Here is a 910153-nt window from a genome sequence, read left to right on the forward strand (position 1 = left end):
CTCAGCGGGGAGACAGGTCGCTCGAGTTCGTCCTTCACGAGGCAGCGGCTGACGAGGTGTTCGCCTTCGGCTTGTCGGAGCCGGGCAACGATTCGGTGCTCTTCGACTCGCTCACCTCCGCCGAGCGTCAGGCCGATGGTGGTTACGCCTTCACCGGAACGATGATCTTCACCAGCCTCGCGCCGGTGTGGACGAGGTTGGGCGTTTTCGGAAAGGAAAGTGATGGGTCCGGTCAAGCGCTGGTCCACGGTTTTGTGACCCGTGATTCGGCGGGCATAGACATTCTTGAGGACTGGAATACCTCCGGCATGCGCGCAACCCAATCCCACACGACCAAATTGTCCGGGGTTGTCGTGCCCCCGGACAGAATCTTCCGGAAGTTACCGGTGGGTCCCAGCCAGGACCCCTTGGTCTTTGCAATCTTCGCCGCGTTTGAGACCCTGATCAGCGCTGTGTATGCGGGCATCGGTGACCGGGCATTGGAACTTTCGGTGACGGCCGTTCAGCAGCGCAGACCAGGTATGGACGGCATACCGTTCGTTCATCGGCCGGAGGTCCGTGCAAGAGTTGCTGACGCCGCCATAGCCTGGGAGATGCTCGATGCCCACTTGCGTTCGGTCGCCGTCGACCTCGATGACGATGCCGACCATGGCGGCCAGTGGTTCGCCAAGCTGGTCGCGCTGAAAGTGCACGCCACGCAGTCTGCCCAAGCCCTGGTCGACCACGCGGTGACGCTCTCAGGAGGCCGGGGATACGACCGCGACAGTGAGATCAGCCGCCTCGCACGGGATGTCACGGCGGGGCAGTTCCACCCGTCCAGCATCGACTCCGCGCGTCGTACCGTTGCGAGCGCTTGGCTGGGTGCCGTTTCCGGAATTTCTCCTTGGGGAATCGTCAGGCGGTGCGCTGCACCCGAAGCACCTTCCGGCGCAGCCAGAACCGCCGTTGCCCACCAATGTAGATGCAGCTGCGCTCGAGCTCCCACTTGCCGTACTCGGCGTGTTCGGTCAGGAGTTGGCGGGCCGCGGAGAGCGGGTCGCCAGCATTGACCGTGAGTACGAGGTACTCATATTGGCGGCCGTAGTCCCGTTTACGGGTAACGGTGGGGTTCAGAAATTGTTCGCGCATATCCCTCCAATTTGCTTCACTTTACCGATAACGTCTAGACCATGAGCATCGATCCGCGTGTCGCAATGCAATCGCTGGTTTCCGCCCTTGAAGAGCATCTTGCCGCTGCAGCAGCGCGCAGAGGAGACGATGACCCAGCGGTGGAAGCCGCTTACCTGTCAATAGCGGACTCGTTCGAGGCCTACGAGGAAGCCCTCTACGAGGCCCATGGGGAGGTCACTCCGCTGGTGATTTATGAGGATGACGGCGAGGACGAGGACGACGATGAAGACGTGCCCGGTGACACCCCGTAACTCACGCTGACGCTGATACCTCGTCGAGGACGTCGGAGATCTGGACCGGCAGCGGCGCCATTGAAAGTCCGAGAACCTCTTTGAGCTGGTGACTTGTCCTTGCCCCCAGCACGACGCCCGCAACTGTGGGTCTGTGCAGCAGCCATCTGAGTGCTACTTCGTGCGGTGCAAGTTCGAGTCCGCGTGCGGCCGTACACACTGCTTCCGTGATGCGCGCCGCCCTTCCGGAAAGATATTCCTCAACGTATGGGGCCCAGGTGTCGGAGGCTGCGCGGGAATCGGACGGAAGCTGCGTCCGGTATTTCCCGGTTAGCGCTCCGCGGCCGAGGGGTGCCCAGGCGAACGTTCCGGTACCGAAGGCCGACGACGCCGGCAGCACCTCCGCTTCTACTCTGCGGTTCAACAAAGAGTATTCGGCCTCGTGGACCGCTATCGGGAAACCAGCCGTGGCGCAGATCCTGGCCAGTTCCCAGCCTGCGTGGTTGGCCACGCCGACGTAGCGCGCGCGGCCGGATCGGTAGGCGGCCTCGAGCGCTGAAAGTGTTTCATCCACCGGGGCCTTGGCGCCTGCTGCCGGAGCGAGCCAAAAGTCCACGCTGTCCGTCCCAAGGCGGGAAAGGGATGCGTCGAGCGAATCCAGCAGCCCTTTTCGGGACGCATCCAAACCGCCGTCGGCCCACCGGCGCGGCGTGCCCCCGACAACAGAAAGCACCACCTCCGACCGTGCCACCACATCCCCGAGCAAAGATCCAAGAACGGCTTCAGACTGGCCGTCGGAGTATCGGGCGGCCGTGCTGAGCAATGTTCCGCCGGACTCCAGGAAGACCCTGAGTAGCTCACGGGCAGCTTCCTCATCGACGTCGGACCCCCAGGTCATGGTTCCCAGTCCCAAGGCCGACACCTGTTGGCCGCTGTTGCCCACGTTTCGCCACTCCATGAGCTAAGCCTAATGGCCGAGGGACCCGCGCCGAGCCCCAGCGAGACTCGCGCGGTGTCGGAAACCGGGACCGCGCCGAGGACCGGCGAGGGACTCGCCGGTGTCGGCTTGCGTTCGATTCGGTGACGTAGGGTCTTATCTGTGAATTGGATCGAAGCGGCCGTGCTTGGCCTTGTTCAGGGCCTTACCGAGTTTCTGCCAATCTCATCGAGTGCGCACCTGCGCATTGTTGGGGAGTTGATGCCGGGGGCTGAGGATCCGGGGGCAGCATTTACGGCAATAACCCAGCTGGGTACTGAAACCGCGGTCATCGTGTTCTTCTGGCGGGACATTGTGCGGATCATCCGGGCGTGGTTTGGCTCCCTGACAGGTGCGGTGCCCCGGAATAATCCAGATGTCCGGATGGGCTGGCTCGTGATCATCGGTACCGTGCCCATCGTGGTGCTTGGCCTTCTCTTCCAGGACCAGATCGAGAGCACGTTCCGGAGTATGTGGCTGGTCGCGACCATGCTCGTCGTATTCGGTGTGTTCCTTGCCATAGCGGACACCTACGGACGCCAAAAGCTCACCCTCGACCACCTGACCTACAAGCATGGCATCTTCTATGGGTTTGCCCAGGCACTCGCGCTTATTCCGGGCGTCTCACGCTCCGGCGGAACCATCACGGCCGGCCTGCTCATGGGTTACACCCGCGAAGCCGCCGCCCGATACTCGTTCCTGCTTGCAATTCCTGCTGTCTTTGGCAGCGGTCTGTACCAGCTGTACAAGAGCGCCAGCACTCCGGGACCATACGGGGCAATGGAAACGCTGCTGGCGACGGTCATCGCTTTCGTCGTCGGCTACGTAATCATCGGTTGGTTCCTCAAGTTCGTATCCACGCGCAGCTACGGCATCTTCGTGTGGTACCGCATTGGTCTGGGTCTCGTCCTCTTCCTGCTCCTCGGCTTCAACGTCATCAGCGCCTGAACAGGATCCTCACGGATTCAACCCGGATGGCTCCTTGATGGTCCAGGCGGAGCCTGGCACAACCCGTAAGGTAGAAGCGTGATTTCCTGGACTTCCCGAAATGTTCCGCAGCTCCCCGGCGCCCCTAAGCCTGTCCGACTCTGGGACAGTGCCCAAGAGAAGGAGTTGGAGCTCCCTGCCGCCGCGGAGCAGGGTCTCTACGTCTGTGGGATCACCCCGTACGACGCAACCCATATGGGGCATGCCGCCACATACGTCGCCTTCGACCTGTTGAACAGGCTGTGGCGCGACGCCGGCGCAACCGTCGAGTACGTACAGAACGTGACGGACGTGGATGATCCGCTGCTTGTTCGCGCGAAAGCCACTGGAGTGGACTGGGCTGACCTCGCCCATTCCCAGACGGACCTCTTCCGTACCGACATGGAGGCGCTTAACGTCCTGTCTCCAACCCATTACGTGGGTGCGGTGGAGTCCATTGAATGGATTGTGCCGTTGGTTGAGACGCTCCTTGAGGATGGCATTGCCTACCGGGTGCCAGGAGAGCGCACCGAGCCCGACGGCGACGTGTACTTTTCGGTCGACCGCGCAGTAAGCATCTCCCGCGACTCAGGGCTCAACTGGCGGCCAGGTTTTATCTCTCACCTGACGGGGGACGAGCTGGGGCCGGTGTTCGCTGAGCGAGGAGGCGACCCCGCGAGGCCAGGCAAGCACAATCCACTGGACCCGCTGCTCTGGCGCACAGCCCGCGAGGGCGAACCCAGCTGGGAAGGTGCAAGCCTCGGTGCTGGGCGGCCAGGCTGGCACATCGAGTGTTCGGTCATCGCGCTTCGGTTCCTGAAAACTCCGTTCACGGTTCAGGGCGGGGGATCGGACCTGAAGTTTCCCCACCATGAGATGAGTTCAGGCCACGCCGAGGCTATTTCGGGCCAACCGCTCGCCCACGCTTACGTCCACGCCGGAATGGTTGGCCTCGAGGGCGAAAAAATGAGCAAGTCCAAGGGGAACCTGGTGCTGGTGTCGGCACTGCGGGAAGCTGGAACCGACCCTGCCGCAATCCGGCTGGCCATTCTCGCCAACCACTACCGCTCAGACTGGTCGTGGACTGCTGATTGCCTGCGCGCTGCGGGGACACGCCTGGACGACTGGCGCGGAGCGCTGGCGTCAGCGACCGTGGAGTCGGTGAGCGCGCTGATCGAAAAAATCAGGGATGCGCTCTCCCATGACCTCGATGCACCGGCTGCACTGCGGGCGGTGGATGCCTGGTGCGTGGAATCGGCCCACACCCCAGGGACGGACGACGGCGCGCGGTTGGCTTCGGAGGCACTCGACGCGCTGCTGGGCGTGCGTTTGAAGGATTAGTCCTTGCGGCGCTTTTTGAGATAGCGCTCGAATTCCCGGGCGATGGATTCGCCGCTGGCCTCGGGGAGTTCTGCGGTGTCCTTCGCCTCCTCAAGCTGGCGAACATAGGCGGCTACCTCGGGATCCTCGGTGGACAGTTCATCCACTCCGCGCTCCCACGCCTCGGATTCCTCGGCGAGGGCCTGGGTGTCGAGGCTGACATGCAGCAGTTCCTCCAGCCGGCTGAGCAACGCAAGCTGCGCCTTTGGTGAGGGCGACTGACCTACATAGTGCGGGACGGCGGCCCACATGGACATCGTTGGGATATCCGCCAGCTGGCCGACTTCTGCCAGCACGCCGACAATGCCGATCGGGCCTTCGTAGCTAGATGCTTCAACGTTGAGGGTGGTCCGGACGTCGTCGTCGTCCGAGGAGACTGTAACGGGAATCGGCCGGGTGTGGGGAACGTCGGCCAGCAAGGCTCCCACCAGAACGAGGCAGTCAACCTCCAGCTCCTTCGCCATACCGATCAGCTCTGCGGTGTAGGCGCGCCACTTGTAGGAGGGCTCGACGCCGTGGACCAGGATGATGTCAAGATTGCTTTCGATGACGGAGGCCCGGCTGATCCGCGTGGTGGGCCATTTGATGCGACGATTCCCAGCGCTGTTTCGCTTGATCACAGGGCGGGTGAACTGGAAGTCGTAGAACTCATCAGCATCGATGGTGGAGATCTTCTCAGCTTCCCAGTGCTTACCCAGGAGCTTCAGCGCATCACTAGCGGCCTCGCCGGCGTCATTCCACCCTTCAAAGGCTGCGAGCATGACGGTCACCCTGTGTGCCCCACCGTCGCCACTACTGTCACCGTTATCACTGCTGTCACGGCGACTGGCAAACAGCGAACTCAGGCTCTGTGGCTGGTTGTCATCAAACGTACTCACCGTTTCACCCTAAACCTCTGCTGCCCTCGTGTCAGGCGGGGTCACTACGCTTCGCCGAGAGCGGACCCCTTCGGGCGGGTACGGTCCACGTAGACTTACCCCATGGTCACCCCTCCTGCCTCTACAGCCGTGCCTGCATCCCAAGCCATAGGTGATTCGGAACCGGCCGCCCCCAAGGACAGTCTGCAGGCGGTTCTATGGGACATGGACGGGACGATCGTCGATACTGAGCCTTACTGGATCGCAGCTGAACATGAGCTCGTCAATGCCCACGGCGGTTCCTGGTCCGATGAGCAGGCAACGGCGCTCGTAGGGCAGGCACTTGATTTCTCGGCCAGCGTGTTGCAAACCGCCGGTGTGAACCTCAGCGTCCGTGAAATCATCGATCATCTCATCCAGCAGGTCACCGAACGGGTGCGGGAAGCGGTGCCGTGGCGCCCGGGAGCACGCGAACTGCTCGTTGCCCTCCGTGAACGCGGAATACCCTGCGCCATGGTCACCATGTCCGAACAGCTCCTTGCCCGGGAAGTCGCACGGCAGCTGCCTGAGGGTACTTTTGAACAGCTGGTAACCGGGGAAATGGTCACTAATGGAAAGCCGGATCCGGAGGCTTACCAACTGGCCTTCGACGCCCTGGCCTCGCAGCGGACATTGAGTAAGGACCAGGTTGTGGCCATTGAGGATTCCATCCCGGGTGTCGCTTCGGCGCGGGCAGCTGGAATAGTCACACTTGGTGTTCCCCACTTCATTGAGCTGCCGGCCGATGCCGTGGACCATGAGTGGCCCACCCTGGCCGGACGAACGGTGACCGATCTCGAATCCCTCGTCCAGCCCGCTCAGCACGCCGGCAGCATTTCATGAGCCGCACGGCGCAGCACGGAACCGCACGGTCCGAAGGTATCCCGCTGGGCAGAATCTTCGGCATCCCCCTGGTGTTGGCCTGGTCCTGGTTCATCATTGCTATCTTCGTCGTTGCTGTTTTCGGGCCACAGGTCGCAGATCTTTACCCCAGCATTGGCTTCGGCGCCTACGGCGTTGCTCTCGCCTATGCCGTTCTACTGGCGGCATCTGTGTTGGTGCACGAACTCGCCCATGCCCTGTCCGCGCGGGTCTTCGGTTGGCCCACCACGCGCATAGTGCTCAACCTCTGGGGCGGGCACACCCAGTTCGAGAATTTCGCGGCGAGTCCGGGACGATCGCTGGTCGTGGCGCTGGCAGGTCCCGCAGCCAACTTCGTGCTCGCACTCCTCGGCTGGATCGCGGTCATCGTCTTCGAGCCAACCGGCGTCGCCAACCTCCTTGCAAACATCCTTGTCTGGGCCAACTTCCTCGTCGCTGTTTTCAACGTGCTGCCAGGTCTCCCGCTGGATGGCGGGCGAATCGTTGAATCCGCCGTCTGGCGCGCAACGGGAAGTCAGGAGAAGGGAACCGTCGCTGCCGGGTGGTCCGGCCGGGTTATCGCGGTCGGCCTGATCGTCGTCGTCGTGTTCTTCCCCCTTCTCAATGGCTCGCAACCCAGCGCAACCACGGTGCTCGTCGCCGTCGTCATGGGTGGGTTCCTCTGGTTGGGCGCGAGCTCGGCCATCACCAATGCCCGCATGCGGCTGCGCCTTCCCGAGGTGAGCGCAGGCAGGCTGAAGCAGCCGGCGTTGGGCATGCTTGCCGGCACCCCGGTGCTGCAGGTGCGCCGCGTGCTCGAGGACCGGCCGGGGGTTGCGGTCGTGTTGACGAACGCCGGCGGTATACCCGAAGCGGTGGTGGATACCGGCGCGCTGCTAGCGGTGCCCGACGGGCAGGCGGGAACGACGTCGGCAAACGCCGTCGCTCGGGCGCTCGCTCCCGGTGCCTACGTGCCGGAATTCGCGGAGGGCCAGGAGCTGGTCCAGTATCTCGCCCGCCTGGCCGGCAGCGAATACGCGGTGACGGATCGTCAGGGCAAGGTGACGGGGCTGCTGCAACAGTCCGTAGTCGTCGCAGCGATCACTGGCCGCCAGCAAGCCTGACGACAACGACAACGACTACGACAACGACAACGACAACGACGACGGAATGCCGGCACCGCTGACCGAGGCGGCGTGCCCACTACTCAAAACCGACGCAACACGACAGACAATTTCAAGGCAGATGACTGCCAGATCAGAGCCTGCAGAAGGGTCCCGCATGAACACCAGCAGCCAAGACGACGAGACGCCCCAGCAACCCCATGGCGCCGCTGTCCGGCGCGGGCCACTGCGGCCTGGAGAGCGCGTCCAACTCACTGATGAGAAGGGGCGCATGAACACGATCACCCTGACTCCGGGGGGCGCCTTTCACACACACAAAGGTTTCCTCAGCCACGACCAGTTGATCGGGGTATCTGAAGGCACCATCCTCACCAACACCACGGGAGCCCAGTACCAGGCGCTTCGGCCGTTGCTCTCCGACTTCGTGCTTTCGATGCCGCGCGGCGCCGCGGTTGTATATCCCAAGGACGCGGGCCAGATCGTGACGATGGCCGACATCTATCCTGGTTCGCGGGTGGTGGAGGCAGGCGTGGGTTCCGGCGCGCTGTCGATCTCGCTGCTCAGGGCTGTCGGTGACAACGGCTACCTTCACTCGTTTGAACGGCGGGAGGAATTTGCGGACATCGCCAAGGGCAATGTCGAAACAATTTTCGGCGGACCCCACCCAGCCTGGAAGATCACGCTCGGCGACTTCCAGGAGCAGGTGCTGGAGCAGGAGCAACCCGGCAGCGTGGACCGGGTGGTCCTCGACATGCTTGCTCCGTGGGAGTGCCTGGACGCGGTGGCTACGGTGCTGGCACCTGGAGGTGTCTGGATCAGTTATGTTGCGACGGTGACCCAGCTCTCACGCACGGCTGAAGCGATCCGCGCCGATGGCAGGTTCACTGAACCCGATGCCTGGGAATCGATGGTGAGGGGCTGGCACCTGGAGGGACTGGCAGTGCGTCCGGACCACCGAATGGTCGCGCATACGGGGTTCCTGCTGACGACACGTCGCCTCGCCGACGGCGTCACCGGAATCAGCACAAAACGGCGCCCTTCAAAAACGGGGTTCAGCGAGGAAGATCTGAATGCCTGGACACCTCAGGCCGTCGGTGAACGGGCCGTCTCAGACAAACGCCTTCGCCGGGTGGCGCGGGATGCGAGCTCGACCATTCAGCGCGGGGCACTTCCCGCCGAGGAGGCACAGGCCCGGCGTGCTGCGGAGGAAGCCGGCACCGACGACTGACGTTCGGCGCCGGGCCGAAGGTGACGAAGTTATCACTTTCGCCAAGATCAGTTCTGCACTGCGCTATGGTCGAAGAGCAGGTATCAGGCAACGGTGAAGGTGGCGATGACGTTGGATAGTACCGATAACGGCTCCGGGATACCTCTTGCCTCTGTACCCCAGGGGCAACCCTCGGACGGGCAGCTCGCTGTCACCCAGCGACAAATCAACGTGCTGCGGGACAAGCTCAGGCATATCGACCGCCAGCTTGCAGCGGCCACCTCCAACAACTCAAAGCTAGTCTCTGCCCTGGAAGCTGCCCGCAACGAGATTGTCCGCCTTAAAGCTGCGCTGGAGAAGGAGGGCGCCACGCCGTTCAGCTTCGCCACGGTCATTCAGGTGAACGCCCGTGCAGCAGCCGTCCAGGGCAGCGGAGCCCAGGCAGCGCTGCAGGACAGCGCCGACATCTTTCAATCCGGCAGGAAACTGCGCGTCGCGGTAAGTCCCCTGGTGAACCTGGATCAGCTGATGCCCGGCCAGGAAGTCCTCCTGAACGAATCCTTGACGATCGTCGCGGCGCTGTCCTTCGAGCGAACCGGTGAACTCGTCACCATCAAGGAACTGCTGGGCAAGGACCGGGTCCTGGTCCTTGGCAGAGCGGACGAAGAGCGCGTCGTAAGGTTGAGCGGCCCATTGCAGCGGGAGAAGATCCGGGTGGGCGATGCGCTTTCGGTTGACAACCGCACAGGCTATGCGCTGGAGAAAATCGCGCGCAGCGAGGTCGAGAACCTGGTGCTGGAGGAAGTGCCTGACATTGCTTATGAGGACATCGGCGGTCTTGGGCCCCAGATCGAACAGATCCGCGACGCAGTTGAGCTTCCATTCCTCCACCCTGACCTCTATCGCGAGCATGGGCTGAAGGCCCCCAAGGGGATCCTGTTGTACGGACCGCCGGGCTGCGGAAAGACTCTCATCGCCAAGGCGGTGGCAAATTCCCTGGCGGCCCGTGCCATCGAGCGAACCGGATCCGAGGAAACCCGCAGTTACTTCCTGAACATCAAGGGCCCGGAACTGCTCGACAAATATGTAGGCGAAACTGAGCGGCACATCCGGTTGATCTTTGCGCGCGCCCGCGAGAAAGCATCCGACGGATCGCCCGTCGTCGTCTTCTTTGATGAGATGGATTCGCTGTTCCGCACGCGGGGGACCGGCGTTTCCTCCGACGTCGAAACCACTATCGTGCCGCAGCTGCTCAGTGAAATCGACGGCGTCGAGAAGCTTGAGAACGTGATCGTGATTGGTGCTTCGAACCGTGAAGACATGATAGACCCGGCGATTCTCCGCCCTGGCCGGCTCGATGTGAAGATCAAGATCCACCGGCCGGACGCCGAGGGAGCAGCGGAGATTTTCGCCAAGTACATCACCGGGAACCTGCCCCTGCATGAGGACGACCTGGCCGAACACGCTGGCAGCGCCGCGGCGACCATCCAGGCAATGATCCGGCGGACGGTAGAGAAAATGTATTCCACCGAGAAATCGAATGAATACCTCGAAGTCACCTATGCCAACGGTGATACCGAAATGCTCTATTTCAAGGATTTCAACTCAGGTGCCGTCATCCAGAACGTCGTTGACCGGGCCAAGAAGAATGCCATCAAGGACCTCCTGCTGGACGGGCAGAAGGGCCTGCGCATCGAGCACCTGCTGCAAGCCGTGGTTGATGAGTTCCGCGAGCACGAGGACATGCCAAACACCACCAACCCGGATGATTGGGCCCGCATCTCGGGCAAGAAGGGCGAGCGGATCACCTATATCCGCACGATCGTGCAGGGCAAGGCGGGCCAGGAGCCCGGCAAGAGCATAGAAACCACCGCGAACACGGGCCAGTATCTGTGACCGGAGCTGAGTCAGAGGCCCGCTCTTTGAATGTGTCCGATGTGTCCAATGTTTCCGATGCGCCACTGACTGTGCACCGTGTCATGGGCACCGAAACTGAGTACGGAATTATCGCCCCAGGTCTTAGTGACGCGAACGCCACTGTCCTCTCGACCCAGGTGGTCAACGCCTACGCTGCCACGCTGCGCGAAGGGCTAGGCAACCTCGCGGGTACGCGCTGGGACTACACGGATGAAGCTCCGCTCTCCGATGCAAGGGGGTGGCAACTTGGCCGGAACGCCGCTGATCCAAGCCAGCTCACCGATGAAGCGCCCGTATTGACCGCCGAGCAGATTGCCCTCGTTGACCGCGGCCTGAACGAGCCGTCCGAGGACTCGGCGGTGTTGATGAACCTGGTCCTCGGGAACGGAGCGCGGCTCTACGTGGACCACGCGCACCCCGAATACTCTTCTCCAGAGGTCACCAATCCGCTGGATGCCGTTCGCTGGGACCGTGCCGGCGACGTCGTCGTGCAGCGCGCGATGCAACGAATCGAAGCTACACCGGGGTTCTCGCCGGTGATTCTCTACAAGAACAACACCGACAGCAAGAGTGTTTCCTACGGCTCACACGAGAACTACCTGGTTCCCCGGCACGTGCCGTTCTCGAAGATTGCGGCAGTGCTGCTTCCGTTCTTCGTCTCACGCCAGGTTATCTGTGGTGCCGGAAGGGTCGGAATCGGAGCCCTTAACCAGCAAGAGGGTTTTCAACTCAGCCAGCGTGCGGACTTCTTCGAGAATGAGGTGGGCCTCGAAACAACCGTACGCCGACCAATCATCAACACCCGCGACGAGCCACATGCCGTGGCGGAAAAGTATCGGCGCCTCCACGTCATCATTGGAGACGCGAACCTCAGCGAGGTATCCAACTACCTCAAACTCGGAACCACAGCGCTGGTACTTTCCCTGATCGAACGCGGGGATGCGCCGGTGCCCGAGGTGGCCGAACCGGTCCGGGAATTGCAGGCGATCAGTCACGACCCAACCCTGAGGCATCTCGTCAGGTTGACCGACGGCCGCCAGGTCACAGGAATCGATCTCCAGGAGATCTACCTTGAAGCCGCCAACAAGGCTGCGGCTTCGGTTGGCCAGACCGACCCCCAGACGGCCGATGTTCTCAAGCGGTGGGGCACCCTGCTTGATATTCTCCGGGGTAATCCTATGGATGCTGCGCGGCAGGTCGACTGGATTGCCAAGCTGAAGGTACTCCAGGCATACAGGGACCGTGACGGCCTCGGGTGGAAAGATCCCCGCCTCGCGCTCATCGACCTTCAATATGCCGACCTGCGGCCCGGCAAAGGCGTTTATGACCGGCTGGCGAAGCGCGGCGACATGGAACTTCTCGTGACGGAAGACGACGTCATCAGGGCGGCGGGGGCACCACCCACGGACACCCGGGCGTACTTCCGGGGGAACTGCATAACGCGGTTTCCCCGGGAGGTCGTCGGAGCCAGCTGGGACTCGATCATTTTCGAACTTCCTTCACAACGGAGGCTCCAGCGGATCCAGACGCGCGAGCCGCTCCGCGGCACTGCCGCACTGACCAAGGAGCTGTTCGAAGGTTCGCGGACGGCTGAGGAATTTGTTTCCCGCCTGCAGGGCGGTCCGGAACCCAGCATGGCACCATAGAAGCAGATGAGATAAGGGCGAAGGGAAGGGCACGCATCATGGCAACACAGGATCAGCGAAACACCGGGTCACGCCCGGAGGAGCAGGACGAAGCAGCCCAGGACCCCGTGCCCGCGTCGGGCGCCAGCCAGTCGCAGGACAGCAGCCAGACTGAGGGCGTTGACGATCTCCTGGACGAGATCGACGGCGTGCTTGAGTCGAACGCCGAGGAGTTTGTGCGGGGATTCGTGCAGAAGGGCGGACAGTAGCGCATGCTGCCGGAAGATGCCGCAGCGGCCATCGGCCGGGCGGCCTCCACCTCCTTCTCCGACTATCTAGCCTCCAATAACCCAGCCGCTCTGCCATCCGCGCGCAGTGTCGGCAATGCCGGTGCGGGCAGCGCTGCCCGCACCGACATTGCGCCGCATGCCACAACCATCGTGTCGCTGACCTTCGCCGGTGGAGTGCTGATGGCTGGTGACCGCAGGGCCACCATGGGAAATATCATTGCGAGCCGCCATATCGAGAAGGTGTTTCCCGCCGATATGTTCTCTGTTTTGGGAATCGCAGGGAGCGCCGGTATTGCGCTGGACGTTACCCGGTTGTTCCAGGTTGAGCTCGAGCATTACGAGAAAATCGAAGGCACACGGATGAGCCTTGACGGCAAGGCGAACCGGCTTGCCGCGATGATCCGGGCCAACCTTCCGCTGGCGCTGCAGGGACTGGCAGTGGTCCCCCTTTTTGCAGGCTTCGACACTACGCGACGGACAGGTCGGCTCTTCTCCTACGACGTCACCGGCGGCCGTTACGAAGAGCAGGAACACCATTCGGTCGGATCCGGGTCTGCGTTCGCACGTGGGGCGCTCAAGAAGCTCTGGAAGCCGAACCTCGGCGAGGAATCCGCAGTGAAGGTCGCCGTAGAGGCGCTTTACGACGCAGCCGACGACGATTCAGCAACGGGAGGCCCCGATGTCGTCCGCCAATTGTGGCCGGTTGTCTATACCGTGAACAGTGCAGGCGCCCGGCGGATACCCGAGCGCATTATCGCCGAAGCAGCCCGCGAGATCATTGCTTCTCGCTCAGTATCCGGGCGGGAGGCGTAGCGATGACTCAACAGTTCTACGTTTCCCCTGAGCAGCTGATGAAGGACCGCGCCGACTTCGCGCGCAAGGGCATAGCCCGTGGTCGTTCCGTAGTGGTGCTGAGTTGCCGGGAGGGAATTGCGCTTGTCGCAGAGAACCCTTCGCCGTCTCTCCATAAATTGGGAGAGATCTACGACCGCATTGCGTTCGCCGCCGTCGGAAAGTACAACGAGTTCGAAAGCCTGCGCCAAGCGGGTGTACGTTACGCGGATGTGCGGGGCTACTCCTACGACCGTGAAGACGTAACCGCCAGGGGATTGGCAAGCGTCTACGCCCAAAGCCTGGGCGCCGTGTTCACCGCCGAGAGCAAACCGTTCGAAGTTGAACTGGCTGTAGCGGAGGTGGGTACCACCCCGGCACAGGATCATATCTACCGGCTTACCTTCGACGGTTCGATCGCAGATGAATTGGGTTTCATCGTGATGGGTGGCCAGGCTGAAGCCGTTGTTGAGGCGTTGTCCGGGCGGTGGAGTGCTGACCTGGGGTTCGCCGAGGCGATCGGCGCGGCGGTCGAGTCCCTGCGGTACGACGGCGGAGCTTCCGCCGAGCCGCGGCCACGCCCGGGATCCCAGTCCCTGGAAGTCGCCTTGCTCGACCGGGACCCACTGACCTCCCGCGGTACCGCCCGTGCGTTCCGGCGCGTGCCGGGCCCGGAAGTTGACGCCATACTGGGCGGGGATGCGGCGTCGTAATGGATAGGCGCATCTACGGCATCGAAACGGAGTTCGGCATTGCTTACTCCGGGCCCAATTCCCGTCCGCTCTCACCCGAGGAGGTTGCCCGCTACTTGTTCCGCAAGGTGGTGAGCTGGGGGCGGTCCTCGAACGTTTTCCTGACCAACGGTGCCCGACTGTACCTGGACGTCGGTTCCCACCCGGAGTACGCGACGGCGGAGTGCGACGACGTCGCGCAACTGATCGCGCAGGACCGCGCGGGTGAGCTCATCCTCGAGGATCTCATCGGTGAGGCGCAGCGCAAGCTGAGCCAGGAGGGTTACGACGGGCGCGTCTACCTGTTCAAGAACAACACCGATTCCGCGGGGAATTCGTACGGTTCACACGAGAACTACCTGATTCCACGAAAGCTGGAGTTCACGCGTCTCTCGGACATCCTCATTCCGTTCCTGGTGACCCGGCAGCTGCTCGTAGGGGCAGGCAAAGTTCTGAAGACCCAGTCCGGGTCCATCTATGCGTTCTCCCAGCGCGCCGACCACATCTGGGAGGGGGTCTCATCAGCGACCACGCGTTCCCGCCCGATCATCAACACCAGGGATGAGCCGCACGCGGATGCCGAGTATTACCGGCGTCTCCACGTAATCGCCGGCGATTCCAACATGTCAGAAACAACCACCTTGCTGAAGGTCGCCTCCGTGGACCTGATCCTGCGGATGATCGAAGCCGGTGTGATCATGCGGGATTTCAGGCTTGAAAACCCCATCCGGAGCATTCGCGAGATTTCTCACGACCTAACTGGCCAGCAACCCCTCAAACTGGCGAACGGGCGGCGGGTCTCCGCCCTCGACATTCAGCGGGAGTACCTCGCACGGGCCACTGCATTTGTGCAATCAAACGGAGCCCACACCCCCCACCTCGAGCGGGTCCTTGAACTATGGGAACGCGCGCTCGTGGCGATCGAGACCGGGAACCACTCCCTGATCGAACGGGAAATCGACTGGGCAATCAAGAAGAAGCTCATCGACAGGTACATGGAGAGAAACGGGCTGGACCTCGACGCCGCGAGAATTGCGCAGTTGGACCTCACCTACCATGACATTTCACGGAGCCGCGGATTGTTCTTCATGCTGCAGGCGCGCGGCGAAACCGAACGCGTTGTGGACGACGTCGAAATCAAGGCGTCGATTGACGTTCCTCCTCAAACCACCCGCGCCAAGCTGCGCGGCGAGTTCGTGCGGCGAGCGAAGGAGGCGAACCGTGATTTCACGGTGGACTGGGTACATCTGAAGCTCAATGACCGCGCTCAGCAGACCATCTTGTGCAAGGATCCATTCGCTTCAGAGGACGAGCGCGTTACCGCTCTGCTCGAGCATCTTTAGCGGGCTTTCGAGGGGGAGCACGGGCGGAACAAGGGGAATTCCCAGTAAAACGGGGAGAAACTTTTCGGCCCAACCCGTTAGGGTAGGTAAGTCCGGCGCCGCGAGTGCGGCCGGTCAGGACCGCGAACCCGCGTTCCCCAGTCCACCCGAAAGAAAAACCCGTGCGAAAAGTACTAGCAATTCTGCTGCCCGCCATGCTGTTTCTCACTGCCTGCGGTGGGGCCAGCACACCTGCGGACTTCGAGGATGGCAAGTCAGCGGGAGCGATCGAGTCCCTTGAGTCCGTCGAAGTCACAGACGCAGGACCTGAGACAGCGCCTGAAATTGAGTTTGACAGCCCCCTCGAGATCACCGAGCAGGGTGCCCGTGCCATAGTCGTCGGTGACGGCGACGTCATCGAGGTAGGGCAGAACATCAACGTTCATGTCGTCTCGCTGAACCCTGAAGACGGAACTTCGACACAGGATTCCTACGAGGCCGGATCTCCGCAGGCGTTGCCCGTTGATGACCAGCTTAAAGAAATTTACCCGCCGCTGTATGAGGTGCTTGTAGGGTCAAAGGTAGGCTCGCAGATTGCATTCGCCATCCCCGCCGATCCAGCCCAACCGCAGACCCAGAACACGCTTCTGGTCCTGCAGGTGATCAGTGCGGAGAACCCGCCGAAGAAGCTTTCCTCGGAAGAGGTTGCCGAGCTTGAGGAAGCGGGCCAGCTTCCCACTGTCACGCTGGACGGTGAAGGTGTCCCATCCATCGAATTCCCGGACAACGAGGCGCCCGCTGACCTCGTGGTGAAGGTCATCGAAGAGGGTACCGGCGAGGAAGTGACCGAAGCCGACACCATTGCCGCTAATTACACCGGTTGGAGCTGGCAGGGAGAGCAATTCGATTCGAGCTTTGACCGCGGCGAGCCAACCGAGTTCCCTCTCACTGGAGTGATCCCGGGTTGGACGCAAGGGCTCTCCGGCCTGAAAGTCGGAGCCAAGGTGCTGCTCGTGATCCCATCCGACATGGCCTACGGTGACCAGCCCTCGCAGGGCCAGCCCGCCGGCCCCCTGGCGTTCTACGTCGAAATCGTTGAAAAAGTAGCTGCAGACTAAGGAGAAACATGTCTTTCGGACAGCGTGAATACGACCGCACAAAGCCTGAGGTGGATTTCCCGGGCCAGGAGCGTCCAGAGGATCTGGTCATTAAGGACCTGATCGAGGGGAGCGGCCGGGAGGCGAAAGCGGGGGACACAGTCTCCGCACACTATGTCGGCGTGGCATTCTCAACCGGCGAGGAGTTCGATTCCTCCTGGAACCGCGGAGCACCCCTCGACTTCAAGGTGGGTATCGGCCAGGTTATCCAGGGCTGGGACCAGGGCATCCCGGGCATGAAGGTGGGCGGACGGCGCCGTCTGGAGATTCCGCCGCACCTTGCCTACGGGGACAGCGGTGCGGGGTCGGCTATCGCCCCCGGCGAATCGCTGATTTTCGTGGTGGACCTGATGGGCGTCCGGTAGGGGCTTCCGTACCACTACTGTTCAAGGGCGGGTTACAACACTCCGGTGCTGTGACCCGCCCTTCCCGCGTTCAATACGGTGAGCGGGTATTCTTGCGACCGTGTCAGCCAAAAGAACGGAACGCCTGCTCACCCTGGTGATGCTGCTCCTGTCCCGGACCCAAGGCTGGACGAAGGAGGAGCTTTTCCGCGAAGTGGAGCATTACGCGGAAGCACCGACCACGGCGGCGCGGGAGAAGCTTTTCGACCGTGACAAGGCGGCCCTCCGCGAGCAGGGAATCCCGGTTGAGTCGTTCAGCGAAGACCCACTGTTCGACAACGACAACACCGCCATGCGCTACCGCATCAACGCCCATGACTATCGCCTTCCGGGGATGAGTTTCACCCCGGCGGAATCCGTGGCCCTGAGCCTCGCTGCAGGAATGTGGGAAGAAGCGTCACTCGGCACAGCCGCAGCACGGGCGCTTCGGCGGTTGAGCGGCAGTGGAGTGGGCCAGGAAGATTTACCCAAGCTCTCCATCGAGGCCCGCCTACGCACGAACGAGCCCTTCTGGGAGGAACTGTGGCGGGCTGTCAGCGCACGCAGGACCATTCGATTCGGCTACCGTGCAGCCAACGCCGGGGAAGAGCAGGAGAGAACTGTCCAGCCCTGGGGAATCGGTAGCCGCTTCGGCCACTGGTACCTGGTGGGGTTCGATCTCGATCGAACGGCGGAAAGATGGTTCAGGCTCACCCGGATAAGCACTCCACCCGTCGTCGTCGACGGTGACTATGCCATCCCGGAGGGCTTCTCGATGACCCGGTCGCTGGCATCCCTCGACCCCGGAGTTGCCCTCCAGCGGACAGTTGTGGAAATCCGGCCAGACACCTGCCAGTTGCTGCGAACCAGGCCGGGCGCGGCGGTTGAGCAGGGACACGCTGGGTGGGACAGCATCACCTACAGCTATTCCGACGAAGCCGCGGTCGCCAGCGAAATTGCTTCCCTCGGCCCCAATGCCCGTGTGATTTCTCCCGAGTCCCTGGCCAGCGTCGTCAGGCAGCGCCTCAAGGGCGCTACCGAGGCGTTAAAGCAGGAGAGCGTTTCCGCTGTCTCATTCTCAACCGTAAGACAGACAACGCACCGTGGTCCCAGGCGAACCACTGAAGACCGGTTGCTGCGTTTGCTGGATCTTGTGCCCTATTTCATCAGCAACCCGGGCGTGGATGTCGACACTGCGGCGCGGGAGTTCAAGGTCACCCCAGCTCAACTGATAGACGACGTCGAGCTTTTGTTTGTCAGCGGACCCCGCTTCTACCCGGACGGGCTGATCGACATCCAACTGGACGGTAACCGTATCCAGGTGAGCGATCCCCAGGGACTTGGGGAACCCATCCGGTTCGGGCTTGATGAGGCAAGTGCGCTGCTCGTCGGTCTTCATGCGCTGTCCGATCTTCCGGGCCTCTCGGAAACCTCGGCGGTAGCGTCTGCGTTGTCCAAACTGCGCGAAGCGGCGGGAGAGGTCGCCCAGGTGCACAACAATTTCGCCGCGGTTCTCACCGAACAGGAGGCCGCTCCCATCCTGAGGACAATTCGCGAGGCCATCGAGCGCGAGGTTCAACTGGACCTCAGTTATGTGGTGCATTCCCGCGATGAAGTAACGGATCGGTTCGTGGAGCCAGTGAAGGTGTTTCTGCAGAATGACACCTGGTACCTCGAGGCGTGGTGCCACCGGGCCGGGGGCCGCCGCAATTTCCGCCTGGACCGAATGCGCAGGGTTCTCGTCACTGACCGTCCGCAAACCGGACAGGGCAGCGGGCGCGGAGGGGTGAACGCCTTTTATGAGCCGTCAGAATCGGATCAGGTCGTTGTCGTCATCCTCACTCCGGCCGCGGCCTGGGTTGCTGAGGCTTACTCCGCAGAACGCACTGCCGACCTCGACGACGGACGTCTCGCTGCCGAGATCAGGTTCGGCGATACCGCAGCCCTGCCGGGCATGGTGGCGGCGCTCGGAGGGGATTGTGTCATCCACAGGCCCGAGGACCTGAGGCACCGCGCCATCGACTTCGCCGCGGGCGCACTGGCCAATTATGCGTTGCCGCTGACCTAGACTGGCTCCATGGTCTGGTGGATGTGGATACTCCTGTGGGTGGCCCTGGTCGCGGTGTCATTGCTTCTGCTTGCGTATCTTGGCTGGCGCCTCTTCCGCGGCTTCACTGCCTTACTGGACGAAGCGGGACGCGCCAGTGAAGCGCTGACGCCCCGGTCACAGGACACATCGAGGGCAACCCGGCAGGAGTTTGTACCTGCTGTTTTCAAGACGCCCGCTGATGTAAAAGCAGCAAACGCACTGAGCGCACGGAATCGACGGTGGTCCCGGCTTGAACGTCGGGTACACCGCCGGGCATTACGGGGTCAGCCCCAACTTCTTCGTGATATGCCCCACCTATGACCTAGACTTAAGCCAGACTTATCGAGAGGAAACTCGTCATGCAGATCCAGGGTTGGCACATTCTGATCATCATTGCCATCGCAATTCTCCTGTTTGGTGCCCCCAAACTTCCGGGTCTTGCACGTAGCGTCGGACAGTCGTTGCGAATCTTCAAGTCCGAGGTCCGGCAGATGAAGGAAGAGAACGGACCCAATGAGGCTGACGGCTCCTCTCCTGTCGAAGGGCGAGTGGTCAATGACCGCCCGGACGACATTCACCGCGGGTCCGATACACAGCACGGTTCAACGCGTGCATCGGGGCCTGGTAACACCTCAACACCCTGACCCCACCAGGCATGCCACGAGTCAAAGCGCGCAAGTCCAACCCTGAGGGGCGGATGGCGCTCAAAGAGCACCTGAAGGAAGCCCGTAACCGGCTATTCAAGTCAGCTATTGCTCTGGTTATCGGAACCGTTATTGGATTCTTCATCTATAACCCTGTGCTGGCAGCGATGTCCAAACCGATCCGCGACATCAACACCTTGGACGGGCGTTCTGCTGCCCTGAACTTCGACGGCGTCGGATCGCCATTTGACCTGATGATCCAGATCTCGGTGTTCCTGGGGCTTGTCATTGCCAGCCCTGTCTGGCTCTACCAGTTGTGGGCCTTCATAACGCCTGGGCTCCGCCTAAAGGAACGGCGAATTGCGCTTGCGTTCATAGCGGTTGCCGTGCCGCTCTTCCTCTCCGGCATCGCTCTGGCCTGGTTGATCCTGCCCAGCGCCGTGCGGGTCCTCACGGACTTCACGCCAATCGGCTTCGCCAACTTCATCACCGTGCCGGTGTACATCACCTTCCTCCTCAGGCTCATGCTGGCCTTCGGAATTGCCTTCCTGCTCCCGGTCCTGCTTTTTGGACTCAATATGGTTGGCCTGGTCAAGGGGAAGCAGATCCTCAAGTCGTGGCGAATCACCGTATTCCTGGTGTGTCTCTTCGCGGCGATGGCCGCTCCTGGCGGCGACGCCATGAGCATGTTCTACCTTGCGGTTCCGCTGCTGGTCCTTTTCTTCGTAGCAATTGGGCTCTGTCTGCTGAATGACAAGCGCCGTGAGAAGCGGAACGCTGACCGCGAGGCTGACCTTGAGGCCAACGCAGACAAAGCTTCGAGCCTCGAAGGTATCTAAGCTGCCGGAGGTGCAGTTCGCCGCAGCTTGAAGAGTCTAGGCTGGGATCATGACCTCCCCAGCCGAGCAGTATCAGGCAGCGCGGGCGCGTAACGACTATGCGAAAACCCGGCTCTTTCACTTCGAGCAGACGCTCGGGTTTGAGTTGGACGAATTCCAGACCGAAGCGTGCACGTCACTTGAATCCGGTAAAGGTGTGCTGGTAGCCGCACCGACGGGAGCTGGCAAGACTGTCGTCGGTGAGTTCGCCATCTACATGGCGCTTGAGAATGGTCTGAAAGCCTTCTACACCACGCCGATCAAGGCGCTGTCCAATCAGAAGTACGCGGAACTGGCGGCCCTGCACGGTGCGGATCAGGTCGGGTTGTTGACCGGAGACACCAGTATCAATTCCGAGGCGAACGTCGTCGTCATGACTACGGAAGTCCTCCGGAACATGCTCTACGCAGACTCGGACACCCTCTCCGGTCTTGGATACGTGGTCATGGATGAGGTGCACTATCTAGCCGACAGATTCCGCGGAGCTGTTTGGGAAGAAGTGATTATCCACCTGCCCACCGAGGTGAAGGTCGTCTCGCTCAGCGCCACCGTGTCGAATGCGGAAGAATTCGGCGCCTGGCTGGACACAGTGCGCGGAGACACTGATGTGGTGGTTTCGGAGCACCGGCCCGTCCCGCTCTGGCAGCATGTGATGGTCGGGCAGAGCCTCCTTGACCTCTTTGCGGGCGAGGTAGCCTTCGATGAGGCTGCGTCGGTTGGCAGCACTGGGGCAGAGGAGAAGTTCTCGGTTAATCCCGAACTACTGGACCTTGCAACGACCGAGACCCGAATGAACCAACGCGCACGCTGGGGGGCTGGCGGCAAGCGGGGGAGGGGATCATCCGGACGCCAGCAGTCAACGCAGACCGCGGTCCGGCGGGCAAGCCGCCCCCAGGTCATTGCTGCGCTCGACCGTGACGGATTGCTCCCCGCGATCACCTTTATCTTCTCGCGTAACGGATGCGAAGGCGCAGTTACTCAATGCCTCGATGCCGGGCTCTGGCTGACCACCGAGTACGAGCGTGAAATCATCAGCGGCCGCGTCGAAGGTGCAGCCCAGGACATCCCTGAGGAAGACCTGGAGGTGCTCGGGTTCTGGGCTTGGCGCGAAGGGCTCCTCCGAGGATTCGCAGCCCATCATGCGGGGATGCTGCCAACCTTCAAGGAGGTCGTTGAGAAGCTCTTCGAGGAGGGCCTGGTCAAGGCCGTCTTCGCTACTGAGACCCTCGCCCTTGGAGTGAACATGCCGGCGAGGTCAGTAGTGCTGGAAAAGCTGGACAAGTTCAACGGCGAAGCTCACGTGAACATTACGGCGGGGGAGTACACGCAGCTCACTGGACGGGCGGGACGCCGGGGGATCGATGTGGAGGGCCACGCCGTCGTTCTGTGGCAGCCCGGCACTGATCCAAGCGCCGTCGCGGGTCTGGCATCACGCCGCACTTATCCGCTGAATTCGAGTTTCCGGCCCACGTACAACATGAGCATCAACCTCATCTCCCAGTTTGGACAACACCGCACAAGGGAAATTCTCGAAACTTCCTTCGCCCAGTTCCAGGCAGACCGGTCGGTTGTGGGACTCGCGCGCCAGGTTCGTACGCGCGAGGAGTCCCTCAAAGGCTACGAAGAGTCCATGACCTGCCATCTGGGTGACTTCTCCGAATACTCGGCGATCCGTCGGGAATTGTCCGACCTTGAGGCCGCAGCTTCCAAGCTCGGTGTGAGGAACAAGCGCAGCGCAGCGGCGGCGTCCCTTGAAGCACTCAAGCCGGGAGACATCATTGATGTTCCTTCCGGGAGGATCGCCGGATACGCAGTGGTTCTCTCAGCCGATGCTTCCCATGACCCACGGCCCACAGTCCTCACGCTTGAGAAGCACGTCAGGCGCCTTGGCGTTCAGGATATCGACCAACCGGTCGAGGTGCTTTCGCACGTCCGCATCCCGAAGCAGTTCGATGCCCGCAAGCCGAAAGATCGACGGGACCTCGCATCGTCACTGCGCAACGCGTTGAACGACAAACGTCCACCGTCCCCGAGCCGTCCGCATGACTTTCCAATTATGGGCTCAGCGCGGCAGGAGAAGGCGATCATTGAACTGCGCCGGCGGTTGCGGGCCCATCCCTGCCATGGCTGCAGCGACCGTGAGAACCACGCCCGGTGGGCGGAGCGGTGGTGGAAACTTCGAAGGGAAACCGATCGCCTTGCGCAGCAGATTCAGGGCCGGACCAACACCATAGCGAAAACCTTCGATCGGGTTTCCGAGGTTCTACTCCACTACGGCTACCTTCAGTCTCACGGACCGCGGGGCTTGGAGATCACAAAACCCGGCCAGAAACTGCGGCGGATCTATGGCGAGAAGGACCTCCTTATTGCGCTCTCCCTTGAGCACGGCGCGTGCGGTGATCTGGACGCAGCTGAACTTGCTGCGCTGGCCTCGGTACTCGTTTACCATGCGAAGCGTGAAGAGCGCGGCCTCCGGCCCCGCATGCCCAGCGTGTCCCTGGAAGCATCGGTCGACGTCGTCATCCGCCAGTGGTCCGCCCTCACCGACCTGGAAGAACAACACCGGTTATCCGTCACGAGTGAGCCGGACTTCGGCCTCGTATGGCCGGTGTACAAGTGGGCTCGTGGCCGGGGCCTGCAGAACGCGCTCAATGGCACGGACCTCGCTGCCGGCGACTTCGTGCGTTGGGCGAAACAGATCATCGACCTGATAGACCAGCTTGCCAAGGTCCCGGACCCGGCGCCCGGATTCCGGCGTCTGTGCCTCGACGCAATCGCCCTCATCCGCCGCGGAGTCGTCGCCTATTCCGCGGTGACCGAGTAACTGATTCCCACCGAACGAAAGTATCTTCTCCGTGCCTGTCCCAAACCCCAGACCCGTTCTGTACCGCAATGGATCCGTCTACAGCGCTGCAGACCCCTTCGCGACAGCAATGCTGGTCACCGGGGACACGGTAGCGTGGGTAGGCTCCGAACACGCTGCGGCCTCCCTTGCTGACAGTTCCATGGACGTGGTGGACCTCGAGGGGGCACTAGTGGCGCCCGGGTTCGTCGACTCCCATTTCCACACTACGGAAACCGGGCTCGCCCTCTCGTCCCTCGATCTGACCGGGGTGGACAGCCTTGGCGAGTTGCTCACGTTGGTGGCCAACGCAGCGGCTTCCACCTCGGGCGCTGTACTGGGCACCGGTTGGGACGAGTCCCGGTGGCCGGAGCGCCGTCCGCCCACTGCGGCCGAACTCGATAATGCGTCGGGAGGACGCGACGTCTATCTCGTACGGGCTGATGTCCACTCGGCCGTGGTGTCGGCGCCTTTCGCGGCGCGTTTGTCCCTTCATGAGTTGGATGGCTGGGACAACGGCTTCGTCGTCCGGGAAGCCCATTTCGCTGCCAGGACGTCGGCGCGCTCCCTTAGCGCGGCTGAACGAGGGGAAGTGCAGCGGATCGCGCTCGACCACGCTGCAAGGAACGGCATTGTCGCCGTCGTCGAAATGGCCGCACCGCACATCGCCCCCCGTGAAGATTTGGACATGCTGCTCTCGCTCGGCGGACCGCTGCCCGAGGTCATGGCGTACTGGGGCCAGGCGGCTACGTCCGAGGAGGAGCTGAAGTCCATCCTCCAAAGTTTTGGCGGCTCAATCCTGGGCCTCGGGGGAGACCTCAATGTCGATGGTTCGATCGGATCGCACACCGCGCGTATGCGGGCGCCCTACTCGGACGCGGCAGATACGTGCGGTACTGCGTTCATGAAGCCCGACGACGTCGCCCTGCACCTGGGCGCGGCCACCGCGGCAGGGCAGCAGGCTGGCTTCCATGTAATCGGCGATGAAGGACTTCAAACCGTTATCGCCGGCCTTGAACGTACAGTTTCGATCCATGGCCTCGACAGGGTCCGCGCGGCACGGCACCGGTTGGAGCACGTTGAACTAGCGGACGATGAAGCCATCCGAAGTCTTGCGCACCATGGAGTTATTGTCAGCGCCCAACCGGGCTTCGATGCCCTGTGGGGTTGGCCTGGAGGCCTCTACGAACAGCGGCTGGGACCTGACCGCTTCCAACCGATGAACCGCGTCGGGACGATGCTCGCCCAGGGAGTACCCGTGTGCCTCGGCTCCGATTCACCGGTCACGCAGGTGTCGCCGTGGCAATCGGTCAGGGCCTGCATCATTCACTCCAGCGCTCAGGAGCGAATTTCCGCCCGTGCAGCGTTCATCGCCCACACCAGGGCCGGTTGGCGGGCTGCCGGTGCCGATAACCCGATGCTTGGACAGCTTGTGCCGGGCGCGCCGGCGTCGTATGCGGTGTGGGAAGTGGAGACTTTGATGGTCCAGACGCCAGATAGCAGGGTGCAGTCCTGGAGCACTGATCCCCGCGCTGGTACACCGCTGTTGCCCGCGCTGGACGACGGGCAGCAGCCACGCTGCCTGCAGACAGTCCACCGTGGAACGGAACTGTTCGCGGAGGGCAGTCTTAGCGTCGGTCAACACTGATTCGAACCCGGATATTGCGGGGAAAATAAGTTGGGAAAGGGATTTGCCGTTGACCTGCGAAAACGTGCAAAGATGCAGGTCAGAGGCCTGTTGACACTTCCTCCACAGCCCGTAAGCTGTTAGGTCTACGGGTCGGGATCCATTGCAATGGATAGACCTGACCGAGCCAGCGCACACAGCTAAAGCCAGGGGGGCCATTACGTGAACGTTGTGCTCTTCTGCGTCAATGATGGCTCGGTACTCACAACGGGTAGGTTCGCACGTCAGTAGAAAACAGCGCCGGTCAATAGACCACTGCTGGCCCGAAGGCGTGCGGACCTACCCGAATTTCACCCCGTAGCATTGGTAGCCCACAGCGGGGCACTCGCGTGGCCTGAGCGGGTAGGCAAAGATGGTTCGCCTATACTTGGGAGTCGATCCGGTTCTCAGCAGTTGCGCCCCGACGCGCACTCTCACCCCTTGAAAGGCACTTGAGTGCGCATTCTCACCATCATTCCCACCTTCAACGAGCGTGTCTCGCTCCCGTTGACCCTGAAGCGTTTGCGGGATGCCGTACCGGAGTCAGATGTCCTCGTGGTGGATGACAACAGTCCTGACGGGACGGGCGTGCTCGCCGACGAAATCGCAACGGCTGACTCCGCTGTCCATGTACTTCACCGGAGGGGCAAGGAAGGCCTCGGTGCGGCCTACATCGCCGGGTTCGGCTGGGCACTGGAACGGGACTACGACGTCATCGTGGAGATGGACGCCGACGGATCACACCGGCCGGAGGAACTACCCGGTCTCTTGGGAGCTATTGCAGGCGCTCACCTGGTGATCGGGTCCCGCTGGGTACCTGGAGGGACCGTCGTCAACTGGCCGCTGCACCGCACACTGCTTTCCCGCGGAGGAAGCTTCTACTCGCGCACATTGCTCGGGTTGGGCGTCCGGGACATCACTGCCGGTTACCGTGTCTTTCGCCGCGAAACTCTCCAGAGCATCGATCTCGCCGCGGTGGAGTCAGTGGGGTACGGATTCCAGGTGGATATGACCTTCCGGGTGGCGCAGCAGGGCCTACGCATCGTCGAGGTGCCCATCACGTTCGTGGAGCGCGAGTACGGGGACTCCAAGATGAGCGGAAACATAGTGTTCGAGGCAATCGCCAACGTCACGCGGTGGGGGCTGGCCTCACGCTGGCGCACATTGCTGAACGTTGCCCGGCGATTAACATCCCGCTAGTTTCCCCGGGAGCCTCATAGCCCGCTCACCTGCAACCACATGCAGAACCGCCCGGCACTTCAGTGAAGTGCCGGGCGGTTCTGTTGGTTCTGTGTAGGCGCTAAGCCGAACGGCGCTCTCCGCGGCGTTCCCGCAGGATGTTCAGCCGATCCTCAAGAATTTGCTCGAGCTCCTCCATGGACCTACGCTCGAGCAGCATGTCCCAGTGGGTGCGCACGGGCTTGTCACCGGAGGTGTCCGGCCGCTCTCCGTCGACGAGGAGGGCTTCCTTGCCGGTTTTGGATACCCACAGCGGTGGGATCTCAGCCTCTGCAGCGAAGGTGACGAAGACGCGTTCGCCGTCCTCGCAGCGGTACTCGATACGTTGACGGGGCGCGGGTTCGACACCGGACTCAGTCTCCATGCTCTGTGCGCCAAGACGCATGCCCCGCAAGCTACGGTCGCTCATTATTTCTCCCTCACTACGTTCGGCATCCCGGAATTCCGGACGCCTTTGCTGCACTTGAACAAATGGCACAGCGGTCTGACTTTTCAGTCAGGTTGCAAATGACTCAACGTCAGATGATCGCCTAATGTTCCCGGCGGTGCAGCGATCCGGCAAACACCCAACTATACCCGGTAGGTTTTGAATACTCCCAATCAGCTGATGTGCATGACCGATCTTCGAGTCAGCTCACACGACAACGGCGGTGTCCGTAAGCGAGGACACCGCCGTGCAACGTATCAGGGTTAAACGGGGGAGTGACCCCGGGAGCCCGCGCCCTCGTCGCCGGTTTCCGGCGTGTCAGGGGTAGCATTGCCCAGCACGTTCCCGATGCCCTTCAAAGCTTCACCAACTTCGCTCGGGATGATCCAGAGCTTGTTGGAATTGCCTTCCGCCAGCTTCGGGAGGGTCTGCAGGTACTGGTAGGCCAGCAACTTCTGGGTCGGGTTACCTTTGTGGATCGCGTCGAAGACTTTCTGGATCGCCTGCGACTCACCATCAGCGCGAAGGATTGCTGCTTTCGCGTCACCTTCTGCAGCCAGGATGGCCGCCTGCCTCTGCCCTTCAGCGGTCAGGATCTGGGATTGCTTGGTGCCCTCCGCCGTCAGGATCGCCGCGCGACGATCACGCTCAGCGCGCATCTGCTTCTCCATCGAATCCTGAATGGACAGGGGCGGGTCAATGGCTTTCAGCTCCACCCGCCCAACACGGATACCCCACCGACCGGTGGCTTCGTCAAGCACTCCGCGCAGTTGTCCATTGATCTGGTCCCGCGAGGTCAATGCCTCTTCAAGATTCAACCCGCCGACCACGTTTCGCAGCGTGGTGGTGGTCAGCTGCTCGACTGCCTGGATGTAGTTGGCAATCTCGTAGGTGGCCGCTCGGGGATCCGTGACCTGGAAGTAAACAACGGTGTCGATGGAAACGACAAGGTTGTCTTCGGTAATCACCGGCTGGGGAGGGAATGAGACAACCTGTTCACGTAGGTCGAGGAGGGGCAGCAGCCGGTCGACAAAAGGGATCAGGATTGTCAGCCCGGGTTGTAGGGTCCGCTGGTATTTTCCGAGACGTTCCACCACCCCTGCCCGCGCCTGCGGAATGATTCGCACCGACTTGACCAGTACGATCAACACGAAAATGACCAGAACAATCAGGACAATTGTCAGTCCTATTGCCCCTGCATCTGTAGGCATGGTTCCCCTTTGTTGGTGTGGTTGTGGGTGTTGCAACCGGTCACAGGACCGTCGGCGCGTCGTGGTCGGATTCACGGACTCCAGCGACCACGGCGGTCGCTCCGTCAATCCGGGCAACGGAAACCCGTTCGCCAGCCGGAAGCGAAGAGCCGTCCACGGTCCGGGCGGTCCAGGTGTCGCCACCGATTTTCACTGTGCCGGACAACCCGTTGACGGGTTCGAGTGTGAGGGCCGATTCTCCGACCAAGCGGTCGATATTGCTGCTCCGGTCATGGGGTCCGCGCTGGAGGTGCTTCAGTGCAACTGGCCGGACCAGTAGAACCATCAACAGAGACACGACGCAGAAGATGACCACCTGGATAAAGAATGGTGCACCGGCAAGCGCTGCGATGAGCCCTCCGAGCGCACCAGTTGCCATCATGATGAAGAACAGATCGAGCGTGAGGGTTTCAACTGCCGCGAGCCCGAGGAGCAGGACCAGCCAGAGAATCCAGGTGTTCTGAACCAGCCAATCCAACATGTGCTTCCCCTCGCCTTTGCACCGCAGCGTCGGGAGGTTTCCCAAAGCGGTGCTTCTTCCATCATGCCAAATCGTGAACCAGGAATATAGCGTCCTGGTTGGCGGGCGGCGACCGTTATCAGTTCGACGCCTTGAATACTGCAGCTCTATGAGCTAAGAGGAACAAAAAGTTGCACCGAGAAGGCCGCAGTCACCGTCCGGTTCTGCGGCAGCAACTTTGGGTCTGGGCGGCCGCGATGGTGGCCTGCCGGACCCATGGCGGCAACGTCGGCAATGTCATCCGCTGTAAGGTCCATTCGGAATTCGACTGCGTGAGCCGCGTCAAGGCGGAACCGGTCCCGGAGCCCGGCCTCGACGTCGTCCTGTTTCCCTTCACTCATCCGCAGCAGCGACGCTGCCTCGGCGATCTCCTGGAGGTGGTTCGGCAGGGGAGTGACCACGATCAGGAGCCCCTCCGGTGCCAACACACGGTAGAACTCCGCTGGGTTGCGTGGGGCGAAGACGTTGAGGATGACGTCGACTGTGCGGTCCTGCAGAGGCAGGGGCCGCCAGACGTCCCATACAAGGCAGGATGCATCCGGCAGGAGCCGTGCCGCTTTCTTCAGCGCGTGCTTGGAGATGTCCAGCGCCACTGCCCGCGCCGTGGGAACTGCGCTGACGACTGCCTGAAGGTAGGATCCGGTTCCGGCGCCGGCATCAAGGACGACGGGAAGGTGCACTCGTGCTGCAAGGTGATCTTCCGCCGTCCGGGCGACGAAAGCAGTCAGCGGCTCATAATGCCCACGCGCGAGAAAATCCGCTCTCGCTTTCACCATTTCCGGAGTGTCCGGCGTGAAATTCGTTCCATGGCCGCTCAAAAGGTTGATGTACCCCTGGCGTGCGGCGTCGAAGCGGTGGCCCTCCGCGCAACCCAGCCCGCCGCCGTCGTCGTCCGTTCGCTGGGCCAGCGGCGCCCTGCAGACCGGGCAGGCGAGGACGTTCTGAAGGTGATGGACCACTGAACAATCGTAGGGCTTTGAGTTCCGCGGGACTTGGGAGCTGCGTTGCCCGGGCATAGTCTCTTCAATGTGAAACCAAACACACTGAACTTACTGAAGTCCGTGAGCACACCAACTCTTCATCCGCAGGCAGAGCGCTGCGTCGTCTCCGTTACCCGCCCGGATTTCGACGCAGACTCGTATGTTGGTCAGCTCTGGGAGGTGCCGCTCAATGGCTCTGAATCCCGCCGGCTGACGCGCGGATTCAGGGACACGTCGCCGAAGTTTTCGCCGGACGGATCCATTCTGGCTTTCCTGCGCGCGAGTCAGGGCGGCAAGCCGCAGGTCTTCATCGTCGACAGCCGTGGCGGAGAACCCCGCCAGTTGACGGACCGGTTGCTCGGCGTCTCCGGATTCGAGTGGGCCCCCGATTCCCGGCGCCTGGTTTTCTGCGCCCGCGTGCCCGAAGAAGGCCGCTACGGCACGGTTGATGGGGTGACGGGCGGACAGGAAGACCCTCGCCTCATCACTGAATTCAAGTACCAGATGAACGGGGTCGGGTACTCCAGGGACAAGCGCTCGCATCTTTTCCTGTTGGACGTGCCCGCGCTGGGTGAAGAACCGGCGGTCGAGCCGGTTGGAAGGGCCAAGAAGGCCGTTGGAGATGAAGCACCGTCGCTTTACCAGGAGCCCTTGCAACTAACGCACGACGACGCCGAGCACTCCGCGCCCGCGTTCACCCCGGACGGGTCCAGGGTATTGTTCGTGGCGTCCCTTGAACCGGGGTCAGAGGAGAACCTCCGCTCCGACATCTACTCGATCAAGCTGGACGGCGCCGACCGCGTGCGCCTAACTAATGTTCCAGGCCCCGACGGCGAAATCGCTGGGTGCGGCAGTCCGGCGGTAAGTCCTGACGGGCGCTGGGTCTACTACCTCGGCAGCTCTCTCTCGGCCGATGGCCTGGATTTCGTTGCACGCAACACCGCACTCTATGCAGCGCCGATTGACGATCCAAGCGACGTCAGGATCCTCACCGATCCCGAATCCGTCGACCTGGGTGAAGTGGGGGAGATCGTGACGGTGGACGCCGACAGCGTTCTCGTCTTCGATCGGAGTAGGGGAGCGGGCAGCCTGCTGAAGGTCTCACTCTCCGGGGATGTCAGCACGGTCCTTGGCGGCGAACTCGTTGTTTCAGGAGCGGCGGCCGTTGAGGGCGTCGTCGTCGTCTCCTACAGCGACCCTTCCACCATGGGAGAACTCGGTCGGGTGTCGGGCGGGTCGCTCGAGTCTCTGACGGATTTCTCTGCGAAGCTGCGCACCGAGAGCACGGTGGCACCGCTCCACGAAGAAACCTTCGACGCTCCGGATGGCTATCCCGTTCACGGGTGGGTTCTGGTCCCCGAGGGGGAGGGGCCACACCCGGTCCTGCTGAACATTCATGGCGGCCCATTCGCGCAATATGGCTGGGGTTATTTCGACGAGGCCCAGGTGTACGTCAACGCGGGTTACGCGGTCCTCATGTGCAACCCCCGTGGAGCGGCCGGATACGGCCAGGAACACGGGCGGGTCATCAAAGAGGCCATGGGTACCGTGGATATGCAGGACGTTCTGGCTTTCCTAGATGGTGCCGTGGCTAAGTACGGCGAGCTCGACGGCGGCAACCTGGGTGTCATGGGAGGCTCATACGGCGGCTACCTGACCGCTTGGCTCGTTGCACACGACCACCGGTTCAAAGGCGCCATCGTCGAGCGCGGCTTCCTGGATCCGGAGTCATTCATTGGATCCTCCGACATCGGGTGGTTCTTCTCGGAAGCCTATACAGGCTCCGACTGTGAGAAGGTCAGCGCGCAGAGCCCCTACGCGCAGGTTGCGAAGGTCCGCACGCCGACCTTCGTGATCCATTCGGAGGAAGATCTGCGGTGCCCGCTGGAGCAGGCGCAGCGCTATTACACAGCGCTTAAGCGCAACGGCGTTGAGACCGAGATGCTGATTTTCCCGGGGGAGACCCACGAGCTTTCGCGGGCGGGTACGCCTTGGCACCGCAGGCAGCGGTTCGAGCACATTCTGCGCTGGTGGGCCCAAAAGCTCCCCAGTACGAAGAACCAGGCCAGCTAGAACCCGAGCGAGCGCTGGGCCAGCTCAACTCCGGGCTGTGCCCAGCGCCTACTGTATTCAGCGCTGCTCACCAGTGAGCGCGTATTTGCCTGGTCGACGTAAATGACGCCGTTCAGGTGATCGGTCTCGTGCTGGACAATCCTGGCTGACCAGCCGCTGAATTGGCGGGTAACACGCGTTCCCGCGGGCTCAACGTAGTGCAGCTCCACGCTTCGGTGACGCTCCACCACAGCCTGCCAGCCCGCAAAGGAGAGGCATCCCTCGAAGAATTGGACCTTCTCGGTTCCGATCGGCGCGTATTCCGGATTGATCATGGCGAAGTATGGCAGGCCAGCCCGTTCGCGCAGCTCTGCGATGTCTTCAGAAACCGGGATAACGTCTTCGAGCACGGCGATACGAAGGGGGATTCCTAGCTGCGGTGCAGCCAGACCGACTCCGGGTGCATTATGCATGGCCAGACGCATAGCCGCCAGCAGTTGGCCGAGTTCCTCATCATCAAGCTGGCCGTCGAACGGTTCGGCTGGAGTTCGTAGAACCGGATCACCCAGCTGCACAATCTCGGGCTCCTCACGGGCCAGCAAATTCTCTACCAGTGATCGGATTTCATGGCTGCGATGGATTGGCACGTCCCAATGATAGGCGGAGACTGAACCAGCATCCGGAGGGATGTTGTCCCGAGCGGGCGGTACAGTGCCGGGTATGGCAGAAACTGGAACTGATTGGCGGATTATCGACGGCGTGGTAACCGCTTGGTTCGAGGCACCCTCACTGATTGCGGGGGCCGAGTTGGCCGGTCGCATCGTGGCGCTGTCACCTGGAACTGTTGTTGACCTACGTGCGGGCGGCGTGCGCGTGCGCCTCGACTTGGGGTCGGATGCCGAGGCTGTGTCCGCGGCCGCGCGGGATCGCGGGCTAGCTGCGAATCCATCCGCACTGCAGCTGGTAAGCGTCGTGTTTGAATCCGCTGACCCGCTGGCGCTGAGGCAGTTCTGGCAGCCGGTGCTGGGCTATGCGTCCGCTGCGGACGGCGGCCTGGCAGATCCGCTGTTGCGCGACCCTGCATTACGGATAAGGAAGTCCACTGAGCAGCGGCCATTGCGAAATCGAGTTCACCTCGACGTCGTGCGCCCTGCGGTGGTGGCTGAGGAGGTAAGCCCTGGCGCGCCGTCAGGACCGTTCGGCGTTCGTCATAAGGACCCCGACGGCAACGAGGTTGACCTGGTGCCTGGAGCGTTGCTCGGCGAGCGGGCCGGGCTCGCGCAGTGGCAGTCAATTTTCAGCGCGATGGCGTGCTACCGAACCGCCACACCGGAACAGCAGCGTGACCTGGCGGTTGCGGCAGCGGCGCTGGCTGACGGAGCGGGCTTCCCGCTACTGATCGACCTACGCCCAGGGCTTGTGATCCTCGACAGCGGTAAGGATCAAGGGGAGGATAATGCGCATGGCGTCGACTTCCCCGCCCTCGCCGAGAACCTTCACACAGCCGCGCAGGAGCTCGGGGTGGCCGTGGATCAAGGTCTGCCGCGGTTCACTCAGCTCTTTTTGGACGCTGCCGACGTCGTCGCGGTTCGCGCCTTTTGGGCGGCGGCTCTTGGATATACCGACGACACGCGGCCGGGCGTCAGTGATATTTATGATCCGCTGCGGTTAAACCCAGTGGTGGCTTTCCAGGAGCTCGATGCTTCAGATATCGAACGACGACGACAGCGCAACCGTATTCACCTCGAACTCGCTGTGCCGTCAGACATCGTCCAGGAACGATTGGCTGCGGCTCTCGCTGCCGGCGGTCGACTACTCGACGGGTCTGACAACCGCTGGCGGATTGCCGACCCCGAAGGCAACGAACTCGTTATCGTCGGTGAGGCCTGATCGCGTTGAAGCCTGAGCTGATTCCGTGGCATCGATAAAGCGCCGATAATCTACATTATGTCAACTATCAGCCTGCGCGCGCGTGGAGGCTGGCATTTGTCTGTTACAGACGCATTACTCGTTTATGACCGGAACACTACTCGTTTATGCCTGGATCACTACTCGAGTTTCTCGATCTCGATGCCGTCGTTCGGGCAGCGTGTTAAGTTCACGACAGCCCGCGCGTGCGGGGTCAGTCGACCGTGAAACGAGAATCCATCATGCGCATTTCTTCCCTAATGGTGGCGACGGCGCTAGGGCTCGCCGTCGCGCTGATACCAGCCGGCCCGGTATTTGCCGGCCCCGACGAACGGCAGGCAGCCTGTACGACGCTGGGCGGCACGCTCAGCGGTAACGGCTCTAATCAAGTCTGCACGGTCACGACCATCGTCGTGGCTCCTGATGTTCCGTCAGGCACTCCGACGATCTCGTTCAGTGCCGACCGACCCGTAGGCGGTCCTGTCACTGTGGACACATCGCTTCCAGCCCGGCAGCCCAATCCTACGGTGACGACCGAGGAAGGCGATGTCGGCGACGCGACTGTCGTTCGGACCGAGCGCACTGGCATCCCGAATGTGGCCGAGGAGGAGCGCAATGCCGGCGATGCCGTCAGCGAGGACGCTGTTGTTCCTGGCACGCCAACAATTACAACTCGGACAGAAAGCGGCACGCCGACGAGCACGCAGACGCCCACAACCACCAATTGTCGCAGGGTGAACAACGAGCGGGCATCGAGCCGCGTGGAGAAATGTGATACGGCCGTGTTGACCACGACAACGACCCCCACCACGATCGTCACTAAGACGACCACTCCGCGGGAACGGGTAGTCACGACCACTCAGCCGCGGGAGACGCTGATAACAACGACGACGCCGTTCACCGAGGTCTTCACCAGCACGCAACCGCGTGAATTCTGCACCACCACGACGTACCAGACGGTAATCGCCACGATGACGACGCAGCAAACGGAGCGCACAGCGACCACTTCGCAGCCGACAACGCGAACCACGACCACCACGGTCACCACATTCAACTTCCCCCGCGGCACCGACGTACCGACCCCATCCGGCACTCCGGTGGTGTCGACGTCAACAGCGCAAGGGACTCCAGTGGTTACGGAGGAAGTGGTTCCCGGTACGCCCATCGTAAGCACCGGAACCCGGCCCGGCCCGGAGGAATCGGACATTGTGTGCGTCCCGATCGCCCCGGTGATATCGGTCACCGAAGGGGATACGAGGCAGGAGGTTGAAACGGCGACTGTGGCCGCGCAGCCAATTATCGTTGTTACCCGTGAGGACATCGAGCCACTCGTCGTCGAGACCGACGCCCCGGGAGCGCCGATCGTAACGACCGACGTCCGTAGTACTGGGGACACTTGCGTTCGGAACCCTTCGAACGCGGGGCACCGGCGCGACCACTGCTGAGCGTGAGTTCCCAGCCGAATCCCCGACGGCTGCTGTCTTCCACTTGGGAGACCAGCAGCCGCCTGGGGTAGAGAGAACTATCCCCTCAATGCCGGACACGGCGCGGTAATTTCGGATGTGCTCCATTTTGCGCGTAAAGCAGGTTAGGGGTTTCAGCGGTGAGCGCTAACTTACGTTGCTTCTAGGCGGGTCAGACCTGGGAGGTGGGCATGGCCCACATTTCAGTGATGGAGGAGGTCCGGGGATGCCGGGTCGCCCTGAACCTGGTGCTCTCGGCAACGTCTTCTGGCAGCATCGGCGCGGGGATGGCGTCGGAGTAAGCAAGCTCGTCCTTGACGACGGTGTCGTGGTTGTGCGAGCCAGGTTCGCTGCACTGGTGCCCTACTGCTGTGGCTGCTGCGCTCCGGCAATATTCACTAGCCACGCGACACCGAACTTATCGGTGCACATCCCGAAATGGTCGCCCCAGGGCGCCATTTCCAACGGAACGGTCACGGACCCGCCCCCGGACAGACGGTCCCAGTAGCCGCGCAGTTCACTTTCGTCCTCGCCGCTGAGGGAAACCGAGAAAGTGTTGCCGGGCGTGTAATCCATGCTGTTTGGAGTATCAGCGCCCATCAGGACCATTCCGTTGCTGCTGGTGAGCATTCCGTGCATGATCTTGTGCTGTTCGCTCTCATCTTCACTGGCGTGAAGCTCCCCGAACGTGCTGAGCGTCAGGTCTCCCCCGAAGACTGACTGGTAGTAGGTCAAGGCGTCCCGGGCAGTATCGCGGAAACCAAGGTAGGGATTAAGACGGGTGCTCATGGAAATCTCCTCGATCTGTCTAGGGTGTGCGGTGGTCCCGGCCGCTACGCTGTAGCGAACCTTTTGGCGGACCGTTCCTTTGCTTTGACAGCCTCCACTTCACGGTCCTTGGGCGGAGCGTTTGTCACCAGCTGAGCAAGCAACCGCTCGGTGATGGTCCCGATCTCCTGGACAGCCCGGGCGAAAGCCTCCTCATTCACCTTTGAAGGTTTCGTGGTGCCGCTGATTTTGCGGACATACTGTAGCGCAGCCGCGTGCACCTCGCCGCTGGTCGCCTCGGGCTCGAAATTGTGGAGTGTCCTGATATTCCTGCACATGCCCCTAGGCTATGCCCGCACTCCCCTCCAGGGAATGAGTTTGCGGAATGTTTTGGGTACCGAAACGATCCGGGCGAACCAGTAGGCTGGCTTCATGACGAGCGTTACGAGGATTCCTGCTGTATCCGGCAGGCCCAGGTGGGCACTCTGGGTGGCCGCCGACGTCCTTCTCGTTCTCCTCTTCGCGGTGATTGGGAACGCTTCGCATCATGGCACAGTGGCCGCCGTCGGCGTTTTCACGATCGCCGTCCCCTTTCTTACAGCGTATGTTCTCTCATTCACCGCGCTCGCTGCTTGGCGCCAACCAGGTGCATTACTCCGCACGGGTCTGCCCCTCTGGGCTGGAACGGTGGTCGGTGGGCTGCTGATCCGACTGCTTTCAGGCGGCAGTGCCGCCATGGCGTTTCAGGTTGTCGCTGCCCTGACGCTCGCGGTACTGCTTCTCAGCCCCCGCGTCATCGCTTCGCTGGTTCAACTACGTCGTACTCGAAGACCCACCCGCCACTCCCCCAGCCAGAATGCCACCCTCAGTCAAGGAGCAGCCAGATGATTACTGCATTCGTTCTCATCCAGACCGATGCCTCACGGATTCCTGAATCAGCTCAGGAAATCTCGGAAATCGATGGAATCAGTGAGGTTTATTCAGTGACCGGTGAGTGGGATCTCATTGCGATTGCGAGGGTGGACCGTCACGAGGACCTCGCTGACGTCATCGCCGACCGCCTGTCGAAGGTTCAGGGCGTCGAGTCGACCACTACCCAAATCGCTTTCCGCTCCTACTCGAAGCATGATCTGGACGCCGCCTTCTCGCTCGGCTTCGACAGCTAGGTAGGCTGCCCCGGGTGACTAATCCGTTCCTTGCTAGCGGCCGGTGACAGCTACCCACCGTTCCAACGCAGCCTGGGCGGCGCCGGAGTCGATAGCTTCTTCAGCCCTTCGCATCTGTTCCGCGATGCGGCCGACCAGCGGTGCTGAGTAGTCTGCTTCGAGGGCGACCAGACCGGCCGCTGCATTGAGTACTACAGCATCGCGGACGGGGCCGTGCTCTCCGGCCAGCACCCTGCGCACCACCTGCGCGTTATTTTGCGCGTCAGCTCCCTTTAGCGCATTCACGGTGGCAAGGGGAATGCCAAAGTCCGATGGATGAACTTCCTGCTCGCGGATTCCGCCGTCCCGGACTTCCCACACAGTGGACGAGCCGCTCGTTGTCAGCTTGTCGCGTCCGTCGCTTCCCCGGAATACCAGAGCCTGCACGCCGCGGGCAGCGAGTACTCCCGCCATGAGGGGAGCCATCCGGGCATTGGCGCACCCGAGTGCCTGGGCTTCAACGCCCGCGGGATTGCTGAGGGGACCGAGAAAGTTGAAGGCAGTAGGAACACCCAGCTCTCTCCGCGGAACCGCCACATGCCGCATGGAAGGGTGGAAAACCTGCGCGAAGCAGAAGGTGATGTCAGCTTCTTCTGCTGAGCGCACGACGTCGTCAATTGGCAGGTCGAGGCGCACGCCCAAAGCTTCGATGACGTCGGCAGCGCCGGCCGACGACGACGCACTCCGGTTTCCGTGCTTCACCACGCGCGCCCCCGCCCCCACGGCGACAAGAGAGGCCATCGTTGAGATGTTCAGGGTGTCGAGGCCGTCGCCGCCCGTACCGACGATATCCAGGCACCTCCCTGTGACTTCGATTCGGTGCGCACGGCCGAGCATCGCCTCCACCAGGCCCAGCAGTTCTTCGACCGACTCGCCTTTGGCTTGCAGGCCCACCAGGAACCCCGCGACCTGCGCGCTGGTAGCGGCGCCTTCCATAATGGAGTCCATGGCCCAGCGGGTCTGTGACGAAGTGAGATCCTTGCCCGCAATTAGGCTCGAGATCAACCGGGGCCACGTCTCGGATCGCAGCTCTGAGGCGGAAATTGCAGTCACTCCCCTAGGTTATCTACGAATTGTAGAAAGTCATCATGGTGTTACTCCCGCGCCGTTACTGGCAACCGGGCCGGCTTGGCTGCACCACGGGCGCGCCGGAGCCGTTTCGCATTGGTGAAGTGGCCCGCTTTAGAGACATAATGTCAGGGTGACGACAGCGACTCATGCCCCCAACACCACTGCGCATCCAACGTTGAACCGGCCGAACATGGTCTCGGTTGGCACCGTTGTGTGGCTTTCCAGTGAGCTTATGTTTTTTGCCGGTCTTTTTGCCATGTACTTCACTCTCCGCTCCGCGTCGGGTGACCTCTGGGCACTTGAGACCGAGAAGCTCAATGTGCCTTTCGCATTGATCAATACGATCATCCTGGTTTCGAGCTCTTTCACCTGCCAGATGGGCGTTTTCGCCGCTGAACGGCTTCAGCCACGCCGGGTAGGCGGCTTCTTGAACATGCCCAAGTGGGGAATGGTCGAGTGGTACCTCCTGACCTTCGTGATGGGCGCCGTATTCGTCGCCGTCCAGGCTTATGAGTACGCCGAGCTCGTTGCCGAAGGCATTTCGCTCTCCTCCAATGCATACGGGTCCGCGTTCTACATGACTACCGGATTTCACGGATTGCACGTGATCGGCGGTCTCGTCGCGTTCCTCTTCATCATCGGGCGCGCCTACGCCGCCAAGCGGTTTGGTCATTTTGAAGCAACCTCGGCGATCGTGACCTCCTACTACTGGCACTTCGTGGACGTGGTCTGGATCGGCCTGTTCATCATCATCTACTTCTTGAAGTAGATTGCTCTTGAACCCTTTTCTACCCGGGGTAGAATTGGGGTGGCGGTCGCGAATGAAGCTGACCCCAGCGGTGCAACGTACGACTACAGATGTAATACAGAAGGCAGGAAACAGGACGTGAAGGCACTTTCGCAGAGGCGGCGCCACCCCTTCGCAGCAATCGCGCTGCTGCTCTTGGGGCTCTTGTTGACGGGCGGCATTTATGCCATCGCAAGCAACGCGAATGAAGCCAAGGCGCAGACATCCTTCTCCGCCAACGATGTCGAAGAGGGCGAGAAGCTCTTCATCGCAAACTGCGCAACCTGTCACGGCATGGGTGCAGCAGGCACTGAAGACGGTCCTTCACTGGTCGGGGTAGGTGCAGCATCCGTCGATTTCCAGGTGGGAACCGGGCGCATGCCACTCCAGATGCAGGGGCCGCAGGCGCTGCAGAAGCCAGTGCAATTTACCGATGAGCAGATCCAGCAGATGGCAGCGTACGTGGCCTCCCTTGGTGCTGGTCCTGCCATCCCGGGTGAGGAGCTACTGGACACCTCCGGCGAAGGCGTCGATGCCGCAAAGGGTGGCGAGCTGTTCCGTGTCAACTGCGCCATGTGCCATAACGCTGCCGCAGCTGGAGGCGCGCTGACGCGCGGCAAGTTCGCACCCGCTCTCGAGGGAGTTTCCGCGAAGCACGTCTATGAGGCAATGGTCACTGGTCCCCAGAACATGCCTGTATTCAGCGATGCGAACATCACCCCTGAGGACAAACAGGACATCATCGCGTTCCTCAATGTCATCGAAGAACAGGGGTCGCCCGGTGGTGCGGACCTAGGGTCGCTCGGACCTGTTTCGGAAGGTCTGTTCATCTGGGTTGCAGGCCTCGGAGTAATCATTGCCTTTACCGTCTGGTTGACCTCCCGCTCGTCCTGACGGGCAGAAGCTGGTCAAGAAGAACTAAACAACAGGATTGATGAGTGAAGTTTCTAAAGAAGGATGAGAGGGATCATGGCCGACCATAGTCACGGGAGCCTCGAAAACTCGGGTACCGTCGCTAAGCCCGGTCAGGGCGGCTTGCAGAAGTTCCAGGATCCTGGGCTTCCGCCGCACCGGCCGCGCTTGGCTGATGTAGATCCGCGGGCAGAGAAGCGTGCGGAGCGCCAGGTGGGGGCTCTCTTTTTCATCTCCATTCTGGGAACCCTATTGTTCTTCGTGGGCTACTTCGCAGTTCCACTGGATCAAACCATCAGCAACCTCCGTTTGCAGAACCTCCTGCTCGGGCTTGGTACCGCGTTCGCGATGCTCGGAATCGGCGTCGGCATTGTCCACTGGGCAAAGACACTCATGCCAGATCATGAAATCGCCGAGGACCGTCACAACATTCGTCCCGAAGCTGATCGAGCTGATGCTGAGAAGATTGTCGGGGATATTCTCGAAGAATCCGGCATCAAACGGCGTCCACTTATCCGTAACACCCTCCTTGGCGCGGGTGTTCTCGCGATCTTCCCGGCTGTCGCCATTTTCCGTGACCTCGGCCCGCTTCCTGGTGATGTGCTGCGTCAGACGATGTGGGACGACGGCGTGAGGCTCACCCGCGATCCGAGCGGAACGCCTATCAAGGCCTCCGACGTCACCGTAGGTTCGGCGTTCCACGTGATCCCCGAGGGGCTGAACGAAGCCGAGCACAAGCTTGAGGAGAAGGCGAAGGCAGTAGTACTGCTGATGCGTCTGGACCCCGAATCCCTGAACCCCTCCCCCGGGCGCGAGGACTGGGGTTTCGAAGGCATCGTCGCGTATTCGAAGATTTGTACACACGTGGGCTGCCCCGTAGCCCTCTACGAACAGCAGACACACCACCTGCTGTGTCCGTGCCACCAGTCAACCTTCGACCTGACTCAGGAATGCAAGGTTATCTTCGGCCCGGCCGTTCGCCCACTACCCCAGCTTCCTATCTCAGTCGATGAGGAAGGCTACCTGGTAGCGACGAGCGACTTCCAAGAACCCGTAGGACCAAGTTACTGGGAGCGTGGCTGACATGAGCAGCTCGGCAGCAGGGCAGGAGTACCAGCCCAAAACAAGCGTCGGCAGGATCACCAACTTCGTGGACACCCGCGTTGGCGGATCTGCGATTGTCAAGGAATTCGGACGCAAGATTTTCCCCGACCACTGGACTTTCATGTTCGGAGAGGTTGCGCTCTATTCATTCGTAATCCTCCTGCTCTCGGGTACGTTCCTCACATTCTTCTTTGACCCGTCGATGGCAGAGACCCACTACGACGGAAGCTATGTACCGCTTCGCGGCATTGAGATGTCCATGGCGTATGCCTCCTCGCTCGATATCTCGTTCGATATTCGTGGCGGACTGTTCATGCGGCAGGTCCACCACTGGTCCGCGCTCCTGTTCGTAGCAGCGGTTTCAGTGCATATGCTTCGAGTGTTCTTCACAGGAGCCTTCCGCCGCCCGCGCGAGCTGAACTGGGTGATTGGTGGGGTTCTACTCATTCTTGCGATGGCTGCAGGCTTCACCGGATACTCGCTCCCCGATGATCTGCTCTCAGGTAACGGACTGCGAATTATCGATGGCGTCATCAAGTCGATCCCGGTTATTGGCACCTACATCAGCTTCTTCCTCTTCGGCGGGGAGTTCCCCGGAACGGTCATCATTCCGCGCCTGTATGTCCTGCACATACTTCTGATCCCTGCGCTGATCCTGCTTCTGATCGCGATTCACCTCTTCCTCGTCGTCGTGCACAAGCACACGCAGTTCCCCGGCCCAGGCCGCACCAACGAGAACGTGGTGGGTTACCCGGTCGGGCCCGTATATGCAGCGAAAGCCGGCGGATTCTTCTTCATCGTGTTCGGGATCATCGCAGCTATCTCAGCGGCCTTCACCATCAACCCGATCTGGAACTACGGGCCCTATGACCCCTCCCCCGTATCCGCGGGCACGCAGCCTGACTGGTACATCGGCTGGGTTGACGGCGCATTGCGGCTGATGCCGGGTTCGATAGCCGGATTCCCGTTTGAGTGGGAGATCCCCTTCTTCTGGGGCGTCAACACCCTTTCCCTGAATGTGCTGGTACCCGCCCTGGTGCCCGCTGGCATCGTGTTCACGCTTCTGTTTGCGTGGCCCTGGATCGAAGCCTGGGTCACCAAGAACCGTCGTGAGCATCACCTGCTCGACCGTCCGCGGAACGCCCCTACCCGCACCGGTATTGGTGTAGCTGGCGTGGTGTTCTACTGCGTCATGTGGGCAGCAGCGAGCTCCGACCTCATCGCAACCCACTTCATGGTCTCGTTGAATGACGTGACGTATTGGCTTCGGGCGCTCTTCTTCATCGGCCCGGTTCTGGGCTTCGTCGTTGCGCGGCGTATCGCACTCGCGCTTCAGCGCAAGGACCGCGAGATTGTGCTCCATGGTCGTGAGACGGGACGCATTGTCCGGTTGCCCCATGGTGAGTTCATCGAGGTCCACGAACCCGTGGACGAGTACAAGCGCTACAAGCTGACCAGCTTTGACTCGCCTCAGGCTCTTGCTGCTGAAGCGGATGTCAACGGCCACGTCTCGAAAAATGAGAAACGCCGTGCATGGGCGTCGCGGATGTTTTTCGAGGACCGTGTGGCTCCCGTAACCCCGGCGGAGCTGGAAGCGGCTCATTCCCACGGGCACCACGGCGAGATTGCCAGCGAGCACGACAAAGCATCGATCTCAAGCCACTAGCAGAAGCTGCTTCACGTACTAAGGACCGGGTCGCACCGATTGGTGTGGCCCGGTCCTTTGTGCGTGAAGGATCAGGTGTGGCGCTTAGGGCTGTAGGTTCTCGGGGTGCGGACCCCCGGACGTTGTAGCGGCACCCAGAGCTTGTACCTGTCCGCCCGGTAATAGGAGACAGAGTAGTCCACCATGGCTCGCGCAACGTAGGCGTGGCGCTGGATCTTCAGGAGCGGTGCGCCCATCTCGACATTCAGCAGCCGGGCAATGGCCGGAGACGCTGCTGTAGCCTCAATGGTGTCCTCCCCCCACTCCATGACCAGTCCGAACCGCTCACTCAGCACGTTGTACAAAGAGGTGGGTGGCTCGTCGTCAAGAATTCCCGGCACCCTGATTGCAGGAATGAAGTTCTCGTCGACGCTCATGGGTTCGCGGTCCGCTAGGAGCTGCCGCCTGAATCGGATGACCGGCGCACCCTGCTCGATCTGCAGCTCCCGGGCAAGGTGCGGTGTAGCAGGTGTTTGTTCAAAGCTCAGAACGCGGGCATCGGGGACCATGCCCCGCCGGTGCATTTCCTCACTATAGGACGTGAGCTTCACCTGAAGGTCGAGTTTGCTGTGGGCAACGAACGTTCCGAGGCCTACTACCCTTTCGAGGACGCCCTCCGCCACCAAAGCATCAATTGCATGGCGCACAGTCATCCGGGCTACTCCGAAGTGCTCGGTGAGCTTCCGTTCGGAGGGTATGGCTGTACCAGGCTCTGCATGTTCCAGGATGTAGACCCGGAGTAACTCACGCAGTTGTACATGCTTTGCGCCCTTGCCGTCCAACGCCGATTGCAGGCTTTGGAGCTGATCCTTCATGCGCTCTCCCAGCGTCGGCTTGATCAGGGACTTCGTTGCCCACCGGCTCATTCTATTGTGCGCGCGTACGTACCGGAGGAAACCAACAAGGCTCTGCATACAAAAGAGGTTCCGCACTCACCGTGCGGAACCTCTATACGTAGTGCGACGTAGCCTAGTGGGCGTGGTCACCGCGGCTGTACTCGAAGACCCAGCCGACGAGGGCGATCGCAGCAAGGCCCGCTGCAATGTACAGAATCCACCAACCCACAGCCAGTCCGAGGAAACCCCCGGCAGCTGCCAAACCGAGTACCAAAGGCCACCAGCTCCACGGGCTGAAGTGGCCCTGCTCGCCTGATCCCTCATGGATTTCAGCATCGAGCCGGTCCTCCGGGCGGAGCCCAACCCTGCGTCCGGTGAATCCCAGGTAGAAGCCGATCATGCCAGCCAGACCGCCCACCAGGAGGATACCGAGGATGCCTACCCACTCCGACCAGTTGGTCAGGAAGCCGTAGATCAGCGCTACGGGGACGAAGAACGGCACTCCCCAGAAGAACAGACCAGTTTCGACCTTCATGGATCAAGCGTCCTTTCTATCGGCTGCACCGAGGACAGCTCCTGCGGCTGAATCGTTAGGCGTGTGCCATTGTGCCAGCTCAGGATGGTGAAGGTCCAAGGCCGGCCGCTCGGAGCGGATTCGTGGCAGGGAGGTGAAGTTGTGGCGCGGCGGCGGGCAGGAAGTTGCCCACTCAAGGGAAGCGCCGAAGCCCCATGGATCATCAACCTCAACTTTGACCCCATTGCGCCAGGTGACGTACACGTTCCAGAAGAACGGAATCAGGGACGCACCGAGGACGAACGAAGCGATCGTGGAAAACTGGTTCATCGCAGTGAACATGTCTTCTGGCAAGTAGTCAGCGTAGCGGCGGGGCATTCCGATGACGCCAAGCCAGTGCTGAATGAGGAAGGTTCCGTGGAAGCCGATGAACAACATCCAGAAGTGGATCTTGCCCAGGCGCTCATTCAGCATTTTTCCGGTCCATTTGGGCCACCAGAAGTAAAATCCCGCGAACATCGCGAACACAACGGTTCCGAAGACCACATAGTGGAAGTGCGCCACCACGAAATAAGTGTCAGAGACGTGGAAGTCGAGCGGAGGCGAGGCGAGGATGATGCCCGTGAGGCCACCGAAGAGGAACGTCACGAGGAATCCGATGCTCCACAGCATGGGTGTCTCGAACGTGATTGAACCCCGCCACATGGTTCCTATCCAGTTGAAGAACTTCACCCCGGTGGGAACCGCGATGAGCATCGTCATGAAGGCGAAGAACGGCAGCAGTACGGCGCCGGTGACGTACATGTGGTGTGCCCACACGGTCACAGACAGCGCTGCGATGGCGATTGTCGCGTAGACAAGACCCTTGTATCCGAAAATCGGCTTGCGGCTGAAGACTGGGAAGATTTCCGAGACGATGCCAAAGAACGGCAGCGCGATGATGTAGACCTCGGGGTGTCCGAAGAACCAGAAGAGGTGCTGCCATAGAATCGCTCCCCCATTGTCGGGGTCAAATATATGTGCGCCGAATCGACGGTCCGCACCGAGCGCGAAAAGCGCTGCTGCGAGCGGAGGAAACGCCATCAGCACGAGGATTGCTGTCACCAGCGTGTTCCAGGTGAAGATCGGCATGCGCCACATGGTCATTCCGGGTGCACGCATGCAGATGATGGTCGTGATGAAGTTGACGGCGCCCAGAATGGTGCCGAAGCCTGACAACGCCAGACCAAATACCCATAGATCCCCGCCCACGCCCGGCGAGAAGGTGGTGTTCGACAATGGTGCATACGCGAACCACCCGAACGAGGCAGCACCCTGCGGTGTGATGAACCCGGACACGGCAATGGTGCTACCGAAAAGGAAGAACCAGAAAGCCAGTGCGTTCAGACGGGGGAACGCGACGTCTGGAGCGCCAATTTGAAGCGGCATCACAACGTTGGCGAAGCCGGCGAACAGCGGCGTAGCGAACATCAGCAGCATGACCGTGCCGTGCATCGTGAACAGCTGGTTGTACTGCTCCTTGGTTTGCAGGATCTGCATTCCAGGTTCGAACAGTTCAGCCCTGATGACCAGCGCCATGACACCGGCAAGGCAAAAGAAAACGAATGACGAGATCAGGTACATGTACCCGATGGTCTTGTGGTCGGTGGATGTAATCCAACTGACTACGATCCGCCCCTTGGACCGGGGAACAACGCGCGGTGCAACGATGGTGCCCGCTTCCTCTGCGGTGTACTCGTAAGTCGACATCTAACTATTCCGTCCCGATCTGTTCGTCCGTGCTGCCTGGGCTCTCGCCCTCGACTTCCTGCGGGTTGCGGTCGTACTCTTCGCCAAGTTGCCCGTCTTCAAGCGTCTCAAGGTGCGCCTCGTACTCCTCCTCGGAAACGACGGCGACGTTGAAGAGCATCTCGGAGTGGTACTCGCCGCACAATTCAGCGCACTTGCCCTCGAAGACACCTTCGCGGGTAGGGGTAAGGGTGATGTAGTTCTCCCGCTGCGGAATCATGTCGCGCTTCTGCAGGAAGGCGGGGATCCAGAAGGAGTGGAGCACATCGCGGGCATTGAGCCGGAACTCGACTGTTCTGTCCACGGGCAGGTACAGGGTGGGCAACGTTTCGGGAACGCCGGGTTCGCCGTTTAGTTGGGCCTGTACGCCGGAGTCGTACTTGTCTTCAAGCACGTAGTTGAAGTCCCACGACCACTGCTTGCCGCGTACATCAATGATGACGTCAGGGCTTTCCACGCGGGCGTCTATTGCCTGCTGGTCCCGATCGGTGAAGTAGAAGAACACCAGCACCATGAAGAGCGGGATGGTCAGATAGAACACTTCGAGCGGAAGGTTGTAGCTGATCTGGCGTGGGTAACCGGTCTCATTACGACGACGGCGGTATGCCACGATGCACCAGATGATCAGGCCCCACGTAATGACACCTACGATCAGCGCAGCGATCCACGAATTGACCCAAAGGTCAATGATGCGGCCGGTGTGGTTGGTGTTGTCGCGTTCAGCAGGCAACCAACCCTTTTGGACTTCCGATGAACAACCAGACAAAAACAGCGCAGCCACTACTACGAGGCTTGAGACTTTGAGAACTCTTGCGCGTCGGCTGCCGGTTCGGTCCTGCGAACTCACAGACGGCCCTTCCTTTGCTTACGTGCGGTGCCACCCTTGGCGGCAACCTCTCCCGTGCACACCTCAATTACCGATTTGTGAATCGGGAATCTTGGCGCACTTTCAGTTTTACTACTCACTGTAGAGCTTACCCGCAACGGCGGCCATCATGTGACAGCAAAGCCTCCGCCGGTTCCCGTTTCGGGGACCGGCGGAGGCCTTGTTAAGGTGCGTGCTAGTGGAAGGAATCACCACAGGCGCAGGAGCCGCCCGCGTTCGGATTGTCGATGGTGAAACCCTGCTTGGAAATGGTGTCCTCGAAGTCAATCGAAGCGCCAGCAAGGTAAGGAACGCTCATGCGGTCAACGATCACCTCGACGCCGTCAAAGTCCCGAACCGCGTCACCATCAAGGACTCGTTCGTCGAAGTACAGCTGGTAAATCAGACCCGAGCATCCACCGGGCTGCACCGCGACTCGAAGGCGCAGATCGGTCCGGCCCTCCTGTTCCAGCAAGCTGCGGACCTTGCCTGCAGCGACATCGGACAGGGCGACCTCGTGGACCGGCAGTTCGCTTTCGGCAGCCGCTCCGGTGGTCGCTTCACTCGTTGATGTGCTCATATGCGTTCTCCTTAGATCTGTGCCCACGGCTCTGCGGGGCCGTCAAGTTCATCTCCGGCTCCACGGATGGACTGCCGGCACCTTCCGGCGCCGTCCACTTCCATGGTACGTGCATCACTTGTCAGCGCTCACCTCTATAACGACTACGGGCGCGGGATCATTCCTACGGGTAACCGACCCTATCTACGCGAACCACCTTGCGCGAGGGCCAGCCGAACCTACCGGCTGGCAGAGTTGAGGCGGGCGAGAAGCAGCGCCTCCGCCAGGACCGCGCACTTGAATTCCTCAAGGTGGAGCGACTCATTGGCGCTGTGGGCCCGCGAATCGGGATCCTCAACGCCCGTCACCAGAATCTCGGCAGCCGGGTAGACCTCGGTCAGGTCAGCGATGAACGGAATTGACCCACCCATCCCTGTTTCCACCGGTTCCGTTCCCCACGCCTCCCGCAACGCCCACAGCGCGGTTTGGGCCGCAGGGTTTGAGGTATCCGTAGCAAATGGGAGGCCGGATTCGCCAGGGGTAAAGCTCACAGCTGCTCCGAACGGTGCGTTTCCCGCTACGTGCCGCTCCACGGCGGCCATCGCCTCCTGCGGGTCCTGTCCAGGTGCAAGGCGCAGGCTGAACTTCGCCCGTGCGGAGGGCAACAGGGTATTCGAAGACACAGCAACGCTTGGGGCATCGATTCCGATGATCGACAGCGCGGGCTTCGTCCACAGACGCGACGCTATCGACCCGGAGCCTGCAAGCTGCACGCCGTCAAGCACCGACGCATCTGCCCGGTAATCGGCTTCCGGATAGTCGAGGTTGGTGGAGTCCTCGGCGACAAGGCCCTCAATTGCCACGTTGCCGTCGTCGTCGTGCAGTGTCGTAATAAGGCGCGCCAACAAAGTGGGCGCGTCAAGGACCGGACCGCCGAACATCCCTGAATGAACGGCATGCTTCAGGACACGCACCTCGATTGTCCCGTCCACCAGCCCGCGAAGGCTCGTGGTGAGCGCTGGGACACCAACCTTCCAATTGCTGGAATCAGCCACGACGATGACGTCCGCCCGGAGCAAGTCCCGGTACGTCTCGAGGAAGCGGCGGAAGGTGGGCGATCCGGCTTCCTCCTCCCCCTCAATGAAAAGCGTTACTCCGACTCCGAACTCGGCTCCAAGGACTTCCTGCACAGCGCGGAATGCGCCGACGTGAGCCATCACGCCGGCCTTGTCGTCGGCTGCTCCCCGCCCGTACAGCCGTCCCTGGCGTTCCTGCGCTGTGAAAGGCTCGCTCTCCCACAGTTCCCGCTCCCCCGGAGGCTGAACGTCATGGTGCGCATAGAGGAGAATGGTCGGCTTCCCCGGTGCGGCTGGCTGGCGGGCGACGACGGCGGGGCCTCCTGGGGTGCCGTTGTTGTCCACACGAAGGATACGGACGTCTTCGATGCCGAGTGACCGGACGAGAGCAGCGACTGCTTCGGCGCTGCGGTCGAGTTCGGCGGGGTCGAATGCTTCCCAGGCGATGCCCGGGACGGCCACGAGGGACTTTAGCTCGTCAATGGTCTGCGTGAAGGACGCGTCTACGCTGCGCCGCAGGGCGGCAACAGTGGTTTCCGGCAGTGCTTCTGTGGATAGCTGGTTCATAATCCGAGCCTACACAGCACCGGCGCGGGGCTTCCGTGGACAGGTAAACCTGTTGGGGCCAAAACGTCAGTGCGTACTGCCCCCGACAGGTATCCTTGGATGGTGTTTGGACGAAAAAAAGATACCGCCGTTGTCGATTCCCCAGTGCTCCCCGTTGACGAGGCGCGGACAGTCGGCAAGGGCGCTCCCACGCCCAAGCGAAATGCCCAGGTGGCCGCACGCAAGCGGCCCCTCGTACCGAATGACCGCAAGGCAGCCCGCGAGGCAAGCCGGCTCGCGAGGCGCGAAGAGCAACTCAAAATGCGCCGCGCATTGGACACGGGTGAGGAACGCTACCTGCCCCTCCGCGACAAGGGGCCCGCCCGGCGGTTCATCAGGGACTACGTCGACGCCCGCTTGAACGTTGCTGAATTCCTGATGTTTGCGGCGTTGCTTTTCGTGGTCATCAGCTTCATCCCTTTCAGTGCCATACAGGCGTATGTACTGGTGTCCTTCTGGGTGATCCTCGCGGTCGTGGTTATTGACTGCATCATTCTCCGTTCGAAGCTAAGGAAACGCCTGACCGAGAAATTCGAAGGACCCGGCCGCGGGGATCTGTGGTACGCCATCTCCCGGGCCATGCAGATCCGACGGATGCGTTTGCCGAAGCCTCAGGTGAAGCGCGGAGCCTACCCCGCCTGACCGCTTACTCGACGGCAGTAATCACGAACGTCGGAGCAGGTCGCGGTTGATCTTCGCCGCCCAGAACGGCCCCTCGTAAAGGAACGCCGTATACCCCTGCACAAGGGTTGCTCCAGCTTCGAGGCGCTCCGCTACGTCGTCCGCTGTTTCCACTCCCCCGACGGCGATGAGGGTAAGCGATTCCCCGCCCGCCTGTCGCAGGCGCTTCAGCACCTCAAGCGAACGCGCTTTCAGCGGTGCGCCGCTCAGTCCCCCAACACCGCAGGCCATGACTGTTTCGACATCCGTTGCCAGTCCTTCGCGGGTGATCGTTGTGTTGGTCGCGATGATCCCGTCCAGCTTCAGCTCAAGTGCGAGGGCCGCAACCTCATCGATGTCGTCGTCGCTGAGATCCGGGGCAATCTTGACGAGCAGCGGAACGTGGCGACCCGCGCTCCCGTCAGCAGCATTCCGCACGGCAGTGAGGAGGGGTCTGAGCGAACGCACGCTCTGCAGGAGGCGCAGCCCGGGGGTGTTCGGTGAGCTGACGTTCACAACCAGGTAGTCGGCCACGGGAGCCAGCGCGGCGGCTGAAACACGGTAATCGGCGACGGCGTCGCGCAGGTCGATATTTTTGGTCTTACCGATGTTCACGCCGATAATCGGGCGCCTGTCAGGGTAGCGGCGTTCCAGCGTGCGCCGTGCGGCGGCTATGCGCGGCGCCACGGCAGCCGCGCCGTCATTGTTGAAGCCCATTCGGTTGATGACAGCGCGGTCTTCAACCAAGCGGAAGAGGCGGGGCTTGGGGTTGCCTGGCTGGGCCTGGCCGGTGATCGTTCCGATCTCGATGTGCCCGAACCCCAGGTCCGTGAGGGCAGCGATACCGTGGCCCTCCTTGTCGAACCCGGCCGCCAGGCCGAACGGCGACGGGAAGGAAAGCCCAAGCGCCGTCGTCGTAAGCTTCGGTGACGGGCGGGTCAGCCTGCGAAGGCCGGCTCCGGCGGGCGTCCTGCCCACCCAGCGAATGGCGGTGAATCCGATGCGGTGTGCCCGCTCCGCGTCCATGCCGCTGAAGACGAGGCGGAAGAAGGCAGGGTAAATTCGCATGATCCAAAGTTGCCACGCCCCCCGCTCCTTCTCCAACTTGATCCGTGTGAAGTCGATACGCTCGACCCATGGGCATCACTTGGCAACCGGATCACCTGGGTGACGGATTTGCGTTGGCAGAGCTGGACGTCGGGAACGACGACGAGGGTCCCTGCATCGCCACGCTCGTGTCCTATACGAGTGCCCCTCCGCAGTCCCCCACCCCGTTTCGTGACGCCGTCCGTGCCTTCTTCGCAGGGGCAAGGAGACCGGCACCTGTTTCAGGGCAACCCGCGGTGCTCTACGTCCATGGGTGGAGTGACTACTTCTTCCAGCATGAACTCGCCCGGTTCTTCACCGACCGCGGCATCGCTTTCTATGCGCTGGATCTTCGGAAGTACGGACGCAGCCTTCGTGAATGGCAGACGCCCGGCTACGTGTCGGATCTCACCGAATACGATGCCGACATAACGGCAGCGCTCGAAGCGTTGCGCGGGGATCTGGCCTCGAAAACCGGTGAATTACCCGGAAGCATCACCTTGATGGCTCATTCAACCGGTGCCCTTGTGGCGTCGCTGTGGGTCAACCGGTTCCCCGGCGAGGTCGACAGCCTGATCCTGAACAGTCCCTGGCTCGACACTCAGGGCAGCGCCCTGCTGCGGACCACTACGCAGGGGCTGCTTGACCCCATCACGCGGTTCCGCCCCAAAGCGCGTCTGAAACTGCCGGAGTTCGGGTTCTATTGGCGAAGCATCAGCAACCTCGCAGACGGCGAGTGGGACCTGAATGAACTGTGGCGGCCACAATACGGCTTCCCCATCCGCGCGGGATGGTTGACGGCGGTGCTCGCGGGCCACGCCCAGGTTCGGCGCGGCCTGCGGATCGGGGTGCCGGTGCTCGTGCTTGCGTCGGCGCAGTCCACGATCAGCCCGGTGTGGAATGATTCGATGCTCTCAACTGACAGCGTCCTGGACGTGACGGTCATGACCCAACGGGCACTTCAACTGGGTCCGCACGTGACCGTTTGCCGGTTCGACGGCGCCCTCCACGACACGCTGCTTTCCTCGCCTCCGGTCCGGGCCAGGGTCTACGCAGCCCTGGACCAATGGATCGGATGCTACGGGGTTCGGCCTCAGCGCACTTCTGACTGATCGACGGCGCCGCCGTAGCGCCGGTCGCGGGATGCGTACTCCTCGACAGCACGCCATAGGGTGCGCCGGTCCACATCCGGCCACAGGACGTCCATGAACACCATCTCTGCGTAGGCTGCCTGCCACAGCATGAAGTTGGATGTCCGTTGCTCGCCCGAGGTCCGGAGAAACAGGTCGACGTCCGGAAGGTCGGGCTCGTCAAGATACCGCTGAACAGTCTTCTCCGAGACCGAGGACGCCTTCAGCCTGCCTGCGGCCACGTCCTCCGCTATGGCACGCGCAGCATCAGCGATCTCAGCCCGTCCGCCGTAGTTCACGCACATGGTCAACGTGCAGGTTGAGTTGGAGCGGGTGTGTTCCTCGGCAATTTCCAGTTCGGAGATCACCGACCGCCAAAGGCGTGGGCGTCGTCCGGCCCATCGGATGCGCACGCCCCACTGGTTCAGCTGATCCCGCTGACGGCGCAGCACATTGCGGCTGAATCCCATGAGGAATCGTATTTCCTCAGGTGACCGTTTCCAGTTTTCGGTGGAGAATGCGTACACCGAAACATGCTGGACGCCGATGTCGATTGCTCCTGCGATGACATCCAGGAGGGCCGCTTCTCCTGCTCGGTGGCCCTCGGTGCGGGGTAGTCCGCGCTGGTTGGCCCACCTACCGTTGCCGTCCATGACGATCGCCACGTGGGCAGGAACCAACTCCTTGGGCAGCGACGGCGGCCGCTCACCGCTCGGGTGGGGCGGTGGCAACACCGGAAGTTTCTGGGGATGGGTCACACACGCTCCACATGCTTGAAGGACTTCACTACTTTTTCCAGGTGCCACTGTACGTAGGCGGCAACCAGCCCGGCACTTTCCCGTCGGGCGGTATCTTCGGAACCATCAGCCGCCTGCCAATCACCGGACAACAGCGCTCCGAGGAGAGCCATGGCGCCTGGCGATGGCGATGCGGAACCCGGCGGACGGCAGGTGGAACAGACTGCACCGCCCAGTGCTGCCGCGAACGCTGAGTGCGGCCCGGCAGCACCACACCGCGCGCAATCGGTGAAGCTGGGAGCCCATCCGGCCGTGGCGAGGGCTCGCAGGAGGTAGGAATCGAGGATGAGTTCGGCTGGATGAAGCCCGCGGCTAAGCGCTGACAAGGCGCCGATGACCAGCGCGTACTGCGCGCCGGCAGACTCCCCATCCGCGTCAGTGAGCTTTTCTGCCGTTTCAGCAATCGCTGCGGCCGCCGTGTAGCGTGCGTAGTCGGCAGCGATGCCGTGACCATAAGCACCGCGCGTTTGCGCCTGGGTAACGACATCGAGTGTGCGCCCCGACACCAACTGGAGATCGACTGTCATGAATGGTTCAAGCCTGGCGCCGAACTTGCTGCTCGTCCGACGGACTCCTTTGGCGACAGCGCGTACCTGACCGTGCTCGCGGGTGAGCAACACGATGATGCGGTCGGCTTCTCCGAGTTTGTAGGTGCGCAGCACAACACCCTCCGCCCGGTAGGTGCGCGCTGCATATGATCTGGCCACAATCCAGTTTCCCACCAAGCGCCCGGACGCAGGGCACGGCGCGCCTTGCGTCCGGGCAGGACGGCTAGTCCGCGTCCCTGATGGCACGGTTGACGGCGGAGATGACTGCCTTGAGCGATGCCATCGTCGAGTTCGAGTCGATGCCAACACCCCACAGCACGCGCTCCCCAACCGCACATTCCACATAGGCTGCCGCGCGGGCGTTACCGCCCGAGGACAGAGCATGTTCCGTGTAGTCGAGCACGCGAACATCGACGCCATCCTGGCCGAGAATGGCGACAAGTGCGTCGATCGGGCCGTTACCCTGCGCGCTGCGCCGCTGCTGCAATCCGTCAATCAACAGGGTGGCGGTGAGGTTGAACAGTCCGTCCTCGGCCGTGTCGGTGTTGGTGGAAGTCAACGCGTAATGACCCCATGCCGGTGATCCGGCCCGCGCTGGCAGGTACTCGTCCTGGAAGGCGCTCCACAGTTCGGCACCGCTCACCTCACCGCCTACGGTGTCCGTACGCTTCTGGACCACCCCGGAGAACTCGATCTGCGCGCGGCGAGGCAGGTCCAGGCTGTGTTCATGCTTGAGCAGGTAGGCGACGCCGCCCTTGCCCGACTGGGAGTTGACGCGGATCACTGCTTCGTAGGAACGGCCGATGTCCTTCGGATCAATCGGAAGGTAGGGGACCGCCCAGGGAATGTCCTCTACCGTCCGGCCCGCCGCCGCGGCGTCAGCCTCCATCCGCTCGAATCCCTTTTTGATTGCGTCCTGGTGCGACCCGGAGAACGCCGTGAACACCAGGTCGCCACCATAGGGAGAACGCTCGGCAACATTGAGCTGGTTGCAGTACTCTGCGGTCCGGCGGATGTGGTCCATGTCAGAGAAGTCGATCTGCGGGTCGATACCCTGTCCGTAGAGATTCATTCCGAGCGTCACGAGATCCACGTTTCCGGTCCGCTCGCCGTTTCCGAAGAGGCACCCCTCAATGCGGTCGGCGCCTGCCAGGTAACCGAGCTCCGCAGCAGCCACCCCTGTCCCCCGGTCATTGTGCGGGTGCAGGGAGAGAATGATGTTCTCCCGATTGTCCAGGTTGCGGCACATCCACTCGATGGAGTCGGCGTACACGTTCGGAGTCGCCATTTCGACGGTCGCGGGCAGATTCAGGATCATCTGCCGGTCTGCGGATACCTCAAAGACCGTGGCAACCTCGTTGGAGATGCGGGCGGCGAACTCCAGTTCGGTACCTGTGAAGGATTCTGGCGAGTACTCGTAGGTGATCTGTGTGTCACCCATGTTTTCCTCGAACTTGCGGCACAACCGCGCTCCGGTCAACGCAATGTCCACGATGCCGTCCATGTCCTGGTTGAACACGACGCGCCTCTGCAGGACGGAGGTCGAGTTGTACAGGTGAACGATTGCACGGTCCGCACTCTCGAGGGACTCATAGGTGCGCTCGATCAGGTGTTCGCGCGCCTGGGTAAGGACCTGGATGGTGACGTCATCCGGAATCCGGTCGCCCTCAATCAACTGGCGGACGAAGTCAAAGTCAGTCTGCGACGCCGATGGAAATCCGACCTCGATCTCCTTGTAACCCATCTTCACAAGGAGGTCGAACATTTTGTGCTTGCGCTCCGGGCTCATCGGGTCGATCAGCGCTTGATTACCGTCCCGCAGGTCCACGGCGCACCATCGCGGAGCTTTCGTAATGATTTTGTCCGGCCAAGTGCGGTCGGGGAGCTGTACGGTGATCTGATCCTGGAACGGGACGTACTTGTGTACGGGCATTCCAGAGGTTTTCTGTGTATTACGCATGACTGTGTGGGCCTTTCCATTAGAGCTTCTTAAGCACTGGCAACAAGTAATGGTTTGGCCGGCAACACAGACTCCGCGACGGGGGTTCGGCCTGGGACTGATTGGTCAGCTGGATGACTGTAAAAGTCAGCTGACCCAGGAAGTCAGTAGGGCCCCGCCACGGCAGCTAAGAAGGAGCAGCTCTGCGCGCACGCACCAACACTAACACGGCCCTTAGGATGACATTACGCACCAACCAAAGGAGCTTTCATGACCGGACCCGGCATCAACCTTGCCAACGTCGATCCCTCGGTCCGTCCACAGGACGACCTGTTCAGGCACGTCAATGGCGGTTGGCTGAAAGCCACACCGATTCCCGGAGACCGGCCCCGTGAGGGGGCGTTCTCCCAACTGGCAGATGCGGCCGAACTTGCTGTCCGGGTCATTATCGAAGAGGCTGCGGAGCACGGCGACGAGAGCGGCGACCGGTTCAGGATCGGCACCCTGTTCGCCGATTTCATGGACACCGAGCAGCTCAACGAACTTGGTTGCAGTCCATTGCAACCGCTAATGGCCTCGATTGATGCGCTCGCTTCCGTCGAGGAGCTTGTCCGGCTGGACGCCCAACTGACCCAGACAGGAGCAGCCGGTCTTCTCCTGCCGTATGTCAGCAATGATGCCGGAAATCCCGAGCGCTACCTGCTTCACCTGTACCAGTCGGGTCTTGGGTTACCCGACGAGTCCTACTTCAAGGAAGAGAAGTTCGCGCCGTCCCGATCGGAATATGCACTGCTCCTTGGGAGGATGTTTGAGCTCGCAGGCTTCACCGAAGGAGAGGCCGCGGCCGCTGCTGTGTTTGACCTTGAAACGCGCTTGGCGTCCTCCCACATGGATTCTGTAACCTGCCGGAATCCCCAGGCGACCTATAACCTACGCAATGTTGCCGATCTGGTGCGCGACGCTCCCCTGCTCGGCGTCTGGCTTGAAGGGCTGACAGCGGGCAGCGAAATGCCGGAAGAGATCATCATCAACCAGCCGGTGTATTTCGACGGCCTGATGCAGTCGCTGAATGAAACCCCTCTCCAGGTCTGGAAGCATTGGCTTGCCTCCAGGGTGCTGCTGCAGGCCGCGCCGTACCTTAGTGATTCTTTCGTCGACGCGCACTTCGCGTTCTATGGCACGCACCTGAGCGGCACGCCGCAACTGAAGGAGCGCTGGAAGCGTGGGGTTTCGATCGTGGAGGGCGCGCTTGGCGAAGCTGTCGGCAGGGAGTACGTTGCCCGGCACTTTCCCGAGAGCCATAAGGCAATCATGAGGGAACTGGTGGATAACCTCATTGAGGCCTACCACCAGCGAATCAGCTCCCTGGAGTGGATGAGTGAGCAGACCAGGGACCGGGCACTGGCCAAGCTGGCACAGTTCAACACGAAGATCGGCTACCCCGAGAAGTGGGTTGATTATTCGGGTCTCGAGATTGTTCCTGGAGATTTGTATGGAAACGTCCGGCGGTCAACAGCGTTCGAGACAGACCGTCAGCTCGCGAAGTTGGGTGGCCCCATCGACCGCGAAGAGTGGCACCTCACTCCGCAAACGGTCAACGCCTATTACATGCCGACGATGAACGAGATCGTTTTCCCAGCCGCAATTCTGCAGCCTCCCTTCTTTGATGCGGAGGCGGACCCCGCGGCGAACTACGGTGGCATCGGCGCGGTGATAGGTCACGAGATTGGACACGGGTTTGATGACCAGGGATCCCAGTTCGACGGCGCCGGCGCCCTGCACAACTGGTGGACCGCCAAAGACCGGGCGGCATTTGACGCGCTCACAACTCAGTTGGTGGATCAGTACGGGCGTCTTGCCCCGACCGAGGCCCCCGAGCATCCACTCAATGGCAAGCTGACTCTTGGCGAGAACATCGGCGATCTGGGAGGACTTGGAATCAGCCTTGCAGCGTACACCCTCAATCTCGACGGCGGAGATTCGCCGGTGATGGACGGACTGACGGGCACACAGCGTTTCTTCTTCTCCTGGGCGGAGTGCTGGCGACAGAACATCAGGCCTGAGGAGGCAGCCCGGCGTGTCGCCATCGATCCACACTCACCCAACGAATTCCGCTGCAACCAGGTAGTCAGGAACCTCCACGAGTTCCACGAGGCATTCGACGTGAATGAGGACGACGCCCTGTGGTTGGAGCCAGACAGGCGCGTACGCATCTGGTGATTGAACTCTAGGACTGGCAGGTGACCTGAGCCGCTGTCTGACCGCTCAGGTCACCTGCGACACCTTCAGCGTCCAACGAATCGCCTGTAGTGAAATCACTGCCGACAGACAGTTCCAGGCCAATGATGGTTCCGCTGGAAATGATCTGCACCTCAGCCAGGCCGAACAACTCTGCAATAACCGGTGCAATGCCTTCATAACCGGGCCCGACAAACAGCTGCGTTGCAGGCCGCTCTGGGGCGTAGGCTGTGGAGGCCTGCACATAACCTGATTCGAGCAGGATCTCCTGCAGTTCCTCTCCCCTTTCCGCCTCTCCCGAAGCGTTACTCACGGAGATAGGAACGAGTGCCGGATCAAACCCGAGGGCTTCTGCCGGAACTGGTTCTGACGGGGTTGGAACCGCGGACGGAGTTTGGCCCGGATCCGTGCTTTCAGCAGATGCAGACGCTGACGCTGATGGTGCAGCACTAGGCGACGCAGACGGCTGGGAGGCCTTCGTGATGTCCCGGTCCGCGCGCAGGTTCGCGAAGAGTTCGTCGGCGGGGTGCTCATCCAGCACGAGACGGTTGACGTCAGGCTCATACGGGACCACAGGCACGGTCACAAAAGCGACATTTCCCAGGTCCACCTCCTGGAGGCGGCCAGCCAGCTTGAGTAGTTCGGGGACTTGCGCCAACCTGTCATCGACGGTCAGATTCTGCGTGACGGCTTCAGCAATCGAATATAACTTGGGGATGTTACTCAGGGTGCCCTCGTCCTTGACCTTCCTCGCGAGCGAAGCCATGAAGGATTGCTGGGCACGGATTCTGCCTTCGTCGCCGCCACTTCCGAAGGAATGCCGGGTGCGTAGGAACGCCAGTGCCTGCTCGCCCTCAACCTCGCTCGTGCCAGCTTGCAACTTCAGGCCTGAGAACTCGTCATCGACCGGTTGATTCACACAAACCTCGACACCCCCGACGGCTTTCGACAGCTCGGTCACCGCGTCGAAGTCAGCCATCATGAAGTGGTCGATCTGCAGCCCGGTTAATTCATTGATTGCCGCGACGGTGCAACCCGGACCGCCGTTCGCCAAGGATGAATTGAGCTGACCCAGCGCCATAGGTTCGCTCGTGTCTCCCGATTCGGGATCAACGCAGGCGGGCAGCGGGACGAGCAGGTCCCTGGGGAAGCTCACCATGGTCACGTTGCTTCGGTCCGCTGACATGGTCATGAGCATCATCACATCAGCCTGGCCCTCTTCTGTGACTGGTTCCGTGGTTCCGACCTGGCCTGCGCGGGTATCACTTCCGATGATCAGGATCTGGACGGGGTCCCTGCTGAGGTCTACGGGAAGTTGCGCCTCGCCGTCCGTTGAGAGGTTCAACGGTTCGGTGCTGACGTTCGACTGGAGGCGCATCAATGAAATCACGGCGAAAGCAACGCCGCCCACCAGCACGGTGACGAGCGCGATCGCTACGATCCGCAGAACCCCAGAGTTGGAGGCGCGGCCCAGGTGACGCCCTCCGGTGCCCACCCGAATGCCATCGGACGTGCCTGCCGGCTCTTCGCCGGTTTCAGCCATGACACTCGGCCCTTTCGCCAGGGGATGATTGGTGCGCCCGGTGGGGGCATCTAGAAGTAAACGAATAAGCCACGTCGGAAGTGCCCGGGCTAAAAGCCGAGCCGGACCAACTGCTTGGGATCGCGCTGCCAGTCCTTCGCGATTTTTACGTGCAGGTCGAGGTAGACCTTCGTTCCGAGGAGAGCTTCGATGCCTTTTCTCGCTGTCGTGCCCACTTCACGAAGGCGCGCGCCACCTTTCCCGATGATGATCCCCTTCTGAGAGGACCGTTCCACGTAAAGGTTGACCCGTACGTCGAGCAGCGGCTTGCCCTCAGGCCTTCCTTCCCGAGGAACAATCTCCTCCACGACTACAGCGAGGGAATGCGGCAGTTCGTCTCGCACGCCCTCAAGCGCCGCCTCACGCACCAGCTCGGCCACCATCACGGCGACGGGCTCGTCGGTGAGTTCACCATCCGGGTAGAGCGGTGGCGATAACGGCATGTGGGAAGCGAAGACATCCGCTACCGTTTCGACCTGGAAGCCGTCCACTGCTGAAACCGGGACGACGTCCGCCCATCCCTCTTCCCCCAGTACCTCCCGTCCAAGGTCCGCCACAGCCATCAATTGCTTTGCCAGCGCATCGCGAGGCACCAGATCAGCCTTGGTGACCACTGCGATCACGGGTTTGCCTCTAAGCTGGGCAAGCTTGGCTGCGATGAAGCGGTCGCCAGGGCCCACCTGCTCATTGGCAGGCAGGCAAAACCCGATTGCGTCGACTTCTGCAAGCGTGTCCGCCACCAAATCGTTGAGCCGCTGTCCGAGCAACGTCCGCGGCCGGTGCAGTCCAGGGGTGTCGACGAGAATAAGCTGTGCATCATCCCGGTGAACGATCCCCCGGATGGTGTGACGCGTGGTCTGCGGCTTAGCGGAAGTGATTGCTACTTTCTGGCCGACCAGCGCGTTGGTGAGTGTTGATTTGCCCGCATTTGGCCTGCCAACCAGGGATATGAAACCTGCGCGGTAATCCTCGTTGGTCATGCTTTCTCCACCGTTTCCCGTGTTCCGAGGTCAGAGCGGTCCGCGCCCTCACCCCCCGTTTCCGTTTCGAGCTGCCACGCCAGTATGTGAGAGACGCGGTTCCGGCGACCTTCGAGCCTTTCAGCTCGGAGCGCGATCCGCCCCATCTCCACCTGGCTTCCGACGATCGGCACGCGCCCAAGCGTTTTAGCCAGAAGCCCGCCGACGGTATCAACTTCGTCATCCTCAAGATCAATATCGAACAGCTCGCCGAGATCATCGATGCTCATCCGGGCGCTCACCCTGAAATGCCCGTCTGGGAGCTGCTCCATTTCCGGTACCTCGGAGTCGTATTCGTCTACTATTTCTCCGACGATCTCCTCAATGAGGTCCTCTAGAGTCACCAGCCCTGCGGTTCCACCGTATTCGTCAATGACTATGGCAACGTGGGTCGATTCCCTCTGCAGCTCCTGCAGGAAATCGCCAACGGGCTTTGACTCGGGAACATAGCGGACCTCCCGGCACACCCCATCCACCAGGTCCTGGTTGGTATGGCTACCGCCGTTGAGTACCGCGACCACATCCTTGAGGTAGAGAATCCCGTGCACATCATCGGCGCTGTCGCCGATTACGGGTACACGCGAGTAACCCGAACGAAGGAACAGGGACATGGCCTGGCGAAGCGTGGCCCCACTTTCAATTGACACCATGTCGGTACGGGGAACCATGACCGAGCGAACTTTGGTATCACCAAGTTCGAAGACCGAGTGAATCAGCTCAGCTTCGCTGTCCTCGATCATCTCTGCCTCGTTGGCACGGGAAAGGAGTTCCCGGAATTCCTCCTCGGTGAAGAACGCCGCTTCAGCGCGCTGCGCACCCGGCGTCAGGGAACTGCCGATGCCGACCAACCACCGTGGGATCGGGCCGAGTACCGAACGAAGGACCAGCACCAGCCGCGCAGTCAGGGGTACAAGGGCACCTGCGTGCGTGCGGCCCAGCTGACGCGGTGAAACACCGACAAGGACGAAGCCAAGAGCAGCCATGGTGACCGTGGCCAGAAGCCCTGCAACCCAGATGCTGCCCAGAAGGTCGAAGAAGAGCAGCGCGACGGCGACAGCTGCCGCCATCTCAAACCACACGCGCCAGAAACGCAGGGCATGCATGTGTGCCACCGGTGAATCCAGGATGCGGCGGATTGACGGACCTCTGGGCCCTTGGAGATGGGTTTCGGCTTCCTGGCGCGGAAGGTAGCTGAATGCGGCCTCAGCCGCTGTCACGAGCGCCGCAATCGAAACGAAAATGATGGCCATCACGGCCAGGAGAACCACAATCACGATTGATACCAGCTAATCACTGGGTAGTTTCCCGCGGAGCATCCCGGCCGAGAAAATCGGCCAGCAGTTGCCGCTGGAGCTCGAACATCTCCTTCTCCTCCGCGGGTTCCGCGTGGTCGAATCCCAGGAGGTGGAGCATCCCATGGGTGCAAAGGAGAAGCAGCTCCTCAGCCATGGTGTGGCCGGCGTTCACGGCTTGGTTCTGTGCAATTTCCGGGCACAGGACGACGTCGCCAAGCATTCCGGAACTGGTTGGCCGTGCCGCCGTACCGGGCCTGAGCTCGTCCATCGGGAAGGAAAGGACGTCGGTAGGGCCTGGCTCGTCCATCCACTCAATATGAAGCTTTTCCATGGCATCGACATCCACAAGGATGATGGACAGCTCGGATTCCGGGTGAACGAACAGGCTGTCGAGGACATGGCGACCAAGGCGCACCAGTGCCTCGTCGTCGACCTCCACGCCGGATTCGTTGTTCACCTCAATGCTCACGGCGCGGGTTCCTTCCGGCCGGGCGCCGACCGTCGGCTGCGCGCTGGGACTCGTCCCACTTGCTGTAGGCGGTGACGATGTCACCGACCAGCCGGTGACGAACGACGTCGGTCGCGTCGAGGCGGGAAAAGGCGACGTCGTCGACTCCATGCAGTATTTCGCTCACCACGCGCAGCCCGGAGCTGGTTCCGCCCGGCAGATCGACCTGCGTGACGTCCCCGGTAACCACCATTCGCGATCCGAACCCAAGCCGGGTCAGGAACATTTTCATCTGCTCCGGCGTGGTGTTCTGTGCCTCGTCGAGGATGATGAAGGCGTCGTTGAGCGTCCGGCCGCGCATGTACGCCAAAGGTGCAACTTCGATGGTTCCGGCTGCCATCAGGCGAGGAATGGAATCGGGGTCCATCATGTCGTGAAGTGCGTCATAGAGCGGAAGGAGGTAAGGGTCGATTTTGTCGTTCAGCGTTCCGGGAAGGAACCCGAGCCGCTCCCCCGCCTCAACCGCGGGCCGGGTCAGGATGATCCGGTTGACTTCCTTGTGCTGCAGGGCTTGAACCGCTTTGGCCATGGCCAGATAGGTTTTGCCGGTACCGGCGGGGCCGATTCCGAACACGATGGTGTGCGCATCAATCGCGTCGACGTAATCCCTCTGGTTGACCGTCTTTGGCCGGATAGTCCGGCCTCGTGAGGAGAGGATGTTCATCGAGAGCACCTCTGCGGGCTTTGCCTGCTGGGTCTTCAGCATGAACAGCAACTGCTCGAGGACCTGTGGCGTCACTGGTGTGCCGCTGGCGGCAAGGGTCCGCACCTCCGCTATGAGGCGTTCGGTCCGCGCCACATCATTGACCGGTCCGTTTATTGAAAGCTCAGCACCACGCACGTGCAGATTGACTCCCGGGAAAGCACCTTCAATCAGCGCAAGCGCTTCATCATTGGCTCCCAGTGATTGAACCATCTGGTCGGCTGAGTCAAAAACGATGACCCGGCTTTCCAAGCCACTTGTGCCAATACCAATTGCAGAATCGGTCATATCCGCGGCCCGCAGGCCTTCCATCTCTCCTTGAATCGTCCGCGAATCCCGGTTGCTGTACACGTCCGGGCCCCGCGAGTAAAGTCCTTCCTTCTAGCCTACCGCCGGGTGGTCAGGGCGGCGTGCATCGCCGGGATTCGGTAGACCAGATTTTTCGCTGTTCGTCCCCTCCCTGCGCCGGGCTTAATGCACGAGCCTGCCGTGAATGTGACAGGAGGGCAACGGCCAGATATCAATCGCATCTCAGTCAGGCGGCGATCAGGAAATCCATCGGGGCGGGCAGGTTCCCTGTGACAAGCTGGAAAAAGGTCCTGGCCGGACGGTCCAACTCCATGGTTGTACTCCCGCTGAGGACCTGCCACACGTAAAGAAGGCAATACGGCCAGCTGGGAAGGAGGACGCGCGCAGTGGAAATCTCAGCGGATTCATCCCCGGCTCGGCTCAATGCGGGAAAGGCCTGGAAATTTGCCATTCTCCTGGTCGCCGCCCTTTGGCTTCCGGCCTGCACTGCGGGAGCGGATCCCGTGCCGGCCACACAGGCTGCCAGCGGAGCGGAAATGCTCATGGAGCAGACGACGAGCCTTCCGGAAGTCACCCTTCCTGACGCAGACGCATCGGTGGGATCTCCGCTACTTCCGGTGTACTGGCTCGGCGAGAAGGACAATCTGCTCTACCGTGAGTTCCTACCGGGCGAACCTGCCGGGGACCCTGTTGCGGCCGCAATCTGGGCTATGACCAGCGGAGAACCGATCGATGAGGACTACTACAGCCCTTGGCGGACGGCATCAACCGTCAACTCGTCGATCTCACCTGACAACGTCATCACCGTTGATATTGCCTCCGATGCCTTCGGAGATGGAGTCAATGAGGACATCGCCGTCCGGGCAGTCCAGCAACTTGTCTACACCGCTACTGCCGCAGCCGCGAACGCCGGGCTGGTCCTCAGCGGGAGTCCGAGCAGCGTTCGAATCCTCGTAGACGGCAAAGCCGGTTACTCCGCATTCGGCCACATCACACTGGGCTCGGAGTTCAGACGCGACGTTGAGCTCATAGCACCGGTGTGGCTGATTAATCCTCAGGACGGCTCGATACGGACAGACCCTGCGTTGATTGTGCAAGGCAGTTCCACCTTGCCGGGCACGGAGCTTCTCTGGCGTATTCAACCAGTGTTCGACGACGGCGAGCCGGCGGGAGCGGCGCAGACCGGCACCGTCGCGGTGGACGCAGCAACGGGAGCGACCGGCCTCTTCGAGTTCAGCGCGACACTCGAGCCGGGTACCTATCTGGTGGAAGTTCTCGCTCCCCTGGATAGCGCGACCAGCCAGCCTTCTCCCCTCGATGACAAGCTCGTCACCGTGCGCTGAACGGCCGCTGCTACCACCTGTGGGCCAGCAGGTTCAGGACAGCGACGGCAGCGGGGCCGGCGGTAGAGGCCCGCAACACATTGCCGCCGAGGCTCACGGGCACGGCGCCGCTTCCGGCAAACAGGTCCATCTCCTGTGGACTTATGCCACCCTCAGGACCAACGACGACGGCGAGTGGCCCGGTGGTGTGCCCGGCGGTTCGCTCCCAATAATCCGCGAGGGACTCTCCGGCGTCTTCGTGGAGGACGATCGGGCGGTCGACGCCGCCGAGCCAGGTGGCAAGGCCCCGGCTGTCCATGGCTTCCAGGACCTCGGGAATGCGGGTCCGGCGCGACTGCTTGGACGCCGCCTGCACCAGTGACTCCCATTTCTTGCGGCCCTTGACCAGCTTGTCTCCCCGCCAGCGCACGATGCACCGATCCGCCTGCCACGGCAGCACCGCATCCACACCGAGTTCGGTGGCCGCCTCCACCGCCAGTTCCGCGCGGTCACCCTTTGCCAGGGCCTGGACAAGAATGAACGGGCTCGACGGCGGCGGGTCGAAGGAGGCCGAGACAACGGTGAGCACGACCGCGTCGGGCGTCGCAGAAGCGACCTGCCCACTCAACCGGTGCCCGCCGCCGTCGACCACGTCGATCATTTCGCCCACGCGGACCCGCTTCACCGTGGCTGCGTGGTGTGCTTCCCCACCCGCGAGGGTGAAGATTCCCCCGACGACGGCGCCCTGCACCGCCGCTGCCTCCCCCAGGAAGGATTGGTTGGTCATTCCGGCCTGGTCCGCTACAGATTGCCCAGGCGTTCACGCAGCCGCGCGAAGACACCTGACCCGTTGCTCGCGAGCTGGCCTTCAGCGAACTGCTCCCCACGTAGTTCCGCAAGCTGGCGCAGCAGTTCCTCCTGGGCGGAGTCGGTGTTCCGCGGAGTTTCAACACTCAGGTGCACCAGCAGGTCACCGCGGCCGTACCCGCGAAGGTGCGTAACTCCCTGACCCCGCAGGGCAACGATCTCACCGGACTGCGTGCCCGCCTTGACCGTGATCTCCTGATCTCCATCGAAGCTTGCCATGGTCACCGTGGTGCCGAGGGCTGCCGCAGTCATCGGGATGGTCAGCGTAGCGTGCAGGTCATCACCTTCGCGCAGGAAGTTGGCATCGCTGTTCACCCGAATCTCCACGTAAAGGTCACCCTGCGGGCCTCCTGCAGTTCCCGCTTCCCCCTGCCCCGCGAGCTGGATTCTGGTACCGGTTGCGACGCCGGCGGGGACCTTGATAGTCAGCGTGCGGCGGGAGCGGACCCGCCCGTCCCCCATGCATTCGGAGCAAGGGTGCGGAATGACGGTGCCGAACCCCTGGCAGGTTCCGCAGGTGGCGCTGGTCATTACCTGTCCAAGGATGGACCTTACAGCCCTCTGCACCTGACCGGCGCCGCCGCAGATATCACAGGTCTTCGGGGACGTGCCGGGTTGGGTGCAGGTACCGTCACAGGTGGGACAGACGGCGGCTGTGTCGACGTCGATCTTCTTGTTGGTCCCGAAGACAGCGTCCTTGAGATCGATGCGTACGTTGATCAACGCGTCCTGGCCACGCTGGGTGCGCGAAGGAGGCCCGCTTGGCCCGCCTCCGCCGAAGAAGGTCTCGAAGATGTCCTGGAAAGCGAACCCAGGACCTGCGTAGCCGCCTCCGAAACCGTTGTCGGTTCCGTTCTCGTTGCCCGTGGTGTCATAGACGCGGCGTTTCTGCGGGTCCGACAGGACCTCGTACGCGCGGGTCACCAGCTTGAACTCATCTGCGGCATCAGGGCCCGTGTTCACATCGGGATGAAGCTTGCGAGCCAGCTTCCGGTAGGCCTTCTTGATTTCTTCGCCGCTGGCATCGCGGGCGACGCCAAGGACTTCGTAGTGATTACTCACTCCTGCACATCACTTCCTGTAAATTGCACCGCGTGTGCGGCGGTTGTGGTTCTTGGGGCTGTTGGGGTCACGACTCGTCGAGAATGCGGGAAAGATACCTGGCGACCGCTCTCACGGCAGCCATAGTGGTTGGGTAATCCATCCGGGTTGGACCCAGTACGCCCACTTTCGCCAACGAATCGGGTCCGTAACCCGTTGCAATGACGGAGGCTTCCGCGAGGCCGCCGTGCGGATTTTCCCGACCGATGCGCACCGAGACTCCCAGCGGATCCTGCTTCATCTCGGAGAGCAGCCGCAGCATGACTACCTGCTCCTCCAGTGCCTCCAGTACCGGCCCGATAGTGAGCGGGAAATCGAGAGTGGACCGCGCGAGGTTTGCTGTACCTGCGAGGACGATCCTGTCCTCGCGGTTGGAACCGGCAAGCTGCTCCAGGCTCACCGCAAGGGCGCGGGCGACCTCCTGCAATTGAGGGGAGAGCTCTCCCAGACACGCGGCCAAACTTTGGGGTACCGCTGCGAGCCGAACCCCCGATACTTTCTCAAGGAACCGCTGCCTGATGTCCGAGACATTGTCCTCCGTCGCTGTGTTGGGCACGGACACAACACGCTGCTGGACAACACCGTTGGTTGAGATGAGAACCACCAACGCCCGTCCCGGAGCCAGCAGGACAAACTCGATGTGCCGGACCGCTGCCGCGCCGAGGTGGGGGTACTGCACGACTGCCACCTGGTTGGTCAACTGGGCAAGCAGGCGGACCGTGCGGTCCAGGACGTCATCGAGGTCATCAGCGCTTTCCAGGAGGGATTGGATGGCCCGCTTCTCCGCAGAGGAGAGCGGCTTGACCTCCGCTATGCGGTCAACGAAGAGCCGGTAGCCCTTATCTGTTGGAATGCGGCCTGAACTGGTGTGTGGGGCGGTGATGAGACCCTCCTCCTCCAACAACGCCATGTCATTTCGGATGGTCGCTGAAGAAACACCGAGCCTGTGCCGTTCGACCAGTGCCTTGGATCCCACCGGCTCGCGCGAATGAACGTAGTCCTCAACGATTGCCCGCAGGACTTCCAGTCTTCTCGGCTCGCTCATTTTCACCTCCGCTTCGGAATTGCAGCCAACTCTTGAACGAGTTAGCACTCAACACACCCAAGTGCCAAGTCTAATACGCCTGTGCGCATTGTTAGCATTGGTGCCGCCCGCCCGGGGCACGGCCAACAGCGAAAGCGAGCGAGCTCACATGTCCTACCCAGGATGGGGATACGAAGACCTCTCAGCACCCAAGCGCTCGGAACTGCCGAAGGTCGAAGCTCGCCCCGGCGTCGTACTTGAAGACGTCCAGAGCGGTTTTGTTGGCGAGGTCCTCAGCACCGAGAAGTCCGGGGGGCTCCACGTCATGGTGCTCGAGGACAGGCGCGGAAAGCGCCGGACGTTTGCGCTGGGGTTCGGCTTCCATATCGATGGCGGCCCCGTGGAGGTAGTCGCTGCGACAGGTTCCGGCACCTTGGCCCCCACCCGGACAGCCTCCGGGTCCGTCAGGGTGCCCGAGCAGCGCGCACGCATTGCGCGCGCCAGCCGAGTATGGGTGGAAGGACGGCACGACGCTGAACTCGTCGAGAAGGTTTGGGGCGATGACCTGCGGGTCGAAGGAATAGTTGTCGAACCTCTCCACGGGGTGGATGATCTGGCTGGAGCCGTCCGGGCTTTCGGACCAGGAGCCGGCCGCCGCCTCGGGATTCTGGTGGACCACCTGCTTCCGGGTACCAAGGAGGCGCGCATTGCGGCCGAAGCGATGCGCGTTCCAGGTGCCGCAGGGAACGTGTTGATCGTCGGACACCCGTATGTGGACGTGTGGCAGGCGGTCAAACCCCGTGCCCTTGGAATGGGGTCCTGGCCGATCATTCCGCGGAACGAGGACTGGAAAACAGGGATCCTCACCCGCTTGGGTTGGCCTGCCCGGACGCAGGCAGACATCGCGAACGGCTGGAAGCGGATTCTTGCGGGTGTTTCCTCCTATGCGGACCTGGAACCCTCCCTTCTTGGGAGGGTTGAAGAGGTCATTGACTTCCTTACGGTTCCAGGCAGCGACGTCTGACCAGCTCCCGAAAAGTCATTGCACTGCCGCCCTAACAGCGCGGCCCTCAAGTACCCAGTACCCTTAGGAAGTAAGCTCCGCGGCGAATGTCCGCGGGTCATCTTCAAACCCGCGAAGGAAAATTCGTTGTCCAACAACGCAGACCAGCACCGTGATCCCCGGTCACGTCCTGCCCGCCAGGACAGTGCCCCGGCGTTTCAAGGCACCAGTCCGGATGCCCAGCCGCTGAGTCCATCCGAGGACCGCCAGTGGGCCACACTCGCGCACTTTCTCGGCATTCTCGGGTTCATCCCTTCGTTGATCATCTTCCTCATTTATCGCGACCGGGGACCTTTCACGGCGCAGGAATCGAAGGAAGCTTTCAATTTCACGTTCCCCCCAAGCATCCTGGCGGGAATCGCACTACTCCTGTCACTGCTGCCCGGAATTGGCGGCCTGTTCGCGGTAATCAATGCACTGATCTGGGTCACCCTCGCCGCATTCTCTGTAGCGGCAGGTATCCAGGTGAACCGGGGACGGCCGTACCGGTATCCGTTCAACCTGCGGATCTTTCACTAAGATCCCCAGCAATTTTCAGTAAGGTAACCTGCGCGGAGGGCTCAGTCCGGCAGGAGCCGCCGCACCACGGCGTCGGCCAGGAGCCTGCCGCGTTCGTTGAGGCAGACGGATCCCCGGAAGGCCGCGCCAGGGTCAATGAGCTCATCCGCGATCAGTCCAGCTACTGCGAGGCGACCCTCAGGGCGCAAGGCTGTCACCGGAAAGCCCTCCGCCAGTCGAACGCGAAGGAGGACGTCCTCGGTGTAGCGAGCGTCGTCGTCGAGCGTTTCCCTCCCCGCGGCAGGTGAGACGCCCGCGTCGATGCGCTGCGCGTAGGCGGAGGGGTGCTTGACGTTCCACCACCGCACTCCTCCCACGTGGGAATGTGCGCCAGGACCAGCGCCCCACCAGTCATGGCCCTTCCAGTACGCGAGGTTGTGGCGGCACTGATCTGCCAATGTGCGCGCCCAATTGCTGACCTCGTACCAGCCGAGGCCAGCCTGGCGTAGGCGGGAGTCGGCAAGTTCGTATTTGTCCGCGTGGTCGTCCTCGTCGATCACCGGCACCTCGCCCCGGCGTATGCGGGCTGCCAGGCGGGTACCGTCCTCGATGATCAGTGCGTAGGCGGAAATGTGGTCTGGTTCGAGCGCGAGGGCCGCGTCGAGGGACGCGGACCAGTCCTGTAACCGCTCCCCCGGCGTGCCGTAAATGAGGTCGAGGCTGACTTTGAGGCCTGCTTCCCGCGCCCACTGCACGGCCAGTGGAACCCGTTCCGGAGAGTGCGTCCGGTCAAGGACGGACAGGACGTGCGGCACAGCTGACTGCATGCCGAAGGAGACGCGGGTGAACCCCGCCTCAGCCAGAAGGTGCAGGCTGTCTCTGGTGACGGAATCGGGGTTGGCTTCGGTAGTCACTTCCGCGCCCGGTGCCAGCCCCCACAGGTTTGTGGCCGTTGCCAGCACTTTTGCCAGGTCCTCCGCCGGGAGCAGGGTGGGTGTTCCTCCCCCAAAGAACACCGTGCTCAGCGTCCGGTCTTCAACTCCGGACTCGCGCAGTACCGAACCGGCGAACTGCAACTCGCCCAGGACGGTGTCAGCAAAATTGGCCTGGGATGCGCCCCCGCCGAGCTCGGCAGCGGTGTAGGTGTTGAAATCGCAGTAACCGCAACGGACCGCGCAAAACGGGATGTGCACGTAGAGACCGAACTGGCGGTCGGTCGAACCCGCGGCCGCAGAGGCGGGCAATAGTCCGCCGGACGGTGCGGGATCGCCGAGCGGCAACACGCTAGGCAATTCCGCGCCTCCTGATTGGCGCCGTCGTCACTTCTTGGCTTTGTCCTTCGACTCGTCCGAGGAGAGCGCAGCGATGAAGGCTTCCTGTGGCACTTCCACGCGCCCTACCATCTTCATGCGCTTCTTGCCCTCCTTCTGCTTCTCAAGGAGTTTGCGCTTACGGGTGATGTCACCGCCGTAGCACTTGGCGAGGACGTCCTTCCGGATGGCCCTGATACTCTCGCGGGCAATGATCCGTGAGCCGATCGCGGCCTGGATGGGAACTTCGAACTGCTGCCGCGGAATCAACTCGCGCAGCTTCCCGGTCATCATCACGCCATAGGCGTAAGCCTTGTCGCGGTGGGTGATGGCGGAGAATGCGTCCACCTGCTCGCCCTGGAGCATAATGTCGACCTTGACCAGATCTGCGACCTGGTCGCCGTCGGCCTTCCAGTCCAGCGAAGCGTATCCGCGGGTCCTGGACTTGAGCATGTCGAAGAAGTCGAAGACGATCTCGGCCAGCGGAAGCCTGTAACGGATCTCCACCCGGTCCTCCGAGAGGTAGTCCATGCCTCCCATCGCTCCGCGCCGGCTCTGGCACAGCTCCATGATGGTGCCGACAAACTCGTTCGGCGCGAGAATAGTGGCGGCAACCATCGGTTCGCGGACCTCACCGATCTTGCCGATGGGGTACTCGCTTGGGTTGGTGACATGAATGACGTTCTTGTCCTCGAGCGTTACCTGGTACTCGACGTTCGGAGCGGTCGAGATGAGGCTCAGGTTGTACTCCCGTTCAAGGCGCTCGCGCGTGATCTCGAGGTGCAACAGGCCCAGGAAGCCCACCCGGAAGCCGAAGCCCAGCGCCGCTGATGTTTCGGGCTCGTACACCAGGGCGGCGTCGTTGAGCATCAGCTTCTCCAGCGCATCCCTGAGCACCGGGTAGTCTGCGCCCTCCAGCGGGTATAGGCCGGAGAAGACCATCGGCTTTGCATCGGCATAACCCGCCAACGACGCCGTTGCGGGCTTGGCCAGGTTGGTGACGGTGTCGCCGACCTTGGACTGGCGGACGTCCTTGACGCCGGTGATGAGGTAACCGACCTCGCCGACACCCAGGCCCTTGGACGGGGTTGGCTCGGGTGAGCTGACGCCGATTTCAAGCAACTCATGGCTGGCGCGGGTGGACATCATCTGAATACGTTCGCGGGGACTCAGGTGCCCATCGACAACGCGGACATAGGTCACGACCCCGCGATATGTGTCGTAAACGGAATCAAAGATCATTGCCCGCGCCGGTGCGTTCGCGTCTCCTACAGGAGCCGGAAGGTCGCGCACAATTTTGTCCAAAAGTGCTTCCACGCCCGCGCCGGTCTTTCCTGACACGAGCATCACGTCCTCGGGGCTACCGCCGATGAGGTTGGCCAGCTCTGCCGCGTATTTCTCCGGCTGGGCCGCCGGAAGATCAATCTTGTTCAGGACGGGAATGATCGTCAGGTCATTTTCCATGGCGAGGTACAGGTTTGCGAGGGTCTGCGCCTCGATACCCTGCGCCGCATCCACCAGGAGGATTGCACCCTCGCACGCCGCGAGCGACCGCGATACTTCGTAGGTGAAATCCACGTGGCCCGGAGTGTCGATCATGTTCAGGGCGAAGCTGACGCCATCGAGTTCCCAGGGCAGTCTCACCGCCTGCGACTTGATGGTGATTCCGCGCTCACGCTCGATGTCCATCCGGTCCAGGTACTGGGCCTTCATGTCCCGCTGCTCGACGACGCCGGTGAGCTGCAGCATCCGGTCAGCCAGCGTGGACTTACCGTGGTCGATGTGCGCGATGATGCAGAAGTTCCTGATGATCGCTGGGTCCGTGGCAGCGGGCACCGGGGCGGTGCGGGCCATGGGTGACACTGACGTACCTCTTACCTTTAGGGGTCGCTACTGAAAACGAAGAACGTTGCCGCACCACCGGTGTGCTTCGGCACCCTGGCAGGATTGGGTCCTATGCCGGTGCTCCGCAGCGTGGGTGCAGAGTCTATTGTCCCACGGCCGACATGGGTACGCTGTCGACATGGCATCGCCCGTACGCACCTTCGCCCGTCTCGCCGCATTAGCCATCAGGACCTTTAGTAGGCAGGCCGCTAGTAGGCAGACCGCCGGAAGGCCTCCATCTTCCGGGCGCCCACGTTCCGCCAACCGTGACCCCGGGCCGGCCGGTTCTTCGGGCAGTTCAACGCGGCGCAGGATCGGTTACGCCCCAGCGCCCGGTGATACTGCCGACCCAGGCGAAATCATCTGGGCATGGGTTCCCTATGAGGAGGATGCTTCCCAGGGTAAGGACCGGCCGGTGCTGATCATCGGCACCGAAGGGAAGACCCTGCTGGGGCTCATGCTGACTTCCCGGGACCGGAACAATGGGCACAACAACGATTCAGGGTACGTGGACATCGGCTCCGGTGCCTGGGACCGGCAGGGAAGACCGAGTGAAATATTCCTTGAGCGGGTCATCCGGTTGAATCCACGCGAGGTGCGGCGGATCGGGGCGGTTCTCGACCGTCCACGGTTCGACCAGGTGGTCGCTGCATTCCAGGACCGCCCCGGCAGGTAAGGCTGCGACGTCCCCCGCGAACCGCCGTCGCCGGTCTAGCCTGAGAACCCTGCCGGTTTCTGGTAACCTATATAGCTGTGTGTCCGCGCAGGTCGACGGGCACTTCGGCTCGGCCGCCCGGTATCCCCACGCCGCTCAGTCAATGGCCACTCCGAAACCCTCACGACCAGTCCGCAATACAAAGAGAGTCTTATAAGTGGCAAATATCAAGTCCCAGAAAAAGCGCATTCTCACCAACGAGAAGGCTCGCCAACGCAACAACTCGGTCAGGTCCGAGCTGAGGACCGCCATTCGCGCGGTCAACACCGCAGTGGAGTCCACCGACAAGGAAGCCGCTGCAACTGCGCTTGCCTTGGCCAGCCGCAAGCTGGACAAGGCCGTTAGCAAGGGTGTTCTGCATAAGAACAACGCAGCTAACCGCAAGTCAGGTATCGCGAAGCGGGTAAACGCGCTCGGCTAAGAGCCTGAGCGAGTGTTCCTCCGAATGGCCGGCCCCAGGGCTGGCCATTCGGCGTTTAAGGTACCAATTTGGGCTGTTTGAGTGGCTTTTTACGCCCGGTCAGCGGGTGGTTCCTCCCAGGGAAATCGCGGTGACAGCCCGTTCCACCGCATACACAGGGTCCCTCGCTTCGCCCTTGACCTGCGCGTCCGCCTCGGCAAGGACCTGGATGCAGTGGTTAAGCCCCGCGGGCGTCCATCGCTGGGCTTCTCGCCGGGCCTGGTCCACCTGCCAGGGCGCCATGCCGAGTTCCTTTGCGAGCTGCGCCGAACTGCCCCGTACCCCGTACACCTTTGCCACCGCCCGGAGCTTCATTGCAAGAGCCGCCACCAGGGGCACAGGGTCCGCGCCCGTAGAAAGGGCATGGCGAAGCATGGCCAGTGCCTGGCCGCCGCGCCCAGCGAGGGCAGCGTCTGCAACCTTGAATCCGGTAGCTTCCACACGTCCGCCGTAGTACTTTTCGATCACTTCCACCGAGATGACGCCTTCGGTGTCCGCTACCAGTTGATTGCACGCGGCGGCCAGCTCGGACAGGCTTGAACCGACAGCCGCCACGAGTGCCCGCACAGCGTCCGGCTCGGTACGGCGCCGCGCGCCGCGGAACTCTGCGGAAACGAAATCGATCTTGTCGGAGTCCTTCTTGAGTGGCAGGCAATCGACGACGACGGAGTTTCCCGATTTCAGCGCATCGAGTAGCTTCTTCCCGCGCGTACCACCGCCGTGATGCATGACTAGCACCACGTCCGGCGCCGGATCAGCAAGGTAGGCGAGTGCGTCCTGTAGGAAGGCATCGGTCATCTGTGCCAGCCCCGTCGCCTCCACGATCTTTGTCCCGCCGAACAGGGACGGGCTCCCGAGGACAATGAGCGCACCCGCCTCATACTGCGCAGCGTCGAGCCGGAGGACATCCACCTCCGGCTCGCTTTCGCGCATCTTCCGTCGAATCGAATCCAGGCTTCGGGAGGCTAGATAATCCTCCGGTCCGAGCAGCAGAATGACGGGCGCTGGACCGACCTCACGCCAGTTCGAAGCGGCCGTTGCTGCGGGGCTGGGGTTCACGTGGCGCTCCTGGATCGATGTGGGTGCGTGGTCAACTTTGCCATGCCGCCCGGCGCTGTCCAACCTCAACCGAGGGAGCGTACGCGGAGGTCAGGGCCGACGGGTATGAGGACGAAGGAGCCCAGTTGATCCGTGCGTACGGTGTGGGCCCCGACCACTTCCAGTGCTTCGAGGGTATTGGCATGTGGATGGCCGTACTCGTTGCTGCGCCCGGCTGAAATGAGCGCGACCGGAGGAACAAGCGCTTCAATGATTGCACTTCCTCCATTCCGTGCGCCGTGATGGGCAATCTTGAGAACTTCGATGCCGCGTCCGGCAAGCTGCGGGTTTGCAGCCAGCATGCGCGCAGCGGCCTCCTGTTCGATATCGCCAGTGAAAAGCACATCAAGGGGGTCCGCGCCCGTGCGGATAATGGTCACCAGTAGAACAGCTGAGGCGTTGTTTTCGGATGTTGGCACGTCCCCAACACGTGGCCAGAGGGCCGACCAGGAGACACCCCCGTGCTCACCGGCATCCTCAGCCTCGATCGGTTCGGGAACGACCTGCGCAGCGCGCGCAGCTTCTACCAATTCACCAGGCAACTGTGCCTCCGACGTGGAGTACAGCAGACGCAGGACGCTCCTCCCTTCGAAGACGCCGTCAATTCCCCCGAAGTGGTCCGTGTGCAGGTGCGTGATGACGAGAACATCCACCGTCCTCACCCCCAATCGGTCCAGGCAGCGGGCAATCAGTGCAGCATCCGGCCCCGCGTCGAAGACCATGGCACTTGTCCGCCCGGTTCGCACAACAAAGCCGTCACCCTGGCCGACGTCGCACCCCGCAACCGCCCAGTCGGATGGCTTGGGTCCTAGAGCACCGCTCCACGCCCAGATAGCTATGCATCCCAGCGCGCATCCTCCTGCAATCCAGGTCAGCGAACCGTCCAGGGGTGCGGAACGCAAGCCAGCCTTCACAGAGGCTGCAAGGTTCCGTGCCGTGGTCCACAGCTGTGGCCACCAGAAAACAGCGGCCAGCACTGAAAGGCTGAGGAGAGCGGCCAGAATCAAGCCCATTGGGCCTGGCGGCCAGGGAAGGGCAGCGAACGGCGCTGCAGCGAAGAAGTTGGCCACAGCGGCAACTCCTGCCGCACCCCACCCTGCGGCGAAGGCGAGCGGAAGGGCGGCCACCGGCAGCGCAGAAACGAGGACCACGGCGAGCATCCCAGCGATCGTGATGAAGGGCACGAGAGGCGCTGCCAGTATGTTGGCAGGCAGCGAGTAGACCGGCATATCGGGCTGGATCAGAACCAAAACGGGCGCACAGAACAACTGCGCGGCGAGCGGCACTGAAATGAGCTGTGCCAGCCACTCAGGTAGGAAGGTTGCCAGGCGACCGACGAGTATGGGACCAGCAAGCACCAGGCCGGACGTAGCGGTGACCGAGAGGATGAAGGCGTACTCACCGCTGAGCCAGGGGTCTGCCGTCATCAGTGCCGTGATGGACAGAAAGAGCAGGGTGAGCGACAGCCGGCCCCTCCCCGTCAACACTGCGAGCACGCCGATCGACCCCATGACCGCCGCCCGCAGGACGCTCGGTTCAGGGCGAACCAGCACTACGAAGGCGGCAAGCGCTGCAATGCCCGCACAACCCGCTGCCCACCGGGGCAACCGGAACGCCCGGCAGGCCAGGAACACAAACGCGAGCACATAACTGCAGTTCGCACCCGACACGGCCGTCAGGTGGGTGAGCCCAGTTGCCCGCATCTTCTCGACCAACTCTTCGTCCACTGCCGACCGTGCCCCAACCACCATGCCCGCCATGAGCCCGCTATCCGGCGCGCCGTTCGAGGCTGCGAGTGCCAGGAAGTTCCTTCTTACGGCGTCGACCACTGGGCTTGGGCTGTCGTTACCCAACCGCCGTGGATCGGTGGTAGCAATCAGAAGGGCCTTGGAGCGCTGGCCAGGTTCGGTCGCAGTGAGCTTTCCTGCTGTCCGGATGCGTTCTCCAAAGGCCACGTCGCTCCACTCCGATCCTCCGAAGATGGTTACCGGCGTGCGCGCCGTGATCCTTTGCCCCTCATGCGTCAGCTCGAGAAGCTTCGCTTCAACCATGAAACGCGGAGAACCATCGGCCCCTGGAGAGGCCCCTCTCCGTGCCTCCCCTTCCACCCGGAGCACTGCTGTTACCTGACTGCCGGCTTCGACCACCCCCGCAACCGGGGGCGGGAGCTGCTGATCGATTTTGGCTGCGGCTGGAAAGCAGACCATGCCCGCTGCACTCGCGGAGATAAGCACCACGCGCAGGATCACCTGCGGCTTCCTGCACATGTACACGAGGGCCATACTGACCAGCGCGACCAGGCTTAGGCAGATTCCCAGCCCAAGCGCGACCGATACCTCGAGCCTGATGACGACGGCGGCGGTTCCCCACGCTGCGAAGGCCGGCGCCAGAAGTCGCAGATCGCGGGCGGGACTTCGCTGCGTCTCGACGGTTCCGCTGTTCCTTCGCTTGCTTCGCTTGCTTCGCTTGCTTCGCCCCTCATTACTGTGGCGCAGGGACGTGAGCCCGAACGACCGCACGCTTCCGAGTAGCCTTGCAACCGGCGCGATGTCCTGGCGCGCATTTTGGGTGCCGCGTGGCGCGGAATGTGCCGCTGACCGCACAAAGCGTTCATAGCGTGCTCTTCCACCTGACATCAGACGGTCACCAGCGGTAGCAGGGCTTCGAGCATCGCCGGGCCGATCCCCGGGACGGCGTCGAGGTCCTCAGGGCTCGCGAAAGCTCCATGATCGCTCCGCCACTGCACGATCCGCGCAGCCAGTACCGGGCCCACCCTGGGCAACTCCTCCAGCTCAATTGCGGCAGCTGTGTTCACGTTGACCAAACCGGCTCCGGAGGGCGGCGCCGGAACTGACGCAGCGGGAGGCACGGTTCCGCCGGGACCGGCGGCGGGCGGAACCACCTCGCCAACGCGCGGAACCACTATCTGCTGTCCGTCCTGAACCGCTGCCGCGAGGTTCACCGCCGAAAGTTGGGCTTCGGGCAGAGCACCTCCGGCAAGTTCGACCACCTCAAACACCCGTGCACCCGCCTCAGCTTCGATCACGCCGGGGGATGCCACCGCGCCGGCGACATGAACTATCAGCCTGGCTCCGCCCGGAGGATTAGAGCTTTCGGAACTCTGGGTGTCCTTCCCCACGCCGGACGCGGTTTCCTGCGCTTCGGCCTTTGGCGCCTCAGCAGCCGGTTCTGCCGCTGCCTCCGGCCCGCCGCCACCGTCGCCCCGAACATTCCCATCAGCACCGTTTGCCTGCCCGGCCATGTCCGCGCCCGATCCGACGGGAACAACCATCCCGTCACCCCGTTCGACGCCGGCCGCAGCCCAGATCCCGATGACCAGCGCACACCCCGCAACCAGCAACGCTCCACGCCTGGCGGCCACCCACCGCCTTCTCGTACGTAGCGGCGCAGCATCAGCCCCCAACGACGCAGCAGCACCAAACCCCGCGTCATCCAACGCGTCATCAAGGGCGCCAGCATCCTCAGGGTTCCCCTTGTGAAGCCAGCCGAAGGCATCACGATGCTCGGGGGACTCCCCGGTGACAAATTCCCCGGTAGGGTACTCATCCTCGACAAAATGGATAGCAGGACCCGACCCGCCTTCCTCGCTGACCCGGGCGCTGGACTGCACGCCGGTGCTGCCGGTTAGGATCCGGTCCAACCGGTCTACGCTCCGGTTGCGGGAGGCCGTAGCCCAGCGGTGCCTTGCCATGCGTTCAGCGTAGGAGCGCACAGCAGCGCGGCTGGAGCCGGGTAAGGGCTATGTGGATAAGTCGCGCGCATCGGGTCCACTGTGCAGGGGTGGTTACCTAGTGCGGCCACTCCCCGAGCGGGTCGATCAGCGCCACGGCAAGTACTCCGAGCCCGGTGTGGGCGGCGAGCACCGCTGGCATGCGGGTGAGCAACGAGCCCGCGGGGTGACCGATGCGCGCGGCGGCCTCTTCAGCCTGGGCGCGATTGCCGAAATAGTGGAACGCCGCAATGCTGCCAGCCGACCGGTTCCGGAGATTCTCCGCCACCAACTCATCGAGTCTTTGCTTTGCTCGGGTTGCGGTGCGAACCTTCTCAAGCAGCTCGATTGACCCGTCCCTGATGGTCAACAGTGGCTTTACCGCCAGCAGGGACCCGACGATTCCCGCCGCAGGGCTGATCCTCCCTCCCCGACGTAGCTGGTCCAGGCTGGGGACATAGAAAAGCAATGCGGTTCGGCTGCACGCGTCACGCGCCGCCTCAGCGGCTTCCGTTGGGTCAGCCCCGGACCGCACAGCCAGCACGGCAGCAGCCACGCCTGCCCCTTGCGCCATACCCACGGTTCCGCTATCCACCACGTGCACCGGGATCGAAACCGTACGGGCAGCCCAGCGTGCGGCCTCCACGGTCCCCGAGAGCTTCCCCGAAAGGTGGATGGAGATGATCTCCCTGGCGCCCTCCCGCTCGAGGCGTCGGTAGACATTCTGGAACTGCCCGGGTGCGGGACGGGAGGTGCGGACATCCCTGCCTTCAGCCAGGGCGACGGACAGAGGCTCCACGAGGTTGTCGCTTCCCTCGCCGTAGTGCCTCCCTGCGATGATGACCGGCATGGGAACTACCGTCACGCCGACGGCGGGTCCGACGCCCGTGACCCACTCCGTGGGCAGCGCCGCGGCAGAGTCGGTGACGACCGCCGTCGTCGTCAGCGGTGACGCCTCCGGATCCCCTGCACCCTGCAGGGAACCCGGACGGCGTTCAAACCACTTCATCGGTCAGCGACCTTCGCGTCGACAATCAGGCCGGGACGATGTTCACCAGTTTTGGCGCCCGCACAATTACTGTGCGAATTCCGCGTCCAGCAAGGGTGCGCTGTACCTGCTCAGAAGCCAGGGCGAGCTCGCGGAGGCTATCCTCGCTGACATCCGCCGGGACCTCAAGGCGGTCCCGGACCTTCCCCTGGACCTGGACGATTGCCGTCACCGTGTCCTGGACCAGCAGGGACTGATCAACCGCCGGCCATCCGGCTGCAGCAACGGATGCAGGGTGCCCCAGCCGCTCCCACAAATCCTCGGCGGTGTACGGTGCAAACAGGCTCAGGATGATGGCTGTGGCTTCGACGGCCTCGCGAACCGCAGGATCTGCGCCGCCGACGCCGGAATCGATCGCCTTGCGGGTGGCATTGACCAGTTCCATGACCTTGGCCACCACAACATTGAACTTGTTGTTCTCCAACAGTTCGGCGGCGTCAGCTATGGTGCGGTGCGTTACTGAGCGCAGGCCGCGATCCCCAGACCCGAAATCCACTCCCGCTTCCGAGGTGACGTCGGCACCAAGGCGCCAGGCCCTCGCCAGGAACTTCGACGAGCCCGACGGCGACACATCCGCCCAGTCGACGTCGTCCTCCGGGGGCGAAGCGAACACCATGGTCAACCGGATCGCGTCGACGCCGAAGCGGTCGAGTTGCTCGCCCAGATTGACGCCGTTGCCCAGGGACTTGCTCATTGCCTTGCCACCGTTGAGCACCTGCCCCTGGTTCAGCAGCGCCGAAAAGGGCTCCGTGAAGTTCACCAGTCCCAGGTCAAACAGGACCTTGGTGAAGAACCGGCTGTACAGCAGATGAAGAATGGCGTGCTCCACTCCCCCGACATACTGGCCGACCGGCAGCCACTCGTTGACCTTCTCCGGATCGAACGGGGCGTCGGTAAGCTGCGGGCTCACGAAACGCAGGTAGTACCAGGACGAATCCACGAAGGTGTCCATGGTGTCGGTGTCCCGCTTCGCCGGCCCTGCGCAGCCCGGGCACTGGACGTTGACCCAGTCTGCGACCGCAGCCAGTGGCGAGGTTCCCTTGGGCGCAAGGTCCTCTCCGCGGAGGTCCCTCGGCAGCTCAACCGGCAGTTGGTCATCCGGTACCGGCACTTCGCCGCACTCGGGACAGTGGATGATCGGGATCGGCGTGCCCCAGAAACGCTGGCGGGAGAGAAGCCAGTCGCGCAGGCGGTAGTTCACGGTCCGCTCACCCGTACCCTGCGCGCTCACCAGTTCAATGGCCCGCTGGATTGCCTCGCCCTTGGGCAGCCCGTCAAGCTCACCCGAGTTGACGAGGGTCCCTTCGCCGACCGTTGCCTTTCCGGTCGCTGCTGGATCCTCTTCGCCTGTGTCGACGACCATCCGGACAGGCAGGTCGAAAGTGCGCGCGAAATCGAGATCGCGCTGATCGTGGGCAGGGACGGCCATGATTGCCCCGGTGCCGTAGTCAGCAAGTACGTAGTCGGCTGCCCATACGGGAAGCTTCTCCCCGTTGAGTGGGTTCACCGCGTAGCGCCCGGTGAACACGCCGGTCTTCTCCCGCTCGGTTGACTGCCGCTCGATGTCACTGAGGGCGTTCACCTGTTCGCGGTACGCGGCCAGCGCCTCGGCATGGGCAGGCGTGACCAGGTCGAGGGCAAGCTGCGCATCCGCCGCAACAACGAAGAACGTTGCTCCGTGCAGGGTGTCGGGACGGGTGGTGAACACCGTGACGTCCGACGACGGGAGACCCGCCTCCGCTTCGATGGTGAAGGTGACGTGTGCTCCCTCTGAACGTCCGATCCAGTTCCGCTGCATCGCGAGAACCCGCTCAGGCCAGTGCCCGGTGAGGGGCTCCATGTCCTCAAGCAGCCGATCAGCGTACTCCGTGATCCGGAAGTACCACTGGTTCAGGCTCTTCTTGGTCACGGGGCTGCCACAGCGCTCGCAGGCCCCGTTTACCACCTGCTCGTTGGCGAGGACAGTCTGGTCTTTCGGGCACCAGTTGACCGGATGGTCCTTCCGGTAGGCGAGGCCTTTCTCGAAGAACCGCAGGAACAGCCACTGGGTCCAGCGGTAATACTCGGGATCGGAAGTGTGCACGCGGCGTGACCAGTCCGCACTGATGGCATAGCGCTTGAAGGAAGCGGCCTGGGTGTCGATATTCGCGTAGGTCCACTCGCTGGGATGGGCATTGTGCTTGATCGCCGCGTTCTCAGCGGGCAGGCCGAATGAGTCCCACCCGATCGGATGCAGTACGTCGTGGCCCAGCTGGCGCCAGTAGCGGGCAACGACGTCGCCCATCGCGAACGCTTCGGCGTGGCCCATATGGAGGTCACCGGAAGGGTAAGGGAACATGTCCAGCACGTAGCGCCGTTCACGCGTGCCATCGTCAAGCGGCGCAAACGTGTCGAGCTTGTCCCACACGGGCTGCCACTTCGCTTCGATATCCGCGAAACTGTAGGTGCCGGTTGCTGACTCCTCAGCGGTGGGGTTGATGCTCACTGTTCTTCGCCCTGTCTGTTGATCAGTGGTGGTTCCGAGGTGGTTGCTTCAGACGGCTTGCGTGGCGGGCATCCGGGCCCAGACACACAAAAGCCCCTCGATATTTCGAGGGGCAGCCGCGCAGGAAAGCGCGGCTAGGTAAGAAGCAGTTGCGCACTCATGGACCCACAATAGCGCATCCTGGTCCCGACGGGCCTCAGCAGGGGTTACCATAATTCTCATTGAGCGGAATATGTGTTATCCCGCGCAAGATTGCCGAGGCGGAGTGCGCCCGCGGCCGGTCAGCCAGCCACCTATCTCCTGGACATCCCAGACCGTCGCTGGCCCGTCGTCGTTAGGTAGACGAGACCATGACACATACCATCCCCACCCTGGATCCATCGCCCCAGTCGCTTGGCGAGGACGCAATAGCCCTGGTGCGGCGCTGGCTGCACCTCGATGATCCTTCACACGCCCCGGCGGCTGCCCCGACCCGCGGCGGGAAATCAGCCCAGTTGCTGGCGGAGGTGCTGAAGGACCAGGCCGGCCTGGACTTCACCATCGGATTCGTGGACCGGGTGATCCGGCCCGAGGACCCAGCCGTAGCGGCACGCAACCTCGCCCTGCTGGCACGGAAGACGCCGTCGTTCCTCCCGTGGTATATGCGGACGGCCGTGCGCCTCGGCGGCGTCATGGCGCCAAGACTCCCGTGGCTGGTGGTGCCGGTTGCGCAACGTGTGCTGCGCGAAATGGTCGGCCACCTCATCGTCGATGCCCGTCCCGCCCAGCTGGGCAAGGCGATCAAGGCCCTCCGTGGCGAAGGTGTCCGGCTGAATATCAACCTCCTTGGCGAGGCCGTGCTCGGCGACAAGGAAGCTGATGCCCGGCTGGCTGGCACCCGCGAACTGCTGGCGCGCGATGACGTGGATTACGTGTCCATCAAGGTTTCCTCCGTGGTCAGCACCCTGAACCTGTGGGACTTTGACGGGACTGTGGAGCGTGTGGCCGAGCGGCTCCTGCCGCTCCACACGCTCGCGGCCTCCTCGCCCGCACCCAAGTTCATCAACCTGGACATGGAGGAGTACCACGATCTGGACCTCACGGTCGCTGTGTTCAAACGCATCCTCGAGAATCCAGGGTTGCGCGACCTTGAGGCGGGAATTGTTTTGCAGGCCTACCTGCCTGACGCGCTGGGTGCCCTCCAGGACCTGACTGTGTGGGCGCAGCAGCGGCGAGCGTCCGGCGGCTCGGCGATCAAGGTGCGCCTCGTGAAGGGCGCCAACCTCGCCATGGAACTGGTGGACGCGGCGATGCACCACTGGGCGCCTGCCACGCTGCCGAGCAAGCAGGCAAGCGACACTAACTACAAGCGGTGCCTGGACTGGGCGCTCCGTCCGGAGAACGCTGACGCTGTGCGCCTCGGCGTGGCAGGGCACAACCTCTTCGACATCGCCCTGGCCCGCACCCTATCTGTAGCCCGCGGCGTTGAAGACCGTATCGAGTTCGAAATGCTCCTGGGAATGGCCGAGGACCAGGCCGCAGAGGTTCGCAAAGACGTTGGTTCGCTCCTGCTGTACACGCCAGTGGTGAAGCCCCAACAGTTCGACGTCGCCATCAGCTACCTGATCCGGCGGCTCGAGGAGAACGCGAGCCAGGAAAACTTCATGAGCGCGGTCTTCGAGCTCACCAAGAGCGAGCAGCTCTTCGAGCGGGAGAAGAACCGCTTCCTGGCTTCCCTCAACGAGCTCGACGGCGACGTACCCCCGCCCAACCGCAACCAGGCCCCCGACCGCTTCACCGCTTCGGCCCCTGGCCAGTTCCAGAACCAGTCCGATTCCGACCCCTCGCTCCCGACGATCCGCGAGTGGGCCTCCGGCATCCTCGAACGGATCCCCGGGTCCACCCTCGGTGTCTCCCTCGTGGAATCGTCACAGCTGGAAACGAACGACGACGTCGACTCCGCCGTCCGGGCGGCGCGCACCGCGCAGGGTGCCTGGGGGGCGCTCCCAGGCGCCGAACGAGCGAAGGTCCTCCGCAACGCGGCCGCAATGCTTGCCTCGCGCCGCAGCGAACTGGTCGAGGTGTCAGCAAGCGAGACCGGCAAGACCGTTGCAGAGTCCGACCCGGAGATCTCGGAAGCGATCGACTTTGCGAACTACTACGCGCTCCTCGCCGAGGAACTCGACGCGGTGGAAGGTGCGCGGTTCGTCCCGGCACAGCTGACCGTCGCGACTCCACCGTGGAACTTCCCGGTCGCAATCGCGGCTGGCTCCGCACTGGCACCCCTGGCGGCCGGAAGCGCTGTCATCCTCAAACCCGCGCCGCAGGCCAAACGGTGTGCCGCAGTCATGGTCGAAGCCCTGTGGGACGGAGGAGTTCCGCGGGACGTGCTCATGTTCGCGGACGTTGCCGAGGGCCCGGTTGGCCAGCATCTCATCTCACACCCCGACGTCGACCGCGTCATCCTGACCGGCGCCTACGACACAGCCAAGCTCTTCCGGTCCTGGCGCAATGACCTGCCCCTGCTCGCTGAAACCAGCGGGAAGAACGCGCTCATTGTCACACCGAGCTCGGATCTGGACTTTGCTGCCGCCGACGTCGTGAAATCGGCCTTCGGGCATGCCGGGCAGAAGTGTTCAGCGGCTTCACTTGCCATCCTCGTGGGCTCAGCAGCAACCTCCGACCGTTTCCGGAACCAGCTCGTTGACGCCGCCGCATCGCTGAAGGTCGGTTATCCCGAGGGTCCGGAAACCGAAATGGGGCCGATCATCGAGCCCGCAGAGGGCAAGCTGAAGGACGCCCTGACCACACTCGGCGACGGCGAGTCCTGGCTCGTGGAACCGCGCCAGCTCGACGAGACCGGCCGGCTGTGGAGCCCCGGCGTGCGCGCGGGCGTGAAACCGGGCAGCTACTTCCACCTGACCGAGTTCTTCGGTCCGGTTCTTGGAATCATGCACGCTGAAAGTCTGGAACAGGCCATCCAATGGCAGAACGCCAGTGCCTACGGGCTCACCGCTGGCATCCACTCGATGAACCCGGATGAGGTAACCCAGTGGCTGGATACCGTCGAGGCGGGCAACCTGTACGTGAACCGTGGTATCACCGGGGCGATCGTGCGGCGTCAGCCTTTCGGTGGATGGAAGCGCTCGGCGGTTGGACCCGGCGCGAAGGCGGGCGGACCGAACTACCTCGTTCACCTGGGCAGCTGGGAGCGTGACGAGCTGCACCCGGGTAACGTCCACGCGCCGCTGTGCGGGCCAGTCCGGCAGCTTCTGCACGCGGCCGACGTACAGGAAGCAGGGTTCCTGGCGCGTTCTGCCGCGGATGACCAGCGTCATTGGGTGGGGACCTTCGGCGTCCATGCGGATGTTTCTGCCCTTGGTGTGGAGCGTAATGAGTTCCGTTACGTGCCGGGGTCTGTGACGGTCCGCCTGAACGAGGGTGGCGAGTTGAGCGAATTCATCCGGGTGGTGGCCGCCGGGCTTCGTGCCGGGGCCGGCATTGAGGTGTCGACGCCGGAACCGCTGTCGTCGGCGCTCGCGGCAGCACTGTCAGCGAATGGTGTGAAGCACCGGGTGGAGAACGACGGCGAGTGGTTGGCTGCGGCGCCATCGGCTCATCTCGGCAGGGTCCGCCTCATCGGCGGTGGTTACACAGCACTGTGCGAAGCGACCGACGGGAACCCGGACGTCGCCATCTATGCCGGTCCGGTCACGGAAGCGGGCAGGATCGAGCTGCTGCCGTTCCTCCATGAGCAGGCGGTCAGCATTACGGCCCACCGGTTCGGCAACCCGGACAACATCTCCGGAGTTGTCCTCCGCTAACGAAGAGAACTGGACATGCAGAAGGCGGGCGCCAAGAGCGCCCGCCTTCCTTTATGTACTACGGAATTGACTACTACTGAACGTCCTCGTCAACCCAATCGAAGGTCTTGGTGACGGCCTTCTTCCAGTTGCGCAGCTGACGCTCCCGCTCGGCGTCGTCCATTGTCGGCGTCCAGCGCTTGTCCTCGGACCAGTTGGTGGCCAGCTCGTCTGTGTCCTTCCAGAACCCGACGGCGAGGCCGGCTGCGTAGGCCGCTCCGAGGGCAGTTGTCTCGGTCACCTTGGGCCGGATGACAGGGATGCCGAGGATGTCCGACTGGAACTGCATGAGGGCGTCGTTGGCAACCATTCCGCCGTCGACCCTCAAATCTTCCATGTTGACGCCGGAGTCCGCGTTGGCGGCATCGAGCACTTCGCGGGTCTGGAAGGCGGTGGCTTCCAGGGCGGCCCGCGCGATGTGGCCCTTGTTGACGAAGCGGGTCAATCCGACGATGGCACCGCGCGCATCCGATCGCCAGTAGGGCGCAAACAGGCCTGAGAACGCGGGCACGATGTAGACGCCGCCGTTGTCCTCAACCGTTTTGGCAAGCTCCTCGACCTCAGGGGCGCTCTTGATGATGCCCAGGTTGTCGCGCAGCCACTGAACGAGTGAACCGGTGACTGCGATCGAGCCTTCCAGGGCATAGACGGGTTTGGCGTCCCCGAGCTTGTAGCAAACGGTGGTCAGCAGGCCGTTCTTGGAGTGAACGATCTCCTCACCGGTGTTGACGATCATGAAGTTGCCGGTGCCGTAGGTGTTCTTGGCGCCGCCCTTCTCGAACGCTGCCTGGCCGAAGGTGGCAGCCTGCTGGTCCCCGAGGATGCCGGCAACCGGCACTTCACGCAACAACTGGGAGCTGTGCACGGCGCCGTACACCTCGGAAGAGGATTTGATGGCGGGCATCATTGACTCGGGCACCCCGAAGGTTGCAAGAATTGCCGAATCCCAGCTGAGGGTCTCCAGGTCCATGAACAGGGTGCGTGAAGCGTTGGTGACGTCGGTGATGTGAACGCCGCCGTCGGTACCGCCGGTGAGGTTCCAGGTCACCCAGGAATCCGTGTTGCCGAAGAGCAGGTCGCCGGCTTCGGCTTTGGCGCGGGCACCGTCGACGTTGTCGAGGATCCACTTGATCTTGGTTCCCGAGAAGTAGGTGGCGAGCGGCAGGCCCACCTGCTGCTTGAAGCGCTCCACTCCTCCGTCGGCGGCAAGCTCGTCCACGATCGGCTGGGTGCGGGTGTCCTGCCATACGATCGCGTTGTAGACCGGCTGGCCCGTGTTCTTGTCCCAGACCACGGCGGTTTCCCGCTGGTTGGTTATTCCGACGGCGGCGATGTCGTGTCGGGTCAGGTTGGCCTTGGAAAGGGCGTTTCCAATGACTTCGCGCGTGTTGTCCCAGATTTCTGTCGGGTTGTGCTCGACCCAGCCTGCTTTCGGGAAGATCTGCTCATGCTCTTTCTGGCCAGAGGAGACGATGTTTCCCTGGTGGTCGAAGACTATTGCACGGCTGGAGGTGGTGCCCTGGTCAATGGCAATTACGTACTGCGGCATTGCTGCTCCTCGTTGAGTGGGTGTGGCTGAAAGGTGAAGCGGGTATCAGGCTGCGGGGAAAGTGATGAGCATGGCGGCGAGCCCACCAAGCATGCCGCCGAGGATGGGCCCTACCACCGGTACCCAGGCGTAGCTCCAATCACTGCTGCCCTTGCCCTTGATGGGAAGGAGAGCGTGCGCGATGCGTGGGCCCAGATCACGGTTCGGGTTGATGGCATAGCCGGTGGGTCCGCCCAGTGAGGCACCGATACCGACCACGAGCAGGGCGACGGCGAGTGGTCCGATTTCCGTCGGTGTGCCGGCGAAGGAGAGAATGACGAAAACCAGGACAAACGTGCCGATGATCTCGGTGACAAGGTTCCAGGCGCTTGACCGGATTGCGGGACCGGTGGAGAACACCCCAAGCTTGTTGGCTGGATCCGGCTCAGCGTCGAAGTGCTGCTTGTAGGCGAGCCAGCAGGCCACGGCGCCCAGGATGGAGCCGATCATTTGGGCAGCGAAGTAGACGAGCACGTTGAGGAGATTCTTGTCGACCCCCGGTGCAAGCTCCGCGACGTCCCCGTTGACCACTAGGCCCATCGTCACGGCGAAGTTCAGGTGCGCGCCGGAAAGGGCAGCTACATAAACACCGGCGAAGACCGCGAGGCCCCAACCGAAGTTCACCATCAGAAACCCGCCGTTGTTGCCCTTCGTTCCGGCCAGGGCAACGTTGGCAACGACGCCGGTGCCCAACAACAGCAGCATGAACGTGCCGAACATTTCGGCGACGAATACTTCCAGAGACATCTTTGACTCCCTTATCGATTTATCTGTGGGCGTTTAGAGCCCCGGTGCCGTGATGGTCGCGGCACCGCGATACTCCCCCGGCAACTGCTGCCGTTGGTTCCTTTGGCGCTGGTAGAGCGCCCAAGGTGGTTGCACTGTTCATGCAACCAGGCTTTGAATGCTCACGCGGTGCTGTTCCTGCAGCACCGTGTGGGTGTCGGAAACTTCCCGGCGCCGCTCGGAGTCGGTCCACCCTAATAGCGGGGCAAGGGTGTCGGCGAGTTCCTCGATCAGCTCCGCGCTGACCAGGCCGTTGAAGGCGAGGGACGTCCGTCGGATGAGCACATCCAGGATGTGCTCAACCTGTTCGTGCTCGACCATGTATCTGAGCTCGCGGGTGGAAAGTTCCGGGGTTGAGTGAAGCTGCGCATCCTCGCCGCGGGCGATGAACTCGGCGACAGCTGCGGCGCGGGTGCCGTACCTGCCCAGCAGGGTGCTCATCCGCTGGATTGGAACGCCCGCATGGTTGGCCTCAATCCACTGGGCCACGTCGCGCGGCGTGTCCGGGAAGCCTTGGCCCCCTCCGATGGGAAGGGACGAGGTTGACACCGTCCGTTCGCGCTGCAGCGCGGCGAGCACGTCGTTGGCCAGGTGTTCGGACAGTGCGCGGAACGTGGTCCATTTGCCGCCCACCAGGCTGAGGACAGGCACTCCTGCCGTGGAGCTCTTCTCTATGCGGTAGTCCCTGGACACGAACCCGGGCTGAGTGTCATCGTGGCGTGGCAGCGGCCGTACGCCGGAGAAACTGTAGACAATCTGCTCGTGATTCACGGAGATGTCTGGGAAGACGTGCTGGATCAGCTCGAAGAAGTAGTCGATCTCTGCGTCAGTGCACACGGCAGGAGTGTCCATGGTGGTGTCGATGTCAGTGGTTCCCACGAGAATCCGCTGGCCCATCGGATAGATGAGCACGATGCGCCCGTCAGAGTGCTCGAAGAAGATTTCACGCCCGGCGCACGCTGCTAGGAGTTCGGGATGGTCCAGGACGATGTGCGAACCTTTTGTCCCACCCATGAATGTGCTGCGTTCACCGAGGGCGCCATTGGTGCCGTCGACCCACGCTCCCGTGGCATTCACGACGACGTCGGCCTGAACGGTGAATTCGTCACCACTCAGTTCGTCACGCAGGATGACGCCGTCGTCGTCGTACCCCACTGCGCTGACGTAGTTCACTGCGCGGGAGTCCGGGTTGGCGGCCAGTCCGTCGCGAAGCACGTCAAGCGTCAGGCGCTCGGGATTGTGAACCGATGCATCGAAGTACGTTGCTGTGTACTTGACGTCCTGCCGGAGCTTCGGCAGTTGGTTCAACGAGGCCTTCCGACCGACGAACTTGTGGCGGGGCACTGATCCCCCTGCGCGGGAGAAGGCGTCGTACAGCGTAAGCCCGGCTTTGATGAGCACGGCACCGCGCTCGCGGGGCGCTCCGGAGCGGTGGGTGAGGAAACGCAGGGGCGCGCTGAGGATTCCGGAAAAGGTACTGAAGACAGGGATGGTTGTCTGCAAGGGGCGGACGTAGTGCGGCGCAAGTTTCAACAGGGCGTTGCGCTCGATCACGGACTCGCGGACCAGCCGGAACTCGCCGTTTTCCAGGTAGCGGATGCCGCCGTGGATCATGTGCGAGGAGGCTCCGGAAGCGCCCTGGCAGTAGTCGCCGCGTTCGACCAGCGTGACGTCGACACCCTGCAGGGAAAGGTCGCGGAACGTTCCGACGCCGTTGATGCCTCCCCCGATGATGAGCACCGAAGTGCGGGGTGTTTCCTTGAGCTGTCGAACAGCGGGGCGAATGTCGCGCTGCTGGCTTTGCTGACTCACGGGTTGCGGTACTCCTTGGCGTATGGCGGTATTCGTGGTGCTGGCGGAAACATCTTCTAAGACCCTATTCTTCGAAGGGTTGGGAATAATCGTCAATGCCAATGCACAAACGTGCACGTGAACGTTGGGAGAAGCTGTGGTCATGCCCCTGAATAACTCTTTCGAACGCACGGGGCCCAAACCCGCGGAGCCCGCTGCGGCACGCAACCGGGACGCGCTCAGGGCAGCGCAAATGTACTACCTGCAGGATCTGACGATGAACGCCATCGCCCGCGAACTGCGCACCTCCCGGTCCACCGTCTCCCGCCTGCTGTCCATGGCGCGTGAGACCGGACTGGTGCAGATCCAGATCAACAACCCCCTCGACCGGGCGCCCGCGCTGGAACGGGAAATCAGCGATCGCTACGGCGTCGAGGCCCACGTAGTACCGGTTACTGACCTGGTGAGTGACTCCGACGTGCTCGACCGCGTTGCGATCCAGGCCGCCCGAACCATCGGCCCGCTGGTGGACTCCAACGCGATCATCGGCGTCGCCTGGGGTTCCACGATCAGTGCTGTGAGCCATCACCTGACGCGCAAGACAACCCACGACAGCACAATCGTGCAGCTCAACGGCGCCGGAAACACCCAAACCACCGGCATCACCTACGCGAGCGAGATCCTGAGGCGGTTCGGCGCGGCGTACGGAGCGCGGGTTGAACAATTCCCGGTACCGGCGTTCTTCGACCATGCTGAGACGAAGACCGCCATGTGGGCCGAGCGGAGCGTCAAGCGGATCCTGGATCTCCAGCGCCGGATGACCATGGCCATCTTCGGTGTCGGTTCCGTCGGTGCCGGTATTCCCAGCCACGTCTACTCCGGTGGCTACCTCGACGAGGCTGACCTCGAGATTCTTGCCCGAAGCCGGGTTGTCGGGGATGTTGCCACGGTGTTCTTCCGCGGAGACGGCAGCCACAGCGACATTGTCCTCAATGAACGAAGTACCGGCCCCGAACTGCATCTGCTGGCGCAGGTACGCAGGCGCATCTGCGTTGTCTCGGGCGAGAGCAAGATTAACGGGCTGCGCGGCGCTCTCGCAGCGGGTCTGGCCACCGACCTGATTCTCGACGAACGCTCTGCCCGCACACTGGTGCGCGAGAACTGAGAGCTTGCTCGGTAGAGTCGATACATGCATAAACCGGACACTGTGTCCCTGTCCAACGGCGTCCTCATGGACCGGCTGGGCTACGGACTGTACAAGGTGCCAGAGCCAGACGCGCATGGTCTTTGCACCCTCGCGATCGAGGCCGGATACCGACTGCTCGACACCGCCGCGCTGTATGGGAATGAGGAAGGCGTGGGGCGTGCGGTCAACGACGCCGCGAACTCCGGCCAGCTGGACCGCGGCGACATCCTCGTTACCTCGAAGCTCTGGAATGACCGCCACGGGTACGCGAACACGATGGAAGCCTTCGACGAGACCCTGCGCCGCCTGGGCCTTGACTACCTCGACCTTTACCTCATCCACTGGCCATGCCCCGGCACGGACCTCTATGTGGAGTCATGGCGCGCCCTCGAAGAGCTGTACCACAGCGGCCGCGTGCGTGCGATCGGGGTGTCCAACTTCCAGCGCCACCATCTCGAACGGCTCCTCGCCGATGCGGAAGTAATCCCTGCCCTGAACCAGGTGGAGCTTCACCCATTGCTCCAGCAACACAGCCTGCGCGCATTCAACGCTGAGCATGGGATCATCACCCAGGCGTGGAGTCCGCTCGGGCGGGGGAAGGTACTCACCAATCCGACAATCACGCACATCGCCGCCAAGCACCACAGATCCCCGGCGCAGGTCATTCTGAGGTGGCACCTGCAAAGTGGAGTCACCGCGGTAGCCAAAGCAAGCAGCCAGGATCGTATCGAGGAGAACCTCAACATCGGCAATTTCATTCTCGACGACGTCGACCTGCGGGCCATTGCCCAGCTGGACTCCGACACGCGGTTCGGCTCCCACCCGGATCTGGTGAACTGACGTGGTGTCGCTGGTGCGTACAGCGAGCGTGCGAATCCTCCGCTACCGCGGCACCCTCCAGCGGTTCTGGGAGTTTGAAGCCATCGCGCCCAGGGCCGGCTCCCCCACCGTGTTCATGGTGCACGGCTTCCGCGGCGACCACCACGGACTGCTGCGGATCGTGGAAGCACTGCCGGAGTACCGGATCATCACACCGGATCTGCCGGGCTTTGGACAGTCCGAGGCACTTCCCACAACGCACGACGTCGGCACCTACGCAAGCTTTGTCCTCGACAGTGTGCGGGAGCTGGGACTGGGCCCGGAGACGGTTCTGGTAGGACACTCATTCGGTTCGATCATCGCGAGCCGGGCGGCCGCCGATGCTCCGGGTATTTTCAACTCGCTTGTCCTGATCAACCCGATCAGCGCACCCGCCCTCGAAGGAACCAGCAGGCTGGCGACGCGGCTCGCCGAACTCTACTACCGCCTCGGAGCCGCGCTCCCTGAGCCTGCGGGCCGGGCGCTCCTACGCAACCCAGCAATAGTTCGGGCTATGAGCGAGCTCATGGCCAAAACGAAGGACCGTCCCCTTCGCCGCTGGATCCATGGACAGCACGCTGCCTACTTCAGCGACTTCGCATCGCGCGACGTCGTCCTGCAGGCCTTTACCGCCTCGATCAGTGGAACAGTCCGTGACGCCGCGCCGGACCTCTCGCTTCCCGTGCTGCTCATCGCCGCCGAGAAGGACGACCTCGGCTCTGTCGCCACGCAACGCGAGCTGGCTGCACTGATCCCCGGCTCCACCCTGCAGATCATCCCCGATGTGGGCCACCTCATCCACTACGAGACACCCGACACCGCGGCGCGCATGATCGCAGAGTTCATCGAAGAGAAGGCCACACGCACTCGAATGGAACCTGACACACCATGAAAGTCCTCATCGACGCGCGGTTCACCCGGTTGGACCACCACGACGGAATCAGCCGGTACGGCGCAAGCCTCATCGAGGCACTCTCCCGCAAGGCCGACGTCGTCATGCTCATCCACGACCGCCGGCAGCTCGCGCTCCTCCCGGACGTCCCACACGTGCTGATCAACAGCCCGTTGTCCCCCCGCGAGCTCTTTGTGGCCTTTCACATCAACCGCCTGCGGCCCGACGTCGTCTTCTGCCCGATGCAGACCATGGGCTCCTTCGGGCGCCGCTATCCCCTGGTGCTCACGCTCCACGACCTCATCTACTATCAGAACCCCACCCCGCCGGGCTTCCTCCCCCTTCCCGTCCGGGTACTCTGGCGGCTTTACCACCTCGCGTACTGGCCGCAGCGTCTCCTGCTGAACCGTGCCGACGTCGTCGCGACCATCTCCAGCACCACGCGCTCGCTGATGGAGCGGCATAGGCTCACCCGGCGGCCGGTGCGCATCGTCGGCAACGCACCACAGAAGGGCGTTGAGCCGAGGGACACAACGACGACGCCGGAGAAGACCCTGCTCTACATGGGCTCTTTCATGCCCTACAAGAACGTGGAGACCCTCCTTGCCGGCATGGCGGGCCTTTCCGAGTACACGCTGCACCTGCTCAGCCGGATCACAGAGGACCGGCAGCAGGAACTACAGGCACTGGTTCCAACGGGAGCCTCAGTGGTTTTCCATAACGGTGTGAGCGACGAAGAGTACGAAGCCCTCCTCACCAGGGCAACCGCTCTGGTTACGCTCTCCCGCGCGGAAGGCTACGGGCTTCCAGTCATCGAAGCCATGGCACTTGGAACACCGGTCATTGCCGCCGACACCCCCATTTTCCGCGAGGTGGGCGGGACGGCCGCGCTCTACGCGGATCCGGATGAACCCGCCGACTTCACCGCAGCCGTCCAATCCCTTTCCGACGCCGATACCTGGCGGCGAGTCTCCGAGGCCGGGTTGCTCCAGGCCGGCACCTACTCGTGGGACGCATCTGCTGATTCCCTGCTGGAGGCGCTCGAGGAAGCCATGCAGGTTCACTCCGGGTCAGCAGGGAACTAGCCAGCTACAGCTCGTCTGCCGGGTCCACGCGGATGTGGACGGGCTCGGTTGTCCGCCGGGCAGAAAGCGCAACCTTACGCGCCCGCAGCGAAGCAACAACGCCGGCGGCTTCGCGGTACGGGAAGAACACAAGGGTCCGGTGGGACGCTACAGAGGACTGCTGGCCGTCCTGCCCCGCCTGCTCACGGCGGGCACTGAGTTGCACTGCCGTCGGCCCCACGATCCTGCACGACGCCGGCAGGTTGAGCTCCGAAACGAATCCCCCGAGCGCCTCGAAGGAGCCGCTCAGCACCGCGTACCGAAGCGCCGGCGGCAAACCCAACGCAACCCGCCCGGCGAGTTCGCGCGTCGCGGCACCGGCAGGGTCCCAGCGCACCAGGTGACCGGCTGCGGCGTCGTCGTCGGCTGTCACAACGACCGCACCACCCTCCGCGGCGGGACGCGCGAGGGCGGCGGCGTTGAACCACCGCTGCAGCGTCGATTCGAGCGCGCGCAGCGAGGCACGCCCGAGGAGGGCATTGCCATCGAGGAGCACCACAGCGGCATACCCATCGGCGGCCACCGGCTCAGCCCCGGGGGTGGCGACGACCACCCGCGGCGAGGAATCGACGGTGTCAAGCACGTGGTCCCCAGCGGAGGAGACGACGACGGCACCAGGGAAGGCCCGGCCCAACTCCTCGGCCGTTCGTGCAGCGCCGCTGACGGTGGACCGCAGGCGTGCACTGCCGCAGTTGGGGCAGCGCCAGGCGGGGTCCGGCCGTCCACACCAGCGGCAGGCCACCGCGGAACCCCGGCCGGGCTGCGCGAGGGGCCCTGAACAGTGCCGGCAGCGTGCCTGTTCGCGGCAGTCCTCGCACGCGAGAGCTGGCGAAAAGCCGGTCCGGGCAACCTGGATCAGCACGGGGCCGCGCTCCAACCCAGCGCGTGCCGTACGCCACGCGACAGGCGGTATCCGGACCTGCATGGTAAGGGGTTCACGGTCGGTGTGGAAGGTGTCTGCCGAGTGCAGAACCCGCGGCGTGAGCCGGCGCACGGCCGCCCTGTCGGCGTGGATCGATTGAGCCCACCCGCTGTCGACCAGCCGCTGCGCCTCGACGCTTCGCGAGAGTGCGCCGAAGAGGAGCGCGGACTGGGCTTGTTCGCTGCGCAGGAGGAGAACTTCGCGTACGTGGTGGTAGGGCGCCCGCGGTTCTGCGTGGAGGTCGTCGCCGTCGTCCCAGAGGCACACAAGCCCGAGGTTGTGAACAGGCGCGAAGGCCGCCGAGCGCGTCCCCACCGCCACGCGCACCTGTCCGTGCAGGAGCTTCAGGAAGTTGCGGTACCGCGGGGTGGGACCGTCTTCCGCCGTGAGCCGGACGAAGTGGTCCTCGCCGATCCGCTCGCTCAGCGCCGCTTCGACGCGGGCGAGGTCGCGCTGGTCAGGCACGACGACGACGGCGCCCCGCCCCGCCGTCCACACCATTGCCACCGCTTCGGCAAGCTCTGCCGGCCACCCGCCCGGACCGTAACCGCTGACGCTCGTCAGCACGGCACGGGGGTTCTCCCCCGCCGCGAGGTGGGCAAGGAAGGAACCGCCGTTGGAGTACTTCGAGTAGGGACTGTTTTGTTGTGCTTGACCAGTGCGCCCCGCTCCGGCGGGCTGTTCCTCCACGGACACAGGGGCTTGGCCGAACTCCTTCTCGACCCGGGCCAACCGCGGCGGAACCGCGGAGCGCAGTACGTCGCTCACCGAACCTGCGTAACGTGCGGCTACTGCCCGCGCGAGTTGCAGCACCTCCTGCGTGAGCACGGGCTGGCTTGAAACCACCTTCGCGAGGGGCAGCAGTTTCGCTGGGCTGTCCGAGGTGTCCAAGCGCTCGGTGATGAACGCGGCATGCTCACGCCCCGCGAAGCGCACCTTGACGCGGGCACCTGGCTGGGCGGCGTCGTCGTACTCTGCGGGCACCAGGTAGTCGAACGGGCGGTCGAGGTGCGGCAGGGGCGAGTCAATAGTCACCCGCGCGACCGGCAGGTGCGAGGCGACCGGGGATTTGCCCCGTGGCGCGGCAGACGCGGTGAAGCCCTGCAGCAGGGAAGGCTGGACGGCGTCGTCGGAACTCATGACTGGTTGGCCCGTTGACACAAATGCTAGGCGTTGAAGTAGCTCTTGAGCTCGTCCACGCGGTCGGTCAGCTCCCAGTTGAAGCCTTCGTTTTCACGGCCGAAGTGGCCGTGCGCGGCCGTCTTCTGGTAGATGGGGCGGAGGAGGTCAAGGGAGTTGATGATCGCAAGCGGACGGAGGTCGAAGATCTCACGTACTGCTGAACCGATAGCCGAGGGGTCCACCTGTTCCGTGCCGAAGGTCTCGACGTAGATGCCGACCGGCTGCGCCATGCCGATGGCGTAGGCAATCTGAATCTCCGCGCGGCGCGCGAGGCCAGCCGCGACGACGTTTTTTGCGACCCACCGCATGGCGTAGGCAGCGGACCGGTCAACCTTTGACGGGTCCTTGCCGCTGAAAGCGCCGCCGCCGTGGCGGGCCATGCCTCCGTAGGTGTCGACGATGATCTTGCGTCCGGTGAGGCCGGCGTCGCCAACAGGCCCGCCGATGACGAACTCGCCGCCCGGGTTAAGGATGTGCCGGACGTTCGAAGTATCCAGCGGGGAGGTTGCCAGCACGGGGTTGATCACGTGCTCCACGAGGTCGGCACGGAGGTCATCGAGGTTGACTCCCTCGGCGTGCTGGGAGGAAATAACGATGGAATCGACGCTCACCGGTACGTCGCCGTCGTACCCTACGGTTACCTGGGTCTTACCGTCTGGGCGCAGGTAGCTGAGGGTACCGTTCTTGCGCACGTCGGTGAGCTGCTCGGAGAGGCGGTGTGCCAGCCAGATCGGCGTCGGCATCATCACCGGCGTCTCGTCGCTGGCGTAGCCGAACATAATTCCCTGGTCCCCGGCACCCTGGGCGTCCAGCGGGTCTGAGCTGCCCCCCTCGCGGCTCTCCACCGAGTTGAAGACACCTGACGCGATCTCCGGCGACTGCTGGCCGATGGAAACCGATACACCGCACCGTGCGCCGTCGAACCCGTTGGCCGAGGAGTCATAACCGATCCCGAGGATGGTCTCCCGCACGATCTGCGGGATCTCCACGTAAGCCTCGGTAGTGACTTCACCCGCCACGTGGACCAGCCCCGTGGTCACGAGGGTTTCCACAGCCACCCGCGAGCGTGGATCAGCGGCCAGCAAGGCATCGAGGATGCCGTCGCTGATCTGGTCGCAGATCTTGTCCGGATGGCCCTCAGTAACCGACTCGGAGGTGAAGAGGCGCAGCGAATCGGGCGTCGAGGAACTGGGCGTAAGTGGTGAATTCACGTGATCACTCTACTGGGTTGGGTTGGCTTCCTTAGCGACTTGTGTGACTCAGCACTAACGACGACGACGGTGCGCGGCATTGGTGCGCGGGTTTCGCGGACCTAGGCGTCGCGTGTGGAAAGCAGCGAAGCGATCCGCTCGATCACCGCGCTGGCTACCAGTGCTTTGCTCCCGCTGTGTGTCTGCGGTTCGGCGCCGGTTGAGTCGAGAATTGTCACCTCAGTGCGGTCCCGGCCGAAGACAAGCGACTGGCCCACAGTGTTGAGCACCAGCAGGTCGCACCCCTTGCGCTCAAGCTTGCGCAGGCCGTGGGTGAGTGGATCAGCTTCCCCATCCCCGGTTTCCGCGGCGAAGCCGACGATAACGCTCTGCGATCCGGACGCACGGCGTTGTTCGACCGCTTCGCGAAGAATGTCTGAATTGCGCACCAGTGTGATCACTGGATCCTCGCCGTCGTCGCGCTTCTTCACCTTCGTGTCCGAGACTGACGCTGGGCGAAAATCGGCAACTGCGGCTGCCATGATCAGCACGTCCGAGGTAGAGCTTGCCTCAAGCGTCGCCTCGCGTAGCTCTGCGGCGGTTTCAACAACGGTGAAATCCACACCCTGCGGCGGCTCGACGTCCATGTGTGCGGCAATGAACCGGACTTTGGCACCGGCAGCCAACGCTGCGTTGGCGAGGGCGACGCCCTGCTTGCCGGATGAGCGGTTGCCCAGGAACCTCACCGGGTCCAGAGGTTCGCGCGTACCGCCGGCTGTGATGGTGACGGTTCGACCAGTGAGCGCACCCGCGGAGGACTGGACCGATGCGCTGTGTGCGTCCAGCGCCGCCTGGTAAATCTTTTCTGGTTCAGGCAGCCTGCCGGGCCCGGAGTCGGTTCCCGTGAGCCTGCCGATTGCGGGTTCGAGAACGACGACGCCGCGCTCCCGCAGGGTTGCGACGTTCGCCTGGGTTGCCGGGTGCTGCCACATCTCGGTGTGCATGGCCGGGGCAAAGACGATGGGCGCCCGGGTCACGAGGAGGGTGCCGGTCAGTAAGTCCCCCGCTGACCCGGCCGCGGCCCTGGAGAGGAGGTCCGCCGTGGCGGGGGCGACCACCACCAGGTCAGCCTCCTGTCCAAGACGGACGTGACGGACCTGATCAACGCCGTCGAACACACTATTGCTGACCGGGTTACCGGACAGGGCCTCCCAGGTGGCCGTCCCGACGAAGCGCTGCGCCGCTTCGGTAGGAATCACGGTGACCTGATGGCCGGCTTCAGTGAACAAACGAAGGAGGGACGCCACCTTATAGGCAGCGATCCCTCCTCCAACCCCCAGGACGATACGCACGTCGGTTCTACTGGTCTTTCAATTACTCCGCAGGTTCCACCATCGGCGACGAAACGAGCATGCCCTCATTGATCTCGCGAAGGGCGATGGATAGCGGCTTCTCGTTCAGGCGGGTGTCTACAAGCGGGCCCACGTACTCAAAGAGCCCCTCGTGCAGCTGCGAGTAATAGGCATTGATCTGGCGCGCACGCTTGGCTCCGTAAATCACCAGGGCGTACTTCGAATCAGACGCCTCCAGCAGCGAGTCGATCGGCGGATTGATGATGCCTTCGGGCTGAGTTGACACAAATTCTCCAAATAGTCTTGGGCCGGATTACCGTGCACTCAATGCGAGTGCGCAACCAGTCCCATCAATGAAACAAGCTCATCTGCTGCCCGCTCAACGTTGTCGTTAATCACGGTGTGGTCGAATTCCGACTCGGCAGCAAGTTCCAGTTTAGCGGTTTCCAGGCGTTGCTGCTGTTCCTCGGGCGTTTCGGTCCCCCGGCCGATGAGCCGGCGCACCATTTCTTCCCAGGAAGGTGGTGCAAGGAAGATGAAATTTGCCTCCGGCATGCTGACTTTGACCTGTCGTGCGCCCTGTAGGTCAATTTCCAGCAGGACCGATTTACCCTCGGCCATGGCGTTCTGGACAGTACTCCGAAGGGTGCCGTAGCGGTTGCGGCCATGAACCACTGCCCACTCGAGCATCTGGCCGGTTTCGACCAGCTGGTCGAATTCATCCGAGGATACGAAGTGGTAGTGAACGCCCTCCACCTCGCCGGGACGTGGAGCGCGGGTGGTCGCCGACACTGAAAGTTCAACTTCCGGGTAGTTGTCCCGGATGTAAGTGGAAACGGTGCCTTTGCCTACAGCCGTTGGGCCCGCCAGCACGGTCAGCCGCGGCTGATTCACAGGTACTTCCTTCTCTAGTTGCGGTTGCTCGTGCCCTGCTGGTCCAGATGCTCCACGAGCGCACGGCGCTGGTGAATCCCAAGGCCCCTGACCCTCCGGGTCGCAGCAATCCCCACGGCGTCCATAATACCGGCGGCACGCTTCTCACCAACGCCCGGCAATGCTTTGAGCAGGTCCAGCACGCGCAGCCTGCCAACTGCTTCATCAGTGGAGCGCCCGTTGATGACCTCGCCCACAGTGATGTCACCCGACTTGAGTTGGGATTTCAGTTCCGCGCGCACGGCGCGTGCGGCGTTCGCTTTCTCCCGTGCCAGTGTTCGTTCACTGTCGGTGAGGGGCTTCAGGCTCACTCGTGCTCCCTAAGCAGTTGGAACAGTTGGCGAGGCGCCGCCATTCTCGGATCTGTTGTCTGGGCTTCCCATGAACCTATCGGTAGGGATGGCAGAAAATCAATCCGTCGCCGGGGAGCATTGATCACCGGGTGACAACGTGTGCTGAGTAGCTTTGATTGCTGCCACCAGCGCCTCCACCGTTGGACCAGCCCGCAGGATGTCTCTGCTTGAGCTCGCGAGGACCACCCCTGATGCCCCCGCGAAGGTCCGTTCCAGCTCGGCACGGCCAGCTCCCTGCGCCCCGACGCCCGGCGCGAGGATGGGTCCGTTGAGTGAGGCCAGGTCGATGCCCAGCTTCGTGACGGCGTCGCCCGCAGTCGCTCCGATGACGAGGCCCACGGACCCGGGCCCGTCTCCGCGGTTCTCCTGGGCTGCCGCCGCTGCTATCGAGCGGGCCACGGAGGAATCGCCCCCAGCGTGCTGAACCGACGCCCCTTCGGGATTGGAGGTGAGAGCCAGCACAAACACTCCCCGGCCCGAGTCCCGTGCTGCGTCGAGCGCTGGCCGGAGGGACTCGAAGCCCAGGTAGGGACTCAGCGTTACGGCGTCGGCAGCCAGCGCGGACCCGTCGCGGAGCCACGCGTCCGCGTACCCGGCCATGGTGGATCCGATGTCGCCGCGCTTGGCGTCAGCGATGGTCAGCAGCCCGCGGTCGGCGCTTCCTGCGAGAAGTTCCTCCAGGACCGCCAGCCCGCGGGATCCGTGCCGCTCGAAGAGAGCCACCTGGGGCTTGATGATAGACACCCGGCCGGCGGCGGCATCCAGCACGCTCCCGGAGAACCGCCTCAGGCCCTCGGGAGTGTCCTCAAGCCCCCATGACTGCAGCAACGCTGGGTGCGGATCGATTCCGACACAGAGCGTTCCATAGGTGCCGACGGCGGCCGCGAGGCGACTGCCGAACGTTGCCTTGCCCTCAGGCATCTGCGGTTTCCACCTCACCGCGGATTGCGCGGGCGTGATCCTGCAGGCTGGTCACACTCCACTGGTAGGTGCGCAGCGCCTCGATTGCCTGAACCGCAGCGTTGAATTCGGCGACCGTGGTGATACACGGAATGCCGATCGATGTTGCGGCAGCCCGAAGCTCATAACCGTCGCTGCGCGCTTCCCCGCCGGACGGGGTGTTGAAGACCATGTCGATCTGGCCTGCCACGACGAGGTCGGCGATGGTCCCTTCACCGTCCGCGCCGCTGCCTTCAGCGACCTTACGGACTGGCGTTGCCTGAATGCCATTGCGGCGCAGGACGTCCGCGGTTCCACCCGTCGAGATGATCTCGAAGCCCAGGTCGGAGAGCCGCTTGACGCCCATGATGATCGAGCGCTTGTCACGGTTTGCCACAGAGACGAACACCTTACCCTCCGTGGGCAACGCATTGTTCGCGGCGGCCTGGCTCTTCGCGAACGCCGTGTCGAAGTGCTTGTCGATGCCCATCACTTCACCGGTTGATCGCATCTCAGGACCGAGCAGGGAGTCCACCACCTTGCCCTCAGGAGTACGGAAACGGCTGAAGGGGAGCACCGCTTCCTTGACTGAAACGGGGGCGTCCAACGGAAGGGTGGAGCCGTCACCGGTCTCGGGCAGAATCTTGTAGGCGGTGCGCAGTTGGTGGATGGTCACACCGGTACCGATCAAGGCGGCGGCTTTTGCCATCTGCACACCTGTTGCCTTGGAGACAAACGGCACGGTACGCGAAGCCCGCGGATTGGCTTCGAGGACGTACAGCACATCGGAGGCCAGTGCGAACTGGATGTTGATCAGTCCCCGTACGCCGACGCCTTCAGCGATGGCACGCGTCGCGACACGGACCCTCTCCAGGACGTCTGTGCCCAGGGTGATCGGGGGGAGCACGCAGGCCGAGTCACCGGAGTGGATTCCGGCTTCCTCGATGTGCTCCATGATGCCGCCGAGGTACATGTCCTTGCCGTCGAACAATGCGTCCACATCGATTTCGACGGCGTCTTCAAGGAAGCGGTCGATCAGCACGGGATGGTCTGCCGTGATTTCGGTTGCATTCGAGATGTAGCGGGACAGATTGGCTTCGTCGTAGACGATCTCCATGCCGCGTCCGCCAAGCACGTAGGAAGGACGAACCAGGACCGGGTAGCCGATCTCAGTGGCGATTGTGCGGGCGTCCTCGAAGGACACCGCTGTTCCATTCTTGGGTGCAATGAGCCCCGCCTCGTCGAGGACCCGGGCGAACTCGCCCCGGTGCTCGGCGAGGTCGATCGCCTCCGGTGACGTGCCGAGGATCGGAATGCCGGCGTCGGCCAGTTCCTTCGCGAGTTTCAGCGGGGTCTGGCCGCCGAGCTGGACGAACACGCCCATCACGCCGCCGGTCCGTTCCTCCGCGGCGATGACTTCGAGGACGTCCTCAAGCGTGAGCGGTTCGAAGTAGAGCCGTGTGGAGACGTCGTAATCGGTCGAGACAGTCTCCGGGTTGCAGTTCACCATCACGGTCTCGTACCCGGCCTTGCGGAGAGCCATCGTGGCGTGCACGCACGAGTAGTCGAACTCGATACCCTGACCGATCCGGTTCGGCCCCGAGCCGAGAATTATGATGGACGGCTTGGCATGCAGGCCGACCTCATCTTCCTCGTCGTAGGAGGAGTAGTGGTAGGGCGTGTAGGCAGCGAACTCGGCGGCGCAGGTGTCCACGGTCTTGAACACCGGCCGGATGCCGAGGGCGTGGCGGACTCCGCGGACCACCGCTTCGGGCGTGTGCGTCAGCAGCCCGATCTGCTCGTCGGAGAAGCCATGTCGCTTGGCCAACCGGAGCGTCTCAGGCGATATGCCCTTTTTCCTGACCGATTCTGCAACCTCGTTGAGCAGCACCAGTTGGTCCAGGAACCATGGGTCGATTCCCGTCGCTTCATAGAGTTCTTCGATGCTGGCGCCGCCCAGCAGGGCCCGCTGAACCTGCGAGAGGCGTTCCGTCGTCGGGCGCTTTGCAGCTTCGATGAGGGCCGGAACGTCGAAGTCATTGATCGGGTCGAAGGTGAGCTGCGAGCCCTTCTGCTCCAGCGACCGCAGTGCCTTCTGTAGCGCTTCGGTGAAGTTGCGGCCCATGGCCATGGCTTCGCCCACGGACTTCATCGTGGTGGTCAGCGTCGGGTCAGCCGCGGGGAACTTCTCGAAAGCGAACCGCGGCACCTTGACCACCACGTAATCGAGCGTGGGCTCGAAGGACGCCGGTGTCTGCTGGGTGATGTCGTTCGGGATTTCGTCGAGCGTGTAGCCAAGGGACAGCTTGGTGGCGATTTTGGCGATGGCAAAGCCCGTGGCTTTCGAGGCAAGGGCAGAGGATCGCGACACCCGCGGGTTCATCTCAATTACTACGACGCGCCCTGTAGCGGGTTCGACGGCGAACTGGATGTTGCAGCCACCGGTGTCCACGCCGACCTCGCGGATGACCGCGATAGAGATGTCGCGAAGGCGCTGATACTCGCGGTCGGTGAGGGTGAGCGCGGGGGCAACGGTGATCGAATCGCCGGTGTGAACACCGACGGGGTCGAAGTTCTCGATCGAACAGACAACAACCACGTTGTCGTTCTTGTCACGCATCATCTCAAGCTCGTACTCCTTCCAGCCAAGAATGCTCTCCTCGAGGAGCACCTCGCTGGTAGGGCTGTACTGGAGGCCCTGGCCCACGATGCGCCGGAGATCCTCCTCGTTGTAGGCAAGGCCGGAACCCAATCCGCCCATGGTGAAGGATGGGCGCACCACCATCGGGTATCCGAGGTCGACTGCGGCACTCAGTGCGTCGTCAATCGAGTGGATGATGCGGGAGCGGGCAGATTCAGCACCGCAGCGCTCCACCACTCCCTTGAACTTCTCGCGGTCTTCGCCAAGTTCGATCGCCGCAATATTGGCGCCAATCAGCTCGACGCCGTACTTCTCGAGCACGCCGTTCTTGTCGAGGGCGATAGCCGTGTTGAGCGCGGTCTGGCCGCCGAGGGTGGGAAGGATGGCGTCAGGGCGCTCCTTCTCGATGATTTTCTCAACCACCTCAGGCGTGATGGGCTCCACGTAGGTGGCGTCGGCGAATTCCGGATCGGTCATGATGGTGGCCGGGTTGGAATTCACGAGGATGACGCGCAGGCCCTCCTCCTTCAGGACGCGAAGCGCCTGGGTACCGGAGTAGTCAAACTCGGCCGCCTGGCCGATGACGATGGGACCGGAGCCGATGACCAGTACGGATGTGAGATCGGTTCTGCGGGGCATCTAGTTTTCTTCCTGCGCGGGTGTGGGAGCGATGGATACTTCGGACGCGTCGACGTCGGCGGGGTTTGAAGCCTGGGCGGCATCGGCCATGAGGTCGATGAACCGGTCGAAAAGGTAGGCGGAGTCGTGCGGACCGGCCGCGGCCTCGGGATGGTACTGAACGGAGAAGGCCGGCAGGTCAAGGCACGCAAGGCCCTCAACGACGTCGTCGTTCAGGCTCACGTGGCTGACCTCGACCCGGCCGAAGCGCTCCTCGGGTGCCTGCACCGGGCCATCGAGCGGGGCGTCGACGGCGAAGCCGTGGTTCTGGCTCGTGATCTCCACCTTGCCCGTCCGGCGATCCAGGACCGGCTGGTTGATCCCGCGGTGGCCGTAGCGGAGCTTGTACGTGCCGAAGCCAAGGGCGCGGCCGAGGATCTGGTTGCCGAAGCAGATGCCAAAGAACGGAGTGCGGGCATCGAGGACACGGCGCAGCAGCGAAACCTGTGCATCGGCGGTCGACGGGTCACCCGGGCCGTTCGACATGAACACGCCGTCGGCACCCACGGCCACGACGTCGTCGTACGTTGCATTTGCCGGGAGCACCACGGTACGGACACCGCGCTGCGCGAAGTGCTTCGGCGTCATCGCTTTGATGCCGAGGTCAAGGGCGGCCACGGTGAACCGCGGCTCCCCTTCCCACCCATGATCGGCGGGCTCGACGACGTACTGCGAGTCGATGCTCACTTCCTCGGCGAGGCGCGAGCCTTCCATGCCGCGCTGGCCAACGACGTCGGCGAGGAGCTCGGAATCGCTGCGCGTGGCGTCCGGGCCGGAGAAAATACCCGCCTTCATTGCCCCTCGCTCGCGCAGGTGCCTGGTCACCGCCCTGGTGTCGACACCCTGGATCCCCACAACGCCCTGGTCGATGAGCTCGGAGTCAAGGCTCCTCTCGGAGCGCCAGTTGGACGGCCGGCGCGCAGCATCCCGGACGATGTAGCCGGCGACCCAGATGCGGCGGGACTCTGCGTCCTCACGGTTCACTCCGGTGTTGCCGATGTGCGGTGCGGTCTGCACCACGAGCTGCCGGGCGTAGGAGGGGTCGGTGATGGTCTCCTGGTATCCGGTCATTCCTGTTGCGAACACGGCTTCGCCAAGTGCGGTGCCCTGTGCCCCGTAGCTGGTGCCCCGGAACGTGCGTCCGTCTTCCAGGACCAGCACCGCCGCGGTATTGGCTGCCGCGGTTGGCCCTGCGTTGTTTGGTGTTTCGTCCACCTGCGTTGTCACTGTGTTTCCTTGCTCGATGGGTTTGGTGAGGGTTCCGCGGGTTCGATCAGTGCGCTGACCGCTGCCAGGAGCTGCGGCTTGTCCGCCGCGTACCTGGTCCGGAACCCCGTGTCTAAAGTCTCTGTGCCGAGAGTCCAGCTGATGACGATCAGGCCGTCCTTCTCGACGAATTTGCCGGCCATGCCGCGTTCAAGCCGGGCGCTGAGCAGCTGGCTCCGCCCGATGTAGACCTCGCTGTCGCCGCTGCGGTCGAACAGCACGCCGTGCTCATAGACCTCGGCCGTAGCTGCCGCCTTGTTGCCGAGCCCGTGGGCGTTGACTCGGTCAAGCCAGTCGCCGCCCGTGGTGGTGACGACATACTGGCCCTCAGCCGTGTACAGCGGTTCGCCGCGGTCCTCCGGCGCTGCCGGCGGCGCCTCCACATGCTGCTGACGCCGTGTCCGGTTCCGCCAGCCGAGCGCCATCAGGCCTACAAGCACGACGACGGCGAGCAGGGACACGACGACGGCGGTAGTTCCTACATCCACGCTGGGTCCTCTTGCTTCCGGGCTGTATTGAGCCTGCCGTCCAGGACTGTGGGGTGGCCGGCGAAGAAGGTCGCAACGACGGCGCCCGGCAGCTCAAGTCCGGCGAAGGGACTGTTGCGGCCCTTCGTTGCCATCTTATGGGGGTCCACCGTCCAGCGTGCTGCCGGATCAACGAGCGTTACGTTGGCAATTTCGCCGGTGTCGATGGGCCTGCCCTGGCTGGCAACCCGGCCTATCCGCGCTGGGAGGACCGACGTCGCTTCCGCGAATCGTTCCCACCCCATGAGGCCGGTTTCGATCATGGCGTGCTGGACCACCGAAAGCGCAGTTTCAAGCCCGGTCATGCCCATCGCCGCCTGTGCCCACTCGCATTCCTTGTGCTCTGAGGGGTGCGGCGCGTGGTCGGTGCCGATGACGTCGATCGTGCCGTCGGCGAGGGCCTCGCGGAGGGCGGTGACGTCGTCGTCCGTGCGCAGCGGAGGGTTCACCTTGTAGACGGGGTCCCAGGAGCGCACCAGTTCGTCGGTGAGCAGCAGGTGATGCGGGGTGACTTCTGCCGTGACGTCGATTCCGCGCTGTTTCGCCCAGCGGATGATCTCCACCGACCCGGCCGTGGAGACGTGGCAGACGTGCAGGCGGGAGCCAACATGCTGGGCGAGCAGGACATCACGGGCGATGATGCTTTCCTCAGCGACGGCAGGCCACCCGGCGAGGCCGAGAACAGCGGAGACATCACCCTCGTTCATCTGGGCGCCCTCGGTGAGGCGCGGTTCCTGTGCGTGCTGGGCCACAACACCATCAAAGGCCTTCACATACTCCAGTGCACGGCGCATCAGCACCGGGTCGTGGACACAGATTCCGTCATCCGAGAAGACGCGTACCTGCGCCCGCGACTTGGCCATGGCCCCAAGCTCGGCAAGCCGCTCCCCTGCCAGCCCAACGGTCACGGCGCCGACGGGACGGACATCCACCCACCCTGCGCGCCGGCCAAGCGCGTGAACCTGCTCGACCACACCGGCGGTATCGGCCACCGGCATGCTGTTCGCCATGGCGTGGACGGCGGTGTACCCGCCAAGCGCTGCGGCCTGCGTGCCGGTTTCCACTGTCTCGGCATCCTCGCGGCCGGGCTCGCGGAGGTGGGTATGGATGTCGACCATGCCCGGCAGCAGCACCAGGCCGTCGGCGTCGATGACGACGGCGCCTGCCGCGGAGAGGGACCGTCCGCGCTCCGCAATGATCCCGTCAGCAACCAACAGGTCCACGCCCTTCTCCCCGGAAGCGGTGGTTGCGCCTTTGATCAGGTACCGGTCTGTCATGCTCTTGCCTCCTGGGCTGGCTCGGTGTGAAGTTGGGCTGTTTCCGTTGTTTCTGGAGTTTTCCCCGAGTGATCCCCGGAATCATCCCCGGAGAGCAGCAGGTAGAGGGCTGCCATCCGCACCGATACTCCGTTGCGCACCTGCGCGAGCACGGTCGAACGCGGGGAGTCGGCTGCAGCCGAGGAGATTTCCAACCCGCGGTTCATCGGGCCGGGATGGAGGATGATGGTGTCCTTCCCCGCGGCAGATTCAAGTGCGGCAAGCCGTTCGTCGTCGAACCCCCAGGTGCGTGAATACTCCCGCGCGGATGGGAAGAAGGCGGCGTGCATGCGCTCGCCCTGAACACGAAGCATCATGACGGCGTGGGGACTTTCCGCCAGCACCTCATCGAGGTCGTAGCTCACCCGGCACGGCCAGCTATCAACGCCGACAGGGAGCAATGTGGGCGGAGCCACCAGAGTTACCTCGGCTCCGAGCGTGTTGAGCAGCCAGAGGTTGGAGCGGGCGACCCGTGAATGCAGCACATCACCGACGATCGCGATCCTCAGGCCCTGAAGGCTGGTACCGGTGGACGGTGTTCCGGCACGTTGGGCCCAATGGTTGCGCAGGGTGAAAGCATCGAGCAGCGCCTGGGTGGGGTGCTCGTGGGTTCCGTCGCCTGCGTTGATCACTGCGGCGTCGATCCACCCCGAAGCCGCGAGACGCGCGGGTGCGCCGGAGGCCCAGTGCCGAATGACCACCGCGTCTGCACCCATTGCCTCAAGCGTCTGGGCAGTGTCCTTGAGCGACTCACCCTTCGATACTGAGGAGCCTTTTGCGGCAAAGTTGATGACGTCCGCCGAAAGCCTCTTCGCAGCAGCCTCGAAGGAGATCCGGGTTCTGGTTGAGTCCTCGAAGAAGAGGTTGACAACTGTGCGCCCCCGCAGCGCCGGCAATTTCTTGACCTCGCGCTCCCCCACGGCTGCCATTTCTTCGGCGGTGTCGAGGATCCTGATTGCGTCCGGCAGGCTTAGCCCTTCGGTGGAAAGCAGATGTCTCATGCGGGCCCCTCGATCACAACTTCGTCAACGGAATCGACTTCGCTGATGTGCACGCGCACCTTCTCGGCGGAGGAAGTTGGAAGGTTCTTGCCCACGTGGTCCGCCCGGATGGGAAGTTCCCGGTGACCACGGTCAACGAGGACAGCCAGCCGCACGATGCGGGGGCGGCCCAGGTCTACGATGGCGTCCAGCGCGGCGCGGATAGTGCGGCCGGAATAGAGGACGTCGTCAACGAGGACTATAACCTTGCCATCAATGCCCGACGACGGAAGTTTGGTGGGTCCCGGTGGCCGGGTGGGGTGCCGGCGGAGATCGTCGCGGAACATGGTGACGTCGAGGCGCCCAACAATGGCTTCCGGAGAAACACCTGGATCGGTGCGTGCGATTTTCTGGGCGAGCCGCTGGGCCAGGGGAAATCCGCGGCGCGGGATGCCGAGCAGTACCAGATCGGCCGACCCTTTGTTGGCTTCGAGGATTTCGTGTGAAATGCGCGTCAGCGCGCGGTCGATGTCGGCTTCGCCGAGCACCGTACGGGATACAAACCCTGCAGAATCGGGTATAGGCACACTCAAGGAACGCGTCCTCCTTCTCCGCCTCACAGGACGGCCTTTAAAGGGGTTGGCTGCGACCCAAAACTACCACAGCCGCACTTGACGCCTATTCTGTGTTGATGAGTATGAACGCCGGCAACGGCCCGCAACTCCCCACCCGGGTTCCCCCGCCGGCAGTCCTGTGGCAGCAGGTCCGCCATCCCTCGCATGTCCCGGCTGCCCCAGGAAGTTCTCAGGGTTTTCCGGCGATGCCGCAGCACGCGGGGAGGAGGGTCAGGTCCGGCTCGATAGTGAACGGCTTACTCCTCGTGCTGGCCGTGCTCGCGGTCGCGGGCGTGGGTGTTGTGCTCACAATCACGTTGGGGCCAAGCGCCCTGGCCCTCTGCGCGGTGCTCGCCCTCATTCCGCTGGTTATCTGCCTGCTGGGCCTCCGGTGGGTGGACCGCTGGGATCCGGAACCACGGGGTGCCCTCGCCTTCGCGTTCCTCTGGGGCGCCGGCATGTCAGTGGCGGTGACTCTCCTGATTGGCCCGACCGTCGCGACGGTCCTCACCGTGGCTCTCGACGGGGCGTCTCCCGATGTCGTCGGACCGGTCTTCCAGGCCCCGCTCGTCGAGGAACTTGCGAAGGGGCTCGGGGTTCTTCTCCTGGTGTTTTCGCGCCGCAGCCACTTCGACGGCCCGGTGGACGGGATCGTCTACGCCGGCACCATCGGTGCCGGCTTCGCGTTCACGGAGAACATCCTGTACTTCGGAGCTGAGATCGCCGACCCTGCGGGACTCGGCGCGCTGCTGACCGTCTTCGTGATGCGGGGACTGTTCTCGCCTTTTGCGCATGTGATGTTCACGGCGGCACTGGGGTTCGTGATCGGGCTTGCCATCGTCCGCAAAAACAACACTGGCCGGATAATGGCTGCGTTCGTACTGGGCCTGGTCCCCGCGGTCGCAGGCCACATGCTGTGGAACGGAGGATTGGTGCTGCTGTTCACCAACTTCTTCGAGTTCTACTTCCTGGTCCAGCTCCCGCTGTTCGCAGTAGTGCTCGCCGGGGTCCTGGCACTTCGGCGCGCCGAACGCAGGCTCACCTACCAGCGCCTGGCAGATTACGCCGGGGCCGGGTGGCTTACAGAGGAAGAGGTCGGATTGATCGCCTCGCCGAAAGGGCGGAACCAAGCCCTCAGCTGGGCGCACTCCTTCGGGGCGGGAGCCTTGATGAAGCAGTTCATTCGGACGGGGACAAGGCTGGCTTTCATCCGTCAGCGTTCCCTGGCTGGCCATGTGCAGCCCAGGGATATTGACCGGGAGCTTGGCCTACTCAATGAACTGACGGAGACCAGGGGCCTGATGTTCGCGGCCGCAGCGCGCAGGGTGTGAGGCGCATAGCCCTGGCGGCTTCGGGCCGCTGACCACGTGGAGCGCCCCGCTGTGCTCATGCGAGCAGAGTGGGCTTCAGCTGCTGCAGGCGGCCGAGCAGGCCGTTGATGAATGCGGGCGATTCATCCGTCGACAGCATGGTGGCGAGCTGGACTGCCTCGCTGACGGCCACGGAGTCGGGGACGTCGTCGTTGTACAGCAGCTCCCACGCACCGACGCGAAGGATCATCCGGTCCACGGCCGGCATCCGGTCCAGTGTCCAGCCCTGCGAGTAGGTGCTGAGGAATTCGTCGATCTGTTCAACGTGCGCAAGTACACCGTGGATGATGTCCACGGAGTACTCGTTGATGATGGTGTCGGTGTTCTCCCGGCGCGACTGCAGCGCCTCAACCGGCGAAACGAAACGCTGTTCAGCCTCGAAAAGGATGTCCAGCGCCCTGCGCCGTGCCTTGCTTCTGGCGCTCACTCGTTGACGCGTCCCAGGTAATCGCCGGTGCGGGTGTCAACCTTGACCTTGGTTCCGGTTTCGAGGAACAGGGGAACCTGGATCTCGTATCCGGTTTCGACGGTGGCCGGCTTGGTTCCACCGGTGGAGCGGTCACCCTGCAGGCCGCGCTCGGTGTAGGTGATTTCCAGCACTACCGACGGCGGCAATTCCAGGTAGAGCGGCGATCCTTCGTGCATCGCGATTGTCGCCATCTGGCTTTCCAGCATGAAGTTCTCAGCGCTGCCAACGGTGGCAGCCGGAACGGTGATCTGGTCGTAGTCGGTGGTATCCATGAAGATGAAGTCGTCGCCGTCTTTGTACAGGTACTGGTAGTCGCGGCGGTCCACCGTAGCCGTCTCGATTTTGAGGCCGGCGTTGAAGGTCTTGTCGACAACCTTGCCCGAAAGAATGTTGCGGAGCTTGGTGCGAACGAACGCTCCGCCCTTGCCCGGCTTCACGTGCTGGAACTCCAGTACGTTCCAGAGGTTGCCCTCGAGCTTGAGCACGGTGCCGTTCTTGATGTCGTTCGTGGTGGCCACGGATTCTCTTTCGTCGGTTTACAGATGTCGGTGGTGGACATCACTGCGTAATCACCGCAGCGGCCCGCCAAAAGACCAGAGTCCAGTCTACCCTGCCACGTGGGCGCAGGGTCGGGCGCTCGTCAGGAGGCGATCTCCTGGTACGCCGCGAAGAGCAGCGAGGTGTCCGGTACTTCCAGGATGCCGGGCTTCGCGAGCCCATCCAGGACCACGAAGCGCAGGAGGTCCCCCCGGGACTTCTTGTCCCGCCGCATGCCGTCAAGCAGCGCTGCCCACCGGTCCTTCCGGTAGGTTACCGGCAGCCCGAGCGCCTCGAGAATTCCCCGGTGACGATCGGCTGTGGCGTCGTCGAGGCGTCCGACCATCCGGGAAAGCTCGGCGGCGAAGACGAGGCCCACGGACACCGCGGCGCCGTGCCGCCAGGAGTAGCGTTCAGCAAGCTCGATGGCGTGGCCAAGGGTGTGCCCGTAATTCAGGAACTCCCTGTTGCCGGCCTCTTTGAAATCGTCCGAGACAACTGCAGCCTTGACCGCTATTGAGCGCTCGATGAGCTCGCGCACCGTATCGCTGGCAGGGTCCCTCACGGCCTCCGGATTCTCTTCGATCAGATCGAGGATGCGGGGATCGGCGATGAACCCGCATTTGACCACTTCCGCCATGCCGGTGACCAGTTCATTTACGGGAAGCGTTCCGAGCGCGTCGAGGTCCACCAGCACGCCGGCGGGCGGGTGGAAGGCACCCACCAGGTTCTTCCCCTCAGCCGTGTTGATTCCGGTTTTTCCTCCGACGGCGGCGTCAACCATGCCGAGCAGGGTTGTCGGCAGGTGCACAACCTTCACGCCCCGCAGCCAGGTTGCTGCAACGAATCCGGCGACGTCGGTTACAGCCCCGCCACCGACAGCGACGACGGCGTCAGACCGGGTGAAATCATTCTGGCCCAGGACCTGCCAGCAGAAAGCGGCCACCTGAATGTGCTTGCCTTCCTCGGCGTCGGGGATTTCAGCGGTGACGGCGGTGAAGCCGGCATCGGCGAGCTGCTCACGGACGGCGTCCCCCGTGCTGCGCAGCGCACGGGGGTGGATGACGAGGACACGGCGCACCCGTTCCCCGAGCAGCGGAGCCAGGCGGTCCAACAGGCCACGCCCGACGACGACGTCGTAGTTCTCAGACGAGGCGCTCCCCGTAACCCGAATGGCAGTTGGCTCAGCAGTCATGGCCGGATGTCCTTTTCCGTTGGGGAGTCTGTTCGGGCTGGTTCTGCACGCGCATGGCGCAGCTGTTCACTCAGTCGGTCCACGACGTCGTCAATTGTTGAGTTCCTCGTGTCGACCACGAGGTCGGCTATTTCTTCATAGAGCGGCCGGCGCTCCCGCTCGAGCAGGGACCATCTCTCACCGGCATCCCCTGCCAGCAGCGGCCGGCCGGTGTCGCCGGTGAGGCGGGGAAGGACGGTGGCTAGGTCCGCATCGAGCAACGCGACGATGGCCCGTTCCAGCAGGGTCCGTGTCCCCGGATGCAGCACTGCTCCCCCACCGAGCGATACGACGCTTTGAGGACCCGCACTCTGCAGCACTTCAGCCACTGCTTCCGCCTCAAGCTCACGGAACCTCGCTTCCCCCTGCAGGGCGAAGATTTCGGGGATGGCGCCGTGCCGTTCAACGATGAGCTGGTCAGTGTCAATGAACTGCCAACCGTGGCGGGCAGCGATGCGGCGTCCGATGGTGGACTTGCCTGTGGCCATCAGCCCGATCAGCACCAGCGGTTTGTGGGCCGCCGGCAACATCAGTCCGAGACCGAGTTCAGGGAAGCCGGGATGTTCGACAGATAAGACTCCAGGTTGCGCCTGGTTTCCTCCACCGAGTCACCGCCGAATTTCTCGGTGACCGCCTCGGCAAGGACGAGCGCGACCATCGCCTCAGCAACGACGCCGGCCGCCGGGACTGCGCACACGTCAGAACGCTGGTGGTGGGCTTTTGCGACGTCGCCGGTACTGACGTCGATTGTCTGCAGCGCCCTAGGAACGGTGGCGATGGGTTTCATCGCCGCGCGTACGCGGAGGACGTCTCCAATGCTCATGCCACCTTCGATGCCACCGGCCCGGTTGGTGGCGCGGGCAATGCGCCCGGACTCGCCACGGACAATTTCATCGTGGGCAGCGGACCCCCGACGGCGGGCAGTTTCGAAGCCGTCACCCACTTCGACGCCCTTGATCGCCTGAATGCCCATCAGGGCTCCCGCGAGGCGTGCGTCGAGCCGCCGGTCCCAGTGCACGTAGCTTCCGAGGCCGGGCGGCAATCCATAAGCCAGTACCTCGACGACTCCACCGAGGGTCTCGCCCTCTTTGTGTGCGGCGTCCACCTCGGCAACCATTGCGGATGATGTTTCCCGGTCGAAGCACCGGAGCGGATCCTGGTCCAGCGCAAGCAGATCCGAGTGCCGCGGCAACGCTGCACCCTCGGGGACGGCGACCGAAGCCACAGCTACCGTATGGCTGACGAGTTCGATGCCCAGGGCTGCGAGGAACCGCGCGGCCACTGTGCCCAGCGCCACCCGGGCGGCTGTCTCCCGTGCGCTTGCCCGTTCGAGCACGGGCCTCGCCTCATCGAAACCGTACTTCTGCATGCCGGTGAAGTCCGCGTGCCCGGGCCGGGGCCGGGTCAACGGTGCATTGCGTGCGGATTCCTTCAGGACGTCTTCGTCGACTGGATCTGCCGCCATGACCTGTTCCCACTTGGGCCACTCGGTATTGCCGACCTCGATCGCGACCGGACCACCCTGCGTAAGCCCGTGGCGCACACCGCCGATGATCCGGACCTGATCCTGTTCGAACTTCATCCGTGCCCCGCGCCCATAGCCGAGGCGACGGCGAGCCAGGGCTTCCTGGATCGCAACGCTATCGACCTCGACGCCGGCAGGCATACCTTCGATTATTCCGACCAGAGCAGGGCCATGGGATTCTCCGGCCGTCAACCAACGCAACATAACTCCATCCTGCCACGGGCGACCGGGGGGCTTAGCGCCGGGGAGCCCCCACAGCGTCACACATCACATTTATGACAGCGGGTTCGTCCCGGAACCCGTCACCGACAAACAGCTTCACCTGCTCAACGGCCTGGTAAAGCAGCATCTCCAAACCGGGGACAATGACACCTCCACGTTCGGACCACGCACGGGCGAGTTCGCTTGGCCACGGATCGTAGGCGACGTCCAGCAGCACCGCCCGGCTATTGCCCTCCCCGACCGCGCCGGGCTTAGCCGTGTCCGCCAGCGATTGTGCAAGCTCATCTGCACCGTGTGGAGGGAGGGTCGAAATCACGAGGGCGGATTCCAGGCAGTATCTGGCAGCTTCTCCAAACCCCGCCAGAATCACTTCAATGCCGAGCTGGTCGCCGAGGGCAACCAGGGGCTCGGCCCTGGACGAAGAGCGTACACACACCCGTACTGTCCTGGCGCCGAGTCGGGAAAGCGCTGCTACCGCGGCAGAGGCTGTGCCGCCGCCGCCGAGTATCACGGCCTGGTCAGGGGGCCGGGTGCCAGCATGCCGCACGGCATTGGCGATCCCGGCCACGTCGGTGTTGTAGCCGACGAGCCGACGGTACTCCCCCAAACCTCGGGGAACCACGGTATTCACCACACCGAGCGCGCTGACATCGGGGCCCAGCTCATCAAGGAACGGCAGCGTCGCCGCCTTGTGCGGCATGGTGACAGACAAGCCACGCCACGCGCTGTCCGCCCTGAGGTCGGCGATGAGACCTTGCAGTTCCCCCGGAGGTGTATCAATCGCTGTGTAGCTGCAGTCGAATCCGAGAAGTCCGTAGGCTGCGGAGTGCAGCCTGGGCGACTTTGAATGAGCGATAGGGTGCCCGGTTACACCGGCCCGGAACCGGACCGGCTGAACCGCGGGCAACACCTATTCGCACCTTCCAGGGTTGGCATCGCACCAGGCGAAGTATTCGTCAACGTAACCCGCGTGTTCAGCGAGCGTCTCGGAAAACTTGGTCTCGCCAGAGTCGAGATTCACCGTCACCCAGTAGAAGAACGGAACATCCTCTGGATTCACTGCAGCCGCAATGGCCTCGTCCCCCGGCGAACCGATCGGTCCCACCGGGAGCCCCGGGATCGCGTACGTGTTGTATGGATTGGATTCGTCAGCTTTTTCCGCGTCCGTGAGGTCATAGCTCTTACGCCCGAGTCCGTAGGTCACCGTCGCATCCGACTGGATGAGCCCGTTGGTCTCCGTGTTGTCGGGACCAAGCCGGTTCATGATGGCGCCGGCAACAGCTCCGTAGTCTGCCTGCCCGGCCTCAGCCTGGACAATGCTTGCGACCGTGAGGATCCGGTACTGCTCCGCCGCATCGGTAACGCCCGCTTCTTCCAGAGCCGCAAAGGTGTTTCCGACCATTTCCTGAACGACGTCAGCGGCTGTGACGTCAAGACCGAACCGGTACTCTCCCGGATGGAGGTAACCCTCGAGGCTGGGAGCCTGGTCCGGGATTCCGAACTGTGTAGGGTCTGCGGCCAGGGCCTCAAATTCTTCGCGCGGGATGCCTGTGGACTCCGCGAGGATGTCGAAGACTTCGGTTTGCCTGAGGCCTTGTTGAATGGGGACGTAGTGTACGCCTGCGTCTTCGGCGAGCAGCGCCTCCGCTGCCTGTTCCGCGCTCATCTGGTACTTCAGCTCGTAGTCACCGGGTTGGATTATGCGGCCGTCCGAAACAGAGGCGAGAGCGTTCACGAACTCACTGGCGTCCGCCACGATGTCCTGCTGCTCAAGGGCATTGCCCACAACAAGTTGGGCTGCGCCCTCCTCCACGGTAAATGTGACCGATCCATTACCCGGGCCAGCGTAATCCGTAACCTCCCCCACCCCAATGAGGTCCCGCAGGAACATGGCGACTGCAAAAACAACGCCGATGAAACCGAGGACGACGACGAGCATCACTATGGTGCGTCGGCGCCTGCGACGCTGGCGGGATTTTGATGGCCGCCGGGTGCGGCGGGAGGGCAGGTCTGCCTCGAAGAACTGCTCTACCGGTTCAGGATGGGTTGAGTAGTGATCATCGAGGTAATCATCGGGATGTTGGTCGGCGCCGGAGTCGGCTGCCGGGAAAGGAGGACGTCGGTGGCTCACTGCTCCTCTTCCCTCCCACTGTTGGATTGCGTAATGTCTGACTCCTCGGATGAGGCCGACGGTGCGCCTTTTGGACGCTTCCGCCGAGGTTGAACGACCGGCTCCCCCACATCCCGCTCAAGGTTTCGTTGCATGTCGATGGCGTGCTGAAGTATCTCTACGGCTGCCACCTGATCTACAACCTTACGATGATCGCGGCTGTTCAAGCCAGCCTGACGCAGCGACCGGTGTGCAGAAACAGTGGACAGGCGCTCATCGACGAGCCTTACGGTCGCCTCCAGTCCCGCTGAATCGAGCGCCTCGACCAGAGATGAAGCGTACTCGCGGGCCATCACCGTGGACGCCGAATCGGTGCCGCGCAGGTTGCGGGGCAACCCCACAAAGACCTCGACGGCGTCGAGTTCCCCGACAATTTTGGCCAACAGGAAAAGGTCACGTTTCTTTTTCCTGTCGCGGCTGAGGGTTTGCACCGGGGTGGCAACCAGGCCATCGCGGTCGCTGGCCGCGACACCCACCCGGACCATGCCAACGTCAACGCCGAGTTTCACGCCCCGGGGGTAGCCATGCGCTGTCACTGCGTCGCCAACACCAGTGCTAACGGGAAACCACGGCCGTACGGATTGCCTGGAGGGCAGCTGGCACCATGGAGGGATCCGATCCGCCGCCCTGCGCCATATCGTCCTTCCCGCCGCCGCCACCGCCGAGCACACCGGCAGCAGTACGTACCAGGGCGCCGGCTTTCACTCCGGCACTGCGGGCCTCCTCGTTGGTGACCACCAGAACGACCGGGCGTTCCTTGCTCACCCCGGCCACAGCAATAACCGCTGCGTCGGAGCCAAGGCGCCCGCGCAGGTCAAGGGCCAACGCCCGGAGGTCGTCAGCGCTGCTGATCACTCCGGCGTCGTGCCCGATGAGCCGTACGCCGCCCAGGTCTTCCGCGGTGTCGGTCAGGGACGCTGCGGCAGAGGAGAGCTGTTCCTTGCGGAGCCGTTCCAATTCCTTCTCGGCAGTTTTCAGGCGGTTGAGGGTGGCGCTGAGCCGTTCAGGCAATTGCGGTGACGGTACCTTCAGCATTTCGGACAGTTCGCTGACCAGTGCGCGCTCAGCGGCGCCGTGTCGGAATGCATCCATTCCGACCAGCGCCTCGACCCGCCGGTTGCCTGAACCCACCGACTGCTCACCGAGCAGTGTCAGGGTGCCGATTAGGGACGTCGAGTCAACGTGCGTTCCGCCGCACAATTCCCGGGACCAGGGTCCGTCAATCTCAACCACGCGAACGGTGTCGCCGTAGGCTTCGCCGAAGAGTGCAGTTGCGCCCAGCGTTTTGGCATCGTCAAGCGCCATGATCTTTGTATCGACGGGGTGGTTCCCGCGGATCGCCAGGTTGGATACTTCCTCAATCTCAGTACGGGCGCCCGGGCTAATTCCCTCTCCCCAGGCGAAGTCGAAGCGCAGGTAGCCGGCCTTGTTGAAGGAGCCCCGCTGCAGCGCTTCAGGGCCGAGGACCTGGTGCAGTGCCGCATGAACGATGTGCGTGCCGGAGTGTGCTTGCTCGCCCGCATGGCGGCGCTGACGGTCTACAGCCGCGGTGACGACGGCGTCGCGCGTGATCTCGCCTTCCCGCACCACGGCGCGGTGCACGCTGAGGCCCTTGACCGGACGCTGGACATCGGTCACTTCGACAACAAATCCGTTGCCCGTGATGCGCCCGGTATCCGCCGCCTGTCCGCCCGCTTCGGCGTAGAACGGCGTCTGGTTCAGAATCAGTTCGATCTCATCGCCGGCCCGCGCCACAGGTACGGATACGCCGCCGATGACGATTCCACGGACAACCGCTTCGCTGGTCAACTCGTCATAACCGGTGAAGAGTGTGTCCCCACTGGCCAGCAAATCGTTGAAGACCGACATGTCAGCGTGGCCGGCCTTCTTGCCCCTCGCGTCGGCCTGCGCGCGCCGGCGCTGCTCGAGCATGAGGGAGCGGAACCCCTCAGCATCCACCTGGACGCCGGCTTCCTCAGCCATCTCCAGCGTCAGGTCGATTGGGAAGCCATAGGTGTCGTGCAGGCTGAATGCTTCCTCACCCGTCAGGGCACGGCCCACACTCTTCGATTCCTTCACAGCTTCCTCAAGGCGGGCCGTGCCTGACGCTATGGTGCGCAGGAAGGCTTTTTCCTCGGCGTAGGCGATCCGGCTGATGCGCTCGAAGTCCTGCTCGACCTCCGGGTACACACCCTTCATCGCGTCACGGGAGACGGGCAGCAGATCGGGGAGGCACGCTTTCTCGACACCGAGGAGGCGCATGGCGCGCACAGCCCGGCGGATCAGGCGGCGCAGCACATAACCCCTGCCCTCGTTGGAGGGGCTCACGCCGTCGGTAATCAGCATGAGCGCGGAACGGATGTGGTCGGCAACCACACGCATCCGTACGTCGTCCTGGTGGTGGGGATCGTCGTCGGACTCTGCACTGGTGTACTCGCGGCCGGAGAGTTCGGACGCCTTGTCGAGGACCGGCCGGACCTGGTCGGTCTCATACATGTTCTCCACGCCCTGAAGGATCATCGCAAGGCGCTCAAGTCCGAGCCCGGTGTCGATGTTCTTCTTCGGCAGCTCACCGGCGATGTCGAAGTCGTCCTTGCTGCGTACGGCTGAGAGTTGGTACTGCATGAAGACAAGGTTCCAGATCTCTATGTAGCGGTCCTCATCGGCCTCAGGCCCGCCGTCCTTGCCATACTCGGCGCCGCGGTCATAGAAGATCTCGGAGCAAGGTCCGCCGGGACCGGGCTGGCCCGTGTTCCAGTAGTTGTCCTTCTTACCCATTTTCTGGATGCGCCCAGCGGGGAACCCCACTTCGTCGCGCCAGATGGCAAGGGCTTCCTCGTCCTCCTCATACACCGTGACCCACAACCGGTCAGCTGGCAGGCCGAACCCGCCGTCGTCCACGCTTGCGGTCATCAGTTCCCAGGCCATGCGGATGGCATTCTGCTTGAAGTAGTCACCGAAGGAGAAGTTTCCGCACATCTGGAAGAACGTGCCATGGCGGGCCGTCTTACCGACCTCCTCGATGTCCGCGGTGCGGATGCACTTCTGGATGCTCGTCGCCCGGTCGAATGGAGGAACTTCGCGCGCAGTCAGGTAGGGAATGAACGGCACCATTCCCGCCACGGTGAACAGCAGCGAGGGGTCGCTCGACACGAGTGAGGCCGACGGAACCCGGGTGTGGCCCTGGCCCTCGAAGTAGTCGAGCCAGCGGCGGGCAATCTCTTGGGACAGCATGTGAATCCTTTTGGTTTGCGGGGGAACGGTGCGCTGCGGTTCTGGAGAACGGGTGCCGAAGCAGGTACGGAGCCGTGGCTGGAGTAGCGCTGAAGCGCTCAGACTCGCGCGTCGGTCTCGGTGTCGGCGTCGATGCCGAGCGCCGTGCGCAGATCGGTTTCGCGCTCCTGCATGCCCTGGCGCAGCGCATCAGCGAAGTCCGACACGCTGTCAGCCAACTGCGCCACCGTGCGGTTCAGGCCCTCCGGGCCGACCGCAGACTTCATGGCGGAAACTTTCCGCACGGCCACCACGCCGATGGCCACTCCGGCGGTGAGCCAGAAAACTCGTCTGATCATTTAGGAGATCCTCATTCTGTCTAGGCGAATCGGTTGCGGCAGTCAGCGACTACGACGGCGCGGCGACGGCTTCCGCCTGGACGCCAATGCTGCACGCACACCGTAGGAGAAGGCGGCGACCTTGATGATCGGCGATCCGACGGTTGCAGCGACGAGCGAAGAGAGCGCAGAAATATTTGCTGACGCGTCGGAGACGTGGGAGGTGATGCCGTCGACGTTCTTCAACTGCTGATGGGTTGTCGTGACGGTGCTCGTCACCTCGTCGATCAGCGGAGTGGTCCCGTCGCTGACCGTACGGATCGCCTGGCGGAGCTCATCAAAAACTTTGCCGAGCTTCCACACAGGAACGGCAAGCAGAGCCACGAGGACCGCAAAAACCCCGGCAGCGATCAGCCCGGCGATATCTCCACCTGACATGTTTGAACAACTCCTTAAGCACTCGGCCTCGGCGGACTGATACCCGCAATTCCCTATGTACCTTACCTACTGAAGAGCCCGCGGCGTGCGCCGCGGGCTCTTCAGTACTGATATTCAGTTTGCGTGCAAAGACCGCACGGAATGCTGCTGCCTAGCGAGCGTAGTATTCCACCACGAGCTGCTCTTCGCAGGTCACAGGGACCTCGGAGCGCTTGGGGCGGCGAACCAGCCGGGCCTGCAGCTTCTCAAGCTGTACGTCAAGGTAGGCAGGCACTGCGGGAAGCACGTCGCGGTGCGCGCCGGCTGCAGCAACCTGCAGCGGAACCATGGTCTCGCTGCGGGTGTGGACGTGGATCAGCTGTCCCTCTTTGACGCGGAAGGATGGGCGGTCCACGCGTGCGCCGTCAACCATAATGTGGCGGTGGACCACGAGCTGGCGTGCCTGGGCGCTGGTGCGGGCGAAACCTGCACGCAGAACCAGGGCGTCAAGACGCATTTCGAGCAGTTCGATCAGGTTTTCACCGGTCAGGCCAGCGGTGCGGCGGGCCTCTTCGAAGACGCGGGCCATCTGCGCTTCGCGGATGCCGTACTGGGCGCGCAGACGCTGCTTTTCACGCAGGCGTACCGCGTAGTCGCTGTCCTGCTTGCGGCGGGAGCGGCCGTGCTGACCCGGCGCGTACGGGCGACGCTCCAGGTACTTCTCGGCCTTAGGGGTCAAAGCAATGCCGAGGGCGCGCGAGATGCGCACCTTACGGCGGGCACGTGTGTTGTTAGCCACGTTCACCTTTCAATGTTTCTGCGGCAAAGCAGTCTGCTGCGGTTCTCGCCTCAGCAGGACGCTTTCTTGTGTGGCTGGCCTCCACGTTCGGAGAGCCGGAAGGGGCCGCATTTTCCGGTGCTACAGTCCGCGGGCCTCGCCAAGGTGCAGTGATCCGCACATGGGTGAGCCGCGACTTGCCAGTCAACCGTCAATACTAACAGCAGTCAGCGCCTGCGAATAATGGCGCGGAGCTTCTCCAAGCGGGCGGATACAGCCCGCTCGGCTCCGCGGTCAGTGGGCTCGTAGTAGTCCTTACCGACGAGGTCATCCGGCGCATACTGCTGGGCGGCGATGCCGTGGGCCTCGTCGTGGGAGTAGATGTACCCCTTCCCGTGCCCCAACTGGCGTGCGCCCGGGTAATGCGCGTCGCGGAGGTGAGCCGGGATTCCCTGGCCCTTGCCCGCCCGGACGTCTGCAATGGCCTGGTTGATTCCGTTGTAGGCGGCGTTCGACTTTGGCGCGGTAGCTATGTGCACAACCGCCTCGGCGAGAATGATCCGCCCTTCGGGCATCCCCACAAGTTGAACAGCCTGGGCAGCGGCAACAGCGGTCTGGAGCGCCGTGGGGTCGGCCATCCCCACATCTTCTGCGGCCGAGATCATCAGCCTGCGCGCAACGAACCGCGGGTCCTCCCCCGACTCAAGCATCCGCGCAAGATAGTGGAGCGCTGCGTCGACGTCGGAACCCCGCAGCGATTTGATGAACGCGCTGGCAACGTCGTAGTGCTGATCCCCCGCGCGGTCATACCTCAGCGCGGCAACATCCACCGCCTTCTCCGCGTGAGCCAGGGTAACCCGTACCGGCTCGTTCGAAGGTTCGGAATCAGCGCTGCCATCCGACGGCGTTGAAAGGTCCGACGCCGTTGGCTCCCCGGACTGCGCGACGGCGGCAGCAGCTTCCAGTGCCGTAAGTCCCCGGCGCGCGTCTCCGGCGGCCAGGCGCACCAGGTGGGTGAGGGCGTCGTCGTCGAGCGCTATCTGATCGGCAAGGCCACGGGGGTCCGTCGCTGCGCGGCGTAAAAGCGCCGCAATGTCCTCCTCGTCCAAAGGCCTCAGCGTCTGCAGAAGGGAGCGGGAAAGCAGGGGGGAGACCACCGAGAAGGAGGGGTTTTCGGTGGTAGCGGCGATGAGGACCACCCACCCGTTCTCCACGCCGGGCAGCAGTGCGTCCTGCTGCGCCTTATTGAAACGGTGAATCTCATCGAGGAAGAGGACAGTGGTGATGCGGTGGAGGTCCCGGGATGACAGTGCCTCATCCATCACGCGCCGGACGTCCTTAACACCTGCCGTTATGGCGGACAGTTCCACGAACTTTCGCCCGGGGCCCCGCGCAATGACATGCGCCAGGGTGGTCTTTCCGGTACCCGGTGGACCCCAGAGAATCACCGAGGTGGGTGCTCCAACACGGGCGGCGGGTTCGCCTCCCGCGAGCATCCGCAGCGGTGAACCTGGTCCGAGCAGATGCTGCTGACCGACAACCTCGTCAACGCTCCGCGGCCGCATCCTGACCGCCAGGGGGCTCCTCGGCCTGTTCCAGGTGCCAGCTGAGCCGGAGGGCTGATGGTCATCCTGTTCGTTGGGATCCAGGCTGAATAGGTCATTCACAGTGCCAAGGCTACTGTGAATGACCGACACCGACCGCCCCACGGACAAGGACGCACAATGCCGGACAGCCGCCAGGTGCTGGTGCCCCCCGAACGCCTTCAGGGATGGGTCGAGCGCTTCGGCCAACGGAACGGGAGCGTCACAGCGGAGCAGCGGGGCGCCGTCGTCGTTCTCCAGGCCGTGAACGGGTGCACAGCGGAATTGACGCCGGCGCTTACCGGCACCGGCGGCACGGCTGCGAACGCCAACAGCGTTTCCCTGACCGTCCAGGACGCGGTGGACGCGCTGCTCCTCTCCACCGAACCGCCGGTCACCGTGGGCCTGTTGCTCATTCGCCGCGGTGGGTATGCCGCAGGGGTCTCCCGTGGTGGGGTCCTGCTCGCTTCGAAGACAGGCACCAAATACGTGCAGTCACGCACTGCCGCCGGTGGTTGGTCCCAGCAGCGGTTCGCCCGTCGCCGCGCAAACCAGGCTGACGGCCTGGTGGAAACGGCAGCAGAGCGCGCCGGGGCCATATTCGGGGACCACCGGTTGGACTGCTTACAAACCGGTGGCGACAGCCAGCTCATCTCTGCCTGCCTCAGCCACACCAGGCTTGCACACTACGCGCGGCTGCCGCTGCTACCCGTGCTGACTGTCCCTGATCCGCGCCTGGACATCCTGCGGAAAGCTGCCCTCGATGCGGTTGCCGTGCGCGTATCGATCACCGGAATACCCGACAACTGACTTCAGGTGCCGCGTTGCTGCATTGCTGACCGCGGTTTCTCGTGCACTACGGATTGTGCGCTGGTCAGGACGCCGCTTTGCGCAGTGCTGCGATCGCTGCTTCCGGACTGGACGTGCCGTAGACCGATGAGCCCGCAACGAACACTGTCGCTCCAGCTTCTGCAGCCCGCAGGATGGTTTCCTCTGTTATCCCGCCGTCCACCTGCACGGTCACGGGGAGGTCAGCGCCTCGGATTGCTTCGGCCGCCCGCCGGATCTTGGGCAGCGTGATGTCGAGGAAGGACTGGCCGCCGAAGCCCGGTTCCACCGTCATGATCAGGAGCATGTCCAGCTCGCTGAGCATGTCGAGATAGGGTTCGACGGCGGTGCCCGGGCGGAGCGCCATGCCCGCCTTGGAACCTGCGGAACGGAGCTCGCGGGCGAGACGGACAGGAGCGCGAGCTGCCTCCGCATGGAACGTCACCGAAGCGGCACCGGTTTCGGCGTACGCGGGCGCCCACCTGTCGGCGTCGTCGATCATCAGGTGGATATCCAGTGGGATGGGGCTGACTGCCTGGATACGCTTCACCACAGGCAGCCCGAGGGTCAGGTTGGGTACAAAGTTGTTGTCCATCACGTCCACATGGACGGCGTCTGCAGTGGCAATCCGCTTCAGTTCGGACTCCAGGTTGACGAAGTCGGCCGAAAGGATGCTCGGGTGGATACAGCAGGAGGCCATGGGAACCTTTCGGGATTCAGGAGCGCTTGATGAGGGCCAGGAACATGGCGTCTGTGCCGTGGACGTGCGGCCACAACTGAGCCGTTGATTCGTGTCCCGCATTCAGCGTATCCACGAGGCTGACGCTGTCGAGTGCAGCACCCGCGTCAAGGAGAGTGAAGCCCTCTCGGCCGCGAAGGCAGTCCTGCACGACCGCGCTGGTCTCGGCCGGATGAGGCGAACAGGTGACGTATGCCACCACGCCGCCCGGGCGGACTGTGTCGAGCGCTTCGCGCAGCAGCTCCCTCTGCAGCGGACCAAGCTCCACCAGGTCAGCGGGAGTGCGGCGCCAGCGCGCTTCGGGCCTTCGGCGGAGAGCACCCAGGCCAGTGCACGGCGCGTCGACGAGGACGCGGTCAAAACCATCCGGATGGTCCGAGCCAACGTCCCGGCCGTCTCCGACGCGGACGCTCCAGACGCTCTTCGGCACGGCACCCAGCGCCTGGCGCACCAGGGCGGCTCGGTGTTCGGAGGGTTCGTTGGCCACGAGTGTGTGTCCACGCTGCGCGGCAATGGCACCGAGGAGGGCTGACTTACCGCCCGGACCGGCGCACATGTCCAGCCAAGTTTCTTTACCTTCGGCTTCCTTTGCCAGGTTCACGGCCGCCAGCGCCCGTGCAACGAGTTGCGAGCCGGCATCCTGGACCCGGACGGTGCCTTCCCGCACACTTTTCAGGCGTCCCACATCCCCCGCGGCGAACAGCGCCGAATCCCCCACCACTTCACCGCTCCGGGCGCCTGCCTCACGGGCTTCTTCGAGCGATCCGATACCAGGAAGGGCCACCAGGTTCACCACCGGCGCCGCGTTGTCGGCCCTCAGAAGCTCGTCGATCTCCACTACGTCGCGTCCGTGTGCGACCAGGCTTTGACGCAGCGCGCGGACGATCCACTCGGGGTGGCTGTGCCGGAGGGAACTCAGCCGCACCGGATCCTCAATGCCCTGGGTGAGCTCATTGAGCCACTCCTCGAGCGAGCGGCGCGAAACCTTCCGCAGCACCGCGTTGATCAGGGACGAAGGGCCAGCTCCGATGACAGCGCGTGCGAGGCCCACAGTCTGGTCCAGCGCGGCGTGCGCGGGCACCCGCATGGCCATGAGTTGGTGCGTGCCGATACGGAGTGCATCGAGAATGGCCGGATCCAACTGATCAAGCGGACGGTCAACGCAAGAAGCAAGGATTGCATCGTAGGTGCCCTGCCCACGAAGGGCACCGTAGGCCAGCTCGGTGGCGAATCCGGCGTCCTGTCTGCCGAGCCGGTGCTTACGGATGCTGGTTGGAAGGACGAGGTTCGCGTAGGCGTCGTCCGAAGCGACCGCGCGCAGCACCTCAAAGGCAACCAGCCGCGCAGGGTCCGCGCGGCGGGTGCGCTCCGAGGGTGCCGCCGTCGAAAAGCTTCGGGCGCCTGACCGGTTCCGCTCCCGCCCGCGTTCGTTCCTCCGGCTTGAGTCGCCGGAGCGCTGTTCAGGTGTCATTCGAACCTCAGATCATTGGGGCGTGCGCCGCGGTACCACTGCGCAGCTGGAAGTGGCGTTCGTCCGGACGGCTGCAGCGTGCCCAGCTCCACGGCATGGGATCCGGTGCCGACGAGGACCGTGCCGTCCGCCTCGGCTATGGCCCCGGGCTCCAGGTCAACGACGGCGGTGCGCAGCTTGACCGGCCCGACCTTGCAGCGCTGGCCGTTCAGGGTGGTCCATGCGCCGGGCTCAGGTGTAACACCGCTGATTCGCCGTTTGATCGCCAGCGCGGGCTCGTTCCAGCGCACGCGTCCGTCTGCTCCGGTCAGTTTGGGGGCGAACGAGGGCTCGCCCTGCTGTGGAACCGCCTGCGCGCGGCCTTGCCCGATTGCGGAGAGGGTCTGTGCAAATAGGATTGCTCCGCTGATCGAAAGCCGGTCCAGCAGGGCGCCGCTTGTGTCATCCGGAAGAACTGCTTCAGTCAGTGTGCCGAACACCGGGCCGGTGTCGAGCCCCTCCTCGAGGAGGAACGTTGAGGCCCCGGTGACATCATCCCCGTTGATCAATGCATGCTGCACAGGTGCTGCACCGCGCCAGGCTGGTAGGAGGGAGAAGTGCAGGTTAATCCATCCATGCGCAGGGATGTCCAGCGCTGCCGGTGGAACGATGCCGCCATAGGCAACGATGGCTGCGGCGTCCGGTTTGAGCTCGGCGATGCGCTCGATCACACCGGAATTGATCCGGTTCGCTTTGATGGTTTCGATTCCCGCATCAGCTGCTGCAGCGGCAACCGGGCTTGGAGTGATAACCCTTTTGCGCCCGATGGGTGCGTCCTCCCTGGTCAGGACGGCAACAATCTCGTGGCCGGTCCGCTGAAGTTCAGCCAGGGAAGGAAGCGCCACAGAAGGCGTTCCCGCGAATAACAGCCTCACTCCGCACCGCGCCTTGCGGCCACGCGGGGCCGGGCGTCCGGCTGAGAGACGGCGACAGGTGGCGTTGCCGAGCCGAAGGCAGACCCAACCGCCGAGGCACGTTCCTTCGCCGTGCTGGACGCCACGGAGTTGTAACTGGTGTGCCGAAGCGACTGCATGGCTTTCCGGCGGTCTTCGCCCTGAAGCCGGTCAATGTACAGCCGCCCGTCGAGGTGGTCGGTCTCGTGCTGGAAGCAGCGTGCAAGCATGCCCGTGGCGCTAATTTCCAGTGGCGCTCCAGATGTATCAAAACCACGCAGCAGTACCTCGTTGGTCCTTGCAAGGTCGAAGCCGAGACCGGGAACGGAGAGGCAACCCTCCAGTTCACCGGATTGAACCGAATCACCCAGTACCAGTTCCGGATTGATGACGTGCCCTTCCTCGCCGTCGACGGCGTAGGTGAAGACCCGCAATGAAACGCCCACCTGCGGGCCGGCGAGGCCAGCACCGCGAACGCTGTGCATGGTTTCCATCATGTTGTTCACCAGCCTGGCAAGCTCAGGGCTGAATTCCGCGACCTCGACGGCAGGCGTGCGCAGCACCGGATCGCCGATCAACCTGATACTCATAACCGCCATACGGAAGTGCGTCCTTCGATTTTGTGATGATAAGCGTCAGCTCTGCAGATATATTTGCCGCTGAAGCAGGTCAATTCTATGTGTTGTGGCCGTTTATCACGCGCTCCGGGGTTCAGCGGCGGCCGGAGGGGGCACTGCGAGTAACGCGCTGCCGGCAACGGCGGCTTCGGCATTGGCTTCCCACGCGCGCCGCAACGCGCAGAATTTGAACCAGTGCTGCTTGAGGACCTCCGGGTTCGCCCGCAGCGCGCGTACTTCGGTCTGGCCGACCGCTACCCCTAGCAGCACTGGGTCGGCTCCATATTTCCAGGGTTCCCAGGTTCCGGCCACGGGGTCAACCAACGATTCCTGGGCTTTCATCCCTGCTACGAGCTGCATCACGACCTTCTCATCCAAGGGCTTGACCATCCCGTCGCGATCAGTAGCCCGGGTTTTGAAGTCAATGATGCACAACCGCCCCCCGATGGTTGCAACCAGATCCAGTGTTCCGGCGTAACCGAGTTCAGCGTTCCAGACCGTAATTTCCGGCGCAATGGGCTTGACAGCGTACAGCGTCCACCATTCGTCGAACCGGGCAGCGAATTCCTCTTCGCCGTTCTGAATAAGGTCCTGGCGCGCGCGCTCCACGGCATGATCCCGGCCGAGATCCCGCAACGCTATTTGCTCGCAGTAGTAGTGAACCCGGGAACCGCGAAAAGCAGCCGCATTCCTGTAACGCTCCGCTGCCTTTGAAGCGTCCTGAATAACGGCCCGCATTTCGTTGGCATTGCCCAGGGAGGCGGGAAGCCTGGGATCCTGCGCCAGCGCGCTTGCCGCCATATAGCCAAACCAACCGTCCAGTGAAGAATTCGATGCCTGGGAGATGACGGTGGTTATTGACGGCACAGTGGGCGGCTCGGACGTCGATCGGGAATACATCCGCCCGCGATCAGTGGCGTGTGCAAGGAGCGGCTCGGTCATGATTCCAGTGTGTCATCCGTTACCGACACTTCGGGAACTACGCTGTAGGGCGCAGACCGGCCTGTAACACCGCCTTATACAGCCAGTTCCAGCAATTTCACGGAGCCACACTGGGCGAATCCGAATTGGACGAACGCATGTTCCTCGGATATTGTTCTTACTCGTTGGAAAGACGCCGGGGACGGGCAAATCGTTTCTTAGATTCGCTGCTCAAAACCGGAATTCTTTCGTGCGGACGTAGCTCAGCTGGCTAGAGCACCACCTTGCCAAGGTGGATGTCGCGGGTTCGAATCCCGTCGTCCGCTCGCAAGTCACTGTATTCGCCGGCTCCGGTTGGCGATCCTGCTCAGGTGGGTCACGGTGGGGTGGCCGAGAGGCGAGGCAGCGGCCTGCAAAGCCGTATACGCGGGTTCGAATCCCGTCCCCACCTCCATACGGGTGATTTGCAAGCCACGGGCGATTGGCGCAGCGGTAGCGCGCTTCCCTGACACGGAAGAGGTCACTGGTTCGATCCCAGTATCGCCCACGCAAGGCGCCTCCTTGGGAGGCGCCTTTTCGCGGACGTAGCTCAGCTGGCTAGAGCACCACCTTGCCAAGGTGGATGTCGCGGGTTCGAATCCCGTCGTCCGCTCCAAAAAAATCGCCTTGAGCAGACAGGCAGAGTCATCTCCAGGGGTGCACCGCAGGCGGAAGAGTCCTAGTGCAGAACTTTCAGCCCCACAACGCACGCCACAATTCCCAGCACCAGAAGCACCTTCGCCAAAGAGGCTGTCTCGCCGTCGAATATCATGGCGTAAGTGACAGTAAGCGCCGCGCCGATGCCCACCCACACTGCGTAGGACGTGCCTGTGGGCAGCGTACGCATGGCCCAGGCCAACCCGATCATGCTGAGTACTAGCCCAACCCCGAAGAACACGGAGGGCCACAACCTGGTGAGTCCCTCCGATTTGCCCAGTGCGGTTGCCCACACAGCCTCCAGAACCCCTGAAATAACGAGGATGACCCACGCCATGATCTGCTCCTGAGCGCCGTCTTTTCGCTGGCCGGGTACGGCGCACCTCGTCCGGGTGCTTTGTAGCTCAATCAGGCTGTCACACCAGGGCTGCCGAGGCAATACGGCGGCCGCCCCGCAAAGACAGCGCCCACCGGAAAAACCTGCACGCCGCCTCACGCTGAGGGCGAAACCGCAGACCCTTGGCCGCGGCACACCTGCTCTTTATGATGGTCAGCGGAGGGAACAAGAGGTTCCCGGTGAAGAAGGGAGGTGTCTGTGTCTGTTTTTGACGGGCTCAAAGGCAAGGCCGGAGAGTTGAAGGACAAGGCAGCCGGACTGGTGGGCGAGAACTCCGGGAAAATCAAGGAGGGCATCGAGAACGCTGGAAACTTCGTTGACAGCAAGACCGGTGGCAAGTACTCCGACAAGATCGACTCGGTTCAGTCCAAGGCCTCCTCGATGGTCGACAATGTCGACGGCAAGGATGGCACCCAGCCTGCTGATCCGCCGAACGTTCCGGCCTGATCACCTTTAGCACGACAAAGAAGCGCCGACCCTGCTGCGAGGCAGTGTCGGCGCTTTCGTCTTGCTGGGCCTCATATGAACCGGTTCCCGGCAATCCCTGCTTCAGGCTGCAGGCTCCTCCGCCTGCCGCGCGAGCGCAGTCAGCCGCGACACAGCGCGATAGTACTTCTTCATGTAGCCGCCCTCCATCATTTCCGCGGTGAACAGCTCGCTCAGCGGCCTGCCGCTGGCAAGGATGGGTACGTCTTTGTCGTACAACCGGTCCGCCAGCACAACAAAGCGCAAGGCGACTGCCTGCTCGCTGATGGTTTCGACGTTGTGCCAGGCGACGGCGTCGATTCCGTCTATCAGCTGGCGGTAGCGGCTGGGGTGGACGCCGGCCAGATGCCTGACGAGGTCGCCAAAATTGTCCTCCGCAACGGTTGTTCCGTCTGGTAGCGACCGCACCCGACGACGGACCTGTTGTTCAGAAAGCGGTGCGGGCGCTTCTGGCAGGCCCCGGTGCCGGTAGTCCTCACCATCGATCCGGACGACATCGAACTGGTCTGCGAGTACCTGGATCTCACGTTGGAAGTCGACGGCGGCGAATCTTCCATCTCCGAGGGATCCAGGCAGCGTGTTCGAAGTGGCCGCAAGCTTCACGCCGGCGTCGGCCAGTTCCCGCATGAGCCTCGACATCAGGACGGTGTCGCCGGGATCATCGAGTTCAAACTCGTCGATGCACACGAGCTGGTAACCGCTCAGCGCGTCAACCGTCTTCCGGAAGGACAGCGCACCGACAAGGTTGGTGTACTCGACGAAGGTCCCGAAGGCTTTCCTGCCCGAGGTGGCATGCCATAGCGATGCCAGGAGGTGGGTTTTACCCACACCGAATCCGCCGTCGAGGTAGATCCCCGCACGGCTCTCCTCCCGTTTCGATCCAAAAAGCTTTCTTAGTCCACTGGGTTTGGGAGCGTTCACCGTCGAAGCGAAGTGACGCAACGCCTTTACGGCGGCCGTCTGGGAAGGTTGCTGCGGGTCCGGGCGGTAGGACTCGAACGAAACATCGCCGAACCGCTCCGAAGGGTAGAAACCATCGAGCAGCCCGTCCACGGAGACCTTCGGTGTGCGTTGGGTCAGATGTTCGATGGTTGCCACAGGCGGAGCGTCTTTCGTCGGTAAGTCTTGAGGCGGCTGATTGGACCGCGCTAGGCAACAATACGTCAGCGCAGCGGAACGCGATCGATGCAGGCATCGGTGCCCTCCCATACGGTGAAGGTCAATAAGGCGCCCGATGACCCAGGCGGAAGCAATCAACCCGGCTCGTGGTTAGGCTAGAGAAGAATCAGTGATCGATACAGGAAGGCCATTTACGGATGAGCGTCGCAACAGACACCAACGAAAAGTTCGCCGAGTACGCCCACCCCGAGCGCCTCGTCTCCACCGAGTGGTTGGCCAATAATCTCGGTTCTGACGGCCTTGTGGTTGTCGAGTCGGATGAAGATGTACTGCTCTACGAGACCGGCCACATTGAGGGTGCCGTGAAGATCGACTGGCACACTGACCTCAATGACGAGGTTGCCCGTGACTACGTCGACGGTGCCGGATTTGCACGCCTGATGTCAGCCAAGGGCATTTCGCGGGACTCCACCGTGGTTATCTATGGCGACAAGTCCAACTGGTGGGCCGCCTACGCACTCTGGGTGTTCACACTGTTTGGTCACGAGGATGTCCGTCTCCTCGACGGCGGCAGGGACAAGTGGATCGCCGAGGGCCGCGCGCTCACAACGGACGTGCCTGGGCCGGAAGCAACCGACTACCCCGCTGTTGAGCGCAATGATGCGCCCATCCGCGCCTACCTTAGTGATGTCCTGGACCACTTTGGCAATCCCCTGATCGACGTTCGTTCAATTGATGAGTACACGGGCGCCCGCACGCACATGCCGGCTTACCCCGAGGAAGGCGCGCTGCGTGGCGGGCATATTCCATCGGCTGCTTCCGTTCCGTGGGCGCGCGCGGCGGCAGAAGACGGGACGTTCCGCAACCGCGGAGAGCTGGAGGCGATCTACCTCGGCGAAGCCGGTCTGAAGGAGGGCGACGACGTCGTTGCCTACTGCCGCATCGGTGAGCGTTCCAGCCACACCTGGTTCGTCCTCACGCACCTGCTCGGCTTCGAAAAGGTCCGCAACTATGACGGCTCCTGGACGGAGTGGGGCAACGCAGTCCGTGTACCGATCGTCAAGGGTGAAGAGCGCGGCGTCGCGCCTGCCCGCGCGTAGCAATAGACTAGGTGCCCCGGGCAGGAAAGCTGCCTGGGGCAGATTGAGGACCGCAGTGGAAACAACGGCACTACCCCAACAGCTCGCAGAGATCATCGATGACTTCCAGGCGCTTTCCGAGCCGGACCGGCTTCAGCTGCTGCTCGAGTTCTCCCGCGGCCTGCCCGCGCTGCCAGAGCATCTGCAGGACCATCCAGAACTGCTGGAACAGGTAGTGGAGTGCCAAAGTCCCTTGTTTCTGACGGTCGAAATGCAGGACAACACGGAACGGACCGTATCGCTCTACTTCTCCGCTCCCCCTGAGGCGCCCACTACCCGTGGGTTCGCCGGCATCCTTCAGGAAGGCCTCGACGGATTACCGGCAGCCACGATCCTCTCGGTGCCCGACGACGTCCCGGAGCTCCTTGGTCTTACCCGCGCCATCACTCCGCTTCGGCTGCGGGGAATGACGGCCATGCTCGGCCGCATCAAGCGCAAGCTCAGGGAATCAGGAGCGGTTTAGCCGGTTCCCGGGAGCCGCGCGGCTGAAAACGTTCTCGCCCAACCAACGGGTGGCGACACCGTGCCAGCGGTCCGGGTCCGCGTTCCACTCCTTGGTGTGCCGGGCCCGGTGGAACCGCTCAAAGGTCACGAACGCGGGATTCCGCTCGGCCAATTCCGCTGAGGGGCCAACCGGAACAAATTCGTCGTCCTCGCTGTGCAGGATCAACGTGGGAATGGTCAGCTGGTCCGCCCTCGTCACCCAATCCATGCTCTTCAGGTCCACTGGTGTGGCGAGCCCGGTTACCGCTTTGCCGATCCGGTTCGAGATGAGCCATTGACCGAGCCTACCGGCCGGCGCGGGGATGCGGTTCACCTCTGCCTGGTGGGTCAGCACATTCATCCAGTCAATGACCGGACCGTCCAGGACCAAGGCCCGGACGCGGGTCCGGTACCTGGACACGTCTGCAACCTGAAGGCAAATGGCTCCGCCCATGGACCAGCCGAAGAGAACAACGTCCTCAGCGCCGTGGCCGAAGGCGTATTCCATCGCGGACTCCACGTCCTGCCACTCAGTCATTCCCAGGCCGTACCGCCCGTCGGGAGCGTATGGCGCTTCGCCGTCATTCCGGTAGGAAACAAGCAGACTGGTCATCCCAAGCTCACGCGCGGTCTGCACCGCCCGCAGTCCCTCGGAGCGCTGCACTCCCCTGCCATGCACCATGATCGCCCATGTCCTGGCCGGCGATTCGGCGCGGATAAGCCAGGCCGGAGCGAGCCCGCCGGAAACAGGTACCGCTATCCGCTCGTTCGCGTAGCCCAGGTCCGATGGTTCCGAGTAGACAGATCCGCTCCACCACCCGCGGGTGGCCGACCGGAGGTCACCTGAATAGACTTCTTCGACGTCGCGCTGGACCGTGCCTTCCCTTGGCACGTAGGAGCGGATGACGCCAATCCGCGCGTGCCCGCCACCGCCGTCGAAATAGAGGCTGTACGTGCCTTCGACGGTGGTGTCTTCGTTCGCGGGGAGAATTACCTGCAAGCCATCGGTTGATTGAACGACGGCGAGTATTTCCAGCTTCTCATCCCGCTTGCCGGGAGTGACGACTTCCTTGGCGAAGTGCGCCGCGAGTGCGGAGGTGGCGCCAGCGATGATGGACGTGGCTGCGGCGCCCGCTCCCAATCCCAAGGCCGCCCATCGCAGCCACGGGTATTTGCCTTCAGTGACTGGGGCTGTGCTGACTGGCATATGCCTATTGTGACTGACTCCGCCGCCTCGCGGCGAACGCTCGCAGGCGGCGGAGTGTCGGTGGGAAACCCCTACGCGGTCCCGGCACAGCTTATGAAGGGCGGGTCCTCCGCACTAGTCTTACTGCATGGCTGAGACAATCGTGGTTCTTGCAGAAGTCCCCCTGACGGACGCCGACGTTCGCAATTTGCGCAGGCTCGCAGGGGAAGAAGCGGTTGGCTATTTTGTTGTTCTCCCGGAGGACCGGCACAAAAACCTGCTGGGAGAGTTTCTCAACCACTTGAGCCTGCTCGAGTTCGCAGACGCCTTTCGGGATCTCTCGTCCGGTCAGCCTTCCCCTGAAGATGCGCGGTTATCGGCCCATCGTGCGCTTGAGCAATCCCTTGCCGCCCTGGCTGCCGTCGGCCTTCCTGCGGATGGGAAAGTTGCGGCAGGCAACCCGATCGAGGCAATGGTTGGCGCCGTAGCCACCCATGACGCGCAACAGGCGGTTGTCTTCACCCGACCGCATGCGGTCGCCGACACCTTTCACACAGACTGGGCGAACCAGGCTCAGGACAAACTCGGCATCCCGGTGCTGCACCTATACGCCGGCTCGGGATTTATCGGCGACTCATGAGCGTTGAACCAATCATGAGCACAACAGAACCCCAAGGCAGCAACCAGTCGGCCCCCGTTGAGAAGACCGATGAGCAGTGGAGGAGCGAGCTGACCCCTGAGGAGTACAAGGTGCTCAGGCAGGCCGGCACCGAACGGGCTTTCACCGGTGAATACACCGACACCCATACCAAGGGGGTGTATCAGTGCCGTGCCTGCGGACACGAGTTGTTTACCAGCAACGAGAAGTTTGACTCCCATTGCGGCTGGCCATCGTTTTGGGCTCCGCTCGCTGAGGAGAGGGTGCGTTATATCCATGACCGGTCCCTCGGTATGGCAAGAGTCGAAGTGCGCTGCGCACGGTGCGACTCCCATCTGGGCCATGTCTTTGAAGGTGAGGGCTACGGAAATCCCACCGACCAGCGGTTCTGCATCAACTCAATTTCCATGCGCCTCGTCCCGGCCAGTTAGCAGCTTAAGCGGAGCTACGGGGAGCCTGGATGGGAGAGCTTGCGAGCGACAGACTATCTTATGGTTAGTCTGATTTGACATAAGTAATGCTGTCCTATTGCTACGCTCGGGGTAGTTTTTCACCCCCACCGCAAGGAGAGTCATGACTCAAGCCGTCGAGTCCCCCGTCCAGGAATCCCGAACAGCGGAACCCGAGCTGCATCCTGCCTGGCTGGACCTCAAAGCAGCTGCCTCCGCCCTCCGGTCGCTGCAGGCAAAGGATGGATCCGTGCCGGAGCCTGCGGATTGCATGGCGGCGACGGAGCTCGTGGACACCATCGTCCACTGCGTCCAAAAGCTGGCGCCCCTGTTTCCACACGATTCGGCCTACCTCGAAGCACTGCGCACCGATCTGCTGCGCTGGAAAGATTCCGGGCTCGGAGTTCCTGACTTCCTTGACTCCCTGGTGAAGTTTCAGCCGCAGGTGAACCGTGTTGACGGCCGCCAGCATCTGGTGCTCTTTCCGATGTACACCCAGAACGGCAGCTCGAGCCGTCTGGTCGAAGCAGTCCTCATCGAGGTTGTTTGGCCGGAATTCATCGCTGAGCTCGAGGCTGGGGAGTACTCGAACAAGCTCTTCGTTCCGATCCGATTCCTCGACTTCACCTCCGGGTACGACACGAATTCCGCCGTGCTCTTTCCAGAAACGGTCGCTGTCCGCGAAACCCCGCAATTCACCTGGGGCGCCATCTTCGCCGACCGGGAAGCGGCCCGTTTCCGTCGCGTAGTCACTGCAGCGGCTGATATCACCCGCCTGGACCTGCCCGAAGAGGCCCGCCTGCTCCTGACGGATCAGCAACTGGCCGAAGAGACATTCGTGATGTGGGATCTCATCCACGACCGCACCCACATGCGGGGGGACCTCCCCTTCGATCCCTTCATGATCAAGCAGCGCATGCCCTATTTCCTGTATTCGCTGGAAGAGCTGCGGTGCGACCTCACGGCGTTCCGCGAGTCCGTGCGCATAGCGGCCGACGACGACGCCTCCGACGAGGCACGCCGCCACGCCCGGCTGGTGCAGTACGCGGTGATCTTCGACCGCATCTTCCGCTTCTCCATCACGGGCAGCCGTGTTCGCAACTACGACGGCCTGGGGGGTCAGCTGCTCTTCGCATGGCTCCATCAAAACCACGTCCTGCACTGGACGGACACCACCCTCTCGATCGACTGGGACGAGGTTCCCGCCGTCGTCATCGCCCTCGGTGAGAAGATCCAGCAACTGTACTGGCGCTCCATCGACCGGCCGAAGATGGCCCACTGGCTTGCCGCTTATGATCTGGTCTCAGAGACGGTGACCCCCCACCCCGCCTCTGTCTGGGCGAAGGGACCCGATGCCCTCCCATTGGACGGCCCTCCACGCGGCCTGACAGACGCCGTCCTCGACGACGAGTTCCCGCTGTCCATGTTCTTCGAAGCGCTGGACAGGAAGATGAAGGAAGTCGTCGAATCCACAGCCGGCATCACCGGCCGCAGCTCATGACCGGTTCCGCACCGGACCTCGAAGGGCTCACCGTCGTCGTTGCAGGCGCGAGCAGCGCAGCGGGCGTAGCTGTTAGCGAGGCCATGACGACGGCGGGTGCCCGCGTCGTTGCGGTCGGCTCGCATGCCGGAAGGCTCGATTCTTCGCTCGGGCACCTCGGCGTCGAACTGCGGACGTGCGACCTGACGGACTTCGATGCAGTGTCCGGACTCGCCGTGTCGCTCCGTGAGGACGGCATCCGGGTTGATGGACTGTTCCACCTCGTGGGCGGCTGGCGGGGTGGATCGGGGATCGCTGACCAGAGCGAGGAGGATTATGAGTTTCTTCACCGGGCCGTCCTGACCACGTTGCGCAATACAACGCGTGCCTTCATCGGTGACCTGGAGGCTTCCCCGCGGGGACGGCTTGCCATCGTGTCCGCGACTGCCGTGGACTCACCGATTGCGGGGAGTGCCTCCTATGCTGCGGTGAAATCCTCCGCGGAAACCTGGGTCCGGGCCGTAGCCCAGCAATTCGCTGGGCAACAGGAGGGCTCGCAGGAGCGTGCCGCAGCAACTGTCGTCGTCGTCAAGGCGCTGCTGGATGAGGAAATGCAGGCAGCTCGTCCCGACCGCAAATTCCCCGGTTACACCCACGTACGCGACCTCGCGGCGGCCCTGGCTGCTCTTTTTGATGAGGAAGCCGCGGTCATCAACGGTCAGCGAATAAGCCTGGCCCACTGAGCCTTACCGTTAGGGCAGCGCTCCACAACCCGTTGCCACCCACTGATACGAGATACTGGAAAAGTGACTGACACCCTCTCTGCCGCCGCCCGCCTGCATGACCCCAACGTGCGGGGTTTCGCGTCCGATAACTACTCCGGCGTTCATCCGGAAGTCCTCGCAGCGCTGGCCGCCGCCAACGACGGACACCAGGTGGCCTACGGCGAGGATGCCTACACCGCCCGCCTGCAGGAACTCATGCGGGAGCACTTCGGGGAGGGCACCGTTGCCTACCCGGTGTTCAATGGCACCGGCGCCAACGTCCTCAGCCTCCAGGCGCTCCTGCCGCGCTGGGGCGCAGTAATCTGCGCGAAGACCGCTCATATCAATGTGGATGAGAACGGCGCCCCGGAGAGGGTGGGCGGCATCAAGCTGTTGGCAGTACCCACTCCTGACGGCAAACTCACGCCGGAGCTGATTGACCTTGAGGCATGGGGATGGGGTGATGAACACCGTGCGCAGCCCCTCGCGGTATCGATCACTCAAACCACGGAGCTGGGCACCCTCTACACCCCGGAAGAGATCAGGGCGATCGCGGACCACGTGCATGCCCGCGGAATGCACCTCCACATGGACGGCGCGCGGATCGCCAACGCCGCTGCCGCACTTTCACTGCCCTTACGTGAGTTCACCCGCGACGCCGGTGTGGACATCCTGTCCTTCGGAGGTACGAAAAACGGCCTGATGTTCGGGGAATGCGTGGTTGTGCTGAATCCTGGGGCAGCGCCGGGGCTCGAATACCTCCGCAAGATGAACATGCAGCTGGCCTCGAAAATGCGCTTCGTGTCCGCCCAGTTGGTCGCGCTCCTCGAAAGCGGATTGTGGCTGCGCTCAGCATCGCACGCCAACGAAATGGCCGCACGGCTCACCGCTGCGGTCTCGGACATCGCAGGCGTCACGCTGACGCAACCGACCACGGCCAATGCCGTCTTCGCCATCCTCCCGCCCGGCTCCGCGGACCGCATCCGGGAACAGTTCCGCTTCTACGACTGGGACCAGTCGACCGGAGAAGTGCGCTGGATGTGCTCTTTCGACACAACACCGGAGGACGTCGACGCCTTCGCCGCGGCCATCCGACGGGAACTTGCGTGACATGGAATCAGACAACCTATTTTCGAAGGGTTGATCGCTGAGTCACCCGGCGCCCGGACTGTCGTCCGGCGTGGCACTCCCCACTCTGAAGCCATGGGGTTTAGCCTTCGAGGGTGAGCGCTATCGGAGACCTTTCCCAGGTACCCCCGGAATTCCTGGATGCCCTGGCAGGCCTGCGGCGTGCGAAGTGCCGTAATGAGCTTCGTCTCGATGAGATTCCGGCACCGTCCCGCCTGGCCCCCTACGCCGTCGCGCTCGGCGCTGAGGTGCTGCAGGATGCCCGCCCCGGCCCGCTCCCCGTTCACGGGCCAGCCCGCGCTGCGCTGCAGCAGGAAGACGGTGAAGAGCTGGCCACGGGTCGGTTCATCCTCCTCTATGATCCGGACGGTTCTGAGGTATGGGATGGAACGTTCCGGATCGTCACCTATATCCGCGCCCAGCTGGAACCGGACATGGGCAACGATTCCCTGCTCGGTTCGGTAGCGTGGACCTGGCTTGTGGAAGCACTTCAAACGCACGACGCCGGCTACCGGTCGGCCGGTGGCACGGCAACACGGATCCTGTCGGAGAGTTTTGGATCGCTGGCTGACCGCGTTGACACAATCGACATTGAATTGCGCGCCTCCTGGACGCCTGATTCCGACAGCGTGCAGAATCACCTGGAGGCCTGGGCGGACATGGTGTGCACATTCGCCGGCCTGCCACCACTTCCGGAAGGTGTCGCAGCCCTCCCCAACCGCCGTCGTAATTGAAGCTTTTTCCCTGCATTGCAACCAGCGGTTGCGTGCCGCACCGATGATCGCAGTCCGCCGCTCCCACCCGGATAGACTGGTTTCATCATGACCCAGCAGCAATCCGAGCCTGACACTGAGGCCCTCAGCGAGAGCGCAGCCCCTGCTGGTTCGCAGACTCCCCTCCCACTACTTGACGAACCGCGCGACGGCGTTCCTTACGTCATCGACACACCAGCCGGACTGGCGCGCGCAGCGAAGGCGCTGGAAGCGGGTTCCGGCCCTGCAGCGGTGGATGCAGAGAGGGCCTCGGGGTTCCGCTACGGTCAGCGCGCGTTCCTGGTCCAGATCAGGCGCGAGGGCTCAGGAACCTGGCTGATTGATCCTGAACCGTTTGAGGATCTGACCATCATTAACGAGGCACTGCAGGGAGTCGAGTGGATCCTGCACGCAGCGTCCCAGGACCTGCCGTGCCTCTCGGCCCTGGGGATGTGGCCAGACCGGTTATTCGACACGGAGCTGGCGGCCCGCCTGGCCGGACTCCCCCGCGTAGGCCTCGCCGCGGTGATCGAGAGCCTGCTCGGCTTCACCCTCGCGAAGGAACACTCTGCGGCGGACTGGTCCCAGCGGCCCCTTCCGGAACCGTGGCTGAGGTATGCGGCGCTCGACGTCGAGGTCCTCACGGAGTTGCGTGGCCGCCTCATCGAACTGCTGGAAGAAAGCGGCAAGCTTGCCTTCGCCGAGGAGGAGTTCGAGCACATACTGGGTACTCCGCTTTCCGCGCCGAAAACCGACCCCTGGCGGCGCACGTCCGGCGTTCACCAGATCCGCGACCGGCGCCAGCTGGCAGCCGTCCGGGAACTCTGGACTGAACGGGAAGCCCTTGCCGAAAAACGGGATGTAGCCCCGGGAAGGCTCATTCCGGACGGCGCGATTGTGGCGGCAGCCCGTGCCATGCCCCAGACGGTCCCCCAGCTGCTCGGGGTGAATGGGTTCCATGGCCGGGCGGCGCAGCGCGAAGCGCCCCGCTGGCTGCGCTGCATCGCTTCGGCCCGAACCTCCCGGGACCTTCCCGAACTCCAGCTTCCGACCAATGCCCCGCCTCCCCCGCGGGTATGGCAGGAGAAGGATCCCGCGGCCGCGGCGCGTCTCCAGACGGCAAAGCCGCGTGTGTTGGCCGTCGCTGAGCGTTTGAACATACCCATCGAGAATGTGCTGACCCCCGATTACCTCCGCCGGCTCGCCTGGCGCCCGCCCACAGTTGTGGATCTTGAGTCGGTCTCTTCAGCGTTGGCGGGCCTCGGCGCCCGTCAATGGCAGATAGACCAGGTGGCGGCCGTCATCACCGTTGCCTTCCTGGATCCGGACCCGCTTCAGCCCAAACGGTCCAAGCAGCCCAGCGAGGCCTGACTCCGACAAGAGCAGACTGTTGCAGGAGAATGTTACTCGTGAGTAACATAGGGCGAGATCCATCAACTCAATGAGGAGCGGTTGTGCCCACAGTAACCAGGACCACGCGGCGGCAAGTCAGGGATGTCGTGTTCGTGGACGGCGTCAGGACGCCCTTTGGCAAAGCCGGCGAGAAAGGAATTCACGCTGGCACCCGGGCCGATGACCTCGTGGTCAAATGCATCCGCGAGCTGCTCCGGCGCAATCCAACGCTTCCGCCCGGGCGCATTGACGACGTCGCAATCGCAGCGACCACCCAGACCGGAGACCAGGGCCTGACCATCGGTCGGACCGCCGCCCTTCTGGCAGGATTACCGCGCTCGGTGCCCGGTTTCGCGATCGACCGTATGTGCGCTGGGGCCATGACGGCCGTCACCACTACCGCCTCCGGAATCGCTTTCGGTGCTTACGACGTCGTCATCGCCGGCGGCGTCGAGCATATGGGAAACCATCCGATGGGCGCGGGCGCGGACCCGAACCCTCGGTTCATGGCCGAGAAGATCGTGGATCCTGCCGCGCTCAACATGGGGAACACCGCAGAGAATCTCCACGACCGCTTCCCCGCAATCACGAGGGACCGCACCGACTCCTACGCTGCCGCGAGCCAGGCCAAACTGGCCACCGCATACGCCAACAACCAGATCCAGGCGGATCTCGTTCCGGTCGCTGGCAGGAAGCCGGGCGCTGGTTGGACACTGCACACTGCTGATGAGCCTCCGCGTCCAGGCACCACGGTTGAGGATTTGGCCACGCTCCGCACCCCATTCAGGGCGCACGGACGGGTCACCGCAGGCAACGCGGCAGGGCTCAATGACGGCGCGACAGCCGCGCTGCTGGCATCCAGCGAGGCTGCGGCCGAACTGGGGCTGCCGGTAAAGATGCGCCTGGTCGCTTACGCTTTCGCCGGCGTCGAACCCGAGGTGATGGGGATCGGCCCCGTCCCGGCTACCGAAAAAGCACTGCGGCAAGCCGGACTCAGCATCGAGGACATCGGATTGTTCGAGATCAACGAGGCCTTTGCGGTCCAGGTTCTCTCGTTCCTCGACCATTTTGGAATTGCCGACGACGATCCCCGGGTCAACCGTTTCGGCGGCGCGATCGCCGTTGGGCATCCGCTGGCCTCATCGGGCGTGCGCCTCATGGCACAACTGGCCCGTCAGTTCGAAGAAGACCACACTGTCCGCTACGGAATCACAACCATGTGCGTGGGCCTCGGCATGGGCGGAACCGTCATCTGGGAAAATCCCCACCACGCGGACTATTTGGGCACCACCTCGGAGGATGCAGCATGAGTTTTGAACGCTTTGAACCCCTGGCCGCACTGGTACCGGAGGAGGTCGTCACCCACTCGCTCGTGCAGGATCTCGCGCTCCCAGGAGATGCGGGAATCCTCGCGCTCATCACTCTGGACAACGGACTGGACCACAACCGGCCCACCACCCTGGGACCACGCACGCTGATCGAGTTCGGGCAGACGCTGGAGGCTCTCCAGAAACGTGCACGCAGCGGCGAGATCAACGCCGTCGCGCTCACCGGCAAACCGTATTTTCTCGCCGCGGGTGCTGACCTCTCGACGGTGAAGTCCCTCAAGGCAGCAGAGCATGGCCGCCTGATGGCTGAACTAGGGCACGCCGCCTACGGCTTGCTGGATGACCTGGGCGTTCCCACCTTCGCCTTCATCAATGGCGTTGCCCTCGGCGGCGGGCTTGAGATCGCCCTCGCAGCGAACTACCGGACGGTTTCCACGGGAGCCAATGGCATCGGCCTGCCCGAGGCGTTCATCGGGCTCGTTCCAGGCTGGGGAGGCGTCTACCGGCTCCCCCGGCTGATCGGGCCAAAGGCCGCGCTCCAGGTGATGATAGAGAATCCCCTGAATAACAACCGGACCCTGGACGGGCGTAAAGCGCATACCTTAGGGATAGCCGATGCGTTGTTCGAACCGGCGGATTTCCTTGAGGAATCAATCCGGTGGGCAGCAGCAGTGCTCACCGACCCCTCGGCCGTGCGGGAGCGGCGTACGGCGCTATCCACGTACGACGACGGCGAGTGGGGGGCCGCGGCCAGCCAGGCGCGCGCTTTTGTGGAAGCCAAGACCGCCAACGCAGCGCCCGCGCCAGGGATGGTTCTCGACCTTTTCGAGGCTGGGCTGCACCGTTCCCAGGAGGAGTCCGCTGAAGCCGAATGCACGGCGCTGACAGAATTGATGCAGTCAGCGCAGTTCCATGCCACGGTGTATGCGTTCCTCGATCTCGTGCAGAAACGCGCAAAGCGTCCCGCAGGAGCCCCGGACCGCAAGCTGGCGCGGCCGGTGACCAAGGTGGGCGTGGTCGGCGCCGGGCTCATGGCGAGCCAGCTTGCACTGCTTTTCGCCCGTCAACTCGGCATACCGGTGGTACTGACGGACATTGACCAGGCCCGCGTCGACAAAGGTGTGCAGTGGGTTCATTCGGAGGTTGCGAAGCTTCAGGAGAAGAAGCGCCTTTCCGCAGACAAAGCGAACCGGATTAATGAGCTCGTTTCCGGGTCGGTGTCCAAAGCGGCGTTCGCCGACGCCGACTTCGTTATCGAGGCCGTCTTTGAGGAGCTCGAAGTCAAGCGCGCGGTCTTCGCCGAACTGGAAGGCATCGTTTCGGCCGAATGCATCCTCGCTACGAACACCTCTTCGCTCTCGGTGGCCGCCATGGCAGAGCACCTGCAGAACCCTGAACGCGTGGTGGGGTTCCACTTCTTCAACCCGGTAGCCGCCATGCCGCTCCTGGAGATCGTGAAGGCCCCGAAGACCGACGACGCCGTCCTTGCCACGGCATTCGCCGTAGCGAAGGAGCTCAGGAAGACCGCAGTCCTGGTGAAGGACGCTCCCGCGTTTGTGGTCAACCGGATTCTAGGCAGGATGTTCGGCGAGATCACTGCGGTCTTCGACGAGGGCACCGATGCCGCTACCGCTGACGGCGCACTCAGGCCCCTGGGGCTGCCGATGACCCCCTTCAAGCTGCTGGCGCTTGTCGGACTCCCCGTTGGCCAGCATGTCCAGGAATCGCTGCACCAGGCGTTCGGCGACCAATTCTACGTCTCACAGAACCAGCAGCGCCTCATCGATGCCGGCGTCAAAGGCCTTTGGCGAACCACCGACGCGGGCGACGAAGTCCCGGAGGCCACCCTGCGGCTCATGGAGTTCGGAACGGAACCGTCGAGTAGCGACGAAGTTTTGCGACGGGCCCAGGATGCGCTGGCGGACGAAATCGGCCGGCTCCTCGCGGAAGAGGTTGTCGCGGCACCGGAAGATGTTGACCTGTGCATGATTCTGGGTGCCGGCTGGCCAATGCACCTCGGGGGTATCACCCCCTACCTGGACCGCGTGGGCGCCTCGGAGCGGATGAACGGCCGCATGTTCCACTGAGCGCGGCCGTTCATCCGCGCGATGAGCGGGCGAGGAAATTACTTGGCGGCCGCAGGGAAAATCCTGTCGAGTTCCTCAAGGTCTGCTTCGCTGGGCTTCCAGGCCGCGGCTTCAGCATTCTGCTTGACCTGCTCGGGCTTGGTGGCCCCCGCAATAACGCTGGACACGGTGGGCCGGCTTGCCAGCCAGGAAAACGCGACCTGCAGTTCGGTGAGGGAACGCGCCCGCGCGTAGGCGCTGAAGTCCGCTAATTGATCCCAGTCTGCCGTGTCCAGCAGGTTGGTGCGGGAGTGGGTGAGGCGGCTTCCCGCCGGAGCCTGACCAGCTCCGTACTTCCCGGTCAGGAGCCCATTGGCCAAGGGAAAATAGGGCAGCAGCCCAAGGCCGTACGCTTCCGCGGCCGGTATGACTTCACGCTCGACGCTGCGCTCTAGCAGATTGTAATGATTCTGCGCGGAGATGAAACGGTTACGCCCCAGCTGCTGGGCCACGTACTCAGCCTCGGCCACCTGCCAGCCAGCGAAATTCGAGTGACCGATGTAGCGGACCTTGCCGCTCCGCACCAATTGGTCGAGAGCCGAGAGAGTCTCGTCTATTGGAGTGGCAGCGTCTGGTGCGTGGTACTGGTAGAGGTCTATCCATTCGGTGTCCAGGCGCCTGAGCGAAGCTTCAACGGCCTTGACGATGTACCGCCGGGAGCCTCTCGCTCCCCAGTCCGGCCCGTTGGCACCCTTGAGGTCAAGCCCGAACTTGGTCGCAACGATAGCGTCCTCGCGTTTGCGGCCTAGGGCTTTTCCAAGCAACTCTTCGCTCACACCGGGAGTTTTGCCGTAGGAATCCGCAACATCGAACAACGTGATTCCCGCTTCCAGCGCGGCGCCGATGACGGCGTTCGCTCCACGTTGGGTTTCTGATGGCGTTCCCGGCCGGCCCAGGTTGTTACACCCGAGACCGACCACCGAAACACTGAGTCCTGACGTGCCGAGCCTGCGATATTCAGTCATGCACCAACGTTACCAAGGGCAACAAGACGACGCCGGGCGATCAGCCACGACCCACCCAGGATCAGCTGAACCAGATACTGATTTCCTTCTCCGCGGATTCCGCCGAATCCGAACCGTGCACGAGGTTCTGCTGAACCTTCTGGCCCCAGTCGCGACCGAAGTCGCCGCGGATGGTGCCGGGTGCCGCCGTCGTCGGTTCTGTGGCTCCTGCGAGGGAACGGAACCCTTCAATGACGCGCTCGCCCTCGAACACAGCGGCAACAATGGGTCCGCTCAGCATGAATTCGACCAACGGCTCATAGAAGGGCTTGCCCACGTGCTCGGCATAGTGGGCTTCAAGCTTTTCGCGGGTGGCCGATACTAACGCCAAGTCGACCAGGCGGTAACCCTTGGCCTCCACGCGGGAGAGGATGGTTCCGCTCAATCCCCGCTCGACGCCGTCGGGCTTGACCAATACCAGGGTGCGCTCGGCACTCATAGGACTTCCTTTGCTGTTGCCATTCCGACCGGCTCACCCGGTCTTTTCCATCACTGACTCTACTAAAGGCTGGGCCATCTTCAGCGTGCAGGCTCAGGTCCTTCGCCCTGAACCTGCTCCGGATGAGCCAGTTCCCACTCCTTCTGCACCCGGTCCCGTTCAGCGTTCTCGCGGTCCAGCCGGCCTCCGGTGCGGATTGCATAAAGCCAGGTCAGGGCAAAGAGAAGGCCGACGACAAACATCATCGGCTCCACGATGCCCGTCAACACGATCACTCCCTGCAATCCCCAGCCAAGAGGGATGCCGTAGGGCTTGGTCAGGAGGGCGCAGGAAAAAATCAGCACGGTGCTCAAGCCAAGGCCCACCCCGAGCACGACGCCGACCGGGATGGTGTCACCACGCAGCCCAAAAACAACGAGGGTGGCGAAGAGCACCACGAAGGCCTCAAGCAAAAGAACGGTGGATGCGAACATCACCCTGATGGAGCGGCGCTTCTTCGGCATCCCCGGACGCCATTCCCGCTGCGCTTTGGTCTGACGAGCCATTGCCCCTCCTACCTGCCGAGCAAGGCGCGTGCCTCGCCCACCACGGTGATGGACCCGGTGATCAGAATCCCGCCCGCAAGATCGCCGTCTTCCTCAGCCTTCATGACTGCCCACTCGATGGCCTCATCCAGGCGATCGGCGAGGTGAATCCGTTCATCGGCGAACCCTGCCGCCAGTGCTTCCTTACGAAGCTCGGACGGCGGTATTGCCCGAGGTGAAGTGGACTGCGTCAGGCAGACGTCCTGCAGGATGCCGCCAAGTTCTTCGTGCAGTTCACTGAGAATGGCGCCTGCGTCCTTGTCCTTGAGGACCCCGATCACCAGCACGAGCCGGCTGAACTCGAACGCCTCTGAAATCGCCTTCGCGGAGGCTTTTGCACCTGCCGCATTGTGTGCAGCGTCGACGAGGATGCTGGGCGCGGTCCTCACCAGTTCCAGCCGCCCAGGGGACGTGACTGTTTCCAGGCCAGCGCGGACGACGTCGGCATCCAGTTCCTTGCTGCCTCCCCCCAGGAATGCCTCCACTGCCGCGATTGCTGTCGCCGCGTTCTGGGCCTGGTGCTCACCGTGCAGGGGCAGCAGCAGTTCCTCATAGCGCCCGGCGATGCCCGCTATTGTGACCAGCTGCCCTCCGACGGCGATCCTGCGCTGTTCGACGTCGAACTCGACGCCCTGGAAACGGAACTCCACTGCCGCTTCCCGCGCCCGGTCAAGCAGCACCTGGGCTGCCTCCTGAGGTTGCGCGGCACTGACCAGGAACCCGCCCGGCTTGATGATGCCAGCCTTCTCAAGCGCGATCTCCCCTGGTGTGTCGCCCAGCAGCTCGGTGTGGTCGAGGGAAATCGGGGTGACAACCGAGACCACGCCGTCGCCGACGTTGGTTGCGTCCGTGATCCCTCCGAGCCCAACCTCGATGACGGCAACGTCAACGGGCTCGTCCGCAAAGACGGCGAACGCGAGGACCGTCACACACTCGAAGTACGTCAGGCGCGGCTCACCGGCAGCATCCAGTTCGGAATCGACGATGTCCAGGTACGGCCGGATCTCGTCCCAAATCCGGACGAATGTCTCATCCGCCACCGGCTCACCATCGATACTGATGCGCTCGGTCACGCGGCTCAGGTGCGGGCTGGTGTAGCGACCCGTGCGCAGGTCGTGTGCCCTGAGAATTGCCTCGATCATTCTGGCGGTGGAGGTTTTGCCGTTCGTCCCTGTGATGTGAATGATCGGGAAGGCCTTGTTCGGCTCGCCCAGTATCTCCATGACCCTGAACAGCGGCGCCATCCGCGGCTCCATCTTGTTCTCCGGCGCACGGCTCAGCAGCTCAGCGTAGACGCTCTCGACAGAGAACTGGTCGATCTCCTGGCCAGGCCCAGGTTCGTTGAACGCATCACTCATGCCCGTGCCACCTCCACAAAAGCTCCCTCGGCCGCGTCCGTATTACTTTCCACAAGCTCCAGCTCCTCTGAAAGGGTCTCCTCGCAAACCAGCTCACGATGCGTCTGCAAAGCTGACAAGGTTTCGGCATTCGCCTTCACCGTGGTCACCACCCGGTCACTGATGTGGAAGTCCGCATCCCTTCGTGCCTGCTGGATTGACCGGATCATGTCGCGCGCGATTCCCTCTGCAGCCAGTTCCTCAGTCACCTCGGTGTTCAGCACCAGGAAACCACCGCCCGGCAGGACCGTGACAGCGGAGGCCGAACCGGCGTCGTCGTTCTTCACGACTGTCTCGAGCGTGTATTCACTGGGTTCCAGCGCCAGGCCACCCGCGGTGACCGTGCCGGCGTCGTCTACGGACCAGTCCCCCGACTTCGCTGCCTTGATCGCGGCCTGCACGTTCTTCCCGAGCCTGGGTCCGGCAGCACGGGCATTGACCACGAGCTTTTGCGTGATGCCGAATTCTTCCGGCGACGCATCGGCCGAATCGATCAGGCGAACCGACTTGATGTTGAGCTCCTCGGCGACAATCGCGCCGTAGTTGCCTTCGAGTTCGCTTGCCTTCGGCGCCACGACCGTGAGTTCCGCCAACGGCAGGCGGACCCGCAGGTTAGCTGCCTTCCGAAGGCTCGAACCGGTGGAACAGATCTGCCGGGTCCGGTCCATGCGCTCGACGAGTTCCGGGGCAGCCGAGAACGACGACGCCGCCGCCCAGTCGGTCAGGTGCACGGAGCGCCCGCCCGTGAGGCCGCGCCAGATCTCCTCGGTCACCAGCGGAAGCAGGGGGGCCGCTACACGGCACACCGCTTCGAGGCAGGTGTAGAGCACGTCGAAGGCATCAGTGTCTTCGTCGAAGAACCGCTGCCTTCCCCGGCGCACGTACCAGTTGGTCAGGGTGTCGAGGTACCGGCGGAGGGATTCGCAGGCGTCGCTGATGTTGAACGCATCCAGTGAGGCCGTCATGTCCTCCACCAGGTTGCCGGTGTAGGCGAGGATGTAGCGGTCGAGCGGTTCGGCCAGTGAGCCGGCTGCGTCCGCTGTGACCGTCTTTGCCTCGTACCCGGCACCGCCCGCGGCAGCGTTGGTGTACAGGCGGAAGAAATGCCACACGTTCCACAGCGGGAGGATTACTTGGCGCACTCCGTCGCGGATACCCTGCTCGGTGACCACCAGGTTGCCGCCGCGCAGGATGGGCGAAGCCATCAGGAACCACCGCATCGCGTCAGACCCGTCGCGGTCCAGCACCTCGGAAACATCCGGGTAGTTTTGGAGGCTCTTCGACATCTTCTGCCCGTCCGAGCCCAGCACGATTCCGTGACTGATGACGTTCTTGAACGTAGGCCGGTCGAAAAGCGCCGTGGCCAGGATGTGCAGCGTGTAGAACCAGCCGCGCGTCTGTCCGATGTACTCGACGATGAAGTCTGCCGGGTTATGGGACTCGAACCAATCCTGGTTCTGCATCGGGTAGTGAACCTGCGCGTAGGGCATGGAACCTGAGTCGAACCAGACGTCGAGTACGTCCGCTACCCGGCGCATGGTGGACTGGCCTTCCCCGGGCGGGCGCGGGTCGTCTGGGTTGGGGCGCGTCAGCTCGTCGATGAATGGACGGTGGAGGTCCACGTCGCCATCGTTGTTGCGCGGCAGCCGCCCGAAATCCGCTTCAATCTCCGCGAGCGATCCGTATACGTCCGTGCGCGGGTAGGTTGGATCGTCAGAGACCCAGACCGGGATGGGGCTACCCCAGTAGCGGTTGCGGCTGATGGACCAGTCGCGGGCGTTCTCCAGCCATTTGCCGAACTGCCCGTCCTTGACGTTGTCCGGGATCCAGTTGATCTGCTGGTTGAGTTCGACCATGCGGTCCTTGATCTTGGTGACCTCCACGAACCACGAGGACACCGCACGGTAGATCAGCGGATTACGGCAACGCCAGCAGTGCGGGTAACTGTGGACATAGCTCGCCTGGCGGACCAGCCGGCCGGCGTCCTTCAGGACACGGGTGATCCCCTTGTTCGCCTCGAACACCTGCTGCCCCACGATGTCCGCGAGCGGCGCGCTTCCGTTGACAGGCTCGCCGAAGAGCGGAAGGAAACGTGCGCCCTCATCCACCGAAAGGATGACCTGGATGCCAGCCTCCTCGCAGATTCTCTGGTCCTCTTCACCGTAGGCAGGTGACTGGTGGACAATTCCGGTGCCATCCGTCGTGGTGACGTAATCGGCAACGAGCACAGTGAAGGCATTGCTATAGCCCCCGCGCTCGGGATCCGTGAAGTAATCCCACAGTGGCTCGTATTTGAGCCCACCGAGCTCGTTTCCCCGGTGCGTGCCGACGACGGCGGCGCGGGCCTCTTCGGCGGACGCATAGCCGAGCTCCTTGGCGTAGCCGCCGAGCAGTTCCTCTGCGATGAGGAAGCGGCGTCCGTGCATGGCGCTGTCCGCTGCGGCGGGAACCACCGCGTAGTGGATGTCGGGTCCGACGGCGAGGGCTGCGTTGGTGGGCAGCGTCCACGGCGTGGTGGTCCAGGCCAGTGCCTCAACTCCAGCGAGATCCTGAGATACTGCGCTTCCGCCTGCGAGCAGGGGAAAAGTCACGGTCACTGTCTGGTCCTGGCGATCCTGATAGACGTCATCATCCATGCGCAGTTCGTGGTTGGAAAGCGGCGTCTCATCCTTCCAGCAGTACGGCAGGACGCGGTAACCGTTGTAGGTCAGGCCCTTCTGATGGAGGGTCTTGAACGCCCAGAGCACAGACTCCATGTAATCCACATTGAGTGTCTTGTAGTCGTTCTCGAAGTCAACCCACCGGGCCTGGCGGGTGACGTAGTCCTGCCACTCCCCCGCATACTTCATGACCGAGGCACGGCAGGCGTCGTTGAACTTGTCGATGCCCATTGCTTCGATCTGCTTTTTGTCGCTCATGCCGAGCTGCTTCATTGCCTCGAGTTCGGCAGGAAGTCCGTGGGTGTCCCACCCGAAGCGGCGCTCGACCCGGCGCCCGCGCTGGGACTGGTAGCGTCCCACCAGGTCTTTGGCGTAACCGGTAAGCAGGTGGCCGTAGTGCGGGAGTCCATTGGCGAAGGGCGGGCCGTCGTAGAACACGAACTCGTTGGAGCCGTCCTGGCCACCAGGCAGGTCAGAGCTGCGCTGGTCAATGGACGCCTGGAAAGTGCCATCCTCTTCCCAGTACTTGAGCACGCGCTCTTCGAGCACGGGGAACCGGGGGGAAGCGGAGCCCGATACGGCGGTATCTGCTGCGCTGGCCTTGGGGTAGATCTGCGACATGTTTTGGTCCTGAAGCTGGCGGTGGTTCGGCGGCAAGGGTGGATCCGGTTACTGCAAGGACGGATCCCCCTGAGCCAAAAGCCCAGGATGAAACCCGCGGTACCACCTCGCTTGCCCAAACCTCCCACTGTGGGATGCCTGAAGCCACTTCATAACTGCTGTGACGGGCTTACCCGTCCGGGTCTACTGACACACTGCCGCACGGGCAGGTGGGTTCTTCCGGAAGCTCACCGGTGATGGCCGGGTCAAAGCTGCTGCACTGATTCTAACGGCCGAAGGTTCATTCAGCTAACACGTCAGCTCCGGCGGATCACCTTGTGTGCGGCTGCCTGGGCAACCGGACGGACCACGATCTCATCCAGATTCACGTGGTGCGGCAACGAGACGGCGTAGGCGACCACGTCAGCGACGTCGTCCGCAGTGAGAGGTTTCTCGACGCCCGCGTAGACCTTCTCCGCAGCAGATTTGTCTCCCAGCCTGTTGAGGGCGAACTCCTCGGTGTGGACCAGACCGGGCAATACCTCCACCACACGGACGTTGTGTTCCACCTCTTCGAGCCGGAGCGCCCTGGTCATAGCACGCTGGGCGGCCTTCGCGGCGTTGTAACCGGCACCGCCCTCGTAGGAAGCGAGTGCCGCCGTCGAGGTGAGGTTGAGGACCGTTCCTTCCCCGTGACCGCGCAGCATCGGCAGGAATGCTCGGACCAGCTTCATGGTGCCAAGCACGTTGGCCTCGTACATCCACACCCAGTCCTCCGTTTTGGCCTCGGCAACCCATTCCGTACCCCGGGCTCCACCGGCGATGTTGATGAGTGTGTCGATCCCTCCAGCGGCGGCGACCTCGTCGACAAGCCGCGCGACGCCGTCGTCGTCGGTGATGTCGAGCGGGAACGGTACGGCACCTGTGTCCTCGGCCAGCCGCTCAAGGCGCTCAGCGCGGCGGGCCACAGCCCAGACCTTCCAGCCGTCCGCGGTCAACCGGTGGACCGTTGCTTCGCCGATTCCCGTGCTCGCGCCGGTCACAACCGCTGCCTTGCCCTGTGAAGAAGTCATGCCTTCAACGTAACCCAAACCCGGTGTCATCGGCGTGCGGCACCAGCGTGAAACAATTGAGCCATGGCACAAATCAACGAGGGTACAGACACGCCCACACCCGCCCCCATCAACGTTCCCGAGAAGCCCGCCCTTGAAGGGCTGGAAGCCAAGCTGAACCAGCGTTGGCGCGAAGAGGGAACGTACACCTTCAACCGTGAGACGTCCCGCGAGGACGTCTATTCGATCGACACCCCGCCTCCAACGGCGTCCGGTTCTCTCCACGTTGGGCACGTGTTCTCCTACACCCAGACCGACGTGATGGCGCGCTACCAGCGCATGAACGGCAAGAACGTCTTCTACCCAATGGGTTGGGATGACAACGGATTACCCACAGAGCGCCGTGTCCAGAACTATTACGGCGTACGCTGCGACCCGACCATGGCCTACGACGCCGGCTACCGCCCTCCTGCCGAGCCCGCAAAGAACCAGCGCGACTTCGACGTCGTCTCGCGGCGGAACTTCATCGAACTGTGCGAAGAACTTGCAGTCGAGGACGAGTTGGTTTTCGAGAACCTCTTCCTCTCACTCGGGCTCTCCGTGGACTGGAACCTGACTTACCGGACCATCGACTCGAACTCACGGGCCGTCTCACAGCGGGCATTCCTCGCAAATCTGAAGCAGTCCGATGCGTACCTTGCAGAAGCACCCACCCTGTGGGATGTCACCTTCCGAACCGCTGTTGCGCAGGCGGAACTCGAGGACCGCGAAGTCCCCGGCGCGTACTACCGGTATCCGTTCGAGGCTGCCGACGGCACCGCCATCCACATCGAAACCACCCGTCCCGAATTGCTCGCAGCGTGTGTGGCCCTCGTAGCGCACCCGGACGACGAGCGCTTCCAGCCCTTCTTCGGCCAGAAGGTCACCTCACCGCTGTTCGGCGTCGAGGTGGAAGTGAAGGCACACCCGCTCGCCAAGCCCGACAAGGGCGCAGGCATTGCCATGGTCTGCACCTTCGGCGACCTCACCGACGTCACGTGGTGGCGGGAACTGGAGCTTCCCACGCGCGCAATCGTGGGACGCGACGGACGCATCCTCGCCGACACCCCGGAGTGGATTACGACGGCGGCCGGCCGCGAGAATTACGCGCGCATCGCGGGCAAGACCGTCTTTTCGGCGAAGGAAGCCGTTGCGGAAATGCTCGTTGAAGCCAACCTCCTCGACGGTGAGCCGAAGAAGATCACCCATGCAGTGAACTTCTTCGAGAAGGGTGACAAACCGCTCGAGGTGGTAACCAGCCGCCAATGGTACATCCGCAACGGCGGACGTGACTCCGACCGACGTGAGCAACTGATTGCGCGTGGCAGGGAGATCGACTTTCACCCGTCGTTCATGCGCAGCCGCTTCGAGAACTGGATCGAAGGCCTCAACGGTGACTGGCTGATCTCGCGCCAGCGCTTCTTTGGCGTACCGTTCCCCGTCTGGTACTCACTGGATGACGCCGGCACACCGGACTATGACAATCCCGTTCTCCCAACGGATGACATGCTGCCGGTTGACCCTGCAGCGGAGCCGGCTCCAGGGTACAGCGAATCGCAGCGCAACCAGCCAGGCGGGTTCATGGGGGACCCCGATGTCCTGGATACCTGGGCAACTTCCTCGCTCACGCCGCAGATCATCGGTGGATGGTCCCGTGATGAAGACCTGTTTTCGAAGGTGTACCCGTTCGACCTCCGCCCGCAGGGTCACGACATCATCCGGACGTGGATGTTCTCCTCCGTAGTGCGCGCGGATTCGCTGCTGGACTCGGCTCCCTGGAAGCACGCGGCCATTTCCGGTTGGATCCTTGACCCTGACCGCAAGAAGATGTCCAAATCGAAGGGCAACGTTGTTGTGCCGACGGACGCGCTGGAGCAGTTCGGTTCCGACGCCGTCCGGTATTGGGCAGCGTCCGCAAAGCTCGGCGCGGACACGGCTTATGAGATCGCCCAGATGAAGATCGGCCGGCGCCTAGCCATCAAGCTGCTAAACGCATCGAAGTTCGTGCTGAACCTCGGAGCGACAGAGGCGGACATCGTTACTGCGGACGCGTCCGTGCTGACCAACCCGCTGGACCGTTCCCTGTTGGCATCGATGGATGCGGTGGTCGAGCAGGCAACATCCGCGTTCAGCAAGTACGACTACGCGCGGGCACTTCAGCTCACCGAATCGTTCTTCTGGTCCTTCACCGACGACTACGTCGAACTTGTCAAGGACCGCGCGTACGGCAGCGTCGGTGAGGTTGAGAAAGCCTCGGTTCTCGCGGCACTTGCAACCACGCTGGACGCACTGCTCCGCCTGTTTGCCCCGGTCCTTCCGTTCGCCACCGAAGAAGTATGGGGCTGGTGGCGGAGCGGTTCCGTGCACAAGGCGGCGTGGCCTGCGGCCGGCAGCCTGACTGCATCGGCGCTGGATGCGGATACCGGCATGTTGCAGACGGTCGGATCAGCCCTCAGCGGACTGCGCAAGGCCAAGTCGGAAGCGAAGGTCAAGCAGCGCACCGAGGTGCTGAGCGCCGTCATCGGCGGTTCCTCCGACCAGGTGAAGCGGCTCGACGCCGCACGTTCAGACCTGTGCGCGGCGGGGAACGTGACATCGCTCGAATTGCGTGTGGATGACGGGGAACTTACTGTCAGCGCAGTGGTGCTGGCCTCCCCCGAGGAATCCGCCAGCGGGCAGTAGCAGACGGCGTTCACCGAAGCTGTCGACCTCTTGGGGACCAGTGATGAAGGGCCTTCCAACCCGGTTGGAAGGCCCTTCATCACGCCGGGGACAATCAGCTTCAGTCGAAAGATGGACTCTCTGTCCGGGAGCGCTTGAGCTCGAAGAATTCGGGGAAATCGGCAAGCATGAGGGCGCCGTCAAAGATGCGCCCGGCTTCCTCCCCACGGGGAATACGTGTCAGGACCGGGCCGAAAAACGCGGTTCCGTTGAACGCAACCACTGGTGTTCCGACGTCGTCCCCCACCTTGTCGATGCCTTCCTGATGAGAGGCGCGCAGGGCGTCGTCGTACTCGTCGCTGGTCGCGTAATCCGCAAGCGTCACGGGTAGTCCCACCTCAACCAGTGACTCCCGGATGATGGCCGGGTAGTCCTTGTTGCCGTCGTGGTGAATGCGGGTTCCCATGGCGTCGTAGAGCTTCTTGATCTGCTCTTTGCCGTGGAGCGCCGAGGCGGCAATAATCACGCGTACCGGAGCCCAGGCCTGCAACATGGTCTCCTTGTACTCCTCCGGAAGGTCGCGACCCTCGTTGAGGACGGAGAGGCTCATGACGTGCCAGTTGACCGAAACATTGCGCACCTGTTCCACTTCCCCCATCCAGCGGGAGGTTATCCACGCGAACGGGCACACAGGATCGAACCAGAAATCAGCAGTTTGGTCAGTCTCGACGGCAACGGTCATTGAAGGGCTCCTTCTTCACGGATGTGCGCGCGGCCTTTTGGCCGTTGGCTATCCCAACCGATTGCAGGGTCCCGGTATTCCGACCCGCGCTTACGCTGACTTGTTGCGACGCTTTGCGACAACGTCGTGGGAGATGAGCGTGGGTTCAGCCGTCTTGTCGACAACGCCGGGAGTGATGACGACTGTTGCGACATCCTCGCGGCTGGGGAGATCGAACATGACTGGCAGGAGGACTTCCTCCATGATGGCGCGCAACCCACGCGCACCGGTTCCACGCTCAAGTGCCTGGTCGGCGATGGCCTCGAGTGCCTGCAGCTCAAACGTAAGCTCCACGCCGTCGAGGGCAAACATCTTCTGGTACTGCTTGATCAGCGCGTTCTTGGGCTCAGTGAGGATCTGCATGAGCGCCGGCTGGTCCAGGTGGGTAACAGTGGTGATCACCGGCAGACGACCGATGAATTCTGGAATCAGGCCGAACTTCAGCAGGTCCTCCGGCATGACGTCCCCGTAGCTCACCTCTTCATTTTTGAGGGAGCTCAAGGGTGCCCCGAATCCGATGCCCTTGCGGCCTGCCCTGGATCCGATGATCTCCTCGAGCCCGGCGAAAGCTCCGGCAACAATGAAGAGGACGTTCGTCGTGTCGATCTGGATGAATTCCTGGTGCGGATGTTTCCGGCCACCCTGCGGTGGAACGGAGGCTACCGTGCCTTCCAGGATCTTCAGGAGCGCCTGCTGCACGCCCTCGCCGGATACGTCACGCGTGATTGAGGGGTTCTCGCTCTTCCGCGAGATCTTGTCGATCTCGTCGATGTAAATGATCCCCTGCTCTGCCTTCTTGACGTCATAGTCTGCGGCCTGGATGAGCTTGAGGAGGATGTTTTCGACGTCCTCACCGACGTAACCTGCTTCGGTCAGGGCAGTTGCGTCCGCTACAGCGAACGGAACATTGAGCCGACGGGCCAGGGTCTGCGCGAGGTAGGTCTTGCCGCAACCAGTCGGGCCGATCAGCAGGATGTTTGACTTCGCGATTTCGACGTCCTCCGCGGGGGAAGCGTCAGCGAGGTTGGCGGATGCGCGGGGAGTGTGCCCGGACTGGATCCGCTTGTAGTGGTTGTAGACGGCTACGGCCAGCGATCGCTTCGCAGGCTCCTGCCCAATGACGTATTCCTGCAAGAAGTCGAAAATCTCGCGGGGCTTAGGGAGTTCAAAGGTTCCGAGCTCGGCAACCTCCGACAGCTCTTCCTCGATGATCTCGTTGCAGAGTTCGATGCATTCGTCGCAAATATAGACGCCCGGCCCAGCTATGAGCTTCCTGACCTGCTTCTGGCTTTTGCCACAGAAAGAGCACTTGAGTAGATCCGTGCTCTCACCAATGCGAGCCATGTGTCAGTCCCCTAACGTGGTACTAAGTGTTCCGCCGACGTCTACGGCCGCTGCAAACAGCTGCGGTGATGGGGCGGTTTCCATGCGTCGGCTAGCTTCCACTCTAGGCCACTTGATGCTCCGAATCAGCAACCGCGGCACCCGTGGTGCCAGTCTTTTGACTCAGGACCACGGGTGCCGCAGCGCCGCGTTACGGTTTGTTGATCTTTGGTGGCGTGATCTTCCGCGAGGTAAGCACCTCATCGACAAGCCCGTACGCCTTGGCGTCGGCTGCAGTGAGGATCTTGTCGCGTTCGATGTCTGCGTTCACCTGTTCGGATGACTTCCCGCTGTGCAACGCGAGGGTGTCCTCGAGCCAGGTCCGCATGCGCATGACTTCGTTGGCCTGGATCTCCAGGTCCGACGCCTGGCCACCCTGGCCACCACCCAGTGCAGGCTGGTGAATAAGAACACGAGCATTAGGGAGCGCCAACCGCTTGCCCGGGGCGCCCGCTGCGAGGAGGACCGCAGCTGCGCTTGCGGCCTGGCCCAGGCATACCGTCTGGATCTCCGGGCGGATGAACTGCATGGTGTCGTAGATAGCAGTCATAGCGGTGAAGGATCCACCGGGTGAATTGATGTACAGGGTGATGTCGCGTTCTGGATCCGTGGATTCCAGAACCAGTAGCTGCGCCATAACATCATCAGCGGAAGCGTCATCTACCTGCACGCCGAGGAAGATGATGCGGTCCTCAAACAGCTTGGTGTAGGGATCCTGGCGCTTGAACCCGTAAGGCGTGCGCTCTTCGAATTGGGGAAGTACGTAACGGCTGGTGGGGAGCTGTCCCGCGCTGCCGCCTGCTTCTGTGTGGAAACTGTGGTTCATGGTTTCTCCTGTCAGGTTCTAAGGTGGTGCGCGTCAGTCGCGGCTGGTTCCGCCGCCGCCGGAGACCGAGCCGGCGTGCGCGGAGATGTGGTCGAAGAATCCGTACTCCAGCGCTTCCTGAGCGGTGAACCACTTGTCCCGGTCGTTGTCCTTCAAGATTGTCTCCACGCTCTGCCCGGTCTGCTCAGCGGTCAATTCAGCCATAACCTTCTTCATATGCAGAATGAGTTCGGCCTGGATGCGGATATCGGAAGCAGTGCCGCCGATTCCACCCGAGGGCTGGTGCATGAGGATACGCGCATGCGGAGTTGCGTACCGCTTGCCCTTTGTTCCGGAGGACAGCAGGAACTGGCCCATGGACGCGGCAAGCCCGGTTGCAACGGTTACGACATCGTTGGGGATGAACTGCATGGTGTCGTAGATCGCCATGCCTGCGGTGACGGAACCGCCGGGAGAGTTGATGTACAGGAAGATGTCCTTTTCGGAATCCTCTGCCGACAGCAGGAGCAGTTGGGAACATATTGCGTTCGCGTTTTCATCACGCACTTCTGACCCGAGCCAGATGATGCGCTCCTTCAGAAGCCGGTTGTAGATGTAGTCATCACGGCCGGCGGGATCAACGGTCGCCATGGTCGGTGTGGTTGGTTCGGTTGCCATTGCTGATTGACCTCTCACTCAGGTTTGTCTCTCACTGGACACTAACCTGTTTGGTCTCCGGATTGCTCCCGCTCCGAGAACTGTTCGCTGACGGCGCACCAGCGCAAAGGACCCTCTGCGGCCGGGTAAACCCGGGTGCTTCACCGCCCGCGCCGCTGGGCCAATCCGCTGCGTCGAACGAGTGGGTTAAACAGCAGCGCCGCCAGCTTGATCGCTGGCGGCGCTGCAGATAGTTCAGTGCGTGTTGGTCAGTCGCTGAGGACTAGGACTTCGCTTCGTCAGGGGCTTCAACCGGTGCTTCTGCAGTTTCTTCCGCTGGAACATCGGTGGCTGCATCTTCCGAAGCGGCCTCGTCAGCTTCACCTGCAGGGCGGACGAAGTCGGTCAGGTCAACAGTGTCACCGTTGCTGTCGGTCACCACGGCAAGCTCGAGCACCTTTGCCAGGGCCTTACGACGGCGTACCTCGCCAACGATCATCGGCACCTGCCCGCTCTGGTCAAGCATCTGGGCGAACTGGTTGGGATCCATTCCGTACTGGCTTGCGGAGCTGACGATGTAGTCAATCAACTCGTTCTGGCTGACACCGATTTCTTCCTTCTCGGCAACCGAGTCGAGGACAATCTCGTTGCGGAAAGCCTGCTCGGTGTTCTTCCGGACTTCTTCGCGGTGCTCATCGGTGTCGTGATCCTCACCGGCGGAGTGGCTGTTCTCCGAGTTGAAGTGCTGCTCAAGCTGCTCTTCAACCACTGAATCCGGAACCGGCACCTCTACCAGCTCCAGCAGCTTCTCAAGAACCTTGTCGCGCGCCTCGACGCCCTGTTCCACCAGCTTGTCATCGGCGGACCGCTTGGCGAGGTCTGCGCGAAGCTCCTCGATGGTGTCAAATTCGCTGGCGAGCTGCGCGAAGTCATCATCCGCAACCGGCAGCTCGCGCTCCTTGACGGCCTTGACAACAACGCTCACCTGGGCAGCCTTGCCGGCGTGCTCTCCACCTGCGAGCTCAGTCTCAAATGTTGCAGACTCATCAGCACTGAGCCCGGTCACAGCTTCGTCCATGCCCTTGAGCATGGTTCCGGAACCGATCTCGTAGGAGATATCAGCAGCAGAGTCGATCTCTTCGTCGTCGATCTTCGCTGTGAGGTCAATGGTGAGGAAGTCGCCGGAGGCCGCGGGACGGTCGACGTCCTTCAAGGTACCGAAGCGTCCACGCAACTCATCGAGGGCCTTCGTCACATCTTCGTCGGATGCCTCAGTGGCTTCGACTGTGACCTCAAGTCCGGAGTAGTCCGGAAGCTCGATCTCAGGGCGGATGTCCAGTTCAACGGTGAAGAGGAGCTGCCCTCCCTGATCTGTTGGATCAGGAACCTCGGTGATTTCGACCTCGGGACGGCTCAGGGGACGAATCTTGGTTTCCTGAACGGCACTTTGGTAAAACCCGTTCAATCCGTCATTGATAGCTGTTTCGATGACGTAGCCGCGACCGACCCGCTGGTCGATGAGCTGGTTGGGAACCTTGCCCTTGCGGAATCCGGGAACCTGCACCTGGGTGGCAATGGTCTTGTAGGCGGCTTCGATGTTCGGCTTCAGTTCCTCGAAAGGAACCTCCACGTTGAGCTTCACTCGCGTGGGAGTGAGGTTTTCGACAGCGCTCTTCACAGCCAAGTACTCCTGAATAAATAGGGATTGGTTCCGTACCGGGTATACAGAGTCGGGGTGACAGGAGTTGAACCTGCGACTTCCTGCTCCCAAAGCAGGCGCTCTACCAAGCTGAGCTACACCCCGTGAGTGCAGAGGCAAGTCTACGAAAGAAAGTGCCTCGTTGCACATTTGGAATTTTACCCGGGCCTATGGTGTAGTTATATGCGTTCCGGCGCGGTGCTGCACCGGCTGTGGGGATGTAGCTTAATGGTAAAGCCTCAGTCTTCCAAACTGATTACGCGGGTTCGATTCCCGTCATCCCCTCCACTGACAATTTCTCCAAACTCCTTGTAGCAGCCTTTTGCCTGGCTTCAGGCAGCCTGACAACCGGGACACCAATACAACTTGCGGGCACCGAGCTCAGTCATCCCGACCTGGGAGCCGCAGATCCTGCATTCGAGGCCAGTCCGCTTATAGACGTAGTGAGCGTCCTCTGAAACCACCAAAGAACTGTCCTGGACCGCCGTCGAGCGGTGCTCGGGGGCAGTCGTAACAATTCTCCCGATTCGCACTCCGTCCCTCATGAGAGTGCGGAGGTCTGACCAGAGCGTGCGTGCCTCGTCGGCCTCAAGGGAAGTACCCGGTTGCCATGGATTGATCCCTGCGCGAAACAGGACCTCGGCCCGATACACATTGCCCACCCCGGCGAGGATGGCCTGATTCATAAGAGAGAGCCCTACCCCGGTGCGGGTTCCCCGCACCCGCCTGACGAATTCCTCACCATCGGTGGCGCCGGTTCCCTCTGCCAGCGGATCAGGGCCGAGCTTGCCCGCAACCGCCGCCTGCTCGGCACGCGTGATGACTTCACAAGCTGTGGGGCCACGGAGGTCCGCCCAGCCGTGCCCGCTCACCATCCGGACGCGGACCGCACCAACGGGTGCTGGCGGCCCGGCGTAAGACGGCCCGGCAGCAGGCGGGCCGTCATCGTGCGTTTCCTCCTCGCCCACCCGGCGCGGGGCACCGATGCTGGAAGCCCCACGGAACGTGCTGTCCCCACCGAAGCTCCACGCCCCATACAGCCCGAGGTGCACCCGAAGCACCAGGTCGTTGTCGAACTCCAGGAAGAGTTGTTTGCCGTGGGCACGCGCTTTGGCGAGGATCGCGCCGTCAATACGCTCTGCTCCCGTCTGGAAGCGGCCCTGCGGACTGGAGACGCCCAGCCGCTCCCCGACGAAAACCGAGGTGAACTGACGGGCCAACCGGTGGATCGAGTGACCTTCAGGCACTACGCGATTACTTCGCCGCTGGCCTCATAGGCGGCAATCTTGCCGATGCGCCGCACGTGGCGCTCCGCGCCGCTGAACGGCTCGGCGAGGAATGCTTCCACTATTTCGGTTGCTTCCTCGAGTGTGTGCTGACGCCCGCCAAGCGCGACGACGTTGGCATCGTTATGCTCACGGGCAAGTTTCGCGGTGGACAGGTTCCAGGCCAGGGCTGCACGCACCCCGAGCACTTTGTTTGCCGCGATCTGCTCGCCGTTACCGGAGCCCCCGAGGACAATACCGAGCGAATCCAGGCCCTTCAGCTGATCTTCCACGACAGCCAGTGCGGCATGAATACAGAACGCCGGGTAGTCATCTTCGGCGTCGTACTCAGTGGGTCCATGGTCAACCAGCTCGTATCCGCGCTCCGTAAGGTGCGCGACGAGGTGGGCACTCAGTTCCATGCCAGCGTGATCGGTTGCGATGTGAACGCGCATAAAGGATGTCCGTTTCGTCAATTGGTGCATTGCCTCGATCAAGGGTACTTCGTGAGGTGGCCCCGTCCGTGGCTCAAATGGTGAAGCTAAGCCGTTCTGCGTAAGGTGGGTCACATCGCGCCACAGCGCGGTACGTCCACTTCCCACTCTCGGAGGCAGCACCTTGCCAGGTATGAACCTGACGCGGGACGAAGCACGCCAGCGCGCGGCCATAGTCAGCGTCCACAGCTACGCAGTCAATCTCGACCTGACCCGTGGCGACTCACTCTTTCGCTCCACAACCGTGGTGTCATTCGATGCTGAGCAGGGAGCGTCGACCTTCATCGACGCTGTCACTGCCAACGTCCACCGCGTCACCCTTAACGGGGTGGACCAGGACGTAAGTACGGTGTCCGACGGAGTACGGATCCGATTGAACAACCTCTCGGCTTCCAATGAACTCGTTGTCGACGCGGACATGATGTACATGAACACGGGAGAGGGCCTGCACCGCTTCGTGGACCCGGTGGACAATGAGGTCTACCTTTACACCCAGTTCGAGGTACCGGATTCCCGCCGTGTCTTCGCGGTCTTCGAGCAGCCCGATCTGAAGGCCACCTTCAAATTCACCGTCACGGCGCCGTCGCACTGGGATGTCATCTCCAACTCCCCTACGCCCGTTTCCGTTGAGGCAGGCTCGGCTGAAGACGGCGGCGCCCGGTCAACGTGGGCGTTCGAACCCACGCCCGTACTGTCTTCGTACGTCACCGCGCTGATAGCCGGCCCCTACCAGTCGGTTCGCAGTGAACTCACCAGCAGCGACGGCCGCACCATCCCGCTCGGCGTGTTTGCCCGCAAGTCCCTCATGCAGTACCTGGACGCGGAAAACGTGTTCGAGCTCACCCGCCAAGGCTTCGAGTTCTTCGAAGAGCAGTTCGGAACGCCGTACCCATTCGAGAAGTACGACCAGCTGTTCGTTCCCGAGTTCAACGCGGGAGCCATGGAAAACGCTGGCGCGGTCACGTTCCTTGAGAGCTACGTTTTCCGCTCGCGGGTCACGGAGGCGACGGTTGAACGCCGCGCGATCACCATCCTCCACGAACTCGCCCACATGTGGTTCGGGGATCTGGTCACCATGCGTTGGTGGAACGACCTGTGGCTCAACGAATCCTTCGCCGAGTTCATGTCCACGCTCGCCTCTGCCGATGCAACCCGCTTCACCCAGTCGTGGACAACGTTCGCCTCCCTTGAGAAGGCCTGGGCGTACCGGCAGGATCAGCTGCCCTCGACGCACCCCATCGTGGCGCCGATCAACGACCTCGAGGACGTCCAGGTCAACTTCGACGGCATCACTTATGCCAAGGGCGCGTCAGTCCTGAAGCAACTGGTGGCGTGGGTGGGACAGGACCACTTCATGCAGGGCGTCCGCGAGTACTTCGCGAAGCACGCCTGGTCCAACACCGAGCTGACTGATCTGTTGACCGAGCTGGAGAAGGCAAGCGGACGCGACCTCAAGGAGTGGTCGGCGCAGTGGCTGGAAACTGCAGGCGTGAACACGCTTCGTCCCGAGATTGAGTATGACGACGACGGCAGTGTCAGGTCCTTCGTCGTCGTGCAGTCCGCGGTCGCCGAGTACCCGACAATCCGCCCTCACCGGCTGGCGATCGGGTTCTACAACCTGACCGACGGCGGGAAACTTGAGCGGGTTCACCGGGCAGAGCTCGATGTTGCCGGGGAACGCACACAGGTAGATGAGCTCGCTGGCAAGCAGCGCCCTGATCTTGTGCTCCTCAACGATGATGATCTCGCTTACGCCAAGATCCGCCTCGACGAGCATTCCCTTCGGACAGCGACACGCCACCTGAAGGATTTCAGCGATTCGCTCCCGCGAACACTGGTTTGGGCCTCGGCCTGGGACGCTGCCCGTGACGGCGAGACGCCTGCACGCAACTACGTTGAGCTGATCCTTCAGAACATCGCGTCGGAGTCGGATTCCTCAGTTGTTCTGGTGCTCCTGCGGCAGTTGGCGAGCACGCTCGCTTTCTACGTCAGCCGGGATGACCAGAATGCGATGGAGATTGCGGCGGCCGACAGCCTGTGGGAATTGGCGCAGGGTGCCGATGCCGGTTCCGATTCACAACTGCAGTTTGTGAAGGCATTTGCAGCGCATGCCCAGACGGACTCACAGCTCGACACTGTCGCGGCCATCCTCGACGGGACCGGTGCACCTGCCGGTCTTACCGTGGACGCCGATCTCCGCTGGGAACTGCTGACCTCCCTCGTTGTCGGGGGCCGCAAAGGCCAATCCGACATCGACAAGGAGCTTGAGCATGATGCCACAGCCACGGGAGCCCTCGCGGCTGCCCAGGCCAAAGCTGCCATCCCGACAGCCGAGGCCAAGGCGGAGGCATGGTCAGCCATCGTCGAAAGTTCGGACATGCCCAATGCAGCGCAGCGTTCTGCCATCGCCGGGTTCACCCGTGTGCATGACACAACGCTGCTCGAGCCTTACGCCGAACGCTACTTTGCATCAGCAGAGAACGTCTGGGCCAGCCGGACCCACGAGATCGCCCAGCAGATCGTCGTCGGCCTCTACCCGAGCCGACTGACGAACCAGGCGACGCTCGACGCTACCGATGCTTTCCTGGACACCCTCGAACCGGGCCTGAGTTCTCTCCGGAGGCTGACCCTCGAGAACAGGGACGGCGTGGCGCGGGCACTGCGGGCGCAGGCAGCCGACAAGTAGCAGCACCCTGGTAAGGACAGCTCCATCACCGGACGCCCAGTGGTTTCCTTTTCATTACAAGGAAACCACTGGGCGTCCGGTGTACTTTTGGCATATGAACCTCTCCGAGCACCATTACCGGGTCCAGATCCACTGGACGGGGAACCTGGGCGAAGGTACGTCGAGCTACCGTTCCTACAGCCGCGACCACGAGGTCTCCAGCGCTGAAGTCCCTACCATCGCAGGCTCCTCGGACCCCACCTTTCATGGCAATCGGGAACGCTGGAACCCGGAACAGCTCCTGCTGGCGGCCCTCTCGCAGTGCCACATGCTCTCCTACCTCCACATGGCGGTGAAGAACGACGTCGTTGTGACAGCCTACGAGGATGCAGCTGAGGGAACCATGCGGCTCAATGCGGATGGAAGCGGCGAATTTGTCAGCGTTACCCTGAAACCCCGCGTAACCATCAGGAGCGCGATGAGCAAGCACACCGCGCAGTCAATCCACCATGATGCTGCGGCCGCCTGCTTTATTGGCCGCTCGGTCAACTTCCCGGTTCTCCACGAGCCCGTGGTCTTGGTGGAAGAGGCGTGAGCCTGGCGCACGCGCCCCGACTGATCGCCGACGCTTTGGATGCTACAAGCGTGCTTCGCTCAGGAGTTTCTGCTCTGTAACGTGAGAAAGCCCCGACCTGCGCTCACGATCAAGGCCCCGTTCGCGCTCGTCCTGGAGCACCGCGCGGATGGTGTCCTCCACCGGCCGCCAGGAAAGACCATTCCGCAGCGCGGCCTCCGCTGACCGTGCGGCGAAGCCGTCGAACCCTTCGGGGAGCCAGTGGGGCAGTGAATCCGGACCCGCCCAGCAGGAAACTCCGCGCTCTGCCAGCCAGTCCGGTTCGACCCAACGCACATCGCCCACAAACCCTGTGACGCCTCCTGTCCTCGTGATGAGGTCCTCGAAGCTGAGGGAAGGCCCTAACGCGTTGAAGGTTCCAGTCACTGAAGCCCCGGCCATCCGCACTATCCATTCCGCCAGGTCACGGACGTCCAGCGTCTGAGTTGCCGCAGACTGGATAGCCGGGGCGAGAACCGTTCCTCCCCTGGCCAGCCGGGCGGGCCAGTATCCATAGCGGTCACTGCCGTCCCCCGGACCGCAGATAAGTCCGGGCCGAACGATCAGGGCACGCTCCCCCAGCGCCGAAACCACCGCCTCCTCGCAGGCGACTTTCGCCTCACCATACTGTTCGCGCGGTGCCGGCGCATCGCCGTCGTACGCTTCAAGCAGGTCCGCCGCCTCATCCTGCCCAGGTATGCCCTGCCCGGCGTAAACCGAGCAGCTTGACACATAGATCCAGCGCTCGGCCTGGGCTCCTAGAGCAGCAACCGCTTCGCGGGCGTGGGTGGGTTCGCTGGTGATGTCCACCACTGCATTCCAAGTGCCGGTAAGCGGCGCGTATGCCCCCCGATCACCCCGGTCCCCCCGCGCAAACGAGCACCCTTCGGGCGGTTCGCCCTGCGTTCCGCGGGCGAGGCACGTGACGTCCCAGCCCGACGACGACGCTGCCGCCGCCACCGCCCGCGAAAGGAAGACTGTGCCACCGAGTACCAGCATGCGCATGCGGCAAGCCTACGACGTGGGATGCAAAGATTTCAGTTAACCTTGACCTGCCCGGAAAGAACCGCGGGTTCCCGATTTGCGCGAGAGCGTTGAGAGCAAGAGGTGTTGGCATGCAGTTCCTCGACCAGCTTGGCTATGGCGGGAACGTGATCGCAGCTGCCCTGATCCTGCTGGCGGCCTTCCTTCTCTGGCTCCTTGTGCGGGCGTTGATCAATCGTTCAGTAATGCGCATCCAGAACGGCTATGAAGTGTTCAAGAAGCCGCATTTCCGTTGGGCACAACCAGTGCTGCGGACATTGGACACCAAACGGCGTATCCAGCGCGCAGAGACCATCGGGGCGCTGCTGCGAAGCGTTGCCGCCGTGACGATCGCCATCATCGCCCTCATGACGGCGATCGACCAGTTGGGCGTGAACATCGCGCCCATCCTTGCCAGCGTCGGGATTGTCGGCATTGCCATCGGCTTTGGCGCGCGGGAGGTCATTCGCGACGCATTCCTTGGATTCTTCATCACGATCGAGGACCAGTACGGGATAGGCGACATCATTGAGGTAGGCGACACCGTGGGCGTCGTTCAGTCTGTCGGGTTGCGCATCACGCGGATGGTCGATGAGAACGGCGCAATCTGGTACGTCCGCAATGGTGACATCATGAAGGTGGGCAACAGGTCGCAGGGCAATTACGTTGCTCCGGTTAACGATGAAGCGAATGAGAAGGCGGCAAAGTCCAATGAGTGACGAAAGCCCTGGAGGCATCCCCATCCCGTCCCGCTTCGGCGAACCGATTGCACAGCTGACTCCGGTGGGACCACGGTTCGACCAGCCTGCCTACACCGATAACTTCTTCGAAGCCGTGGGCGGCCACGAGACCTTCGTTCGCCTGGTCGATGTCTTTTACGACGGAGTGGCTGAAGATGAGCTGCTCCGCCCGATGTACCCGGAAGAGGACCTTGCCCCGGCCAAGGAACGGTTGCTGTTATTTCTCGAACAGTACTGGGGCGGGCCGAAAACCTACGGGGACCAGCGCGGACACCCGCGCCTGCGAATGCGCCATCTGCCGTTTACGGTAACACCCGCCGCCCGCGACCGTTGGCTGGTCCACATGCGCGACGCCGTTGACGCCGTCGGGCTCTCCCCGCTTCACGAGGCGACCCTTTGGGACTACCTTGAGCGCGCTGCACATTCCATGGTGAATTCGGCGTAGCGGACTAGAGAATCGCGGCGCGCCGAACCAGGATGTGACCCACAGCGGTGCTGACACGCGTCCAGCGTCCGTTGGTGAACAAGGGAGCTTGTTCCCCAGGGGTCAGGAAGCCGAGTGCGTAGGCGCCGAATGCCGCGCCTGCCGGCAGTTCGGTGGGTACACCGGCGATCGGGCGCCCCCAGATAGTTCCGCGGGCGCTATTGACGACAATGACGCCGGGGCTGTTCGGCACCTTCTCCGCCACTTCACGAATACCATTCCGGGCGTTGTCGAGGAGGTCGTCGGTCGAAACCGACCCTGCCGCTTCCCAACCTGAACGTGGCGGCAGAACACCGGCCCAGGTTTCGGTCACAGTGGTGGGCGGCACGGAGAGCACGACGTCGTCGCCCTCCATCCGCGCCAGGCGGTCGGCAACTGAGGCAAGGGAGACGGTGGTATCCACCTGCGCCGACGAGGACAGAGGCATGGTGCGCAGGCCCAGCACGGTGGGAGTGGCTTCACCGAGGATGCGGGGGCCAAGGATGCAGACATAGGCAGCCAGCACGTTCCCGGAGGCCTGAAGCCGTACAGCGCCATCCTCTGCCGCGCGTGCGCGCCGCACGAACGTGCGTAGGTCCGAGATGATTTCCGGATCATTGAAGGTCAGCTCTGGGACGGAGGTGGAGAGGCCGGGCATGGTGCAATACTCTCACCGAAGCCCCGCTCGCTCCCATTCGATGCGTCGGCAGCCTCCCGTGGGGACGCACCCGACCTGGCCTGGCACACCTGCGCGGCGCGGCCTCCGGTTGAGGCGGCGCGGACCGCCGTCTATTGTCGGTGGTGGTTCCGCTTCCGACGCGCAATCCCTTTGATAGCCCCGCCGACCGCCGCCTTTTCACACCGCCCGCTAGGAGCCAGCACCCGCGATGTCCGCTCAGCCCACGCAGAACCCTACTGCCGCCCTCATCAGCCTGCTCGACCTCGACCGCGCTGCCGGGGCCCAAACCGACGAGGAAATCTTCGTGGCAACGCCGGTCAAACAACCGGGCAGGAGGGTTTTCGGCGGTCAGGTACTCGCCCAGGCATTGGTCGCCGCCATCCGGACGGTGGAACCGCTCAGGTCCGTGCACTCCATGCACGGCTACTTCCTGAGGGCGGGAGACGCGGAACTGCCCATAACGTTCGGAGTGCAGCGGCTGCGCGATGGCCGGTCGTTCTCAGCCCGTCGCGTACATGCTTACCAGGACGGCGTGCCGATCCTCTCGATGATCGCTTCCTTTCAGCAGCCCGACGACGGCGTGAGCCACCAGGAGCCCATGCCCTCAGGCATTCCAGAGCCGGAATCGTTGCCCTCGACCGCCGACCTGCTTGGCGGCTTTGATCATCCGGTCGCCAAGGCGTGGGCGAACGACCGGCCCTTCGACATCCGCCATATCGACTCCCCGCTGTACATCGCGAATACCGGGGTCAAGGAGCCCGTGAATGCAGTGTGGATGAAGACCTTCGCGCCGATGCCGGCCGATCCCGCTGTCCACCAGGCGGCGCTGGCGTACGCGAGCGACTACACCCTTCTGGAATCGATTCTGAGGCCCCACGGCCTGACCTGGATTTCGCCGGGTATGAGCGTGGCGAGCCTCGATCACGCGATGTGGTGGCACCGACCGGTGCAGGTGGACGAGTGGATGTTGTACGTCCAGCAGTCCCCCAGTGCGTCGGGCGCCCGCGGCCTCGCGACGGGAAAAATTTATAGCCGCGGCGGGGATCTTGTTGCGACCGTCGCCCAGGAAGGCATGGTGCGCATCCCGCGGTAGGCGGCCTGAAGGCACTTTGGGTAACCAGTGCACCCGGCGGCGCCTGGACAAAACAGAAGGAGCGGACGCCGGTGGCGTTCGCTCCTTCTGTTCGCGGTGTCAGTCGCGGGTGAGGCGACGGTGGGTGACCCGGTGGGGCCTGGCGGCGTCGGCGCCCAGCCGCTCAACCTTGTTCTGCTCGTAGGAATCAAAGTTTCCTTCGAACCAGTACCAGTTGTCCGGGTTCTCGTCGGTGCCCTCGTAGGCGAGGATGTGGGTGGCTACCCGGTCAAGGAACCAGCGATCGTGAGATACCACGACGGCGCAGCCCGGGAACTCCAGCAGCGCGTTTTCGAGGCTGGAGAGCGTTTCGACGTCGAGGTCGTTGGTGGGCTCATCGAGGAGCAGGAGGTTTCCGCCCTGCTTCAGTGTCATCGCGAGGTTGAGACGGTTGCGCTCACCACCCGAAAGCACACCGGCCTTCTTCTGCTGGTCCGGGCCCTTGAATCCGAAGGCCGAGACGTACGCCCTGGACGGCATTTCCACCTGGCCAACCTGAATGTAGTCGAGGCCGTCGGAGACAACTTCCCACAGCGACTTGTTCGGGTCGATACCACCACGCGACTGGTCGACGTAGGAGATCTTGACGGATTCACCGATGCGAAGTTCTCCCCCATCGAGGGGTTCCAGACCGACGATCGTCTTGAACAGCGTAGTCTTTCCGACGCCGTTGGGTCCGATGACTCCGACGATCCCGTTCCGGGGAAGGGAGAAGGACAAGCCGTCGATGAGGACTCGATCGTCGTAGCCTTTGCGAAGGCTGTGTGCCTCGATCACCTGGCTGCCGAGCCGCGGACCCGGCGGAATCTGAATCTCTTCGAAGTCCAGCTTCCGGGTGCGCTCAGCTTCAGCTGCCATTTCCTCGTAGCGGTTGAGGCGGGCTTTCGACTTTGTCTGGCGGCCTTTCGCGTTCGAACGGACCCATTCAAGTTCCTCGGTGAGGCGCTTGGACAGCTTTTGGTCCTTCTTGCCCTGCACTTCGAGGCGTGCGCGCTTCTTCTCAAGGTAGGTCGAGTAGTTGCCCTCGTACGGATACAGGTGGCCGCGATCGACTTCAGCGATCCACTGTGCGACGTGATCGAGGAAGTACCTGTCGTGGGTGACAGCGAGGACGGCACCGGGGTAGTTGGAGAGGTGCTGTTCCAACCAGAGCACGCTTTCGGCGTCCAGGTGGTTGGTGGGCTCGTCAAGCAACAGGAGGTCCGGTTTCTGCAGCAGGAGTTTGCAAAGCGCCACGCGACGCCGCTCTCCTCCCGAGAGAACCGTAACGTCGGATTCACCAGGTGGGCACCGCAGCGCGTCCATCGCCTGCTCGACTTGCGAGTCGATGTCCCATGCGTCCGCGGTGTCGATCGCTTCCTGGAGCTTGCCCATCTCGTCAAGGAGCTTGTCATAGTCAGCGTCAGGGTTGGCCATCTCTTCGGAGATCTCGTTGAAGCGTTGAATCTTCGCGTAGATTTCGCCGAGGCCTTCCTGAACGTTGCCCAGGACGGACTTCTCCTCGTTGAGGGGAGGCTCCTGCAGGAGGATCCCCACGGTGTAACCGGGGCTCAGCCGGGCTTCACCATTGGACGGAGTATCCAGCCCGGCCATGATCTTCAGGATGGTGGATTTACCGGCTCCATTCGGCCCGACCACACCGATCTTTGCGCCCGGGTAGAACGACATGCTTACGTCATCGAGGATAACTTTGTCGCCAACAGCTTTCCGGGCTTTGGTCATTGTGTAGATAAATTCCGCCATGCCTCAAGGCTAGTGCGTGGACACCCTCTCCACATATTCGGGCGGTCAACGGCCTCAGGAGACTTCTACCGCTGGTCGCCGATGAAACATCTGCCATCAGCAAGAACTGGTAGATCCGTGACCGTAGCTGCGCCCTCACTCACATGCCCGAAGATACACACGCCGCCCACCTTCACCGCACCGGTCACTGCATCAACCTCGAGCCCGGTGGGTGTTGTGTCTATCGAGACTTCAACGGCATCCGCATCACCTCCGGAACTCACAAACGCCTGGCGTACCTGCTCCTGTCTGGGTTTGGGAGACTCCGCCGCGAGGGCGGCAAGGTTCTGGGACAGGCTCGCAGTGAAGTCCTCGACAGCGTCTGTACCGGGCTCCTCCACGGGAGCATCCGCAGAGGGCGGAGGGCTCGCGCTTTGCTGTGCCTTCACAATCACCGGCGGCTGGGAACCCGCTACCGACACTCCACAGCCGCCGACAAACGCGACGCCAAGAACCGAGACCGCCAGAACCAGGGCGCGCGTGCGCACCGCTCCGGCAGGTGGAGCTCCGGCAACTTTGGCTTTCGCACGCATACCGTCATTCTGGCACGGCTCCCGTCAGAAGGGTGCCGGCACCTTCTTTCCCGCTTTGCCCTGGCTGCCCGCGTTCTCCAGCAGTTTTGTATCAATAGTCGACGCTGTCGACGCTGTCGACGATGCGCCAGAGCCTGGACTGGCACCGTCTGCGTCTGTTTCCCCTGCCTGGAAGCCGTTGTCTCCGATTCCACCCGGCGCCCCATCGCCGTCGTACTCTTCGCCCTCGCCTGCAGGGAAAATCTCACCGGTGGAAAGATCCACGCGTGACGACAGCTCGTCGCTGCGAGGCTGGAAGCCGGCATCCTGCCGGTCAGCACTGGAGCGGCGGAAACTGGCGGTCCCGTAAAAGAGGTCATGGCCGACGGAGTCCGCTTCGATCTCCACTGTGGTACCGCTCTTCCCATCCTCATTGACCCACTGCCGAATCCGGAGTTTGCCGGTGACGATGACGGCGTCCCCCTTCTTGAGGCTGGCCCCCGCGTTAGTGGCGAGCTGACGGAACAGTGTGACAGAGTACCAATTTGTCTCGGAGTCCACCCAGGTGTTGGACTTCTTGTCGTGGTACCTGTGGGTACTGCCCACGCGGAACTTGGTGATCGGCAGGCCGGTGCCGGCAACGATGCAGTTGACGTCGGTGCCGACAAATCCTCGAATGGTCACGTAGTTGTTCACTTTTCTTCCCTTCACAGATTTCTTGGCCAACGCTCCGGCGTTGGCTTCTCCAGTTTCTGCGGGGGCGGGCGGCGTTGGAGCTTGGGGACCCGCTATGTGGGCAACTCCAGTGAAATTTGGCTGGTGTGCAGGAGATGAAGCAAACTGAGAGCCGACGAATCAACTGCAGCCGCTAGACCTGATTCGCCTGCACCCAGCCCCCGTAGCTCAATGGATAGAGCAACGGCCTTCTAATCCGTAGGTTGCGCGTTCGAGTCGCGCCGGGGGCACCGGAAATCCAAAGCCCGACGCATGAGGCTTCGGCAATACTGCCTAGACCCTCCGCCGACGTCCCTCAGCCGAAAGAGACCCTCAGCTGCAGGTGATGCTGCCCGGAGGCGTCCTGGGAGTATTCGGCTTTGCCGGAGATACCGGCCAGTTCTCCCGTCCCTGAACCCGGAATGATGTGACCCGAGCTCGCTGCCGCGTTGCCCTCGGCTATTCCCCAATGTTGGACGATGACGCTTCCGTGCCTGCCTTGGATGGAGCCCGTAAAAACCTCGGAGGCCACGTATCCGGCTCCGTGATCGTTCCCGGCCATGAGTAGCTCCGCCACGGACGTTCCCTCGATCTCGCCGACAAACTCCTTGGCTGCGCTGACACGCGTGAGTTCACCTCGAGCGCCAACGACGGAATACGGCTCCGGCTCCCACCTTGAAATGTCGAATGCACCACTAACGGTCTGTTCCTGCATATCGGTCATTCCTCCAGTATTCCGGATCGGTCATCGTTGGTTTCACAGAGCCTTACCGGCCCATTCCAACGTCGACGGGCTGACCCGCTTTCCTGAACAGGGTCTTCGTGCGGGGGTCCAGCAGGATCAGGTAGGCAGCGAAAGCAACTCCCACCGCGGCTGCGATCTGCCGGGCGGTTTGCAAGCTCAACTCGATGTACGGGAAGATATCCAGCTGGTCGGAGATAGCGTAGATCATGAAGAACGACACGAGGCAGTAGAGGATCTTCACCTGCCAGTCCTCGCGGATGCCCGTGATAGCGAACAAGGGAATTAGCCAGACCACGTACCAGGCCTGAATCATCGGAGCCAGGAGGACGACGGCGGCAAGCGCCAGGGCCAGCCGCCGCACCAGCCGTGCGTGCTCGCCGGTGAGAATAAACCAGGCAACCAGCAGCAGCGAAATCGCCGTTCCGGCCTTGTGGACGACGTTCGCCCAGGCCCAGCCGTCAACACCGAGGGAATCGCCCGTCAGCGCAACCAGCATTCCAAGGAAGCCGACGGGTGCGTACCAGATCCACACGCTGCCCGGCGTACTGAGGGCGCCAATCCACCCGAACCAGAAGCCGTTGAGTGCGCCCAGCAGCCCGAGAAGCCCGAGTGATAGACCCGCGGTGAGTGCCCAGTAGAGGAACTTCCGTGGCCAGCTCGCTCCGCGGCCGGCCCACATCAGGCCAATGAAGGGCAGGAAGATCAGGGTGATCGGCTTGATGCCGATGGAGAGCGTGATGAGGAGGATTCCCAGCAGGTTCCGTCCACGCGCCGACGCGTAGAGCCCTGCAAGGGCGAGACCCACCATCAGGGAATCGTTGTGGATGCTCGCGATGAAGTTCGTCAGGAAAAGCGGGTTGGCGACTGTGAGCCAGAGCGCCCGGTTGGGGTTGATCCCGTGAAGTTCCGCGAGGCGGGGCACGTAGTAGACGCACAGGACGACGCCAATGAGCGCGAGCATGCGGAAGAAAAGGATCGAGAAGTCGGGTTGGCCACCGGTCAACCGGACAACGAACTCCTCAAGCCAGAGGAAGACCGGCCCATACGGCGTAGGGCTCTGCGCCCATAGGTCGTCGGCGCCGATCTGCAGGTAGTTGGAGATCTGTGAATAGCCGTCCTGATAAGGATTCAGGCCGGCAACCATGACCTGTCCCTGCGCAATGTAGGCGAAGACGTCACGGCTGAACAGCGGCAGGGCGAAACACATTGGAGCGGCCCAGGCGATGACCGCCTTCAGCAGGTAAGGGCGGGACTCCGGCCCCCATCCCTGCAACCGTTGGCCGAGCCGGAGCCAGGCGCGAACCAGCAACATTCCCCCGAACGCCAACATGACCACCGAGAGCACGGCGCCTACGGGGTCGAACCGCAACCAGATGACAGGTTCCAGCTGCCTCAATTCCCGCGAGGCCAACGAGAGCCAGCCCACGCCGAATGATCCGACCAGCATCAGCATGGACCCAATGAAGCCCTGCATGATCGCAATGTTCGGCCGACCGACGTGTGGAATGGCCACAGGCGCTGGCGCGGAGGTGGTCATTTACGGCAAATCCGATCGTCGGAATGACACGGGCTGGAAACCCGTTCTGGGTGGTCGCCCTCCGGGACCCTGGAGGGAGCGATGCGCAGAGTAGAACTCGCGGCAATGCACAGGAACCATTGACCGAGCGAGGTCGAATGATTTTACCATTCAGGGGCGCTGCACGCCCCTGACACGACCCTACGGGCGCGGCAAGGCCGAGGGCCTAGACTGGCGACAGATCCTACGAGCGCAGACGGGCGGTTGATGGCATTGGGGCGCCACACGGCGGAGCCAACAGTACATTCCAACGGACGAACCCTCCTCCACGACCTTCCGCTCTGGGGCGCGTTCGTAGCAGCCATTGCGTGCGGAAGCATGGTCTTCTTTGGCATCGACCCCGCGGCGACCTTCATGATCACTGCGGTCCTCGCCATCGTCTTCCTTCTGGTTTGGTGGCTGTCCACGGCGTCAGTTCGAACTCCCGCGCCGTCACACTCGACACCAGCAATTGATTCAGCAGGCGGCGTCGGCCCTGCTAGTGCCCAACCCTTGAGCAACGAGGACAGGATCACCTTTGCGGAGCCTGCCAGCAAGTGGATCGACACCTTCGGTCCGCCCGAGACAGGTCAGTTTCCGGTTCAGCTGTACATCGACGGGGGTTCCACCCAGAACCGAACCGCGGAGGCCGAAGATGCTTCTCTCCCTCCGCAGTGGAGCCACTCACGCGCTTGACCGCAGGTGCACCAGCGGGAGCAGGTACATTTATCGGGTGCCAATTTCAAACGAAAACATTGTGTGGATCGACTGCGAAATGACGGGCCTGGACCCCGTGTCCGATGCGCTGATAGAGGTCGCCGTCATAGTGACTGATTCGGAGCTCAACCCGCTCGGTGATGGCATCGACGTAGTGATCACTCCCCCGCGCGAAGCTTTGGCGGCAATGGGCGACTTCGTGCGCTCCATGCACACCAGGTCCGGTCTCCTCGAGGAACTTCCGCAGGGAACCACCATGGAGGAAGCCCAGAAACAGGTGATGGATTACATCACCGAATGGGTTCCGGAACCCCGCCGGGCCCAGCTCGCTGGCAATTCCGTGGGAACTGACCGGGTTTTCCTTGCGCGTGACATGCCCGCCGTCGTCGAGCACCTGCACTACCGCATCATCGACGTGTCGACCATCAAGGAGCTGGCGCGCCGTTGGTATCCAAGGGCGTACTTCCAATCCCCGGATAAAACCGGAAACCACCGGGCGCTTGGGGACATCCTGGACTCGATCCGCGAGCTGCAGTATTACCGCAGTACGGTATTCGTGCCCAGCCCCGGCCCGGACTCCGAGTCCAGCAAGGCAGCCGCGCAGGAGCTCATGCCCTGAAACACCGGGCGGAACCCGTGTGCCGGGAAGGCCTGAAAATGTGTGTAGAATTGTCTGCGCTGCCTCGTACAGCTCCCCGCGCCACTTCGCCTTAGTGAGGAAGCCGGCGGGCATTGTGGAGGCGCATGGTGGGTATAGCTCAGTTGGCAGAGCGCCTGGTTGTGGTCCAGGAGGTCGCGGGTTCAAGCCCCGTTACTCACCCCGATTGGCCCGGCGGCGTAGGCCGCAGGTCCGGCCGCCCTGAACTTCTCAGGGCGGCCATTCGTTTTTCTTCGCTCTGGGCTGGAAAGCGCGGACGGAGAGCCAGAAGAAGGGAAGTGGGACGGCATGAAACGTACGTTGTTCGAGGAGGACCACGAACTATTCCGCGAAGTGGCGCAAGAGTTCAACGTACGTGAAATCGCCCCCCACTACGCCGGTTGGGACCGTGAGCGCATGATGCCGCGCAGCATGTGGACAGCGGCCGGCGAGCAGGGCCTACTCGGCCTGGCCATTGACGAAGAGTATGGCGGAGCCGGTATGCCCGACTACCGCTTCCGCGCCGTCCTCGACGAGGAGTTCGCCCGTGCCAACCATCTTGGCGCGGCCCTCGCATTCCACCTGCACGACGACATGGTCCTCCCCCACCTCCGGGCTTACGGCTCGGACGAACTCAAGCAGGCATTCCTTCCCGGCATGGTGACCGGCGAGAAAGTCACTGCCGTAGCCTGGACCGAACCGGGAGCTGGCAGCGATTTGCGTGGAATCCGCACCAAAGCCGTCCGCGACGGCGACGACTGGCTCATTTCCGGACAGAAGACTTTCATCGGCAACGGCATAAGCAGCGATGCGTCCCTCGTCCTGGCGCGCACAGACGGTTTGACGGACCGCGGGAAGCGGGACTCCTTCTCACTGTTCATGGTGGAAAAAGGCCCGGGCTACGAGACCGGCAAGCAGATCGACAAAATGGGTCTCAAGGCCTCTGATACGGCGGAGCTGTTCTTCGACAGTGTCCGTGTGCCCGGGCTGAACCTTGTTGGTGAGGCGGGTCAGGGCCTGCGCTACATCACCGAGCAGCTCCCCCAGGGGCGTCTCGCCATAGCCGTGGCGAGTTCTACGGTCGCCCGCTCCATCTATGAAGAGACGGTGCGGTACACGCAGGAGCGCAATGCGTTCGGTGAGCGCGTGATCGATTTCCAGAACACCCGGTTCGAACTGGCCGACATCCTCACCGAGGTGGAGGTCATGGAGACCTACGTTGACCGAGCAATTCTGGCGTTCAACGAAGGCGCGTTGACTGCCGGCGGTGCAGCGCGCGTGAAGCTATGGGCCAGCGAGCGGGTGAAGTCGGTAACCGATCGCTGCCTGCAGCTCCATGGAGGGTACGGGTACATCCTTGAGTATCCCGTCGCGCAGGCGTTCCTCGCTGTGCGCCTGCTTTCCATCTTCGGAGGCACCAGCGAAATCATGCGCGAGACCATAGGCCGCGAAATCGCCGGCTGACGCCGCTGAAGCAAGTACCAGAGCGGAAAGCAAGGAATCAATTGGCTGTTCATCCCATCACCATCGCCGGCGAACCCGTCCTGCACCGCCGGGCGGCCGTCGTCGAACACTTCGACGACGAGCTGCGCGCCCTCATTTCCGACATGTTCGAGACCATGGATGAAGCCAACGGCGTCGGGCTCGCGGCGCCGCAAATAGGCGTGGGTCTCCGCCTCTTCGTGTACGGCATGGTGAACGACGACGATGTCGCCCCACGTGGGGTGCTGGTCAATCCCACGCTTGTCACCTCGAAGGTTTCAGGCGCGGAGCCGGACGAGGAAGAATCCGAAGGTTGCCTGTCCTTCCCAGGCGAGTCATTCCCCCTGAAGCGCGCGGAGTGGGTGAAGGTCAGCGGGTTCGACGGCGACGGCGGCCTCGTCGAGTTCGAAGCGACTGGCTGGTTTGCCCGGTGCATGCAGCACGAGTTCGACCACCTCAATGGCACGCTGTACGTGGATAAACTCAATCCGCGCTTCGCGAGGAAAGCCAAGCGGGCTGCAAAAACGAACGGCTGGGGCCAACCCGGCTTGACCTGGCTACCCGGAGTCGACCCCGACCCCTTTGGTCACTGACCGTCAGGGCGATGGTTCCTGGTGAAGATCCTCCAGGCGGCGGACGGAACGCAAAGGCCCCAACAGCGCCACCATCGGTGCGGCGGTCGCAAGCAGCACGCCCACCACAATGGCACCCGTAATTCCGATCAGTTCAGCAAGCACACCACCAATGATGCTGGCGATTCCCAGCATCCCCCAGCTGACCATGCGGGTTGCTGCACCCAGCCGTCCCATCATCGCCGGCGGACAGACCCGTTGCCGGAAACTGGTCCCCACCACAATATTCAGGGCTACGGAAACTCCCATGATGAACATGCCAATGAGACCTACGATCATTCCGGCGCCCGGGGTCAGAATGAGCAGCGAGGCATAACCCAGCACGCCTGGAACCATCGACCAACGCCATACCGGTCCTGAGCCGAGCTTCTCCGTGAGCCGTTTAGCGCTGAGCCCGCCTACCGCTCCCCCGACCGACGTTGCGGCCATCAGCAGGCCGAGCCAGATTTCGGACTCATTGAGCACGCGAACCACCAGCAGAACCATGAGGGAGGCAACCATGCTTCCGCCCAGGTTCCAGAGCGCGGCATTGAACAGGATGGCCCGCAGGGGTGGGGTGCTGAAGGTGTAGCGCAGGCCATCGAGCATTTCCGCGAAGATCCGGCGCTCAGTGGGCTCTGGCCGGGCTTCTTCCACCCGCAGCGAGGAGATCGCGAACAGCGACGCAAGCGAAGCTGCCACCTGGACGAGGAGCGTGTTGGACGCCCCCAGAATCACCGTAAGCCAGCCGGCGATGCCCCTGCCTGCGGCGTCGGCTGAGGCTCCGGACGCCGTGATGATTCCATTCCCCTCAACGAGTTCGTCGGGTGTTAGCGCCTGCTGCACGAGCGCCTGGTCTGCAAGGCTGAAAAAAACGGAAGAAAGTCCCGCGACGAAAGCAACGACAAACAGTTGGGCCACCGAGAGCACACCGAACCAGTACGCGACCGGAAGCGTTGCCAGCGAGATGATCCGCACGATCAGGGACCACACAATCACTGGCTTTCTTGGCCAGCGGTCCACCCACACACCAATGGGGAGTCCGAGCAGCAACCATGGCAGGAAGGTCATTCCCGCAAGGGCGGCTACGGCAAAATCACTCGCCGCAAGTTCGACAGCCGCAATGATGGGCAGAGCGATCGAGGCAACTGCGGTTCCAAGTACACCGACAGTTGCGGACAGCCACAGGGCGCGGAAGTTTGAGTTGCGACGCACCAGCGATCGGCTGGGTGCAATCGTCTCGGTCATTCCCCTAGCGTAATGGAACGTAATGAGGGAACAGGCCGACTGTGGAAAGACGAAACCAGCCCGGGCCAGCCCCTTGACGAATACCTGTACTCGGGCGAACATTGGCGCCTGTCAGCCGCGATCCGCCGGGTCACTGCCCGGGCCGCCGCCCTCCCCGCGTCTTGAGGGATGGGTTGGCCGATACGCCGGGTTCTGTACTGCCAGACCGTGAGGCCCGGCAGTGGCGGCCATCCATCTACGAACGCCGTTGCCGACGCCCTCCAGCGGCCTACCCGGACACTTGGGCGAGCAGCCCTCATAACGCGTCCTGTCTGGCCTTGCTCCGAGTGGGGTTTACCTAGCCGCTCCGGTCACCCGGAGCGCTGGTGGTCTCTTACACCACCGTTTCACCCTTACCCCAACCAGCTTTCGCTGATGAGGCGGTCTGCTTTCTGTGGCACTGGCCTGCGGGTTACCCCGAGTGGGCGTTACCCACCACCCTGCTCTGCGGAGCCCGGACGTTCCTCGGGAGGAGCAGTTGCTCCCCACGCGGCCGCCTGGCCAACCCATCCGCTCCGATTCTACGCGTCCGAAACCGGCCGGGTACGCCGGTAGAGTTGTCCGGTGCTCATTCTGCTTCCACCCTCAGAAGGTAAGTCACCAGCAGGAAGGGGTCAGCCGCTTCACTTCGAATCGTTGTCCTTTCCGCAGTTGTTGGCTCCACGGCGGAATGTGCTCGAATCGCTTGCCAAAATCAGCGCCAATGTGGATGCGCACGTGCGGCTTGGCGTCGGTGCCTCGCTCGCGGATGAGGTGCGTCGGAACACAGACCTCCTGAACGTTCCCGCCGGACCGGCACATACGGTTTACTCAGGTGTTCTTTACGATGCGCTCGGCTACCGGTCCATGACCAGCACCCAGAAGCGTAAGGCGGACGCCGCCGTCGTCGTTTTCTCGGGGCTTTGGGGCGCAATCAGTTTCGCTGACGCTATACCGGCCTATCGCCTGTCGATGTCGGTCGACCTGCCTGTTGTGGGAAAGCTCAGCGCCTTCTGGCGCATGCACCTCAAACCCATCCTCGACGAACGAGCCGGCGGAGAGCTTGTGGTGGATTGCCGCTCGAGCAGCTACGCGACCGTGTGGGCCGGCCCGGTGGAGCGGACTGTGGCGGTCAACGTGTTCCAGGAACGAAACGGGAAGCGGGCCGTCGTGTCCCACTTCGCCAAGCACACGCGCGGGGAGCTCACAAGACATCTGCTGACGCGCAGGGGTAAACAACCAGACAGTCCGGAGCAGTTACTCAAGGCAGCCTCTGAGCGCTGGCAAGCCGAGCTCACGCCAGCGTCGGGCAGGAAACCCTCCCAACTCAACCTCATTCTTCACAACAGCTGACGGGACGCTCAGCTGGCTACCAGTTCCACCTCAAAGCCCTCGGCGTTTTCCAGGTATGCGGCGTAATGGTCCGGTCCACCCGCGTTGGGATGCCTGTCAGCGAACAGCAATGTCCACCCGTGACTGGCGGCACGCCGGGCCAGAAGGTCGACTTCCTGCTTTGAACCCGCGTTGAAGGCAAGGTGGTTGACGCCCTGGCGACGCCGCTCGTGTGGTTCCGGCAGCACGTCCGGGCCGGCTTCGAGCACCAGGTACGTTCCACTCCCCGCCCAGCTCACGCCGTCGTCCCACGAGTCTTTCTGCACGAAACCAAGGCGCTCCAGGAGCCAACCCATGCTTTTTCGTGCGGACTCAAGGTCGCGCACCCAGATTTCCACGTGATGCAGCGTTCCCGTGGGCTGCGGAAGAACGTCCGGCGCAGGAGCGACGACGGCGGGAGCGTGTGCAGCCCTCCTGGCGGGCTTTTGGGTCCAGTCGGTTCCCGCCATCCCCGCGTCCATCGCCTCGTTGGACAGCCGGTCGGCATCCTTGTTCCGCTCGCGGGGAATCCATTCATACCGAACCCGCCGGGGATCGACGGTGCGCCGGGCGCGGCTGGCCAGGTTCTGCATGTCGGCGTGCTTGATCTTCCAGCGCCCACTCATTTGCTCGACCACGAGTTTGGAGTCCATCTTGACGAGGATGCGGCAGGCAGAATCGATCTGGTCTGCGAGCTCAAGGCCGGCAATCAGGCCGGAATACTCTGCAACGTTGTTGGAGGCTTTGCCCACGTACCCGGCCTTCTCGGCCAGGATCTCCCCGGAGCCAGGATCGCGGACAAGGGCGCCGTAGCCCGCATGCCCGGGGTTGCCCCGCGACCCGCCGTCCGCTTCAACGATCAGCAGGTCCCGGCCTGAATCAGCAGGGCCGGGTGTGGCTTCACTGTTGTCGTCGAACAAAGCGTCGTCGAACAGCGGTGTATCTGCGTCCTGCACGTGGTTCAGTTTCCCCACTCATCCGAGCGAACGAGGATGCAACCCGAATCGGGACAGTGAACGATGTCATCCTCAGCGGCGCGGGCAATGTCAGCGAGGTCGCCCGGACTGAGCTGCATGCCTGAGCCTTCGGAGCGGCCGTGGAACAGCCGTGCGGCTCCGACGCCGCGCTTCGCGAGGGTTTTCTCGTAGATCGCCAGCAAAGGCGCATCGAATGAGGAAGCCAGGTTCTCCCGCGCAGCCTGCACCGTGGAGCGCTCAGCCTCGATGTGGGCAAGCTCTTCATCGCGCTTTCGCTCCAGCTCGGTAAGTTCAGTGCGGATCGAATCGACGCGTGTCCGGGCCTGTCCGTGCGCGGAGCGTGCGCCGTCAACCCGTTCCATGACCTCAAGCTCGATGTCCTCAAGGTCTGACCGGCGTTTGGTCAGGGACGCCACCTCACTCTGCAAAGCCGTGAGGTCCTTCGAAGTTCCGGTCCCGCTGTTCAGTCGCTGTTCGTCCCTTTCAAGACGTACGACGACGGACTGGACGTCGTCCTCGGCCCTTGTCAGTGCGCGCTCGGCGTCGGCGAGCTCAGTAGCCGCTGCAACCACTTCCGAATCCGCGGACGCAACCCGTGCCGCAAATTCGGCCAGCGCAGGATTGGCGCGCGCTGCCGCCGCCTGTCGCTGCAACTGGTTGAGCTTCGAGTCATTCGCCTGCAGGTCCAGAAGCCGCAGTTGCTCCGCCTGGGGTGCTTTAGCCACCGATCGTCCTCACTGTTGCGGTCTTGCGTTCTTCGTCTACCTTATGGCAACGCAGCTTCTCCGCACTCGCGCCCAGGCTCGGCGGACGAATCAATCAGCGCCGGGAGTGAGAACAAAGTCCCATGGGTCTGAATTCACGGTGCTGACCAGCACCTTGACCTCGAATTCCTGGTCCGAGAGCACGTTCGACAGCGCCGCCGCGGCTGGGGTCAACCACAGCCACTCGCTGCCAAAATGGGAGACGTCGATCAGGTACGGCCGCCCGTTCACTGCAGACTCGCGGGCTTCGAGCGCCGGATGGTGGCGCAGGTCGGCGGTGACATAGACGTCAGCCTGACTCCCCCGGACCTTGTCGAAGAGGTTGTCTCCCGCGCCTCCGCACAGTGCGACGCGCCGAACAAGGCCGTGGCGGTCACCCGCCACACGCATCCCGCCCGCCACCGCCGGCAGAATACCGAACACGAGCTCAGCGAAGTCCCCAAGGGTGGTCGCCTCGGGGAGGTCGCCGACCCTCCCGATGCCCTCTTCCGGAAGGCCGTCAGTTGCGGGGTCAAGAGGTTCCACGTTGCGCAGCCCGAAGGCATCGGCAAGGACGTCCGAGACACCTCCGACGGCGCTGTCTCCATTGGTGTGCACGGTTACCAGTGCGCAGCCGGACTCTATAAGCCTGTGGACTGCAGCCCCCTTCGCGTGCGTGGCCGCCACAGAATTAACAGGCTTCAACATCAGCGGGTGATGCGCGATGATGAGGTCTGCCCCAAGCCCGATCGCGTCTTTGATGACGGCGTCCGCAGGGTCAACGGCGAATACTATTGTCCCGACCTCGGCGTCCGGCCTGCCTGCAACCAGGCCGACCGCGTCCCATCCCTCGGCAAGTGACTCCGGCCACAACTCCTCAATAGCCAGAAGGACTTCGCCGACCGTTGGTTTGGGAGCCCGCTGATCAATCCCAGCCTGCTGTTCCTCGTCCGGTTCCATAGCCCTATTTCTATCAGCTTCATCAGTGGGGCGTCGTGAGGGGCCAGCCGCTCTCCGGGAATCATCCACCGCCGTGGTGCATTGTTAACACCATGATGACTTTTGTGCTCGGTGGAGGCTGCTTCTGGTGCCTTGATGCCGTCTACCAACAGACCCGCGGCGTGACCGATGTTGTGTCAGGTTACACTGGCGGCCATCAGGAGGACCCCGACTACGACTCAGTGTGCGCGGGGATCACCGGGCATGCCGAGGTTGTCGCTGTGACCTTCGACGAAACAATCGTCCCGACCGACATCATCCTCGGTATCTTCTTTGCCTCCCACGACCCGACAACGCTGAACCGCCAGGGATACGACGTCGGAACCCAGTACCGCTCCTCGATGTTCTACCAGGACGCTGAGCAGAAGGAGCTGTTCGAGCGCGCCATCGAACGTCATCAGGAACAGTGGGCCAACCCGATTGTCACCGAGGTTGTGCGGCTGCCAAGATTCTACGTTGCTGAGGAGTATCACCAGAATTTCTACGCCAAACACCCCGAGCAGGGCTATTGCCAGGTGATTATCAATCCGAAGCTTGCGAAGGCCCGGAAATATTACGCCGAATGGCTCACGGCATAGCTCTGGCATCACGGCGCTGGCTAGGCTGAAAACAGTCTTGCTCCATTCGTTTCCATACCCTAGACAGGAAAACCATGGCACCGATTTACGACGACGTCACTCAATTGGTCGGCCGCACCCCGTTGGTGCGCCTAAACCGCCTGACCGAAGGACTGGATGCTGAAGTCGCCGTGAAGCTGGAGTTCTACAACCCCGCCAACAGCGTAAAGGACCGTATCGGCGTTGCGATCATCGACGCCGCCGAGCAGGCTGGAGCCTTGAAGCCCGGTGGAACCATCGTGGAAGGCACCTCCGGTAACACTGGTATTGCGCTCGCCATGGTCGGTGCTGCGCGCGGTTACAAGGTGATTCTGACCATGCCGGAGACCATGTCCACAGAGCGCCGGGTCATGCTGCGGGCATATGGCGCGGAGATCGTGCTGACTCCCGGCTCAGAAGGGATGCGGGGTGCTGTGGATCGTGCCAAGGAAATCGTCGCGTCGAACGAGAACGCCATCTGGGCCCAACAATTCGCCAACGAAGCCAATCCTGCCGTGCACCGCGAAACGACCGCTGAGGAGATCTGGAACGATACAGACGGCAAGGTCGACATCTTCGTCGCCGGAGTAGGCACAGGCGGCACCGTCACCGGCGTCGGCCAGGTGCTCAAGGAGCGCAAGCCGGACGTCAAGATCGTTGCAGTTGAACCTGCCGACTCCCCTATCCTCAATGGAGGGGCACCGGGACCGCACAAAATCCAGGGAATAGGCGCCAACTTCGTTCCTGAGATTCTTGATACCACCATCTACGACGAAGTGTTCGACGCGACGGTGGAAGATTCCGTGCGTGTAGCCCGGGCCCTCGGAACACAGGAGGGCATCCTTGGCGGGATCTCCTCCGGAGCAATTGTGTGGGCTGCCCTTGAGCTGGCAAAGCGCCCCGAGAATGCTGGCAAGCTCATCGTCGCCATCGTGTGCGATTTCGGAGAGCGCTACATCTCCACCGTGCTGTTCGACGACATCCGGGGCTAGTCATTCCTTCGACAGAGAGTGGTCTGTGAGCTTCCTAGCGAGACTGCGTGAGGACCTCGAGGCGGCCAGGTCTCACGACCCGGCTGCCCGGGGTGATGTCGAAAACGGCGTCGTCTACTCAGGGCTTCATGCCATCTGGGTTCACCGCCTCACCCACCGAATGTGGAAGGCGCCGGCGTTGCGCTTTCCTGCGAGGGTGCTATCGCAGATGGCGAGATTCCTTACCGGCATAGAGATTCATCCGGCTGCGACAATAGGTCGGCGGTTTTTTATTGACCACGGTATGGGCGTGGTGATCGGCGGAACGGCGGAAATCGGTGACGACGTAATGATGTACCAGGGTGTCACTCTGGGAGGCCGGTCGCTCGAGAAGGTGAAGCGGCATCCCACTATTGGAGATCGCGTCACCATCGGTGCGGGAGCCAAGGTACTCGGCCCCATCACCATCGGTGCAGGCAGCGCCGTCGGTGCCAACGCCGTCGTCGTCAAGGACACTCCCCCGGACTCGATCGTTACAGGAATTCCCGCTACGTTCCGGCACCGCGACTCCGCGAAGGAAACCTTGCCGGCGGTCGACCCAGCGGAGTACATCGACCCGGCGTTATACATCTAGTAAAGACTCATTTAGACGCGAAATGCCCCGGCTGGAATCCAGTCGGGGCATTTCGGTTTTGGTGAATCAGTGGGTGTCTACCGCTTCCACTTCGGCGCGGTCCTCGCCCCACAGGGTGTGGAAGGTACCTTCGGTATCCACCCTGTTGTACGTGTGGGCCCCGAAGAGGTCCCGAAGCCCCTGGGTCAGGGCAGCGGGAAGGCGCTTGCGGCGCAGGGCGTCGTAGTAGGCAAGTGAAGATGAGAACACCGGAACCGGAATCCCGAGCTGCACTGCGGTGGAGACAACCCGACGCCAAGCGGGGACAGCACCGGCGATCGCCTCAGCGAACGCGGGAGCCAGAAGCAGGTTGGCGGGCTGATTGTCAGCCGCGTAGGCCTTCATGATGTCGTCCAGGAGTTCTGCCCGGATGATGCAGCCGGCACGCCACAGCGAAGCGATCTCGTCGAGCTTGAGATCCCAGCCGTACTCCTTGGCTGCGGCAGTGAGCATATCAATGCCCTGCGCGTAGCTGACCAGCTTCGATGCGTACAACGCGAGGCGCACGTCCTCGACGAAGTTCTCGGGCAGGTCCACCGAGGCTTCGTGGCCCTGGAGGATGCCCTGCGCGAGTTCCCGCTGATCCCGCTGTGAGGAAAGACCGCGGGCGAACACTGACTCTGCAATGCCGGAGGTTGGGCTACCAAGTTCAAGGGCCGACACGACGGTCCAGCGCCCGGTTCCCTTCTGGCCCGCGGAATCAACGACGACGTCGACAAACGGCTTACCCGTCCGGGAGTCAGTGTGCGCGAGCACCTCTGCAGTGATCTCGATCAGGAACGAGGACAGGGTTCCTGTGTTCCACTCGGTGAAGATCTGCGCCTGCTCGGCCGGCTCGATTCCTGCTGCGGTCCGGAGGACGTCATAGGCTTCGCCGATGACCTGCATGTCGGCGTATTCGATACCGTTGTGAACCATCTTGACGAAGTGGCCAGCGCCGTCAGTGCCGACCCAGCGGCAGCACGGTTCCCCGTTGTACTTTGCGGAAATCTTCTCCAGCATCGGGCCAAGGGAATCGTAGGATTCACGCGAACCGCCGGGCATGATCGAAGGGCCGAGGAGTGCACCCTCCTCACCGCCTGAAACACCGACACCAACAAAGTGAAGATCTTTCTGAGCCAAAGCGGCTTCGCGGCGGCGGGTGTCCTCATAGTGGGAATTGCCGGCGTCAATCACGATGTCACCTGGCTCGAGGAGCGGTTCGAGCTGCTCAATGACGGAGTCCACCGGGGAACCCGCTTTCACCATGATCAGGACGCGGCGCGGCTTTTCCAGCGAATCCACCAGTTCCTGCAGTGACTCGGTCCGGATGAAGTCGCCTTCGTCACTGTACTTCTCCAGCAATGCGTCAGTCTTTTCCACTGACCGGTTGTGGAGAGCCACTGTGTACCCATTGCGGGCGAGGTTCCTTGCCAGGTTCGCTCCCATAACGGCTAGGCCGGTTACGCCGATTTGTGCACTCATCAGTTCTCCATCTGCAGGTCTGCCCCATGGCACGGGGCTTTGAAATATCCGACGCCCCTGTGCGCCTTGGCAGTTCTACCCTATTACCGGCGTCCGGTATGAAGCCAGACGGGCGCTCTTCGTGACGGCGGCGTGCAAGTGGTACGAAAAAACCCCGTCTTCCCGGCGACCTTCCGGCCGGGCACGACGGGGCTATTCTGGTGGGTCCTACCGGGATCGAACCGATGACATCCACGGTGTAAACGTGGCGCTCTACCAGCTGAGCTAAAGACCCAAAGCGAATCTCAGGAGCAACCTATGCCCCTCATCACGAGGAACGACTCTACCGGAACTCCGCCGCCGAACGCCAATCAGCATGAGTATCAGCGGGGAGCTTCGATCGAGGGAAGCCGGGCTGCGAGATAAGCCAGCGCCTCGGAAACACCAGCTTCCACCTTCAACGTCGCGAACTCATCTCCGCGGGTAGCCCCACGGTTGATGATCACTACGGGCTTTGAGTCCTTCGCAGCGTGCCGGACGAAACGCAGACCGCTCATGACTGTAAGAGAGGATCCCGCAACCAGGAGCGCACCGGCGTCGTCGACCATCGCGTACGCACGCTCCACTCGGTCCTTGGGTACGTTCTCACCGAAGTAAACGAAATCGGGCTTCAGCATTCCGCCGCAGACAGGACAGGGAGCGACCGTGAAATCATCGGTGTCGTCGACGTCGGCATCCGCATCGGGCGCGACATCTCCTGCATCGCCGGTGCGGCCGAGGTAGCCAGGGTTCAGTTCCTCCAGCAGGACGGCGATTTGCTGGCGTGGAAACTGGCTGGAGCAGTCGAGGCAGATGACCCGGTCATAAGTGCCGTGCAGGTCGATAACATTCCTGCTCCCACCGCTGGTATGGAGCCGGTCAACGTTCTGGGTGATGAGACCGGTGAGCAGCCCGCGCTCCTCCATGAGCGCAACGGCCAGGTGCCCCGCGTTTGGATCGGCCCGGCGAAGATGGTGCCAACCGACGTGGTTTCGTGCCCAGTACCGCCGCCGAAGGGCTGTGTCGCCCACGAACTGCTGATAGGTCATCGGGCTCCGGGGCACGGAATCGGGTCCGCGGTAGTCCGGGATGCCGGAATCGGTGCTTAGCCCAGCTCCCGTGAGGACGGCCAGCCGTAAGCCAGCGAGTAGTCTTACGACATCTTCCAGCCTGGCCAGCTCCACTGAACTCAAGGCACCCACCCGCAACTCCTCTCCGTTCCTGAACCCGGTCAGCCCGAACCCAGGAAGGGATGCGGCATGCGGGACGGAGCCGGGACCATTCATCACAGACCGCGAACTCCCGTGAGGGCGCGCAGTGACGCCTGGTAATCGCCGAATGCACGTGCCTGTCCCAGTGGGGCGTCAATACGGGACCGGAGCAGGCCGCCGTCGTCGATAAAGAACGTGGCGCGGCGCGCATACCCCTTCAACTGGTCCAGCACCCCGTAGGACTCCGCTACGGCTCCGTGCGGCCAGAAGTCCGCCAGCAGATCGAATGCGTAGCCCCGATCCTCCGCGTAGGCGCGGAGGGTGTACTTGTGGTCCACGGAGACGCCCAGGACGCGGGCGTCCCGGCTCGCGAATTCCTGTACCTGCGCCTGTAGTTCATCCAGCTCGGAGGTGCACACGCGTGAGAAAGCGAAAGGGTAGAAAACCAGGACCACTGGTGAGCCACGTAGGGAACTCAGGCTGATGGGTTCCCCGTGCTGGTTGGACAGTTCGAACCCGGGCGCTGGTTCGCCAATGATGGGCAGTGGGTCCACCTACTGCTTGCGGCGGCTTACCAGCCGCGTGGCAGCCCAGTCGCGGGAGACTCCCGCCGAGGACGTAGCGTGAAGACCGGCGGTCGGTGCTGCTTCCTCGACCTCCGACGGCGGCACGTAGCCGTCCCTGCCCGACTTCGGGGTGAGGAGCCAGACAACGCCGCCCTCATCGAGGCTCGTCAGGGAATCTACGAGGGCGTCGACAAGGTCACCGTCGTCGCTGCGCCACCACAGCATGACGCCATCGACGACGTCCTGGTCCTCCTCCGTCAGGAGTTCGGACCCTATTGCGTCCTCAAGGTCAGCCCGGAGATCGAAATCAACGTCTTCGTCGTAACCAAGTTCCTGAACAAGGTCGCCGTCCTTGAAACCCAGTTTTTCCGCCACGCTACCCGCGGTGGCGGCTTCGGCCTCACCCAATTTTTTCCTCCCGAAAGACGGTTTAGACGGCAGCGCTTCCTGACTGCCTGACCTACCGTACGTTGTATGCATTACTACCAGCCAACACCCTAAAGCGCTACGCTTCAACCTGCGCTCCGGCCCGGCAGTACGACGACGGCGGCAGATCCGGCTTTGCCGGCCGCTACAGGACGCGCAGGCCGCGAAGTCGGTGTGGTTTGCCGGGACGTAATCTAAGCCGCCCCCCTGCCGTTCAGCTACGCATCGATCACGCCGCGGGGCTAGAGTGTCACAGGAATCCTAAGATCCGCTAACAAGGATCGGATTCAATGAGCTTCGACGAGCAAAGGCCCGAAGCGCGAAGTCGTAAACATCGCAGACATAATCTGCGGATTGGAAGAGGTTTTGGCATGGCTGCTGATCAAGGGATTGTGGGTTCGGGTTCTGTGGATTCGGACCCGGAGGAGACGGCGGAATGGCTCGAGTCGTTTGATCAGCTTGTCGACGTTGGCGGGTCGGAGCGGGCCCGTGAGGTCCTCGGACGCCTGCTCGCCCGTGCCGGGGGTCGCTCGGTCGGTCTGCCGGGTGTAGTCACTACCGACTATGTGAATACGATTCCAGTCGACCAGGAACCTGAGTTCCCCGGAGACGAGGAAATCGAACGCAAGTACCGGGCTTGGATGCGCTGGAACGCTGCCGTCATGGTGCACCGCGCCCAGCGTCCGGAGATCGGCGTCGGCGGTCATATTTCCACCTACGCCGGAGCAGCGACGCTGTACGAAGTCGGATTCAACCACTTCTTCAAGGGCAAGGACCACCCCTCCGGCGGTGACCAGATCTTCTTCCAGGGCCACGCTTCACCTGGGATGTACGCCCGCGCGTATCTTGAGGGCCGCCTGACGGAGGAGGACCTTGACGGGTTCCGGCAGGAAAAGTCCAAGGAAGGGCACGCCCTTTCCTCATACCCGCACCCCCGGTTGATGCCGGAGTTCTGGGAATTCCCCACGGTTTCAATGGGCATCGGTCCCATGAACGCGATCTACCAGGCCCAATCAAACCGGTACCTGCACAACCGCAAGATCAAGGACACCAGCGGCCAGCAGGTGTGGGCGTTCCTCGGAGACGGCGAAATGGACGAGCCTGAATCCCGCGGCCTGCTTCAACTTGCTGCCAACGAGGGACTGGACAACCTCAACTTCGTGATCAACTGCAACCTGCAGCGCCTCGACGGACCGGTGCGCGGCAACGGGAAGATCATGCAGGAGCTTGAAGCATTCTTCCGCGGTGCAGGGTGGAATGTGATCAAGGTCGTCTGGGGCCGCGAGTGGGATGACCTCCTTACCAATGACACCAGCGGTGACCTGGTGAAAATCATGAACGAAACCGCTGACGGTGATTACCAGACCTATAAGGCTGAGTCCGGCGGATTCGTCCGTGACCACTTCTTCGGGAAGACCCCCGCAACCAAGGATCTCGTCGCGGACATGACCGACGCCCAGGTATGGGGGCTCAAGCGTGGCGGACACGATTACCGCAAGGTCTATGCGGCATACAAGGCTGCGACTGAATTCAAGGGCAAGCCCACCGTCATCCTTGCGAAGACAGTCAAGGGCTACGGTCTTGGAGCACACTTCGAGGGCCGCAATGCGACCCACCAGATGAAGAAACTCACGCTGCAGGATCTCAAGGACTTCCGTGACCACCTGCGCATTCCCATCTCGGACGAGCAGATCGAGGGAAACCCCTACAACCCGCCGTACTACCACCCAGGCGCGGACTCCCCCGAAATTCAGTACCTTCACGAACGGCGCAAGGTGCTCGGCGGGTACCTGCCGGAGCGGCGCAGCAAGCACACCGATCTTGCCCTGCCCGGTGACAAGGTCTACGAGGTTGCCAAGCGTGGTTCGGGCAAGCAGCAGGCAGCCACCACCATGGCCTTTGTGCGCCTGCTGAAAGACCTGATGCGCGACAAGGAGTTCGGCCAGCGGATCGTGCCGATCATCCCGGACGAAGCCCGTACATTCGGCATGGACTCGTTCTTTCCCACCGCCAAAATCTACAACCCGAACGGCCAAAACTACCTGTCCGTTGACCGCGATCTGGTCCTTGCCTACAAGGAGTCGATCGAAGGACAAATCCTCCACGCAGGCATCAATGAGGCAGGTTCCGTAGCAGCCTTCACCGCGGCAGGAACGGCATACGCAACACACGGGGAGCCTCTTATCCCCATCTACGTCTTCTACTCAATGTTCGGATTCCAGCGCACCGGCGACTCCTACTGGGCTGCCGGAGACCAAATGACCCGTGGGTTCATCATCGGTGCCACGGCGGGCCGGACCACCCTGACCGGAGAGGGCCTCCAGCACGCAGATGGCCACTCACCGATCCTGGCGTCCACGAACCCCGCGGTCATCACCTACGACCCCGCCTACGGGTACGAGATCGGGCACATCATGCGCGATGGGCTCGAACGGATGTATGGCGAAGGAAATGCGGTTTCGGGCAGTGACCCGAACGTCATGTACTACGTCACGGTCTACAACGAGCCCATCCTTCAGCCGGTTGAGCCGGACGGCCTCGATGTGAATGGCCTCCTGCGCGGGATATACAAGGTCCATGAGGGCCACTCGGCGGAAAATGCACCCAGGTCGCAGATTCTGGCTTCAGGCGTGGCAGTCCCCTGGGCCCGCGAAGCGCAGCGGATCCTCGCCGACGAATGGGGCGTGTCAGCCGACGTATGGTCCGTTACCTCGTGGACGGAACTGCGCCGCGACGCTCTCGCCGCCGAGGAAGAGGCCTTCCTCAACCCCGGCGAAGAGCCCCGGGTTCCGTTCATCACCCAACAGCTCGGCGATGCGCCAGGACCGATCGTCGCAGTGACGGATTATATGAAAGCTGTTCCCGACCAGATCCGCCAGTTCCTCCCGCAGGACTTCGCGACCCTGGGCGCAGACGGCTTCGGCTTCTCCGACACCCGCGCCGCAGCGCGTCGGTACTTCAAGATCGACTCGCACTCCGTCGTCGTGCGCACGCTGCAACTCCTCGCCAAGCGCGGTGAGGTGGACGCAGAAGCGCCACGTCAGGCGATTGAGAAGTACTCGCTGCTGGATGTTAACGCCGGTACCACCGGCAACGCAGGCGGCGACTCCTGACCCACCGAATTGATGCCGGCCCGCCGTTCTGGAGAGTTCCAGCGGCGGGCCGGCTTGTTTCGATGTCCGTCGCTGCAAGCTCCAGGCAGAGGGGACTTTGTAGCCTTCGCACAAATGGAGACCGCGCGCTGGAAACCGTATGCTCAGTCCATGGCATCGTCCTCCGGCCCACGCGGCACATCCCTGCCGGCGCCCGATCCCGCGACATTGGACCGGCTGCGCACCCAGATAGGTGCGCTCTCGACAGCAACACTGAAGCAGCTGGATTCCTCCCTGCCGTGGTACAGGAACCTTCGCGCCGATGAGCGCTCTGCCCTCGGACTGGTGGCCCAGAAAGGGATTGCGTCCTTCGTCAACTGGTACCAGAAGCCGGTCTCACCGGCGTGGGTCCTCAGCGACGTCTTCGGTACCGCCCCGACTGAGCTGACGCGCTCCATTAGCCTGCAGAAGGCCCTGCAACTGATCCGGGTCGTTGTGCAGGTGGTCGAGGACCAAGTGCCAGACCTCGCCGCGGACGCCGATCAGGGGCCGCTTCGCGAAGCTGTACTCAGGTACTCGCGGGAGGTCGCTTTCGCGGCAGCAGACGTATATGCACGAGCCGCAGAGACCCGCGGCTCGTGGGACACCCGGCTTGAAGCTCTGGTGGTTGATGCGATTCTCCGGGGAGAGAGTTCAGACGCGCTGCGCTCAAGGATTGCGGCTGTGGGCTGGAAGTCGCAGGCGCGCATCACTGTAATGGTGGGGAGTTCCCCCGCTGAACCGAACGCCATGTTCCTGAACGAGTTGAGGCGGACCACCGGGCGGCTGGCGGAGGACACCCTGGTGGGTATCCAGGGTGACAGGCTGATCCTGGTATTGGGTGGCGTTCAGGACCGGGACAATTCCTACCGGAAACTGAGCGAACTGTTCGGTCCTGGATCCGTGGTCTATGGACCCGAATCAGCCTCACTTGTTGAGGCGAGTGGTTCAGCCCAGGCGGCGTTCGCGGGCCTGACCGCCGCGCGGGCCTGGCCTTCCGCGCCACGGCCGGTCGCAGCTGACGATCTCTGGCCCGAGCGGGTTATTTCCGGTGACGACACCGCCCGCAAGGCGTTGCTGCGGAACATCTACAGGCCATTGGCAAATGCGCAGAATGGCCTTGAGGAGACCCTGTCCGCGTATTTGTCCCTCGGACATTCCCTCGAAGCCACCTCGCGCGAATTGTTTGTTCACGCCAACACGGTCCGGTACCGGCTGCGGCGCGTATGCGACATCACCGGCTGGGATCCGCTGCTACCCCGGGAAGCCTTCGTTCTGCAGACAGCACTCGTCATCGGGCGCCTCGCTCCGCCCTTGAAGGGGGCACCGGACCGCTCAGGTGGTAGGGCGGACCGGGCGGCGTCGTTGTAGACTTCCTACAAAGTGCCTTCCGGAGCTTCGTGTACCGGGACACCCTTGTTCTTACCTCCTCTTTGGAAAGCTTGATACGTGCTTGCAATTCTCTGCCCGGGACAGGGCTCCCAGACCCCCGGCTTCCTGACCCCTTGGCTCGACCTGCCAGGCGTCCGCGGGCACGTGGCCTCACTGAGTGAAGCCGGAGGGGTTGATCTCCTGGAGCACGGAACGGTTTCGGACGAGGAAACTATTCGCGATACAGCGATCGCCCAGCCGCTCATCGTCGCAGCGGGACTCGTTGCGGCACGCGTTCTACTCGGTGATGCGCAGTTGACTTCCTCCACGGTTGTAGCTGGGCACTCCGTGGGTGAACTGACCGCATCTGCCATCGCCGGTGCCTTGTCGGAGCAGGACGCCGTGGCCCTGGTCCGTACTCGTGCGCGGGCGATGGCCGCAGCAGCGGCAGTTACCCCCACCGGCATGAGCGCGGTTCTGGGAGGAGATCCTGCAGAGGTCACCGCCACCCTTGACCGGCTCGGGTTAACCCCTGCAAACACCAATGGTGGAGGCCAGGTTGTCGCCGCCGGCACCCTGGACCAGCTATCCGCCCTCTCTGCAGAACCGCCGTCCAAGAGCCGGGTCATCCCGTTGAAAGTTGCGGGCGCTTTCCACACCCACCACATGGCTGCGGCGGTGGAAGCCCTTGAAAGCCTGCGTCCGGCGCTCTCACCGGTTGCCCCGCTCGCCACGCTGCTTTCAAACTACGACGGCGAGCCCGTTACCTCAGGTGACACGAACCTCGACAGCCTGATCGCCCAGGTCTCACGCCCAGTCCGCTGGGACCTCTGCATGGCCAGGCTGCAGGCAATGGGCGTCACCGGCGTGCTCGAACTTCCGCCGGCAGGTACGCTGACGGGACTTGCCAAAAGGGGCATGCGCGGGACCGCCAGCCTCGCAGTCAAGAGTCCGGACGATCTCGACGCTGCCCGTGCATTCATCGACGAGCACTCCCGCACCGCTGGCCCCACTGATGCTCCCATCGCAGAAGGAAACGAGTGACTACTCCCACCCTCAAGCAAGCCTCCCTGCGGGAAAATACCCGGATTCACGGACTGGGCATCTTCCGCCCAGACGTCATCGTCACCAATGACGACATCTGCCAGTGGATCGATTCGTCGGATGAGTGGATCCGCCAGCGCACGGGAATCGTCACCCGCCACCGTGCGGACCGCGAGACGTCCGTCATCGACATGGCAGAGGCCGCTTCGCGCGCAGCGCTCGCCGACGCCGGAATCGAGGCGTCACAGTTGGGCGCAGTACTTGTCTCAACTGTCACGCACCCCTACGCCACCCCGTCTGCCGCCGCCCAGCTCGCTGACCGTCTCGGCGCCACCCCGGCTCCGGCTTACGACATCTCCGCCGCCTGCGCCGGCTACTGCTACGGGATTGCCCAGGCTGACGCCTTGGTGCACGCCGGTACGGCCGAGTACGTGCTCGTCGTCGGCGTCGAAAAGCTCTCCGACTTCATTGACAATGCGGAGCGCACCATTTCCTTCCTCCTGGGCGACGGTGCAGGCGCCGTTGTCGTCGGCCCTTCGGACACCCCAGGCATTGGACCCTCCGTCTGGGGCTCGGACGGCAGCAAGCACGAGTCCATCCGGATGACGCACTCGCTGCTCGATGTGCGGGACCTCTCGCTGGCGGCGCTCAACGACGGCGAAGCTGCCTTTACTGGAGCCGCGGAGTCACCTATCTGGCCCACCATGCGCCAGGACGGACCAACCGTCTTCCGGTGGGCGGTGTGGGAAATGGCGAAAGTTGCTCAACAGGCCCTGGACGCGGCTGGCGTCCGTGCTGAAGACCTCGTAGCGTTCCTACCCCATCAGGCGAATATCCGGATTATTGACGAGATGGTCAAGCAGCTTAGCCTGCCCGACCACGTGGCGGTTGCCCGTGACATCGTGGATTCCGGTAACACGTCCGCAGCTTCAATTCCCCTCGCAATGCACCGGCTGCTTTCCGAGAATCCTTCGCTCAGCGGAGGGCTCGCTTTGCAGATTGGTTTTGGTGCTGGCCTGGTATTTGGTGCCCAGGTCATAGTTCTCCCTTAGATTTCCGCTTCAGCCCGCGCGTTTCGTGCGGTCTGATCAAACCGAGCCGGCCACACAGGCTGGAACACAAGAGAAGGAGCCGTCATGGCTAGCAACGAAGAAATCCTCGCTGGATTGGCCGAGATCGTCAATGAAGAGACTGGGCTCGCGCCCGAGTCGGTGGAGATGGACAAGTCCTTCACCGACGATCTCGACATCGACTCAATCTCCATGATGACCATCGTGGTCAACGCTGAGGAAAAGTTCGGCGTGCGCATCCCGGACGAGGAAGTAAAGAACCTCAAGACCGTTGGCGACGCCGTCAACTTCATCGCCAACGCCCAGTCCTGATTAGATGCGGCGGTGGCACACCCATCGCCGCATGCAGGCACTTAGTCCAACCCCGCAACCACGCAGCAGAGAGTGAACCATGACACGCAAAGTAGTCATCACGGGCCTGGGCGCCACGACACCCATCGGCGGTGATGTGCCGACCATGTGGAAGAACGCCCTCAAAGGCGTGTCCGGCGCTCGCACAATCGAGGCAGACTGGGTTGCGGAGTACGAGCTACCTGTCACTTTTGCCGCACAAATTTCCACCCCGGCAAGTGAGGTCCTTACCCGCGTCGAGGCGAAGCGGATGGACCCTTCCACGCAGTTCGCGGTCATAGCATCGCGCGAGGCATGGCGTGACTCCGGTATTGAGGAAGTGGACCATGATCGGCTTGCCGTCGCTTTCGCTACGGGAATAGGTGGCGTCTGGACGCTCCTCGACGCGTGGGACACTCTTCGCGCGAAAGGGCCCCGGAGGGTCTTGCCGATGACAGTGCCAATGCTGATGCCGAACGGCCCGGCTGCGGCCGTCAGTCTCGATCTGGGTGCGCGCGCAGGCGCGCACACACCAGTTTCCGCATGTGCTTCCGGTACCGAAGCCCTTCACCAGGGAGTGGAGCTCATCCGGTCTGGAAAGGCCGACGTCGTCATGTGCGGCGGAGCTGAAGCCGCCATCCACCCGATGCCGATCGCCGCGTTCGCATCGATGCAGGCGCTCTCACGGCGAAATGACGATCCTGAGCACGCTTCGCGGCCTTACGACATCGACCGGGACGGGTTCGTCATGGGCGAAGGTGCGGGCGCGCTCCTTCTGGAAGCGGAAGAGCACGCACTCGCTAGAGGTGCGCGAATCTACGGCGAGTTGGCGGGCACCTCCGTCACAGCCGACGCCTACCACATCACGGCGCCTGACCCTGAGGGGCTGGGAGCGACCCGCGCGCTGAAGGCTGCGTTGTTTGACGCGCGGGTACAAGCCTCTGATGTGGTGCATGCGAATGCACATGCCACATCTACACCTGTTGGTGATAAGCCCGAATATGTCGCGCTCAAGACCGCCCTCGGCAGCCACGTGGATTCTGTGGCAGTGTCCGCGACCAAATCGCAGACGGGCCACCTGCTGGGAGCCTCCGGCGCAGTGGAAGCGGTCATGACAGTACTTGCTGTCTATGAACGTAAAGCACCCCTGACGATCAACCTTGAAAATCAGGATCCAGCCATCCCACTCGATATCGTCACCTCACCCAGGGACCTGCCCACGGGAGACATCGTGGCATTAAGCAATTCGTTCGGGTTCGGCGGGCATAACGCCGTCATCGTGGTGAAGAACGTCTAGCAACGTCCCACGCAGAAGGGCCCAATCCACTTGCTGTGGATTGGGCCCTTCTGCTTAAAGCGCTATGGATAGATCCGCAGGTTACTGGAGTGCCGCCCTAACCGACTTGATGCAGCCAGCGAACCGGTGCTCCCTCGCCTGCGTGCCGGAAAGGCTCGAGTTCCTCGTCCCAGGACTCCCCCAGCGCGAGGGACAGCTCATGGTAGACCGCAGCAGGGTCTCCGGCGCCGGCTTCGTATGCGTACCGAATGCGGTCCTCGGAGATCATCACGTTGCCGTGTACGTCGGTAGTTGCGTGGAAGATGCCCAGTTCGGGAGTATGGGACCATCGACCGCCGTCAACACCGGCGCTTTGCTCTTCGGTGACCTCATAGCGGAGATGCGCCCACCCGCGCAAGGCCGAGGCGAGCTTGGCGCCCGTACCTTGCGGCGCTGCCCAAGAAAGCTCAGCGCGGAACATTCCGGGCGCGGCGGGCTGAGGCGACCACTGCAGGTCGGTCCGCTGATCAATCACGGAACCGATGGCCCACTCGATATGAGGGCACAACGCAGAGGGGGCTGAGTGCACGTAGAGAACACCGCGGGCCATCACAACAGACATTCCATCCTCCATAGCTCTAGGTACGTCTTCCCCAACGACCTCAAGCTCAGGATGGAACAGGTTCTCCGGACCGGCAAAACTACCAACCACGGTACATTGTGCCGTATGATCCGGAATTCCGCCAGTGTAATTCCGATGGAGACGGGCGATCCGGCCGGAGTTGCGCTACCCGCGCGACGCACCTCCACCTTCACGCTCTGGGATGCGCCTGTTGGTAGCTGCGGCGAAGTCTCTCGACCGACACGTGGGTGTAGAGCTGTGTAGTGGCGAGGCTGCGGTGGCCGAGAAGCTCCTGGACCGCCCTCAAGTCCGCACCGCCGTCGAGCAGGTGTGTTGCTGCCGTATGGCGGAGCGCGTGCGGACCGCTCGCGCCGGACCCTTCGATCGTGGCAAGCAGACTCTCGATCACCGAGCGCGCCTGCCGCTGATCAAGTCGGCGCCCGCGCGGGCCGATGAACAGCGCAGGGCCGGAATCGGCACGAACCCACTTCCCACGCCCCCTGGTCAGCCAGTCGTGCACCGCATGGGCTGCCGGAACGCCGTAGGGAACGGTGCGTTCCTTGTTTCCCTTTCCCAGGACCCTCAGGGTGCGTCGATCCGTGTCGAGGTCGTCGATGTCGAGGCCAACGAGTTCCCCTACCCGGATTCCCGACCCGTATAGCAGCTCCAACACCGCGCGCGCCCGCAGGGCCATCGGATCCCCACCTACGGCAATGGACTGCGTTCGCGCGAGTACAGGCGCCAACTGACCCGTGGAAAGCACAGCAGGCAGAGCATTTTGTCGCTTCGGCGCCTTGAGCCGCAACGACGGGTCAGTCTGTATCAAATCCTCGCGAACGGCCCAGGCCAGGAAGGCGCGCACCGTCGAAGCCCGTCTGGCGATAGTTGCCCGTGACAGGGATCCTCGGTCGAGGGAACCCAGCCAGGCTCGAAGACAGCTCAGATCAACCTCGTGAAGGTACAGCCGTCCACTGACTTTCGCGAAGGCAGCAAAATGAGCAAGGTCGCCGCGGTACGCCCGGACGGTATGGGCAGACCGATTCCGTTCCTGCAGGAGGTAGCGGCTGAACCCCTCGATGGCAACAGCTATAAGCGCACTGTCACTGTGACTGTGACCGCGTCCGGCGACCATGAGCTCCTCCCTTCGACGGCGAACCTCGCCTTCAAGGACTGCAATCAACTGTGCGTCACAGGCGTGGCAACCTCAAGGAGGCTCACCGTGCGCTCGCGCTCCCTTACAGAGCCACTACGCTCTGGGACCACTCTCGCCGTCGGCCGATGCGCCTCCGGGCGCCGATGCGACTCGTGTTTCTCTTGCCGTGGCTCCTGTTACTCCTGCTGCGCAGAGGCCCGGGTGCTTACTGCTGCCTCAAGTTCCAGCAGGGCCCGCTTCACGGCAACCCCGGCTGCGTACCCCGTTACCTGACCCTTCGCGCCGACAACCCTATGCCCGGGAATGAGGATCGAGAGCGGGTTGGCGCGCACAGCCGCGCCGATAGCGCGCCCCATGGCCTCATTGCCGAGTGCTGCCGCGATCTCCTTGTAAGTGCGGGTGGAACCGTACGGCACCTTAGCAACCGCAGCCCAGACGCTGCGCTGGAAGTCGGTTCCGGTGACGAGTTCGAAGCACGGAAGCGATGCAACCCGTCCGTTGAAGTAGGCCTTCAACCACTCTGACGTCTGGCGGAAGACTTCTCCGGCGGCCTCCAGGTCGATTTCCCCGTTGTCAGTTCCTTTCGTGGAGGGCTCGGAGTCAACTTGTGCATCACCGTTCAGGCCGAAATCCGCACGCGGGTCATACGGCCTGCCCAAAAGCACCGGCGAAGGCTCCGGAGAGTGGTACTCGTGGTAGATGCCGACGAGTTTTCGCCCACTCGTTACAAGGACAAGGCCTCCAATTGGGCTTTCGACGATGGTGAACATGTACATCTGCTTTCCTCTCTTATCTATCTTGTTGGGTTCTTGGTGTGAGCGTGAGGTTGCGATGGTCAGCGGCCATTTCTACGCCACCCGCCGTCCCCTGAACGTTGCGCCAGTCCGCCCGCCTCCAGGCGGCCCAAACCGGCCAGGATTCCAGGTAGGCTCAGGCCGGCCACCGTCGCCAGCTTGTCTACGGTGGAGGTGGCCCTTACTGGAAGTGCGTCCAGGAGGAGGAGATCCTCTACGCAGAGACCGTCATGAATGGCCGGTTCCCCCTCGTGGTGTTCAGTAGCTGCGATGGTCAGAGGCCCTGCTAGCTCGGCGATCTCAATGGCGTCGGTTACGCAGATGGCGCTACCGTCGCGCAGCAGCCGGTGACAGCCGGCCGAATTCGGCGAGTGGACGGGACCCGGCACGGCTCCCACCGCACGCCCCAGTCCGGCGGCATGATGGGCGGTGCTAAGCGCGCCTGAGCGCCAGCGGGCCTCCACCACGACCGTGACAGTACTGAGGGCAGCGATCAGCCGGTTGCGCTGCAGGAACCTGTATCTGGTGGGTGAGGATCCTGGGGGCACTTCGGAGATGAGGAAGCACCGGCGAGCGACCTCCCGGAGAAGCTCCTCGTTGCCGGCCGGGTAGTAGCGATCAATGCCGCAGGCCATCACCGCAAGCGTGGGCTGTGGGTGATCCTCACGTGCTGCGGTAAGCGCGGACCGGTGAGCCTGGGCATCGATCCCGTAAGCGCCCCCCGAGATGATGGTGTAACCACGAGCCACCAGCCCGCTCGCCAGGTCCCCGGTTACGGCTTCGCCGTAGTTGGTGCTGTCCCTCGAACCAACGAGCGCTATGGTGCGTTGTGAACTGGCGAGGAAGACTTCGCCCTCGCCCCGCACCCAGAGACATATCGGCATTGCCTCCTGAAGGTCGGTGAGTGACTCTGGCCAGCCCTCTGCTTCGGGCGTCAGGATAGTCCCGCCGAACCTGCGGACCGTTTCGAGGTCACGGTGTGGTGCCAGCTCCCTTGCCCGAGAATGCCAACGGGCGACAGATTGAGAGAGCATGTCCGTCCGGACCCGGTGCCCATTTTCCGATAAGAGCTCCAGAAGGCTCCTGAATATCGCAGGACCGCACTGGAGATCTCCTGTTGCGATGCGCAACGCCTGCTCCGGTCCGGCGGCCGCGACGAGTGCCATGCCCACGTTGTCCGAAGAATCGACCAGCCGAGACAGCGCGGCCCTGGCGACCTGTGTATCTGTCCAGTTCACGCCACGGCCTCCTGTGTCCTGAAAAGGATCGCCATGTCGACGTCATCGCGGTCGGGCATATTCTTCCCCGCAAGGTCAGCAATTGACCAGGCGACCCTGAGAACCCTGTCGTAGCCTCGTTTGGTAAGGGTGGCCGTTTCCATCCTCAGATCCAGTGACTCGGTCGCTTTGCGGGAGAGCCGCAACTCGTTGTGGAGGAGGGGTGCAGGAACTTCCGCGTTGGTCTGGATGTCCCAACGGGCCAGCCGTTCCCGCTGCATGGCGCGTGCAACGGTGACCCGCGCCGCGATGGCTGCGCTGGATTCCGTACGCGTGGAGCCTGCGAAGTCCTTCAGGGCCACCCGGTGTACGGCCAGTTGCAGGTCCACCCGGTCAAGTAAAGGGCCGGACATGCGGTCGAAGTACCTGCGGCGCTGTTGAGCGGAACAACTGCAGTCCATGCCCTTCCCGCTTGCCATTCCGCACGGACACGGATTTGCCGCGAGTACGAGTTGGAAGCGGGCAGGGTAGGTGGCGGTTCCAGCAGCGCGATGAAGGACCAGCTCGCCGCTCTCGAGCGGTTCTCTGAGTGCATCGAGGATTCGTCGCTGGTACTCGGGGGCCTCGTCGAGGAATAAGACGCCCCGGTGAGCCCTGGACGCGGCACCGGGTCTAGGGATTCCGCTTCCACCGCCGATGATCGAGGCAGCACTGGCTGTGTGATGTGGACTTTCGAAAGGGGGACGGCGTTTGAGTTTGCGACAGGAAACCGCGCTGCCCAGGGAATGAATCGCCGTGACTTCCATTGCCTGTTCGTCTGTGAGGTCCGGAAGGATGCCTGGTATCCGTTCCGCGAGCATCGTCTTACCCGCGCCCGGCGGTCCGACCATCATGACGTGATGGGCACCGGCGGCAGCCACCTCCACCGCGAAACGTGCTTCCGCCTGCCCGGCAACGTCCGACATATCTTTGGGTACGAGCGTGACATCCCGGGTATCCGCCTGCAAACCCAAAGCGCCATGCCCTGGAACCGGGAGTTCCACCATTGATGCGTCAGCCCCGAAGGCAAGTGCTACTTCAGGCAAGGAATCAAAGCTTCGCACCGACGCCTGCGGCACCAGTGCGGCCTCGGCAGCGTTCTCGCTGGCCACGACAACCTGCACGAAACCGGCTTCGACTGCCGCCATCACCGCCGGGAGCACCCCACGCACCGGCCTGAGCCGGCTGTCAAGGCCGAGTTCAGCGAGAAAGACGGTACTGCCGCAGTCACGGACGTCGCCAGCCGCTGCTAGCGCGGACATGACGATAGCCAGGTCGAAACTGGAACCACGCTTCGGCAACGACGCCGGAATCAGGTTCACCGTAATCTTGCGACGGGTCAGGGGAAGGCCCGCATTCCGCGCTGCGGCCCGGATCCGTTCCTTCGCTTCGGAAAGCGAAGCATCCGGCAGCCCAAGAAGGACGAATGCGGGCAGGGTCTGGCCAATATCTGACTCGACCTCCACGATGTAGCCGTTCATTCCGACCAATGACACCGCGTAGGTGCGCCCCAACGGCATCAGGTCACCGCCCGCAGGTGATCGATGACAGGCGTTGCGACGCCGTCGTCGACTATTGCGATGGCATCGACGCGGAAACCCGCGAACCGCAGATCGTGGGCGCGTGCCCAGCGGGAGGCGAGCAGGTATAGCCGCTCGAGTTTGCCGGGGGTGATGGCTTCGAGCGGGTGGCCGTAGTTCTCCGACGAGCGGGTCTTCACTTCGACCACAACGAGTGTGGCGCCCTCTACCGCAACGAGGTCAATTTCCCCGACCGTACACCGCCAGTTGCGGTCTATGACCCGCAGCCCGGCTTCCTCCAAGTATTGGGCGGCGAGAGCTTCGCCCCGCCTGCCCAGTTCGTCTTTTGTCCTCATGCGAACACCTCCGGTTCCAGCCTGACGGAGGTTGGAACCGGAGGTGCGGGCTCAGACGCTTTATGTGGGTAACTGCAGTGGATCAGGCCGGTTGTGGAGTTGGACTCAGGCGCCGAGGGAGCCGTCTTTGGGAAGCGGAATGTCATCTGTCTTCGCCAGCTCTTCGACGTTCACGTCCTTGAACGTGATGACCCGCACCGTCTTTACGAACCGCGCTGAACGGTAGACGTCCCACACCCAGGCGTCATTCAACGTCAGGTCAAAATAGATCTCACCATCAGCAGAGCGTGCCTGCAGGTCTACGTGATTCGCGAGGTAGAACCGGCGCTCCGTTTCGACCACGTAGTTGAACAGGCTGACCACATCACGGTATTCGCGGTAGAGCTGCAGCTCCATGTCGGTTTCATAGTTCTCGAGATCTTCGGCGCTCATGAACCCATCATCTCCCAATTTCCACGGCCGGAACGCTCATCCGCGCAGCGTTGCCCAGACGCCAGGTACGCCGGTGCTCGGCGCTGGGTCCCAACCCATCAATCGCATCACGGTGACCGGAGGTGGCATAACCCTTGTTTATTTCCCACCCGTAACCGGGGTACTCGAGGGCGAACTCGGTCATCATCCGGTCACGCTCCACTTTTGCGAGCACACTCGCGGCTGCAACGCTCAGGCACTGGAGATCCGCCTTGATCCGGGTGTGGACCGGAGCATCACAGGTGATCTCGTGGGTCTCGACATCGTCGAAAAGGGTGCCCTGCGCTTCCGGGGCAAGCCAGTTGTGGTTTCCATCGAGGATTACGGCATCAGGACGGACCGTCTGGCGTACCTGCGCCCAGGCCCGGTTGCCTGCCGCCCGGAGAGCACCCATCAGGCCGAACTCGTCAATTTCCGCAGCCGTTGCATGGCCCACGCCGTAAGCGAGCGCCCAGCGCTGAATCTTCGGGACCAGCGCTTCCCGGTCGGAGGCGGAGAGCAGTTTGCTGTCCCGCACGCCGCGCAGACCTTTTACAGCGGTGATGTCGACGACCACCAGCCCCACGCTTACGGGCCCGGCAAGTGCGCCGCGGCCTACTTCATCGCACCCGGCCAGGAAACGGTGGCCCTCTGCGAGGAAGGAGCGTTCGTACCGCAGTGTCGGAGCTTTTCCGGTCATGGCCCCGCATCCGAACCGGAGGCCTCGGAGGGGGCTGGAACGCCGTCGAACACCTCGGGATAGTTGCCCAGGAAGCCGAGCCGGTTCAATGGCCAGGCGATGACCGCAGCCTTGCCCTCCACCTCTTCAACGTCGATGAAACCCTCCCCCGGCTTGTCGCGGTTGGCCCGGGAATCGGCGGAGGCATTGCGGTGGTCGCCCATGACCCAGATCTTCCCTTCAGGAACGACGACGTCGAATGGAGTGTCCGAGGGGTTTGCGCCCGGGAAGAGGTAGGGCTCGTCCAAGGCCTCGCCATTGACAGTGATCCGGCCGTCAGCGTCGCAGCAGATGACGCGGTCACCCTCCAGTCCTATGACGCGCTTGACCAGGTGTTGCTGTGATTGGTCGGGCAGTAGACCTATGAAAACCAGCGCGTCCTGGAACCAGTTAGTCGAGGTGGTGCCTGGTGCGGGCTCAGGGAGCCAGCTCTGGGTGTCACGGAAGACGACGACGTCGCCCCGTTCCAGCGCAAAAGGCTCCGGCACGAGCTGGTTGACGAAGATCCTGTCGTCGACCTCCAGTGTGTCCTCCATTGACCCCGAGGGGATGAAGAATGCGCGGAACAGGAATGTTTTGATGAGGAATGACAGCAGCAGGGCCACCGCAACGATGATGAGGATTTCCTTCGCCCAGCTGCCGATGCTCCGGCTCGCCGAGGGAGCAGGCGTTGCCTCGCCGGGTGCATCGAAACGCGGCGTGTCCGCGGGCTCTTCCGCGCCGTCGTTCGGTGTCTCCGGGTAAGTCTTTGCCATGCGTGCGGGTCCTCTACTGTGCGTTCGGGGATGAACCGGACGACGACGGCGCGTCGCCGGGGCGGGGTATTGCTGAGTAACGCTCAAATGGCCAGATTACGCTCAAAGCGCGTCCGATGACCCGATCCTCCGCCACCAGGCCGCCGCCCGGTGCGCCGAGAAGACCGCGTGAGTCGAAGGACTCCGAGCGGTGATCGCCCATAAGCCACAACTTACCCTCAGGGACCACCACCTCGAACCCGACCTCACTCGGAGCGTCTGTAGGGGGAACGTAAGGCTCTTCGATCACGTTCCCGTTGATCGTGACGCGGCCAGCAGGGTTACAGCATGCAACGGTGTCTCCACCGACCCCGAGCACTCGCTTCACGTAAACAGCTTCCGTGTCCCCCAGCCCAAAGAACCGCGCTACATCACCGAGGGCCTGTGGGAATCCACCCTCGCCGAGGGGGCTGAATGATCCCCGACCGTCGAACACTACGACGTCTCCCCGTTCTATGTCACCGAAGGCGTAGTCGGTTCGGGAGACGAGGATTCTGTCGTCAGCCTCGAGGAGCGGCTCCATCGATCCGGAAGGAATGTAGAACACGTCCACCAGTAGAGCGCGGACCGTGATCATTGCTGCCAGCGCAAAAGCAACAGAGTAAAAAACAAAACGCCAGCCCGAACTTCCGGGCCGGCGCTTTGTATGCTGCCTGCGTCCTTTCCGCTGGACGGACGACGAAGGCATGGTGAAGCAGGTGTTCTTGCTGGAACTACTTGGCGGTCTTTGGATCCCGCTTTTCCTTGATCTTCGCAGCCTTGCCGCGGAGATCGCGCATGTAGTACAGCTTGGCGCGGCGGACATCGCCCTTGCTGACGACCTCGATCTTGTCGATCACCGGGGAGTGAACCGGGAAGGTACGCTCAACGCCGACACCGAAGCTGACCTTGCGGACCGTGAAGGTCTCGCGAACGCCGTCGCCCTGACGCCCGACAACGAACCCCTGGAAGACCTGAACACGGGTGTTCTTGCCTTCGATGATGTTGACGTGGACCTTCAGGGTGTCTCCGGCGCGAAAGGCGGGGATGTCGCTGCGCAGCGACGCTGCATCCAGATTGTCGAGAATATGCATGTGATTGCTCCTGGTGAACGCCGCAGGTCATCCACGTTGGTCGCGACGGCAAAGATCTGCCCGGCTGAAAGCCGTTGGCAAACAAATATCGTCGAAGATTTAGTACCGGCGACCGTTAGCGATGCCGGCGTGCCCTTCTGTCGGTAGCGCTCCCCCTGCGGCAGGCGCGCACCCAGTTGGCACGAGTATCAATTATGCCACAGCGCTGCTGCTATGGCTGAACGGCGGATCCGTCGCTGGAACCATCGTCAACGCGACGGACCCAGCCACCGACGATGGCGTATCCGGCCCCCGCGAGCACGGCGAGATCCGCAGCATCCAGTGCCTGGGCAGCAAGCTTCTCGATGAGGTCCGGGCGCCGTCCCGCCGTACGGAGCAGCTGTTCGTCGCGCCGGAACCGTGCGATGCGCGCGTGGTTCCCACCCAGGAGAACCTCTGGAACTTCGAACTCACGCCATGAAGAAGGCTTTGTGTAGACCGGGTATTCCAGGAGCCCGTCCGAGTGCGACTCCTCCACGAGTGACTCTGGGTTGCCGACGACGCCGGGAAGCAGTCGTGCGACCGCCTCCACCATCGCCAGCACCGCGACTTCCCCGCCGTTGAGCACATAGTCACCGAGGCTCACCGACCGCACTTCGAAACCTTCAGCCGCCCAGGCAAGCACCCGCTCGTCGATGCCCTCGTAGCGCCCGCACGCGAACACAAGGTGCTCCTCTGCAGCAAATTCATGAGCCATGGCCTGCGTGAAGACAGCACCCGCCGGTGATGGGACGATCAGTACCGGGCGCGAATCACCGCGCACGCTCTCAAGCGCCTGCGCCCACGGTTCGGGCTTCATCACCATCCCTGCACCACCGCCGTAGGGTGTGTCATCGACGGTCCGGTGGCGATCAGTGGTGAAGCCGCGGAGGTTGTGGACGTTGAGAGCCAGCAAGCCATCCTGCCGCGCCTTGCCGATCAGCGACAGCTCAAGTGCCGCGAGATACTCGGGGAAGATACTGACGACGTCGATGCGCACTAGCGATCATTCCCGTTCTCGCCCGGATCATCAGCGGGGACGTCCTCGCCTTCGGTGTCCCCATCCGCACGGTTGGACCCCGGAAGGTTGAGTTCAAGTAACCCTTCCGGCGGTGTAAGACGGACGAATCCCCCCTCAACGTCGACCTCCGGGACGATTTCCTCGACGAAGGGCACCAGCACCTCTTCACCGTCGGGGCGCTCGATGATCAGGAGGTCCTGGACTTCCAGGGTGCGCAACGCACTCACCCGCCCGACGACAACCTCCCCCACCCGCGCAACAAGCCCCACGAGTTCGTGCTCGTACCAGCCTTCGTCGTCGTCCTCCGTATCGGTGGCGTCGATAAAAAGCTGTGCACCACGCAGCAGCTCCGCTGCGTTGCGGTCGGCTACCTCCTCAAACCCGAGGATCAAAATCTCCTTGTTCCAGCGCGCCCCTGTGATGGTGAGCGGGCCCTTGGACGCCGGCTCAACCCGAAACACTGCGCCGGGTTCGAATCTCTCGTCCGGCACATCGGTGAACAACTGGACGGTCACCTCGCCCCGGATTCCATGGGGCTTACCAATACGCGCGACCTGCAGGTCCATTTACTCTCCAGTCAATTTGGAACGAATCACGAAAAAGTCCGGCCCCAACACGCTGGTGTTGGGGCCGGACTTCGGGTCAAGATGCCGGTTGATACTGCTGATCAGCGACGGCGGTCAGTATCCACAACGTCGACCCGGACCGGCTCACCGTCTGCGAGGGCGGAGATCACGGTGCGGAGCGCTCGGGCGGTACGGCCCTGCCTGCCGATAACACGGCCAAGGTCTTCCTGGTGCACACGAACCTCAAGCGTTTCGCCGCGGCGGTTGGATTTCGCGGATACCCGGACATCATCAGGGCTGTCCACGATTCCTCGAACCAGGTGTTCCAAGGCTTCGGCGAGCAACTTACTCAGCCTCGGTGGCTACGGCTTCAGGCTCTTCGGCCTTCTTGTTCTTGGGCGTGATCGCCTCAGGAACAATGACGGAACCCTTCTCGGGAGCCGTGAAGGTCTCCTTGGGTGCTTTGGTCTTCAAGGTGCCTTCCTGGCCCTCGATGCCCTTGAACTTCTGCCAGTCACCGGTGATCTTGAGGATCGCGGCAACCTGCTCGGAGGGCTGTGCACCGACGCCGAGCCAGTACTGCGCGCGCTCGGACTTGACCTCGATGAACGAGGGCTCCTCGGTGGGGTGGTACTTGCCAATCTCCTCGATGGCTCGTCCGTCGCGCTTGGCGCGGGAGTCCATGACGACAATGCGGTAGTACGGTGCGCGCATCTTGCCGAAGCGCTTCAGGCGAATCTTTACGGCCACTTGTGTGGTCACTCCTTGTTGGTCAAAAGGGCGAACTCCGGTTTCTGCACCCGTGGGGCGGGCCATACTTTTGGGGGTTCTAGAGGACACAATGCGCGCAGAGAGAGGGGCTGCGCAGATTGGGTACAGGTACATTGTGCCAGATGTTCGATGTACCTTGCGACTTCAGCGCGCAACCGCGGTCATTATGCCCACAGGGCTCAGTTCGAAACCACTCGTAACGCGTTCCTCCACGGATCTTCAAACCGAAGTTCAGAACCGGTGTGATGGTGAGTGATGCCCGCTGACGCCAACCTCTCCGCCAACGCGCCGATCGCTTGCGCGCCAGGGACGCGAATCAATACCTCCCCCAAGCCGAGAGTGTCTCGGCGCGGCCCGGCACCCCGGCTGTTCCATACGTTCATGGCCATGTGGTGGTGGTACCCACCCGCCGATACGAAGAGGGCCTGGCCGTGCCACCCGGCGGTCCGCTCAAAACCGAGCACATCGATGTAGAACCGTCCCGCAGTTTCCACGTCCCCTACCTGCAGATGGACGTGCCCGACGTCGGCCGGGGCCTTGCGTTGCCCGTCCACCGACGCTTCAGTGAGGTTCGCGTCGAGATATGGGCGTGGGGGCAGCGGGGCGTTGTCCATCACGATGCTCCGCGTGCCGTTGGAGGTGGTCCAGTTCCAGTCATCGCGGGGTTTGTCGAAATACAACTCGATACCGTTGCCCTCGGGGTCAGCGAAATAGAAGGCTTCACTCACAAGGTGGTCAGCACTTCCGATGTAGCGTCCACGGGCGTCGTGCGCAGCCTGGGCCGCCGTGGCGACAGTCGCCGCAAGGCCTGCCCTGTCGGCGAAGAGGATGGCGGAATGGAAGAGCCCCGCGTCGGTACGTTGCGGCAAGCTGAGGTCGCCAGCAGGAGCGAGGTGGATGAGCGTGGTGCCGGCGCGTCCAAGGTCCACGCCGCCAGCGGACTCGCCCGTCTCGACCAATCCCAGAGCTTTTTGGTAGTACTTGGCCATTTGGCCAAGGTTCCCCACCCTCAGCGAGACCGTCCCCATGTCGGTGTCTGCCGGGAGCAGATCAAGTGCGGTGTTCATAGGTCCTCCAACAGTGCGGCTTTGTCAGACACAACTACTTGAACCTTAAACTTATTCCGCCGCCTCGTCGATAGTTCAGGCAGCGTGGAGTTGCTGCCTCATAACGAAATCGCGGATGAGCTGCGCCCCGCGCGGAGTGTCCTGCGGCCGGTGACCACCCCCTACCACCTCGTGGACCGCGCCGGTTGCTGCGAGATACCCGGCAACCTCCTCGTAGAGGGGTTCCCAACCTCCGGTGAGGACCAGTGTGGGGACCCCAGGGACAATCTGAAGTGGAGCCGTCCACGGTGGCGCCTGCAGCCTCAGGCGCCGTGCGCTGCGCCTGGCCAGTGAGGTATCAAGCGGGCGCGGTTCTGCCGCGAAGACCATGCGCACGAACTCGCGGTTGAATTCTTCATCCGTCAGCTCAGAAGCACGTGCGAAAAGGGGTTCAACCCGGGCGCGGTGCGCGGCGGTTGCGGGTAATGACTCGGTGAGCGACAGGCATGCAGGCTCCGCCAGGATCAGGGAGCGCACCAACTCCGGCCGTTCAACTGCGACCATCATGGCCGACACTGCGCCCTGTGATGCGGCCACGAGATGCCCGCCGCTACCGAGCGCTTCGGTAACGATGCGCTGGTCGGCAGCAAAGTCGGTAGGCAGCGGCGGGTCCACCGGGTCGAACCCATGGCGCCGCACGAAGAGGCAATCAAATCCGAGGGCCATTCCGTGCTGTTCGGGCCAGGCAGCAGCGCCAAAGCTTCCGGCTCCATGCACAAAGACCACACGCTCTTTATTCATGTCACCACCCTAATCAGGGGTACCGACATTTCTCCGGTTCCGATGTCCAGGCGGGCGCGGGGCGCCGCCAGGACCTATTTTCCGAGGAACTTCTCGAAACCCTTGGGTAGGTTCAGCGAAGCCGGGTCGAAATCTGACTGCTGACCGAAAGCGGCCCCGGTGGGCACTGCGGAACGCGCTTCGTTGCGGCGTGCTTCGGCGGCGGCCGCCTCCTGCGCGGCCTTGGCCGGGTTACCCGATCGGGGCTTCTTGGCCTTCGCATTCGACTTGCCCTTCCGTGCTCCGCCGGAAAAGCCGCCGGGCCCAGCTACACCCGGCATACCAGGGATGCCACCGCCTGCGGCCATCTTGCGCATCATCTTCTGCGCCTGGCCGAAGCGCTCAAGCAGGCCGTTGACTTCCGACACGTGCACCCCCGACCCGCGGGCGATACGCGCGCGGCGGGAGCCGTTGATGATCTTCGGAGCAACCCGCTCGTGCGGGGTCATCGAGCGGACGATCGCTTCAACCCGGTCGATCTCCCGCTCGTCGAAGTTCTCCAGTTGCTGGCGCATGTTGGCCGCGCCCGGCATCATCATGAGCATCTTCTTCATGGAGCCCATATTGCGGATCTGCTGCATCTGCGCAAGGAAGTCATCCAGCGTGAAGTCTTCCTGGTCGGCGAATTTCTTCGCCATCCGGGCAGCTTCATCCTTGTCCCATGACTTCTCGGCCTGCTCGATCAGGGTGAGGATGTCACCCATATCGAGGATGCGGGAGGCCATGCGGTCCGGGTGGAAGACCTCGAAGTCGGTCAGCGCTTCGCCGGTGGACGCGAACATCACCGGCTTGCCCGTGATGGAGGCGACGGAAAGCGCTGCGCCGCCGCGGGCATCGCCGTCGAGCTTTGTCAGGACGACACCCGTGAAATTGACGCCCTCGTTGAACGCCTGCGCCGTGTTCACGGCATCCTGGCCAATCATCGCGTCAATGACGAACAGCACTTCGTCCGGGTTGACGGCGTCCCGGATGTCAGCGGCCTGCTGCATAAGCTCCGTATCGATGCCCAGGCGTCCAGCGGTATCGACGATGACGACATCGTGCAGCTTGGTTCGTGCCTCGGCTATACCCTGGCGGGCAACGTCGACGGGATTTCCCGTTGCGGACTCGAACTCCGAACTCACGCCGGGATGAGGTGCGAAGACCGGCACGCCCGCGCGTTGGCCGTTCACCTGCAGCTGCTTGACAGCGTTGGGCCGCTGGAGGTCGCAGGCGACCAGCATGGGACTGTGGCCCTGTCCCTTCAGCCACTTCGCCAATTTGCCCGCAAGGGTCGTCTTGCCCGCACCCTGAAGGCCCGCCAGCATGATCACGGTCGGCGGGTTCTTGGCGAGGCGGATCCGGCGGGTTTCACCGCCCAGAATGCCAACGAGCTCCTCGTTCACAATCTTGACGATCTGCTGGCCCGGGTTGAGCGCCTGCGAAACCTCCAGGCCAAGTGCTCGCTCCTTGACCTGCGCCGTGAAGGCACGCACCACCGGCACGGCGACATCCGCGTCGAGCAGGGCGCGGCGGATCTCGCGGACCGTTGCGTCGATGTCGGCCTCTGACAGCCGGCCCTTCCCTCGAAGGTTCTTGAAGGTCGCTGTCAGCCGGTCTGAGAGTGAATTGAACACGGTGCGTGAACTGCTTTCCTCGGGCTTGGGTGGATTCAACTATCTAGCGTAGCAACTGGCGCGTCCCCTCCCCGATGCGGAAGCAGTTACGAAGCGGTTACCACGCAGTCACCGAGCAGTTACGGAAGACAGCAGCGACAGTCAGTGGCAGGGTGTTAAGCGTGACTACACATGCGATTGACGAACACGCCTCCGGACATCAGTTTCGTGGTCAGGCGATCCGGACGCTTCTCATCCTTGGCGCGTCTGGTGACCTGACGGGCCGTCTGCTTCTCCCCGGGCTGGCCCGACTGGTCCGCCACGGTAAGGCGGAGGGCCTTACGCTGGTGGGCGCCGGTTCCGATGCCTGGACCGCCGAGCAATGGCAGGAGCGCCTATTGACCTCCTTCGCTGATCCGACGGCGACAAAGGCAAACGACGACGGCGGGACCACCGATGCAGCCGCGGGCGCTGCGCTGGACCGCGTTTGCGCATCGAGCACATACCATCAGCTCGATGTCACCGCGGAGGGTGCACTTGCTGAGCTCCTCGGACGCCTCGATGGTCCGGTTGCCGTCTACTTCGCGCTGCCGCCCGCTGTCAGCGAGAGGGCGTGCTCTGTCCTGGAGCCCGGGGATCTTCCCGAAGGCTCACGGCTGGTCATGGAGAAACCCTTTGGCACCGACCGCGAATCCGCGCACCGCCTGAATTCGATACTCGCCGAGCTGGTTCCCGAGGACCACGTCCACCGGGTCGACCACTTCCTCGGCAAGGCCACAGTGCTCAACATCCTCGGGCTGAGGTTCGCCAACCGCTTCCTCGAACCCGTCTGGAACAGCCTCCATATCGAGTCAGTCGATATTGTGTTCGACGAATCGTTGACCCTTGAAAACCGGGCCCGCTATTACGACGGCGCCGGTGCCCTGCGGGACATGATCCAGAGCCACCTTCTCCAGGTGATGGCGCTTCTCGCGATGAATCCTCCGTCCACCCTCCACGAGCGGGATCTGCGCGATCACATCGGGACAGTCCTGCGCGCCGCGAAAGTCGATACCGACTACCGGAAGAGCACCGGCCGGGCCCGATACGCTGCCGGCACGATCGAGGGCCGGGACGTTCCGGATTACGTGGACGAAGCCGGTGTGGATCCGGCCCGCAACACGGAAACCCTCGCTGAGATAGTCGTGTCCATCAACAATGAGCGTTGGGCTGGGGTGCCCTTCCGGCTGCGTTCGGGAAAATCGCTTGGACACAAGCGCAAGGAAGCAGTGATCACCTTCAAGCCCGTCAATCATCTACCCGCAGGCTTCACCGGGGTGGACACTCCAACCCGGCTGAGGATTGGCTTCGGTCCTGACACACTGCAACTGGACGTAGACGTCAACGGTCCGGGCGACGTGTTCTGCCTGGACCGGGCCCACCTGCGCGCCGAGCTCAACGCCTCGGAGCTGCTGCCCTACGGCGAGGTTCTGGACGGCGTCCTGTCCGGGGACCCCACCCTGTCGGTCCGCGGAGACACAGCGGAGGATTGCTGGCGCATTGTCGAACCCGTCCTCGCCGCCTGGAGCTCTGGCGAGGTGCCCATGGATGAATACCCCGCAGGGTCCGACGGCCCAGAGGCGTGGCACGACGCTGAGCAGGCGAGAGGATAGTCCCCAAGCAGGTAAGGCGGGCTGAGCCACGGCTCAACCCGCCTTACCTGCGTAAACGTCTATCTCTGGAGGGAGTGCCTCAGAGGGCAGCGTCCCCGCGTTCGCCGGTCCTGACCCGGACGGCGTCCTCCACCGGAAGCACCCAGACCTTCCCGTCGCCGGCGCGTCCGGTGTTAGCCGTTGATACGAGCACGTCGACGATGTCAGTCACCCAGGCGTCTGCCACCAGCACCTCCACCCTGGCCTTCTGCAGAAGGTCGACGGTGTATTCCGCTCCCCGGTAGACCTCAGTGTGACCGCGCTGCCTGCCATAACCGCTCGCCTGGCTTACGGTGAGGCCCTGCACGCCATAGTTCTCAAGGGCTCCACGGACGTTGTCCAGCTTGTCCGGCCGAACGATTGCTGTAACGAGCTTCATGAGTTCACTTTCTGCTGTGCGGGTGTCTCGATTTCCTCGACGGGGCTCCGGGCGGACTCGTGGAAGGGGTGGAACTGCCCGCCAACGCCCAGGCCGCCGAACTCGTACGCGGTCTCGGAGTGCTCCGACAGGTCGACGCCTGACACCTCGTTGTCGGGGGTGACGCGGAAGCCGATCGTCTTGTGAATCGCCAGGCCGATGATGGCTGTCATGACTGCTGAGAGTGTGATTGCCACGAGGACCGACACCACCTGGGCCACGAGTTGGGCTACACCGCCGCCGTAGAACAGGCCGCCACCTTCTCCGTCCACGGGCATGGCGATAAAGCCGAGGGCCAGGGTTCCGACGACGCCAGCGACGAGGTGCACTGCAACGACGTCGAGGGAGTCATCGAATCCAAGGCGGTACTTCAGGCCGACCGCGAGGGCGCACAGGGCACCGGAGATAAGGCCCAGCGCGACGGCGCCGATGGGGCTGACGCTCGCACATGCGGGCGTGATCGCCACCAGTCCCGCGACGATGCCGGAAGCGCCACCGAGGGAGGTGGGGCGGCCATCGCGGAAGCGTTCGATGACGAGCCAACCGACCATCGCGGCAGCCGGAGCAGCCATTGTGTTGACCCAGATCAAACCGGCTTCCTCAGCCGTGCCTGCTGCGCCACCGTTGAAACCGAACCACCCGAACCAGAGGAGGGCAGCGCCAAGCATGACCAGCGGCACGTTGTGGGGTCGGTGTGCCGGGTCCTTTCCGAAGCCCTGGCGCTTCCCGAGGATGATCGCAAGGACAAGTGCCGCTACACCGGCACTGATGTGCACGACCGTTCCGCCAGCGAAGTCGATCGCTTCACCGACCGCGCTACCGATTGCTCCTTCTTCACTCAGGAGCCCACCGCCCCACACCATGAAGGCGAGTGGGCAGTAAACCGCTGTAACCCAGATCGGGACAAAGAGTGACCAGGCGCCGAACTTGGCGCGGTCAGCGATCGCCCCGCTGATGAGGGCAACAGTGATGATTGCGAAGGTTGCACCGTAACCTGCGCTGATCATGTCTTCGGTTCCAATGAGCCCCTCAAGGCCAAAGGAAGCGAACGGATTTCCGAAGAGCTGGGCGACGCCGTCGCCTCCCGTCATCGAGTAACCCCAAAGCACCCACACGATGCCTACAAGTCCAACCGCGATGAAGCTCATCATCATCATGTTCAGCGCTGCCTTGGCGCGGGTCATACCGCCGTAGAAAAATGCCAGTCCGGGCGTCATGAGCAATACCAGGGCGGCGGAAACCATGACCCAGACGTGACCTGCATTCAGATCCATCTTTACGTCCTCTCGGTGGCGGGCACTTCCCGCTGCCTCAAAGCTTCCCAACGCCGTGTTTCGACACCTTGGGCGTTGTGTTGCGTGGACGTTACAAGTGGAACACCCACGTAAAGAGTGCATGACCGGAGTGTTTCCGGAGTATTTCGGGCGGTCCACAGCCGTCCATTGCGGTCCATCACAGAAAAGCGCCGGCGGAAAGTCCCACCGGCGCTTCTGAAAACCAAAGAGTCCACTCAGTTCAGCAGGGCGTCGACGAACCCTTCGGCGTCGAACGGTGCGAGGTCGTCGGCGCCCTCACCAAGGCCGATGAGTTTCACCGGAACCCCGAGGGTTCGCTGGATAGCGACGACGATGCCACCTTTTGCAGTGCCGTCAAGCTTCGTGAGCACAATGCCGGTGACATTCACCACCTCCGAGAACACCTTCGCCTGGTTCAGCCCGTTCTGGCCGGTGGTCGCGTCGAGCACCAGCAACACCTCATCTACCGTTCCCTGCTTCTCGATGACGCGCTTGACCTTGCCCAGCTCGTCCATCAGCCCAACCTTGTTCTGGAGCCGGCCCGCAGTGTCGATCATGACGACGTCGACCTCGCCTTCGATCCCGGCCTTAACGGCCTCGAACGCAACGGACGCAGGGTCCGCGCCGTCGACGTCGGATTTCACCGTGGGCACGCCCACGCGCTGTCCCCACGTGGCCAGTTGCTCGGCAGCCGCGGCACGAAAGGTATCAGCCGCGCCGAGGAGTACGTCCTTGTCCTCAGCCACCAGCACGCGCGCAAGCTTTCCCACTGTGGTTGTCTTCCCCACGCCGTTGACCCCGACGACCATCACGATCGCTGGGCGGTCCGCATGGCGGTCAGTGGCCAGCGAGCGGTCCATGGTGGGATCGACCAGCTTGACGAGCTCCTCGCGGAGCATTTCCTTCACCTCAGCGGGGCTGCGGCTTCCTGCCACTTTCACGCGCTCCCGGAGGGCATCAACCAACTCCATGGTCGGTTCGGTACCGAGGTCGGCGAGCAGGAGGGTCTCCTCGATCTCATCCCATACGTCCTCATCGATGCGGTCGCGGGACAACAGCGCGAGCAGGCCCTTGCCGAGCGCGTTGTTTGACTTGATCAGCCGGGCGCGGAGGCGGGAGAGCCGTCCCTGCACGGGATCCGGAGTATCCACCGGAACGGTTTCCCGACCCGTCTGCGTTTCCTCCAGGTCACGGAGATCATCCGGCACGACGACGTCGGATGTGTCAGCGCCGGGGCGTTCGAGGGTGTCCGTGCTTGATCCGCCCGAGATAAGACCGCCGTCATCATCGGCGTCCCTGGTGGTGGTGTAGGTGCCCGGCGGGGTCCTGCGCGAGCGTACGAGAAGGGCCGCAAGCGACCCCAGGACGGCTAGAGCAACGACTACATAAAGGATTATGGGGAGGGTCTCGTTCACGTTCCCAAGCTTCTCACACCACTGGTTGGCACCCGGGAAGTGCGTGAAGCTGCAAGAATCGATGATTGTGGTTGCTTTCCGGAACTTTTCACGGCGCGGTGCTGATCCTGCCCAGGTAGAGAGCATGCGCCTGCCTCGCGAAATCAAGGTGCTTATTGCAGCGGCGTTCGTCATCGCTATTGGGTTCGGCCTCGTCGCGCCGGTCCTGCCTCAGTTCGCCGAAAGCTTCGGTGTGGAGGCTACTGCGATAGCGGTCATCGTCAGTGCGTTTGCCTTCACGCGACTGGTGTTCGCACCGGCCGGCGGAAAGCTCGTGGAGCGCCTAGGTGAGAGGCCAGTGTATGTGGCCGGCCTGATCATCGTGGCTCTCTCCACGGCGGCATGCGCGTTCGCCGGCGACTACTGGCAGCTGCTGATCTTCCGCGGGCTCGGGGGCATCGGGTCCACGATGTTCACGATCTCCGCCATGGGCCTCATCATCCGGTTGGCTCCACCCGGGATGCGGGGACGAGTCAGCGGCGCCTACGCATCGGCTTTTCTTCTGGGAAGCATCGGCGGACCGTTCATCGGCGGTCTCCTGGCGCAATTCGGCTTGCGCGTGCCGTTCCTTGTCTACGCCGGCGCCCTGCTCATTGCCGCCGCTGTCGTATTTTTCCAGCTGAAGGACACCTCCCTAGGCAGCAGAGGCAGCCGCGGCAAAGGTACTGCCCAGCCGGTGCTGCCCGTCCGGGAAGCCCTGCAGGACTCCGCTTACCGTGCAGCGCTGGTGTCCGGCTTCGCGAACGGCTGGGCATCGTTCGGCGTCCGCATGGCCCTGGTACCGCTTTTCGCCTCCACCGTGCTGGGCGCGGGTCCCGAAGTAGCAGGAATTTCCCTTGCGTTCTTCGCAGTCGGAACCGCGCTTGCGCTCACCGTCTCCGGGAGGCTCGCAGATTCGCTCGGTCGGAAGCCCCTCGTACTCACCGGCCTAGCCATCAACGGCGTCGCCATGGCCTGCCTCGGCCTGACCGGTGATGTGGTCACGTTCCTTGCGGTATCAGTGGTCGCGGGCATTGGGTCCGGCATCCTCAACCCTGCTCAGCAGGCTGCCGTGGCCGATGTTGTCGGCAATCACAGAAGTGGCGGCAAGGTGCTGGCTGCCTTCCAGATGAGCACCGACGCCGGGACCATCGTCGGTCCGATTCTGGCCGGGTTGCTGGTTGACAGCTTTTCCTACGGTTGGGCGTTCGGCCTGACCGGGGTAACGGCGCTGGCAGCATTCCTCATGTGGCTCGCGGCGAGGGAAACCCTCAGCGGGAAATCTCACCCAGACCAGCCCGAGCCGCCGCAACCGCCACCTGGACCCGATTCTGGAGGCCAAGCTTCTGCATGACGTCGGCGAGGCGTGCCTTGACCGTCGCCTCGCTGACGTTCACGGAGCGGGCAATCTCGGTGTTTGTCCGGCCGTTCGCCAGGGCGCTGACGATCCTCCGATCCCTGACGTTGAGTTGCTGCATACGTTCCTGAAGGCGCACATCGACTATCCGCGCGGGGGTCTCCGCTGGATGCGAGCACATGGTGATGCCCGCGTTCACCAGCCCCCCGCGATGGACAATGCGCAGGGCAGCAGCGATGTCCTCGAGGGCGAGGTTCCGGACAAGGTAGGCGGACGCACCAACCCTGAACGCGGCTTGAATGGAAGCTGCAGGGTCACCGCCCGATTTCTCCGACAGGACAACAACTTTGGGTGGGTCAGCAAGCCGGATAATCGCCGATATCGCCGAACGCACTTCATCCTCTCCGAGTCCGGCATCCAGCAAAACCACGTCCGGCGGCTTCTGCGCGATCAGTTTGAGGGCATCAACGAGCCGGGTGCTGAAACCGTTCAAGTGAACGTAGCCGGATCGCTCAAAGAGTTGAACCAGGGCCAGGCTGGTCAGGTAGTCGGTTCCCAGCATCTGGACGCTTACTGACAGGTTCTGCCTAGGATCGGGCTCCATACTTCCCCCTGAGTTTCTGTTCAGCGAACATCCTGACCCACAGCGCCATTCGGATAACCGTAACCTGATTTGACAGCACGCTTAGTAACAAATTGGTTACTTTCATAGCTTTTTGGCCATGGTGTATAGCCAAACGGATGGGTCTCATGTGATCCGGGGCCGCTGCCGAAAAGCGGGCGGACCTACCTCCGGGCATTTCGGGGGATCACACTTGCATTCGCATGAGGGAGAAAACCATGATTACTCGCAACAGACTGGTGGCCGTCGGATCCACTGCCGCACTCGTCGCAGGCAGCGCATTCTTCAGCGCCGCACCGGCTCAGGCCGACATCGATTCACCTGCCTGCATCTCAGCCCAAGCAGAGTTCCGGGCGGCCCTGCTGGCCATCGGTGTAGATGGCGCACTGACCGTTGAACTGACCGCCGCATTGGATGCCGTACTTGCCGCCCAGGCCCGCCTTGATGCGCTTGTAGACGCAGCGGCCATTGCGGTCATCGACGCACAGGCCGACCTCGACATCCTGTTGGACGTTCTGGCCGACGCCCAACTGGAACTGGATGATCTGCAGGTTGAGCTGGATCTTCTCCTGGATGCGCTCCTGGTGGCTGAAGGTGACGTGCTCGAAGCTGAAGGGCTGCTGGAAGTAGCACTCGGGATTCAGGCCGGACTGATCGCTGATGCGACCACGGCGCGCGATGACGCACTGGATGTTCAGGCCGATGCCGTGCTCGCCCTCGGCATAGCGCAGGGTATTTTCGACGAAGCCTTCGCCGGCGGAGATCTCGGGCTAATCGCAGCCGCACAGTTGGCGCTTGATCTCGCTCAAGAGGATCTTGACGACGCCAATGATGAAGTCCTCCGCTTGGATGCCGCGCTGGATGCGCTGCTCGCCGTCGAGACCGACGCGGTCATCGCTGCCCGTGCTGCCCTCGCCACCGTGGTGGGCCTCGAACTTGTTGCTCAGGGCCTGTTCGACGACCAGCAAGACCTGGTCGATCTAGCTCTTCAGGCAGTCCTTGACGCACAGGCCGACGTTGATCTTGCCGAGCTTGCACTAGACCTCGCTGCGAACCTGGAGGCAATCCTCGAGGCTCAGGCCGACCTAGATCTCGCCCTCGACGTGCTCGCCGGCCTTCGGATCGAAATCGATGACATCGACATTGATGCGGATATTGCACTGCTCAGGGCACTCTTCGCCGCAGCCATTGCGAATTGTGGAGTTGCTGACACGGACATCGACATCGACATCATCGTTGACGTCGACAACAACGTAATCGTCGATGTCGGAGGCGACGGCGACGGCGACGGCGATGGCAACGGCGGCAACGGCGGCGGCGGCGGCGGCGGCGGCAACGGCGGCGGCGATGGTGGCGATGGTGGCGATGGCGGCAACGGCGGCGGAAGCGGCGACGACGACGATGACTACGCCACGCCAGTCGTCAAGGCGCCCGGCGGCTCCGGCTCCGGCTCGGGCTCAACCGGCGGCAGCAACCGCGGCATGAACGTGCAGTCGGCAAGTGCTGACGATCCAGCGAACCTCGGCCTCGGTACTGGCGGACTGGTCCTTGCAGGCCTCGTGCTGACGGCCGGCGCTGTCGGCATCCGCCGGATGCAGAACGCCAGCTAGTCAATAAAAGCCGGGTCACCGGCCTCACAGAAGGTGCCGCACGGCACGCCCCTGTGAGGCCGGTGGTCCGGCGCCTGCGCCAACAACCCCTTGGAAGCGCTCAAGCGCCGCCACACGAGGAACCGGAAGAAGGGTCAGCACATGAGCGCTTCTGTATTGCCCCCTGAACAATCACGCCACGCGGCGCTGTGGGCATCTTTGGCATTGACCGCACTGCTGGCCACTTCCTGCGCCGCCGTACAACAAGATGCAACTGCCGAGGATGCAACCGTCCTGGCTCCGGATGCAGCACCCACAACAGTGACAGCACCGTCCGTTGCGGGGAAGGTGCCGTCCGCCGGCCCAACGACGAGCGCTCCGCCACCACCGGCCGCTTCCTCCAGCCCGACGGCGGTGCCTCCAGCCAGCCCGTCAGGCGACGCTGCCGCCGTCGGGCAGGGCACTGACGCTCCGGCTGTTGCGGAGCCCACCCGATTGACCGTGGCCGCAGCCGGCATCGACATGCCCGTCCTGGCCCTCGCCCCCACGGCAGCGGACCTGGCGAACCAGTCGCTGGTGCCGCCCTTCACCGAGGAGGCCTACTGGATCACGGCCTACGGTAAACCCGGGCTCGGGTCACAGAACACCACCTACATCACCGGGCATAGCTGGCTGGACCGGAACGCACCGTTCAACCGGCTGAGCACTGAGGTGCAGGCCGGCGACGCCATTGTGCTTGGAACCCTGACTGGATCCCTCGACTATGTAGTGGACTCCGTAACCGTGCATGACAAGGACACGCTGAAGAACAGCGACATTTGGGACATAGTCCCCAACCGCCTGGTTCTTATCACTTGTTTCATCGACGATCCGTGGGGAAAGAACGTCGTGATCACGGCGACGCCAGCCTAGGTCAGGCGTCCACCAGCCGCTGGCTGATCACCGTTGATACTCCGTCGCCGCGCATCGTGACGCCATAGAGCGCATCCGCCACTTCCATGGTCCGTTTCTGGTGCGTAATGACGATGAGCTGGCTGGACTCCCTGAGCTCTTCGAAGATGGTGATGAGCCGGCCGAGGTTGGTGTCGTCGAGTGCCGCCTCAACCTCGTCCATGACGTAGAACGGCGACGGCCGGGCCTTGAAGATCGCAACCAGGAGCGCGACGGCGGTGAGTGACCTTTCGCCGCCGGACAAGAGTGAGAGCCGCTTGATCTTCTTGCCTGCCGGCCGGGCTTCCACCTCGATACCGGTGGTGAGCATGTCCTCCGGGTCCGTAAGGACCAACCGTCCTTCGCCCCCGGGGAAGAGCCGGCCGAACACACGCTCGAACTGCGCGGCAGTGTCGCGGTAGGCGGCAGTGAACACCTCCTCCACCCGCGCGTCCACTTCGCGGATGATGTCGAGCAGGTCTTTCCGTGTGGCCTTGAGGTCCTCGAGCTGCGTGCTGAGGAACTGGTGCCTCTCTTCGAGCGCAGCGAATTCCTCGAGCGCGAGCGGATTGACCTTGCCCAGCGCAGAAAGGTCCCGTTCGGCACGCCTTAGCCTTTTTTCCTGCTCTTCGCGCACAAACGGAACGCCCTCGCGGACTGGATTGCCGTCGTCGTCGACGGCGGCACGCAGCTCCGCCCACTTGTCGCTGGAACCGGGCGCGGCCGGTACCGGCTGGGCCGGGCCATACTCGGCGACAAGGTGGTCGGCAGTCAGGCCGAGTTCGTCGATTGAGCGGTTCTCAAGTGTTTCGATCCTCAACCGCTGCTGGGCACGTGCCAGCTCATCCCGGTGTACCGAATCGGTGAGCACGGCCAGCTCAGCCAGCAGCTTCTCATTCTCGGAGCGCACCGCTCCCAGCTCCGCTTCCCAGGCGGACCGGACCTCCTCTGCTGCGTCCCGGCTCTGCGCGGCCCGCTCCACGGCGACGTCCAGGAAACCGAGCACCTGACGCACGGCCTTGGCTACGGCGGCGGCCTTCTCCCCCTGCAACTGGCGGAGCCGCGCCCTTTCCGCGGCCTGTTCCCGGGCCTTCCGCTCGGTTTCGGCGGCGTGTTCGAGTGAGGCGGCGCGGTTCCTAATCGCGTTCAGCTGTTCCTCCGCGCTGCGCAGGGCCAGGCGTGCTTCCATCTCAGCCTGGCGGGCATGCGTTGCTGCAAGGGCGAGCATGTCCCTTCCCTGGGTGTCCGGCTCAGTCTCAGTGGGCGCCTGCTGCGCCTGGGACAATCGCTCGGTCATCTCCTCAAGCCGGTCCTGCTCAGCCGCCAGATTGGCCTCAGCCGCACCAGCGAGGGCGGTCAGCCGCTCGGTCTCACCGGTCGATGCCCGCAGCACGGAACCGAGCTGCCCAAGCTTTTCGGCTACTGCGGCCAGCCGCGCATCGGACTCGTGCAGGCGGTCCAGTGCTGTGTCTGCCCGCTCCTGCGCTTCCGCCCGCCGCGCCGTCGCAGCCGAAATCCCAAAACGCGCGCGCTCGTAGCGTTCCGTCGCGAGACGCAGCGCCGCGGCTGCTTCCTCAACGGCTGCCTGGACCTCTATGGTTCCGGGAGCAGCAGCCGTACCGCCGCGCACGTTTGCCGCCGTGAAGACATCGCCTTCACGCGTTACGGCGGTCAGCTGCGGCTGCTCACTCACCACCGCCACGGCCTCCTGTAGACCGTCGACGACGACGACGCCACGCAGCAGCATTCCGATGGCGCCTTCCAGCCCCCGGCCCGCGGTGACCACCTCCGACGCGACCCGCGCACCTGCCGGCAAGGAAAGCGGCACCCCTTCGTCCTTCGGCCCGGAGGACGCGACGAGCAGATCAACCCTGCCGGCGTCGTTCCTCTCTATAAGCGCCAGGGCGCTGGCTGCCGCCTCAAGGGACTCGACGGCGACACCTTCGGCGACCGCACCCAGCGCAGCTGAGACGGCCCTCTCGTAACCCGCTTCCACGGTGAGCAGCCCGGCGACCGGCCCGAGGACGCCGGCGGCTTTCGCGTCAAGGAGCGCGAGCGACCCGTCCTTGCGTTCGAGGCCGAGCTCCAGCGCCTCGATCCGGGCCTGCAGGGAATCGCGCTCCCGCTCCGAGGTGCGTTCCTCCAGGCTCAACTCCTCCAGCGTCGCCAGGATCGAAGCGAGTTCCGCGTTTGCCTCCTCGTAGTCGGCATCGAGGCCCTCCTCGCCCTCTTCCGCCCCCGCGACCTGAGTTTCGAGGGCGGTGAAATCGGATTGGGCACGCTGGCGCCGCTCGCCCACCCCAATCACGGACGCCCGAAGTCGCCCGAGCTCCGCTTCCGCCGACTCGACCCGGGACCGTGCCGCACCCACCTGCCCGGACAGCTTGGCCAGTCCTTCACGACGATCCGCGGCGGCGCGGAGAAGCGACGCGAGTCGCTTCTCCTCCGCTGCGGCAGCTTCCTCTGCCTCAGCGCGTTGTTCGACTGCGTCCTCCAGGGCGCCTTGACGGTCGGTGATGTGTTCTTCGAGCTCTGCCTGCTCCGCACGCACGACGGCGGCCTGCCGCTCCAGTTCTTCAGGATCGCGCCCGGCGTCGGCCGCTGTATCGACAGAGCCGAGGAGCCGGCGTCGTTCCTCCGCCAGGCTGCCCAGGGAGCGGAAGCGTTCCCTGGTCGAAGAGAGCCCGTACCACGTGTCACGCGCGGCGTTGACCCGCGGAGTTGCCTCGGAAGCGAGCCGCTCAAGCTCCGCCTGCCGCGCGCGGGCAACCTCAAGCTGGGACTCGACTTCGGCGCGTCGCTGCTTCAGCGCAGTTTCGTCGGCTATTTCCTGCTCGAACGAATCAACCAGCGTCACGAGGTCATCGGCGAGCAGCCTTGCCCGCGCGTCCCGGACTTCGAACTGCACCTGCTGGGCGCGGCGCGCAACATCCGCCTGCTTTCCCAACGGAGTCAGCTGGCGGCGGATTTCGCCGGTGAGGTCGGTGAGGCGCGTCAGGTTCGCCTGCATCGCCTCAAGCTTCCGGATCGTTTTCTCCTTGCGGCGGCGGTGCTTCAGGATGCCCGCAGCTTCTTCGATGAAACCGCGGCGGTCTTCAGGTGTTGCGTGCAGCACACGGTCCAGCTGGCCCTGTCCCACGATGACGTGCATCTCCCGGCCAAGGCCGGAGTCCGAGAGCAGCTCCTGGATGTCGAGCAGCCGGCAGTTGGTGCCGTTGATTGCGTACTCCGACCCGCCAGCCCGGAAGAGCGTGCGGGAGATGGTCACTTCGGAATACTCGATCGGCAGTGCGCCGTCCGCATTGTCGATAGTCAGTGAAACCTGTGCCCTGCCCAGCGGCGGCCTGCCGGACGTACCCGCAAAGATGACGTCCTCCATCTTTCCGCCGCGGAGGGTTTTGGCCCCCTGCTCCCCCATTACCCACGCCAGCGCATCGACCACGTTGGACTTCCCGGAGCCGTTGGGCCCAACGACGGCGGTGACCCCTGGCTCAAAGTCGAAAGTTGTGGCAGAGGCGAATGACTTGAAGCCCCTCACGGTCAGACTTTTCAGATGCACGGGCCTCGGTCTTCTCCAGACGGGTATTAAGGGATCCCCGGTGTCCGTTGTCACAAACAGGCGGGACTGTTCACCCCATAATCTACTGCGTTCCGGCGGATTTGGACGGTATTGCGCCCAACGGATGAAAAACCCGGACGTGCCGTAATTCGCTGGAGGAACTAGGCTTTCCTAAGGATCGTTAGTAACCGAAGTATGCTTATCATTTTCTGATTGGCAGTCAACGCCGGTCAAGCGCTATCGGTTCCGGTGCAGCGAACAGCTGCGACGGACAGGACCGCAGATAACAAGGCAGGAAATTTGACCGGTAATTTCGACTTCCGACACCACAACACCGCCCTGCTTGGGGTGGAGAGTGTTGAGGCACCGGTCATTGTCACGTCGCAGGAATTCGATCACCTGCTTGCCCCAGCCCTCAAGCGCCTGCGCCTGTCCAAGGGGCTCCTGCAGCGGGTGGCCGGAATTACCGAGCGCCGCTGGTGGGCTCCCGGCACCGGCTTCGAGGACGGCGCCATCGAGGCGGGCGCAAAGGCCCTTGCTTCGACAGGAATCGAGGCGTCCCAGATCGGCCTGTTGATCAACACCTCCGTATCCAGGACCAACTTGGAGCCGTCCGTCGCCGTAAAGATCCATCACGGGTTGGGGTTGCCCTCCTCTGCGATGAACTTCGACGTGACCAACGCGTGCCTGGGATTCGTCAACGGAATGATGCTCGCCGCCAATATGATCGAGGCCGGCCAGATCCAGTACGCCATGGTGGTCAACGGTGAAGATTCCCAGGCCACTCAGGAAGCAACACTTCGCAGGCTGAACGAACGGGTGGACTCCCGTGAAGGCTTCATGCAGGAATTCGCTACCCTCACCCTGGGCTCAGGTGCCGCGGCGGCGATCGTCGGGCCCGCCGACCTCCATTCCGGCTCCCACCGCATGCTCGGCGGAGTGGCTCGGGCCGGAACCGAGCACCACGAACTTTGCGTTGGCGGCATCGACGGCATGTACACCGATGCCCAGGGCTTGCTGGACGGCGGGCTGAAGCTGGTCTCAGAAGCCTGGGAGGAAGCCCAGCAGGAATGGGACTGGGCCAATATGGACCGTTACATCACCCACCAGGTGAGCACCACGCACACCAAGGCAATCATCGAAGCTGTTCACCTTGACCCGGCGAAGGTTCCCCAGACCTTCCCGAAGTGGGGAAATGTTGGACCGGCGTCGCTTCCCATGACCCTCGCCGCGGAATCCCAGTCACTCAACACCGGTGACCGCGTTCTCTGCATGGGCGTGGGTTCCGGCCTGAACACGGCCATGATGGAGATTGCGTGGTAGAACTTCCCGGCGTCGACCCTTCATGGTCGGCCCACCTTGACGTGCCGTCCACGGCTGGCGTGGACCCGGAGGGTACCGTCAACCGCTGGCACTACCTGGACAACAGTTCCTCGCTGAACGAGCCGCATCGGGGCACCCTGTTGTGCGTACATGGTAATCCCACGTGGTCCTACCTATGGCGCAGCGTGCTCGCTGCGGGTGCACAGCGCGGCTGGCGCGTCATCGCCGTGGACCAACTCGACATGGGCTTCTCTGAACGCACTGGCCTGCCCCGCCGCCTCGCCGATCGCGTGCAGGACCTCGAGGACTTCGCCACCGCGCTGCAGCTGGACGGCCCCGTCGTGACGGTTGGACATGACTGGGGCGGCGTGGTGAGCCTTGGATACGCGAGCCGGAACCGGAAGGATCTCGCCGCCGTCGTACTCACGAATACCGCGATCCACCAGAGCCCCGACGAACCCATCCCAGCTCCGCTGAGGCTGGCGCTCAACAGAGCCATCCATCGTGCCGGGACCTCCGGAACCACAGCGTTCCTCGATACAACGCTGGCCCTGGCCCGCCCACGCCTGCCGCGCGACGTCCGTGCCGCCTACCGCCTGCCGTACCGGAAAGCGAAGCAACGCCAGGGCATTGCGCAGTTCGTCGCGGACATCCCGGTTGACTTAGCCCATCCCAGCCACGCACCACTCACGGGAATCGCAGAGAGTATCCGCACACTCGAGGTTCCCGTCCTTTTGCTCTGGGGTCCGGGCGATCCAATCTTCTCCGATACCTACCTTGAGGACCTGGTCTCCCGACTCCCCCACGCCCACGTCCACCGCTTCGAAGGTGCCAGCCACCTCGTCGCGGAGGACCGGGACATCGCCTCCCCGATCTTCACGTGGTTGAGTGACGAGCTCACCGCCGGAGCCGACGACGGCGGCACGCGTCTTTCCAACGAGTCCTTCACTCCGTTGTGGCAACAGGTCGAAGAAAGCGCCGCCGGACCGGCCGCCAACTCCCTCGCGGTCGCGGACATGGGCCCCACGGGTGCGATCGGGCGCTCCCTGACGTGGAGCGAACTGGACACGCGGATCAACGGGCTCGCCGGAGCGCTTTCGGGTGTTGGGGTCAAGGCGGGGAGCAGGGTCAGTCTGATGGTTCCTCCTGGCGTCGAACTGACCGTCCTCATCTATGCGTGCCTCCGGCTTGGCGCGGTCATCGTCGTGGCGGACGCAGGACTGGGCGCCAAAGGGCTGAGCCTCGCAGTGCGCGGGGCCGTTCCGGAATTCCTGGTCGGGATCGAGCGTGCGCTGGTCGCGGCGCGGGTGTTCCGGTGGCCGGGTACCCGGATCAGCGTGCCGAACCTCTCCGCTGCGAGGGCACGGCTCCTCGGGGTCAGCCACAGTCTTGAAGATCTATCCGGACACGCATCCGTTTCCGGTTTTTCAGGACCTGCCGCGCAGCCGGATGCTGACGCCGCAATTCTCTTCACCTCCGGTTCCACCGGGCCCGCGAAGGGAGTGGTCTACACCCACCGCCAGCTCTCAGCGATGCGGGATACGCTCGCCGCCACGCTTGAGTTGCGTCCGGGAAGTGCGCTGGTCGCAGGCTTCGCACCGTTCGCGTTGCTTGGCCCGGCGCTCGGTGCGTCCTCGGTGACGCCGGATATGGACGTTACCGCTCCCCGCACCCTGACCGCCCGCGCACTGGCGGATGCAGCCGCGGCAATCGGCGCCACCGTGGTCTTTGCTTCACCTGCGGCCCTGCGCAACGTGCTCGCGACAGCCCAGGACCTCCCGGCAGCCGGAGCCGAGGCGCTCAAACGCATCGACGTCCTGCTCTCTGCCGGCGCGCCCGTTCCAGTGTCCCTGCTCGAGGAAATCCAGGAACTTGTCCCCCGGGCGGTCCTGCACACGCCCTACGGCATGACCGAAGCTCTTCCGGTGACTGACATCGACCTTCCTGGAATCCGCGCCGCCCTGTCCCGCCTTGTAGCCGGCTCCGGTAACGGCGTCTGCGTTGGATTGCCGGTTCCCGGAGCGCAGGTGGCCATCGTGCCGCTGGACGCCGAAGGTACAGCTACTGGCGAGCCCACGACGACGGCTGCAGTCACCGGCGAGATCCTCGCCCGCGCGGCGCACGTCAAAGACCGCTACCACCGGCTGTGGGCAACGGAACGTGAAGCTTCGCGTACCCCTGGCTGGCACCGCACCGGCGATGTGGGCCACCTCGACGCCGAGGGCAGGCTTTGGGTCGAAGGCCGGCTGGCGCACATCATCACCGCTCCGGCCGGTGTGGTGACCCCTGTCGGGCCGGAACAGGCTATCGAGCAACTTGATTCGGTCCGAGGCGCGGCCGTGGTGGGTGTCGGTCCGCGGGGCTCCCAGGCCGTTGTCGCCGTCGTCGTTCCGGCTGACGGCGCTCATGCCGCCCTTGCCCCGCCGGAGCTTGCCTCCTCGGTGCGCCGAAGCGCCGAAGCGGCGGGCGTGCGCGTGGATGCGGTCCTGACCTTGGCCGAGTTGCCCACGGACATCCGCCATAACGCGAAAATTGACCGCGTGAGGGTAGGACGCTGGGCCAGCCGGGTACTTGAGGGGCGCCGGAAGAAGCGCGCATGAGAGTCCTCGTGACGGGTGCCAGCGGCATGCTCGGGAATGCAGTCGCAGACCTCCTGGTCCAGCGGGGCAGCTCCGTGCGGACCTTCCAGCGACGTCCCTCCGGCGTGACTGGAGCCGAAGACTCATTAGGCCAGCTAAACGACCCTGAAGCCGCGCGGCGCGCGGTTGATGGCGTGGATGCGGTGATCCATCTGGCTGCGAAAGTTTCCTTCGCTGGTGACAGGGCAGATTTCGAACGCATCAACGTGCAGGGAACCCGGAGCCTGCTTGATGCAGCGCGCGCGGCCGGTGTCGGGCGGTTCGTCAACGTGTCCTCGCCCTCGGTTGCACACGCCGGGCACTCCCTAGTCGGCGCCGGCGCTCAGCCCGCTGACCCCGTCCGCGCGCGTGGTCATTACGCCGTCACCAAGGCCGCGGCGGAACTCCTGGCCCTCGCCCGGAATGATGACGGCGGCATGGCGGTCACCGCCGTGCGCCCGCACATCGTATGGGGCCCGGGTGACACGCAACTGGTCGAACGTGTGCTGACCCGGGCGCGTACCGGACGGCTTCCGTTGCTCGGGGGTGGAACGGCCCTGGTGGACACCACGTACATTGATAACGCTGCAGGTGGCATTGTCGCAGCGCTGGCCGCCATTGACCGGGTGAGGGGCCTTGCCCTGGTTATCACCAACGGTGAGCCGCGGCCGATTGGGGAACTGCTTGCCAGGATCTGCCTGGCCGGTGGGGTTCGGGCGCCACAGTTGTCCGTGCCCGCCTGGCTGGGACGAGCAGCCGGATCCGCTGTGGAGAAAGTGTGGCGCGGGGCTAACGCGGACGGCGAGCCCCCGATGACGCGCTTCCTTGCCGAACAGCTCTCCACCGCACACTGGTTCGACCAGCGGCAGACCCGTGACCTGCTTGGCTGGACGCCGGGAGTGAGCCTCGATGAAGGCTTTGCCCGCCTTGCCGCGCACTACGGCGGGCGGGTCTAGTCGGGATTGCATGCGAAAAGGGAGGACCAGTTTCCCGATCCTCCCTAGCCGCACTCTGATAATTAGACGCGCACGAAGAACGCTCCGGGCAGGTCACTCAGTGGGTGCTGCATGGTGAGGTTTGCACCGTTCATGCCGCTGCTGATGACCATTCCGCCGCCTGCGTAGACACCTACGTGACCACTGGTGATGACCAGGTCGCCTGGAGCAGGTGAACTTACCCGCGTGCCCAGCGAAGCGAACTGCATGGGTCCAAGATCTCCCGTGCCAAGTGCGATCTCGACCAGGCGGGTGCAGTCCTGGATAGCTCCGGCATTCAACTGGGCCTGTGCTGAGGCGAGAACACTTGCACCGGTGGCACTGCCTGCACTGTCAGCAACGGTGATGTTGCTTGAGGCGGTGGTGATTCCCATTGTGCTGGTGTCTGCGGGCGCTGGAGCCGGCGCGGGTGCCGGCACTGGCGCTGCCTGCACCCAGGTGTCCGCTTGAGGAGCGGCAGGAGCTGGTGCCGCTGCTGCGCTGCCGGAGAGGCTGATGACCTGACCGGGGTAGATGACGGAATCCCAGCCAAGGCCGTTGGCTGCGAATAACGCATCAAGGCTGACTCCGTAGTTCGAAGCGATGGCACCGAGGGTGTCACCGGAGCGCACCGTGTGGGTCGGCGCGCTTGCTGCCTGTGCGGCGGCCGGAGCCGGAGCGGCAGGTACTGGAGCTACCGCAGCCTGCACGGACACCTGCGCGGTGGCCTCAGCAGCCTGGAACGAGCCTTCTGAAGCAGTGGTGCCGGCACTTGCCGGCAGGGCTGCTCCGAACATGAGCCCCGACGCTGCCACAACGGCAGCGGCTGGACGGCCGACCGTTCCGGCGTGGGTGCTGACCGCTTTCGAAACGATCTGCATAGTGCTTGGGGAAGTTGCGCGGTGGCGCGCGATATGACGGTTTTTGGACACGGAAAGGGCCTCTCCCAGTGCCTGCGGAGTTAGCTGTCGGATTCGGATGGGAGCCACCCGGACGCGCGGAAAACTTTGCGTCTTTACCCCTAGGGCTTCGGGAATGAAGCCCGCTATCTGGTTCCCCCGCTCCTGTCGGATGTCTAGCGAACGGGCCCCCCGACAGCGACAGGATTAGGCAATCTGCCAGGAGGAAGCCGGGCTTAGGAACCCGGCTTGATATCAACGGTACATTCCATTGGTTGAAATGTCACGTTTTGATCACGAGCACAGCATGCTGTCAATTCGCTGCAAGAAGCCTCGACACAAACTAGATCTTGTACTGATCCGTGGAGTCCTTCGGCTTGTCTTCACTGCCGGAGCGGTGCATGGCTTCCTGCGCCTTCTTCAACGCCTGCTCCGCCTGTGCCTGCACCTCGGGAGCCTTGGCCTTCACAGCCTCGGTGGCGTCAGTCACCGTTTCCTGAACCTTCGGGTTGTTCCACAGATCTTTGGCCTTGACCTTGATCTGCTCGTAACTCGCGCGTCCTGCGCGGGCACCCAGCACGTAGCCTGCAGCCATACCAGCGGCGAAAACCAGCTTGTTCTTCATTGCATTGCTCCTGAGGTCTTGAGGCGTCTTTGAGGACATTCAATCAACGAACCTAGTCAGCTTACTTAGCTTTGTCACGTTTGGCGTGTCACCAGCGGCCGTTCCGGGGCCTAGGTTGGCATTGTGGACAGTAGTAGGACGAGCGGTTCATGAAGAGATCCCGGCGAATCCGGGATTCGAGGCCAGCTTCGGCGCAACGGCGGCATGGAAGGCCCTCCCTTCCGTAGGCGTTGAGCGAGCGTTCGAAGTACCCCGACGCACCGTTGACGTTGACGTACAGGGAGTCGAAACTTGTGCCGCCCGCCTCGAGAGCGCGCTCCATCACTGACCGGCAGGCGCCGATCAGCCGGACGACCTCGGGGCGGCGGATGGTGTCCGTGGCCCGCGCGTAATGAAGCCTGGCCGCCCACAGCGCTTCATCTGCGTAAATGTTGCCTACCCCGGAAACCAGTGTCTGGTCCAGGAGCGCGCGCTTCAAACCTGTCCTGCGCGTCTTCAGTCGTAGGAAGAAACCATCGAACGAGAACGCGGGATCCAGCGGGTCCCTGGCGATATGCGACGCAGCCAGCGGCACGAGCGCCTCGGGGAGCTCTCCCTGCCCGCCGGGCATACCGTCGGCAGTGGTAACCAGGTCCGTAACGAACAACCCGCCAAAAATGCGTTGGTCCACGAACCGAAGCTCCGAGGGAAGGGCGGCGCCCCCGGATACCTGCGAAAGCTGCAGCCGCACCTTGAGGTGCTTCTCATCCGGCTGCGCGGCGTCCTCGACCAGGAGTTGCCCACTCATTCCCAGATGCGCCATCAGGGCGACTCGGGCCCGGCCTGCTCCCCCAGGCTGCGACTCTTCCGGCCCCCAAGAATCCACGCCGGACGACAGCGGGACCTGGCTGGCGTCGTCGTCCTCGCCATCGTCGTAGTCCGAAGGTGCAGCCAAGGGCATCCAGAGGAACTTGCCGCGGCGCACCGCGTCGGTGATTGTCGCCCCCAAAAGGTTCCCGCGGAAGTCCTCCGCGCCAAGGGCGTGGCGACGGATGGAACGCGGGTCTATAACGTCAACCGCTTCGATGGTCCGGCCCCGCACCCAGCGGACGAGGCCGCGCCGTACCACCTCGACTTCGGGAAGCTCAGGCATCGCCGGAACTTCCAGGCGGAACTGACGACGTCAGTGTGGCCGTTGGAGTTAGCACTGCCGACGTCAGGGCTGGGAGCGGGAACCGGCCGGTTCGCCGGATCGAGGCTGAAGGGCGGTTGCTTCCTCAGTTATGCTGAGGAGCTTCCAGGAGGCGGCAGCGGCTTCCTGCTCGGCTTCTTTCTTGGACCGTCCGGCGCCGGACCCGTAGGTTGTGCCCCCGATGACGAGCACAGCCTCAAAGCGTCTGTCGTGATCGGGGCCGAAGCCGGTGACCCTGTAGTCGATAACGCCCATGCGTTCCGCGGCGGCGATCTCCTGGATGTTGGTTTTCCAGTCGGTCCCTGCGCCCAGCGCGGCGGCGTCTTCAAGGACGGGGCCAATGAGCCTCATGACCAGGCATCGCGCCGGTTCCATCCCGTTGCTGAGGTAGGTCGCGCCGATGACAGCTTCCATGGTGTCGGCGAGGATGGAGGACTTATCCCAACCGTTGGTAAGTTTCTCCCCCTGGCCCAAAAGGATGTGCGGCCCCAGCTCGATCCGGCGTGCAACGGCTGCAAGCGCACGGGTGCTGACGACGGCGGAACGACGCTTGGCGAGCTCACCCTCGGACAGGCCGGGGTTGTCGCGGTAGAGGGCATCCGTTACGGACAGGCCGAGCACCGCGTCACCGAGGAACTCGAGGCGCTCATTGGTGGGGATACCGCCCTGCTCGTAGGCATACGAGCGGTGCGTGAGGGCAAGACGAAGCGTCCCGGCATCAATGATGACGCCGAGACGCTTCGAAAGATCTTCTATATTTTCCACGCCAGGCGACGCTTCCGATCAATGCTGCGGGCGCCGGAGAACCGGCACGTGCAGCAATTAGACGTCGGCGACCTTGCGGCCCTTGTACTCAAGGAACAACTCGGTGCCTGCGGAGTCGGTGACAACCTTGGCCTGGTGGGAAAGGCTGTAGGTGACGCGACCGTTCTCCACCGTCTTCACCAGTTTGGGCGCAGTGGCCTTCCACTGGGACCGGCGTGCACGCGTATTCGAGCGGGACATTTTCCGCTTGGGAACAGCCACGGCTAACTCTCTTCTCTCTCGTCAAAATCTGTCTTTGCATCTGGATCAGCCTGTGGGTTGACGGCTGTGCCGGTCAACCCTGCCAAGGCAGCCCAGCGGGGGTCCAGGATTTGGTGCTGGTGGCCCGGATCATCCTCAAGCCGCGCGCCGCACTCGACGCACAGTCCCTGGCAATCCTCCCGGCATACCGGCTGGAACGGCAGTGAAGTAACCACCGCGTCCCGCAACACAGGCTCAAGATCGATTGCATCGTTCTCTACCGTGCGCTGTTCGTCCTGCTCCTCTTCCTCCGTCAACTCTGAGTTGTCGTAGGAAAAGAGTTCCTGCACATCAACGCTGCTCCCGTACTGAATGGGATCCAGGCACCGCCCGCATTCGCCAGTAATCTGGACGTCCGCGGTTCCCGATACCAGGATTCCTTCGTGTACGGCTTCGAACCTCAGGTCCAGCTCCATGGAGGAGCCTTCCTGAACGCCGATGAGCGCCACACCAAAATCCTTCGGTGCGGACACATGTTCTTCGACTGTCCGCATGCTTCCCGGACTGCGTCCGAGGTCTCTGACGTTGAAGACCAGAGGCGAACTGAGATCGCTCTTAATGAGAACTCCTGTAGAACATGTGACCGACGAACTATCTTAGCCCGAAACGAACGCCCTTCCCAAACCGGGCCAGAAGCGCAAGCACTGCCCAGCCGGGATTGCGCACTCCTGACGCGGAATCCACGTACCTGCAACACTATACTGGCTTTTATGACGCAAATAAGGGTTCGGGAAGCAGCGCAGTTCCTCGGGGTCAGCACTGACACCGTTCGGCGCTGGATCGATGACGGCACCCTCACCGCAGCGCAGACCTCCGGAGTTACCGAGCTCGACGGCCTCGAACTGGCTTCCCTGGCCCGCCGGCGTGCCGTCCTCCCACCTGATCCCTCGTCAGCTGCCACCTCCGCCCGGAACCGGTTCGTCGGCCTGGTGACCAACGTAGTAACAGACAAGGTCATGGCACAGGTGGAAATGCAGTGCGGACCGCACCGGGTGGTCTCGCTGATGAGCAGCGAAGCCGTGCGGGAGTTGAAGATTACCCCGGGAAGCGTAGCTGTGGCTGTGGTGAAAGCCACTACGGTCATCGTCGAGACGGCAGACGGTACCGGGGAACCCACCTGATGCGCCGCATTCACAGCGCGGGAGTTACCATCGCCACCTGTGGCTCCCTGCTGTTGAGCAGCACGGGCTGCAGCAGTGAAAGCACGACGGCGGGCGGCCCGGTCACCGTCTTCGCCGCCGCGTCGCTGAAAGCTCCCTTTGAAACCATTGCGGACCAGTTCGAGTCGGAACATCCCGGTGTCAGCGTGCAGTTGAACTTCGCCGGTTCATCCGACCTCGCTACCCAGATAATTTCGGGCGCCCCGGCTGACGTCTTCGCATCAGCGAATCAGGCAACCATGGAAACCGTCGCGTCGGTTGGCGTTCTCGGCAACGCGCCGGTGACGTTTGCCACCAACACCCTGACCATCGCCGTCCCGGCGGGCAACCCCGGCGGCATCACCACCCTGGCTGACCTTGCCGACCCCGCACTGAACGTGGTGCTGTGCGCACCACAGGTTCCCTGCGGAGCCGCTGCCGATGACGTGCAGCGGGCGGCAGGAGTGAGCATCTCACCGGTGAGCGAGGAAGGATCAGTAACGGACGTGCTGGGCAAGGTGTCCTCCGGACAGGCTGACGCCGGGCTGGTGTACGTCACCGATGTAGCCGCATCCGCAGGCACAATCGACGGGATCGTATTCGCTGAAGCAGCCGCTGCAGTCAACGCCTACCCCATAGCCCCAGTCACGGACACAGTCCTGGCCGAAGAGTTCGTCGACCTCGTCACCGGGCCGGACGGCCAGCGGTTACTCGCTGACGCCGGGTTCGGGCCACCGGTCCCATGAGCGGTCATTCCGGTGTTCCCCGCTGGCTACTGGCCGTAGCGGCGGTTGGAGCGCTGTTCGTCCTCCTTCCCCTGCTTGCGATCGTGTTGCGGGTTGACTGGAGCAGGTTCGGTGCGCTGATCGGCTCGGAATCCTCACGGTCGGCGTTGGGACTCAGCCTGCAGACCTCGGCCGCCAGCACACTGTTGTGCATCCTCTTCGGAGTGCCAATGGCATTCGCGCTGGCAAGGACGGCATTCCGCGGTCAACGCGCACTCCGCGCGCTCGTATTGCTGCCGCTCGTCCTGCCACCCGTGGTTGGCGGCATCGCGCTCCTCTATACCTTCGGCAGGCAGGGGCTGCTCGGGGAAACCCTGCACGTTCTCGGTGTGGGTATCGCGTTTTCAACCACCGCCGTCGTGCTTGCGCAGACCTTCGTCGCGTTGCCGTTCCTCGTCCTGAGCCTTGAAGGAGCCCTGCGGACAACCGGTACACGCTACGAAGCCGTCGCCGCGACCCTCGGCGCCCGGCCAACCACCGTGCTTCGGAGGGTGAGCGTGCCGCTCGTTCTTCCCGGTATTGTGTCGGGAGCCGTTCTGTCCTTTGCCCGGGCGCTCGGCGAGTTCGGCGCGACGCTCACCTTCGCGGGAAGCCTCGAGGGCGTGACCCGCACGCTTCCCCTGGAAATTTACCTGCAGCGAGAGACCGACGCCGACGCCGCCGTCGCGCTCTCCCTCGTGCTGGTAGCCGTTGCGGTGATCGTGGTGGGGCTTGCCCACCGAGTGCAGGATGGGCAGAAGACATGACCCTGGAGTGCACGGCACGGGTCCGGTCGCGGAACTTCAGCGTGGGCTACCAGGACGGCGGCGGTGCAGAAGCCGACGGCGGCTTCAGGGTCGCCGCGGGTGAAACGGTTGCGGTGATGGGACCGAACGGAGCGGGCAAATCCACGCTGCTCGCGGTGCTGGCCGGTCTGCTGAAGCCCGACGACGGCGCCATCAAGCTCAGTGGCCGCACCCTGTTCGGTTCCGGGACATGGGTACCACCTCACGCCCGTGGCATCGCCCTGCTCGCACAGGACGCACTCCTTTTCCCTCACCTCTCGGTGCTGGACAACGTAGCCTTCGGGCCCCGCTGCGCGGGCCTGCCGCGAAGCGCCTCGCGTGCTGCGGCGGAGCGCTGGTTGGGCGAGGTCGACGCCCTGGACCTGGCCAAGCGCCGCCCCTCGAGCCTGTCTGGCGGCCAGGCCCAACGCGTTGCCGTTGCGCGTGCGCTGGCAACGGAGCCGGAGCTTCTGCTCCTTGATGAACCCCTCTCAGCACTCGACGTTTCCGTAGCGCCCCTCCTGCGGCGGACGCTGCGCCGCGTGCTCGAGGGACGCAGCGCGGTCATCGTCACACATGACACCGTCGACGCCCTGCTCCTGGCCGATCGAGTGGTGATTGTCGACGGTGGACGGATCGTGGAGGACGGCCCTGCGCGCACGGTTCTGGAAAAGCCCCGCAGCAGTTTTGCGGCAGGCCTGGCCGGGATGAACCTGCTGACCGGGCGAACCGACAATTCAGGGCTGGAGACCGCCGACGGCTACCACGTGAGTGCACTCGCCGACCCGCCCCTGCCTGCAGGCGAGGAAGCAGCGGCCATCTTCAGTCCACGGGCAGTGGCCGTGCACCGGCATGATCCCGAGGGCAGTCCCCGCAACGTCCTGGCCGTCACCATCTCCGACCTGGAGCAGCACGGCGGACGGACGACAGTACGCGCAGGGCACCTCAGTGCAGAAATTACGACGGCGGCTGCCGCGGACCTGGACCTGGTGCCCGGAATGAACGTCTACTTCAGTATCAAATCGACTGAGATTTCGCTTTACCTGCGTTGACTACTGACGGGATCCGGACTGCCGGCCTGAATCCCTTGCGCTGTCCGCTGCCTCCGACAAGAGATCACGATCGTCGAGTTCCTCGTCGAGCTCCTCGTGGCGGACCGCCGTTTCAGGATGCGGCTGGCCTTCTTGGACGTATTCGGCCTCAAGTTGGCGATGAACCTTGCTGTTGAGAACCTCCACCTGACTGTCGTCAAGCTTGTTGAGGTTGTCAGGAAACGGATCCTCTGGAGTGATTCGACTCTTTCCCACTGTCCGCCTCTTCTCACCTTTCCTACCGAAAAATCCGATTGTACGCCGGAGGCGGCGCTATTCAGTCGGTTTTCTCCCTGAGTCTTTTCAGCACTGCCTTGGGCACGAAGGGAGAAATGTTCCCACCGAGCGCCGACACCTCTTTGAGCAGGGTGGAGGAGAGGTGGGAATAGCTCGCTTCAGCCGGTATGAACACCGTTTCGACGCCGGTGAGCTGGCGGTTCATCGCCGCCATAGGCAGCTCGTAGTCGAAGTCCTGGCTGGACCGAAGCCCTTTCACGATGACATTTGCCCCGTGCTCCCTGCAGAACTCCGCAAGGAGCCCGTCGCCCATGGGGATGACCGATACGCCGCGCAGGTAGGTGAGGGTTTCATGCGCGATTTCAAGCCTGTCCTCAAGGGAAAACACATACTTTTTCGTGTAATTGGTCGAAACCGCCACGATCACCTCGTCGAAGAGGCTGGCCGCCCGCGCGATGACCTCCAGATGACCATTGTGGATGGGGTCAAAGGATCCGGGGCAGACGGCACGGCGCATGCTTCGAATCTACCGCTTGTCACGTCCATGAAGTGGACGTGACAAGCGGGTATTCGACAGACTGTTCGACATACTGGAAGGCATGAACGCCACCACCGGACAACTCTCCCCCTGGCAGCGCACCGCGCGCGGCGCGAATCTTCTCTCGCCCAACGGTGAGCTCGGAACCGTCATCTTCGAGGAGATCACCGCGCTGGCCGCCCAGCATGAGGCCATCAACCTCGGGCAGGGTTACCCGGACGAAGACGGGCCAGCGGTACTTCTGGAGCTGGCCCAGGCCAACATCGCAGCAGGCATGAACCAGTACGCGCCCGGACGCGGGCTTCCCGCACTGCGTGTTGCAGTGGCCGCCCACCAGGAACGCTTCTACGGGTTGGCAGTCGACGCCGCCAGCGAAGTTGTGGTGTCAACGGGCGCTACCGAAGGAATCGCGGCGTCGATCCTCGCCTTCGCCGGGCCGGGCGATGAAGTCCTCACCTTCGAACCTTTCTACGATTCCTACGGCGCAATCATCGGTCTGAGCGGCGCTAGGCACACCACGGCTCCCCTGCTTGCCCCGGACTTCCAGCCGGACCTTGACGCCCTTGAGGCAGCGATGTCCGAGCGGACCAAAATCATTGTGGTGAACAACCCGCACAATCCGATGGGTACGGTGTTCACCCGTGAGGTGCTCATGCGCATCATCGAACTTGCGGAACGCTACAACGCCATTATTGTGACCGACGAGGTATATGAGCACCTGACCTTCGGGGCAACACATATACCCGTTGCAACCCTGCCAGGTGGATGGGAGCGCACCATCACCATTTCCTCCGCCGGCAAGACGTTCTCTGTGACGGGCTGGAAAATCGGTTGGCTGACCGGGCCGGCACGGCTGGTCGAATCCGTGCGCAGCGTGAAGTCCTTCCTCAGCTACAGTTCCGGCACGCCGTTTCAACCTGCCGTCGCGGCCGGCCTGGCCCTTGATGATTCCTTCTACCGCGGCATAGCGGACGATCTGCACCACAAACGGGACCTGCTCAACCAGGGCCTGCGAGCCGCCGGCTTTGACGTTTACGAGCCCCAGGGCACCTATTTCACCGTCGTGGACGCAGCCCCGCTCGGTATCACGGACGCGACGGCGTTTGCCCGCCGGCTACCCGAACTGGTGGGAGTAGCCGCCATACCTGTGCCGATGTTCTGCCATGAGGAAGGAGCCCGGCGCACGCGGTCGATGCTGAGGTTCGCGTTCTGCAAGCGCGTCGATGTCCTGACCGAAGCGGTTGCGCGCCTCGCCACCCTTCGCGACCGCCTGTGAGCGTTCCATCGCGGTACCTGCGCGGCGCCGGCCTGCACGCCGAGATCGACCAGGACGCCTTCAACGACGGCGCCTACATCCTCAGCATTGGCGGCGCCCAACAATCCCACGTCGACCTTGCGGATCCGGCCAATGTGTTTTACGAATACCTGCGGAGGATCGCCAACGTCATCGATGTATTCAAACCGGCCAGTGAACCGATCCGCATACTCCACCTCGGCGCGGGCGCGCTGACCCTCGCCCGGTATGTGCAGTCCACCCGCCCGGGTTCTGAACAGGTGGCAGTCGAGCGCGAGCGCGAACTCCTGGCCTTCGTCCTCGAACATCTTCCCTTGCCCCCGGGAACGCGGTGCGAGCTCCTGGTTGAAGATGCCCGCCAGACCCTGGCCTCCTGTGCTCAGGGGAGTTTCGACGTCGTCGTTCTTGACGTCTTCTCGGGAGCCGCCGGCGCAACCGAGCTCGCCACCGGCGAGTTCTACCGGCTGCTCACCGCTGCGGCGGCTCCGGATGGTGTGGTGCTGGTGAACGTCGGAGATGACCCTCCGTTTACCTTCGCCCGTGAGCAGGCGCGGATGTTCCAGGACACAGGGTACGACGTTGGTGCGCTGGGTGAAGCGGGAATGTTCAGTGGGCGGCACGCAGGAAACATTGTCCTGGTCGGGACCACGCGGTGGCCGCCTGGGTGGACGGACGCCTTGCTGGAGGCCGGTCCGCATCCCGCCGCTGTCCTGACCGGAACCGACTACGCCGACTTCGCCCAGGGGCTCCATTAGCCGGCGCCGGGCACCTGTCCACGGCACCCCATTTACGTGCACCGATCATGCGCTATTGAACTACAGATATCCGCCGGATACCGCAGTACCGTTGAAGAACAAGCAGGTTAAAACTTTGAAATACCGTAAAACTGGAGGAATCATGACCACGGAAATCACCGAGGTATCCGACTGCTCGGTTCATAACTGCTCTTTCAACCATGACGGGTGCACCGCCTACGCGATCACAGTCAGTGGCAGCCCGGAACACGCGTCCTGTGCAACCTTCATCGACACCTCCGAGACCGGCGGGCTGCCGGTGGTCCTGGCGCACGTTGGTGCCTGCCAGCGCACCGAGTGTGAACACAACAGTCACATGATGTGCCAGAAGCACGACGTCAAGATCGGCTCCGGATCAGACCTCGCTGACTGCCTCTCCTACCAACCGCGATAGGGCGCATGCCACTGACTCCCCAGTGAAGCGCTACCCCGACGCCGGTGCTGCCGATTCTATTTCGGCGGCACCGGCGTCGCGCTTTCCGGGCGAACAGGCCGGAGGGATGACCTTTAGTGTGAGCGAATGAGAGCACTCTCATGAACGGCTCACCAACGTCTCATAGCGGACTGACTAAATGGGATACCTGCGGCACTGAATCCAACCGCTGCAGGGATAGAGGTTTCACCATGGCCCGCAGCACGCTCCGCGTCATCCTGTACTCGCACGACTCCCAGGGACTCGGCCATGCCCGTCGGAACCTCGCCCTGGCGCACTCGCTGACCAGCGGATTCAGGAAGTCGGGACAGCGCGTCAGCGGCATCCTCGTCACCGGCGTGGCTGCTGCAACCCGCTTCGAGGCGCCCGATGGCTGGGATTGGGTTGTCATTCCCGGCATAGCGAAAGGCCCCGAGGGATACATTCCGCGGAACCTCGCAATGAAGCAGGGGAAGCTCACCCGCCTCCGTTCCTCGCTCATCGAAGCCGTGCTTGACGATTTCCGTCCCCATCTCGTTGTCATCGACCGGCACCCTTTCGGTGTCGACCACGAACTGGCTGCCGGGCTGGAACGCCTGCAGCGGAAGCGCCCACACTGCCAGGTGGTGCTCGGCCTCCGCGAAGTCCTTGATCAGCCAGCGACTGTCCGTCGCGAGTGGGACGCACTGGATCTCGCACAGGTCCGGGCCGCATTCGACGAAGTGTGGGTCTACGGCGATCCAACCGTGCACGATCCCGTCCGTACCGGCGAAGTCCCCCGCGAACTTGCGGGTCTCGTGCGGTACACCGGTTACCTGTCCGCGGGGCGTCCCCTCCGGCGTCGTACGGGTGCCACGTCCGTGCCGTACGTCGTCACCATGGCCGGCGGCGGATCGGATGGACTCGACGTTACCCTCACGGCGGCGCGCGCCGAGGTCCCCGCGGACCACGAGCACCTCATCATCACCGGCCCGCAGATGCCCAAGAACCACCGGGCCCAGGTCGAAGCAACGGCGGCACCCGGCACCCACGTTGTCGGCTCAGTGCGGGACGCGCTCTCGGAAATGCAGTCGGCCGCAGCCATCGTGGCGATGGGCGGGTACAACACCGTCTGCGAGATCATGAGCACGGATACGCCCGCGCTGATCGTTCCACGGGTGCATCCCCGCAGGGAGCAGCTCATCCGGGCACGCGGGTTGGCCCGCAGGCACCTGCTCGACTATTCCCACCCGGACGAATTCACCCCAACCGTACTGACGGAGTGGTTGAGCAACGTTGTCGGCACTAGTGTTCCACGGACCGGGGTGCAACTGGACGGGTTGGCCACTGCACAAAGATTCGCCGCTGACCTGTGCGAGCCGCGGCCAGGCGTTGTTCCTTTGATCGATTGGGACGCCCATGCAGCCGTCTGAACGCGTCGGGTACGTCCTGAAGATCTACCCCCGCTTTTCCGAGACCTTCATCGTCACCGAAATCCTGGCGCGCGAGGCGGCGGGTGAGGAGCTTGAGATCTTCTCACTCCGGCCTCCCATCGACCCGCGATTCCACCCCGAGCTGGCCCGCGTCCAGGCACCCGTCACCTACGTGTCACGTCCGCACAAGCTCTCCGAGGGCTGGCCCATCATCACTGCCGCCCAACAGGTGATCCCCGATTTCGCCCAAAGGTTCGCCGCCCTGCTGCCCGGGTTGTCCGACGCAGAGGGTTCCGAAGTCCATCAGGGCATCGAGCTGGCCACCCGCGTTGTTGAACGCGGCATTACCCACCTGCACGCGCACTTCGGGTCCATTGCTGCGCGTACCGCGAGCATTGCGTCAGCCCTCACCGGTGTCCCGTTCTCTTTCACCGCCCATGCGAAGGACATCTACCATGAGCTCGTCGATGATCAGGCGCTCATCCGGCTCATTGACCAGGCCCAGCACACCATCACCGTCAGCGACTTCAACCTGCGTCACCTGCGCGAGCTGGCTCCGTCGTCGGCCGGCACCATCCACCGCGTGTACAACGGCCTTGAACTCGAACGCTTCCCCTTCGAAGCACCGGCTCCGGTCCACTCCCCTTTCCGGATCGCCGCGGTAGGGCGCCTCGTCGAAAAGAAGGGCTTTCCGCTGCTCATCGAAGCCGTCAAGGTACTCGTGGATGCCGGTCAGCCGGTCGACCTGCGGATCGCCGGCGGCGGCGAACTCGCAGAGGCGCTGCAGCTACAGATTCGGGATCTCGGCGTCGATTCGCAGGTGATGCTGCTCGGCCCCAGGACGCAGAGCGAGGTCATCGACCTGCTGCGTTGGGCGGACGTGTTCGCCGCACCGTGCGTCATTGGAGCCGACGGTAACGCTGACGGACTCCCCACCGTGCTGCTCGAAGCGATGGCCATGGGCGTTCCGTGCATCGGCTCGGACGTCACCGGCATCCCCGAGGTGCTCGCCAGGAACGACGGCGACAGAACCGGCCTGCTGGTCCGCGCGGGCAACCTCGATGACCTGATCCAGGCCCTCCTGGTCGCTTCCTCGCCTGAGTTTAACCGGGTTCGTATGGCAAAATCGGCGCGCTCCCTCATCGAGCGCTACTTTGACTCGTCAATGCAGTCCGGTGAGCTGCGGAGGCTGTGCAGTCTACGAGCCGGCGAGTCAGCAGCCTCCCGCGGGGATAACCCCTCGGGCGTGGCTGACCTGGAAGTAGCTGCGCGATGAAGCGGGTTGCCTATCTCTGCGTAGACCCGGGCGTGCCGGTGTTCGGAAGCAAGGGCGCATCGGTCCACGTTCAGGAAATCGTGAGGGCGTGGCGCGCACGCGGCGCGGAAGTCACCATCTATTGCACCCGTGCCGGCAACGACGTTCCCGCTGATCTCGCGGACGTCCGGGTGGTGACAGCGCGCGTGACCGGCAAGGGTGTCGACCGGGAGCGCTCGCAGGCGGCTGCAGCACACGAGCTCGCGGACCGGATCATCACCGACGGTACCGATGCCGTGTATGAACGGTATTCGCTGTTCAGCGACGGGCTGGCCCGGGCAACCAAGTCCCTCGGAATCCCGGGTTTCCTCGAAGTGAACGCACCGCTGATCGATGAACAGCGCATCCACCGCACCCTGCATGATGAGTCCGCTGCACTGGAGGCGCTGCGGGCACAGGTCGCGGCGGCTGTCCGCACAGTGTGCGTGTCAGACCCAGTGGCCCGCTGGGTGCGCGAGCGCACCGACCCACAGCACCACGAACGAACCACGACGGTAGCCAACGGCGTCAATGTGCACCGGATAACCCCTTCTCCCGAAGCCCCGGGACCACCGGTGGTGGCCTTCGTCGGCACACTCAAACCCTGGCACGGAGTGGAGACCCTTATTCAGGCGCAAGCCGCGGGAACCGGCGAATGGACCCTCCGGGTGGTGGGCGACGGACCGCTTGGCGGGGAACTTCGCGAGCTGGCGGCCAAGGTTGGCGCCGACGTCGAATTCACGGGCGCCGTCGTTCCTGAATCGATTCCTGCAGCGCTCGCCGGATGCGCGCTCGCTGCCGCTCCCTACCCGCGCACGCAGAACGCCGACGACCAGTACTTCTCCCCACTGAAGATCTACGAATACTGCGCGGCAGGACTACCGGTGGTCGCCTCCCGCGTGGGCCAGGTTCCGCTGATAATCGACGACGGCGTCACCGGGCTCCTGGTTGAACCGTCCGACCCCCGCGAACTGGCCGCAGCGATCGACCAGCTCGCAGCCGCTCCGGTCGCCCGCGCCGCGATGTCATCGGCTGCGCGTGCCCTGGCGACAGAGAACCACAGCTGGGAAAGCGTGCTGGAACGCATCACCGAAGGAGTCCCAGTATGAGCCGTACAGGCAAGCCGGCCTCTCCCCTGCGGCGGACGCTTGGGATCATTACCCCGCACCTGGGCGGGCAGAAGCTGCTGATGGCCGGCGGCGTCGTCGTACTTTTGTGTGAGGTCGCGTTCCGCGTGCTGGAGCCGTGGCCGGTGAAGTTCGTCGTCGACGCCGTGACCCGCAGCCTCGGTGCCGATTTCGCCGGTACGGGTCCGGTGGCCACGCCGATGCTGCTCCTCGCCTGCGGTGCGGCGCTCGTGTTCTTCACGGGTGGGCGCGCAGTGTGCAACTTCTTTGCCACGCTGGCATTCGCCCTGGTGGGGTCGCGGGTCGCCACCAAATTGCGCGGCGCGGTCTTCGACCACGTGCAGTCCCTCTCGACGCGTTACCACTCGGCGAGCAGGACCGGTGACACCGTTCAGCGCCTGGTCGGGGATGTGGGCCGGCTGCAGGAGGTTGCGGTAACGGCCGGCATGCCGCTGCTCGCCAACTGCATCACCCTGGTTGCGATGGCCGGCGTCATGTTCTGGCTGGACCCGCTCCTCGCCCTCGTGGTGGTGGCGGCGTGCTCAGGATTCCTCCTGCTCTCACGGGTCAGCACGGGAAAGATCACCGTCGCGGCACGGAAAACCCGCAAAGGTGAAGGCTCGCTGGCCAACACCGCCCAGGAAAGCCTGGGCGCCATCCGCGTTGTGCAGACCTATGGCCTTGAGCGCACCCTAGCCGAACGGTTTGGCAGCAGCAACCAGAAAACCCTGAAGGAGGGCGTGAAGTCCCGGCGGCTCGCGGCCGCGCTGGAGCGCAGGACCGACGTCATTGTCGGCGTCGCTACCGCCGTCGTGCTCGCCGGTGGCGGCTGGCGCGTAGTGCAGGGAGCCATGACGCCAGGTGACCTGGTGCTGTTCCTGATGTACCTCAAGACGGCGATGAAGCCGCTGCGCGACCTCGCGAAATACACCGGGCGCATAGCGCGGGCAACGGCCTCGGGCGAGCGCGTCGCGGAGTTGCTTGAAGAAGAGGTCGACATTGTGGATGCCCCGGACGCCCTGCCGCTCGGCAAGGTCTGGGGTGAACTGGAGTTCCGGAATGTCTCGGCGCGGTATGTGGATGGACCAGCGGTGCTCTCCAGCCTGGATCTGTCCCTCCAGGAGGGGCGAAACACAGCGATCGTTGGACCATCCGGCTCCGGCAAATCGACCCTCGTCTCCCTTCTTGTCCGGATGATGGATCCGGCGGAGGGGTCAGTGCACCTGGACGGGGTGAATGTGAAGGACATTACGCTGGCATCCCTGCGGGCGAATGTCAGCCTCGTGCTGCAGGACGCGGTGCTGTTCACCGGGACCCTTCGCGAAAACATTCGGTTCGGCCGGCTCGATTCGACCGATGAGGAGGTTGAGCGCGCAGCCCGGCTGGCACAGGCCCACGATTTCATCACCGCATCCCCCGACGGGTACGACACCGTGGTCGGTGAACGCGGCGGAACCCTCTCCGGGGGACAACGGCAACGGATTGCCATCGCCCGGGCTCTGCTCCGGAATGCGCCCGTGGTGATTCTTGATGAGGTCACTACGGGACTGGATCACGATGCCCGTACTGAGGTGCTCGAGGCTTTATCCACGCTGACCGCCGGAAAGACCACGGTCACGATCACCCATGAGTCATCCGTAGCGCTGCGCAGTGACCGTATCATCTGGCTGCAGGAGGGTCGGGTTCTGCTTGATGGAGCCCCAACGGACCTCATGCAGTATCCGGTGTTCTCCCGCTGGGTTGAGCAGCAGCGCAACGCACGCGAAGATGACCCAGCCCCCACCGCGCCGCCGCTGCCGGTCGGAGGTCCGCAGTGAGGGCAACTGCCACCACAATGGATCCCGCGTTGCCCGCGCTGGACCTGTTCTTCGACGCCCCGGCACTGAGCACGGTTCTCGGGCGCGAGGTACGCACGAGCCACCTGCGCTGGAAGCGCGGGATCTCCGCTGTGGCCAGATTGCACGACGACGACGGCGTCCGCTGGATCGCCGCGTACGGCCCCGAAGCGTCAGTGAAGTTTGGGAAAACATTCCGGCGGGCTGTCACTCACGATCTGCCGCTCGAGCGGCATGAGGTTGACGGTGCGGTGATCGCTTCAGGGCCTATAGCCCTTGATCCGCGCCTCTACCCGGCGCTGCGTCCCTTCCGCCACCACGGCGACTACTTCGCCACACCCGGGATAGAGGTATTGAAGTACAACCCATTCCGGAGAGTGGTTTTCTCAGCATCTGCCGTTGATGGCGCCACACTTGTGGGCAAGGTCAGGGCCTCAACGGCTTGGACCACTCCAGAGATGCTGGAAGAACTGGCTGCGAAGGGCGTGCCGCTACTTTCCCCGCTTTCGGGTCAATCCCTCCCTCCAGAGTTGCCTTCCAGCCGACATATCGACTACGTGCCCTGGTTTGGCTCCGGCGATCTGAGCGCCGTCCCTCTTCAGGATTCCGGAGCGCCCTCGTACGCAGCTGGCGAGGCGTTGTCACTCCTTCATCGTCAACCACCCGTCCATCAGAGCCACGCCTGGCGCGCACCGGCCGGACGGCTCAAATCCCTGATCCGCGAGAATGCGGCTTTGATCCAGGAGACCACAGCGCGTCTCGAACGTGTCCACACCGCCCTGGAGCCACTGCTGCGACGGCCCGGGCGCGCGGCAATGATCCATGGTGACTTCTCCGCCGATCAGGTCCTGGTGGCCGATGGCGAAGCCGTGGAAGTCAGGCTGATCGATTTCGAACGATGCACTTACGGAGCGGCCGCATCGGACCTGGGAAGTTTCGCCGCCGTCGAGCTTCTTGAGGCCGGTGGAACGGGTGATCGGGATGTGCTTGATCTTCCACGGGTCGCTGCGCTTCTGGACGGCTACAGCTCCGGACCCGGAGCCACAAACGGGTCCGAGGTTCTTGGCTGGACCGTGTTCTTCCTGCTGAACCGCCTGCGGGAGCCGTTCCGTGCCTGCGCGCCGGACTGGCGGCAACAAATGGAGGTCCGCCTGGGGATGATCGAGGCCGTGCTGTGGTGATGCACATCCCCGATCACCTGACCGACCGGGACGGTGCCGTCCTGGAAGTGCTCCGGGCGTGGCCGCGCGGTGGTGGCAGGCTCATCTTCGAAGCGGTGGAACCCGCTAATGCCCGCCGCCGGGCAGGCAGTATCGACGCCGCTGGGGTTGCGCGGATCACGCCGTTCGGTGAGGATCCGGGGCTGACCGGACTCTCCCAAGCCGTTGCCAACGGTGACCTGTTGGTCCACCGGTACAAGCGGCGCGCCGTCGTCCGTTCCGGCGGCCAATATCGGAAGCTCCTTCCGCCGGGCAAATCCGCAGGCGTTCGCGCCTCACATCAGTTCGCAGCGCGCACGCTGCTGCAGGCCGGTTTCATCGCGCCCGACCTCGTCTCAACCGACGCTGCCTCCGTCTCGTTCAGTGCCGTTCCCGGGTTGAGCCTGCACGAGCTGGGTCAGGCCCACGACGCCGGTTCATCCGGCGAGTGGGACAGGGCGTGGCAGCTGTGGTCCCTGCACTGGCCGCTGTTCGCCCGCAACCCGGCAAGTGCGCAGGCAGGCGCAGACTCGGGAGGGCTCATGTGTCAGGGAGCGGCAGAATATTCTGCCGCCGACGAGGGGCGAACCGTCCGTCAGTGGGTCGAACGCACGGCGGAGGCCGATGCGCTCGGCGTATCTCCGGAGCGGTTGAACCGGGCCCTGGATCGCGTGTTGGAAAAGCTGGACGAGGAAACGGGCCACCTGGTGTTGGCCCACCGCGACCTTCACGACAAACAGATGCTCTTCGACCCGTCAGCCGGCTCCGTCGGTGTGATCGACTGCGACACTCTCGCTCTCGCAGAACCCGCCCTGGATCTAGCCAACGTGTTGGTGCACCTCGACTTTCGGGTAGCCCAGGGGGTGCTGTCGGCGGAGCTCGCCTCGTCAGCGAAGCGCTACATCCTCGAGGCAGCGGCTGCCATGAATGTCGAGGCTCGGCGGTTGCAGGCCTACACGGCTGCGACGGCCCTTCGCCTAGCATGCATCTACGCATTCCGCCCTCCGTACCGCACCATGGCTGCCCAATGGTTTGAGGGTTTCGAAGAGATCCTTCACAGCAACTCAGCTGCTGCGCTCACATCTCCATAGCGCCGCGCGATAGGGAGGCCTAGGAAGCAGGCACGACGACGCCGGTCGCCATCGCGGCTGCGGCAGCCTTCGGGCGACCCAGCGCACGGTAGGTCCAACCCGCTTCGCGCCAGGTTCCGGGATCAAGGCAGTTGCGTCCGTCGACGATGGCCGGTCGTGCCACCAAGGCCCTGAGAACCTTCGGGTCAAGCGTCCGGTACTGCTCCCACTCGGTCAGCACCACTACGGCGTCGGCGTTCTGCACAGCCTCCTCTATGGAGGTGGTGTAGGCCAGATCCGGGAAGCGGCGCGAGGCATTCGGAACTGCCTGCGGATCGCTGGCGGTCACGGCTGCTCCCTGAAGTTGAAGTTGCGCAGCGACGCTGAGGGCGGGTGAATCGCGGACGTCGTCGGAGTTTGGCTTGAATGCCAGGCCGAGTACCGCGATGCGCTGCCCGAGCAATGAACCGCCGCACACTTCACGGGTGAGGTCCACCATCCGTGAACGCCTGCGCATATTGATCGAGTCCACTTCCCGGAGGAAGGTCAGGGCCTGATCGGCGCCCAGCTCGCCGGCCCGCGCCATGAACGCCCGGATGTCCTTCGGCAGGCAGCCTCCGCCGAATCCAAGGCCGGCGTTCAGGAATTTCCGGCCGATTCTTTCATCGTGGCCGATGGCATCGGCCAACAGGGACACATCCGCACCGGTAGCTTCGCAGACCTCGGCCATGGCATTGATGAAGGAGATCTTCGTGGCGAGGAATGCGTTCGCTGAGACCTTGACCAGTTCGGCTGTTTCGTAATCCATGATGAGGCGGGGGCGGCCCTCGGCCAGCGCCTGCGCATACACCTCATCGAGGATCACCTGCGCTCCGTTGGCGGGATCGGCGAGGCCGTAAACCAACCGGTCCGGTTCGAGCGTGTCGCTGACTGCGAATCCCTCACGCAGGAACTCCGGGTTCCACACCAGGGAAGCTCCAGGGCACCGCTCACTGATTCGGGCTGACAACTCGCGGGCGGTTCCCACCGGCACAGTCGATTTGCCCACCACGATGTCCTGTGGTCGCAGGTGCGGAATCAGCGCGTCGATGCCCGCGTACACGTGGGAGAGATCCGCACCGTTCTCGGTACGTTTCTGCGGCGTCCCGACGGCGACGAAGTGCACTGCCGCTCCATGGACGTCGGACATGTCCGTGGAAAACCGCAGCCGTCCGGTGGCGAGTGAGTCTGCGAGGAGTTCCGGAAGCCCCGGCTCGAAGAACGGCGCCTCGCCGGCGTTGAGACGGGCGACCTTCGCAGCATCGACGTCTATGCCTACGACGTCGTGCCCGAGCTTCGCCATGCAGGCAGCGTGGACCGCGCCCAGATAGCCGCATCCAATAACTGATAACCGCATGTCGAACCCCTTGCCGCGTCGGTGCATTTGCCGATCGTGTTGTGAACGTCCTGTGGATCCCGTTAAGGAACTTTCCAGAACCAAACGTACGGACGCTGCATGGGGCGCAGATGAACTAGGGATGAGAGTTAGATGAGATGCGGTTGTCGGCTCGGTGTCCAGCGGTGAAATACCCGGTGGGGTGGCTGGGGCTGCTCGCTTAAGCCGGCTCGAGATACCAGAGCCGGGTTTCACCGTACTTTTTCTCGGCGAAGCGGTCCAGGCCAGCGGGCCACACCGGTTCGCCGGAGCGGGAAGAACGCTCCACAACGACGACGGCGCCCGCCGCGAGGAGTGGCACCAGAGTTTTGAGTATGGAGACAAGCGGCCCGTCCTCGAGCGGGTAGGGCGGATCCAGGAAAACCAGGTCCCAGAGCTCCCCCTCGTCGGCGCGGGACAGGTAGGTTTCCACTTTTGCACGGTGAACCCGTACACAGGTCCATCCCAGGATGGCATTGATCGAATCGGCATTCGCTCGGCAGACAGCGGCGGCCCGCTCGGCGGACTCGACCAGATCAACTGTTGCCGCTCCCCTGCTGGCGGCCTCCACGCCGAGGGAACCCGAGCCGGCGTATAGATCGAGGACATGGGCGCCACTGAGGATGTTGTACGCGTCCAGGCGGGAGAATAGCGCTTCCTTCACCCTGTCTGTGGTTGGACGGGTCGATAGTCCCGGAACGCTGGTCAGGGTGGTTCCCCCTGCGGCACCGGCGATGATTCGACTCATGAAGACAAATCCTAGTTCAGGACTGGTCCGGGAGCCTCGGCTGATGGAATCATCCACTCCCGCGCAAACAACCTGCAGTTTCGACTGTCGGCAGCGCTGGACAGCATGCCCGAGTTAGTCGGTCCGGTACCGAATCGTTACCAAGACAATCCCGTCACGCTCGAGAATGCGCTGGCGGGATTGTCTTCGCCATGGTCGAATTGGTCCAGCCGAAAAGCAACCGCCTCAGCGAATGTGCGTCCGGCGCTCGCCGCTCAAGGGGGACTTGGGGGCACTCTCAGGGAAAGAAACACACACACACATGAATACTCGTTCCAGCCTGCTCACCGTAGGTGTATCAGCACTTCTCCTCACAGGCTCCGCTTTCGCTGCCGCCCCCGCCACTGCAGCTCCGAACTCAGCTGAGTGCCTTGCTGCGCAGAGCGCGCTTGGGGTGCAGCTTGGCGCCGCCTCAGTGGACCTCACCATCGCTAACGAGCTGCGTGCCGCAGTCGCGGTAATCGATGTCGTCGGCCCTCAGCTCGGTGCCCTGTGGGCAGCGGCTGAAGCTTCACTTGCGGATGAGGAAGCTGCGATAGCGGCAGCCGAAACTGCAATCAACGAGGCAATCTTCGCCTCCGAAGAGGCTGACAAAGTGCTGCGAGCAGCACAGGATGACCAGGAGGAGGCCCAGGAACTCCTTACTATCGCCGAGACAGCCTTGGCAGCTGACCCGACAAATCCCGACCTGATCGAAGCTGAAGCCACCGCTCAGAGAACTTTCGATGCAGCCGTACTCGCGGTTACTGAAGCCCAGAGGAAGTCCGAGGAAGCCGCCGCTGCAATCGAACCTACTTTCGTGGCAGTAGAGGCTGCTTACGAAGCACTTGAGGCGGCCTCCATCGCCGCCTTCAACACGCCCGAGATCCTTGCCCTCGTAGCTCAGGACGAGGAAGCTCGTGCAGCGATCGACGCTCTGCTTGCAGCCCTCGGCGCCACTGAAGGAACCGACCCTGCGCAGCTCATCGCTCTTGCCGACGCTGCAATCGCAGCCTGCTCCGGCGCGGCTGTGAAGCCCGCTGTTGTTGTAGCAGCCCCTCAGCGTGGCCTGAACGTCCAGACTGCAGCAGTCTCAACTGCCGGAGCAACCGATCCAGCGGGCATCGCCCTCCTCGGGTTTGTGGCTCTCGGTGCAGTAGGAGCGGCAAGCGCCGTCGTCGTACGCCGACGCAGCGCAGCACGCAGCTAATCTGTTCCGTATGACTGATCCACAGCACGACGCCGCCCCCGTCTCCCGGCCACCGCACTTGCGGTGGTGGGGGGCGGGGGCGGCGGTGTTGGCAACGCTCACACTCATTGGCGGGTTGAGCGGCGTGTTTGCTTCCGGTGCAGACCCAGACGCAGAGACTCCTACGGCGTCCGCTTCGGCGACGACGGCGGCCCCGACACCCGCGCCTGCCGCGCCCTCTCCGAGCAGCGAGGGATCCACCGAGGCTGCTCCCGGGGCTGCCGCATCCGCCCCGCAACGGCTGGTGGTCGAATCCGCGGGTCTTGACGTGAAAGTGCTTCCTCTGACGCCGACCGAAGCGGATCAAGCCTCGCGGTCGCTGGTACCACCCTTCACCCCCGACGGCTACTGGCTCACGACTTTCGGCATGCCTGGTTCAGGCTCAACCGACACCACGTACATCACCGGTCACAGCTATGAAGACCGCGAAGCGCCGTTCAACCTGCTCAGCACGAACACAGAGGTGGGAGACGAGGTGGTTGTCCATACCGAGACCGGAGAGCAGCGCTACCTGGTCAGGTCCATCGAGACCCTGGACAAGGACACCCTCAAGGACAGTGACATCTGGGACGTCATACCCAACCGCTTGATCCTGATCAGCTGCTATACCGAAGATCCCTGGGGCAAGAACGTAGTCGTCACGGCCATCCCGAGGCCTTAGGGCGCTAGGCGCTCACGCGCTAGAAGCCGCGCCGGGTTTCGTCAGTGCCTTCGGTCTCGATCTCTTCCTTACGCACTTCCTCGTTCACTGTTTTCTCGTCGGTAACAACTTCCTTGTTCAGCCGGACCCGTTCGATTGGAACAGTTTCCTTCTCAACCACCGGGCGCTCTTCGTGAAGCGTCACTTCATGCTCTTCCTCGCTGATCGCCGGACCGTCATAGGCCTCGCCTCGGTTTGCGTCGGTGATCGGCTCGCGCTCGATACGCACTTCTTCCCGCTGAACTGGGACCGTCTGGGTGACATTCTCGGTCACCACGTACTTGCGCAGGCGCGCACGGCCCGTCTCACGGCTTTCAGTGCCGACATGCAACTGCTCCTCGGACCGCGTCATTGCATTGTCCGTTGTGGGGCCGGACGTGTCGTGGCCAACGGTGCGATCCCCCTTGTCAGCATCATAGGGATCCCCGCCGACGACGACGCCGGCCCGATTGTCTCCCGCACCATCAGACCCGGTGGTGCCGGAGTAAATGCCCTGCTGGCCTGCGTCGTACCCACCCGAATCCGGCCGGGTCAACGAGTAGTGGCGATAAAGGTCTTCTTCCTCCGCTTCGCTCAGGTTCTGGTCCGGATCCACCTTCGGGGCATCCTTCACCTGTTCCTTGGTGCAAGCGACACGGACGTCTTCGCCATCCATATCTGCACCCTGAAGGGGTGCGAAGGATTCCGATGTGCCGAAGAATCCTGTGTGCACGGTGACCCAGCTCGGCTCGCCGGTGTGGTCATCTACGTACACCTGGCCGGCCGATCCGATCTTGTTTCCGTCCTGGTCCACAACGTTTCCGTTGCCGTCGAGGATGCGGTCGATGTGTTCCTGCGTGATCATGGCGTCTCCTTGAGTTATTCATGGAGGACTCCCCCAGGTGTCCCGGTGAGAACAGGTTAGACATACCTCCGGCTCAATTGGAAGCATGCTTACTACTTTTCTTTTTTCGTGCTGTGAACCGGTCGCAGGGTTGCCTTGGGAACTCAGACGGCTAGACTGGCCAAAGGTTCAGAAGTGAGCCGCCCGAGAAACAAACTTAGGGAGTCCTGTTCATGGACAACCATCCGGGCTTGAACTCAAAGCCAAATTCTCAGCAGCTATTCGGCACCACATTCGACCCCTCCTCCTTCTTTGAAGACGAGGAAGGCAGCTTTCCACTCGAACTATCCTCGCTCAGTGAATTTCAACTGCAGGGGCTATCGGACACACTGTTCGGAGACCTGGACTCCACTACGCCGGACCTTCGGTCGATGGAGCGATACGAGGCAGTTTCTGATGAACTGACTGCCCGCCAGTACCACGAAGGCGTCGCTTAGACTCAAGTCCGCGGACGCCAGCAACAAAAGCGCCGCCCCCTCAAGGGCGGCGCTTTTGGTATGACTAGCGATTCAAAACCAGACTGTTAGTTAGTCGTGCTAAGTATTTGGTAAGTACGCTGATTATCTGTATTATCGGAACAGGTTCAGAAGAGAGCCACAGAATTCTCGCTGTGGAGGAATCTCATGGATCACAAGCTTCGGTTACTTATTCGTTTGGACGTGGACGCCGCGTCCGCCGTGATCGCAGTTGCGGGCTGCCTCACTATGGCCAACTACCGCGCGCTGCTGCCAGTACTTCAACGGACGAGGTCGCTGGCCGGGGGCATTGGTGTCGACATAGATTTACGCGGCGCAGCCCACGTTGAACTCCCTGCCCTGGAAGAACTCCGGCACACGATCGCACGCCAATACCAGAAACCCGGCGGCCTGCGCGTCGACGTTCTCTGCCTGGACACCGCAATCTTCTGCCCCAGCCAAATCCAGCGGCCCGCTAATTCCCTGCAGGTTGCCTCGTGAAGCGCTCCCCGCAACTCATCAGATCCGTCCCGAGAAGGAATCCAGTCATGCGAACCGCGGTACGTGATAATTCCCGGCTTAACCGCTTCGAGCTATATGTCGATGGCGAGAACGCCGGCCATCTGCAGTATGAGTCCCGCCAGGGCCAGGTATGGCTCCTCCACACGATCATCGATCAGCGGTTCCGCCGCTCACAGCTAGACACCTACTTTGTGGGCAATGTTCTGGAGAACCTCCATAAGCGCAGGCTCGCTGTGATGCCATTTTGCCCGGTGGTCCGCGGATACATGGTGGGTCACCCACAACTGACCGCCCTGATCCCGACCGCAGAGCGGGCTCGGTTCAGGCTCCTGCCGTTGAAGGTCAAGGGCCGCTCCAAGACGATCTCGCGGGCATCCTGAGATCGCTCAACCGCGTTCCAGGAAAGCTTCCTTCTCTTCGTTGAGGTAGAGGTCCAGGGCTTCCGCGAGTTCGAGGTGTTCGGCAAGGGTCGAGTCGGATTCGACCAGCGCCTGCGCGTCGCCCCGCGCCTTCTCTATCACAGCCGCATGTTGAATGACCTTGAGGAAGCGCAGAGCCGACCGCCCGCCCGACTGGCTGGCACCCAGGATGTCACCCTCACGGCGCAGCTCAAGGTCTTTCTGCGACAGCTCGAACCCATCGGTAGTCGAAGCTACGGCAGCCAACCGCTCCCGGCTTGGATGCTGCGGTTCCAATTGTGTGACGAGCAGACACGTGCCGGGATGGCCCCCGCGGCCAATCCTTCCCCGCAACTGATGCAGCTGGGATATACCAAAGCGGTCGGCGTCCATGATCACCATGAGGGTAGCGTTGGGGACATCCACACCTACTTCAATGACGGTTGTCGAGACCAGCAGGCTCACTGAGTTGTCGTTGAAGCGGATCATGGTTTCGGCTTTGTCACCGGGGTCCATCCGGCCATGGAGCATCGCCCTACTGATGCCATCCAGCGCTGCAACCTCGTCGAGGGATTCGATTAACTCGGTGACGCTGGTCTGCTCCTGCCTGCTCGCTGGCGGACCGTCATAGAGTTCGACGGCGTCCGGACCATCTCCGTCGGACTGCGCACCACCGATTTTGGAACACACCACGTAGACCTGCCGCCCGGAACTGATTTCCTCAAGGGCTTTTGCCCACACCCGGTCAATCCAATGGGGGTTTTCTGAAAGCCCGACGACGTGGGTTGTGATGGGTGCCCTGCCGGCCGGCAGCTCAGTGAGCGTGGAGACGTCAAGGTCCCCGAAGACCGTCATGGCGACCGTGCGCGGAATAGGTGTAGCAGTCATAACGAGTACGTGCGGAGTGGCTGCGGCCTTGGCTCGCAAGGCGTCCCGCTGCTCAACGCCGAAGCGGTGTTGCTCGTCCACCACGATCAGCCCGAGGTCGAAGAAGGTGACGTTTTCAGAGAGCAGGGCGTGCGTCCCAATGACAATCCCGGCGTCCCCGGATGCGGCATCCAGCATCGCGCGGCGGCGCTGTGCCGTCGACATTGACCCGGTGAGCAGCACCACCCGTGTTCCGTCTGCTGCTCCACCCAGCATTCCACCCTCGGCGAGTGGGCCCAGCGTCCGGGTGATCGACTGGTAGTGCTGCGACGCAAGCACTTCGGTTGGCGCGAGAAGCGCGGCCTGCCCACCGGCGTCGATGACCTGCAGCATGGCCCGCAGCGCAACCAAGGTTTTGCCCGAGCCCACCTCCCCCTGCAATAGCCGGTTCATCGGATGTGTGGCCGAAAGGTCTTCCACCAGTTGCTCCCCCACGGCAATCTGCCCGTCCGTGAGGGTGAACGGCAGGGCGGCATCAAACTGTTCCAGCAGCCCGCCCGCTCGCTGGGGACGAGACGTCGCTTCCTCGGCCTGCGTCAGCGCCCGCCGTCGTGCGAGTGCGGTCTGCAGCACCAATGCCTCCTGGTAGCGGAAGCGGTGCTGTGCACGGTAAGCGTCCTCCACCTGGTTTGGCCGGTGAATCATCTCGTACGCCTGGGTGATGTTCATGAATTTGTCCCGGCGCGCGATGTGAGCGGGGATCGGGTCGTTCAATTGGGAGTGGACCAGTTTGTCCAGTAACTCTGCGACATACTCGGCCACGTCTTTGCTCGGTAATTTCTCAGTAGCCGGGTACACCGGCGTGGGCTTGAGCAGCTCAAGCGCCTCCTCACCGGCATCCCCCAGAAGTGAGTAGCGGGGGTTGGTCAGCGTGAGTTTGCCGCGATAGCTGCCCGTTTTTCCGGTGAAAACTGCCCTTGTTCCGGGGGGAAGCTCACGCTCCGCCTTGTACCCATTGAAGAAGGTCAGGTTCATGGTGCCGAGCCTGCCGTCGTCGTCGTCGGTTATGACGACATCCAGCAGCATGCCCTTCCGCGCCCGCATACGGCGGCTGTTCGAAGACTGGACCCGCGCCATTACAGTGACTTCCTCGTCCAGCGGGAGTTCGCTCAACGGGGTGGGCTCACGGTGGTCCAGGTAGGTTCGGGGAAAATGATTGAGCAGCTGGCCGATGGTAAGGATGCCCAGGTTCTGGGCAAGTGCTTTGATCGCGTCTACTGGCAGAAGCTCCTCATGCAACATGGTTGCGAGTTCGGCCGGGCGTCTGTTCTCCATGGTCCTTCCGAATCTTACTCACACGTCGCGATCAAATGGTCGTTGCGAGCTTAGCCCAGCGCGCCGACAATCCCGCTGCAAGCGAGAATCAGCCCTTGCTGGGCCCCCCAAAGTGAGTTTCCGAGCTTGCACCTGAAACACGCTGCACAATCTCGGTGGCGACTGCGCGCAGTTTGACGTTCCGGGTGCTGGAAGCGCGCTGCAGTATCTCAAAGGCATCAGCCTGACTGCAGCGGTTCTGGGCCATGACGATGCCCAGGGCGACGTCGATCTCCGTACGCGATTCCATCGCCCTGCTGCGGTGGTTTACTTCCTCGCTGTAGTGCGCCATGCGCAGCGCGAGCTGCAAACCTTTGGACGCCTGGCGGGCGTACGCCTCCGCGAAGGTTATGTCGTCCTCATTGAAGTTGTCTGTCTGGGCGGAGTACAGGTTCACGGCGGCGTGGGCATCGGGGCCGATGGTGAATGGAGCCGACAATATGGAACGCATACCCTTGCCAGCAACGACTTCGGCGTATTCCGGCCAGCGGCTCTCGGTGCGGAAATCGTGCACCACAACGGTGCGCTGCTGCTTCGCCGCCGTCAGGCATGGGCCTTCCTGGTATTCGTACTGAAGTTCGTCCATAGCCTTGGCGCGTTCGCTGTTGTAGGCGACCGTGGCTGCGCGGCGATGACGAAGCAGCGTGATTCCGCACAGTATTTCCTGACCGGGCTGGCTGACGCTGCGGGCGGAGAGCACGGCGAGTTCATTGAGGAACTCCTGCATATCCGACGTGGCAAGAATGAGATCCTGCAGCTCCGAGATCACTGACTGCTCCTGCTGCCCAGTAGGGGTCTCAGGGGCGTTATCGACCGCAGGGGCCTCAGGTTCGAACGAGACAGATTCGCCCACGGCGTTCCCTTTCAAAGGTTCAAGAATCAAGTATCTTCGCATAGAGTAACTCATTAGCCAGTCTAAGTATCTTCCGCGGTTCAGATGCAGATCTGGGGCGCCCGCTATGGCCCGCCGAAGCGAGGTGTGGCCATGCAGCGGGACTGGGCCGAAACCGCCTAGGCGAGCTCCGGTTTCGGCGCAGGTACGTCCGCTTCCGAGCCAATAACCCGGTCGCGTCCCGCGAGCAACGCGAACACGCACAGCATGACCATCACCGCCGACGTGACCAGCAGCGGCAGGGTCCAGTCGCCGCTTGCGTCCCTCAGCGCACCGAACATAACCGGACCCACCGCGCCAAGTCCGTAACCCACCGACTGCGCCATGCCTGACAACGCTGCCGCCTGCGGGTAGCTGACGGAGCGCAGGCTGAAGAACGAGAGCGCTATGACGATGTGAAAACCGCAGCCCACAGCTCCCACGAACACCCACAGCAGGGAGAGCGCGGGGACGAGCGCCAGGCCCGTGAAAGTGACGAAGGTGAGGACGCTGCTTAACAGGGCGATGCGCCGCTGGTCCTTCCCGCGGTGCAGAATTGCGCCGGCTCCCAAGCTGGCGAACACGCTGACCAGCAGGAACACGGACAGATGCATACCCGCAGTTGTGGCAGGCACCCCACGGCTCTGCTCGATCGTAGGCAGCCAGGCCATGAGTACGTAGAACGCGATGGACTGCAGCCCCATGAAGACGGTTACCTGCCAGCCGAGCGCTGATCGCCACGGAGAGCGGAACGCGGCCCCGGTCCGTTCGACTCCGCTGGATTCGCCCGCCCGGCGCATCAGACGCGGCAGCAGTGCAGCGAGGGCCAGAAGGGCCAGCCCGGCCCAGATCCCGAGCGCCACCCGCCAGCCAGCCGGCGAGCTTTGCGCCACGGGAACGACGACGGCGGCACCCAGCGCCGCGAAGGCCGCCTGGCAACCGGTGTAGGCCCCGGTCACCTGACTCACCCGATCCGGGAAATCTCTCTTGACCAGAGAGGGCACCAGTACGTTCAAGCTGGCAATCGCAACTCCGATGAGTGCCGTGCCTACCCAGATAAGTCCCGGAACAGGAATAGACCGGGAAACAATTCCGAGCGCCAGTAACAGCAGCGAGGCCCACAGCGCCCTGTCCAGTCCGACACGCGCCGCGACGAGAGGGGCCACTGGGGAGAACAGCGCGAAGGCGATGAGCGGCAGACCGGTGAGGAAGCCGGCCGCTGCGCTCGACAGCCCGAGATCGTTGCTGATGTTGTCCAGCACCGGACCCACGCTGACAAACGACACCCGCAAATTCACCGCTATGAGCAGTAAGCCAATCAGAGCCAGGCCCGTTCGCGCGCCGCGCATCGGGGCTTCTGACGATGCACCAGTGTGCTGATGCTCATGCCTGGGATCAACATGGGGCCGGGACATTTTCCTCCAAGGCGGCAGCTGGATTGGGCATCTTCCAGCCTAGCGGCCTGTATGGGCCGCCTGCACACCTGCAAAAACTGAGCAAACCATGCGTTTTTGCTGGCTGATTACTCGAAGAAAGTGCCGGTTGCCGCTTCCATGATTGATCAGGTTCCCAAGTTCCCAAGCAAGGTCATTGTTCAGAAGGAGATTGAGATGCGCTTTACTCGAGCGTTGAGCGGCGCGGCGTGCGCCGCCGTCATCGGTGTGCTCATTGCAGGTCCGGCCAGCCCGGCTGACGCGAACACCGCTAGGGTTGTGAACGTGACAGACCCTGGGCCAGCCGGCAGCTTCGCCTGGGAGGGCTTCAACTGGCAGAAGCGCTTTTGGGGCGGCGCCCCGCAATTCAATAAATTGTACGACCCGGCCAATGTGACAAATCCCAATTCCTCGGGTCACGTCACCTTGAAAATCACAAACCCTTCAGGGAGTGCGCCTATCGGTGCCGAGTTCATGTCAACCCGACGGGGATTCGGCTATGGGACCTACAGCACAACGGTCGAAAAGAATGTGAACCTGTTGCAGAAGGAAGTGGTGTGGGGTTGCCTGTTCACCTACGACCCGGAAGCAACGCCCGGCTATAACGAGATTGACCTGTGCGAGGCCTCCGCCTGGGGTGGAGGGGCCGCCTACGGGGAGTCCTGGCCGGTGAGCCAGGCTCACGGTTATTGGTTCGACAGCACCAAACCGCCAGGGCAGGGCAACAACACCATTGTGTTCGGCGCAACCAACGACGCCATCCTTACCCACCGCATGGTCTGGGAACCTCAAAAGATCACTTTTGAGACATTCGTGGGAACAGGTTTCACTGGAAAGCTGCTGAAACGCACGGTTCTACAAGGCGCAACCGTCCCAGTGCCCGCCCGCGAGGCCGTCCACTTCAACCTATGGGTTACCGGAGGAGGGGGAGGCAATCCCACGAAGATCCGGCCCGAGGCCGTAACGCTCAGGGACTTCTCCTTCACACCCCGGCCAGCTCAAGCTGTCTCACTATCCCCCATCCCGCTGGCGCCCATACCAACCGTCCTGGGTCAGGCGCGCATCGGCAGGATACTCAGTGCGGCAGCGGGCACCTGGAGTGCCGGGACTTCCGTGCGCTACCAGTGGTACCGGGCAGGCGCTGCCATCCCCAAGGCGACTGCCAGAGGGTATAAGGTCACCGCAGCCGATCGCGGTAAGACGCTTACCGTGCGGGTTACCGGCACGAAGACAGGCTTCACCGCCGTCACGCGGACCTCTGTGCCAACACCACGGGTTCGCTGACGCATCACCTCCTTCGCCGGCCGGTCCGGGTACTACGCACGTAGTACCCGGACCGGCCATTTTATGCTGCCCAGGTACTTATGCCAGTAGACAGGTATCGCGCTTTGAAAAATCCGCGGGTAATTGCGGAGTGCCGTTGCGAATAGTCAGGTAGCAATTACCCGTGCGCAATAGTTGAAAACTCAATAATCTCCTTAAAGACCTAAGGAAATTGTTGAGGAGACGGATGACTGCCGAATTAGTGCGCGAGCGGCCTAGAGGCCTGGCGCAGCGCACCACGTATGTGGTGGCGCTAATTCCAGCGCACAATGAGCAAGCGCTGATTGCCCAGTCGGTTCGCGGTCTCCTGAACCAGACCGACCGCCCGGATCACATTATGGTTATTGCCGACAACTGCATCGACAAAACGGTTCAAATTGTCCGCGAAATGAATATCCCCGAAGTTTCAGTTTTCGAGACCAGCGGAAACACAGCAAAAAAGGCCGGGGCACTGAACCAGTGCTTCAAGGAAATCCTCCCGCACCTTAACGACGACGACGCCGTGCTGATACAGGACGCAGACTCGATTCTCGACTCAAAGTTTGTGGCAAGCGCTGACCGCCATATCAGGCGGGACCCAAACCTGGGAGCAGTGGGCGGCACCTTCCGCGCGGTGCCCGCCGAGACCGGGGCTACGCGCGCCGAGCGATTCATCATCCATCTGCAGGACAACGAGTACGCCCGGTATGCCCGTGACGTGCGCCGGCTCAAGGGCAAGTGCCTTGTGGTGACTGGAACCGCGGCCATGTTCAGGGTCAGTACTCTTCACAAGATCTCACGTGCCCGGCTCAATGGTGAGCTACCTGCTGGCGACGGCGCGGGTGGCGTGTACGACACCACGGTTCTCACCGAGGACAACGAGTTGAGCTTTGCTGTCATGACCGTGGGAATGAAGCTGCTGGCGCCGCCGGACTGCCTCCTGATTACCGACGCGATGACTTCCTGGCGTGAGCTTTGGTCGCAGCGGCTCCGATGGAAGCGGGGAGCCATGGAGAACTGTTTCCAGTACGGCTTCACCCGGGTTACGGCTCCCTACTGGGGAAGGCAGCTTCTCAGCTTCGTTGGAATAACTATCACACTCGCCTACCTCGGCTCCCTCGTTTGGAGTTTCCTGGTGATCGGCGGGATCGGTTTTCATCCGTTCTGGCTGGCGGTGACTGGAATTTTCGTTCTCGAGCGCTATATCACCTTGAAAGACAAAAGCCAGCGCTCAAGAATCCTCACCACAACAATGTACGAACTCCCTTATGAAATGTTCCTCCAAGCAGTTCACGCGCGTGCGTACTTCGACGTAATGCGCCGATCAGAAAGAAAATGGTAAATGAATGTATAACAACCCTTCTGCACCGATGTCCGCCGGCGTAGCCTCAGGAGCGCTCGCCTACACAGGAGCTGGAGACTTTTTCTGGGCCGGCCTCGCCGGATTCGCGCTGCTGGCCGCAGGAATGGCCGTCGCCCGTATGGTTCCGCGCTCGGAGGCTACGGCCGATTCCTCTAACTGATCTGGTAGGCACGGAAGGGAGCTCATCGCTTCCTTCCGTGCCTCATTTCTCCCTCAACACACCACGCTTCACAAGGAAACACATGCCGACAGAGGTCCCGCCACCCGTTCTGGACTCGACTGCACTTTGGGTGATGGAAAATGATTTCCACGATGCGGAACCGGTTCGGAATTTTGTACGGGACTTCATCAGCATCTGGGATTATCGCTACACCGGGCTGTTGGATGCCTCAGCAGACCGGAACATTAAGGCGGCACTCGACATCCTGCTCGGCATCAAGGTGTCGTCAGTGATGGTGGGTGCAACCCGGCTCAAGACGGAAGCAGAAGCGATAGAGTCGCGGCTCCGCAACGGGGAAGCGCACATACCCGATACCCTCCTTGTTTCGCTGAGCGAATGCGGTCAGCAGACTGTCCAGGAACTCACCGGAACTTATCTGGCGAAGGAAACCCAATGAGATTCAGGGAACCTTATTCGGACTTCCCGTCTCGGAGCGCAGCAATAAGGTCAGCCTTGCTGCTCACGCCAAGCTTCACGTAGATCTGGTATAGATGGCCTTCCACCGTTCTGACGCTCACATGCATACGCGATGCCATCTCTTTATTACCCATCCCCACCCTCGCAAGCCGCGCAACTTCCTCCTCGCGCGGCGTAAGAAGATTCAGCTGCTTATCAGCGTCGACCTCTTCCGTCTGGTCCGGCGTTGTGACCATCACCCGCCTTACCTGACGTGCCAGCGTTCGGTCTCCTGTCGCCACAGCGATCGCCCGCGCGGCATTCTTGATAGCCGTGGAGAACAAATCGTTATGCATGGAGTCAGCGTCCCTGACCGCCTCCAGTAGCAAATCCGGTTTCTTGTGCAGGATGCCCTCGGCGAAACGCGTGCACATTTCGGCGAACGGACCCTGAATGCGCGTGGCGACAGCCAGCAAAGGCTCAGCCGCCCCATGACCACCGAGCCGGAGGATGGCCGCACGGACGGGCAACTCCAAAGCAAATCTTCCGGCCTCCGATTCCTCCCGTGCAAGCTCCTCCAACCGTGCCACCGCTTCAGAGCCGGACCCGATGACGGCAAGGGTAAGTGCGATGAAATAGCGAAGTGAGTAGAGAGGAATCCCTGTTGGTGTTGCGTCCTGACGATCGTCAAACGGGACCAACAAGGGGCGCATCCTCACGAGGTCGCCTTGAAGTGCGTAACTGTACGCGGCTGCCGCGGAAGCGACGTTCTTGAGCCCCATGCGGTCATAGACCTGTAGCTGAGCCAGTGCGGGAATAAGATACTGCAGTGCTTCGGGCGCCCGGCCCTGTTGCGCAGCATAAATCCCGTCCAGGAGCTCGCCCGCCGTGCCGTCTTCGGTTCCCGACTCAAGGTAGTGGCTGGCCCCGTTCCCGTCTCCAACTAGCTGTCCCGTCAGCTGGAGTATTAGATTGACACGAACGGTGAGGCGGGCCCGTGCGGGTATCGAAAGTCGAACCGAGTGCAGACTTGCCCTGACCTCCTCGACAATTCCGAGTGCCTCCCGCTGCCGGTCGGTGACCGCATGGGCAAGACCAATCAATCCGAGTAGTTGAATCTCAGTTTCCGGCTCGGCCCGTCGTCTGCCGCCTTCAATGGACTCCACCGCTGGCCGTATCGCCTCATAGCGGCCCTCGCTGGCGAGCTGTTCAAGCTGCGCAAGGAGTACCTCGTTATCACCCTGAGGCACGCCGACGGACTCGCCCGGCTGACTGCACTTGGGCCGCTCGAGTCTGACGAGTGAGGCACGTATCAGCTCAATTTGAAGGCCCGCTCCCCCACGCTCTGACGAATCCAGGCAGCCGAGCTCCCCATCGGGGAAGGAGTTGCGGGCAGCTATCCGAGCCTTGTCCAAAACCCTCAGAGCGGAAGCTTCATCTTCTTCCTGCAAATGAGCACGCGCGGTTTCCAGCATCAAAGGAAGATCGGCGCTGTCCTCACCACCGAGGGCAGCGGCAACCCGGAGCGCGGTGTCCGGATCTTCATGGTCATTGGCTAACCTCATTGCCTCGAAACCCTGCTTAGGGGTCAAGGACAGCCCGCATTCGAGGGTCCATTCCGCGAGGCGCACCGGGTGAATGGGAAGATCTTCGCCTGGATGCGCACTTCTCACCGCCTCAAGGTAGTTGATCCGCCGGAACGGGCCCACCCTTTCCCGGACAACCTGGGCAACCAGCCACTCCGTGCGGACCATCTGCTGAGGCCCGGGCAAGAGCTCGATGGCACCTACAGTGTGCAGATGGTCCAGATCCTCGACTGTGCCAAGGGCCATCGCCAGAGCGATGGGCATTTGCCCCGAAAGCGCCAGCATCTCAAGCAGCAGTGTCTGTTGGTCGCTCAGTGGACCAAGCCGCGCGATGGTCGCATCCGCCGTCGATTGCGCGACCTTGATCGGACCACGGCACAGCACCCATGTTTCTCCCTGCAGGACAAGCTTCCCCGAGTGCACAAAGTCGTGCACGAGCAGCTGCATCAGCCGTGCGTTCCCCGCTCCGCAGTCCCACAACGCGTGCGCTGCAGCGCGGGAGATCCGCCCTTGCAGTTCTTGGGAGAGCAGGGCCTTTCCCTCCGCGAGCGACATCCTATTCAGGTCTATCCGAAGCAGCGCACCTTCCAACCAGAGCGTCATCAGACTTGGCGGGCACTGCGCCAGGTCCCTGCACGCGACGAGCAACTTGACTGAACGGTTCAGTGCGAGTTGTGCGAGCACATCGGCCGACTCAACGTCGAGGGCGTCCGCATTCTCGATGAGCATGATGATCTGGTCGGCGCCGGCCTTCGCCTGCAGGTAACCCGTCAAGGCGTTCGTCACGGTCTCGCATCCGTCGTATTCGTTGAGTGCGAGGTCCTTGAGCAGGTAGGCAAGGGCGCTGTACTGCTTTCCCGCAGCCAACGCCGTCCCTCTGACTAGGACAATGTGCGTGCCTTCCCCAACATCGCTCAGTACCTGGTGCAGGAAATTGGATTTACCGACACCGGCTTTGCCTACGACCACAGACCCGAAGAGGTAGGCGGACGTCAGTGATCGGAAAACTTCCGACCGGGCCTGCGCCCTATCGGAAATGGGCGCGGACGAGCTCGCGAGCCAGCTCTGGCCCATGCGCTCACCTCATCCCCAGACAGCGCATTTCCGGCAACATGACGGTTATGAGCGCGTTAAAATAGACGCGGATTTGCGGCCCCAAGCAACCCACGCCTAAACGAGTATACGAAGCGGACGGTATATATACACCACTCCGGAGATTAATTCGAAGGCGACAGGCCGGAGGAGGGCTAAATCGTTCAAATGTCTTCAGTTTGATGCAGCATCTTTTCCACCACAGTCCCCCGGATCTTACGTCCCTGTGTCCTGTACGACGACGGCGCCGGCTCCCGCGAGTTCGGTCACCGAGACGTGGCTTGGCTGACCAGCTTCCTCGATGAGTTTCAGGGCGGATTCAGCTTCGGGGACGTGAACGTGAACGCGCCAGCGGTAGCCTTCCTCAACTTCGGTAACCGCACTCATGATCACTGAGTCTCCTACCTCGTCGAGATGAAGCCGGAGGGTGGCGGCATCGAGCGGGCTGAGGTTGATGGTGCACATCACTTCGACCCCTTCGGCCGGCATACCGTTATGGATGTGCGGTGCCTGAACGTCATAACCGTGCAGGCCGTCGATCAACTCGTCCTGCAGCTCTTCACCGAGGGAGGCGGCCCGGAGCGCGTCCATGATGAGGAGGAAACCCACTCCCCCTGCGTCAACTACCTTGGCTTCCCGCAGCGCACCGAGTTGACTCTCAGTTTGGACAACGGCTTCCAGTGCGGCTTCAACGGCTCCCTGTAGCGTCATGGCAAGGGCGTGGTTGCTGTCATCACCGTTGTGCGCCTGGTCCACCGTGGCGGCTCCAACGGCCGCAGCTTCCAGGACGGACAACATGGTTCCTGGCACGGGGTCGCTGAGGGCAGACCAGCTGCGGATCTGTGCCCGGTTGAGCGCCGCGGCCAGAAGGGGGCCCGACAGGCGGTTGGCTCCATGCATTGGCTCGGAAATTGCTGCCAAGAATACGGCGAAGAGGGTTCCTGAGTTGCCGCGGGCGTCTTCCATGGCGGCTTGCCCTGCCACTTTCAGCAGGTCCCCGAGGTCATGGGTCTCGAGGTCGTGGATGGCGCGTGCCGCTGCACGGACAGTGAGATACAGGTTCGTGCCGGTGTCGCCGTCCGCTACGGGGAAGATGTTGATCGCGTTCAGGCGGTCACTGTGGTTACCGAGGGACTCTTCAGCCTTGCTCAACCATCGCTTCATCGCAGACGCGTTAGCGGTGATTTTAGTCTGCAAAGTGATCCCATCCCACGTTGTCTGGCGACTGCGACCCGATGGTCACTCCATTGGACCCGGCCACTACCGAGCCTACCGCAGCGAACCCGGGAGGGGTCATAACAATAGGGTTAATGGTGGCTACCAACCCGTGATCCTCCCCTCCTCCAAGCACCCACTCGACTGGGTCCACACCGAGCAGGCGGCCCGCGCTGGCGAGTGGTTTCGCCAACCGCCGCAGGGCCGCCGGGTCCAGGCGGATTTCCATTCCGCTGGCCGTGGCAAGGCGGTTGGCATCTTTCACGAGGCCATCAGAAATATCCAGCATTGCCGTCGCGCCGGCCTGGGCAGCCGCCGGTCCCGCAGCCAGCGGAGGCACCGGCCGGCACTGGGAACGGACAAGTTCGAGGTGTTCCGCTTCGAGCGAACCATGCGCATGGGCAGACTCTAAAAGTGCGAGCCCGGCTGCGGCACGCCCCACGGTCCCAGCGAGTACGACGACGTCCCCGTGCTGCGCCCCCGAGCGCAGCACGGGCGCTCGTCCGTCCAGGGAACCGGTGACTGCTGCGGTCACGGAGAGTTGCTGTCCGGCACCCAGGTCACCCCCAATCACCGAGCACCCCGACGCCCCGAGTTCCCTGATGGCAGCGGTGAGGCCGTCAGCGAACTCCTCGACCCACTGCACCTCTGTACTCCCCGGAAGGGTGAGGCTGACCGTAAGGGAGGTTGCCCGCCCACCCATGGCATTGATGTCGCTGAGGTTCTGGGCGGCAGCCTTCCACCCGACGTCGTACCCTGTGGTGCGGTACCCGCTCGGCCACTGCAGCCGGAAATCCATGTCCTGGACCTGGGTGTCAATTGACACCACTACCCTGCCGTCAGGGACCGCAAGCACGGCGGCGTCATCGCCGGGCCCAACGAGGACTCCGGGCCCATGCGGCGCTCCGCCCTGGAGCCGGGGAAGGATGCGTTCGAGCAGTGCGGGCTCGCTCAGTTCAGCGACTGTGAGTGGCATGGTCCAACCGTACTTCGCGGGTACGACGAATCAGGTTCACCTGTGGATATTCGACTCAGTTCAGCAGGGAGAGGTGCAGGTAGAGCACGGCAAACACCGACAGGGTCCAACTGGCAAGGCTTCCCACTAAAAATTCCTCGGCCTTGGACCCCGATCCCTTGTCTTCCGCGATCTCCGGAAACCGGACGATTCCCTTTGCAGCCGCAAGTGCGGCGATGATTGCCGGTGCCCCGCTGAACGCGAGCACGACGATGAGCAGGCGTTCGAGCGGTCCGATGAGCCGCCCACCTTTCAAGGCAGGGCCCGACGACGCCGGCTCCCCCGTCCGGATACTCGCCACCCGGGTGCCACGAATGAACAGCTCCCACCTGTTTCGGCTATGAGCCTGCTCCAGGTCACCCGAAATCGGTGCCTCGCCCATGGCAGCCGCCGCATCAGCCTCCTGGTGTGACCGGCCAAGTGCAGCGAGCGTGATGATGTTCGAACTGCGGGTGAGGAACACCCCGACTGCAACGGCTGCCATCACCGTTGCGAGGGGAATTGCCCGTGCCGCATCAAGCGCAATCAGCGAATAGGCGTCGACGAGGAAGCCTGATGCCGTGGACCCCGTCCGGTCATAGGCAGTAATCCCGACCAAGGTGACGAACAGGACCACCACCGGCCATAGCCGGGGATTCTTGCCCCGCCGGGTAGAACCGGAAGGCCGGGACATCGCCATAATCCAGCCGACAGCGAGCAGCACGCTTCCGGCAACCGCCCACCAGTGCGCTCCGAGGCCGAAGACGGCCAGCAGTGATACCCCGACGAGGACAACCCCGCGCCCTGCCAACGGATGAACGCGCCTGGCACCACCGATCAGGTCACTGAGGCCAATCATGAGGAGGAGGATCGAGCTAACCATTGGCCTGCCCCTTCACCAGTTCATGATGGGCGGCTATGAGGGCCGACCCGCCGGAGCGCCTGAGCCGTTGCGACACTGCTGGCTGCGTGATGTCCTCCAGCCGGGCAAGCTCCGTCTGGTTCCTGCCGAGCAGTGCACCGGCGGTGAGCCGCCTGTCCCGGGGGCTCATGGAGTTGATCTTCTCATCACGCAGCAGCAGATAGGCGTTGACGATGGGCGCGTCCCCTCGGTCTGAAACGAACCACGTTCTCAGGTACGGATCGCTGCGCTGCTCCCTCCGGTGTGACTCCTCGATAGCCGCGCGCGCCCTCCACCAGGCCGAGCCGTCCTGGATAGCCCCATCCGGTCCTTCGTCTATGTCGTCTGTGGAGCCGTGGCCAAGCCCGAACCGGCAGTCGACATCCTCGGGCAGGAGCAGGCGAGCTATGGCCGTGGCCAGCAGCGCGTCGGCGATGGTGGAAAAGGTTGCCTGGAACTCATCCCCTGCAGTCGGCCAGAGCGAGCGGCGAAAACTGTAAGTCTCCTCTGCCACATCGAAGGCCTGCCGGATGGATTGCTGAACCGATTTCCGGTCTGTAGCTTTACGTGAACCCACGATGTCCACGATGAGAGCGATGATTGATGACGCCATTTGATAAGCCTACAGCTTATAGAGGCTCGCATATAAGTGGTACGGATCGTCGGCTGTGTGTCTTGAGGTTCGCAGATGGAGGGTCCGCGCTCAGCCCTGCGCTCCTGCTTCATCCAGATCCGCAGTTTCGACGTATTCTCCCAAGGATCCCTCATCGAGGGCTGCGGCAATTTCGGCGATAGCAGCCTCGTCCTTGAGCACAATCGACTGGCCGTCCGGAGAGGTGCCTACGCCCAGATTCGGCAGGGTGAAGAACCGGACATCGTCGCTGCGGATTCTCGCCAGGCTGATACCGAGTGCGCCGGCGGCGGTGGCATCAAACTCCTCGTCGACCCGCAGATAGGGCGAAATCTCATGCACGACGTTGCTCATCTTCATCGGATTGGTGAGGGTGCTGGTGCTCAGGAATTCAGACATGAGGCCCTTGACGAAGAGTTGCTGGTTGCGTACACGCTGGTAGTCGCCGTCAGCGAAGGCGTAGCGCTCGCGGACAAACTTGAGCGCAGATTCGCCGTCGAGCGTTATGGGTCCCTGTTCGAAAAACTCACCCTCGATGCCTTCCGACTGAAAAGCGATCGGGTTGTCGACGGTCACTCCGCCGAGGGCATCAGTGAGGCCCTTGAAGCCTTCGAAGTCGACGATCATCACGTGGTCGATAGGCGCGTCAAACATTGCCTCAACTGTCTGCACCACCAGTGGCACACCACCGAAGGACACTGCGGCGTTGATCTTGTGCATGCCCTGGCCGGGGATCTCGGTCCAGGTGTCCCGCATGATCGACATGACGTAGATGTTCTGCCGGTCCTTGGGTATGTGCATGAGCATCATGGTGTCGGAGCGTGACCCTTCCGGCGTCTGCGGCAGGTCCGATTGTTCGGCGGCCTCGCTGGCACGTGCGTCGCTTCCCATGAGCAAGATGTTCATGGCACCGTCCGCAGCAGCCGGGCGGGTAGGTCGAGCGGACTCTTCAGGGAACGCAGACTCGATCGTTGTGGTACGGGAGTTGAACGTTGTGGCAAGGCTGAAGATGTAACCGGCAGCGACAAGCGCCCCCACGACGAGCAAGGCCAGAAGCACCAGTAGCGTAGTGCGGACCGGGTGCTTCCTCTTCTTCGGAGCGCGCGGGGCGTCGTCGTCGTAGTAGTTCTGCGTGGTCAATCCACGGCTCCTATCGCAATTGTCAGTAATATGCAATAGTACCGAGCGACGTAGGGAAATAGCTGGATACTGCGGCTTGCCTTAGTAACCATAAGCGAATGGCTTATATAAGTGAACAAATAAGCTAAGAGGTTATACAGGAGTCATTCAGTCCGCAGATCGATGAAGCACGAAGATCCCGCCATAAGCCTGCTGGCCTGCGCGCTCGGCATCGGTTCCTGTGTATTCGTGAATGACCTGTTGAATTCGCTCGTTGAACTCCGACGCTTCCTCGTCAGACAGGTGAAGCATGAACCGCGACAGTCCCCTCAACGCGTTGGGGCCTGCTTCGCGTAGTTCCTCCTGGAACGCCTCGACCGGCGCCAGGGGCCCCTCAGCCCCAGCCTCATCCAACGCCGTGTCGAGCGCCCAGGAGCGGCCCGTCGAGCGGTACGGCTTCTCGAGTGCCCCGCTTTCACCCGTCCTGACCGCGGCAGGTTCCAGAAAACCCGCGGCCAGCAGTTGGCGCACGTGGTAAAGCACCGTGCCGGGATCCTGGTTCAGCCGGTCGGCCAGCTGTTTGTTGGTCAGCTCCTTCAGGCCGCACAAGCGGATGATGCGCAAACGAAGCGGATGCGCGAGCGCCTTTATCTCCCGGGCATCGGCAGCCGGGCGTCCGCCGTCGTCACATGAACTCATACCGCAATTCTATGGTGATCAGAAACTTTATCAATCGCCTTGAACTTTCTCAATCACTGTGTCATGGTTCACACATGAAGAGCGATGCCGCGAAAGTGGACCAGAAGCTGCGCGCGCCGCTCGGCGCCCCTTATTGGAAGCTCTGGGCCGCATCGGGCCTGTCGAACCTGGCGGACGGCGTCTTCAAGATCGCGCTGCCCCTCCTTGCAATCCAGTTCACCCAGTCCCCCACCCTCATTGCCGGGTTGTCCTTCGCGGGAACGCTCCCCTGGCTGCTCTTCGCCCTGACCGCCGGTGCGCTGGCCGACCGGCTGGACCGGCGATGGCTCATGTTGTTCGCAAACATTACGCGCGCAATTATCCCGGCCATGCTGATAGCCGTCATCCTGCTGGACCTTGGCTCCATCTGGGCCCTCTACGTCGTGGCACTCCTCGTGGGTGTTGCCGAAACCCTGTACGACACCTCGGCGCAGTCGATGATGCCGCAGGTGGTGCATCGCGACCAGCTCTCCCGCGCCAACGGCCGGCTCTACGCTGTCGAACTCACCACCAACCAGTTCATCGGGCCGCCGCTTGGAGGATTCCTGGTTGCGGCCGGCGTCGTCGCGGGCTTCGCGGTCCCAGCGGCCCTGTGGTTGGCGGCTGTCGGTGCACTGTTCCTGGTGCGCGGGAGTTTCCGGATTGAACGGGAGCAGAAGACCAGCCTCAGGTACGACATCGCCGAGGGGCTCCGCTTCCTCTGGAACCAGAAGATCCTGCGCACCCTGGCCGTCATGACCGGCACGTTCAACTTCGCTTCCAGTGCGGCGTTCGCTGTCTTCGTGCTCTTTGCCGTGGGGCCGGCGTCGGTCATGAAGCTGACGGAAGTCGGGTTCGGGATCCTCCTGACTGCGTCGGCGGCCGGCGCGTTCCTCGGTTCCTTCATGGCGGAGTGGGCGGAAGCCATGCTCGGGCGGTCCAAGGCGCTGGCGTTGACCATGGTCGGTGGCGCGTTATTTGTCGGAGCTCCCGCGCTGACGGATAACCCGTTCATCCTGGGTGCCGCGTTCTTCGTGGGCGGGATATTGATCGTCCTCTGGAATGTGATCACCGTATCCCTGCGGCAGCGCATCACGCCCAACCGGTTGCTTGGACGGGTGAACAGCGCCTACCGGCTCCTGGCCTGGGGAACCATGCCGCTCGGAGCAGCTGCCGGCGGTTTGTTGGCGCAGTGGTTGGGATTGCAGGCCATGTTCGGCATCATGGGTGTGCTGACGCTCGCGCTGCTCGGGCTCATGCCCATCCTCACCGACAAGGCCATTGATGCAGCCGACGTCGAATCCTGACCTAGGATCACACCCTCATGGGAAGGTCAGGCATGGCAACTGAATCTGACGTCCGCGGCATCTGCCTTGCCCTGCCCGGCGTGACCGAGCGCCAAAGCTGGAGCCAGCCAGCCTGGTTCGCGAAGACGCTGATGGCCAGAATGTGGGAGCCTGCGGTCCTGACCGTAAAAACCATGGAACGGGAAGCACTGGCCGGGACCAGCCCGGAAACCTTCTTCTGGACACCGCATCACGAAAAGTCACCCCAACTGATCCTTGTCCGTCTTGCCCGAGTCGGTGTTGACGAGCTGAGCGAGCTGCTCGAGGAATCATTCCTGCTGGCCGGCGGGCGGCTGCGGCCGGGGGCCTACGACGTCGAATCCTGACGTTAGGCTTGAGGCATGCCTTCGAACCTGCGTACCCTGCTGCGTGCTGCCATCCCGGGCGCCCTGCTGGTTGCGTCGCTGAGCGCCTGCTCCCCCATCGTGAACGTGAATGCGGCACCGGACGCCGTCAATCCCGACTGCGCGGAAGTGATGATCAGACTGCCTGAGACGGTAGCCGAGCACACCCTTCGTGAGACAAACAGCCAGGCGACCGCAGCCTGGGGTGATCCGTCCATGGTGGTGCTGCGTTGTGGAGTTGAACTTCCCGCTCCCACCACGGACCCCTGCGCTTCGGTGAACGACGTCGACTGGGTCATCCGGGAGTCCACCGAGACCGACGTGTGGACCGCCGTCACCTACGGCCGGACCCCCGCGATCGAGGTGCTCTTCGACCCGAACAAGGTCGCGTCAAGCACCGTACTCGTCGATCTCGGTGGGGCAGTTACCCAGATCGAGCAGACAGAAGAATGCCTGAGCCTCGAGGACACAGTCGAGCTGCCCAGCGACAGCTAAGCTGGGCACGATGAAAACCACCGACTCCACTCCTGTTTCAGGCACCCAGTACACGCTCGAGCACGGTCCGTACACGGCGTCCATCGCCAGCGTCGGCGCCTCGGTGCGCTACCTTCGCCATAACAACCGCGACCTGGTTGTTCCCTACGACGCCCACGAGCTTCGACCGTCCTACCGCGGCGCGGTCCTCGTTCCCTGGCCTAACCGGGTGGTTGACGGCAAGTACAGCTTCAGGGGCAAGGACTACCAGTTGGCCCTCACCGAACCCCAGCGCACGCACGCGCTTCACGGCCTGCTCGGTTGGGTGGACTGGTCCCTGGTGGATCAGGACGCCTCTTCGGTGCGGTTGTCCGCCACGATCGTCCCCCAGATGGGCTACCCATTCCGGCTTGAGGTCGAGGTGCTCTACAGCGTCAGCGACACCGGGCTGTCCACCACCATAACCGCCGTCAATCCCGGACCGGAAGCGGCACCGTACGGCGCCTCTGCGCACCCATACCTGGTTGCTGGGGAGGGCCTCGTTGACGACTGGACGCTGCACGTCCCGGCGTCGTCAGTGCTGCTGGTGACCGAAGACAGGCTGATTCCCACGGAACTCACTGATCTGGCGCAGGCACCGGACCTCGACTTCCGTGAGCCCCGCGTCATCGCTGACGCGTTCGCGGACCACGCCTACACCGGCCTTGAGTACGACGACGGCGGCACCGCCACCGTTTCGGTGCTCGCCGCCGACGGGCATGGGGCTGCGATCACCTTCGACGCGACCTGCCCCTGGGTCCAGATCCACACGGCCGACAAACCGAACCCTGCTGTTTCACGCCTGGGTCTCGCTGCTGAACCTATGACCTGCCCGCCGGATGCCTTCAATTCCGGCACGGACCTCCTTGTGTTGGAGCCTGGGGAGACCCATTCGGTCGGCTGGCGGATTCACGCGCTCTAAGCTGGGAACTCTCTGAACTCGCCTATGATCTCGCTATGATGCTGCATCAGGAGGAAGTTGACGGGGTACCTGTGTTCTGGGTTGACGCTTCAGGACCGCTGAATGCCGCTCTGGTGTTCAGGGTGGGCGCACGGGATGAGACCTTCATGACTGCGGGTATCACCCACCTTGCCGAACACCTCATCATGGCCGAAGCGTCCGATGGCCGGGATGCAACCAACGCGTTCGTCGAGCCCACCTGGACCGTGTTCACCACCGAAGGCAGGCCCGAGGCCGTGACCGCATTCCTTGCCGCGGTGTGCGAGTCAATCAGTAATCCGCCAATGCGTCGGCTCCCTGTTGAGAAGAAGGTTATCGAAGCTGAGGGCGGAGCCGTCGTGGACCCCGCCGTCTCCCAGCACCTGCGCCGCCGATTCGGGGTGCGTTCGCTTGGACTGTGCGACGTGGCGCCTCATTCCCTGCACGCCATCGATGAGCCCACTGTGCGTGCGTACCTTGGCGAGTTTTTCACTCGTCAGAACGCCGTCCTCGTCCTGAGCGGCCCTCCGCCAGAGGAGTTGCGCTTGAATTTGCCGGAAGGACGCCGCCGGATTCCCCAGCCGGCGGTCCGCATTCCACTGCCCTATCCCATGTGGTTTGAGCACACCGGCCCGCAGCTGAGCATTTCGCTCGACCTGCCCAGATTGAGCGACGTTGACGTGGAAGCTGCACTCATTCTGGGTGTTCTCCTACGCTCACGGATCATGGATGAATTACGCCATGCCGAGGGCTGGATCTACGAGGTCGGGATTGAGCCTATTCTCGATCTCGACCACCGCGGCGTGTTGTGCTTACTGGCTGACCCGCCTCATCACCACATCGAGGACGCCAGGCTGGGGCTGATACGGATCCTGCGGTCCATGCGCGACGACGGACCTACCGTTGCCGAACTGGCGTCCGCCGTCAAGGACCTGGAGGAGTATCTCGAGGATCCACGCAACGCTGCCGACGAGGCCTTCGGGACCGCACGGAGCTTCCTGCTGGACGAGCCGGTTATCGTTCGATCAGAGAAAATGGACCTCCTGCGCCGGGTAACGCCGCAAACTTGCCAGTACGTTCTGTCCCTCCTTGATGAATCGCTGGTCTTCGGCGTGCCCGTCGGGTTCCAACCCGAGGATCCGGCGCTATGTCCGGAAAGCGCCAGGGACTATCCGTTGATCACCGGCGAGAGCTTCCGGCGCGGTGTGCTAGGTGCGGTTGGCGGTGTCCCCAGAGGTGCGAAGCTGGTGGTTGGCGACGACGGTTTCAGCATGAGCGACGGTGTCTACACCTCCATTCTCTGGAAGGACGTCGTCGCTTTCGAGGAGACCGCAGACGGAGCGATCGCAGTGACCTCTGCGGACGGACTGACCATGGAGATCAGCGCAGCCTGGTTCGCCAAGGGGAAACGGGCAGTCCAGCTCATCCGCGCCAAAGTCCCCGAGAGCGCTCAACTACCCGCCCCTGAAGAACCCGCACATCAGCAATAGCGCGCGGTTGAACTCCGGAGGATGAACTCGGGTCGGAACATGACCGACTGGGGGCCGTCGTCGTCGATAACTCCGCGAATGGCCGCGGCAACAATCGCTTGCTCGTCCCAACCGAAGGTGGTCAGTTCCGGACTCACGAGCGGCGCAAGCTCACTGTCATCGAATCCGAGGATCGACAACTGGCCCGGGATCGAGAGCCCCAGTGAGCGCGCCGCGCTGTAAGCGCCGAACGCAAGGGAATCGCCCAGGCAGAGCAACGCCGTCGGGCGGTCGGCTCGCTTCAGCAGGGAAGCCGCCGCCTCGGAGGAACCGCTGACCGATGACCGCGAGGACTCCACCGCCACCGTCAGCCCCAGCTCGGCCCCGAGCTTTTCCACCAGCAGCTGCGCCGGGCGACCGGGGGTGGAGGGCAACGACGGCGCCAGGAGCCCTATGGATGTGTGGTTCAGTTCCGCGAGGTGCCGCAGGGCAGTCCCGATGCCATAATCATTGTCGAACAGCACGGTCTGGGCAGAGGGCCTGTGCGCCAGTGCATCACCGACGGAGATCAGGCGGATCCGCTCCGGGACATCGGCCCAGTACTCAGCCGATGGGTCCACCGGCAGCACGATGGCGGCATCCAGGCGCCGCGGATCCAGGCTTTCCAGGATTGTCTGCTCGCGTTCGGGCGACGTGTCGACGTCGGCTATCGCAGAGAACATCCCGCGGTCGCGAAGAGCTTCGGACAGCATGACCGCGAGCCCCTGGCGCCACATATCCCCGAGCGACCCGACGATCGCAACGTTTCCGGTCAGTCCCCCCGCAAGCGCGCGGGCGATAGGGTCAGCGGACCAGCCCATTTCCTCAGCGATGGCCCGCACGCGCGCCACCGTCTTCTCAGATCCCCGAAGCCCCCGCAAGGCATAGGAGGTGGCCGCCTTCGACAGTCCCGCAGCCTCGGCGATGTCGCGGAGGGTAGGCCGTTTGGACTCAGTCATCATTGACCACGCATTCAGGAGGGACTAGCGGAGCCCGGTCTTGCGGTCCAGCGCAAGTGCAATCAGCTCGTCAATCAATTCGGTGTACGTCAGCCCGGACTTTGCCCACATCTGCGGGTACATGCTGATCGGCGTGAAGCCGGGCATGGTGTTGATCTCGTTGATGATGAGGTCGCCGGAAGGGGTGTAGAAAAAGTCCACCCTCGACAGTCCCTCCGTACCCAGCGCGTCAAAGGCCTTCGCCGCGAGCTCGCGGACACGGTCCGTGACATCAGGGGGAAGGTCGGCAGGGCAGCTCAACTCGGCGGCGCTGCCATCGACGTATTTCGCCTCGAAGTCATACCACTCGTGATCACCGGGCTGCACGGCGATCTCGCCCGGCAGGCTGGTCCGGGGATCCTCCGTGCCACGGCCTTGAAGTACCGCAACTTCGATCTCACGGCCCACGATGCCCGCTTCGACGATTACTTTGGGATCAAACTCCCGCGCAACCTCCACAGCGGTCTCCAGCTCCGCCGGGGAGATCGCCCGGGAGATACCCATCGAGGAACCCGCACGCGCGGGCTTCACGAAGACAGGGAAACCAAGGAGGGCTGCCCGCGCCAGGCAAGCCGACCGGTCGCGGGTCCACTCACGGTCGGTGAACACTTCGTAGGGACCAACCGACAGGCCAGCGGAGGCGAACACGACCTTCATGTAATGCTTGTCCATGCCGACGGCGGACGCCAGGACTCCCGCGCCAACGTAGCGGACATCGGCCATCTCGAGCATGCCCTGCAGCGTTCCGTCTTCACCGAACGGGCCGTGCAGCAGCGGCATGACCACATCAACCTCACCGAGGCTGCGTGGCATCTGGCCCATGGACGTCGCGACGAGTTCCTGGGCCTCTCCGCCGTCCGACGCCGTGGCGAGCACAACCGACTCGGCCGAGACCGGGACCTCGGGAAGCACCGACGAACGCAGAGACCACTGCGAGGGGTCCGAGGAAACCAACGACCACTGGCCGTTCTTCGCAATACCGACGGGAACGACGTCGTACTTGTCCTGGTCGATCGCATCCAGCACGCCCGCAGCGGTCACGCAGCTCACTGCATGCTCGCTCGACCGCCCTCCGAACAGCACGAGGACACGGGGTTTGGAGGATTCGGAGGGTGAAGTCACAGCTCGCCTTCGGATTTCAGATCGCGGGCCAGCAGGCGCGGGCCGAGGTCATGTACCGACAGGTTTCCCTGCAGCACTGCAACAACACTAGCCGTGATGGGCATGTCGACCCCGAGTTGGCGCGCCAGGTCCAGCACCGCCTGCGCGGACTTGATGCCCTCGGCGGTCTGGTTCATCTTCGCCGTCACTTCTTCGAGCGTCAGGCCCTGGCCCAGCAGCCGCCCGGCTGTGTGGTTCCGGGAAAGTGAGGACGAACAGGTGGCGATGAGGTCTCCCATGCCGGCGAGCCCCGCCATCGTCTCCGCGTCCGCGCCGAGCGCAACGGCCAGCCGGGTTGTTTCGGCGAGGCCGCGCGTGATGACCGAAGCCTTGGTGTTGTCACCCATCTGCTTGCCCTCGCAGATGCCAACAGCCAGGGCGATCACGTTCTTCACGATCCCGCCGATTTCCACGCCCACCACGTCGGTATTTGTATACGGCCGGAAATACGACGCAGTGCACGCCGCCGCAATCCACGTCGCCACCTCGGCGTCGGGGCACGCGACCACTGAAGCCGTAGGCTCCTGCCGCGCAATTTCCATGGCGAGGTTGGGGCCGGAGACGACGGCGATCCGCTCCTGAGGCAACCCAAGCTCAGCGGCAAGCACCTGGCTCATGCGGTCATCGGTGCCCACCTCAAGGCCCTTCATCAGCGACACGACAACGGAGTTCGGCGCGATGAGCGACTTCCATGCGCCGAGCTGTGACCGCAGTGACTGCGCGGGAACGGCGATGACCACCAGCTCAACGCCGTCGAGCACCTCCGCTACGTCGGTGGAAGCGGTGATATTGATGGGCAGCACAGTTTCGGCAAGGTACTGGCTGTTGGTCCTCCGGGTGTTGATTTCCCGGGCGATATCCTCCCGCCGCGCCCACAGACGCACCTGCGTGCCGTGGGGAACGCCGGCATCAGCAAGGACCTTCGCGAACGTGGTCCCCCAACTGCCTGCACCCAGGACGGCGACGACGGCGGGAGGCCGACGGGTCATTTCGCCTCACCTTCGGGCTTCTCGAAATTGCGGCCCGTGCCCTTCTGGTTCTTGGTGCTTGGGTCCCAGCGCTCGTTGGGCGGCGTATCGCCACGAAGCTCCCCCACCAGGTCTGTCAGGGCCGCCATGATGCGTTCGGTGGCAGCTTCCAGAGTGGTGCGGGTGATCGGGCCACCCTGGAAATCCGACAGGTCCACCGGCTTTCCCACCAGTACCCTGTTGGTTTTGCGCGGGAACAGATGCAGCCGCTTGGCGTAGCGCGGGAACACCTCGTGTGCACCCCAGTGGGCGATGGGAACTACGGGAGCGCCCGTTTGCAGTGCCAGCCTCGCCGCGCCAGTGCGTCCTTTCATGGGCCACATGTCTGGATCCCTGGTCAACGTGCCCTCGGGGTAAATGATAATTCCACCGCCACCCTGGATGGCTTCCCTGGCGACCTCGAGCGAGTGGTTGGCTCCCGCCGTCGTGCGCTCCACCGGCACCTGAAGCGTTGCTCTCAGTACGGCACCGAACACTGGCACCTTGAAGAGGGATGCCTTGGCGAGGAAGTGCGGCAGCACCCCGTTGTTGTAGAGAAAATGACCGATGACCACCGGATCGATCTCGGTGACGTGGTTGGGGCAGACAATGAAGCCGGTGTCCCGGGGGAGGTGCTCGGCACCACGCCATTTCTTGGCCATCATGACGTTCATGACAGGCCGGAGGATGGTCGCGAGCACCGCGAATGTGGCGCGGGAGGAGAGAGGTTCGGTCATGCTGGTAGCGTGCCGCGCCTAGCGGACGGTCCCTGTCGATTCGAGGTCGAAGTCCGCGCCGAGGCCCTCGAGCTTGTCCTGGAACCTCTCGTAGCCGCGGTTGATCAGTTCGATGCCGGTCACGCGGGACGTGCCATTGGCGGCCAGCGCTGCAATGAGATGGCTGAAGCCGCCGCGCAGGTCCGGAATGTCGATGTCTGCTCCACGGAGTTGGACCGGGCCGGAGATCACCGCCGAGTGGAGGAAATTTCGCTGGCCGAAACGACACGGGACGCTGCCGAGGCATTCGCGGTGGACCTGGATGTTGGCGCCCATACGAACCAGGGCATCGGTGAAGCCGAACCGGTTTTCATACACTGTCTCGTGGACGATCGAAACGCCTTCGGCCTGTGTGAGGGCAACCACGAGGGGCTGCTGCCAGTCAGTCATGAAGCCGGGGTGCACGTCCGTTTCGAGGACCAGCGGCGAGAGCTTGCCGCCTGGGTGGTAGAAGCGGATGCCGTCGTCGTTTACGTCGAACGCGCCACCGATCTTGCGGTAGGTGTTCAGGAAGGCGGTGAGGTCCAGCTGGCGCGCGCCCTCAACGTAGATGTCGCCCTTGGTGACCAGCGCGGCCGATGCCCACGACGCCGTTTCGTTGCGGTCCGAGATTGCCTTGTGGTTGAACCCGCCGAGTTCCTTGACTCCCTCGATGCGGATGGTACGGTCCGTCTGCACAGTAATGATGGCGCCCATCTTTTGGAGCACCGCGATGAGGTCCATGATTTCGGGCTCGACGGCGGCACCGCTCAGTTCAGTGATGCCTTCGGCACGGGTGGCAGTCAGGAGGACCTGCTCGGTAGCGCCAACACTGGGGTACGGCAGTTCAAGCTTTGCGCCGTGAAGGCCCTTAGGCGCGGAGATCGAGATGCCGCCCGGACGCTTGTCGACGACGGCGCCAAAGTTGCGGAGTACCTGCAGGTGGTAGTCGATCGGGCGGTCGCCGATTTTGCATCCGCCCAGGTCCGGGATGAATGCTTCGCCGATGCTGTGCATCAGGGGTCCGCAGAAAAGAATGGGGATGCGCGAATCGCCGGCGTGGGCGTCGATGTCCTTGGACGCGGCCATCTTGGCGTTGGCGGGATCCATGGTGAGGTCACCCGTTACGGGGTCCTTGGTCACCTCGACGCCGTGAAGCTTCAACAGGCTGGTGACAACGTCCACGTCCTTGATCTCAGGGACGTTCCGCAGTACCGACGGGGCATTTCCCAACAGGGTGGCAACCATGGCTTTCGGCACCAGGTTCTTGGCACCGCGAACGTTTACTTTGCCTGCGAGAGGGACACCACCACGGATTGTCAGAACGCTACCCATGAACACCTATTTCCTTAAACGTGTAAGCCCCCCGGCAGAAAAGACTCCTGCTAAGCATAGGAGCTACTGATACCAGACTGAAATACCAACATGGTCCTGTGGGGCCACAGCTCACCTGGCATGGGAGCCCTTGCGGCTCTCAACGCTGGTGTCAACGGCTGAGCCGCCGGCTAAATTCCAGCGCGCTGAGTGATCCTCATTGCATTTAGACACATGTTGCGTGTGCCTGCTGCCAGGGCGCGCAGTCAGGTCCGTATGGGAAGGGTGGTGGGCTTGTAGCCTGGCCGCCGGGTCTCGTACTCCGTGATGGTCTCTTCGTGGCGCAGGGTCAGCCCGATGTCGTCGAGTCCCTCGAGGAGGCGCCACCGGGTGTAGTCATCGATCTGGAACGGAGCGACGATCGAACCGCAGGTAACGAGCCGGGATTCGAGGTCCACCGTGACAGCGGTTCCCGGATGTGCCTCGATCTCCTTCCAGATCAACTCGATGTCATCCTGGGCAAGCTGCGCGGCAACCAGGCCCTGCTTTCCTGAGTTGCCGCGGAAGATATCCGCGAATCTGGAGGACAAGACCGCCCTGAAGCCGTAGTCCTTCAGTGCCCAGACCGCGTGCTCGCGGGAGGATCCGGTTCCGAAGTCGGGGCCGGCCACCAGTACCGAGCCACGGCTGTACGGCTCCTGGTTGAGGATGAAGTTCTCGTCCTTCCGCCATCCGGCGAAAAGGGCGTCCTCGAAGCCCGTGCGGGTGATCCGCTTCAGGTAGACGGCGGGGATGATCTGGTCGGTGTCCACGTTGCTCTGCCGAAGCGGGACGCCGATTCCTGTGTGGGTGGTGATTTTTTCCATGGTGGGCTCCTGTTCGGGCTATCGGATCAGCAACTAGGCTGCGTGGTTGGCGGCGGCGCCGGAGGCGGACAGCGCGTCGGCCGGCGGGACGGGATCAAGGTCCGACGGCGAGCTGAGGGTGCCGCGAACCGCCGTCGCCGCCGCGACTACGGGAGAGACGAGGTGGGTGCGCCCGCCCTTCCCCTGGCGGCCTTCGAAGTTGCGGTTCGACGTCGAAGCGCACCGCTCCCCCGGCGCCAACTGATCAGGGTTCATTCCAAGGCACATGGAACACCCGGCAAAGCGCCATTCCGCGCCGAAGTCCTTGAATACCTGGTCCAGCCCCTCCGCCTCGGCCTCAAGGCGCACCCGCGCGGATCCGGGCACCACCATCATGCGGATGTTCGGGTCTTTCTGCCGTCCGCGGATAATGTCCGCTGCCAGGCGGAGGTCCTCTACGCGGCTGTTGGTGCAGGAACCCAGAAAGACCGTGTCCACCCGGACGTCCTTCATGGGTGTGCCTGCTTCGAGGTCCATGTATTCAAGCGCCCGCCGGCAGGCTGCCTTCTCGTTCTCGTCGGCGAAGTCATCGGGCGAGGGCACAGCCTGGCTGAGCGAAACACCCTGGCCGGGGTTAGTTCCCCACGTGACGAATGGCTCCAACTCATCGGCATTGAGGAAGACCTCGGCGTCGAACACGGCGTCATCGTCAGTGCGAAGGGTGCGCCAGTTCTCGACGGCGGCATCCCAGTCTGCGCCTTCGGGCGCGTGGGCGCGGCCCTTGAGGAACTCGAACGTGGTTTCGTCGGGAGCGACCATTCCCGCCCGGGCGCCGGCTTCGATGGACATGTTGCAGATGGTCATGCGGGCGTCCATGGACAGCGACCGGATGGCAGAGCCACGGTACTCCAGCACGTAGCCCTGACCACCACCCGTGCCGATCTTGGCGATCACGGCAAGGATGATGTCCTTCGAGGTGACGCCCGGCTTCAGCGTGCCCTCCACGTTGATGGCCATGGTCTTGAATGCGTTGAGCGAGAGCGTCTGGGTGGCCATGACGTGCTCCACCTCGGAGGTGCCGATTCCCATTGCAAGCGCGCCGAAGGCTCCGTGCGTGGACGTATGGGAATCTCCGCAGACCACTGTGAGACCCGGCTGGGTGAGCCCGAGCTGAGGACCGATGATGTGGACGATACCCTGCTGCGCATCGCCCAGGGAGTGCAGCCTGACACCGAATTCCTTGCAGTTGGCGCGCAGCGTCTCGATTTGTGTGCGGCTGGTGAGGTCGGCAATGGGCTTGTCGATGTCGATGGTCGGGGTGTTGTGGTCCTCCGTGGCGATCGTCAGGTCCGGACGGCGGAGCTTTCGCCCGGTCAGGCGCAGCCCTTCGAAAGCCTGCGGTGAGGTGACCTCATGAACGAGGTGAAGGTCGATGTACAGCAGGTCCGGCTGGGCCTGACCTGCCACAACCTCACCTTTGCGCACAATATGCGATTCCCAGACTTTTTCTGCGAGCGTCTTGCCCATGGCCGGTTCCTCCGCGTGCCTTTGAATGATCTTGTCTCAACTAGAACAGGGGCGTTCCCACGTGCGCCACCCTGAACACTTGCGTCTCAGATAATGAGACGGCAATATCAGCTTATGGACAATTCTAGTGGTGTCGGCGTCATTGATAAAGCGGCCCTCGTGTTGGATGCGCTCGAGGCAGGACCAACCAGCCTTGCCCAACTGGTTTCGTCAACCGGGCTAGCGCGCCCCACCGTGCACCGGCTTGCCCTCGCCCTGGTTCATCACCGGCTGGTCAGCCGGGACATGCAGGGCAGGTTCGTGCTCGGGAGCCGGCTGGTTGAGCTCGCATCCGCCGCGGGCGAGGACCGCCTGATCGCAACAGCCGGGCCCGTGCTCCTCCAGTTGCGCGACGCCACGGGTGAAAGCGCCCAGCTTTACCGCCGCCAGGGTGACGCCCGTGTGTGCGTTGCATCCGCTGAACGCCCGATCGGCCTCCGGGACACCATCCCCATCGGCACCCAGCTATCCATGAAGGCCGGTTCCGCCGCGCAGTGCCTGCTGGCGTGGGAGGATCACGACCGTCTCCTCATGGGCCTCCAGAATGCCCGCTTCACCCCCACCGTGCTGGCAGGCGTACGACGGCGGGGCTGGGCCCAGAGCCTCGGCGAACGGGAGGCGGGGGTCGCCTCAGTTTCAGCACCTGTGCGGGGCCCGTCCGGCCGGGTGATCGCGGCCGTCTCAATATCCGGACCCATCGAACGCCTGACCCGGCAGCCCGGCCGCATCCACGCGGAGGTGGTGGTAAATGCGGCCGCGCAACTCACCGGTGCGGTGGGCAAGGCAGCGGAGTAGCTCAGCATCGCAGGACCCTCCGACTCCGGCCTCACATCGCTACAACCCCCGATGAGTGCGCAGATAACACGCTTATGGGCGGCTTTTTTGGCGATTATGTGAGCACTCAACGCGGAGGGGACGGGCTCAGTTAGGCTGGCCCCGTGACCAGATACGCGGTGTTCCTCCGGGGCGTGAATGTGGGTGGAATCTCCATCAAATCGGCGGACCTCCGCCGGACTGTCGAGACTCTGCCGGTAGACGGGGTGGTGACGCTGCTCGCGTCGGGCAACGTGGTGTGCACCTCGGCCCTCGCCCCGTCGGAGCTCAAGGAACTGACCCAGCAGGCGCTGCGGTCCGCGTTTGGATACGAGGCCTGGGTTGTGGTTCTGGAGGCCGAGGCTGTCCAGCGCATTGTGGCCGAATGTCCGTTCCCGGCAGACGACCCGACAACCCACGCGTATATCACGCTCTTCTCCGACCAGGCCGTGCTCAGGGACATGGCGGACTTTGCAGCTTCCGTCGGTGAGGAATTACACCTCATTGGCAGCGTGGCGGCCGCCTGGCAAGCGCCCAGGGGACAAACCCTCGAAAGCCCATTGAACGCCTTCACCAACAAAACCCTGTTCAAGAACGCGACCACAACGCGAAACATCCGCACCCTGCAGAAGGTTCTGGCCGCGCTTGAGCGATAGGCGCCTAACGCCGTCGTCCGGTGCCCTCCGCCGCCGCGGCCACCGCTGCCGCAAATCCGTTGTACCGCTCAACTTCGGCGACGACCGGAGCGACCGCAACGGCGTCGGACGTGTCCCTGATTGAGGCGACCAGGCGTCGTCGTACCTTCTTCCCCCGCCGCCCTGCGCCGAATCGGGCGAAAGCCGCGCACAGCAGCCCGAAAGCGATACCACACCCCACTCCCCCGACCGCCAGCAACGTCGGCACCGGAATTCCCTCAACGCGGGGCGATGGCGGAACAGGCAACTGGAGGAATGCAAGCCCCGCAAGAACACCGAGCCACACCAACCCCGCGATCATCGCAACCAGGAACACCCACTGGAGCACTGCGGCCACGGGCCACCACCAGGCGCGGGATCCGGTGGTGAAATCGGTGGAGGCGACGGCGTCGTCCAGGCTGTCCAGCAGCTCAGGCTCAGAGCTGCGGGCGGCGTCGCGGATGGCTGTATCCCAGGGCTCGACCGCTCCAGCCGAGGCTTCCTCGCCGAAGGTCCGCAGCCCGCGGTCCACGGCAGCCCGTTGGGCCGGGCCCGGCTCCGGAAGCGAGGTCCTGCCCACGAACGCCTGCACATCGCTTCGGGATAAGTTCAATCTCCTCAGCGGATCCGAGCGCAGGCGGCCAAGCCAACGGGTCACGGGCCAACCGGTAGCCGCGTGGGCGTCCCTGCGATAAGAGCGCACGACGGCGTCAATCACCGCGTCAGCCCCGGCCGCCCCCGCGAGGCGGTCGGCCAGGGCGGTGCGGGCACTACTGGACGGAGGTGCGAGCTCCGCGCCGGTGAATCGCTGCAGGGTCCCGACGGCGACATCGACGTCAGCGGAAAGGCGGCCAGAAGCGGCTTCGTTCTTCTGCACGATGCCCCGCATGTCCGTGGCGAGGCCGTCCAGGCCGTCACCGGTCACCGCCGATACCGTGTGGACCGTCACGGAACCCAGGCCCTCGGAAGCCAGGATCTGCTTGAGCGACCCGGTCACCTGGGACAGGTCCTCCGCCGAGAGCCGGTCCGACTGGTTCAACGCGACCAGGGTGACTGCCCCATGCGTTGCCAGCGGGCTCAGAAACTCGTGGTGCAGCGCCGCGTCAGCGTATTTCTGCGGATCGGCGATCCACAAAAGCACATCGACCTGACCCGAGAGCCGTTCGACAATTTCCCGGTGTCCGCGCTCCGTGGAGTCGAAATCGGGTAAATCAAGGAGGATGAGCCCGCCGGACGTACCGCGGCCGTTGCTTCCCGCGTTCGCGGCCCCTGGCAGCAACCGCGCACCCTCGGGCATCACATGCCGGTTTCTGACTTCGAGCCAGTCCAGCAGGTCACTGCTGCCGTCCTCACCCCAGATCACGGCGAGCGGTTCCGCCGTGGTTGGCCGGCGCGCCGCCACCCGTGCCAGATCGGTACCGGTGAGAGCGTTCAACAGTGAGGACTTGCCGCTGCCGGTAGGCCCGAACAGCCCGACGACAGTATGCCCCGATGACAGCGACCTTCGGGTGCTGGCGCGGTCAAGCACCTCATACACCTCGCGCAACTTATCCGTGTCGACGCGTCCTTCGGCAAGCTCGCGGGCGGTGTTGAGCGCTTCCAGCCTTGACTGCAGGCGCGCCTGCCGCTGCGGATCGGAAAGCTTCCCCCGGTGCCTGCTCAACGTGCGTTCTCCTGACTGCCGCCGTCGTGCACGCTGCCAGCGCGGAGATCCTCAGCCACCGAGCGCCGTTCGGCAAGTGCGGCGGCAAGCTCGCGCAGTTCCTCCGTATCCGGTTCACTTTTGAGTACGCGCAATGAATCAGAGAAGCGGAGCTGTTCCTCGGCCATCAGCTCCGCGCAGCGCTCGTGCAGCCGGGTCCGGGCGGTCCGGGTGAGCCTGCGAACGGCGTCCTCCCCGAAAATTGCCTCGAGCAGTTTCTGCCCGACGACGGCGGATCCGCCGGCAATCAGAATCTCGCCACCGGTGAGGCCGGCGGTGGATGCGAACACCACGATCATGAGCGCCACCGCGACACCATTGACTCCGAAGGAGAGCATCCGGGCGGCGAACCGCTTGTTGGCGCCTTCAGACCGGACGAGTTCAAGGAGATCCTTCTGCCAGGCGCGGATCTCGCGTGCGACCTGGTCGCTGAAATCAGGAGACATCAGTCCGGCCCCGTCCTTCAGCAATTCCCTCCCGGCCGGGTCCGCCCGCCACTGACGGCTCGTGGAGTCGGCAGCCTTGGCAGCCTCCTCGACGATGACCGTCTGCAGCCCGCTTTCTATTGCCGTCTCAACAGTCACCGCGCGCGGCGGCTTGCCGGTCAGGTAGCCGCCGATGCGGTCCCGCAGCCTCCCCACCCCTGATTCAAGGCCGCGCATGAACTCACCGGTTCCCACAAAGTCCTGCCAGCGGGCCAGGACCTCACCACGCAGGAGCGTCCCGTCCTTGGTCGATTCGAGCACGGCAACGTGTGCGCCGTCGTAGGCTTCCCTGGCCGCAACGCGCAGTCGGTCGGCAGCCTCCTCCTGTGCTTGCAGGGCGCCCGCTACCCCATCGACACGCCGACCCAGCGCACGTACCGCCCCTTCCAGTGTGCGGCGGGCAATTTCCTTCCGGCCCTCGGCATCTGCTGCGATGGCCTGGAGCCAGCGCCGCAGCGGGTCCACTGCATCGGCCGGGAGCATGCCGAGCGGATCCAACCGCTCCTCCGGGATAACGAAAATGGGTGCGTGGCCCAGGTCTTCCGCAGCGAGCAGGGTATGGAGGTCGGCGCGCACCTCCTCTTCGACCCCGGGCGGGACGCGGTCCAGCACGACGGCGAGCAGGATGTCCCGCTGCGAGGCTTCCCGCAGCAGTTCCCACGGCACGGCGTCCGCGTAACGGTTTGCGGTGGTGACGAACAGCCACAGGTCTGCCGCCGCGAGCAGCTGGGAGGCGAGGCGGCGATTCTCGTCGGCGATCGAATCGATATCGGGCGCATCCAGCAGCGCAAGCCCAAGTGGAATCATCGCGTCGGGCTGCAGCACCAGTTGCGCCGCGCGCCCGGCGTCGTGCTCGGGGCCAACTTGGGAAGCGCTCACCGCGGCGGTATCCGAAGAACCGGCGATGACGGCGCGTTGCCGCGTCAAGGTGGGCAGCACGCGGTCATCAGCGAACCAGTGGCCTTCGGCAGGATGGTGAAGCAGGATCGGCTGGCGGGTGGTGGGGCGGATTGCGCCAGTGCGTGTCACAGGGTGACCGACCAAAGCGTTGACCAGGGTGGATTTACCTGCTCCGGTTGACCCGCCCACTACGGCCAGCAGCGGTGCGTCCAGACTCTTGACCCGCGGGAGGATGTAATCGTCGAGCTGGGCTGCGGCGGCGCCGACTTCGAGCCGCGCCGCTGCGGCTTCGGGGAAGCCCAGGGGGAAGCTCACACGGCGGAGGGTCTCCCGAAGACGCCCGAGCAACGCAGGGAGCCCCTCGGTGTCAGCATCCGGCGGCGAGGCAGTCATGACCCCATCATGCCAGCAACCACTCCCGGAACGTTTAGTCCCAACGGAAGTTCCGAAAGAAGGGCTGGTTAAACACGTTCCGCCCCAACCGCAATGGTTGAGGCGGAACAGTTGTGACCCCAGCGGGATTCGAACCCGCGTTACCGCCGTGAGAGGGCAGCGTACTAGGCCGCTATACGATGGGGCCAGTACTGGATGTTCAACAGTTTCCTGCTAAACGAGCTAGATGATTATTTCACATCTGATGCTGGTCGGCCAAATTGATCCGAGTTCTCCGCCGGAGCGGAAACTACCTGATCTTTCTACCGATTTGCAGCGCTGGGGTACCAGGACTCGAACCTAGAATGTTGGTACCAGAAACCAGTGTGTTGCCAATTACACCATACCCCAAAGGCACTTTTTGGCGGCTTTCCTGTGCTTCGCAGCAGGCTAACCCCGTCCGCGCCGAGATACGACTTTACCGGATCTTCTGCACGAACTGCAAAACGTCGGCGAGACCGGTGATCCGCCGACCGGCGAAGCCCTGGACATCCGTGTGGAAGCCCCGGTCCAGCCACACGCCGACCAGACCTGCCGCATCAGCTCCCTGTGCGTCAATGACCGGATTGTCGCCGACATAGAGCGTGTGTGCCGGGTCGCTGCCGAGTCTGCGGGCACCCTCAAGGTAGATCGCAGGGTCCGGTTTCGCCGCGCCCACCGCGTCGATTCCCACCAGCTCGGCGATCCGCTCCAATCCCGCACGGTCAAGCTTGGCCCGCTGGTAATCGTGAACGTTGTTGCTCACCGCCCCGTAAGGAATCCCTGCCGTGTCGAGCGCATCAAGGAGGGGAACGACGTCGTCGTACGCGTTGAAGTGCAACGGTAGCGTCGCCTCGTACGCACTGTTCCAGCGCACCGCTGACTCCCCCTCCAGCGGTTCCTCCACGAACCTTGCCTGAGCGTGCCTTGCCCGCCGGACCCGCTGTTCAGTGAAACTGAGTTCGCCGGCGAGAAAGCGGTTGTAGTAGCCGTGCGGATCCCGTGTATACAGGCGCTTGTATTCGGTCCACTCGGCCTCACTCAGGTGGGCCAGCGTGTCAGCACCGACGTGATGCAGGGTGCGGCCCATGGCGGACTCCAGGTCGACAAGAGTGTCGTCGATATCGAAGAGCACACCCTCCACCACCTTAGTTCCGCTCTCACTCACCCTTCAGGGCGCCGATCCGCGCGAGTGATGACTGCTTGCCCAGGATGACCATTGACTCAAAGAGGGGCGGCGAGATCTTGCGCCCCGAAACAGCGGTACGGACCGGGCCGAAGGCTACGCGGGGTTTCATTCCAAGCTCTTCGACGAGGGCGCCCCGGAGTGCGGTTTGGATGTTCTCTGCTGTCCAATCCTCCACAGGCTCGAGGGCCGTGGCTGCCGCGTCCAGTACCTCGAAGTAGTTGGCGGGAAGCCCCTTGCGGGCGTCCTCGGCCAGGTCAATCTCGGCGTCAGGCTTGAAGAGGAAGCCGAGCATCTCGGGGGCCTCCCCGAGGAGCGTAATCCTCTCCTGGATCAGGGGAGCAGCTTCCGCAAGGATTTCGAGCTCCCTGGGACCTGGCACCGAGTCGAGCAATCCGGCCGCCTGCAGGTACGGGACGAGCCGGGCACGGAAATCCTCGGGGTCCAGGATGCGGACGTGTGAGCCGTTGATGGCCTCCGCCTTCTTGACGTCGAACCGCGCCGGGTTGGCGAGCACATCACGGATGTCGAACTTCTCGACGAGCTGGTCGACGGTGAAGATGTCCTCATCGGCGCTGAGTGACCAGCCGAGCAGTGAGAGGTAGTTCAGCAGGCCCTCCCGGATAAACCCGCGCTCGCGGTGCAGGAACAGGTTCGATTCAGGATCCCGTTTGGAGAGCTTCTTGTTGCCCTGTCCCATAACGTAGGGCAGGTGGCCGAACAGCGGCATGTATTCGGCGATCCCGACGTCGATCAGTGCCCGGTACAGGGCAACCTGGCGCGGCGTCGAGGAGAGCAGATCCTCACCGCGGAGCACGTGGGTGATCCCCATGAGCGCATCATCGACGGGATTGACCAGCGTATACAGGGGGGCACCGTTCGCCCGGACGACAGCGAAGTCTGGCACGCTCCCGGCAGCGAAGGTGATTTCCCCGCGGACGAGGTCGGTGAAGCTGATGTCTTCATCCGGCATCCGCAGGCGAAGCACGGCCTGGCGACCCTCAGCGGCATAGGAGGACTTCTGCTCATCGGTGAGATTACGGTCGAAATTGTCGTATCCGAGCTTTACATCGCGCCCGGCTGCCTTGTGGCGCTCCTCTACCTCAGCAGGCGTGGAGTAGGACTCGTAGAGGTGGCCGGCGGAAACAAGCCTGGCGATGACATCGCGGTAGATGTCGCCGCGCTGGGACTGACGGTATGGCCCGTGTGGTCCACCGACTTCCACGCCTTCATCCCAATCGATGCCCAGCCATTTCAGCCCGTCGAGCAGTTGCTGATAGCTTTCCTCGCTGTCGCGCGCTGCGTCGGTGTCCTCGATGCGGAATACCATGGTTCCGCCCGTGTGCCGCGCATACGCCCAGTTGAAGAGGGCTGTCCGGATGAGGCCGACATGCGGCACACCCGTGGGCGACGGGCAGAACCGTACCCGCACGGGGGTCTCGGGGGTGACGGTCGGCACTGTTGCCGGGTGATCGGAGGTGGGGAAATCAGCAGTAGTCATGATGGTTCCCAGTCTACTGTCAGGCCCGCGGCGAACCGGCCTCCGCGTAGCTCCTGCTTAGCGGCGGGCCGGGTTGGAGAGCTTGCCGATTCCCTCCACCTCGACCTCGTAACGCTGACCGTCGCTGATGGTTCCGACACCCGCCGGTGTGCCGGTGAGGATGACGTCACCGGGCAGGAGTGTGAATGCCTGCGAGACGTAGGACACCAGTTCCTTGACGCCCCAGATCATCTGGCTGGTGGAACCGTCCTGCCGGAGTTCGCCGTCGAGCCAGCCCCGGACGGCGAGGTCCTCGGTGTCCAGTTCGGTCTCGATCCACGGTCCGATGGGGCAGGAGGTGTCGAAGCCCTTGGCCCGCGCCCACTGGTTGTCGGTCTTCTGCACATCCCGCGCAGTCAGGTCATTGGCGCACGTGTAGCCGAAGACGACGTCGTCGACCCGCTCAAGCGGCACGTCCTTACAGATACGGCCGATGACGACAGCGAGTTCGGACTCGTACGAAATCTCATCGGAAAAGGAGGGCAGGACAATCGGGTCCCCCGGTCCTACCACCGACGTGTTTGGCTTGAGGAACATCAGTGGAGCCGGCGGAACCTCATTGCCCAATTCCTTGGCGTGCTCCGCGTAGTTCCGGCCAATTCCCACGATCTTGCTGCGCGGGATGACGGGCGCTAGCAGGCGAACATCCTCGAGTTTGTGGCGCGTTCCGGTGGGCTGGATCCCGCCATAGAAGGGGTCACCGCTGATGACGGCAACCTCCTCCTCGCCTTCTGGACCCTGGACAACACCGAATGCTGGATCATCATTTACTACAAACCGGGCGATACGCATGTGCCAAGGCTATTACAGACTCCGCTCTCGGTTCCAAATAACGCAGAAGACCGCCCGGGAGCGCCTGGGCACTCACCGGCCGGTCTTCAATTAGAGCGTGTCAGGCCTGGCCCAATTAGTGCGGCCAGTTGTCAATCATGATGCTGTAGGTAAGGTCGCCGCCCTTGGGAGCTTTTGTTGCGGGCAATTTGCCGTCCTTGGCAACGGCAGCTGATCCGCCTCCAACGACGAGCACTGCGGTGAGCAGCAATACTGCGGAAAGTTTTTTCATGGCGTGTTCCCCTTGATCGGAGTGCTTCATATCACACTCGTCGTAAATGTTCCAGTATACGAACGGACAGCCGAAAGCAACAGCCTCGCCGGAACATCTGTCACTTGCCCGCCTTTACGCATAAAATCAGATGGTCAATCAAGAGCGTATGGCGGTCGCTAGCTGGGTCGCTTGGCACTGGACCGGCCGGGCAATCCGGGCACTGCAGACTGTGAGGGAACGCGTGGCAGCAGCAAGGCGGTCAGGCGATTTGGTGATGCATGAACTGCGTGCAAGGGAGGCCTGGAGCCAACGGGATTACGGCGTGGCCCGGGCACTCGCGGCAACCGCAATGGAGCTCGCAGCAGAAGCCGAAGACCACAACGCACTGTGGAACATGACGTTCCTGCAGGCCGAGTGCTACCGGGAGGAAGGCCTCCTTGAGCAGGCGTTGGGCGCCGCCCGCGCGGTCGGCGAATACAGCCTTACACAGGAATCCGGTGCGCTCAAGGCCCGGGTGCAGACGCTGGCCGCTGTGTGCCTTCAGGGGTTGGGCAACCTTGACCAGGCGGTTGAGAATGCACTTGTCGCTGTGGACAGCGCCTCAAAGGTTGAGCGCGCACCAGAACTGCAGATAGACGCCCTGCACGCCCTCATCGCCGCGTTGGCCGAAAGCGACCGCCTGGATGACGCCTGGAGCGCGTGCCTGAACCTTTCGACGCTCCTTACACCGATCATCCACTCCCAAATTGCGGGGAAGGCCTACTGGGTCATCGGCAACGTAGCGTTCATGCGTCACCAGGTCGACGACGGCACGGGCTTCCATCGGTTGGCCGCCAAGCAGCTATCGCCCAACAATGACCTTGAGTTGTGGGCCCACTTCAACCGGGCGTCGGCTGCGCTGCGGCTCACGGCCGGCGTCGTGGACGCTGAAACGCTCGATTGCATCGAACGCGCCGAAGTCGCCAGTTCCATCGTGGGTGGTTCCGAACGCGACGAGTTGCAGCTCTCCCTGACGCGCGCCCACTGGCTCTTGCTGACCGGCCAACTGAACGCCGCCGTCGAACGCTTGCGCCCGATCTGCGCGGAAGGTTCGGTCCTGTCCAAGCAGACCGAGGGCGAAGCGAACCTCCTCCTCGGGCAGGCACTCTCAGCACAAGGGGAGAACCTCGAGGCGCTTGCCCACTTCGAAACCAGCGAGCGATGCTTTGAGGACGCCGGCGCACATGACCGGGCCGCCCATGTACGGGAGATTGTGACTGGGATCAGTCAATAGGCCGGGCGAATCTGCAGATAGAATCTCCGCATAAAAAGATACCGTGGGCAACAGATTCTGTATCTGTTGCCCACGGCCTTAAGTATCGCCGGGAAAATGTCTAATTTTTTAGTCGGGCCAGTTGCCGCTGTACAGCGAGTACGAGCTGTCAGGCCAGTTGCCGCTCTTGGCGGTCAAAGTGCCGTCAGGCCAGTTGCCGCTCTTGGCGGCCTGGGCAGCGGTACCGCCGCCAACCAGAAGCAGTGCGGTCAGCAGCACTGTTGCAGAGACTCTTTTCATTTCGGTTCCTTTGCCTCGTACTCGGACGCAGAAGGTATGAGACGCCTCCAGCGGTAACGACACTTTCAGTATAGGGAGCCGATTCCAATGATTAGGGTGCTTTTGTCCCATCTTTTCCGCAGTTTTCACACCCGTTATGTAATCGCTCACTATTTTCCTCGGGCACCGCGTCCAGCGGGATGATTACTGACAGAATGGGGATTGAACCGCTCCGTCCAAGGTAAGGGCCGTACTTCCATGCTGGAACCTGGTGAACACGTCTACCTTGAACTTCGCGCGCGCGATGCCTGGGCGGCACGTGATTATGAAGCCGCCCGACGCCTCGCCGGCGAGGCGCAACAGGCAGCGCTGGAGAACAAGGATGACAACGCCTGGTGGAACCTCGCGTTCCTGCAGGCGGAATGCTTGAAAAAAGAAGGGCTGTTCGAAGAATCGGAAGTCCACGCCCAGGAGCTTCGGAACCACCCGCTTACCTCGCACCATCCGGAACTTGCCGCGCGCGTCTCGACCTTCCTGGCTGACACCTTGCTCGGCCGCGGGAACCTCGAGGCAGCCGTGGAGGAAGCGCGCCGCGCAGTCGGCGCGGCAGGGCGTGCGGAAGACTCACCGGATCTGAGGATCCGCGCCCAGCACGCCCTTATCGCCGCGCTGGCTGAGAGCGACCAGGTGGAGGGCGCCTGGCAGGAGTGCCTTCACCTCGCCGACCTCATCAGCCCGGACATCAATTCGCAGACTGCGGGCAAGGCGTTCTGGGTCATCGGCAACGTCGCGTATCTCAACCACGACGCCTCGACCGGCACTAGCTACCACCGGCGGGCCGCCGCCAGCCTCTCACCGTCGAACGACCTCGATCTTTGGGCAAAGTTCAACCGTGCGTCAGCGGCTCTGCGACTGGCTGCCGGCGTCGTCGAACCCGAAACACTGGAGTGTATCGAACGGGCCGAGATGGCCGCATCGATCGTCGGCGGGAGTGAACGCGACCAGCTTGAACTATCCCTCACCCGCGCCCACTGGCTGGTCCTCACCGGGCAGTTTGATGCCGCCGTCGAGCGCCTTCGCCCGATCTGCCAAAGCTCTTCGGTCATCGCCAGCCAGACCGCCGCTGAGGCGTACATGCTGCTGGGACAAGCGCTGGCGCGGTCCGGCAATCCGCTCGAAGGCATGTTCCAGCTCGAGAAGAGCCAGGAGTTGTTCCGGCAATCCGGAGCTCCGGACCGTGAAGCACACGCGGGGCAGCTGATCGAGGAACTGCAGCGGTCGAGCGGCCTCTGAGCGTTCTGTAGTTTGGTACAGGGAAACAAGTGACGGCGAGCACGTCAGGGCTTGAGGCGAACGCCAAACCCCCGCGGGCACCGTAAGGAAGGCAGGAAGCCATCGTGGACCTGGACCGCGCCCATGACTGACGAACGGAGCGATCCCCGGCTGTCCAAACTGGTGGACAGCATTGTGCGGCTCTCACGCGGGGACCACAGTAACCGGATGGAACCCTCCCCCGCACGCGACGACGTCGACGCCGTCATCACCGGGGTGAACTTCCTCGCCGACGAGCTTGAGCTGGTGTATCAGCAGTTCGAAGAACGGGTGGAGAACCGCACGAGCATGCTGCACCAGGCTCACCTGGATATGAAGCGCATGGCGATGACAGACTCGCTGACCAACCTTTCCAACCGCCCTGCGCTGCTCGAGAAAATCGAGGAGGCCCTGGCTGCGCACCAGTCCGGTGCCCTTCCACCCGCCCTGCTCCTCCTCGACCTTGACTCGTTCAAGAACGTCAACGACCGCTTCGGTCACGACGCCGGCGACGACGTCCTGCGCGAGGTGGCCCGGCGGCTGATGGAGATAGTGCGCGCCGGTGACACGGTGGCCCGGCTCGGCGGCGATGAGTTCGCCGTCCTGGTGGTCGAGGCCACCTCTGAGACCGCGCTCGGGGTTGCCAACCGGGCGCTCGAAGCCCTCGGGAAGAGCATCGACGTCGAAGAGTTCAGCGTTTATTGCCGCGCGAGCATCGGAGTCCGGGTCGCGACTGCGGATCACACCGCAGGAACCCTGCTCCGTGAGGCCGACACGGCGATGTACACCGCAAAACGCGAGGGACGCAGCACCATCAAGACTTTCGCGCCGCTCATGCAGTACGACAGGCAGCTGCGCAACCTGATGGCGTCCGAGCTGCGCGATGCAATCGGCACCGACCAGATGTGCCTGCACTACCAGCCGGTGGTGAACCTTTTGGATGGGTCCATCAACGGGGTGGAAACCCTGGTGCGGTGGGAACACCCAACCCGTGGCATGATCGCCCCCGATGACTTCATTCCCCTGGCAGAAGAAATCGGTGCGATCTCAGAGCTGGACCGCTGGGTCATGACGACGGCATTCCGGCAGTACGCCCTCTGGCGTACCACCCTGACACTGCCGGAAGGCTTCAGGCTGCGCGTCAACATCTCCGCGATCGAGCTGCGTCAACTCGACATGGCCGATTTCGTGCGCGGCCTCATGAAGCGTCTGGACCTGCCGCCGTCGTCGTTGGTTGTCGAAATCACTGAATCCGCCTTCGTGAGCGGCGGTGAGGTAGAGACCTACTCGCTGTTGAGCCTGAAGCAACTCGGCGTGTGCATCGAAATAGATGATTTTGGCACGGGATATTCCTCCATCAGCTACCTGCGCCGCCTCCCCGTGGACATGGTCAAGGTGGACCGCTCGATCCTCAGCGAGCCCCTCACCGGGGCCCTGCAGACCGATTTCGTTACCGCGGTGTTCCAACTGATCCAGTCGGCTGGTCTGGGCGCGGTATTCGAGGGCATCGAGAACAAGGAGCAGGCAGATTTCCTGCGATCGCTCGGGAATGTCAGCGGGCAAGGGTACTACTTCAGCAAACCATTGGGGGCACCTGATATCACCGGGCTGTTACGCGCGGGAGGCTCCCTTGGCAGCTACCAGCAGTAGCGGGAGCCAGGCATAGCGAAGCCTGAACACAGCGAAGCCTAAGCCACCCCTGATCCGGACGGCTTAGGCTTCGCTGCTACTTGCCGGGAACTAGACGAGCCGGGTCAACCAGCCGTGTGGATCCTCTGCCGCACCGGTCTGGATTCCCAACAGCTGCTCCCGGATGGACATGGTGACCTCGCCTGCGGAGGGCTCGGGTGCACTGATGACGTCCTCGCCGTCCTTCAGCTCGCCGATGGGAGTGATAACCGCGGCCGTACCGCAGGCGAACACCTCGGAGATGTCGCCGCTGCCCACACCGTCGCGCCATTCATCGAGTGTGATGGTGCGCTCCTGGACGTCGAGGCCGCGATCCTTGGCCAGCTGGATGATCGAGGAACGGGTGATGCCCTCCAGAATGGTCCCGCTCAGGGCGGGCGTGACCAGCGAACCGTCCTTGAACACGAAGAAGACGTTCATTCCCCCAAGTTCCTCGACGGCGTTGCCATTGAACTGATCGAGGAAGAGGACCTGCTTGCAGCCGTGTGCTTCGGCCTCCAGCTGTGCCGCAAGGGACGCAGCATAATTGCCGCCGCACTTCGCGGCGCCTGTACCGCCGCGGCCTGCCCGCGCGTAGTTGCGGGAAACCCAGATGGACACGGGCGCCAACTCGCCGCCGAAGTAATTGGCTGCTGGAGAGGCGATCACCCGGTAGGAGACCTCTCGGGCTGGGCGCACGCCGAGGAACGCCTCGGTGGCAATCATGAACGGGCGCAGGTAGAGGCTCTCACCGTCCCGGGTGGGGACCCATTCCTGGTCCGCATGGACCAACTCCCGCAGGGATTCGAGGAAAACTTCCTCGGGGAGCTGGGGAAGCGCCAACCGTGCCGCCGAGCGGTTCAGGCGGGCAGCATTGGCCTCGGGACGGAAGGTCCAGATGGAGCCGTCAGCGTGCCGGTAGGCCTTCATGCCCTCGAAGATTTCCTGGCCGTAGTGCAGCACCGAAGCAGCCGGGTCCATGGCAATGGGGCCATAGGCTTCAAGCCTGGCGTTGCCCCAACCGCCGACGCCAGAGCTGTCCACCGAGTAATCGACCACGACTGTGTGGTCGGTGAAATGGTTTCCGAAACCCGGGTTGGCGAGGATGGTCTCCCGCTCCGCAGCAGATTTAGGGGTGGCAGATGGGTACTTCGCGAATTCCAGCTGCGTAGCTGTCATGGTTCCTCCACGGTTACCTGCCCGGCACCCTCGGTGGACGGGCAGTGACCCCTAAGCGGGCCAGCGCTGATGATTGGATAAAGCTGAACGGGTGCAAACCGGTTAATGGTTCCTAACCAGCTTAGGATACAGCCGCGGCTATCGCATCGCCGATCTGCGCAGTGGTTCGCTGCGTGCCCTGCCTGCTCGCGACGTCGTTCTCCACCGCCTGCTCAATGGTCACCGCCTGGCCGTGGAAGCCAAGGTGGCGCAGAAGGAGGGCGGCGGAAAGGATCGCGGCAGTGGGATCAGCTTTCTGCTGCCCCGCGATGTCCGGAGCGGATCCGTGGACGGGCTCAAACATGGACGGTGAAGTGCGGTCCATGTTGATGTTCCCCGAAGCTGCCAGGCCGATTCCGCCGGTGACGGCCGCTGCCAGGTCCGTGATGATGTCGCCGAAGAGGTTGTCCGTGACAATCACGTCGAAGCGCGCTGGATTCGTCACCAGGAAGATCATCGCCGCGTCAACGTGCAGGTAGTCGTGGGTGACCTCGGGGAACTCTTGAGCGACTGCTTCAACGGTGCGCTTCCACAAGTGGCCTGCGTACACCAGCACGTTGTGTTTGTGCACCAGGGTCAGGTGCTTGCGTGGACGCTCGCTCGCCCTGCGGAACGCATCCCGGACCACGCGCTCCACACCGTGCGCCGTGTTCAGGGAAACCTCGGTGGCGATCTCATGCGGGGTGCCCGTTCGTAGCGACCCGCCGTTGCCTACGTAGGGACCCTCTGTGCCTTCTCGGACCACCACGAAATCGATCTCTCCCGGCTCAGCCAGCGGACTGGCTACCCCCCGGTACAGCCTGGACGGTCTGAGGTTCACGTAGTGGTCCAGGCTGAACCGGAGCTTGAGCAGCATTTCCCGCTCGATGATTCCCGAAGGGATACGGGTGTCACCCGGTGCGGCGCCTACCGCTCCGAAAAGAATGGCGTCGTGGGTGCGCAGTTTATCCAGCGTTTCCGGCGGGAGGGTTTCCCCCGTTGCCAGGTAGTGCTCCGCCCCGAGCTTGTACTCCGTGAGCAGCAGCTCCGTCTCCGTTGACGCCACGGCCTTCCGCAGAACCTTCACCGCTTCGGTAATTACTTCCGGACCGATGCCGTCACCCGGGATGACAGCTACGTTGATGCTCGATGTACTCATGTTCACAGCGTAGGCAACTATCCCGCATGTCGGACAACTGCGTCTCATTTAATGAGACGGACTAGCACCCGTGGGCCGCAGGTCAGAAACCCTGCGTAAAGGCTGCCCGAAGACGAGGTTGATCCTGCACCAAAGCCTGCACTGGCACTCCATAATCAGGAAGGGCGAGCTGCAGTGCCCTGCCAATTCGACACGTCCATCCCCATTTCTGGAGCAAACATGAAGTCCACCCGTAGTCTCCCGGCACAACTGGCGGCGGCCGCCATCATCGTCCTGCTCGCCGTTGGAACGGCGGCACCGGTGCACGCAGCAGATACTGGAAGCATGACACTGGACCCAGGACCCGCGGGCAGCTTCTCGTGGAAGGGCTTCAACTGGCAAAAGCGTTCCTGGACCGGCGGACCCCATTACAATCACTCATTCGACCCCGCCAATGTCACCGATCCGGACGCCAATGGATATGTGGCCCTGACGCTGACCAATCCCACCGGCAGCGCACCCGTTGCGGCCGAGTTCCAGTCCACCCGGCGGGGATTCGGCTACGGAACCTACAGCACCACCGTGGAACGAAATGTGGAGACCCTCCAGAAGGAGGTGGTGTGGGGCTGCTTGTTCACCTATGACCCTGACGCAGCCCCAGGGCACAACGAGATTGACCTGTGCGAGGCATCAGCCTGGGGCGGAGGTGCGGCCTGGGGTGAGTCACGCCCGGTCCGGCAGGGACACGGGTACTGGTTTGACGCCACCAAGCCGGCCGGCGAGGGCAGCCGCACCGTGTTTTTCGACGCAACCAATCACCCCGTCCTGACCCACCGGTTGGTGTGGGAACCGGCCCGCCTGACCTACGAAACGTTCGCAGGCGAGGGCTACGCCGGCCCGCTGGTGAAGCGGACCGTCCTCGAAGGTGCAACCGTTCCGGTACCTGCGCGCGAGGCAGTGCACTTCAACCTGTGGGTCACCGGAGGCGGCGGTGGTTCGCCGAACACCGTCACGCCGGAAAAGGTTGTGGTCCGTGACTTCTCCTTCACGCCATCGACTACGGTGCCGGCGCTCCCACCAATACCCGCCGCCCCCACCCCCACCATTTCGGGGACGGCGAAGGTCGCTCAGCGGCTGACCGCAAACCCAGGGAGCTGGACCACCGGCACCGCTCTGACCTACCAGTGGTTCCGCTCAGGCAGCGCTATTGCCGGTGCTACCTCCCGCACCTACACGGTTGCGAAGGCGGACAGACAGTCAACGCTCACGGTGAAAGTCACCGGAACGAAGAGCGGATACTCCCCGGTCACCCGGACATCGGCCCCCACTCACCGCGTGCGCTGATACGTACGCCTTAAAGCGAACTCCTCCCACGGGGCGATGCCCGGAGCGTGGATCAACCCCTAGGGTTGTAGGCCATGGACATGCATCACCGGCTTGCCTCCTGGCTGCGCGAACGCCAGGGCACCGTCGACGTTTTCGTCGCCGTCTGCGCCTTTTTCGTGCTCGCGTTCGTCTACCTGCTCCTCGGCAGCCCTGCTGAATTCCTGGTGTCCGCTGCCCTGGTGATCCCGCTCGCGTGGCGGCGGAGCCGGACGGTTCCGGCCGCGACGGTGGTCGCCGCGGTTTCGCTGGGCCAACTGGCCATCAACTTTCCGCCCGTCCCTGCCCAGGTCAGCGTGCTGGTGATGGTCTACGCGCTCGCGGCCTACGCGCCCAGGTGGGCCAGCCTCAGCGGGCTTGGCCTGGCGGGATTCGGCATGATCGCCGGCATTGTGCAGTTCGGGTTCAACCAGTACCAGACCGGTTTCGCCGATCTACCGCTCTACGCGCTTTACATGTTCTTCGCCCTTGCCGTGGTGCTCCTGTGCTGGACCTTCGGTGACCTTGCGCGCAACCGCCGGTTGACCATCCGCGCGCTGGAGGACCGGGCATGGCGGTTGGAGGTGGAGCGCCAGCAGGAGCGTGACCTTGCGGCAGCCGATGAACGGAACCATATTGCCCGGGAGATGCACGACATTGTGGCCCACTCCCTATCCGTGATGATCGCCCAGGCAGATGGTGCACGCTATGCCGGCGCCGCTGATCCTGCCGTCGCCACGTCCACGCTGGGAACCATTGCCGAAACCGGCAGGGAATCGCTGCGGGAGATGCGCCGTCTTCTGGGGGTCCTGAGGAACGACGACGACGCCCCCGTCCGCCCGCTGCCATCCCTCGCCGACGTACCCGAGCTCGTCGCGACTGTGCAGCGTGCCGGGCTGGATACCTCGCTGTCCTGGCAGGGCACTCCTCGCCGCAACCTTCCCTCCGGAGCCGAGCTCACCGCCTACCGGGTGGTGCAGGAGTCCCTAACCAACGTCCTCAAGCACGCCGGGCCCAAAGCAACGGCGAGCGCCGCGCTCGCCTGGACTGCGAAGGGCCTTGAGATAACAGTCGACGACGACGGCCGCGGTGCTGGGTCCGACGCCTCCACCGCCGGAGCGGGCCAGGGCATCAAGGGCATGACCGAGCGGGTGAAACTCTACGATGGAGTCCTGGAGGCGGCGCCGCGCAATGGTGGCGGTTTCCGGGTGCACACTGTTATCCCTTACGGGGAAATTGCCTACACGGAGGCCCAATGACCGATCCCACCGCCCGCCCCCCGATCCGAGTGGCTCTGGTCGACGACCAGCAGCTGGTACGGAGCGGCTTTTCGATGCTGATCAACTCCCAGCCGGACCTGGAGGTTGTGGGCCAGGCCGGGAACGGCGCCGAAGCGGTAACGCTGCTGGCCTCCGCACCTGCCGACGTCGTACTCATGGATGTCCGCATGCCTGGAATGGATGGGATCGAGGCGACCCGCCGCATTCTCGAACAGGACAAGGGTGCGGGGCCGAAGATCATTGTGCTGACCACCTTCGACCTGGACGAATACGCACTCGCGGCAATCCAGGCAGGAGCCAGCGGGTTCCTGCTGAAGGACGCGCCGCCCGAGGAACTCCTTGAGGCCATTCGCACGGTGCATCGTGGGGACGCAGTCATTGCGCCATCGACCACGCGGCGGCTACTGGACCACGTGGCTCCCATGCTCCGGCGGCCATCCTCCACGAATGATGCGGCCACCACCGCCGTGGGCACGCTGACCGCCCGGGAGCGCGAGGTGTTCACCCTGATTGCCCAAGGACGTTCGAACACGGAGATTGCCGGCGACCTGTTCCTTTCCGAGGCAACCGTGAAAACCCATGTGGGTCACATCCTTGCCAAGCTGAGTGCCCGGGACCGGGTGCAGGCCGTGGTCATGGCGTATGAGGCGGGTGTCGTCCGGCCGTAAGACCATGGCTCACCCAGGTGAGTCTCAGACCCGCAGCCTCATACCCGCAGCATCGCCGTCTCATCCCGGGGTAGGAGCTGCCCACTGTGGGAACCCTTCCAGCGGGCGATTCGCTTTCCTGGACAACTCCGTAGCGTTGGGGCCATGACATCGCACTCCTCAATGGCCATGGCGCCCTCCCCTGTCTCAATTGCTGCCGTCGCGGCCGACAATCTCAGTAAGTCCTACGGCCGCGGCAACACCACCATCCACGCCCTCCGTGACGTGACCGTCAGCTTCCCGAGCGGCCGGTTCACCGCGATCATGGGCCCTTCCGGTTCCGGCAAATCAACGCTCATGCACTGCCTGGCTGGCCTCGATACAGCTGACTCCGGTCGCATCGCCATTGGCGGCACGGACATTACCGGCCTGACTGACGCCGAACTGACCCGCCTGCGGCGCGACCGCGTGGGCTTCGTCTTCCAGTCCTTCAACCTCATCCCGACCCTGACGGCCGAGCAGAACATCACCCTGCCCGTCGCGCTTGCGGGAGGAACCGTGGACCGCGAGTGGTTGACCCAGATCTGCACCATCCTGGGCCTGACCGACCGCCTGACCCACCGCCCGCACGAGCTTTCCGGTGGGCAACAGCAGCGGGTCGCCGTGGCCAGGGCCCTCCTGACCCGGCCCGACGTCATCTTCGGTGATGAGCCGACAGGCAACCTCGATTCCCGATCCGGCGCCGAGGTGCTCGCCCTGTTGCGGCGCAGCAGCCAGGAAATGGGCCAGAGCATCATCATGGTGACGCACGATCCTGTGGCGGCTTCCTACGCAGACCGCGTCATCCTCATGCAGGACGGCGAGCTCGTAGGCGAGCTTGAACGCAGTGCCCCCGATGCCATCCTCGCCGCCCTCTCACAGCTGGGAGCCTGAGCCGTGTTGACAGTGGCCCTGTCCCAGGTTGCCCGGCACGCACGCCGGTACATCGCCGTCGGGCTCGCCGTTATGCTCGGCGTTGGTTTCCTTGCCGCCACCCTGATGGTCGGCGGCACAACCATCGCTACCCTGCAGAACAGCATCGGCGCCGAGTACGTGAAGGCAGACCTGGTGGTTTCCGATGACAGCGGCGCCCCGCTCCCCGAAGGGACTGCAGGACAGCTGACAAAAGTTGCCGGTGTCGAGGCGGTGCATGCGGATACGCAGGGCTCCTTTGTGCTTGGGACGCCGGACACCACCAATTACGCGTTGATTGCCACGCTTGCACCCGACTCCCTCGAGAGCCTGGTGGTCGAGGTAGGACGGCTCCCTATCGCGGACAGCGAAGTGATCATTGACTCCGCATCTGCGGAGCAACTCGCTGTATCGATCGGCGACACAGTTCAGGGCGCTCCCCTCGCGGCCGGCACTCCTGAGGACAGCATCTCGACAGCTGCGCAGACCCTTACGGTTGTGGGGCTGAGTGAGCCCTCCAGCCACCCGTTCAGCTCGGGGATGATCCAGGTGCACAGCATCCAGTCAGGGGTGTCCACTCTGGCTCCCGAGGCTGCGGCGTCCACGGTCCAACTTCTCCTCGCCGACGGTGCTGACCAGGGCGCCGTCAGGCAGTCAGTGAGCGAAATAGTCTCCAACTCAGGCGTAGCCAGCGTCTCTGTGCTCACTAGCACCGAGCAGACCACCGAGGACGTCGCGGCCTTCTCCGGAGGACAGGATCAGCTGACCATCGTGCTGCTTGCATTCGCCGTGGTCGCCGTCATTGTCACAGCACTGGTAATTGCCAATACCTTCTCGGTCCTGGTGGCGCAGCGCACGCGCGAACTGGCGCTGCTGCGCTGCATCGGCGCCGGGCGCGGGCAGATCCGCCGCTCCGTGCTCCTCGAAGCGGCAGTTGTCGGCACCGTCTCATCCGCCCTCGGAGTACTGCTTGCGGCCGGCGTGATGTGGACCCTCGTGGCCATCGCCCGCACCATCCCGGGCAGCGAATTCGCGACGTTGGCGGTGCCGCCGTCGGCTGTGGTCGCCGGGATGGTCGTGGGCATCCTCATGACCATCGCGGCAGCGCTGGTGCCCGCTCGGGCGGCCACCGCCGTCGCGCCGCTCGCCGCTCTCCGCCCTGCGGACTACGCCGGTGTCGGCACCCGCCGTGGACGGGTGAAGCTCGGTATTGGGATGGCGCTGCTCGTAGGCGGGGGGCTACTCCTCGCCATCGGCGCCGTCAGTGCCAACCTGCTGGTTGCGCTCCCTGGAGGTGCGCTGTCCTTCCTCGGCCTTTTGCTCTGCGCCGGATTGTTCATTCCCGCACTGGTGACAAAGGTGGGCCGGCTGGCAAAACCGCTCGGCGTGCCGGGCGAGCTCGCGGCCGTCAATGCGGTGCGGAATCCCGCCCGTACGACGGCGACGGCCACCGCTTTGATCGTGGGAGTCACCCTCGTGAGCATGATGATGGCCGGCGCCCAGTCCTCCCGGACAGCATTCGAGGACGCGCTGGCGCAGAACTATCCGGTCGACATGGAGGTGCAGCTGGAAGGCGAGAACCCAGCGGGCGCCATGGAGTCCGTACTGGCGCTCGACGGAGTGGAAGCCGTTGTGCAGCCCACCGCCGTCGCCCTTACGGGGGACGAAGCCGGTGCACAGGTGGTCTACACGCTTTCGGATGAGGACGCCGTCACCGTGCTCCGGTCCGGAAACACCTATCCACGCGACGGCGCAGTAGTGATGCCCGATGGAACCGACCTTACCGAGCTGACCGTGAAGGGTACTCTCGCCGAACAGACATTGCCCGTGGTCGTTGCCGAAAGCCGGACCATTGTTCCGCTGATCTCCGGAACAACTGCTGAGAGCCTGGGGATCATGGACTCCCCTGAAGCTATAGGCGGCGTGCTCTGGCTGAAGCTGGATGATTCGCTTGATTCAGGGCAGATCACTGAACTCCGGACAGAAATTGTCGACGCCCTTGGGCTGCCCGAGTACCTCGTCTCGGGCGCCGCGCTGGAGCGAGCGATGTTCAACCAGATCATTGATGTGCTGCTCCTCGTGGTGACTGCACTGCTGGCGGTCGCTGTGTTGATCGCGCTCATCGGCGTCGCAAACACCCTCTCGCTGTCCGTGTTGGAACGTACCCGCGAATCCGCGCTACTGCGTGCGCTCGGACTCACCAAGGGCCAGCTCAGGGGAATGTTGGCCGTTGAAGCGGTGCTCATCGCCGGCGTCGCTGCACTATTCGGTGTGCTGCTCGGCATGCTGTATGGCTGGCTGGGCGCGCAGTCCGCGCTCGGCGTAGTGGCCACGGTCACGCCGTCGTTCCCCTGGCTGCAACTCCTCGGCGTGCTCGTCGTCGCCATCGTGGCGGGTCTGCTCGCCTCGGTGATGCCCGCACGCCGGGCAGCGAAGCTCTCACCTGTCCAGGGATTGGCCGTAGACAGCTGACCTGCAAGGATGGCAACACGCCCCGCGCAGTGTGGGGCGTGTTGCCAAGGAGGATCCGTGTCCGAATCGAGTCGCGAGGGGCAGCAGTGGCTGTTCCGTTACCTGGAGGACCACCTCCTCGGCGCAACCGGAGGGGTGCGGCTCTTCGCAGCGGCCAGCGAGACCTGGGCGGATACCGAACACGGGCGCACCCTGACCAAACTCCGGGACGAGATCGACGGCGAACGCAGTGAACTGCTCCGCTCACTGAAGGCGCAGGGACACCGCCCCAATACGGCGAAAATGGCCTTTGCGCACGTCAGCGCCACCGCTGCGCGGCTCAACCCGCTCAACCTTCGGCGGGCGGCGAAAGGTCCCGGAGCGCAGCTGGAACTCGAGGCCCTGCAGAGTCTGGTGCGCGGCAAGGAAGCGCTGTGGGAAACGCTGCTGGTGCTGGTGGACGCCGGCTGGTCCTTCTCCGGATACAACCGGGAACGCCTCGTCCAGCTGGCCGGGAGAGCCCGGGGTCAGCAGAGCGAGATCGCGACGATCATGACGGCCACCGCGGCTGGCCGCTTTCAGACTCCGCGTTGACTTCGCAGGACACACCCGGAAAATTGCGCTATCAGGGGTGTGTCCTGCTGTCTGTTCTACGCTTCGGCGGGTTCTTCGTACTTGGGGAACACCGGCGTCGGTGCGGGCAGGGCGACTCCCGGCACAATGGGCGAGGCCAGAGCGCTGAACTGGCGCGCGTCGTCGTCGTCCGTTGTTCCCTGGCCCAGGACCGTCAACAGCTTCGCCGCTCCGTCCGGCATCACCGGTTGGACGAGGATCGACACGATGCGCAGGATTTCCAGCGTCACGTAGAGCACGGTGTTCATGCGGTCCAGATCCGTTTTGCGCAGGACCCACGGCTGCTGCTCGGCGAAGTAGGCGTTGGTGTCTCCCAGGACCGTCCAGATCGCCTCGAGTGCGCGGGAGAGTTCCTGGCGCTCGAACGCCGCGCGGCAGGACTCAAGGAGACCGTTGGCCGCCTCCAGGATGCTTAGGTCCGCTTCCGAGAACGACGACGGCGCCGGCACCAGTCCGTCGCAGTTCTTCGCCACCATCGACAGTGACCGCTGAGCCAGGTTACCCAGGTTATTCGCGAGGTCGGAGTTCATGCGGGAGACTATTGCCTCGTGGCTGTAGGAGCCGTCCGCTCCGAAGGGGACCTCGCGGAGCAGGAAGAACCGGATCTGGTCCCGGCCATACTGTTCAATCCAGTCTTTTGGCGCTATGACGTTGCCCAGCGACTTGGACATCTTTACGCCCTTGTTGTGCAGGAAGCCGTGGATCATGATGCGCTTGGGCAGCTCTATCCCGGCTGACATCAGGAACGCCGGCCAGAAGATGGCGTGGAACCGGGAGATGTCCTTGCCAATCACATGGACATCCGCTGGCCAGAACTTCCTGAACTGCTCCGATTCAGTGTCCGGGTAGCCGACGCCGGTCAGGTAGTTGGTCAGCGCGTCCACCCATACGTACATGACGTGCTTCGGGTTGCCCGGGACGGGAACGCCCCAGTCGAAAGTGGTGCGGCTGATCGAGAGGTCGTCGAGACCACGTTTGACGAAGCTGATGACCTCATTGAACCGGGACTGCGGGGCCCCAAACTCGGGCTGCTCGGCGTAGAGGGCCAGCAGCCGGTCCTGGTAGTCGGAAAGCCGGAAGAAGTAGCTTTCCTCCTCCGTCCAGGTGACCTCGGTGTCGGTTTCCTTCGAGTAGCGGATGCCGTCCTCGCGGAGCTCGGTGTCTTCTTCGGTGTAGTACGCCTCGTCACGGACCGAGTACCACCCCGCGTACTTGTCGAGGTAGATGTCGCCGTTGGCTTCCATCCGCTGCCAGATCGCGGAGGCTGCCGCGTAATGGTCCGCGTCGGTGGTGCGGATGAATCGGTCGTAGGAGGTCGCGGCGTCGTCGTTCATGTCCTTGAAAGCCTGCGCGTTGCGCGTCGCGAGATCTCTGACCGGAATTCCTTCACGGTCCGCGGTCTGCTGCATCTTAAGGCCGTGTTCGTCGGTACCGGTCAGGAACATGACGTCGTACCCGTCAAGACGCTTGAAGCGCGCGACAGCGTCAGAGGCAATCGCCTCGTACGCGTGGCCTACGTGGGGAAGGCCGTTCGGGTACGAAATGGACGTAGTGATGTAAAAGGGAGGCTTCTGCGCGGAACTCACCATAGAAAGTTACCCTCTTTCCGAGGGGTTTTCCCTTCGTTACCAGGATCGGGCGTCGAGGACCCCGCCGCCCGTACTTGTCACCGCCCAGGGCATGCTCTATCTCTGCGGGGTGTGAGACGTCTACTTCGGCAGGATCGTGGTTCCCTTGATGGACTCACGTACGAAGCTTCTTGCTGGCAGCTGCTGCGTCAGAATACGTCGAGAACGCTCTTGACTGTCAACGGTGCTCACCCCGTAAGGACTGCGATTGGCCATCTCGACGTGCATCGAGACTCCACCAGCCCGACTGTAATCAACTAGTTCCCATTCTGCATGTATGCGTGCTCCAACCTCGGTTGACTTTCGAGACAAGAGTCAGCGAGACCCGAGTGATGCTCCTTGGGTAGCGATCAACATACGGGGAACGGACTACTCGCGTAGATGAACCACCAACTATCCACACTTAGACGTCGCAGGGCGATCACCTATCGTGCTCTATGTCGAAGTTCAGGGCTCGCAGGTTATCTAATTGAAAGTTAAGCATCGCTGTTTCTTTTCAAATATCTACCGGTCGATCGGCGGGATGCACAATCGAACGCTACGGACTCTTACCATATTCCGTGATTCGAACTTATTGAACCTGTGGGGAGGCACCCAACCACAGGCAAGCAATGAGACACATGCACGACCAAAGCGTGTCTCATCCGCCACCCATCCACCGCGTGTCCAGGCGCTCCCCAGTGGGAACCGTCAGCCATCACGGTAAGAACCCGTCAACCGCGCTCGAAACGCACTGCTTTCATCAGCCCAGGTGGCCCCAGTACGGGGATCTGAGTAGTAGCTTCGGCTACGCAAGTGACGCGATGCCAAAGACAAGTAGTGGCTACTCTTATAAGTCATTCGCGCCCGCTCCTACACTGACGATTGAACTTGAGAAGTAGAAATACGTACTTTCAAGTGTTCCGGATCTCAACAGGTCTCAAACGACAGATTTAATCGAGCGGGTGTAATTATGCGTGTATTAGTGACGGGTGGAGCGGGATTTCTAGGATCTCACCTCTGCGAAACCCTATTAGGCCGCGGTGATTCAGTAGTTTGCGTAGACGACCTGTCCACGGGACGTCTTGATAACATTTCGAGACTCTTTGAAAGCTCCAGTTTTACCTTCGTACAGTCAAACGTCAGTGACGGGCTACGCGTCAGGGGTTCACTCGATGCGGTCGCTCACCTGGCCAGCCCAGCGTCTCCGCCGGACTACCATCGGTTTCCGCTAGAAACACTCGCAGTCGGCAGCAGGGGGACAGAAAATTCCCTAAAACTCGCTGAGATGAAGGAGGCGCGTTTCGTATTAGCCTCCACCAGCGAGGTGTACGGCGACCCGGCCGTCCATCCGCAGAACGAACAATACCGGGGAAATGTCAGTTCGGTTGGTCCCCGAAGCGTCTATGACGAGGCCAAACGCTTCGCCGAAGCCATAACCATGGCCTATGCACGCACAAATTCTGTGAATGTTGGAATCTTAAGGATCTTCAACACTTTCGGTCCCCGAATGCGCGCCGAGGACGGGCGCGTGGTTTCAAGTTTCATTGCGCAGGCGCTGAATGGTGATCCACTGACTATTTACGGCGATGGTCACCAGACAAGGAGCTTCTGCTACGTCGACGACCTCATTCGTGGCATCGTAGCGATGATCGACAGTCCAGAGCGAGGACCGATCAACCTGGGGAATCCAGTGGAGCGAACCGTACGGGAGTTGGCTGATTTGATCCTCCGGATCACCGGGTCGCCCTCGGTCATCGAGTTTCATCAGCTACCGGTAGACGATCCAAGCCGCCGGCAACCCGATATCAGCCTCGCCGAAAATCTACTGGGGTGGCACCCCAGAATTTCGGCTGAAGAAGGGCTGCATCACACCGTAACCTACTTCCGCGCTCACGGCGGTGAAGTAGCTGCAGCTGCAGGGGGTCTTGCCGGCCCTCAATTCGAGGGGAGTACGCCCCTCCGGTCGCAAGAACAAACATCCTATTTGGCCGCCCCGGCATAGACAGAAGCTTCTCAGACCGCGCTTTCAGATCCTTTCCGAAGGCGGCTCGGCCGCAACCAACATCCTCACTATTGGAGGTCATAATGCGTATCACCGTCATTGGCACCGGCTATCTCGGTGCGGTGCATGCAGCTGGCATGGCAGAGTACGGGCACGATGTCTTAGGAATTGACGTCGACGCTGTGAAGGTCGAGCGGCTGGCTCAGGGACACGCACCTTTCTTCGAACCCGGATTTCCGGAACTGCTTCGCGCGAACATCGATGCTGGTCGATTGAGATTCACCACGTCACTGCAGGAGGCGGCGGAGTTCGGCACAGTTCATTTCATCTGTGTGGGAACTCCGCAATCTCCCGGATCAACGGCCGCGGACTTGAAGTACGTCGACGCAGTTATTGAAGGATTAGCTCCTCACCTGCAAAAGCCATGCCTGATCGTGGGTAAATCCACAGTTCCCGTGGGCACGGCAGCCCGGCTCGCCGCTATGGTTGCGTGTCTGGCTCCCGTGGGAAATCAGGCTCAGGTGGCTTGGAATCCGGAGTTTCTGAGGGAGGGTTTCGCGGTAGACGACACACTCCACCCAGATCGGCTGGTGGTGGGGGTCACGTCACCGGAAGCCGATTCGCTCCTTCGGGAGGTGTACGCCAAGGTGCTAGAAGCCGGCACACCCTATATATCCACAGACCTGGCCACGGCAGAACTGGTCAAGGTTTCTGCAAATGCGTTCCTGGCCACCAAAATCTCCTTCATCAACGCGATCTCTGAAGTTTGCGAAGCGGTAGGCGCGGATATCGTTCCGCTGGCCGCCGCTCTCGGCCACGATGCTCGCATCGGCCAAAAATTTCTATGTCCGGGAGTGGGCTTCGGTGGCGGCTGTCTCCCGAAAGACATCCGCGCATTCCTCGCACGGGCGGAGGAACTTGGGATCAGTGAGGCGCTTGAATTTTTGAAGAACGTGGATCAGGTCAACGTCAATCGGCGTCGCAGCGCCGTTACTCTGTCCCGCACCATGCTCGGCGGTTCACTACAGGACAAGAGGATCGCCGTGCTCGGTGCGGCTTTCAAGCCCAACAGCGACGACGTGCGGGACTCGCCCGCATTGAGTGTTGCCAGCGCGCTTCAAAGCCAGGGCGCCCGCGTACGCGTCCATGACCCCGAGGCGATCGAAAATGCTCGCGCCGCCTATCCGTCCCTCGATTACACCACAGAGGTTCAGAAAGCTTTCGAAGGAGCTGAGCTCGCCGTGCACCTCACGGAGTGGCAGGAATACCGGCGACTTGATCCGGTGCACCTTTCGACACTGGTTTCAGTGCCGCGAATCCTCGATGCCCGGAACTGCTTGGACATAGATCACTGGCGCGGTGCCGGTTGGTCCGTGCGGGCCATGGGCCGGCCGACACGATAGATCTAGGGGTAACGGATATGACTACTACGCCAACTGCTCTGGTCACAGGAGGAGCCGGTTTCATCGGCAGCCACTGTTGTCTTGACCTGCTCCTTCACGGTTTCAATGTCGTCGTGGTTGATAACCTCACGAACAGTTGCAGCGCTTCTCTGGACCGTGTCCGCAGTATGGGCGGCGGGAATATGTTTTTCCATGAGTTGGATATTTGTGACACTGCTCGGCTCAGTGAGGTGTTCTCAAAACACCCTATCGACGTGGTCGTCCATTTCGCCGCCCATAAGTCCGTCGGCGATTCAGTTAATCGGCCGCTGGACTATTTCACGAACAATGTCTCCGGGTTACTCAGCCTGTTGCGCGTAATGCATGCCAACGAGGTGAAGCATCTTATCTTCTCCTCGTCATGCAGCATCTATGGGAATACCCGGGACCTCCCCATCACTGAAACCTCCCCCCCCAACCCCACCAATCCGTATGCCCGCAGCAAGTGGATGTGCGAGCAGATACTGGACGATCTCTGCGCCCGGTACCGTGACTGGTCTGTAACGGCGCTACGGTACTTCAACCCGGTCGGTGCTCACCCAACCGGTCAGATAGGCGAACACCCCACCGGCTTCTCAACCAACCTAGTGCCGTTTCTCACACAGCTTGCTGCGGGACGGCATAAGGAACTACGGATTTTCGGGTCGGACTACCCGACGCCGGATGGCACAGCCGTGCGAGACTACGTCCACGTGATGGATGTCGTGGAAGCGCACCGTCTCGCACTGCAGACCGGGGGCGTGCCAGGGTTTCGCCGCTACAACCTTGGCACGGGCGTCGGCACGTCCGTTTTTGAGCTGGTAAACGAATTTGCAACCGTCACTGGCCAAGAAATTCCTTACCGGGTGGTGGGGCGCCGGCCCGGCGACGTAGCGGAACTGGTGGCCTCACCTGCTCTCGCGAACGCTCAGTTGGGCTGGACTGCCCGCCGTCCCCTCTCTCAGGCTTGCCGGGATGCCTGGCACTTCCAGGAGAAGCACCCGTCCGGCTACCGGGCATCGACCCTCTCCCCCCTCACGAGCCAGAAATGAGTGGCCGGCTCGGTTCCAACGCCACAGGGCGCCTCGACAGCAACTTTGCACCGTTGCGGAGCACGATGATCAGTGCGACCCGCGCCGGGCCTATCCTGTCAGGCCGCCGTGCTCCCCGTGGCTCGGTACAACCGGGCACGTTTGTACCCGCGCTTGACACGCGAGACCGCGTCGTCGTCGCTGCCCTCTCCGTCCTATGGTTGGCTGCTTTCGGGTCGTTCTGGGCTTGGTGGCTGCAGCCGGAGCGCAATATGGGCTGGCCTGGGCTGGTGCTGACTTCGGCATTCCTGTTCTATTTCGCCTACCTTCCAAGCTACTTCCTGTTGGTAGCGAACCGGCTGTACAAGGTGAACCCGGCCATTCCGGTTCCGTCGCTGCGAATAGCGTTCGTAGTCACCAAGGCGCCATCCGAGCCATGGTTGACGGCTCAGAAGACGTTGCTTGCCATGCTGGACCAAACGTTCCCGCACGCCTACGATGTCTGGCTATGCGACGAGGACCCGGCATCGGAAGTGGTCCAGTGGTGTAAACGGAACGGCGTCCGCCTTTCCACTCGGCGGGGCGTTGCCGAGTACCACCGGACGGAGTGGCCGCGGCGAACCAAATGCAAGGAAGGTAACCTCGCATACTTCTACGATCATTGGGGCTACGAAAATTATGACGTGGTCGCCCAACTTGATTGTGACCACGTTCCGGAGCCGGGCTACCTGACCGAAATGGTGCGCCCCTTTGCAGACTCCTCAATTGGATACGTCGCCGCGCCCAGCATGAATGACTCGAACGCCGACCTGTCCTGGTCAGCCAGAGGGCGCCTGCACCGGGAGGCTACTTTCCACGGCGCCGTTCAACTCGGACATGGGAAGGGGCTAGCACCATCCTGCATCGGGTCTCATTACGCTGTGCGCACCAAGGCACTTCTGGACATCGGTGGTCTGGGACCTGAACTGGCAGAAGACTTTTCTACCGCTTTCCTGCTCACTTCAGCGGGCTGGAAGTCAGCTTTCGCCATCGAGGCGGAGGCACACGGCGAAGGGCCACTCACATTCGCCGCCATGGCTACCCAGGAGTTCCAATGGTCGCGCAGCCTCATGACGCTGCTTCTCGAAACGGTACCGAAACATCTTCACCGGTTCTCATGGCCCTTGCGATTGCGCTTCCTCTTCGCCCTTTCTTACTATCCATTGCTCACAATCACAACCGCTGTGGGCCTGACGATGTCCGCGGCAGCAGCCGTCGCCGGAACTCCATGGGTCAACGTGAACTACTTCGAGTTCCTAGCCCGTTGGTTCTCGATGAGCGTTTGCACAATTGCCATCACGCTTTTCATCCGCCGCCGCGGGCTACTTCGGCCAAAGGCATCTCCGATCATCAGCTGGGAGAACTGGCTGTACGCGTTCGCCCGCTGGCCCTTTATCGCTTGGGGAGTGCTGGCTGCCCTGGAGAAAAGAATTTGGCCAAGTTCGGTGGAATTTAGGGTCACGCCGAAAATGAGGGGCAAGTTTGAACCTCTCGCAGGACGCATGGTGGCACCATTCTGCATACTCTCCGTATTGATGTCCACAGCGGCGCTTATTGGTGAAGCCACCACCGCACTTTACGGGTACGTCTTTCTGTGTCTGTTCGCAGCTTTCTGCTACGGGGTAGTGAGTCTGATGGTTCCGCAGCTTCACGCGTATGAGAGCGCCAAGGAGGCGGGAGTGGAATGGGGAATTGCTCGGCGGGCCACTGCGAAAGCACCGCTCATCATGGCTGTGCTGACTTGGATTCCGCTGATTGCGGCCATCATCCTCTATCCGCAGTATGTTCAACCCATTCTCGGACCGTAACCACCGGTGATCGTCCCCTCACTCAAACGGAGAGCTGGTTGGCCCCACTACCGGCGCTGGACCAGCAAGAATAGAGATCGCAGAAGGAGAGCAGCGTGAGTGGTTCACCTACAGGACTACCTTTGCAGTTTCACGTGCGTAATTGCGATGCACTGGCCCTGGACTGGAGTGATAGCCCATGATGGTCCCCCGCCATGCCGAGCCTGGCCGCTCGCGCAGGCCAGACGGCCTACGGAACACATTATGGAGGATGTGGGCGCTCACGGCGGGATCCATCGTACTCATCGTGGCCGTAGTTGCGGCAGCCCTCATCGGGACTAGGTTGCAACCTGCAGCGTCACCCGTTGTACCCCTTACAGTGGCGCCCACCGTGGCTCCAATGCCACCGTTACCATCCTCTGCGCAATCCCCCGGCCTACCGCTTATCCGCGGCGCCGACATTTCCTCCTCCCTTCAAGTAGAAGCTGTTGGCGGGACAGTCAGCGTCAACGGAGAAACCGCCCCGATAGAGCAGTTGCTCAGTAGCCAGGGGGCAAACTACGTCCGACTCCGGCTTTGGGTCAATCCTCCAGCCGGCACCAGCGATCTTCCGTCAGCCCTCACACTGGCTCGTCGGGCCCATGCCGCCGGGCTGGACTTGATGCTTGATCTTCATTATTCAGACACATGGGCTGACCCTGGACACCAGCAGACTCCTGAGGCCTGGCGAAACCAAACTTCTACGGATCTACGGCGCACCGTTGAGACCTACACCCGGGATGTGGTGGCCGCTTTCGCGCGACAAGGCACGCCAGTCGGCATCGTGCAGATCGGCAACGAGGTTGCACGTGGGATGCTCTGGCCGGTTGGAAAGATCTACCGAGACGATGGCGAGCATTGGACTGAATTCGCAGAGTTGCTCAAAGCTGGCACCAAGGGAGCCAAGGGTGGAAACCCCGCCGATCCGCCGTTGACTTTGATCCAATTTGACCACGCAGGAGAGACGGAGGAGTCGATGCGCTTCTTTGCCCAACTGCAGAAGTTTGGCGTCGCCTTCGACATGATTGGGCTTAGCTTCTATCCTTTTTGGCACGGCTCGTTCGCTGAGCTGCAGAACACACTGCAGGTCCTCGCGACCCGCTACGACAAAGACATCATCATCGCCGAAACCGGCTATCCCTGGACGCTGTCAAGCGGCAGCGATGTCCCAAGCCGGGTCAACACCGTGCAGGCGCTTCCTGACGGCGCAGCCTATCCGCCGACCCCTCAAGGCCAATCAGAGTTCTTCTCGACCCTCAAACAAATACTGCTGGACGTTCCCGACGGACACGGCCTCGGCTTCTTCGTGTGGGAGCCGGGGTGGCTTCCCGGTGTGGACATCATTGCCGGGGCCGGAAACCCTTACTCCAATCTCACGCTCTTCGATTGGGAAGGCCGAGGTCTTCCAGGTTTAGACGCATTTCACCCCATACTCGTTGAAGGGTCTCCTCCAAGGGCGTTGCCCTTTTAATCCTGGAGGTCAACCTCACGCGCCACAGTGGCGCCGATGGCTTCCTTCAGGTTCTCAAGTACGTCCTGCGGAACAGAACTGTCAACGGTCAGGAGTGAGAGCGCCTGGCCGCCTTCCTTACTCCTTGCAACCTGCATGCCGGCGATGTTGATGCCGCGCTCCCCCAGCACCTGCCCGAGGGTTCCGATGACGCCGGGACGGTCCTGGTAGAGAATCACCAGAAGGTGCTCGCTGATGGGGATTTCGAGGTCGTATCCATTGACACCAACCAGCTTCTGGATCTGCTTCGGTCCGGTGAGCGTGCCGGCCACCGAGATCTGGGATCCGTCCGAGAGTGCGCCCCGGATGGTCAGCACATTCCGGTACTCCTCGGACTGGTCCGTGGTGACCAGCCGTGTGTGAATGCCGCGCTGCTCGGCAAGTACCGGAGCGTTGACGTAAGACACCTGCTCCGAGACGACGTCGGTGAATACACCCTTGAGGGCGGCGAGTTCCAGCGCCTTGACGTCCTGGGACGCGATTTCACCTGCGACCTCGACTTCGATTTGCGTGAGTGAATCGTGGGTCAACGCAGTGAAGATCCGGCCGAGCTTTTCAATCAGCGGAATGCCGGGGCGCACCTCCGGTGCAATGATCCCGCCTGCGACGTTCACGGCGTCGGGCACAAGTTCACCGGCCAGTGCAAGGCGCACCGACTTGGCGACCGAGATGCCCGCCTTTTCCTGCGCTTCCTCGGTGGAGGCCCCAAGGTGCGGTGTCACCACCACGTTGTCGAGCTCGAAGAACGGCAGGTCGGTGCTCGGTTCCTTCACGAACACGTCAACGCCGGCCCCGGCGATCTGCCCTTCCTTCAAAGCGGTGTACAGCGCTTCCTCATCGACGAGGCCACCACGGGCAACGTTGACCACATACGCGCTGTTCTTCATTTTCTGGAAGGCCGCTGTACCGAGCATGCCGACCGTTTCCGGAGTCTTGGGCATGTGGATCGTGATGAAGTCCGAATCCGCGAGGAGTTCGTCAAGGGAAACGAGCTGCACACCGAGCTGAGCTGCCCGAGCCGAGGTGACATAGGGGTCGAAGGCGAGGATTTCGGTGCCGAACCCCTGTAGCCGCTCGGCAACGAGCGCGCCGATCCGCCCAAGGCCGATGATGCCGATCTTCTTCTCGTACAGTTCGATGCCCGCGTACTTAGACCGCTTCCACTCCCCGCCCTTGAGTGCACCGCTGGCCTGCGGAATGTGGCGGGCGAGGCTGAGGATGTGGCCGACCGTGAGTTCGGCTGCGGAGATGATGTTCGACGTCGGTGCGTTCACCACCATCACCCCCGCCTGCGTTGCGGCCTTGATGTCGACGTTGTCCAGCCCGACGCCGGCGCGCGCGATGACCTTCAGGTTCGGCGCCGCTGCAATGGCTTCGGCATCCACCTGAGTTGCGGAGCGCACCAGAATCGCGTCAACTTCAGTGATCGCTTCCAGCAGCTTCGACCGGTCGGAGCCGTCAGTCTGACGGATTTCGAAGTCTGGTCCGAGAGCGTCCACGGTTGCTGGCGAGAGTTCTTCGGCAAGGAGAACTACTGGTCTTTTCACGGGTGATCCTTCGCAGAGCGGTGGGCAGAAATGGGCGTTGGGAGACGGTCAGGACTTTCAGCCAGTCTAATTTGGACGCAGGCAACACTCACTTTGTTACCCGCCGATCGTCACTGGTGAGACGGATCCCACATGGAAACGGCCGGGCGGATGAGCCTCCATCCACCCGGCCGTTCCCATTGGCGTACTAGCGGGCGACCGAACCCTCGGTGTAATCGTCGTTGGTCTTGATCCAGGAGAACAGCTTGCGCAGGTCGCGGCCGGTGGCCTCGATCGGGTGGTCCTCGCCCTGCTTGCGCAGTGCGGCGAACTCCGTTCCGCCAGCATCCTGGTCATCGATGAACCGCTTCGCGAAGGCGCCGTTCTGGATATCCGCGAGGACTGCCTTCATGTTTTCCTTCACGCTCGGGTCAATAACCCGCGGGCCCGATACGTAGTCGCCGTACTCGGCGGTGTCGGAAACACTCCAGCGCTGCTTTGCGATGCCGCCTTCAACCATGAGGTCAACGATGAGCTTGAGCTCGTGCAGCACCTCGAAGTACGCAACCTCGGGCTTGTAGCCTGCCTCGGTGAGCGTTTCGAAGCCATACTGGATCAGCTGGGAAGCTCCGCCGCACAGTACTGCCTGCTCGCCGAAGAGATCGGTTTCGGTTTCCTCGGTGAAGGTGGTCTCGATGACACCAGCACGGGTACCACCGATCGCCTTCGCGTAGGACAGCGCAAGTTCCTTCGCCTTGCCGGACGGGTTCTGCTCGACCGCAATCAGGTCGGGGACCCCACGGCCGGCTTCGAACTCGCGGCGGACAATGTGGCCCGGACCCTTCGGCGCCACGAGGGCGACGTCGACGTCGGCGGGAGGCTGGATGTAGCCGTAGCGGATGTTGAAGCCGTGTCCGAAGAACAGCGCGTCTCCGGCGTTCAGGTTCGGAGCAATATCCTCGGCGTAGACGTGGCGCTGCACCTGGTCCGGGGTGAGAACCATGATGAGGTCGGCTTCGGCAACAGCTTCAGCCACACCAACCACGCGCAGGCCCTCGGCTTCGGCCTTGGCGCGGGACTTGGAGCCCTCCTTAAGGCCAACGCGGACGTCGACGCCGGAGTCACGGAGGCTCAGCGCGTGGGCATGGCCCTGGCTGCCGTACCCGATGACGGCCACGGTGCGGCCCTGGATGATCGAAAGGTCTGCATCGTCGTCGTAGTACAACTCGGTCACTTGTATATCTCCTGTGATGTGTTCTGCTCCGCACTGAAAGGCGAAGCGTTCGGGTACTGGTTTAGGTAGTCGGGTCAGGTCAGGAACGAGTCAGCGCTACGGGCTATGCGCTTCAGCGTCATGCACTTCGAAGCGCTCTGTCACTCATGGACTTCGCGCCACGACTGATCGCGAGCGTTCCCGACTGGACTATTTCGCGGATGCCGAACGGCTCAAGCACTGACAGGAGCGCGGTGAGCTTTTCGGCGGTGCCGGTTGCCTCGATGATCAGCGAGTCGGTGGACACGTCAACCACTGAAGCGCGGAACAAATCTGCAGCCTGGGTTACCTGCAGCCGGGTTGCGGCATCCGCACGCACCTTGACCAGGATGTGGTCACGCTGCACGGAAGATTCAGGAACAAGCTCAACGATCTTGATGACGTTGATGAGCTTGTTCAGCTGTTTGGTGACCTGCTCCAGCAGGTCACCTTCAGCCTCGACGACAACGGTAATCCGGGACATTCCGGAAATTTCCGTTGGGCCGACAGCGAGTGAGTTGATGTTGAAGGCGCGCCTCGCGAACAGGCTTGCCACCCGGGTCAGGACACCCGGTACGTCTTCGACCAGTACGGAAAGGGTATGACGGGCCATGGTTAGTCCTCCTGCTCCCATTCCGGGGTCATGTTGCGGGCAATCTGGATGAGGTCGTTGCTGACCCCGGTCGGAACCATGGGCCAGACCATCGAGTCGCGGCTCACCACGAAATCGACGACGACGGGACGGTCGTTGATCTCGAGGGCCTGCTGGATAGTGGAATCGATATCTTCGTCGCGCTCACAGCGCAGGCCTGCACAACCGTAGGCATCGGCAAGCTTGACGAAGTCCGGAATACGGACGGTGTCGTGTCCCGTATTCAGGTCGGTGTTGGAGTAGCGGCCTTCGTAGAACAGGGTCTGCCACTGTCGCACCATCCCGAGGGACGAGTTATTGATGATGGCCACCTTGATGGGGATCTTGTTGATAACGCAGGTTGCCAGTTCCTGGTTGGTCATCTGGAAGCAGCCGTCGCCGTCAATGGCCCAGACCACGCGGTCCGGGTTCCCGACCTTGGCACCCATGGCCGCCGGCACCGCGTAACCCATGGTGCCGAGGCCGCCTGAATTCAGCCAGGCGTGCGGGCGTTCGTACTTGATGAACTGCGCCGCCCACATCTGGTGCTGGCCAACGCCGGCCGCGTAGACGCCCTCAGGACCGGTCAACTCACCGATGCGCTGGATGACGTTCTGGGGTGCGGACAGGCCATCATCGGGCTGGGTGAAACCGATGGGATAGGTTTCACGCAGGCGGTTCAGGATAGCCCACCAGGCGCTGTAGTCAGGGGTTCCGGCGCTGGCGAACTGCTCCCGAAGGGCAGCGGTGAATTCAGGGATGATCTCCTTCACCGAACCGACAATTGGCACATCCGCGGTGCGGTTCTTCGAAATCTCTGCCGGGTCGATATCAGCGTGGATGACCTTGGCACCCGGTGCAAAACTCGACAGTACCCCGGTCACCCGGTCATCGAACCGCGCGCCGAGGGTGATGAGGAGGTCCGATTGCTGCAGCGCTGTGACAGCCGAAACCGATCCGTGCATGCCCGGCATGCCTACATGCTGCTCGTGGGAATCGGGGAAGACACCGCGTGCCATCAGCGTGGTCACCACGGGTGCGCCCACCAGCTCCGCGAGTTCCAGGAGCTCAGCGGACGCGTGGCCCTTGATGACACCGCCGCCTACGTAGAAGACCGGCCGCTCGGACGCCATGATAAGGCGGGCGGCCTCCCGTACCTGCTTGGAGTGCCCGCGGACGACGGTCCGGTACCCGGGGATGTCGATCTTCGGCGGCCAGGAGAACGTCATATTGCCCTGCTGGGCGTCCTTGGCGATATCCACCAGCACCGGGCCCGGCCGGCCGGTGGAGGCAATGTGGAACGCCTCGGCAAGCACGCGGGGAATGTCCGCAGCCTTCGTCACGAGATAGGAGTGCTTGGTGATCGGCATCGTGATGCCGACGATGTCCGCTTCCTGGAACGCATCGGAACCAATCACGGCACTCGAAACCTGGCCGGTAATGGCGACCATCGGCACCGAGTCCATGTGGGCGTCAGCTATGGCGGTGACGAGGTTGGTGGCGCCGGGACCGGAGGTGGCTATGCAGACACCGGGGCGTCCGGTAACCATCGCGTAGCCCTGTGCGGCATGACCTGCGCCCTGCTCGTGGCGGACCAGGATGTGGCGGAGCTTGGTCGATGCCATGAGGGGGTCATAGGTGGGGAGGATAGCTCCGCCAGGAAGGCCGAAGATGTCGTCGACGCCTAGTTCCTCAAGTGAACGGATAATCGCCTGGGAACCCGTCATGGGTGTGGGCTGCACGGTGCGGTTCGGCCCGAGCACGGGGCTGACATGCCCTGAGGCCGCGTCCTTCCCCGTTGGTTGGGCCGGCGCCGCCGGCGCGGGTTGTTTGGCTGCCATCAGCGCTGGGCTGATGGGCGATCCCTTGGACATCCTTGTACTTCCTTTTGTATCCAACGCGGCCTTGGCGGGCTGCGTAAATGTGCTGCGCTTTTCCATTCGGTGGGAACAAAAAAACCCCTCAGCCTGGTGGGCTCTGCGAGGGGTTTGCGCGTGACGTAGAGAAACCGGTCGGGGCTTTAGGCCACGCGCTTGGTAACTAGGACTACGGATACGAGCTGCATACCTGTAGTTTTCACTCCCCCGCCGAAGGTGTCAACAGCACCTCGCTCCGTCTCACTATGTGGACTGGCCTTCCAGTTAGTGGACACTAACTGGTACGACGACGACGGCGTAATCTGCCGCCGTCGTCGTGCCCTGCACTACCCGCAGTAGGCGCCTTCCGAGGCCGAATGCACCAGCTTGGCGTACTTCGCGAGCACACCTTTGGTGTACCTGGCGGGCAGGGGCTCCCACCCAACCCTGCGTCGGTCCATTTCCTCGGGCTCAACCAGGAGGTCGAAAGTTCTATTCGAAATGTCAGCGCGGATACGGTCGCCATCCTGAACGAACGCGATCGGGCCGCCGTCGACGGCTTCGGGCGCAACGTGCCCGATGCATAGCCCGGTGGTACCGCCCGAGAAACGGCCGTCGGTGAGCAGCAGGACATCTTTGCCAAGACCGGCTCCCTTGATGGCTCCCGTGATGGCGAGCATCTCCCGCATACCCGGTCCGCCCTTGGGGCCTTCATAACGGATGACAACGACGTCGCCTGCCTTGACCTCGCCCGCAGCGAGAGCCTTCAGTGCGCCCTGTTCGCGCTCGAATACGCGCGCTGTTCCCTCGAAGACGTCGGCGTCGAAGCCTGCACTTTTCACGACTGCGCCCTCAGGGGCAAGTGAACCCTTCAGGACCGTGATTCCGCCGGTCTTGTGGATCGGGTTGTCGAGTGCGCGCAGGATCTTTCCGTCAAGGTCCGGTGGGTTGATGGATGCGAGGTTCTCGGCGAGCGTCTTACCGGTCACCGTGAGCACATCACCGTGCAGCAGGCCGGCGTCCAGCAGCGCCCTCATGATGACGGGAACGCCGCCGACCTTGTCGACGTCGGTCATGACGTAGCGGCCAAACGGCTTCAGGTCACCCAGGTGCGGGATGCGGTCACCGATCCGGTTGAAATCATCAAGGGTCAGTTCAACCTCGGCCTCGCGGGCAATGGCCAGCAGATGAAGAACGGCGTTGGTGGAGCCGCCGAACGCCATGGTCACGGCGATGGCGTTCTCGAAAGCCTTCTTGGTCATGATGTCGCGGGCGGTGATACCGAGGCGTAGCAGGTTGACTACGGCCTCGCCGGATTTGCGCGCAAACTCGTCGCGGCGGCGGTCGGCGGAGGGCGGGGCAGCTGAACCGGGGAGGGACATACCCAGTGCTTCACCGATGCAGGCCATGGTGTTGGCGGTGTACATGCCGCCGCACGCCCCCTCGCCGGGGCAGATGGCGCGTTCAATCCGATCGAGGTCCCCACGCGACATATTGCCTGCAGCGCAGGCGCCGACGGCCTCAAAGGCGTCAATCAGGGTGACTTCCTTCTCGGTGCCGTCCTCCAGCTTGACCCAGCCGGGCATGATCGAGCCTGCGTAGAGGAAGACACTGGCGAGGTCCAGCCGGGCGGCGGCCATGAGCATGCCGGGCAGCGATTTGTCGCAACCGGCGAGCAGCACCGATCCGTCGATGCGCTCAGCCTCCATGACCGTTTCCACGGAATCAGCAATGACTTCCCGGGAGACCAGCGAGAAGTGCATTCCCTCGTGGCCCATTGAGATGCCGTCTGACACCGAAATGGTTCCGAACTGCATGGGGAAGCCGCCGCCCGCGTGGACGCCTTCCTTGGCCCCCTGCGCGAGGCGGTTGAGGGACAGGTTGCACGGCGTGATTTCATTCCAGGAGCTCGCGACGCCGACCTGCGGCTTGGAGAAATCATCATCTCCCATGCCGACCGCTCGCAGCATGCCCCTTGCAGGGGCGCGCTCCATGCCGTCGGTTACCGCCCGGCTTCGGGGTTTGATGTCCGGTGTGACTTTGGCTTCGCTTTCCACGCTCATGGGTCAAAGTCTAGGCCTACCCGGCGGCAGCGCTGTGCGTGTGACCGGCCTGTTACTTCGGTGGGGTGGCGCGTTTTCCGGTAGGGTAAGCGGCGCGTTGCAACCAACACTTTCCCTACACAGGCCCTCTCCATGATTCCTCGACAGCCGCACCCCGACGGCGAGACCGAAAGCTCTGTCCTGAAGCGGGCGCTGAGGCGGGTCTTCGACTCGCAGATCCCCAACTACGGGGACTACAACCTCGTTTTCGGTGCCAACGTTCGGCACGAGGTGACGGACGCGGGCGGGCAACGGGTGACGAAGGCCAAGTATTTTGTCATCGGCTACAGATGGCAGCCGTCCGAGCTGATGATCGCTCCAGTGAAAAGCGCTACCCTGACCGGTGGCGGCATTCCGGTCGAAATCAACATCACGAATCTGGTTCACGCAGTTCAGCTTGCGGGCGGCGATTACGAGGTAGGCACCAGCACCGGGAAGACGTTCCGCTTCGGCGTGCAGCCCTGGATGGCGTGCCATCAGTCCGCGGACCTCGTCCTCACGCTGGATCAGGCCGAGGATCACACGGACTTCGAGTTGTTCATGCAAACCTTCGTCAGGCTGGCCGGGCCCTGACGCTAATGGCCCGATGCTGACGGCCGGGCGTATTCGTCAGGCTCTTTAGCCCTGAACCCATGGGCCTGGAACCACCAGGTTCTTTGGTTCGGTTCCGGAAGCGAAGGCGTCGAGCTGCCCGCGGAGCAACCGCACCATGCGCGGCCAGAAGGCGCCGGTATTGCCTCCGTTGTGCGGGGTGATTATGGCGTTGTCAGCAGCCCACAGCGGATGGTCTGCCGGGAGGGGTTCCGGATCAAAGACGTCAACCGCCGCATGGAGCCTCCCGCTGACCACTTCGGCTGTCAAGGCATCGGAGTCGACGACCGCCCCCCGTGCGACGTTGATGACGAGCGCTCCGTCCGGCAGTGCAGCAAGCAACTCCTTGCCCACGAGTCCCCTGGTGGACTCGCTCAGCGGTGTGATGATGATCAGTACTTCGTGGCGGGCTGCCAGTTCAACGAGTTCATCACTGCCGTGCACCGCGCCGCGCCCATCCATTCGTGCGGTGCTTCCCACCCGGGTGAGCTCAACTTCGAAAGCCTCCAGCCGTTTGGCGATTTCTTCGCCGATGCCGCCGACGCCGAGTAGAAGCACCCTGCGGTCGGCCAGGCCTGCGAAACGTCCCGGCTTCCATTCGCCCTTGAGTTGATTCTTCACGGCGACGTCAATCCCCCGCAGTGAGGCAATTGCGAGGCCCACTGCCATCTCGGCTGTCGCCGCCGCGTGCACTCCCGCAGCACTGGCCACTGCCACTCCGTCGCCTGCCATTTCCGGTATGCCTTCATATCCAGTGGTCTGGGTCTGGACAATTTTGAGGTTCGGCGCTGACCGCATTGCCTCCGTGTAATCCTTCGATGACATGTACGGCAGGACTACCGCATCGATCTCGGAGAGTTGCGCCCCTGCGGGACTGCCCTCCAAGTCCCACTGCACCAGGCGGATGCCAGCGGGTGCCGGCTGGAGTGCCTCAAAAAGATCGTTGCCAGGCACCGTCACTGTACGGACCGAAGGAGTAGTCATGGTTTCAGCGTATCGAAGGCACCACTGCGCGCCGTGATTCGTTTCAGTACCTGTGAAGCTTTCAATCGCGGGACGTTCCCAATCCTCTTCCGCTCCCTGCTGGCTCCTGGGAGGTGCGGTGATCCTCACGCTTATCCTCACCGGCTGCCAACCAGGCGGTGAACCGGAGCCCCGCTTCGCTGGCTCCCTGCCGCAGTCGTCGTCGGAATCCCCCTCAGCGGGAGTCGCCACGACACCGGGTGCCTCAGCTGAGCCGACTAACCCACCCACGCCGGCTCCCAGTCCCACGGCACCCCAACTCGCTGCTGCCGGTGAGGAGGCTACAGGCCTTGGGCTTCCCTGGTCCATGGCTGTGCTGCCGGATGGATCCCTGATTGTCACCGAACGCAACACCGCTGAGGTCAAGCGCATTGACGGTGACCAGTCGTCAGTTCTTGGTGTGATCGAGGACGCCAGCGCAGCAAGTGGTGAGGGCGGCCTGCTCGGCGTAGCGATCGGCCCTGACTTCGAAACTGATCCACGCCTGTTTCTCTACTACACCAGTCCGGAGGACAACCGGATCGTGAGCGTGCCGTACACAGACAACGGCCTGGGCCAACCGGAAGAGGTGCTCACCGGAATCCCGAAAGCGAATATCCATAACGGTGGAAGAATCAAATTCGGTCCGGATGGCTATCTCTACGTTGGCACTGGAGACGCTGGCGACGCGCCGAGCGCGCAGGATCCCGCGAGCCTCGGCGGCAAGATCCTTCGTATCACCACCGACGGCAGTCCGGCACCGGGGAATCCGTTCGACTCAACGGTCTATTCAATCGGTCACCGGAATGTGCAGGGGCTCGCCTGGGACTCAGCAGACAGGCTGTGGGCAAGTGAGTTCGGACCAGAGCGCGACGACGAACTGAACCTCGTCACGGCCGGCAGCAACTATGGGTGGCCGGAGGTGACCGGGGCGCCCAATGACGAGCGCTTCATCGACGCGCAGGTCGTGTGGCCTTCAACGGCCAGCTCCTCGCCGAGTGGAATGACCATTGTCGACGACGTCGCGTACATCGGTGGGCTGCGAGGACAGCGCCTCTGGCAGGTGCCGCTGTTTGGCGGCATCGCGGGTGAGCCGGCAAGCTTCTTCGACAGCCAGTTCGGGCGCCTGAGGGACACTACCGTTGGGCCCGACGGCGGTCTGCTTATTGCGACCAACGAGGAGGGCGGGTCCCGGATTGTGCGTGTCGATATGCAGTAGCTCACATCGACCTATTGATTTCGGGAATCCCGATGAGGGCTGGTACAGTTTAGTGCTGTTGCGGAACGCCGGTGAGACCGGAATTCGCAGGCACCTCTAGCTCAATTGGCAGAGCAATTGACTCTTAATCAATGGGTTCCGGGTTCAAGTCCCGGGGGGTGCACACACAAAAAACCGTCCGTTCGAGCAATTGCTCGAACGGACGGTTTTCATTTGACCTGCTCAAAGCCAAGGGCGCATTTCTCCCCGTTTGGCGCCAAGGGCCCAAGGGCGCATTTCTTCCCGTTTGGCGCAATCTACGGCTGGGTGCTTTTGTTGGCAAGGCCTGAGGCCGGTAATTCTGCGGGCGCGGCTGTGCCAACCAGATCGCCTGACCAGCCCCAGCGGGGTGCACCGAGCTCGCGGATGACGGACTGCAGATGGCCACGGAGCTCATCCGATACCAGTTCCCCACCGGTAATGAGCGTCCGTTCGACGTCCTGGGCTTCCTTCAGCACGCGGCTGCCTCCAGGGGTGATCGACACCTTGTGGCTGCGACGGTCAAGATCGCTCCGCACGCGTGAAACATGGCCCCGCACTTCCAGGCGGGAAAGCGTCTTGCCCATTGTCTGCGCCTGGACCCTCACAATCTGCGCGAGGCTGGCCTGCGTCATTGCGCCCTGACTTTCCAGCACACCGAGAGCAATGACACCTGCGTGTGTCACACCGATGTCCACCAGGCGCTCGTTCCAGGCGTGCTCAACCAGCCGCGCGGCCGTCGTCAATAGTCGACCTGTGGGCCATTGCTCGAGATCCGGCATTAGCTAACAACTTCCTTTCGCCCCCCTGCGGCCCTCGCTGGGAACGTGCGAAGACCCTGAACCCATCCCCATATGATAGCTACGGTTCGGCGCATGACCCGCGCCGCGTGCGCCACCAGCGCCCACTGAGACCGAACAGAAAGTTTCGTATGTCCAACCGACTTAACATCGGGGATAGTGCACCCGACTTTACGCTCAATTCCTCTGAAGGAAACACCTTCTCGCTCAGCGACTTCGCGGGCAAGAACGTCGTCGTCTACTTCTACCCAGCTGCCGCAACTCCCGGCTGCACCACCCAGGCCTGCGATTTCCGGGACAACCTGGCCTCAATGGCTTCCGCCGGTTATGAAGTGGTGGGCGTCTCGCCGGATTCCGAGAACAAGCTGCGGTCCTTCACTGAGAAGGAATCATTGACCTTCCCCCTGCTGTCCGACCCGGATCACACCGTTGCCGAAGCGTGGGGCGCGTGGGGAGAGAAGAAGAACTATGGCAAGACGTATGAGGGTCTGATCCGCTCAACCGTGGTCGTGGACGGCGAGGGCAAAGTCAACCTCGCCCAGTACAACGTGAAGGCAACCGGCCACGTGGCGAAGTTACGCCGCGATCTTGGTATCGACTGAAGCTGCGTACAATAGTTGGTGCGTCAGACGGGTTCCGGGGTTTTCTTGACCGGGATTCCGTGAGGCGTGCCTGGCGCGAGTGGCGGAATTGGTAGACGCGCTGGATTTAGGTTCCAGTGTCTTCGGACGTGGGGGTTCGAGTCCCCCCTTGCGCACCAGCACTACAGAGGCCCGCACATAGTGCGGGCCTCTGCGTTTCACAAAACCTTTGTTCAACAAAGCCTTTCTTCTCACGGCGGTTCTATTCCGCTGGAGGTCAGCCGAGAGACAGGTGACGCAGATCACCAGGTGCCGCTTGAACCTCCTATAACCCTGCCAGCCCGCGGAACACGTGCCGCGAACACTGCCCGTAGGTCACCGTTACCAATGTGTGAGGCAACTTTGTCTTTCTCCTACCCATCCACCGTCCGGACTCACGCGAACTAAACGTGAGACGCCAACACGGCGTCGTAACAGGAAGTGACCATCGCGTTTAGCCGTGGGGGTCTGAACCAATGAAGGAGAAATGAAATGGAACTCATCAAGCGCAGGAACCTTTCCGTACTCGGCGTTGCAGCAGTAGCCATGTTCGGCTTGGCAGCATGTGGCGGAGGCAACGAGGCTTCGACCGACACCGCAACCTCCGAGTCGGCCATGACCGAAACAACAGAGGCCGCGGACGAAGCAACGAGCGAAGAAGCTACCGAAGAAGCATCCGACGAAGCCATGGACCCAGCCGCCAACCTGGTTGGCCCCGGCTGTGCAGGCTACGCCGAGCAGGTTCCCGATGGAGACGGTTCAGTAGCCGGTATGGCGGAAGACCCCGTAGCCACCGCGGCTTCGAACAACCCGATCCTCACCCAGCTGACCGCCGCTGTAACCGGCCAGTTGAACCCGGACGTTGACCTGGTCGACACCCTGAACGGTGACGAGTTCACCGTTTTCGCACCAGTCGATGAGGCTTTCGAAGCACTCGATGCAGCGACTGTAGAAGCGCTGAAGACTGACGCCGATCTGCTTAGCGGCATCCTGACCTACCACGTTGTTCCGGGCCAGCTGCTTCCGGACGAGGTTGCGGGCACCCACATGACCGCCAACGGTGCTGAACTCACCGTTGAGGGCGAAGGCGATACGATCACCGTTGGTGAAGATTCTGCAGCAGTCATCTGTGGTGGAGTCCAGACCGCCAACGCAACGGTCTACCTGATCGATGCCATCCTGATGCCCCCGGCCGAGTAATCAGCCCGATCATCAGTTCGATTACTGGGCGGGAGATCGCCCAAGTAAAGACTCCTTGATTCGACTCCTCTAATTGGATCAGGGAAAAAGGCGGGTACCAGCACGAAAGTGCTGGTACCCGCCTTTCCTTTGTCCGCAGGTCGGCAACCAGCGTGCTTCCAGTCTTCTCGCCTACACTGAAAGTTCCGTCACACACCCTGCGCGCCTCTCGCGCGCCCGAGGAGACCATGCCTGCGAGCCCAACGTCCCGCCGTCGTGCGCTGTCTGCGCCGTCGCTGCGGTTGGCTGCAGCCGCCTGCGTACTCGGGCTCACGGCATGCACCTCCGGCACGCCCCTGCCCACCAGTTCGACGACGGCGCCTGCGTCCACTGACGCTCCCACCGCTGCCGGGGACCCGACACAGGGAACCTTCACGTTCGGCACTGCTGCCGACCCGATCGGCCTCGACCCAGCGCTGACCGGCGACACGGAGTCCTTCCGCGTAACCAACCAGATGCTCGAAGGCCTGGTCGGCATTGATCCCCTGACCTCCGAGCCGGCGCCCCTGCTGGCCACCTCCTGGGAAGCGCGGAACGAAGGACGCTCCTACGTCTTCAAACTGCGCGAAGACGTGGTCTTCCATGATGGTGAGCCGTTCAACGCGGAGGCAGTGTGCGCCAACTTCGAGCGCTGGTACACCATGCCGGAACAGATCCGCGGAACAGAATCGGCTACCGCTTTCGAAACGGTGTTCAAGGCGTTCTCGGATCAGCCGGAGAATTCTGTCTATGATTCCTGCCAGCCGCTCGGAGAGCATGAGGTCCTCATCCGGCTCACGGGCCGCCTGACCTCATTCATACCGGCGATGGCCATGCCCTCCTTCGGGATGGCCTCTCCGAAGGCCCTCAATGAACTCGGCGCCAATCAACTCACGGAAGAACGCAGCGGGACGGCCCTGTCCCGGTTTGCGTTGAACCCCGTAGGCACTGGCCCCTTCACTTTCCAGGGCTGGGGCGAGCGGGAAGTAACGCTGACCGCCTTCAAGGAATACTGGGGCAACCCAGGCGAGATCCAGACCGTCACCTTCCGCACCCTCCCGCATTCAGATGCCCGGTTGCGTGCCCTGATCAGGGGTGAGATCGATGGCTACGACCTCGTCACCGTGGACAATGCAGCAGAGCTTGCCAGGGAAGGCCAGCAGATACTGCAGCGTGATCCGTACTCCGTGCTGTACCTCGGCCTCAACCAGGACTTCCCCGGCGTGGACGACATCCTTTTCCGCCAGGCGGTGGCCCACGCCATCGACAAGGAGGCCCTCATCGAAGGCACCTTCCTCGAAGGCACTTCTGCGGCGACGCAGTTCATCCCGGCGAAGCTTGCCATTCCCTCCGAAGATGTGACCGAATACCAGTATGATCCCGAGCTCGCCGCTGAGCTGCTTGAGGAAGCAGGTTACAACGGTCAGCCATTGCCGTTCCATTACCCGCGCAACGTATCCCGCCCGTACCTGCCCTCCCCGGAAAAGGTCTACGCCGAAATCAGCCGGCAGCTCACCGCAGCAGGCTTCAACCTCCAGCCGGTACCCACGCAGTGGTCGGAGGATTATGTGAAGACCGCAACCACTGGGGGCGACCGCGCCTTCCATCTGCTCGGTTGGAGCGGCAGTTACCTGGACCCGGAAACCTTTGTGGGTCCCCTCTTCGGGAGCTACAGTGCGGAGTTCGCCTACCGGGACAACCAATTGGTGAGCAAGATCGCCCGGGCTTCGATCCTGCCGGACAGCGATGAACGGACGCTCGCATACCAGGGCATCAGTGAGAGTATCGCCGACGACATCCCAGCCGTTCCTCTCGCGTTTCCGGTCTCGGCCGCGGTCGTATCGCCCGAGGTCCTCAGCTACCCCGTGAGCCCGGTCATGCATGAAGTGTTCAACAACATCGACCTCGCCGACGTCGAGCTTCCCTCCTCCGGCAGCGAAGGCTGACTGGGACCAGAATCACCCTGCCGCAGCGGCCGGCCAATTTAGGGAACACCTCCCCCAGAGGCTACGCTTCTAGGGCTAGCGCCCTTGCTATTGGAGACTTATCTTGACTGCTGACAGCCAGGCGGGAAAGCCCGCGAACCACACTGACGTCGTTCTGATCGGCGGCGGAATCATGAGCGCCACTCTGGGCTCATTCATCAAGCAATTGCAGCCGGACTGGAGCATCACGCTGTTCGAACGGCTGGACCGGGCGGGCCTGGAGAGCTCCGATCCCTGGAACAACGCCGGCACCGGGCACGCAGCCTTGTGCGAACTCAACTACTCCCCCGCGGGTAAAGACGGTTCGGTGGATCCAGCCAAAGCCATCTCCATCAACGAGCAGTTCCAGGTGTCGCGCCAGTTCTGGGCCCACATGGTGTCCAACGGCCATCTCGGCGACCCCGGCAGCTTCATCAACGCTGTTCCCCACATGAGTTTTGTCTGGGGCGAGGCCAATGTTGAGTACCTTCGGCGGCGCTACGAAGCCCTGCGCACGCAGCCTTTGTTCAAATCGATCGAGTTCTCCTCGGACCACTCGAAGATTGCCGAGTGGACCCCGCTGATCATGAAGGACCGCAACCCGTCCCAGCCGGTGGCGGCGTCGCGGGTTGAAGGAGGCACCGACGTCGACTTCGGCGCCCTGACACGTGGGCTCACGAGTTACCTGGCAGAGAACGACGCCGACCTTCGCTACGGGCACGACGTCACCAACCTCTCAAGGGACTCCCAGAACCGGTGGGACGTCACCGTCCGCAACCGCGCAACCGGTCAGCAGCACACCGTAAACACGCGGTTCATCTTCATTGGTGCGGGAGGCGGCGCCCTGCACCTGCTGCAGAAGAGCGGCATTCCGGAAGGGCGCGGCTTTGCCGGCTTCCCGGTTTCCGGGCAGTTCCTGCGCTGCACCAACCCGGTCACCGTGAACCAGCACAATGCAAAGGTTTACGGCCAGGCCTCAGTCGGCGCGCCTCCGATGTCCGTACCCCACCTCGACACACGCTATGTCAACGGCGAGCGGTCCCTCCTCTTCGGGCCGTATGCCGGGTTCTCCACGAAGTTCCTGAAGCGGGGGTCCCTGCTGGACCTTCCGTCGTCAATCCGGCCATCCAACCTGCTGCCCATGCTGGCAGTCGGGAAGGACAACATCCCGTTGACCAAGTACCTCATCTCCGAGGTGCTGAAGAAGCGCGAGGCGAAGAATGAGTACCTCAACGAGTTCATTCCTTCCGCAGACGGAAACCGCTGGGAACTGATCTCTGCCGGTCAACGTGTTCAGGTCATCAAGAAAGCTCCAGGCAAGGGCGGGGTACTGCAGTTCGGCACCGAGGTCATCACCTCGGCTGACGGCACTGTGGGCGCCCTTCTCGGCGCGTCTCCCGGTGCATCGACAGCAGCGCCGATCATGATCGAGTTGATCCGCCGCTGTTTCCCTGGACAACTCGCCGCCTGGGAACCCAAGCTCAAGGAAATGATCCCCGGCTATGGGACAAAGCTGAACGACAATGATTCGCTCACCGATGACATCCAGTCGATGACGGACCAGGTACTGGGACTCAAGTAACGGCGGACCCATCAGGGGTGGTTGGCCGCAGAAGGTAAAACATGTTCCGTTTGGCGCAGCTGTCCCTCGGCAATCGTGCTCTGATTGCCCTGATCACGGTGTTCGCCGCCGTGTTCGGCGTCATCACCATGGGTTCGCTCAAGCAGGAGCTCATCCCGTCCCTTGAGTTCCCGCAGATCACTGTTGTCTCAGCGCTTCCGGGTGCCAGCCCGGAGTACCTGGACAAGCAGGTCAGCGAGCCTCTCGAGCGGGCGCTGAGCGGTGTGGAAGGCCTCGAATCTTCCTCGGCTACCTCGCGCAACGGCGTGTCGACAATCGGGTTGATGTTCGCGTACGGCACCGATCTTGACCGGGCGCGCGGCCAGGTGGACCGCGCTATTTCCACTGTCCGCTCCGCGCTTCCGGACGAGGTTGAGCCGCAGTCACTCGCCGGAAGCATCAATGACCTGCCGGTGGTCTTCATGGCAGTGTCCTCGGACCAGCCGCTCAGTGGACTTGGCGAGGAACTGCGCAGGCTCACCGTTCCCCGGCTGCAGAAGGTCGAGGGTGTCCGCAGCGCCGAGATCACGGGCGGCGCGCAGCAGCACATCTCGATCCTTCCGCGCGAGGAGGATCTGGCCGCGAACGGCCTCGCCATACCGGACATCGTGGATGCGCTGGAAAACAACGGTGAGCTGTTCCCCATCGGAACGCTGGTAGAGGGCGAGCGTTCCCTTACCGTCCAGGCCGGCAGTCCGGTGAACTCACTTGAGGACATTCAGGCCCTGCCGCTGTCCCCGGCAGATCCGCCCGAGTCCGCAGCCCCTGAAGAACGTGTGAGCGCCGGTGCGCCTATAACTATTGGAGAAGTGGCCGACGTGTCGATCGCCGACGACGACCCCACCTCCCTGACACGGACGAACGGCGCCGAAACGCTGGCGCTCACCGTAACCAAGGTGCCTTCGGCGGACACCGTCACGCTGTCCAATGCTGTGACGGCGCTCATTCCTGAACTTGAACGGGAGTTGGGCGACAGCGCCGAGATCACCGTGATCTTCGACCAGGCACCCTTCATTGAACGTTCCATCTCGGACCTGACGACTGAAGGCTTGCTGGGACTCGGGTTCGCCGTCGTCGTCATCCTGGTGTTCCTTCTCTCAGCGCGTTCCACCCTGGTGACGGCGCTGTCCATCCCTTTGTCGCTCCTGATCACGTTCATCGGGCTCGCGGCAACGGGATACTCGCTGAACATCCTGACGCTTGGTGCACTGACTATCGCGATTGGCCGTGTCGTGGATGATTCGATCGTGGTGATCGAGAACATCAAGCGCCACCTGGGCTACGGCGAGGAGAAACGGGCGGCAATTCTCACCGCCATCCGTGAGGTAGCGGGCGCTATCACCGCTTCCACGCTGACCACCGTTGCCGTCTTTGCACCGATTGCATTCGTGGGTGATCTTGCCGGTGAACTGTTCCGGCCCTTCGCGCTGACGGTGACCATCGCACTGCTGGCCTCCCTGGCCGTGTCCCTGACCATTGTTCCGGTGCTTGCGTACTGGTTCCTCCCCCAGGCTCGCGGGAGGGTTGATGGCAGGGAGCAGCGCCGGCTCGCCGAAGAGAAGGAACAGCGCTCCTGGCTGCAGCGCGGCTACCTTCCCGTCCTGCACGCCACGCAGCGCCATCCGGTATGGACCGTAGTTGCCGGCGTGCTGGTGCTTGCCGGAACGGTCGCAATGGTGCCGTTCATGCAGACCAACCTGCTTGGCAGCACCGGGCAGAACAGCTTCAGCATTACCCAGCGGCAGGAACCGGGATCGAGCCTCGACAACACGGTGGCGGAGGCCGGCCGGGTCGAGGAAGTGCTTGCCGAATTCGAGGAGATCCGTGATGTTCAGGTAACTGTTGGCAATGCGTCGGGTTCCCTGGGAGCACGCTTCTCGGCAGGTGCCTCGACGGCCCAGTTCACTGTCACCACCGAGGAAGACGCGGACCAGGAACAGCTCCAGAACGAGGTGCGGGCAGCACTTGACGAGTTGGAGGGCGCCGGGGATATTGCCCTGGCCAGCCAGCAGGGCGGGTTCGGCACGTCCAACACTGTGGACATCAACATCACGGCTCCGGAGCCTGCCATTCTTGCCGAGGCGAGCGACGCCGTCGTCGCCGCCATGGCCGATGTGCCGGGTGCCCGCGATGTCACCAGCAACCTTGCGGCAGCACAGCCGCAGGTCCAGGTGAGCGTGGACCGGGCCGCTGCCGTTGGGGCCGGGCTGAGCGAGGGCCAGATCGGCGCGCTGCTGGGTGGAAACATCAGCGCGATTCCCGGCGGGACAGTGCGGTTGGAAGCTACCGACTACCCGATCCTGATCGGCGAGGGAACCGAAATCACCAGCCTGGATCAGCTCCGTGAGCTTTCCCTTCCCACCGCGATGGGTCCGGTTCCGCTTTCCGACGTTGCCACCGTTGAGGAAGTGCAGGTTCCACTCACCATCACCAGTTCCAACGGTGAACGCACAGCGCGCGTCTCCATTACGCCGTCGGGAGACAACCTCGGTGCGCTGACCGCCGAGGTGACTGAAAGGCTCGACGGCGTTGCGTTGCCCTCGGGTGCCGGTGCCACCCTGGGCGGGGCGTCGGAGCAGCAGGCAGAGTCCTTCGGCCAGTTGTTCCTGGCGCTGTGGGCCGCGGTGGCGATTGTCTACGTCATCATGGTGGCGACTTTCAAGAGCCTCATCCAGCCCTTGATCCTGCTCGTGTCCGTGCCGTTTGCTGCGACCGGTGCCATCGCACTGCTGGTGGTGACGGGCATTCCGCTCGGCCTGCCGTCGCTGATCGGCATGCTGATGCTGGTGGGGATTGTGGTGACCAATGCCATTGTGCTGATTGACCTGATCAACCAGTACCGGCGTCCGCACGATGGTGGGCCTGGACTAAATGTGGGCGACGCCATCATCCGCGGCGCCCGGCAGCGCCTGCGTCCCATCCTGATGACCGCTCTGGCGACGGTTTTCGCGCTCACTCCCATGGCGCTGGGGCTCACCGGTGAAGGCGGCTTTATCTCCCAGCCGCTCGCCGTCGTCGTCATCGGTGGTCTGGTGTCCTCGACCCTGCTGACGCTGGTGCTGGTTCCGGTGCTGTACCGACTGGTCGAGGGCAGGCGTGAAGCGCGTGCGGCTGCACGGGAGGCGGAGCTGGCGCTGCAATAACAGAGGGACTCAGCTGTGACCTTCGGGGAACAAACCGCCGCAGTCCTTGGTTACGGAGTACAGTAGATGCAAATGCATGTACTTCTAGGGTAGGAGGAATCCCATGCAAATCGGTATCTTCAGCGTTGGTGATGTGACGGTCGACCCCACGACGGGCGTTGCACCAACCGAACACGAGCGCATCAAGGCGATGGTCACCATTGCCAAGCATGCCGAAGACGTGGGTATGGACGTTTTTGCGACCGGCGAGCACCACAACCGGCCGTTCGTTCCAAGCTCACCGACCACCATGCTGGGCTACGTCGCAGCGCAGACCTCGCGCATCATCCTCTCGACCTCCACGACGCTCATCACCACGAATGATCCGGTGAAAATCGCCGAAGACTACGCGATGCTGCAGCACCTTGCCGAAGGCCGGGTTGACCTGATCCTTGGCCGTGGCAACACCGCCCCGGTGTATCCGTGGTTCGGCAAGAACCCACAGGACAGCGTTGACCTCACGATCGAGAACTATCACCTGTTGCGCAGGCTTTGGGACGAGGACGTTGTGACCTGGGAGGGCAAGCACCGCACCCCCCTGAACAACTTCACCTCCACTCCCCGGCCGCTCGACGGCGTTGCCCCCTTCGTGTGGCATGGCTCCATCCGCACGCCCCAGGTTGCAGAGATAGCTGCCTACTACGGCGACGGCTTCTTCGCCAACAACATCTTCTGGCCGAAGGAGCATTACCAGCAACTCATCTCGCTCTACCGCGAGCGCTATGCACACTACGGTCACGGCACCGCAGAGCAGGCGATCGTTGGCCTCGGCGGGCAGTTCTTCATCAGGTCCAAGTCCCAGGATGCGGTGAACGACTTCCGGCCGTACTTCGACAACGCGCCGGTATACGGGCACGGGCCTTCGTTGGAGGACTTCACGTCGCAGACCCCGCTGACCGTCGGGAGCCCTCAGGAACTCATAGAGAAGACCCTCACGTTCAGGGAGTTCTTCGGTGACTACCAGCGGCAACTGTTCCTGGTCGACCACGCAGGGTTGCCGTTGAAGACGGTGCTCGAGCAGCTTGATCTGTTCGGTGCTGAGGTTCTTCCGACGCTGCGCAGGGAGTTCGCTGAGCGGACACCTGCCAACATCCCGGCTCCGCCCACCTTCGAAAACCGGAAAGCAGCAGTGCCCGCCAATGCCTGAACCCGCCGTAGCGCCGCTGCGCCTCACCGCTGACACCTGGGAGTCGCTCTTCCGTGCGCAGGTAGCGGTGATGCGCCGGCTGCGGCGTGATGAGTCATTCCACACCCTGGCGCTTGGCGAGTATGACGTACTGTTCAACCTCAGCCGCTGTCCGTCCGGGTGGACCCGCCTGAACGAGCTGAACAATCACCTCCTGATCAGCCAGCCGAGCCTGAGCCGCATGGTTGAACGGCTTGAGAAGAAGGGGTTGATCCAGCGCAAACCTGCCCCTGAGGATCAGCGGGGTGTGCTCCTCGCCTTGACTGATGAAGGACGACGGCTTCAGCGGGAGATCGGGGCCGCGCATATCCGAAGCATCCACGCGCTGCTTGGGCCGGTCCTCAGTTCGGCGGAAATGGAGCAACTGCTCACGTTGACCGCGAAAGTCCGGCACGGTGTGGAGAACGACGGCGGGTAGGTCCGTCCTCGGCGCCGTCGTCAGGCTCTCGCGTCGTCGTCGTGGCTCCTGCGCGCTGTCGTCGTGGGTCCTGCGCGTCGTCGTCGCCGGTTTTCCGGCCTACGCGGCGGGTGGCGGCTAGGTGAGCTGAACTGCAGCGGCACCGTCGTCGTCGGGCAGTGTATCGGCCACCGCTGTGACGGTGAGCGTGTCGAGCGCCAGGCTGCCACCCACCGTCGAAAGGAATGCGGTGTCTGCGGCATCGCGTCCTGTGGCGATCCGCAGGAGTGACTGTCTGGGAGCAAGGCCAGTCGCGTCGACGACGTGCCAGGCACCTTCCACCCACGCCTCGACCACAGCATGAAAGTCCATCGGCGAAAGCCCCGGTGCATACACGGAGACCAACCTCGCTGGCACGTCTTTTGCCCTGAGCAGCGAGATGACCAGGTGCGCGTAGTCCCGGCAGACGCCCCGGCGGGCAAGGAGAGTGTCAGTGGCGCCGTCGGTGTGTCTGGATGTACCGGAAACGTAGCTGAGGTTCTCGTTGACCCAGGAGCGGACTGCCGCGAGCAACTCGCCTCCCTGCAGGCTTCCGAAGAGGGCGTACGACGACGGCAACAGTTTGTCGGACTCGCAGTAGCGGCTTGGCCGGACGTAGCGGATGAGATCGGCGGCATCGATTTCCGGCGTGATAGCCGAGCCCAGGACTTCCGCGCGGTAGTTCAGTTCAACGTTTGCGGGGTTTGTCAGCGAGAACGAGTGCAGAACACCGCCGTGTGCATCGTGGACTTGCTCTGGGGTGAGCGGTAGGCCGTCAGCGGCGACTTCCAGCACCTCGTCGACCGCTGTGTAGCCGGCATTTCGAGCAACAGCGACAGACACCACAAATGACGTGTTCTCGCGGGTGCGCGCTGTGAGGTGTGCCGAGACTGATCGCTTCATTCCTGGGACTCCCGGGAGGGGTTGGCGAGCGGTGGACTGTGCCGGTCTGAAACACTGGCTCTAACACGGTACGACGAGAAAGGCGCCCGGAGTGAATTCATCAAGCGAGGACAGCTCGGCCGGACGGCGGTTGAACGGCCTCACTGCCGTCATCACCGGGGCAAACAGCGGTTTGGGCCTGCAGACGGCAATCGGGCTGGGGAGGCAGGGTGCCGCGGTGGTGCTGGCGTGCAGGAGTGAGGAGCGGGGTGCAGTTGCCGTGCAACGTGTCCGGGACGCCACAGGAAGCGGCCGGGTGGAACTGCGGCTGCTCGACTTGGCAGACCTGGCTTCGGTGCGCTCATTCGCCAGTGAGTGGTCTGGGCCGCTGGACTTGCTGGTCAACAACGCAGGGGTGATGGCCACCCCCTTGAAGCGCACCGCCGACGGTTTTGAACAGCAGCTTGGCATCAACCACCTCGGGCACTTTGCGCTGACCGGACTCCTGCTGGACGCGCTTCGACTGGCGCCCGAGCCACGGGTAGTGACCGTGTCTTCTCTGGCGCACAAGCGCGGGAAGGTCGACTTCGAAGACCTGAACTCCCATCGGCGGTACCGCGCGTGGAAGGCCTATAACCAGAGCAAGCTCGCCAATCTCCTGTTCGCCATGGAACTCGACCGTCGTGTCCGTCATGCCGGTTGGTCAATGGTGGCAGTAGCTGCGCATCCAGGACTGTCGACGACGAACCTCACCTCGGGAATGCGCGGGGCGGCGGTGCTCGATCTTGCGGGCGGGTTCTTCCGGCTGATGGGGCAGTCCGACGAGGCTGGGGCCCAACCGATACTGCTTGGCGCCACCGGTCTGCAGGTGCATGGAGGCGACTACTACGGTCCGGACGGACCGGGCGAGACGCGAGGGAAACCTGTGCTGGTAGCGCCCGCGCCGTCAGTGCTCGATGAGGAGGTTGCACGGCGCCTGTGGACGGTGAGTGAGGAGCTCACCAATGTTGAGTTTGTTGGGCTCCCTGCGGTGCCTGGGCGTTAGTTGTCACGCCTGCCGTCGTCGTCGTCGCGGACCGTTTCAGCTCGCAACCTGGAGCGACAGGATCATGCGCCTGATAGCGTCGAAATCATCCTGATTGAAACGCTTCTGCGCTGCGGCGATTGTCGGGAAGGATTCCGTGCGGGAAGACGCCTCTGACGGATCAGGAGCGACGAGTTCGATCCGATCGCCGAAGGAGTACAACCCCACATGCTCGGGACCCTGCACGGTATTGGAGAGAACGCACGCTGCACCCTCAGCACCACCCACTATGTCCGTGAGCCCATAAGAGCTGAAGAATCGAAATCCCTGGAGCAGCCGCAGGACAAAGCGTGGTTCGATCGAACCTTCCGCCTCACCAGTCGAAGGAATATCGACGGGTTCACTCGCCAGGACGGTGTACGGGCTCGCTGAATCCTGCTCACACTCCTCCTGGGTTGCACTTATCCGGGTGTGAAGCTCGGCAATGGCTTTGCCGTCGGCGTCCGAAACTTCGAAGTGGAGTCCGCCTTCCTCGAACCCAACACCTGGATCCTCAATCGGCTCGACAGTCCACACTCCAGGCACTTCGAAGCTGATCAGCCGCTGCTCATCGCTGAATACGGTCCATCCGTCTCCGGGCACCGGGCGTTCGGGAAGCATCGGCATGGCAACCGGAGCAGCGCTCGTCGCTGTTGCGGCACTTGACGCGTCAGGTTCTGCCGCGGGCGAGGAGGTACCTGGATCCCGGTCGCCAACTACGAGGTCACTACAACCCGTGACACTTGCCATCAGTGCCACCACCACTGTGCACCCTACGAGGCGGAATCGGTCCACTCGAAACATGATCAGATCCTTTCGTGTTCCCCTCCCCTACTCTATGCAGTGACCTGCAATGTAGTGACTCGAATCACGGAGAAGTGTCTGAAAAGGACTGGCCGCACGGATACGCCGCACAATAGAGCTCATGCTGCGTCTCGTCCCCACCTCCCTCGGACCGATTGCTGTCCGAGTTTTCGGCGGATCGGAAGCCGCCAGTCCACCGTGGATCCTGCTGCACGGCGCGTCCGGTTCCTGGCGTACTTTCAACGAAATGCTCAACGAGCTTGCTTCGCGGACGGACCCGCGTGGCGACATCGTGGTCATTGACCTGCCCGGCTGGGGCGATTCTCCGGGGACTCTTCCCTTCACCATCGAGGAACAGGGCCGCGCCGTCACGGAAGCGCTCGAATATCTGGCCTACCGACGCTGGCGCATCTGCGGCCATTCCATGGGAGGCGTGCTCGCACTCGAAATCGCCAGTGCCGAACCGTTGGCGACGCTCGCCGTCGTCGCGCTCTCTCCCACTGCGCTCTCCGCCGCTGCCGCCCTGAGGAAGCCGCTCCAGCATCCGGCCATGGCGCCGCTGGTGGGAATGCACCTGCTCATGCGGTTCCTTCACACAACGGGTTCAGCGTCTCCGAAGCTCCTCCGTTTCGCGGAACGGACAGGGCTGCTCCGCCTGGCGCTCGCACCGTTCTTCGCGAAACCGGCGAAGCTACGCGGCGACGTGTTCGCTGACCTCGCCCAGGACGTGCGCCCGGCGTCGTTCCTCGCGGCTGCGCAAGCGCTCCTGAAGTACGACGTCGGCAGGTGGCATTCGATCAGTTCCCCCACCTTGCTGGCTCGCGGCGAGAAAGACATCTTCACTCCCGGTCAGGAGCTCGAGGCACTGGCCGGGCTCATCCCGGACGCGAAAACAATCGTCCTCCCCGGAACCGGCCACTTTGCCCATCTGGAGGACGCTCCGACCCTGATAGACATGTTGCGAAGCTCAGAGGCGCCCGAGGCCCTGAACAGCACCGACTGAAGCGATCACCGCACGGGCAGCCAGAGCGATCTCAGCATCTGTGGTCGCGCCTGTCCAGGAAAGCCGCAGCGCCGTCTGAGCGACCTCCGGCTCGAGGCCCAAAGCAAGCAACACCGCAGACGGCTCGCTCGATCCGGCAGCACACGCCGAACCGCTCGACGACACCACTCCGCTGCGCTCCAATTCGAGCAGGATCGCCTCGCCATTGGTTCCTGGAAAACAAAACGAAGCACTATTGGGCAGGCGAAGCTCGCGGTGGCCGGTCAGGATGGCGCCTTCGACCGCACCGAGCACCGTGGAAATCAGGTGTTCCCGCTGGGTGCGGGCCGTTCGGCTGCTCGTCTCCCGTTCCGCCTGGGCGAGCTGGAGCGCGGTGGCGAGAGCAACGGCACCGGCTACATTCTCGGTCCCGGAGCGATTTCCCCGCTCCTGCCCACCACCATGGATTAGCGGCTCAAGCGGAAGCCGCCCCCGCGCGAACAGCACACCGCACCCTTTCGGTGCCCCGATCTTGTGACCCGAAATGCTCATCAGGTCCACCCCAAGCTCTGCAGTGTCCAGTTCCAGCCAGCCGGCTGCCTGCACCGCATCGGTATGGAAGGGAACGCCGGCCCCGCGACAGACCTCCGCCAGTGCTGCGATTGGCTGCACGGTGCCCACTTCATTGTTGGCGTACATGATCGTGCAGAGCGTCGTCTCCGGCGTCAGCGCGGCCCGGAGCGCGTCGGCGTCAACAAGACCCTCACCAGTCACCGGCAGGAGGGTGACACGGAAACCGTGCACACGCTCCAGGTAGTCAAGGCTTTCCAGTACCGCCGGATGCTCTATCGCCGAGGCGACAACGTGCTTTGCCCGCGGTCTCGCCAGCGCAAGGCCCTTGATCGCCAGATTGTCTGCTTCCGTCCCCCCGGAGGTGAAGACAACGTCACCCGGCCTGCAGTTCAACTGGGAGGCCACGAGCCCGCGGGCATAGTCCAGGGCGCGTGCCGCCGACTCCCCCACGCTGTGGTGGCTGGACGGGTTACCAAAGTCGTTCGTCAGGAGCGGCCACATTGCCTCAAGCACTTCGCGCCTTACTGGCGCAGTGGCTGCAGCATCGAGGTAGATCACGGCAAACCGCCGCCCTGATCAATGGTCTCAGCGAACGCGTTCCCGGCCTCGATGCGGATGTCCAGTCCGAGGTCCAACGCGTGCACGCTGTGCGTCAGCGCACCGGAAGAGATGATGTCCACACCCGTGCGTGCAATCGCTCCGATCGTCTCCAGGCGCACGTTGCCGCTCGCTTCGACCAGTGCGCGCCCGGCTACCTGCTGCACTCCTGTCGAGAGCTCCTCAAGGCTGAAATTATCAAGCATGATGGTGTCCACGCCTGCGGCCAGCACTGGTTCTATCTGGTCCAGCCGGTCAACCTCCACCTCGAAGTGCACCGTGTGCGGAAGCCGTGCCCTGGCCGCTGAAAGCGCCTCAGTGAGTCCAATTGTTCCGTCACGGGTAATCACTGCGAGGTGATTGTCCTTGGCCATGACTGCGTCCGAAAGGCTGAACCGGTGATTGAAACCACCACCACACCGCACCGCATACCGCTCCAGAACCCGCAGGCCGGGCGTTGTCTTGCGGGTATCGACCACGCGCCCCCGTGTGCCGGCAACTTCGGCAACGAACTTCCCCGTCAGCGTCGCAATGCCGCTCAATCTTTGCGCAAGGTTCAGTGCCACACGTTCTGCGGTAAGGACAGCGCGGGCCGGCCCTTCGACCGTAGCCAGCACCGCACCGGCGTCGAACGCCTCCGAATCACGAACGGTGAAGTCGACGCTGATCGAGCTGTCGGCCAGCCGCATGGCAGCTTCAATGACCTGCTCCCCGCAGAAGATTCCCTGCTCGCGGGCCACTACCGACGCGCTCGCTCGGGCGTCCGCTGGGATCAGCGCCTGGCTGGTCACATCGCCCCACGGTGCGTCCTCGGCGAGCGCCGCAGCAACGATGCGGTCGACGTCCTGTGCCGACGGCGCGGCCTGCGGAAAACTCACAGCGATCTCCTCGAGATTTGAAGGACGACGACGACATCTACGGCGGGGGCGACGGGTAGGACTGCACGGGCTTCACTCACGCAAGCCTCCTCAGGAAAACGGGCCCTGCGGCGTCGTTCTCCGGCGTTGTAGCGGGGAAATCACTTCGGTAGTGCGCGCCTCGTGATTCCTTACGGAGCGAGGCTGCGTATGTGAGCAGACGGGCGCACAGCAGCAGGTTCGCGGTTTCCCTCGCGGCAACCGATGTACCGTCCGAACGCCACTCGCCCAGTTGCTTGGCTGCAACGCGGAGGCCGGCTTCGTCCCGCAGGATCGAGGCGTGCTCCGATAGAACCCTCTGGACGTCGTCGCGCGATGCAGTCTCACGTCCCTCCGGAAGATCGAGCACACGGGAGTGGAACACGGGCCAACTGGCAACGGAGGCGGTGATCGCGGCGGCCGCACGCGCCCCGAATACCAGGCCCTCCAGCAGCGAGTTCGAAGCAAGCCGGTTTGCCCCGTGCACTCCCGTGCGGGCAACTTCACCGACCGCATAGAGGCCGGGAATGGAGGTGCGGCCCGCGAGGTCCGTCACTACCCCGCCCATCCAGTAGTGTGCTGCGGGAACAACGGGAACCAGCTCGCTCCACCACTGGTAACCCGCGGCCGCGGTTACTGCGGAAAGCGTGGGAAAGCGCCGTGCCAGGAACTCGTGGTCCAACGCGGTGGCATCCAGGTACACGCGCTGTCCGCCCGTTGTGGCGAGATGAAGCGCTATGCTCCGGGACACCACATCCCGCGGGGCCAGCTCTGCATCCTCATGGTAGTCAGCCATGAACCGGTGGCCGGCATCATCGCGCAGCACAGCACCAGCGCCGCGCACCGCCTCCGAAATGAGGGGGTGGCCCTCCGCTTCCAGCGACGTCGGGTGGAACTGGAAGAACTCGAGGTCCGCCACCACCGCGCCTGCCCGCCAGGCTGCCGCAACGCCGTCGCCTGTTGCGACCGGCGGGTTGGTGCTGTGTTCGAAGAGTGCGCCCGCGCCGCCCGTGGCAAGAACCACGGCGTCAGCGGTGATGACCTCTGTGTCACCGTTTTCCAGAACGACGACGGCGCCCGTCACTTTCCCTGCCTTCGTCACCAGGTCGGCGAGGAAAGTGTGTTCACTGATGGTGATGAGTGGATCGGCCTCGACCGCCTCGATGAGAGGATTGGCGATGCCTGCACCGGTTGAATCCCCCCCGATGTGAAGTATGCGGTCAGCCGTGTGGGCAGCTTCCCGTCCGACTGCGAGGTGGCCGTCACCCGTGCGGTCGAAGTAGGTGCCCAGCGAAATGAGCCGTTCGATATGGGCGGCCGAATCGGTGCAGAGCACGCGCACTACTGCTTCGTCGCAGTGGCCCGCACCGGCAGCGAGCGTGTCAGATACATGCAGATCCGTACTGTCCGGGAGCCCGCCACGATGCACGGAGGGAAGAACGGCTGCTATCCCGCCCTGCGCAAACCAGGTATTGCTCTGACGCAATGTTCCTTTGGCGATCAGGGTCACGTGCAGATCGGATTCCGTGGTGGCGGACTGCCGACGCAGTTCCAGGGCGGTATAGAGACCAGCGACTCCGCTGCCAACCACCAGGACGTGCGTCACGGCTTTGCCGCCAGCATCCGCTCGAGCGCGACCCGCGCGTGCGCTGCGACCTCGCCATCAACCTGGATCTGGTTACGGACCTCGCCCTCGACGAGCCCTTCCAGCACCCACGCGAGGTAACCAGGGTGGATGCGGTACATGGTGGAGCATGGGCAGATCACCGGGTCCAGGCAGAAGATAGTGTGCTGCGGGTACTCGGCCGCCAGCCGGTTCACCATGTTGATCTCGGTGCCCACAGCAAATGTGGTTCCCGGAGGGGCAGCGTCGATGGCCTTGCGGATGTAGTCGGTGGATCCGGCTTCGTCTGCCGCGTCCACCACGGACATGGGGCACTCCGGGTGGACGATCACGCGCACTCCGGGGTGTTCAGCCCGCGCCTTCTCGATCTGGTTGACCGTGAAACGCTTGTGGACCGAGCAGAATCCGTGCCAAAGAATCACCTTGGAGTCGAGAAGCTCCTGCTCGGAGCTTCCGCCGAGCACCTTACGGGGATTCCACATCGGCATCTGTTCGAGTGGCACGCCCATTGTCTTCGCGGTATTGCGTCCGAGGTGCTGGTCCGGGAAGAACAGCACACGCTGGCCGCGCTCGAACGCCCACTCAAGAACTGTTGCCGCGTTCGAGGAGGTGCACACGATGCCGCCGTGCCGCCCGCAGAAGGCCTTCAGGGCAGCCGAGGAATTCATGTAGGTGACGGGGATGACCGGCTGGCGGCCGCCGTCGTCGGGCTCTGTTCCGAAGAGCTCCTCAAGCTGTTCCCAGCAGTCCGTCACTGAATCGATGTCTGCCATATCCGCCATCGAGCAGCCGGCTGCCAGGTTCGGGAGAATGACGCTTTGGTCGGGGCGGGAGAGGATGTCCGCGGTTTCGGCCATGAAGTGCACGCCGCAGAAAACGATCGCCTCGGCGTCGGGCCTGGTCAGCGCAGCGTTTGCCAGCTGGAAGGAGTCACCCAGGAAGTCGGCGTGCTTGACTACTTCGTCCCGCTGGTAGAAGTGGCCAAGGATGACCAGCTTGTCCCCCAGAACCTGCTTTGCCGCCACGATTCTGGCATCAAGTTCAATCTCGGTTGCCAGCTGGTATTCCTCGGGTAGCGCACCCTGGCGCGGCGTGGTCGGTGGAGCGATGTCCTGCATCGAGGCGCCGGGCCCGTAGTCAGGCGCAGAAAGGGAGCTTGACGGCTGGTCGAACTCCCAGGGCCCCTTGGCGAGGGCCGGACTGCAGGTGCTCCCCTCGGCCTGCGAGCGCTCGGCATCCTCACGCGTGATCAGTTGGATGGCGGTGTTGATGCTCGTCATGGGACTCTCCGTAACTGATGCTCGGTTGAGCGGGTGGTGGTCAGGTTTGGCGTGTGGGACTGCTGGCTCTCGCCGTAGGTGGGCACGGGCCCTGTGTAGCGGTAGAGGCGTGGAGGGCGGTGCGGTGTGCCCTGCATGTACTCCTCGGTCTCCGATATGTGGGGAATCGACCGCAGCTGGCGCCTGAAATTGGCCGGATCAAGTTGCTTCTCCAGCACAGCTTCGTAGACCTCCCGGACCTGCGACAGGGTGAAGCGTTCGCCCAGGAAGTGGTAGGCAATGGAGCCGTACTCCATCTTGTTGCGCAGGCGCCAGAGTGCGTAGTCCACAATCTCGTTGTGGTCGAAGGCAAGCGCCTCAAGCCGGTCAGCCCGGAACCAGCGCACGTTCTCGGACTCACCTGTCAGCTCGGTCTCGTCAGCCTGGACCAGTGCCCAGTAAACGATCGACACCAGGCGCTGCCCGACAGATCGGTGCAGGCCGCCGAACGCGTACAACTGCTCCAGGTATTTCGGTGCGAGGCCGGTGGTTTCGAGCAGGTTCCGGCTCGCGGCGTCCTGAAGCGATTCGGTGTGCGCAAGCGGGCCGCCGGGCAGCGCCCACTGGCCAAGGTACGGCTGGCGGATCCTGCGCACCAACGGGAGCCAAAGGGTGGGCCTTCCCGAGGTTTCGCTGGGCCGGAGCGCGAAAATCACCGTGGAGATAGCCAACGACGGCGGTTGCTGGCTGCGTTCCGAAACGTTCGCTGAGCCTGTAGTCATGACTACCTCCTTCTCTGATCCCAAGGCTTATGGTCAATATGACTATAAGCCATCCGCGCGGCAAACCCGCCATGCGACCGGAGGGGACTCCGGATGGATCGACCAGGGGGTTAGGACGCTGCCAGTCTGTTGATACTCGCAGCAGTCCCCACCGACCGGCCGCCGAGGACACTAGAGTTCAAGGAGAAGCCCGCACTGGGCTTCGCGGAATACCCGATGACCTCCGGCTGCTGCGCCCGCCAAGGCAATGACCGGAGGGCCAGGAACGCGGAGGACTCACATGGGACGGCACAGCGATCACCTCGTGGAGGGCACGGACCCTCGGCTGAACGTCGCAATCATCGAGCCGGCCAGTGATTCGGCGGTACGCCCCGTACTCCTGCTGCACGGCTTTGCTTCGTCGGCCGCCCTGAACTGGGAAAACGCAGGCTGGGTCCGGGCTTTAACTGAAGCAGGCCGGACAGTGATCACTGTTGACCTGCCTGGACACGGCGCAAGCGCCGCACCCGAAGAGATGGATGCCTATTCCCCCAGCCGCATCCGTGCCGACCTGCTGCAGATCCTGCTGGATGCGCACGTTTCCCCGCTGACGGATGGAAACCTGGCGAGCGGCGTCGACATCATTGGGTACTCGCTCGGTTCGCGGTTGGCCTGGGAATTCGGCGCAACCCAGCCCGAACTGGTTCATCGCATGGTGCTTGGCGGCCCGGGCACCGGGGACCCGCTTGCGGAGTTCGACCTCGCTGCGGCACAGCGTTTCCTCACCGATGGAACACCCATCGAGGACGCCTCCACAGCGGCTTTGCTCACCATGGCACGCCTGATACCCACCAACGACATCTTCGCGTTGCTCACCATGGTTGAGGCGATCAAGCGCGAACCATTTGTCCCCTCTGATGCCGTACCCCGCATGCCGCTCCTACTGGTGGCGGGTGAGTCTGACGAGAGGGCGGGTACTTTGCCCCAACTGGCGGAACTGAGCGGGCACGCCGAGGTTCTCTGGCTGCCCGGGCGCTCCCATACCAACGCCGTCACCTCCCGCACGTTCAAGGAAGCAGCCATCGCGTTTCTCGGCACGTAACAATTACCAAACTTTTCGCAGCGAAGGTAGCGCAGCGGCTTCCGGATGAGGACTACAGGGTTAGAATAATCGAGGTGATCAGCATGCTTATCACTTCTTGTTGCGACACTTCTTCTGACTCGTCTAACTTCCCGGAGGACACACGTGGATGAACTCCTGGCCGAGCGCTACCAGCCGGTTGAGCTAATTGGCACCGGTGGCGCCGCCTCGGTTTTTCGGGCGACCGACCGGAACCTCGGCCGGGACGTAGCCGTCAAGGTGTTCAACCCCACCACTTCGGATGACGACGATTACCGTCGCCAGCACACCGAAACCATGCTGCTCTCCACCCTTAATCACCCGGGCTTGGTAACGTTGCATGACGCCGGCCTCCAGGACGACGGCGACGGTAAGACCACCAGTTTCCTCGTCATGGAACTGGTGGACGGTCTGGACCTGCGCAAACTTCTGAAGTCCGGCCCCCTCTCGTCGGACCAGGTTGCACAGCTTGGTGCTGACCTGGCCGACGCCCTGGCCTACATCCACGCCCAGGGCGTCATCCACAGGGACGTGAAGCCCGCCAACATCCTGATGTATCACTCCGGCGAGCAGGACACCCGTCTTTATCCGAAGCTGACAGACTTCGGCATCGCGCGCATGGTGGAAGCAACCCAGTCCACTGCACTTGGTGCGACCATCGGTACGGCGAACTACCTAAGCCCTGAGCAGGCTGAAGGCTTAAGGGTTGAGCCGAGCACTGACATCTACTCCCTCGGTCTCGTGCTCCTGGAGTGCCTCACCGGGGAAAAGACCTTCCCCGGCCCCATCGTTGAGGCCGCTGTAGCCCGCCTCCTTCGTGACCCGGAAGTTCCCGATTACGTGGGGCCGGAGTGGGTGGACCTGATCAAGCGGATGACAGCACGGGATCCGCTGTTGCGCCCCGATGCCCACGGGGTGGCCGTCGCGCTCAGGGCGCGGGAAACCACCAACGACGACGTCGCAGTCCTGGCTCCGCGGCCAGCGATCTACAGCCGCGAAGGCGAGGCGCCCGACGTCGTCACCGGCGGAATCACCACGGGGAATGTACACATTCCCAAGCCGCCCTCACACGCACCCTCGCTGGGATAACTGCCGGGGCGGGCGCAGGGCGACCATTGCCGCTCAGCGATTAGTCGGCGTCGGGGTCTTCTTCCGGCTCGAAGTTGTTCGGCTCGTCGGTGGACGTCAGCCCAACCCCGTCCTCAGAGTTGGGAATGGTTCCCTCCGGCTCAGTGCTTTCGGAATCTTCACCCTGTGCGTCCTTGTTACCTGGCTCGCTCGTCATGCTGACCTCCTGGGTTAGGTGTAGATCCGTTTTACCGGACCTCTACCCTACTGATCTTATTCCTCTATCCACAGGTGCGGCGTGAAACTATTACTCCACCGGAGCTAGTGTGCTGCGGGTAGATATTTCACGAGGGGGATCATGAAACGGACATTAGGCTCGCTCCTGCTCATCGCAGCGGCACTGGTCGGTTGTGCCTTTCCGGCGGTGGCAGCCACCGCACAGCTGACCGACTCAGTTGTTGTCGAAGACCAGGCGGGTGTGCTGGATCATGGCAAGCTGATTCCGGCTATTGAGGACATTGAGTTCCACAAACCGACCACAGTGGCGATCTACACCCGCCGTGGGTCTGCCTCGGACAATCTCAACGAGGAAGTCCTCCGTTTCGCGCGGATGGAGCATCCGGAATGGCTGAGTCCCGACGGTCAGAAGTGGGCTGATGGCCTGTTTCTTTTCGCCCTTGATACGGATGGGCGGCAGGTGGGCACATATATGGGCGAGGACCGGTTGGTTTCCATCGAGCAGCGGGAGGAGATCCAGGAGGCAACCAAGGAACCCTTCCGCGATGCCCAGTGGACTGACGGAACCATCAAGGGGGTGGAGAAAGCCGCGCAGATCATTCAACGGCCGTTCTACCTCGACCCCAGGGCGCACATCGGCGCGGCCGTTGGAGTCGGCGGGCTCCTTCTCGGTTTTGGAATTCGCGCTCATCTGCGAAGCCAGAACCGGCTCAAAGGACAGCAACTGCGCGAGGCAGGCAATCGCAGCTTCTCCAGCGTGTCCATGGATCTCGATGCAACCGAGCTCAACGCGAGCACAATCCCAGGCACCTCCAAGCACGGGGAGATGGTGCTGGAGAAGTACCGGAACTTCTCAACGGAGTACGCCTCCCTGGCGGAGCTCAACAACGAGGTCAATGCTCTGTCAGTGAAGGATTTCTCCAGTAAGGCGAAGGTCCTCCTTGCCCAGCGGTACGCCGAGGCCGCTGGCAGCCTCGACGCCCTTGACGATGTCATCGCTGACAGTAACGCCCTGCTGAATCTTCACGAAGGTTGGCAGAGATCCTGGGATCGCCAGACAGCTCCACTGCGGGAGGACCTGGAGAATGTGCAAAAGACTCTGCGGACCGGTGAGGGCGCTCAGGCAGCGAGCGCGCAGGCTCTGGACTCCTATCAGGAAGAGACCCGCCGCAACCTCGAGCAATGGGCCAACGGAATGCAGGAACGTACGCTTCTGCCTGACGACGCCCTGGATCTTCTGTTTGCCTCCCGTGAACGTCTCACTGGACTGCTCCAGCAGCATGCTGAAACGGTGATCGGCCTTCACACGAAGAACGAGCGGGAGTCCGCCCTGATGCGCGAGGAGCTTGGGAAGAACGTTCACCGCGGGGGCCATCCTGCCCGGAGCATCCTGGACACGGTCCATGCCCACAGGCCCTTCTACTCGGTAGCGGCTTTCAACGCCGGCGTCACCGCCGGGCAAAGCAGTGTCCAGTCCGCAAGGAGTAGCAGCAGCGGCTCCACCACGGGTTATGGCTCCAGTGGGGGAAGCTTCTCCGGATCAGGCAGCTCGTCGCGATTCTGAAGTTCCGAACGCAAAGTTCTGGGAAGTTCCGAGTGGCTACTTGAGGAATTTCGACGTTCTGCGGTCTGCGAGGGGCTTTCCGCCGGTCTGGCAGGTGGGGCAGTACTGCAGCGCCGAGTCGGCGAAGGAAACCTCCCGAACGGTGTCCCCGCACACTGGGCACGTTTCACCCGCGCGCCCGTGGACCTTCATCTCGCGCCGTTTGGCATCCTTGAGTTCCTTGGCAGGCTTGCCTGCCGCAGCCGCAATCGCGGCGCCCAACACCGAATGCATTGCAACGTAGAGGCGGTCAAGCTCGCCGTCGTCGAGATTGGCGGCCAGTGCGTACGGGGAGAGCTGCGCGGTGTGAAGGATCTCGTCACTGTACGCGTTGCCTATACCGGCCATGAAGGACTGGTCCCTGAGTAGGCCCTTGATCTGGTTGCGGTGCCCATGCACCATGGCCAGGAACTGGGTGGGCTCAACATCGAGTGCCTCCGGCCCCAGCCGATTCAGCCCCGGAACCTCAGTGAGGTCTTCCACCAGGTAGGCAGCAGCGGATTTGCGCGTTCCAGCTTCCGTCAGGTCGAAGCCGTACCCAACCGGTTCGGCGCACCGCAGCCTCAGCGCTATCAGGCCCTTTCCGGGCCGCAGGATGGTATCCGGCACGGCATCGGACCAACGCAGCCAACCTGCACGGGCGAGGTGCAACACAAGATGCACGCCGTCCAGGCTAAGGATCAGGAACTTCCCGCGCCTCTGGACCTCGCTGAACGCCATCCCACCGATTGCAGACGGCGCAACCCGCGCCGTCTTGAGTATGGCGAAGGAACCGAGCTGAAGGTCCCGCACCACTGCCGGCGGGCCGCCATCGGGCAGTAACTTGCTGCCCAGGAACTGAGCGAGCCCTTGAACCTCAGGCATCTCCGGCATGCCACTACGGTAACAGCGAAGGATCGCCGGCAGCAGGAAGTAAGGATGGGCAAGATCAGCCGGCCGACAATTCGCGGGCTGCAGGACGACCGGCCAGCACGCCGAATCCGCTTTGACATGCCCGTCGATTACGGTTGGTACGGTGCGCCACAAGCGTGGTCCGCATACGCAAGCACGGACATCAGGAGGATGCGCATGGCGACCGCTTCGGAGCCATCACGGCGATCCGCAGGCCGCCCGCTGAACCGGGTACTGTCCCAGGAAGCCATAACCCGGGCTGCCCTGAAGCTGATTGAGGGCCGCGGATACGAAGGCCTCACAATGTCCTCGCTGGCCCGCGCCCTGCAGGTGGCGCCGTCGTCGTTGTACAACCATGTCGAGTCCAAGTCGGATGTTCTTATTCTCGTCCAGGATCACCTGATGACCCAGATCGACATTGCGGGGTTCGGCGAGGAACCCTGGGAGGCGGCCGTGCGGCGGTTCGCCTGGTCCTACCGCGAAGTCTTCACGCAGCACACGCCACTCATCCCAATCATTGCCGTCCTACCGGTCAGCGGTGCGCGGCAAACCCTCGCGGTGTACGAGGCGGTGACTGCGGGTTTCCTGGCGGACCGGTGGCCTGAGCCCCTGATCGTTCCGGCCATCGTTGCGCTGGAGTCATTTATTTTCGGGTCATCCTTTGACGCTACCGCTCCAGAGACCATCTTCGAGTCGGGACAACTCGCCGACGACTTCCCGCGCTTCACCGCCGCCGTTGCAGCACAAGACCGGGGAGCGAGCGGCCAGCAGGCGGACGCGGCCTTCGCCCTTGGCCTGGACGCGCTCGTTCTTGGGCTCCAGACGCGCAGGCGGGCGTTCCAGGCCTAGCGTCGCGGGAATCTATAGGCGCGGGAACGAGTCGGCGCGGGAGGAGCCCGCCCACGCGAAAGGCCGGCTCGGGAGGGCTGGGGGGACCCTGGCGAACCGGCCTTTCAAACCGGGCCCGTCGGACCGGCGGCGGACCCCTCGTACAAGGCCCGACTTGATAGAAATTGTACGAAGCTCCCGCCGGATGCCGCCATGGGGAGAACTACCCATCGCGCTATCCATACCGAGATGCGTCGGTTGGGTGGGACAACCGCAGCTGGTTAGTCCTGCTTCTGCATCTCCGACAGGCGGAGCGGAGCGCCGCGGGTCTCCTTCACCATGCTCACACCGATGAAGGAGATCACACAGAGCGCCATGATGTACAGGGCAATCGAGATTGAAGTGCCCGTGCTCCTTAGCAGCGCCTCGGCAATCAGGGCGGCGAAGGCGCCGCCGAGAATCGCGCCGAGGGCGTAGCCGATTCCAATGCCCGAGTACCGAACGTTGGGAGGGAACATTTCCGCATACATCGCGGACATAGGCCCGTAGGAGAGGCCGAGCCCGATAGTCAGGACGAACAGCGCAACTCCGTACGCCAGGACGCTGCGGGTGTCGATCATCAGGAAGAGCGGAATCATCCAGACAAAGATGAGCGCGTAGCCGATCTGGAATGTTCGTACCCGCCCGATCCGGTCAGAGAGAATGCCGCCGTACATGGTGAAGATGAGCCAACCGAAGGACGCCAGCAGCGTTGCGAAGAGTACCGGCTCTGCAGGCATGCCGAGCGTCCTCTGGGCGTAGGCCGAGAAGAACGCAATCAGCAGGTAACCGGCAGCATTGTTGCCGATGAAGATCGCCGCAGTCAGGACGACCTGCTTGGTGTTGTGCTTGAAGAGCTGGGCCAGGGGAACGGATGATTCCTGTTTGCGTTCAGCCATCTCCTTGAAGACCGGGCTTTCGGCGACCGCCTTGCGGATGAAGTAGCCAACCACAATGAGCACTACGGAAATCAGGAACGGAATCCGCCATCCCCATGCGAGGAAGTCCTCTTCCGACATGTTTGAGCGCAGGGAGAACAGCACAAGGGTCGCAAGAATCATTCCCACGGGTACACCGATCTGGGGGTAGGCACCCCAGAATCCGCGTTTGTTGGCCGGCGCGTGCTCGACCGCCATCAGTGCCGCGCCTCCCCACTCACCTCCAGCTGAGAATCCCTGCAGGATGCGCAGGAGCATCAGCAGGATAGGAGCGCCTATGCCAATCTGGGCGTAGGTCGGCAGCAAGCCGATCAACGCCGTTGAAGCGCCCATCATCACCAGCGTGAAGACCAGCATCGCCTTGCGGCCGATGCGGTCGCCAAGGTGACCTGCGACGATGGCACCGAGTGGCCGGAAGAAGAAGCTGATACCGATCGTTGCCCAGGAGACCAATTGCGCCAGCCCTGGACTGTCTTCGTTGAGTGGGGCGAAGTACAGCTGGGCGAAAATTATTCCGGCGGCCTGGGCAAAGATGAAGAAGTCATACCACTCGATGGTTGTACCGACCATCGTGCCTGCTACTACTTTGCGATCCTCCCTCGACATCCGCTGCCGGGGGGTTGCTGTTGAAGACGTCATTGTTACTCCAAGTGGACGGGCTTCAATTACCGACAGAACGTTCGGTAATTGTGGTTCAGATCATACTCCTTCCGTGGACTCGGTGATCAAGCTCCCCGCCCGTCCTTATTCCTGAGCACAACCGCTGACAGAATTCCCAGCACCAACAGCACGACGGCGGCCGCCACGGACACGGAAAACGGATCCGGTCCGGCGCCTTCCGCAAGTGCCCCGGCCACTGACGCACCGAGTGCCGTACCCGCGACAATTCCACTCGCCAGCATGGTCATGACGGTACCGACGAGGTGCTTCGGCGCAACGATTGAACCGATGCTGAAAATGGTCACCATAGTGGGCCCCACCGGGATACCGAGCACGAAGAGCACCACAAGCATCAGTGGAATGTCCTGCGGGAGAAACAGGAGCAGGGCGGCGGCGCTCATCACCGCCGCGGAAATCCCCCATCGCCACGGTTGCCTGAAGCTTTGCGGCCAGTAGGCAACAGACAGGGCGGCCAGCGCAGAACTGATGCCCATCACTGCGTACAGCAGGCCCGCCGAGGTCTCGGCGTCGAATTCCCCTGCGAAAGCGATGAGTGCCGTCTGCGCGGATCCGAAGAACGTACCCATGCTCACCATTCCCAGAACCGGCAGCGCCACCAGAAGTGTGGTTCGTCCCATTCCCGCACGGGAGCGCTTCCCGTGCCCGGCTGATAAGGCAGCACGCGGCCGGCGCCTGAGCGGAATCACCGCCTGCTCGGTGGGGTGGACGGCGAAGGCAGTGACGAAAACGACCGTCAGCAGCGCGGCCAGTGCGAGCGGCAGCCAGGGGGCGATGAGGCTCGCCAGGAGGCCCACCAGCGCGGGGCCCAGGACGAAGGTCAGCTCGTCAGCCGTGCTCTCGTAGGACAACGCGGTGTCGAGGTCCGCCGGACGCTGCTGTTCGGTCAGGACCATCCAACGAACCCGCGCGAGGGGACCGATCTGTGGCGAGGTTGCGCCCATGAGAAAGGCGGCTGCGAGAACGGGAAGTAATTCGTGGCCAGGCCCGGGCGACCCGAACTGGCCGACGAGAATCAGGCCCACTATGGCCAGGGTGTTCAGCGCGGCAGCGACCAGCAGGACCGGCCGCTGGCCCAGTCTGTCTGCGAGGTAGCCCACCAGCGGAGCGCCCAGCGCGGAACCAACGCCGACGGCACCCGCAGCGAACCCTCCTGCAGCGTAGGAACCGCTCACGGCCGTAATCAGGGTGAGCGCACCCACCGTGAGCATTGCCAGGGGAAGCCGCGCGACAAGTCCCAGCGGTAGGAACGTTCTGCCGGCAATCAGCGGGAGCCGGGTGAAGCGGCCTCGTCCCGAATCAGCCAACGGGGCAGGCGATCCTGAGCTGTCAGGAAAGTTTCCGGCTGCGCTGCTGGGACGGTTGGAGGCGGAGAGTGGAGTCATGGTCTTTCCGGTACTTCGAAGTGCGCATCGTCCCTCCTCCCGATGCGCCGAACCCGGTAACACGAACGATTTTACACCCGCTGCAGTTGGTCCTCGAAGTGGAGTGAGGAACCGGACCTGCCCTTCCTGACATGGAGTTGAGCTGGGATGCGCTGCTTGAGTTCGGGCACGTGACTGACCAGGCCCACCACCCGCCCTCCGTCACGGAGGTTTTCCAGCGCATCCATGACCTGTTCCAGGGACTGCTCGTCGAGACTGCCAAATCCCTCATCGACAAAGAGCGTTTCGATGTCCAGTCCCCCGGCTTCCTGCTGCACAACGTCGGCGAGACCCAGTGCCAGGGCAAGCGACGCCATGAACGATTCACCACCGGAAAGCGTGGCAGTGTCGCGACGGGCACCAGTCCAGCTGTCGATGACGTTCAGCCCGAGGCCCGATTTTCTGTTACCCGACTTTGCATCGCTATGGACCAGCGCGTAGCGGCCGTCGGACATGTGCTGCAGCCGCTCTGTAGCGGCCGCTGCCACCTGTTCGAGCCGTGCAGCAAGGACATAGGTGGCGAGGCTCATCTTGTAGAGGTTTTCACCGTTGCCGCGGGCTGTGTCAGCCACCGATTTTGCCAGCTCGTGCGCGCGGCGCAATGGTTGCAGCCGGACAACGAGCTGTCTGGCCCGATCAGTATAGGAGTCCAGCTGGATGACCGACTGCTCAAGCAGGCCAGCCTCCAGAATGGTTTGTTCCAGCTCTCGACCAGCGGCGGTTTCCTGTTCGGAAGCGACCTGGATCTCGGCTTCGGAGGGAACGGGATACCCGGCCTGCGCTCGCTCGGCCGCGGCGACATTGGCGGGGCTCCGCAGCTCCCGTTCGATCCTGTGCGCGGTGTTCTCCGCCTCCCTGATTGCCTGCTCGGCGTCCTCCACGCCTGAATCGGTGAGCAGAGCGGCCCTTACCGCATCCAAGGAGGCGAAGTCACTCCTGCCCAACCTCAGGCCTAGAGCTTCATCCGCGCGGGCGAGGGCTTCCTGGGCTTGGCTATGCCGGGTGAGTGCTGCGTACACACCACCAAGATTTTTCGACAGCCCGGTCAACGCCGCCACCCTTCCGGCCACTGAGTGGTATCCCGAGCGGGCATCTTCCACCCGCACGCCCAACGAAGCGAGCTGTTCCTGGAGTACGCCCAGCAGGGACGACTCCTCGGCCTCAGTTCGCATGAGCCGTTCCTGGGTGGACTCCAGCTCTTCGGATTTAACCCGGAGGCGCTGCACTTGCCCGGTCAGGGTGGGAACCGACGCCGCCATCTCTTCGGCCTCCGACAGGCTGGCGCGAAGACCGCTGAGGAGTTCGCGCTGTTGCTCAGGGTCAGCTTCTCCGCTTCGGGCGCGAAGCCCGGCAACCTCGAGCGCGATGGTCTCGTGAGCGGTGACCGCCTGCTGCAACTGGCGCTCCGCCGCATCCTGGGCGTCGCGGGCACCCTGTTCGTCCTCGCGTGTCACCAACGCGTCGCTCTCAGGATTGGCTGGCTCAGGATGCTCGACGCTGCCACATACCGGGCAAGGGCAACCGTCCTGCAAAGTCGCCGCAAGCTCGGCAGCGGACTGTTCGAGCCTTAGCCGGAGCAATTCCAGCCAGGTTTCCTTCGCAGCAAGGAAGGCTGCATGGTGTTCACGCTGCCGTTCCTCCGCTTCCCTCAAAGTGCTGACGGCGGTTTCCAGCTGCGCAGCCAGCAGGAGGCGGCCGCTGACTTCCGATTCTTCACTCCGGAGTTGAACTGCCCTGGCGGCAGCTGCAACGCCCGCCTCGAGGCGGCCTGTGGATTCAGTGAGCTCCGCGCCGCACCGCTCCCGGGCGAGTACACACCTGCCCGACTCTTCCGTGATTCCGTTCAACCGCTGCCGAACACCGCTGATCCGCAGGGACAACTCAGCCAGCTCCGCTTCGAGCGGCAACGCGGCCTTCGCCTCGGCGAGCCTCTCCTGGATGAGCAGATTGGCGCTGTCGAAGATTGTGAGCTGGGTATTTCCGCTGCCCTGATCCGCAAGCGGCGAAAGGTTCGCCAGCTCCGGAAGCTCAGCCCCAAGGACCCGGTCCCGGTCCAGCGTTTCCACCGCGGTTTCGAGTTCCACCCGCCGCCCGCGTAGTTCAGCCTGCGCCTCGTCTCTCGCCTGCAGCGGAGCCTCAAGAATCTGCGCCCTCCGGTGATACTCCAACCGGGCCTTCACCTGGGCCGCGGCCTTCAGCTCGGTACGGTTTGCTTCGGCTTCTACGAGAAGGCGCTGATACCCAAGCCGGACCTCCCGTTCGGTATGGAGATTCGCTCTGGTCTCCGTGGCCGCTACCCGCAGCACCTTCAGCTCACCTGCGCGGTGGCGGCACTCTTCCAGGGCAGAGGCAAGCTGGTCACGGAGCTCTGCAAGGTTTGATTCGTCAATGTCTTCCTGCGCGCCGTCCGGGTGGTCAGGAATCTTGTGACGTTCGACCTCTTCGACAGCACGAATCAGGAGCGCTTCGAGCTCGGCTTCAGCGTTCTGCCGCCGCGCTGCTGCGGATGCTGCATGCTCGGCAAGAAGCTGCTCAACGGTGGAGAAGCGGTCGGTGGCGAACAATCGCTGCAGGAGTTCCGCACGGGTTGTCGCATCCGATCGCAGAAATGCTGCGAACTCCCCCTGTGGCAGCATCACCACGCGCGTGAATTGCTCCCGGTTCATACCGAGCAGGTTCTGCAGTTCAGCACCGGCCTCGTCATTGCGGGTGGACCGGGTAACCCACTCCCCCTCGACGCGCTCCCGCAGCAGTGTGCGCGCCTTCTCCTCGGTGGTGCCGCTTCCCCGTTTCGATGGCCGGTGCCACGCCGGGTTCCGGGTTACTTCGAAACGCCGTGGTCCGACTGAAAATTCGCAGACAACTTCCGGCGCCAGGGACTCCTGGGCATGGTCACTGCGTAGCCGCTTGGCTGTCTGCCGGTCACCGGGAACCGAGCCGTAGAGCGAATAACACACAGCATCGAGCACGCTCGACTTCCCTGCGCCGGTCGGCCCGTTCAGCAGGAAAAGTCCGTGCTCAGTGAGGGCGTCGAAGTCGACGAATTGCCGATCAGCGAATGGTCCGAATGCCTGGATCTCGAGCCGGTGCAGCCTCATGATCCGCTCTCCCTGGCGCGCATGGAATCCAGGATCTCCGCGAACAACGCCGCTTCCTCCGTATCTGCCTTCCGCCGCCTCACATGCTCGAGGAACCCGCAACAGATTGCGCTGTCATCAGCTGCCTGCGCTATGCGCTGACTGTAGCTTGCTGCGTCTGTACCGGAGCTTGAAACGGGTTCGAATGCCAGCACCAAGGTCCCTGGGAACCGCCCCCGCAGCCGCTCCATTGCCTGCTTGGGGCGTTCTGGGTCGGTCAGGGTGATCTGGCACCAGGCGGTCTCTGCCTCGGTGTGGTCAGGCGAAGAAAGAAGCTCATCAATCGGTCCGCGCAGAACCGCCAATTGCCGCGGGGGTTCCCAGTTGATCTCCCCGATCTCGGTCACGCCATCCTCGGTGATGTCTATGAGCCACGCGCCCTTCGAGTGCCGTGCCTCGGAGAAGGAATATGCAAGAGGTGACCCCGAATACCGGATGCGATCGTGGAGTCGCTGCCTGCCATGCAGGTGTCCGAGCGCAACGTAGTCAAACTCCTCAAACAGGCTCAGGGGCACAACGCCCAGGCCACCCATGCTGAGTTCCCGCTCGCTGTCGGAACTTGCTCCACCGCTGGCGAAGGTGTGGGCCATTACGACGGAGTGTACGGTCCTGGAAGTGCGGCGCCGCTCCAGATCTTTCCGGACCCGGCCAAGCGCGGCGGAGGTCACGGCCGTATGGGTGGCTGTCTCGCTTCCAAGCGGACCGGCAACCATACGGGGTTCGAGATAGGGCAAACCATAAATGACGAGCTCCGTTTTTTCGCCCAGCGGGAAGACCGCGGGACGATCGATGTCCTCCAGACGGGTGCGAAGATGGACCCCACCGCGCTCAATCAGGCGGCCGCCGAACCCCAGCCGCACCGCTGAATCGTGGTTGCCGCTGCTCACCACCACCTGCGCCCCGGCGAGGGTGAGGCGTTCGAGGGCGTCATCGAAGAGCTCCACTACATCGACGGCGGGCAACGCCCGGTCATACACATCGCCGGAAATTAGGACCACGTCGACATTCTTTTCGCGTACAGCTTTTTCCAGCTGGTCCACGAACAACTGCTGCGCTTCAAGCATGCCGACGCCATGGAAAGAGCGACCCAAATGCCAGTCCGACGTGTGCAGTAACCTCATGATTCCAAGCTACCGGCCGCCGCCGACAGTTTAGGTCGGCAACGCCGACGGCCGGTTCCGCCGGTGCCACCCAGCCAGCAAATGCCTACACTGACTCAGTGACATCAGTACCAGACCTTGGCAGCAGAATCTCCGGCGCCCTTCTCGGCGGCGCCCTCAGCGAAGCCGCCGCGGGCTCGGCCGGGCACCACTTCGCCTCGGCGACACAGCTCACCCTCTACACCACCGACGGCATCACGGATGCTCTCGAATGGGCTAATGACGGCGTCGCTGCCGACGAGACCGCCTGTCTCTGGCTGGCCTACCTTCGCTGGCTCGGCACACAGGGCGAAGCAGCGCCGCGGTTCGCTCCGGCTCCTCCCGGGCGGTGGATCGACCGGCAGCCTGTCCTGAAGGACCGCCGCGATCCGGACGCGGCAACCCTCGCATCGCTGCTCACAGGCGAGATGGGTAGCCGCCAGCGGCCACTTTCAACGAATGACGACGGCGCTGGAGCCTTGAAGCGTTCCGCACCTCTCGGGCTGCTCGCGAACGTGCCGGAGGCGATGATCGAAAGGTTGGCCCTCGACGCCGCCGCCATCACTCATGGCAGCCCGGCCGCCCAGCAGCCGGCAGCCGTATTCACCACACTGATCCGGGAGTTGGCGCAGACGGACCAATCTCTCCCGGCCGCCGTGGCCGCCGCCGCAAGCCACGCGGCCAGGCTGGGCGCCGTGGAACTTTCCGCCGCGCTGGCAGCGCTTAGAGAGAGTCCGGCGGTGACGCCTCGAGCCGGGCAAACTGCCGCTGACACGCTGGTTTCGGCGATCAGCCTGGTACTGCGGACAGCCAACGACGACGCCGCAACCCACTTGTGCGCTTTGCTGGCGGAATGCGCCACCGAGGGCCCCGCCCATCGGGTGGGTGCAGCCATCGCAGGGAATATAGTCGGCGCCCTGCACGGAAGTGCCGCGCTCCCTGCGGGCGCCATCGCACAGTTGAAGGGTGCCGACGTCGTTCGCGGGATCGCAGACCGGTTCTCCCGCTCGATGGGCGTCTAGCCAGACCGAAAGCTACTGGCTGTTGGCTGGCCAGCGACCGCCGGTCATTTGCAGGAACTCGGCTTCGGAGAGCACCTCGATGTTCTGCCCCCGATTGTGTAACTCCATGACGCGGCGGGCCTTCCCAGTCACCCGCCCGCTTCGCAGATCTGATGCGACAAACCCGTTTCCAACCACCAAAACGGTGGTTTTTCGGGTCACGGCACTCGCAGGCTGCGCTCCAAGAACGGCGGCTCTCTTCTTCGCCTGCGGACGGGGTATGCCAAGATCGCCAGTGAAAACCACGGTCTGCCCAAACAGCGGGTGCGTCGGGTCGGCTGCCGCATTGGGCGGAGGGTTCTGCCCCTCATCCGGCCAGCCGGCCCAGCCACTTGCCGGCCCCCGCTGCAGCGCTGTGATGGTGGCTTTGGACAGCTCTGAAATGCCGGGTTCGTACGCCTCGAGTCGCGAGAGCTTGAGCCGGTGCCCGGTGACCAGTTCCTCCACTGAATTCGCTTCTGCCCGCTGCGCAATGTCCACCATAATCCCGGCGCATGCGCGTGCATCTTCGACGGCGTCGTGGTGGTTCACCAGCGGCACGCCGGCAGCCTCAGCCACGTAGGGCAGCGAATACGAGACCAGGAAGTAACTGCGCCGGGAGAGGAGGACGGTGCAGGCGTAGTCATACGCTGGCCCTGCGCGGTTTGAAACCTCCAGGGCGGAACGGATGACACCCAGGTCGAAGGCCGCATTGTGAGCGACGAGGATGTCGTCACCGATGAAGGCGCCGATCTCCGGAAAGAGGTCGCCGAACCGGGGGCGGTTCGCCACCATGTCCGGTGTAATCCGGTGGATGGCAACGTTGCGCGAGTCGAAGTGGTCATGTCCCTCCGGGGGACGCATCAGCCAGTTGGCTTCCTCCACAATCCTGCCGTTGCGCACCTTGGTGAGGCCCACCGCGCAGGGAGAACCACGAAATCCATTAGCTGTTTCGAAGTCAATCGCCGTAAACCCAATTCCCACACCAGCCACGGTAGTTGGTGCACACGGCTCCACCCCGGAGGCAGAGCCGTGTGGCCATCAAGTCGTTACGGCACAGCGCGGCGCAGCGTGAGGAAGGATCCACCCGCCAGCACCAGGGTCAGCGCGGCCAGCCAGCCCGCGACATTCAGCTGGGTCTGCGACGCGAAGAACTGGCCAACCTGTGCCCACGCATCCTGGGAGCCAATGACGTACAGAATCCCTACCAACAGGAGCGCCACGCTGATGCCTGCAATCAACAGGCCCGTGGTCAGCCAACGCTTATAAACGGTCGCTGCCCAGAAACCGATGACGAAGAGCACCATCATCGCGGCGAAGTAGAAGGCAATGGGGTGGAACCAGGGGCCTTCCGCCACCCACCCGATAGCGAAGAAGCGGCCGTTCATGCCCCATCCGCCGGTTGCCTGCTCGACCAGCCCGAGCACCCAGTAAAGGACAGAGGTGATGAGCGCGATGATCGAGAAGAGCGCGAAGGTACCTAGGAAAAAGGTCCGGCGGGTGATGCTGAGTCCCTGCGAGAACGGAAACGTGAGGGTGAGCGACTGAATCCCGAGTGCGAAGAAGTACCACATCAACGCCTGGGACCCACCCGAGTATTTCATTTCTCCGGGCGGAATCATCGCCCAGATGATCAGGGTCAGGCCAAACGAGGCGGCCAGGATGATGAGCGGGATGCCGATGAAGATCCACCGGTTGATCAACTGCATGCGCATGACCTTCGTAACGCGGCTCATCGTGCTGCCTCCGTGATATGGCTATCGGCGGCGCCCGCCTGGGCGGGCGAAGTGGACATGGTCTTCCGGACTATCAGTTGCTGCAGGGAGACGGGGGCCAGTTCCAGCCCCAACTCGCCCGCTGCCCGTACTTCCTCCTGGGTCAGCGCTCCGAGGGCCGTGACTGAGGCAAGGGAGGCGAATGTGTCAGTGTGCATCACTTCCCGCGATCCGAGGAAGTTTTTCACCTTTTCCGCAGAGCCGACAACGGTGAACGCAGATCCCCGGATGGCCTCGGCGTCGTCGTCCATGATGATGCGCCCCTGATCGATCAGGATCACGTGCTCAAGGAGATTGGCCACCTCATCGATCAGGTGTGAGGAGAGGACGACCGTCCTGGGATGTTCGGCGTAATCCTCCACCAGCCGGTCATAGAAAAGCTGGCGGGCCACGGCATCCAGTCCGAGGTACGGTTCATCGAAGAACGTAAGCTCCGCGCGGGAAGCAAGGCCAATGATGACTCCCACGGCTGAAAGCTGGCCGCGGGACAGCTTCTTGATATTGCGGCACATGGGCAGTTGAAAGTCTTTTGCCAACCGGTCCGCGAATTCCTGGCTCCAGTTTGAGTAGAACAGCGCGGCCGATTTGAAGGCATGCTGGGCGTTGAAGGAATCCGGGTACTTCTGGGATTCGCGGATGAAGCAGATGCGGTTGAGTACGCGTTCGTTCTCGTAAGGGTCCTCCCCAAAGACACGCACCTCACCCGACGAAGCAAAGCCCTGCGCAGTGAGGATGGACATCAGTGTTGTTTTCCCCGCCCCGTTGCGCCCGAGCAATCCGTAGATGCGGTTCGGCTCCAGCGCGAGCGTGACATCCTGTAGCGCCACGGATTTCCGGTAGGACTTGGTCAGCTGAAGAACGTCGACGACGGCGCCCTGCGTTCGTTCCGCAGTGGACGGGTCCTTGGTTCTTACGGCGTTCATAGCGCTCCCCCTTGTGTTGCGTGCTCGCCCTGCTTGATCATGTCGGCCAGCTCATCCGGCTCGATGCCCAGCTTCCGCGCTTCCCTGGCAAGCGGCTGGACGTACTGTTCGAAAAACTTCTCCCGACGGCGCTGCACCAGCAGCACCCGTGCGCCTGTTGAAACAAACATCCCTATACCCCGTTGCTTGTAGAGGATCCCGTCATCGACCAGGCGGTTGACGCCCTTGGCTGCTGTCGCGGGATTTATCCGGTAGAAAGCTGCAAATTCGTTGGTCGATGGCACCTGCGCTTCTTCCGCGAGTGTGCCGTCGATGATGTCGTTCTCAATGCGTTCAGCGATCTGTTGGAAGATCGGACGCCCTTCATCGATCATCACGATGCGTACGCGCGCCAGTTCGCCGGAATAGCGCCCGGCCACTTAGTTGGTTCGTTACTCATGTAACTAACCATACAACCAGAAGCAGCGGAGTCAAGCAGTAACGGCGTTGGTGGGAGGCTTCGGCTACTCGGCGCCGAGCAACGGCATGGCGGCCTCAGCGCCAGCTACCCTCAAGGACCAGTCAGGCCGCACAAAGTGCTCGCTTTCCAGACGAAGCTGGACTCTACGGGTGACTTCTCCAGGCCGCACCACGCCGTCCGAGACTCCGTTCGGTGCATAGCCGAGGCAGCGCGAAACGCCGAGTGACGCCTCGTTCCACTCCGCTGCCTCCGAAAGGGCCACGTTCGCGGCGAGGTGGTCGAACGCGAACAACAGGACGGCGGCGCGCATCTCCTTACCAAGACCGATCCCCTGCACCGACTGCGTCAACCAGGAGCCGCTATGGATGCTCCTCAGCACAGGGAAGTTCCGGGCCGACACATCCTGCATTCCGACAACCCGGCCCTCGAACACGACCGCGAAGTTGAGCGTCCAAGTGCCGGGACTGACGGCGCACCGCTGGCGCCACTGGTGCTTGACCGTCTCGCGGATCAGTTCGTCGCGAGGCGCTTCCGTCCACGGCACGCTGAAGGGCATCACGGCTGGGTCATGGATTCCAGCGAGCACGGCGTCGACCACTTCGGGAAGCTGTTCGTCGCGTACTGGGGTCAACGTCAACCGCGGCGTGCGAAGCTCCAGGCCGAAGAGCGGCCAGACGTCGAGCAGGTCCGTCATTGCGCCGAGCGCTTGCGGCGCACCTTCCGTACCTTGCTCACCACGAAGAACACCACCAGCAGGAGGACGGCGCCGATGACCAGCTTCTGGAAGATGTCGGCGTACTGCTCCACCAGGTGCCAGTTCTCGCCGAGGAAGTAACCGGCCAGCACGAAGATGGAGTTCCAGATCAGGCTGCCGGCCAGCGTGAGCCCCAGGAATGCCCAGATAGGCATGCGTTCGATTCCGGCCGGGATCGAGACCAGGCTGCGGAAAATGGGGACCATTCGCCCGAAGAAGACCGCTTTGTAACCGTGGCGGTAGAACCAGGCCTCCACACTGTCGACATCCTCAAGGTCCACCAGGGGCACTTTGGATACGAGTCGGCGCATACGGTCGCGGCCCAGCAGCACGCCCAGTAGGTACAGGAGGTACGCGCCTACGACTGACCCCGCCGTGGTCCAGAAGATTGCCTCGGCCAGCGAGAAGTCGCCCCTGCTTGCAGTGAATCCCGCCAGCGGCAGAATAACTTCACTGGGAAGGGGCGGAAAGAGATTCTCCAGCGCAATTGCAAGGCCGGCACCGGGAGCTCCGATAGTCTCCATCATGCTGACGGCCCAGTCAGCAACACCCCCAAGCAGGGAATCGTTGCCGGTCTGGGTGGGCAGCAGGGTACTCAGCTCTCGTGTCATAACCCGGTTAAGTTTGCCCTACTGGACTGCGTGACCCGAAATAGCCCGAAGGCGCGCGCCTGTTCAGCTAGCAGGGCTAAGAACTTCGATCAGCGCTGGCAGCAGATGATCAAAGGCCTTCGCGCGGTGGCTGATGGCGTTCTTCTCATCCGCTGACAGCTCCGCACAGCTGCGGTCCATGCCCTGAGGCTCCAGGATCGGGTCGTAGCCGAATCCCCCGTCGCCGCGGGGAGAAATCAACAGCATGCCTGCCAACTCTCCCCGTGAGACGCTTTCGACGCCGTTCGGCACCGCGAGGGCAGCAGCGCAAACAAACCGGGCACCACGGCGCTCCGCCGGGATGTCCTGCAGCTGGTCGAGCAGCAGTTGCAGGTTGGCGGCGTCGTTTCCGTGACTGCCGGCCCAACGGGCCGAGAAGATCCCCGGGGCGCCGCCCAATACGTCCACGGCCAGCCCTGAATCGTCAGCGACGGCAATCAGGCCCGAAGCCTGCGCTACCGCGCGCGCCTTCAGGAGGGCGTTTTCCTCGAACGTCACCCCGCTCTCGACGACGTCGGGGGCACCTACTGCCGCGGCGTCGACAACCTGGGTGTCGACGTCGAGCCCTGGCACTTTTCCGCGCAGCAGGGCCCGCAACTCGCGAAGCTTTCCTGAATTCCTCGTGGCAAGGACAAGCCTGGCCTCAGGCACGGGCCTCTCCCAGAGTCTCGCGCTGGATCTGGGCGAGCTGGGAGGTACCCAACAGAGCAAGGTCCAGGAGCGCGTCCAGTTCAGCCCGGTCGAAGGGTGCTCCCTCGGCGGTGCCCTGCACCTCAACGAAGCTGCCGCTGCCCGTGACCACCACGTTCATGTCGGTCTCGGCCCGCACGTCTTCGACATACGGAAGATCGAGCATGGGCACGCCGTCGATGATACCGACGCTGACAGCCGCCACGGTGTCGGTCAGCGGCCGGGCAGCGGCGGGAACCAGTCCGTGTTCCTGTGCATAGCGAATTGCCTCGGCTAGCGCTACGTATGCGCCGGTGATGGCTGCGGTGCGGGTTCCGCCGTCGGCCTGCAGCACGTCACAGTCGAGGACGATGGTGTTCTCGCCCAGCGCCCGGGTGTCGATGATGGAGCGCAGGGACCGGCCGATCAGGCGGGAAATCTCATGGGTGCGCCCGCCTATGCGCCCCTTCACGGATTCGCGGTCTGAACGGGTGTTCGTGGCGCGTGGAAGCATGGCGTACTCGGCCGTGACCCATCCTTTCCCCTCTCCCTTGAGCCAGCGCGGTACACCCGCAGTCAGGGAGGCAGTGCAGAGCACCCGGGTGTTTCCGAATTCGATGAGTGCGGAGCCTTCCGCCTGGTTGGACCAGCCGCGGGTGATGCTGATCGGCCGGAGTTGGTCAGGGGTCCGGCCGTCTGCGCGGACGGTGGCGCTGGCGGACTCAGGTGTTGAGGAGGTAGGGGAAGTCATGAACCCAAGTCTGCCAGAGCCAGCTCGTCCGGCAGGTCTGCGGTAGCGCGCCTGCCGAAAGGGCAACCCAAACCCTAGACGCGGTAGGAGACCCCCGCAACGGCGACGGCCACGTCTCCGTCGAAGCTCGAGCGGGCTTCCTCAATCGCTCTCACGGCGTCATTCCACACGGGCAGGTGGGTCAGCAGCAAGCGGCCCGATCCCGCCACGGTGGCCATTTCACCGGCGCGCTTGCCGGTCAGGTGCACGCCGGTGACGGCGTCGTCGCGCCCCTCGTGGAAGGCTGCCTCGCAAAGGAAAAGGTTCGAGCCTTCGGCGGCCTCCACCAGGCCGTCACACGAATCGGTATCTCCGGAATAGGTGAGTACCCGCTTGCCCCCTGGAATTTGCGGATCGTCAACTTCGACACGGAGCGCGTAGGCCTCCTCCACAGGATGCAGCACCGGATACGGGGTGATGGTGAACGGGCCTATGGTGACCGGTTGCCTTGCTGACCAGGAGCGGAAGTCAAAGTCTTCGTGCATTCCCGGATCAGGATCAAGGCCGTATGCCGTGGCTATCCGGTCCGCTGTAGCGGCCGGACCCCACACCGGGATGCGCGGCTGGTTCCAGCCTGCTGGATCCCAGTGGACGGCCACATGCAGGCCGCACAGATCCATGCAGTGATCAGGGTGCAGGTGGCTCAGCAGCACGGCGTCAATATCCCGAAGGTCCATGTACCGCTGCAGCGCACCCAGGGAACCATTGCCGAGGTCCAGCAGGATCCGCCACGTCTTGTCCTCCCCCTCGACCGTCACGAGGTAACAGGAGGCCGGAGAGTGTGGGCCGGGAAAGGATCCGCTGCAGCCGACAATGGTGAGCTTCATCGGCCGGTACGCGTACCGGCGTCGGCCCGGGCCGCGGCGAGCATCTCTGGAGTGATCCTGGCCAGGCTTCCGGTCGGATATTGGGCGGCCACGTGGTCAACATGCTCGACGCTGAGGACCTCGGGGCCCAGGAAGCGGCGGGCGAGCTCCTCAAATCGGGCGGCGTCCCCGGTGGCGATAAAGTGGTGCTCCGGTTTTGCTGATCCGGTGCGAAGCAGGTCGTGGGAGACCAGCGCCCTGTACACATCCTTGGCTGTTTCCTCGGCACTGCTCACCAGGGTCACTGCATCCCCCATGACATAGGAGATGACTCCCGTCAGAAGAGGGTAGTGGGTGCAGCCGAGAACCAGGGTGTCGACGTCGGCCGCCGCCAGGGGCGCAAGGTAGCGCGAAGCGGTCTCCAGCAGTTCCGGGCCGGCCGTCACGCCCGCCTCAACGAACTCCACGAAGGCCGGGCAGGCCACCGAGGAAATCTCCAGGTGCGGCGCGGCCGCAAAAGTGTCATCGTAGGCGCGCGAACCCACGGTAGCGCTGGTCCCGATCACGCCGATCCGCCCGGTCCTGGTGGCAGCCACCGCCCGGCGGACGGCCGGCTGAATCACCTCGATCACCGGAATCCCGTAGCGGGCCGTATAACGCTCGCGGGCATCGCGCAGCACCGCCGCCGACGCCGAATTACACGCGATGACCAGCAGCTTGACCCCGGAATCGACCAGCTCATCCATGACCCCGAGGGCGTGCGCGCGAACCTGCGCGATGGGGAGGGGCCCATACGGTCCATGGGCGGTATCGCCTACGTAAAGCACGGATTCATGCGGCAGTTGGTCCATTACAGCCCGGGCGACGGTCAATCCGCCCACCCCTGAATCGAAAATGCCGATGGGCGCCTCGGTGGATCCGGAGGCGGCATCATCGGCAGTAGAGACGGCAGGAACAGCAGAACTCATGATCTTTTGAGGATAGGGGGCACCGGCCGCTTTAGCTAAGCGGCCTGCCGTGTCCTTGGTCACACCGACCGCGGCGCACCGGTCACGCGACGCCGCCGCTGATCAGTCTTCCCGTCCACCAAGAAGGGCCTGCATGAGCCCCTCCTGAAGCCAGGTAACGAAGTTGTACACCAGCGCCAGGTAGGACTCCAGGTCCTCGGCATCGTCCACGTCTGAGATGTCGTGCAGCCGCGCTGCGTCCTCGTCAGTCCTGATATCCAACCGGTCCGCCAGGACCAGCCGGACATCATTCAGCGCACGCGCAAGCAACTGGGCCTGGTCGGGATTCAGCAGTACCGAGGTGCTCTCAAGCAGGAGCGCCGCTCCGCGCAGAACGCCTACCTTGTCCTCCCGCAGCGAGCGCTCGGTCAGGCGGCGGAACTCCAGCGCCTCGACGTCGTCGTTCTTCACTGCGTCAGGCAGGAGGCGGGCCACAGCGCTGTCCTGCGGCTTCACCGCCTCGGAATCCAGGCCCACCAATGCGGCCAAAGGGTCCTCGTTCTCCCGCGCCTCAGGTTCGAGGAGCTGCACGACGTCGACAAAAAGCCGGCGGAGCAGGCGCAGCTCCCCTGCCTCGAACTCCCCGGAAATGCCGCGCCTGGTCGCCTTGAATGCTTTCGCCACTGCCGCTCCTACGCGTCCGCTGTCTGGAAAGTGGCCCACAACCCGAAGGAATGCATGGCTACGGTGTCCCGTTCAGCCTGCTCCCTCGGCCCCGTGGAGACCACCGATCTGCCCTGCTCGTGAACCTCAAGCATGAGCGTGCGCGCCTTGGCTTCGCTGTAACCGAAGTAGGTCTGGAACACGTAGGTCACGTAGCTCATCAGGTTCACCGGATCATTCCAGACGATCACGACCCACGGCACGTCCAGGCTGGTAGCAAGGTCAACGTCGGTTTCCTCACGCTGGTCGGTTTCGGGAACAACGCCAACACTCATGCTGTCCATTGTAGGTCGGTGCGCCGAAGACGCCCTGCGTCCTCGGTCACTGCCACCGCCGGTAGCACAGCCTGCACAATACTCATGCAAGTGGCCGCGGGGCTAGAGTTTCTTTGTGAGCTCAACAAATGCCTGGCAGCACCCCAATACGGCGCTGTACACCGACCACTACGAGCTGACCATGCTGCAGGCCGCCCTGCACTCCGGTGCAGCGCACCGCCGGTCCGTCTTCGAGGTGTTCACCCGGCGCCTCCCCGAAGGACGCCGCTACGGCATTGTCGCCGGGACGGGCCGGCTGCTGGAAGGACTGCAGAACTTCCGGTTCGAAGACGCACAGCTCCAGGCCCTGGCGGACTCCGCCGTCGTTGACGCGGCGACCCTCGACTGGCTCTCGTCCTTCCGGTTCATGGGCGAGATCTGGGGTTACGCCGAGGGGGAAGCCTTCTTCCCGCACTCCCCCATCCTCATCGTCGAAGGCAGCTTCGCGGAAGCCTGCATCCTCGAAACATATTTGTTGTCGGTCCTCAATCACGACAGCGCCATCGCTTCTGCCGCGTCCCGGATGTCCGGAGCAGCGGCAACCCGTCCCTGCATCGAGATGGGCTCACGCCGTACCCAGGAGGAGTCGGCTGTGGCCTCCGCCCGCGCGGCGATCATCGGGGGGTTCGCCAGTACGTCGAACCTCGAGGCCGGGCGTCGCTACGGAATCCGTACCGTAGGAACTGCAGCCCACTCGTTCACTCTGCTTCACGACTCGGAGGAGGAAGCGTTCGCCGCCCAGGTTGCCGCCCTCGGCAAGGGAACCTCGCTCCTCGTGGACACATACGACGTCGAGCGCGGCGTCCGCAATGCCGTTGCCGCAGGCGGACCGGACCTCGGTGCAGTCCGGCTCGATTCCGGTGACCTGGTGGCACAGGCGCGCTGGGTACGGCAGCTGCTGGATGACCTCGGTAACCATCAGACGCGAATTGTCGTCACCTCGGACCTCGACGAATACGCAATCGGCCTGCTGGCCTCCGCCCCCGTGGATTCCTATGGCGTGGGCACCTCCCTGGTCACGGGATCCGGCGCACCCACCGCCGGGATGGTCTACAAGCTGGTGAGCCGCACCGGCGACGACGGCCAGTTCGTCTCTGTCGCCAAGGCCGCCAAGAACAAGGCGTCCGTCGGTGGCCGGAAATACGCGCTCCGGCGGCTCAATGGCACCGGTACCGCGGTGGCGGAAGTGATCGGCATCGGAAATCCACCGCACGACGACGGCAACGACCGCCCGCTGCTACAGCAGTTCGTGGCAGGCGGCGAAGTACTACCGGGCTGGACCGGGCCCGCCGCCGTCGAGCGCGCAGCTGCTAGGCACCGGCAATCAATGGCTGAGCTGCCAGGTTCGGTCATGCGCCTCCAGCGCGGCGAACCGGCCATCCCTACCGAATACGAGGAGTCCCCATGACACGTGCGCTGATCATCGTCGACGTACAGAATGACTTTTGCGAAGGCGGCTCGCTGGCAGTTGACGGCGGGGCCGAGACCGCGCAGTCGCTCAGCGACCACATCGACGCGCAAGCTGGCCACTATGACTACATCATCGCGACCCAGGACTGGCACATCGACCCCGGACCGCACTTCTCGGATCAGCCCGACTTCGTGGACTCGTGGCCCGTGCACTGCGTCGCAGACCAGCCCGGCTCCCGCTTTCACCCCAACCTCGATACCGAAAGCATTGAGGCGGTTTTCCGGAAGGGCCAGTACGTCGCGGCGTATTCAGGCTTTGAAGGAGTGCTTGCTCCCGAAGACCAAGTGCCTACCGGGGAGCAGAAACTCAGCGCCGCGGCTGCAGAGACAGGGGGAGTGCCCGACGACGCCGTGTCCCTGGATGACTGGCTGCGTGACCGGGACGTGGACGAGGTGGTGGTCGCAGGCCTGGCAACCGACTACTGCGTCCGCGCAACCGCCCTCGACGCGGTAGCGGCCGGTTACGACACCAGCGTGCTGGTGGACTACACCCGCGCCGTACATCCCGATCAAGTCAACAAGGTCTTCGCCGAACTTGAGGAGGCCGGCGTGGAGCTGGTCGACTAGTTCCAGCTGGCCTTCCCTCTTCCACCTGGCGACCCTAGGTGCGACCGATGAACCAGTCCTGAAGCTTCTTCAACCTGCGGTTCAGCTGCTCCTCGTTGGCCTGTGCAACCGCCGGTCCGCCACATGCTTTGCGCAGCTCCGTGTGCACCACCCCATGCGGCATCCCGGAGCGCGCCGACCACGCCGAGACGTTCTTCGCCAGTTGCCCCCGAAGCTCGGTGAGCTGGCGGTGATCCACTACAGGCGGGGCGTCGGGAGCAGCAGGTTGCGCGGCGCTCTGCTGTGCGCCGCCGCGCCGGCGGGACTGCTGTTCCTGTTGACGCTGCCGCAGGATCATACCGACCTGGTCAGCATCCAACAGGCCAGGAATCCCAAGGAAGTCGAGTTCCTCGTCGCTCCCCATTTCACCGCCGGTGCCGAATTCGCCGCCGTCGAATAGCACCCGGTCAAAGGCGGCCTGGGACTCAAGTGCCTCGAACTTTTGCTTGGTCAGCTCATCGCTCGCCTTTTCCTCGCGGTTCGCCGCTTCCATCAGGGCTTCTTCGGGAGCGAACCCATCTTCGTTGTTATCGGGGCGGTCAAGGGCGTGGTCCCGTTCGGCTTCGAGCTGGTTCGCGAGCAACATGAGGTTCGGCACTGAAGGCAGGAAGACGGACGCCGTTTCGCCGCGGCGCCGTGCACGCACGAACCGTCCAACCGCCTGCGCGAAGAACAGCGGCGTAGCAGTGGAGGTGGCGTAGACGCCGACGGCGAGGCGGGGCACGTCCACGCCCTCGGAGACCATGCGGACGGCAACCATCCAGCGGCTCTCCCCCGCCGAGAATTCCTCGATCTTTCCCGAAGCCTTCGAATCGTCCGAAAGAATCACGGTTGGTGATTCGCCTGTGATCTTCTTCAGCTGGCCGGCGTAGGCCCGTGCATCGTCGTGATCTGTTGCGATGACCATGCCGCCTGCATCCGGGACCGAGCGCCGGACCTCCGTAAGACGGCGGTCAGCCGCGGTAAGCACGGCCGGAATCCAGTCCCCTTGCGGATTAAGGGCCGTCCGCCACGCCTGGGCGGTGATGTCCTTCGTGACTGCGGCCTCGCCAAGGGATGCCGCCATCTCCTCACCGGCACTGGTCCGCCACCGCATCTGGCCGGAGTAGGCCATGAAGATCACCGGCCGGACCACGTGGTCGCGCAGCGCCTCGCCGTAGCCGTAGGTGTAGTCGGAACGGGAGCGGCGGATACCGTCGGCGTCTTCCACATACTCCACGAACGGAATCGCGGCGGTGTCGGACCGGAACGGGGTACCGGTCAGTGCAAGACGACGGGTGGCCGGCTCGAACGCTTCACGGATGCCGTCGCCCCAGGAGAGTGCGTCTCCGCCGTGGTGGATCTCATCAAGGATGACCAGTGTCTTGGCGGCTTCCGTCTTGGCCCGGTGCAGCATCGGCTTGCTCGCGACCTGCGCGTAGGTGACGGCAACACCGATGAAGCCCGAGCCGTGGCGCCCATCGGCATTACGGAAGTTGGGATCGATGGACAGCCCCACTCTGGCCGCGGCGTCTGCCCACTGCCTCTTGAGGTGGTCCGTCGGGGCGACGACGACGATCCGGTTTACTATCCGGCGTTCAACGAGTTCGGTGGCGACGCGGAGAGCGAAGGTGGTCTTGCCTGCACCGGGCGTCGCGACGGCAAGGAAGTCCTGGGGCGAGTTCGCAAAGTACTTGGCGAGTGCTTCCTCCTGCCACTGCCTGAGCTTGGGCGCAGTTCCCCATGCGGCCCGCTCGGGGTAGGCAGGCGGCAAGGCCGGCGTCGTGCCGAAAAGTGCATTATTGCTCACTCTGTGGTCGACACCTTTCCTTGTTTTCCCTGTTGGCCGGACTCGCCAGGTTTGCCTGGTTTGGCGGATTCTTCCGATATATCCGGTTTCCCGGTGCCTTCCGGCACTGCGGCTCGATCACCCTGGGCAGCCCTCAACCCGGCCACTATACCCACTACAGCGAACACGCACAGAGCCAGCCAGATTGCAACGAACACACCCACCTGGCCAGGGTTTCCAGGATCCCGCAGCAGGGCGAACAGCCCGCCCGCGCCGGCTGTCCCGACGGCTCCTCCGAGCTGGTCGGAGAGCTGCAGCGCAGCGGAGTTGCGGCCCTGCTCATGGGGCGCCGAAAGTTTCAGCACAAGCACTGAAGTGCTTGAGAGCGTGATTCCCATCGCAAAGCCGGCGGCGCACCAGACGAGCACCAACGCCACGAAGGGCACGCCGCTCGACGCCGTCAGCGCCAAGCCGCCGATCGTCACGGACAACAGTGAGGCACCGATCACCAACAGCCACTGCCTGCGGAAGGTAACCCGCGCCTGGACGAAGGATCCCACGCTCCATCCGACGGCGGCAGCACTCAACGTCAGTCCGGCCGTTGAGGCGTCCAGCCCCCGGACGGAGACCAGCATGAGCGGGATGAACGCCTCGGCGCCGAAGAAGGCAACAGTGAGCAGGCCGCGGGTGGCAATGACGCTCGGGAGGCCCTTCGCCAACCGCAGCGTGCCCTGCGGCAGCAGCCGGGGGAAGGAGACGACGGCGGCCCCGACGCCTGCCAGGCCGACAAGGACATAGAGCCAGGCCGTCAGCGGCTCCGCGAATCCTTCTGTCGCGACGCGTGTCAGCGCGAACTGTGCAGCGAACACGCCCCCTGCGAGAAGCAACCCTGTGAGGGCGTTCTTGCGTACCGCTGCGTCTGGTGCTGATTTCGGTTCCCGGGCTGTCAGTTCCGCAGTTCGCGGCCAGACCAGGAGGAACGCTGCGACCACCACCGGTGCCACACCGAGGAAAACCCAACGCCAGCTGGCCTGTTCAGCGAGCACGCCGGAAACGTAGGGCCCCACAAGTGATGGGATCACCCAGGCCGCGGCGAGCCAGCCGAAGACCACCGGCTGCATTTGCTGTGGGTACGCGCGGGCAATGATGACGTAGACAGCGACGATCATGAACCCGCCGCCTAGGCCCGATACCGCACGCCCCGCCGTCATCAGCCAGAAGGCGCCGGCGCTGCCGGAAACCAGGAGTCCCAGCACCATAAGGCCCATGCCCACGGCCAAGGCGGGACGGGGTCCGCGGCGGTCGCACCAGGAGCCGCCAAGCACGCTCCCGAGCAGCGACGCCGTCAGGTACATCGAGAATGCCAGCCCGTAACTGGACACGCCATCGAGCTCAGCGGCGACCGACGGCATCGCGGTGACAACCGCCATGGCTTCGAAAGCGGCACAGGTGATGATGGCGAGTACGCCAATTGTCAGCGGACGCAACCGGGCAGACATCGCTCCACCGCGCGGCGGAGTGCCTGTTTCTTGCATTGGATCCTCATCAGCCGGGCTCTCGTCCAGCAAAAGACCGGCGGGTTTGACCCGGCAGGCGCTTTGAACCGTGTACTTGTGAATCCCTAGGACTTATCCCCTGGACGCATGGAGTTATAGATCTCCTTGCACTCAGGGCAGACGGGGAACTTTTCAGGATCCCGGCCGGGCGTCCACACCTTCCCGCATAACGCGATCACGGGCTCACCGGAAAGCGCGGACTCCATGATCTTTTCTTTGCGTACGTAATGGGCAAAGCGCTCACGGTCCCCCGGCTCAAGCTCCTCCCGCAGTTCCTCGCGCTCGATCGTTGCGGTCGACGTGCCGGAGTCACCGGGAGAACCTTGTGGGTGACTTTCGAAGGGGTCTGCTGGCGTACTCATGGGTTCCATCCTACCGGCGAACAGGCGCCCAGGCTGGCCGGGGAGGCAGTGGCATACTGACAGGTCACGGCGTCATTTGTTCACGCTCACGGCCTGCAGCAGCTCTGGAGCCCGCTTGTCATACCAGCTTCCGCCGACACGGATTCCACCCACGAGCGCAGCTGTTCCGCACACCACCCCCGCGGCGAGAGTCAGCCATCCGAACAGCGCGTCACCGGTCACCAGGTAAGTGATCGCCAGCGCCAGCTCGGGCACCAGCAGCACGGCAAGCACGAACCAACCCATGAACTGGATGGTCAGCATGGAGAAACCGGTACCGGGTGGGGTCTTGAACGCGCTCTCACCGGGCAGCGGCACGTTGTAGGTGTACCGTGCCGAGACAACACTGGACAGCCCCGTCCCGGTGAAGAGCGCTCCAACACTCAATCCCAGCATCATCGGAAGGTCCGCGAGGGACCCGTTCAACCACAGCGGAACGACGGTGAAGACCAGGACAACGGGCACCGCGAAAACACACAGGGCCAACGCTCGGCCCGCGCGGTCTGCCCTGCCGCTGACGCCCGTGGAGAGATGCGTCCAGAAGGCCGTGTTGTCGTAGGAAATATCGGCCGAAATGGACCAGGCCAGCAGGAACGCAGTGAGGGGACCGAGGTAGTTGAGCAGAGACAGGTCTCCAGACTCCCGGTTGATGAACCACAGGAGTACGGGCAGCAGGGGCACAACGATCACGGAGGCGGCATAACGCGGGTCCCGTATCCAGTAGGTAAGCGCCCGGGCGGCGACGGCGCCGGTGGGCGTGGCTGGGAAACGGTTGAACAGCCCCAGGTTTCCTGCGCCCTTTCGGGTTACCGAATTGAAGGCGGGAGTGACCAGAGCACGGGTAAGGCTTTTCTGCCACAGCCAGGCCAGGAGGGCTATGGTCGCCGCGCCGATAAGGAACCGCATCAGCGCCAGGCCTGCATCTCCCGCTGCGATATCCGCGGGTACCGACCAAAACGCTCCCAAGGGTGTCCAGGCGAGTATGTCGGTCAGCTGGAAGGCGAATCCCGGAGAAGTCTGGAAGCCGGCGGTGACTCCAGCGATGATCGGGCCGAGGAGGATCAGGGGGATGATGGCCACCGTTGAGCTGAGGTCTTTGAACCTCCGCGAGGAAGCGAGCGCTGTGCTCGCCGTCGTAATCAGTCTTGACCCGACCACGCACAGAACCACCGCTCCCACTGCGCACACCGCCGCGGCGAGGGCCGCGAGGGGGAAACGAATCCAGGTAAGGACGAGGGTCAGGGACGCTACGAGGGTCACTATTCCCGGGATGCCGATAATGGCCCCGAGGGTCAACCCCATCAGGAGTTGGCGCATCGGCACCGCGAAAGTAACGAACCGTGCCGGGTCGAGGGTCATGTCGACGCCCGACGCAACCAGAGGGATCACCAGCCACCCGAGCACGGTCACTGAACCGCCGATGACGACGACGGCGCGAATCACTTCGGGGTCTGCCGAACCGAGAAACACCAGGCCAACCACGGCCATCCCGAGCACTCCCAGTCCGTACAGGCCTCCGAGGATGACCCCCACCAGCTGCCACGTACTGCGCCGGAAGGAGTTGCGGAGCAGTGTCAGCTTCAGCCTCAGGAGGTGCGCAACCATGTCAGCCCTTCCGCTGTGTTCCTGCCGCCGACCAGTTCAACGAACCGGTCTTCAAGGCTCGCGCTGCCGCGCACCTCGTCGACAGTTCCTGCAGCGAGGACGGTCCCGGCAGCGATGACGGCAACATGGTCACACATGCGCTGCACCAGGTCCATGACGTGGCTGGACACGATGACGGTTCCGCCCGATTCCACGTAGGTCGACAGGATGTCCCGGATGTTGGCTGCGGACACTGGGTCCACCGACTCAAACGGTTCATCGAGGACCAGCAGGCTTGGAGCATGGACCAGGGCGGACGCGAGCGCGATCTTCTTGGTCATGCCCGCTGAGTAGTCAACCACCAGGGTTCCGGCATCTTTGGTGAGGTCGAGAGCGCGCAGCAGGTCCGTTACCCGGGATGCCACTTCCTCGCGGTCCATCCCCCGCAGCAGGCCGGAGTAGGTAACGAGCTGCTCGCCGGTCAGTCGATCGAACAACCGCACGCCGTCCGGGAGGATGCCCATGAGTTTCTTGGCCTCCAATGGGTTCTGCCAGACGTCTACGCCGTGGACCCAGGCCTGTCCGTAATCCGGCCGAAGAAGCCCGGTAGCCATCGAGAGCGCGGTGGTTTTGCCGGCACCATTCGGCCCCACCAGTCCGTAGAAGGAACCCGCCGGAACGTTCAGGTCGATGCCGTTGACAGCGATCTTCTCGCCGAAACGCTTGGCGAGCCCGCGCAGCGCGAGCGCAGGACGTTCCAAGTGCGGTCGAGGGGCGGACGGATCAGACGGAAGGGGCTCGGCGGTCATGGTTCCCACGCTAGCAATGGCCGCCGGCACGGTTCCTCATCCGAAAGGACTAAAAACTCGAAAAGCTGCCCGCGCGCTCGTACTGGGGTGCCCACGGCAGATCCGCTCCAAGCTCATGCGCTGCCCTTTGCCACCAGTGCGGGTCTCGGAGTGCTGCCCGCGCGATGAGCACGGCGTCAGCCTGCCCTTCACGAATGATGCGGTCGGCGGCTGAAGCGTCGCTGATGAGGCCGACGGCGCCCGTTGGCACTCCCGCTTCGAGTTTGACCTGCTCCGCCAGATGGATCTGGTATCCCGGCTCCACCGGAATCACTGCGTTGGGAACGGCGCCTCCCGATGACACATCCACGAAATCGACGCCCCGTTCGGCAGCCTGCCGGGCAAGCCGGGCTGAGCTGGCGCCGTCAAGGCCGCCTGCAACCCAGTCGGTGGCAGATATCCGCAGCAACAGCGGCATTGAGGCGGGAAGGACTTCCCGGACGGCGTCGACGACGGCGAGGGTGAACCGGAAGCGATTCTCCTCACTGCCTCCCCAGCGGTCCCCGCGCGTGTTCACAAGTGGGCTGAGGAACTGGTGCAGCAGGTAGCCATGCGCGGCGTGAATCTGGACCGTGTCGAATCCGGCGTCGACGGCGCGCACGGCAGAGTTCCGGAAGTCATCGACAACCGAGAGGATGTCCGTCTCGGCCATGGCCCGCGGTGCAGAGTAGCCGTCGAAAGCCTCCGCGGTGGGGCCCATGGTGTCCCAACCGCCGTCGTCAACTGAAACCGAACCCCGCCTGCCACTGAAGGGCCACCACGTTGACGCCTTGCGGCCCGCATGGGCGAGTTGGACGCCGATCACGGCGTTCACCGAGGAATTGGCGTGGACGAAATTGGTGATCCTCCGCCACGCCGCTGTCTGCTCGTCGTTGTACAGGCCGGTATCACGGGGGCTGATCATCCCCTGATGATTGACGGCGGTAGCTTCGGAGATGATGAGCGCGGCACCGCCGGCGGCGAACTGCCCGAGGTGCATCAAGTGCCAGTCATGTGGAACACCGGGCGCGTTCGACGCATCAGCTGAGTACTGACACATCGCGGCAACCCAGCCGCGGTGCGCGAGGTGGAGTCCGCGCAGGGAAATCGGGTCGAAGAGCCCGGAGTCAGGCATTAGAACAGTGCCCTCGCCAGCGCGCCCCGTGCCTTGGTGACGCGTGGGTCGCTGACGCCCACGATGTCGAACAGTTCCAGCAAACGGACCCTGGCAGTCTCACGGTCTTCTCCGCTTGAGCGCGCGATGAAGGCGGTGAGGCGGGCGAGTGCGTCCTCGACATGCCCACCCGAGAGGTCGAGGTCCGCCGCCGCCATTTGTGCTTCCACCGATTCGGGAGCTTCAGCTGCCGCGGTACGCAGTGCTGCTGCGTCAGCGTTCTGAAGCCGCTGCATCAGTTCCACCTGTGCAAGCCCTGCCTTCGCGTCAGCATCGGCAGGCTGCTCGGCGAGCGCCTTGCGGTAGGCCGCAGCGGCAGTTGGATAGTCTCCCGCTTCGATTGCATCGAACGCTTCCTGATGCAGCGGTGGAAGGGGCTCTTCGGCGGGCTCCGCTGGGGCGGGATCGGCGGCGTCGTCGTTCAGTGAACCCGTCACGCCGTTCGCCTCCGCAACCTTCAGCAGCTCGTCGACGTAGGAACGGACCTGCGCCTCGGGTAGTGGGCCCTCGAAGAGCGGCACCGGCTGGCCCTTGATCACCGCAACCACTGTGGGCACGCCCTGCGCCTGGAAAGCCTGTGCGATCCCTGGCTGCGCATCGAAGTCCACCCGCGCAAGCAATATAGAACCAGCCTGCTCAACGGCAATGGTTTCGAGGATCGAGAGCACCTGTGCCGATTGGTCGCTCCAGGACGCTCCGAGTGCAATGATCACCGGCACCTGGGCGGAAAGCTGCACCAACTGTGGGAAGACCTGCTCGGTGACGTCGACAATGTACGGGCTGCCTGCCGGCGCAGGCACCCCGGGCTGACCGTTGCCGGGCTGCCCCGCTCCATCTGCCCCGACGGCGCTTTGGCCTGCTGGTCCTTGCGAATTCGGTGCCTGCGACTGTGCCTGCGCTCGAGCCTTGAGGGCAGAAAGGTCCACTGCTCCGCGCAGGTTCATTGACGACGGCCCGGGGCTGCCGGGAGTGTTCGGAATGCTCATGGTTTCACCTTATTACTACGTCAGCGGGGTTTGACTACTCCGTCAGCGGGTTCAGTCAGAGGCGGAACTTCTACGGCCAGTGAGTGCAAGTCAGCCTCATCGCAGTTCAGCAGAGAGCAATTGTTGGGCGGCCCCGATGACCGAGATTTTCCCGCCGCTTTCGACTGATGGGATGTACATCATGACGGCTTCGCCGTAGCGGACATCGATTCCTTCCTCCGTGGAATCCTCTCCGGTCAGCGTCTCGTAGACAGTTCCTTCGAGTGCAATGGAATCCCCCGGACCTTCCGGCACACTGCTGTAGGTGTGGTTCAGGTAGCCAAAGACCATCGCCCCGCCGTCGTCGGTTGAGATCGCGAGCGTGTTTTCTGGAGCAGCCTCGTGGCTGAAGCTGATCTCAGCGGAATCGTTGTCTGCATCAGCCACTACGTCGGATTGGAAGGACGTAATGGCATCGGCGAAGGAGTTCGGCTCGAACGTTTCCGCGTTGTCCCCTTTAGGATCGGTCAGATAGCTCGCGATGGCCGCCACGGCGTCCTGCGGCGAAGTGGACAGCTCCCCGGCTTCGTCCACGGGAAGCTCGCTCAGACCTTCCGGGCTTCCGGCGGTGGGGAAGGTCGTGCCTGGAAGCATCTGGATTGAGGACGTGAGCTTGTAGTTCGACCTGGCATCCGCCTGCACGAGCACGAGTGCCTGTGGAACCGGGTTGGCTTCCCCCTGCGTCAGCGCGACGACCGTGCGGGGCCATCCGCTTCCGTTTGGCACGAGGCTGGTCAACACCGGTTCGGCGGCAACGGGGGTTAGGGCGGGTATGTCGTCGGCCTGCGACCGGACAGCGTAGTTGGCGCTTCTCAATGATGCCGCCGCGCCCGCAGTCCTGGCCTCAAGCAGAGCGGCGTCGGCCGCGGCATCGGCTTCAGCAACAGTGGTTTGCACTGCGCCAAGGATCCGGTTCAGCTGGCTCTCAAGAACGACCGGGTATTCAGCGGGCTCGCTCTCGGCGGTTTCGCTCTCGGCGGGCTCGGTCGGGGTCTCGCTGGAGGTCGGGGTTTCGCTCGAAGTCGGGGTTTCGCTCGAAGTCGGGGACGGCGCCGGCGTCTGGGTACCGGCGTGGGCACCAACGGCGCCGGAAAGCCCCAGGACGGCGGTCAGCGCCAGGGCCAGCGGTCCGTGGCCGGAGCTGGCAACGAAACTGCTGCGGTTGTCCTGGCGGCGGTTCTGCCTGCGGGCATGGGCGCGTGAACCGACTGCAGCGGGCGGCCGGTTCCCTCCGCGGGGCTTGATGAAAGCCAGCGCCACACCCAGGACAATCAACAGCGCACCCAGCATGATGAGCGGCACAGCCCAGGGCGTTGCCGTGTCATTGGGACTCGTGATGGAAATGGCCGTCGGCGCCGGCTCCTCCCCGTCGGCGGCAATGAGGATGGACCACTCGCCCTCTCCGGGGTCCAGCCAACGATGCGTCAGGGTCCCTTCAGCGGTTTCCTCACTGGTCCAGAGGTCGGCGCCACTGGGGTTGGGCACGCTTTCCTCACCGTCGGTGAACTCCGTCTGAAGCTCGTCCTCCCCCACCCCGGTCACGGCGAGGTGGGCTGCGCTCCCGACCCAGGCGTCGACGTCGTTCGCACGCCCGACGGCGAGCGTGAAGGCTCCCTCGGACTCGACCGTGATGTCGACGTCGTCGCTCCCGGATGGCTTGGCGGCTGCATCGATCACGGTGACGGGGCCGGTCTGGACGTCGGCTGGAACGGAAACTGTTACCGTCTCCGGCGGAGCCCACCAGGTGAGCTGGCCAACGCCGAGCAACACCAGCAGCGCGCCGATCACCGTAACGGGAACAGCAAGTGGAAAGCGCACGCAAGAACCTATCGTTCGATATGGGTAGTACCCGGGTGCCGGGCCTCAATAGCAATCCCATGGTAACGAACATGTCTCAACGGCACCTGGCAGCGCCGTTTCCCCACGGATTCCCTCGGGATCCCCTCAACGACGCGCAAAGTGTCGACCGCACAACAGGTTCAGTAACCTGCCCCGCGCTCCTGTTAGTGTTTCGCTAGTCATTGGCGGTGCCATAACCCACACCCCACGCAAACGAGAGCGGGAACCACGGTGAGTGAACACGAGGACGTGCCGATCGGCGAGCCGTTGCCCCGCCCGGTCTCGTCGGTGAGCGGGACGACGGCCTCATCCACATCGGATGGCTCGACTCCGGGGGCCGAACCCGGGGGGGTGCCTTCTCGGTCCAGCGCACGACGGCGGGGCCTGGGTTTCGCCCTGGCGCGCCTGAGGCGCGTGGTCCCGGTGGCCCAACCCCGGCCGCGGTTTGAATTCCCTCCGGAAAGAACCGACGAAGTCCCGGTGGACGAGTCCGTGCACATCAACGATGATCGGCTGAAGTTCGGCGGCGCCCCACAGCGTTCCATGCGCCAGCACCCCATCCACTTCGGCTTCATGGCCAGCGTGGGTGCCGGCCTGGCGCTGCTGGCGTTCTTCATGATCACCAACGTGGGCCAACTGCTCGTCTGGATCGGGGCCGCCCTCTTCATCGCCCTCGGCCTAGATCCCATCGTGAGGTGGCTCGAAAAGCGGCACGTGCCTCGTCCGGCCGGAATTACCATCGCACTGCTTTTCCTTGTGGGCATCATCGCCGGCTTCTTCGCCACCCTCATTCCCACGATCGTGTCGCAAACCACTCAACTGGTGGAACGTGCTCCGGGTTACGCCCGAGACTTCCTCAACTCGGAGTTCTTCCAGAACGTCGATGAACAATTCCAAGTGCGCGAGCGCGTTACCGAGGAAGTCAATAAGTTCTTTGCCGACTCGGAGGCGGTCGGGGGCATCTTCGGCGGGGTGCTGGGCGTAGGTACCGTAATCATCAACAGCCTGTTCGGCGTACTGATCATCCTGGTCCTCACCCTCTACTTCCTCGCGTCCCTTCCGGGCATGAAGAAGTGGGCCTACCGCCTGGCGCCCCGCTCACGGCGTGCGCGGGTTGAGCGCTTGAGCGAGGAAATCACCCGCAGTGTCGGTAACTACGTGATCGGCCAGGCCTGCGTCGCCCTGCTCAACGCCTTCTTCGCGTTCATCTTCATGACGATCGCCGGAGTTCCGTTCTCCGTGCTGCTGGCGTTCGTGGTGGTGATGCTCGCGTTCATTCCGCTGGTCGGCGCACTCATTGCCGCCGTCGTCGTCAGCCTCGTTGCGCTTACGGCGGGCTGGCAGACGGCCGCACTGTTCGCGGTGCTGTACCTTGCCTACCTGCAGCTCGAGGCGTATTTCATCTCCCCCCGCATCATGCAGAGGGCAGTGGCCGTTCCCGGCGCCATCGCGGTCATCGCGGTCATCGCCGGCGGCAGCCTCCTCGGGGTGCTGGGCGCGCTCATTGCGATCCCCACCGCCGCGGCAGTCATGCTGCTCCTCAAGGAAGTGTTCATCGCACGGCAGGACAGCCAATAGGGCTCCGGCGAAGGCGAGACCACGCGCGGCGGTCACCTTCCCGCGCTTGAAAACCGCGCCCCGCTCCTAGTCCGCGCGGGCTGTGGGTCCATCCCAGACTTCCGGAAGCGACGTTGGCGTACCGAGCACGACGCCGGCAATTTCGTCGAGTGCGCGGCGAACGTATTTCTCTCCCACCCAAAGGTGCTTGGCGCCGTCGATACCGACGACCTTCGCCTGCGGGATCCGCGCGAACCGCTCGGTGGCCTCCACTGGCTGCAGATAGTCGTCGTGTTCGGGCACCAGCACGTGCAGCGGGAGCCCCGCCGCGGCCCAGGACCCAAGGTCGGCGTCATCCGCCCTGTGAAGTGGCGGAGAGAGCAGCACAGCACCTTCGATGAGTTCGGCTACCGGCTCCCGGGCGCCGTACTTCAGGCAGAGCTCCGTTCCGAAGCTCCAACCGACCAGCCAGACGTTGGTGAGGCCCTCGTTGACTACCCATTCCACGGCAGCCTCAAGGTCGTGGCGTTCCAGCCCACCGCCGTCGAACTCTCCCTCGCTGCATCCGCGCGGCGAACAGGTACCGCGGGTGTTGAACCGGAGGACCGCGATGTCAGCCAGGGCAGGGAGGCGGAAGGATGCCTTGCGGTAAACGTGGGAGTCCATGAAGCCACCGGCTGTGGGCAGCGGATGCAGGGTCACCAGTGTGGCCACGGGGGCCCTGCCGTCAGGGGTGGAGAACTCACCGACCAGCGTCTTGCCATCCCGCGTCTTCAGCTCGATGTTGCGCCGGGAAGCTGGCAGGACGGTACCCGCACGGATTTCCGTCGGTTCGGTGGAAGTGGAGAACTGGTACGCGGGGGCTGTGCTTGTCATCCCGGTCAGTCTACCCAAGCGATTCCTTCGGCTAGACGGACCGGCGGGTGCGCCAGCAGGCCACATGCCAGTGACGCCGGTCCGCTAACGCGGTTTCCGCGCCGAAGAGGGAGTCCTCCTGCCACGCGACCAGGTGCGCAACCCCGGGAGGTATGTCGGAGAAGCATCCTGGGCACACGTAGTGCTTTGCTGCGTTCCGTTCAGTGATCCTGCGGACCGACCAGACACCGTCGCGGGCGCTCTCCCGGGTGGGAATGCCTGCCCGGGCACGTTCAAGATCGAGCTCCGGCGCCTCGCCCCACTTCCGGCGGGGCTGTCCCCGCGGTTTGCGCGGCTGGTTGGATCGGGGCATGAACCAAGTCTGCATCGGAATCCGCAGGATCTGTGAACAGGATCCGTAAACTGGGATGCTGAAAGCGGATTACGACGACGTCCCGGTAAAGTGCAATGGGTGCGCCTAGTGATTGCCCGTTGCTCTGTTGATTATGTTGGTCGCCTTCGCGCCCATCTGCCCCTCGCTACCCGGTTGCTGATGGTGAAGGCAGACGGCTCCGTGCTTGTCCACTCCGACGGCGGCTCCTACAAGCCGTTGAACTGGATGAGCCCGCCCGCCTCCCTCAGGATCGTGGATCCGGCGGCTGAGGACGTCGAATTGGGCGTGGTGCAGACCTGGAATGTACAGCATGCCAAGAGCGATGACCGCCTCGTCATCAACATTCATGAGCTGCTGCACGAAACCTCACACGATCTGGGCGTTGACCCTGGATTGGTGAAGGACGGCGTCGAAGCTGATCTGCAGAGACTGCTCGCGGAACAGATCAACCTCGTCGGTGAGGGTTACTCACTGATTCGGCGGGAGTACATGACAGCGATTGGACCCGTGGACATCCTTGCGCGGGACGGCTCGGGGCGCACTGTGGCCATCGAGCTCAAGCGCCGTGGTGACATCGACGGCGTGGAGCAGCTCACACGTTACCTGGAACTCTTGAACCGGGATCCGTTGATGGCACCCGTGAAGGGCATTTATGCAGCACAGCAAATCAAGCCGCAGGCTCGCGTACTTGCCCAGGATCGCGGCATTGACTGCCTCACGCTGGATTATGACGCCATGCGCGGCGTCGATGACGTCGACTCCCGTCTCTTCTGACTGACGCCTGTGCCGCCGGTTGTGACGTCACCGGCTGACTCCCGTGCCAGGTGGTGTATTTGGCGCGGATAGAATCGGAACATGACTGAGAGCACCGGTGTGGAGCAGTACGTTCGGGCACGTCTGGTCATGGATCAGACCATTGTCGACGACGGCGTTCTCGCCTTTGCGCAGGGGTTCATCACCTATGCGGGACCTGCATCCGGCTACACCTCCGGTAGCGCCCGCCAGGTCGAAGGCGTTCCGCCCGAGAGCCTGGTTCTGCCCGGCCTGGTGGATGTGCATTGCCACGGTGCGTTTGGCTCGGATTTCTCCGCCGCAGAACTGGATGACTGCCGAGCGGCCCTTCAGTTCCTGCATGGTCGCGGCACCACCACCCTCCTCGCAAGCACCATGACCGCGCCGTTGGAAGACATTGAGACTGCTTTTGGCCGGCTGGCCACCCTGCAGGACGAAGGCCTCATCGCCGGGATCCACGCCGAGGGTCCGTTCGTTTCCGAGGCCCGCTGCGGTGCGCAGAATCCCGATTACATCATCGACCCCTCCCGCGCCGACGTTGAGCGGCTCATTGCTGCGGCGAAGGGACGCCTGAAGACGATGACCTACGCGCCGGAGCGTCCGGGAGCCGAGCTCCTGGTCGAGATCCTTGTCGAGCACGGAGTCGTTCCGTCCCTCGGACATACGGATGCGGACGCTGACTGTGCTGCCGCTTCCCTGAACTCAGCCGGCAAACTACTGGCAGCCGCCCATAATGATGCCGTAAGCGGACGGCCCACCGTCACCCATCTCTTCAACGGGATGCCGCCCATTCACCACCGCTCCCCCGGCCCCGCGCTGTCCTGCCTGCGCATCGCTGCTGCCGGGGGTGCCGCCGTCGAACTCATCGCCGATAACCACCACCTTGCGCCCCAGACCGTGTACTCGGTGTTCGAACTGGTCGGGGCCGACAACATCTGTCTGGTGACCGACTCCATGGCAGCAACCGGATTGCCTGACGGCAGCTACCAACTGGGGCCATCACCCGTGACTGTGCGGGACGGAGTGGTGACCCTTGACCGCACAGGCGGTCTTGCTGGGGGCACCGCCACACTGCTCGAAATAGTCCAGCGGACTGTTGCCGCAGGCGTGGGCCTCTCCCAGGCGGTGCACTCAGCCACCTCCGTACCGGCGGGCATCCTCGGACTTGGTAACGAGGTGGGCAACCTTCGTTCGGGGCTTCGCGCCGACGTCGTTATCACCGGACCTGATCTTCACTTGCAGTCGGTTCTTCGTCACGGTGAATGGATTGAACCGGTTGCCCTTTAGAGCACCATCTCGTAGGCCAAACATTCGCTTAACAATCCGTTTAATCCGTTGTAAATCCGTTGACCGGTGCATTGCCCTATGTGATGCTTATTGCAGTCTTTGTGTACGTGTTTTTCATGCTCGCAAGACAAGTTGCGAGCGTGGAGCTCATCGATGGACAGGCTTTCCTTGACACGGTGGAATTCCCGCGAAGTAACTCGCGGTCGGCACGGGGTGTGCCGGTCAGGAAATTGTTCCATTATGAGGAGACATATAAATGGCACAGGGAACCGTCAAGTGGTTCAACGCTGAAAAGGGCTTTGGCTTCATCACGCCGGATGACGCTGAGGGCGATGTTTTCGTTCACTACTCAGAGATCCAGACCAACGGATTCCGGACGCTGGATGAGAATCAGCGTGTCCAGTTCGAGATCGGTCAGGGGGCCAAGGGCCCGCAGGCAACTGGCGTAACCGCCGTCTAACTCGTTCAGACACATAGAAATGGCCCCCGCAATTCTGCGAGGGCCATTTCTATCTGGTGCGCCGTTCAGCGCCAGGTACCAATGCCTATGACCGGGCCCGCTTCGAGCCACGATGAAAGTCCGGCATAAACATCGAACTTCATGGCGAGCAACAGCTCCTCCCCCTCGTACGTGAGGGTGACAATGATCGCTCCAGGTTGAATGCGAGCCTTTTCACTTTCAGTGGGCTGTCTCCACCCAACCAGGTCCAGTGAACTACGAAGATACCGGTAGCGCGGAATGGGGCTGAGGGACATTAGCCTCAGCCATTCCAGATGCATGTCTGTATAACGACAAACCCCCATCCGCCATCCCGAAGGTGGAAGGCAGATGGAGGCGTCGAAGGTTCCGAGCGCTCTCCGCAACTGGTAGCGCCGAAGGCAGAATGCACCAATGGCCAGCACGACCAGGGTGAAGAGTGCCGCCAGAATGATGAACGTGATAATGAAGCCGTCCACCAGTCAAACTGCTACTTCGTGTCTGCGGTTACGGAACCGCCAATCCTGGCATTGTCGGCAACGATCACCACACGGTCACTATCAACCGAGAAGAATCCTCCGTCAACTCCCACGGTGACACGCTCTCCTGAGACTGGCTGAATGGCGAGCTCGCCTTCGGCCAGAATTGCCAGGACGGGCGAATGCCCGGGAAGAATCCCGATTTCGCCGTCGGACGTGCGGGCTTTGACCATGGTTGCGGCGCCGGACCACACAAAATGGTCCGCTGCCACGATTTCTACTTCAAGTTCAGCCATGGTGGCTTACTTTCCGCTCTGCTCTTGGATCCGGGCCCAGTTGCGCTCAACATCGTCAAGTCCGCCGATGTTGAAGAAGGCCTGCTCTGCAATGTGGTCGAGGTCGCCATTGCAGATTGCGGTGAATCCTTCGATGGTGTCCTTGATGCTCACGGTCGACCCCTCGACACCGGTGAACTGCTTTGCCGTGTAGGTGTTCTGCGACAGGAACTGCTGGATACGGCGCGCACGGGAAACAACGATCTTGTCTTCTTCTGAAAGTTCGTCGACACCAAGAATTGCAATGATGTCCTGCAGTTCCTTGTTCTTCTGGAGGATCTGCTTGACGCGCACTGCGGTGTTGTAGTGATCCTGACCAATGTACTGGGGATCGAGGATCCTCGAAGTGGAGGTCAGCGGATCGATGGCCGGGTACAGACCACGCGACGCGATTTCCCGCGAGAGCTCTGTGGTTGCATCGAGGTGCGCGAAGGTGGTTGCTGGAGCTGGGTCGGTGTAGTCATCAGCCGGGACGTAGATCGCCTGCATCGAGGTGATCGAGTGGCCCTTGGTCGATGTGATCCGCTCCTGCAGGAGGCCCATCTCATCAGCCAGGTTCGGCTGGTAACCCACTGCCGACGGCATACGGCCGAGCAGGGTGGAAACCTCTGAACCGGCCTGCGTGAAGCGGAAGATATTGTCGATGAACAACAACACGTCCTGCTTCTGCACATCGCGGAAGTACTCAGCCATAGTGAGGGCAGAGAGCGCAACGCGCAGGCGCGTTCCGGGTGGCTCGTCCATCTGGCCGAAGACAAGTGCGGTGTCCTTCAGAACGCCCGCCTCTTCCATTTCGACCCAGAGGTCGTTGCCCTCACGGGTGCGCTCACCGACGCCGGCGAATACCGAAGTACCACCGAAGTTGCGGGCCACTCGAGTGATCATTTCCTGGATCAGGACCGTCTTGCCAACGCCCGCTCCACCGAACAGACCGATCTTTCCACCCTTGATGTAAGGCGTGAGAAGGTCGATGCTCTTGATTCCGGTCTCGAGCATTTCCGTCGAACCCTCAAGGGATGCGAAGGAGGGAGCTTTGCGGTGGATAGGCCACCGCTCGGTGATCTCGAGTGCGGACTCTTCGACGTCGAGGGGCTTGCCCAGCACGTTGAAGATGTGGCCTTTCACACCGTCGCCGACGGGTACCGAGATAGCTTCTCCGGTGTCCTGTACGGTGGTGCCCCGAACGAGGCCGTCAGTGGCCTGGAGGGAGATGGCACGGACGAGATTGTCTCCCAGGTGCTGGGAGGTCTCGAAGGTGATGGTGTGCGTCTGACCATTGAGAGTGATCTCTGTGGTCAGCGCGTTGTAGATGGCGGGAATGGCGTCAGCCGGGAACTCGACGTCGACAACCGGGCCGATGACACGGGCAATGCGGCCGGTCGCTCCGGGGGCAACTGAGTCCGTACTGTGCTCAACAGTCTGGGCAGTCATCTCTCTCACTTCATTCGGTAGATGGCGTGGTGCTTATGTTAGTGCTTGAAACGTGTCCGTACGTATCCGCACGGACAGCGGAGGCCTGTTTGCCTAGGACGCGTTCAGTGCGTCCGCGCCGGCTACAATCTCCGAAAGCTCCTGCGTGATTTCCGCCTGGCGGGCGGTATTGCGAAGGCGCGTGTACTTCTTGATGAGTTCGGTTGCGTTGTCGCCGGCGGATTTCATGGCGCGCTGGCGGGCAGCCAGTTCACTCGCCGCCGCCTGCAACAGAGCCGCGAAGATCCTGGACTCGATGTAGCGAGGAAGCAGCGCGTCAAGTACCCGCTCCGGCTCCGGCTCATACTCGTACAGCGGCAGGAGATCGGAATCCGTTGCCGCTTCCTCTTCAACAACTTCTAGGGGAAGCAAGCGGATAACGGTGGGTTCCTGCGTGACCATCGAACGGAATCGCATGTAGACGACGTGGATTTCGTCGACTCCTCCGTCTTCGTAGTCCGTCCCGAACTGCTCGAGCAGGACACGACCGACTTGCCGGGCTGTCTCAAACTCGGGCGCATCGGTACCGCCGGTCCAAACCTGCTCGTACGGACGGCCGCGGAAGTCGAAGTAGGCCTGTGACTTCCTGCCGACAAGGTAAGTCTTGACTTCCTTGCCTTCGCCACGGAGAAGCTCGATGAGCGACTCAGCCTGCTTGAGAACGGTTGCCGAGTAGGAACCAGCCAATCCGCGGTCCGAAGTCATGATCAGTACCGCAGCGCGGCGGATCTGCTCCGGCTCGGTGGTCAGCGGGTGATCAATCTCAGACTGCGACGCGACAGCAGAAACGGCTCGGGTGATGGCGTTGGCATACGGCAGCGAAGACGATACCCGTGCTCGCGCCTTGCCAATGCGAGAGGTGGCGATCAGTTCCATCGCCTTGAAGATCTTGCGCATCGACGTGGTCGACGTGATCTTCTGGCGGTAGACCCGGATCTGGGCTCCCATGCTTGTCCTTTCCTTCGTAGTCCCTCACGGAACTACGGCTCAGGCGGGGCGCCCGCTTTTCGCGGACGCCCTCACCGTTAGCGCTTCTGCTTGACGATCTTTTCCTGGTCGACAGCGTCCTCTGCAAGCGCGCTGTGCTCTTCGTGCCCTGCTACCAGGCCATCGTGGCCCTGGCCGAAGAAGCCCTGCTTGAAATCGGTGATGCGCGACTTCAGCTCATCAACGGTGGAGTCTTCCAGCTGGTTGGTCTGAGCCAGCGTGGTGAGAACCGAAGACTTGTGACGCAGGTGGTCAAGGAACTGGGTCTCGAACTTATTGATGTCTTCGACCGGAACGTCGTCGAGGTAGCCGTTCGTGCCGGCCCAGATCGAAACAACCTGCTCTTCGATCGGGAACGGCGCGTACTGACCCTGCTTGAGCAGTTCCATCAGGCGCGCACCGCGGGTGAGCTGCTGACGTGACGCAGCGTCGAGGTCAGACGCGAACATCGCGAAGGCCTGCATGTCGCGGTACTGGGCAAGATCCAGCTTCAAGGTGCCGGAAACCTTCTTCATCGACTTGACCTGAGCGGCGCCACCAACGCGGGATACCGAGACACCCACGTCTACGGCAGGGCGCTGGTTGGCGTTGAAGAGGTCTGACTGGAGGAAGATCTGGCCGTCGGTGATGGAGATGACGTTGGTCGGGATGTAGGCCGACACGTCGTTTGCCTTGGTCTCGATGATTGGAAGACCAGTCATCGAACCCGCACCGAGATCGTCAGAGAGCTTGGCACAGCGCTCAAGCAAACGGGAGTGCAAGTAGAAAACGTCGCCTGGGTAGGCTTCGCGTCCTGGCGGGCGGCGCAGCAGAAGCGATACGGCGCGGTATGCCTCGGCCTGCTTTGACAGGTCATCAAAGATGATGAGTACGTGTTTGCCGCCATACATCCAGTGCTGGCCGATGGCCGAACCTGCATAGGGGGCCAGGTACTTGAAGCCGGCCGGATCCGAAGCAGGCGACGCCACAATGGTGGTGTACTCGAGGGCGCCCTTGTCTTCGAGGGTTTGGCGCACGGCCGCGATGGTGGATGCCTTCTGGCCGATGGCAACGTAGACGCAGCGAACCTGCTTCTGGACGTCACCGGACTCCCAGTTGGCCTTCTGGTTGATGATGGTGTCCACAGCGATGGCGGTCTTGCCGGTCTGGCGGTCGCCAATGATCAGCTGGCGCTGGCCTCGGCCGATGGGAATCATTGCGTCGATAGCCTTGAGACCGGTCTGCATTGGCTCGTGGACCGACTTGCGCTGGGTAACACCTGGTGCCTGGGTTTCCAGGGCACGGCGTCCTTCAGCCTTGATCTCCCCGAGGTCGTCGATCGGCTGTCCCAGCGGGTCGACGACGCGGCCCAGGAAAGCATCGCCGACGGGAACGGAGAGGATCTCACCGGTGCGGTGGACTTCCTGTCCTTCTTCGATACCGGTGTAGTCGCCAAGGACAACCACGCCGATTTCACGGGTGTCCAGGTTCTGGGCGAGGCCCAGTGTGCCGTCCTGAAAACGCAGCAGCTCGTTCGCCATGACGGAGGGAAGTCCCTCGACCCTGGCGATGCCGTCGCTTGCGGTCGTTACGCGGCCAACTTCGACCCGCTCCGCGTTTCCGGGTTCGTAGGACGCCGCGAACTCGTTCAACGCAATACGGACGTCTTCGGCGTTGATGGTCAATTCGGCCATCTGCAGTCCCTGCTCTCCTGTGTTGTGATCACCGCTGGTTCGGCGGCGACCGGTGTTGTTTTCGTCTGTATCGAAGCCCGAGCTTTAGCTAGGCCACTAAACCGCCATAGTTCGGCGAAGTTCGGACAACCGGGTGACTGCCGTGGCATCCACCACTTCGTCGCCCACCTTCACGCGGACACCACCCACGAGGGAGGGATCCACTGTGACATTGATCTTTAGATCGCGGCTGTAGAGTGCGTTCAGCCCGGACTGAAGACGTGCGTACTGCTCATCAGACAGCGGACGGGTAACGCTGACGTTTGCAATCCACCGCTCCTGGCGCAGGGCTACAAGCTCCACAAAGCGCTTGATCAAGGCTGACGGACGCAGTCCCCTGGGCGAGAGAACGGCCTGGCGAATCAGTAGACGGGCTTCGTCAGTCGCCCGAGGAACGAGCCTGAGTGCCAGGGCCGACTTTGCGGCTGCATTCGCCTGAGGTTCGGACAAAGCCCGCTGCAGGTCGTGATTCGACTCGACGACGCTGATGAAGGAGAACAAGTCGTTCTCCAGGCCCTCAAGCCCTACAAGTCCCTGCCCTCGGTTTTCGGCAACAGCAACTGCAACAGTTGCGGCGAGTGTCTCCAGGGCATCCCCGAAATCACGCGGCTTGCCCCACCGGCGACCGGCCAGATCCTTGACGATCTCCGCGGCTTCCAGTGAGATGCGCCCGCTGACAAGCTGGTCCACGAGGGCCACCTTGTCTTTGCCGTCGCGGTTGGGGTCAGTCAGCGCGCGGCGGAGCCCGGCGTTGCTATCCAGGGCATCGAGTACCCCGAACAGCTCTTCCGACAGCGTGAGCGACGCTCCGCTGAGCCTCGACTCCAATTCGTGCCGTGCGTCCAGGAGGGACTGGCTTGATACGCCTGCCATTACTTGGATGCACCTGCACTCTGGGTAGCGGACTGCGCTTCCAGGTCAGCGAGGAAGCGATCCACGACGCGAGCCGAGCGAGCATCATCAGCAAGGGACTCACCGACGATACGGCTGGCCAACTCAGTGGCCAGAGTTCCGACCTCAGCGCGAAGCGAAACCACTGCCGCCTGACGTTCGGCGTCGATCTGCGCCTCGGCCTGCGCCGTGACGCGGTTCGCCTCGGCGACCGCTTTTTCCTTGAGCTCTGCCAGGATCTGGGCGCCCTCAGCACGTGCTTCCTCGCGGATGCGGTTACCTTCGGTGCGAGCCTCGATCAACTGCTGCTTGTACTCATCGCGTGCGGCGTTGGCTTCGGCCTGCGCGGCCTCCGCTTTAGCGATGCCACCTTCGATGGCTTCAGTCCGCTCAGCAAACGTCTTCTCAAACGCCGGCATGACGAACTTGATAACGATGTACATGAGTACAGCGAAACCCGCGACTGTCACCAGCAGTTCCCAGAGGTTTGGTGCCAGGGGGCTTTCAGCTGCAATTATGACTGCGTTATCCATGTTTCACCCGTCTTTCTACAACTAGTCCGTTGAGATGATCGAAGCGGAACTACGCGCCGATAACGAAGGCGAAGACCAGGCCGAGGATGGCAAGGGCTTCGGTCAGCGCAAGGCCAAGGAATGCGATTGGCTGCAGAACGCGCTGAGCTTCAGGCTGACGGGCCACACCGTTGATGTACGCGGCGAACACGAGGCCCACACCGATGCCACCGCCGATTGCGGAGAGACCGTATCCAACGAGGTTGAGGCTACCCTGTACTTCCATTGTGTTCCTTTCAAGATGCCGCACCATGCGGCAGGTTGGTTGGGATCATCCCCAGTGGGGAAGTCTCAGTTACTGAATTAGTGGGCGTCCGCGTGAAGCGCGCCCTCGATGTAGATCGCAGCCAACAGGGTGAAAACATACGCCTGTAGGACCATGATCAAAGCTTCGAGCATGTACATTGCGATGGCTCCGCCCAAGACCAGCACACCTGTTCCCTGCAACAGGACATTTCCGGAAAGCACCATGAACTCGATGGCGGTGCCAGCAAGCATGACGATCAGGTGGCCTGCCAGCATGGTGGCAAACAGACGGAGGGAGTGGGTTACCGGGCGAACCAGGAAGTTGGAAATAATTTCGATCGGAACAACCAGGGGCAGGATGTACCAAGGTACACCGGACGGTACGACCGACAGCTTGAAGTATCGGATACCGTGCTTCTTGAGACCAATGGCTATCCACAGGATGTAGAAGATTGCAGCGATTGCGTACGCGCTGCCCGGGTGGGAGAAGGTCGGGATCTGCAGCAGCGGTATTGCGCCGAAGATGTTATTCACCAGGATGAAGAAGAACGCGGTGAACAACCACGGCACGTATTTCAGGTAATCACGGCCACCGATGATGTCTTTGCCAATGGAGTTACGCACAAACCCATAGGCTGACTCGCCGAGGAATTGAAGCTTTCCCGGAACCAACTGTCCGCGGCGCGATGCGACGTAGAAGAAGGCGCCAATGATGATGACGGACAGTATGACCAGCAACATCTGCTTGCCGAATCCCGGCGTGAACCAGACTCCGTAGTCGGAGTTCCAAGGCAGGATGTTCGGCGGGTGCGCCTCATCTATCGTGGGAGCAACAAAGCCCTCTTCAGAAGCTGTTTGAGCGGGGAGCGCAAGCGCGATCAACGCGTTTCCTCTCTGCAGTGTCCATCGTTGGGCATGGTCTGATCGGGCATAGCATTGCTGCTCCGCCAAATGAAGTTATTGGACGTCACTCTGAGTTTCGCCCGGGCCAGGCCGCTCTCCCGGCATTTCGCCGGGGTCAGCTTGGTTGGATCGGGTTAGGTTGTGCTTGTGTGAGAGGTAGAAACCACCCACCGCACCCAAGAGGCCCCCAGCAAGCACGAACCATCGCGTTTCCAGGAGGTTGTCCAGGCCCCAGCCTATCAAACTCCAGACCAAGATCCCGCCAACTATATAGCTGAAGACGGCGATCCCCGCGTTGTAGCCAGCTTCGCCGTAGCGCCCGCGAGAGTCCTCTGTAGCGCGGGGAACGCCTTCACCGGTTTGGGGATTGGGGGTCTCATCCTGCATGGCTTTCCTCCCCGGAGCTAGAGACAGCAGCCTCGTCGTAGAGCTGATGCCTGGCGCGTCCGAAAACAACTACTTCTACGGTCTGCCACAGCACAACCGTGCCGACCGCAGCGCCGAAGAACCAGTGGCGGTCCAACCATTCGGGTACTCCGAGAAGGAAGAGCACAGCAGCAAATCCGACGACCTTGATGGCATAGGTCACAGCGAAGATGCCGAGTGCACCTGAAGGATTATTACGCCCCACGTAGTGACCGATAAGGAGGCTGATGCCAAAGAAGAAGGCGACAAGAGTCCAGCCCAGGAGCGCACTGCCGGCCGCTCCGGCTCCGTTCACAACGAGGGCCACCAGTGCCGCGAGCGCCAGCGCCGCACCCGTAGTAGCCGCACAGCGGACGAGGATCTTCAGCCAGATCGAAGAAGTGGGTTCAGAGGCTCCGTTGACACCGACGTCAGCAGCACCGGCGCGAGGAGCGTCTGGCGATTTCATGCGGATCCATCCGTGAGCAAGTGATTAAAAGCGGCGGAATTGGCCACCCGTCAGTCGACAATTCTACAGCAGATAGAAATCACCTGTTACGTGAAGTGCTCTAGCCACTGGATCGAGTTGGCGAAATGCTAAGAGACAACTGCCTTCGCCCGGCGGCCCAGAATCTGCGGCGAGTAGAGGTATAACACAACAACAGCTGCCGCGAACAGCGAACAGGTGATGGCGAGGGGAGCTGGAGCAGTTGCCAGGATGAACCCTGCAACCCCTACCGAAATCGAGCTGACGGAGACGACCAGCGCGGCCTGGACGTGTGAAAGCCCCACGTCGGTCAGCTGTTGGTAGACATGCTCACGGTGGGACGCGTACCACCGCTGACCGGCCCGGACCCTTCGAAGGAAGGTCACGAAGGTGTCCGCGAGGTAAATCAATACCGGAGCGAGGAGGTACTCGACGTAGACACCTGTAAGGAGGCCGGCAACCGCCATGCTGGCAATGGACGCTCCCAGCAAGTAGCTGCCCACATCACCGAGGAAGACGAACCCCCGGCCCAGGTTCCACGGAAGGAAGCCGGCGAAAGCTGCTGCGACAACCAGGCCGGCCACCGTCAGCCAGAACTGATCCGCCATCACCCCGGCCACCGCGTAGAAGATTCCCACCACCACACCGTGGAACCCCGAGATTCCGTTGATACCGTCCATGAAGTTCGCTGCGTTGACGTAGGCGGCAACCGCGAGCGCACCAACCGGAATCCACCAATAGGACTGGTCAATGGTCCACGCAAGGGCAGCCGTCCCCACCGCCCCGATAGCAAGCTGAATTATTGCTCGCAACTGGATGGAGAGACCACGGTAGTCTTCGATCCACCCCAATACGGCAGCCGAACCGACCATCGCGAGCACAATCAGCACGATCGATCGGTCGACCGGGACGAGTCCGGTGACGATGGAGAGTACCAAGCCGACGACGATCCCCACTCCGACAGTGATACCCACTCCGCGAATGACCACTGTGTTGTGGGACGAGCGCTCATTCGGGATATCAAGCACACCCAGCTTATGGAGCAACGGCTTGAGGGCGAACGGAAGGGACACACTTGCCAGCAAAGCGGCGCCGACCACCAGCCAGAGCAGCATTACGCACCCTCATCTATGGAACGACTGTTCTCCGCTGAGTAGTGTTCAATGCCGCCCTTGACCTTCCAGTCACGGAGGTCAAGCAGCCCCGGATCGAGAGCTGACACCTGAGTGTGCGAAATCTTCGGGTGGAGCGGACGGGTGTCCTCCTCGTCCACACCCACCAGGTCCTCGTGCAGTTTCTCCCCCTTGCGCAGGCCCGTGAAGACGATGCCGATATCCTTCCCGGACATCGCGATCATGCGCTGCGCAACGTCGAGGATTTTCACCGGTTCACCCATGTCAAGGATGAGCACTTCACCGCCGCGTCCAATCGCGCCTGCCTGGATCACCAGTTGGCATGCTTCAGGAATGGTCATGAAGAAGCGCGTGACCTCCGGGTCCGTCACGGTGATGGGTCCACCAACCCGAATCTGCTCCGTGAAAAGCGGCAGCATCGACCCGCGGCTGCCGATGACGTTGCCGAAGCGCACCGAGACGTACTTGCGCCCTTCGGAGCCCGCAGTCCAGGCCGTGAGCTTTTCCGCAACACGCTTCGAGTGGCCAAGAACGCTCGTGGGATTGGCGGCCTTATCGGTCGAGATATTGACGAAGTTGCTGACTCCGGCAGCTTCAGCAGCACGGAGCACGTTAAGCGTGCCAAGGACGTTGGTCTTCCATGCCTCCTCCGGATACTGCTCCAGGAGGGAAACGTGTTTCAGGGCTGCCGCGTGAAATACGACTTCCGGCTTGCGGTCAATAAAGATCGCTTTCAGGTTTTCACCCTCGCGGATGTCAGCGAGAACGGTATCCCGGCCAGTCAACAGGCCCCGGCCCGTCATGGATATCTGCGTAGATTGCAAACCGGTCTCATCCCGGTCGAGCATGATGAGCTCGGATGGGCCATATTCGGCGAGCTGCCGGCACAGCTCGGATCCGATTGATCCTCCAGCACCGGTCACGAGGACCCGCCTACCGGCGATGTAACCGGATACTTCCTCGGCGTGAATGTCCACCGGGCTTCTGCCTATGAGGTCCTCGACAGCTACTTCCCGGAAATTCGTGAATCCGTTGGACCCTCCCCCAGCCAGCATCTCTCGCAACGGAGGCAACACCAGTACGCGCATGTTGAGGCCCGCCACCAGGTCCGAAACCCGCCGGACCTGTGCTGCTTCGACGTTCGCGAACGCGATGATCAGTGCGGAGGCGCGGGTACGGCGTGCAATCTCTGGAAGGTCTTCCAACTTGCCCAGGACAGGAACGGTGGACAGCCGCAGGTGTTTCTTGGCTGGGTCATCGTCAATGAGGCCTACCGGGAAGTAGGGCGACTCGGAATCCTGCATCATGCGCGTTGCGAGCGATTTACCGAGGAACCCGGCACCATAGATCAGCGTGCGCTGGGCGTCGTCCCCCGGCTTGGCCTTGCTCTCCACATACATGCGTTTGAGGTACCGGGTGGATGCCATGAACATGCAGGCGAACGGGAAAGCAATAATTCCGACACTGCGCGGGACTTCAATGAAGGAGAAGAACGCAACACTGACCAGCAGCATGATGACCGAAACTATGACCGTCACGATGACCAGCAACTTCGCCTCATGGAAACTACCGAAGGCATAGCGTCCGCGGTAAAGCGCGAAACTGGTTCCGATGACGAGTTGGGAGATGACCGCCACCGAACAGAGAGCGATGATGCCCGGAAGGTTGACCTGGTTCACCAGGAGTTCCAGTCGCAGGATCAGAGCCAGCAGAATTGCAACTATCCATGCCGCTGAGTCAAAGGCGTACTGCGACCAGAGCCACAGAGCCGGCTTGTCCGTCCGAAAGGCGGAGTTGTTCCGGCTATCCCCCGTGGAGGAGTCCTGATTGTCCGTCTGAGTCATGGTTCCTTTGTGGTGCAGCAGGCACCAGCGTCAGCCGCAGTCAAGCACCAACGCAGAGCCGCTCGGCCGTGTAATAGACTTTCCCTACCCGAGAATACTAGCCCCACCGGTGCACGCCCCCGCGTGCGGGACACGTGCAATTTGCACGGTGGGAGCTGGCCGAAAGGACCGTTTTGCAGGAAACCGTGGCTGTAGCGGCAGTGACCTTTGACAGGCCCGACGACGTACAGACACTCCTGGGAGCCCTTTCGCGGCAGGATCATTCGCCGGTGTCCGTCGCCCTGGTCGATTCGGGAACACAGGACGTCAGCGCCATCGCTGCTATGGCGGATGCACCGGTCAACTACATACGCTCCCAAAGTAACCTCGGAGGGGCGGGGGGGTTTTCCCTAGCTATCCTCTCGGCTATGGCCAGCGGCGCTGACTGGATCTGGATCATGGATGATGATGCCCATCCCGAGGATGCAGCAGTACTCAGCAAACTGCTCGAGGCCGCTCACTCGCGCGGCCTCGACGTCGTATTGCCGATCATCGTGGCGCCCGGGGACCACACGCGGCTCTCGTTCCCCTTCCGCGTCGAGGGGCACACCACCCACGACCGGGCGCGGGTAGAGGAGCTTGGGTTCATCCCCAACGTCGGCCAGTTCTTCAATGGCGCACTGATCCGCGCTGAGGTCTTTTTCCGCGTGGGCCTGCCGGATGTACGCCTGTTCATTCGCGGCGACGAGACAGATTTCATGTTGAGACTGCGCCGGGCAGGCATCCCATTCGGAACGGTCACGACCGTTGCCCTGAGCCACCCTCCCGGCTGGGCGGAAGTGCAGCCGGTACTCGGGGACCGGTTGCACGTGCTGGTCCCCGAAACCGCGTTCAAGAGGTTCTACTACTTCCGTAACCGTGGGCACCTGACGCGCCGGTACGGCCGCGTGCGGTCATTGGTAGCGGACGCCGTGGGTTATCCGGCCTACTATCTTCGAAGGGGCGACGTTCAGGGCCTTGTCTCCTGGGCCCGGACCTATGCTTCGGGTGTGCGTGGACGGAACTTCGGACCGCCCTCGGATTTCGGCTTCTGAGCCTGTGCAGACAATTCCACGGGTGACGGTCGTCGTCACCACATTCAATCGCGCTGACTATCTGCGCCGTTTGCTGGAAAGCCTTGGCAAGCTGGCCCCGGCACCTGCCGCCGTCGTCGTCGTCGATAACGCAAGCACCGATCACACTGCCGACGTACTCGACCAGGCGGCATGCTCGCTCCCCGTGCCTTTGATTGTGCACAGACTCGCGAAGAACGCCGGCGGGTCCGGCGGTTTTTCCGCTGGTGTTGAGCGTGCCCTCACTGCAGGCGCGCAGTGGCTGTGGCTGATGGACGACGACGTCGAAGCCCTGCCGGGCGCTCTCGGCGCCTTCGCGCCGTATACGGAAACGTACCGCTGCCTGCACGGCAGGCGCTGGGACCACACAGGAAAGCCGTTCTTCTGGCAGCACCGATTCAATGCATTCCTTGGACTGCACCTTCCCGTCCGGGGGGATGTCTTCGCCTCGTCAAAGGTTTTCCAGACCAATGTCGGTTGCTTCGAGGGCATGCTGGTGCATGCCGATACGGTGCGGGCCGTTGGTTTACCTGATCCGCGCTTCTTCATCAACGGTGATGATACGACGTACGGCTGGCTCATCTCCCAGCACGAACCGGTCGTCTACATCGACGAGTACGCGCTCCGCAAGGCCCGCCCGCAGAAGCAGGTCGACCTCGGAGTGAGGCACCTGAACGACTCAAGCAACCTCGCGCGCTACTGCGGCATGCGCAACCGTGGCCACCTTGCCCGTTATCTGATGGAGCGCGGCCGGTTCAACCGGATCGGATTTGCCCTGGGCACCGTCCTTGCAGCTGCAAAGGAAGTTTTCCGGCTGGTGGTCGTCGAACGTTCGCTCAGCGGGCTCGGTTCGCTATGGAATGGCTGGCGGGAGTCGCGCAGTATTCTTCGGGACCCGGGCTGGACACCCATGCCAGCCCTGAACGGTGACGGTAGGGACCCTCAGTGACTTGGACAGTGATCGGCGGCAGCGGGTTTGTCGGATCGGCGGTGCTGCAGAGCCTTTCCGAAGCTGGCTTGGCAGGCATTTCGATCAGTGCGCCACGCTTCGAATCGGTCGCGAGCAGTGCCGGTGAACTGGAACGCGAAGCGGACCGTCATGCAGGTGCGGTTGAGGCCCTGGCCGAACAGTTTCGGGGAAGCGCCGTCGTCGTCAACGCCGCGGGCCTCGCGACGCCCGGCAGCGTCGATTCGCCAAACTTGACCGGGGCGAACGCGCTGCTTCCCTTGCTCGTCGCCCGTGCGTGCGCTGCCGCCGGAGTGGAGCGCCTGATCCACCTCAGCAGCGCTGCCGTACAGGGCCAGCGGCCGGTGCTCGACGAAAGCCCGGAGACCGCACCGTTCTCCCCCTATTCCCGCAGCAAGGCGCTCGGCGAACTCGCGCTCCGCTCGCTGGCCGGCAGTGGAGTCGAGATTGTGACGATCCGCGCCGCATCGGTACAGGGACCGGGCAGGCCGACGACGACGGCGCTCGCGCGGCTGGCTGCCTCTCCCCTGGCTTCGGTCGCGGCCCCAGGAACTGCTCCCAGCCCGGTCACTTCCGTTGATTCCCTGGCGTCGCTGGTCCTTGCAGTCGGTGCCCACAACGGGCCCGTTCCAGCAATAGTTCTGCAGCCCTGGGAGCAGATGACGGTCCGCACCGTGCTGGAATCAGCAGGCGGCACTCCCCTGGTGTTGCCTGCTGGCCTGTGTCGGCTCATCCTGAAAACCGGGTACGGCCTGTCCGGGCTGCTGAAGGAACGGCTTCACGGCTCAATCCGACGGGTAGAACTGATGTGGTTCGGGCAGGATCAACTTGCGGGATGGGCAACCGACGCGGGGATCGTCCTGCCAGGGAAGGTCAGTTCGATTCTTGAACAGGCCGGGGCCCAGCGGCGGCGGTAGCAGCATCGGCTTCATCCGGGTCTGCTGCCACGGAGTTCTCTGCGGTTGCTTCCTCGCTTCCGCCGGCTTCGGTTTCCGGTTCCGCAGCAGTCTCCCCAGCCTCGAAGTCGGTCACCGGCGCCGCCGCTTCCTCGGCTGACCCCTCCTCGACCTTCCCTGCCAGCCGGATTTCCGGCACCACTGCGCGCAGCTCTTCGATTGAGATAACGCCGACACGTACCACCACCAGCGTCTCGCCCGTCGCGTCCACAATGGTGGAAGAGCTGCCGTCGGCCAGCCGCGCACCGTCTTCAAGGTAAACCTCAACGGATTCCCCGAGCTGGGTATGAGCCTCAGCGGCTGTGGTTGCCGCCGGTTGGCCGGTCCGATTGGCGGAGGAAACTGCCAGCGGCCCGGTAAGAATCAACAGGTCCAGGGCGAGCCGGTCATCGGGCATGCGCAGGGCCACCGTGCCGTACGTGTCGCCGAGATCCCAGGTGAGTGATGGCTGTGCGTGGCAGATGAGGGTGAGCCCGCCCGGCCAGAACGCTTCAGCGAGCCGGCGCGCCTCGACACTTACATCGGTTGCAAGCCCATCCATTGTCTGTTGGCGCGGGATGAGGACAGGTGGCGGCATGCTGCGACCGCGCCCCTTCGACGCGAGCAGGGTGGCAACAGCCTGAGGCGCGAATGCATCAGCAGCGATCCCGTAAACGGTGTCCGTCGGGATAACTACGCATTGCTTGGCCGCAAGAGCGCTTTGCGCGCGGGCGAGGCCCTCGCTGCGTTCGGTTGGATCGGAACAATCAAATGTTGCACTCACGCGGGATATCCTTTCACTTCAGGCGGGCCATTGGCACATCGACGCACATCAGGCTATCTCCGAACGACACATCAAGCGCGTACAGCGGATGTGGCACGCGCACGTCCGGACAGGTCCAGGTGGATTTCGACGGCGTTCCACACGGCCTCCGATTGCAGAATCCGTTTCAACGATTCGGCCTGCTCTTCCGCATGTTCCATCACGAAGTACCCGCCGGGCTTCAGCAGCCTTGCCCCAGCCTTCGCTGCGGCAAGAGGCAAGCGCAGGCCGTCTGCGCTCCCACCGTAGAGGGCGAGTTCGGGGTCATGCTCGGCAACTTCGGGGTCGCGGGGCACTGCTTCAGTGGGAATGTACGGCGGATTGGAAACGACGACGTCGAAAGTTCCGTCGTGTTCTCCCAGCGCCTCGGCGAAGTCCCCCTGTAGCAACTGCACCCCGAACGGCTTCAGGTTGCGTTCCGCCCAGGCGCACGCAAGATCGCTCAGCTCGACGGCGAACACCGACGCATCCGGCACCTCCTGGGCTACCGACGCAGCAATGGCACCGGAGCCGGTACCGAGGTCGGCGACTTTGGCGCCGTCGGTTGCCCGCGCCGCATCTATGGCGAGCTGGGCGACGATTTCGGTTTCCGGGCGGGGGATGAAGACCCCTGGCCCTACAGCCAATTCGAGGTAGCGAAAGTGCGCGACGCCGGTGATGTGCTGAAGCGGGATACGCTTGGCGCGCTCTTCCACCAGCTCAGCCAGACCAGCCGGCGCGGGTGCACCGGATAGAGCCAGCGCACGAACCCGTCCCGCGGTCTCCCCCAGTAGATGGGCGGCGAGGAGCTCGGCGTCGACCCGCGGACTGGGCACGCCCGCGTCCAGAAGCATTGCAGCGGCATCGCGCAGGGCATCATCCAACGATTGCATCAGTGAGCTAGTCGTCGTCGCCGATTGCTGCCAACCGGGTTTGCTCGTCCAGTTCAATTGCTGACTGAACCACAGGTTCAAGGTCGCCATTCATCACGGCGTCGAGGTTGTAGGCCTTGTACCCGGTGCGGTGGTCGGCGATGCGGTTCTCCGGGAAGTTGTACGTGCGGATCCGCTCGGACCGGTCCATGGTCCGGACCTGTGACTTACGGATGTCGGAGTTCGCTGCGTCGATTTCTTCCTGCTTCGCGGCAAGGATGCGCGAGCGAAGTACGCGCATCGCTGCTTCACGGTTCTGCAGCTGTGACTTCTCGTTCTGCATGGCAACCACGATGCCGGTAGGGAGGTGGGTGATCCGGACCGCGGAGTCTGTGGTGTTGACCGATTGGCCGCCTGGGCCCGAGGACCGGTAGACGTCGATCTTAAGGTCGTTCTGGCTGATCTCGACCTCTTCAGGTTCGTCGACTTCAGGCAGCACCAGCACACCGGCAGCAGAGGTATGGATGCGGCCCTGGGACTCGGTCACAGGGACGCGCTGCACCCGGTGTACGCCGCCCTCGAACTTCAGCCGTGCGTAGACACCCTCGGCGGGATCATTGGATGAGCCCTTGATGGCCATCTGGACGTCCTTGTAGCCGCCCAGATCAGATTCGTTCGCAGAGATGAGTTCGGTTTTCCAGCCACGGTTTTCGGCATACCGCGTGTACATACGGAGCAGGTCACCGGCGAAGAGCGCAGCTTCGTCGCCGCCTTCTCCACCCTTGACCTCGATGATCACGTTGCGGGCGTCATTCGGATCCCGTGGAATGAGCAGCCGGCGCAAGCGCTCCTGGGCTGTATCCAGTTGTTCCTCAAGCTGGGGAACTTCCGCGGCAAACTCGGGATCATCGGCCATCTCCCGTGCAGCCTCTAGGTCGTCTTCGAGTGCCTTCCACCGCGTATGCGCTTCTACGATGCCGCTGAGTTCGGCGTACCGGCGTCCGAGTTTCCTGGCCAGGCCCTGGTCAGCGTGGACGGCTGGGTCGGAGAGCCGCAGCTGGAGTTCGGCATGTTCATCGAGCAGACCGTGTATGGACTCAAACATGGCAGCACTACCTCTTTCGAAGGAATCGAGTCAGCAGAAATAGCTGGGTCTTCCCATATATTTCAGCTATTTCTGCTGACTCGATGGGGTGGGACGGCTTAATGCGGGAAGCCGCCCGGGACATGCCTGCGTGGCATGTTCCGGACGGCTACCTCAGTTAATCGTTGTCGCTCTTGGAACCCAGCGTGGTCTTCTGGACCTGCATCAGGAACTCAACGTTCGACTGCGTCTCCCGGATCTTGTTGGTCAGCAGTTCGAGCGCCTGCTGCTGCTCGAGTCCGGACAGGACGCGGCGGAGCTTCCACATGATCTTGACCTCGTCGGCCGAGAGCAGGTTCTCCTCGCGCCGGGTACCCGACGCGTTGACGTCGACAGCCGGGAAGATGCGCTTGTCCGCGAGGTTGCGGGACAGGCGCAGTTCCATGTTGCCGGTGCCCTTGAACTCCTCGAAGATGACCTCGTCCATTTTGGATCCGGTCTCGACGAGCGCGGTGGCAAGAATGGTCAGCGAGCCGCCATTCTCGATGTTGCGCGCGGCGCCGAAGAAACGCTTGGGCGGGTACAACGCTGCCGAGTCCACGCCACCGGAGAGAATACGTCCGGAGGCAGGAGCAGCCAGGTTGTAGGCACGGCCAAGGCGGGTCATCGAATCAAGGAGAACGACGACGTCCATGCCCATCTCCACGAGGCGCTTGGCGCGCTCGATCGAGAGCTCGGCAACCGTGGTGTGGTCATCGGCGGGACGGTCGAAGGTCGAGGCAATGACCTCGCCCTTCACCGTGCGCTGCATGTCGGTGACTTCCTCGGGACGCTCATCAACCAGCACCATCATGAGGTGAACCTCAGGATTGTTCACGGTTATGGCGTTCGCGATTGCCTGCAGGATGAGGGTCTTGCCGGCCTTCGGCGGCGAAACAATCAGTCCACGCTGGCCCTTGCCGATCGGCGCCACCAGGTCGATGACGCGGGGGCCGATCTTCTTGGGGTCCGTCTCAAGGCGCAGACGCTCGGACGGGTACAGCGGTACAAGCTTCGCGAATTCGACGCGATCCTTGAGTTCCTCAGGGGTCTTGCCGTTGACGGAAGTCATCTGGACAAGCGCGTTGAACTTCTGCCGGGCGTTGTTCTGGTTCTCACCCTCGCGCGGTGCACGGATGGCACCGACGACGGCGTCACCCTTGCGGAGCCCGTACTTCTTGACCTGCGCGAGCGAGACATAGACATCATTAGGCCCGGGAAGGTAACCGGAGGTACGCACGAAGGCGTAGTTTTCCAGCACGTCGAGGATGCCAGCTACCGGCAGCAGCACATCATCCTCGGTTACCTCGACGTCGTCGACCTCGGGATTCTGGCCGCGTCCGCGACGGCGCTCATTGCGGTCACGGAAGCGGTTGTTGCGGTCATCCTCGCGGGTGTTGCGATTGCGACGGTTACGCCCACGCCCATTGCCGTCTTCGCGATCGTTGCGGTTCTCGGACCGGTCATTGCGGTTCTCAACGCGATCATTGCGGTTCTCAGACCGCTCATTGCGATCGTTCCGGTTCTCGCTACGCTCGTTGCGGTTCTCAGACCGGTCGTTGCGATCATTGCGGGTGTCGCTGCGCTCGTTGCGGTTCTCAGACCGGTCGTTACGGTTCTCGCTACGCTCGTTTTCGTCGCGGTTGGTATTGCGGCGTTCGTTGCGGTCGCGGTTGCGCTCCCGGCGGTCATTGCGGCGCTCCTGGCCTTCGCCCTGAGCATCTGCACCCTCCGAGGTATCGCCGCCCTGCGGCGCGGACTCCTCGGTGGTTGATGTGCCGTCATTCTGTGCTTCGGCGTCGGCACGGCGTCCGCCACGATTGTTCCGGCCACGCCGGCCGCGCTCGGGAGCTTCGGTCTCGCCCGCCGTTGTGGATGCGCCGGAATCAGAGGCGGAAGCTTCAGTTCCGCCTGCACCAACCTGACCATCATCGGCCGCTGGCTGCTGCTCAGTCTTGACGACGCCGTCGCTGCCGGCACGCCGGTTGCGATTGCGGGTACGGGAGGGCTTCTCCGCCGGATCCTGCGCCTGCCCTTGATCAGCACCGTTCTGTGAAGGTGCGTCCTCCTGCGCGGGCTTCTGAGCCGCAGCCGCCTTCGGGCGGTCCGCTACGGCTGAACCGCGCTGGTGGTCTGAGATAGCCGTGACGAGATCGCCCTTGCGCATCCGCGATCCCACGGTGATGCCGAGCTGACCGGCAAGCGCCTGCAGCTGGGCGAGCTTCAGTCCGGCAAGACCGGCACTCTTGGAAGCTGTTGCGCCGTTGGTTTCGGCGGCTTGGGTATCCACGCCTGTCGGCAGGTCAGTGGTTTGAGTCACGAAGGATCCTTCCCCTCGTCGGGCGATCCATCTCTGATGTGGATCGCGTTTGGTTTGCCCGCCGCCACGTCTAGATGATGGAGGCTGGGGTCTCGGTATTTGCCGGAGGCTCTCCAGCAAGGCCGAACGTGCTGAACCTCGAAACCTCTTCAGCGGCGCAGCCACGAAGTGACCGGCTGCCGCATCAGTTTCTGGGAGGTACACCTGAGATTGGGCTACTGCTGACAAACAGGCAGTTTCAAGACGGTCACAGAAAATGACGGCCAGATCAACAGAAGCACATCTGAATACAGTTGCCTCATAACGATCAGAGTAGAACCTGATGTGTAAGGACTTACCGTTGGTGCACTTTCACTTTAGCACCTTCTGTGGCCACGTTCAGCCGAAGAACACGCCACTGGACGGCATCGGGAATGGTGCCGTCGGCGGCATTGACTGCAGTGAGGTTGACGGCACCGTCCGCCGCGCCTACATGCCTCTCGATGGCGTCGATCACGGCACCGGCCTGCTCTTCGTCAGCGGCAAGGGTCATGATCGTGGGGCCGGCACCGGAGATGACCGCCGCGTGGCCCTCCGAACGAAGCGCGCGCATCAGGGTGGCACTGTGCATCATGGCCTGTGCCCGGTAGTCCTGGTGCAGGAGGTCGCGGGTCGCGTCCAGCAGAAACCGGGGTTCCGAGGTCAGCGCATGCACCAGGAGCGCGGCGCGTCCGGCGTTCGCCGCCGCACTGCTGTGCGGAACGGACGCAGGCAGCAGTGCACGCGCGGCTTCGGTGGACAGTTCACTCGACGGGATTGCGACGACGGGAACGACGCCGGGGTGAACCACCACTGCTGTGCTCTGGAACGCCCGGCCTGTCTCCCAGGAAACCGCGAGAGAGCCGAGCAGTGCGGGCGCAACGTTGTCGGGGTGGCCCTCCAGCGTGGAGCAAAGCTGGAGAACCCCCTGGCCATCCATCCGCGAGGCTTCCGGAAGCAGGGCGTTCGCGGCCAGCACTGCGGAGACGATGGCCGCAGCGGAGGACCCGAGCCCACGCCCATGCGGAATCACGTTCGACGCCTCGATTTCAAGACCAGGACTTGCGAAGCCTGCACGCTCAAGAGTCCTGATGATGGTTGCGGCGACCAGGTGTTCTTCGTTCCTCGGGAGGGTTGCCTCGCCCTCGCCGGTGACTTTCACCGTCGTCGTGCCTGTCGCGGTTGTGCGCACCCTGATCGAATCGTAGAGCGTAACCGCGAGCCCCAGGCTGTCGAATCCGGGGCCCAGGTTGGCGCTGGTGGCCGGGACCTCGACCGAGACCTCCTGGCCGGGAGCCACCACCTGGGCGATCACTGCGGGAACCCCGTCAAGCATTGGCAGGCTGGCCCGAGTCGGCGTCCGCCAAACCGAGCGCTCCGGCCACGCTGACGACGTCGAACTCCACCTTCGTGGGCTGGACATCGGAGCCGTCGGCTGCTTTGAGCGCCCACTGCGGATCCTTCAACCCGTGGCCGGTAACGGTAATCACGATGGTTTTACCCTCGGGCACCTCCCCTGCCGCGTGCTTCTTCAGCAGGCCCGCCACCCCTGCAGCAGACGCAGGCTCGACAAAAACACCTTCGCGCGAGGAAAGCCAGCGGTGGGCTTCGAGAATCTCCTCATCGGTGACGGCTTCGATGAGCCCGCCGGATTCATCGCGGGCGGTGATTGCCTGCTCCCACGAAGCCGGATTGCCGATGCGGATAGCGGTTGCGATGGTGTCGGGTTCCGTAACCGGGTAACCCTTCACGAGCGGCGAAGCGCCCTCGGCCTGGAAGCCCCACATCACGGGGGTGCGGGTCGAGACTGCGGGAAGCTCGCCAGCGGTGCGTGAGGTATAGGACTGGGAGTACTCCTTGTAGCCCTTCCAGTACGCCGTGATGTTTCCTGCGTTCCCCACGGGCAGGAGATGGTAATCCGGTGCATCGCCGAGAAAATCGACCACCTCGAAGGCGGCTGTCTTCTGCCCTTCGATCCGCGCCGGGTTGACGGAGTTCACCAGGAACACCGGGTATGCCTCAGCGAGCTTGCGCGCAACGTCAAGGCAGTTGTCGAAGTTGCCGTGGACCTGAAGCAGTTCCGCGCCGTGGGCGATCGCCTGGCTGAGCTTGCCCATCGCGATTTTCCCCTCCGGAACGAGCACCGCGCAGGTCAGGCCGGCCTGGGTGGCGTAAGCTGCAGCCGACGCCGAGGTGTTGCCCGTCGACGCACACACTACGGCCTTCGCGCCTGCTTCGACGGCAGCGGTAATGGCCATGGTCATGCCCCGGTCCTTGAACGAGCCGGTCGGGTTCATACCCTCGACCTTCAGGTAGACCTTGCAACCGGTGAGTCCGGAAAGCGCCGGCGCGTGCACCAGCGGGGTGCCGCCCTCGCCCAGCGTAATGACCTTGGTCGATTCGGTTACCGGCAAACGATCAGCGTATTCGCGGATAACACCGCGCCATTGGTGGGCCATTAGACTCCCTCTACTCGGAGGACGGAGGTCACCGCGTTGATGACGTCGAGGTCCTCGATATGTTTGACGGTTGATGCCAGGGCGGACTCAGCAGCCCGGTGGGTGACGATCCGGAGTTCCGCTGTGGCGTCGCTGCCGTCCTTCGCGGGGTGGATGGTTTGCCGCATGGTCTCGATGGATACCCCGTGCTCGGCGAACAGTTGGGCGATCTGTGCCAGGACACCCGGCTGGTCAGCGACGTCCAGGCCGATGTAGTAGCTGGTGGATACGGTGTCGATGCTCAGCGCCGGAACGTGGCCGGTGGTGGTCTCGGTGCGTCCCGGTCCCCCGAGCACCACCCTGCGGGCAGCGCTGACGACGTCGCCGAGTACTGCGGAAGCGGTAGGCGTACCACCGGCGCCCTGGCCGTAGAACATTAGTTCACCGGCGTTCTCAGCCTCGATGAACACTGCGTTGAACGCACCACGCACGGCAGCAAGCGGGTGGTCCCGCGGGAGGAGGGTGGGATGCACGCGGACGCTGACGCCGTCGTCGCCGGCTTCATCCTTCAACAGCTCCGCAATCGCGAGCAGCTTGATAACGTACCCGGCGTCCTTGGCCGAGGCGATGTCCTCGGCGGTTACCGAGGTAATGCCCTGGCAATGCACGTTCTCGAGCGCAAACCGGGTGTGGAAGGACAACGACGCGAGGATTGCGGCTTTCGCAGCGGCGTCATGGCCCTCGATGTCGGCCGTCGGGTCAGCTTCCGCGTAACCAAGGCGTTGCGCGTCGGCGAGCGCGTCTGCGAACTGCGCGCCCGTGCTGTCCATCTGGTCGAGGATGTAGTTGGTGGTGCCGTTGACAATGCCGAGCACCCGGGTGATTCGGTCGCCGGACAGGCTGTCGCGGATCGGCCGGAGGATTGGAATCGCTCCCGCCACCGCGGCTTCGTACGAGAGCTGAACGCGGGCGGCGTCGGCACGCTCATAGAGCGTGGGGCCGTCCTGGGCGAGCAGTGCCTTGTTGCCGCTGACCACCGTGGCTCCATGGTCGATCGCCCGCAGGATCAGTGTCCGGGCCGGCTCGATCCCGCCCATGAGCTCAATGACGATATCCGCGCGCTCGACCAGGGACTCGGCGTCGGTGGTGAACAGCTCACGGGGCAGCTCCGCTTCGCGAGGGGCATCGATTGACCGGACTGCAATGCCGATCAGATCAAGCCGGGCTCCGATTCTCGCTGCGAGGTTGTCGGCGTCCTCCACCAGGATGCGCGCCACCTGGGATCCGACGTTGCCGCAGCCCAGCAGGGCAACCCGCAGCGTCTTGCGCGCAGAGGTACTTGGGACCGTTTCGTCCGGGACTGTCGTCAAATCGATCATGCTCCTGCTTCAAGGGTTGCTCGGTGGGTACCGGTTTCCCGCGGTACATCGCGGGCCAGAAGGTCGTCCTCGGTTTCGCCGCGCACGATGAGCCGGGCGACGCCGTCCTTGACCGCCACGACGGGCGGCCGGGTGAGGTAGTTGTAGTTGCTCGACAGCACCCAGCAATAGGCGCCGGTTCCGGGCACCGCGATCAGGTCGCCGCCCGCAGTGTCAGCGGGCAGGTACACACTGCGCACAACGATGTCTCCGCTTTCACAGTGTTTTCCGACAACGCGGGACAACACCGGTTCCTGGAAGGACGCACGGGAGGCCAGCACAGCGGAGTAGTCGGCGTCATACAGGACGGGCCGCGCGTTGTCGCTCATCCCGCCGTCAACTGAGATGTAGCGCCGGGGGTGCGTGCCGCCGTCGGTATCCACCTGCACGGTCTTGATGGTTCCGGCTGAATAGAGCGTGAAAGTTGTAGGCCCCACGATGGCGCGCCCCGGTTCAATCGAGATGCGCGGCACCCGCAGGCCATGCTGGGCGCACGTGCTGCGGACGACGTCGGCCATGGCCTGCGCGATGTCCGACGGCGGACGCGGCGTGTCAGCTTCGGTGTACGCGATCCCGTAGCCGCCACCGAGATCGAGCTCCTCGAGTTCGACGCCGTGCCGGTCCCGGACGTCGGCCAGGAATTCCAATACTCGGCGCGCAGCGAGCTCGAAGCCTGCCGCCTCGAAGATCTGGGAGCCGATGTGGCTGTGCACACCGAGCAGGCGGATGCACGGGTGGCCGAGCGCTGCGGCCACCGCCTGGGCGGCGGGAGAATCCCGGTCCGACGACGACGGCGCGAGCGAGAGCCCGAACTTCTGGTCCTCATGTGCGGTGGCAATGAACTCGTGGGTGTGGGCGTGCACCCCGGGGGTGAGTCGAAGCATCACATTGGCTGTCGCGCCCCGGCTTTCGGCCAGCGCTCCGACGCGACGGAGTTCATCCAGGCTGTCGACGACGATGCGCCCGACTTCCAGGTCCAGCGCCCGGTTGATCTCGGCGTCGGACTTGTTGTTTCCGTGGAGGGCGAGCTGCCTCCCGTGGAGGCCTGCGCGCATGGCCACGGCAAGTTCACCGCCCGATGCCGTGTCAAGGCGTAGGCCTTCCTCGGAAACCCAGTGCGCTATCTCGCTGCAGAGGAAGGATTTACCTGCGTAGTAGACGTCCACTCCCCCGCACAGATCCTTGAACGCTGCGTTGAACGCCGTCCGGAAACTTCTGGCCCGAGCGCGGAAATCATCTTCGGACACCACGAACAGGGGGGTGCCGAACTGCTTAGCGAGCTCCGCAACAGACAGCCCGGCGATGGTCAGGGCACCCGAAGCGGAGCGCTTGACATCCTGCGCCCAGAGCGCCCTGTCCAGTCGGTTGACGTCAGCGGGAAGCGAAAGCCACTCGGGAGCGAGTGGTGAGGAAGCCGCCACGCTACATCCGCTCCGGGGCCGAGACGCCGAGCAGCGCCAGCCCGTTCGCGAGCACCTGTTGAGTCGCGTTGTTCAGCCACAAGCGCGTTCGGTGGACGTTCTCGACCGGTGCATCGCCTAGCGGGGCAATACGACAGGCGTCATACCAGCGGTGGTAGGTGCCGGCTATCACTTCGATGTGCCGTGCGACGCGGTGTGGCTCCCTGAACGCTGCGGCCTGTGCGACGACACCGGGGAACTGGCCGAGAGAGGCAAGCAACGCCCCCTCTGTGGCATGGGTCAGCGCAGTAGCGTCGAAGGCGCTGGTATCGACTCCAGCAGACTCCGCGTTCCGCTGAACCGCGTGAGTACGGGCATGGGCATACTGCACGTAGAACACAGGGTTCTCGTTGCTGCGTTTGGTCAGCAGATCTAGATCTATGTCGATGTTGGAGTCAGCAGAGAAGCGCGCGAGGGTGTACCGGGCGGCATCCACGCCGACAGCGTCGACAAGGTCCTCCATGGTGACGACGTTTCCCGCCCGCTTGGACATCCGCACGGGTTGTCCGTCCTTCATCAGGTTGACCATCTGCCCGATCAGCACCTCGACGGTGTCCGGGTTGTCTCCCAGTGCGGCAGCAGCTGCCTTAAGCCTCGCCACATATCCGTGGTGGTCCGCACCCAGCATGATGATGTTCAGGTCGAAACCGCGCCTGCGCTTGTTCACGAAGTACCCGATGTCGCCTGCTATGTACGCGGGCTTACCGTCTGACTTGATGACGACGCGGTCCTTGTCGTCCCCAAACTCAGTTGATTTTAGCCACCACGCGCCGTCCTCGAAGAACAAGTTTCCAGAATCCTTGAGCTGCTCAAGGAGCCCGCCAACAAAATTGTCGGCGAACAGTGAGTGCTCGTGGAAGTAGACGTCAAAGTCCACTCCAAAATCATGGAGTGAACGCTTGATATCGCCGAACATGAGATCCACGCCCACGGCACGGAATTGCTCCAGTGCGTCCTCTTCCGGTTGGTCAAGGATGGCTGGCTCAGCGTCCAGGACCCGGTTCTTGATGTCGACAATGTAGTCGCCGCCGTAACCGTCCTCCGGGGCAGGCTCGCCCTTCGCGCTTGCGAGTAGCGACCGGGCGAACCGGTTGATCTGCGCGCCGTGGTCGTTGAAGTAGTACTCGCGGGTCACCTCAGCACCCTGGGACTGGAACATGCGGGCGAGGGCGTCACCGACCGCTGCCCAGCGCGTACCGCCCAGGTGGATAGGCCCTGTGGGGTTCGCAGAAACGAATTCAAGATTGATCTTTGTGCCGCTCAGGGCGTCATTGCTGCCGTAGGCGGACCCTGCCTCGACGATGGTCCGCGCCAGTTCACCGGCAGCTGCGGCATCGAGCCGGATGTTCAGGAAACCGGGACCGGCGATGTCAACGGAGGCAACGCCGTCGAGCTCTTCCAGCCGCCCCTTCAGAAGCTCAGCGAAGGCGCGCGGGTTCATGCCGGCCTTTTTGGACAGCTGAAGGGCGATGTTGGTTGCCCAGTCTCCGTGCTCGCGGCTCTTTGGCCGCTCGACTCGCACTTCCCCGGGCAGTTCCACAGTGATCTCGCCAGCTGCGACGGCGTCTTTCAGGCATGCGGATATAGCGGAGGAGAGTTCTTCGGGAGTCACTGGTCCAGCATAACGGCGCTCCTTCGATCCTTCTGATTGTGTGACGGGTGCAACCGCTTGACTTGTATTCACCGATTAGACCCGTCCAGACACTGTTCTGAACCGAATTGATCGCACTAGCGTTATGTATTTGGTGTACCAGTGTCTTGGCTGCGTACCCAGCGCGAACGCCGAACTTCTTAAGGAGAACCCGTGAGTAATTCCGTGCAGAAGCCATTCCAGCGTTGGGCCATAACCGGACTGGCCGCAGCCTCGCTGCTTGCGGCCGCGGGATGTGCAGCGAACCCACCCGCCCCCGCAGGTGGCGTCGAACCCGGCGGAACCACATCTGAAGCGGCGCCCGAAACAAGCGCTGAATCGAGTGCTCCCGCCGAAAGCCAGGACCCAGCCGAGTCAAGTGCGCCCGCTGAAAGCTCAGGGACCTACGCCGACGGCACCTACTCCGCTACGGGTTCCTACCAGACACCCGGCGGCGAGGAAGAGATCGGCGTCACGGTGACCCTGGAAGGTGACACCGTCACTGACGTGCAGGCTGAGCCGATGCCCAGCAACCCCACCACCGAGCTGTACCAGGGAAAGTTCAGCAGTGGCATCAAGGAGGAGATCGCCGGCACGCCGCTCGATGAGCTCAGCGTCAGCAAGGTCTCCGGCTCCTCCCTAACCAGCGGCGGCTTCGCTGCGGCCATCGACCAGATCAAGAGCGACGCCGCACAGTGACCGGGTCCGCGCTTCAGTGCAGCTACACATTCGAAGCCATCGGTACCCACTGGGCGATCGATACTCCGGGTGAGCTGAGCGCTGAAGCGCGTGCCGCCGTCGTAGGCGTGATCGCGGAGTACGACGCCGTCTACTCCCGTTTCCGTCCTGACTCGCGGATTGCGGTGCTGGGTGGAGGCGGCAGTATCGAACTTCCCTCCCATGGGGCGGCCCTGGGTGAGCTGTACCGCCGGTTGTACCGGTTGACCGGCGGGGCGATGTCTCCGCTGGTGGGTGGGTCGCTTGAGCAGTTGGGATACGACGCCGACTATTCGTTCGTGCCGCGCGGAAGCCCAACGTCGGCGCCGGTGTGGGACGGAAACCTGGAGTGGGACGGTGTGCGGGTCCGTGCGCACACCGACGTCACCCTCGATGTCGGAGCGGCAGGCAAGGGGCAGCTCGTCGACCTCGTCTCAGCGGCATTGACCGACGCCGGCCACCCGGACCACACAGTCGATGCAGGCGGTGACATGCTGCACCGCGGAAGCACTCCCATCCGTGTGGCGCTGGAACATCCCTACACAAAGGATTCGGCCATCGGTGTTGTTCCGCTCGAGAACCGCGCACTGTGTGCGTCCGCGTCCAACCGTCGGCGGTGGGCAAACGGCCTGCACCACGTACTGGATGCAACGACAGGGCAGAGCGTCGATACAGTGGTTGCGACGTGGGTGCTAGCCCAGGACGCGATGCACGCTGATGCCCTGGCCACGGCACTGTTCCTCGCTCCCCCTGATGCGCTCCTACCGGAGTTCGATTTTGAATACGTACTGGTGCTCTCCGACGGACGGGCACAATTCTCATCATCGCTCGCCGGAGCGCTGTTCTAGATGAATGGGTGGGCTGGGCATGCTCGGTAGGTTGGATACGTTCCTTGGTCGAGTCACCATGTACCGGCTGGTCTTCGTGCTGCTGGTGATCCTCGCTGTGTATGCCTTCGCGCTCTCAGCGTTTGGCTTGCTTGCCTTCACTCCCAGTGAACTGGGTGCCACACTCGCCGCGGCGGTGATTGCTTCGTGGGGCGGAACGCGCGTGATGGCGCTACTGTTCCGCACCAGGGCACACACAGAGTCCTCGCTAATCACGGGATTGCTGCTGTTCTTCGTGATGTTCCCGTCGAACACGCCCGCCGGCGTCGGAGGCATAGCTGTGGCCGGTCTGGCCGCAGCCGGCTCCAAGTACCTGGTGGCCGTCCGCGGGCGGCACATCTTCAATCCCGCCGCGTTCGGCGCGGTTGTCGCGACCCTCCTCAGCCTCGGAGCGGCGGCCTGGTGGCCAGCCAATCCGGCAATGCTGCCCCTCGTGCTGGTCTTCACCCTGCTTCTGCTCTACCGCACCCGGAAGCTGCCCATGGGCGCGGTGTTCCTGCTGGTTGCAGCGGGCATCCTGGTGGTCCGCCTCGCCGCCGGGGGCCTTCCACCGGGTGACGCTCTACTGCTCGTCTTCCAGTCCTATCCCCTGCTCTTTCTGCTCGGGTTCATGTTGACCGAGCCGCTAACGCTGCCGCCGAGGCGCTGGCAACAATTCCTGGTTGCAGCTGTCGTGGCTGTGGTCCTCGCTCTACAGATCAGCATTCCGCCGGTTTTCCTCGGCCCGGAATACGCCCTCCTCATCGGCAACGCAGTGGCCTTCACCATGGGACAAAGGCGCCGTATCCGTTTACGTTTCGCGGGGTCGCGTCAGCTGACACCCACCAGCACCGAGGTTCAGTTCACTCCCGAGCGGCCCGTTCACTTCCGCCCGGGGCAATACATGGAGCTGACGCTCCCCCATGCCAGGCCGGACCGGCGCGGCGTCCGCCGCATCTTCAGTATCAGTTCAACGCCCGACGACGGCACGGTGCGGTTTGGCCTGCGGGTCTCCGACCCGCCCAGTTCGTTCAAGTCGGCACTGCTGCAGTTGAAGCCAGGCGCGGCTGTGGATGCCACAACGGTTGCCGGAGACTTTGTACTGCCCAAGAACCCGACGGCCAAGCTGCTGTTCTTCGCCGGTGGCATCGGGGTGACTCCATTCCTGAGCCAGCTTCGTGCCGGTCCCGAGAGTTCCGAGCACGAACGCGATGTAGTGCTCGTCTACGTGGTCAGCCGCGCCGAGGAGCTGGGTTATCTGGAGGAACTATCGGCAACGCGGGTGCTCCTGTTCTGCCCGGGCGAATTAGGTCAGTTGCCTCAGACCTGGACGCACGGCGGGAGCGGGTTCCCCACCGCGGATCAGTTGCGCGAACTGGTGCCTGACCTGGCCGACAGGCTGGCCTATCTGTCAGGCTCCCCATACACCCTGAGCCGGGCAAAACCGGTCATTCATGCGGCCGGCGGGAAGTCAATCAGGACTGACGCGTTCCTCGGATATTGAGCTCTCGGGTGCAGGCCAAGCGGGGTTTCGTGCAGCCAACGCCCACCTGCTAAGCTCAGTGAGTCCCTTTCGGCCACCGGAAAATTCCGGTGGCCGCGCCCTCGTAGCTCAGGGGATAGAGCGTCTGCCTCCGGAGCAGAAGGTCGTAGGTTCGAATCCTATCGAGGGCACCATTTCACTTCAGGACCTCCCGTCCCACCCCCTCTTTTCCACCTCCCGCGATTCGGTGACGCGCGTCACGTCCGCATAGACTGGGCGCACTTGCCGCGCAACGGGGGAGGCTGGGTGCAGGGGCGAAGGCTCTCGGGAATGCGGGTCCAACCGCTGGTCCTGTTCGGTGTGCTCACCGTGCTGCTCGTCCTGGTGGCGGCAGGATTCATAGGCCCACTCAGGGCTCAGTCACCCACGTTCGATGTCCCATCGGGACCAGTTCTGCAAACCGCGGAGCCAACACCCACGGCAACCGATGCCGCCCAGGATGACGAGGATACGCAGCCCGACACCGAGGTGAGCGGCTGGCTGGTCCTGATTTTCGTCACCATCCTGCTCGCCACCGTGTTCTCCTTCGTCCGGTTCCTGCTGTCCTTCGGCCGGAAACGGCGCGCCAACTGGCGGGCCAATCATATTGACAACTACGGCACCGGTGACGGCCGTGCCCCGGACGGGGACGCCGTCGTCGTGCGCTTCAAGACCGCACAGGAGGCACAGTCCGGAGCCGAGTCGTCACGGAATGCCGTGATCGCCTGCTGGCTGGAGCTTGAGAGGGCGACGGCGGAAGCCGGCGCCGCACGTCGCCGGCAGGAGACCACGACCGAGTACACAAAACGCGTACTGGCGACTTTCGAAGCACCGGCGGAAGACGTCGGTTTCCTTCTGAGCCTTTATCAGCGCGCACGGTTCGGCCAGGGAGCTGAGGGTGAAGTCGGCACCGCTGAGCTGCACCGTGCACAGGAAAGCCTCGGGAGGATCGCGACGGCGGTTGCCCCGTCAACGGGACGGGTCAGTCAGCGATGACCGCTGCCCAATGGCGAGCCACGATTCCCCTGATGGCGATTGCAGTGATGTTCGCCCTCCTGCTCTCTCTCGACCCAGGGCACGCGTTTGCCCTCGTGACCGCGGCGTTCGTCGGCGGCCTGGCGAATGGACTGCTGGAGAACCTCGACCCGGACCGCCTGCCCGCCCTCAGCCCGCGGTCACGATCGAGGGGGCTGGCTGACGTCCAGGCTCTTGAGTTCTCGCTGTCCAGCGAAGGCTCGGGCATAGGCGCACGGGCCATCAACGCCCTGGTGGACACAGCGTCCGCCGCAATCGACGGTGGGCACGTCGACCAGTCAACCATCGGCGAGCCGCTCGCTACCCTCCTGGCGGCACGCCGCGGAACAAGACCGGCGGAAGCGGTTGATGCACGCACGTTTGACGCCGCAATGGACCAGCTGGAGAAGATCCTCCGGACTGATCCGCACAATGATGCCGGGCCGCACAACGCCAACCGAACGAAGGAGATTCGATGACGCAGAACCTCACGCCACACGATGCGGCCACACGCTGCAGCGACGTCCTGGGGGAAATCAGCTCAGTGGTCGTCGGCATGGAAACGCCACTGAAGCTTGCCCTGGGTGCTGTGCTGGCTGGCGGACACGTGTTGTTCGAGGATCTGCCGGGGCTCGGCAAGACTCTCGCTGCAAAGACCATGGCGCAGGCACTGGGCCTCGGCTTCCGTCGTCTCCAGTGCACACCGGACCTGCTGCCCTCCGACGTCACTGGGTCCTCGATCTTCGACCCCGCCGCCCGGACCTTCGACTTCGTGCCCGGTCCCGTCTTCACAAACCTCCTTCTCGCCGATGAGATCAACCGCACCTCACCCAAAACGCAGTCAGCGCTGCTCGAAGCGATGGCAGAATCGCAGGTTTCCGTCGAAGGGCGGACTGTAAGCCTTGGCCAGCCCTTCCACGTCTTCGCGACCGCCAATCCGATCGAGTTCGAGGGCACCTATCCGCTGCCCGAAGCGCAGCTTGACCGTTTCCTCATCCGCCTCGCTGTGGGCTATCCGGAAGCAGCAGCCGAACACGACATCATCCGACGGCGCATCGAGCGTGGGCGCGAGGCGGCGCAGGTCAACGCGGTCACAAGCCCCGACGAGTTGCTCGCCATACGTGATGCAACCGGCCGGATCGAAGTTCATCCGGATGTCATCGACTACGCCGTCCGTCTTGCCGCCGCCACCCGATCCCATGAAGCCGTCGACGTCGGAGCCTCGCCGCGCGGGTCCCAGGCGCTGGTCCTGCTCGGACGGTCGCTTGCCCTCATGGACGGAAGGGACTTCGTGCTGCCGGAGGACGTGAAGTCCGCCGCGGTACCTGTGCTTGCCCACAGGCTGACGCTGAGCGCAGGGTCATGGGCCCGAAATATCAAGGCGGAGGACGTCGTGGCGGACGTAGTCAGGCGTGTGGCCACGCCAACCACTGTGTCGTCCCTCGAAACGTAGCCCTGTGAGACGCCAACCAGTGAAACGAGATCCCGAAAAACGGAGATCGCTCGACGCCAAGGGATTCCGGCCCGGCGGCCAATGGACCCTCGCCGGGCTCACCATGCTCGTTGCTGTGGTGGCAGGCCTATTCATGGGACGCCCTGACGTCGTCGTGATCGGCCTGCCGCTCGCTGTGGTGGCGGCCTCGGGCTGGGCTCCATCAACCAAGCGGGAAGGTGGAGACGCCGACGCCGATGTCACCTTCACGGTCCGGGCTTCCGATGAACAAACCAACGACGACGGCCGTCGCCGTTTCCGCGTCGGTTCACATGGCCGCGACGGGATCGCCCTCATCCAACCGGCGGTTCCTGGCAGGGGAACGGCAAGCGCACTGATCGCTGTGGGCGACCGCTGTGCCGTTGCAGTTCCCGTACCGTTGACCGGCCGCGCGCGGGTCCTCACGGTCGGGGCCGGCACGCTCAGCGCAGACGGCATAGCCCGGCAAAACTTTGTCGAACTCGACCCGGCATGGCTGACGGTGCTTCCGCCGGTCAGCCGCACCCTGATTCGCGCTCTCCCGCTACCCCACCAGTTGAGGGGACACACGGGTGAGCACACCTCGCGCCAGACAGGCGACGGCGGCGAGCTGCGGAGCATCGATACCTATCGTCCCGGCGACCAGCTGCGGCGGATCGACTGGCGTGCAACTGCGCGCCAGTCCTCGGCACACGATCAGCTGTTCGTACGCCGGACTTACGCGCACTCCGAGGCCGGGATCCACCTGCTCATCGACACCGCGGTGGATCTCCCGGCATCCGTGCAGGCCTGGTTTCCGGTCCGGGAGGATCCGTTGGGCGCTGTCACCTCGCTCCATCTGTCGCGCGAAGCAGCGACGCTCCTTTCGGCGTCCTACCTGGCGAGCGGGGACCGGGTGGGGCTCAACGACCTTTCCGGGAGGCACCGGCCGCTGCGGGCAGCAGGCGGGCGCCGCCAGCTCGACCTGATCCGTACGCATCTGGCGCTCATGAGTGCCGCACCGCGCCAGGACACCCGGCGGCAACACAGCGGCGCACCGGCAGGATCGCTCGTCTATGTCCTTAGCCCGTTCGTGGACGGTGAACTCGCGCAGATGATGAGGGCGTGGCGTGTTGCCGGCCACGGTGTGGTCGGCGTGGATACCTTCCCCTGGCTGGCCGATGCACAGGGATCACCGGCATCATCCTCGTGCCGGCGTGCGGTACGGCTGACCCTGCTGCAGCGGCGTCAGGTGCTGAACAGCCTGGCCGCGGAGGGACTTCCCGTCTTCGGATATCGCGGGGAACACGCCCAGCCGGCTGCGGATACGCATACCTCGCTCGACACACTGGCGGGTCAGTTGCCGCTCGCTACGGGCCTGTCAGCTCTACGCAGGTCCGCGCAGCGCGGACGTCCCTTCGCACGGACCGCGTTGTGATTCCCCGGTCACGCTCCGCCCGGTCGCGGCGATCCGAGAGCACGGTGCTCCGGGAGCTGGATATCGGGCCAGCTTTCTCCGTCCACTGGCTGCGGGCTGCCGCCTTTGTCCTGGCCGCAGTTCTCGGACTCGCGCTGTGGCAGAACACGGCACTGGTGATTGTGCCCCTTCTGCTGTTTGCGGCCTCTGCCCTTTTCCCTTTTGTCCTGTTGCCCCTGGCTTCGCTCCTGATCCTCCTGGCCAGCTACGCCATGCTGGTGCCCGCTGGGTCCTGGGCAGTCTTCCCCTACGCCGCCGGGTTCCACCTGCTGTTCGTTTTGTTCACCCTGCTACTCGGCGTGCCGCAACGCACCGACGTGAGCACCGCCGTCGTACGTCAGGTCCTGGTACGCGCCGCGCGAATTCAGCTCCTCGTCCAGCCTGCTGCGGCTCTGTCGCTACTTTTGAACGACGCCGGGGACGCGCCCTACCTGGTGGGCATCGCCTGCGTTGCGCTGGGAGTTTGGTCCTTCTGGTTGCTCAGGGCAGGGCGACGGGACTGAGGATCCAACTATGCGCCGAAGCTGACCTTCCCGCCGGAGCCGTTCGCCCATAGGTCGCGCAGCAGCGCGATCTCCGCAAGATGATGGATCATCTCCCGGTTGATGTGCTGCACCAGCGCGGCCATTGGAGCCTCGGCGAAGGAACCTTCCGCCGGACCGACTGGACGCGCCATTTCCTCCGGCGTCAGCGCGGCCACCGCTGAGGACCAGTGCGCGTACATGGAGTCAAGCTGCTCCAGGGCGCGCGCAGCCGATGCCGGATAGTGAAACTCGCGGTAACTGATCGGTTGACCACCAAAATGGGAGGACAGCCGCTCCCCCAGCACTCCCACCAGGATGTGGCCCAGGCGCCAGGCGATTGTGGTTACCGGCGCAGGAACAGGCTCAGGAATCCCAAAGTCGATGGTGAAGTCGCCTCCCCCCATCTGCATCGGCGCCGAGCTGGTTCCGCGCGGGCGGACGCTCCAGCAGCCAGCAACGGGCTCCCAGAAATACTCATCATCGCCCAGCCCTTCGAGGCGCGGCCTGGCCTGTTCTTGCCAGTGCCAATCGAGCTGCTCCACCAGTTCCTTCGAAAGATCCATGGTCATCCTTCCGTTCCGTGCGGTTACCTGGATCCTAGAACGCAATGCGGACAGGTAATGTCCGCATGACTGGATACCGTTGTCCCATGTTGGAAACCTCCGCGCGGTTGCTTCAGTTACTTTCCCTGCTTCAGCTTCGCCGTGAATGGACCGGTTCGGCGCTTGCCGACCGAATGTCCGTGACCGAGCGCACGGTGCGCCGCGACATCGGCAAGCTGCGCACCCTTGGCTATCCAATCCACGCTTCCCCGGGCATCGCAGGCGGTTACCAGTTGGGAGCCGGCGCGCAGCTGCCGCCGCTGCTGCTCGACGACGACGAAGCACTCGCCGTCGCCATCGGCCTCAGTGCCGTTACTGCAAGCCCTGTTTCCGGTTTGGGTGAAGCATCCGTGCGTGCGTTGACCAAGCTCGAACAGGTCCTGCCGGGCAGGCTTCGGCCCAAGTTCGCTGGGTTGAGAACCGCGGTAACCCGGATGGCGGTTGCCACCACTCCGGTCAATCCTGAGATTCTCACGGCGTTCTCCTCGGCGATCACGGAACGCCGCGTCGTCGTCTTCCGCTATGAACGGCACGACGGCGAATCCTCCCGGCGCGTTGTCGAACCGGTTCGCCTCGTTGACACCGGGCGGCGGTGGTACCTCGTGGCCTGGGATGTGGGCCGGGAAGACTGGCGGACTTTCCGGGTTGACCGGTGCCAGAGCGTCCCCTCCCCGCGTGAGCGTTTCGGCCAGCGCCCTCCGCCCGCCAAGGATCTCGCGGCGTACGTGCAGAAATCCATCACGCGTTCGCCCTACCGGCATGACGTCGTGGTCAGGATTCACGCTCCGCTCTCGGAGCTTGGTCCGATGATCCCGCCGAACATCGCGGAACTGGAGGACGACGGCGGGAGCACCATGATGCGGTTCGGTGCGGATTCGCTCGACTGGCCTCTGATGCATGTGGTTGCCCTCGGGTTCGAGTTCCAGATCCTTGAGCCGAACGAACTCCGGGAGCGTGCGCTGGCCGCCGCCGAGCGCCTGGTCCGCGCGGTCAGATGAATGCCTGACCAGGGCACTGCCAGCGTAAACTGGAGATAATCATGTCGCTGACAATCTCCTACCCCGCCCAATTACCGGTCTCCGAACGGCGGGCAGACATCATGGCCGCCATCGCCGCCAATCAGGTCACCATCATCGCCGGCGAGACCGGCTCGGGAAAAACCACCCAGATCCCGAAAATGTGCCTGGAGCTCGGGCTGGCCAAGGCTGGGATGATCGGCCATACACAGCCGCGACGCCTTGCCGCACGCACGGTCGCCGAACGCATCGCCGAGGAACTGGACGTCAAGCTCGGCGAGGAAGTCGGGTATCAGGTGCGTTTCACCGGTGAGGTGAGCCGGAGCACCCGCATTAAGCTCATGACCGACGGCATCCTGCTTGCCGAGATTCAACACGACAAACTCCTGAAGAAGTACAGCACCATCATCATCGACGAGGCACACGAACGCAGCCTCAATATCGACTTCATCCTTGGGTACCTCAAGCGCATCCTGCCCAAGCGCCCCGACCTGAAGCTCATCATCACCTCCGCGACCATCGACCCGCAACGCTTCGCCAACCATTTCGCCGCTGACGAAGCGGTTGCGGCGAAGCAGCCGGCGCCTATCATCGAGGTCTCCGGCCGCACCTACCCGGTCGAAATCCGGTACAGGCCCCTCAGCCAGCCTGCGGGCGAGTCCGATTCCGACGACGAGCTCGAGGAGGACCGCGACCCCCTCGATGCCGTGTGCGACGCCGTCGACGAGCTGGCGATGGAGGCTCCCGGGGATGTCCTGGTGTTCTTCTCCGGCGAGCGCGAGATCCGCGACGCCGCCGACGCACTGCGCGCCCGCATCCAGGTCAACCCGCGCCTGCGGGGAACCACCGTCTTGCCGCTCTTTGCGCGTCTGTCCCTCCAGGAGCAGCATCAGGTCTTCAAGCCGGGCGGGTCGGGACGCCGGATAGTCCTCGCAACGAACGTTGCCGAAACCTCCCTGACTGTCCCCGGTATCAAGTACGTCGTCGACACCGGTACCGCCCGCATCTCGCGATACTCGCACCGAACCAAGGTGCAGAGGTTGCCGATCGAACGTGTGTCGCAGGCCTCCGCCAATCAGCGCTCGGGGCGCTGCGGCCGTGTCTCCGACGGCATCGCCATCCGCCTCTACTCGGAGGAAGACTACGAGGCACGCCGGCCTTTCACCGACCCGGAAATACTCCGGACCAACCTCGCCGCCGTGATTCTTCAGATGACCGCCATGGGTGTCACCCGCGGCCCACGGGATGTCGCTGAGTTCCCGTTCGTCGAGCCGCCGGATTCAAAGGCAATCAACGACGGCGTCACCCTCCTCCGCGAGCTTGGCGCCCTGAACGCCGATGGCGGAATCTCGCCCGTCGGACGCCAGCTCGCCCAGTTGCCGGTGGATCCACGCCTTGGCCGGATGATCGTTGAGGCCGGACGGCGTGGCTGTGCCAAGGAAGTGATGGTCCTGGCCGCGGCGCTGACCATCCAGGACCCACGGGAACGCCCGCAGCCTGACCAGGCGGCGAAACTGCAGAGCGCCACCGAGAAGCACCGCAGGTTCATCGACGAGAACTCTGATTTCACGGGCTACCTGAATCTTTGGCGCTACCTGCAGGAGCAGCAGAAGGAACTCTCCTCGACGCAGTTCCGCAAGCTCTGCCGCAATGAGTTCATCAACTACCTCCGCGTGCGGGAGTGGCAGGACCTCTTTACGCAGCTGCGCCAACTCGCCAAGCCCCTCGGGATCACCCTCCCGCCAGGCTCCGTGGACCCGGTGGGCAACAATGACGCCATCCATATCAGCCTGCTCGCTGGACTCCTCAGCCACATCGGCCTGTACGACCAACGCAAGCGGGAATACGCCGGCGCCCGTGGATCGAGGTTTGCAGTCTTCCCGGGCAGTGCGCTGTTCAAAAAGAGCCCCGATTGGGTCATGGCCGCTGAACTTGTCGAGACGTCGCGGCTTTGGGCCCGCGTGGCCGCGAAGTTCGACCCGCTGTGGGCTGAAGAGGTGGCACCGGACCTGGTGAAGCGAAGCTATAGCGAGCCACACTGGTCCCGCAAAATGGGCTCGGTCATGGCCTACGAGAAGGTGACGCTGTATGGCGTGCCCATCGTGCCTCAGCGGCGCATCAACTACGGGCGGATCGACAGGGAACTGGCGCGTGAGCTGTTCATCCGAAATGCGCTGGTCGAGGGCGACTGGCGTACCCACCACAAATTCTTCCACCGCAACAAAGCCCGGATTGCCGAGATCGAGGAGCTTGAGAACCGGATGCGCCGCCGCGACCTCATGGTCGACGACGAAACGCTGTTCGAGTTCTACGATGCCCGTATCGGCGCGGAGGTGGTGTCCGAAAGGCACTTTGACAAGTGGTGGAAGCAGGCCCGGCAGACCGATCCGGAGCTGCTCGATTTTTCTCCCGACGAGCTCCTCAGCCGGGATGCCGATCTTGATGAGAAAGCGTTCCCGAAGACGTGGCACCAGCAGGGATTCGAACTTCCCCTGAGCTACGAATTCTCCCCCAATGTGCCGGGCGCTTCCGACGGCGTCACTGTGCAGGTTCCGTTGTTGTTCCTCAACCAGCTCGAGGTTGGCCCGTTCCTGTGGCAGATTCCCGGCATCCGGGTGGAACTGGTCACCGCCCTCATCAAGTCCCTTCCAAAGCAGGTCCGCAAGCACTTTATCCCCGCACCCGATGTGGCTCGCACCGCCGTCGAAGCACTGCACGCTGACTTCGACCCGGAACGTGACGAGCTCGAACCCTCGCTTGAACTCGCCCTGCGCAGGCTCAAGGGCCACATCATCCCACCCGGCTCCTGGAACCGGGACTTACTGCCGCCGCATCTGCTCATGACCTTCCAGGTGGTTGACGGCAACGGTCGCATCCTCGACGAAGGCAAGAGCCTCCAGTCATTGCAGGAAGAGCTGGCGCCGCAGACGCGCCGCGCAATTGCCGAGTCGCTTGGTGCGACCCCCGCCACCACCAGGCCACAGGCCCGGCGCAAGGAGCAGACGTCGTCGTCGTCGTTGGGCCTGGAAGCAGGCCCCGGCATCCAGGAGGTCACCGGCGCAACGGAATGGACGTTCGGCGCGATACCCGCCGAGGTCTCCCGGATAGTCGGAGGGCACCGGGTCACCGGCTACCCCGCCCTCGTGGACGAGGGAGGCTCCGCTGCGCTGAAGGTCTTCCCCAATGCCGCAGAACAGGCTTCGGCCATGCGCGGAGGCGTCATCCGGCTGCTTGCCCTGCGCGTTCCGAGCCCCTCGCGCTACGTTTTGGAGCATCTCAGCAACTCGGAGAAACTTACCTTTACCCAGAATCCGCACGGCAGCGTAAGCGCACTGATCGAGGACTGTTCGATAGCCGCGATCGACAAGCTGACACCGGTTACCCTGCCCAGGACACGGGAAGAGTTTGACGCTCTGTTTGAGACAGTCCGTGCGGAGCTCATCGATACGGTGTTCGTCGTGACGGCCACCGTCGAGAAGATCCTTGCCAGTGCTCGCCGCATCGAGAAGCGGCTCAAGGGGTCCACGAGCCTTGCGCTGATCACCGCCCTGAACGACATCAAGAGCCAGCTGGAGAACCTCGTGTATCCCGGTTTTGTTGCCCGCACCGGTTATGCCCAGTTGGCCCACCTCCCCCGCTACCTGGGCGGCATCGAGAAGAGGCTCGAGAAGCTCGACACCACGGTCCAGCGCGACGGCGTGAGCACAGCGATCATCCAGCGGCTCGAGGATGAGTACGACGACGCCGTCGCCTCCGTTGCGCCGCAGGGACGCACGGTGCCGCCCGGCCTGGCATCGGTACGGTGGATGCTCGAGGAGCTACGGATCAGTCTGTTCGCCCAGGAGCTGGGCACCGCATACTCCGTCTCGGAGAAACGGATCCGCGCCGCGCTAGGCGACGCACTCGCGGCGTGAACTCCGGAACTTTCACAGCCGCGGCGGCCCTGGACCGCCGATCCGCGGGTTCGGTGCATCCGCGATCAGTCCGGCACGTACTCCGCGTAGCCCGCCTCCCGCAAGCCTGCCCGCAGACGCTCTGCGTGGGCATCGAGCTTCGAAGGGTCAGCGTTGCGGTCCACGTTGTGTGGATCGAATTCAGCGGCACTGTGCGTGGGCCAGATATGCACGTGCACGTGCGGAATCTCATAGCCCTCGATCAGCATGCCGATTCGTTTCGCCTCGAAGACGGTTTCCTGCACCTTGCCGATCCGCTGCGCTACGCCCATGACCCTCGACAGCAGCCCGGGGTCAACATCGACCCAGTGCGCCACTTCCTCACGCGGCACCACCATGAGGTGCCCGTCCGTGATGGGCTCGATGGTCAGGAACGCCACCACCGCGTCATCTTTCCAGACGAACCGTCCGGGAATTTCACCGTCAATAATCCTGGTGAACAGCGAGCTCACGAGTACTCCTTCAGCAGGCGTTGGTACTGGACACCGGGGACATTGTCCCCGGTGCCCACTCTCTCACAGCAGGTTTGGAGTCAACCTTCGAATGCGCTCAGGGCCCGCTGGCCACCGGGAGGTCAGCCCTCGCCGACCACTGGGACCAGGAGCCCGGATAGAGAGCGGCGGAGAACCCGGCGATGTCGAGCGCGGCGATCTCATGCGCTGCTGTGATCCCGGACCCGCAGTACACCGCAACATCAGCTGTCTCGGTCACACCGAGGGCAGCGAACCTTCGCCTCAGTTCCGCGGATGGGAGGAAAGTCTTCTGTGGGGTGAGGTTGTCCGTTGTGGGGGCGCTCAGCGCCCCTGGGATATGCCCGGCCTTCGGGTCGATCGGTTCAGTGATTCCCAGAAAGCGCTCTGGGGCACGTGCGTCCAGCAGGAGTCCGTGATCGGCAAAGCTCGCTACATCACCCAGATCGAGCACACTCATGCCTCCCGAGCCGAGCGTCACGTCGCCCAGGCAGCGGTGTTCGTCACCGCGCTCGGTCTCAAAGCCTGCAGCATTCCAGGCCGCCAAACCGCCGTCGAGCAGGTGAACCGACGTCATTCCGGCATTGCGCAGCAGCCACCAGAGGCGTGCAGCTGCGAGGTTCCCGTTGTCGTCGTAAACGACCACTTCATCGCCGTCGTTGATTCCCCACTGCCGCGCTGCTTCCTCAAGCGCCGCTGCCTCAGGAAGCGGGTGCCGCCCTTCCTCTGAATTTGGACTGGAACAGAGCTGCGATTCCATGTCTACGTAAACAGCGCCGGGGATATGAGCTGATCGATAATGTTCCTGACCGTGGGGGTCACCCAAGGACCAGCGAACATCCAGCAGGACAGTCTGCCGGCCGGAGGTCATCCGGTCCCGCAGCGCCCGCACGTCCATCAGAGTCTCCATGAAGATCTCCTTAGATATGTGTGACCGGTGACACACCGGTCGGGTGTGAATCAAGTTCACCACAGCGGAACCGGACACTCCAATTGGCAGCGCTGCCACCCTCCTAGGCTCGGCCGTGTAGCCTCGGACGGGCTCACACGGTACAAAGGGGTAATGACAGCTTCCCTCGTGCTCGGTCCCCTGCTCCGGTATGTCGATGAGACTTCGGCGAGCGTCTGGGTGGAAGTGAGCGCCGCCTGCCAGGTTGTGCTCCGCACTGGTAACCGGCAGTGGGAGGCATCGACCTTCGCGGTCCACGGGCACCATTACGCGCTCCTGGAAGCCACCGGCCTGCGCCCCGGTACCACCACCGAATACAGCGTGCATATCAACGAGTCCCGCGTCTGGCCCGAGCCGGACTCCCGCTACCCGGCGTCGACAATCCGTACGCTCAATCCAGAGCGTCCGCTTCGGATGGCCTTTGGCTCCTGCCGCACCAGTGTGCCGCACGACGAGGAAGGCAACGGCCGCCACGGAATCGACTCGATGCGCGCCTACGCCCTCGACCGGGCCGAGGACAACGGCGACACCGCCTGGCCCGACCTGGTGGCCTTCCTCGGCGACCAGGTCTATGCCGATGCGACAAGCGCCCAGATGCAGGACTTCATCCGGGCCCGCCGCAATATCGATGAAGGGCCCGGAGAGGAACTGAAGGACTACGAGGAGTACGCCCACCTCTACAAGCTGGCGTGGTCGGACGACGCCAACCGCTGGCTGCTCTCCACCCTGCCCAGCGCCATGATCTTCGATGACCACGATGTCCGGGACGACTGGAACGCTTCGCTGGCGTGGCGCAAGGAAATGCATGCGACCTCCTGGTGGCACGGACGGATCGTCTCCGGGCTGGCCTCCTACTGGGTCTACCAACACCTTGGTAACCTTTCGCCCGAGGCCCGCGCCCAGGACAGAGTGTGGCAACGCATATGTTCGCACTCCGGACCGGGTGAGCTGGACCTGACGGAGGAGCTCGAGGCGTTTGCCGAGCAGGCTGATGCCCACCCCGACACCTACCGGTGGAGCTATTGCCGGGACATCGGCGACATCCGACTGATCACCGTGGATTCACGCGCCGCACGGGTCCTCGAAACCGGTCAACGATCCCTCCTCGATAAAGCGGAAATGGAATGGCTGGATGAACGCCTGCAGGGCGGTTTCCGGCATTTGATCATCGCCACTTCGCTCCCGTTCCTCCTCCCGCGCGGATTGCATCATATCGAGTCCTGGAATGAAGCTCTGGCTGAGGGCGCCTGGGGCGAGCGTGGAGCTGTCATCGGCGAGCGCATCCGGCGCGCTGTTGACCTGGAGCACTGGGCTGCTTTCCAACGCAGCTTCCGCAAGGTGGCTGACATGGTCACGGAGGTAGCAGACGGAAAACGCGGACCAGCTCCTGAGACGGTGATGTTCCTGTCCGGTGACGTCCACTTCTCCTACGTTGTCGAGGTTGAGCGTCATTCAGGCAGCCGCATTATCCAGGCTGTCTGCTCACCTATCCGCAATCCGCTGCCCCGCATCATGCGGTTTGCCACCGCCATCCTGTCCTATGGTGTGGCCAGTCCGGTGGGTTCCCTCGTCGCGCGGTCGGTCCATGTGCCGAAACCGCCGTTCAGATGGAAGGGAGTGAAGGGACCATGGTTCGACAACAACCTGGCCGGCCTCGAGGACTCCGCGGAAGGCGTAAGGCTTTGGTGGGCAACGGGCCTTGATGACAGGGCAGCGAAGGGCGGATCCCACCTGAAGGAAGTGGCCACTTACACAGTTGGCCCGCGGCCGAGGATTGAGGCGGACTAACCGGGCCAAGCTGGTTTACTGTGCAGTTGGCTCTTCCGGCGGGATGGTCACGCTCTGGCGCGGATCGAGGTGGGTGAACTCGGTTCCATAGTGCCTGCCCAACCTGGAGACATGCCCTTCGACCATCGCAAGCCCGGTCTGGTTCAGAAGGCCGTCGTGGATCTGGTGTGCCCGCGGAGCCCTGACGGAAGTCACGAAATCAATCACCTCGGCCGTCTTGGACCACGGCGCATGAACCGGTACCAACAGTGTGCCCACGTCGACACCGTGCGGGACGATGAACGAGTCTCCCGGGTGATACAGCTCGCCGTTGATGAGGTAGCCAACGTTCTTCACGATCGGCAGGTGGGGGTGGATCAACGCGTGCTGCCCGCCGAAGGTCTGCACGTCGAAGTCAGCGATTGTGTAGCTCTGCTCCGGCTCGACCTCGTGCACCCGGGAGGCTCCGCCGTCGATGTCTGTACCTGAGCTCAGCGCACCCCGCAGAGTGTCCGCGACGCCTGCAAGGGCATACACCAGGAGCTCTCCGTTACTGCGGACCTCTGCCGCGACCCGGTCGACATCGCAGTGGTCCGCATGCTCATGGGTAATGAGGATTGCAGCCGCGCCCTCAACGGCCTCCTCCACCTCCGAAAAGATGCCCGGGTCCACAACGAGCACGGACCCGGCGTGTTCAAGCCGTACACAGGCATGGGTGAACTTTGTCAGCAGCATGCAGCCAGACTATCGCCGTCATGAACGTGCGGGCTGTGCGTTGCGGAGGAAATTGCGTCGCTTGGCAGGTGATCTCCCGGTGCTAACCTTGACGCGGTTGAGTGTGGCGGATATTGAACTAACGGGATAGTAAGGGTGGCCAGCCAGGTATGACATCGGAAGCAGCGCAACCCATCCGCAAGGGTTCAGAGCAGCGCGTCACCAAGCAGCGCCGCGCCGTCAGCGCAGCCCTCGACGAACTGGATGACTTCGTGAGCACGCAGGAGCTGTACCGGAAGCTGCATGAACGCGGCGATTCCGTCTCCCTCGCGACCGCCTACCGCATCCTGCAGTCAATGGCCGACGACGGCCTGGTTGATGTCCTGCGCAATGGCGAGGGCGAAGCCGTCTACCGCCGCTGTGCGGTCGAGCACCACCACCATCACCTGCTGTGCCGTAATTGCGGCCGTGCAGTGGAGATCGAAGCACCTGCTGTTGAGCAGTGGGCAGCCCGCACCGCCCGGGAGCATGGTTACACCGAGGTTGCCCACACGGTGGAAATCTACGGGCTTTGCCCGGAATGCACGGCCAGAAAAGCGGTCGGGTAGCCGGCCACCAGCAGACCATCTACGCGGGCTGCATGAGCCTCCGCGTCGACGGCGACTTCCGTGAGCGCTGCCAGCTGATCCCCCTGCACACCAAGTAGATCAGGAACGAAATGGTGGTCACGTAGGGGCTGATCGGAATACGCCCACCGAGGGCCAACAGAATTCCGCCCACCACGGATACACAGGCGAATATGACGCTGAGCAGCACCACCAGCCGCGGCGACGACGACACCTTGAGCGCTGCGGCGGCAGGCGTGATGAGCAGCGCGAGTACCAGCAGCGCACCCACCACCTGGATCGACAGCGCAACGGCGACGCCCAGCAGGAACATGAACACCAGCGAAAGCCCGCGGACGGGCACCCCGCGCGCCTCAGCAAGCTCAGCGTCAACGCTGGCGAACGTCAGCGGCCGCCAGATTGCCGCCAGTGCAATGATGACGACGACGGCGCCGCCGGCCAGCAGCGTCAGCTGCACTTCATCGACGGACACAATCTGCCCGGTCAGCAGCCCGAACTTGTTGGCCGCCCTGCCTTCATACAGCGCCAGAAAGAGGATGCCGAGGCCCAACCCGAACGGCATGATTACGCCGATGATTGAATTGCGGTCCCGCGCCCTGATTCCCATCAATCCCAACAAAAGCGCTGCGATGACTGATCCGATGAGTGACCCGAACACCACGTTGGCGCCGATCAGCAACGCAAACGCCGCGCCGGCGAAGGAAAGCTCAGCGATCCCATGGACTGCGAAGGCAAGATCCCGCATCATGACAAAGGTGCCGATCAAGCCGCCCAACAGCCCGAGCACTGCCCCCGCCCAGATGGAGTTCTGAACCAGCGGAAGCAGTTCGCCGTAGTTTTCGAAAGAGAACACCGCACCCATGAACTCGTCAAAGGTCACTGGCCTACCTCCACATGGTGATGAGTGGTTGCATCCGGAAGGCCAACCACCACAATCCTGCCGTTGCTGTGAAGCACATCCACCCGGCTGTCATAGAGATCGGAGAGCACTTCACTGGTCATCACCTCTTCGGGAGTACCGACACGGAAGCGCCCGCCCGCGAGGTAGAGCACCCGGTCGACGTAGTCGATGATGGGGTTGATCTCATGGGTGACGAAGACCACCGCAGTGTTCTGTTCGCGGCACTGTGCGTTGATGAGCATGCTCACTGCCTGCTGATGGTGAAGGTCCAGCGACAGCAACGGCTCATCGCAGAGCAGTACCTTGGGGTCGGTGGCCAGCGCCTGGGCGGCACGCAGGCGCTGCTGTTCGCCGCCGGAGAGCCTTCCGACAGGAGCGTCCGCGTACGACGACGCCCCCACCTTCTCAAGGAGGGAGTCCACGGTGCGCCGGTATTCAGAGCCACCGCGCCGGATCCCCCACCGGTGACCATCAATACCGAGCCCGACCAGGTCACGGGCCCTGAGTGGCGTTTCCGGCGCAAAGGACTTCTGCTGTGGGATGTACCCGAACGCCCTGCTACCCCGGTGCAAAGCGTGTCCGTCTATCTCGGCGGTCCCGGAATCAAGCTCCTGAAGGCCCAGCAGGACCTTGAGGAGACTTGTTTTTCCCGAACCGTTGGGGCCCAGGACGGCAAGGAACTCACCTGGCTGGATGTCCAGGTCCAGATCCCGCCAGAGAGTGCGTTGACCGAATGAAAGGGACGCCGACCGAAGCCTCACAATCGGGCGTGCGGCAGCGCCGTCGTCGTCGGCCACCTGGTCTCCTAGCTGCGGGCAATGGTGTGTCTGCACCAATTCTGTCAGGACTTCAGCGCTTCTTCGATGCGGTCCAGGTTTCCGCTCATCCAGGAGAGGAAATCCTCGCCGTCAGGGAGCGTTTCAGTGAAGTTCACCACCGGCACCGAGGCCCCTGCTGCGGCATCGCGCACGGACTGGGTCTGCGGGCCTTCGGTCTGCTCGTTATAGGCAAGTAGCGCAACCGAGCCGCCCTCCACCAGCTTCTGCATTTCATTGAGCGCGGCGACGGGAACGTCAGCGCCTTCCTCAATTGCTTCCGTGTAGTCGGCGGGCGTCACGTTCTCGAGCCCTGCGGATTCCAGCAGGTAGACAGGAACGGGTTCCGTGATCGCTACCGCCTTGCCTTCGGCGATGGTGTGCAGCCCCTCGGCCCGCTCCTGAAGCGCGCTGAGCTCTTCAGTGAATGAGGCTGCGTTGGTCTCGTACGTGGCGGCGTTGTCGGGATCCAGCGCGGACAGCTTCACCTTGATGGTCTCTGCGAGGTCTGCGATGGCGTCCAGCTTGTACCAGACGTGCTCGTTGAAGGATCCGTGGGCGTGCGCGTCCTCGCCGTGCTCACCCTCAGCATGCTCGCCCTCAGCGTGCTCTTCTTCTGTATGCTCGCCCTCAGCGTGCTCTTCCCCAGCATGCTCTTCCTCTGAATCGACGCCGGAGACCTCAACGGCGCTGATGATGTATTCGTGATCCAGGTCCACCTCGTCAGCCAAGCCATGAAGGAACTGGTCATATCCTCCGCCGTTCTCTACCAGCAGGTCCGCCTTGGACACGGCAAGTTTGTCCTGGACCGTCGCTTCGTAGGAGTGAGGGTCCTGGCTGAGGCTGTTGACTATCGCCGTCACTTCCACGTGCTCCCCACCGATCGCTTCCACGATGTTGCCGTAGACGTTGGTGGACGTGACGGCCTGGAGGGTGCCACCGTCGGCCGCAGCGGGATCGGACGTGCTCTGGCCGCAGCCGGCGATCGCCAGGGGAAGTATTGCCGCAGCGGCGAGGGCCGCCGTCGTACGCGCGGAGAAGTGACGCATGATTTCCTTCAATCTGCTCATAGAAGAGGGACGGGGTGCTACAAGCGGTACCAGTCTAAACTAAACGCGAATCATTCGCGTTTCATTTCCCTCCAATCCCCTGAGGCGAACTGAAGCGTCCGCTCCTTGCCCTCCGCCGCACGCAGGGCCCACAGGAGGCGATGCAAGAATGGGGCCATGGTCACGGGACGCAGCGGCGATAGCGGATGAGCCCCGTCACCCTGGCCTTTGTCCTCGCTGCAGCGGTCTATTCGGTCAACGCCCTGTTTGGCACCTCCGTCCGTCTTGGATGGGTGAACTCCTCAGGATTCCGTTGGCTCCATCACGGGCTGTATATCCTCACCGTTGCCCTGACCGTCGCAGCTATCAGCTCCCTCTTCTGGAGCGACTCGACTGCCGGCTGGTACCTGCTCCCCGCCGTCGTACCCCTTGCCGCACTCCCCTACGTTGGTTCCGCGCGCAAACACCCCCGGCGGCACGTGGCGGTCGCGCTCGCTCCCTTGCCGCTCTATATCCTGAGCCTTACCCTCGTGCTCGCCTGAGCGCAGCATCACTTCCTACCGAAGGACAGCAGTGGACTTCCTCGACGTTGTGTTCAACCGCAAGACCACCAATGGGCCGTTCCTCCCGGACCCCGTGAAAGAGGACCACCAGAAGCTGTTGATGCAGGTCGCAGGGGCGGCGCCGTCGCAACTGAACAGCCAACCGTGGCGGTTCGTGGTGATCGAGGAGCGCAGCACCATTGACCAGATTGCACGCATCAGCGGCGAAAGCATGACACAGGTGATGGCGGAAGGCACGTTCTTTGAGCGATACAAGCGCTACTTCCGCTTCAGCGAAGCCGAGATGGATGCGCGTCGGGACGGAATGCTTTTCGACCAGCTACCCGCTATGCTCCGCCCCTTCACGAAGAAGGTCTTCACGCCCTCCGGGCAGACACTGATGAACAAGCTTCGGGTGCCGCATACCCTCGGGGAAGAGAACCGGAAACTGGTTGCCGGTTCTCCCTTGCTCCTTGGAGTGATGCTGGACCGGGCCGAGTACCGGCCCGGGGAACTCTCCGGTTTCTACTCGGTGTTCAGCATGGGCGCTGCCATGGAGAATCTCTGGTTGACGACGGTCGAGCTCGGAATGGGCATCCAGTTTGTCTCATTCCCAATGGAGGTTCCTGCGAACTGGAAGCGCGTGGAACAGCTCCTCGGTGTCCCGGACGAGCTCGAGCTGATGGCCGTCTACCGGCTCGGTTACCTTCCCGAAAAACAGCGCCGACCCGCCATCGACTGGTCGAGCCGCCAGCGCAAGCGCCCCTCGCAGTACGTCTTCCGGAACTCCTGCGACACGCCGCAGGAGGGATGGGACTAGGACGCCCCCGACGACGACGGCGGGCACCCTCCTTGCGCGGAGGGCACCCGCCGTCGTTCGTTTCCGGTTCTAGCGTGAGTTCGGAGTTCCGAGATTCACGCCGAACTGGTGCGACTCGCCCGTGCGGCGCGAGCCCTGGTTCTGCGTCGCGTCACGGATTTCGCCGATCAACTGCTCAATCACGTCCTCCAGGAACAACACGCCGAGTGCAAAACCCTCACGGTTCATCACACGCGCAAGGTGGGAACCGGTGCGCTGCATGATCGCCAGGGCGTCTTCGATCTCATCGTCGACCGTGAGGTTGGCAAGGGTGCGTACCTTGTTCTCCGTGATCGGACGGCTGTAAGCCTCCGCGGGCAGGGACATGACGTCCTTGAGGTGCAGGTACCCGGTGAGGTTGTTCTGCTCGTCCACCAGGACGAATCTCGAGAAACCGGTTCGGCCAACGGCCTTCTCGAACTCCTCCGGCGTTGAACCCGTGCTCAGCGTCACCAGGTTGTCGAGCGGAACCATCACGGTTCCGGCGGTCTGCCCCGAAAATTCCAGGGCTCCACTGATGAGCCCTGAATCGTCGTCCACCAGGCCGTGCCGCGTTGACTCCTGCACAATGGACTGCACTTCCTCGAGGGTGAAGGAGGAGGTGACCTCGTCCTTCGGCTCGATGCGCATGGCGCGCAGAATGTGGTTGGCCATCCAGTTCAGGGATGAGATGACCGGGTGGACAACCCTTGCGATCATCACCAGCGGCGGGGCAAGGACCAGTGCTGCCTTGTCCGCAACCGTCACCGAAATGTTCTTCGGCACCATCTCACCGAAAGTGACATGCAGGAAGGTCACCAACGCCAGCGCAATGGCGAACGCGACGCCATCGGCCAAGCCTTCCGGCAGGCCTGCTGCCTCCAGCGGCACCACCAGCAGGTGGTGGATCGCGGGTTCAGCGACCTGCAGGATGAGCAGGGAGCACACCGTGATGCCGAGTTGCGCACAGGCGAGCATCAGGGACACATGCTCCATGGCCCACAGTGTGGTCCGTGCGCGTTTGGACCCTTCCTCGGCCAGCGGTTCGATCTGGCTTCGGCGGGCGCTCATCACCGCGAACTCCGCGCCAACGAAAAATGCGTTGCCGATCAGGAGGACGATCAGCCAGAGAATTCCCATCCAGTCGCTCATCGGGACGCTCCTTCAGAGGCGGGGGCCACGGTGTCCCGTGCGTCGTTCTCAGGTTCTATGGGGATAAAGCTGATGCGGTCGATCCGCCTGCCATCCATTCGTTCAACCTCGAGGATTCCGCCGGGAACATCCACCCGGTCGCCAACCTCGGCAATGCGCCCAAGTACCGACATGATGAAGCCGCCAACGGTCTCGTACCCTGCCTCGTCGGGGACCACCAGGTTGGGAATCTGCTCGCTCACTTCGTCCGGCCGCATGATTCCTGGGAAGAACCAGTTACCGGCCGCGCTCTGGAGCACACCGGGCTTGAGTTTGTCGTGTTCATCAGCGACCTCCCCCACGATTTCCTCTACGAGGTCCTCCAGGGTGGCGACGCCGGCGGTTCCGCCGTATTCATCGAGTACGACGGCGAGTTGCAGGTTCGCTTCACGGAGCTCGCTGAGGAGTGAGTCCAAATGAACCGTTTCCGGGACGCGCAGGACTTCCGTCATGATCGTTCCGGCCGGCAGTTCTGCGCGCCGCGACCGCGGGACGGCAACCGCCTTTTTGACATGCACCACCCCGCGGATGTCATCCGGTGAATCCCCGATAAGCGGGAAGCGCGAGTATCCGGTCCTTCGGGCAAGTTCGACGACGTCGGCAACCGTCTGATCCGAATCGATGGTTTCCATCCGGATTCGTGGAGTCATCACATCGGCGGCTGTCCGCTCGGAGAAGCTGAAGGTGCGGGCAAGGAAGTTCGCGGTGCCCTGGTCCAGTGTGCCCATGGCAGCCGAGCGACGAACGAGTGAGGACAGTTCGGACGGCGTCCGGGCACCGGAGATCTCTTCCTTCGCCTCAAGCCCGAAGACGTTGAGCACCTTGTTGGAGAAACCATTGAGGACCACGATCGCCGGTTTGAACACTGCAGTGAAGAGCAGTTGCGGCCGTGCGAGCGCCTTGCCGACTTTGAACGGCAGGGCAATGGCCATGTTTTTTGGAACGAGCTCGCCGATCAGCATGGAGAGCAGCGTGGCGAGGGTCATGGCCAGAATCAGGGAAATCGAATCGCGGATACCGTCCGCTAGCCCGGCGGCACCCAAAGGACCTTCCAGGAGCCGGCCAACGGAAGGCTCCATGACGTATCCGGTGAGCAGGGTGGTCAGCGTGATGCCCAGCTGGCAGCTGGAAAGCTGGGTGGAAAGCGACTTCAGGCACCGGAGCAACGGCTCGGCCCTCTTGTCCCCTTCATCGACCGCACGCTGTACGTAGGTCTGGTCCAATGCGACTAAAGAGAATTCAACGGCCACGAAGAACCCTGTACCCAAGATCAGCAGCAAACCTGCGATGAGGTAGATCCACTCCATCAGCGGGTCACCGCCAGGGAATGCCGAGACGAGGGGTCGTCACAGGGCGGGCCGGGTTTCGGAGGCTCCGCAGGTTCAGAGGGTTCCCCGGGTTGAGAAGGCTCCGCCGTCGAGCAGGGAGCCTCCGCGGCGTCCGGCACCTGAGCGTCTGAGGCACCTGAAGCGCCCGTTGCTGCCAGGAGTTGAACCGCAGTGGAGAGAGGATGGGCATGTGTACGGGATTTGCCGGCACTGGATGGTTGCGCTGCACATCGGGCTGATGCTGGCTTACGCTGCGTGCGAACCATGGGCCGGCCCCTAGAAGGACTGTCCATAAGGATCCCAGTTTACAGCAGCGGCCCCCGCCTCGGCACTGCCCGGTTCGCGGGCCGCTGTTCGTGAACCGCTGTTCACCAGCTCTGCGGAAGCGGGCGGCCTTCCTCGTAGCCTGCCGCGGACTGCACTCCAACGATCGCCCTGTCACGGAATTCCGCCAGCGAGCGGGCTCCGGCATAGGTCATCGAACTGCGGACGCCGGCTGTGATCATGTCGAGCAGGTCCTCGACCCCCGGACGGGCCGGGTCCAGATACATGGTCGACGTCGAGATGCCCTCCTCGAACAGTCCCTTGCGGGCGCGCGCGAAGACGTCGTCGCGCTGGGTCCGGTTCTGCACTGCCCGGGCCGAGGCCATCCCGAAGCTCTCCTTGTACTGGCGGCCCGCGCTATCGGTCTGCAGGTCGCCCGGGCTTTCATAGGTTCCGGCGAACCAGGAGCCGATCATCACCTGGCTTGCGCCGGCTGCGAGCGCGAGGGCGACGTCGCGCGGGTAACGGACACCGCCGTCGGCCCATACATGGGCGCCCAACTTGGCTGCAGCCTGCGAGCACTCGTAAACGGCGGAGAACTGGGGGCGGCCCACGGCGGTCATCATGCGCGTAGTGCACATTGCCCCTGGGCCCACGCCGACCTTGATGATGGAGGCACCGGCCTCCACGAGGTCACGGACGCCGTCGGCACTGACAACGTTTCCCGCAACGATCGGCACGTTGGGGTCAAGGGAGGCAACCGCTTTCAGTGCATCGAGCATCTTGCGCTGGTGCCCGTGTGCCGTATCCACCACCAGCACGTCGACGCCGGCATCGAGCAGTTCCGCAGCCTTGGCAACGACGTCGCCGTTGATGCCTACGGCGGCCGCGACCCGGAGCCGGCCGCTGCCATCCACGGCCGGAGAGTAAATGGTGGAGCGCAGCGCCCCCTTGCGGGTAATGACGCCAGCGAGTTCACCCTCTCGTGCGACGACGGCGAGCGAGGCCCCTGCCGCGTCCAGTTCCTCGAACGCCTGCTGCAGCGCAGCATCACGGTCGCCCGAGAACCGGGAAGCATCCAGCGTGAGCGGCCGGGTGCGCATGACGGACTCAAGCGAAGCAAAGCGGTCGACGCCGTCGCAATCCGATGCGTGCACCACACCAATGCAGCGGTTGGCTTCGTCAACCACCATCACTGCGCCGTGTGCGCGCTTGTTCATCAGGTGAAGCGCATCAATGACGGTGTTGCCGGGCTGGAGCTTCAGCGGCGTCTCGAAGACGAGGTCGCGCTGCTTCACCCACTGGGTCACCTCGCTGATGACCTGTGTGGGAATGTCCTGCGGCAGTACGGCCAACCCGCCGCGGCGGGCCACCGTTTCCACCATGCGGCGCCCGGTAACGGCGGTCATGTTGGCTACGACGAGGGGAATGGTGGTTCCGGTTCCGTCATCCGTCGAGAGGTCGACGTCGAACCGGGAAATAACTTCAGACGAGGACGGAACAAGGAATACATCCGAGTAGGTCAGGTCGGTTGTGGGCGTGTTGATGAAACGCACGGCGTGCTCCTGCAGTCGGTTACTGAGCGAGTCTATTCGTAATCGGGCCAGGCACCGGAATCCACGCGATCGCATGACGGAACCGCTGGTCGTGAGCATTGACAGATTGGCTTGTTGACTGGACCTGTCATTAGACTGATGAACAGGTCGACAGAGCCCAAGCGTGCGCCGATTGGACCTCGTGCAGACCGTCTTTGGGCCAAGGGCAACTCATCGGAAGAGGGCGTATAACAAGTGCCAGAACAATCCAACCGTCTACCGGAAGATTTCGGCGGAAATGAATGGCTTGTCGATGAGTTGTATGAGCAGTTCCAGCAGGACAAAAACTCGGTGGACAAGAAGTGGTGGAGTCTGTTCGAGTCCTTCGAAGCCGACAACCAAGGTTCCGAGAACGGGCGCCACGCAGCACCCCGAGGCGCCTCCCGTGCTGATGATCCTAACCCTCCCACCCGCGAAATCCCGGTTGTAAACGCTGAGCAGGACGCCCCGAAAGCTTCCGGGGAATCTCCAGCGGCTACCCAGGAGTCCGGAGTGCCCCCTGTGCCAAAGGAAACTGCTGCGCCAAAGGAAACTGCTGCGCCAAAGGAAACTGCTGCGCCAAAGGAATCCGCGCCTTCGAAGGACACAGCCTCCAAGAACCGCGCGGAGCCGAAGCCCGACAGCTCCAAAGCCAATGCCGAGGCAAAAGCCGAGCCCAAGAGCAAGGCGAAGAACGAGAAAGCCCCTATTCCCGCGCAGCTGCCGAAGTCGGATCTCAACTCCGAGATGGACGAAGATACCGTCAGCATTCTTCGTGGTCCGGCCAAGGCGATCGCCACCAACATGGACGCGAGCCTGACCGTTCCGACGGCCACCAGCGTTCGGACGGTTCCGGCCAAGCTCCTGATCGACAACCGCGTTGTCATCAACAATCACCTTGCGCGCGCTCGCGGCGGGAAGGTCTCCTTCACGCACCTCATCGGGTACGCCATCATCCGCGCGCTCGCTCAGTTCCCGTCCCAGAACGTGTATTACGACGTCGTCGACGGTAAGCCCGCCGCCGTCCAACCCGCGCATGTGAATTTCGGACTGGCAATTGATATGCCCCGACCTGATGGAACGCGCCTGCTTGTGGTTCCGAACATCAAGAAGGCTGAAACCTTCAACTTCTCCGAGTTCTGGCACGCCTACGAAGACCTTGTGAAGCGCGCCCGCGCCGGCAAGCTCGGAGCAGATGACTACGCCGGGACCACAGTTTCCCTGACCAACCCGGGCGGCATCGGCACGGTGCACTCCGTTCCGAGGCTTTCCAAGGGTCAGGCCTGCATCATCGGTGCCGGTGCACTCGAGTACCCCGCCGCCTTCCAGGGCGCAAGCGAGAAGACGCTCGCCCAGCACGCGATCAGCAAGACAATCACGCTCACCTCCACCTATGACCACCGGGTCATCCAGGGTGCGGGCAGCGGTGAATTCCTGCGTATAGTGCATCAGCTTCTGCTCGGGGAGCAGAACTTCTACGACGAAATCTTTGAAGCGCTGCGGATCCCCTACGAGCCGGTCCGGTGGAGCGCTGACATCCAGGTTGATCCGATGGACGAGATCAACAAGGTTGCCCGCATCCAGCAGCTCATCCATGCCTATCGGGTGCGCGGTCACCTGATGGCTGACACCAACCCGCTGGAATACGTGCAGCGCAAGCATGCGGACCTCGACGTACGCACGCACGGACTCACTCTGTGGGACCTTGACCGGGAGTGGCCAACCGGCGGCTTTGGCGGGAAGCCCATGCTGAAGTTCCGCACTATTCTCGGTGTCCTCAGGGACGCTTATTGCCGTACCACGGGCATCGAGTACATGCACATCCAGGACCCTGAGGAACGCCAGTGGTTCCAGGACGAACTGGAACACCCTTACTCGAAACCGAGCCGCGAGGAACAGTTCCGCATTCTGCACAGGCTCAACGCGGCAGAAGCGTTCGAGACGTTCCTGCAGACCAAGTTTGTTGGCCAGAAGCGGTTCTCGCTCGAGGGCGGCGAATCGTTGATTCCGCTGCTGGACGCCATCATCTCCGACGCAGCCGACGACGGCCTCGACGAAGTTGCCATCGGCATGGCCCACCGTGGCCGCCTCAACGTGCTGACAAACATTGCCGGTAAAACCTACGCGCAGGTCTTCCGCGAGTTCGAAGGTACCCAGGACCCCCGCTCGGTGCAGGGCTCGGGCGACGTGAAGTACCACCTCGGCACCGAGGGGACGTACACCTCCGAGAGCGGCAACGAGACCAAGGTCTACCTCGCAGCCAACCCCTCGCACCTTGAAGCCGTGGATTCCGTGCTTGAGGGCATTGTGCGAGCCAAACAGGACCGACTGGACCAGGGCGACACCTTCCCGGTCCTGCCGATCCTCGTCCATGGCGACGCTGCGTTCGCGGGCCAGGGCGTAGTGGCTGAAACGCTGAACCTGTCCCAGCTTCGGGGCTACCGTACGGGCGGCACCATCCACATCATCGTGAACAACCAGGTCGGTTTCACCACCTCCCCCACCGCCTCACGCTCCTCTGTGTACTCCACGGACGTCGCCAAGATGGTACAGGCGCCCATCTTCCATGTGAACGGCGATGACCCTGAGGCCGTCGTCCGGGTTGCGCAGCTGGCTTATCAGTTCCGCCAGCGGTTCAACAAGGACGTCGTCATCGACCTGGTCTGCTACCGCAGGCGCGGGCATAACGAGGGCGATGACCCCTCAATGACCCAGCCCATGATGTACAACCTCATCGAAGCAAAGCGCTCGGTGCGCAAGCTCTACACCGAGGCTTTGATCGGCCGCGGTGACATCAGCCAGGAGGAAGCCGAGCAGGCGCTGCGCGACTACCAGGAGCGCCTGGAACGGGTATTCGCTGAGACCCACGCCGCGCAGACCTCCCCTATCCCGGTGGTCACGAAGGACGCCGCGGCCGTGTCTGACATTGAGCGGCCCATTGCCCAGCGGGCCGACAACTCAGTCGGTGTACCGGCCAGCACGGCCATCACGGCCGAGACCCTTGCGCATATCGGCAAGGCGCACGTGAGCTTCCCCGATGGATTCACCGTTCACCCCAAGCTCAAGGCACTGCTGGAGAAGCGCGAGCAGATGTCCCGCGAGGGCGCCATCGACTGGGGCTTCGGCGAAATTGCCGCATTCGGTTCACTGCTCATGGAGGGCGTTCCCATCCGCCTCGCGGGCCAGGACTCTCGGCGGGGAACTTTCGTGCAGCGCCACGCAGTCTTCCACGACCGCGCTAACGGCAATGAATGGCTCCCGCTGGGCGATCTGACTGAGGGCCAGGCAAAGTTCTGGATCTACGACTCCCTGCTGTCGGAATACGCGGCCCTCGGTTTCGAGTACGGCTACTCGGTGGAGCGGCCCGATGCTCTTGTGCTGTGGGAAGCGCAGTTCGGCGACTTCGTGAACGGCGCCCAGACCATCATCGATGAATTCATCAGCTCAGCGGAACAGAAGTGGGGCCAGCGTTCCTCGCTGGTTCTCATGCTCCCGCACGGCTATGAGGGTCAGGGTCCGGATCACTCCTCCGCCCGCATCGAGCGGTTCCTGCAGATGTGCGCCGAAGACAACATGGTGGTGGCCAACCCCACCACTGCGGCCTCCCATTTCCACCTCCTGCGCCGCCAGGCTTACAGCCGCCCCCGGAAGCCGCTGATCATCTTTACGCCTAAGCAGCTTCTGCGGCTGAAGGCAGCAGCGAGCAGTGTCGAGGACTTCACCCAGGGCAGTTTCGAAGCCGTCATCAACGACAAAGCAAACCTGGACGCCCAGGACGTGACACGCGTGCTGCTGGTGTCCGGCCGGTTGTACCATGACCTTGCGGCTGCACGGCAGAAGGCCAATGACACTTCAACGGCCATCGTGCGGGTTGAGCAGCTGGCGCCACTGCCGGTGGAGGAAATCAAGTCTGTGGTGTCCTCCTACCCCAACGCTGAGGTCATGTGGGCGCAGGATGAGCCCGCCAACCAGGGTCCGTGGCCGTTCATCGGCCTCAACCTGCCGCAGCACCTTGACCGGCCGCTTCAGTTGGCTTCGCGTCCCGCCTCGGCATCCACGGCCACCGGCTCGGCCAAGCATCACGCGGTCGAGCAGGAGATCCTGATCAAGAAGGCATTTGACCGCAAGTAGCCGAGCGTCAGTCCGAACGTAGAATGGGCAGGGTCCGTCGGGCCCTGCCCATCCACGTTCCCGGGCACGCTTGCGAAGCCCGCCGTGGTGCGACACCGATGATGGACCAGCTGAAGTAACCGGAGGAAAATGTGGAACAGCGCAGAATCAGGCTTGCCGCCGTCGGGGATGAACTACTCGCAGGGCTTGGTGATCCCAGGGCTCTCGGTTGGCTCGGGCGGGTGCTTGCACGCACCACACCCGACAACGCCGTCGTCGAAACATTCAGCCTGCCCGCGCCAAACGAGGGCACGGAAGCGCTCTCGGCCCGTTGGCTGGCAGAGGCGGGGAGGCGTTTCGCTGACTCGGCGGAGAACCGGCTCGTCATCGGGCTCTCGGACCGGGATCTCGATTTAGACTTGTCGACCGCTCGAAGCCGCCTTAATCTCGCGAACATCCTGGACGGCGCAGCGCAGATGAGCATCAAAGTGCTCGTGGTTGGTCCCCCTCCTGGGCTTGATGCAGAACGTAACCGGCGGCTTGCCGACCTGTCGGCAGCATTCGCCGACGTCACCACCCGGCGCAAGCACGTCTACGTTGACACCTTCACCCCGCTCCAGGCCCACGAAGGCTGGCGGTCCGACCTCGCTGCCAACGGCGGCGGCCCCGGCCAGGCAGGGTATGGCCTTATCGCGTGGCTGGTACTCCATCGTGGTTGGTACCAGTGGCTGGACATCCCCGCGCCCGCCTGATCCTTATGAATCAGTCGCCCTGAAGCGTTGCGCTCCTGATGAACACGATATATCGTGTTCATCAAGACGCGATATATCGCGATAGTCGGGAAAGGCGCATCATGGATCAGAATCAGTGGCAAATCAGCACTCCACAAACCTTGGAGTTCGACGACATACGATCCATCAAAGCGGGCATCATCGCAGGGCGCGTGGACATCCTCGTGCATGACGAACCCGTCACCAGGGTGGAGGTCTCAGAGGTTGACGGGCGTCCCATCGACGTCACCCTGACCAATGGCGAACTCGAAGTCGTCCATACGAATGGATCATCCCGCGGCTGGCCAGCGTTCTCCGGCCTGGTGATTACAGGGAAAGCTCGGGAGACCGCCGTCATCAGTATTGCTGTGCCGGAAGGCACCGCCGTAGCACTGCGGACCGTCAGCGGGGACGGCCTCGCCTGCGGGACAAGCGACACTTCGCTTGACACCGTATCCGGATCCGTCATGGCGGATGACACGTCCGGAAAGCTGCGGGTCAACACCGTGAGCGGCGAAGCCATCGTCCGGCACCACACCGGTCCGCTCGTCGCCCGGACCGTATCGGGAGAGGTCACCGCTTCGGGCTACTGCGACACCGTGAACACCAACAGCGTCAGCGGCGGAATCTCGCTGGACCTGCTAGGCCAACCGGACGCATTGGAAGCACGGACAGTGTCCGGCAACCTGACCGTCCGACTATCCAGCGAGGTGGGACTCGATGTCACCGCCAGTTCGGTTTCCGGTTCCCTCGTGGTCAACGACCACCGCTTCACGGGCAGGGGGAAGAGCAGGCACGTGGAACCGGGAACCACCGACGCACAACTGACCGTCAGGGCCAGTTCCGTTTCGGGTGACGTCGCGCTCTTCCACCGTCACCCTGAATACTCGCCAGACGGCGAGTCTGCCGTGTCGCGGGACGGTGGGCAGTAGTGCCTGCCGTCTTTGCCCACGGGGCACTGCGGCTCTACCTCCTGGCCCTTCTCGAAGACGGGCCAAAGCACGGTTACGAGATCATGCGCGCCCTGGAAGAACGGTTCGGCGGCACGTACTCGCCGAGCGCCGGAACCATTTATCCCCGACTTTCCAAGCTGGAAGCTGATGGCCTGGTAGCCACGGAAGCCCAAGGGCGCCGGGTGACCTACTCGATCACCGGCTCAGGCGCTGCTGAGCTTGCCGAACGCCGTGGCGACCTCGCTGATATCGAGGAGGACATCTCCGCTTCCGTGCGCAGGCTCGCCGACGGCCTGCGGGAGGAACTCCGGTCCAATATGCGCGGACTCAGGGCGGACCTCGCGGCCTCGGCGGAAGCTGCGAGGAAGTCAGCTACCCGCTCCGCGCCGACCACCAGTAACGCTGACACCCGTCGCGCCTTGAAGGAACTGGAACTCCACGTCAACCGCTTTCGCGATGATGTGCGCGCGGATATTCGACGATTCTCAACGGGAGCCCCCGACGGCACGGCTGACGCGGTCACCGAAACCGTACGGTCAATCCTTCACCAGGCGCAGGCATCCATCGAAGCAGCGCTGAGAAGCGAGCGGTAGCCGGCGCGACCGCCGATTCGATGACCGAGGTCTACAGCGTGTGGTCGAACACAATTTTCCCGAAGACATGTCCGTCGAGCATCTTCTCGAAACCAGACCGTGCGTCTACCAGTGGCAGCACGGAATCGATCACCGGCCGCACCCCTGTTACCGCGAGGAACTGTGCCAACCGCTGAAGCTCATCCCGTGTACCCATGGTTGAGCCAAGAACGCGCAGCTGCAGGAAGAACACGCGGTTCAGGTCCGCTGACGGCGCCGGCCCGCTGGTGGCACCACAGGTTACGACGGCGCCACTCGGCTTGAGCGACTTCAGCGAGTGCGCCCAGGTTGCCTCGCCTACTGAATCGAAGACTGCGTCCACTCGCTCCGGAAGCCGCGCTCCGGCGTCGAAGGCGTCAGCAGCTCCTAGCGCGCGGGCCTGAGCCTGCTTCTCTTCGCTGCGACTCGTGGCCCACACCCGGTACCCTGCAGCGCTCCCGAGCGCAATGAGCGCTGTTGCGACGCCGCCGCCCGCTCCCTGCACAAGGATTGTGGAGCCCGGTGCCGCCGGCGAAGTAGTGAACAGCATGCGGTACGCGGTGAGCCAGGAGGTCGGCAGGCATGCGGCTTCCTGGAATGTCAGCTCGGGCGGTTTGGGCACAAGGTTGCGTTCGGGCACCCACACGTACTCCGCCATGGTTCCGGGGAGCTGCTCGGACAACAGGGACCGGCGTGGGTCGAGTGTCTCGTCCCCCCGCCACTCCGGGGAACTGATGACGCTGTGGACAATGACTTCCGTGCCGTCGTCGTCAACTCCGGAAGCGTCGCAGCCCAGCACCATCGGCAACTTATCCTGCGCGAGGCCTACTCCGCGGAGTGACCAGAGGTCATGGTGGTTCAGCGAAGAGGCGAGTACCCGCACGCGTCGAAACCCCTTCGGGGACTCCGGAATGTCAATCTCCCCTACCCTTAGTCCGTCCAGAGGCGACGAACTTGAGGCGGACTCCACGTAGGCGGCGCGCATAGGTATCCTTCGCTTCTGGGGTACTGCACTTTGCGGGTACTGCAGCGGACCCGTCCATCCTAGGCTTCCGGCGTCGTTTAGGTTGACCCTGTCGCGTATGGGAGACTGGACTGCAGTCCGAACCCTCGAGTTCGAGCAAGCAACATCAAGCCACATCAGTAAGGTAAGGAGGCAGCCATGAGCAAGCGTGCACGCAAGCGCCGTGATCGCAAGCGCGGCGGCGCTAACCACGGGAAGCGCCCCAACACCTGACGTCACGGTCAAAACGAAGAAAACCCCCGTAGCTATGAACTGCTACGGGGTTTTCTGTTTGGCTGGACGTCTCTAGCGGTCGATGGGTTCGACCCGGTGTTCCGCTGTCTTGATCTGGCTGATCTTGCTCAGAATGCTCGCCTTCAGGGTGGCGGGAGCTGCTTCCGTACAGGATCTCTTGACCACGGAGCGGATCAGGCATTCGAGATCGTGCTCCTGGGCGCACTCCGGGCAATCCTCAAGGTGATCCTTGATCTCCACGAGGTCGGCATGGGACAGTGCGCCGTCGAGGTACTCGTACAGCCGTTCAATCCTCGAGTCATCGCAGTTGCCAAGGCTGTGGCAGTCGCTCATTTTCGGTTCTCCTGTGTAGATCCGCCGCCATTGGCGGATACGCGTGTTGCTACCTTCATGCCGCGCTCGTGCGCGTACTCCGAGAGGAGCTCCCGCAGAAGCTTGCGCCCTCGGTGCAACCGGGACATCACCGTGCCGATCGGAGTGTTCATGATTTCTGAGATTTCCTTGTAAGCGAAGCCCTCAACGTCCGAGAAGTACACTGCGAGGCGGAATTCCTCCGGAATGGCCTGCAGGGCCTGCTTCACGTCGGAATCCGGCAGATGGTCGAGAGCTTCGACTTCGGCCGAACGCAGACCGCTCGACGTGTGCTCCGCCGCTTTGGCCAGCTGCCAGTCCTCGATCGTGTCCGAGTGTGACTGCAGTGGCTCCCGCTGCCGCTTCCGGTAGAGGTTGATGTAGGTGTTCGTGAGGATTCGGTAGAGCCACGCTTTAAGGTTGGTTCCCGGCTTGTACTGGTGGAATGCCGAGAACGCCTTCGTGTAGGCCTCCTGCACCAGGTCCTCTGCATCTGCCGGATTACGCGCCATTCGCATGGCAGCCGAGTACAGCTGGTCCACGTACTGCATGGCATCACGTTCGAAGCGGGCGGTGCGCTCTGCTTCGGTCTCTGAGGCGACGTCCAGGTGCTCGTCTTCGGCCGGGTTTGTGCCCGCCGCGGCTGTGGTATTCATCGCAGCAAAGTCTACGCGTCCGCGGCCTGTCCGGCTTCGCTCGGGACGCGCGGGCGCCATAATGTGCAGTTGGGGCACCGCGTTCCTGACTGGTGTAGCTGTAGTCATCTATTCCTCGTATCCATCGCCGTACTCGCCAACGGTCTTCACGACCGATTCCGGCTGTGCCATCACCGTCCATAACGGCCCGCAGAGTGTGGATATTCCGCCTGGGTGTCCGCACGGTTTCATATTCGGGCCCGGACCGGATCGCCTCGATGGCGCAAAAGTGCAAAACTAGACACACCCACCAGCATCTGTAAGTCCTTTACGAAGTTTCCGGTATTCATTCACGTAGATCCGGTGCCTACCGGCGCTGGAACCCAGGAGGCACTGTGACCCTTGTTCGTGTACTAGCCCGCCCATTGCTTGCGAGCAGCTTTGTCCTGACCGGCGTGGATCGCCTCCGTAATGCGGACACCACGGCCACCGCGCTGCGGCCCACCCTTGACCGGATTGCCAAGGTGGTTCCATCGGCAGGCTCCGTCACCGAGGATGAGCGCCGCGTGGCCAAGGTCCTCGGCGCAGCCCATCTGGGGGCGGCCGTCATGCTCGGCATTGGACGCTTCTCCCGGCTGTCCGCCCTGGTACTGGTGGCTACGTCAGCGCTCAACACTGCGGTGGAATTCAACAACGCCGACTCCTCAACGGCGCAGGCCCGCAAGGTCCGGCGGAACCAGCTCGTCAAGAACGTCTCACTCATCGGCGCGGTTCTGCTTGCTGCCGTGGACACCAATGGCCGCCCCGGTTGGGCCTGGCGCGCCGAGCACTTCGCCGAAGATGCACGCCGCAATGCACTGGCCCTCGGACACGACACCCGCAAGAGCGCGCGCTCCCTCGCCCGCGACACGGAGAAGCAGTTGAAGAAGGCGGAAAAGGCAGTACGGAAGACCGCCTCGGACGTAGTGGGCCACTAGCCGGCATGAGTGCACCGTCCGCACCCTCTACAACGCAATTCTGGTCCGCACCGCATCCCGGCGGTCCTGTGGACGCCACCGTTGAGGTGCCGGGCTCGAAGTCGCTGACCAACCGCTACCTCATCCTGGCGGCACTGGCAGACGGCCCGAGCCGGCTCCGAGCGCCCCTGCACAGCCGGGACTCTCTCCTCATGGTGCAGGCGCTGAGCTCCCTCGGCGCAACCATCCAGGAAATCGACGGCGACGGCCCATTTGGCGCCGACCTCCTGGTCACACCTATTCCCGAGGGAGTTGCCGGGGATGCAACAGTGGATTGCGGGCTCGCAGGCACCGTGATGCGCTTTGTGCCCCCGGTAGCGGCGCTGCGCGCAGGGAACACCGCTTTCGACGGAGATGCACATGCGCGCCGCCGCCCCATGGGCGCTGTGATCAGCGCCCTGCGCGGCCTGGGGATGGAAGTGCACGACGACGGCGGCGCAGCGCTCCCCTTTACTGTTGCCGGCACTGGAACGGTACGGGGTGGAAGGCTCGTGATCGACGCAAGTGCTTCCTCACAATTCGTCTCCGCACTCCTCCTGGTCGGCGCCCGCTTCGCTGAGGGCCTGCACCTGGAGCACGTCGGCAAGCCTGTGCCCAGTCTGGACCACATCGCCATGACCATCCGGGTACTGCGTGAAGTCGGCGTCACCGTCGATGACTCTGTTCCAAATCACTGGCGGGTGGAACCCGGAAAGATCAATGCCTTCGACGTCCGCATCGAACCGGACCTTTCAAACGCCGGACCGTTCCTGGCCGCAGCACTTGCAACGGGAGGCACGGTACGCATCCCGCACTGGCCTTCCGGCACCACCCAGGTGGGCGAAAAGTGGCGGACCATCCTGCCCCGGCTCGGCGCCGTCGTCGACCTCACAACAGATTCCACGCTGGTGGTGCGTGGCGGTTCCCGGATCACGGGCGCTGACCTAGCGGACACCAGTGAACTAGCGCCTACCGTCGCTGCCATCTGCGCGCTGGCGCAGACGCCGTCCGTACTCACCGGCATCGCCCACCTTCGCGGACACGAAACAGATCGCCTCGCCGCCCTCGTCACCGAAATCAACCGGTTGGGCGGTGACGCGGAAGAGACCGTGGACGGACTGATCATCCGCCCGGCCGCCCTGCACGGCGGGCCGTTCCACAGCTACGAGGACCACAGGATGGCCACCGCAGGCGCCATCCTGGGCCTCGCTGTTCCCGGCGTCGAGGTGGAGAATATCGCTACGACTTCCAAGACCATGCCACAGTTTCCTGAACTGTGGCAGGCCCTGGTCGACACTGCCTATCAGTCTGGCGAGCAGTGACGCCAGCCGGATCGCGGCGCGGAACTTCGTCGTGGGACGAATCCGATGTCCGCATCAGGCCGAACAAGAAGGGTTCCCGCCCGCGCACGAAGGACCGCCCGGCGCATGATGACGCGGTGACTGGCCGCATCATCACCGTGGACCGCGGCCGGTACACCGCAGTCGTCGCTGAAGATACTGCCCAGGAAAGGGTGGTCATCGCCGCCCGGGCGCGCGAATTGCGCCGCTCCCCCGTTGCCGCCGGCGACCTCGTCGCGCTCGTGGGTGATGTCACCGGCGAGCCCGACACGCTGGCCAGGCTGGTCCGGATCCATGACCGGCATACGCTGCTGCGGCGCAGCGCGGATGACACCGACCCCGTTGAACGTGTGGTCGTGGCGAACGCAGACCAGCTCGTTGTGGTGGTCGCCGCTGCGAACCCCGAGCCGCGCACGGGCTTCATTGATCGCGCCCTGGTGGCAGCGTACGACGCCGGAATCCAGCCGCTGCTATGCGTCACCAAAGCGGACCTCAAGGATCCGGCGGAGCTCCTCGCCAACTACGAACACTTGGATCTTCCGATCATCACCAGTAGAACCACAGCCACCGACGTCGGTGTTCGAACCACCTCGGCCAGCGGAACCTCTGCCTTGCTCGCCCCCGAGGCGATCGAGCGTTTGAAGGGCCTCCTTGATGGCCAGGTCAGCGTGCTGCTCGGCCATTCCGGTGTCGGGAAGTCGACCTTGGTGAATGCACTCACTGGTTCCAACCGCGCAACCGGCGGCGTCAACGCGGTCACCGGGCGGGGACGCCACACGTCGTCGTCGGCCTATGCGCTGAAGGCGGACAACTCCGCTTCGGGAACCTGGATCATCGACACACCCGGCATACGCTCCTTCGGCCTGGCTCACGTGGTCCCGGACCGCATCCTCTCTGCGTTCCCGGACCTGGAACCCGGGACCGCGGACTGCGAGCGGGGATGCCGGCATGATGACACTGCGGTGAATTGCGGACTGGACCCGTGGGTGGCTTCAGGGGATGCAGGAGAGTCTGGTTCTGTTCGGCTGGCCTCATTGCGGCGGCTTCTGGGAGCCGGTTCCGAGCCAATTGCACAATCAAAGGAACTTGGAACCCACTAACCGCGAAGTGCTGTTAGACTGTTTTCAGTTGTTGTGTTGCGCACTAATTTTTAAGCCTTGATTTCTCTCCGGAGTTCGAAAGCTTTCTTGACAGGCGAACGGACACCGCGACAGGAACCCCGAAGTACGGGGGGATCCTCACACTCAAGGAATAACAAAAATGGCAACAGGTACAGTCAAGTGGTTTAACGCTGAAAAGGGCTTTGGATTCATCGCTCCTGACGACGGCGGCGCTGACGTTTTCGCTCACTTCTCCGCGATCAACTCGGGCGGCTTCCGCTCACTCGAGGAGAACCAGAAGGTCAGCTTCGAGACCACCCAGGGCCCTAAGGGTCCCCAGGCTGAGAACATCTCCGTTCTTTAATAGAGTCGTTCTCTAGGGACACCGTTCTCTAAAGCTTAGTTTCACCAGAAGAGCACCGGCCTCACGGCCGGTGCTCTTCTGTCGTTTGACCCCCCGGTCGTTCAACCCTCTGTGGCTTGGTGGTAAATCCCCGCTTCACCCAGTGAGCCAAGGCGCGCGGAGGAACGCCCGAACCTGCGCGTTCCAGGAACACTGACGCGATAGGTTGATGGGTATGAACCTCCAGAGCTACAACGATGACCTGCGCCTCGCCCACGTGATGGCGGACTCCGTGGATGATCAGACCATGTCCCGGTTCAAGGCGCTGGACCTGGCGGTCGAGACCAAACCGGACTTCACTCCTGTGACTGACGCAGACAAATCGGCGGAGGAAGCAATCCGCGGCCAGCTTTCCCGGGCGCGCCCACGTGACGCGGTGCTGGGCGAGGAATTCGGAAGCAGCGGCGCCGGCTCGCGCCGGTGGATTATCGATCCCATCGATGGCACTAAAAACTTTGTTCGAGGCGTTCCGGTGTGGGCTACCCTGATTGCCCTGGTGGATGAGGGCAGGCCAGTCGTCGGGGTAGTCAGCGCGCCGGCATTGGGCAAGCGCTGGTGGGCTGCCACCGGTACCGGCGCCTTCACAGGAAAATCCCTCGCCGCAGCGACGCGGTTGCGGGTATCGAACGTTTCGCGTTTGGCGGATGCATCGCTGTCTTTCTCCAGCCTGTCCGGGTGGAAGGAACGCGGAAACCTGGACGACTTCATGTCACTGTCGGAGTCGGTGTGGCGCACCCGCGCTTACGGCGACTTCTGGTCCTACTGCCTGGTCGCGGAAGGCGCCGTCGACATCGCTTGCGAGCCTGAGCTCAACCTCTACGACATGGCCGCTTTGGTTCCGATTGTTACGGAAGCCGGCGGGCGCTTCACCTCGTTGGAGGGTGCGGACGGACCGTTCGGCGGCAACGCCCTGGCCACCAACGGCACGCTCCATAACGAAGTTCTCAAACGGCTCAACCCGGCGCTGGATGACCTCCTGTGAAGACTGAGCGGGCGACAGGAACCCGTAACAAACAGCATTGAGTCACTGGGCTCCCTTTATGCTGGAGCCATTGGTCACGAGTGCCAGCGCGAAACCCCGGTTCGCTGGCCGGCAACCCTCCTTCTGCGGTGGGGTGCCCCGGGTGACGACCAGGCCGAACCAGAAAGTGGTTCGGCAAGCGCGGAACCTCCTCATGGCAGGTTCCATGAGACCACTGTGGGGTTTTACATCCATGACTAACGCAATACTTGACCTGGCCACCGCTCTTTCTGCCGGTCCGCTGGTTCCGGTCCTCGGCGGGGAACTTCAGGCTCCCTTGATTGACGGCAGCACAGCCCGCTACGTCAACCTCGACTACGCGGCCTCCACTCCCGCCCTGACGCAGGTGAACGACTACGTCCAGAGCGTGCTCCCGTACTATGCGAGTGTTCACCGCGGCGCCGGGTACGCCTCCCAGATTTCGACGTCCCTGTATGAGAACGCCCGGAAGATCGTCCGGGACTTCGTTGGCGGGCGTGATGATGACGCAGTCATCTTCACGCGGAACACCACCGACTCGCTGAATCTGCTGGCGGGTTGCCTTCCAGTGGACGGGGAAGTGCTTTACCTCGACCTGGAACACCACGCCAACCTGCTGCCCTGGCTGCAGCTTCCGCACCGAAGCGTGGTTGCGGCCGACACAGTGGCGCAGACTTTGGATCTCGTGAAGCGGGAGCTGGCCGAAGGGGGAATCAGCCTGCTGGCGATCACGGGTGCCTCGAACGTGACCGGGGAAATACTGCCCATCGCCGCCTTTGCTGAAGCCGCACATGCTCACGGAGCTCGAATCGTGGTCGATGCCGCCCAGCTCGCACCCCACCGCCGCCTCAATATAACCCGGGATGCCATCGACTACGTGGCCTTCTCCGGCCACAAGCTGTACGCCCCTTACGGCTCGGGCGTACTGGTCGGCAGGTCTGACTGGCTCGACGCCGGGGCGCCGCACCTTGCCGGCGGCGGTGCTGTTAAGTCGGTGCGGGTGGACTCCGTTTCCTGGACCACCGGACCGGCCCGCCACGAAGGTGGATCTCCGAATGTGGTAGGCGCCGCTGCACTGGCCAACGCCGCGCAGGTGCTTGCGACACTGGATGAATCCGGGTGGCAGAACCATGAAGCCGAATTGAGGGCGGCCCTCGTCGAGGGGCTCGACGGCTTTGAGGACGTCACAGTGCATCGTATTTTCACCGACAGCGCTGACGCCATCGGCGTCGTGAATTTTTCGGTGAACGGATACGACGCCGGCCTGGTGGCCGCCTATCTCTCGGCTGAACACGGCATCGGGTTGCGCGACGGAAAATTCTGCGCCCATCCACTCCTGAAGCGGCTTGGCCTGCCATCCGGATCGCTCCGCGCAAGCTTCGGCGTCGGATCCCGGCACGACGACGTCGACCGCCTCCTGCATGGGCTGCGGGCGCTGGTGGAGAACGGGCTTGGCGCCGATTACGTAGTGGATGCTGGCCGATGGGTACCCGCGGTAGAGACCCGCAGTTTCCCGGAGTGGGCTCCGCACACGCCCGGCACCGCGGGTGCCGCTCCCTGCACCACAGACTGAAGGTCCGCTCAAGGATGCGGATGGGTGCTTTAATTGTCGGGTTCCCCAACCTGTCCCCCATTCTCAGTCCATGCCAGGAGCAGCACCATGGTAGTTGGAGGCCCGCGCCTCGGTGAGCAGCGCCGTCGTGAGCTTGCGCAGGGTTACCTCCAGGACGGCGAGCGCTATGAGCGTGTGCGGCCGAGCTACCCGGATGCCTGCGTTGACTGGCTGCTACCAGACCCCGCAGAGCACGTCGTGGATGTCGGCGCGGGGACCGGCAAGTTTACTCGTCTGATACTCGAGCGCTGTGCAAAGGTGACTGCGGTCGATCCTTCCGAGGACATGCTCTCCGTACTGTCCTCGCATCTTCCCGATGTGCGGACGGTTGTCGGTACTGCGGAAAGCACCGGCCTGCCAAGCGGGAGCGCTGATGCCCTCACCATTGCGCAGGCATGGCACTGGTGTGATCCTGCGGAAGCTGGCAGGGAGGCTGCCCGGGTGCTCGTACCCGGCGGAGTCCTCGGGTTGGTGTGGAATCAACTTGATGTTTCGGTACCGTGGGTTCACCGGCTCTCACGGATCATGCATGCCGGGGACGTGTTCCGCCCGACGTACCGGCCGCGCCTGGGCATGGTGTTCGCCGAGCCTGTCGGGACCGTTCTTGCCTGGACGCAGAGCCTGTCCGCGGCCGACGTCGTCGAACTTGCCCGTTCGCGCAGTTACTACCAGCGCGCATCGGATCCAACCCGCGCGAAAGTTGAGCACAATCTCTCCTGGTACCTGCACGAGCACCTCGGGCATCCACCCGACGCAACACTGGAACTGCCCTACCTGACCTACTGCTGGCGGGCCGGGCGCCTGGAACGCCCTCACAACACCTGACCCTGATGGACTGCACGCACCGCCGTCGTCGGGGAGTGAATTTCCGCGTTATATTTAGGCATGCCTAAAAATTGGTTTACGGCAACCCTCATAGTGGGTCTTGCTCTCACGGGCTGTGGCGTCGCGCCCGCCGAACGAACGGCCGGCGAGGATCCGCGGCCCGTGGTGTTGACCACTTTCACAGTGCTCGCCGACCTTACGCGGACGGTGGCCGGAGATCATGTCCGCGTTGAGTCCATCACTAAGGTCGGCACCGAGATCCATGGGTATGAGCCCACGCCATCGGACCTCGTCCGCGCCCAGAACGCTGACCTCATCCTCGATAACGGGCTCGGCCTCGAGCGGTGGTTCGAGCGGTTCCTGCTCTCGGTGGATGCACCCCGGAAGGTCCTTTCCGTTGGAGTGGAACCCGTGGACATCAGGTCCGGCAACTACTCCGGGCTCGCCAATCCGCACGCCTGGATGTCCCCGGCCGCCGCACAGGTTTATGTGGACAACATCATTACTGCCCTTTCGGAGCTTGAGCCCGGTCACGCTGCAGAGTTCGCCGCGAATGGTGCTGCCCTCAAGCAGGAGTTGCGCTCACTCCTGAAGGAACTGAAGGCAGCCTTTTCCGACAGGTCTGCCACCCCGGCGCTCGTCACCTGCGAGGGTGCTTTCTCCTACCTCGCACGCGACGCCGGCCTCAAGGAAGCCTTCATCTGGCCAGTGAACTCGGACAATGAGGGCACACCACGCCAGATCAAAGACGTCATCGCCTTCGTCGAGGAACACGAGGTGCCCACGGTGTTCTGCGAGTCGACGGTCAATGCTTCTGCACAGCAGCAGGTCGCGAACGCCACCGGCACCAGGCTTGCCGGCCCGCTGTATGTTGACTCGCTCTCCGAGGCGGACGGGCCTGTGCCCACTTTTGTGGACCTGTTGCGCCATGACATCGACCTGATTATCGAAGGGCTCGCGCCATGAGTACCCCTGTCCCCCGTGACGTTGCCGCCGCTCTCTGCGTGGAGCATCTGAGCGTCCACTACGACGGCGTCATCGCACTGGATTCCGTTCACTTCACCCTTGAGAGGGGCCAGGTCTGCGCGCTCGTCGGCGTCAACGGGTCCGGCAAGTCCACCCTCTTCAAGTCTCTGATGGGCTTGGTCGCCCCGCAGAGCGGCTCGGTGCAGTTGTTCGGACGCTCCCACCGGGCAGCGCGCAAGGAGAAGCTCGTGGCCTACGTGCCGCAGGCTGAGGACGTGGACTGGAACTTCCCGGTGTCTGTGGGCGATGTCGTCCTCATGGGGCGTTATGCGCATATGGGTTCAGCCCGCCGCGCGTCCCGCACCGACCGCACCGCCGTGGACCACGCACTTGGCCGGGTGGGCCTCACAGAACTTCGCGACCGCCAGATCGGCGAACTGTCAGGAGGACAGAAGAAACGTGCATTCGTGGCGCGTGGGATCGCCCAGGACGCACAGCTCCTGCTGCTGGACGAGCCCTTCGCAGGCGTCGATAAGGCAAGTGAAGCCACTCTTGTCGAGCTGCTGCGCGAGCTGAAGGAGGAAGGCCGGACGGTTCTCATCTCAACACATGACCTCGCTGGGATCCCCCAGTTCTGTGACCGTGCCATCCTCCTGCATCACCGCATCCTCGCCGAAGGGATCCCAACTGAGGTGCTCACTCATGAGAATCTGGCGCGCGCTTTCGGCACTGCCGGGCCCGCCGCCGTCGTACCTTCGCCCGGATTGGAAGCCTGATGGACCTGGCGAGCTTCTTCCTCGAACCGTTGCAGTATGGGTTTCTCACCCGGGCGCTCATCGTCACGGTGGCGGCAGCCGTCGTCGCCTCCGTGCTGTCCTGCTGGCTTATCCTCATGGGCTGGTCACTGATGGGTGATGCGGTGTCGCACGCGGTACTTCCGGGTGTGGCACTCGCCTACATTGCCGGCGTTCCGTTTTCCATCGGGGCTTTCGTCTTCGGTGCGGGCGCTGTAGCCCTCATCGGCGTGGTCAAGTCGACCACCAAGCTGAAATCCGACACCGTCATCGGCGTGGTGTTCACTGCCCTTTTCGCTGTTGGACTGGCGATCGTCTCCCGGACTCCCTCGCAGGTGGACCTCATGCACATTCTGTTCGGAAACGTCCTCGGTGTCACCGACGGCGAGCTGTGGCAGGTGGTTGTTCTCGGTGCCCTGACGCTGGCAATTGTCATCTACAAACGCCGGGACCTCACCCTGTTCGCCTTCGACCGGACCCATGCGCATGTCATTGGGCTCAACACGAAGTTCCTGAGCGCGCTGCTCTTGGGACTTTTGGCACTCAGCGTTGTGGTCGGGCTACAAGCGGTCGGTATCATCCTGGTTGTGGCAATGCTCATCACGCCTGGCGCCACCGCCTTCCTGCTCACCCGCAGTTTCGACCACATGCTGGTGGTAGCAGCCACCATCACGGCCGCAGCCTCCGTAGGCGGGATTTACGCCAGCTACTACCTGGACATCTCCACTGGAGCGGCGGTGGTCCTCGCGCAGGCGCTCGTCTTCACCGCGGTCTACCTTGGCGCGCCACGCACAGGCCAGTTCGCCCAGTATGCCCGACGCCGGCGCACAGCCAGCACAGCGAAGCAGGCGTGAGCATGGCCGCCAAAGCCGCAGCACTCGGAACCGATTCAGTGAGCGTCCAGGACTACGTCAAAACCATCTACGCGCTCTCCGAGTGGCACGACGCCCCCGTAACTTCTTCGCGCCTGGCCGCACGGCTGTCCGTCGCGAACTCCTCGGTCTCAGAGATGATCCGCAAACTCTCCGACCTGGGGCTGGTTGACTACGAGCCATACCGCCCGGTGGGACTGACACCCGCTGGTCGGCGCCTCGCCCTTTCGATGGTTCGCAGGCACAGGCTGCTCGAAACCTTCCTGGTCCGGGAACTCGGCTATCTGTGGGACGAGGTCCACGACGAGGCGGAGCTGCTCGAACACACAGTGTCCGACACCTTCATCGACCGGCTGGACGCGAAACTCGGATTTCCTGAGGTGGATCCGCACGGCGATCCGATTCCCACCGCCGCGGGCACCATTACGCTTCCGGATGCACTTCCCCTGGATCGCCTCGACCAAGGCCATGCCGGCCGGGTTGCGCGCATCAGTGACGAGAATCCGAGCCTCCTCCGCTTCCTGGCCGGCGAGCACATTGGCATTGGCTCGCCCGTGACAGTCCTGCAGCGCAAACCGTTCGGCGGGCCTCTCCAGGCGCGGGTGGACATTGGTCACGGCTCGCGTGAAATCGACTTCGGCGACGAGCTCACCGGCGCGATCTGGGTTGAGTCCGTAGGCGAACACCCGGGCTGCAGCCTCACCTCATGACCAACCCTGCATCCTCTTCTGCGACGCCCCTCGGCTGGCAGGTCTGGGCCGCCGTCGCTGTGGGCGCGTTCCTCGGTACGCAGGCCCGCTATCTGCTGGGCCTGGCAGTCCCTGAGGAATCCGGAGCGTTCCCGTGGACGACATTCGCGATCAACATCATCGGAAGCCTGCTCCTCGGGGTACTCACAGGATACGCAGGCGTCCGGGACACGCTGCCGCGTTGGGTGCAGGCGGGTCTCGGCCCGGGCACACTCGGTTCGTTCACCACGTTCTCGGCGGTGACGCTCGTAGGAGTGACGGAGCCTGCACTCATGATTCCCTACCTCGGCCTCTCGCTCCTGGTTGGCCTGGCCATGGCCGCGGCTGGTTTGGCTATCGGCAGGCGGAGCGCCGCATGATCACCGCACTGCTCGTTGGCCTCGGCGGTGTTGCGGGCGCTTTGGCGCGTTTTGCGCTGGACGCGGCCGTTGCAACAGTTGAGGCACGACGACGGCGAGGTGCGTCCGTGCCAGCGACCTCCTTCCCATTCGGAACCATGGTGGTCAACACCGTAGGCTCCCTGATCATCGGGTTCGTCTGGGGATCGCTACAGGAATCCCGCATCGAGGGTGTTTGGTACGCAGTGTGGGCCACAGGTCTCGCGGGCGGCCTGACCACCTTCAGCACGCTCAGTGTCGCTGCGGTCGCGTTATGGCAGGGCAAGCGGCCGGCCGCCGCCGTCGTGCACGTTGGAGGCAACCTGATGCTGGGACTCGCGGCAGCCTGGGTGGGCGTGGCCATGTCAAATCTCCTGTGACGCCCGTTTGCCCTGTGCGTCACTCACTTCCCGCAGGCAAACCGGACATGTCTACACTGGAGCCGACCGGACTGCCTTGGAAAGGCGCTTATATGACAACGCTGGGAATTGAAGAAGAGTACCTTCTGCTCCATCCGGAGACCGGGCTGCCCGTCTTTAACGCCGCGGAGGTGCAGGAAATCCTCGAGGCTGGCGGATCGGTCACACGCGAGGATATCCAACGGGAGTTGCTGAGCTGCCAGATCGAGACAGCAACGCCGGTGTGCGAGACGCTCACCGAAGCCGAGGAGTCACTGCTGAACTTCAGGCGCCAACTGAGCGCGGCGGCACGGAAGTCAGGCGTGCGCGCCAGCGGTTCCGCGACGGCGCCCCGCATCGAAGAAGGCTACCCCCAGCTGACGGACAAGCAGCGTTACCACGAGCTGAAGTCCAGCGCCCGGGGAATCGTGGCGGACCAATTCGTGAACGGACTACACGTTCACGTGGGAATTCCCGATAAGGAGACCGGCGTGCAGGCGCTGAACCGGATCCGGACGTGGCTTCCCATCATTACCGCGCTGAGCAGCAATTCGCCCTTTTGGCTTGATCGCGACAGCGGATTCGCAAGTTGGCGCACGGTCCACTATCGGCGCTGGCCGGTTCAAGGGTGTCCCCCGATCTTCCAGGACGCTGCCGAATATGAGAGGCGGATCCAACGCCTCGTCGACACTGGCGTGATCATCGACCGTGGCGTGCTCACCTGGGTAGCCCGACTGTCCGACCACTACCCCACCCTCGAGGTCCGCACAGCCGACGCGCAGCTCGAGGCACAGGACTCTGTCCTGCTGGCAGGACTCATCAGGGGAATCGTGACCACCGCCGTCAGGGAGGCTCAGGACGGCATGCCCTACCCGGACCCGGACCCCGAATTGCTCGACGCCGCGCAGTGGCAGGCCGCGCGGCGTGGCCTGACCGACGTCGTCGTCAATCCGATCACCGGGAAGCTGGTTCCCGCGAGGGAACAACTGGACCGGCTCTTGGAGCACATCGGCCGCGCCTTGGATGAAACGGGTGACTCCCAGTGGATACAGGCAGGGCTGAGGACGGTATGGGAACGGGGGACGGGCGCCGTCCGCCAGCGAAGGGCGATGGAGCGCAGCGGTGTAGCGGGTCTGATGGACCTTTACACCGAAGCCATGATTGCTGAACGCTAAACGGACTTCTTGCGCGCCTGTTGCTCAGTCGAGCGCGCGTACGCGGACCTCCCACGGCCTCAACTGTGCCGATCCTGAGTCTGAGTAGTTCGCGAGCACCAACTCGCCCCCGCGAAGCGCTTCCGGCAGCTCGAGCAGTTCGCCTGAAACGTTTCCGTACACAAGGATGGAGCGGCCGCTGAACGATCTGGTGAACGCGTAGAGGGTTGGGTGATCCTCCTCCAGCATGGAGAATTCGCCCAGCCGCACCACCTCGTCCTCGTGTCGAAGCTGAATCAGCTCCTGGTAGAAACGGAACACGGAGCGTTCCGTCGCGCGGTCCGCTTCCACGTTGAGCGTCGAGTAGTTGGGATTGACTGGGATCCAGGGTGTACCGGTAGTGAATCCAGCGTGCGGCGTGCCATTCCACTGAACGGGCGTACGTGCGTTATCCCTGCTCATCCTTCGCAGGCCTTTCAGCACCTCCGATGGGTTCTGGGCCAGGGACCCGGTCGCTTCGTAGTAGTGATTGATGGACTCAAGGTCCCGGAAATCGTCGATGGAGGTGAAGGGCGCGTTGGTCATGCCGATCTCCTCACCCTGGTAGATGAAGGGGGTGCCCCTGTGGAGGTGGAGGATGGCCGCCCATAGGGTGGCTGATTCGTAGCGGTAGGCGGTGTCGTCGCCGAACCGCGAGACGAGGCGCGGCTGGTCGTGATTGTTGAGGTAGAGACTGTTCCAGCCGGTTGCCGCCAATCCCTTCTGCCAACGGTTCCACGATGTTTTGAGCTCAAGGAGGTCCAGCTCCCTGTGATCCCATTTGCCCCCGGGGCCGTGGTCCAGGCCGACATGCTCAAACTGGAAAACCATATCCACCTCGCCCCGTGCCGGGTCGGTAAAAAGTTTCGCCTCGTCGATCGTCACGCCGGGCATCTCGCCCACGGTAATGAGCTGGGCGTCACGACCAGCAAAGACTTCCCTGTGCATCTCCTGCAGGTAGTCGTGGACGCGGGGACCCGAGATGAAGCTCGGCGAACCATCGCCCCAGAGCCTCCCTGGGGGCACTGAACCATCGGGCAGGGACGGATCCTTCGAGATGTAGTTGATGACATCCATCCTGAAGCCGTCGACGCCGCGATCCAGCCACCAGGACATCATCTCGTAAACGGCGGTCCGGACGGCAGGATTCTCCCAGTTCAGGTCCGGCTGCTCTGGAGCAAACAGGTGCAGGTAGTATTCCCTGGTTTCTGGATCGAGCGTCCAGCTTGGCCCGCTGAAAGCAGCGCCCCAATTGGTCGGCTCGGCACCCCTCTCCCCCGGACTGAACCCTTCCTTCGGAGGCCGCCACCAGTACCAATCCCGTTTCGAACTATCGACCGAGGAAGCTGATTCAATAAACCAGGGGTGCTCGCTCGAGGTGTGATTCACCACCAAGTCCATGACAAGCTTCATTCCGCGGTCATGGACTGCCGTGAGAAGCTCGTCTAACTGCTCAAGCGTCCCGAAGGTGGCGTCGACATCGCGGTAGTCGCTGATGTCGTAACCGTTGTCGTGCTGCGGCGAGGCGTAGATAGGCGACAGCCAAAGTACATCGACGCCCAGCTCCATCAGATGGTCGAGCTTCCCGATGATCCCGCCGAGGTCACCGACGCCATCACCGTTGGAGTCAGCAAAGCTGCGTGGGTAGATCTGGTAGACGACGGCGCCGGTCCACCATGCCGGTTCCGCCTCGGTGTTCTCGCTCATCGCGGGGTCCTTTCCTCAGCGGCCCTCATTGCGCCTCGTCAGCCCGATAATCAGACAGACCAGCCCAACCGCGAGAGGCAGCAGCGTGTAAAGGGTGTGTGTGCCGCCCAGGTAGCTCATGATGAAAATGTAGATGAAGGTTCCAATGACCAGCAGCAGGCCAAATCGCATCAGCGCCCGGCCCCGATGCGGAGGTGGGAGCGGTGGTAACCACGACGGCCGATCATTCATCCAGCTCACCTGTTAAGCCTACTGGCTTAGGTCCCGCGCCGAGCGGAGCGAGGTGTGGGGGCCGGCAGGCGCTACCGGCTTAGGTCCCGCGCCGCGCGGGTTAACGCAAACACCCCCGGCTACTGCCGGGGGCGTTCGATGTGGAGATGGCGGGAATTGAACCCGCGTCCGATGCAGTTTAGTCAGGGCTTCTCCGGGCGCAGTTTGCGTTGGAGTTTCTCGGCCCCAGCCATCATGCAAACGAGTGGCTGATCCGGGCCCAGTTGCATAAGAGTCCCCTTGGTTCCTGCAACGAGAACCAAGAGCAGTGGCCCTCTAAATGACGCCAGTATCCGGGTCGAGAGCGTACCCGGGCTGACGGACTAGCTCGGCTGCTTAGGCAGCGAGAGCGAAGTCAGTGCGTTTTTGTTCGGCACTTGTTGTTTACAGAGAGCGTTTACGAGATAACCCTGTATCCTCGGCCCGCTTCACCTGTCGCAACTAACATCGTCGAAACCTGTCATCCCCATATGTAGTTGTCAACCAACTGTTTACTACCCGAATTTCTCCGGGACACCTATTCTAACGCAGACTCGCTGCGGATCATTCCTTTGGAGCTGTCCTTGGATCCGCGGTCAGAAACCGATTCCAAAAATGACGATCTGGGATTGCCACAGCGTCAGGACCACGAAGGACACTGTGACGAACGCGAGGCCGAGCGCGGCCAACGCAGTTGTGGCGGCCTGCTTGCGCTGGAAGCTCCACCAGAACACGGCTATGTTCATGAGCACGAGCAGCGGGGATACCCAGACAATGAGCTGCGCGAAGTACACATAAATGAGGAAAAGGAAGGGAATCAGCGCGAGTATTCCAGCTGGGACCATGGCGAACAGCAGCAGGAGATTGATGATCGCCCCTACGGTGACCCACCACGGCCGCTTGGTCTTGAACTCCGATTCCTCGACGTCGTCGTCGGCGGCATCCTGTGCGTCCCAGAAAACGTCGCTCATGCGCCGAGGTTTCTTTCCCGCATGGCGCGCAGTGCCTCGCGGCCGTCCTGCTGTTCGCGGAGGGTCTGCCGTTTGTCATATTCCCGCTTGCCGCGCGCAATGCCTATTTCAACCTTGGCCCGCCCGTTCAGGAAGTACAGCTGCAAAGGCACAATGGTGAATCCGCTTTCACGGATCTTGTGCGAGATTTTGGTGAGCTCCTCACGGTGCAACAGCAGCTTACGACGACGGCGTGCGGCATGGTTTGTCCAGCTGCCTTGCGAATACTCGGGTATGTGAATACCTTCGAGCCACAGTTCGTCGTTGTAAAAGATCGCGAAGCCGTCTACCAGCGACGCCCGCCCGGCGCGAAGGGACTTCACCTCAGTCCCCTGGAGAGAGAGTCCTGCTTCATAGGTGTCCAGCACCTGGTAGTCGTGCCGGGCCTTCCGATTGGTGGCCACTACCTTACGGCCACTTTCCTTGGGCACGGTCAACTCCTTCAGTAACGCCAGCCTGGTGTCCTCTGTGTACGCCTGGCATGAATCTTGGACGTACCCAGTCTACGGCGTCGCGCCTAGAGGATACCCATCGGGTCAACCAGGCTGCCGTTAAGTACCGTCTCGAAGTGCAGGTGGCATCCGGTCGAGTTGCCCGTTGTTCCGGTGTAACCGATGAGTTGGCCTGCACTTACTTTTTGTCCCGGTGCAACGGTGAAATTTGACAGGTGATAGAAGTTCGTCGCCAGCGCGTTCCCGCCGATAACGCCGTGGTTCATCACGATGCGGTTTCCGGCACCAGGCAGGACGTTGGAATCGGCGAACCAGATCTCGCCGGCGGCCGGCGCGTAGAGGGGGGTGCCGCAAGCCACCCCGTAGTCAATGCCGGTGTGGGTGTACCCCCCGGTTCCGTTGAAATCGATGGTGCCGATCGGCGTCGGGCGCCAGCCGAAACCGGAGGTGATGGGACCGTTAACGGGAGCACGCAAACCAAAAGCCGAGGGGCTGGATGCAGGGGGCGCAACTATTACGGGAGCCACCAGCTCGGGAACGACTGGCGGCGGTACTACTACCGGTGCTGGCACTACTACCGGCGCCGGTTTGGGGCGGTTCGCTGCTGCTGCTGCCGCCGCGGCACGCCGGTTGGCCTCCGCAGCTTCCGCCGCCGCGATGCGGTTAGCCTCCGCAGCTGCCGCCGCGATGCGGTTAGCCTCTGCTGCTGCAGCCGCTCGACGCTCGTTCTCGATTCGCGCCCGCTCCTCGGCTTCCGCCTTGAGTCTGGCTTCCTCTCGCTTTCGTGCCTCTTCGATCAATATCCGCTGGCGCTCAGCTATATCGTCCACGACCTGCTGATGGGCCTGCTCGACCTTCGCCAGCTTCGCTTCGATGACGGGCTTTTGCTCCCGTAACTTCTCAGAAAGCTTCGACGTGTCCGAAATCAGCTTGTCTACCTTCGCCTTCTCAGCTGCAGCCTCATCACGCGCGGTCTGTTCAGCAGCGAGCGCTTCGTCGGCTTGCGCCTTGAGGTCCCGGATTTCCTCCTCGACCGCCGTCAACCGCGCCTGCGAGTTCACGTTGGTGGCACTTTGCTGGCTCAGGCGCTCGAGCGCCGCATTCTGGCTGCGAAGCGCCTGGTCAACGAGTTCCATGGAGGCAAAGCCGTCGGAACCTTCGCTGCCGAGCATCAGGGAGAGGCTGGTCGGAACACCGCCGCTCTTGTACGCCTGGGTAGCGATCTGGCCAATCACCTCTTTGGTCTTCACCATCTCAGCTTCGTCCTGCTTGAGCTGCTCTGTGATCTTGTTCTTCGTCTCCTGGGCGAGCTGGACTCTCTGAGCCAGCGCGTTCACTTCAGCGACCGCTGCCTCAACCCGGCCCTCGGCATCAGCAAGGGACTGCTGCGCACCGGGAAGCTGGCCCTGATAGACCTTCAGCTGGGCGATGGTCTCGGAGATGTCAGCGTCGAGATACTCAATGGACTCTTGGACCTCGGTGATTTCCTGCTCAAGGGCGGACTTCTCATTGTCCAGCTCATCGGCAAAGACTGGCCCACTCAAGGTCATGGTGAGGGCGGCTACAGTAGCCAGCGATACTCCCGCCAGCGCCTTGGCGACGCCGGGACGACGAAAAGAAAGGAGGTGTGCGGAGGCAAAGCTCCGCGTGCTTGGGTTTCTCACAGTTCCCACCCTAAACCTTCAAGTAGCGTCTGAGGGTTAATAGCGAGGACACACCCGCGAGCAGAGCTCCAAGCAGGAAGAGCCCGGGTACCACGAGGAACAATTGGTCGGTGGAGATAAAGCCCATTTGTGGGTACTCGCGCGAGAGCCATTCACCGCCGTAACGAAGCACCGCCCACAGCGTCCCGGAGGCGATTGCCGCCCCAAGAATCGCAGCGATGACTCCCTCCAAAACAAAGGGCAGCTGAATGATCGCCTTGCTTGCACCCACAAGCCGCATGATCCCCGTTTCCCTCCGCCTGCTGAAGGCCGAGAGGCGGATTGTGGTGGCGATCAGAAGGATCGCACCGATACTCATGACGATGGCGATGCCCAGGGCAACGAGCGACGCTATGTTGATATAGCCAAAAATCTCTTCAAGGAACTCGCGCTGGTCGCTGACCACATCGACGCCAGGCTGTGAAGAGAAAGCTTCACTGATTACTTCGTACTTCTCCGGGTCCACCAAACCCACCCTGAAGGATTCAGGCAATTGCTCGGCGGTTACTGCATCCACTATCGGCGAGTTCGCCAGCTGTTCCCGGAAGTGAGCCAGCGCCTGGTCCTGCGACTCGTATTCCACGGTTTTGACATAGGCGGCGAGTTCGGGTGAGTTCAGCTTTGTTTCGATTGCCGCACGCTGCTCATCCGTTACTGGCCCGGCTGCGCAACTTTCAGCGGTCGAGTTGTCGACACAAAGGAACACCGCCACCTGCACACGGTCATACCAGAACCCCTTCATCTGGTTGATCTGCAGTTGCAGCAGCCCGGCCGAACCAACAAACGTCAGGGAGATGAAGGTAACCAGGACTACTGAGACGACCATTACGAGGTTACGTCGCATACCTGAGGCGATTTCGCCAAGAACGAATGCGAACCTCATCCGGCAGCCGCCGTCGTCGTTCCGATGTAGATACCCTGGGCGTCGTCACGCACGATCGAACCGTCCCTCAACTCAACGACGCGCTTGCGCATGGTATTGACGATGTCGTCATCGTGGGTCGCCATGACGACGGTAGTTCCGTTCTGGTTAATCCTGTCAAGGATCCTCATGATGCCCATGGAGGTTGTTGGATCGAGGTTACCCGTGGGCTCATCGGCCAGGAGGATGCCCGGCCTGTTGACTATCGCGCGGGCTATGGCCACGCGCTGCTGCTCGCCGCCGGAAAGCTCATGGGGCATGCGGTTGTTCTTGCCTTCGAGACCCACCGTCTTGAGGACTTCGGGAACGGTTTCGCGGATCACGGCACGGCTCTTGCCGATGACCTGCATGGCGAACGCGACGTTGGCGAACACAGATTTGTTCGGCAGCAGACGGAAGTCCTGGAAGACCACCCCGATGCCGCGGCGTAGCTTCGGTACGCGCCAGCTCGGAATATTCGCGACGTTCTGGCCTGCCACGTATACTGCCCCGCGGGTAGCCCGGTCTTCCTTCATCACAAGTCGGATAAACGTGGACTTCCCGGACCCCGAGGCGCCGACCAGGAACACGAACTCGCCGCGGTCAACCTCGAGGCTGACGCCGTCGAGAGCGGGTTTCGATTTTTGATCGTAGATTTTGGTGACGTGCTCGAATCTGATCATGACTTCTCTGCGCCCAGTATCGCTGCCAGTGGACGGGCTCTGGGTGGGGGAAGGGAGCACCGGCTCCTTGACTATAGGCAGCTGCTTCGCGTATTGGCGGTCAACTTACCGGTGTGTCGCGCAAACCTGGCGGGCAAGCGAACGCCCAGGATCAGTTTTCACTGTTGCGGGTGTTGGCCCGCCAGCGGATTCCCGCGTCGATGAAATCGTCTATCTCTCCATCAAAGACTGCAGAGGTGTTGCCGACTTCATGCTCCGTACGCAGATCCTTCACCATCTGGTAAGGGTTGAGCACGTAGGAGCGCATCTGGTCGCCCCAGGAAGCTTTCACATCACCGGCATGGGCCTTCTTCTCGGCGTCTTCCTGCTCTCTCTTGAGCAGCAGGAGCCGCGATTGCAGCACCCGAAGTGCAGCGGCTCGGTTCTGAATCTGTGACTTCTCGTTCTGCATCGATACAACGGTGCCGGTGGGTATGTGAGTCAAGCGGACCGCGGAATCAGTGGTGTTGACCGACTGCCCGCCGGGCCCGGACGACCGGAAGACGTCCACGCGGATCTCGTTGTCAGGAATCTCTATCGAATCTGTCTGTTCGATGAGCGGGATGACTTCGACTGCGGCGAAAGAGGTTTGGCGCCGCCCCTGGTTGTCGAAGGGGCTGATGCGCACCAGGCGGTGGGTGCCGGCCTCAACGGAGAGGGTTCCGAACGCGTAGGGGGCCTTGACCTCGAACGTTGCCGATTTGAGCCCTGCTTCTTCGGCGTAGGAAGTGTCCAGCACCTGGGTGGGATAGCCGCGGCGCTCCGCCCAGCGGAGGTACATACGCAGGAGCATTTCGGCGAAGTCTGCCGCGTCCACTCCCCCGGCCCCGGACCGGATGCTGACCACGGCCTCTCTCTCGTCCCATTCACCGGCAAGCAGGGTAACGACTTCCAGCTCGTCGAGCGCCTTGCCCAGCGACTTGAGTTCCTTCACTGACTCCGTGCGTGAATCTTCGTCGTCTTCGTCGGCAGCAAGTTCCACGAGGACCTCGAGGTCGTCGATGCGGGAGGTAAGGGTCTCCAGCCGCTCAAGGGCTGATTGCCTGTGCGACAGCTGGGAGGTGATTTGCTGCGCTGCCGCGGGGTCATCCCACAGGTTCGGCACGCCAGCCTGCTCACTGAGTTCGGCGATATCCGCCCGTATTCCTTCGACGTCCGATACTGCTTCAATGGACTCATATTTGGCTCGAAGCGCGCGGATCTCTGCGGAAAAATCAATGTCTGCCATGGTTGTTCAAGACTACGTCATGCGTTCTCGCGCGACTTCATCGCCTGAGATCAGCGCGGGCGTCCGCGGCGGCAACGATGGGGATTCCGGCGGGCACCAGAAAGTTCACAATCGGCGGGTGCACGACGGCGGTGAGCACCACCCGCGCAGTGCGCGGCTCAGGCGCGCCGGTTGCAGGGTCGAGGTCCAGCTCGTTGAAACGGGCCTCCGCCCCTGATCGCTCGAGGTACCCGGCGGCAGCGCTTGCGACCGACTGCGAGTCCAGCGCCGGAGCGGGCTCGCCTTCTCCGGAGCCCTCCCCGATCGCGATGCCGGCAACGCCGAACGTATCTGCCGCGGAGAGCGCCGCGCCATCGGCGACAGAGAGCAACTTCTTGTGCTCGATATAGACAGCGGAGACTGCCATGACCACCGCGGCGACGAGCAGTGAGAGAAGCATGTAGCCGATGACCATTATGGTGATCTGGCCAGCTTCGCCGTCGGCACGCTGCAACTGCGTGGCCATTTTCATCCGAAACGTTCCACCAGTTGGGTTGCACTGGAGTCAACCGTGGCTGCGGAGGTATTGAGTCCGGGCATTGACGGAATGAGCGGCAACGGGACCTTCAGCTCCACGGCGACGCTGACACTCGACCCTGGCTCCAGGCAGGTACCCCCGCAGGTGATTTGAACAGTCATGGCGTCCGGTGGGAAGCCGAAGTCGGTAACTGCGAGTAGGGCGGCCTGTTCGGCGCGGGTGTGGGCCTGCTCGGGCGAATCCGAGTCCACGAAGACCTTGGCGGCTTGATCCGCCGCGCCCACCACTGCGAACGCGCCACCCTGCAGCTGACCCACTGTCAGAACCAGGTAGATCACCGGTACCAGCAGGAGGAGACCGAGGAAAGTGAACTCGAGAACTGCGTTGCCGTCGTCGTCGTTCTCCGAAGTTTCCAGGGTGACCCTGTCGAGAAGCCGCGTGAGCAACGCCGGGTGCCCGCTACGAAGGTAACGCTGCATGCCCGGTCACCTCCATTGTTCCTGCAGGGCCAATGAGCCCGATCACCGGCAGCGGGGCCCTCACTGTTACCTGGAGAACCATGACGCCGCCCTGGTTCACTTCTGTGACCGAGACATCCTGGGCGTACTCGCCGCTGATTGCGCCGGAGATCAACATGCTGGTGCGCTCTGCCGCGTCCCCGGGCGTGCGGTCAGCCAGCGTTCCATAGCGTGCCCCCGAGGATGCGGCGTCCACCAGGGTATTGCGCACGTGCAGCACGAGGCTTAGCTGCACGATCGCGATGAAGATGACCGTGAGAAGTCCTCCGACCAGCGCGAAGTCGACGGTCGCGGCCCCGCGATCGCCCTGGAGTGCAGCAACGCTGCCCACCCGGCGGATACGCACGGCCTTTACGGGCTGACGCGATCGATGGCCTCATTGAAGAGGCCCTCAAGCGCTGGCCCTGCGAGCGCGAGCAGAGCGGCAACGAGCACTGCCGACATCAGCGTGATCATCACCCAACCCGGTACGTCGCCGCGTTCGGCATCGTCCTTGGTGTAGGTGTGCCGAGCGCCGATGTGCACGACGGCGGCGATGTAACAAGCGGTGAGGCGGTGACGCATGCTGTATTCCTGCTTTCTTTGGGGGATTTTCCTGGCTAGAGTCCGAGGTCGATCAGGGCGATGCCCGGGTAGACAGCGAATAGGACAGTCAGTGGGAGTACGCCGAACACAACCGGTAACACTATCGAGTTAGTATCTTTCCATGAGAGCCGGAATCTACGCCCGAATCAGCCAAGACGCTGACGGCACCGCCCTGGGAGTTCAGCGCCAGATTGACGACTGCACCAAGGAAGCCACACGTCGCGGTTGGGAAGTCGTTGAGCGCTACGTAGACAATGATGTCTCTGCGACGAGAAGTAAAGCCCGCCCGCAGTACACCCAAATGATCGACGCGGTGACCGCTGGAGTTTTGGAAGCACTCATCGTGTGGGACGTGGACCGGCTCACCCGCACCCCTCGCGAGCTAGAGGACATCATCGACCTAGCCGACCGGTACAAGCTCCAGTTGGCGAACGTCGGCGGCGACATCGACCTTTCAACACCGCAGGGACGAATGACCGCCCGGATCAAGGGCAGCGTGGCCCGACATGAAACCGATCAGCAGTCCCGGCGTCTGAAGCGCAAGTTCGAGGACAAGGCGCTGAAGGGCGAACCCCACGGATTCACGCCGTACGGCTTCCAGCGTGTCCGTGACGACAGCGGGGCAGTCCGAGATACCAAACACGCGGAGCACGCACCCATCGTCGCAGAGGCCGCTCAGCGGTTCCTCGCGGGTGAATCTCTGCGAGGCATCTGCCAGGACTTCAACGCCCGGGGCATCCACGGTCCACGCGCGGCGACGTGGAACAGCACGGTTCTACGTCAGATCCTCCAGCGAGCGACGAACGCCGGTCTGCGCTCTCATCGCGGGGTCGTCGTCGGCCCCGCGAACGTGGAGCCAATCTACGACGAGGACACGCATCACCAGTTGAAGGCGATGTTCGATGATCCGGTGCGGAAAAACAGCTACGTCGGGAACACGCCCGTTCACTTGCTCTCCAGCATCGCGCTCTGTGGGCTGTGCGGGTCCACCATGCGGCGCCTGCGCGGGATCATCCAGCCAAAGACTGGGAAGCAGCAGCCGCCCGCCTATAGCTGCAAGTCTTGTTTCAAGATCCGCAGGAAGCAGTCACTCGTTGATGACGTCGTGGTCGAGCACGTTCTAGCTCGTCTGGAGCAGCCGGACGCGCTGGCGGCTATTGCAGCGGGAGACCCAGGACGGGCGAAAGCAGCGGAGGATCAGGCGCGGGCGCTGGAGGCTCGGCTTGCGACTGCTGCCGATCAGTTCGCAGACGGAATCATCGACGGCACGCAACTGGCCCGGATCAGCGGGAAGCTACGGCCCCAGATCGAGGACGCACGGCGCGTTGTGTCGCAGTCGCTCCCCCACTCCAGCCTCGCCGGGTTGATGGGTCATGGCGCCGCCGAACGTTGGGAGGCCGCACCGATGGAGATCCGGCGCCAAATCGTACAGGCGCTCATGACCGTGACCATTCTCCCGGCCGGCATCGGCAAGGGACGCGACCCCGAACTCATCCGCATCGACTGGAGGACACCATGAGCGACGAGAAGCAGGTCACGGTGGTCTGTGCTGATCCCGGCCATGAAGGCAGGACAGCACGGCTGACAACCTACCGAGGCCTTCCAGGCGATGACGGCGCCATAACCTGGAGCGCACTGAAGAACCGCTCACGCTCGACCGATCCGCGACGGAATCAGGAAAGCGGCCGCAACGATTGGGCGCTATCCGACGAAGCCGCTAGCCAGTCGCAGCACCACTCTCCTGATCTGCCGGAAAGGTACAAACCGACCATCTTCAAGTGCGGTCTGTGCGGCGTCACCTGCACAGCTACAGACGCTGCACGACTCGACGCGGTGCTGACGACGTTCTTTCAACATGGCGTGAAGGAAATACCGTTGACGGCTTTTCGCAGCGCTTATAGTAGGTAACACCTAGAGCAATCTAGCTTTGAGACGGTCCGGCTCCGTACCCGACCACACAGGCCTCGTGACACAGGCACGATTTATCGTGCCTGGAGGCTCAAAGTGTCATCGTCTTGGACCCATGAACGCGCTCGTATCGCGTCCCTCTCCCGCAGTCGTGAACCTAACGATCCCGATCTAGCCGACGCTCGGCAAAAGCTCAAAGCCGCACGCCTCGAAGCCTACGTTCGGAAGAGCCTTGCTGAAGCCCCTTCCCTGACCGACGATCAACGAAACCGGATCGCCGCGCTGCTTCGCACTGGTGGCGATGTGCGATGACTACGACACAAGAAAGCCGCCCTGGACGGGAACCCAAAGCGGCCGTAAATCTTGATACCAACACGAGCGTAGCAGCACACAAGGCCAAGATCAGAGACCTCGCGCGGCAATCCGCTGCGTCGGCCCCTCCGCTCACCGAGAACCAACGGCGTCTGCTCGCCTCTGCGCTGGGCAGTCCGCGTGGCGGTGGTTCGTCGTGAGCATGATCTCGGCTGATGACTGGACGGAATGGGCGCTCTCTGTCCCCATCCCTCGTCAAGCAGCCAACATCGGTAAGAGCAGCACACGCCTCGTACTCATCGCCCTAGCCATGAACGCTGACGCGGAGGGCTATGCCTACCCCTCCGCGCAAACTCTCGCGGACAAGATCGAGGGCATGAGCCGGTGGGATGTTCGGAATGGGCTGGAGGTCCTGGAATCGGCTGGCGTGATCGCTCGCGCGGGGAAGATTGGGCGCGCGGTCCGCTGGCGGCTGAACGTGTCCGATATGGCGGTATATCCCGCCACTTCCAATTCCAACAATGTGGCGGGATATACCGCCTCTCATGTGGCGGGGAATGTGGCGGGGAACCTGGCGGGGAACCTGGCGGTAAATACCGCCACTAACAGAACTGAACTGAACGGAACCCCCTCCCTACCTCCCCAGCCGGATCGAACCGTCAGCCGTTCGACGTCTGCGCGACGGGATGGGGAGGAAGATCTGATCCTTCAAGATCTGGCATCCCGAAACCTTGACGTGGATGAATCGCGCGCCGTGCTGGAGTACGCCCGCAGCGACCCGCAGACGGTCGCACCGCGCAGACGACTCCAGCAACCGGCGTATCTCGCACAGTGCAGGCAGGCCGTCAAAGCTGCTCGTGCCAGGACGTACGACGCCGGGGCGAAGTGCGCGGATCATCCGACGGAGATCGCTGAGAACTGCCGATCCTGCAAAGCGGACGTGAAGTGCGGGCAACGGGATCTCCGGTTCATCGGCAAACACCAGCCTCAGTGCTCGGTCTGTCTCGATCCCCTGGTCAACTACCCGAACGGCGCCACAACCTGTCACGGCCACGCTGAGGCGGTATCGGCATGAGCGAGCAGCCTCTATTCGAGCGCCCAGAACGAGATCCCACAGACCTCGGCCTCATCCCGCCGCAACCCGACCCCGCGCCGCATCACTGCGACAACGGATGGCTAGGCGAGAACCAGGACGGCAACCTCATTCCCTGCCTGCGCTGCAAACCGCATCTGCGTCTCGACCGCGACGGATGGAAAGTCACGAAACCCCTACCCGAGAAGGAGCGCCGATGACCCCGGCCATGAGAACCCCACACTCCCCGAGCGTAATCCGGCTCCCTACCGGAGGCATCGAAAAGAGGTCCACCCGAGGCATCTATGACACGAGGGTAGGACCCAACGCACTGACCCCTCCCAGGGCCGAGGCGTACACCGCCCTCATGCGGGCTGTGGCCTCAACCGCTGAACAGGTGCCGTGCCTGACCAAACCGGATCTCGACTGGCTGTCGGATGACGACGATGACGACGCCAACGCAGCGGCACGAGCTTGCGCGGGTTGCCCTGCCTTCGTTGAGTGCGCTGCCTACGCTCAGGCGCACCGTCAGGACTCCGGCGTGTGGGGCGGTAAGACACTCAGCGAACGACGTCGAAGCCAGCGCCGGAAGGGTGACACACCATGAGTGACGAACACGAGGACAGCGAGCGCGTCGAGCAGGAACCTACGTCGCCGCCATCACCGAGACTCGATCACGCCGAACCGATGCAGGGAGGCGACGGACGAGACGACGAACAACGGACAACGGGCGCTCCGACCGACGAGGCGAAAGACACCGAACGTGCGAGATCCCAGCAGAACCCACAGACGCCTCACCAGCGGGCTAACACCGTCCCAGCCGGTCAATCACCCACGAAACGGAAACGCTCGCGGGAGATGTCAAGACCGCGACGACACCGGATAGACCCTGTCGGGGGTAAGGGAGTCAAGATCCTGGAGACAAACACTGCTCCGGGTCGCGACGGTCCAAAGGAGGCTGGTTGCACAATACGGGGACTCCCTCTCGAATCTGCACCTGAAGGTGACTCCCCGAAGGTTAGCCGGGTCTGCGGATACGAGCTTTGCAGCACCCCCCTGGTGGGGATGGACAGGCGGGCGGTCTATTGCAGCCGACAGCACAAGGAAGCCGCGAAGCAAGCTCGTGACCTCCAGAAGGTCGAGCGCACGCAGCGGTCCGGTGTCTGCTCGGTCTGCGGTGCTCTCGTGCCTGTGGAAGCTCGGCACGGGGCGCTCCCGAAGTACTGCCCACGGCATCACCCGAAGCAACCATGCAGGGGTTGCGGGAAGATCCTGCGCCATTACGCGGTCTCCCAGTTCTGCCGTGGCTGCCAGCCGCTTCCGCAGCTACCCGGACAGGTGTGGACGTGCCTCTGTGATGAGTGCGGCGAGATCTTCGAAGCACCACCCGGAACCCGACTCTGTGACCAACACTCGAACAACTCAAAGGATGAACGATGAACGACTTCCAGCCGACCCGCACCCACTTCGCCACTGCCCGCGACGCCGTGGCACTGGCCCGTCTCATCAACTCCGGTGATGAGGAAGCCGCCACTGAGATGATCGGCGCCCTGATGAAAGATCCCGCGTCGATCCCGCTCGTGCTGTCGAGCCTGTCGTGGATGGTCGGTCAGGCGTTGACGGCGCCGCCGCAGACGCCGCCTGCGATCTTTTTCGAGGCAATCCAAGAGTCGCTTGTGGATAACCACCCTGGAAGCGCTGGGATGGGTTAATCTTGGAGCACCGGATCATCCGGCGCTCCATTCGAGGCCCACGCAGGCCTCCGAGGCTCGCACGCCTCTGGAACCCGCCAGACCACACCCGGTGTTCCAACTGAATAGACCGCGTAGAGCGCGCACCTAACCGCATGGGTGCCCACCGACTCCGCGTCTGTTCCTCATCGCAATTTTCTTCCACAGGCACGCCCATATTCGGCGTTGCCGGAACAGGAACACATCATGAACAGGAAAGAACGCCGTAAGGCACTGATCGCGGAAGCACGCACCATCGGGGAGAAGGCAGAAACCGAGGGGCGGGATCTGACTGACAACGAGATGGTCAGGGTGTCGGCAATCAAGTCCGAAGTGAACACCCTTTCCGCGCAGATCAAGACCGACGACGAGGCGCGTAACGCGCTGAAGATGATCGGCAACGACGACGGCGGGGAGGGTGGCAGCGGTCCCAACACGAAGGCAGTGGCGCCCGGTGGAGGCCCTTCCAGTGCTTCGGCCAAGGCGATCATGGCCGAGGTCCGCGAACGAGCCACAGACGGCAATTTCAAGGCCGTCACCGTGAACGGTGGGAGCGTCACAGTTCCGGTCGGTCAAGGCGTCGGCACGATGGCGCAGTCCAACTACCTCATCAGCCAGTTGGTCCGCATGATCCCTTCGGACGGTGTGGACGGCGATGCCGTTTCCTACCTCCGGCAGGTCGGGCGCACCCTCGCGGCTGCGACGGTGGCTCGTGGCGCGGAGAAGCCGAACTCGTCCCTAGAGTGGGAAGGCGTCAACGACGCCTACGCGACCGTGGCGCACCTTGCCGAGGTCCCGAACCAGTACCTCGAGTCTTTCGCCAAGTTCTCCCAGGTCATCGAGTGGGAAATGCTTTACGGCATGGCGTTGGGCCTGGACGATCTGCTGCTCAACGGTGGCACCGATGAGAACGGCGAGGTCATGGCCGGGATTCTCGGCACCACAGGTGTCAAGAGGACCCCGTTCGCGACGAACAAGCTCCTGACTCTGCGAAGGGCCGTCGGCGCGATCCAGCGCGAAGGCACGCAACCTACGGCGATTGTGCTGCACCCCGACGACTGGGAGGAAATCGAGACGCAGACCATCGTTGACGGTTCCTACCTGCTCGACGGCGTACCAACCAATGCCGGGGAACCACGTCTGTGGAACGTCCCGGTCCAGTTGGCGCCCTCGGTCGGTGTTGGAACGTCCGTTGTCGGCGCGTTCAGCGATCCGAACATCGGTCTGGCGAACCGGGGCGGCATCAAGCTCCAGTGGAACCCGTTCAAGCTCGATCACCTGAACAAGACCGTCCTCCGCGTGGAAGGCCGTTTCGTGCCGGTCATCGCACGGCCGGCATCGTTCGCCGTCGCGAATCTCACGGCAGCTTAAGACCCGGCTCCCGGTCCTGCCGGGAGCCGTGTGTACGGTCAGAACCGTTTGCGGAAACGGTGCGGCGATTCGTTGATGGCGTCGCTTCTCTGACCGGCAGTGATATATGGAAGCCCCGGACGCTATCGTGCCCGGGGCTTCTGTGTACCTCGACACGCACCCGCCACGCGGTAAAGTGCTAGAAGCCTCAGGGATCACTGGGGTGCAGGATTACCTGGGGGTTATGCGTGTCCGTCACAGAATTCGTTGTCACCAGTACGGAAGAACTCGTAGCGGAAGTGCTCCAAGTCGGCCGCGCGACTTCACCCAACAGAGTGCTATGGCATCGGGGCCATAGTCGCGAGACCTATGAACTTGTTCCCAGTCTTTCTCGACAAGTGGGCGATCCAACTGAACTTTTCGCGGCAGAGCGAAAGCTGCTTACGCGTTTCCGACAGCGAAGCCTGCCGTACTGGCCCGCTGGCTATCCGCAGGACGATTGGGAACATTTGTTCGCGATGCAGCATTATGGCATTCCGACGAGGCTCCTGGACTGGTCCGAGAATCTCTTTGTCGCGTTGTACTTTTCCGCGATGACTTCAACAAGCGATTCAGAGGACGGTACAGAAAAAGCAGTGATATGGACGTTGGATCCTGTCGCATGGAACCAGAATTTGAGTCAACTCAAGGACTTCGCTGACGACATCGGGATCCTCAACACCGAGGCTGAGGAGCTCCGCCCGTACGAAGCCGCTCAGCCTGGACTGCCGCGTCGTTATAACGCGCCCGTTGCTATATATGGGACACATAATTCGGCGCGAATTGTCGCGCAACGCGGTACCTTCACAATCGCCGGAAACAGCCTATCTCCGCTCGACTCATTCGCTCCAAATGACGGTACTGAAGTTCTATGGAAATTTGTGCTTGATTATCCGAGAGATCAGATGAGGCGCGATTTAGAAATTCTGGGGTTCGCCGAAAGCATGGTCTTTCCGGATCTCGTCGGACTAAGCAAGGAAATCACAACTTCGGAGGGACTTAAATGAACACTCGGGATAGCCTTGCCAACGAGATACAAAAAGCGCGACGCGACATATCGTCAGACAGCTACCCGATGAGCATCGGAGAGTTGACAAACTTGTATCGAGACGGCGAACTCGTAATCAGGCCAGCTTTCCAACGGCTATTTCGGTGGGGTGCCGAACAAAAATCTAGGCTGATTGAAAGTATCCTTCTCGGGATACCTCTCCCCTCCATCTTCGTGGCGCAAATCGATGACGGCCGCTGGGAGCTCATTGATGGACTCCAGCGAGTATCGACTATCCTCCAACTACAAGGGCTGCTCCCGAAGGAGGAGCACTCTGCCCTGGTCCTGGAGGGCACAAAGTATCTTCCGAATTTAGAAGGTATGACGTGGGACGGTGAAGAGAATAATGCCCTCTCCGATGCCCAGAAACTTGACATCAAGCGTTCAAAACTAGATATCAAAATCATCAAACGTGAATCCCTCGGTGAGACAAAATACGATCTCTTCCAACGGCTGAATAGTTATGGATCACCTCTTACTTCGCAGGAAATGCGCACAGCACTCTTGGTCGGAGTCAATCCGGACTTCGCCCAGTGGCTAGAAGCCTGCGCCCAGAACGCCGATTACCTAAACGCACTGGGACTGCCCGATAAATTGTTGGTGGAAAAGTACGCTGAAGAACTGGTCCTAAGATTTTTCTTCCTTCATGGGAATGAAGACACCACGCAAAATAAGCTTCGGGGGTTCAATCAGCGATTGGACGACTCCGCGATGGGACTGGCAGAGTCGTTCCCCTCCAATAAGGACCATCTCGCCCTTGTCTTCAACGAGACGTTCCGGATCATCTACGACGCGGCAGGTAACAATGCTTTCCGGAAGTTCGATCCAGTTCGGTCGCGATTCTCCGGTGGCTTCCTGAACACCGCTTTTGAGGTAATCGGCATGGGCCTCGGCTACCACGTTGCAAATGGGACCCCGTATAGAAAAGACATCTCGGAAGCTGCTGAAGAACTTTGGGCAAGAGAGGAAATGAACACCCGCTTTGCCACTGGCGTGTCAACCGAGAAGCGCTTGAGCGTCACGCTGCCAATGGGACGCGAGCTTTTGGCTCGCAAGTAACCGCAGCGTAGCCGCTAGATTGTTCGATGACGCGCGGGCATGCTGGCGCTCGGCCCAGAATTGAAGAGATGCCTGATCGATTGTGTTTGGCACCATCATCGCGATCTCCTTGCGCCCGGCCGATTCCATGAGTTCACGCTTTGAAAGATCACGAACATCCTGGGCCTGGGCGCGCAGCACTTCCGCGAGCGGGGTGCCCCTCTCCACTGCAACGCTGATGCCGTCAACGAAGCGGATCAGCGGAGCGAGCTGCGTGCGGTTGGAGAAGTTGTGCAGTGCCTGCATGAATGGTGTTCCCGCACGGGTCTCCGCGAGCACCCGGGAGAACTCCTTCGCCAACTCGCCGTGGCCCGTCCGGCAAATGCGTTCGAGCGCTCCCGTTGCACTCTCGCCCGCGCTCACGGCAAGCGCCATCAGTTCAGCGAGGCTTGGAAACTCGGCCAGGATGCGATTTTCCCGCTTACGGATCTGGGCGCTGAGCAGGTAATCGCGCAGCAGGTACCCGCTTACCGCGGTCCCGAACACAATGAGTACGGCGAGAAGCGGGTTGAAGCTTCCGGACAGGGCGAGCATCACCATGACGGCGGTTGAAGCTGCTAGGCCTGCGCTCGCCCAGATAATCTGCTCTGCACGGAAATCGAGGACCGACTGACTGCGGCCGGCCTGGTCGAGGCGTTTGCTGAGCACTGAAGATGCCGGGCTGAATCGGTTGAGCCAACCGACGGCGTCACGTGCAACAGGACGGACTATCCGTTCCAGTGGGCCGAACGGGGTGACGTTGTGCGCGCTCAGGAGTCTTGAGCTGACGTCCACAGACTTGAGTTGGGGTGCGATTCGCTCAACAAAACGCGTCCTTCGCATGACGGGCAACCGGACGAAAGCGAGCCAGAGCCCGGACCCGAGGCAGGCTCCCACCAAAGTGGCGATCGCAAGGACACCCATCAGCGCAGCACCCGCTCATCTTCGGGAAGTGCTCCGATTCGAAGCATGACCCAATAGCACAGGGCCGAAATCACCAGCCCTGCGCCGAGGACCACCGCGCCGCCGCCCGTGCTGTATGCCTTGACCGCTTCCGGGCGCGTGGACAGAAGCGCGAGCACAACCCAGGGGGCCGCGACAGCCAGGCGTGCTGCGTTGACCGTCCAGGACTGGCGTGCCTCGAGCTCGCTTCGGGTACGCGCGCTGTCGCGGAGGAATTCCGCAAGGGTGCCGAGCAGCCTGCCCAGATCAGTTCCGCCGACCTCCCTTGTCAGGCGAAGTGCTTCGATGATTCTGTCAGCTACCGGGTCAGCCAGACGGTCCTTCAAATTATTGAGTGATTGCTCGAAATGTCCGCCGGCCCTATAGTCACCAGCAAATTCCCTGAAGGCTGGACGAAGCTCCTCGGGACCCTTTGTTCCGAGCTGCATGAGCGCTTCCGGCAGGGACAAACCTGCCCGGATCGCCGAACGGAGGTGATCCACAACGTCTGGCCAAAGCTCCCTGAGGGAGGCTGTTCTCTTGTGTGCGCGCCAGCGGACGATCATGAGCGGCGTTATTCCTCCGAAGACCCCGAAACACACCGCGATCGGCAGAGTACCTGTGAGCACGAGGACAACCAGGAATACGAAGGCGGCGGCCACAATGCTGGCAGCGGCGAGGCCGCCCGAGGAGACCTTCTCGACTCCGGCACGCAGGAGTAGTTCCTCAATTGCCCTGATGCGACGACGGGTGCGGTGTCCAGCGGGCGGCGCGGCCCAGGTTGACCACCAGATGAGGAAGAGACCTGCACCAAGGCTGGCACCCAAAGCCACTGTCATGCCGGACTCAGGAGGTTGGCAACGGTGTACCCGGCGGCTGCGAACTTTTCCTCAGCAGGCATTCCCGACGCAGTGACGCGGAGTTCGCCGTCGTGCCGTTTGAAGACAGTGGAGGTCTCGATGACTCCGTTCTCAACCCGGCATCCGAGAGCCACGATCTCCGTTACGCGCCGTTTCCCGTTGCTATCGCGCTTGCAGTGAACCACAAGGTCTATGCATGAAGCGACCGTTGGTACTACGAAGGCGCTGGAGATGTTCTGCCCAGCCAGCAGTGGCAGTGTGCAGATCTTGGTTACGGCGTCGTGAGCGCTGTTGGCGTGAACGCTGCACATTCCGGGAAGGCCACTGTTTAAGGCGATGAGCATGTCCAGACTTTCGGCCTCGCGAACCTCGCCGACGATGAGGCGGTCGGGGCGCATTCGGAGCGCTTCCTTCACCAGCCGGCGCAGGGGAATTTCGCCGTGTCCTTCAAGATTGGGTTGGCGGCACTGAAGGCCAACCACGTCCCGCAGCGGGAGTTGCAGTTCAAAGATTTCCTCTACGGTGACTACCCGCTCCCTGCTCCCAATGCTCGCTCCCAAGCAATTCAGCAGCGTGGTCTTGCCTGCCTGGGTGGCGCCTGAGACGAGGATATTCAGGCCGCTGACCACTGCCGCGCTCAGGAACCTTGCTGCCTGGGGAGTCAATGACCCTAGCTCCACCAGATGCTCGAGCCGGGTGGCACGGGAGATGAACTTTCGGATATTCACTGCCCAGTGTCGGCGGGTGACATCCGGTATGACTACGTGCAGCCGGGAGCCATCGGGAAGCGAGGCATCGACGAAAGGGGACGACAGGTCAAGCCGGCGCCCTGAGGTCTTCAGCATCTTCTCGACTACATCGCGAACCTGCTGGTCGGTGAGCGTGAGGGAGGTAAGTTCCGATTCACCGGCCCGTGCAACGTAAATTTCTGAAGGAGAGTTGATCCAGATTTCTTCGATGTCCGGATCGTCCAGAAGCGGTTGCAACGCACCGTAGCCTGCGACAGCATCAAAGACGAAGCGGCGGGCTTGCTCGAGCTGACCGAGCGGAGGGAGAGCACCTACGAGAGACCGCTCGTCGTAGTCGTTGACTGCGGCTTCGACGAGACGGCGCACCTCAGCACTCTGCTGGGCCGGGTCTATCCCCCGCCGTCGGATGAGTTCGCGAACCTCATCCTCGACAATGCGCACTGCATCCATAGTTTTCCCCAAGGATTAGGCGCAGGAGTAATCACCGGCGCCCGAGACTGTAAGACTGAAACTGCTATTGGCTGCCTAAATCGTAAGCGAAACCGTGAAGCAGGCAGAAGCCGGACGAAGCACCTGTGGACAACATGACCTCAGATTGTCACTTCTGCCCCTCTGTTCACATCTGTAACACCTAGGTAGCCTAAGAAGACAGACCTCGCTCCACAGCAGGGCTTGCACTGATCTGGAGAATTCGCCGTGACGCCTTCCTTCGCCCCAAACACCACCGTGTTCACCTCACTGACCCTGCTCGCGCTCCTTGCGGGCTCGACGACGGCCGTCGCCACTGAGCCGACGGCACCGTCGACGAGCGCCTCTCCCGCACCCAGCGAACCTGCGCCATCTGCCAGTGCTGAGCCGCTTCCTAGCGACACCGACGCAACCGTGCCCCCGAGCGAGGCACCTGTTCGCACCGCGCCTCCGTTGCAGGATAGCGAGACCTCCATTGATGAAGCGCTCACCCCCCAGGACTACATCAGCGACCCTGCTTTACTCGCGGAGCTGATCGGCAGGAACGGTGCGGAGATGGGTCAGGGACTGGAGCGGTTGAAAGTCACCGGCGATCCTCAAGTCGCGTCGCCGGATGAATTCCTTCAGTCACCTCCTGGAGCGGGAGCAGCGCCCGACGCCGCGCCCCTTGCTGAGGCAGCTCCGGCGGCGACCAACTACTGGAAGCCTTCATCCGGCGTGCTGGGTGTGGATGTCAGTAGCCACCAGGGACAGAACGTGAACTGGAATGGAGCCTGGAACTACGGATCGCGCTTCGCCTACGTCAAAGCCACTGAAGCTCTCTCATACAAGAACCCCTACTTCGGTACGCAATACTCCGGATCCTATAACCAGGGAATGATTCGCGGCGCCTACCACTTCGCCATACCGAGCGTATCCAGCGGAGCAGCCCAGGCCAACTACTTTGTAGCGAACGGTGGAGGTTGGTCAGCAGACGGCAAGACTTTGCCGCCGCTTCTGGACGTCGAGTACAACCCATACCCGGAGCTGGGCAACACGTGTTACAACATGAGCGCCTCGCAAATGGTCAACTGGATGCGTGACTTCTCCAACCGGATGGTGACGCTCACCGGCCGCAAGCCCATGATCTACACGACCACGGACTGGTGGAGCCGCTGCACAGGGAACAGCAGCGCATTCGGCGATCACGCCCTGCACGTCGCTTCCTACAACAACGTAGGGGCAGGGCAACTCCCTTCCAGCTGGAGCTACTACAGCGTCTGGCAATACACCAGTTCCGGACCGGTAATCGGTGACTGGAACCAGTGGAATGGCTCGCTCTCGTCGCTGCAGGCCTTCGCCCGAGGGTCCAACACCGGCTCTGGAGGTGCAATCAATCAGGCCTGGCTGCGTTCGGGTGGGTACAACGGCCCTCTGGGAGCACCGAAATCTTCGGGTGACATCTGCAACCTGCACGGCGGAGGGTGCTACCAATCCTTCACCGGCGGCAACATCTACTGGACGGCGGCTACGGGTGCGCATCCCGTCACCGGCGCCTACTGGAAAGCCTGGGGAGAAGCCGGCTGGCAAATGAAGATCGGCTACCCCACAGCCGGTGTCCGCTGCGGCCTCCACAACGGCGGCTGCTACCAATCCTTCACCGGCGGCAACGTCTACTCCCACCCCTCCGGAGGCACACACGCAGTCACCGGCGCCTACTGGAAAGCCTGGGGAGAAGCTGGCTGGCAAATAGGAACACTAGGTTATCCGAAGAGTCCCGAGCGTTGTGGTTTGCCTGACAACGGCTGCCAACAGGACTTCGTTGGCGGCCAGATCTACTACACGCAGGAATCCGGTAGCAACGCTGTGACCGAGCCTTATCTCGCGTCCTGGCAGCAAGCAGGTTTCCAGGGTGGCGCCTTGGGCTACCCATTGGACCCCGCGGTAGCTTCCCTCGGCTACAAACGTGTCGAATTCCAAGGTGGCTGGCTCGTGTATGCGGCCTCCGGCGTAAAGGTGGAGTACAAGTAGCGACATCCCGGACCAGCGGCACCGACCGTTGCTATCTGATTCGCCTGCCTCCGGACGGGTCAGGAGTTCGACGCTGTAAGCATCCCCCGGCGCCAAGCAATCAGCAGTGCAAGTCCACCAAGGACAGCCACCGCGACACACGTCAGGACGCCCGCAACCAGATCTCTGGGCAGCAGTAACAGCACGAGAACGTAAATGGCCCCCAATGCCAAGCAGACAAGATACCGGCGGACTGGCCAGCCTCCCGGTGCACCTGCCCTGACAATCACCCAGTACACGATTCCAAGAATTGAGAAGGAGCCAGCATTCACTGCGGCCAAAAGAACCAGATTGCCGCCCGACGCCGGTAGAAACGCCAACGCGACACTCACCACGAGAACGACGGGAGTTACGATCGCGAGCACGCTTGTGCGCTTGTCTGAGAACAACAGGGTCGTGGTGTTGAGGTACAGCACGTAACCGAACGCAGCAAGAGGCATGACCTGAGCCACGGGGATGAGGTCAGACCGCCCGTCCGCGAGGACGTGGGTCAGGACGTTGGCCCCCCCTGAAGCGAGGATCACTACACCTAGTGCTGCATAACTGGCTACGGACATGGTCTCGCGTACACGCCGCGGACGCTCTTCACGGGTCGCCGACATGATGCGCGGAACCCAGGCGTTGTTGAGGGCTCCCAGTAACGTGATAGTACCGAGAATGAAGACCTGCACTTTTCCGTAGTCACCCGATTGGACCGTGCCCACGAGGAAAGCGAGCAGGAACACCGCTCCTTGTGTCAGAAGCATCAAGGCACCTGTATGGGGTAACACCGGAAGCCCAATTGCGAAGCCCTCCCGAACGGCGCCCGGCGCGGCACCAGGCAGTGCGGGTGGCGCGGTGCGCAGGGCTACCACCGCAGTCAGGGCCACTGCGATCGTGAACCCCGCGAGATAGACCCACGCCAACGGCTGAAACAGCCAGATCGCGGCGAGGCCGCAGAAATGCGCTCCGACCGACGAACCGATGCTCAGGCAGACAAACGCGACGGGACGCTCCTGCGCGCGCAGGATGGCCTGGGATGCCAACACCGTCGCGAGGATTCCCATCGCAAGAAGAGCACATATGAAAGCTATCGGAACGGGGGCATGACTGATGGTTTGAACAACCCACAGCGCCAACGCCGCCGTCAATCCCAGGCAGATTCCTGCGATGCTCAGAAAACCGCTGATCGACCGAGCGCGGGAAGGACCGTCACCGCCGTCGAACCATGCACGGGTGATCGCAAGCGGCAGTCCGGCAGCAGCAAGAACCACTCCAACCTGCACAACGGAGACTGCCAGGATGAGTTCGCCCCACTGCCGATCGTCGTTCAGCACGCGGATGGCAAATGGTTGGACGAAAACCACCCCCAGCCCTTGAAGCAAAGCTCCGATCAGGTAGAGAGCAGCATTTCGATGATGACCTGCGGCTTCCTGAACCCCGCCCGCTTTACTCACCGCGCAACGCGAGCCATTCCATAACCCTGTCGATCACTCGCTGCTGGTCCGCGTCGCTAAGTTCGGTGGAGCACGGCAACGAGAGTCCCCTGGTGAACAGGTCCTCGCCCACTTGCCCGCCCAGGACGGTTTCGCCGTTGAGGGGCGGCTGCATGTGAAGGGGGCGCCACAGGGGCCGCGATTCGATGTCGACAGCTGTCAGAAAATCCTGCAGTTCATCCCTGACATCGGTTCCAGGGGTCCGTGCGGGCACGAGAATGGAGTACAACCAGTACGTCGACTCCTCACCGGCCAACACCGGCGGGCAGGTGATGGGCGTGCCAGCGAAAGCATCGTTGTACCGTGCTGCTATCAGGCGCTTCTTGGCGACAAACTCGTCCATTCTGCTCAACTGCGCCACGCCAAGGGCAGCGGCGACGTTGGTCAGCCGGTAATTGAAGCCGATTTCATCATGGAGGTACCCGCGTTCAGGAAGACGCGCCTGGGTGGAAAGGTGCTTTGCCCGAGTTGCCAATTCTTCGTTGTCGGTGACGAACATGCCACCGCCACCGGTCGTCATGATCTTGTTCCCATTGAAGGAGAACGCGCCCATCTGCCCCACGGTGCCAACGTGGCGACCCGCGAGCGGCCCCTGAGACCAGGTGGCGCCTAAGGCTTCGGCAGCGTCTTCGATCAGAACAATGCCGAATTCGTCCGCGATGTCGCGTGCCCGCCTAGCGTCTCCGGGTTGACCGAGAATATGGACCAGTTCGATCGCTTTCGGCATCTTGGTCCCGCTGGCGCGGCGCGCCGAAAGTTCGGTCTCCAGCAGGTCGAGATCCATGCACCAGGAGTTCGGTTCGGAGTCAACCAGCAGCAGGTCAGCAAACTGATAGGAGGCCGCGTTCGACGACGCCATGAAGGTGAAGTCCGAAACCACCACCACATCACCCGGGCCTACCCCAGCGAGGCGCATGGCGATGTGAAGGGCTGCTGTTCCCGACGAACAGGCAACCGCGTGCGCCGCCCCCACATAGTCCGCGAACTGTCGCTCAAACTCGGAAACGAAGGCACCTACTGAGGACACGAATCCACTTCGCATCGCCTCGGCGACCAACTCTGCTTCTTTCTCGCCGATGTTCGGCACGGAAAGGGGGACTCGTGTAGACAACTTCGGGCCTTTCAGTTCAGGAAGATCAGCGCGCGTAGCGGGAAGCATCTTTGGCGTTTACGCCGCGAGACTGGATCCATTCGGCACTCTGGCGTAATCCATCCTTCAGATCTACCTGTGGTGCCCATCCCAACTCCGCCAGCGCCTGCGAAGGGTCAGAGAGCAGTCGCATCACTTCGCTTGCCTCCGGACGCACCCGAATCTCCTCCGTAACAATTTCCGCCGTCGAGCCGGTGACTTCGCGGGCGATCTCGACGAGTTCGCCGATGGTCACGTCATAGCCCGTGCCTAACTGAATGACCTGTCCCTCGAGAGGGATATCGGCAGTTGCCGCACGAAGGAACCCGTCCGCCGTATCTGCCACGTAGGTGAAGTCGCGGCGAGGGCTCAAGGACCCAAGGTGGATCTGCTCCGCACCAGCAATCATCTGCTGGAGGATCGTGGGAATCACCGCGCGTGCGGATTGACGTGGCCCGTAGGTGTTGAAGGGGCGAAGCACGACCACGGGCGTTTCGAACGAACTCGCCCACGCCTCACACAACTTGTCAGCCGCAATTTTTGTCGCGCTGTACGGCGACTGTCCCCGCAATTCGTTGTTCACGGTAATGGGAACAGTACTGGGGGTTCCGTACACCTCGCTCGTGGAAGTATTGACGAGGCGAGGCACACCGTGGCGCCGGACCGCTTCCAGCACGTTGAGCGTCCCGGTGATGTTCGTGTCGACATAGGAGCGCGGAGCCTGGTAGGAAAACGGAATCGCGATCAGGGCGGCGAGATGCAGTACGACGTCGGCGCCCTTCACCAGGTCCGAGACGAACTCTGAATCCCTCACGTCCCCCAGGACGAGATCCACCGAGTCCCGCTCCTCCTCGGACAAGTCGTCAAGCCAGCCATATGAACCATTTGAGTTATAGATGCACAGGGCGCGCACGTTCGCCCCAGCCGCGATGAGGCGCTGGGTGACGTGACTGCCAATAAAGCCGTCAGCCCCAGTCACAACCACGGATTTCTGCTTTAGGTTCACGTCGAATTCCTTATCTGGCACGGTCATTGTCCTTTCGCCGTTGCGAGGTCTTTCGGGGTACCGACATCTATCCAGTCTGAGGCCACGGGCCAGGCGGCCACACCCGAAGCATTTTTTATACAGGCATCGATGAGATCCGGCATGGAGAAGGGTTCACCGTACGGCACCATTGCCAGCGCCTCGGGCGATACGGCATAAATTCCAGTACTGATTTCGAATTCCACCGTCGGCTTCTCAACCACTCCAGAAACAGCCCTGTCCTGGGCTATTTCAAGGACGCCAAAGGGAACCTGATGGTTGTACGGGCGGGCAGCGACGGTCAAGGCCGCGCCCTTGTCAGTATGGAACTTCAAGAGTTCCGCGGCGGAATACTGCACCATCAGGTCCGCGTTGGTGACGATCACCGGACTGGAAATATCCGGCACCTCCTCCAGCAGCAGGCTCAGAGCTCCTGCCGTGTTCAGGGGCCGTGCCGGGTCTTCGTGGATGTAGGAGATTTGACACCCGAAGTTCTCACCATCACCGATATGGTCGATGATTTTCTGCGCCAGGTACGCCACGCTGACGTAGATGCGTGTGATTCCGGATTCGACCAAACCAAGAATGACCCACTCAAGGATGGTTCGATCTGCGACGGTCATCAGTGGTTTGGGGGTTTCTTTGGTGAGCGCTCCCAACCTCGTCCCCTTACCGCCCGCCATGATAAGGGCGATGTTGGGAAGTTTGGGTTTCCCAACAATGTCGCTGAGGGTGTGGAGGCCCACCAGCCTGCCGTCGTCGTCCACTACGGGGACTTCGCTGATGCGCAGACTGCGCATCAAATCAATCACAGCGGCCCGGGTGGTTGATGCCTGCACGACCTTTGGTTTGCAGTTCGCAAACTCGACGACCCTGCTCTCGAGTCCGGCGCCAGCCAAGAGAGCGCGCCGCACGTCTCCATCAGTAACAATTCCGAGCAGACGGGAGTCGACGTCGGTGACCAAAGCAACAGACGCAGCACCTTGGTCTATCGCCTGCAAAGCCTCGCGAACAGTAGCCTCGGGTCCAACACAGGCCCCTGCAAGCACTCGATCATGACCCACTGGGAACTCCTTCAAGGGATGCGTCGATGAAACGCTTGGATGGCTGACCAGCTCTCGCCTCGGCGACTACACCTGCAATTTTTTCAGCGGCCAGACCGTCACCGTAAGGGTTTTCCACTCCCCTGGCGAGCTCCCGGAACTCGGGAGAAAGCGCGTGGTGGAGCGATGAAAGCAGGTCCGCAGAATCATCACCGCAATGGAGCACATTCGCTCCGTGTTCGCGCCCTCTCTGCCGTTCACCGACGTCGACTGCTGGAAGACCAAAAGAGGCAGCCTCAATGATCCCACTCGACGAGTTACCAATCATGAGGTCGGCTGTAGCCATGATGCTCGGGTAGATCGCGCCGAGCCCCGGACGAATGACGACATGGGGAAGTTCCCGGCGCTCGAGCTCGTCGAGAGCGGCCACGATCTCTTCCCGTCCGACATCGAATCCGGGGTGGGTCAGTATCAGGGTGCCCGCAACGTCAAGCGCTGCTTCGAAGACTCTTCGTGCCAGCAGGCCCGGTGCTTCGGATCCGCCTGCAGTCACGGGATGGTAGGTGCCGACTATCAATGGCCGGCGCAGGGGCACGCCGAATTCGCTCTCGAAATCTTCACCACTCATCGGCGACGACGATCGGAACCTGTCGAGTCCCGGCGCACCGGTGCGGTGGATTCTCTGCGGGTCCTCACCCAGCTGACGCACGCGCTGATAGGCGCCCTGCGTACTGACGCAATGCTGATCGGCAAGTTTGGTGAGGGCATGGCGCACCCGCTCGTCGAGAGCCCCTTCCGTCACTTCCCCACCGTGCAGGTGGATGAGCGGCACACCCATCAGTACCAGCGGGGGCGCTACGTAGAGCAACTCCCACCGATCGCCGAGTACTACCGCGGCGTCGGGATGCACAGCGTCAAGAACACTCAGGATTGCGAGGGACAGTTGGCTTCCCAGCTGCACCTGCTCCTGGGGTGTGAAACTCCCGGAGTGGAGCCCGAGGTCGTGGTGGACGAAGTGTCCGGGGCGAAGTCCAGCCCCGATAAGGAGCGACTCGCTCACTCCTTTGTCGAACCCGATCGCAGTGGCGACGTGCAGATCTATTTCATGAAGATCTTCCAGTGCGCACAGCACCGGACCGAGCGGAAAGAGATCCGCTCTAGTGCCAACGAAGGCCAATACCTTCATCGGGGATCCCCAACGGAGTCCGGCTCAAGAGGCACGCCCGCTGGGATATCTCGAACCGCGACACAACCCACAACCATCGCTGACGGCTTCAGTCCGCCCTCCGGTCGAAGAATCGCAACATCTTCATGTGTGATTACACTTCCCTGCGCTATCGCTCGGACCGAGTGGTAGCTCCTCCGGACAAGGTGAGCGTTGTCTTCTTCACTGGGCATCCTGCGTTTTTGTCCGTCACCCAGGCTCCGCTTTGCCGCCTGCACGTTCGCGACATACTCCTCGAACTCTGCGCGTTCCAAACTTGCACTGTGATCCGGACCATTTCGGGTCTTGTCGGTCGTGATGTGCTTCTCCAGCAAAGTGGCTCCAAGTGCCGTCGCCGCGACTGCCGTAACGGAGCCCGGAGTGTGGTCGGACCATCCGACTTCAGTACCGAACTCACGTCGCATTGCAGGGATAGCCAACAGATTGGCTTCATTGAGGGGTGCCGGGTATGCCGACACGCAGTGCAACAGAACTGTCGCGGGCGCCGCTTCGGTTGCCGCCAATGCTTCATGGATCTCAGCAATGGTTCCCATACCGGTCGACACGATCAGAGGAACGCCGAAATCTGCGATGGTCCGGAGAAATGGGACATTGGTGAGTTCACCTGACCCCAGTTTCAGGCCTGGCACCCCAATCGAGGCGAGCAGTTCCGCGCTTTGAACGTCAAAGGGGGTGGAAAGAAAAGTGATTGAACGTTCATCGCAATGCTGCTTGAGCTCTGCCCAAGACTCATCGGGCAGGGTCAGCCGGGTGAGCATGTCGGATTGGGACTCGGAGAAACCGGCCTTCTTTTGGTACGGAGTTGTCGCAGCCGCGGCGGTAACCAAGGCGTTTGGCTTGAACGTCTGGAACTTGACCGCGTGGGCACCTGTGTCTGCAGCCATATCGATCAGCTGGTGAGCGACCGACACATCGCCGTCGTGGTTCACTCCAGCCTCGGCGATGACGAACACATCCTCCGCAAGGCCCAAAGCGTGGTGCCCGAATTGGACTACCCGAGTACCTGAAGTCGATTCGTTCATACGCTGAAGCCTTTCGTGGAGATCATCGCGATTGCGGGAATGCCAACGTACGTTGCCCCGCCCAATAGATCCCTCGTTGCCACTGCGCCGGCTCCGAGGATGGCGTCCTCCGCCACGGTAATCCTTGGCAAAACCCGCGCGCCGGAACCCACGAATACTCTATGGGCAATGCGGGCTTCGCCCAAAAGCATCGCACCGGGCGCGACGTGGCATGCGTCTCCGGCGGAGGCGTCGTGCTCAACAACTGCCGAGGTATTGATGATGGTTGCGGCACCAATGACAGCTCCTGCACCCACGTGCGCATGCTCCAGGACTTGCGTGAGCGGCGCCAGGTCGGCTGTCGTGTCCACCGTGGCGCTGTGTGCGATCAAAGGCTGGAGGTGCGTCAGCGGCACCGAGCCTAGCAATTCCTCCGCGATCCGCCATCGGACGTCGTTGGCGCCTATCCCGATGCAAAGTTGTGCCCCACAACTCAGCGCGAAGTCCACGGCTTCCTGATCGCTGTGAAACGACCTTATGCCCGGATCTGTGCCTGGCGGGTGGTCCCCCGCGAGACCCACGACCGTTTCCTCCCGTTGGCGTATGACCGACTGGAGACTGCGGGCATGTCCACCAGCACCGATGATGACCCAACGGCGCGGTTTCGCCTGCTCCACATTTCTCCCATCAACATTGCGCTGCATCTGCCTCACACCCCTCGACACTAGAGTTGGTGAGCATGACTCATGAAGTGTATCCAAAGGTGCGGGGATGAACGGGAATCCGGAACCGACGCAAGTGAGAGTGGCAAGTCGCGGCGTACGGGCACTCGTCCGTGGCACGGGTTCAATCGGAGCGCGTCATCTACGTGTCCTCAGCGCTATGGGTGTCGACGAACTTTTCGCCTGGCCCGTCAGGAGTAATTCCTCATTCGATTCAAGGACAGACATACCGGCTGGTGTTAAGCAGGTTGACTCGTTTCCGGAGTCCGAGCTCGATCTGGTCATCATCGCTACCGATACGCTTCGCCACGTCGACGACACCATGGCGGCGTTGGAATTCGAACCAAAAGCCGTGTTACTGGAAAAACCTGCGGCTCCAACAGCATACGAATGCGGCTCGTTGCTCGAGGATCCACGTGGCGGCAGAATTTCCGTCAGTGCACCACTGAGATTTCACTCGGCCTTCCTGGCTTTGGCGAACCTCGTAGTAACGGAGGGGCGTCCGACGTCGGCGCAAGTGGTGTCGCAATCCTGGCTCCCTTCGTGGCGACCGGGAAGGAATTACCTTCAGAGCTATTCCGCCCGGAGCGAGGAAGGGGGCGTCCTTCGGGATCTCGTCCATGACATCGATTACCCGGTAATGCTTCTCGGCCAACCCGATGAGGTCATTGCGCGCCTTGGAAGCGGCGTGCTGGGAATCGAGTCGGAAGAAGCTGCCGATCTGTTGTGGATCGGCCCCGCAAACTCTGGCAGGACATCAGTCTCGCTGCGTTTGGATTACATTTCTCCCGTGAAGAGGCGGGACATTCGGATCGCAACATCCACGGGCCACCTGCATTGGGACATCGTGCACCACACGGTGACCAGCCAGATCGCCGAAGACACCGCGCGCACAAGCCGCTTTCCCGAGGACAGCGACGTCGACCTTGTCCTCGCCCGCCAGACGGGCGCCATCCTGCGACGGTCGGGCATCGATGTTGAGGGACTCCACGATGGATTTGCTCCCGCCACCCTCAAGGAGGGTGTTCTTGCGGTGGCAATTTGCGATGCCGCCAGGCAGTCGGACCGGACCGGCGGATCAGCGAAGGTATCGTTGTAGCCGGAATTTATCCGCACCATCTAAGGCTTCAGCAAATGGTCCCGAGCACGTCACCCTCAGTTCTTGCCGTCATACCTGCGCGCGGCGGATCCAAGGGGCTACCCGGCAAAAATATCCGGCCGCTCCTAGGCAGCCCCCTGATTTCGCACACCATTGCGTTGGCTGCGCAACTGGGCGCGGACATTCGGTGCATCGTGTCGACAGACGACGAGGTCATCGCGGAGGTAGCGAGAGACCACGGCGCTGACGTGCCGTTCCTCAGACCCCCACACCTGGCCACTGATACAGCCCCTATGAGTGGGGTGCTGAAGCACGCGTTGCACGAAATGGAAACGGTAGAGAACCGGGCCTATGATTCCGTCCTCCTTCTCGATCCGACGAGCCCTACCCGGGCACCGGAGCACGTACGGGCAGCCCTCGACAAACTAACATCTGACACGTCGTTGGACGGCGTCGTGGCTGTGTCTGAGCCATTCTTCAATCCGGTGTGGGTCGGAGTCCGCCCAACGGGCGAAGAAGTGCTTGAGCGCTACTTCGCCGAGGGCCAGGGTGTTGTTCGCCGCCAGGATGTGCAGCGTTACCTCCGGATCAACGGCAGCTTCTACGCCTGGCGGTCCTCCTTCATACGTCGGCTGGAAAACAGCTGGTTCGACGAGGGCAGGCACGGTTATATCGAGATTCCTGAGACCCACGCATTCTCAATCGACGACGAAGCCGAGTTTGACCTCGTGGAAGCGGTGGTCAAAGCGGGCCTGGCTCCGTTGCCCAGCCTTGCTGTCCGTCCACCCGTTGTCTCTACCTCTCAGGAGGAACCACACCGTGGCTAACCTTTTCTCGCTCCAAGGACGTCGGGCGCTCGTAACCGGCGGGAGTGGACCGCTGGGTCGTGTGTTGTGCGACGCACTCGCGGAGAGCGGAGCCGACGTCGTCGTCTCTGATCTGGACCAGAGCGCCTGTGACGAGGTCGCAACGCAACTGACGGCGACCCACGGCACCGCTGCCCAGGGTTTGGCCGCCAACCTGCTCGACGACGGCGGCGCCAGCCAGCTCGCGCAACAGGTAGAGGGGCCTTTGGACATCCTGGTGAACAATGCTGCCTTCACTGGAACGTCGAACGTCCCCGGCTACGCAGTGCCTTTCGAGGAGCAGACTGATCACGCCTTCGCGCTTGCGACAAAGCTCAACCTGCAGGCTCCCTTTACACTGACGCGTCTGCTCGCTCCGCGGTTGCGCCAATCTGCTGGCGGATCTGTTGTGAATGTCTCATCAATCTATGGGTTAGTGGGCCCAAACATGGGTCTTTACGAGGGCACTCAGATGGGTAATCCTGCGGCTTACGGCGCTTCAAAGGGCGGCGTGGTCCAATTGACACGTTACCTCTCGACCGTGCTCGCACCGGACGTGCGTGTCAATGCCTTTGCCCCTGGCGGTATAGCCCGCGGTCAGGCACAGGACTTCACGAGCAGGTACGAGCGGCTGACGCCTCTGGGGCGCATGGCCACAGAAGACGATTTCCGGGGAATACTGATGTGGCTCGCTTCCGACGCGTCGCGTTATGTCACCGGGCAGACCATACCTGTGGACGGCGGCTGGTCCGCCTGGTGACGGACAACCCTCACATCACCTGAGGGCAGACAGTAGCTCGACCTTGACCTGCTGAGGCAAGGGTGATGGCAGATGCCTCAGCGGGTGCCGCATCCAATGCCACGGGGAGAGATTCGCTTCATTCGCGTGTGCGCCGTCAGGCCGCTGCTTCCAGCCGAGAACAGCCCTTGCCTTGTCGAATGGGCCGCTCAGCCAATACTCCAGGAAAGGTTCCGGGGAGCGGGCGTTCCAACCCAGTAATGCCGAAAGTTCCTCCGGCGAACGCATATCCGCGAGTCCCAGTTCAGCTTCGGCAATCTCCTGGAGAACGGACGGCTCCGTGTCTGGCTCGAAGAACTCCGGCCATAGCCGCTCCATAACGCTGCCCGGGTCAGCCGCTGCGTCGGTGCCGAGCTGAAATGCTGGCCCTTGCAACTCGACCCGGCAGCCGGCCGCGGCCGCGTACATGATGGAAGTTGACAGCCGGTTGCTCACTACTTTTTCCGACTCAGCAAGTAGCCGCAGAATCCTGCCCAAGAATTTCGGATCACGGCGATCACCGGCCGACACGACCGTGTGCCCCTTCTCCTTCCACGCTCCTGCAACTGACGGATCATGCAGGTCATCGACGTGCAAGCACACAGTGCTTGGTCCTTCACGCTCAAGGGTCTCCTGCGCATATGCGGGATGACTTCCGGACACCTTCACCAGAGAGGTCCCGTGCATGGGAAACACAATCGTGCCGTTGCGCTCGGAGGGCAGCAGCCCTGATTCCCTCGCCATCTTCAGCAGGTAGAGGAATGGCGCTCCGATTGCGTGCAGCTGCTGGGTGCCATCGGGAAACAGATTCTCGGAATCATCCGGAGAGAATGCCCTCGACTGGCTGGACCAGGACAAACGACGGCGCTTCGGGCCCCGATCAGCAAAGTCCCCGAACTGAGCTTTGATCGGAGTGGTAACAGTCCAACCGTGCTGCAGTAAGCCGGAAATGTGGCGCAAGCGCTCCTGAGAGCAGTAAGCGGCGAGGGTGCTTGAGTGGCCGTAATAGTGATTCTGAATATCCATGCTTCTGTCTCAATCCATACTCGAGTTTAAGATCTGCAGTGCGCGCGTGAACAGACCCAACGCATGCACTATTCCAGCGGCACGTCATTCACCTGGAAACAACGCGCCGAATTATTCTGATCAATCTCGGAGGGAGATAGTACATTCCGTAGAGCGCGGCTCTGAATGAAAGGTCACGAAGCCTTTGCGGCACGCCATCCTGCCCCAGCATATTTGCAAGTTGTGCGCGCTCCTTGAGTATGGAGCGAACGTAATCCCCTCTAGGGTCTACACTTCGGCTTGTCTGGCTGTCATGCACGCGGTACTGAACCACATCCTGCGCCAGAACGGCCACCGGACCATGGAGGGACATGCGCAACCAGAGGTGGTAGTCCTCCATCTGCTTCATCGGCTGGTAGCCCCCAACCGTTTCGTAAGTGTCCCTGCGAAACGTGATCGCGGATTGCACCAGCACGTTCTGCTCCAGCAGCGCACGCCTGACGTCCGCACCCGACCGGTGCCCGAAACAACCGACTTCATGGCCCTGCTCATTGATCCACTGTGCACCGCCGGTAACAGCAACGGTGCCGGGATGAGCGCGGAGGTAGTCAATCTGCGCGCGGAACCGCCCTGGTAGGGCTACATCATCAGAGTCCAGGCGTGCAATGTACTCGCTGCCTGCCGCACGCGCTGCGGACTTCAGCGCATGCCCCACTCCCCGAGAGGATTCATTCCGGATGATGCGGACACGGGGGTCCTTGGTCCAGACAGCATCCGGGACTTCGACGCCATCCAGGAAAACGATCAACTCCAGCCGCACGCCCTCTTGCTGCAGCACTGAATCCACAGCGATTGTAAGCCAGTGGTCGACCCGGTTCGTGGGAATTATTACTGATACTTCCGGGGAATTGGTTGTCCTCATACCTCGTGCTTTTCCCATGGTCGATCGGCCTCGTCGAGGGCGATTCGTCGAGACAGTTTAGTCAAGGCGATTTCATTGTGCCGAAACCGTTGGTAGGTCGTGGCGACGAAGACAAAGAAACTGACCACCAGTCCGTACAGCACGAGGTCTGTTCCGCGGCCTATACCAAACCAGCCCGCGACCACGGTGAGGAATTCGGGAAAGAATATCGAGCACACTGCGGCAAACGCGAACAACAACAGCATGAGTCGCCGGATCGCCAAATGGCGGGCATTCGATCCACCCCGCATCAACACCAGCGAAACCACGATGACCGCTATGAGTAGCAGCGCTTGGAGAAAAATGATCATGTGCTACCTCAGAAAAAGTTCTGCCAGGATATTGACGGAGTTCAGGAGTGACTGGCCTTTGGCCTTCGAATAATCGGTATAGATGATCTCGACTGGATGCTCGACCCACCGGGGTTTCAACTCTGCCAGCTGGTGAATCAGTTCAGACGCGTGTGCCATGCGGTTCTGCGTCAGATTGATTTCCTCGGCCACACCGCGTCCAATAGCGCGGAGTCCATTGTGCGCGTCTGTGAGGTTGAGACCGGTGGACAGCTTCGATTGAAGCGCAGCTGTCTTCAGGACAAGCCGCTTCAGAGGGGCCAACTTGGTTCTGTTATCGAGGAATCGCGAGCCCAGGACAATCTCTGCTTCGCCCGATTGCAGGCGCTGCACCATTGCGGCTGCATCCTCAACACGATGCTGGCCGTCCGCATCGAAGGTTACGACTGCAGCTGTCTCAGGGTCCTGAAGGGCGAACTCAATTCCAGTTTGCAGCGCCGCCCCCTGGCCCAGATTGATCGGGTGCTGAACTACTACAGCACCCGCATCGCGCGCGATGTCCTGGCTGCCGTCCGAACTACCGTCGTCGATGCAGACCACGTTTGGAAAGGTTGGGAGCAACCCTCGAATGACTTCGCCGACGACGGTTGCCTCGTTATACATCGGGATGACTACCCAGGTTCGACTCACCACGACATTGTTTCATATGCAGCAGAGCCAACCTGCGTTCCACTACACACGGGGCAAAGGCGTTCCTGTGTAGAGTTGAGTGGCCCTGCCAATCGGGTAGCCCTGCTGTTCCATTGGATGGGCTCCAATCTTTCCCGCAGGAGGTCTCCGTGTCGTGGTTCGAAGTTGTCCCTCTTATCGCCTTGGCTGCTGTCGTCTTCATCCTGCCAGGGCTGCTCGTTGGCCGGGCTGCGGGGCTTCGAGGGCTGTCGATGTGGGCTATTGCGGGGCCGGTAACAGTCAGTGTCACGAGCCTCTTCGCTATAGCGGCACCTGCCTTCGGCATCGGCTTCTCCATACCGCCGCTGGCAATCATCTTCGCCGCGCTGATGCTGCTTGCGCTGTTGGTGCGCTATGTCTACGCGATCGCTGGATGGTCCTTCTGCGGCCCGGTCAACCGCACCGACGGGCAAACCGTTTCAAGGTTTTCAGGCAGAGAACATCTTGTGTCTGGAGCCGTGCAGTGCGTAGCGTTCGGCGTGGCAGCTGCGGTCATCGCCTACCGCTTTGCCGTGATCATCGGGAGTCCAGAGCAGTTCTCTCAAACTTACGACAATATCTACCACCTGAATGCGGTGAGATTCATTCTCGCCAGTGAAGACGGTTCCTCGCTGCATCTAGGCAACCTGACGGATACATCTCAAGGCTTCTATCCCGCGGCTTGGCACAATATGACCGCTGTAGTCGCTATCGCTACGAGTACGCCGATTCCTGTGGCCGTTTCTTTGACGAACATTGTGATCGGGGCGGTCCTCTGGCCGCTCAGCAGCCTGTACCTAATCCGGAAAGTAGTCAATACTTCACTGATCGCCACCCTTGTGGCAGGTGTCGTCATCGCGGGTTTCAGCGCTTTTCCCTACCTCATGATCGACTTCGGAGTCCTGTATCCGAACCTCTTGTCCATATCCCTGCTACCCGTAGCGGTTGCCCTGGCAGCTGGAATCTGCAAACTCGGTTCTGCTCCGGACAGCATCGCGGCCGGCACTCTGAAACTGCTCGGCGTGCTGCCCGGATTAGCGCTTGCGCATCCAAGTACTGTTATTGCACTGATAGCGTTCGGTGTCCCAGTTCTGGTTGCCTGGTTCCTTCGGAGCTTGAACGGCTGGCGCGAGCGTCGTAGCGCGCCAGTTTTGATAGCACTTGCCCTGGCGCTTATCGCGGCTTACCTGACACTTGCGGCCTACGGTTGGGATCTGGCGGGGCAAAGCCTGTCTGCATCGGCCTGGAAGCCCCGCCAGTCCCCCGCGCAAGCTATCGGTGAGGCAATCGGTAACGCACCGCAGAACCGGGATGTAGCCCTCGTCCTGATGGTTCTCACCCTTGTCGGAATTTTCGTAGCCGTCACCCGCAGGAGAAATGCGTGGCTTGTGGGCCTGTTCTCCGTTGGAGTCGCTCTTTTCGTCATAGTTTCGGCCAGCCAGGAGGGGGATTTCAGACATTTCTGGACCGGACCCTGGTACAACGATTCTTTCCGTTTGGCCGCCCTGCTCCCCACTGTCACGCTGCCGCTGATCGTTTTAGGCGGGGAGTTCCTCCTCAGGCAGGTTGCCCATCTGCTACGCGTTCGTGAAACAGATGGGTCCAGCTCCGACTCGCCTGATCCGCGGCGGAGCACATTCGCGGCCGTCTCGGTTCTGGTCTGCTGTGTACTCATAGCCGTCACGTCCCAGTTTGGTTCTGTAGCGACAGAAACGAGGGTTGCATCGACGCGCTACTTCATCACCGATACATCCGCCCTGCTCACGAAGGACGAACTCGCGCTCCTGGAGCAAGTCCCCGACCTCGTTCCCGATGACGCGAAAGTCTATGGCGACCCGTTCACGGGAGCGTCCCTCGTAAGCGCAATCGCCGGTCGGGAAACCATAGCCCCGCACGTTGTCGGTAAACGCACCGAGGATGAACTCATCATCATGTCAAAAGTGGACGAAGCCGGAGTTGATCCTTCCGTCTGCCCGGCTGTCGAGCGTCTGAACGCCTACTACGCCTTGCAATTCAATGAGCAGGAGGTTCTCGGAGAGGACCATCCAAACACCGCGATGGACAATGCTGATACGGCGCCCGGGCTGGAACTGATTGCCAGGGAAGGGGATGCCAAGCTGTTTGCAGTCCGCGCGTGCATGTAAGCGTTACTGCCCCCATGAGGAACATCAGGACCGCAACTGGATCATCGTCACACCCGATCGAGCGTGGAAGCGTATATCTGCTGCAGCTTGGTAACACCCTGCCGCGCATCATGTGTCGCCTCGATATACTGCCGGCCTCCCTGTCCCGCTGCCGCGTGGCGCGGATCCTTAAGCGCGAGCAGCACTCCGTCGACGATTGCCTCGGTGTCACTTCCGCCAAGAAGCGATAGCTCCGGGTAAAAATCAGGACGAGCCGTGCTGATCAGCGGCACGCCGATGGCGAGCGCTTCCAATTCACTCACGGACAGGATGTCCGTCATCTGGCCGACAATAGCTGACGCCCCGGCGAGCCAACGACGAAACTCTGCCGGTGGCATCCGCCGGACCAGGGACACGCCTGCCGAGCGCGCCTGTTCCGCCCTCGCGCCCCAGTCGAGTCCCTGCAGCTCCAGCTCGGGACGAACTGCTTTCAAGCGGGCAGCCACTTCGATCTGGCGCGCGGCGCCCTTCACATCATCCCATCGTGACGCGAAAACTACGCGCCCCCTCGGTGCCCATTCCGGCGCCTGATCCAGCCTCACCGTGACGGGCAGGTAGATGGCATGGTTAGTCAACCGACGCACGTGGGATTCGAGGTCCGGTGTGGAGTACAGGACAGCGCCTGCAAGCTCGACGCCGTATCGAATGGTCTCAGCCCAGCGCGGATCATACTGATTGGTCCGAATGTCAGTTCCGTGGAGATGGAGTATGAGCGGACGCCGTAGCCACCTGGCATGCATGGCCAGCTGCCCGGTATGAAGATGCACGACGTCGGCCTTCAGGCTTTGAAGGGCGAGAGTTGCGTCCCATACGTGTCTACGAGACATGCGAACAAGACGCCCAGCGGGACTGGACCACTTCCGTCGGTAATACCAGGGCACGTCTGTCATGGTCCAGGGCAGGCCCATGAGATTCGCAACCTCGACGAGGTTCTTCCCCACACCGGCGGCGTCGTGCACGTGAAGGGCGCGTACCTTGCGGTCCGAGTCAACCATGTCAGATCCTGATGAGGCGCTGAACAGCAGAGAGCCAGGGTTGAGATAACCGCTCGGCACTGAGCTTCTCCGCGTTCGCGTGAGATGCCTGCTTCATGCGGCTGACTGCCTCGGGAGTAAGTTCACATAGGATGCGAGCCGTCGATTCGGCGTCGAACCCGTCTGCGACCACACCTACGCCGTGCTGCCGCACAATACGCTCCATCTCCGGAGAGGGTCCTATCACCACAGCCAGGCGAGCCTGAATGAATTCGAAGAGCTTGTTGGGCAACGCGTGCCGGAGGTTGAAAGTGCTTGGAGGACAAAGGAAAATTCCAGCGTCGTATTGGTGAAGCATGGGCACGATCTCCTTGAACTCCACCGGCGGCAGGACGCGGACCGCTCCGTCCGGTGTCCTGTCCGCCTTCGCCTTGAGCTCGTCAATATAAGCCTGCTCTCCTGGGACCAGCACAACATCGAGGGTTGCCGTACCTGCACGTAGCTCATTGGCGCGGGCGACGGCGTCGATCATTACTTCGATCTTTCGGGCCCGTCCTGCGGCACCGGTGTGCACCAGACGCAGTGGCGTTTCAACGGTAGTTGGTTCAAACTCTGCGCGGTACTGCGTCGCGTTCGGTACCACCGCTGGCTCCGGAATACCGAACACGCGCGCATATTCGTGGGAGATTCCCGACGCAACAGTCGTGACTGAGTCTGCCTTGGGCAAATACTTGCGGCATGCCCAGTACATCAACGGACCCACGAGGAGGCGCCACTGACGCTTGTGTTCGCCCTGTCGCGGCGCGTATTCGTGCAGGTCGGCATGTACGCCCTGGCGTGGCTCCAAAGCAAGCGCCAAGGGAACGGCTATAGCATCATTGGCCACTACAACGTCAATGCTGCGAGGCGGGATGGAACGCCGGACGTGCCGCACTCTCTCGGAGTCGAAATAGAGCTTTTCGTGACGTCTTGTCGCCAGCATAAGGGCCACCGGAAGGAAGTCCGGACGCCAAGGTTTGTACTCAGCCGGTATCTCTACATGCTCGACAACCCCCTCGGGCGCAGCCCCATACCCACAGGAAATCACATCTGCGAACTCGCTGAAAAGGCTGATCTGTCGCAGCACCCTTGGGTCTCTGTGAATTGGAGAAAAAGACAGGACCAGGATTCGGGAACGGGCCGGCAAATGCTCTTCAGTCATGCGCGATCTTTCATTCGGTCCTTCAATGGTTTGACTACGCCAGCCCCGCCAGAGCGGCTTGCTGGGCGAAGTCCGGCATCTGCGCCACAACTTCCTCGAAGCTACCCTGGGCAGCAAGACGGCCATCTGCGAAGAAGAAGACGACGTCGCTGTCCCGGATGGTCGACAGGCGGTGCGCAACAGTGATGGTGGTGATGTCCCCGGCCAGGTTACGGATGGCCGCGGTGACGGCTGCCTCGGTGGTGGTATCAAGTGCGCTGGTCGCTTCATCGAGCACCAGCACCGCAGGATCAGCGTAAAGACCCCTGGCAATGCCCAACCGCTGCCGCTGTCCCCCGGAAAGGGCCATACCGCGCTCCCCCACCGAGCTGAGGATCCCTTCCGGTTTCGCTTCGACCGTATCGAGGAGCTGCGCCCTGCGCAGGGCACGGCGGACCCGATCGGGATCGACTTTGTCCGGGTCCCAGGTCAACGCAACGTTTTGCGCGACTGACGCATCGAAAAGCGACACTTCCTGCGGCACGTAGCCAACCTGGGACCGCCAGGAGTGCAGAACGCGCCGCATTGGCGTCCCACCGACCAGCACCTCGCCGGAGTCGGGAAGCAGCAGGCCCAGCAGGAGATCGATCAGCGTCGACTTGCCTGCGCCGGAAGCGCCGACCACGGCTACCCGCGACCCGGCCGGAATAGTCATCGTCACACCGCTGAGTGCAGGTGCGTCGGACCCGGGATAGGTGAAGTCAACGTCGCGGAGCACGACGTCATGGGCTCCGGAGGCCAGTTGCTCCTGATCGGGCTCCTCCTCGTCCACGGCCCGCTTCTCGGCCTCCTGGATGTCGGCCAGAACCTGCTCGGCGAAGGGCGTACTGGAATGAACGGTGGAGAGTATGGACTGGAACCGGGTCAGCGAGGGGATGATCCTGAACCCAGCGACTCCGAACAGCGCCACCGCCGCCAGCGCGTTCGTCACCGGGTCAATACCTGCAGGGCTGGTGAGCATGCCTACAGTTCCGACGATCATGAAGCCGCCGATGAGCGCGGCTTCCAGCACGAAACGTGGAACCTGGCCGAGGAAAGTCGCCAGGGCCCGCGCTTTCGACGAGTGAATCCTGTTGGCGTGTACGGCCTGTTCGACATCGGCTGTGGCGCCTTTGAGCGTTACTTCCTTGAGCGCACCTACAGCTTCTGTCAGCAACCGCACTGTCTTGAACGAGAACTGCCGGTTGCGCCTGCCGTTCAACACGGCACGACGCGAGATCCCGCGCGACAAGAACAGGGCTACCAGTCCCAGGTAGATGATCGCCGTCACAGCGGTAATCCAGTTGCTCACCAGGACCACGGACACGACTGCGAGAACCGAAACGATTTCCCCGGCCAACCCCATCGAGGGCATCAGGACACCGGAGACGGTGATCGACACGCCCGAATCAACAGAACGGACCAGTTCGGCCGAGTTCTTCCTGAGTCGGTCAACCCAGGGAGCTCGCATATACGCGGCCAGCAGGCGGTCGCCGATGGTCACCTCATGAGAGGCGAAGCGCGTGGTCGCGAAACGCAGGAGGAGGATGTTGAGTCCGCTCTTGAGAATGATCAGTGAGCAGAACACGCCGAGGACGACGATGTAGTCACTCACCTCACGCACGCTTCCGAACGGGCCCAGCTGCACCGTGTCACCGCTGATGATTCCCGACATCACGACTGCAAGGAGGCCAAGCGCGACGACGTCGATCAGCGAGAGGAGGCAAGACAGGACGGCGTAACGAATGAGGAACTGCCGAGCGGAGTTCGGCAGGACCGCCAAGAGTGTGCGGTTGATCGCTATCAGTGACTTCATTGCGCGTGGGCAGCCTCACCGTTAAGAGCGCAGGGCAAGGGAAAGCGTCTCAGCATGCGCAGCAAGCTAGGGTTGAATTCATGGGTCCCCGCATTTTGTGCATCTCCTTCTCGGATATCAACTCCGATTCAAGGGTACTGCGACAGCTGGACATCCTGGCCCGCTCCGGTGAGGTGACCACCCTGAGCTATGGCGAAGCACCTCCCCAATCCACCCGCCATCTTCGTGTGGATGAGTCGCTTCCTTCCCTGCCGCAGACTGTGCCTGGAGTCAGCGCCCTCATCCTCCGACGCTACCCGCGCGCGGCGTTCCTCGCTCCGGCAATTCACAGTGCGCTACAACTCGTCGATGGTCAGCAGTTCGATCTCGTAGTGGCAAACGAGGCGCGCGCCCTCCCACTCGCCCACAGGATCTCCAACGGTGCGCCAGTATGGGGTGACATGCATGAATGGGCACCGGAGGAGCGGGCGCACGTGCACTCGTGGCGCCTGCTCATCAAGCCTTACATGAGCTGGGTATGCCGTACCTACCTCCCGCGCACGGCCGCTGTCAGCGCGGTCAACTCGTCCATCTCGAGGTTGTACGAGGATCGTTTCGGTACGCCGGTGGAAACGATCCGCAATGCAGGGCCCTTCCGGGACCTGCATCCCTCCCAGTTGTCGCCCGGTCAGATCAGACTGGTTCACAGCGGTGCAGCCATACCCGGGCGGAATCTCGAATGTCTGATCGACGCCGTCAAAGAACTGGATGAGCGTTTTTCCCTCGACCTATTTCTCGTACCCGCCCGTGACGGCGGAAAGTATCTTTCGCAGCTCAAGCAGCGGGCTGATGACTCTCGCCGGGTACGGTTCCACCCCCCTGTTGCCCCGGCCAGCTTGCCTGACATTCTCAACGCTTACGACGTCGGGGTGTTCAGCCTGCCGCCCCGAACGGTGAATCACCAGCTCATGCTGCCGAACAAGTTTTTCGATTTCGTCCAGGCACGTCTGGCGATCGTTTTCAGCCCAGCTGTGGAAACAACCGGGCTGATTACCAAGTACGGCCTCGGCGCAGTTACCCTGGGTTTTGAAGCCAGCGATCTTGCCGAAACATTGTCCGGTCTGTCGGTCGACAGTGTGGGAGCGTTCAAGGCGAACACTCACGCAGCTGCCGAGGCTCTCAGCAGCAGGCAGGACGAGTCAGTATCGTGCTCTATCGTCGAACGCCTTCTGGGAGTCCGACCTCAGAAGTGACCCGGCTACCTGCCGCGCAGTAGCGCAACTGCTTCATGGGAAGGGCCGTCGAAAATGATCGTGCCGCGTTCCAGCACGACTCCCCGCTGACAAATCTGGGCGACCAGATCAAGGTCGTGGCTGACCACCACCAGGGTCCGGCCGGCAGCTGCGAGTTCCTTGATGCGCGCGATGCATTTTTTCTGGAACGGTTCATCGCCCACTGCGAGAATTTCGTCAACGAGAAAGACGTCGGGGTCGGTGTGAACAGCAACTGAGAAAGCCAACCGCAGGTACATTCCTGACGAATAGAATTTCACTTCAGTGTCTATGAACTGGCCGATCTCCGAGAATTCGACGATGGACTCGAACCGGTCCCGGATTTGTTCCTCCGTCATCCCCAGGATCGCGCCGTTCAGGTACACGTTGTCCCGCCCGCTGAGGTCGGGGTGAAAGCCAGCACCGACCTCAATGAGCCCGGCTACCCGCCCGCGTGTCCTGACGGTTCCGCTGTCTGGCAGCATGACTCCCGAAATGTGCTTCAGGAGCGTTGACTTACCCGACCCGTTGAGGCCGAGCAGGGCTACTGTCTCGCCCTCCCGTACGTCCAGGGACAGGTCGCTCAGCGCGTAGAACTTCTCCGAGAGGTCCCCTTTACGGCCCTTCACCAACCATACGAACGCCTCCTTGATGGAGCGGGTGTGGCGCAGCACGAATTGCTTGGAGATGCTGCGGACTTCGATTGCGGCGGCCATTGTCACAGCTCCTGGGCGAAGCGGCCTTCGAGCCGCCTGAACGTGATCTGACCCAGCACGGTGATCAGCAGCGCAGTGGCCAACCCGATCGGCAGCCATAGGTCAAGAAGATTTGGTGGGGTCGCCAGCACCTGGTCTGTTGTTCCCGTCGTGGTGGGTAACCAGAATGCGAAGTGGAACAGCTCGACAGCAACTGTCAACGGGTTGGCCTGGTAGGCCTGGTGGAGTATTTCTGCCGTGCCCGAGCTGAAAGCGGTTCGAAGGCCGTCACGGACCATGCTCCAGGTGTACAGAACCGGGGAGGCCCAGGTCGCGATCATCAGCAACATGTCCACGAAATTTTCCGAGTCCCGGAAGTAAACATTGGCGGCTCCGAAGAACAAGCCCAGTCCGGTAGCCAGGAGCGCGACGATGATGAAGGCAGCGACAGCCGCCACAATCTGGAAGAAACCCGGAGTCCAGCCGGTGACCACGCAAGCCACCAGAAGCACCAGGAACTGGGGAAAGAAGTGCACGGCCGACACCCAGACCGACGCCACGGGGAACAATTCGCGTGGAAGGTAAATCTTCTTGATCAATCCACCGTTGCCCACAATGGATCTCGAGGCGTTGCCAAGCGCCTCATTGAAAAAGTTGATCAGGATAATCCCTGAGAACAGGTACACAGCGTAGTTCTCGGTGTTACGTTCCATGCCCAGGAACACCCCAAGTGCAAACCAGAAAACCACGAATTGAACGCCAGGCTTGACGTAGGACCACAAAAGTCCCAAGGCGGATCCGCGGTAGCGGACTTTCAGTTCCTTAGCCACCAAGAGCTTGAGCAGGAATCGAGAACGTACAACATCACGCAGCCCTTTACCCAGCCCGGGCGTGACAAGCTCCGTGCTCAATCGCGTTGGCTCATGTCTGAGTGAGCTTCGAAAGTCTTCTTCCAAGCTTCAAAGGAGGTTATGTCGCTGAGCGCTGAGCGATACTGTTCGCGTAGATGTGGCCATTCCTTGAATATCTCAGCGTTGAGTCGGGCAGACTCCGCAAGCAAAGCCCGCAGCTTCTTCGGGTCACGCTGGTACCAGGAGGCACCCGTGCCTTCAGCATTAGAAACTACGGCGCTGTCGTACTGCGACATCCGCCACCACTTGTTGTCTTGGTGAGCCACTACCGCCTGCGGACGATCCGTCGCGGAAGGCGAAACCGGCTTGCTTAGCTGGCGAACAATAGTCTTAGCGGCCCATGGAGCCAACTTGAGGTAGGACGGCGCCCTGAAACCTTGTCCGCGGCGGGGTGGCCTGTCCATCTTTGGGCCGGGGAACGCATCAGGTGCACTTTTGAACTGTGAGTCAGGGTACTCGGTAGCCATACTTCTAATTTCCACAAGCTTCGTGGGAAGGATCTCATGCAAGTGATCAGGACCCTTCAGGACATCCCGCAATGCCATGACGCGACCCATCGCAGTGTAGTACTGCATGGAAATAGCGTGCTTGATATCAAGATACCCGGTCTCGCGAACTACGCGCCCACCACGTTCGTAAGGGCTGTGCAGGAGCGCTGCAATCATGCGGTTGCGTGTGTGGAAGTAGGCCTGCCACCCAACAAGATCGTCTTTGTCTATCCAGGAGACGTGCCATACCGCGGCGCCGGGCATGGAAACCGTGGGAAACCCCGCAGCCTTCGCCCGCAACCCATACTCCGCATCATCCCACTTGATAAATATAGGAAGAGACAGTCCTATCTCGCGAATGACCGCCGTCGGAATGAGGGACATCCACCAACCGTTGTAGTCGACATCGACTCTGCGATGCAGCCACGGCGTCTGCCGAAGGTTCGACCGCACGAAATCGTGGCCAAGGACCTGCTCGGCGACTGGCTGGTCTGGTTGGAACCGCCAGGGGTTGACTGTTTCACCGAAGGTATGAAGGACCGTCCGATTGTAAAGATCGAACATGTGACCACCGACAATTGTTGGCGACTTGCAGCGGTCCGCGAACGTAACTAAGCGTGAAATGCTCTCGGGCTCAATAACGACATCATCGTCGAGCAGGAGCGCGTAGTCACTTCCGTTTTCGACAGCTTCGTACATTCCCCGCGCGAACCCGCCGGAACCACCGAGGTTCGCCTGATTAATGATCCGCAGCTTGCCCTTGAGCGCGGCCTCTACTTCGTCGAACCCAGGCTCGGCTGCTACCTTCTGCGTGCCCTGATCGACCACAAGGATTTCCTTGAGGTGGACCAAGCTATCCGGGCTTTCAGCTAAAATACGGAGATTGTTGAGGCAGAATTCGGGCTTGTTCAGCGTAGTGATTTCGAGGGTGATTGTCCCGGTCTGTCCACCATCAGGCCGAGCCTGCCATTCGGCTGCTTGCAGCACAAAATCTTCTGAGCCCGCTACCAGCTCAAACCAATACCAGCCGCCGTCGCCGAAAGGCTTGAGCGACAGATCGAAAGTGGTGGTGGTGGTCCCGGTCACACGTTTCGTCTCCACGTGCTGAAGGGCTCCGCGTGCGTTGGACTTGTAGACGCTGACGCTGCCAGGTCCTCGCGTAGCCAAGCTGAGTCGAACATCCTCAACAGTGGTCCAACGACGCCAGTAGCTCGCAGGGAAAGCGTTGAAGTAGCTACCGAACGAAACACGCTCACCCTGGCGAACCAGCGTCGAGTGCCGGGACTGGAAATCCTCTGCGTGAATTTCTTTTGCGTTGTTATAGCTCCCCACTGACGAACGGTCCGACGATGTACTACCGTCCATAGTGTTCAACTGCACGCTCAGCGCGCTGCCCGTGTCGAGGTATAAAGGTGCCGTATCGATGTTGCTCTCGGTCGGCAGAATTACTCTTTGCAGTGTTTGGAATACCTGCTCGGTGCTGCTCAGGTTAACGGTGTCGTTCATACGTCCACCCCTCCACTTTCGAGTTTTGTTCCCCCGGAGAAATGAGGCTTGATCTTGTTGTCGTACATGGCCAGCGCGGAGCTAATCGCCATGTGCATGTCCAAATATTTGTAAGTTCCCAGCCGCCCGCCGAACAGTACTGCGTCTTCGCCCTTCGCCAGGTCGCGGTAAGCCAGGAGCTTGGAGCGGTCCTCCGCGGTGTTAACGGGGTAGTAGGGCTCGTCCTCCTTCTCGGCAAAGCGGGAGAATTCGCGCATGATGACCGTCGCGTCCTTCGTGTAGTCCCGCTCGGGGTGAAAGTGGCGGAACTCGTGAATGCGGGTGTAGGGAACGTCTTCGTCGGGGTAGTTCATCACTGAACAACCCTGGAAGTCTTCGATGGGCAGCACTTCCTCTTCGAGGTCGATGGTGCGCCAGGACAAGTGCCCCTCGGCGTAGTCGAAGTACTTGTCGACTGCGCCGGTGTATACGACGGGAACCTGTCCCGTCGTTGCTTTACGCGAGAACTCGTGGGTCTCGTCAAAGAAGTCGCTGTTCAGGTGGACGCTGATGTTCGGATGATCCGCCATTCGCTCGATCCACGCCGTGTAGCCGTCAACCGGCAGGCCTTCGTAGGTGTCGTTGAAGTATCGGTTGTCGTAGGTGTACCGCACTGGGAGCCGGGAGATAATCTCCGCCGGCAGATCCCGTGGGTCTGTTTGCCACTGCTTACCGGTGTAGTACTTGATGAAAGCTTCATACAGCGGACGTCCGATGAGTTGAATGCCCTTGTCATTCAGGTTCAGGGGATCCGTGCCGGCGAGCTCCCCCGCTTGCTCCTGAATCAGTGCCCTGGCTTCAGCCGGGCCCATCGAGGAGCGGAAGAACTGGTTGATTGTTCCCAGATTGATGGGCATGGGGTACACCTCGCCCTTATGGCTGGTGTAGACCTTGTGCACGTATTTGGTGAAACCGGTAAAGCGATTGACGTACTCCCAAACGCGCTCATTTGAGGTGTGAAACAGGTGCGCACCGTAACGGTGAACCTCAATACCAGTCTGCTGCTCGTTCTCGCTGTAGGCGTTTCCACCGATGTGGTGACGGCGATCGAGGACGGCAACCTTCAGGCCGAGCTCAGTTGCCGCCCGTTCAGCGACAGTCAGGCCGAAGAAGCCCGATCCTACGATGACAAGGTCAGCGTTCACAGATTCTCCTGTATTGATGTTGGCGCGCAAAGTCAGGATTGCGTGCGGGACTAGGTTACCCGACTGAACGGACGGGCTCTTCATTCAGTGGGCTGGGCAACAGCTGCCGTTTGTCAGCGCTGGTCCACTGCCACCTCAAGCGCTTCCACCGCCAGGGCACCAACTCTGGCCAGTGAATGATTGGTTGTAGCCCAGCGGGATATCCGCTCCCGGTCTTCTGAAGAGTAAGGCGTCGACAGAATGGTCCGCATGGCGTCTGCAACGGCGTCTGCCTCCCAGTCAACCCAGCACCCGAGGTTCTCGCTTGCCACAGATTCACCGATCGGGCCCACCCCCGCGTAGATGACCGGAGCCCCGCAGCTCAGGCCGGCGAGCGCCTTTGTGGCGTAGGCGAAGTCGTAGCCGAGCCCAGGGCGCACAGAAGCAAGCACCGCGGCACTTCCCCTGAAAGCTTCGGCCACCACTTCACCGGGCACGTTTCCCAGAAACTCGACGCGATCGGCGAACTTCGCTGCGTGTTCGAGTAGTTCTGCATATTCCGTGCCCTGGCCGAACATCAACAGGCGAACCTCGGGATTCTCTTCTCCCACCAGGCAAAAAGCGTCCACGAATACGCCAGCGCCCTGAATCTCGGATGCTGTACCGGCATACACAAAGAAGGGCCCAGTCCTTTCCGCGACCGGTCCGTCAAGGCAGAACCGGTCGGTATCCACGCCGGTGCCGACTTCGCTCACATGGACCTTGGAGCCCGCGAGGTCCCTCACTGCGTCGGTGACTCCCGCCGACACAGTCAGAATCCGCGTGGCACCCGAGAGTACCCAACGTTCAATGACCCGTAGAACGCCTACTACAGCACGGGGCGCGCCGATTCCTTCGGCTGCGACCGAGCTGACGTCACCAGCGAAATAGATGTAGGGGCGGCGGCGCAGGGCCGCCACCAGACGGACCACCACACCGGTGGTGGGAGGCGGTTCAACGACGACGACGTCGAACGGTCGGCTGGCGAGCAGGCGGAAGAAGAGCGGAATGTCGAAGCTCGCATACTGCAGGTACCCCCGCACCGATCCGGACTTGTCCCGCAATACGGGCCAGCGGCGCACTGTTCTGCCCGAGCTGCCTACTTCCCTATATCGGGTGGTATAGACAGTGACCCTGTGCCCTTGTGCCTCGAGCGCGCGCACCATGGCCGCGAGCCTGTAGGCCGCAGCGCCGGGCTCAGGCGGATACAGCCGAGTGGCAACAAGGACGCGTAGCGGCATCTTTAGAGCTCCACCGTGGACCCGGAGCGTGCCGCCGAAAGGATGGCCTCAGCCACTTTCAAGACGTTCAGCCCCTCGCGCATCGTCACGATGTTGTCTGCGGTGCCAAGGACGGCGTCCCGGAAAGCAACGTGTTCTACCTTCAGCGGCTCGCGCTTGTTCAGCGCCAACCTCGTGATATTGCCCTCAGAAACGCCACGGAAGTTTGACACGGCTTCCCACTCGGTGGCAACGGTGCCGTTCTCGTAGAAGGTGAGGTCGGCAGTGAGCGTGTCGGCAACGAAAGCTCCCCGCTCCCCCGTGACGACGGTCAGGCGCTCCTTCATCGGTGACAACCAGTTGACCAGGTGATTGACGATTACTCCATTCGCCAACTGGCAGGTCGCCGAGACAAGATCTTCATGTTGACGGCCTGAGCGGGTGCTCGTTTTGGCGGTGACCGTCTTGTAGGGGGACTGGGTCAGCCAGGAAGAGATGTCGAAGTCATGCGTTCCGAGGTCCTTGACCACTCCCACATCGGCGATGCGTGCGGGAAACGGACCCTGACGGCGTGTTGCGACCTGATAGACCTCGCCCAGCTCGCCGTGCTCCAGGCGCCCGCGGAGTGACTGCAGCGCCGGGTTAAAGCGTTCGACGTGGCCTACGGCACCGATTAGTCCGCCGGATTCGAAGGCAGCGACGAGGCGTTCCCCACCCTCGATTGTGGACGATATGGGCTTTTCGACCATCGTGTGCACTCCTGCACCTGCGAGGGCCAGTCCCACTTCTTCGTGCAGCCCCGTGGGTACCGCGCACACGGCCATGTCGATCCGCGCCGAGATGAGCTCTTCCACCGAGGAGCACACCGGCAACCCCCCAGCCACCCCATGCGGATCGCCTTGGGCGTCCGCGATGGCAACCAACTCCAGGCCGTCCAGCTCACGGATCACCCGTGCATGGTGCCTGCCCATCATTCCCAGACCAATTAGGCCTACCCTGAGTGCAGCCATTCCTCATGCACCGGCTCTGCAAACGGCATTCACGGCGGCGACAATTCGGTCGAGGTCTTCCGAATCAAGCGACGGGTGCACAGGCAGGGACAGAACTTCACTCGCCGCGGCTTCCGTGTTCGGAAGATCATCAGTTCGTGCGAATGAAGGAAGCCTGTGATTGGGAAGCGGGTAATACACGCCGGTCCCGATCTGGTGTTCATCTCTCAGAGCTGCTGCCACACCATCCCTGTCTTCGGGAACCCGGACCGTGTACTGGTGGTACACGTGTTCGGCTCCTTCCGCCACCTTGGGGGTTACAACGCCCTCCAGATGGTCGGTCAGATATTTCCCGTTCGCCTGCCGTTGATCCGTCCAGCGCTGTATCTTGGTCAGTTGAACACGTCCGATGGCAGCGTGCAGGTTCGTCATTCGTGCATTGAACCCGACCACTTCATTCTCGTACTGGCGCTCCATGCCCTGGTTGCGAAGGAGGCGGAGGCCCCGCTCAAGGTTTGGGTCCGAAGTCGATACCATGCCGCCTTCGCCCGAGGTCATGTTCTTCGTGGGGTATAGGGAAAACATCCCAAAGGCACCGAACGTCCCGACTTTCCGTCCGTCCAGTGAAGCGCCATGCGCCTGGGCGGCGTCCTCGAAGAGTTGGACTCCTGTGCGCGCCGCCAGCTCACCGAAGGCGGTCATGTTGGCCGGGTGCCCATAGAGGTGGACTGGCATGATGCCCTTGGTTCGTTCATTGACTAAGGATTCAACATGTCCGGGATCCATGCAGAAGTGGTCCGGCTCGATGTCCGCGAAAACAGGCTTGGCACCGGTAAGGGCCACGGAGTTGGCGGTGGCCGCAAAGGTGAAGGACGGGACAATGACTTCGTCCCCCGGACCCACACCCGCAGCGAGGAGGCCTAGATGCAGGCCTGAGGTACCCGAGTTCACGGCAACGGACGCCCGGCCATCAAGGAGGATTTCTGAGAATTCACGTTCGAATTCGGCAACCTCCATGCCCTGCGCAAGCATGCCGGACACCAGCACGGCATCCACTGCCGCACGTTCCTCGTCGCCGATGATCGGCTTTGCTGCCGGAATGAATCCTGTGCTCATCAAGGTCCTTCTAATGGTGTCAATGTTCCCTGGGCTTCACTGTACTTCTCGCCGGTGCGCGGGCATGTCCAGTGTCCATCCTGTTCGACCAGCGGCTGTCCCGATTTTCCCACCCAGCCGATCCTGCGGGCCGGCACCCCGGCAACCAGACCGTAGGCGGGCACATCCTTCGTGACGACAGCGCCTGCAGCGACCGTCGCCCACTCTCCGATGGTCACGGGTGCCACGCACACAGCCCTGGCGCCGATGGATGCACCGGCCTTGACCGTCACTCCCACAGGTGTCCAATCGTCTGCGTTCTTGGGCGTGCCGTCTGGCGAAACTGAACGCGGATAGGTGTCATTGGTCAACACAACGGCGGGTCCTATGAAGACTCCCTCGCCGAGGACTGCGGGCTCGTAGACCAGCGCGTAGTTCTGCACCTTGGTGTTCTTGCCCATGGAGACCCCTGCACCGATATAGGCTCCCCGCCCGACAATGCAGTTCACTCCAAGTCTTGCACCCTCGCGAACCTGAGCGAGATGCCAGATCTTCGTGCCCTCGCCGAGTTTGGCCCGTTCGGACACATCAGCACTCTCAGCAATGTAGGTCATCATTTCCCTTCTCCGTCAGTGGATGATCAAGCCTTGCCGATGACACGGTAGGTGACACCGTGCCATTGATCTGCGCTACTCACCCGACGCCCATCGATGAAGACCTTTATTCCGGGCAGTTTCGCTGGAGAGAGGCTCGAGTACTCGGCATGGTTCGCCTGAACAACAGCGGCATCGACCTCTCCGCCAAGGTGGTAAGGATCGAAGCCAAGGGATGCCAGTTCCTCGTCGGTATATAGCGGATCGTGGACCAGCACACTGGCTCCCCGCTTCCTGAGCGCCTCAACGGTTGCGAAGACGCCCGAAAAAGCAGTTTCTTTCACTTCGCCGCGGTAGGCAGCGCCCAGAACGACGACGACGGCACCCGCCAGGTCTCCATAGGCCCCTTCCAGCAGCCCCACCGTGTACTCGGGCATACCCGCGTTGGCATCACGCGCCGCACGCACAACGGTCGCTGACGGGTCGTTCCATAGATACAGTCGTGGATAGACCGGAATGCAGTGGCCGCCGACTGCGATCCCCGGCTGGTGAATGTGGCTGTACGGCTGGGAGTTGGACGCTTCGATCACCTGATAGATGTCGATCCCGGCCGTTGCGGAGAACCGTGCGAACTGGTTCGCCAGCCCAATATTCACGTCGCGGTAAGTGGTTTCGGCAAGCTTGGCGAGCTCTGATGCCTCTGCCGACCCGAGGTCCCATACGCCGTTCCCCCGCAGGAGGTCCGGACGGTCATCGAAGTCCAGCACCGCCTCGTAGAATGCGATGGCGGCCTTCGCGCCGTCGTCGGACAACCCACCCACTAACTTGGGGTACTTGCGGAGATCCTCGAAGACCCGGCCCGTGAGCACCCGCTCCGGGGAGAACACCAGGTGGAAGTCCTTGCCTTCGGTGAGGCCCGATCCTTCCTCAAGCATCGGCTTCCAGCGGGTTCGGGTGGTACCAACCGGGAGCGTGGTCTCGTAGGAAACTAGGGTGCCCGGGGTCAGGTGCCTGGCCAATTCGGCTGTTGCCCCATCCATCCATCCGAAGTCTGGCTGTGCGTCAGCATCAACGAAGAGCGGAACGACGAGGACAACGGCGTCCGCATCCGGCACTGCGTCTGAATAGTCAGTGGTGGCGCGCAGCTTCCCAGCCGGCACCAGTTCGGACAGCTTCTCCTGGAGGTGGGCTTCTCCTGGGAACGGTTCAACCGCATTATTGACGGATTCGACAACCTGGAGATTTACGTCAACTCCAACAACGTCGTGTCCTTTTGAAGCGAATTGCACAGCGAGCGGCAGCCCGATCTTTCCCAGCGCTATAACGGAAATCTTCATGATGTGGCCTTCCTCGATGGCTTGGATGCGCAAGTGACCGCCGAAGGCAATCCCCGTCCCCGACTCACGACTGGGTTCACCAGTCTGTCGCTTGTTTGAAGCGTTCTGAGAACACGGGAAGCATGGAGGCCACGTACGTTTCGGTCAGGTGATTGTCGTCGATGTAGACGTGCATGTTTCCGACGATCGGGCTGCACTCTTCCGCACCGCAGATCAGGTCCGTCATGTCCAGGAGCTTCGTGGACGGAGCAGCCTGGAGGATGTCATCGAATGGAGGGTTCTCGTTCAGGGTAGCGTCTTTGGACTGAGCACACGCTTCCGCTTCGCCCTCAGCCTCCAGACACGCCATCATGTTGAACGAGTATCTCGGATTGTCTCTCACACCGATTACCTCAACACCTGAATCTGCAAAATGTGCGGCTATCTTCGGGAATCCGGGAACTACCGTGTCCTGGGCATCGGCCTGATGCGCGGAGGTGGCCACGGTGAAAACTGCGTCCGGCTGCAGTGAGTCGATGTACTCAATAGCTGCACCGTTGAAACGCTTGCATACCTCGAAAGCAGCATCTTCCGGAGCGCCGAAGTCGCATCCCCCCTCAAGCAGGGCGATCAATTTCCAACCCTCTGCTTCAGCCATCGGTTTAATGGCCCCCAGCCACTGTTCAGCATGCGAGTCACCCACGACAACAAGTGTCCGGTTGGGGGTGCCTTCAATCAGGTTGTCGCTGCAGTACTGAGCGAGGTAATCGGTATTCGGCGCATACGGCTTGGCCTCGCATTTGCCTGGCAAGCCCGCCCATTCGCTCCTAATCTCCGCCGCGGCAGGTCTGATGGGCGCATCAGGATCAGGGTTACCCTCAAAGTTGGGCAACAGGGCGATAGCACCGGGATTGTCCGCCACCGTCTGTGCGGCGAGGCGCTCAGCCTCCCAGCGCAGGTTCTGCTGCCATGCCATCAGCGGCGCTGCGACCAGCACAACGCAGGCCACGATGACAACTGCCGCGCGCCGTCGTCGGCGTTCCGCCCAAGGAGATTCGCGGAGCGGACGCTCCACGAACTTGGTCGTGAGGTAGGCAAGGACCAGGGAAGCCGCGATGATCAATGATCCATCGAGTGGACCGGCAGCGGGCTCACCTTCCCAAATGAGGTAGATGACCAGCAGTGGCCAATGCCACAGGTACAGAGCGTATGAGATGTCCCCCATGCGCACCAGAGGTGGCCAGGAGAGCAGCCTATCGGCGCCTATCGGGCTGCCGGTCTGCCCCGCGAGGATGATGAGGGCAGCAGCAAGGAGAGGCCATAGTGCAATGTAACCGGGGAACTCCCGTTCCACGTCAAGTACAAAACCGCCGCTCAGCATTGCTGCCAGCCCGATCCATCCGGCGGCCACGCGCAAGGGCCGCGGGAGCTTCACAAAGGGCAACGCCAGGGCGAGCAGCGTGCCCAGCGCGAACTCCCATAACCGGGTTCGCGTATCAAAATAGGCGAAGGCCTGGTTTGTGTAGGTCTGGTGAATCGAAAACGCAAGCGACGCCAGGAACAACCCGCCAAAGATCACCAGGACCACAATCCGGAAGCGCACCCGGGAAACTTTGGCGAGCAACGCGGCGAGCGCAAAGAGGAGTGGCCAGAGAATGAATACCTGGCCCTGCACCGACAGTGACCAGAAATGCTGCATCGGGCTCGCACCACTGTGGTCCGCCGCGTAGTAATCAACGGAGTTGGCCGCCAGTAGCCAGTTCTGGAAGTAGAGAAGAGAAGCCCACGCCTGTTCCTGGATGTCCTGCCATCTGGATTGCGGCACGAGCAGATAGGTGGCGGCGAGAGTTGCCAGCAGGACGACGACGACGGCGGGGAGCAGCCGCTTGAAGAGGTGTAACCAGTAGCTGGCGAGCGCCAACGGCTTTCCGGCTTCCACTTTCCGCATGAACGAAAGCGCCAGGAGAAAAGCCGAAATCAGCAGAAACACATCGACGCCGCCGGAGACCCGGCCAAACCATACGTGGTAGGTCACAACCATCAGCACCGCGAGCGCGCGCAGCCCCTGGACTTCAGGCCTGTACGACGTTGCCTTCTGCCGGTCGACGGGGCCTTCGGGCACAGCCGACGGGCGCTCTGGAGTGTGAACGGACACTAAGAAAGACCTCAATTGCGTTTGGTGGGTTAGCGCCATTCTACCGCGCGTCGAAGCCGGCTGGCTTGCCGGACGCTCCCGGACGTTATCCACAGATTCCTCCGGCGGCAGGCAGCAGGCACCCTGCCGCTCCTAGGCTCGAATCATGGATCTGCACCTCACTCTCGCGGCCGGTCCTGCGGTCACGCTTCCCTCCGGTACCGCGACCGAGGAGATCGTCGTCGATACAGCCTTGGCGAGTTCGGGCGCCTCAGTTCGGGTGGAGCTGGCCATGCGGACGGGCGCAACGCACTTCTTCATCGACGGCCTACCTCTAGAGCAGATGAATCCCGGGGACCCACCGCTGATTGACGGCGCCGTGATTGTCGCGGCGCAGTCACCCGATCCGGGAATCAGCACACCATCCTTGTCCGCGAACCTCCTGTTTGCAGTCCATACCGGTCCCGACGCCGGGAAGCTGATCCCGCTGGCACGCGGTGTATATAGGATCGGGCGGAGCGCTCCCGAGATCACCATCCACGATCCCGAACTCTCCCGTATCCACGCAGTCCTTACCGTGACCAATGAGGCGATCACCCTCAAGGACCGTGATTCCGCCAACGGCGTGTGGGTTAACGGTTCGCGCGTGATCGAGACTGGAATCACCACCGATTCGCTCATCCGGATGGGAGCGAGCCAGTGCTCACTGGTCCTCATCGACACGCCAGTTACCGCTGTCGACGCCATCGATCTGACCGAGCCCTGCGAAGTTGCCGCGCCCACTCCCCCTGAACCCAACCGCCTGCTGTTGGTGACGGCTCTCCTGCCCCTTGTATTGGGCGTTGTCCTGGCCGTCACTACCGGAATGTGGTTCTTCCTCGCGTTCAGCGCGCTCTCAGCTGTGACTGGCTTGATTCCGTTGATGACCGGACGGCGCAAACGGGCGGCGTTCGGTGCTGCGGTGTCTGCCGCTGCGGAAAAGGACAGGGAACGACGACGGCGGGCAGTTCCCGAGGTCGCGGACCTTGCTTTGATTGCCGTGCGGCAGCGCTCCGGAAAGTTGGCGGGCACCGGTGAGCCGCCGTCGTGCAGGGGCCGGTACCTACGGTTGGGAGCCGCGGACCAGCCCGCCATCCTGCTCGTGAAACCCACGCCGCCGGAATGGAGTCCGCCCACTGTCTCCGGCGCCCCCCTGGCCATCCCGCTCTTCAATCCGGACGGCGATGGACCTCTCAATCTGACCGTCACCGGGTCGGAGGAGACGCTGACGGACGTGGCCCACCTAATCCTCCTCCAGCTGTCCTTGCTGGAAGATTCGGGCGGCATTGTCTGCTACGGGCCACCCGAATCCCTGCCGCATCCTGCCCGTTTCCTTCCCCGGGTTCAGCTCGTCACAAGCCGTGTCGACCTCGACCAACTCATCAGTTCGGGGTCTTGTTCCACCCTCCTGCTGTTCGGTGAACAGGCGGGCACCGTGGTGCGCCTGCCGAAGGTCAGGCTGTACAGATTCTGCCCTCCTGCCACCACCGCAGGAGGACCCGGTTGGGCCATCGACTACACGGCGCTGGAACCCATACTTAGCGCTCCGGCAGGCAAGATCCGCTTCGAGGCGGACTACGTGTGCGCGGATACCTTCGAGCGGATAGCACGCGGCCTTGGTTCACTACCGAGGCTTACCAATAACGGAAAGCCTGCCAAATCCCTGCCCAGCCAGGTCAGCCTGAGCGGGCTCGTTGCCTGGGACCCCCACAGCGTGGCGCGCCGCTGGCAGGATCCTTCCGACGGTTCCAGTCTCGATACGGTCATCGGCTCCTCGAGGGAGGGTGACATGACTGTCGACCTGGTTGGGGACGGGCCACACTTCCTGGTCGCCGGTACCACCGGAGCAGGCAAGTCGGAGCTGTTACGCACACTCGTACTCAGCCTCGGCATCAATTACTCCCCGGCTGACCTGAATTTCCTCTTCATCGATTTCAAGGGTGGATCAGGGTTGGGCGTCCTGGCCTGCCTGCCCCACGTCACCGGACTGCTCACCGATCTTTCACCGGCTTCGGTCACCCGCGCGCTAGTCTCCCTCAGGGCCGAAGTGAAGCGCCGGGAAGGACTGTTCGCAGGGGCCGGAGTTACCGATTATCTGGAATACCGGGCCACCGGGCGCGTTCTCCCACGGCTCGCAATCGTCATTGACGAGTTCCGAATGCTCGCCGAGGAGGTGCCCGGGTCAGTCCATGAGCTGATGCGGATTGCAACACTTGGCCGCTCGCTCGGACTCCACCTCGTGCTCGCCACCCAGCGTCCGCAGGGGGCGGTCACCTCCGACATCCGCGCAAATGTCACCACGAGCATTGCCCTGCGCATGCAGACGCCGATGGAATCCCAGGACGTCCTCGAATCGACCATTGCTTCCACGGTGCCACTCCACCTTCGGGGACGGGGCTACATCCGTGTTGGCGGGCAAACCCCCGTCGAGTTCCAGACGGCTACGACGTCGGCAGCACCAACAGCCCGCCGGGTCGCCGTGACTTCCCTTGCCTTCTACCTCGGACGAGCCGACCACCTTGAGCCAGCCGTTGAGCCGGACAGCACTGCACCGGCGCTCATTACGCTGATCGACGCAGTGCGGCGGGCATCGGGAGAAGTCGCGCTTCCCCCTTTGCGAGTTCCAGTCAAGCCACCCCTGCCCAATCTGCTCTTCCCCGGCGCCGGCGAGCCCGGCAACGAGCCGGGCGAGCCGGATCTTGGGCTGCTCGACGTCCCCGACGTCCAGGCGCAGTACCGGCTCTCCTGGAACCCGGAGCGGGACGCGCACCTAGCGTTCGTCGGCCAACCGGCTGGGGGTCTCAGTGCAGCGTTGAACGCGGTTGCGGGCCAGTTGGTCAAGCACCGGAAGGACACTCATCTCTACGTCCTAGACGGCGACGGAAGCCTGAGATCTCTCGTAGGCCTCCCACAGGTTGGGGCATACGTCGGGGCAGGTGAGGTCAGACGCGGGGCACGAATCCTGCAGCGCATATCCGAACTGATACAAGAGCGCGTGGGCGCGGGCAGTTCCGAGGATGGGCCGGACCGAACGTCGATTGCGGTCCTGGTTTCGGGCTGGGGGCGTTGGGCGAACTCCCTGCGGTCCGGTAAGTATGCCTGGGCGGAGGAAGCGTTGCAGGACATTGCACGGGACGGTGAAGCGGCGCGGGTGACCCTCCTGATCGGGGGTGACCGCGAACTTCTGTCCAGCAGGTTTTTCCCGATACTTCCCAACAGGGCCTACTTCCCCATGGGAACCAGCCCGGAATCGCTGCTCGCCTGGCCCAAGATGCCGGCGTTGGACGCCGTGCCTGGGCGCGCCTTCGTGCAGGGCCGTATCAGCAGTCCGCACAGCGCGGTGGCCCAATTCATTCTTCAGGCACCCGTGATTCCCTCCCGCAAACCCGAGTGCCAACCGTTCCCGGTGGCTCCCCTACCTCCGTTTGTGGCGGGTGCCGAGCTTGTCCGCGGGACGTTCGACGGCCACCGGGTGCTCCTGCCCATTGGGGTGGGTGGCGATGACCTCAGGACGCAGTATCTAACGCTCCCACCGCGAGGAGCAGCCCTCATTGTAGGAACACCGGCGTCGGGCCGCTCGAACGCGCTCCGGGTCCTTGCGCGCCATGCGCCCACCGGGCTCCGGACGGTGCTGCTTAGTCCGCACACCCCGGAAGCTGCTTGGCGGGAGTCCGTTGCGTCAGCAACGCCGGACGTCCTCTTCCTGGTTGACGACGCCGACCAACTCCCCCGGGAGAACCATCAGCTCCTCACCCAGGTGGTTGCGGCAGGCGCCCGGGCAGTGCTCGTCACCTCTGCTTCCCCGGCGGCGGTCGCTGCGATACCACTGGCCGCTGCCATACGCACCTCGCCGATGGGGCTGGTCATGGGAGCACGTTCGCCGTCAGACGGCGACGTCTTCGGAACACGGCTGGATGTGAACGGGCGGGGCGCTCCGGGCCGGGGCTTCCTGATCGACAGCGGCGGCGCAGTTGAGGTCCAGGTTGCCAGTGACGAACAACCCCCGGTTGACGCTTCGGTCTAGAGGGCTGGAAGTGTTCCCTCGCCGGTTCTGCCGGTGTAGGCAAGCACAGGGCGGGTGAATAGCTGGTGTAGGACCAGCACCGCCGGGATCAGCATGCCCAAACCCAGCAAGAGGACTCCTGCGGTAAGAGTCGGTACAGCCACAACAATGACGAAGAACTGGAAAACCAGCGCTGCGGACCGCGTCCACCTGTAGCCGCGGTGAAAGAAGTGTGCGACGACGAGCAGCCAGACTGCGAACAACACGAGCAGGACCAGCATGAAGATCGCCCCGCCCAGCGATGCCGGCGTACTTGAGATGAGACCGAAAAGGAACCAACCCGCCGCGGCGAGAAGCGCCAACGCTTCACACACCAGGATTACCGCAACGACTACGACTCCCCAGGGCCTGTTTGATGGCTGGGAAACGGTCTGTTCAGGGGGTCTTGACACAGTGGCACCCTACCGGACATAGTCGATCACAGCTACGACAGCTCAGCCTGGTGTCAACTGTGTGACGCATCCCTCACCGTTTGAGTCAATTACCTTCCGGTTACCTCTTGTTTGCTCACACGTAACGTGACAGCCTTGATGAAGGAAAAGCGGGGGCCGTAGTGGCCCCCTTTACTATGACACCACTCGTGAATGTTTTCACAAAAGCGCACGAGTCGTAAGGAGAAGTGATCCGCATGGACTGGCGTAGCCGTGCCGCGTGCCTCGATAAGGACCCTGAGTTGTTCTTTCCCGTGGGCAACACCGGACCTGCACTGCTTCAAATCGAAGAAGCGAAGAGCGTTTGCCGCCGTTGCCAGGTGGTTGACACCTGCCTGCAGTGGGCAATTGAATCCGGACAGGACGCCGGAGTGTGGGGTGGCCTGAGTGAAGACGAGCGCCGTGCGCTCAAGCGCCGCGCCGCGCGGGCCCGCCGAGCCTCATAGGACTGGCCAGAAGAACAGCATTGTCAGAGGGAGGGCACCTGCGGGTGCCCTCCCTCTGACGTGTACGTTGTGGTGCGAAGTGTGCGTTGGTGTTGCAGACGCCGGCCTACCGCCGCTTCAAAGCGTCCGGCGCCCCTGCCTCGTGACGGATGCCCATCGCGATGGTCACCTCAGTGCCTCCGCCTTCCCGGGAAGACCACTCTATCGATCCACCAAGCTCACTCGTGACGAGCGTGCGGACAATCTGGAGGCCAAGACCTTCGCTATAGCTCTCCGCTGGCAGGCCGACGCCGTCGTCTGCCACGGTCACTGAAAGGACCTCACCGTCCTCAGCCTCGCTCCGGTCCGCAGTCAGCCATACCGTTCCGGTCTGATTCGCGAGCCCGTGTTCCACGGCGTTGGTCACTAGTTCGTTGATCACCAGCGCCAGCGGGGTGGCGAAATCGCTCGGCAGTTCGCCGAACTCGCCGGAGCGCTCGGTGCGCACGGCTTGGGTTGGCGAGGCCACCTCGGCGGACAACCGGAACTGGCGCGCAATCAATTCGTCAAAGTCGACGCTCTGCGACAAGCCCTGCGACAGCGTCTCGTGGACGAGAGCGATAGTAGCCACCCGCCGCATCGCCTGCTCCAGCCCCTGTTTTGCTTCGTCACTGACCATCCGTCGGGATTGCATCCGAAGCAGGGCCGCCACAGTCTGGAGATTATTCTTAACCCGGTGGTGGATTTCGCGGATGGTGGCGTCCTTGGACACCAGTTCCATCTCCCGCCGTCTCAGTTCGGACACGTCGCGGCAAAGCACCAGCGCACCGAAGCGGTCCTTTTCATCCCGGAGCGGTATGGCGCGAAGCGAGAGGCTCACTCCGCGCGACTCAATCTCGGTTCGCCAGGGCATTTTCCCGGTCAGGACCAGCGGAAGTGTCTCATCGACAACGCGGCGGTCCTTCAGGAGCGGGGTCACAATCTCGGCAAGCGGCCTGCCCTCCAGAGTCTCAACATCCCCCAGGCGCCTGAACGCCGAGACGCCGTTCGGGCTTGCGTATTGGACGACCCCGTCAACGTCGAGCCGGATCAGCCCGTCTCCCACCCGAGGGGCACCCCGCCGGGAACCGGTAGGAGTAGCGAAGTCGGGCCACAACCCGAGTGTGCCCATCCGAAGGAGGTCGTACGCGCACTGCCGGTACGTGAGCTCAAGCCGTGAGGGCATCCTCGAACTGGACAGGTCCATGTGCGAAGTGACTACTGCGAGCGTGCGTCCGTTGCGCACCATCGGAACGGCCTCAACCCGCATGGCCATCTCGGTGGTCCAGTTAGTCTCACCGGACCGCTCGATCGCCTGGCTTTCCCACGCCTTTTCGACGAGGGGCAAAAGGTCGGCGCGGATGCGCTCACCGACGAAGTCGCTGTGAAATACCGTGTGCGACGTCGACGGCCGCACGTGCGCGAGGGCTACGTATCCGCCGTCGTGCAGTGGAAACCACAGCGCAAGGTCGGCGAAGGCGAGGTCGGCGACCATCTGCCAGTCCCCCACCAGAAGGTGTAGCCATTCCGCATCGCCAGGAGCGAATCCTGTGTGTTCGCGGATCGGGTCCGTGAAGATCGCCAACCTGTTTCTCCTCTACTTGCCGTGCGGTTACTTACCGCACGGTCACCGCACGATTGAACGCAATAAACGTAACGCAACCGAGAGTGAAGCCATGTCATCGCGTTCCAGCTGGTTCACCTCGGCGAACATTTTCTTTGCCCTCTCGAGGTGTTCAACATTCTGCTGTTCCCATTCCCGAAGCCTGCTGGTGGCCTCGGCGGGGAGCAGATGGGATGAACTGTTCATCACCGACACGGTCATCTCGGCCACCGTGGAATACAGGTCATCCCGAAGCGCGGCCCGGGCAAGAGCCTGCCAACGGTCCTCCCTGGGCAGGGAAGTGATCCGCTCCAGCAGGTTGTCCACATTGAAGCGGTCATAGATCGCGTAGTAGACCTCAGCGATGCGCTCGACAGGTTCGTCGATACGGCGGGAAATCAGCGCGACGTCAAGGAGTCCGAAGGATTCGAACTGTTCGGCCCAGCGCTGCGCGATGGAATCCGGAAGTCCCCATTCTTCTGCCCGCTCAAACCAGGTCCGCACGCGTGTCAGGTCACCACCGCGAACATAGTTGACCAGTTTGGTGCGCAGAGGATCGACCAGCGGCTTGAACGCTGCGATGTCTTCCTCGACCGAGGTGCCCCGCCCGACGTGGTTCACGAACCACCGCACGGCCCGGTCAAGAAGCCGCCGGATGTCGAGGTGGACCGTGGTCCAGCGCTCTGTCGGGAAGCTGGCCGGCAGGAGCGCGAGCTCGTCCATGATGCGGTCCAGCTCGTAGATTTCGCGCAGGGCAACGAAGGCGCGGGCCACCACGGATTCGGAAACCGAAGTCTCCTCCATGACGCGGAAAACGAAGGTGATCCCGCCCATATTCACCATGTCGTTCGCTATCACCGTCGAGATGATCTCTCGCCGCAACGGATGCGTATCGAGTTCCTCGTCGAAGCGCTCGACCAACTGACTGGGGAAGTAGTTCCGGAGGGTGTCCTTGAAGTACGGGTCGTCGGCGAGATCGCTCCGGGTGAGCGCCTTGGTGAGCTCGATCTTGGCGTAGGCGGCAAGCACGGACAGTTCCGGTGAGGTGAGACCCTGGCCCTGTTCAGTGCGTGCACGCAGTTCACTGTTGGTCGGGAGCGCTTCAAGCTCCCGGCTGAGGTCGGCATTGGTTTCAAGCCAGTCCATCAACCGCTCGAAACTGGGACTCCACTCGAGGACCCGCTGCCGGTCATTCAGAAGCAGCACGTTCTGATCGATGTTGTCCTTCAGTACGAGCTGAGCCACCTCACCCGTCATGGAGTGCAGGAACTCCGCGCGTTCCTCCGCCGGGAGCCGCCCGGTCCGCACCATGCGGTCCACGAAGATCTTGATGTTCACCTCGTGGTCCGAGCAGTCCACGCCCGCCGAGTTGTCAATGGCATCGGTGTTGAGGATGACCCCATTGAGTGCGGCCTCAATCCGGCCGCGTTGGGTCATGCCAAGGTTCCCACCTTCGCCAACGACCCGTGCCCTCAGTTCATTGCCGTTGACCCTGATCGCGTCGTTGGCCTTGTCGCCGACGTCGTTATGGGTCTCGGTGGAAGCCTTGACGTAGGTGCCGATGCCTCCGTTGTAGAGCAGGTCCACGGGTGCCGAAAGGATTGCCCTCAGCAGATCCGGCGGACTCATGGTCTCAACGGAGTCGGCGAGGCCGAGCACCGTGCGCACCTGGCTGGAAATGGGCACCGACTTCACGTGACGCGGGAAGATGCCGCCGCCGTCGCTGATCAGCTCGGCATTGTAGTCCTCCCAGCTAGACCGCGGCAGTTCGAACAGACGCTTGCGTTCAGCGAAAGACGACGGTGCGGCGGGGTTGGGATCAAGGAAGATATGGCGGTGGTCAAACGCTGCCACCAGGCGGATATGTTCGGATAGCAGCATTCCGTTGCCGAAAACGTCTCCGCTCATGTCACCAACGCCGGCAACGGTGAAGTCTTCCGTCTGGGTGTCAACGCCGAACTCGCTGAAGTGGCGCTTGACGGACTCCCATGCGCCCCGAGCGGTAATACCCATGACCTTGTGGTCATAGCCCACGGAGCCGCCGGACGCGAAGGCGTCCCCCAGCCAGAACCCGTACTCCGTTGAAAGCTCGTTCGCGATATCGGAGAAGGAGGCAGTGCCCTTGTCCGCGGCGACCACCAGGTAACTGTCGTCGCCGTCATGCCGGACGACACGTTCCGGAGGGACAACGATCTCCCCCTCCTCGGTGGTGACCAGGTTGTCGGTAATGTCGAGCAGCGCCCGGATAAACGTCCGGTAGCTTGACTGCCCTTCGGCCATCCAGGCCGCCCGGTCCTCCGTGGGATCGGGGAGCTGCTTGGCGTAGAAGCCGCCCTTCGCCCCAGTTGGGACGATCACGGCGTTCTTGACCGTCTGCGCCTTCACCAGCCCCAGGATCTCGGTGCGGAAGTCCTCGCGCCGGTCCGACCAGCGCAGGCCACCACGGGCGACCGCCCCGAAACGGAGGTGGACGCCTTCGACCTGGGGAGAGTAGACCCAGATCTCGAACTTGGGCCGCGGAAACGGTGCACCTTCGATGATCGAGGTGTTGAGCTTGAAACTGACGTGGCGCTTGTTCTGGAAGTAGTTGGTTCGCAGCGTGGCTTCGATCAGGTTGCCAATGGTGCGCAGCACCCGGTCGGCGTCAAGCGTGGGCACGTCCGCCAGACCAGCCTCGAGCTCGCTGCGGACCGCCGCCGTCGTCGTTTCCCGCTCTTCATCGGCGAGATCCGGATCGAAACGTGCCTCGAACAGGGCCACCAGGCACCGTGTCACCTCTGGATTGGCAAGGAGCGTGTCGCTGATGAATCCGTACGAGTTCATGTTGCCCAGCTGCCGTGCGTACTTCGCGTAGCTGCGCAGGATGACCACCTGGCGCCAGAGCAGGTTTTCCCTCAGCACCAGGCGATCAAATGAATCGGACTCGCTGGAAAGTGCGACGGCGGCCGCAAAAGCCTCCTCGAGCAGGGTCGCCGTGCCTTCCGGGTCAACCCCGTTCGGGTACTTCAGCCCCAGGTCATACAAGAAGAAGTCGCGCCCGTCAGACCGCTCGATCTCGAATGGACGTTCATCGAGCACCTCCAGTCCGAGGTTGTGGAGGAAAGGAAGGATTTGGCTCAGACTCTTGGGCTCCGTCAGGTACAGCTTGAGGCGGGCGTCCTCTTCGAGGTTCGCTCCAGCACCAGTCGGTACGTAGACGTGCATGATCGGGCCGGTGGTGTCGGGCCTGTCATACAGGGAGAACCTCTCGATGTCCTCCAGCGCATCCTCGACCTCGTAATCAACGCGGTAGGCCGCTGGGAAGGCCTCAGCCCACAACTGGGAGAACTGCTCAGCCTCACGATGGTTGAACCTGCCGCGCGCCACCTCGTCGATGCCCTCGGCCCATGACCGGGCGGCACCCACAAGCCGCTCCTCAAGTTCCGAAACAAGCACGTGCTCCACCTCCGCACCCTTGGGTAGGCGGATCCGGAAAAACAGCCGAGCCAGCGCGGATTCGCTCATCCTGGCTTCGTAGTCGATGGACTCAGCATTGAAGGTGCGGCGGAGCTCATCTTCAATGCGCAGCCGGACGCTGGTGGTATAGCGGTCCCTCGGAAGGTAGACCAGCGCGGACATGAACCGGCCGTAGGTATCCGGGCGCAGGAACAGCCGCGTACGGCGACGTTCCTGGAGCCGCAGGATGCCAAGGGCAGTCGTCACCAGGTCATCGACTTCAATCTGGAAAAGCTCATCGCGCGGGTAGGTTTCCAGGATCGACAGCAAGTCCTTGCCGGAGTGGGAGTCCGAGGGGAAACCGCAGCGTCGGAGGACCTCTGCGACTTTGTCCCGCACGATCGGAACATTCCGCACCGAGCCTGTGTAAGCGCTGGTGGCGAACAGTCCAATGAACCTGCGCTCACCGCACACGTTTCCCTGCTGGTCGAACTGCTTTATACCGATGTAGTCAAGGTAGGCTGCGCGGTGAACGGTCGAGCGGGAGTTGGCCTTAGTGATGACCAGTGCCTGCTTCTCGCGTGCTTTCGCCCTGCCTGCCTGGGTCAGGTGCTGGACTGCGCGCCCGTCGACAGGGTGACGCAGCAGGCCGAGACCGCTCTCCCCGCGCACGCGCAGGACGTCTTCGCCGTCCTCCGTGACAAGGTCATATTCCTTGTAGCCAAGAAAAGTAAAGTTCCCGCTGTCGAGCCAGGTCAGCAGTTCCTGCGCCTGGTCAAGATCCGGGATCCCAGCGGATTGGAGAACACTCTCCAGCGCACGGGCAATCTCGCGGACCTTGCTACGCATCGGCGGCCAGTCTTCAACAGCCGCACGCACGTCTGCAAGCACCCGGTGCAGCCCGTCGATGATGGCCGCTTTTCGGGCGGAATCGCCGATACGCCCCACTTCCACCGCGATCCACGACTCAACGTGGGCGCTGGTGTCACTCGTAGCGCCAAGCTCCGAGAGGTTTGGCAGCGCCGCTGTGTCACCGCTGGAAATCCCGGCAGTCGAAGGCACCCGCCGCAAACGCTGCAGCTCATGGGACTCACGGTCCCGGACTGCCACGAATGTCGGATGCACAACCAAGCGAATGGCGGCGCTTTGCCGCACCAGTTCCGCGGTGACTGAGTCCACCAGGAACGGCATGTCGTCGGTGACGATCAGGACGACGCTGGCATCCTCCTGATCGAAGACATCCACCCGGGCAACACCGGTTGGCCGGATCGCGGCCGCCGAGCGATGCTTTAGCGCACGTTCCGCAAGGGCGTCCGGCGAGTAGGCGCCGGCGTCGTCCTCTGCGAGGTGCTGGTAGTAGTGCGAGATGAACTCGGTGAGTGAAGTGTCAGAGCTGGACTGTTCCGTGGTGCTGGATCCAGACGACATGAACCGCCTCCGTAACGAAATGAAAGGCCGCCCCTTTGCGACCCCCTTACTGTGAGAGCCTAACGCCGTTGCCTGAAAACTTCATTTCGTTGTGAGGTGCTCCAGTAGAGCTTCGCCGACGTTGTTCAACCGGTGCAACGACAAGCGATGCAATTGCCTGGCGCAGCGGCGAGGTGGGCGCTGACTCGCAGAGCGTTGAGCCAGCGAGCAGGGCTGCATCAGCGGCCTGGAAATCGGCCGGAAGAAAAGCCGAGATCACCGATGAAGGCCCGAACCGCCCCCATGCTTCGCGCAGCTGCCGCTCCGGTGACCGCCCTACCGACGAGGCACGGACCTTGTTGAACAGAACGCGCGGGGACGCCGTCGGAATTGCCTCCTCCAGTTCCGTCAGTCCCCTGACCAGGCGCGGCACCCCGATGGAGTCAGCGGCGCCAATTGCGTAGAGCTCGTCGGCGAGTTCAAGGCAGCGCAGGGTGGCGCCGTTCCGCCGGGGCGCCAAGGTATCGAAACTGAGTTCTTCGTCCGCCTCCAGCCCAAACCCGCAATCGATCACGATGGTGTCTGCAATACCGCGGGCCACCTGGACCACGCGGGTGAGCGCCGACGGCCGCACTTCGGCCCAACGGTCGGGGCGCGTGATACCGGTGAGCACCTTGAGGGAGCTGCCGTTGATCAGCACTTCCGCGCACACGCGTCTCAATACAGTGGTGTCCAATGTTCCCTGGTCAGCGAAGCGGCATGCCTGCGCGAGGGCGGCAGACTCATCCAGCAGCCCTAGGGAAGCGGCCACGCTGGCACCATAGGTGTCTGCATCGATCAATAGGACGCTCGACCCAGACGCGGCGAGTTCGGCGGCAATGTTGACGGCCACGGTTGTGCGGCCGGGAGCGCCGGTAGGGCCCCACACGGCGATCACCCGTCCCGCACCTTCAGGCTCAGAGGCTGGCTCCGGCGAGGGCATTCGAGGGGCAAGTGCCCGGGAGGTGTCGGCGAAGGAACTGTCCTGCCGCTGCTCCCGTTGTCGATCAAGGTCGGCTACAGCGGCCGAAACCTCATCGGCCAGAACGGACGCCTCGACGTCGACCTGGACATGCCTTACGTCCAGCAAACGCAGACGCTCCGCGGCGTCGTCGTCCGCGACGAGCGCCACTACGGCGACATCAGCCGCGCGAAGCCGGTCAACCAGGGAGGCCGTAAGAACGCCGGCATCGAAAGTGATGATCGCCGCCCGCGCGATGCCGGTCTGGCACGCCGCAATCATTTCCGTGAATTCCTCGCACCGGCGGACGACCGTCACGGGGCCGCGTAGCTGCTCGAGCCCGGTCACGCAGTCTCCTGCCGCCTGGCCCACGGTGACTACAGGAATACTCATCAGGCTCCCGCATTCACAACGACGGCGATCCTGGCTTCATTCGACAATGCACTCAACAGCTTGGGCATCGTTGAATCATCGACCAGGACGAACACCCGCACCGATTGGCTGGCCCCTAGAGCTGAGTCTTCTTCCTTGTAGTCGTAGATTTCCGCTCCTTCCAGGAGAAGTTCGGGCTCGCCGTAAGCATTTGTCCCGTCGCTTAATGAGACCCAGACGTCCACCCGGTCCCCCGTAGCCGTCCCGGCTGGCAGCGGGTCTTCGACGGTCAGCCCGACCGGCTTGCGGTCAAGCGCATCAGCTGACCCAATGCTGGACGCAGGTAAGAGTTCGCCCTTGCGGACGAGGCTTTGGGCCACAGCATTCTCAGGGATGCCCTCATCTTCAAGTCGGTAGGAGCTCTCGGTATCACCGAGCCGGACGGGGACTAGCTGGAAATCGTCTTCCGATAGTTCCGCGCCCACCGGCAGGTCTTCCCTTGCCGCGTATACGTTCGTTGTGGTGTCCACTCCCTTCACGAGAGCGACAACACCCCCAATGGAAACGCAGACGAGAAGCAGCCCGATCAGAAGCCGCGGATCCTTCCAGGACGGCTTGCGGAGGCGCATCGGCGCGCTTGATGGTGGACTTTCGGTTTTGAGACTCACTTCTACTCCCCTGCTTGCCAAAGTCGGGTTCCCATAACAGCCCGACGGTAACTGCCGAAGCAATTCTCTTGCACCGAATCGACAAACGGAAACGAACGACCGGAACCGGCGCGAAATTGTGGATAACTGCCCGTCTGGGCATGATCTTGGTGGCAAGATAGGTGGGTCAGGTTTGTTGCATTAAACGAAGGGAAAGGCGGCTTTCGTGGCAACGAAACGATTCATGACGCTGGCTGATGTGGGGGAAGTCCTCAACATATCCTCGTCACAGACGTATGCACTGGTGCGCTCAGGCGAACTACCGGCCATTCAGGTGGGCGGCCGCGGCCAGTGGCGCGTGGAGACTCAAGTCCTGGAGGACTACATTTCCCGCGCCTACCAAAAGACGGCCGCAAGCGTAAAAGACGGAGTACACGCCGAGCAGGAAGTCTGAGTCTCAGTTAGGGGCGGCGCATCACACGCGCCGCCCCTTTACTTTGCCCAATTAGGCCCGGCCTGCGGGTTGACCTGCTAGTTCCTGGAAGCGACTGCCGCTATTCCGCCAAAGGCCACCGCATAGACGGCACCAACGTTCGCTGACCGCCGCGGCTCTCCCGGAAGTACGGCGGCCACTTCGATGAAGTCCTTGCCGACCCGGTCGATGGTGCCGTCGATACGTCCGCCGTCCACGCCATGCAGCGACACTGGTGCCCGGTCCCGTGCAAGCGTGCGCAGGGCGGACGCCAATCCAAGAGCAGCCTGAACCCGGGACCGTTCGATCGCCACGCTGCGGCCCAGGCCTTCCACGACCAGAATTGCGCCGACGGGGATGAGGGTTTCCCCGGCGGTCCCGACCAAGACGATCCATTCGGACCCGACATGGGTCAACGTGCCCTCATGCGTTGTGCCACCTACCACCCGGACCCGGAGCACCAACCCTGCCTGCCCACGCAGCCTGTCAACGAGGCTGATCTGCGACTGCTCGAGCCTTACGCGATCAGCGACGTCGGCGTCCTCTGCCGCCCTTTCTGAGGCGTAAAGCTGGGCTTCCAGATCGTCGAATAGGGCATTCCATCGCATCTGGCCAGCGTATGGTCCGGCTTTCACCCGGTCAAGAATGGACATTCACTTCGTTCACGTGTAGACAAGTGACTGTAAACGACGCAAACAACACCAAACTGCATCAAATGCATGGAACGGGGAACGATGAGGCAGCACGGGATGGAAGTCTTGTTGGCGGCGATCGTGCTTTGCCTGGGCGGAGTCCTTTGGGCGGCCGGGAGTGAACTGGCGGGCAGTTTAGACGCGGGCTCCGGCTCCCTCACTCTCGAACAACTGATCGGTTTGGCTGTAAGCGTGCTTGGCATCGCCGTCGTGGGTTGGTGGGTTCTAACCTTCCTGCTTGCCATTGCCGCCGAATTGCTGGCCCGCTGCGGGATGGAATCAGGGGCAGAGCATGCCCGAAAACTTTCCCCGGCCTTCATGCGTCGCTTCGCCACTGCGCTGCTCAGCATCAATCTGCTCGCCGTGCCGGTAGCGAACGCGTCTACGGAATCAGGACCAGGTACCCAATCTGTGCGGGTTCTGGCGGGAGAACAGTCGGCATCGGCACAACTCACCCCGCTCTGGACAGCACAGGACGTAAGCGCTGTCCCAAAGCCGCAATGGCAGCCAGCCCCATCTCCCGCCGGAGGAAGCCTGCTGATCAAAGCGGACCGAGCAACCCAATCCCCCGCAACGGGCGCTCGTGAAGTGGTAGTGCAGCCAGGCGACTCCCTGTGGATTATCGCGGCGAAGCAAATGGGCCATGAGGCTACTGATGCAGCGATAGCGGAGGCCTGGCCACGATGGTTTGAGGCAAACAAGCAACTGATCGGTAACAATCCCGATCTACTCCGACCGGGGCAGGTTCTCACCGCGCCCGCTGGACTTTAAGGAAGCGAGCTATGGATATGAATGCAGTTGCCGAGTGGGCTCCTACTAACGCCCTGAATTCTCTCGCAGCAGTCAGCGGATCACCGATGCCACTACAGCGCAGGCATGTGGTGCAGCGCGAGGATGCCCAGGTGATCTCGCTGAAAGCACGCAACTACCCCGCCCCGACCCCGGAACCGGAAGTACCGGGTGAGCTGGAGGCTGTAGCGCGCAAGGCTGCACGTGGCGCCCTCGAAGTACTCGGCGGGACGAGGCCCCTTCAGCAGATGGCCAGGCTGCTTGACGCCCGCAGCTACGAACGCCTGCAGCTCCGGGCAAACCTGGTCCGCAGCGTTGAGCAGGCCAGTGAAGCTGGGCGCCGAAGTGCCGCTTCCGCTACCTCAACGCGGCTACACCGCAATGTCATGATCCGGACGGTGCGGATCTGCGCGATCACCGACTCCGTCTTCGAAGCATCCGTGGTTGCTGCCGAGCAGCAGCGTGCACGGGCAATAGCGCTTCGAATCGAAAGATGGCGGGGTCAGTGGTGCGTCACCGAACTCCAAATCGGCTGACGGTGGCCTGCGCCACTGACCTACCACTGAGGCGCTCGGTTGAATATCTCAGGCGGAAAGGGTCACTTCCGACGACGCTTAGAGTTGGACCGCTGCTCAGTGCCGCTGTCCTTGCCGTTCTCAGCAGTCGGGCGCTGGCGCTCGACCCTCGTCTCGACTTCTCCCTGCGCGTTTGGTGCCGTGTAGTTCAGGCTGGCGGGGCGCTCTGGCGCTTCGAGGCCTGCAGCCTTGATAGATGGCGTGCTGATGAGTCCGCGACCGTCCGCTACACCCGGAAGTCCGGTTTGCTGGGCGGGAGTCACCTCAACCTCAAGATTGAAGATGTACCCGATGCTCTCCTCGCGGATGGCTTCCATCATCGCCTGGAACAGGATGAAGCCTTCGCGCTGGTACTCGACCAGAGGGTCGCGTTGGGCCATGGCACGCAGCCCGATACCTTCCTTCAGGTAGTCCATCTCGTAGAGGTGTTCCTGCCACTTGCGTCCGATCACCGAGAGAACCACGCGCCGCTCAAGTTCACGCATGGACTTCTCGCCAAGGGCTTCTTCCCGTTGCTGGTAAGCGACTTTCGCGTCGGACAGAATTTCCGCGTGCAGGAAGTCCCTGGTCACCTTGGACCTGCCGCCTGCTTCCTCCACTACCTCGTCGATAGTCAGGCTGATCGGGTAAAGGGTCCGGAGGTTGGTCCAGAGTTGCTCGTAGTCCCAGTCATCTCCGTGGCCCTGCACTGTAGCCTCGTCAACCATCGCTGTAACTACGTCCTCAAGGAAATGTGAAACCTTCTCGTGCAGGTCATCTCCCTCAAGAATCCGGCGGCGGTCGCTGTAGATCGCTTCGCGCTGGCGGTTCAGGACGTCGTCGTACTTCAGGACATTCTTGCGTTGCTCGGCGTTGCGGCCCTCAACCTGCCCCTGAGCGTTCTCGATGGCCTTGGAAACCATCTTGGATTCGAGCGCAACATCATCGGGCATCGTCGAACTGTTCATGATGCGTTCCGCAGCGCCGGAATTGAACAGGCGCATCAGGTCATCAGTAAGTGACAGGTAGAAACGCGAAGCTCCAGGGTCTCCCTGGCGACCCGACCGTCCACGCAACTGGTTGTCGATGCGACGCGACTCGTGGCGCTCTGTACCGAGCACGTACAGGCCACCGGTCTCCCGGACCTCTTCCTGCTCTGACTCAACGTCCTGCTTCGCCGCAGCGAGGGCATTCGGCCACTCAGCCTCATACTCGTCGGGATTCTCCGCAGGGTGGAGGCCCTTCTTCTCCATGGCAGTGACCGCATTGAACTCAGCGTTTCCGCCAAGCATGATGTCCGTACCACGGCCGGCCATGTTGGTGGCAACCGTCACCGCGCCTTTCCGTCCAGCCTGCGCTACGATCGCGGCTTCGCGGGCGTGGTTCTTTGCGTTAAGAACCTCATGCCTGATGCCCGCCTTGGCGAGCTGCTTCGACAGGTACTCGCTCTTCTCTACGGACGTGGTTCCAACCAGCACCGGTTGGCCCTTCTCATGCCGCTCCGCAATATCCTTGACGACTGCCTCAAACTTGGCAACCTCGTTCTTGTAAATGAGGTCCGAACGGTCCGCGCGAACCATTGGCCGGTTGGTTGGAATGGGCACCACACCCAGCTTGTACGTGCCCATGAACTCAGCGGCTTCGGTCTCAGCCGTACCCGTCATGCCGGAAAGCTTCTCGTAGAGACGGAAGTAGTTCTGCAGCGTCACAGTGGCGAGTGTCTGATTCTCCGCCTTGATTTCGACGCCTTCCTTGGCCTCGATCGCCTGGTGCATGCCCTCGTTGTAGCGGCGCCCGGCGAGGATACGGCCAGTGTGCTCATCGACGATCATCACTTCGCCGTTGAGGACCACGTAATCCTTATCCCGCTTGAAGAGTTCCTTCGCCTTGATGGCGTTGTTTAGGAAACCAATCAGGGGTGTGTTGGCGGATTCATAAAGGTTCTGGATGCCGAGGTAATCCTCGACCTTCTCGATGCCTGCTTCGAGGACACCGACCGTCCGCTTCTTCTCGTCCACCTCATAATCAGCGTCCCGGACGAGGCGGGTGACAACTTTGGAGAATTCGGTGTACCAGCGGTTTACGTCGCCGGAAGCCTGGCCCGAGATGATGAGCGGTGTACGGGCTTCATCGATAAGGATCGAGTCAACTTCGTCGACAATCGCGTAGTTGTGGCCGCGCTGTACCAGCTCGGCAGCGCTCCACGCCATGTTGTCGCGCAGGTAGTCGAACCCGAACTCGTTATTGGTGCCGTAAGTGATGTCGGCCGAGTACTGCTCACGGCGGGTCGCGGGGTCCTGTTTGGACAGGATGCAGCCGCAGCTCATCCCGAGAAAGCGGAAGACCCTGCCCATGAGGTCCGATTGGTATTCAGCGAGGTAATCGTTGGTGGTGACGACGTGCACGCCTTTTCCTGTCAGCGCGTTGAGGTAGGCAGGGGCCGTTGCAACGAGAGTCTTTCCTTCGCCGGTCTTCATTTCGGCGATGTTGCCGAGGTGCAGGGCAGCGCCTCCCATGAGCTGGACGTCGAAGTGGCGAAGACCGAGCGTGCGGCTTGCTGCCTCACGGACTGCTGCGAAGGCCTCGGGCAACAGGGCTTCGAGAGTCTCGCCGTCCTGGTAGCGCTGCTTGAGCTTGTCGGTTTCTCCGCGCAACTCCTCGTCGCTGAGGGCGCGGAACTCGTCCTCGAGAACGTTGATCGCGTCAGCGTAGTTTCGGAGTTGCTTCAGTGTCTTCTTATCGCCGGTACGAAGGACTCGTTCAAGAAGTGATGGCACTGGTATTTGCTCCCAATCTAGGTACGCCGCTTTCCGGCGTGTTTAGTCTACGTGAGAGACGTGCTGTCCCCCGATTTAGTTCCCTGCTGCTGTTTCGGGCGAGCCAGGCCGCTAATTCCTCCGCCAGATCGCCGAGCGGTGCGACGCTTATTTCGCCCAGACCAAGCCACTCGGCCATGAGTTCCAACTCCGCAGCCAGTTCCTCGGTGGTGTCCATGGGCCTGCCCGGTTCGCCGTGTGCTGCCCGGACCAAAAGCCGGCCCTGCGCTCGGTCCGCTTTCAAGTCAACCCTCGCCACCATACGGTCACGCAGCAGAAACGGAAGCACGTAGTAACCGTACTGTCGCTTCTCAGCAGGGGTGTAAATCTCAAGTCGGTAGCGGAAGCCGAACAGTGCCTCCAACCGTCTGCGCTCAAAGACCATGGAGTCGAACGGACTCAGCAGGGCCCGGCTGGTTGCCTCCCGAGGGAGTACTGAACCCGCGAATCGGTAGGCTGGTTGGGCCCACCCCGTTATAACCACCGGCATTACCACCCCACGTTGCACAAGGGTGTGAACTGCCGCAGCGGCAGCTTTGATCGGAATCCTGAAATAGTCCGCGATGCACCGGATTGTTCCTACGCCAAGCGCTTCAGCAGCCCGCTCCACGAGGTGCAGGTAGGCGTCTTCCAAAGGCATCTCGAGCCGTGCGTGGGCCGGATCCGGCACCACTTTCCGTGTGAGTGCGTAGCGGCGCTCGAACTGGGATGTACGCCCAGCCGACGACACGAGGCCCTGCTGGAACAGATCCTCGAGGACTCGCTTGACCGAGGACCAGTTCCATCCCCACTGATCCTTGGTGCGTTCTTCATCGTGGCCGATCCGGTCCTGCACCTGCGCAGCCGTGAGCGGACGGGAACCGGCGAGCAGGTTGAGGATTTGCCCGCTCAACGAGTCCCGCACCTCACCCGGGAGGGAGACGGCGCTAGCCCATTTCCTGCTTTGGGTAGCAGCCAGGTAGGGAAACAGCGCGGGCCTGATGAAGCTTGCCTCATGGGCCCAGTACTCCACCATGCGACGCGGCGCCTCGCCAGCCGAACGGTCAAGGAGGGATCGGTCGTAATTCCCGAGCCGGGCGAACAATGGCAGGTAGTGACTGCGGGCGAGCACGTTCACTGAGTCGATCTGCAGGAGCTGGATGCGCTCAAGGGTACGGCCCACCTCACGCATTCCTGCGGTTTTGGTAGGCCGTGTCCTTGCCAGCCCCTGAGCCTCCAGCGCGATGCGCCGGGCCTGCGGAAGAGTCAGGGTTGTGCTCATTGCTTGATCATAGGTGCCTGTTCTGCGGGAGCTTACGCGGAGGCCGATTCACGCGACCGGTAGGCGACGAGTTCCTCGTGGGGATCCTCGGGGCCATCCGCGCACTTGGAGTCGAGGGTGATGACTCCGTAGGTCCACCCCTGGCGTCGGTAGACCACCGAAGGTGCCCCGGTTTGCGAATCGACGAAAAGATAGAAGGCGTGGCCTACCAGTTCCATGTTGTCCACGGCGTCATCGAGGCTCATTGGGCTACCGGAGAACACTTTCCGGCGAATCAGCACGGGCGAATCGCCGGCGGGGACATCGTTCTCGATTTCATAGCCGGTCTGTTCCGCCGAACCATCACCCTGGCCCTGGCCCGTGTGGTCGGGGGATTCAGCGTAGATTGGCTGGCTGGTGCTGGCTGGTTCCAGGGTGGCGGTCGCCTCTCTCACCGCGACGGGAGTATGCCGGCCGTGGTGTACTTTGCGCCGGTCCCTCGCCCTGCGCAGCCTTTCAAGGAGTTTGCTGTATGCCAGGTCGAATGCCGCGAACTTGTCAGCAGCCGTCGCCTCTGCCCGAATCACCGGCCCTCTGCCGAGCACCGTCAGCTCTACCGTGAGCGCGCTGTCCGCCTGCCGTGCGTGGGGCTCTTTGGTAACTTTTGCGTCGACCCTCTGGACCTTGTCCCCGAGCTGTTCGATTTTGTCGATCTTCTCTTCCGTGTACTCCCGGAAGCGGTCAGATACTGCGAGGTTCCGGCCATTGATCATGAATTCCATAGTGCCCTCCAAAATCGCTTAGGTGACACAACAGCGGCCGAGGAAATTCTCCTTCCAGCCGCTGTCGATGGGTAACTGTCTTCGTTGCGATACCCATACTTCACGTTAGTTCACCCAATGTTTGAATACACCCCCAGTGGTGGCTTTTTTTCGGTGGGTTTGCTGGGAGTCACCTGTCAGATTCCTGACGACCGGGAGCTGAGGTCGCAGCGATAACCACAGCGCCGGCCACGTAGGCACCAGCCCCGCGGAGCACCCTGGCGGTCTCAGCGATGGTCGCGCCGGTGGTGAGAACGTCGTCGACGATGAGGCAGGTGCGGCCGCGCATCAGCTCGCTGTAGGCCGGTACCGCAACCATGCTCCCGGCAACGTTGGACTTCCGTCGTCGTCGTCCGAGGCCTTTCTGCGCAGAACCGGATCCGAACGCCTTAGGCAGCGCGAGCACCCGGATGTGACGGACCGCTGGAACGACGACGGCGCCCCGCGGCAGTTCTCCACGCCGCTCCAGTCCGCCCAAAAGCAGGGACACGGGATCGTAGCCGCGCCGCCGGACTGACGAACCTTTGGGAGGAACGGGAACAAGTACGACGGCGGCATGTGGCGTGCGCAGCGTAGCCGCGGCGTTGTGGAGGGCGCCGGCAAGCGCAGCCTGCAGCGGTCGCTGGACATCTGTGTGCCCGTGGTTCTTGAAAGCCAGGAGCGCCGCGGCAAGCGCTTTGGCGTAGACGCCGGCGGCTATCACCGGGAGCGGCACGAAGCTTCCCCCGTCGCACAGGTCGGCGGGCACACGCTGTTCCGCCACGGGCAGCCCTTCAGCCGACGCCTCTGCGTGGAAAGGCCGAACGGTTGCGCCTCTTAGTGCCGCCAGGCACGGAAAGCACAGGGAAGTATCCGGTTCCTCGCAGACGACGCACTCCGTTGGGAAAACGAGTGACCAGCACTCCCTTACTCCTCCGCTGACCGCGGAGCAGGCCCGCAGCAGGCGCGCTTCATCAAGCTTTCGCCACAGCCAATCCAAGTGCATCCTTCAACGGTGCCAGAGCACCGCGGCCAACTGTTGGGGGCGGAGGCTTCCTGTGGATATCTCAGCCTGGGAACGCCGGATACTTCGCTTCGACCTTCTGACTGGTCCAGGCAGTCCCGACCAACTGCCAGATAGTACTGCCGCTTTGTGCAAAAATTTCGGTGCGTCCGTTACCTGCGCTCAGGTACTCGATGATTTGCGGCGTCTCGCCGGTGGGTGGCTGCAACTCGACCGGTTCTTGTCCAAATGAAATCAAATAAGCCGCAGCCGGCGCTTTGGAGGACGTGTCAGCAACGAGAACACTCGTTTCGGTGACCCATTTTGCTGTGTCTACTCTTCCGGTCACATCAAGCGCGATCGGTTCGCTGAGAGACTGTGGAACTCCATCCTCGCTACGGCTGACGCCGGCGAGGAGGAGTTGACTCCCCCCTGATTGCTGAGCCACGATCAGCACCCTGGCCCCGTCCCTGGAGACTCTGACTTCAGTGATCACCCGGTTTCCCAGCCAGGGAGCCAACACCTCTACGGCTTCCTCGGCACCGCCGCCCGGAGGGACAGCCCGGATGGTGGAAACCCCGGCGGCGGAACCTGCGGTCCAGATCCAGTTGGCCGGATCGTAGCTTGGCGTGGTCAGGTTGGTCCCGGCCAGCACCGTCCTGACGGCCTGCCCGGCGCCGGTTGAGTACAGGGTGGTTCGATCAGCGCTGAGGAAGGCGAAGTTCTGGCTGTCATAGGAGATCGCGGGGTCAACCGGTTCGAGCTCTGCAATCGAGGGCACATCCGGGAGGGGGCCAAGCTGGCCGCCCTCGAGAATTGCTAGCTCACTCTCCGCGATAACCACCTGCTCATTACCCACCTGTGGGTCCTTGAGCGCGGTCAACTCGGTGTTTCCGTCAGCCAGGGAGAGCGTGCCTGCCCGCAGGTCCACCGAATTGACGTCATTCTGCTGAAGAAGCGTGACTCTCAGCTGTTGCTCCATCTTGATTCGCTGGAGATCATCGGCACTGTTCAGAACTTCCTCGGTAAGATCGACGGTCGCAGTACCCGATTCAATCGGGACTGATTCAACGGCCAGTGCGGTATTTTCCGGGAACGCGCTGATTACCGCACCCTGGAGGTAGGGAGCAGGCCCGTCGATGAGAGCCTCCACTATGTTGGTCACGATGCCCTGCCGGTTGACGAACCAGCGGATGTCCGGCACAAAGTACTCAGCACTGTTGTTGTAGAAATACAAAGCCTTGGACTCAAGAAGGTTTGTGGCGTCCGCGGTGGATATCAGGATCCCGTCGGGTATTTCCGCCACCCGCCACTCGTCTCCGACTTTTTCCATGCGCACTGTCAGCGATTCAGTGGTGCCAGGCGCCACGTCACGCCTTATTCCGGCGGCATCGATGTAGGCGGCTACTTGGAATTGGAGCTGGAGCTCATCCTCCGCGGGGGTGGAACCGATGACCCAGTCCGACCGGTAGACGGTGATTCTTTCCTCGGGCTGCCACGTCTGACCCAGCTCCGGTGTCAGGTGCTGCCGCGCGACGCTGTAGTTGTCAGAAACCCCCAACCCAGCAGAAAGGAAGCCCTGGAGGATGGCGGTTGGCGAACCTCCTTCCGGCGGTGACAGGGGATTGTTCACGAAGCCCCCCCTCGTGGGCTGGGGCTCTGCCACGGCGCTGATCGTGGACACGGGCCCCGCGGTGGGGATCGAAGAACAAGCGGAGAGCAACACCACAAAAAGCCAGACAATCCCCCAACGCGCACCGCGAAGCAGGTTCACCAGGAATCACCGCCGACCGTCCCGTGCAGTGTCGGCACGGCGTCCGGATCTGTAGACGCGGCAGTGGGTCCTGGTCTGGGAGGGAGCGCGTCCTGGCGCGGTGGCAGCGGAAGCGGCGAGACTTTCAGCATCGCCTCTCGGCGCTTTGGAAGCGTGAGACGAAAGCAGGAACCTTCTCCCGGTGAACCCCACGCCTGCAGCCAGGCGCCGTGAAGACGGGCGTCCTCGGTTGCAATGGACAATCCAAGGCCGCTGCCTCCGGTGGTTCGGGCACGCGCAGGGTCAGCCCTCCAGAAGCGGTCAAATACGCGGGCAGCGTCGAGGGCGGTCATGCCTATTCCGTAATCGCGGACTGCAACCGCCACTGCGTCGGGACTGGAGGCAACGTAGATACTGATCGGCCTTCCCTCGCCATGTTCAAGTGCGTTGAGGACCAAATTACGCAGAATCCGGTCGATGCGACGTGGATCCACATCGACAACGCAGTTCGTCTCGTTGGAGATGACTGTGATTTCCGACTTGAGGTTCTCAGCCAGCGGTTGAGCTCCGTCGATGACGTGATTGACCAGCTGGAAGATGTCGGTCGGCTCCGCATCCAGCACCGCAGCGCCGGCGTCGAACCGGGAAATTTCCAGCAGGTCCGCAAGCAGCGACTGGAACCGTTCCACCTGGTTGTACAGAATCTCAGCCGAACGGCGGTTGACCGGATCAAAGTCTGTGCGCGCATCATGCAGCACCTCGGCCGCCATGCGCACGGTAGTCAACGGGGTCCTCAGTTCGTGTGAGACGTCGGAAACAAAACGCTGCTGCATCTGAGACAACTCGGCGAGTTGGGTGATCTGGTCCTGGAGACTGGCAGCCATGTGATTGAAGGACGCGCCGAGCCTAGCGACCTCATCTTCTCCCTGCGTCTCCATGCGTTCCTGCAGCTGGCCGGCAGCAAGTTTCTCGGAGACAAGTGCTGCGTGGCTGACAGGGCCAACAATGCTTCGCGTGACCAACCAGACGATCGCACCGATGGTCAGCAGCAGCAGCGTTCCACCGATCCAGATGACCCCGTGAATGTAGTCGAGCGTGGCCTGCATCGACGAGAGATCGTAGAGCAGATACAGGGAGTACTTGGTTTGGTCGGGGGGGAGGGTCACCTGGGTACCGAACGCAATACCGGGAACCTTGTACGCGACGCCTGACGCAGCCACTTCAAGGGTGGTGGGTGCCCAGTAGAGATCCTGGTCTCTGCGGACAGCGTCCACGAGGTCAGTCGGGATAGCCGAGGACTCCACTAGGCTATTGCTGGCAAAAGGCGTCACGTAGTAATCGGTGTCCTGTTCGGGCACTCTTGCGAGCATGAATTGTCTTGGAGCATCGGCGCCGCCCCCCTCCAGGCTCGGAAGGGTGTCATCGACCAGTTGTCGCGTTGACTCGCGGTCGTCGGCAGACGTTTGGGCGAAAATCTGCTTGACCTCACTAAGCCCTGCACTTGCTTCAGCCTGAAACTGTTCCAGCCGTTCCTGGTAGAGCCCGTTGGCGATCTGGTTGGAGAGGAACGCGCCAACAGCAATGAGCGCGACGGCGGAGAGCACAAGGGTGGAGGTCACGGTACGGAACAGCAATGACCGGCGCCAGCGCCGCGAAACCATTGCCAGGATGGAGCGAATCCACCGCCAGGCCCGCTCTGCAACCGCTGCCGCAGAGCGGAGAGCCTGGCTCACATGCCGCTTCAACTTACGCTTGTCCTGCCTTATATCCAACGCCTCGAACGGTAAGCACAATCTCGGGGGCCTCTGGATCGCGTTCGATCTTCGACCTCAGCCGTTGCACATGGACATTAACGAGCCGGGTGTCTGCTGCGTGCCGGTAACCCCACACCTGCTCAAGCAACAACTCACGCGTGAAGACCTGCCAGGGTTTGCGTGCAAGTGCCACCAGCAGGTCGAATTCCAGCGGGGTGAGTGAGATACGCTCGCTGGCGCGCGTCACCGCGTGCCCGGCAACATCGATGCTGACCTCACCGATCTTCAGCGTTTCGGGAGTTTTCTGGTCCCCTGGCCGCAGCCTCGCCCGGACACGGGCCACCAATTCCGCCGGTTTGAAAGGCTTCGGCACGTAGTCGTCGGCCCCTGACTCAAGGCCGCGAACGACGTCGGACGTGTCGGACTTGGCCGTGAGCATGACGATCGGGAGGTCGGACTCGTTGCGGATCTGGCGGCACACCTCGATGCCGTCCACACCGGGAAGCATCAGGTCCAGAAGCACAAGGTCGGGTTTGGAACTCCTGAAAATCTCAAGCGCCTGTGCCCCGTCTGCGCAGAACACAGGATCGAAACCATCATTGCGGAGGACTATGCCAATCATCTCAGCCAGTGCTTCGTCGTCGTCTATGACCAGAATGCGTGCCTTCATGACTACATAATCTCCCATTGCCCCATCGATGTCGCTTCGGCGCGCGCCGAAGCCCCAGCTATTAGCCCCAGCCGGCGGACCTTTGTCATCCTAGAGGACGATTGCGGACGGATTCGGAGCCGGGACAATGGTTCGTGTTGCCACGCAGCACGGTTTACCGCATTCCGGCGGCGCCCGGCACCAAAACGTCAGGGCCGGTAACTATAGTCAGGTGTAGAGGTTCATTCGGTGAACCAACGTTGGGGGTCGGCAGTGCGTGCCGTCGAAACCGCGCGTTGCTTCCCAGAGGTTCGGACACACTCGTAGTACTGCAGTTCAGAATCGCGCGTAAGGGGAAATCATGAGCGGGAATGTACCGGGCGGGACACCCGGGGAACGGCCTTGGGAGGCTCCTTCCGGAAATCCCCCTCCCCAGCAACCACAGTGGGGTCAGAACCCGCCTCCTCAGCCACAATGGGGCCAGAACCAGCCATGGCCATCGCAACCCGGCTTCCAGGGTCAGGGTTGGCCAGCCACTCCCCCCGGAAGGTTTCCGGGTTATCAGGCGCCCCCGAAGCCCGGCATCATTCCCCTGAGGCCGCTGGGCCTGGGCGAGATACTCGACGGCGCTTTCCAGGCGTGCCGCCGTAATCCGCTTGCTACCTTCGGAACAGCAATCCTTTTTCAGGTGATCGTTGCCGTCATCACCGTCCTGCTAACCATCGGGCTGGTCGGATCGCTGGCCAGCCTGACCCCCAACACTGCGTCGATTGGCGAGATCACGGGCACCGTCTCGTCGATCCTCTCGGTCACATCGGTGCTGGTCCTGCTCACATCCGTCGGTGTCCTGATCCTTCAAGGCGTGCTGATCATTCCCATCGCCCGTGCGGTCCTCGACGAACGCACCGGCTTCGGAACCATGTGGAAGCTCGCCGGTCGCCGTATCCTTCCGCTCCTCGGCCTCGGCGGGCTGCTGTTGCTGCTCTGGACCGTCTCGATCACCATTCTGGTAGTCATCTTCGTGGGCCTGGCGCTCGCCCTTGAAGAAGGCTCCATAGCAATCATCATTCTTGGCACACTCGCAGCAGTCGCTGCCGCCATCTGGCTCAACATCAAATGGGTGATGGCACCTGCGGTTCTGATGCTGGAGGGCGTAGGGCCCATCACGGCGCTTCGCCGTTCCTGGACGCTCACCACGGCCAACTGGTGGCGCACCTTCGGGATTCTCATCCTGACCGCGATCATCGTCTCAATCATCACCCAGGTTGTCACCGCCCCTCTTTCGTTTATCGCGTTCGGGCTCGGATCCTTCTCCACGTCGGCAACCTCCGCGGAGTCCGCGATGCTCGAATCCATTCCAATCCTGCTGATCACCCAGGCAATCGTCGCGGTTTTCACCGCAATCGGCTTCGCCTTCCAGGCCGGAGTGACTGCCCTGCTCTACGTCGATCTGCGCATCCGGAGGGAAGGATTCGACGTCGTACTGCTGCGTGAAAACGAAGCCCGCGCCGCAGGGCAATCCCAGGCCATTCCGGGACAGTCTGCCAGCCAGTTCAAGGGTCAGTTCGGCCAGTTTGGCGATCAGCCACAGGGACAGCCTGGAAGCCAGTTCGGCCATCCCGGTTCACAGCGGCACGTCGATGGCCCTGGAACCTGATCATTCATGCCTCTTCCCGCGCTACCTTCAACGCAGGCGATAAGCCTGCGCTCAGGACCCTACGTACCGCAAGGCCCCAGCCTGCCCGGGACAGTACCGGTTGAACCCGACGCTGAGCAAGCGCGCCAACTCCTCCAGGATGAGCTCGCCAACGGAATCTACCAACAGGCAGAGCCAACCTTGCTGGAGCGGGTGTGGACCGCCATCCTCAACTGGCTGGGAGAAGTACTCGGCCAGATTCGCAGCGTCGACGCCGGTTTGGGAACCATCCTGCTGGCAGCCGGCGCCGTCGTCATCATCCTTGTGGCCGTCCTGTTGATTCGACCCCGCCTCAACGCCCGCCGGAAACGGGCTGAGCCCTCCGTGTTCGACCAGGACGCGCGCCTTTCGGCCCAGGCGCACCGTGATCTTGCGGACGCGGCAGCGGCGAAGGGAAAATGGGATGACGCCCTCACCGAGCGTTTCCGCGCCATCACCAGGGCAGCGGAGGAACGGTTGGTGATCGACGAGCTACCTGGGCGCACTGCCGGCGAGGTCTCCGCCCGCCTGCAGGCAGCATTCTCCCCGCTCATTTCCGACATCTCCTGGTTGGCAACGCGCTTCAACGAGGTCCACTACGGTGCACGTCCCGCTGGGGCGCAGGACTTCGAGCGTGCGGTGCAACTGGACTCGGAACTGGCCCACTCCCAACCCCAACGCTCGGGTACGTCGGCACAGTGGACGGCGCCGGTATGAGTGGATCACCAACAACAACGCCAGCAACGACGGCGGTGCCTCCCGGCGCTGAGGACCGCATCGAAGCGAGGAAGACCGGAGAAATAGTTGGAGACGGCGGCAGCGTTCGCCGGACCGTCACCGGCCGCCTTCTTCGCGCGCGGCCGTGGCTCATTCTCGGAACACTCCTGCTGGCGGCAGTGATCTTCGGCGTCCTTACTGCCGGATCCGGCGAGCGCAGGGCTCTGGCACCGGACAATCCCGAACCAGAGGGCGCACGCGCCGTCGCAGAGGTGCTGAAGCGCTCGGGGGTCGAGTTGGTTCAGGCACCTTCCCTGGCCGAGGCGGAGGAAGCCCTTCGGGGTGACGGCGACACGCTCCTGCTTCATGACCCGGACGGCTGGCTCAGCGCCGAACAGCTCGCGCGGCTGGGATCCGGCGTAGCGGACCGTCTGGTGCTGGTTGAACCAAGCCTGCCCATGCTCACCGAGTTGGCCCCCGGTATCCGAGCTGCCGGCCTGGTTCCAACATCATCCGGGGGGTCCCTTGAGGCGCAGTGCAGCGACGGGGACGCCACCGCAGCTGGCGAGACCACCGCGGGTGGCAGGACCTACCGGGGAGACGTCACCTGCTTTGTTGGGCGCCAGGACGGCGGAGCAGCACCCGCCGGCACGCTGGCCACCGCTGCAGGCGGGGACGTTGTGGTGCTTGGTAACGGCGCTATCCTCAGCAATGGCACCATCGAGGAGCATGGAAATGCCGCTCTTGCACTCCGTTCCCTGGGCAGCACGCCCACCCTCGTCTGGTACCAGCCCACACCTGAAGATCTGACCCCAATCGCGACGGCGCCCGACCCACTGACACTGCTGCCTGCATTCGTGGACCCGCTGATGTTGTGGCTTCTGATCACGGCGCTACTCGCGATTGCCTGGCGAGCCCGCCGATTGGGACCCCTTGTCTCGGAGCCGCTGCCCGTCGTCGTGCGTTCGGCTGAGACCGCAGCCGGGAGGGCCCGCCTCTACCAGGACGCGAAGGCAGTGGAACATGCTGCGGACACGCTACGAGCCGGTTCCCTGAGCCGCATTGCCGCCATCCTTCGTGTTTCCCCGTCCGGCTCCCGTGCCGAAGTGGTTGCCGCCGCCGCACGGAAGACGGGCCGCGATTTCAGCGACCTTGACCGACTACTGAATACCTACACGCCACGCTCTGACGCCCATTTGGTGCGCTGGAGTCAGGAACTGGAAGACCTCGAACAGGAGATCCGACCCGCATGAACCAGCAGCACCCTGCACAGTCCGCCCCACCCACCTACCCACCCGGACAGAACCCGCCCGCCGCGGGTGCGCAAGCTACGGCTGAACCCAGCGGCAGTGCTGACGAGTCGCGCCGAGCCCTGGTGGCGGTTCGGGATGAAGTGGCGAAGGCGGTCGTCGGGCAGGATGCCGCGGTGACCGGGCTGCTGATCGCCTTGCTGGCAAAGGGCCATGTGCTCCTCGAAGGTGTACCGGGCGTCGCCAAGACGCTCATGGTGCGTACCCTTTCCGCGGCGCTCAGCCTCGACACCAAGCGTGTGCAGTTCACCCCCGATTTGATGCCCGGTGACGTGACCGGCTCCCTGATCTATGAGTCCCGCACAGGGGAGTTCACCTTCCGTGAGGGCCCGGTCTTCACGAACATCCTCCTTGCCGACGAGATCAACCGCACTCCCCCGAAAACCCAGGCATCCCTCCTTGAGGCGATGGAGGAGCGGCAGGTCTCGGTTGACGGCGTCACCAGGCCACTGCCCAGCCCGTTCATCGTGGCCGCCACCCAGAACCCGGTGGAGTATGAGGGCACCTATCCTTTGCCTGAAGCCCAGCTGGACCGGTTCCTGTTGAAGCTGACGCTGCCGCTGCCTGAGCGTGATGACGAAATCGAGGTCATCCGCCGGCACAGCTCGGGCTTCGATCCACGCAACCTCCGCGAAGCAGGGGTGCGTGCGGTCGCAGGAGAAGCGGACCTCGCCCTGGCACGGCATTCGGTGCAGCAGGTGAGCATTGCTCCTGAGGTCATCGGGTACATCGTGGACGTGGTCCGCGCAACCCGCACAGCGCCGTCGTTCCAGCTCGGTGTCTCCCCCCGCGGCGCGACCGCCCTGCTGAACACGTCCCGCGCGTGGGCATGGCTTGCTGGCCGTGACTTCGTGACCCCTGACGACGTCAAGGCGCTCACTCTTCCGGCCCTGCGCCACCGCGTGGCCCTCCGGCCGGAAGCTCAAATGGACGGCGTGAGCGTAGACAGCGTTCTCGGCAACATCCTCGCGACCGTCCCGGTTCCCCGGTGACGGCAGTCTTCCTATGAGCATCACGTCCCGACTGGTTCTTCTCGCGCTGCTTGGCGTTCTTCCCGTGATCCTCTTTCCGGGCGCTGTGTCCATAGTGGTGTGGCTGGGCGTGCTCGTGTCCGGAGCCCTCGTGGACCTGCTGCTTGCAGCTTCGCCCAGGAAGGTCGGGGTGGAGCGTTCGCTACCTGAAACAGTGCGGTTGACCGAGCAGTGTGTGAGCTCACTGACGGTGAGGAATCACTCCGGACGAAAGCTACGCGGCTGGGTGAGGGAGGGCTGGCAACCGTCCGCGGGTGCGCAGAATCCGGTGCAGGACCTGCTCGTGCCAAGGGGTGAAGCCAGGCGTGTCCAGGTAACGCTTATCCCAAGCCGCCGCGGAGACTTACAGGTGCACCATGTAACGATCCGCAGTGCAGGGCCGCTCGGACTTGCGGCACGGCAGCTGACCATCGCGACGCCGGGCAGCATCCGCGTGCTCCCCCCATTCCATTCAAAGCGCCTCCTGCCATCCAAGCTGCGCAGGCTCCGTGAGCTCGACGGGCGGGCGGCAGTGCAGATCCGCGGCGCCGGAACCGAGTTTGACTCGCTGCGCGACTACGTCCGCGGCGACGACGTCCGGTCCATAGACTGGCGCGCCACCGCACGGCGCCGGGACACAGTTGTCCGGACGTGGAGGCCTGAACGCGACCGCAGGGTCGTCATCGTGTTGGACACATCCCGCACTTCGGCTGCGCGCATCGATGATGAGCCACGCCTGGACACAGGCATTGAAGCATCCCTGCTGCTTGCCGTCCTCGCCGAACGGGGCGGTGACCGCGTGGACTTCCTTGCCTTTGACCGCAGGCCCCGCGCTCGGGTGCAGTCAGCGGCGAAGGGGAACCTGCTTGGGTCCCTGGTCAAGGCAATGGCGCCTCTCGATTCCGAGTTGATCGAAGCTGACTTCTCACAGATCCCCGCCCAGGTGCGCTCAATCTCTTCCCATCGCTCGCTGGTAGTGCTCCTGACCGCACTGGACTCCGGCGCAGTGGAAGAGGGCCTTCTCCCGATCCTGCCGTCACTTTCCTCGCAGCACCTGGTGGTGGTGGCATCCGTCCGCGACCCGCGCCTTGACGAACTGCGCCGGGAGCGCACGACGGCGGCCGAGACTTTCCGGGCGGCCGCCGCCGAGCGCGCACTGTTGGACCGCGCGGCCATCCGGTTGCGGCTGAACCAACTGGGCGCCGAAGTAGTCGACGAGCCGCCGCATGAACTCCCCTCCAAACTGGCCGACCTATACATCCGGTTGAAGGCAGCAGGCAGACTGTAGGCATGCCGGAGCAACCCGAGCCATTCGACTACACTCGCACCGCCCGCCGCCAGAGCTGGAGTGCGCTTCCAGCGGCGGTGCGGTCCGCTGTGGAAACTGAGTTGGGAGGTGCCGTCCATGAGGTTCGGTCTGCCGGGGGCGGCTTCACCCACGGTTTCGCGGCGGTAATCGAATCGTCGGGCCGCAGCCTGTTCGTGAAGGCGGCGCCGCAGTCTGACCCGTTTATCTATGACGCCTACTCAAGGGAACGGCAGGTGCTCGGCGGCCTGCCGGTCGAGTTGCCAATTCCGCGGCTTCTCACCGCGCTTACCGTGCTGGACGATGAAGAGTGGCAAGCGCTTTGCTTCGAGCCCATCGCCGGGTACATGCCCGGGTCTCCGTGGGTGACCGAGGATCTCACGGAGATACATACCAGCCTGGTGCTGGTGCAGAGGGCGTTGGCCAAGCTGCCCATCCAGCTCACTGGAGGCCCGATGTCCGCCGGGCTGTCCGATGAACCAGAGGTGAGCTCTGTCTTCGGCCGACTGCGCGGCAGCGTCGAACTACCGGACTTCCTTCCCTCCTGGGCCGGCGCGAGGCTCGAGGAACTTCAGGACTTGTGCAACGCAAGTGCCGCGGCGCTTCAGGGGGATGCGATCCTGCACAATGATCTCCGCGCGGACAACATCATCATCCGCCGCAGTGATAGCCAGGCGTTGATCTGCGACTGGAATTTCCTCGCGCACGGGCCCAGCTGGGCCGATTGGGTGGGGCTGCTGGTGTATGCGCGGCACGGCGGGATCGATCCAGCACCGTGGTTGCGCGACTCGCCGCTCTCGGCGGGCGCCAACCCAAACGACGTCGACAGCTGGCTCGCGATCCTTGCCGCCTACATGACCCACTATGGGATGCAACCTGATATTCCCTCCAGCCCGCTACTGCGCGCCCACGGACGCTTCACAGCCAGAATCGCCCTCGATTGGCTCGGAGAAAGGAGATGGCCATGACGTCATCGATCTACCAGTTGGCACTCGGATCTCAATTCCGGCGCCTCCAGCCGGAACTGCAGGAGTACTTCAGCCTTCACCAGGACAGTGGCTCCTACGGGCTGGGCGAGGGACTTTTCTCGGTTGCGGGTAGCCCGTCACCCATCCTGAGACCCGTATTCGCCGCGTTGAAGGATGAAAATACGTTCTTTCCCGAACATGAAAACGACGTCCCCTTCACCATCCGCAACTGGGCGCACCGCGATCCATACGGCAGGGCATCACTTACGGCCCGGCGGGAACTGCGCTTCAGCAGCGTCACCCGTGTCTTCGAGGACACCACCTCGTGGGCCTCGAACGGGCTGGTGGATTACCTCGGCGTTCACCGGCGGGTAGCCACCGCGCTGACCTGCACCGTCACCGCTGAGGGACGCCTGCGGATGATTTCAGACAGGACCCGCTTGTTCCTCGGCCCCGCCCGCCTGCCGATTCCCGACCGCGTCGGCGCCCAGGCTTATGTGGAGCAGTGGTGGGATGACGCCGAGGGCCGCTTCCGCATCTCGAGCAACGTGATACACCGGCAGTTGGGCACGGTCCTGGTGTATGCGGGCTGGTTCACCTACCGGTTCGTCGATTACGACGGCGGCGTCCCCGACGAGGCTATTCCCGCCCGCTGGGAGCGCCGAGTCTGAAGGAAGCCGGTCAGGCGTCGGCGATGGCCTGGTTGAGCGCGTCGGCTCCCTGATTTAGGTAGGCAAGCAACTGTCGCGCCGCGTCGGGCCCCTGATCTGCAAGCCCGGTAGCGGGTGTAAGCCTTATTCCGCTCAACGAGGGAACCGCCAGACCTATCCCGCGCCACGGACGCAGCAGCGCCTCAGCCGTTTCCTGCGCTTTCGGCGGACCGACGGCTGACGTCCCCACGCCGGCCCAGAATTCCCGGCCACCCTCGATTAGCTCTGCCATGGTCTCCCATGACTTTGGATCAGCGCCCGCCACCGGTACAGCGAAATCGACTCCCGGTGTCCGCACAAGAAGACGCAGTGGCGCAACGTCGCGCAGGGCGAGCACGACGGCGGCACCAACTCCCCGCGCAGCCTCGGCGAGCGTCGTCCAGGCTTCGATGACCTCGTGCTCAGGTACGGAGCGCAGCGTACGGTAGCCGCTTGAGGTGGGAATAGTACCGCTCAGGATGTCGGTGATTTCGGGTTCGTCGAGCTGCAGCACCAATCCCGCCCCGGGGCAGGCTGCTCCGGCCCGTTGCAGCAGGGTCCTCACCCCATCCGCCAGCGCGTCCCTCAGGTCCCTGCGTGCACCATGGTCGAGTAATGCCCGTTCCCCGTTGTGCAGGTGAAGGTTGGCTGCCATGGACAGCGGGCCCCGGCAATGCACTTTCAGCTCCGCCGCCGGCGAGGCTTCAGCACCGGCAACATCCGCAAGCGCGTTGAGGTCCGAGGACAGTGCCGATACGGCACGGCGGAGATCCTTGCCCGGACGATCAACGAGCCGCCAGCCGTGGGGTTGGACATCAACGGGAAGCCCGCCCAGCAGCGCCGCTGTCCTGCCGACGTCGTCGCTTCCCAATCCCCGCTGCGGAAGGGAGGGAAGGAAGGGCAGGTTCGGGGCGCCGAGTTCTCCACGGATAACCCGCAACGCTTCCAGCGGATCCTCGCCGGGCCAGTCGCCGAGGGCGGTGACCGTTACGCCACTGATGTTATGCATCGGGGGTTGGATCCTGCGGCGTCTGCGAAGAGTGGGACTGGGAAATGTCCTGATGGTGCCGGATTACTTCGGAAATGATGAAGTTGAGGAACTTCTCGGCGAAGGCTGGATCGAGGTGAGCTTCCCCGGCAAGGGCGCGCAGGCGGGCGATCTGCGCTGATTCACGCGCAGGGTCGGCCGGGGGCAGCTGGTGCTCGGCCTTCAGGTATCCCACCCGCTGAGTTGCCTTGAAACGCTCGGCGAGAAGATAAACCAGGGTCGCGTCAATATTGTCGATGCTGCCGCGGACTGCAAGCAGCTCCTTCATCACGGCGGGATCAACTTCACCCACCAGGGAGCTTGCGGTGGGGTCGAAATCCCTGGTCTCTTCAGTCATGGTTCCAGTTAAGCAGATGTACGCGGACGCTCATTCCATTGTGTCGTGGACAGCGCATGGACCGTTGCGGCGAACCTCAACGCATGGGTGCGAGATCCGGGCGCTCAAGTGAGCGCGCGGAATCAAGCGTGGCCTGACCGAGCACGCGGGAACCCTGGTAAATCACCACGGTCTGGCCGGGAGCGACACCACGCATCGGCTCAATCAAGCGAACCACCAGTAACTGGCGGCCGTCGTCGTCGTGCTCCACCCAGGCGCGTGCGTCAACCGGATCTCCGTGCGCGCGGACCTGCGCCATGCACTCGAACTCGTCCCCGCTCTCGACGGCGGGAATGGGCAGGCCGGCCCAGGAGACTTTGATTCCTCGGAGCTGGTCCACGGCGAGCATGCGCTCCGGGCCGACAACAACCTTATTTTCCTTCGGCCGGATCTCGAGCACGAACCGCGGCTTGCCGTCGGGTGCCGGGCGGCCGAGCTTGAGGCCTTTGCGCTGGCCCACGGTGAAGGCATTCGCGCCGGGGTGGGTACCGAGAGTCTCGCCATCCACGTCGACGATGTCCCCCTCGGTCAGCTCGATGCGCTCCTCAAGCCACCCGCGGGTGTCGCCGTCGGGGATGAAGCAGATGTCGTGGCTGTCCGGCTTATTCGCCACCGACAGACCGCGCCGCTCCGCTTCCGCGCGGACTTCGGCTTTCGACGGCGTTTCGGCAAGCGGAAACATCGAGTGCTTGAGCTGCTCGTGAGTCAGGACGCCCAGCACGTAGGACTGATCCTTGGCCCAGTCCGCGGCGCGGTGCAGCTCTCGCGTCCCGTCCACGTTCTCGATGACCTTGGCGTAGTGCCCTGTGCAGACGGCATCGAACCCGAGAGCCAGTGCCTTTTCCAGCAGCGCCGCGAATTTGATCCGCTCGTTGCAGCGCATGCACGGGTTGGGCGTGCGGCCGGCCGCGTACTCCGCAATGAAGTCATCCACCACGTCTTCCTTGAACCGCTCCGAGAAATCCCACACGTAGTAAGGGATCCCGAGGATGTCGCAGGCCCGCCACGCATCACGGCTGTCCTCGATGGTGCAGCAACCACGGCTGCCGGTGCGCAGGGTCCCCGGCATGCGTGAGAGCGCGAGATGGACGCCGACGACGTCGTGCCCTGCCTCAACGGCGCGGGCAGCCGCGACGGCGGAGTCAACTCCGCCGCTCATTGCTGCGAGTACCTTCATAGTTCCTTGTTCCTCATCGGTTAGTCCGGCTACAGGCCGGTGCCCGCCGTCTGGATGGACGAAGCGTGAGCCGACATTCCGGCCTTGCGTGCGCGCTCATAGGCCTCGGGGAGCACGGCCACCAATGTGTCAACGTCATCCTGCGTGGATGTATGCCCCAGGCTGAACCGCTGTGCGCCGCGGGCCTCGCTTTCGCTCAACCCCATGGCCAGCAGCACATGGGAGGGCCGGGGCACGCCAGCCGTGCACGCCGACCCCGTGGACGATTCAACGCCGGCGACGTCAAGCAGGAAAAGCAGCGAGTCCCCTTCACACCCCGGGAAGGTGAAGTGCGCGTTCCCCGGTAGCCGCGTGGTGCGTGAACCGCGCAGCACCGCGGTGGGAATGCCGCGTGCGACGCCGGCAATCAGGCGGTCGCGGAGCCCTGCAATGCGCGCCGCTTCACCAGGAAGGCGAGCGACGGCGTCGTCTGCTGCGGCCGCGAAAGCTGCGATTCCCGCGGCGTCCAGGGTCCCGGACCGGATGTCGCGTTCCTGCCCGCCGCCGTGCTGGACCGGAGTCAGCTTCACTGCGCGACCCACGAAGAGCGCTCCTACGCCAACCGGTCCACCTAGCTTGTGGCCGCTGACCGCCATGGTTGCCAGACCTGAATCCGCGAAGGACACGGGCACAGAGCCGAACGCCTGCACGGCGTCTGCGTGCACCGGAATGCCATATTCAGCGGCCGCTGCAGTGATCTCGGCAACGGGCTGCAGCGACCCGACTTCGTTGTTTGCCCACATCACTGTGAGCAGCGCGACGTCGTCGGTGCCGTCGTCGAGAATCCGCCGCAGCGCGCCCAGGTCCAGGACGCCGTCGCCGTCTACGGGCAGCCAGGTGACCTGTGCCCCCTCGTGCTGCGCCAGCCACTCGACGGCGTCCTGGACGGCGTGGTGCTCGATGGAGCTGCACAGGATTCGCGTGCGGCCGGGGTCAGCGGCACGCCGGGCCCAAAAGAGCCCCTTGACGGCGAGGTTGTCGGCTTCGGTTCCGCCTGAGGTGAATATTACTTCGGAAGGGTGCGCTCCCGCCGCCCGGGCCAAAGCCTCCCTCGCGTCCTCAACCACCCTGCGGGCGCGGCGACCCGAGCCGTGCAGCGAAGAGGGGTTGCCGCTACGGCTGAGTTCGGTGGTGAGTGCGGCGAGCGCGGGCGCCGAAAGTGGCGTGGTCGCCGCGTGATCGAGATACACGGGCACCGGCCAATTCTACCGCCGGGACCCGTCGAAGCCGAACCTGTGCATCCGCACGATGGGGGCTGGTATGAATGAGCTGTGGATGAATCTTCCCTACGTGCTGCCGCACCGGCGGCCGCACCGACGTTCCTGCCGGCGTTTTTGCACCCCCGCCACGCCTTCGGGAACCGGACCATCGACTTCGACCGCCAGATAGCGCTGATGGCGATCATCAACCGGACACCGGACTCCTTCTACGACGGCGGCCGCACCTTTGCCCTGCAGGCTGCCGTGGATGCTTCCCTGAGGGCCGTAGCCGACGGCGCCGACTGGGTGGACATTGGCGGAGCGCCCTTCTCCCCCGGCCCGCTCATCCCGGCAGCGGAGGAAGCCAACCGAATCGTGCCGGTGATCGAACACGTGCGTGCGGCTTCCGACGTCGTTATCTCAGCCGACACGTTCCTCCCTGAGGTTGCGGAGCAGGCGATCAAGGCTGGGGCCAACGTCATCAACGACACTACGGGCCTGCGAAACCGCGACCTGGCGTCAGTCATCGCGGACACTGGCGCCCACGTCGTCATCACTCACAGCCTGGCCGAGCCGCGAAAGGTCCTGGGGCGTCCGGCGTACCGCGACGTCGTGGCGGAAGTGGCCGAGTTCCTCCTGCGGCAGGCGGACCTGGCCGTAGCCCTGGGAATCGGCGCGGACCGCATCATCATCGATCCTGGCCACGACCTGAACAAGAATACCCTGCACTCCCTGGCGATAACCCGCCGTTTCAGTGAGATTGCCGGCCTTGGCTTCCCCACCCTCGCGGCAGTGTCGAACAAGGATTTCATTGGAGAAACCCTCGACCTGCCCAAGGACGCGCGGGTGGAAGGATCATTAGCCGCCGCAGTCATGTGCGCCATGGGAGGCGCCCGGATTCTGCGGATGCACAACGTTGCCGCCTCGCGCTCGGCCATCGACCTGGTGGAAGCGGTGATGGGGTGGCGCGAACCGGCCTACCTAAAACACAACATGGGAGACGTCAACACACCGTGATTGATCAACTCATCCCGCGCAGCGCCAATGACCTTTCCGATGACCAGATCCTCGACCTCTACGCCTACCCGGCGGACCGGCCCTGGATGCGGTTTAACTTCATCGCCAGCCTCGACGGGTCGGCGACTTTCGACGGCGTTTCGGCGCCTCTGGGGAACGACGGCGACCGCCGGCTGTTCGGGCTGATCCGCCGCTTGTGCGACACCATCCTGGTGGGCGCAGGCACCGTGCGCGCCGAGGGGTATGCCGGCCCGCTCGTCGCTGGGGAGGACGTGCAGTGGCGCACGCACCACGGGCTCACGCCGCACCCCGGCCTTGCCATCATCTCCGGGTCGCTGGACCTTGACCCGGCCGCGGATCTGTTCGCCCGCGCTCCGGTCCGCCCCGTGATCTTCACGGCTGCCTCAGCCGGAACCGGCCGGAGGGACGCGCTCTCCGAGGTTGCCGACGTCGTCGTTCTCGGGGAGGAAAGCGTTGACAGTGCGCGCTGCGCCGCGTGGCTGAGCGAACAGGGGAAGGGCCGCGTGCTGTGCGAAGGGGGACCTGCGGTCTTCGGGGCGTTCATTGCTGAAAACTGCGTTGACGAACTGTGCCTCTCGGTGAGTCCGCTGCTCACCGGTGCCCAGGGTGCGCCTATAGCAGCCGGTCCAACGAATCTCGAGTTGCGACACTTTGCGCTGCACTCGCTGCTGACCTCAGGGTCCGCCCTCTACGGGCGTTGGGTACGGGCCGGGGAACGTTAGCCCGGCGGGACCACCGAGATCCGGCTGCGGATGTCGGCTACTGCGCCGGTGAGGCCCTCGTTCGTTGGGCAGGAAACCGTGAACGCCAAGCCGGTACCCGTGGCGTGGAATAGCCGCAGGGACAGGGCAGTGGCAGGTGTCTCCTTCGTGGCGTCCTGGATGTAGGTCAGGAACTCGATCGACGCCGTCGCATCTCCGGGCGTTTCACCCCACAGCCAGCTGGTGGGAACGAGGTACTCGGGCAGGATGCTCGGGTCCATGAACCGGAACAGTGCTTCCGTGGACGCCTGGTCATCGCCTGCGACGACCAACGGGGCCTGGGCTGACGTGTAACGCAGGGACACCGTGCACCCGGCCGTGCTCACGTAGACCGACTCACCGTTGACCAGCAACTTGGTCTGCTTCCATCCCTCGGCGCGGGAAATTGCGTCCGAGAACGCGACCATATCCGCGGCTTCGATGTATCCCCCGCGCTTGAAGGTCATGTCCTCACCGACAATCTTCGCCCGCGGAAGCGGCGGCAGTTCAGCGGTCACAGCGGACGACGACGGCACCGGGCTCGCAGGGAGGGACGTGCCCGCCGTCGGACCAGTTCCGCCAGGGGAAACCGGCACCTCAATCTGGCATCCCGCCAGCAAGGGCGCCACCGCGATCAGCACCATACTGCGCAGGAGCAGACCGCGCGGCTCACCCATCGCTCTTCGCTCCTGTCCTTGTGCTTTTATACCCTCAAACCTACCGATCCACTCTAGAGGCTCCCGCCCGCAGACCCCATGGGGAGCTGTCCCCATCTGCAGGCAGCCTGTGACGGTCAGGCCAGCACACGTAGCGCTAGCGGCTCAACGCGGATGGTCACGGGAGCCGACCCCACCGGTTCCCCATCAGCGAAGAGCGCTACTCCTGGCGCGGCAATGGTCAGCTCGGTGACACGGCTGAGGTGCACTGGGCGCAACTTAGTGTGCCTGCCGAAGAAGATGAGGGGAAAGAGCAGCAACAGTTTCAGACGCGGCATGGGATCGACCAACAGCAGGTCGAGCTGGCCGTCGTCGGTCCGTGCATCTGGAGCAACGGCCATACCGCCACCAATCGAGCGCATGTTCGACACGCACAACACCGTCGCCCGGCTCACCCGATGCCGCCCGTCAATCACCAGTTCGTAGGAAGGCGCTCTGAAGAACGGCAACTCCCGCAACAACGCGAGCACGTACTTCGCGCTCCCCCGCGGCTTCGACCAGCTGTTAGCGCGGGCATTCACCACGGCGTCGAGGCCCGCCGAACACGAAGCGGCGAACCACACGTCAGAGCGGCCGACGGCGGTGATTCGGCCAAGGTCTATCCTCCGGGGCTCCCGTTCGAGCTGAGCGACCAGGGCGACAGCGGCTCTGGCGGGTCTCCGGACTGGGAGCCCCAGTGAGCGGGCGGCGTCGTTTCCTGAGCCCGCCGGAACAATACCGAGCGTATGGACGTGCCAGCAACAGCGTTCACTCCGAGGTGGACCATCCCGTCGCCGCCAACCACGATGAGCGCGTCTGGTCGCTCACTCACCACCACGCGGAGCCGGTCACCCAACGCCACCATCCCCGGTGCCACAATCATTTCCACACTGTGGCCCGCCTGTGTCAGCGCGGCCGAGGCTATGCGGGCCGCCGCCGGACCAGCACCGGAGCCTGCCTGCGGATTGACTGCGAGAATGAGCCTCAACGGATGACCGCACCGTAGGCAACAGCTACGTCGAGCGCCTGTCCAGCGTCGATCACGGCTCCGCGTACGTTGAAGTTCTCGGCGTCTATCCCGCTGAGGTCGCTGCCCCGGAGGTCGGCCGCTCTGAGTACTGCCCCGTTCCAGGCGACGCTGGAGAGACGGCAGTCCCGCAACTGCACGCGCTTGAGGTTGGCGTTGGAGAAGTCCGCCTCTGAGAAGTTCACGTCCGTGAAGGTACTACCCTCCAGGTCAGCACCTGAAAACGAAATAAAGGACCACGTCCCGCCACGCACTTCGATGGGCTTGAGTGCTGATCTCGTGAATGTGCTGCCGGTGAACCTGCACGCTTCGAAGACAGCGTCGAAGAAGTTGCAGTTCTCAAAGCGGCAGTTGTCGAAGGCACTGTTCGTATGCGTGGAGACATTGAACTTGACGTTCCGGAAGACGCACCCGCTGAAAACCGAGCCATTGCTGCGCATCTCAGTGAAGTCACAGTCAATGAAGTGCAGCCCGGCGTGATCCTCCCGATCGCTGTCCCTGCCGTACCAGTCCAGTCCGCTCTGTACGTTCGTGCTCATCGCCATGGTCCCGATGCTAGCGCCCGCCAGGCTTCGGTTCATCGGGGGCCGGCCGCGGGCGGCTCGCCTCACGCCATTTGCCGGAGGTGAGCGCACCGTTTACAGTCAAGCGCGGGGACCCCTCCGCCCGAGGATCCTGCACCCACCTGCCCTGAAAGGCCGACATGCCTGCTCCTGAACGCACGTACTATGCCGTGCTGGGGCTGACCTGGAGCGCCTCCGGGAAGCAGGTGAAGGATGCATACCGGAGAGCTGCACGCTCCGCCCATCCGGACCAGGGCGGCAGCGCCGAGCTCTTCCACGAGGTGGCAGTGGCGTATGAAACCCTCTCAGACCCGGAGCGCCGTCGTCGTTATGACCGGACGCTGGGCCATAGGGAGCCGTCGGGTCCCACGCAGCCTGCGCCACCGCCGTCGCAAGCGCGCGCTGGAGCCAAGCCCGCCGCTCCCGCGACGACGGACGCGTTCGCCCAGGCTGCACGCTATGAGCCGCCCTACGCGGCTTCCTCTGGAACCGGGACAGTTGCGAATTCGGTGCCCCGGACCGTCGCGGGGCAGCAGGTGCACGGCGACGCGCGGCAGCCGGGCCGGCTTGCCCGCCTGCGGTCCGGAACAACGGCAAGGTACGACGGCGAACGCGCCACCGCGCGCCTCGTCGAGGGCAGCCTGCTGCAGGGGTTCCCCGCAGCGCGCCTGGTCAATGGCCTGCACTTCAGTTCAGGCCCCGAAGCGGGCCATGCCCTCCTGGCTGGGTACCGCATAGCCGTGATCGACTCGCTCATGGCGCCGCCGGGAAACTACGCGTGGGACGGGCAGCAGTTGCGGCACCGCGGCCGGCCTGCCGGGGATGTGCGGATGGCTCAAACCGTGCGCTGGGTCCAGGAATTATTCCCGGAGTGCAACGTGCGCGGGTGGCTGGTGCTGCACGGCGCACCGGACAATCCGTTCGAGCCCATCATCGATTACCCGCCCACCCTTGACCGCTCCGGCCTGGTTTCCGTACACGTCACCAATCCGGGCACGTTGTTGAGGGAAGTGCGGCAATTCCTGTCCGATGGCCCGCAGCCCAATACCGTCCAGGTGCCCGTGCTGTCGCGGCTGCTCAGCGCCGCTGGCCGCTAGGATTGCCCAGTGCTCCGCATACTTTTCTACACCCCAGAGATTCCAGGCAATACCGGCAACGCCATCCGCCTCGCCGCTGTAACCGGCGCGGAACTCCATCTGGTGGAACCGCTGGGTTTTGACCTGGACGACGCAAAGCTTCGACGTGCTGGGCTGGATTACCACGACCTTGCTGTGTTGACCGTTCATCCGGATCTCCCGACAGCCCTCGCCGCGCTGCGACCGAAGCGCCTCTTCGCGTACACCTCTGATGGGGACGCCACCTACTCGGACATCACCTACCAACCCGGTGATGTTCTTCTGTTCGGCCCGGAATCGGTGGGACTGCCGGATGCCGTGAAGAACCTCCCCGAGGTTACTGCGCGGGTCCGCCTGCCTATGTTGCCCTCGCGGCGCTCGCTGAACCTGGCGAATGCAGCCTCGATTGTGGTTTACGAAGCCTGGCGTCAATTAGGCTTCGCGGGAGCACCCGAGAGCCGCACGAATGTAAAGGAAACCACATGACTGCGCACAAGTTGCACGTCGGAAATCTGTTCGACGACGGCGCGGAGCACTTCGAGCGCCTGGCTCCCGCACTGTGGAACGTCATGGGTAATGCGGTGGTTGCAGCAGCTGACCTGCACGTGGGCGAAAATGTGCTCGACGCCTGCTGCGGCAGCGGTGCCAGCACCATCCCGGCCGCGCAGCTTGTCGGCTCCGAAGGGCACGTTGACGCCGTCGACCTCTCAAAGGAAATGCTCAGCCTCGCTGCCGCGAAGGCCTCCGCACTCGGTATCGGCACGGTGGACTTCCGGGAAGCAGACGTGTCCGCCTGGACTGCTGATGGGACCCCTTACGATGCCGTGCTCTGCTGCTACGGATTGTTCTTCCTCCCCGACATGGCAACTGCCACCCGTCACCTTGGCGGGCTGTTGCGGGACGGCGGCAGGCTGGCCATGAGTACGTGGCAGGGGCAGGCGCACGAGCCTTTTGCCACCCTCCTACAGGAAGCGGCCTGGGCGGAGCAGCCTCATCTGCGGGAGCTTCCCGAGCCCACCCCCACCCGTCAGCTTGCCGAAATTTCCTCGGCAGAGAAGCTTGAGGACTTCCTGCTGCGACAGGGCTTCGCCTCCGTCGAGGTGCATGACGCGCCGCTTCAGGTTCCCCTGGACCATGACCTGGCCTGGACCCTTGTCCTTGGCAGCGGCTACCGCCACCTGCTTCCGGCTGATGAGGAAGGGCGCGCCCGGGTCCAGGAGCAGTTCCTGGCATCGCTGGAAAAAGACTTCACGCTGAACGCCAACTCGCTGATCGCGGTTGCAACGCGTTAACAGTCTGTGGCGGCGCCCATCCGGATGTGAACCTGTTCCGAATTATAGGTGTCAACAGTTGCTGGTGGCTCGGTTGGATTCGACTTCGTGATCTCACGCTTGTGGGTCCAACTGTTTACTGCAGCTACAGACGGAGGCACCGAACGCTTATTTGAGTGCTTCCTCTAGGAACGGCGGGCGGAGCGGATGAATGGAGTGCGCACAGGTGCGGCAACACTGACACGCACTCATGGTCACCGTGTTCTGGATAAACATCCGGGCGCTTTATGCTTGAAACCTATGGATACGCCACGTGTAAGCCGGATGACCCCTGCGGGACCGGATGCTGAACAGACGGGTGAGCCCGCTGGTTCAGCACCCGCTTTGGCCCGGCTCCTGCATAGAGTCGCGCAAAAGGACGAGCAAGCCTTTGCTGAGTTCTATGCGCAGACCTCCCGCCGGGTCTACGGTTTGGCGAGGCGGGTGCTGATCGACCCCGAGTTGAGTGAAGACACAACGCAGGAGGTCTACCTGCAGGTATGGAACATGGCAGACCGGTTCAATCCGGAGGCCGGCAGTCCCATGGCCTGGCTCATGACCCTCGCTCATCGTCGGGCTGTGGACAAAGTCCGGTCGGAACAGAGCTCCAGCCAACGCGAGGCCCGCTATGGCGCGGCCATGCAGGTCAAAGACCACGACGACGTCGTCGACACCGTCACCCAGCGGCTGGAAGCCGAAGCTGTTGTGCATTGTCTCGACACACTGACTGACACACAGCGCGAGTCCGTAAGGCTCGCGTACTACGGGGGGCTGACCTACCGCGAGGTCGCCGAGAAGCTCGAAGTCGCGGTACCAACCATCAAATCCCGCATCCGCGACGGTTTGATCCGACTGAAAACCTGTTTGGGGGTGAACTGAGATGCAGGACAAGGATATGAACAAGCAGTTTGCAGACAATCTTCAACAGGACCTGGCCAATGGCCTGGCCCTTGAGTGGGCTGAGATGTACGCCCTGGATGCTGTGAGCGAAGAGGAGCGCACCACACTCGAGGACTACATCTCAGGCGCCGCTCCAAATGAACGTGCGGCTTTTGACCTACGGGTCCGGTCGGCACAGGAGACACTGGTCCAGGCATACGCCGTTGATGAAGCGGATCCGCCTTCGGGCTTGCTCGACAGGATCATCGGCAACCTGCCCCGGGAAGAGGTTGCGACACATTCTCCTGCGCCCGCTGCCGATGCACCCGTTGACGAGTTGACGGCTCGCCGTGAGCAGCGCCGCAAGCCCTCGGCTGCACGCTGGCTCATGGCTGCCGCCGCGGCCGTCATCGTCGCAGTCGGAGGTGTGACCGTCGCCCAGAACCTGCAGCCATCTTCCGTCCAGGAGGAGATCCTGCAGGCTGCCGACCTACAGCGGCAGCAGATAGCCATCGGTGAGACAGGGACAGCAGAACTGGCCTTCTCGTCATCGGAAGATGCCGCCGTCGTCACGCTGGATGGTGTGCCTGCTCCGCCGGAAGGCAAGGTCTACCAGATGTGGCGAGTGCCCGCAGATGGTGCCTCGCCGGAGTCGCTCGGCACAATGACGGGTGAGGACGTAGCTCACACCGAACTCACGGTTGAGGGCATCAACGCCTATCAAGGCCTCGCAATCACGGTTGAGCCCGAAGGCGGGTCTGAATCGCCTACGCTGCCCATGGTGGCCGAGATTCCGTTCAGCGCCTAACCTAATCAGCACAGCAGGGGGTGTCGCATCACGCGGCACCCCTCCCTGTTCTTGGGTCCGGAACTTCAGAAGCCCGCGATGGTGTCTTCCGTGTTGACCGGCACCGCTTGGAACAGTTCTGCGCTATGCCCCTCCGGCAGGCCTGCCCGCTTGGCGTTCGCGCTGAGGAAGCCGCGGACGGATCGGTCCATCCGCTCGATGTCCGGGTGCTGGCTGGCGTGGAAATGCAGTGCCCGCATTTTGTCTTCCACATGATCGGTCATGTCGACGAAGTGGTTCTCCAGCTGGGTTGGCCCGCCGATGAACCACAGCCAGGGAACCCTGTACGCCTCAAGCCCTTCCGCCGCCAGCTGCGGGAACGCGTAGGGGTTCTCCGCTGCCGGATAGACCGCACGGGTGACAGCCTCTCCGCAGGCAAGATGGTCGGGGTGGCTTTTCTGGATCCGGTCCCAGTTCCGCTCGGGGTGCATCGAGAGCACAATGTCCGGGCGCTCACGGCGGATCAGTTCGACCACGCCGGCCACCACCTCACCACTTGGTTCGAGTAAACCGTCACGGTGACCCAGGAAGTGCACGGTTTCAACGCCAACCATCCGGGCGGCGGAGCGCTGCTCTTCACGCCGGCGTTCCACGATGTTATGCCGGTGATCGTCGGAGAACCCACCGGCGTCGCCGTCGGTCATAATGCAGTAACTGACGACGACGCCAGCGGCCGTCCACTGCGCGATGGTGCCGGCAGCCCCGAAGTCGATGTCGTCGGGGTGCGCAACAAAACAGAGAACACGGCGCGGGTTGTGGCGCGCCGCTGGTGAGGATACGTCCACTTCTAGCCCTTGCGCCGCTTGATTTCTTCGGTGGCTTGGGGAAGCACGGTTTTGAGGTCGCCGACGATGCCGAAGTCCGCGATTTCGAAGACCGGGGCATCGGCGTCTTTGTTGACGGCCACAATTATCCTTGCCGTCTGCATGCCTGACTTCTGCTGAATTGCTCCGGAAATACCGGCCGAGATGTAGAGCTGCGGGGAGACGGTCTTACCGGTCTGCCCAACCTGGGCGGAGTGCTCAATCCAACCGGCGTCCGTGGCTGCGCGGGATGCTCCGACCGCTCCTCCCAACGCGTCCGCCAGGTCCTCGACGGGACCGAAGTCGCCGTCGACGCCGCGCCCGCCGGCTACAACGACGGGAGCCTCATCCAGGCTTGGCCGGCCGCTGGCCGCTTTGTCCGTCCGGCCAGTGATGCGCGCCGCGGCAACCGGCTGTGGAACGTCCAGCAAGTGGCGGACAGGTGCCTGGCCCGCGGCGGGCGATGCTGCTTCGACGCTGTTTGCCTTCACGGTGATGATGGGCGTTCCGCTGGTGACAGTTGCCTCGACGCTGTAGGAGCCCGCGAAGACGGACTTGGTTACCCGGAAGTCTGCCGTCACCGCCACGGCGTCGGTGATCACGCCTGAAGAAAGCCGGATTCCGGTACGCGCCGCGATCTCCCGGGCCTCGAATGTATTACCGAGTAGGACGACGTCGGCTTCGGAGGCTCCGGCGGCCGTGGCGAGGAACGCAGCCTTGCCGGCGACCAGAACGGCACTGAGTTCGTCGTTGGAGGACTGGTAAAGGTGCTCCACACCGTAGGCGCCAAGTTCATCCAGCACAGCAGGTGAAACTTCGCCGACCAGCGCTGCCGCGGTTGTCCCGAGGCTGCCTGCGAGGGTGAGTAGCTCGCGGTCGGTCTTGTGGAGGGACTCCCCCGGGTTGTCTATGTAGACAAGGACGGTTGCCATAGCAAAAGGCTCCTTCGAGTAGGTTCCGCTGGGCGGGTCGGTCAGAGCAGTTTCTGCTCGGCAAGGAAGTCGACCAGACGGATGCCGGCATCGCCTTCGTCAGTGATGATGGTGCCCTGTGAGCGGGGCGGCCGTTGCTGTGCGTCCTCCACCCGGGTCCACGCGCCGGCGTGCCCAACCTCCGATGGATCCAACCCGATGTCCGCCAGCGAGAGGGTAGCGATGGTCTTCTTCTTCGCCGCCATAATCCCCTTGAAGTTGGGGTAGCGGGGCTCGTTGATCTGGTCAGTCACGGAAACCACGGCAGGAACCGCGCTCTCCAGGTTCTCGGCGAAGTGATCGCTTTCACGGCGGGCACTCAGGTGCCAGGCGCCGTCGTCGTTCCTCAGGTCCAGGCTGGAAGCGAACGTCACCTGTGGCAGGTCCAGCAGCTCGGCTAGCTGCGCGGGCACGAGGGAGGTCTCACCATCGGTCGATGACATGCCGGTCAGCACCAGGTCCACCGCGCCGAGATGGCGAACAACGGCCGCGAGTGCCTTCGAGGTGCCGGAAGCGTCGGAGCCGGCGAGAGCCTCATCGAGGAGATGGACGCCGTCGTGGGCGCCTATCTGGAGTGCCTTCTTGACGGCGTTGGCCGCGGCTGGCGGCCCCACCGTCACTGCTGTGACGGTATGCCCGGCAGCCTGCCCGCCGTGAGCCTCCGTGATCTGTAGCGCAGCTTCCAGCGCATATTCATCCAGCTCGGAAAGAATGCTCTCCGAGCGGTCCGTGGTGTTAGCGCTGCCAGTCAAATGGCGGTCGAACTGGGCGTCCGGTACGTACTTCACCAAAACCGCGATTTTCAGCGCGGATCCTGTCTCTCCCATTGCTGCCTTTCCTACGGCTTCTAGCTGCCCGCACACAAGCTAACCACACGCTTTAGCCGTTTACGTCAGGCATAAGACGTAAGCAGCAGCCCCCCGTAAAGAAGGGCTGCTGCTCCGCTCTACCGGTCCAGTCGTCAGTCGGTTGCCGGCGGCTGGGTGACCGTCACGTCAAGGGTGATAGTTTCGCCGCCCCGCACCAGCTCGACCTGGGTGGTATCTCCGGCGGCGATCATACGAACGGCCGCCGTCAGGGCCTGTGGGTCCTCGATGGAGAGTTCCCCGACCTTCGTGATGACATCGCCTTCCCGGAGTTCCGCAGCTTCCGCGGGGCTGCCGGGCTCAACTGATTGAACCTCCGCTCCGACGGAGAATGCACTGCCGCCTTCGGAGCTGCCGGAGGCTGCCGGCCCAACGCTGACGCCAAGGAACCCGTGGGTGGCTTCGCCGTTGGCGATGATTTCCTCTGCGACGCGCTTGCCGTAGTTGATCGGGATGGAGAAGCCGACGCCGATATTGCCCGCGCTCTCCCCTGAACCCGCTGAGGCAATGGCAACGTTCACGCCGATAATCCGGCCTTCGGAATCGACGAGAGCACCGCCCGAGTTGCCCTGGTTGATCGCGGCGTCGGTCTGGATCACGTTCAGGTAGATGGAACCCTGGCTGCCCTGCTGCGGCGCCTGGGATCCGTCCGGCGGGAGGAAGTTGAAACCATCGCCGGGATCCTGCTGGGGTGCGTCCGTCTGTTCCTCGGGTACAGCTGAGGACTGAACGCTGATGGTCCGGTTGAGGGTGGAGATAATGCCATCGGTGACCGTTCCGCTCAGTCCGAGCGGAGCGCCGATAGCGATCGCGACGTCTCCCACGTTGAGTTCCGATGAGTCCGCAAGGGTTGCGGGCTGCAGATCCGGGGCGTCGATCTTGATCACAGCGAGGTCAGAGAGGGGGTCCGTGCCGACAACCTCGGCCGCGAACACCTGGCCGTCATTGGTGCGAACTTCCACGGCAGGCTCGGAGACCTGGCCCCCGAGCGTCACCACGTGGGTGTTGGTCAGGATGTGGCCCTCGGCGTCAATGATGATTCCGGAGCCCGAGCCGCTGGATGATCCGCCGTTGACAGAAATGGTGACAACGCTGGGTGAGGCTTTCGCCGCTGCACCAGTGATCTCGTTGACGCTTTCCGTGTCATTGACGACGACTGATTGCGGCTGCGTGGTGCTGGTGTTCTGGCCGTTGGCGCCGTCGTCGAAGAAGGCATCGGTAGCGACCGCGACTGTACCGCCCAGCAGCCCTGCGACGAGCATCCCTGAGATGAAGGTGCCAGCGCCCACATGCCTCTTGTCCCGCTTCTTGCGGGGCTTTGGGTAGGCGGGCGCCGGGTGGCCGTACACGTCGCCGAATGAACCGGCGTACTGGTGCTGTGCTGGCGCTTCCGGGTGGCTGCCCGACGGGGCACCGTACTGCTGCTCCGCGAACTGCTGGGTGTGCTGATGGCTTTCCGGTGCGGGCTCACCCATTCCGGGGTGGGCGGTCGCCTCTTGGTCCTGCGCCTGTTGCGACTGGTTCGCTTCTTGGTGGCTCTGGTTAGCCTCGTCCTGGCTCTGGCTCTGGTTCTGGTTATGGCTCGGGGGATTCTGTGGGCGTGGCGGAAGCGGTCCGTACGAACCGGCGTTGTTCTCGGTCATCGGTTGTCCTTTCACTGATGCTTCCCTGAACTATGCCAAACCATCCTGAAGTAACGGCTGACGTTTCCTGTACGAGCGCTGTGAACTAACCGTATGGATTCGCTTCTCGGGGACGACCGTCGGCTCCCACCGTTTCGCTGGAGGCATACCCCCGTTGGTGGACTGCCCCTGAACCGCACCATAGAATCGCAGTGAGGCGGGACATGGGGTGCGGCCTGGACGCACTGATGTTTCAGCTGGTTCCCGGAACGCCCGGCGGACACTGTTGAAGGGTCGTGAATGAAGCCGAGCACCACACGAATTTCAGCTGCCGCGGGTCTTGGAGCCCTCGCGCTGACGAGTCCACTGGCGGTTCCCGCAGCGATGGCCGCCACGCCCGTGGACTTCGGCTCCGAAACCGTCATCGATCAGGCTGATGTGCTGAGCGACGGCGAACAGCAGCAGGTCGAGCAAGCCATCTCCACCCTTGAACGCGACCACGGCTACACCTTGCATGTCGCCTACGTGGATTCTTTCGAAAGCCCTTCGGATGCTTTGGGCTGGGCAGAGGCTTCGGCTGTTACCAGCGATTTCGCGCCAGACGACGCCATCCTTGTAGTGGCGGTCGACCAAAGAGACGCCGCAATTCTTGCGGACCGGTCAAGTGCCGTGGATCGTCAGGCGCAAGCAATTTATGACTCGGAAGTTCGACCGGAGTTGACGGAACGGGACTGGGACGGTGCCGCGATCTCAGCGAGCACCGCGGTCGCTCAGGTGCTCGACGGCGGCACAATCGAAGGAGCCGGCAACTCCGGCGACGCTGCAGGCGGAATGGGCTCCATCCTTTTCATTGGTGCACTACTCATTCTCGCTGGGGCAGGCGGGTACTTCTACCTCCGGTCCAAATCGCGCCGGAGCAACGCCGGTCACGCGCAGGTTCAGCAACAACGCCCGGGCGAAATTGATTTCGGTCCCGGCCGGGGTGCGGACGGTGAGGTGCTCGACCCCCTTGCCTCAGTCAGCGTGGAAGATCTCCGCAAACGTGCGGGTAGCCTGTTGATCGCCGCCGATGATGCCATCAAGTCAAGTGAGCAGGAACTGGATTTCGCAGGAGCGCAGTACGGCGATGAATCTGTCAGGCCTTTCGCCGATGACATCGCGAACGCCAAGGCCCACATGAGTGAATCCTTCAAACTGCAGCAACAGCTCGATGACCACATTCCGGACACTGAGGAAGACCAACGCAAGTGGCTGGGCGACATCATCCGCCGCTGCGAATCGGTCAACGCCAGCCTGCAGGAGCACAAAACCGACTTTGATGCCCTCCGGAAGCTTGAGAGGAATGCGCCCCAGGCACTTGAGGATGCGCAGCGGGCAGCGGCCGACGTCGGCACCCGGCTTAGCGCTGCTGAAGAGACTCTCCGGCAGTTGAAGAGCCGCTATGCCCCATCAGCCACGGTTCAGATCGAGGACAACGTGGAGCAGGCCCGCGAGCGCCTCCAGTTTGTGGATAACGCCGCGTCCACCGCTCAACAGCACCTGTCCGCGGGGAACACCAGTGCCGCCGTCGTGGCCGTGCGCGCCACTGAGGAAGGCGTCCACCAGACGAAGGTGTTGCTGGAAGCGATCGATCGGCGGGCTTCTGAACTTGCCAGCGCCGAACGTGAAATGGAACAGGCTGTTTCGGACACCGCCCAGGATCTGGCGCAGGCCCAAGCCATGGTGTCCGCCGGTTCCAACCCGGAACTTGCCGGGCCAGTGGCAGGGACCACCGCTGCCCTCGACATGGTTCGGCACGAGATAGCCAAGGGCAACTTCGACCCCGTCTCCCTCCTGCAACGCATCGAAGCGGCCCACAACCAGCTTGATTCAGCCCTTGGAGGCGTGAGGGATCACGCGGACCAGACGCGCCGCGCCCGGGAAAGCCTGCAGCACACAATCATGGCCGCCCAATCCCGCATCTCGGGCACCGCCGACTACATCCGTGCGCGTCGTGGCGGAGTAGGCAGCGAAGCCCGCACGCGGCTGGCGGAAGCCGAGCGGAACCTCGACTACGCGCTCCAGATCCAGTCCGATGATCCAGTCACTGCACTCTCGCATGCCCAGCAGGCAGTCACCCTCGCGGAGCAGGCGGGCGGCCTCGCCCAACAGGATGTCGAGGGCTTTGGCGGCCGCATGGGCGGCTTCGGAGGCGGCGGCATGTTCGGGGGCGGCGGAAACGGTATGGGTGGAGCCCTGCTGGGCGGCATCCTTATCGGCTCCATCCTCAACGGCGGCGGTCACGGCGGAGGATTCTTCGGCGGGGGTGGAGATTTTGGCGGCGGAGGTGGCGACTTCGGCGGCGGAGGCGACGGCGGCATGTTCGGTGGCGGCGGCTTCGGAGGATTCGATGCCGGCGGCGGAGGGTTTGGTGATTTCGGCGGCGGATTCGGGGACTTCTAACGGAGCTTCTGCACACGGCGCCTGCGCGCACGCAGTGGCGCAGACAGTGATTTCTCAGCAGTGAAGAACACAGGCACATCGAAAGGTAACCAATGGTAAAGCAATCAATTTTCGGACGTATCGCGACTCTCGCGAAAGCCAACATCAACTCGATTCTGGATCAGGCTGAAGACCCCCAGAAGATGCTGGATCAGATGGTCCGGGATTACTCCAACAGCATCGCTGAAGCGGAAAGCGCCGTTGCGCAGACCATCGGCAACCTGCGCATGCTGCAGGAGGACTACAACGAGGACCGCGAGAACGCCCGGAACTGGGGAAACAAAGCTCTCGCAGCCTCACGCAAGGCTGATGAATACCGGACGTCCGGAGACACCGTGGACGCCGAGAAATTCGACAACCTCGCGAAGGTCGCCATCCAGCGCCAGATGCAGGCCGAGAACGAGGCCAAGGGCGCCGAACCGACAATCTCCTCGCAGACCGAGATCGTGGACAAGCTCAAGACCGGCCTGAACCAGATGAAGGGCAAACTCGGCGAGCTCACGAGCAAGCGGGACGAGCTCATTGCCCGCTCGCGCACCGCTGCCGCCCAGTCCCAGGTGCACGACGCCATGAAGAGCATCGACTTCATGGATCCCACCAGCGAGGTTGGACGTTTCGAGGAAAAGATCCGCCGTGAAGAAGCCAAGGTGCTTGGCCAGAACGAGCTGGCAAACTCCTCCCTCGACGCGCAGTTCGAAAGCCTCGAGGACCTCGGTGAGCAGACGGAGATCGAGGCCAGGCTCGCGGCGCTGAAATCCGGCAGCTCCGAGCAGCCCCGCTCCGCGATTGAGCAGGGCGAGGAAACCCCGCAGTACTGATCCAACGGATCAAGGACGACGACGGCCCCTGCTGGACCGTCGTCGTCCTGCTTAACGCCTGACGAAGCAAGGAGGGACGCGTGGCGCTTACAGTAGTTTGGCTGCGGGACGACCTGCGGGTGTCCGACAACCCCGCCCTGCACGCTGCGGCTGGCAGGGGCGACGTCGTCGTCTGCTATGTCCTTGATGACGTCAGCGAGGGGATCAGGCCGCTTGGCGGAGCGTCCCGCTGGTGGCTGCACCACTCCCTCGCCTCGCTCCGCGACGCTCTGGAGCGACTCGGTGTGCCGTTAGTGCTGCGCTCGGGCGGCGCTAAGGAGGCGATCGAGGGGATCGCCGAAGAGACCGGTGCTGATGCAGTGTACTGGAACCGTCGCTACGGATACGGCGAGCGGAATCTCGATGCAAGCATCAAAACCGCGCTCTCCGAACGCGGTCTCGAGGTACACAGCTTTCAGGCCAACCTGCTCTTCGAGCCCTGGGACGTCACCAATGGGGCCGGAGAGCCATACCGTGTGTTCACGCCGTTCTGGCGCGCCTGCCGGTCCCGGCCGGAGCCTCGCGCACCGCTCGATGCCCCTGCGGCGCTCCGGGGCCCCGCAGCTGCCTCTGAGGATCTCGCAGCGTGGCCGTTGCTTCCCACTAGGCCTGATTGGGCCGGCGGACTGCGCGAAACCTGGACACCGGGTGAGCCGACCGGACAGAAATTCCTCAGCGACTTTCTTGGCGGAACCATCAGCGGATACTCCGAGGCCCGCGACCGCCCCAACGTTGATGGCACCAGCCGGCTGTCGCCGCACCTGAAGTTCGGGGAAGTGAGCCCCTTCCAGGTCTGGCATGCTGCCGAGCAGAGCCGGCACCCCGAGATTGCGCGTGACATCACGGTCTTCGGCAATGAGATTGGCTGGCGGGAGTTCTGCTGGCAACTGCAGTACCACAACCCCGAGCTGGCGACGAAGAACTACCGTCCCCAGTTCGACGCTTTCCCCTGGCAACAACCGTCGGAGGAGGAACTGGACGCCTGGCGCCACGGTCAGACCGGATATCCGCTGATCGATGCTGGGATGCGGCAGCTTTGGCACACCGGTTGGATGCACAACCGCGTGCGAATGGCCGTTGCATCATTCCTCGTGAAAAACCTGATGGTGGATTGGCGGGTCGGTGAGGCCTGGTTCTGGGACACCCTGGTGGACGCTGACTCCGCGAACAACGCTGCAAACTGGCAATGGGTCGCTGGATCGGGAGCCGACGCTGCACCCTACTTCCGGGTCTTCAACCCTGTGACGCAAAGCAAGAAGTTCGACGCCGACGGCGGCTACCTGCGCCGCTGGATTCCTGAGTTACGGGCGGCGGCAGACGTTCACGAACCGTGGAAGGACCCGGTGGACGGTTATGCAGCGCCGCTGGTGGACCTGAAGGAATCGCGTGCACGCGCCCTCAACGCGTACCAGGAATTGCGCTCCCGGTAGCGTTCTTCACCGAACGCCGCTTGAGCAGTTCTGGCACTGCGACCCAGAGAGCGCAGATAAGCAAGGCAAGGCTGATGGCGGTGATCGTGCCAGCCATCCGGTTCAGCACGATGTCGAAGATCAAGCCCGTGGTGCCTACGAGCACCAGCCCGATGAGCACCATTGCCGCTCGCAGGATGCGGTCCGCATTGCGGACCAGGGTTTCCTTGATGCGCAGTCGGAAGAAAGTGCGGTGCATGATCACCGTCGCCAGAAGTAGGGACGTTATGAGGGCTGAGAGCACCACGAGGACCAGGTAGACGGTCACCTGGAAGCTGTCCAGCTCTGTGAAGCGTGCCTGAAACGGCAGGGTCAGAAGGAATCCGGTGAGGATCTGGATGCCGGTCTGCAGGACGCGAAGTTCCTGCAGCAGTTCCAGCCAATTACGGTCTATCCGTTGCAGCGCGGACTCGCCGCGCTCATCATCCCCGCCCACAATACTGTGTCCGACCATGTGCCCAGTTTAGGCGAGCACTTGCTCGGCGCGGCCTTCGCATCAAACGGATTCCGGGCGGAGTGGTAAAGAGAAAACGAGCCGACAAACAAAAAGTCCCGGAAGGCGAACCTTCCGGGACTTTCTTACTTGTTGCGGGGGCAAGATTTGAACTTGCGACCTCTGGGTTATGAGCCCAGCGAGCTACCGAACTGCTCCACCCCGCGGCGTGATTACTACGTTACCCGCCGCGGGAGTGGACTGCAAATCGGCTGCTTCAGCTCACTCGCTACCGGCTTCCGAGAGCCGGGTTTCGGCATCAAGCGCGCGCTGCAGGGCGCTGTCCAAGCGTTCCTGCGCTTCACCGTAGGCCGCGAAATCACCCTCGGCGAGGGCATCCTGGCCCTCCTGGATGGCAGCGTTCGCATCCTCAAGAGCCGACCGCAAATCCGCAGCAGGGTCCCCTGTTCCAGGCTCGACCGGCGTCGTTGGCTCAGCTGTTGGCTGCTCGGATGGCTCTTCCGTGGGCTCGCCAGTTGGCTCCTCACCGGCTGGCGGAGCAGCAGGGTCATCAGGCGTTTCGCCGACGTTCTCGCTGTCACCGGTCTCTGCACCGGAATCGCCCTGGAACACCTGGTCCAGCGCTTCTGCGAGGGTAGGCGCGAACCCGACTTGTTCACCAAAGCTGACCAGTACCCGCCGCAGAACAGGAAAGGATGAGTCCCCCGAGGACTGCACGAACACCGGCTGCACATAGGCGATGCCACCACCGATGGGGAGAGTCAGCAGGTTGCCGCTGATGACCTCTGAAGCGCCCTGGCGCAGCAGGTTCAACTCCTGCGAGACGCTCGTGTCCGAGTTGAAGAGGTTAGCCGCCTGTCCCGGCCCTACCGCGGAGTCCTCGCCCGAAGTGTCGAGCAACCTCAGCGTGCCGTACGTGTCAGCCTTGACGCCGTCTTCGCCGGTTCCGGCGTCTCCATCGGCGGCGAGGAAGCCATACAGGATGTTGCGGGCCTGCTGCCCCTCAGGAACAAAGGGAATGAACGGGGTGGTGAGCGAGAAGGAAGCTGATTCCTGCTCGGGCATCTGCAGCGACAGGTAGAACGGGGGCTGCTTGACCGACCGCTCCCCCTCCTCGAGAGTTGGGTCCTCGGGTACCGTCCATGCCTCACTGTTGTTATAGAACGGCAGTGTTTCGGTCACGTGGTAGCGGGCAAGCAACTCGCGCTGGACCTTGAAGAGATCCTCCGGATAGCGCACATGCGCCATCAGATCAGCGTTCATTTCGCTGTAAGGCTTGAGCGACGAAGGATAAATCTTCTGCCAGGCCTTCAGGATGGGGTCCTGGTCATCCCACGCGTAGAGATCCACAGAGCCGTCGTAGGCGTCAACGGTCGCTTTTACAGCGTTGCGGATGTAGTTGACCCGGTCCGCAGGCAGTGTCGCGGAGATTCCCTCAGCGGTGAGCGAGTCAACCGTCGCTGACTGCAGCTCCTGTTCCGTTGAATACGGATATTCGGCCGTAGTGGTGTAACCCTCAATGATCCATTTGACCCGTCCGTCCACAATCGCTGGGTAGGCGTTGCTGTCCAGTGTCAGGTATGGGGCGACCTTCTTTACCCGGTCAACTGGGTCGCGGTCATACAGAATCTGCGATTCCGAATTGACCTGATCGGAGAGCAGGAGGTCAGTGGACTGGAACTTCAGGGCATACACGAGCCGATGGAAGAGGTTACCGATCGCCGGTCCTCCGTCGCCCTGGAAGGTGCTGCGGGCCTCCTGCGTGGACTGTTCGGTTTCCGGCCGGTCAATCTCCTGCGGTGCTGCACCGTCCTCAGCGCCCACGATCGAGTACTCCGGCGACTCCTCCCCGAAGTAGATACGGGGCTCATACGTGCTTTCGTCGCCTAGGACGCCGGTGGAAGGAATACCCGACTGAATGAATTCGGGCCGCCCGTCCGGCTGAACAGTGGATCCTGCCGCAGCAACTACGCCGTAGCCGTGCGTGTAGAAAATGTGCTCGTTGATCCAGCCCGCAGGGACGCCGGCCGTATTGAGCTCACGGACAGCAATGACGGTGTCTTCCACCGCTCCGTCGATCTCATAGCGGTCCACATTGAGGATCTCAGGGAACTGGTAGTACTGACGGAACTGCTGCAGTTGGCTGAAGGCGTCGCTGACCAGGTTTGGATCGAGCAGCCGGATGTTCGCCGTCGTTTCACCGTCCTCGTTCAGTGCTCCTTCGGCCGGAACTTCTTCTACCGGATAATTGTTGACCTCGACCTGGTCGAGGCCATAGGCGGCCCGGGTCATGGCCACGTTGTGCTCAATGAATTCTTCTTCACGGTTGAATTCGTTAGGCACCACCTGGAAACGCTGAACAACCCACGGGTACACGCCGCCGGCGAGTATGGCGGTGATGACCAACATCGCGGTACCGATCACTGGAAGGCGCCACCGGCCGATCAACGCAGAAACGATGAAGAGAACGGCAACGATGACGGCGGCCGCGGCGAGGATCGCCTTGGTGGGAATGACTGCGTTGACGTCCGTGTAGAGGGCTCCAGTCCATTTCCCGTCGCTGCTGGTGACGGTCGCGTACCGGTCGAGCCAGTAATTGACGCCCTGCAGGAGGAGGAAGAGGGCTGCGAGGACGGCGATGTGGGTGCGTGCTGCCCTGCTGGTGAAGAGACCCTTTTCCTCAAGGCGGATGCCGCCGTAAAGGTAGTGGGTGAGAATACCGGCGATACCGCTGATGACCACGACGCTGGTGAGGAAGCCCAGGATGAACCCGAGGAAAGGCAGGGTGAAGACGTAGAACCCGACGTCGAGGCCGAACTCAGGATCAACGGTGCCGAACGGCTCCGCGTTGAAGAACAGCAGCATGGACTCCCACTGCGAGGAAGCCGCGGTACCCGCGAAGGCGGCAAGGACAACCGGGATACCGATCATCAGCAGCTTGCGGATTGGCTCGAGCTGCGCCTGGTAGCGGTTCAGGTTGTCCTGGACTGCACTGTCCGGGGCATAGATTGGCCGCGACCGGTAAGCGATTCGCAGGCTGAAGAAAACGCTGGCACCCATGATGAGGAACGCGGCCAGGAACAACCCGATACGCGAGAGGTTCTCAGTGACGAACACCTCCAGGAAGCCCAATTGGTTGTACCAGAGCACGTCCGCGTAGACCTGGGAGAAGTAGACGAAACCCACTACGAGCAGTGCGAGCACGATCAGTGTCGGGATCAGCGGACCACGCCGCCGGTTCGGGGAGGATTTCGATTGGCTAGGCCTGCTGCTAAACGGCCGGTCTGGTCCGGATGTCACTGTTACCTCATCATTGGCTGTACGGGATCACGGATACGTTGATAAACGCATCAGTCCATGATTCTTTATTCTGCCTTGTCCACGTCCGGGCGGACCAATTCAGTTCCGGCTCCAGGGCACAGCCAGTCGATCGTTCCTGAATCGTGTCCAAATCCGACCGGCACGCAGCGTCAGTCCTCGCAGGTCGCGAGTTCGGCGTCGTCGTCGTTCTCTTCTCCCAGCCCGCGAACGGCACTCACTGCGTCGTCGAGCGTCTCCACACGCACCACTCGGAGACCATCGGGTACATGACCCACCACTTCTTCGCAGTTGGCCGCCGGCGCCAGGAACACGCTCGCCCCGGCGTCGCGCGCACCGACGAGCTTCTGGCGGATTCCGCCGATCGGCCCCACGTTGCCGGCGGAATCGATGGTTCCGGTCCCGGCGAAGTGGCGGCCACCAGTGAGTTCGCCCTCGGTGAGCTTGTCGACGATGCCCAACGCGAACATGGTGCCCGCAGAGGGTCCACCGACATTGTTCAGGGCGATGTCGACGTCGAAGGGGAACTGGAACTCCGACATGAGGAAGACGCCAAGTTGGAAATCGCCCGCTTCCGACTCGAGGGGCGTCACGGAAACGGACTCCTCTTCGCCGTCTCGCGTGACCGTTAGTTCCACGCTCTCGCCGCCGGCAGAGTTGAGTGCTTTCTTCAGAGGATCCAGCGCCACGATTGGTTCACCGTCAACAGCGACCAGCACGTCGCCCTCCTCGAGAATCCCCTCCGACGCAGAATCCTCCGCGAGGCCAACCACTGAGAGGGTCTCCTCGTATGGGATTTCGAGGTGCGACAGGGCCGCGGCAACCGCCGATTCCTGGGACGAGGTCATGGCCTGCGCGTTCTGATCCTCGATATCGGACTGCGAAACATCCGGGGGGTAGACCAGTTCCTTGGGCGTCACTGCCTGCGATGGATTCGCCCAGGCGCGGAACACCTCGAAGATGCTCACGTCCTGTCCCGGCCCCCCGGAGACAAACACGGTTGTCAGGTCGAGGTCACCGCTGGTGGGATAGGTCTCGCGACCATCGACGGAAATCAGGGGCTGTGAATCCACTTCACCGATCGTATTGAAGGTGGGGCCAGGGGACTCGACCACGTACGGCGCGGGGAGCGCGATCGCTGCCGCACCGAGACCGACAGCAAGCAGGCCTGACACCGCCATCACCGTGAACCGCGGGTCACGCTGGCGCTTTTCCGGCTCGATTTTCTCGGGCGGGAGGGTTTGGGTCAAGAGTGTCACCTTTGAACTAGGAGCATCCCCTTACGCCGGACAGACCGACGCGCGGGTATCACCAATCAAGACTACAAGCCGAGCGCACCCTTGCTTTGCCTGCAGCTGCTTTGCCTACAGCGAACTCCCCTCATCAGCAGGGGACAACTTCGAAGCCGACCGGTAACGTAAGTGACCCGGCCGCATCCAAGGCTACGGGCACCGGCGCTGACAAGTCGGCTGTCCCCAAACCCGCACCAGACACCTCAAGGACCGGTGGTATCGATGACTTCCAATCCGTCGAACAACGACGACGACACCCCCAAGGATCCTCTCTCCGAGATGCTGGAGCGCCTCATGGGCGGGAACATGCAGGGCGTCAACCCGCAGGACATCGCGAAGGCAGCTGGCCTGCCGAACGATCCGCAGGCCCTGGCCATGATCATGCAGCAGGTGCAGGCAATGTTCAGCGCCCAGTCGGAGGGTCCGGTGAACTGGACCATGGCGCAGGACCAGGCGCGGCGTGCGGCGGCCGCTGGAGGTGACCCCTCTGTTTCCAGCAAGGAGCAGCGCGAAGTCGATGAGGCGTTGCGGCTGGCAGAACTGTGGCTGGATCCGGTTACGGACTTCCCGTCAACTGCACGGTTGGGCCGCGCATGGTCGCGGGCGGAGTGGGTCGAAGCGACCATGGGAACCTGGAAGCGGCTCACCGAGCCGGTTGCCACGAGTATTGCCCTCGCGCTGTCTAATGCCCTCAGCGAGCAAATGCCCGAAGAAATGAAGTCCATGATGGGCGGTGCCTCTTCCATGTTGCAGAACATGGGCGGAGCTATGTTCGGAATGCAGCTTGGCCAGGCCGTCGGCGCCCTATCCAGGGACGTTGTCAGTTCAACGGACATCGGCATCCCGCTCGCCGAAAACAGCATGGCCCTCCTGCCAGCGAACGTTGCCGCCTTCGGCGAAGGGCTCGATGTCTCCGAACAGGACGTACGGCTCTTCCTGGCCACGCGTGAGGCCGCGCATGTACGGCTCTTCACGCATGTGCCCTGGCTGACCGGTCATCTGCTCGGCGCTGTGGAAAGCTATGCGCGCGGCATTCACATCGACATGTCGAAGATTGAGGAGGTTGCTCGGGACATCGATCCATCGCATCCCGAATCAGTGCAGTCGGCCTTGTCACAGGGCGTTTTCATGCCCGAACGCACTCCGGCACAGGACGCCGCGCTGGCAAGGCTGGAGACCACCCTGGCACTGGTGGAAGGGTGGGTGGACGAACTCACGGCCGCCGCTACAGCCAACCTGCCCTCATCCGTTGCGCTTCGGGAAATGGTCCGACGTCGGCGTGCAACCGGCGGGCCATCGGAAAACGCCTTCGCTTCACTCGTGGGGCTTGAACTGCGCCCGCGCAGGCTGCGGGATGCTGCGGCGTTATGGGAGCAGCTGCGCGAAGAACGGGGAATCGCCGGGCGCGATGCCATCTGGCAGCACCCTGACCTCTTACCGACCCCCGAAGACCTCGACGATCCGGCGGGATTCAGCAAACGGCGCGAGCTCGCCGAATCCGCCGACGCGGAGGTTGACGCCGCACTGGAGAAACTGCTTTCAGGCGGGTTCGACGACACCGCTGTCCAGGATGAGAGCGCTGACACCGACAGCCCTGACACCGAGGGCCCCAGGAGCGATGGACAGGAAACCGGCGACCCTGAAACCGACGACGGCGACACCCGGCACTGACGGCTCGGCCGGTAGGTAGGCGGACGGTTACGTTCGCCTACCTACCGCGCAGGCTGTGGTCCGCTGCGTAGGCGGCGCCCTCAAGGAAGGCCTTGGCCGTTTCTGTGTGCGGATAGTCGGCCAGGAGGCTCCAGAATCTGCTGTTGTGGGACGGCTCGATCAGGTGAGCCATTTCATGCAGGATGACGTAGTCGATCACCCAGTCGGGCATGCCCTGCAACTTGTGTGACAGGCGTACCGCCTGTGCAGCTGGAGTTGCTGAACCCCACCGGGAGTTCTGGTTGCCCACCCATTTGATGCTGGCCGGTTGCCCTCTGCCATTCAGGTAGCGGTCTGAGAGTTGCACGGCGCGGGTGCTCAACTCCGTCTCTGACGCCGCCGGTCGGATGGACTTGGCATGCAACTTCGCAACCATGCGCTCGACCCACTGTTTCTCCTGCCGGGCTGTGAAGGTCGCCGGGATGGAAACAACTGCAACGCCGTCCCGCAGATCGACGCTCACCGTGCGGCGGCGCCTGGCCGATCGGCGAACCTCAACAGGAAACGCAGGGGCTGCCGCTGGAAACTCTTCACCCTGGGCTTCTGTGTCAGTTGTTATCGGCGAGGACACTCAGCACCGACTCCCCATAGCGCTCAAGCTTGGCGGGCCCCACACCGGCAAGTTCCGCGAGTTTGTCGAGTGAATCCGGACGAGCCTCGGCAATTGCTACGAGCGTCGCGTCAGTGAATACCACAAACGCTGGAACGTCCGTTTCCCGCGCCGCCTGCAGCCGCCATGAGCGCAAAGCCTCGAATGTTTCCTCGCTGTAGCTCGCCGGGCAGTCGCTGCATCGCCCGATTTTGCGCTCTGCGCCGCTTCCTAGCAACTTGCCGCACGTACGGCAATTGGCCGGCGCGGCCACTTTCCGCTGTCGGCGGGCGGTTGGTTGGCGGAACGCCCGCTGTCCGTCAGAGTCAGGACGGAGCCCATCAAGGAACCGGGATGGTTTACGCGAAGCACGGCCGCCAGGGGTCCGCGACGTCGACCAGGACAGTGCAAGGTGTTTGCGCGCACGGGTGACGCCTACGTAGAGCAGCCGGCGTTCCTCATCAACGGAATCGGGAGTGTCTGCAAAAGATATGGGCATCAGGCCCTCGCTCAGTCCGACAAGGAACACGGCATCCCACTCCAATCCCTTTGCCGAGTGCAGCGAAGCCAGGGTTACTCCCTGAACAGTGGGTGCATGCTGCGCTGCTGCCCGCTCTTCCAGTTCGGCTACGAAATCCTGGAGCGTGAAGCCCTGTTCGGACCGAGCCGCCTGTAGTTCGTCAGCGAGGGACACGAGCGCGGCGAGGGACTCCCATTTTTCGCGCACCGCACCCGAGGTCTGCGGCGCTTCCCTGGTGTAACCCAACGATGCGAGGACGTCGCGTACCAGCTGGGGGACGTCGTCGTCGTCGTTCGTGTTGCGTGCCGCGGCCCGCAGCTGAAGCAGGCTGTCGCGCACTTCGCGCCGCGCAAAGAACCTTTCCCCACCCCGGAGCTGATACCCGATTCCCGCCGCCGCGAGGGCCTGTTCGTAGGCCTCGGACTGGCCGTTCGTGCGGTAGAGCACTGCTACCTCGCTCGCAGGCACGCCGCCGGCCAGCAGGCTACTGATGCGACGCGCGACGTCGGCGGCTTCGGCTTCATCATCGCTGCATTCAGTGAAGCTGGGTGCAGGCCCGGAAGGCCGCTGCGCGATCAATTGCAGCGGAGTTGCCCAGGTTCCGCGGACACCGCGCCGCTCCTCCTCCGCGGTGCGTGCGGCCAGCAGGGCGTTGGCGAGGTTCACCACCTGCGGAGTGGAACGATAGTCCCGCACCAGCTTGATGACCTGCGCCTCCCGGTAAGCGGCCGTGAAATTCAGCAGGTGCGAACTGGTTGCACCCGTGAAGGAATAGATGGTCTGGCTGGCGTCACCGACAACGCAGAGCTCTTTCCGCTCCCCAAGCCAGAGATCAAGCAGGCGCTGCTGCAGTGGCGAGACGTCCTGGTACTCATCCACGACGAAGTGCCGGTACTGCCCCCGCACGGTGGCTGCAACCTTTGGGTCCTCCTGCAGGATCCCCACCGTGATGAGCAGCACGTCCTCGAAGTCGATGACATTGCGGTCCACCTTGAGGTCTTCGTAGGCGGCGAAAAGCCGCGTAACCGTGGTTGTGTCCATTCCCGCCGGTTCCGCGCGGCCGGTCGCGGCCTCTGCATAGGTGTCAGGGGTGAGCATCGACACCTTGGCCCACTCGATTTCCGCCGCAAGGTCGCGGATGGACGCGCGGTCAGTGCTCAGACGCAGGCGGCGGGATGCCTCTGCGATGAGTGAAGCCTTATGGTCCACCAGAGCAGGCAGCGAGCCTCCCACCGCCTGCGGCCAGAAATATTGCAGCTGCCGCAGAGCTGCAGCGTGGAAAGTGCGTGCCTGGACGCCCTGTGCGCCGAGATCACGCAGGCGCGTGCGCATTTCAGCAGCGGCGCGTGCGGTGAACGTTACGGCGAGGACCTGCTGCGGCTTATACACGCCGCTGTGGACGCCGTAGGCGATCCGGTGCGTGATGGCGCGGGTCTTTCCAGTTCCGGCTCCCGCAAGAACGCACAGCGGACCCGTAAGTTGGGAGGCAACCGCCCGCTGCTCATCATCCAGACCAGCGAGAATCCGCTCCTCGATGGAGGTCTCCACTAAAGCCTCCCGGCAGCAGGCTCTTCATCCAGCGGACCGCCGTACCAGTGCTCGATCAGGGCGCGGGCGATGGACGCACCCGCCGCAACCGAGATGCGGTCATCCTTGAGTTCCTCGAAAAGCTGCGCCCGGCTGAACCAGCGGACATCCATGATTTCGACGCCGTCGGGCACTGGAACCGCGTGCGCGGCCTTGGCCGTGAACCCGAGCATCAGGGAAGCGGGGAACGGCCACGGCTGCGAGCCAAGGTACTGCGGGGAATGAACCAGAATCCCGGATTCCTCCGCAACTTCGCGGATGACCGCCGCCTCCAGGGACTCCCCCGGCTCGACGAACCCGGCGAGGGTTGAAAACCGGTTTTCTGGCCAGGCTGCCGAGGACCCGAGGAGCAGCCTGTCCTCCTCATCCGTCACCGTCACGATGATTGCCGGGTCGGTGCGCGGATAATGAAGGCTTTGATCTGCCAGGCACCTGCGCACCCACCCGCCATCAATGGATTCGGTGGCGTTACCGCAACGCGGGCAGTGGGTGTGTTTGGCGTGCCAGTTCGCTATGGCCACCGCCTCGGCCAACAGACCGGACTCCTGCCCAGGGAGGGTTGCCGCGGCTGCGCGCAGGCCGATCCACTGCCCTCCGGGAGCAACCTCCGGTTGGAGTGCCTCATGGAGCACCAGCACCACGTGGGTGCCTGCGGGGAGTTGCGCATCTTCTTCCACCGTAGAGCCCAGGTAGACGGGGTTACTGCCGCGCTGCACGTCGGCAACGCTGCCGAGCAGCAACCGGTTCCCGCGCACGGGCGTTCGCTGGTCTGCCAGGTGCAGGACCCGGGTTTCGGGCTGCTCCCACAAGTGGTCAAAGAGATCAGGGCGGGTGCGGAAAGCCGAGCCGCGGTCAGCCGTACCCCGTGCCAGCGGCAGGGATCCGAGGGAAGGGAGGCTGGAAATGCTGACGGCTTCGGTCATGCTTCTACGGTACGATCTTCCACCCCCAAAAGGAGATTCGGGGAGCGAATCTGGAGGAATAGTGAGACGCGTGCAGCGACTCGCCGCGCAGGACGAACAGGCCGATGGGCCGGCGCCCTTACGGTGGAGGATGTGAAACGCACACCGATGGAACTCGCGGCCCTCGCAAGCGCGGCTGTGCCCGGACTGGCACCCACGGGTGTTTCAGGAGCACCCGATGATCCCGCAGACTTCGACTCCGCGCTACTGGTTGACGACGCCGGCAAGCAGTGGCGGGTAAGGGCACCGAGGCACGCGGAAGCCAGCATGCGGCTGGAAACCGAATTACAGGTGCTGCGCGCCTTCCCTCCGGGCGTGCGGGCAGAACTGCCCTTCCTCATCCCCCATGTGGCTGGCACCGTGAGGATCGGCGACCTGCGCACATTCGTGTACTCCCACATCGAGGGCTCCCCGCGCTCGCTTGAGGAGCTCGCGGCCGGCGGCGCACAGCTCGCCGCGGAAATCGGCAGGACAATCGCGGCCGTCCATGAACTTCCGCGCGCCCTCGTGAGCGAGGCTGACCTGCCCGCCTACGAGGCCAACGAGGTCAGGCAGCGCCGCCTCAACGAACTGGATCAGGCTGCCACGGCCGGTCGCATCCCCCCGGATCTCCTTCGCCGCTGGGAACATGCGCTGGAAGACGTCACCCTGTGGCGGTTCAGCCCCACGGTGGTGCACGGCGACATGCACGAAGACAACCTGCTGCTTTCGGCAGGGAGGGTCTGCGCGGTAACGGGTTGGACGGACCTCACCGTCGGTGACCCAGCCGATGATTTCGCGTGGCTCGCGGCAGCTCATGACGCCGGTTTCGCTGATGCCGTGCACGCCGCCTACCTTGCCGCCCGGTCCGAGCCAGCGGATGAGCACCTGCTCCGCCGGGCGTCGCTGGCGGCCGAGTTCGCGCTGGCGCAGTGGATGGTCCGGGGAATCGCGCTCGGTGACGAGGCAATGATCCTGGAAGCTGAGGAGATGATGCGTTCTCTCGCTGCTGATCTTGCCGCCGAGGAAGCACTGGCACAGGCCGAAGCAGAAGCCGAAGCGCAAGCGGAACTGCAGGCCGAAACTGAGGACGCCGAAATTCTCGATGAGGGCCGCTTCACTGCGAACGCGCACCATGCCGGGGCAGATCCGGTCGAAGACAGCGAGGATGACGAAGACGAGGACCGCGAGGGCGACGACGCCTCCTCCGAAGGTAGTTCTGCCGGCTCCGCACCGGGGAATCATCATGACAACACGGAGACCTCGGCCCTTCCCGTGGTCCGCCTGCCCTGAACCCGGTTCTACTTCTTCCGGTTATGACGCTTCCGTCGCCCGCCTGATGATGCTCTCCAGTGCTTCAGCGCCGGCGAGATCATGCGGCCTTACGACCTGATCTTCGCCGATATAGTAGAACGCTGCGCGAACCTCATCCAGGGGCACTTTCCTCAACCGCGCCCAGGCCAGCCGGTAGACGGCCAGTTGCACGGCCTTCGCGTCGCGGTCGCGGGGGCCCGGAGGACGTCCGGTCTTCCAGTCCACAAGGTCCCACGTGCCGTCGTCGTCCTGGAAGACGGCATCGATCCTGCCGCGCACAACCAGCGCCCCGACGCGGGCCTCCACTGGTACCTCGATGGCATGAGGGACCCTGTCGGCCCAGGCGGAGCGGCGGAAAGTTTCAGTGAGCTCCTCCAGGTGGAGACCCTCATCGACAAACGTGTCTGCTGCTCCGGGGAACTCGCCAAGATCCAGCATTCCCGTTGTTCCGTAGAACTCCTCGATCCAGGCATGGAACGCAGTGCCCCTTCGGGCGGCAGTACCTGGCCGGCGTGGCACCGGGCGGCGCAGCCGGCGGGCAACGGCAGCAGGGTCTTCGGTCAGTTCAACCATCAGCGACGCCGAGATATGGGTGGGCAACTCCACCGAAGCGCTAAGACCAGCCTGCGACTGCCGGGCAAGGATCTTGCGGACTTCATCCGTCCAGCGGCCCTCCCCCTCCTCAGTTCCGGGAGCCGGTTCAGCTCCCTGCCGCAGGCGTTCCCCTTCCGAGATCACAGCCCCCGCGGCAGCTTCCATTGCCGTCCGCCGTGCCCTGAGCGGGTCCGCGGGCCACACCGCGCGCTCGCTTTCCGCCCGGGCGGGATTGGAGTCACCGATCCGATCCTCGTCGATCCAGGCCAGCTCGGTGTAACCGGGTTCGCCTGCAAGCGCGAGTTCACGGAGTTGCACCAGGTAACTCGACGCTGCCGTCGGTTTGGAACGCCCTCCTCCCCACGCGGATGACGAACAGACCAGGACCTGACGTGCGCGGGTAAGTGCAACGTAGGCAAGTCTTCGTTCTTCCCGCTCGGCGTGCACTCCTGCGTCCTCGGCGAAGAGCTTCTCGCTTTCGAGCCAGCTCTTCTGGTCGATCTGGTCCCAGTCCCACTGCGGAAGTTCGGGGGCATCTCCACGCAGCGGCCAGGGAATTGCTGCATTCCCGGAACTCCACCGTGAATCCTTACCACTCGGGAAAGACCCCTCATTCATCCCCGGAACCAGGACAACGTCCCACTCAAGGCCTTTCGCAGCGTGCACGGTGAGCAGCTGCACTGCCTCCCGGCTGGTTTCCAGCGCGGTAACCGGCAGACCGTCTTCCTCGGCATCGGCAGCTTCAAGCCACGCCAGGAACGCCGGCAGGTCCACCCGCTCCGAGGTGGAGACAAATCCGCTTACGGCGTCAGCGAAAGCGTCGAGATTGCGGCGTGCCTCGTGGATGCTCACGCCGGGCTTGGCGGCCAGCTCGATATCGAGAAGGAGGGTCTGCTCAATTTCACCGATCAGGGTGTGAAGGTCATCCCCAACAGATTCCCTCAGGGTGCGCAGTTCATCGCGCAATCGGAGCAGCCGGTGGCGGGCAGTTCCTGAGAGGCTCCGCCCGTTTGCAGAGACCCAGCCGGCGGGCGGCAGATGATCCACAGCGTCGACGAGGCTTGCGGGCTCGGCACTTTCCGACGGCGCTGGAACCTGCTCACCGGCCACCGGGCCTCTGGCGGTTGCGTCTGACGTGCCTGCCATAGTGCCCGAAGCAGTGTCCGTGCTTCCTTCACTAAAGTCCGTCCGTGATGCATGCTGTTGGGTCAGCCGGGCGTCGCGGTCCTGCGCAAGTTGCCGTGCCCAGTCTCCGAGCGCCGCCAGGTCAGCTGTTCCGATCCGCCATCTGGCTCCCCCCATCAGGCGAAGCATGGCGTCTGACCTCTCCGGATCACCGAGTACCCGCAGAACCGACAGGATCTCAATGATCTCGGGGGTTCGGAGCAGCCCACCCAGACCGATGATCTGGGCGGGTATGTCGGCGGACTCAAGAGCGCGCCGCACGGACTCAAACTGACGTCGTCCGCGGCACAGGACAGCGATGGTGGGCCGGAGGGGACGGCCGTCGTCGTCGTTATCGAATGACCGGAGGCGCTGGGCGGCGATGATGCGGGCCAGCGCCGCCGCCTCATCACTCGCCGGGTTGACCGGGTGCGATGGACCTCCGCCCGACGGGCTGCTTTCGCTGAGGTAACGCGCGACGTACAGTTCACCGAGGGGAGCCTTAGGCCGGGGCCGCAGGCGCGGCACCTCCAGCCCAAGCCCGGAACCGACCCACCGGGGTGGAACGTTCAGCGGTGCCGAGACTTCATTCGCTGCGGTGAGGATGCTCGTGGAGTTCCGCCACGCAACCGAGAGATTGACCACCGGCGCAGGGGCAAGCGAAGCGGGCCCGCCACTGGTATCTTCCGTGCGCACCGGGAACCGTGTTCGGAAGGTGCCAAGCTGCCCGGCCGACGCACCCCTGAAGCCATAAATGGACTGAAGCGGATCTCCGACCGCCGTCACTGCCCTGCCATCACCAAATAACTTGGAGAAAAGCACCATCTGGGCGTGGGAAGTGTCCTGGAACTCATCGAGCAGAACGACCGCGTACTTCTGGCGCTCCACTTCCACGGCCTCGGGCACCTCGCTGACGATGCGCGCCGCCAGCGACACGAGGTCACCGAAGTCCAACTGCCCGCCATGCTGCTTCGCCAGGGTGTACCGTTCCACGAGCTCGGTCACCGTGACCCTGGTGCGCAGTTTGTCCAGCAGCTTCCCGACGCCCTGCGTGGGGGCCTTCACCTTCCCGTCCTGGAACGGGCGCGCTTCAATCTCTTCGATGTGCTCCTTGAGGCAAGCCCGCACCGCCGCCGGGTGCACCAGATGCTCGGCGCACTCGGATGCCATGGTCAGGACGGCGTTGGTGAGCGTGGACTTTGCAGCACTGAGGTGTTCCCAGGCGCCAGGGTAGGACTCGACGATTCTGCTGGCCGATTGCCAGGACTGCGCTGCCCCCAGCATGACGGCGTCGCGCTCGACCCCCACGCGGAGACCGTAATCCTGGACGATACCGTTGGCATACGAGTGGTAGGTCGAGATGGTCGGCTCCAGGCGATCCTCGGATGAAGCTGCCCCGGATGCCCCCTCAGACCGATACAACGCAGCTAATTGCTGGCGGATGCGCGCGGAGAGCTCCCCCGCAGCCTTCCTGGTGAAGGTGACCCCCAGGATCTGTTCGGGGCGCACAAGCTTGTTGGCAACCAACCACACCACGCGGTCGGCCATGGTCTTGGTCTTGCCCGATCCGGCCCCCGCCAGCACGAGCAACGGCTGGAGTGGCGCCTCAATGATGCGTGCCTGCTCCACGGTCGGGTAGAGGACCTCTGATCCCTGCCATCCCTGCAGTTTCCGGGCAAGCTCTTCGGCAGACAGCGACGCGCCCGCCTGCGCGGCAGGAACAGACGTTTCCAGGCTCATTCGGTGACCTGCCTTCCCTCGGCGCACAGGGGGCAGAGTTCCGGAAGCTTGCAAGCGCCCGCACCGAAACCGGACCGTCGTGGGTCATGGACCGCCTCGAATTCAGCGGCTGACATCAGCCCTGCGGCCTGTTCGATCATTTCGTACGCCCAGCCGCTTTCCGGCCCAAGTGCCTCCTGCTCCTGCAACTTGAGTCCCTTGGCGGTGGTGCCCAAGTGAACGAGGGCAGCCCCACCGACAGTGAACGACGACGGCGCGTCCCCGACACCCTCGACGCCGCCCTCGAAGCCACCTTCAGCAGCGGCTACCTGATAGGAGGCCAGCTGCGGGTGCTGGGCAACCTCCCCTTCAACGGGAGCCGATTTGCCCGTCTTAAAATCCACAACGAAAAGCCGCCCCTCGCTGTCAGTCTCCAGACGGTCCACCTGCCCGCGGAGCCGCACAACTTTCTCGGCTCCCTCGAAAGCAACTGGCAAGTCAACGCTGAAGCTCGCTTCGGTCCCGGCGAGGGAGCGGCCGGCGCTGCGCATCTCCACCAGATATTGCCCGAGCTTCCGGACCATCTGTTCGGCCCTGCGGAAGTCTGCCTTTGCCTCCCATGTGTCCTTCATGCCGAGCGACGGCCATCTCCTCAGCAGCTCCGCCGCATACTCGTTGCCGGTGGCCTCCGGCATGTCCTGGGCAATCGAGTGCACCAGGGTTCCCAGGGAACGGGCGAAGTCGGTTGGCCGCTCCCCGCCTACGGCTGATACAAACCAGTTCAGCGGGGAGGCCAGTACGCTCTCCACCTTCGAGGGGGAAACCGGGATGGGCGCCTCTGCCGGAACAACCGGCGTTGTGGAGGACAGGCCAGCCAGCCCCCACCACTGCGCCGGATGGGCGCCTGGGACTTCGGGCTGGTGTTCGGCCATGGTTCCCAGATGGCGGACGGCTTCGCCTGCGAACTGCGGGTGGCGCTCGAATTGCTGTGCGTACTTTCGAAGTTCAGCCACGAGTGCCCGCAGCGTGAGCGGCCGCAACACTGCGGTCCGCGGACGCTCGAACTGGCCAACAGGCGGCGGCACCAGAATGTCGAGGAAAGAGGAGGGTTGGGAATCCTCCGACGCCACCGCTACGCAGATCAGCTCTTCCGATGCGCGGCTTACCGCCGAAGAAAAGCTCCTCAGTTCATCAGCCCGGGTGAGCTGCATGAGGCTGAGTGGATCCCGGAGCCGTTTAAATCCCGCACCGTGCTCCAGAAGTGCCACGAGGTCGCCGGATCCGAGCAACTCGCCCCTGACCCGCAGATTGGGCCACACACCTTCCTGCACCCCGGCGAGGATGACTACCGGCCACTGCCATCCAGCTGCCGCAGCCGGCGTCATAATCGCAACAGCCGCCCCCTTTTGGGCCTTTGCGGCCAGCGTATCCATGGGCAGTTCCTGGCTGAGAAGGTACTCAAGGAATCCCGCAGTAGGCGCCCCCGGCACCTGGTCCACGTAGCGTTCGGCGGTCTGGAACAGAGCGACGACGGCGTCAAGGTCCCGATCCGCGCGTGCGGACCCGGCACCTGCGCGCAGCGCGGTCTCCTCCCAGCGTGAGGAAAGTCCGGAGGCAGACCACACTGCCCACAGCACAGTCTCCGGAGTTGCTGCAGGGTCCTCGAGAGCAGCACGGCCAGCGGTGAGCATCGCGGACAACCGGCGAACCGGCCGCAGCTGGTGACGGGGGTCCTCGACGGTCCCGCGGCTAAGAACTTCGACTATGAGCTGGTCCGAGTCCCGGGCACCGCCTGCCGTGCGCTCCTCCTGACGCAAAAGTTGGCGGAGACGGCGGATTTCCAAGGCGCCCGCCCCTCCGACCCGCGAGGTCATGAGGGACACCGCCAGTTCGGCGTCGAGCTCCCGGACCCCGGCCACAACCGAGAGGACGTCCAGGAGCGGACGGACAGCGGGCTCATCCCTGATGGCACGCTCTGCAGGCGGCACACTGACCGGGATGTCCTGTGCAGCCAGGTAACGCTGCAGGTCCGCGACGTGGGTTCCATTGCGGGTGATGACCGCAATGTCGTCGAAGCTTCTGCCCTGTTCAATATGCGCTTCCAGGATGCGCTGCGCCACGTACCTCTGCTCGTGGTACCCGCTGTCGACGATGTGCACGGATACCGGTTCACCGCTTTGAGTCTCGGCCGGCATGCTTCCGCCACCCTTACGCGGGTGCTTCCCTGCTGCGTTCAGCTTTCGGTACCGGAGCGATGTACCAGCTACCGGTATGCGGGCCGCAAGGGCTTCCCACGCGGCGGCAAGTTCCGCAGGCATCCTGTGCGACTCATTCAGCACCAGCGCGCGCAGATCCTCCCCCAGCACTTCGGAGAGGCGGCTCGCCAGCTCCGGGCGGGCACCGCGGAATCCCTGAACCACCGTGTCAGGGCAGGCTGTGACGAGTACGTCCCTCCCCTGGGCGATGATCGCGAACAAAGCATGGATTGCGGTGTTCGCCTCCTGGTAGTCATCTACGAGGATGAGCTTGTAATGGCTCCGCTCCTCGCTGAGGAAAAGGGGGTTATGCTCCAGTATTCCGCGGGCCGCGGTGAGAATTCCCGCGGGGTCGAACGCCTCAGGCATGCGCAGGTCGAGGACATCGCGGTACTCGCTGTAGAGACCGGCAGCTGCTATCCAGTCCGGCCGGTCAAACCGCCGTCCGAAGTCTGCGAGGTCATCAGCGTGAAGGCTGTACTCGCTCACGCGGTCGAATAGTTCACGGACCTCCTGCCGGAATCCACGCGTACCCAGTGCAAGTCTGAGGTTGTCGGGCCAGCTGCTCTCCAGGACGCCGCTGTTACGGTGCCCGGCAAGCAGTTCCTTGATGATGAGGTCCTGTTCCGCGCCGGAAAGCAGGCGGGGTGGCCGGGCAAGTTCGGGAAGAAGCCCGGCCACCTTCGCGCGGCGGACGAGGTCGAAGGCGTAGGAAGACCACGTGCGTGCCGGTGCCGGGCTTACGCTGTCCCCGAGCCTGGTGTTGATCTGGTCCCGCAGGCGGGCGGAAGCGAGCCTCGTGGGCGCGATAACAAGAACCTCGGAGGGCAGCACGCCCGCGTTGCGTATGCGGTGCACGGCTGACTCGACCAGCAACTGGGTTTTTCCTGTGCCCGGTCCCCCCAGCACCAGGACACGTCCGGTCCCGGCGCCTGGGTGAGAGCCTGTGCCCGCCCCTGGGAACAACATCTCCCGCTGCTCACGGCTCAACCCAGCGTCGGTTAAGCCGACCTCCCAGGAGGCCGGCGAGGGTGGCAGCCGCAGCACAGATTGCGGCGCATGGCCTTCCCTGGGAGCTGTTCGCCTTGTCATGGGGAAAGCTCACCATCCCGCTCCGACATTCCTGCTTCATCAGCCCAATTGCGGGCCAGACGGCGCCGGATTGCCTGGAGCGCATCCTGATCAGCGTGGTCGGGGAACCAGCGGGCGAGCCCCATGTCCACACGGTACCCTCCCCCGCCCCGCGCCTGGCTGAGGTTTCCGGACGCCCTGCGCAGCGGCGTTTCCTCGTCCAGATAATGCTCGACGGCGGCCGCTTCGTGTCCGGTCGGCGGCTGTCCGCCGGCGCGAATCACCCGCCACCAGGTGGTTCCAGCGTTTCCGCGCGACATCACCGCTCCCACCTGCCGGGGCCCGCCCCGTTCCAGAATCTCCGCCACGTCGCCATAGGTAAGGACCTTGCCGGCCGGTACCAGGGATACGACGGCGAGAACTGCATTCCGGTATTCCCCGTATTCCTCGCCTCGGTGATGCACGCATACACCCTATCGCCAGCACCCTTGCGCTCTCTCAATCCATCCATCCGGCGAGCCCCCACGAAAGTGTCGGTGGGCGGGGATAGCGTCTGGGCCATGAGTAGCTGGCATGAACTTCCCCGGGCCGCCTTTGACCTTGAGACAACGGGCCGCAATCCCCTCACGGCCCGAATAGTGACGGCGTCAATCATCCTCGTGGATGGGCGCGGTGACATCATTGAGCATCACGAGTGGCTTGCGGATCCAGGCGTCCCGATTCCCGTGGAGGCAGCGGCAATCCACGGCATCGACACAGCCGCAGCGGTAGCCGGTGGGCTTCCGGCCGCCCAGGTGACCAGTGAAGTCGCGGGTGTCCTGTCCGGGTACTTCCGGGCAGCGGTCCCGGTGCTGGCCTTCAACGCACGCTATGACTTCACGGTTCTGGCGTGCGAGGGCCTTCGACATGGTCTGCCCATCCCCGAGCCGCGTCCGGTCCTCGACCCTTACGTCATGGATAAGCACGCTGACCGCTACCGTCCCGGCAAACGGACACTGAGCGCGACGTGCCAGCACTACGGCGTCGAGCTGACGAATGCGCACACGTCAGCCGCAGATGTCCTTGCCACATTGGGAGTGGGGGCCGTGTTGGCCCAAAGGTTTCCACACCTGCAGCGTCCTGCGGATCATCTGCACGAGTCCCAGGTCACCTGGGCGCTCCGTCAGGCGGCAAGCTTCCAGGAATACCTCCGGCGCACCGACCCCGCAGCCATTGTCGAGGGCCGCTGGCCTGCCATCGCTTCCTGAAGCGCCTACCTCCACTGTGCGGACTGCGAACACCAGCGGATGGCGCTCGTTCCCGCACATTGTTCGATTCAGCGTGCTCCAGAGCAACTTTCGTTCCAGCTGAGTGACCCTCAGCACTAAAGTTCAGTCGAATGTTTCGTGCGTGCCAGAATGGCTTGGCACCGCCGCGGTCCTGAACACAGGACTCGGGTCATCGAAGACTTCCCAGCGGACATCCCCGAATCAAGACCCCTCCCGGTGCCTCCCATGTGCCTTCGCCACAAACCGAAGGCACAGCAGCGGCCGCAGCCACCGAAGCGGCCCCGAGATTACGAGGACCAATGATTACAGTCACCAATCTGCGCAAAACCTACCGCCAGGGTCAGCGAACAGTGACAGCGCTCGACGACGTCAGCCTCTCGGTGCCGAGGGGCTCCATTCACGGCATCATCGGACACTCGGGGGCGGGCAAGTCCACCTTGGTGCGCTGCCTGACACTCCTGGACCGCCCGACATCGGGCTCGGTGATGATCGATGACCGTGACCTCACCAAGGTCCGGGATTCGGAGGTGCGGACCGCCCGCCGCCGGATCGGCATGGTGTTCCAGCACGCCAATCTGATGGACTCGCGCACGGCAGCGCAGAACGTGGCGCATCCGCTCGAGCTGGTGAAGGCTCCCAAGGCGGAGGTCAAGCGCAAGGTCGCCGAGTTGCTTTCACTGGTGGGTCTGGCGGATTTCGCCGATGCCTACCCTTCGCAGTTATCCGGTGGACAGAAACAGCGGGTCGGTATCGCACGCGCTCTCGCCACGGACCCGGATATCCTCCTGTGCGATGAGCCAACCTCTGCGCTTGACCCGGCAACCACCGAGGACATTCTGCTCCTGATCAGGAATCTCACGGCCACCCTGAATCTGACGGTGCTCGTCATCACCCACGAGATGCATGTGGTGAAGCGCATCTGCGATTCGGTGTCGCTCCTGGAGCAGGGACGCATCATCGAACATGGTCCCCTCCACGAGGTAGCCGGAACGCACGGAGGATCTCTCGGCAGGTCCCTGATGCCGCTCTCAGTTCTTGAAGGCACGAGCGCCTTGCCTGCACTCGAACTGTTGCTCGTGGGAGAGGCAGCCTCGGCACCGATCCTCTCCGAGCTGACGCGCCGCTTCGACGCCAACATCAACGTCCTGGCAGGAACAGTCGAGAACCTTGGTGGAAGCCGCTTCGGCAGGCTCCGCGTCGAGGTGGACTCACAGGTTCCCCTCCCGGAAGTCATCGCCTACCTTGAAAGCACCGGCGTCCGCGTGGAGGTTGCAGCGTGAACCTTCTTGACGAACTCTTTAAAAATCCGGGCATCACCGAGGCACTACCCAAGGAATTCCTCGCTACCCTCCAAATGGTCGGAATTGCCGGCTTTTTCACCCTTCTGATTGGGCTTCCTCTGGGTGTGTTCCTCCACGCCAGCAGTCCCGAAGGGCTCCGTCCCATGCGGCTGACCAACCGTGTTGTCAGCGACATCATCGTGAACATCACACGGTCCATCCCGTTCGCAATCCTCATGGTTTCGCTCATCCCACTTGCACGGTTCCTTACGGGGTCATCAATCGGTCCTGTTGCCGCATCCGTTTCGCTGAGTATCGGCACCATTCCATTTTTCGCGAGGCTCGTGGAAACCAGCCTCCGCGACGTTGCCTCGGGGAAGATCGACGCAGCCCTGGTCATGGGTTCAACCAGGATGCAGGTCATCACCAAGGTCCTCATTCCGGAGGCTCTCCCGTCGCTGATTTCCGCACTGACCACCACCTTGGTGACGCTGGTTGGCTACTCCGCCATGGCCGGCATCATCGGCGGCGGCGGGCTGGGAAGGCTCGCCTACAACTTCGGGCTCCAGCGGTTCGACACCATGGTGATGGTCGTGGTCATTGTCATCATCGTCGCCATCGTGCAGGTCATTCAGTTCATTGGCGACCGGCTGGCCCAACGGTTCGATCACCGGATCGCAGCGACGGCGGGATCGGGTCGGAAGCGCGTCCGCACCAGGAACGGAACCGCGCTGCGGCAGCCCGACGACGCAGTCAGCACACCCTGAATCTTCCTCGCCCAAAGGCGGGGCTCGTGATGGCCGGCAATCGCCCGCCGTCAAAAATCCCCCAACATTGCGCGGGTCCGTCCGGCTGCGCGCTACGGTTCTATGAAAGGAACGCACATCATGCGTAAGCAACTCTCCCTGGCGGCTGCCGGGCTGTCCGCACTCCTCGCCCTCTCGGCCTGCGGAGCCAGCGGCAGTGAGTCCACCGCCGTCGACTCCCTGGATCCGGCCAGCCCGGCCAGCCTCAGTGTCGGGGCCAGCCCCGTCCCGCATGCCCAGATCCTGGAGTTCGTGCGCGACAACCTCACGGAGGGAACGGGCATCGAACTCGAAATACAGGAGTTCGATGACTACACCACCCCAAACATCGCACTCAGCGAAGGTGACCTCGACGCCAACTACTTCCAGCACCTCCCCTACCTGGAGAGCCAGGTTGAAAGCCAGGGCTACGAGTTCGCGCACGGCGAGGGCGTTCATGTTGAGCCATACGCGGCCTTCTCCGAGAAGCACGACGACGTCTCGGGCATCCCCGACGGCGGACGCGTTGCCATCACCAACGATCCTTCGAACCAGGCGCGTGCCCTGACCCTCCTGCAGGAGGCCGGACTCCTCGAGAACATCGAAGCCGACGCATCCGTCCTCGCGCTGACCGGGGAGCAGAACCCCAAGGGCCTTGAGTTCGTCGAGAACCAGCCCGAACTGCTGCTCAATGACCTGCAGGACCCAACAGTGGACCTCGCGATCATCAACGGCAACTACATCCTGGATGCCGGCCTCAGCACCGAGGACGCACTGGTGGTCGAGTCAGTGGACAACAACCCCTATGCAAACTTCCTTGCGTGGAACACATCATCCGAGGGCGACGCCCGGATCACCAAGCTCGAAGAGCTGCTTCACTCCCCCGAGGTCAAGCAGTACATCGAGGAGACCTGGCCAAGCGGCGACGTCACACCTGGCTTCTAGGCCGAAGAAGCAGTGAAAACCGGCCAGCGCCCCGTCCTCCGCAAGAGGACTGAGCGCCGGCCGTTGAGTCTAAGAGGTGGAGCTAGACGCCGGAGGGCGTGGCGCCTGCCGCGGCTGCGGCCCGCGCGGCACCCGGAAGCGCAGCAACGATGCGTTCCATCGCGTCGTCGTCGTGGGCTGAGGACAGGAACCACGCTTCGAAGACGGACGGAGGCAGGTACACCCCGGCGTCGAGCATGGCATGGAAGAACGGTGCGTACCGGAAAGTCTCCTGCGCCTGCGCATCGGCGTAGTTGGCCACACCGCGGGCCGACGTTCCGAACGCAACGCTGAAGAGGTTGCCGGCGCGCTGGATGGAATGGTCGACGCCGGCCTGGTCAAGTTCCGCGGAGAGCGCCCCGGAGAGTTCCAGCGAACGGGCGTCGATGTGCCGGTAGACCTCGTCGGTTGCGTGCGTCAACTGGGCCACACCAGCGGCCATAGCCAGCGGGTTCCCCGAAAGCGTTCCGGCCTGGTAGACGGGACCCAGCGGTGCAAGGTAATCCATTATTTCCGCGCGTCCGCCAAGTGCAGCGGCAGGCAGCCCTCCACCGATGACCTTGCCGAAGGTCAACAGGTCAGGGGCCCAACCCTCGCTGCGGCCGGTGAGGCCCCAGTAACCGCCGGGCCCAACCCGGAATCCGGTCAGGACCTCATCCATGATGAGGAGGGCCCCGTTTTCGGCTGTGATCCGCGAAAGTGCTGCGTTGAACCCGGGAGCAGGCTCAACCACGCCCATGTTCGCCGGTGCGGCCTCGGTGATCACCGCTGCAATTGACGGACCGTGCTCGGCGAAAGCCGCTTCGACGGCGTCGGGGTCGTTGTAGGGCAGCACGAGCGTCTCTGCCGCCGTCGCTTCCGTCACTCCTGCGGATCCCGGCAGCGCAAGCGTCGCGACGCCGGACCCAGCAGCAGCGAGCAGGCTGTCGAGGTGCCCGTGGTAGCAGCCGGCAAACTTGATGATCAGGTTCCGGCCGGTGAAGCCGCGGGCGAGGCGTACCGCCGTCATCGTCGCTTCAGTTCCGGTGGAGACCATCCGCAGCCGTTCGACGGCGGGGACCCGGTTGGTCACCAGTTCCGCCAAGTCCGCTTCGGCGGGTGTGGATGCACCGAAGGACAGCCCGCGGTCCACGGCCTGGTGGACCGCGTCGAGGACCGCAGGGTGTGCGTGTCCGAGGAGGGCCGGTCCCCAGGAGCAGACCAGATCCACGTACTGCCGTCCGTCCGCATCCGTCACGTAGGGGCCTTGGGCAGAGACCAGGAAGCGGGGCGTCCCACCCACGGAACCGAACGCGCGCACGGGAGAGTTCACTCCACCCGGCATCAGGGCCTGCGCGCGAATGAACAGATCTTCGGAGGTGGTCACTAATTACTCTCTTTCAGCCAGCCGGCAAGTTCAGTTGCCCAATAGGTGAGGATCATTTGCGCTCCGGCACGTCGGATGCCGAGCACCGATTCTTCGATGGCCCGACGGCGGTCAATCCAGCCGTTCGCGGCTGCCGCCTCGATCATCGCGTACTCTCCGGAGATCTGGTACGCGGCAACGGGAACAGGCGACATAGCCGCGACGTCGGCCAGGATGTCGAGGTAGCTCATGGCCGGCTTCACCATCACCATGTCCGCGCCCTCCTCAAGGTCGAGTTCAACCTCAAGCAGCGCTTCGCGCCTGTTGGCGGACTCCATCTGGTACGTGCGGCGGTCGCCCTTGAGCTGTGAATCAACTGCCTCCCGGAATGGACCATAGAACGCGGAAGCGTACTTCGCGGCATAGGCAAGGACGGCTGTGTCCTGGTGGCCGGCAGCATCCAGTGCCTCGCGGATGACAGCTACCTGCCCGTCCATCATCCCGGACGGCCCGAGGACGTGGGAGCCGGCGTTCGCCTGCGCGACCGCCATCTGGCCGTAGATCTCGAGTGTCGCGTCATTGTCTACTGAGCCGTCAGGAGCGAGCACACCGCAGTGACCGTGATCAGTGAACTCATCGAGGCAGACGTCGCTCATCAGGACCAGGCTGTCGCCTACTTCGGCGCGGACATCCGCTATTGCCCGGTTGAGCACGCCGTCCGGGTCCAGGCCGGCGGTTCCGGTCGCGTCACGGTGGGACGGAATGCCGAACAGCATTATGCCGCCCACACCGAGCTCTACAGCCTCAGACGCCGCCCGCTTCAGGGTGTCGGTGGTGTGCTGAACCACGCCGGGCATCGATGTGATGGCAGTCGGCTCGGTGAGCCCCTCGCGGATAAAGGCAGGGAGGATCAGGTCAGCGGCATTGACGCGGTACTCGGCCGTTAGCCGGCGGATGGCCGGCGTTGACCGCAGCCGGCGCGGACGATGCTGTGGGAAGCTCACGAAGAAATACCTTGCCTTACCTGTTGCTCTATTCGTTCCGACTGGTTGCTGTCTCAGTGCCCCGCAAGCGCCCGACAGCGGCTTCCACGGCATCCGAGATTCCCGCCGGACCCGGTGTTGCCGCGACAGCGTCCACCCTGAGGCCAAGGCCTGCAGCGTCGCGCTCAGTCCTGCGCCCGATGGCGATCACTGCCACGTTCGCGGGGACCTGATCCATCATGGCACGCAAGCGTTCAGCGATGCTTGGCGAGGAAACGACGACGGCGTCGATGCGTCCTTGCCCAATGGCATCCCCGAGCGCCTCCCGGGACATCACCTCGGACGTCGCACGGGCATTCACTGCCGCGGGCCCGTGGTCGCCAGGTTCACCTATTCGGAAGTCCTCGCGGGCTGGGTAGTCGACGGTGGCGTAGGCCGTCACCGTGTCCACCGACCACCCGCGTGCAGCGAGTCCGGCGCTCAGGGTGTCGGCGGCAAGACTTGACTGCGGGAGCAGCGCGCGCGTTAGCTCACCCGGTGAAGTTCCGGTCGGCGCGTCCAACAGTGCCGCCAACAACCCGATAGCGGACTGGTCCTCGACGGTAACGCAGTCAACGACGACGCCGAGGGCCTCAAGCGCTCTGGTCGTGGCTTCGCCGACTGCCCCAACCCGCACATCTCCGAGAAGCGCTGCGAGCGTAGTCCCGAGGTGGCCCGCCCGCAGTTCACAGGCACGGACGGTGGTTGCGCTGGTGAAAATAGCCCAGTGGTAAGCCGACGCAGCGCGCAACCGGCTATCAAGCTCGGCGGCGTCCTCCGGTAGTTCCCAGTCGATCAAGGGAGCCAGCACCACTTCTGCGCCGCGGCGCTCCAGTTCCGCGACGGTCGCCTCCGCACGGTGGGGGGTACGCAACAGCGCCACCCGAACGCGAGCCAGGGATTCACCGGCAGCGTGAGAGGTCATGAAGACGCGCTGAGCCCGGCAATATCCGCTGCTCCGGACGCAAGGAGCTCCTCAGACAGGAGGACCCCCAGCGCGGCCGCACCCTCGACTGTGGCCTGTGCTGTCGTTGCGGCCCGCCGCAGCAGACGGCTTCCGTCCGTGCTGCAGACGATAGCTTCGAGCGTGAGGGAGCCATCTGCGAGATGGGCAAGGGCACCGATCGGGGCCGTGCAACCCGCTTCGAGCCTGCGCAGCACGGCACGCTCGGCGGTCACGGCGAGGCGGGTCGGCAGGTGATCGAACTGTTCGAGCGCCGACGCAAAAGGCGACTCACCGGCGTCGTCCGCCCTGCACTCGACCGCCAGCGCCCCCTGGCCGGGAGCGGGCAGCATGAGCGACGGCTCGAGGTATTCAGTGATGGCGTCCTGCCGTCCAAGGCGGATGAGACCAGCAGCAGCGAGCACGACGGCGTCAAGGTCGCCGGGTCCGCCGCCAACGAAGCCGGCCACCCGGGCAAGCCGTGTATCGACATTGCCGCGGATGTCGATGACGGACAGGTCTGGCCGTGCGGCGCGCAACTGGGCCGCACGGCGCGGTGATCCCGTTCCGATGCTCGCCCCCGCGGGCAGGTCACGGAGCCCGAAGCCGTCACGGGCGCAGAGGGCATCGCGGATATCTGCGCGTTCGGGAACGGCGCCGACGGTCAGGCCGTCAGCCTGGGCCGTTGGCAGGTCCTTCAGGGAGTGGACGGCGAGGTCGCACGTGTCATCGAGCAGCGCCTCGCGAAGCGCCGCGACGAAGACGCCGGTGCCGCCAATCTGCGACAGCGACGCCCGGTTCACGTCTCCGGTGGTGCTGACCCGGACCAGTTCGTACTCGAAGCCGCCGAGCGCTGCGAGCGACTCGGCAACCGACGTCGATTGGGTCAGGGCCAGCGCGCTGGCCCTGGTTCCCACCCGAACGGCACCGCTCATGCCTGGTCTGTCCCGGGGAGGCCGACCGTGGAGTCAGCACCAGCGACCGTAGGCTTCTCGCCGCGCCGGTTTGCGCAGCAGTTCGGCCGGCACACGTCATACCAGGGGCCGAGGTTGGTGGCGGCGGGACGGTCCTCGATGGTGTTGGCCGCGGTCCGTTCGCTCACCATGTCAATCAGCCCGGAAACAAACTTATGGTGCGTGCCCGGCGTTGGGACACGTTCTGCCGCGAGGCCAAGCTCGGCACAGGTTTCCATGGCTTCGGTGTCCAGGTCCCACTTGACTTCCATGTGATCGCTCACGAAACCAAGTGGAACAATGACCACCGCTTTGGTTTCCGTTTTGGCCAGCTCCTGCAGGGCGTCATTGATGTCCGGTTCCAGCCAGGGGATGTGCGGAGCGCCGGATCGGGACTGGTACACGAGGGACCACTCGCATCCGGCGGCTTCGGGGATCCGGTCCAGGACGGCCTGGGCGGCCGCAAGGTGCTGCGCCACATAGGCACCGCCCTCAAGGATCGGCCCGCCGTCCTCGTTCCGTGGACCGGCAGCTTCAGCATCGCCGGTGGGGATGGAGTGGGTGGCAAACATGACGTGCACGGGGGCATCCGGTTCACCGTTGGACGCCAGGCGTTCCCGGACGGACTTCAGCCCATCCGTGACGCCCTCGACGAACGGCTCCACGAACCCTGGGTGGTCAAAGTACTGCCGCACCTTGTCCACTTCCAGCAGCCCATCGAGCCCGGTCTCCACCAGCGCCATGCCGAGGTCTTCGCGGTACTGCCGGCAACTGGAATAACAGGAGTAGGCACTCGTGGTGACGGCCAGGACACGGCGGTGGCCGGCGTCGTACGCTTCCTTCAACGTGTCGGCGATGAACGGTGCCCAGTTCCGGTTGCCCCACAGCACCGGCAAATCGATGCCGCGGCGCGCAAGTTCGGCCTCCATGGCGGCCTTCAACTCACGGTTCTGCTGGTTGATGGGGCTGATTCCGCCGAACGCGCGGTAGTGATGCGACACTTCCTCAAGGCGTTCGTCGGGGATGCCCCGGCCGCGCGTCACGTTGCGGAGGAACGGGATGACATCGTCCTGGCCCTCGGGCCCACCGAAGGACGCGAGCACAATGGCGTCGTAGTCCTTCGGAGCCATGCGTCCGGTACCGTCAACGCCGTCGAGCGGGTGGAACGTGGGTTTGGTCATCTCAGAACCTCGGCAACTTCCCCGGCGCCGATGCGGCGGCCAGTGTAGAAAGGGACTTCCTCGCGGACGTGGCGGCGGGCTTCGGTTTCACGCAGGTGGCGCATGAGGTCAACCAGGTCCACGAGTTCCGGCGCCTCGAGTGCGAGGATCCATTCCCAGTCCCCGAGCGCGAACGAGGACACGGTGTTCGAAATGACCTGTGGGTACTGGCGGCCCTTCATACCGTGGTCGTAGAGCATCTCCCGCCGTTCCTCGCTGGGCAGGATGTACCAGTCGTAGGAGCGGACAAACGGGTACACGCAGACCCAGGTGCTTGGTTCCACGCCGCGCGAGAAGGCAGGCGTGTGGCTCTTGGAGAATTCGGCGTCCCGGTGCACGCCCATCGCTGACCACACGATCTCGGTCCCTGCGAAGGTTTCCGTCCGGCGGAGCGTCCGCACTCCCGCCTGCAGCGCCTCCGGGTTGGCCCCGTGGAGCCAGACCATGACGTCGGCGTCCTCGCGCAGGGCGGATACGTCGTAGAACCCGCGGACGGTAACTCCTGCATCGGTCAGTCCGGCGAGCGCAGCCTGCAGCGAGGTGCCGTCGTCGGGGGTTCCACCTGCGCGCTTGAAGACTGTCCACAGGGTGAAGAACTGATCGGTTGCCGCTTCGTGACCGCTGGTGGGGCCTGCAATCTCACTCATGAATCCAGTCTGCTCCTGTCAACGGGCTAATCGTAAATCGTTGGGTTCTACAGCTGGTAGAAGGTTATCAACCTCACAGTCCAGGGCGCTATTTCCTCGTCAGGCGCCTGGCCAGCGCGGCGCCGCGGTCACGGGCGTTGTCGATCACGGCGACCAGTCCCGTCCCGGCGAGCCAGGCGCCGGTCACCTCAAGCTCCCGCTGGGTCGCGGTGAGGGCGCGGATCCGGGCAACCCGGTCCCGATGACCGAGGGTTGCGTGCGGGAGTGCGTTGGTCCAGCGGACAACATCCCAGTCGACGACGTCGGCGGCCGAGATGGGTACGTCGAGCAGCACCGACGCGTCCTGCAGCGCCTGCTCAAATAGTTCGCCGTCGGTGCGGGCTGTGTCCGTTGCCCGGACGTCTCCTGCCGACCGGCCGGGAATTCCCGCCCTGCCGTAGGAGAGCCGCAGCACGTGGTTGCCTGGGCCGGTTTGCTCGGCCAGCCACGGCCACTTGGCGGTGGCATGTGTCAGTGCCTTGGCCTGTACGCCGGGGGTGCCCGCCGCGACCAGCACGCCGGTCCCGCGGGGAGCTGCATCGAGCTCCGGGATGTCGACCACCAAACTCACCAGCGCCACAGCCGGCACAACGTCCGGCCGTTCCGCGGTCAGCCCCGGAATGGTGGGCGCCAGGAGGTCGACGGCGGCGGGCCCGTCCGTGGCAACCACCACGGCTGCGGCCGAAAAGGATCCGCTTGCGGTCGTTATCGTCCAGCCGTCAGCCGTATGAGTCAGGCCAAGCACGCGCGTCGACGGTTTCAGGACAGCGCCGTCACGCTCAAGCCGCGCGGTCAGTGCCGTCGTCAACCGGTTCATTCCGCCGTCCAACCCGGCGACTGCGGTGCCGGCGGGGGCGGCCTTCCGCATGGCCCCGACGGCGGCACCGAGGGAGCCGTGCTTTCTCATGGCTGCCCGTAGGCCGGGAATGGCGGAGTCGATGTCGAGACTGTCGGGATCGGCGGACAGCACGCCGCCCACCACCGGCGCGACAAGGCGCGCCAGCACCTCCGGGCCCATCCGCGTCCGCACGACCTCTCCGAGGCTGAGCTGCTGCTGGTTCAGGAGATTGCCGAGGGGCAGGGCACGGTCAAGGGCCGCGCGAACGCTTCCCGCCTTCCCCAGCAGCCCGGCAAGTTCCGGATCCCGCACATCCGCCGGAATGCCGAGCAGGCCGGATTTGGGCAGCGGAACCGCGAGCAGTTCGCCGCCTGGCCGGGATAGTTGCAGCCAGGCTCCCGCGGGCGAGGGCGTACGCACCGAACCACCGATTCCAAGCTCACGGGCAAGCGCGGGGACCGTGTCCGATCGGGTCGAGAACGATTCCGCGCCGGCGTCGAGCGTGTTTCCCCCGAGTTGGTGGCTGCTCACGGAACCTCCGAATGTGGCTGAGCCCTCCAGCACCGTGACCGCCAATCCCGCGCCCACGAGCTCCAGGGCAGCGCACAGCCCCGCGATGCCTCCGCCGATCACGACGACGGCGGGTGTGGACGTGTTGGCGGACTTGTCGCCTGCGGCGCGGTGAGCCCGGAGGTCCCTGCTCATCGACCCGGAGCCGCCGGTTGTCCTGGTGGCACCGAGTGGACCAGCGACACGATCCGGGTCAGCACGTCGGGGTCCGTTTCCGGCGGTACGCCGTGCCCGAGGTTGACGACATGCCCTGGCGCCCCTGCCCCGGCGTCGAGCACGTCCCGTACATGGGCTTCAAGGATGTCCCAGGGTGCGGACAGCAGAGCCGGGTCGATGTTGCCCTGCAGCGCAACGGTGCCGCCAAGGCGTTTGTTTGCTTCGTCAAGGGGCAGCCGGTAGTCAACGCCGACCACATCCACCCCAACGTCGCGCATTGCGGCGAGCAACTCCGAGGTTCCCGTTCCGAAATGCACGAGTGGCGCGCCGAGCTCCCGCACGTGGTCAAGCGCCCGGCCCGACGCCGGCGCAACGTGCCTTTGGTAGTCCTGGAGTCCGAGCGAGCCTGCCCAGGAGTCGAAGAGCTGTGCCGCGCTGGCACCGGCTTCGAGCTGGGCACGGAGGAACTGTCCGGAAGCGTCGGCGGCCCAGTCGGTCAGCGCCCGCCAGGTGGATGGGTCCGCGTGCATCATGGTGCGGGGGCCGAGGTGGTCACGGGATGGCTTGCCTTCGACCATGTAAGCGGCGAGGGTGAAGGGTGCGCCGGCGAATCCGATCAGCGGGGTGGAGCCAAGCTCCGCCACAGTCCGTGCCACAGCTTCCCGGATGGGGTCCAGGGCGGAATCAGTGAGCTCCGGCAGGGCCGCGACGTCGGCTGCAGTGCGAATCGGTGCGCCGAGGACGGGTCCGACGCCCGGCACGATGTCCACGTCCACTCCCGCAAGCTTCAGCGGGATGACAATATCGGAAAAGAAGATCGCCGCGTCCACGTCATGCCGCCGGACGGGTTGCAAGGTAATTTCCGCCGCCATCGCCGGATCCAGGCAAGCGTCGAGCATCGCCGACCCCTCACGCAGCGCGCGGTACTCGGGCAGCGAACGGCCGGCCTGGCGCATGAACCACACAGGGCGCCGGGAGGGGGTGTTTCCCCGGTAGGACTCAATGAGCGGCGACGCAGTGGTTCGGCCGTCGAGAAGGGGGTGGGATGGGCTGAGGGTCATAGGTCGATTCTGCCGAAGTTCGGAGCGGTTGGATAACCACTGAGCCCGCAGGGTGCCGGAAATCACGTGTTGGTGGGGTACCTTCGCGAGCTGTGGGTGCTCGAATTCCGTGTGATTCCGGGGAAGGACAGCACTCGCTGCACTCTGGAACTAAGGGTCCCCTATTAGGGCCGGAACCTGCCCGTTGGCTATGATTGAGGGGCTGTGAACTTCTTCTCCCTGGTTGCCACCCACTCCGATATTGACTTGGAGACCGTAGCCCGACTCAGCGTCGGGGCGGCCCAGGTCGCTTCGTCGGCGCTGGAGGACAGCGCCGCCCTCTCCGGAGCGGTGGCCCTCGCAACCTGCAACAGGTTTGAAATCTACGGTGAGGCGACTTCGGAGCAGGACATCGAAGCTGCACGCTCCTCGATCATCAGCGCGATCAGCACTGAGTCCGGCCTTCCGAAAAGCACCGTGTCCGCCTCTTTCACCACGCTCGCGGGCAAGGACGTACCACGCCACCTGTTCAGCGTCAGCGCTGGCCTGGATTCCGCCGTCGTTGGTGAGCGCGAAATCGCCGGGCAGGTGCGCCGGGCGCTGATCGAATCCCAGGGAACAGGCACTGCCAGCGGCGGGCTCGTGCGGCTCTTTCAGGCAGCCTCGAAAACGGCCCGCGAAGTAGGTGCACAGACCGCACTGGGCAGTAGGGGCCGTTCCATCGTGTCAGTTGCCCTTGACCTCGCTGCTGACCTCTCAACCAGCCCGGAACTTGCCGGCAAGGCTGTCGTCGTCTTCGGAACCGGAGCTTACGCGGGAGCCACGATGGCCCTGTTGCGTGAGCGCGGGTGCCAGAATGTGTCCGTGTACTCCCCTTCCGGGCGCGCCGAAAGCTTTGTAGCTACGCGCGGTGGCGTTGCCCTCACTGAAGAGACCGTCCGCCCTGCCATCGCTGAAGCCGACATCGTGATTGGCTGTAGCGGTAGTGAGCGCCAGGTCAGCGCCGCCGATGTCCGGGAACTCCGCGACGGAGTTGATCGCCCCCTGGTCATCGTGGACCTCGCACTGAGCCACGATTTCGACCCGGACGTTGACTCGGTGGAGAACGTGGAATTGATCACCCTCGAATCCGTCCGCCTCGCGGCACCCGTTGAGCAGGCCGAATCGCTTCGCCAAGCCGGCGACCTCGTGTCCAAGGCTGCGAACGATTTCCAGGAGCAGGTGGCAGCACGATCAGTCGATGCTGCGATTGTGGCTCTGCGGAAACACACCCAGAACGTACTCGACGCCGAAATGGCACGCGTCCGCGCGCAGCATGGCTGCACCGCCGCAGCCGAGGAAGTCGAATTCGCGCTCCGCAGGATGGTGCGCCAGTTGCTTCATGTACCCACCGTGCGTGCCCGCGAACTGGCAGCGGCTGGCCGTCAGGAGGAGTACACGGCAGCCCTTGGCGCACTGTACGGAATTGAGCCGGACGAGACGGTCGCCGAGGCGGCGCAGCAGTCCTGCCCGGTTCAGAGCAGTGGAGACACCCGGGCGGACTCCGCCTAGGTTTCGGGGTACCCCTGACAACCCTTCTCAGTAGACCGGTTTGTCGGGCTCCACTTCGCGTACCCACTGCAGCACCCCGCCGTCCACGTTGTACACCTTGCGCGCGCCCTGACCTCGGAGGTAGCGGACCACGTTTGCGGACCGGCCGCCCACCTTGCAGTGCACATAGATCTCCCGCTCGGGATCCACTACTTCGTCGCCGGAGAGAATCCGGTTCTGCGGGAGCAGTGTGGCGCCCTCAATCCTGACAATCTCGTACTCCCCCGGCTCCCGGACGTCGATAAGGTCGAAGTCGCGTTCTCCTGCTGAGCGCTGGTTCAGCAGGTCCTGTAGCTCGAGAACGCTCACGGAGGGCACGGCGTCGTCGTCGGACTCTTCCAACGGGGTCAACCCGCAGAACGCCTCGTAGTCGGTCAGTTCAGAGATGGGCGTTGCCGAGGGATCCCTGCGCACCTTGAGCTCGCGCCACGTCATGTCCAGCGCGTTGAAAATCAGCACGCGGCCAAGGAGGGTGGTGCCGATGCCGGTGATCAACTTGATGGCCTCGTTGACCATGACCGAACCGATCTGCGCGCAGAGAACGCCGAGAACGCCGCCCTCCGCACAGGACGGCACTGCCCCGGGCGGTGGTGCTTCCGGGTACAGGTCGCGGTAGCTCGGGCCGCCTACCGACGGTTTGGCCCAGAACACGCTTACCTGGCCATCGAACCGAAGGATGGACCCCCATACGTAAGGCTTGCCAAGGATTTCTGCTGCATCGCTGACCAGGTACCGGGTGGCGAAATTATCAGTCCCGTCGAGGATGACGTCGTAATCGGCAAAAATGTCCAGGGCGTTGTCCGCGCCCAGCCTGACCTCGTGTCGGATCACCCTGACCAGGGGGTTCAGCTCGGCGATGGCACGCTCGGCCGAGACAGCCTTCGGCGCACCGACGGTGCTGATTCCGTGAATCACCTGGCGCTGCAGGTTGGAGAGGTCGACGACGTCGTCGTCCACGATGCCCAGCGTCCCCACGCCGGCAGCGGCCAGGTACAGGAGGGCGGGCGAGCCGAGCCCTCCAGCTCCGATGACCAGCACCCGCGCGTTCTTCAGCCGCTTCTGCGCGTCCATTCCGAACTCCGGAAGAATCAGGTGCCTTGAGTACCGCTCGGTTTCCTCCCGGGTCAGTTCCGCGTGAGGCTCAACCAGTGGGCCAGGGCCGTTGTTCAAAGAGCTCATGGTTCAATGTATGCCCACTCCAGCAGCCCGGCGCAACATGGGATACATGTAACGCACGGGTAGACTGGTAGGCACCGCCTGACGAGCGGTGGAGCACCGCGAGTGCTCAACACCACCATCAATCACAACGAAAGCCCCAATGTGAGCTCAGAGGCACCGGCGAGCGGAAAAGCCATTCGGCTGCCCCGGGATGAGCGGCGGCGCCAGCTATTGCAGGCGGCCCATGAGGTTTTCGTAGCGAACGGCTATCACGGCGCCGCGATGGACGAAATCGCAGATGTTGCCCAGGTCAGCAAGCCCGTGCTTTACCAGCATTTTCCCGGCAAGCGCGAGCTCTACCTCGCGCTGCTCGAGAGCCATCTCGCCTCCCTCACGGAGCTGCTGGTCGAAGCCCTCCAGTCCACCACGGACAACAAACAACGTGTGCACGCAACCATGCGCGCATACTTCCAGTTCATCGCCCAGGACAGCCAGGCGCATCGCATCGTCTTTGAATCCGACCTCAATAACGACCCCGATGTCAGCCGCCGTCTCGAGGCATTCAACGCACACTTCGCGGATGCGATCGCCGGAGTCATCTCCGGGGACACCCGGCTCTCCCACCTCGAGGCCACGCTGCTTGGCCGCGCAATGGCCGGAATGGCCCAGGTCAGTGCCCGGTACTGGCTGGAAACTGACGGCAGCCTTGACATCGATGCCGCGAGCGAGCTGATCTACCGTTTAGCTTGGCGCGGAATCAGTCGGTTCCCCAAGGAAATCTGAGTTACATTTCCCTTAGGTTTGCGCGCTGCCGGAAGAGGCGGTTCGTCCGGAAATCAACAGAAAGGCCCGTCGTGGAGATCAAGATCGGCATCCAGAACGTTAACCGTGAGATTGTGCTGGAATCGAACCAGCCTGCCGAGGAGATTGCTGCGGTTGTCAGCAAGGCAATGAATGGCGGCGCTGAGCTCCGGCTGTCAGATACTAAGGGCCGTCAGGTCATCGTGCCTGCGTCGGTGCTCGGGTATGTCGAAATCGGCGAGCCGGAATCCCGTCGCATGGGATTCGGGGCACGCTAGACACAACGGGCCGGTTGGAACGCCTCCTTCCGGCCTGACCGGACATGAACGGGGTGGAGGTGCATTGTGGTCTCGCTGATCGTCGTCACGTTCGTCGCCGTCGCCTTGGGCTTTCTCTGCTGGTTCATTGACCGGCAGCACCATCGCTATGGGGTCCTGCTCCTTCCCGCAGTGAGCCTCGGTTCTGCCCTGCTGCTCTGGATCATCCTCCAGTTCGGTGGCCTCGGCTATCACCCCGAGTTGTTCTGGCTGGCCTGGTTGCTGCCTTTGGTATTCGCCGCGCTGATGGCCGGAGCCGCTGCCTGGTGGTTTGGTCGGCACCGCGAGAAGGCAGACCTCGATGCCATGAATCACATCCTCAAACGCCGCTGACTTTCTGCCAGCAGAAAGTGATGCCGCAGGATTCAGAGATCCGCCCGGCCGTCGAAGGATGATGACGCCAGCGCATGCTCACGTTTCGGAATGCGCCCCGCCTTTGATGCCAGGCGCCCTGCCAACACCCCATGGCGGAACGCAGCCGCCATGGCTACGGGATCCTGGGCGCGTGTTACGGCTGTAGCCAGTAGCACGGCGTCGCAACCCAGTTCCATGGCGAGCGTGGCGTCAGAGGCCGTCCCGATGCCTGCATCAAGCACCACCGGGACGGACGCCCGGGCAACAATCAGCTCGATGTTGTGCGGATTCAGGATGCCGAGGCCCGTTCCGATGGGCGCGCCGAGCGGCATGACCACCGCGGCCCCCAGCTGCTCCAGCCGCAGGGCCAGCACCGGATCATCGTTGGTGTAGGCGAATACGGTGAACCCGCGGGCCACCAGTGCCTCGGTTGCTTCAACGAGCTCCACAGCATCCGGCAGGAGTGTTTGCTCGTCCGCAATGACTTCCAGTTTCACCCAGTTGGTTTCCAGCGCCTCGCGACCCAGCTCCGCTGTGAGGACCGCTTCCCTGGCCGTGAAGCAACCCGCCGTGTTGGGCAGGATACGCATGTTCTGGTCCTCGAGCAGCTGGAACAGCGACGCACCGGTCTGGGGGCTGTACCTCCGCATGGCCACTGTTGTCAGTTCCGAGCCGGAAGCGGCGAGCGCCTCACCGAGGCCGTCGAGGCTGGGGGCACCGCCGGTTCCCATGATGAGCCGCGACTCCAGCGAAACACCGTCAATGATCAACGCATCTGCGGCCGTGTAGGTACTGGAGGCGTGGGATTCCCTCTGCATAACGGTCACCCTCCCTGGACTGCCGTGACGAGTTCGACGTCGTCGCCGTCCACGAGCGCCCGGCCTGCCCACTGGCTTCGCGGAACCACAGCAGCGTTCACGGCGACGGCAACGCCGAGCCGCGAACCGTCGACCGGCTGGCCGGTGGGTGCCAGCTTCCTCCCGGTGAGGTCCGCTACGAGTTCCAGCAGATCACTGGCCCCCGTTGCGGAGGTCTTTCCATTGAAGGTGATGTTCATATTGCTCCTTTCGTGAACCGGTTCGTGAACCGGTCCGGACTGTAGCGCGCCACGTCTGAGCGCGGAGGTTTGCCCTCGAGTAGGTCGATGCAGATCGCGGCCGCCACCGGAGTCAGCAGGACACCGTGGCGGAAGAAGCCAGTCGCTACAAGCACGCCATCCACGCCGGACAGCCGCCCGAGTAATGGGGCGTTGTCCGGCGTACCGGGCCTGGCCCGGCAGAGCGCCTCCGTCAGCTCAAGCTCCGCGATGGCCGGGATCAGTTGGGTAGCGTCCCTCAGGAGCTGATAGACGCCCCCAGCTGAAACGGAGCCGCTGCCGTCCTCCCTCATAGTGGCGCCGAGGACTACCGTGCCGTCCGTTCGCGGGACCAGATAGACGGCATGACCGCGCACCAATCCCCGGACGGTGTGGGTCAGTAGTGGTTGTAAAGCCGGCGGTACCCGGAGGCGGAGGATGTCGCCGTACACGGGGCGCAATGGAAGCGGGTGGGGCAACCCCTGAAGGTCCCGGGCAGCCAGCCCGGCGGCCACCACCGTGTGGGCAGCATGCACGGTCCCGCCGTCGTGCAGGTTAACGCCGACCACCCTGTTGCCCTCGCGGATAACTCCGGTTGCCGGCGTGCGGAGGAGTGTTCCTTGCGCTTCGACGGCGGCAAGCAGCGAGGCAGCGAGCCTGCGGGGATCCACCTGCCGGTCTTCCGGTGCCATGAATGCACCGGTGGCGGCGGGTCCGATCATCGGCTCCAGACGCCGTGCTTCCCGGACCGAAATCTGTTGAACCGCCAGTCCGTGTGCCGCCTGGACCTGCGTGAGGTCAGCCAGCGCCTGGCGGTCGGCACCATCCACGGCGAGCACGATGGTGCCGGTGCTGCGGTAACCGGCGTCGATGCCGGTCCATTCCAGTGATGCCAGGAATTCCGGATACAGCCGCGCCGATTCGCGGGTCAACTCCAGAAGGTGCTCTTCGCGGTAGTGCAGCTCACTGGCCGGGGCGATCATGCCGGCGGCAGCGTGGGTGGCTCCGTTCGCCGGATCCGGGTCGATGAGGCAGACAGAGTGTCCCCTGCGAAGCGCCTCCCAGGCGATCCCGAGGCCAACGATTCCCCCGCCGACGACGGCGACATCCGCGTGTGTGTCCATCAAAATGGTCCTTCCCTACGCCGGCATGACCCGGATCAGGTTCGTTGTTCTCACAACGCGGTCGGCGCCGAACGCCCTCTCAGCCCTTGCGCTGGATTGCTCGCTGAACACTCCTGGCGCGGTGGCTCCCGCAGTACCCCTTTATTGTAGGTGGTATGCAACTGACATCCGCCCGGCTTTACCTGTGCACGGATTCCCGCAGCGAGCAGCAGGACTTCGCTGATTTTGTTGATGCTGCCTTCGCTGGAGGTGTGGACATCATCCAACTGCGGGACAAGTCCATCGAGGCTGCGCAGGAGCTTGTTTTGCTGGAAGTACTCCGGGCCGCCGCTGTGCGGCACGGCAAGCTGTGGGCCGTCAATGACCGCGCGGATATCGCGGCGATCAGCGGTGCCCCGGTGCTCCATGTGGGCCAGCAAGACCTGCCATCGTCGCTGGCTCGGCCATTTCTGCACGACGGCGGTGTGTTGGGTCTGTCGACGCACTCACCGCAGCAGGTGTCGGCGGCGGCAGCTGAAAAGACGATCGACTACTTCTGCGCCGGTCCGGTGTGGGCCACCCCAACCAAACCAGGGCGCGCCGCCGTCGGGCTTGATCTGGTCCGGGTTGCTGCCGCCCTCGAGAAGGACTATTGGGCCAAAGGCCGCATTCCCAAGCCATGGTTCGCCATCGGCGGGATTGACTTAGGCAACATCGGCGAAGTGGTCGGGGCAGGCGCGCGGCGCGTCGTCGTCGTCCGGGCTATCACTGAGGCCGCTGATCCCGCAGAGGCTGCTGCGAAGCTGAGAAGCGAACTACCCGCCTGAGTCTTTCGGACGAGCAGCCGTCAGGCGGTCAAACCCAGCGCGCTCATACGCCGTGAATGGTTTCGGGTGAGTTGGGCGAACAGCTGCAAGGTTCCCCGCTCCTGGTCCGCAACGGTTCCTTCAAACAGCAGACCACCCAGGAATTGCCGCTCTATTCCCACGCGTTGGGCCTGGGTCAGCGCCTCCCCCACCAGGCGGCGGCCCCACAGCGCCAGTCGGGAAGCGAGCCTCGGATCATCGGCGAGCGCAGCCTTCAGCCTGGGCTGGAGCATTCCGCCCTGTTCGGTGGTCGACTGGATCTGCGCAATAACATCCCTGGTTGTGGCATCAAGGTGCTCAGCGAGGGCGGTGTAGAAGTCACCGGAAATAGCGTCGATGACGTACGCCTTCATGAGGGATTCGTACCAGTCTGCTGGCCTCGTGCGCTCATGGAATGAGTCGATTGAACCCTGAAAGGGCCGCATCGCCTCTTCAACGTCAATTCCCAGGCCCGCGAGGTGGGCGCTCACTAGCTCGAAGTGCTCGAATTCGGTGACGGCGAGCCGGCCGAGTGCCGCCCGGTCACGGAGGGTGGGGGAAAACCGTGCGTCGGAGGACAACCGCTCGAAGGCCGATATTTCGCCGTAGGCCATCACTCCAAGCAGGTCGGCGACAAACCTGCTGATGTTGGGCGAGTCCGCAGCCGTCGCCGTTCCTTCAGGCACCGATGCTCCCTGCTGCCGGATCTGCGGATTCATTGCTGTCATGCGGTTAAGGGTACCTGCGCGCTCTGCCGCGCAATCTCTCCCCCGCCCCGCATCGAGGTGTATTACGGTTGGGTCTGTGCCTTACTCGCATCTGGATTTGAGCAACCGGAACTCCCAGCTCCAGCTGACCGCTGCCCTGGAATCGCTCCGTCAGGAACTCGAACTACGCTCGGAATTCCCGCCTGAAGTGCTGGAAGAGGCGCAGTCAGCTGTGGTAGGGCAGGTATTGCCCCCACGCGACCTGACGGCCCTTGGCTTCATCACTGTGGATCCGCCCGGGTCAACCGACCTTGACCAGGCGTTCCACCTCGAACGGGAGGGATCCGGCTACCGGGCCTGGTACGCGATCGCCGATGTTCCTGCTTTCGTTGCACCCGGCGGTGCCATCGACACCGAAGCCCGCAAGCGGGGCCAGACCATGTACGCCCCCGACGGGCGGATCTCGCTGCATCCTGAAGTCATAGCGGAGGACGCCGCCAGCCTGCTTCCGGAGAAGGACCGTTCGGCCTACGTCTGGGAATTCGTCCTGGACTCCGACGCTCGGGTCGAGTCCGTCGTCGTCGAACGCGCCGTGGTCAGGAGCCGCGCGCAACTCACTTACGAGCAGGTTCAGGAGGATGTCGACGCCGGCGGTGCGGCCGGCAACCTGATGCTTCTGAAAGAGATCGGGTGCAAACGGATCGAGCTTGAGAAGGAGCGCGGTGGAGCAAGCCTGAACCTGCCAGACCAGGAGATTGCCCACGACGGCGAGCGGTACTTCCTCGTCGCGCGGCCTCCCCTGGAGGCTGAGGACTGGAATGCGCAGCTGTCCCTCATGACCGGTATGGCTGCCGCCGACATCATGCTCAAGGGCGGTGTTGGCATCCTCCGAACCATGCCACCACCTGATGAGACGTCCCTGGCACGCTTCCGCCACCAGGCGAGGGCCCTCGGTCGTGAGTGGCCGCAGGACGTCCCGTACGGTGAGTTCCTGCGCAGCCTCGACACCACTGATCCCCGCCAGCTCTCCCTGATGCACGCCGCCGCTTCGCTCTTCCGCGGCGCCGGCTATACAGCGTTCGACGGCGAGCTGCCCAAGTCGGTCGAGCAGGCCGCCATCGCTGCGCCTTACGCGCACACCACGGCGCCGCTTCGGCGTCTGGTTGACCGCTTCGTGCTTGTAACCTGCGAAGCGCTGTGCGCCGGCCGGGTGGTACCCGACTGGGTGCGGGCAGCCCTGCCCGAGTTGAACTCGCTCATGACTGCGTCCAATCAACTGGCTTCGAAGCTCGAAAGCGGTGCTATTTCCGCGGTGGAGGCAGCGTTGCTTGGCAACCGCGTCGGTGAAGAGTTCGACGCCGTAGTCATCAGCGGTTCAAAACCTGCCGCTGCCAACGGAAACCCGGAAGGTTCGGGGAACGGCAACCGCAACGGGAACGGGAACGGCAAATCAAACGGCAACGGTGTCCCCCACGGAGTGGTGCAGCTCTGGGACCCGGCGGTGGAGGGTCGCTGCGACGGTGTGATGGCAGCCGGAGACGAAGTCCGGGTGCGCCTGGTCACCGCGGATATCTCGCGCCGGGACGTCCGCTTCGAGCTCGTGGAAAGCGCTTGAATCTTAGCCGCAGCGCCCTGTCCCCGTCGGGAACCGACCGCGCAGCAGGGTAGACTTGGCGGGTAGTAATGGATGCCCGGTCGTTTCATGAACAGTCTTACCAAGTCTTTTGTGTGGGTCTTCGCTCACATCGGGGTTTGCATCGGTTCCGCAGGAGCCGTTCCATGCTCTGCAATCGACCCGCAGTACCTACGCGATCCTGAATTTCCAGGTTTCAGCTTGTGGCGGGGCACGTCCCCCTCCGAGCGGCAGTTGTTAGCCCGCGATCGGCTTCCACTGGACGCCCTGCTCCGTCTGCTCCGAGCGGGCCTTTACCGGCCCCCGTTGAGCCCGGCGGGCGCAGTGCCTAATCGAAACGGTAGTAAGAGTGACCACAGACACCCATCACCTCCACGCGGACAACAGCGACGACGAAATCTTCGTCGAGGAAACACTCGTCAGCACTGAGGAACCCCATCAGGAAGCGGCTGAAACCTTCGCGGACTTCAACGTCCGTGCAGACATCGTGGAGGCCCTGGCTGACGCCGGGATCGTGCACCCCTTCCCCATCCAGGCCATGACGCTGTCCATCGCGCTCGGTGGCCACGACATCATTGGCCAGGCGAAGACCGGCACGGGCAAAACCCTTGGCTTCGGCGTCCCCGCACTGCAGCGCGTCGTGGGTCCCTCGGATGAGGGCTACGATCGCCTGCCCGCACCCGGTGCACCACAGGCCCTTGTGATCGTTCCCACCCGCGAACTCGCGGTGCAGGTGGCAGCTGACCTGACCAAGGCCGCCATAAAGCGCAACGCACGCATCGTCACCATTTACGGCGGCCGGGCGTACGAGCCGCAGGTAGAAGCCCTCAAGAGGGGCACCGAGGTAGTCGTCGGAACACCGGGGCGCCTGATTGACCTGTTCCGCCAGAAGATCCTTTCACTGAAGAACGTGCGCATGGTTGTGCTCGACGAAGCTGACGAAATGCTGGATCTCGGGTTCCTTCCGGACGTCGAAACGCTGATGGCGGCCACGCCCTCGGTCCGCCAGACCCTGCTGTTCTCCGCCACCATGCCCGGTCCCGTCGTCGCAATGGCTCGCCGCTTCATGTCGCACCCCACGCATATCCGTGCAGCTGACCCCGAAGACGACGGCGCCACCAAGAAGGACATTCGCCAGGTCATTTACCGCGCACACAACCTGGATAAGGATGAGGTCGTTGCCCGTATCCTCCAGTCCCGCGGCCGGGGCCGGACCATCATCTTCACCAAGACCAAGCGCACCGCAGCGAAACTCTCCGAAGAACTGATCGACCGCGGCTTCGCTGCCGGAGCAATTCACGGTGACCTCGGCCAGGGTGCCCGCGAGCAGGCACTCCGCGCATTCCGCGGCGACAAGATCGATGTACTTGTCGCAACCGAAGTAGCCGCCCGCGGAATCGATGTCGAAGACATCACCCACGTCATCAATTTCCAGTGCCCCGAGGATGAGAAGGCCTACCTGCACAGGGTCGGCCGCACCGGCCGGGCCGGGAAAAAGGGTACCGCAATCACGTTCGTCGACTGGGACGACCTCCCACGCTGGGGCCTGATCAACAAGGCGTTGGTGCTGGACCAGGCCGAGCCGGTTGAAACCTACTCCTCCTCCCCGCATCTGTTCACCGACCTGGACATTCCCGAGGGCACAAAGGGCAGGCTCCCCCGCAACCAGCGCAAGCTCGCCGGGATCGACGCCGAGAAGATTGAAGATCTCGGCGAGACCGGCAAGAAGAACCGTTCGGCATCGGGTGGTCGGTCGGGTAACCGTTCCGAGGGGCGCCCGAGTGGCCGCAATGGTCAGGCAGAATCGAGTGACAGGGGCAATGGCCGACGTCGTTCGGGGAATTCCGATGCCTCCGCCGCAAGGCATGGGGATACCACGCAGGGGGAAGCCTCAAACGGAGCTGGCGCACGCGGCGAAGCCACCAGTGAGGCAACAGACCGCAGCGATACAGCGAGCGGTGCGGACCGCCCGAAGCGCAACCGGTCACGGACCCGCCGTCGTAATGGCGAGGTAATTCCCAAGCCCGCCACCGAAGCCTAGGATTCAATGGAGCAAGCTGTGGCCCGTCCGGCCTGGCGGCCGGACGGGCCCAACCTCGTTGTGCACGCGGACAACACGGACTATCTGCCCGGGCTGCCGGATGGTTCCTTCACCATGATCTATGTCGATCCGCCGTTCAACACTGGGCGGGCCCAGCGCCGGCAGCAGACATCCATGGTGCGCAGCGAACCCGGGGCGGGAGACCGCATCGGGTTCAAGGGCCTTAGCTATTCGACAGTCAAGGGCGTGCTCGCCAGCTACGACGATGCGTTTGAGGACTACTGGGAGTTCCTCGTTCCGCGCCTCGCCGAGGCCTGGCGGCTCCTGGCGGACGACGGCACGCTGTACGTCCACCTGGATTACAGGGAAGTCCACTACGCCAAGGTGATGCTTGATGCCCTGTTTGGCAGGGAGTGCTTCCTGAACGAGATCATCTGGGCCTATGACTATGGGGCACGCGCCACGCGCCGCTGGCCGGCCAAACACGACAACATCCTTGTCTACGTGAAAAACCCCGCGCGCTACTACTTCAACAGTGACGAAGTGGATCGTGAGCCCTACATGGCCCCTGGACTGGTTACACCGGAGAAAGCCGCGCGGGGAAAGTTGCCAACAGACGTCTGGTGGCACACGATCGTCTCCCCGACCGGACGCGAAAAGACCGGTTACCCGACACAAAAACCTGAAGGCCTGGTGCGGCGGGCGGTCGCAGCGAGCAGCCGGCCCGGCGACTGGGTCCTCGATTTCTTCGCTGGTTCCGGCACATTGGGCGCTGTCGCCGGAAAGCTTGGACGCCGCTTCGTGTGCATCGACAGCAATCCACAGGCAGTCGAGGTCATGTCGCGCCGCCTCGAGCCGTGGTGCGGCACCCAGCTTCCGACGTCGGACGTCCGCGTCAGCGAATAACAGGGACCCCGGTGGCCAGGTCCTCAAGCCGGGCCAGCATATGGGGTTCAGTGACGTTCTCGCCGAGCTGGTTCGGTTTGCCCGTTCCGTGATAGTCGCTGGATCCGGTGACGAGAAGGTCATGCCGCGCCGCCAGCCGCCTCAGTTGGGCGCGGCCTTCCTCGGGATTATCCCGGTGATCAATCTCGACTCCGAGCAGACCTGCCTCGATCATCTCCTCCGTCACTGCGCTGTCGACGATGCGTCCGCGGGCGGACGCAACGGGATGGGCAAACACAGGCACCCCGCCGGCCGCACGGATCAGTGCGACGGCGTCGGCTGGATGTGGCGCATAGTGCCCCACCCAGTAGGGCGAGCGTGCGCCGAGGATCTGCGCGAAGGCTTCGCTGCGGGTGTTGACCACTTTCAGGGCGACGAGCGTGTCCGCGATGTGCGGCCTGCCCACGGTGGCACCTTCCGCGATGTGTTCCTGCACGTGAGCCCAGGTGATCGGATAGTCCACGGAAAGTTTCTCGACCATCCGCTCAGCGCGGGTCAGCCGGGCATCGCGTGAGCGCTCAATCTCGGCCAGGAGCGCAGGATGGGCCGGATTGTGCAGGTAGCTGAGGACGTGAACACTCACCCCGGTGTCGGACCTGCAGGAGACCTCCATGCCGCGCACGAGCGCAAGGCCAAGTTGACGGCTCGTGAGAACCGCTTCTTCCCATCCTGCCGTTGAATCGTGATCGGTCAGCGCAACGACGTCCAGTCCCGCTGCAGCAGCGGAGTTCATCACGTCGGCGGGGCATTGCGTACCGTCGGACACCGTGGAGTGTGCGTGCAGGTCGATTCTCACCAAACAACTGTACGCCGGTGTTTGGCCTCCCACGCGCCCGGTGAGACGATGGATTGGTGAGTACAGCAGAGAACACCTCAATGGCCGAGACCCGCGCAACTACTGACACCGGCAGCGACGCAACCCCTGTCACGCCGGAAGACCAACCACTGTCGAGCCGCAACGAGAACCGCTCCCAGCGCCCCGATTCTGATGCCTTCCGATCCTTCATGGGGTCCAACTGGGCCCCGAAGGGCACTGACCTTCCAGCTGCTGCCGAAGTAGCGCCCTACGCGGCCCAGCGCCGCCTGAAGATTTCGCAATTGTTCCCCGGTGAGCGCCTTGTGATTCCGGCGGGCCCGCTGAAGGTCCGCTCGAATGATTCCGATTACCGCTTCCGCCCACACTCCGCATTCGCCCACCTCACCGGGCTCGGAGTGGATCACGAGCCCAACGCCGTACTGGTACTGGAACCCACTGAAGAAGCAAAGGGCGACGACGGCGGCAACCACCACTCCACCCTCTACTTCCGTGAGTTGGCGGGCCGGGACAGCACCGAATTCTATTCCGATGCGCGGTACGGCGAGTTCTGGATCGGGTCCCGCCTCTCGATGGCCGAGGTCAAGGCGCTGCTCTCCCTCGAGACCGCAGACCTGGCCGAGCTTGAACTCGCCATCACCAAGGATGCCGGTGCGGTGGAAATCGGTGGCATCCGGGTTCGCCTGCTGCGAGACGTTGACCTCAACGCGGACGCCCTTGTAGACACTTCCCGCATCAACACCGGCGTTGATCTGGAAGCCTCCGACGAACTTGATGCCAAGCTGGCCGAGGCACTGTCCGAGCTCCGCCTCATCAAGGATGAGTGGGAAATCGAGCAGATGCGTGCGGCCGTAGCTGCCACAGTGAACGGGTTCCACGAAGTAGTCAAGGAACTCCCCCGTGCTATTTCCCACCCGCGGGGCGAGCGCGTCGTCGAGGGTGCCTTCTTTGCCCGTGCACGGGAGGAAGGCAACGACCTCGGCTACGAGACAATTGCGGCATCGGGTTCCAACGCAACCACGCTGCACTGGAACCGGAACAACGGTCGGGTGCGCGCCGGCGACCTGCTTCTCCTGGACGCGGGCGTTGAAGCCGAAAGCCTCTACACCGCAGACGTCACGCGTACGTTGCCGGTTACCGGCAGGTACACGGAGGTGCAGCGCAGGGTATACCAGGCTGTACTGGACGCCGCTGACGCCGGCTTCGCCGTCGCGCAGGTTGGCGCCAAGTTCCGCGACGTCCATCGTGCCGCCACCGAAGTCCTCGCAGAGCGCCTGGACCAGTGGGGTCTGCTGCCCGTCCCACTCGACGACGTTCTGTCTGAATCCGGTCAGCACCACCGCCGATGGATGCCGCACGGCACCAGCCACCACCTTGGTCTTGACGTCCATGACTGTGCACAGGCCAAGCGCGAGCTTTACCTGGACGGTATCCTCACCGAGGGCATGGTGTTCACCATCGAACCTGGCCTTTACTTCAAGAGCGAAGACCTCGCTGTTCCCGAGGAGTACCGCGGAATCGGTGTCCGGATCGAGGACGACATTCTGATCACCGCAGACGGCCCTGTGAACCTGAGTGCGGCTCTCCCCCGCGAGGCCGACGACGTCGAGGCCTGGATGGCGGGCATCTTCAGCCCGACCGGTGAGTAGGCAGCGATCGGCACGTAGAAAATGCTAGACGGAAGCGCCGTCCGTAAACGGTTCTTCAAGGTCTGGTAAGCGAAAAGGTGGGCAGCCGATCAGCTGCCCACCTTCCTCATTTCGGATTGTGTACTCTGCGCCGGTCAGGAGTCCGAACGCTGGCCCTCATTGGCCGCCTGGCCCTGCTCGCCGCCCTCAACCTGTTCTGGTGTTTGCGGGTCAGCCTGCGGCACACGGACGCCGTACTGCGGCCGGCCATCGGGCAGGTCGGGGAATTGACCGCGCGGCGGGGATGCAGGTGCCGGCTGTTTGCTGGCACCGTTCTGCGAAGCTCCGGCGCCGTCCAGGGGAGCGACTGCACCGTCCTGCGAGGTCTGAGGTTGCACGGGTGCCACGTTGTTACCCGCTTGCCCCTGGGGTGCGTCCCAACCCTGCGGCCGCTGCGGCGGTTGAGTGGGCTGATGCTGGGTGGGCTGGTGCTGCTGCGGCTGGTGCTGCTGCGCCGGCTGACTTGGTGAAGCACCCCAAGTTTGCCCGCCTGCACCGGCTTCGCGGGCCTTACCGTTCATGGGCAGCTGTTGCAGCAGCCGCCTTGCCTCACCCGCTGCAGCAGGGTCGACGATGACGTCATAGCTGGTGGCCACTACCTGGTTGGTCGAGGTGAAGTCCCGCTTACCTCGCTGGAATGCGTAAGCAATCACACCGAAGAGAACCCAGAAGACGGCGCCGAGCGCAATCGACGAGAGGATGGGCAGGTAGGTCGAATCACCGCCGAAGAGCGTGAGGATGAATCCGACGAAAAGCCCGAACCAGGCACCCGTTGCGGCACTGGCGAGCGCAACCCTCGGGTAGCTCAACCGGCCGGTCACCCGCTCGACCGTCTTGAGGTCGTTGCCGATGATGGATACCTGCTGCACGGGGAACTTGCTGTCCGCGAGGTAATCAACGGCTTTCTGGGCATCCAGGTAGGAGCTATAGCGGCCGATGGTCTCGCCTTTGGGAAGGTTACGGCTCTCATCCCGCGAAGCAGTGCGTCCAAGAACGTTTGACATACCTTCATTCTTGCCTACCTGAGCGCGGCTGTGGTGCTGTATCGCTCGCAGTGAACTCGCGCGCAACCGCGCAGACACACGGAGCTGTGCCCGCTGTCACGCAATACGGCGGGAGGGCGGCAACGGCAGTAGCCTAGGCATGTGAGCAGCAACCCGACGCGCGTATTTGTGGCACGCCTGCTGGGCCTGGACGTTTTCGACCCTTTGGGAGACCGTCTCGGCCGCCTTCGTGATGCCGTAGTCCTGGACCGCGGGCCAACCGATCCTCCGCAGGTCGTCGGCCTGGTGGTTGAGGTGCCCGGCAAGAAGCGCGTATTCGTTCCGATGACGCGGGTGACATCCATCGACTCCGGCCAGATCATCTGCACGGGCCTGGTCAACCTTCGCCGCTTTGACCAGCGCGGCGCGGAGCAACTTGTCGTAGCCGAACTGTTTGACCGCCGCATCACGCTGAGGGACGGCAGCGGGGAAGCAACCATTGAAGACGTCGCCATGGAGCGGGACCGCGCCGGTGACTGGCATGTTGCCCAAATTTTCGTGCGTCGAGGCGGGGCGCAGTCGCGGCTGCGTGGCCTTCGCCGTGGCGAGCGCATCATCATCGACTGGTTGGACGCCTACCACGGAGATTCCAACGAGCCACAGGCCGCAACACAGTTCGTCGCGCAGCATGATGACCTGAAGGCGGCGGACTTCGCTGACGCACTCCATGAGATGAGCGACAAACGGCGTATCGAAGTTGCAGGTGAACTTCAGGACCAGAGGCTCGCTGATGTCCTCCAGGAACTTCCCGAAGATGACCAGGTCCAGATCCTCTCATCGCTCGACCGTGAGCGTGCGGCTGATGTGCTGGAGGAAATGGATCCGGATGACGCCGCCGATCTCCTGAACGAGCTGCCCGAGGACCAGAAGGAAGAGCTCCTCCAGCTGATGGAGCCCGACGACGCCGAAGACGTCCGGCGCCTGCTCGAGTACGCCGAAAACACGGCGGGCTCCCTTATGACTACCGTTCCGGTCATCCTCCCGCCCGAAGCGACGGTGGCCGAGGCACTCGCGCACGTGCGCCGCGAGGAACTGACGCCGGCACTCGCGTCATCAATCTTCGTGTGCCGCCCGCCGCTTGAAACCCCCACCGGCCGTTACCTTGGTGTGGTCCACATCCAGCAGCTCCTGCGCTTTCCGCCCCCGGAGCCCCTGGGCAATATCGTGGACACTGACCTCGAACCAGTGGGAGATCAGTCGAGCATCAGCGAGGTTTCCCGCATCCTTGCGACGTACAACCTGAACTCGTTGCCGGTCGTTAATAGCGACGGCCGCCTGGTGGGGGCGGTGACTGTAGATGACGTCCTGGACCACCTGCTCCCGGAAGACTGGCGTGCACAGGACTCACCCGAAAAATCGCGGGGAGGCGTAAATGGCTGACAAGACCAAAACCGTTGGCAGCGGGCTGGATACCCCCCGGGAGAGCCGCAAGCGATGGCTGCCGCGATTGCGTCCAAACCCGGACGCCTTCGGCAGCGCCACCGAGAACTTCGCCCGGTTCATGGGTACGCCGCAATTCCTGTTCTACATGACGGTGTTCGTTGCCGTCTGGCTCGCCTGGAACAGCTGGGCACCTGAGCACCTGCGGTTCGACAGCGCCGCCATCGGCTTCACACTGCTCACTCTCATGCTCTCCCTCCAGGCCTCCTACGCTGCCCCCCTGCTGCTGTTGGCCCAGAACCGCCAGGACGACCGCGACAAAGTCTCCTTACAACAGGATCGGCAGCGCGCTGAACGCAACCTCTCCGACACCGAATACCTCACCCGCGAGATTGCCGACCTTCGCATTGCTCTGCGCGAAGTGGCCACCCGCGACTTCGTACGCTCTGAGCTCCGAACCGAACTGCGTTCGGTTCTGGAGGAACTGCTGGATTCCCCTGAAGGCCAGGAACAGGGCAACCAGCGGAAACCGAAGCGCCGGGTGTCCGAGAACACCACGGGCATTCCGCGGGTAGCTCCGCGCAGGGACGGCCAGTGACGCTGGTTGACACGGTTCACGCTGCGCTGTCGGGCGTGATGGACCCGGAGCTGCGGCGCCCGATCACCGAGCTCGGCATGGTGGATGAGGTTTCCGTGCACGGCGACGGCGCCGTCGTCGTGCGTGTCCTACTGACCATCGCGGGGTGTCCCCTGCGCGACACCATCACCCGCGACGTCGAGGCTGTGCTCGCCGGTGTAGCCGGCGTCTCCCACGTGAGTGTGGAACTCGGCGTGATGACCCAGGAACAGCGGGACGCACTGAAGGAGCGCCTGCGTGGTGCTGGCGGCCAACGGGGAATCCCCTTCAACGAACCAGGCTCACTGACCCGGGTGTATGCGGTCGCCAGCGGTAAGGGCGGCGTCGGTAAATCCAGCGTCACAGTGAACCTCGCCGCGGCGATGGCGGCTGAGGGCATGCGCGTGGGGATCGTCGACGCAGATGTCCACGGCTTCTCCGTTCCCGCATTGATGGGAATCCGGCAGTCACCCACCAGGGTGGATGAGCTGATCCTTCCGCCCGTGGCCCATGCCGTGAAGGCTATCTCCATCGGGATGTTCGTCGAGGGAAACCAGCCGGTTGCCTGGCGTGGACCGATGCTGCACCGTGCGCTTGAACAGTTCCTGTCAGATGTGTACTTCGGTGACCTGGACGTGTTGTTCCTCGACCTTCCACCGGGCACGGGAGACATCGCAATTTCGGTTTCCCAGTTGCTGCCTGGAGCAGAGCTGTTGGTAGTTACCACTCCGCAGGCCGCAGCAGCGGATGTGGCTGAGCGCGCAGGTTCCATTGCCGTCCAGACCGGCCAGAAGGTCGCGGGGGTCATCGAGAATATGTCGTGGCTTGAAATGCCGACGGGTGAGCGCATGGAGATTTTCGGGAGCGGCGGGGGCGCGGAAGTCGCGCGGAGGCTTACGTCGGCAGTGGGGTACGACGTCGGCCTGCTCGGGAACATTCCCCTCGAACCCGAGCTTCGAGAGGGCGGAGACAACGGCACGCCCGTTGTTCTGGGTTCGGTTTCCGCCGCAGCGGCGGAACTCAGGCGGATCGCCAGCGCGTTGGCGCACCGGCCGCGCGGACTCAGCGACCTGCGGCTGAATGTAACTCCGAAGAGTTGATGGACGGGCTCACATCGAGGCCAGGACGGGCGGCGTCAGGTGGCTTCGACGTCGTATGGGGCGGCCTGTCCGGCAGCGAGCCTTTCCGCTACCTGGGTTGAACTTTTCGCGGCGGCAATCGATTTTGCCTCAGGCTCCGGCCCATTCTCGCTCACGGGCTTGATGGCGTCCTCGATGTCATCAAGGAGAGCTTCCTTGATGATGCGGCGGGGATCGTACTGGCGGGGATCGAGCTTGCGCCAGTCGACGTCGTCGAACTCTGAGCCGACCTCGTCGCGGAGCTGCTCACGTGCGCCGGTAGCCATCCGCCGCAAGCCCTTGACCATCTGGGCAAGTTGGGACGCGTATTCGGGCAAGCGTTCGGGACCAAGGACGATGACGGCAATCAGCGCCAGCAGGAGAAATTCATATCCATTGATTCCCAACACGGAAAGAAGCCTACCTTCAGCAGGGCAGTGAGGCTATTTGCGTCACGGTGATGGTTGTGCCAGTTTGGCCAGTCCGCGGAGGACCCGGCTGAGTGGATCGTCCGGTGTGTCGGGCCGGGAGTAGGCGAGTTGCGACTGTTCGGTGAGCATGAGTTGGCTGATGGTCCGCGGCATGTCAGCCACGGGAAGTGTTGAAACCACCGTGTACGTCACGGATCCGGAGTTGATCACCAGCTGCCAGGACCGGCCGGGATGTACCCAGATGGATCTTTGGGTACCTCCAATCTCCTCAAACCCGTCTTCCACCACGGTGTTGCCGGTGGCTGCGTTGACGGGCGGTTTATTGTCCGGAGCGGTTGCCGGCTCGACGCTGTCATCGCGCTGCTCGTAGACGGTCAACGAATATTCGCCGTCGTCGAGCATCAATTGGAGGGTGGGCTGACCGTCAACCGTCAGTGCTTCAGCACCAACCAACTCAAACCCCATCGTCTTCAACTCCGGGCAGAACCACCCGTCCTCGCGCAACTGGTCGATGTCTGCTGATGAAAGCTGCGCCGGGGTATCCGATGCCACGGTCTGCCAACTCTGGGTGACCGTTGCGGGACCGCCGGCAAGGACGTCGCCCTGCTGCACTTCGGATCCAAGCGCGTAGGCAGCTGTCAGGGTTGCAACCGTCACGACGGCCACACCTCCACTGACCGCCAGGGAGTTGCGGTGACGGGACGCAAAGGCAGCCACGTCGAGGTGGAAACGGCCTGCAGTGCCCTGCGCGCCGGAGTAGCTGTAGTGGACTGCGGGACGCCGGTTGGACTCCTTGAGGATTCGCTCCAGCAGGCCATCCGGCGGCCCAGGCGTGGCAGCACTCTGCAGGCGCTGCCGGACTGTCTCCTCCTGCTGGACCGTATAGCAGCATCGTGCGCAACGTGTGAGGTGTTTCTCGACGGTCAGGGTGCGGGCAGCATCCAGCTCACCGGCCACGTAGTCGGTCAGGAAACGCGTTGGATGGCGCATGGACCTAGCGCGCGCCCGCGATCCGAGGCAGGCTCAAACGGCTGGTGGCGGGTGGGTTCTGGCGCGGATCACGGTGCGCGAGCTTCTCACGGAGGATGGTCCGTCCTCGGTGAATACGCGAACGTACGGTACCGAGCTTCACATCGAGCACGCGGGCAACCTCGTCATAGGCAAGGCCCTCAAGGTCGCAAAGAACTACTGCAGCCCGGAAGTCCGGCGGGAGCTCCTCAAGTGCGGCCTGGACATCGAGGTCCAGATTGTTGAACTCGAAGCTGCGCTCCGGTCCGGGGTGGTTGCTTGGCAGACGGTTCTCGGCGTCGTCGGCCAGCCCGTCGAAGCGGATCCTGCTTTTGCGGCGCGCCTGGTCGAGGAAGAGGTTCGTGGTGATGCGGTGCAGCCAACCGTCCAGCGTGCCGGGCTTGAAGTTTGCCAGCGACCGGAACACCCGAACGAAGACCTCCTGCGTGAGGTCTTCGGCGTCGTACTTGTTCCCTGTCAGCCGGTAGGCAAGCCGGTAGACCTTCGGGGAGTGGTCGCGGACAACTTCCTCCCACGACGGCGTAACCCAGGCGGCTGCCTCCTGATCCTGCTCTTCGGTGATGACACCACCTGGACCTGCCACCGCTCGCGAAGTAGACATCAACTTCTCCTCTCGCCCTCGAACCGGTTCCTGCCACCCGCCGCTCGTAAAGTGCGACGCTGCCACCTGGTATTCGGGGCTCTGCCTCATTTGGATGTCTTGCGCCCCCTATCATGCCGAAGAAGGCTGGGTGGAAGCTGGAAGACGGTCGTGTGGGAGCCGGTGCGGTGATGCGGGATCGTGCGCCGTCCCGGCAGTAGGCTGAAGGAAACCGGCGGAAGCCAGCCTGCACGGCTGGCCGCGCATCACACTTGGACGGAACGGAACATCATGAGCTCGGACAAGCAGGCAAATTGGTCCTACGCGGAAGGCTTGCCCGTCGAAGATGATGTTCTGCTGCGTGCCAGGGAACGGTCCCAGGAGCTCGGAGTAACGCCCGTGAGCATGGGGATAGCCGCTGCCCTCACGGTACTTGCTGCCGGGTCAAAGGCTGCCACTGTTGTGGAGGTTGGTGCGGGCGCAGGTGTTTCGGGCGTTTGCCTGCTCCGCGGCATGGATTCAAGCGCCGTCCTCACCACGATCGACTCCGATGTTGACCATCTCCGGGCAGCCCGCGAGGCCTATGCGGAGGCTGGGATCCCCGCGAACCGTACCCGCACCATTTCCGGGCGTGCGGCGGATGTCCTGCCACGGCTTACAGACTCCGCTTATGACTTGGTGTTCCTGGACGCTGACAAGCCAAACCTGCCGGCCTACGCCGAGCAAGCCGTGAGGCTGCTGAAGACCGGCGGAATGCTGCTCATCAATGACGCGCTCGACGGCGGCAAAGTGCCTGACCCGGCCGTCAGGGATGCATCCACCAATACCCTGCGGCAGGTAGGGAAGGCCCTGCGCACGAACGAGCAGCTGGTCACCGCGCTGATGCCCGTGGGAAACGGCCTGCTGATGGCCGTGAAGCTGCCCTCCTGAACCAGCAGGGCAGCTGTTTGCTTCGAAGCAAGCGTGTCTAGTCGGTTACCGTCAGCAGGCAATCTTTGAGGTTGCCTGCTTCCTCGGCATTGAGTTCCACTACGAGGCGCCCTCCGCCGTCGATCGGAACCCGCATGATGAGGCTGCGTCCCTCTTTGGTGACTTCCATCGGGCCATCACCGGTACGCGGTTTCATCGCAGCCATTCAGAGTATTCCTTCCACAGTGCGCAGCCACAGCGGCCGCAACCAACTATCTTCGATCGGCACGGTGGATTGGGTCATGGACTGTCCCCCGTACGCTCATCCGTTCACATTATCCCGCACAAGTGCGTGGCGGGCGAATCGCCCCGCAGAAGCGCGGACCCGGCGCTAGGGCGAATAATCTCCCCCGCCGGCTAACGGAACGAACGCCCACAACCAGGCAACCCAGACAACCTGGAGACTCGCGAAGGACGCGACGAAGAGCCAGCGGTAGGCCCGTGAGGAAGAGGCCAGCACTGCTGCCAGGGCGAGTGGGAACAGCGGAAGCAGGATCCGGAACGTGCTGGTCTGCGGGTTCCAGAATGCGGCGAGGTACAGCAGGTAGGCCGTGCACCAGAGTTGCAGTGGAAGACCAAGGCTGCGCCCGGCGGGCGAGAGCAACACAACGACGACGCCGGCAATCGCCGCCGCCAGCACCAGCGGACCGAGCAGCGGACCGAGCAGCCCGGTTGATACTTCCAGCCACGGCACGAACGGCGTGAGGTGGGTGCCCCGCCACGCGGTCTCAGTCTGGACGTACGCATCGGATTCACCGGTTGCCAGCCAGGCCGTGAGCGGCCAGGCGAGCGCACCGAGTCCGGTGATCGCGGTAAGCACCGCCAACCGCCCAAGTTCGGCTGGCCTGCGGTGCTCGAAGATCAGCTGCACCAGGAGGAGTAATCCAAGCAAGGCCGCGAAGGGCACCCCCGCCGGCCGTGCCAGGCACATCACCAACACCACGGGCACGGCCGTCAGATACCGCTCCTTCATGACCAGGTAGAGCGCGGCGGCCAGCAGCATCAGATGCAGTGATTCCGCGTAGGGAATCTGCAGGATGGGGCTCACCGGGAAGAACGCAATCAGCGCGACAGTCCATAGCGAGTTGCGGTGATCGGTCCGGAGCCTGAAAATCCGGTACAGGATGATCACAGCAACCGCACCGAAGAGCGCTGCCAGGATCGGGGCGGTGGGGTTCCATCCCGTGCGCAGTGCCCCGGATACCAGGCGCACCACGGCGGGGAAGACCGGGTAGAACGCCCACTGATTCTCGCGGACGCTGCCGTCATCGCCGCGCGGCAGTTCACCCGGGTACCCGCCGTCGTGAATGCGCTCGTACCAGCCGCTGTCCCAGAAGTTAACGAAGTCCAGGTAGCCAGGCGCCGCCTCCGCCCAGGGGCTCGGCCCCTGACGGGCTGCCACCGCCGTCAGGACTATGGTGGAAAAGATTCTTCCGGCCCCGTAGACGAGCAGGACGTGCACCCACCACGGCCAGGACGCGAAGCGCCGGTTCAGCGCCGCGGCGCGGACCGCGAGCGTGGATTCAGGACCCGTTGCTGACACTGTCCCGCACCCAGCAGGTTGTGAGGTGGTCGTTCACGTAGCCGGTGGCCTGCTGCATGGCGTACGCGGTGGTGGGGCCAACAAAGCGAAAACCGTGTGAGCGCAGCGTCTTCGCCAGGGCCACGGATTCGGGCACGACGGCGGGCACGTCCCCCAGGGACTGCGGGGCCTGCCCGGGTGCCGGCCGGTGGGCCTCGAGGATGCCCGCGAGGCTTACTCCTGCAGGCAACGCAAGGAGAGCTTGTGCGTTGCCGATTGTCGCAAGGATCTTCGCCCTGTTCCGCACGATGCCCGCGTCGGCGAGGAGGCGCGCGACGTCGTCGTCGTCAAACGCAGCAACTGCGTGCGGATCGAAGTTGGCGAAAGCGGCGCGGAACGCCTCGCGCTTGCGGAGGATGGTGATCCAGCTGAGCCCGGACTGGAATGCTTCCAGGCTGATGCGTTCATAAAGGGCCGCTTCACCGGCAACAGGCCGTCCCCACTCGGCGTCGTGGTATTCCTCGTAATCACTGCTGGTGACGGCCCATCCGCAGCGCAGCTTCCCATCGCTGCCGGGAACGGCGCTCATGAAGGGTCCTGTTCCGCGCGCAGCCTCTCGATGGTCGCGTCGCGTTCCTCAAGCGCGGCGGCCAGGCGGTCGAGCACTTCATCGACCTGATCCATGCGGTAGCCCCGAAGCCCGAGCGAGAACCGGACGTGCTGGACGTCGTCGGGCGTTGGGTTCTCCGGAAGGAGCACGGGCGGAAGGGAGGGGGTCGGCTCAACCAGGCCGGGTACGACGCCGGGCTGCCGCTCGCCCGGAGTTGCGTCACCGACGGGCTTCCTCCCGATGGCGAAGAAAGCGGTCGCGCCGACCACCAGGATGGAGAGCAGCACCAGGATTACCGACATGCTCAGGGCTCTTGATGGGAAGCGGTGTCAGCCCGGACGAGGCGGACTGCCTCCGCAGGGTCATCCACCAGGTGCACCAGTGAGAGGTCCTTCTCCGAAATCATTCCGTTGGCGAGTAGGGTGTGCCGCACCCAATCCCAGAGAGGTGCCCAGAACTCGGTACCGATGAGCACGATCGGGAAGGAAGTCACCTTCTGGGTTTGCACAAGCGTCATCGCTTCAAACAACTCATCCAGCGTGCCGAACCCTCCCGGGAGGACGATGAAGCCCTGTGCGTACTTCACGAACATGGTCTTGCGGGCAAAGAAATACCGGAAGTTGATTCCGAGGTCCACCCATTCGTTCATGCCCTGCTCGAACGGCAGCTCGATGCCGAGCCCTACGGACATGCCTCCGGCTTCGCAGGCACCTTTATTCGCGGCTTCCATCGCGCCTGGACCGCCGCCGGTGATGACTGCGTAGCCCGCCTCCACCAGCCGGCGTCCTACTTCCTCTCCCACCGCGTAGTACTGGGAGTCACGGGGAGTTCGGGCGGATCCGAAGACACTGATGGCCCGGCCAAGCTCGGACAGGGTGCCGAAACCCTCCACGAACTCGCTCTGGATGCGCAGCACGCGCCACGGATCCGTCTTGGTGAAAGGCGTTTCCTCATCGGAGTCGAGCAGGTACCGGTCAGACTGCATGGATTTGGCCTGGTCCCGTCGGAGCTCCACCTGCCCGCGGCGGCGGGTGGTTGGGGCGTCAGCGCCCGCTTGCTGGTTGTCGTTGCCGATATGGGGACTCATAGACCTAGGCTAGCCGGGTTTTGACTGTTCCAGATGAGATGGCTTTGGCGCTGGCTAAGCCGCGAATTTGGTTGCTCTTGAATCACAATTTGTCGATTCGCTGGAGGCACGTATTGCCAGAGGGGAATCTTTCGCTAGATTCTACGTATGACCCGTGATGAACAGTCGAGCCCGTCCGCGTCCGCATCTGACTCGGAAGCACAGCCACTAGTCTCACTCAAGAACGTCAACAAGCACTTCGGGGAACTCCATGTACTGAAGGACATCAACCTTGAGGTTGCCCGTGGCGAGGTCGTCGTGGTAATCGGGCCGTCCGGTTCGGGAAAGTCCACGCTGTGCCGGGCAATCAACCGCCTCGAAACGATCGATGACGGCGAAATCCGAATCGACGGAAAAGAGTTGCCCGCGGAGGGTAAGGCGCTCGCAAAGCTTCGTGCCGACGTCGGAATGGTGTTCCAGTCGTTCAACCTCTTCGCGCATAGGTCCATCCTCGAGAACGTGACCCTTGGACCAATCAAGGTCAAGGGCATGAAGGGCAACGCAGCGAAAGAACTGGCCATGTCGCTGCTCAAGCGGGTCGGCGTCGATAATCAGGCGCAGAAGCTACCGGCCCAACTTTCGGGCGGTCAGCAGCAGCGCGTCGCAATAGCCCGTGCGCTGGCAATGCAACCCAAGGTCATGCTGTTCGACGAGCCCACCTCGGCGCTGGACCCCGAGATGATCAACGAGGTGCTCGATGCCATGGTCTCCCTTGCCAAAGAAGGCATGACCATGATCGTGGTGACCCACGAGATGGGATTCGCACGCAAGGCTGCGGACCGTGTGATTTTCATGGCGGACGGACAGATCGTGGAGCAGGCCAAACCGGAAGAGTTCTTCACCAACCCCCAAAGCGACCGTGCCAAGGACTTCCTCGGCAAGATCCTTGCCCACTGACAACCAACAGTTTTTCAATCAGGAAAGAACGCGAGGAGAAATCATGCGAACAACCCGATACGCAGTTGCAGCAATGGCAGCAGCTGCCGCATTGACCCTGTCCGCTTGCGGCGGCGGCGGTGAAAGCGGCGGCGAAAGTGGCGGCGAAGGCGGCGGCGGTGAGACTGGTGGAGATTCCATCCGCATCGGCATCAAGTTCGACCAGCCGGGCCTCGGCTTCGACGAAGGCGGCTCCTACAGCGGCTTCGACGTTGACGTTGCCAAGTACGTGGCCGGAGAACTCGGCTACACCGAAGACCAGATCGAGTTCGTCGAGTCCCCTTCGGCGAACCGCGAGAACATGCTCTCCAACGAGCAGGTAGACATGATCTTCGCAACCTACTCCATCACTGACACGCGCAAGGAAACCGTCGACTTCGCCGGCCCATACTTCGTTGCGGGCCAGGACCTCCTGGTACCGGTTGACAGCGACATCACCGGCCCTGAGGACCTTGAGGGTAAGAACCTCTGCTCGGTGACAGGCTCCACGTCAGCCCAGCGAATCAAGGATGAGTACGCTGCTGGCGCCAACCTGGTCGAGCAGCCCGGCTACGCAGAGTGCGTGACCGCGATGGCTGGCGGCCAGATCGACGCCGTGACCACCGACGACATCATCCTGGCAGGCCTCGCCGCGCAGGAGTCGAACGCTGGCCAGTTCAAGGTGGTGGGTAACCCATTCTCCGAGGAGAACTACGGTGTCGGCCTCACCAAGGGCAGTGAGCTGTGCGAAGACGTCAATGCCGCAATCACCAAGATGATTGAGGACGGGGCCTGGGAAGAGGCCATCGCCGCCAACACCGAAGGTGCCGATTACGCGTACAACGAAGAGCTGAATCCACCGACGCCGGACGACTGCGCCTAATCATTACCCTCGACATGGTGAGGCGGTCCCGGACCGCCTCACCATGGTCATGTCAACTTTCACCTAGGAGGTGAGCAATGGAGGATTTCCTGTCACTGTTTGAGCAGTACGACGTGGTTGCTGCGTTCTGGGCGAATATTCAGCTCACGTTTTGGGCCGCCATCTGGTCGCTGCTCCTGGGCACGGTGCTCGCCATGTTCAGAATTTCACCCATCGCCAGCCTGCGGTGGGTGGGTGCTTCCTACGTCAACATCTTCCGGAACACTCCCCTGACCATTATTTTGGCTTTCGGTTTCCTCGGCTTGTTCTCGGTCATGCAGGTCAGCCTGTCATCCGATCTGAACGTCAGCCTGTTCCGCATCGCTATCCTCGGACTGTCGCTCTATCACGCGGCGTTCGTCTGTGAAGCGATTCGAAGCGGCGTCAACACCGTTCCCCTCGGTCAGGCCGAGGCGGCTCGTGCCATTGGCCTCGGCTTCCTCCCTGCGGCGAGGCTGGTCATCATGCCACAGGCTTTCCGCGGCGCAATCGCTCCCCTGGGGAACGTATTGATAGCCCTGATCAAGAACTCCACGGTCGCGGCGGCAGGGTCCGTGGCAATTGAGGCGTCCAGTTTGATGAAGACGATGATCGAATTCCGGTCGGACATGGTGATTCCGATCTTCTTTACCTTCGCCCTCGGATTTGTGATCATCGTCATTCCTGTCGGCTTGCTGACAACCTGGCTCTCCAAGAAACTGGCGGTGGCACGATGAGCGCGCAGCAGGTCCTCTTCGACGCTCCAGGGCCGAAAGCCCGACGGAATATCCTTATCGGCAACATCATCGGAGCTCTGATCGTCCTTGGGCTTCTTACGTTTGTGGTGATGGCCCTGGCCGGGAAGGACCAGCTCACTGCCGCTAAGTGGTCTCCCTTCCTTGAGGGGCGAACATGGGAGTTCTTCATCCTTCCCGGTCTGCTGAACACCCTGAAAGCGGCTGCAATCGCGATAGTCACCTCCATCCTCTTCGGCATCATTTTCGGTATAGGCAGGTTGTCCACCGTCGCACCTATCCGCTGGGTCAGCGGAATTGTTGTCGAGTTTTTTCGCGCCGTGCCCGTGCTGCTCATGATGATCTTCCTCTGGCTCGCCCTTGGAAGATCCGGAATGGTGCCGCCCGATGACGCGCCATTCATTGCAGTCGTCGTCGCGCTAACTCTGTACAACGGTTCGGTGATCGCCGAGCTTGTCCGCTCTGGTGTCTACGGGCTACCCAAGGGACAGCGCGAAGCGGGGATGGCTATCGGTATGACCCCTGGTCAATCCCTGCGGAGCATCGAAATTCCGCAGGCGCTCGTCGCCATGCTGCCCGCACTCGTCAGCCAGTTTGTGGTCATCCTCAAAGACTCCGCACTGGGATCCATCATCACGTACACCGAATTGCTCCAGTTCATGCGGCGTTTGGGCACAGGAGAAGGCAACGTGATTCCGGCGCTGCTAGTTGCAGCACTGATTTTCATCCTCATCAACTTCGCCCTGTCGTCTTCCGCAACCAGGCTCTCAAAGCGCCTGAGCTTCCGGACGGGTAGAAAACCGAAGAAGGAAGCCACCAGCGACGTCGCTCCACTCATGGATCCCACCAACGCGGGTTAGGATCCTTCGGCCCATCCCAAGAGGTCTGTACGGCACCTACCGTGCAGACCTCTTGCGTTTAAAGGTCAGGCGAGCCAGTCACTCAGGGCCCGTAGACAGGCACGGACGGCATCCGCGTGCACATGTTCATCATCTGAATGGGCGAGTAACGGGTCTCCCGGCCCAAAGTTCACGGCAGGGATCCCGAGTGCGCTGAACCGCGCCACATCGGTCCAGCCGTACTTCGGCTTGGGTTCCTCGCCGACTGCCGCGACGAAAGCCGCAGCCGCCGGATGGTTGAGCCCGGGACGGGCACCCGCTGCTGCATCGGTACGCACCACGTCGAAGCCCTCAAGCAAATTACGCACGTAATCCTCCGCCTGCCCAGGCGTCTTGTCCGGAGCGAACCGGTAATTCACTTCGACGACAGCGCGGTCAGGGATCACGTTGCCGGCCGTACCGCCAGAGATAAGCACAGCGTTGAGGCTCTCGCGGAAGTCCAGACCATCAACGGATACGGTAGTGGGCTCGTGATCCCGTAACCGCACCAACACCTCGGCGACTCCGTGAATGGCGTTCTTCCCCATCCACGCTCGGGCCGAGTGCGCGGCAAGTCCCGTCGTCGTGACGTCGAAACGGGCAGTTCCGTTACAACCGCCCTCAACTGTCCCGTTGGTCGGCTCAAGCAAAACCGCGAAATCACCGCGCAGCCATTCGGGATACTTTTCTGCGAGCCTGCCAAGACCACTGAGCGAGGCCTCAACCTCTTCGTGGTCATAAAACACGTAGGTGATGTCCCTCGAAGGCTCCGTCAGCACTGCGGCAAGGGCGAGCTGGACGGCAACCCCGCCCTTCATGTCGGTCGCTCCGCGCCCGTAGAGCACTTCGCCGTCCCACGTGCTCGGCACAGTTCCACGCGACCCGGGCACGCGGGGAAGAGGCACTGTGTCCAGATGGCCCGCGAGAATGACCCGCTCTGCGCGGCCAAGGTTGGTTCGGGCCATGATGGAGTCGCCGTCCCGCACCAACTCGAGATGCCCACATCCTGCCAGGGCCGTTTCAACGGCGTCGGCGAGTGTCTCCTCATTGCCGGAAACGCTCTCGATGTCGAGGATAGCGGCCGTCAGCAGGGCAACGTCACCGGTCAGCTCCAGTGGCGGGATCTTCGAAGAAGTCATGGTCTCAACCTTAGTGTTTTTTGGTTTCGAATCGTTTCGTGGCGGAACGGACAGAAGGCAATTGCCTGCTCGGTAGAATGGAGGCCATGACTGAAACCGCTTCTGCTCCCCTGCAGCAATCCGTGTCCCTTGACCGCACTGCATTCGGCGTCGGGCTCGCCTCCACCGCCGAGGATGGAACGCTGTTGGACGTCTGGTACCCGAAGCCCGCGCTCGGCCACTCGGGAGGTCACCAGGATGACGGTGCGGAGGAGCTCCGGACGGAACTCGCGGCGATAGCCGCACCCGATTCCCTGCGAGGTGTTACCCAGGAAGTCGTCATTACTGAAAGCCGTCTCGACGAAGCTCCCACCAATGCGGCCGACGCCTACCTCCGCCTCCATCTGCTCTCCCACCGGCTGGTCCAGCCGAACAGCATCAATCTGGACGGGATCTTCGGCCTCCTCGCCAATGTTGTGTGGACAAACTTCGGCCCGTGCGCCGTTCCGAACTTCGAACTGACCCGGCTCAAGCTGCGCTCACGCGGCGCCGTGGTGGTTTACGGCGTGGACAAGTTCCCGCGCATGGTGGACTACGTCCTGCCGGCAGGCGTGCGCATCGCGGATGCCGACCGCGTCCGGCTGGGAGCCCACCTCGCTGAGGGCACCACGGTCATGCACGAGGGTTTCGTCAACTTCAATGCGGGCACGCTCGGGCACTCAATGGTCGAGGGCCGGATTTCCGCTGGCGTCGTGGTTGGCAACGGCACCGATGTAGGCGGCGGCGCCTCGATTATGGGCACCCTTTCCGGTGGCGGCAAGGAACGGATCTCCGTCGGCGAGCGCTGTCTCCTGGGGGCGCAGGCCGGAATCGGCATTTCCCTCGGTGACGATTGCATTGTCGAAGCGGGCCTGTACATCACGGCCGGCACCAAAGTGACCCTGCCGGACGCAACAGTAGTGAAGGCTGCCACGTTCTCAGGGCAGTCGGGCGTCCTCTTCATCCGAAACTCAACCACCGGCGTCGTCGAGGCACGCCAGCGGACGGGCCAAGGCATCGCGCTCAACGCAGCCCTCCACGCCAACTAGGTTCCTGCTCAGTGCCCCTCACGCAATCCCAGGCACGACGACGGCGGCGCCTCCGCGCCGGCGGCGTCCTCGCCTGCCTGATTGCCGTGGTCGGTGGCGGCGCGTACCTCGCGGTGAGCCAGCTCAATTCATCCGAGGTCCTCGTCAGGGAGCGGTGCAGCGCCGTCGTCGGCACCGACACCTATGAACTGGAGCCTGACCAGACAGCGAATGCCTCCACCATCGCCGGTATAGCAGTGAGCCGCGACCTGCCAGCCCGGGCAGCGTCCATAGCGCTGGCTACGGCCGTGCAGGAGTCCGGGCTTCGGAACCTCGACTACGGTGATCAGGCAGGCCCGGATTCCCGCGGCCTTTTCCAGCAAAGACCGTCCCAGGGTTGGGGTACCGAGGAGCAGGTCCAGGATCCGGTCTACGCTGCGGGTGCTTTTTACGACGAGCTGGTCACCGTCCCCGGGTATGAGTATCTTCCGATCACCGAGGCCGCGCAGTTCGTCCAGCGCAGTGCTTATCCGGATGCGTACGCGGATCATGAACCGGAAGCCAGGGCATTCGCCTCTGCCCTGACCGGCCAGTCCCCCGCTTCACTAAACTGCGTGCTGCGTAAGCCCACTGAGTCCGGCGATCCACGCGCCGTCTCAGACCAGCTCAGTGCCGTGTTCCCTGAAGTGGACGTGACCCCAAGCGAAAACGGCATCGTGGCAGGTGCTACCGATTCACAGGGATGGGCTGCCGCACAGTGGGCCGTTGCGCATGCCAAGGAATTCAACATCACGTCGGTCTCCCACGCTGGACTGCAGTGGAACCGGAACGAAAGCGGCTGGCGCACCTCGGAAACCGAGACGGGCACTGTGGTCATCACCGTGGCCGCTGAAAATCCCTAGGAGGGTGCGGTTTACGCGAGGAACTCGACGACGGGCTGTACGTAGCTGCGGAAGGCCGTTTCGTCGTCCTGCAGGTCCTCGCTCACCAGGAGCATCGCGGGCTCCACGAACCAGGCGCGCGGCTCGCCCAACGGCAGTTCAATGATCTTCAGCGAGAAATTGCGGGCGTTGCGTCCCAGTTCCAGCTCCCGTTCGCGGACGAGGTTGCCGAAGTCGAAGGTTGACCGGTTCCGCAGGCGTTCGAGGCTGCGTCTTCGCCAGTCTTCATCCCACTCCTGCACCCAGGTCATGGCGGTGCCGTAGTGGGCGGATGTGAGGCGTTGGAGCGCTGGCATCGCGTCCAGTTCCGGGAACTGAGGGGGAGTAGGAAAGACATGCCTCATCGCGTTACTGGAGACGAGCCCGTACCACCAGGCATCCCATTCGACGCGCAAGGCCGTCAGACCTCCGACGGCGTGAACCGTCTGACTCGCATCAAGGCAATGCACAGCAGGCTTCAGGGGCGAAACTGCCGGGACTCCGATGGCACCAAGCCCGGCGCAGTCACGCAGGTACAGGGCGAAACACATCGCCGGCGCGGCATCCATGGAAACCCGCCAGGAACGTGAACCGCTAAGCTGCATTCTCTGTCCAGGCCTCCCCTGCCAGCGACCGCGGCCGACACTTCGGTGTGATCTTTCCCAGTTGTTTCCTAAGGGTAGACCGATCCCCTGCTCTGCTCCAGAGCGCAACAAGAACCTGAGTCAACGGGGGAGATTCAGCCCATTTGCGGGCGATGTGCTGTCACGAACAAACTTGACGGCATTCGCTCGGTACGCTGGGAAACATGAAGATACTCGTCACCGGCGGAAGCGGTTACATCGGCTCACACACAACACTCGCGCTGTTGGAGGCGGGGCACGAAGTTGTCGTGGTGGATAACCTGTACAACTCCAGCGAAACGGCCCTGGAGCGCGTGCAGGAGCTGGCGGGCCGGGAAGTGGCCTTCCGCAACGTGGACCTGCTGGACGAAACCGCCCTTGACGCCGTGTTCGAGGCGGAGGCGGTGGACGCCGTCATTCACTTCGCCGGGCTCAAGGCAGTGGGCGAATCCGTTGAAAAGCCGCTGTACTACTACCACAACAACGTGGGCGGAACCCTGAACCTCCTGCGGACCATGGACCGCCACAACGTGCGGACCCTGGTTTTCAGCTCCTCGGCCACGGTGTATGGCGCATCCGAGCAGGTGCCGTTGATCGAGAAGATGCCGCTGGACGCCACCAACCCCTACGGCCGCACCAAGGAACAGATCGAAGACATCCTGAGCGATGTCGGGGCAGCTGACGCCAGCTGGAACATCGCGCTCCTGCGCTACTTCAATCCCGTCGGCGCACATGAATCCGGGCGGATCGGCGAGGACCCCACGGGCATCCCCAACAACCTGCTGCCGTTCGTCGCGCAGGTGGCAGTCGGGCGACGCGAGAAGGTCATGGTTTTCGGCAACGACTACCCCACCCCGGACGGTACGGGTATCCGCGACTACATTCACGTCGTCGACCTCGCGGACGGGCATGTGGCGGCGCTCAACTTCCTGACGACCCACTCCGGCGTTCACCGCTGGAACCTTGGTACGGGAAACGGTTCGTCGGTGTTGGAGGTCCTTGCTGCCTTCTCCCGGGCCGCCGGGCACCAGATTCCCTACGAGTTCGCCCCACGCCGCCCCGGCGACGCCGCGATCAGCTACGCGGACCCCTCCTCCGCTCTGGCGGACCTTGGTTGGTCCGCGCACCGCTCACTGGACCAGATGTGCGAGGACCACTGGCGCTGGCAGAAAGACAATCCTGAAGGCTACGCCTCCTAGAGCGCGCACTGTCCGTCCCCGCTGAAAGTACGACGGCGGGGGGTCACCTTCGATACGAAGGTAACCGCCCGCCGTCGTACTTTGCGGTAGTCCGGGTCTAGCGTGCGGGGTACTGCCGCTCCGGCTCGCCCGTGTACAACTGCCGCGGACGGCCGATCTTGGTTTGGGGATCCTTGATCATCTCGCGCCACTGGGCGATCCAGCCTGGCAGGCGGCCGATCGCAAACAGCACCGTGAACATTTTCTCCGGGAAGCCCATGGCCTTGTAGATCAGGCCGGTGTAGAAGTCCACGTTCGGGTAGAGCTTGCGTTCGATGAAGTAGTCATCGGCCAGCGCCTTCTCTTCGAGGCGCATGGCGATGTCCAGCATCTCGTCGTTGCCGCCAAGCCGGGAGAGGATCTCGTGGGCTGTCGCCTTGACGATCTTGGCCCGCGGATCATAGTTCTTGTAGACGCGGTGCCCGAAGCCCATGAGCTTCACGCCGTCTTCCTTGTTCTTGACCTTCTCCATGAAATCTTCAGGCTTCATTCCGGTGCCCTGGATGTCCCGGAGCATGTTCAGCACGGCTTCGTTTGCCCCGCCGTGAAGCGGGCCGAAGAGGGCGTTGATGCCGGCAGAGATCGAGGCGAACATGTTCGCGTTCGAGCTGCCCACCAGCCGCACTGTGGAGGTGGAACAGTTCTGCTCGTGATCGGCGTGCAGGATGAGCAGCAGGTCGAGGGCTTTCACCATCGCCGGATCGAGGTCATACGGCTCGGCGGGAAGGCCGAAGGAAAGCCGCATGAAGTTCTCCACCAGGTTCATGGAGTTGTCCGGGTAAAGCATGGGCTGGCCGATGGACTTCTTGTGCGCGTACGCGGCAATAACGGGGAGCTTGGCCATCAGGCGGAAGGTGGAGAGCTCAACCTGCTCGTCATCGAATGGGTCGAGCGAGTCCTGGTAGAACGTGGACAGCGCAGAGACGGCCGAGGACAGCACCGGCATGGGGTGTGCGTCCCTCGGGAACCCGCCGAAGAAGCCCTTCAGCTCCTCATGGAGGAGGGTGTGGCGGCGGATCCGCTGGTCGAAAGCATCAAGCTCGGTGGGGGTGGGGAGGTTGCCGTAGATGAGGAGGTAGGACACCTCGAGAAAGCTGGAGTGCTGCGCCAGCTGGTCAATGGGGTATCCCCGGTAGCGGAGGATTCCCTGGTCGCCGTCGATGTAGGTGATAGCTGACGTGGTGGCCGCCGTGTTCATGAACCCGGGGTCGAAGGTCACCGCACCGGTCTGCTTAAGAAGCTTCGATACGTCATACCCGGGGTTGCCTTCAGCTGCGGAAATCAGCGGGAGGCTAAGGTTGCCCCCGTCATACTGCAGCGAGGCACCGTTGTGCTCAGTCATGGACTCTCCTTGTGGAGCTGTGAGTGAAAGCGGGCTAATCACCTAAAACGCTACCGGGCGGAGCGCCTTCAGCACTAATTGGAGGGGCGGTTGTTGTGCAATAGCAACACCGCGTCAGCCATGCAGCCGGGCGGCCGCCGACTCTATCCGTTCGTCGGATCCGGTCAGGGCCACGCGGATGAAGCCGTTCCCAGCTTCACCATAGAACGTGCCCGGACCAACGATGATGCCCAGGTCAGCGAACCGGTTCACCGTCTGCCAGGTGTCCTCCCCCGCGGTGGCCCAGAGGTAGAGGCCCGCATTCGAGTGATCGACCCGGAGGCCAAATGATTCCAGCGCTGGCTTCAACACTTCCCGGCGGGTCCGGTACAGGGCCTTCTGCGCAGCCACATGCCCGTCATCACCGAGCGCCGCGCGCATGGCTTCCTGAACGGGGTAGGGGACGATCATTCCGGCATGTTTGCGCGAGTTGATCAGGTTCGGCATGACGGAACTGTCTCCAGCGACGAACGCGGCGCGGTAACCGGCAAGGTTGGATTGCTTGCTCAGCGAGTACACGGCGAGCAGTGATTCCGTGGACCCGCCGCTGACCGCTGCATCGAGGATGCTCGGAATCGGTTGTCCACCCTGGGCAGTGTCCCAGGCGTCCCAGCCGAGCTCCGCGTAACATTCGTCCGAGGCAACCATCGCCCCAAGCTGCCGGGCGTCGTCGACAATTGCCTTGAGCTCCTCGGCCCGGAGAACTGTCCCGGTGGGATTGGACGGGGAATTCACCCACACCAGCCGGACCCTGCTACGGGTGGCAGCATCCAGGGCGCTCAGCGAATCGGCGGCCACTGGAGTAGCACCGGCGAAGTGCGCGCCCATGTCGTAGGTCGGGTAGGCGACGGTAGGCCGTACGACGACGTCGCCGGGACCGAGTCCGAGCAGGGTCGGCAGCCAGGCCACGAGCTCCTTGGACCCGACGGTGGGCATAATGTCCGCTGGATCCAGTCCGTGCACATTGCGACGACGGCGGAACCACGCCGAAATGGCTTCCCTCAGCTCGGGTGTTCCGTGGGTCGTCGGGTAGCCGGGCGCATTGGACGCGCCGCGAAGGGCTTCCTGCACCAGGTCCGGAGTGGAATCGACGGGCGTGCCGATGGAGAGGTTGACCGCACCGTCCGGATGTTGTTGCGCCCGCTCCACGTAAGGCGCCAGGGCGTCCCAGGGGTAGTCCGGCAGGGTCAGCCCGAAGGCCCGGCTGGGACTCACGCGGTTGTTACGCTTCCTGGTTCTGCGGAGGCAGGACAGCGATGATCGGGTGGTCCTTGCCGGTATTACCCAGCTTGGCCGCTCCGCCCGGGGACCCAATGTCATCGAAGAACTCGACGTTGGCCTTGTAGTACTCCGCCCACTCGTCCGGAGTGTCATCCTCGTAGTAAATGGCTTCGACGGGGCAGACCGGCTCACACGCACCGCAGTCCACGCACTCATCCGGATGGATGTACAGGGACCGTTCACCTTCATAGATGCAGTCGACGGGGCATTCCTCAATGCAGGCCTTGTCTTTGACATCCACGCACGGTTGCGCGATTACGTAGGTCACTTCCCACGCCTTCCCTAGGGTTGTTGCGGTCTGGCGGCGAATGTTGCGGCGCGCCAGTGTTGCTTTTCCAGCTTAACGCAACGCAACGGGCGATCAGCATCGGCCGGCGCCCGCCGTAATATGTCGCCGTCGTCTGTTAGGTTTCGTCCATGGTCACTCCTGCCGCCTCGTTACTCGCCGAGCTGCCGCTGGGCACCCGCGTGGTGGTGCGCTACCGCATCGCGCAGGGCCTAACGGATGCCCTGGGGGATCTGGTGGCGCTGGACGCTGAAACCTGCACCATTGCAGGGAAGCGGGGCGACGCCGTCGTGCCGTTGGACGCGGTGACCGCTGCGAAGCGCGTCCCTCCCCCGCCGGAGCCCAGGGCGCGCAGACACTGACCTAACAACGTATGACCTGCGTGTGATTGACTGTTGTCAATCAGTAGGTCATGCTGACGTATGCTTTTGGATATGGAAACAGATGAGGATGTACAGGCACGCGGCAGGGCGCTGAGCTCACCTGTCAGGCTCAGAATCCTTCGTCTCTGCCTGCACAAGGCTCGAACAAACAAGGAAATTGCCGAGGTTCTGGACCTGAACCCCGCCACCGCGCTGCATCATGTGAGAACTCTGCTGGCCACCGGATTCCTCCGCGCTGATGACCCGCGTACCGGCAATCGCGGGGCCAAGGAAATCCCCTACCGAGCCACCGGCCTTTCCTGGGGCAGCCGGGTTCCCAATGCGGCACCGGTCCTGGTGGAGACCTTTCTCCAGGAGATCGAAGGCCTGAATCCGTCGGAGATCGACGTCTGGCGGTTAGGCGTACGGCTCAATGACACCAATCGCGCGGAGATGATGGAGAAAATCCGCATCGTCTTCGAGGAATACGCACAACGCGAGTCCGACGACGACGGCACCGCTACCTCGATCATGCTGGCCCACCACCTCGACCGCGCGGCCAACTAGACCGCCCGCTGGAATTCCCGGTCTGCTGAGCGCAGGACAAGCCAGGACACCGCCACTGCGGCAACAGTCCCCACGGCCAGGCCGATGACCCAGATATAGCCCGCCACCGCCACGCCAGGTGTGTTTCCCCCCACCTGAATGCCGGTCACTATGAGGCTCGGCGAGGGACCCGCGGCAAGCAGACCAACCAATGCGTACGCGACCGATCCGGTTGCCGCAGCCACGATTACCGTACGTGCCCACAGTGCCATCAATACGGCCAAGCTCATGCTGAACACGATGGCGCCGAGTGCCCCAACCGGGACGTTCATGCTTCCCACATGCCATACATGGGCATGCAGCGCCGTGCCAACCACCGCCGCGACGACACCGGCCACCGCTGACGCTACCGATGCCCGCCAGAGCGCACTGCGACGGGAACGGCCGACGACGGCGGCAGTCGGGCTGCCGCCGTCGTCGGGTGTTCGCTTCGGCTCGCCGGGTGCCGGCGCGCTCACGCGGACTTAGGCGCGGGCGCGGGAGCGCGCTGCGCGGAGGCGTTCGTTGACGTCGAGGACGACCTTGCGGATACGGATGCTCTCGGGTGTGACTTCGACGCACTCATCTTCGCGGGCGAATTCGAGCGATTCCTCAAGGGTGAGGTTGCGCGGCGGTGTCAGGTTCTCGAAGGTGTCCGAGGAAGCGGCACGCATGTTGGTGAGCTTCTTTTCCTTGGTGATGTTGACGTCCATGTCATCGGCACGGGAGTTTTCACCGACGATCATGCCCTCGTAGACCTCTGAGGTGGGCTGCACGAAGAACGAGCCGCGCTCCTGCAGGTTGATCATGGCGAATGGCGTCACCACACCGGAGCGGTCCGCGACCATCGAGCCGTTGGTGCGGTATTCGATGTCGCCTGCCCATGGCTCGTAGCCTTCCGAGATGGACGCGGCGATACCTGCACCGCGGGTGTCCGTCAGGAAGCGGGTACGGAAACCGATGAGCCCGCGGGCAGGAACGATGAATTCCATGCGGACCCAACCCGTGCCGTGGTTGGCCATGTTGGTCATGCGGCCCTTACGGGCGGCCATAAGCTGGGTGACGCCGCCGAGGTATTCCTCGGGTACGTCAATGGTCATGTGCTCCATCGGCTCGTGGATCTTGCCGTCGACGGTCTTGGTCACAACCTGTGGTTTTCCAACTGTGAGCTCGAAGCCTTCGCGGCGCATCTGCTCGACGAGGATAGCCAGTGCGAGCTCTCCGCGGCCCTGGACCTCCCAGGCATCCGGGCGGGCCGTAGGCAGGACGCGGAGCGAGACGTTTCCGATGAGCTCCTTGTCCAGGCGGTCCTTGACCTGCCGGGCAGTGACCTTGGCACCCTTGACCCTGCCTGCGAGCGGCGAGGTGTTGATACCGATGGTGACGGAGATTGCGGGATCATCCACCGTGATGAGCGGCAGCGGCTGCGGGTTGTCGACGTCGGTCAGCGTTTCGCCGATGGTGATGCCCTCGATACCGGCGACGGCGACGATCTCACCGGGACCCGCGGACTCGGTCGGCACGCGGTCGAGTGCCTTTGTGGCGAGCAGCTCGGTGATCTTGACGGACTTGAGCTCACCGTTCTGGCGTGCCCAGGCCACGGTCTGGCCCTTGCGGAGGGTGCCGTTGAAGATGCGCAGCAGCGCGAGGCGGCCGAGGAATGGCGAAGCGTCGAGGTTGGTGACGTGGGCCTGGAGAACGCCGTCCGGGTTGTATCGGGGCGCCGGGATGTGCTCGATGATTGTCTGGAACAGTGGCTCCAGGTTGTCATTCGAGGGGATGGTGCCGTCTTCGGGCTGCTCGAGGGAGGCTGCGCCGGCTCGTGCCGCGGCGTAGACAACGGGAACGTTGAGAATCAGGTCGAGGTCCAGATCGGGAACCTCGTCGGCGAGGTCGGATGCAAGGCCCAGAAGCAGGTCCATTGACTCGCTGACGACCTCGTCGATACGGGAGTCGGGGCGGTCGGTCTTGTTGACCAACAAGATCACGGGGAGCTTCGCGGCGAGAGCCTTACGGAGGACGAAGCGCGTCTGGGGCAGTGGGCCCTCGGACGCATCGACGAGAAGAACCACGCCGTCAACCATCGACAGGCCGCGCTCAACCTCGCCACCGAAGTCAGCGTGCCCTGGAGTGTCGATCACGTTGATGGTGATGGTTTCTCCCTCTGCCGCAGGTCCGTTGTAGAACACCGTGGTGTTCTTCGCGAGGATGGTGATGCCCTTTTCACGTTCAAGGTCACCGGAGTCCATGACCCGGTCCTCGAGATGGTTGTGGGCAGCAAAGGAGTTGGTCTGCCTGAGCATGGCGTCAACAAGGGTCGTCTTGCCATGGTCCACGTGGGCAACGATGGCGACGTTACGGAGGTCGCTGCGGATGGCAGTGTTGCTCGTGGAAACAGACATGCGTAATGACTCAATTCATGGGGGAACAGATGGGTCGATCAGAAATGATGGGCGGGCGACACAGCGCGCACTGCTACCAGTCTAAGCGCTGACCAAAAGATGGCCTAAACGGGTCTCGCTGCTCAGGCGCAAAAACGGGCGGCACCCACCTGAAAGTGGGTGCCGCCGTCGTCCTCTGTTGTGGCTGTAGCTGCTGTGCGCTGGCTACTCCGCTGCAGCCAGCAGGCGGGCCCGCAGTTCACGGCGCTCCCGCTGCTTCTCGGGGTCTGGTAGCGGCACGGCTGCGAGGAGCCGCTGTGTGTAGGGATCCTGGGGGTTGCGGAGAATCTGGTCACGCGTTCCCTGCTCGACGATCTTGCCCCGACGCATCACGCAGATGTAATCGGCGAGCACGTCCACCACTGCGAGGTCGTGGGTGACGAACAGGCAGGCGAAGCCCATCTCCTGCTGGAGGTTCTGGAACAGCTCGAGCACCTTCGCCTGCACTGAAACGTCGAGGGCCGACGTCGGTTCGTCAGCGACCATCAGCTTCGGCTTCAGGGAGAGCGCCCGGGCAATTCCCACGCGCTGCTTTTGCCCGCCGGAAAGCTCGTGCGGGTAGCGGTTGCGGTAGGAACGGGGCAGCTCGACCTGGTCAAGCAGTGTTTCGATGCGCTTCTGGAGGTCCGCCCCCTTCGCCTCACCGGCGAGGAACATCGGCTCGCCGATGCTTTCACCGATAGGCAGGCGGGGGTTGAGCGAGGATGACGGGTCCTGGAAGACCATACCCACGTTCCGGCGCACCGCACCGAGTTCACGGGAGGTCGGCTTGAGACCCGAGATGTCAGTGCCGACGACACGAAGCGAGCCTCCTGCAACGGGCAAGAGCCCGACGGCGGCGCGGCCGATAGTCGTCTTGCCGGAGCCGGACTCCCCCACCAGCCCCATAACTTCGCCGGGGTGAATGCTCAGCGTGGCACCTTCAACGGCACGGAACGCCGGAACACGGCCTTGCTTCGGGTACTCGATGGCGACATCGCGCAACTCAAGGACTGCTTCGCCCTGGCGTTCACGCCGCTCCTCGACGCTCGCCTCCAGCCCCTTCAGCACGGCCTGTTCCCGACGAATGAGCTCGTCGTGGTCCACACCCGCAAGTTCCGACTTGGTCGCTGCCGCAAGAGCCGCCGTGATGTCGACGTCGTCACCTCCACCGTCGCCGCCCTGCCCCAGGTGGGGAACTGCCGCAAGCAGATCCTTTGTGTACGGATGCTCCGGGTTGCTGAAGATCTTCTCCGCGGTCCCGGTCTCGACGATGACACCCTTACGCATCACCGCGATGCGGTCCGCGAGGTCCGCCACCACGCCCATGTCGTGGGTGATGAGGACGATGGCGCTGTCCAACTTGTTGCGCAGATTGCGCATCAGGTCCAGGATCTCAGCCTGGACAGTGACGTCGAGTGCGGTCGTTGGCTCGTCTGCGATGAGCAGCTTCGGATCGCAGGAGAGCGACTGCGCGATCATTGCTCGCTGGCGCTGGCCACCGGAGAGCTGGTGAGGGTAGGAGCGGAATGCCTTCTCGGGATCAGGAAGCTCGACCATGTCGAGCAGTTTGATCGCGCGTTCCCGCGCTTCATCGGGAGAGATCGCATTGTGCAGGCGTAGCGTCTCGACGATCTGGAATCCGACGGTGTACACGGGGTTGAGCGCCGTCATGGGCTCCTGGAAGATTACCGCTACGTCATTGCCGCGGACCTCACGAAGTTTGTGCGCCGACAGGTTGAGGATCGATCGACCGTTGAGGTTGACCTCGCCGGTGACCCTGCTGTTGCTCGGAAGCAGGCCGAGGAGCGCCATTGAGCTTGCGCTCTTACCGGACCCGGATTCACCAACGATGGCGAGGACCTCGCCTGCGTTGACGTGGTAACTAAGGTCGATGGCCGCTGGGACCCATTCCTTCTCGACGCCGAAGTCGACGCTGAGGTTCTTGACTTCGAGCACAGGCCCGCGGGCCGTTTTAGGCGTGTCGCCGCTCCCGGAGCCTTCGATGATGTCGTTGGTCATAGTGCTGTCCTTCCACTGTGTGACCGTTGGAGCTGTGCAGCTGCGCGACCTGTTTGGCCGTTAATTACTGCACTGAACCTGGATGTTGGAAATATAGGGGTATGAACTTGCCAACTGGACCGATAGAGACCACTGTCTTCCGCCCCCGCAGCAGCAAATGGATACTCATAATCGCTGGGATCATTGCGGGAATCGGACTGATTGGTTCCGTGATCACGAATGGACCGCTCGCCCTGCTCTCTTCCGGTCCCCTGCTGGCGATGGGAGCCGTGGCCTGGTGGCTCTTCTGGTATCCATCCGTTGTTATCGGGCCGGCAGGAGTTGAGCTGCGCAATCCGCTGCGAACGTTCGAAGTGCCGTGGGCCGCCCTGGTTCACGTCGATACCAAGTACGCGCTGAAGCTTGTTACGCCCCACCGCAGTTACACGGCGTGGGCCGCGCCGGCACCGGGCGTCCGGGGGACCTACGCAGGCAAACCTGAGCACATGCAAAACCTGCCGGGCAGCAGTTATGGTCCCGCGGGGAGCGTTCGTCCCGGTGATCTGCGCAACACGGATTCCGGTTTGGCCGCCCTGCTGGTTCGCTCGGAGTGGGAGCGGCAGGTCCACGAGGGTCTTGTCGATATCGACGCAACCGACCGGGCGACCGTACGCATTAGAGTCGCCTGGCTGCCGATGACGGTGGTTGCCGGTCTGCTGTTGCTGAGCGCCGTGACGCTGGGCGTTCGGTAACAGCAGACCAGCGTCACGCGGGGTGATGCGGCCCGCATGCGTGCGGGAGGCCCGGACCATTTATGCCGGCTTCCTGGGCTCTGCAGCCTTCTTCGCGTTGAACTTCTTCTGGCGGGGATCGAACGCATCGCGCAGACCGTCGCCGATGAAGTTGATCGAGAGACAGATGATCACGATGAACAGACCGGGCCACCAGAACAGCCACGGACGGGTGGCGAACGCAGCCTGGTTGTCGCTGATCAAACTACCGAGCGAAATGTCAGGCGGCTGAACACCCAGGCCGAGGAATGAGAGACCTGTTTCAAGCAGAATTGCGGACGCCATGACCAGCGTCGTGTTCACAATGATTACCCCGACGGCGTTCGGAAGAATGTGCTTGAAAATGATTCGGCTGTTTGACGCGCCGGCGATACGGGCGGCATCCACAAACTCCCGTTCACGAAGACTGAGGAATTCCGCTCGAACGAGGCGGGCAAGTCCAGTCCAGATGATGCAACCAACGAAGATACCCAGGAGAATTACGCCTGCGCTGCCCCCGAAGATACTTCCGAAGAATGTGCCTTCTCCCGAAACAGAACTCCCGAACTTGCCAAGGACTGCTGCGAGGATGAGCAGCGGGATGATGATGATGATGTCGGTGAGGCGCATCAGGATTGCTTCCACGATCCCGCGGAAGTAACCCGACACTCCACCGATGATCACGCCAATAGCAGCCCCGATGAATCCGATGATGAACATGATGATCAGCGAAAGCTGGGCCCCGCGCATGGTCATGGCGAAGAGGTCACGACCGACACGGTCCTGTCCGAATGGGTGGTCACCGAAGTTGAACGGCAACTGCCAGGTCGGCGCCCCGTTGGGAGTGGCGAGCGACGGCGTCTCTGTGTAGTTCCACTTCCACCAACCTGGGATGCCCGCATACCCGATGGAGGAGAAGGCCAGTATTACGACACCAATAAAGATGACGATGCTGATGACGGCCGCAGTGTGACCGAAGAACCGTTTGCGGACAATTTGTCCTTGACTCAGGCCCTTTGTCTCGTCGGGTTTCTGCTCAGTGGTGTGCTTTGCTGTGGTGCTCATGCCTTCACCCTTACGCGCGGATCAAGAACGGAATAGACAAGGTCGGCGACCAGGTTGAAGACCAACGCCAGCATTCCCGTGATCAGGAAGACACCCATCACGGGGTTCAGGTCAACCTCCCGAAGGGCTACCACGAAGAGCTGACCCATCCCACTGAAGGCGAATACCTGCTCAGTGATGATGGCGCCGCCGATCAGGCCGCCGATATCGAAGGCGACAAGTGTGGCCAGGGGGATCAACGCATTCCGGAACGCATGGCGCATCACGATGGTTCGCTCCCCCAGACCTTTAGCCCGGGCGGTTCGGATGTAGTCCTGGTTCATGATCTCCAGCATCGAAGCTCTGGAGTAACGGCTATAGCCAGCGAGCGAGATGAGCATGAGCGCGATGGTGGGCAAAAGCAGGTGGGTATATGTATCCAGCCCGCCGACCCAGAAGTCACCATTCAGGTTCGGTGTAGCCGAACCGATCGTGGCGATCGGCCGGCCGTTAATGCGGTTGTTGTTGAAGTACTCGGGCCAGGACTGCATGAACCGGTCGAGCACGATCAGGAAACCCATCAGGAATGCTGTGATGCCGGCAGCGGTCATATTCTGTCGCCGGTCATACCCACCCATGAAGTAGCCGACTGCCAGGCCGACGAGGATTGTCGCGACGCCCAGCAACAGGACCATCAGGAAGGTTGCCCTGTCCAGCAAGGGCTGGACAGCAAAATAGGCGACAACGCCGATGGCAACCACAATGAGCGAACTGTAAAGGGCTTTGCGGTTCTTGAGACCTGCGCTCAGAATCGTGACCAGGTAGGCGATGCCGACGCCCATGAGGGCGATAACCACCGGGCCGAAGGCTGGAGTCATAAACCATCCGGTCAGGTCCAGGAGCCAAAGTAGAGCCACGGCGAAAGCAAAGCCAACTGCGGCGTATAGCAGTCGCTTCTTCAGCGCTCCAGTCGACACAAGATAGAACAGGAAGGCGCTGAGCAGTCCGCAGATCACCAACGTCGTCACGGAGAAGTTTGGATCGCGGAGGAAATTGTTAAAACCGATGGCTCCGAACTCCTTCAGCAGGACCGCGACCCAGAACACAGGAAGCGAGAAGAAGAGGAAAGCCATGAACGTGACACCGTAATCGAGGCCGCTGTACTGGCGCAGTGCGGTGATGATGCCGAGCGTGATCCCGATGAGGATCGCCAGGATGGTCGCGGCGGTCACGAGGAGGATGGTCTGGCCCATCGCCCTCTCTAGAAGTTGAGTCACCTCGGCGCCGTTTACGGCGTTACCCAAGTCACAGGTCGCGGCGAACGGTACCAGGCAACCAGCGGCTCCAGCGAGCCAGTCGAAGTAGCGGAGGACGGGCGGAACGTCGAGATTCAGCAGGTCGGTGCGAAACGCGATGAGTTGTTCCCTGTTTGGAGCGTTACTTTCACGAAGGCCTGCAAGAGGATCGCCTGACACCGCTGTCAGGATGTAGACCAGGAAAGAAGCACCAAGAAGTATGAGTACAGCGACGATCAGCCGCCGAACGATATACGTCAGCATTGTTAGTAGCCTCAGAGTTGAGCGTCCGGGATCAACCCGGTTGGGACCCGGACAATCCGGGATGTCAAGAAAGAGCGTAATCCAGGTCACGCTTCTGGTGAATTTGGGGATTCCCAATCAGTGACGACATTGTCCTGACTGGACGGGCACGTCAGGAAGCGCTGGAGGCTTTAGCGACTCCAGCGCTTCCTGATCTCGTTATTCGAGCAGACTTATTGCAGCGCAGATTACTCGGCTACAGTCCACTCCCAGTAGTTCCACCAGATACCGTCCTGGTTGGACATGTACTCAGTTCCCTGGATGCGGTCAGCCACGCCGTTGATTCCGACGGACTGGAACAGCGGAAGGCCGAATCCGGTCTCGTAGAGTTTGGTGTCAACAAGTGTCTGCAGTTCCTGCTGCTCAGCAGGATCGGTGGTGAGGATCAGCTCGTCCATGGCTGTCTGTGCCTCTTCATCGCACCACTTCGCGTAGTTGGATGCTGAACCACAGCCATAGAGCTGAGGCGTACCGGTCACGCCAACACCTGGGCTGATCCAACCGAAGATGGTTGCATCCCAGCGGGAGCCGCCTTCTTCAAGAGCCGGACCCCATTCAGCGCCGGGCAGTCCAACGTTTTCGATGACGAACCCAGCCTGCGTAGCGCTTTCAGCGATCAGGGTGTAAGCGTCAACACGGTTCGGGTTCTCAGCGTTATACATGATGCGGACTGTCGGAGTTGCTCCGTCGAGCAGTTCCTTGGCACCTTCGATGTCAACCTCGGCGTACTCGGACGAGCCGTTCTCCTCGATTGCAGCGAGGTAAGGCTCGGTTCCGAAGTCGAAGATGTGTGACTGGCGGGGACCAGCCTCAGGATCGAGGGGGCGGATAGTGGCATCGACGATCGCCTCAAGCGGGACAGTCTTCATAAATGCCTTGCGCACGTTCTCGTCAGCGAACACTCCACCCTCTTGGAAAAGATCCAGGTGGTCGAAGGAAAGTTCAGGTCCCTCAAGGATCTGGACGCCTTCAATAGCTTCAAGGGAGGTCAGCGTGTCAGCAGAAGCCTGAGGCTGAATGATGTCAACCTCTCCGTTCTGAAGAGCTTGCACCTGAGCGTTCGCATCGCCGATGTAGCGGATCGTGACTTCGTCGATCGCAGGAACCGGTCCCCAGTTGTACTCTTCGTTGCGAACCAGCGTCATGGACTGATCCGGAACCATCTCAGAGACCACGTACGGCCCGTTCGAAAGGTAGAGCGAAGGATCGCTGGGGAGGCTGGTGGAATCGAAGCCTGTGTTCCAGAAATCTGCAATAGCCTGGATTTCGGGGCGATCCTCCGGGTTCTCGGGATCACCTTCTGGTGCGTTCTGAATCGCTTCGATTAGCGCATCGCCATCAGCCAACCCAGCGTTCGTTGCGACAACGTGAGCCGGGGTATCCGTGATTCCGAAGGCGATTTCCCAGTCCGCGTAAGGCTCGGAGTAGACCAGGGTAATGGAGCGCCCGTCTTCGCCGAGTTCCGGCATTTCGGTGAGGTCCAAACCGGAGGTGGAGGCGGAAGCGAAGTAAGTTGTACCGGTTTCGTCACCTTCTGCTTCGGGGTCAGGGTCGTTTTCGTCATCGAAGTAGGCAGAAGACGAAGCCCAGGAAAGCAGCAGGTCATCCGCATCGACCGGTTCACCGTCAGACCAGGTAACGCCTTCGTTAACTGTGTAGGTGATGGTTAGCGGATCCTCGGAGACAAGCTCGTAAGTACCGAAGTCTTCACGAGGGACAACCTCGAGGTCGCTGTTGATGTAATTGAAGTCGTTACTCGTGAGCAGCGCGACCTTGTTGTTGATGTCTACGTTGCCTACGGCTGTGTCCGAGTTGAACGAGCTGAAGGGGTTAACTTCAGCAACGGTCACGGTGCCACCGCTAGCCTCGCCCCCGCCGCCCTCTCCCGGATCTTCGCCGCCGCTGTTGGTCTCAGCGCAGGCACTCAGTGCAAGTGCAGCAATCGCGGCTACACCTACGGCTTTGGAAGTACGTCCGAAACGCATTCCGCCTCCTTGTTTCATGTTGTGGAAGATGTCCTTCATGGTTTTACAAAGGACTGACACGCACCCTGATGTTCAAAGTGGCGTGCCTCACATGATCAGAAGCCTAAGGGGTAATTGTTACCGGAAGGTATCGAATGAGAAGTGGGGTGAGGGTTGTTACCGAGATGCAACCAAATTTCACCAGGCTCAGCGAAGAGGCAGAATATGAGAGAGCGCTCTCCCCCGCACGCCGTGAATGGGGTGCAGCTCGGAAGGGTGCGCTCGACCTAGAAGCGAGACGACGCCGGTCGCCGTCGTTACCAAGACCTTCTCGAGTGCCACAACATGCCACTGATGCTTTCGGCCGCGTTGGCCCCGAGTGGACAATTTAGCGCGGGTTATCAGCGCCCCACCGTACACTTCAGTGCATGAGTCTCCCGAGTGCTTATCTCACGTCTTTTAAGAACACGAGTTCTATTCTGCAGGCGCTACAGGCGGCACAGGCGCCGCCTCGATTCACTCAACGCTTCCTCGAGGGACTGGGCTTCGCAAACACCAACGACCGCGCGATCATCAATGTGTTGAAGACGCTGGGATTCTTGGACGATTCAGGAGTGCCGCAGGCCCGCTATCACCGCTTTCTCGACCAGACTCAATCAGCTCTGGTACTTGCCGAAGGCATCAGTGAGGCATACGAAGACCTGTTCAGGGTCAACCGCAACGCGCACACTCTGAACGCGACCGAAGTCAAGAACAAGATGAAGACTCTTTCGGAGGGCGCATTCACCGATCGGATACTTACTCAGATGGCCGGGACTTTCACTACTTTGGTGAAGGCCGCCGACTTCAAGTCGTCCCCTTCACCTATATCTACGGCGGAGTCCAAGCCAGAGGAGTCGACTCACGAGCCCGCAAATCGTTCGAACGGCAAGCTACCCTCGGTAGCACCAATGAGCAACGGGGGCACGCCATTCGGCAGCCTTGCGTACAACTTCAACATCCAACTACCCGAGTCACGAGACCCCGCCGTCTACAACGCAATCTTCAAGGCCCTGCGGGAACACTTCCAATGAGCGCTGACAATCGGGCACTCATGTACGACTTTGTGTACCGGGCAATGCTCGCTGAGGAGGCCTTGGACGTCGCTGGGCGTCTCAAGCTGGGCTTCGTACCGGAAGCCGCGGAGGTAGCGGAGGCGTTGAGTTTTGAGCTCTTCGACGAAGATCTACTGACCCAAGCGCGCCTCATGTCCGCTGTCTACACGGCAATTGCTGCGTTCGAGATGTCGGTGCGAAGGTTCGTTACGAAGGTCCTAGTGGATACATACGGCGAAGACTGGTGGGACAGGGGAGTTTCAGAGAAGATTCGAAAGTTCGTGAGCACACGGCGAGCAGAAGAGGAGAAAGTAAAGTGGCACGGCACTCGGGGCGACGATCTCCTCAGCTACACCGAATTAGGTCAATTGCCGCAGATCATGCAGCAGAACTGGTCCTGTTTCGAGGCTTACGTCCCTCGGGTGGATTGGGCGACTGCACTTTTTTCGACCTTGGAGCGATCCCGCAATGTGATCATGCATAGCGGCTCGTTGTCACTGTCTGACGTCGAACGTATCGGTATGCATATCCGTGACTGGAACAAACAGGTTGCGCTGTGATCTGGGGCTTAGTCAGGGGCCGCCTCGAATTCGTCGGCGATGGGCTCGCGGCTGGACTCGCTTCCTAGACGTTGAAGCGGAACTCCACGACGTCGCCGTCGGACATTACATAGTCCTTGCCCTCGATGCGCACCTTGCCGCGGGACTTTGCCTCAGCCATGGTCCCCGCTTCGAGCAGGTCCTCGAAGGACACAACCTCAGCCTTGATGAAACCGCGCTGGAAATCGGAGTGGATTACTCCTGCAGCTTCGGGGGCCGTGGCACCCTTTTTGATGGTCCAGGCCCGGGCTTCCTTCGGTCCGGCCGTGAGGTAGGTCTGCAGCCCGAGCGTGTGGAAGCCGACCCGCGCAAGCTGATCCAGCCCGGACTCTTCCTGACCGTTCATCTCGAGCATCTCGCGTGCTTCCTCAACACTCAGCTCAACGAGATCGGCTTCGAGTTTCGCGTCGAGGAAGATGCTGTCCGCCGGCTCGACAAGGGCTCGCAGTTCCTGCTGGCGGGCCGGATCGCCGAGTACTGAATCGTCGGCGTTGAATACGTAGATGAACGGCTTGGCGGTGAGCAGGCTCAGCTCGCGCAGGTGATCCATCTCGAGCTTGTCACTCTTGATTGAGGAGAAGATGGTGTCGCCACGCTCCAGCACCTCCTGGGCCGCCTGCATCGCGGCAAGCTGCGCGGCCTCGCGCTTCTTGATCTTCACTTCCTTTTCAACCCGCGGAATGGCCTTCTCCAGCGTCTGCAGGTCCGCAAGGACAAGTTCTGTGTTGATCGTTTCCATGTCAGAGACAGGATTGACCGCGCCGTCTACGTGGATTACGTCTGGGTCGTCGAACACACGGACGACCTGCGCTATGGCCTCAGCCTCACGGATATTCGCGAGGAACTGGTTCCCCAGCCCTTCACCCTCGGAAGCGCCCTTGACGATTCCTGCGATGTCGACGAAGGACACCGGCGCTGACAACGTGCGCTGCGAGCTGAACAACTCAGCAAGCTGTTGCAGCCGCGGATCCGGCAGATTGACCACGCCGACATTGGGCTCGATCGTTGCGAAGGGATAGTTCGCAGCCAAGACTGAATTCCTGGTGAGAGCGTTGAAGAGAGTTGATTTGCCGACGTTGGGCAGTCCGACGATGCCAATAGTAAGAGCCACGGGAAAATAGTCTACCGTCGAGGGCCGGCGTCACGCCGCGCCGGGCGGTCTGACGGGCCGCTGACTAAAAATGTCACCGGCGACTGCGATGGTGGATCCATGGATGGAAACACTGTTCTTCTGGTCACCCTCGCCGCCCTGATCGGGCTCCTTGTCGGCGCCGCGGGGGCTTTGGTCATGTCGCGTCGGTCCGTGCAAATGCTTCGGGAAGAGCTCGACGACGCCGGCGCGCGCCTGGGCAAGGCCGTCGTCGATTGCGCCGCAGCCGAAGCTGAGAACCGGGTGCTGAACTCCCATAACCGACAGCTCTCGGACCAATCCAGCCGGGATCAGTCTGTCCTTCGCGCGCTGGCGCCCCTCGCAGACAAGCTTGGGCAGGTGCAGGCGCAGGTTGGGCATCTCGAGCGGGAGCGTGCGCATCAGTTCGGGCAACTGGCACAGCAACTGCACTCGGCGCAGCTCTCCGACGCCAAGCTCCTCTCGACAACGCATTCGCTGGCCTCAGCGTTGCGAAGCACCACCGCACGAGGTCAGTGGGGAGAGGTGCAGCTGCGGAGGGTGGTCGAAGCCGCGGGGATGCTTCAGCGCGTCGACTTCCTTGAGCAGGCCACTGTGTCAGTCCTTTCGCGTGAATCCGGGGCATCGACGGCCCGGCCGGACATGGTGATCCAGCTGCCGGGCAACAAGCAGATTGTCGTCGATTCGAAGGTTCCGTTGAGCGCCTACCTTGAGGCGCAATCCGCTTCCGGAGCTGGAGATGAGCTCCAGCTCGCGGCGGAGGAGCGGCGGCGGCAGGATCTCCTGGTTCAGCATGTGAAGGCGGTTCGTGCGCATGTGGATAGCTTGAGCCGGAAGAAGTACTGGGAAGGCACAGCCAACTCCCCCGATCTGGTGGTGTGTTTCATTCCGGTAGAGAGCGTGCTGTCAGCTGCACTGCACACCGACCCTGCCCTGCTGGACTTCGCATTCACCCGTAACGTCGTGCTCGCCTCGCCAGTTTCCCTGCTGGCAATCCTGAAGGGAGTCGCCTTCAGCTGGCGGCAGGACGTACTGACCGAGAACGCGAAAGAGCTATATGACCTTTCCCAGGAGCTCTATGACCGCCTGGGCACCATGGGAGAGCACATCACCCGGCTCGGCAGCTCATTGAAGAGCTCGGTGGAGAAGTACAACTCCTTTGTGGGGACGTTGGAGTCACGTGTGCTTCCCACAGCGCGGAAGATCAACGCCTTCGAACCAGCCGAGAATGGTCGCGACCTCACCACCCAGAGCGTGGAATCGACTCCAAGACTCCTCAGCGCGCCGGAGTTGATCGACGGTAATGAATACGCAGTGACGCCTCGAGAACAAAGCGCCTGAATGACGGACGGTGGTTCGCATTGCGAACCACCGTCCATACAGATTCCCGTTTAGTAGATGCAGTAGTACGGAGGCCTACACCCGTCGGGCGACGCACCAGCCGCCGTTGCTATGCCTGCGCCTCCGAACATTGCAAATGCAACAAGCACTCCTGCAGTTAATGTACGAGCAATTCTCATGCGACAACCCTTCTAATTAGCTGAGGCTCGGATCGCGAGCCTTAGCGGTGAGGGAAAGCAGGTGCGCCTTCCGAAAGATCGCGGAGGAGCGATTCCTCTCGCGATATTCAAAAGCTAAGCGCGTCCGCCAGCCGATACAACGGCGGACGGCTAATTCGATCGAACGTCTGGGCAAAAACGCAAGATACGTTGACACCACTACAAGACGAGACTATCGTCTCCCGCGACCGCCCAATCCGCTGGACGGGTCGCCCATGGCCTTCAAGGCGGCCCGGATTTCCTTCGGTAGGGAGAAGATGATGTCCTCCTCGGCGGTCACAATCTCTTCCACATCGGCGTAACCATAATCAGCCAGGAGACGTAGTACGTCCTTGACCAGGTTCTCAGGTACCGAGGCGCCGGAGGTTACACCCACCGTTGAAACGCCCTCGAACCAGGATTCGTCCACCTCGTTAGCAAAATCCACCCGGTGGGACGCCTTCGCGCCGTACTCAAGCGCTACCTCAACCAACCGGACCGAGTTGGAGGAGTTGGCGGATCCCACCACGATCACCAGGTCAGTCTCAGGCGCTATCTTCTTGATGGCTGCCTGACGGTTCGAGGTGGCGTAACAGATGTCGTCGCTGGGTGGATCCTGCAGCGTCGGAAAACGATCCTTGAGCCGAGCCACCGTCTCCATGGTCTCGTCAACGCTCAACGTGGTCTGGGAGAGCCAGATCAACCTCTCCGGATCACGGACGGTGACCTTGTCCACATCCTCCGGGCCATTCACTATCTGGATATGTTCAGGAGCCTCGCCCGCTGTTCCCTCGACTTCCTCATGGCCTTCATGGCCGATCAAGAGGATGTCGAAATCGTCGCGGGCGAAACGGACAGCTTCCCGGTGGACCTTTGTCACGAGGGGGCAGGTCGCGTCGATGGTGCGCAGGTTGCGCTCTTCCGCGGATTGCACAACCGCAGGGGAGACCCCGTGGGCAGAGAACACAAGCAGCGCGCCTTCGGGCACTTCGTCAGTTTCCTCGACGAAGATTGCACCCTTCTCCTCGAGGGTGGTAACCACATGAAGGTTGTGCACAATCTGCTTCCGAACGTAGACAGGTGGCCCGTAATGGGCCAACGCCTTCTCAACAGCAATGACAGCACGATCGACACCCGCGCAGTACCCCCGAGGAGCTGCCAGCAGGACTTTCCGCATGCCGGCCACCGGCGATGCGGCATGGACCTCCTCTGGAGACCGCCGCCTCCTTGGCACGGTGGGCATGGGAACGGATATTGCTGTGCTGGACATAATTCAATGCTAACGGGCGCACCACCGGACGAAGCCCCGATGAGAGCCACTGTCCGCTATGAGCCGAGCCACCCTGACGCGGATTTGATCCCTTAGCGGCGGCTGCCTGATAGGAGCCTTCCCACGATTCCTGCTACCAGTGCCAGCACGCCCACTGCCATCGCAGCCAGACACCAAGCCTGGAAGCTTTCGACCGCACGTACGGTCAGCGCATCCTTGAATACTGCTGCAACGGCGTTCGCGTCCGCGGTCTGGTCCACCAGTTGCGGAGCGGCAGTAGCCGCAAACCACAGGAGCCCTGCGGCCAGCAGGGCTCCGAGCCCCAGTACTGCAAGCGTGGTACTACGACGCCGGGCGACAGCGAGACTGAGAACGGCACCGATTACCGCGGCCGCGGCAAGTGCCGGCCACAGAGAAGCAGCCGCTTCTGCCCGGTCGAGGACGGCACGGTAGTTGGCTTGCCCGATGTTCACCAACGCCTGATCCGGTGCGGGGACCTCCACCTGGAGCTGATTGCTGATTTCATCGGCGACCACGGCCACGAGTGGGGCAACGTCCAGCGTGAACGAAGAGGAGGTATCCACGTCCGGGGACAGCGTTCGTGGATCAGCAAAGGTCGACTGATGTGAGCGCCGCAGGGTGTCCTCCCAAGCCTGATCGAAGCCGGGCAACTCTACAATGCGCTCCGCAATTCCCGCCACAACAGGCTGGGCTGTGTCCGCAAGTTCAATGGGAAGGTTTGCCCCCGCCGTCGCTTCCTCCGCAAGGGCTCCGGCCAGAGACTGCGTGAACTCCGTATCCTCGGCCAGTGGAGACGCAAGCCGGACGAATCCATCTTCCGCCACGACCTGCGTTGCAATCCAGGCACTTGGCAGGGCCAGCAGGCCCAGTACTACGGCAAATAGAACAAAGAATGCCGACCCGACTGTTCTCATGAGCTCCTGGTTCCCTATTCCGCTTGGTCCCTTTTCCCGGAACATCCGATTATGCCCTCTGTGAGTAGCTGCCCTGGCAGATACTTGTCCTGCACATCAAGGCCTGGGCGCCGCTCTTCTCAGCGGCACCTGATAAACATTAACCACAGACATCGCCGGCCCCAGCGCCGTCCACGGGAGGATGCAAACAATGAACGACGACGGCGCACCGCTGGGCACGGTGGTTGCCGCTCCCCCGGGCGCCTCCGGGGATCCATCCACCCTGCCGGAAACTGCCGCTGAAACTTCCGCTGACCGCCCCTGGCCACTGCATGTTCTGTCGGAGAAGCTCAAGGCGCACATCGAGCGTGCTCCGGCAGCATGGGTTGAAGGTCAGGTGATCGAGCTCAACAAGCGGGGCTCGATGTGCTTCCTCACACTCCGCGATGTAGACGCCGAGATATCCCTGTCCCTCACTGTCTGGGGCACCGTGATGGACCGGCTCGCTGTTCCTCTGGAAAGCGGTTCACGGGTTGTGGCCCGGCTTAAAGCAGACTTCTGGGTCAAGTCCGGGCGGCTGTCCATGCAGGCCTGGGACATCCGCCCTGTGGGCCTTGGCGACCTGCTTGCGCGGATAGAACGCCTCCGGCAGGCCCTTGCAGCGGAAGGCCTTTTCGCTGCCCAACGGAAGAAAGCCCTCCCGCTCCTCCCCCACCGGATCGGACTGATCACGGGCAGGGATTCAGATGCCAAGAAGGATGTCCTCCGCAATGCGCGCCTCCGCTGGCCGGCCGTGGAGTTCGAGATCCGCGAGGTGGCGGTCCAGGGCGTCAGCGCTGTGGCGCAGATGCGTTCGGCGTTAGCCGAACTCGACCGAATGCCCGCCGTTGACGTGATCATCATTGCGCGCGGAGGTGGTTCGCTTGAGGATCTCCTGGCCTTCAGCAGTGAGGACCTCGTTCGGGCCGTGTCCGCTGCAACTACTCCGGTAGTGAGCGCCATAGGCCACGAAGCAGACCACCCCCTCCTCGACGATGTCGCAGATCTCCGGGCTTCCACTCCCACTGACGCCGCCAAGCGCGTTGTTCCGGATGTCTCCGAGGAGCTCCAGCGCATCAGGCAGGCCCACGGCCAGCTCAACCGTTGCATTGACCAACTCATGTCCCGGGAGTCCGAGCGCCTCGTGCACCTGCGCTCCCGTCCGGTGCTGGCCCAGCCCGCCGGGATGGTCAGCGTCCGCCACGAGGATTTGCTGCGCCTTCAGAAGCGGAGCCGGATGGCCATGGAGAGCGCAGTCACACGGGAGGCGGACCGTGTGGCGCATCTCCGCACACAGGTAAGGTCCCTCTCGCCCCAGAAGACGCTTGACCGCGGGTACGCAGTAGTTCAGGACGAAGAGGGCACCGTCGTTCGGGATGCCTCGGATGTTGAATCCGGAGTTCTGCTGAATATCAGGGTGGCCCGCGGAAGGCTCACTGCCCGCGCCGAAACAGGCGAAGCGTCTCCGTCCACACAAACAAGCCCGCCGAATCGACCAAGCAGTAAGGAAACCCGATGAGTGCCAGTCCAGCGGATGCACCGCGCACAGTCAGCTCGCCCGTAACTGATCTGAGCTACGAAGATGCCCGGGAACAGCTCGTGAAAGTCGTCACCCAACTCGAAGCCGGCGGTGTAAGCCTGGAACAGTCGCTGGCGTTATGGGAGCGCGGCGAGGAGCTTGCTGACCATTGTGAACAATGGTTGGAGGGCGCACGGAAGCGTTTGGCAGCGGCGAGGGATCAGGACGAGCGTCCGAACGTGAAGTAGGGCATTTGTCAGCTTGCTGACAGCTTCGCTTTCTCGGCGGCGACGTCGAAGGCCGCCTTCGGCCAGGTGAGCTGCATGCCGGTGAGTGCGTCCACGAGGAGCTGCTGGACAGCTATCCTCGCATACCATTTGCGGTCCGCCGGCACCACGAACCACGGGGCGTCCGGGGTGCTGGTGCGCTCGATCGCAATCTCATACGCTTCCTGATAAGCGTCCCAGTGCTCACGCTCCTCAAGGTCGGTGGGACTGTACTTCCAGTACTTGTCTTCACGATCGAGTCGCTTGGCCAGACGTTCCTTCTGCTCGTCCTTACTCAGGTGCAGCATCACCTTGATCACATGGGTTCCAGACCGCACCAATTCCTGTTCAAAGTCCCTGATCTCCTGGTAGCGCCCCTCGATCACCTCCGGTGGAGCGAAGCCGCGCACACGGTGGATGAGGACGTCTTCGTAATGGGAGCGGTCGAACACGCCGATCATGCCCGGACCAGGCAGCTGTTTCTCGATTCGCCAGAGGAAGTGGTGCCGTTTCTCTACTGAGCTCGGGGCTTTGAAGGCATGGTGATGAACACCCTGAGGGTCCACTGCACCAACTACGTGCCGGACAATACCGCCTTTACCCGCGGTGTCCATCGCCTGCAGAATCAACAGCACCGAGATTTCACTGCCAAAGCGGCTCTCCGCGAAGAGCTTCTCCTGCAGTTCGGAGAGAGCTGCCCGTCCCGCAGCAAGCTTCGCCTTTCCCCCGGCCTTGCCTCCGTCGAAACCAGGCGTGGAACGCGGGTCGATCTCCTGCAGGCTGATATCGGGGCCCGCAAGCAACAGCTGGCTTGGGGACGAACTGAACTCCGGAGCGGACATCACTACCTCCTGGGCGAAGCGACTGCTGGGCTGGGTTAAGGCTTGTAGGTACTGAGGAACTCTGCCAGGCGTCCGATCGCGTCTTCGATGTCTTCCACATTCGGCAGCGTGACCATGCGGAAGTGGTCAGGGTTGATCCAGTTGAAGGCTGTTCCATGCGAGATCAGGATTTTCTGCTGCTTCAGCAGGTCCAGCGCAAACTGCTCATCGCTCTTGATCGGATACACCTCGGGGTCAAGCCGCGGGAAGAGGTAAAGGGCACCCTGCGCGAGCTCACATGAGACGCCCGGAATGGCATTCAGCAATTGGTGGGCTTTGTCGCGCTGTTGGCGCAGGCGCCCGCCGGGAAGAATGAGGTCATTGATACTCTGGTATCCGCCGAGGGCCGTCTGGATTGCATGCTGTGCGGGTACGTTGGCGCATAGACGCATATTCGCCAGGAGGTTGATGCCTTCAATGTAATCAGCGGCACGGTGCTTCGGACCTGATATAGCCATCCACCCGCTGCGGAAACCGGCTATGCGGTAGGCCTTGGACAACCCACTGTAGGTCAGACACAGCACGTCGTCGCCGGTGACGGTGGCCGCATTCACATGGACGGCGTCGTCGTACAGTATCTTCTCGTAGATCTCGTCGGCGAAGATGATCAGATCATGGCGGCGGGCAAGCTCAACGATCTGCTCAAGAACGGAGCGCGGGTAGACCGCACCTGTGGGGTTGTTGGGGTTGATCAGGACAATGCCGCGCGTCTGGGGCGTGATCTTGGACTCGAGGTCCCCGACGTCGGGCCACCAGTGATTGTCCTCATCACACAGGTAGTGCACGGCGGTGCCGCCGGCGAGGCTCACCGAAGCAGTCCACAACGGGTAGTCCGGGGTGGGGACCAGGATCTCATCCCCATAGTTCAGCAATGCCTGCAGCGAGAGCGTGATGAGTTCACTGACGCCGTTGCCGAGATAGACGTCGTCGACGTCGATGTTCTGGATCCCGCGGCCCTGGTAGTACTGGACGACGGCGGTGCGGGCCGAGAAGATTCCCCGTGAATCGCTGTAGCCCTGCGCATTGGGCAGGTGCCGGATCATGTCCACCAGAATTGCGTCGGGTGCTTCGAAACCGAACGGCGCAGGGTTGCCGATGTTCAGTTTCAGGATGCGGTGGCCCTCCGCCTCCATGTACTTCGCGTGCTCAAGCAGCGGCCCCCTGATGTCATAGAGGACGTTCTGGAGCTTGTTCGATTGCTTGAATTGGGCCATTAACAAAGAATGCCACAGCCCGGCCCGCCGTCATCGCATTGTGATCGAACGCACGTGATCCAATGCAAAGCGGCGGGCCGGCCTAGGTGGCTACTCCCCAGCCAAGCCCTTGTCCGCGAGCCAGTCGGCGGCGGCGTCAGCCGGATTGCGCTTCTCGTCGCCGCTCACTTCGCGGTTGAGGTTGATTAGGTCCTCAGTGGTGAGCGCACTCGAAACCTCATTGAGCACGGCCTGCGCGTCATCGGCAACATTGTCCAGGTTCACCAGCGGCAAAACCTGCTGCGCAATGAAGTTGTTTGCAGGGTCCTCAAGGACAACGAGGTCATTGTCGGCGATGGACGGGGTGGTCGTGTAAATGTCGGCAACCTGGACGGTGTCGTTCAGCAGGGCTTCGAGCGTTACCGGGCCACCGCCGTCGTTGATGGCTTCGAAGGACTTCGGCACGCAGCCGTAGTTCTCCTCAAGCCCGGGCAGGCCGTAGGCACGCTCGGAGAAAGTCGCCGGAGCACCGATCACCAGCTCATCGCACACCTCCGCCATGTCCTCGATGGACGTGAGCCCGTACTCTTCCGCGGTGGCGGAAGTGACGACCATCGCGTCCTTATTCTCGGCGTCGGAAGCGTCCAGAACGCCGAGGTTTAGATCAGGCGACTCTGCGGCCAGGGCATCCGGGAGTGCGGACATGATGTCTTCCGCGGACTCGGCGGTGGCCTCGGCATCCAAAAAGAGGAGCAGGTTGCCGCTGTAGTCGGGGAGAATGTCGACGGACCCGTCAACGAGGGCCTGGTAGTAAATTTCCCGGGAACCGATATTCAGGCTTGTGCTCGCCTCAATGCCTGCCCCGTTGAGAGCGCCGGCATAGATTTCGGCGATGACCTGGCTTTCCGGGAAGTCAGCCGAACCGACGACCAGCGGACCGCTTGCGCCCTCGCCGCCTTCGCCCCCGCCTCCACCCTGGGGGTCGGAATCTGCACCGCAGGCGGTCATGGCCAATGCTGCGGTAAGGCCCGCGGCAAGGCCAAGCAGGCGCCGTGTTGCACGCCCGGATGATGAGTTGATCATTTTGTTCCTCCTTGTGCATTGACGTGGACATCCTGTCCACCGGTCTTTGTTGTTTCGGCCGGGCCGCGGGAAGTCCGCAGGCCCGGCGACACAGCAAATCTTTGAAGCAGCGCCATGATGCCGTCCACCGTAATGGCGAGGACGGCTATCACCACTGCACCGCCGAAGAGGCGGCCGTTGTCCCGGAGTTGGGTGCCCTCGATGAGGTAGACACCCAGCCCACCCAGGTTGATGAAGGCGACGACGGCGGCAGTAGCCACCACCTGCAGCACGGCTGCGCGGAACCCGCCAAGGATTACCTGCAGGCCGTTCGGAAGTTCCACCCGGAAAAGAACCTGCAGCTCGGTCATTCCCATGCTTCGGGCGGCGTCAACCACGGCTGGGTTCACTGACGCGATGCCCGCATAGACACCGGCCAGAAGCGGCGGAATGGCCAACAGGACCAGCGCCCAGATAGGCGGCATCAGACCAAGTCCCGCGAGGAGAACGAACAGGATGAGCATGCCGAGGGTGGGAAGCGCGCGCAGGATGCCCGCCCCGGCAACGATGACCACGCGCCCCTTGCCGGTGTGGCCAACGAAGAGCCCGATGGGAACCGCGATTGCCGCCGCGATCAGGATGGTCAGAGCTGTATAGCCGAGGTGCTCGACTATCCGGACGGGAATGCCTTCGGGCCCACTCCAATTCTGAGGGAAGAAAAGCCATTCATACATCTGGACCAGCAGATTGGAGCTTGAGTAATCCATCAGTAGTTACCCCCAGCGCGAGAGGCGTCCGCTGACAGATTCGCATCAACAGCGACCCGCATGGGGTCCGGCGGCACCTTCACCGAGCGCGTCCAGGGCGTCAGAAGCCGTTCGACCAAAACCAACAGCAGGTCCATGACGAGCGCGAGCAGCAGCGTCACGATGATGCCGATGAAAATTTCAGTGGGGAAGTTTCGGTTCAGTCCGTCAGTGAACAGCGTTCCGAGGCTGGGGATACCGATCAGAGCCCCAACGCTCACCAGCGAGATGTTAGTTACGGAGATGACCCGCAACCCGGCGAAGAGCACGGGGATCGACAGCGGTAAATCCACGGTCAGGAAGCGCCGCACCGGAGTGAAGCCCATCGCCACCGCGGCTTGCCTGACGCCGTCGTCTATTGAATTCAGGGCGTCGAGTGTCGACCGGATCAGCAGCGCCACCGCGTATATGGTGAGCGCGACAATTACGTTCAGCGGGTCGAGCACCCGTGTGCCGAGGATTAGCGGCAGCAGGACGAACATGGCCAGCGACGGCACCGTGTACAGCACCGCCGACGTGGTGAGGATGGTTCCGGCGAGCGGCTTGCTGAGCCGGGCCAGCTGCGCGATGGGTATCGCGACGAGCACGCCAAGCACGAGCGGCAGGAGCGCCTGGAACAGGTGCTGGCCGGTCAGCTCTGCGATGTAGGAGAAGTTGTCCAGGAACCACTTCACATCACACCGCCGTGTTGTGGTCGGCTCGGCCGCGGTCCAGACGGGCTTCCTCGATCAGCTGAAGAACCTCATCCGAGCGGACCACGCCGAGCACCCGACCGTCGTCGTCGACCGTTACGCCCAGGCCCGAGGGCGCGGACAGCGCCGCGTCAAGCGCACGCCGAAGAGACTCTCCCTTGCGGAACAGTGACCCTCCCGGGACTACGTCGGCCAATGACCGGATGTTCTGGCGCGTGGCCCGCGGCACCCAGCCTTGCGGGCGGCCGTCGTCGTCGACTGCGAGCGTCCAGGACGACTCCACGTCCACACCCGCGTCCCCCAACTGGCTCACCCGGACCGTCTCGACGGGGTGTACCGGAACGCCCTCCCCGTCCTGGAAGGACAGCCGCCGGAAACCGCGGTCCCGCCCCACGAAGCCTGCAACGAAATCATCCACCGGCGCGCGGAGCAGTTCCTCCGGGGCCGCGTACTGGGCCAGCCTGCCGCCGGTCGCGAAGACGGCGACCTTGTCCCCGAGCACTGTTGCTTCGTCGATGTCGTGTGTCACGAAGACGATGGTCTTGGCGAGGTCACGCTGCAGGCGCAGCAGTTCCTCCTGGAGTTCATGCCGGACTACCGGGTCCACCGCGCTGAAGGGTTCATCCATGAGGAGGATTGGAGGGTCCGCGGCAAGCGCCCTGGCAACACCGACGCGCTGCTGCTGACCTCCCGAGAGCTGCCCGGGGTATCGCTTACCGAGCATCGAAGCCAGCCCGACGACGTCGAGCAGTTCCTCCGCCCGCTTGCGTGCCTCTGCCTTCGGAACACCGTTGAGCCTCGGGACGGTAGCTATGTTGTCCAGGACCGAACGGTGCGGCAGAAGGCCGGAGGACTGCATCACGTAGCCCATGGAGCGGCGGAGTTCAGCTGCTTTCTGCCTGCTGACATCCTGGCCGTCAACAATGATTGCACCGGCCGTCGGTTCGACCATCCTGTTGATCATGCGCAGGGAGGTGGTCTTTCCGCAGCCGGAAGGTCCAACGAAAACCGTGATGGCGCCCCGGTCAATGTCCATGCTCAGGTTCTCCACCGCGGCCGCCCCACCTGCGTACTGCTTGGTGACGTTCTGGAAGCTGATCATCGCGGCGGACTCCGGGCGGCTCACCCGAGGCCCTGGTGTGTTGTCGGTCATGGGTGCTGTGCCTTTCGTCGACAGGAGGCCGGTAAAGGCGCTCCTTCGCGATTAAGTGCTTGGTGGTCCAGTGCGGATCTGGCGGCTACGCAGGGCGGATGGTGTCGAGTCTAGCCATGGGTTCGTCGCAAACAAGCGGTCGTATGGGCCGGGAAGGGAGATTACCGACGAATCGTTAACACGGAACCGGTTCCCTCCTGCGGTGCCCTATCGAATGGGCACCGCAGGGGTCAGTCAGCCCTCCCGGAACCGGTTTCTGTAGTCCTTCGCCATGGCCGCCTCTTTGGCCATCTTGTGGAAGGACTTCGCGTGTCGCCGTCGCTCAACGGCGTTCTGCCGCCGGTGCAGGCTGGTCAGCTCCCGCTGCATCTTCTGGTAGCTGAGCCAGCGACGTTCCTCGAGCTCACCATTTGCGATCGCAGCCCGCACGGCGCAGCCCGGTTCGCTTACGTGCGCGCAGTCGGTGAACCGGCACAGTTCAAACAGCTCCTCAACGTCGCCAAAGACGGCTTCCAATCCCGCCTCTGCGTCCCACAGTGCGAAACCACGTACTCCGGGTGTGTCCATCAGCACGGAGCCGTCTCCCAGTGGGATCAATTCCCTTGCCGTGGTGGTGTGCCTGCCCTTGCCGTCGCCCGCACGCACGGCACCCGTGTCCTGTACCTCTGCGCCAACCAGCGCATTGATCAGCGTGGACTTGCCAGCACCCGATGGCCCGAGAAGGGCCAGCGTGGTGCCAACCCCGATCCGCTCGCGAAGTGCGTCCACACCATCACCGGACTCCGCCGAGGTAGTGAACACCTCGACCCCGCGGGCTTGGCCGACAGTCTGGGCGACTACCTCATCGAAGCGGCTGCTGAGGTCCGCCTTGGTCAGGATCACCAGTGGCACCGCACCGGAGTCCCAGGCCGCAACCAGCGTGCGCTCCAACCGGTTGGTGGACAAAGGGCGGTCGATGGGAACCACCACTCCCACCAAATCGATATTGGCACCCAGCACCTGGGCTTCCGAAAGCGGGTCGAACGCCTTCTTGCGCCGAAGCGACGAGTATCGCGGCAGGAGGCCGACGACGGCGGGAGGGTCGCCGTCGTGGTCGTTCGTCAGTGCCACCCAGTCTCCGGTGACCGGGGAACCGTCAGTCTCCACATGGCAAAGGCCGGCGTCGGAAGCGAGCAGCACCCGGCGGCGGTCCGCGCGGATCACCCTGGCCGGCCGCACGGCAGGGGACATCGGAGAAAAGTGAAAGTCGAAGAGACCGCGGATGCGGTCGGTGAAGCCGTACTCAAAAAGGGAATTCAATGGAAGATCCTCTGATGGGGCCTTCCACCCTTTACGCGCAGCTAGTGCGCCCGGGATAGTCCCGGGGGGAAGGCGAAGTTCATGTGGTGTGTGGCTGGGCAGAGCGCAGCGACAAAGGCCTTGTTCATGACTTCACCTCCAGTGATTTTTCGGTAATAAGCGCTATAGCCGTCCGCTTGGAACGGCCGAAGTCCCTATCGTAGCGCTCCAGGGGTGCTTTGGTAAGAGAGTACGAGGGCTGTGTCCACCAGCTCCACGCGCGTCAGTGCGGGCACGTCCTCCAGCGGAAACCACGCTGCCTCGTCGGTGGTTCCGTCGAGCTCATTGACTAGTTCTCCGGACACAGTGCGGGCGCGGTAGATGATGCGCAGGGCATGCATGGGCCGGCCCGATCCGCTGAGCCTGTCCTCGGCCGGGATGTGAAGGCTGTCGACACCGAGCAGCCCCTCGAGCTCCACGTCATAGCCGGTCTCCTCGAGCACCTCGCGGACAGCCGCCGTTGGGGCGTCCTCACCGAGCTCAAGTCCGCCGCCCGGGAGGGTCCAGCCGGTTTTGCCGTGCTCGTTCCAGTGGGCCAGGAGGATTTTGCCGTCGTCGATCACTACGGCGTACGAGCCCACGCGGGTGTCCCATGCTTGAACCATGCCAGCCAGTCTAGCGAGACCCATCGCCAGCCGAATTAGCAACCAGCAGGGCTGAAGGGTTGGTTGTCCGGCGCTATCCTGAGAGCACCCGCCCTGGCAGGAGAATGATGAGCAATCTCGACGTACATCCCGTTCCCACTCCCTGCGGGAGCGCAGCCCGTCCGGCGACCGTGGAGATCCTTGACGAGCGGATGGTGCCGCTCGGTGGACTCCGGGCCATGGAGGTCCGCAGGACGCTGCCGCAGCGGTCCTTGCCAACCATCGGTGCGTGGTGCTTCCTGGATGCCTTCGGACCGGACCGCACCGCCATGCGGGTGCTTCCCCACCCGCACATCGGGCTCCAGACTGTCACGTGGCCCCTTGTCGGTGAGGTGCACCACCGGGACAGCGTAGGTTCCGACGTCGTCGTCCGCCCCGGCGAGTTGAACATCATGACAGCGGGTAACGGGATATCCCATTCGGAGATCAGCCCGGGGTCAGAGGTGCTGTCCGGCCTTCAACTCTGGGTGGCGCTGCCCGCCGAGGCGGCATCAGTGGCACCGGCGTTCGAGCGCCATGCGGATCTTCCCTGCTACGACGTCGGCAACGTCCGGGGCACCGTGTTCATCGGTTCGCTCGGTGGAGTGAGTAGCCCCGCGACGGTGTATTCGCCCCTTGTCGGGGCTGACCTTCAGTCCGACGACGGCGGGAGCCTCAGCCTCACCGTGAGGCCGGAATTCGAGCACGGACTATTGGTGCTCGAAGGGCAGCTCACCATCGACGGTCACCGCGTGGCGCCGGGGCCGCTCGCCTACCTCGGCCTGGGCCGGTCTGAGCTCACCTTCGAGGCAGAGCCCGGAACACGCTGGGTGCTGTTGGGAGGCGAGCCGTTCACTGAGGACCTCCTCATGTGGTGGAACTTCGTGGGGCGCAGCCATGAAGAGATAGTGCAGGCCCGCACTGACTGGGAAGACGGGCACTCCCGGTTTGGAACGGTGGCGGGCCACGGGTCCGAACGCATCCCGGCCCCCGAACTCCCCAGCGTAAAGCTGACCCCACGCAGGCGTGGTCCACGGTAATCCACCGCCGGTAGGCTGGTGGGAGATTTGTCCAGCAGAACGCATTCGGCAAGGCCACATCGCGCGGGAAATTTCCTGAACAGGCCAAAGAGCAGGCAGGTACATAGACATGACCGCAGGCAGGCAAGGCGGCCTCGACCCTGTGGACCAGCACATCGTCCGGGAACTGCTAGCGGATGCGCGGATCACCAACGCCCAGCTGGCCGAACGTGTGGGCGTTGCGCCGTCGACCGCCCTCCTGCGGACCCGGCAGCTCAGCGAACGCGGTGTGATCAGCGGTTTCCATGCACAGCTGAACCTGCCCATTGTTGGCCGGGCGGTTCAGGCCCTGATCTCGGTTCAGCTGCGGGGACATAACCGCGAGGAGATTGACCGGTTCATGGTCAGGGTGCCCGCGCTTCCAGAGGTTGTGTCCACCTTCCATGTGTCAGGGGCGGTGGACTACCTCATTCACCTGGCTGTTGCTGACACCGATGCGTTGCGGGATTGGGTGCTCGACTACCTCACCACTGACCCTGTGGTCAGCCATACGGAGACCACGCTCGTGTTCAACCACATCGAGGGCAACCCCGGCTTGCTGCCCTCCTAGGGGCACAACCCCGAGTGCCGTGCTGCCGCGAGGTCACGCGACCTGTTTTCGAAGGCGCTCTGATAAGCGCGTTGGCGCGCAGGAACAGCGTGCGAAGCCGCCCGCCTTTCGCCGGCGTCGACCAGCCAGCGGCCAATGGCAATGAGCAGGGCTTCCAGCCCCGTTGGGCGGGCATGGTGTGAATAGCCAATCAGCGCGGTCATGACTTCTCTCTTCGTGCGGGGGGCTCAGGAAACTGGCGCGGAGGGCGCCCGGCGGGCGCTCCCACCAGCGCTCGCGGGCAGAGCCCCTGTTCTCGACCTCGTGGACCAACTCGCTTTTGGCGAGCTGGCGAAGGTGATAACTGGTGGCACCGCGAGGCGGCACCGGCCCTCGAAACGAACTAGGGACGGCGCCTTGCGCGCCAGAGAACCAGCGCCATTCCTGCACATGCCGCGGCTGTCACAGCCGAAAAAAGCACGACGGCGGCTGGCAGTCCTACTCCGTCCGCCAGCAGCCCCAAGCCGAGCACTGGAATGGCGCTGCCAAGGTAGGTGATGACGTAGACGGTGCTGATGATCTGCGCATGAGCCGAAGCCTCGACCTTGAGTGCAACCTCATTGAACACCGTGCGGAAGGCAGTTCCCTGCCCGGCACCAGCAAGGACGAGTGCCACGATCAACAGGGTCACGCTCCCGACGGAGCCGGCCAAGGACACCAGTGCCATCCCAACCGCCATAACCAACAAGCCCATGGGCGCCGGGTGCTGGACGCGGAGTGGAAAGAGCTGGCTCACCGCGGAAACGGCCAACACAAGTCCTGCGAGCATGCCGATCACCGGGCGGGGTTGATCGCCGATGATGTGTGCGAAGTAGGTGGGAGCCAGGCTCAGCGAGAAGCCGAACAGCGCGAAGCTGAGAAACCCGACTGCTGAAGCAGTCCAGAACGCGCGGGCTGCCGTTCTGGACACTGAAGGGCGCCGCGGCTTCAGTGCGGCGATTGGCCGGGCCGTCGGGGCCTTGATCGCGGGCCTGGCATCCAGCAGAACGAGTGGAATGAGCAGGCTTGCGAGGAATGCCGCGTACACAACGAACGGCAGCCGAGTGGGCTCCGGCAGTAGGGACAGCAAACCACCGATCACGGGACCGGCAGCCACACCGCCGGCCGACGCCGCGAGGGTGAACCTGGAGGCCCACTCCGGCCGGTGCGGAAGAAGGTCGCGCAGAGCAGCAGCACTCGCTCCGGTCGCGCAGGCTACGGCTATCCCCTGCAGGCAACGCCCGGTAATGAGCATGGGCAGTGAGGTTGCTGCCCCGAACACCACTGCACCCACCACTCCCGTCACCACCGCGAGCACCAGGGCAGCCCTTCGACCGATGTGGTCCGACCAGTGCCCCAGGAGCAGCAGGCCAGCGACAAGGACGAAAACGTAAGCAGCGAAAGCCAAGGTGGTGTCGAAAGCCGTCAGCCCGAGCTCGGAGCGGATCAGCGGGTAAAGCGGGGTTGCAAGATTTGCGCCAATGAGCAGCGTGGAGATGACGACAATCGCCAGCACGAGCCTTGCTCTGACCGGCGCATTCCAGCGGCGTATATCCGAACCCTGGTCGGTGATGGCCGGGCGCATGCGCAGCTCGCTGAGGACGCTCAAACCTGTCTCCTACTATTCCCGTGGGCAGCCTGCCTACTCACCATTTCAATCACTCATGGTGAGGCACTCCGGCTAGCACGGTAGGTGGTTAGGAGACTTTTTGATCATCGTGCTCAAATTGACGTAGCGGAAAACGAAGCGGGTGAGCTGAATGGGAGTAAGGAACATGTTCGACGGAACCGATATTCGGCTCTTGCTGGAACTGGTGCGGGACCCCAGGGCGCAGGTCAGCCAACTCAGCGAAACGCTGGGAATGGCGCGGAATACTGCACAGGCCCGGCTGCAGCGGCTCTTCCGTTCCGGGCTTCTTCGCCGAAGCGGAAGGGAACTCGACCTCGCCGTCCTGGGCTACGACGTCGTCGCCTTCGTCACCATAGAGGTCACGCACCGGGAGCTCGACGGCGTTATCTCGGCCTTACGCCGGTTGGACCAGGTGCTGGAGGTACACGAAATTTCGGGCCGCGGCGACGTCTGGTGCAGGGTCGCGGCGAAGGATACGCACAACCTGCAGTCGGCTCTCCGGTCAGTCCTGCGTATCAAAGGGGTGATCCGCACTGAGACTGTGCTCGCCCTGCACGAACACATCCCTTACCGCACGGAACCGCTTTTGGACCGCCTGCTCACGGACTCGTCAAAGCCCCAGGCTGCGGGTCGCAGATTGAACAGTGCAGACTGAAGTAGCGGCACGAGCAGGACAACGTGCCGACTTAGCGCAACCTAGCGCTTAGGACAGATCAGTCGTCCTGATCCTCGGCTCCGTCATCGCCGTAATTTTCCTCCTGTTCCTGTTGCTGCTCCTGGTCCTGCCCGTTCTCCCCTGCGGCGTTGTCACAGCCAACCAGGAAAATTGCGCTCACTGACAGGACTGCGGCAAGCTTCTTCAAATCGTTGAGCGACATTGCGCTCTCCTTCCGGTAGATGTGGACCCAGCCTATGCCCCACTGATGAGACCCGTATGAGAACTACACGGCAGGGTTGTTCCTCTCATCTGCATCTCATGATGAGTGGGGATACTTGACCTATGAAACGGTCGCAAGCGCACACTTGGCTCATTGCCGTTGCCAGCGCCGGCGCTGTGGCCGCCGTAGGCCTCGGCCTGTTGGGAGCGTTGCGCAGCCCTCCACCCCTGCCGCTCGGGCCGGCAGTAGGAGTTACAGTCACTCAAGCGCCAGCCGCCACCCCCACGCCGTCTCCATCCGCATCTCCGTCCGTCTCCCCGTCGGCATCTCCGTCCGTGTCCCCGTCGGGCACCGCTTCGCCGTCGCCGATACCGTCCGCGGAACCATCCCCCACCCCATCGGCCAGCCCAGAAGAGACGGTCGCCCCGCCTCCGGCCGTTGTGCCACCTCCCCCGCCGGCAACCCAGGACAACGATGATTTCGGGGACGACGACGACGGCGGGTTCGATGACGACGACGACGATGGCGACTTCGGGGAAGGCGAGTCCGATGATGGATAGGCCGCACGGCGGACCGACCACCGAACGGCTGCCTGGTGTCCCGCCGCCGTCCACCAAACCAACCATCCCGGTCAAGGTGCCGCAGGCCGAAGCCGCCGAAACTTCTGACACGCCTGATGCTCCAGGCATCGCTCCGGAGCCGACGGGCCGGATAGAGAGGAGGGACCGGGCTGCTGGCTGGAAGAGCCGGTTCCCCCACTCGTGGCAGGGTTACACGACGGTGCGTACGCGCGTTCTCGCAGCGATGCTGGCTCTATGCGCCCTCGGCCTGCTGGTCGCTGGGGCCACCGCCTACGCCCTGCAGCGCAATGACCTCAACCGTGACATGGATGACTCCCTGACCCGTAGTTTCCAGGAGTTCGAGACCCTCCTCGCTACCGGGATCGATCCCACCACGCGAGCACCATTTGTACAGGCGGACCAGCTCGTTTACCTGGTTATGCAACGGACGCTGACCGAGCCCAATGAGGGCATGATGGCCGTCAGAAACGGGGAGGTCATCTTCTTCGCCAATGAAGAGGTCGTGGTACGGCTCGAGGACGATGAGGAACTCGTCAACCACGTCACGACCGTGGCTGCGCGTGACGAGTCCCTGATCCGCACCGTGAACACAGCGGCGACCGCGTACCGTGTGATGATGGCACCCGTCCAGCTGGTCCAGGACGACCAGCCGACCTTCTTCATCCTCGCCTTCGATGCCGATGCCGAATACAGTCAGCTGAACCGCACGTTCGGCACCTACGCGCTCATCAGCTTCGGCACGCTGGTGCTGATCGGCGTCGTCGGTTTCCTACTTGTGGGAAAGCTCCTTGGCCCGATCCGCCGGCTCCGTACCACCGCCCAGCGGATCACGGACACCGACCTCTCGCAGCGGATCGAGGTCACCGGCAATGACGACTTGTCGGAACTGACCCGCACTGTCAACGCGATGCTCGACCGGCTTGAGGGTTCGTTCACTTCGCAGCGGCGGCTGCTCGACGACGTCGGGCATGAGCTTCGGACGCCCATCACCATCGTCCAGGGACACCTTGAGCTGCAGGACTCCTCAGACCCGCGGGACGTACGCGCGGTCCGCGACATCGCGCTGGACGAACTGGACCGGATGCGCCTCCTGGTCGACGATCTGGTCACTCTCGCCGGCATCTCGGGCCCAGGATTCGTGCGCCCTGAGCCTGTGAACGTTGGCCGACTGACCGATGATGTCATGGACAAGGCCCGCACTCTCGGCCCACGGCGATGGGTAGTCGACGGTCGGGCCGAAGCAATTGCGATGATGGACTCCCGGAGGATCACCCAGGCGTGGCTCCAACTCGCCGCGAACTCGATCAAGTTCACCGACGAGGGCTCCACCATCGCGCTCGGCTCCCGCAAGGACAACGACGGCGTGCGGCTGTGGGTCCGCGATGAGGGTTCGGGAATCGCCAGGGAAGACCAGCGAAGGATCTTCGAGCGGTTCGAGCGTGGGGCCGCCAGCAAGCGAACCGAAGGCGCGGGGCTCGGATTGACCATTGTCAGCGCGATAACGGAGGCACATGGCGGGCACGTCGAGCTGATGTCAGCCCCCGATCAGGGTGCCACGTTCACCATGGTGATTCCGCCGCGGCGGGAACCAACAGACAGCGAGAAGAGAGGATGGCAATGAGCCAGATTCTGATCATTGAGGACGAGGACCGGATCAGCTCATTCGTAGCCAAAGGCCTCCGGTCCGCGGGCTATGTGCCCACGGTTGCCGACAACGGCCGGGATGGATACCACCTCGCGCAGACCGGTGACTTCGAACTGATCGTTCTTGACCTGGGCCTGCCGGACCAGGATGGCTTCACCGTCCTGCGGAGGCTGCGGGAGTCGAAGAATGCCATTCCCGTCATCATCCTGTCTGCCCGCAGCTCCGTCGATGACACGGTGGCAGGGTTGGAAGGCGGAGCCGATGACTACATGGCCAAGCCCTTCCGGTTCGAGGAACTGCTGGCGCGGGTTCGTCTACGCTTACGCCAGGAAGCTCCCTCGGCCGACAACTCGGTGCTGTCCCACAGCGACCTGCAACTCGACCTCAGGTCGCGCCGGGCACTCGTCAACGGCAAGGAAATTGACCTCTCTGCCCGTGAATTCGCCCTCGCCGAGGCATTCCTGCGCAATCCGGGGCAGGTTCTCAGCCGGGAACAGCTGCTCTCACGCGTCTGGGGATATGACTTCGACCCCGGATCGAACGTCGTCGACGTGTACGTGCGATACCTTCGCAACAAGCTCGGCGCTGAACGGTTCGCTACCGTCCGCGGCATGGGCTACCGGCTGGTCGCCGAGGACAACTGACCTCCGTTCCACCGCCGGCATCAGGCACAGGCAGCCTTAAGGAAAGCTTCCGCCACACCTAGCCGGCCTAGCGCGTCCCGCTCCCACGCTCCACTCCCGGCCGTCCCGTGGGTGGGGCGCCTCTTCGCGCCCGCGATGAGTGTGAGTGCGACCCCGGCGGTGCGCACGTTCAAAGCGGTCCCGTCGACTACCTCCCTGAACGCGGTCCCAAACCGCTCCAATGCACCAGGGACGTGTTCGTAGCGGGCGTCGAGGCAGGGCAGCACGGCGAGGTGGGCGAGGAAGCAGGCCAAGTCATCGACCAGATAGCCCGGGCCCACCACATCTACATCGAGCACTCCGGTGATCCGGCCGCCCTCGACCAGCAGGTTCCCCTCATAGAAGTCACCGTGTGCCGGAACCAAAGGACCCGATTCCGTCGAACCGATCCCTTGGCGCACTACATCGGCCACCTTCAGGATGCGCTCCGTCTCCCGGGGAAGTACGGCCGCCGCTCCACTGGCGTAGTCTCCGACCCGTGCCGACCACGGGTGCCGGGCGGGTAGCTTCAGTGCTTCCGGGGGAAAGCGTTGCAGCAACTCAACGAGGGCGAAAGGGTCAAGCTCACGGGCGCCGTTTTCCATGATGGATACGGCGAGCGGCGCACCCGTTGCGGCCTTCGTCACCACCACATCCTCTTCCGGAGAAGCGACCACCGTGGGCACCGGTACATCCGCCTCGAGAAGCAGGCCGTGGCGCCTTCGCAGGCCCGCTCCCTGGCCACTGCGGAGGACCTTCAGGTAGCGGCGCTCATCCGTTGCCCGGGCACACAGGACTGCCCGTCGGAGCGGGCGATAGCTGACAGTCGTGACGGCAACCCCGCTACCCAGCAACGCGGTCTCAGGCGACGTCCTGCCGAGAAACTTCCCACCGAACAACGCTGCGCCCACGGACGGCGGATCACTTGCCCAAGCCAGCCCGGGAAGCAGTGGATCATGCGGGTGGCTCCAGGCTACAAGGGCCTCGTCATCCGGGCCCCGCAGCCGGAGGGAACAGTAGGTTTTCTCCGGAACCGGGGCAGTCGTGATGCACAGAAAACCGGGAAGAAAACCTTCCGCGTGACCGTACCGTATGGAGTAAATGCCGGTGACGCCTACGCCCGGGCGGTGATGTACCCGAAGAAGCTTCCACTCCTTCAGCGGTCCACACAACGCTCCCGCTGCAACCCGCAACACCGGCTCTACTGCCGCGCTCTCCAACAGCATCAATCCCCCAACTTCACTCATGGGGGCGATGCGGGCTAGGCGCGTCGGCGCTGGAGAATGTCGTCCAGGTTCATGCGGGGAGCGGAATCTTCCACCTTCGGAGCGGCGGCACCGTCCTTGATTGGGGTCTTGGCCTGGGGCTTTGGCGCCTCGGGCAGGTTCAGCGGCGCGGGCTCCGGGCGTTCGGCCTTGGGGGCCTCAACATAGGTGGGCTTCGGAACTTCCACCGGCTGCCATGGTGCGCCGATGCCTGCCGTCGGGTCGCCGGCTTCCGCCGCGACCGCGAGCGCCGCAGCCCGAAGCTCGGCGGCAGTGAACTGCACCGCCTGCTCGGACGCGCCGTCGTCGTTCGTTTCCGATCGGGCCTCGGTGTGCTCGCCGTCGAACAGCTTCGTGGGGCGCTGGGTGCGCGGCGGCCCGGCTGGGGCCTCGGGTTTCGGGGCCGCGAGGCGGGGCTCAGCGGCACGACGGCGGCGGTCGCTGATCGCGAGGAAGCGCAGCGATCCGATGCTTGCGAGACCGAGCAGGAGCGCCAGCACGGGAATGAGGGAACTAAGGAGACCAATCACGGCAAACACGGACGTCACAAGTGCGGCTGCAACCGCAACCAACCCTGCAAGCGCCAGCCCCAGCCTGTCCCATCGGACACTGAATCCAGCCTCCGGCGCCGTCTCGGGGGCTGTCGGGACTGACGGGTTACCTGTTGAGCGGACCGGTGATTCCTGCGTAGCGGACATCTTCATGAAGCTCCTTGGGAATTCAGCGTCCCCTGTTGCGGTGCTGGACAGTGCGATACGCGTGGGTCCTGCGGCAGGCACAGTCTCCCGACGGCGCAAAATGTACGGGGCAACCCAGATGAGCCAGAGTCCGACGATGGCCGCCAGTACAACCGAGCTGTTCAAAGAGAAGTCCACGTACAAAACGTTAGGAGCAGTTGGTCCTGCGGGGCCTCATTCGCGCCGGTGTGTCCGAAGCGGATGCAGAACTTTGGATATTTTCGTCCGGGGTTCCCGCGCTGGCCACAGCGGACACGGCCGATTAGCGCCGCGAGGATTCCCACCGCCGCAACAGGCCGCCCGGGACCTCGTCAGCGGTGAGCGCGAAAGTCCTGTGGTCAGTCCATGACCCTGCGATGTGCAGGTACGCCGCACGGATGCCCTCATCGCGGAACCCGAGCTTCTGCACCACCCTCAGGCTTGCTGAGTTCTCCGGCCGGATGTTGATCTCCATCCGGTGCAGGCCGAGTTCCCAGAAACAGAAGTCAGTGGCCAGCGCGACAGCCGTAGGGGCAATTCCCCGGCCTGCCCGGTCCCGGTCCACCCAATAGCCCAACGTAGCGGTCAGTGCGGATCCCCAGACGATTCCGGAGATGGTCAATTGACCCACCATGACCGGTTTGCGGCCATTACGGCGCTCGGCGATAACGAACGGAAGGGCACTGGCGGCCCTTGCCTGAGCGTTCAGGGCGCGGACCATCTCGTGATAGGTGGGAAGGTACCCCCCGGGTGCCGGGTTGGATGCCTCCCACGGGGAAAGCCACTGCAGGTTGCGCTGCCGAAGATCCATCCATTCCCGCTTGTCGCGGTGCCGGATTGGCCGGAGCATGAGGTCCCCGGTTTCCAGGGTCACCGGCCAGGTGAACCGCCCCCACATGGTGGTGTCTAGCCGTCAAGTGTGTCGGTGAATTCCCGCAGCCACTTACGCAGGTCGGGGCCCAGGTCCTCACGCTCGGAGGCAAGGGTGACAACGGCCTTGAGGTAGCTGAGTTTGTCTCCGGTGTCGTAGCGGCGTCCGCGGAAGACAACGCCGTACACGCCCGATCCTTCGCCCTCGGCAGCGGCAAGCGTCTGCAGGGCGTCGGTGAGCTGGATCTCTCCTCCCCTGCCCGGACCGGTCTCCTCCAGGACGTCGAATACCCGCGGGTGGAGCACGTAACGGCCGATCACAGCCAGGTTGGAAGGGGCTTCATCAACCGCAGGCTTCTCCACCAGCTTATTGACCCGTACGTAATCCTCGCCGTCGATGGAGGCGATGTCGGCGCAGCCATAGGCGCTGATCTGCGCAGGATCAACCTCGATCAGGGCGATTACGGAACCACCGGTCCTGGCCTGGACTTCGATCATGGTTTCGAGCAGTTCATCGCGCTCATCGATCAGGTCATCACCGAGTAGCACGGCGAAAGGTTCGTCGCCGACGTGGAGCTTTGCACGCAGCACTGCGTGACCAAGACCCTTGGGATCACCCTGGCGAAGGTAGTGGATGTCTCCCAGCTCGGATGCCTCACGGACGGCCGCCAGTTTTTCGTGGTCCCCCTTGGCTTCAAGTATCTGCTCGATGAAGGGAACACGGTCAAAGTGGTCTTCCAGTGATCGCTTGTTCCGGCCGGTGATCATCAGTACGTCATTGATGCCAGCGTTGACCGCTTCTTCCACCACATACTGGATAGCCGGCTTGTCTACGACGGGCAGCATTTCCTTCGGCATTGCCTTGGTCGCGGGAAGGAACCGGGTACCCAGGCCTGCGGCGGGAATGACGGCCTTGTTCACTCTTGGTCGCTCAGTCATGGCACAACACTACAGAATCGCGCGTGCAGCCGACGCCATGGCGGACACGGCCTCCAGCAGGAGCCCGGCGGTAAAGTCTCTGTCATGGAAGCTGAGGTCAGCAAGGAAGAGCTGCGCGGCATTCTGCGTGCAAGAAGGCAGCGGGTCACCGAAGAAGCCCAACGACACTTCGCCGAAGAGCTCTCACGGCGTGTCATGGCCTGGCTCCTCGAGAATGAGCGCCCAGGTGAAGGGCGTCCGGTAGCGGCTTATCTGTCCGCCCCACCGGAGCCTGGCACCCAGCAGCTTCTCGCTGCCCTCGCGTCAGCCGGGCAGCCTGTGGTCGTCCCTATCTGCGAACCGCAATACCAGTTGTCCTGGACATACTGGGAACCTGGCATCGAGCTCGCGAAGAGTCCGCGGGCGCCGATCTGGGAACCAGTAGGGCACCGGTACCACTTCACGGATCTTGCCCCTTTCCGGCTGGTCCTGGTTCCCGGACTGGCCGTCGACGCGCACGGTAACCGGCTGGGTCAGGGCGGAGGATACTACGACCGTTTCCTGGCTCAGCTCTGGTTCGAGGCGCCTGAAACCCGGGCTATTGGATATCTCTACGACGAGGAGATCCTTCCAGATCACCGATTTGTTGCTACTGCCCTGGACATGCCGCTTGAGGGTGCGTTCACACCGTCGGGTTTCCGCAGGCTCGGATGATGTGCGGCGTTGGGCAGGCTTGCTTGGCGCCGTGTAGAATTGGCACTCGGATCGAGTGAGTGCCAGCTTTGGTTGAAGTACTGCACCGGTCCACCACCAGCGGTTTCCCGGGAGGATCTCGATGCCTACTTACGCCTACGCCTGCAAGGATTGCGGCCACGCTTTCGATATTCAGCAGTCATTTTCTGATGACTCTCTGACCATCTGCCCTGAGTGCGAAGGTCTTCTTCGCAAGAAGTTCAACAGCGTCGGTGTTGTATTCAAGGGGTCCGGCTTCTACCGTACTGACTCACGTTCCGCTTCATCGTCCGTGGAAGCCGGTGCCGGTTCGCCGGCAAAAGCAACGCCCGCTGATTCTCCGTCCGCAGCCTCCAGCGACAGCAAGTCTGCCGACAGTTCAGCACAGGCAGGAAGCACACCAGCGAAAGCACCTGCGGCGGCGTCAGCCTAGCCACTCATCCTGCACAGCCCGCGTGATTGGAGCGAGTTCTCCACATAGCGCGGGCTGTCTGCATTAACCAGCGGGCCGCTAAATACCGTGGACAGTATGAGATCTTCTCCCACCAAAGCGCAGCCGCTGAAAGCCCGGTTCAATTCATTCCTGTTCCGCAAGCGCCGTTTGCTGGCGGCAACGGTCCTGTGCGCAGCTGCCGGCATCGCGGTGGAAGCGTTGCTCCCGGACGAACCCGAAATGGTGCAGGTTGTCGCTGCGACCGCAGACCTGCCGGTCGGAAGCGTTCTGACCTCCGGCCAGCTGGGTCTCATTGACGTTCCGAGGGAATCCGTACCACGTCAGGCATTTGATGCGCCAGAACTCGTCGCGGGGCAACAGTTGGCCGCACCGGTCCCCGCCGGAGACATCATCAGCAAGAATCTACTCGTTGGCGCCGGACTTCTCGCCGGGATGCCGGAAGGCACCGTCGCCGTCCCCCTGCGGCCCGCCGACCCATCCACGGTCCAGCTGCTCTCTGCGGGCCAGCATGTGGACGTGGTGCTGAGCACCGGGAACGGTTTCGAGGTAAGCGCGAAGAACACCGTACTGGCCAGGAATCTGGCAGTCCTGTGGACGTCGCAGGACGCTGCAGCCGGCCCGTTTGGAGCGCCAGCTGGGGGAACAGACGCGCTAGTTGTCGTCGCAGCAAGTCCCGAAGAAGCGGCGTCGCTGGCTGGCGCCTCATCCAACGGGCAGGTTCACCTCGTCCTGACCTCGGGCGCCAGTTAGTCCGGCCGTGTCGAAGCTCGCTCCATTCTGCGCTGCTAGCTCCAGTGTGGTGGCTTCTGTTCCTTCAACCAGTCGTCGTGGGAGCCGTCGCTGTCGTTCCAGGACCGCGGCTCATCTTCAGCCGCGCGCTGGGGAATCACGTCACCGTGCGCTCCAGACGTTGTCGACGCCGCTGTGCTGGGCTGGGCAGCCGGTGCGTGAGCAGGATCAGGCTCGGCGCCGTCGTGGCCTGTGCCTTCGCCCGCCAGCTCAGCATCGGCCCGCGGCTCACCGTCACCAGCGGTTTCCGGCTCGCTTTCGAATGATGAGTCCAGGCGCGAGTTGTCCACGGGTTCGTCCGATCTGCCCGTCACGGGATTCATCTCCAATTTCTTTTCGAGACCCAGGTAGCCGCCGATTAGATCGGCGCAACCTTCAGGGTCGGTGAACACTTCAATGGTCCACAACGGCAGGTAGCGCCAGCCCATACGCTCAAGCAACTGTGGGCGGAGGCGACTGCGTTCGCGGACGGTCAACCCGCGGTAGCGCGCCGTGCCATCGGATTCAATTGCCATGGGCGGGACGTAACCACCCGGATCAGCGCTCGGCGCCGCGGTCAGTGGGTCCCCGGTCGCCACGATGTCGAGCACGCCCGCGTGATGGCTGGATACCTGCGCCCCGCGCGAACGGAGCCGCTCGACAAGATCAGCAACGAGCGGATCCTCATTGGCCGGATTCATGGAGCCGGCGGCGCGCTGCGGACCGCCCTCGGCCAGTTCCCGGCAGAGCATCGCGTAAAAGTCCAGGGCCCCGGTGCCGAGACGCTCAGGGTCGAGGTCTTCCGGCCTGAAGCAGGTCAGTACGTGCTGGATGTACCGCGCCCGCGTCATCGCGGTCACGAACTTCCCCCGACCGTCAGCCGCAGACAGTGGGCCAAAATTGTGCAGGGCCCTGCCATGCGGAGTGCGTCCAAATCCAAGCGAGAAAATCACGGCATCGCGGGTCAGCCCGGCAGCGCGGTCGATGGGCACCACCCGGAAGGATTCCCTCCCAGGCTTAAAGAAGTCAGCCGCCCAGGGCGCATCGGCCATCTGCAGGCGCACCGCCTCACCAACCCGTTGGGCGTGGCGGGCACTAGCGGTGACAACGGCAAGGGAGTAGCTGGGTCGCTGGCGGATGTGCTCGAAGACCAGATCCACCGCCCTGGTGACTTCGGCAGCGACGCTCTCAACGCCGTCGTGATCTGAACTAGGCATCCCGGTCCCATTGGGAAGGTACTCGACCGTCAGTGCGCGCCGGGTGCTGGTGACCTCAGTGCCGGTGGGAAGCCTGCTCAGCTCACCGTCGTAGAACCGCTCGCTGAGGAAAGCGGTGAGGTCGCTGTCCGGCCCCCGGTAGACCTCCCGCAGGGAGAGCGCCGGGAGCACTGCACCCAGCGCGGTGTAAGCGCTCGGGAGGTGCTCCGTGGAACTGCGGCGCTCCTCCTCCACCGCTACAGTGAAGCTACGCGGCCCGCCGAGACGGTCATCGCCGAAGGCAATGACCTGCCGCGAGCGCGCGAGCGCCGGAACCACAGACTGCAACGAAATGGATTCAGCATCCAGCACGACGACGGCGTCGAAAGTCTTCCCCTCGGGAAGCACCAGCGGCAGCACCAGCGGGCTGGCAGCCCATACCGGCATCAGGGCGGTGACAAGTTCATCGGCCTGGACGGACAGTGCTTCCAGGGTCGGCTTCCCACTGCGCAACAGTTCCCGCATCTGCTCCGCCTCCGCGGGCATTGTTTCGAGCGCTCCGCGCCAGCGCTCTGAAAGCGCCCACCGGATCCGGCCGGCACCGGAGGCTACATGTGCGTTGTCAGCGAGGCGGTACTCTGCTTCAAGCTTTCGCAGGCTCTCGCCGTCGGACATTGCCAGGTAGTCATCGCCGCTGATCATCGCTTCCAGAGCCGATTGCCACCACGCAAGCTCCAGCTCCGCGCCGACCTGCTTCGGACCGACTTCACGGGCAGCCAGATCATCCAAGAGCTCACCCAGGCCGTTTTCGCGCATCTCGTCGATGAGCAACGTGCGCTCGGGCAGCGTGGCGAGGCTTTCCTTGTCAGCAGCGAGTGCCCGCAACCGTTCGATGAGCGCATCGAGGCGCATCGCCCCGAACTCGGGAGCATCTGCAGTGCCCGCAAGAATAGTGGTCAACTCGCCGAGCTGGGCGTCGACCCTCCTGTGGAAGGAGTTGATCTCAGCGAGGCCGGTAGGGACGGACGGGTGCCGCTCGGTGGTGGCGTACCTGGTCCACAGCGTGCGCTGCTCCTGAACCTCGATCAGGGACTGATGGAGGTCGGCGATGTGCACCCCGGGGCGGACGTATTCCTTAGCTACCCGCCGCAACCGCGAGCGGGTCATTGAGCTCATCTCGATGGTGCGTTCACGGCGCCAGGTCGAGGAGGCGGTAGCCGAGATGAGGTCAGTCACCGGGCGGTCGAAGATGTCAGGCGTGAACTTGTCGAGGCTCGCGCGCACCGCAACCAGGAGGTCGAGCTGTCCGCCCCACTCTTCGAAGGTCGATCCCAGCTCAATGTGAGAATGGTGAGCGACAGCGCGCACCTTTTCCTGGAGCTCCGGAATGTCACGCGCCAAGTCGACGGCGAGGCTGTGGGCGTGCTCGGTCTCCTTGCGGTTCCTGAGCTTCGACCCGTACCAGGGGCTTGACGTTGCTTCCCTGCTGAAGCCACCCAGCTCGGCGGCGCGGCGAAGCCGTGCGGCAAGCTCATCCCGGTTGGGGATACTGTCCATCACGCTGCGCTTCAATCGCACCGTTGTTGCCGGTGCGGGCGTGAGCGAAGTCAGTTCCGCCAGGGACTGCATCGCCTGGTACGGCGAGCAACCCCACCGTGAACGGACGTTGTGAAGCGACCGGACGTGGTCCAGCAGCTTGTGCCTGTGCGCGACGAGGGTCTCATGCAGTGAATCCAGCTTCGGCTTGACCGCCTTCTCATTGCGGACGATCGCCCGAACCAGCTGGTCCTTCAGCTGCTCCGGGCTGCCGTTTGCACTGAGTTGAAGCACCAGCGAGCCCAGGTTCAGCGCATCGAGCTCCTGCACGAAATGGTTAAGAGTCCCTCGGCGTTCCGCGACGACGAGCACGCTCTTTCCCTGTTCGGCAAGCGCTGCGGCTGCGTTGAGGGCGGTCTGCGTCTGGCCTGTTCCAGGAGGGGATGAAACAACTACCGAACCCCCCGCAGTGACGGCGTCAAGTACCCGCTGCTGGCTCGGGTCGGCGTCGAGGATGAGGAACTCGCTTGAGGGATGCCTGTCATCCAAGGGTGTTCCCTGGGCCGGCGGTTCCGCTTGGGATGGAGCGTCGATCCCCTCCCTCGCGGCATCCATGAGCGCTGAGAGCAGCGGGTGCCTTGGGTCGATTGCGGCGTCGGAGCCCACATCGGCAAGGTCGGCGAAGGTCGAGACCAGAATGTGGTGCTCGACGGTCATTCCGCGAACGTTCTCGGTGAGCTGACGCAGCCGGTCCAGCACGGGGTGCGGATCGAACCGCGCGGTGCTGTAAGCAAGGTTCGCGACGGCGTCGGCATCAAAACTGATGCCGTGATCCTTGTGCAGGGTCCGCACCAGCGCGGGGTTCAGTTGTGCCTGTTCGGTCAGCTGAAGTTCGTAGTCGTCCTGTGATCCGTGCACAGTGAGCGCTACAGCCGTAAGCAGAACGGGTGCTGTGAGAGAGTCTGTGCGTCCGTCGTCGTGGATTGACCGCCAGGAGGCAGTGCCTGCGGCGACGTAGCCGACGTCGATGCCCCGCTCCGAGGACAGCTCGTACACCTTTGCGCGCAGCTGCCGCGCAGCCTTCATGGCTGCACTGTACTGGTCTACGTCACGCAGCAGCGTGGACAACCGTGTCCGCCGACCGGCGAGCAGCTGGGCGAGGCCGGAGGGGTGGGCGTGCGTGAGGTCGATGCTGTTGGCGCGCGACGGCGTGAAGTGGAGCAGCGTGTCAGCACCGGCATGCGGGCCAAGCCTTCGCAGCCACGGGATCAGGAAATCCTCTGCGGAGTCACCGGCGTCCTGCACTGGCACGGTTGTCCTCTTCCCTACGGCCTCGCGACCTGATCTTGACCAGATAGGCATGTCTTCCAAGCTAGCCGACGCTGCTCGCCACCGGCTGTAAGCAACGCGGACCAGCCCCGAATTTTCACCCCTGTCCCTGTGCGGGGACAGCAGTCAGCGGACCGCTACTCCCACTCGATGGTGCCCGGGGGCTTACTGGTGACGTCGAGGACGACCCGGTTGACGCCGTCGACCTCGTTGGTGATGCGGTTGGAGATGCGGGCGAGGAGGTCATACGGTAGCCGCGACCAGTCCGCCGTCATGGCATCTTCGCTCGAAACCGGGCGGAGAACGATCGGGTGACCGTACGTGCGGCCGTCGCCCTGGACGCCTACGCTGCGGACGTCGGCAAGGAGGACTACTGGCATTTGCCACACCTCGTTGTCGAGCCCGGCAGCGGTGAGTTCGGCGCGGGCGATGGCATCTGCGCGGCGAAGGAGGTCCAGGCGCTCCTGATTGACTGACCCCACGATGCGGATGCCCAGTCCTGGTCCAGGGAACGGCTGGCGACCGACGATCTCTGCTGGCAGCCCAAGCTGGGCGCCTACCGCACGGACCTCGTCCTTGAACAGTGTCCGGAGCGGCTCCACGAGTTCGAACTGCAGGTCTTCAGGCAGGCCGCCCACGTTGTGGTGGCTCTTGATGTTCGCGGCGCCTTCTCCCCCACCGGATTCGACGACGTCGGGGTAGAGGGTGCCCTGCACAAGGAACCGGATCTTCTCGCCGTGGGCCTCGGCGTCGGCCATGATGGCGCGTTCGGCTTCCTCGAAGGCGCGGATGAATTCGCGGCCGATGATCTTGCGCTTCGTTTCGGGATCCTCAACCCCCTCCAGAGCGTCGAGGAAGCGCTTCTGCTCGTTGGCGACGTAGAGGTTCACGCCGGTGGCCGCAACGAAGTCACGTTCGACCTGCTCGGCCTCCCCCTCGCGCAGCAGACCGTGGTCAACGAATACGCACGTGAGCTGGTCCCCGACGGCGCGTTGCACCAGTGCAGCGGCCACCGCAGAATCCACCCCTCCGGAGAGCCCGCAGATCACCCGTGCGTCGCCAACCTGATGGCGGATACGCTCCACCTGCTCCTCAACGATGTTGCCGGTGGACCAGTTAGGGTTCAACCGTGCGCCTTTGAAGAGGAAGTTCTCGAGCACCTGCTGGCCGTGCGCGGAATGCTTCACTTCCGGGTGCCATTGGACGCCGTAGAGCTGTTTGCCTTCATGGGCGAATGCTGCGACGGGCGCGCCTGCGGTGCTCGCGAGCACGTCAAACCCGGCAGGTGCTTCCTGCACCGAATCGCCGTGGCTCATCCAGGCATTCTGGTGGTCGGGAGTTCCCTCAAGGATTGACCCGGCGCCCGGGGAGACCACGACGTCGGTGGAGCCGTACTCCCGCAGCCCGGTCCTGGCGACGGTACCGCCAAGCGCGGAGGCCATCGCCTGAAAGCCGTAACAAATGCCGAGAACCGGTACACCGGCGTCGAACAATTCAGGATCGACGCGGGGCGCTCCTTCGGCGTACACGCTGGACGGTCCGCCGGAGAGGATGATCGCGGCAGGGTTCTTCGCCAGAATCGCTTCGGTGCTGAGGGTGTGGGGGACGATCTCCGAGTAGACGTCCGCTTCCCGCACCCTGCGCGCGATCAGTTGGGCGTACTGCGCACCGTAATCGACAACGAGGACCGGCTGGTGTTCTGGAGCGGAAGCGGGGGTAGTCACGCGTCAACAATAGTGGTAGAGGCCCGGCCCCCGCACATTGATGTTTGCCGGTTGCGGCTAGTACCTCGACTGCGCTTCGGGGTGGGCCGCCAATTCCTGCTCAACCCTGGCGTGAATGCGCTTCTCCACGATGAAGGAGAGCAGCGGCACCACCCCGCCCAGCGCAATCAGGACGAAGCGGGAAAAGGGCCAGCGCATAAGCTGCCACAGCCTGAAGTCAGCGATGAGGTAGACGACGTAAAGCCAGCCGTGAACGATCAGCACGGCCGTGGACAGGTTGAATCCGCCTGCGCCCGCAAGCTGCGACTCGTGGACCAGTCCGAGCACCCCCGCCGAACCTCCGGCTACGATCTCGGAGCGGAATCCGTACTTCGCCACCATCTCCACCACGACCAGCAGCAGCATGACGCCGGTTGCGTAGGCGAGCACCTTATAGAACCCGAGCGCCGAAAGGATCTGGGCGTGCGTACCGCCGAAACGGCGTTTCTTGATTCCTGGGGGCTGGGCGGGGGTGGTCACGTTCTTACCTCGTCATTATCTTGGGTGCGGTCCGGATGGTCCGGTGTTGTTCTGCGTGCGTTGTGTTCGTCGCGCTCGTCCTGCTCGTCTTCCAGCCTGCGCCGGTGGTCATCAGCGACCAGGCGCCACCACAGGAAGAACGCGAAACCAGCGAAGACGAACCACTCGACGGCATAGAAGATATTGAGCCAGTTCACCGGGGTTTCCTGCGGCTGCGGACCGACGGAAACGGCTTCCAGCGGTGCGCCAGCTTCAACAGCCCGACCCTCCACCGAGGTCTCGAATGAGACAACGAACCCCGAATAGACGGTGGGGACATCCCACCGGTTGATCAGCTCGGCTGCGGACAGCGTGGGAACCTGTCCCTCGACCGGCCGCTGGGCAACCGGGGCTTCCGACGGGAGCAGACGGCCCATGACCGTGGCGTCACCGCTCATCTCCTGGACCGCCGCAGCTGATTCGGTATCCGGGATCCAACCGTGAACTACCGGTATGACGGCGCCGGGCTCACCGCCGCGCTCGACTTCGAAAGCCGAGACAACCCAAAGCCCCTCCCGCTCCCCCTGCAGACGGTCCCCCACCAGAACGCGGGTGTCCGGCAGGAAGCTTCCCTCCATGCTGATGATCTGGTCAGCGACGGTTGCCATCATGGGAGTGCCCGGCTCGAAGACGTCCTCGAGCGGCGTAACCTGCTCGGTGGTCGAAGACGGCGGTGGTGCTGAATCCTGTGAGCGCGAGAACTGCCACTGACTGAGGAGGACGAAGGTCGCGGCAATAGCCATGGCGAGGATCAACGCAAGTATCCATCGCGGCTGGAGCGCGGTCTTCAACACCCGTTAACGGTACTTCCTGCTCGTTGAGGGACCGAATCCCCGCGGCTTGCCGCCCGCCTGCAGAGACCAAAATCACGTTCGACCGCTGGATAAATAACTGATTGGGAAACATCTATCACTTGAGGTGATTTAGGTCTAGGATTGACTCTCGTGCGCTCGTACCCCTACCCCGATCCAGGCCCTCCCGAGCTTCGCTCACCCACCCGGTTCCTGCTGTGGCTGGCTTCGAAGCAGAAGGGCACGCTGGCTGCTGCCATCCTTCTTGAGACGCTCTTGATGGTCGCGCAGGCCATCGTTCCCTTCGCGCTGGGCCGTGCCATCGACGAAGGAGTCATCGCGGGTAGTTCTGAAGCACTGTTCATGTGGGTGTGGGTGCTGATCGGCCTGACCATCGTCCAGGCCGCAGCCGGGATGTTGGGGCACCGGGCAGCGCTCAGCAACTGGATGCAGGCTGCGTTCAAGAGCATCCGGCTCGTGGGTTACAAGATCACCAGGACCGGGGACGCGCTTCCGCAGAAACTCTCCACCGGCGAAGTGGTTTCGACTGCCGCCTCGGATGCAACGCGCCTCGGCGAAATTTTCTATATCGGTGCGCGTTTCGCAGGCGCGCTCGTATCCTGGCTCGTTGTCTGCGTGCTCATCACCTTCAGTTCACCCATGCTGGCAATTGTCGTACTGGTGGGCGTGCCCGCCTGCTGTGCGCTCCTCCTGCTTGTCGTCCGGCCGCTGCAGGCCCGCCAGCGGGAACAGCGCGATGCCTCAGGCAAGATGACTGCCGTCGGCGCGGACACCGTCGCAGGTCTGCGGGTTCTCCGCGGCATTGGCGGGGAGCACATCTTCGTGAACCGGTACCGCGAGCGCTCCGCCGAAACGCGCGACGCCGGAATCAGGGTTGCGCGCTCGCTCGCAACCCTCGAGGCGTCACAGGTTTTTGTTGCGGGAGCGTTCAGCGTGGTGTTCACCTGGGTGGGGGCCACGCTCGTACTCAGCGGCGAGATTGAACCCGGCCAGTTGGTTGCATTGTTCGGCTATTCCATCTTCCTGATGACACCCATCCGGACGGCTGCTGACGGCGTCTCCCACGCAATCCGGGCCCACGTCGGTGCGCGGAAGATCATCAACGTGCTCTCGGTCGACTCAAACGTGTCCGACGACGGCACTGCTCCCGCGCCGTCGGGCCCCTCTGCCCTCGTTGACGTCTCCAGTTCGGTCGTGATCCAGCCCGGACGCTTCACTGCCCTGGTATCCGCTGATCCCGCGGGTACAGCAGAACTTGCCACGCGTCTCGGCCGGTTTGATGATGCGGTTCTGCGCGAAGCAGTTGTCCGTTGGGGTGAAGCCGCGTTGCATGAAGTGCCGCTCGATGATGTCCGGAGCCGGATCATCGTGAGTGAAGCAAGCCCCCAGTTGTTCACGGGAAGCCTTCGAAGCCAGCTCGACCCACACGGAAACCACGACGACGCCGTCATCCTCGCGGCGCTTGAAACAGCAAGCGCACTGGATATCCTCGACGGCGTGGACGGCGGGCTCGACCACGAGGTGACCGAACGCGGCCGCAGCTTCTCCGGAGGTCAGCGCCAGCGCTTGGTCCTCGCGCGGGCGCTGCTGAGCGATGCTGAAACCCTGGTCCTCATCGAACCAACCAGCGCAGTCGATGCACACACCGAGTCCCGGATTGCCGCACGGCTGGGAGCGGCACGCAGCGACGAAGGGCAAACCACCGTCGTCGTTACCGCAAGCCCGTTGATGCTCGGAGCAATGGATCACGTTGTGTTCCTGGAGGATGGCCGGCTCTGCTCCCAAGGAACACACCAGGAACTCATGACCAGTACGCCTGCCTACCGAAACGTGGTGATTAGAAGTGAGTGATACCCAGATCGCTTCCCAAAACCAGAAGACTACCCAACCCGGGGAGCAGACTGCGTCCGGAAAGCTGCCCGTAGCCGACGCCCGGGCGGTGAAGACGGAGTCATTCAGGCTGATCCGCCGCCATCGCGGCGGACTCAGCAAGGTGGTGATGTTGTACGTCGGTTCGGCCGCCGCGGGGCTGGTGGGCCCGTTCATCCTGGGTGTCGTGGTGGACGCGGTGGTTGCAGGGACAACGTCCGGTTTCATCGCGTCGATGTCACTGTTGATGCTCGCGTTCCTCGCCGTGCAGGCCATTCTCCGCAAGTTCGCGGTGAAGGCCGGCATGGTGTTCGGCGAGACTGTTTTTGCCGAGCTCCGCGAGGACTTCATGGCGCAGGTGACTTCCCTTCCACTCTCGACGGTGGAAAAGGCGGGCACCGGCGATCTGGTCTCCCGAACGACCAACGACGTCGACTCCGTTTCGCACACCGTGCGCTTCGGGGTGCCGCAGGTTGTTGTCTCGGTAGTGACGATCATCATCACCCTGGCCGCTGCGGTCCTGACGTCTCCCGTGCTGTCCATTGCGTTGCTCGTCGGTGTTCCGCTGCTCTATCCGGCCACACGCTGGTACCTCAGGCGCAGTTCCGCCGGCTACAAGGCCGAGCGCGAGAGCTACGCCGTGGTCAACGGTTCAATCACCGAGACCATCGAAGGTGCGCGCACTGTCGACGCCCTCGGTCTCGGCGGACTGCGCAGGAACCGGATCGACGACTCGCTGGGGGGCTCGTTCCGCGCCGAACGCTATACCCTGTGGCTTCGCTCGATCCTCTTCCCCGCCGCTGACACTGCCTTCTGGCTTCCCGTGTCCGGTGTGCTCCTCTGGGGCGGCTGGCTCGCTTCGACCGGTGCGGTGACTCCGGGTGCGGTTGCAACGGTTGCCCTGTTTGCAGTGCGCCTGATCGATCCGGTTGACCTCCTGATCATGTGGACGGACGAGATCCAGGTGGGCGCAGCATCGCTGGCCAGAATCATCGGCATCAAGGATGTTCCCTCCGACCGGACGGCAACAGCCGCCCAGCCGGACAATGAGGACATCCTGGTTTCCGGTGCCCGTTACGCTTACCGCCCTGGCCATGACGTACTGCATGGGGTGGACCTCCAACTGCGCCGAGGTGAGCGCCTCGCCATGGTGGGGCCTTCCGGTGCGGGCAAGTCCACTCTCGGGCGCCTGATCGCCGGGATCCATCCCCCCACGGCCGGTTCGGTCACGGTTGGCGGTGTACCCCTTGTGGACCGCCCGCTCGATGCGCTGCGCCGCGAGGTTGCGCTCGTGACCCAGGAGCACCACGTCTTCGTCGGTTCGCTGGCGGATAACGTCCGGCTGGGGAAAGCCGATGCAACCGGGCAGGAGATCGAGAAAGCACTCGACGACGTCGGTGCCCTGGGGTGGGCCCGCGCGTTGCCTGCCGGACTGGAGACAGAAGTGGGTTCGGGCGCCTACGAGCTGACGCCCGCACGCGCCCAGGAGGTTGCACTGGCGCGGTTGGTCCTGGCCGACCCGCACACGCTCGTGCTCGATGAGGCAACTTCCCTCATCGACCCGCAGGCTGCCCGTGACCTTGAGCGCTCCCTGAGCGCGGTGCTGGAGGGACGGACCGTCGTCGCCATTGCCCACCGGTTGCATACAGCGCACGACGCCGACCGGGTTGCGGTCGTGGAAAACGGCAACATCACCGAACTCGGGTCACATGACGAACTCCTGGCGCTGAATGGGTCCTATGCCTCACTCTGGCGTTCCTGGCGGACGGAGTAGCCCCCGCGCGGGACGGGTGCTCAGCTGTCAGTGGTCAGCGTCAGTGGTCAGCGTCAGTGGTCGAAGAACACCAGCGATGAGTTGATGAGTTCGCTGATCACTTCGGCGTCGTGCGCGCGCCGCAATGACTCACGGAAATTTTCCTTGAACAGCGACCGCGCGAGGGTGGCCAGCACCTCAAGGTGCTCGGAGTAGGATGCCGCGGGCGTTGCGATCAACAGGACGAGCGTGGCCGGACCATCGAGTGCGCCGAAGTCGAGGCTGTGGCCGTAGCGCGTAACGCCCACGGCTATGGATGTCTGGGCAACGTACTCGCTGCGTGCGTGTGGAACGCCCACGCCGCCAGGGAGCCCGGTGGCCATCTGGTGTTCGCGGGCATTGACCTGTTGAAGGAACCGATCAAGGTCCGTGATCCGGCCGCAGGCGAACAGTCGCTCAGCAAGCTGGGCTGCGGCGTCCGCCTTATCCGCGGCAACCATGTCGAGGACCACCATCTGCGGGGTGGTCAGTTCGGTGTCGTGCAGGTCGAGCGGGGTCACAGCCGGCCTCTCACAATGTGAAACGAAGTAAACGTGCCGGGCGGGATGCGCCGGTAGTCGGTAGGTCTTCAGCTTAGGGGGACGATGTCCTCGACCCCCATGCGCGCGCTGTCCGCCGATTCGTCGTCGGGCTGTTCCTGGCTCAGCCTTTCGGCTTCCACCCGCGCGACGTAGTGCTTGACCTCACGGTCCACCTGCGCCTCGCTCCAGGTCAGGTAAGGCGCCATCAGCCCGGCGACGACGGGCGCGGCCGAGACGCCGCGGTCCCAGGACTCAATGGAGATCCGGGTGCGGCGGGTGAGGACGTCGTCAACATGACGGGCGTCCTCGTGGGTCACTGCGAACACCACTTCGGCGCCCAGGTAATCGTCGGCTCCGGGCAACGGCTCGCCGAGCTCGGGCTTCTCACGGATGAGCGCGACGATGTGCTCGGCCTGGGTGCCGTAACGCTGCAGCAGGTGCTCGACGCGGGCAACATGCACCCCCGAAGATTCGGCGGTCCGGGCGCGCTTGTTCCACGCGGCCTTGTACCCCTCGGCGCCGAGGAGCGGAACGGTTTCAGTGCAGCTGCTGGGCACACGCTCATCCAGCGCACGCGTAGCCTCATCAACGGCGTCCTTCGCCATCACGCGGTAGGTGGTCCACTTTCCGCCGGCGACGACGACGAGTCCCGGCACCGGATGGGCCACAACGTGTTCGCGGGAGAGTTTTGCGGTCGAGTCATTTTCACCTGCCAGCAGCGGCCGCAGCCCTGCGTACACGCCCTCAACATCCTCACGGGTGAGCGGCCGTTTCAGGACCTTGTTCACATGCTCGAGGATGTAGTCAATGTCTTTCGACGATGCAGCGGGGTGGGCCTTGTCCAGGTCCCAGTCAGTGTCTGTGGTTCCGATGATCCAATGCCGGCCCCAGGGGATGACAAAGAGCACCGATTTCTCGGTGCGAAGAATCAGACCGACCGTGGACTGGAACCGGTCACGCGGGACCACCAGGTGAATGCCCTTGGAAGCGCGTACCTTGAGCTGCCCGCGGTCTGTCACCATGGCCTGGGTTTCATCGGTCCACACGCCCGTGGCGTTCACGATCTGCTTGGCCCGGATGCTGAATTCCTCGCCGGTCTCCTGGTCCTTCACCCGAGCACCGACCACGCGTTCACCCTCGCGGAGGAAATCGACGACAGATACCCGGTTTGCGGCTTTGGCCCCATACGCGGCGGCGGTACGGATCATGTTCACCACGTACCGGGCGTCATCCACCTGGGCGTCGTAGTACCGGATCGAGCCGACCATGGCGTCGTCCTTGAGGCTGGGGGCCGCGCGAAGCGTTCCTCTCCGGGAGAGATGCTTGTGCATGGGGACACCGCGGGAATTGCCTGAGCTCATGCTCATGGTGTCATACAGCATGATCCCCGCACCGACGTAGGGCCGCTCAATGAAGCGCTTGGTCAGCGGGTACAGGAACGGCACCGGCTTCACGAGGTGGGGTGCGATCCGCTGGATCAGCAGCCCCCGTTCCTTCAATGCCTCCTGCACCAGGGCGAAGTCAAGCATCTCCAGGTAGCGCAGGCCGCCGTGGATCAGCTTGGAGGAGCGGGAGGATGTGCCTGACGCCCAGTCCCTCGCTTCCACGATTCCGACGTCGAGCCCTCGGGTCACTGCGTCCAGAGCGGACCCAACGCCGACGACGCCGCCTCCCACGATGAGGATGTCCAGTTCCTTGCCGGATTCAGTGGATGCTTTGAGTGCGGCGAGTGACTCTTCTCGCTGTTGTGGGCTGAGGGCGCCTTTAATCATGGCCGGATCCACCTTCGCTGTAGCCGGTTGGTCCCCCAACTCTAGGCAATCAGCCGTTGGAAAGGTAGGGCGAGAGAACTACCTCGACCCGCTGGAATTCCTTCAGGTCCGAGTAGCCGGTGGTTGCCATCGCGCGGCGCAGGGCACCGATCAGGTTGGAGGTTCCGTTGGTGTGGTGGGACGGGCCCCACAGCACCTCTTTCAGCGGTCCGACCATGCCAACGTTCGCACGGTCACCACGGGGAAGCTCATCATGGTGCGCTTCCTGTCCCCAGTGCCAGCCCTGGCCGGGAGCTTCCTCGGCGCGGGCCAGCGCAGATCCGAGCATGACGGCGTCAGCACCGACGGCGATTGCCTTCACGATGTCACCGCTGGTACCCATACCGCCGTCGGCGATGACGTGGACGTAGCGGCCACCGGACTCGTCAAGATAGTCACGGCGCGCGGCGGCGACGTCCGAAATGGCTGACGCCATCGGTGAGTGGATTCCGAGGGCGCGGCGGGTCGTCGTCGTCGCTCCCCCGCCGAAGCCCACCAGGACCCCTGCAGCACCAGTTCGCATGAGGTGGAGTGCGGGCGTGTAACCGGCCGCGCCGCCGACGATCACCGGAACGTCGAGTTCGTAGATGAACTGCTTCAGGTTGAGCGGTTCCTCATTCTTGGAAACGTGCTCGGCGGAGACTGTGGTCCCGCGGATGACGAAGATGTCAACGCCAGCGGCAAGGACCGTCTTGTAGAACTGCTGGGTGCGTTGCGGGGTGAGGGCCCCGGCAACGGTCACGCCGGCGTCGCGCATTTCAGCCAGGCGGCTGGTGATCAGTTCAGGCTGGACCGGGGCCTCGTACAGCTCCTGCATGCGTCGGGTGGCGGTCGGGCTGAAGGTCTCGGTGGACAGCCCGGCAATCTCTTCGAGCACGGACGTTGGATCCTCGTACCTGGTCCAGAGTCCCTCGAGGTTAAGGACACCGAGCCCGCCAAGCTTGCCCATCGCGATAGCTGTTGCCGGGGACATCACGGAGTCCATGGGAGCCGCGATCACGGGCATCTCGAACTGGTAGGCGTCAATCTGCCACTGCACTGAGACGTCGTGAGGATCGCGGGTGCGCCGCGAAGGCACCACCGCAAGGTCATCAAGGGAATACGCCCTGCGTCCGCGTTTTGCTCGGCCGATCTCAATCTCGTAAGTCACTGCACAAGGTTATCCCAGCGGGGAGAAGTGCCCATCGCGGCTTGCGGCAAAGCACTTTAGAGTCAAAACATGACAAGTGAGTTGATTGGCGCAAATCCCGAACAGTTGCGCAGCCTTGCCCAATCGATGGGGACCTCCAGTCAGACCATCACCACCGCTGACCAGACCATCACCGCTCTGTTGAACGGGATCCCATGGAACGGCCCTGACGCCGCCGGGTTCAAGAACAGGTGGCACACCACCATCCGGGTGCAGCTCAACCAGAGCGCCTCCATGCTGGAACAGCAGTCCCGACTCCTCGTCGATCAGGCCTCCCAGCAGGAAAGCACGAGCAACGACGACGGCGGCGGAAGCGGCTCGGGCGGTACCGGTGGCTCCGGTGGATCAGGAGGCTCGGGAAATCCCGACACCACGCCCGCCGGATCCAGTGAAGACCTCGATGGGCAGGGTCTTTTGGACCTGCTCGGCAACGGGTTTGGAGACCTCGGCGCCTTCCCGCCGTACCAGATCGCTAACTGGGTGGCATCAGCGGGCGGCCTCGGCGCCGAGCGCCTCCTGACCGCCATGGCTCGGGCTGATTTGTTGACACCCAACTTCGGGGTTGCTCCCGGCGTCGGGTACATCCGCGGAACCCAACTGCTCAATGGCCTGAACCTGGCCGGGAAATTTGCCGGTGGCTTGAGCATTCTCACCGGGCTTGGGCAGACCTACCAGGGAATCCAGTCCGGCGATGGCCACGTGATTGCCGACGGCGCCATCACCACCATTCTGGCAGCGGGCAGTCTTACGCCTACCCCTGCGGCTCCGTTCTTCGCGGCTGCCTCCCTGGTGTGGGCCGGCGCCCAGTTCCTTTCCGGTGACGTCCCCGTCACCGAAAGAATCACCGATTTCGCGTCCGACGCCGGTGATGCCATCTCCGATGGAGCTGACGCTGTGGCGGATGGAGCAAAGGACGCATGGAATTGGGCGTTCGGATAGTAGCGTCGTGTCACGGAAACTGCCTGTAACCACCAACCCGGGAGAGAGCATTGACCACCACTGAACCGCTACAGCTGACTGAACACGAAATTTTGGCGCTGCTCGCGTTCAACGACGGCGAATCAACCGCAATCACCCGGGAGATCTTCCGGTTGACTCCGCAAGCCGAAAACGAACAGCTGGTCAAAGCTGGCATGACCACGCTGCTTGTCCGCAGGCTCGCGGAAATCAACAGCGGCGACCTCATTGTGCAGGGACCGGCCGAGTTCCTCACCGCAGTGATGGCAACCGCTGGAGAATGGCTTGAAATCGCCCTGGTCACTCCGGCGGACAGCCACGTGATGTTCGCCGTCTCATCTGCTGGCGGAGCCTTCGTGGCGAACGTCAACGGTGACGGAACCCATGGGCTTACCCCGCTGAAGAACGAGCAGCCCATCCTGCACTTCGGGATCGACGCCGCAACACACTACCTTCAGAACCCTGAGCAAAGCCGCCCGATGGCCGTTCAGATCAAGCATCACGGGCTCGACGCTCAGGCCAGGACCGCCAACCTCATGGTCGACGAATCAGGGGTGTGGCACCTCGCCATTGGTGAAGGCGATGACCTGGTGAAGGAAGTTGTGCCCGAGGCGGAGGCACTCAATGCATTCGAGAGAGCCCTCGACCTGGATGAAGGGACCGTTGCGCCAGCGTGATCCAGAATCCACGCCCGCTCGAATACTGGATGTCACCGCAGCTTGGCCAGGCAGGGCACGGGTCGCAGAGCGTCCTCAGGCGAATGGCGCTCAACGACGCCCAAAGCAAGGCGACAGGCCTGATGATGTACTTCTGGGCTGCCTGGCTGCTCCTGCTCGCTGTAGTGCTGGCGTTCTTCGTTCCTGCAGCCGTTCTGTACGCAGCCGTTCCCGGCCTCATGCTCGCGTTGTTCGCCGTTTTGGCTCACCTTCGCCGGCGCAGCCGCGCGGTTCCTTCACACCGGTTCCCGGCGTCGTCCCGCGCACCCCGGACGGTGCGGGGAGCTTGGACGGGCGTCGCACTGGTGGCAGTGGGTATTTCGGTAATTCTGGTGGTAGTAATGCTCTCCGGCCAGGCAGACCTGAGCGCCGGATCCGTGGCTGGCGGAGTTGCCGCGTTGATTTTCCTTACAGGCCTGTTTATCGGCACGCTTGTCATTCCGGCGTGGCGCATCGAGAACTCGGACAGGCTCTTCCGGGAGCGGGTTGGGAGTGATGCCCGCCTGCGCCAGGAGTTGGAGGCCATGGCGCAGACGTACAACGATCCCAGCGGGCGGCTGCCCTTTGGGCCGCTCTAATCACTGGAAAACACCATAGAAACCAGAAACTGCCCTTACCCGTGGATCTGTCGCTTCGAACCGGCAGACCTGCAGGTAAGGGCAGTTTCTGTGCGTGGGGGCTACTTGCTCCCGTAGTTCGGGGCTTCCACAGTCATCTGGATGTCGTGTGGGTGCGATTCCTTCAGGCCGGCAGCGGTAATCCGGACGAACTTCCCCTTGGCCTTGAGCTCCCCGATAGTGCGTGCACCCGTGTAGAACATTGTCTGACGAAGGCCGCCGACCAGTTGGTACGCGACTGACGAGAGGGGCCCGCGGTAGGCCACGCGCCCCTCGACGCCCTCTGGGATGAGCTTGTCGTCGCCCGTGACGTCAGCCTGGAAGTAGCGGTCCTTGGAGTACGAGGTGTTCTTCCCGCGGGTCTGCATGGCGCCGAGCGAGCCCATGCCCCGGTAGGTCTTGTACTGCTTGCCGTTGACAAAGATCAGCTCACCTGGAGCCTCGGCAGAACCGGCCAGGAGCGAGCCAAGCATCACGGTGTCGGCACCGGCAACCAGCGCCTTGCCGATATCACCCGAGTACTGGAGTCCGCCGTCGGCGATGACCGGAACGCCCGCTGGAATTGCCGCCTTGGCTGCCTCGTAGATTGCGGTGACCTGCGGAACGCCGACGCCGGCAACCACGCGGGTGGTGCAGATGGAGCCGGGGCCCACTCCCACCTTGATGCCGTCCGCACCGGCGTCGATCAGTGCCTGCGCTCCTTCACGGGTGGCGGCCTGCCCACCGATGATGTCGACGTGCGCGGCGGATTTCTCGGCCTTGAGCCGGGCAATCATTTCCAGCACACCGGCGCTGTGGCCGTTGGCGGTGTCAACGAAGAGCGCGTCCACTCCGGCGTCGACCAGCGCCATGGCGCGCTCCCAACCGTCGCCGAAGAAGCCGATTGCCGCGCCAACGCTGAGGCGGCCGTCGTCGTCCTTGGTGGATAGGGGGTACTGCTCGGCCTTGGTGAAGTCCTTGACGGTGATGAGCCCGCGGAGAATCCCAGCGTCATCAACCAGGGGAAGTTTCTCGATCTTGTTCTTGCCGAGGAGGCCGATTGCGTCATCCCCGCTGATGCCCACATGGCCCGTGATCAGCGGCATCGGGGTCATGACCTCGCGAACCAGGCGATGGGGAAATTCATGCTCGGAGACGAACCGGGTGTCGCGGTTGGTGACGATGCCGAGGAGCTTTCCCCCGCCGTCGACCACGGGAAGGCCGGAGACCCGGTAGTGGCCGCAGAGGTCGTCGAGTTCCTTGAGTGTTTCGTCGGGGCCAATGGTGACCGGGTTGGTGATCATGCCGGACTCGCTGCGCTTGACGCGGTCCACCTGTTCCGCCTGGTCAGCTATTGAAAGGTTGCGGTGAATGACGCCGAGACCGCCCTGGCGCGCCATGGCAATCGCCATGCGGGCTTCGGTCACCGTATCCATTGCCGATGAAAGCAGGGGCGTCTGGACTGTGATGCGCTTTGACACCCGCGACGAAGTGTCGGCTTCCGAAGGAATGACGTCGGTGTGGCCGGGCAGGAGCAGTACGTCGTCGTAGGTCAGGCCGACAAAGCCAAAGGGATCATGGGGGGTCGACAGTTCGCTCAACGCGGCGCCTCTTTCGCGGGGTATGGAGGACGTACAATCGGCTTCGATCAGCCGGTTGTGCGGCTTCAATCTTAGAACGAATGGCAAAGCAACTCTATTCCGGGATGGCCTGCCAGGGGCGCCCACGGAACGTTGAATGCATCACATCGCCCCGTCAAGCAGCGCTGAAACCCGTTCGTCAAACGTGCGTTGCATACTACGGATGTACGTGGCGCTGAGGTGGTTGTCATCCATATAGACCAGGACCTTTCCGATAACAGGCCGGCACATGCCCTCCGGACAGACTAGATCGGTCATGTCGAGCACGTGGAGTCCGGGATAGCGATCATCAAGTCCGGCAACGGGATTCTGGGGGGCCAGTTTGTCACCCACCGGCGCCGCGCACTCAGGGGAATCGGCGCCGTTACGCTCCACGCATTCTGGGACCTTGAAGGGATAGCGCGGGTTGTCGCGGATGGCCACCACCTCAGCTCCGTTGCCGGTCATTTGGCGGACGGCGTCCTCGTATCCAGATACCAGGAGGTCTTCAGGGCGCGTGTGATGTGACGACGAGGCCACAGTGAAAACAACGTCAGCATCAATACTGTCGAGGTACTCCAAAGCTGCAGAGTTCCAGTCCTCGCAGCCCTCGAAGTGCACCCCGATGGGAGCGCCGAACGGACACTGGCCCTTTCGAAGCACCACCAGGTCCCAGTTGTTCCGCTTAGCCAAGGGCTCAATGGCGGCGACCCACTGCTGAGGGTGAGAGGCCCCGACCACCACTGCGAGACCGCTTGGGTCGGCCACGGTTGCTTCAGTGCACCCGGCCTGCAGGATCCCGAAATCCGAGGCGTTCCTTTCGTTGGAGCAAGCTTCCTTGAGCCAGACCCACTCCTGGTCGAGTGCAGTCATCGCCGGCACCAGAGGCGCTTCAGGATCTCCGGCGAATACAAACCCTGGCCGTAGCGATGCCGCCCCTGGGTTATTAGCGTCGGAGCCCTTGCCTGCCGCCCATACCTGTAACTGCCACCCCCCGAGCGGCACACTGACGCATAGCGCAGCAGCAGCAATCACGACGGCGGAACGGCGCCTCTTCTTTTCGGCCCACTTGAGGGAACGCAAGGGCTTGTCGATGAAACGGGTGGCGGCCAGAGCAAGTGCTACCGAGAGCAGGATTATGGCGGCACCGGAGCGGGGCCCTGCTTCCTGCCTGTCCATCACGACGAGGAAAATCACCAGCAACGGCCAGTGCACAAGGTAGAGGGCGTAGGAGGCGTCGCCGAGGGCTACGAATGGTTTTGAGCGAAGAAGGCGATCCACCCCGAAAGGACTGCCGGAGGAACCGGAGATTAGCACCGCGGCAGCTGCAACGGTCGGCCAGAGGGCCACATAGCCAGGAAATTGCTGTTCGACGTCGAGCACAATACCCACCAGAAGCATCGCCACAATGCCGCCCCAGCCACACACCACCCGCATCACTACGGAAAGTCGGAACCAGGGCAGGAGAAGGGCAATCAGTGAACCGAGCGCGAACTCCCAGAGGCGTGTCCGGGTGTCGAAGTATGCGAAAGACTGGTTGGTGAGCGTCTGCCATACGGAGAAGGCCAGCGACGCAATGAATATTAGTGAAAACATCCATATCAGCACTGAACGCGGCTTGAGCTTCCACCTGGCGGACGCCAGTGCTGCCACAGCAAACAATAGCGGCCACAGAATGAACACCTGCCCTTGAATTGACAGCGACCAGAAGTGCTGGAAAGGACTCGCGGTGCTGTGGTCAGCCGCATAATAGTCAACCGAGTTGGCGGCAAGCAGCCAGTTCTCGTAGTAGAAGAGGGCGGCCCAGGCCTCATCGAAGACGGACTGCCATCGAGTCTGGGGAACCAGCAGGAAGACCCCTGCGAGGGTGGCGACAATGGTGACCGACGCGAGAGGCAAGAGCCGTTTGAAGATGTGTGCCCAGTACCTAAGCAGTTCGAGCGGCCTCTGCGACTCGACCTTCCGTGTGAAGGAGAGCGTGAGGAGGAATGAGGAAATCAGCAGGAACACATCCACGCCGCCCGACACACGGCCGAGCCAGACGTGGTAGACGACGACCATGAGAACGGCGAGCGCGCGCAACCCCTGGACCTCGTGGCGGTAACCGGGTTTCTTTACCGTCTCCACTGGAACCCCTGATGGGTCATTGAGGTGTCTGGGAGCCATAGAGGATACCTTCCGGGCCAGGGGGAAGCACGTGGTCGGACCCGCCAGCGATTTGTCCGGCGGGATGGCAAAAAATTCAAGGTCGGGTGCGCGCAACCCAGGCGGTTCCGGTCTTCCCGAAACCGCCGGGCATAGGAGCGCCCCGCCCTGAAACAGGGCGAGGCGTGTACCTATAGAACAAGCTTAGTGGCTGTGGCCGTGGGCCTGCTCGTCGTCGTCAGCCGGCTTCTCGACCACCAGTGTTTCGGTGGTGAGGACCAGTGCGGCGATTGACGCTGCGTTGCGCAGAGCAGAGCGGGTGACCTTGACGGGGTCGATGATGCCTGCGTCGACCAGGTTCTCGTACTCGCCGGAGACAGCGTTGAAGCCGTGACCGACCTCGAGCTGACTGACCTTGTCGATCACAACGTAGCCCTCGTGGCCGGCGTTCTCGGCGATCCAGCGCAGCGGCTGGACGAGAGCGCGGCGGACAAGGCCGACGGCGGTAGCGGCGTCACCCTCGAGCTTGAGGACTTCAGGGTCCTCATCCAGCGCCTTGGACGCATGGATCAGGGCAGAACCGCCACCGGCCACGATGCCCTCTTCAAGGGCTGCGCGGGTTGAGGACACTGCGTCCTCGATGCGGTGCTTCTTTTCCTTCAGCTCAACCTCGGTGGCTGCGCCGACCTTGATCACGCCGACACCGCCCGAAAGCTTGGCGAGGCGCTCCTGGAGCTTCTCGCGGTCCCAATCGGAATCGGTGCGCTCAACCTCAGCGCGGATCTGAGCTACGCGGTCTGCGACATCCTGCTCGCTGCCTGCGCCGTCGACGATGGTGGTGTTGTCCTTCGTCACGGTGATGCGGCGGGCAGTGCCGAGGACCTCGAGGCCAACCTGGTCCAGCTTGAGGCCGAGGTCAGGCGAGACAACCTGTGCGCCGGTAAGGGTCGCGATGTCCTGGAGCATGGCTTTGCGGCGGTCACCGAATCCGGGAGCCTTGACGGCAACCACATTCAGGGTGCCGCGGATACGGTTCACCACGAGGGTGGACAGTGCTTCACCCTCGATGTCTTCAGCGATGATGAACAGCGGCTTGCCTGCACCCAACGCCTTCTCGAGCAACGGCAGGAATTCCTGCAGCGCCGAGATCTTGCCGGAGTTGATGAGCACCAGCGCGTCTTCGAGGACGGCTTCCTGGCGCTCGGCGTCGGTAACGAAGTAGGGGCTCAGGTAACCCTTGTCGAACTGCATGCCCTCGGTGAGGACAAGTTCGGTCTGGGTGGTTGAGGATTCCTCGATGGTGATGACGCCATCCTTGCCGACCTTCTCGAAAGCCTCGGCCAGCAGGTCGCCGACCTCCTGGCTCTGAGCCGAGATAGCGGCAACGTTGGCTGTCTGGGAGCCCACAACTTCGCGGGCGTTCTCCAGGAGGCGGGCAGCAACGGCCTCGACAGAGACCTCGATGCCGCGCTTCAGTGCGCCGGGAGCGGCGCCTGCTGCAACGTTGCGGAGGCCTTCCTTTACCAGTGCCTGCGCGAGGACGGTGGCCGTCGTCGTGCCGTCACCGGCGACGTCGTTGGTCTTGGTCGCAACTTCCTTGGCGAGCTGGGCGCCAAGGTTCTCAAAGGGGTCGTCCAGCTCCACCTCACGGGCGATGGTCACGCCGTCGTTGGTGATGGTGGGTGCGCCCCACTTCTTGTCGAGGACGACGTTGCGTCCCCGTGGGCCGAGGGTCACCTTGACGGTGTCGGCCAGCTTGTCGACGCCTGCCTCGAGCTTGCGGCGCGCGGCGTCGTTGAACTCCAACTGCTTTGCCATTATCTGAGTTCGTTCCTTTCAGGCTTGTGCAGTGATGTGTGTGGTGTAGCGGCCGGCACTGGTGGCCGACAGAAAGAACCCCGGCCTAACCGGCCGGGGTTCCTTTGCAGAACTACTTGACGACGATCGCCAGAACGTCGCGGGCGGAAAGAACCAGGTACTCCTGGCCGCCGTGCTTGACTTCAGTGCCACCGTACTTTGAGTAGATGACTACGTCGCCTTCGGAAACGTCCACCGGTACGCGGTTGCCGTTGTCGTCAACGCGGCCTGGGCCTACTGCGACGACTTCGCCCTCCTGGGGCTTTTCCTTAGCGGTGTCCGGGATGACCAGGCCGGAAGCAGTGGTCTGCTCGCCTTCCAGCGGCCGGACAACAATACGATCTTCAAGAGGCTTGATAGAGACCGACACTCGGACCTCTCCTTCACTTGGTTTGGATGAATCTTTGGGTTTCGAGCAGGCGCTGACCGTCGTCGCGGTGCCGGTTTGGCGCGTCCTCGAGGGATTAGCACCCTCATGGTGAGAGTGCCAAGTCCGACTTTATGCAAACGGTTAGCACTCGGTCAAGGTGAGTGCCAGTGCGTCATGCTTTCGGCGCAATTTAACCGGCGCTTCCTCTCATGCCGCCCGTGAAATGTCGATCGATATCTTCATCCGCGCACGTTTATCTGACGGCTGTGAGGTTATCGATCGATATTGGAGACCGGGCGAGCGGATCGGGGCGCCAGAAGGAGCGAGATGGACGCCAGGGCGAGCAGACCGGACACCGCAATGAGCAGGACGGACATCCGTGGGCGAAATACTGCTCTCTTTGTCCACCTTGCTCCCTAGTCGCCACGGATCACTGCAGATACGAGACCTCGTCGGCGCCAATGATCCGGCGGGCTGCCGGGGACGAATTATCTATGACAATGTCCGCCCGAGATGCGGGATCACACTCGGCGAAGTAGAGCCGCTGACCATCGACATACCTGCACCTGCTCGGATGATCCGGATCAGGGTTCGACCCGTCGCGTATTGCCATCCGCCGACCCGTCTCGCTGAACGGGACGTCCAGGAACAAGGACACTGCCCACTCCCCGCGCAATTCGTCACGGTGCAGAAACATTCCATCCACGATCACAAGGCAGTCCGACGGCACCAACACGGGCGATGGGTCGACATCGCGGTCAGCGTCGACGTCGTGACTGGCCTCCCGGTACCTGCCATCACCGTCCCGGGATAGCGGGTCCACTACCCACTCCCGGAAACGGGCGTAATTGTAAGTGTCGAGCCAGAACCCGACGGGCGAATGGCGCCCCAGCCGGTAACGCACCGCCCGCGGATTGATGAAGTTGTCCAGCCCGATCCGAACCACAGCGTGGCCGGCGCTGGATGCCTCGACGGCGAGCGCGTCCGCGAGCATGGTCTTGCCTGCACCGTCCACCCCATCGACGCCGATCAGCACGCGGCCGCGCCGGTCGCCAACCCGGGCGAGCACCGTAGCCAGCACACCGCCGTCGTCGTCTGCTGTTCCACCCATCCCGCGAGCGTATAACAGCCATAAACTGGGCTGATGCAGATTTCGGACCTCTCCCCTGGCCACTACGACGACGCCGTGAACCTCTGGGAGGTGGCCGGCCTTACCCGTCCGTGGAACGACCCGAAAGCGGACCTGTCCCGCGCGATGAATGGACCCTCGTCAACGGTGCTGGCCGGGGTCATCGACGACGCGCTGGCCGGAACGGCGATGGTCGGCCACGACGGCCACCGCGGCTGGGTGTACTACCTTGCCGTTGCATCCGACCATCAGGGTCAGGGCCTCGGCAAGCGGATGATGGACGCGTGCGAGCAATGGCTCATCCGCCACGGCGCAGTGAAGATCCAGTTGATGATCCGGGAGAGCAATACCGAGGTCATCGACTTCTACGAGCACCTCGGCTACGAACGCTCCGAGGTTGAGGTCCGCGCAAAGTGGCTGCGGGCCGATGCCTGACATTACCATCCGCGAAGCCACCGAAGCGGACTGGCCGGCGCTGGCACGGCTCAGAGCTGATTGGTCCGCTGAGCAGGGCAATGCCGACAACGACGACACAACCTTCGAACGCACCTTCACTGAGTGGGTCGCGGCGAACCCCAGGGTGACCTTCGTCGCCGAGCGGGACGAGAACCCTGTCGGAATGATGACGCAGAACCTCATAAACTGAAGAACGCCGAATGGGCGCCGATCCTGCGAAGCGGGCACGGCGATTAGAATGGGTAGCTGGCACCCCGGCCAAACTCCCACGCAAATGGAAGCAGTTTTGTGACGCAGCAGGTCCAGCACCCCACCCGCAGTTCCAGCGGAATCGCCCTGGAAGCGTCCCGCCGACGCACCTTCGCTGTCATCTCACACCCCGACGCTGGCAAGTCCACCCTCACGGAAGCCCTGGCACTCCACGCCCGGGTCATCGGTACCGCCGGAGCTACCAACGGCAAGGAAAACCGCAAGGAAACCGTCTCCGACTGGATGCAGATGGAAAAGGACCGCGGCATCTCCATCAGCTCCACTGCCCTGCAGTTCTCCTACCGGGACGCCGTCATCAACCTCCTGGATACCCCGGGCCACTCGGACTTCTCCGAGGACACCTACCGCGTACTCGCCGCCGTCGACTGTGCGGTCATGCTCATCGACGCCGCGAAGGGCCTCGAGACGCAGACCATGAAGCTCTTTGAAGTCTGCCGCCAGCGCAACATCCCCATCATCACGGTCATCAACAAATGGGACCGGCCGGGCCTGGACACCCTCGCCCTGATGGATGAGATCACCGAGCGCACCGGCCTGATCCCCATGCCGCTCACCTGGGCCGTGGGGATTGCCGGTGACTTCCGTGGCGTCTGGGACATCAAGACCGACTCCTTCGTCCGGTTCACGCGCAACAACGCCGGAGCCAATCTGGCGGTGGAAGAGCACCTGTCACCAGCCGAGGCCCTGGAGCAGGAGGGCAGCAACTGGACGGACGCCGTCGACGAAGCATCCCTCGTCATCGAATCGAACCTGCCGTTTACCATTGAACGCTTCCACGATGGGACCGGCACTCCGGTCCTGTTCTCCTCAGCGGTGCTGAACTTCGGTGTCAAGCACATCCTTGACGCACTCGTGGACCTCGCCCCGGCCGCCGGTCCACGCAAGGACATCAATGGGAACGCGCGCGACGTCGATGCCCCCTTCTCCGGATTCGTCTTCAAAGTGCAGGCAGGCATGAACCGCGCCCACCGCGACCACGTCGCCTTCATCCGGGTCTGCTCCGGCGTCTTCGAGCGCGGCATGGTGGTTACTCACGCCAACTCAAGCAAGACCTTCGCCACCAAGTACGCGCAGCAGCTTTTCGGCCGTGAGCGCGAGGTCATCGATGAAGCGTGGCCGGGCGACGTCGTCGGACTTGTCAATGCTTCGGCCCTGCGGATGGGCGACAGCCTGTACGTCGAGGAGCCCGTCGAATTCCCACCGATCCCACTTTTCAGCCCGGAACACTTCCGGGTTGCCCGTTCCAAGGACCCGAGCCGGTTCAAGCAGTTCCGACGCGGCATCGAGCAGCTGGGACATGAGGGGATCATCCAGATCCTCCGCTCCGACCTCCGCGGAGACCAGGCGCCGGTGCTGGCCGCCGTCGGCCCCATGCAGTTCGAGGTGGTCGAGGACCGTATGGAGCATGACTTCAACGCTCCGATGCGCATGGAGCCCCTGGCCTATTCGCTGGCCCGCCTAACCTCGGGCGATGCACAGGCCACGCTCAGTGCGGTCCGGGGCGCGGAGGTGCTCATCCGCTCCGACGGCGAGTATTTGGCCCTTTTCACCGATGTCTGGGCGCTGCGCCGGGTGCAGAAGAATAGCCCGGAATTACGCCTGGACACCATCGGCACCAGTGCGGGCGAAGCACGTGGCTACTGAGGACATCCTCGCCCCCATCCTCACGCCACAGGGCTGGGAACTGCTCAACTCGCTCGGTCCGTACTCCGAAGCCGAAAGCCTCCGGCTCAACGAGCAGCTGCGCAACGCGGGGCACTCCCCCGAGGTCGTTGCTGCAGCCCTCACCCAGTCCCGGTTGCGCGCGAAAGCCCAGTCAAAGTTTGGTCCCTTCGCGGACCGCATGCTCTTCACCCCGGCCGGCCTCGAACAGGCAACCCGGCTCAGCGTCGCAGCACGTCATGCGCAGCGTTACGTCACCGCCGGACTCCAGAAAGTAGCCGATCTGGGCTGCGGCGTCGGCGCGGATTCCATGGCCCTCGCCACCCTCGAACGCGACGTCACCGCCGTCGAAATCGATGAAACCACCGCCGCTGCTGCAACGATGAACCTGCTCCCCTGGTCGAACGCGACCGTAGTGAATGCGGACGCCGCGAGCTTCGACCTGACCGGGTACGACGGCGTGTGGCTGGACCCTGCGCGCAGGTCCACTTCGACGTCGGGCACGCGGAGACTGTTCGACCCGGAAGCGTTCTCGCCACCGCTTTCCTTCGTGGAAGGTCTTGCGGGCGAAGGACTCCCCGTGGGCGTCAAGCTCGGGCCGGGCATACCCCATGACGCGATACCCGCAGACTGTGAAGCCCAGTGGATTTCCGTGGACGGTGACGTGGCCGAAGTGGTGCTCTGGTTCAACACCCTCCGGCGCGAGCACGTCCGCCGAAGCGCTCTGCTGATCGCCGCGAAGGGTTCCTCCGAGCTGACAAGCAACTCTAACTTCGGTGACGAGGACGCCGCGCCCGTGGGTCCGGTTGAGGGGTACCTTTACGAACCCGACGGGGCGATCATCCGCTCGGGCCTGGTGGCTGACGTGGCCCGGCAGATCGGCGCGCACCTTCTTGACCCGATGATCGCCTACCTGTGTGCACCCAGCCTGGTCGAGACCCCGTTCGCCAAGGCATACCGGATTCTCGACGTAATGCCTTACAACGTGAAGGCGCTGAAGTCCTGGGTGAAAGCGAACGGCATCGGCGTGCTCGACATCAAGAAGCGGGGCACTTCCGTGACACCCGAAGAACTGCGGAAGCAGCTTCTCGCGGGCGCCAGGAAGTCCACCACCAAAGCCACGCTGGTACTGACCCGGATCGGCGAAGACCGCGTAGCCGTCGTCGTCGATCCGGTACGGGTTTAGCGCGGAGATTATGCCGGCTGGCGCGAGAACTCGCTTGCCCTTCGGATTTGGTCTGTGGAGGGCCGCACTCCGGTGTACAGCACGAACTGCTCCGCAGCCTGAAGCGCAGCAACCTCAGCTCCCGTGATGACTGGTTTACCGGCTCGCTCTGCCGCCTGGATGAGTGGGGTGGCTGACGGCAGCGCAACCACATCGAACACGAGCTGAGCTGCAGCAACAGCCTCATCCGAGAAGGATTGGACCGCTTCGTCCTGCCCCGCCATGCCAAGGGGCGTCACGTTGATCAGCAGGTCAGCCGTCGAACCGCCCAGCTCAGCCTGCCACCCGAACCCGTAGAGCCCGGCGAGCTTGCGGCCTGCTTCCTCGTTACGCGCAAGAACAGTGACGCGCGTGAACCCGGCGTCCCGCAGGGCCGCTGCAACCGCCTTCGCCATGCCGCCTGACCCGCGCAATAAGACCGACGACGAAGGCGCCACCTCCGAACGCTGCCGGATGAGTTCCGCGACGGCGAGGTAATCGGTGTTGTAGGCGGTGAGGATACCGTCGTCGTTCACGATGGTGTTCACGGAATCGATCGCAAGCGCGGAAGGATCCATACGGTCCACCAGAGGAATAACGCTTTCCTTGAAGGGCATCGAAACCGCGCACCCGCGAACGCCCAGAGCCCGTACGCCTCCGATGGCGGCCGGGAGGTCCGTCGTCGTAAAGGCTTTGTAGACAAAGTTGAGGTTCAACTCGCCGTACAACCAGTTGTGGAAGCGGGTCCCCAGATTGCTGGGCCGGGCTGCGAGCGACATGCAGAGGAGGGTGTCTTTGTTAAGCGTTGGCACCCGTCAATTATGCAGGCCCAACACGTCCTCCAACGCTGATCCGTCACCGTAGCTGTACTTCGTGATAATGCTCAGCTTGCCGTTGGTTTCCAGGACAATCGCACCAACCTGCGAGAGATCCCCGGTGCCTTGCATGCGCACAGCCTGCAGCAGTTCGGATTTCGTCAACCGATGTGACTTGAGCGCTGCCTCCACTACTGACCCGTCGCTGAAAAGCACCACCGGCCTGGAGGCGAGGGCTGTCCGTGAACGGGGCCATCGTGATGAAACGGTGGCCACAACGAATTGCAGCGACGCCAGCAGGCCAAGCGCAAAGACACCCTCCGTCCAGGACACATCCGAGCTGAGAAAAATGGTGGCCAAGGTGGATCCGAACGCCACCGTAATGACGAAGTCGAACGCGTTGAGCTGACTGAGGGTCCGCTTCCCGGACAACCGAAGAAGGACAACCAACGCTGCGTATGCAGCCGAGCCCACCAACAGGACCCTGGCAACGTCGGACCAATTGTCGAACCACATGCTGGTCTCCAGTCTCTTGGAATCAAAGCTTCATTGACCCCGATGCGTACCCCCGACGCATCAGGCGCCCCCTCGTCACACTAGCCCTCCCCCATTGCCAAAATCATGGGAGAACCAAGGCCTGCACTACTATTGGGCTAAGTTCTCACACGCGATGACGCGATACCGAGGCCACTTTCATTCCACCGTCCGGTACCGGTCAGGAGCACCATTGAAGCTTGAGTTCGCGCAGTCAGAGCAGTCCACCCTCGGCGTTGAGTGGGAGCTTGCCCTGGTGGACCGGTATAACGGGGACCTCGTCTCGGTGGCCAAGGAAGTGCTGCGCGGAGTCAACGAGCGACACCCGGAGCTTCAGGCGGATGAGGAACACCCGCACATCAAACAGGAACTGCTCCTCAATACTGTGGAGATTGTGACCGGCGTCTGCCACACCGTCGCCGAGGCGAAAGAGGACCTCAGCCGGTCCCTGGCCGCAGTCCGCGAGGTGACGGATCCCATGGGCGTGGAACTTTTCTCCGCCGGATCACACCCGTTCAGTGCGCCGCGCTCCCAGCCGGTGACGGACAAGGAACGGTATGCCAAGCTGATCGACCGCACCCAGTGGTGGGGCCAGCAGATGGTGATCTACGGGGTGCACGTGCACGTAGGCCTCGATTCACGCGAGAAGGCCCTGCCGGTGCTCGATGGGCTGGTCAACTACTTCCCCCACTTCCAGGCGATCTCGGCGTCCTCCCCCTTCTGGGGCGGCGAGGACACCGGTTACGCCTCCCAGCGTTCGTTGATGTTCCAGCAGCTACCCACCGCGGGGCTTCCGTTCCAGTTCCCCAGCTGGACCGACTACGAGGCGTACGTACAAGACATGTTCACCACCGGAGTCATCGACTCTGTGAGCGAGATCCGCTGGGACATCCGTCCGGTCGGCAATCTCGGCACCATCGAGATGCGTGTGTGTGACGGATTGTCCACCCTTGAGGAAGTTGGCGCCGTAGCCGCCCTGACCCAGTGCCTGGTCGATGATTTTTCGACAACGCTCGACGACGGCGGCACCATCCCCACCATGCCGCCCTGGCACATCCAGGAAAACAAGTGGCGCGCAGCCCGCTACGGCCTCGAGGCGATCATCATCCTCGACGCCGCCGGTAACGAACGCCTGGTCACCGAGCACCTCACCGACGAACTGAACCGGCTCGAACCGGTTGCGGCGAAGCTCGGCTGCTCGAAGGAACTGGCCGACGTGGAGAAGATTCTTCAGCGCGGCGCTGGCTATCAGCGCCAACGTCGTGTGGCGGCAGAAAACAATGGCGACCTCAGCGCCGTCGTCCTCGATATGGTGCGCCAGCTCCGCGGCTAAACCCTGGTCAGGGGATTCAGGCGTTCACACCGGACCGCCAACCTGCGTCACGGCCCATCCGCGCAAGCAGCCGGGTCTGCCGGTCAGCGCCCTCCGGTTCCGGAAGAGCGGGCCGGCAGATGCCCTCCATGTAGAGGTGCTCACCGAAGCCCTCCAGCGACTTCTCGATGAGGTCGAGCTCGGAGTCGTTGAAGGAGGTGTCCCGTCCGGCGCCGCGCGCAATATCCCACCGGTGCACGAGCAGGTCGAACCCATAGAAGGTCACTATTGTGACGCCGACGGTGGTAGGCCCGAAAAAGCCGTCAAAAGACTTCTCGGCGAGGGACGCAGTATCCAGCACGTTCTGCACCTTGGAGGAGTGGTACACCCAGGCGCCCACCGGATTCCCCGCAGTGTCCGGCCGGTCCCCTAAGTCAATGCCGTGCTTGTTGAGGAAATCCCGCTGGGTATCGATGAGATGGTCGAGAACATCCTGCACAGTCCACCCGGTGCAGGGTGTTGCAGCAGCCCAGTCCTCAACGTCTTCGAGGACCTCCGTCAGCCGGGCGTCCTCAGTCCGAAACAATTCCGTGTAGGTAGTCATGCCATCACCGTAACCGCCGTTGATCACCGCCGTCTTGATAAAATCCGACAGGTGAGGCCCCAAACCGATCCGATCTCCAGAGGTCAACTTCAGGATCCCTCGATCCCTGCTCCCCAACTCTTCCGTTATGCTCCGGGAGCCGGGGTGGCTCATATCATCCGGCACTACTGGGTTCCCGTCTGGGATTTTCCCGACGGCGTCTCCTCCCACCAAAAAGTGCTCCAGTATCCGAGCACACTGTTGGTGATCGCTCCGGACTACGCCATCGCCAAGGGACCGGAGCTTGCGCTCTCCCACAAGGTACTCAGCGGCACATCCTGGGCATTCGGTGTCCTCTTACAGGCCGCTGCGGGCTACCGGCTGCACGGCGAACGGCTCAAGGAACTTGTGAGTAACGAGATTCCGCTCCAGGAGTTGGGTCCAGAGATGGATGCCGTGATCCACGCCGTACGTCAGGAAATGTCGGAGGCACCGGCGTCGCCCGCCGTCCACGCTCATTGCATCGACCTAGTCACCGAGGCTCTGCGTCCGGGGCTAGGCCCCCTGGACCCCGAGGAACTCCTCATCAACGCGATCACCGACCATGTGGAGACAACGCCGTCCCTCACCCGGGTCGACAAGCTTGCCGCGCATGCCGGGATGGACGAGCGGGCGCTCCAGCGCCTCGCGCGGAAGCGGCTGGGCCTCAGCCCTAAATGGCTAATCCAGCGGCGGCGGCTCCAGGAAGCAGGCGTTCGCCTTGCTGCGGGCGGCTGCACAGTCAGCAGTGTCGCTTCCGATCTCGGCTACTCGGATCAGGCGCACTTCACCCGCGACTTCTCACAGGTGACCGGAATGACTCCGGGCGAGTACCTCAAGCGGAACAACCCCTGATCCGCTATACGTGGACGGTGCTCACCGGCATTGATGAGTCTGTGCCAAACCCGATTCCGCTGGGAGCACCTCCGTCCATGATGATGCGCGCGGCGAGCGCTGCGACCATCGCCCCGTTGTCAGTACACAACGACGACGGCGGGACGGTCAGCGAGATTCCGGCGGCTTCACAGCGTTCCCGGGTCAGCTGACGCAACCGCGAGTTGGACGCTACTCCCCCGCCGAGGAGGAGCTCGGTGACGCCATTCTCGGTGCAGGCAAGCACCGCCTTTGAGGTAATCACGTCCACGACTGCCTCCTGGAACGACGCCGCAACATCCGCCACCGGAACCGCCACGCCACGGGCTTCGCAGTCCTCGATGTGGCGCGCCACGGCAGTCTTCAAGCCGCTGAACGACCAGTCGTAGCGGTGCGGTCCAGGTTCCTCCGCTGTTCCCATGTACTTGGGCTGGGTGAGGCCGCGCGGGAAGCGGACAGCCTTGGGATCGCCTTCCCGCGCGAGCCGGTCGATGGCCGGCCCACCCGGGTAACCCAGCCCGAGGATCCGGGCCACCTTGTCGTAAGCCTCGCCCGCGGCGTCGTCGATCGTGGAACCCAACAGTTCGACGTCGGACGCCAGGTTCCTCACGCGGAGGATCTCCGTATGTCCGCCAGAGACCAGCAGTGCGCCGAGGTTTTCAGGCAGGGAACCGGCGTCGAGCAGCCCCACACCGACGTGGGCGACGAGGTGGTTCACCGCGTACAGCGGCTTTCCGGTCGCGACGGCCAACGCCTTGGCTGCCGCTACTCCGACCATCAGCGCACCGGACAGGCCGGGCCCGGAGGTGACGGCGAGCGCATCCACCTCCGCGAGCGTTACACCAGCCTCCGTGAGCGCCAACTGAAGCGTGGGCACCATGGCATCAAGGTGCGCCCGGGAAGCGATCTCCGGGATCACGCCACCGAACCGTACATGCTCGTCCATGGATGAGGAGACCGTATTGGCCAGCAGGCTGGTTCCGCGCACAATGCCCACACCGGTCTCATCGCAGGACGACTCAATGCCGAGGACCAGTGGTTCCTTCCGGTTCATGCTTGCCCGCCTTCGTCAGAATGCACCGGAAAAATCAACCGCATGACCTGCGCGCTCACGCCGTCCCGGTAGTAACCCGGGCGGGTGTGGATGTGCTCAAAGCCGAAGCGCTCGTAGAGCCTGCGCGCACGGATGTTGTCCTCCCGGACCTCGAGGAGCGTTTCCTGTGCTCCCCGACGGCGGGCTTCGGCGAGCATCTCGGTGAGCATGGTGGTTCCGATTCCACACCCTTCGTGCCGCGGCAGGACGCCGATTGTCTGAATGTCCGCCGTCGTGGCGACGACCATGACGCCGCAGTAACCGACGAGCTGGCCTTCAACCTCAGCGACGTAATACTGCCGGGTTTGCTGGGCGAATTCGTCGAAGAACATCTCCAGCGGCCAGGCGTCGATGGGGAACAGTTCCTGCTCCAGGTCCCCGACTGCTGGAATGTCCTCCAGGCGCATCGGGCGGAAATCGAAGCTGCGTTGAGTGCCAACAGGCTGCAGGGAAGTCATTTACAGCGCCTTCTTTCGCGGCCCGGGTACCTTGGCGTCCGATTCCCGCAGGTACAGCGGCGTGGTGTCGCGCAGTGAGCCTCCTAGGATGAGTGTCCGGTGGGCAACTGCCGCAAGCGCCGCTGCATCCGGCGTGAGGTCGGTGGCGTGGGCACTTCCAGCCAACCGGTCAGCGTACAGTCCTGCCCCGCGCCCGTACACGGGGAGGTCTGGTACCTCCTCCGCAGGGCCGACATGTGGGCCCTCGACCAGCTCCGGCAACGCCGAACCCGCGCGGTAACGCGCCCAGTACACTTCCTTGCGCCTCGCATCCGTTGCCACCGCGAACTCACCGTCGGAGTGCCCGGCGTCGAGGGCAACGGCGTCAAGGCTCATCACGCCATGCAGGGGCACGTCCCAGACGAAGGCAAGCATGCGGGCCGTCGCGATACCTGCCCTCAGGCCAGTGAAGGGCCCGGGCCCGACGCCGACAATCACCGCATCCAGCTCCGTCCCGTGAGCACCGGCGCGGGAGAGCAGATCCGCCACCGCGGGAGCCAGGACCTCGGCGTGGGAACGGGTATCCGACGAAGCGAACCGCGCCACGACTTCGCCGTCACGGGAAATGGCAGCACTGGCCGCGGCCGAGGTATCTATAGACAGGAGCAGCATCAGGCGACCCCCGTGCTTTCCGTGAGTTCGCCCAATCCTGCGTCTTCCCAGCGCGGACCGTAGGCGTCGATCCGCACGTGGCGAGGTTCGTCGTCGTCGTTTGCTGTCATGTCCCCGGCATCGCCGGGAACGACGACGGCGCCCCCTGACCCAACGGGGCGGGCGAGCGCTGGACGCTCGAGGGTGACGACGAGCCGACTGTCGGTAAGGTGCTCGACCCTATCCGCGCCCCACTCGACGACAGTGACCGAATCTTCAAGCGTGGACTCAAGGTCAAGGTCGTCGATCTCCGCATCCGATACCAACCGGTAGGCGTCAACGTGTACGAGCGCCGGCCCGCCGGACACTGAAGGGTGGTTGCGCACAAGGACGAAGGTGGGCGAGATGATTCCTGTCCGAACTCCAAGACCCCGCCCCAGCCCCTGCGTGAAGGTGGTCTTCCCTGCTCCGAGTTCACCGGTCAGGATCAGGAGGTCACCGGCGGTGAGCCGGCGGCCCAGGCGGGCTGCAGCGGTTTGCAGTTCCTCGACCGATGACACGGAGAACTCGTGTGTCCAGGCCAGGTGGGTCACTGATCCGCCTCGGAGTCGACGTAACGCCGTGCTACCCGCTGACTGATCCGGGTGACGATTTCGTAGTTGATCGATCCGCACGCCCGCGCCCAATCATCGACTGTGGGCGTGCCGTTCCCGTCTCCGAACAGCACCACTTCATGGCCCAGCATGGTGTCCGGTGTTCCAGCGATGCCGGTCTTCCCGAAATCGATCACGCACTGGTCCATGGCGATCCGCCCGATCACCTGGTAGATGTTGCCGTCCACCGAAACCGGCGCACCGGCAGCCACCCGGGGTACGCCGTCGCCGTAGCCCACCGGAATGAGGCCGAGTGTAGTGCGCGTCTCTGTGCGGTAGGACAGGCCGTATGAAACCCCGTGGCCCGCCGGAACCTCTTTGCAGTTGGCTATGGTGGTGCGGAAGCTCATGGCGGGTCGAAGGCCCAGCTCCCTGGAAGATTGGCCGTCGAAGGGGGACAACCCGTAGAGGCCGAGGCCCACGCGCACCAGGTCGAAATGGGTGTCCGGGCGCGACAGGGTTCCCGGAGTGTTCGCAAGGTGCCGTACTTCGAGGTCCACGCCGGCGTCCTCCGCCACGGCAACGGCTTCGCGGAACCGCTCGATCTGCTCATCAGTTTCATCGCGGTCAGGTTCATCGGCCACTGCGAGGTGCGAAAACACACCGACCACGCGCAAGAGCCCGGCTTCCTGGTGCTCGAGTGCCTGCCCAAGCAGTCCTTCCCAGTGCTCGGGAGCGCACCCGTTGCGTCCAAGGCCGGTGTCGATTTTGAGGTGCACCCGCGCGGGACGCTCGAGGCGCCGGGCTTCGGCGACCACGTGCGCGAGTTCCCATCCGGAAATGCCCAGGTCGACGCCGGCATCAATGGCCGCCGCGAAGTCGCTTGATTCTGTGTGCAGCCACGCCAGGATCGGGGCTTCGATGCCGGCATCGCGCAGGTGGACGGCTTCAGATATGTGGGCGACTCCCAGCCACGCAGCCCCCGCCTCAAGGGCAGCTTTGGCGACAGGAACGGCGCCGTGACCGTAGCCGTCAGCTTTAACGACCGCCATCACCCGCGCGGGGTTCGCGATCTCCGCAATATGGCGCACGTTGTGCCGTACTGCGCCCAGGTCAATATCCACTCGGCGCTCTGGAAGGGGCTTAGCTGGAAAACTCACCCACCCATTGTGTCAGTTGTGGGTTGCGGGCCCGGAATCAGGGTGGGTGATGGTTAAAGCAGAGCGCGCTGCGGACCCATGCACCGTCACAGCGGTCTTCCGGGCCCGCAACGCGCGGGTGAGGTGCTTAGGCCTTCAAAGCCTTCGCCCACAGGTTGATGTCGGACTCAACCGCAAACTCGTCAATGGCGTGCAGCTCACTGTCACTGAAGTCCAGGTTGTTGATCGCACCAACGCTGTCTTCAAGCTGCTTGACGCTGGACGCGCCAATCAACGCCGACGTGATCGGCGAACCCTTCGACTGCGGTCGCAGAATCCAGGCAATGGCCATCTGTGCCAGCGTCTGACCACGTGACTCGGCGATGCCGTTCAATCCACGGACCCGGCGCAGGTTGTCCTCGGACAAGTGGTCTTCGGACAGGGACTTGTTCGCTGCCGCCCGGGAATCCTCCGGGACGCCGTTGAGGTACTTGCTTGTCAGCAGGCCCTGCGCAAGCGGCGAGAACGCGATGGAACCCGCGCCTGCTTCCTCGAGCACCTCGGGAAGGTTGGGCTGCCCGTTCTCAACCCAGCGGTTCAGCATCGAGTAGGAGGGCTGGTGGATCAGCAGCGGTGTGCCGAGGTCGCGGAGGATGGCAGCGGCTTCGGCAGTTTTCTCCGGCGAGTAGGAGGAGATACCCGCGTAGAGTGCGCGGCCGGAGCGTACTGCCGTATCGAGGGCTCCCATGGTTTCTTCGAGCGGGGTCTCGGGGTCTGGCCGGTGGCTGTAGAAGATGTCGACGTAATCCAGGCCCATCCGTGAGAGGGACTGGTCAAGGCTGGACAGCAGGTACTTGCGGGAGCCCCAGTTGCCGTACGGTCCGGGCCACATGTCGTAACCGGCCTTGCTGGAGATGACCAGTTCGTCGCGGAAGGGCTTGAAGTCGTCCTTGAAGTGCCGGCCAAAGTTCGTTTCAGCTGATCCGTAGGGCGGGCCGTAATTGTTGGCCAGGTCGAAGTGGGTAACACCCAGCTCGAACGCCCTGCGCAGGATGTCCCGCTGGACATCGAACGCTTTGTCGTCACCGAAGTTGTGCCACAGCCCAAGCGACACAGCCGGAAGGTGCAGCCCGCTCCGTCCCACTCGGCGGTAGGGCATGGTGTCATAGCGGTTTTCCGCGGGTTGAAAGGTCATGCATCTAAGCCTATCGGTAGGGCCCCGCTGCGAGCGCAGCGAGGAGTGGGGGGCCGGTAGGCGCTATCGGTAGGGACCCTGCGGCTGAAGCACGTGAATGGCGGTGTCCGCCCAAGCCGACACGAATGCCGAGCGCGTAAAACTTCCGGGGGTCTTCCCAATGAGGGCGTGGAGGATGGGCCACTGGGTCAGGGCACTCATCAGCACTGTCGCGACCGCGTCGGGATCCGCCACGCTGAACACTCCGCTTGCCACCCCGCCTCTGATCCAGCTGGCCATTTCCGTGTACACGTTCGTCAGGACCCCGTTCCAGAGCCGCTCCACGAGTTCCGGGTGGCCATCGAGGTCACGGAGGAGCACGCGAATTATTGTTTTATCCGTGCTCATCTGCTCGATCACGCTCAAGGCGATCGCCTGCAAAGCCTCCCTGGGATCTTGTGGCAGCTCGCGGACCGTTTGGCTGCTGTTCGCCTCCAATGATTCGAGATAAGCATCCACTCCGGCTTCCAGGACGGCGCCTTTACTGGGGAAATGCTTGTACAGTGCCCCTGATCCACCGGTCAGTCCAGCGGCCATCTGAATGTCCGCCACCGATGTTCCGACATAGCCGCGCTCCGCGAACAGGCTCATGGCGGCATCAACTAGCGCGTCTCTTCTTGCTCCCATAAGGTGAGAGAGTAATCACTCTCTAACCTATTAGCAAGAACGGGAGCACATGCAGCAACGTGCGATCTTCATTGTCCTGGCTGTGCTTGGATCGGTCGCTGTCGGCTCGGGGCTTTACGGGATCACCCTCGGCCCCGCGTTGGCACCGGGCGGCTCGCCGACGTCTGCCAGCGTGGACAGCGAATACCGCTTCGTGAACGTGTTCTGGCTCGGCGCCGGAGTGGCCTTGTGGTGGTCGATCTCTCGCCTGCATGAACGAAGATCCGTCACACGAATAGTGCTCGTCCTAGCGTTCATCGGTGGCCTTGCCCGGCTCCTCTCGGTCATGGTTGTCGGATGGCCCCACACAGTGTTTGTCGCCACTATGGCCCTGGAACTGGTGGTGGTTCCCCTCGTGCTCTGGTGGCACGCGCGCGTTGTTCACGAACCATTGATCCGGAAGTAACGGACCAAGCACCGAAACTGCCCTGTGCACCGGCGCCGACCCGGCCACGAAGCCATCGGGCCTGACCAGGTAGCAATCGCCTTCCTCGAGCCCCCGCTGTGGTGCCGCTGGGAACGAGTGCACGGTGAGCTGCAATTCGTGCCCGACGGCGGCGCTCACCGCCGGGTCGACGTCGCCATAGGTATGCACCTGCCAGGTTGCCGACCGTAGCGCCTCGAAGTTCGAGCCAGTCCAGGGCAGCCTCCTGCCGACCACGCGCCCGCGGCGCCTCCCGCGGCGAGGAGTGCCGCCGTCGTCGTTCATCCAATAGTGGATCCGAATCTGCGACAGATAGCCGAACAGCCGCCGGGCGATCGGTAGCCGGGGAAGTAGCAGAACGGCTATCGGGCCGATGAAGCGCGGCGCCACCCGCCGGATCAGCCGGGCAACGGGGTTTTCGGAGGTGACCATTCCGAACGCCCGGTCCGTACTGTTCACCAGGCGCAGGGCTACGGGACGCCGTTCGGTTTCGTAGCGGTCGAGGACCGCGTCCGAAGCACGCCCGTGGACTACATCAGCGAGCTTACTGGCAAGATTGTGCGCATCCTGCAGCCCGGTGTTCATCCCCTGCGCGCCGACCGGTGAATGGATGTGCGCGGCATCCCCGGCAAGGAACACCGGACCCTGCCGGAAGCGTGCCGCCACCCGGTGGTGGGTGCGGTAAGTGGAGAACCAGACCGCTTCACGGTAACCGACACCGAACGTCTGCTGGAGGTGGTGGCGGGCCAGGGACTCAGGGACCTCACCACCCTCACTGCCTTTGAGCACGCCGAGTAGCCGGTGATGGCCGTCGTCGCCCATGGGAAATCCCAGCAGGAACTCCTCCGCGCCATACCGCAGGTTCACGCTGTCCTCAGTCACACCCGTGGCGCCGAGGACGTCGGCAACATAGAAGGTGTGCTCATTCGTGGTGCCCTCGAACGGAATCCCAGTCAGCTTCCGGACCACTGACGAGCCGCCATCCGCACCGACGCAGTAGCGGGCCCGGATCCGCAGGCCGCCAGCGGCTCCGGCGCACTCGGCCGTGACTCCCCGGTCTCCCTGATCGAGGTTGGTCAGCGTGTAACCCCAGTGCACGGAACCGCCCAACTCCGCCAACCGATCGAGGAGGATCTGTTCGTTGCGGCTCTGCTCCAACACGTGCAAGCCGGGGTAGGGAGTGAGATCCGCCCCGATAGGTCCTAGAGGGACGGCAGCGAAAGCCTTTCTCTCGTACCCGGGGCGGATGTTCGTGACCGGCCATGCCTCGGCAAGCACCCGATCGATCACGCCGAGCTGATCGTAGATCTCCATGCTCCGCGAATGTACGCCCAGGGCGCGGGACTCGCGCGTAGGGCCCCGCTTGCCGTCGATCACCACGGCGTCGACGCCTAGCCTGCCCAGCCATGACGCGAGCATCAACCCGGTGGGACCAGCTCCCACTACGAGAACGTCCGGGTTGATCTCGCGCATGGTCAGCTCTCCTCTTAGACCTTCAGAATCACCGCGCCGTGCCCGGGCAGGGTCACAGCTTTTCTGCCGAGGGACTCACCCGCTGCGGTGCTCAATAGAACCTTCTTCGCTCGCAAAGGCACCTCGCGCTCCTCCTCCGAGAAGTTGACGACGACGGCGGTCCCTCCCCTGCCGAGCACCAGCCAGCGCTGGTCCTCGTCGAAATCGACAGTGACCGAGGCGAAGTCCGGGTTGCGCAGGTCCCTATTTTCACGGCGGAGCGCGATGAGGTCCCGGTAAATTCCCAGCAACCGCGCCTGTTCCGGCTGCTCCTGCTCGCTCCAATCCAGTTTGGCTGAGGCGAAAGTGGCGGGGTCCTGTGGGTTCGGTACGGTGTCTGGATCCCAACCCATCTTTTCGAACTCGGCCAGGCGGCCCTCTGCGGTCGCCTTCCCAAGCTCCGGCTCAGGGTGGGACGTGAAGAAAGGCCACGGCGTCCTGGCCCCGTACTCTTCCCCCATGAACAGCATCGGGGTAAAGGGCCCCGCGATATTGAGCACGGCCGCCTGCGCGAGCTGTGCTGTGCTGAGGGTGGCGCTGATCCGGTCCCCGGCTGCCCGGTTGCCGATCTGGTCGTGGTTCTGGGTGCACACCACCAACTGGTGCAGGCTGTGCTTCGCCGGATCGATGGGCCGGCCGTGCGAACGTTCCCGGAAGGAGGACCACGTCCCGTTGTGGAAGAACCCGTCCCGGTAGACCTTCGCGAGTGCACTGATCGAGTCAAAATCCGAGTAGTACCCGACGGTCTCCCCCGTGAGGTTGACGTGTGCCGCGTGATGGAAGTCATCGCTCCACTGACCAGCAAGCCCGAAGCCGCCCGCGCTCCTGTCCGCGATCAGCCGTGGATTGTTGAGGTCCGATTCCGCGATCAGGAACAGCGGCTTACCGAGCTCCGCCGCGCAGTGCTCGGTCTCGACGGCGAATTCCTCAAGGATGTGTATGGCCCGCTCATCGTGCAGCGCATGCACGGCATCAAGGCGAAGGCCGTCCACGTGATAGTCCCGGAACCACATCAGCAGGTTGTCCACCACGTAGGACCGCACCTCATCAGAGTGCGGACCGTCCAGGTTGAGCGAGTCACCCCAGGTATTCGACTTGCCCTCGGTCAGGTAGTGCCCGAACTGGGTCAGGTAGTTTCCGCTCGGGCCGAGGTGGTTGTGGACCACATCCTGGATGACTCCGAGCCCGCGCTGGTGCGCGGCGTCCACAAACCGCTGGTAACCCTCCGGACCGCCGTACACTTCATGGATCGCGTACCAGAGAACGCCGTCGTAACCCCAGTTGTGGGTGCCGTTGAATGCATTGACGGGCAACAGCTCGACGTACTGGATGCCGAGCCCGGCGAGGTAATCAAGCTTGCCGATAGCCGCGTCGAACGTGCCCTCGGGCGTGAACGTTCCAATGTGCAGCTCGTAGATGACGCTGCCATCCAGGCCCGGGGATACCCAGGCGGCGTCGCCCCAGACGTGCGCGGCGGCGTCGAACGTTCGGGAGAGCTTGTGCACTCCTTCCGGCTGCCGGCGCGAGCGCGGGTCCGGGACTGGTGTTTCGGCGTCGTCGATCAGGTATCCGTAATCCACCTCGCCGGTGACGGGTGCACCGGGCGCACCCCACCAATCCCCGTCACGGGCTACCATCGGGTGCTTCTGGCCGTCGGCCACAAGGGTCACCGACTGGGCTTTGGGCGCCCAGACGTCGTACCTCGAGAGCGTTGCGGACCTGGCCTTCGTTGCAGCGGTATTCATTGTGCGTCCTCCTTCACGAGCAGTGCGACAGGGTAAGTCTCGAACAACCGCCCGGCGGGCACGGGCCCACCTTGGAAGCCGGTCCCGGTGATCGCACAACGGTAGGTACCTTCCGGGAGCACGACGGCGGTGTCCCGCCATCCGCCGGATCGCTCCAGGCCGATAGGCAGGCGGGTTACAGCAGTGACAGCCCCGCCCCTATCGAAAGCGAAAATGTGGTCAGCCGCTGCGCCTTGGGTACGCACCGACCGGTAGGTGAAGAAAAGTTCGGGGTTGTCCCGTCGCAGCTTTAGTGCCCGCGAAACCACGAGCAGCTTGGCAAGGCCTGCGTTGTCGACCGCTGGAAGTGCACCGAACGCAAGATCGACGAGGCCCTGCTTGCGTTGCGCGAAGTCCACCGCCCGCCGGTTGTCGGGGTCCACCAGCGAGGTCTCCCACAGTTCGGAGCCCTGGTAAACGTCGGGTACACCCGGCATGGTGAGCTGCACGAGCTTGGCACCAAGCGAGTTGGACCAGCCCGGTGCTTTCAAATGCTCCACCAGTGAAGTGACGAGCCGGTTCACTTCGACATTGTCAAACGCGGCGTCGACGGCGCCGTGCATCTTCTCCTCGAATGCCTCATCCGGGGCAGTCCAATGAGTGCTGAAGTCTGCTTCCCTGGAAGCCTTCTCGACGTACGCATGTGCGCGTTCCCTGCTGAGCGGCCAGGCGCCGATCAGCGCCTGCCAGAGGAGCGAGGAGAATGCAGGATCACCGAGTGGAGCGAGTTTGTTCAGCTGCCCCAACACGTCCACCCACTCGTCCTCGATCTCGGAGAGGACGGTGATCCGGGCGCGGGTGTCCTCGCCGCGCTTGGTGTCGTGCGTGCTCAATGAGTTCATGGTGAGCGGTGAGGTCTCCTGCCGCTCAAGCAGTGCCCGGTGGACCTCATAGGGGTCGAGCGAGAAAATCGATGGGTCGGCGCCTACCTCGTTGAGTGAGGTCAACCGGTTGAAGCGGTAGAACGCGGTGTCCTCCACACCTTTGGCCATCACCATTCCGGAGGTCTGCTGGAACCTCACAACCAGTTCACTCAGTTCCTCATCCGACGCCGAAACGGCGGTTTCGAGGAATGGATTGAGCAGTGGGTGGAGCGTATCCAGGGCATCGCTCAGCTCGGGCCTACGCACTTTCGCGCTGTGCACCGCTTCGGCGAGGTGGTCCGCGCCATCCGGGAGGTAGCTGCGGTAGACAGGAAAACAGGTCAGCAACTCGGCGATGGCATCCGCGCTGGTCTCCAATTCAAGCCCGGCCTTGGACGGCACCAGCCGCGCCAGCCTGAGAACCTCGGACCGCAAAATTCCGTCCGCAATGCCACGCTTGGTGCCATGGATCATGTGGACGAAACGTGCAGTAGGCACGGCGCCGTCAAGGGCGGGCTGACCTGTTGGGTCAACGAAGAGCCGGTCCACGACCGCCAGCCCGTCGTAGCCGGTGGTTCCCTCACAGGCCCACTCCGCGGGAAGTACTTCACCGGGTTCCAGAATTTTCTCGACGAGGGTGTAGGCCCCGCTGGTGAGTTCCCGCAGCTGCTCAAGGTAGCCCACCGGGTCGGCGAGGCCGTCCGGGTGGTCGATCCGCACTCCGTCCACCAACGATTCGCTGAACCACCGCCGGACTTCCGAGTGTGCCTCATCGAAGACCCAGGGCACCTCGACGCGAACGCCCGCAAGGGTGTTGACCGCGAAGAACCGACGATAGTTCAACTCACTGTCAGCACGCCGCCAGTTCACCAGTTCGTAGTGCTGGCGCGCGTGCACCTGCGCGCCCGTTTCACCGGGCTGCGCCGTTCCTTCGGCAATGGGGAAGCGGTTGTCGTAGTAGTGCAGCTCCCCAGCGACAACTTTGAGTTCGTCTTCCTCATGGTCGCTGTCACCGAGAACGGGGATCCGGATGCGGCCCCCGCCAGATTCCCAGTCGACGTCGAACGCCTCGGCGTACCGGGAGTCCTTCCCCTTGTGGAGGAGGTCCCACCACCAGGCGTTCTGTGCAGGCGTAGCGACACCCACATGGTTCGGCACAATATCCACGAGTACACCGAGACCAGCCTCGTGCGCGGTGCGGCACAGTGCGTCGAACGCCTCAGGCCCACCGCGCTGCGGATCCACCGTGGTGGGGTCCGTCACGTCATACCCGTGATCGGACCCCTCCTCCGCGGTCAGCACAGGCGAAAGATAAACCCAGTCCACGCCGAGGTCCACCAGGTAGGGAACAACCCCAGCGGCCGCGGTCAGGTCGAAGCTGGATCGAATCTGCAACCGGTAGGTCGACTTGGGTACCTGCACGTACTTCTCCTCGTTGGTGGTGGTGATGGTGTTGGTGGACCGGGCCTGGGGTATTAGACGGAACCGGTCTTGGAGGTGTTCTCATTTGCGAGAACGGCCAGTGACGCCGCCACCGAGTGGTCGCGGTCCTCTGCCTCTTCGTGTGCGCGCAGCACAACCATGGACTTCGCCTCGACCGAAACCGTAGCTCCCGCTGGAATGGGATCGGAGTCCGCGTAGACGCCCGCCGTGTCGATGACCTCGGCCCACATCGGCCCGTATTCCTCGGACGGCACGGTGAACTGCACGGCTTCATCGTGCGCATTGAAATACAGCAGGAAATTCAGGTCCGTGATGCGCTGGCCGCGCTGATCCCGTCCTTGAATACCCTGCCCGTTCAAAAACACTCCGATAGACCGTCCGAAGCCGTCATTCCAGTCCTCGGGGGCCATCAGCTCTCCTGCGGTGTCCAGCCACACGATGTCGGGCAGCGCTTCTCCCTCGCCGCGCCGGACTGGGCGTCCGTCGAAGAAACGACGGCGGCGGAAGGTTGGGTGCTCCGACCTCAGCCTGCTGACAGCCGCGGTGAACTCAAGTAGCGGCTGGTCGAGGTTGTCCCAGTGCACCCAGGCGATTTCCGAGTCCTGGCAGTAGGTGTTGTTGTTGCCGTCCTGAGTGCGGCCTAACTCGTCACCGTGAGTGATCATGGGGACGCCCTGCGACAGCAAAAGCGTCGCGATGAAGTTGCGCTGCTGCCGGACGCGTACGGCCTGGATCTCCGGATCATCCGTGGGGCCCTCGGCACCGCAGTTCCACGAGCGGTTGTGTGATTCGCCGTCGTTGTTGTCCTCGCCGTTGGCTTCGTTGTGCTTCTCGTTGTAGGACACCAAGTCCCGCAGGGTGAAACCGTCGTGGGCGGTGACGAAGTTGATCGACGCGACCGGACGCCGCGCCGAGTGCTCGTAAAGGTCCGCGGAACCGGTCAGGCGTGAAGCGAACTCGCCGATGCTTGAAGGCTCTCCGCGCCAGAAGTCACGGACGGTGTCGCGGTACTTTCCGTTCCACTCCGTCCACTGTGGCGGGAAGTTGCCCACCTGGTAGCCGCCGGGACCAACGTCCCAAGGCTCCGCGATGAGCTTCACCTGCGACACGACCGGATCCTGCTGAACAAGTTCGAAGAACGCGCTCAGCCTGTCCACTTCGTAGAATTCGCGCGCAAGAGCCGAGGCAAGGTCGAAGCGGAACCCGTCAACGTGCATCTCGGTGACCCAGTAGCGCAGCGAATCCATGAGCAGCTGCAGTGAGTGCGGATTTCCGACGTTCAGGGAGTTGCCGGTACCGGTGGTGTCCATGTAGTACTGCTTGTCGTCCTCAACCAGGCGGTAGTAGGACGCGTTGTCGATTCCGCGCATCGAGAGGGTTGGGCCCATGTGGTTACCCTCCGCCGTGTGGTTGTAGACGACGTCGAGAATCACCTCGATGCCCGCGAGGTGCAGTTCGCGGACCATTGCCTTGAACTCCTGGACCTGCTCGCCTTCGTCTCCGGTGGAGCCGTAGGTGTTGTGCGGTGCGAAGAAGCCGATGGTGTTGTAGCCCCAGTAGTTGGACAGTCCCTTTTCCTGCAGGGTGCTGTCGTTCACGAACTGGTGTACGGGCATCAGTTCGATCGCCGTCACGCCGAGCTTCTGCAGATGGGCGATCACCGCTGGGTGCGCCACGCCTGCGTAGGTGCCCCGCTGCTCTTCCGGAATCTCCGGGTGCAGCTGGGTGAGGCCCTTCACGTGTGCTTCATAAATTATGGACTGGTGGTATGGCGTGCGCGGCATGCGGTCGCCGTCCCAGTTGAAGAACGGGTTGATGACCACGCCGAGCATCATATGCGCGGCGGAGTCCTCATTGTTGACCGACTTCTCGTCGCCGAAATTGTAACCGAAGAGCGCCTGGTCCCAGTCAATTTCGCCGTGAATGGCCTTGGCGTAGGGGTCCAGCAGCAGCTTGTTCGGGTTGCAGCGGTTGCCTTCGTGCGGGTTGTTGGGCCCATGCACGCGGAAGCCATACTTCTGTCCGGGCGAGACATGCGGCAGGTAGCCGTGCCAAACGTGCCCGTCCACTTCCCTGAGTTCGATGCGGGTTTCCGTGCCCTCGTCGTCAAACAGGCACAACTCCACCTTCTCAGCGATTTCGCTGTAGAGCGCGAAGTTGGTTCCCGTGCCGTCATAGGTTGCCCCCAGCGGATAGGCATCTCCTGGCCAAAGCTCCATGTGTACTCCTTGCTCGTATTTCTTCAAATCGTCTTCTGTATTCAGAGCGAAAACTTGTGGGCGTGCCCGTCCTGCATCCTTTCATAGCGCAAGACTCTGACATTCAGGTGAACTATGTCGCCGGTCGCTGCTGCAGCAGGTCCCCAATGACCCGCGAGACGTGCCGAGGCAGGTCCCGTACCAGGACGGGCCCGCGTTTTGCAGCCCTCCGGCCTGCAAGGCCGTGAATCGTCGCGGCGGCGGCCCCGGTCAATGCCCAGCGGGACGACGGCGGCAGGCTGAGTGCCGCGCCGACGTCGTTCCCGGCGTCGTCGGTTCCGGCAGTGGTGGCGAGCAACGCCCCCAGGATGCCGGCGAGGGTATCGCCGGATCCAGCGGTGGCGAGCCACGGAGTGGCGTTGGTCTGGATGAACACCTCACCAGTCGGCGCTGCAATGACGGTGGTACTCCCCTTCAGCAGCACCGTGGCGCCGGTGGACTCCGCGGCCCGCCGTGCGTACTCCACCGGCGAATCTTCAATAGCCTCCCGGCTGGTCGGCTCTCCCCGGCGTGTTAGCAGCGCAGCAAGTTCCCCTGCATGAGGGGTGAGAATGATGTGCGCCCCGGACTTCTCAGGCAGGAGGGGCAGCGCACCGGCATCAACGACAGTCGGCAACCCGGACGCCATCGCATCCCGCGCCCGCTGACGCTGGCCTGGATCTTCCGCAGCTCCCGGTCCCACCACCCAGGCCTGGACGTGCGCGTCACCAACGGTGCCCTGTGAGCAGACAGCCTCCGGATGCGAGGCGTTGATCAGCGCTGCAACACCTGTTGGCCCGAGGAACCGCACCATTCCGATGCCGGTACTAAGCGCCGCGCCCGTGGCAAGAACTGCGGCACCCGGATACATTGCCGACCCGGCGGCGATGCCGAGCACTCCCCTGCTGTACTTGTGGTCCGCAGGCTTGGGCTGGCGGTAGAGGTGCTGGAGGTCGCCTGGCTCAAGTGAGAAAACCCGCGGTTCCGGGAGCGTGGCTCCGAGGCCAATGTCGATTGTTTCTACCCGCCCGGCAGCCCGGGCGCCCGCTCCAACCAGCAGCCCGGTCTTGCAGGCGCCAAAGGTGACCGTGACGTCAGCTGCAAGGATCTCGCCGGTCACAGCTCCAGTGTCGGCGTCCACTCCGCTGGGAAGGTCGCATGCAACTGTGACCGTTTTCGCACGTCCGTGCCGCCGAGCGTTGACTCGTTCGACCAGTTCAGCCGCCGCACCCCTCAGCTCTCCAGTTCCGCCTGTCCCGAGGATGCCGTCAATCAGCAGATCAGCGCCGCCGGCAATCACAGCCAGTTCGTCAAGACGCGCGTCCGTGAGCTGTTCAACGCGCCCGCCTGCCGCCCGGAAGGCGGCCAGCGCGTCCGCGTGCACCCGCTCGGAGGTGAGCACCGCCGTCGTTCCCGCTCCGCGCCGCTGCAGAAGGGCACCGGCGTAGAGCGCATCTCCACCGTTGTTTCCGCTGCCTGCCAGCAAGACGACGCGACGGCCGTAGACTCCCCCACCTTGGCCCAGCAGCCCCGCGGCCACCTGCGCGAGGCCGTGGGATGCCCGCTGCATCAGCGCGTGGCCGTGCCCGGCGTCGAGCAGCGGAACCTCCGCAGCGCGCACCTCACTCCCGGCATAAGCACTAAGCATGCTTAGAATCCTAGCGGGTGGCGCTTGGAAGTTCCCCTTCGGCGACGACCATTGCGGTCGCGACCCCGCCGTCGTGGCTGAGCGAGAGGTGCCAGCGGTTGACGCCGCGGGCCTCTGCAACCGCGAGCACGGTTCCGGTCACCTCAACCACCGGGCTCCCGTGGCCGTCCAGCCCGATCCAGCAATCCTGCCAGTTCATCCCCGCCGGCGCGCCGAGCGCCTTGGCTACGGCCTCCTTGGCGGCGAACCGTGCGGCAAGCGAACGTGTGTTCAACGCACGCTCAGCCGCGACGAAAAGCCTGTCCCGCAGGCCCGGAGTCCGCTCCAGCTGGCGTTCAAACCGGGCCACGTCCACAACATCCACACCAATGCCGATGATCATTGCGTCCCTACTCGACCGTGACGGACTTGGCGAGGTTACGCGGCTGGTCGACGTCGTAACCCTTGGCCGACGCCAGTTCACACGCGAAGATCTGCAGCGGAACCGTGGTGAGCAGCGGTGCGAGCAGCGTGGCGGTCTGGGGTACGTGGATCACATGCTCCGAGAACGCCGCGACGGACTCGTCGCCCTCCTCGGCAATCACGATGGTGACTGCGCCACGCGCGCGGATCTCCTGAATGTTCGAGACCACCTTGGAGTGCAGCGAGTCACGCCCGCGCGGCGAAGGAAGTACGACGACGACGGGCTGGCCTTCCTCGATCAGCGCGATCGGCCCGTGCTTGAGTTCCCCGGCGGCAAATCCTTCTGCGTGGATGTACGCGAGCTCCTTCAGTTTGAGCGCGCCCTCCATCGCCACGGGGAAACCCACGTGGCGGCCGAGGAACAGAACGGACTTGGCGTCGGCCATGTCGCGTCCAAGCTTCTTGACGGCGTCGGAGTTGTCCAGCACGTGCTGGATTTTCGCGGGCATCTCACTGAGGTCGGCGAGCACATCGGCGATTTCGTCGCGGAACTTGTTGCCGCGCAGCTGCGCCAGGTACAGGCCTAGCAGGTAGGCCGCGGTGATCTGCGCGAGGAACGCCTTGGTGGAGGCGACCGCGATTTCCGGCCCGGCGTGGGTGTAGAGCACGGCGTCGGATTCACGCGGAATCGTGGAGCCATTGGTGTTGCAGATGGCCACGACTTTCGCGCCCTGCTCACGGGCGTACCGCACGGCCATGAGCGTGTCCATGGTTTCGCCGGACTGCGAGATGGCAACCACGAGGGTCTTCTCGTTCACAATCGGGTCCCGGTAACGGAACTCGTGTGAGAGCTCCACCTCGGTCGGAATTCGGCACCAGTGCTCAATCGCGTACTTGGCTACCTGCCCGGCATAGGCGGACGTTCCACAAGCCAGGACAACGATCTTGTCCACAGAACGCAGGATCGACTCGTCGATCCTCAACTCGTCCAGGATCAGGTTTCCCTTGATGTCGGTGCGGCCCAGCAAGGTCTGGCCAACGGCGTCGGGCTGGTCGTTGATTTCCTTCTCCATGAAGGACGGGTAACCGCCCTTCTCCGCAGCGGCGGCGTCCCAATCAACATGGAACTCCTTGCCCTCGGCAGGCTCCCCATGGAAGTCGGTGATGAACACCTCTTCGGGAGTGATTGTGACGATCTGGTCCTGGCCAAGCTCCACAGCGCGACGGGTGAAATCGATGAAACCGGAGACGTCCGATCCGAGGAAGTTCTCGCCGTCGCCCAGGCCCACCACCAATGGAGAGTTACGGCGGGCGGCGACGACGACGTCGGGTACGTCCTGGTGGATGGCGAGCAGCGTGAAAGCGCCCTCAAGGCGCTGGGACGCCTGCTGCATGGCGGCGGTCAGTGCATCCTGGGTTCCTGCATCCGCAAGGCCTCGGTAAATGGTGCCGAGCAGCACGGCCGCAACCTCGGTGTCGGTGTCCGAGACGAACGTGGCCCCCTGCTCTAGGAGCTCAGCTTTCAGCTCAGCAAAGTTTTCGATGATGCCGTTGTGGATCAGTGCGAGGCGGCCGCCGTCGGCGAGGTGCGGGTGGGCGTTCTGGTCCGTTGGCCCGCCATGGGTGGCCCACCGCGTGTGGCCGATGCCCGTCAACGACTCAGGAAGCGGCGAGGCGTCAAGTTCGGCAACCAGGTTGGTCAGCTTCCCCGACTTCTTGCGGGACTGTATCCCGGAATCAGTCAGCAACGCGACGCCGGCCGAGTCATAGCCGCGATACTCAAGCCGGCGAAGGCCCTCCATGACGACGTCGAGGGCGCCGTGACCACCATCAGTTTCGGACCCGCTGAGTACCGGGCTGCCAAGGGATTTGCCGCTGTTACGGCCTACGTATCCTACGATTCCACACATGGCCTTAAGCGTACCCGCCGCGTGCCAACCGGCTTGTCCCGGCTTCGCCGCAGGTGCTGCGCATCACGTTCAGTTCCCGGGTGCTAAAGGAACGTCGTTTGTTAATGTGCTGACCAGAGGGCAGAATTCCTAGGGTGAGTGACCAATCTCCCGGTACGGGCCCCACTTCCACCGTGGACGCAGGTGTCACCCCGTTCGTCGAGCTTGACCGCCAGATGTGGGCCCGTCTCGCCAACGAAATCGAATCTCCCCTCAACGTCGAGGATGTGCAGCGCCTTCGAGGGCTCGGAGACGCGCTCAACCTCGATGAGGTGCGTGAGGTCTACCTTCCGCTCTCGCGCCTGCTGTCCCTTTACGTCGCGGCCGCGGGTGAACTGCACGCGGCAACTACAACCTTCCTGGGTGAGCGCACCACACGTACACCGTTCGTGATTGGCGTGGCAGGGTCCGTTGCTGTCGGTAAGTCCACCACCGCCCGCGTGCTTCAGGAACTGCTGCGTCGTTGGCCCGGGACACCGAACGTGGAGCTCGTAACCACCGACGGCTTTCTCTACCCAAATGAAGAGCTGGAACGCCGTGGCCTGATGCAGCGCAAGGGCTTCCCGGAATCCTACGACCGACGCCGGCTCCTCCGCTTTGTCAGCGAGGTCAAGAGCGGCGCAGAAGAAGTGCGTGCGCCCTGGTACTCCCACCTGACCTACAACATCGTGCCCGGCCGCGAAGTAGTGGTCCGCCGCCCGGACGTGCTCATCGTCGAGGGACTGAATGTGCTCGCCCCCGCCCGGATGCGCGCCGACGGACGCTCAGGCCTGGCGCTGAGCGACTTCTTCGATTTCTCCATCTACGTGGACGCCAAAACCTCTTACATAGAGGAGTGGTACGTACAGCGTTTCCAGTCACTGCGGAGCGGCGCTTTCGCGAATCCCGCGTCCTACTTCCACCGGTACGCCTCGCTGACGGATGCAGAAGCACGCGATACTGCCCTCGGTATCTGGCAGCGCATCAACGAACCGAACCTCTCGAGGAATGTTTTGCCCACCCGAGGCCGTGCCACTTTGGTGCTGACCAAGGAAGCCGACCACTCCATTCGCCGAATGCTACTGCGAAAGACGTGATGGACCTCCGGCGGATGGACGCAATACCGGCCGTAGTGACAGCGCTGACGCTGCTTCTAGGCCTTGTTGGGTGCGGATCAACCGAACCCACCGTCCGCGAATCCACAACTGCGGGTTCCGCAGCGGTGGCCGTGCCGTCGTCGTCCCCTGCCCCCGGGGCCACCACCCGCGCGGCCGGCGAATTGCCGGCCCCCGCCCAGCGCCCACCCGGCACCGCTCCGACTACGGGGCCTGCGCCGAGCACTGCACCGACTACTGAACCGGCCACGGTACCGGCCGCCGAGCCAACGCCTCCTCCCAGCACTGAGCCGGCAGACCCTCTTGAACTCCCCGAACGGGCGGAATTGGCCGATCCCGCGTCGGTGACGGTGGTCGTCAACAAGCAGCGCCCGCTCGATCCCGTCGACTACTTCCCATCCGGCATGGTCCTGCCGAATGTGGCCCTTGCCGTAGCTGAGCCCAACGCGCTGCTTCGCGCGGATACCAGCGCCGCGCTCGAGGAACTCTTCGCGGCGGCAGCGAACGACGGCGTGGGCCTTACGTTGGTCAGCGGTTACCGTTCCTACGAGGATCAACTGGCCACCTACCAGCACTGGGTCAATGAAAACGGCGGCAGCGTCGAGGCCGCCGATCGGATCTCAGCGCGCGCAGGCTACTCGGAGCACCAGACCGGTTTGTCCTTCGACGTTGGCCAGGCCGACGGCGCGTGCACGCTCCGATCATGTTTCGCCACAACTGCCGCCGGGCAGTGGATGGCCGGGAACGCCCACCGGTTCGGCTTCATCCTCCGGTATCCGGACGGGGCACAGGGCATCACCGGCTTCTCCGGCGAGTCCTGGCACTACCGGTATATCGGCGTTGAAGTGGCCGACGATATGACCGGACGCGGGACCGCCACACTGGAAGAGTACTTCGGCCTGCCCGCCGCTCCGGGCTATTAGGAACGTTCACCGGCGAGCCGGGCGCAGTGCCATTTGTCCTTTCGATAGCCTGCTTCCATGCTTAGCGGATTCAAGAATTTCATCATGAAGGGCAACGTCATCGATCTCGCGGTGGCGGTTGTCATAGGTACGGCATTCGGAGCGGTGGTGACATCACTTGTCAACAACGTGCTGATGCCGCTGATTTCAGCACTCGTGGGGTCCCCGACCTTTGACGATTTCGCGAAGTGCACCCTCAACGGCAATGAGATTCAGTTCGGCGTCTTCCTGACCGCCCTCGTGAATTTCCTGCTGGTGGCTGCGGCCGTCTACTTCGTCATCGTGATGCCCATGAATAAGTTCATCGAGCGGCGTGACCGGAAGCTCTCGCTGAAGGAAGACATCGAGGAAGTGAATCCTCAAATCGCACTGCTCACCGAGATCCGGGACAGTCTGCGCCAGAAGACCCTGTAGCCATCCGTCAGGCCGGCTCGAGGGCCAACTGTCGCTGGACGGTATCTGCGAGTCGGTCTGCCACGCTTTGCGCGGTTTCCATATCCGCAGCTTCCACCATCACCCGCACTACCGGTTCAGTGCCCGACGGGCGAAGCAGTACCCGGCCGGTGTCCCCGAGCGAGTCCTGGGCTTCACGCACGGCGCGCTGAACCTCGCCGTCACTGTTGACGCTGGACTTGTCGACGCCCTTTACGTTGATCAGTACCTGCGGAAGCTTGGTCATGATGGTGGAGAGTTCCTTCAGGCTGCGGCCGGTGAGCGCGACCTGCGCCGCGAGCTGCAGACCTGTGAGCACCCCGTCTCCCGTGGTGGCGTACTCGGAGAAAATAACGTGTCCGGACTGCTCTCCGCCAAGAGTGTACTGGCCATCGCGCATGCCCTCCAGAACGTAGCGGTCACCTACGGCGGTCTCGCGGAGGCTGATGCCTGCCTCGCGCAACGCGAGCTTGAGGCCGAGGTTGCTCATGACCGTTGCTACGAGTGTGCTGTCTTTCAGACGCCCGGCACTGTTCAGGGCAACGGCCATAATGGCCATGATCTGGTCACCGTCCACGACGGTTCCCTCATGGTCCACGGCCAGGCAGCGGTCAGCATCGCCGTCGTGCGCTATACCCAGGTGCGCGCCATGCTCAATCACTGCAGCCTGCAGGAGCTCAAGGTGCGTGGATCCGCAGCCCTCGTTGATGTTGTTGCCGTCGGGATCGGCACCGATGAGTACGACGTCGGCACCCGCGTCCGCGAATACCTGCGGCGAGCAGCCACTTGCCGCCCCATTGGCGCAGTCGAGGACTACCTTGAGTCCGTTGAGGCGGTGGGGCAGTGACTGCAGGAGGTGAACAACGTAGCGGTCTTCGGCGTCGGCGAACCGTTGGATGCGGCCGACGTCGGGGCCCACGGGACGGTGGGGAGGCGAGTTGAGTTCAACTTCAATCGCGTCTTCGAGCGCGTCGTCGAGCTTCTTGCCGCCGCGTGCCAGGAACTTGATCCCGTTGTCGGGGGCTGGGTTGTGGGATGCCGAGATCATGACGCCGAAGTCTGCGTCGAGGTCCGCGACAAGGAAGGCGGCAGCGGGGGTCGGGAGGACGCCGGCGTCATAGACGTCAACCCCGGCGCTGGCGAGGCCGGCTTCCACTGCTGCGGCGATAAAGTCACCGCTGATGCGTGGATCGCGTGCGATGACGGCGGTGGGCCGCCGCCCCTCCGACTGCTGGTGCCCGAGCACGATGGCAGCCGCCTGCGCCAACTGGAGGGCGAGTTCCGCCGTGATCAGGCCGTTGGCCTGCCCTCTGACACCGTCTGTTCCAAATAATCTAGTCATCGTGGTCCATCCTAAGTCAGAAGGGTGCCGTGGCAGAGAAGTCAGGTGGAGGTCGATACTTCCACCGGACAACCGTCCCAGGCTTAAAGCGTTACGCCCGCCCGGCAGTTGCCGAGCGGGCGTAACGGGAGAAGCTGTGTTTAGCGCTTGTGGAGCCAAGCACTGGGAAAAGCCGAGGGGGAAGGCTTTTCTAGCGCTTGGAGTACTGAGGCGCCTTGCGTGCCTTCTTGAGACCGGCCTTCTTACGCTCGATGACGCGGGCGTCACGGGTGAGGAAGCCTGCCTTCTTGAGGGGGGCGCGGTTGTTGTCGCGGTCGATGTCGTTCAGCGCACGGGCAACTCCAAGACGGAGTGCTCCGGCCTGGCCGGAAGGGCCGCCACCGTGGATACGCGCAATGACGTCGTAGGCGCCGTCAAGCTCGAGGAGCTTGAACGGGTCATTGACTTCCTGCTGGTGGAGCTTGTTGGGGAAGTAGTCAGACAGCTCGCGGCCGTTGACAATCCATTTGCCGGATCCGGGTGACACCCGAACGCGTGCAACGGCTTCCTTGCGACGGCCTACTGCGGCGCCACCGACGGTAAGCGCGGGGCGCTCCTTCGCTGGTGCGTCCGATGCAGGCGCGGATTCCGAGGTGTAGCTGCTGAGCTCCTCGGTTGGTTCATTCAGCTCTTCAGTGTTCTGAGCCACGGTTCTCCTTGAGTGATTCTTAGTCTGTGGTGGCCAGGACTACTGAGCGACCTGGGTGATTTCGAAAGTCTGGGGCTGCTGTGCGGCGTGAGGGTGCTCCGCGCCGCGGTAAACCTTCAGCTTGCCGATCTGCTGTGCTGCGAGGGAGGTCTTGGGAAGCATGCCCCTGATCGCCTTTTCAACGGCGCGCACGGGGTTCTTTTCCAGCAGCTCTGCATAGGTCACGGACTTGAGGCCACCCGGGAAACCGGAGTGGCGGTAAGCGCGCTTCTGCTCGAGCTTGGCGCCGGTGAGGGCAACCTTCTCTGCGTTGATGATGATGACGAAGTCTCCCATATCCATATGGGGTGCAAAGGTCGGCTTGTGCTTTCCGCGCAGCAGTGTTGCGGTCTGGCTGGCAAGACGGCCTAGGACAACGTCGGTGGCGTCAATGACGTGCCACTGGCGGTTGATGTCGCCGGGCTTCGGGGTGTACGTACGCACGATTTTGCCTTCGTTTCTTGTTCTACGGTGACGCTGGTAACGGGAGGGAAGCTCCTGATGCCAGCGCAGCTGATGCATGCGTTACCGGAACTTCAGGTGAGGACTGAAACGACACCGGTGATCCCATGAACCTCGGCCATCTCCGCGGACCAGGTAGCTCTGCAACGGAGCCGCACGCGGACATGGACGTATCGAGTTGGGACACGCACAACGACTCCCAAGATTAGCGTGTGCGTAGGTCCCGGGTCAAAACAACGGATGCGGGCCGCCCGCTGGCGCCCAACAAGATCGAGAAGCACCGGGAAGCACACACGGGCCCTGCGGTCACTGGGTGCTGCCGCTGCGAGCGGAAAGACCCAGTTCGTCATTCATTTCCTGGGCTTCACGGTAGTAGTCGGTCAGCGAGAGAAGGGATGCGGCCTCTGGATCCAGCACCACGATGGCCCGCCGGTGCAACTGGAGCACTGACGCCGGACAATGCGCGCTTACAGGCCCTTCGACCATGGCCCGCACTGCGTTAGCCTTCCGTGCACCCATGGCGACCAGGACGGCAGTACGGGCCTCGCGGATGGTTCCCAGCCCCTGGGTGATGCAGAGGCGGGGCACATCACCGCCAGGGAAGAAGCGCGCGTTGTCCAGCCGGGTGGTTCCGGCGAGCGTCTTCACCCGGGTGCGGGAGTTAAGTGACGACGTCGGCTCGTTGAAGCCGATGTGCCCATTGGCCCCGATTCCGAGGACCTGGACATCCACGCCCCCAGCGGCTGCGATCGCAGCGTCGTAGCGGTCCGCTTCCGCACCGAGATCCTGTCTGTCCCCCTGGGGGGTGGTGAGGTTACCCAGCGGCAGATCCACGTGGTCGACAAACTCGCGCCGGATGGTGGTGTGGTAGGACTGCTCGTGGTCCTGGGCTAGCCCTGCGTACTCGTCCAGGGTGAATGCCCGGACGTCACGGAAGCTGAGCCCATCTTCTTTATGCCGGCGGATAAGTTCTGCGTAGGTGGTGCTCGGAGAGCCACCGGTTGCGAGCCCCAGTACTGCGGAACCGGCGCGCACGCTCTGCTCGATAATGTCGGCGGCCCTGGAACCGACGCCTTTCGCCGAATCGCACAGAATGACCTGCAAGCTCGTCTCCCTTGGTGAAATCTTCTGACTGCAGCCGAGGCCCCGGCGCCAAATTGATCGGCAGGCGCCCCTCGGAACAGATGAACTGACTCAAGACTAATCAATCATGATTGGGAAAGCGCTATCCCGCGCATTGTTTCTCCCTCCACAGTAATTTATCCGGTGCGGGAGACCCGTGGCTCAACCTTTAGGATGGCAAGAGACAAGCGAGTGTGGCGCACCTCTCAGGCCCAGTTCAACCGGCCAGAACGGTTGCGCGCCATAGATTCCGGGGGAGGGCGTTCGCGTTTTGCTGGCACCTAAGGTTCCGCTTGCCCGTTTGGCCCTGCGGCGCGCCGCCTCCCGCCGAAGCCTCCTCGCGCTGATCGCCCTTACTCTCGCGTTCATCACCGCAGTCCTTGCCGGCATCAGCGGCTACACGCAACTGGCTGCCACCGAGGCCCTGAGGTCCCTCGCGGCGACGTCCGGCCCTGCTGGCTACTTCCGTGTCCACACCTCCATCTCTGATGACGCCGAGGCTCAGCGCTCCACAGCTGATGCCCTTTTTGACGACCTCGTGCTCACTGACGGGCTTGTTGCTTCGGCGGCTCCGTACTCGCCCCCGCGCCCCCTGATTCCCTCCGGCGGAAGTGCCACGAACCTGCCCGCAGGCCTCACAATCCTGCCTGTCGGCTGGGAACCGACGACGACGCCGTCAGCCGGCTCGCTGGACAGCCTCGCCGCGGCGGACCAGAGCGAATCCGCCCCCGTGCCGGCAGCGCTTGACGAGGCGGTGGCCGCTTCCCTTGGCCTCGGCATCGGGGACACGTTCGCGGTGGAAGGCGCCGCCGGAACAGTCCGGTTGGAAATCGTCGCCACATTGAACCCCGCGGGGGCGGACGCCGCTTTCCTCGACCCCGTACCAGTGCAGGGTGCCGAGACCGAGCCCACCGCCGTCGTCGTTCCTCCCGGGGCCATGGCTGCGTTCACTGGCGAGCCCAAGCTGCAGTGGGTGTTCACCGTAGACAGGGACTCAGTCTCCGCTGCGGGCCTCGCACGGCTGGCGGAGGGTCTGCGCACGCTACCGCAGCGCATGAGCAGCGACCGCACCATCAATGGTGGCGGAGTCATCGAGTCCGGTGAACTCAATGGCCTCCTCGCTGAGGCAGCTGACGCCACGCAGGCCGTTAGGGCAATCATCCCCATCGCGTTCGTGTTGTTGATCGCGCTCGGTGCCGTGAGCGTCGTCCAGTTCGCGCGGTTGCTCGCAGGGACCCGTGCTGTTGAGGACCGGGTTATCGGTGGCCGTGGCACCAGTCCACTTCAGCGAGCTGTGACAGCGGCTTGGGAAATCGTGCCGCTGGCTTTCCTGGCAAGCCTGCTCGGGTGGGGCGCCGCCGTCGTCATTGGTCCCCTGCTCTCCCCCGGCAGCGAGACCAATTACCTTGACGGTGCCACCGAGCTGGCCGCCGCCAGCTGGAGCGTCCCCCTGGCATGCGCGGTAGTGGCTTCTCTGACGTTCATTGGCGTTGCACTGGTCGGTGCCCTTCGTGAGCACGGTGCCCCTGCAGACACACGGGGGGCGCGCGTGGCGTCATTTGGAGTGCTCGCGCTGCTGGCCGCAGCCACCGGCCTGTCCGTGTGGCAATTCCTGCTGTACCGCTCTCCGCTGTCGGAGACGGCAAGCGGTGATCTCGCCGTCAACCCCCTGGCCGCGCCGGCGCCAGCCCTGCTCCTGCTTGCCGGCACTGCGGTTGCCCTGCTCCTCACCGGTTGGGCCGCGAGGCTTCTTGAGCATCGAACGGCGGCATCACGCAGAAGTGTGGGCGCGGTGCTGGCTGCGAGGCAGGTATCCCGCCGCATCTCCTCCTACGTCATACCTATCGCGCTGGTGACGGTGACCGTCGGTTGCGCTACCTTCACGGCGTCGTACGCGGAAACCACCAGCCGCTCCCAGGCAGCGGCGTCGCAATTGGGCAACGGCTCCGATGTGCGGGTGAGCGTCCCCGGCCCAACCGCAGTGCGGACGGTTGAGGACGCCTTCAACGTGCAGCCCTACGCCGAGATTGATTCAGTGACGGGCGTCTCCCCCGTCCACCGAGGTGCTGCGAAATTCGCTTCAGTAACCTCTCCGCTCCTGGCTGTCGACGCGGCCCAGCTGCCCGGCCTGCTCTCAGCGGCCAGCTCAACCATCGACGCCGTGAACCTCGCTGAGGCTCTCACCTTCGAACCTCCGGTACCTGAGCCCGCCCTCACGCTGCAGGCAACAGCTACCCAGGTGCGCATGCAATTGACGTCGGTCGCCACTTCCGACCCCGCAGGGGAAGCCGGCCCGGCGAGCCGACGCGCAGTGGTAACAGTCTGGCTCCGCTCCGAACAGGGGCAGCTCGTTCCAGTTCCGGCCGGATCCTTGCTCCTGACCGGCCCTGGCGAACGCGCACATTCGTTGTCCTTCGTCCTGCCGGAAGGACTACGTGCATTGGCCGTGGCGGCAATCGACGTGGAGCTGGATCCCTCGCCTGTCCCCCAGTCCTACAGCCTTGAAATCACCGGGATGGCGAGCAACGGCGGCATCGGGTCCGGTGATACCCGGTTCGTCGAAGACTCCACCGTGCAGATGGTGAACGGTGTTTTCGGCGCTGCCCAGACCGGGATCACACCCCTCGGCGAAGGCGTTGGAGTCACCTTTCCCGAGGAAGGATCCACTACAGGCACCGCAGCCGTGCGGCTGATGCAGGACGCTTTGGACCAACCCCGGCTTCCCGTTGCCCTCTCAAGCCAGTTGATGGCAGAGCTTGACCTCGCAGTCGGGGACCCGGTCTCGTTGCGACCAGGCGGCGTCGACATTCAGGCCGAAGTTGCCGCCGTATCGTCCGTGCTGCCCGGCACCACCGAAAGCGTCGCCGCGCTGGCTGATCTGGAAGCGTACGCGCAGGCGGCGCTGGGCAGTTCGCCGATTCAGCCGCGGCCGGGCGAAGTGTGGCTCGCGACTGGAGACCGCGGCTCTGTCTCCCAGGCTGCGGCGGCCGTCGCCGGAGTGGGCGCAACTGTTTCCAGTGCCGACAACAGCCTGGTATCGCGGTTCCTCAGCCCGGCGGCAACTGCCCTGTGGATCGGCGTGATCGGCGCTTTGCTCGTCGGAGGCGCTGCCCTCACCGCAAGCATCGTCACGCTGGTGCAGTCCCGCAGGGCAGAGGTGGCGGTCCTGCGGGCACTCGGTATGCAGGCTCGCGATCAGGTGCGCGGACGCAGGTGGGAAGTGCTCGGTGTCGGAGGGGCCGCCGTCGTACTCGGCCTGGGAGCTGGACTTGCCGTCTCCTACCTAACCGTCTCTCTGCTGGCCCAGGCCGTGGTGGTCGGCGGCGCGAACTCACTCCCGGCGCCGCTCGCCGTGGCCGTCCCACCGCTGCTCGGTGTGCTGGCCACGCAGGTGATCATCCTGGTGGCGTCAGCGTGGTTCTACGGCGAGCGGGTCCGGCGGCACGCGCTCACGCCCGCGCAGGCGGTGGATGCGTTGTGACGCTGATTCAGTTGCTCCGGCGGCAGAACAGGCATTCGCGATGGCCATCCATCCTTCTCGCGGGGATCGTTCTGGTGGTGTCGGCGCTGTTGTGCGCCTGGCCACGGGCAGTGGACGCCATGTACACCGCCGACCTCAAGCAATCCGTCGCCAACGTGCCGGGGTACCAGCAGGCAGTTCAGGCCACTATCTCGAATGTTCCCCCGTTCGGGGACACCGACCAGCTCATGGAAGAGACCGACGACGCCGGAGCCACCGCCGCCGCGCTGACCGGCATCCGGGAGGATCTGATTGCTCCGTTGGGGAACGTCCTAACGGAAGGGCGGTGGCTGGCAACGGGGGTCGAATCCTATGTTGGGCCCCTGCCCGAGGGAATCCGCGAACTGATCCTCAACTATGCAGCGGACCTCCGGGTGCTCGAGCATATCGAGTTGGTGGATGGTGAGCTCCCGGGACCGGCACCTGAAAACTATGGAGGTGCTCCGATCGGGATCCTCCTCTCCGAAGGGGCTGCCGAATCGGCACAGTGGAAAGTCGGCGAAGAGAGAGTCACGTCGGTGCTGCTCCCACCGCTGCCGGGGACGGATGATCCAGTGGGAGAGCAGCGCGTGGTGCTGAGCGGAATCTACGCGGCAATTGATCCGGAAGAGGACTACTGGAGCATCCACAACAGCTTCCTGTCCGCAGCCGAGGACTACAATCCCGACTCGGGTACCGCCGTCAACGCCACAGCCTTCATCTCCCCGGATGCCTTCGAGCTGGTGGTCTACATGGTGGACGGCTTCCGAACGTCGTACTGGTACCCGCTCAACACCGGCGCGCTCGATGCACGCACCGCATCCCAGGCCGAAGCCCAGCTACGGGAGTTCCTGGGTACGCCGCAGAACGTTCCTGCTGAGGGATTGTTCGAGCCTGCCGTGGTTTTCGGCTCCGACACCCCTGATGCAATCAACGAGGCCACCCAGCGGGCTGCCTCCACCAACCAGATCCTCGCGATGCTCGCCTCTGGGCCCCTCGGGGTGTGCCTGGCCACCGCTGCGCTGGCCGTGCGGCTGTTGACGCAACGACGGCGCACGACACTTGCGCTGGTCTCCGCCAGGGGAGCCACAGAGCGGCAGGTCCGTGGGTCCCTCGCGCTCGACGGGCTGATCATCGGCGTTCCGGCAGCTGCCCTCGGTGCGCTGGCTGCCGTGATCCTGATCCCGGTGCCATTCACACCAAGCCACCTGGCGTGGGGCGTTGCGGCCGCCCTGGTACCGGCTGCGCTGATGGCGCTGCAGTATCGGGGATCCGCTGAAGGGCGGGAGGATCTCGCACCGCTGGAAGGGAACCGCTGGCGCATCGTGGCAGAGGCCGCCGTCGTCGTCCTCGCGGTGGTGGCCACCACCCTCCTCTTCCAGCGCGGCATCGCTCAGGGAACACTTGCGTACGGAGAAGTGGATCCCCTGCTTTCGGCCACTCCGCTGCTGATAGCACTCGCCCTGTGCCTGCTGGTGCTGCGGCTGTATCCGGTGCCACTGCAGTGGTTTGCGAGAGTTCGACGGCGGGGGCCGGGCCTGATCGGGTTCCTCGGCGCCGCGCGCGCAGTCCGTTCGCCGGGTGCCGGACTCGTGCCGGTGCTGGCGCTGGTGGTGGGACTCGCCGTCGTGCTTTTCTCAGGGGTGCTGTTGTCCACGTTCCGTGAGGGGGTGGCCGATGCGGCGCAGGCCAGCGTCGGCGCGGATCTTCGCATCCAGGGCTCTCCCTTTACACCGGAGCAGGTGGAAGCTGCCGCTGCCCTTGACGGTGTGCGGGCGGTAGCACCGGTCACCGACCTCGGTTCCCTGCGCGCGGAGACCGCCGGCCGCCAGAGCATTACCGTCAATCTGCTCGCTACGGACCCTGCTGCGATGCGGGGCGTCCAGACAGACCTGGCAGGTGCCCTGTCGCCGGTCCTTATGACCGCGCTGGAAGAACCGGCCGCGGACGGAACCATACCTGTTGTGGTTTCCTCGGCGTTGGAGGTCGAAGAGGGTGCTGTGCTCTCCATCAGTTACCGCGCCACCAGGTTCAAAGCGGAAGTGGTGGGAATAGCAGAGCAACAGTCCGTTCTCACTGGTGCCTCCAACTGGATGCTAGCTAGCCAGGACGCCATCAACACAGTGAAGGAACGTACCTTCGAGCCCTCCGTGCTGTTCGCAGACCTCGACGACGGCGCCAATCTATCCGCCGTGATGGACGCCGTGGGTGAGGTCGCTGGAACGCCGGTCCTGCTGCAGACTCCGGAGCAATACGTTGAGCGGACGCTCGATTCGCCGTCGGGGTTTGGCCTGCAGGTTGGATTGTGGACGGTCATTGCCGCGATGGCCCTGCTGTGCTCGCTGACCATCGTCATGACGTCGGTGGTGAACGCGCCCGCCCGGAACCGCCTGATCGCACTGCTGCGGACGCTCGGTTTCCCTCCCCGGCGCGATGACGGACTCATGCTGTGGGAGACGGCCCCGTTGGCAGTTGCGGCGGTAATTGCGGGTACTGGGTTGGGCCTGGTTCTGCCGGTCATCATTCTCGACAGCATTGACCTTTCGGCGTTCACGGGTGGCGGGGCTGAGCCTGGCCTCGCCCTGGATCCACTGCTCGTTGCGGGGTTGACTGCAGGATTCCTCGCAGTGGTGGTGGGGTCGCTCGGCGCGGCAGTCGCAGCTGGACGCCGGCAACGACTGGCCGCGGTTCTTCGGATGACAGACAGTTGATGGGGATGAATCAAGGGATGGAACACGATGGCAACTGATACACAGCCCCACATTCTGTGCGAGGACGTGGTGCGCATCTTCAAGGGCGAAGGTATTGAAGTTCAGGCACTCCAGGGCCTGAACCTCACGGTCATGCCCGGTGAGATGACCGCTGTTGTTGGGGCGTCGGGCTCGGGAAAATCGACGTTGCTCACCATCCTGTCCGGTCTCGACCGGCCAACCGCCGGCCGCGCAATGGTGGCTGGGGTGGACCTGCTGGGGTTGAGCCGAAAGGATCGCTCGCGGTATCAGCGGGAGACCGTGGGCTTTGTCTGGCAGCGGACGCCACGGAACCTGCTGCCCTATCTCACGGCTGCCGAGAACGTGGCACTGCCCATGGCAATCACTGGCCGCAAGGACCGGAGCCAGCGGGTGAGCGAACTGCTGGAACTGACCGGGGTGGCGCACTGCCGGGACCGCCGGCCACAGGAAATGTCCGGGGGCGAGCAGCAGAGGGTGGCTCTCGCCGTCGCGCTCTCCAATGCCCCGGCAGTGATTCTCGCTGACGAACCAACGGGTGAACTTGATGAGCACACCTCCGCCGACGTCCTGGAAGCCATGCGTTCCGTGAACGAGGAACTCGGCACCACTACCCTGATCGTCACCCACGACCCCACGGTTTCAGAACACGTGAAGCGTACAGTGCAAATCCGGGATGGCAGATGCTCCACGGAGACGCTGCGCAGGACAGGACTGAACCACGATGGCGACGAACACCTGATTGCCGAGGAGTTCGCCGTGATCGACAGGGTAGGGCGGTTGCAACTCCCCCAGGAGTTCATGGAAACCCTCGACATGAAGGACCGGGTTCGGCTTGGACTGGAGCCTGACCACGTCCGGGTAGCGCCGGCGGCCCAACCAGCTTCCGCCGACGGCGAATCCGGTTCCGCCACCAAGTCCAGTTCCGAATCCGGCTCAGCTAACGAAACCGAGGAGGCACGATGAACGCTGCTTCTGCTCCTGCCGTTCGAGCGACAGGCCTCAACCGAACTTACGGGAAAGGCGAGAGCGCGGTTCATGCGTGCCAGGACGCCAGCCTGTCCGTACTTCCCGGTGAGTTACTGGTTGTAAAGGGGCCGTCCGGCTCGGGAAAGACCACTTTGCTGAACTGCATCGGGGGGCTGGATGAACCTGACAGCGGAACGGTCTTCATTGGAGACCGCGAGCTCACGGCCATGCGGGAATCGGATCGTGTGGAGCTGCGGCAGAGCGAGCTTGGGTTTGTGTTCCAGTCGTTCGGACTGATTCCCATCCTCTCTGCCGCCGAGAATGTTGAAGTGCCCATGCGCCTCGTGGGTATGGATCCCAGCGAGCGCCAAGCGCGCGTGGATGAGCTGCTGGAGCTGGTTGGCCTTGCCAATCACCACCATCAGCGGCCGGCGGAGTTGTCGGGTGGGCAGCAGCAGCGGGTGGGGCTTGCTCGTGCCCTCGCTAACCGGCCGAAAGTGCTGATCGCCGACGAGCCCACGGGTCAGCTCGACAGCGTAACCGCGGGTTCAATGATGGACCTCATCAGCGCGCTGGTACATCAACATCAGGTTGCTGCCATCGTCTCCACGCATGATCCCCTGATGATGCACCGCGCGGACAGGATCCTTGAGCTACACGACGGGCGGATTGTGGGTTCTTCGGGGTCTGTTGAATCACGACCACTGGCCAGCGCGAACCCTTCCTCGGACATGATCGAAGTGCCGCGTTCCTACTCCTCAAAGCACCGCGGGAACTCCTAGGGAATTCGCAGGGAAAGCACAGGAAACGGTCTGAAGAAGCTTACCGGGGCAGGGTTGACCAAGGATTGGTTCAAGCTTGGAGTTTTGAGGGTTCGGGGTTGCTAGCTTCTTTGTCATGAGCTGGCGACGGGCCAGCCACCCCCTCGTACAGGAGAAACCCATGCTGTCTTCCTTCTTCGCAGACGCAAAGAACATCATCAAGTCCCGCATGAACCGCGACGAGACCGGCGCAACCGCCGTCGAGTACGGCATCATGGTCGCCCTCATCGCCGTAGTCATCATCGTTGCTGTCACCTTGCTCGGTGGCAACCTCAACAAGATGTTCCAGGACACCGCCTGCGGAATCCAGGGCAAGACCTACGCAGCGGGCGCGGCCGCTGACGACCCCGCAACGGCGGCCGTAGACGAGTCCAAGGGCAAATGCTCCTAGTTCCGTAACCCGAGATCTGGTTGGGGGTAGCTGTGCTTGCAAAGACAACACCCCCAATCGCGTCATATGACGAACTCTGCAGGATGATGCGAAACGTTGAGGGTGGAGCCTCGTATCTCCACCCTCAACGTCGATCAACACGAAAGGGCCCAAGGTGAGCGGAACGCGTCGCGAACTGGATCGGGGTGCAGTCGCCGTCGAGATGGCTCTACTCCTGCCCGTTCTCTTGCTTCTGCTCCTCGGCATCATGGAATTCGGTCGAGCCTACAACGCCCAGGTGACTCTAACGAACGCGGCTCGGGAGGGCGTGCGCGTTATGGCAATCAACAATGTCGAGGGCGATGCACGTACAGCGGCCAGCAAAGCTATGACCACGCTCACTTCGACCGCCACAAACCCGACCTTCGCTTTCACATTCGCGACTACACCGGCCACTACCCCGAGCCCCACTGCATGCGCGGCCGGTCGGCAGGTCACGATGACCATCTCCTACAATCTCAGCTCGCTCACCGGCATTGCCGGTCCTTTCACAATGACCGGCAAGGGAGTCATGCAATGCGGCGGGTAGCAATTGAACAAGATTCTGAGCGGGGAGCCGCCGCCGTCCTGGTGGCAATGCTCATGGTCGTGCTGCTCGGATTCGGCGCCATTGCCGTGGACATAGGGCTCCTTTACTCAGAAAAAGCACAACTGCAGAACGGCGCAGACGCTGGAGCGCTCGGCATCGCCCAGGCCTGCGCGAAGGACGCCACAAGCATCAACTGCACCGGACATGCTTCTTTCGCTAAGGGCATGGCCGACAAAAACTCCCTCGACAACCTCAGCAATATCCAGTCTGTCAATCTCGATTTGGCGACCCGCACGGTCGCCGTCACCGCCGATCCTCTTGAAGCAGGACGGACCGACAATCGGGTATCGCTGCATTTCGCGAACATCTTCGGCATTTCGGCGTCATCGGTAGTGGCCAAATCCTCGGTGATCTGGGGAAGCCCGAGCAAAGGCACTACACCGTTCCCCTTGACCATCTCCCGGTGCCAGGTCGAAAGCCGCGTAGATGGAGCGAAGCAGCTCATAAGGAGTCACAGCGCGACGGTCACTGACGACTGCCCCGCAACATCTTCTGGAGGCGATACGCCCGGCGGGTTTGGTTGGATCGTCCAGGATCCGGGAGGATGCGGCGGCTACATCGACCTGTTGGTCAACGAAAGCGGTTCCGACACAGGCAACGACGGACCCTCCAACTGCGACACCGTTCTCAATGGCTGGGCGGCCGAAATCATGGCTGGAAAAGAGGTCGTCATTTTACTGCCGGTCTTCTTGTCGGTGTCGGGCACCGGAACCGGAACAACGTATGACGTGAACGCATTCGCGGCTTTCAAGGTCGAGGGGTGGAAATTCGGTGGAACCAGCGGTACTCCCATGACCTTCCGCAATCGAGCCGAACATCACCCCGATAACCCAGCCCTTGAGTGCCGTGGTGACTGCCGCGGAATTATCGGCAAGTTCATCAAGTACACCGCATTGTCCAGCGGGTACGAAGAACTTGGTCCTGTCAGTCCGTACGGTGCCACCGTCGTGAAGCTCATCAACTAAACCCTCCCAAAAGCCTGGAGCACCTTATGAAGTCCCGTCTAATCGCCGGCATTGCCGCCGTTGTACTTGCCCTCGTTGGAGCGGTGATGGTGTTCAGTTACGCGAACGGTGCTGAAAACAGGGCAGTCCAAAATCTCAACCCCGTGGACGTTCTCGTGGTGCAGTCGGCAGTTCCCGCCGGAACACCGGTGGCCGAACTCGGTGCCTCCGTCGCTTTGAAACCTCTTCCTGGTGCATCAGTAGCGCAGACTGCATTGAAGGATCTCGATAGTTCCGCGGGCTTGGTCACGGCTGTCGACCTGGTTCCTGGAGAACAACTCATGACCGAGCGTCTAGTTACCCCGGATAATCTCGTCACTCCAGGATCCGTGGAAGTACCGAAGGGTCTCCATGAGGTGTCCATCCTTGTAGAACCGCAGCGCATAGCTGGCGGCCGGGTTGCTCCTGGCGACTACGTGGGTATCTTCATGTCGATGGAATCGGGCGCAGCAGAGGATGAGGAAGGCGCAGTCGAAGGCGAAGGGGAGGAAAGCGAAGGCGGCGGCAGCGAGTCCACCCAGCTGGTCGTGCCGAGAGTTCTCGTGTCATCGGTACAACGTGCACCGGAGCCGGCGCCAGCTGCGGCCGCCGAAGGAGCCGAGCTGACCGAGGAAGAGAAAGCAGCAGCGGAAGCCAAGGCGCTGCCGAGTGGCTCATTGATGGTCACCATCGCACTCAACCCGGACCAGGCGACCCGGCTCGTCTTCGCGAGCGAGTTCGAATCGATCTGGCTCAGCAAGGCAACCGCAGCCGAAAACGACGCTCCCCCATTCATTGTCAACAAAGAGGAGCTGTACCGATGAGCCGCTTCCTCCTGATCACAGCGGACAACCCCTTCGAGCAGAAGGTCCGTCTGGCAACCGATGGTAGCCGCCGGGGTGATGTCCTCACAGTCCAACCCGATCTCCTCAGCCAGCCCGACGATCTCCTCGACCTCATCTCGGTCCAGCAACCGGAAGTTCTGATATTCGGTCCGGGGATAGTCATTGATGCTGCCCTGCGTCTTGCGCTCATTGTGGACGTCCGCTTCCCCAACGTCAGTATGGTCATGGTTGCGCCGGAGGATGACGGTGTTGCCCTTGCAGCGATGCGCGCGGGTATCCGCGATGTCATCGACCCCCTCGCTGACATCCCCAGCGTTCGCCTACTGCTCGAGCGCGCATGTCAGGCGTTCGCCAGCCGCCACCGGTCCGAGAGCGTCCAGGCGCCAACTCCCCGTCAGCAGGAGCACGGGCTGGTGGTTGGCGTCTTCTCTCCGAAGGGGGGGGTTGGCAAAACAACCATTGCCACCAACCTCGCTGTCGGTCTCGGCAGAATGGCACCAATGGGTGTTGTCCTGGTCGACCTGGACCTGCAGTTTGGAGATGTGGCATCCAACCTGTACCTCAACCCTGAGTACTCGGTTCGCAATGCAGTCTCCGGATCGGCGAGCGCCGACACCATGGTCCTCAAGGCGTTCCTTACTCCGCACCCCTCCGGTATCTACGCCCTCTGCGCACCGAGCAATCCCGCCGAGGCCGATTCCATCACCCCGGAACAAGTCGGCACCCTGATCAAGCAGCTCAGCACCGAATTCCCCTTCGTCGTCCTCGACACTGGGCCGGGCCTCACTGAACACAGCCTCGCCGCGCTGGAACACTGCACCGACGCCGTATGGGTCACCGGTATGGATGTCCCGAGCGTGCGCGGCCTGCGTTCCGGGCTCGACGTACTCGGAAAGCTCAATCTGATCCCCGAAACCCGCCATGTGGTGCTCAACTTCGCTGATTCCAAGACTGGCCTGTCCATTCGGGACATCGAAGCCACGCTAGGCGCGCCGGTCGATATTTCGATTCCACGCTCCCGTGCGCTGTCGCTCGCGACCAACCGCGGTGTCCCCCTCCTTCAGGAGGAAGTGCGTGACCCCGCCACCAAGAACCTGCGCGGCCTGGTACAGCGCTTCAATCCTGAGTGGCGCGCTGGTGCTCAGCGCAAAATCCATCGGCGTGTGGTGATCCGATGAAACTTTCGGAGCGCCTCAACCGGGCCGATCCCGCCGCACCGACCGGCACACCACCGGTGCCCGTAAGCCTGCCAGCCAGTGCCCCAGCTGATGAGCCCGCGTACCAGGGTGCCGTCGTCGTCGGCTCCGTGCCTTCGACCGGTCTTGAAGCCCCGGTCGCCGCGCGCGTTGACGTTTTCGCCGGGATCAAGCAACGTGCCGCCGAAGCGCTCTACGAGCGCATGGGATCGAGGTTCAGCGACTCAACCCTGAAGGAAGAAGACCTGCGTGCCGCGGCCCGTGAGGAACTCAGCCAGGTCATCGACGCCGAAAAGGTCCCGCTGACCCCGGACGAACGACGCCGGCTCATCCAGGACGTGGCCGATGATGTGCTCGGTTTCGGTCCTCTGCAGCGTCTGCTTGACGACGAGGACATCACCGAGATCATGGTGAACCGTGCTGATCAGATCTACATCGAGCGCCGGGGACAACTGGTGCTGGCCGACACGAGCTTCAAGTCTGAGGAACACCTGCGCCGGGTCATCGAGCGCATTGTGTCCAAAGTTGGTCGACGGATCGACGAGTCCTCACCTTTCGTCGATGCCCGCCTTGAGGACGGTTCGCGTGTGAACGCCGTCATCCCGCCGCTCGCGGTCAACGGGTCCTCGCTGACAATCAGAAAGTTCAGCAAAACCCCGCTGACGGTCCAAAACCTGATCAACTTCGGGACACTCACCCCGGAGATGGCGGAACTGCTCGATGCATGCGTCAAGGCAAAGCTCAACATCATCGTCTCCGGGGGTACGGGCACCGGTAAAACCACGCTGCTCAACGTGTTGTCGTCTTTCCTCCCGCACGGTGACCGCATTGTCACCATCGAGGACGCTGTGGAACTCCAGATCCAGCAGCAGCACGTCGTCCGGTTGGAAAGCCGTCCCCCCAATACGGAGGGAAAGGGCGCTGTCACCATCCGCGACCTGGTGCGCAACTCCCTCCGTATGCGCCCTGACCGCATTGTGATCGGTGAGGTCCGTGGCGGCGAATCACTCGACATGCTTCAGGCCATGAACACCGGGCACGACGGCTCGCTCTCGACGGTGCACTCCAACTCACCCCGTGACGCCGTCGCGCGTCTTGAAACTCTCGTGCTGATGGCCGGTATGGACCTGCCTTTGCGCGCAATCCGCGAGCAACTCGCCTCAGCGGTGAACGTCATCGTCCAGATTGCCCGCCTTCGTGACGGCACACGCCGCATCACGCACGTCACCGAAGTGCAGGGAATGGAGGGCGACGTCGTCACGCTCCAGGACGCGTTCGTGTTCGACTACTCCGCCGGTGTTGACTCGTCCGGACGATTCCTCGGCAAGCCGGTTCCCACTGGCATCCGTCCCCGTTTCATGGAGCGGTTCGAGGACATGGGCATCACAGTGTCCCCTTCAGTATTCGGCGCAGAATTCAGCGGACGGAGGTAGTCCGTTGACTCTGATGTTCCTCTACGGGTCGGCGTTGGTGGTCACGGCCCTGCTGCTCCTGCTCTTCGCCACACGGCCGCGCCAGGCGGCGGTGCCACTCGACCGCCGTCGTCCACCCGTCGAAGAGTCAGATTCGCAGCTGAGCAAGTTTGCGGGATTCGCCGTGCGCGCCGTCGAACGGTTCCTGAAGAAACACCCCCAACGGTTGTACCGGCCGGAGCTGCTTGAAACCGCAGGCGTGCGGCTCACACAGGCAGACATGTTCCTGCTGGTCATTACGGGGGGAATTGCGGGCCTGGCGCTGGGCCTACTGATCGGCGGACTACTGTTTGGGCTTCTTCTGCTGATCCTCGCTCCCGCGGTTGCCCACGTTGCGTTAGTTTTCCGGATCAGCCGGCGCCGCTCGAAGTTCGATTCCCAACTGGGCGACACCCTGCAACTGCTCACCGGCGGGCTCCGTGCCGGCCATAGCATCCTGCGCGCCATCGATGCGGCAGCCATTGAAGCTGATGCCCCCACGTCGGATGAAATGCGGCGCGTCATAACCGAGACGAGCCTCGGAAAGGACCTGCTCGCTTCCCTCATGGACACATCGCGCCGGATGGAGAACGAGGACTTCGCGTGGATTGCACAGGCCATCCAGATCAATCGCGAAGTAGGCGGTGACCTTGCGGAAGTACTCGACCAGGTCGGTGAAACCATCCGTGAACGCAGCGAGATCAAGGGGCAGATAAGGGCCCTGGCAGCCGAAGGAAAGTTCTCGGCCTACATTTTGGTGGCTCTGCCCTTTGCGATCGGCGCAATGCTCATGGTTGTGAGTCCCGGCTACGTAAATCCGCTGTTTGAGAACCCGCTCGGCTGGATCATGATCGGCGCTTCGGTGGTCATGATGACCATCGGCTGTCTCTGGCTGCGCAAGATCATCGACCTGAAGTTCTAGGAGGCTGGCGTGAACCCTGTCCTGTTGGCGTCCCTGTTCCTCGTAGCCGCACCGCTCGGGTACCTGGGCTGGGCACTTCTGAGTCCCGGAAACAGCATGCACAAAACGGTGCAGGCCAACCTTAACCGCGGTATCAATGCGTCAGCAGAGGCGCGTGCCGACCGCTCCAGACGGCTGGCGAGCATCGGCTACAAGTTCACCCCGGCCGGTTACGTGCGGAAGCTCGACCATCTCCTCGCGCTGGCGGGACGCCCGGCTTCCATGCCGCTCGGCCGTGTGCTCGGCATGAAGCCTGCCCTGTGCCTGACTGGCGCCGTGCTCGGGTTTCTGATGGCGAACGCCGCCCAGAAACCCATGATCACTCTGCTCGCTATCTTCCTCACGGCCCTCGGCTATTTCATCCCGGACCTCCTGCTGTACAGCAAAGGTCAGGAACGGCAGAAAGCCATGCAGCTTGAACTCGCAAACACCCTCGACCAGATGCTCATCTCCGTGGAGGCGGGCCTCGGCTTCGAGAGCGCCATGCAGCGCGCAGGTGAAAACGGCAAGGGACCGTTGGCCCAGGAGCTGGTCCGCACGCTGCAGGACATGCAGGTGGGACGCAGCCGCAGGGAGTCCTACCTCGCGCTGAGCGAACGGACCAGCATCCCTGAACTGCGCAGTTTCGTGAAAGCGGTAGTGCAGGCCGACGCCTATGGAATTGCCCTCAGCGGCGTGCTCCGGACCCAGGCGAAAGTGATGCGGGTGAAGCGCCGCCAACGTGCGGAAGAAAAGGCCATGAAACTCCCGGTCACAGTCCTGTTTCCGCTGCTCTTCTTCATCTTCCCGGTGCTCTTCATCATCATCCTGGGACCCGCCGTCATCAACGCGATCGCGACCTTCAGCGGAGGCTGATCAAGTTAACCCGGTGAGAACTCCGAAGATACGCGCAGCGTTTGCATAGGATCAGGTTATTCCTGCCTTTCTGCAGCTTCCAGAAAGTAGCGTTAGCCCATGGCTCTCTCCCGCACTGGCGCCGACGACGACGACGACGCAGAGTCCCTGCGCGCCGTCGGGGCTGGCCCGGGTGAATCCTCGGGCGGCAACCCCCGATTGGACAGGGCACCACTGGTGGATCCGGAAGTTCTCGAGGATCTTGAATATCAGCTTGATAGCAGGGCGGCCGCGCGTAACTTTGTCCGCGACTACATCAGTGTCTGGGACGAAAGGGACCTTCGGCTGTCAACGGCGGTCAACCGACGCAACCAGGCAGCCTCACTTGATGCTGTCCTCAGCCTGAAGATCACCTCGACCATGGTCGGCGCGTCCCAACTCGTGACGCTTGCCGGGCAGCTCGAAGACCTCTTGCGGGAAGGCCGCCTCGAGGAAGCCCAGGAGGCCCTGCCGCTGGTGCATCGCTGCGGGCTGCGCACCATGCGCACCCTCACGGCCATGCACCTGGGCCAGGACTAGCTTTCCTCGGCCCTCCGCGGCACCAGTCTGTAACCCACGCCGCGCACGGTCATGAGCCAGCGCGGATGGCGTGGATCCTCCCCCAGCTTCCTGCGAAGGTTGCCGATGTGCACCTCAATGGCCCGTTCGTCAGCCTCGCTAATGTACGCATCCGTGCGGTAGTACTGGCCGCGGACCACCCGAACGAGGTCGCCTTTGGTGCGTACGGCGCCGGAACTGCGCAGCAGCTCATGCATCAGGTCAAACTCGCTGCGGGTCAGTTCCAGTTCCTCCCCGAGGACAGAAACAGTCCGGGTGTCCTTGTCCAGGGCCAGCCCATTGTGCCGCAGCACCGCGTCAGGGCGTGCGGGGGGTGCCGCTTCAGCGGCAGGCGGCGGCGCCGTCGTCTCGCTCACCAAACCGCCTCGTGGCCTGCGCAGCATCGCCGCAACACGCGCCCGTAATTCACGGGGACGGAAGGGTTTGGTGACGAAGTCATCCGCGCCGGACTGTAGCGCCGTCAGGGTATCGAGCTCCTCGGTATGGGCGGTGAGCATGATGACGTAGCAGTCACTGACCCCGCGGATTCGCCGCAGGACCTCAAAGCCGTCAATATCCGGAAGTCCAACGTCCAGCGTCACCAGTGTTGGATTGTATTCAGTCACCGCGTCAACGCCGCTGCGCCCCCCAGCGGCCACATGCACTTCGAAACCGGACTGGGTGAGCACAGTGCTCACGAGATTCCGGACGTCGAGATCATCCTCGACTACTACGGCTATTCCTGGATCTGCCACATTTCCTCCTCGTCCCTCAAGACCTGCGCGTCCGCAGATCCTCAACACAGGATGAAACGTCCCGAACGGGCGACAGAACCACCCCCCAGCGTGCTTTCCACAGCATATACATAGGTGCACAGAATGAAAGAGGATCCGTCCGTTCCGATCACGAATCGGAAACATTCGTGCCTTACAACGCTAAACCGGTGCGTTGTAAGGAGTGAAACGACATAATGAACCCTATGTCGCGGTCTCAGAGGCATTTCAACGGTGCTCTGCGCCCCTGCGCGAAAGGTGGGCGATGAGTGATCGGGTGCTCTTTGACGCAGCCAAGCGCTCCTACGCCCGGCTGACCCTGCGCGCTCGCGTCGGATTATGCGAGATGCCGCTGACCACCCTGGTATTCGCGGCTGCGGTGGCGGCGTCCCTTGCCTGGCCCAACCTACTGTCCAATTCGACGTTCCTCAGCGGTGTCGGCATGCACCTGGTTCTCCTGGGCCTGAGCTTCCTCCTTCCATGGGAGAGACTTCCCGAGGGTTCCTATATTGCGATTCCGCTCTTCGACTTCGTTGCCATCGCACTCACCCGGCTTGGAGCCTCGGAGCAGATCACGGGGATAGGCCTACTTGCCATCTTCCCGGTGATCTGGCTCGCCGCGTCCGGTATGTGGCCGTTCTTCAGTCTCATTGCTTGTTTCATCGGCCCGTTTGTCATCCTCGGACTTCCCTGGGTCGTGGGCAGTGCGCAGACCAGCCAACCGCTCACCGCACTGTTCTTCGGGCTGATGATGGTTTCCGTCTTCGTGACCCTCCGGTTCGCCACTATGAACACCGCGCACAGCCGCAGCAGGCTGGAGGCCAAGGAAGCAGAAGTCCGCCGGCTGCGCGGTGAGAACACCGAGCGTCAGCTCCTCCTTGAAACGATTCTCGACACCATCGATGTCGGCTTGCTAGCCCTGAACTCGCGCGGCGAGCGCACCATCACCAACCGGCAGCAGCGCTCGTATGACCTCCTGACCCAGGCAGACGACGGCGGCGGCACCCCCACGCACCTGTACGCGACCGACAAATCCACCCCCCTTGATAAAAACCGCCAACCGGTCGAGCGCGCGGCAGCGGGTGAAACGTTCTCGAACTATCTCGTCTGGCTCGGACCCAAGGATTCCCAGCGGGCAGTCATCACGGCCGCCACGGCTATGACGGACGGCACTGGCACGTTCGCCGGCTCGGTGATCGTCCACAGCGACGTCACGGACATGGTCGAGGCATTGTCGGCCAAGGAAGATTTCGTGTCCAACGTCTCCCATGAACTCTGGACTCCCCTGACGTCCATCCTTGGCCACCTCGACCTCGTACTCGAAGATGTGTCTGCCCTCCCCCCGGGCGCCGCGGCGCAACTCACCGTGGCCCGCCGCAACGCCGAACGGCTCTCGGCCCTGGTCTCCGACCTCCTTGCTTCAGCTTCCGCATCGGCGAGCATCCGGTTGCGCCCTACCGACCTGTCCGGACTCGTGGAACACAGCATCGAATCTGCCTGGCCGCACGCAGCCGACACCGGCGTGACGCTAAGAGCCGAGGTGCCCGAGATCTTGTGGACCACGTCCGATCCGCTACGGATGCGGCAGGTCCTGGATAACCTCATCTCGAACGCCATCAAGTACTCTCCCGACGGCGGGACCGTCACGGTGCGGGCCAGGAGGCAGTCAGACTCCGCTCTCCTTGAGGTCGAAGACACCGGGATGGGAATGTCGCAGTCCGAGACGTCCCTGGTCTTCGGGAAGTTCTTCCGCACTGCTGCCGCCCGCGACTCATCAGTACCAGGGGTTGGCCTGGGGCTGTCCATCTCCAAGGCCATCGTCGACAGCCATGGGGGAACCATCTGCTGCTCCAGTAAGCCCGGTACCGGAACCACGTTCACCGTCACCCTCCCCCTGCACCGGTCAGAGGAGAACTAGCCGGCGCTCACGGTATTCGCGGGCTCGGTTCAGCTGTCGCCCCGCCGCGCGCGGGTGAGCTCCGCCCGTTCAGCTACAGCGGCGTCGTCGTCGGGGTAGCGGACTTCCTCTAGGACGAGCGGGTAGGGCGGCGCCAGAACCGAGCGAGCATCCTTCTTGCGCGATCGAAGCCGCTCCCCGAGCCACCCGGGGACTTCCTCCCCGCTGCCCACGCGTAGAGCGGAGCCGATCAGCGCCCGCACCATGTTGTGGCAGAACGCATCTGCCTGGACGGTTGCGCACAAGATGCCGTTGCTGTCGCGCTCGAATTCGAACCGCTGCAGCTCGCGGATCGTGGTCGCACCAGCCCGGGGCTTGCAGAAAGCGCGGAAGTCCTGCAGGCCGAGCAGTGGCTTCGCCCCCTCATTCAGCGCCTGCTCATCGAGTGGTTCCGCGTGCCACAGGACCATCGACCGGCTCAGCGGATCCTGCAGTGCGGGACGGTCGGCGATCCGGTAGGAGTAGCGCCGCCACAGAGCCGAGAAACGGGCGTCAAAACCGGCGGGCGCCAAACATACGTCTTTCACGACGACGGCGGACGCTGGGGTACCCGCGAAGACCGTCCGGGCACCCGCGCCGGGCGGAAGGTATCGGTTGATGGTTGCTTGCAACCGGCGGGTCAGGGCCAACTCCGGAGGAATGTCACGTCCGCGGCTCAGCGCGAACCACTCATCCGGAGTGATGTCGATGTGGACAACCTGGCCACGGGCGTGAACACCGGCGTCGGTTCGGCCTGCGACAGTCACACGAACCGGCCGACGGAACAGCAGCGCGAGTCCGTCCAGCACCGAGGCTTGAACCGTGGGCAATCCCGGCTGGACCGCCCATCCTGAGAAGGGACCGCCGTCGTATGCCAAATCGATCCGGATACGCAGATGCCCGCCATCCACGGGTGGGATGGCGGGCATCTCTACGTTCATGCGTTTCTCAAGAAGACTGAGGCGACGTGAAGGAAGTCCTGGCGACTACTTCTTCTCGTCTTCCTCCGGGACGGATCCCTCTTCTACGACGACAACCTCTTCGGACTCACCGGACGCAGCGCTCACGGTGGTGTCCTCAGCGGCGACCTCTTCAGCCGAAGCGGCTGAGGGCGCGGACTCCGCCGACTCAGGTGAATCGACCGAGTCAGCCGACTCCGGAGAGTCAGCGGATTCAGCGGACGCTACGGGAGCAGCGGCAGCGGAGTCACGGGCAGCTGCGTTCCCAGCGGCACGCTCAGCCTCACCAACTACAGCCTGCTTGGGTGAAACTGTTTCCAGCACCAGTTCAATGACGGCCATGGGAGCGTTGTCGCCCTTACGGTTGCCGATCTTGGTGATGCGGGTGTAGCCACCGTTGCGGGTAGCTACGGCTGGGGCGATGTCCGTGAACAGCTCGTGGACAACGCCCTTGTTGCTGATGACAGCCAGCACACGACGGCGTGAGGCCAAGTCACCCTTTTTTGCGAAGGTGATCAGGCGCTCTGCGTACGGGCGGAGCCGCTTTGCTTTGGTCACCGTGGTGGTGATGCGCTTGTGCTCGAACAGCGAGGCGGCCAGGTTGGCGAGCATCAGGCGCTCGTGCGCCGGACCGCCACCGAGGCGTGGGCCCTTTGTGGGTGTGGGCATGATGTTTTATCTCCTCATGAATGTGCCCGAGGCCGCGTCCTGTGCGGCACCAGGTGTTACTGACGTTTAGAGCTGATCGTCGCCGTAGTCGGCGTCGTCCTCTTCAATTGCGGCCGCACGGGCAGCAAGGTCAAACCCTGGAGGGGAATCCTTCAGGGACAAGCCCAGCTCAACGAGCTTTGCCTTGACCTCATCGATGGACTTCGCACCAAAGTTGCGGATGTCCATCAGGTCTGCCTCGGAGCGTGCAACAAGTTCACCCACAGTGTGGATGCCCTCGCGCTTGAGGCAGTTGTACGAACGGACGGTGAGTTCGAGGTCCTCGATGGGCAGTGCCATGTCCGCAGCAAGCGCTGCATCACTTGGCGAAGGACCGATCTCGATGCCCTCAGCTGCGGTGTTCAGCTCGCGGGCGAGACCAAACAGCTCAACCAGGGTGGTGCCCGCTGATGCAACGGCGTCACGAGGAGCGATTGCGTCCTTCGTCTCGACGTCGACAATCAGGCGGTCAAAGTCGGTGCGCTGCTCAACACGGGTCGCTTCCACGCGGAAGGTGACCTTGAGAACCGGTGAGTAGATGGAGTCGACCGGGATGCGGCCGATCTCCGAGTCGCCGGACTTGTTCTGCGACGCCGATACGTACCCGCGGCCACGCTCGATGGTCAGTTCGAGTTCGAACTTCCCCTTCGAGTTCAGCGTGGCAATGTGCAGGTCCGGATTGTGGAACTCCACGCCAGCCGGAGGCGCAATGTCAGCGGCAGTGACAACGCCAGGTCCCTGCTTGCGCAGGTAGGCGACAACGGGCTCGTCGTGCTCGGAGGAGACAGCGAGGTTCTTGATGTTCAGGATGATCTCGGTGACATCTTCCTTGACACCCGGAACAGTGGTGAATTCGTGCAGAACACCGTCGATCCGGATGCTGGTTACCGCAGCACCGGGGATGGAGGACAGCAAGGTACGGCGAAGCGAGTTGCCGAGGGTGTAGCCGAAACCGGGCTCCAGCGGTTCGATGACGAACCGCGAACGGTTGTCAGCGACTACTTCTTCAGTCAGGGTGGGGCGCTGTGCAATGAGCACTTACATTTCCTTTCAGGGAGCATCCGCTATATGACGCAACACAAATGGTGGAAAGGGACAGCTAGCGAGCTGCGCTCAGTAGCTAACGGCTTTTGGCTCCAGGCTGGCGACGTCTCTTTCGAGACGCCTTCCACCTGGAGCCGCGGAACCTATTAGACGCGGCGGCGCTTGGGCGGGCGGCAGCCGTTGTGTGCGCTCGGGGTAACGTCCTGGATGGAACCGACTTCAAGGCCTGCAGCCTGAAGCGAACGGATCGCGGTCTCGCGGCCGGATCCCGGGCCCTTCACGAAGACGTCGACCTTACGGACGCCGTGCTCCTGTGCACGCTTGGCAGCTGCCTCGGCGGCGGTCTGCGCAGCGTACGGGGTGGACTTGCGTGAGCCCTTGAAGCCAACTTCACCGGCGGATGCCCAGGAAATGACTGCTCCGCTGGGGTCCGTGATTGACACGATGGTGTTGTTGAACGTGCTCTTGATATGCGCCTGTCCGAAGGCGATATTCTTCTTATCCTTGCGACGCGGTTTACGGACCGCTCCACGAGTCTTGGGGGGCATTGCTTCTCCTACAAAGTGTTTGGGTGATAGTCCAGCCGAGAGCAGGGGCCTCCGCTGGCGAGGGTCCCCTGGCTTAGCGAGCGAAGCGAGCTAAGTTAGGGAGCCAGTGGGGACCTAGCGGCCGACCTTCTTCTTGCCAGCGACGGTGCGCTTGGGGCCCTTGCGGGTACGCGCGTTGGTCTTGGTGCGCTGTCCACGCACAGGAAGGCCGCGGCGGTGCCGGATGCCTTCGTAGCTGCCGATTTCGACCTTGCGGCGGATGTCGGCGGCTACCTCACGGCGGAGGTCACCCTCAACCTTGTAGTTGCCTTCGATGTAGTCACGAAGCTGAACAAGCTCAGCGTCGCTCAGATCCTTGACGCGGGTGTCCGGGCTGATCCCGGTTTCAACGAGCGTCTGATCTGCACGGGTCTTGCCCACGCCGTAGATGTAGGTAAGCGCAATGACAACCCGCTTTTCGCGGGGAATGTCTACGCCAGCGAGACGTGCCATAGTGGCGGTTCTCCTTTTGATGACCGGAGGTCTGAAACAGTGCGACCCGAATGTTTCCGGTCCCCGGCCTCCGTGCCGGGGGTGTGGGCTCGCTCCTTCGAGCTTGCCCTGCTCTGCTTTTTATCTATTTGTGCTACGCGTGGGTGACCCTCAAACGAGGATTCAGCCCTGGCGCTGCTTGTGGCGCGGGTTTTCGCAGATCACGAGTACGTTGCCCTTGCGGCGAACCACCTGGCACTTGTCGCAAATCCGCTTCACGCTGGGCTGTACCTTCATGGTTTTCCTTTGCGTTCTTGCAGGTTGTGCTGTGTTGCTCACTCACCTGTCAGGTGTGTGGGCCTGGAACTAAAACGTCTGAACCGTCTACTTGTAGCGGTAGACGATGCGACCCCTGGTGAGGTCATAAGGGCTAAGCTCCACTACCACCCGGTCCTCAGGGAGGATTCGAATGTAGTGCTGACGCATCTTTCCTGAGATGTGGGCGAGAACAATGTGTCCGTTGGCCAACTCAACGCGGAACATCGCGTTGGGCAGAGCCTCGTTCACAGTGCCTTCAATCTCAATGACACCGTCTTTCTTGGCCATATCCTCCGCTAACTTCGGTGCCCGCCACTTACGCGGCGGACGCTTTTGGGGTTTCGGTTGCCGGACTCAGTGCCCGAGCACCGCCGCCCACTCCCGAACACGACTGAACATCCGTTACAGTCCACTCGAAGGAAAGGCGCGCAAAAGGGCGCAGAAGTAGAGACAACCAACAGACAACTCTACGCTACGGTGTGCTGAAAGTTAAATCGCACCCGTAGTGTGGGGGCCGCTATGAGAGGGGCGCGACGACGACGCCGAGCTCGCCCAGGCGGGCAGCTCCCCCGTCTTTCGCGCTCAGGACCCAAATGCCGCCGTCGTGCACCGCAACTGTGTGTTCCCACTGGCAGGCGCGCTTCCCATCGACGGTCACGACGGTCCACTCATCATCCAGGACAGCTGTCTCCAACTTGCCCTGTACGAGCATCGGCTCGATCGCGAGGCAGAGGCCGGGCTTGACCTTTGGTCCGCGGTGGCTGGTTCGATAATTCAGGACATCAGGCGACTGATGCATCTCGGTACCAATCCCATGGCCTACGTAATCCTGGAGAATGCCCAGGGATGGCCCGCTGACGCCGGAGACGTAGTCGTCGATGGCGCAGCCAATATCACCGACATATTTGCCGGTAGCCAATGCAGCGATCCCGCGCCACATGGCATCTTCGGTGACCTTCGATAACCGGACGTCTTCGGGGCGCGCATTGCCTACTATCACGGTACGCGCGGAGTCCGAGTGCCATCCCCGGACGATCGCTCCGCCGTCAATCGAGATGATGTCGCCGTCCTGCAGGGTGTAATCGCCGGGGATTCCGTGGACTACCTCGTGGTTGACGGACGTGCAGATGCTCGCCGGGAAGCCATGGTAACCGAGGAAGTTCGAGGTTGCCCCGGCATCTTTGAGGACAGCAGCAAACACAGCGTCCAACTCGCGGGTGGACGTCCCAACCTTGGCCGCTGCCACTGCCGCATCGAGCGCTTCCACAAGGACCAGACCCGCCTCGCGCATGACGCGGATCTGATCCACGGATTTATACTCAACCCGCTGCTGACGAAACATGGCAGTTACTGGGACACCTTCAGCGCCGACATGACGCGCTCTGTGACGGCGTCGATCGGTCCGATGCCGTCAACGCGGGTTACGATCCCACGCGACTCATACTGGGCCACAACCACCTCGGTCTGCTGGTGGTAGAGCTCCAGGCGATGCCGGATGACAGCCTCGTTGTCATCCGTGCGACCGTCAAGGTCCGCCCGCTTGATCAAACGGCCAACAAGCTCCTCATCGTCCGCCGTCAGTTGGAGAACGACGTCCAATGCGAGGTCGTTGTGCTGGAGAATGTCATCCAGTTCGGCGACCTGGGCTGCCGTACGGGGGTAGCCATCCAGGAGGAAACCCTCCTGGACATCCTCCTCGGTGAGGCGCGCCCTGACCATGCGGTTGGTAACGCTGTCAGGGACGAAATCTCCCGCGTCCATGTACTTCTTCGCTTCGACACCGAGCGGCGTTTCGTTCTTCACGTTCTCGCGGAAGATATCGCCGGTGGAAACGGCGACCACACCCAACCGCTCGGAGATCCGGGCAGCCTGCGTCCCCTTGCCTGACCCGGGGGGTCCGATAATGAGCATCCGTGTCATCGCAATAGTCCTTCGTAGTGGCGCTGCTGGAGCTGTGCGTCAATCTGCTTCACTGTCTCGAGACCCACACCCACCATGATGAGGATCGAAGTTCCGCCGAAGGGGAAGTTCTGGTTCGCGTTAATCGCTACGAGCGCGATCAACGGAATCAGTGCAACGAACCCGAGGTAAAGAGCGCCCGGCAGCGTAATTCGTGCGAGCACGTACTGCAGGTACTCCGCGGTAGGCCGGCCAGCACGGATACCGGGGATGAACCCTCCGTACTTCTTCATGTTCTCCGAGACTTCCTCCGGGTTGAAGGTGATCGCCACGTAGAAGTAAGTGAAGAACACGATCATCGCGAAGTAGAGCGCCATGTACAGCGGGTGATCGCCGTTCACGAGGTAGGTGCTGATCCAGTTGACCCACTCGGGTGGAGGCGTTTGGCCATCAGTCGGAGTATTGAACTGGGCGATCAGCGACGGCAGGTACAACATCGAGGAAGCGAAGATGACGGGGATAACTCCAGCCATGTTCACCTTGATCGGGATGTAGGTGCTGCTGCCACCCAACGTCCGGCGGCCGACCATGCGCTTGGCGTACTGAACCGGTATGCGGCGCTGTGACTGCTCGACGAAGATCACCAGCATGACGACCAGGAGCCCGATTGCCAGCACACCAAGGAAGACGTTCCAGCCCTGGGTCTGAAGGATTTCGCCCAGCGAGGTGGGGAAACCGGCAGCGATGGCGGTGAAGATCAGCAGGGACATGCCGTTGCCGACGCCCTTTTCAGTGATGAGCTCGCCCATCCACATGATCAAGCCGGTGCCAGCCGTCAGGGTGAGGATCAGCAGGATGATCGTGATGAGGCTGTCATCCGGGATGATCGGCACAGGACAGTTGCCGAGCAGGGCACCCGAACGCGCAAGCGACACCAGTGTCGTTGCGTTCAGCAGGCCCAGGGCAATGGTCAGGTACCTGGTGTACTGGGTGAGCTTCGCCTGTCCCTGGGCACCTTCCTGGTGTAATTCCTGGAAACGGGGTATGACAACGCGCAGCAACTGCGTGATGATGCTAGCCGTGATGTACGGCATGATCCCAAGGGCGAAGACGGAGACCTGCAGCAAAGCTCCGCCGCTGAACAGGTTCACGAATTGGTAGAGGCCGCCCTCTGTATTGCCGAGCTGCAAGCATTGCTGCACGTTACCGTAGTCAACACCGGGCGCGGGGATGAAGGCCCCCAGGCGGAAAATGGTGATGATCCCCAGCGTGAACAACAGCTTGCGCCGCAAGTCTGGCGTCCGGAAAGCCCGGCCAATAGCGCTAAGCAAGCGTCCTCCTGATTAAGTCTTGATAGCCCTACGCGGGCAATGCACACCAACCGAGTCTAACGGCTGGAACCAGGCACACGAGAACCTGGGTGAGGCAAGAGTGCGTTAAACGAAACAAACCCCTGGTGGGCCGATGAAGACGGCCCACCAAGAGTCTAGTTGCTTCATGAGCTGGATCACAGTTGGACCCTTCGAGCCTGCGTCTTCAGCGAACTGTGTGACGCAGACTCGACGAGCCTCAACGTTGACTAGAGCGCCGAGACGGTGCCGCCGGCGGCGGTGATCTTCTCTGCAGCGCTGGACGAAACGGCGTGAACCTTCACGTCCACCTTTACGGTGAGCTCGCCGGTTCCAAGAACCTTGACCAGCTGGTTCTTGCGGACTGCCCCATTGGCGATCAGGCTGTCTACCGACACCTCGCCGCCATCCGGGTAGAGCTCGTTCAGGCGCTCCAGGTTCACAACCTGGTACTCGACGCGGAACGGGTTCTTGAACCCGCGCAGCTTCGGCAGGCGCATGTGCAGGGGCAACTGGCCCCCTGCAAATCCGGCCTTGATCTGGTAACGAGCCTTGGTGCCCTTAGTACCGCGCCCGGCAGTCTTACCCTTGGAACCTTCACCGCGACCCACACGGGTCCTTGCGGTCTTGGCACCAGGGGCGGGACGAAGGTGGTGAACCTTCAGTGCGTGAACACGGAGCGTGCTCTCAACAGCTTCCGGAGTTGTTGCAGCCTTCGCGGCCGACTTGCGGGCCGTCTTCTTCTCGGCGGATTCCTCCACCGTCTTCTTCTCTGCCATTACTTGGCCTCCTCAACCTTCACGAGGTGCGGAACCGTATTGACCATACCGACGGTCACAGCGTCGGCTTCGCGGACAACAGTGTGTCCGATCCGCTTCAGACCGAGTGAACGAAGGGTGTCGCGCTGGTTCTGCTTACCGCCGATAACGGACTTGATCTGTGTGATTTCCAGCTTTGCGGAGCTGGGAACCAGACGCTTCGGTGTGATCGCAGTCATTACGCACCTGCCTTTTGTTCCTGCATTGCGCGCAGCATCGCCTTGGAGGCAACCTCGTCCAGCGGCAGTCCGCGGCGTGCAGCCACGGCCTGGGGCTCTTCGAGCCTCTTCAGCGCGTCAACGGTCGCGTGGACAATGTTGATGGCGTTGGACGATCCAAGCGACTTTGAAAGGACGTCGTGGATACCGACGCACTCGAGCACCGCACGTACCGGACCGCCGGCAATAACACCGGTACCGGGGGACGCGGGACGCAGGAGAACTACTCCTGCTGCAGCCTCGCCCTGAACCAGGTGAGGTACAGTGCCGCCGATGCGGGGAACTTTGAAGAAGGACTTCTTGGCTTCCTCAACGGCCTTTGCAATAGCCGAAGGAACTTCCTTGGCCTTGCCGTAGCCGACACCGACCATGCCGTTGCCGTCACCGACAACCACAAGAGCGGTGAAGCTGAAGCGCCGGCCACCCTTTACGACCTTCGCGACACGGTTGATCGACACGACGCGCTCAATGAACTTGTCCTTGTCGTCGTTGCGGCCACCATCGCGACCACCACGGCCGCCATCGCGCCCGCCACGGCCGCCGCTCTCGCGCCCGCCGCGCTCACCCCGACGGGCACCGCCGCGGCGGTCGTCGGTGTTCGAAGCCGTTTCAGTGGACTCAGCTGCCGGAGCAGCTTCATCAGCCTTTGCGGTTGTCAATGGAGCTTCCTTTGCGTTGTTCTGCTCGGTCACAGTGCCAGCCCACCTTCACGTGCGCCGTCTGCGATTGCGGCAACCCGGCCGTGGTACTTGTTGCCCCCACGGTCGAATACGACTGCCTCAACACCGGCCGCCTTGGCACGCTCTGCTACAAGCTCACCAACGCGCTTCGCCTTGGCAGTCTTGTCGCCGTCGAGCGCCCGGAGGTCTGCCTCGAGGGTCGACGCCGATGCAAGGGTGATTCCCTTGGTGTCGTCCACAACCTGCACGAATACGTGGCGGGCGGAACGGTTCACAACCAGGCGCGGACGAACTGCCGTGCCGGTAATGCGCTTGCGGACCCGAAGGTGGCGGCGTCCGCGCTGGGCGGACTTGCTCTTCGACGTGCGCTTCTTGTTGATGCTCAGTGTCATGGTTACTTACCAGCCTTTCCGACCTTGCGGCGGATAACCTCGCCTGCGTAGCGGATGCCCTTGCCCTTATAGGGGTCCGGCTTCCGCAGCTTGCGAATGTTGGCAGCGACCTCGCCGACCTGCTGCTTATTGATGCCGGAGACGGATAGCTTGGTGGGGCCCTCAACAGTGAGCGTGATGCCCTCCGGAGCCTTTACAGCCACAGGGTGGCTGTAACCAAGCGCGAACTCCAGGTCCGAACCCTTTGCCTGCACGCGGTAACCGGTGCCGACAATTTCAAGGTTCTTCTTGTAGCCCTCAGTGACACCCGTGATCATGTTGGAGATCAGGGTGCGGGTGAGGCCGTGCAGTGACCGCGCTTCGCGCTCGTCGTTCGGTCGGCTGACGGTGATGGTGCTTTCGTCAAGCGAAACCTGGATCGGGCTGGGCACAGTGTGGTCCAGCTCGCCCATGGAACCCTTGACCGAAACCAGGCTGCCGTCGACCTTGACCTCTACGCCGGCAGGCACGGTGATGGGGAGACGTCCAATACGTGACATTTTTCTTTCCCTTTCCCGCTACCAGACGTAGGCGAGGACTTCCCCACCTACACCCTTCTTGGATGCCTGACGGTCAGTAAGGAGACCGGACGACGTGGACAGGATTGCAATGCCCAGCCCGCCGAGTACGTGCGGCAGGTTGGTGGACTTTGCGTATACACGCAGGCCCGGCTTGGAGATGCGCCGGATGCCTGCAATGGAGCGCTGACGGTCTGGACCGAACTTGAGGTCGATGGTGAGCTTCTTGCCCACTTCAGCCTCTTCTTCCTTCCAGCCGGCAATGTAGCCCTCGGCCTTCAGGATGTCGGCAACGCGTGCCTTCAGCTTGCTGTATGGCATGGACACGGTGTCGTGGTATGCCGAGTTAGCGTTGCGGAGACGCGTGAGCATGTCTGCAACTGGATCTGTCATTGTCATTGGGCTTCAGCCCTTCCTCGGAACGGTTTCCGGATTCCAGCAGCTACCAGCAGGGCTGGTCCCGCGGGAGCGGACCTGTAACGTAGTTGAATTAATCTTCGGATTTGAACGGGAAGCCGAGCGCTTTGAGCAGCGCACGGCCCTCGGCGTCGGTCTTGGCTGTGGTCACCACAGTGATATCCATGCCACGGACACGGTCAATCTTGTCCTGGTTGATCTCGTGGAACATCGACTGTTCCGTGAGGCCAAAGGTGTAATTGCCGTTGCCGTCGAACTGGCGGCCGTTGAGTCCGCGGAAGTCGCGGATACGTGGCAGAGCCAGGGAGACCAGGCGGTCGACGAATTCCCACATGCGGTCGCCGCGCAGGGTCGCGTGAGCGCCAATCGGCATTCCCTCACGAAGCTTGAATTGCGCGATGGACTTGCGGGCCTTGGTGACCTGCGGCTTCTGGCCGGTGATCTGGGTGAGATCGCGGACCGCTCCGTCGATGAGCTTGGAATCCTTTGCTGCATCGCCAACACCCATGTTCACAACGACCTTGACGAGTCGCGGAACCTGGTTGATGTTGCTGAAGCTGAATTCCTCCTGCAGAGCCGTCTTGATCTCGGCTGCGTAGCGGGTCTTCAGGCGCGGGGTGATCTTGGTTTCTACGGCTTCAGTAGTCATTAGAGATCCTTCCCTGATGCCTTGGCGACGCGGATGCGGACCGTACGTTCACGGCCGTCCCGCTCCACTGTTTCTGTGCGGTAGCCAATGCGGGTGGGCTTCTTGGTCTCTGGGTCTACCACAGCAACGTTGCTGATGTGGATGGAGGCCTCAACAGTTTCGATGCCACCGGTCTTCGTGCCGCGCTGCGACTGCCCGACCTTGGTGTGCTTCGTGATGCGGTTGATGCCTTCGACCAGTACGCGGTTGGTCTCAGGGAATACCTTGAGGACCTTGCCCTGCTTGCCGCGGTCTCCGCCGCGCTCCTGCTTGGAACCGGTGATGACCTGCACCAGGTCACCCTTCTTGATCTTGAGCTTCGAACGGGTCTGCGCCATAACTACAGCACCTCCGGGGCGAGAGAAACGATCTTCATGAAACGCTTGTCGCGAAGTTCACGGCCAACAGGCCCGAAGATGCGGGTGCCGCGAGGGTCGCCGTCGCCCTTGAGGATAACGGCTGCATTCTCGTCGAACTTGATGTAGGAACCGTCCGCACGGCGGCGTTCCTTCTTGGTACGGACGATGACGGCCTTGACCACATCGCCCTTCTTGACGTTCCCACCGGGGATAGCGTCCTTTACGGTGGCGACAATTACGTCGCCAATTCCTGCGTAGCGACGGCCGGATCCACCGAGAACACGGATGGTAAGGATTTCCTTAGCACCAGTGTTGTCGGCGACCTTGAGTCGCGACTCCTGCTGAATCACTGTCTACTCCTTGCGTCGCGCTGGTTCTCAGGCCGAGATACTGCTACGGAATGAGCCTTGCCGAACGGTTGATCGGGGTGTCTCTCGACCCGCCTGGATTTTGCCAGAGACGGGCCTAAACGCCAGTGCCCATAGCATCTGCCTCCCAACCGCAAGCGGAAGGGAAGTACTATGCCGGAGCACGAGTGTTTACGAGGGTTTCAATGGACGGCGCCTAGAGCATCTGCACAAAAGCTTGACTCCGCACAGAGGGCGCCATACAAACTCAATATCCTAACACGTCTGGCAGCCAGCCCCATACCATACTGAGTGGCGGCTACGGGGAGGAAATGCAACAGTCCCCCGCTCCAGTGGAGCGAGGGACTGTTGGCGACCGCAATAGCGATCTGCGCCTACTTGGCCTTTTCGATAACCTCGACCAGGCGCCACCGCTTGGTGGCGGACAGCGGGCGAGTCTCGCTGATGAGGACCATGTCGCCGATGCCGGCGATGTTCTCCTCATCGTGAGCCTTGACCTTCGAGCTGCGACGAAGCACCTTGCCGTACAGGGCGTGCTTCACGCGGTCCTCGACCTCAACGACGATCGTCTTCTCCATTTTGTCGGAGATGACGAATCCGCGGCGGGTCTTGCGGTAACCACGTGCTGCGGTCTCCGGCACTGTTGCCTCAATCTTCTCTTCACTCATTTGACATCCTCCTCAGAAGCCTGCGTTTCCTCGGATTTTGCATCCTCTTTGGAGACAGCCTTCGACCGCTTCGATTTCTTGTCGGCCTTTTCGGTCTTCGCTTCTTCAACCGTCGCTACGACGTCGGGGCGAATGCCCAACTCACGCTCGCGCAGCACAGTGTAGATGCGGGCGATATCCCGCTTCACGGAGCGAAGGCGACCGTGGCTCTCAAGCTGTCCGGTAGCTGACTGGAAGCGCAGGTTGAACAGCTCTTCCTTAGCCTTGGCGAGTTCCTCCACCAGACGATCCCTATCGAAACCATCCAGCTGGTCGGTTGCTAGTTCCTTTGAACCAAGTGCCATGACTATTCACCACCCTCACGACGCACGATGCGTGCCTTCAACGGCAGCTTGTGGATTGCCAGGCGCAGTGCCTCGCGAGCTACCTCTTCACTTACACCCGAAAGTTCAAAAAGAACCCGGCCGGGCTTGACGTTGGCGACCCACCACTCTGGAGAACCCTTACCGGAACCCATGCGGGTTTCAGCAGGCTTCTTGGTCAACGGACGGTCCGGATAGATGTTGATCCAGACTTTGCCGCCACGCTTGATGTGACGGGTCATTGCGATACGCGCAGATTCAATCTGACGGTTGGTGACGTATGCCGGGCTCAGAGCCTGGATACCCCATTCTCCGAAGCTGACCTCCGTGCCGCCGGTAGCAGCGCCCGAACGACCGGGGTGGTGCTGCTTACGAAACTTCACTCGACGTGGGATAAGCATTTAAGCCTGTCCTCCTTCCGCTGCTGCAGCGGACTCAGCCGGAGCGGCTTCGGCGGGAGCGGCAGTTGCCTCGCCCTGACCTGCGCCGCGTTCGGGACTACGACGACGACGGTCGCCTCCGCGATCTCCACCGCGGTCAGCGCCGGCAGGGCCACGGCTGGGTCGATCCCCGCCGCGTCCACGTGAAGGAGCTGCGGCAGCCTGGGCAGCCAGTTCCTTGGCGGTGATGTCACCCTTGTAGATCCAGACCTTCACGCCAATTCGACCGAAGGTGGTCTTCGCCTCGAAGAAGCCGTAGTCGATGTTTGCGCGGAGGGTGTGCAGGGGCACACGGCCTTCGCGGTAGAACTCCGAACGGCTCATTTCTGCGCCGCCGAGGCGGCCGGAGCACTGCACCCGGATGCCCTTGGCGCCGGCACGCTGAGCCGACTGCATGGCCTTCTTCATCGCGCGGCGGAAAGCTACGCGGGAAGAGAGCTGCTCGGCGATGCCCTGCGCCACCAGCTGAGCTTCCATCTCGGGGTTCTTCACCTCGAGGATGTTCAGCTGCACCTGCTTGCCGGTGAGCTTCTCGAGCTCGCCGCGGATGCGGTCAGCTTCGGCTCCACGGCGACCGATCACAATACCGGGACGTGCCGTGTGGATGTCCACACGAACGCGGTCACGGGTGCGCTCGATCTCTACCTTGGCGATGCCTGCGCGGTCCATGCCCGTGGACATGAGCTGACGGATCTTGATGTCCTCGCGGACAAAGTCCTTGTAGCGCTGGCCGGGCTTGTTGCTGTCAGCAAACCAATGTGACCTGTGGTCAGTGGTGATGCCGAGTCGGAACCCATGCGGGTTTACTTTCTGTCCCACTTAGCGGTCCTCCACTTTCTCAGGGGTAGCGACAACAACAGTGACGTGGCTGGTCCGCTTGTTGATGCGGAAGGCACGGCCCTGGGCACGCGGCTGGAACCGCTTCATGGTGGGGCCTTCATCCACATATGCTTCGCTGATGATGAGGTCGCCCTCGTCGAAGGCAACGCCGTCGCGGTCCGCGAGAACGCGGGCGTTGGCGACTGCCGACTGAACTACCTTGAATACCGGCTCCGAAGCTGCCTGTGGGGCAAACTTCAGTATTGCCAGAGCCTCATTCGCTTGCTTACCACGAACAAGGTTGACGACGCGCCGGGCCTTCATAGGCGTAACGCGCAGATGACGCGCAATAGCCTTGGCTTCCATTGCTTTCCTTCTCTCGTCTTAGCCGTAAGAACAGGCGCCTAGCGGCGCTTGCCCTTGCGGTCGTCCTTAACATGGCCGCGGAAGGTCCGCGTGGGAGCGAATTCGCCGAGCTTGTGCCCGACCATCGACTCGGTGACAAACACCGGAATGTGCTTGCGCCCGTCATGCACTGCGATCGTGTGACCGAGCATGTCGGGAATGATCATGGAACGGCGGGACCACGTCTTGATGACGTTCTTGGTGCCCTTCTCGTTCTCGCGGTCCACCTTGACGAACAGGTGCTGATCGACGAAGGGGCCTTTCTTCAGGCTGCGTGGCATGTTTCCAGGCTCCTATCGCTTGTTCTTGCCGGAACGACGGCGACGCACAATGAGCGAGTCGCTTTCTTTGTTTTTACGGCGGGTACGGCCTTCGGCCTTACCGTTCGGGTTGACCGGGTGACGTCCACCGGAGGTCTTGCCTTCACCACCACCGTGCGGGTGATCGACCGGGTTCATGGCCACACCGCGGACGGTTGGGCGAACGCCCTTCCAGCGCATACGGCCAGCCTTGCCCCAGTTGATGTTCGACTGCTCGGCATTGCCGACCTCGCCGACAGTTGCGCGGCAGCGGACATCAACGTTGCGGATTTCACCGGAAGGCAGGCGGAGCTGCGCGAAGCGGCCCTCCTTGGCGACCAGCTGCACGGAAGCTCCAGCGGAACGGGCCATCTTCGCGCCGCCACCGGGACGCAATTCCACAGCGTGGATTACGGTACCGACGGGGATGTTGCGCAGTGGAAGATTGTTGCCGGGCTTGATGTCAGCAGCAGGGCCGGCCTCAACGAAATCGCCTTGCTTCAGCTTGTTCGGCGCAATGATGTACCGCTTGGTGCCGTCCAGGTAGTGCAGGAGCGCGATGCGGGCAGTGCGGTTGGGATCATACTCGATCTCAGCAACGCGCGCGTTCACGCCGTCCTTGTCGTGGCGACGGAAGTCGATAAGACGGTACTGACGCTTGTGTCCACCACCCTTGTGACGGGTGGTGATCTTTCCGGAGTTGTTACGGCCGCCCTTTTTGGGGAGCGGACGAACAAGGGATTTCTCCGGCGTCGACCGTGTGATTTCTGCGAAGTCGGCAACGCTTGAGCCTCGACGGCCCGGTGTTGTCGGCTTGTATTTACGGATAGCCATTTTTCAGTTCCTCGTTAAAGTGGTCTCCGCCCTAGTTGAGCGGACCGCCGAAGATGTCGATTGTGCCTTCTTTGAGGGAGACGATTGCGCGCTTGGTGTTCTTGCGCTGTCCCCATCCAAAGCGGGTGCGCTTGCGCTTCCCTGCACGATTGATGGTGTTGATCGAGTCGACCTTGACAGAGAAGATTTTCTCCACGGCCAGCTTGATCTCGGTCTTGTTGGAGCGAGGGTCGACCAAGAAGGTGTATTTACCTTCGTCAATCAGGCCGTAGCTCTTCTCCGACACGACGGGTGCAATGACGACGTCGCGGGGATCCTTTGCGATGGAGCCACTCACTTGGCGTCCTCCTCAGTTGTGGTCGTGGCGTGAACTGCCTCGGCCGAGCCGACGAGCGTGTCGTAAGCAGCCTTGGTGAAGATCACGTCATCCGAGACGAGTACGTCGTAGGTGTTGAGCTGATCCACGTAGATGGTGTGAACATCAGTGAGGTTACGCATTGAAAGCGCCGCAACATCGTTGGATCGCTCGATGACAACCAGGAGGTTGGCACGCTCGGAGATTCCGCGCAGCAGCCCGAGGGCAGCCTTAGTGGAAGGCTTCTCGTTGGTCACGAGGGACTCGATGACGTGGATGCGGCCGTTACGGGCCCGGTCGGAGAGGGCACCGCGGAGAGCGGCAGCCTTCATCTTCTTGGGGGTGCGCTGGCTGTAGTCACGCGGGGTGGGACCGTGAACGACCCCACCGCCCGTCATGTGCGGGGCCCGGATGGAACCCTGACGCGCGCGGCCGGTGCCCTTCTGCTTGAAGGGCTTGCGGCCAGCGCCACTTACTTCAGCGCGGGTCTTGGTCTTGTGGGTACCCTGACGGGCCGCAGCAAGCTGCGCTACAACGACCTGGTGCAACAGTGGCACGTTGGTCTGCACGTCAAAGATTTCAGCCGGGAGATCCACATTCACGATCGTCGCGCCGGACTTGTCAGACTTGGTAGCTGTCTTCGCAACCATTGGTTATGCTCCCTTCACGGCGGTGCGTACGAGTACGACCTGGCCGCGGGCGCCCGGAACAGCGCCCTTGATCAGCAGCAGCGACTTCTCGGCGTCGACAGCGTGAACCTTGAGGTTCAGCGTGGTCTGACGAACGGCGCCCATACGGCCGGCCATTTTCATTCCACGGAAGACGCGGCTGGGGGTGGATGCTCCACCGATGGAACCAGGCTTACGGTGGTTCTTGTGAGCACCGTGCGAAGCTCCAACACCGTGGAAGCCGTGGCGCTTCATAACACCGGCGAAGCCCTTGCCCTTGGTGGTGCCGATGACGTCGACAACCTGGCCGGCTTCGAACAGCTCAACCGAGAGTTCCTGGCCAAGCGAGTAGGAGTCGGCGTCGGAGGTGCGCAGCTCGACAACGTGACGACGAGGCGTAACACCTGCCTTCTCGAAGTGTCCAGCGAGTGGCTTGGTAACCTTGCGCGGGTCAATCTGGCCGAAGCCGATCTGAACGGCCGTGTAGCCATCTGACTCCGCCGTGCGGAGCTGGGTGATTACGTTGGAATCAGCCTGCAGGACAGTAACCGGAACGAGAAGGTTGTTCTCATCCCAGACCTGTGTCATGCCGAGCTTGATTGCAAGCAAGCCCTTGACCTGGCGTGTAAGTGAAGTAGACATATTGATCTTCCTCTCCCTTACAGCTTGATCTCGATGTTCACGTCCGCTGGCAGGTCGAGGCGCATGAGCGAGTCGACGGCCTTAGGCGTGGGGTCAATGATGTCGATCAGACGCTTGTGCGTGCGCATTTCAAAGTGCTCGCGGCTGTCCTTGTATTTGTGCGGCGACCGGATAACGCAGTAAACGTTCTTCTCCGTAGGCAGCGGCACTGGGCCAACTACCGTCGCGCCTGCGCGCGTCACCGTCTCAACGATCTTCCGAGCTGAAACGTCAATGACCTCGTGGTCATACGACTTCAGCCGGATGCGGATCTTTTGTCCCGCCATGGCGTCTCGACTCTCTCTCTTCATGATGAACACTGCCGAATCCGGCGGAGTTCCTGAATACCTGCGTACGTGTGCGCCCGTTGCGTGGCGCTCCTCCAACAGACTGAATCCGGACGATTCCGGGTTCCTCACCCTGCCAAGGTACCGACCCCCGCGCTCGGGCGTGTCGCGCATCTCCTACAAGGAGAATCCCGCGCGTAGCCGAGCTACTAAAATGGGGTGGGTTATATTTGGGCCTGATTCCGCGGCGGGTGCGACCCTGCACCAGGCATTATCCTGACCGGGACTACATCTCAAACCGCGCGCAAAGGCGCTTGAACAACTCAACTAGTCTGCCAGATTGTGCGTCACAATGCGAATCCCCGCCTGCATTATGCCTGCGACACGCCGCAGGCCGACTATCAGGGCCTCACACCAGCGCGTTTCAGGGCCAACCTCGCCAACCCCTCGACCGCCACCGGATCCCCCTCGCGCCAAGCCCGTACCGGGTCCTCCGCCACTTTTCGCAACTCGGACGGTTTCGCCTGCACCAGCGCGCGCAGGGCGAGAAGTTCGCGACCGCCGTCTTCATCGCCCAGCCGCCGTGACCGGCTGGACTGCACTGCAAACCGGACGCGTGGAATCAGCCAGAGCGGCAGGAGAAGGAGAACCGGGATCAGAAAGATGGCCAATCCCACAACCGTGGCGGCTTGCGCAACGGAATCCTGTTGGTCCTGGCCTGCCGCGATAAGGAATCCACCGGCATCAGCTGCACTCAGGAAGGGTGCACTCGCTTGATCGCCGATGATCGGCACTCCCCCGATGCGTTCCGCAGCATCATCCATAGTGCTCCGGAATCCGCTTCCAGCGTCTTCCATACCGCGGCCGAAGACCGCCAACTCGGAAAGGGCGTTGAAAGCCGCTCGCGAGAGGAGCCAGGCAATGAGGACAACAGTCAAGGCCAGAAGATCGGTGAGGATCTGCCAGGAGAGCTGGCGCGGAAGGCGTGAGTAGATCTGCATCGGGCCAACACTACGGTAGGAAAGACGAAAGCCCCGCTGCGTGAATGCAGCGGGGCTTTCTAACCAGCAGTACTGGAGAAGCTACTACTTGATGATCTTGGTAACGCGACCTGATCCAACGGTGCGGCCACCCTCACGGATAGCGAAGCCGAGGCCGTCTTCCATAGCGATTGGCTGGATGAGCGCAACGGTCATCTCAGTGTTATCGCCAGGCATGACCATCTCGGTGCCCTCAGGAAGGGTAATAACACCAGTTACGTCAGTTGTGCGGAAGTAGAACTGCGGGCGGTAGTTCGAGTAAAACGGGTTGTGACGCCCGCCCTCGTCCTTGGCCAGGATGTAGACGTTGGCCTCGAAATCGGTGTGCGGGGTAATGGAACCCGGCTTGACGATAACCTGGCCGCGCTCTACGTCCTCGCGCTTGATGCCGCGGAGCAGGAGACCACAGTTCTCGCCGGCCCAAGCCTCGTCGAGCTGCTTGTGGAACATCTCGATACCGGTAACCGTGGTCTTCTGGACCGGGCGGATGCCGACGATCTCGACCTCGGAGTTGATTGCGAGGGTTCCGCGCTCTGCACGGCCGGTGACAACGGTTCCACGACCGGTGATCGTGAAGACGTCCTCGACGGGCATGAGGAACGGCTTGTCCTTGTCGCGAACCGGGTCAGGAACGTTGTTGTCAACGGCTTCCATGAGTTCCTCGACGGACTTGACCCACTCGGCGTCGCCTTCGAGGGCCTTGAGCCCTGAAACGCGAACAACGGGAGCGTCGTCGCCGTCGAAGCCCTGTGCGCTAAGCAGCTCACGAACTTCCATTTCGACGAGGTCGAGCAGCTCTTCATCGTCAACCATGTCGGACTTGTTCAGCGCGACCAGCAGGTAGGGAACACCAACCTGGCGGGCAAGCAGAACATGCTCGCGGGTCTGAGCCATGGGGCCATCAGTGGCAGCTACAACGAGGATGGCGCCATCCATCTGTGCCGCACCGGTGATCATGTTCTTGATGTAGTCAGCGTGACCGGGAGCATCTACGTGTGCGTAGTGGCGCTTCTCGGTCTGGTACTCAACGTGCGAGATGTTGATGGTAATGCCGCGCTGCTTCTCCTCGGGTGCCGAGTCGATTGACGCGAAATCACGCTGCTCGTTGAGAGTCGGGTACTTGTCGTAAAGTACCTTGGAAATGGCAGCCGTCAACGTGGTCTTGCCATGGTCAACGTGACCAATGGTGCCGATGTTAACGTGCGGCTTAGTCCGCTCGAACTTTGCCTTCGCCACGGGTTCCTCCTAGAACGTTTTTAGAAGACTTACTCCCCAGCCACGCTTTTCGTGGCTGAAACTCATGCAAGTCTACTGGGGGCTTTTACTTTGGTGAAATTGCGATTGTGCGCCTGATTCGAGGGAGTGAACCGGGGCGCTGCGCGGTGGGCAGTCTCTGTTACGAGCCCGCCCACCGGCGTCGGCTTCCGCCTTGCGACGGCGTGCCTGGATTACTCTCCGCGTGTCTTCTGGATGATCTCGTCGGCTACAGCCTTCGGGACCTCGGAGTAGCTGTCGAACTGCATCGAATAAACGGCGCGGCCCTGGGTCTTGGAACGCAGGTCACCGATGTAGCCGAACATACCCGAGAGGGGTACGAGCGAACGGATCACTTTGACACCGCTTGCATCTTCCATGGACTGCATCTGGCCACGGCGGGAGTTCAGGTCGCCGATTACTTCACCCATGTACTCCTCGGGTGTGCGGACTTCCACCTCCATCAGTGGTTCGAGCAGTACAGGCTTTGCCATCCTTGCAGCTTCCTTGAACGCCATACGTCCGGCGATCTTGAAGGCCATTTCGGAGGAGTCGACGTCGTGGTAAGCACCATCAAGCAAGGTTGCCTTGATGCCGACAACCGGATATCCGGCGAGGATGCCGTCATTCAGGGCGTCCTGAATGCCTGCGTCGACGCTTGGGATGTACTCACGCGGGATTCGGCCACCAGTGACCTTGTTATCGAATGCGTAGAGCTCGCCTTCGGAGGTATCCATGGGCTCGATCATGATCTGGATCTTTGCGAACTGACCCGATCCACCCGTCTGCTTCTTGTGGGTGTAATCGTGCTTCTGGACCGTACCGCGAATGGTTTCCCGGTATGCGACCTGAGGCTTGCCGACGTTTGCTTCAACCTTGAACTCGCGGCGCATGCGGTCCACGAGGATATCCAGGTGAAGCTCGCCCATGCCAGCAATGATGGTTTGTCCGGTGTCCACGTTGAGGGACACCTGGAAGGTGGGGTCCTCAGCTGAGAGCTTCTGGATAGCCGTTGAGAGCTTCTCCTGGTCACCCTTGGTTTTGGGTTCGATGGCAACCGAGATAACCGGCTCGGGGAAGCTCATCGACTCAAGGACAATCTGGTTCGAGGAGTCGGACAGGGTGTCACCGGTTGTGGTGTCCTTCAGGCCGATAGCCGCGTAGATGTGGCCTGCAAAAGCCTCTTCCACGGGAATTTCCTTGTTGGCGTGCATCTGGAAGAGCTTCCCGATGCGCTCCTTCTTGCCCTTGGTGGAGTTGACCACACCGGTTCCGGCCGTGACGTGTCCCGAGTAAACCCGGATGAACGTCAGCGTGCCGAAGAACGGGTGAGTCGCAACCTTGAACGCGAGAGCTGAGAACGGCTCCTCCGTGCTGGGCTTGCGGGTCAGCTCGATCTCCTCATTGCGGGGATCATGGCCCACCATCGCGGGAACGTCCAGCGGGGAGGGGAGGTAGTCAATGACGGCGTCCAGCATAGGCTGCACACCGCGGTTCTTGAATGCGGAACCACAGAGAACCGGGTAGATCTCCGAGTTGATGGTCAACTTGCGGATGCCGGCCTTCAACTCCTCGATGCTGGGCATCTCTCCCTCGAGGAACTTGTTCATCAGTTCATCCGAAGATTCCGCAACAGCTTCAACCAACGCCGCGCGGTACTCCTCGGCCTTCTCCTGAAGGTCGGCAGGGATCTCCTGGACTTCGTACTTGGCGCCCATGGTCACGTCACCCTTGGAGTCACCAGGCCACACCAGCGCACGCATGTGGAGAAGATCCACAACGCCTACGAAGTCGTTTTCAGCGCCGATTGGCAGCTGGAGAACCAGCGGCTTGGCGCCGAGGCGGCTGATGATGGTGTCAACGGTGAAGTAGAAGTCAGCGCCGAGCTTGTCCATCTTGTTGACGAAGCAGATACGCGGAACTTCGTACTTGTCAGCCTGGCGCCAGACGGTCTCCGACTGGGGCTCTACGCCCTCCTTGCCGTCAAACACCGCGACGGCGCCGTCGAGGACACGGAGCGAACGCTCCACCTCAACGGTAAAGTCCACGTGACCCGGGGTATCGATGATATTGATCTGGTTCTTATCCCAGAAGCAGGTGACAGCAGCGCTGGTGATGGTGATACCGCGCTCTTTCTCCTGTTCCATCCAGTCGGTCGTCGAAGCGCCGTCGTGCGTTTCGCCGATCTTGTGGTTAACACCCGTGTAGAACAGGATGCGCTCGGTAGTAGTGGTCTTGCCGGCATCAATGTGGGCCATGATGCCGATGTTGCGGACCTGGTTGAGGTCGGTAAGCACGTCCTGTGCCACGGTGTCTCCCTTTTTCTAAGATGGAGTTCTACTGGACCGCCGGTCCGAAGTGCCCTGAGGGGGCGCCATGGACCGGCAGCGCGTTTACCAGCGGTAGTGAGCGAAGGCCTTATTGGACTCGGCCATCTTGTGCGTGTCTTCGCGGCGCTTCACAGCGGCACCCAGGCCGTTTGAAGCATCGAGGATCTCGTTCTGCAGACGCTCGGTCATGGTCTTCTCGCGGCGAGCCTTCGAGTAGCCGACCAGCCAGCGGAGAGCCAGGGCAGTTGAGCGGCCGGGCTTTACCTCGACCGGAACCTGGTAGGTGGCTCCACCAACACGGCGGGAGCGAACTTCCAGGCTTGGCTTGACGTTCTCCATGGCCTTCTTGAGCGCTGCGACGGGATCGCCGCCCGACTTGGCGCGTGCGCCTTCAAGCGCGCCGTACACAATGCGCTCTGCGGTGGACTTCTTGCCGTCTACCAGCACCTTGTTGATCAATTGAGTGACCAGGGGTGAACCGTAAACGGGATCTACAACAAGCGGCCGCTTCGGGGCCGGGCCCTTACGAGGCATATTACTTCTTCTCCATCTTTGCGCCGTAGCGGCTGCGAGCCTGCTTACGGTTCTTCACGCCCTGGGTATCCAGTGCGCCACGGACGATCTTGTAGCGGACACCGGGAAGGTCCTTCACACGACCGCCGCGCACCAGCACAATGGAGTGCTCCTGGAGGTTGTGTCCGACGCCCGGGATGTACGCGGTTACTTCGATGCCACCGTTGAGGCGGACACGAGCGACCTTACGCAGAGCCGAGTTCGGCTTCTTCGGGGTGGTGGTGTAAACGCGGGTGCAGACGCCGCGCTTCATGGGACTGCCCTTCAATGCGGGCGCCTTGGTCTTGGAGACCTTAGGTGACCGGCCCTTACGGACCAGCTGGTTAATGGTAGGCACTTCTCAGTTCTCCGTATGTTGTCTTGAGATCAGATCTCTGCTGACTCCGCGTCGCACCGACCGGCCAAGGCCGGAATCAGCGAACGGAGCTTGTTGGTCATTTGACGTGCCCACTCGGAACGTAGGCAAAACGACCGTAGGCGTGCAAAAAGGTGGCATTCGTTGTACAAGTTCCCTACAACACGGAGATACGTCGGAAGACGCCAATCCACTGCCACACAAACAATTCCCGACCAGTCTAACAGATTCCGGGGTTGGCCCCGACGGGCCACCCCCAGGTACAGCAAAGGGGCCGGGACAGCTGTCCCGGCCCCTCTCCTACTGACTAGCTCGGTTTCTTAGCGGAAGTCGCTTGAACCCATGTCGTAGTCATCCAGCGGAATCGCGTGGAACTCGGGGCTCAGTCCGCCGTCGACACCCGCGTAGTCGAAGTCGCTGAACGCGCTCGGACCAGTGAACAGGTTCGCCTTGGCTTCCTCGGTCGGTTCAACAGTGACCTTCGTGTAGCGATCCAGGCCGGTTCCGGCCGGGATGAGCTTACCGATGATCACGTTCTCCTTGAGGCCGAGCAGCGGATCGCTCTTGCCTTCCATGGCGGCCTGCGTGAGAACACGCGTGGTCTCCTGGAACGATGCAGCGGACAACCAGGACTCGGTGGCCAGCGACGCCTTGGTGATACCCATGAGCTCGGGACGGCCGGAGGCCGGCTTCTTGCCCTCGGATACCACGCGGCGGTTTTCGTCCTCGAAACGGCGACGTTCAGCCAGCTCACCGGGGAGCAGCGCGGAATCGCCGGACTCGATGACGGTTACGCGGCGTAGCATCTGCCGGACGATAACTTCCACGTGCTTGTCGTGGATGCCTACGCCCTGGCTGCGGTACACGCGCTGAACCTCGTCCACAAGGAATTCCTGGGTCTTGCGGGGGCCGAGGATACGGAGGATCTGCTTGGGATCGACTGCACCGAAGACCAGCTGCTGACCGACCTCCACGTGATCGCCATCCGACACCAGGATGCGTGCACGGCGCAGGACCGGGTACGCAATCTCTTCGGAACCGTCGTCCGGAGTGACCACAATGCGCAGCTGCTTCTCTGCGTCCTCGATGGTGACCCGGCCGGCAACCTCGGAGATCGGTGCAACACCCTTAGGCGTACGCGCTTCGAAGAGCTCCTGGATACGGGGCAGACCCTGGGTGATGTCCTCGGCCGAGGCAACACCACCGGTGTGGAAGGTACGCATGGTCAGCTGCGTACCTGGCTCACCGATTGACTGCGCGGCGATGATGCCGACAGCTTCACCGATGTCCACGGTCTTGCCGGTGGCAAGCGAACGGCCGTAGCACAAGGCACAGGTGCCCACGCTGGACTCGCAGGTGAGCACGGACCGGATCTTGATGTCCGTGACGCCGGCCGAGAACAGCTGACCGATCAGTACGTCGCCGACATCGGAACCCGCGGGTGCAAGCACCTCACCCTTGGAATCGACGACGTCGGTCGCCAGGGTGCGTGCGTAGGCCGAGTTTTCGACTTCCTCGTGCAGTACGAGCTCGCCGTCGTGGTTGGGAACCGCGATGGTGACATTCAGTCCACGCTCGGTCCCGCAGTCGTCTTCGCGAACAATGACGTCCTGGGACACGTCGACGAGACGGCGGGTGAGGTAACCCGAGTTCGCCGTACGCAGGGCGGTATCCGCGAGACCCTTACGGGCGCCGTGGGTGGCGATGAAGTATTCCAGCACCGACAGGCCCTCGCGGTACGAGGACTTGATGGGGCGCGGGATGATCTCGCCCTTCGGGTTTGCCACGAGGCCACGGATACCGGCAATCTGGCGAACCTGCAGCCAGTTACCGCGAGCACCGGAGGAAACCATGCGGTTGATGGTGTTGTCCTTCGGCATCGCTCCACGCATGGACTCGGCTACCTCATTGGTTGCCTTGTTCCAGATGTCGATGAGTTCCTGACGACGCTCTTCATCGGCGATCAGACCCTTGTCGAACTGCGCCTGGACCTTGGCGGCCTGTATCTCGTAGCCCTCCATGATCCCGGCCTTGTTGATCGGCGCGGAGATGTCGGAGATTGCCACGGTTACGCCCGAGCGGGTTGCCCAGTAGAAACCGGAGTCCTTCAGGTTATCCAGCGTTGCAGCCGTGACAACCTTCGGGTAGCGCTCGGCGAGGTCGTTGACGATCGTCGAAAGCTGGCCCTTGTCCGCAACCTTCTCAACCCATGGGTAGTCCTCGGGCAGTGTCTCGTTGAACATGACCTGTCCGAGCGAGGTTTCAATGAGTGCCGGAGTGCCCTCTTCCCAGCCCTCAGGAGCTGGGGTGTCGGGACCCGGTACGAAGTTCGGAACACGGATTCGGACAACCGAGTTCAGGTGCAGCTCACCGGAGTCGAATGCCATGATCGCTTCGGCGGGGCTGGAGAAGACGCGCCCCTCCCCTGCTGCTCCCTCACGCTTGGTGGTGAGGTGGTGCAGGCCGATGATCATATCCTGCGAAGGCAGGGTAACCGGGCGGCCGTCGGACGGCTTGAGGATGTTGTTCGAGGAGAGCATCAGGATGCGCGCCTCCGCCTGGGCTTCGGGGCTCAGCGGCAGGTGTACTGCCATCTGGTCGCCGTCGAAGTCTGCGTTGAACGCACCACAAACCAGAGGGTGCAGCTGAAGGGCCTTACCTTCAACCAGCTGCGGCTCGAACGCCTGGATGCCGAGCCGGTGCAGGGTAGGTGCACGGTTCAGCAGTACCGGGTGTTCGGTGATGATCTCTTCGAGTACGTCCCAGACCTGCGGGCGGTAACGCTCAACCATCCGCTTGGCACTCTTGATGTTCTGGGCATGGTTCAGGTCAACCAGGCGCTTCATGACGAAAGGCTTGAAGAGTTCCAGGGCCATCTGCTTGGGCAGACCACACTGGTGCAGCTTCAGCTGCGGGCCGACGACGATGACCGAACGGCCCGAGTAGTCCACGCGCTTGCCGAGCAGGTTCTGACGGAAGCGGCCCTGCTTGCCCTTGAGCATGTCGGAGAGCGACTTCAACGGACGGTTACCTGGTCCGGTGACCGGACGGCCGCGACGGCCGTTGTCGAAGAGGGAATCGACTGCTTCCTGGAGCATCCGCTTTTCGTTGTTCACGATGATCTCGGGAGCACCGAGATCCAGCAGGCGCTTCAGGCGGTTGTTGCGGTTAATCACGCGGCGGTACAGGTCGTTCAGGTCGGAGGTCGCGAAACGGCCACCGTCCAGCTGTACCATCGGCCGCAGTTCCGGCGGGATCACCGGTACTGCGTCGAGCACCATGCCCAGCGGGCTATTGGTGGTGGTGAGGAATGCGTTGACAACCTTCAGTCGCTTCAGGGCGCGCGTCTTCCGCTGACCCTTTCCGTTCTGGATGATGTCGCGCAGAAGGTCAGCTTCAGCCTGCATGTCGAAGTTCTCGAGGCGCCGCTTGATGGCCTCGGCGCCCATGGAGCCTTCGAAGTACAGTCCGTAACGGTCGCGAAGCTCGCGGTAGAGCCCTTCGTCGCCCTCAAGGTCAGCAACCTTGAGGTTCTTGAAACGGTCCCAGACCTGCTCGAGGCGCTCGATCTCGGCGTCGGCACGCTTGCGCAGGTTCGCCATCTGGCGATCGGCGGAGTCACGGGCCTTCTTCTTGTCGGCAGCCTTGGCGCCCTCACCCTCGAGGCGGGCAAGCTCGTCCTCGAGGTCCCTGGCGATCGTCGCGATGTCTGAATCGCGCTGGTCAACCAGCTGCTTCTTCTCGAGGTCGTGTTCGGCCTGGAGGTTCGGCAGTTCGGCGTGACGGTTTTCCTCGTCGACGGCGGTGATCATGTAGGCCGCGAAGTAGATGACCTTCTCAAGGTCCTTCGGTGCCAGGTCAAGGAGGTAGCCAAGGCGTGAAGGGACGCCCTTGAAGTACCAGATGTGGGTTACGGGAGCTGCGAGCTCGATGTGGCCCATACGCTCGCGGCGCACCTTCGCGCGGGTGACCTCAACGCCACACCGCTCGCAGATGATGCCCTTGAAGCGCACGCGCTTGTACTTGCCGCAGTAGCATTCCCAGTCGCGTGAAGGACCGAAGATCTTCTCACAGAAGAGTCCGTCCTTCTCGGGCTTGAGCGTGCGGTAGTTGATGGTTTCCGGCTTCTTCACTTCGCCGTACGACCAACCGCGGATCTCTTCCGCGGTGGCCAGGCCGATTCGCATGAGGCCGAATGAGGATTCGCTGGACATATGGTCCCTGTCTCTCTTTATCTCTAAATTCTTGAAGTCACACGGGGTGCGGGAAGGAGGAGCTGAGCGGTACCGGTGGCTGGACCGGCATCTGAGACGCCGGTCCAGCCATAATCCGGTGGTCGCTAGACCTCTTCGACAGAACTCGGCTCGGCCCGTGAAAGGTCGATGCCCAGCTCTTCCGCGGCCCGGAAGACTTCTTCATCCGAGTCACGCATCTCAATCGTGGTGCCGTCAGTGGAGAGGACTTCCACGTTCAGGCACAGCGACTGCATTTCCTTGATCAGAACCTTGAACGACTCCGGAACGCCTGGCTCCGGAATGTTCTCGCCCTTGACGATGGCCTCGTACACCTTGACGCGTCCGTGGATGTCATCCGACTTGATGGTCAGGAGTTCCTGCAGCGTGTAAGCCGCGCCGTAAGCCTCAAGCGCCCACACTTCCATCTCACCGAAGCGCTGTCCGCCGAACTGCGCCTTACCACCCAGCGGCTGCTGCGTGATCATCGAGTACGGACCAGTGGAACGGGCGTGAATCTTGTCGTCCACCAGGTGGTGAAGCTTCAGGATGTACATGTAGCCAACGGAGATCGGGTCCGGGAACGGCTCGCCGGAGCGGCCGTCGAACATCCAGGCCTTGCCGGACTCGCCGATGAGGCGCTGCCCGTCGCGGGTGACGTTCGTGGAACCGAGCAGGCCGACGATCTCGTCCTCTGTGGCGCCGTCGAACACTGGGGTTGCGACGGTGGTGGAGGCGATCTCGCGAGGTAGGTTCGGGAGGTTCTTGAGCCACTCGGGCTCGCCCTCGATCTTCCAGCCCTGCTTGGCAGCCCAACCGAGGTGGATCTCCAGTACCTGTCCGACGTTCATTCGACCTGGAACACCCAGCGGGTTCAGGACGATGTCGACGGGCGTACCGTCCTCCAGGAACGGCATGTCCTCGATCGGCAGGATCTTGGAGATGACGCCCTTATTACCGTGGCGGCCGGCAAGCTTGTCGCCGTCTGTGATCTTGCGCTTCTGGGCTACGTAGACGCGGACCAGCTGGTTGACGCCCGGGGGCAGCTCGTCGTCGTTGTCGCGGTCGAAGATGCGCACGCCGATGACGGTGCCCGACTCGCCGTGGGGAACCTTCAGCGAAGTGTCGCGAACCTCGCGGCTCTTCTCACCGAAGATGGCGCGCAGCAGGCGCTCCTCAGGGGTCAGTTCAGTTTCACCCTTCGGGGTAACGCGCCCTACCAGGATGTCCCCGGCTTCGACCTCGGCACCGATGTGGATGATGCCGCGCTCGTCGAGTGCGCCGAGAACCTCTTCGGAGACGTTCGGGATATCCCGGGTGATTTCCTCGGCACCAAGCTTGGTGTCGCGGGCATCGACCTCGTGCTCCTCGATGTGGATCGACGTCAGGACATCGTCGGAAACGATGCGCTGCGACAGGATGATCGCGTCCTCGAAGTTGTGGCCTTCCCAGGACATGAAGGCAACGAGCATGTTCTTGCCGAGCGCCAGTTCACCCTGATCGGTGGACGGGCCGTCAGCAATGATGCTGTTGTACTCAACGCGGTCGCCCTCGGCGACAAGCACGCGCTGGTTGTAGGCGTTGCCCTGGTTCGAGCGCGCAAACTTCATGATCGGGTAGTTGGTCTCGGTGCCGTCGTCGTTCAGCACGGTTACCAGGTCAGCCGAGACCTCGGAGATAACGCCAGCCTTGTTGGCAGTTACGGCGTCTCCGGCGTCGACAGCGGCGTTCCGCTCCATGCCGGTTCCCACCAGGGGACGCTCGGAACGGAGCAGGGGCACGGCCTGGCGCTGCATGTTCGCACCCATGAGGGCACGGTTGGCGTCGTCGTGCTCCAGGAACGGGATCATCGCAGTTGCGACGGACACCATCTGGCGCGGGGAGACGTCCATGTACTCAACGTCTGCAGCTACCACCAGAACGGGCTCGCCGGAACCACCACGGGTACGAACGAGGACCATATCCTCCACGAACTTGCCGTTCGCGTCGAGCGGAGCGTTTGCCTGTGCGATCAGGCGCTCAACCTCGTCGTCGGCCGTGAGGTAGTCGATCTGTTCGGTGACGATGCCGTTCTCAACCTTGCGGTAGGGCGTCTCGATGAAGCCGAAGGTGTTGATGCGTCCGTAGGATGCCAGCGAACCGATGAGGCCGATGTTCGGGCCTTCAGGGGTTTCGATGGGGCACATGCGTCCGTAGTGCGAGGGGTGGACGTCACGGACTTCCATGCCTGCGCGGTCGCGGGACAGACCACCCGGGCCCAGCGCGGACAGACGACGCTTGTGCGTCAGGCCGGCGAGCGGGTTGTTCTGGTCCATGAACTGGGACAGCTGGGATGTTCCGAAGAACTCCTTGATGGCAGCCACGACCGGGCGGATGTTGATCAGTGTCTGCGGCGTGATCGCCTCGACGTCCTGGGTTGTCATGCGCTCACGGACAACGCGCTCCATGCGGGACAGGCCGGTACGGACCTGGTTCTCGATGAGCTCGCCGACCGCACGGATGCGGCGGTTACCGAAGTGGTCGATGTCGTCGACCTCTACGCGCAGCTCGACGTCATTGCCGTCGCGCTTGCCAGTAATGGTCTTCTCGCCTGCGTGCAGGGCAACCAGGAACTTGATCATCGCGACAATGTCATCAATGTTCAGGACCGAAGCGTCACCGTCGCTGAGGTTCTTGTCGATGCCGAGCTTGCGGTTGATCTTGTAACGTCCAACCTTCGCCAGGTCGTAGCGCTTCGAGTTGAAGTACAGGTTGTCCAGCAGCGTCTTGGCGGCTTCGACGGTGGGGGGCTCTCCCGGGCGAAGCTTCCGGTAGATGTCCAGTAAGGCGTCTTCCTGGGTCTCCGTGGCGTCTTTCTCAAGAGTGGCGCGGATGGAGTCATACTCGCCGAACGTCTCGAGGATCTGCCCCTCTGTCCAGCCAAGGGCCTTGAGGAGTACGGTGACAGACTGCTTGCGCTTGCGGTCAAGGCGAACGCCGACCTGGTCGCGCTTGTCGATCTCCAGCTCGAACCAGGCACCGCGCGAAGGGATGATCTTGGCGCTGAAGATGTCTTTGTCGCTGGTCTTGTCCGCGGCGCGCTCGAAATAGGCGCCGGGCGAACGGACGAGCTGCGAAACAACGACACGCTCGGTGCCGTTGATCACGAAGGTGCCCTTTTCCGTCATCAGTGGGAAGTCGCCCATGAACACGGTCTGCTGCTTGATCTCGCCCGTGTTGTTGTTCATGAACTCGGCCTTGACGTACAACGGCGCCGCGTAAGTTGCGTCGCGGTCCTTGCATTCCGCCATGGTGTACTTCGGGTCAGCGAACTCCGGCTCGGAGAAGCTCAGGGACATGGTTCCCTGGAAGTCCTCGATTGGGGAGATCTCTTCGAAGATGTCAGCAAGACCGGAGGTCGTGGCGACGCCGGGGAGGTTCTGCTCCAAAGCCTCTTCCACGCGCGCCTTCCAGCGCTCGTTACCGACCAGCCAGTCAAAGCTGTCAGTCTGAAGGGCAAGAAGATTAGGAACATCCAGCGGTTCGTGAATCTTTGCGAATGATAGCCGGGGTGCGGCGCCGTCGGCGTCGACCTGGCTGGTAGCGGTTGCGTTAATTGAGGTGCTCGGGGCGACCAAGAGGGATCCTTCCACAGACCAACAGGCGTGTTCGTACGATCTCTCCCCGCACCGGAGAGGTGCTGACCTGACGCCCGCAAGCATTGGACGGAGACCTCCAGCTGGAGATGGCCGTTAAATGACGAATGCGAGACGAAGCCCACCGCTATATGAAGGCTGAGGTTTTGAGGGAAGACGCAAATATCTACCTTACGCGAAGCTAGCGACAATGTCTAACTGAATGTGGTATATGCGCCAGCGCTCCTCCGCAACGCCAACTGCTCTCCTGGTTACCCATTTCAGTGAATGATCATTAGCTGAGTTGGGCCGGAGGCCGGTACCCTTACAGGCAGCGACATTCAACGACGAAAGCGAGCCAGCCATGAATCCAGAGCTGAATACAGCAGAGCGAAACCCGAACGACGTCGTCATCGTCGGCGGGGCCAGAACCCCACAGGGGCGCCTGAACGGGCAGTTAGCCTCCTTCACGGCCGTCGAACTGGGGGCCTTCGCGGTGACCGGTGCACTGGAGAAGTCGGCAGTAGCACCAGGAGAGATCGACGCCGTCATCATGGGCCATGTGGTTCAGGCCGGTTGCGGCCAGAACCCCGCCCGCCAGACCTCCATCAAAGCGGGCATCGGCTGGGACGTGCCCACCGTGACCATCAACAAGGTCTGCCTGTCCGGCCTGACCGCGGTCATCGACGCCGCGCGGCTAATCCGGAGCGGCGAGGCGACCGTCGTCGTCGCCGGCGGTCAGGAGTCAATGACGCGCGGACCGCACCTGCTGCCCGGTGCGCGCCAGGGCTGGACCTACGGAACCATGCCCGCCGTGGATTCGGTCGCCCATGACGGCCTGACCGATGCCTTCGACCAGGAATCGATGGGGTCCTCTACCGAACGGGGCAACAAGAGTCTCGGCATTGAACGTGCTGCACAGGATGAAGTAGCGGCGGCGTCCCACCAGCGGGCTGCGGTAGCGACCGAGTCGGGGGTGTTCGACGACGAGATTGTCCCCGTTCACGTGCCGCAGCGGAAGGGCGACGATGTGGTGATCACCCAGGATGAAGGCGTGCGGCCCAACACCACGGTTGACACCCTCGCCGGTTTGAGGCCTGCCTTCGACAAGGAAGGTTCCATCACGGCGGGCAACTCCTCCCCTTTATCCGACGGAGCAGCAGCACTGGTGCTTACCTCGCGCGCGCACGCTGAAGAGCGGGGCTTGAAGATATTCGCCGTCGTCGGCAAGCCTGGCCAGGTTGCCGGTCCGGACAACTCATTGCACTCCCAGCCCTCCCGCGCCATTGCCCAGGCGCTTGACCGTGCAGGATGGTCAGCGAGCGATCTCGACTTCATCGAAATCAACGAAGCGTTCGGGTCGGTTGCATGCCAGTCCCTCAAGGACCTCGACATCCCGCTCGACAAGTGCAACCTGCACGGCGGGGCCATTGCGCTTGGCCATCCCATTGGAGCATCCGGTGCCCGGCTTGCCCTGCACGCCGCTCTTGAGCTTGACCGCCGTGACGGCGGTAAGGCAGCGGTTTCCCTCTGCGGAGGCGGCGGTCAGGGTGAGGCCCTGCTGCTCTACCGCGACTGACCTCGGCGCGCCACCAAACGCAAAACAGCCCCGGAACCAATCGGTTCCGGGGCTGTTTTTTGATCTCGAAAAGGTTCGAGGAACTTACTTGAGGCTGACAGTGGCGCCGGCGGCCTCGAGGGCCTCCTTGGCCTTCTCTGCCGCTTCCTTGGTAGCGCCTTCGAGGACAGCCTTGGGTGCGCTATCGACCACATCTTTGGCTTCCTTGAGGCCAAGTGAGGTGAGGGCGCGAACTTCCTTGATAACCGCGATCTTCTTGTCGCCGGCTGCTTCGAGGACGACGTCGAAGGAATCCTTCTCTTCCTCAACTTCGCCTGCGCCGCCACCGGCGGGGCCAGCTACAGCAACAGCGGCAGCGGTAACGTCAAAGGTCTCTTCAAACAGCTTTACGAAGTCCGAGAGCTCGATGATGGACAGTTCCTTGAAGGCTTCAATGAGCTCTTCGTTGGTGAGCTTCGCCATGGCAAAAGCATCCTTCCTGATTAGGTGCACGGTGCACCTGGAGATTGGTGGGCGAGAAGGTTAGTTCTCTTCGGGGGCAGCTGCTTCTTCTGCAGCCTCCGCAGGCGCTGCATCCGCTGCTGCGGGTGCTTCCTCTGCGGCGGGAGCTTCGGCGGCTGCCGCAGGTGCAGCGTCCCCGTTCTCCTCCAGTTTGATGCGCAGTGCATCGACGGCGCGGGCAAGCATTGACATAGGCGCCTGAAGGACACCTGCAACACGAGCCAGCTGGAACTCACGCGACTCAAGAGCAGCAAGAGCGGATACCGCCGAAGCGTCGAGGGCCTTGCCCTCGAAGTAACCGGTCTTGATGATGAGCTGTGGGTTGGTCTTCGCGAAATCCGTCAGGCTCTTTGCCGCAGCAACTGCGTCACCCTTGATGAAAGCAATTGCAGTTGGTCCGGCGAGCTGGCCTTCGAACGCGTCGATGCCGGCTTCCTTGGCTGCAATGCCAGTCAGGGTGTTCTTGACAACAGCGTATTTGGTTTCCGCGCCGAGCGAGCGACGCAGTTCCTTGAGCTGTGCAACGGAGAGCCCACGGTATTCGGTTAGGACAGCGGCGGTGGATTCCTTGAAATCAGTGGTGATTTCCTCCACGGCCGAAACCTTTGTTGGCGTTGCCATAACCCTCCTTCCGGGGAATTGGTGCGAGGTCAGCGATTCCAATAAAAATGCCCCGCGCAGATGCACGGGGCTTGACCACAGCCAGGGATAATCCTGAAGAGGGTTGAGCTTCGTTCACCTGCGCTGGCCACCCTTACGGGAACTTTCAGATGCCGCCCTGCCCGCAGAAAAATGCGGTTTGGAATACAGGGTGATCATCGACCGACGGTCTTTGGTTCCTCAAGCGTACGGGATGGGGTTAGTCCCCTCCAAATCAAGAGGATTGGACCAATAGTTTCTGCCACGCCGCCGTGTAACCCACCGGTTCAAAGCCGAGCTCCACGTTCACAGCGAGCATGTGGCGGTTCTCTTCCGCATTCCAAGTGAAGATGCGCTCGGCTTTGGGCCACGCCGAGGCCACGGCAATCAGGTTCTCAGCCTTCAACCACATGCCCAGGCGGTGTCCGCGGTGCGCGGACAGTACCAGCGTGTCTTCCTGGTACACGGTGTCCGGCTTTTCGGCCCGGCATTCCAAAACCGTATGGCCAACCAGCTTCCCGGTTGGCTTATGGAGGACGACCCGAACCAGGCTACTGCCCCCCTCGCGGGCCAGCCGCTCCTCCCCCTCGCGCACCCGCGCACCGTCCCAAACTTCCTCTTCCCAATTCAGCTCACCCATAGGGACGTCTGTGCTCATGGTTTTCCGCAACTGGGCGTACTGGTCGAGCAGCCCGTCAGGACACCGGTCCATCCAGTCGACGACGGCGTAATCCGGCCCGGCCTTCCTGGCCGCCTCCAGAGCGAGGTTCTCCAGCTGAGCACCCCTGCTCGCCAAGAGGACACTCGCGCGATCCACCTGCGCCAGCGTGTAGCCAAAGTGGTTTGCGAATTGGGCGGGAAGGCTTTGCGAGGGGAATGAGCCGGCTCCCGTAGCCGGGACAAGTCCATCCTCCAACGTGTTGAAACCTGCGCGTTGATCCGTCCAGGCCATAACCGTATTACGGCCCTTCGAGGACGCATGGCCCTCGACCGCTGCATACAGCGCCGTGCCGATACCCCGGCGTCGAGCTTCCGGATGTACCAGGACGTAGGCATAGCACGTGTGGAGGTTATCGGTCAGGGGGACATTGACGACGGCCTTCCCGACCACCCGTTCCCCCTCGAAGGCCAGGAAGGTGGTGCGTTCCTCATACTCATTGGGGCGTGCGTTCTCGAAGCGGGTTTCAGCCGAGAAGCTGTGGTCATCGGTGCCCCAGATCTCTCGCTCGATGAGGTTGCTGAGATCTGAGGCCTCAATGAATGGCCGGGCTTCAGGCACCTCAAGGGAGGGCGGAAGCGCGTACCTGACGATGCTGGCAGCGGTGATGGTCATATGGAAAGCATGGCTTAGTGATTGGGAACTGTCAATCACTAAGCCATGATCAGGGCAACTTCTTCGATGCTCGGTTAAACGTGAAGGCGGGCGGAGCGTGAGCTCCACCCGCCTTCCGCTGTGCCATTTGCTTATGCGTCTGCGAGAACCTTGGTGACGTTGGGGTCAACCGAGATGCTCGGACCGAAGGTGGTGCTTACCGTTGCCTTCTGGATGTAGCGGCCCTTGGAAGCGGATGGCTTCAGGCGAAGCACCTCTTCCAGAGCAATCGCGTAGTTCTCAACCAGCTTGGTGGCGTCGAAGGACACCTTGCCGATGATGAAGTGAAGGTTGGAGTGCTTGTCGACCCGGAAGTCGATCTTTCCGCCCTTGATGTCGTTCACGGCCTTGGCCACGTCTGGGGTCACAGTGCCGGTCTTCGGGTTAGGCATCAGGTTACGGGGACCCAGGACCTTGCCCAGGCGACCAACCTTGCCCATGAGGTCAGGGGTTGCAACTGCTGCGTCGAAGTCGACCCAGCCGCCGGCAACCTTCTCGATCATGTCGTCGGAACCAACGAAGTCGGCGCCTGCAGCAATTGCCGCTTCAGCCTTGTCGCCGGTAGCGAAAACAAGAACGCGCTTGGTCTTGCCGGTGCCGTGGGGCAGGTTGACGGTGCCGCGCACCATCTGATCTGCCTTGCGGGGGTCAACGCCGAGGCGGAAAGCCACCTCAACAGTTGCGTCAAACGACGACGGGTTGGTGTCCTTCGCCAGGTTTACTGCCTCGACCGGCGCGTACTGCTTGTCCGCGTCAATCTTGGCGGCAGCTGCCTCATATGCTTTGCTGCGCTTTGCCATCTGCTCTTTCTCCTTATGCAGTTGTGGTCTGCGGACCGCGCTCGGCCCTGCCACAGGCAACCGCCCCAAGGGGCAAATTGCTCTTTTTGATTATGTGTAGTGCGTGTTGGCTTTCGCCAGTTAGCCGACGTGCTTGATTTTCGCCCAACTTGCGGGGCTTACTCCCGGCGGATCCTCGTTCCTCGGCTCCACCGTACGTAAACTCCTCGTTAGCCGACGGTGATGCCCATCGACCGGGCGGTACCCGCGATGATCTTGGCCGCAGCCTGGACATCGTTGGCGTTGAGGTCTTCCATCTTCATGGTGGCGATTTCCTCAACCTGAGCCTGCGTGAGCTTCGCAACCTTGACGGTGTGAGGCGTAGCAGAGCCCTTCTGAACTCCCGCAGCTTTCTTGATCAGCTCAGCAGCCGGCGGGGTCTTGGTGATGAAGGTGAACGAGCGATCCTCGTACACCGTGATTTCCACGGGAACAACGTTTCCGCGCTGTGATTCCGTCGCGGCGTTGTACGCCTTGCAGAATTCCATGATGTTGACACCGTGCTGGCCAAGCGCAGGGCCGATCGGAGGAGCCGGGTTAGCAGCACCTGCGTTGATCTGCAGCTTGATGAGGCCGGTGACCTTTTTCTTAGGGGCCATGAAAGGGTCCTTCTCTTACATTTCGTTCCGCGGGACAGGAGCGTCCCGTGGATGGTGGCCACCATGGCGTGGCGGCCGGCCGTCCTGCCGGGCTAAAGCTCACCCGGCGAGAACGAAAACTTTGGTTGCGTACTACTGGATCTTGGTGACCTGGCTGAACGAGAGCGTTACCGGGGTTTCGCGCTCGAAGATAGAGACGAGCACCACCAGTTGCTGCGATTCCGGCTTGATCTCCGAGATTGAGGCCGGGAGCGTTTCGAACGGACCCTCGTTGACGGTGACGGACTCGCCGATCTCGAAGTTGACCGTTACAGGCGTGGCGTTGGCCTGAGCCTGCTTGCCGCCCTCGGTTCCGGCCTTCACGATGGTGTGCTCCAGCATGGAGAACACTTCATTGAGGCTCAGGGGGACAGGATCATGGGCGTTTCCGACGAATCCGGTGACGCCAGGGGTGTGCCGCACGGCGCCCCAGGACTCATCTGTGAGTTCCATCCGGACCAGGACGTAGCCGGGGATACGCACGCGGTTGACGATCTTCCGCGTGGTGTTCTTGATCTCGACGACCTCTTCCATGGGCACCTGGATCTCGAAGATGTAATCTTCCATGTCCAGGGTCTGGATGCGGGTCTCAAGGTTTGCCTTCACGCGGTTCTCATAACCCGCGTACGAGTGGATGACGTACCAGTCGCCGTCCTGGCGGCGAAGCTTGGCCTTGAAGTCGGCGACCGGGTCAACCTCGGGCTCTGCGTCTTCCGCAAGCTCTCCGTCTACCGCAGGCTCTCCGTCTTCTACAAGCTCTGAATCTTCCGCAGGCTCTGAACCTTCAGCGGACTCTTCGCCATTTTCGGGCGCAACAGCTTCGGCAGGTGCGTCTTCTGCGCCTGCCGTGGTTACCTGATCCTGATCCTCGGTACTCAGATCTTCCTCTTCGGTTTCAATCTGTTGATCGAGTTCTTGCTCGGACACCTAGCTGCCTGCTTTCTGCATTGCTGTACTTGCTCGATACTGCCCTTGAAGTGGGCAGAAGCTAGCTTTCGCCGCCAAAGAGCCACACCGCGCCGGTGCCGAACAGGTAGTCCAAGCCGGTCACGATGAGAATCATGATGATCACGAACACCATGACGGTGATGGTGTACCGCACCAGCTCCCTGCGGGTAGGCACGACCACCTTGCGCAGTTCAGCGACGATCTGACGTACAAAAAGGATGATTCGACCGAAGAACCCGCGCTTGGGCTCCTGGTTGCCGGAGGGGCTTCCCTTGGAGCTACTCTCAGCTGTATCGGTCACCTTCAACCTCATCAATCTTGTAGGTTCCTGAGCGGGCCTCACTGACCAATCACTCTTTGAGCGTTCAACGCCGCACTGCCGCATGCTGTTCATGACGGTGATGCGCAGGGCAGACAGGACTCGAACCTGCAACCTGCGGTTTTGGAGACCGCTGCGCTACCAATTGCGCCACTACCCTTTGGGATGAATTACGCCAGTGCCTAAGGACCCGCCGCAAACTCTTCAGCAGGCATGGGACATCATGGCGATTTCAACACCGAGGATCTAGTCTACGCAATCCGGGACGCAACGTCGAACCGGGCACCGGACCCCGGAAACGCTCATGAAACCAGCAGTCATGTGCCGCGTCCAGGCGGGCATCGCGTGTACCTGAAGCCCTAAGCTGGTGGGGGTCCGAGCTTATTGCCTTGGACACAATCAGTTCTCATACGCGACACATCAGTCCTACCGACGGGAAGACCATGACTGCCGACCTGCCCCTGCCTTCCGCCGCACGCGTTTCCCGGCGGATCGCTTCGATTGCCGAATCAGCCACGCTGGCCGTCGATGCAAAGGCGAAGGCGCTCAAGGCAGCGGGGCGTCCGGTGATTGGATTCGGAGCAGGGGAACCGGACTTCGCCACCCCTGACTACATCGTGGAAGCGGCTATCGCCGCCGCGCGGCAGCCCCGGTTCCACCGATACTCCCCCGCGGGTGGCCTCCCGGAGCTCCGGGACGCGATCGCTGAGAAGACGAGGCGCGATTCGGGTTACCTGGTTGAGCCCTCGCAGGTGCTGGTGACCAACGGCGGCAAGCAGGCTGTCTACCAATCCTTCGCCACCCTGCTTGATCCGGGGGATGAAGTGCTGGTCCCCACGCCGTACTGGACTACCTACCCGGAGGCCATCCGGTTGGCGGGCGGCGTACCCGTCGAGGTCTTCGCTGGACCCGAGCAGTCCTACCTCGTGACTGTGGAGCAGTTGGAGGCCGCCCGCACACCCCGCACAAAGGTGCTGTTGTTCGTGTCGCCCTCCAACCCCACAGGGTCTGTGTACTCCCCTGAGCAGGTGCGCGAAATCGGCGAATGGGCCGCTGCCAACGGCCTGTGGGTCATCACCGACGAAATCTATGAACACCTGACCTACGACGGCGTCCCCTTCACTTCCATTGCCACTGCGGCTCCAGCGCTGGGTGACCGCGTTGTGATCCTGAATGGCGTCGCCAAGACCTACGCGATGACCGGCTGGCGCGTCGGCTGGATGATCGGCCCGAAGGACGTCATCAAGGCAGCAACGAACCTCCAGTCCCACGCAACCTCGAACGTAGCGAACGTCTCCCAGATGGCAGCGCTGGCCGCGGTTTCCGGGCCGCTCACCGCGGTGGAGGAGATGAAGAAGGCTTTCGACCGCCGTCGTCGTGCCATGGTTTCGGCTTTGAACGAGATCGACGGCGTCGAGTGCCCTGTCCCGCACGGCGCGTTTTATGCGTATGCGGATGTGCGCAACCTGCTGGGGCGGCAGATTGCCGGTGCGACGCCAGAGACCTCGACGGAGTTGGCCGCACTGATCCTGGACAAGGTCGAGGTGGCGGTTGTTCCGGGCGAGGCGTTCGGCCCGAGCGGATTCATCCGCCTGTCCTATGCACTCGGTGATGAGGATCTGGCAGAAGGCGTCGGCCGGCTCCAGCAATTCCTCGGATCAGCCCGCTGAGCTCAGTCTCTAAACCTACGCTGGGCCAGCGCCACCTAGAGCAGACGGCGCTCGGCAGCCCAGCGCGTCAGCTCGTGGCGTGAGGAAAGCTGTAGTTTCCGCAGCACGGCCGAGACATGCGTTTCAACCGTCTTGATGGAGATGAACAACTCCTTCGCCACCTCCTTGTAGGAGTACCCGCGGGCGATCAGCCGCATCACCTCGAGTTCGCGTGCCGAGAGCCTGTCCAGCTCGCTGTCCACGGCCGCAACGGCCGCTGTGCCGAAGGCATCGAGCACAAAGCCCGCGAGCCTCGGCGAGAACACCGCATCCCCCGAAGCGACCCTGAGAACGGCGCTCGAGATGTCGGCTCCCGAGATGGTTTTGGTGACGTATCCTCTTGCGCCGGCACGGATGACGGTCACCACATCCTCGGCTGAATCGGAGACGCTGAGCGCAAGGAACTGCGTGGTGTCACGGACCTCCCCGCAGCCTGCGATGACTTCTGCTCCACCGCCGCCGCGCCCGCCGGGCAGATGCACATCGAGCAGCACCACCTGCGGCCGGTGTTCACGGATCACGGCAATGGCTTCCTCCACCGTTGCGGCCTCGGCGACCACGCGCACCCGTCCGTCGAGGTCAGCCTTCAGGCCGGACCGGAAGATCGCGTGATCATCGACGACGACGACACTCACCGGGTCAGTCATTGGTTCTGGTTCCATCTGGTTCGCCTTCCGGCATAGTCAAGTGCACTTCGGTGCCCGTCATCGAACTGCGGATACGCGCTCCGCCGCCGTGCCTTTGCATCCGGTTGATGACCGATTCGCGGATACCGAGCCGGTCTTCCGGAACCGAATCCAGGTCAAAGCCCTCTCCACGATCCCGCACAAACACCTGCGTTGTTCCCTGGCCGGCCTCGAGGTAGACCGAAACGGCGCCGCCCGCGTGCTTGGCTGCGTTCAGCACCGCTTCCCGTGTGGCCTGCACCAGTGCTTCCTGGCGCTGGGTCATAGGCGTATCGCCCACGGAGACGACGTCCACAGGAGGCCCGTAGGCTTCCTCCACCTCGGCCGCAACCGCCTTGATACTGTCGGCCAGGTTTCCCGTCCGCTCGTCGGCATCCGCGTACAACCAACGCCGCAGTTCGCGTTCCTGCGCCCGCGCAAGCCGAACGACGTCCTGCTCCGACCCCGCCCGGTTCTGGATGAGCGCGAGGGTCTGCAGAACGGAATCATGAAGGTGGGCAGCGATCTCAGCACGTTCGGTTTCACGGATACGGCCTGCGCGTTCAGCTTCAAGATCGCGCCAGAACTTCACGCCCCACGGCGCGAGCACCAGCCCAACACCACCGAGCACCGCCCCGGTTGCCAGCAATACCGGCCAGCTGAACTCCCAGGACAGGGAACCCGAGACGAGGATGAGCACACCGACCATCACCAAAAGCAACCCGGCCGCCAGCCGGGCAACGCCTTCGGCGCGGGTGGCCCCGGCGTGGTCCATCAGCCGTGCACGGCGGGCCTCATCAATTTGCGACCAGGCGAGGACAGCCCCGAGCGCCACGGCTGCGACGGGCACCAGCCATCCCCATTGGATGTTCACGCCAAGCTGTTGGGCGACGAAGGCTGCTGCCACCACCAGAAGCCCGACGCCGATGATCACCTCCCGGCGCCCAGCGGCGCGGACAGTACCATCTGGTTCCGGTTCAGTTCCTGCGAGCGCCGGCGTACCCAGCCGAAGCCCTGCCGGCTGGCCTGCGGTGGTCTGCGTCCGCCGTCGTTCCTCAGTGGTCGGTACCAGCAGCCACAGCCAGCCGTACAGAACGAGCCCGGAACCGCCCACAAGGGTCAGTGCCGCCATGCCGATCCGGGCAGCCCGCACCGAAACACCGAGGTGCGCGGCCAGTCCCGCGCAAACGCCGGCTATCACGGCGTTATCGGAGCGCAGGAGCGGAGGTCTCATGCCACAATCCAAACACGCTCAGGGCCCGATGAACCCCAGTATCAGGGTAATCCGGGTACCAGTCAGGGGTTGTTCAGGGTGGGCCCCGATGGCAAGACCTAAGCAGGGGGAACCAAGATGAAGGTATGAACTCGCATGATGACCCTCAATCAACCCCGGGAGAACCGGCCGGAGCAACAAACCCCACTAGGGACCCCGCACCGGTTCCGCCCGAGGCTTCCCGGCCCTCGCCCGGGTTCTTCGGGTGGATCCGCGGCCTAAACCTGGTACGCGGGCAGGACCGCTGGATCGGCGGAGTTGCCACCGGAATCGCTGCGCGGACGGGCCTCGACCCCATCCTGGTGCGGGGAATTTTCGTTGTACTCGCGATCTTCGGAGGTATCGGTCTGCTGGCCTACGGGCTCGCCTGGGCACTGCTCCCCGAGCCGGACGGACGCATCCACGCGGAATCCGCCGGGCGGGGCAGCTGGACTTCCGGAATGACCGGCGCGCTCAGCGTCACCATCCTTGGACTGTGGCGGCCCAACGTGCCGTTCTTCGGTGACACCGGCGGCTTCGGGGGCTTCATCTGGAGCCTGTTCTGGATCGGTGTTGCAGTGTTCATCGTGTACTGGATCTCGAATTCGGCGAACCGGAACAAGGCCGGCGCGGGCAACCCTGCTGCTGGCTCACCTGACATTGGGACTCCCGGGACTCAGATTCCGCATACCACTCAGGCCGGCGCTGCCACGAGTGCCCCTGCGGACACTGCCGGACCCGGAGCTTCCACCATGGCGCACACCGTCCCGCTCGCGTGGGAACAGCGGAACAGTCCCGCCACTGCAGCCATGCCACACGCAATGCCACCCTCCTTTTCCCAGACCCGCCCCCAACCTCGCCCGCCCGTGGTGAAGAGCCCGCCGAAGCCGCCAACGCCACGGCCGTCCGGAGCCGACGTCGCTGTCTTCCTTGGAGGCGCAGTCCTCCTCGCAGGGCTGGTCCTCGCGCTCGATTACCTTCAGGTGCTGCGGCTGGGAGACAGCGTGGTTACCGTCGCGCTGGCGACGGGCGTCGTCGTACTCGGTATCGGCGTCGTGCTGCTGGGACTGCGTGGACGCAGCTCGGGAGTGCTCGGTTTCCTGGCCTCCGTAGGCATCGTTGCGAGCCTGATTGCCAGTGCTTCGCCGACGACCGGACACTGGGTGGTGGCCTCGCAGGGGCACTGGTCAAGCTCGGCCGGAGCACCCGCCGATGACGGTTACACCGTAGTCGCCGGGCAGGGCCGGATAGACCTCACGGAACTTGACGCGCTCACTGAGGACCTCCGTATCCCGGTCAACGCCGCTGCCGGCAATGTAGGCATCCTGATCCCGGAGGACGTACCGGTCGAGGTTCGCTCGATGGTTGCGCTCAGCTCCACCGACACGGTGACCCCGATCGACTCACAGTCGATCGGCGGTATCTGGCAGCCCGGGACCATGTATCTCAACGAGGACGCAGACGGACCAAGCATCATCCTCGACGTGCGTGGCGTAGTCAGCCACATCACGGTCTCGACCAACGAATCAGCACTCGAAGACACCGAAGGCGGGCAGGAACGATGAGTACCCTCCACCCAGCAAGCGGCGGAGCCAGGAGCTCCACCGAAGCCGACGACGCCGGGGCCCCGGTCCGGCCCGGAACCATCATCTGGGGTGTGGTCACCATAGTTATTGGCGCACTGATCCTCATCGGCGAACTCGCGGACATCACGCTGAATCCCGTCGTCGTGGTGATGGCCCTCCTGATCGGGACCGGACTTGCGCTGGTGATTGGCGGCGTCCTGTCCATGACCCGCCGCAACGGGCAGCGGACTGACTGATGCTGCAATCAGTGAGAACCAACAATGACATTCAACAGCGGACATTCAACAGTGACATCCACGCCCCAATAAGAAAGCATGGTCCCATGGAATCCTTCTTCAACGCCCTTCGCTCCTCACCCATCAAGCGCGCTCCAGGCGGCTGGTTCGGTGGCATCGCTTCCGGAATCGCCCAGAAGTTCGGTTGGTCTGCCGGCCTCGTCAGGATCGGCATCCTGCTGAGCTTCCTGCTCCCCTTCATCGGCCTTCCGCTGTACCTGGTGCTGTGGCTTCTGCTGCCCAAGACCGACGGGACCATCGCGCTGGAGAAGATGGTTAGCAACCGGGCGCTCTAACTGCTGAGCCGAACTTCCAAGCCTGAGAGGACGTGTCCACCGACCGGTGGACACGTCCTCTGTCACAGGGCGCTCATCTTCGGGCCTGCTGTAACGGATGTGTCTAGAATCATAGGAGGCTCGAGGAGGCGCCTGACCAAGTCATCCGTCAACTCTTGATTGGAACACCCCTGTATGAAAATCGGCATCCTCACCAGCGGCGGCGATTGCCCAGGCCTCAATGCGGTCATCCGCGGCGCTGTCCTCAACGGCATCAAGTCCCACGACCTCGAGTTTGTCGGCTTCCGTGACGGGTGGCGGGGTGTTGTGGAGGGTGCCATCATCGACCTGCCGCGCCACGCAGTCCGAGGTATCTCCAAGCAGGGCGGCACCATCCTGGGCACCTCCCGCACCAATCCGTTCGACGGCAACGGCGGCCCGGAAGCCATCAAGGAAACGCTGGACAGCCTGGGGATCGACGCGATGATCGCCATCGGCGGAGAAGGCACCCTCGCCGCGGCCAAGCGCCTGACCGATGCCGGCCTCAAGATCGTCGGTGTTCCCAAGACCGTCGACAATGACCTTGATGCCACCGATTACACTTTCGGATTCGACACTGCTGTCCAGATCGCGACCGAAGCCATCGACCGCCTGCGCACCACGGGCGAATCCCACAGCCGCTGCATGGTCGCGGAGGTCATGGGCCGGCACGTTGGTTGGATCGCTCTGCACGCGGGTATGGCCTCGGGGGCCCACGCGATCCTCATCCCCGAGCAGCAGACCTCCATCGAGCAGGTCTGCGAATGGGTCACCGATGCCCGCGACCGTGGACGCGCTCCCCTGGTTGTGGTGGCTGAGGGCTTTGTTCCCGCACACCTCGAACAGGCACATTCCGAACGCGGCATCGACACGTTCGGCCGGCCCCGGCTCGGTGGAATCGCCGATCAACTGGCGCCCGAGATCGAGGCCCGCACCGGCATCGAAACCCGCTCCACAATCCTCGGCCACATCCAGCGCGGCGGCGTCCCCTCTGCCTTCGACCGGGTGCTCGCCACGCGGCTGGGTATGGCCGCCGTCGACTCCGTGGTGGACGGGCTGTGGGGAACCATGGTGTCCCTCAACGGCACCGAGATTGCGCGGGTCGGCTTCGAAGCCGCGCTGGGCAACCTCAAGCGCGTTCCGCAGCACCGCTACGACGAGGCAGCAATCCTCTTCGGCTAGAGCCAGTCCGCTAACGAAAGCCGATATGAATCTGGAACCCGGTACTGTTTCGATCATCCAGCTTGCGTGGTCGCGCCTTTTAGGGTTCGACGACGGCGCCATGGCCACCGGAGGCGGGCGTATCTACCGCGAGGACGACGGCGGTTCCAAGCTCACATTCGTCTCGCTTTTCGGCAAGGAAGCGCTCGTTGGTCCGTCCTGGGCCATCGAGGCAGCGCAGGGTCTCACCGGCGTCGAACTTGCCCGTCACTCCACCCTCCTCGCGCTCAGCCGGCCGCATGGCGGCAGGGCGCTCGGTGAGGCAGTCCTGTACTTCTGCGACACGCTGCCCGTGTTCCCCGATGATGGCCCGCTGGTGAGCAGCGACCCCAGTGACGCCGTCGCGCTCGAACGGCTGTGCCCGCCCGACGACGTCGCAGAGGTGGGGCTCAGCGACATGGAACACAACTGCATCCTCATGGATGACACGCAGGATCCTCCGGTTCCGCTTGCCGGCGCGGGATACGAGGTGTGGTCCGGGATCCTCGCCCACATGGGTGCGCTTACCGCGCCGGAGAAGCGTCAGCACGGGCGCGCCCAGTACGCGGTGTCCGTCGCTGTGGAGGAAGCAATGGCCACGGGCCTGATCCCGCAGTGGCGGGCCCGCAGCGACAACACGGCATCGAAGCGCACTGCGCTGAGCACGGGGTTCGTCCTGGCCGGCACCCAGACGTCAGTGGTGGTGCAGCCCTCTAGCTGAGCAGTTCGAGGATGTCGGGTTTGCCGAACATCCGGGCGGCGTCGCGTGCCGAGGGTGTCCCCGCGTCTGGATCCGCGCCTGCGTCAAGGAGAACGCGCACGACGTCGGGGTAGCCCTTGAAGACGGCTCCCGCGAGGGGTGTCTGCCCGCGGTCGTTCGCGGACTGGGGGTCCGCGCCCCGCGTCAGCAGATCCGCGACCAGCTCAGCGTGTCCGTTGTAGGCGGCCAGCATGAGGAGGCTGTCGCCGGCAGCGTTGGTCATGGTGGCCGGAACCCCGGCGTCAAGGTACCTGCGCAGGGTAGTACCGTCTCCCTCGCGGGCTGCGTCCATGAGGCGGTGTGCCAGCGCAATGGCCTGGTCCGCTGCCCCGTCAGTGGGTTGGTCCGCAGTCATGAGCGTCCGCCCTTCAAAAATCCGGTGGCTCGTCCAACAACCTGGCCGGCGTCGGTAGCCACAATCAATTCTTGCGCGGCGGCATAACGCTCATCCGCGTCCACTACCTCAACCGGGGAGTCGGGATCCACGCTGCGCTTGATCACCGCAAGGCCGACAGCCCCCATCTCATAGTGCTGAGCCACGGAAGTGAGCGTGCCGACGTTCCGTTCCCCGACGACGACGGCGCTTCCCGCCGCGGGCAGGGTGTGCTGGCTGCCGTCGAGCTGGAGGAACACGAGGCGGCGCGGCGGGTGGCCAAGGTTATGCACGCGGGCGACGGTTTCCTGGCCCTTGTAGCAGCCCTTGGCGAGGTGGACGGCGGTGCGCAGCAGGTCCAGTTCGTGGGGGATGGTGCGTTCGTCCGTTTCGACTCCGAGGCGTGGCCTCCAGGCTGCGATGCGAAGCGCTTCCGCTGCCATGATGCCCGCGAGCGGGAGCCCTGCGATGGCACCAAACAAGTCTGCGCGCGGGACCAGGTATTCGATCCACGGCCGCTCATGCCCCGGGTGGGCAGCGGGTTCGACCACGCTGTAGGCGTAGCCGCCGGTAGCGACTTCGGGCCACGGATCCTTCCACGACAGGCATTCGGCGAACTGCTCGACCGGTTGAACTGAGCCGACCGCGGCCCATTGGGCGGAAGCGTCAGTCACCTCGACGCGGAGCATGAACTTCATCCGTTGAAGCCATTCCGCGAGCGGTGCAGCTTCCCAACTTTCGGTCAACAACCAGGTGGTTTCGCCGTCGTCGACCACGCGTGGGCTGAATTCGATACGGCCCTGCACTGTCAGGAGGAGGGTTTCGGTGGACTCTCCCGGCTGCAGGTTGAGCAGCAGCTGGGAGGAAATGGTGTTGAGCCAGGTGAGACGGTCCGGGCCAGAGACGGTGACTACGCCTCGATGTGAAAGATCGACGACAGACTCCCCCCGCGCAAGCGAACGCTGCTCACGAAGCGGGTCACCATAGTGGGCGGCGACCCCCGCATCTGGGGATCCGGCCACAACGGCGCCGGGCAGGGAAAGGAGCGAACTCGAATAGCTCATGCTGATGGAACGTCCCTTCAGGGCGGCGCTATTCCGCCTTCAGTGGTAGCCCGCCGGTCAGGCGGTTTTCTTCAGGATGGCGGAGGCATGCGGCTCGAGCGAGCTGCCGTCCGCAGCGATGTCCCACCGCCAGAAGAGGTCACCATTCACAAGACCGAAGAGCCTGGTTGCGGCGGTGTAATCCTTGGAGTGCTGCCCGCGCATCACGAGGTCCGTGGTGAGCTGGATCTGCGGTCCCTTGATGCTGCCGTAGTAGAGCTCGGCGATGCCGCCCGGGTGCACGATTGTTGCGGTGATGTCGAAGCCGCCGTCCTCGTTCCGGAACTGCTCAACCTCGTCGGCGCTCTTCAGCGCAGGCACAATGTCGGCCGGCGAAAGCCCGGGGCCGACGTCGGCGTCGTTCAGTTTGCGGTCCAGGGCCCAGAAGCCGGTCTCCACCGAGAGCGGGCGGAGCATGGTGCCCTTTTCATCCGTGAGCCAACTCTCCGCCGTGTACTGCACGTACGGCAGGCCGTGCTGGCTGAAGGAGACCCGCTGGTGGAAGTGCTCGGAGTCAGCGGCGCCCTCGCCGAGCCTTCCGGAACCCTCCCAGGTGCCCAGCAGCCAGGAGAGAGGGACGAGCTCAGGCGTCAGATCAGTGGGGATCTCAAAGGACATGGATCAGCGGGTGCTACTTCTGGCCCTTGTAAAGGCGCGTGATGACGAGCGCCGCGAAACCGGCCATTCCCAGGCCCGCGATGACCAGCAGCGTGATGAAGAAAATTTCCAGCGCAAGAAGTGACATGGTTCCATCGTAACGCCACGGGACTGGTCCCTGGGCCCATATGTCAGCTGAGCAGGAGCCTGTCGAGGAAGTAGACAATGGCTCCGATGGCGAGAATCGGCGCGATCCCGACGGACAGGATGGAGACCGTGTTCAACGGCTCGGTCCGGCTGATCGTGAGGCGACGCGCGGCCATGATCACCGCACCGCAAACCGCGCCGATGATGCCGGCGGCCAGGCTCTCGACTTCAGTGAAAATCAACGCGCAAAGAGGGCCGGCGAGGGCAGCGAGTACGACGCCGAGGGGCCCGACAATGCGGTCAGGCCACGGAAGCATCGCGGTGAGGATGGCGACCATGACACTGATGCCCGTGACGAGTGTGACTCCGGAGGTTCCCGCGTTGACTGCCAGCCCCTCGGCAGCGATCCACCCGGCGCCAAGGGCAATCATGAGGAGACCTGCGCTGGCGCCAAGCACTGATTCGAGCCGGTGGCTTTGGCCGGTTCCGCGGATGAGCTGGATCATGAAGATCGCGCCCACCCCGAGGGCTACTGCACCAGGCAACCATCCAAGCGCTGTGCCAACCGGAGCCGTGTACGCAGCAGCGGAGGCCGCCAACGCACTGAGGGCGATTGCGGTTGCCTGGCTCTTGCGTGCGGGCACTCCGAGTACGTGCGGCCAGCCGAAAGAAGCAATAAGGATCAGGACCCCGACGACGGCGGCGGTCAGTGTCGAAGAGACGAAAGAGGCGACCACCAGGACGGCCAGCGTTACCGCCGCCACCAGAGCCGTCATCATCATCCTCACCCCTGCAATACTGCCTTACCCGCCGTCACGGGGCGAAAATCGGTGTGTGAACGTGCGATCGGTGCAGTAAGCGGCGGTGGCGCTCAGCGTGGTCGTGGCTGTTGATTTTCGCCCGCTCCCGCGATGTTACGGAGTGCGGTGCGTCACCACGGCTATAATGGACGGAACCCGCTGGCTGGTTTGCTTAACGAACACGATTTCTAAGTTCGTCCCGCAACCACCAACGCAGCCCGCCCGATGATGCGCGTCCCAATCCCCTGGAGGACATATGCCGCACATCCTGATGCTGACCAATAGTCCCGGCTCGTCAGTCGAGGTCCTCCCCGCGCTTGAGCTTCTCAGCCACAAGGTGCACATCCTCCCCGCAGAACCCACCGCCCTCCTCGAGACTGAACCGTGCGACGTCGTCATCATCGATGCGCGGAAAGACCTCGTGGGAGCCCGTTCGCTCACGCAACTCCTTCGGGCAACCGGACTCAGCGCTCCGCTTATGCTCGTGCTGACCGAAGGCGGGATGGCCGCCGTCGCCGCCAACTGGCTCGCCGACGACGTCGTATTGGACTCCGCCGGGCCCGCCGAAGTCGAAGCCCGGCTCCGTCTGGCGATCGCACGGGCCAACAGCGCGGCCGAGGAAGTGTCCAGCGAGATACATGCGTCCGGCGTCGTGATTGATGAGGCGAGCTACACAGCGCGCGTCGGCGGCGAGCCGATGAACCTCACCTACAAGGAATTTGAGCTGCTGAAGTACCTGGCGCAGCACCCGGGCCGCGTATTCACCCGTGATCAGCTGCTGCACGAGGTGTGGGGCTACGACTACTACGGCGGCACCAGGACGGTGGACGTGCACGTGCGGAGGCTACGCGCGAAGCTCGGCCCGGATCACGAACAGCTGATCGGCACTGTGCGCAACGTTGGCTACCGGTTCACGCTGACGCGGCAGCCGGAGGACTCCGCGGTGAACCAGAAAGCCTGACTGCTGGGATTAACAGAACGGTTCCCATCCCGCAGTGCGGAAAGGGAACCGTTTTTTGTGGAGGACATACGGGTCGAACGTATCGAGGGCGCCCCACTGGCGCATCCCCCTCGCAGCACTTCTCAGCGCTCGAAAAAGCGTACATCACCCGTTGCGGGGCTGCCAAAACCGTCCCGCGCGCATGGCCGGGACGTCGTGTAAATCTACCTGTCGACTCCTTGTTATCCCACCGTCCGGCGCTACGCTGAACAGATGACGGCTTCCACACCGACCTGGCCCATCCTCTCGATCGAAGGTACGCCCCGGGAGGATGTTCTCGAAGACATCATCGGGCTCGCCCGGGCTGCCGAGGACGCTGACGGAAATCCCCCGCTATCCGAGCAGACTCTGGTCAATCTCAGGACAGCGCAGCAGCATCCGGACAGCCTGCTCGTGTTTGCGACCTACGCGAATGACGGCGAAACGAACGACGACGGACTCGCCGGCGTCGCCGTCGTCAGCCTCGCCCGCGCAACCGGCCAACCCGGCGTCCTCGAGCTGGTGGTCCGGCCCACCTACCGCAACCAGGGAGTGGCTTCCGGCCTCGTGCGCGCACTGCAGGAACGCCAGCTTCCCGATCTCCGTGCGTGGTCGCACGGCAACCATGCGGCCGCCGTCGAGCTTGCAGGCAAAGCCGGCTTTGCGCCGGTCAGGGAATTGTGGCGCATGCGCCAGACGCGGGCCGCGCTGAAAGAATCAGTGCCCGACGTCGTCATGCCGGACGGGGTGGCCCTGCGCACCTTCCAGCCCGGCCGCGACGAAGCGGCCTGGCTCGAGGCCAACGCCGCCGCTTTTGCGCACCATCCCGAGCAGGGGGCCACCACGATGGACGACCTGGCCGCCCGCATGGCGGAGGATTGGTTTGATCCAGCCGGGTTGATCCTGGCGGTTAGGGAATCCGATGATCGGCTGCTTGGTTTTCATTGGACCAAAGTGCACCCGCGCACCGGCAAACATCCGGCAATCGGTGAGGTATATGTGGTCGGCGTGACCCCGGAAGCGCAAGGAATCGGACTGGGCAAGGCGCTCACTATCGCTGGCATCGAGCACCTCCATTCCCTCGGTCTGCAAGCGATCATGCTCTATGTGGACGCTGACAACACGGCGGCGGTGGCGCTCTACCGCAAGCTCGGGTTCACCCGGTGGGATGTGGATGTCATGTACGCGCCGAGGAGTGGTGGCGAAACTTGTAAGGTTTGAGGAGGGCTACAGCCTGCCTGCCCGGGCAGGCTTGTGCCACCTCAGGAACCATGAAGGAGACACCATGAAAGCCGAAACTGCAGCACGCCTGCCGGCACGGTACGGATCTTCGGAAGTGGCTCCGGCCCGGGCAACCCAGGACCGCATCGACATCCCGGAATTTGCGCCCAGCCTGGTCCCCGAAGGCGACATCAAGCCGGACCGCTTCCTTGACCGCGAGATCAGCTGGCTGGACTTCAACGCCCGGGTACTTGACCTGGCCGAGGACCCGGAACTCGCCCTGCTCGAGCGGGTCAACTTCCTCTCGATCTTCGCTTCCAACCTCGACGAGTTCTACATGGTCCGGGTTGCCGGGCTGAAGCGTCGGATTGCCACCGGGCTCGCAGTGCCATCGGCAGCCGGCCTGAGCCCGATCGAGCAGCTCGAGACGATCATGACGGAGGGCTTCGACCTTCAGCGGCGGCACGCGGCAATCTTCGCAGACCACATCCGGTCCAACCTTGCTGCGGAGAACATCCACCTCACCACGTGGGACGAACTCGACGAAGCGGCACGCGCTGACCTCCACAAGCTGTTCGCCGAGAAGGTTTTTCCCATCCTCACCCCGCTTGCGGTGGACCCGGCCCACCCCTTCCCCTACATCTCGGGGCTCTCGCTGAACCTCGCCGTCGTCGTCCGTAATCCGGTGAGCGACAAGGAACTCTTCGCCCGCGTGAAGGTCCCGGACCAGCTGCCTCGGCTTGTGTCAGTTGACGGACCCCGCGCCGGTAACGTGGCCGGGCGCACCGCGCGGTTCATCCCGCTTGAGGACGTCATCGCCGTCCACCTTGACCAGCTGTTCCCCGGCATGGAAGTGCTGGAGCACCACACATTCCGCGTCACCCGCAACGAGGACCTGGAGGTGGAAGAAGACGACGCCGAGAACCTCCTTCAGGCGCTTGAGAAGGAACTGTTGCGGCGGCGCTTCGGACCGCCGGTCCGGCTCGAAGTCACAACGGACATCAATCCCAGCATCAGGGCGCTGCTCTCGCGCGAACTGGGCGTCGATGAGTCCGAGGTCTACGACCTCCCGGCACCCCTGGACCTACGGGGCCTGACCGTAATTGCCGGCATCGACCGCGGTGACCTGCACTACCCGAAGCACGTTGCGCACACGAGCCGGGATCTGAATGAGAGCGAAACGTCCAAGGCGGCGAACGTCTTCGCTGCCATGCGGCGTCGGGACATCCTGCTGCACCACCCTTACGATTCGTTCTCGACGTCGGTGCAGGCCTTCCTGGAGCAGGCGGCCGTGGACCCCAAGGTTCAGGCAATCAAACAGACCCTGTACCGCACCTCCGGCGACTCGCCAATCGTGGACGCTCTCATCGACGCGGCGGAAGCCGGCAAGCAGGTCCTGGCCCTTGTCGAGATCAAGGCGCGCTTCGACGAGCAGGCCAATATCTCCTGGGCCCGAAAGCTGGAGCAGGCCGGTGTTCATGTGGTGTACGGAATTGTGGGGCTGAAGACGCACTGCAAGCTCTCACTGGTGGTGCGGCAGGAGATTGACGGGCTGCGCCGCTACTGCCACATCGGCACCGGGAATTACCATCCGCGCACTGCCCGGTACTACGAGGACCTTGGTCTGCTGACCTCGAACCACCAGGTCGGCGAGGACCTCTCCCGCTTGTTCAACCAGCTGTCGGGTTATGCGCCGAAGTCCACTTTCAAGCGGCTGCTCGTCGCTCCCCGGTCAGTGCGATCGGGACTCCTTGAACGCATCGAGCAGGAAATCGCGAACTGCAAAGCGGGCCTGGACGCGCGGGTAATCATCAAGGTCAATTCGATCGTGGATGAGGCCCTCATTGATGCCCTGTACCGGGCTTCGCAGGCAGGTGTGCGCGTCGATGTGATTGTGCGCGGTATCTGCTCGATCCGGCCGGGCGTTCCCGGGCTGAGCGAGAACATCACGGTACGCTCGGTGCTCGGCCGGTTCCTTGAGCATTCCCGCGTGTTCCTGTTCGCCAACGGCGGTGATCCGGCTGTGTTCATCGGCTCAGCTGACATGATGCACCGGAACCTGGACCGGAGGGTTGAGGCCCTGGTGCAGCTCGCCGCTCCGGAGGACATCGCGTACCTTGTATCACTCATGGATCGCTACCTCGATCCGGGAACAGCGAGTTGGCACCTTGGCAGGGACGGCGAATGGACGCGCCATCACAAGGACGACGCCGGCACTCTCCTGGGTGACGTGCAGTCCTGGCTCCTGGCGTCCCGTTCACGCAGCCGTCTGCGTCCCGCGCGCCCGTGATGGTTCAACCCGAGGCACAAGCAACAGCGACCAAAAGCACGCAACCCGTCGCCGTCGTCGCTGCCGGCGCCCTGTGCTGGCGCAAGCAGCAGGGCAAGCTCGAAGTGCTTTTGATTCACCGGCCGCGCTATAAGGACTGGTCCTGGCCGAAAGGCAAGATCGACCCCGACGAGACAACCCCCGAATGCGCGGTGCGTGAGGTCCGCGAAGAGGTGGGTATCGAGATCCGGCTCGGCATACCGTTGCCTTCGATCGAGTACCAGGTCAACTCCGGCCTGAAGGTTGTGCACTATTGGGCAGCCCGCGCCGAGGGAATGTCCATCCAGCCGGACGGCAAGGAGGTAGACAACTTCGCGTGGTGTTCACCCAGCCGCGCGATGAAATTGCTGTCCAATCCTTCCGATCGTGAGCCCCTCGAATCACTCCTTGAAGCGTCCGAGGAAGACAATCTGGAAACGTGGCCGCTCATCGTGGTTCGTCACGCCAAGGCGAAACCACGCTCATCCTGGACGCGGGCAGAGGGCGAACGTCCCCTTGCAGCGTCGGGTAAACGCCAGGCGGTTGCAGTCAGCCGGCTACTGCAGGCCTGGCGCCCGGAGCGCATTGAGAGCAGCCCGTGGGACCGGTGCGTGCAGACGGTCATGCCGTACGTGCGGCGCGCGGATCCGAAGCTGAAACTGGTGGACGCAATTACGGAGCACAACGCGGCGCGCAAACCGGACAAGGCGAAGGCGGCCGTGGAGAAGCTCTTCGACAAGCGGGTTCCGGTGGCAGTCTGCAGTCACCGGCCTGTGCTGCCGTTGATTCTCGACGTCCTCCGCAATCACATGCCACGGCAACTGGCTGACTCACTTCCCACCACCGACCCCTACCTCGCGCCTGGTGAAGCGATCATCTGCCATGTGAGTTCCAAGAACCAGGGGCAGGTCGTTTCGGTGGAGCAGTTCCGGGCGTACGACGACTGACGAGCGAGGCCTCTGGCTTTTATCCAGTTTGTATCAAATACTTAGTACATAGATACAGACCTGGGGGACGCATGGACTATCTGACTTCGACACTGCTCGGCTTCTGCATCGGCGCGGCCGTCGTGTACGGCTTCCTGCGGTTGACCACCATGACGTCAGACAAGTTCGACGCACTCAGGGCGGCGAGAAGTCACGGATTCTGGACGGCGCTGATCGCGTTTTTTGCGAGCACTGCCTCCTTCAGTAGTGCGCCCGCAAACATGAGCTTCACCTCGGACAGCATCTCCGAGGACCGGCTGCTTGTATACGCAGTGCGCGCAGCAATTCCGATGTTGTGCCTCGGTGGGATCTACGTCCTCGCCCAATTCACCTGGCCGCGGCCACGCGGTGCCGTCCGGGTAGCTGACGTGTCCGCCCGGAGGGTAACGGACTTCCTGCCTCGTGCACTCACGATCGTTACCGGGATCTTCGCGCTTCTTGCCTCAGCCGCCGTCCTGGCAGCTGCCTACCTTCCCGCCGTACAACGAGGCTCCGAGATCAACGGTTACGTCCTGTCCACCGGTCGATCGGAGGGGAACCCGTTCGCCGTCGCTTCCGGGACGGCGCTGGCGGTGCTGCTTATCGGGGTGGCTGCCGCAGTCCTGGTGATCACACGGCGGCGGCGAATCGCGTCGCTCACCCCGGATGACGACGCCGTGGTGCGCCAGATCAGCCTCAACCGGCTGCTCCGCACCGCGGTGCTGGCACTCGCCGGAATCATCAGCAGCGCCATCAGGTTCGCAACCAGCGGCATGCCAAATGAGCTGTTCGTCAACACGGGGACGCCTGCGATCTGGGAACTCGCGGGGCAAGCGAGTTCCTGGGTGTCCCTCATTGTCCTTGTCGGTGTGGTGGCTTGGGCACCACCGAAACTCCGGGAGGGCACCGAGGAGACCGTCACCGTATCGTTGGCAGCAGCAGGTTCCTACGCTCGCGTTCTGAGGCTCAGTAACGCCGCCGGCCGCATCGGGTACGGGCTGCTGATCCTGCCCGGAGTCCCCCTTGTGCTGTCGCTGTGGGCTACAGAGGCTGTCGCAATTCCCCTTGCGCTCCTGACCCTAGGTTTCGGTGCATACCTGTTCCTCCAAATCGGCGTAGAGCACATAATTACGCGCAACCACTCGGCCGGGCCCCGCAAGCGGACGCCAATTCGGGGCCTGGTTCCGCTCTGGCTTCGTATAGCGCTCGCGGTTTCCGTTGCGACTGTCCTGTACTGCGTGATCGCACTGAATATCGCTACAACCCGCGGACTTCCTGAAGTGCTATGGGTGCTGGGCTCCATGATCCTGCTGTGCGTCCTTGCCGCCCGGGGAATCAGCGGCGCGCTCTCCCGCCCGCGTTTGAGTGGCGTGGACGCTGTGCAGGATCGGCTCCTACGGGCTGTGACCCTTCACCGGATCTTCCGGAGCTGCGCCTCCGCCATGCTTTTCGTTGCTGCCTACCTACTCGTCAGCGAGTCTGCATCATGGACTCTCATGTTCGGCGAGTACCGCCCGCCCTCGATGGGCACTCACCCGATGATCGCCGTCGTACAGGCCGCAGTAATGGCGGTGGCAATCGTTACCGTCCTCATTCCTGGACCGGCGCGCGCCCCGGCCGATGCAGACGCTGACTCCGCCGGATCCCCCGGTAGAGATTCATTCAAGAACAACACGAATTCGTTCTACCCATGAGCGCGCAGATCACCGTCGACGTGACCTCGGCGATTCCCCCCTATGACCAGATCCGCTCGCAAATAGCTTCCCTCATTACAGTCGGGGCGTTGGACACCGGGACCAGATTGCCGACCGTGCGCGGGCTCGCCTCCGACCTCGGCGTAGCGCCCGGCACAGTAGCGCGCGCTTACAAAGAGCTTGAAGCAGCCGGGCTCATTGAGAGCCGCCGCCGAAATGGAACGGTGGTCATTGGAACCGGCTCCGGTGAGACCGGCCCTGCGGCGGGTACACCGCCCGAGGTGAGCGCCGCCGTCGTGCACTTGGTTCAAAGTGCACGCAGGGCCGGGCTCGACAATCAAACGCTTATAAGCCTCGTGAGGTCGCACCTCGGCTCTGACACGCGCCCGATGGACTCGACGCGGTGAGCAATGAAATCTGGATCCGACCGGCTGATACCGCCCAGGACGTTGCTGGACTCGTCCTGCGACTGTACGGACCCGATGACGTAGCGGCGCTTCCTGATACTGACCGAATGCTGACAACGCTCGACGACGTCGAACGCGCCCGCGCTGCACGCTCACCCGAGGCGCGGCTTCGTGTGCAGTTCATCACCGGCCGGTACCTGCTGCGGCTGCTGGCCGCCGAGCTGACCGGAGCTGAACCTGCCCTTCTCGAAACGACCTACGACTGCCCGGAATGCACTCCGGCGACAGGCTCCCGCGACCATGGGAGGCCGGGTTACACACTCAACGGCTCGCAGTTGTCCGTCGCGCTGAGCCTCTCTCGCGCCGCTGGCAACGTGCTGGTCGCCGCGCTGCAGCAGTCCAATGGGACCCGGATCGGGGTGGACCTCGAAAACGTGCTTGCCGCGGACTTCGAGGGGTTCGATGGCGTCGCGCTTGCTGAGGAGGAACGCGCCGCCGTGCAGAGTCTGCCACCGGAGCAGCGCCTGGCCGCCCGCGCGCGCCTCTGGGTGCGGAAGGAAGCGCTCCTCAAGACCCTCGGCTCAGGCCTGACACAAGACCCAGCAACGCTGAACGTGCTCCGGGACCACCGGGTCGGAGACGTGCTCAAGGCCGGCGCCGTCGTCGTTCCCGCTGGGTTCGCGGCAGCCGTAGCCGTGGTGCGTCCGGGGAGCGAGGAACTAGAGAGCAGGCAGCGCCTCGGTGTACAGCCAGCGGGTCAGCAGGACTTCAATGTCGGCGCCGGGGAGCCTGCTGGACGCGAGGGCAATGAAACCGGCAGTCGTGGCTGATCCAAAACGGAAGCTGGCCGTCCAGGTCTGCAGGACGTCGAAGAATGCGCTGTCGCCCAGTGTCTTCCGCAGGGCGTGCAGGGTGAGGGCGCCGCGTTTGTAGACGCGGTCATCGAACATGTCCGGTCCGCCGGGGTTACCGATGAGGATGTCCTGCGGCTCACGTGAAAGCCTCTGGTGGGCGGTGCGCGCGTGGCCGTCGGCCGTCGTCGAACCGCTGGCCTCGGACCAGATCCACTCCGCGTAGCAGGCGAAACCCTCGTGCAGCCAGATGTCCTGCCAACTGCTCGCGGTCACCGAATTCCCGAACCATTGATGTGCGAGTTCGTGGGCGATCAGGCGCTGCGCCTCCCAGCCCTGGTGAAGGTGGTTGCGCCCGATGATCGAGAGCGTCTGCGCCTCAAGGGGGATCTCAAGCACATCATCGGCGACCACCACCAGGTACTGCTGAAACGGGTACGGACCGAAGAGCTCCTCGAACGTGGCGACCATCTCGTGCTGCCGGGCCAGGGCCGCGCGGGCGGCCGGAGCTAGAGCGGGAGGGACAGCGGCGTATTGCGGTACGGGTATGCCCGGTGCCCGCGCGACCTGCGGTTTCCCTTGCGGAGCCGCCGCCGCGAGCGCAGCGGCTTGGGCGGAGGCGTTCAACGGCAGCAGGTCATAGCGGCCAATCTGAACGGTCGCAAGGTAAGTGGCCATGGGCTCGGCCTGCTGATAGACCCAGACGCTCCGGCTGGATTTCACGGTCCTGGAAACAAGGAGGCCGTTGCAGATGGCACGGTATCCGGCATCGGTGGTCACGGTGAACGCGTAGGTGGCCTTCTGGGACGGCTGGTCATTGCATGGGAACCACGACGGCGCGCCCGTCGGCTGGCCCGCGACGAGGACGCCGTCGGTAAGCTCCTCCCACCCAACCTCACCCCAGGTGCCGCGGATTGGTGACGGATTACCTTCATACCTGATGTCGAGGCTGAACTCGGTGTTCGCGGGAATCTCCTCGCGGAAGCTCACAACAAGCTTCCCGATGCGCTCCCTGAAACCGCGGACACGCACAGTGTCAGAGGTGACTTTGGTAGCGCGGAGGCCGCGCAGGTCCAGTTCGATCTGCTGCAGGCCGGGTTGAGCCGTCACCGTCAGCACGGCACGGCCCGCCAGCCTGTTGCTGGCCAGCCTGTAGTCGAGTGAGAGGTCGTAGTGGGTTACCCGAAACGCTGAGCTGCCGTGTGTGGGGGTGTACGGGTCTGTTGAAGCGAGCGCTGAACTGCTGCTCACTCGCGCGCTCCCGGGCCGGCCCAGGAACTTACGGGATTCCCCATCCAGTAGGCTCCGGCCGGAACGGTCTCTCCACGCATCACCAGCGACGCCGGACCAACGGTCCCGCCGGCTGCAATATCCGCCGCGGGGAGGATGACGCTATGCGGTCCGAGGGTCGCTCCTGCGGCGAGCTCTACGGTGTCCATGCTCATGATCCTGTCATGGAAGAGGTGGGTCTGCACCACGCAGCCGCGGTTGACAGTGGACCCGTCACCGAGGGTCACAAGGTCCGCTTCCGGGAGCCAGTAGCTCTCACACCACACGCCGTGCCCGATCTTCGAGCCCAGCGCGCGGAGCCACCAGACCAGCGCGGGAGTGCCGCTTGCTGCCCGCGCAAACCAGGGTGCGCTGACGCTCTCAATGAAGGTATCCACCACCTCGTTGCGCCAAATGAAGGAACTCCACAGTGGGTGCTCCCCCACTTCAATCCGGCCGACGAGCGTCCACTTCGCCGCCACGGCGCTGCCCGCCGCAACAGCGCCGAGCACCATGATGACGACGCCGCTCAACAGGGCCGCTACCGCGTAACCGCCCGCGAGCGCCAGTGCGTCGAAAATCGCCAGCGCCGCGACGGCGATCGCAACGGTGAGGATGATAGGCACCAGCCGGCACAGCTCCCAGAAGGCGCGCGCCGTTTTGAGCTGCCGGGAAGGCTGAAAGGTCCGGCTTTGGTCACCAGCGACGGCCATGCGCCGAAGGCGCGACGGCGGGCTCCCGAGCCACGAACTTCCGGCTTTGGCCTTCGCCGGAGTCGCAGAGAGCACAGCTACGAGTGAGTTCTTGGGTACGCGGCGGCCTGCCGACGTCATGCCCGAATTTCCGAGGAACGCCCGCCGCCCGATCTTCGCGGGTGCAATGCGGACGTACCCTCCGCCGAGTTCATAGGAGGCGACCATTGTGTCGTCGGCGAGGAACGCGCCCTCACCGATAGTGGTCATCTTCGGTATCAACAGGACGGTGGAGGCTTCCACGTTCTTGCCCACCCGTGCCCCCAGCAGGCGCAACCATGTCGGGGTGAACAGGCTGGCGTAGAGCGGGAAGAGAAGATCACGCGCCATATCGAGGGTGCGCTCGGTGGCCCACACCTGCCAGCCGATCCGGCTGCGTACCGGGTAGTGGCCTTCCTTCAATCCGATGCCGAGCAACCGGACGGTCATCAGCATCAGGATTGCGTTCGTCAGGAGCCACAGAATGGCCGAAAGCACCACCGGCCCAACCAACGAGAGCCACTCCGAGGACAGGGAATCCGCTCCCTGGAGTGCGACGACGATGGGCAGCGAGGCGACGACGGCGGCACCATACGGGATCAGCGCGAGCGCACCGGACGCTGCAGCGAAGGCAAGGAACGATGCCCGCGACTTCAACGCTGAGCGGGCGGCTGGCACTGCCGGCCAGTCCTGCTTCGACCTGCCGGTCCGCACCGCCGGCGAGCCACTGAAGAGCTGGCCGGCCTTGACCGTTCCCTCCACGGCGGATCCCGGCGCTATTTCAGCCTCGGACCCTATCCGGGTACCGGGCATCAACGTGCTGCGGGCTCCGACCACTGCTCCAGCGCCCACACTGATGGCGCCGATGTGGACGTGGTCCCCGTCAATCCACCAACCGGATAGATCTACTTCCGGTTCGATGGAGGCGCCGTTTCCAAGCTTCAGCAGGCCGGTGACCGGCGGGAGCGAGTGAAGGTCGACGTCGGGCCCTATCTTCGCGCCCAGTGCCCGCGCGTAAAAGGGCACCCAGGGTGCGCTCGCCAGGCTGACGGCACCCACGCTGTCCGAGATCTGCTCGGCGAGCCACAGACGAAGGTGGACCTTCCCGGAACGCGGATAGACGCCGGGCTCGACAGCGCCGAGAAGAATCCGTGCGGCGAGAACGGACAGTCCCATCCGCCCGAACGGACTGACAAAAATGAGCCAGGACAGCGCCACCCACCACCAGGACACGGTCGGCGCAGATTCGAGGACAGCCAAACCAGCGAGGACATTGCTGGTGATCATGGCGTAGGTGAGCCACCGCATCCCGGCGAGGAACTGGAGCGGCACGCCCATCAGGGTCTGGAAGACCTGCGACTTTCGTGCCGTCCGGCGGACGGTTCGTGGCGGCACGTCCGGCTGCTCGCCCCCGTCGCCCGTGCTTGCGGCGAAAGCGGCCAGCGCACCGAGCCGGGGATGGGCGTAAATGTCTGCGACGGTGATGACCGGGTAGCGCACGCGGATCAGGGAAACGAGCCGCGCGGCGGCCAACGATCCGCCGCCGTGCAGGAAGAAATCAGCGTCTTCATCAGCCGGCACGGTTCCGAGGACTGCTGCCCATTGGTCGGCGATCCACTGAATCCGTGGCTCGAGATCCTGTGGGACGCCCGGCTCGCCGACGCCTGTGATCGGCCATGGCAAGGCAGTGCGGTCCACTTTTCCGCTGGTTTTGGTGGGGAGCGAATCGGTGACGGTCAGCAGCGGCACCAAGGCGGCGGGCAACTGGTCAGCGAGCAACGCCCTGAGCTGCGGCAAGTCGGGCACCCCCGCGGCCGGGACCAGATAGCCCACCAGCAGCTGGTTACCCGATGGTGTGGACTGAACGGCGGCCGCGGCACCGGCGATGCCGGGAAGCGCCCGGAGCGCCGAATCCACCTCGCCAAGCTCGATCCGCCGTCCGCCCAGCTTGACCTGGTCATCCGCCCGTCCGGCGAAAATCAGCCCTGCCGCCTCAAGCCGCACGAGGTCACCGGACCGGTATGCCCTATCCCACCCGAGGGAGGGCATCGGCGCATATTTCTCGGCGTCCTTCGCCGGATCAAGGTAGCGGGCCAGTCCCACTCCCCCGATGATCAGTTCCCCCGTTGCTCCTTCCGGCACCGGGACGCCGGCGGCGTCGACGACGGCGAGGTCCCAGCCGTCCAGCGGCAAGCCGATACGGACCGGCCCATCGCCGCCGAGGCGAGCCGCGCAGGCGACGACGGTTGCCTCGGTTGGCCCGTAGGTGTTCCAGACTTCGCGGTCGTGGACGGCGAGGCGCTGTGCAAGTTCGGGCGGGCACGCTTCCCCGCCGAAAATCAGGAGCCGCACGTTCTCAAGGGAGTCCACCGGCCACAGGGCCGCGAGGGTGGGCACTGTCGACACGACGGTGATGCCCCGCGCGATCAGCCACGGACCAAGGTCGACGCCGGTGCGCACCAGCGCGCGCGGCGCAGGAACCAGGCACGCACCGTGCCGCCACGCCAACCACATTTCCTCGCAGGACGCGTCGAAGGCAACCGACAATCCGGCCAACACCCGGTCAGCCGGGCCGATCGGGTCATCCTGCAGGAAGATCCGTGCCTCGGCGTCAACGAACGCCGCCGCCGAGCGGTGGGTGACGGCAACGCCCTTGGGCGTGCCGGTGGAGCCGGAGGTGAAGATGACCCAGGCGTCGTCGTCGGGCGTTGCTTCCTGTCCCTCGCCGTCGTGCACTTTATTTGCGCGGGTGCCGTCCGTACGGGTGACCGTAAGTCCCTCGCCAACGACGACAACGGCGCGCGACTCAGCGAAGACAACTCGGGCCCTCTCCTCCGGGTCATCGGCGTCCACGGGAACGTAGGCTGCTCCGGCGGTGAGCGTTCCGAGAATCGCGATGTAGAGCTCGTTGGTGCCTGAAGGAATCCGCACGCCAACTTTGTCCCCCCGGCGGACGCCGGCTGCGCGCAGGGTTTGCGCGAATTCGTCCGCCCGCTCCACCAGTTCGGCATAGCTCAGAGCCGTGCTGCCGTCGTCGAGCGCGGACGTGTCCGGGTGCGCTTCGGCCGTGGACCGGAAGATGTCGAGGAGGGTTCGGGGCAGCGGCGCGCGGTCCGATGCCGGAAGCTGCGCGTGGTGCGGAGCAGAAGTTGCACCGGCGGCGCTGTTGGGAGGGATAAGGGTCACGCGTGAATTCTCTCGAAGCGAAGTGAACTGCAGGTGTCCAACGCTATCGCCTGAGCATGCGGTGTCCTTGTAGGTTCCATCAGCGCACGCATAGTGTTGCCGGATGCCTGATGTGATCTTTTCGAACCCCCGCGTTGCCCGCGTTTACGACCCCTTGGATCCGGATCGAAGTGACCTCGACACCTACGTCAATCTGGTAGACGAATTCAACGCCAGGTCAGTGCTCGACGTCGGCTGCGGAACAGGGACTCTGGCGGCTCGCCTGGTGGCTGACGGCGTTGAGGTCATGGGTGTCGATCCTGCGGCGGCGTCTGTGGAGGTTGCACTGTCGAAGGTGGACTCCCCCTTGGCTGAACTGATGGTCGGCACCGCGCCCGATGTAGCCGGTGATCCCGCTCAGCAGAAGCGCTACGACCTGGCAACCATGACGGCGAACGTCGCGCAGGTCTTTCTCGACGACGACGATTGGCTGGCAACCCTGCGCGCGATTCACTCCTGCCTCCGCGAGGGCGGTCACATCGCTTTCGAGACACGGAAGCCGGCCGACCGTGCCTGGGAACGTTGGACCAAGGAGCAGTCCCGGCAGGTAGTGGAGGTTGATGGCGAGGGCCCGGTGGAGGACTGGGTGCAGGTGACCGCCGTCGATGGGGAGTTTGTGACCTTCGATTCGCCGACAATTTTTCATTCCGACGGCGAGCGCATCGAGTCCACGTCCACTCTCCGCTTCAGGACTGAGGACGCGATGCGGCGCTCTCTTGCCGAAGCGGGCTTCGTGGACGTTGAGGTTCGCGACCTGCCCTATGCGCCGACCCGCGGTTGGTTGTTCGTGGCGTGCGTTTGACCTTCCTCGGCGGGAGCCAGGCGATCGCCGGCAAGTCACCCTTTGCGCCGATTCACCCACCGTCCACGGCCAGCAGCTTAGCTTCGTCTAGGCCGAATGCCCCTTTGTGTTTATCGTCCTAGTTCGCTGACGGCGGGTTGGTTCGGTGCGCGCTTTGAACGATCTATGCGGCTAGGTGCGCGGGGGCTCTTGGACGGTTCCGTGTTGCCGCTTTGTATGGACTCTCGACTTCCATGAGGACGCATACAGAGCCATTGGACAACGGCCACGTGCTAGGTGCCACCCGCCTGCTATCCGGAGAACCTCATGCTTGCGCGCGCCGACTGCGGAGCGACCTACTTTCGATTCTCTTCGCCTGCGGTAAGTCGCGGTGCTTGCTCAAGGGGGAGCTTGTTTAGCGTGCAGGATGGCGGACTCTAGTTGGGCTGCCACGGTGGCCAGCTGGTAGCCCGGGTGTACCTCGATGAGGGTGCATCCGTTCTGGTTGCAGGCTGCTCGTTTCCGTGCGTCGCGTTCCTGCTGCACTTCGAAGTTTTCCGCGCCTCCGAAGTAGGGGATGGGAGCTGAGTGCTGGGCTCCCTGGTACTCGATTCCTATGTTGTGGTCCGGCAGGTAGATGTCGAGGCTTTGTGGGGCCAGCCACCCCGGGCGGGCTTGATGTTGTACGCGTTCTGTAGGGAATGCTTCCTGAATCTGTCGCAAGAGGGTGGTTTCCGATATCCAACCTTGTCCAACGCGGGGTACGCCAGCCTCATCACGTGCAGCGTTCTCGGCGTCTCTGAGTAGGTTTCGGAAGAAGCTGAAGACTAGGGCGCCGTACTGCATCCAACAAACCCATCCGGTTGGCCAGTCGATCGGCTCTTCATATCCGGGCCACTGATGAAATGCTTCGAGCGGTTCAGATGCGGATGGGCTACTGCGAGCGTCTTCTAAGAACGCTCGCGCATCTCGTCCAGTGAAGCGCAGTGCAACCTCATCTTGGATGCTTTCCACTACGTCATCTATCGGTAAATCAGAGGTGATTCGCTGCCAGAAGATTTCGAGCATACTTGCGCCGTGGGCAGCGTGGTATTCATCCAGCCGATCCTGTAACCCAGTGATGATGGTGTGGAGATGGAGTTGGATCCCCTTCCTAGTGATTGCACCTTCGCCCCACCTGAAGACCTGGAGCGCTGTCAGCGGAGGATGGTCAAGATGCGAGGCAAGCGTGAGGTGATGCGACGGCGTGATGAACGAGCCAAGCGCAGCGTAACCAGCGGCGAAATCGCCCTCTAGGAAGTAAAAATCGGACAGGGCATAGCTCACGGATAACGATCGACCAGCTCCGCTGTACGCCGAGCGCAGTTTCTCCAATGTGCGCAGAGCTTGCAGGGGATCAGCCCGGCGCTCCTCCAAAAGCTCGCGCAGCAGGGCCTCACCGTAACCAGACTCACCCTGAACATCCACCGGGTCACCCGCGAGCAGACCCGGAAGGAAATAGCGCTGGTAGAACGACCTCTGCTGCCGGTTCATCTCCGACAGCAGAGCATCGAACTCAATCTTCGGCACCCGAACCGGCTTCTTGCCGGACGCTGAAGCGCTTCGCTGGTTCATACCCCTTATCTTCCCGCAGCCGGCACTGTTCCTGGCCTGAATTCGACCTGCTACTACTAACTTGCGGAAACCAGGGGGAGGGACACCCGGGCGCTGAAGTTGTCAAGCCCCTCGGTCCCAGATCACACAGTGTCACGCTGATTGGCTCAGTGATTACCGCCATATGCTGAACACATGCCGGATGCGATGTTGGAAGGAGAATCACCCTTTCCGCCGCAGTATCCAGGGGTGCGCGTCTACGTCACAGCACTCGACCTATTAGGCGTCAGAGTGCCAGAAAAAGACCGCACCAACCTCTGGAAACGAATACCGGTCGGCCAAGCCCTTTCCCTGATCGCCCAAGTTCTAACGGACATCGACATTCAAACTGGATCTACGGACTCTCCGCAATCGGAAGTAGACCGTCGGTGGGCTACCAAGATCCAGGACACGCGGCTGCGAACCTGGCTCTCCATCGCCTCAACCCTTGGGGCTACGCTGTTCGCCACCCAGATGCTGCTGCTTACCGCAAAAGAAGCCCTTATGCATTGCCCCGAGGGACCCCCAACGGACACCCTGGACGGGCTCGACGAAATTGTTCTGTGCATGCTCGGAATCGCCGAAGACAAAACTGTGCCTACGGAGGTTGATGAAGAAAGTTGGGGCGGAATGGGGGTGTCATTGGCTAACGAAATCATCGCCAACACACATTTCAACCGCACACTGTGGATCGGACGACAGCTCGTTTGGTTCGAACGCACCTGGTTTCGAAACTGGCCAAAACGCACACAAGCTGTGGAAACAGTCAGCGGTGAACCTGCTGAACTCTTCAAGGAAGCAACCGGTGTTGAACTCATCGATTTCGCGGCGGTCGCGTTCAACCTCTACACACAGGCATCCCTCAGAAGCTATGTCCGCTTCCCGGACGAGTTCTTCTCCACGCTGGGCCTTGAACAGCAGGCAATCGACCATTTCTTGGCTGCCACATCGTGCTCCGTGGCTGAGCTTCGCCAGGTAATGCACGAAGAGGATGCCAGGGCGCGTTCACGGTTTGGGTTTGACGGTTTCCGCCGATTCCCCCTCGTCCGTTTAGCTTCAGGAGAGCTACTCATGCTGAGCCCCAACTTCGTGCTTCAGCGGGCCTTGAGTGAAACAACTTTCTGGGACGTCCGCCAATACCTCAAGGGCGCTAACCCACGACGTGAGAAAGCATTCCACCTATGCACGACCGATGTCCTTGAGCATGAAACCGGAGAAGCTCTCCGGCGAATCTTCACCAGGAGTCGACGGCGGGTGCTCGACGAGGAACACCTACAGAAAAAGTTCGGTTCAGCGCAAAGGATGCCACGGATCTGCGACTTCGCCGTCCGTTCTGGAAAGACTTGGATCCTCGTGGAGGTTACTGACCGAGCGATGCCGCGGCTGGTTACCTTCGCCAATAGTTCAGCTGAGGAATTGGACGCTGAATTAGACAAGGTGCTCACCTCACGAAAGGCCGAACAGCTCATCTCAACCATGGAACTTCTGAGGAAGGATCACGGCGCGAACTCGGCTGATCTTACGTTCATTCCGCTGGTCCTCACCGGGGACACAGGGCTGCCGTGGGGTATACCCGTCCATCGCCGCGTAAAGGAACGCCTGGCCTCCCTCGGATATCCCGAAAACTTCGGCCAAACCGTTGCTCTAATCACGTTGAAAGATCTGATCATGCTGGAAAACGCTGCAACTCTTGGCCACGACGTCGTAGACCTCCTACGGTCATGGCGGCAGGACAATCCCGCCATTCCGCTGGACCAGCACGTGCACCACCTTGGAATCACCATCGATTCACCACGATGGGAGAAAGACCGCGTAAGCGAAGTGATTCAACGCTTCGCGCAACGTATGAAACCTCAGGGCGCATAGCGTGAGCGGTGCCGATAAGACCTAAATCGCACTAACTCCAGATCGCAACAGGAGCTGCAGACGATTCCGACTGGATCCGTTCGGGCATTGCGTCATCGAGAGCTTGACGTCTGGCGGGTCTGCGAGTCTTCCGGCGCACCTTAGATCGTTGGCCGTCGCTCCTCGACCCCTCGGGCCTCGCTGACGCTCGATTCGGGCCCCTGCCGATAGGCTTAGGCGCGTGACTACTTCGGTGCCCACTCCATATGAAGATCTGCTCCGCGATGTGCTGGCCAACGGTACTGCGAAATCGGACCGCACCGGTACCGGAACGCGGAGCGTCTTTGGCAGGCAGCTCCGGTTCGACCTCGCTGAATCCTTCCCGCTGATCACCACCAAGCGTGTTCACTTCAAGTCCGTCGCGCTCGAACTGCTGTGGTTCCTGCGCGGAGACTCCAATGTGCGCTGGCTTCAGGAGCGCGGCGTGCGCATCTGGAACGAATGGGCGGACGACGACGGCGAACTCGGCCCCGTTTACGGCGTTCAGTGGCGCTCGTGGCCGACGCCCGACGGCGGGCACATCGACCAGATCGAACGGCTCATCGAGGGGCTGAAGAGCAACCCCGACTCCCGCCGGCACATCGTGTCAGCCTGGAACGTGGCCGAGATCGAGAACATGGCCCTCCCGCCATGCCACGCCTTCTTCCAGTTTTATGTGGCGGACGGCAAGCTCTCCTGCCAGCTGTACCAGCGCTCCGCCGATACGTTCCTCGGGGTGCCGTTCAACATCGCCTCCTACGCACTGCTGACGCTGATGATCGCGCAGCAGGTTGGGCTGGAACCAGGTGAGTTCGTCTGGACCGGCGGCGACGTCCATATCTATGACGATCACCTTGAACAGGTCAACGAGCAGCTCACACGCGAGCCCTACCCGTACCCGACGCTCCGTCTGAACCGGAAACCGGAAAGCATCTTCGACTACACGCTGGAGGACTTCACAGTGGAGAACTACCAACACCACCCGACCATCAAGGCGCCGATCGCCGTATGAGTGAATCGCTGAAGCCCGCCGCCCGCGTTGGGACCCCGATGGTCGGGATGATCTGGGCGCAGACCATCGACGGTGTCATCGGCCGCGAGGGCTCCATGCCGTGGCACCTGCCTGAGGATATGGCCCATTTCAAGAGCACCACCCAGGGTCACCCGGTCATCATGGGCAGGCGCACCTGGGAATCCTTTCCTGAGCGTTTCCGCCCGCTCCCCGGCCGCACCAACATTGTGGTGAGCCGGCAGGAACTTGATGCGGCTGACTACCCGGGTGCCGTCGTCGTCGGCTCTCTTGATGAGGCGCTTGCCGAGGCACGCAACAGTGACGGCGCTGAAGAGATCTGGATCATCGGCGGAGGGCAGATTTACGCCGAGGCCGCTTCGATTGCCAATGCCGCGCTGGTGACATTGATCGAATCGGATGTGGAGGGTGACACGTACGCTCCGGCGCTCGGCGCTACCTGGAAGCTGGCCGGAGTCGACCCGCAGGAGGACTGGCTCACCTCGACGAACGGGACCCGATTCCGGATCAGCCTCTGGACGCAGGAGAAACAGGGAGAATCCCAGTTCCCTGAGCAATGACCGCCGTCGTCGTACCGCCCGCGTAACCGACAGCGGCCAGCTTGGCCCGCTCCCCTAAACTTGGTTCATGACTTCCGCAGCACACGTGTCCTCCTCCGTGCCCTCCGTCGGTTTGGTCGGCTGGCGCGGGATGGTCGGCTCCGTCCTCATGCAGCGCATGCAGGATGAAGGCGACTTCCGGCGCATCAACCCCGTCTTCTTCTCGACGTCCAACGCTGGCGGGGCCGCGCCGTCGTTCGCTGAAGGTGCAGGCACACTGCAGGATGCTTACGACGTCGAAACCCTCGCCAAGCTGCCGATCATCATTACCGCCCAGGGCGGCGACTACACCGCAGAGGTGTACCCGAAGCTGCGCGACGCCGGCTGGGACGGCATGTGGATCGATGCCTCCTCGAAGCTGCGCATGGAGGAAAGCTCGATCATCGTCCTCGACCCGGTCAACCGGGAAGTCATCGACGCCGGACTTGCCCGTGGAGTACGCGACTTCATCGGCGGCAACTGCACGGTGTCCTGCATGCTCATGGGCCTGGGCGGGCTGTTCAAGAACGGGCTGGTCGAGTGGGGAACCTCCATGACCTACCAGGCGGCCTCAGGCGGCGGTGCCCGGCACATGCGTGAACTGCTGAACCAGTTCGGGTCCATCCACGGTGCCGTCGCCGGCAACCTTGCGGATCCGGCGTCGGCGATCCTCGACATCGACCGGGGCGTGCTAGCCCAGCAGAAGAATCCCGAGATGGATGCTTCGCAGTTCGGTGTTCCGCTGGCCGGTTCGGTGATCCCGTGGATCGACGCCGACCTGGGCAACGGACAGTCGAAAGAGGAATGGAAGGCTGGTGCGGAGACCAACAAGATCCTCGGTACCGACGTCACGTCCGGCGCCCGCATACCGTTCGACGGCCTGTGCATCCGCATTGGCGCAATGCGTTCCCACTCGCAGGCGCTGACGTTGAAGCTGACTCAGGACCTGTCGATCAGCGAGATCGAGAACCTCATCAGCTCCGACAACCGGTGGGCCAAAGTGGTGCCAAACACCAAGGAAGCCTCCATGGCTCAGCTGACGCCTGTCGCTGCGAGTGGCACCCTGGACATCCCTGTCGGCCGCATCCGCAAGCTCGAAATGGGCCCGGAATACATCAGCGCCTTCACCGTCGGTGACCAGCTCCTGTGGGGCGCAGCCGAGCCGCTTCGGCGCATGCTGCTCATAGCGACCGGGAACCTCTAGGTAGCTGCGAGAGCACGACGGCGCCTGCGCGGCTTGATCGCGTGGGCGCCTTTTCTTGCTTCCGGATAACTAGAACGTGTGTTCCCCTAAAAATGTCAGAGGGGTCAGGCACACTGGTCCACATGAGCCAGATCCCCGTGAACCAGATCCTCACCCGCTACTTCTCGGCAAGCAGCGCCGGCAAACACCCTGCCACCGTTGGGCAGTACAAGCGAGTACTCGCCCATCTTCAGCAGTTCCTCGAGAAAGAGGGGCACGCGTCAGTGGCTCCTGAGTCAGCGGAACTGTTGGCCCTTGAACGGCAGTTCGAACCCGACGGCGCGTTCGGAAGGGTGCTCGGCGCCGAGGACCTCGTCTTCGCACTCCCACGCTTCCTCAGTCAACATTGGCTCATGCCGAACTTCCACGACCGCCTGGCCCAGATCAGCCTGATCTGCAGGCTGGTGCAGTGGCTGTGCAGCAGGGACCTGGTGGACAGCAGGTGGCACCGCCACGCGGTTATGCAGACCCATGCGGCCGCGGAAAGGGCACGACGCCGCGCGGTCACCTGACCGGCTAACGCAGGGAACAGCCGATCAACAAAGGTTCGGGCTGCAGACGGATCCCGAAGCTCCGCTCCACGCCGTCAGCAACCAGGCGTGCGAGGCGCAGGAGATCCTCCGCCGAGGCACCCCCACGGTTGGTCACGGCGAGAGTGTGTTTAGTCGATAACGCTGCACGGCCTCCAGCAGCCTCGAAGCCGGCGTCCTCCGCCAAACCGAAGCCCTTGCCAAACCCCGCGTGGTCGATCAACCAGGCCGCGCTCAACTTAACTTTGCCCTCATCTGCCGGATAGCGGGGCGCCCCTTTGGGCAACGAATCCGCGACCGCAGGCTCAACGATAGGATTCGTGAAGAAGGAGCCCGTGCTGTACGTGTCGCGATCATCAGCGTCGAGAACCATGCCCTTCGCCGAACGGAGCCGGAGAACAGCACGCCGCACATCGTTCGCGTACGTCCGCTCTCCCACCTCGATACCCAGCTCGCGGGCGAGCTCCGCGTAACGCACCGGGCTGCTCATGCGACCAAGGCCCAGCTGAAACTCAACGGTTAGCACAACGTAGCGGGGTGAGCCACCAGTGGTGGTTCGCTTCAACAGCGAATCACGGTAGCCAAACTGGAGGTCGAAGTTGGCCAGCGACTTGATTGACCTGGTCACGCGATCATAGGTGCGCACCATCGCGATAGTCTGCGAGACCTCGGACCCATACGCACCAACATTCTGGACCGGGACCGCGCCGGTGGAACCTGGGATCCCGGAGAGCGCCTCCAGGCCCGAATATGCGTGAAGCACTGTGTACTCCACCAGTTCATCCCAGGGCTGCCCCGCCTGCGCGGTGACCATCACACCGCCGCAGGTGGCGTCGTCGTCGTTCACTGTGAAGCCGGAGGACGCAATGCGGAGCGCCGTGCCGTCAAAGCCGCTATCCGCGATCACCAGGTTCGATCCCCCGCCGATGAGCAGCAGCGGCTCCCCGGCAGCGTCAGCCGCTTGAACAGCTTCGATAATCTCGGCTTCGGTGCGCGCTTCCACAAGCTTCCGTGCAGGTCCGCCGACCGCCGAAGTGGTCAGCTCCGCAAGGGATGTCACCAAACCCGAACCACTGCCTGCGCCTTGACCAGCACCTTCTGCCCGCCTGCGGACACAGTCAGGTCAATGCGGGCCGTTGAGTTATCGGCGTCAAGCGCACCTACAACGCCCACCACCTCGACGACGGCGCCAGCAGCATCCGGTTCCGGAGTGGTGTCCTCAACAACTACAGGCCGGGTGAAACGCGTCTGATAGTCAATCACCGCAGCAGGATCGCCAATCCAATCAATCACCAGTTGCACCGCGGAGCCCATGGTGAACATTCCATGCGCGATGACGCCGGGCAGGTCCACGCCGCGGGCGAAGGACTCGTTCCAGTGAATGGGGTTGAAGTCGCCCGAAGCGCCCGCGTACCTCACTAGGTCCAACCGCGTGACCTCGACTGCGGAACGGCCTATCTCCTGTCCAACCTCAAGGTTGGTCAAAGTTACCGCCATGGCTTCTGCTCCTCTCCGCGGACAAGGATGGAGGACGTCGTCGTGGCCGTCTTTTCACCCTCCACGGTCGAAATTTCGGCGCGTGTGGTGATCATCGCCCCGCCACCCATGGCACGAACCTGGTCGACGTGCAGTTCGGCAACAAGTTCATCTCCGGCGACAATGGGCCGGTGATGCGTGAACCGCTGATCCGCGTGGACAACGCGCGTGAAATCGATTCCCGCCTCCGGGTCATTGATCAGCTGCGCGTCGGCGCGCTGGGCGACAATGATCGCGAAGGTCGGCGGGGCAACCAGGTCCCGGTGGCCAAGCGCGCGGGCGGCTTCGACATCGTAATGTGACGCGTGCGTGGCCTTGACTGCACGGGCGAACTCACGAATTTTCTCGCGCCCGACGGTGTAGACCTCGGCAGCAGGATAACTGCGCCCCTGCAGGTCCGGATTGATTGTCAATGGTGCTCCTTTTCCAGCGGTACAAGCTTGCACAAGCCTAGCTGTAGTGGTGTCAGCGTTACGGCGTTCTGGGCGGACGAAGACGACGGCGGGCATCCCGCGCGCGCACCACCAGTCCGGCCAGGTGCGCAGCCAGTCCGGCGACGATGATCGGCATCGCCGCGTACACCAACCCGTCGGTTTGGAGCATTGCCCCGGCGACGGCAAGCAGGATCCCGACGCCGGTCAGGATCAGTGCGGAGATGACCAGTTTCCGGTAAAGCGGCGAACCGGTCTCCCACGGCGTATTCAGCATAGGTACAAGCGTATCGGCAGGGCGGTTGCAGGCAGTATCAGCGCAGGCCTGGGGAGAGAGCCCGGCGTTTCCCATGCCACCGGGTGATCAGGGTGGTAACCCGCGTGACGATCACCCAATACAGCACCCCCGCGATCAGCGAAGCTACAACCCCCACCGCGGGATGGAATGCCTCCAGCCTTGGGAACACCAGCCAATGCACCAGATACACGTGCAGCGATGCGCTGGCCAACAGAACAGCGATCTGCTGCAGACCGCGGGGAACAGGGAGGGTGCGCAGCCACACCAGGATCAGGATTCCGGTCAGGAGGGTCATTTCGCGCGTTTGATCCCCGTAGAAGTAGCCCGGAATGCAGAGTACCGAGACCGCGGTGATCAGGCACCGGTGCAGGACTGTCCGAGCTCGGGCGGTTGCCCAGCCTAGGGCGAAGAGCCACAGTGCCGGCGCTGTGTTCGGCAGATCGAGGTCTACATAGTTGAACCGGGTCAGGAGCCCTGCAGCCATCAGCACCAACGGAAAGGCGAAAGGGAAGCGCCGCTCCAGCCGCGCGACAGGGGGGATAGCGAGCAGGGCGATCAAGCAGACGAGCAGGTAGGTCAGAACCTCCACAAACCAGAACTGCCACTCGGGCGTCACCTCCTGCGGACCCACCAGAGCGTTAAGCAGGAAGATGTTCGCCACGCTGTACTGGTCGGTGATGAAGTAGCCCAGCGCGATCAGGGCCATGCTTGGTACGACAATCCGCGCGACGCTTGCCAGCTGGCGGCGCAGCCTCTGCAACCTTTCGCCCTCGAGCTGGAAGCGCGCAAAGTTGAATCCGGCCGCCGCAATCAGCACGTGGGCCGTACCCTCCCAGCGGAACAGGCCGATGTGAGTGCTGATGATGAAGATGATCGCCACGGCGCGCAGCACGATGCTCGACTCGATGGGTGCGAAGAACTTCCGCCACGGTGCGGCCGGGCGCGCTCCCCGTTCGAGTTCCGCAACCGTCTTGAGGTGCCAGTCCGCAGGCAGCGCACCGATGGCGTTCTCCAACCGGACGGAGGTCGCCACGTAGGAGAGCGAGTCTCCGCCGAGGGACACAAAGGTGGCGCCGCCGTCGACCGTTGCAACTTCCAGCTGTTCGGCAAAGATCTGACGCACGTCCCGCGGGCCCTCAACGCGGGATGCCGCAGGTTCCCGCGGTGGAGAAGCGGGCTCGGCGAGCGCGAGTACCGCCCGGTAGTCCGGCTTGCCGCTGTTGGTGCGGGGCAACTGCTCCACCGCGAACGCCCTCACAGCACCGCGCGGGATGCCAAGGTCCCCGGCCAGGAGCTTGCGGAACATCGCTGTGTCGTGGTCTCCCTCCATGGCGACCACCAGTTGCTCGTCGGTGCCCGCGGCCGTCGCCTGAACCCCAAAGCCCGCAAGGATCTCTTCCACCTGGCCGAGGTCGATGCGCAGGCCCGCGATCTTGATGAACCTGCTGCGCCGCCCCACCACCTCATACAGCCCGTTCGTGTGCCTGCGCGCGAGGTCGCCGGTCCGCAACTCGGCGACTGTACGTCCCGCAGCAAGGTCACAAGGATGCTCGGCGTAGCCCAGCATGACGTTGGGGCCTGCATAGACGAGCTCGCCGTCGTCGTACCCTTCGATCGGATCAATCCGGAAGCTGCCGCCGGGAACTGCGACGCCGACGCTCGTCGGGTGCTCAGCTGCCAGGTCCGGCGGTAGGTACGCCATGCGGGCTGTCGCTTCGGTCTGCCCGTACATGACGAACAGTTCCCAGCCCTGACGGCGGCCAAGCTCGGCGTACCGGGTCACCAAATCAGGACTCAGGCGGCCGCCCGCCTGGGTGACATAGCGGAGGCTGGGCAGGTCCAGGTCAGCGAACCCGACCCGCTCGAGGAGGTCGAACGTATAAGGAACCGCTGCGAACGAGGTGACCCCGGCTTCGCGGAACAGCTTCCAAAAACAGGGGTCGACGACGGACAGATCCGTGAGTACCAGCGAAGCGCCGGCGAGCAGGTAGCTGTTGAGCACGGACAGGCCGTAGCAGTAGGACATCGGCAACGTAGTGGCCGCGCGATCGCCGGGCCCGATGCGAAGGTACTCGGCGATGGACTCGGCATTGCACTGCAGGTTCGAGTGAGACAGGCGCACCAGCTTCGGAGAACCCGTCGAGCCGGAGGTGCTGAGCAGCAGCGCGAGGTCCGGGTGCAGTTCATGCCGGCTCTCGGCGCGCACCTCGACGACGCGTGGTTCGCCATTTCCCGTCCCGGTGCCCATGACGACGTCGGGGTCGAAGGCCTCCGTAATGGACGCCAGGGCGGCGGGCTTGTCGCCTGGAACCAGGATCAGCGGGTGCCCGGCGGAAAGTGCGGCGAGGTAGGCAACCAGGGAGTCGACGTCGTTGGTTGCGGCCAGGAGAACGAGCCGTCTTGCCGTTCCGAGCCGCCCGGCAACCGCCTCCACGCGACTGGCCAACTGCCGGTAACTGAGGTTCACGCCGTTGAACAGCACGGCCGGGGTGTCACCGAACCGGGGGAGTTCCGCTGCGAAGGAGACGGAACGCGGTGCCGCTTCGAGGGGCATGCTCGGGGCTGCAATAGACAAGGGACTGACCTCGGTGTGGGTTACGGGGACGTGACGGCGGCGCGCGCGAACTGGACGACGGCGCCGATCGGCGGCTCGGTGACCGCCTGATCGCCGACCAGCAGGGTGGGCGAGGTTCCGGCGGCAACGGTGACGGTGACCGACGTGCCGGGCAGGTAACGGATCTGGTGCGGCTGCCAGGAGCGCACAGTGCTCCCGGAACCCAGGCGGACATGGTGAAGCACGAATGCCCCGCGGTACTCCAGAGCGGTGACGCGCGCGGTTCCCTTCGGATCCGGCGCGAGTGCTACCTCGTGCGGCCGGAGGACCACGTCGACATCGACGTCGCAATTGGCCCATCCGGGGACGGTGGAAACGACTCCCACCTCGCAGGTCAGCAGTGCGTTGTGCACGTTTGCGGGCAGGAAGTCGGCGTCCCCCATGAAGGACGCAACAAAGCGGGTGGACGGCTGCTCGAAGACCGCCTCGGGAGCATCGGCCTGTTCGATGGCGCCGTCGCGCATGACGACAACGCGGTCACCGACCGAGAGGGCTTCCGTCTGGTCGTGGGTGACGAGCAACGCAGTGGTCCCCGTTTCCCGCAGTACCGCGACGATGTCTGCCCGCACTCGACCGCGCAGTGTCTCATCCAGCCCTGAGAACGGTTCGTCCAAAAGCAGGACGGCGGGGCGGGGCGCCAGTGCCCTGGCCACCGCGACGCGCTGCTGCTCACCGCCTGAGAGCTCGTGCGGGTAGCGTTCCGCCAGATGCCCGAGCCGGACCAGCTCAAGGACCTCACCCACGCGTTTCCGCCGCTCCGGCGCCGGCAGGCGGTTCAAGCCGAAAGCAACGTTCTTGCCCACGGTCAGGTTGGGGAACAGCGCGTGATCCTGGAACACAAGGCCAACCCGGCGGCGTTCCGGTTCCTTGAACCGCTTGCCGTCAGCGACAACTTCGCCGGCGATGGTGATGGCACCGGCGTCCGGGCGTTCCAGGCCGGCAATGAGCCGGAGCATGGTCGACTTTCCGCAGCCGGAGGGCCCGATGAGCGTGACGAGTTCACCTTCGGCAACGGTCAGGGCGAGGCTGGTGGCCGCCGCAACGCCACCATAGCTCCTGCTCACACCCTCGAGCAGGAGGGCGGGTTCGGAAGAGTACTCGCTCACGCTGTCACCTGTCCTGACTCTCGTTTGACGCCCCGGTTCTCGATGCCAGCAGTCCGGCGGAACAGGAGCCACACCGGTATTACAGCCACGGCAACAATGCCGAGTGCCGGGAGGGCGGCCTTCTCCCAGTAGTTCTCCCGCGCCAGTTCGTACACCCAGACCGAGACCGTGGTAAATCCGAACGGCCGCAGGAGGAGCACTATCGGCAGCTCCTTCACCGCGTCGATCGCAACGAGCACCAGGGCCACCGCGGCTCCCCGCCGGGCAAGGGGAAGGTGCACGTGCGCCAGCAGCCGGTGTGGCGTGGCTCCAAGGCTGAGGGCAGAGGCGGTCAGCGACGGTGAAATCTTGGAGAAGCTCGCATCCACTGCCTGATAGGCAGGAGCAAGGAAGCGCACCAGGTAGGCAAAGAGGATGCCGGCGACCGAACCCGTCACCAAGAGGCCCGTGCCGCCCGGAACGCCCGCTGTTTCCAGCAGCTCATCGAAGCGGGCAAATGCGATCAGGACGCCGATGCCCACAACTGCACCCGGAACCGCGTATCCGAACGTGGTGACCTGGGCCGCCGACGCCACCAGGGCTCCGCCGCCGAGCCGCAGGCTGTGCGCGATGGTCAGGGCAAGAATCGCACACAGAATCGCTGCCACCGTCGCAACGCTCATGCTGTTCACCAGATACTCCATGAACCGGGGATCCAGCAGGGGTTCGGGACCGGAGAGGGCTTCCCCACCAGCCCAGACGAGCAACTGGACCACCGGCAGGATGAACCCTGCCCCGAGCACCGCCAGACCGGCGAGCGCGGCCAGCAAGCCTTTCCATCCGACCAGCTGCCGGGGAGCCATGCTGCCGCCCCTGGTGACCTTCTGATGGAAACGCGAGCGCCCACGCAGTAGCCGTTCCCCCGCAAGCACGACGACGGCGAACAGCAGCACCAGGACGGACAGTTGCGTTGCGGCGTGGAAGTCGAAGCTTCCCTTCCAGACCAGGTAGACGCCGACGGAGACGGTCTGCACGTTGAAGTACTGGACGGTGGCGAAATCTGTCAGGGTTTCCATCATCACCAGCGCGAGCGCCGCCGCCAGGGAGGGCCGTGCCATCGGTGCGACAACCCGCCAAAGCGTACGGGTGCGTCCGGCGCCCAGGGTGCGGGCGGCGTCGTACGTTGCTGCGCTTTGCTCGGCGAGGGCTGCGCGGGCCAGCAGGTAGACGTACGGGTACAGGGTGAGGATCAGGACCAGCGTGGCTCCGGGGAGGGAGCGCACTTCGGGCAGCCAGGCGCCCGGACCGAGCAGCGAGCGGAGCGCCGCCTGCACCGGACCGCCGACGTCGAACGTTGAGAGGAAAACGAACCCGAGAATGTAGGCGGGCATCGCCAGGGGCAGCACCAGCGCCCACGACAACAGGTTCCTCAGCGGGAAGGTGTAGGCGGTCACCACCCAGGCGAGCCCGCCCCCGATGATGAGCGTGCCGACGGCGACCCCGGTCATCAGCAGAACTGTGGTCAGGACCATCGGGCCGATGTCACGTGGAAGTGAGCCCTGGTCCAGGCTCCCGAGCCCGTCCACTACTACTGCCACGACCGGCGTCGCCACCACGACCGCAGCGAACAGAACCGCCGCTGACCAGAGGGGACGTCCGTTTCCCGTCAGGGGCCGCCGGCGCTGTCCTGGTACAGCTCCCTCAACCAGGACCGCCGGCTCAGTCACTTGTAGCCGGCCTCTGCGAGGAGGTCGGTGGCTTCAGCGTTGAGGTCCCCGTATGCTTCGGCGTTCAACGGCATGCGGGAGAATTCGCCGAATGCCGCAATTCCCTCAACCGGTGGTGCGGACTCGTTGACCGGGAACTCGTAGTTGGCGTCCACGAACGCGTTCTGCCCGGTAGTGGCCAACCACTCGATGAGTTGCTGGGCTTCCTCGGCGTTGTCCGAACTCGCAACCACGCCCGCACCGGAGATGTTCACGTGGGTGCCTGCGCCTTCCTGGCTGGCCCAGAAGAGGTCAACGGCCAGGTCAGGGTTCTCCGCCTTGGTGCGCGCGAGGTAGTAGTGATTGTTGATTCCCACGTCGCACGCACCGGCGTCGATCGCTTCAAGGAGAAGGATGTCGTTGCTCATGATGTCAACGTCATTCGCCACCCAGCCCTTGACGATCTCCAGGGCTTTGTCCCGTCCGTGTAAGTCGATGAGGCTCGCGACCAAAGACTGGGTGTACGCGGAGGTGGCGTCCCGCATGCAGAGCCGGCCCTTCCACTTCGGGTCGGCAAGCCCTGCATAGCTGTCCGTGGCGTCAAACTCAGTGGGGTCCACGTTGTCCGGGTTGTAGGTGAGGGTCCTTGCCCTCATCGCCAGCCCGAACCACTGGCCGTCAGGGTCCCGAAGATCTTCGGGGACGGCCCGGTCCAGCTCCGAGGAATCGAGCGGTGACAGGACGTCCTGGCGCGCAGCGTTCCAGAGGTTTCCGGCGTCGACGGTCATGAAGACATCCGCGGGGCTGTCACTTCCTTCGGCCTTGAGCCGCTCCAACAGCTCGGCGTCATCCCCCGTGATGAACTCGACGGAGATGCCGGTCTCGTCGGTGAATTCACCGAACGCACCCTCAAGGTCGTAATGCCGGGCCGAATAGATCTGCAAATCGGCGGGCGCGTTGCCTATTCCGAGAACGCCGCAGCCTGAGAGGGCGAGGGCGGGCACCGCGAGGACGGTGCAGGCAGCAAGAAGCTTGGGTCGATGCACGGGGGTACTCCTGGGGAAGCGGCGATTGCCGCAGGAAATAGTAACAAAGGTTAGCCTAACCGAACAACGGCGAGGCCGGAAATGTGTCGCAATGTCAGAACAATTGATCCTGCACCGCGATCGGCGGCGACCGGAAGCTTCCAAGCTCAAGTCGCCGGCCGCGCAGCCGTGAAAGATCCAGCAGGAACGGCCCTTCCGGAAGGTCAACGAGTGCCACCTGGCCTAGCAGGGCCCTCACCTCTCCCCCGTGCTCACCCGCTTCAAGGCTTGGCGCGTACACCAGCGCCCGGGAGGAGAGGACGGCGTGCCAGGACGCCGGCGGCGCCCACTGCTCATCGGTTTCCGCGAACCCGTCGATATCGATGTCGTTGCCCATCAGGTTGCGCGCGAGCGTACTGTTCTCCTTGTTGACGGCGTCGAGCTTTTCCAAGGGCATGGGACCGGCAAGACCGGCGACCTTCACCGCCGACCGCACGGCCTGCGCCAGCCCAAGATGGCGCGTCACCGCGTCCTCCAGCACGCGGACGATTCGACCGTCGTTGGCGTGGGCAACATACCGCGCGACGACGGCGCCCTGCTCAGCCAGGCGCGTCCATTTGCTCCGGTTTGAGGCAGTTCCGACCTTCGTCGAGCCGTCGGCGAACGTTGCGACGTACAGCCAGTGTTCCTGCGCGAGGTAGGCGGCGAGTCCCGGCGGCGCTATGCCGGAACGGTGGACATCGTGCATGAACCTGAAGTCGTCCCGCGCGAAGCACGGTCCGCACTGGTAGCCGCGCTCCGCCGTCGTCCGCTTTGGGCAGGGGAAGGTGTTGCGCTCGGTTGGACCGAGCGAGTGGGCGTAGCCGGTGCAGTACCGCTGGCCGGGCGGGCCGTCGATGCGGAACCCGACCAACAGCGGCGCAGCTTGCGGGGTGGTGAGCGGTAGCGACGTCGATGTGCCCTGCGGGGTCGTCAACCCGAGCGATGGACCGGATGCGTCCCAGGACACGCCGTGGCAGAGAAAGGGTCCGGTGAGCATGTCGCCACGCTACCGGACCCTGTCCCACTGTTTGCCGAGGCTAGGCGGTTTGACCCTCGTGTGGGCCTTCCGCGATTTCCTCGAGAACCTTGTCGTTGAAGGCGGGCAGATCATCCGGGTTGCGGCTGGTGACGAAACCCTGATCCACCACAACTTCCTCGTCCGTCCAGTTGGCGCCAGCATTACGGAGGTCCGTCTGGAGCGTGTGGTAAGACGTCAGATCCCGCCCGCTCACCACACCGGCGTCGATCAGCAGCCAGGGTGCGTGGCAGATCGCGGCAACCGGTTTGTGCTGTTCGAAGAACCCGCGGGCGAAGGCCTGGGCCTCCTTGTCGACGCGCAAGTGGTCAGAGTTCACGACGCCGCCGGGGAGTACCAGCGCATCGAAGTCACCGGGGTTTGCCTGGTCCAGCGTGAGGTCCACGGTGAACGTGTCGCCCTTCTCGGTGCCGTCGAAACCCTGCACGGAGCCAGCACTGGGGGCGACCAGCGTAGGCACACCGCCGGCGCTCATCACGGCTTCCCACGGGCTGGTGAGTTCGATCTGCTCGACGCCGTCCGTCAGCAGAAAAGCTACCTTCTTGCCTGAAATATCGTGCGCACTCATGCTTCCTCCATTCCGTTGGCTTACTCCCCCAGCCTAGGAACGAACAAAGTGATAAGCAAGCTGATTGTTAGAGGCCTTCTGCTACTGCAGCCGCCGCGGCAAGCCACGCACTTTGCGTTACCGGCCTCAGCGCACCCCAGCGGATGCGCCCCTTGAGGAGCGCGACGTCGTACGGAATGGTGACAGCCCGGCGCGCCAGTTGACCGAACCCGGCTGCGATTTCCTCGGCCTGCACCGCGGTCCCGTTCTTGTCGGACTGGCTGACGATGACGACGGCGTTCTCCGACAGTTCTGCGTACTTCCCGCCGCGGGTTCGCAGTGCTTCAAGCAACAGCGCTCCGGCTTCGGCGTGCTCCTCGAGCGTGGTGGTGGCGATAACCAGCTGATCGGTGTGATGAATCATCCGGAGCCAGCGCTCAGCGGTTTCGTCGTTGCCGGAGTCCACGATGTTCAGCCGGAAGTACTTCGACGCCACCTCATGCAGCGCATCAAAGTCGTCAGAGGTGACTTTCTGCTCCGAGGCGAGAACGTCGGGCTTTGAACGCAGGACGTCGTACTTGTCCTCGGTCTGATGGTGGACGTAACGGGCAAGGAGCGCTGACTGGGCCGAAGGTGCCAGGAGCTGGCCGGTCTCCGGGAGGAGGTCCATCACTGTTGAGTTGTGCGGACCCTGCTCTGTGCGCCAACCGAGCGTGCCGCGGGTTTCGTTGTTGTCCCAGGCGAGGACCGGGCCTCCCCCGTTCCGCGCAAAGACGGCCGCGAGCATCACCGTAGTGGGCGTCTTGTTCGCTCCGCCTTTGCCGTTGACTACCGAAATGGTCCGCGGGCCGGGCCAGTGCTGGCTCACGGCCCGGGTATTCGCCCGCAGGGCCAATTCCCGCTTGGACGGCGGGACCCGGATGCCGAGCTTGGTCAGCAGTCCACGGAAGCCTGTCTCTGCCGGCACCGTGCCGTTGTCGGCTGCGAGGAAAGAACGACGGCGGTCCCCGGACGTATCGGCGGGTTGCGGTGCCTGCCGGGGCGGTGCGGCCGGTGCCGAGGGCACGGCGGTGGCTGGCGCCGTCGTCGACTGTGTTGATGCGGCCGGTGTCGCAGCAACCGGGGCGGATTCGACCGGTGCGGATGCGACCGTGGCCTGTACCAGTGTTCCGTTGTTTTGTGGGGACGATGGCATGGGTACCGGGACCGACGTCGTCCAGCTGCTGTGCGCTGACTCATCGAAGCGGATGTCCAGTACGGGCCGGCGAAGCATTTCGTCTGCGACCTCTTCGGTAGGCGGCTGCGGATCCGCTGTCTCAGGGCCTACTTCGGGTGCCTGTTCAGGGGGCGAGAACCGGTCAGCGAATCGGGGCACTTCTGAGATAGGGCCGGTGCCTGGCTCCCTGCCGCCCGCACGCCGGCGGCTGGCCCGGGTTGGGAAGTCCTCGGGATTGTCGCCGGGACCCCAGGCGGAATCGTTCTCAGTCATGGTTCCTGTCCTGTCGATGTGCCTCGCGGACCATACTATAAGGCTGCTGACCACAGCCGGCTCCGTTTAGGGCCGGATAGGCGCCCAGAAACAGCTCAGGCCGGCAGCTCCGAAGAGCCACCGGCCTGGATGATGTAGCGGTGCCGGGACTCGATCCCGGGACCTCACGATTATGAGTCGTGCGCTCTAACCAGCTGAGCTACACCGCCATAAATGAGACTGCCCGCTTTCAATCTTACGATCTGCGGCGGGCCTCCCATTTCAGAGCCCCCCACCGGAATCGATCCGGTGACCTCGTTCTTACCAAGAACGCGCTCTACCACTGAGCTAGGGGGGCAACAGCAGAAAACTTTACCAGCTAAATAGTGTGCGGAAAAATCCGTCCGAACGCCCTTCCGGAACCCAAAAACGCCGCTGAGTTGCAGGATCGCGGAGGGGCCCCCACGAACCTGCGACTCAGCGGCGCTTTTACTGACCAGTCCCTCTCAGAACCGTGTCAACGAGCGTCAATTACCACTTTTCGCGGCGTCCGGTACCAGCGCCGGCACCCTTCTTGTGGCGGGGCTTGCGGTCATCGGCAGAAGCGAAACGGTCTCCACCGACGCCGGCGTCATGCCCGCGCTCGGGGCGGAAGCCGCCGTCGTGCTCGCGCTCCTTGCGGAAGCCCTCTCCGCCCTTGCGGTGCGGCTTCTTGAAGTCGCCGGAGGGGCGGTCGCTGCTGGGGCGCCGACCCTTGTCCAGTTCGAGGTGAATCAGCTCGCCGCCGATGCGGGTCCGCGACAGCGCACGCCACTGGTCCTTGCTGAGATCAGCGGGGAGCTCAACGAGGGTGTGGTCGGCGCGGATGTCTATACCGCCGATTTGCGACGACGACAGTCCACCTTCATTGGCGATGGCTCCAACGATCGAACCAGGCATGACACGCTGGCGGCGCCCTACCGCGATGCGGTAAGTGGCGTTGCCCTCAGTGAGCGTGCGTGTGGGTCCGCGTGATCCGAAGCCATCCTTGCGGCCCGCTGCGCGGTCCTTCTGGCCCGCAGGAGCCTGGGGGATGTCCTTGACCAGGAGCGGGTTTCCGCCCTGCGCCATGATGGCGAGCGCAGCAGCGATTTCAGCAGCGGGAACGTTGTGCTCGGTCTCGTAGTTGGCGATGAGGTCACGGAAGATCGAGACGTCCTCGGTGGCGAGGGTTTCTGTAATGCGCTCAGCGAACTTGTTGAGGCGCAGCACGTTGACTGCCTCGGTGGACGGCAGGTGCATCTGCTCAACCGGCTGGCGCGTTGCCTTCTCGATGGAACGCAGCAGGTACTTCTCGCGCGGCGTGATGAAGAGGATTGCATCGCCTGAGCGGCCTGCACGGCCGGTGCGGCCGATACGGTGCACGTAAGACTCGGTGTCGTGCGGGATGTCGTAGTTCACCACGAGTGAGATGCGCTCGACATCGAGGCCACGGGCGGCGACGTCGGTTGCCACGAGGATGTCGATCTTGCCGTCGCGCAAAGCCTCAATGGTGCGCTCGCGCTGCTGCTGCGGGATGTCACCGTTGATGGCTGCAGCCTGGAATCCCCGGGAACGCAACTTGTCCGCCAGGTCTTCAGTGGCCATCTTGGTGCGCACGAACGCGATGATTCCGTCGAAATCTTCGACCTCAAGGATGCGCGTCATGGCGTCGAGCTTGTGCGGGCCCATGACCTGCAGGAAACGCTGCCGGGTGTTGGTGCCGGTGGAGGTTTTACCCTTCACCGTGATTTCAGCGGGGTTGTTCAGGTACTTCTGGGCAATCCGGCGAATTGCGGTGGGCATGGTTGCCGAGAACAGTGCAACCTGCTTGTCTTCGGGGGTTCCGGCGAGGATCTGCTCCACGTCATCGGCGAAGCCCATGCGCAGCATTTCGTCGGCCTCATCCAGCACGAGGTACTGAAGGTTGGACAGGTCCAACGACCCCTTGGACAGGTGGTCGATGACGCGGCCGGGAGTTCCAACGACTACCTGAGCACCGCGGCGGAGCCCTGCAAGCTGCGGGCCGTAGGCCGATCCGCCGTAGACGGGCAGAACGGTGAAGTTGTCGATGTGCTTGGCGTAGGAGGCGAATGCCTCTGCAACCTGGAGCGCGAGCTCGCGGGTTGGCGCCAGGACGAGCACCTGGGTGAATTTGGCCGGGCCGTTAAGGTCAGCCAGTTCAGCCATTTTGGACAGCGCGGGAACTGCGAACGCTGCAGTCTTACCGGTTCCGGTCTGTGCGAGTCCGACGACGTCACGGCCCTCGAGCAGCACGGGAATGGTTGCCGACTGGATGGGTGAGGGCTTCTCGTATCCAACATCGGAAAGCGCTGCAAGGATGCGGCCGTCGAGGTTGAAGTCAGCGAAAGTGGTGTCCGGCGTTGCGGACTCGGCGCTTTCGGTGGCGGGAGCTTCGGTTTCAGGGGTGTCTGCGGGCAGGTTTTCAGGCATGGAAAAGTGATCCTTCAAATGGGAGCCGAACGGCTAAGGAAAGCCGTATGAACAGGGCGTCCTGCGCTGTTTCAATCCCGCGGCAGGACTTCACATTTCAACTTCGGCCGCTCTCACAGCGGTGAAGTGCAATGTTCTCTGACCGGCGCTCCCTGAATGAATCTGCCTGCTTGGCGTAATTGCCGCAGGCCCCAACACAACCAATCCATGCCTCAAAGGGCAGGAATAAAGGGAAAACCGGTGTGGGGGATGTTTCAAGTGTACCGCACCCGTGGTTGGCGGAGTTTCAACGCGGGCGTGAGCCTGCCCACAGCCCTTATACGGTTGCGCGCTGCAGCGCCCTGGAAAGAACCTTCAGGACATCGGGCGTGAGCCTGGCGCCGTCGTCGTTTGCTGCCTGAAGGCGTTCAGCCTGCTCCGGCGAGAGGCCAGCGAATAGCTGGCCCACCGTCACGCCGTGCGAAGGTACATTCTCGACGACGACGGCGTCTCCCGCCTCGATCTGCCCGCCTTTCACGACACGCAGGTATGTGCCGATGCGACCCTCGGCCGCGAAGCGCTTGACCCAGTTCGGCTCCCCCAGGTAGCGGGCAAAGTTCACGCAGGGCGTGCGGGGTTCAGTCACTTCCAGGAGCACCTCGCCGATGCGCCAGCGTTCACCGATCACAGCCTGCGTCGCTTCGATGCCGCCAACGCGCAGGTTCTCCCCGAACTTGCCGGGTGCCATGTCCCGTCCGACCTCGGCGGACCAGAAATCGGCGTCGGCCTGCGAGTAGGCGTAGAGGGCCTTGGTGGTTCCCCCGTGGTGCTTGCGGCTTGCCTGGATATCGCCGGTCAGTCCGAGCGGATGCACCTTGACCGGCCCCTCCGCGGCGCGCTTGTCGATCGCGGTAACACCCGTTGAGTCCTTGGTGGGAAGAAGCGCATGGACCCGGCACACGGCCAGCAGAACACCAGTTGTCATGGTTCCAAGGCTACTGGTTTTGAGATCCTGCTTACGGCTCGAACCGATAGCCCATCCCGCTTTCGGTGATGAAGTGGCGCGGCCGCGCTGGGTCAGGCTCCAGCTTCCGCCGCAACTGGTTGAAGTACACGCGGAGGTAATGGCCTTCGCGCGCATAGGCCGGACCCCACACCTCCGACAGCAGCTCCTGTTGCGACACCATTTGGCCAGGGGTGCGGACCAGCAGCTCGACGATCTTCCATTCGGTCGGTGTCAGCCGGACCTGCTGCCCGTCCTTCACCGCTTTACGCCGGGGTATGTCCAGCTCGAAATCGCGAGTGGTGACGACCGGCGTCTCCGACGCTGCAAGCGCTCCCCGCCGTTCGGCCGCCCGCAACCGCGCAAGCAGTTCCGGGAGGCCAAAGGGTTTGGTGATGTAATCGTCGGCCCCGGCGTCAAGCGCTTCGACCTTGTCCTCGGACCCGTGGCGGGCTGACAGCACGATGATCGGTACGCGGGTCCACGCGCGCAACCCGGTAATCACCTCGACGCCGTCCATATCTGGCAGCCCAAGATCGAGCACCACAAGGTCCGGCCGATGCTCCGCGGCAGCGGACAGTGCGGACGCGCCATCGGCAGCGGTGAAAGGCGTGTAACCGTGAACCCTGAGGTTGATCTGCAGGGCGCGGAGAAGCTGGGGTTCATCATCGACAATCAGGACGCTGGTCACTGCGCCACCCCCGTTGAAAGTGGCATCCGCACTATCATGGTCAGCCCGCCGCCCGGAGTTTCCTCTGCAACAAGCTGGCCGCCCATCACCTCGGTGAAACCACGCGCAACCGCCAGCCCGAGGCCCACCCCGGAGCCGCCGCCTACATCATCGAGGCGCTGGAACGGCAGGAACATGCGGGCAGTGTTCCCGTGTTTCACTCCGCGGCCATGATCGACAATCCGTAGCTCTCCCGCGGGGAACCCGTTGACCGTTCCGGCGACGGCCGCCGTGATCACAACCTCCGCTCCCGCCGCATACTTCTGCGCGTTCTCGGTAATGTTCGCGATCACGCGCTCAAGCATGCCGAAGTCCGCCTGCACCGGCGGTGCGTTCGGAGGCAAGGACACCCGGATGTCGTGTCCTCCTGTCCCCTGCAGCGCAGCCGCAACCACATCCGGCCAGTGCACCGGAGCCAGGTGCACAGTGACGGCGTCCCCCGTCAACCGCGACATGTCCAGCAGGTTATCGATGAGGGATTCCAACCTGTCGGACGAGGATTCGATGGTGGCAAGCAGCTCACCCTTCTCCTCCGGACTGAACACCACGCCCTGCTGCCGGAGACTCGAGACAGCCAGCTTGATGGTCGCGAGCGGTGTCCGGAGGTCATGGGATACCGCACGAAGGATGGCCGTGCGCATTTGATTGCCCTCCGCGAGCCGCCGGTTCTGCTCGGTACTTGCTAGTAGCTCCTGCCGTTGCCGCATCGCTGCGAAATGCGATCCGAAGGCCTCAAGCAACCGTTGCTCCCGCGCTGAGAGAGACCGCCCGGTCAATGTGAGCCGGTATCCACCCTCGATGTCCGTTGCCGCGCTGGCGTCGTCCGAACGGGAAGAGGACGACGACGACGGCACTTCCGCGTGCGCTGCAGGCGCCTTCGCTGGCGCAACCGGCACCAACGCCTGCGCTACTGGCACCCAGGGCGAGTCCCCCGCCCGGGTGCGGGCGCCGTCGTCGTCTGCTGTCTCCTTGAAAAGCGCTGCGGACTGCATGCCGTAGTGGCTCCTGACGTGCTCGAGGAATCCCTGCACGGAATCTTCAGCGGCAAGGACGCCACGCGCCAGTTCCCCGAGTGTGGCGGCTTCGGCGGAGGCGAGCGCGGCTTCCTGCGAGCGCCGGGCGGCCAGGCCGACCACCAGCGACACCGCGACGGCGACACCGACGAAGATGACGAGGGTCAGGAGGTTGCTTGGGTCGGCAATCTGGAGGGAACCGAAGGGTTCGGTCGAGAAGTAGTTCAGGATGAGGCTCGCCCACAGCGCGCAGAGCAGGGCCGGCCACAACCCGCCAACCAACGCAACCATCACCACGGCGGACAGCTGAAGCAACACTTCTACGGCAAGGAAATCGTTGCCCGCCGACAGCGTGAGCCATTCCAGAAGGGGAGGAAGGGTCACCGCGAGGATGAACCCGACTGTCGTCCGCGCCTTACCGAGTCCGGCGGTCCCCTGTATGCGCATGGATGCATTCTGTCAGAGCTCTCCTGTCAGAGGAGAGCGCTGAACTTCTCGGCTCTGGTGGTGGGGCCGGCGACGATTATTTCGTCATCGCTGTAGAGGGTGGTGCTGGCGGTGGTGTAGTCCCAGCACTCGCCCTGCCGCTTCACGGCGACCACGGTGACCCCGTACTTTTTGCGGAGGCCGCTGGTTCCCAAATCGCGGTCCCAGAACTCCTTCGGCGGGCGGGTTTTCACCATGGCGAAGTTGTCTTCGAACTCGATGTAGTCGAGCATGCTGCCGCGAACCAGGTGGGCCACGCGCTTGCCCATGTCGTGCTCGGGCCGGATCACGTGGGTCACGCCGAGCTGCTCGAGGATGAGGGCGTGCGCCGCGCTGACGGCTTTGGCCCAGATGGTCATGTTCTCGAACCGCAGCAGTAGGGACGTGGTCAGGATGCTGGCCTCAAGGTCACTTCCGATCCCGACGACGACGCGATCGAAGTCCGGCAGCGAAAGTTGGCGCAGTGCCTCCTCCTTGGTGGTGTCCGCCCGCACTACGTGGGTGAGCCTGCCGTTGAAGGACTGGACGACGTCCTCGTCCGCGTCGATGCCGAGGACCTCGGTGCCGGAAGCCGCCAGTTCCAGGGCCAGCGCGCCGCCGAACCTGCCGAGGCCAAGCACCGCCACGGAGCCTGCCTGCGCGGTCTCCTCAACGGACTTGAGGGTGAAAAGACGTGACTTAGCCAATGAGGGGCCTTTCCTTGGGGTATTCGTACATGACCGGACGTGAGCGAAGAGCGAGGGCGGAGGCGAGGGTGATGGGACCCAGCCTGCCGATGAACATGACCGCGATCAGGAGCAGCTGGCCGGCCGGCGGCAATTTCGCAGTGATGCCTGTAGACAGACCAACCGTGCCGAAGGCGGAGACCACTTCAAAGAGCAGCCGGTCGAGACCGAAGTCGGTGATGAGCATGAGGAACATCGTGGATGCCACTATCAGGGCGGTTGCGAGCAACACGATGGTGATGGCCTGCCGGTGCACTGCACGCGAGAGGCGCTTGCCGAAAATGTTGACCGCTACACCGCCGCGGATCTCCGTGTAGAGGATGAAGAACAGCACGGCGAATGTGGTGACCTTCAGGCCGCCGGCGGTACCGGCGGGGCCTCCGCCAATGAACATCAGGGCATCCATTGCGAGCCACGTCACCGGATGGAGGGCAGCGAAATCGACGCTGTTGAATCCGGCCGTGCGGGTCATGGTCGATTGGAAGAAGCCCGCAAGGATCTTGTCCTGCGGTTCCAGCGGGCCGAGTGTCCCGGGGTTGCTCCATTCCACGGCAGTGATGAACACCCCGCCGAGGACCAGCAGCACGGCCGTCCCGCTGAGAACCAGTTTGGTGTTCATGCTCCAGTGCAGCGGGCGGCGGAACTCCCTGCGCAGTTCGAACAGGACGGGGAACCCGAGCCCGCCGAGAATCACGGCTGCGGCAATGGGTATGCAGATGAACGGGTCCGTGACGAACTGCATGAGGCTGTCGCTGTAGAGCGCAAACCCGGCGTTGTTGAACGCCGAAATTGAGTGGAACGCCCCTAGCCAGAGCGCTTCCGCAGGGGCCGCCCCGTAGTGCAGCATGAACCGGAGCGTAAGGACCACCGCTACGATTCCCTCGATGATGAGGCTGGTGCGGAGGACGCCAAGGAGGACGCGGCGGACGTCGCCGAAACCGCTCTTCGTTTCTGCTGCAACGGAGATGCGGGATTTGAGGCCTACCTTGCGTGCCAGCAGGATGCCAAGCAGCGAGGCGAAGGACATGATGCCGAAGCCGCCCACCTGGATGAGGGCCAGGATAACCGTGTGACCGAATCCGGTCCAGTAAACCGGGGTGTCCACGACGATGAGCCCGGTGACGCAGACGGCGGACGTTGCTGTGAAGAGTGCCTCGAGCAGGGTTGCACCGCCCGGTCCTGCTTTCGCAGTAGGCAGCATAAGCAGCAGGGTGCCCACCGTGATCGCCAACCCGAATCCCAGCACCACGAACTGCGCCGGATGGCGCGGCGCGATCACTCTCGAGACCCGGCGCATCAATGGAAGGGTTGCCTTGAGCGGTCTGACGAACAGCGCGGTGGCTGGCCCGGATAGGCTCACGGCTTTGGCATCTCCCCATGGTGGTCCCCGCGCGTTCTGCGGGCTTCCACCATTGAACCGCTGGGCGATGCGAGTATCGGCCGTTTTTTACGCGTTCTTAACGGTGTGTCCTTGACGACATGATCTGACCGGCGCCGCTTATACGGCTGAGAACCCGCCGTCCGCCTTAATGAGCTGGCCGTTCACCCAGCGCCCGGCGCCGGACAGAAGAAAGACGACGACGCCGGCAACGTCGGCGGGGGTACCCAAGCGCCCGGTGGGCTGGCGTTGAGTGAGTGCGTCCCGCAGTTCGTCGGTCATCCACCCGGTGTCGACGGGCCCGGGGTTCAATACGTTCGCACTGATGTTGCGGTCTCCGAGCTCGTACCCAGCAGCGATGACGATCCGGTCGAGAGCACCTTTCGATGCACCGTACGGAAGGTTGTAGGCAGTGTGGTCGCTGGTCAGCGCGACAATCGCGCCGCCGTCGTCGTTGTTGTTGTTGTTGTTCGGACATTGCAGCGCAAAGGCTCGGATCAGCTGCCACGAGGCTCGAACGTTCACGGCGAAATGACGGTCGAAGCTCTCGACCGTGGTGTCGAGGACGGTTGAATCGACGCTCTCGGTGTGGGACAGCACGAGGCCGGTGAGCGGACCGAGCTCGGCGGCTGCGCGATCGACCAGGGTTGCGGCCGCCGTCGGCTGCTCAAGATCGGCAGGTAGGAGCACCACACGCGAGCCGATTGCCTCCAACTCAGCAGAGAGGGCAAGCAGGTCAGCTTCGGGCAACGCCGCCTGGTTCACGCGCTGGTCATAGGGGTGCCAAAAACTGAGGGCCAGGTCCCAGCCGTCGGCTGCCAGCGCACGGGCAATTCCCGCGCCGATTCCCACCGACCGGCCCACCCCGGTGATCAGCGCGCACTTTTGTGACATCGCACCAGTCTAGGCAGACGGTAAGTTGGAGTGTGACCCCCACCACCGGCGAAAGGTCCACACCCGTGACTGCCACAGCATTCATCAACGCTCACGTTGTCCCCATCGAAGGCGATCCCTTCGACGGCACCGTCGTTATCGAAGACGGCAAAATCTCGGCACTCGGTGCCGACGTTGAAGCACCCGAGGGGGCCGACGTCGTCGACGCCGCCGGTAAGTGGCTCCTGCCGGGCTTCGTTGACGCGCACGTCCACCTCGGCACGCACGAGGAAGGCGAAGGTTGGGCTGGGGACGACACCAACGAAATGACCGACCCGGTGACCGCCGGTGTTCGCGCACTGGATGCCGTAAACCCGTTCGATCCCGGCTTCGATGATGCGCTGGCCGGCGGCGTTACCGCCGTCAACGTGAATCCGGGTTCCGGTAACCCGATTGGTGGGTTGGCGGTCGCCATCCACACCCACGGCCGCTACATCGAAGAGATGATCCTCCGCTCCCCCAGCGGGCTCAAGTCCGCACTCGGCGAGAACCCCAAGCGGGTGTACGGCGACAAGAAGCAGACGCCATCCACCCGGCTGGGCACAGCAATGGTGATCCGCAAGGCCTTCATGGATGCGCAGAACTACATGGGGAAGGCCGACGACAACGCGCGCGACCCCAAGCTTGAGGCACTCGCTATGGTGCTTCGCCGAGAGATCCCATGGCGCCAGCACGCACACCGCGCGGACGACATCGCGACCGCCCTCCGCATCGCTGACGAATTCGGCTACGAGCTGGTCCTCGACCACGGCACCGAAGCGCACCTGCTCGCGGACGTCCTCGCCGAGCGCGGTATCCCCGTCCTGATCGGCCCGCTGTTCACCACCAAGTCGAAGGTGGAACTGCGTGGCCGTTCTATCGCAAACCCGGGCAAACTGGCAGCGGCCGGCGTCGAAATCTCCATCATCACGGACCACCCCGTCATCCCTATCAACTTCCTGGTCCACCAGGCAACGCTCTCCGTGAAGGAGGGCCTTGACCCCGTGACCGCCCTGCGCTCTATCACCCTGAATCCGGCGAAGGTGCTCGGCCTAGCCGACCGCATTGGTTCGCTGGCTGTGGGCAAGGACGCCGACGTCGTGCTGTGGAGTGGTGACCCGCTCGATGTCATGCAGCGGGCGCTGAAGGTTTGGATCGGCGGCAAAGAGGTCTACCGATATGACAGCGACGCCCGCACCGGCGTTGTAGCACCGAGAGGTTAATTCATGGCACGACAGCCCCGTCCCGCACTACCCAAACGGCCCCTGACTATTCGGGCAGCAATAGCCGTGTGGGTGCTTGTGAGCGTCCTTTTCCTGATCGCCGCGGTGTCTTTCCTAATTTCCGCGATGACGCAGGAGATCGACCGGACGGGGCTGTTCGGCCTCGGAATACTCATGGCAGTGATCTCACTGGTTCAGCTATTCCTGGTCTGGGGACTGATGCGGGGCAAGCGCGGCGCCAGGGAATTGCTCACCACGATCGGGCTCATCGTGGGCGTGCCGATTCTCGTCCGGCGGACTCCCGGGCTGTCCGTGATCTGCGTTGTCATGCTCATCAGCATCGTGCTGATGTGGCTGCCGACGTCGAGCGCCTGGTTCCAGAAGATCTACCCGAAGCCGCAGAACAAGTGGGTGCGGCTGGCCAGCCGCACGGCATCCCCGTTCCGGAAGAAGTAGCGTCTAGAGCTTCGCGAATGCCTTCTCGAGGTCAGCGATGAGATCCTCGACGTCCTCGATCCCGACCGACAATCGGATCAGGTTCTCCGGAACCGCCAGCTCGGTGCCCTTCACGGAGGCGTGCGTCATTTCCGAGGGGTAGTTCATCAGGGACTCGATGCCGCCGAGTGATTCGGCAAGGGTGAAAAGCTCGGTGTTCTCTGCGACGGTGCGTGCTGCCTGCTCGCCGCCCTTGAAGGACACAGAAATCATCCCGCCGAAGTCACGCATCTGCTGCGCCGCGAGCTTGTGCCCGGGGTGGTCGGTGAGCCCCGGGTAGTAGACGCGCTCAACTTCTTCGCGTGTCTGCAGCCACTTCGCGATCGCCAGTGCGTTGGAGCTGTGCCGGTCCATCCGCACGCCGAGGGTCTTCAGTCCGCGCGTGGTCAGCCACGCCTCCATCGGCGCCGAAACCGCGCCCACCGCGAACTGGATGAAGCCCACTTTCTCAGCCATGTCGGCGTCGTTCAGAATGACCGCACCGCCGCTCGCGTCGGAGTGCCCGCCGATGTACTTGGTGGTCGAATGCACGACGACGTCAGCACCCAGGTTGAGCGGCTGCTGCAGGTAGGGCGTGGCGAAGGTATTGTCCACGACGAGGATTGCGCCGGCGTCCTTGGCGATCTTCGAGATGGCTGCGATGTCGGTGATTTTCATCATCGGGTTCGACGGCGTCTCGACCCACACCATGCGGGTGTTGCCGGCGCGGAAGGCGCGTTCGACGGCGTCGGGGTCTGACATGTCGACGGCGGCGTTGGTGATTCCCCAATCGGCGAGGACGCGGTTGATCAGCCGGTAGGTGCCGCCGTAGGCGTCGTTGCCGAGGACGATGTGATCGCCGGGCCTGAGCAGCCCACGGATCAGTGCGTCTTCGGCGGCGAGGCCGGAAGAGAAGCTGAACGCGTGCTCACCATTTTCAAGGGCTGCGAGCTGGGCCTGCAGGGAGTCGCGCGTGGGGTTGGTCCCGCGGCCGTACTCGTACCCGTTCCGCAGCTTGCCGATGCCGTCCTGGGCGAACGTGGTCGTCTGGTAGAGAGGTGGGATGACGGCGCCCGTGGTTGGGTCGGGAGTCTGCCCGGCGTGGACGGCGCGGGTGTTGAAGCCTTCTTGGGATGTCACGGCATTTGCTCCTTTTTTAACTGCTGCTGAGGTAAGTCAGCAGATCCTGGCGCGTGAGTATTCCCACGGGTGCGCCGACGAACGTGACCATGAGGGTGTCGCTCCCCTGCAGCCGTTCGCGCGCGGTGACGACCGATTCGAGGGAGCCGATAATGGGCAGCTTTTCATCCATGTGCTGCGAGATCTTGTCGGTGAGCTTCGCGGTGCCGTGGAAGATTTTCTCGGTGAGCAAGCGTTCATCCACCGATCCGAGGACCTCGCCCATCACCACGGGTGGCTCCTGCGACAGGACCGGGATGTTGGAGACGCCGAACTCGTTCATGATGGCGATGACGTCCCGTACGGTCTCGTTGGGGTGAGTGTGCACCAGCTCCGGAAGCGTTCCGTTCTTGGAACGCAGCACTTCACCTACGGTGGATTCGTCGCCGCTGTCCATGAAGCCGTAGGACTTCATCCAGTCATCGTTGAAGATCTTGCCGAGGTAGCCGCGGCCACTGTCGGGCAGGAGTACGACGACGACGTCGTCCTTCGTGAGGTCCTTCGCCGCGCGCAGGGCGGCAACCACGGCCATCCCCGAAGAGCCGCCGACGAGGAGGCCTTCCTCCCGGGCGAGCCTGCGGGTCATGGCGAAACTGTCGGCGTCATTTACCGGAATGATTTCATCGGCGACCGTTGGATCGTAGGCATCAGGCCACATATCCTCGCCCACGCCCTCCACGAAGTAGGGCCGCCCGGTGCCGCCCGAGTACACGGAGCCTTCCGGGTCTGCGCCGATGACGCGCACGGGACCGGATTCGCGGTCCTTCGAGATGTCCTTCAGGTAGCGGCCGGTGCCGCTGATGGTGCCGCCGGTGCCCACGCCAGTGACGAAGTGCGTGATCTGCGCTTCAGTGTCGCGCCAGATTTCGGGGCCCGTGCTCTCGTAGTGGCTGAGCGGGCCGTTGGGGTTCGAAAACTGGTCGGGCTTGAAGGCGCCTGAGATCTCGCGGGTCAGGCGGTCGGAGACCCCGTAGTAGGACTGTGGGCTGTCGGGGGCGACGGCGGTCGGGGTGACCACGACCTCAGCTCCGTAAGCGGCCAGGACGTTGCGCTTGTCCACGCCTACCTTGTCGGGGACCACGAAGATGCACTTATAGCCGCGCTGCTGGGCGACGAGCGCGAGACCGACGCCGGTGTTCCCCGACGTAGGTTCGATGATCGTGCCGCCGGGCTTGAGTTTGCCCTCTTTTTCGGCAGCGTCGATGATCTTCACGGCGATGCGGTCTTTCACGGAACCGCCCGGGTTCATGTACTCCACCTTGACGAGGACCGTTGCCTCTATCCCATCGGTGACTTTATTGAGTTTGATGAGCGGGGTGTTACCGATCAGGTCCACGACGGAGTTGGCGTACTTCATGGTTAACAAGTTACCGGCATTGGACAGGTTCGAATCGTCAGACCCCCGTGCGAGCATTGATTGTATGACCGTCACCGCTTCCACATCGGCTGCCCTCACGGCGGCGTGGGATGTTGATGGGCCCTATTCGTTGCGTGCATCCGTCGGCCCGCTGCAGTGTGGCCCTCATGATCCAACGGTGGTCTTTAGCGATGGCGCGGTGTGGCTGGCTTTCCGGAACGACGACGGCGCCGCCACCCTTCGGCTGACGCAGCGGGGCTCGCTTCAGTCGTCTTCAGTGCACGCGACGGCGTGGGGGCCGGGGGCTTTGCTGGCGCTTTCGTCAGTGCCACAACTGGTTGGGCTGCAGGACGACTGGGCACCCTTCGATGCTTTCGGCGACTCCCTGCCTGAGCTGGCGAGGAAGGGTCGTTATCTGAGCCCTGGCGTGAGGTTACCGGCGACCGGAAGGATGCTCGACGCCGTCGTCCGCGTCATCCTTGAGCAGAAGGTGACCGGCCTGGAGGCGAAGCGGGCGTGGCGGTACTTGGTGATGCACTTCGGATCGCCGGCGCCGGTTGCTCCCGGTTCTCCTGCCCTGCGGCTGCCGCCCACGCCTGAGCAGTGGCGACGGGTGCCCTCCTGGGAGTGGCACCGGGCAGGGGTCGACTCGAAACGGTCAGCGGCGGCGTTGCGGGCGGCGGGCGTTGCATCTTCTTTGGAGCGGCTAGTTGGGCTGGACGCTGCTGGCGTTCGGGCTGGGCTGTGCTCGATACCGGGGATTGGCGAGTGGACTGCGGCGGAGGTGCTCCAGCGGACGCACGGTTGCCCGGATTCGATTTCCGTGGGCGATTACCACCTGGCGGCGTTTGTGGGTGCGGCTTTGACCGGGCAGCGAACCGACGACGCCGGGATGCTCGAGCTGCTGGCTCCCTGGGCTGGGCAGCGTCAACGGGTAGTGCGGATGCTGTACGCGAGCGGGTTCAAGAAGCAGGCCTACGGGCCACGACTATCCCCTGAGGACAATCGGCGACGGTAGGTCGGCTTCTGCTGGATTGTGCACGCGAAAGGCCCCGGCCCCGAGTGAATTCGGGGCCCGGGCCTTCGTGATGAAGAGTATTAGGCCTGCTCAGGGCCGTCGGCCTGGGCTTTGGCCTGCTGCTCAGCGACCTGGGCATGAACTTCAGACATGTCCAGTGCCTTCACCGCGTCAACGAGTTCTGTGAACTGGTTGTTGTTCAGCGCGCCGGGCTGCGAGAAAACGAGGACCTTCTCGCGGAATGCCATCAGCGTGGGGATCGAGGTGATGCCTGCTGCGGCGGCGAGGGACTGCTCGGCTTCGGTGTCCACCTTGGCGAAGGTGACGTCGTCGTGCTTCTGGGACACGGCGTCGTACACGGGAGCAAACTGCTTGCACGGACCGCACCATTCCGCCCAGAAGTCGACGAACACAATGTCGTTCGACTCAATGGTGTCGGGAAAGGTTGCCTCAGTGATGTCAATAGTTGCCATATCTTCACGCTAACGAGAATTGGCGCGGATGTCGCCTCCTGTTCGCTCAGCGCGAGGCTCCTTGGTACAACCTGGGTGTCACCGGTGGCGTTACGGGTGCTCCGATCCGTGAACCCGTTGCCTTGGCGCAGGCGACGGAGCATCAACACAACGATCCTGCAGCGAGTCGATGGATCCGTTGCTTCGGTGCAGCGCAAAGCGGCTCAGGGCAAAGCGAAAGGCCCGCACTCCCTGTGTTTCCGGGAATGCGGGCCTTCGTGGCGAAGTGGCAGATGAGGGATTCGAACCCCCGTAGGCGTTGCCAGCTGATTTACAGTCAGCCCCCTTTGGCCGCTCGGGTAATCTGCCCTACGTCTCCATAAAATGCTTCAGAAGACAACCCGCGAATCGCCGATCCGCAGGCAAAACAACTTTACAGAACATCCCGCCCATAATCGAATCGTGGGCGCGGGCGCTCCGAATGGGAGTGAATCAGCCGCCGGAGGCTACGCGCCGCTGTATCTGCGCATAGAACTTCTCGGCCTGTTCGGCAGTCACCAGCCCCCAAACGACGGCGTCCTCAAGCTCCGATCGGACACCGTCCAGCCGGTCAGAGGGGGCATCCTGCGGGTTGGTGACGGTTGACGATGCAGCGACCGACGGCGCAACCCCTACCCCGGTAAGAGATGCCGCCGCGATCAGCGACCCTGCGACTGCAGTGCGGAAACGAATGTAGTAGCGGCGGTGGTGGTGCGCTGGCAAGGATCCTCCTGAGAACTGATGAGATTCTCAGATTTTCACCCTCGAATGTGAGCGCCCTGTCCCGAAGCTGTGAATTAGGGTAGGAGCAGGAAAACACCAACCCAGAAGGAGGCAACGGTGGCCAGCGAATCCACATTCGACGTTGTGAGCAAGGTAGACAAGCAGGAAGTTGCCAACGCGCTGAATCAGGCTCAGAAGGAAATCGTCCAGCGCTACGACTTCAAAGGCGTCGGCGCTGAGGTCGATTTCAGCGGGGACGAGAAGATCCTCATGAAAGCCAACTCCGAGGAACGCGTCCTCGCGGTGCTCGACGTCCTGCAGTCCAAGATGATCAAGCGTGGAATTTCACTGAAGTCCCTCGACACCGGCGAGCCTTACGCCTCCGGCAAGGAGTTCCGTCTGGAGACCTCCATCAAGGAGGGCATCGCCCAGGACGTCGCCAAGAAAATCAACAAGCTCATCCGCGACGAGGCCCCCAAGGGCGTCAAGTCACAGATCCAGGGCGACGAGCTGCGCGTCAGCTCCAAGTCCCGCGATGACCTTCAGGCCACCATGGCGCTGCTGAAGAACTTCGACGAAGCAGACCTGCAGTTCGTGAACATGCGCTAGGCGCTGCAGCCAGCCGACGACGACGGCGACGCCCCCTCGCGAGGGAGCGTCGCCGTCGTCGTTCGTGGGCTAAATGACCCGCCTGAGTATTCAGATAAGCACCGCAATCCGCTGCTAAAAGGTGGTGATCTGAATAGTCAACGACAAGGGGTTACTGGCCGAGCGGACGCCCCGCCATTCCCTCCAGCCGGGCGATGCGCTGCTCCATCGGCGGGTGGGACGCGAAGAGCTTCTGTGCGCCACCGCCACGGAACGGGTTCGCGATCATCAGGTGGGACGTGTTCACAAGCTGCTGACTCTGCGGAAGCGGTGCCTGCTGGGTTCCGCGCTCAAGCTTGCGCAGGGCGGATGCTAGGGCCAGCGGGTCGCCGGTGAGGCGTGCGCCGTCTTCGTCGGCGTCGTACTCGCGGGTGCGGCCGATGGCCGTGCGGACCAGTGTCGCCGCAAGCGGCGCCAGCAACGCGAGCAGGATCGCCGCAATCGGATTACCACCTGAATTGCGGTTGCCGCCAAATGCGGAGGTGAAAGCGAACATCTGCGCCACCGACGTGATCACGCCGGCCACCGCAGCCGCGACGGATCCGGTGAGGATGTCGCGGTTGTAGACGTGCATCAACTCGTGCCCCAGGACACCGCGCAGCTCACGCTCGGTCAGAATCTGCAGGATGCCCTGCGTGCAGCACACGGCCGCGTTCTCCGGGTTGCGGCCAGTCGCGAAGGCGTTGGGAGCCAGGGTCGGCGAGACGTAGAGGCGTGGCATCGGCTTGCCGGCCTTGGCGCTGAGCTCGCGGACAATGCGGTACATCTCCGGTGCCTGCTGCTCCGTCACGGGGACTGCCTTCATGCTGCGGATGGCCAGCTTGTCGCTGTTCCAGTAGCTGTAGGCGATGGACCCCACGCCGATCAGCGCGAAGATCCACAGGAACGCCGAACTGCGCGTCGCCGCTGCGACCACCGCGCCGAACAGCAGGAAAATTCCCATGAGGGAGCCGAAAAGCAGGGCCGTCTTGGCCCCGTTGAAGTGGTTGTGCAATGTTCTCCTTGTTGACTGACTACCGGTACAACGGCGCCGGCGCGCCCACTGTTCCGCAGGTGGCTAGCGGTTCAGGACCGTGCACACGCAGACGCGGTTCCCCTCACCATCAGCAAGAACAGTGAACGACGGCGCTTCCTCCGCGTCGACCACGGTACCGCCTGCTGCCACGGCCGCCGCGATTCGCTGCTCGGCAACATCGTGCGGCACCCACAGGTCGATGTGGAACCGCTGGCGTGGGGTCTCGTGTGCGTCGGTGTGCTGGAACCAAAGGAGGGGAATGCGTCCGTGGGGGTCGACGACGTCGTCGCCCTTTGTCGCGCCGGGATCCCCGGTCAGCAGCGCGGCCCAGAACGGTCCCGCCGAGGCGAGCTCAGCGGTATCCAGCGACAGCTCGAACTCAGCAAGGACCTCCGGTGACGCGGCGAGGTCCAGCCCCCGGGCAATGTCGCTGATGGTCCGTGCCAGGTCGATGTCCCGCTCGGTCACCGCAGACTCATCGTGACTGATCAGCTTGAGGTCTACGTGCGGGTACTTCAGCGTGACGTCCGGATGGTGGTTGGCCGCTTCTGCCGCCTCGGTGACCGCCTGGACGAACCTCAACCCCGCGGTGAAGCTGCCGGTGAGGAAGCGGGCGTGCAATCCCTGCGCAAGCTGGCGCCAGTCGGTGAGTCCGGCGTCGAGCACTTGTTGCGGTGTGAGCTGAGTCATGCGTCAAGTATGTCGGGCTGGCCGAGGCGGCGCTACGGCTCCGGGTTGCGGGAATCGTACTGGCCGAAGCGCGGCTGCACGCGCTCCAGCACAAGCACCAACAGGATGCAGACAATACCGCCGAAAAGCGCCGTCCACCCCTCGCCGATCCACTCCGCGGAACCGCCGCCAAGCAGCTCCCCAACCTTTGGGCCACCGGCGACGACGACGATGAACACGCCCTGCAGGCGCCCCCGCATCGCATCCGGCGTGGCCGACTGAAGGATGGTGCTGCGGAATACGCCGCTGACGGAGTCGGAGATACCGGCAAGCATCAGGCAGATCGAGGCGGGGATGATCCACGGAGTCATTCCGCCGTCGGGCGAGGATCCCGCCATGATCACCACGAACCCGAATCCGCTGACCGACGCACCCCATGCAGCTACGGACCATTGAACGGCGCGTCCCTGCCTGTGGATGTGGCCCAGCGGACCCGAAAACAGCCCCGATAGGACAGCCCCTACCGCGACCGAGGCCAGCAGGATCCCGACCGTCAACTCGCCACCGCCGATGAACACCGCGCCGACCGCAGGCAATAGGACGCGCGGCTGCGCCATGATCATGGCGACCAGGTCGATGATGAAGGTCATGCGGATGTTCGGCCGTGTTCCGAGGTAACGGAAGCCTTCGACGACCGTCGCCAGGCCCGCCCGCCTCACCGGACCCTCGGGCGGCATGGGCGGCAGGCGGAACAGCGCCCACAGCGCCGCGGTGAAAGTCACGACGTCGATCGTGTAGGTCCAGCCGTAGCCCACCTGCGCGATGAGCAGGCCAGCGAGCATCGGGCCAACGGTGAAGGCCAGCCCGAAGGTGATCATCGACAGCGCGTTGGCCGCAGGCAGGAGTTCGGGACGCACCAGACGGGGAATGATTGCCGTGCGTGTGGGCTGGTTAATGCCGGCGAACCCACTGTGGATCGCGATGAGGATGTAGAGCACCCACACGTTATCTGCGCCCATCCAGGCCTGGACTGCAATGCCGATCGTTGACGCCCAGAGGCCGAGGCCCGAGAGGAGGGCTACCTTGCGTCGGTCATGGGCGTCAGCAACAGCTCCGCCGTACAGTCCTGCGAAGACCAGTGGGATGAGGGCGAAGAGCCCGATGAGTCCGACACTCAAGGTGGATCCGGTGATGTCGTACACCTGGAGGCTCACCGCAACCAGGGTCAGGTTGGTTCCAACCGCAGACAGCGCAGTCCCGAAGTACATCCTCCGAAACGCCGGGCTTTCCCTGAGCGGAGTGATGTCGGCGAGGAGTCTGGGCACTGGCTTAGTGTACCGGCGAAGCGGTTACCCTCGGCAACGAGCTCCCAGTGTCTGAGTAATCATCAGCCTGCTGACTTTCGGAGCCGACACGACTAGGGTTTGTGGTCTCCACACGCAAAGGACCGTCTCATGCTGACCGCCGAAGTAGCCGAAGGAATCCACTGGCTGGAACACGCACACGTCAACGTCTACTTCGTGGAGCAGGACGGCCGGGTGATGATTGTCGACGCCGGTCTGCCTACTGTCTGGCCGAAGATCAAGGCGGCGCTCGGCGAGTTGGGGTTCCAAAACTCGGTCGTTGCAGTGGTCCTCACGCATGGGCACTTCGACCACGTGGGTGCGGCAGCGCGCATCCGTTCTCACTACCGGGTGCCGATCCTGGTACATCCCGATGATGCCTACCTTTCTGCGCACCCCTACCGGTACCGGCACGAGCTGAACCGGCTCGCGGTTCCACTGAGACACCCGGCGAGCCTGCCTATCCTTGGCCGCATGACCTTCGCGGGCGCGCTGAACGTCCGCGGAGTCGCAGATACCCTTCCGCTGATGCCGGGCATCGCCGCGAACCTCCCTGGCACGCCGGACGTGATTCACGTTCCCGGTCACACTGACGGGCACATCGCCCTGCACTTCCCTGCCCGGAACACCCTGATCTGCGGCGATGCACTGGTAACCCTGAACCCGTACACCGGGGTCAAGGGTCCGCAGATCGTTTCAGGGGCCGCCACCGCAAACTCATCACAGGCACTCGACTCACTCGACCGGCTCGCTTCGCTGACCGCTGACCAGGTGCTGACCGGACACGGTGAGCCGTGGCTCTCAAGCCCGGCAGACGCCGTCGTCATCGCAAAGCTCAACGGGCCCAGCTAGGAACGCGGGGTACCCGCGCGAGCGGAGCGAGTGGGGGGAAGTTCCGACGCGCTAGGAACGCGGGGTACCCGCGCGAGCGGAGCGAGTGGGGGGGCAGTTCCGACGCGCTAGAAGCGGATTATGCATCCGCATTGCCCGCAATCGCCTCATCGATCGCCGACAGCAGCCTCTTGTCGCCGAGGATCCGGAAGTGTCCCATGACGTCGATCTGCACGTTCGTGGCGCCGACCAGCTCGCTGCCGCCGGGGATGTGCGGGTCGAACGTCCCGTAGATCGAGGTGATGCGCGAGTTCACCGCGAGGTTTGCGCGCAAGGCGGTCAGCGTCCGGTTCCGCGGTGAGAACGCGCGGAGGCTCGGGAGCAGCGCAAACATCGCGTACACGGACCCTGAGAATGGCGAGTTGACGGCAATCAGCTGATGTACCCGGGGAGCTGATTCAGGCAGGGTCATCACATACTTGCCGATCAGCCCGCCCTTGCTGTGAGCGAGAATAACGACGTCGTGCAGGTCTCGTTCCGCGAGGTAGTTGGCAACCAGCTCCGCCATCGCCATGACGCTGCCCCGGTTGTAACCGAGTGCGGTGATGGCGTGCACGGGATGGCCCTTGGCGTGCAGGTGGGAGGCGACCGGGTGCATGAACTGCCACGGCTCGTAGATCCCGGGAAGCAGGATCACCGGCACGCGGTCACCGGAAAGCTGCCGCTTGGCGTCCCCGCGGAGGATGAAACCACGGACCTGCCAGAGAGCCACATAGGCGTAGTCGAGCGCCCAGGCCCAACCGCGTCTAAGCAGTTGCACGGGAATTTCCCGTCAGAATCCCCTGAGCCGTCTCGACAGCATTGTGGTACATCAGGACGTGTGGCGCGCCATCGACCTCTTTGATGACCGCATGCCCGTTCGCCGCCGCGAGGCGCTCCAACCACTTCAGGGGCGCGATCGGATCGCGTGCACCGCGCATCAACACGACAGGGCAGGTCACCTGTGCCACAGCCTCCTCCAGCGGATGATTCACCATCGCCGGGAGGGTCCGGAGGTACGGAACGAATGACCTCAGGTAATCCGTGAACACCATGAAATTGACCCTGGGAGATTCCCGCAGTGTGTCCTGCCCAAGACGAAGCGCCTGTTTGCGAATCGAGCGTTCATGGTCATTGGTGGTCGGGCCGAGCAGCACCAGCTTGCGCACCAGCTCCGGTCCTCGGGCCGCCGTCTCCGTAGCCACCTGACAGCCCATCGAGTGGCCAACAAGTATTACGTCGGTGAGGTCCAGCTTGCGCAGGACGGCCAGCACTAGCTTCCCGAGTTCCGGGACCGAAAGCGCGCGGCGCGGACCAGGCGATGCACCGAATCCGGGCAGCTCGATGGCATAGACGGAGTGGTTCCGGGCCAGTTCAGTAGCGAGCGGCTTGAAGTACCTGGCCGACACACCGATCCCGTGCACCAGGACAACCGGCGGCCCGCCTTCGCCCATCGAGCGCACGACGACGGTGCAGTCCGCTACGCTCTCCTTGCGTACTGCTTCCCATGGCGATCGGCCCACAATTTCCTCCAGTTCCGGCATGCATTCTCTCCAGCGTAGACGCTGCGGCGTGGCTTATTATGACTTACTCAGAATAAGTGGTTGACTGTCACCATGACGGAACAAATCGCCACGGAAAGCGCATGGGCCACGTCCCTCCGCGCCGCCGGGCGCAGGGTGACGAAGCAGCGCCTCGCTGTACTCACCGCCGTCGAGCATTCACCGCATGCAACAGCCGACGACGTCGTCACCGCAGTTCGCTCCGAACTCGCGGACATGACGGTCCAGTCGGTGTACGTGGTGCTCTCGGACCTGACCGCGAGTGGGCTGCTGCGACGGATCGAAACACCGCACTCCCCTGCCCGCTATGAAACCCGCGTCAACGACAACCACCACCATGCCGTGTGCACGGGGTGTGGGCGGATCGAAGACGTGGACTGCGCCGTCGGGCACGCGCCGTGCCTCACTCCGCATTGGTCCCCCGGCTCAGAGCAGATGACCATCCAGATAGCCGATGTCGTCTACCAGGGCCTTTGCAATGACTGCCGTGAGACGTCCTCCCAAACTTCACCATCTCAATTACTCGAAAATCACTAAAGAAGGAGAATCCATGACTGCCAACTTCAGTACAACCCAGTCGGGTGCCCCCGTTGTTGACGACAGCAATTCCTCGGCACTGGGCCGCGACGGCGCCATCCCGCTGACCGACCATTACCTGATCGAGAAGCTCGCACAGTTCAACCGCGAGCGTGTCCCCGAGCGCGTTGTGCACGCCAAGGGCGGCGGCGCATTCGGTGTCTTCGAGGCCACCGAAGACGTCAGCAAGTACACCAAGGCTGCCCTCTTCCAGCCGGGTGCCAAGACCGAGACGCTGCTGCGCTTCTCCTCAGTCGCCGGCGAGCAGGGCTCCCCCGATACCTGGCGCGACCCCCGCGGCTTCGCCCTGAAGTTCTACACCTCAGAGGGCAACTACGACCTCGTGGGCAACAACACCCCGGTGTTCTTCATCCGCGACGGCATCAAGTTCCCCGACTTCATTCACTCGCAGAAACGCCTCCCAGGCTCCAACCTGCGCGACGCCGACATGCAGTGGGATTTCTGGACCCTCTCCCCCGAGTCGGCACACCAGGTGACCTGGCTGATGGGCGACCGCGGCCTTCCGGCATCGTGGCGCACCATGAACGGTTACGGCTCGCACACTTACCAGTGGATCAACGAGGGCGGCGAGAAGTTCTGGGTCAAGTACCACTTCAAGTCCAACCAGGGCCACGAAGTACTGACCACCGATGAGGCTGAGGCTCTGGCCGGCTCGGACGCCGACCACCACATCCGCGACCTCTACGAGAACATCCAGCAGGGCAACTTCCCGAGCTGGGACCTCAAGGTCCAGGTCATGCCGTACAGCGACGCCAAGGACTACCGGTTCAACCCGTTCGACCTCACCAAGGTGTGGCCGCACGCTGACTACCCGCTGATCCCCGTGGGCAAGCTCACCCTGAACCGCAACCCCGAGAACTACTTCGCGCAGATCGAGCAGGCCACCTTCGCGCCGTCGAACTTTGTGCCGGGTATCGCGGCCTCCCCTGACCGTATGCTGCAGGCGCGCATCTTCTCCTACGCGGACGCTCACCGCTACCGCGTGGGTACCAACCACGCGCAGCTGCCCGTCAACGCACCGAAGAACGAGGTGCGCAACTACTCGAAGGACGGCGCCGCACGCTACGCCTTCAACTCCCCGCAGACTCCGGTCTACGCTCCGAACTCCGTAGGCGGCCCCGCGGCTGACCCTGCGCAGTACGGTGCGCACGGCGGCTGGGAGAACGACGGCGACCTGGTGCGCGCCGCGCATACCCTCCACACCGAGGACGACGACTTCGGCCAGGCGGGCACCCTCTACCGCGAGGTGTTCGACGAAGCTCAGAAGGCCCGCTTCCTCGACACCATCACCGGTGCCGTGGGCGGCGTGACCATCGCGCACATCCGCGAGCGGGCCGTTCAGTACTGGACCAACGTTGATGCCGACCTCGGCGCGAAGCTCCGCGCCAACCTCGGCAACGGCGGCGGCAGCGCTGACACCCCGGCTGAGGCTGCGAACAAGTTCTAATTCACCTTCGCTAGCAGGAAGGGCGGGTCCAGTTCCGACTGGGCCCGCCCTTTATTTTTTGCCTGGGCTACTGCGCATCACGGGGCACTTGGCAGCCCGAGCGCCAGCCCGAAGCAAGTTCAGCCAGATGACGTCCCATCATCTTCTTACTCTGGCGCCAGGGTTCCTGAGGGCCAGGACTCCGAAGACTATGAACACCACGGCAGTGGCGGCGGCGAAAGCGTCACCGTGTGGCTCCTTCGCGTGTATGGCGGTGAAGTCAGCTAGCGCATGCACGAGGATGAGCGGCAGGATCCAGTGAAACCGATACTGGAAGGCGGCCATGGCGAAGCCTACAGTCCCTGATAGGAGGACATTGGTGAGGATGTCATAGCTACCACGATCCGTCGTTGCGAACAGGGACAAGTGCTGCAAGCCGAAGAGCACTCCCGTCAAGATCACAGCGGGCAGCGCTTTGTAGCTTCGGGCCAGCCGTTCGAGGACCACGCCCCGGCTGATGAGCTCCTCATTGAAGCCCACCAGGAGAAGTGTCAGGGCCCACAAGGCCGCTCCAGGTGGAGTGATGTCCAGGCCCGCCGGAAGGATCCAGGTCAGTGCCTCCATGAGAAGGACCAGGACGAAGAGCATCGCTGCCGGCCCCGCCCAGAGGCGGGTGATCCCGATCCGCGACCACAGCCGGTAGTAGGTCACTAGACCGGCCGCGAAAAGACAGCAGAGCAGGTTCACGAACAGCCCGGCGTACCACCCTCGGATACCGATCAGTGGTGCGATGGCCAACCCGCCGAGAATGACACCGAAGCGGGCGAGATGGACAGCTGCACCGAAAGCCAAGTCCTGCGTCCGAGAGGTCGTCATGAACCGAAGATACAGCGTGCCGAAGGCCATGAAGTCCCGCCTGCGATGTGCAAGCAATCAGGCACACTAACACTGGAATCAGTGGGCGAAGCTCCTCTCACTATTGAACGGTGAGGGATCCTCCTGTGGCGCTAACTACCGGATCTCGGGACAGAGGCGGTTATTACTAACCGCTCGATGGACTGAACGTTCCTGGACAGCGAACACCACTACCGCACCTCTTTGGAGTCACTCCTCTTTCCCAAGAGCGACGGTCAGGGGTTTTGTGACTAGAGCGCAGGAAGCCCGAACGAACTGCGCGTTGATCGCCCTCGCGTTGGTGTCATTACAGGTGTCGCGCTGCCGCGGATACGCGGACACCAGGTACTGGCCCGGTGGCAGATCGCTGGGGATGATGAGGTGGGCGCTAAAAGCGCCGGCGGACGTCATCGGCGCTTCCAAAGTCTGGATCGGCCGCATCTGGTCGTCGTAAAGAATGATCTCAATCTCAGCCTGCCACCCGTACACGGGATCACAGGACGTGTTTTCATCGGCGCTGATTACAACGGCCTCGCCGGGAGCAGTCACAGCCGCGGCGAGTTCCCATGGAGGTTGCTCACAGTCACGGCCCGGCCGTCCCGGACCAGCGTAGAAGGCAACACTAGCCATCAGCCCTACTGCAGCAACGACCGCAACCGACATACCCCACTTAGCCATGCCGTCAGTATCCTCGCGTTAGACGGGATGGGACAGTGCGATGAGGAATCGAAGCGCCCGCTGGGCATCCTCCTGGATGTTACTGCGGTGTCACGTTACTACATCCGAAGTGTGCTCCGTCGCCTATACCATCTTCGATCGCTCGGGCGAGTTCCTGCGGTGCGGTCACGTGTGCGAGGTGGTCCTGATCAGCCAAGATCGCGACATCGGTGACCTGTAGAGCGTCGAGGAAGAGATCGACGCCTGGCCCGTAAGGTGAGCGGTTCCTGCTGTATTCGCCCGCGATGATCGTCGTCGGGATTGTCCAGGACTCTGGTGTGGTGAAAGCAAAGTCATTGATCGCCAATAATTCGGCACCAGCTGGAGCCGCGAGCTGTAGAAGTTTGGGCCAAGCCGGGGTTTCGCGAAGAGCTTCGACGTACTCACGGGTGTAACCGGAGAGATCGACATTGATGATCTCGACGGCAGCGTCGAGGTTTCCGGCATTCACGGCCGCCGTCACGAGAGGTTCTGCTGAGGAGCCGAACGGGCGTGCGACGGGCTCATACAGGACGAGCGAGCGAACATTGGCACCTCGCCGGATGGCTTCGACCGCAATCAGGCCGCCGTAGCTATGCCCGACAAGGTCGACGGGGCTCTCGAAGGTCGCGAGCCAGAGCATGAGGTCCGTGACCTCTGCATCCACGCCATATTCCTCGTCGAGAGGAGCACTTGGGGCTCGCCCACGTCGATTGAGTACCACTATTGGTCGCCCCGGAGCGAGAGCCCGCACGACGTGCCGCCAAGCATTCGCATCGGCCATCACCCCATGCACGACGACGGCGGGAGTTCCCCGGCCCTTTCGGCTAAGTGCCGTGAGTGTGCCGCGAGCTGATTCCAGCGTTACTTCTGTTAGATCCTCAACCTCATGTTCGTTGCTCATTGATCCCCCACGTTCTATTGGTGACTGGCTCATAGTAGTTGTATCGAGTCTTCCCGATAGGGTCTGTCATTGTGATTTCTCTTGTTGCAGGAACCGGCCTACCGCTCGTAGCGATCCACGGGTTCGGTGTTGATCATCGGATCATGCTTCCCCTGGAGGAATTCATTGAGGACGGGAAGTGGCAACGAATCTACTTGGATTTGCCATGGGCGGAGGGGGCGTCTGAGAGCACCGCGGACAGCACGGAGGATGTCGCAATCAGCGTCGTTGATGAAATCCACAATCTTCTAGGAGTTCAGCCGTTCGCAATCATAGGTAGTTCCTTCGGCGGGATGATCGCGCGTTACGTAGCGCACCGAATGCGTGATCAGATTCTTGGGCTCGCAACCCTCGCCGGAGTGTTCGAGCCTCTCCTTGCCGAGCGCATCCTCCCCGCCCGCCGAGTTCTGCGCCAGGACGCTGCGGTCGCTGCCGCCGCTGGCAAAGCCCGGGGGGAGCACGAGGAGATGACAGTCATTCAGACCAGAGAGACGTTCGCTGCCTTCACCAGATACGCATTGCCCGGTTTACGGAGCGCCGATCAGTCGGTTATTGATCGCATTGCAGCAAATTACTCCCTGCCCAGGCAGCCCGAGGTTGAGTATCCTGCCCCGTTCGAGGCGCCGTCGTTGCATGTATTTGGCAGACAGGACCATGTCACTGGGTACGAAGATGGTTGGAAGCTGCGGGACCACTACCCCCGCGGCACATACGCCGTCCTCGACGCGGCGGGGCATAACGTTCATCTCGAACAGCAAGCGCTCACTAGCGCGCTTGTGAACAACTGGCTGACCCGCATGGATCCAAGGACCCGGCATATGACTACTGAAGGGCACCGCGCAACCGGACGATGATCTGTTCGATCCTGGACGCTACTTCGGCGTGCATCGTGCGTTGTTCTGATGGAGATCGCTCCTCGTCGGCGAGCGTCAGCTCTATCGGCACGGCGTCTACCAGCGCAGCTAGAACGAATTCCCAGCGGGAGCGACTCATGTTGATCGTGCAGTCCTCGCCCTCTGGCGGCCAGGAGGAAATATCATCCCCGGCGCTCGGCCATCCCGGCACTTGCGTCCATCCGATGGATCGGATGGCCAACGCGAGTTGGGCAAGATGCGGGTCTTCAAGCACAGCAATCGACGCGAAGTTGTCCATGGTTCCATCGATCAGCACCCAGTCTTTGATCGGAAGTGTCACAGCGAGAACGTCATCGACTCCCACCGCAACAGGAACATCACTCAAACCGTCTCCGGAGAGTCGGTGACGGGTTGGGCCGACGATCATTTCTAGGAGGTCGTCCAGATTTCCGTGGCACTTCTCCAACTCAGGTAGGTGGTAGAACGCGCTGGTGGTCTCGAGCTTGTTGGTTACTTCGTCAGGCGAATGCAGGATAGTCCTTTTACCTCCAGCGATCGCGATGCCAAGCTCAACATGGGTGCCTTTCCCACCCGGAAGCAGGATAACGACGACGTCGGCACCCAACACTGCATCTCGCTCTTGCTGCCCGATGGAGCGTAGATCACCGAGGGTGACTGAACCGGCGTCGCGCGCCGACGCATTCTGGGTCCAGTCGTACATATTGACGTAGCCCAGGCTTTCCAAGGATTGTGCGACGTACCGGACGTCGGCGATATTCCTGAAGCTCCCCGCAACGTAGAACCTTTCCAAGGTTTCTGCCTCCTGATAGCCGATGCCAGGCACTCGACGTTTAGTTTCATACTTCGTGATGACCACGCCGCCTGGAAGCGTCTGGGCCTCCACCAGCCTAAGGTCCACCCAATTGTCCAGGGCAGCGAAGAACGGGATGCCGCCGCCCACCAGAACTGGATGGGTGACTGTGACGTACTCGTCGATCAGCCCGGCCATGCTGTCAGTCCCTCGGCGTAGGTATTGGTTGTACAGTCCAGCTCGGTTCGCGTTCCTTCACCGGCCGCTCCGCACTAGGTCCGTAGGGTGGACGCGGCGGTTCCTGCTGCGTTCGCCCGCGATGGGCCAAACCGGACTGCGCGAAGTGCCTCGACGTGCTCACGGGACCCCTGAAAATACAGCCAGTCCGTTAGGACGGGCACCGCTTCGGTCGCTACCCGGCAACCCCGCTCATCTGGCCTTCAGGACGTAAAACCACCGGCTCCAAACCGTCAACTAAAGCGAACCCAGCCGTTCCCACCGCCGCCCCGTCAACGACAACGACGTATGGAGGGAGTGGAACGGTTCCATGGCGTATGCCTGGTGGAGGATGTCAACGAACTTTCCGCCATCTGCCATTTGTTGCTCGGCAATGTGGGCGACGGGTACTGCTGGGCTCCAGGAGTTCATCACCACTGCTGCAAGATTCTGTCTTAGATCTGTGCGTTTGACGGCGCGCGTGATCTGGTTGATGCCGAGCGCGGCAAGCTGACGGGTCAGGATCCGCATCGTGATGCCTGGTAACACCTCTGCCTTGGGCCAGACCACCGAGGTTCCGTCCCAAAACGCGAGATTCCATATGGTCGCCTCACTGAACCTTCCACGACTATCAATGAACGCTGCGTCATCGAAACCTCGTGCGTTAGCCTGACGTAGGAACTGCGTTTTGGCTACTTCTCCCACATGTTTGATGCGTGGGAGATGGCGTTCGTGACTGATGACATCAAGCGTCAAAGGGGTAGTTGGTGGTGTGACCGGGTCGGTAACTTTGATGAGGACGTCAAGTTCAGTGTCTATCCGGGCCTGCATGAACTCGCCGGGTCGTGCACTGATGAAGCAGGTCAGTGAGACGTCCTGGGGTGCAGACTTCACAGCTAGCGAGATCAGGTCACTTACCTGCTCGTCCGGTAGATGGTCACCGAAGAGCTCATCGCTGGCATGGCGCAGTCGCTGGAGGTGAAGATCGAGTCCTCGTACGGCATGGTCACGCACCTGCATGGCGGTGAAGTGGGCGTATCCAGCGAAAGCCAGAGGAGCAAGCTGCTCGACGGTGGCCGACTGGCCGTTGAGATATGCATAAGGGATAGACATGTTCAGAATCTAGGAGTTGACACTAGTGACAAGGGCAAATTCGGAGGAGCTCCTGAGGGTGGGGGAATTGGCCGCCCGCACGGGGGTGAGCGCCCGCCTGCTGCGCTACTACGAGAACCAGGGGATTCTGCCGGCGCAGCGATCGGCTGCAGGGCAGAGACTTTTCGAGATTGACGCCGTCGAACAGGTGCGCTACGTCCGCGAGCTTTTGCATGCTGGGCTTCCCATCCGAATTATCCGCAACCTCATCGATTGCATCCGGGAACCCGGGCGTATTGAACCCTGCGCCGTTCCGATACTTCTTGAGCATCTCAATGACTACGATCAGCGGATCAGTTCTCTCCTGAGCACAAGGGCCTCACTACAGGGCCTACTGGACGCATCAGCAACTTGAGTAAATCGACACGATCGGGCAACATCCGGTGAAGGATCCGCCGGCGAGTACCCGTAAGTCACTTTCAGGCAAAGAAAGGTTGAACCGATGAAGATAGGCATTATTGGCGCCGGGGGCGTCGGAGCGTACTTCGCTGCAGCCCTGTCGCAGGCAGGGCATAACGTCCATCTTCTGGTTACACCTCGGCACCTGGCACCCATCAGGGATCACGGGCTGCGCCTCACCACCGGCAGCGGACGCGACGATCTGATTCCCATCACCGGGGTCGCCACGGACGCAGCAACGATCGGGCAGTGCGATGCGGTGATAGTCGCCTGTAAAGCGGGCTCCGTCCGCGAGGTCATGGCGACAGCCCTGCCACTTCTTGGCCCAGACACCCCAGTGCTGCCGTTGCAGAACGGAGTCACCGCGTCTGAGCAAATCACGGCTGCCGTAGGTCCCGGGCATGCACTGGGTGGGCTGTGCATGATCATCTCCTACCTGGTCGAGCAAGGACATGTGCACCACGTCGGCGGACAGCCTGCGGTCACCCTCGGGGAGCTCGACGGAATAGCCAGTACCCGCACGCAGCACCTCGCAGACGCTCTAACGGCGTCCGGTATAACGGCTCAGGTCTCGAGCGACATCACCACGGATCTGTGGCGGAAGTTTATGCTCATCACCTCCTACGGAGGTGTCGGGGCACTCTGCCGCAAGAACGTCGGGGAAACCCGAACCCACCCAGCGACGCGTGCGCTGGTCGAGGACGCCATGCGCGAAGTCGCCATCATCGGGGCCGCCGCCCGTGCGAAACTTACGGCTGATGACGTGAAAACCGCGATGGCCCAGTACGACGCGTTTGCACCAGAGAGCACGGCGTCCATGCAGCGCGACCTCATCGCAGGACGCCCCTCAGAACTCGAGGAACAAAACGGTGCCCTCGTCCGCATCGCAGCCAACCACAACCTTCAGGCGCCCATCCACACCACCATCTACCGCGCGCTTAGCATTTTCGGCACCACCAGCTAGTGCCGCCTCCTTGGTGAGATGTGAAGGCGCGCTAAACGGCACAGATCAGGTATGCCCATTGGCTACGCTCGCGCCTTGTCGTTGACGCGCTCAGCAAAAACGCGATGCCTTTTACTATGGCGGCCGGTTAACTCTCTCCGCCCGGCGGATCGAGCGCCGAGTCGAGCGTCTGGAAAAGGAGCTTGAGCAGCAAGTGCAGCGCCTGCTCCACCGATTCGCGGTCGTGGTTCAGCACATAGTCGTACTGCAGACCATAGAGACTGGACGTAAACACCCGTCCGGCCGGCTCGGCACGGTCTCGGGGCAGGCCCTGCTGCACCAGCCAGTCAGTGGTGAAGGAGTACCAGTATTCGAACTTCTTCGACGCACTCCCCCGCGGTGAAAGGCTCGCCGCATCCTGGACCGCCGCCTCGAACTCCAGCCGCTGTAGATTCCGGTTCCGATCAACAAGGAGCCAGTTCCAGGACTCAAGGATCCAGGTACGGAACTCCTCCGGCGAGAGGTCCGTTGGGTTCTCGGGCTTCATGGCGTCGTGCCGGGACTCGATATGGCGGACGATCTCGTTGACCAGTTCCTCGCGGTTACCGAAGTGGTATACCAGCACGTAGCTGCTGATTCCCAGCCCATCCGCGAGCGTCCGGAAGCTCAGACTGGCGAACGTCTTGTCGAGCAGATACTCGACAATCTGGTCCAGCAGCTCAGTCTTTCGTTCCGGTTTCGGGGGGCGCGCCATCCTGAGATCCTATCGTCGGCCCGCCGAACCCCTCGCGATCACATCACAATTGTCCCCAAACTGTTTCCACGGGCAACAGGGGGGGCCTACCTCCCGGCACCCACAGGTTCCGACGCCGGGAGCTGGCTGGCGCCGTCGTCGTCGGCTTTCTGGGTGAGCTTGGCACCCTCGACGTCGACATCCGGGAGGATGCGGTCCAGCCACTTCGGCAGCCACCAGGCCGAGCGGCCAAGCAGGTGCATCGCCGCCGGGATCAGCGTCATGCGGACCACGAACGCATCCAGCAGCACGCCGAACGCCAGGCCGAACCCGATCGGCCGGACCATGGTCAGGTGCGAGAACACAAAGCCCGCAAAGACCGACACCATGATGATCGCCGCGGCAGTCACCACCCGCGCGCCGTGGCTGAAGCCCACGCGCACGGCTTCCTTCGCCGGACGGCCGTGGACGTATGACTCGCGCATGCCGGAGACGAGGAACATCTGGTAATCCATCGCGAGGCCGAACAACACGCCGATCAGAATGATGGGCAGGAAGCTCAGGATCGGGCCGGGATTGGTGACGCCGAAGAAGTCGCCCAACCAGCCCCACTGGTAGATGGCCACGGTGGCGCCGAAGCTGGCCAGCAGCGAAAGCAGGAAGCCCGCGGTGGCGATCAGCGGCACCAGGATCGAGCGGAATACCAGGAGTAACAGCACCAGCGAAAGCCCGACGACGATGCCCAGGTAAAGCGGCATGGCCTCCATGAGCTTGGCGGAGACGTCGATGTTCGCAGCGGTTTGGCCGGTGACGGAGACGGTGACTCCGGTGGCGTCCTCGATGTTGACGGCCTCGGCGCGGAGGTCACGGACGAGCTGTTCGGTGGTCTCGCTTGCCGGGCCCTCCTCGGGGATGACCTGGTAGATGGCGGTACGTCCGTCATCGCTGATTCCCGCTGGGACGGCGCTTGCGACGTCGTCGATCTCTGCGAGGCGGTCGGCGACGTCAAGCTGGAGGTCGGTGCGTTCGCCGTCGTCGTCGAGCTGTGGGAGCTCGCCCACCACAAGGAGCGGGCCGTTGGTTCCCTCGCCGAACTTTTCGCCGACGAGGTTGTACGCCTGGTAGGCGGTTGAATCGGCGGGTTCGGAACCGCCGTCGGGCAGGCCGACGCGCAGCTCGAGGGCAGGCAGTGCCAGGACCGCAAGTGCAGCAACGCCAGCGATGACTGTGAGCACGGGCTTGCGCGTTGCGAAGCCACCCCAACCACGGCCGGCAGCTGCTTTGTCATCGGCGGTGTGCTCGGCCTCGTCTGCCTCAGCTGCCGCGAGGTCTGCCTTCGCCCAACGGCGCTTTGAGATGACCTTGCGTCCCATGAAACCGAGCAGTGCCGGGGTCAGCGTAAGGGCCACGAGAACTGCCGCGGCGACTGTTCCCGCGGCGGAGAAGCCAAGGATGGTCAGGAACGGAAGCCCCGGAACTGCGAGCGCCGCGAGAGCGATGATCACCGTGATGCCCGCGAACAGGACGGCATTGCCGGCGGTTCCCGTGGCACGTGCGATTGACTCCTGCAGCGGCATACCGCGAAGCAGTTGTGTGCGGTGCCGGTTGACGATGAAGAGCGAGTAATCGATACCGACTGCGAGGCCGAGCATCAACGCGAGCACCGGGGAGATGGAGCTCATCTGGATGACGCCGGTCAGTGCGAAGGTAACGCCAACACCGACGCCGACGCCGACGATCGCCATGAGAAGTGGGAGCCCCGCCGCTACCAGGGTGCCGAGCATGACGATGAGGACGATGGTTGCGACCAGGAGGCCAATGATCTCGCCAGGACCGAAGATTTCGGAGATGTCCTGAACGATTTCCTTGCTGTATTCGACGTTCAGCCCGGCGTCGGTCACGGCGCCTGCAGCTTCCTGCACGGCTTCACGGGTTTCGGGGGTAATCGCATCCACTGCGGTGGAGAACTGGATGCTGGCGACGGCGGTGGTGTTGTCGTCGGACACAAACTGGATGCCCGAAGAGGCGTCGAGCAGGCGTTCACCCCGCTCAAGCTCTGTCCGACCGGCATCGAGCTCTTGCTGTCCTTCGGTGAGCTGCTGGCGCTGTGTATCAATCTCAGCCTGCGCTGCGTCAAGTTGGGCGAAAGTTGCTTCGGCTTGCTCCGCGGGGAGGAGGTCGCGGGATGCCTCGAACTGGGCACGCTGGCCATCGAGCTGCGCCTGCCCGGCCTCGAGCTGAGCGGCGCCGTCAGTCAGTTCCTGAGCGCCGGTTTCGAATTCGTCGCGGCCGGTCTGGAGCTCGGTGCGGCTGTCCGCGAGTTCTTGTTCGGTGACAAACGGGTCGACGACGTTCTCGACGCCGTCGAGGGAGGCGACGTCGTCGAGAGCTGCGCTGACGGCGTCGCGCTGAGTGTCATTAAACTCGCCGTCCTCGCTCTGGAAAACGATGGTTCCCATTCCGCCGACGGCGTCGGGCATGTCCTCCTTCAGCTGGTTCAGGACCCGCTGGGATTCGGTGCCGGGGATAGTGAAGTTGTTGCTGAGCGTGCCGGAGAAGGCGACGGCGGACCCGCCGACGGCCACCATGATGGCGAGCCACGCGGATACCACCCACCAGCGGCGGCGGTAAGCGAAGGAACCAAGTCGGTACAGGAGATGTGCCATGGTGTTTATGCGTCCTGGTCTAGAGCGTGGGGGTTGGTGAAACCGTCGCGCAGCATGGTGAGCGTGGCGACGATGTGGTTTTCGAGGGCCTTGGCGTCGTTGTCTTCGCTGGAGGCCCATTCGCGCATGGCGGCTTTGGCGCAGGAAAGTACGCATCCGACGAGCGCGTGAATATAGAGGGGTGAGGCCTGCCCGTGAAGGCGTTCCTCGACGGCGCTGACGATCCGCGCTTCCGCCCGTTCCCACGCAAGGAGGTGGGTTCCGAGGAGGTCCGGGTTGTTAGCTGCCATTCGGAAGAGATCGCCGCAGTCCTGCAGGTTCTCCACCTTGGTGGTGGCGGAGAGGGTTTCGAGCATCGCGTCGAGGAGCGGCTCGTCCTTGGGCCGGGCGCTGAACTCCGTGACCGCCTGGTCGAGGAAGGATTCCGTCGAGACGATCAGCGCGTCTTCAGCGCTGTGGAAGTAATTGAAGAAGGTGCGCCGGGAGACGTTCGCCTGCTCGGCGATCTGGTCAGCGGTGAAGTTGCCCATGCCGTGCTGTCGGGCAAGATCGAGGGCGGCTTGGGCGATGGCGCGCCTCGTGTCGAGCTTGTTCTGCTCGCGGCGGCCGGTTACTGGTTCAGTCACGTCTTTACACTACGTGCAACTTTGCACTTTGTGCAACATACTCCTTCTGCTGACGGCAGATCTGCCCTGAGACGCATACCGTTGCGAGCCTTCCCAGCGACGGACAGGCTGGCACCATGAACACTCAACAGGACGGCCTCCAGGTTTTCGACAACGCACTCTCCCAACAACTGATGAGGCACCGGATCCTTTTCCTTGGCGACGAGTTGGACCAGGAAGGCGGCAACCGACTCTGCACCCAGCTGCTTTTGCTCTCGGCGGAGGATTCGCGCCGGGACATCAGCCTGTGGATCAACTCTCCAGGCGGATCAGTACCCGCCATGCTGGCCATTCGAGACATCATGCAGCTCATCCCGAACGACGTCTCTACCCTGGCCGTCGGCTGGGCAGCCAGCGCCGGACAGTTCCTCCTCAGCGCTGGCAGCCCGGGGAAGCGATACGCCCTGAAGCACTCGCGAATTCTGCTGCATCAGGGGTCCGGCGGGATTGGCGGAACGGCAACTGACATCGAAATCCAGGCTGCTGACCTGCGGCATACCCGCGACACAGTGCTCTCACTCATAGCCGCCGATACCGGGCAGCCCGTCGAGCGGATCGCTGCCGACTCCCTGCGCGACAGGTGGTTCACGGCCGGTGAAGCAAAGGAGTACGGGTTTGTGGATCACATTCTCGAGAACCTCGACGACATCCGCCCGGACAAACCGGTCAGCGTGAGCCTGGGCGGATCACGATGAGCACCTACACCATCCCGTACGTCACTACGCGGGCAGGCGACGGTTCACGGCAAACGCTGGACATCTACAGCAGCCTGCTCACGGAGCGCATCATCTACCTGGGCACACCGGTTGACGACGGCGTGGCCAACAGCCTCATCGCACAGCTGATTCACCTCGAATCGCAGTCGCCGGATGTTCCGATTGATCTCTACATCAACTCCCCCGGTGGCTCGATCGAAGCGATGCTGGGCATTTACGACGCCGTGCAATACGTACGATCCCCCATCAGGACCGTCTGCATTGGGCAGGCCGCCTTCACCGCCGCGGTGCTTCTTGCCTGCGGTGCACCCGGTCAGCGTTCCATCCTGCCGCGAGCCCGTGTGGTCCTCCACCAACCACATGTCGAACCAGGCCGGGGAACCGTTCCGGACCTCATCCTGAACGCCGAAGAGGTCTCGCGGGTCAAGCTGGTGCTGGAGCAGCTCCTTGCGCGGCATACCGGCAAGAGCGTCGATACGATCAGGCAGGACACCGACCGCAACCTGATTCTCAACGCCGCGCAGGCTGTTGAGTACGGGTTGGTGGATCAGGTGGTGGAGAACCGCTATATCTGACTTACGCCGCGAGGCACACCGGTCCGGAGGCTCTCTGCTGCGTCGCGTACAGCTGGCGAGCCGCCTGGCTGGTGAGGTCGAACATCGTCATATCCAGGGCCCGGGCGACACTGGCGAAGACCTCCGAGGAAGCATCCTTGCGTCCTCTTTCGATTTCCGACAGGTATTGGGTTGAGATCGCGGCTCGCTGCGCGACCTCGACCAGCCGTTCGCCACGTTTATGGCGGGCTTCCTTCAGAATGGAACCGAATACGGTACGCAACGGCGGTTCATTGTTCAGACGCTTTGGTTGGAACGCGATGATGTCTCCCATGCGCACACCCTAGCCGGATATAGGGGTGCTCGGCCGCTCAATCTGCCCACAGCAGATAGCTGAGGGATCACGTCCTCACCAGTGAAGATTCACGGCATCGTAATGCGTGCCCCTAGAGTGCGATTCTCGGCGGCGAATGACGACTGGCGCCAGGATGGCGAAAGCAACTATAAGCAGCGCTACTCCGAGCATCGCTGTTCGCAGACCGAACTCCCCCGCGAGCATGCCAACATAGACCGGCCCCAGCACGAAGCCAAGGTAGGCAGTTGTGGCGACCGCCGACGTCGCTCGTCCTCGCCTGTGTACGGGCACGCCGCGCGTACCTTCACTGAGGAGCGTCGGGAAAAGAACCGAGGTCCCGACCGCCGCCAGAGCGAGCCCACCAAGCGCGAGGCCCAAGTTTGGGGCGACACTGAGGCCCAGCGTTCCGATTGTCGCCAGTGCAGCGCCCCCGACCAGCAGCACCCCGGCCGGAATCCGTTTGAAGGAACCAACTGCGAATCGGGTGAGGGCAGCGAACGCCGCGAACGTGGCGGGCGCAAGAGCTGTAATTCCGGGTTCGGCAGCCAGTTCGTCGGCGAGGAAAACGGCGCTCCAGCTTTGATGCGCATTTTCTGCCGCAAAGCCTAGCGCCGCTACGATCCCGATGATGACAAAAGGGATGCTTACTCGCCAGGACGCGGCCGCCGGGCGTGAGTCTGGCGGCGAGGAGGCGTGCCGCCCTTCACCAAGAGCTCCGGCGACAGTGCCTGCAACAGCAATGAGAATGCCCGATATCCCGAAGATTACGACAATATCGGCGCCCGCCGCGCGCAACGAACCCACGCCGAGGCTACCGATCACTACGAACGAGGAGAACACCGCGTGGGAGATGGTGATGATTCGCCGGCCTGTTCGCTCCTCCGCAAGACCTGCGAGCGCATTCGCGCCTACATCCGCAGCCCCGGACGTTGCACCAACCAGTGCCATACCAATGGCCAGAGTGGCCAGGTCGTTCGCAAATTGGGCAGTAATTACACCCGAAGCTGCGAGTGCCGTCAGTAGCGCCCCGGTGATCCGAGCCCCGAATCGGTCAATGGCCCTGCCCGTGAACAACATTGCGGGCAGTGCTCCGATCCCCACGAACAGAAGAGCGGTACCGAGCTCTGCATCATCGATCGCCGCCGAAGTACGCAGAGCCGGCAAGCCAGCACCCCAGGTTCCCCAGAACAGCCCGAAGGCAGCGAAGGCACTGTACGAGGCGATGACAATACGCATTTGTGTAACGATACACATGTAGGCTGAGTGCGTGAAACCCCAACGAGTGACTATGCGCCAGGTTGCAGTGGAGGCCGGCGTCGCGGTCATGACCGTCAGCTACACCTACACACAGCCCGATCGCGTTGCGGACGCGACGAGGACCAAAGTGCTGGAGGCCGCAGAGCGCCTCGGTTATCGCGGGCCTGACCCGGTGGCGCGGTCGCTGCGCAGCGGGTCGACCGGCAACCTGGGCGTTGTGCTCGGCGAACATCTCACGTATGCGTTTGAGGACCCGCAGGCTGCCCGGTTCCTGGCCGGAGTTTCCCGGGTATGCGTTGAGAATCGCCTCGGGCTGGTGCTGATTCCCAGCAATGGCGAGGCCGACGACGTCGAGCGGGTGCGTGAGTCCGCCGTCGACGGCTTTGTTCTGTGGACGACCGCGGACGATGATCCTGTTCTCGACGCTGTTGCCTCCACGAGGCGGCCGGCGGCAATCCAGGGCGGACCCGGCGCAGCCGGAATCAACGTCGTGACAGCCGACGATCAGGCCGCTGCCCGGTCAATCGCGGGCTACATGTTGCAGGGTGCGCGGGCTCCACTTGTCCTTTCCCTTCCCCTTGACCGGGAACGGTGGAGCGGGTTGCTGTGGGGTCCCCTCCGAGATGTAGGTTTTCCGGTGACCAAAGCGAGACTGACCGGGTTCCGGCACGCGTTCGAACAACAAGGTCTCCCCTGGTCGAAAATGCCCGTTGCCGTTGTCGGCAGAAACGACAGAAGCGAGGGTAGCCGTGTTGTGGCGGAGGTGCTCGATCAGGTGCAGCCCGACGTCGTCGTCGCCATGAGTGACCAACTCGCCGCGGGTGCTCTCGATACGCTCGGACTTTCAACACGTGTGAGCGGGTGGGATGACAGCGACCTCGCTGCCGCTCTCAACTTCCCGAGCGTGCGGCAGTCGCTCTTCGATCAGGGCGTCGCCTGCGCTGAAATCGCCGCTGGATTGAAGCCCTCAGCGGGCGCGGCAGCATGGGACCTCGCGCTCCGCTGACAACGCAACTTCAGCGCCGCCGAGGCGTAGGTGGATGCAGCTTACTCTTCCGTGTTACCGCCGGAACGTGACGTCGGCTGACTCGTGAAGAAGTCCCTCGCTGCTTCCCACACGTGCTCGGCAGCCGCCTCCGGCGGCGCACTCGATGAGTCGATGACGACATCGTCCAGCCCGCTCTCGACGAGGATCCGTTCCAGTTCGATGGTTCGGTGAAGGTGCCATGCCCGTCCGCTGGGATCGTGCTGGTGCAGGGCACTGATCCTGCCCTTCCGGAGGGCTTGCTCGGCCGTGATGCGTACGATCAGCATTGGAAGTATCTGTACGACAGCATGACTCCACAATGTCATCTCCAGAAGCTAGGACCGGGTCTGGCTCGCCTCCTCTTCTTCAGCGACCACACCATCCCGATAGCCGTCAACAGCACGCCACAGCTAGTCTCGAAACATGCCAACGACGCAAACGGATCCTCGACCGCCCTCAATAGCGTCGGGGCTGCTTTTCGGTTTGGGTTTCGGGGGCTTTGTCGATGGAATCGTCCTGCACCAGATTTTTCAGTGGCACCACATGGTCAGCCACGTTGCCGACTACCCGGTCACTACTGTGGCCGGCCTCGAGGTCAACACCCTGGCCGACGGTTTTTTTCACCTCGGGGCCTGGCTTCTGGTTGTTGCAGCATCGATCACCACCATCGTCGCGTGGCGGCAGGAGCGGCTGGCGCCTAACTGGCGATTCCACTTCGGGTTAGTGCTGGCCGGCTGGGGGATCTTCAACCTCGTTGAGGGCATTGTCAATCACCACATCCTCAGCATCCATCACGTACGCGATGATCTCGGCGGACCGCTTGCCTGGGATATCGGCTTCCTCGCGCTCGGGGGGATTTTTGTCTTCGTAGGATTTTTGATCCACAGAAGCGGGCATCATGCCCTCGAGCAGCATCCCATCAACGCGAACAGCCCCTCACCGAGCGATTCCTGACTATTTCTGGCGCAGGGCACGCAAGTACCGCCAGCGGACAATTCGCTGTGCAACGAGGAGGACCGGAAACAGCGAACGCCATGGCTGTTGCTGCGCTGGTCGGGTTAGCGACCGTACGGTCAGCCGCACTTCGTCACCGTGGCGGTGGACGATGAACGCTTCCTCGCCGTTGACGGGGTGCCCCGGCAGGGTGCGGTAGGAGAAACCGCTTCGCGCCGGCTCACCAACGACGTCCACAACTTCAACGGGCTCGACGACGGTGAACCCGAGCACTCGTGCTCTGACCTTCAGGCGCTGGCCTTCTTTGACGGCGCCAACTGGATCCACCAGGAACCCACTCCGGGTTTTCACTTCCCACCGGAGCACGGCGTTCGACGCGCGGGCCCAATCGTCGTCGCCACGGCCGATGACCGCCGTCGTTTCTGACCTACGGAAACCGGGCCCGCGATGTGGCCAAATGGGGAGGCTTGGGTGCGTCATTGAGAATCGACTCCTGCTCATCCTTCTGGTGGTTCCCAACCCTCGCCCCCGCAGGTTTCGAGGAGGTTCTCGCTTGCAGACTTGATCTCCTCAAGATCGTCGGACTCCAAAACGTTCAAAAACGCACGGGCACTGTCTTCGATCGGCCCCTCGGCATCGGGCTTGAGTGACTTGTCGATGTTCCTCTGGAGCTTGGTGGTGTCATCCGGCATGCCCGCGTAAGTCCACGAGGCGTTCAAGTTGCAGAGGTCACCTTGTGCGTTGGTGAGCGTCGCCGGACTACAGGCAGCGACTGCAATCGAGACCCCTGCAACGGCTCCAGCTACACGAACCCGAGCCAGACGCGAGCTCTTCACGACTCGTCCGGCCTGAGCGCGATCCGGCACTGGGTCCCCGTGGTTAATCCGTCGGTTTTGAAATGGAGGTAGATCTCATGTGCTTCCCTGACCGGTTCGGGCTGGTAGGTCCAAATGGCGTCCCACTCCGTACCACCGCCCGCAGTCTGACCCCCGACCCACGTGTATTCAGAGCCCACATCATCCGTGACCTCGGCCTTAATCCGCTCAAAAAGAGGTACAGCGGGCATCCGGGGAGGATGGCCCGCAGATTCGTCTCCGTCACGCTGGCGAAGCTCATACCAGGAGTTCATGCCCAGTTCCCATTCGATGTCGCGCCTCGCGGTTTCTTCACCCCGAGCAGCGCTCAGCGAGATCTTGATACCACCCAGTCGATGTCCGGATGCTTGGGAGCCTGAGATGACAGGAGTGAACTCGATACCGGCGAAGCGCACAGATATCCCTTCGAGTGAAGCGATCACGAGATTTGCCGGCGCTGAGACAAGGAATGCCATGCCGCAACGCTAGCGATGCTTCACAGGTTCGTCGACCCAGCGGCTAAGCCATGTTTCGTCATTTAGCCGTGCACGGAAGCACGGCCTCCTACACTGGGCGCAGGTCATGAGCGCCAGCGAAAAGCCCCGGCTCGCTGGCCGGCAACCCTCCACCGCGGCGGGGTGCCCCGGGTGAAGACCTGGCTGTCCGGCAAAACGCCGGACCGCAAGCGCGGCCCGTGGTGCTTACCAGCATGCCGGGCCCCTAGCTGAGGAGCATGACATGTCCAACGGTTGGTCCTTCGAAACACGCCAGATCCACGCAGGCCAGGAGCCCGACGCCGCCACCGGCGCCCGAGCCCTTCCCATCTACCAGACCACATCCTTCGTCTTCCCGAGCGCCGAAAGCGCGGCGAACCGGTTCGCCCTGGCGGAGCTGGCGCCGATCTACACGCGCATCGGCAATCCCACCCAGGACGCCGTCGAGCAGCGGATCGCAAGCCTGGAAGGCGGTTTGGCAGCCCTCCTGCTCAGCTCCGGGCAAGCCGCCGAAACGTTCGCCATCCTGAACATTGCGGAAGCCGGCGACCACGTGGTCGCCAGCCCCAGCCTGTACGGCGGCACCTACAACCTCCTCGCTCACACGCTGAAGAAGTTCGGAATCACCGTCACGTTCGTTGAGGATCCTGACAATCTGGACCAGTGGCGCGATGCCGTGCAGCCAAACACCAAGCTCTTCTTCGCCGAAGTCGTGTCGAACCCCCGCCAGGATGTCCTCGACATCGAGGGCGTCTCACAGACAGCTCACGACGCCGGCGTGCCGCTCATCGTGGACAACACCCTCTCCACGCCGTACCTGATCCGCCCGCTCGAGTGGGGTGCCGACGTCGTCGTTCATTCGGCCACCAAATACCTCGGCGGGCATGGCACGGCGATCGCGGGAGTCATCGTGGACTCAGGCAAGTTTGACTTCACGAAGGACCCGGAGCGCTACCCCGGCTTCAATACGCCGGACCCCACTTACAACGGACTCGTCTACGGCCGAGACCTGGGTGAGGGCGGCGCACTTGGCGCCAACCTGTCCTACATCCTCAAGGCACGCGTCCAGCTGCTGCGCGACCTTGGCTCGGCGGTCTCCCCCTTCAACGCCTTCCTGATCGCCCAGGGTCTGGAAACGCTGAGTTTGCGCGTGGAACGCCACGTGGCCAACGCGTTGGAAGTGGCGCAATGGCTCGAGGCAAGGGACGACGTCGAATCCGTCGCCTACGCGGGCCTGCCGTCGAGCCCGTGGTACGAACGCGGCCGCAAGTACGGACCCAAGGGAACTGGCGCGATTGTCGCCTTCACCCTTGCCGGTGGCGCCGAGGCCGGCAAGCAGTTTGTCGATGCCCTTGAGCTCCACTCGCATGTGGCCAACATTGGCGACGTGCGCTCCCTGGTCATCCACCCGGCGTCGACCACTCACAGCCAGCTCTCGCCGGAGCAGCAGGCCATCGCGGGTGTGGCTCCCGGGCTGGTCCGCCTCTCGGTGGGGCTCGAGCACATCGACGACATCCTGGCCGACCTGGAGAACGGCTTCCGCGCCGCGAAGGCGGCATAAGCCTCAACATAGAAGTGGCCTCCGCGATGAACGTCGCGGGGGCCACCTCCGTTTCAGAACCCGTTCACCCCGTTTGAGACGGGCTGAGACCCGCCCCTAGCCGCGTCTCCTTTTCGGTGCTGTTATTGAGGAACGCTTTAGTGACGGGTGGTGTGTCGATGTCCGCAATGATTGTTCCGAGGGGTGCCGCACGCGGCGGCGCGCTCGTAGTTGGGGCCTACGCGGCTGCACTGGCCTGGGTTGGAGGGGCGTGGTTGTTGGTAACCGAACCGTTCCTCGCCTACTCGGCTGGCTGGTTCTTCGCCCCGGCGGGGTTGCTCACGCTGATCGTGACCGCGGTGTGGTTGGCGGGCCGCGAACGTCCGGTCCGTCCCGAGCCACGTCACGCCCACGTACGACGTCGGCACTTGGCTGACACCGCCGTCGTACCTGCTGCTCCACAACCGCGTTCCGCACTCTCGCGTTCGCTGCTGCCCGTTGCCATCTACATGGCAGCACTCATGTGGGGCGGGATGCTCCTCCTGGCGTGGACCGGTGCCGCGTGGATGCTCGCTTCCGTGTTTCTGATCCTTCCGCTGCTTGCGACGGTGCTCGCAATTTTCGCGTGGGTATACCGTGGCCGGTCAGCGTGACTGAAGCTCCAAAGCGGTGGACCGAGGCGACCGTCTATCCGGACATGTGGGTCAACCCCGATGACGATGCACGCAATACCGACGGCGTCAGTGCCGACGGTGAGCTGGCGACCCTGCAGGACTACCTATCGGATTACCGGCTGACACTGCTGATGAAGTGCGAGGGTCTGGACGCCGCGCAACTGGCACGCAGATCGGTGCCGCCGTCGACAATGTCGCTCCTGGGTCTTCTCAGGCACCTGGCCGAAGTGGAACGCGACTGGCGCACCTGGGTCACCGTCGATGAGCCGCTCTCGACCTTGTATGGCGGGCAGGATGCGGACTTCGACGGTGCTGTTGCAGACCAAGCTGTGGTGGACGCCGCGTATGCGGACCTCTCGCGGGAGCAGGCAGACACTGACGCGTTACTTGCCCGATACCCGGATCTTGGGGAGCGCGTCGGGGAGGAAAAAATCGCCGTCAGGGAGCTAATGATCCACCGGATTGATGAGTACGCCCGGCACTGCGGACACGCCGACCTGCTGCGCGAGTGCGTCGACGGCCGAGTGGGCCAGTAATCCGCGAACGTTCAGCCTCTGCACTAAAACCGCGGAACCGTTGGCTCACCGCTTACGACGCGGCATCAAAGCATCGCCGCCCCCTGCGCAGAGGCAACGGTTCCGCGGGTTAGGCGCTTAGGACTTTACTCGCCCCGGGAGATCGCAATCATCTCGTCCCGCGGAACCAGCTTCACGCGTTCGCGGACCAGCTCAGGCAAGCTGGCGTCGTCGTGCGCGTAATTTGCGCCGAGCTTCAGCTCGTGGGCGTCCAGCCGCAGCCAGCCCTCCCACGTGGTGTAGCGGACGCCGCGCTCCTCCAAGAGGTTGATGATGGCGTCTTCGGAGGGGTGCTCGGCCGGCGGAAGGTTCAGTCGGTCCTCCAAGAGAAAGCCGATGGTCTCGAGGGCGTCGCCCTTCGTGTGACCGATGAGCCCGACGGGCCCGCGCTTGATCCAGCCGGTGCAGTAGATTCCGGGCACGGGGTTGCCTGCCTCGTCAATGACCCGGCCGCCCTCGTTGGGAATCACGCCATAGCGGCTGTCGTAGCCGACCTCAGGCAACTCGGAACCGAAGTATCCGATCGCCCGGTACACGGCCTGCACCGGATAATCGACAAACTCACCGGTGCCCTCAACCGAACCGGCACCGTTCAACTGCGTACGCTCAAAACGCATGTTTGCAACCTTGCCCGGCGTCTCAGGTGAATCGGTGATCTCGACCGGACTGTGCAGGAAGTGCAGGTGCAAACGGCGTGACGCGGTGAACTCTGCCGGGTCCTCCGGCTGCTCAACCAGCCAGTTGGTGAGCGTCTTGACCATGGTCTTGGTCTGGTTGTTGGTGGCGATCTGCTGCTCGGAGGCTTCATCGAAGTCGAAGTCCTCCGGGTAGAGAACGATGTCGACGTCGCGCGAGTGGGACAGCTCGCGAAGTTCCAGCGGGGTGAACTTCACCTGCGCCGGGCCTCGCCGGCCGAACACGTGAACGTCCGTCACGGGCGAAGTCTTCAACGCCGCGTAGACGTTCGAGGGAATCTCAGTGACCAGGAGGTCATCCGCATGCTTCGAGAGCACGCGAGCGATGTCGAGAGCCACGTTGCCGTTCCCGATGACGGCAATTTCCTTCGCAGCCAGGGGCCAGCTGCGGCTGACGTCGGGGTGGCCGTCGTACCAGGACACGAAATCCGCTCCGCCGAAGGAACCTTCAAGCTCGACGCCCGGGATGTTGAGGTTGGCGTCCTTCACGGCGCCCGTGGCAAAGATGACGGCGTCGTAGAACGTGCGGAAGTCAGACAGCGTGAGGTCTCGGCCGTAGTTCACATTGCCGAGGAAGCGGATGTCGCCGCGGTCCAGTACCTTGTGGAGGGCATTCACGATGCCCTTGATCCGGGGGTGGTCCGGAGCCACGCCGTACCGGATCAGCCCGTACGGCGCCGGGTACTGGTCGAAGAGATCAATGGAGAGCTCGAAATCCCCGCCCTTGACCTCCTGCGACTTGGTCAGGATGTCTGCTGCATAAACTCCGGCCGGGCCTGCGCCGATGATGGCAACCCGCAGTGGACGGGCCGACGTCGTGCTGGACACTGAAGCGCCTTCTTCCTGCTGGACTCACGCACCTTAAGCGCACAATTTCCTATTCTAAATGCCGGGACTTGCGCAGTCTAAAAACAGGCTCTATCAGTGGCGGACCTCACGTACCTACGGCCGAACTGCCTTTCTCTGCCAGCCGTTTCAGTTCCTTCAATTGCTTTCGCATCATGAACAAGTCACCCCAGGCGAGGACATATCGGCGCAAATTTCCGAGCATCCCCAAAGGCCGCGGCACGACCATCTCCGCAACGAGCCGGGCGCCCGCCCCCGACTGCTCGACTTCGTAGTGCACTGTGATGCGCCCAAACAGTATTGTGGGCAAACCTTGGTTCATGACCACTGTCATGGACCTGCCCCGCACAACTCGCTTGGCCGTGAAGATGGTCATCACCTTGTCCCCCGGTGCAACACTCACCAGACTGCGGTCCAGGTTCTGGGGGCTGCGGCGACCGAAATTGTCCGCCCAGTCGTAACTGTATGGAGCCCGGCGCAGTTGAGTCACCCACGCGAACACTTCCTGCGGCGACGCATCGACATCTACGGCCCTCACCCAACGTTGCCCTGGGCACGCAGGCTCGAACTGCCGCGGAGCCAGGTCCACACCGCCGGAACCGGGGTACCACCACCATGGAACTTTCCTCGGCATGGCGCGGCGGTTCTCCTCTTCGCTGTGATTCACCCTTCGACTTTATCCACGAACTCTTGCAGTGACGGCACGAACAGGAATAAGAACACCGCTCGACGCCGTTGGCACCCATGTGAGCCGCACCCGCACCGATACCCCGCGCCAGCCCCGCAGCGAAAACTCGCTGGGCATCCTGTTCGGCATCGGCGCGTACGGTCTGTGGGGCCTGCTCCCCCTCTACTTCCTCATCCTGCTTCCAGCCACCGCCGTCGAAATCGTCGCTAACCGCGTCCTGTGGTCCCTGCTGTTCTGTGCGCTGCTGCTGACGGTCATGCGTTCATGGGGCACCGTCCGGAAAGCCTTCAGCAACCGCAAGGTCCTCGGCACCCTCACCATTGCCGCACTGCTGATCGCGGTGAACTGGTTCGTGTACACCTACGCGGTCACCAACGGGCAGGCCATTGAGGCCGCCCTGGGCTACTTCATTAACCCGATCGTGTCAGTTCTCCTTGGCGTATTCGTGCTGCGCGAGCACCTCCGCCCGCTGCAGTGGGCGGCCGTCGCGTTGGGGTTTGTCGCCGTCGTCGTGCTGGCCGTGGGCTACGGCAACGTGCCGTGGATCGCGCTGGCGCTCGCGTTCTCCTTCGGCTTCTACGGTTTCGTGAAGAAGCGGGTGGGACCGGACGTTGACGCCGTGTCGAGCCTGAGCATCGAGACGGCGGTGCTGACACCCATCGCCGCCGTCGTCATGGTGTGGCTGACGCTTTCCGGCGGTGCGACGCTGCTGACCGAAGGGGCCGGCCACTTCTGGATCATGGCCGCATCCGGCGTGATCACCGCTGTTCCGCTCATTTTCTTCGGCGCCGCGGCCCGGCGCCTGCCCCTGACCAGCATCGGCATGCTGCAATACCTGGCGCCGGTCCTGCAATTCATCCTCGCGCTGACGGTGTTCGGTGAGGAAATGCCGCTTGAGCGCTGGATCGGGTTCGGCCTGGTGTGGGCGGGACTCGCCCTGCTCACCGTCGACATGATCCGCGCAGTCCGCAAGAACGCACGGCCCCGCAAGGCTGAACTGGTGGAATCCGCAGCCGTCTGAACCCTTGCGCTCGCCGGATGGGTCGAGAAGGATGGGCCAGGACGACGGACCCATTCAAGGAGCTGGCATGGCCGAAATACTCATGTTCCACCACGCACACGGACTCACCTCCGGTGTCCTCGAATTCGCTGTAACCCTCCGGAACGCCGGCCACACGGTCCACACGCCGGACCTGTACGAGGGCCGCACCTTCGAATCCCTCGACGACGGCGTCGGCTATGCGCAGGAGGTTGGCTTCGGCACCATCATGGAGCGTGGGAAAGCCGCGGCCGAGTCCCTGCCAACGGCCCTCGTGTACGCCGGGTTTTCCGTCGGGGTGCTGCCGGCGCAGATGCTCGCCCAGACGCGTCCGGGTGCGGTGGGCGCGCTGCTGTTCCACTCCTGCGTGCCGACCTCCGAGTTCAGCGACGGCTGGCCCGCCAACGTGCCCGTCCAGATCCACAGCATGGACGCCGACCCCTACTTCGTGGACGAAGGTGACATCGACGCCGCGCAGGAGCTGATCGCCGCAGCCCCCGACGCTGAGCTGTTCCTCTACCCAGGCAACGCGCACCTTTTCGCCGACAACAGCCTCGAAGCTTACGACGACGGCGCCACCACCCTCCTGCGCGAACGGACGCTCGCCTTCCTGGCGCGGGTCGCCTGAGCGACCCGACGTCGTCGTAGGCTCAGCAGACATAGTGCGCGCGGTCACAAACCCTATAGAGTCATAACCGAACGATCGTTCGGACACTTAGGAGTGCAGCATGACAGGAACCGTGATCGTCGGCGTAGACGGGAGCGACACCGCGTTCAAAGCCGCGTCCCGCGCGGCAGAGATGGCGAAAGGGCTTGGCGCCGACCTCACAGTGGTCAGCGCCCACACCAAGGACAACACCGATATCGTCAAGATCGGCAGTGAAACCTGGATCCTTGACGACGCCGACCAGGCCCTTCAAGTCGCGTCGAAGGTCGCTGACCAGCTCCGCAGGGACCATGCCGGCCTGACCATCAGCCCGGTCGCTGTCCGTGGCAAGCCGCAGGACGTTCTGATCAGCGAGGCTAAACGCGCTGACGCAGGACTCCTGGTGGTCGGCAACGTCGGAATGAAAGGCCTTGGCAGACTGCTGGGAAGCGTTGCAAGCAGTATTGCCCACAACGCCCCCTGCGACGTGCTGATCGTGAGAACTGCCTAGCGGTGAATTGCCTGCTGCAGCGTCTGGCCGCGGAAGAACACCGGATTCACGCGGTACATCACGAGCATCAGCACGGCGCCGAGCAGAATCACGCCCATCCCCAGTACAAACACCAGGCCCACGCCGAACAGCGACGAGCCTGATCCGTACGCCGGATCCATGGAGTCCGACGCCGTCTTCACGAACATCACCAGCAGGATCACCCCGCCCAGCAGCGGTGCCAGGAACTTCAGCAGGATCGCGCGGGCTGAGGAGAACGCCACGGCCCGGAAGTACCAGACGCATGCCAGCGCGGTGATGCCGTAGTAGAAGCAGATCATCATGCCGAGCGCGGTGATGGTGTCGTACAGCGCGTTCTCGGAGAGCACGCGCGTCACCACGTAGAAGCCCGCGGCCGCGACAGCAGCGGCCATCGTGGCGTACGACGGCGAGAGGTACTTTGGGCTGACCCGCGAGTACGACGCCGGTAGCGCACGGTAGTGCCCCATGGCCAGCAGGGTTCTGGCCGGGGACACGAACGTGGACTGCAGTGACGCCGCCGAGCTACTCAGAACCGTCAGGGACATGAGGACAGCGAACGGACCCATCACGGGCCCTGCGAGGACGGCAAAGATGCTGCCCTGGTTGTCCTCGTTACCGACGCCGAGTTCGCCGTCGCCCACACCCGAAAAGGCGAGCGTGGCCAACGCCACCAGCAGGTATAGCACCACGATTACGAGCACGGTCACCGTGGCAGCCCGACCGGGAGTGCGCTCGGGATCCTTGGTTTCCTCGTTCATTGTCAGCGTGACGTCCCAGCCCCAGTACACGAAGATCGACAGCGAGACTCCGGCCGCAAATGCCGAGAAGGATTCCACCGCAAAGGGGTTGAACCATTCCGGGGTGATGGCCGTTGCGTCGAACGCTGTCCCGTTCGCAACGTGCACGAAAGCGGCGATCGAGAACCACACCAGCACCACCAGCTGGAACCCGACGAGCACGTACTGCACCGCTTTGGTGGTCTCCATCCCGCGGTAGGACACCCAGCACGCGAGCGCCACGAATACCAGCGTGGTCAGGATATTCAGCGGCAGGTTCAGCGTCAGGTCCGCGAGCGCAGGGTTCCCGGTCAGTTGCGCAAGCAGCAGGTAGAAGAAGTCCACAGCGACCGCCGCCAGGTTGGACAACACAATGATCGTTGCGGCGATGAGCCCCCAGCCGCCCATCCAGCCAATCCACGGACCGAACGCACGGGACGCCCACGTGAAGGAGGTGCCGGCGTCGGGCATGGCGTTGTTCAGTTCCCGGTACCCGAGGGCAACCAGCAGCATCGGGATGAAGCCGACCAGGAAGATCGCCGGCAGCTGCACGCCGACCTCCGCGACGGTGGGCCCGAGGGCCGCCGTCAGCGTGTACGCGGGGGCGATGCAGGACACCCCGATGACGACGGCGCCCAGCAGCCCCACGGTCCCGGGCTTGAGGCCCTTCAGGCTCAGCCCGCCGTCGGCTTCCTTCTTCAATACTGTGCTCATGACATGTGCCTAGCCTGCTGCAACTGGTTCGTTCGCGCTCTGGACAGAGTACGACGACGGGGCGTCACCTTCCGCGGCCAGGATCAGCTTCGCGGTCCTCTGCCCCATCCGGATAGCGCCGTCCACGTGCTGGTATCCCTTGTCGGCGAAGTCGCTGCAGGAGAAGTAGATGGGTCCGACCGGCTTGCTCTGGTCCGCGCCGTAGCGGGACAGGCCACCCAGGTCGAAGCTCGCGGCATAGGCTCCGCGGGTCCATTCCTCCGAGCCCCAGTCACTCTCGTAGTAGACCTCGGGGTTAAGCGCTTCAGGACCGTAGTAGGCGGCGAGTGATTCGAGGACGCGCTGCTTGCGCTCTTCGGGGCTGAGGCGGAATACGGCGTCGGCGTGCTCATCGGAGATGAAACCGACCAGTGTCCCGCGGGCGTCACCGTGGTTGGTGTTGTCGTAGGACTCGTGGACCAGCTGGTATGGGCTGAAGCAGGTTCCCGAGAGGCCGTGGTCGCGCCAGAACGGCTTGGAGTACACAGCGTGGACCTTGATGACCAGGCCGAGCGAAAGGTGCTGGTGCAGCTGGTGTTGACGGCGCGGCAGCGGCGGGTCGAAGCTGACGCGGGAGATCAGGTTCGGCGGGACAGCCATGATCACACGGCGGGCATGGACTGTGACGTTGTCGCTGATAACGGTGACATTTCCGCTTACGGTCCCGTCGTTGTCGCTCCAGCGCACCGTGCGTACCGGCGTGTTCAGGTGGACGTCGCCGCCGAGCTGCTCCGCGAGGCGCTGCGGCACCTGTTGGAGACCGCCGACCACGCGCTTGTCGAGGATGAAGTCCGCATCGACGAGGTGGGTAAAGCTGCCTGCACTCGCGGCCATGAGCACGGCCTGCAGCGCGGAGAACGAGTGCGCTGGCTTGGTCAGCATGGCGCCGGCGATGAACATGCCGATGTTGTCGCGGGCTTCCTGGTCATCGGTGCGTTGCGCGAGCCAGCTGGCGAAGGAAATCCGGTCGAGCTCCTGCGCTTTCGCGTGGGCCCAGGGCTCCTCCGGACCAATCTCTGCGGTGAGCGCATCCAGTTCCGCGATGAGCCGTTCCATCTCCGCCTCGGTTTCAGCGGAAACGGGGAACATTTCGCCGGTGAAGCTCTGCTTGGCGCCGTTCGCGTCGAGGTAGAGCGATTCGCCTTCGCGGTACCGGGAGTATGTTTCAAGGCCCAGGTCAGCGAGGGTCTCGATCAGCGCATCCTGGTCCGGCGAGACCCACTGGCCGCCGATCTCCAGCATCGCGCCGTCGATCTCGCGGGTCCATAGCCGTCCGCCAACGCGATCACGCGCCTCAAGCACGGCGACGCTGAGCCCGGCTTTCTTCAGCTCAGTTGCCGCAGTGAGCCCGGACGCACCAGCGCCGATGATGACGACGTCGCGCGTCAGTTCCTGCTGTTCCGTTGGGGTGTTCATCAGTTCTCCGTTGTTCCTTGTCGTGCCGTTGGGTGTTGCGTATCCCGTTGAGCGCGCACATCATCTGCGCACTCAGCGGTTGGGTCTTCGGTTGCTGGCCCGCCGGTTCCCCACGAGCTCGGCGGGGTGGTGAGCCAGGAGTGTTGGACGGGCCGTCGTCGTGCTTTCACTCCGCGACCTCCAGCGCCGGTGTGTCCTTGCGCAGTGTCTCGCCGCGGAAGAATGCGGGGTGCGTGCGGCGGACAAGGAGCATGACGACCACGCCGAGCGCAATGATCCCGACACCGATCACGAAGACGAGCCCAACGCCGAACACTTCCGAGCCGCTGCCGAAGGCCGGGTTCCAGCTGTCGACGGCGGTCTGCAGGAACACAACCACCAGGCCCAGCCCGCCGATCAGCGGTGCGAGGAACCGGAACACGAGGTTCCGTCCGGAGGAGAAGGCGCTCCGCCGGAAGTACCAGACACATGCCAGTGCGGTGAGGCCGTAGTAGAAGCAGATCATGAGGCCGAGGGCCATGATCGTGTCGTTCAGGACGTTGTCACTGATGATCCGCATGAGCGAATAGAAGCCGGCCGAGATGACACCTGCCACGACTGTCGCGAAGACGGGCGAGCGGTACTTCGGGTGCACGGTTGCGAACTTCTCCGGCAGCGCCTTGTAGTAGCCCATGGCCAGCAGGCTACGCGCGGGTGAGAGGAACGTCGACTGCAGCGACGCCGCGCAACTGGACAGCACGGCGAGTGAGAGCAGGATAGCGAACGGGCCCATGATCGGCGCGGCCAGGGCGGCAAAAACGTTCTCGGAAATGTCCGGGTTGTTCAGACCAACGCCCTCGGTCCCCACACCGGCGAACATCACCGTGGCGATGGCGCCCAGCAGGTAGATTCCGAGCACGACGACGGCGGTTACCGCCGCGGCCAGGCCCGCGGTCCGCTTGCCGTTGCGGGATTCCTCGCTCACGGTGAGGCAGACGTCCCAGCCCCAGAAGGCGAAGATGGAGAGGGAGAGGCCGACGGCGAAGGCTGAGAAACTCTCGATACCGAACGGGTTGAACCAGTCCCAGGAGAAGGCGATTGACTGGCTTTGGTCACCTGCGCCGATCCTGCTGAACGCGCCGATCACGAACCAGGCGAGCACAGCCACCTGCAGGCCCACCAGGCCGTACTGCACGGCTTTGGTGGTCTTCAGGCCGCGGCAGGAAACCCACACGGCTGCCCCGACGAACACCAGGCAGGTCAGGATGTTGAGCCAGCGGATACCGGCAAGGTCAGCGATCGCTTGCTGCCCGGTGAGCTGTGCGAGGAACAGGTAGAAGAAGTCCACCGCGACGCCCGCGAGGTTGGAGAGCACGATGATGTTCGCCGCCAGCAGTCCCCAGCCGCCGATCCAACCGATGTACGGCCCGAACGCCTTGGTCACCCAGGTGAAGGTGGTACCGCTGTCCGGGGTGTCTGCGTTGAGTTCGCGGTAGCCGAGCGCCACGAGGAACATCGGGATAAACCCGACGATGAAGATGGCAGGCAGGTGCACTCCGATGCTTTGCACCGTGGGACCGAGCGTGCTGGTCAGCACGTACGCCGGAGCGATCGTCGAGATACCGAGAACGACGACGGCGAGCAGCCCCAACTGCCCCGTCTTCAGTCCCTTGCTGGAGAACTTTTCGGCCGTCGCGCGGACTTCTGTTGTGCTCATGGAGTTTCCTTACTTCGTTGTAAGTGGCGCTGTGGTGGGGGTTGGGGTGCTCGCCGGACGGGCGGGCTGCTGCTGGGTGATGCAGTGGATGCCGCCCCCGCGGGCGAACAGTTCTCGGGCGTCTACGCCCTTTACGGTCCGTCCCGGGTAGGCGTCGGCGAGGATGCCGAGCGCCTTGTCATCCATGGGGTCGTTGAACGTGCAGGCGATGACGCCGTCGTTCACCACGAGGTGGTTGATGTAGCTGTAGTCCACCCAGCCGTCGTCGTCGGTCAGGGTTTCCGGGGCCGGGACTTCGATGATTCGCCAGGGTCGCCCGGCGGCATCGGTGGTGGTTGCGAGGTAGGCGATGATGTCCCGGGTGATCCCGAAGTCGGGGTGCTCGGGGTTCTGCTGGCTGTGGACCAGGAGGGTTCCGGGTTCGGGGATGGTCGCGACGATGTCCACGTGGCCACGGGTTCCGTACTGCTCGGAGTCGCGGGCGAGGCCGCGCGGCAGCCAGATGACCTTGGTTGCACCGAGCGTGCGGATCAGTTCGGCTTCGACGTCGCGTTTGGTCAGGCCGGGGTTGCGGTGTGGGTCGAGTTGGACGGTTTCGGTGACGAGGACCGTTCCCTGGCCGTCCACGTGGATGCCACCGCCCTCATTGACGAGCTTTGATGGGATCCTGTTTACTCCGGCGAGCTCCGCCACCCGGGCGCCGAGGAGTTCATCCTTGTCCCATTGGGCCCACTCCTGCTGGCCCCACCCGTTGAAGACCCAGTCGACGGCGGCAAGACCGCCGCCGTCGTCGTGCACGAAGGTGGGACCGATGTCCCGCATCCACGCGTCATTCAGGGGTGCTGTCTGTACCTCCACTACGGGGCGGAGGTAGGTTGCCGCGGTTTCCGTGTCAGCGGGATCGACAAGCATGGTGACGGGAGCGAAGTCGACGACGGCGTTCGCTACAGCTGCCCACGTGCTGCGGGCGGCGTGGGCGTCTTCAGCGGTCTCGCCGAGGGTGTAGCCGCCGGGAGGGAACGCCATCCACACCCGGTCCTGCGGGGAGGTCTCGGCGGGCATCCTCATGCCGAGACCAGCTTATCTACTGGTTCGGTGAGTGCTCCGTAGGTGTCCGGGCGGCGGGTGGCGAGGAACGGGAAGAGCTCGAGCCAGTCCTTGCGCTGGTCCAGGTCAAGGTCGGCGACGAGGACGGCCGATTCGTTTCGCGGTGCCTGAACCAGGATGCGGCCGTACGGGTCCGAGATGAAGGATGAGCCGTAGAAGGTCACGTTGCCCTCATTGCCCCAGCGGTTGGGGACCACCATGAACAGGCCGTTCGCGATCCCGTTGCCTACGATGACCTGCTGCCACAACGGCTGTGTGTCGAATTTGGGGAACGCCGGTTCGGAGCCGATGGCGGTCGGGTAGACGAGCAGGTCCGCTCCCCCGAGCGAATACAGGCGCGCCACCTCGGGGAACCACTCGTCCCAGCAGGTAGGCATGCCGAGGCGTGCGCCGTTCAACTCGGTCGGCTCGTGCACTTTGTAGGCGTCTTCGGCTGCCGGTCCCTGGCGGAAGTACTTGTCCTCCATGTAGCCCTCGGTGACGGGAATGTGGAGCTTGTGGGTACGGGCGAGCAGTTCGCCCTGCGGGGACACGAGGATCGCGGTATTAAGACCGAGGCCGTCGTCGTCGTCGGTGTCTGCCTTCTGGAAGAGCGAGGCGTGCACGCTCACACCGTGCTGCCGCGCAGCTTCGGCGGCGAAGGTGAAGGTGGGGCCGGTGAGAAGGTCCTCGGCGTCGTCGGCAGGCCTGCCCTCGGGAAGGGTGTCCGCCGGGTAGCGGGAGAGGGTGATCTCGGGGAGGAAGACGACCGTGGCGCCCTGGGCCGCAGCGCGGGCGATGCCTTCGTTGAGTTCGGCCTTGAGCGCATCGGCGTCGGGCTGCCAGCGGTGCTGGACGAGGCCAACGCGCAGCGGGGTGCGGGTGGGCGTGGTGGTACGGGCGTAAGACTCCGGCGTCTGGCTCCGTGTCACTTCGATCATGGGAAAGCTCCAGTATGAGATGGGGGTCACAAAACGAATGGTGTTCGTTTATTATGGAGCCTAGCGGGCTGCGATGCAAGAGGATGACATTCGGCCGAGCAGGATCCTGCAACTTTTGGGTCTCTTCAGGAGAATCGCTGGCAGTCTGCGGCGTAAGCACAGGGAACGGGCGCCGAGGCCGTTCTGGAACCTGCAGGATTGAGTTCGCCGGCGCGGTCGCGGCGGCACTTGCCCGCGCCAATCTGCTCAGGTTCGGTGACGGGGCAGCACCAGACCGCGGCGTGTCGCGGACAACACGCTGGCAGGCCAGTCAGTACCTGGGCAACTTGGCACATGGGTCATCACGGAGCGCCGGACGGGCACACAAACGACGACGGCGGCCGGCCGGAATCCCAGCCAGCCGCCGTCGTCGTACTCCTTCTGTACTGTCAGGTGCGGACTTCTTCTCTAACCGGTTTGAGGTGTTCTGGGAACTCATGGTTTGCCAGGGTCGGGTAGGTGCAGGTGAATTCGCCCTCGTAGCCGAACAGGAACCCAAGGATGGGGTTCCGTACCCGCATCTGAATGGCGAAGACTTCCCGTGCGTCGTCGTAGCCCTCGTAAAGGTCTGCGGTGCCGGTGAGGAACGCCGGAATTCTGAAACCCAGGACTCCCTCGTAGAAGTGCTGGGCGGTTGACCGTAGATGCAGTGAGCCGCCTGCCGTCACTTCGAGCAATAGATTCGTGGCCAGGTGCTGGTGAGTCCCCAAGTAGTCCACGATCAGTCCGGATTCGGGGTTGTAAATCATGGTTGCGTCGAATCGCCGCTGCTTTGATGCTGAAACTTTGAGGGTTCTTACAAAGGTCACTGTTGGGCGGCCGAAGCCGTCGACGTACGGGTAGTTCTCGATCATGAAAGGGATGTTGTTGCCCTGCTCGGGAAAGAGGATGTTCCGGAAAGCACCCAGGCGTAGGAAGGGACTCGTCCACCATGCTCGGCTCATGCGGGAGAAGGTTCCGCGCCCTACACACGCGTAACCGGCTTCGGCGTCGACCCTGAATCGCTCTTGCAGCATAGGGTGCAAGCGTCCGAAATCCTTCCCGAGCGCTAATTCGAAGATCGAACTCATAGCTCACTCCTTTTGCGCTGTGCGGCTCCCTGCACTGGTGGTTCCAAATCGGCGAGAGCCGCAGGCGCACGCGCGGCACCGACGTCGGGCGCCCGGCGCAGGCATCGCCCCGCTCGGGGAACCGTGTTGTGCGCTGGCACCAGCAATGCGGCCAGAGCCAGCCCAACTCCCACTACTACTTTCCCGGTGACAGGAGAGCGCCCTTTGATGGATTGGAGAGTGAGGATGCCTGCCGCGAGCAGACCGCTGGCTCGAACGGTTGCATCGATGATCCACCGAGTGTTGACTTTCCGGGGTTCCAGGCCTGATTCCGCCCAGATCCGCAATCGGTCGAAGCTCAACGCTGTCGCCCAGCCCAGCGCCGGACGGGTAAGTGGAGTGTCCAAGAACCGTCCGAGGGGACCCATCCCCGGCTGATAGTTGAACCCCGTAATGAAGCGCAGTCCGTGGTCGGTGGGGATGTACCGCCAGTATCCCGCCCCTTGCCCGATGGGCGAGAGCGCATCGGTGGTGTCGAATTTCAACACTGAAGTTGCTTGGCCGTCCGCGCGATGCCTGTGCCCCAGCGAAGTCCCGGTGCCGTGAATGACGTGGAAAGGAAGGGCGAATTCGTAGCGAAAACGCTCATGTCCCTTGGGGCTGCGGTCGACTGGAACTATCCGCGAGAACCGTAGGTCCCATTGTGGATGCAGACTGGGATCCTGGCTCAGCTGCCACACCCGTTCCATCGAAGATCGAATGGCAATCTCGACGTAGATCGGCTTTCCCATTTCACCTGCCGGAGCAGCTAATTTTTCCCCCACTCCAGCATCATAGGTTGCCACTCAGGAGAACCCGCGTCGAGGGGTCCCTCACCGTGCGATCGCGGTCGTTGGTTCGGTCCAATCTGCAATGATGAACGCATGCGCAAGAAAGCCAAGTCAAAGAAAAGGATTCGTTCGGTACTCACTGAATCCATGAAGGAGTTTCGGCCGATTGTCATCCGCCGCACAGTGGAGCGTCATGAGACCGAGCCAGGCGTTGTTGTTGGTTTGAGCGCCGACTGGGTGCTGATCGCGTCTATCCGGGATGGTGGGTACTTTGACGGTTACCGGGCATTCCGGGTGGCACAGCTTCGCCGCGTGAACTCAGAAACGGTGTTCGAAAAGTTCCTTCAACAGAACACGCAATGGCCTCCGACATCGCCGTTGGATGCTTCTGAGCTCGTAGATCCAAAGTCGATTCTTGAGGCTGCTGCCCGGACGCACCGTATCTCAGCGGTCTTCAGGGAGGTACTGCGGCCAGGCAGGTGCTTCATCGGTACGCCAGTCGCGTTGAAGAAGAAGTCCTTCCGGCTGATGACCATAGACACGGCAGCAAATTGGGAGGACGGGACGGTCAAGATCCCGTACAAGAATCTGACCCAAATCTCATTCGGCGGCGATTACGAGGCAGCGCTGCTGTCCGTGGCCGGGGCCGCACCCGTAGCACTCCCCAGCTGAAAAAGTGCGGTTCTTGATACGCAATGGTCCGCTGTGTGGCAGCCCGAGCACAGAACGACGACGACGGCCGGCCGGGAGTCCCGGCCAGCCGTCGTCGTCGTGCGTCTGTTGAGTGTTCAAATAACAACCGAAAGGCCGTGCCAGAAGGTGATTATGTGAACACTCAGCGGATGGAAAAGCGCCTACTTCACCGCGCGGATCGCAGCCTCCAGCACGTCAAGGCCGTCGTTCAGCAGGTCCTCGCCGATCACCAGCGGGGGCAGTAGCCTGACGATGTTGCCGTACGTACCACAGGTGAGGATGATGACGCCCTCCTGCAGGCACGCCGCCGCGATCGCCTTGGTTGCAGCAGGGTTGGGCTCCTTCGAGCCCGGCATGACGAACTCGACGGCGAGCATGGCGCCACGGCCACGCACCTCGCCGATAATGTCCGTCTCCGACTGAAGTGCGCGCAGGCGAGGAACCACAATCTCCTCTATCCGACGGGCACGGGCGGAGAGATCAAGATCCGTCATGGTCTCGATCGCCGCGATAGCCGCAGCACACGCAACCGGGTTCCCGCCGTAGGTTCCGCCAAGACCGCCGGGGTGGACGGCGTCGAGCAGGTCCGCCCGGCCGGTCACCGCCGAGAGCGGCATGCCGCCGGCAATCCCCTTCGCCATGGTGATGAGGTCCGGGACAACGCCCTCATGGTCGACAGCGAACCACTCGCCAGTTCGACAGAATCCGGACTGCACCTCGTCCGCGATGAAGACCACGCCGTTCTCGCGAGCCCACGCAGCGAGCGTAGGGAGGAAACCGTCGGCGGGGACAATGAAGCCACCCTCGCCCTGGATGGGTTCGATGATGATCGCGGCCAGCGACTCGACACCGATCTGCTTCTCCATCATCGAAATCGCCCGGCGAGCGGCCTCAGCCCCCGTGATCGAGGGGTTCTCCTCGCGGAACGGGTAGCTCATCGGCAGCCGGTACACCTCGGGAGCGAACGGTCCAAACGTGCCATCGGGCCCGGCCTTGTAGGGCAGGGACTTCGCGGTCAGCGCCATGGTGAGGTTGGTGCGGCCGTGGTACGCATGGTCAAATGCGGCAACAGCCGTCCGTCCGGTCGCCAGGCGAGCCACCTTGACGGCGTTCTCAACCGCTTCGGCGCCGGAGTTGAACAGCACGGTCCGCTTCTCGAAGTCGCCGGGGGTAAGCTCGGCCAGCTTCTCCGCGACGGCGATGTAGCCCTCATACGGAGTCACCATGAAGCAGGTGTGGGTGAAGTGCTCAACCTGCTCCTTCACCGCTCCGACGACGGCGGGATCCGAGGCCCCGACGCTCGTCACCGCGATGCCTGAGCCGAAGTCGATGAAGGAGTTGCCGTCGACGTCGTGCAGGATACCGCCGTCGGCGTCTGCCACGTAAACGGGCATACCGGAGGCGACGCCCTTGGCGACGACGGCGGCACGGCGCGTGTTCAGCGCGGTGGACTTGGGGCCGGGGAAGTCGCCGATGATCCTGCGCTTCTGCTCGAGCCGGAATTGTGGCTGGAGTGCCTGGGTGGTCATAGTGAGTCCTTTCTGGCGTGCGGACGCTCAGGCGTCCAGCGCGCTCATGACGTGCTTGATGCGGGTGTAGTCCTCCACGCCGTACATGGAGAGATCCTTGCCGTAGCCGGAGCTCTTGAAGCCACCGTGCGGCATTTCGGCAGTAAGGATGATGTGCGTGTTGATCCAGACAGCCCCGAAATCAAGGTCACGCGAGACGCGCATGGCCGTTCCGTGGTCGGTGGTCCACACGCTGGAGGCGAGGGCGTATTCGACGTCGTTCGCCAGTTCGACTGCTTCATCTTCAGTGGTGAACTTCTGCACCGTAATGACGGGACCGAAGGTTTCCTGCTGCACAATGTCATCGGTCTGCTTGGCACCGGTGACGATGGTCGCTTCGTAGAAGTAGCCTTTGTCCCCGGAGCGCTTGCCTCCGATCGCCACGGAGCAGTGCGAGGGCAGCGCATCCATGACCGCGTTCACGGCATTGAAGTGGTTGATGTTGTTCAGCGGGCCGAAGTAGTTCTTGGAGTCATCGGCGTCGCCGGTGGTGAGGGTCTTTGTGTGCTCGACCATTGCGGCCACGAGATCATCGTGGGCCTCCTCCTGCACCAGCACGCGGGTGATGGCGGTGCAGTCCTGGCCGGCGTTGAAGAAGGCGAACTCCGCGATGGCCGCGGCGGTCTTCTTGAGGTCGGCATCAGCGAAGACGACGGCGGGAGCCTTGCCTCCCAGCTCGAGGTGCGCGCGCTTCAGGCTCTTGGCGGCGCCGGTTGCGACGGCGATGCCGGCCCGTACCGATCCGGTGATGGAGACCATCGCCGGGGTCTTGTGCTCAACCATCGCGGCACCGGTCTGGCCGGTTCCGAGGACAACGTTGAGGACGCCGTCGGGCAGGATGCCCTGCGTCAGGCGGGCCAGGACCAGGGTGGACTCGGGCGTGGTGTCGCTCGGCTTAAGCACAATGGTGTTGCCGGCGGCGAGCGCCGGGCCGATCTTCCAGATCGCCATCAGGAACGGGTAGTTCCATGGAGCAACCTGCGCGACGACCCCAACCGGTTCGCGGCGGACGTAGGACGTGTGGCCTTCGAAGTACTCGCCTGCGGACTTGCCTTCAAGCAGGCGGGCGGCCCCTGCGAAGAAGCGCATCTGGTCTGCGCCGGTGCCGACTTCCTCGGAAGAGATCATAGCGCGCACCTGGCCGGTGTTGCGGTGCTGGGCTTCGACGAGTTCCTCGCTGTTGGCCTCAATGGCATCGGCAAGCTTCAGCAGCATCAGCTGGCGCTGGCCGGGCGTCACGCTCTTCCAGGACTTGAAGGCGTTCTTTGCCGCATCCATCGCGGCGTCAACATCGGCCTGCACGGAGACCGGCGACTTGGCGACAACCTCACCATTGGTGGGGTTCACGACGTCGAGCAGTTCGGTGCCGGTCGGCGTGACGAACTGGCCGTTGATGAAGTTCTGCAGGGTCGCAACCACGGCGTGGTTCCTTTCGGGAGAGTCTGATTTCACTGCCGACCCTACGTGGTGTGCACCACGTCGCCTAGGTCATGCCGCACAACGCATTGGCGAAACTGTCATGCATCCGCACAAGCTTGAGCGCCTATAGTTGACGTTATGGCGATCACACTGTCTGCACTGTTGGCCGCCCCGGCACTGAAGCTGCAACGGGTCGGTACCAGCGAGGTGTCCGACGTACCCGTGCAGTGGGTCGCCGTCACCGAACTGGAAGACCCCCAGCCCTTCCTCAGCGGCGGAGAAGTTGTCCTGACCACCGGCCTCCGCCAGAAATCAGCTACCTCCCAGCGCAATTTCGTGAAGCGGGTGCATGCTTCCGGCGCCCTTGCGATTGGCTTCGGTACAGGCCTGAGCCACGAGAAGGTACCCAGCGCCTTCCTCGACCAGGCAGACGAGCTTGGCCTGCCCGTCTTCCTCGTCCCGTACGAAACCCCGTTCATCGCGATCGGCAAGATTGTCGCCGATTCTCTGTCCGCCGAACATTACGCCCGCCTTGAGAACCTTCTGAAGGGCCACCAGGTTCTGGCCAATGCCTTGCTCGGCGGCGGCGGGCTCCCCCAGCTCCTTCGTGAGCTCGCCGCGATGCTGCGCACCGACGTCGTGCTCTCCCAGTACGGGACGCGGCTCTTCGCGACCACACCTGCGGCCACGCCCGAAGACCGCGAGTGGCACCGCGTACCCGTGGCCACCGGGCTGAAGGACCGCTGCACCCTGGCAATCGCCGAGCCGTACACCCGCGACGCCATCGTGGCCTACGCGCAGAGCCTGATCAGCGTTGAGCTCAGCAACCAGGCCACGCGGCGGGCGAGTGACCGCGCTGTCGTCGGGCAACTCCTGCAGGACGTGGTCCGCGGGACCATCGCGGGGACGGACGCCGCGGCCCGCCTCGGCAGCGCCGGGATCGACACGGGACGGCGGCAGTGCATCGTGCTCGCGGACGTCGCCACGGGCCAACGCCGCGCGCTGCGCACGCTTCCACTTCCGGGCCAGCACGACGACGTCGTCACGGCCGTCCTCGATGACCGCCTGGTGATCGCGGTGCAGGAAAGCGACGGAGAGACGCTCAGCCGGGAGATCAGCGCGTACCTCCACGGTGCCGGGTTCACGGCGAAAGTGGGCTTTGGAGGCGGCTATGCACAGCCGAGCGGGCTGCGGTGGAGCTACTTCGAGGCAAGGGAATCGCTGACCCGCGGGCAGTCCGTGAACCGCCCCGACCGCCTGAGCCTGACCTCGCTGCTCATGGCGAGTGAGGACGTGCCGCTGGCAGACCTTGCCGCTGAGGCACTGGACCCTGTTGCGGCTTTCGACGAGCGCCACAGCGCTGAGCTCATGCTCACCCTCGAGAAGTATCTGGCACTGAACGGCTCAGTGGCGGCGGTAGCCGATGTGCTTCAGCTGCACCGGAACACAGTGCGGTACCGGCTGCAGCAAATCGTGGACCTCACGGGCTATGACCCCTCAACCACCGCGGACCGGGTGCACCTGTACCTGGCGCTGAACGTGCGCGGCCTCCGCTGAAGTTTTTGTCGCCTACCTGCTGCATAAACGGCGATCAGACAGCAAGTAGGCGACAAAAAGTTCAGTGCCCTGAGGCGTGCTCAATGCAGAACCGCGTCCACGGCCGCGCCTCGAGCCTACCCTCGGCAATCGACCCACCGCACACCTCGCAGAGCCCGTAGGTCTCGGAGGACAAGCGAAGCAGCGCGGCTTCAACCTCGGCAATGCGAGCGTTTACGTCGCCGAGCAGCTTCGCGGACTGAGATAGCTCGAAGGCAATGGTGGAGCCTTCCGGATCATGTTCATCGTCAACGTTGGAATCGCGGCGCAGTTCGCTCGTTGATGTGATGTCAGCCGTCATGGCTGCGCGGGCTGCAACTGAGGCGGCCAGCTCCCGCTCCAGAACGGACCGGGTAGCCTCAGCGCTGATCGACACCCAGCAGCCCGAGACTCTCGTGGATCCTGGCACGCACCGTTTCGGCCGGCAAACCGAGGCGCTCGGCGATGTCCCGGTACGTCAGTCCGTCGAAGTAGATCATCTGCAGCAATTCCGCGTGCTCCGGTTTCACCGTGGCGGAAGACCGCATCTCGGTGAGGGCCATCCGGCGAACGAGTCCGATGAGCCAGGCGCGTGGTGAACCCAATGATGGCCGGTACTCTCCCGCGCACTCCCAGACCCTGAGGTAGGCGCGCTCCAGCAGAGCACCGTCTGCCTCAGGTGTTGGGAGCAGCTCCTTGGCCAGTGCATACGCACACGGGGCGGTTGCGACGTAAAACTGCGCAAACGCGGATCGGTCGCCGTGCGATATCCGCAGCAGAAGCGCAGCGAGCCCCGTGGAATCGTCTTCCGCAACCATGAGACCTCTCCAGCGTCAGATAATAAGCCTACTTATTTAGCGTAACTTGAAGGCAGGTTCCCGGCCAGCCCCTAGTCAAGCAGTTCCCCAATCCTGCCGAACGCCACGCGGGATTCCCGGAGCCAGGGCAGCGCTACAAACACGTGGAACGCACCCGGGTAGCGGTGCACCGTAACCCGCCCGCCGGCGTCGTTCATCCGCTGCTCGAACAGGCGGGTGTCGGCCATGCAGATGTCGCGGGTGCCCTGATGAATGTGAACCGGCGGGAGCGCGGCGAGCGCAGCGGGTTCGGCGAACACGGGGCTGAGCAGGGGCTGGCGGGCATCCTCGCCGTCAGCCCACCACGAACCAGCCTCCACCGCGCCGGGAACCGCGAGCATCGGATCAACCCGCTGATACGCCGCTGACTCGGGGTTGGTGCCGGTGATGTCGAGCCAGGGCGAGAAGAGCAGCAGCTGCCCCGGCGGTTTCAGGCCCTCCGCCGCGAAGTGGAGAGCCTGCCCTACGACGAGGCCTCCGCCGGCAGAGTCCCCCGCAAGAACGACGACGGCGGGATCAGTCTCCGCGATGATGTCCCGGTAGACCTCGGTAAGGAACGCGTACGCCTCGCGGAACGTATGTTCAGGAGCGAGCGTGTATAGGGGCACTGTGACGGTTGCCCCGGTTCGGCGGATGAGTTCACCGATAATCCACCAGTGGGGGCGCACCAGTTCGTTGATGTAGGTGCCGCCGTGGGTGTAAATGATGCGCCGACCGCTCGGGTGCTGCTTCCGCGGGGTCAGGGTGATCACCCTCGTCCCAAGAATGGAGGACTCGCTCACCTGACACAGCCTGCGCAGGCTACGGGGCGGTTCGGCTGGCCGCGGATACTGGCGGGCGAGGTGCTTCCTGCGCATCCATTCCGCGGAAAGGTACCGGCGTTTGGTCGGCGTGAGGCCCAGCAGCAGACAGGCTGCCCGCATTGCGAAGCTACCGTTTTCTTTGCCTTTGGCAAGAATATCCACCATCTCTTTACCCTAGGCTCTAGCGCGCCGCCCCCACCGATCCCTAAGGTGAACGAATGGGAAATCAACTTCATACGAGCCTGCTTCACAGCTGGCAGGGCAGCGACGATCCTGCGCGCCTGGATACCGCAACCATCAACCTCGAACCGGACCGGTTGAGCTCCCACGGTACTTCCAGAACTGACGACTACGCCATGAGCTGGGCGCTCACCACTGCGGACGGCTGGGTGACGCGCAGGCTAACGGCAACCGTCCACGGCCGCGGCTGGAGCCGGCATCTGGAACTGGAGCGGTCCGACGACGGCGAATGGTCCAGCACGTCGCACAGTTCCGGTGATTGCCCGCTTCCGGCACCGGGCATCGATGACCCGTCCACCCTGGCAGGCGCCCTGGACTGCGACCTTGGGCTTTGCCCAGTCACCAACACCATGCCGATTCTTCGCCTGAACCTTCACTCCGAGGAGCTGGCGCCTGCAGATGAAACTTCCATGACCATGGCCTGGGTTGAGGTACCAAGCCTTCGGGTGATCCGCAGCCAACAGATGTACACCCACCTGCGCGCACCCTCCGGCGAGCGGAACGGCGTCGTGCTCTACAGCTCCGACAACCGCGGATTCACTGCGGAAATCGAAATCGACCCTGACGGGATCGTGGTCAACTATCCGGGCCTGGCTACCCGTATTTCCTGACAAGCTCCTGATTCACTGAGCGTTTTCGGTTAGCTTCCTCACGTTTTGACCCATGAGCGGCGGCCTCACCTAACATGCCCGGCCGCTCTAGTACAAGGGCCTACGGTGGAAGGATGCCCACTTCTGCTCCCGCCCAGTCCGGACCCCCCGGTTCCGCGAAAACTACAACCGCTCCCGCTCGTATGAACGGCGCCCTCGATCGTCCGGTCTTTTACACGTCCCTGGTGGTCGTGCTGGCGCTGGTGATTCTCGGTGTGGTCTTTCCCGCCGGCTTCGCCGATGTCACCAGCAGTGTCCTCGATGGATTGGTAACCAACTTCTCCTGGGCTTTCGTTCTGACCGCCACCGGTTTCGTGGGTTTCGCCGCGTTCCTCGCTTTCAGCAAGTACGGCCGCATCCGCCTGGGCAAGGACGACGAGAAACCCGCCTTTTCAAGGGCATCCTGGATCGCCATGATGTTCAGCGCCGGAATGGGCATCGGGCTCATGTTCTACGGCGTCACGGAACCGATCTCGCACTACCTGACCCCACCCATCGACGGTGTGTTGCCCGGCAGCGACGCCGCTGCCCGCCAGGCAATGAACTACACACTGTTCCACTGGTCGCTGCACCCTTGGGCGATTTACGCCGTCGTCGGACTGGCACTCGCTTACTCCGCGTTCCGCAAGGGCCGCGGGACGGGGTTCAGCGCGGCCTTTGCGCCGCTTTTCCGCGGCCGGACCGACATCAAGGCGCTCCGGGCGATCGACGTCTTCGCGATCTTCGCAACCCTGTTCGGATCCGCTACTTCCCTAGGCCTCGGCGTCGTACAGATCAACGGTGGGCTCACCGAGGTCTTCGGCATTGAGAGCAACCTCTGGGTCCAGGTTGGCCTCATCGCGGTACTCACGGTGTGCTTTGTCGTTTCGGCGGTCAGCGGCATCTCCCGCGGTATCAAGTGGCTGTCCAACGGCAACATGATCGCCGCCCTGGTGCTGCTTGCCTTCCTGTTTGTTGTCGGCCCGACGGTGTTCATCCTCGAACTGATTCCATCCTCCGCCGGAAACTACCTCTTTGCCCTGCCCCAGATGGCAACCCGGACCGGGGCGTTCGGCGGCCACGAGTGGCTTGCCGGCTGGACCATTTTCTACTGGGCGTGGTGGGTTTCCTGGACACCTTTTGTCGGCTCATTCCTGGCGAAGATCTCGCGTGGACGGACCATCCGCGAATTCGTCCTCGGCGTCGTCGCCGTGCCGAGCCTGGTCAGCCTCGTCTGGTTTGGAGTCTGGGGCGGAACCGCGATCACCGCGCAGAATAACGGCGTCGACATTGCAGCCGCCAACGCGGAAAGCCAGGAGTCGGCGATGTTCACGCTCCTGGCCGAGTATCCGCTGGCCGCCGTGACATCGATCCTTGTGGTGTTGCTGATTGCGGTGTTCTTTGTCTCCGGTGCTGACGCCTCGTCCATCGTGCTCGGTTCGCTGTCCTCCTTCGGTGCGGAACACCCGCGGAAGTGGCTGACTATCCTGTGGGGAGGAATGACAGGTGCGGTCGCCGCAGTGCTCCTGTTCATCGGCAGCCTCGAAGCACTGCAAACCCTTACGATCATCGCTGCAGCACCGTTCCTGCTGATCATGATCGGTCTGAGCGTTGCGCTGATGATGGACCTCCGGAAAGACCCGGCAATCGTCGGGCCGAAGCGTCGTCATACGCCGGTCGCCCCGGAGCCGGATCCTGGACGGCAGGCCGAGGATCTAGGAACCGCCGAAGAAACCGCCGCGGCGGCCGCCGCGAGGTAGGCGCTCCCCTGGGGTCCTAGACGGTGGAATCGCTCGCTGCCACGTGGGGCTGTCCGTCAGGAGCCTGGAGGTCGGGCAGTTCGAAGGTGAAGGTGGTCCCCTTCCCCAGTTCGCTGCGGCAGTGAATTTCGCCGCCGTGCTCTTCAACAATCGACCGAACAATGGCAAGCCCAAGCCCGACGCCGGGAATCGCCGCCTGGCGCACCGCCGTCGTCCGGAAGAACTTGGAAAACACCTGCTCCACGTCTTCCGGGCTCATGCCCATGCCCTGGTCCTCGACCTCGCACACCACGGTACCGGGCATACGCTGCGCTCGCACTGTCACCGTCCCACCGGACGGCGAGTACTTCACCGCGTTTGAGAGCAGGTTGTCGAGCACCTGCCCGACGCGCGCCGGGTCGCAACGGGCGATCAGTCCCTGCGGCACTTCATTGACGATGACGACGCCGGTCTCCTTCGCGCGGGTCGTGATCGCGCCCGCGGACTCTCGGGCAATCTCACCGAGGTCGGATGGAACCGGGGATACGTCGGTGGTGCCGGCAGCGATTGCGAGGAGATCATCCACCAAACGCCTCAACCGAGTGACGTTGCGCCCGATGATGTTCAGGCCGCCCTTAATGCTCGGCGGTGGCTCCTCGTCGAGCATGATCTCGAGGTAGCCCACGATCACCGTAAGCGGCGTGCGCAGCTCGTGCGAGACCATTGCCACGAACTCCTCCTTGGCGTTCAGCGCATCAACGAGGTCGGTGACGTCATTGAACGCGATCACCGCTCCTTCGCGGGTGCCTGCTTCATCGAGCATTACCCGCGCCGAAGCGGACAAAACCCGTTGATCCGGCGCCTTCCCGACCCGCACCAGGTAGTCGGAGAAAGTCTCACCGTGGACGGCGAGGTAGGCGGGCCGCTGTTCAGCCGGAATGGGGGTGACGCCGTCGCTCTCGAAGAGCATCAGGTCCTTCTCGGCGGCGTCATCCACCCCGTCGGGAAGCCCCGCCTGGTGGATCTCGTGCTGGCGTCGGTTGAAGAGGATGTCGTGACCGTCGCTGTCCACCGCAAGAAGCCCTACGTCCACAGTGTTCACCGTAGCGTTGAGAAGCCGCTCCCGCTGAGCGCTGCGCCGCAGGATGCTCTGTAACGCGTGATCCTTTTCCTCCATCGCCTTCTGCTGGTCCATCATGCTCGCCGTCATGACCCTGATCGTCACGGCGACGGCGAAGATGATGACGGGAAGCAGCACGGACTGGGTGAGGTCTCCGACCGTCACGTCCGGATCGGTGAGGAAAAGTGGTACCCAGATCATCGCCAGCGGACCGAAGAAACTCACCGCGAGGCAAAGCCGCGGATAGAGGCCGGAAGCGCAGAGCCAGACCACAGGGAACACGGACATGAGCCCGATTCCCAGCACTTCTGTATTCGCCCCGAAGCGCAGGAACCCGACCGGGATGAAGTTCAGCACCGGGATGATCAGAAACAACCCGTAGTGCACGCGGTCCCACGGAATGAGGACGCACAACGCGAGGACGACGGCGCTGATCACCATTCCCCACTGGTAGGCGCCGCTCGCCCAAACCTCCGGTTGGAAGAAGATGCTGCCGATTGCCAGCGCCCCTACGGTGATCGACATGGGAGCCTGGCTGAGCAGCACTCTGGCGCGCATGGACATCTCGTGGAACTGACGGGTGTTGAACGTCAGGTAGGACAGAACGTTGTCCATCGCGCGGTTGCTCCTCCCAGTCAACGGCAGGATCACCATAAGGCCGCCTGCCGACTGCCTCCACTCTATAGAGACGTCCGGCGCCTGACATCAGTCGAGGCGCCGGAAGCAGAAAACCAGGTAAAAGCTGCCAGCTGAATGTTGCTAGGCGCCGGCCTGGGCCTCGACGTGCGCCGTCCGGGAAACCGACACCATCTCTCCCCTGGGAACAACCTTGATACGTTCGCGCACCACGCCGTCGATCTCGGTTGCCGCGTCGCCCAGCGCGCGCTCGTGCGCATCCAGCGCCAGCCAACCCTCCCACGTGGTGTACTGCACGCCGCGCGATTCGAGGAGTTCGACGACGGCGGCATCCTCCGGCGCGCTGGCGACCGGCAGGTTCCCCAGGTCCTCAAGCAGGTAGGTGATCGTTTCGAGAGCGTCGCCCTTGGTGTGACCGATCAGCCCGACCGGACCACGCTTGATCCAACCTGTTGCGTACACGCCCGGCACGTGGGTGCCTGAAGCGTCCAGGACGCGGCCGCCGTCGTTCGGGATGACGCCCCGGTTGTGGTCGAACTCGACCTCCGGAAGGGCTGACCCGAAGTAGCCCACCGCACGGTACACGGCCTGCACCGGGTAGTCGATAAACTCGCCGGTGCCCACGGCGTTGCCCGTGCCGTCAAGCTCGGTGCGCTCGAACTTGATGCCGCTGACCAGACCGTCCTCACCGAGAACCTCAACCGGATTGTGCAGGAAGTGCAGGTGCAGGCGGCGTGACGCGGTCAGTTCGGAGAGGTCCTCAGGCTGCTCGGCGATCCAGTTGGTGAGCGTTCCCACCATGGTCTTGATCTGGTTGTTCGTCTGGATCTGGCGGTCGGATTCGGCGTCGAACTCGAAATCTTCCGGGTAGAGCACAATGTCGACGTCGCGGGAATGGGACAGTTCGCGGAGCTCAAGCGGGGTGAACTTCACCTGGGCCGGGCCGCGGCGGCCGAAGACGTGGACGTCGGTCACCGGCGAGGCCTGGAGCCCCTGGTAGACGTTGTCGGGGATCTCGGTGACGAGCAGGTCCTCGGCGTGCTTGGAGAGCATGCGCGCCACATCGAGGGCCACGTTCCCGTTGCCGATGACCGCTATTTCCTTCGCTTCGAGCGGCCAATCGCGCGGGACGTCGGGGTGCCCGTCGAACCAGGACACGAAGTCAGCTCCGCCAAAGGACCCCTCAAGTTCGATGCCCGGGATGTTGAGGTCGGCGTCCTTGATGGCGCCGGTGGCGAAGATGACGGCGTCGTAATGGGCCTGCAGGTCCTCCATGGTGAGGTCCGTGCCGTACTCGACGTTGCCGAAGAACCGGATGTCGCCTCGGTCCAGCACCTTGTGCAGCGCGTTCACGATGCCCTTGATGCGCGGGTGGTCCGGCGCAACCCCGTAACGGATGAGGCCGTACGGTGCCGGGTAGCGGTCATAAAGGTCGATGCTGACCGTCAGTTCACCCGAGGCAACGGGCGCGGACTTGGTCAGGATGTCGGCGGCGTAGACTCCGGCCGGACCGGAGCCGACGACGGCGACACGCAGCGCACGCTTGTGGGAGAAGGAGGTGGGTTGCGACACGGCTGTGTTCCTATTCTTCGTCTTTTTCGAAAGGTCTTGGTAGTTAGTTGGCGGGCCAGTGCGGCGAGAGGGTGACCACGTCACCGATGACGACGACGGCGGGAGACTTGACTCCGCGCGCCCCGGCAAAATCGGCGATGGTTGCGAGCGTTCCGGTGGTGACCCGCTGCGAGTCCATCCACCCGTTTTCGATGATGGCCACCGGCGTGGACTCCGAGCGCCCTCCGCTGATCAACGATTCGGTGGAATTGCGCAGCAGCGAGACACCCATCAGGAGCACCAGAGTGTGGTCGCTGCCCGGAGGAATGAGCCCGGCCTGCTGGGCGATGTCCTCATGTCCGGTGATGACGCTGAAGCCCTTCGCCACTCCCCTGTGCGTCACGGGGATGCCGGCCGCGGCAGGTACGGAGATGGCTGAGGTGACACCCGGCACCACTTCGACGGGTACGCCGTGGTCGCGGCAGTACGCCTCTTCCTCGCCGCCGCGCCCAAGCACATAGGGGTCCCCGCCCTTGAGCCTGACCACACGGTTGCCGAGCAGAGCCTGCTCAACGAGGATCCGGTTGATCTCGTCCTGCGGCACCGGGTGGTGACCTGGTAACTTCCCTACCTCGATGACCTGCACGTCTGCGCCCAGCCCGGGGATCAACGCGCGCGGACCGAGGCGGTCAGCGACGACGACGTCGGCCATCGCCAGCAGGCGCCGCCCGCGGGTGGTGATCAGTCCTGCGTCGGCAGGTCCGCCGCCCACCAGGGCGACGGAGCCAACGGCACCTTCCACAACCCGGTGACGGCGCAAGGGCAGTTCGCCGGAATCGAGTGCGGCCGCAACGCCGTCGCGCAGGGCCGCTGCCCGTTTGGGATCACCGTTGGTGTTCACGGCGACGACGACATCGTCCACCTTCGCAACCGCGGGAACCCATGCACGGGACTGCCTGTGATCCCCGCCCTTGACGCACCAGACCCGGGCCTCGTCGGCATCGGCCGCAACGCGGTCCTCGACCGCAGGGGACCCGGAGTGGCTGAGGACCAGCCACGCGCCGTCGAGGTCGGACGTTACGTACTCACGCTGGAGCCACTGAAGCTTCTGTTCCCGGGCCAGGTCGGTGATGTCTTCGCAGGCATACGGCGCGACGACGGTGACCAGCGCGCCGGCCTCACACAGGGCCGGGATGCGGCGGGCCGCGACGGGGCCACCGCCGACGACCAGGACCTTCCGGCCTCGCAACTGCAGTCCGAGTGGGTACGTCATCGCGATCCTCCGATCAGCAGGCCGCGGCGCCGCAACAGGCGACGTTCCAACGGACCGAAGATGAGCAGTTCCACCACAATTCCGATAAAGAGGATGAGCAGGATTGCCGCGATGACTGTGGCCATCGAGGAGAACTGACGTCCCTGGTCCAGCAGCGCACCAAGTCCGAAGCCAAGGGTTCCGCCTGTTGCGATGATTTCTGCAGCCATGAGTGAGCGCCATGAGAACGCCCAGCCCTGCTTCAGCCCGGAGACGTAGCTGGGCAGCGCAGCGGGGAGGATGATCCGGGTGGCCAGTTGCCACCGGTTTGCACCGAGCACGTGCCCTACCCGGCGATGCTGGTCAGGCACATGGTCAACTCCCGCAATGAGTCCGTTGGTGATCGACGGGATAGCACCCATGAGCACCACGAAGTACACGGTTGCATCGCTGAGACCGAACCAGATCACGGCCGCTGGCACCCACGCAACTGAAGGCAGCACCTGCAGGCCTGAGATCAGTGGCCCAAAGGCGCCGCGCAGGATCCTGCTCTGGGCGAGCAGCAGACCGAGCGGTGTTGCGATAACGACGGCGATTGCAAAGCCCACGACGCCGCGCTGCAGACTCGTGAGGACGGTCTCGACCGCGTCGCCGTTCTGCCACAGCGTGCCCAGGGTACCGAACACGTCGGCGGGACCGGGAAGCTGGTCCGGCCGAGGCCGGGCAATCCAGACGTACATCTGCCAGGCGTAGAGGACGGCCACCAGAGCGGCCACCGGCAACAAGGCCTTGGTGATACTGGCCTTCCAGGAGGACTGGACGCGGGTCTCCTGCTGGAGGGCGTCAAGGCCCTTCTCGAGGGCGCGGTCGTCTTCGGTGGTGAGTTCAGCTGGAAGCGGTTCCACATCATTGATCGATGTTGGTTCCTCCTCGCGCCTGGCGAGTGCCTGGTCAGGCTGCATGGCGGCGGATCTCCTTCCGGAGCTCGGCGGTGATTTCCGCGGTCAGAGCCGTTGGACCCTGCTCTTCTTCAAGGCCTGTCACACTCCACTCCGCAACCACCCGGCCTGGACGTGATGACATCAGCAGCACGCGCTGACCCAGCCGGACCGCCTCCCGCACGTTGTGCGTAATGAAAACGATGGTGCGGCCGGTTTCACGCCAGACTCGTTGCAGCTCATCGTGAAGCAGGTCGCGGGTGATGGCGTCGAGCGCCGCGAACGGCTCGTCCATGAGCAGGACGTCACGGTTCTGTGCGAGCGACCGGGCAAGGGCCACGCGCTGGCGCATGCCGCCGGAGAGCTCATGCGGACGCTTATGTGCGGCATCGGCCAGGTGCACCAGTTCGAGCAGGCGAAGTGCCTCGCTACGCCGCTCCGCTTTTGCTGCGCCACGTAGTTCCAGCGCGAGTTCGACGTTGGCCAGCGCGGACAACCAGGGGAAGAGCGAGGCGTCCTGGAACATGAACGCCGCCTTCGGGGAGGCGATAGTGCCCGACGTCGGCTCCTCAAGACCCGCGATCAGGTTCAGCAGGGTGGATTTACCGCAACCCGATGCACCCAGGAGGGCAACAAACTCGCCCTTCGCTACGCGCAGGTTTACGTCCTCGAGCACCAGCGGGGAGTCGGCCGAGAACTGCTTCGACAATCCCTTGATCTCGATCTGCGCTGCGCTCACGGCGATGTTCCTGCGGAACCCAGCCCGGCGTCGTCGTACTCCGCGCGGCCCGCTTCCAACTCCAGCTCGTTGAGCAGGGTGAGGTCGAGGATGCCTTCGAGCTCGGCCTCCTCGGTAGTGCCGGCCTGCACGCCGTCTTCGAGGAGTTGCGCCAGCGCACCGGCCAGGGGTTCCTGGGAGAACGTGACGTTTTCAAGCGCCCGCTCGAGAACGGGTTCGGCCAGCGGTTTCGCGTTGGCAGCCACCAGGCCCTCATTGATGAGGTCCGGTGTCTCCGCAGGGTTTTCGTTCAGCCAGGTAATGGCCCGCTGCTCCGCCCGGAGAAGTGCCTTGACCTGGTTGGGGTGCTCCTCGAGGAACTGCTTGTTCACCACCAGGATGGTTGTGGCGAACTTGCCCTGGGGCCAGAGGTCAGCTTCATCAGTCAGTACCTCGGCGCCGACGTCGATCACCAGGCGCGAGGCCCAGGGCTCAGGCAGCCAGGCGCCATCGATGTCGCCGTTCTGAAACAGCTGAAGGGTAGTCGCGTTCTCGGTGGGAACAATGCCAACGTCTCCACCGCCGTCGATCTTGGTCTCAAAACCCTGCTCGTCCAGCCACACACGAAGGGCAACGTCCTGGGTGTTCCCGAGCTGCGGGGTGGCGAGGGTCGCACCCTGGAGGTCATCGGCCGAATCGATACCCGGCTTCACCACCAGCTGCGCGCCGCCTGATGTCGCTCCGGAAACAATGCGCAGCGACTCGCCCTGGCTCTGGACGTAGGAGTTGATGGCCGGATTCGGCCCGATGAACGTTGCGTCGATCGCGCCGGCGTTGAGCGCCTCGATCGCCGACGGGCCGGCGTTGAAGACCTGCGTACTCAGCCGGATGTCGCCTAGCTCCTCCTCGAAGTAGCCGTTCTCAAGACCGGCCAGCGCAGGAGCGTGCGTGAGGTTGCCGAAGTAGCCCAGGCGAACCTCGGCGGCGTCAGTTACCGGTGCCGCCGTCGTCGTACTCTGTGGAACGGACTGCGATGAAGCGTAGGCAGTAATAGCGGCCCCGGTTGCAACGATGGCTACCGCGGCTCCCGCGATGATTCCCTCAGCTGTGCGGCTCTTGAGCAGGACTCCGCGCTTGCCGGGGCGGGTCAGGTTCTCGTTGACGGGGGTGTTCTGGTCATATGTCATAGCGTTCGTCCTCGCGGGCTGCGAGTTCCAGGTGGTCGGATTCCACCAGGCCTGCAGCCAGGGTGTTGCCGTCGGAGGGGTCGATAACCAGGAAAGCTCCGGTTCGGCGGAAGTTCACGTAGTTGTCCACGGGCAGCGGTGCTGCCAGGCGGATGTGGACGGTCCCGATGTCGTTGAGCTCAAGGCCCGACGCCGGTTGATCGGCGAACGCTGACAGGTCCAGCTTGTTGATGACCTGGCGAACCAGGCCCTGGACCGTCTTGCTGCCGTGCTTGATGAGGAGCCGCGAGCCCTCCTTCAGCGGCTTCGGCGAAAGCCAACAGAGGGCTGCGTAAAGGTCCTGGGTGGGTTGGGGCAGCGCGGCCGCGGGTCCAGCTTCCGCCAGCAGATCCCCGCGGGCAATGTCGATGTCGTCAGCGAGGCGAAGCACCACCGACTGCGGCGCGAATGCCTCCTGGAGTTCCTGCCCGGCGAAATCGATGCCGATGACCGTGGTCTCCCTGCCTGATGGCTGCACGGTGACGGCATCACCCACGCGGATCGAGCCGGCGGCAACCTGGCCTGCGTACCCGCGGTAGTCGCGGTAGACCTCGGCATCCAGGCCGGGTGCCACAGCGCCCTGCGGACGGATGACGGTCTGCACGGGGAACCGGAACGCTTCCACGTCGGTTTCCAGGTCAGCCAGGGCGGGCAGCTGTTCGAGCAGCTCGAGCAACGACGGTCCGCTGTACCAGGGCGTCTTGTCGGAGCGGTCCACCACGTTGTCACCCTCGAGTGCGGACACCGGGATGATCGCGGGCTCGTCGACCTTTAGCTCGCGGGCGGCCTGCTTCAACTGGGCTTCGACGTCGCGGAACACGGCTTCGCTGTAGTCAACGAGGTCGATCTTGTTCACGGCAACGACTATGTGCGCCACCCGCAGCAGCCGCGACACCGCGAGGTGCCTGCGGGTCTGCTCCAGCACGCCCTTGCGGGCATCGATGAGAACAACGACGGCGTCCGCTGTGGACGCGCCAGTCACCGTGTTCTTGGTGTACTGCACGTGGCCAGGGGTGTCGGCGAGGATGAATGTGCGGTTCGCTGTGGCGAAGTAGCGGTACGCGACGTCGATGGTGATGCCCTGCTCGCGTTCGGCGCGCAGGCCATCAGTCAGCAGTGCAAGGTCCAGGCCTCCCCGCTCCCCGCCGAAACCGCGCTCCGCCGAGGTGCGGGCAACGGCGTCGAGCTGGTCAGCGAGCACCGACTTGCTGTCGTGCAGCAGGCGGCCCACGAGGGTGGACTTGCCGTCGTCGACGGACCCGGCGGTCGCAAACCTGAACAGCGTCGAGTGTTCGAGGGCTGTTTCAACTGCGGTGGTGCTCATTAGAAGTACCCGTCTTTCTTGCGGTCTTCCATCGCGGCTTCGGAAATCCGGTCATCTGCCCGGGTGGCGCCGCGTTCGGTGAGGGTACTGAGGGCTACTTCGCGCACGACGGCGGCGACATCCGTTGCATCGGATTCGACGGCGCCTGTGCAGGACATGTCGCCGACGGTACGGTAGCGGACCAAGCGCGTCTCAACGGTTTCCTTCTCGGTGGGCATCGACACTTCGCCGACTGCGCGCCACATTCCGTCGCGGCTGTAGACCTCGCGCTCGTGGGCATAGTAGAGCCCCGGAAGTTCAATGTTTTCCCGCTCGATATAGCGCCAGATATCCAGTTCGGTCCAGTTGCTGATCGGGAAAGCGCGGACATGCTGGCCCACCGTGTGACGGCCGTTGTAGAGGTTCCACAGTTCCGGGCGCTGGTTACGGGGGTCCCACTGGCCGAACTCGTCGCGCAGGCTCAGGATCCGTTCCTTGGCGCGTGCCTTGTCCTCATCGCGCCGGCCGCCGCCGAAGACGGCATCGAACTTGTTGGCGTTGATGGTGTCCAGCAACGGAACGGTCTGCAGCGGATTACGGGTGCCGTCGGCGCGATCGTGAAGCTCGCCGCGGTCGATGTACTCCTGAACAGAGCCGATAACCAACCGGATGCCAAGCCGCTCCACGGTGCGGTCGCGGAACTCGATGACCTCGGGGAAGTTGTGGCCGGTGTCAACATGCAGCACCGGGAACGGAAC

850 protein-coding genes, 19 tRNA genes, 2 other RNA genes, 5 pseudogenes and 4 riboswitches (2 of these 880 cut by a window edge) are annotated in these 910153 nt (G+C 63.0%); of the genes and pseudogenes, 349 read left to right on the top strand and 527 right to left on the bottom strand.

Going from position 1 to position 910153, the window contains the following annotated elements; translation table 11 throughout:
* Positions 1 to 863: pseudogene (locus ACWA1U_RS12395) on the top strand (acyl-CoA dehydrogenase family protein); its annotated part reaches 280 nt to the left of the window's first position; the annotation flags it as partial.
* A gap of 31 nt (positions 864 to 894) precedes the next feature.
* Here the strand turns inward: ACWA1U_RS12395 and ACWA1U_RS12400 are convergent.
* Positions 895 to 1128 carry a DUF5703 family protein gene (locus tag ACWA1U_RS12400; RefSeq protein ID WP_463722485.1) on the bottom strand — a complete coding sequence of 78 codons (234 nt, stop codon included), beginning with the start codon at positions 1126 to 1128 and terminating at the stop codon, positions 895 to 897.
* A gap of 41 nt (positions 1129 to 1169) precedes the next feature.
* Here ACWA1U_RS12400 and ACWA1U_RS12405 point away from each other — a divergent pair, with 41 nt between their 5' ends.
* Positions 1170 to 1421 carry a hypothetical protein gene (locus ACWA1U_RS12405; protein ID WP_463722486.1) on the top strand — a complete coding sequence of 84 codons (252 nt, stop codon included), beginning with the start codon at positions 1170 to 1172 and terminating at the stop codon, positions 1419 to 1421.
* Position 1422: 1 nt separating this feature from the next.
* On the opposite strand, the gene ACWA1U_RS12410 is transcribed toward ACWA1U_RS12405, so the two are convergent.
* Positions 1423 to 2358, bottom strand: coding sequence for an aldo/keto reductase (locus ACWA1U_RS12410; protein ID WP_463722487.1), 936 nt, complete (start codon positions 2356 to 2358; stop codon positions 1423 to 1425).
* Between the two features lie 141 nt (positions 2359 to 2499).
* Between ACWA1U_RS12410 and ACWA1U_RS12415 the strand changes: the two genes are divergently transcribed.
* Both ACWA1U_RS12415 and mshC read left to right on the top strand, forming a co-directional pair.
* Positions 2500 to 3324, top strand: a complete 825-nt coding sequence (locus ACWA1U_RS12415; RefSeq protein WP_463722488.1) for an undecaprenyl-diphosphate phosphatase — start codon at positions 2500 to 2502, stop codon at positions 3322 to 3324.
* Positions 3325 to 3402: 78 nt separating this feature from the next.
* Positions 3403 to 4683: a cysteine--1-D-myo-inosityl 2-amino-2-deoxy-alpha-D-glucopyranoside ligase gene (mshC, locus tag ACWA1U_RS12420; protein ID WP_463722489.1), complete on the top strand. Its 1281-nt coding sequence runs from the start codon at positions 3403 to 3405 to the stop codon at positions 4681 to 4683.
* Here mshC and ACWA1U_RS12425 read toward each other — a convergent pair.
* Positions 4680 to 5558 carry a proteasome assembly chaperone family protein gene (locus ACWA1U_RS12425; RefSeq protein ID WP_463725036.1) on the bottom strand — a complete coding sequence of 293 codons (879 nt, stop codon included), beginning with the start codon at positions 5556 to 5558 and terminating at the stop codon, positions 4680 to 4682. The two genes, mshC and ACWA1U_RS12425, sit on opposite strands and share 4 nt — an antisense overlap.
* Positions 5559 to 5702: 144 nt before the next feature.
* Here ACWA1U_RS12425 and ACWA1U_RS12430 point away from each other — a divergent pair, with 144 nt between their 5' ends.
* The 17 genes from ACWA1U_RS12430 (at position 5703) to ACWA1U_RS12510 (ending at position 26385) form a co-directional block, all read left to right on the top strand.
* Positions 5703 to 6461, top strand: a complete 759-nt coding sequence (locus tag ACWA1U_RS12430; RefSeq protein ID WP_463722490.1) for an HAD family hydrolase — start codon at positions 5703 to 5705, stop codon at positions 6459 to 6461.
* Entirely contained in the window at positions 6458 to 7603 is a 1146-nt protein-coding gene (locus tag ACWA1U_RS12435; RefSeq protein ID WP_463722491.1) for a site-2 protease family protein, read from the top strand. The genes ACWA1U_RS12430 and ACWA1U_RS12435 overlap by 4 nt, the downstream gene beginning before the upstream one ends.
* Before the next feature lie 157 nt (positions 7604 to 7760).
* Entirely contained in the window at positions 7761 to 8831 is a 1071-nt protein-coding gene (locus tag ACWA1U_RS12440; RefSeq protein WP_463722492.1) for a tRNA (adenine-N1)-methyltransferase, read from the top strand.
* A gap of 105 nt (positions 8832 to 8936) precedes the next feature.
* Complete coding sequence (gene arc, locus ACWA1U_RS12445) at positions 8937 to 10706, top strand: proteasome ATPase (RefSeq protein WP_463722493.1); 1770 nt, start codon at positions 8937 to 8939, stop codon at positions 10704 to 10706.
* An 83-nt stretch (positions 10707 to 10789) separates the two neighbouring features.
* Positions 10790 to 12373: a depupylase/deamidase Dop gene (gene dop / locus ACWA1U_RS12450; protein WP_463722494.1), complete on the top strand. Its 1584-nt coding sequence runs from the start codon at positions 10790 to 10792 to the stop codon at positions 12371 to 12373.
* Between the two features lie 38 nt (positions 12374 to 12411).
* Positions 12412 to 12621 (top strand): ubiquitin-like protein Pup, encoded by a 210-nt coding sequence (locus tag ACWA1U_RS12455; RefSeq protein ID WP_463722495.1) that lies wholly within the window; start codon positions 12412 to 12414, stop codon positions 12619 to 12621.
* 6 nt (positions 12622 to 12627) lie between these two features.
* On the top strand, positions 12628 to 13455 hold the full coding sequence (gene prcB, locus ACWA1U_RS12460) for a proteasome subunit beta (protein WP_463725037.1): 828 nt from the start codon (positions 12628 to 12630) through the stop codon (positions 13453 to 13455).
* A 2-nt stretch (positions 13456 to 13457) separates the two neighbouring features.
* Complete coding sequence (gene prcA / locus ACWA1U_RS12465; RefSeq protein WP_463722496.1) at positions 13458 to 14186, top strand: proteasome subunit alpha; 729 nt, start codon at positions 13458 to 13460, stop codon at positions 14184 to 14186.
* A complete protein-coding gene (gene pafA, locus ACWA1U_RS12470) occupies positions 14186 to 15547 on the top strand; it encodes a Pup--protein ligase (RefSeq protein ID WP_463722497.1) in 1362 nt (453 codons plus the stop codon). The genes prcA and pafA overlap by 1 nt, the downstream gene beginning before the upstream one ends.
* Before the next feature lie 161 nt (positions 15548 to 15708).
* On the top strand, positions 15709 to 16644 hold the full coding sequence (locus ACWA1U_RS12475) for an FKBP-type peptidyl-prolyl cis-trans isomerase (RefSeq protein WP_463722498.1): 936 nt from the start codon (positions 15709 to 15711) through the stop codon (positions 16642 to 16644).
* A gap of 8 nt (positions 16645 to 16652) precedes the next feature.
* Positions 16653 to 17048 (top strand): FKBP-type peptidyl-prolyl cis-trans isomerase, encoded by a 396-nt coding sequence (locus ACWA1U_RS12480; RefSeq protein WP_463722499.1) that lies wholly within the window; start codon positions 16653 to 16655, stop codon positions 17046 to 17048.
* A 100-nt stretch (positions 17049 to 17148) separates the two neighbouring features.
* A complete protein-coding gene (locus ACWA1U_RS12485; RefSeq protein WP_463722500.1) occupies positions 17149 to 19134 on the top strand; it encodes a helix-turn-helix transcriptional regulator in 1986 nt (661 codons plus the stop codon).
* Between the two features lie 380 nt (positions 19135 to 19514).
* Positions 19515 to 19799 (top strand): Sec-independent protein translocase subunit TatA, encoded by a 285-nt coding sequence (gene tatA / locus ACWA1U_RS12490; RefSeq protein WP_463722501.1) that lies wholly within the window; start codon positions 19515 to 19517, stop codon positions 19797 to 19799.
* An 11-nt stretch (positions 19800 to 19810) separates the two neighbouring features.
* Positions 19811 to 20638 carry a twin-arginine translocase subunit TatC gene (gene tatC, locus ACWA1U_RS12495; protein ID WP_463722502.1) on the top strand — a complete coding sequence of 276 codons (828 nt, stop codon included), beginning with the start codon at positions 19811 to 19813 and terminating at the stop codon, positions 20636 to 20638.
* A 49-nt stretch (positions 20639 to 20687) separates the two neighbouring features.
* Complete coding sequence (locus ACWA1U_RS12500) at positions 20688 to 23501, top strand: DEAD/DEAH box helicase (protein WP_463722503.1); 2814 nt, start codon at positions 20688 to 20690, stop codon at positions 23499 to 23501.
* A 31-nt stretch (positions 23502 to 23532) separates the two neighbouring features.
* Positions 23533 to 25167 (top strand): amidohydrolase, encoded by a 1635-nt coding sequence (locus tag ACWA1U_RS12505; protein ID WP_463722504.1) that lies wholly within the window; start codon positions 23533 to 23535, stop codon positions 25165 to 25167.
* Between the two features lie 474 nt (positions 25168 to 25641).
* The gene (locus tag ACWA1U_RS12510; protein WP_463722505.1) at positions 25642 to 26385 is read left to right on the top strand and encodes a polyprenol monophosphomannose synthase; all 744 of its coding nucleotides are present in this window, start codon (positions 25642 to 25644) and stop codon (positions 26383 to 26385) included.
* A 100-nt stretch (positions 26386 to 26485) separates the two neighbouring features.
* Here ACWA1U_RS12510 and ACWA1U_RS12515 read toward each other — a convergent pair whose 3' ends face one another.
* The 5 genes and pseudogenes from ACWA1U_RS12515 to ACWA1U_RS12535 form a co-directional block, all read right to left on the bottom strand.
* Positions 26486 to 26833, bottom strand: coding sequence for an RNA polymerase-binding protein RbpA (locus tag ACWA1U_RS12515; protein WP_463722506.1), 348 nt, complete (start codon positions 26831 to 26833; stop codon positions 26486 to 26488).
* 281 nt (positions 26834 to 27114) lie between these two features.
* The gene (locus tag ACWA1U_RS12520) at positions 27115 to 28062 is read right to left on the bottom strand and encodes an SPFH domain-containing protein (RefSeq protein WP_463722507.1); all 948 of its coding nucleotides are present in this window, start codon (positions 28060 to 28062) and stop codon (positions 27115 to 27117) included.
* Between the two features lie 40 nt (positions 28063 to 28102).
* Positions 28103 to 28582, bottom strand: coding sequence for an NfeD family protein (locus ACWA1U_RS12525; RefSeq protein ID WP_463722508.1), 480 nt, complete (start codon positions 28580 to 28582; stop codon positions 28103 to 28105).
* A 146-nt stretch (positions 28583 to 28728) separates the two neighbouring features.
* Positions 28729 to 29397 carry a methyltransferase domain-containing protein gene (locus tag ACWA1U_RS12530; protein WP_463725038.1) on the bottom strand — a complete coding sequence of 223 codons (669 nt, stop codon included), beginning with the start codon at positions 29395 to 29397 and terminating at the stop codon, positions 28729 to 28731.
* Between the two features lie 87 nt (positions 29398 to 29484).
* Positions 29485 to 29637 (bottom strand): annotated as a pseudogene (locus ACWA1U_RS12535) (Trm112 family protein); the annotation flags it as partial.
* Positions 29638 to 29682: 45 nt separating this feature from the next.
* Between ACWA1U_RS12535 and ACWA1U_RS12540 the strand changes: the two are divergent.
* Positions 29683 to 31674: a S9 family peptidase gene (locus ACWA1U_RS12540; protein WP_463722509.1), complete on the top strand. Its 1992-nt coding sequence runs from the start codon at positions 29683 to 29685 to the stop codon at positions 31672 to 31674.
* Here ACWA1U_RS12540 and ACWA1U_RS12545 read toward each other — a convergent pair.
* On the bottom strand, positions 31671 to 32300 hold the full coding sequence (locus tag ACWA1U_RS12545; RefSeq protein WP_463722510.1) for a peptide deformylase: 630 nt from the start codon (positions 32298 to 32300) through the stop codon (positions 31671 to 31673). The two genes, ACWA1U_RS12540 and ACWA1U_RS12545, sit on opposite strands and share 4 nt — an antisense overlap.
* 73 nt (positions 32301 to 32373) lie before the next feature.
* Between ACWA1U_RS12545 and ACWA1U_RS12550 the strand changes: the two genes are divergently transcribed.
* Positions 32374 to 33543 (top strand): VOC family protein, encoded by a 1170-nt coding sequence (locus tag ACWA1U_RS12550; RefSeq protein WP_463722511.1) that lies wholly within the window; start codon positions 32374 to 32376, stop codon positions 33541 to 33543.
* A gap of 260 nt (positions 33544 to 33803) precedes the next feature.
* On the top strand, positions 33804 to 35006 hold the full coding sequence (locus ACWA1U_RS12555) for a hypothetical protein (protein WP_463722512.1): 1203 nt from the start codon (positions 33804 to 33806) through the stop codon (positions 35004 to 35006).
* A gap of 381 nt (positions 35007 to 35387) precedes the next feature.
* Here ACWA1U_RS12555 and ACWA1U_RS12560 read toward each other — a convergent pair whose 3' ends face one another.
* Positions 35388 to 35813, bottom strand: coding sequence for a VOC family protein (locus ACWA1U_RS12560; RefSeq protein ID WP_463722513.1), 426 nt, complete (start codon positions 35811 to 35813; stop codon positions 35388 to 35390).
* Positions 35814 to 35857: 44 nt separating this feature from the next.
* Positions 35858 to 36130, bottom strand: a complete 273-nt coding sequence (locus ACWA1U_RS12565; RefSeq protein ID WP_463722514.1) for a DUF2277 domain-containing protein — start codon at positions 36128 to 36130, stop codon at positions 35858 to 35860.
* Between the two features lie 94 nt (positions 36131 to 36224).
* Between ACWA1U_RS12565 and ACWA1U_RS12570 the strand changes: the two genes are divergently transcribed.
* Both ACWA1U_RS12570 and ACWA1U_RS12575 read left to right on the top strand, forming a co-directional pair.
* Positions 36225 to 36680 carry a DUF3054 domain-containing protein gene (locus ACWA1U_RS12570; protein ID WP_463722515.1) on the top strand — a complete coding sequence of 152 codons (456 nt, stop codon included), beginning with the start codon at positions 36225 to 36227 and terminating at the stop codon, positions 36678 to 36680.
* On the top strand, positions 36677 to 36958 hold the full coding sequence (locus ACWA1U_RS12575) for an Lrp/AsnC family transcriptional regulator (RefSeq protein ID WP_463722516.1): 282 nt from the start codon (positions 36677 to 36679) through the stop codon (positions 36956 to 36958). The genes ACWA1U_RS12570 and ACWA1U_RS12575 overlap by 4 nt, the downstream gene beginning before the upstream one ends.
* Positions 36959 to 36991: 33 nt before the next feature.
* Here the strand turns inward: ACWA1U_RS12575 and trpD are convergent, their stop codons facing one another.
* Complete coding sequence (trpD, locus tag ACWA1U_RS12580) at positions 36992 to 38050, bottom strand: anthranilate phosphoribosyltransferase (protein WP_463722517.1); 1059 nt, start codon at positions 38048 to 38050, stop codon at positions 36992 to 36994.
* A gap of 148 nt (positions 38051 to 38198) precedes the next feature.
* Between trpD and ctaE the strand changes: the two genes are divergently transcribed.
* The 4 genes from ctaE (at position 38199) to qcrB (ending at position 42537) form a co-directional block, all read left to right on the top strand.
* A complete protein-coding gene (gene ctaE / locus ACWA1U_RS12585; RefSeq protein WP_463722518.1) occupies positions 38199 to 38837 on the top strand; it encodes an aa3-type cytochrome oxidase subunit III in 639 nt (212 codons plus the stop codon).
* Between the two features lie 117 nt (positions 38838 to 38954).
* On the top strand, positions 38955 to 39749 hold the full coding sequence (gene qcrC / locus ACWA1U_RS12590; protein WP_463722519.1) for a cytochrome bc1 complex diheme cytochrome c subunit: 795 nt from the start codon (positions 38955 to 38957) through the stop codon (positions 39747 to 39749).
* 75 nt (positions 39750 to 39824) lie between these two features.
* Complete coding sequence (gene qcrA, locus ACWA1U_RS12595) at positions 39825 to 40850, top strand: cytochrome bc1 complex Rieske iron-sulfur subunit (protein WP_463722520.1); 1026 nt, start codon at positions 39825 to 39827, stop codon at positions 40848 to 40850.
* A gap of 1 nt (position 40851) precedes the next feature.
* Positions 40852 to 42537 (top strand): cytochrome bc1 complex cytochrome b subunit, encoded by a 1686-nt coding sequence (gene qcrB / locus ACWA1U_RS12600; protein WP_463722521.1) that lies wholly within the window; start codon positions 40852 to 40854, stop codon positions 42535 to 42537.
* Between the two features lie 71 nt (positions 42538 to 42608).
* Here qcrB and ACWA1U_RS12605 read toward each other — a convergent pair whose 3' ends face one another.
* The 6 genes from ACWA1U_RS12605 to ACWA1U_RS12630 all read right to left on the bottom strand — a co-directional run bounded on the left by ACWA1U_RS12605 (position 42609) and on the right by ACWA1U_RS12630 (position 48781).
* On the bottom strand, positions 42609 to 43391 hold the full coding sequence (locus ACWA1U_RS12605; RefSeq protein ID WP_463725039.1) for a GntR family transcriptional regulator: 783 nt from the start codon (positions 43389 to 43391) through the stop codon (positions 42609 to 42611).
* A 154-nt stretch (positions 43392 to 43545) separates the two neighbouring features.
* On the bottom strand, positions 43546 to 43947 hold the full coding sequence (locus ACWA1U_RS12610; protein WP_463722522.1) for a cytochrome c oxidase subunit 4: 402 nt from the start codon (positions 43945 to 43947) through the stop codon (positions 43546 to 43548).
* A 3-nt stretch (positions 43948 to 43950) separates the two neighbouring features.
* Positions 43951 to 45675, bottom strand: a complete 1725-nt coding sequence (gene ctaD, locus ACWA1U_RS12615; protein ID WP_463722523.1) for an aa3-type cytochrome oxidase subunit I — start codon at positions 45673 to 45675, stop codon at positions 43951 to 43953.
* A gap of 4 nt (positions 45676 to 45679) precedes the next feature.
* Positions 45680 to 46561 carry an aa3-type cytochrome oxidase subunit II gene (ctaC, locus tag ACWA1U_RS12620; RefSeq protein WP_463722524.1) on the bottom strand — a complete coding sequence of 294 codons (882 nt, stop codon included), beginning with the start codon at positions 46559 to 46561 and terminating at the stop codon, positions 45680 to 45682.
* Between the two features lie 214 nt (positions 46562 to 46775).
* Positions 46776 to 47159 carry a HesB/IscA family protein gene (locus tag ACWA1U_RS12625; RefSeq protein WP_463722525.1) on the bottom strand — a complete coding sequence of 128 codons (384 nt, stop codon included), beginning with the start codon at positions 47157 to 47159 and terminating at the stop codon, positions 46776 to 46778.
* Between the two features lie 218 nt (positions 47160 to 47377).
* Entirely contained in the window at positions 47378 to 48781 is a 1404-nt protein-coding gene (locus ACWA1U_RS12630; protein ID WP_463722526.1) for a M20/M25/M40 family metallo-hydrolase, read from the bottom strand.
* A 102-nt stretch (positions 48782 to 48883) separates the two neighbouring features.
* On the opposite strand from ACWA1U_RS12630, the gene ACWA1U_RS12635 reads away from it, so the two are divergent.
* A complete protein-coding gene (locus ACWA1U_RS12635; RefSeq protein WP_463725040.1) occupies positions 48884 to 49462 on the top strand; it encodes a DUF3043 domain-containing protein in 579 nt (192 codons plus the stop codon).
* A gap of 21 nt (positions 49463 to 49483) precedes the next feature.
* Here the strand turns inward: ACWA1U_RS12635 and ACWA1U_RS12640 are convergent, their stop codons facing one another.
* Positions 49484 to 50548 carry a quinone-dependent dihydroorotate dehydrogenase gene (locus tag ACWA1U_RS12640; protein WP_463722527.1) on the bottom strand — a complete coding sequence of 355 codons (1065 nt, stop codon included), beginning with the start codon at positions 50546 to 50548 and terminating at the stop codon, positions 49484 to 49486.
* 68 nt (positions 50549 to 50616) lie between these two features.
* On the opposite strand from ACWA1U_RS12640, the gene ACWA1U_RS12645 reads away from it, so the two are divergent.
* Positions 50617 to 51678: an alpha/beta hydrolase gene (locus tag ACWA1U_RS12645; RefSeq protein WP_463722528.1), complete on the top strand. Its 1062-nt coding sequence runs from the start codon at positions 50617 to 50619 to the stop codon at positions 51676 to 51678.
* Here the strand turns inward: ACWA1U_RS12645 and ACWA1U_RS12650 are convergent.
* From ACWA1U_RS12650 to leuA, 3 genes are all read right to left on the bottom strand, one after another.
* Positions 51660 to 52454, bottom strand: a complete 795-nt coding sequence (locus tag ACWA1U_RS12650; protein WP_463722529.1) for an isoprenyl transferase — start codon at positions 52452 to 52454, stop codon at positions 51660 to 51662. The two genes, ACWA1U_RS12645 and ACWA1U_RS12650, sit on opposite strands and share 19 nt — an antisense overlap.
* Positions 52451 to 53203 (bottom strand): DNA repair protein RecO, encoded by a 753-nt coding sequence (gene recO / locus ACWA1U_RS12655; RefSeq protein WP_463725041.1) that lies wholly within the window; start codon positions 53201 to 53203, stop codon positions 52451 to 52453. Before recO ends, ACWA1U_RS12650 begins: the two co-directional genes overlap by 4 nt.
* 61 nt (positions 53204 to 53264) lie before the next feature.
* Positions 53265 to 55001 carry a 2-isopropylmalate synthase gene (gene leuA, locus ACWA1U_RS12660; protein ID WP_463722530.1) on the bottom strand — a complete coding sequence of 579 codons (1737 nt, stop codon included), beginning with the start codon at positions 54999 to 55001 and terminating at the stop codon, positions 53265 to 53267.
* Between the two features lie 249 nt (positions 55002 to 55250).
* On the opposite strand from leuA, the gene ACWA1U_RS12665 reads away from it, so the two are divergent.
* A complete protein-coding gene (locus tag ACWA1U_RS12665) occupies positions 55251 to 57200 on the top strand; it encodes a M13 family metallopeptidase (RefSeq protein ID WP_463722531.1) in 1950 nt (649 codons plus the stop codon).
* Between the two features lie 7 nt (positions 57201 to 57207).
* Here ACWA1U_RS12665 and ACWA1U_RS12670 read toward each other — a convergent pair whose 3' ends face one another.
* The 5 genes from ACWA1U_RS12670 to ACWA1U_RS12690 all read right to left on the bottom strand — a co-directional run bounded on the left by ACWA1U_RS12670 (position 57208) and on the right by ACWA1U_RS12690 (position 62613).
* On the bottom strand, positions 57208 to 58761 hold the full coding sequence (locus ACWA1U_RS12670) for an LCP family protein (protein ID WP_463722532.1): 1554 nt from the start codon (positions 58759 to 58761) through the stop codon (positions 57208 to 57210).
* A gap of 89 nt (positions 58762 to 58850) precedes the next feature.
* On the bottom strand, positions 58851 to 59780 hold the full coding sequence (era, locus tag ACWA1U_RS12675) for a GTPase Era (protein WP_463722533.1): 930 nt from the start codon (positions 59778 to 59780) through the stop codon (positions 58851 to 58853).
* Positions 59777 to 61093, bottom strand: a complete 1317-nt coding sequence (locus ACWA1U_RS12680; protein WP_463722534.1) for a hemolysin family protein — start codon at positions 61091 to 61093, stop codon at positions 59777 to 59779. Before ACWA1U_RS12680 ends, era begins: the two co-directional genes overlap by 4 nt.
* Before the next feature lie 16 nt (positions 61094 to 61109).
* A complete protein-coding gene (gene ybeY, locus ACWA1U_RS12685) occupies positions 61110 to 61583 on the bottom strand; it encodes an rRNA maturation RNase YbeY (protein ID WP_463722535.1) in 474 nt (157 codons plus the stop codon).
* Positions 61573 to 62613: a PhoH family protein gene (locus ACWA1U_RS12690; protein ID WP_463725042.1), complete on the bottom strand. Its 1041-nt coding sequence runs from the start codon at positions 62611 to 62613 to the stop codon at positions 61573 to 61575. Before ACWA1U_RS12690 ends, ybeY begins: the two co-directional genes overlap by 11 nt.
* 407 nt (positions 62614 to 63020) lie before the next feature.
* On the opposite strand from ACWA1U_RS12690, the gene ACWA1U_RS12695 reads away from it, so the two are divergent.
* A complete protein-coding gene (locus ACWA1U_RS12695) occupies positions 63021 to 63977 on the top strand; it encodes a GerMN domain-containing protein (protein WP_463722536.1) in 957 nt (318 codons plus the stop codon).
* 10 nt (positions 63978 to 63987) lie between these two features.
* On the opposite strand, the gene ACWA1U_RS12700 is transcribed toward ACWA1U_RS12695, so the two are convergent.
* The 3 genes from ACWA1U_RS12700 to hrcA all read right to left on the bottom strand — a co-directional run bounded on the left by ACWA1U_RS12700 (position 63988) and on the right by hrcA (position 66969).
* A complete protein-coding gene (locus tag ACWA1U_RS12700) occupies positions 63988 to 64743 on the bottom strand; it encodes a 16S rRNA (uracil(1498)-N(3))-methyltransferase (protein ID WP_463722537.1) in 756 nt (251 codons plus the stop codon).
* Between the two features lie 14 nt (positions 64744 to 64757).
* The gene (gene dnaJ / locus ACWA1U_RS12705; RefSeq protein ID WP_463722538.1) at positions 64758 to 65885 is read right to left on the bottom strand and encodes a molecular chaperone DnaJ; all 1128 of its coding nucleotides are present in this window, start codon (positions 65883 to 65885) and stop codon (positions 64758 to 64760) included.
* A gap of 67 nt (positions 65886 to 65952) precedes the next feature.
* Positions 65953 to 66969 carry a heat-inducible transcriptional repressor HrcA gene (gene hrcA, locus ACWA1U_RS12710; protein WP_463722539.1) on the bottom strand — a complete coding sequence of 339 codons (1017 nt, stop codon included), beginning with the start codon at positions 66967 to 66969 and terminating at the stop codon, positions 65953 to 65955.
* Positions 66970 to 67117: 148 nt separating this feature from the next.
* Here hrcA and ACWA1U_RS12715 point away from each other — a divergent pair, with 148 nt between their 5' ends.
* Positions 67118 to 67972 carry a DUF3097 domain-containing protein gene (locus ACWA1U_RS12715; RefSeq protein WP_463722540.1) on the top strand — a complete coding sequence of 285 codons (855 nt, stop codon included), beginning with the start codon at positions 67118 to 67120 and terminating at the stop codon, positions 67970 to 67972.
* Positions 67973 to 68098: 126 nt separating this feature from the next.
* A complete protein-coding gene (locus ACWA1U_RS12720) occupies positions 68099 to 68530 on the top strand; it encodes a DUF4870 domain-containing protein (RefSeq protein ID WP_463722541.1) in 432 nt (143 codons plus the stop codon).
* Positions 68531 to 68571: 41 nt separating this feature from the next.
* Here the strand turns inward: ACWA1U_RS12720 and hemW are convergent, their stop codons facing one another.
* Both hemW and lepA read right to left on the bottom strand, forming a co-directional pair.
* A complete protein-coding gene (gene hemW / locus ACWA1U_RS12725) occupies positions 68572 to 69801 on the bottom strand; it encodes a radical SAM family heme chaperone HemW (RefSeq protein WP_463722542.1) in 1230 nt (409 codons plus the stop codon).
* A gap of 27 nt (positions 69802 to 69828) precedes the next feature.
* On the bottom strand, positions 69829 to 71682 hold the full coding sequence (gene lepA / locus ACWA1U_RS12730) for a translation elongation factor 4 (RefSeq protein ID WP_463722543.1): 1854 nt from the start codon (positions 71680 to 71682) through the stop codon (positions 69829 to 69831).
* Positions 71683 to 71842: 160 nt separating this feature from the next.
* Between lepA and ACWA1U_RS12735 the strand changes: the two genes are divergently transcribed.
* The gene (locus ACWA1U_RS12735) at positions 71843 to 72379 is read left to right on the top strand and encodes a type II toxin-antitoxin system PemK/MazF family toxin (RefSeq protein WP_463722544.1); all 537 of its coding nucleotides are present in this window, start codon (positions 71843 to 71845) and stop codon (positions 72377 to 72379) included.
* Positions 72380 to 72575: 196 nt separating this feature from the next.
* Entirely contained in the window at positions 72576 to 72839 is a 264-nt protein-coding gene (rpsT, locus tag ACWA1U_RS12740; RefSeq protein WP_463722545.1) for a 30S ribosomal protein S20, read from the top strand.
* Positions 72840 to 72938: 99 nt separating this feature from the next.
* On the opposite strand, the gene holA is transcribed toward rpsT, so the two are convergent.
* The 5 genes from holA to leuS all read right to left on the bottom strand — a co-directional run bounded on the left by holA (position 72939) and on the right by leuS (position 81239).
* Positions 72939 to 73937 (bottom strand): DNA polymerase III subunit delta, encoded by a 999-nt coding sequence (holA, locus tag ACWA1U_RS12745; RefSeq protein WP_463722546.1) that lies wholly within the window; start codon positions 73935 to 73937, stop codon positions 72939 to 72941.
* 65 nt (positions 73938 to 74002) lie between these two features.
* A complete protein-coding gene (locus tag ACWA1U_RS12750) occupies positions 74003 to 76495 on the bottom strand; it encodes a DNA internalization-related competence protein ComEC/Rec2 (protein ID WP_463722547.1) in 2493 nt (830 codons plus the stop codon).
* 116 nt (positions 76496 to 76611) lie between these two features.
* On the bottom strand, positions 76612 to 77688 hold the full coding sequence (locus ACWA1U_RS12755; protein ID WP_463722548.1) for a ComEA family DNA-binding protein: 1077 nt from the start codon (positions 77686 to 77688) through the stop codon (positions 76612 to 76614).
* A 97-nt stretch (positions 77689 to 77785) separates the two neighbouring features.
* A complete protein-coding gene (locus tag ACWA1U_RS12760; protein ID WP_463722549.1) occupies positions 77786 to 78715 on the bottom strand; it encodes a DegV family protein in 930 nt (309 codons plus the stop codon).
* Positions 78716 to 78740: 25 nt separating this feature from the next.
* The gene (gene leuS / locus ACWA1U_RS12765) at positions 78741 to 81239 is read right to left on the bottom strand and encodes a leucine--tRNA ligase (RefSeq protein ID WP_463722550.1); all 2499 of its coding nucleotides are present in this window, start codon (positions 81237 to 81239) and stop codon (positions 78741 to 78743) included.
* Between the two features lie 350 nt (positions 81240 to 81589).
* Here leuS and ACWA1U_RS12770 point away from each other — a divergent pair, with 350 nt between their 5' ends.
* On the top strand, positions 81590 to 85042 hold the full coding sequence (locus tag ACWA1U_RS12770; RefSeq protein WP_463722551.1) for a bifunctional proline dehydrogenase/L-glutamate gamma-semialdehyde dehydrogenase: 3453 nt from the start codon (positions 81590 to 81592) through the stop codon (positions 85040 to 85042).
* Between the two features lie 73 nt (positions 85043 to 85115).
* Here ACWA1U_RS12770 and glpK read toward each other — a convergent pair whose 3' ends face one another.
* The 3 genes from glpK to ACWA1U_RS12785 form a co-directional block, all read right to left on the bottom strand.
* Entirely contained in the window at positions 85116 to 86630 is a 1515-nt protein-coding gene (gene glpK, locus ACWA1U_RS12775; RefSeq protein WP_463722552.1) for a glycerol kinase GlpK, read from the bottom strand.
* Between the two features lie 45 nt (positions 86631 to 86675).
* Entirely contained in the window at positions 86676 to 87416 is a 741-nt protein-coding gene (locus ACWA1U_RS12780; RefSeq protein WP_463722553.1) for an MIP/aquaporin family protein, read from the bottom strand.
* A 138-nt stretch (positions 87417 to 87554) separates the two neighbouring features.
* Positions 87555 to 89267 (bottom strand): glycerol-3-phosphate dehydrogenase/oxidase, encoded by a 1713-nt coding sequence (locus ACWA1U_RS12785; RefSeq protein WP_463722554.1) that lies wholly within the window; start codon positions 89265 to 89267, stop codon positions 87555 to 87557.
* Positions 89268 to 89409: 142 nt separating this feature from the next.
* Between ACWA1U_RS12785 and ACWA1U_RS12790 the strand changes: the two genes are divergently transcribed.
* From ACWA1U_RS12790 to ACWA1U_RS12805, 4 genes are read left to right on the top strand one after another with little or no spacing between them, the layout of a single operon-like run.
* Positions 89410 to 90411, top strand: a complete 1002-nt coding sequence (locus ACWA1U_RS12790; RefSeq protein WP_463722555.1) for a sugar-binding transcriptional regulator — start codon at positions 89410 to 89412, stop codon at positions 90409 to 90411.
* 24 nt (positions 90412 to 90435) lie between these two features.
* The gene (locus tag ACWA1U_RS12795; RefSeq protein WP_463722556.1) at positions 90436 to 91272 is read left to right on the top strand and encodes an aldo/keto reductase; all 837 of its coding nucleotides are present in this window, start codon (positions 90436 to 90438) and stop codon (positions 91270 to 91272) included.
* Between the two features lie 13 nt (positions 91273 to 91285).
* Positions 91286 to 92182 (top strand): alpha/beta fold hydrolase, encoded by an 897-nt coding sequence (locus ACWA1U_RS12800; protein WP_463722557.1) that lies wholly within the window; start codon positions 91286 to 91288, stop codon positions 92180 to 92182.
* The gene (locus ACWA1U_RS12805) at positions 92179 to 93267 is read left to right on the top strand and encodes a glycosyltransferase family 4 protein (protein WP_463722558.1); all 1089 of its coding nucleotides are present in this window, start codon (positions 92179 to 92181) and stop codon (positions 93265 to 93267) included. The genes ACWA1U_RS12800 and ACWA1U_RS12805 overlap by 4 nt, the downstream gene beginning before the upstream one ends.
* A gap of 4 nt (positions 93268 to 93271) precedes the next feature.
* On the opposite strand, the gene ACWA1U_RS12810 is transcribed toward ACWA1U_RS12805, so the two are convergent.
* The 13 genes from ACWA1U_RS12810 to pyrR form a co-directional block, all read right to left on the bottom strand.
* On the bottom strand, positions 93272 to 95368 hold the full coding sequence (locus tag ACWA1U_RS12810) for a primosomal protein N' (protein WP_463722559.1): 2097 nt from the start codon (positions 95366 to 95368) through the stop codon (positions 93272 to 93274).
* Positions 95369 to 95394: 26 nt separating this feature from the next.
* Complete coding sequence (metK, locus tag ACWA1U_RS12815) at positions 95395 to 96621, bottom strand: methionine adenosyltransferase (protein ID WP_463722560.1); 1227 nt, start codon at positions 96619 to 96621, stop codon at positions 95395 to 95397.
* A gap of 101 nt (positions 96622 to 96722) precedes the next feature.
* On the bottom strand, positions 96723 to 97952 hold the full coding sequence (coaBC, locus tag ACWA1U_RS12820) for a bifunctional phosphopantothenoylcysteine decarboxylase/phosphopantothenate--cysteine ligase CoaBC (protein ID WP_463722561.1): 1230 nt from the start codon (positions 97950 to 97952) through the stop codon (positions 96723 to 96725).
* 22 nt (positions 97953 to 97974) lie between these two features.
* Positions 97975 to 98238 carry a DNA-directed RNA polymerase subunit omega gene (gene rpoZ, locus ACWA1U_RS12825; RefSeq protein ID WP_463722562.1) on the bottom strand — a complete coding sequence of 88 codons (264 nt, stop codon included), beginning with the start codon at positions 98236 to 98238 and terminating at the stop codon, positions 97975 to 97977.
* 38 nt (positions 98239 to 98276) lie between these two features.
* On the bottom strand, positions 98277 to 98846 hold the full coding sequence (gene gmk / locus ACWA1U_RS12830; protein ID WP_463722563.1) for a guanylate kinase: 570 nt from the start codon (positions 98844 to 98846) through the stop codon (positions 98277 to 98279).
* Between the two features lie 14 nt (positions 98847 to 98860).
* Entirely contained in the window at positions 98861 to 99196 is a 336-nt protein-coding gene (gene mihF / locus ACWA1U_RS12835; protein ID WP_463722564.1) for an integration host factor, actinobacterial type, read from the bottom strand.
* Positions 99197 to 99295: 99 nt separating this feature from the next.
* Positions 99296 to 100159, bottom strand: coding sequence for an orotidine-5'-phosphate decarboxylase (gene pyrF, locus ACWA1U_RS12840; RefSeq protein WP_463722565.1), 864 nt, complete (start codon positions 100157 to 100159; stop codon positions 99296 to 99298).
* Positions 100152 to 103457 carry a carbamoyl-phosphate synthase large subunit gene (gene carB, locus ACWA1U_RS12845; protein WP_463722566.1) on the bottom strand — a complete coding sequence of 1102 codons (3306 nt, stop codon included), beginning with the start codon at positions 103455 to 103457 and terminating at the stop codon, positions 100152 to 100154. The genes pyrF and carB overlap by 8 nt, the downstream gene beginning before the upstream one ends.
* On the bottom strand, positions 103458 to 104711 hold the full coding sequence (gene carA, locus ACWA1U_RS12850; protein WP_463725043.1) for a glutamine-hydrolyzing carbamoyl-phosphate synthase small subunit: 1254 nt from the start codon (positions 104709 to 104711) through the stop codon (positions 103458 to 103460).
* 8 nt (positions 104712 to 104719) lie between these two features.
* Positions 104720 to 105250 carry a PH-like domain-containing protein gene (locus ACWA1U_RS12855; protein WP_463722567.1) on the bottom strand — a complete coding sequence of 177 codons (531 nt, stop codon included), beginning with the start codon at positions 105248 to 105250 and terminating at the stop codon, positions 104720 to 104722.
* Positions 105241 to 106566, bottom strand: a complete 1326-nt coding sequence (locus ACWA1U_RS12860) for a dihydroorotase (RefSeq protein WP_463722568.1) — start codon at positions 106564 to 106566, stop codon at positions 105241 to 105243. Before ACWA1U_RS12860 ends, ACWA1U_RS12855 begins: the two co-directional genes overlap by 10 nt.
* Positions 106563 to 107606, bottom strand: coding sequence for an aspartate carbamoyltransferase catalytic subunit (locus ACWA1U_RS12865; RefSeq protein WP_463722569.1), 1044 nt, complete (start codon positions 107604 to 107606; stop codon positions 106563 to 106565). Before ACWA1U_RS12865 ends, ACWA1U_RS12860 begins: the two co-directional genes overlap by 4 nt.
* Complete coding sequence (gene pyrR, locus ACWA1U_RS12870) at positions 107603 to 108172, bottom strand: bifunctional pyr operon transcriptional regulator/uracil phosphoribosyltransferase PyrR (RefSeq protein ID WP_463725044.1); 570 nt, start codon at positions 108170 to 108172, stop codon at positions 107603 to 107605. Before pyrR ends, ACWA1U_RS12865 begins: the two co-directional genes overlap by 4 nt.
* Positions 108173 to 108276: 104 nt before the next feature.
* Here pyrR and ACWA1U_RS12875 point away from each other — a divergent pair, with 104 nt between their 5' ends.
* Entirely contained in the window at positions 108277 to 109530 is a 1254-nt protein-coding gene (locus tag ACWA1U_RS12875) for a PrsW family intramembrane metalloprotease (RefSeq protein WP_463722570.1), read from the top strand.
* 55 nt (positions 109531 to 109585) lie between these two features.
* Here the strand turns inward: ACWA1U_RS12875 and nusB are convergent, their stop codons facing one another.
* The 13 genes from nusB to ACWA1U_RS12940 all read right to left on the bottom strand — a co-directional run bounded on the left by nusB (position 109586) and on the right by ACWA1U_RS12940 (position 122139).
* Positions 109586 to 109996, bottom strand: coding sequence for a transcription antitermination factor NusB (gene nusB, locus ACWA1U_RS12880; RefSeq protein ID WP_463722571.1), 411 nt, complete (start codon positions 109994 to 109996; stop codon positions 109586 to 109588).
* Complete coding sequence (efp, locus tag ACWA1U_RS12885) at positions 109993 to 110556, bottom strand: elongation factor P (protein WP_463722572.1); 564 nt, start codon at positions 110554 to 110556, stop codon at positions 109993 to 109995. The genes nusB and efp overlap by 4 nt, the downstream gene beginning before the upstream one ends.
* Before the next feature lie 122 nt (positions 110557 to 110678).
* Positions 110679 to 111770, bottom strand: coding sequence for a 3-dehydroquinate synthase (aroB, locus tag ACWA1U_RS12890; protein ID WP_463722573.1), 1092 nt, complete (start codon positions 111768 to 111770; stop codon positions 110679 to 110681).
* Positions 111767 to 112339, bottom strand: a complete 573-nt coding sequence (locus ACWA1U_RS12895; protein ID WP_463722574.1) for a shikimate kinase — start codon at positions 112337 to 112339, stop codon at positions 111767 to 111769. Before ACWA1U_RS12895 ends, aroB begins: the two co-directional genes overlap by 4 nt.
* A complete protein-coding gene (gene aroC / locus ACWA1U_RS12900) occupies positions 112339 to 113538 on the bottom strand; it encodes a chorismate synthase (protein ID WP_463722575.1) in 1200 nt (399 codons plus the stop codon). The genes ACWA1U_RS12895 and aroC overlap by 1 nt, the downstream gene beginning before the upstream one ends.
* A gap of 31 nt (positions 113539 to 113569) precedes the next feature.
* Positions 113570 to 114466, bottom strand: a complete 897-nt coding sequence (locus ACWA1U_RS12905; protein WP_463722576.1) for a shikimate dehydrogenase family protein — start codon at positions 114464 to 114466, stop codon at positions 113570 to 113572.
* Positions 114467 to 115687, bottom strand: a complete 1221-nt coding sequence (mltG, locus tag ACWA1U_RS12910) for an endolytic transglycosylase MltG (RefSeq protein WP_463722577.1) — start codon at positions 115685 to 115687, stop codon at positions 114467 to 114469.
* Entirely contained in the window at positions 115684 to 116262 is a 579-nt protein-coding gene (gene ruvX / locus ACWA1U_RS12915; RefSeq protein ID WP_463722578.1) for a Holliday junction resolvase RuvX, read from the bottom strand. The genes mltG and ruvX overlap by 4 nt, the downstream gene beginning before the upstream one ends.
* A gap of 19 nt (positions 116263 to 116281) precedes the next feature.
* On the bottom strand, positions 116282 to 118960 hold the full coding sequence (alaS, locus tag ACWA1U_RS12920; protein ID WP_463722579.1) for an alanine--tRNA ligase: 2679 nt from the start codon (positions 118958 to 118960) through the stop codon (positions 116282 to 116284).
* A 98-nt stretch (positions 118961 to 119058) separates the two neighbouring features.
* Positions 119059 to 119298, bottom strand: coding sequence for a DUF6167 family protein (locus ACWA1U_RS12925; protein WP_463722580.1), 240 nt, complete (start codon positions 119296 to 119298; stop codon positions 119059 to 119061).
* Positions 119299 to 119340: 42 nt separating this feature from the next.
* On the bottom strand, positions 119341 to 119715 hold the full coding sequence (locus ACWA1U_RS12930) for a DUF948 domain-containing protein (protein ID WP_463722581.1): 375 nt from the start codon (positions 119713 to 119715) through the stop codon (positions 119341 to 119343).
* A 151-nt stretch (positions 119716 to 119866) separates the two neighbouring features.
* Entirely contained in the window at positions 119867 to 120493 is a 627-nt protein-coding gene (gene rpsD, locus ACWA1U_RS12935) for a 30S ribosomal protein S4 (protein ID WP_463722582.1), read from the bottom strand.
* Between the two features lie 206 nt (positions 120494 to 120699).
* Positions 120700 to 122139 carry a replication-associated recombination protein A gene (locus ACWA1U_RS12940; RefSeq protein WP_463722583.1) on the bottom strand — a complete coding sequence of 480 codons (1440 nt, stop codon included), beginning with the start codon at positions 122137 to 122139 and terminating at the stop codon, positions 120700 to 120702.
* A gap of 57 nt (positions 122140 to 122196) precedes the next feature.
* Here ACWA1U_RS12940 and ACWA1U_RS12945 point away from each other — a divergent pair, with 57 nt between their 5' ends.
* Complete coding sequence (locus tag ACWA1U_RS12945) at positions 122197 to 122865, top strand: acVLRF1 family peptidyl-tRNA hydrolase (RefSeq protein ID WP_463722584.1); 669 nt, start codon at positions 122197 to 122199, stop codon at positions 122863 to 122865.
* A 64-nt stretch (positions 122866 to 122929) separates the two neighbouring features.
* Here the strand turns inward: ACWA1U_RS12945 and rpe are convergent, their stop codons facing one another.
* The 5 genes from rpe to ACWA1U_RS12970 form a co-directional block, all read right to left on the bottom strand.
* The gene (gene rpe / locus ACWA1U_RS12950; protein WP_463722585.1) at positions 122930 to 123583 is read right to left on the bottom strand and encodes a ribulose-phosphate 3-epimerase; all 654 of its coding nucleotides are present in this window, start codon (positions 123581 to 123583) and stop codon (positions 122930 to 122932) included.
* A 16-nt stretch (positions 123584 to 123599) separates the two neighbouring features.
* Positions 123600 to 125093: an RsmB/NOP family class I SAM-dependent RNA methyltransferase gene (locus tag ACWA1U_RS12955; protein ID WP_463722586.1), complete on the bottom strand. Its 1494-nt coding sequence runs from the start codon at positions 125091 to 125093 to the stop codon at positions 123600 to 123602.
* Positions 125090 to 126007 carry a methionyl-tRNA formyltransferase gene (gene fmt, locus ACWA1U_RS12960; RefSeq protein ID WP_463722587.1) on the bottom strand — a complete coding sequence of 306 codons (918 nt, stop codon included), beginning with the start codon at positions 126005 to 126007 and terminating at the stop codon, positions 125090 to 125092. The genes ACWA1U_RS12955 and fmt overlap by 4 nt, the downstream gene beginning before the upstream one ends.
* Entirely contained in the window at positions 126004 to 126624 is a 621-nt protein-coding gene (gene def / locus ACWA1U_RS12965; protein WP_463722588.1) for a peptide deformylase, read from the bottom strand. The genes fmt and def (ACWA1U_RS12965) overlap by 4 nt, the downstream gene beginning before the upstream one ends.
* Before the next feature lie 96 nt (positions 126625 to 126720).
* Entirely contained in the window at positions 126721 to 127584 is an 864-nt protein-coding gene (locus tag ACWA1U_RS12970) for a cytochrome (RefSeq protein WP_463722589.1), read from the bottom strand.
* A gap of 231 nt (positions 127585 to 127815) precedes the next feature.
* Between ACWA1U_RS12970 and ACWA1U_RS12975 the strand changes: the two genes are divergently transcribed.
* The 4 genes from ACWA1U_RS12975 (at position 127816) to ACWA1U_RS12990 (ending at position 128218) form a co-directional block, all read left to right on the top strand.
* Positions 127816 to 127889: transfer RNA gene (locus ACWA1U_RS12975), tRNA-Gly, on the top strand.
* A gap of 54 nt (positions 127890 to 127943) precedes the next feature.
* Positions 127944 to 128017, top strand: a tRNA-Cys gene (locus tag ACWA1U_RS12980).
* Positions 128018 to 128038: 21 nt separating this feature from the next.
* Positions 128039 to 128110 (top strand) — tRNA-Val (locus tag ACWA1U_RS12985).
* 31 nt (positions 128111 to 128141) lie between these two features.
* Positions 128142 to 128218, top strand: a tRNA-Gly gene (locus tag ACWA1U_RS12990).
* A gap of 63 nt (positions 128219 to 128281) precedes the next feature.
* On the opposite strand, the gene ACWA1U_RS12995 is transcribed toward ACWA1U_RS12990, so the two are convergent.
* Positions 128282 to 128596: a DMT family transporter gene (locus tag ACWA1U_RS12995; RefSeq protein WP_463722590.1), complete on the bottom strand. Its 315-nt coding sequence runs from the start codon at positions 128594 to 128596 to the stop codon at positions 128282 to 128284.
* Positions 128597 to 128606: 10 nt separating this feature from the next.
* Positions 128607 to 128668: riboswitch (guanidine-III (ykkC-III) riboswitch) on the bottom strand.
* 186 nt (positions 128669 to 128854) lie between these two features.
* Between ACWA1U_RS12995 and ACWA1U_RS13000 the strand changes: the two genes are divergently transcribed.
* Positions 128855 to 129103, top strand: a complete 249-nt coding sequence (locus tag ACWA1U_RS13000; protein WP_463722591.1) for an antitoxin — start codon at positions 128855 to 128857, stop codon at positions 129101 to 129103.
* 102 nt (positions 129104 to 129205) lie between these two features.
* Here the strand turns inward: ACWA1U_RS13000 and zapE are convergent, their stop codons facing one another.
* Positions 129206 to 130240, bottom strand: coding sequence for a cell division protein ZapE (gene zapE / locus ACWA1U_RS13005; protein ID WP_463722592.1), 1035 nt, complete (start codon positions 130238 to 130240; stop codon positions 129206 to 129208).
* Positions 130241 to 130458: 218 nt separating this feature from the next.
* Between zapE and ACWA1U_RS13010 the strand changes: the two genes are divergently transcribed.
* Positions 130459 to 131361, top strand: a complete 903-nt coding sequence (locus ACWA1U_RS13010; RefSeq protein WP_463722593.1) for a sulfurtransferase — start codon at positions 130459 to 130461, stop codon at positions 131359 to 131361.
* Positions 131362 to 131416: 55 nt separating this feature from the next.
* Positions 131417 to 131863, top strand: coding sequence for a SufE family protein (locus ACWA1U_RS13015; protein WP_463722594.1), 447 nt, complete (start codon positions 131417 to 131419; stop codon positions 131861 to 131863).
* Here the strand turns inward: ACWA1U_RS13015 and ACWA1U_RS13020 are convergent.
* Positions 131849 to 133090, bottom strand: coding sequence for an alpha/beta hydrolase family protein (locus ACWA1U_RS13020; protein ID WP_463722595.1), 1242 nt, complete (start codon positions 133088 to 133090; stop codon positions 131849 to 131851). The two genes, ACWA1U_RS13015 and ACWA1U_RS13020, sit on opposite strands and share 15 nt — an antisense overlap.
* 127 nt (positions 133091 to 133217) lie before the next feature.
* Between ACWA1U_RS13020 and ACWA1U_RS13025 the strand changes: the two genes are divergently transcribed.
* The 9 genes from ACWA1U_RS13025 to ACWA1U_RS13065 all read left to right on the top strand — a co-directional run bounded on the left by ACWA1U_RS13025 (position 133218) and on the right by ACWA1U_RS13065 (position 143107).
* Entirely contained in the window at positions 133218 to 133709 is a 492-nt protein-coding gene (locus ACWA1U_RS13025) for a hypothetical protein (protein WP_463722596.1), read from the top strand.
* 14 nt (positions 133710 to 133723) lie between these two features.
* Positions 133724 to 134158, top strand: a complete 435-nt coding sequence (gene msrB / locus ACWA1U_RS13030) for a peptide-methionine (R)-S-oxide reductase MsrB (RefSeq protein ID WP_463722597.1) — start codon at positions 133724 to 133726, stop codon at positions 134156 to 134158.
* Positions 134159 to 134300: 142 nt separating this feature from the next.
* Positions 134301 to 135677, top strand: a complete 1377-nt coding sequence (locus tag ACWA1U_RS13035) for a DUF6421 family protein (RefSeq protein ID WP_463722598.1) — start codon at positions 134301 to 134303, stop codon at positions 135675 to 135677.
* Positions 135674 to 136399 (top strand): SDR family NAD(P)-dependent oxidoreductase, encoded by a 726-nt coding sequence (locus ACWA1U_RS13040; RefSeq protein ID WP_463722599.1) that lies wholly within the window; start codon positions 135674 to 135676, stop codon positions 136397 to 136399. Before ACWA1U_RS13035 ends, ACWA1U_RS13040 begins: the two co-directional genes overlap by 4 nt.
* Positions 136400 to 136462: 63 nt before the next feature.
* Positions 136463 to 137530, top strand: a complete 1068-nt coding sequence (locus ACWA1U_RS13045; protein ID WP_463722600.1) for a threonine aldolase family protein — start codon at positions 136463 to 136465, stop codon at positions 137528 to 137530.
* 122 nt (positions 137531 to 137652) lie between these two features.
* Positions 137653 to 138282: a DUF3000 domain-containing protein gene (locus tag ACWA1U_RS13050; RefSeq protein ID WP_463725045.1), complete on the top strand. Its 630-nt coding sequence runs from the start codon at positions 137653 to 137655 to the stop codon at positions 138280 to 138282.
* A gap of 87 nt (positions 138283 to 138369) precedes the next feature.
* Positions 138370 to 139671, top strand: coding sequence for an HRDC domain-containing protein (locus tag ACWA1U_RS13055; protein ID WP_463722601.1), 1302 nt, complete (start codon positions 138370 to 138372; stop codon positions 139669 to 139671).
* An 83-nt stretch (positions 139672 to 139754) separates the two neighbouring features.
* Positions 139755 to 141002 carry a thiolase family protein gene (locus ACWA1U_RS13060; protein WP_463722602.1) on the top strand — a complete coding sequence of 416 codons (1248 nt, stop codon included), beginning with the start codon at positions 139755 to 139757 and terminating at the stop codon, positions 141000 to 141002.
* Positions 140999 to 143107 carry a 3-hydroxyacyl-CoA dehydrogenase NAD-binding domain-containing protein gene (locus ACWA1U_RS13065; protein ID WP_463722603.1) on the top strand — a complete coding sequence of 703 codons (2109 nt, stop codon included), beginning with the start codon at positions 140999 to 141001 and terminating at the stop codon, positions 143105 to 143107. Before ACWA1U_RS13060 ends, ACWA1U_RS13065 begins: the two co-directional genes overlap by 4 nt.
* Before the next feature lie 38 nt (positions 143108 to 143145).
* Here ACWA1U_RS13065 and ACWA1U_RS13070 read toward each other — a convergent pair whose 3' ends face one another.
* The 6 genes from ACWA1U_RS13070 to ACWA1U_RS13095 all read right to left on the bottom strand — a co-directional run bounded on the left by ACWA1U_RS13070 (position 143146) and on the right by ACWA1U_RS13095 (position 150903).
* Positions 143146 to 144111 carry an aldo/keto reductase gene (locus ACWA1U_RS13070; protein ID WP_463722604.1) on the bottom strand — a complete coding sequence of 322 codons (966 nt, stop codon included), beginning with the start codon at positions 144109 to 144111 and terminating at the stop codon, positions 143146 to 143148.
* Positions 144112 to 144172: 61 nt separating this feature from the next.
* A complete protein-coding gene (gene ndk / locus ACWA1U_RS13075; RefSeq protein WP_463722605.1) occupies positions 144173 to 144589 on the bottom strand; it encodes a nucleoside-diphosphate kinase in 417 nt (138 codons plus the stop codon).
* An 80-nt stretch (positions 144590 to 144669) separates the two neighbouring features.
* The gene (locus tag ACWA1U_RS13080) at positions 144670 to 145134 is read right to left on the bottom strand and encodes a DUF4233 domain-containing protein (protein WP_463722606.1); all 465 of its coding nucleotides are present in this window, start codon (positions 145132 to 145134) and stop codon (positions 144670 to 144672) included.
* Between the two features lie 8 nt (positions 145135 to 145142).
* Complete coding sequence (locus tag ACWA1U_RS13085) at positions 145143 to 146531, bottom strand: bifunctional folylpolyglutamate synthase/dihydrofolate synthase (protein ID WP_463722607.1); 1389 nt, start codon at positions 146529 to 146531, stop codon at positions 145143 to 145145.
* Entirely contained in the window at positions 146528 to 149851 is a 3324-nt protein-coding gene (gene ileS / locus ACWA1U_RS13090) for an isoleucine--tRNA ligase (RefSeq protein ID WP_463722608.1), read from the bottom strand. Before ileS ends, ACWA1U_RS13085 begins: the two co-directional genes overlap by 4 nt.
* 296 nt (positions 149852 to 150147) lie before the next feature.
* Complete coding sequence (locus ACWA1U_RS13095) at positions 150148 to 150903, bottom strand: SDR family oxidoreductase (protein WP_463722609.1); 756 nt, start codon at positions 150901 to 150903, stop codon at positions 150148 to 150150.
* Between the two features lie 63 nt (positions 150904 to 150966).
* On the opposite strand from ACWA1U_RS13095, the gene valS reads away from it, so the two are divergent.
* A complete protein-coding gene (gene valS / locus ACWA1U_RS13100; protein WP_463722610.1) occupies positions 150967 to 153603 on the top strand; it encodes a valine--tRNA ligase in 2637 nt (878 codons plus the stop codon).
* A gap of 100 nt (positions 153604 to 153703) precedes the next feature.
* Here valS and ACWA1U_RS13105 read toward each other — a convergent pair whose 3' ends face one another.
* From ACWA1U_RS13105 to ACWA1U_RS13130, 6 genes are all read right to left on the bottom strand, one after another.
* The gene (locus ACWA1U_RS13105) at positions 153704 to 154324 is read right to left on the bottom strand and encodes a mycothiol-dependent nitroreductase Rv2466c family protein (protein WP_463722611.1); all 621 of its coding nucleotides are present in this window, start codon (positions 154322 to 154324) and stop codon (positions 153704 to 153706) included.
* A 90-nt stretch (positions 154325 to 154414) separates the two neighbouring features.
* Entirely contained in the window at positions 154415 to 155707 is a 1293-nt protein-coding gene (gene clpX / locus ACWA1U_RS13110; protein ID WP_463722612.1) for an ATP-dependent Clp protease ATP-binding subunit ClpX, read from the bottom strand.
* 190 nt (positions 155708 to 155897) lie between these two features.
* Entirely contained in the window at positions 155898 to 156572 is a 675-nt protein-coding gene (locus ACWA1U_RS13115; protein ID WP_459324193.1) for an ATP-dependent Clp protease proteolytic subunit, read from the bottom strand.
* Between the two features lie 33 nt (positions 156573 to 156605).
* Positions 156606 to 157202 (bottom strand): ATP-dependent Clp protease proteolytic subunit, encoded by a 597-nt coding sequence (locus tag ACWA1U_RS13120; RefSeq protein WP_463725046.1) that lies wholly within the window; start codon positions 157200 to 157202, stop codon positions 156606 to 156608.
* A 289-nt stretch (positions 157203 to 157491) separates the two neighbouring features.
* Positions 157492 to 158886 (bottom strand): trigger factor, encoded by a 1395-nt coding sequence (tig, locus tag ACWA1U_RS13125; RefSeq protein WP_463722613.1) that lies wholly within the window; start codon positions 158884 to 158886, stop codon positions 157492 to 157494.
* A gap of 52 nt (positions 158887 to 158938) precedes the next feature.
* Positions 158939 to 159012: transfer RNA gene (locus tag ACWA1U_RS13130), tRNA-Pro, on the bottom strand.
* 109 nt (positions 159013 to 159121) lie between these two features.
* Between ACWA1U_RS13130 and ACWA1U_RS13135 the strand changes: the two genes are divergently transcribed.
* A tRNA-Gly gene (locus tag ACWA1U_RS13135) sits at positions 159122 to 159195 on the top strand.
* 44 nt (positions 159196 to 159239) lie between these two features.
* Here the strand turns inward: ACWA1U_RS13135 and ACWA1U_RS13140 are convergent.
* Positions 159240 to 160154, bottom strand: coding sequence for an Fpg/Nei family DNA glycosylase (locus ACWA1U_RS13140; RefSeq protein ID WP_463722614.1), 915 nt, complete (start codon positions 160152 to 160154; stop codon positions 159240 to 159242).
* Complete coding sequence (locus tag ACWA1U_RS13145) at positions 160154 to 160627, bottom strand: ribose-5-phosphate isomerase (protein WP_463722615.1); 474 nt, start codon at positions 160625 to 160627, stop codon at positions 160154 to 160156. Before ACWA1U_RS13145 ends, ACWA1U_RS13140 begins: the two co-directional genes overlap by 1 nt.
* 172 nt (positions 160628 to 160799) lie before the next feature.
* On the opposite strand from ACWA1U_RS13145, the gene pepN reads away from it, so the two are divergent.
* Positions 160800 to 163352, top strand: a complete 2553-nt coding sequence (gene pepN / locus ACWA1U_RS13150) for an aminopeptidase N (protein WP_463722616.1) — start codon at positions 160800 to 160802, stop codon at positions 163350 to 163352.
* 94 nt (positions 163353 to 163446) lie between these two features.
* Complete coding sequence (locus ACWA1U_RS13155) at positions 163447 to 163926, top strand: OsmC family protein (protein ID WP_463722617.1); 480 nt, start codon at positions 163447 to 163449, stop codon at positions 163924 to 163926.
* A gap of 42 nt (positions 163927 to 163968) precedes the next feature.
* On the opposite strand, the gene ACWA1U_RS13160 is transcribed toward ACWA1U_RS13155, so the two are convergent.
* Positions 163969 to 164949 (bottom strand): NAD-dependent epimerase/dehydratase family protein, encoded by a 981-nt coding sequence (locus ACWA1U_RS13160; RefSeq protein ID WP_463722618.1) that lies wholly within the window; start codon positions 164947 to 164949, stop codon positions 163969 to 163971.
* Between the two features lie 110 nt (positions 164950 to 165059).
* On the opposite strand from ACWA1U_RS13160, the gene ACWA1U_RS13165 reads away from it, so the two are divergent.
* Together ACWA1U_RS13165 and ACWA1U_RS13170 are read left to right on the top strand one after the other, a co-directional pair.
* Entirely contained in the window at positions 165060 to 165686 is a 627-nt protein-coding gene (locus ACWA1U_RS13165; RefSeq protein ID WP_463722619.1) for a mechanosensitive ion channel family protein, read from the top strand.
* Positions 165679 to 166152: a globin gene (locus ACWA1U_RS13170; protein WP_463722620.1), complete on the top strand. Its 474-nt coding sequence runs from the start codon at positions 165679 to 165681 to the stop codon at positions 166150 to 166152. Before ACWA1U_RS13165 ends, ACWA1U_RS13170 begins: the two co-directional genes overlap by 8 nt.
* A 4-nt stretch (positions 166153 to 166156) precedes the next feature.
* Here ACWA1U_RS13170 and ACWA1U_RS13175 read toward each other — a convergent pair whose 3' ends face one another.
* Positions 166157 to 166828 (bottom strand): DUF8185 domain-containing protein, encoded by a 672-nt coding sequence (locus ACWA1U_RS13175; RefSeq protein WP_463722621.1) that lies wholly within the window; start codon positions 166826 to 166828, stop codon positions 166157 to 166159.
* A 229-nt stretch (positions 166829 to 167057) separates the two neighbouring features.
* On the opposite strand from ACWA1U_RS13175, the gene ACWA1U_RS13180 reads away from it, so the two are divergent.
* A complete protein-coding gene (locus ACWA1U_RS13180) occupies positions 167058 to 167942 on the top strand; it encodes an acyl-CoA thioesterase (RefSeq protein ID WP_463722622.1) in 885 nt (294 codons plus the stop codon).
* Between the two features lie 99 nt (positions 167943 to 168041).
* On the opposite strand, the gene ettA is transcribed toward ACWA1U_RS13180, so the two are convergent.
* The 3 genes from ettA to ACWA1U_RS13195 form a co-directional block, all read right to left on the bottom strand.
* Complete coding sequence (gene ettA, locus ACWA1U_RS13185; protein ID WP_463722623.1) at positions 168042 to 169724, bottom strand: energy-dependent translational throttle protein EttA; 1683 nt, start codon at positions 169722 to 169724, stop codon at positions 168042 to 168044.
* Positions 169725 to 169789: 65 nt separating this feature from the next.
* On the bottom strand, positions 169790 to 170296 hold the full coding sequence (locus ACWA1U_RS13190; RefSeq protein WP_463722624.1) for a DUF6993 domain-containing protein: 507 nt from the start codon (positions 170294 to 170296) through the stop codon (positions 169790 to 169792).
* A gap of 24 nt (positions 170297 to 170320) precedes the next feature.
* Positions 170321 to 170971 (bottom strand): single-stranded DNA-binding protein, encoded by a 651-nt coding sequence (locus ACWA1U_RS13195; protein ID WP_463722625.1) that lies wholly within the window; start codon positions 170969 to 170971, stop codon positions 170321 to 170323.
* A 196-nt stretch (positions 170972 to 171167) separates the two neighbouring features.
* On the opposite strand from ACWA1U_RS13195, the gene ACWA1U_RS13200 reads away from it, so the two are divergent.
* Positions 171168 to 171240: transfer RNA gene (locus ACWA1U_RS13200), tRNA-Arg, on the top strand.
* 65 nt (positions 171241 to 171305) lie between these two features.
* On the opposite strand, the gene ACWA1U_RS13205 is transcribed toward ACWA1U_RS13200, so the two are convergent.
* Together ACWA1U_RS13205 and mptB are read right to left on the bottom strand one after the other, a co-directional pair.
* Entirely contained in the window at positions 171306 to 171713 is a 408-nt protein-coding gene (locus ACWA1U_RS13205) for a DUF3224 domain-containing protein (protein WP_463722626.1), read from the bottom strand.
* A gap of 43 nt (positions 171714 to 171756) precedes the next feature.
* Positions 171757 to 173271 carry a polyprenol phosphomannose-dependent alpha 1,6 mannosyltransferase MptB gene (mptB, locus tag ACWA1U_RS13210; protein WP_463722627.1) on the bottom strand — a complete coding sequence of 505 codons (1515 nt, stop codon included), beginning with the start codon at positions 173269 to 173271 and terminating at the stop codon, positions 171757 to 171759.
* A 246-nt stretch (positions 173272 to 173517) separates the two neighbouring features.
* On the opposite strand from mptB, the gene ACWA1U_RS13215 reads away from it, so the two are divergent.
* The 5 genes from ACWA1U_RS13215 to def (ACWA1U_RS13235) all read left to right on the top strand — a co-directional run bounded on the left by ACWA1U_RS13215 (position 173518) and on the right by def (ACWA1U_RS13235) (position 176718).
* Entirely contained in the window at positions 173518 to 173985 is a 468-nt protein-coding gene (locus ACWA1U_RS13215) for a hypothetical protein (protein ID WP_463722628.1), read from the top strand.
* A gap of 37 nt (positions 173986 to 174022) precedes the next feature.
* A complete protein-coding gene (orn, locus tag ACWA1U_RS13220; protein WP_463722629.1) occupies positions 174023 to 174625 on the top strand; it encodes an oligoribonuclease in 603 nt (200 codons plus the stop codon).
* Positions 174626 to 174753: 128 nt separating this feature from the next.
* A tRNA-His gene (locus ACWA1U_RS13225) sits at positions 174754 to 174826 on the top strand.
* Positions 174827 to 174952: 126 nt separating this feature from the next.
* Positions 174953 to 176107 carry an acyl-CoA dehydrogenase family protein gene (locus tag ACWA1U_RS13230; protein ID WP_463722630.1) on the top strand — a complete coding sequence of 385 codons (1155 nt, stop codon included), beginning with the start codon at positions 174953 to 174955 and terminating at the stop codon, positions 176105 to 176107.
* A 41-nt stretch (positions 176108 to 176148) separates the two neighbouring features.
* Positions 176149 to 176718 (top strand): peptide deformylase, encoded by a 570-nt coding sequence (gene def / locus ACWA1U_RS13235; RefSeq protein WP_463722631.1) that lies wholly within the window; start codon positions 176149 to 176151, stop codon positions 176716 to 176718.
* Positions 176719 to 176721: 3 nt separating this feature from the next.
* On the opposite strand, the gene ACWA1U_RS13240 is transcribed toward def (ACWA1U_RS13235), so the two are convergent.
* Positions 176722 to 177984: an MFS transporter gene (locus ACWA1U_RS13240; protein ID WP_463722632.1), complete on the bottom strand. Its 1263-nt coding sequence runs from the start codon at positions 177982 to 177984 to the stop codon at positions 176722 to 176724.
* Positions 177985 to 178149: 165 nt separating this feature from the next.
* Positions 178150 to 178532: RNase P RNA component class A (gene rnpB, locus ACWA1U_RS13245), an RNA gene on the bottom strand.
* 55 nt (positions 178533 to 178587) lie between these two features.
* Between rnpB and ACWA1U_RS13250 the strand changes: the two genes are divergently transcribed.
* Positions 178588 to 179355, top strand: a complete 768-nt coding sequence (locus ACWA1U_RS13250; protein WP_463722633.1) for a YaaA family protein — start codon at positions 178588 to 178590, stop codon at positions 179353 to 179355.
* Positions 179356 to 179363: 8 nt separating this feature from the next.
* Here ACWA1U_RS13250 and ACWA1U_RS13255 read toward each other — a convergent pair whose 3' ends face one another.
* From ACWA1U_RS13255 to ACWA1U_RS13265, 3 genes are all read right to left on the bottom strand, one after another.
* Positions 179364 to 180293, bottom strand: a complete 930-nt coding sequence (locus ACWA1U_RS13255) for a reverse transcriptase-like protein (protein WP_463725047.1) — start codon at positions 180291 to 180293, stop codon at positions 179364 to 179366.
* A gap of 41 nt (positions 180294 to 180334) precedes the next feature.
* The gene (locus tag ACWA1U_RS13260; RefSeq protein ID WP_463722634.1) at positions 180335 to 181075 is read right to left on the bottom strand and encodes a zinc ribbon domain-containing protein; all 741 of its coding nucleotides are present in this window, start codon (positions 181073 to 181075) and stop codon (positions 180335 to 180337) included.
* Positions 181076 to 181165: 90 nt separating this feature from the next.
* The gene (locus tag ACWA1U_RS13265; RefSeq protein WP_463722635.1) at positions 181166 to 182053 is read right to left on the bottom strand and encodes a Nif3-like dinuclear metal center hexameric protein; all 888 of its coding nucleotides are present in this window, start codon (positions 182051 to 182053) and stop codon (positions 181166 to 181168) included.
* 92 nt (positions 182054 to 182145) lie between these two features.
* On the opposite strand from ACWA1U_RS13265, the gene msrA reads away from it, so the two are divergent.
* The 3 genes from msrA (at position 182146) to epsC (ending at position 184293) form a co-directional block, all read left to right on the top strand.
* Positions 182146 to 182670 (top strand): peptide-methionine (S)-S-oxide reductase MsrA, encoded by a 525-nt coding sequence (gene msrA / locus ACWA1U_RS13270; RefSeq protein ID WP_463722636.1) that lies wholly within the window; start codon positions 182146 to 182148, stop codon positions 182668 to 182670.
* Between the two features lie 74 nt (positions 182671 to 182744).
* The gene (cysK, locus tag ACWA1U_RS13275) at positions 182745 to 183680 is read left to right on the top strand and encodes a cysteine synthase A (protein ID WP_463722637.1); all 936 of its coding nucleotides are present in this window, start codon (positions 182745 to 182747) and stop codon (positions 183678 to 183680) included.
* Positions 183681 to 183705: 25 nt separating this feature from the next.
* A complete protein-coding gene (epsC, locus tag ACWA1U_RS13280; protein WP_463722638.1) occupies positions 183706 to 184293 on the top strand; it encodes a serine O-acetyltransferase EpsC in 588 nt (195 codons plus the stop codon).
* Positions 184294 to 184359: 66 nt separating this feature from the next.
* Here the strand turns inward: epsC and gndA are convergent, their stop codons facing one another.
* The 5 genes from gndA to ACWA1U_RS13305 form a co-directional block, all read right to left on the bottom strand.
* Positions 184360 to 185796 (bottom strand): NADP-dependent phosphogluconate dehydrogenase, encoded by a 1437-nt coding sequence (gndA, locus tag ACWA1U_RS13285; RefSeq protein WP_463722639.1) that lies wholly within the window; start codon positions 185794 to 185796, stop codon positions 184360 to 184362.
* A 198-nt stretch (positions 185797 to 185994) separates the two neighbouring features.
* Positions 185995 to 186070: transfer RNA gene (locus ACWA1U_RS13290), tRNA-Val, on the bottom strand.
* Between the two features lie 88 nt (positions 186071 to 186158).
* A complete protein-coding gene (locus ACWA1U_RS13295; RefSeq protein WP_463725048.1) occupies positions 186159 to 187100 on the bottom strand; it encodes an NAD-dependent protein deacetylase in 942 nt (313 codons plus the stop codon).
* A complete protein-coding gene (locus ACWA1U_RS13300; protein WP_463722640.1) occupies positions 187100 to 187579 on the bottom strand; it encodes a peroxiredoxin in 480 nt (159 codons plus the stop codon). Before ACWA1U_RS13300 ends, ACWA1U_RS13295 begins: the two co-directional genes overlap by 1 nt.
* Positions 187580 to 187999: a DUF3052 domain-containing protein gene (locus tag ACWA1U_RS13305; protein ID WP_463722641.1), complete on the bottom strand. Its 420-nt coding sequence runs from the start codon at positions 187997 to 187999 to the stop codon at positions 187580 to 187582. It lies immediately after the preceding gene.
* A gap of 389 nt (positions 188000 to 188388) precedes the next feature.
* Between ACWA1U_RS13305 and aceE the strand changes: the two genes are divergently transcribed.
* The 6 genes from aceE (at position 188389) to ACWA1U_RS13335 (ending at position 196260) form a co-directional block, all read left to right on the top strand.
* Positions 188389 to 191130, top strand: a complete 2742-nt coding sequence (gene aceE / locus ACWA1U_RS13310; RefSeq protein ID WP_463722642.1) for a pyruvate dehydrogenase (acetyl-transferring), homodimeric type — start codon at positions 188389 to 188391, stop codon at positions 191128 to 191130.
* Between the two features lie 150 nt (positions 191131 to 191280).
* Complete coding sequence (locus tag ACWA1U_RS13315) at positions 191281 to 192519, top strand: PucR family transcriptional regulator (protein ID WP_463722643.1); 1239 nt, start codon at positions 191281 to 191283, stop codon at positions 192517 to 192519.
* 78 nt (positions 192520 to 192597) lie between these two features.
* On the top strand, positions 192598 to 193563 hold the full coding sequence (locus ACWA1U_RS13320; RefSeq protein WP_463722644.1) for an ACP S-malonyltransferase: 966 nt from the start codon (positions 192598 to 192600) through the stop codon (positions 193561 to 193563).
* On the top strand, positions 193560 to 194615 hold the full coding sequence (locus ACWA1U_RS13325; protein ID WP_463722645.1) for a beta-ketoacyl-ACP synthase III: 1056 nt from the start codon (positions 193560 to 193562) through the stop codon (positions 194613 to 194615). The genes ACWA1U_RS13320 and ACWA1U_RS13325 overlap by 4 nt, the downstream gene beginning before the upstream one ends.
* A gap of 84 nt (positions 194616 to 194699) precedes the next feature.
* Entirely contained in the window at positions 194700 to 194945 is a 246-nt protein-coding gene (locus tag ACWA1U_RS13330) for an acyl carrier protein (RefSeq protein ID WP_463722646.1), read from the top strand.
* Positions 194946 to 195024: 79 nt separating this feature from the next.
* Complete coding sequence (locus tag ACWA1U_RS13335) at positions 195025 to 196260, top strand: beta-ketoacyl-[acyl-carrier-protein] synthase family protein (protein WP_463722647.1); 1236 nt, start codon at positions 195025 to 195027, stop codon at positions 196258 to 196260.
* A gap of 97 nt (positions 196261 to 196357) precedes the next feature.
* On the opposite strand, the gene ACWA1U_RS13340 is transcribed toward ACWA1U_RS13335, so the two are convergent.
* The 18 genes from ACWA1U_RS13340 to ffh all read right to left on the bottom strand — a co-directional run bounded on the left by ACWA1U_RS13340 (position 196358) and on the right by ffh (position 210874).
* Complete coding sequence (locus tag ACWA1U_RS13340; protein ID WP_463722648.1) at positions 196358 to 196861, bottom strand: DUF3145 domain-containing protein; 504 nt, start codon at positions 196859 to 196861, stop codon at positions 196358 to 196360.
* A 190-nt stretch (positions 196862 to 197051) separates the two neighbouring features.
* Positions 197052 to 197993, bottom strand: coding sequence for a tyrosine recombinase XerC (locus ACWA1U_RS13345; protein WP_463722649.1), 942 nt, complete (start codon positions 197991 to 197993; stop codon positions 197052 to 197054).
* 197 nt (positions 197994 to 198190) lie between these two features.
* A complete protein-coding gene (locus tag ACWA1U_RS13350) occupies positions 198191 to 198790 on the bottom strand; it encodes a methylated-DNA--[protein]-cysteine S-methyltransferase (protein ID WP_463722650.1) in 600 nt (199 codons plus the stop codon).
* A 59-nt stretch (positions 198791 to 198849) separates the two neighbouring features.
* Entirely contained in the window at positions 198850 to 200046 is a 1197-nt protein-coding gene (gene dprA, locus ACWA1U_RS13355) for a DNA-processing protein DprA (protein WP_463722651.1), read from the bottom strand.
* Positions 200043 to 201584 (bottom strand): YifB family Mg chelatase-like AAA ATPase, encoded by a 1542-nt coding sequence (locus tag ACWA1U_RS13360; RefSeq protein WP_463722652.1) that lies wholly within the window; start codon positions 201582 to 201584, stop codon positions 200043 to 200045. The genes dprA and ACWA1U_RS13360 overlap by 4 nt, the downstream gene beginning before the upstream one ends.
* Positions 201584 to 201940: a YraN family protein gene (locus ACWA1U_RS13365; protein ID WP_463722653.1), complete on the bottom strand. Its 357-nt coding sequence runs from the start codon at positions 201938 to 201940 to the stop codon at positions 201584 to 201586. The genes ACWA1U_RS13360 and ACWA1U_RS13365 overlap by 1 nt, the downstream gene beginning before the upstream one ends.
* 105 nt (positions 201941 to 202045) lie before the next feature.
* On the bottom strand, positions 202046 to 202372 hold the full coding sequence (locus tag ACWA1U_RS13370; protein ID WP_299165671.1) for a DUF2469 domain-containing protein: 327 nt from the start codon (positions 202370 to 202372) through the stop codon (positions 202046 to 202048).
* A 7-nt stretch (positions 202373 to 202379) separates the two neighbouring features.
* Positions 202380 to 203090, bottom strand: a complete 711-nt coding sequence (locus ACWA1U_RS13375; RefSeq protein ID WP_463722654.1) for a ribonuclease HII — start codon at positions 203088 to 203090, stop codon at positions 202380 to 202382.
* A complete protein-coding gene (gene lepB / locus ACWA1U_RS13380) occupies positions 203087 to 203884 on the bottom strand; it encodes a signal peptidase I (RefSeq protein ID WP_463722655.1) in 798 nt (265 codons plus the stop codon). Before lepB (ACWA1U_RS13380) ends, ACWA1U_RS13375 begins: the two co-directional genes overlap by 4 nt.
* Positions 203885 to 203897: 13 nt before the next feature.
* Entirely contained in the window at positions 203898 to 204611 is a 714-nt protein-coding gene (lepB, locus tag ACWA1U_RS13385; RefSeq protein ID WP_463722656.1) for a signal peptidase I, read from the bottom strand.
* 25 nt (positions 204612 to 204636) lie between these two features.
* The gene (rplS, locus tag ACWA1U_RS13390) at positions 204637 to 204996 is read right to left on the bottom strand and encodes a 50S ribosomal protein L19 (protein WP_463722657.1); all 360 of its coding nucleotides are present in this window, start codon (positions 204994 to 204996) and stop codon (positions 204637 to 204639) included.
* 211 nt (positions 204997 to 205207) lie between these two features.
* Positions 205208 to 206014, bottom strand: coding sequence for a tRNA (guanosine(37)-N1)-methyltransferase TrmD (gene trmD, locus ACWA1U_RS13395; protein WP_463722658.1), 807 nt, complete (start codon positions 206012 to 206014; stop codon positions 205208 to 205210).
* Positions 206014 to 206601, bottom strand: coding sequence for a ribosome maturation factor RimM (rimM, locus tag ACWA1U_RS13400; protein WP_463722659.1), 588 nt, complete (start codon positions 206599 to 206601; stop codon positions 206014 to 206016). Before rimM ends, trmD begins: the two co-directional genes overlap by 1 nt.
* A gap of 101 nt (positions 206602 to 206702) precedes the next feature.
* Positions 206703 to 206945: an RNA-binding protein gene (locus ACWA1U_RS13405; protein WP_459324671.1), complete on the bottom strand. Its 243-nt coding sequence runs from the start codon at positions 206943 to 206945 to the stop codon at positions 206703 to 206705.
* Position 206946: 1 nt separating this feature from the next.
* Positions 206947 to 207351 (bottom strand): 30S ribosomal protein S16, encoded by a 405-nt coding sequence (rpsP, locus tag ACWA1U_RS13410; RefSeq protein WP_463722660.1) that lies wholly within the window; start codon positions 207349 to 207351, stop codon positions 206947 to 206949.
* 200 nt (positions 207352 to 207551) lie between these two features.
* Positions 207552 to 208439: a VOC family protein gene (locus tag ACWA1U_RS13415; RefSeq protein ID WP_463722661.1), complete on the bottom strand. Its 888-nt coding sequence runs from the start codon at positions 208437 to 208439 to the stop codon at positions 207552 to 207554.
* 75 nt (positions 208440 to 208514) lie between these two features.
* Positions 208515 to 209219, bottom strand: a complete 705-nt coding sequence (locus ACWA1U_RS13420; RefSeq protein WP_463722662.1) for an alpha/beta fold hydrolase — start codon at positions 209217 to 209219, stop codon at positions 208515 to 208517.
* A 74-nt stretch (positions 209220 to 209293) separates the two neighbouring features.
* Positions 209294 to 210874 carry a signal recognition particle protein gene (gene ffh / locus ACWA1U_RS13425; RefSeq protein WP_463725049.1) on the bottom strand — a complete coding sequence of 527 codons (1581 nt, stop codon included), beginning with the start codon at positions 210872 to 210874 and terminating at the stop codon, positions 209294 to 209296.
* A gap of 161 nt (positions 210875 to 211035) precedes the next feature.
* Here ffh and ACWA1U_RS13430 point away from each other — a divergent pair, with 161 nt between their 5' ends.
* Positions 211036 to 212505 (top strand): glucose-6-phosphate dehydrogenase, encoded by a 1470-nt coding sequence (locus tag ACWA1U_RS13430; protein WP_463722663.1) that lies wholly within the window; start codon positions 211036 to 211038, stop codon positions 212503 to 212505.
* 79 nt (positions 212506 to 212584) lie between these two features.
* Here the strand turns inward: ACWA1U_RS13430 and ACWA1U_RS13435 are convergent, their stop codons facing one another.
* From ACWA1U_RS13435 to ftsY, 3 genes are all read right to left on the bottom strand, one after another.
* On the bottom strand, positions 212585 to 212923 hold the full coding sequence (locus ACWA1U_RS13435) for a P-II family nitrogen regulator (RefSeq protein WP_463722664.1): 339 nt from the start codon (positions 212921 to 212923) through the stop codon (positions 212585 to 212587).
* A complete protein-coding gene (locus tag ACWA1U_RS13440) occupies positions 212920 to 214236 on the bottom strand; it encodes an ammonium transporter (protein WP_463722665.1) in 1317 nt (438 codons plus the stop codon). The genes ACWA1U_RS13435 and ACWA1U_RS13440 overlap by 4 nt, the downstream gene beginning before the upstream one ends.
* A gap of 236 nt (positions 214237 to 214472) precedes the next feature.
* A complete protein-coding gene (gene ftsY / locus ACWA1U_RS13445; RefSeq protein ID WP_463722666.1) occupies positions 214473 to 215672 on the bottom strand; it encodes a signal recognition particle-docking protein FtsY in 1200 nt (399 codons plus the stop codon).
* 124 nt (positions 215673 to 215796) lie between these two features.
* Between ftsY and ACWA1U_RS13450 the strand changes: the two genes are divergently transcribed.
* Positions 215797 to 217044: an MFS transporter gene (locus ACWA1U_RS13450; protein WP_463725050.1), complete on the top strand. Its 1248-nt coding sequence runs from the start codon at positions 215797 to 215799 to the stop codon at positions 217042 to 217044.
* Here ACWA1U_RS13450 and ACWA1U_RS13455 read toward each other — a convergent pair.
* Positions 216962 to 217651 carry a LuxR C-terminal-related transcriptional regulator gene (locus ACWA1U_RS13455; RefSeq protein WP_463722667.1) on the bottom strand — a complete coding sequence of 230 codons (690 nt, stop codon included), beginning with the start codon at positions 217649 to 217651 and terminating at the stop codon, positions 216962 to 216964. The two genes, ACWA1U_RS13450 and ACWA1U_RS13455, sit on opposite strands and share 83 nt — an antisense overlap.
* 236 nt (positions 217652 to 217887) lie before the next feature.
* On the opposite strand from ACWA1U_RS13455, the gene ACWA1U_RS13460 reads away from it, so the two are divergent.
* Positions 217888 to 219279, top strand: coding sequence for a hypothetical protein (locus ACWA1U_RS13460; protein WP_463722668.1), 1392 nt, complete (start codon positions 217888 to 217890; stop codon positions 219277 to 219279).
* Between the two features lie 141 nt (positions 219280 to 219420).
* Positions 219421 to 220170 (top strand): class F sortase, encoded by a 750-nt coding sequence (locus ACWA1U_RS13465; RefSeq protein ID WP_463722669.1) that lies wholly within the window; start codon positions 219421 to 219423, stop codon positions 220168 to 220170.
* Between the two features lies 1 nt (position 220171).
* On the opposite strand, the gene smc is transcribed toward ACWA1U_RS13465, so the two are convergent.
* The gene (smc, locus tag ACWA1U_RS13470) at positions 220172 to 223747 is read right to left on the bottom strand and encodes a chromosome segregation protein SMC (RefSeq protein ID WP_463722670.1); all 3576 of its coding nucleotides are present in this window, start codon (positions 223745 to 223747) and stop codon (positions 220172 to 220174) included.
* A 300-nt stretch (positions 223748 to 224047) separates the two neighbouring features.
* Here smc and ACWA1U_RS13475 point away from each other — a divergent pair, with 300 nt between their 5' ends.
* From ACWA1U_RS13475 to ACWA1U_RS13485, 3 genes are read left to right on the top strand one after another with little or no spacing between them, the layout of a single operon-like run.
* Positions 224048 to 225070, top strand: a complete 1023-nt coding sequence (locus tag ACWA1U_RS13475) for a 3-oxoacyl-ACP synthase III (protein WP_463722671.1) — start codon at positions 224048 to 224050, stop codon at positions 225068 to 225070.
* The gene (locus ACWA1U_RS13480; RefSeq protein WP_463722672.1) at positions 225064 to 227670 is read left to right on the top strand and encodes an alpha/beta fold hydrolase; all 2607 of its coding nucleotides are present in this window, start codon (positions 225064 to 225066) and stop codon (positions 227668 to 227670) included. The genes ACWA1U_RS13475 and ACWA1U_RS13480 overlap by 7 nt, the downstream gene beginning before the upstream one ends.
* Positions 227667 to 228644 carry an NAD-dependent epimerase/dehydratase family protein gene (locus ACWA1U_RS13485; RefSeq protein WP_463722673.1) on the top strand — a complete coding sequence of 326 codons (978 nt, stop codon included), beginning with the start codon at positions 227667 to 227669 and terminating at the stop codon, positions 228642 to 228644. The genes ACWA1U_RS13480 and ACWA1U_RS13485 overlap by 4 nt, the downstream gene beginning before the upstream one ends.
* A 62-nt stretch (positions 228645 to 228706) precedes the next feature.
* On the opposite strand, the gene ACWA1U_RS13490 is transcribed toward ACWA1U_RS13485, so the two are convergent.
* The 6 genes from ACWA1U_RS13490 to ACWA1U_RS13515 form a co-directional block, all read right to left on the bottom strand.
* Complete coding sequence (locus ACWA1U_RS13490) at positions 228707 to 229594, bottom strand: LysM peptidoglycan-binding domain-containing protein (protein ID WP_463722674.1); 888 nt, start codon at positions 229592 to 229594, stop codon at positions 228707 to 228709.
* Positions 229595 to 229602: 8 nt separating this feature from the next.
* Positions 229603 to 229775, bottom strand: a riboswitch (cyclic di-AMP (ydaO/yuaA leader).
* A 129-nt stretch (positions 229776 to 229904) separates the two neighbouring features.
* Positions 229905 to 230186 carry a YtxH domain-containing protein gene (locus ACWA1U_RS13495; RefSeq protein WP_463722675.1) on the bottom strand — a complete coding sequence of 94 codons (282 nt, stop codon included), beginning with the start codon at positions 230184 to 230186 and terminating at the stop codon, positions 229905 to 229907.
* Positions 230187 to 230274: 88 nt separating this feature from the next.
* Positions 230275 to 231318 (bottom strand): bifunctional DNA-formamidopyrimidine glycosylase/DNA-(apurinic or apyrimidinic site) lyase, encoded by a 1044-nt coding sequence (gene mutM / locus ACWA1U_RS13500; protein ID WP_463722676.1) that lies wholly within the window; start codon positions 231316 to 231318, stop codon positions 230275 to 230277.
* Between the two features lie 63 nt (positions 231319 to 231381).
* Entirely contained in the window at positions 231382 to 232122 is a 741-nt protein-coding gene (rnc, locus tag ACWA1U_RS13505; protein WP_463722677.1) for a ribonuclease III, read from the bottom strand.
* Between the two features lie 57 nt (positions 232123 to 232179).
* Entirely contained in the window at positions 232180 to 232383 is a 204-nt protein-coding gene (rpmF, locus tag ACWA1U_RS13510; protein WP_463722678.1) for a 50S ribosomal protein L32, read from the bottom strand.
* A 2-nt stretch (positions 232384 to 232385) separates the two neighbouring features.
* Positions 232386 to 232916: a YceD family protein gene (locus ACWA1U_RS13515; RefSeq protein WP_463722679.1), complete on the bottom strand. Its 531-nt coding sequence runs from the start codon at positions 232914 to 232916 to the stop codon at positions 232386 to 232388.
* 216 nt (positions 232917 to 233132) lie between these two features.
* Between ACWA1U_RS13515 and ACWA1U_RS13520 the strand changes: the two genes are divergently transcribed.
* Genes ACWA1U_RS13520 through ACWA1U_RS13535 form a run of 4 tightly spaced genes read left to right on the top strand, consistent with a single transcriptional unit; the run spans position 233133 to position 236162 of the window.
* Entirely contained in the window at positions 233133 to 233543 is a 411-nt protein-coding gene (locus ACWA1U_RS13520) for a TOBE domain-containing protein (RefSeq protein ID WP_463722680.1), read from the top strand.
* Positions 233543 to 234307 (top strand): molybdate ABC transporter substrate-binding protein, encoded by a 765-nt coding sequence (gene modA, locus ACWA1U_RS13525; protein WP_463722681.1) that lies wholly within the window; start codon positions 233543 to 233545, stop codon positions 234305 to 234307. Before ACWA1U_RS13520 ends, modA begins: the two co-directional genes overlap by 1 nt.
* Positions 234304 to 235092 (top strand): ABC transporter permease, encoded by a 789-nt coding sequence (locus ACWA1U_RS13530; RefSeq protein ID WP_463722682.1) that lies wholly within the window; start codon positions 234304 to 234306, stop codon positions 235090 to 235092. Before modA ends, ACWA1U_RS13530 begins: the two co-directional genes overlap by 4 nt.
* Positions 235089 to 236162, top strand: coding sequence for a sulfate/molybdate ABC transporter ATP-binding protein (locus ACWA1U_RS13535; protein WP_463722683.1), 1074 nt, complete (start codon positions 235089 to 235091; stop codon positions 236160 to 236162). Before ACWA1U_RS13530 ends, ACWA1U_RS13535 begins: the two co-directional genes overlap by 4 nt.
* Here the strand turns inward: ACWA1U_RS13535 and ACWA1U_RS13540 are convergent, their stop codons facing one another.
* Together ACWA1U_RS13540 and coaD are read right to left on the bottom strand one after the other, a co-directional pair.
* Positions 236163 to 236417, bottom strand: coding sequence for a hypothetical protein (locus ACWA1U_RS13540; protein ID WP_463722684.1), 255 nt, complete (start codon positions 236415 to 236417; stop codon positions 236163 to 236165).
* A 61-nt stretch (positions 236418 to 236478) separates the two neighbouring features.
* Positions 236479 to 236955: a pantetheine-phosphate adenylyltransferase gene (gene coaD, locus ACWA1U_RS13545; RefSeq protein ID WP_463722685.1), complete on the bottom strand. Its 477-nt coding sequence runs from the start codon at positions 236953 to 236955 to the stop codon at positions 236479 to 236481.
* An 82-nt stretch (positions 236956 to 237037) separates the two neighbouring features.
* On the opposite strand from coaD, the gene ACWA1U_RS13550 reads away from it, so the two are divergent.
* The 9 genes from ACWA1U_RS13550 (at position 237038) to ACWA1U_RS13590 (ending at position 247434) form a co-directional block, all read left to right on the top strand.
* Complete coding sequence (locus ACWA1U_RS13550; RefSeq protein WP_463722686.1) at positions 237038 to 238252, top strand: aminotransferase class I/II-fold pyridoxal phosphate-dependent enzyme; 1215 nt, start codon at positions 237038 to 237040, stop codon at positions 238250 to 238252.
* A complete protein-coding gene (locus ACWA1U_RS13555) occupies positions 238249 to 239025 on the top strand; it encodes a spermidine synthase (RefSeq protein ID WP_463722687.1) in 777 nt (258 codons plus the stop codon). The genes ACWA1U_RS13550 and ACWA1U_RS13555 overlap by 4 nt, the downstream gene beginning before the upstream one ends.
* 142 nt (positions 239026 to 239167) lie before the next feature.
* Positions 239168 to 239458, top strand: a complete 291-nt coding sequence (locus ACWA1U_RS13560) for a DUF1540 domain-containing protein (RefSeq protein ID WP_463722688.1) — start codon at positions 239168 to 239170, stop codon at positions 239456 to 239458.
* A 230-nt stretch (positions 239459 to 239688) separates the two neighbouring features.
* Positions 239689 to 240888, top strand: coding sequence for a glycosyltransferase family protein (locus ACWA1U_RS13565; RefSeq protein WP_463722689.1), 1200 nt, complete (start codon positions 239689 to 239691; stop codon positions 240886 to 240888).
* Positions 240875 to 242164, top strand: coding sequence for a glycosyltransferase family 4 protein (locus ACWA1U_RS13570; protein ID WP_463722690.1), 1290 nt, complete (start codon positions 240875 to 240877; stop codon positions 242162 to 242164). The genes ACWA1U_RS13565 and ACWA1U_RS13570 overlap by 14 nt, the downstream gene beginning before the upstream one ends.
* Entirely contained in the window at positions 242161 to 243291 is a 1131-nt protein-coding gene (locus ACWA1U_RS13575; protein WP_463722691.1) for a glycosyltransferase family 4 protein, read from the top strand. Before ACWA1U_RS13570 ends, ACWA1U_RS13575 begins: the two co-directional genes overlap by 4 nt.
* Positions 243288 to 245126, top strand: a complete 1839-nt coding sequence (locus ACWA1U_RS13580) for an ABC transporter ATP-binding protein (protein ID WP_463722692.1) — start codon at positions 243288 to 243290, stop codon at positions 245124 to 245126. The genes ACWA1U_RS13575 and ACWA1U_RS13580 overlap by 4 nt, the downstream gene beginning before the upstream one ends.
* Positions 245123 to 246325, top strand: coding sequence for a phosphotransferase family protein (locus ACWA1U_RS13585; RefSeq protein ID WP_463722693.1), 1203 nt, complete (start codon positions 245123 to 245125; stop codon positions 246323 to 246325). Before ACWA1U_RS13580 ends, ACWA1U_RS13585 begins: the two co-directional genes overlap by 4 nt.
* Positions 246325 to 247434: a phosphotransferase family protein gene (locus tag ACWA1U_RS13590; protein WP_463722694.1), complete on the top strand. Its 1110-nt coding sequence runs from the start codon at positions 246325 to 246327 to the stop codon at positions 247432 to 247434. Before ACWA1U_RS13585 ends, ACWA1U_RS13590 begins: the two co-directional genes overlap by 1 nt.
* Before the next feature lie 19 nt (positions 247435 to 247453).
* On the opposite strand, the gene ACWA1U_RS13595 is transcribed toward ACWA1U_RS13590, so the two are convergent.
* Complete coding sequence (locus tag ACWA1U_RS13595) at positions 247454 to 248809, bottom strand: UDP-glucose dehydrogenase family protein (RefSeq protein WP_463722695.1); 1356 nt, start codon at positions 248807 to 248809, stop codon at positions 247454 to 247456.
* A gap of 199 nt (positions 248810 to 249008) precedes the next feature.
* Positions 249009 to 249575 carry a 16S rRNA (guanine(966)-N(2))-methyltransferase RsmD gene (gene rsmD / locus ACWA1U_RS13600; RefSeq protein ID WP_463722696.1) on the bottom strand — a complete coding sequence of 189 codons (567 nt, stop codon included), beginning with the start codon at positions 249573 to 249575 and terminating at the stop codon, positions 249009 to 249011.
* Positions 249576 to 249876: 301 nt separating this feature from the next.
* On the opposite strand from rsmD, the gene ACWA1U_RS13605 reads away from it, so the two are divergent.
* Complete coding sequence (locus tag ACWA1U_RS13605; RefSeq protein WP_463722697.1) at positions 249877 to 250803, top strand: hypothetical protein; 927 nt, start codon at positions 249877 to 249879, stop codon at positions 250801 to 250803.
* 10 nt (positions 250804 to 250813) lie between these two features.
* Entirely contained in the window at positions 250814 to 251503 is a 690-nt protein-coding gene (locus ACWA1U_RS13610) for a class F sortase (RefSeq protein ID WP_463722698.1), read from the top strand.
* A gap of 19 nt (positions 251504 to 251522) precedes the next feature.
* Here the strand turns inward: ACWA1U_RS13610 and ACWA1U_RS13615 are convergent, their stop codons facing one another.
* Positions 251523 to 252386, bottom strand: a complete 864-nt coding sequence (locus ACWA1U_RS13615) for a YsnF/AvaK domain-containing protein (RefSeq protein ID WP_463722699.1) — start codon at positions 252384 to 252386, stop codon at positions 251523 to 251525.
* A 212-nt stretch (positions 252387 to 252598) separates the two neighbouring features.
* On the opposite strand from ACWA1U_RS13615, the gene ACWA1U_RS13620 reads away from it, so the two are divergent.
* The 3 genes from ACWA1U_RS13620 (at position 252599) to ACWA1U_RS13630 (ending at position 253782) form a co-directional block, all read left to right on the top strand.
* Positions 252599 to 252862 (top strand): hypothetical protein, encoded by a 264-nt coding sequence (locus ACWA1U_RS13620; RefSeq protein WP_463722700.1) that lies wholly within the window; start codon positions 252599 to 252601, stop codon positions 252860 to 252862.
* Between the two features lie 186 nt (positions 252863 to 253048).
* Positions 253049 to 253381, top strand: a complete 333-nt coding sequence (locus ACWA1U_RS13625; protein ID WP_463722701.1) for a hypothetical protein — start codon at positions 253049 to 253051, stop codon at positions 253379 to 253381.
* A 47-nt stretch (positions 253382 to 253428) separates the two neighbouring features.
* On the top strand, positions 253429 to 253782 hold the full coding sequence (locus ACWA1U_RS13630) for a GNAT family N-acetyltransferase (RefSeq protein WP_463722702.1): 354 nt from the start codon (positions 253429 to 253431) through the stop codon (positions 253780 to 253782).
* A gap of 6 nt (positions 253783 to 253788) precedes the next feature.
* On the opposite strand, the gene ACWA1U_RS13635 is transcribed toward ACWA1U_RS13630, so the two are convergent.
* From ACWA1U_RS13635 to ACWA1U_RS13645, 3 genes are all read right to left on the bottom strand, one after another.
* The gene (locus tag ACWA1U_RS13635; protein ID WP_463725051.1) at positions 253789 to 255969 is read right to left on the bottom strand and encodes an ATP-dependent DNA helicase RecG; all 2181 of its coding nucleotides are present in this window, start codon (positions 255967 to 255969) and stop codon (positions 253789 to 253791) included.
* Positions 255970 to 256090: 121 nt separating this feature from the next.
* Positions 256091 to 256894, bottom strand: coding sequence for a GAF and ANTAR domain-containing protein (locus tag ACWA1U_RS13640; protein ID WP_463722703.1), 804 nt, complete (start codon positions 256892 to 256894; stop codon positions 256091 to 256093).
* Positions 256895 to 257052: 158 nt separating this feature from the next.
* The gene (locus ACWA1U_RS13645) at positions 257053 to 258327 is read right to left on the bottom strand and encodes an MFS transporter (RefSeq protein ID WP_463722704.1); all 1275 of its coding nucleotides are present in this window, start codon (positions 258325 to 258327) and stop codon (positions 257053 to 257055) included.
* A 195-nt stretch (positions 258328 to 258522) separates the two neighbouring features.
* Here ACWA1U_RS13645 and ACWA1U_RS13650 point away from each other — a divergent pair, with 195 nt between their 5' ends.
* The 4 genes from ACWA1U_RS13650 (at position 258523) to ACWA1U_RS13665 (ending at position 261627) form a co-directional block, all read left to right on the top strand.
* A complete protein-coding gene (locus ACWA1U_RS13650) occupies positions 258523 to 259629 on the top strand; it encodes a LamG domain-containing protein (protein ID WP_463722705.1) in 1107 nt (368 codons plus the stop codon).
* Positions 259630 to 259855: 226 nt separating this feature from the next.
* Entirely contained in the window at positions 259856 to 260989 is a 1134-nt protein-coding gene (locus tag ACWA1U_RS13655; RefSeq protein ID WP_463722706.1) for a glycosyltransferase family 2 protein, read from the top strand.
* A gap of 4 nt (positions 260990 to 260993) precedes the next feature.
* Positions 260994 to 261170: a hypothetical protein gene (locus ACWA1U_RS13660; protein WP_463722707.1), complete on the top strand. Its 177-nt coding sequence runs from the start codon at positions 260994 to 260996 to the stop codon at positions 261168 to 261170.
* 82 nt (positions 261171 to 261252) lie between these two features.
* Complete coding sequence (locus ACWA1U_RS13665) at positions 261253 to 261627, top strand: hypothetical protein (protein ID WP_463722708.1); 375 nt, start codon at positions 261253 to 261255, stop codon at positions 261625 to 261627.
* 13 nt (positions 261628 to 261640) lie between these two features.
* Here ACWA1U_RS13665 and ACWA1U_RS13670 read toward each other — a convergent pair whose 3' ends face one another.
* The 7 genes from ACWA1U_RS13670 to ACWA1U_RS13700 all read right to left on the bottom strand — a co-directional run bounded on the left by ACWA1U_RS13670 (position 261641) and on the right by ACWA1U_RS13700 (position 269863).
* On the bottom strand, positions 261641 to 264286 hold the full coding sequence (locus ACWA1U_RS13670) for a helix-turn-helix transcriptional regulator (RefSeq protein WP_463722709.1): 2646 nt from the start codon (positions 264284 to 264286) through the stop codon (positions 261641 to 261643).
* 234 nt (positions 264287 to 264520) lie between these two features.
* Positions 264521 to 265468, bottom strand: a complete 948-nt coding sequence (locus ACWA1U_RS13675) for a DAK2 domain-containing protein (RefSeq protein WP_463722710.1) — start codon at positions 265466 to 265468, stop codon at positions 264521 to 264523.
* Between the two features lie 22 nt (positions 265469 to 265490).
* Positions 265491 to 266495, bottom strand: a complete 1005-nt coding sequence (gene thiL / locus ACWA1U_RS13680) for a thiamine-phosphate kinase (RefSeq protein WP_463722711.1) — start codon at positions 266493 to 266495, stop codon at positions 265491 to 265493.
* 55 nt (positions 266496 to 266550) lie between these two features.
* Positions 266551 to 267396 (bottom strand): hypothetical protein, encoded by an 846-nt coding sequence (locus ACWA1U_RS13685; RefSeq protein ID WP_463722712.1) that lies wholly within the window; start codon positions 267394 to 267396, stop codon positions 266551 to 266553.
* Positions 267389 to 268027 (bottom strand): SatD family protein, encoded by a 639-nt coding sequence (locus tag ACWA1U_RS13690; RefSeq protein ID WP_463722713.1) that lies wholly within the window; start codon positions 268025 to 268027, stop codon positions 267389 to 267391. Before ACWA1U_RS13690 ends, ACWA1U_RS13685 begins: the two co-directional genes overlap by 8 nt.
* Positions 268028 to 268117: 90 nt before the next feature.
* Positions 268118 to 269185, bottom strand: coding sequence for an LCP family protein (locus ACWA1U_RS13695; protein WP_463722714.1), 1068 nt, complete (start codon positions 269183 to 269185; stop codon positions 268118 to 268120).
* A gap of 147 nt (positions 269186 to 269332) precedes the next feature.
* Complete coding sequence (locus tag ACWA1U_RS13700; protein WP_463722715.1) at positions 269333 to 269863, bottom strand: ArsR/SmtB family transcription factor; 531 nt, start codon at positions 269861 to 269863, stop codon at positions 269333 to 269335.
* Between the two features lie 74 nt (positions 269864 to 269937).
* On the opposite strand from ACWA1U_RS13700, the gene ACWA1U_RS13705 reads away from it, so the two are divergent.
* Genes ACWA1U_RS13705 through ACWA1U_RS13725 form a run of 5 tightly spaced genes read left to right on the top strand, consistent with a single transcriptional unit; the run spans position 269938 to position 274514 of the window.
* A complete protein-coding gene (locus ACWA1U_RS13705) occupies positions 269938 to 271188 on the top strand; it encodes an MFS transporter (RefSeq protein ID WP_463722716.1) in 1251 nt (416 codons plus the stop codon).
* A gap of 32 nt (positions 271189 to 271220) precedes the next feature.
* A complete protein-coding gene (locus ACWA1U_RS13710) occupies positions 271221 to 271553 on the top strand; it encodes an MmcQ/YjbR family DNA-binding protein (protein ID WP_463722717.1) in 333 nt (110 codons plus the stop codon).
* A gap of 15 nt (positions 271554 to 271568) precedes the next feature.
* Positions 271569 to 272066 (top strand): DUF3515 domain-containing protein, encoded by a 498-nt coding sequence (locus ACWA1U_RS13715; protein ID WP_463722718.1) that lies wholly within the window; start codon positions 271569 to 271571, stop codon positions 272064 to 272066.
* A 10-nt stretch (positions 272067 to 272076) separates the two neighbouring features.
* Complete coding sequence (locus ACWA1U_RS13720) at positions 272077 to 273006, top strand: aldose 1-epimerase family protein (protein ID WP_463722719.1); 930 nt, start codon at positions 272077 to 272079, stop codon at positions 273004 to 273006.
* A 35-nt stretch (positions 273007 to 273041) separates the two neighbouring features.
* Positions 273042 to 274514, top strand: a complete 1473-nt coding sequence (locus ACWA1U_RS13725; RefSeq protein ID WP_463722720.1) for an insulinase family protein — start codon at positions 273042 to 273044, stop codon at positions 274512 to 274514.
* Here the strand turns inward: ACWA1U_RS13725 and ACWA1U_RS13730 are convergent.
* From ACWA1U_RS13730 to leuC, 7 genes are all read right to left on the bottom strand, one after another.
* Positions 274505 to 275494 (bottom strand): LacI family DNA-binding transcriptional regulator, encoded by a 990-nt coding sequence (locus ACWA1U_RS13730; RefSeq protein ID WP_463722721.1) that lies wholly within the window; start codon positions 275492 to 275494, stop codon positions 274505 to 274507. The two genes, ACWA1U_RS13725 and ACWA1U_RS13730, sit on opposite strands and share 10 nt — an antisense overlap.
* A gap of 21 nt (positions 275495 to 275515) precedes the next feature.
* Positions 275516 to 276667, bottom strand: coding sequence for a D-alanine--D-alanine ligase family protein (locus ACWA1U_RS13735; RefSeq protein ID WP_463725052.1), 1152 nt, complete (start codon positions 276665 to 276667; stop codon positions 275516 to 275518).
* On the bottom strand, positions 276649 to 277680 hold the full coding sequence (locus ACWA1U_RS13740; protein WP_463722722.1) for an NAD(P)H-dependent glycerol-3-phosphate dehydrogenase: 1032 nt from the start codon (positions 277678 to 277680) through the stop codon (positions 276649 to 276651). Before ACWA1U_RS13740 ends, ACWA1U_RS13735 begins: the two co-directional genes overlap by 19 nt.
* Positions 277677 to 278435, bottom strand: coding sequence for a lysophospholipid acyltransferase family protein (locus ACWA1U_RS13745; protein WP_463722723.1), 759 nt, complete (start codon positions 278433 to 278435; stop codon positions 277677 to 277679). Before ACWA1U_RS13745 ends, ACWA1U_RS13740 begins: the two co-directional genes overlap by 4 nt.
* A gap of 18 nt (positions 278436 to 278453) precedes the next feature.
* A complete protein-coding gene (gene murA / locus ACWA1U_RS13750; protein WP_463722724.1) occupies positions 278454 to 279788 on the bottom strand; it encodes a UDP-N-acetylglucosamine 1-carboxyvinyltransferase in 1335 nt (444 codons plus the stop codon).
* 245 nt (positions 279789 to 280033) lie between these two features.
* Entirely contained in the window at positions 280034 to 280633 is a 600-nt protein-coding gene (gene leuD / locus ACWA1U_RS13755; RefSeq protein WP_463722725.1) for a 3-isopropylmalate dehydratase small subunit, read from the bottom strand.
* A 33-nt stretch (positions 280634 to 280666) separates the two neighbouring features.
* Positions 280667 to 282139: a 3-isopropylmalate dehydratase large subunit gene (leuC, locus tag ACWA1U_RS13760; protein WP_463722726.1), complete on the bottom strand. Its 1473-nt coding sequence runs from the start codon at positions 282137 to 282139 to the stop codon at positions 280667 to 280669.
* Between the two features lie 114 nt (positions 282140 to 282253).
* On the opposite strand from leuC, the gene ACWA1U_RS13765 reads away from it, so the two are divergent.
* Together ACWA1U_RS13765 and ACWA1U_RS13770 are read left to right on the top strand one after the other, a co-directional pair.
* Positions 282254 to 282973: an IclR family transcriptional regulator gene (locus ACWA1U_RS13765; RefSeq protein WP_463722727.1), complete on the top strand. Its 720-nt coding sequence runs from the start codon at positions 282254 to 282256 to the stop codon at positions 282971 to 282973.
* A 143-nt stretch (positions 282974 to 283116) separates the two neighbouring features.
* The gene (locus ACWA1U_RS13770; RefSeq protein ID WP_463722728.1) at positions 283117 to 283647 is read left to right on the top strand and encodes a DUF1697 domain-containing protein; all 531 of its coding nucleotides are present in this window, start codon (positions 283117 to 283119) and stop codon (positions 283645 to 283647) included.
* Between the two features lie 4 nt (positions 283648 to 283651).
* Here the strand turns inward: ACWA1U_RS13770 and ACWA1U_RS13775 are convergent, their stop codons facing one another.
* The 8 genes from ACWA1U_RS13775 to ACWA1U_RS13810 all read right to left on the bottom strand — a co-directional run bounded on the left by ACWA1U_RS13775 (position 283652) and on the right by ACWA1U_RS13810 (position 290952).
* On the bottom strand, positions 283652 to 285328 hold the full coding sequence (locus ACWA1U_RS13775; protein ID WP_463722729.1) for a GTPase: 1677 nt from the start codon (positions 285326 to 285328) through the stop codon (positions 283652 to 283654).
* The gene (locus tag ACWA1U_RS13780) at positions 285325 to 287145 is read right to left on the bottom strand and encodes a dynamin family protein (RefSeq protein ID WP_463722730.1); all 1821 of its coding nucleotides are present in this window, start codon (positions 287143 to 287145) and stop codon (positions 285325 to 285327) included. Before ACWA1U_RS13780 ends, ACWA1U_RS13775 begins: the two co-directional genes overlap by 4 nt.
* Positions 287146 to 287259: 114 nt before the next feature.
* Positions 287260 to 287332 (bottom strand) — tRNA-Glu (locus ACWA1U_RS13785).
* A 131-nt stretch (positions 287333 to 287463) separates the two neighbouring features.
* Positions 287464 to 287535, bottom strand: a tRNA-Gln gene (locus ACWA1U_RS13790).
* A 67-nt stretch (positions 287536 to 287602) separates the two neighbouring features.
* On the bottom strand, positions 287603 to 288331 hold the full coding sequence (locus ACWA1U_RS13795) for an HAD family hydrolase (RefSeq protein ID WP_463722731.1): 729 nt from the start codon (positions 288329 to 288331) through the stop codon (positions 287603 to 287605).
* On the bottom strand, positions 288324 to 289850 hold the full coding sequence (gltX, locus tag ACWA1U_RS13800) for a glutamate--tRNA ligase (RefSeq protein ID WP_463722732.1): 1527 nt from the start codon (positions 289848 to 289850) through the stop codon (positions 288324 to 288326). The genes ACWA1U_RS13795 and gltX overlap by 8 nt, the downstream gene beginning before the upstream one ends.
* A 57-nt stretch (positions 289851 to 289907) precedes the next feature.
* Entirely contained in the window at positions 289908 to 290681 is a 774-nt protein-coding gene (locus ACWA1U_RS13805; RefSeq protein ID WP_463722733.1) for a fumarylacetoacetate hydrolase family protein, read from the bottom strand.
* Positions 290682 to 290796: 115 nt separating this feature from the next.
* Positions 290797 to 290952 (bottom strand): hypothetical protein, encoded by a 156-nt coding sequence (locus tag ACWA1U_RS13810; protein ID WP_463722734.1) that lies wholly within the window; start codon positions 290950 to 290952, stop codon positions 290797 to 290799.
* A gap of 148 nt (positions 290953 to 291100) precedes the next feature.
* Between ACWA1U_RS13810 and ACWA1U_RS13815 the strand changes: the two genes are divergently transcribed.
* Positions 291101 to 292207 carry a hypothetical protein gene (locus ACWA1U_RS13815; RefSeq protein WP_463722735.1) on the top strand — a complete coding sequence of 369 codons (1107 nt, stop codon included), beginning with the start codon at positions 291101 to 291103 and terminating at the stop codon, positions 292205 to 292207.
* Positions 292208 to 292315: 108 nt separating this feature from the next.
* Here the strand turns inward: ACWA1U_RS13815 and ACWA1U_RS13820 are convergent, their stop codons facing one another.
* A complete protein-coding gene (locus ACWA1U_RS13820) occupies positions 292316 to 292486 on the bottom strand; it encodes a hypothetical protein (RefSeq protein ID WP_463722736.1) in 171 nt (56 codons plus the stop codon).
* A 237-nt stretch (positions 292487 to 292723) separates the two neighbouring features.
* On the opposite strand from ACWA1U_RS13820, the gene ACWA1U_RS13825 reads away from it, so the two are divergent.
* Positions 292724 to 293758, top strand: a complete 1035-nt coding sequence (locus tag ACWA1U_RS13825) for a hypothetical protein (RefSeq protein ID WP_463722737.1) — start codon at positions 292724 to 292726, stop codon at positions 293756 to 293758.
* A gap of 123 nt (positions 293759 to 293881) precedes the next feature.
* On the top strand, positions 293882 to 295426 hold the full coding sequence (locus ACWA1U_RS13830; RefSeq protein WP_463722738.1) for a putative bifunctional diguanylate cyclase/phosphodiesterase: 1545 nt from the start codon (positions 293882 to 293884) through the stop codon (positions 295424 to 295426).
* A gap of 90 nt (positions 295427 to 295516) precedes the next feature.
* Here the strand turns inward: ACWA1U_RS13830 and ACWA1U_RS13835 are convergent, their stop codons facing one another.
* Together ACWA1U_RS13835 and ACWA1U_RS13840 are read right to left on the bottom strand one after the other, a co-directional pair.
* Positions 295517 to 296623: a branched-chain amino acid aminotransferase gene (locus tag ACWA1U_RS13835; protein WP_463722739.1), complete on the bottom strand. Its 1107-nt coding sequence runs from the start codon at positions 296621 to 296623 to the stop codon at positions 295517 to 295519.
* 121 nt (positions 296624 to 296744) lie between these two features.
* Complete coding sequence (locus tag ACWA1U_RS13840; RefSeq protein WP_463722740.1) at positions 296745 to 297800, bottom strand: 3-isopropylmalate dehydrogenase; 1056 nt, start codon at positions 297798 to 297800, stop codon at positions 296745 to 296747.
* Positions 297801 to 298019: 219 nt separating this feature from the next.
* Here ACWA1U_RS13840 and ACWA1U_RS13845 point away from each other — a divergent pair, with 219 nt between their 5' ends.
* The 6 genes from ACWA1U_RS13845 (at position 298020) to ACWA1U_RS13870 (ending at position 305064) form a co-directional block, all read left to right on the top strand.
* Positions 298020 to 299123 (top strand): LamG domain-containing protein, encoded by a 1104-nt coding sequence (locus tag ACWA1U_RS13845; protein ID WP_463722741.1) that lies wholly within the window; start codon positions 298020 to 298022, stop codon positions 299121 to 299123.
* A 74-nt stretch (positions 299124 to 299197) separates the two neighbouring features.
* Positions 299198 to 300400 (top strand): sensor histidine kinase, encoded by a 1203-nt coding sequence (locus ACWA1U_RS13850; protein ID WP_463722742.1) that lies wholly within the window; start codon positions 299198 to 299200, stop codon positions 300398 to 300400.
* Positions 300397 to 301089 carry a response regulator gene (locus ACWA1U_RS13855; protein WP_463722743.1) on the top strand — a complete coding sequence of 231 codons (693 nt, stop codon included), beginning with the start codon at positions 300397 to 300399 and terminating at the stop codon, positions 301087 to 301089. The genes ACWA1U_RS13850 and ACWA1U_RS13855 overlap by 4 nt, the downstream gene beginning before the upstream one ends.
* Positions 301090 to 301233: 144 nt before the next feature.
* Entirely contained in the window at positions 301234 to 302001 is a 768-nt protein-coding gene (locus ACWA1U_RS13860; RefSeq protein ID WP_463722744.1) for an ABC transporter ATP-binding protein, read from the top strand.
* A gap of 3 nt (positions 302002 to 302004) precedes the next feature.
* Positions 302005 to 304491: an ABC transporter permease gene (locus tag ACWA1U_RS13865; protein ID WP_463722745.1), complete on the top strand. Its 2487-nt coding sequence runs from the start codon at positions 302005 to 302007 to the stop codon at positions 304489 to 304491.
* Positions 304492 to 304548: 57 nt separating this feature from the next.
* On the top strand, positions 304549 to 305064 hold the full coding sequence (locus ACWA1U_RS13870) for a hypothetical protein (RefSeq protein ID WP_463722746.1): 516 nt from the start codon (positions 304549 to 304551) through the stop codon (positions 305062 to 305064).
* A gap of 56 nt (positions 305065 to 305120) precedes the next feature.
* On the opposite strand, the gene metG is transcribed toward ACWA1U_RS13870, so the two are convergent.
* Positions 305121 to 306692, bottom strand: coding sequence for a methionine--tRNA ligase (gene metG / locus ACWA1U_RS13875; protein ID WP_463722747.1), 1572 nt, complete (start codon positions 306690 to 306692; stop codon positions 305121 to 305123).
* Between the two features lie 991 nt (positions 306693 to 307683).
* Between metG and ACWA1U_RS13880 the strand changes: the two genes are divergently transcribed.
* The 5 genes from ACWA1U_RS13880 to ACWA1U_RS13900 all read left to right on the top strand — a co-directional run bounded on the left by ACWA1U_RS13880 (position 307684) and on the right by ACWA1U_RS13900 (position 314503).
* Positions 307684 to 308715: a UDP-glucuronic acid decarboxylase family protein gene (locus ACWA1U_RS13880; RefSeq protein WP_463722748.1), complete on the top strand. Its 1032-nt coding sequence runs from the start codon at positions 307684 to 307686 to the stop codon at positions 308713 to 308715.
* A gap of 83 nt (positions 308716 to 308798) precedes the next feature.
* Complete coding sequence (locus ACWA1U_RS13885) at positions 308799 to 310118, top strand: UDP-glucose dehydrogenase family protein (protein ID WP_463722749.1); 1320 nt, start codon at positions 308799 to 308801, stop codon at positions 310116 to 310118.
* A gap of 17 nt (positions 310119 to 310135) precedes the next feature.
* Entirely contained in the window at positions 310136 to 311188 is a 1053-nt protein-coding gene (gene galE, locus ACWA1U_RS13890; protein ID WP_463722750.1) for a UDP-glucose 4-epimerase GalE, read from the top strand.
* Positions 311185 to 313014, top strand: a complete 1830-nt coding sequence (locus tag ACWA1U_RS13895; RefSeq protein ID WP_463722751.1) for a glycosyltransferase family 2 protein — start codon at positions 311185 to 311187, stop codon at positions 313012 to 313014. Before galE (ACWA1U_RS13890) ends, ACWA1U_RS13895 begins: the two co-directional genes overlap by 4 nt.
* A gap of 379 nt (positions 313015 to 313393) precedes the next feature.
* Positions 313394 to 314503 (top strand): glycoside hydrolase family 53 protein, encoded by a 1110-nt coding sequence (locus ACWA1U_RS13900; protein ID WP_463725053.1) that lies wholly within the window; start codon positions 313394 to 313396, stop codon positions 314501 to 314503.
* Here ACWA1U_RS13900 and serA read toward each other — a convergent pair.
* From serA to ilvD, 5 genes are all read right to left on the bottom strand, one after another.
* Positions 314500 to 316089, bottom strand: coding sequence for a phosphoglycerate dehydrogenase (gene serA / locus ACWA1U_RS13905; RefSeq protein WP_463722752.1), 1590 nt, complete (start codon positions 316087 to 316089; stop codon positions 314500 to 314502). The two genes, ACWA1U_RS13900 and serA, sit on opposite strands and share 4 nt — an antisense overlap.
* A 187-nt stretch (positions 316090 to 316276) precedes the next feature.
* Positions 316277 to 317302 carry a ketol-acid reductoisomerase gene (gene ilvC / locus ACWA1U_RS13910; protein WP_463722753.1) on the bottom strand — a complete coding sequence of 342 codons (1026 nt, stop codon included), beginning with the start codon at positions 317300 to 317302 and terminating at the stop codon, positions 316277 to 316279.
* A 118-nt stretch (positions 317303 to 317420) separates the two neighbouring features.
* On the bottom strand, positions 317421 to 317933 hold the full coding sequence (gene ilvN / locus ACWA1U_RS13915) for an acetolactate synthase small subunit (RefSeq protein ID WP_463722754.1): 513 nt from the start codon (positions 317931 to 317933) through the stop codon (positions 317421 to 317423).
* 2 nt (positions 317934 to 317935) lie between these two features.
* Positions 317936 to 319825, bottom strand: coding sequence for an acetolactate synthase large subunit (locus ACWA1U_RS13920; protein ID WP_463722755.1), 1890 nt, complete (start codon positions 319823 to 319825; stop codon positions 317936 to 317938).
* A 329-nt stretch (positions 319826 to 320154) separates the two neighbouring features.
* A complete protein-coding gene (gene ilvD, locus ACWA1U_RS13925; RefSeq protein WP_463722756.1) occupies positions 320155 to 321870 on the bottom strand; it encodes a dihydroxy-acid dehydratase in 1716 nt (571 codons plus the stop codon).
* A 132-nt stretch (positions 321871 to 322002) separates the two neighbouring features.
* Here ilvD and ACWA1U_RS13930 point away from each other — a divergent pair, with 132 nt between their 5' ends.
* Entirely contained in the window at positions 322003 to 322482 is a 480-nt protein-coding gene (locus tag ACWA1U_RS13930) for a hypothetical protein (RefSeq protein WP_463722757.1), read from the top strand.
* A gap of 45 nt (positions 322483 to 322527) precedes the next feature.
* On the opposite strand, the gene ACWA1U_RS13935 is transcribed toward ACWA1U_RS13930, so the two are convergent.
* Positions 322528 to 323484 (bottom strand): 2-hydroxyacid dehydrogenase, encoded by a 957-nt coding sequence (locus tag ACWA1U_RS13935; protein ID WP_463722758.1) that lies wholly within the window; start codon positions 323482 to 323484, stop codon positions 322528 to 322530.
* Between the two features lie 118 nt (positions 323485 to 323602).
* On the opposite strand from ACWA1U_RS13935, the gene ACWA1U_RS13940 reads away from it, so the two are divergent.
* Both ACWA1U_RS13940 and ACWA1U_RS13945 read left to right on the top strand, forming a co-directional pair.
* A complete protein-coding gene (locus tag ACWA1U_RS13940; RefSeq protein WP_463722759.1) occupies positions 323603 to 324721 on the top strand; it encodes a PQQ-dependent sugar dehydrogenase in 1119 nt (372 codons plus the stop codon).
* Between the two features lie 90 nt (positions 324722 to 324811).
* Positions 324812 to 324884: transfer RNA gene (locus tag ACWA1U_RS13945), tRNA-Lys, on the top strand.
* A gap of 133 nt (positions 324885 to 325017) precedes the next feature.
* On the opposite strand, the gene ACWA1U_RS13950 is transcribed toward ACWA1U_RS13945, so the two are convergent.
* The gene (locus tag ACWA1U_RS13950; RefSeq protein ID WP_463722760.1) at positions 325018 to 325521 is read right to left on the bottom strand and encodes a MarR family winged helix-turn-helix transcriptional regulator; all 504 of its coding nucleotides are present in this window, start codon (positions 325519 to 325521) and stop codon (positions 325018 to 325020) included.
* 149 nt (positions 325522 to 325670) lie between these two features.
* Between ACWA1U_RS13950 and bcp the strand changes: the two genes are divergently transcribed.
* From bcp to ACWA1U_RS13995, 9 genes are all read left to right on the top strand, one after another.
* Complete coding sequence (gene bcp / locus ACWA1U_RS13955; protein WP_463722761.1) at positions 325671 to 326141, top strand: thioredoxin-dependent thiol peroxidase; 471 nt, start codon at positions 325671 to 325673, stop codon at positions 326139 to 326141.
* A 73-nt stretch (positions 326142 to 326214) separates the two neighbouring features.
* A tRNA-Leu gene (locus ACWA1U_RS13960) sits at positions 326215 to 326299 on the top strand.
* 352 nt (positions 326300 to 326651) lie between these two features.
* Positions 326652 to 327359 carry a fasciclin domain-containing protein gene (locus ACWA1U_RS13965; protein WP_463722762.1) on the top strand — a complete coding sequence of 236 codons (708 nt, stop codon included), beginning with the start codon at positions 326652 to 326654 and terminating at the stop codon, positions 327357 to 327359.
* A 227-nt stretch (positions 327360 to 327586) separates the two neighbouring features.
* Positions 327587 to 329323 (top strand): ABC transporter substrate-binding protein, encoded by a 1737-nt coding sequence (locus ACWA1U_RS13970; protein ID WP_463722763.1) that lies wholly within the window; start codon positions 327587 to 327589, stop codon positions 329321 to 329323.
* 103 nt (positions 329324 to 329426) lie between these two features.
* Positions 329427 to 330923, top strand: a complete 1497-nt coding sequence (locus ACWA1U_RS13975; protein ID WP_463722764.1) for a malate:quinone oxidoreductase — start codon at positions 329427 to 329429, stop codon at positions 330921 to 330923.
* Between the two features lie 41 nt (positions 330924 to 330964).
* Entirely contained in the window at positions 330965 to 334105 is a 3141-nt protein-coding gene (locus tag ACWA1U_RS13980) for an efflux RND transporter permease subunit (protein ID WP_463722765.1), read from the top strand.
* A 103-nt stretch (positions 334106 to 334208) separates the two neighbouring features.
* Complete coding sequence (locus ACWA1U_RS13985; protein WP_463722766.1) at positions 334209 to 335291, top strand: LLM class flavin-dependent oxidoreductase; 1083 nt, start codon at positions 334209 to 334211, stop codon at positions 335289 to 335291.
* A complete protein-coding gene (locus ACWA1U_RS13990) occupies positions 335284 to 335748 on the top strand; it encodes a MarR family winged helix-turn-helix transcriptional regulator (protein WP_463722767.1) in 465 nt (154 codons plus the stop codon). The genes ACWA1U_RS13985 and ACWA1U_RS13990 overlap by 8 nt, the downstream gene beginning before the upstream one ends.
* Complete coding sequence (locus ACWA1U_RS13995; RefSeq protein WP_463722768.1) at positions 335726 to 335869, top strand: hypothetical protein; 144 nt, start codon at positions 335726 to 335728, stop codon at positions 335867 to 335869. The genes ACWA1U_RS13990 and ACWA1U_RS13995 overlap by 23 nt, the downstream gene beginning before the upstream one ends.
* Here the strand turns inward: ACWA1U_RS13995 and ACWA1U_RS14000 are convergent.
* Positions 335866 to 336669: a transglutaminase-like domain-containing protein gene (locus tag ACWA1U_RS14000; protein WP_463722769.1), complete on the bottom strand. Its 804-nt coding sequence runs from the start codon at positions 336667 to 336669 to the stop codon at positions 335866 to 335868. The genes ACWA1U_RS13995 and ACWA1U_RS14000 overlap by 4 nt on opposite strands.
* 91 nt (positions 336670 to 336760) lie before the next feature.
* Between ACWA1U_RS14000 and ACWA1U_RS14005 the strand changes: the two genes are divergently transcribed.
* Positions 336761 to 337693: an oxidoreductase gene (locus ACWA1U_RS14005; RefSeq protein ID WP_463722770.1), complete on the top strand. Its 933-nt coding sequence runs from the start codon at positions 336761 to 336763 to the stop codon at positions 337691 to 337693.
* Positions 337694 to 337729: 36 nt separating this feature from the next.
* On the opposite strand, the gene ACWA1U_RS14010 is transcribed toward ACWA1U_RS14005, so the two are convergent.
* Positions 337730 to 338338: a hypothetical protein gene (locus tag ACWA1U_RS14010; protein WP_463722771.1), complete on the bottom strand. Its 609-nt coding sequence runs from the start codon at positions 338336 to 338338 to the stop codon at positions 337730 to 337732.
* A 298-nt stretch (positions 338339 to 338636) separates the two neighbouring features.
* Between ACWA1U_RS14010 and ACWA1U_RS14015 the strand changes: the two genes are divergently transcribed.
* Positions 338637 to 339518: an alpha/beta fold hydrolase gene (locus tag ACWA1U_RS14015; RefSeq protein WP_463722772.1), complete on the top strand. Its 882-nt coding sequence runs from the start codon at positions 338637 to 338639 to the stop codon at positions 339516 to 339518.
* Here ACWA1U_RS14015 and ACWA1U_RS14020 read toward each other — a convergent pair.
* The 5 genes from ACWA1U_RS14020 to ACWA1U_RS14040 all read right to left on the bottom strand — a co-directional run bounded on the left by ACWA1U_RS14020 (position 339483) and on the right by ACWA1U_RS14040 (position 345228).
* The gene (locus tag ACWA1U_RS14020) at positions 339483 to 340628 is read right to left on the bottom strand and encodes a cysteine desulfurase family protein (protein ID WP_463722773.1); all 1146 of its coding nucleotides are present in this window, start codon (positions 340626 to 340628) and stop codon (positions 339483 to 339485) included. The two genes, ACWA1U_RS14015 and ACWA1U_RS14020, sit on opposite strands and share 36 nt — an antisense overlap.
* Positions 340625 to 341545 carry a carboxylating nicotinate-nucleotide diphosphorylase gene (gene nadC, locus ACWA1U_RS14025; protein WP_463722774.1) on the bottom strand — a complete coding sequence of 307 codons (921 nt, stop codon included), beginning with the start codon at positions 341543 to 341545 and terminating at the stop codon, positions 340625 to 340627. The genes ACWA1U_RS14020 and nadC overlap by 4 nt, the downstream gene beginning before the upstream one ends.
* Before the next feature lie 76 nt (positions 341546 to 341621).
* Positions 341622 to 343169, bottom strand: a complete 1548-nt coding sequence (gene nadB / locus ACWA1U_RS14030) for an L-aspartate oxidase (RefSeq protein ID WP_463722775.1) — start codon at positions 343167 to 343169, stop codon at positions 341622 to 341624.
* The gene (gene nadA / locus ACWA1U_RS14035) at positions 343166 to 344467 is read right to left on the bottom strand and encodes a quinolinate synthase NadA (RefSeq protein WP_463722776.1); all 1302 of its coding nucleotides are present in this window, start codon (positions 344465 to 344467) and stop codon (positions 343166 to 343168) included. The genes nadB and nadA overlap by 4 nt, the downstream gene beginning before the upstream one ends.
* The gene (locus tag ACWA1U_RS14040) at positions 344464 to 345228 is read right to left on the bottom strand and encodes an NUDIX hydrolase (RefSeq protein WP_463722777.1); all 765 of its coding nucleotides are present in this window, start codon (positions 345226 to 345228) and stop codon (positions 344464 to 344466) included. The genes nadA and ACWA1U_RS14040 overlap by 4 nt, the downstream gene beginning before the upstream one ends.
* A 280-nt stretch (positions 345229 to 345508) precedes the next feature.
* Between ACWA1U_RS14040 and ACWA1U_RS14045 the strand changes: the two genes are divergently transcribed.
* A complete protein-coding gene (locus ACWA1U_RS14045; RefSeq protein WP_463722778.1) occupies positions 345509 to 346309 on the top strand; it encodes an alpha/beta fold hydrolase in 801 nt (266 codons plus the stop codon).
* A gap of 144 nt (positions 346310 to 346453) precedes the next feature.
* Positions 346454 to 347416 (top strand): serine/threonine-protein kinase, encoded by a 963-nt coding sequence (locus ACWA1U_RS14050; RefSeq protein ID WP_463722779.1) that lies wholly within the window; start codon positions 346454 to 346456, stop codon positions 347414 to 347416.
* Positions 347417 to 347456: 40 nt separating this feature from the next.
* On the opposite strand, the gene ACWA1U_RS14055 is transcribed toward ACWA1U_RS14050, so the two are convergent.
* A complete protein-coding gene (locus ACWA1U_RS14055) occupies positions 347457 to 347612 on the bottom strand; it encodes a hypothetical protein (RefSeq protein ID WP_463722780.1) in 156 nt (51 codons plus the stop codon).
* A 141-nt stretch (positions 347613 to 347753) separates the two neighbouring features.
* Between ACWA1U_RS14055 and ACWA1U_RS14060 the strand changes: the two genes are divergently transcribed.
* A complete protein-coding gene (locus ACWA1U_RS14060; RefSeq protein ID WP_463722781.1) occupies positions 347754 to 349196 on the top strand; it encodes a DUF5129 domain-containing protein in 1443 nt (480 codons plus the stop codon).
* A gap of 36 nt (positions 349197 to 349232) precedes the next feature.
* Here the strand turns inward: ACWA1U_RS14060 and ACWA1U_RS14065 are convergent, their stop codons facing one another.
* A complete protein-coding gene (locus ACWA1U_RS14065) occupies positions 349233 to 350108 on the bottom strand; it encodes a DNA-formamidopyrimidine glycosylase family protein (protein ID WP_463722782.1) in 876 nt (291 codons plus the stop codon).
* Between the two features lie 45 nt (positions 350109 to 350153).
* On the opposite strand from ACWA1U_RS14065, the gene ACWA1U_RS14070 reads away from it, so the two are divergent.
* Positions 350154 to 350975, top strand: coding sequence for a TetR family transcriptional regulator (locus tag ACWA1U_RS14070; protein WP_463722783.1), 822 nt, complete (start codon positions 350154 to 350156; stop codon positions 350973 to 350975).
* Positions 350976 to 351235: 260 nt separating this feature from the next.
* Here the strand turns inward: ACWA1U_RS14070 and ACWA1U_RS14075 are convergent, their stop codons facing one another.
* The 4 genes from ACWA1U_RS14075 to ACWA1U_RS14090 all read right to left on the bottom strand — a co-directional run bounded on the left by ACWA1U_RS14075 (position 351236) and on the right by ACWA1U_RS14090 (position 358291).
* Positions 351236 to 352570, bottom strand: a complete 1335-nt coding sequence (locus ACWA1U_RS14075; RefSeq protein WP_463722784.1) for an MFS transporter — start codon at positions 352568 to 352570, stop codon at positions 351236 to 351238.
* A gap of 86 nt (positions 352571 to 352656) precedes the next feature.
* Positions 352657 to 353994 carry an MFS transporter gene (locus tag ACWA1U_RS14080; RefSeq protein ID WP_463722785.1) on the bottom strand — a complete coding sequence of 446 codons (1338 nt, stop codon included), beginning with the start codon at positions 353992 to 353994 and terminating at the stop codon, positions 352657 to 352659.
* A 71-nt stretch (positions 353995 to 354065) separates the two neighbouring features.
* Entirely contained in the window at positions 354066 to 357131 is a 3066-nt protein-coding gene (locus ACWA1U_RS14085; protein WP_463722786.1) for an AAA family ATPase, read from the bottom strand.
* Positions 357128 to 358291: an exonuclease SbcCD subunit D gene (locus ACWA1U_RS14090; RefSeq protein WP_463722787.1), complete on the bottom strand. Its 1164-nt coding sequence runs from the start codon at positions 358289 to 358291 to the stop codon at positions 357128 to 357130. Before ACWA1U_RS14090 ends, ACWA1U_RS14085 begins: the two co-directional genes overlap by 4 nt.
* Before the next feature lie 98 nt (positions 358292 to 358389).
* On the opposite strand from ACWA1U_RS14090, the gene ACWA1U_RS14095 reads away from it, so the two are divergent.
* The gene (locus ACWA1U_RS14095; RefSeq protein ID WP_463722788.1) at positions 358390 to 359331 is read left to right on the top strand and encodes an ADP-ribosylglycohydrolase family protein; all 942 of its coding nucleotides are present in this window, start codon (positions 358390 to 358392) and stop codon (positions 359329 to 359331) included.
* A 12-nt stretch (positions 359332 to 359343) separates the two neighbouring features.
* On the opposite strand, the gene ACWA1U_RS14100 is transcribed toward ACWA1U_RS14095, so the two are convergent.
* The 12 genes from ACWA1U_RS14100 to clpS form a co-directional block, all read right to left on the bottom strand.
* A complete protein-coding gene (locus ACWA1U_RS14100) occupies positions 359344 to 360333 on the bottom strand; it encodes an exonuclease domain-containing protein (RefSeq protein WP_463722789.1) in 990 nt (329 codons plus the stop codon).
* Between the two features lie 65 nt (positions 360334 to 360398).
* A complete protein-coding gene (locus tag ACWA1U_RS14105; protein ID WP_463722790.1) occupies positions 360399 to 361085 on the bottom strand; it encodes a hypothetical protein in 687 nt (228 codons plus the stop codon).
* Positions 361082 to 362047: an ABC transporter ATP-binding protein gene (locus ACWA1U_RS14110; protein WP_463722791.1), complete on the bottom strand. Its 966-nt coding sequence runs from the start codon at positions 362045 to 362047 to the stop codon at positions 361082 to 361084. The genes ACWA1U_RS14105 and ACWA1U_RS14110 overlap by 4 nt, the downstream gene beginning before the upstream one ends.
* On the bottom strand, positions 362044 to 362421 hold the full coding sequence (locus ACWA1U_RS14115) for a GntR family transcriptional regulator (RefSeq protein WP_463725054.1): 378 nt from the start codon (positions 362419 to 362421) through the stop codon (positions 362044 to 362046). The genes ACWA1U_RS14110 and ACWA1U_RS14115 overlap by 4 nt, the downstream gene beginning before the upstream one ends.
* A 129-nt stretch (positions 362422 to 362550) precedes the next feature.
* On the bottom strand, positions 362551 to 363201 hold the full coding sequence (locus tag ACWA1U_RS14120; protein ID WP_463722792.1) for a GNAT family N-acetyltransferase: 651 nt from the start codon (positions 363199 to 363201) through the stop codon (positions 362551 to 362553).
* Positions 363198 to 363872 carry a DedA family protein gene (locus ACWA1U_RS14125; RefSeq protein ID WP_463722793.1) on the bottom strand — a complete coding sequence of 225 codons (675 nt, stop codon included), beginning with the start codon at positions 363870 to 363872 and terminating at the stop codon, positions 363198 to 363200. Before ACWA1U_RS14125 ends, ACWA1U_RS14120 begins: the two co-directional genes overlap by 4 nt.
* Positions 363873 to 363935: 63 nt before the next feature.
* Positions 363936 to 364562 (bottom strand): RdgB/HAM1 family non-canonical purine NTP pyrophosphatase, encoded by a 627-nt coding sequence (rdgB, locus tag ACWA1U_RS14130; RefSeq protein ID WP_463722794.1) that lies wholly within the window; start codon positions 364560 to 364562, stop codon positions 363936 to 363938.
* Positions 364555 to 365331: a ribonuclease PH gene (gene rph / locus ACWA1U_RS14135; protein WP_463722795.1), complete on the bottom strand. Its 777-nt coding sequence runs from the start codon at positions 365329 to 365331 to the stop codon at positions 364555 to 364557. Before rph ends, rdgB begins: the two co-directional genes overlap by 8 nt.
* Positions 365332 to 365405: 74 nt before the next feature.
* On the bottom strand, positions 365406 to 366197 hold the full coding sequence (locus ACWA1U_RS14140; RefSeq protein WP_463722796.1) for an MBL fold metallo-hydrolase: 792 nt from the start codon (positions 366195 to 366197) through the stop codon (positions 365406 to 365408).
* Entirely contained in the window at positions 366194 to 367144 is a 951-nt protein-coding gene (murI, locus tag ACWA1U_RS14145) for a glutamate racemase (RefSeq protein WP_463722797.1), read from the bottom strand. The genes ACWA1U_RS14140 and murI overlap by 4 nt, the downstream gene beginning before the upstream one ends.
* 102 nt (positions 367145 to 367246) lie before the next feature.
* Positions 367247 to 367807 carry a DUF2017 domain-containing protein gene (locus ACWA1U_RS14150; protein WP_463722798.1) on the bottom strand — a complete coding sequence of 187 codons (561 nt, stop codon included), beginning with the start codon at positions 367805 to 367807 and terminating at the stop codon, positions 367247 to 367249.
* A gap of 8 nt (positions 367808 to 367815) precedes the next feature.
* A complete protein-coding gene (gene clpS, locus ACWA1U_RS14155) occupies positions 367816 to 368121 on the bottom strand; it encodes an ATP-dependent Clp protease adapter ClpS (RefSeq protein WP_463722799.1) in 306 nt (101 codons plus the stop codon).
* A gap of 115 nt (positions 368122 to 368236) precedes the next feature.
* On the opposite strand from clpS, the gene ACWA1U_RS14160 reads away from it, so the two are divergent.
* Positions 368237 to 369568, top strand: coding sequence for a nicotinate phosphoribosyltransferase (locus ACWA1U_RS14160; RefSeq protein ID WP_463722800.1), 1332 nt, complete (start codon positions 368237 to 368239; stop codon positions 369566 to 369568).
* Complete coding sequence (locus tag ACWA1U_RS14165; RefSeq protein WP_463722801.1) at positions 369565 to 370197, top strand: isochorismatase family protein; 633 nt, start codon at positions 369565 to 369567, stop codon at positions 370195 to 370197. The genes ACWA1U_RS14160 and ACWA1U_RS14165 overlap by 4 nt, the downstream gene beginning before the upstream one ends.
* 34 nt (positions 370198 to 370231) lie before the next feature.
* Here the strand turns inward: ACWA1U_RS14165 and ACWA1U_RS14170 are convergent, their stop codons facing one another.
* From ACWA1U_RS14170 to ACWA1U_RS14205, 8 genes are all read right to left on the bottom strand, one after another.
* Positions 370232 to 372025 carry a DEAD/DEAH box helicase gene (locus ACWA1U_RS14170; RefSeq protein WP_463722802.1) on the bottom strand — a complete coding sequence of 598 codons (1794 nt, stop codon included), beginning with the start codon at positions 372023 to 372025 and terminating at the stop codon, positions 370232 to 370234.
* Positions 372022 to 373539: an MFS transporter gene (locus ACWA1U_RS14175; RefSeq protein ID WP_463722803.1), complete on the bottom strand. Its 1518-nt coding sequence runs from the start codon at positions 373537 to 373539 to the stop codon at positions 372022 to 372024. The genes ACWA1U_RS14170 and ACWA1U_RS14175 overlap by 4 nt, the downstream gene beginning before the upstream one ends.
* Positions 373540 to 373625: 86 nt before the next feature.
* Complete coding sequence (locus ACWA1U_RS14180; protein WP_463722804.1) at positions 373626 to 373922, bottom strand: DUF3039 domain-containing protein; 297 nt, start codon at positions 373920 to 373922, stop codon at positions 373626 to 373628.
* Positions 373923 to 373994: 72 nt separating this feature from the next.
* Positions 373995 to 375566 (bottom strand): transporter, encoded by a 1572-nt coding sequence (locus ACWA1U_RS14185; protein ID WP_463722805.1) that lies wholly within the window; start codon positions 375564 to 375566, stop codon positions 373995 to 373997.
* Positions 375548 to 376354, bottom strand: coding sequence for an ABC transporter ATP-binding protein (locus ACWA1U_RS14190; RefSeq protein WP_463722806.1), 807 nt, complete (start codon positions 376352 to 376354; stop codon positions 375548 to 375550). The genes ACWA1U_RS14185 and ACWA1U_RS14190 overlap by 19 nt, the downstream gene beginning before the upstream one ends.
* Positions 376355 to 376403: 49 nt before the next feature.
* Positions 376404 to 377507 (bottom strand): NADH:flavin oxidoreductase/NADH oxidase, encoded by a 1104-nt coding sequence (locus ACWA1U_RS14195; RefSeq protein ID WP_463722807.1) that lies wholly within the window; start codon positions 377505 to 377507, stop codon positions 376404 to 376406.
* Complete coding sequence (locus tag ACWA1U_RS14200) at positions 377507 to 378532, bottom strand: co-chaperone YbbN (protein WP_463722808.1); 1026 nt, start codon at positions 378530 to 378532, stop codon at positions 377507 to 377509. Before ACWA1U_RS14200 ends, ACWA1U_RS14195 begins: the two co-directional genes overlap by 1 nt.
* 96 nt (positions 378533 to 378628) lie before the next feature.
* On the bottom strand, positions 378629 to 380389 hold the full coding sequence (locus ACWA1U_RS14205; RefSeq protein ID WP_463722809.1) for a DUF8094 domain-containing protein: 1761 nt from the start codon (positions 380387 to 380389) through the stop codon (positions 378629 to 378631).
* Positions 380390 to 380641: 252 nt separating this feature from the next.
* On the opposite strand from ACWA1U_RS14205, the gene ACWA1U_RS14210 reads away from it, so the two are divergent.
* Positions 380642 to 381988: an AI-2E family transporter gene (locus ACWA1U_RS14210; RefSeq protein ID WP_463722810.1), complete on the top strand. Its 1347-nt coding sequence runs from the start codon at positions 380642 to 380644 to the stop codon at positions 381986 to 381988.
* A gap of 66 nt (positions 381989 to 382054) precedes the next feature.
* On the opposite strand, the gene ACWA1U_RS14215 is transcribed toward ACWA1U_RS14210, so the two are convergent.
* Together ACWA1U_RS14215 and ACWA1U_RS14220 are read right to left on the bottom strand one after the other, a co-directional pair.
* Entirely contained in the window at positions 382055 to 382843 is a 789-nt protein-coding gene (locus tag ACWA1U_RS14215; protein ID WP_463722811.1) for an alpha/beta hydrolase, read from the bottom strand.
* 31 nt (positions 382844 to 382874) lie between these two features.
* Complete coding sequence (locus ACWA1U_RS14220) at positions 382875 to 383195, bottom strand: hypothetical protein (RefSeq protein WP_463722812.1); 321 nt, start codon at positions 383193 to 383195, stop codon at positions 382875 to 382877.
* Between the two features lie 99 nt (positions 383196 to 383294).
* Between ACWA1U_RS14220 and nucS the strand changes: the two genes are divergently transcribed.
* The 3 genes from nucS to ACWA1U_RS14235 all read left to right on the top strand — a co-directional run bounded on the left by nucS (position 383295) and on the right by ACWA1U_RS14235 (position 385755).
* Entirely contained in the window at positions 383295 to 383990 is a 696-nt protein-coding gene (gene nucS / locus ACWA1U_RS14225; RefSeq protein WP_463722813.1) for an endonuclease NucS, read from the top strand.
* 81 nt (positions 383991 to 384071) lie between these two features.
* Entirely contained in the window at positions 384072 to 385295 is a 1224-nt protein-coding gene (locus tag ACWA1U_RS14230; protein ID WP_463722814.1) for an N-acetylglucosamine-6-phosphate deacetylase, read from the top strand.
* A 256-nt stretch (positions 385296 to 385551) separates the two neighbouring features.
* The gene (locus tag ACWA1U_RS14235; protein WP_463722815.1) at positions 385552 to 385755 is read left to right on the top strand and encodes a cold-shock protein; all 204 of its coding nucleotides are present in this window, start codon (positions 385552 to 385554) and stop codon (positions 385753 to 385755) included.
* Between the two features lie 65 nt (positions 385756 to 385820).
* On the opposite strand, the gene ACWA1U_RS14240 is transcribed toward ACWA1U_RS14235, so the two are convergent.
* From ACWA1U_RS14240 to ACWA1U_RS14300, 13 genes are all read right to left on the bottom strand, one after another.
* Positions 385821 to 386252, bottom strand: coding sequence for a DUF2550 domain-containing protein (locus ACWA1U_RS14240; protein WP_463722816.1), 432 nt, complete (start codon positions 386250 to 386252; stop codon positions 385821 to 385823).
* Positions 386253 to 386263: 11 nt separating this feature from the next.
* Entirely contained in the window at positions 386264 to 386548 is a 285-nt protein-coding gene (locus ACWA1U_RS14245; protein WP_463722817.1) for a F0F1 ATP synthase subunit epsilon, read from the bottom strand.
* A gap of 6 nt (positions 386549 to 386554) precedes the next feature.
* Positions 386555 to 388018, bottom strand: a complete 1464-nt coding sequence (gene atpD / locus ACWA1U_RS14250; RefSeq protein ID WP_463722818.1) for a F0F1 ATP synthase subunit beta — start codon at positions 388016 to 388018, stop codon at positions 386555 to 386557.
* 93 nt (positions 388019 to 388111) lie between these two features.
* Entirely contained in the window at positions 388112 to 389005 is an 894-nt protein-coding gene (locus ACWA1U_RS14255; RefSeq protein WP_463722819.1) for a F0F1 ATP synthase subunit gamma, read from the bottom strand.
* Positions 389006 to 389082: 77 nt separating this feature from the next.
* On the bottom strand, positions 389083 to 390717 hold the full coding sequence (gene atpA, locus ACWA1U_RS14260) for a F0F1 ATP synthase subunit alpha (protein WP_463722820.1): 1635 nt from the start codon (positions 390715 to 390717) through the stop codon (positions 389083 to 389085).
* 96 nt (positions 390718 to 390813) lie between these two features.
* A complete protein-coding gene (locus tag ACWA1U_RS14265; protein ID WP_463722821.1) occupies positions 390814 to 391629 on the bottom strand; it encodes a F0F1 ATP synthase subunit delta in 816 nt (271 codons plus the stop codon).
* Entirely contained in the window at positions 391629 to 392180 is a 552-nt protein-coding gene (locus ACWA1U_RS14270; protein WP_463722822.1) for a F0F1 ATP synthase subunit B, read from the bottom strand. The genes ACWA1U_RS14265 and ACWA1U_RS14270 overlap by 1 nt, the downstream gene beginning before the upstream one ends.
* Before the next feature lie 49 nt (positions 392181 to 392229).
* Positions 392230 to 392445 (bottom strand): ATP synthase F0 subunit C, encoded by a 216-nt coding sequence (locus ACWA1U_RS14275; RefSeq protein ID WP_019481292.1) that lies wholly within the window; start codon positions 392443 to 392445, stop codon positions 392230 to 392232.
* Between the two features lie 77 nt (positions 392446 to 392522).
* Positions 392523 to 393347: a F0F1 ATP synthase subunit A gene (gene atpB, locus ACWA1U_RS14280; RefSeq protein ID WP_463722823.1), complete on the bottom strand. Its 825-nt coding sequence runs from the start codon at positions 393345 to 393347 to the stop codon at positions 392523 to 392525.
* Positions 393348 to 393422: 75 nt separating this feature from the next.
* Positions 393423 to 393755 carry a hypothetical protein gene (locus ACWA1U_RS14285; protein WP_463722824.1) on the bottom strand — a complete coding sequence of 111 codons (333 nt, stop codon included), beginning with the start codon at positions 393753 to 393755 and terminating at the stop codon, positions 393423 to 393425.
* Positions 393745 to 394242 carry a hypothetical protein gene (locus tag ACWA1U_RS14290; protein ID WP_463722825.1) on the bottom strand — a complete coding sequence of 166 codons (498 nt, stop codon included), beginning with the start codon at positions 394240 to 394242 and terminating at the stop codon, positions 393745 to 393747. Before ACWA1U_RS14290 ends, ACWA1U_RS14285 begins: the two co-directional genes overlap by 11 nt.
* A 128-nt stretch (positions 394243 to 394370) precedes the next feature.
* The gene (locus ACWA1U_RS14295; protein ID WP_463722826.1) at positions 394371 to 395375 is read right to left on the bottom strand and encodes an MraY family glycosyltransferase; all 1005 of its coding nucleotides are present in this window, start codon (positions 395373 to 395375) and stop codon (positions 394371 to 394373) included.
* Positions 395375 to 397237: a polysaccharide biosynthesis protein gene (locus ACWA1U_RS14300; protein ID WP_463722827.1), complete on the bottom strand. Its 1863-nt coding sequence runs from the start codon at positions 397235 to 397237 to the stop codon at positions 395375 to 395377. Before ACWA1U_RS14300 ends, ACWA1U_RS14295 begins: the two co-directional genes overlap by 1 nt.
* Before the next feature lie 173 nt (positions 397238 to 397410).
* Between ACWA1U_RS14300 and ACWA1U_RS14305 the strand changes: the two genes are divergently transcribed.
* The 3 genes from ACWA1U_RS14305 to ACWA1U_RS14315 are packed head-to-tail and all read left to right on the top strand — an operon-like array spanning position 397411 to position 400212.
* Entirely contained in the window at positions 397411 to 398310 is a 900-nt protein-coding gene (locus ACWA1U_RS14305; RefSeq protein WP_463722828.1) for a glycosyltransferase, read from the top strand.
* 22 nt (positions 398311 to 398332) lie between these two features.
* Positions 398333 to 399277 (top strand): glycosyltransferase, encoded by a 945-nt coding sequence (locus ACWA1U_RS14310; protein ID WP_463722829.1) that lies wholly within the window; start codon positions 398333 to 398335, stop codon positions 399275 to 399277.
* Positions 399274 to 400212, top strand: a complete 939-nt coding sequence (locus tag ACWA1U_RS14315; RefSeq protein WP_463722830.1) for an NAD-dependent epimerase/dehydratase family protein — start codon at positions 399274 to 399276, stop codon at positions 400210 to 400212. Before ACWA1U_RS14310 ends, ACWA1U_RS14315 begins: the two co-directional genes overlap by 4 nt.
* On the opposite strand, the gene ACWA1U_RS14320 is transcribed toward ACWA1U_RS14315, so the two are convergent.
* From ACWA1U_RS14320 to argS, 9 genes are all read right to left on the bottom strand, one after another.
* Positions 400169 to 401014, bottom strand: coding sequence for an L-threonylcarbamoyladenylate synthase (locus ACWA1U_RS14320; RefSeq protein ID WP_463722831.1), 846 nt, complete (start codon positions 401012 to 401014; stop codon positions 400169 to 400171). The two genes, ACWA1U_RS14315 and ACWA1U_RS14320, sit on opposite strands and share 44 nt — an antisense overlap.
* Before the next feature lie 71 nt (positions 401015 to 401085).
* The gene (prmC, locus tag ACWA1U_RS14325; protein WP_463722832.1) at positions 401086 to 401925 is read right to left on the bottom strand and encodes a peptide chain release factor N(5)-glutamine methyltransferase; all 840 of its coding nucleotides are present in this window, start codon (positions 401923 to 401925) and stop codon (positions 401086 to 401088) included.
* Between the two features lie 7 nt (positions 401926 to 401932).
* Positions 401933 to 403009: a peptide chain release factor 1 gene (prfA, locus tag ACWA1U_RS14330; RefSeq protein ID WP_463722833.1), complete on the bottom strand. Its 1077-nt coding sequence runs from the start codon at positions 403007 to 403009 to the stop codon at positions 401933 to 401935.
* A 157-nt stretch (positions 403010 to 403166) separates the two neighbouring features.
* Entirely contained in the window at positions 403167 to 405347 is a 2181-nt protein-coding gene (rho, locus tag ACWA1U_RS14335) for a transcription termination factor Rho (RefSeq protein WP_463722834.1), read from the bottom strand.
* A gap of 334 nt (positions 405348 to 405681) precedes the next feature.
* Complete coding sequence (gene thrB / locus ACWA1U_RS14340; protein ID WP_463722835.1) at positions 405682 to 406701, bottom strand: homoserine kinase; 1020 nt, start codon at positions 406699 to 406701, stop codon at positions 405682 to 405684.
* Positions 406694 to 407824 carry a threonine synthase gene (gene thrC / locus ACWA1U_RS14345; RefSeq protein ID WP_463722836.1) on the bottom strand — a complete coding sequence of 377 codons (1131 nt, stop codon included), beginning with the start codon at positions 407822 to 407824 and terminating at the stop codon, positions 406694 to 406696. Before thrC ends, thrB begins: the two co-directional genes overlap by 8 nt.
* Positions 407824 to 409182 carry a homoserine dehydrogenase gene (locus ACWA1U_RS14350; RefSeq protein WP_463722837.1) on the bottom strand — a complete coding sequence of 453 codons (1359 nt, stop codon included), beginning with the start codon at positions 409180 to 409182 and terminating at the stop codon, positions 407824 to 407826. Before ACWA1U_RS14350 ends, thrC begins: the two co-directional genes overlap by 1 nt.
* Positions 409179 to 410642, bottom strand: a complete 1464-nt coding sequence (gene lysA / locus ACWA1U_RS14355; protein ID WP_463722838.1) for a diaminopimelate decarboxylase — start codon at positions 410640 to 410642, stop codon at positions 409179 to 409181. Before lysA ends, ACWA1U_RS14350 begins: the two co-directional genes overlap by 4 nt.
* Before the next feature lies 1 nt (position 410643).
* Positions 410644 to 412293, bottom strand: a complete 1650-nt coding sequence (gene argS / locus ACWA1U_RS14360) for an arginine--tRNA ligase (RefSeq protein WP_463722839.1) — start codon at positions 412291 to 412293, stop codon at positions 410644 to 410646.
* A 192-nt stretch (positions 412294 to 412485) separates the two neighbouring features.
* Between argS and ACWA1U_RS14365 the strand changes: the two genes are divergently transcribed.
* From ACWA1U_RS14365 to ACWA1U_RS14405, 9 genes are all read left to right on the top strand, one after another.
* Positions 412486 to 413010: an FMN-binding protein gene (locus tag ACWA1U_RS14365; protein WP_463722840.1), complete on the top strand. Its 525-nt coding sequence runs from the start codon at positions 412486 to 412488 to the stop codon at positions 413008 to 413010.
* Positions 413007 to 413876, top strand: coding sequence for an FAD:protein FMN transferase (locus tag ACWA1U_RS14370; RefSeq protein WP_463722841.1), 870 nt, complete (start codon positions 413007 to 413009; stop codon positions 413874 to 413876). Before ACWA1U_RS14365 ends, ACWA1U_RS14370 begins: the two co-directional genes overlap by 4 nt.
* A 31-nt stretch (positions 413877 to 413907) precedes the next feature.
* Positions 413908 to 415398, top strand: coding sequence for a ferredoxin--NADP reductase (locus ACWA1U_RS14375; RefSeq protein ID WP_463722842.1), 1491 nt, complete (start codon positions 413908 to 413910; stop codon positions 415396 to 415398).
* 97 nt (positions 415399 to 415495) lie between these two features.
* A tRNA-Arg gene (locus tag ACWA1U_RS14380) sits at positions 415496 to 415571 on the top strand.
* 136 nt (positions 415572 to 415707) lie between these two features.
* Positions 415708 to 416412 (top strand): DUF4129 domain-containing protein, encoded by a 705-nt coding sequence (locus tag ACWA1U_RS14385; protein WP_463722843.1) that lies wholly within the window; start codon positions 415708 to 415710, stop codon positions 416410 to 416412.
* A 32-nt stretch (positions 416413 to 416444) separates the two neighbouring features.
* Positions 416445 to 416909 carry a hypothetical protein gene (locus tag ACWA1U_RS14390; protein ID WP_463722844.1) on the top strand — a complete coding sequence of 155 codons (465 nt, stop codon included), beginning with the start codon at positions 416445 to 416447 and terminating at the stop codon, positions 416907 to 416909.
* The gene (locus ACWA1U_RS14395) at positions 416906 to 417883 is read left to right on the top strand and encodes an AAA family ATPase (protein ID WP_463722845.1); all 978 of its coding nucleotides are present in this window, start codon (positions 416906 to 416908) and stop codon (positions 417881 to 417883) included. The genes ACWA1U_RS14390 and ACWA1U_RS14395 overlap by 4 nt, the downstream gene beginning before the upstream one ends.
* Before the next feature lie 19 nt (positions 417884 to 417902).
* Entirely contained in the window at positions 417903 to 419318 is a 1416-nt protein-coding gene (locus tag ACWA1U_RS14400; RefSeq protein WP_463722846.1) for a DUF58 domain-containing protein, read from the top strand.
* Positions 419315 to 419860 carry a hypothetical protein gene (locus tag ACWA1U_RS14405; protein ID WP_463722847.1) on the top strand — a complete coding sequence of 182 codons (546 nt, stop codon included), beginning with the start codon at positions 419315 to 419317 and terminating at the stop codon, positions 419858 to 419860. The genes ACWA1U_RS14400 and ACWA1U_RS14405 overlap by 4 nt, the downstream gene beginning before the upstream one ends.
* Positions 419861 to 419868: 8 nt before the next feature.
* Here ACWA1U_RS14405 and ACWA1U_RS14410 read toward each other — a convergent pair whose 3' ends face one another.
* Positions 419869 to 420444: a DinB family protein gene (locus ACWA1U_RS14410; protein WP_463722848.1), complete on the bottom strand. Its 576-nt coding sequence runs from the start codon at positions 420442 to 420444 to the stop codon at positions 419869 to 419871.
* Between the two features lie 86 nt (positions 420445 to 420530).
* Here ACWA1U_RS14410 and ACWA1U_RS14415 point away from each other — a divergent pair, with 86 nt between their 5' ends.
* Positions 420531 to 421481: a helix-turn-helix transcriptional regulator gene (locus ACWA1U_RS14415; protein ID WP_463722849.1), complete on the top strand. Its 951-nt coding sequence runs from the start codon at positions 420531 to 420533 to the stop codon at positions 421479 to 421481.
* Between the two features lie 41 nt (positions 421482 to 421522).
* On the top strand, positions 421523 to 425413 hold the full coding sequence (gene hrpA, locus ACWA1U_RS14420; protein WP_463722850.1) for an ATP-dependent RNA helicase HrpA: 3891 nt from the start codon (positions 421523 to 421525) through the stop codon (positions 425411 to 425413).
* Between the two features lie 65 nt (positions 425414 to 425478).
* Here hrpA and ACWA1U_RS14425 read toward each other — a convergent pair whose 3' ends face one another.
* Both ACWA1U_RS14425 and ACWA1U_RS14430 read right to left on the bottom strand, forming a co-directional pair.
* On the bottom strand, positions 425479 to 425904 hold the full coding sequence (locus tag ACWA1U_RS14425) for an HIT family protein (protein WP_463722851.1): 426 nt from the start codon (positions 425902 to 425904) through the stop codon (positions 425479 to 425481).
* 97 nt (positions 425905 to 426001) lie between these two features.
* Positions 426002 to 426832: a sulfurtransferase gene (locus ACWA1U_RS14430; RefSeq protein WP_463722852.1), complete on the bottom strand. Its 831-nt coding sequence runs from the start codon at positions 426830 to 426832 to the stop codon at positions 426002 to 426004.
* A 153-nt stretch (positions 426833 to 426985) separates the two neighbouring features.
* Here ACWA1U_RS14430 and ACWA1U_RS14435 point away from each other — a divergent pair, with 153 nt between their 5' ends.
* The gene (locus tag ACWA1U_RS14435) at positions 426986 to 428659 is read left to right on the top strand and encodes an alkaline phosphatase D family protein (RefSeq protein ID WP_463722853.1); all 1674 of its coding nucleotides are present in this window, start codon (positions 426986 to 426988) and stop codon (positions 428657 to 428659) included.
* A gap of 15 nt (positions 428660 to 428674) precedes the next feature.
* On the opposite strand, the gene ACWA1U_RS14440 is transcribed toward ACWA1U_RS14435, so the two are convergent.
* A complete protein-coding gene (locus ACWA1U_RS14440; RefSeq protein WP_463722854.1) occupies positions 428675 to 429373 on the bottom strand; it encodes an MBL fold metallo-hydrolase in 699 nt (232 codons plus the stop codon).
* Between the two features lie 149 nt (positions 429374 to 429522).
* On the opposite strand from ACWA1U_RS14440, the gene ACWA1U_RS14445 reads away from it, so the two are divergent.
* Positions 429523 to 429960 carry a Fur family transcriptional regulator gene (locus tag ACWA1U_RS14445; protein WP_463722855.1) on the top strand — a complete coding sequence of 146 codons (438 nt, stop codon included), beginning with the start codon at positions 429523 to 429525 and terminating at the stop codon, positions 429958 to 429960.
* Positions 429961 to 429979: 19 nt separating this feature from the next.
* Here ACWA1U_RS14445 and ACWA1U_RS14450 read toward each other — a convergent pair whose 3' ends face one another.
* The 3 genes from ACWA1U_RS14450 to ACWA1U_RS14460 all read right to left on the bottom strand — a co-directional run bounded on the left by ACWA1U_RS14450 (position 429980) and on the right by ACWA1U_RS14460 (position 432743).
* Entirely contained in the window at positions 429980 to 430840 is an 861-nt protein-coding gene (locus ACWA1U_RS14450) for a metal ABC transporter permease (RefSeq protein ID WP_463725055.1), read from the bottom strand.
* A 14-nt stretch (positions 430841 to 430854) separates the two neighbouring features.
* Complete coding sequence (locus tag ACWA1U_RS14455; RefSeq protein WP_463725056.1) at positions 430855 to 431640, bottom strand: metal ABC transporter ATP-binding protein; 786 nt, start codon at positions 431638 to 431640, stop codon at positions 430855 to 430857.
* Positions 431641 to 431720: 80 nt separating this feature from the next.
* Positions 431721 to 432743 carry a metal ABC transporter solute-binding protein, Zn/Mn family gene (locus tag ACWA1U_RS14460; RefSeq protein WP_463722856.1) on the bottom strand — a complete coding sequence of 341 codons (1023 nt, stop codon included), beginning with the start codon at positions 432741 to 432743 and terminating at the stop codon, positions 431721 to 431723.
* Positions 432744 to 432949: 206 nt separating this feature from the next.
* On the opposite strand from ACWA1U_RS14460, the gene ACWA1U_RS14465 reads away from it, so the two are divergent.
* Together ACWA1U_RS14465 and ACWA1U_RS14470 are read left to right on the top strand one after the other, a co-directional pair.
* Positions 432950 to 433285: a hypothetical protein gene (locus tag ACWA1U_RS14465; protein WP_463722857.1), complete on the top strand. Its 336-nt coding sequence runs from the start codon at positions 432950 to 432952 to the stop codon at positions 433283 to 433285.
* 31 nt (positions 433286 to 433316) lie between these two features.
* Positions 433317 to 434105, top strand: a complete 789-nt coding sequence (locus tag ACWA1U_RS14470) for a nitroreductase family protein (protein WP_463722858.1) — start codon at positions 433317 to 433319, stop codon at positions 434103 to 434105.
* Positions 434106 to 434174: 69 nt separating this feature from the next.
* Here the strand turns inward: ACWA1U_RS14470 and ACWA1U_RS14475 are convergent, their stop codons facing one another.
* The 3 genes from ACWA1U_RS14475 to guaB1 all read right to left on the bottom strand — a co-directional run bounded on the left by ACWA1U_RS14475 (position 434175) and on the right by guaB1 (position 438462).
* Positions 434175 to 435275, bottom strand: a complete 1101-nt coding sequence (locus ACWA1U_RS14475; RefSeq protein ID WP_463722859.1) for a hemolysin family protein — start codon at positions 435273 to 435275, stop codon at positions 434175 to 434177.
* Positions 435272 to 436621, bottom strand: a complete 1350-nt coding sequence (locus tag ACWA1U_RS14480) for a hemolysin family protein (RefSeq protein ID WP_463722860.1) — start codon at positions 436619 to 436621, stop codon at positions 435272 to 435274. The genes ACWA1U_RS14475 and ACWA1U_RS14480 overlap by 4 nt, the downstream gene beginning before the upstream one ends.
* Before the next feature lie 389 nt (positions 436622 to 437010).
* On the bottom strand, positions 437011 to 438462 hold the full coding sequence (gene guaB1, locus ACWA1U_RS14485) for a GMP reductase (protein ID WP_463722861.1): 1452 nt from the start codon (positions 438460 to 438462) through the stop codon (positions 437011 to 437013).
* A gap of 234 nt (positions 438463 to 438696) precedes the next feature.
* On the opposite strand from guaB1, the gene ACWA1U_RS14490 reads away from it, so the two are divergent.
* The 4 genes from ACWA1U_RS14490 to ACWA1U_RS14505 all read left to right on the top strand — a co-directional run bounded on the left by ACWA1U_RS14490 (position 438697) and on the right by ACWA1U_RS14505 (position 444906).
* Entirely contained in the window at positions 438697 to 442611 is a 3915-nt protein-coding gene (locus ACWA1U_RS14490; protein WP_463722862.1) for a multifunctional oxoglutarate decarboxylase/oxoglutarate dehydrogenase thiamine pyrophosphate-binding subunit/dihydrolipoyllysine-residue succinyltransferase subunit, read from the top strand.
* 131 nt (positions 442612 to 442742) lie between these two features.
* On the top strand, positions 442743 to 443342 hold the full coding sequence (locus ACWA1U_RS14495) for a GDSL-type esterase/lipase family protein (RefSeq protein ID WP_463722863.1): 600 nt from the start codon (positions 442743 to 442745) through the stop codon (positions 443340 to 443342).
* A gap of 101 nt (positions 443343 to 443443) precedes the next feature.
* Positions 443444 to 444292 carry a DUF4097 family beta strand repeat-containing protein gene (locus tag ACWA1U_RS14500; RefSeq protein ID WP_463722864.1) on the top strand — a complete coding sequence of 283 codons (849 nt, stop codon included), beginning with the start codon at positions 443444 to 443446 and terminating at the stop codon, positions 444290 to 444292.
* Entirely contained in the window at positions 444292 to 444906 is a 615-nt protein-coding gene (locus tag ACWA1U_RS14505; protein ID WP_463722865.1) for a PadR family transcriptional regulator, read from the top strand. The genes ACWA1U_RS14500 and ACWA1U_RS14505 overlap by 1 nt, the downstream gene beginning before the upstream one ends.
* Before the next feature lie 31 nt (positions 444907 to 444937).
* Here the strand turns inward: ACWA1U_RS14505 and ACWA1U_RS14510 are convergent, their stop codons facing one another.
* Positions 444938 to 445909 carry a zinc-binding dehydrogenase gene (locus ACWA1U_RS14510; RefSeq protein ID WP_463722866.1) on the bottom strand — a complete coding sequence of 324 codons (972 nt, stop codon included), beginning with the start codon at positions 445907 to 445909 and terminating at the stop codon, positions 444938 to 444940.
* A 177-nt stretch (positions 445910 to 446086) separates the two neighbouring features.
* On the opposite strand from ACWA1U_RS14510, the gene ACWA1U_RS14515 reads away from it, so the two are divergent.
* Complete coding sequence (locus ACWA1U_RS14515) at positions 446087 to 446161, top strand: 50S ribosomal protein bL37 (protein WP_369299106.1); 75 nt, start codon at positions 446087 to 446089, stop codon at positions 446159 to 446161.
* Positions 446162 to 446233: 72 nt separating this feature from the next.
* Here the strand turns inward: ACWA1U_RS14515 and rsrA are convergent, their stop codons facing one another.
* A complete protein-coding gene (rsrA, locus tag ACWA1U_RS14520; RefSeq protein ID WP_463722867.1) occupies positions 446234 to 446515 on the bottom strand; it encodes a mycothiol system anti-sigma-R factor in 282 nt (93 codons plus the stop codon).
* Positions 446512 to 447297 (bottom strand): sigma-70 family RNA polymerase sigma factor, encoded by a 786-nt coding sequence (locus ACWA1U_RS14525; protein ID WP_463722868.1) that lies wholly within the window; start codon positions 447295 to 447297, stop codon positions 446512 to 446514. The genes rsrA and ACWA1U_RS14525 overlap by 4 nt, the downstream gene beginning before the upstream one ends.
* Positions 447298 to 447563: 266 nt before the next feature.
* Between ACWA1U_RS14525 and ACWA1U_RS14530 the strand changes: the two genes are divergently transcribed.
* The 14 genes from ACWA1U_RS14530 (at position 447564) to ACWA1U_RS14595 (ending at position 459774) form a co-directional block, all read left to right on the top strand.
* Complete coding sequence (locus tag ACWA1U_RS14530) at positions 447564 to 448145, top strand: DoxX family protein (protein ID WP_463722869.1); 582 nt, start codon at positions 447564 to 447566, stop codon at positions 448143 to 448145.
* A 5-nt stretch (positions 448146 to 448150) separates the two neighbouring features.
* Positions 448151 to 449485 carry a 3-phosphoshikimate 1-carboxyvinyltransferase gene (gene aroA, locus ACWA1U_RS14535; protein WP_463722870.1) on the top strand — a complete coding sequence of 445 codons (1335 nt, stop codon included), beginning with the start codon at positions 448151 to 448153 and terminating at the stop codon, positions 449483 to 449485.
* Positions 449482 to 450603 carry a ribosome small subunit-dependent GTPase A gene (gene rsgA, locus ACWA1U_RS14540; RefSeq protein WP_463722871.1) on the top strand — a complete coding sequence of 374 codons (1122 nt, stop codon included), beginning with the start codon at positions 449482 to 449484 and terminating at the stop codon, positions 450601 to 450603. Before aroA ends, rsgA (ACWA1U_RS14540) begins: the two co-directional genes overlap by 4 nt.
* Before the next feature lie 160 nt (positions 450604 to 450763).
* Entirely contained in the window at positions 450764 to 450967 is a 204-nt protein-coding gene (locus tag ACWA1U_RS14545) for a cold-shock protein (RefSeq protein ID WP_026545912.1), read from the top strand.
* Positions 450968 to 451175: 208 nt separating this feature from the next.
* Positions 451176 to 451988, top strand: a complete 813-nt coding sequence (gene hisN, locus ACWA1U_RS14550) for a histidinol-phosphatase (protein ID WP_463722872.1) — start codon at positions 451176 to 451178, stop codon at positions 451986 to 451988.
* A gap of 72 nt (positions 451989 to 452060) precedes the next feature.
* Positions 452061 to 452175, top strand: a riboswitch (SAM riboswitch).
* A gap of 45 nt (positions 452176 to 452220) precedes the next feature.
* Entirely contained in the window at positions 452221 to 453579 is a 1359-nt protein-coding gene (locus tag ACWA1U_RS14555; protein ID WP_463722873.1) for an aminotransferase class V-fold PLP-dependent enzyme, read from the top strand.
* Between the two features lie 87 nt (positions 453580 to 453666).
* Complete coding sequence (locus ACWA1U_RS14560) at positions 453667 to 454443, top strand: class I SAM-dependent methyltransferase (protein WP_463722874.1); 777 nt, start codon at positions 453667 to 453669, stop codon at positions 454441 to 454443.
* Between the two features lie 60 nt (positions 454444 to 454503).
* Positions 454504 to 455409 carry a metal ABC transporter solute-binding protein, Zn/Mn family gene (locus ACWA1U_RS14565; protein WP_463722875.1) on the top strand — a complete coding sequence of 302 codons (906 nt, stop codon included), beginning with the start codon at positions 454504 to 454506 and terminating at the stop codon, positions 455407 to 455409.
* A complete protein-coding gene (locus ACWA1U_RS14570) occupies positions 455406 to 456185 on the top strand; it encodes a metal ABC transporter ATP-binding protein (RefSeq protein ID WP_463722876.1) in 780 nt (259 codons plus the stop codon). Before ACWA1U_RS14565 ends, ACWA1U_RS14570 begins: the two co-directional genes overlap by 4 nt.
* Entirely contained in the window at positions 456185 to 457057 is an 873-nt protein-coding gene (locus ACWA1U_RS14575) for a metal ABC transporter permease (protein ID WP_463722877.1), read from the top strand. Before ACWA1U_RS14570 ends, ACWA1U_RS14575 begins: the two co-directional genes overlap by 1 nt.
* A gap of 2 nt (positions 457058 to 457059) precedes the next feature.
* The gene (locus ACWA1U_RS14580; protein ID WP_463722878.1) at positions 457060 to 457785 is read left to right on the top strand and encodes a metal-dependent transcriptional regulator; all 726 of its coding nucleotides are present in this window, start codon (positions 457060 to 457062) and stop codon (positions 457783 to 457785) included.
* A complete protein-coding gene (locus ACWA1U_RS14585; RefSeq protein WP_463722879.1) occupies positions 457782 to 458183 on the top strand; it encodes a fluoride efflux transporter FluC in 402 nt (133 codons plus the stop codon). The genes ACWA1U_RS14580 and ACWA1U_RS14585 overlap by 4 nt, the downstream gene beginning before the upstream one ends.
* Entirely contained in the window at positions 458180 to 458581 is a 402-nt protein-coding gene (locus ACWA1U_RS14590) for a fluoride efflux transporter FluC (protein WP_463722880.1), read from the top strand. Before ACWA1U_RS14585 ends, ACWA1U_RS14590 begins: the two co-directional genes overlap by 4 nt.
* Positions 458582 to 458673: 92 nt before the next feature.
* Positions 458674 to 459774 carry a carboxylate-amine ligase gene (locus ACWA1U_RS14595; protein WP_463722881.1) on the top strand — a complete coding sequence of 367 codons (1101 nt, stop codon included), beginning with the start codon at positions 458674 to 458676 and terminating at the stop codon, positions 459772 to 459774.
* A gap of 24 nt (positions 459775 to 459798) precedes the next feature.
* On the opposite strand, the gene ACWA1U_RS14600 is transcribed toward ACWA1U_RS14595, so the two are convergent.
* The 13 genes from ACWA1U_RS14600 to ACWA1U_RS14660 all read right to left on the bottom strand — a co-directional run bounded on the left by ACWA1U_RS14600 (position 459799) and on the right by ACWA1U_RS14660 (position 469363).
* Positions 459799 to 461499 carry a glycoside hydrolase family 13 protein gene (locus ACWA1U_RS14600; protein ID WP_463722882.1) on the bottom strand — a complete coding sequence of 567 codons (1701 nt, stop codon included), beginning with the start codon at positions 461497 to 461499 and terminating at the stop codon, positions 459799 to 459801.
* Positions 461500 to 461514: 15 nt separating this feature from the next.
* Entirely contained in the window at positions 461515 to 461739 is a 225-nt protein-coding gene (locus ACWA1U_RS14605) for a hypothetical protein (protein WP_463722883.1), read from the bottom strand.
* Between the two features lie 129 nt (positions 461740 to 461868).
* Positions 461869 to 462237, bottom strand: a transfer-messenger RNA (tmRNA) gene (gene ssrA / locus ACWA1U_RS14610).
* A gap of 107 nt (positions 462238 to 462344) precedes the next feature.
* Positions 462345 to 462719, bottom strand: a complete 375-nt coding sequence (locus ACWA1U_RS14615) for a hypothetical protein (RefSeq protein WP_463722884.1) — start codon at positions 462717 to 462719, stop codon at positions 462345 to 462347.
* On the bottom strand, positions 462716 to 463189 hold the full coding sequence (gene smpB / locus ACWA1U_RS14620; RefSeq protein ID WP_463722885.1) for an SsrA-binding protein SmpB: 474 nt from the start codon (positions 463187 to 463189) through the stop codon (positions 462716 to 462718). The genes ACWA1U_RS14615 and smpB overlap by 4 nt, the downstream gene beginning before the upstream one ends.
* Before the next feature lie 86 nt (positions 463190 to 463275).
* Complete coding sequence (locus ACWA1U_RS14625; RefSeq protein ID WP_463722886.1) at positions 463276 to 464874, bottom strand: peptidoglycan DD-metalloendopeptidase family protein; 1599 nt, start codon at positions 464872 to 464874, stop codon at positions 463276 to 463278.
* Between the two features lie 10 nt (positions 464875 to 464884).
* Complete coding sequence (gene ftsX, locus ACWA1U_RS14630) at positions 464885 to 465796, bottom strand: permease-like cell division protein FtsX (RefSeq protein ID WP_463722887.1); 912 nt, start codon at positions 465794 to 465796, stop codon at positions 464885 to 464887.
* Positions 465793 to 466497, bottom strand: a complete 705-nt coding sequence (gene ftsE / locus ACWA1U_RS14635) for a cell division ATP-binding protein FtsE (protein WP_463722888.1) — start codon at positions 466495 to 466497, stop codon at positions 465793 to 465795. Before ftsE ends, ftsX begins: the two co-directional genes overlap by 4 nt.
* A 151-nt stretch (positions 466498 to 466648) precedes the next feature.
* Complete coding sequence (prfB, locus tag ACWA1U_RS14640; RefSeq protein ID WP_463722889.1) at positions 466649 to 467764, bottom strand: peptide chain release factor 2; 1116 nt, start codon at positions 467762 to 467764, stop codon at positions 466649 to 466651.
* A gap of 37 nt (positions 467765 to 467801) precedes the next feature.
* A complete protein-coding gene (locus ACWA1U_RS14645; RefSeq protein WP_463722890.1) occupies positions 467802 to 468269 on the bottom strand; it encodes a pilus assembly protein TadG-related protein in 468 nt (155 codons plus the stop codon).
* Positions 468270 to 468271: 2 nt separating this feature from the next.
* Positions 468272 to 468760, bottom strand: a complete 489-nt coding sequence (locus tag ACWA1U_RS14650) for a hypothetical protein (protein WP_463722891.1) — start codon at positions 468758 to 468760, stop codon at positions 468272 to 468274.
* Positions 468741 to 469145 carry a TadE/TadG family type IV pilus assembly protein gene (locus ACWA1U_RS14655; protein ID WP_463722892.1) on the bottom strand — a complete coding sequence of 135 codons (405 nt, stop codon included), beginning with the start codon at positions 469143 to 469145 and terminating at the stop codon, positions 468741 to 468743. The genes ACWA1U_RS14650 and ACWA1U_RS14655 overlap by 20 nt, the downstream gene beginning before the upstream one ends.
* Before the next feature lie 5 nt (positions 469146 to 469150).
* Positions 469151 to 469363 carry a hypothetical protein gene (locus ACWA1U_RS14660; RefSeq protein ID WP_463722893.1) on the bottom strand — a complete coding sequence of 71 codons (213 nt, stop codon included), beginning with the start codon at positions 469361 to 469363 and terminating at the stop codon, positions 469151 to 469153.
* A 142-nt stretch (positions 469364 to 469505) separates the two neighbouring features.
* On the opposite strand from ACWA1U_RS14660, the gene ACWA1U_RS14665 reads away from it, so the two are divergent.
* From ACWA1U_RS14665 to ACWA1U_RS14705, 9 genes are all read left to right on the top strand, one after another.
* Positions 469506 to 470903 (top strand): recombinase family protein, encoded by a 1398-nt coding sequence (locus tag ACWA1U_RS14665; protein WP_463722894.1) that lies wholly within the window; start codon positions 469506 to 469508, stop codon positions 470901 to 470903.
* Positions 470900 to 471292 carry a hypothetical protein gene (locus ACWA1U_RS14670; RefSeq protein ID WP_463722895.1) on the top strand — a complete coding sequence of 131 codons (393 nt, stop codon included), beginning with the start codon at positions 470900 to 470902 and terminating at the stop codon, positions 471290 to 471292. Before ACWA1U_RS14665 ends, ACWA1U_RS14670 begins: the two co-directional genes overlap by 4 nt.
* A 308-nt stretch (positions 471293 to 471600) precedes the next feature.
* Positions 471601 to 471804 carry a hypothetical protein gene (locus ACWA1U_RS14675; RefSeq protein ID WP_463722896.1) on the top strand — a complete coding sequence of 68 codons (204 nt, stop codon included), beginning with the start codon at positions 471601 to 471603 and terminating at the stop codon, positions 471802 to 471804.
* Between the two features lie 2 nt (positions 471805 to 471806).
* Complete coding sequence (locus ACWA1U_RS14680) at positions 471807 to 472679, top strand: helix-turn-helix domain-containing protein (RefSeq protein ID WP_463725057.1); 873 nt, start codon at positions 471807 to 471809, stop codon at positions 472677 to 472679.
* Between the two features lie 214 nt (positions 472680 to 472893).
* Positions 472894 to 473283 carry a WhiB family transcriptional regulator gene (locus ACWA1U_RS14685; protein WP_463722897.1) on the top strand — a complete coding sequence of 130 codons (390 nt, stop codon included), beginning with the start codon at positions 472894 to 472896 and terminating at the stop codon, positions 473281 to 473283.
* An 829-nt stretch (positions 473284 to 474112) separates the two neighbouring features.
* Entirely contained in the window at positions 474113 to 474388 is a 276-nt protein-coding gene (locus ACWA1U_RS14690; RefSeq protein ID WP_463722898.1) for a hypothetical protein, read from the top strand.
* Positions 474389 to 474613: 225 nt separating this feature from the next.
* A complete protein-coding gene (locus tag ACWA1U_RS14695) occupies positions 474614 to 475777 on the top strand; it encodes a phage major capsid protein (RefSeq protein WP_463722899.1) in 1164 nt (387 codons plus the stop codon).
* Between the two features lie 314 nt (positions 475778 to 476091).
* The gene (locus tag ACWA1U_RS14700; protein WP_463725058.1) at positions 476092 to 476802 is read left to right on the top strand and encodes an FRG domain-containing protein; all 711 of its coding nucleotides are present in this window, start codon (positions 476092 to 476094) and stop codon (positions 476800 to 476802) included.
* A complete protein-coding gene (locus ACWA1U_RS14705; protein ID WP_463722900.1) occupies positions 476799 to 477902 on the top strand; it encodes a GmrSD restriction endonuclease domain-containing protein in 1104 nt (367 codons plus the stop codon). The genes ACWA1U_RS14700 and ACWA1U_RS14705 overlap by 4 nt, the downstream gene beginning before the upstream one ends.
* Here ACWA1U_RS14705 and ACWA1U_RS14710 read toward each other — a convergent pair.
* The 3 genes from ACWA1U_RS14710 to ACWA1U_RS14720 are packed head-to-tail and all read right to left on the bottom strand — an operon-like array spanning position 477840 to position 480921.
* Entirely contained in the window at positions 477840 to 478847 is a 1008-nt protein-coding gene (locus tag ACWA1U_RS14710; protein WP_463725059.1) for a type II secretion system F family protein, read from the bottom strand. The two genes, ACWA1U_RS14705 and ACWA1U_RS14710, sit on opposite strands and share 63 nt — an antisense overlap.
* Complete coding sequence (locus tag ACWA1U_RS14715; protein ID WP_463722901.1) at positions 478844 to 479701, bottom strand: type II secretion system F family protein; 858 nt, start codon at positions 479699 to 479701, stop codon at positions 478844 to 478846. Before ACWA1U_RS14715 ends, ACWA1U_RS14710 begins: the two co-directional genes overlap by 4 nt.
* The gene (locus ACWA1U_RS14720) at positions 479698 to 480921 is read right to left on the bottom strand and encodes a CpaF family protein (RefSeq protein WP_463722902.1); all 1224 of its coding nucleotides are present in this window, start codon (positions 480919 to 480921) and stop codon (positions 479698 to 479700) included. The genes ACWA1U_RS14715 and ACWA1U_RS14720 overlap by 4 nt, the downstream gene beginning before the upstream one ends.
* Before the next feature lie 246 nt (positions 480922 to 481167).
* Here ACWA1U_RS14720 and ACWA1U_RS14725 point away from each other — a divergent pair, with 246 nt between their 5' ends.
* Positions 481168 to 482949: a GH25 family lysozyme gene (locus ACWA1U_RS14725; RefSeq protein ID WP_463722903.1), complete on the top strand. Its 1782-nt coding sequence runs from the start codon at positions 481168 to 481170 to the stop codon at positions 482947 to 482949.
* Between the two features lie 59 nt (positions 482950 to 483008).
* Here ACWA1U_RS14725 and ACWA1U_RS14730 read toward each other — a convergent pair whose 3' ends face one another.
* The 8 genes and pseudogenes from ACWA1U_RS14730 to ACWA1U_RS14765 all read right to left on the bottom strand — a co-directional run.
* Positions 483009 to 484334 (bottom strand): polysaccharide biosynthesis protein, encoded by a 1326-nt coding sequence (locus ACWA1U_RS14730; protein ID WP_463722904.1) that lies wholly within the window; start codon positions 484332 to 484334, stop codon positions 483009 to 483011.
* A gap of 82 nt (positions 484335 to 484416) precedes the next feature.
* Positions 484417 to 485574, bottom strand: a complete 1158-nt coding sequence (locus ACWA1U_RS14735; protein WP_463722905.1) for an aminotransferase class I/II-fold pyridoxal phosphate-dependent enzyme — start codon at positions 485572 to 485574, stop codon at positions 484417 to 484419.
* Between the two features lie 25 nt (positions 485575 to 485599).
* Entirely contained in the window at positions 485600 to 486598 is a 999-nt protein-coding gene (locus ACWA1U_RS14740; protein ID WP_463722906.1) for an SDR family NAD(P)-dependent oxidoreductase, read from the bottom strand.
* Between the two features lie 23 nt (positions 486599 to 486621).
* Complete coding sequence (locus ACWA1U_RS14745) at positions 486622 to 487680, bottom strand: sugar phosphate nucleotidyltransferase (protein WP_463722907.1); 1059 nt, start codon at positions 487678 to 487680, stop codon at positions 486622 to 486624.
* Positions 487670 to 488845 carry a UDP-N-acetylglucosamine 2-epimerase gene (gene neuC, locus ACWA1U_RS14750; protein WP_463722908.1) on the bottom strand — a complete coding sequence of 392 codons (1176 nt, stop codon included), beginning with the start codon at positions 488843 to 488845 and terminating at the stop codon, positions 487670 to 487672. The genes ACWA1U_RS14745 and neuC overlap by 11 nt, the downstream gene beginning before the upstream one ends.
* Entirely contained in the window at positions 488842 to 489906 is a 1065-nt protein-coding gene (locus ACWA1U_RS14755) for an N-acetylneuraminate synthase family protein (protein WP_463722909.1), read from the bottom strand. The genes neuC and ACWA1U_RS14755 overlap by 4 nt, the downstream gene beginning before the upstream one ends.
* Positions 489903 to 490256, bottom strand: coding sequence for an LbetaH domain-containing protein (locus ACWA1U_RS14760; RefSeq protein WP_463725097.1), 354 nt, complete (start codon positions 490254 to 490256; stop codon positions 489903 to 489905). Before ACWA1U_RS14760 ends, ACWA1U_RS14755 begins: the two co-directional genes overlap by 4 nt.
* Before the next feature lie 114 nt (positions 490257 to 490370).
* Positions 490371 to 490532 (bottom strand): annotated as a pseudogene (locus ACWA1U_RS14765) (hypothetical protein); the annotation flags it as partial.
* 124 nt (positions 490533 to 490656) lie between these two features.
* Between ACWA1U_RS14765 and ACWA1U_RS14770 the strand changes: the two are divergent.
* From ACWA1U_RS14770 to ACWA1U_RS14780, 3 genes are read left to right on the top strand one after another with little or no spacing between them, the layout of a single operon-like run.
* Entirely contained in the window at positions 490657 to 491706 is a 1050-nt protein-coding gene (locus ACWA1U_RS14770; protein ID WP_463722910.1) for a Gfo/Idh/MocA family protein, read from the top strand.
* Between the two features lie 35 nt (positions 491707 to 491741).
* Complete coding sequence (locus ACWA1U_RS14775) at positions 491742 to 492533, top strand: acylneuraminate cytidylyltransferase family protein (protein WP_463722911.1); 792 nt, start codon at positions 491742 to 491744, stop codon at positions 492531 to 492533.
* Positions 492526 to 493311, top strand: coding sequence for an SDR family oxidoreductase (locus ACWA1U_RS14780; protein WP_463722912.1), 786 nt, complete (start codon positions 492526 to 492528; stop codon positions 493309 to 493311). The genes ACWA1U_RS14775 and ACWA1U_RS14780 overlap by 8 nt, the downstream gene beginning before the upstream one ends.
* A gap of 15 nt (positions 493312 to 493326) precedes the next feature.
* On the opposite strand, the gene ACWA1U_RS14785 is transcribed toward ACWA1U_RS14780, so the two are convergent.
* The 4 genes from ACWA1U_RS14785 to ACWA1U_RS14800 all read right to left on the bottom strand — a co-directional run bounded on the left by ACWA1U_RS14785 (position 493327) and on the right by ACWA1U_RS14800 (position 496275).
* A complete protein-coding gene (locus tag ACWA1U_RS14785) occupies positions 493327 to 494355 on the bottom strand; it encodes a hypothetical protein (protein ID WP_463722913.1) in 1029 nt (342 codons plus the stop codon).
* Positions 494356 to 494443: 88 nt separating this feature from the next.
* Positions 494444 to 495256, bottom strand: coding sequence for a glycosyltransferase (locus ACWA1U_RS14790; RefSeq protein WP_463722914.1), 813 nt, complete (start codon positions 495254 to 495256; stop codon positions 494444 to 494446).
* Positions 495253 to 495606 carry a DUF2304 family protein gene (locus ACWA1U_RS14795; RefSeq protein WP_463722915.1) on the bottom strand — a complete coding sequence of 118 codons (354 nt, stop codon included), beginning with the start codon at positions 495604 to 495606 and terminating at the stop codon, positions 495253 to 495255. The genes ACWA1U_RS14790 and ACWA1U_RS14795 overlap by 4 nt, the downstream gene beginning before the upstream one ends.
* A 3-nt stretch (positions 495607 to 495609) precedes the next feature.
* Positions 495610 to 496275, bottom strand: coding sequence for a glycosyltransferase family 2 protein (locus tag ACWA1U_RS14800; RefSeq protein ID WP_463722916.1), 666 nt, complete (start codon positions 496273 to 496275; stop codon positions 495610 to 495612).
* 149 nt (positions 496276 to 496424) lie between these two features.
* Between ACWA1U_RS14800 and ACWA1U_RS14805 the strand changes: the two genes are divergently transcribed.
* On the top strand, positions 496425 to 498437 hold the full coding sequence (locus ACWA1U_RS14805; protein ID WP_463722917.1) for a DUF6541 family protein: 2013 nt from the start codon (positions 496425 to 496427) through the stop codon (positions 498435 to 498437).
* Between the two features lie 47 nt (positions 498438 to 498484).
* On the opposite strand, the gene ACWA1U_RS14810 is transcribed toward ACWA1U_RS14805, so the two are convergent.
* From ACWA1U_RS14810 to ACWA1U_RS14820, 3 genes are all read right to left on the bottom strand, one after another.
* On the bottom strand, positions 498485 to 499471 hold the full coding sequence (locus ACWA1U_RS14810) for a glycosyltransferase family protein (RefSeq protein ID WP_463722918.1): 987 nt from the start codon (positions 499469 to 499471) through the stop codon (positions 498485 to 498487).
* A gap of 1 nt (position 499472) precedes the next feature.
* On the bottom strand, positions 499473 to 500576 hold the full coding sequence (locus ACWA1U_RS14815; protein ID WP_463722919.1) for a glycosyltransferase: 1104 nt from the start codon (positions 500574 to 500576) through the stop codon (positions 499473 to 499475).
* A 109-nt stretch (positions 500577 to 500685) separates the two neighbouring features.
* On the bottom strand, positions 500686 to 502485 hold the full coding sequence (locus ACWA1U_RS14820; RefSeq protein ID WP_463722920.1) for an ABC transporter ATP-binding protein: 1800 nt from the start codon (positions 502483 to 502485) through the stop codon (positions 500686 to 500688).
* Positions 502486 to 502565: 80 nt separating this feature from the next.
* On the opposite strand from ACWA1U_RS14820, the gene ACWA1U_RS14825 reads away from it, so the two are divergent.
* Complete coding sequence (locus ACWA1U_RS14825; RefSeq protein WP_463722921.1) at positions 502566 to 503717, top strand: glycosyltransferase; 1152 nt, start codon at positions 502566 to 502568, stop codon at positions 503715 to 503717.
* A gap of 5 nt (positions 503718 to 503722) precedes the next feature.
* Here the strand turns inward: ACWA1U_RS14825 and ACWA1U_RS14830 are convergent, their stop codons facing one another.
* The 10 genes from ACWA1U_RS14830 to ACWA1U_RS14875 form a co-directional block, all read right to left on the bottom strand.
* Entirely contained in the window at positions 503723 to 504451 is a 729-nt protein-coding gene (locus ACWA1U_RS14830) for an ABC transporter ATP-binding protein (RefSeq protein ID WP_463722922.1), read from the bottom strand.
* 2 nt (positions 504452 to 504453) lie between these two features.
* Positions 504454 to 505341: an ABC transporter permease gene (locus ACWA1U_RS14835; RefSeq protein ID WP_463722923.1), complete on the bottom strand. Its 888-nt coding sequence runs from the start codon at positions 505339 to 505341 to the stop codon at positions 504454 to 504456.
* A complete protein-coding gene (locus tag ACWA1U_RS14840; protein WP_463722924.1) occupies positions 505338 to 507335 on the bottom strand; it encodes a glycosyltransferase in 1998 nt (665 codons plus the stop codon). The genes ACWA1U_RS14835 and ACWA1U_RS14840 overlap by 4 nt, the downstream gene beginning before the upstream one ends.
* Positions 507332 to 508519: a UDP-galactopyranose mutase gene (glf, locus tag ACWA1U_RS14845; protein WP_463722925.1), complete on the bottom strand. Its 1188-nt coding sequence runs from the start codon at positions 508517 to 508519 to the stop codon at positions 507332 to 507334. The genes ACWA1U_RS14840 and glf overlap by 4 nt, the downstream gene beginning before the upstream one ends.
* Positions 508520 to 508632: 113 nt before the next feature.
* Entirely contained in the window at positions 508633 to 509778 is a 1146-nt protein-coding gene (locus ACWA1U_RS14850; RefSeq protein ID WP_463722926.1) for a glycosyltransferase family 4 protein, read from the bottom strand.
* A 2-nt stretch (positions 509779 to 509780) separates the two neighbouring features.
* Positions 509781 to 510767 carry a Gfo/Idh/MocA family oxidoreductase gene (locus ACWA1U_RS14855; RefSeq protein ID WP_463722927.1) on the bottom strand — a complete coding sequence of 329 codons (987 nt, stop codon included), beginning with the start codon at positions 510765 to 510767 and terminating at the stop codon, positions 509781 to 509783.
* A 3-nt stretch (positions 510768 to 510770) separates the two neighbouring features.
* Positions 510771 to 511862, bottom strand: coding sequence for a DegT/DnrJ/EryC1/StrS family aminotransferase (locus tag ACWA1U_RS14860; protein ID WP_463722928.1), 1092 nt, complete (start codon positions 511860 to 511862; stop codon positions 510771 to 510773).
* Positions 511862 to 512455, bottom strand: coding sequence for an acyltransferase (locus ACWA1U_RS14865; protein ID WP_463725060.1), 594 nt, complete (start codon positions 512453 to 512455; stop codon positions 511862 to 511864). Before ACWA1U_RS14865 ends, ACWA1U_RS14860 begins: the two co-directional genes overlap by 1 nt.
* 26 nt (positions 512456 to 512481) lie before the next feature.
* Positions 512482 to 513771 (bottom strand): nucleotide sugar dehydrogenase, encoded by a 1290-nt coding sequence (locus ACWA1U_RS14870; RefSeq protein ID WP_463722929.1) that lies wholly within the window; start codon positions 513769 to 513771, stop codon positions 512482 to 512484.
* Positions 513772 to 513847: 76 nt separating this feature from the next.
* A complete protein-coding gene (locus tag ACWA1U_RS14875; RefSeq protein WP_463722930.1) occupies positions 513848 to 515905 on the bottom strand; it encodes an acyltransferase family protein in 2058 nt (685 codons plus the stop codon).
* 145 nt (positions 515906 to 516050) lie between these two features.
* Here ACWA1U_RS14875 and ACWA1U_RS14880 point away from each other — a divergent pair, with 145 nt between their 5' ends.
* Positions 516051 to 519947 carry an FtsK/SpoIIIE domain-containing protein gene (locus ACWA1U_RS14880; RefSeq protein WP_463722931.1) on the top strand — a complete coding sequence of 1299 codons (3897 nt, stop codon included), beginning with the start codon at positions 516051 to 516053 and terminating at the stop codon, positions 519945 to 519947.
* Here the strand turns inward: ACWA1U_RS14880 and ACWA1U_RS14885 are convergent.
* A complete protein-coding gene (locus ACWA1U_RS14885; protein WP_463722932.1) occupies positions 519944 to 520378 on the bottom strand; it encodes a hypothetical protein in 435 nt (144 codons plus the stop codon). The two genes, ACWA1U_RS14880 and ACWA1U_RS14885, sit on opposite strands and share 4 nt — an antisense overlap.
* Positions 520379 to 520614: 236 nt before the next feature.
* Here ACWA1U_RS14885 and ACWA1U_RS14890 point away from each other — a divergent pair, with 236 nt between their 5' ends.
* Entirely contained in the window at positions 520615 to 520863 is a 249-nt protein-coding gene (locus tag ACWA1U_RS14890) for a WhiB family transcriptional regulator (RefSeq protein ID WP_019483052.1), read from the top strand.
* Between the two features lie 106 nt (positions 520864 to 520969).
* Here the strand turns inward: ACWA1U_RS14890 and ACWA1U_RS14895 are convergent, their stop codons facing one another.
* From ACWA1U_RS14895 to ACWA1U_RS14910, 4 genes are read right to left on the bottom strand one after another with little or no spacing between them, the layout of a single operon-like run.
* Positions 520970 to 522466 (bottom strand): sensor histidine kinase, encoded by a 1497-nt coding sequence (locus ACWA1U_RS14895; RefSeq protein WP_463722933.1) that lies wholly within the window; start codon positions 522464 to 522466, stop codon positions 520970 to 520972.
* A gap of 42 nt (positions 522467 to 522508) precedes the next feature.
* Positions 522509 to 527347 (bottom strand): NAD-glutamate dehydrogenase, encoded by a 4839-nt coding sequence (locus ACWA1U_RS14900; protein ID WP_463722934.1) that lies wholly within the window; start codon positions 527345 to 527347, stop codon positions 522509 to 522511.
* 46 nt (positions 527348 to 527393) lie between these two features.
* Positions 527394 to 528719 (bottom strand): AAA family ATPase, encoded by a 1326-nt coding sequence (locus ACWA1U_RS14905; protein WP_463722935.1) that lies wholly within the window; start codon positions 528717 to 528719, stop codon positions 527394 to 527396.
* The gene (locus tag ACWA1U_RS14910) at positions 528719 to 529366 is read right to left on the bottom strand and encodes an SAF domain-containing protein (protein WP_463722936.1); all 648 of its coding nucleotides are present in this window, start codon (positions 529364 to 529366) and stop codon (positions 528719 to 528721) included. The genes ACWA1U_RS14905 and ACWA1U_RS14910 overlap by 1 nt, the downstream gene beginning before the upstream one ends.
* Positions 529367 to 529571: 205 nt before the next feature.
* On the opposite strand from ACWA1U_RS14910, the gene ACWA1U_RS14915 reads away from it, so the two are divergent.
* Positions 529572 to 529799 (top strand): helix-turn-helix domain-containing protein, encoded by a 228-nt coding sequence (locus tag ACWA1U_RS14915; protein ID WP_463722937.1) that lies wholly within the window; start codon positions 529572 to 529574, stop codon positions 529797 to 529799.
* Positions 529800 to 529876: 77 nt separating this feature from the next.
* Here ACWA1U_RS14915 and ACWA1U_RS14920 read toward each other — a convergent pair whose 3' ends face one another.
* A complete protein-coding gene (locus ACWA1U_RS14920; RefSeq protein ID WP_463722938.1) occupies positions 529877 to 530470 on the bottom strand; it encodes a hypothetical protein in 594 nt (197 codons plus the stop codon).
* A gap of 96 nt (positions 530471 to 530566) precedes the next feature.
* Between ACWA1U_RS14920 and ACWA1U_RS14925 the strand changes: the two genes are divergently transcribed.
* Complete coding sequence (locus tag ACWA1U_RS14925; protein ID WP_463722939.1) at positions 530567 to 531280, top strand: LysM peptidoglycan-binding domain-containing protein; 714 nt, start codon at positions 530567 to 530569, stop codon at positions 531278 to 531280.
* Between the two features lie 11 nt (positions 531281 to 531291).
* Positions 531292 to 531834: an Rv3235 family protein gene (locus ACWA1U_RS14930; RefSeq protein ID WP_463722940.1), complete on the top strand. Its 543-nt coding sequence runs from the start codon at positions 531292 to 531294 to the stop codon at positions 531832 to 531834.
* Between the two features lie 62 nt (positions 531835 to 531896).
* Here the strand turns inward: ACWA1U_RS14930 and secA are convergent, their stop codons facing one another.
* The 7 genes from secA to mtrA all read right to left on the bottom strand — a co-directional run bounded on the left by secA (position 531897) and on the right by mtrA (position 541888).
* The gene (gene secA / locus ACWA1U_RS14935; protein ID WP_463722941.1) at positions 531897 to 534629 is read right to left on the bottom strand and encodes a preprotein translocase subunit SecA; all 2733 of its coding nucleotides are present in this window, start codon (positions 534627 to 534629) and stop codon (positions 531897 to 531899) included.
* The gene (locus tag ACWA1U_RS14940) at positions 534613 to 535929 is read right to left on the bottom strand and encodes a winged helix-turn-helix domain-containing protein (RefSeq protein WP_463722942.1); all 1317 of its coding nucleotides are present in this window, start codon (positions 535927 to 535929) and stop codon (positions 534613 to 534615) included. Before ACWA1U_RS14940 ends, secA begins: the two co-directional genes overlap by 17 nt.
* 32 nt (positions 535930 to 535961) lie before the next feature.
* Positions 535962 to 536690: a ribosome hibernation-promoting factor, HPF/YfiA family gene (hpf, locus tag ACWA1U_RS14945; protein WP_463722943.1), complete on the bottom strand. Its 729-nt coding sequence runs from the start codon at positions 536688 to 536690 to the stop codon at positions 535962 to 535964.
* Positions 536691 to 536859: 169 nt separating this feature from the next.
* Complete coding sequence (locus ACWA1U_RS14950) at positions 536860 to 537492, bottom strand: ComF family protein (RefSeq protein ID WP_463722944.1); 633 nt, start codon at positions 537490 to 537492, stop codon at positions 536860 to 536862.
* A 283-nt stretch (positions 537493 to 537775) separates the two neighbouring features.
* Positions 537776 to 539344: an LpqB family beta-propeller domain-containing protein gene (locus tag ACWA1U_RS14955; RefSeq protein WP_463722945.1), complete on the bottom strand. Its 1569-nt coding sequence runs from the start codon at positions 539342 to 539344 to the stop codon at positions 537776 to 537778.
* A gap of 137 nt (positions 539345 to 539481) precedes the next feature.
* On the bottom strand, positions 539482 to 541125 hold the full coding sequence (gene mtrB, locus ACWA1U_RS14960) for an MtrAB system histidine kinase MtrB (RefSeq protein ID WP_463725061.1): 1644 nt from the start codon (positions 541123 to 541125) through the stop codon (positions 539482 to 539484).
* A gap of 85 nt (positions 541126 to 541210) precedes the next feature.
* A complete protein-coding gene (gene mtrA / locus ACWA1U_RS14965; protein ID WP_463722946.1) occupies positions 541211 to 541888 on the bottom strand; it encodes an MtrAB system response regulator MtrA in 678 nt (225 codons plus the stop codon).
* 340 nt (positions 541889 to 542228) lie between these two features.
* On the opposite strand from mtrA, the gene ACWA1U_RS14970 reads away from it, so the two are divergent.
* From ACWA1U_RS14970 to ACWA1U_RS15000, 7 genes are read left to right on the top strand one after another with little or no spacing between them, the layout of a single operon-like run.
* Positions 542229 to 543524, top strand: coding sequence for a DUF7847 domain-containing protein (locus ACWA1U_RS14970; RefSeq protein ID WP_463722947.1), 1296 nt, complete (start codon positions 542229 to 542231; stop codon positions 543522 to 543524).
* A gap of 6 nt (positions 543525 to 543530) precedes the next feature.
* A complete protein-coding gene (locus ACWA1U_RS14975; RefSeq protein WP_463722948.1) occupies positions 543531 to 544259 on the top strand; it encodes a DUF4129 domain-containing protein in 729 nt (242 codons plus the stop codon).
* Positions 544256 to 545512, top strand: a complete 1257-nt coding sequence (locus tag ACWA1U_RS14980) for a DUF4350 domain-containing protein (RefSeq protein WP_463722949.1) — start codon at positions 544256 to 544258, stop codon at positions 545510 to 545512. Before ACWA1U_RS14975 ends, ACWA1U_RS14980 begins: the two co-directional genes overlap by 4 nt.
* Positions 545509 to 546561 carry an AAA family ATPase gene (locus tag ACWA1U_RS14985; RefSeq protein WP_463722950.1) on the top strand — a complete coding sequence of 351 codons (1053 nt, stop codon included), beginning with the start codon at positions 545509 to 545511 and terminating at the stop codon, positions 546559 to 546561. Before ACWA1U_RS14980 ends, ACWA1U_RS14985 begins: the two co-directional genes overlap by 4 nt.
* Positions 546562 to 546574: 13 nt before the next feature.
* Positions 546575 to 547867 (top strand): DUF58 domain-containing protein, encoded by a 1293-nt coding sequence (locus tag ACWA1U_RS14990; protein ID WP_463722951.1) that lies wholly within the window; start codon positions 546575 to 546577, stop codon positions 547865 to 547867.
* A gap of 2 nt (positions 547868 to 547869) precedes the next feature.
* Positions 547870 to 548853 carry a phosphotransferase family protein gene (locus ACWA1U_RS14995; protein ID WP_463722952.1) on the top strand — a complete coding sequence of 328 codons (984 nt, stop codon included), beginning with the start codon at positions 547870 to 547872 and terminating at the stop codon, positions 548851 to 548853.
* Entirely contained in the window at positions 548850 to 549524 is a 675-nt protein-coding gene (locus ACWA1U_RS15000; protein WP_463722953.1) for a DUF4166 domain-containing protein, read from the top strand. Before ACWA1U_RS14995 ends, ACWA1U_RS15000 begins: the two co-directional genes overlap by 4 nt.
* 10 nt (positions 549525 to 549534) lie before the next feature.
* Here ACWA1U_RS15000 and ACWA1U_RS15005 read toward each other — a convergent pair whose 3' ends face one another.
* The 4 genes from ACWA1U_RS15005 to ACWA1U_RS15020 form a co-directional block, all read right to left on the bottom strand.
* Complete coding sequence (locus tag ACWA1U_RS15005; RefSeq protein WP_463722954.1) at positions 549535 to 550551, bottom strand: uroporphyrinogen decarboxylase/cobalamine-independent methonine synthase family protein; 1017 nt, start codon at positions 550549 to 550551, stop codon at positions 549535 to 549537.
* Positions 550544 to 550927, bottom strand: coding sequence for a chorismate mutase (locus ACWA1U_RS15010; protein WP_463722955.1), 384 nt, complete (start codon positions 550925 to 550927; stop codon positions 550544 to 550546). Before ACWA1U_RS15010 ends, ACWA1U_RS15005 begins: the two co-directional genes overlap by 8 nt.
* A 76-nt stretch (positions 550928 to 551003) precedes the next feature.
* A complete protein-coding gene (gene mnmA / locus ACWA1U_RS15015) occupies positions 551004 to 552143 on the bottom strand; it encodes a tRNA 2-thiouridine(34) synthase MnmA (protein WP_463722956.1) in 1140 nt (379 codons plus the stop codon).
* Positions 552144 to 552172: 29 nt separating this feature from the next.
* Complete coding sequence (locus ACWA1U_RS15020; RefSeq protein WP_463722957.1) at positions 552173 to 553378, bottom strand: cysteine desulfurase family protein; 1206 nt, start codon at positions 553376 to 553378, stop codon at positions 552173 to 552175.
* 75 nt (positions 553379 to 553453) lie between these two features.
* Here ACWA1U_RS15020 and folP point away from each other — a divergent pair, with 75 nt between their 5' ends.
* Both folP and ACWA1U_RS15030 read left to right on the top strand, forming a co-directional pair.
* The gene (gene folP, locus ACWA1U_RS15025) at positions 553454 to 554398 is read left to right on the top strand and encodes a dihydropteroate synthase (RefSeq protein ID WP_463722958.1); all 945 of its coding nucleotides are present in this window, start codon (positions 553454 to 553456) and stop codon (positions 554396 to 554398) included.
* Complete coding sequence (locus ACWA1U_RS15030) at positions 554395 to 555141, top strand: pyrimidine reductase family protein (RefSeq protein WP_463722959.1); 747 nt, start codon at positions 554395 to 554397, stop codon at positions 555139 to 555141. The genes folP and ACWA1U_RS15030 overlap by 4 nt, the downstream gene beginning before the upstream one ends.
* Here ACWA1U_RS15030 and ACWA1U_RS15035 read toward each other — a convergent pair.
* The 4 genes from ACWA1U_RS15035 to ACWA1U_RS15050 all read right to left on the bottom strand — a co-directional run bounded on the left by ACWA1U_RS15035 (position 555138) and on the right by ACWA1U_RS15050 (position 557420).
* Entirely contained in the window at positions 555138 to 555836 is a 699-nt protein-coding gene (locus ACWA1U_RS15035) for a hypothetical protein (protein WP_463722960.1), read from the bottom strand. The genes ACWA1U_RS15030 and ACWA1U_RS15035 overlap by 4 nt on opposite strands.
* Positions 555837 to 555952: 116 nt before the next feature.
* On the bottom strand, positions 555953 to 556591 hold the full coding sequence (locus tag ACWA1U_RS15040) for a diacylglycerol/lipid kinase family protein (RefSeq protein WP_463725062.1): 639 nt from the start codon (positions 556589 to 556591) through the stop codon (positions 555953 to 555955).
* A complete protein-coding gene (locus ACWA1U_RS15045) occupies positions 556474 to 556842 on the bottom strand; it encodes a diacylglycerol kinase family protein (RefSeq protein ID WP_463722961.1) in 369 nt (122 codons plus the stop codon). Before ACWA1U_RS15045 ends, ACWA1U_RS15040 begins: the two co-directional genes overlap by 118 nt.
* Positions 556839 to 557420, bottom strand: a complete 582-nt coding sequence (locus ACWA1U_RS15050) for a pentapeptide repeat-containing protein (protein ID WP_463722962.1) — start codon at positions 557418 to 557420, stop codon at positions 556839 to 556841. The genes ACWA1U_RS15045 and ACWA1U_RS15050 overlap by 4 nt, the downstream gene beginning before the upstream one ends.
* Positions 557421 to 557584: 164 nt before the next feature.
* Between ACWA1U_RS15050 and ACWA1U_RS15055 the strand changes: the two genes are divergently transcribed.
* From ACWA1U_RS15055 to ACWA1U_RS15075, 5 genes are all read left to right on the top strand, one after another.
* Positions 557585 to 558541 (top strand): J domain-containing protein, encoded by a 957-nt coding sequence (locus ACWA1U_RS15055; RefSeq protein ID WP_463722963.1) that lies wholly within the window; start codon positions 557585 to 557587, stop codon positions 558539 to 558541.
* 9 nt (positions 558542 to 558550) lie between these two features.
* Positions 558551 to 559045, top strand: coding sequence for a tRNA (cytidine(34)-2'-O)-methyltransferase (locus ACWA1U_RS15060; protein WP_463722964.1), 495 nt, complete (start codon positions 558551 to 558553; stop codon positions 559043 to 559045).
* Positions 559042 to 559851, top strand: coding sequence for a class I SAM-dependent methyltransferase (locus tag ACWA1U_RS15065; RefSeq protein ID WP_463722965.1), 810 nt, complete (start codon positions 559042 to 559044; stop codon positions 559849 to 559851). Before ACWA1U_RS15060 ends, ACWA1U_RS15065 begins: the two co-directional genes overlap by 4 nt.
* Before the next feature lie 279 nt (positions 559852 to 560130).
* Entirely contained in the window at positions 560131 to 560748 is a 618-nt protein-coding gene (sigK, locus tag ACWA1U_RS15070; RefSeq protein ID WP_463722966.1) for an ECF RNA polymerase sigma factor SigK, read from the top strand.
* Positions 560749 to 560764: 16 nt separating this feature from the next.
* Positions 560765 to 561556 carry an anti-sigma factor gene (locus ACWA1U_RS15075; protein ID WP_463722967.1) on the top strand — a complete coding sequence of 264 codons (792 nt, stop codon included), beginning with the start codon at positions 560765 to 560767 and terminating at the stop codon, positions 561554 to 561556.
* A 65-nt stretch (positions 561557 to 561621) separates the two neighbouring features.
* On the opposite strand, the gene ACWA1U_RS15080 is transcribed toward ACWA1U_RS15075, so the two are convergent.
* From ACWA1U_RS15080 to ACWA1U_RS15095, 4 genes are all read right to left on the bottom strand, one after another.
* The gene (locus ACWA1U_RS15080) at positions 561622 to 562380 is read right to left on the bottom strand and encodes a PIG-L deacetylase family protein (RefSeq protein ID WP_463722968.1); all 759 of its coding nucleotides are present in this window, start codon (positions 562378 to 562380) and stop codon (positions 561622 to 561624) included.
* Between the two features lie 2 nt (positions 562381 to 562382).
* Entirely contained in the window at positions 562383 to 563330 is a 948-nt protein-coding gene (locus tag ACWA1U_RS15085; RefSeq protein ID WP_463722969.1) for an electron transfer flavoprotein subunit alpha/FixB family protein, read from the bottom strand.
* Positions 563331 to 563371: 41 nt separating this feature from the next.
* On the bottom strand, positions 563372 to 564196 hold the full coding sequence (locus ACWA1U_RS15090) for an electron transfer flavoprotein subunit beta/FixA family protein (protein WP_463722970.1): 825 nt from the start codon (positions 564194 to 564196) through the stop codon (positions 563372 to 563374).
* A 134-nt stretch (positions 564197 to 564330) separates the two neighbouring features.
* Positions 564331 to 565878 carry a S1C family serine protease gene (locus tag ACWA1U_RS15095; RefSeq protein WP_463722971.1) on the bottom strand — a complete coding sequence of 516 codons (1548 nt, stop codon included), beginning with the start codon at positions 565876 to 565878 and terminating at the stop codon, positions 564331 to 564333.
* A gap of 279 nt (positions 565879 to 566157) precedes the next feature.
* Between ACWA1U_RS15095 and ACWA1U_RS15100 the strand changes: the two genes are divergently transcribed.
* The 3 genes from ACWA1U_RS15100 to ACWA1U_RS15110 all read left to right on the top strand — a co-directional run bounded on the left by ACWA1U_RS15100 (position 566158) and on the right by ACWA1U_RS15110 (position 570625).
* Positions 566158 to 568299: a TPM domain-containing protein gene (locus ACWA1U_RS15100; RefSeq protein WP_463722972.1), complete on the top strand. Its 2142-nt coding sequence runs from the start codon at positions 566158 to 566160 to the stop codon at positions 568297 to 568299.
* A gap of 92 nt (positions 568300 to 568391) precedes the next feature.
* Positions 568392 to 569156, top strand: coding sequence for a PspA/IM30 family protein (locus ACWA1U_RS15105; RefSeq protein ID WP_463722973.1), 765 nt, complete (start codon positions 568392 to 568394; stop codon positions 569154 to 569156).
* A gap of 80 nt (positions 569157 to 569236) precedes the next feature.
* Positions 569237 to 570625 carry a cryptochrome/photolyase family protein gene (locus ACWA1U_RS15110; protein ID WP_463722974.1) on the top strand — a complete coding sequence of 463 codons (1389 nt, stop codon included), beginning with the start codon at positions 569237 to 569239 and terminating at the stop codon, positions 570623 to 570625.
* Here the strand turns inward: ACWA1U_RS15110 and ACWA1U_RS15115 are convergent.
* From ACWA1U_RS15115 to ACWA1U_RS15130, 4 genes are all read right to left on the bottom strand, one after another.
* The gene (locus ACWA1U_RS15115; RefSeq protein WP_463722975.1) at positions 570594 to 571118 is read right to left on the bottom strand and encodes a DUF6328 family protein; all 525 of its coding nucleotides are present in this window, start codon (positions 571116 to 571118) and stop codon (positions 570594 to 570596) included. The two genes, ACWA1U_RS15110 and ACWA1U_RS15115, sit on opposite strands and share 32 nt — an antisense overlap.
* A 132-nt stretch (positions 571119 to 571250) precedes the next feature.
* Positions 571251 to 571324 (bottom strand) — tRNA-Met (locus tag ACWA1U_RS15120).
* 55 nt (positions 571325 to 571379) lie between these two features.
* Positions 571380 to 574340: a UPF0182 family membrane protein gene (locus ACWA1U_RS15125; protein WP_463725063.1), complete on the bottom strand. Its 2961-nt coding sequence runs from the start codon at positions 574338 to 574340 to the stop codon at positions 571380 to 571382.
* A gap of 248 nt (positions 574341 to 574588) precedes the next feature.
* A complete protein-coding gene (locus ACWA1U_RS15130; protein ID WP_463722976.1) occupies positions 574589 to 575695 on the bottom strand; it encodes a YlbL family protein in 1107 nt (368 codons plus the stop codon).
* 255 nt (positions 575696 to 575950) lie between these two features.
* Here ACWA1U_RS15130 and ACWA1U_RS15135 point away from each other — a divergent pair, with 255 nt between their 5' ends.
* Positions 575951 to 577399 carry a zinc-dependent metalloprotease gene (locus ACWA1U_RS15135; RefSeq protein WP_463722977.1) on the top strand — a complete coding sequence of 483 codons (1449 nt, stop codon included), beginning with the start codon at positions 575951 to 575953 and terminating at the stop codon, positions 577397 to 577399.
* 37 nt (positions 577400 to 577436) lie between these two features.
* On the opposite strand, the gene ACWA1U_RS15140 is transcribed toward ACWA1U_RS15135, so the two are convergent.
* The 3 genes from ACWA1U_RS15140 to nudC form a co-directional block, all read right to left on the bottom strand.
* Positions 577437 to 577901 (bottom strand): M48 metallopeptidase family protein, encoded by a 465-nt coding sequence (locus ACWA1U_RS15140; protein ID WP_463722978.1) that lies wholly within the window; start codon positions 577899 to 577901, stop codon positions 577437 to 577439.
* Positions 577902 to 577986: 85 nt separating this feature from the next.
* Positions 577987 to 580095, bottom strand: coding sequence for an ATP-dependent DNA helicase UvrD2 (locus ACWA1U_RS15145; RefSeq protein ID WP_463722979.1), 2109 nt, complete (start codon positions 580093 to 580095; stop codon positions 577987 to 577989).
* Entirely contained in the window at positions 580095 to 581057 is a 963-nt protein-coding gene (gene nudC / locus ACWA1U_RS15150; RefSeq protein WP_463722980.1) for an NAD(+) diphosphatase, read from the bottom strand. Before nudC ends, ACWA1U_RS15145 begins: the two co-directional genes overlap by 1 nt.
* Before the next feature lie 132 nt (positions 581058 to 581189).
* Between nudC and ACWA1U_RS15155 the strand changes: the two genes are divergently transcribed.
* Positions 581190 to 582368, top strand: coding sequence for a macrolide 2'-phosphotransferase (locus ACWA1U_RS15155; protein WP_463722981.1), 1179 nt, complete (start codon positions 581190 to 581192; stop codon positions 582366 to 582368).
* A gap of 21 nt (positions 582369 to 582389) precedes the next feature.
* Here the strand turns inward: ACWA1U_RS15155 and ACWA1U_RS15160 are convergent, their stop codons facing one another.
* The 3 genes from ACWA1U_RS15160 to ACWA1U_RS15170 all read right to left on the bottom strand — a co-directional run bounded on the left by ACWA1U_RS15160 (position 582390) and on the right by ACWA1U_RS15170 (position 589656).
* Positions 582390 to 585887 (bottom strand): ATP-dependent helicase, encoded by a 3498-nt coding sequence (locus tag ACWA1U_RS15160; protein WP_463722982.1) that lies wholly within the window; start codon positions 585885 to 585887, stop codon positions 582390 to 582392.
* A complete protein-coding gene (locus tag ACWA1U_RS15165) occupies positions 585884 to 589090 on the bottom strand; it encodes an ATP-dependent helicase (RefSeq protein WP_463722983.1) in 3207 nt (1068 codons plus the stop codon). The genes ACWA1U_RS15160 and ACWA1U_RS15165 overlap by 4 nt, the downstream gene beginning before the upstream one ends.
* A gap of 119 nt (positions 589091 to 589209) precedes the next feature.
* A complete protein-coding gene (locus ACWA1U_RS15170; RefSeq protein ID WP_463722984.1) occupies positions 589210 to 589656 on the bottom strand; it encodes an MGMT family protein in 447 nt (148 codons plus the stop codon).
* 96 nt (positions 589657 to 589752) lie between these two features.
* On the opposite strand from ACWA1U_RS15170, the gene ACWA1U_RS15175 reads away from it, so the two are divergent.
* From ACWA1U_RS15175 to ACWA1U_RS15190, 4 genes are all read left to right on the top strand, one after another.
* Entirely contained in the window at positions 589753 to 590439 is a 687-nt protein-coding gene (locus tag ACWA1U_RS15175; RefSeq protein ID WP_463722985.1) for an exonuclease domain-containing protein, read from the top strand.
* Between the two features lie 320 nt (positions 590440 to 590759).
* Complete coding sequence (locus ACWA1U_RS15180; RefSeq protein WP_463722986.1) at positions 590760 to 591740, top strand: methionine ABC transporter ATP-binding protein; 981 nt, start codon at positions 590760 to 590762, stop codon at positions 591738 to 591740.
* Positions 591737 to 592507, top strand: a complete 771-nt coding sequence (locus tag ACWA1U_RS15185) for a methionine ABC transporter permease (RefSeq protein WP_463722987.1) — start codon at positions 591737 to 591739, stop codon at positions 592505 to 592507. Before ACWA1U_RS15180 ends, ACWA1U_RS15185 begins: the two co-directional genes overlap by 4 nt.
* Before the next feature lie 120 nt (positions 592508 to 592627).
* A complete protein-coding gene (locus tag ACWA1U_RS15190; RefSeq protein ID WP_463722988.1) occupies positions 592628 to 593470 on the top strand; it encodes a MetQ/NlpA family ABC transporter substrate-binding protein in 843 nt (280 codons plus the stop codon).
* Positions 593471 to 593552: 82 nt separating this feature from the next.
* Here ACWA1U_RS15190 and hemL read toward each other — a convergent pair whose 3' ends face one another.
* From hemL to hemE, 8 genes are all read right to left on the bottom strand, one after another.
* Entirely contained in the window at positions 593553 to 594875 is a 1323-nt protein-coding gene (gene hemL, locus ACWA1U_RS15195; protein ID WP_463722989.1) for a glutamate-1-semialdehyde 2,1-aminomutase, read from the bottom strand.
* Positions 594875 to 595858: a porphobilinogen synthase gene (hemB, locus tag ACWA1U_RS15200; protein WP_463722990.1), complete on the bottom strand. Its 984-nt coding sequence runs from the start codon at positions 595856 to 595858 to the stop codon at positions 594875 to 594877. The genes hemL and hemB overlap by 1 nt, the downstream gene beginning before the upstream one ends.
* 28 nt (positions 595859 to 595886) lie before the next feature.
* Positions 595887 to 596801, bottom strand: coding sequence for a uroporphyrinogen-III synthase (locus ACWA1U_RS15205; RefSeq protein ID WP_463722991.1), 915 nt, complete (start codon positions 596799 to 596801; stop codon positions 595887 to 595889).
* The gene (hemC, locus tag ACWA1U_RS15210) at positions 596798 to 597754 is read right to left on the bottom strand and encodes a hydroxymethylbilane synthase (RefSeq protein ID WP_463722992.1); all 957 of its coding nucleotides are present in this window, start codon (positions 597752 to 597754) and stop codon (positions 596798 to 596800) included. The genes ACWA1U_RS15205 and hemC overlap by 4 nt, the downstream gene beginning before the upstream one ends.
* Entirely contained in the window at positions 597751 to 598953 is a 1203-nt protein-coding gene (locus tag ACWA1U_RS15215; RefSeq protein ID WP_463722993.1) for a ferrochelatase, read from the bottom strand. Before ACWA1U_RS15215 ends, hemC begins: the two co-directional genes overlap by 4 nt.
* Positions 598950 to 599639: a hydrogen peroxide-dependent heme synthase gene (hemQ, locus tag ACWA1U_RS15220; protein ID WP_463722994.1), complete on the bottom strand. Its 690-nt coding sequence runs from the start codon at positions 599637 to 599639 to the stop codon at positions 598950 to 598952. Before hemQ ends, ACWA1U_RS15215 begins: the two co-directional genes overlap by 4 nt.
* An 88-nt stretch (positions 599640 to 599727) precedes the next feature.
* The gene (hemG, locus tag ACWA1U_RS15225; protein WP_463722995.1) at positions 599728 to 601221 is read right to left on the bottom strand and encodes a protoporphyrinogen oxidase; all 1494 of its coding nucleotides are present in this window, start codon (positions 601219 to 601221) and stop codon (positions 599728 to 599730) included.
* Positions 601218 to 602303: a uroporphyrinogen decarboxylase gene (gene hemE / locus ACWA1U_RS15230; RefSeq protein WP_463722996.1), complete on the bottom strand. Its 1086-nt coding sequence runs from the start codon at positions 602301 to 602303 to the stop codon at positions 601218 to 601220. The genes hemG and hemE overlap by 4 nt, the downstream gene beginning before the upstream one ends.
* Before the next feature lie 204 nt (positions 602304 to 602507).
* Between hemE and ACWA1U_RS15235 the strand changes: the two genes are divergently transcribed.
* Entirely contained in the window at positions 602508 to 603833 is a 1326-nt protein-coding gene (locus ACWA1U_RS15235) for a glutamyl-tRNA reductase (RefSeq protein WP_463722997.1), read from the top strand.
* A 27-nt stretch (positions 603834 to 603860) separates the two neighbouring features.
* Here the strand turns inward: ACWA1U_RS15235 and moeB are convergent, their stop codons facing one another.
* Positions 603861 to 605051, bottom strand: a complete 1191-nt coding sequence (moeB, locus tag ACWA1U_RS15240; RefSeq protein WP_463722998.1) for a molybdopterin-synthase adenylyltransferase MoeB — start codon at positions 605049 to 605051, stop codon at positions 603861 to 603863.
* A gap of 117 nt (positions 605052 to 605168) precedes the next feature.
* Between moeB and ACWA1U_RS15245 the strand changes: the two genes are divergently transcribed.
* The 3 genes from ACWA1U_RS15245 (at position 605169) to ACWA1U_RS15255 (ending at position 606481) form a co-directional block, all read left to right on the top strand.
* Entirely contained in the window at positions 605169 to 605813 is a 645-nt protein-coding gene (locus tag ACWA1U_RS15245) for a TetR/AcrR family transcriptional regulator (protein WP_463725064.1), read from the top strand.
* Positions 605814 to 605884: 71 nt separating this feature from the next.
* A complete protein-coding gene (locus tag ACWA1U_RS15250) occupies positions 605885 to 606109 on the top strand; it encodes a DUF3107 domain-containing protein (protein ID WP_463722999.1) in 225 nt (74 codons plus the stop codon).
* Positions 606110 to 606175: 66 nt separating this feature from the next.
* Entirely contained in the window at positions 606176 to 606481 is a 306-nt protein-coding gene (locus ACWA1U_RS15255; protein ID WP_463723000.1) for a hypothetical protein, read from the top strand.
* 32 nt (positions 606482 to 606513) lie between these two features.
* Here ACWA1U_RS15255 and ACWA1U_RS15260 read toward each other — a convergent pair whose 3' ends face one another.
* The 3 genes from ACWA1U_RS15260 to thiO are packed head-to-tail and all read right to left on the bottom strand — an operon-like array spanning position 606514 to position 608701.
* Positions 606514 to 607320, bottom strand: a complete 807-nt coding sequence (locus tag ACWA1U_RS15260) for a thiazole synthase (protein WP_463723001.1) — start codon at positions 607318 to 607320, stop codon at positions 606514 to 606516.
* A gap of 5 nt (positions 607321 to 607325) precedes the next feature.
* The gene (gene thiS / locus ACWA1U_RS15265) at positions 607326 to 607559 is read right to left on the bottom strand and encodes a sulfur carrier protein ThiS (protein WP_463723002.1); all 234 of its coding nucleotides are present in this window, start codon (positions 607557 to 607559) and stop codon (positions 607326 to 607328) included.
* Complete coding sequence (gene thiO, locus ACWA1U_RS15270; RefSeq protein WP_463723003.1) at positions 607556 to 608701, bottom strand: glycine oxidase ThiO; 1146 nt, start codon at positions 608699 to 608701, stop codon at positions 607556 to 607558. Before thiO ends, thiS begins: the two co-directional genes overlap by 4 nt.
* A gap of 155 nt (positions 608702 to 608856) precedes the next feature.
* Between thiO and thiE the strand changes: the two genes are divergently transcribed.
* On the top strand, positions 608857 to 609507 hold the full coding sequence (gene thiE, locus ACWA1U_RS15275) for a thiamine phosphate synthase (protein WP_463723004.1): 651 nt from the start codon (positions 608857 to 608859) through the stop codon (positions 609505 to 609507).
* Positions 609508 to 609527: 20 nt separating this feature from the next.
* Here thiE and ACWA1U_RS15280 read toward each other — a convergent pair whose 3' ends face one another.
* Positions 609528 to 610253, bottom strand: coding sequence for a ferritin-like fold-containing protein (locus ACWA1U_RS15280; RefSeq protein ID WP_463723005.1), 726 nt, complete (start codon positions 610251 to 610253; stop codon positions 609528 to 609530).
* 76 nt (positions 610254 to 610329) lie between these two features.
* Between ACWA1U_RS15280 and ACWA1U_RS15285 the strand changes: the two genes are divergently transcribed.
* The 3 genes from ACWA1U_RS15285 (at position 610330) to ACWA1U_RS15295 (ending at position 614812) form a co-directional block, all read left to right on the top strand.
* Entirely contained in the window at positions 610330 to 611847 is a 1518-nt protein-coding gene (locus ACWA1U_RS15285) for an RNB domain-containing ribonuclease (RefSeq protein WP_463723006.1), read from the top strand.
* A gap of 367 nt (positions 611848 to 612214) precedes the next feature.
* On the top strand, positions 612215 to 613906 hold the full coding sequence (locus ACWA1U_RS15290) for a DEAD/DEAH box helicase (protein WP_463723007.1): 1692 nt from the start codon (positions 612215 to 612217) through the stop codon (positions 613904 to 613906).
* Positions 613907 to 613912: 6 nt separating this feature from the next.
* The gene (locus tag ACWA1U_RS15295; RefSeq protein WP_463723008.1) at positions 613913 to 614812 is read left to right on the top strand and encodes a DNA-methyltransferase; all 900 of its coding nucleotides are present in this window, start codon (positions 613913 to 613915) and stop codon (positions 614810 to 614812) included.
* On the opposite strand, the gene ACWA1U_RS15300 is transcribed toward ACWA1U_RS15295, so the two are convergent.
* Positions 614802 to 615647, bottom strand: a complete 846-nt coding sequence (locus tag ACWA1U_RS15300) for a PHP domain-containing protein (RefSeq protein ID WP_463723009.1) — start codon at positions 615645 to 615647, stop codon at positions 614802 to 614804. The genes ACWA1U_RS15295 and ACWA1U_RS15300 overlap by 11 nt on opposite strands.
* A gap of 80 nt (positions 615648 to 615727) precedes the next feature.
* Between ACWA1U_RS15300 and ACWA1U_RS15305 the strand changes: the two genes are divergently transcribed.
* Entirely contained in the window at positions 615728 to 617314 is a 1587-nt protein-coding gene (locus ACWA1U_RS15305; RefSeq protein WP_463725065.1) for an aminopeptidase P family protein, read from the top strand.
* A 134-nt stretch (positions 617315 to 617448) separates the two neighbouring features.
* On the opposite strand, the gene ACWA1U_RS15310 is transcribed toward ACWA1U_RS15305, so the two are convergent.
* Positions 617449 to 618357 (bottom strand): YflT domain-containing protein, encoded by a 909-nt coding sequence (locus tag ACWA1U_RS15310; protein WP_463723010.1) that lies wholly within the window; start codon positions 618355 to 618357, stop codon positions 617449 to 617451.
* Positions 618358 to 618498: 141 nt separating this feature from the next.
* Here ACWA1U_RS15310 and ACWA1U_RS15315 point away from each other — a divergent pair, with 141 nt between their 5' ends.
* From ACWA1U_RS15315 to ACWA1U_RS15325, 3 genes are read left to right on the top strand one after another with little or no spacing between them, the layout of a single operon-like run.
* Complete coding sequence (locus ACWA1U_RS15315; RefSeq protein ID WP_463723011.1) at positions 618499 to 619776, top strand: magnesium transporter MgtE N-terminal domain-containing protein; 1278 nt, start codon at positions 618499 to 618501, stop codon at positions 619774 to 619776.
* Positions 619769 to 620374 carry a DUF1003 domain-containing protein gene (locus tag ACWA1U_RS15320; protein ID WP_463723012.1) on the top strand — a complete coding sequence of 202 codons (606 nt, stop codon included), beginning with the start codon at positions 619769 to 619771 and terminating at the stop codon, positions 620372 to 620374. Before ACWA1U_RS15315 ends, ACWA1U_RS15320 begins: the two co-directional genes overlap by 8 nt.
* Positions 620371 to 621492, top strand: coding sequence for an Mrp/NBP35 family ATP-binding protein (locus ACWA1U_RS15325; protein WP_463723013.1), 1122 nt, complete (start codon positions 620371 to 620373; stop codon positions 621490 to 621492). The genes ACWA1U_RS15320 and ACWA1U_RS15325 overlap by 4 nt, the downstream gene beginning before the upstream one ends.
* A 35-nt stretch (positions 621493 to 621527) precedes the next feature.
* Here the strand turns inward: ACWA1U_RS15325 and ACWA1U_RS15330 are convergent, their stop codons facing one another.
* From ACWA1U_RS15330 to sigE, 3 genes are read right to left on the bottom strand one after another with little or no spacing between them, the layout of a single operon-like run.
* Entirely contained in the window at positions 621528 to 621920 is a 393-nt protein-coding gene (locus ACWA1U_RS15330) for a sec-independent translocase (protein ID WP_463723014.1), read from the bottom strand.
* A 42-nt stretch (positions 621921 to 621962) separates the two neighbouring features.
* Positions 621963 to 622931: an anti-sigma factor family protein gene (locus ACWA1U_RS15335; protein WP_463723015.1), complete on the bottom strand. Its 969-nt coding sequence runs from the start codon at positions 622929 to 622931 to the stop codon at positions 621963 to 621965.
* Positions 622932 to 622935: 4 nt separating this feature from the next.
* Positions 622936 to 623571: an RNA polymerase sigma factor SigE gene (sigE, locus tag ACWA1U_RS15340; protein WP_463723016.1), complete on the bottom strand. Its 636-nt coding sequence runs from the start codon at positions 623569 to 623571 to the stop codon at positions 622936 to 622938.
* Between the two features lie 270 nt (positions 623572 to 623841).
* Here sigE and ACWA1U_RS15345 point away from each other — a divergent pair, with 270 nt between their 5' ends.
* Positions 623842 to 624480 carry an O-methyltransferase gene (locus ACWA1U_RS15345; RefSeq protein ID WP_463723017.1) on the top strand — a complete coding sequence of 213 codons (639 nt, stop codon included), beginning with the start codon at positions 623842 to 623844 and terminating at the stop codon, positions 624478 to 624480.
* 37 nt (positions 624481 to 624517) lie between these two features.
* Here the strand turns inward: ACWA1U_RS15345 and ACWA1U_RS15350 are convergent, their stop codons facing one another.
* The 5 genes from ACWA1U_RS15350 to ACWA1U_RS15370 form a co-directional block, all read right to left on the bottom strand.
* The gene (locus tag ACWA1U_RS15350; protein WP_463723018.1) at positions 624518 to 624685 is read right to left on the bottom strand and encodes a DUF3117 domain-containing protein; all 168 of its coding nucleotides are present in this window, start codon (positions 624683 to 624685) and stop codon (positions 624518 to 624520) included.
* Positions 624686 to 624850: 165 nt separating this feature from the next.
* Positions 624851 to 626062, bottom strand: a complete 1212-nt coding sequence (locus tag ACWA1U_RS15355) for a hypothetical protein (protein WP_463723019.1) — start codon at positions 626060 to 626062, stop codon at positions 624851 to 624853.
* Positions 626043 to 626630 carry a DNA-3-methyladenine glycosylase I gene (locus ACWA1U_RS15360; RefSeq protein WP_463723020.1) on the bottom strand — a complete coding sequence of 196 codons (588 nt, stop codon included), beginning with the start codon at positions 626628 to 626630 and terminating at the stop codon, positions 626043 to 626045. Before ACWA1U_RS15360 ends, ACWA1U_RS15355 begins: the two co-directional genes overlap by 20 nt.
* Complete coding sequence (locus ACWA1U_RS15365) at positions 626627 to 626953, bottom strand: DivIVA domain-containing protein (RefSeq protein WP_463723021.1); 327 nt, start codon at positions 626951 to 626953, stop codon at positions 626627 to 626629. The genes ACWA1U_RS15360 and ACWA1U_RS15365 overlap by 4 nt, the downstream gene beginning before the upstream one ends.
* A gap of 2 nt (positions 626954 to 626955) precedes the next feature.
* Positions 626956 to 627738: an LOG family protein gene (locus tag ACWA1U_RS15370; protein WP_463723022.1), complete on the bottom strand. Its 783-nt coding sequence runs from the start codon at positions 627736 to 627738 to the stop codon at positions 626956 to 626958.
* 147 nt (positions 627739 to 627885) lie between these two features.
* Between ACWA1U_RS15370 and ACWA1U_RS15375 the strand changes: the two genes are divergently transcribed.
* From ACWA1U_RS15375 to ACWA1U_RS15390, 4 genes are all read left to right on the top strand, one after another.
* Complete coding sequence (locus ACWA1U_RS15375; RefSeq protein ID WP_463723023.1) at positions 627886 to 628674, top strand: amino acid ABC transporter ATP-binding protein; 789 nt, start codon at positions 627886 to 627888, stop codon at positions 628672 to 628674.
* A gap of 43 nt (positions 628675 to 628717) precedes the next feature.
* Complete coding sequence (locus ACWA1U_RS15380; RefSeq protein ID WP_463723024.1) at positions 628718 to 629575, top strand: glutamate ABC transporter substrate-binding protein; 858 nt, start codon at positions 628718 to 628720, stop codon at positions 629573 to 629575.
* 77 nt (positions 629576 to 629652) lie between these two features.
* Complete coding sequence (locus ACWA1U_RS15385) at positions 629653 to 630330, top strand: amino acid ABC transporter permease (RefSeq protein ID WP_463723025.1); 678 nt, start codon at positions 629653 to 629655, stop codon at positions 630328 to 630330.
* Positions 630327 to 631208: an amino acid ABC transporter permease gene (locus ACWA1U_RS15390; protein WP_463723026.1), complete on the top strand. Its 882-nt coding sequence runs from the start codon at positions 630327 to 630329 to the stop codon at positions 631206 to 631208. The genes ACWA1U_RS15385 and ACWA1U_RS15390 overlap by 4 nt, the downstream gene beginning before the upstream one ends.
* Positions 631209 to 631273: 65 nt before the next feature.
* On the opposite strand, the gene dapE is transcribed toward ACWA1U_RS15390, so the two are convergent.
* The gene (dapE, locus tag ACWA1U_RS15395) at positions 631274 to 632365 is read right to left on the bottom strand and encodes a succinyl-diaminopimelate desuccinylase (protein ID WP_463723027.1); all 1092 of its coding nucleotides are present in this window, start codon (positions 632363 to 632365) and stop codon (positions 631274 to 631276) included.
* Positions 632366 to 632451: 86 nt separating this feature from the next.
* Between dapE and dapD the strand changes: the two genes are divergently transcribed.
* Positions 632452 to 633432, top strand: a complete 981-nt coding sequence (gene dapD / locus ACWA1U_RS15400; RefSeq protein ID WP_463723028.1) for a 2,3,4,5-tetrahydropyridine-2,6-dicarboxylate N-succinyltransferase — start codon at positions 632452 to 632454, stop codon at positions 633430 to 633432.
* An 11-nt stretch (positions 633433 to 633443) separates the two neighbouring features.
* Positions 633444 to 634313 (top strand): hypothetical protein, encoded by an 870-nt coding sequence (locus tag ACWA1U_RS15405; RefSeq protein WP_463723029.1) that lies wholly within the window; start codon positions 633444 to 633446, stop codon positions 634311 to 634313.
* Positions 634314 to 634324: 11 nt separating this feature from the next.
* Here ACWA1U_RS15405 and ACWA1U_RS15410 read toward each other — a convergent pair whose 3' ends face one another.
* Entirely contained in the window at positions 634325 to 634900 is a 576-nt protein-coding gene (locus ACWA1U_RS15410; protein ID WP_463723030.1) for a hypothetical protein, read from the bottom strand.
* Positions 634901 to 635139: 239 nt separating this feature from the next.
* Here ACWA1U_RS15410 and galE (ACWA1U_RS15415) point away from each other — a divergent pair, with 239 nt between their 5' ends.
* The gene (gene galE / locus ACWA1U_RS15415; protein WP_463723031.1) at positions 635140 to 636153 is read left to right on the top strand and encodes a UDP-glucose 4-epimerase GalE; all 1014 of its coding nucleotides are present in this window, start codon (positions 635140 to 635142) and stop codon (positions 636151 to 636153) included.
* Between the two features lie 97 nt (positions 636154 to 636250).
* On the opposite strand, the gene ACWA1U_RS15420 is transcribed toward galE (ACWA1U_RS15415), so the two are convergent.
* From ACWA1U_RS15420 to fdxA, 3 genes are all read right to left on the bottom strand, one after another.
* Positions 636251 to 637534, bottom strand: a complete 1284-nt coding sequence (locus tag ACWA1U_RS15420) for a citrate synthase (RefSeq protein WP_463723032.1) — start codon at positions 637532 to 637534, stop codon at positions 636251 to 636253.
* 114 nt (positions 637535 to 637648) lie between these two features.
* Entirely contained in the window at positions 637649 to 638788 is a 1140-nt protein-coding gene (gene dapC, locus ACWA1U_RS15425; protein WP_463723033.1) for a succinyldiaminopimelate transaminase, read from the bottom strand.
* Positions 638789 to 638795: 7 nt separating this feature from the next.
* The gene (fdxA, locus tag ACWA1U_RS15430; protein ID WP_463723034.1) at positions 638796 to 639122 is read right to left on the bottom strand and encodes a ferredoxin; all 327 of its coding nucleotides are present in this window, start codon (positions 639120 to 639122) and stop codon (positions 638796 to 638798) included.
* Between the two features lie 149 nt (positions 639123 to 639271).
* On the opposite strand from fdxA, the gene ACWA1U_RS15435 reads away from it, so the two are divergent.
* Positions 639272 to 639502: a putative acetyltransferase gene (locus ACWA1U_RS15435; RefSeq protein ID WP_463723035.1), complete on the top strand. Its 231-nt coding sequence runs from the start codon at positions 639272 to 639274 to the stop codon at positions 639500 to 639502.
* A 72-nt stretch (positions 639503 to 639574) separates the two neighbouring features.
* Positions 639575 to 640069 carry an ArsR/SmtB family transcription factor gene (locus ACWA1U_RS15440; protein ID WP_463723036.1) on the top strand — a complete coding sequence of 165 codons (495 nt, stop codon included), beginning with the start codon at positions 639575 to 639577 and terminating at the stop codon, positions 640067 to 640069.
* Here ACWA1U_RS15440 and ACWA1U_RS15445 read toward each other — a convergent pair.
* The 3 genes from ACWA1U_RS15445 to ACWA1U_RS15455 form a co-directional block, all read right to left on the bottom strand.
* Positions 640066 to 640566, bottom strand: coding sequence for a hypothetical protein (locus tag ACWA1U_RS15445; protein WP_463723037.1), 501 nt, complete (start codon positions 640564 to 640566; stop codon positions 640066 to 640068). The genes ACWA1U_RS15440 and ACWA1U_RS15445 overlap by 4 nt on opposite strands.
* Positions 640567 to 640572: 6 nt before the next feature.
* Positions 640573 to 642489, bottom strand: coding sequence for a translational GTPase TypA (gene typA, locus ACWA1U_RS15450; RefSeq protein ID WP_463723038.1), 1917 nt, complete (start codon positions 642487 to 642489; stop codon positions 640573 to 640575).
* Between the two features lie 204 nt (positions 642490 to 642693).
* Positions 642694 to 644529: an ABC transporter ATP-binding protein gene (locus ACWA1U_RS15455; protein ID WP_463723039.1), complete on the bottom strand. Its 1836-nt coding sequence runs from the start codon at positions 644527 to 644529 to the stop codon at positions 642694 to 642696.
* Positions 644530 to 644630: 101 nt separating this feature from the next.
* Between ACWA1U_RS15455 and ACWA1U_RS15460 the strand changes: the two genes are divergently transcribed.
* Entirely contained in the window at positions 644631 to 645260 is a 630-nt protein-coding gene (locus ACWA1U_RS15460; RefSeq protein WP_463723040.1) for a PH domain-containing protein, read from the top strand.
* 60 nt (positions 645261 to 645320) lie between these two features.
* On the opposite strand, the gene ACWA1U_RS15465 is transcribed toward ACWA1U_RS15460, so the two are convergent.
* The 3 genes from ACWA1U_RS15465 to ACWA1U_RS15475 all read right to left on the bottom strand — a co-directional run bounded on the left by ACWA1U_RS15465 (position 645321) and on the right by ACWA1U_RS15475 (position 649905).
* Positions 645321 to 646343: an ABC transporter permease gene (locus tag ACWA1U_RS15465; RefSeq protein WP_463723041.1), complete on the bottom strand. Its 1023-nt coding sequence runs from the start codon at positions 646341 to 646343 to the stop codon at positions 645321 to 645323.
* Entirely contained in the window at positions 646340 to 647881 is a 1542-nt protein-coding gene (locus tag ACWA1U_RS15470; protein ID WP_463723042.1) for an ABC transporter permease, read from the bottom strand. The genes ACWA1U_RS15465 and ACWA1U_RS15470 overlap by 4 nt, the downstream gene beginning before the upstream one ends.
* Before the next feature lie 227 nt (positions 647882 to 648108).
* Positions 648109 to 649905 carry an ABC transporter family substrate-binding protein gene (locus tag ACWA1U_RS15475; protein WP_463723043.1) on the bottom strand — a complete coding sequence of 599 codons (1797 nt, stop codon included), beginning with the start codon at positions 649903 to 649905 and terminating at the stop codon, positions 648109 to 648111.
* Between the two features lie 407 nt (positions 649906 to 650312).
* On the opposite strand from ACWA1U_RS15475, the gene ACWA1U_RS15480 reads away from it, so the two are divergent.
* Entirely contained in the window at positions 650313 to 650957 is a 645-nt protein-coding gene (locus ACWA1U_RS15480; protein ID WP_463723044.1) for a DUF5343 domain-containing protein, read from the top strand.
* Positions 650954 to 651538 (top strand): Swt1 family HEPN domain-containing protein, encoded by a 585-nt coding sequence (locus ACWA1U_RS15485; RefSeq protein ID WP_463723045.1) that lies wholly within the window; start codon positions 650954 to 650956, stop codon positions 651536 to 651538. Before ACWA1U_RS15480 ends, ACWA1U_RS15485 begins: the two co-directional genes overlap by 4 nt.
* Positions 651539 to 651602: 64 nt before the next feature.
* Here ACWA1U_RS15485 and ychF read toward each other — a convergent pair whose 3' ends face one another.
* Complete coding sequence (gene ychF / locus ACWA1U_RS15490) at positions 651603 to 652688, bottom strand: redox-regulated ATPase YchF (protein WP_463723046.1); 1086 nt, start codon at positions 652686 to 652688, stop codon at positions 651603 to 651605.
* 99 nt (positions 652689 to 652787) lie between these two features.
* On the opposite strand from ychF, the gene ACWA1U_RS15495 reads away from it, so the two are divergent.
* The gene (locus tag ACWA1U_RS15495; protein WP_463723047.1) at positions 652788 to 654047 is read left to right on the top strand and encodes a DNA recombination protein RmuC; all 1260 of its coding nucleotides are present in this window, start codon (positions 652788 to 652790) and stop codon (positions 654045 to 654047) included.
* Positions 654048 to 654437: 390 nt separating this feature from the next.
* On the opposite strand, the gene ACWA1U_RS15500 is transcribed toward ACWA1U_RS15495, so the two are convergent.
* Both ACWA1U_RS15500 and ACWA1U_RS15505 read right to left on the bottom strand, forming a co-directional pair.
* Positions 654438 to 655514, bottom strand: coding sequence for a 4-hydroxy-3-methylbut-2-enyl diphosphate reductase (locus ACWA1U_RS15500; RefSeq protein ID WP_463723048.1), 1077 nt, complete (start codon positions 655512 to 655514; stop codon positions 654438 to 654440).
* Between the two features lie 92 nt (positions 655515 to 655606).
* Entirely contained in the window at positions 655607 to 656449 is an 843-nt protein-coding gene (locus ACWA1U_RS15505) for a hypothetical protein (protein ID WP_463723049.1), read from the bottom strand.
* Between the two features lie 190 nt (positions 656450 to 656639).
* Here ACWA1U_RS15505 and xseA point away from each other — a divergent pair, with 190 nt between their 5' ends.
* Complete coding sequence (gene xseA / locus ACWA1U_RS15510; RefSeq protein ID WP_463723050.1) at positions 656640 to 657986, top strand: exodeoxyribonuclease VII large subunit; 1347 nt, start codon at positions 656640 to 656642, stop codon at positions 657984 to 657986.
* Positions 657983 to 658234, top strand: coding sequence for an exodeoxyribonuclease VII small subunit (locus ACWA1U_RS15515; RefSeq protein WP_463723051.1), 252 nt, complete (start codon positions 657983 to 657985; stop codon positions 658232 to 658234). Before xseA ends, ACWA1U_RS15515 begins: the two co-directional genes overlap by 4 nt.
* Before the next feature lie 8 nt (positions 658235 to 658242).
* Here ACWA1U_RS15515 and ACWA1U_RS15520 read toward each other — a convergent pair whose 3' ends face one another.
* The 8 genes from ACWA1U_RS15520 to ACWA1U_RS15555 all read right to left on the bottom strand — a co-directional run bounded on the left by ACWA1U_RS15520 (position 658243) and on the right by ACWA1U_RS15555 (position 665982).
* On the bottom strand, positions 658243 to 659094 hold the full coding sequence (locus ACWA1U_RS15520; protein WP_463723052.1) for a polyphosphate kinase 2 family protein: 852 nt from the start codon (positions 659092 to 659094) through the stop codon (positions 658243 to 658245).
* A gap of 35 nt (positions 659095 to 659129) precedes the next feature.
* A complete protein-coding gene (locus ACWA1U_RS15525) occupies positions 659130 to 660347 on the bottom strand; it encodes a pyridoxal phosphate-dependent aminotransferase (protein WP_463723053.1) in 1218 nt (405 codons plus the stop codon).
* Positions 660348 to 660437: 90 nt separating this feature from the next.
* Positions 660438 to 661409, bottom strand: coding sequence for an ABC transporter substrate-binding protein (locus ACWA1U_RS15530; protein ID WP_463723054.1), 972 nt, complete (start codon positions 661407 to 661409; stop codon positions 660438 to 660440).
* Positions 661406 to 662155: an ABC transporter permease gene (locus ACWA1U_RS15535; protein ID WP_463723055.1), complete on the bottom strand. Its 750-nt coding sequence runs from the start codon at positions 662153 to 662155 to the stop codon at positions 661406 to 661408. Before ACWA1U_RS15535 ends, ACWA1U_RS15530 begins: the two co-directional genes overlap by 4 nt.
* Positions 662155 to 662868 (bottom strand): ABC transporter permease, encoded by a 714-nt coding sequence (locus ACWA1U_RS15540; protein ID WP_463723056.1) that lies wholly within the window; start codon positions 662866 to 662868, stop codon positions 662155 to 662157. The genes ACWA1U_RS15535 and ACWA1U_RS15540 overlap by 1 nt, the downstream gene beginning before the upstream one ends.
* A 1-nt stretch (position 662869) precedes the next feature.
* The gene (locus tag ACWA1U_RS15545) at positions 662870 to 663988 is read right to left on the bottom strand and encodes an ATP-binding cassette domain-containing protein (protein ID WP_463725066.1); all 1119 of its coding nucleotides are present in this window, start codon (positions 663986 to 663988) and stop codon (positions 662870 to 662872) included.
* Between the two features lie 285 nt (positions 663989 to 664273).
* Complete coding sequence (gene rsgA / locus ACWA1U_RS15550; protein ID WP_463723057.1) at positions 664274 to 665338, bottom strand: ribosome small subunit-dependent GTPase A; 1065 nt, start codon at positions 665336 to 665338, stop codon at positions 664274 to 664276.
* Positions 665339 to 665532: 194 nt separating this feature from the next.
* The gene (locus tag ACWA1U_RS15555; RefSeq protein ID WP_463723058.1) at positions 665533 to 665982 is read right to left on the bottom strand and encodes an NUDIX hydrolase; all 450 of its coding nucleotides are present in this window, start codon (positions 665980 to 665982) and stop codon (positions 665533 to 665535) included.
* A 107-nt stretch (positions 665983 to 666089) separates the two neighbouring features.
* On the opposite strand from ACWA1U_RS15555, the gene ACWA1U_RS15560 reads away from it, so the two are divergent.
* Both ACWA1U_RS15560 and ACWA1U_RS15565 read left to right on the top strand, forming a co-directional pair.
* Positions 666090 to 667040, top strand: coding sequence for a pirin family protein (locus tag ACWA1U_RS15560; RefSeq protein WP_463723059.1), 951 nt, complete (start codon positions 666090 to 666092; stop codon positions 667038 to 667040).
* Between the two features lie 109 nt (positions 667041 to 667149).
* The gene (locus tag ACWA1U_RS15565) at positions 667150 to 667629 is read left to right on the top strand and encodes an Lrp/AsnC family transcriptional regulator (protein WP_463723060.1); all 480 of its coding nucleotides are present in this window, start codon (positions 667150 to 667152) and stop codon (positions 667627 to 667629) included.
* Here the strand turns inward: ACWA1U_RS15565 and ACWA1U_RS15570 are convergent.
* Together ACWA1U_RS15570 and ACWA1U_RS15575 are read right to left on the bottom strand one after the other, a co-directional pair.
* Complete coding sequence (locus ACWA1U_RS15570) at positions 667626 to 667832, bottom strand: hypothetical protein (RefSeq protein WP_463723061.1); 207 nt, start codon at positions 667830 to 667832, stop codon at positions 667626 to 667628. The two genes, ACWA1U_RS15565 and ACWA1U_RS15570, sit on opposite strands and share 4 nt — an antisense overlap.
* Before the next feature lie 179 nt (positions 667833 to 668011).
* Complete coding sequence (locus ACWA1U_RS15575) at positions 668012 to 669256, bottom strand: MFS transporter (protein ID WP_463723062.1); 1245 nt, start codon at positions 669254 to 669256, stop codon at positions 668012 to 668014.
* A gap of 166 nt (positions 669257 to 669422) precedes the next feature.
* On the opposite strand from ACWA1U_RS15575, the gene ACWA1U_RS15580 reads away from it, so the two are divergent.
* Positions 669423 to 669932: an Lrp/AsnC family transcriptional regulator gene (locus ACWA1U_RS15580; RefSeq protein ID WP_463723063.1), complete on the top strand. Its 510-nt coding sequence runs from the start codon at positions 669423 to 669425 to the stop codon at positions 669930 to 669932.
* Between the two features lie 58 nt (positions 669933 to 669990).
* Here the strand turns inward: ACWA1U_RS15580 and ACWA1U_RS15585 are convergent, their stop codons facing one another.
* Positions 669991 to 670155 carry a hypothetical protein gene (locus ACWA1U_RS15585; RefSeq protein WP_463723064.1) on the bottom strand — a complete coding sequence of 55 codons (165 nt, stop codon included), beginning with the start codon at positions 670153 to 670155 and terminating at the stop codon, positions 669991 to 669993.
* A gap of 122 nt (positions 670156 to 670277) precedes the next feature.
* Here ACWA1U_RS15585 and ACWA1U_RS15590 point away from each other — a divergent pair, with 122 nt between their 5' ends.
* Genes ACWA1U_RS15590 through ACWA1U_RS15600 form a run of 3 tightly spaced genes read left to right on the top strand, consistent with a single transcriptional unit; the run spans position 670278 to position 673025 of the window.
* On the top strand, positions 670278 to 670715 hold the full coding sequence (locus ACWA1U_RS15590) for a hypothetical protein (protein WP_463723065.1): 438 nt from the start codon (positions 670278 to 670280) through the stop codon (positions 670713 to 670715).
* A complete protein-coding gene (locus ACWA1U_RS15595; protein WP_463723066.1) occupies positions 670705 to 672357 on the top strand; it encodes a sensor histidine kinase in 1653 nt (550 codons plus the stop codon). The genes ACWA1U_RS15590 and ACWA1U_RS15595 overlap by 11 nt, the downstream gene beginning before the upstream one ends.
* Positions 672354 to 673025, top strand: a complete 672-nt coding sequence (locus tag ACWA1U_RS15600) for a response regulator transcription factor (RefSeq protein WP_463723067.1) — start codon at positions 672354 to 672356, stop codon at positions 673023 to 673025. The genes ACWA1U_RS15595 and ACWA1U_RS15600 overlap by 4 nt, the downstream gene beginning before the upstream one ends.
* A 20-nt stretch (positions 673026 to 673045) precedes the next feature.
* Here the strand turns inward: ACWA1U_RS15600 and ACWA1U_RS15605 are convergent, their stop codons facing one another.
* The 4 genes from ACWA1U_RS15605 to galU all read right to left on the bottom strand — a co-directional run bounded on the left by ACWA1U_RS15605 (position 673046) and on the right by galU (position 676833).
* Positions 673046 to 674290, bottom strand: coding sequence for a phosphotransferase (locus ACWA1U_RS15605; protein ID WP_463723068.1), 1245 nt, complete (start codon positions 674288 to 674290; stop codon positions 673046 to 673048).
* Between the two features lie 14 nt (positions 674291 to 674304).
* The gene (locus ACWA1U_RS15610; protein WP_463723069.1) at positions 674305 to 675183 is read right to left on the bottom strand and encodes a hypothetical protein; all 879 of its coding nucleotides are present in this window, start codon (positions 675181 to 675183) and stop codon (positions 674305 to 674307) included.
* A 124-nt stretch (positions 675184 to 675307) separates the two neighbouring features.
* Entirely contained in the window at positions 675308 to 675922 is a 615-nt protein-coding gene (locus tag ACWA1U_RS15615) for a GNAT family N-acetyltransferase (RefSeq protein WP_463723070.1), read from the bottom strand.
* 8 nt (positions 675923 to 675930) lie between these two features.
* Positions 675931 to 676833: a UTP--glucose-1-phosphate uridylyltransferase GalU gene (galU, locus tag ACWA1U_RS15620; RefSeq protein ID WP_463723071.1), complete on the bottom strand. Its 903-nt coding sequence runs from the start codon at positions 676831 to 676833 to the stop codon at positions 675931 to 675933.
* 84 nt (positions 676834 to 676917) lie between these two features.
* Here galU and ACWA1U_RS15625 point away from each other — a divergent pair, with 84 nt between their 5' ends.
* From ACWA1U_RS15625 to cpaB (ACWA1U_RS15635), 3 genes are all read left to right on the top strand, one after another.
* Positions 676918 to 677526, top strand: a complete 609-nt coding sequence (locus ACWA1U_RS15625; RefSeq protein WP_463723072.1) for a 5-formyltetrahydrofolate cyclo-ligase — start codon at positions 676918 to 676920, stop codon at positions 677524 to 677526.
* A gap of 121 nt (positions 677527 to 677647) precedes the next feature.
* The gene (locus ACWA1U_RS15630; RefSeq protein WP_463723073.1) at positions 677648 to 677977 is read left to right on the top strand and encodes an FmdB family zinc ribbon protein; all 330 of its coding nucleotides are present in this window, start codon (positions 677648 to 677650) and stop codon (positions 677975 to 677977) included.
* Between the two features lie 96 nt (positions 677978 to 678073).
* A complete protein-coding gene (cpaB, locus tag ACWA1U_RS15635) occupies positions 678074 to 678748 on the top strand; it encodes a Flp pilus assembly protein CpaB (protein WP_463723074.1) in 675 nt (224 codons plus the stop codon).
* 35 nt (positions 678749 to 678783) lie between these two features.
* Here cpaB (ACWA1U_RS15635) and ACWA1U_RS15640 read toward each other — a convergent pair whose 3' ends face one another.
* The 4 genes from ACWA1U_RS15640 to ACWA1U_RS15655 all read right to left on the bottom strand — a co-directional run bounded on the left by ACWA1U_RS15640 (position 678784) and on the right by ACWA1U_RS15655 (position 685903).
* On the bottom strand, positions 678784 to 682860 hold the full coding sequence (locus ACWA1U_RS15640) for a DUF4011 domain-containing protein (protein ID WP_463723075.1): 4077 nt from the start codon (positions 682858 to 682860) through the stop codon (positions 678784 to 678786).
* A 104-nt stretch (positions 682861 to 682964) separates the two neighbouring features.
* The gene (gene guaA, locus ACWA1U_RS15645; RefSeq protein ID WP_463723076.1) at positions 682965 to 684551 is read right to left on the bottom strand and encodes a glutamine-hydrolyzing GMP synthase; all 1587 of its coding nucleotides are present in this window, start codon (positions 684549 to 684551) and stop codon (positions 682965 to 682967) included.
* 57 nt (positions 684552 to 684608) lie between these two features.
* A complete protein-coding gene (locus ACWA1U_RS15650) occupies positions 684609 to 685070 on the bottom strand; it encodes a DUF3817 domain-containing protein (RefSeq protein WP_463723077.1) in 462 nt (153 codons plus the stop codon).
* Positions 685067 to 685903 (bottom strand): SURF1 family protein, encoded by an 837-nt coding sequence (locus ACWA1U_RS15655; protein ID WP_463723078.1) that lies wholly within the window; start codon positions 685901 to 685903, stop codon positions 685067 to 685069. Before ACWA1U_RS15655 ends, ACWA1U_RS15650 begins: the two co-directional genes overlap by 4 nt.
* A 150-nt stretch (positions 685904 to 686053) precedes the next feature.
* On the opposite strand from ACWA1U_RS15655, the gene ACWA1U_RS15660 reads away from it, so the two are divergent.
* Positions 686054 to 687772 (top strand): ABC transporter ATP-binding protein, encoded by a 1719-nt coding sequence (locus ACWA1U_RS15660; protein WP_463723079.1) that lies wholly within the window; start codon positions 686054 to 686056, stop codon positions 687770 to 687772.
* A gap of 7 nt (positions 687773 to 687779) precedes the next feature.
* Positions 687780 to 689564: an ABC transporter ATP-binding protein gene (locus ACWA1U_RS15665; RefSeq protein ID WP_463725067.1), complete on the top strand. Its 1785-nt coding sequence runs from the start codon at positions 687780 to 687782 to the stop codon at positions 689562 to 689564.
* A gap of 53 nt (positions 689565 to 689617) precedes the next feature.
* On the opposite strand, the gene ACWA1U_RS15670 is transcribed toward ACWA1U_RS15665, so the two are convergent.
* The 3 genes from ACWA1U_RS15670 to ACWA1U_RS15680 all read right to left on the bottom strand — a co-directional run bounded on the left by ACWA1U_RS15670 (position 689618) and on the right by ACWA1U_RS15680 (position 693085).
* A complete protein-coding gene (locus tag ACWA1U_RS15670) occupies positions 689618 to 690103 on the bottom strand; it encodes a PTS sugar transporter subunit IIA (protein WP_463723080.1) in 486 nt (161 codons plus the stop codon).
* A gap of 68 nt (positions 690104 to 690171) precedes the next feature.
* On the bottom strand, positions 690172 to 691896 hold the full coding sequence (locus ACWA1U_RS15675) for a glycerol-3-phosphate dehydrogenase/oxidase (protein ID WP_463723081.1): 1725 nt from the start codon (positions 691894 to 691896) through the stop codon (positions 690172 to 690174).
* A 49-nt stretch (positions 691897 to 691945) separates the two neighbouring features.
* Positions 691946 to 693085 (bottom strand): GuaB3 family IMP dehydrogenase-related protein, encoded by a 1140-nt coding sequence (locus ACWA1U_RS15680; protein WP_463723082.1) that lies wholly within the window; start codon positions 693083 to 693085, stop codon positions 691946 to 691948.
* Between the two features lie 69 nt (positions 693086 to 693154).
* Here ACWA1U_RS15680 and ACWA1U_RS15685 point away from each other — a divergent pair, with 69 nt between their 5' ends.
* From ACWA1U_RS15685 to ACWA1U_RS15695, 3 genes are read left to right on the top strand one after another with little or no spacing between them, the layout of a single operon-like run.
* The gene (locus ACWA1U_RS15685) at positions 693155 to 694063 is read left to right on the top strand and encodes a hypothetical protein (protein WP_463723083.1); all 909 of its coding nucleotides are present in this window, start codon (positions 693155 to 693157) and stop codon (positions 694061 to 694063) included.
* A 50-nt stretch (positions 694064 to 694113) separates the two neighbouring features.
* Complete coding sequence (locus tag ACWA1U_RS15690) at positions 694114 to 694758, top strand: hypothetical protein (RefSeq protein WP_463723084.1); 645 nt, start codon at positions 694114 to 694116, stop codon at positions 694756 to 694758.
* Positions 694755 to 695375, top strand: a complete 621-nt coding sequence (locus ACWA1U_RS15695) for a hypothetical protein (RefSeq protein ID WP_463723085.1) — start codon at positions 694755 to 694757, stop codon at positions 695373 to 695375. Before ACWA1U_RS15690 ends, ACWA1U_RS15695 begins: the two co-directional genes overlap by 4 nt.
* A gap of 101 nt (positions 695376 to 695476) precedes the next feature.
* On the opposite strand, the gene guaB is transcribed toward ACWA1U_RS15695, so the two are convergent.
* The 5 genes from guaB to ACWA1U_RS15720 all read right to left on the bottom strand — a co-directional run bounded on the left by guaB (position 695477) and on the right by ACWA1U_RS15720 (position 702495).
* On the bottom strand, positions 695477 to 696985 hold the full coding sequence (gene guaB / locus ACWA1U_RS15700; protein WP_463725068.1) for an IMP dehydrogenase: 1509 nt from the start codon (positions 696983 to 696985) through the stop codon (positions 695477 to 695479).
* A 150-nt stretch (positions 696986 to 697135) separates the two neighbouring features.
* Positions 697136 to 699178 carry an acyltransferase family protein gene (locus ACWA1U_RS15705; protein ID WP_463723086.1) on the bottom strand — a complete coding sequence of 681 codons (2043 nt, stop codon included), beginning with the start codon at positions 699176 to 699178 and terminating at the stop codon, positions 697136 to 697138.
* Between the two features lie 183 nt (positions 699179 to 699361).
* Positions 699362 to 700975 (bottom strand): chaperonin GroEL, encoded by a 1614-nt coding sequence (gene groL / locus ACWA1U_RS15710; protein WP_463723087.1) that lies wholly within the window; start codon positions 700973 to 700975, stop codon positions 699362 to 699364.
* A 112-nt stretch (positions 700976 to 701087) separates the two neighbouring features.
* On the bottom strand, positions 701088 to 701384 hold the full coding sequence (groES, locus tag ACWA1U_RS15715; protein WP_167994065.1) for a co-chaperone GroES: 297 nt from the start codon (positions 701382 to 701384) through the stop codon (positions 701088 to 701090).
* Between the two features lie 430 nt (positions 701385 to 701814).
* Complete coding sequence (locus ACWA1U_RS15720) at positions 701815 to 702495, bottom strand: nucleoside/nucleotide kinase family protein (protein ID WP_463723088.1); 681 nt, start codon at positions 702493 to 702495, stop codon at positions 701815 to 701817.
* A gap of 33 nt (positions 702496 to 702528) precedes the next feature.
* Here ACWA1U_RS15720 and ACWA1U_RS15725 point away from each other — a divergent pair, with 33 nt between their 5' ends.
* The 4 genes from ACWA1U_RS15725 to ACWA1U_RS15740 all read left to right on the top strand — a co-directional run bounded on the left by ACWA1U_RS15725 (position 702529) and on the right by ACWA1U_RS15740 (position 706087).
* On the top strand, positions 702529 to 702948 hold the full coding sequence (locus ACWA1U_RS15725; RefSeq protein WP_463723089.1) for a GNAT family acetyltransferase: 420 nt from the start codon (positions 702529 to 702531) through the stop codon (positions 702946 to 702948).
* Positions 702941 to 703159 (top strand): N-acetyltransferase family protein, encoded by a 219-nt coding sequence (locus ACWA1U_RS15730; protein ID WP_463723090.1) that lies wholly within the window; start codon positions 702941 to 702943, stop codon positions 703157 to 703159. Before ACWA1U_RS15725 ends, ACWA1U_RS15730 begins: the two co-directional genes overlap by 8 nt.
* Before the next feature lie 98 nt (positions 703160 to 703257).
* Positions 703258 to 704883: a peptide chain release factor 3 gene (locus tag ACWA1U_RS15735; protein WP_463723091.1), complete on the top strand. Its 1626-nt coding sequence runs from the start codon at positions 703258 to 703260 to the stop codon at positions 704881 to 704883.
* Complete coding sequence (locus ACWA1U_RS15740; RefSeq protein WP_463723092.1) at positions 704873 to 706087, top strand: class I SAM-dependent methyltransferase; 1215 nt, start codon at positions 704873 to 704875, stop codon at positions 706085 to 706087. Before ACWA1U_RS15735 ends, ACWA1U_RS15740 begins: the two co-directional genes overlap by 11 nt.
* Positions 706088 to 706095: 8 nt before the next feature.
* Here ACWA1U_RS15740 and ACWA1U_RS15745 read toward each other — a convergent pair whose 3' ends face one another.
* Together ACWA1U_RS15745 and ACWA1U_RS15750 are read right to left on the bottom strand one after the other, a co-directional pair.
* A complete protein-coding gene (locus ACWA1U_RS15745; RefSeq protein WP_463723093.1) occupies positions 706096 to 706917 on the bottom strand; it encodes a shikimate 5-dehydrogenase in 822 nt (273 codons plus the stop codon).
* A gap of 3 nt (positions 706918 to 706920) precedes the next feature.
* Positions 706921 to 707436 (bottom strand): DUF421 domain-containing protein, encoded by a 516-nt coding sequence (locus tag ACWA1U_RS15750; protein WP_463723094.1) that lies wholly within the window; start codon positions 707434 to 707436, stop codon positions 706921 to 706923.
* Between the two features lie 211 nt (positions 707437 to 707647).
* Between ACWA1U_RS15750 and ACWA1U_RS15755 the strand changes: the two genes are divergently transcribed.
* Positions 707648 to 708787, top strand: a complete 1140-nt coding sequence (locus ACWA1U_RS15755; protein WP_463723095.1) for a glutamate--cysteine ligase — start codon at positions 707648 to 707650, stop codon at positions 708785 to 708787.
* A gap of 16 nt (positions 708788 to 708803) precedes the next feature.
* On the opposite strand, the gene ACWA1U_RS15760 is transcribed toward ACWA1U_RS15755, so the two are convergent.
* A complete protein-coding gene (locus ACWA1U_RS15760; protein ID WP_463723096.1) occupies positions 708804 to 709370 on the bottom strand; it encodes a maleylpyruvate isomerase family mycothiol-dependent enzyme in 567 nt (188 codons plus the stop codon).
* Positions 709371 to 709421: 51 nt separating this feature from the next.
* Here ACWA1U_RS15760 and ACWA1U_RS15765 point away from each other — a divergent pair, with 51 nt between their 5' ends.
* Positions 709422 to 710243 carry a helix-turn-helix domain-containing protein gene (locus ACWA1U_RS15765; protein WP_463723097.1) on the top strand — a complete coding sequence of 274 codons (822 nt, stop codon included), beginning with the start codon at positions 709422 to 709424 and terminating at the stop codon, positions 710241 to 710243.
* A gap of 4 nt (positions 710244 to 710247) precedes the next feature.
* On the opposite strand, the gene tsaD is transcribed toward ACWA1U_RS15765, so the two are convergent.
* The 7 genes from tsaD to ACWA1U_RS15800 all read right to left on the bottom strand — a co-directional run bounded on the left by tsaD (position 710248) and on the right by ACWA1U_RS15800 (position 716035).
* On the bottom strand, positions 710248 to 711315 hold the full coding sequence (tsaD, locus tag ACWA1U_RS15770) for a tRNA (adenosine(37)-N6)-threonylcarbamoyltransferase complex transferase subunit TsaD (protein ID WP_463723098.1): 1068 nt from the start codon (positions 711313 to 711315) through the stop codon (positions 710248 to 710250).
* Positions 711312 to 711812, bottom strand: coding sequence for a ribosomal protein S18-alanine N-acetyltransferase (gene rimI, locus ACWA1U_RS15775; RefSeq protein ID WP_463723099.1), 501 nt, complete (start codon positions 711810 to 711812; stop codon positions 711312 to 711314). The genes tsaD and rimI overlap by 4 nt, the downstream gene beginning before the upstream one ends.
* A complete protein-coding gene (gene tsaB, locus ACWA1U_RS15780) occupies positions 711813 to 712463 on the bottom strand; it encodes a tRNA (adenosine(37)-N6)-threonylcarbamoyltransferase complex dimerization subunit type 1 TsaB (RefSeq protein ID WP_463723100.1) in 651 nt (216 codons plus the stop codon).
* Positions 712463 to 713035 (bottom strand): tRNA (adenosine(37)-N6)-threonylcarbamoyltransferase complex ATPase subunit type 1 TsaE, encoded by a 573-nt coding sequence (gene tsaE / locus ACWA1U_RS15785; RefSeq protein WP_463723101.1) that lies wholly within the window; start codon positions 713033 to 713035, stop codon positions 712463 to 712465. The genes tsaB and tsaE overlap by 1 nt, the downstream gene beginning before the upstream one ends.
* Positions 713032 to 714195: an alanine racemase gene (alr, locus tag ACWA1U_RS15790; protein WP_463723102.1), complete on the bottom strand. Its 1164-nt coding sequence runs from the start codon at positions 714193 to 714195 to the stop codon at positions 713032 to 713034. The genes tsaE and alr overlap by 4 nt, the downstream gene beginning before the upstream one ends.
* Before the next feature lie 127 nt (positions 714196 to 714322).
* Positions 714323 to 715369: an L-glyceraldehyde 3-phosphate reductase gene (gene mgrA / locus ACWA1U_RS15795; protein ID WP_463723103.1), complete on the bottom strand. Its 1047-nt coding sequence runs from the start codon at positions 715367 to 715369 to the stop codon at positions 714323 to 714325.
* A gap of 63 nt (positions 715370 to 715432) precedes the next feature.
* A complete protein-coding gene (locus ACWA1U_RS15800) occupies positions 715433 to 716035 on the bottom strand; it encodes a TetR/AcrR family transcriptional regulator (RefSeq protein ID WP_463723104.1) in 603 nt (200 codons plus the stop codon).
* Positions 716036 to 716084: 49 nt separating this feature from the next.
* Here ACWA1U_RS15800 and ACWA1U_RS15805 point away from each other — a divergent pair.
* Positions 716085 to 716384, top strand: a pseudogene (locus ACWA1U_RS15805) (DUF4345 domain-containing protein); the annotation flags it as partial.
* On the opposite strand, the gene ACWA1U_RS15810 reads toward ACWA1U_RS15805, so the two are convergent.
* The 7 genes from ACWA1U_RS15810 to glmS all read right to left on the bottom strand — a co-directional run bounded on the left by ACWA1U_RS15810 (position 716322) and on the right by glmS (position 728297).
* Positions 716322 to 717971, bottom strand: coding sequence for an FAD-dependent oxidoreductase (locus ACWA1U_RS15810; RefSeq protein WP_463723105.1), 1650 nt, complete (start codon positions 717969 to 717971; stop codon positions 716322 to 716324). The pseudogene ACWA1U_RS15805 and the gene ACWA1U_RS15810 sit on opposite strands and share 63 nt — an antisense overlap.
* Positions 717972 to 717985: 14 nt before the next feature.
* Positions 717986 to 719755: a malto-oligosyltrehalose trehalohydrolase gene (gene treZ / locus ACWA1U_RS15815; protein ID WP_463723106.1), complete on the bottom strand. Its 1770-nt coding sequence runs from the start codon at positions 719753 to 719755 to the stop codon at positions 717986 to 717988.
* Positions 719752 to 722079, bottom strand: coding sequence for a malto-oligosyltrehalose synthase (gene treY, locus ACWA1U_RS15820; protein WP_463723107.1), 2328 nt, complete (start codon positions 722077 to 722079; stop codon positions 719752 to 719754). The genes treZ and treY overlap by 4 nt, the downstream gene beginning before the upstream one ends.
* Before the next feature lie 53 nt (positions 722080 to 722132).
* The gene (gene glgX, locus ACWA1U_RS15825; RefSeq protein WP_463723108.1) at positions 722133 to 724319 is read right to left on the bottom strand and encodes a glycogen debranching protein GlgX; all 2187 of its coding nucleotides are present in this window, start codon (positions 724317 to 724319) and stop codon (positions 722133 to 722135) included.
* Positions 724320 to 724431: 112 nt separating this feature from the next.
* Entirely contained in the window at positions 724432 to 725985 is a 1554-nt protein-coding gene (locus tag ACWA1U_RS15830; RefSeq protein WP_463723109.1) for an NAD(P)H-hydrate dehydratase, read from the bottom strand.
* 10 nt (positions 725986 to 725995) lie between these two features.
* Positions 725996 to 726367 (bottom strand): holo-ACP synthase, encoded by a 372-nt coding sequence (locus ACWA1U_RS15835; RefSeq protein WP_463723110.1) that lies wholly within the window; start codon positions 726365 to 726367, stop codon positions 725996 to 725998.
* 7 nt (positions 726368 to 726374) lie between these two features.
* Positions 726375 to 728297: a glutamine--fructose-6-phosphate transaminase (isomerizing) gene (glmS, locus tag ACWA1U_RS15840; RefSeq protein ID WP_463723111.1), complete on the bottom strand. Its 1923-nt coding sequence runs from the start codon at positions 728295 to 728297 to the stop codon at positions 726375 to 726377.
* 173 nt (positions 728298 to 728470) lie between these two features.
* Between glmS and coaA the strand changes: the two genes are divergently transcribed.
* Genes coaA through mscL form a run of 3 tightly spaced genes read left to right on the top strand, consistent with a single transcriptional unit; the run spans position 728471 to position 730806 of the window.
* On the top strand, positions 728471 to 729412 hold the full coding sequence (gene coaA, locus ACWA1U_RS15845) for a type I pantothenate kinase (RefSeq protein ID WP_463725069.1): 942 nt from the start codon (positions 728471 to 728473) through the stop codon (positions 729410 to 729412).
* 14 nt (positions 729413 to 729426) lie between these two features.
* Complete coding sequence (locus ACWA1U_RS15850) at positions 729427 to 730353, top strand: M15 family metallopeptidase (protein WP_463723112.1); 927 nt, start codon at positions 729427 to 729429, stop codon at positions 730351 to 730353.
* A gap of 57 nt (positions 730354 to 730410) precedes the next feature.
* Positions 730411 to 730806: a large conductance mechanosensitive channel protein MscL gene (mscL, locus tag ACWA1U_RS15855; protein WP_463723113.1), complete on the top strand. Its 396-nt coding sequence runs from the start codon at positions 730411 to 730413 to the stop codon at positions 730804 to 730806.
* A gap of 7 nt (positions 730807 to 730813) precedes the next feature.
* Here the strand turns inward: mscL and glmM are convergent, their stop codons facing one another.
* From glmM to nagB, 4 genes are all read right to left on the bottom strand, one after another.
* A complete protein-coding gene (glmM, locus tag ACWA1U_RS15860) occupies positions 730814 to 732166 on the bottom strand; it encodes a phosphoglucosamine mutase (RefSeq protein ID WP_463723114.1) in 1353 nt (450 codons plus the stop codon).
* Between the two features lie 190 nt (positions 732167 to 732356).
* Positions 732357 to 732854, bottom strand: coding sequence for a 30S ribosomal protein S9 (gene rpsI, locus ACWA1U_RS15865; RefSeq protein ID WP_463723115.1), 498 nt, complete (start codon positions 732852 to 732854; stop codon positions 732357 to 732359).
* A gap of 39 nt (positions 732855 to 732893) precedes the next feature.
* Positions 732894 to 733337 (bottom strand): 50S ribosomal protein L13, encoded by a 444-nt coding sequence (rplM, locus tag ACWA1U_RS15870; RefSeq protein ID WP_463723116.1) that lies wholly within the window; start codon positions 733335 to 733337, stop codon positions 732894 to 732896.
* A gap of 324 nt (positions 733338 to 733661) precedes the next feature.
* Positions 733662 to 734459: a glucosamine-6-phosphate deaminase gene (gene nagB / locus ACWA1U_RS15875; RefSeq protein WP_463723117.1), complete on the bottom strand. Its 798-nt coding sequence runs from the start codon at positions 734457 to 734459 to the stop codon at positions 733662 to 733664.
* A 289-nt stretch (positions 734460 to 734748) separates the two neighbouring features.
* Between nagB and ACWA1U_RS15880 the strand changes: the two genes are divergently transcribed.
* The 13 genes from ACWA1U_RS15880 (at position 734749) to ACWA1U_RS15940 (ending at position 750363) form a co-directional block, all read left to right on the top strand.
* Positions 734749 to 737958 carry an FtsX-like permease family protein gene (locus ACWA1U_RS15880; RefSeq protein ID WP_463723118.1) on the top strand — a complete coding sequence of 1070 codons (3210 nt, stop codon included), beginning with the start codon at positions 734749 to 734751 and terminating at the stop codon, positions 737956 to 737958.
* Positions 737955 to 740687 (top strand): FtsX-like permease family protein, encoded by a 2733-nt coding sequence (locus ACWA1U_RS15885; protein ID WP_463723119.1) that lies wholly within the window; start codon positions 737955 to 737957, stop codon positions 740685 to 740687. The genes ACWA1U_RS15880 and ACWA1U_RS15885 overlap by 4 nt, the downstream gene beginning before the upstream one ends.
* Before the next feature lie 27 nt (positions 740688 to 740714).
* The gene (locus ACWA1U_RS15890) at positions 740715 to 741671 is read left to right on the top strand and encodes an ABC transporter ATP-binding protein (protein WP_463723120.1); all 957 of its coding nucleotides are present in this window, start codon (positions 740715 to 740717) and stop codon (positions 741669 to 741671) included.
* Entirely contained in the window at positions 741668 to 742456 is a 789-nt protein-coding gene (locus tag ACWA1U_RS15895; protein WP_463723121.1) for an ABC transporter ATP-binding protein, read from the top strand. The genes ACWA1U_RS15890 and ACWA1U_RS15895 overlap by 4 nt, the downstream gene beginning before the upstream one ends.
* 115 nt (positions 742457 to 742571) lie before the next feature.
* A complete protein-coding gene (locus tag ACWA1U_RS15900) occupies positions 742572 to 742886 on the top strand; it encodes a Flp family type IVb pilin (RefSeq protein WP_463723122.1) in 315 nt (104 codons plus the stop codon).
* Positions 742887 to 743088: 202 nt separating this feature from the next.
* Positions 743089 to 743454 (top strand): TadE/TadG family type IV pilus assembly protein, encoded by a 366-nt coding sequence (locus ACWA1U_RS15905; RefSeq protein ID WP_463725070.1) that lies wholly within the window; start codon positions 743089 to 743091, stop codon positions 743452 to 743454.
* Complete coding sequence (locus ACWA1U_RS15910) at positions 743442 to 744479, top strand: pilus assembly protein TadG-related protein (protein WP_463723123.1); 1038 nt, start codon at positions 743442 to 743444, stop codon at positions 744477 to 744479. The genes ACWA1U_RS15905 and ACWA1U_RS15910 overlap by 13 nt, the downstream gene beginning before the upstream one ends.
* A gap of 26 nt (positions 744480 to 744505) precedes the next feature.
* On the top strand, positions 744506 to 745321 hold the full coding sequence (gene cpaB, locus ACWA1U_RS15915) for a Flp pilus assembly protein CpaB (protein ID WP_463723124.1): 816 nt from the start codon (positions 744506 to 744508) through the stop codon (positions 745319 to 745321).
* A complete protein-coding gene (locus tag ACWA1U_RS15920; RefSeq protein WP_463723125.1) occupies positions 745318 to 746520 on the top strand; it encodes an AAA family ATPase in 1203 nt (400 codons plus the stop codon). The genes cpaB (ACWA1U_RS15915) and ACWA1U_RS15920 overlap by 4 nt, the downstream gene beginning before the upstream one ends.
* On the top strand, positions 746517 to 747971 hold the full coding sequence (locus ACWA1U_RS15925) for a CpaF family protein (RefSeq protein WP_463723126.1): 1455 nt from the start codon (positions 746517 to 746519) through the stop codon (positions 747969 to 747971). Before ACWA1U_RS15920 ends, ACWA1U_RS15925 begins: the two co-directional genes overlap by 4 nt.
* 10 nt (positions 747972 to 747981) lie before the next feature.
* Positions 747982 to 748911 carry a type II secretion system F family protein gene (locus tag ACWA1U_RS15930; protein WP_463725071.1) on the top strand — a complete coding sequence of 310 codons (930 nt, stop codon included), beginning with the start codon at positions 747982 to 747984 and terminating at the stop codon, positions 748909 to 748911.
* A gap of 9 nt (positions 748912 to 748920) precedes the next feature.
* Complete coding sequence (locus ACWA1U_RS15935) at positions 748921 to 749805, top strand: type II secretion system F family protein (RefSeq protein WP_463723127.1); 885 nt, start codon at positions 748921 to 748923, stop codon at positions 749803 to 749805.
* 99 nt (positions 749806 to 749904) lie between these two features.
* Positions 749905 to 750363, top strand: coding sequence for an Hpt domain-containing protein (locus ACWA1U_RS15940; RefSeq protein ID WP_463723128.1), 459 nt, complete (start codon positions 749905 to 749907; stop codon positions 750361 to 750363).
* Here the strand turns inward: ACWA1U_RS15940 and ACWA1U_RS15945 are convergent.
* On the bottom strand, positions 750360 to 751136 hold the full coding sequence (locus ACWA1U_RS15945; RefSeq protein ID WP_463723129.1) for a response regulator transcription factor: 777 nt from the start codon (positions 751134 to 751136) through the stop codon (positions 750360 to 750362). The genes ACWA1U_RS15940 and ACWA1U_RS15945 overlap by 4 nt on opposite strands.
* Before the next feature lie 283 nt (positions 751137 to 751419).
* On the opposite strand from ACWA1U_RS15945, the gene ACWA1U_RS15950 reads away from it, so the two are divergent.
* Positions 751420 to 753072: a sensor histidine kinase gene (locus ACWA1U_RS15950; RefSeq protein ID WP_463723130.1), complete on the top strand. Its 1653-nt coding sequence runs from the start codon at positions 751420 to 751422 to the stop codon at positions 753070 to 753072.
* Positions 753073 to 753101: 29 nt separating this feature from the next.
* On the opposite strand, the gene ACWA1U_RS15955 is transcribed toward ACWA1U_RS15950, so the two are convergent.
* The 37 genes from ACWA1U_RS15955 to rpoB form a co-directional block, all read right to left on the bottom strand.
* A complete protein-coding gene (locus tag ACWA1U_RS15955) occupies positions 753102 to 754031 on the bottom strand; it encodes a tRNA pseudouridine synthase A (protein WP_463723131.1) in 930 nt (309 codons plus the stop codon).
* A 45-nt stretch (positions 754032 to 754076) separates the two neighbouring features.
* Positions 754077 to 754718: a 50S ribosomal protein L17 gene (rplQ, locus tag ACWA1U_RS15960; RefSeq protein WP_463723132.1), complete on the bottom strand. Its 642-nt coding sequence runs from the start codon at positions 754716 to 754718 to the stop codon at positions 754077 to 754079.
* A gap of 66 nt (positions 754719 to 754784) precedes the next feature.
* A complete protein-coding gene (locus tag ACWA1U_RS15965) occupies positions 754785 to 755795 on the bottom strand; it encodes a DNA-directed RNA polymerase subunit alpha (protein WP_463723133.1) in 1011 nt (336 codons plus the stop codon).
* Positions 755796 to 755947: 152 nt separating this feature from the next.
* On the bottom strand, positions 755948 to 756349 hold the full coding sequence (gene rpsK / locus ACWA1U_RS15970; RefSeq protein ID WP_026545640.1) for a 30S ribosomal protein S11: 402 nt from the start codon (positions 756347 to 756349) through the stop codon (positions 755948 to 755950).
* A gap of 114 nt (positions 756350 to 756463) precedes the next feature.
* Positions 756464 to 756841 carry a 30S ribosomal protein S13 gene (gene rpsM, locus ACWA1U_RS15975; protein WP_463723134.1) on the bottom strand — a complete coding sequence of 126 codons (378 nt, stop codon included), beginning with the start codon at positions 756839 to 756841 and terminating at the stop codon, positions 756464 to 756466.
* 162 nt (positions 756842 to 757003) lie between these two features.
* Entirely contained in the window at positions 757004 to 757117 is a 114-nt protein-coding gene (gene rpmJ / locus ACWA1U_RS15980) for a 50S ribosomal protein L36 (RefSeq protein WP_024475611.1), read from the bottom strand.
* 87 nt (positions 757118 to 757204) lie between these two features.
* A complete protein-coding gene (gene infA / locus ACWA1U_RS15985) occupies positions 757205 to 757426 on the bottom strand; it encodes a translation initiation factor IF-1 (protein ID WP_019481515.1) in 222 nt (73 codons plus the stop codon).
* A 229-nt stretch (positions 757427 to 757655) separates the two neighbouring features.
* Positions 757656 to 758480: a type I methionyl aminopeptidase gene (map, locus tag ACWA1U_RS15990; protein ID WP_463723135.1), complete on the bottom strand. Its 825-nt coding sequence runs from the start codon at positions 758478 to 758480 to the stop codon at positions 757656 to 757658.
* A gap of 5 nt (positions 758481 to 758485) precedes the next feature.
* On the bottom strand, positions 758486 to 759058 hold the full coding sequence (locus ACWA1U_RS15995) for an adenylate kinase (protein WP_463723136.1): 573 nt from the start codon (positions 759056 to 759058) through the stop codon (positions 758486 to 758488).
* Entirely contained in the window at positions 759055 to 760368 is a 1314-nt protein-coding gene (gene secY, locus ACWA1U_RS16000; protein ID WP_463723137.1) for a preprotein translocase subunit SecY, read from the bottom strand. The genes ACWA1U_RS15995 and secY overlap by 4 nt, the downstream gene beginning before the upstream one ends.
* Positions 760369 to 760616: 248 nt before the next feature.
* Positions 760617 to 761165, bottom strand: coding sequence for a 50S ribosomal protein L15 (gene rplO, locus ACWA1U_RS16005; RefSeq protein WP_463723138.1), 549 nt, complete (start codon positions 761163 to 761165; stop codon positions 760617 to 760619).
* The gene (gene rpmD, locus ACWA1U_RS16010) at positions 761165 to 761383 is read right to left on the bottom strand and encodes a 50S ribosomal protein L30 (protein ID WP_463723139.1); all 219 of its coding nucleotides are present in this window, start codon (positions 761381 to 761383) and stop codon (positions 761165 to 761167) included. Before rpmD ends, rplO begins: the two co-directional genes overlap by 1 nt.
* Positions 761383 to 762114, bottom strand: coding sequence for a 30S ribosomal protein S5 (rpsE, locus tag ACWA1U_RS16015; RefSeq protein WP_463723140.1), 732 nt, complete (start codon positions 762112 to 762114; stop codon positions 761383 to 761385). Before rpsE ends, rpmD begins: the two co-directional genes overlap by 1 nt.
* Positions 762111 to 762494: a 50S ribosomal protein L18 gene (gene rplR / locus ACWA1U_RS16020; protein ID WP_463723141.1), complete on the bottom strand. Its 384-nt coding sequence runs from the start codon at positions 762492 to 762494 to the stop codon at positions 762111 to 762113. Before rplR ends, rpsE begins: the two co-directional genes overlap by 4 nt.
* Before the next feature lie 2 nt (positions 762495 to 762496).
* A complete protein-coding gene (rplF, locus tag ACWA1U_RS16025) occupies positions 762497 to 763033 on the bottom strand; it encodes a 50S ribosomal protein L6 (RefSeq protein ID WP_463723142.1) in 537 nt (178 codons plus the stop codon).
* 18 nt (positions 763034 to 763051) lie between these two features.
* Positions 763052 to 763450 carry a 30S ribosomal protein S8 gene (rpsH, locus tag ACWA1U_RS16030; protein ID WP_158505077.1) on the bottom strand — a complete coding sequence of 133 codons (399 nt, stop codon included), beginning with the start codon at positions 763448 to 763450 and terminating at the stop codon, positions 763052 to 763054.
* A gap of 91 nt (positions 763451 to 763541) precedes the next feature.
* Positions 763542 to 764117 (bottom strand): 50S ribosomal protein L5, encoded by a 576-nt coding sequence (rplE, locus tag ACWA1U_RS16035; protein WP_463723143.1) that lies wholly within the window; start codon positions 764115 to 764117, stop codon positions 763542 to 763544.
* Positions 764117 to 764494: a 50S ribosomal protein L24 gene (gene rplX / locus ACWA1U_RS16040; RefSeq protein ID WP_463723144.1), complete on the bottom strand. Its 378-nt coding sequence runs from the start codon at positions 764492 to 764494 to the stop codon at positions 764117 to 764119. Before rplX ends, rplE begins: the two co-directional genes overlap by 1 nt.
* 2 nt (positions 764495 to 764496) lie before the next feature.
* Positions 764497 to 764865 (bottom strand): 50S ribosomal protein L14, encoded by a 369-nt coding sequence (rplN, locus tag ACWA1U_RS16045; RefSeq protein ID WP_463723145.1) that lies wholly within the window; start codon positions 764863 to 764865, stop codon positions 764497 to 764499.
* A 392-nt stretch (positions 764866 to 765257) separates the two neighbouring features.
* Positions 765258 to 765551: a 30S ribosomal protein S17 gene (gene rpsQ / locus ACWA1U_RS16050; RefSeq protein WP_463723146.1), complete on the bottom strand. Its 294-nt coding sequence runs from the start codon at positions 765549 to 765551 to the stop codon at positions 765258 to 765260.
* Positions 765548 to 765895, bottom strand: a complete 348-nt coding sequence (gene rpmC, locus ACWA1U_RS16055; RefSeq protein WP_463723147.1) for a 50S ribosomal protein L29 — start codon at positions 765893 to 765895, stop codon at positions 765548 to 765550. The genes rpsQ and rpmC overlap by 4 nt, the downstream gene beginning before the upstream one ends.
* Positions 765896 to 765897: 2 nt before the next feature.
* Entirely contained in the window at positions 765898 to 766314 is a 417-nt protein-coding gene (rplP, locus tag ACWA1U_RS16060) for a 50S ribosomal protein L16 (RefSeq protein WP_049829176.1), read from the bottom strand.
* Positions 766315 to 767172, bottom strand: coding sequence for a 30S ribosomal protein S3 (rpsC, locus tag ACWA1U_RS16065; protein WP_463723148.1), 858 nt, complete (start codon positions 767170 to 767172; stop codon positions 766315 to 766317).
* A complete protein-coding gene (rplV, locus tag ACWA1U_RS16070; RefSeq protein ID WP_167994177.1) occupies positions 767173 to 767538 on the bottom strand; it encodes a 50S ribosomal protein L22 in 366 nt (121 codons plus the stop codon).
* A gap of 38 nt (positions 767539 to 767576) precedes the next feature.
* Positions 767577 to 767858, bottom strand: a complete 282-nt coding sequence (gene rpsS, locus ACWA1U_RS16075) for a 30S ribosomal protein S19 (RefSeq protein ID WP_011692805.1) — start codon at positions 767856 to 767858, stop codon at positions 767577 to 767579.
* A gap of 12 nt (positions 767859 to 767870) precedes the next feature.
* Positions 767871 to 768710, bottom strand: coding sequence for a 50S ribosomal protein L2 (rplB, locus tag ACWA1U_RS16080; protein WP_463723149.1), 840 nt, complete (start codon positions 768708 to 768710; stop codon positions 767871 to 767873).
* A 31-nt stretch (positions 768711 to 768741) separates the two neighbouring features.
* On the bottom strand, positions 768742 to 769047 hold the full coding sequence (gene rplW, locus ACWA1U_RS16085) for a 50S ribosomal protein L23 (protein ID WP_463723150.1): 306 nt from the start codon (positions 769045 to 769047) through the stop codon (positions 768742 to 768744).
* The gene (rplD, locus tag ACWA1U_RS16090; RefSeq protein ID WP_463723151.1) at positions 769044 to 769715 is read right to left on the bottom strand and encodes a 50S ribosomal protein L4; all 672 of its coding nucleotides are present in this window, start codon (positions 769713 to 769715) and stop codon (positions 769044 to 769046) included. The genes rplW and rplD overlap by 4 nt, the downstream gene beginning before the upstream one ends.
* A 3-nt stretch (positions 769716 to 769718) precedes the next feature.
* Positions 769719 to 770375: a 50S ribosomal protein L3 gene (gene rplC / locus ACWA1U_RS16095; RefSeq protein WP_463723152.1), complete on the bottom strand. Its 657-nt coding sequence runs from the start codon at positions 770373 to 770375 to the stop codon at positions 769719 to 769721.
* 17 nt (positions 770376 to 770392) lie between these two features.
* A complete protein-coding gene (gene rpsJ, locus ACWA1U_RS16100) occupies positions 770393 to 770701 on the bottom strand; it encodes a 30S ribosomal protein S10 (protein ID WP_003803825.1) in 309 nt (102 codons plus the stop codon).
* Positions 770702 to 771102: 401 nt separating this feature from the next.
* Positions 771103 to 771702, bottom strand: coding sequence for a hypothetical protein (locus tag ACWA1U_RS16105; protein ID WP_463723153.1), 600 nt, complete (start codon positions 771700 to 771702; stop codon positions 771103 to 771105).
* Between the two features lie 84 nt (positions 771703 to 771786).
* Positions 771787 to 772977 carry an elongation factor Tu gene (gene tuf, locus ACWA1U_RS16110; RefSeq protein ID WP_463723154.1) on the bottom strand — a complete coding sequence of 397 codons (1191 nt, stop codon included), beginning with the start codon at positions 772975 to 772977 and terminating at the stop codon, positions 771787 to 771789.
* A gap of 212 nt (positions 772978 to 773189) precedes the next feature.
* Positions 773190 to 775304: an elongation factor G gene (fusA, locus tag ACWA1U_RS16115; RefSeq protein ID WP_463723155.1), complete on the bottom strand. Its 2115-nt coding sequence runs from the start codon at positions 775302 to 775304 to the stop codon at positions 773190 to 773192.
* An 84-nt stretch (positions 775305 to 775388) separates the two neighbouring features.
* Entirely contained in the window at positions 775389 to 775859 is a 471-nt protein-coding gene (gene rpsG / locus ACWA1U_RS16120) for a 30S ribosomal protein S7 (protein ID WP_056543994.1), read from the bottom strand.
* Between the two features lies 1 nt (position 775860).
* Positions 775861 to 776235, bottom strand: coding sequence for a 30S ribosomal protein S12 (rpsL, locus tag ACWA1U_RS16125; protein ID WP_026545668.1), 375 nt, complete (start codon positions 776233 to 776235; stop codon positions 775861 to 775863).
* Positions 776236 to 776573: 338 nt separating this feature from the next.
* The gene (locus ACWA1U_RS16130) at positions 776574 to 780467 is read right to left on the bottom strand and encodes a DNA-directed RNA polymerase subunit beta' (RefSeq protein ID WP_463723156.1); all 3894 of its coding nucleotides are present in this window, start codon (positions 780465 to 780467) and stop codon (positions 776574 to 776576) included.
* Positions 780468 to 780592: 125 nt separating this feature from the next.
* Positions 780593 to 784102: a DNA-directed RNA polymerase subunit beta gene (rpoB, locus tag ACWA1U_RS16135; protein WP_463723157.1), complete on the bottom strand. Its 3510-nt coding sequence runs from the start codon at positions 784100 to 784102 to the stop codon at positions 780593 to 780595.
* Positions 784103 to 784463: 361 nt separating this feature from the next.
* On the opposite strand from rpoB, the gene ACWA1U_RS16140 reads away from it, so the two are divergent.
* Positions 784464 to 785678, top strand: coding sequence for an acetyl-CoA C-acetyltransferase (locus ACWA1U_RS16140; RefSeq protein WP_463723158.1), 1215 nt, complete (start codon positions 784464 to 784466; stop codon positions 785676 to 785678).
* Positions 785679 to 785762: 84 nt separating this feature from the next.
* Here the strand turns inward: ACWA1U_RS16140 and rplL are convergent, their stop codons facing one another.
* From rplL to ACWA1U_RS16180, 8 genes are all read right to left on the bottom strand, one after another.
* Entirely contained in the window at positions 785763 to 786140 is a 378-nt protein-coding gene (gene rplL / locus ACWA1U_RS16145) for a 50S ribosomal protein L7/L12 (protein WP_463723159.1), read from the bottom strand.
* 60 nt (positions 786141 to 786200) lie between these two features.
* Complete coding sequence (gene rplJ / locus ACWA1U_RS16150; RefSeq protein WP_463723160.1) at positions 786201 to 786800, bottom strand: 50S ribosomal protein L10; 600 nt, start codon at positions 786798 to 786800, stop codon at positions 786201 to 786203.
* A 253-nt stretch (positions 786801 to 787053) separates the two neighbouring features.
* Positions 787054 to 788151: a GNAT family N-acetyltransferase gene (locus ACWA1U_RS16155; protein WP_463723161.1), complete on the bottom strand. Its 1098-nt coding sequence runs from the start codon at positions 788149 to 788151 to the stop codon at positions 787054 to 787056.
* Positions 788152 to 788282: 131 nt separating this feature from the next.
* Positions 788283 to 788990, bottom strand: coding sequence for a 50S ribosomal protein L1 (rplA, locus tag ACWA1U_RS16160; RefSeq protein WP_463723162.1), 708 nt, complete (start codon positions 788988 to 788990; stop codon positions 788283 to 788285).
* A 209-nt stretch (positions 788991 to 789199) separates the two neighbouring features.
* Positions 789200 to 789628 (bottom strand): 50S ribosomal protein L11, encoded by a 429-nt coding sequence (rplK, locus tag ACWA1U_RS16165; RefSeq protein WP_463723163.1) that lies wholly within the window; start codon positions 789626 to 789628, stop codon positions 789200 to 789202.
* Between the two features lie 132 nt (positions 789629 to 789760).
* The gene (gene nusG, locus ACWA1U_RS16170) at positions 789761 to 790594 is read right to left on the bottom strand and encodes a transcription termination/antitermination protein NusG (RefSeq protein WP_463723164.1); all 834 of its coding nucleotides are present in this window, start codon (positions 790592 to 790594) and stop codon (positions 789761 to 789763) included.
* Between the two features lie 61 nt (positions 790595 to 790655).
* Positions 790656 to 790916, bottom strand: coding sequence for a preprotein translocase subunit SecE (gene secE / locus ACWA1U_RS16175; RefSeq protein WP_463723165.1), 261 nt, complete (start codon positions 790914 to 790916; stop codon positions 790656 to 790658).
* 105 nt (positions 790917 to 791021) lie between these two features.
* Positions 791022 to 791094 (bottom strand) — tRNA-Trp (locus ACWA1U_RS16180).
* A 283-nt stretch (positions 791095 to 791377) separates the two neighbouring features.
* Between ACWA1U_RS16180 and ACWA1U_RS16185 the strand changes: the two genes are divergently transcribed.
* Entirely contained in the window at positions 791378 to 792604 is a 1227-nt protein-coding gene (locus tag ACWA1U_RS16185) for a pyridoxal phosphate-dependent aminotransferase (protein WP_463723166.1), read from the top strand.
* Positions 792605 to 792639: 35 nt separating this feature from the next.
* Here the strand turns inward: ACWA1U_RS16185 and ACWA1U_RS16190 are convergent, their stop codons facing one another.
* A complete protein-coding gene (locus tag ACWA1U_RS16190; protein WP_463723167.1) occupies positions 792640 to 793305 on the bottom strand; it encodes a LuxR C-terminal-related transcriptional regulator in 666 nt (221 codons plus the stop codon).
* Positions 793283 to 794542 (bottom strand): ATP-binding protein, encoded by a 1260-nt coding sequence (locus tag ACWA1U_RS16195; protein ID WP_463723168.1) that lies wholly within the window; start codon positions 794540 to 794542, stop codon positions 793283 to 793285. The genes ACWA1U_RS16190 and ACWA1U_RS16195 overlap by 23 nt, the downstream gene beginning before the upstream one ends.
* A gap of 125 nt (positions 794543 to 794667) precedes the next feature.
* Between ACWA1U_RS16195 and ACWA1U_RS16200 the strand changes: the two genes are divergently transcribed.
* From ACWA1U_RS16200 to ACWA1U_RS16220, 5 genes are all read left to right on the top strand, one after another.
* Positions 794668 to 796125, top strand: coding sequence for a PspC domain-containing protein (locus tag ACWA1U_RS16200; protein ID WP_463723169.1), 1458 nt, complete (start codon positions 794668 to 794670; stop codon positions 796123 to 796125).
* Positions 796122 to 796382: a hypothetical protein gene (locus ACWA1U_RS16205; protein ID WP_463723170.1), complete on the top strand. Its 261-nt coding sequence runs from the start codon at positions 796122 to 796124 to the stop codon at positions 796380 to 796382. The genes ACWA1U_RS16200 and ACWA1U_RS16205 overlap by 4 nt, the downstream gene beginning before the upstream one ends.
* A gap of 86 nt (positions 796383 to 796468) precedes the next feature.
* Positions 796469 to 796717 carry a PspC domain-containing protein gene (locus ACWA1U_RS16210; protein ID WP_463723171.1) on the top strand — a complete coding sequence of 83 codons (249 nt, stop codon included), beginning with the start codon at positions 796469 to 796471 and terminating at the stop codon, positions 796715 to 796717.
* Positions 796718 to 796891: 174 nt separating this feature from the next.
* Positions 796892 to 797917, top strand: coding sequence for a 6-phosphofructokinase (locus ACWA1U_RS16215; RefSeq protein WP_463723172.1), 1026 nt, complete (start codon positions 796892 to 796894; stop codon positions 797915 to 797917).
* Positions 797918 to 797942: 25 nt separating this feature from the next.
* Positions 797943 to 798656: a GNAT family N-acetyltransferase gene (locus ACWA1U_RS16220; RefSeq protein ID WP_463723173.1), complete on the top strand. Its 714-nt coding sequence runs from the start codon at positions 797943 to 797945 to the stop codon at positions 798654 to 798656.
* Here the strand turns inward: ACWA1U_RS16220 and ACWA1U_RS16225 are convergent.
* The 4 genes from ACWA1U_RS16225 to ACWA1U_RS16240 form a co-directional block, all read right to left on the bottom strand.
* The gene (locus ACWA1U_RS16225; protein WP_463723174.1) at positions 798649 to 799050 is read right to left on the bottom strand and encodes an ankyrin repeat domain-containing protein; all 402 of its coding nucleotides are present in this window, start codon (positions 799048 to 799050) and stop codon (positions 798649 to 798651) included. The two genes, ACWA1U_RS16220 and ACWA1U_RS16225, sit on opposite strands and share 8 nt — an antisense overlap.
* Complete coding sequence (gene ygfZ / locus ACWA1U_RS16230; RefSeq protein ID WP_463723175.1) at positions 799047 to 800132, bottom strand: CAF17-like 4Fe-4S cluster assembly/insertion protein YgfZ; 1086 nt, start codon at positions 800130 to 800132, stop codon at positions 799047 to 799049. Before ygfZ ends, ACWA1U_RS16225 begins: the two co-directional genes overlap by 4 nt.
* A gap of 57 nt (positions 800133 to 800189) precedes the next feature.
* The gene (locus ACWA1U_RS16235) at positions 800190 to 800789 is read right to left on the bottom strand and encodes a nitrobindin family protein (protein WP_463723176.1); all 600 of its coding nucleotides are present in this window, start codon (positions 800787 to 800789) and stop codon (positions 800190 to 800192) included.
* 170 nt (positions 800790 to 800959) lie between these two features.
* A complete protein-coding gene (locus tag ACWA1U_RS16240; RefSeq protein ID WP_463723177.1) occupies positions 800960 to 801697 on the bottom strand; it encodes a hypothetical protein in 738 nt (245 codons plus the stop codon).
* A gap of 274 nt (positions 801698 to 801971) precedes the next feature.
* Here ACWA1U_RS16240 and ACWA1U_RS16245 point away from each other — a divergent pair, with 274 nt between their 5' ends.
* The 7 genes from ACWA1U_RS16245 (at position 801972) to ACWA1U_RS16275 (ending at position 810119) form a co-directional block, all read left to right on the top strand.
* Positions 801972 to 802676, top strand: a complete 705-nt coding sequence (locus tag ACWA1U_RS16245) for a winged helix-turn-helix transcriptional regulator (RefSeq protein ID WP_463723178.1) — start codon at positions 801972 to 801974, stop codon at positions 802674 to 802676.
* Positions 802677 to 802928: 252 nt separating this feature from the next.
* A complete protein-coding gene (gene mshD / locus ACWA1U_RS16250) occupies positions 802929 to 803915 on the top strand; it encodes a mycothiol synthase (RefSeq protein ID WP_463723179.1) in 987 nt (328 codons plus the stop codon).
* A gap of 64 nt (positions 803916 to 803979) precedes the next feature.
* On the top strand, positions 803980 to 806205 hold the full coding sequence (locus ACWA1U_RS16255) for an RNA degradosome polyphosphate kinase (protein WP_463723180.1): 2226 nt from the start codon (positions 803980 to 803982) through the stop codon (positions 806203 to 806205).
* Positions 806205 to 807170 carry an NUDIX hydrolase gene (locus ACWA1U_RS16260; protein ID WP_463725072.1) on the top strand — a complete coding sequence of 322 codons (966 nt, stop codon included), beginning with the start codon at positions 806205 to 806207 and terminating at the stop codon, positions 807168 to 807170. The genes ACWA1U_RS16255 and ACWA1U_RS16260 overlap by 1 nt, the downstream gene beginning before the upstream one ends.
* 71 nt (positions 807171 to 807241) lie before the next feature.
* Complete coding sequence (locus ACWA1U_RS16265; protein ID WP_463723181.1) at positions 807242 to 808882, top strand: hypothetical protein; 1641 nt, start codon at positions 807242 to 807244, stop codon at positions 808880 to 808882.
* The gene (locus ACWA1U_RS16270; RefSeq protein ID WP_463723182.1) at positions 808879 to 809289 is read left to right on the top strand and encodes a GntR family transcriptional regulator; all 411 of its coding nucleotides are present in this window, start codon (positions 808879 to 808881) and stop codon (positions 809287 to 809289) included. The genes ACWA1U_RS16265 and ACWA1U_RS16270 overlap by 4 nt, the downstream gene beginning before the upstream one ends.
* Positions 809286 to 810119 (top strand): 4'-phosphopantetheinyl transferase family protein, encoded by an 834-nt coding sequence (locus tag ACWA1U_RS16275; protein ID WP_463723183.1) that lies wholly within the window; start codon positions 809286 to 809288, stop codon positions 810117 to 810119. The genes ACWA1U_RS16270 and ACWA1U_RS16275 overlap by 4 nt, the downstream gene beginning before the upstream one ends.
* On the opposite strand, the gene ACWA1U_RS16280 is transcribed toward ACWA1U_RS16275, so the two are convergent.
* Positions 810009 to 811391: a M1 family metallopeptidase gene (locus ACWA1U_RS16280; protein ID WP_463723184.1), complete on the bottom strand. Its 1383-nt coding sequence runs from the start codon at positions 811389 to 811391 to the stop codon at positions 810009 to 810011. The two genes, ACWA1U_RS16275 and ACWA1U_RS16280, sit on opposite strands and share 111 nt — an antisense overlap.
* On the bottom strand, positions 811388 to 815317 hold the full coding sequence (locus ACWA1U_RS16285) for a Pls/PosA family non-ribosomal peptide synthetase (protein ID WP_463725073.1): 3930 nt from the start codon (positions 815315 to 815317) through the stop codon (positions 811388 to 811390). Before ACWA1U_RS16285 ends, ACWA1U_RS16280 begins: the two co-directional genes overlap by 4 nt.
* 112 nt (positions 815318 to 815429) lie before the next feature.
* Between ACWA1U_RS16285 and ACWA1U_RS16290 the strand changes: the two genes are divergently transcribed.
* Complete coding sequence (locus ACWA1U_RS16290) at positions 815430 to 816167, top strand: class I SAM-dependent methyltransferase (protein WP_463723185.1); 738 nt, start codon at positions 815430 to 815432, stop codon at positions 816165 to 816167.
* A gap of 378 nt (positions 816168 to 816545) precedes the next feature.
* Here the strand turns inward: ACWA1U_RS16290 and ACWA1U_RS16295 are convergent, their stop codons facing one another.
* A complete protein-coding gene (locus ACWA1U_RS16295; protein WP_463723186.1) occupies positions 816546 to 817715 on the bottom strand; it encodes a PDDEXK family nuclease in 1170 nt (389 codons plus the stop codon).
* Positions 817716 to 818030: 315 nt separating this feature from the next.
* On the opposite strand from ACWA1U_RS16295, the gene ACWA1U_RS16300 reads away from it, so the two are divergent.
* From ACWA1U_RS16300 to ACWA1U_RS16320, 5 genes are all read left to right on the top strand, one after another.
* The gene (locus ACWA1U_RS16300; RefSeq protein ID WP_463723187.1) at positions 818031 to 819644 is read left to right on the top strand and encodes a hypothetical protein; all 1614 of its coding nucleotides are present in this window, start codon (positions 818031 to 818033) and stop codon (positions 819642 to 819644) included.
* 220 nt (positions 819645 to 819864) lie between these two features.
* Positions 819865 to 820674: a thymidylate synthase gene (locus tag ACWA1U_RS16305; RefSeq protein ID WP_463723188.1), complete on the top strand. Its 810-nt coding sequence runs from the start codon at positions 819865 to 819867 to the stop codon at positions 820672 to 820674.
* The gene (locus tag ACWA1U_RS16310) at positions 820671 to 821252 is read left to right on the top strand and encodes a dihydrofolate reductase (RefSeq protein ID WP_463723189.1); all 582 of its coding nucleotides are present in this window, start codon (positions 820671 to 820673) and stop codon (positions 821250 to 821252) included. The genes ACWA1U_RS16305 and ACWA1U_RS16310 overlap by 4 nt, the downstream gene beginning before the upstream one ends.
* 67 nt (positions 821253 to 821319) lie before the next feature.
* Positions 821320 to 822474, top strand: coding sequence for an aspartate-semialdehyde dehydrogenase (asd, locus tag ACWA1U_RS16315; protein ID WP_463723190.1), 1155 nt, complete (start codon positions 821320 to 821322; stop codon positions 822472 to 822474).
* A gap of 122 nt (positions 822475 to 822596) precedes the next feature.
* A complete protein-coding gene (locus ACWA1U_RS16320) occupies positions 822597 to 823025 on the top strand; it encodes a hypothetical protein (protein WP_463723191.1) in 429 nt (142 codons plus the stop codon).
* 4 nt (positions 823026 to 823029) lie between these two features.
* On the opposite strand, the gene ACWA1U_RS16325 is transcribed toward ACWA1U_RS16320, so the two are convergent.
* The 20 genes from ACWA1U_RS16325 to ACWA1U_RS16420 all read right to left on the bottom strand — a co-directional run bounded on the left by ACWA1U_RS16325 (position 823030) and on the right by ACWA1U_RS16420 (position 843511).
* Entirely contained in the window at positions 823030 to 824103 is a 1074-nt protein-coding gene (locus ACWA1U_RS16325) for a UDP-N-acetylmuramate dehydrogenase (protein ID WP_463723192.1), read from the bottom strand.
* A complete protein-coding gene (locus ACWA1U_RS16330; RefSeq protein WP_463723193.1) occupies positions 824100 to 824540 on the bottom strand; it encodes a MaoC family dehydratase in 441 nt (146 codons plus the stop codon). The genes ACWA1U_RS16325 and ACWA1U_RS16330 overlap by 4 nt, the downstream gene beginning before the upstream one ends.
* Positions 824531 to 824992, bottom strand: a complete 462-nt coding sequence (locus ACWA1U_RS16335) for an FAS1-like dehydratase domain-containing protein (RefSeq protein WP_463723194.1) — start codon at positions 824990 to 824992, stop codon at positions 824531 to 824533. Before ACWA1U_RS16335 ends, ACWA1U_RS16330 begins: the two co-directional genes overlap by 10 nt.
* Before the next feature lie 58 nt (positions 824993 to 825050).
* Positions 825051 to 825287, bottom strand: coding sequence for a hypothetical protein (locus ACWA1U_RS16340; protein WP_463723195.1), 237 nt, complete (start codon positions 825285 to 825287; stop codon positions 825051 to 825053).
* Between the two features lie 37 nt (positions 825288 to 825324).
* Positions 825325 to 827883 (bottom strand): AMP-binding protein, encoded by a 2559-nt coding sequence (locus ACWA1U_RS16345; RefSeq protein ID WP_463723196.1) that lies wholly within the window; start codon positions 827881 to 827883, stop codon positions 825325 to 825327.
* Positions 827884 to 827903: 20 nt separating this feature from the next.
* Positions 827904 to 829028 (bottom strand): ABC transporter ATP-binding protein, encoded by a 1125-nt coding sequence (locus tag ACWA1U_RS16350; RefSeq protein WP_463723197.1) that lies wholly within the window; start codon positions 829026 to 829028, stop codon positions 827904 to 827906.
* Positions 829025 to 830734 (bottom strand): ABC transporter permease, encoded by a 1710-nt coding sequence (locus ACWA1U_RS16355; RefSeq protein WP_463723198.1) that lies wholly within the window; start codon positions 830732 to 830734, stop codon positions 829025 to 829027. Before ACWA1U_RS16355 ends, ACWA1U_RS16350 begins: the two co-directional genes overlap by 4 nt.
* Complete coding sequence (locus ACWA1U_RS16360; RefSeq protein WP_463723199.1) at positions 830731 to 831759, bottom strand: extracellular solute-binding protein; 1029 nt, start codon at positions 831757 to 831759, stop codon at positions 830731 to 830733. The genes ACWA1U_RS16355 and ACWA1U_RS16360 overlap by 4 nt, the downstream gene beginning before the upstream one ends.
* 94 nt (positions 831760 to 831853) lie before the next feature.
* Positions 831854 to 832777, bottom strand: a complete 924-nt coding sequence (locus ACWA1U_RS16365) for a DUF2797 domain-containing protein (RefSeq protein ID WP_463723200.1) — start codon at positions 832775 to 832777, stop codon at positions 831854 to 831856.
* 40 nt (positions 832778 to 832817) lie between these two features.
* On the bottom strand, positions 832818 to 833384 hold the full coding sequence (locus ACWA1U_RS16370; RefSeq protein WP_463723201.1) for a type 1 glutamine amidotransferase domain-containing protein: 567 nt from the start codon (positions 833382 to 833384) through the stop codon (positions 832818 to 832820).
* A 67-nt stretch (positions 833385 to 833451) separates the two neighbouring features.
* Entirely contained in the window at positions 833452 to 834852 is a 1401-nt protein-coding gene (locus ACWA1U_RS16375) for a MinD/ParA family ATP-binding protein (protein ID WP_463723202.1), read from the bottom strand.
* 135 nt (positions 834853 to 834987) lie between these two features.
* Positions 834988 to 835061 (bottom strand) — tRNA-Met (locus tag ACWA1U_RS16380).
* 56 nt (positions 835062 to 835117) lie between these two features.
* Positions 835118 to 835189, bottom strand: a tRNA-Thr gene (locus ACWA1U_RS16385).
* Positions 835190 to 835362: 173 nt separating this feature from the next.
* Positions 835363 to 837303, bottom strand: a complete 1941-nt coding sequence (locus ACWA1U_RS16390; protein WP_463723203.1) for a DEAD/DEAH box helicase — start codon at positions 837301 to 837303, stop codon at positions 835363 to 835365.
* A gap of 316 nt (positions 837304 to 837619) precedes the next feature.
* The gene (locus ACWA1U_RS16395) at positions 837620 to 838267 is read right to left on the bottom strand and encodes an MOSC domain-containing protein (protein WP_463723204.1); all 648 of its coding nucleotides are present in this window, start codon (positions 838265 to 838267) and stop codon (positions 837620 to 837622) included.
* 31 nt (positions 838268 to 838298) lie between these two features.
* On the bottom strand, positions 838299 to 838976 hold the full coding sequence (locus ACWA1U_RS16400) for a response regulator (RefSeq protein ID WP_463723205.1): 678 nt from the start codon (positions 838974 to 838976) through the stop codon (positions 838299 to 838301).
* Positions 838973 to 840475 carry a DUF4118 domain-containing protein gene (locus tag ACWA1U_RS16405; protein ID WP_463723206.1) on the bottom strand — a complete coding sequence of 501 codons (1503 nt, stop codon included), beginning with the start codon at positions 840473 to 840475 and terminating at the stop codon, positions 838973 to 838975. The genes ACWA1U_RS16400 and ACWA1U_RS16405 overlap by 4 nt, the downstream gene beginning before the upstream one ends.
* Before the next feature lie 26 nt (positions 840476 to 840501).
* Positions 840502 to 841200, bottom strand: a complete 699-nt coding sequence (locus ACWA1U_RS16410) for a potassium channel family protein (protein ID WP_463723207.1) — start codon at positions 841198 to 841200, stop codon at positions 840502 to 840504.
* A complete protein-coding gene (locus ACWA1U_RS16415; RefSeq protein ID WP_463723208.1) occupies positions 841193 to 842536 on the bottom strand; it encodes a TrkH family potassium uptake protein in 1344 nt (447 codons plus the stop codon). Before ACWA1U_RS16415 ends, ACWA1U_RS16410 begins: the two co-directional genes overlap by 8 nt.
* Positions 842537 to 842737: 201 nt before the next feature.
* Positions 842738 to 843511 (bottom strand): SDR family oxidoreductase, encoded by a 774-nt coding sequence (locus ACWA1U_RS16420; protein WP_463723209.1) that lies wholly within the window; start codon positions 843509 to 843511, stop codon positions 842738 to 842740.
* A gap of 65 nt (positions 843512 to 843576) precedes the next feature.
* On the opposite strand from ACWA1U_RS16420, the gene ACWA1U_RS16425 reads away from it, so the two are divergent.
* Together ACWA1U_RS16425 and ACWA1U_RS16430 are read left to right on the top strand one after the other, a co-directional pair.
* Positions 843577 to 844752, top strand: a complete 1176-nt coding sequence (locus ACWA1U_RS16425; protein WP_463723210.1) for an amidohydrolase — start codon at positions 843577 to 843579, stop codon at positions 844750 to 844752.
* Between the two features lie 3 nt (positions 844753 to 844755).
* Positions 844756 to 845208, top strand: a complete 453-nt coding sequence (locus ACWA1U_RS16430; RefSeq protein WP_463723211.1) for a hypothetical protein — start codon at positions 844756 to 844758, stop codon at positions 845206 to 845208.
* Between the two features lie 3 nt (positions 845209 to 845211).
* Here ACWA1U_RS16430 and ACWA1U_RS16435 read toward each other — a convergent pair whose 3' ends face one another.
* Both ACWA1U_RS16435 and ACWA1U_RS16440 read right to left on the bottom strand, forming a co-directional pair.
* Positions 845212 to 846366 (bottom strand): cystathionine gamma-synthase, encoded by a 1155-nt coding sequence (locus tag ACWA1U_RS16435; RefSeq protein ID WP_463723212.1) that lies wholly within the window; start codon positions 846364 to 846366, stop codon positions 845212 to 845214.
* Positions 846367 to 846382: 16 nt separating this feature from the next.
* Positions 846383 to 847762 (bottom strand): cystathionine beta-synthase, encoded by a 1380-nt coding sequence (locus tag ACWA1U_RS16440; protein WP_463723213.1) that lies wholly within the window; start codon positions 847760 to 847762, stop codon positions 846383 to 846385.
* A gap of 64 nt (positions 847763 to 847826) precedes the next feature.
* Here ACWA1U_RS16440 and ACWA1U_RS16445 point away from each other — a divergent pair, with 64 nt between their 5' ends.
* Entirely contained in the window at positions 847827 to 848780 is a 954-nt protein-coding gene (locus ACWA1U_RS16445; protein ID WP_463723214.1) for a DNA-3-methyladenine glycosylase family protein, read from the top strand.
* 80 nt (positions 848781 to 848860) lie between these two features.
* On the opposite strand, the gene trxA is transcribed toward ACWA1U_RS16445, so the two are convergent.
* From trxA to ACWA1U_RS16460, 3 genes are all read right to left on the bottom strand, one after another.
* On the bottom strand, positions 848861 to 849253 hold the full coding sequence (trxA, locus tag ACWA1U_RS16450) for a thioredoxin (RefSeq protein WP_463723215.1): 393 nt from the start codon (positions 849251 to 849253) through the stop codon (positions 848861 to 848863).
* Between the two features lie 266 nt (positions 849254 to 849519).
* Positions 849520 to 849601 (bottom strand) — tRNA-Tyr (locus ACWA1U_RS16455).
* A 123-nt stretch (positions 849602 to 849724) separates the two neighbouring features.
* On the bottom strand, positions 849725 to 849994 hold the full coding sequence (locus ACWA1U_RS16460) for a hypothetical protein (RefSeq protein ID WP_463723216.1): 270 nt from the start codon (positions 849992 to 849994) through the stop codon (positions 849725 to 849727).
* Between the two features lie 117 nt (positions 849995 to 850111).
* Here ACWA1U_RS16460 and ACWA1U_RS16465 point away from each other — a divergent pair, with 117 nt between their 5' ends.
* Entirely contained in the window at positions 850112 to 850603 is a 492-nt protein-coding gene (locus ACWA1U_RS16465; RefSeq protein WP_463723217.1) for a YajQ family cyclic di-GMP-binding protein, read from the top strand.
* Between the two features lie 151 nt (positions 850604 to 850754).
* On the opposite strand, the gene htpX is transcribed toward ACWA1U_RS16465, so the two are convergent.
* The 3 genes from htpX to ACWA1U_RS16480 form a co-directional block, all read right to left on the bottom strand.
* Positions 850755 to 851636: a zinc metalloprotease HtpX gene (htpX, locus tag ACWA1U_RS16470; RefSeq protein WP_463723218.1), complete on the bottom strand. Its 882-nt coding sequence runs from the start codon at positions 851634 to 851636 to the stop codon at positions 850755 to 850757.
* Between the two features lie 63 nt (positions 851637 to 851699).
* Positions 851700 to 852347, bottom strand: a complete 648-nt coding sequence (locus ACWA1U_RS16475; protein WP_463723219.1) for a 4a-hydroxytetrahydrobiopterin dehydratase — start codon at positions 852345 to 852347, stop codon at positions 851700 to 851702.
* A gap of 32 nt (positions 852348 to 852379) precedes the next feature.
* Complete coding sequence (locus ACWA1U_RS16480) at positions 852380 to 853651, bottom strand: MFS transporter (protein WP_463723220.1); 1272 nt, start codon at positions 853649 to 853651, stop codon at positions 852380 to 852382.
* Between the two features lie 129 nt (positions 853652 to 853780).
* Here ACWA1U_RS16480 and ACWA1U_RS16485 point away from each other — a divergent pair, with 129 nt between their 5' ends.
* Complete coding sequence (locus ACWA1U_RS16485) at positions 853781 to 854521, top strand: MBL fold metallo-hydrolase (RefSeq protein ID WP_463723221.1); 741 nt, start codon at positions 853781 to 853783, stop codon at positions 854519 to 854521.
* 118 nt (positions 854522 to 854639) lie between these two features.
* Here ACWA1U_RS16485 and ACWA1U_RS16490 read toward each other — a convergent pair whose 3' ends face one another.
* Positions 854640 to 855320 (bottom strand): esterase/lipase family protein, encoded by a 681-nt coding sequence (locus ACWA1U_RS16490; protein WP_463723222.1) that lies wholly within the window; start codon positions 855318 to 855320, stop codon positions 854640 to 854642.
* Positions 855307 to 856083, bottom strand: a complete 777-nt coding sequence (locus tag ACWA1U_RS16495) for an alpha/beta fold hydrolase (protein ID WP_463723223.1) — start codon at positions 856081 to 856083, stop codon at positions 855307 to 855309. Before ACWA1U_RS16495 ends, ACWA1U_RS16490 begins: the two co-directional genes overlap by 14 nt.
* Before the next feature lie 72 nt (positions 856084 to 856155).
* On the opposite strand from ACWA1U_RS16495, the gene ACWA1U_RS16500 reads away from it, so the two are divergent.
* Positions 856156 to 856638, top strand: a complete 483-nt coding sequence (locus ACWA1U_RS16500) for a Fur family transcriptional regulator (RefSeq protein WP_463723224.1) — start codon at positions 856156 to 856158, stop codon at positions 856636 to 856638.
* Positions 856639 to 856651: 13 nt separating this feature from the next.
* Positions 856652 to 858145, top strand: a complete 1494-nt coding sequence (locus tag ACWA1U_RS16505) for a catalase (protein WP_463723225.1) — start codon at positions 856652 to 856654, stop codon at positions 858143 to 858145.
* Positions 858146 to 858283: 138 nt separating this feature from the next.
* Here ACWA1U_RS16505 and ACWA1U_RS16510 read toward each other — a convergent pair whose 3' ends face one another.
* The 3 genes from ACWA1U_RS16510 to ACWA1U_RS16520 all read right to left on the bottom strand — a co-directional run bounded on the left by ACWA1U_RS16510 (position 858284) and on the right by ACWA1U_RS16520 (position 860618).
* Positions 858284 to 859000 (bottom strand): CPBP family intramembrane glutamic endopeptidase, encoded by a 717-nt coding sequence (locus ACWA1U_RS16510; RefSeq protein ID WP_463723226.1) that lies wholly within the window; start codon positions 858998 to 859000, stop codon positions 858284 to 858286.
* A gap of 228 nt (positions 859001 to 859228) precedes the next feature.
* On the bottom strand, positions 859229 to 859696 hold the full coding sequence (locus ACWA1U_RS16515) for a hypothetical protein (RefSeq protein ID WP_463723227.1): 468 nt from the start codon (positions 859694 to 859696) through the stop codon (positions 859229 to 859231).
* 79 nt (positions 859697 to 859775) lie between these two features.
* Positions 859776 to 860618, bottom strand: a complete 843-nt coding sequence (locus ACWA1U_RS16520) for an alpha/beta fold hydrolase (protein ID WP_463723228.1) — start codon at positions 860616 to 860618, stop codon at positions 859776 to 859778.
* 71 nt (positions 860619 to 860689) lie between these two features.
* On the opposite strand from ACWA1U_RS16520, the gene ACWA1U_RS16525 reads away from it, so the two are divergent.
* Complete coding sequence (locus ACWA1U_RS16525; RefSeq protein ID WP_463723229.1) at positions 860690 to 861511, top strand: alpha/beta fold hydrolase; 822 nt, start codon at positions 860690 to 860692, stop codon at positions 861509 to 861511.
* An 847-nt stretch (positions 861512 to 862358) separates the two neighbouring features.
* Here the strand turns inward: ACWA1U_RS16525 and ACWA1U_RS16530 are convergent.
* Both ACWA1U_RS16530 and ACWA1U_RS16535 read right to left on the bottom strand, forming a co-directional pair.
* A pseudogene (locus ACWA1U_RS16530) lies at positions 862359 to 862532 on the bottom strand (dihydrofolate reductase family protein); the annotation flags it as partial.
* A 264-nt stretch (positions 862533 to 862796) separates the two neighbouring features.
* Positions 862797 to 863651 carry an aminotransferase class IV gene (locus tag ACWA1U_RS16535; RefSeq protein ID WP_463723230.1) on the bottom strand — a complete coding sequence of 285 codons (855 nt, stop codon included), beginning with the start codon at positions 863649 to 863651 and terminating at the stop codon, positions 862797 to 862799.
* 25 nt (positions 863652 to 863676) lie between these two features.
* Between ACWA1U_RS16535 and ACWA1U_RS16540 the strand changes: the two genes are divergently transcribed.
* Both ACWA1U_RS16540 and ACWA1U_RS16545 read left to right on the top strand, forming a co-directional pair.
* Positions 863677 to 864045 carry a MerR family transcriptional regulator gene (locus tag ACWA1U_RS16540; RefSeq protein WP_463723231.1) on the top strand — a complete coding sequence of 123 codons (369 nt, stop codon included), beginning with the start codon at positions 863677 to 863679 and terminating at the stop codon, positions 864043 to 864045.
* A gap of 87 nt (positions 864046 to 864132) precedes the next feature.
* Positions 864133 to 865053: a ketopantoate reductase family protein gene (locus ACWA1U_RS16545; protein WP_463723232.1), complete on the top strand. Its 921-nt coding sequence runs from the start codon at positions 864133 to 864135 to the stop codon at positions 865051 to 865053.
* Between the two features lie 127 nt (positions 865054 to 865180).
* Here the strand turns inward: ACWA1U_RS16545 and ACWA1U_RS16550 are convergent, their stop codons facing one another.
* From ACWA1U_RS16550 to ACWA1U_RS16560, 3 genes are all read right to left on the bottom strand, one after another.
* Positions 865181 to 865786 carry a TetR/AcrR family transcriptional regulator gene (locus ACWA1U_RS16550; RefSeq protein ID WP_463723233.1) on the bottom strand — a complete coding sequence of 202 codons (606 nt, stop codon included), beginning with the start codon at positions 865784 to 865786 and terminating at the stop codon, positions 865181 to 865183.
* Between the two features lie 86 nt (positions 865787 to 865872).
* Positions 865873 to 868431 carry an MMPL family transporter gene (locus tag ACWA1U_RS16555; protein WP_463723234.1) on the bottom strand — a complete coding sequence of 853 codons (2559 nt, stop codon included), beginning with the start codon at positions 868429 to 868431 and terminating at the stop codon, positions 865873 to 865875.
* Positions 868432 to 868436: 5 nt separating this feature from the next.
* A complete protein-coding gene (locus ACWA1U_RS16560; RefSeq protein ID WP_463723235.1) occupies positions 868437 to 869057 on the bottom strand; it encodes a TetR/AcrR family transcriptional regulator in 621 nt (206 codons plus the stop codon).
* A 116-nt stretch (positions 869058 to 869173) separates the two neighbouring features.
* Here ACWA1U_RS16560 and ACWA1U_RS16565 point away from each other — a divergent pair, with 116 nt between their 5' ends.
* Both ACWA1U_RS16565 and ACWA1U_RS16570 read left to right on the top strand, forming a co-directional pair.
* Positions 869174 to 869791, top strand: coding sequence for a ClpP family protease (locus ACWA1U_RS16565; RefSeq protein WP_463723236.1), 618 nt, complete (start codon positions 869174 to 869176; stop codon positions 869789 to 869791).
* Entirely contained in the window at positions 869788 to 870387 is a 600-nt protein-coding gene (locus ACWA1U_RS16570) for a ClpP family protease (protein ID WP_463723237.1), read from the top strand. The genes ACWA1U_RS16565 and ACWA1U_RS16570 overlap by 4 nt, the downstream gene beginning before the upstream one ends.
* Before the next feature lies 1 nt (position 870388).
* Here ACWA1U_RS16570 and ACWA1U_RS16575 read toward each other — a convergent pair whose 3' ends face one another.
* Entirely contained in the window at positions 870389 to 870700 is a 312-nt protein-coding gene (locus tag ACWA1U_RS16575; protein ID WP_463723238.1) for a helix-turn-helix domain-containing protein, read from the bottom strand.
* 75 nt (positions 870701 to 870775) lie between these two features.
* Entirely contained in the window at positions 870776 to 871957 is a 1182-nt protein-coding gene (locus ACWA1U_RS16580; protein ID WP_463723239.1) for an MFS transporter, read from the bottom strand.
* A gap of 31 nt (positions 871958 to 871988) precedes the next feature.
* Here ACWA1U_RS16580 and ACWA1U_RS16585 point away from each other — a divergent pair, with 31 nt between their 5' ends.
* Positions 871989 to 872984 carry a LacI family DNA-binding transcriptional regulator gene (locus ACWA1U_RS16585; RefSeq protein ID WP_463723240.1) on the top strand — a complete coding sequence of 332 codons (996 nt, stop codon included), beginning with the start codon at positions 871989 to 871991 and terminating at the stop codon, positions 872982 to 872984.
* A gap of 41 nt (positions 872985 to 873025) precedes the next feature.
* Here ACWA1U_RS16585 and ACWA1U_RS16590 read toward each other — a convergent pair whose 3' ends face one another.
* Positions 873026 to 873292 (bottom strand): hypothetical protein, encoded by a 267-nt coding sequence (locus ACWA1U_RS16590; RefSeq protein WP_463723241.1) that lies wholly within the window; start codon positions 873290 to 873292, stop codon positions 873026 to 873028.
* A gap of 136 nt (positions 873293 to 873428) precedes the next feature.
* Between ACWA1U_RS16590 and ACWA1U_RS16595 the strand changes: the two genes are divergently transcribed.
* The gene (locus ACWA1U_RS16595) at positions 873429 to 873959 is read left to right on the top strand and encodes a DUF2243 domain-containing protein (protein WP_463723242.1); all 531 of its coding nucleotides are present in this window, start codon (positions 873429 to 873431) and stop codon (positions 873957 to 873959) included.
* Here the strand turns inward: ACWA1U_RS16595 and ACWA1U_RS16600 are convergent, their stop codons facing one another.
* The 3 genes from ACWA1U_RS16600 to ACWA1U_RS16610 form a co-directional block, all read right to left on the bottom strand.
* Positions 873960 to 874439: a DUF1990 family protein gene (locus ACWA1U_RS16600; protein ID WP_463723243.1), complete on the bottom strand. Its 480-nt coding sequence runs from the start codon at positions 874437 to 874439 to the stop codon at positions 873960 to 873962.
* 17 nt (positions 874440 to 874456) lie between these two features.
* Positions 874457 to 874678, bottom strand: a complete 222-nt coding sequence (locus ACWA1U_RS16605) for a hypothetical protein (RefSeq protein ID WP_463723244.1) — start codon at positions 874676 to 874678, stop codon at positions 874457 to 874459.
* A 113-nt stretch (positions 874679 to 874791) separates the two neighbouring features.
* A complete protein-coding gene (locus tag ACWA1U_RS16610) occupies positions 874792 to 875289 on the bottom strand; it encodes a hypothetical protein (protein ID WP_463723245.1) in 498 nt (165 codons plus the stop codon).
* A 102-nt stretch (positions 875290 to 875391) separates the two neighbouring features.
* A riboswitch (SAM riboswitch) is annotated at positions 875392 to 875507 on the top strand.
* A gap of 44 nt (positions 875508 to 875551) precedes the next feature.
* On the opposite strand from ACWA1U_RS16610, the gene ACWA1U_RS16615 reads away from it, so the two are divergent.
* The 3 genes from ACWA1U_RS16615 to ACWA1U_RS16625 all read left to right on the top strand — a co-directional run bounded on the left by ACWA1U_RS16615 (position 875552) and on the right by ACWA1U_RS16625 (position 878057).
* Positions 875552 to 876868 carry a bifunctional o-acetylhomoserine/o-acetylserine sulfhydrylase gene (locus ACWA1U_RS16615; protein ID WP_463723246.1) on the top strand — a complete coding sequence of 439 codons (1317 nt, stop codon included), beginning with the start codon at positions 875552 to 875554 and terminating at the stop codon, positions 876866 to 876868.
* A gap of 158 nt (positions 876869 to 877026) precedes the next feature.
* Positions 877027 to 877500, top strand: a complete 474-nt coding sequence (locus tag ACWA1U_RS16620) for a hypothetical protein (RefSeq protein ID WP_463723247.1) — start codon at positions 877027 to 877029, stop codon at positions 877498 to 877500.
* Positions 877497 to 878057, top strand: coding sequence for a DinB family protein (locus tag ACWA1U_RS16625; protein ID WP_463723248.1), 561 nt, complete (start codon positions 877497 to 877499; stop codon positions 878055 to 878057). Before ACWA1U_RS16620 ends, ACWA1U_RS16625 begins: the two co-directional genes overlap by 4 nt.
* A 125-nt stretch (positions 878058 to 878182) precedes the next feature.
* Here the strand turns inward: ACWA1U_RS16625 and ACWA1U_RS16630 are convergent, their stop codons facing one another.
* Positions 878183 to 879619: an FAD-dependent oxidoreductase gene (locus tag ACWA1U_RS16630; RefSeq protein ID WP_463723249.1), complete on the bottom strand. Its 1437-nt coding sequence runs from the start codon at positions 879617 to 879619 to the stop codon at positions 878183 to 878185.
* A 106-nt stretch (positions 879620 to 879725) separates the two neighbouring features.
* Positions 879726 to 880304, bottom strand: coding sequence for an SRPBCC family protein (locus ACWA1U_RS16635; protein ID WP_463723250.1), 579 nt, complete (start codon positions 880302 to 880304; stop codon positions 879726 to 879728).
* Between the two features lie 79 nt (positions 880305 to 880383).
* Between ACWA1U_RS16635 and rarD the strand changes: the two genes are divergently transcribed.
* From rarD to ACWA1U_RS16650, 3 genes are all read left to right on the top strand, one after another.
* The gene (gene rarD / locus ACWA1U_RS16640; RefSeq protein WP_463725074.1) at positions 880384 to 881346 is read left to right on the top strand and encodes an EamA family transporter RarD; all 963 of its coding nucleotides are present in this window, start codon (positions 880384 to 880386) and stop codon (positions 881344 to 881346) included.
* A 67-nt stretch (positions 881347 to 881413) separates the two neighbouring features.
* On the top strand, positions 881414 to 881992 hold the full coding sequence (locus ACWA1U_RS16645; RefSeq protein ID WP_463723251.1) for a dienelactone hydrolase family protein: 579 nt from the start codon (positions 881414 to 881416) through the stop codon (positions 881990 to 881992).
* 100 nt (positions 881993 to 882092) lie between these two features.
* Positions 882093 to 882521, top strand: a complete 429-nt coding sequence (locus tag ACWA1U_RS16650; protein WP_463723252.1) for a universal stress protein — start codon at positions 882093 to 882095, stop codon at positions 882519 to 882521.
* On the opposite strand, the gene ACWA1U_RS16655 is transcribed toward ACWA1U_RS16650, so the two are convergent.
* The 7 genes from ACWA1U_RS16655 to ACWA1U_RS16685 form a co-directional block, all read right to left on the bottom strand.
* A complete protein-coding gene (locus ACWA1U_RS16655; RefSeq protein WP_463723253.1) occupies positions 882518 to 884032 on the bottom strand; it encodes an APC family permease in 1515 nt (504 codons plus the stop codon). The two genes, ACWA1U_RS16650 and ACWA1U_RS16655, sit on opposite strands and share 4 nt — an antisense overlap.
* A gap of 9 nt (positions 884033 to 884041) precedes the next feature.
* On the bottom strand, positions 884042 to 885487 hold the full coding sequence (locus ACWA1U_RS16660; protein ID WP_463723254.1) for a flavin monoamine oxidase family protein: 1446 nt from the start codon (positions 885485 to 885487) through the stop codon (positions 884042 to 884044).
* Between the two features lie 166 nt (positions 885488 to 885653).
* Positions 885654 to 887183 (bottom strand): APC family permease, encoded by a 1530-nt coding sequence (locus ACWA1U_RS16665; protein ID WP_463723255.1) that lies wholly within the window; start codon positions 887181 to 887183, stop codon positions 885654 to 885656.
* Positions 887184 to 887192: 9 nt separating this feature from the next.
* Entirely contained in the window at positions 887193 to 888245 is a 1053-nt protein-coding gene (locus ACWA1U_RS16670) for an agmatine deiminase family protein (RefSeq protein ID WP_463725075.1), read from the bottom strand.
* Positions 888246 to 888247: 2 nt separating this feature from the next.
* On the bottom strand, positions 888248 to 889210 hold the full coding sequence (locus tag ACWA1U_RS16675; RefSeq protein ID WP_463723256.1) for a nitrilase-related carbon-nitrogen hydrolase: 963 nt from the start codon (positions 889208 to 889210) through the stop codon (positions 888248 to 888250).
* A 428-nt stretch (positions 889211 to 889638) separates the two neighbouring features.
* Entirely contained in the window at positions 889639 to 890319 is a 681-nt protein-coding gene (locus tag ACWA1U_RS16680; RefSeq protein ID WP_463723257.1) for a DUF4166 domain-containing protein, read from the bottom strand.
* Positions 890316 to 891089 carry a hypothetical protein gene (locus ACWA1U_RS16685; protein WP_463723258.1) on the bottom strand — a complete coding sequence of 258 codons (774 nt, stop codon included), beginning with the start codon at positions 891087 to 891089 and terminating at the stop codon, positions 890316 to 890318. The genes ACWA1U_RS16680 and ACWA1U_RS16685 overlap by 4 nt, the downstream gene beginning before the upstream one ends.
* 186 nt (positions 891090 to 891275) lie before the next feature.
* On the opposite strand from ACWA1U_RS16685, the gene ACWA1U_RS16690 reads away from it, so the two are divergent.
* Entirely contained in the window at positions 891276 to 891800 is a 525-nt protein-coding gene (locus ACWA1U_RS16690) for a hypothetical protein (RefSeq protein ID WP_463723259.1), read from the top strand.
* Positions 891801 to 891982: 182 nt separating this feature from the next.
* On the opposite strand, the gene gabT is transcribed toward ACWA1U_RS16690, so the two are convergent.
* Positions 891983 to 893350 carry a 4-aminobutyrate--2-oxoglutarate transaminase gene (gabT, locus tag ACWA1U_RS16695; protein ID WP_463723260.1) on the bottom strand — a complete coding sequence of 456 codons (1368 nt, stop codon included), beginning with the start codon at positions 893348 to 893350 and terminating at the stop codon, positions 891983 to 891985.
* Between the two features lie 27 nt (positions 893351 to 893377).
* Positions 893378 to 894808, bottom strand: a complete 1431-nt coding sequence (locus ACWA1U_RS16700) for an aminobutyraldehyde dehydrogenase (protein ID WP_463723261.1) — start codon at positions 894806 to 894808, stop codon at positions 893378 to 893380.
* 138 nt (positions 894809 to 894946) lie between these two features.
* Here ACWA1U_RS16700 and ACWA1U_RS16705 point away from each other — a divergent pair, with 138 nt between their 5' ends.
* Positions 894947 to 896365 (top strand): PucR family transcriptional regulator, encoded by a 1419-nt coding sequence (locus ACWA1U_RS16705; RefSeq protein ID WP_463723262.1) that lies wholly within the window; start codon positions 894947 to 894949, stop codon positions 896363 to 896365.
* Between the two features lie 61 nt (positions 896366 to 896426).
* On the opposite strand, the gene ACWA1U_RS16710 is transcribed toward ACWA1U_RS16705, so the two are convergent.
* From ACWA1U_RS16710 to ACWA1U_RS16720, 3 genes are all read right to left on the bottom strand, one after another.
* Complete coding sequence (locus ACWA1U_RS16710) at positions 896427 to 896780, bottom strand: TraR/DksA family transcriptional regulator (RefSeq protein ID WP_463723263.1); 354 nt, start codon at positions 896778 to 896780, stop codon at positions 896427 to 896429.
* Positions 896764 to 897201: a sigma factor-like helix-turn-helix DNA-binding protein gene (locus ACWA1U_RS16715; protein ID WP_463723264.1), complete on the bottom strand. Its 438-nt coding sequence runs from the start codon at positions 897199 to 897201 to the stop codon at positions 896764 to 896766. Before ACWA1U_RS16715 ends, ACWA1U_RS16710 begins: the two co-directional genes overlap by 17 nt.
* Positions 897202 to 897272: 71 nt before the next feature.
* Positions 897273 to 898208, bottom strand: coding sequence for an alpha/beta hydrolase (locus ACWA1U_RS16720; protein WP_463723265.1), 936 nt, complete (start codon positions 898206 to 898208; stop codon positions 897273 to 897275).
* 53 nt (positions 898209 to 898261) lie between these two features.
* Between ACWA1U_RS16720 and ACWA1U_RS16725 the strand changes: the two genes are divergently transcribed.
* Complete coding sequence (locus tag ACWA1U_RS16725) at positions 898262 to 898894, top strand: putative glycolipid-binding domain-containing protein (protein WP_463723266.1); 633 nt, start codon at positions 898262 to 898264, stop codon at positions 898892 to 898894.
* Positions 898895 to 899007: 113 nt separating this feature from the next.
* Complete coding sequence (locus ACWA1U_RS16730; RefSeq protein WP_463723267.1) at positions 899008 to 900672, top strand: BCCT family transporter; 1665 nt, start codon at positions 899008 to 899010, stop codon at positions 900670 to 900672.
* A gap of 16 nt (positions 900673 to 900688) precedes the next feature.
* Here ACWA1U_RS16730 and ACWA1U_RS16735 read toward each other — a convergent pair whose 3' ends face one another.
* From ACWA1U_RS16735 to cysD, 8 genes are all read right to left on the bottom strand, one after another.
* Positions 900689 to 902386: a sensor histidine kinase gene (locus ACWA1U_RS16735; protein ID WP_463723268.1), complete on the bottom strand. Its 1698-nt coding sequence runs from the start codon at positions 902384 to 902386 to the stop codon at positions 900689 to 900691.
* A gap of 144 nt (positions 902387 to 902530) precedes the next feature.
* Positions 902531 to 903979, bottom strand: a complete 1449-nt coding sequence (locus tag ACWA1U_RS16740) for an FAD-dependent oxidoreductase (RefSeq protein WP_463723269.1) — start codon at positions 903977 to 903979, stop codon at positions 902531 to 902533.
* Positions 903980 to 904022: 43 nt separating this feature from the next.
* Complete coding sequence (gene cobA, locus ACWA1U_RS16745; protein WP_463723270.1) at positions 904023 to 905231, bottom strand: uroporphyrinogen-III C-methyltransferase; 1209 nt, start codon at positions 905229 to 905231, stop codon at positions 904023 to 904025.
* Positions 905228 to 906172, bottom strand: coding sequence for an ABC transporter permease (locus ACWA1U_RS16750; RefSeq protein ID WP_463723271.1), 945 nt, complete (start codon positions 906170 to 906172; stop codon positions 905228 to 905230). Before ACWA1U_RS16750 ends, cobA begins: the two co-directional genes overlap by 4 nt.
* Entirely contained in the window at positions 906162 to 906872 is a 711-nt protein-coding gene (locus ACWA1U_RS16755) for an ABC transporter ATP-binding protein (RefSeq protein ID WP_463725076.1), read from the bottom strand. Before ACWA1U_RS16755 ends, ACWA1U_RS16750 begins: the two co-directional genes overlap by 11 nt.
* 11 nt (positions 906873 to 906883) lie before the next feature.
* Positions 906884 to 908053: an ABC transporter substrate-binding protein gene (locus tag ACWA1U_RS16760; protein ID WP_463723272.1), complete on the bottom strand. Its 1170-nt coding sequence runs from the start codon at positions 908051 to 908053 to the stop codon at positions 906884 to 906886.
* Complete coding sequence (locus ACWA1U_RS16765) at positions 908043 to 909416, bottom strand: sulfate adenylyltransferase subunit 1 (protein ID WP_463723273.1); 1374 nt, start codon at positions 909414 to 909416, stop codon at positions 908043 to 908045. The genes ACWA1U_RS16760 and ACWA1U_RS16765 overlap by 11 nt, the downstream gene beginning before the upstream one ends.
* Positions 909416 to 910153 carry the 3' portion of a sulfate adenylyltransferase subunit CysD gene (cysD, locus tag ACWA1U_RS16770; RefSeq protein WP_463723274.1) on the bottom strand. 198 nt of this gene lie beyond the right edge of the window, so 738 of the gene's 936 nt are visible here — the last part of the coding sequence; its start codon lies off the right edge, out of view — the gene reads right to left on this strand; the stop codon is at positions 909416 to 909418. The genes ACWA1U_RS16765 and cysD overlap by 1 nt, the downstream gene beginning before the upstream one ends.

This window comes from Arthrobacter sp. TRD_SC_6, assembly GCF_055361185.1.

Bases quoted from the DNA above. Each gene is read 5' to 3' on its own strand.
- ACWA1U_RS12400 (WP_463722485.1), bottom strand. From the start codon at position 1,128: ATGCGCGAACAATTTCTGAACCCCACCGTTACCCGTAAACGGGACTAC.
- ACWA1U_RS12405 (WP_463722486.1), top strand. From the start codon at position 1,170: ATGAGCATCGATCCGCGTGTCGCAATGCAATCGCTGGTTTCCGCCCTT.
- ACWA1U_RS12410 (WP_463722487.1), bottom strand. From the start codon at position 2,358: ATGGAGTGGCGAAACGTGGGCAACAGCGGCCAACAGGTGTCGGCCTTG.
- ACWA1U_RS12430 (WP_463722490.1), top strand. From the start codon at position 5,703: ATGGTCACCCCTCCTGCCTCTACAGCCGTGCCTGCATCCCAAGCCATA.
- ACWA1U_RS12435 (WP_463722491.1), top strand. From the start codon at position 6,458: ATGAGCCGCACGGCGCAGCACGGAACCGCACGGTCCGAAGGTATCCCG.
- ACWA1U_RS12440 (WP_463722492.1), top strand. From the start codon at position 7,761: ATGAACACCAGCAGCCAAGACGACGAGACGCCCCAGCAACCCCATGGC.
- arc (WP_463722493.1), top strand. From the start codon at position 8,937: ATGACGTTGGATAGTACCGATAACGGCTCCGGGATACCTCTTGCCTCT.
- dop (WP_463722494.1), top strand. From the start codon at position 10,790: ATGGGCACCGAAACTGAGTACGGAATTATCGCCCCAGGTCTTAGTGAC.
- ACWA1U_RS12455 (WP_463722495.1), top strand. From the start codon at position 12,412: ATGGCAACACAGGATCAGCGAAACACCGGGTCACGCCCGGAGGAGCAG.
- prcA (WP_463722496.1), top strand. From the start codon at position 13,458: ATGACTCAACAGTTCTACGTTTCCCCTGAGCAGCTGATGAAGGACCGC.
- pafA (WP_463722497.1), top strand. From the start codon at position 14,186: ATGGATAGGCGCATCTACGGCATCGAAACGGAGTTCGGCATTGCTTAC.
- ACWA1U_RS12480 (WP_463722499.1), top strand. From the start codon at position 16,653: ATGTCTTTCGGACAGCGTGAATACGACCGCACAAAGCCTGAGGTGGAT.
- tatA (WP_463722501.1), top strand. From the start codon at position 19,515: ATGCAGATCCAGGGTTGGCACATTCTGATCATCATTGCCATCGCAATT.
- tatC (WP_463722502.1), top strand. From the start codon at position 19,811: ATGCCACGAGTCAAAGCGCGCAAGTCCAACCCTGAGGGGCGGATGGCG.
- ACWA1U_RS12500 (WP_463722503.1), top strand. From the start codon at position 20,688: ATGACCTCCCCAGCCGAGCAGTATCAGGCAGCGCGGGCGCGTAACGAC.
- ACWA1U_RS12515 (WP_463722506.1), bottom strand. From the start codon at position 26,833: ATGAGCGACCGTAGCTTGCGGGGCATGCGTCTTGGCGCACAGAGCATG.
- ACWA1U_RS12520 (WP_463722507.1), bottom strand. From the start codon at position 28,062: ATGCCTACAGATGCAGGGGCAATAGGACTGACAATTGTCCTGATTGTT.
- ACWA1U_RS12525 (WP_463722508.1), bottom strand. From the start codon at position 28,582: ATGTTGGATTGGCTGGTTCAGAACACCTGGATTCTCTGGCTGGTCCTG.
- ACWA1U_RS12530 (WP_463725038.1), bottom strand. From the start codon at position 29,397: ATGGTGAAAGCGAGAGCGGATTTTCTCGCGCGTGGGCATTATGAGCCG.
- ACWA1U_RS12550 (WP_463722511.1), top strand. From the start codon at position 32,374: ATGGCAGAAACTGGAACTGATTGGCGGATTATCGACGGCGTGGTAACC.
- ACWA1U_RS12555 (WP_463722512.1), top strand. From the start codon at position 33,804: ATGCGCATTTCTTCCCTAATGGTGGCGACGGCGCTAGGGCTCGCCGTC.
- ACWA1U_RS12560 (WP_463722513.1), bottom strand. From the start codon at position 35,813: ATGAGCACCCGTCTTAATCCCTACCTTGGTTTCCGCGATACTGCCCGG.
- ACWA1U_RS12565 (WP_463722514.1), bottom strand. From the start codon at position 36,130: ATGTGCAGGAATATCAGGACACTCCACAATTTCGAGCCCGAGGCGACC.
- ACWA1U_RS12570 (WP_463722515.1), top strand. From the start codon at position 36,225: ATGACGAGCGTTACGAGGATTCCTGCTGTATCCGGCAGGCCCAGGTGG.
- ACWA1U_RS12575 (WP_463722516.1), top strand. From the start codon at position 36,677: ATGATTACTGCATTCGTTCTCATCCAGACCGATGCCTCACGGATTCCT.
- qcrA (WP_463722520.1), top strand. From the start codon at position 39,825: ATGGCCGACCATAGTCACGGGAGCCTCGAAAACTCGGGTACCGTCGCT.
- qcrB (WP_463722521.1), top strand. From the start codon at position 40,852: ATGAGCAGCTCGGCAGCAGGGCAGGAGTACCAGCCCAAAACAAGCGTC.
- ACWA1U_RS12605 (WP_463725039.1), bottom strand. From the start codon at position 43,391: ATGAAGGATCAGCTCCAAAGCCTGCAATCGGCGTTGGACGGCAAGGGC.
- ACWA1U_RS12610 (WP_463722522.1), bottom strand. From the start codon at position 43,947: ATGAAGGTCGAAACTGGTCTGTTCTTCTGGGGAGTGCCGTTCTTCGTC.
- ctaD (WP_463722523.1), bottom strand. From the start codon at position 45,675: ATGTCGACTTACGAGTACACCGCAGAGGAAGCGGGCACCATCGTTGCA.
- ACWA1U_RS12625 (WP_463722525.1), bottom strand. From the start codon at position 47,159: ATGAGCACATCAACGAGTGAAGCGACCACCGGAGCGGCTGCCGAAAGC.
- ACWA1U_RS12630 (WP_463722526.1), bottom strand. From the start codon at position 48,781: ATGAACCAGCTATCCACAGAAGCACTGCCGGAAACCACTGTTGCCGCC.
- ACWA1U_RS12640 (WP_463722527.1), bottom strand. From the start codon at position 50,548: ATGCGAATTTACCCTGCCTTCTTCCGCCTCGTCTTCAGCGGCATGGAC.
- ACWA1U_RS12645 (WP_463722528.1), top strand. From the start codon at position 50,617: ATGGGCATCACTTGGCAACCGGATCACCTGGGTGACGGATTTGCGTTG.
- leuA (WP_463722530.1), bottom strand. From the start codon at position 55,001: ATGCGTAATACACAGAAAACCTCTGGAATGCCCGTACACAAGTACGTC.
- ACWA1U_RS12665 (WP_463722531.1), top strand. From the start codon at position 55,251: ATGACCGGACCCGGCATCAACCTTGCCAACGTCGATCCCTCGGTCCGT.
- ACWA1U_RS12670 (WP_463722532.1), bottom strand. From the start codon at position 58,761: ATGGCTGAAACCGGCGAAGAGCCGGCAGGCACGTCCGATGGCATTCGG.
- era (WP_463722533.1), bottom strand. From the start codon at position 59,780: ATGACCAACGAGGATTACCGCGCAGGTTTCATATCCCTGGTTGGCAGG.
- ACWA1U_RS12690 (WP_463725042.1), bottom strand. From the start codon at position 62,613: ATGACCGATTCTGCAATTGGTATTGGCACAAGTGGCTTGGAAAGCCGG.
- ACWA1U_RS12700 (WP_463722537.1), bottom strand. From the start codon at position 64,743: ATGACCAACCAATCCTTCCTGGGGGAGGCAGCGGCGGTGCAGGGCGCC.
- hrcA (WP_463722539.1), bottom strand. From the start codon at position 66,969: ATGAGCGAGCCGAGAAGACTGGAAGTCCTGCGGGCAATCGTTGAGGAC.
- ACWA1U_RS12715 (WP_463722540.1), top strand. From the start codon at position 67,118: ATGTCCTACCCAGGATGGGGATACGAAGACCTCTCAGCACCCAAGCGC.
- ACWA1U_RS12735 (WP_463722544.1), top strand. From the start codon at position 71,843: ATGGCATCGCCCGTACGCACCTTCGCCCGTCTCGCCGCATTAGCCATC.
- ACWA1U_RS12755 (WP_463722548.1), bottom strand. From the start codon at position 77,688: ATGGCAAGGCACCGCTGGGCTACGGCCTCCCGCAACCGGAGCGTAGAC.
- ACWA1U_RS12760 (WP_463722549.1), bottom strand. From the start codon at position 78,715: ATGAAGTGGTTTGAACGCCGTCCGGGTTCCCTGCAGGGTGCAGGGGAT.
- ACWA1U_RS12770 (WP_463722551.1), top strand. From the start codon at position 81,590: ATGACACATACCATCCCCACCCTGGATCCATCGCCCCAGTCGCTTGGC.
- glpK (WP_463722552.1), bottom strand. From the start codon at position 86,630: ATGCCGCAGTACGTAATTGCCATTGACCAGGGCACCACCTCCAGCCGT.
- ACWA1U_RS12780 (WP_463722553.1), bottom strand. From the start codon at position 87,416: ATGTCTCTGGAAGTATTCGTCGCCGAAATGTTCGGCACGTTCATGCTG.
- ACWA1U_RS12790 (WP_463722555.1), top strand. From the start codon at position 89,410: ATGCCCCTGAATAACTCTTTCGAACGCACGGGGCCCAAACCCGCGGAG.
- ACWA1U_RS12795 (WP_463722556.1), top strand. From the start codon at position 90,436: ATGCATAAACCGGACACTGTGTCCCTGTCCAACGGCGTCCTCATGGAC.
- ACWA1U_RS12805 (WP_463722558.1), top strand. From the start codon at position 92,179: ATGAAAGTCCTCATCGACGCGCGGTTCACCCGGTTGGACCACCACGAC.
- ACWA1U_RS12810 (WP_463722559.1), bottom strand. From the start codon at position 95,368: ATGAGTTCCGACGACGCCGTCCAGCCTTCCCTGCTGCAGGGCTTCACC.
- pyrF (WP_463722565.1), bottom strand. From the start codon at position 100,159: ATGCCTGAGGGCAAGGCAACGTTCGGCAGTCGCCTCGCGGCCGCCGTC.
- carB (WP_463722566.1), bottom strand. From the start codon at position 103,457: ATGCCCCGCAGAACCGATCTCACATCCGTACTGGTCATCGGCTCCGGT.
- ACWA1U_RS12860 (WP_463722568.1), bottom strand. From the start codon at position 106,566: ATGACAGACCGGTACCTGATCAAAGGCGCAACCACCGCTTCCGGGGAG.
- ACWA1U_RS12865 (WP_463722569.1), bottom strand. From the start codon at position 107,606: ATGAGACATCTGCTTTCCACCGAAGGGCTAAGCCTGCCGGACGCAATC.
- ACWA1U_RS12875 (WP_463722570.1), top strand. From the start codon at position 108,277: ATGAGTATGAACGCCGGCAACGGCCCGCAACTCCCCACCCGGGTTCCC.
- aroB (WP_463722573.1), bottom strand. From the start codon at position 111,770: ATGACTGCTGAGCCAACTGCCATTCGGGTTACGGGGAGCGCCTCGTCT.
- ACWA1U_RS12895 (WP_463722574.1), bottom strand. From the start codon at position 112,339: ATGTTGCCGGCGGCCCACAAACCGCTGGTGCTGATCGGGCTGATGGCC.
- aroC (WP_463722575.1), bottom strand. From the start codon at position 113,538: ATGTTGCGTTGGTTGACGGCCGGAGAATCCCATGGCCCTGCTCTGGTC.
- alaS (WP_463722579.1), bottom strand. From the start codon at position 118,960: ATGCTGTCCCAAGAGATTGCCCGCCGCTGGCTCGACTACTTCGAGGGC.
- ACWA1U_RS12925 (WP_463722580.1), bottom strand. From the start codon at position 119,298: ATGATCAGACGAGTTTTCTGGCTCACCGCCGGAGTGGCCATCGGCGTG.
- ACWA1U_RS12930 (WP_463722581.1), bottom strand. From the start codon at position 119,715: ATGTCAGGTGGAGATATCGCCGGGCTGATCGCTGCCGGGGTTTTTGCG.
- ACWA1U_RS12945 (WP_463722584.1), top strand. From the start codon at position 122,197: ATGCCGGACAGCCGCCAGGTGCTGGTGCCCCCCGAACGCCTTCAGGGA.
- rpe (WP_463722585.1), bottom strand. From the start codon at position 123,583: ATGGCCTCCTGCTGTATCCACCCGAGCATCCTTTCGGCCGACTTCGTC.
- ACWA1U_RS12955 (WP_463722586.1), bottom strand. From the start codon at position 125,093: ATGACACCTGAACAGCGCTCCGGCGACTCAAGCCGGAGGAACGAACGC.
- def (WP_463722588.1), bottom strand. From the start codon at position 126,624: ATGGCGGTTATGAGTATCAGGTTGATCGGCGATCCGGTGCTGCGCACG.
- ACWA1U_RS12970 (WP_463722589.1), bottom strand. From the start codon at position 127,584: ATGACCGAGCCGCTCCTTGCACACGCCACTGATCGCGGGCGGATGTAT.
- ACWA1U_RS12995 (WP_463722590.1), bottom strand. From the start codon at position 128,596: ATGGCGTGGGTCATCCTCGTTATTTCAGGGGTTCTGGAGGCTGTGTGG.
- ACWA1U_RS13010 (WP_463722593.1), top strand. From the start codon at position 130,459: ATGAGCGTCGCAACAGACACCAACGAAAAGTTCGCCGAGTACGCCCAC.
- ACWA1U_RS13020 (WP_463722595.1), bottom strand. From the start codon at position 133,090: ATGCCAGTCAGCACAGCCCCAGTCACTGAAGGCAAATACCCGTGGCTG.
- ACWA1U_RS13025 (WP_463722596.1), top strand. From the start codon at position 133,218: ATGGCTGAGACAATCGTGGTTCTTGCAGAAGTCCCCCTGACGGACGCC.
- msrB (WP_463722597.1), top strand. From the start codon at position 133,724: ATGAGCACAACAGAACCCCAAGGCAGCAACCAGTCGGCCCCCGTTGAG.
- ACWA1U_RS13035 (WP_463722598.1), top strand. From the start codon at position 134,301: ATGACTCAAGCCGTCGAGTCCCCCGTCCAGGAATCCCGAACAGCGGAA.
- ACWA1U_RS13040 (WP_463722599.1), top strand. From the start codon at position 135,674: ATGACCGGTTCCGCACCGGACCTCGAAGGGCTCACCGTCGTCGTTGCA.
- ACWA1U_RS13055 (WP_463722601.1), top strand. From the start codon at position 138,370: ATGACCCAGCAGCAATCCGAGCCTGACACTGAGGCCCTCAGCGAGAGC.
- ACWA1U_RS13065 (WP_463722603.1), top strand. From the start codon at position 140,999: ATGAGTTTTGAACGCTTTGAACCCCTGGCCGCACTGGTACCGGAGGAG.
- ACWA1U_RS13070 (WP_463722604.1), bottom strand. From the start codon at position 144,111: ATGACTGAATATCGCAGGCTCGGCACGTCAGGACTCAGTGTTTCGGTG.
- ndk (WP_463722605.1), bottom strand. From the start codon at position 144,589: ATGAGTGCCGAGCGCACCCTGGTATTGGTCAAGCCCGACGGCGTCGAG.
- ACWA1U_RS13080 (WP_463722606.1), bottom strand. From the start codon at position 145,134: ATGGCTCGTCAGACCAAAGCGCAGCGGGAATGGCGTCCGGGGATGCCG.
- ACWA1U_RS13085 (WP_463722607.1), bottom strand. From the start codon at position 146,531: ATGAGTGATGCGTTCAACGAACCTGGGCCTGGCCAGGAGATCGACCAG.
- ileS (WP_463722608.1), bottom strand. From the start codon at position 149,851: ATGTCGCAGATCTACCCCAAGGCCAGCGCAGCAGATACCGCCGTATCG.
- ACWA1U_RS13095 (WP_463722609.1), bottom strand. From the start codon at position 150,903: ATGACTTCTTCACAGGGCAAGGCAGCGGTTGTGACCGGCGCGAGCACG.
- valS (WP_463722610.1), top strand. From the start codon at position 150,967: ATGGCACAAATCAACGAGGGTACAGACACGCCCACACCCGCCCCCATC.
- ACWA1U_RS13105 (WP_463722611.1), bottom strand. From the start codon at position 154,324: ATGACCGTTGCCGTCGAGACTGACCAAACTGCTGATTTCTGGTTCGAT.
- clpX (WP_463722612.1), bottom strand. From the start codon at position 155,707: ATGGCTCGCATTGGTGAGAGCACGGATCTACTCAAGTGCTCTTTCTGT.
- ACWA1U_RS13115 (WP_459324193.1), bottom strand. From the start codon at position 156,572: ATGAACCACAGTTTCCACACAGAAGCAGGCGGCAGCGCGGGACAGCTC.
- ACWA1U_RS13120 (WP_463725046.1), bottom strand. From the start codon at position 157,202: ATGGCGACCGTTGATCCCGCCGGCCGTGATGACTACATCTACAACCGG.
- ACWA1U_RS13145 (WP_463722615.1), bottom strand. From the start codon at position 160,627: ATGCGCGTTCACATCGCAACCGATCACGCTGGCATGGAACTGAGTGCC.
- pepN (WP_463722616.1), top strand. From the start codon at position 160,800: ATGAACCTGACGCGGGACGAAGCACGCCAGCGCGCGGCCATAGTCAGC.
- ACWA1U_RS13155 (WP_463722617.1), top strand. From the start codon at position 163,447: ATGAACCTCTCCGAGCACCATTACCGGGTCCAGATCCACTGGACGGGG.
- ACWA1U_RS13160 (WP_463722618.1), bottom strand. From the start codon at position 164,949: ATGCGCATGCTGGTACTCGGTGGCACAGTCTTCCTTTCGCGGGCGGTG.
- ACWA1U_RS13165 (WP_463722619.1), top strand. From the start codon at position 165,060: ATGCAGTTCCTCGACCAGCTTGGCTATGGCGGGAACGTGATCGCAGCT.
- ACWA1U_RS13170 (WP_463722620.1), top strand. From the start codon at position 165,679: ATGAGTGACGAAAGCCCTGGAGGCATCCCCATCCCGTCCCGCTTCGGC.
- ACWA1U_RS13175 (WP_463722621.1), bottom strand. From the start codon at position 166,828: ATGCCCGGCCTCTCCACCTCCGTCCCAGAGCTGACCTTCAATGATCCG.
- ACWA1U_RS13180 (WP_463722622.1), top strand. From the start codon at position 167,058: ATGTCCGCTCAGCCCACGCAGAACCCTACTGCCGCCCTCATCAGCCTG.
- ettA (WP_463722623.1), bottom strand. From the start codon at position 169,724: ATGGCGGAATTTATCTACACAATGACCAAAGCCCGGAAAGCTGTTGGC.
- ACWA1U_RS13190 (WP_463722624.1), bottom strand. From the start codon at position 170,296: ATGCGTGCGAAAGCCAAAGTTGCCGGAGCTCCACCTGCCGGAGCGGTG.
- ACWA1U_RS13205 (WP_463722626.1), bottom strand. From the start codon at position 171,713: ATGACCGATATGCAGGAACAGACCGTTAGTGGTGCATTCGACATTTCA.
- mptB (WP_463722627.1), bottom strand. From the start codon at position 173,271: ATGACCACCTCCGCGCCAGCGCCTGTGGCCATTCCACACGTCGGTCGG.
- ACWA1U_RS13215 (WP_463722628.1), top strand. From the start codon at position 173,518: ATGGCATTGGGGCGCCACACGGCGGAGCCAACAGTACATTCCAACGGA.
- ACWA1U_RS13230 (WP_463722630.1), top strand. From the start codon at position 174,953: ATGAAACGTACGTTGTTCGAGGAGGACCACGAACTATTCCGCGAAGTG.
- ACWA1U_RS13240 (WP_463722632.1), bottom strand. From the start codon at position 177,984: ATGACCGAGACGATTGCACCCAGCCGATCGCTGGTGCGTCGCAACTCA.
- ACWA1U_RS13265 (WP_463722635.1), bottom strand. From the start codon at position 182,053: ATGGAACCGGACGAGGAACAGCAGGCTGGGATTGATCAGCGGGCTCCC.
- msrA (WP_463722636.1), top strand. From the start codon at position 182,146: ATGATGACTTTTGTGCTCGGTGGAGGCTGCTTCTGGTGCCTTGATGCC.
- cysK (WP_463722637.1), top strand. From the start codon at position 182,745: ATGGCACCGATTTACGACGACGTCACTCAATTGGTCGGCCGCACCCCG.
- gndA (WP_463722639.1), bottom strand. From the start codon at position 185,796: ATGAGTGCACAAATCGGCGTAACCGGCCTAGCCGTTATGGGAGCGAAC.
- ACWA1U_RS13295 (WP_463725048.1), bottom strand. From the start codon at position 187,100: ATGAATGGTCCCGGCTCCGTCCCGCATGCCGCATCCCTTCCTGGGTTC.
- aceE (WP_463722642.1), top strand. From the start codon at position 188,389: ATGGCTGCTGATCAAGGGATTGTGGGTTCGGGTTCTGTGGATTCGGAC.
- ACWA1U_RS13315 (WP_463722643.1), top strand. From the start codon at position 191,281: ATGGCATCGTCCTCCGGCCCACGCGGCACATCCCTGCCGGCGCCCGAT.
- ACWA1U_RS13330 (WP_463722646.1), top strand. From the start codon at position 194,700: ATGGCTAGCAACGAAGAAATCCTCGCTGGATTGGCCGAGATCGTCAAT.
- ACWA1U_RS13335 (WP_463722647.1), top strand. From the start codon at position 195,025: ATGACACGCAAAGTAGTCATCACGGGCCTGGGCGCCACGACACCCATC.
- ACWA1U_RS13340 (WP_463722648.1), bottom strand. From the start codon at position 196,861: ATGTCTGTTGTGATGGCCCGCGGTGTTCTCTACGTGCACTCAGCCCCC.
- ACWA1U_RS13345 (WP_463722649.1), bottom strand. From the start codon at position 197,993: ATGGTCGCCGGACGCGGTCACAGTCACAGTGACAGTGCGCTTATAGCT.
- ACWA1U_RS13350 (WP_463722650.1), bottom strand. From the start codon at position 198,790: ATGTACATGTTCACCATCGTCGAAAGCCCAATTGGAGGCCTTGTCCTT.
- ACWA1U_RS13360 (WP_463722652.1), bottom strand. From the start codon at position 201,584: ATGCCGTTGGGGCGCACCTACGCGGTGTCATTGGTCGGAATGAACGGC.
- ACWA1U_RS13365 (WP_463722653.1), bottom strand. From the start codon at position 201,940: ATGAGGACAAAAGACGAACTGGGCAGGCGGGGCGAAGCTCTCGCCGCC.
- ACWA1U_RS13370 (WP_299165671.1), bottom strand. From the start codon at position 202,372: ATGAGCGCCGAAGATCTCGAGAACTATGAAACCGACATGGAGCTGCAG.
- ACWA1U_RS13375 (WP_463722654.1), bottom strand. From the start codon at position 203,090: ATGACCGGAAAAGCTCCGACACTGCGGTACGAACGCTCCTTCCTCGCA.
- lepB (WP_463722655.1), bottom strand. From the start codon at position 203,884: ATGGCAAAGACTTACCCGGAGACACCGAACGACGGCGCGGAAGAGCCC.
- lepB (WP_463722656.1), bottom strand. From the start codon at position 204,611: ATGCCTTCGTCGTCCGTCCAGCGGAAAGGACGCAGGCAGCATACAAAG.
- rplS (WP_463722657.1), bottom strand. From the start codon at position 204,996: ATGCATATTCTCGACAATCTGGATGCAGCGTCGCTGCGCAGCGACATC.
- rimM (WP_463722659.1), bottom strand. From the start codon at position 206,601: ATGGACCTGCAGGTCGCGCGTATTGGTAAGCCCCATGGAATCCGGGGC.
- ACWA1U_RS13415 (WP_463722661.1), bottom strand. From the start codon at position 208,439: ATGAACACCGCACTTGATCTGCTCCCGGCAGACACCGACATGGGGACG.
- ACWA1U_RS13420 (WP_463722662.1), bottom strand. From the start codon at position 209,219: ATGAATAAAGAGCGTGTGGTCTTTGTGCATGGAGCCGGAAGCTTTGGC.
- ACWA1U_RS13435 (WP_463722664.1), bottom strand. From the start codon at position 212,923: ATGAAGCTCGTTACAGCAATCGTTCGGCCGGACAAGCTGGACAACGTC.
- ACWA1U_RS13440 (WP_463722665.1), bottom strand. From the start codon at position 214,236: ATGGATCTGAATGCAGGTCACGTCTGGGTCATGGTTTCCGCCGCCCTG.
- ACWA1U_RS13450 (WP_463725050.1), top strand. From the start codon at position 215,797: ATGCGCCTGCCTCGCGAAATCAAGGTGCTTATTGCAGCGGCGTTCGTC.
- ACWA1U_RS13455 (WP_463722667.1), bottom strand. From the start codon at position 217,651: ATGGAGCCCGATCCTAGGCAGAACCTGTCAGTAAGCGTCCAGATGCTG.
- ACWA1U_RS13460 (WP_463722668.1), top strand. From the start codon at position 217,888: ATGATTACTCGCAACAGACTGGTGGCCGTCGGATCCACTGCCGCACTC.
- ACWA1U_RS13465 (WP_463722669.1), top strand. From the start codon at position 219,421: ATGAGCGCTTCTGTATTGCCCCCTGAACAATCACGCCACGCGGCGCTG.
- ACWA1U_RS13485 (WP_463722673.1), top strand. From the start codon at position 227,667: ATGAGAGTCCTCGTGACGGGTGCCAGCGGCATGCTCGGGAATGCAGTC.
- ACWA1U_RS13495 (WP_463722675.1), bottom strand. From the start codon at position 230,186: ATGAAGAACAAGCTGGTTTTCGCCGCTGGTATGGCTGCAGGCTACGTG.
- mutM (WP_463722676.1), bottom strand. From the start codon at position 231,318: ATGCCTGAGCTTCCCGAAGTCGAGGTGGTACGGCGCGGCCTCGTCCGC.
- ACWA1U_RS13515 (WP_463722679.1), bottom strand. From the start codon at position 232,916: ATGCGGACAGTCGAAGAACATGTGTCCGCACCGAAGGATTTTGGTGTG.
- ACWA1U_RS13520 (WP_463722680.1), top strand. From the start codon at position 233,133: ATGACGCAAATAAGGGTTCGGGAAGCAGCGCAGTTCCTCGGGGTCAGC.
- modA (WP_463722681.1), top strand. From the start codon at position 233,543: ATGCGCCGCATTCACAGCGCGGGAGTTACCATCGCCACCTGTGGCTCC.
- ACWA1U_RS13530 (WP_463722682.1), top strand. From the start codon at position 234,304: ATGAGCGGTCATTCCGGTGTTCCCCGCTGGCTACTGGCCGTAGCGGCG.
- ACWA1U_RS13535 (WP_463722683.1), top strand. From the start codon at position 235,089: ATGACCCTGGAGTGCACGGCACGGGTCCGGTCGCGGAACTTCAGCGTG.
- coaD (WP_463722685.1), bottom strand. From the start codon at position 236,955: ATGCGCCGTGCCGTCTGCCCCGGATCCTTTGACCCCATCCACAATGGT.
- ACWA1U_RS13550 (WP_463722686.1), top strand. From the start codon at position 237,038: ATGAACGCCACCACCGGACAACTCTCCCCCTGGCAGCGCACCGCGCGC.
- ACWA1U_RS13560 (WP_463722688.1), top strand. From the start codon at position 239,168: ATGACCACGGAAATCACCGAGGTATCCGACTGCTCGGTTCATAACTGC.
- ACWA1U_RS13565 (WP_463722689.1), top strand. From the start codon at position 239,689: ATGGCCCGCAGCACGCTCCGCGTCATCCTGTACTCGCACGACTCCCAG.
- ACWA1U_RS13570 (WP_463722690.1), top strand. From the start codon at position 240,875: ATGCAGCCGTCTGAACGCGTCGGGTACGTCCTGAAGATCTACCCCCGC.
- ACWA1U_RS13575 (WP_463722691.1), top strand. From the start codon at position 242,161: ATGAAGCGGGTTGCCTATCTCTGCGTAGACCCGGGCGTGCCGGTGTTC.
- ACWA1U_RS13580 (WP_463722692.1), top strand. From the start codon at position 243,288: ATGAGCCGTACAGGCAAGCCGGCCTCTCCCCTGCGGCGGACGCTTGGG.
- ACWA1U_RS13590 (WP_463722694.1), top strand. From the start codon at position 246,325: ATGCACATCCCCGATCACCTGACCGACCGGGACGGTGCCGTCCTGGAA.
- ACWA1U_RS13595 (WP_463722695.1), bottom strand. From the start codon at position 248,809: ATGCGGTTATCAGTTATTGGATGCGGCTATCTGGGCGCGGTCCACGCT.
- rsmD (WP_463722696.1), bottom strand. From the start codon at position 249,575: ATGAGTCGAATCATCGCCGGTGCCGCAGGGGGAACCACCCTGACCAGC.
- ACWA1U_RS13605 (WP_463722697.1), top strand. From the start codon at position 249,877: ATGAATACTCGTTCCAGCCTGCTCACCGTAGGTGTATCAGCACTTCTC.
- ACWA1U_RS13610 (WP_463722698.1), top strand. From the start codon at position 250,814: ATGACTGATCCACAGCACGACGCCGCCCCCGTCTCCCGGCCACCGCAC.
- ACWA1U_RS13615 (WP_463722699.1), bottom strand. From the start codon at position 252,386: ATGATCACGCAGGAACACATCGACCGCATCCTCGACGGCAACGGAAAC.
- ACWA1U_RS13620 (WP_463722700.1), top strand. From the start codon at position 252,599: ATGGACAACCATCCGGGCTTGAACTCAAAGCCAAATTCTCAGCAGCTA.
- ACWA1U_RS13625 (WP_463722701.1), top strand. From the start codon at position 253,049: ATGGATCACAAGCTTCGGTTACTTATTCGTTTGGACGTGGACGCCGCG.
- ACWA1U_RS13630 (WP_463722702.1), top strand. From the start codon at position 253,429: ATGCGAACCGCGGTACGTGATAATTCCCGGCTTAACCGCTTCGAGCTA.
- ACWA1U_RS13635 (WP_463725051.1), bottom strand. From the start codon at position 255,969: ATGTTGCATGAGGAGCTTCTGCCAGTAGACGCGATCAAAGCACTTGCC.
- ACWA1U_RS13645 (WP_463722704.1), bottom strand. From the start codon at position 258,327: ATGTCCCGGCCCCATGTTGATCCCAGGCATGAGCATCAGCACACTGGT.
- ACWA1U_RS13650 (WP_463722705.1), top strand. From the start codon at position 258,523: ATGCGCTTTACTCGAGCGTTGAGCGGCGCGGCGTGCGCCGCCGTCATC.
- ACWA1U_RS13655 (WP_463722706.1), top strand. From the start codon at position 259,856: ATGACTGCCGAATTAGTGCGCGAGCGGCCTAGAGGCCTGGCGCAGCGC.
- ACWA1U_RS13660 (WP_463722707.1), top strand. From the start codon at position 260,994: ATGTATAACAACCCTTCTGCACCGATGTCCGCCGGCGTAGCCTCAGGA.
- ACWA1U_RS13665 (WP_463722708.1), top strand. From the start codon at position 261,253: ATGCCGACAGAGGTCCCGCCACCCGTTCTGGACTCGACTGCACTTTGG.
- ACWA1U_RS13670 (WP_463722709.1), bottom strand. From the start codon at position 264,286: ATGGGCCAGAGCTGGCTCGCGAGCTCGTCCGCGCCCATTTCCGATAGG.
- ACWA1U_RS13675 (WP_463722710.1), bottom strand. From the start codon at position 265,468: ATGAAGCGATGGTTGAGCAAGGCTGAAGAGTCCCTCGGTAACCACAGT.
- thiL (WP_463722711.1), bottom strand. From the start codon at position 266,495: ATGCCACTCACAGTCGCTGAACTGAGCGAGCCCGCACTGCTCGAACGC.
- ACWA1U_RS13685 (WP_463722712.1), bottom strand. From the start codon at position 267,396: ATGGTTAGCTCGATCCTCCTCCTCATGATTGGCCTCAGTGACCTGATC.
- ACWA1U_RS13690 (WP_463722713.1), bottom strand. From the start codon at position 268,027: ATGGCGTCATCAATCATCGCTCTCATCGTGGACATCGTGGGTTCACGT.
- ACWA1U_RS13700 (WP_463722715.1), bottom strand. From the start codon at position 269,863: ATGAGTTCATGTGACGACGGCGGACGCCCGGCTGCCGATGCCCGGGAG.
- ACWA1U_RS13705 (WP_463722716.1), top strand. From the start codon at position 269,938: ATGAAGAGCGATGCCGCGAAAGTGGACCAGAAGCTGCGCGCGCCGCTC.
- ACWA1U_RS13710 (WP_463722717.1), top strand. From the start codon at position 271,221: ATGGCAACTGAATCTGACGTCCGCGGCATCTGCCTTGCCCTGCCCGGC.
- ACWA1U_RS13715 (WP_463722718.1), top strand. From the start codon at position 271,569: ATGCCTTCGAACCTGCGTACCCTGCTGCGTGCTGCCATCCCGGGCGCC.
- ACWA1U_RS13720 (WP_463722719.1), top strand. From the start codon at position 272,077: ATGAAAACCACCGACTCCACTCCTGTTTCAGGCACCCAGTACACGCTC.
- ACWA1U_RS13725 (WP_463722720.1), top strand. From the start codon at position 273,042: ATGATGCTGCATCAGGAGGAAGTTGACGGGGTACCTGTGTTCTGGGTT.
- ACWA1U_RS13730 (WP_463722721.1), bottom strand. From the start codon at position 275,494: ATGATGACTGAGTCCAAACGGCCTACCCTCCGCGACATCGCCGAGGCT.
- ACWA1U_RS13740 (WP_463722722.1), bottom strand. From the start codon at position 277,680: ATGACCCGTCGGCCTCCCGCCGTCGTCGCCGTCCTGGGTGCAGGCAGT.
- ACWA1U_RS13745 (WP_463722723.1), bottom strand. From the start codon at position 278,435: ATGACCGAACCTCTCTCCTCCCGCGCCACATTCGCGGTGCTCGCGACC.
- murA (WP_463722724.1), bottom strand. From the start codon at position 279,788: ATGGGTAGCGTTCTGACAATCCGTGGTGGTGTCCCTCTCGCAGGCAAA.
- leuD (WP_463722725.1), bottom strand. From the start codon at position 280,633: ATGGAAAAAATCACCACCCACACAGGAATCGGCGTCCCGCTTCGGCAG.
- leuC (WP_463722726.1), bottom strand. From the start codon at position 282,139: ATGGGCAAGACGCTCGCAGAAAAAGTCTGGGAATCGCATATTGTGCGC.
- ACWA1U_RS13765 (WP_463722727.1), top strand. From the start codon at position 282,254: ATGGACAATTCTAGTGGTGTCGGCGTCATTGATAAAGCGGCCCTCGTG.
- ACWA1U_RS13780 (WP_463722730.1), bottom strand. From the start codon at position 287,145: ATGACTGCCTCGCCGCCGGATGCTGACACCGAGGGGCTCCCTGCGTTG.
- gltX (WP_463722732.1), bottom strand. From the start codon at position 289,850: ATGACTACTGCTGATTTCCCCACCTCCGATCACCCGGCAACAGTGCCG.
- ACWA1U_RS13805 (WP_463722733.1), bottom strand. From the start codon at position 290,681: ATGCGTATCGCCCGGTTTGTAGTAAATGATGATCCAGCATTCGGTGTT.
- ACWA1U_RS13810 (WP_463722734.1), bottom strand. From the start codon at position 290,952: ATGAAAAAACTTTCCGCAGTATTGCTGCTCACCGCAGTGCTCGTCGTT.
- ACWA1U_RS13815 (WP_463722735.1), top strand. From the start codon at position 291,101: ATGGCGGTCGCTAGCTGGGTCGCTTGGCACTGGACCGGCCGGGCAATC.
- ACWA1U_RS13820 (WP_463722736.1), bottom strand. From the start codon at position 292,486: ATGAAAAGAGTCTCTGCAACAGTGCTGCTGACCGCACTGCTTCTGGTT.
- ACWA1U_RS13825 (WP_463722737.1), top strand. From the start codon at position 292,724: ATGCTGGAACCTGGTGAACACGTCTACCTTGAACTTCGCGCGCGCGAT.
- ACWA1U_RS13830 (WP_463722738.1), top strand. From the start codon at position 293,882: ATGACTGACGAACGGAGCGATCCCCGGCTGTCCAAACTGGTGGACAGC.
- ACWA1U_RS13835 (WP_463722739.1), bottom strand. From the start codon at position 296,623: ATGACAGCTACGCAGCTGGAATTCGCGAAGTACCCATCTGCCACCCCT.
- ACWA1U_RS13840 (WP_463722740.1), bottom strand. From the start codon at position 297,800: ATGAGTACATCGAGCATCAACGTAGCTGTCATCCCGGGTGACGGCATC.
- ACWA1U_RS13845 (WP_463722741.1), top strand. From the start codon at position 298,020: ATGAAGTCCACCCGTAGTCTCCCGGCACAACTGGCGGCGGCCGCCATC.
- ACWA1U_RS13850 (WP_463722742.1), top strand. From the start codon at position 299,198: ATGGACATGCATCACCGGCTTGCCTCCTGGCTGCGCGAACGCCAGGGC.
- ACWA1U_RS13855 (WP_463722743.1), top strand. From the start codon at position 300,397: ATGACCGATCCCACCGCCCGCCCCCCGATCCGAGTGGCTCTGGTCGAC.
- ACWA1U_RS13860 (WP_463722744.1), top strand. From the start codon at position 301,234: ATGACATCGCACTCCTCAATGGCCATGGCGCCCTCCCCTGTCTCAATT.
- metG (WP_463722747.1), bottom strand. From the start codon at position 306,692: ATGGTGAGTTCCGCGCAGAAGCCTCCCTTTTACATCACTACGTCCATT.
- ACWA1U_RS13880 (WP_463722748.1), top strand. From the start codon at position 307,684: ATGCGTGTATTAGTGACGGGTGGAGCGGGATTTCTAGGATCTCACCTC.
- ACWA1U_RS13885 (WP_463722749.1), top strand. From the start codon at position 308,799: ATGCGTATCACCGTCATTGGCACCGGCTATCTCGGTGCGGTGCATGCA.
- galE (WP_463722750.1), top strand. From the start codon at position 310,136: ATGACTACTACGCCAACTGCTCTGGTCACAGGAGGAGCCGGTTTCATC.
- ACWA1U_RS13895 (WP_463722751.1), top strand. From the start codon at position 311,185: ATGAGTGGCCGGCTCGGTTCCAACGCCACAGGGCGCCTCGACAGCAAC.
- ACWA1U_RS13900 (WP_463725053.1), top strand. From the start codon at position 313,394: ATGCCACCGTTACCATCCTCTGCGCAATCCCCCGGCCTACCGCTTATC.
- ilvN (WP_463722754.1), bottom strand. From the start codon at position 317,933: ATGGCCCGTCATACCCTTTCCGTACTGGTCGAAGACGTACCGGGTGTC.
- ACWA1U_RS13920 (WP_463722755.1), bottom strand. From the start codon at position 319,825: ATGTCCAAGGGATCGCCCATCAGCCCAGCGCTGATGGCAGCCAAACAA.
- ilvD (WP_463722756.1), bottom strand. From the start codon at position 321,870: ATGAGCGTGGAAAGCGAAGCCAAAGTCACACCGGACATCAAACCCCGA.
- ACWA1U_RS13930 (WP_463722757.1), top strand. From the start codon at position 322,003: ATGATTCCTCGACAGCCGCACCCCGACGGCGAGACCGAAAGCTCTGTC.
- ACWA1U_RS13935 (WP_463722758.1), bottom strand. From the start codon at position 323,484: ATGACTACTCCTTCGGTCCGTACAGTGACGGTGCCTGGCAACGATCTT.
- ACWA1U_RS13950 (WP_463722760.1), bottom strand. From the start codon at position 325,521: ATGCCGGATCTCGAGCAATGGCCCACAGGTCGACTATTGACGACGGCC.
- bcp (WP_463722761.1), top strand. From the start codon at position 325,671: ATGTCCAACCGACTTAACATCGGGGATAGTGCACCCGACTTTACGCTC.
- ACWA1U_RS13965 (WP_463722762.1), top strand. From the start codon at position 326,652: ATGGAACTCATCAAGCGCAGGAACCTTTCCGTACTCGGCGTTGCAGCA.
- ACWA1U_RS13970 (WP_463722763.1), top strand. From the start codon at position 327,587: ATGCCTGCGAGCCCAACGTCCCGCCGTCGTGCGCTGTCTGCGCCGTCG.
- ACWA1U_RS13980 (WP_463722765.1), top strand. From the start codon at position 330,965: ATGTTCCGTTTGGCGCAGCTGTCCCTCGGCAATCGTGCTCTGATTGCC.
- ACWA1U_RS13985 (WP_463722766.1), top strand. From the start codon at position 334,209: ATGCAAATCGGTATCTTCAGCGTTGGTGATGTGACGGTCGACCCCACG.
- ACWA1U_RS13990 (WP_463722767.1), top strand. From the start codon at position 335,284: ATGCCTGAACCCGCCGTAGCGCCGCTGCGCCTCACCGCTGACACCTGG.
- ACWA1U_RS14000 (WP_463722769.1), bottom strand. From the start codon at position 336,669: ATGAAGCGATCAGTCTCGGCACACCTCACAGCGCGCACCCGCGAGAAC.
- ACWA1U_RS14010 (WP_463722771.1), bottom strand. From the start codon at position 338,338: ATGCCGATGCTTCCCGAACGCCCGGTGCCCGGAGACGGATGGACCGTA.
- ACWA1U_RS14015 (WP_463722772.1), top strand. From the start codon at position 338,637: ATGCTGCGTCTCGTCCCCACCTCCCTCGGACCGATTGCTGTCCGAGTT.
- nadA (WP_463722776.1), bottom strand. From the start codon at position 344,467: ATGACGAGCATCAACACCGCCATCCAACTGATCACGCGTGAGGATGCC.
- ACWA1U_RS14040 (WP_463722777.1), bottom strand. From the start codon at position 345,228: ATGACTACAGGCTCAGCGAACGTTTCGGAACGCAGCCAGCAACCGCCG.
- ACWA1U_RS14045 (WP_463722778.1), top strand. From the start codon at position 345,509: ATGGGACGGCACAGCGATCACCTCGTGGAGGGCACGGACCCTCGGCTG.
- ACWA1U_RS14055 (WP_463722780.1), bottom strand. From the start codon at position 347,612: ATGACGAGCGAGCCAGGTAACAAGGACGCACAGGGTGAAGATTCCGAA.
- ACWA1U_RS14060 (WP_463722781.1), top strand. From the start codon at position 347,754: ATGAAACGGACATTAGGCTCGCTCCTGCTCATCGCAGCGGCACTGGTC.
- ACWA1U_RS14065 (WP_463722782.1), bottom strand. From the start codon at position 350,108: ATGCCGGAGATGCCTGAGGTTCAAGGGCTCGCTCAGTTCCTGGGCAGC.
- ACWA1U_RS14070 (WP_463722783.1), top strand. From the start codon at position 350,154: ATGGGCAAGATCAGCCGGCCGACAATTCGCGGGCTGCAGGACGACCGG.
- ACWA1U_RS14075 (WP_463722784.1), bottom strand. From the start codon at position 352,570: ATGACGTCTTCAACAGCAACCCCCCGGCAGCGGATGTCGAGGGAGGAT.
- ACWA1U_RS14080 (WP_463722785.1), bottom strand. From the start codon at position 353,994: ATGACTCCACTCTCCGCCTCCAACCGTCCCAGCAGCGCAGCCGGAAAC.
- ACWA1U_RS14085 (WP_463722786.1), bottom strand. From the start codon at position 357,131: ATGAGGCTGCACCGGCTCGAGATCCAGGCATTCGGACCATTCGCTGAT.
- ACWA1U_RS14090 (WP_463722787.1), bottom strand. From the start codon at position 358,291: ATGAGGTTACTGCACACGTCGGACTGGCATTTGGGTCGCTCTTTCCAT.
- ACWA1U_RS14105 (WP_463722790.1), bottom strand. From the start codon at position 361,085: ATGAGCCGCGTTACGAAGGTCATGCGCATGCAGTTGATCAACCGGTGG.
- ACWA1U_RS14110 (WP_463722791.1), bottom strand. From the start codon at position 362,047: ATGAACGCCGTAAGAACCAAGGACCCGTCCACTGCGGAACGAACGCAG.
- ACWA1U_RS14115 (WP_463725054.1), bottom strand. From the start codon at position 362,421: ATGATCGATGAAGGGCGTCCGATCTTCCAACAGATCGCTGAACGCATT.
- ACWA1U_RS14120 (WP_463722792.1), bottom strand. From the start codon at position 363,201: ATGACGGACCTGCTCGACGTCTGGCCGCTCTTCGGCCTGGAGCTTCGC.
- ACWA1U_RS14125 (WP_463722793.1), bottom strand. From the start codon at position 363,872: ATGACACGAGAGCTGAGTACCCTGCTGCCCACCCAGACCGGCAACGAT.
- rph (WP_463722795.1), bottom strand. From the start codon at position 365,331: ATGACTTCCCCTACCTCCTCAACACCTGAGTCCGCCAGCGCCACCGTC.
- ACWA1U_RS14140 (WP_463722796.1), bottom strand. From the start codon at position 366,197: ATGAAGCTCACCATTGTCGGCTGCAGCGGATCCTTTCCCGGCCCACAC.
- murI (WP_463722797.1), bottom strand. From the start codon at position 367,144: ATGAGTTCTGCTGTTCCTGCCGTCTCTACTGCCGATGATGCCGCCTCC.
- clpS (WP_463722799.1), bottom strand. From the start codon at position 368,121: ATGAGTGTTGGCGTTGTTCCCGAAACCGACCAGCGTGAGGAAACCGAC.
- ACWA1U_RS14165 (WP_463722801.1), top strand. From the start codon at position 369,565: ATGACACGTGCGCTGATCATCGTCGACGTACAGAATGACTTTTGCGAA.
- ACWA1U_RS14175 (WP_463722803.1), bottom strand. From the start codon at position 373,539: ATGCAAGAAACAGGCACTCCGCCGCGCGGTGGAGCGATGTCTGCCCGG.
- ACWA1U_RS14180 (WP_463722804.1), bottom strand. From the start codon at position 373,922: ATGAGTACGCCAGCAGACCCCTTCGAAAGTCACCCACAAGGTTCTCCC.
- ACWA1U_RS14185 (WP_463722805.1), bottom strand. From the start codon at position 375,566: ATGGTTGCGCACCTCCTGAGGCTGAAGCTGACACTGCTCCGCAACTCC.
- ACWA1U_RS14190 (WP_463722806.1), bottom strand. From the start codon at position 376,354: ATGACCGCCGAGCCCCTTCCGTCTGATCCGTCCGCCCCTCGACCGCAC.
- ACWA1U_RS14195 (WP_463722807.1), bottom strand. From the start codon at position 377,507: ATGCCTGACTCCGGGCTCTTCGACCCGATTTCCCTGCGCGGACTCCAC.
- ACWA1U_RS14200 (WP_463722808.1), bottom strand. From the start codon at position 378,532: ATGAGCATTCCGAACACTCCCGGCAGCCCCGGGCCGTCGTCAATGAAC.
- ACWA1U_RS14215 (WP_463722811.1), bottom strand. From the start codon at position 382,843: ATGACAAGCACAGCCCCCGCGTACCAGTTCTCCACTTCCACCGAACCG.
- ACWA1U_RS14220 (WP_463722812.1), bottom strand. From the start codon at position 383,195: ATGCCCCGATCCAACCAGCCGCGCAAACCGCGGGGACAGCCCCGCCGG.
- ACWA1U_RS14230 (WP_463722814.1), top strand. From the start codon at position 384,072: ATGACTGAGAGCACCGGTGTGGAGCAGTACGTTCGGGCACGTCTGGTC.
- ACWA1U_RS14235 (WP_463722815.1), top strand. From the start codon at position 385,552: ATGGCACAGGGAACCGTCAAGTGGTTCAACGCTGAAAAGGGCTTTGGC.
- ACWA1U_RS14245 (WP_463722817.1), bottom strand. From the start codon at position 386,548: ATGGCTGAACTTGAAGTAGAAATCGTGGCAGCGGACCATTTTGTGTGG.
- atpD (WP_463722818.1), bottom strand. From the start codon at position 388,018: ATGACTGCCCAGACTGTTGAGCACAGTACGGACTCAGTTGCCCCCGGA.
- ACWA1U_RS14255 (WP_463722819.1), bottom strand. From the start codon at position 389,005: ATGGGAGCCCAGATCCGGGTCTACCGCCAGAAGATCACGTCGACCACG.
- atpA (WP_463722820.1), bottom strand. From the start codon at position 390,717: ATGGCCGAATTGACCATCAACGCCGAAGACGTCCGTATTGCGTTGAAC.
- ACWA1U_RS14265 (WP_463722821.1), bottom strand. From the start codon at position 391,629: ATGGCAGGCGTATCAAGCCAGTCCCTCCTGGACGCACGGCACGAATTG.
- ACWA1U_RS14270 (WP_463722822.1), bottom strand. From the start codon at position 392,180: ATGGATAACGCAGTCATAATTGCAGCTGAAAGCCCCCTGGCACCAAAC.
- ACWA1U_RS14275 (WP_019481292.1), bottom strand. From the start codon at position 392,445: ATGGAAGTACAGGGTAGCCTCAACCTCGTTGGATACGGTCTCTCCGCA.
- ACWA1U_RS14285 (WP_463722824.1), bottom strand. From the start codon at position 393,755: ATGCAGGATGAGACCCCCAATCCCCAAACCGGTGAAGGCGTTCCCCGC.
- ACWA1U_RS14290 (WP_463722825.1), bottom strand. From the start codon at position 394,242: ATGAAATCGCCAGACGCTCCTCGCGCCGGTGCTGCTGACGTCGGTGTC.
- ACWA1U_RS14295 (WP_463722826.1), bottom strand. From the start codon at position 395,375: ATGCTGCTCTGGCTGGTGGTCGGCGCCGCTTTGCTGGCAAGTGTGTCC.
- ACWA1U_RS14300 (WP_463722827.1), bottom strand. From the start codon at position 397,237: ATGACTCAGACGGACAATCAGGACTCCTCCACGGGGGATAGCCGGAAC.
- prmC (WP_463722832.1), bottom strand. From the start codon at position 401,925: ATGCAATCGTTGGATGATGCCCTGCGCGATGCCGCTGCAATGCTTCTG.
- prfA (WP_463722833.1), bottom strand. From the start codon at position 403,009: ATGTTTGAGTCCATACACGGTCTGCTCGATGAACATGCCGAACTCCAG.
- thrB (WP_463722835.1), bottom strand. From the start codon at position 406,701: ATGCTTGACGGGGTTCCCGCAGTGATCGCCCAGGTGGTGGCTCCCGGC.
- thrC (WP_463722836.1), bottom strand. From the start codon at position 407,824: ATGGCCCACCAATGGCGCGGTGTTATCCGCGAATACGCTGATCGTTTG.
- ACWA1U_RS14350 (WP_463722837.1), bottom strand. From the start codon at position 409,182: ATGATCGATTTGACGACAGTCCCGGACGAAACGGTCCCAAGTACCTCT.
- ACWA1U_RS14385 (WP_463722843.1), top strand. From the start codon at position 415,708: ATGCGGGTCCAACCGCTGGTCCTGTTCGGTGTGCTCACCGTGCTGCTC.
- ACWA1U_RS14390 (WP_463722844.1), top strand. From the start codon at position 416,445: ATGGCGATTGCAGTGATGTTCGCCCTCCTGCTCTCTCTCGACCCAGGG.
- ACWA1U_RS14395 (WP_463722845.1), top strand. From the start codon at position 416,906: ATGACGCAGAACCTCACGCCACACGATGCGGCCACACGCTGCAGCGAC.
- ACWA1U_RS14410 (WP_463722848.1), bottom strand. From the start codon at position 420,444: ATGGATCTTTCGAAGGAACTGGTGGAGCAGCTCGATTGGCACTGGCAA.
- ACWA1U_RS14415 (WP_463722849.1), top strand. From the start codon at position 420,531: ATGTTGGAAACCTCCGCGCGGTTGCTTCAGTTACTTTCCCTGCTTCAG.
- hrpA (WP_463722850.1), top strand. From the start codon at position 421,523: ATGTCGCTGACAATCTCCTACCCCGCCCAATTACCGGTCTCCGAACGG.
- ACWA1U_RS14430 (WP_463722852.1), bottom strand. From the start codon at position 426,832: ATGGAGACTCTGATGGACGTGCGGGCGCTGCGGGACCGGATGACCTCC.
- ACWA1U_RS14435 (WP_463722853.1), top strand. From the start codon at position 426,986: ATGACAGCTTCCCTCGTGCTCGGTCCCCTGCTCCGGTATGTCGATGAG.
- ACWA1U_RS14440 (WP_463722854.1), bottom strand. From the start codon at position 429,373: ATGCTGCTGACAAAGTTCACCCATGCCTGTGTACGGCTTGAACACGCC.
- ACWA1U_RS14445 (WP_463722855.1), top strand. From the start codon at position 429,523: ATGACATCGGAAGCAGCGCAACCCATCCGCAAGGGTTCAGAGCAGCGC.
- ACWA1U_RS14450 (WP_463725055.1), bottom strand. From the start codon at position 430,840: ATGGGTGCGGTGTTCTCTTTCGAAAACTACGGCGAACTGCTTCCGCTG.
- ACWA1U_RS14460 (WP_463722856.1), bottom strand. From the start codon at position 432,743: ATGCGTCACTTCTCCGCGCGTACGACGGCGGCCCTCGCCGCTGCGGCA.
- ACWA1U_RS14465 (WP_463722857.1), top strand. From the start codon at position 432,950: ATGAGCCCCGTCACCCTGGCCTTTGTCCTCGCTGCAGCGGTCTATTCG.
- ACWA1U_RS14475 (WP_463722859.1), bottom strand. From the start codon at position 435,275: ATGAGCGACTGGATGGGAATTCTCTGGCTGATCGTCCTCCTGATCGGC.
- ACWA1U_RS14480 (WP_463722860.1), bottom strand. From the start codon at position 436,621: ATGGAGTGGATCTACCTCATCGCAGGTTTGCTGCTGATCTTGGGTACA.
- ACWA1U_RS14500 (WP_463722864.1), top strand. From the start codon at position 443,444: ATGGATCAGAATCAGTGGCAAATCAGCACTCCACAAACCTTGGAGTTC.
- ACWA1U_RS14510 (WP_463722866.1), bottom strand. From the start codon at position 445,909: ATGCGCGCCGCCTACGTGGAGTCCGCCTCAAGTTCGTCGCCTCTGGAC.
- rsrA (WP_463722867.1), bottom strand. From the start codon at position 446,515: ATGAGCGACTGCCACAGCCTTGGCAACTGCGATGACTCGAGGATTGAA.
- ACWA1U_RS14525 (WP_463722868.1), bottom strand. From the start codon at position 447,297: ATGACTACAGCTACACCAGTCAGGAACGCGGTGCCCCAACTGCACATT.
- aroA (WP_463722870.1), top strand. From the start codon at position 448,151: ATGAGTGCACCGTCCGCACCCTCTACAACGCAATTCTGGTCCGCACCG.
- ACWA1U_RS14545 (WP_026545912.1), top strand. From the start codon at position 450,764: ATGGCAACAGGTACAGTCAAGTGGTTTAACGCTGAAAAGGGCTTTGGA.
- hisN (WP_463722872.1), top strand. From the start codon at position 451,176: ATGGGTATGAACCTCCAGAGCTACAACGATGACCTGCGCCTCGCCCAC.
- ACWA1U_RS14555 (WP_463722873.1), top strand. From the start codon at position 452,221: ATGACTAACGCAATACTTGACCTGGCCACCGCTCTTTCTGCCGGTCCG.
- ACWA1U_RS14560 (WP_463722874.1), top strand. From the start codon at position 453,667: ATGGTAGTTGGAGGCCCGCGCCTCGGTGAGCAGCGCCGTCGTGAGCTT.
- ACWA1U_RS14565 (WP_463722875.1), top strand. From the start codon at position 454,504: ATGCCTAAAAATTGGTTTACGGCAACCCTCATAGTGGGTCTTGCTCTC.
- ACWA1U_RS14570 (WP_463722876.1), top strand. From the start codon at position 455,406: ATGAGTACCCCTGTCCCCCGTGACGTTGCCGCCGCTCTCTGCGTGGAG.
- ACWA1U_RS14575 (WP_463722877.1), top strand. From the start codon at position 456,185: ATGGACCTGGCGAGCTTCTTCCTCGAACCGTTGCAGTATGGGTTTCTC.
- ACWA1U_RS14580 (WP_463722878.1), top strand. From the start codon at position 457,060: ATGGCCGCCAAAGCCGCAGCACTCGGAACCGATTCAGTGAGCGTCCAG.
- ACWA1U_RS14585 (WP_463722879.1), top strand. From the start codon at position 457,782: ATGACCAACCCTGCATCCTCTTCTGCGACGCCCCTCGGCTGGCAGGTC.
- ACWA1U_RS14590 (WP_463722880.1), top strand. From the start codon at position 458,180: ATGATCACCGCACTGCTCGTTGGCCTCGGCGGTGTTGCGGGCGCTTTG.
- ACWA1U_RS14595 (WP_463722881.1), top strand. From the start codon at position 458,674: ATGACAACGCTGGGAATTGAAGAAGAGTACCTTCTGCTCCATCCGGAG.
- ACWA1U_RS14600 (WP_463722882.1), bottom strand. From the start codon at position 461,499: ATGAGCGAGAACACCGAGGCGGAACCGGCATGGTGGACCGGCGCCGTC.
- ACWA1U_RS14615 (WP_463722884.1), bottom strand. From the start codon at position 462,719: ATGAGCGACGTTTTCTGGGACGCACAGGATGCCGCCGACGACGACGTC.
- ftsX (WP_463722887.1), bottom strand. From the start codon at position 465,796: ATGAGGTTCGCATTCGTTCTTGGCGAAATCGCCTCAGGTATGCGACGT.
- ftsE (WP_463722888.1), bottom strand. From the start codon at position 466,497: ATGATCAGATTCGAGCACGTCACCAAAATCTACGATCAAAAATCGAAA.
- prfB (WP_463722889.1), bottom strand. From the start codon at position 467,764: ATGGCAGACATTGATTTTTCCGCAGAGATCCGCGCGCTTCGAGCCAAA.
- ACWA1U_RS14645 (WP_463722890.1), bottom strand. From the start codon at position 468,269: ATGGCCACGCAGTTGCAGCGTGCCGACGGCGAAGCTGGCCAGATCACC.
- ACWA1U_RS14650 (WP_463722891.1), bottom strand. From the start codon at position 468,760: ATGCAGCGTTACCTTCGTAGCGGGCACCCGGCGTTGCTCACGCGGCTT.
- ACWA1U_RS14660 (WP_463722893.1), bottom strand. From the start codon at position 469,363: ATGCGTCACCGCCTCACCGCTTGTTACATCGCCGCCGTCGTGCACATC.
- ACWA1U_RS14665 (WP_463722894.1), top strand. From the start codon at position 469,506: ATGAGAGCCGGAATCTACGCCCGAATCAGCCAAGACGCTGACGGCACC.
- ACWA1U_RS14670 (WP_463722895.1), top strand. From the start codon at position 470,900: ATGAGCGACGAGAAGCAGGTCACGGTGGTCTGTGCTGATCCCGGCCAT.
- ACWA1U_RS14675 (WP_463722896.1), top strand. From the start codon at position 471,601: ATGACTACGACACAAGAAAGCCGCCCTGGACGGGAACCCAAAGCGGCC.
- ACWA1U_RS14680 (WP_463725057.1), top strand. From the start codon at position 471,807: ATGATCTCGGCTGATGACTGGACGGAATGGGCGCTCTCTGTCCCCATC.
- ACWA1U_RS14685 (WP_463722897.1), top strand. From the start codon at position 472,894: ATGACCCCGGCCATGAGAACCCCACACTCCCCGAGCGTAATCCGGCTC.
- ACWA1U_RS14690 (WP_463722898.1), top strand. From the start codon at position 474,113: ATGAACGACTTCCAGCCGACCCGCACCCACTTCGCCACTGCCCGCGAC.
- ACWA1U_RS14695 (WP_463722899.1), top strand. From the start codon at position 474,614: ATGAACAGGAAAGAACGCCGTAAGGCACTGATCGCGGAAGCACGCACC.
- ACWA1U_RS14705 (WP_463722900.1), top strand. From the start codon at position 476,799: ATGAACACTCGGGATAGCCTTGCCAACGAGATACAAAAAGCGCGACGC.
- ACWA1U_RS14715 (WP_463722901.1), bottom strand. From the start codon at position 479,701: ATGACAGTGGCTTTGGGTGCCAGCCTTGGTGCAGGTCTCTTCCTCATC.
- ACWA1U_RS14720 (WP_463722902.1), bottom strand. From the start codon at position 480,921: ATGGATGCAGTGCGCATTGTCGAGGATGAGGTTCGCGAACTCATCCGA.
- neuC (WP_463722908.1), bottom strand. From the start codon at position 488,845: ATGAAGGTATTGGCCTTCGTTGGCACTAGAGCGGATCTCTTTCCGCTC.
- ACWA1U_RS14755 (WP_463722909.1), bottom strand. From the start codon at position 489,906: ATGAACGAATCGACTTCAGGTACTCGGGTAGTCCAATTCGGGCACCAC.
- ACWA1U_RS14770 (WP_463722910.1), top strand. From the start codon at position 490,657: ATGAACGGGAATCCGGAACCGACGCAAGTGAGAGTGGCAAGTCGCGGC.
- ACWA1U_RS14775 (WP_463722911.1), top strand. From the start codon at position 491,742: ATGGTCCCGAGCACGTCACCCTCAGTTCTTGCCGTCATACCTGCGCGC.
- ACWA1U_RS14785 (WP_463722913.1), bottom strand. From the start codon at position 494,355: ATGGATATTCAGAATCACTATTACGGCCACTCAAGCACCCTCGCCGCT.
- ACWA1U_RS14790 (WP_463722914.1), bottom strand. From the start codon at position 495,256: ATGAGGACAACCAATTCCCCGGAAGTATCAGTAATAATTCCCACGAAC.
- ACWA1U_RS14795 (WP_463722915.1), bottom strand. From the start codon at position 495,606: ATGATCATTTTTCTCCAAGCGCTGCTACTCATAGCGGTCATCGTGGTT.
- ACWA1U_RS14810 (WP_463722918.1), bottom strand. From the start codon at position 499,471: ATGGTTGACTCGGACCGCAAGGTACGCGCCCTTCACGTGCACGACGCC.
- ACWA1U_RS14820 (WP_463722920.1), bottom strand. From the start codon at position 502,485: ATGAAGTCACTGATAGCGATCAACCGCACACTCTTGGCGGTCCTGCCG.
- ACWA1U_RS14825 (WP_463722921.1), top strand. From the start codon at position 502,566: ATGGGTCCCCGCATTTTGTGCATCTCCTTCTCGGATATCAACTCCGAT.
- ACWA1U_RS14830 (WP_463722922.1), bottom strand. From the start codon at position 504,451: ATGGCCGCCGCAATCGAAGTCCGCAGCATCTCCAAGCAATTCGTGCTG.
- ACWA1U_RS14840 (WP_463722924.1), bottom strand. From the start codon at position 507,335: ATGAACGACACCGTTAACCTGAGCAGCACCGAGCAGGTATTCCAAACA.
- ACWA1U_RS14850 (WP_463722926.1), bottom strand. From the start codon at position 509,778: ATGCCGCTACGCGTCCTTGTTGCCACTCGGCTGTATCCGCCTGAGCCC.
- ACWA1U_RS14855 (WP_463722927.1), bottom strand. From the start codon at position 510,767: ATGGCTGCACTCAGGGTAGGCCTAATTGGTCTGGGAATGATGGGCAGG.
- ACWA1U_RS14860 (WP_463722928.1), bottom strand. From the start codon at position 511,862: ATGAGCACAGGATTCATTCCGGCAGCAAAGCCGATCATCGGCGACGAG.
- ACWA1U_RS14865 (WP_463725060.1), bottom strand. From the start codon at position 512,455: ATGACCTACATTGCTGAGAGTGCTGATGTGTCCGAACGGGCCAAACTC.
- ACWA1U_RS14870 (WP_463722929.1), bottom strand. From the start codon at position 513,771: ATGAAGATTTCCGTTATAGCGCTGGGAAAGATCGGGCTGCCGCTCGCT.
- ACWA1U_RS14880 (WP_463722931.1), top strand. From the start codon at position 516,051: ATGGATCTGCACCTCACTCTCGCGGCCGGTCCTGCGGTCACGCTTCCC.
- ACWA1U_RS14890 (WP_019483052.1), top strand. From the start codon at position 520,615: ATGGACTGGCGTAGCCGTGCCGCGTGCCTCGATAAGGACCCTGAGTTG.
- ACWA1U_RS14900 (WP_463722934.1), bottom strand. From the start codon at position 527,347: ATGTCGTCTGGATCCAGCACCACGGAACAGTCCAGCTCTGACACTTCA.
- ACWA1U_RS14905 (WP_463722935.1), bottom strand. From the start codon at position 528,719: ATGAGTATTCCTGTAGTCACCGTGGGCCAGGCGGCAGGAGACTGCGTG.
- ACWA1U_RS14920 (WP_463722938.1), bottom strand. From the start codon at position 530,470: ATGTCCATTCTTGACCGGGTGAAAGCCGGACCATACGCTGGCCAGATG.
- ACWA1U_RS14925 (WP_463722939.1), top strand. From the start codon at position 530,567: ATGGAAGTCTTGTTGGCGGCGATCGTGCTTTGCCTGGGCGGAGTCCTT.
- ACWA1U_RS14930 (WP_463722940.1), top strand. From the start codon at position 531,292: ATGGATATGAATGCAGTTGCCGAGTGGGCTCCTACTAACGCCCTGAAT.
- ACWA1U_RS14940 (WP_463722942.1), bottom strand. From the start codon at position 535,929: ATGAGCACAACCCTGACTCTTCCGCAGGCCCGGCGCATCGCGCTGGAG.
- hpf (WP_463722943.1), bottom strand. From the start codon at position 536,690: ATGGAATTCATGATCAATGGCCGGAACCTCGCAGTATCTGACCGCTTC.
- mtrB (WP_463725061.1), bottom strand. From the start codon at position 541,125: ATGGTTTCGCGGCGCTGGCGCCGGTCATTGCTGTTCCGTACCGTGACC.
- mtrA (WP_463722946.1), bottom strand. From the start codon at position 541,888: ATGAAGGCACGCATTCTGGTCATAGACGACGACGAAGCACTGGCTGAG.
- ACWA1U_RS14970 (WP_463722947.1), top strand. From the start codon at position 542,229: ATGAGCGGGAATGTACCGGGCGGGACACCCGGGGAACGGCCTTGGGAG.
- ACWA1U_RS14975 (WP_463722948.1), top strand. From the start codon at position 543,531: ATGCCTCTTCCCGCGCTACCTTCAACGCAGGCGATAAGCCTGCGCTCA.
- ACWA1U_RS14980 (WP_463722949.1), top strand. From the start codon at position 544,256: ATGAGTGGATCACCAACAACAACGCCAGCAACGACGGCGGTGCCTCCC.
- ACWA1U_RS14985 (WP_463722950.1), top strand. From the start codon at position 545,509: ATGAACCAGCAGCACCCTGCACAGTCCGCCCCACCCACCTACCCACCC.
- ACWA1U_RS14990 (WP_463722951.1), top strand. From the start codon at position 546,575: ATGAGCATCACGTCCCGACTGGTTCTTCTCGCGCTGCTTGGCGTTCTT.
- ACWA1U_RS14995 (WP_463722952.1), top strand. From the start codon at position 547,870: ATGCCGGAGCAACCCGAGCCATTCGACTACACTCGCACCGCCCGCCGC.
- ACWA1U_RS15000 (WP_463722953.1), top strand. From the start codon at position 548,850: ATGACGTCATCGATCTACCAGTTGGCACTCGGATCTCAATTCCGGCGC.
- ACWA1U_RS15005 (WP_463722954.1), bottom strand. From the start codon at position 550,551: ATGCATAACATCAGTGGCGTAACGGTCACCGCCCTCGGCGACTGGCCC.
- ACWA1U_RS15010 (WP_463722955.1), bottom strand. From the start codon at position 550,927: ATGACTGAAGAGACCAGGGATTTCGACCCCACCGCAAGCTCCCTGGTG.
- mnmA (WP_463722956.1), bottom strand. From the start codon at position 552,143: ATGAAGGTACTCGCAGCAATGAGCGGCGGAGTTGACTCCGCCGTCGCG.
- ACWA1U_RS15035 (WP_463722960.1), bottom strand. From the start codon at position 555,836: ATGGGTGAGCCGCGCGGTCTGCTCCTGCGCAGTATGGTGCTGATCGCG.
- ACWA1U_RS15050 (WP_463722962.1), bottom strand. From the start codon at position 557,420: ATGAGCACGAACGTACAGAGCGGACTGGACTGGTACGGCAGGGACAGC.
- ACWA1U_RS15055 (WP_463722963.1), top strand. From the start codon at position 557,585: ATGCCTGCTCCTGAACGCACGTACTATGCCGTGCTGGGGCTGACCTGG.
- ACWA1U_RS15065 (WP_463722965.1), top strand. From the start codon at position 559,042: ATGACTGCGCACAAGTTGCACGTCGGAAATCTGTTCGACGACGGCGCG.
- sigK (WP_463722966.1), top strand. From the start codon at position 560,131: ATGGATACGCCACGTGTAAGCCGGATGACCCCTGCGGGACCGGATGCT.
- ACWA1U_RS15075 (WP_463722967.1), top strand. From the start codon at position 560,765: ATGAACAAGCAGTTTGCAGACAATCTTCAACAGGACCTGGCCAATGGC.
- ACWA1U_RS15085 (WP_463722969.1), bottom strand. From the start codon at position 563,330: ATGGCAACCGTCCTTGTCTACATAGACAACCCGGGGGAGTCCCTCCAC.
- ACWA1U_RS15090 (WP_463722970.1), bottom strand. From the start codon at position 564,196: ATGGGAGAGACAGGATCCGCGCTGAAAATCGCGGTTTTGGTGAAGTAC.
- ACWA1U_RS15095 (WP_463722971.1), bottom strand. From the start codon at position 565,878: ATGACCGAGAACAACGCCGGTTCGTACGGACCGCTTCCGCCACGCCCA.
- ACWA1U_RS15100 (WP_463722972.1), top strand. From the start codon at position 566,158: ATGAAGCCGAGCACCACACGAATTTCAGCTGCCGCGGGTCTTGGAGCC.
- ACWA1U_RS15105 (WP_463722973.1), top strand. From the start codon at position 568,392: ATGGTAAAGCAATCAATTTTCGGACGTATCGCGACTCTCGCGAAAGCC.
- ACWA1U_RS15115 (WP_463722975.1), bottom strand. From the start codon at position 571,118: ATGGTCGGACACAGTATTGTGGGCGGGGATGATGAGCGCGGCGAGTCC.
- ACWA1U_RS15135 (WP_463722977.1), top strand. From the start codon at position 575,951: ATGACTTCCAATCCGTCGAACAACGACGACGACACCCCCAAGGATCCT.
- nudC (WP_463722980.1), bottom strand. From the start codon at position 581,057: ATGACCGAAGCCGTCAGCATTTCCAGCCTCCCTTCCCTCGGATCCCTG.
- ACWA1U_RS15160 (WP_463722982.1), bottom strand. From the start codon at position 585,887: ATGAGCCTGGAAACGTCTGTTCCTGCCGCGCAGGCGGGCGCGTCGCTG.
- ACWA1U_RS15165 (WP_463722983.1), bottom strand. From the start codon at position 589,090: ATGTTGTTCCCAGGGGCGGGCACAGGCTCTCACCCAGGCGCCGGGACC.
- ACWA1U_RS15175 (WP_463722985.1), top strand. From the start codon at position 589,753: ATGAGTAGCTGGCATGAACTTCCCCGGGCCGCCTTTGACCTTGAGACA.
- ACWA1U_RS15180 (WP_463722986.1), top strand. From the start codon at position 590,760: ATGATTACAGTCACCAATCTGCGCAAAACCTACCGCCAGGGTCAGCGA.
- ACWA1U_RS15190 (WP_463722988.1), top strand. From the start codon at position 592,628: ATGCGTAAGCAACTCTCCCTGGCGGCTGCCGGGCTGTCCGCACTCCTC.
- ACWA1U_RS15205 (WP_463722991.1), bottom strand. From the start codon at position 596,801: ATGACCTCTCACGCTGCCGGTGAATCCCTGGCTCGCGTTCGGGTGGCG.
- hemC (WP_463722992.1), bottom strand. From the start codon at position 597,754: ATGAGCGGTGCCGTTCGGGTGGGAACCAGGGCCAGCGCGCTGGCCCTG.
- ACWA1U_RS15215 (WP_463722993.1), bottom strand. From the start codon at position 598,953: ATGACCAAACCCACGTTCCACCCGCTCGACGGCGTTGACGGTACCGGA.
- hemQ (WP_463722994.1), bottom strand. From the start codon at position 599,639: ATGAGTGAGATTGCAGGCCCCACCAGCGGTCACGAAGCGGCAACCGAT.
- hemG (WP_463722995.1), bottom strand. From the start codon at position 601,221: ATGAGCAGGGACCTCCGGGCTCACCGCGCCGCAGGCGACAAGTCCGCC.
- hemE (WP_463722996.1), bottom strand. From the start codon at position 602,303: ATGACCCTCAGCCCATCCCACCCCCTTCTCGACGGCCGAACCACTGCG.
- moeB (WP_463722998.1), bottom strand. From the start codon at position 605,051: ATGAGCTCTTTGAACAACGGCCCTGGCCCACTGGTTGAGCCTCACGCG.
- ACWA1U_RS15260 (WP_463723001.1), bottom strand. From the start codon at position 607,320: ATGCAGAGGGAATCCCACGCCTCCAGTACCTACACGGCCGCAGATGCG.
- thiS (WP_463723002.1), bottom strand. From the start codon at position 607,559: ATGAACATCACCTTCAATGGAAAGACCTCCGCAACGGGGGCCAGTGAT.
- thiO (WP_463723003.1), bottom strand. From the start codon at position 608,701: ATGGACACACACGCGGATGTCGCCGTCGTCGGCGGGGGAATCGTTGGC.
- thiE (WP_463723004.1), top strand. From the start codon at position 608,857: ATGCAACTGACATCCGCCCGGCTTTACCTGTGCACGGATTCCCGCAGC.
- ACWA1U_RS15280 (WP_463723005.1), bottom strand. From the start codon at position 610,253: ATGACAGCAATGAATCCGCAGATCCGGCAGCAGGGAGCATCGGTGCCT.
- ACWA1U_RS15295 (WP_463723008.1), top strand. From the start codon at position 613,913: ATGGAGCAAGCTGTGGCCCGTCCGGCCTGGCGGCCGGACGGGCCCAAC.
- ACWA1U_RS15305 (WP_463725065.1), top strand. From the start codon at position 615,728: ATGGCCGAGACCCGCGCAACTACTGACACCGGCAGCGACGCAACCCCT.
- ACWA1U_RS15310 (WP_463723010.1), bottom strand. From the start codon at position 618,357: ATGTCAAACGTTCTTGGACGCACTGCTTCGCGGGATGAGAGCCGTAAC.
- ACWA1U_RS15320 (WP_463723012.1), top strand. From the start codon at position 619,769: ATGGCTGACAAGACCAAAACCGTTGGCAGCGGGCTGGATACCCCCCGG.
- ACWA1U_RS15335 (WP_463723015.1), bottom strand. From the start codon at position 622,931: ATGCGCCATCCAACGCGTTTCCTGACCGACTACGTGGCCGGTGAGCTG.
- sigE (WP_463723016.1), bottom strand. From the start codon at position 623,571: ATGTCTACTTCGCGAGCGGTGGCAGGTCCAGGTGGTGTCATCACCGAA.
- ACWA1U_RS15345 (WP_463723017.1), top strand. From the start codon at position 623,842: ATGAGCTCGGACAAGCAGGCAAATTGGTCCTACGCGGAAGGCTTGCCC.
- ACWA1U_RS15350 (WP_463723018.1), bottom strand. From the start codon at position 624,685: ATGGCTGCGATGAAACCGCGTACCGGTGATGGCCCGATGGAAGTCACC.
- ACWA1U_RS15360 (WP_463723020.1), bottom strand. From the start codon at position 626,630: ATGAGCGCCGTTCCCGGCAGCGATGGGAAGCTGCGCTGCGGATGGGCC.
- ACWA1U_RS15365 (WP_463723021.1), bottom strand. From the start codon at position 626,953: ATGTCGGTAATCCTGGTGCTGCTCTCCATCCTGGTGGTCGGCGCGACC.
- ACWA1U_RS15370 (WP_463723022.1), bottom strand. From the start codon at position 627,738: ATGAGTCCCCATATCGGCAACGACAACCAGCAAGCGGGCGCTGACGCC.
- ACWA1U_RS15375 (WP_463723023.1), top strand. From the start codon at position 627,886: ATGACCCGTGATGAACAGTCGAGCCCGTCCGCGTCCGCATCTGACTCG.
- ACWA1U_RS15380 (WP_463723024.1), top strand. From the start codon at position 628,718: ATGCGAACAACCCGATACGCAGTTGCAGCAATGGCAGCAGCTGCCGCA.
- ACWA1U_RS15385 (WP_463723025.1), top strand. From the start codon at position 629,653: ATGGAGGATTTCCTGTCACTGTTTGAGCAGTACGACGTGGTTGCTGCG.
- ACWA1U_RS15390 (WP_463723026.1), top strand. From the start codon at position 630,327: ATGAGCGCGCAGCAGGTCCTCTTCGACGCTCCAGGGCCGAAAGCCCGA.
- dapE (WP_463723027.1), bottom strand. From the start codon at position 632,365: ATGACTTCTTCGAAGATCCCGCCACTGGAGCTGACCGGTGACGTTGCC.
- dapD (WP_463723028.1), top strand. From the start codon at position 632,452: ATGACTGAAACCGCTTCTGCTCCCCTGCAGCAATCCGTGTCCCTTGAC.
- ACWA1U_RS15410 (WP_463723030.1), bottom strand. From the start codon at position 634,900: ATGGATGCCGCGCCGGCGATGTGTTTCGCCCTGTACCTGCGTGACTGC.
- galE (WP_463723031.1), top strand. From the start codon at position 635,140: ATGAAGATACTCGTCACCGGCGGAAGCGGTTACATCGGCTCACACACA.
- ACWA1U_RS15420 (WP_463723032.1), bottom strand. From the start codon at position 637,534: ATGACTGAGCACAACGGTGCCTCGCTGCAGTATGACGGGGGCAACCTT.
- ACWA1U_RS15435 (WP_463723035.1), top strand. From the start codon at position 639,272: ATGGTCACTCCTGCCGCCTCGTTACTCGCCGAGCTGCCGCTGGGCACC.
- ACWA1U_RS15440 (WP_463723036.1), top strand. From the start codon at position 639,575: ATGGAAACAGATGAGGATGTACAGGCACGCGGCAGGGCGCTGAGCTCA.
- typA (WP_463723038.1), bottom strand. From the start codon at position 642,489: ATGTCTGTTTCCACGAGCAACACTGCCATCCGCAGCGACCTCCGTAAC.
- ACWA1U_RS15455 (WP_463723039.1), bottom strand. From the start codon at position 644,529: ATGACCAACGACATCATCGAAGGCTCCGGGAGCGGCGACACGCCTAAA.
- ACWA1U_RS15460 (WP_463723040.1), top strand. From the start codon at position 644,631: ATGAACTTGCCAACTGGACCGATAGAGACCACTGTCTTCCGCCCCCGC.
- ACWA1U_RS15465 (WP_463723041.1), bottom strand. From the start codon at position 646,343: ATGAGCACCACAGCAAAGCACACCACTGAGCAGAAACCCGACGAGACA.
- ACWA1U_RS15470 (WP_463723042.1), bottom strand. From the start codon at position 647,881: ATGCTGACGTATATCGTTCGGCGGCTGATCGTCGCTGTACTCATACTT.
- ACWA1U_RS15475 (WP_463723043.1), bottom strand. From the start codon at position 649,905: ATGCGTTTCGGACGTACTTCCAAAGCCGTAGGTGTAGCCGCGATTGCT.
- ACWA1U_RS15480 (WP_463723044.1), top strand. From the start codon at position 650,313: ATGAGTCTCCCGAGTGCTTATCTCACGTCTTTTAAGAACACGAGTTCT.
- ACWA1U_RS15485 (WP_463723045.1), top strand. From the start codon at position 650,954: ATGAGCGCTGACAATCGGGCACTCATGTACGACTTTGTGTACCGGGCA.
- ACWA1U_RS15495 (WP_463723047.1), top strand. From the start codon at position 652,788: ATGGATGGAAACACTGTTCTTCTGGTCACCCTCGCCGCCCTGATCGGG.
- ACWA1U_RS15500 (WP_463723048.1), bottom strand. From the start codon at position 655,514: ATGTCCAGCACAGCAATATCCGTTCCCATGCCCACCGTGCCAAGGAGG.
- ACWA1U_RS15505 (WP_463723049.1), bottom strand. From the start codon at position 656,449: ATGAGAACAGTCGGGTCGGCATTCTTTGTTCTATTTGCCGTAGTACTG.
- xseA (WP_463723050.1), top strand. From the start codon at position 656,640: ATGAACGACGACGGCGCACCGCTGGGCACGGTGGTTGCCGCTCCCCCG.
- ACWA1U_RS15515 (WP_463723051.1), top strand. From the start codon at position 657,983: ATGAGTGCCAGTCCAGCGGATGCACCGCGCACAGTCAGCTCGCCCGTA.
- ACWA1U_RS15520 (WP_463723052.1), bottom strand. From the start codon at position 659,094: ATGTCCGCTCCGGAGTTCAGTTCGTCCCCAAGCCAGCTGTTGCTTGCG.
- ACWA1U_RS15525 (WP_463723053.1), bottom strand. From the start codon at position 660,347: ATGGCCCAATTCAAGCAATCGAACAAGCTCCAGAACGTCCTCTATGAC.
- ACWA1U_RS15530 (WP_463723054.1), bottom strand. From the start codon at position 661,409: ATGATCAACTCATCATCCGGGCGTGCAACACGGCGCCTGCTTGGCCTT.
- ACWA1U_RS15535 (WP_463723055.1), bottom strand. From the start codon at position 662,155: ATGGATTACTCAAGCTCCAATCTGCTGGTCCAGATGTATGAATGGCTT.
- ACWA1U_RS15545 (WP_463725066.1), bottom strand. From the start codon at position 663,988: ATGATCAGCTTCCAGAACGTCACCAAGCAGTACGCAGGTGGGGCGGCC.
- ACWA1U_RS15555 (WP_463723058.1), bottom strand. From the start codon at position 665,982: ATGGTTCAAGCATGGGACACCCGCGTGGGCTCGTACGCCGTAGTGATC.
- ACWA1U_RS15560 (WP_463723059.1), top strand. From the start codon at position 666,090: ATGAGCAATCTCGACGTACATCCCGTTCCCACTCCCTGCGGGAGCGCA.
- ACWA1U_RS15565 (WP_463723060.1), top strand. From the start codon at position 667,150: ATGACCGCAGGCAGGCAAGGCGGCCTCGACCCTGTGGACCAGCACATC.
- ACWA1U_RS15570 (WP_463723061.1), bottom strand. From the start codon at position 667,832: ATGACCGCGCTGATTGGCTATTCACACCATGCCCGCCCAACGGGGCTG.
- ACWA1U_RS15580 (WP_463723063.1), top strand. From the start codon at position 669,423: ATGTTCGACGGAACCGATATTCGGCTCTTGCTGGAACTGGTGCGGGAC.
- ACWA1U_RS15585 (WP_463723064.1), bottom strand. From the start codon at position 670,155: ATGTCGCTCAACGATTTGAAGAAGCTTGCCGCAGTCCTGTCAGTGAGC.
- ACWA1U_RS15590 (WP_463723065.1), top strand. From the start codon at position 670,278: ATGAAACGGTCGCAAGCGCACACTTGGCTCATTGCCGTTGCCAGCGCC.
- ACWA1U_RS15595 (WP_463723066.1), top strand. From the start codon at position 670,705: ATGATGGATAGGCCGCACGGCGGACCGACCACCGAACGGCTGCCTGGT.
- ACWA1U_RS15600 (WP_463723067.1), top strand. From the start codon at position 672,354: ATGAGCCAGATTCTGATCATTGAGGACGAGGACCGGATCAGCTCATTC.
- ACWA1U_RS15605 (WP_463723068.1), bottom strand. From the start codon at position 674,290: ATGAGTGAAGTTGGGGGATTGATGCTGTTGGAGAGCGCGGCAGTAGAG.
- ACWA1U_RS15615 (WP_463723070.1), bottom strand. From the start codon at position 675,922: ATGTGGGGGCGGTTCACCTGGCCGGTGACCCTGGAAACCGGGGACCTC.
- galU (WP_463723071.1), bottom strand. From the start codon at position 676,833: ATGACTGAGCGACCAAGAGTGAACAAGGCCGTCATTCCCGCCGCAGGC.
- ACWA1U_RS15625 (WP_463723072.1), top strand. From the start codon at position 676,918: ATGGAAGCTGAGGTCAGCAAGGAAGAGCTGCGCGGCATTCTGCGTGCA.
- ACWA1U_RS15630 (WP_463723073.1), top strand. From the start codon at position 677,648: ATGCCTACTTACGCCTACGCCTGCAAGGATTGCGGCCACGCTTTCGAT.
- cpaB (WP_463723074.1), top strand. From the start codon at position 678,074: ATGAGATCTTCTCCCACCAAAGCGCAGCCGCTGAAAGCCCGGTTCAAT.
- ACWA1U_RS15640 (WP_463723075.1), bottom strand. From the start codon at position 682,860: ATGCCTATCTGGTCAAGATCAGGTCGCGAGGCCGTAGGGAAGAGGACA.
- ACWA1U_RS15675 (WP_463723081.1), bottom strand. From the start codon at position 691,896: ATGATTAAAGGCGCCCTCAGCCCACAACAGCGAGAAGAGTCACTCGCC.
- ACWA1U_RS15685 (WP_463723083.1), top strand. From the start codon at position 693,155: ATGACAAGTGAGTTGATTGGCGCAAATCCCGAACAGTTGCGCAGCCTT.
- ACWA1U_RS15705 (WP_463723086.1), bottom strand. From the start codon at position 699,178: ATGGCTCCCAGACACCTCAATGACCCATCAGGGGTTCCAGTGGAGACG.
- groL (WP_463723087.1), bottom strand. From the start codon at position 700,975: ATGGCAAAGCAGTTGGAGTTCAACGACGCCGCGCGCCGCAAGCTCGAG.
- ACWA1U_RS15720 (WP_463723088.1), bottom strand. From the start codon at position 702,495: ATGGGTGGAACAGCAGACGACGACGGCGGTGTGCTGGCTACGGTGCTC.
- ACWA1U_RS15725 (WP_463723089.1), top strand. From the start codon at position 702,529: ATGCAGATTTCGGACCTCTCCCCTGGCCACTACGACGACGCCGTGAAC.
- ACWA1U_RS15730 (WP_463723090.1), top strand. From the start codon at position 702,941: ATGCCTGACATTACCATCCGCGAAGCCACCGAAGCGGACTGGCCGGCG.
- ACWA1U_RS15750 (WP_463723094.1), bottom strand. From the start codon at position 707,436: ATGTGGTTCGACAATTGGTCCGACGTTGCCAGGGTCCTGTTGGTGGGC.
- ACWA1U_RS15760 (WP_463723096.1), bottom strand. From the start codon at position 709,370: ATGACTACCTACACGGAATTGTTTCGGACTGAGGACGCCCGGCTGACG.
- tsaD (WP_463723098.1), bottom strand. From the start codon at position 711,315: ATGAACCGGAAGGAACCACTGGTCCTCGGCATTGAGTCGTCCTGCGAT.
- rimI (WP_463723099.1), bottom strand. From the start codon at position 711,812: ATGACTTCCCTGCAGCCTGTTGGCACTCAACGCAGCTTCGATTTCCGC.
- tsaB (WP_463723100.1), bottom strand. From the start codon at position 712,463: ATGCTGCTCCTGTCTATAGATACCTCGGCCGCGGCCAGTGCTGCCATT.
- mgrA (WP_463723103.1), bottom strand. From the start codon at position 715,369: ATGACCTTTCAACCCGCGGAAAACCGCTATGACACCATGCCCTACCGC.
- ACWA1U_RS15800 (WP_463723104.1), bottom strand. From the start codon at position 716,035: ATGGGAGCAAGAAGAGACGCGCTAGTTGATGCCGCCATGAGCCTGTTC.
- ACWA1U_RS15810 (WP_463723105.1), bottom strand. From the start codon at position 717,971: ATGCGCGAGATCAACCCGGACGTTCTCGTAGTGGGAGCTGGTCCCACC.
- treZ (WP_463723106.1), bottom strand. From the start codon at position 719,755: ATGAATACCGCTGCAACGAAGGCCAGGTCCGCAACGCTCTCGAGGTAC.
- glgX (WP_463723108.1), bottom strand. From the start codon at position 724,319: ATGGAGCTTTGGCCAGGAGATGCCTATCCGCTGGGGGCAACCTATGAC.
- ACWA1U_RS15830 (WP_463723109.1), bottom strand. From the start codon at position 725,985: ATGCTTAGTGCTTATGCCGGGAGTGAGGTGCGCGCTGCGGAGGTTCCG.
- ACWA1U_RS15835 (WP_463723110.1), bottom strand. From the start codon at position 726,367: ATGATCATCGGCATTGGTGTGGATGTTGTGGACGTGGCCCGGTTTGAA.
- glmS (WP_463723111.1), bottom strand. From the start codon at position 728,297: ATGTGTGGAATCGTAGGATACGTAGGCCGTAACAGCGGCAAATCCCTT.
- ACWA1U_RS15850 (WP_463723112.1), top strand. From the start codon at position 729,427: ATGGACGCAATACCGGCCGTAGTGACAGCGCTGACGCTGCTTCTAGGC.
- mscL (WP_463723113.1), top strand. From the start codon at position 730,411: ATGCTTAGCGGATTCAAGAATTTCATCATGAAGGGCAACGTCATCGAT.
- glmM (WP_463723114.1), bottom strand. From the start codon at position 732,166: ATGACTAGATTATTTGGAACAGACGGTGTCAGAGGGCAGGCCAACGGC.
- ACWA1U_RS15890 (WP_463723120.1), top strand. From the start codon at position 740,715: ATGGCAACTGATACACAGCCCCACATTCTGTGCGAGGACGTGGTGCGC.
- ACWA1U_RS15895 (WP_463723121.1), top strand. From the start codon at position 741,668: ATGAACGCTGCTTCTGCTCCTGCCGTTCGAGCGACAGGCCTCAACCGA.
- ACWA1U_RS15900 (WP_463723122.1), top strand. From the start codon at position 742,572: ATGAGCTGGCGACGGGCCAGCCACCCCCTCGTACAGGAGAAACCCATG.
- ACWA1U_RS15905 (WP_463725070.1), top strand. From the start codon at position 743,089: ATGGCTCTACTCCTGCCCGTTCTCTTGCTTCTGCTCCTCGGCATCATG.
- ACWA1U_RS15910 (WP_463723123.1), top strand. From the start codon at position 743,442: ATGCGGCGGGTAGCAATTGAACAAGATTCTGAGCGGGGAGCCGCCGCC.
- cpaB (WP_463723124.1), top strand. From the start codon at position 744,506: ATGAAGTCCCGTCTAATCGCCGGCATTGCCGCCGTTGTACTTGCCCTC.
- ACWA1U_RS15920 (WP_463723125.1), top strand. From the start codon at position 745,318: ATGAGCCGCTTCCTCCTGATCACAGCGGACAACCCCTTCGAGCAGAAG.
- ACWA1U_RS15925 (WP_463723126.1), top strand. From the start codon at position 746,517: ATGAAACTTTCGGAGCGCCTCAACCGGGCCGATCCCGCCGCACCGACC.
- ACWA1U_RS15940 (WP_463723128.1), top strand. From the start codon at position 749,905: ATGGCTCTCTCCCGCACTGGCGCCGACGACGACGACGACGCAGAGTCC.
- ACWA1U_RS15950 (WP_463723130.1), top strand. From the start codon at position 751,420: ATGAGTGATCGGGTGCTCTTTGACGCAGCCAAGCGCTCCTACGCCCGG.
- ACWA1U_RS15955 (WP_463723131.1), bottom strand. From the start codon at position 754,031: ATGAACGTAGAGATGCCCGCCATCCCACCCGTGGATGGCGGGCATCTG.
- rplQ (WP_463723132.1), bottom strand. From the start codon at position 754,718: ATGCCCACACCCACAAAGGGCCCACGCCTCGGTGGCGGTCCGGCGCAC.
- rpsK (WP_026545640.1), bottom strand. From the start codon at position 756,349: ATGCCCCCCAAGACTCGTGGAGCGGTCCGTAAACCGCGTCGCAAGGAT.
- rpsM (WP_463723134.1), bottom strand. From the start codon at position 756,841: ATGGCACGTCTCGCTGGCGTAGACATTCCCCGCGAAAAGCGGGTTGTC.
- rpmJ (WP_024475611.1), bottom strand. From the start codon at position 757,117: ATGAAGGTACAGCCCAGCGTGAAGCGGATTTGCGACAAGTGCCAGGTG.
- infA (WP_019481515.1), bottom strand. From the start codon at position 757,426: ATGGCCAAGAAAGACGGTGTCATTGAGATTGAAGGCACTGTGAACGAG.
- map (WP_463723135.1), bottom strand. From the start codon at position 758,480: ATGTTTCGTCAGCAGCGGGTTGAGTATAAATCCGTGGATCAGATCCGC.
- ACWA1U_RS15995 (WP_463723136.1), bottom strand. From the start codon at position 759,058: ATGACACGGATGCTCATTATCGGACCCCCCGGGTCAGGCAAGGGGACG.
- rplO (WP_463723138.1), bottom strand. From the start codon at position 761,165: ATGGCAGAGAAGAAGACGGTGGAGGAATCCGCCGAGAAGAAGACGGCC.
- rpmD (WP_463723139.1), bottom strand. From the start codon at position 761,383: ATGACTGCGATCACACCGAAGCGTCTGGTTCCCAGCTCCGCAAAGCTG.
- rplR (WP_463723141.1), bottom strand. From the start codon at position 762,494: ATGACACTGAGCATCAACAAGAAGCGCACGTCGAAGAGCAAGTCCGCC.
- rplF (WP_463723142.1), bottom strand. From the start codon at position 763,033: ATGTCACGTATTGGACGTCTCCCCATCACCGTGCCTGCCGGCGTAGAG.
- rpsH (WP_158505077.1), bottom strand. From the start codon at position 763,450: ATGACAATGACAGATCCAGTTGCAGACATGCTCACGCGTCTCCGCAAC.
- rplE (WP_463723143.1), bottom strand. From the start codon at position 764,117: ATGACTACTGAAGCCGTAGAAACCAAGATCACCCCGCGCCTGAAGACC.
- rplX (WP_463723144.1), bottom strand. From the start codon at position 764,494: ATGGCGCAGACCCGTTCGAAGCTCAAGATCAAGAAGGGTGACCTGGTG.
- rpsQ (WP_463723146.1), bottom strand. From the start codon at position 765,551: ATGAGTGAAGAGAAGATTGAGGCAACAGTGCCGGAGACCGCAGCACGT.
- rpmC (WP_463723147.1), bottom strand. From the start codon at position 765,895: ATGGCACTTGGTTCAAAGGAACTAGCAACCGACCAGCTGGATGGTTTC.
- rplP (WP_049829176.1), bottom strand. From the start codon at position 766,314: ATGCTTATCCCACGTCGAGTGAAGTTTCGTAAGCAGCACCACCCCGGT.
- rplV (WP_167994177.1), bottom strand. From the start codon at position 767,538: ATGGAAGCCAAGGCTATTGCGCGTCATCTGCGCGTTACGCCTATGAAG.
- rpsS (WP_011692805.1), bottom strand. From the start codon at position 767,858: ATGCCACGCAGCCTGAAGAAAGGCCCCTTCGTCGATCAGCACCTGTTC.
- rplB (WP_463723149.1), bottom strand. From the start codon at position 768,710: ATGGCTATCCGTAAATACAAGCCGACAACACCGGGCCGTCGAGGCTCA.
- rplD (WP_463723151.1), bottom strand. From the start codon at position 769,715: ATGGTTGCGAAGACAGCTACCAAGTCTGACAAGTCCGGCGCGACGATC.
- rplC (WP_463723152.1), bottom strand. From the start codon at position 770,375: ATGTCTACTTCACTTACACGCCAGGTCAAGGGCTTGCTTGCAATCAAG.
- rpsJ (WP_003803825.1), bottom strand. From the start codon at position 770,701: ATGGCGGGACAAAAGATCCGCATCCGGCTGAAGTCGTATGACCACGAG.
- ACWA1U_RS16105 (WP_463723153.1), bottom strand. From the start codon at position 771,702: ATGCAGATCTACTCACGCCTTCCGCGCCAGCTCTCCTGGCAGATCCTC.
- rpsG (WP_056543994.1), bottom strand. From the start codon at position 775,859: ATGCCTCGTAAGGGCCCGGCCCCGAAGCGGCCGCTTGTTGTAGATCCC.
- ACWA1U_RS16130 (WP_463723156.1), bottom strand. From the start codon at position 780,467: ATGTCCAGCGAATCCTCATTCGGCCTCATGCGAATCGGCCTGGCCACC.
- ACWA1U_RS16140 (WP_463723158.1), top strand. From the start codon at position 784,464: ATGAATCCAGAGCTGAATACAGCAGAGCGAAACCCGAACGACGTCGTC.
- rplL (WP_463723159.1), bottom strand. From the start codon at position 786,140: ATGGCGAAGCTCACCAACGAAGAGCTCATTGAAGCCTTCAAGGAACTG.
- rplJ (WP_463723160.1), bottom strand. From the start codon at position 786,800: ATGGCAACGCCAACAAAGGTTTCGGCCGTGGAGGAAATCACCACTGAT.
- ACWA1U_RS16155 (WP_463723161.1), bottom strand. From the start codon at position 788,151: ATGACCATCACCGCTGCCAGCATCGTCAGGTACGCGCTTCCGCCCTCC.
- rplA (WP_463723162.1), bottom strand. From the start codon at position 788,990: ATGGCAAAGCGCAGCAAAGCATATGAGGCAGCTGCCGCCAAGATTGAC.
- rplK (WP_463723163.1), bottom strand. From the start codon at position 789,628: ATGGCCCCTAAGAAAAAGGTCACCGGCCTCATCAAGCTGCAGATCAAC.
- ACWA1U_RS16185 (WP_463723166.1), top strand. From the start codon at position 791,378: ATGACTGCCGACCTGCCCCTGCCTTCCGCCGCACGCGTTTCCCGGCGG.
- ACWA1U_RS16190 (WP_463723167.1), bottom strand. From the start codon at position 793,305: ATGGAACCAGAACCAATGACTGACCCGGTGAGTGTCGTCGTCGTCGAT.
- ACWA1U_RS16195 (WP_463723168.1), bottom strand. From the start codon at position 794,542: ATGAGACCTCCGCTCCTGCGCTCCGATAACGCCGTGATAGCCGGCGTT.
- ACWA1U_RS16200 (WP_463723169.1), top strand. From the start codon at position 794,668: ATGAACTCGCATGATGACCCTCAATCAACCCCGGGAGAACCGGCCGGA.
- ACWA1U_RS16205 (WP_463723170.1), top strand. From the start codon at position 796,122: ATGAGTACCCTCCACCCAGCAAGCGGCGGAGCCAGGAGCTCCACCGAA.
- ACWA1U_RS16210 (WP_463723171.1), top strand. From the start codon at position 796,469: ATGGAATCCTTCTTCAACGCCCTTCGCTCCTCACCCATCAAGCGCGCT.
- ACWA1U_RS16215 (WP_463723172.1), top strand. From the start codon at position 796,892: ATGAAAATCGGCATCCTCACCAGCGGCGGCGATTGCCCAGGCCTCAAT.
- ACWA1U_RS16220 (WP_463723173.1), top strand. From the start codon at position 797,943: ATGAATCTGGAACCCGGTACTGTTTCGATCATCCAGCTTGCGTGGTCG.
- ACWA1U_RS16225 (WP_463723174.1), bottom strand. From the start codon at position 799,050: ATGACTGCGGACCAACCCACTGACGGGGCAGCGGACCAGGCCATTGCG.
- ygfZ (WP_463723175.1), bottom strand. From the start codon at position 800,132: ATGAGCTATTCGAGTTCGCTCCTTTCCCTGCCCGGCGCCGTTGTGGCC.
- ACWA1U_RS16235 (WP_463723176.1), bottom strand. From the start codon at position 800,789: ATGTCCTTTGAGATCCCCACTGATCTGACGCCTGAGCTCGTCCCTCTC.
- ACWA1U_RS16240 (WP_463723177.1), bottom strand. From the start codon at position 801,697: ATGATGATGACGGCTCTGGTGGCGGCGGTAACGCTGGCCGTCCTGGTG.
- ACWA1U_RS16245 (WP_463723178.1), top strand. From the start codon at position 801,972: ATGCCGCACATCCTGATGCTGACCAATAGTCCCGGCTCGTCAGTCGAG.
- mshD (WP_463723179.1), top strand. From the start codon at position 802,929: ATGACGGCTTCCACACCGACCTGGCCCATCCTCTCGATCGAAGGTACG.
- ACWA1U_RS16255 (WP_463723180.1), top strand. From the start codon at position 803,980: ATGAAAGCCGAAACTGCAGCACGCCTGCCGGCACGGTACGGATCTTCG.
- ACWA1U_RS16260 (WP_463725072.1), top strand. From the start codon at position 806,205: ATGGTTCAACCCGAGGCACAAGCAACAGCGACCAAAAGCACGCAACCC.
- ACWA1U_RS16265 (WP_463723181.1), top strand. From the start codon at position 807,242: ATGGACTATCTGACTTCGACACTGCTCGGCTTCTGCATCGGCGCGGCC.
- ACWA1U_RS16270 (WP_463723182.1), top strand. From the start codon at position 808,879: ATGAGCGCGCAGATCACCGTCGACGTGACCTCGGCGATTCCCCCCTAT.
- ACWA1U_RS16290 (WP_463723185.1), top strand. From the start codon at position 815,430: ATGCCTGATGTGATCTTTTCGAACCCCCGCGTTGCCCGCGTTTACGAC.
- ACWA1U_RS16310 (WP_463723189.1), top strand. From the start codon at position 820,671: ATGAGTGAATCGCTGAAGCCCGCCGCCCGCGTTGGGACCCCGATGGTC.
- asd (WP_463723190.1), top strand. From the start codon at position 821,320: ATGACTTCCGCAGCACACGTGTCCTCCTCCGTGCCCTCCGTCGGTTTG.
- ACWA1U_RS16320 (WP_463723191.1), top strand. From the start codon at position 822,597: ATGAGCCAGATCCCCGTGAACCAGATCCTCACCCGCTACTTCTCGGCA.
- ACWA1U_RS16330 (WP_463723193.1), bottom strand. From the start codon at position 824,540: ATGGCGGTAACTTTGACCAACCTTGAGGTTGGACAGGAGATAGGCCGT.
- ACWA1U_RS16340 (WP_463723195.1), bottom strand. From the start codon at position 825,287: ATGCTGAATACGCCGTGGGAGACCGGTTCGCCGCTTTACCGGAAACTG.
- ACWA1U_RS16365 (WP_463723200.1), bottom strand. From the start codon at position 832,777: ATGCTCACCGGACCCTTTCTCTGCCACGGCGTGTCCTGGGACGCATCC.
- ACWA1U_RS16370 (WP_463723201.1), bottom strand. From the start codon at position 833,384: ATGAGTGCGCACGATATTTCAGGCAAGAAGGTAGCTTTTCTGCTGACG.
- ACWA1U_RS16375 (WP_463723202.1), bottom strand. From the start codon at position 834,852: ATGACTGAGAACGATTCCGCCTGGGGTCCCGGCGACAATCCCGAGGAC.
- ACWA1U_RS16390 (WP_463723203.1), bottom strand. From the start codon at position 837,303: ATGCCTGAAAACCTGCCCGCAGACACCCCTGAAACCGAAGCTCCCGCC.
- ACWA1U_RS16395 (WP_463723204.1), bottom strand. From the start codon at position 838,267: ATGACAACTGGTGTTCTGCTGGCCGTGTGCCGGGTCCATGCGCTTCTT.
- ACWA1U_RS16405 (WP_463723206.1), bottom strand. From the start codon at position 840,475: ATGCGCATACAGGGGACCGCCGGACTCGGTAAGGCGCGGACGACAGTC.
- ACWA1U_RS16415 (WP_463723208.1), bottom strand. From the start codon at position 842,536: ATGCGCCGGGTCTCGAGAGTGATCGCGCCGCGCCATCCGGCGCAGTTC.
- ACWA1U_RS16420 (WP_463723209.1), bottom strand. From the start codon at position 843,511: ATGTCACAAAAGTGCGCGCTGATCACCGGGGTGGGCCGGTCGGTGGGA.
- ACWA1U_RS16430 (WP_463723211.1), top strand. From the start codon at position 844,756: ATGGCACGACAGCCCCGTCCCGCACTACCCAAACGGCCCCTGACTATT.
- ACWA1U_RS16440 (WP_463723213.1), bottom strand. From the start codon at position 847,762: ATGAAGTACGCCAACTCCGTCGTGGACCTGATCGGTAACACCCCGCTC.
- ACWA1U_RS16445 (WP_463723214.1), top strand. From the start codon at position 847,827: ATGACCGTCACCGCTTCCACATCGGCTGCCCTCACGGCGGCGTGGGAT.
- trxA (WP_463723215.1), bottom strand. From the start codon at position 849,253: ATGGCAACTATTGACATCACTGAGGCAACCTTTCCCGACACCATTGAG.
- ACWA1U_RS16475 (WP_463723219.1), bottom strand. From the start codon at position 852,347: ATGACTCAGCTCACACCGCAACAAGTGCTCGACGCCGGACTCACCGAC.
- ACWA1U_RS16485 (WP_463723221.1), top strand. From the start codon at position 853,781: ATGCTGACCGCCGAAGTAGCCGAAGGAATCCACTGGCTGGAACACGCA.
- ACWA1U_RS16495 (WP_463723223.1), bottom strand. From the start codon at position 856,083: ATGCCGGAACTGGAGGAAATTGTGGGCCGATCGCCATGGGAAGCAGTA.
- ACWA1U_RS16500 (WP_463723224.1), top strand. From the start codon at position 856,156: ATGACGGAACAAATCGCCACGGAAAGCGCATGGGCCACGTCCCTCCGC.
- ACWA1U_RS16505 (WP_463723225.1), top strand. From the start codon at position 856,652: ATGACTGCCAACTTCAGTACAACCCAGTCGGGTGCCCCCGTTGTTGAC.
- ACWA1U_RS16510 (WP_463723226.1), bottom strand. From the start codon at position 859,000: ATGACGACCTCTCGGACGCAGGACTTGGCTTTCGGTGCAGCTGTCCAT.
- ACWA1U_RS16515 (WP_463723227.1), bottom strand. From the start codon at position 859,696: ATGGCTAAGTGGGGTATGTCGGTTGCGGTCGTTGCTGCAGTAGGGCTG.
- ACWA1U_RS16520 (WP_463723228.1), bottom strand. From the start codon at position 860,618: ATGAGCAACGAACATGAGGTTGAGGATCTAACAGAAGTAACGCTGGAA.
- ACWA1U_RS16535 (WP_463723230.1), bottom strand. From the start codon at position 863,651: ATGTCTATCCCTTATGCATATCTCAACGGCCAGTCGGCCACCGTCGAG.
- ACWA1U_RS16545 (WP_463723232.1), top strand. From the start codon at position 864,133: ATGAAGATAGGCATTATTGGCGCCGGGGGCGTCGGAGCGTACTTCGCT.
- ACWA1U_RS16550 (WP_463723233.1), bottom strand. From the start codon at position 865,786: ATGGCGCGCCCCCCGAAACCGGAACGAAAGACTGAGCTGCTGGACCAG.
- ACWA1U_RS16555 (WP_463723234.1), bottom strand. From the start codon at position 868,431: ATGGCACATCTCCTGTACCGACTTGGTTCCTTCGCTTACCGCCGCCGC.
- ACWA1U_RS16565 (WP_463723236.1), top strand. From the start codon at position 869,174: ATGAACACTCAACAGGACGGCCTCCAGGTTTTCGACAACGCACTCTCC.
- ACWA1U_RS16570 (WP_463723237.1), top strand. From the start codon at position 869,788: ATGAGCACCTACACCATCCCGTACGTCACTACGCGGGCAGGCGACGGT.
- ACWA1U_RS16575 (WP_463723238.1), bottom strand. From the start codon at position 870,700: ATGGGAGACATCATCGCGTTCCAACCAAAGCGTCTGAACAATGAACCG.
- ACWA1U_RS16580 (WP_463723239.1), bottom strand. From the start codon at position 871,957: ATGCGTATTGTCATCGCCTCGTACAGTGCCTTCGCTGCCTTCGGGCTG.
- ACWA1U_RS16590 (WP_463723241.1), bottom strand. From the start codon at position 873,292: ATGCTGATCGTACGCATCACGGCCGAGCAAGCCCTCCGGAAGGGCAGG.
- ACWA1U_RS16595 (WP_463723242.1), top strand. From the start codon at position 873,429: ATGCCAACGACGCAAACGGATCCTCGACCGCCCTCAATAGCGTCGGGG.
- ACWA1U_RS16600 (WP_463723243.1), bottom strand. From the start codon at position 874,439: ATGACGCACCCAAGCCTCCCCATTTGGCCACATCGCGGGCCCGGTTTC.
- ACWA1U_RS16610 (WP_463723245.1), bottom strand. From the start codon at position 875,289: ATGGCATTCCTTGTCTCAGCGCCGGCAAATCTCGTGATCGCTTCACTC.
- ACWA1U_RS16615 (WP_463723246.1), top strand. From the start codon at position 875,552: ATGTCCAACGGTTGGTCCTTCGAAACACGCCAGATCCACGCAGGCCAG.
- ACWA1U_RS16620 (WP_463723247.1), top strand. From the start codon at position 877,027: ATGTCCGCAATGATTGTTCCGAGGGGTGCCGCACGCGGCGGCGCGCTC.
- ACWA1U_RS16645 (WP_463723251.1), top strand. From the start codon at position 881,414: ATGGCCGAAATACTCATGTTCCACCACGCACACGGACTCACCTCCGGT.
- ACWA1U_RS16650 (WP_463723252.1), top strand. From the start codon at position 882,093: ATGACAGGAACCGTGATCGTCGGCGTAGACGGGAGCGACACCGCGTTC.
- ACWA1U_RS16655 (WP_463723253.1), bottom strand. From the start codon at position 884,032: ATGAGCACAGTATTGAAGAAGGAAGCCGACGGCGGGCTGAGCCTGAAG.
- ACWA1U_RS16660 (WP_463723254.1), bottom strand. From the start codon at position 885,487: ATGAACACCCCAACGGAACAGCAGGAACTGACGCGCGACGTCGTCATC.
- ACWA1U_RS16665 (WP_463723255.1), bottom strand. From the start codon at position 887,183: ATGAGCACAACAGAAGTCCGCGCGACGGCCGAAAAGTTCTCCAGCAAG.
- ACWA1U_RS16670 (WP_463725075.1), bottom strand. From the start codon at position 888,245: ATGCCCGCCGAGACCTCCCCGCAGGACCGGGTGTGGATGGCGTTCCCT.
- ACWA1U_RS16675 (WP_463723256.1), bottom strand. From the start codon at position 889,210: ATGATCGAAGTGACACGGAGCCAGACGCCGGAGTCTTACGCCCGTACC.
- ACWA1U_RS16680 (WP_463723257.1), bottom strand. From the start codon at position 890,319: ATGAGTTCGATCTTCGAATTAGCGCTCGGGAAGGATTTCGGACGCTTG.
- ACWA1U_RS16685 (WP_463723258.1), bottom strand. From the start codon at position 891,089: ATGGGAAAGCCGATCTACGTCGAGATTGCCATTCGATCTTCGATGGAA.
- ACWA1U_RS16690 (WP_463723259.1), top strand. From the start codon at position 891,276: ATGAAGGAGTTTCGGCCGATTGTCATCCGCCGCACAGTGGAGCGTCAT.
- gabT (WP_463723260.1), bottom strand. From the start codon at position 893,350: ATGACCACCCAGGCACTCCAGCCACAATTCCGGCTCGAGCAGAAGCGC.
- ACWA1U_RS16705 (WP_463723262.1), top strand. From the start codon at position 894,947: ATGGCGATCACACTGTCTGCACTGTTGGCCGCCCCGGCACTGAAGCTG.
- ACWA1U_RS16715 (WP_463723264.1), bottom strand. From the start codon at position 897,201: ATGGTTGCGGAAGACGATTCCACGGGGCTCGCTGCGCTTCTGCTGCGG.
- ACWA1U_RS16720 (WP_463723265.1), bottom strand. From the start codon at position 898,208: ATGGTGGATATTCTTGCCAAAGGCAAAGAAAACGGTAGCTTCGCAATG.
- ACWA1U_RS16725 (WP_463723266.1), top strand. From the start codon at position 898,262: ATGGGAAATCAACTTCATACGAGCCTGCTTCACAGCTGGCAGGGCAGC.
- ACWA1U_RS16730 (WP_463723267.1), top strand. From the start codon at position 899,008: ATGCCCACTTCTGCTCCCGCCCAGTCCGGACCCCCCGGTTCCGCGAAA.
- ACWA1U_RS16735 (WP_463723268.1), bottom strand. From the start codon at position 902,386: ATGGACAACGTTCTGTCCTACCTGACGTTCAACACCCGTCAGTTCCAC.
- cobA (WP_463723270.1), bottom strand. From the start codon at position 905,231: ATGACGTACCCACTCGGACTGCAGTTGCGAGGCCGGAAGGTCCTGGTC.
- ACWA1U_RS16750 (WP_463723271.1), bottom strand. From the start codon at position 906,172: ATGCAGCCTGACCAGGCACTCGCCAGGCGCGAGGAGGAACCAACATCG.
- ACWA1U_RS16760 (WP_463723272.1), bottom strand. From the start codon at position 908,053: ATGACATATGACCAGAACACCCCCGTCAACGAGAACCTGACCCGCCCC.
- ACWA1U_RS16765 (WP_463723273.1), bottom strand. From the start codon at position 909,416: ATGAGCACCACCGCAGTTGAAACAGCCCTCGAACACTCGACGCTGTTC.